Source organism: Bradyrhizobium sp. USDA 223, assembly GCF_044909005.1.
Classification (GTDB): Bacteria; Pseudomonadota; Alphaproteobacteria; order Rhizobiales; family Xanthobacteraceae; genus Bradyrhizobium; species Bradyrhizobium yuanmingense.
On record NZ_JBIYDR010000001.1, the window covers coordinates 6,407,371 to 7,255,000 of the forward strand.

Here is an 847,630-nt window from a genome sequence, read left to right on the forward strand (position 1 = left end):
GATCAGCGCGCGCACCGTGGGCCAGCCGAGGTTCAGCACGCGGCCCAGGATCAGCAGCGGATCGTAGCGGTCGCCCGCGATCAGGCGGTCGAGGACCTGGAGGCGAACGCCCGACATCGCCGATAGCGCGGCGACCGATTCCTCGTATTTGTTCGCCTTGGCGAAACCGAGCAGCGCGCTCTCGCCGAGATGGCCTCCGCGGTGCAAGGTCAGCACGGTGTGCTGTGCCGCGGAGAAATCGCGGCGCGGGCCCGGCGGCAGCGCCGCCTCCTCGATCGCCGCCATCGCGCGCTTGATCTCGGCCTGGCGCGCGGGATTGACCACGGTGGAGAGGCGACGGCGGATGACGTCGAGCGTCCCGTCGAGCAGATGCTTCAGGTGCTCCCCGGAAAGGTCGTTGCGCTGGCCGATCCTCAGCGTCAGCACCCCGTCCTGCGCCGCGCGCTTGATCAGCTCGGAATAGCTCCCGGGCGAGAACACTGCACCGGCATTGGCTGCGGCACGGCGCACCACGTCGCGATCGCCGCGCTCAACCAGCACGTCGGTGACGACGGGCGACAAAGCGGGACGCTCGGTCATCGCCAGCAGATGACCCTGGCCCTTCAAGCGCGCGATCTCGACCAGAGCCGCGTCGTCGAGCACGGGTGAGCGGCGCAGCACGGGGCCGGCGACCGCGATCTCGTTTTCGCGCGCGAGCTGATTGACGAGGTGCGGCGGCGCGTTGTTCAGGCGCGAGAAGCGCTCGGACAGATCGACGCGCGATGCCAGTTCGGCATGGGGCACGAGATCGATCAGGAGATTGTCGAACAGATCGATCAACTCGGGGCGGAGCTTGTCCGCATCCCGGAAGAACAATTGGGAGATGGCACGCGCGATCTCGCCGCGGCGGCGCGGATCGCCGCGCTTGACGATATCGTCCAGTCCAGGAATGAGCGACGTGGCAACGGTCATGAAAACGCTACTCGAACGGGGCACGCCGCGGGTGCGCCCTTGGTCCAAGCCGCCCCACAATCGGGGAATCTAGGCCTGCTTGATGAAGGAAGCGTTGCGCAGGGTCCGACGGGCGCAAAAAGGCCCCGTTCCCGCTGCAATGGGCCTTGTCCGGGGGTTAAGAAAGCGCTATATCAGCGCCAATTCATCTTCTCATACGATCCGCGTAGTGAGAGTGGGCCCGCAAGGACCCGCTCTTTTTTATTACCTGAACGCGGCTCGGCGGGAGATGCGCCCGACGCGTCGTCGGGAAAGTTCCGAAGCGGGCTTTGAAATCGTAACCAAGCCTTAACCATCGAGCGCTCTGACCCTGGACATGACCGAACCGAACCCTGGTTCCACGGATGCCGAATTGCTGGCCGAGCCGCGGCTCGTGGTCGAGCCCGGGGTCGCGGCACGGGTGTCCGCGGTGGCAGCTCCCGTGCTCCAGGGCATGGGCTACCGCCTGGTCCGGATCCGCATTTCCGGCGAGGCCGGCTGCACCGTGCAGATCATGGCCGAGCGGCCGGACGGCTCGATGCAGATCGAGGATTGCGAGGCGATCTCGCGGGCCCTGTCGCCCGTGCTCGACGTCGCCGATCCCATCGACCGCGCCTATCGCCTCGAGATCTCCTCGCCGGGAATCGACCGCCCGCTGGTGCGCCGCTCCGATTTCGAGCGCTATTCCGGGCACCTGGTGAAGATCGAGATGGCGGTCGCGCATGAGGGGCGCAAGCGCTTCCGCGGCACGCTCGGCGCCGTCGAGGGCGACCGCGTGCATCTGCATCGCGACGATGCCAAGGCCGGCGACGATGCCGACGTTCTCCTGACCATGGAGGATATCGGCGATGCCCGGCTGGTGCTGACCGACGAGCTGATCGCCGAATCCATGCGCCGCGGCAAGGCCGAGGCGCGCGAGATGCGGCGCAATCTCGGTCTCGAGCCGCCGCAGGCGCCGCACGCCAGAATCAGCGAGAAGATCACCAAGAACACCAAGCCGAAGAAGAAGCCGGCCCCGACCAACACGAAGAAACATCGCCTTGCCGCCGAACGCGCGCGGCGCGGCGAGATCGAGCCTGACCAAGGAGACTAGCCATGGCAGTCAGCGCCAACCGACTCGAATTGCTTCAGATCGCCGACGCCGTCGCACGCGAGAAGTCGATCGACCGCGGCATCGTCATCGCGGCGATGGAGGACGCCATCGCCAAGGCGGCGCGCGCCCGTTACGGCAGCGAGACTGACGTTCATGCCGAGATCGACCCGAAGAAGGGCGAGCTGCGGCTGTCGCGCCACATGCTGGTGGTCGACAAGGTCGAGAATCATTCCAACCAGATCTCGCTGGTGGACGCGCAGCGCGCCAATCCCGGCGCCCAGGTCGGCGACACCATCGCCGACACCCTGCCGCCGCTGGAATATGGCCGCATCGCCGCGCAATCGGCCAAGCAGGTCATCGTGCAGAAGGTGCGCGAGGCCGAGCGCGACCGGCAGTACCAGGAATTCAAGGACCGCATCGGCGACATCGTCAACGGCGTCGTCAAGCGCGTCGAATATGGCAGCGTGATCGTCGATCTCGGCCGCGGCGAAGCCATCATCCGCCGCGACGAGATGCTGCCGCGCGAAGTATTCCGCAATGGCGACCGCGTTCGTGCCTACATCTTCGACGTCCGCCGCGAGACGAGAGGCCCGCAGATCTTCCTCTCCCGCACCCATCCCCAGTTCATGGCGAAGCTGTTCGCGCAGGAAGTGCCGGAGATCTATGACGGCATCGTCGAGATCAAGGCGGTGGCCCGCGATCCGGGCTCGCGTGCGAAAATCGGCGTGATTTCCCGCGATTCCTCGGTCGATCCGGTCGGCGCCTGCGTCGGCATGCGCGGCTCGCGCGTGCAGGCGGTGGTCAACGAGCTGCAGGGCGAGAAGATCGACATCATTCCATGGTCGCCCGACATCGCGACCTTCGTGGTCAACGCGCTGGCGCCGGCGGAAGTCTCCAAGGTCGTGATCGACGAGGACCGCGAGCGCATCGAGGTCGTGGTGCCCGACACCAACAACCAGCTCTCGCTCGCGATCGGCCGCCGCGGCCAGAACGTGCGCCTGGCCTCGCAGCTCACCGGCTGGGATATCGACATCCTGACCGAGCAGGAGGAATCGGAGCGCCGCCAGGCCGACTTCGAGAACTCGACCCGCGTCTTCATGGAATCGCTCAACGTCGACGAAGTGGTCGGCCAGCTGCTGGCGTCCGAGGGCTTCACCTCGGTCGAGGAGCTCGCGATGGTGGACGTCAAGGAGCTCGCCGGCATCGAGGGCTTCGACGAGGAGACCGCGCAGGAGCTGCAGAATCGCGCCCGCGAATATCTGGAGCAGCAGGAAGCCGAGCTCGAGGCGAGGCGCAAGGAGCTCGGCGTCGAGGACGCGCTCAAGGACGTGCCCGGCGTGACCTCGAAGATGCTGGTGAAGTTCGGCGAGAACGACATCAAGAGCGTCGAGGACCTCGCCGGCTGCGCCACCGACGATCTGGTCGGCTGGACCGAGCGCAAGGAAGGCAGCGAGCCGACCAAGCACGCCGGTGCGCTCGACGGCATCGACATCTCCCGTGACGACGCCGAAGCGATGATCATGCAGGCCCGCGTCAAGGCCGGCTGGATCACCGAAGCCGATCTCGCCAAGCCCACCGAGGAGGCCGAGGCGACCGAAGATCAGCCGGCTTAAGGGCAAAGGAGAATGTCGCCCGGATGCTTGCAGATTCCGACCTCGAACTTGACCATGGGCCGCGGACCGAAAGGTCCGCGACCATGCGCATGTGCGCGGTCAGCCGCGAGGTCCGGCCGATTGACGAGCTGATCCGCTTCGTCGCATCGCCTGACGGACAAATAGTTCCCGATATCAAGCGCAAGCTGCCCGGACGCGGGATGTGGCTCACCGCCTCCCGCAAGACGGTTGCGGAAGCGGTGCGGCGTCACCAATTTAGCAAGGCCTTCAAGCGCGAGCTGCGCATCCCTCAGACGCTTCCCACCGACATCGAGGCGCTCCTGGTCCGGAGCGTGACCGAAGCCCTTGGGATCGCCGCCAAGGCGGGCCAGGTCGTGGCCGGTTTCGGCAAGGTCGAAAGCGCCCTTCGGGAAGGCACGGTCGAGGTCCTGATCCATGCCAGCGACGGGGCCGCGGACGGAATCCGCAAATTGGACATGCTGGCGCGTCAGAATGCCGGGAATCGCGGTGCTAAGGCGCAGATTCCCGTCGTCACCGCTCTGAAATCGGTAGAATTGGATTTGGCACTGACCCGGTCAAATGTGATACATGCTGCCCTGCTCGCGGGCCCGGCGAGCAAGTCATTCCTGTCACGTAGCCAGATCCTGGTCCGATACCGGATGGCGGACGACGACAAGACTGCCGAAAAACCCGGCCAGGATTTCTGAGAGACAACGACGACCCGATTGGATGGTGCGGCAACGCACAACACTGATAAATCAGGATTAGGACTGCTGAATGGTTGATACCAAGACCCCTGGCGACAAGAAGCTGAGCGTTCCGAGCAAGACGCTATCGCTCAAGCCGCGCGTCGAAACGGGCACCGTGCGCCAGAGCTTCAGCCATGGCCGCAGCAAGCAGGTCGTGGTCGAGAAGCGCGGCAAGCGCCGCATTGGCGACGGACCCGAGCCGCACGCGCCCGAGGTGACGGCAAAGCCCGCGCCGGCCGCACCCGCCGCGCCGCCGCGTCCGGCTCCGCCCCCGCCGCGCAACGCCGGTTCCGGCGTGGTGCTTCGCACGCTGACCGAAGATGAGCGTTCGGCCCGTGCCAGCGCGCTGGCCGACGCCAAGCTGCGCGAAGTCGAGGAGCGCCGCCAGGCCGAGGAAGAGGCTCAGCGCCGCGCCGCCCGTGAGGCTGCCGAGCGCGCCGAGCGCGAAGCCGCCGAATCCCGCCGCAAGGCCGAGGAAGAGCGCCACCGTCACGAGGACGAAGCCAAGCGCAAGGCCGAGACCGAGGCCAAGAAGCGTTTCGGCGAGGGTGAGCAGCCGACATCCGCCGCGCGCTCCGCGACCGCAACACCCGCCGCTTCCGCACCGCGCCCCGGTGCGCCTGCGTCCCGGCCTGGAACCACTACCACAGCGCGCCCGGGAACCACGACGGCGCGTCCTGCAACCACGACCGCGCAGCGTCCGGGTGGACCGGCTGGCCGTGGCCCCGCCGTTGCGGCCGAAGCTGACGACGACGAGGCGCCGCGCCAGATCCGTCGCGGTCCCGGCGGCGCCGCGCGTCCCGTGGTAGCCCCCAAGCCCACCCACAAGCCCGGCCCGCAGAAGGAGCGCGGCCGCCTGACCGTCGTCACCGCGCTCAATGCCGATGAGGTGCGCGAGCGCTCGATCGCCTCGTTCCGCCGCCGCACCCAGCGCCTGAAGGGGCACGCCTCGAATGAGCCCAAGGAAAAGCTCATCCGCGAAGTGGTCATTCCGGAAGCGATCACCATCCAGGAACTCGCCAACCGCATGTCCGAGCGCGCGGTCGACGTCATCCGCATGTTGATGAAGCAGGGCGCGATGCACAAGATCACCGACGTGATCGACGCCGACACCGCGCAGCTGATTGCCGAAGAGCTCGGCCACACCGTCAAGCGCGTTGCCGCCTCCGACGTTGAAGAAGGTCTGTTCGACGCTACCGACGATTCGACCGACACCGAGACCCGTTCGCCCGTGGTGACCGTCATGGGCCACGTCGACCACGGCAAGACTTCGCTGCTCGACGCGCTCCGTCACGCCAACGTGGTCTCCGGCGAAGCCGGCGGCATCACCCAGCACATCGGCGCCTATCAGGTGACATCGCCTGAAACCGGCAAGAAGATCACCTTCATCGACACGCCCGGCCACGCCGCGTTCACCGCGATGCGCGCCCGCGGCGCCAAGGTGACTGACATCGTCGTGCTGGTGGTCGCGGCCGATGACGGCGTGATGCCGCAGACGGTCGAAGCCATCAATCACGCCAAGGCGGCCGGCGTGCCGATCATCGTTGCCATCAACAAGATCGACAAGCCCGATGCCAAGCCCGAGCGCGTGCGCACCGAGCTGCTCCAGCACGAGGTGCAGGTGGAATCTTTCGGCGGCGAAGTCGTCGACGTCGAGGTGTCCGCCAAGAACAAGACCAATCTCGACAAGCTGCTCGAGATGATCGCGCTGCAGGCCGAAATCCTCGACCTCAAGACCAATTCGGAGCGTCCGGCCGAAGGCACCGTGATCGAGGCCAAGCTCGATCGCGGCCGTGGTCCGGTCGCGACCGTGCTGGTGCAGCGCGGCACGCTTCGCGTCGGCGACATCATCGTCGCCGGTGCCGAAATGGGCCGCGTCCGCGCGCTGATCTCCGATCAGGGCGAGACCGTGCAGGAGGCCGGCCCCTCGGTGCCGGTCGAGGTGCTCGGCTTCAACGGCCCGCCCGAGGCTGGCGATCGTCTCGCGGTGGTCGAGAACGAAGCCCGCGCCCGCCAGGTCACCAGTTACCGCGCGCACCAGAAGCGCGAGAACGCGGCAGCCTCGATCTCCGGCATGCGCGGCTCGCTCGAGCAGATGATGTCGCAATTGAAGACGGCGGGCCGCAAGGAATTCCCGCTGATCGTCAAGGCCGACGTGCAGGGTTCGCTGGAAGCCATCCTCGGCTCGCTGGAGAAGCTCGGCACCGACGAGGTCGCCGCCCGCATCCTGCATGCCGGCGTTGGCGGCATCTCGGAATCCGACGTGACGCTGGCCGAAGGCTTCAACGCCGCGATCATCGGCTTCTCGGTTCGCGCCAACAAGGAGGCCGCTGCGGCCGCCAAGCGCAATGGCATCGAGATCCGCTACTACAACATCATCTACGACCTCGTGGACGACGTGAAGAAGGCGATGAGCGGTCTGCTCGCGCCGACCTTGCGCGAAACCATGCTGGGCAATGCCGAGATCCTGGAGATCTTCAACATCTCCAAGGTCGGCAAGGTCGCCGGCTGCCGCGTCACCGACGGCACCGTGGAACGCGGCGCCAATGTGCGCCTGATCCGCGACAACGTCGTCGTGCACGAAGGCAAGCTGTCGACGCTGAAGCGCTTCAAGGACGAAGTGAAGGAAGTCCAGTCCGGCCAGGAATGCGGCATGGCCTTCGAGAACTACCACGACATGCGTGCCGGTGACGTGATCGAGTGTTATCGCGTGGAGACGATCCAGCGCTCCCTGTAAGTCCAAATCTTACCGAAGCGTTCGGATCTTTTTGAACTGAGATTGCGGGAGTGCGATGGCCGGATTTTTCCGGCCATCCACCCCTCTTCGTTTCAACAGGACAAATGACAATGCCCGTGTCCCAGATGCGGGCATGACGAGGTGATATTCGAATAATGCCACGGCATCATCAGAAGAAGAGTTCCGCGCCCGGCGGCTCGCAGCGTCAGTTGCGCGTCGGCGAGCAGGTTCGCCACGCGATGGCCGATATTCTGGCGCAAGGCAATGTGCATGATGCCGACCTCGAAGGTCACATCATCACCGTGCCGGAGGTACGGATGTCGCCCGACCTGAAGCTCGCGACGGTCTACGTGATGCCGCTCGGTGGCCGCGACACCGAGATCGTCATCGCTGCGCTCGAGCGCAACAAGAAGTTCTTGCGCGGCGAGGTCGCGCGGCGCGTTAACCTGAAATTTGCACCTGACATTCGCTTCCGCGTCGACGAACGATTCGACGAAGCGGAACGGATCGAGAAGCTTTTGCGAACGCCTGCGGTGCAGAAGGATTTGGAACAGGATCCGGATTCGGATCGGGAAGAAGAGCAATGACCATGGACCCCGCTCACGGCACGATCGGCGGCAACGACACCGATCAGCGCGACGCGCAGACCAACGATTTCGCGGAGATGGGCGGCAATTCGCAGCCGCATCAGGAGCCGCGCCGCGTCAACAACGATCCGCGGGCCAAGCAGCAGAAGGGCAACCAGGTCCGCCGCGACCGCCGCGACGTCCATGGCTGGGTCGTGCTCGACAAGCCGATCGGCATGACCTCGACGCAGGCGGTCGCCGTGCTCAAGCGCCTGTTCAACGCCAAGCGCGCCGGACACGCCGGCACGCTCGATCCGCTCGCCTCGGGCGGCTTGCCGATCGCACTCGGGGAAGCCACCAAGACCGTCCCCTTCGTGATGGACGGCCGCAAGCGCTACCGCTTCACGGTCTGCTGGGGCGAGGAGCGCGACACCGACGACATCGAGGGCCGGGTGACCGCGACCTCGGACCAGCGCCCGAGCCGGGAGGCGATCCTGGCGCTGCTGCCCCGCTTCACCGGGGTGATCGAGCAGATCCCGCCGCGCTATTCGGCGATCAAGGTCCAGGGCGAGCGCGCCTATGATCTCGCCCGCGACGGCGAAGTCGTGGAACTGGCCCCCCGCCCGGTCGAGATTCACCATTTAACCCTTGTCGATCAACCAGATAACGACCGGGCCGTGTTCGAGGCCGAATGCGGCAAGGGCACCTATGTCCGGGCGCTCGCCCGCGATATGGGCCGGATTCTCGGCACTTACGGCCATATTTGCGCGCTGCGGCGGACCCTGGTCGGCCCATTTGGCGAAAACGACATGATTCCGCTGGATCAGTTGGAGGCTTTGTGCGATAGAGCCGCGTCCGGCGAGGGCAGCCTCGCCGACGCGCTTTTGCCCGTTGAGACCGCGCTGGACGACATCCCGGCACTGGCCGTCACTCGGGCTGATGCGGCAAGGCTCCATCGGGGCCAGGCCGTTTTGTTGCGCGGACGGGATGCGCCCACTTGTAGCGGCACAGTCTATGTCACGGTGGCAGGCCGTCTTTTGGCGCTTGCCGAAGTTGGCAATGGCGAAATCATCCCCAAGCGTGTGTTCAACCTGACCGGCCTGACTGCCAGCCCCGGTCGCAACGAGAGAAATTGACGATGTCGATTGCCGCAGAACGCAAAGCGGAAGTCATCAAGACGAATGCCACCAAGGCCGGCGACACCGGCTCGCCCGAGGTTCAGGTCGCGATCCTGTCGGAACGCATCAACAACCTCACCAACCATTTCAAGACCCACGTGAAGGACAACCATTCGCGTCGCGGCCTCTTGAAGCTGGTCTCGACCCGCCGCTCGCTCCTCGACTATCTCAAGAAGAAGGACGAGGCGCGGTACAAGGCGCTGCTCGAGAAGCACAATATTCGTCGTTAAGAGTTCTTTGCGCGCGCCACCGGCGCGCGTTTTCGCGCGTGGTTTCGAACGAAAGCGCTTGTTTTAAGCTTTTTGATCGAGGTTGCGCGCACGTCGGATGCAGGTCGTTGGCGGCCGGCATCCGAGCATGAACGGCGAAGACCGCGGTTCGGTGTTCGCATTCGTGCCGACTGACAGTCCAGCAGCAATCCGGCGGCTGGGCACAACGGGCAAGGCGCCCGTATGACCCGAAAGGATGGACGCCATCCGACATCCAAAAACCATGGCAGGATCGCAGGACGCTGATCATCCGCTCCGATCAGCGTCCCGCAATCTTGCGCATGGTTTTTGTTTTTCGAGAGCCGTCCCTTCTTTCGAGAACCCATGAAAGAAGACCTCTATGTTCAATAAGCATTCAGTCGAAATCGACTGGGGCGGACGCCCACTCAAGCTCGAAACCGGCAAGATCGCCCGCCAGGCCGACGGCGCCGTCGTCGCCACCTATGGCGAGACCGTGGTGCTCGCCACCGTCGTCGCGGCGAAGGCGCCGCGCGAAGGCGTCGACTTCCTGCCGCTGACGGTCGATTACCAGGAAAAGGCCTACGCTGCGGGCCGCATTCCCGGCGGCTATTTCAAGCGCGAGGGCCGTCCGACCGAGAAGGAGACGCTGGTCTCCCGCCTGATCGACCGACCGATACGCCCGCTATTCGTCGACGGTTGGCGCAACGAGACCCAGGTGATCGTCACCGTGCTGTCGCACGACATGGAGAACGATCCCGACGTCGTGGCGATGGTCGCGGCCTCCGCGGCGCTGACGCTGTCCGGCGTGCCGTTCAAGGGCCCGATCGGCGCGGCCCGCGTCGGCTTCGCCAATGACGAGTTCATTCTCAACCCGACGCTCGACGAGATGGTCGACACCCAGCTCGACCTCGTCGTCGCCGGCACTGCCGACGCCGTGCTGATGGTGGAATCGGAAGCCAAGGAACTGAACGAAGACATCATGCTCGGCGCGGTGATGTTCGGTCACCGCCACTTCCAGCCGGTCATCAACGCGATCATCGAGCTCGCCGAGAAGGCCGCCAAGGAGCCGCGCGAAGTCACCGTCATCGACAACGCCGCGCTCGAGAAGGAGATGCTCGGCCTGGTCGAGCAGGAGCTGCGCGCCGCCTACGCGATTCCGATCAAGCAGGAGCGTTATGCCGCCGTCGGTGTCGCCAAGGAAAAGGTGATGGCCCACTACTTCCCGGAGGGCCAGGAGCCGAAATACGACAAGCTCCGTGTCGCCGGCGTGTTCAAGGAGCTCGAGGCCAAGATCGTTCGCTGGAACATCCTCGACACTGGCAAGCGCATCGACGGCCGCGACAGCAAGACGGTGCGCAACATCGTCGCCGAAGTCGGCGTGCTGCCCCGCGCCCACGGCTCGGCGTTGTTCACCCGCGGCGAGACCCAGGCGATGGTCGTGACCACGCTCGGCACCGGCGAGGACGAGCAGTACATCGACGCGCTGTCCGGAACCTACAAGGAAACGTTCCTGCTGCACTACAACTTCCCGCCCTATTCGGTCGGCGAGACCGGCCGCCTCGGCGGCACCAAGCGCCGCGAGATCGGCCACGGCAAGCTGGCCTGGCGCGCGATTCGTCCGGTGCTGCCGCCGCACCATGAATTCCCCTACACCACGCGCGTGGTGTCGGAGATCACCGAGTCCAACGGCTCGTCCTCGATGGCTTCGGTCTGCGGCGCCTCGCTGGCGCTGATGGATGCGGGCGTGCCGCTGAAGCGGCCGACCGCGGGCATCGCGATGGGCCTGATCCTCGAAGACAAGCGCTTTGCGGTTCTCTCGGACATCCTCGGCGACGAGGACCATCTCGGCGACATGGACTTCAAGGTCGCCGGCACGGAAGCGGGCATCACCTCGCTCCAGATGGACATCAAGATCGAGGGCATCACCGAAGAGATCATGAAGGTCGCGCTGGCTCAGGCCAAGGACGGCCGGATCCATATCCTCGGCGAGATGGCAAAGGCCCTCACAGCGGCCCGCGCCGAGCTCGGCGAATACGCGCCGCGCATCGAGACCTTCAAGATCGCCACCGACAAGATCCGCGAAGTGATCGGTACCGGCGGCAAGGTGATCCGCGAGATCGTCGAGAAGACCGGCGCCAAGGTCAACATCGAGGATGACGGCACCGTGAAGGTCGCCTCCAGCGACGGCGAGGCGATGAAGGCGGCGATCAAGTGGATCAAGTCGATCGCGTCCGATCCGGAAGTCGGCCAGATCTATGACGGCACTGTCGTCAAGGTGATGGAGTTCGGCGCCTTCGTGAACTTCTTCGGTTCCAAGGATGGTCTCGTCCACATCAGCCAGCTCGCGGCCAACCGCGTGCAGAAGACCTCCGACGTCGTCAAGGAAGGCGACAAGGTCAAGGTCAAGCTGCTCGGCTTCGACGACCGCGGCAAGACCCGCCTGTCGATGAAGGTGGTCGACCAGACCACGGGCGAAGACCTCGAAGGCAAGGACAAGGGCGGCGAGGGCGAGAAGGCCCCGCGCGAAGCCGCCGGCGAGTAAGGCCTCGCGACAGTCCGGAAACGCGAAGGGCGGCCGAGAGGCCGCCCTTTTTCTTTGCCGTGCCGCCTGCATCATCGCAGGCCATGCGCGCTTCCGCCGCAGCGTCGGAGTGACCGCGTTCGAAACCCGGAATGGCTGGTGTTGCGTAACTATCGTACCGCCGTACGCTTCATCAGCGGATCGTCCCAAGACAGGAGAACCAAATGACGTCCATATCCCGGCGCCGCCTCATGTTCACTGCAACCGGCCTCGTCGCGGCTGCCGCTGCCCCGCGCATGGCGTTTGCGCAAGCCGCCGCGGCGTCCGCAGGGCCGTTCAAGCTCGATCCTTTGGCCTATCCGGCGAATGCGCTGGAACCGCATATCGATGCCAAGACGATGGAGATTCATCACGGCCGCCATCACCAGGCGTTCATTACCAACCTGAACAATTTCGCGAAGGACAATCCCCAGATCGCTGGAAAGCCGGTCGGCGAGGTGCTCGGCAATCTCGGCGCCGTACCCGACGCGATCCGCACCGGCGTCCGCAACAACATGGGAGGCCACGCCAACCACACGATGTTCTGGCAGATCATGGGACCGAACGGCGGCAAGCCGGAAGGCGCCCTGCTCGCCGCGATCGACAGCGATCTCGGTGGCATGGAGAAATTGCAAACCGACTTCAACGCTGCCGGCGGACGGGTCTTCGGCTCGGGCTGGGTGTTCGTGACTGTCAGCAAGGATGGCAAGCTCGCCATCGAAACGCGACCCAACCAGGACAATCCGATGATGGACGGCAAGCGGGCGCTGCTCGGCAATGACGTCTGGGAGCACGCCTACTATCTGAACTACCAGAACCGGCGCGCCGACTATCTCAAGGCATGGTGGAACACGGTGAACTGGAAGGCGGTGGGCGAGCGCTACGCTGCCGCGAAGGCCGGCACACTCGACGTGTGAGCACAATCGGAAACCATAAAAAGGGCGGCCTCTCGGCCGCCCTTTCTCGTGACTACTGCGCTCTCTCTCGCAAGCGGGAGAGGTGTCATCCTCACGCCGCGAGGTCGTAGCGGTCGAGGTTCATCACCTTGGTCCAGGCCTTGGCGAAATCCTTGACGAACTTCTCCTTGGAGTCCGAGGTGGCATAGACCTCGGCGAAGGCGCGAAGCTGGGAGTGTGCGCCGAAGATGAGATCGACGCGGGTGCCGGTCCACTTCACCGCATTGGTCTTGCGATCGCGTGCCTCATAGGTGCCATCGGCAGCGGCCGTCCACTGCGCGCTCATGTCGAGCAGGTTGACGAAGAAGTCGTTGCTCAGCGTTCCCACCTTGGTGGTGAGCACGCCGTGCTTCGAACCGTTCGCGTTGGCGCCGAGCACACGCAGGCCGCCGACCAGAACCGTCATCTCGGGACCTGTGAGTCTGAGCAGCTGCGCGCGATCGACCAGAGCTTCCTCCTGCTGCATGAACTGATGCCGCTTGCCGATGTAGTTGCGGAAGCCATCGGCGCGCGGCTCCAGCGGTGCGAACGAGGCCGCGTCCGTCTGCTCCTGCGAGGCGTCCATGCGGCCCGGCGTGAAGCCGACCTTGACCTCGACGCCGGCGTCCTTGGCGGCCTTCTCGACCGCGGCGGTGCCGCCGAGCACGATCAGGTCGGCGAGCGAGACCTTCTTCGCGCCGGATGACGCGTTGAAGTCCTTCTGGATCGCTTCGAGCTTGCCGAGCACCTTGGCGAGCTGAGCCGGCTCGTTGACCTCCCAATCCTTCTGCGGGGCAAGCCGGATGCGCGCGCCGTTGGCGCCGCCGCGCTTGTCCGAGCCGCGGAACGTCGAGGCCGAGGCCCAGGCCGTTGAGACCAGTTCCGGCACCGTCAGGCCCGAAGCCAGGATCTTGGTCTTCAGCGAGGCGATGTCCTGCTCGCCGACCACCTCGTGGTTCACGGCCGGAATCGGATCCTGCCAGATCAGCGTCTCCTTCGGCACCAGCGGGCCGAGATAGCGCTGGATCGGACCCATGTCGCGATGGGTGAGCTTGAACCAAGCGCGGGCGAAGGCGTCCGCGAACTGATCCGGGTTCTCCAGGAAGCGACGCGAGATCTTCTCGTAGGCGGGATCGAAGCGCAGCGAGAGGTCCGTCGTCAGCATGGTCGGCCGATGCTTCTTCGACTTGTCGAAAGCATCGGGGATGATCGCCTCCGCGTTCTTGGCCACCCACTGGTTGGCGCCGCCCGGGCTCTTGGTCAGCTCCCATTCGAAGTTGAACAGGTTCTCGAAGAAGTTGTTGCTCCACTTCGTCGGCGTCTTCGTCCACGTGACCTCGAGACCGCTGGTGATCGCATCACCCGAGTGGCCCGTGGCGTGCTTGCTCTTCCAGCCGAGGCCCTGATCTTCCAGCGCGCCGGCTTCCGGCTCCGGACCGACCAGCGAGGGATCGCCGGCGCCATGGGTCTTGCCGAAGCTGTGGCCGCCGGCGATCAGCGCGACGGTCTCTTCGTCATTCATCGCCATGCGGGCGAAGGTCTCGCGAATGTCCTTGGCTGCGGCGACCGGGTCCGGCTTGCCGTTCGGACCTTCCGGATTGACGTAGATGAGGCCCATCTGCACGGCGCCGAGCGGCTCGGCGAGCTGGCGTTCGCCGCTGTAGCGCTCATCGCCGAGCCAGGTGCCTTCGGGACCCCAATAGAGTTCTTCCGGCTCCCAGACGTCGACGCGGCCGCCCGCAAAGCCGAACGTCTTGAAGCCCATCGATTCCAGCGCGACGTTGCCGGCGAGCACCATCAGATCGGCCCAGGAAATCTTGCGGCCGTATTTCTGCTTGATCGGCCACAGCAGACGGCGTGCCTTGTCGAGGTTGGCGTTGTCGGGCCAGCTGTTGAGCGGGGCGAAACGCTGCTGACCGGCGCCGGCGCCACCGCGGCCGTCGGTGGTGCGGTAGGTGCCCGCGCTGTGCCAGGCCATGCGGATCATGAGACCGCCATAGTGGCCGAAGTCGGCGGGCCACCATTCCTGCGAGTCCGTCATCAGGGCGGTCAGGTCCTTGATGACCGCATTCAGGTCGAGTGACTTGAACTCCTTGGCATAATCGAAGTCCTTGTCCATCGGATCGGACTTGTCCGAATTCTTGTGCAGCACCTCGATGTTGAGCTGCGTCGGCCACCAATCGCGGTTTGTGCGCGTGGGTTTTCCGCCCGAAAACGGGCACTTCGAAGTGTCGTCCATGAATACCTCCTCTGGCGGCGTCGAACTCGCGCCCTTGACCAGGTAGAACCACTCTAAGCGCAGCGTCCTATCAGGGGAAGTTGACTTTAGTGATCGCTGCGATAGGATTTTCTGATGATAAATCTGACGCTGCGCCAGCTCCGGTATTTCGACGCGCTGGCCCGTCACGGCCATTTCGGCCGCGCGGCCGAGTCCTGCTCGATCTCGCAGCCGGCCCTGTCAATGCAGATCAAGGAGCTGGAGGAGGCGCTGGGCGGCCTGCTGCTGGAGCGCAGCGCCCGCCAGGTCGCGCTGACCCGGTTCGGCGAGGAGCTGGCGCAACGGGTCCGCGACATCCTGCGCTCGGTCGACGAGCTCGGCGATTTTGCGCGCGCTTCGCAAGACCGCTTCGCCGGCCGCCTGCGCATCGGCATGATCCCGACCATCGCACCCTACCTGCTGCCCAAGATCACCAAGAATCTCACGCGCATGCATCCGGAGCTCGACATCCGCGTGCGCGAGACCATGACGCCGCGGCTGATCCAGGAACTGGTGGAAGGACGGCTCGACACCGCCATCGTGGCGCTGCCGGTGTCGGAGCCCTCGCTCACCGAGGTCGCGCTGTTCGAGGAGAAATTTCTGCTGGTGCGGCCGGGCGCCGATGAAGGCACACCGGTGCCGTCACGCGAGATGATGCGCGAGATGCGGCTTCTGCTGCTCGAGGAGGGGCACTGTTTCCGCGACCAGGCGCTGTCGTTCTGCAACATGCAGGCCGCGCCGCCGCGCGAGATGCTGGATGCGAACTCGCTGTCGACGCTGGTGCAGATGGTCAGCGCCGGCATCGGCGTCACCCTGATCCCGGAGATGGCGGTGCCGGTGGAGACGCGGTCCGCCTCGGTCTCGCTGGCGCGCTTCCGCGACCCCGAGCCGTCGCGCACCATCGGCATGGTCTGGCGCAAGACCAGCCCGTTGGCGCGGCAGCTGCTGCAGATTTCCGAGGTGGTGTGCCTGTCGGCCGGCAAGGTGCGCGCGCGGCAATCCCTGCGCAGCCAGAAGGCTTGATCGGCGGATGTCGCATCCGGTCATCCGCCCCGCCCGCGCGGATGAGTACGACGAGATCGGGCGCGTCTGGATGGAGAGCTGGGTCTCGACCGGGCTCGCCGAAGCCAGCGACTTCCTGCTGGCGAACCTGCGGGCGCGCATACGGCGCGAGATCGAGAACGGCTGGAGCCTGTTCGTCGCCGACGATCGCGGCACGATCGCCGCGATGCTGGCGCTGCATCTGCCAAAGCTCTATCTCGACATGCTGTTCGTCGCGCCCGCCTATCAGGGGCAATCCCTCGGGCGGAAGCTGCTCGCCTTCACGCGCACGCAAATGCCCGACGAGATGTATCTGCGCTGCGTCCGCGAGAACGAAAAGGCCTGGCGCTGGTACGAACGCGAAGGCTTTGTGCTCGAGAAGGAAGAGATCGAGCCGTCGAACGGGTTCGTGATGAAGTGTTACCGGTGGAACCGGCCACGGCCAGGCGGCGGGTAGGACGAGCGGGTCTTCACCTTGCGGTTGCAATCGGCCCGCACTAGTAGATGTCTCTCGTCGACGAGAATATACCGGAAGCCGCAACCCGCATCAGCCGTCCCATGTTTCGCATCTGCTTGACTACGATCTTTCTGTTCGGGCTCATCGCAGGCGCGGCGGCCCAATCCGCTCCATCACCGGCTCGGCCAGCCAAGAGCGCCACGCCGAAAGCCCCCTCGAGCTCCAAACAGCCTGCCGCTGCGGATGCAGGACCGTGCGGGATTGGCCTTATTTCCGTCGTCGGCAACCGGTTCGGTGTTCAGCAGGTTGGCTTCACCATGTTTGGCAACGAGTACGCGCCCGTCGCGATCGATGGTTGGAGACTTGATGACATCGTCATGTCGCGGGTTCGCGCGGCCGCGTCCGGCAAATCCGTCAAGCGCCTCGCTTATTCGCCGAGCGCCTGGGCGCAGGCCGGTGGATCCGGATCGCCGATGCTGAGACGAAACCAGGAGCGACAGGAATTCGTTCAGCAGAGCGCGGCAGGCACCAAATGTCAGCTCTATGTCCTGGTCGAGAGATTCCAGAACGGCTTCAGCAACACGAACCAATCTGTCGAGGGATTTGGCATCGTGAAGTGGGGCAATCCCATCAAGCGACGCACGTTCCTGTTCGCGCTGACCTATATCACCGTGTACGACGGACAGTCGTTCGAGGTCGTCAAGAAAGGCGCGGCGTCAACGGATGCCGAACCCATGATGTCACGCTTGATCGGGATCAACCCGATCAGCGGCCCCAACAAGGAATTGGATGAGACGGCCTTTCCGGCGTCTGCCAACGAGGTGGCGGGCAACCACGCGCTGCGCGATGGTGTCCGCACGCTGCTGACGACGAGTCTCGACAAGACGCTACCTCAGCTGCTCCAGCAATGAAGGTTCCCCGCCATGATCAAGCTCTATTGGTCGCCCCGCTCGCGCTCGTTCACGACGCTCTGGCTGATGGAGGAGAGCGGCCTGCCCTATGAGCGCGTGCTGACCGACATCTCGACCGGCGCGCAGAAGGCGCCGGACTATCTGAAGATCAGCCCGATGGGCAAGGTGCCGGCGCTGACCGACGGCGATGCCGCGCTCGCCGAAGCCGCGGCGATCTGCGCCTACATCGCAGACCGCTATCCCGAGACCAAGCTCGCACCCGCCGTGACCGACCCGCGCCGCGCGCGCTACTTGCAATGGCTGTTCTTCTCTCCGGGCTGCATCGAGCCGGCCATCACCCAGATCTTCACCAAGATCGAGATCCCGACCTCGACGGCGGCCTGGGGCAGCGCCACGCAGGTGTTCGACGTGCTGGAAGCCGCGCTCGAAAAGGGTCCGTGGATTCTCGGCGAGGAATTTTCCGCCGCCGACGTCGTGATCGGCGCCGGCCTGAATTTCGCGATACGCCTGTTCAAGATGGTGCCGTCGCGCCCCGCGTTCGATGCTTACCTCGCGCGCTGCACGGCGCGGCCGGCGTTCCAGCGCGCGGAGAAGATCGCGGCGGGATAGACAAGCTCAGGATTTGTAGGGTGGGCAAAGCGAAGCGTGCCCACCACCTTGCGTCGCGATCCTTGAGAGCTCGTGGGCACGGCGCGAAGGGCGCGCCTTTGCCCACCCTACAAGAGCTACGAAAGCATCCTATTCCGACTTCAAATCATCCGGCCGCGGCATCAGGATGACGTTGTAGCCCGAATCCACATAATGGATCTCGCCGGTCACGCCGCCGGACAGATCCGACAGCAGATACAGCGCCGAGCCGCCGAGCTCGTCGAGCGTGACGCCGCGGCGGAGCGGCGCGTGCTTCTGCATGAAGGCGAACATTGCGCGCGCCTCACCGATACCGGAGCCGGCGAGGGTGCGGATGGGGCCGGCGGAGATCGCATTGACGCGGATGCCGCGCGGTCCGAAATCAGCGGCGAGATAGCGCACGGAAGCCTCCAGCGCCGCCTTGGCCACGCCCATCACGTTGTAGTTCGGCATCGCGCGCTCCGAGGCGCCGAAGGTCAGCGTGATCATGCTGCCGCCTTCCGTCATCAGCTCGGCGGCGCGCTTTGCGACCTCCGTGAACGAGAAACAGGAGATCACCATGGTGCGCGAAAAATTCTCGCGGCTGGTGTCGGCGTAGCGGCCCTTCAGCTCGTTCTTGTCGGCAAAGCCGATCGCATGGATCACGAAGTCGAGCCCGCCCCACTTTTCGCGGAGCACCGCGAAGGTGGCATCGACGCTGGCGATGTCCTCGACGTCGCAAGGCAGCACCAGATCGACGCCGAGCTGCTCTGCCAGCGGCTTGACGCGCTTGCCGAGCGCCTCGCCCTGGAAGGTGAAGGCAAGCTCGGCGCCGTGGGCATGCAGCGTCCTCGCCATGCCCCAGGCGATGGAATGATCATTGGCAATGCCCATGATCAAACCGCGCTTGCCTTTCATCAGACCTTCCATTGCCTCGCGGCTCCTTATCATTCCGACGTCATCGCCCGCGCAGGCGGGCGATCCAGTATTCCGAGACAGTCGTGGTAGTCGTGAGGGCACGGCGTACTGGATGCCCCGCCTTCGCGGGGCACGACAGCGTCGCTGAAATCACGCATCCAGCCGGCTGAACACCAGGGTCGCGTTGGTGCCGCCGAAGCCGAACGAGTTCGACAGCACCGTGCCGATCTTGGCGTTGTCGATGCGCTTGCGCACGATCGGCATGTCGGCGAACACGGGATCGAGCTCCTGGATGTGCGCGCTCTCGCAGATGAAACCGTTGTTCATCATCAGCAGCGAATAGATCGCTTCCTGCACGCCGGTGGCGCCGAGGGAGTGGCCGGTCAGTGCCTTGGTCGCCGAGATCGGCGGGCACTTCTCGCCGACGCCGAACACTTTTCGGATCGCCTCGATCTCCGGCGGGTCGCCGGCCGGCGTCGAGGTCGCGTGCGGGTTGATGTAGTCGACCTTGGTTTTCACCGTCGACATCGCCATGCGCATGCAGCGCTCGGCGCCTTCTCCCGACGGCGCCACCATGTCGTGGCCATCAGAGGTCGCGCCATAGCCGACGACCTCGCCATAGATGCGCGCGCCGCGCGCCTTGGCATGCTCGAGCTCTTCCAGCACCAGCACGCCGGCGCCGCCGGCGATGACGAAACCGTCGCGATTGAGATCGTAGGGACGCGAGGCCGTCGCCGGCGTGTCGTTGTACTTCGAGGACATCGCGCCCATGGCGTCGAACAGCACCGACAGCGACCAGTCCAGCTCCTCGCAGCCGCCGGCGAAGATGACGTCCTGCTTGCCGATCTGGATGGTCTCATAGGCATTGCCGACGCAATGGTTCGAGGTCGCGCAGGCCGAGGAGATCGAATAGTTCACGCCCTTGATCTTGAACCAGGTCGCGAGCGTCGCGGACGCCGTGGAGGACATCGCCTTCGGCACCGCAAACGGGCCGACGCGCTTCGGTCCCTTGGAGCGGGTGATGTCGGCGGCTTCGACGATGGTGCGCGCCGACGGACCGCCGGAGCCCATGATGATGCCGGTCCGGATGTTGGAGACTTCGTCGGGCGTCAGGCCGGAATCCTGGATCGCCTGCTCCATGGCGATGTGATTCCACGCCGCGCCCTGGCCGAGGAAGCGCATCGCGCGGCGGTCGACGACCGTCGAGGGATCGAGCGACGGCTCGCCTTGAACCTGCGAACGGAAGCCGAGCTCGGCATATTTCTCAGCCCGCGAAATGCCCGACTTCGCCTCGTGAAGGCTCGCAAGCACTTCCTGGGTGTTGTTTCCGATGGACGAGACGATGCCCATTCCGGTGACCACAACCCGCCTCATGACAGCCTCGCCTCAATCGTTGTCTTCGTGGTGATGCGCTCAGCCCAGGCTCGTGCCCTGCTTGAACAGGCCGACCTTCAGATCCTTGGCGCGATAGATAATCTGGTCATCGACCGAAAGCCACCCGTCGGCGATACCGAGCACGAGCTTTGCCCGCATCACCCGCTTGATGTCGACGTTGTACACAACCTTGCGGGCCTCGGTCAGCACCTGGCCGCTGAATTTCAGCTCGTTCAAACCGAGCGCGCGACCGCGGCCTTCGCCCCCGCTCCAGCCGAGGTAGAAGCCGACCATCTGCCACAGCGCATCGAGTCCGAGGCAGCCGGGCATGACCGGATCGTTCTTGAAATGGCAGCCGAAGAACCAGAGGTCGGGTTTCACGTCGAGCTCGGCGCGCACCAGACCCTTGCCGAACTCACCGCCATTGTCGTTGATGTCAGTGATGCGGTCGAACATCAGCATCGGCGGCAGCGGCAGCTGGGCGTTGCCTGGGCCGAACATCTCGCCGCGGGCACAGGCCAGCAGATCTTCGTAGTCGTAACCGTTGCGCCTGTTCAGCATTCACGAGCCTCTGTTCAAATCCCGATTGAGCGGCGTTCCTGGCGAAAATGGGCCCGTCTGATCGGACCGCCAATCGCCACCGCCGGCCGCGACTTGCGCAAGCTTCGCATGGATTGCCGACCGGGCCTCCATGCCCGGCTGCGCCAAAATCGGCTAAGCGGAACCGCGCGCTCTCTAACACACGCCATTTCGGGTGGCAAAGCGCAGAGATGAAGGTAAAATGACGCGCTCCCCAACCGGTTCCGAGCCTGATTAGAACGTCTCTAGTTGCGAGAAACTTGCATCTGCATCTTTCTCTTCTTATGTTACAGGGAGATATTGTTCACGCGTGCCCGAAATCTTGGAAATGAACGAGAATACCGCGTCCCAACACGACGACGACCATGCCGCGGCCCTCCTGTCCGGCCGCCAGCCGGCCCTGACCGGGTGTCCCTGGCACGACGTCAACGAAATGCTGCAGTCCGCGGGGTTGCGGCCGACGCGCCAGCGCATGGCGCTGGGCTGGCTGCTGTTCGGCAAGGGCGCACGCCACCTCACGGCTGAAATGCTCTACGAGGAAGCCACACTCGCCAAGGTCCCGGTGTCGCTGGCGACCGTCTACAACACGCTGAACCAGCTCACCGATGCCGGCCTGCTGCGCCAGGTCAGCGTCGACGGCACCAAGACCTATTTCGACACCAACGTCACCACCCACCACCACTATTATCTCGAGAACAGCCACGAGCTGGTCGACATCGAGGATCCGCATCTGGCGCTGTCCAAGATGCCGGAGGTGCCCGAGGGCTACGAGATCTCCCGCATCGACATGGTCGTGCGCCTGCGCAAGAAGCGCTGAGATCGATTCAAACTGCCGAGTTTGCCGTCATGGCCGGGCTTGTCCCGGCCATCCACGTTTTTGGACTGGGCGTGAAGGACGTGGATGCCCGGGACAAGCCCGGGCATGACGTTGGAGCGGCGAGCGCGCCCTCCGCCTATTGTCCTCAATTCACCTGCTCGTCGGCGTAGACGCCCCAGAGGCGCTCCTGCTGAATCCAGCCGTCGAAGCCGTTGCCGATGACGCGGCACCAGCCTGCGGCGCATTTCTTGACCTGGGTGACGACGCCGGCCTGGAGCTTGGCCGCAACCGCGCTGTCGGGATCGGGCCGGTCATAGATCGGAGCGAGATCGTCCTTGTGCTTCATGGTGACGACCGCGGTGCGGCGGCCCGACAGCAGCGAGTGATAGACCCAGCCCTCGGCGCCTTCGGAATCGCGCACCCGGCGCCAGTTCTCGAACTCGGCGGTAATTTCGACCGGCAGGCCGGCGCGGGTGTAGACCCAGGCGACGTCGTTGTCCTTGGTCGGGCCGGCGCGGACGTTCACGTGATCCGATTTGAGGCTGACATAGCGCGGCACCGGCAAGCCGCTGCTGGCCTGCGGGGTATTGTCCTTCGAATGCGAGGGGTCGACCGAGGCGCTCAACCACATGCAAACGAGCGCCATCACCGAACAAAAACGCCCCAACGCCATCAACCCGTCTCCTTCAAGGACCCGGCAGACCGGACCTTCACCCCAACTTCAAACCCTGCCGCACCCGCTCCCTCTCCCGCCCCACGCGGGTTCCAAGCCTTGAGCCGTGGTTCTTGTCTTGGCCCGGCCTTCTGCTAGAGAGAACGGGCACTTGAGCAACCAATTGGCCCCGATTTTCCGGCCGGAAATGTCGGGTGAGCTTGGAGGAAACGCCGGGGACGGACACGGCAAGGGCAGTGTCGAACAACCGGGTTAATGAGGCCTCAACGACCGGCCTTTGGCGACAGAGGCGGCCTGCGATGCCTCATGAGAGCAGGACATGTCGGTGAAGAAAAAGCCCCTCGTCGTGGTGACGCGCAAGCTGCCGGATTCGATCGAGACGCGGATGCGCGAGCTGTTCGACGCGCGGATCAATCTCGACGACACGCCGATGTCGCCCGAGCAGATCGCGGAAGCCGCCCGCACCGCCGACGTCCTGGTTCCGACCGTGACCGATCACATCAGCGCCGAGGTCGTGAACCAGCCCGACTGCAAGCTCCGCCTGATCGCCAATTTCGGCAATGGCGTCGACAATATCGACGTCGCAGCCGCCCATGCCCGCGGCATCACCGTCACCAACACGCCGAAGGTCCTGACCGAAGACACTGCCGACATGACCATGGCGCTGATCCTGGCGGTGCCCAGGCGCATGATCGAAGGCGCCTCGATCTTGACCGAAGGCAAGCCCTGGGCCGGCTGGTCGCCGACCTGGATGCTCGGCCACCGCATCGGGGGCAAACGCCTCGGCATCATCGGCATGGGCCGCATCGGCCAGGCGGTGGCGCGCCGCGCCCGCGCCTTCGGCCTGCAGATCCACTATCACAACCGCCGTCCCGTCGCCCCAATGATCGCCGAGGAGTTAGGCGCGACCTATTGGGAAAGCCTCGACCAGATGCTGGCGCGGATGGACATCATCTCGGTGAATTGTCCGCACACACCGGCGACCTATCACCTGCTCTCGGCGCGGCGGCTGAAGCTGATCCGCAAGGACGCCTACATCGTCAACACTGCGCGCGGCGAGGTCACCGACGAGGACACGCTGATCAAGCTGATCGAAGGCGGCGAGATCGGCGGCGCCGGCCTCGACGTCTACGAGCACGAGCCCGCGGTCAACCCGAAGCTGGTGCGGCTCGCCAGGGCCGGCAAGGTGACGCTGCTGCCGCATATGGGCTCGGCCACGATCGAAGGCCGCGTCGAGATGGGCGAGAAGGTGATCATCAACATCCGCACCTTCCTCGACGCCCACAAACCGCCGGACCGCGTGCTGCCGAGCATGCTTTGAGGTTTACTTCCCGCGCCCTTCGCGCTTGCGCCAATCCGCAACGAAATCGATGAACGCGCGCAGCGCCGGCGGCGTCTGGCGCCGGCTCGGATAATACAGGAACGGGCCCGGAAACGGCTCACACCATTCTTCCATCAGGCTGATCAGATCGCCGGACTTCACGGCATCGCCGACATAGCCGTCGAGCGTGGCCCAGATGCCGACGCCGTCGAGCGCAGCGCGCATCGCAAGATTCATATTGGTCGAGATCAGCTTCGCCGGCGGATCGACCTTCACCACCTGCCCGGCTCTCTCGAATTCCAGATCGTGCATGACGCCGCTCGAATAGCGCGCGCGGATGCAATCATGGTCGAGCAGGTCCTTCGGATGAAGCGGCCTGCCGCGCCGCGCGATGTAACCGGGCGAAGCGACCACGACATAGCGCTGCGGGCCGCTCAGCGGGATCGCCACCATGTCCTGCGCGAGATGCTCGCCATAGCGCACGCCGGCGTCATAGCCCCTGCTCACGATATCGACGAAGCCGCTTTCGCTGACGATGTCGAGATCGACCTGCGGATGAGCGCTCAGGAACGGCCCGGCCAGCGGCGCCAGCACCAGATCGACCGCGGGCGGAGGCGCATTGATGCGCAGGCGGCCGGAGGCGACCCCGCGCAGGCCCCGCACCTGCTCCAGGGCATCGCCGACATCGCGGAGCGCCGGCGCGACGCGCGACAGCAGCAGCTCGCCCGCCTCGGTCAGCGCGACGCTGCGGGTGGTGCGGTTCATCAGGCGCACGCCGAGGCGTTCCTCCAGGTCCCGCAGCCGCTGGCTAAGGCTCGATACGGACACGCGAATTTCGACCGCGGCCCGCCGGAAATTGCGGGTGCGGGCAACCGCCACGAAGACATCGAGATCGCGCAGATCGGGCTCGGCCATTGTTCACTAATCTGAACAAGGCGTTCTGGATTGTCCAGCTTATCGGCGCAATCGCTCCGGCTCATATCTGGCCTCGTGACGCGGCCCAGCCGCCTTCTCGAGGAGAAAAATCATGGAACAGCGCACACTCGGTTCAACCGGCCCGACCGTCTCCACATTCGGCCTCGGCTGCATGGGCATGTCGGAGGTCTACGGCGCCGCCGATCGCGGCGAGGCCATCGCCACGGTGCACGCGGCGCTCGATGGCGGCATCACCCTGCTCGACACCGGCGATTTCTACGCCATGGGGCAAAACGAGACGTTGTTGCGGGAAGCCCTGAAGGAGGTGCCGCGCGAAAAGGTGCAGCTCAGCGTCAAGTACGGCGCGCTGCGCGGGCCGGCCGGCGAATTCGCGGGAATGGACACGAGGCCGGCGGCGACAAAGAACTTCCTCGCCTATTCGCTGCAGCGCCTCGGCACCGACTATGTCGACATCTACCGTCCCGCGCGTCTCGATCCCAATGTGCCGATCGAGGAGACCATCGGCGGTCTCGCCGATCTCGTGAAGGCCGGCTATGTCAGGCATATCGGCCTGTCCGAGGTCGGCTCCGACACCATCCGCCGCGCGCATGCGGTGCATCCGATCGCCGATCTCCAGATCGAATATTCGCTGATCGAGCGCGGCATCGAACGCGGTATCCTGAAGACCTGCCGCGAGCTCGGCATTGGCATCACCGCTTACGGCGTGCTCGCGCGCGGCCTGATCAGCGGCCACTGGTCGAAGGACTCAGGCAAGGCCGGCCGTGACTACCGGCTGATGACGCCGCGCTTCCAGGGTGCGAACCTCGACACCAATCTCGCGCTGGTGGAGCAGCTGCGCGCAATCGCAAACGAGATCGGCGCAACGCCGGCACAGGTTGCGATCGCCTGGGTCGCGGCACAGGACAACGCGATCGTGCCGCTGGTTGGCGCCCGCACCCGCAACCGCCTCAGCGAAGCGCTTGGCGCAACGAAGGTGACGCTGACGCCGGCGCATCTCGAGGCGCTGGCCAAGGCGTTTCCGCCCAATATCGCGGCCGGCACGCGCTACCCGGCCGAGCATATGGCGCATCTCGACAGCGAGAAGCCGGCGGCGGCGTGACCGTAGCAATCAGCTGCGATGGACGCTGAGATCCTCGAACACGGGCCCGTCGCCGTTGAGCGGATTGGCGGGATCGCGGCCATAGCGCAGCGTCTCGAAGCGCATCGCGCGCGCATCGATCATCAGGAGGCGGCCGACGAGGCCGTCGCCGAAGCCGACGATCTCGCGGATCGCCTCCAGCGCCATCATCGAGCCGAGCACGCCCGCGAGTGCGCCCATGACGCCGGCCTCCGCACAGGCCGGCACGGTGCCGGGCGGCGGCGCTTCCGGAAACAGGCAGCGGTAGGTCGGATTGAATTCGCCCTGCTCGTTCGTCTCATGCGCGCGGATGGTGGTCAGCGAGCCGTCGAAGGTGCCGAGCGCCGCTGATATCAGCGGCCGCTTGGCGAAGAAGCAGGCGTCGGAAACGAGATAGCGCGTCGAGAAGTTGTCGGAGCCGTCGAGCACAAGGTCGTAATCGCCGATCAGGCTGAGCGCGTTATCCGCGTTGAGCCAGGTGGCGTGACCGATGAAGCGGACATGTGGGTTGAGCGCCGCGATCCGCTCGGCGGCACTCTCGACCTTGTGCCGGCCGATATCGGGCGTCGTATGGATCACCTGGCGCTGCAGATTGGACAGCGACACCACGTCGTCGTCGACCACGCCGAGCGTGCCAACGCCGGCGGCGGCCAGATACATCAGCGCGGGCGCGCCGAGCCCGCCGGCGCCGATCACCAGCACCGAGGCCCGCTTCAGCGCCGCCTGGCCGGGGCCGCCGACGTCGCGCAACACGATGTGGCGGGCATAGCGTTCGAGTTCGTCCGGGCTCAGCATCGTCTTACGCCTCTCCTACCAAGCCATCGCTTTCACACCTCATGGTGAGGAGCGCGGAACGCGCATCTCGAACCATGCAGGCCCGGATCTCACCCGGGGCCATCCTTCGAGACGCGGCCTTCGGCCGCTCCTCAGGATGAGGACCTGTGTACACGGCCCGACCTTAGGCCTGAACCACCGCAACATTGTTCGCGACCAACGAGATGTGCTTCAATCGCATGCTTTTCAATGTTTTGGCGTTCAACGGGCTGGCTGGATTTGTCATGAGATCGATGCTTGCGGCAACACTGATGTTGGCGGCTGCCACGAGCGCGCACGCCCAGATGACGACGCCCCAAGTGCCAGGCGCCACCCCGAAGACGGTCCAGACCGTTCCGGTCAAGCCCCCTGCGATGCAGACGCCGTCCGCGACGGCCGATGCCATGGCCAAAGCCGAGCGGCTGGCCCTGCAGTCCGACCTCGCCTGGGTCGGACAATATAACGGCGCCATCACCGGCGACGTCAGCGAGCGCATTGTCAACGCCATCAAGGAGTACCAGAAGGCCAAGGGCGGCAAGCCGACCGGCGTGCTCAATCCGCAGGAGCGCACCGCGCTCACTGAGGCGGCACGCAAGAAGCAGGAGAGCGTCGGCTGGAAGATCGTGACGGAGCCGACCAGCGGCGCCCGGCTCGGCATTCCCGGCAAGCTGGTGCCGCAGCAGGCAAGCGACGCCAACGGCTCGAAATGGACCTCGCCGACAGGGACGGTGCAGGTGGTTCTCAGCCGCCGCAAGGAGACGAACCCGACCTCGGCCAAGCTCGCCGATCTCGAGAAGGAGCCGTCCGGCCGCAAGGTCGATTACACCGTGGTGAAGCCGGATTTCTTCGTGCTGTCGGGCTTGCAGGGCGAGAAGAAGTTCTACGTCCGCGGCACCTTCAAGGGCGACGAGGTCCGCACCATGACGATCATCTACGACCAGGCGACAGAGAATACTGTCGAGCCGGTCGTGATCGCGATGTCGAGCGCGTTCAACGCGTTTCCGTCGGGACCGCTGGCCGGGCCGCCGCCGCGCAAGACCGTCGAATACGGCACCGGCGTCGTCGTCAGCGAGGACGGCGCGATCGTCACCGACCGCCTCGTCACGGATGGCTGCCTTGCGATCACGATCGCCGGCCATGGCAGCGCCGACCGTCTCGCCGAGGACAAGGAGCACGATCTCGCGCTGCTGCGCATCTACGGCGCGCGCGACCTGAGGCCGCTCAGCCTCGCCGGAGGGGCCGCGAAGACCAATGTCGATGTCGTCGGCATCGCCGATCCGCAAAGCCAGGGCGGCGCGGCCGCCGTGTCGAACCTCAAGGCCGCGCTGACGCCGGCGACGAGCAGCAATTCCGCGCTCTCGCCGCCGCCGCCGGTCGGCTTCTCCGGCAGCCCGGCCGTCGACGGCGACGGCAAGTTCGCCGGCATCGCGCTGCTGAAGCCGGCGGTGGTCGCGGGACCCGCGACGTCGGCATCACAGGCGATGATGGTCTCTGCCGAGGCGGTGCGCGGGTTTCTCAAGGCGAAGGGCGTCAGCCCGAATGGCACGTCGACAGACGCCAAAGCCGCCGTCGTGCGCGTGATCTGCGTGCGGAAATAAGGCGCTGCCGGCATCTCAATCCTCGTGTCCCGGACGCGGTGCGGCATGAAATGCCGCTCCGCTGAGCCGGGACCCATATTTCAACAGTCGCGCTTGTGGCTTCTGGGCCCCGGCTCTGCAGCCCACCGCTATCGCGTTGCGCTTTGTCCGGGGCACGGACCGCCTCACGTACGATTACGGAGCCGGTAATGGTACGGATTCGCTGGCATTCGCGATTCCGCCATCATCGTTACCGTTGATTCGGACCTCCGCGATCCCCTTTGGATCGGGCCGGCACGTCCTGAGCGAGAAGCGCTCAGCATCCAGAAGCGATGCACGTTCGCGTGGCGTATCCCTGACCCAGCACTCCAAAGGATTGACCTTCAATGCACACGATCGTACTGGCCACCCAAAAGGGCGGCAGCGGCAAGAGCACGCTTGCCATCGGCCTCGCTCTGGCCGCCAAGCAGGCCGGCTTCACCGTCCGCCTGATCGAGACCGACCCGCAGGGCACCCTCTCCAACTGGCAGCGCCGCCGCTCTACCGACGATCTCTTCGTCGAGCCGATCTATCACGCCGCCGATATCGAGCCGCGTCTCAAGATGCTCGCCGGGAGCGGCCTCCAGCTCGCGATCGTCGACACTGCCGCCGGCCTCAGCGCCGCCACCACCGCCGCGATCCGCCATTCCGACCTCTGCCTGATCCCGGCCCGTCCCAGCGTCGCCGACATCGAGGCGACCGTCTCGACGCTCAGCGTCGCCCGTGCCTGGAAGCGGCCTTACAGCTTCGTGCTCAACCAGACGCCGATCCGCGGCCAGCGCATCGACAACGCCGCGACCGCGCTCGCCGAGGAAGCCGCGCTCGATCTTGCCGAGGTGCTCGCGCGTCCGCTGATCGTGATGCGCAACGATCACCAGGACGCGCTTGCGAGCGGCCTTGCCGTGAGCGAATTCGCGCCGAACGGCAAATCGGCGGACGAGATCCGCGGCCTCTGGCGCTGGATCGAGACCCGGCTCGAGCTCGAAGCCACCACCAATGTCCTGATCGACCAGGTCATCTCGGCTACGCACGGCATGCTGCAGATCGCTGCAGGCAAGGCGTCGGACGAGACCACGACACTGGCGTCCTGAGCGGGGCGATCGCTCGGACGACAGTCGGGCTCTTCGCCATCCGGTGAAAGAGCCCAAGCGACGAAGCAGTCCGGCCACCAGCCCGGCCGGATTGCTTCGCCTCGCGCGTTGTAGCGAGGGCTCCCGTAGCCTGGATGAAGCGAAGCGCAATCCAGGAAGGTCTCTCCGCGGAGAGGCCGGCCCCGGATTACGCTGCGCTCCATCCGGGCTACGACGCTGCGGCAATCCCGATGGTCACTTCTGACATTTCGGGCACCAGAAGGTCGAACGACCGTTCTGCACGAACCGCTTGATCGTGCCGCCGCAGCGCGGCGTCGTGCATTTTTCGCCTTCGCGGTCATAGACCCTGAACGAATGCTGGAAATAGCCGAGCTCGCCCGAGGTCTGGCGGTGATCGCGCAAGCTGGAGCCGCCGGCCTGGATGGCGTCGTTCAGCACGGTGTGGATCGCGCCGACCAAGCGCTTGGCATGATCCGTCGGCTCGCCCTTCCTGGTGGATAGGGTCGCTGCAATGCGCCGCGGCGACAGATGCGAGCGGTGCAGCGCCTCGCAGACATAGATGTTGCCGAGCCCGGCCACCACGCGCTGGTCGAGCAGCGCGGCCTTCAGGCTCGTGGTCTTGCCTTGGCAGGAGCGCGCCAGCATCGCCGCGTCGAATTCATTGCCGAGCGGCTCGGGGCCGAGCCCGCGCAGCAGCGGATCGTCTTCGAGCGCGCCACGCGCAATCACTTTCATGTATCCGAAGCGGCGCGGATCGTTGAAGACGATGTCGGCGCCCGAGGACATCCGAAACAGCACGTGGTCGTGCGCGGAGTCTTTGGCCTTCGGATAGTGAAACTCGCCGGGCTGAGCCTCGTTGTCCGGCTTGATGACGCGGAACGAGCCCGACATGCCCAGATGCATCAAGAGCACGTCGCCGGAGGCGAGATCGGCCATGAGATATTTTGCACGGCGCCCCAGCCCCGTGACGACCTGCCCCTTGAGCCGGGCCACGAAGTCGCGCTGGAACGGAAAGCGCAAATCTGGCCGGCGGGCCTCCGCGTCGAGGATTTTCGCACCCTCCATCACGGGCTGAAGGCCGCGGCGGACGGTCTCGACTTCGGGCAATTCAGGCATGGTCGGGCATTCACCTTATGAGGGCGGTGTGATAGCGCCATTGCGGCGGGCGGGCTATGGTCCGTCGAGTGGAGTAGAGTAATGGATCGGCCGGGCGAAACCACGCATTTTGGCTTCAGGGACGTTCCCCTCGGGGACAAGCAGACGCTGGTGAACGATGTGTTTCGCAGCGTGGCGTCGCGCTATGACCTGATGAACGATTTGATGTCCGGCGGCCTGCACCGGGTCTGGAAGGACATCATGATCACCGCGCTGGATCCGCCGAGGGGCGACCGGCCGTTCGCGCTGCTTGACGTCGCCGGCGGCACCGGCGACATCTCGTTCCGCGCCGCCAAGGCAGCCGGCCCCGGCTTCCACGCCACGGTGTGCGACATCAATGCGGACATGCTGGCCGTGGGGCGCGAACGCGCCGCCAAGCGTCATCTGGACACCCAGGTCGATTTCGTCGAAGGCAATGCCGAATCGCTCGGCTTCGCCGATCGCAGCTTCGATGCCTATACGATCGCTTTCGGCATCCGCAACGTGCCCCGGATCGACCTTGCGCTGCGCGAGGCCTATCGCGTGCTGAGACCCGGCAGCCGCTTCCTGTGTTTGGAATTCTCCACCGTCGAGATGCCCGGCCTCGACAAGCTCTATGATCTGTTCTCGTTCAAGGTGATCCCGCCGCTTGGGCGCATGGTCACGGGCGACTCCGAATCGTACCAATATCTCGTCGAGTCCATTCGCAAATTTCCAAAGCCGGCCGCCTTCGCCGACATGATCCGCGAGGCCGGCTTTGCCCGCGTCAGCTGGCAGACACTCTCCGGCGGCATCGTCGCACTGCACTCGGGCTGGCGTTTGTGATCTCTGCCGTCACCCACATTGCGCGCCTGATCCGCGCCGCGTTCGTGTTTGCGCACGAAGGCGTGTTCGGCGCGGTCGATCCGAGCCTGGTGCCGCCGCCGGGACAGCTCGCGCTGAAGCTGGCGCGCATCATTGAGCGCCGTGGCGCCAAGCAGGGACCGCGGATCTCGCGCGCGCTGACGCGGATGGGCCCGGCCTATCTCAAGCTCGGCCAGTTCCTGGCCACGCGCCCCGACGTGGTCGGCGTCATCATGGCGCGCGATCTCGAAAGCCTGCAGGACCGCCTGCCGCCGTTTCCGCAGCAGGAAGCCGAGGCCACGATCGCGACCTCGCTGGAGCGGCCGCTGAGGGACATCTTCGTGAGCTTCGGCCCGCCGGTTGCGGCGGCCTCGATCGCGCAGGTGCATCGCGGCGAGGTGGTGCGCGACGGCATCCGCAAGTCCGTCGCGATCAAGGTGCTGAGACCCAACGTCGCCGCGCGCTTCCGCCGCGATCTCTCCGATTTCTTCTACGTCGCGCACAAGGCTGAGGCCTATTCGGCCGAGGCGCGGCGCCTGCGCCTGATCGAGGTCATCAACACCATGTCGCGCTCGGTCGCGATGGAGATGGACCTGCGGTTAGAGGCTGCCGCGCTGTCGGAGATGGCGGAGAACACGCGCGACGATCCCGATTTCCGCGTGCCCGCCGTCGACTGGGACCGCACCACGCACAACGTGCTGACGATGGAGTGGATCGACGGCATCGCGCTGAACGATCACAAGCGCCTCGCCGAGGCGCGGGTCGACCTGCCCGATCTCGGCCGCAAGGTGATCCAGAGCTTCCTGCGCCACGCGCTGCGCGACGGCTTCTTCCATGCCGACATGCATCCGGGCAATCTGTTCCTGGATGACGCCGGCCGCCTCGTGGCGGTCGATTTCGGCATCATGGGCCGGCTCGGCATGAAGGAGCGGCGCTTCCTCGCCGAGATCCTGCTCGGCTTCATCACCCGCGATTATCGCCGCGTGGCCGAGGTGCATTTCGAGGCCGGCTATGTGCCCGCGCATCATTCGGTCGAGAATTTCGCGCAAGCCATCCGCGCCATCGGCGAGCCGATCCACAACCGCACGGCTGAAGAGATCTCGATGGCGCGGCTGCTCACGCTGCTGCTCGAGGTCACCGGCCTGTTCGACATGACGACGCGGCCCGAGCTGATCCTGCTGCAGAAGACCATGGTGGTGGTCGAGGGCGTGGCGCGCGGCTTCGATCCCAAGCTCGACATCTGGCGGATCGCCGACCCCGTGGTGCGCGAATGGATCGAGCGCAACCTCGGACCCATCGGCCGCATCGAGGGCGCGCTCGCGGGGACCGGGGACATCGCGCGGGTCTTGATGCGCCTGCCTGAGATCGCCGAGCGGTCCGTGAAGGTGCTTGAGCAGCTCGAGACCATGACGCGGGAGGGCATCAGGCTGTCGCCGGAGAGCATCGCCGCCATGGGACGCAGCGAGGGCCGCAAGAACCGCTGGCGCACCGTGGCGCTCTGGATCATCGCCGCGACCTTCATCGGGATTCTGATCGCCGTCCGGAATCTGTGATTGCACTGCAATCACGCTGGTGATAGCATTGCTATCATTCCGTTCCAGAGGGCGTCATGGCAAGCCTGACCATCCGCAAGCTCGACGACGCCGTCAAAACCTATCTGCGGCTGCGCTCGGCCAAGAACCACAGGTCGGTCGAAGAGGAAGTCCGGGTCATCCTGCGGGAGCTGATCGAGGGCCGCGAGGAGCCGCTGACGCCGTTTGCGGTGCCCTCCGCCGCCCCGACGCCGCAGCGCAGCGGCGCCGTTCCCGAGGCCAGCGTCACCCTGATCATCGGCGGCGGGATTGCGGCCTATAAGTCGCTCGACCTGATCCGCAGGCTGAAGGAGCGCCGCATCGAGGTCCGCTGCGTGCTGACCAAGGCGGCGCAGCAATTCGTGACGCCGCTGGCCGCGAGCGCCCTGTCGCATGAGCGCGTCTATACCGACCTGTTCGACCCGCAGAGCGAGTTCGATGCCGGCCATATACGCCTCGCGCGCGACTGCGACCTGATCGTGGTGGCGCCGGCCACCGCCGACCTGATGGCGAAGATGGCGAACGGTCATGCCGACGATCTCGCCAGCGCCATCCTGCTCGCGACCAACCGCAAGGTGCTGCTGGCGCCGGCGATGAATCCGCTGATGTGGAGCAACGCGGCGACGCGCCGCAACGTCGCCCAGCTCCAGCGCGACGGCGTGGTGCTGATCGGCCCGAATGCGGGCGAGATGGCCGAGGCCGGCGAAGCCGGAACGGGCCGCATGTCGGAAGCCATCGAGATCGCCAATGCCGCCGAGCGCCTGCTGCGGCCGCCGACGCCGAAGCCGCTCGCGGGCACGCGCATGCTGATCACCGCCGGTCCCACCCATGAGGCGATCGACCCGGTGCGCTATATCGCCAACCGTTCCTCCGGCAAGCAGGGCTTTGCCATTGCCGCCGCTGCGCAGGCCGCGGGCGCCGAGGTTACTCTGGTGAGCGGTCCGGTCGACCTCGACGATCCCCCGGGCGTGACGGTGAAGCATGTCGAATCGGCGCGGCAGATGCTGGAGCAGGTCAAGGCCGCGCTTCCCACCGACGTCGCGATCTTCGCCGCCGCAGTCGCCGACTGGCGCGTCGCCAATGAAGGCGAGCAGAAGCTGAAGAAAACCGCGGCCGGCATGCCGCCGCTGCAATTGGTCGAGAACCCCGACATTCTCGCCACCATCTCCAAGCTCGCCGACAAGCGCCCGAGGCTCGTGATCGGCTTTGCCGCCGAGACCGAGCACCTCATCGACAACGCCAAAGCAAAATTCGCGCGCAAGGGCTGCGACTGGATCGTCGCCAACGACGTCTCGCCCGCCACCGGCGTGATGGGCGGCGACCGCAACACGGTCCACCTGCTCAGCCGCAAGACCGGTGCGCCGGACGGCGAGATTGCAGTTGATTCCTGGCCGGCGATGACCAAGGAACAGGTCGCCATCGAACTGGTCGCGCATATCGCGAAGAGCGTGACCGGCAAATCCCTGGAGTCCACATCTTGAGCACGAAGGTTACCGTCGAGCTGCAACGCCTCGCCCACGCTGAGGGCCTGCCGCTGCCGGCCTATCAGACCAGCGAGGCCGCCGGCCTCGATCTGATGGCGGCGGTGCCGGACAACGAGCCCATGACGCTCGCACCAGGCCAATACGCGCTGGTGCCGACGGGCCTTGTCATCGCCTTGCCGCCCGGACACGAGGCGCAGGTGCGGCCGCGTTCGGGGCTGGCGGCCAAGCACGGCGTCACCGTGCTGAATTCGCCGGGCACGATCGATGCGGACTACCGCGGCGAGATCAAGGTGATCCTGATCAATCACGGCACCGCGCCTTTCGTGATCAAGCGCGGCGAGCGCATCGCCCAGATGGTGATCGCGCCGGTGCTGCAGGCCGCGCTGGTTCCCGTCGTCACCTTGTCGGCGACCGGTCGCGGCGCCGGCGGTTTTGGCTCGACGGGGCGGTAGCTTTCTTGCCTCTCCCGCTTGCGGGAGAGGCCGTCGCGCTCGCAGAGCGCGGCGGGTGAGGGTTCTCTCCTCTGGAGACCGCCATCGTGGCAGGCGATCCGCCCGACGGGCTAACGCACGGCAATCCCAGCCGAATCATCCGCAGAATCACGCGCCTTGGAACCGCGCGGCCCGCATTTTTTTGGGGCCGCCTTTGCGTTCACGATCTGGACTCTTACCGGCGGAGTCGCGGTGAGGGTATTGTCTTTTGATTCGCGCGCGACGGGGGTCGCCGCGCGCAGATTCGTGCGGTCTTGAATTTCCGCGTCTTGGGGCAACTATGTCAGGCGTGATCGTGTCGATGCGTCGGACGCTGTTGTCGTGCACATCGCTGGCGCGCAACGGCTTGGTGGGAGGCGCTCTCGCAGCGCTGCTGCCGGCTGCGCCGGCCAAGGCCGCCGACCTCGTCGACACCCTCGCCCTTGTGATGGATCTCAACCGGCAGGAACTCGCGGTGCTCGCCACCGCGCTGGCCCTGCTCGGCTTCTCGGTGATGGCCGCGATCCTGTTGATGCGCACGCGGGTGCGCACGGCGAAGAACGAGGCGCGGCTGCGCGCGCGGATCGGGGAACTTCAGCTCCAGGCCGACCGCTTCGGCGCGCTGTTGTTCGCCGAGCCGCAGATCCTGATCTCATGGCCGGCGGGCGACAACCGCGCGCAGATCTCCGGCGATATCGCGTTGGTGCTGCCGCGCGATTCCTCGCCGCAGCGTGTGCTGGCGTTCGGAACCTGGCTGCCGCCGGAACCGGCGCTGCTGATGGACCATGCGGTCGATGCGCTGCGCGAGCGCGGCGACGGGTTCCAGCTGACGCTGACCACCGCGCACGGCCATATGCTGGAAGCGATCGGGCGCGCCATCGGCGGCCAAGCCATCGTCCGCATTCGCGAGCTCTCGGGCCTCCGCCGCGATCTGGCCGAGACCAATCTGCGCTACAAGGCGCTCTCCGACGAGACCGAGATGCTTCGCGGCTTTGCCGCGGCCGCACCGTGGCCGATCTGGGCGAAGGGCGAAAACGGCACGCTGACCTACGCCAACCCGGCCTATGTGCGCGCTACCGAGGCGACCAGCGCCATCGATGCCCAGGAGCGCAAGCTCGAGCTGCTCGACAGCGACGACCGCAATGCGATGGAGCGGGGGCTCAAGGACGCCGCCAATTTCACCTCGCGGCTGCCGATCGTGGTCGGCGGCGAACGGCGCATCTACGACGTGCGCGCCGTCAATGTCGGCAGCGGCAGCGTCGGCGTCGCCATCGATGCCAGCGAGGCGGATGCGCTGAGCTCGGCGCTGGTGCGCATGGCGGAGGCGCACCGCCGCACGCTCGACCAGCTCTCCTCCGGCGTTGCCGTGTTCGACGGCCAGCGGCGCCTTGCCTTCTACAACGATTCCTATCGCCGGCTGTGGGATCTCGATCGCAACTTCCTCGACGCCCATCCGGATGATTCCAGCGTGCTCGACCAGCTCCGCGCCGCGCGCAAATTACCGGAGCAGTCGGATTTCCGCGCCTGGAAGGCCAAGCTGCACGAGGCCTATCGCGCGGTCGAGACCGCCAAGGACACCTGGTTCCTGCCTGACGGCCGCGCGCTCTCGGTCGTGACCACGCCGAATCCCGAGGGCGGCGTCACCTATCTGTTCGACGACGTCACCGAAAGCCTCGACCTCGCCCGCCGCTTCGACGGCCTGATCCGCGTGCAGCGCGAGACGCTGGACAGCCTCGCCGAGGGCGTCGCGGTGTTCGGCAGCAACGGCAAGGCGCAGCTGTTCAATCCGGCCTTCGTGCGGATGTGGAAGCTGTCGAGCGATGCCATGCGCGACGAGCCGCATATCCAGACGGTGGAAGGCTGGTGCCATCAGCTGTTCGACGATCCGCAAGTCTGGCGCCAGATCCGCGAGGCCATCACCTCGATCGAGAACCGCGCCGACCTGCCGCTGAAGCTGGAGCGCAAGGACGGCAGCGTGCTCGACGGCATGATCCGGCCGCTGCCGGACGGCGCCACCATGCTGACGTTCCAGGACATCACCGACACCGAGAATGTCGAGCGCGCACTGCGCGAGCGCAACGAGGCGCTGGAGGCGGCCGACCAGATGAAGGTGGATTTCGTCCACCACGTCTCCTACGAGCTGCGCTCGCCGCTCACCACCATCATCGGTTTCGCGCACTTCCTCAGCGATCCCTCGACCGGACCGCTGACGCCGAAGCAGGCCGAATATCTTGACTACGTCACCAAATCGACCAACGCGCTGCTCGCGCTCACCAACAACATCCTGGATCTCGCCACCATCGACGCCGGCGCCATGAAGCTGGAACTCGGGCAGGTCGACGTCAGCAAGGCCATCGAGCTTGCCGCCGAGGGCATCCAGGACCGGCTCGCCACCGACCGCATCCGCCTCAAGGTCGAGATCGCGCCCGACGTCGGCAGCTTCGTCGGCGACGAGAAGCGCGTGGTGCAGGTGCTCTATAACCTCCTCGCCAACGCCGTCGGATTTTCTCCACAGGATTCTACCGTCGGCATCAGCGCGCGGCGCACCGAACGCAGCGTGGTCTTCACCGTGACAGATTCCGGCCCTGGAATACCTGCCGACATGAAGGACAAGGTGTTCAACTGGTTCGAAAGCCGCTCGCAGGGCTCGCGTCACCGCGGCGCCGGGCTCGGCCTGTCGCTGGTGCGCTCCTTCGTCGAGCTGCATGGCGGCAAGGTGCGGGTGGATTCGATCGTCGGCCGCGGCACGGTCGTGATTTGCGATTTCCCGACCGACCAGGCGGCGCATCGCGACGCCGCCGAATGACGGAAACAACCACATTCTCCGTCGCGCTTCACAACGAGACGGCCACGGCGCAATTGATGGCCGACCTCGCGCTGCTGGTCGGCCCCGGGGACGTCATCACCCTCACCGGCGATCTCGGCGCCGGCAAGACCGCGGCGGCGCGCAGCCTGATCCGCTATCTCGCCGGTGACGATGCGCTGGAAGTGCCGAGCCCGACCTTCACGCTGGTGCAGGGCTACGAGCTGCCACCCTTCCCGGTGCTGCATGCCGATCTCTACCGCGTCGAGGACGAGAGCGAGCTCGAGGAGATCGGGCTGTCGCCGCTGCCCGATGCCACGCTGGTGCTGATCGAATGGCCGGAGCGCGCTCCGTCGGCGATGCCCGAGGACCGCATCGACATCGCGCTGACGCACCGGCCGGCGCTGGGCTCGAACGCGCGTGCCGCCGACATCACAGGCCATGGCAAGAGCGCAGCTACAGTTGCGCGGCTGAAGGCGCTGCGCGAATTCCTCGACGCATCCGGTTACATCGATGCGACGCGCAAACGCATGCCGGGCGACGCCTCGACACGCTCCTACGCGCGGCTCGTGCGCGATGAGGAGATCGTCATCCTCATGAACTTCCCGCAGCGGCCCGACGGCGCGGCGCTCTACAACGGAAAATCCTACAGCGCCGCGGTGCATCTGGCCGAGAACATCAGGCCTTTCGTTGCCATGGACGAAGGCTTGCGCGTGGTGGGGATCTCGGCGCCCGCGATCCACCATTACGATCTCGACCACGGCTTCCTGATCTCAGAGGATTTCGGCAGTGAAGGCGTGATCGAAGGTGACCCGCCGCGCCCGATCGGCGAACGTTACGAAGCTGCGACAGACGTGCTGGCCGTGCTGCACAGAAGGACGTTGCCGGAGACGCTGCAGCTGCCGGATCAGACCTACACCATTCCTGCCTTCGACACCGAGGCGCTACTGATCGAGATCGGGTTGATGCCGGAATGGTATCTGCCCGATCGCAACGCGCCGCTGAGCGATGCGAAGCGCGCAGAGTTCTTCGCGATGTGGCGCGAGTTGCTGAAAAAGCCGTTGGCCGGGCCGAGGACGTGGGTCATCCGCGATTATCACTCGCCGAACTTGATCTGGCTCGCTGACCGCGACGCCATCAAACGCGTCGGCGTGATCGACTTCCAGGACACCGTGCTCGGGCCGCACTCTTATGACGTGGTATCGCTGCTGCAGGATGCTCGTCTCGACGTCCCTGAAACTCTCGAGCTGACGCTGCTGTCGCGCTACATCAAGGCGCGGCGGGCGCAGGATTCGAGCTTCGACGCCGCCGGCTTCGCCGAGAGCTACGCGATCATGTCGGCGCAGCGGAACACGCGCCTGCTCGGCACCTTCGCCCGGCTCAACCGCCGCGACGGCAAGCCGCATTATCTGCGCCACCAGCCGCGGATCTGGACCTATCTCCAGCGCTCGCTGGCGCATCCCACGCTCGCCCATCTGCGCGACTGGTATCTCGCCAACGTCCCGCCGCCGGGCTGATACAGGACCGATTTACCGGCCGTTAGCCAAGATGTCGCTATTCTGGCGCCGAGGGAGCCGGAAGATTGCGGGGCTGGAGCGGGGCAGATGGCAGCGAAAGCGGATCAGCGCGGAAATAGCCGGGTTATTTTCGAGCGCGGGTTTTCGGCCCAGATGATGGGAATCGACGGCACCTGGCGGCGCGACTGCACCATGGAGGACGTCTCCGAGACCGGCGCCAAGCTGACCATAGACGGCTCGGTCGAAGGCCTGCATCTGAAGGAATTCTTTCTCCTGCTGTCCTCCACGGGGCTCGCCTACCGGCGTTGCGAGCTGGCCTGGGTCAATGGCGACCAGATCGGCGTCAATTTCCTGAAAGTCGGCGACAAGAAGAAAAAGGTACGTTCCACAGCCGTTGGGGCGTGACGGCAACACCCGTCGTACAACCGTCACGGCGGGTGGTTAAGGCGGTCGAGATGCGGTGCGGCAATTCGAGCCTCGTGTTAGGATTGCGAACGCGAAAGGTCTGAGAAAGCGAAGGATGTCCGTCAAACCGACCAAAGCCATGGTGCTCGCCGCAGGGTTTGGCCTGCGCATGCGCCCCCTGACGGACAAGATGCCGAAGCCGATGGTGCCGGTCGCAGGCCAGCCGTTGCTCGACCACGTGCTCGACAAGCTCGGCCAGGCCGGCGTGACGGAGGCGGTGGTCAACGTGCACTATTTGCCGGACCAGATCATCGACCACGTCGCATCACGCCAGCTTCCGCGCGTGACGATCTCCGACGAGCGCAACCAGGTGCTCGGCACCGGCGGCGGCGTCGTCAAGGCGCTGCCGCTGCTCGGCGATGCGCCGTTCTTCCATGTCAATTCCGACACGCTGTGGATCGACGGCGTGCGCTCGAACCTGACGCGGCTCGCCGAAAACTTCGATCCCGATCGCATGGACATCCTGCTGCTGATGGCGCCGACCGCGACCAGCATCGGCTATGGCGGCCGCGGCGATTACGGCATGCTGCCCGACGGCGCCTTGCGCAAGCGCAAGGAGAAGGAGGTCGTTCCGTTCGTCTATGCCGGCGCCGCGATCATGTCGCCCGCGATCTTCGCGGACGCACCCAAGGGCGAATTCTCGCTGACCAAAATGTTCGACCGCGCCAACGAGCAGGAACGGCTGTTCGGCCTGCGCCTCGACGGCGTCTGGATGCATGTCGGCACGCCCGACGCCGTGCGCGCCGCGGAAGAGGCGTTTCTGGAGAGCGTGGCTTAGGGGCTGCCTCGAAGACGGTGCCGTAGGGTGGGCAAAGGCGCCCTTGCGCCGTGCCCACCATCTCTCTCCAAAAAATACGTGGGCACGCTTCGCTTTGCCCACCCTACGAGACCTGTTTCGGTCCGGCGAACAGCGGGGACTACTCGCCCGCACCCATGACCAATTGACCCCGTCTCCCTATATTGCCTGATCCTTCGAATCAGGCAGCTCATGCGCGTCTTCAGCGTTCCCATCTCAGTTCCGTTCCTGCGCACGGTCGTCACGGCCCTGCTCGATGGGCGGCTGGTGGAGGGATTCGAGGCGCGCAAGGAACCGGCGCGGCTGGCGGACGCCACGCTGTATCTGCCGACGCGGCGCGCCATGCGGATCGTGCGCGAGATCTTCCTCGACGAGATGAAGGCGGATGCCGTCGTGCTGCCGCGCATCGTTGCGCTCGGCGACATCGACGAGGACGAGCTCGCTTTCGCGGGCGAGAGCGAGCAGTTTTCCGGGACCGCGCCGCTCGACATTCCGCCGCGGCTGGGCGAGCTCGAACGGCGGCTGACGCTGGCGCAGCTCGTCGCCGCCTGGGCCAAGGGTCCGGTGCTGGCGCCGCTGGTCGTCGGCGGCCCCGCCTCGACGCTGGCGCTGGCGTCCGATCTCGCGCGCCTGATCGACGACATGGTGACGCGCGGCGTCGACTGGAGCGCCCTTGATGGGCTCGTGCCTGATAACCTCGACCGCTACTGGCAGCACTCGCTCGAATTCCTGCGCATCGCCCGCATCGCCTGGCCCAATCATCTCGCCGAGATCAACCGAATCGAGCCAGCCGCGCGACGCGACCAACTGATCGAAGCGGAAGCCAAACGGCTGATCGCGGATCCGCATGGCCCCGTCATCGCGGCCGGCTCGACCGGCTCGATGCCGGCCACCGCAAAATTCCTGCGCGCGGTCGCTTCGCTCCCGCATGGCGCGGTGGTGTTACCGGGCCTAGACACCGATCTCGACGACGACGCCTGGCGCAGCATCGGCGGCGTGCGCGATGCGCTCGGCAAGTTCGCGGAGCATCCGGCCTCGAACCATCCGCAATACGCCATGAATGCGCTGCTGCAACGCTTCGGCATCAAGCGCAGCGACGTCGAGATTTTGCAGCCGCCAGCGGAAGACGGCCGCGACCTGCTCGCGTCGGAATCGATGCGGCCGTCCGCCAAGACCGAGGTCTGGCACGACCGGCTGAAGCAGCCCGATGTCGCCGCGAAGATCGCGGGCGGCATGAAGAACCTCGCGGTGGTCGAAGCGCCCAATCCTGAAATGGAAGCGCTCGCCATCGCTATCGCCATGCGCGAGGCGCGCCATCTCGACAAGTCGGCTGCCCTGGTCACGCCCGACCGCGCGCTGGCGCGGCGGGTGATGGCGGCGCTGACCCGATGGGATCTCGCCTTCGATGATTCCGGCGGCGACGTCTTGATGGAAACCTCCGCTGGCACGTTTGCGCGCCTTGCGGCAGAGGCGGCAACCAAGGGCCTGGAGCCGCCGACGCTGCTGGCGATGCTGAAGCATCCGCTGTGCCGGCTCGGCCGCGCGCCGGGCGCATGGAAGATGGCGATCGAGAGCCTGGAGCTTGCGGTGCTGCGCGGCACGCGCCCACCGGCAGGCACGGCCGGCCTCCTCCGCGAATTCAACCGCTTCCGCGAGGAGCTGGCAACGCTGTGGCGCAGCGAGGTCTCCGCACTGCATCGCGCCGAGCCGCGGGCTCGTCTCAAGGCCGAGGATCTCGATCGCATCCAGGCTCTGATCGACGCCCTGCAAAAAGCATTGGCGCCGATCGAGAGCCTGCCGTCGTCGAAGCCGTATGATTTCGCCGAGCTCGCGCATCGGCATCGCGAGATCATGATCGAGCTGTCGCGCGACGAGCAGGGTATTCCGCTCGCCTTCGAGGATCGCGATGGTCTCGCGCTCGCCGGCGCGTTCGACGATCTCCTGCGTGGCGGCACGACCAGCGGATTGCCGGTAGCGCTGACCGACTATGCGGACGTCTTCCAGACCGCCTTCGGCGATCGCGCGGTGCGGCGGCGCGACAAGCCGGGCGCGCGCTTGCAGATCTACGGCCCGCTGGAGTCACGCCTGATGCAGGCCGACCGCATCATCATCGGCGGCCTGATCGAAGGCGTCTGGCCGCCGGCGCCGCGCATCGACCCCTGGCTGAGCCGGCCGATGCGGCACGAGCTTGGGCTCGATCTGCCGGAACGCCGCATTGGCCTGTCCGCCCATGACTTCGCGCAATTGCTCGGCGGCGATGAGGTCATTCTCACTCATTCCGCCAAGGCCGGCGGCGCGCCGGCGGTGGCCTCGCGCTTCCTGCATCGGCTGGAGGCAGTGGCCGGCGACGAGCTCTGGACGGCGGCCATTCGCGCCGGCGAGACATACGTGCAGTTCGCTGCGGCACTCGACCAGCCCGACGCGGTCAAGCCGATCAAGCAGCCGGAACCGCGACCGCCCCGCGCGACACGGCCGCTCAGGATGTCCGTCACCGAGATCGAGGACTGGCTACGCGATCCCTACACGATCTACGCCAAACGCATCTTGCGGCTCGATGCGCTCGACCCCGTCGACATGCCGCTCTCGGCCGCCGACCGCGGATCGGCGATTCACGATGCCATCGGCGAATTCACGGAAAGCTATGCGGCGCGTCTGCCCGACGATCCCGCGCGGGTGCTGCGCGCGATCGGCGAGAAGCACTTTGCACCGCTGATGGAGCGGCCCGAAGCACGGGCGCTGTGGTGGCCGCGCTTCCAGCGTATCGCGCGCTGGTTCGGCGAATGGGAGACGGCACGGCGCGAGGCGATCGCGGCGATCGTCGCGGAGACCCGTGGCGAGATCTCGATCATGCTCGATCCTCAGCGCAGCTTCCGCCTTTCCGCGCGCGCCGACCGCATCGAACGCCGCCAGGGCGGCGGCTACGCCATCCTCGACTACAAGACCGGTCAGCCGCCGACCGGCAAGCAGGTCCGCATGGGCCTGTCGCCGCAGCTGACGTTGGAAGCCGCGATCCTGCGCGAGGGCGGCTTTCCCGGTATCGACGCCGGCGCCTCCGTGAGCCAGCTCGTCTATGTCCGCCTCAGCGGCAACAATCCGCCCGGCGAGGAGCGTATCCTCGAGCTCAAGTTCAAGCCGGGCGACGAGCCGCAGCCGCCGGACACCGCGGCGGCCGAGGCAAGAGCCAAGCTGGAAGCGCTGATCCGCGCCTTCGAGGACGAAAATCAGGCCTATACATCGCTGAACCTGCCGATGTGGGCGAATCGCTACGGCACCTATGACGACCTTGCCCGGATCAAGGAATGGTCCGCGGCCGGCGGATTGGGGATCGAGGAATGGTGAAGGCGCCGCGCCCCATCCCCGACGAGGTGCGCGCGCGGCAGGCGCGCGCCTCCGATCCGACTGCATCGGCCTTCGTCTCGGCCAATGCCGGCTCGGGCAAGACGCATGTGCTGGTGCAGCGCGTGATCCGCCTGCTGCTCTCGGGCGTGCCGCCGGAGAAAATCCTGTGCATCACCTTCACAAAAGCTGCCGCCGCCAACATGGCCGAGCGCGTGTTCACCACGCTCGGCCATTGGGTGACGCTGGACGATAATGCGCTCGACGCGGCGATCCGCGCGGTCGGCATCCCGCATCCCGGCGCAAAGCTGCGCCGCGATGCGCGAAAGCTGTTCGCCTGCGCGTTGGAGACGCCAGGCGGGCTGAAGGTGCAGACCATCCACGCGCTGTGCACCCGCCTGCTCCAGCAATTTCCGTTCGAGGCCAATGTTCCCGCGCGCTTCGCCGTGATCGACGAGCGCGACCAGACCGACATGATGGAACGCGCCAATCTGAAGGTGCTGCTGGAAGCCGCGCGCGATCCGGAGAGCGTGACCGGCCGCGCGCTGCTGACGGCGATGGCGAGCGCCGCCGATGTCACCTTCAAGGAGGTCGTGCGCGAGGCGTGCCTCAGCCGCGATCATTTCATGGCCTGGACCGACGAGGCCGGCAACGCGGAAGCCGCAGCGGCGCAGATGGCTGCGGTGCTGGGCGTTGACATCGGCGACCGTATCGAAGCCGTCGAGACGGAAATTCTCGACGGCCCGTTCCTGCCGCGCGCGCGCTGGGACGACATTGCCTTCGCGTTGGAGGACGGCAGCAAATCCGACAATGACCAGGCCGGGCGGCTGCGCGCGGCAAAGGTGTTTTCCGGCAGCGATCAGGTCGACGCCTATCTGTCCGTCTTCCTCACCGACGACAAGCTGCCGCGCAAGGCAGTGCTGACCAAGAAGTTCTGCGATCACAATCCGTCCGTGGCCCGCCTGTTCGAAGCCGAGGCGCAGCGCCTTGCAGGGCTGATCGAAAAGCGCCGCGCCGTGACGGTTCGGGACCGCACCGCGGCCCTGCTGCATATCGCGACAGCGGCCGCCGCGAATTACCGCCGCGAGAAGCAGGAACGCGGGCTGCTCGACTACGACGACCTCATCGACAAGACGCTGGCGATGCTGGACCGCATCGCCTCGGGCTGGGTGCATTACAAGCTCGACCGTGGCGTCGATCACGTGCTGATCGACGAGGCGCAGGATACCAGCCCGCGGCAATGGGACATCATCGCGCACATCATCTCCGAGTTCACGGCCGGCGAAGGTGCGCGCGAGGGGCTGAACCGCACCATCTTCGCCGTCGGCGACGAGAAGCAGTCGATCTTCTCGTTCCAGGGCGCGGCGCCCCACGAGTTCGACGCGCGGAGGCGCGAGCTGCACCGCAAGTTCACCGCCGCCGGGCTGAAATTCGATCCGGTCGCCTTCACCTATTCGTTCCGTTCGGGCGCGACGATCCTGCATTCGGTCGACCACGTCTTCCGCGATCCCGCGATCTACAAGAGCATCCATGCGGTCGAGATCGGCCATCCCCTGCACAACGCGCTCAGCGATGCCGGCCCGAGCGTGATCGAGCTGTGGGATCTCGCCGAGGCCGACGATCGGCAGGACATCGAGGGCTGGCGTGCGCCGTTCGACGGCGTCGCCGTGACCAGCCCCGAGGTCAAGCTTGCGCGACGCATCCAGGCCGAGATCAAGCGGCTGGTCGAGAGCGGCACGCTGACCGGGCACGAGGGCGAGCGTCGTCCCTTGCGCTATGGCGACATGCTGATCCTGGTGCGCCGGCGCGGCAACGCATTCGACGCCGTGATCCAGGCGCTGAAGCACGCCGGCGTTCCGGTCGCCGGCGCCGACCGCCTCAAGCTGACCGAGCACATCGCCATCATCGACCTGATGAACCTGGCCGACGCGCTGCTGCTGCCGCAGGACGATCTTGCGCTCGCAGTGGCGCTGAAGAGCCCGCTGTTCGGGCTCGATGACGACGATTTGTTCACGCTCGCCCATGATCGCAAGGGATCGCTGCGCCGCGCGCTCGGCGAGCACGCGGCCACAAGCGAGAAATTCGCCATGGCATTGCGGCGTCTTGAAGCTTGCGAAAGTCGTGCGCGCGAGGAGACGCCGTTCGCGTTCTATGCCTGGCTGCTGGGCGGCGACGGCGGGCGTGCGCGCATCCTGCGCCGGCTCGGCCATGAGGCCAACGACGCGCTCGACGAATTCCTGGAGCTCGCGCTGAACTACGAGCGCAAGGCGCCGGCCTCGCTGCAGGGCTTCATGGCCTGGCTCCGCTCGGCCGACACCGAGGTGAAGCGCGACATGGAGATCTCGCGCGACGAGGTGCGGGTAATGACCGTGCACGGCGCCAAGGGCCTGGAGGCCTCGGTCGTGTTCATGGTCGACACCACGTCTTCGCCCGCGGACTCGCAGCGGCTGCGGCTGATCCAGGTGCCCCGCGGCAATGGCGGCGAGGTTGTGGTCTGGGCCGGCCGCAAGGCCGACGATCCCAGGCCTGTCGCCGAGGCGCGCAAGGCGATGCTGGAGGAGACCGAGGACGAATATCGCCGCCTGCTCTACGTCGCGATGACGCGCGCGGCCGACCGGCTGATCGTCGGCGGCTGCATGCCCGGCAACATGAAGACGGTGCGCAAGCTGAGCTGGTACGACCTCGTCGACACCGGCCTTGCCGGCTCGGGCCTCGACAAGCAGGTGATCGAAACGCCGCTCGGCAAGGTGACGCGGTTCGCCCGTCCCGAGGACGTCGCGGCGCTGGGCGCGCCGGCGGCCTCCATGCACCAGACCATCGCGCTGCCGGACTGGCTGCGGACACCGGCCCCGCGCGAGACCATCGACGACGATCCCGTGCGCCCCTCAGGCCAGTCTGCCGAGGAGGGCCGCAGCGTCCGATCGGGCGAATCGGTGCAGTCGCGCGCGCTGGCGTTGCAACGCGGCACGCTGGTGCATCGGCTGTTGCAATCGCTGCCCGAGATCGCCGGCGAGCGCCGGCGCGAGGCCGCGCTCGGCTTCATGGCGCGCAACGCCGCGGACTGGCCGGAGGCCGATCGCATCGCACTGGCCGACAAGGTGCTCGCCCTGATCACGGAGCCGCGTTTCGCGCCCGTCTTTGCCGCCGGCAGCCGGGCAGAGGTCGCGATCGCCGGCCGGCTGGAGCGGCCGGGCCGCACGCCGGCCCTGGTGTCGGGGCAGATCGACCGGCTGGTCGTGCGCCCCGAGGAGGTCCTGATCGTCGACTTCAAGACCAACCAGGCAGCGCCCAAAAGCGCGGCCGAGGCGCCGGCGACCTATGTCCGCCAGCTTGCGCTGTACCGGGCGGTGCTGTCGCGGCTTTATCCCCAAAAGCCGGTCAGGGCCGTCCTGCTCTGGACCGAGGCCCTTGAATACATGGAGATTTCGCCCCCCGCGCTGGACGCGGCGCTGGCATCCCTTCATCTCGGTGTGAGCGTCCTTGACCCGGCAAGGGGCCGTTCATAGGTTGACCGCATGATCCCGGGCGCGATTCCAGGTCGCGCCGATTCTCTTTCAACCGAGTGAGGTACTCCCAATGGCCGTTAGCAAGGTTTCCGACGCCGATTTCGAAGCCGAAGTGCTCAAGGCGAACGGCCCCGTGGTCGTCGATTTCTGGGCCGAATGGTGCGGCCCCTGCCGCATGATCGCACCCGCTCTCGACGAGATCGCCGGCGCGATGGGCGACAAGGTCAAGATCGTGAAGCTCAATGTCGACGAGAGCCCGAAGACCGCCTCGAAGTATGGCGTGATGTCGATCCCGACCCTGATGATCTTCAAGGGCGGCGAGATGGCCTCGCGCCAGGTCGGCGCCGCGCCGAAGGCGAAGCTGCAGCAGTGGATCACCTCCGCGGTCTGATCCAGCTCGCGCAAGATTATTTTCGACAACGGCCGGCGAAAGCCGGCCGTTTGGCGTTGATGGGACGTGTTCAGCGTATGACGAGTCCCGCCCTTGCCTGCTCCTCCGCGAAAGCGCGACCGCAAGCCCACCTCTCTCGCCGCAATGGAGGCGCGGTCGGTCGACGCGATCCCGCGCGGCGGTGAATGGCAATATGAACCCAAGTGGGACGGCTTCCGCTGCCTGCTGGCGCGCAACGGCAGCGACGTCGACCTGCGCTCCAAATCCGGCGAAGACCTCGCGCGCTATTTCCCGGAAGTCGTCACTGCGGCCTTGGCGCTGAAGGCCGACCGCTTCACGCTCGACGGCGAAATCGTCGTGCCGCACGGCAAGAGCTTTTCCTTCGACGCGCTGCTGCAACGAATCCATCCGGCGGCCAGCCGCGTGAAGAAGCTCTCGGTGGAGACACCGGCGCTCTACCTCGTCTTCGATCTGCTCGCGACATCCGGACAGAAGGGCCTGGCTGAGAAGTCGCTGCGCGAGCGCCGGCCGGCGCTGGAAGCCTTCGCGAAAGCCAACCTCAAGAACAGCCTCTTCCGCCTCTCACCGGCGACGACGAGCTACGCCACAGCAAAAAAGTGGCTGGCGCAATCCGGCGGCGGCTCGGACGGCGTCATCGCCAAGCGCATCGACCTGCCCTACCAGGCGGGCAATCGCGACGGCATGCAGAAGATCAAGAAATTCCGCAGCGCCGATTGCGTGGTCGGCGGCTTCCGCTATGCCAGCAACAAGATCGCCGGCCGGAACGTCGTCGGCTCGCTGCTGCTCGGGCTCTACGACGATGACGGCCTGCTGCACCATGTCGGCTTCACCTCGGCGATCAAGGCGGATGAGAAGCCAGCGTTGACCGATCGGCTCGAAGCACTGATCGGTGAGCCCGGCTTCACCGGCAACGCGCCGGGCGGGCCGAGCCGCTGGTCGACCGAGCGCTCCGCAAAGTGGTGTCCGCTGAAGCCTAAGCTGGTGATCGAGGTCTGCTACGACCATTTCAGCGGCGAACGCTTCCGCCACGGCACCTCGATCCTGCGCTGGCGCCCGGACAAGGCGCCGCGTCAATGCACGTTCGAGCAGTTGAAGCAGAAGGCGGCCGATCCGATGAAGCTGTTGAAGTGATGCGGTCTCGTGCCCCGGACGCAGCGCGAAGCGCTGCAGAGCCGGGGCCCAGAACCACGAGCTGGGTCCCGGCTCTGCGGCTCATCGCTTGAGCGATGCGCCTTGTCCGGGACACGACATGTTCTAGCTGATCCACCCCGTTGCCAGCGCGTTGGCAAGCTCCGGCTGACCGTTGCGGCGCGCCAGCGCGGCCATGGCCTCGTGATCGTAGGCAACGTGGCGGAACGTCACCTGCCAGGCAGCCTCGACGCGTTCGAGGATCGCATAGCGCGCGTGCGGCGTGCCGGCCTCGACCACATGCGGGTACGGATGCTTGTCGCGATAGCCGGGGCTGCCGACGCTGCCGGGATTGACGATCAGCCGGCCGTCGCGCAGGCGCACCGCGCGTGCGAGATGGGTGTGGGCGCACAGGATCAGCGATTGCGTGATTCCTTGGGCGAGTTGCTCGATGTGGTCGAGCGCGGACAGCGCCACCGTGCCGTCGGGATGCACGCTGTCGAGCCAGTACACCTCGTCATTATCTGGCGTCGCGTGGCACAGGAACACCTGCTCACGGAAGACACGCGTCATCGGCTGCGCGCGCAGCCAGTCGAGGTGGGCGGCGTCGAGCTGTTCGTAGGCAGGACGATCCCACGAACCCATTTTCTCCGGCGGACGGTCGAGCAAATAACGGTCGTGATTGCCAAGCACGTGCACGGCGTCGAGCGGCATCAGGATCTCGATGGTGCGGCGCGCATCGAGCGGGCCACTCAGCATGTCGCCGAGATTGACGATGTCGGCAATACCGAGCGCGCGGATGTCGGCGAGTACGGCCTCCAGCGCGAAATAGTTTCCGTGGATGTCGGCAATCGCGGCGAAGCGCATGGCATTTCCTGTAGCCCGGATGGAGCGCAGCGTAATCCGGGACCTTCCTTGCTTGTGGCACGATCCCGGATTGCCTTCGCTCCATCCGGGCTACGGCAACCTCTATGCAGGCGGCGTGCCGTTGATTGCCAGCACGTGGCCGGCGAGATACAGCGAGCCGGTGATCAGGATCCGCGGCGGCAACTCGTAGGCGAGCTGCGCCAGCGCGCGCAGGGCCGCCTCGACGCCGGGGGCGGGCTCGACGCGCATGCCGAGGCTGCGTGCGGCATCGGCGAGACGGTCGACCGGCATCGCATTCTCCGTGTCGGGAATCGGCACTGCGATGATGTGGCGGGTGAGGCCGGCAAAATTGGCGAGAAAGCCTAGCGCATCCTTGTTGGCCATCATGCCGGCGATGATCACCAGCGGCCGTGACACGCGCTCCTCGAGATCGCCGAGCGCGGCCGCCGCCACGCGGCCGCCCTCGGCATTGTGGCCGCCGTCGAGCCAGATTTCCGAGCCCTGCGGACCCCAGGACAGCAACTCGCCCGAGGTGAGGCGCTGCATCCGCGCCGGCCAGTCGGCACCGACGATGCCGGCCTCGAACGCGGCGTGGTTGACCTTGATGGTCGGCAGCGCGCGCAGCGTCGCGATCGCGAGCCCTGCATTGGCGAATTGGTGGCGCCCGAACAGACGCGGCGCCGGCAGGTCCATCAAGCCGCGATCGTCGGAATAGACCAGGCGCCCGCGCTCGACACTGACGTGCCAGCTCTCGCCTGCGGCGAACAGCGGCGCATGCATGCGTCTCGCCTGCGCGTCGATCACGGCCATCGCTTCCGGCATCTGCTCGGCGCAAATCACGGGCACCCCGCGCTTGATGATCGCGGCCTTTTCGCCGGCAATCGACGCCAGCGTATCGCCGAGGAACTCCATGTGATCCATGCTGACGGGCGTGATCACAGAGGCCGCCGGCGCATCGACCACATTGGTCGAATCCAGCCGGCCGCCGAGGCCGACTTCGAGCAGCACGATGTCGGCCGGGTTCTGCGCGAACAGCAGGAAGGCAGCCGCCGTCTTCAGCTCGAACAATGTCGAGGCCTCGCCGGCATTGACGCGCTCGACCTCTTCCAACGCCGCGCGCAGCTCGTCGTCGCCAACGAGCACGCCGCCACTGAGGCGGCCGAGCCGGAAGCATTCGTTGATGCGGACGAGATAGGGCGAGGTGTAGGCGTGGACGCGAAGACCTGATGCCTCCAGCGTCGCGCGCAGATAAGCGAGCGTCGAGCCCTTGCCATTGGTGCCGGCGATGTGGATCACCGGCGGCAGCTTGCGTTCGGGGTGGCCGAGCCGTTCGAGCAGGCGGTGCATCCGCTCCAGCCCGAGATCGATGCGCTTCTGATGCAGAGCCGACAGCCGCCCGATCACTTCGTCGAGCGGCGTCTTTGCACTGTCAGGGGAGACGTTCACGCGTGCGGCGCTGCCGGCGCCGTCTCGGCGGCGGATACGATCTGCGCCGGGCTCGCCACCGGCTGCGCCGGCTTCGATGCACCTTCCTGCGCCGGCGCCTTGGTCAAGAGGCGGCAGAGCCGCGCCAGCGTCGGCCGCAGCTCGTGGCGATGCACGACCATGTCGACCATGCCGTGCTCCTTGAGGTACTCGGCGCGCTGGAAACCTTCAGGCAGCTTCTCGCGGATGGTCTGCTCGATCACGCGCGCGCCGGCAAAGCCGATCAGCGCGCCGGGCTCGGCGATCTGGACGTCGCCGAGCATCGCGTAGGACGCGGTGACGCCGCCGGTGGTGGGATTCGTCAGCACGACGATGTAGGGCAGCTTTGCCTCGCGCAGCATCTGCACCGCAACGGTGGTGCGCGGCATCTGCATCAGGGACAAAATGCCTTCCTGCATGCGGGCGCCGCCGCTGGCCGCGAACACGATGAACGGCGACTTCTTCTCGACCGCGAGCTCCATCCCGCGCACGATCGCCTCGCCCGCAGCCATGCCGAGCGAACCGCCCATGAAGTCAAAGTCCTGCACGGCGACGACGACGGCGGCGCCTTCGAGCTTGCCGTAGCCGACCTTGACAGCGTCGTTCAGATTGGTCCGCGCCCGCGCGTCCTTGACGCGGTCGACGTATTTCTTCTCATCACGGAACTTGAGCGGGTCAGGCGTGACCTCGGGCAGCGCCACGTCGAACCAGGTCTCGTTGTCGAAGATCGACTTGAGACGCGCCACCGCGCCCATGCGCATGTGGTAGTTCGAGCCGGGGATGACGAACTGGTTGGCCTCGACGTCCTTGTAGAACACGAGCTGTCCGGAATCCGGGCACTTGATCCACAGATTCTCCGGCGTCTCCCGCCGCAGCATGTTGCGGATCTTCGGCCGGACCACATTGGTAAGCCAGTTCATGGTTTGCTCCGATGTGCGATCCCGCTGGGAATCGCCTGAAGGATATATGGCGGCCGGACATCTGCCCGGCAAGCCGCCGTGTCGCCCGCGTTGAGCATGATCCGGAAAGTGTGAAGCGGTTTTCCGACCGGATCATGCTCAAATTAAAGAGCTACAGCGGAATTATGGCCTATTCCGCCGCCTGCTGCGCGCCCTTGACGCCCTGGGCCAGAGCGGCCGTCAATTCGGCGACTGCGTTAACGGTTTTGGCGGTCGCCCGTCCCTCGGCGTCGAGGCTGTTCTTGAGGGAGTCGACCAGCGCGGTGCCAACCACCGAACCATCGGCCCTCTCGGCAATGGCGCGCGCCGCCTCCGGCGTGCGGATGCCGAAACCGACACAGATCGGCAGCCTGGTATGCCGCTTGATGCGCGCGACAGCTTCGCCGACGGCATTGGCGTCCGCCGCCGCTGCACCGGTAATGCCGGCGATCGAGACGTAATAGACGAAGCCTGATGTGTTCGCGAGCACCGCAGGCAGGCGCTTGTCGTCGGTGGTCGGCGTCGCCAGGCGAATGAAGTTGAGCCCCGCCTTCAGCGCGGGAATGCAGAGCTCGTCGTCTTCCTCCGGTGGCAAATCGACGATGATCAGGCCGTCGACGCCTGATGTCTTGGCATCAGCCAAGAACTTGTCGACGCCGTAGATGTAGATCGGATTGTAATAGCCCATCAGCACCAGCGGCGTGACATTGTCGTCCTTGCGGAAGTCGCGCACCAGCTCCAGCGTCTTCTTCAAGGTCATGCCGATCTTGAGCGCACGCAGGCCTGCAGCCTGAATCGAGGGACCATCCGCCATCGGATCGGTGAAAGGAATGCCGAGTTCGATGACGTCGGCGCCGGACTTCGGCAGCGCCTTGACGATCGCGAGCGAGGTCGCGGGATCGGGATCGCCGGCCATCACGTAGGTAACGAAGGCCGCGCGGCCTTGGCTTTTCAGCTCGGCAAAACGGGTGTCGATACGCGTGGTCACTTCTTGCCCCTCAGGATGTCGCCGACCTGCGGGACGTCCTTGTCGCCGCGGCCGGAGAGATTGACGACCATCAGGTGGTCCCTCGGCCGCTTCGGCGCGAGCTCCATCACCTTGGCGATGGCATGCGCGGGCTCGAGCGCAGGAATGATGCCTTCGAGCTTTGACAGCAGCTGGAACGCGGCGAGCGCCTCGTCATCGGTCGCGGAGAGATAATTCACGCGGCCGACCTCGTGCAGCCAGGAATGCTCGGGGCCGATGCCGGGATAATCGAGACCGGCCGAGATCGAATGCGCGTCCTGGATCTGGCCGTCGGCATCCATCAAGAGATAGGTGCGGTTGCCGTGGAGAACGCCGGGACGGCCCCCCGCAATCGAGGCCGCATGCAGCTGCGTCAGGCCATGGCCGGCGGCTTCGACGCCGAAGATCTCGACGGAGGGATCATCGAGGAACGGATGGAACAGGCCCATCGCATTCGAGCCGCCGCCGATGCAGGCCACCAGCGAATCCGGCAGGCGCCCCTCGATCTCCTGCATCTGTGCCTTGGTCTCGTTGCCGATGATCGACTGGAAATCGCGCACCAAGGTCGGATAGGGATGCGGACCCGCCACCGTGCCGATGCAATAGAACGTGTTATGCACGTTGGTGACCCAGTCGCGCAGCGCCTCGTTCATGGCATCCTTCAGCGTGCGCGTGCCCGACTGCACCGGCATCACCTTGGCACCCAGCATCTCCATGCGGATGACGTTGGGCTGCTGCCGCTCGACGTCGACAGCGCCCATATAGACCACGCATTCGAGGCCAAAGCGCGCGCACAGCGTCGCGGTGGCAACGCCGTGCTGGCCCGCGCCGGTCTCGGCGATGATGCGCTTCTTGCCCATGCGCCGTGCCAGCATGATCTGGCCGAGCACGTTGTTCACCTTGTGCGAGCCGGTGTGGTTGAGCTCTTCACGCTTGAGGTAGATCTTGGCGCCGCCGAGATGTTCGGTCAGGCGCTCGGCGAAATAGAGCGGCGAGGGCCGGCCGACATAGTTCTTGAGATAGCCGTTCATCTCGGCCTGAAACGCCGGATCGGCCTTGGCCGCGGTGTAGGCCTTCTCCAGGTCGAGGATCAGCGGCATCAAGGTTTCGGCGACGAAGCGTCCGCCGAAAATGCCGAAATGGCCGCGATCGTCGGGGCCGCTGCGGTAGGAGTTTGGTTTGGCGATGTTCATCGTACGCTCAACTCTTGGGTGCCGCGCGCGGCGCGGATGAAGGCCTTGATCATGTCAGGATCCTTGACGCCGGGCGCGCTCTCGACGCCCGAGGACACGTCGACGCCGCCGGCGCGGGTGACGCGGAGTGCCTCGGCCAGATTGTCGGCGTGCAGCCCCCCCGAAACCATATAGGGCAGTTTCAGATCGAGCTTTTCGAGCAGGTGCCAGTCGAAGGGCTCCCCGAGACCGCCGGGCCGCGTCGCGTCCTTCGGCGCGCGCGCATCGAACAGGATGCGGTCGGCGACCGCGGCATAGCCGGGCAGCACCGCGAGATCGGCCGCTGTCGCGACCGGCACCGCCTTCATCACCGGGCGGCCGAAGCGTTGCTTGATGTCGCGCAGCCGCGCCACGCTCTCCCCGCCGTGGAGCTGGAAGATGTCCGGCGACAGCGCGTCCATGATGTTGTCGAGCGTCGCGTCATCGGCATCGACCGTGAGCGCCACCTTGAGCGCGCGCCGCTTGACCTGACGGCCGAGGTCACGGCCGAGCTCCAGGGACAGGTGCCGGGGCGACGGCGGGAAGAACACGAACCCGACCATGTCGGCGCCTGCCTCGAGCGCCGTTTCGAGCGTCTCGCGCGTGGACAGGCCACAGATCTTGACGAGCAGGGACATGGTCTCAAAGCGGGTAGAGGCCGCGGGGTCCGCGGCCGGAAAACGGGGCTTTTCGGTCGGGGCCGCTTCTACAACGTCGCGCGCTGCTTGTCTCGCCCGACGGGCCCGTACAGGCCCATCCCGGAGGGAACGGGAAGGCGCTGGGACTCCGCCTTCGCTGCCGTCGCCTGGGCCCGCAGATCGGCCAGTTCGGCCCTGACGGCCCGGGCCTCCGCGTCATTCCGGCGCGCCGCGCGCCGCCAGCGCCGCTGGCCGAACCAGACGGCGGAGCCGCCCGCGACAACGCCCAGGGCCGCCGCCAGGATCAGCAACAGGAACAGCGGCAGGGTGATCGACAGCGAGGGGTCGTCGGCAATGAAGGGGTCGAAGGAGACCGTGACGAAATGCCTGTTGGCGACGGCGAACGCCACCAGGATGAGGCCCAGCGGAAGTACGATCAGCGCGGTCAGGAACTTTCGCATCTGGCTTCGCTCGCCTTGAATCAAGCTTGCGGCCGCATCCTGTGCGACCGCGAAAAACCCCAAAGCGCGCTCACATCGCGCTTCAGTCTGCGCCGCCGGGATCCGGATGGTCGCGGTTCAGCCGCTCGCGCATCTCCTTGCCGGTCTTGAAGAACGGAACGCTCTTCTGATCGACGGGCACATGGGCGCCGGTGCGTGGATTGCGCCCTGCGCGCGCAGGGCGGTGCTTGACCGAGAAGGCACCGAAGCCGCGCAGCTCCACGCGATCACCGCGTGCAAGCGCCGCTACGATCTCTTCGAGAATCGCATTCACAATGTTCTCGACATCCCGCTGGTACAGATGCGGGTTGTGCTCGGCGATACGCTGAACAAGTTCGGATTTGATCATCGAGAGATAGGACCCGGGAGCGTGCGGATGACCATTTCCGTGAAAATACCGTGATCTGTCAAGACGCTAAATCAAGGATGGGCGTCGTGAAAATGCGTGACAAATGCCGAAAAAGCAGGCTTCACCAGCACGCGTCAGACGCGAAAAAGCTCTGGAACTCGCCTGCCGACGGTCAGTTGGACGCAGCTGGCTGCCACAAGGCCAGCATTCCATCCATTCCGAGCCGATCCACAGCCTGCGCGACGCCGGTTTGCCCGATCTGGTGCGCGATCGAGCCCAAACCGAGCGCTTCCAGCGTCAATGCGGCCGCGGTCTTCAGGAACGGCAGGTCGCCGAAGCGCGGCTGAAGCTTGTAATCGCGCACCGGTAGCCCCTTCTTGACGCCCTTCTGCTCGACCAGCCAGGTCACGGCCGTCTTCTCGTCGCCGATCTGGTCGATCAGCTTCAGATCAATCGCCTGGCGCCCGGTGAAGACACGGCCGTCGGCGACTTTTTCGAGCTGCGTGTCATCCATGCCACGCCGCTCCTTCACCATTCCCTTGAACCAGGCATAGGAATCCTTCACCAGCGCATCGAGCGCGGCGCGCGCCTCGGGACTGGTCGGCTCAAAACCGTTGGGCGCCGCCTTCAGCGGCGAGGACTTCACCTCCTCGACCTTGACGCCGATGGTCTTCATGAGTTCGGAGAGGTTGGGGTACTGGAACAGCACGCCGATGGAGCCGACCAGGGAGCTTTGCTGGGCGACGATGTGGTCGCTCGCAATCGCGGTGATGTAGCCCCCGGAGGCGGCCAGCCCCTCCACCACCACCACCAGCGGCTTTTTCGCCTTGAGACGGACCAGCGAGTCATAGAGCTGCTCGGAGCCGGCGGTGGTGCCGCCGGGCGAGTTGATGTGAACGATGACGGCGGCGGCCTGCGAATTCTCGAGCCGCTCCAGCGCCTGCGTGCGGTCGGAATCGCTGCGGATCAATCCCTCGATCTGGACGCGCGCGATCGAGCCGGCGGATGCGAGGGTGCCGCGTGCACCGGGCGTCGCAATCAGCGCGAAGCTTGCAATCGCCGCGATCGCGATCAGTGCCGCCGTCACCCGCCAGAACGTCAGCTTGCGGCGGATCCTGCGGCGATCGACGATGATGTCCGAATCCAGCGACATCGGAATATCTCCAAATGAAGGCGCGTTGTGCCGTCACGGCGTGACCATTGGCTTATCTCGATACATCAATTGCGGGCCAATTTGAAGAAAACAAGGCCTGGTGTGGGGCGAGCAAGTCGCCGCAGACTCAGTCGTCATCCCCGCCTAGTGCGCGCAATTGCGCACGGGGGCGGGGATCCATAACCTCAAGGAGGAGTCGTCGAGGCGAGCTGGCAACTCCGAGTCTTCGTCAAACTCCTCCCTGGGGTTATGGGTCCCGGATCGGCGCTCCGCCTCGCGTCGCTTGTCCGGGACGACAGCGGAGTTCGTGGAGACAGCAACAAAAAAGCCCCGGCTCGCGCCGGGGCCTTGATGCAGCAAAACTTGCGTTTCGCTTACTTGCTGTCGCGGTTCTTCAGCGCGGTGCCGAGGATGTCGCCCAGCGTCGCACCCGAATCCGAGGAGCCGTACTGCGCGATGGCTTCCTTCTCTTCGGCGACTTCGAGCGCCTTGATCGACACCTGGACCTTGCGGGCCTTCTTGTCGAACTGGATCACGCGGGCATCGACCTTCTCGCCGACGGCGAAGCGTTCGGCGCGCTGGTCGTTGCGGTCACGGGCGAGCTCGGAGCGTTTGATGAAGGTGGTGAAGTCGGTACCGGCGATCTTCACCTCGATACCGCTTTCCTTCACTTCGAGCACTTCGCAGGTCACGACCGCACCCTTCTTGACATCGCCCGGCTCGGCGAAGGGGTCGCCTTCGAGCTGCTTGATGCCGAGCGAGATGCGCTCCTTCTCGACGTCCACATCGAGCACCACGGCCTTCACCATGTCGCCCTTCTTGTAGTTGTCGATCACCTGCTCGCCCGGAAGCTTCCAGTCGAGATCGGAGAGGTGGACCATGCCGTCGACGTCGCCCTCGAGGCCCAGGAACAGGCCGAACTCGGTCTTGTTCTTGACCTCGCCCTCGACCACCGAACCGGTCGGGTGCTTCTCGACGAAGACCTCCCAGGGGTTGCGCATGGTCTGCTTGAGGCCGAGCGAGATGCGGCGCTTGACGGAATCCACTTCCAGCACCTGCACGTCGACTTCCTGCGAGGTCGACACGATCTTGCCGGGGTGCATGTTCTTCTTGGTCCACGACATCTCGGAGACGTGGATCAGGCCTTCGATGCCCGGCTCGAGCTCGACGAACGCACCGTAGTCGGTGATGTTGGTGACGCGGCCGGTGAAGCGGGCACCCAGCGGGTACTTGGCTTCGATGCCCTGCCACGGATCGTCCAGCAGCTGCTTCATGCCCAGCGAGATGCGGTGCGTCTCGTGGTTGATCTTGATGATCTTGACCTTCACGGTCTGGCCGATCGAGAGCACCTCGGTCGGGTGGTTGACGCGGCGCCACGCGATGTCGGTGACGTGCAGGAGGCCGTCGATGCCGCCGAGGTCAACGAACGCACCGTAATCGGTGATGTTCTTGACCACGCCGTCGATGACCTGACCCTCTTCGAGGTTCTGCACCAGCTCCTGGCGCTGCTCGGCCCGGGTCTCTTCGAGCACCGTGCGGCGGGACACGACGATGTTGCCGCGGCGGCGGTCCATCTTCAGGATCTGGAACGGCTGCGAGTTGTTCATCAGCGGCGCAACGTCGCGGATCGGACGGATGTCGACCTGCGAGCGCGGCAGGAAGGCCACGGCACCGTCGAGGTCGACGGTGAAGCCGCCCTTGACCTGGTTGAAGATGACGCCGTTGACCTTCTCGTTGTTCTGGAACGCCTTCTCCAGCTTGCCCCAGCTCTCTTCGCGTCGCGCCTTGTCGCGCGACAGCACGGCTTCGCCGAGGGCGTTTTCGATGCGATCGAGGAACACTTCCACCTCGTCGCCGACCTTGAGGTCGCTCTCACGGCCGGGGCCGGAAAATTCGCGCAGCGCGACGCGGCCCTCGGTCTTCAGGCCGACGTCGATGACGGCCATGTCCTTTTCAATTGCAACCACCTTGCCCTTGACGACGGAGCTTTCCTGCAGGTTGCCGCCTGCAAAGGACTCGTCGAGCATCGCGGCGAAATCATCGCGCGACGGGCTATAGGTATCAGCAGAAGTCGAAGCCATTTGTTCTCCAGTTGCGGATGTCTTGCCGGCCGTTGGGTTCATGGGCGCATCGCGCGCGCAGTGTCGGAAGGTCCGCAAGACCTTCGAGCGACCGCTCGTTGCCCCGATCTAGCGACCAGAACAGCGGAAGCGGGCCGGCTGAGGCCCGCGCGTTCGATACGTTGAAAGCTTGTCCGGAACCTGGATCGCGCCGGTCCCGAAACCGGGACGAAGCGTATCGACCTCAAAGAGCGGGAGCGGGCACTTCCTCCAATGACGGCGGCGGCTTAACCCCGCGACCGGCCCGCTCGGACAGCCTCGATAATGTCGATGGCGGCCCGGACGCCGCCTTCTATATCCAGTTGGGAGTTATCTAGCAAGTAAGCATCCGGGGCCGGTTTCAAAGGCGCAATCGACCGATTCTTGTCACGTTCGTCACGCTGGAGGATGTCGGCGAGCACGGCCGCCTCGTCCGCCTCCTCGCCCCGCGCTTTGGCCTCCATGGTGCGGCGCCGCGCGCGGACCCTGGGGTCGGCGACCACGAAGATCTTCACGTCGGCATGGGGACAGATCACGGTTCCAATATCCCGGCCGTCGAGCACGGCGCCGGGCGGATCGGCCGCGAACTGGCGCTGGAAATTGACCAGAACCTCGCGAACCCGAGGGATTGCCGAGACGATCGAGGCACCCTCGCCGGCCTTCTGGGTCTTCAGCGCAGGATTGCCGAACTTTTCGGGATCGAGCTCCAGCGCGGCCTGCACCGCAGCCGCCTCGTCGTTGAGATCGTGCCCCGACTGCATCAGGGCATAGGCGACCGCGCGATAGATCACGCCGGTATCGAGATGACGATAGCCGTAATGGTGGGCGAGACGCTTGCCGAGCGTCCCCTTGCCCGAAGCCGCGGGCCCGTCGATGGCGATGATCATGAGAACTCGGCCCCTAGCGAACGCATCATCGGAATGAAATCCGGAAAGCTGGTGGCGATGAAGGCGGTGTCGTCGACGGTCACGGGCTGATCGGAGGCGCAGCCCATCACCAGCGCGGACATCGCGATGCGATGGTCCATATGGGTGGCGACAGTGCCGCCGCCCGGGACGTGGCCGCGACCCTCCACGATCAGATCGTCGCCGGAGACCTCGACCTTGACGCCGTTGACGCGCAGCATGGCGGCCGTGGCTTCAAGCCGGTCGGATTCCTTGACACGCAGCTCCTGCAGGCCGCGCATGATCGTGGTGCCTTCGGCGAACGACGCCGCCACCGCCAGCACCAGATATTCGTCGATCATCGACGGCGCGCGCTCGGGCGGCACCTCGACGCCGCGCAGCTTCGACGCCCGCACGCGCAAGCGCGCCATCGGCTCGCCGGCATCGCCGCGCACTTCGCTCTCCTCGATGGAGGCGCCCATTTCGCGCAGCGTGGTGAACAGCCCGGTGCGCAGCGGATTGGTCATGACGTCGGACAGCACGACATCGGAGCCCTCCGCGATCAGCGCCGCGACGATCGGGAAGGCGGCCGAAGAGGGATCGGCGGGCACCACGACATTGGCGCCATGCAGCTCGGGCTGGCCCACCAGCGTGATGCGGCGGCCGTGCCGGCCTTCCTGGACCGAGGTGATGTCGGCGCCGAAATGCTTCAGCATTAGCTCGGTGTGGTCGCGGCTGGCCTCGGTCTCGATGACCGTGGTGGTGCCGGGAGCGGCGAGGCCCGCCAGCAGCACGGCGGATTTGATCTGGGCCGAGGCGACAGGGGTCTTGTAGACGATCGGCAGGGGGTCGCGCGCGCCCTGGAGGGTCAGCGGCAGGCGCCCGCCCTCGCCGCCGGCGGTGACCCTGGCTCCCATCTTTTCCAGGGGATCGAGGATCCGGCGCATCGGACGACTGCGCAGCGAGGCGTCGCCGTCGAACACCGCCGAAATCGGGCAGCCGGCGACGGCGCCCATGACCAGCCGGCAGCCGGTGCCGGAATTGCCGAAATCCAGTGCTGCCTTGGGCTGGGCGAAGCCTCCGACCCCGACGCCGTTGACAGTCCAGGCGAAATCGCCGGTGCGCTCGACCCTGGTGCCCAGCGCCTGCATCGATTTGGCGGTGTTGAGGACGTCCTCGCCCTCGAGCAGGCCCGAAATCCTGGTCTCGCCGACCGCGAGCGCGCCCAGGATCAGGGCGCGGTGGGAGATCGACTTGTCGCCGGGCACCCGTACTTTCCCGGTCAGGGGACCGCTGGCGCGAGACTGGAGCGGCCTCGGTTGGTCGGAATGGGTCAAGATTGTGTCCTTGAATAGGCCCGGTGGGCTGGCGCGCAGGTACCACATGGTCCGCGCCCCGTCACGGGCATGTCGTTCTCCCGTAATGCGCTATTGACAGCGGGCCGCCAACTAGCCAAGTGAAGCACCGCTTTTCAGACATTCCCAGGATTCCTGCCGTGGCCAAGTCCGAACTCGGAACCAAACGTATTTGCCCGACCACGGGCAAGAAGTTCTATGACCTCAACAAGAATCCGGTGATCTCGCCCTATACCGGCGAAGTGGTGCCGATCGCCCCGGTCGCTCCTGCCCGCGGCCCCCGTGCCGCCGAGGCCCGCAACATGGCCCAGGACAACGCGCCGGAGCCGGCGGAGGCCGAGGAGTTGGTCTCGCTCGAGGAGGCCGATGCCGAGGAGAACACCGGCAAGGTCAAGGCGGTCGTGCCCGAATCGGAGGACGATATCGAGGTCGACGAGACCCTCGACGACGATGATGACGACGATTCGACCTTCATTGCCGACGAGGAAGAGGGCGATGAGGACGTGACCGACATCATTGGTGATGTCGGCGGTGATGAAGAGACTTGAGATCAGCCCTGATCTGTGAAAAAGGGTGCACCGCGCGAGTCGCCTAGAGCGCTCGCCGGCCGGGACGGGTCCCCCAGGATCCTCCCATCTGGACTAAGGGGCCATAGCTCAGCTGGGAGAGCGCTTGCATGGCATGCAAGAGGTCGGCGGTTCGATCCCGCCTGGCTCCACCAGCCTTCGCTGGCTTCGCCAGCTTCGGCTCGGCAAGCCAGCTCCGCTCCCTCGTGGCGAAGCTAGCGAAGGCTGCCGCGGCGTAGCCCGAAGGGCGAAGCCGGGCTTCAGCAAAACAAGGGCGGGTGTAAACTCTCTTCGACAACCGGGGGGAGTGCGATGAAGTACGTCTACATCTTGGAGAGCCTCGATTCCCTCCATTTCTACGTCGGGATCACCGACGACCTCCGCGCCCGACTGACAAAGCACAATGCTGGCGAGGTGCCCCACACTTCGAAATACGGACCTTGGCGGCTCAAGACTTACGTCGCATTCAGCGACGAGAAGCAGGCCGTCGCATTCGAAAAGTACTTGAAGTCGGCATCAGGCCGCGCCTTCGCCAAGAAGCGGCTTTAGCCCCCTACTCCCCGATCACCGCATTCAGCCGATCCCTCAGCGCCACGATCTCGTCCTTCATCGCGACCAGTTCTGACACCGAGCAGTCCGACGCCGCCAGGATCGATTGCGGCACGTTGCGCGCCTTCTCCTTCAGCGCATGGCCCTGCGCCGTCAGGGCGATCAGGACCTGGCGCTCGTCCTCGCGCGAGCGGGTGCGCCTGACGAGATGGGCAGCCTCGAGCCGTTTGAGCAGCGGCGTCAGCGTGCCCGAATCCAGGAACAGCTTCTCGCCGATCTCCTTGACCGGCACGTCGTCCCGCTCCCACAGCACCAGCATGACCAGATATTGCGGATAGGTCAGGCCGAGCCGATCGAGCAGCGGCTTGTAGACGCGGTTGAAGGCGTGCGTGGCGGAATAGACCGCAAAGCAGATCTGGTTGTCGAGGCGAAGCGGGTCTACCACCGTTGATTTCCGGGCCATGACGAATCTCGCGCGTTTCTCTCATTCTGGGCCCGGCCGGCGGCACATTCAATTGCGAACAATTAAATGTGAGGCGCGACGAATTAGATTGCGCGCAATCTAATTGTCTGCGATAAAGCTTGCACCCCAACCCGGAAAGACCCGAGGAGACGAAAATGTCTGTGAACGTCCTCTACAAGACCAGCGCCAAGGCCACCGGCGGCCGCGACGGCCATGCTGCGACCCTCGACGGCGCGCTCGACGTCAAGCTCACCACGCCGAAGGAGCTCGGCGGTGGCGGCGGCGCTGGCAACAATCCCGAGCAGCTGTTCGCGGCCGGCTATGCCGCCTGCTTCATCGGCGCGATGAAGTTCGTGGCCTCGCAGGGCGGCCCGAAGGTGCCTGCGGATGCCTCGGTCACCTCGACCGTCGGCATCGGCCCTCGCTCCGAGGGCGGCTTCGGCCTCGATATCGACCTTGCGGTCTCGCTGCCGGGCCTTGCCCGTGCAGATGCCGAGGCGCTGGTGGCGAAGGCGCACCAGGTGTGCCCGTACTCCAATGCCACGCGCGGCAACGTTGACGTTCGCCTGACGGTGGTCTGATCGGCAGCGCGGATCGGCTGGCCCGGGGCCTCCTCGGGCCGGCCACTTACGAGGAAATTTGCCACCCCGCGGCATGGCTGCACGGCGGCGCATACGGCTCCACGCTCGGCGCCATTGCTGGCGCAAACAAACCTCGCTAGGCCTGTGATCCAATGATCGACACAGGGAAGCGAAGGCATGACTGAAGCAGCAACGGGCGCCATGAGCGGACTGCGCGTCATCGATCTCACGCGCGTGCTCGGCGGTCCCTACTGCACCCAGATCCTCGCCGACCACGGCGCCGACGTGATCAAGGTCGAGCCGCCCGCGGGCGACGAGGTGCGCGAATGGGGCCCTCCGTTCCACGAAGAGGATGCGGCCTATTTCGTCGGCATCAACCGCAACAAGCGCTCGATCGGCCTCGACCTCGCCTCCGAGGGCGGCCGAATCGTGCTGCTCAAGATGCTGGAGACCGCCGACGTCCTGATCGAGAATTTCAAGCCGGGCACGCTGGAGAAATGGGGCATCGGCAACGACGTCCTCAGCAAGAAATATCCCCGCCTCGTGCATTGCCGGATCTGCGGCTTCGGCGCCGACGGCCCGCGCGGCGGCAACCCCGGCTATGATGCCATCATCCAGGCCATGACCGGCATGATCGCGGCGACCGGCTCGCCCGAGAGCGGGCCGATGCGGATCGGCGTGCCCTTGGTCGACATCACCACCGGACTTTATGCGGCGATCGGCATCCTGATGGCGCTGTCGGAGCGGCAGCGGTCGGGCAAGGGCCAGTTCCTGGAGACGACGCTGTACGAGACCGGCCTCGCCATCATGCATCCGCACACCGCGAATTATTTCATGCATGGCAAGCCGCCTGGTCTCACCGGCAACGAGCATCCGAACCTCGTCCCTTACGCGATCTTCCCGACCAAGACCGACAACATCTTCATCGGCGTCGGCAATGACGGCACCTTCCGCAAGCTGGCGAAAGAGATCGGCAAGCCCGAGCTCGGCACCGATCCACGCTTTGCCCGCAACAAGGACCGCATCGCCAATCGCGAGGCGCTGCGCGCCGAGCTTGCCGCCGTGTTCAGCCAGCACGAGGCCGAGCCGCTGTGCAACCGCCTGCTCGCGGCCGGCCTGCCCGCGGGGCCGGTGCAGAAGATCGACCAGGCGTTGACCAACCCGCACACGATCGCGCGTGGCGATATTATCGAGAAGGACTGGTACAAGGGCGTGGCTTCGCCGATCCGGCTCGACCGCAGCAAGCCGAGCCTGCGCCGCGTGCCGCCGAAATTCAGCCAGCACGCGGCCGAGGTGCTGGGCGAGTTCGGCTACTCCAAGGCCGAGATCGACGCGATGGTCGAAAAGGGCACGGTCTGCGGTCCCGAGCGGAAACGCTGAGCTAAGGCGAGCGTCAACGGTGGTGCGCTCCCTCTCCCGCTCGCGGGAGAGGGTTGGGGAGAGGGTGTCTCCGCACCGGGACAATCCCCTAGAGGATAGAACCCTCACCCGGCGCGATAGTGCCTCATCTCAATGCCGCACTGCGGCGCGCGCACGCATGTGCAGCGCGAACGGAGTCGGCTGACGGCTCCGTCTTGGCCTATTTGACGACTTCCCATTTGGCAGCGCTTGCTGCTTTCGTTTGTCCCGCTTACACAGTCATGTGAACGTCATGTGGCGCTGCTAGCGCAAGCGCTTCTTTAGTGACGGGCAAGGGAGGTTTTCTTGATGGCTCTTCGACATTTTGGCGCGGCGGCGGCCGTCGCACTCACAATTGGTCTCGGCGTCTCGCCGGCACTCGCAGTGACCGAAATCCAGTGGTGGCACGCGATGACCGGCGCCAACAACGACGTCATCGTCAGGCTCGCCAACGACTTCAACGCCACGCAGAGCGACTTCAAGGTGATCCCGACCTACAAGGGCAACTACGCCGACACGATGAACGCCGGCATCGCCGCGTTCCGCGCCGGCAACGCGCCGCACATCATGCAGGTGTTCGAGGTCGGCACCGCCACCATGATGGCCGCGACCGGCGCAGTGAAGCCGGTCTACAAGCTGATGGCCGAGACAGGCGAGAAGTTCGATCCGAAGGCTTACTTGCCCGCGATCACCGGCTACTACTCGACCTCGAAGGGCGAGATGCTGTCCTTCCCCTTCAACTCGTCCTCGACGGTGATGTGGGTCAACCTCGACGCGCTGAAGAAAGCGAATGTCGAGATCCCGAAGACCTGGCCCGAAGTGTTCGACGCCGCCAAGAAGCTGAAGGCGGCCGGCCACGCCACTTGCGGCTTCTCCAACTCCTGGGTCACCTGGGTCAATCTCGAGCAGCTCTCCGCCTGGCACAACGTGCCGCTCGCCAGCAAGGCAAACGGTCTCGACGGCTTCGACACCGTGCTGTCCTTCAACGGTCCGCTCCAGGTCAAGCATCTCGAAAATCTGGTCGAGCTCCAGAAGGACAAGACCTACGACTATGCCGGCCGCACCAACACCGGCGAAGGCCGCTTCACGTCGGGCGAATGCCCGCTCTACCTGACCTCGTCGGCGTTCTTCGGCAACGTGAAGGCGCAGGCCAAGTTCGCCTTCACTGCGGTGCCGATGCCCTATTATCCCGACGCCAAGGGCGCGCCGCAGAACTCGATCATCGGCGGTGCCTCGCTCTGGGTGATGGGCGGCAAACCGGCGGACGATTACAAGGGCGTCGCCAAATTCTTCTCCTTCCTCTCGGACACCGATCGCCAGGTCTACATCCACAAGGCCTCGGGCTATCTGCCGATCACCAAGGCGGCCTATGACAAGGCCAAGGCGGATGGCTTCTACAAGGACCAGCCCTATCTGGAAACGCCGCTGCTCGAGCTGACCAACAAGGAGCCGACCGAGAACTCGCGCGGCCTGCGCCTCGGCAACATGGTGCAGCTCCGTGACGTCTGGGCGGAAGAGATCGAGCAGGCGCTGGCCGGCAAGAAGACGGCCAAGCAGGCGCTGGACGCGGCCGTCGAGCGCGGCAACACCATGCTGCGCCAGTTCGAAAAGACCGCCGTGAAGTAAGGCGACAAGCGACAGGCCGGTCAACCGGCCTGCCGCCCCCGCAGGCATCATGCAAAAGCAAGCCATTTTCCAATCGAAGCTATTGCCCTATGCGCTGGTTGCGCCGCAGCTCGCGATCGTCCTGATATTCTTCTACTGGCCGGCCTTGCAGGCGGTGATCCAGTCCTTCCTGCTCCAGGACGCCTTCGGCCTGTCAACCAGCTTCGTCTGGTTCGAGAACTATATCGACCTGTTCAAGGAGCGCGCCTATTTCGAGGCGATCGTCCGCACCTTCTTCTTCTCGTTCGCCATCGCGATCTCGTCGCTGTCATTCGCGCTGCTGCTCGCGGTCATGGCCGACAAGCCGCTGCGTGGCGGCACGCTTTACCGCACGCTGCTGATCTGGCCCTATGCGGTGGCGCCGCCGGTCGTCGGTGTGCTCTGGATCTTCATGCTGCACCCTTCGCTCGGCGTGCTCGCGCGCTACTTGCGCACCCTAGGTATCGACTGGAATCCGCTGCTCGACGGCAATCAGGCAGCTGCCCTGATCATCATGGCGGCCGCCTGGAAGCAGATCTCCTACAACTTCCTGTTCTTCCTCGCCGGCCTCCAGAGCATCCCGCGCAGCGTGATCGAGGCGGCTGCGATCGACGGCGCCCGCCCGATGCGCAGGTTCTGGACCGTGATCTTCCCGCTGCTGTCGCCGACAATCTTCTTCCTGCTGGTCGTCAACATCGTCTACGCCTTCTTCGACACGTTCGGCATCATCGACACCATGACCCGCGGCGGTCCGGGCAAGTCGACGGAGACGCTGGTCTACAAGGTCTATACCGACGGCCTGCTCGGCGGCAACCTCGGCAGCTCCGCGGCGCAATCGGTGATCCTGATGATCATGGTCATCGTGCTGACGGGCATCCAGTTCCGCTTCGTCGAACGCAAGGTGACCTACTGATGGTCGAGGAAGAAGGCTTTCGGCGCTACATTGCCCATATCATCCTCTGGATCGGGATCGCGATCGTCGCGTTCCCGGTCTATCTCGCTTTCGTGGCCTCAACCCAGGACAACGCGGTGATCGCCAACGGGCAGATGTCGCTGCTGCCGGGTGGCCATTTTCTCGAAACCTACAATAAGACGATCTTCATCGGCACGAGCGGCTCCACCCGCGAGCCGGTCGGCAACATGATGCTGAACTCGCTGGTGATGGCGATGCTGATCGCGCTCGGCAAGATCGCGGTCTCGATCATCTCCGCCTATGCGATCGTCTATTTCCGCTTTCCGTTCCGGATGGCGATCTTCTGGATCATCTTCATCACTTTGATGCTGCCCGTCGAGGTGCGCATCTATCCGACCTACAAGATCGTCGCCGACCTGCACATGCTCGACAGCTATGCCGGCCTGTCGCTGCCGCTGATCGCATCGGCCACCGCGACGCTGCTGTTCCGCCAATTCTTCATGACGGTGCCGGACGAATTGCTGGAAGCCTCGCGCATCGACGGCGCCGGCCCCTTCCGCTTCTTCTGGGATACGCTCTTGCCGCTGTCGCGCACCAACATGGCGGCGCTGTTCGTGATCCTGTTCATCCTCGGCTGGAATCAGTATCTCTGGCCGCTGTTGATCACCACGCGCGACGACATGCAGACCATCCAGATCGGCATCCGCAAGATGATCACCACCACCGACGCGCTGACCGAATGGCCGATCGTGATGGCAACCGCCGTGCTGGCCATGCTGCCGCCGGTGGTCGTCGTCGTCGCCATGCAGAAATTGTTCGTGCGCGGCCTGGTCGAGACGGAAAAGTGAAGATGGCGAATAGTGAATGGCGAGTGGCGAATGGGGTCGCTGCGTCCGCCTTGCGTGCTAACAAGTCCCCATTCGCCATTCCCTACTCGCTATTCGCCGGTGCAACCCATGGCTAACGTCACCCTGCGCAGCGTCCGCAAGACCTATCCCGGCGGCTTCGAGGCCATCAAGGGCGTCGACGTCGATGTCGGCGACGGACAGTTCTGCGTGCTGGTCGGACCAAGCGGCTGCGGCAAGTCCACGCTGCTGCGCATGGTCGCGGGACTGGAGACGGTCACCGGCGGCGAGATCGACATCGGCGGCCGCGTCGTCAACCAGGTCGAGCCCGCCGATCGCGACATCGCGATGGTGTTCCAGAACTACGCGCTCTATCCGCATATGAGCGTCTACAACAACATGGCCTATGGCCTGCGTAACCGTGGCATGGCCGAGGCCGAGATCAAGACTCGCGTGGAAGAAGCCGCGCGCGTGCTCGAGCTCTCCGCCATGCTGGAGCGCAAGCCGCGCCAGCTCTCCGGCGGCCAGCGCCAGCGCGTCGCCATGGGCCGCGCCATCGTGCGCCAGCCGAAAGTGTTTTTGTTCGACGAGCCGCTCTCCAATCTCGACGCCAAGCTGCGCATCGCGATGCGGGTCGAGATCCGCAAATTGCAGCGCCGGCTCAACACGACGTCGATCTACGTCACCCATGACCAGCTCGAGGCGATGACGCTCGCCGACATTCTTGTCGTGATGAACGGCGGCCAGGTCGAGCAGGTCGGCAATCCGCTTGATATCTACGAGAAGCCGGCCACGACCTTCGTCGCCTCCTTCATCGGCGCACCGCCGATGAACCTGATGTCGACGCGGCCCGAGGAGATCCGGTCGCAGCTCGCCGGCAGCGCCGCAGCCGACGCCGGCATCGTCGGCATCCGCCCAGAGGATTTTGTCATCACCGACGAAGTCCCGGCCGGCGGCGTCGCCTTGCCGCTCACCGTCGAAGCGATCGAGCGCGTCGGCGCCGAGACCTTCGTCTACGGCTCCCGCGAGCAGGAGGACCAGCGCGTCGCCGCCACGCCCGGCGAGCTGCCACCCGGTGAGGTCATCGTCCGCATTCCCGGAACCCAGGCGCCCGCCATCGGCGCGAGGATCCGGGTCGCGGCGGTGCGGGCCAAGCTGCATCTGTTCAGTGACGACGGGCGGACGCGGCTTAAGAGCTGAGCGGCTCCGGGGCCCGACGACAAAAGTGCGAAAACAACCCCATGCACAGTAGAAAGGGGTTTGTTTTCGTTGGAGAATTCTCGCGGATCCGTCATGCCCGGGCTTGTCCCGGGCATCCACGCTCTCGGTGCTGCCAAGCAAGGTCGTGGATGGCCGGGACAAGCCCGGCCATGACGCAGCTGAGGCCATGTCGAGCCTATCGAAGGCGGAATCGGCCCGTCCACAGCCTCCCGGCTACCTGCTTGAACCCACAGGGGAACATGCCCATATTGCTGATCAAGGGGTGCCACGACGGGCCCCGACACACCAAAGTCGCTTCTGCGAGGACTTTGTAAACTATGTCTCGTGTTCCAACGCTCTCCAGTCCCTTCCTGCTGGGCTTTGACGAGATCGAGCGCGTGCTCGATCGGGTCGTCAAAGGCGCCGACGGTTATCCTCCCTACAATATCGAGAGGTGCGACCGCACGGACGGCCAGCCCGAGCGTTTGCGCATCACGCTGGCGGTCGCCGGATTTACGCGCGACCAACTCGATGTAACCATTGAGGAAAACCAGCTCGTGATCCGCGGACGGCAGCAGGACGACAAATCCCGGCAATACATCCATCGCGGCATCGCCGCGCGCCACTTCCAGCGCACCTTCGTGCTGGCGGAGGGGATGCTGGTGCTGGGTGCGGATCTGAAGAACGGGTTGTTGTCGATCGATCTGGCCCGGCCTGAACCGGAGCGGATCGTTAAGACAATCGCTATCAATGAGCACGAATAATGGAACGAGTAGCGGACTCGACCGCTTAGTGTTCCAGAGGAGTCGAGACCATGAGTGAAGGTCACGTTGCGTTCGAATACGAAGCCAAGAACGTCTCTCCGGAGACGCTGGCAACCCTGGGCGAAGGCCATATCGCCTATGTGAAGCAGATCCGCTCCGAGGACGTGCCGGGCCTGTTCCCCGAGGCGCCCAAGATCGCGCCGGGCCTCAAGCTTTTCGCGCTCCACGCCGCCGACGGCACGCCGATCATGCTGACCGACAGCCGCGAAGCCGCGATCGCCAACGCCTGGAGCAACGAGCTGCAGGCCGTGAGCGTGCACTAAAGCACGCGCGCATCGCAGGAAGAGAGTTTCAAACGGGCATGCCTTCGCAGGAAGGCGTGCCCGTTTTCAATTGGGCGGCGAGGTGTTCGCGTCGCCATCGGCAGCCAACCGGGATTCGGCGACGTCCCCGCCCGCGTGCGCAGGGCAATCGCATGTTAGTCGTGGCTGGGACACCGACTGTGTCCACAGCGTCATGGCCGGGCTTGTCCGGGCCATCCACGCCTTTCCACGTAGCGCAAAGAACGTGGATGCCCGAGACAAGCCCGGGCATGACGGCCTTTCGAAATTCAAATGCGATGTGCGGGGAAGCCTTGCCTTTTGCCGCGCACGAGACCGTCATCAATCCGTGATTTGACATTTCGTTCGTGTTTGTCAAATCTGACAAAATGCAGGCCAAGGCCCCTCCCCAGGACCGGATCCTCGACGCCGCCTTGCGCGTGTTCCGGCGCCACGGATTCCGCCGCTCCTCGATCGAGCAGGCGGCGGAGGAAGCCGGACTGACGCGGCAGGCGCTCTATCATCACTTCGCCTCCAAGGAGGCGCTGTTTCGCGCCGTGCTCGAGCGGATCTACGCGCAGGGGCTCGCTGCCGAAATCGCGGCCGCGAAGGCGGCGGAAGAATCCGGCCTCGAGCTTGCCGACATCCTGGTCGCCGAGATCGGCGCGCGGATGCAGTCGCTGCTCGCTTCGCTCAAGGATTCGCCCCACACCGAAGAGCTGTTTTCCGAGCACCTCGCGCAGGCGCGCGACCTCTACCAGAGCTATTCCAGCCGGTTCACCGAGGAGATCGCAACCACGATCACGCGGGTGTGCCGCAAGCGAAAGCTCAAGCTCGAAAGCGGCGTCAGCGTGCGCGAGCTCGCGCGCTGCGTCGAGATGGCGATCCACGGCACCAAATCCGCTTTCCCCGCCATGCAGCCGGTCGACGCGTTCCTGAAGCAGCTCGAGACCATGCTGCGCATGCTGATCGCCGGCGCGATGGCGCCGTCGGCAAAGAAGTCCCTCCGCAAAACGGGAGTTCGAAAATGACCAGCACGACCATCAATGGACGGCCTCTGGTGCTACCGGACGATCCGGATGCGCTCTTGATCGACGTGATCCGCGACGGCGGCCTCACCGGCACCAAGCTCGTCTGCGGCTCCGGCGTCTGCGGCGCCTGCACCGTGCTGCTCGACGGCACGCCGGTCGTGAGCTGCCTGTTGCCGGCGCAGGCGGCCGCCGGCAAATCGCTGACGACCATCGAGGGCATAGGTAGCGCCGGATTGCATCCGGTGCAGAAGGCGTTCATGGCGCACGACGCCCTGCAATGCGGCTTCTGCACGCCCGGCTTCGTCGTCGAAGCCGCCGCCTTCCATGACGGCTGGCGCGCGACCAAGGGCGCGGCGACACCCTCGCGCGAGGAGATCGCCGCCGCGCTCTCAGGGCATCTCTGCCGCTGCGGCGCCTATGAAGGCATTTTTCGCGCGGTAGCGGAGGCTTGTTCGGGTCGCTTCGACGGCAACGAACCCATTGCGCCGCGGCTGGAAGCCCGCGACAAGGTGACGGGCCTCGCCCGCTACACGGTCGACATCCACCATGACGGCCAGCTCGAAGGCGTCATCCTGCGCGCGCACGTCGCGCATGCGAGGATCACCGGGCTTGATCTGGCGCCGGCGCGCGCCATGGCCGGTGTTGCCGCGGTCGTTCCGCTGCTCGACGATGACAACATGGTCCGCTTCGTCGGTGCGCCGATTGCAGCCGTCGCGGCCAAGGATCGCCGCACCGCACTGAAGGCAATCGCCGCGATCACCTTCAAGCCCGAGCCTTTGCCCGCCGTGATCGGGCTCGATGCAGCGCGACGCGACGATGCGCCGGTCGTGTTCGAAAAGAAGGACCGCAAGCGTGCCGGCAACGTGTCCGAGGGCGCAGGCGGCGCTCCGGTGTCGTGGAAGGGCAATGTGCGCGGGCCTTCGGCGCCGTTCTCGCAAAAGGCCAAGCAGGCCAGGAGCTGGCTCGACGAGGCGCGCCAGCAACGCAATCCGCTGCTGGTCGAGGAAACCTTCCGCGTCTCGACGCAACAGCACGCAAGCCTCGAACCACATGCCGCCGTGGCCAGGTTCGATGGCGATCAGCTCATTGTGCACATCTCGACCCAGGCCATCCACGAGAGTATGGAGAAGATCGCCAAGCGCTATGGCCTTCCGCACGACAAGGTGCGTGTGATCGCCGATCATGTCGGCGGCGGATTCGGCTCCAAGGGCAGCCTGGGGCTGGAGACCATCGCCGCGATCGAGCTTGCGCGCGCCGCGAAGGCGCCGGTGCGTGTTGCCTTCGATCGTGAAGAGGAGCTTTCCGTCACCGGCTATCGTCCGGCCGCCGAGCTGAAGCTGTCCTTGCTGCCTTCGGCGGAAGGCCGCCTCAAGGCGCTGTCGCTCACCGCCCATGCCGACACCGGCGCCGCCGTGAACTCGCTGATCGCGGGTCTGGCGCGGCTGATCTATCCGGCCGAAGCCAAGGAGCTCGTCGACTTCGACGTGCTCAGCAATTTGCCGCCCGGCGCGCCGTTCCGCGGCCCCGGCGGTCCGCCGATGTCGTTTGCGCTAGAGCAGGCGGTCGACGAAGCGGCGCTGCGCATGAAGATGGATCCGATTCACCTCCGCAAGCTCTGGGACCCCGATCCCAACCGCCAGCGATTGTACGATTGGGCTGCCGGCCTCGACGTCTGGAAGAACCGCAAGCCGGCCGCCTCGCAAACCGGCCGCTACCGGCGCGGCGTCGGCGTCGCCACCGGCTACTGGCTGTATCTCTGGCAGACCGGCTCCTCGGTCGAACTCGCGATCAAGGGCGGCCGCATCGTCGCAAGCTGCGCGGTACAGGATATCGGCACGGGCACGCGCAGCGTGATCGCCAACACCGTCGCGAAGGCGTTCGATCTCGAGCCGCAGGATGTGGACGTTCGCATCGGCCGCTCCAGCCTGCCCCGGGGACCGGGCTCCGGCGGCAGCCGCGTCACCGCCTCGGTGGTGCCGCCGACCTTGCTCGCCATCGAGAAGCTGAAAGCGGAAATCAAGCGCACCGCGTCTCGCACACCTGCTCCGGGCTCGAACGCGCCGTGGCGCGAGATGATCGCGGCTTCCCCTGATATCGCCGTGTCGGCGAGACGCCAGGAGGACGGCAAGCCGCCGCCCGGCGTCAGGCCCGCGCTGCACGAGGCGGGCATCATGGGCCGGGTGTTCGGTTGGGTGCTGCGTCTGATGAGCCACATGGTGGTCGGCGCCGGCGTGCCGAGCTCGGTGCAGGTGATGGAAGTCGAGGTTGATACCTGGCTCGGCCATGTGCGCGTGCTCAACGCCTATACGGGCCTCGCGGTCGGCAAGCTCGCCGCGCCGGCGCTGGCCCGAAGCCAGGCCGCGGGCGCGGTGATCCAGGGCATCGGCTACGCACTCTATGAGTCGCGGGAGACCGATCTCTTGAGCGGCCACGTCCTGAGCGGCAGCATGGAGGATTACCGCATCCCAGGGATTGCCGACATGCCGAAACTGGAGGTGCATTTCGACGAAGCCGGTTTCGAGCATGTGCCGGGCGGCAGCGTCGGCATCGGCGAAGTCGCCACCGTGCCGACCTCGCCCGCGATCGCCAACGCCATCCGCGATGCGATCGGCGTGAGACTGACTGAAATTCCGTTCCGGCCCGATCGTCTTGTGGCCGCGCTGAAAGGGAGGGATGCAGCATGAGTGTCGCCGTCATGACCGCCAATCCCACGCCTGAATTCCGCGCCGGAGGCACCGACTTCAGCGAACGCCGCCGCAGCGGCGTGTCGCAGGGAATGCTGATCGATATCTCGGGCGCCGGCGACAAGACGATCAGCTGGGACGCCGACGGAGCAGCCCAGATCGGCGCGCTCACCACCATCGGCACGATCGCGGCCGACGCGCGCATCGCCGCCGCCTATCCCGGTATTGCGGCGAGCGCGCAAGGGCTGGCCACGCCACAGGTGCGCCAGGTTGCAACGCTCGGCGGCAATCTCGCGCAGCGTTCACGCTGCTGGTATTTCCGCCGGGCCGACATCGATTGCCTGAAGAAAGGCGGCAGCACCTGCCCTGCCCGGTCCGGCAATCATCTCTATGGCGTTGCCTTCGATCTCGGCGCCTGCGTCGCGCCGCATCCCTCGACCATGGCGGCGGCTCTGCTCGCCTATGATGCGACCATCACCACCGACCGGCGCAGCGGATTGACGATTGCCGGCCTGCTCGGCGACGGCTCGGTCGCGCACGCCGATCATACGCTCGCAGCAGGCGAGATGATCAAGAGCATTGCGCTTCCTGCTCCGCTTCAAGGCGAGCGCGCGTCCTACAAGCGGGCGATCAGCCGGACCTATGCGGAATGGCCGCTGGTGGAGCTCTGCGCCCGCGTCGTCATCGCCGGCGGCAAGTTCGAGCTCGTGCGTCTCGCTGCAGGCGGCGTCGCGCCCGTGCCGCTCCGCCTCACCGCCGTGGAGGTCCAGCTCAGCGGCAAGGTTGCCAATGCGGCATCGATCGCAGAAGCGGCGAAAGCGGCGAGCTCGGGTGCCAAGCCATTGCCGATGACGGCCTACAAGCTCGATCTCCTGCAAGGGCTGGTGCGCGACGTGCTGGAGCGGCTTTCGGGCTAGAGAGTGATGAGACCAGGTTTGATTGCTACAACATAAGTGCGCCCCCTCTCCCGCTTGCGGGAGAGGGTTGGGGAGAGGGTGTTTCCGCAGTGGGATAGCCCGCAAGAGGAGAAAGCCCTCACCCGCGCCTTCGGCGCGACCTCTCCCGCAAGCGGGAGAGGTTTGCACCGAGCACGTGGCGATCGATTCAACCTACACCCATCACGCTCTAACCGCCTGAGCGGCCGGCCAGCCGCGCGCGGATATCCGGCTTCAGCACCTTGCCGACCTTGGACCGCGGCAGATCGTCCCAGACTTCGATCTGCTTCGGTGTCTTGACGCTGCCGATCCGCTGCTTGACGAACGCCGCCAGCGCCGTCGCGTCGACGCTCTGGCCGGCACGGGGCTGCACCACGGCGACGATACGCTCACCCCATTTCGCGTCGGCGAGGCCGATCACGGCGCAATCCTGGACCGCCTCATGCGCCCGCAGCGCGTTCTCGACCTCGATCGAGTAGACGTTGAACCCGCCGGTGATGATCATGTCCTTGGCGCGATCGACGATGTAGAGGTAGCCATCGTCGTCGATGTAGCCGATGTCGCCGGTGTGGTGCCAGCCATGCGCGGAGGCCTCCGCCGTGGCTTCGGGATTCTTGTAATAGCCTTGCATCACCAGCGAGCCGCGAACCACGATCTCGCCGCGAGAACCGGTCGGCAGCAAATTGCCGTCGCCATCCATGATGCCGGCCTGCACCAACGGGCTGATCCGCCCCGCCGAGGCGAGGCGCTCCATCGCGATAGTTCCATCGGCATTATAATGCTCGTCAGGTGCCATCATCGAAATCATCATCGGCGCTTCAGTCTGACCGAACAACTGCGCCATGGGCCCGATGCGCCGCAGCGCCTCCGCAAGCCGTGCGGCCGAGATCGGTGCCGCGCCGTACCAGAAGCATTGCAGAGACCCGAGCTTCGCGGAGTGGAGCTTGGGATGATCGAGCAGCATGTAGATCAATGTCGGCGGCAGGAAGGTGTGCGTGACATGGTAGCACTCGATCAAATCGAGAAATTCGGCGATGTCAGGGCGATGCATGATCACGATGCGGCCGCCGAGCGCCATGATCGGGAAACACAGCACACCGGCCGCATGAGTCAACGGCGCGAGCGCGAGATAGACCGGACGACCCTTGAAGGGATAGCCCATCAGCGTCAGTGCCGTCATGGCCTCGATGTTGCGACCCGACAGCATGACCCCCTTCGGCTTTCCGGTGGTGCCGCCGGTGCCGGGAATCATCGCGAGATCGTCGACCGTCTCGCGTTGATATTGGTCGATCGGAAGGCTAGCGAGCCAGCTGTCGAACGAGGGCGCGAAGGGCAGTTCGCGATCGAGGCAGACGAGGACACGCAGCTTCGGCAGCTCCGCCCGCACCGCCTCGACCATCGGCGCGAAGCTTGAATGAAACAGCAGCAGGCTGCAGTCGAATTGGTCGAGGACGAGCCGGTTTTCGGCCGCCTCGTTGCGCGGATTGATCGGGCACCAAACCGAGCCCGCCCGGGAAATGCCGAACACGCATGCAAACGCGACCGGATCGTTGCCGGAAAGGATTGCGACCTTCTCGCCGGCAGCAATACCCGATCGCGCGAGCCCGCGCGCGACGCGGTAGCTCAGCTGCTGCACCTCGCGATAGCTGAGATCGCGACCGTCCATGGTCAGGCACGGCGCATCAGCGCCCAGCGAGGCACCTTTGTCGAGGTAATCGATGAAGCGCATGATCAATCCCGGAAGCAGCTGGCGGGTGGCGCGCGGCCGCGCCACCCGTGATCTTGCTCAGTCGTTCACGGTGAGGATCGGTCTGCTGACCAGCCCGAAGCTGCGCAGCTGCCCGAGGAGCTCGTGGTGACCGAACGCCTGGCAACCGGAGGCGAAGCCCACGCGCTTGGGCGGCTGCTGCAGCAGGTGCGCCGCGGCATAGGCCTGCAACAAGCCGGTCTGCTTGTAATTGCTGTTGCCGCTGATGACGCAGTGCGCGCGCCCCAATGGGCCGGAGGCATGCACCGAATCCAGCGACTTGTTGACGCGCGGGTTTTCGCGGGGCGGCATGGTGTTCATCACGCCGGCGGCGGTCTGCGCCAATGCGGCGTAGCGGTCGTCGGGGTTCATGTCCTTGGTCGCCTCCAGCGCGGCGGCGACGATCTGCGGCACGCCCAGCATTAGCGCGCGGTTGAACACGCCGCCCAGCACCTTCACGTTGGCGACACGCGGATCGCGCTTGAACCACACCGGGTGCGAGGTGCCGCCCCAGGGCAGCGCCAGTGCGAGCTCATGCTGGCCGGGGATGGCGAGGTTGTAGAGGCCGGCATCCACCTGATGCTCGACATACTTGTTCTGCTCCAGATAGTAGGCCTTTGCCATCGCGGCGTTGACCAGGATGGTCTGTGTCGAGGCGATGGTCGGGCTGCCGCCCCAGAACACGGCGATATCGAGCGTGTCGAGGCCGGGCGTCTCCAGGCACAGCTGCGCGGCAATCTCGCCGGTGGTGTACATCTGCGCGATGCCCGGCGCGAGCAGCAGGCCGGCATTGGCGAACTTCGTACCCCATTCCTGCTCGAGCGTGATCAGCCAGTCCTGCTCGCCGGTGGTGTCGGTGTAGTGGCATCGGGACGCCCAGCAGGCCTGCACCACCTCGCCGCCGAACCTGGCGAAGGGGCCCACGGTGTTGAGCACCACCGAGGCGCCGTTGAACAACTCCGTCAGTGCGCTCACGGTGTGCGGCACTTCCACCACCTCGTAGTCGGCGGTCTCGATGCCGGCCACATTCGCTTTCATTGCGGCGTTGAGCTTCTCCGCGCTGCGTCCGGCGGCGATGAAGGGGATGTTGTACTCGCGTAAGTATTCGCAGACCAGCCGGCCGGTGTAGCCGGACGCGCCATAGACGATGACGGGCTTCTTCGCGCTCATTGTCGTTCCTCCGAAATGTTCGTTGTCGGGTTTGCAGCTCACATTCCCATGCCGCCATCGACCGGCAGTCCGATGCCGGTGATGAAGCGGGCTTCGTTCGAGCACAGGAACACCGCAGCATTGGCGATGTCGCCGACCTCCGCGAGCTTGCCGAGCGGCGTCTGCTCCACGACCGAGCCGACCGCGGCGTTGACGTCGGGCGCGAGACCGATCTTGACGATGTCGTTGGCCAGCTGCAGGCCCATGTCGGTCGGGATCAAGCCGGGATAGATGCAGTTGACGCGCACGCCATAACCGAGCTTGCCGGCCTCCATCGCAGCGACCCGTGTCATGCGATCGACCGCGGATTTCGTACCGGAATAGACCGAGATGCTCGGGAAGGCGATCGTCGCCGCGACAGACGCGATATTGACGATCGCGCCGCCTTTGCCCGCCGCTCCGCCCGGCCGCATCGCGCGGAAGGCGTGCTTCATGCCGAGCACGGTGCCGACGATGTTGACGTCGCACATCCGCCGCGCATCCTCGGCCCTGATCTCGCTGACCAGCGACGTGATCTCGATGCCGGCATTGTTGACGAGGATGTCGTAGCCGCCGAGGGTGGCGACCGTCGCAGCAGTCGCTTTCTCCCACTGCGCATCGTCGGCGACATCGAGATGCACGAAGCCGGTCTTCACACCGAGCCTGGCGATCTGGCCGGCGCTGTCCTTGCCGACGTCATCGAGAATGTCGCCGATCATGACCGCCGCACCGGAGCGCGCCAGTGCTTCTGCAATCGCCGCTCCTATCCCGCGGGCTCCGCCGGTGACCAGGGCTTTGCGGCCATCAAGGCTCTTCTCACTCATCGCACGTCCTCCCTTTGCTTGGACTGATCTTTTGGACTGATCTGTTCGCTGATGATCGGTGCGTGCTGGCATTGGCAGCACGGTGCCGGCGCGGTTTGCGCAACGGCATGCGAGTCCGTTCCGGCGGCGCGGCGCCGGTGGGTGCATTTCCTCCATTTGCTGGCGTCTTGACGACTGTCCAAATTTCTTGGCGCGCACACTCCTCCCGGAACTTGACAGTTGTCAAGGAAAAAATTTGACAGTTGTCAAAGAGGATGGTCTGTAGACGATGACCGACGACGTGATCGTGGTGACCAAGAGACGGGAGACAGCGCGACGATGGCGCGGCAAGCGACAGGAGCGGCGAAGCGGGAGGCCGTGGCGGAGATCGTGCGGGACGACAAGTTCAACGCGCGACGCATCGAGCTTGCCGAGGCAGCGCTCGAAACGCTTGGAGAGCTCGGCTTCGCCCGGACCAGCCTGCGGGAGATCGCGCAGAACTCGGCGTTCACGCACGGCGTGTTCCACTATTATTTCAGCGACAAGCTCGACCTGATCTGCTGCTGCGTTCGCCACTACAAGGCCAAGTGCGTGACGCGCTATGACGAGGTCGTCGCGACAGCAACGAGCCGCGACGAATTGACGGAGGGCTTCCTCGCCAAGCTCGCAGCAACGCTGCAGAACGAAGCCCGCATGCACCGGCTTTGGTACGATTTGCGCTCGCAGGCGATGTTCGAGGCGGCGTTTCGCAAGGATGTCCTCGAGATCGACAAGAGCCTGGAAGCGATGATCTGGCGCATTGCCTCTCGCTATGCCGAGCTCGGCGGCAAGCGGCCGGCGTCGTCGCCAGGCGCGCTCTACGCGCTGTTCGACGGTCTATTCCAGAGTGCGCTGCTCAAGCACCTCTCGGGTGACAAGAGGGCGGTCCCCGAACTGCTCGACGAAGTCCGGCGCCTGCTGCCGACGGTCTGCTGAAGCGCGGAAGCGGCGCCCACGACGGCGTCGCCGCTCGAGAGCTGCACGTTGCGCCATCCAAATTGATCGTCCGACTCGAAACTGCTTAGATGCGGCATGCCGCCGAAAGTCGAACGTCTGCCCAAGCAGCAATTGTGGTTTCCGGCCGGGCGCTATTTTCTGCGCACCATAAAGCGCGATGACGCCTCGCAGCGCTGGGCGGACTGGTTGTCCGATCCCTGGACGGTGCATGTCCTCAACACGTCACCGCGTGCGATGACCAAGGCGGAGATCGCCGACTACATCAAATCCTTCGATCAGCGCGAACGGCTCCTGCTCGGGATATTCGAGCGTGGCAGCCGCATCCATGTCGGCTTCATCCGCCTCGACATCAACGCGGCGGCGAGCGAGGCGCTCGTCAGCGCCGTGATCGGAGAAAAGGAGCACCGCAATTCCGGAGCGACGGTGAACACCTTCATTCCGCTGCTCAGGTTCGTATTCGACGATCTCAAGCTGAGCCGCATCCGCGCCTTCGTGCTGGAGCGCAATCAGACGACCATTCAATATCTGTCGAAGCTCGGATGGACGCTCGAGCCCGAACCCGAAAAACCGGTGCGATCGCACACAGATGGATCGCTTCTGGCGCTGCGTCGGATGACCTGGGACCGGCCCGGTTTCCAGGCCTGGTTGAAGAGCCCGATCGGACAGCGGATCGTGAATCGCATGGAAGCGGCGCGAGGTTGAGCCCCGGCCGCTCCCTTTGTCTGCTTAAGCGGTCAATCAGTACTTCGCGACGACGGGTGACCCGCCGAACCGATAGTTGATGCCCACCTTCACGATATCGATGTCCTGACGAATATCGATCAACGCGGTGGTGGCGGCGACTGGATTGGCGAACCCCACGCGCTTGCTGTCGAAGCCGTAGTGAGTGTACTCGATCAAGGCCGACCAGTTCGGGGCGAAGGCCCACTCGACACCGGCACCTGCCACCCAACCGACACGATCGGTGCTGGCGCTGGAATTACAGGGCTCAAAAACGAGGAATCCCACACCGGGACAAACGAAGCCGCCAATCGTCGCGAAATTGTTCAGATTGTACCGGTCATGCGCAAACCCGACGCCGCCCTTGCCGTAAACGAGCAAGCGATCCCATGTGTAGCCGATCCGACCCGTGACGCTGGCGACCCAGTCGGTGCGGCTCGACAGAGTGGCGGGCGCACCGGTCTTTCCGGCAAAGAAGGGATCGTTGGCGGTGCCGTGAAGATCGGTGGCCGTGAAATCGCCGGCAATCCCGATCACCCAGTTGCTGGCAAATTGGTAGTCGCAACCAGCCTGAATGCCTCCGACAACTCCGACGTCTCCGTTTACCCCAATGCGATCACCAGGCACATTGCCTATGGTCATTGCAGGCGCGATGACCGCCCCCGTTCCGATGCCGGGATCCGTGAAGCCCGTTCGGCTCGCACCGCCGCCGACGTGACCTCCGATATAGCAGCCGGTCCAACTGAAAGGCACGGCCGCCGCAACCGGCGCTTTCGTGTAGGGACGAGCTCCCAGATCGGCACCTTGAGCAGAGCCTGCGAGAATCAGAGCCGACGTCGCCAGCAGCAGTCGTTTCATTCATCACCCCAAAGCAATCAGCATAGAAATCTTCGGCAAGGTACATCGGCCGACTTCCGCGCGCTGTATTCGGACAGCAACACTCCGACACATTTGGTAACTCAGTACTGTCTGAACACAACGCGACACGGCGCCTTAAGCTTGATGACGGCGCTCCAGGCTGAACTATCCGATCGTCGGATGGCTTCACGCCGGCGCGGCTGAGTTCAGGTCACGCCCGCCGCCTCAGCGCCCCGCCGGAATCAGCGCCCGCATGATCTCCGGCTTCCAGCTTTGACGCGCGCTGTCGAAGGCTGCGAAATCATGATCGAATTGCCAATAGGCCCAGGCCCAGCCGAGCCGCTCCGCGCTTCGCGCCACGAACGACAGATATCTCGTCCGTGCTTCGGCTGGCGCGGCCTCGTACACGCCGAACTCACCGAGATAGATCGGACGCTTTTCCCGTTCGGACCAGGACCGGATCTTGTCGAAATCGGCGCGCGCCTTCCGTTCGTCCTCCGGCGTGCCCCAATCAAGCGGGCCTATTTGCGAGAACGTCGGCGACCACGGTGCGCCCTGATGGGTGAAGCGGATCGGCGCGTAATAGTGAAACGTGACGATGATGTTTCGGTCATCCGGCGGCAGGACCAGGTCCTCGACGGGCATCTCGTCGACGTTGAGGACCGCGGCGATCACCGGCCGCCGGGGGTTGGTGGCGCGGATGATGCCGAGACATTCGTTCAGGAGGGCGTTCCAGGCGGCGGACGTCATCTGCCCGCCCGGCTCATTGAGCACCTCGAAGACGAGCCTCGGATATTTTCCGGCATAGCGCGCGGCGATTTGCGTCCAGAACGCTTTCAGCTTCCCGGCGCACTCGGAGACGTCGCGCTGACAGATATGGGTATCGTGCTCGTCCAGGATGGGGATGAGATTTCGGGCGAGCACCTCCTCGATCACCGCATCGAGCCGCCTCAAGACGATCTCGTCCAGCGCATTCTCCGGGTCCATGAACTTGAAGCCGAAGAAATTGATCCGGACGTGCGAGAAGCCGGCGCGCCTGATCGCGGTGAGGTTGTCCAGACGAAATGGCGCGTTCCGGCCTCCCTCCCAAATGCCGTCATAGCCGAGGATGTTGATGCCGCGACCCAATTTCGGGGGAGCGGGCGCGTGGCCTTGCGCTTTTGCCTCGGCCGGAAAGCGGATCCCAAGCACGGACAGCGCCAAGGCGAGGCCGAAAGCTACCGACCAGCGGACGCAGATGGCATTCATCCTGCCTGCCCCATCATTGCTGCAGGCCTTGCTGTGGCACCGGCCTGCACACCGCGAAGAAGAATGCGACGAGCAGCACCGAGGTGAACATCGTCGAGCGAAGGAACATCGTCTCCGTGAAATTCGATTGAAAGCTGAGGACGACGAATCCGATGATGAGAGCGCAGTGGCGACGGTCGATCGACCGCGTGGCGATCAGGTACAGGACCTTTTCCGAGAACAGATAGACGCTCGCCACGAACAGCACGTATCCCAGGAATCCCGTTTCCATCGCCACCGCGATGTAGCCGCTATGATAATTGTCCAGCACCCAGCCGTGGTTCTGGTTGAAATAGTCGTAAATCGCAGGGCGCGTCCAGAACCCGTTGATGCCGAAGCCCAGCAGCGGCGCATCGTCGAAATGGCTGATGGCGTACTGCCAGATGAAGGTTCGCTCGGTCAGATTGATGGTCGATTCGCCGAGGTGGATGGAATCGTAGCCCGTGACATAGAAATACAGGATCAGGAGCGCAGCCAGGATGCACATGACGACCGGCAGCACCGCGTAAATCCTCATGCAGCGGATCGACCATAGCGAGGTCATGAGCAGTGCACCGGCGGCGATTGCAACGGCACCGGCACCACGGGATTCCGAGGCGATGACGCATGTCGATGCCAGGAGAAACGTCAGCAGAAAAACTGTCCAGCCCTGGCCCGTCATCTTCTGATAGCAGGCAAAGAACATCAGATAGGCGCTGATGAAGCCGAGGGTCTGCTTCGATTCGTAGATTCCCTGCCACTGGCCGTTGTGCATCCAGCTCTGATCGACGCCGATCTCGGGCACGAAAACCGCACACAGGGCCGAGGCGGCGACCAAGATAAAGAGCCCCAGCGACGTCGCTCCGACGATCTCGTCGATGTCGATCCGCGTGATCAGGCAGTACGCACCGAAAGTCGTCATCACGAGGGCCGCGCTCTTCATGATCGCCGCGGTGGCGAGGCCGGTCCAGAGCACGGAGACAGCGGCGAGAGCATAGAATGCGACCAGCGCGATGAAATCGGGATTTGGCTGCACGCGCAGGCAGGGTCGCACGAAGGCACTGGCGTAGATCAGGATGACCCACATCAGAAGCGCAACGGCCTGTTGCACGAAGCTCCATTCTGCGGGAAGCAGCGCGGGCTGGAGGACTCCCATCGACGCGATCACGTTGACGGTGATCGAGCCACGCATCACGATTCTGGCAAGCTTTTCCACGCCGACGCCGGGCGCTTGCCAGATCGCGCTGTCGTCCTCCTCGGAATCGTGCAGGCTGGTCATGAGCTGACCGCCTGATGGACGGCGAATCTTGCCTCACCGCGCACCACGGGCGCCTTCGCACGCGCGCCTGCCGCGGGCATCGGCCGGTCGAGGCCTGATTCCCAGGGCCGTTCTCCCGCCGCGGCCGCGAGGCGCAACGGCGTCATTCCATTCCCAGTCACGTCCGCTCAGTCCACGGCTTCGAACGGCTCTCAGCGGATGTTGGCGCCGCCCAATGTGCCGTGCGTCTCAAGCGGGAAGATTGTCCTACCTTCTACCTTTGAGATCAAGGTGGCATGACGGGACGCTGCCCTCACAATCAGGTGCAAGGGACGATCGGACCCTTGCCGGGCGAGAGGGACGGAAGGTTACGCCGCCGTTGCCGGCGGCAGCGCCAGCACGGAATAGATCGCCTGCGCATCGCGCGAGGCGCGGAGCTTCTTGGCGATGTCCTGGTCGCGCAGCAGGCGGGCGATGCGGGCGAGCGCCTTGAGGTGATCGGCGCCGGCGCCTTCGGGGGCCAGCAGCAGGAAGACGAGATCGACCGGCTGGCCGTCCATCGCCTCGAAGTCGATCGGACGATCGAGCCGCGCGAACAGGCCGAAGATCTTCTCCAGCTTGGGCAGCTTGCCGTGCGGAATGGCGACGCCATAGCCGACCGCGGTGGTGCCGAGCTTCTCCCGCTGCAGCAGCACCTCGAACACCGAGCGCTCGTTCTGCCCGGTCAGCTCAGCGGCCTTGGCCGCCAGCTCCTGCAAGGCCTGCTTCTTGCTGTTGACTTTCAATGCCGGGAGAATCGCCTCGGGTGCGACCAGATCGGTAATCGGCATGGAAGCTTTCCGAGGTGAATTAAACCGTCAGGTTCCGATTTGGCCGGCTTGATAGACCAAGCCCGGCCGGCGTCCATAACATGAAGCAGGAGGGGGACTTAGCCCGAAACCCCGCCAGGCCCAGATGTGGGGGGCTTCTACTCCAACGCAATCCCGGTGCCAACTCCCGCGTGCAGCTTTGCCCCCGTCATTGTTAAGGGCGGGATGGTACGGGCGCCGGCTGACGGGCCTAGCCACCGGCCTGGCCGTCCACCTTGGCTTCCGGCGGGTCGATCCAGCCCACATTGCCGTCCGCCCTGCGGTAAATGATGTTCACCCGACCGGACGAGCCATGCTGGAATACCAGGCAGGGTGCCCCGCTGAGGTCGAGTTCCATGACGGCTTCGCTGACCGAGAGCCGCTTCAGCGACGTGGTTTGCTCCGCGATGATGACGGGGCTGTAGCCGGCGACGTCCTCTTCGCCCTCTCCGGGCGCTTCCAGCACATAGCTGGTGGCGTCGAGCGCAGCCATCGCCTCGGAGGCGGCATGGGCCTTGCGCGCGGAGCGGTCCTTGAGCCGGTTCTTGTAGCGCCGCAGCCGCTTCTCGATCATCACCAGCGCCTGGTCGGCACTGGCATAGGCATCCGGTGCGTTCGAATCGGCTTCCAGCGTGATTCCCGAATCGAGATGCAGGGCGCAATCGGTGCGAAAGCCGAAGCCGTCCTTGCTCAGCGTGATGTGGCCGGAATAATTGCCGTCGAAATATTTGCGCAGCACCTCGTCGGTACGGTCGGCAACGCGGCCGCGCAGCGCCTCGCCGACGCTGATGCTCTTTCCCGAGATTCTGAGAGTCATGTGATGCCTCGCTTGGTTGGTGCCCAGCTTGGATCGGTCTCGATGGGGCATCGAGAGTAGCGCGATTTGGCGCCAGCGCAATCAGGCCGGTTCGGGATTGCGGGAGCGATCGGACAAGGCGGTAGAGAGGACGTTACCAAGAGCGCTCTGCTTGTCGCGGCGGCGTTGCACCGAGGAAGGTATGCGCATGGCTTCGCGGTACTTCGCGACCGTGCGGCGGGCAATATCAATGCCCGAGGCGCGCAAGCGTTCCACGATGGTGTCGTCCGACAGAATCGCGGAGGGCTCCTCCGAATCGATCAGCTGCTTGATGTGGTGACGCACCGCTTCCGCCGAATGCGCTTCGCCCCCGTCGGCCGAGGCGATCGAGGCCGTGAAGAAATATTTCAGCTCGAACGTGCCGCGGTTGGTCGCCATGTATTTGTTGGCGGTGACACGTGACACCGTGGATTCGTGCATCTGGATGGCGTCGGCGACGGCCTTCAGATTGAGCGGGCGCAAATGCGCGACGCCATGGGTAAAGAACCCGTCCTGCTGGCGCACGATCTCGGTCGCCACTTTCAGGATGGTGCGGGCGCGCTGGTCGAGCGCGCGCACTAGCCAGGTCGCGTTCTGCAACGCATCCGTGAAATAGGACTTGTCGCCGTCCTTGCCGACCTTCTTCGACAGCTCGGAATAATAGGTCTGGTTGACCAGCACGCGCGGCAAGGTGTCGCTGTTGAGCTCGACATGCCAGCCGCCGTCGGGGCCCGGGCGGACATAGACGTCGGGCACCATGGTCTGCAGGCGCGCCGAGCCGAACTTCATGCCGGGCTTGGGATTGAGGCGGCGGATCTCGCCGATCATGTCGGCGATGTCCTCGTCGTCGACGCCGCAGATCTTGCGAAGAGCCGCGATGTCGCGCTTGGCGAGCAGATCGAGATGCTCGACCAGCGCCTGCATCGCGGGGTCGTAGCGGTCGAGCTCGCGCAGCTGGATCGCCAGGCATTCGCTTAAGGAACGCGCGCAGACCCCGGGCGGATCGAATTTTTGCAGCACGGCGAGGACGCTTTCGACCTCGGCTTGCGATGCGCCGAGACGCTCGGCGGCTTGGCCGAGATCGGGCGGCAGATAGCCGGCCTCGTCGACGAGGTCGATCAGGTACTGGCCGATCATGCGTTGCGCGGGCGCGGTGAAGGCAACCGAGAGCTGCTCGGCGAGATGGCCCGACAACGTCGTCTCGGCCGCGACAAAAGCTTCGAGATTGTAGTCTTCGTCACCGGAGGCGCCGCCGCCCCATTCGGTATAGGTGGTCGGCGCGGCATCCTGAGCGTTGCGCGCGGCTGCCTCGGCCGGCTCCTCGGAGAAGACGTTGTCCAGGCCGGTGTCCAGGGTCTGCTCGATCTCGGCGCGGGTGCCGAGATCCTTGCTCATCCACTCTTCCTGGCCCGGCTCGAAGCCTTCCGCGCTACCGCCGAAGCCGTCCTCGCCCTGGCCATCGCCATGACCGTCATCTTGGCCGCCCCCGGAATCGCCGTAACTGCCGGCCTCGGCCGAAGCTTCGCCCGCGGGGGCCTCGTCACTGGCCCGTTCCAGCAGCGGGTTTCGCTCGAGCTCCTCTTCCACGAAGGTCGTGAGATCGAGATTGGACAATTGCAGCAGCTTGATCGCCTGCATCAGCTGCGGCGTCATGACCAGCGACTGCGATTGCCGGAACTCTAATCTCTGCGTAAGCGCCATGAAGCAAGAACCGATCCCAAAAGTTGGTCCGATTTTTGCTTATCCTAGTCTCAGCCCGATGTACACGTCTTGACGAATTGGAAAATAGGGCTAGAGGCGGAATTCCTCGCCAAGGTAAAGGCGGCGCACGTCCGGATCGGCAACGATCTCATCCGGAGTTCCCTCCGTCAAGATTTCCCCGGCATAGACGATATAGGCACGGTCGGTGAGGCCGAGCGTCTCGCGGACATTGTGGTCGGTGATCAGCACGCCGATGCCGCGGTTGGTGAGATGGCGGACGAGATCCTGGATGTCGCCGACCGCGATCGGGTCGATGCCGGCGAAGGGCTCGTCGAGCAGCATGTAATTCGGCCGCGTCGCCAGCGCGCGTGCGATCTCGACGCGGCGGCGCTCACCGCCGGACAGCGCGATCGACGGTGATTTCCGTAAGCGCGTGATGTTGAACTCGTCGAGCAGGGAGTCGAGCTGCTGCTCGCGCTTCTTGCGCGAGGGCTCGACCACTTCGAGCACGGCGCGGATGTTCTGCTCGACGGTGAGGCCGCGGAAGATCGAGGCTTCCTGCGGCAGATAACCGATGCCGAGCCGCGCGCGCTGATACATCGGCAGCTTGGTGACGTCGTGGCCGTCGAGCTCGATCGCGCCGCGATCGGCCTTGATCAGGCCGGTGATCATGTAGAACACGGTGGTCTTGCCGGCGCCGTTCGGGCCGAGCAGGCCGACGGCCTCGCCGCGGCGCACATAGATGCTGACGCCGCGCACCACTTGCCGGCTGCCGAAGGCCTTTTCCACACTATGCACAGCCAGGAATCCGGGCCGCTTCAGCAGCTGCGGCGCGCCGGCACCGTTGGACCTGGCGGCCGTTCGGACGGGATGAACCGCCTGCGGACGCGGCTCGGCCGGATAGTCGCCCGTGTAGTCACCTTGGAACTGGTCGGGCCCGCGGGGCTGGTCGCGGGCAATCGGCGTGTCCCTGACAGGACTGGGCACGAGGCCGCCGACGCTGTCCCCGAGCGCAGTGATGTCCTGACGCGCAAATCCTGGCCGGCCGCGCTTGGCGGGGCGCCGACGGAACATGCTGAAGAGATCGACCATCCCCGCCTTTTAGCCTTTGGCGTCGTCTTGCGCGAAATCCGCGCGATCTGTCGCGCCAGCCTGAGCGATTGGCCGACGCAGCATGGGTGAAGGAATGTCTCATGCCCAGTGAAACACGCCCGAAAAGCGGCGGACCCCGCTTCGAAAGCCCTGCGCGCTAGATACAGGCTCGCTCGCCAAGCTTCAACCTCGGATCGGGAGCACCCGATCCAAGTTGTTGAATTCATTTTTGTTTACTTGCGCCGGGCAATTGCAAGGGCGGCGCCGCGCCGGGTTTGGCGCCCTGGCTGCAATCATTGCTGCCGCCCTGCGGCAGCAGCGCCTGCACCCGCCCGTTGTCGGATTCCACGCGGGACACGCCGGTGGTCATGTCGACCATCAAGCGATCACCGCGCAGCACGTTCTTACACTGCGTCAGGACCACCTGGCCCGAGCCGCCGAGCATGGTGATGAGGTTGGTCTTGGTGTCGAACACGGCGGTCTCGCCCGTCACCACCTGGTCCTTCTGGGTGACCACGACGTTGCCGCGCGCCTCCAGCCGCTTGATCGAGGAGCTGCCGCCCGGACCGGGCTGCGCCGACTGCATCGGCGCCGATTTCGCGCCTTTCGCCGCGGGCTGCGGCGCGGCCGGCTTGTCGCCGCCGGACTCGTAGAACACCACCAGCGTCTTCGAGGTCATGGTGGTGTCGCCCTGCACGACCTTCACATTGCCGGCGAAGGTCGCCTCCTTCTTCTTGTCGCGCATCTCGAGCGAGGCGGCTTCGATCTGGATCGGCTGATCGCGGTTCTGCGAAAAGCCCTGCATCGCATTGGGCACACCCTGCATCGTGCTCTGAGCAAGGGCCGCACCCGTGACGAGCAGCGCCAGGCCGATAGCGAGCGCGGCCTTGCTGACAAAAACGTCACGCGGAAAACAGGTCATCATGAAAATCACTTCGAATTGGCAGACTTGTTCTGAGGCGTGCGTGTCTTCGTCGGCGCCGCCTCGGGTGGTGCAGGCTGCGTCGCGGCGGGCTCGTCGAGCTTGTCGAGGTGCATCACCACATTGCCCTCGAAGCGGATGACTTCGCCGCCTTCGGTAATTCGCAGGCGATCCGCACTCAGCGTGCCGTTGGTCAGCTTGACGTCGACGCGCTCGTCCGAGGAGACCGTGCCCTTGCCCATGTCGACGAAGGCCGAGTTCAGCCGGGCCTCGTAGCCGGTCGAGGTGCGCAGCAAGATATCCTTGCGCAGATCGAGCTGCTGCTGCTTGTTGTCGAAACGGCCGGTGCGGGCATCGAGGAATAGGGTCGACTTATCCTCCATCAGCACTTTCGCTCGCAGGTCATTGAGATCGACGTGATCGGGATCGGTGATGTCCTGAGTCGCGGTCTTGGCCCAGAGCTCGTAGGGCCGCTGGTCCGGCGTGTATCCGGCGAGGTGCGGCGATTCCATCGTGATCTTGGTGCCCGACACCACTAGATTTCCGGAGTCGAGCGGCAGCTTCGGCATCAGCATGCGGAACGGATTGAAGATCGAGACGCCGATGATGATAGCCATGGACAGCACTACAGCACCCGGGACCGCGATGCGCAGAATCCGCACCAGGCGGCTGTGGCGCGCCGCGCTGGCAAACTTCGCCGCAAGCGCGGCGTCGTAGGTGGGGTTCTGGGCCGAATTCACCGGGGTTCCTGCTTACCTGTCTCCTGACGTATCGCTCGCCTTGTCCGGTCGAGGGGGCGCACCCCATTCTATCCGGCGCCGCCGAAATATGCAGCCGGCGACAGGCCGTTACGAAAGTGTCCGAAACGGGGCGGTCGTCTCTCCCTCTCCCGCTTGCGGGAGAGGGCCGGGGAGAGGGTGTCACCGCAATGGGACAGTCTCCTGGAGGAGAGAACCCTCACCCGCGCCTTCGGCGCGACCTCTCCCGCAGGCGGGAGAGGTTAAAGCACCTCAGGAGTGCGCGAAAATGTCCTCCTCCGCCCAGCCCTGGAGGTCCAGCAGGGCGCGGGTCGGCAGGAAGTCGAAACAGGCCTGCGCCAGCTGGCTGCGGCCTTCCCGCACCAGCATGGCGTCCAGCCGCTCGCGCAAGGCATGCAGATGCAGCACGTCGGAGGCGGCGTAGGCGAGCTGCGGCTCGCTCAGGCTGTCGGAACCCCAGTCGCTGGACTGCTGCTGCTTGGAGAGGTCGATGTTGAGCACCTCGCGGACGAGGTCCTTGAGGCCGTGGCGGTCGGTGTAGGTGCGGGTCAGGCGGGACGCAATCTTGGTGCAATAAATCGGCCCGGTCATGACGCCGAAGGTCTGGTACAGCACCGCGATATCGAACCGCGCGAAGTGGAAGATCTTCGTGACCGCCGGATTGGCGAGCAGCGCCTTCAGGTTCGGCGCGTCGGTGTGGCCCTTGGGGATCTGCACCACGTCGGCGCTGCCGTCGCCGGGCGAGAGCTGCACCACACAGAGACGGTCGCGGTGCGGGTTCAGCCCCATGGTCTCGGTGTCGATCGCCACCGCTCCGGTGTAGCGGGACAGGTCGGGCAGGTCGCCGCGGTGCAGGCGTACGGTCATGAAACCCTCGGGTCGAATCGGTGCGTCGATATCATAGGCTAGAGCATGATCCGGAAAAGTGTGCAGCGGTTTTCCGAAAAGATCATGCTCAATCAATAACCTAAAGCGCGATGACGATTCATCTTAATCGCATCGCGCTTTAGTCGAATGGATCGCGATGTAGCCAGTCGCAACAGGTCACGCAAGCGGCCGTGACCTTACGGCCGGTCAGATCGCAGCGAGCATGATGCAGATCATCGCCGCGACTGCGGTGCGGCTGGGGCCGTCCCGGAACGCGTACAGGATCGGATCGTCCGGCATCTCGCGGCGATGCGCCATCATCAGCGCACGGCCGAACCAGTACAGCAGCAGCGGCGTGAGCAGCCACAGCATCCAGGGGCGGCTGTAGAGCGGCGTCACCGCCGAGGACGAGACGTAGAGCGAGAACACGGTCACCGCGTTCATGGCGCTTGCCGCCGCCATCGCGGCGATGACGTTAAGGTCGGTGACGCGATAGTCGCGGTTCGAGGGATCGGCGAGGCCCACGCTCTCGCGCATGCTGAGCTCGCTGAAGCGCTTGATCAGGGCGAGCGAGGTGAACACGAACAGCGAGAAGATCAACAGCCATTCCGACAGCACCACGCCGACGCCGACAGCGCCGGCGACGATGCGAAGCGTGTAGAGGCCGGCGAGCGTGACGATGTCGACCAGCATCTTGCGCTTGAGCGCGAGCGAATAGGCGATCGTGGTGACGAGATAGAGGCCGAGCACGCCGAGAAACAGCGGCGAGATGCAGAGGCTGGCGGCAAGCGCGAACAACCACAACGCAGGGATCGCCGACAGCGCTGACGAGATCGGCAAATCGCCGGCCGCGAGCGCGCGGTGGCGCTTGGTCGGATGCTGCCGGTCGGCGGCGAGATCGAGCAGATCGTTCATCAGATAGGCGCCCGAGGCGCAGGCCGAGAACGCCAGGAATGCGAGCAGCGCGTGGCCGAGCGTCGAAAGGTTCAGCTGATGCGCCGTGAGCGCGGGCACGAACACCAGCGTGTTCTTGGCGTATTGATGAACGCGCAGCGCCTTCACCCAGGTGGCGAGGCCGGCTCTGCGGACCTCGCGATTTTCGATGCGCGCGATGGAGGCACGATCGAACGGGACGCTGCCCGCCGCAAGATCGGCCGTCGTAACGACGCCATCGAAGCCGAGATGCGCCGCGATCGCCGCGGCATGAGCCGCGAGCCGATCCGCGACGAGATAGATCTTCTCGCCGCGCGCCCGTGCCGCCAGCGCCCGGTTCATCACATCGGAATCATAGGGCAGATGGGCGTAATCGATCTCGGCTCGCGCCAGGATCGCCGTGAGCGCCGCCATGCCCGCCCGTCCGCCCGCGCCGAAGCGCGCCAGCATGCGGCCGGGGCTGGAGAACAGCGCCTCCATCAGCAGCTCGGAATGCAGCAGCGCGCCTTCGAGGTCGATGACGAGGGTCCGGGGCGCCGACGGCTCGGACACGCCAGGATCATACTGCGGGGCACGCTGCTCCATCGAAAAACGCTCTGACTTGCCGCGACATGACCGGCATTCGGCCGGGGAGCAGGAAATGGGTCGCCAACCCTATGGGAACATTCACTAAAGGCGGCTTAATCAGGGGCGGCGGGGGCAGGACACCGCTTGATACGCGGAGGGTTCAATAATAGTTATTAAAGCATGAGTGGTCGGAGAGGCGCGGTATGGCGGTAAGTGCAGACCTCGGCGAAGCCCTTGAAAGCTTTATAACAAAGCTCGTCGCGTCGGGACGCTATCACTCCAAGAGCGAGGTGCTCAGAGAGGGCGTGCGGCTCATTCAGGAGCGCGAGGCGCGGCTCGCTGCGTTGGATGCCGCGATCGCGCGCGGGCTCGACGATGCGGACGCGGGACGGACCAAGCCGATGTCAGACGTTTTTGACCGGCTCGAAGCGAGATTGGCCGATAAGGCCGATCGCACGTGATCGTCGTCCTCACCGCGGAAGCCGAGGCCGACCTCGAAGACATCGCATCATACGTTGCCGCGCAAAGCCCGCAAAGCGCACTCACGCTCATCCGTGGACTGCGGGAGAAGTGCGAAACACTCGCCGATGCACCGCGCGGCTACCCCTTGGTGCCGCGCTATGAGCAGAAAGGCATTCGCCGGCGCCCATTCGGGAACTATCTGATTTTCTATCGTGTCGGTCGCGACGCCATCGAGGTGATCCATATCCTCCATGGCGCGCGAGACTATGAGCCACTGCTCTTCCCGGCGGACTAGCGCCCACTGCAATTCGTCCCGCCGCACCCCATCTATTGCCGACCCCGCACTGTCTTGCCCCTCACTGCGACTGAGATCTGATGACCGAACCAACGCCCGCTGCGCCGATCGACGACCAGCGTCCGCGCGGATTTTCGCGCTACCAGGCGCTCCTCATCGCGCTGCTGGCGCTGACGCAGTTCACGATCATCCTCGATTTCATCATCATGTCGCCGCTCGGCGCCATCCTGATGCCCGCGCTCGGCATCACGGCGGGGCAGTTCGGCGTTGCCGTATCGGCTTACGCGTTCAGTGCGGGACTATCGGGCATCCTCGCCGCCGGCTTTGCCGATCGTTTCGATCGCAAGCGCCTCCTGCTGTTCTTCTATGTCGGCTTCACGCTCGGCACGCTGCTGTGCGCGGTGGCGCCGAACTACCATGTGCTGCTGATCGGCCGGATCGTGACCGGATTATTCGGCGGCGTGATCGGCGCGGTCGTGCTCGCCATCATCACCGACCTGTTCTCGTTGCAGATGCGCGGCCGCGTGATGGGAATCATCCAGACGGCGTTCGCCGCCAGCCAGGTGCTCGGCATTCCCGCCGGCCTGTTTCTCGCCAATCACTGGAGCTGGCATGTCTGCTTCGTCGCCATCGTCGTGCTGTCGATCGTGACGATCGCCATCATCGCCTTCGCCATGGAGCCGGTCGACGCGCATCTGAAGCTGAAACAGGACAGAAACCCGTTCCGCCATCTGGTCGCGACGGTCAGTGAGCCGCGCTACACCCTCGCCTTCGCCGTCACGACGCTGCTGGCGACCGGCGGCTACATGCTCATGCCGTTCTCCAGCGCCTACACCGTGCACAATCTCGGCATCGACATCACGCATCTGCCGACGATCTATCTCGTTTCCGGCCTGTTCAGCATCGTCACGGGACCGCTGGTCGGCCGCGCCAGCGACGCGTTCGGCAAATATCCGACCTTCGTGTTCGGCTGCGCCATGACCGTCCTCATGGTGCTGATCTACACCCATCTCGGCCACGTCTCGCTCGCGACCGCGATTCTGGTCAACGTGCTGATGTTCGTCGGCATCTTCTCGCGCATGATCCCGTCGCAGGCGCTAATGTCGGCGATTCCCGATGCGAGCCAGCGCGGCTCGTTCAGCGCGGTGAGCGCCTCGCTGCAGCAGCTCTCCGGCGGCCTCGGCTCGGTGCTCGCCAGCGCGATCATCGCGCAAGGCGCGGACGGCGCGCTGCTCCATTTCGACCGGATCGGCTACGTCGTCGTGACCACGACGATCGTCACGCTGGTGATGATGTATTTCGTGCAGAGGGCGGTGGCGGAGCGGACGGGGAAGCAGGTGGTGTGAGGGAGCGGCTCCTGCTCCACATTCGGGTGAACCCACGCCGGATCTTCGGTGACCAAGGTTTGCATCGATGCGCCGAACGGAGATCTCCAGTGAAAGTCAAACTTGCCGCCGCGATCCTCGCCGCAGGCCTCCCGCTGGCATCGATGGCTTTCGCCCAAGACACCATCCAAAGCACCGCGCCAGCCGACCTTGCCGTGATCGATGCCTGCCTGAAGAAGGTGGAGAAAACCGGCGGTTTCGGCGGCGCCTGCGTCGGGCTCGTCGCCGACCCCTGCATCAAGGCGGCAGAGGGCGCGAACGACGATGTCGCCAGATGGAAGGCCTGCGCGGCGCGCGAACTCGCCGTCTGGACGCAGAAAACCAGTGAGGCGCTGAAGAAGGTTCAGGCCGGCGGGTTCGCCGACGCCATCAAGGCGGTCAATGACTCGCAGAAAGTTTTCGCCGCGTCGCGTGATCGCCTCTGCGCGGTCTTCGACAACGTCGACCCCGGCATGTACCGGGGCGGCGCGAGCTACTGCCGCCTGCGCGAGACCGCGAACCGCTCGCTGAGCCTGATCAAGCTCGACGCTGCGGTCAACGAGCACTGAGGCCTCCTAGCGGGGCTCGGGTCACCAGCCTTGCCGGCATCTTCCGACGTGGCGACGACGGCTATTCGGCGCGCCATGAGCGCTGTGCTTCGGTGTCGTGGACCGGTCAGCAGCTCGATGTCCTGCGGATGAGCGATTTCAATCGCTTGAGCAGGGGATGGTGCCCAGGAAAGGACTCGAACCTTCACGGCCGTTAAGCCACTGGCACCTGAAGCCAGCGCGTCTACCAATTCCACCACCTGGGCATGCCGTTTGGGGCACGGAGGCGGTTACTACGGTTCGGTGACGCCGTTGTCAATTCATGCGTGAGGCCGGGGTCGGGATGCCGATTGCGCATCGCAAACCGGCCCGATACAAGCCTGACAAGACGCACTCTTTTCCGCAGGAACGGCTCCCATGGCATCGAATCTGGACACGCTGGTCACGGTTTTCGGCGGATCGGGGTTCTTGGGCCGCAGCGTCGTCCGGGCCCTGTGCAAGCGGGATTACCGGGTCCGGGTCGCGGTGCGGCGGCCGGAACTCGCCGGATACCTCCAGCCGCTCGGCCGGGTCGGGCAGATCCACACCGTGCAGGCGAATCTGCGCTATCCGGCCTCGGTCGAGGCGGCGCTGCGTGATTCGCATGTCGTGATCAATCTGGTCGGCGTGCTCACCGAGAGCGGCAAGCAGACTTTTGACGCCGTCCAGGCCAGGGGCGCCGAGACCGTCGCCAAGGCGGCGGCCGCCGCAGGTGGCGCGCTGGTGCATGTCTCGGCGATCGGGGCCGATGCGCAGTCGCCCTCACGCTATGCCAGGGCCAAGGCGGCCGGCGAAGCCGCGGTCCTGGCCGCGGTTCCCTCCGCCACGATCTTCCGCCCCTCCGTGATGTTCGGCCCCGAGGACCAGTTCACCAACCGCTTTGCCGCGCTGGCCCGGATGTCGCCGGTGCTGCCACTGATCGGTGGCGAGACGAAGATGCAGCCGGTCTATGTCGGCGACGTCGCCAGTGCTATCGCGGATGCGGCCGACGGCAAGGCCAAGGCGGGCGCCACTTACGAGCTCGGTGGGCCGGAAGTGCTGACCATGCGCGAGATCATCGAGGCGATCCTCGAAATCACCGACCGCAAGCGCATGCTGGTGCCGCTGACGTTCGGCCTCGCCCGCTTCCAGGCCAACTTCCTGCAATTCGCGCCGGGCGCGTTCAAGCTGACGCCGGACCAGGTCACGCTGCTCGAGCGCGACAATATCGTGTCGGATGCGGCGAAGGCGGCCGGGCTGACGCTGGAAGGTCTCGGCATCACGCCCGATTCGCTGGAGGCGATCGCCCCGCAATATCTCTGGCGCTTCCGCCCGCAGGGCCAGTTCCAGCGGATGAGTGTGTGAAGCGCCTCTCTATCCGTCGTCATGCCCGGGCTTGACCCGGGCATCCACGTCTCGCTGCAGTCTCGGATACGCGTGGATGGCCGGGTCAAGCCCGGCCATGACGAGCTGGTGGGGCGAACGGGGCGAGGGGGCGCACCGCCGCTGGGGCGAGGATCCGCCCGTCACGACTTTCAAAACCTCAGCTTCTTGAACACCGCTTCCGGCAGCGTCTTGATGATCAGCATCACGAGGCGCCATTTGCCGCTGACATAGACGATGTCGCTCTTGTTCTCGACGGCGCGAAGGATCGCAGCGCCGACGACGGGGGCTTCGATGGTGAGCGGGCCGATCAGCTTCATGCCTTCCGTCATCTTGGTGCGGACGAAGCCGGGCTTGACCGTGACGACGTGGACGCCGCCACGGCTGGCGCGGGCGCGCAGGCCGGACAGGAAGGCGGAGAAGCCGGCCTTGGCCGAGCCATAGACATAGTTGGAGGCGCGGCCGCGATCGCCGGCGACCGAGGACACGCCGACCAGCGTGCCGCTGCCGCGACCTAGAAACTTTTCCGCGAACAGGCCGAGAATCAGCGCCGGACCCTCGTAGTTGGAGCGCATGATCGCGGTGGCATGGGCGAGATCGCTCTGCGCGCTCTCTTGCACACCAAGCAGGCCGACGATCGAGATGGCGACATCGGGCAGCGCGGGCAGGCCGGCGACGAAGCCCTCGAACGAGGCGGTGTCGAGCACGTCGAATGTGTGAACACCGACCTCGACATTGTAGCGCGCGCGAAGATCGGCGGCGTCAGGCTCCAGCGCGGCGACGTCGCGGCCGGCGAGCGCCACATCGTATCCCGCATTGGCAAAGGCGTGCGCCGTGGCGCGGCCGATGTCGGATGAGCCGCCCAGCACCAGTACAGACTTGCGCGACGTCACGGCCTAGACCTCATCGAACAGACGTTGTGAAAGCTTGGAGCGGATGTTGCTGGCAGGGTCGAGCGCTTTGCGGATCGCGTTGAAGCGCGGCAGGGCGGGATAGCCGGCTTTGAGCGTCTCGCGCGACTGGCGCGCATCCTTGGCGAGATAGAGCCGGCCACCGGCCGCGACAACGAGACGGTCGATCTCGTCGAGAAAATTCAGGATGTCGCCGCGCACGGGGAAATCCAGCGCCAGCGTGTAGCCGGGCAGCGGAAACGACAGGATGCCCTCGCCCTGGCCGAGCTTCTTCAGCACCGCGAGGAAGGAGGCATCGCCGCGCCGCGCGACGCGCCCCAGAATCTCGCCGAGCACGTCGCGCGCGCCGTTCTCCGGGATCACGCATTGATGCTGCAGGAAGCCGCGCTTGCCGTAGATGCGATTCCAGTCGGCAATGCTGTCGAGCGGAAAGAAATAGGGATAGAGCGAGACCACATGGCTGCCGCCGGCGCGGCGCGCGCCCATGCGGTAGTACAGCTCGTTGAAGGCGCGGATGCCAAAGCGGTTCAGCGTCATCGAGGGCAAATCGATGGGCACGCCAAGACCGGGATGCTTGCCGGCGGGAAACGCCGCGGCGCCGGCAGGAAGCTCGTCCTTGCCGGCGTGCTCGCCGAGATAGATCAGCGAGCGGCCGAGATCCTTGCCGCGGGCGGCGCAATCGATCCACGCCACCGAATAGGTTGCGGCATCGCCTGCATCGAGCGCGCGCATCGCGGCATCGAGATCGGATGCCGAGATCACGCGCTCGCGGATCCATCCCGTTTCGACTTTGCGCAGCCGCAAGGTCGCTTCGAGGATGACCCCGGTCAGGCCCATGCCGCCGATTGTCGCAAAGAATGCGTCGGAGTTCTGCTCGCGCGAGGCTTCGATCAATTCGCCCTCGCCCGTGCGCAGCAGGATGCTGTCGACATAGCGGCCGAAGCCGCCTTCGCAATGGTGGTTCTTGCCGTGCACGTCGGCGGCGATGGCGCCGCCGATCGACACGAAACGCGTGCCGGGCAGTACGAAGGGCAGGAAGCCGCGCGGGCCGAAGGTCTCGATCAGGTCCGAGAGCAGCACGCCGGCCTCGAGGCAGATTCGGCCGGTCGCCGGATCGAACCACCTGATGCGGTCGAAGCCCGTCATCGCGACGGTCCTGACGGCCCCGATCGCGGCATCGCCATAGGCACGGCCATTGCCGCGCGCCACGGTGCCGGACACGACGGCGTCGGCAACCGCCGCGAACGCGCGCGGACGCAGCATCTCGGTATCGACGACCGGGAAGCGCCCCCAGCCGCTGACGAGGGTCATTGCTCAGCTCCTGCGCCGGGCGCGCCGCCCAGCATGGCAAACTGAGTACCGATCAAAAGCTTATATTGCGTTGAGGGCAGGGCTGTCCGCCCACCTCTCCCCGACGGGGAGAGGTCGGATTGCGCAGCAATCCGGGTGAGGGGCCGCGGCCCTCAGTGAGACTGTAACCCCTCACCCGGACCGCATCTTGCGATGCGATCCGACCTCTCCCTACGGGAGAGGTGAACCGAGAACCTCGGTCAGCATTATCCGATCAGAGATGTCTACCGTCCCAGCGCCAGCGCGATCAGGCCGAGGGTGCCGACGATGACGCGCCACCAGGCGAACAGCAGGAAACCGTGCCGGGTGACATAGGTCAAAAACGTCTTCACCACGATGATCGCGGTGATAAAGGACACCACGAAGCCGATCGCGACGATGTTGATGTGGTCCATCGTCATCTCGGCGCGGCTCTTGTAGAAGTCGTAGGCGAACGCGCCGATCATGGTGGGGATCGCCAGAAAGAACGAGAATTCCGCCGCCGCGCGCTTGTCGGCTCCGAGCAACATCGCGGCGACGATGCTGGCGCCGGAGCGCGACACGCCCGGGATCATGGCCACGCACTGCGCGATGCCGATATAGAGATACATCAAGAGCGGAAATCTGGTGGCATCATGCTCGCGCGGCTTGAGCTCGAGCTTGTCGACCCAGAGCAGGATGGCGCCGCCGACGATCAGTGTGAAGCAGATGACCCACGGATTGAACAGCAGGAGCTTGATGTACTTACCGGCGACGAGGCCGACGATGACAGCGGGCAGGAATGCGACCAGCACGCCGATCATGAAGCGGCGAGCATAGGCATCGCCCGTGAACAGGCCGATCACGACGTCCCACAGCTTGCGAAAGTACAGCCCCACGATCGCGAGAATCGCGCCCAGCTGGATCAGAACCGTAAACGAATCCCAGAACGCGCCTTCGCCGAGATGAAAGAAGCGCTCGGCTATCAGGAGGTGGCCGGTCGAGGATACGGGAAGGAACTCGGTCACGCCCTCGATGATGCCGAGGATCACTGCCCGTACTGCGTCTGACATATTTACGGTCCATTTCGGCTGGAAAAGCGGGGCTCTTCTCGCCTATTCGACCCCATGCCGCAATCGCAAAATGCCAAATCACGCCCTTGCTTCGAGGTTTTGAAGGACTAGTGTGGCGCCGCACAAACATTGATGGATTCTTAAGCACCATCACATAGTCAAAGGCTTCATGTTTACGCTGTTTCATCATCCGTTCTGTCCGCATTCGCGCTTCATTCGCCTGATCGCGGGTGAATACGGGCTTGACCTGAAGCTGATCGAGGAGCGCAGCTGGGAGCGGCGCGAGGCGTTTCTGCTGCTCAATGCAGCGGGCACCACGCCCGTGCTGGTGGACGACGAGCAGCCGCCGATTCCGGGCGCGGCCATCATCGCCGAATATGTCGATGAGGCCTATGGCGCCGGGATGGGCCCCAAGCGCCTGATGCCGGAGACGCTTGCCGAGCGTGTCGAGGTGCGCCGGCTGATGGCCTGGTTCAACGAAAAATTCTTCGAGGAGGTCTCGCATCCACTCGTCACCGAGCGCATCTACAAGCGCTTCATGAGCGAGGAGAACGGCGGCGGGCCGCCTTCGGCCGACGTGATGCGCGCAGCGAAGGCCAATGTGCGCTATCATCTGGCCTATATCGGCTGGCTGGCGCAGACCCGCAACTTCCTCGCCGGCGACCGGCTCACCTACGCGGATCTCGCCGCCGCGGCGCATCTTTCGGCGATCGACTATCTGGGCGACGTGCCATGGAGCGAGGACGACGCAGCAAAGGCGTGGTACGCGCGGGTGAAATCCCGCCCGTCGTTCCGTCCGCTCCTCAGCGAATGGCTGGCCGGCGTGCCGGCCTCGCGGACCTACGTGGACCTGGATTTCTGATGAGGGCCGTCATGCCCGGGCTTGTCCCGGGCATCCACGTGCTTCCTGTCTCGGTGAGGATTACACAAGAACGTGGATGGCCGGGACAAGCCCGGCCATGACGACGTCGAGTGTGGATGCATGAACAACATCGACACAGACACGGATCGGTTGCGCAGCGCGCTCGAAGAGCAGGCGCACGCGCTCGGCTTCGACTGCATCGGCGTCACCGCGCCGGGCTCGATCGATGCAGCCGGACAACACTTCCTCGAATTCATCGCCTCGGGCGGCCATGGCGACATGGATTGGCTCGCGAACCAGCCGGAGCGCCGCGTCGACCCGCGCGGGCTGTGGGCCGACGTGCGCAGCGTGATCATGCTCGGCGTCAATTACGGTCCCGATTCCGATCCGCTTGCCGTCCTGAAGCAGCGCACGCGCGCGGCGATCTCGGTCTATGCGCAAGGCGACGACTATCATGACCTGATCAAGAAGCGGCTGAAGGCGCTGGCGCGCTGGCTGGTCGCGACCGCGCCGAGCGAGGTGAAGGTGTTCGTTGACACAGCGGCGGTGATGGAGAAGCCCTTGGCGCAGGCCGCGCATCTGGGCTGGCAGGGCAAGCACACCAACCTCGTCTCGCGCGAGTTCGGCTCGTGGCTGTTTCTCGGGGCGATCTACACCACGCTGGAGCTGCCGCGCGACGAACCCGAGATCGATCATTGCGGCTCATGCCGGGCCTGTCTCGACATCTGCCCGACCGCGGCGTTCCCCGCGCCCTACAAGCTGGATGCGCGGCGCTGCATCTCGTATCTGACCATCGAGAACAAGGGCCCGATCCCGCACGAGTTTCGCAAGAGCATCGGCAACCGCATCTACGGCTGCGATGATTGCCTTGCCGCCTGCCCCTGGAACAAGTTTGCGCAAGAGGGACGTGAGGCAAAACTCGCCGCGCGCGACGAGTTGCGCGCGCCTTCGCTCGCTGAGCTGGCACGGCTGGACGACGCGGCATTCCGTGCGCTGTTCACGAAGTCGCCGGTGAAGCGCATCGGGCGCGACCGGTTCGTGCGGAATGTGCTGATTGCGATCGGCAATTCGGGCGAGGTGACGCTGGCGGACGAGGCGCGGCGATTGCTAGTTGATGCAAGCCCACTGGTGCGCGGGGCGGCGGTGTGGGCGCTGGGGCAGTTGCTGGCGCGCGAAGAGTTTGAGGCGATGAGATCTGCCGCTGAGAGCAACGAGCAGGACAATAGCGTGCGCGAGGAGTGGCGGGCCGCCTCCTGACTTGATTTCCCCGCCCATTCCCGCAATCTCGCGCGTCATGACAAACATGCCTTTCTTCAATCGCGACGGTGATACATTCCATCCGACGGAAGTCGCCAATGGTCCATGGGATCCGAAATCGCTGCACGGGCGCGTCGTCGTCGGCCTGCTCGGCTTCGTCGTCGAGGAGCGCCATTCCGGGCCGGAATTCGTGCCGGCGCGGCTCACGGTCGACATGTTCCGATTGCCAACCATCGACAGGCCGATCGAGGTGACGACGCGGCTGGTGCGCGACGGCATGCGCATCCGCGTAGTGGAAGCGGAGTTCTTTTCCGGCGGGGTCAGCATGGCGCGGGCTTCGTGCCAGCTGCTGCGCAAAACGCAAAATCCCGATGGCAATGTCTGGTCGCCGCCGAACTGGGACGCGCCGAAGCCGGCCGAGATCCCCAAGCCGACCGATCCCCGGCTCGGCATGAACGGCAAATGGGCGACGCGCCCCATCGTCGGTCATATGGGTTCGCTCGGCCCGCGCAGATTGTGGATGAGCGAGGTGCGCGAGCTCGTCGCGGGCGTTCCGATGACGCCGTTCGTCCGCGTCGCCACCGGCGCCGATTTCGCCAGCCCGTTTGCCAACGCCGGCGACCAGGGGCTCGGCTACATCAACAGCGACGTCACGATCTATCTGCACCGCCTGCCGGTGACGGAGTGGATCGGCTTCGAGGTGGTGAACCACCACGCCACCGACGGCGTCGCGATCGGCGAATGCTGGCTCCATGACGAACAGGGCCCGATCGGCACCGCGACCGTGGCCGCGCTGGCGCAGCGCAAGCCGATGGTGAATCCGTCGAAGCGGTAGGGACTTTTTCCACCTGTCATTCCGGGGCACGCGAAGCGTGAGCCCGGAATCCATACTCCCGATGGTGGTCATGGATTCCGGGCTCGTGCTTCGCACGCCCCGGAATGACGAGGAGGATGCAGCTACCCCAAATGCCGCTGCATCTCCGGCCGCGCCTTCAGTTCGGCGCCCTGCTTGGCGACGATCTTCGCGATCCGCTCCGGTACGAAGTTCAAATCCACGAACGCCGGCGCGGTGTTGGCGACCTCGTGATAGCTCGCGATCTTTCCGCCCTTCAGCGTCATGATCGCCACGCCCTCGAACATCGCCCGCGCGCCGTTCGCTTCCGGCAATGTCGATCTGTAGCTGAACGTGTAGCGCGCATAGAGCGTGGTGCCGTCGGTGACGGGATCGTGCATGTCCCAGCGGAAATCGGTCGCCGTGCGGTAGAACCAGTCGTCGATCATTGCGGCGATCTTCGCACGGCCGGCGAAGGCGCCGTAGAAGACGTCGTGATAGACGCCGTCCTCGGTGAACAGCTCGGCGAAGGCTTTGCCGTTGCGCTGCTCGACGGCGTCGCAGAAGGCGCGCAGCATGGCGGTGGTCGTCATTGGATTGCCTCCTGAAGGAAGAAGGCACTTCACCCGATCTCAGCCACCGCCGCAAGAATGCGCGCGATGTCCTGCGGGCGGGAGAGGCGGTGATCGCCGTCCTGGATCATGGTCAGCACGACGTCATCGGCCGGCAGGCGGTGGGTCAGCGCAAACGCATGCTGCCACGGCACATCAGGGTCCTTCGCGCCTTGCAGGATGCGGACGGGGCAGCCGAGATCGATGGCGCTGCCGAGCACGAGGTGATTGCGCCCCTCGTCGATCAGGTTCCGCGTGATCGGATAGGGCGAGCCGTCGCCATATTCCGACGGGCGCAGCCAGAAGCCCTTGGTCTCGATCTCCTTCTTCACCGCGGGCGAAAAATTCTTCCACATCAGCTCTTCGGTGAAATCGGGCGCCGGCGCGATCAGCACCAGGCCCGCAATCGACGCTTTGCCGGCACGCTTCTTGATCTCGCGCGTGAGCAGCAGCGCCATCCAGCCGCCCATCGAGGAGCCGATCAGGATTTGCGGGCCGTCGCAAAAGCGCTCGAACACCGCAACACTGTCCTCGAGCCAGCTGCCGATGGTCCCATTGGCAAAATCGCCGCCGGATTCGCCGTGGCCGGAATAGTCGAACCGGACGATTGCGCGGCCGCGCTCATAGGCCCAGACATCCAGCGCCACGGCCTTGCCGCCCTGCATGTCCGACTTGAATCCGCCCAGCCAGACCAGCCCGGGGCCCTTTCCGGGGCGGCGGCGCACCGCGATCCTGCGTGCGGACGGCCCCTCGCCCACATCGATGAACTCAAGAACGGCATCGGGAATTGCGTCGGTCATGGAACGTTTACTCTGGCTATGCGGTTTGAGCTGTCGGGACCTGTTCCGAAAGCGCGACCGGCATCGGTATTGGTCTTTGGGACGCTTGCGGAACAGAGGCAAGGTGTCTATGTCGGTCAGCGTGCCGAGGGCCGTGACCAAAATGCCTCGCATTTGAGGGTTTTTCGCGCCTCGCACCAGCGACTTGCTTGCCGGCAAACGCATCTTCCTTCAAGATAGCCGCTTCTTTCACAACTTTGGAGAACCACCCATTCGCCGTCCTAATAAAGCTCCGCCCGCTGCCAGCAAAGACGGGCCGCGCATCAATGATGATATCCGCAATGCGCAGATCCAGCTGATCGACCAGACCGGTGACAACAAAGGTACGGTCGAGACCGTCGTCGCCATCCGCATGGCGCAGGAAGTCGGGATGGATCTGGTCGAGATTTCACCGAATACCAGCCCTCCCGTCTGCAAGATCATGGACTACGGGAAGTACAAGTATTCCGCTCAGAAGAAAGCCGCGGAAGCCCGCAAGCGGCAGAAGACCGTCGAGATCAAGGAGATCAAGCTCCGCCCGATGATCGACGACCACGATTACGACGTGAAAATGCGCGCGATGCAGCGCTTCTTCGAAGAGGGCGACAAGGTCAAGATCACGCTGCGCTATCGCGGCCGCGAAATGGCGCACCAGGAGATCGGCACCAAGCTGCTCGACAAGATCAAGACCGATGTCGCCGAGCTCGCCAAGGTCGAGCAGGACGCGCGGTTCGAAGGTCGCCAGGTGGTGATGGTGCTGGCGCCGCGCTGACGCGCAACGCTTTTAGGACTGAGTTCAACGGCCCGTCCGGATCCCCGGCGGGCCGTTTGTTTTTTTGGTCGAGGTGCAGCCGCGGACGCCGCTGCACCTCTCCCGCTTGCGGGAGAGGTCGACGCGCGTAGCGCGGCGGGTGAGGGCTTTCGCCTCTTGGGGGCTCTCGCTGGTGGAGACAGCCCTCTCCCCGATCCTCCCCCGCAAGCGGGGAGGGAGCGCACCAGCGTCTTTGGTGCTACGTCCTGGTCGCCTGCCAGGTTCCGCTGCACTGGTCGCCGGAAATGATGCCCTTCCACGACCCGGCGCCGTTCACGCCGGCGAGCCGGCCGCCGCCGCTGGCGTGGGAGGCGCCGACCGAGACCTGCACGGCGACAGCGCCGGAACGGTTGACCCGGCCCGAGACCCGGCCGCCGCCGGCGGAGGAGACGCGGGTGCCGGTCACGGTGAAGGGAACGCTGTAGCCCGAGCTGCAATTGCCGCGGGTGGTGGCGAAGGTGACGTTCCAGATGCCGTCATAGCCGCCGGCGCGGGCGTCAGCCGCCTGTGGCAGCGCAGCCGCGGCGAGCACAGCGAACAGCGCCAGAGGGCGCGGGCGGGCGAATGAAATCAGAAGTTGCGGGAAATGAGCCATTTTGGACCTGCTTCAGACGAGAAGGCTTGGACATGAGGGGTGGCAGCGTTCAATAGTCGGCGGGCGGGTTGCGGCGGTTCATCGTTGCCAACTGGCCTCTCCTCTGTCATAAGCCCAGCCTTCACCGCCCGGCTGATTTACGGGCTGCCGTGGCGGTGTCTCGTGCGGGTTTCGCGCCTGTCGCAAAACTTGAGCACAATCAACGCTCTAACGAGCATTTTTGACGGTCCAGCCGCCTTCGCGGGCGGATCTCTGTGGCCATTAGGAGAGCCAAATGCCCAAGCTGAAGACCAAATCGGGCGCTAAAAAGCGCTTCAAGGTGACTGCCACCGGCAAAGTGATGCACGCCCAGCGCGGCAAGCGTCACGGCATGATCAAGCGGACGAAGAAGCAGATCCGTCAGCTCCGCGGCACCCGCGTGCTGTTCAAGACCGACGGCGACAACGTCAAGAAGTACTTCTTGCCGAACGCCTGATCGCGTCCACGATCATTGCCATCCGTGCCGCGCATCCCGCGGCGATCCGATAACCAAAGTCATCTCTGAAGGATTTCGTCATGTCTCGCGTCAAACGCGGTGTGACCGCCCACGCCAAGCACAAGAAAGTCTACAAGGCCGCCAAGGGCTTCTACGGCCGCCGCAAGAACACTATCCGTGCCGCCAAGCCGGCGGTCGAGAAGGCGATGCAATACGCCTTCCGCGACCGCAAGCGCAAGAAGCGGACGTTCCGCGCGCTCTGGATCCAGCGCATCAACGCAGCCGTCCGTCCGTTCGGCCTGACCTACAGCCGATTTATCGACGGCATGGCCAAGTCCGGGATCACCGTGGACCGCAAGGTGCTGTCGGATCTCGCGATCAGCGAGCCCGCCGCGTTCCAGGCGATCGCCGAGAAGGCCAAGGCCGCGCTGGCTGCCTGAGACCAGCGCTAGCGGGCCTTTTGGCCCGTAGCCTTCAACGCGCGCTGCGAGTAATGCTGGGCGACCTGCGCCCGGCAAAAGGCTGTGAACGAGAGATACATGGTGCCGGACTTGTTCCGGTACTTGCGATCGCACGCCTGCAACTCGCGCTGATAGCCGAGCTTCTGCGGCAGCTTCAGTTGGCCGCCGAAATCAGCTTCGCATTTCTTCTCGACAACTTCGCCGAACTGCACGTCGCCGCTGGCGCCATATGCGCAGGCCTCGAACAGCTTCATGGCACGGCTGCAGCCAGGCGCCGCATTGAGGACTGCGATGACGTCGTCCATCGACGTCGATTTGGCCGGGCACTCCTCGGCGTAGGCCGCGCCACCCAAAACACCTTGCAAAAGAAGCAGGACCAGGCCGACCAGGCAGGATCTCGAAAGCATCGCAAAACTCTCCTCGTACCCCCCGTTGGTGCCGGGTCCCCGCGCAGGGTTCAACCCAGCCGGCCATGTGCCCGAAATGACCGGCTTTTCGCTTGACGTTACGGCCTTCGGGCGGCGACAACCCAGCCGAATTTAGAGCCAAGGATTTGACTGTGTCCGACCTCGCAACGCTCGAAACATCCATCCTCGACCAGATCGCTACCGCCGGCGATGAAGCCGCGCTCGAAGCCGTGCGCGTCGCAGCCCTCGGCAAGAAGGGCTCGATCTCCGCGCTGCTCGCCACGCTCGGCAAGATGTCACCCGACGAGCGCAAGACCCAAGGTGCGGCCATCAACCAGGCCAAGGACAAGGTCACCGAGGCGCTCGCGGCAAGGCGCGACGTTCTGAAATCGGCCGCGCTCGATGCGCGGCTCGCCGCCGAGACCGTCGACGTCACCTTGCCGCTGCGCGATGCGGCGGCGGAAGCCGGCCGCATCCATCCGCTCAGCCAGGTCTGGGACGAACTGACCACCATCTTCGCCGACATGGGCTTCTCGGTGGCCGAAGGCCCCGACATCGAGACCGACGACTACAACTTCACCAAGCTGAATTTCCCGGAAGGCCATCCGGCGCGCGAGATGCACGACACGTTCTTCTTCCATCCGAAGCAGGACGGCTCGCGCATGCTGCTGCGGACCCACACCTCGCCGGTGCAGGTGCGCACCATGCTGAGCCAGAAGCCGCCGATCCGCGTGATCTGCCCGGGCCGCACCTACCGCATCGATTCGGACGCGACCCACACGCCGCAATTCCACCAGGTCGAGGGCCTCGTCATCGACAAGAGCTCGCATCTCGGCCACCTCAAATGGATCCTGCACGAGTTCTGCAAGGCGTTCTTCGAGGTCGACCACATCAACATGCGCTTCCGGCCCTCGTTCTTCCCGTTCACCGAGCCGTCGCTCGAAGTCGACATCCAGTGCCGCCGCGACAAGGGCGAGATCCGCTTCGGCGAGGGCGAGGATTGGCTCGAGATTCTCGGCTGCGGCATGGTGCATCCGAACGTGCTGCGCGCCTGCGGCATCGATCCCGACGAGTACCAGGGCTTTGCCTGGGGCATGGGCATCGACCGCATCGCCATGCTGAAATACGGCATCGCCGATTTGCGCCAGCTGTTCGACAGCGACGTCCGCTGGCTGTCCCACTACGGCTTCAAGCCGCTCGAAGTGCCAACGCTTGCCGGAGGGCTGAGCACGTGAAATTCACCCTCTCCTGGCTGAAGGATCATCTCGACACTGACGAGCCGCTGGAAAAGCTCGCCGAGAAGCTCACCATGATCGGGCTCGAGGTCGAGAACATCGAGGACAAGGCGAAGGCGCTGAAGCCTTTCACCATCGCAAAGGTGATCTCGGCCGAGCAGCATCCGAATGCGGATCGCCTGCGCGTCTGCATGGTCGACACCGGCGACGGCGGTACGCCGGTGCAGGTGGTGTGCGGCGCGCCGAATGCGCGCGCCGGGCTCGTCAGCGTGTTCTCGCCGCCCGGCACCTACATTCCCGGCAAGGATATCACGCTCGGTGTCGGCACCATCCGCGGCGTCGAGAGCCGCGGCATGCTGTGCTCGGCGGCCGAGCTGCAGATCTCCAACGATCATGACGGCATCATGGAATTGCCTGAGGACGCGCCGATCGGTGCTGCCTATGCCGAATGGGCCGGCCTCGGAGATCCCGTGATCGAGATCAATCTGACGCCGAACCGGCAGGACTGCACCGGCGTGCACGGCATCGCGCGCGATCTCGCCGCCGCCGACATGGGCAAGTTCAAGAATCCAACGATCAAGCCGGTCAAGGGCGAATTCCCCTGTCCGGTGAAGGTGACGGTTGAAGACGCCACGCTGTGTCCGGGCTTCGCGCTCCGCCTCGTGCGCGGCGTCAAGAACGGGCCGTCGCCGGAATGGCTGCAGAAGCGGCTGACCGCGATCGGGCTACGTCCGATCAACGCGCTGGTCGACATCACCAACTTCATCACCTACGACCGCGCACGCCCGCTGCACGTGTTCGACGCCAAGAAGGTGAAGGGCAATCTCGTCGTGCGGCGCGCGCGCGAGGGCGAGAGCCTGCTGGCGCTCGACGGCCGCACCTACAATCTCGATCCCGCCATTTGCGTGATCGCGGACGAGCACGGCGTCGAATCGCTCGCCGGCATCATGGGCGGCGAAGCATCGGGCTGCGACGAGAACACCACAGACGTGCTGATCGAGTCGGCGCTGTGGAACGAGATCAACATCGCCCAGACCGGCCGCAAGCTCGGCATCAATTCGGACGCGCGCTACCGCTTCGAGCGCGGCGTCGATCCGGCCTTCATGGTGCCCGGAATCGAGCTCGCGACCAAGCTGGTGATGGAGCTTTGCGGCGGCACGCCGTCTGAAACATTCGTGGTCGGCAAGACCTTTGGCGACGATCGCCTGATCGAATTCCCGATCACCGAGGTCAAGCGCCTTTCGGGCATCGAGGTGCCGCAGGTCGAGATGAAGCGCATTCTGACCCATCTCGGCTTCATGATGGCGGGTCCCGGCCCGGTGGTGAAGGTCGCAGTGCCCTCGTGGCGCTCCGACGTGCACGGCAAGGCCGACATCGTCGAGGAGATCGTCCGCATCTTCGGCGTCGACAAGGTGCCGATGACGCCGTTCGAGCGCGGCGACGAGCCGCGCAAGCCGGTGCTGACGCCGCTGCAGCTGCGCACCCGCCGCGCGCGGCGCGCGCTCGCAACCCGCGGCATGGTCGAAGCCGTGACCTGGTCGTTCATCGCAAAATCTGCGGCCGAATTGTTCGGTGGCGGACAGCGCGAGCTCGAAGTGGCGAACCCGATCGCCTCCGATCTCTCCGACATGCGCCCGACCCTGCTCGCCGGCCTGATCGCGGCGGCGCAGGCCAATGCCGATCGCGGATTCGGCGATGTCGCGCTGTTCGAGGTCGGCCAGGTGTTCAAGGGCGATCGCCCGCAGGACCAGTTCATGGCGGCGAGCGGCGTGCGCCGTGGCCTTGCGTCGTCCGAAGGGCTCGGACGGCACTGGACCGGCTCGGCGCAGGCCGATGTGTTCGACGCCAAGGCCGATGCGCTGGCGGTGCTAGCGGCCGCCGGCGCGCCGATGCAGGCGCTCCAGATCGTGGCGGGCGGTCCCGGCTGGCTGCATCCGGGCCGCTCCGGCACGATCCAGATCGGGCCGCAGAACGTGCTCGGATATTTCGGCGAAGTGCACCCCAGAGCGCTCGAGGCGCTCGGCGCCGACGGGCCGCTTGTCGTGTTCGAGGTGATCCTCGACCGCATCCCCGAGGCGAAGAAGAAGCCGACGCGCGCCAAGCCCTTGATCGAGCTCTCGGCCTTCCAGCCGGTGTCGCGCGACTTCGCTTTCATTGTCGACCGCGCCGTCAAGGCCGGCGAGATCGTCCGCGCCGCTCAGAGCGTCGACAAGAAATTGATCACCGGCGTCAATGTCTTCGACGTCTACGAGGGCAAGGGCATCGATGACGGCAAGAAGTCGATCGCGATCGCGGTCACGCTGCAGCCGCGCGAGAAAACCCTGACCGATCAGGAGATCGAAGCCGTCGGCGCCAAGATCGTGGCCGAGGTCAGCAAGAAGACCGGCGGCACGTTGCGAGCATGACGCCGAAAAGTGCGAAGCGGTTTTCGGACAACGTCATGCTCGAGAGCCATAGAGCATGAGTCCTGCGGACTTCCTTCCGAAGGACGTCAGCCTCACGATCGCGGCGGCGCTCTGCGCCGTCGCTTTCGTTTCGGGCACAGCGCGCGGTTTCTCCGGCTTCGGTTCGGCGCTGATCTTCATGCCGCTGGCGAGCAGCATCGCGGCGCCGCGGCTCGTTGCTGCCCTGCTGCTCGTCATCGATTTCGTCGCGGCCGTGCCGCTGCTGCCGGATGCGTGGCGGAAGGCCGATCGCAAGGCCACCGCGGTGATCGTGCTGGGCGCGCTGATCGGCGTCCCTATCGGCACCTATTTCCTCAGCGTGCTCGAACCCGTCACCACGCGCTGGATCATCTCCTGCTTCGTCGCGGCGCTGTTGCTGCTATTGCTGTCGGGCTGGCGCTATCGCGGCAAGGACCACGCCTGGCTGTCGGTCGGCATCGGCAGCCTCTCCGGCTTCTGCAGCGGGCTCGCGCAGACCGGCGGCCCGCCGATCGTCGGCTACTGGCTCGGCCGCCCGATCGCGCCGATGGTCGCGCGCGCCAATATCGTGCTGTTCTTCGGCGCCTCGGATTTCTTCTCGATGGTCAGCTATGCGACGACCGGCCTGATTAGCCGCGAATCGCTGGTGCTGTCGCTGATCGTCGGCCCGGTCTATGCGGTTGGCGTTGCGTTCGGCAGCTCATTGTTCGGCCGCGCCAGCGAGAAGGTGTTTCGCGGCATCTGCTATGCGCTTATTGCGATGGCGGTGATCTTTGGATTGCCGGTGCTGGATGGGGTGTTGCGATAGCTCTCTCCGCGGGTCGTCCCCGCGAAGGCGGGGACCCATAACCCCAGGAAGAAGTTATGGTGCAAGCTGGTCACCGCGAGTCTTCGCCAAACCAGGCCCTGTGGTTATGGGTCCCGGATCGGCGCGCGCCTTGGGGCGCGCTTGTCCGGGACGACGGCGGAATGTGTCGCCGCTTTATTGCTACTGCCGCGGCACGCGCCGCTTCTTGGTCGACTGCGTCGGCACATCCGCCGGCTCGTCCTTCAGCGCGCCGATCTTGCGCAGGGCGGCGTCCGCGGCACGTTCGCCGCTCTCCCACGCGCCGTCGACGGTGCCCCAGAGCGTCTCGTGCGTGGCTTCGCCGGCGAGGAACACATTGCCGATCGGCTCGGCGAGGGTTCTTCGCGACAGCTGGCCGCCGGGCGAGGCGGCCGACATCGCGCCCATGACGTAAGGCGAGGCGTTCCAGCGCGTGGCGCTGGTCTTTTGCACCACGGCAGCGGCCTCGCTACCGAACAGCTTCGTGATCCACTCCCGGGCAAAGGCCGCCATCGCCTTCTCGCCCTGGTCGGCGAGATCGCGGCCGAAGGAGCCGCCGACATCGATCGAGCACAGCGAGGAGCCGCCGATATTGGCGAACATCAGCGCCGTGCGGGTCGAATTGCTCTGCTCGATGAGGATGTCGTCGCGCGACAGGCCGAGCGGATTGCCGGGCAACTGCAGCACGATACGATCGTAGCTGCCGAGGCTGAGCTTCGATGCCGCATCCAGCGTCCGCTTGGGAATGTCGGGTGCGAACTTGATCGCGCCCGATGTCAGCACATTGGTCGAGACCGTGACGATGGCGGCGCGCGCCGCGATCTTGCCGGCTTGCGTCTCGATGCTGACGTCGCGATTGCTCCAGGCGATGCGGTTCGCCGTCGTCGACAACGCCACCGGCGCCTGCTCGGCGAGCTTGGCGATCAGCGTGCCCAGGCCCTGGCGGCAGGCGATCGCTGCGTTGCGGTCCTGCGCGCGTCCCTTGTCGATGGCAGACAGCTCCTTCAGGTCCTTGCCGGCAAAGCTCGCACCCAGCATGAACTCGGCCGCGCCGGCCCAGTCGCCGAGATCCTTCGGCAGCACCGATGCGCAGGAGGTATCCAGCTTGCCCCGCCCGGCCTCGTCGATGGCGCGGTTGGCGCGCACCAGGGCGGCCAGGAATTGCTCGGTCTCGCCGGCGCGGGCATTGCGGCGGCCAATGCGCACCTTCTGGCCCGAGGGCGCCGGCAGCACGTCCAGCCCGGCGCTGCGCGCCAGCCGGATCATCGGGTTGGTGTCGGGATTGTGCAACCAGCGCGCGCCGCGGTCGAACGGCGTGTCGAAGGTCGTGCTGTCGGTGATGCAGCGGCCGCCGACCTGCGCGGCCGCCTCCACCACGATGACCTTGCGGCCCGTCGCGATGATGCGCCGCGCCGCGGCAATTCCCGCCGCCCCCGCGCCGATCACGACGATGTCAGCCTCGCGCGGCAGGGGCGCGGCCGATGCGCGCAGCACCGGCATCGCCGCAAGGGCCGCCGACGCCGAAAGAAAGCCGCGGCGCGTGATTGTCATGTCATGGTTTCCGGGGACTTGCGGCGAACGTGAACAGCCCGCGAACCTTGCCGTATCCGATGTTGCGCAGCAACCAGGATGGTGAATCAACCATGCTTGATCTCACAGAGTGATGAACCGAATTGCAACACGTTTCGACCATGATAGAGAAGGGAAAAAGACGGCCGGAAAAGGCCGTGGGGGGAGTTCGGCATGGGGACGGTCCTGGATTCTGTCGGCAAGGTGATTGCCGCGTACCTCTCGAAGGAGGTGCCGGGCTACGAGCCGTTCACGCCGAGCGACCCCGAGCATCTGCGCGGCGTCATCGAGCCCGGCGACGTGCTGCTGGTCGAGGGCAACAACCGCATCTCCGGCATCATCAAATACCTGACGCAGTCGACCTGGTCGCATGCCGCGCTCTATGTCGGTCCGGTCGAGGGAGCAGAGGAGCCCAACGGCGAGCCGCATGTTCTGATCGAGGCCAATATCGGCGAAGGCGTCACCTCGGCGCCGCTGTCGAAATATTTCCCCTATCACACCCGCGTCTGCCGTCCGGTCGGGCTGTCCTATGAGGATCGCACCACGGTGTGCCGCTATGCGATCAACCGCATCGGCTTCGGCTACGACACCAAGAACATCGTCGACCTCATGCGCTATCTGTTCCCGCTGCCGATACCGCAGCGCTGGCGCCGACGCATGATCGCGATCGGCTCGGGCGACCCGACCAAGATCATCTGCTCGGCCCTGATCGCGCAGGCCTTCGACGCCGTGCGCTACCCGATCCTGCCGAAGATCACCAAGGCCGGCAGCCGCGCCGCACGGCGAGAGATCCTGCACATCCGCGATTCCTCGCTCTACATGCCCCGCGACTTCGATATCTCGCCCTATTTCGAAGTCGTCAAACCCACCATCGTGCACGGGTTCGACTACACCGCCTTGCACTGGGCCGACAAGCAGAAGCCGCTCGAGGAGGTGGCGGGCTCATTCAGTGTGTTTCCAGAAGCGCTCGTGGCGCCGCCGCTCGCTCCTGAAGCGGCTGACGAAGCGACATCGGGTGAAATTCCGGCTCAAGAAGTGAGCGCGCCGGATGCGCGAGCCAGCGTGGCTTTCTCCGAGCATTTTGTGCAGCTGAGCGAGCTCGCGGTGTATCGCGCGCGGGCGCGGGAGATGACGGCTTAGGTTCGCACGGTCTCGTAGGGTGGGCAAAGGCGCGAAGCGCCGTGCCTACGTTCAGGCCCGATCACTGACGGATGGTGGGCACGCTCCGCTTTGCCACCCTACGAGGCGTCTCCTCCGTCATTGCGAGGAACTCTTGCGACGAAGCAATCCAGATTGCCTCCGCGGTAAAAGTCTAGATTGCTTCGCTGCGCTCGCAATGACGACGGAGAGAGAGCGCGCGCTACCGATCCGCCCGTCCGATCACCGCCATCAGCTCCGCGATCTTGGCGCGCTGGTCGGCCTTGTCGCCGCTCGCGATGGCGTGCTCGACGCAATGGGCGACGTGATCCTTCAAAACCTCTTCCTCGACCCGGCGCAGCGCGGCGCGAACCGCCGCGATTTGCGTCACGATGTCGATGCAGTAGCGGTCTTCCTCTACCATTTTCGAGAGACCACGAACCTGGCCCTCGATCCGGCCGAGACGTTTTCCGACGGATGCCTTGATGTCCTTGCGCATGGGCTCTATATACCCCTACCGGGTATGGGTTTCAAGACCAGACGCAAAGGCCGGAACATGGCAATGAACAACAACGAGCACGAGCATCGTCACAACGCGGCGACGCATTCCGGATGCGGCTGTTCCACGAAAGCTGCAGCGCCGGCGGCGAAGCCCGAGCTTTCCTCGTGCTGCGGCGGTCATTCCGGCCACGACCATCATCACGGCCATGATCATGGCGACGCCGTAACCAAGCTCAAAGATCCCGTCTGCGGCATGAGCGTCGATCCCGCGACCTCGAAGCACCACATCACACATCACGGCGAGACCTTCCATTTCTGCTCGGCCGGCTGCCGCACCAAGTTTGCCGCCGATCCCGCCAAATATCTTGCCAAGGACAAGGCGCCCGAACCGGAGGTGCCCGCGGGCACGAACTACACCTGTCCGATGCACCCGCAGATCCGCCAGGTCGGCCCGGGCACGTGCCCGATCTGCGGCATGGCGCTGGAGCCTGAGGTCGCAAGCCTTGAGACCGGCCCCAATCCCGAGCTCGCCGACATGACGCGACGCTTCTGGATCGGCGGCGTGCTGTCGCTGCCGCCGATCGCGCTGGAAATGGGCGGCCATCTCGCAGGCCCGCACAGCTGGATCGATCCGACCCTGTCGAACTGGATCCAGCTCGTCTTTGCAACACCCGTGGTGCTGTGGGCCGGCTGGCCGTTCTTCGTCCGCGGCTGGCAATCGCTGCTGACGCGCAATCTCAACATGTTCACGCTGATCGCGATGGGCACGGGCGTTGCCTACGTCTACAGCGTGCTCGGCACGCTCACGCCGCAGATATTCCCCGCCACCTTCCGAGGCCATGAGGGCGCGGTCGCAGTCTATTTCGAGGCGGCCGCCGTCATCACCGTCTTGGTGCTGCTCGGCCAGGTGCTGGAGCTGCGCGCCCGCGATGCGACCTCGGGCGCGATCAAGGCGCTGCTGCAGCTCGCGCCGAAGACCGCGCGCCGCGTCGACGCAGACGGCAGCGAGCACGAGGTCGAGATCGACACGCTGCATGCCGGCGATCGCCTGCGCGTTCGTCCCGGCGAGAAGGTGCCGGTCGACGGCATCATTCTCGAAGGCCGCTCGTCGCTCGATGAATCGCTGGTGACGGGCGAATCCATGCCGGTCACCAAGGAGGCTGGCGCAAAAGTCATCGCCGGCACGCTGAACCAGTCTGGCAGCTTCATCATGCGCGCCGACAAGGTCGGGCGCGAGACGCTGCTGTCGCAGATCGTGCAGATGGTCGCGGATGCGCAGCGCTCGCGCGCGCCGATCCAGCGCCTGGCCGACCAGGTCTCCGGCTGGTTCGTGCCGCTGGTGATCGTCATCGCCGTCGCGGCCTTTGCCGCCTGGGCCTGGTTCGGACCGGAGCCGCGGCTCGCCTTCGGCCTCGTCGCCGCGGTCAGCGTGCTGATCATCGCCTGCCCCTGTGCGCTGGGCCTGGCCACCCCGATGTCGATCATGGTCGGCGTCGGCCGCGGCGCGCAGGGCGGCGTCCTGATCAAGAATGCCGAGGCGCTCGAGCGGATGGAGAAGATCGACACGCTCGTGGTCGACAAAACCGGCACGCTGACCGAGGGCAAGCCCAAGGTGGTCTCGATCGCGCCGGCGTCCCGCTTTGCGGAAGACGATATCCTCCGGCTGGCGGCCACCGTCGAGCGCGCCAGCGAGCATCCGCTGGCCGACGCCATCGTGCGTGCGGCCAAGGAGAAGCAGCTCCCGCTCGGCCAGGTCGAGCAGTTCGATTCGCCGACGGGCAAGGGCGCGACCGGCAAGGTCGACGGCAGGACCATCGTGCTCGGCAATGCCAGATATCTGTCGTCGATCGGCATCGACACCACGGCGCTCGACGCCGAGGCCGAACGGCTGCGCGGCGATGGCGCCACCGTGATCAACATGGCCGTCGACGGCCGGCTTGCCGGCCTGTTTGCGATCGCTGATCCGGTCAAGGCCTCGACGCCGGAGGCGCTGAAGGCGCTCGCGGCGGAAGGCATCAAGGTGATCATGCTGACCGGAGACAACCGCACCACGGCCGAGGCCGTGGCGCGCCGGCTCGGCATCGCCGAAGTCGAGGCCGAAGTGCTGCCCGACCAGAAGAGCGCGGTGGTGACCAAGCTGCAGCAGGCCGGCCGCAGCGTCGCCATGGCCGGCGACGGCGTCAACGACGCGCCGGCACTGGCGGCGGCCGAGGTCGGCATCGCCATGGGCACCGGCACCGACGTTGCGATGGAGAGCGCCGGCGTGACGCTGCTCAAGGGCGACCTCGTCGGCATCGTCCGCGCGCGAAAACTGTCGCAGGCGACGATGAGCAACATCCGGCAGAACCTGTTCTTCGCCTTCATCTACAACGCCGCCGGAATTCCTATCGCCGCCGGCGTTCTCTATCCGGCGTTCGGTCTGCTGCTCTCCCCGATCATCGCCGCGGCGGCGATGGCGCTATCCTCGGTCAGCGTCGTCGGCAACGCGCTGCGGCTGCGTGCGACGCGGCTGTGAGGTGCCAGCGGCAACGAAGGCGCGCTCCCTCGCCCCGTTCTCCCGGGGAGAGCGTTGGGGTGAGGGGCTGTCCGCAATCCCGGTGACAGTTGGACTCGCGGAGAGTCCCCCTCACCCGGAATTCAAGCTACGCTTGAATTCCGACCTCTCCCCGCAAGCGGGGCGAGGTAAGAGAGAGCGGCGCCCGCGGAGAGGAACTGATGCAGCGGATTACCATCACGATCGAGGACGATCTCCTGGCGGAGATCGATGCGGCGGCGGAAGCGCGCGGCTACCAGAACCGCTCCGAGATCATCCGCGACCTCGCGCGCGCCGGCCTGCAGCAGAGCGCCGAGGACACCGCGCAGACCGGCCAATGCGTCGCCGGCCTCGTCTACGTCTATGACCACGCGGCGCGCGATCTGTCGAAACGGCTGGTGCAGGAATTCCACGGCCATCACGACCTCGCGCTGGCGACGCTGCATGTCCACCTCGACGACAACAATTGCATGGAGATGACGGCGCTGCGCGGCGCGGCCTCCGAGGTCAGGCATTTCGCCGACCACATCATCGCCGAACGCGGCGTGCGCTACGGCCGCGTGGTGATGATCCCGACGGGGGACGGCAAACAGGCGAAGGCGCGCAAGCACGGGCATAGACACGATTAGGCTGAATCTTACCCTCCCCTGGAGGGGGAGGGTCGGCACGTGATCGAGCGAAGCGAGATCGCGTGACGGGGTGGGGTGATCTCTCCACTCGGGCACTGTTCATCGCGGAGGGACCGTCACCCCACCCCGCTCGCGCTGCGCGCGATCGACCCTCCTCCTCCAGGCAGGGCTATCGCATATGAGACGTCGCTGTGGGCACCGGCTGCCGCCACAGCGTCATGGCCGGGCCTGTCCCGGCCATCCACGCCTTTCCACGCAGCACAAAGAACGTGGATGCCCGGGACAAGCCCGGGCATGACGACCTCTGCAATATCGACATGCGATCCATATGCGATAGCCCTGCTCCTCCAGGGGAGGGTGAGCAAGAGCTCGCGCCGCGTCCGCGGCCGAGGGCTGCTCAGCCACTCGCCCTTGCCGAAGCCGCATTGGGTGTCTACCTCTCGCGCAGTGTCTACCTCAGAGGGTCCCCCATGCTGGATGCCGCCATCAAGGCGCTGTCGCAATTGATCTCGCCGCCGATGCGCTCGATCCTGTGGCGGTCGATCGGGCTTGCGCTGGTGCTGATCACCGTGCTGGCGATCGGCTTGCAGCGGCTGCTCAGCTGGTTTGCGACCTCCGGCGAGGTGTGGCTGGAAGGCCTGCTCGGGCCCGGCTGGCATTCTTCGATCGAGGTTCTCTCCTGGATCGTCTCGATCGCGACGGGTCTCGGCGTCGTGTTCGGCGGCATCTTCCTGATGCCGGCCATCACCTCGGTGGTGGCGAGCTTGTTCGTCGACGACGTCGCCGACATCGTCGAGCGCGAGCATTATCCGGCCGAGCGGCCGGGCGCGGCCCTGCCGTTCAGCCGGGCGATCCTCGAGGGCATCAAGACCGCGCTCGTGGCCATCCTGGTCTACCTCGCCGCGCTGCCGCTGGTGCTGTTCGCCGGCGCGGGATTCCTGATCTTTTTCCTCGCCGCCGCCTGGCTGCTCGGCCGCGAATATTTCGAGCTCGCCGCGATGCGCTTCCGCCCGCCGGAGGAGGCCAAGGCGATGCGGCGCGACAATGCCGCGACGGTCTTCACCGCCGGCCTGTTCATCGCCGCCTTCGTCTCGATCCCGATCGTGAACCTGGCGACACCGATCTTCGGCATGGCCTTCATGGTCCACATGCACAAGCGCCTGTCAGGCCCGCGGCCCGAGCTGATCGAGCCGGCGCGGCAGGTGCGATAGCGGCCCGGCGCAGCGCTGTCTCACACCGTCTTCTCCGGCCAGCGACAGAGATCGTTGATCAGGCAGACCTCGCAGCGCGGCTTGCGGGCGAGGCACGTATAGCGGCCGTGCAGGATCAGCCAATGATGCGCGTGCAGCATGAACTCCGCTTGGATCACCTTTTCGAGGCCAAGCTCGACCTCGAGCGGTGTCTTGCCGGGCGCTAGGCCCGTGCGGTTGCCGACGCGGAAGACATGGGTGTCGACCGCCATGGTGTGCTCGCCGAAGGCCATGTTGAGCACGACGTTGGCGGTCTTGCGACCTGCGCCGGGCAACGACTCGATCTCCGTGCGCGTGCGCGGCACCTCGCCGCCGAATTCACCGAGCAGCTTGGCCGACAGCGCGATCACGTTCCTGGCCTTGGTGCGGTAGAGGCCGATCGTCTTGATGTACTCGCGCAAGCGCTCCTCGCCGAGATCGAGCATCTTCTGCGGGGTGTCGGCAACCTCGAACAGCGCGCGCGTCGCCTTGTTGACGCCGGCATCGGTCGCCTGTGCCGACAGCACCACCGCGACCAGCAGCGTGAACGGGTTGACGTGCTCGAGCTCGCCCTTGGGCTCCGGATTGGCCTTGCGGAAACGGCTGAAAACCTCGTGGACCTCGGCCGGCGTCCACGGTCTTGTGGCTTTAAGTGATTTCTTCGCGGGCGCTTTCGGCTTGGTCGCGACCGGTTTTGCCGTTTTCTTCGGCACCGCCGCTTTGCGCGGGACCGGCTTGCGGGTGATTTTCGCCATGATCGGGATATACTGATGGACGATGAGCACAGGCAACGAAATTGCGCGGCCGTCTGAGAGCGAGGATGAGCCTCAGATCTTCTCTGCGCTGCTCACACCGCACCGCTCGCTGAACCGCACCGGCTTTCTCGCCGTGATGCTGTTCCTGAGCGCCGTCAGCTTCGTCACGGGCCTCGCTTTCCTGATGATGGGCGCCTGGCCAGTGCTCGGTTTCTTCAGTCTCGACGTGCTCGTGATCTGGTGGGCCTTCAAGGTCAATTTTCGCGCCGCACGGGCCAGCGAGGAGATCGTGGTGACGTCATCGGAATTGCGGGTGCGGCGCGTCAGCCATCGTGGCCAGGTTGCCGAATGGACCTTCAATCCGCTCTGGGTCCGGCTCGACCAGGAGGTCGACGAGGAATACGGCATCGAGCACCTCTATCTGATCTCCCGCGGCCGCCGCCTGCTCATCGCCCGCTTTCTTGGCCCGGAAGAAAAGGCAAGCTTTTACAATGCCTTGGTTGGCGCTCTCAACGCCGCGCGGCGTGGTCCGACCTATCATCCGGCGACCTGAGCGCAGTCGGAAATCGGGTGGTTTCGCGCGGGCCCCTCCCCTACATTCCCGGTCATGATGACCCTTGCGATACATGACCAGCGCCTGGCGAGGCCAGGCACCCAGAACGCCGCGTTGCGCGATTATGATTCTGTGCGCCGGGCGATCGCCTTCATCTCGGCGAACTGGCGCGCGCAGCCGACCATCGAGGCGATGGCGGATGCCGCCGGCGTCACTCCGGATGAGCTGCACCATCTGTTCCGCCGCTGGGCTTCGATCACGCCAAAGGCCTTCATGCAGGCGCTCACCCTCGACCACGCCAAGAACCTGCTCCGGGATTCCGCCAGCATCCTCGACGCGGCGCTCGACTCCGGCCTGTCGGGGCCGGGCCGGCTGCACGATCTCTTCGTCACCCATGAAGCGATGTCGCCGGGCGAATGGAAGAACGGCGGTGCCGGCCTCACCCTGCGCTACGGCTTCCACCCTTCGCCGTTCGGCACCGCGATCGTGATCGCCACCGACCGTGGCCTGTCGGGCCTCGCCTTTGCCGATCACGGCGAGGAGAAGATCGCGCTCGCCGACATGACGCGGCGCTGGCCGAACGCCACCTATGTGGAAGATCACGAAGGCACCGCGCCGCTCGCAGCGCGCATCTTCGATCCAAAATTGTGGCGGCCGGATCAGCCGCTGCGCGTGGTGCTGATCGGCACCGATTTCGAGGTGCGGGTGTGGGAGACGCTCTTGAAGATTCCGATGGGCCGCGCAGTGTCCTATTCCGACATCGCCTGCAACATCAGGAATCCCAAGGCTTCACGCGCCGTCGGTGCCGCCGTCGGCAAGAACCCGGTCTCGTTCGTCGTGCCCTGCCACCGCGCGCTCGGCAAGAGCGGCACGCTCACCGGCTATCATTGGGGCATCACCCGCAAGCAGGCGATGCTGGGCTGGGAGGCCGGGCAGCTGGGGCTGCAGTAGGCGCAACAAGCACGCTGCTGTAGGGTGGGCAAAGACGCATCGCGCCGTGCCCACCATCTTTCTCAAATTGCTGACGCTGCGTGGGCACGCTGCGCTTTGCCCACCCTACGGCACCGCGTGTACGGCGAAAGCCTACCCCGCCAGATCCAGCTTCGAGGCCACCGTCGAATCCGCGTTGAGGCGGTAGATGATCGGCACGCCGGTGGCGAGCTCGCGCTTCAAAATGCCTTCGGGCGAGAGCTTTTCCAGCACCATGATAAGCGCGCGCAGCGAGTTGCCGTGGGCGGCAACCAGCGTGCGCTTGCCGTTGAGCACACCGGGCAGGATCTCCTGCACGTAGTACGGCAACGCGCGCGCGAGCGTGTCCTTCAGGCTTTCGCCGCCGGGCGGCGGCACGTCGTAGGAGCGACGCCAGATCAGCACCTGCTCCTCGCCCCATTTCTTGCGGGCGTCGTCCTTGTTGAGACCGGAGAGATCGCCGTAGTCGCGCTCGTTGAGCGCGAGGTTCTTCGAAGTCGGCAGACCCTCCTGGCCGAGCTCGCCGAGGATGAGATCGAGCGTGTGCTGCGCGCGCGTCAGCACCGAGGTGTAGGCGACGTCGAACACCAGGCCTTGCGCCTTCAGCTTGCGGCCGGCTTCCTTGGCTTCCTTCACGCCGAGCTCGGTGAGATCAGGGTCCTTCCAGCCCGTGAACAGGTTCTTCAGATTCCATTCGCTCTGGCCGTGGCGCACGAGCACGAGAAGACGTTCGCTCATCAACTGCTTTCCGTGTTGTTCAGTTCAGATGTCGGACAGGCCGAGCACGTCGGCCATGGTGTAGTGCCCCGGCTTCTTGCCGTGCGCCCACAGCGCCGCCTTGAGCGCACCATGGGCGAACAGCATGCGGTCCTCGGCCTGATGCGACAGCGTCAGGCGCTCGAACGGGCCGAGGAAGGTGACGCTGTGGTCGCCGGCCACGGTGCCGCCGCGCAAGGAGGCGAAACCGATATTGCCCGGCCGACGGGCGCCGGTGATGCCGTCACGGCCGCGTTCGGAATGGTCATCGAGGTTGACGCCGCGGCCGCTCGCTGCGGCCTGGCCCAGCATCAGCGCGGTGCCCGAGGGCGCATCGACCTTCATGCGGTGATGGGTCTCGACGATCTCGATATCGAAACTCTGGTCGAGCGCCTTGGCGACGCGCTTGACCACGGCGGCGAGCAGATTGACGCCGAGACTCATATTGCCCGACTGCACCACCACGGCGCGATTGGTGACGCTCTTGATCACGGCATTGTCCGAGCCGGACAGGCCGGTCGTGCCGATGACGTGCACGAGGCCGCGTTCGGCGGCGATCGCGACATTGGCGATGGTCGCCGCCGGCACCGTGAAATCGAGGATGCCGTCGGCCTCCTTGCACATCGCCCAGAGATCGGCGGAGAGCTTGATGCCGTTGGCGGGCAGGCCGGCGAGCACGCCGGCATCCTTGCCGAGCAGCTCGGAGCCCGGCGCCTCCAGCGCGCCCGCCAGCACGGCGCCCTCGCTTTCGGCAATCGCCCGCACCAGCGCCCGGCCCATCCGGCCGCCGGCTCCCGCAACAATCAAGCGCATGTCGGACATGGTGTGATCCTCTTCGAGGCCGTTGTAGCGGGGGGAGGCAGTTCCGGCAACCGAGGGGACAACCTTCCGCCGTCATGCCCGGGCTTGTCCCGGGCATCCACGAAAGGCCACACAAGAGGGCGTAAAGACGTGGATGGCCGGGTCAAGCCCGGCCATGACGGAGTGTTATCCGTCAGACGGCTGCGGGCCGTCGTAGCCTTCGATGACGATGAGGTCGGCGATCGAGTGCGGCTGGCGCACCTTGATGTTGGCCTGGTATTCCGGCGAGTTGTAGCAGGCGAGCGCGGTCTCGTAGTCAGGGAATTCGATCACGACGTTGCGGTTGCGGCTGGCACCTTCGACGGCGGTGAACTTGCCGGCGCGGACGACGAAGCGGCCGCCCCATTTCTTGAAGATCGGGCCGTTGGCGATGGCGTAGGGCTTGTAGCCCTCGTCATTGCTGACGTCGACACGCCCGATCCAGTAACCCTTTGCCATTGGTCTTCTCCCTGTTGTTGATTAGCCAAGCGCCTGCGCGATCTCGGCCTGAATGGCCTCTGCGACGGCCTTCGGATCGGCGGCTTCCACGATCGGACGCCCGACGACCAGATAATCCGCGCCCGCGGCGATCGCACGCCCCGGGGTCATGATGCGCTTCTGGTCGCCGCTGGCGGCGCCCGCCGGACGAATGCCGGGGGTGACGAGGCTCATCTGGTGGCCGACGATCTTGCGCAAGGCCCCGACCTCCTCCGGCGAGGATACGAGGCCGTCGACACCGAGCACCTGCGCCTGCTGCGCACGTGCCTCGACCAGCTCCGACACGCTGAGCCGATAACCGGCCGCATGCAAATCGTCGTCGTCGTAGGACGTCAACACCGTCACGGCGAGGATCTTCAGGCTGGCGCTGCCGCGGCCTTCGACGGCGCCTTTCATGGTCTGCGGATAGGCGTGCACGGTGACGAAGGTCGCGCCCAGTTTGGCGACGCTCTCGGTGCCACGCGCGACCGTATTGCCGATGTCGTGCATCTTGAGATCGGCGAACACCTTCTTGTCCCTGTCGACAAGCTTGCCGATCAGCGGCAGGCCGCCGGCATAAGCGAGCTGATAGCCGATCTTGTAGAACGTGACGCTGTCGCCGAGCTTCGCGATCATCGCCTCCGCGGCATCAACGCTCGCCAGATCGAGCGCAACGATCAGGCGGTCCTTCGGGGCGATCTCGGCTGGCGTCATGTCATCTCACATCATGCGTTGGGAAACGTCGATCAACTGCGTCACCAGCTCCTTCAGCGCGGCGATATCGCCCTCGTTCTTCAGCCTGTCCCTATCGTCATAGGCCTGGTCGGCAAAGGCGAGCGTGAGCTGGCTGGCAATCACGTTGGCGTGGCAGGCGGAGAGGATCAGCCGCAGGGCCTGCAGCGCGCGGGCGGCACCTAACCGGCTCTGGGACGCGCCGGCAAGCGCATAGACGCGGTTGCGGAACACCTCGCCGCGCGCCTCGTGCAGCTCGTGCACGCGGCTGACCCAGTCGATCGCGTTCTTCAGCAGCGGCGGCACCGATGCGTTGTATTCGGGCGAGACGATGAGGACGCCGTGATGCGCGCCGATCATGCGCTTCAGATTGATCGCGTGCTTGGGCACGCCGGATTTGGCCTGGAGATCGCCGTCATAGATCGGCAGCGGAAAATCGGCGAGCGAGATGCGGGTGACGTCGACGCCGGCCTGAGCAAATTCATAGGCCGCCACCGCCGCCAGCTTCGCATTATGCGAGCCGGTGCGCAGCGAGCCGGGAATGATCAGGATCTTGGGAGCTGGCATCCAATCCCATGCGTTCGGCGAAACGAGCCCGCCGCGCAAAGAGGAGCCGGCGGAATTAATGCTTGCGATACACCCAGACGCGGGCCGGCGGAAGGTTCATCCAGATCCGTTCCGAGGCCTCTGTGGACACGCCGGACAGCGATTTCGGGATCGGCGGCACCACCGCATAGGTGAACTGGATGAAGGGCGCACCGGGCGCGAGCGCGGTGAAGGCATCGCGGATGAGCCGCAGCCGCGTCAGCATCGGCTTGGTGACGAGCGGCAGGCCGGACACGACCGCGCTGGCCGGCGTGCTCAAGACGTTCCAGAGCGTGTCGCGCAGGCGGTAGGCATCGCCCTGCACCACCTTGGCTTGCGGGTAGCGATCGCGCAGCAGCGCGCAGAAGCCGGGATTGTATTCGACGAGAACGAGACGCTTCTGGTCGATCCCGCGCTCGATCAGCGCGGACGTGATGGCGCCGGTGCCGGGTCCGAGCTCGACCACCGGTGCGTCGGAATCGGGATCGACATAATGAGCCATGGTCCGCGCCAGCAGCTTGCCGGACGGCATCACCGCGCCCATGTGCAAGGGCTTTTCGATCCACGACCTGAGAAAGCGCACCTCGTCATCGAGACGAGGCTTCTTCAACGCACGCGCGGACGATGGCAATGGCATGTCGGGACCGGACGGAACCGCAGGACCGCGGCGTGTCAGAAAATGGTCATAAAGACGTATAGGCCGGAGGCGATACGGTCAAGACGCGTCAGTTCGCCCGATTGCCGAAGAAATCCTTGACCTTGGCGAAGAAGCCCTCGGCTTCCGGCTGGGTGTTGCCGGAGGAGAGCTTCTCGAACTCGGCCAGCAATTCCTGCTGCTTTTTGGTCAGGTTCTGCGGGGTCTCGACCATGACCTGAACGTACATGTCGCCCATCTGGCGCGACCGCAGCACCGGCATGCCCTTTGATGCAATGCGGAATCGGCGACCCGACTGGGTGCCGGCGGGCACCTTCACCTTGGTCTTGCCCTTGTCGATGGTCGGCACCTCGAATTCGCCGCCGAGCGCGGCGGTCACCATCGAGATCGGCACGCGGCAATGCAGGTCCGCGCCGTCGCGCTGGAAGAACTGGTGCTGGGCCAGCGACAGGAAGATGTAGAGGTCGCCCGGCGGCCCGCCGCGCACGCCAGCCTCGCCCTCGCCGGCGAGCCTGATCCGTGTGCCGTCCTCGACGCCTTGCGGAATGTTGACCGAGAGCGTCCGCTCCCGGGTGACCCGCCCTTGTCCCGCGCAGGACGGGCAGGCGTCCTCGATCATCTGGCCGCGGCCCTGACAACCCGGGCAGGTTCGCTCCAGCGTGAAGAAGCCCTGCGACTGCCGCACGCGGCCGGCGCCGCCGCAGGTCGAGCAGGTCTTGGGCTTGGTGCCAGCCTTGGCACCGATGCCCGAGCAGGCCTCGCAGGTGACCGAGACCGGAATCTCGATCTGCGCGGTCTTGCCGCCAAAGGCTTCCTCGAGGGTGATTTCCATGTTGTAGCGCAGATCGGCGCCGCGCTCGCGGCCGCCGCGGCCGCGCTGCCCGGCCATGCCGAACAGGTCCTCGAAGATGTCGGAGAAAGAGGAGGCGAAGCCGGCACCGAAACCGGCGCCGCCGCCGAAGCCGCCGCCCTGCTCGAACGCGGCGTGGCCGTAACGATCATAGGCGGCGCGCTTGTCCTTGTCTTTCAGGACCTCGTAAGCCTCGTTGATTTCCTTGAACTTGACTTCGCTGGTCTCATCCCCGGGGTTGCGGTCGGGATGGAATTTCATCGCCAGCTTGCGGAACGACGATTTCAGCTTGCCTTCGTCGGCGTCGCGTTCGACTTCGAGGGTCTCGTAATAGCAGCGCTTGGTGGACGTGGACATGATGAGCTCGGTCTATCCAATCGCGATTCAAGTTGGCGCGGAACAACGCTGACATGCGGCGGAATGAGCGCCCTTCGACCTTGCGGCAGAGAGCAGCCTGGCAGCGCTGAGAATAACGGCTGGGAATTGATCGATCGTAACGGGGCCGACTTTGAAGGAGTCTTGAAAGGAGTCTTGGCCCGCCCGTCCCGACACGATGGCCTCCCCCGCGAGGGAGGAGGCCGGTAGCGTGTGTGGGGTCCAAGCCGTCCGCATCGTCACCCTCTCGGGGCTTAAGCGGACTTCTTGTTGTTCTTGTCGTCGTCGACCTCGGTGAATTCCGCGTCGACGACGTCGTCCTTGGCCGCATCCTTCTTGGCGTCGGCCTCGGCCTGCTGCTTGTACATGGCCTCGCCGAGCTTCATCGAAGCCTGCGCCAGCGTCTGGGTCTTGGCCTTGATCGCCTCGGCATCGTCGCCCTTCAGCGCTTCCTTGAGGTCGCTGACGGCATCCTCGATGGCGCGGCGCTCGCTCTCGGCAACCTTCGAGCCGTGCTCGGCCAAAGCCTTCTCGGTCGAATGCACCAGGCCATCCGCCTCGTTCTTGGCGGTGACGGCCTCGCGGCGCTTCTTGTCCGCCTCGGCATTGGCCTCGGCGTCCTTGACCATCTTCTCGATGTCGGCTTCCGACAGGCCGCCGGAGGCCTGGATGCGGATCTGCTGCTCCTTGCCCGTGGCCTTATCCTTGGCCGAGACGTTGACGATGCCGTTGGCGTCGATGTCGAAGGTCACCTCGATCTGCGGCATGCCGCGCGGCGCCGGCGGAATGCCCATCAGGTCGAACTGACCGAGCATCTTGTTGTCGGCCGCCATTTCACGTTCGCCCTGGAAGACGCGGATGGTGACGGCATTCTGGTTGTCTTCAGCCGTCGAGAACACCTGGCTCTTCTTGGTCGGGATCGTGGTGTTGCGGTCGATGATGCGGGTGAACACGCCGCCCAGCGTCTCGATGCCCAGCGACAGCGGGGTGACGTCGAGCAGCAGCACGTCCTTGACGTCGCCCTGGAGCACGCCTGCCTGGATCGCAGCGCCGATCGCCACGACTTCGTCCGGGTTGACGCCCTTGTGCGGCTCCTTGCCGAACAGCTGCTTCACGACTTCCTGGACCTTCGGCATGCGCGACATGCCGCCGACCAGCACGACCTCGCCGATCTCACCGGCGGTGACGCCGGCGTCCTTCAGCGCCTTGCGGCAGGGCTCGACGGTCTTCTGGATGAGGTCGTCGACCAGCGCCTCGAACTTGGCGCGGGTGAGCTTCATCGTCAGATGCTTCGGGCCGGTCTGATCCGCGGTGATGAAGGGCAGATTGATCTCGGTCTGCGTCGTCGACGACAGCTCGATCTTGGCCTTTTCAGCGGCTTCCTTCAGGCGCTGCAGCGCGAGCTTGTCGTTGCGCAGGTTGATGCCCTGCTCCTTCTGGAACTCGTCGGCGAGATAACCCACGAGGCGCATGTCGAAGTCTTCACCGCCGAGGAAGGTATCGCCGTTGGTCGACTTCACCTCGAACACGCCGTCGCCGATTTCGAGAATGGAGATATCGAACGTACCGCCGCCGAGGTCATACACCGCGATGGTACCGGCCTTGGTCTTGTCGAGACCATAGGCGAGCGCGGCCGCGGTCGGCTCGTTGATAATGCGCAGCACTTCGAGGCCCGCGATCTTGCCGGCGTCCTTGGTCGCCTGGCGCTGGGCGTCGTTGAAGTAGGCAGGAACGGTGATGACGGCCTGCTCGACCTTCTGGCCGAGATGGGCTTCCGCGGTCTCCTTCATCTTCTGCAGGATGAATGCCGAGACCTGCGAGGGCGAGTAGGTCTGGCCGTCGGCCTCGACCCAGGCGTCGCCGTTGGAAGCCTTCACGATCTTGTAGGGAACGAGCTTCTTGTCCTTCTCGACCATCGGGTCGTCGTAGCGGCGGCCGATGAGGCGCTTCACTGCGAAGAAGGTGCGCTCGGGATTGGTGACGGCCTGGCGCTTGGCGGGCTGGCCGACGAGGCGCTCACCGTCATCCGTGACGGCGACGATCGAAGGCGTCGTGCGCATGCCTTCGGAATTCTCGATGACTTTGGCGTTCTTGCCATCCATCACGGCGACGCACGAATTCGTGGTGCCGAGGTCGATCCCAATGACCTTTCCCATGGTCCTGATATCCTTCTTTTTGCGGCAGGTTGGCTGGGCCCAAGAGGCACCCGAACCGAAACCCCCTAAGATCAAACATCCGCGATATTGCGATGATTGAGGCTCATATAGGAGGGGGGGAGGGGCCCGCAAGGACCGAAGCTAGGTTTCTGCCGCTAAAACATCGGGTTTTGGAAGGTGATATCCGGGCTCAACCGCCCTTGCGGGTGAGGAATTATTAACAGGTCCGGGCCTCGGCAAGCCCCCGCACCCGCAAGCCCGCCCGCCCTGTTGCGGCGAGGCCAAACCGGCTAAAAGGCGGACCGACCGCACAGCCGGCGCAGCTGCTTCGCGCGACAAAGCGGCCCGGTGGCCGACCATCGAACGGCCTCAATGTGAACCAATCAGAGTGGCCATGAAGCTGATCCGCCCCCTCGCCGCGCTCGCCCTCCTCGCCGTAACAGCGCTTCCGGCCTTCGCCGCCGACGTCGTTTTCCCACCCGGCTTGCGTCTCGGCATGGTGCCGTTGATCGGCCTCAGCACGGCCAAGACCTTTCCGGGCTTCGAGAGCGAGGACGGCAACGTCAAGGTGCTGGTCACCGAGCTGCCGCCGGCCGCCTATGGCGAGGTCGTGAGCGCCTTCAATTCCAATCCCGGCGGGACGGGCGGCGTCAAGCAGGACAAGGTCGAGACCCCCGCTGGCCTTGCCTATTTCACCACCGAAAGCGGCAAGGCCGGCGATACCCCGGTGAAGCGCTATTCGATGATCGTGCCCGGCGCCGGCTTCTCCGGCTATGTCGCGGTACAGATCCCGGAGAATGCGACCAAGATCTACACGGACGAGGCGGTGCGACAGATGTTCGCGAGCGCCACCACCCGCAGGCAGGTCTCGGCCGAGGAGCAGATCGCGCTGCTGCCGTTCAAGATCACCGATCTCGCCGACTTCAAGGACATCAAGACCCTGGCACCGGGCTCGAGCATCATCCTGGCCGACGGCGATGAGAGCGTGGGCTACGAGGCGAGGCCGTTCATGATCCTCGGCCTGATCGGCGCCACCCCGCAAGCCGCCGACGACCGCGCCCGCTTCGCCCAGGAGGCGGCGCTCCAGATTCCCGGCGTGCGCGAGTCGCGCATCACCATGTCCGAGCCGATCCGCATCAACGGCCAGCAAGGCTTCGAGACCCGGATCGACGGCGTCAGCGGCAAGGACAAGGTCCCGGTGACGGTGGTGCAGTGGATCCGCTTCTCGAGCGGCGGCGCATCATTGCGCATCATCGCCAGCGCCCCGCGCGACCAATGGCAAGCCGCCTTCACCCGCTTCCGCGCCGTGCGCGACGGGATTCAGCCGAAGGGGTAGGGCCCGAGGCGCTTCAACACCTCCAATGTCATCCCCGCCTGGTGCGCAATTGCGCACGGGGGGCGACGATGATGTTGGGGCTAAGAGCCCAACTGCTCATCAGCCCGGCTGCATTTTCAGGCTTCTGTTCGTATACGAACGGAACTAGGCTTCCTCCCGTTGGATCATCCTGGAGGGGAGGTAGACATGCTGGTTCGGCGACAGGTCTTGGCAATGCTTGGAACGACGGCGCTGGCGACGCTCGCGCCAACCGCGCTGTTCGCGGCCGCACCGATCAAGCCGGACGAAGCGTCCGCGCTGCTCGTGATCGACGTGCAGAACTGCTTCCTGCCCGGCGGCAGCCTCGCCGTGAAGGAAGGCGAGCAGGTGGTGCCGGTCATCAACAAGATCTCGAAGGCATTTGCGAATGTGGTGCTGACGCAGGACTGGCACACGCCGGGCCACGTTTCGTTTGCGTCGGTTCATTCCGGCAAGAAGCCATTCGAAACGGTCGACCTGCCCTACGGCAAGCAGGTGCTGTGGCCGGACCATTGCGTGCAGGGCACCGAGGGCGCGGCGCTGTCGAAGGACCTGTCGATCCCGCACGCCGAGCTCATCATCCGCAAGGGATTTCACAAGAACGTCGACAGCTATTCGGCCTTCCTCGAGGCCGACGGCAAGACCTCGACCGGGCTCGCCGGCTACCTGAGGGGCCGCAAGATCAAGCGCGTCTTCGTCGCTGGTCTTGCGACAGATTTCTGCGTCGCCTGGACCGCGCTCGACGGGCGCAAGGCGGGCTTCGAGGTCTATGTGGTGGAAGACGCCTGCCGCGGCATCGACACGCAGGGCTCGCTCGCCAAGGCCTGGGCCGACATGGCCAAGGCGGGCGTGAAGCGGATTCAGTCTGCGGATATCGCGGTGAGCGCGTAGGCGGCGCGCCATCTTCCGTCATTCCGGGGCGCGCTTCAGCGCGAGCCCGAAATCCATTGTGCGGTTGTCTCTGCTGTTCGATGGATTCTCAGGTGCGCATTGCGCACCATAGTTCTCGACTTCGTCGAGCCCCGGAATGACGCCAACACTCAATTCGCCGCGCTGCTCGACTCGTTGTTGTTCGCCGCGGGCGCAGTCTTCGCGCCGCCCTTGGCGACGCCGACCAGCGCCGGGCGCAGCACGCGGTCACCAATGGTGTAGCCGGCCTGCATGATCTGCACCACGGTGCCCGACGGCACCGACGCGTCAGGCACTTCGTACATCGCCTGGTGGAAGTTCGGGTCGAACTTCTGGCCCTGAGGATCGAGCTTCTTCACGCCGTGTTTTTCCAGCGCGTTGAGCAGCGCGCGCTCCGTGAGCTCGACGCCCTCGATCAACGAGACCAGGCCGGGATCGGCCGCAGCACGCGCCTCCGCCGGAACGGCATCGAGTGCACGCTGGAGATTGTCGGCGATGTCGAGCACGTCGCGCGCGAAGCCGGTGATGCCGTAGAGGCGGGCGTCGGCGACTTCCTTGGCGGTGCGCTTGCGCAAATTCTCCATCTCGGCCAGCGTCCGCAGCATGCGGTCGCGCGCTTCAGCCGCTTCCTTTTGCAGGGTTTCGACCGAACCCGGCTCGGGATCGTCGGGCATGATGTAGGGTTTCGACACCACGGGCTCGCCGGTCGCTGCAGTCGTGTCTTGGGGTTGCCGGTCTTGCTCGGTCATCGGCTCTGATCTCGAACTCGTTTCAGGGATGTTGGCCCGGATATCGTGCCTAAACTCGCGAAAATCAAGCGCCCGTGATCGGCGGAAAGGCCGGTCAGCCCCCCAAGAGGCGGCTGACGATGCGGGCGGCGTAGTCCACGGTGGGGATCACGCGGGCATAATTCAGCCGCGTCGGGCCGATCACGCCGAGAACGCCGACGATGTGGCCGGCGGCATCCCGATAGGGCGAGATGATGGTGGACGACCCCGACAGCGAGAACAGCTTGTTCTCACTGCCGATGAAGATGCGCACGCCTTCGGCGGTCTCGGCCCGGCCGAGCAGGTCGATCACGCCGCGCTTGGTCTCGAGGTCGTCGAACAACAGCCGAACCCGCTCCAGATCCTCCAGCGCATGCAGATCTTCGAGCAGATTGGCATGGCCGCGGACGATGAGCTGGCGATCCTCGCTCTCGCCGCCGGACCAGCTGGCGATGCCGGCCGAGATCACTTTCTGTGTCAGCTGATCGAGCTCGGCACGGGCCTCGCCGAGTGCGGTCTCGAGCTCGAGCCGCGCCTCGGCCAGGGTACGGCCCCGGATCCGCGCATTGAGGAAATTGCCGGCCTCCGTCAGCGCCGAAGAGGGAACTCCGGGCGGCAGCGTCAACACGCGGTTTTCGACCTGGCCGTCTTCGCCGACCAGGATCACCAGCGCTTTTTCCGGTTCCAGGCGGACGAATTCGATGTGCTTCAGCCGCGCATTGGATTTCGGCGTCAGCACGACGGCGGCCGCCCGGGTCAGGCCGGAGAGCCGCATCAAGGCCTGGTCCAGCGCCGCCTCGACCGATTGCGCCTCGCCGACGGACGAGAGCTGGCTCTGGATCGCCTGCCGCTCGGCCTCGTTGAGGTCGCCGACCTGCATCAGGGCATCGACGAAGAAGCGCAAGCCCAGTTCCGTCGGCAGCCGGCCGGCCGAGGTGTGCGGGGCATAGATCAGGCCGAGCTGTTCCAGATCGGCCATGACGTTGCGGACCGAGGCCGGCGACAGCGGCATGGCGATCAGGCGGGAAATGTTGCGCGAGCCGACCGGCTCACCGGTCGCGAGATAGCTTTCGACAATTTGACGAAAGATGTCGCGGGAACGCTCGTTGAGCTGGGCAAGGCCTGCGCGCGGCGCGATCAGATGGATCGGATCGTGATGGGCCACAGACGGTAACTCCTCTCAGATACTTATAATTTGTCCATCCGGGCCGCTTCTGACAAGCGTCGCGTTTACGGGCCGGCGGTCAGGGGGTGAATAAGCCCTTGCCGCCCACCCCCGCCCCACCTACAAGCACCGCGAACAGCCTATTCCCGCGAGTTTTGGAGATTTCCCATGCGGCCAAGCCGCCGTGCGCCCGACGAATTGCGCCCCGTGACGCTGGAGCGCGGCGTGGTCAAATATGCGGAAGGCTCCTGCCTGGTGAAATTCGGCGACACCCATGTGCTGGTCACCGCCACGCTGGAGGACCGCCTGCCGCCGTGGCTGAAGGGTCAGGGCCGCGGCTGGGTCACCGCCGAATACGGCATGCTGCCGCGCGCCACCTCCGAACGCACCCGCCGCGAGGCCTCCGCCGGCAAGCAGAGCGGCCGCACCGTCGAGATTCAGCGTCTGATCGGTCGCTCGCTTCGCACCATCGTCGATCTCGAAGCGCTCGGTGAGCGTCAGATCACGGTCGATTGCGACGTGCTCCAGGCCGACGGCGGCACGCGCACGGCCTCGATCACCGGCGCCTGGGTGGCGCTTGCCGATTGCATCAACTGGATGAAGGCGCGCAACATGGTGAAGGCCAACGTGATGCGCGACAACGTCGCCGCGATCTCCTGCGGCATCTACAACGGTACGCCGGTGCTCGATCTCGACTATGCCGAGGATTCGGAAGCCGAGACCGACGCCAATTTCGTCATGACCGGCGATGGCCGCATCATCGAGGTGCAGGGCACCGCGGAACGCGAGCCGTTCACGCAGGACGAGTTCCTGAAGCTGATCGCCCTGGCGCAGAAGGGCATTGCGCGTCTGGTGGACTTGCAGAAACTGGCCGTGGCGTAGTCAATAGGCCCATGCACCGCCGAATCACCGACAAGCTCGTCATCGCCACTCACAATCCCGGCAAGCTCGCCGAGATGAAGGAGCTGCTCGCGCCGTACGGGATCGAGGCGGTGTCGGCAGGCGAGCTTGGCCTCCCCGAGCCCGAGGAAACCGGCAACGATTTCCGCAGCAACGCTGCGATCAAGGCGGTCGCCGCAGCGCAGGCGACCAAGCTTCCCGCCTTCGCCGACGATTCCGGCATCGTCGTCGACGCACTCGACGGTGCGCCGGGAATCTACAGCGCGCGCTGGGCCGGTCCATCCAAGGATTTCAACGCGGCGATGGCGCAGATCGAGCGCCTGCTGCAGGAGCGCGGCGCCACCACGCCGGACAAGCGCAAGGCCCACTTCGTCTCCGCGCTTTGCGTGGCCTGGCCCGACGATCATCGCGAGGAGGTCGAGGCGCGCGTCGACGGCACGCTGATCTGGCCACCGCGCGGCACGGCCGGCTTCGGCTACGACCCGATGTTCCTGCCGGACGGGCACAGCCGCACCTTCGGCGAGATGACCAGCATCGAGAAGCACGGCCTGCCGCCGCTCGGCCTCGGCCTGTCGCACCGCGCCCGCGCTTTTCGGAAACTGGCGGAGATCTGCCTTGAGCCGCGCTAACAAGGATGCGTTTGGCGTCTATGTGCACTGGCCGTTCTGCCTGTCGAAGTGCCCCTATTGCGACTTCAACAGCCATGTCCGCCATGCCGCGATCGACGAGGCGAGGTTTGCCGCCGCCTTCGCGCGCGAGATCGCAACGACCGCCGAACGCGCGCCCGGCCGCGAGGTCACCTCGATCTTCCTCGGCGGCGGCACGCCGTCACTGATGCAGCCCGCCACCGTCGGCGCGGTGTTAGACGCGATCGGCAAGCACTGGACCGTCGCAGGCGACGTCGAGGTGACGCTGGAAGCGAACCCGACCAGCGTCGAAGCCACGCGCTTTGCCGGTTATCGCATCGCCGGCGTCAACCGCGTCTCGCTCGGCGTGCAGGCGCTCGATGACGCCTCGCTCAAAGCGCTCGGCCGCATGCACAGCGCGCGCGAAGCGCTCGATGCCGTCGCCATCGCGCGCCGCGCGTTCGACCGCTATTCGTTCGACCTGATCTACGCCCGCCCCGACCAGACGCCGGCGATGTGGGCGGGCGAGCTGCGGCACGCCATCGATGAAGCGGCCGAGCATCTGTCGCTCTATCAATTGACCATCGAGGAAGGCACGCCTTTCTTCGGCCTGCACCAGGCCGGCAAGCTGAAGACGCCGGACGAAGCGGTCGCCCGCGCGCTCTACGACGTCACGCAGGAGACCTGCGACAAGCTCGGGCTGCCCGCTTACGAGATCTCCAATCACGCGCGGCGCGGCGCCGAGTGCCGGCACAATCTGGTGTACTGGCGCGGCGAGGAATATGCCGGCATCGGCCCCGGCGCACATGGCCGCCTCGACATCGACGGGATCAGGCACGCCACCGCCACCGAGAAGCGTCCCGAGGCCTGGCTGATGCGGGTCGAGACCAACGGCGACGGTGTCGTCAGCGACGAGCTCCTCAACAGCGAGGAACGCGCCGACGAATTCCTGCTGATGGGATTGCGGCTCGCCGAAGGCATCGATCCCGAACGCTACAAGGCCCTCGCCGGCCGCCCGCTCGACCCCCGCCGCATCGCGCTCTTGCGCGAGGAAGGCGCGATCACGGTGGATGCAACGGGACGGTTGCGCGTGACCAGCAGCGGTTTTCCGGTGCTGGATGCCGTGGTCGCGGATTTGGCTGCGTAAGGAACTCTCGTAGGTGGGCAAAGCGAAGCGTGCCCACGCAACTTTCATTATCGAAAGAGATAGTGGGCACGGCGCAAGAGCGCCTTTGCCCACCCTACAGCACCGAGCTACGCCCCAAAGCTCTTCGGCGAGCCCGCCACGGCGACGCCGCCGCCTTGCGTCACCTTCATGACGGCGAGCCCGCGTTCATTCGTGCCATCCGCACGGAAGCGGAACAGGCCGTCGATGCCGGCAAAGCCGGAGGGGTTGGTGAGCACGTCGGAGGAGAAACGCTGGCCGCCTTGCGTGCGGGCCAGCGCGGCAACGAGCGCGACCGCGTCATAGGAAAGGGTCGCGGTGCGGATCGGCTCCGCGCCGTATTTCGTGCGGTAGCGGCCGGAGAAGGCGCGCCAGCCGGCCGGATCGGGCGCGGCGTAAAGGCCGCCCTGCAGCGCGGCGCTGGCATAGACGCGCGGATTGTCCCAAAGGCCGGTGCCAAGCAGCTGGATGTTGCGCAAGTTCGCGCCCGCGGCAGTCATGGCGTCCGCGACTGACACGACGGCATCGCCGTCATCGGCAATGAACAGCGCGTCCGCACTGCCGAGCTGCTGCGCCACGGTGCGCGCCGGCGTGGCGCGATCGGCGCCGTATTTCTCGAACGCGACGATGCGCCCGGCCCGCCGCGGCACCGCCGCCTTCACCGCGGCCTCGACGACATTGCCATAGGCGTTGTCGGGCACCAGCACGGCGAAGGAGCGCTTTCCGATGCCGGCGGAATATTCGACGATGCGGTTGACGTCCGACTCCGGCAGGAACGAGAGCAGATAGACGCCGCGTCCGGCGATGCTGGAATCGGTCGAGAACGCGATCACGGAAATGCCGCGCGTGCGCGCGACCTGCGCCACCGCCGGCACCGACTGTGCGAACAATGGTCCCAAAATGATCTCGGCGCCCTCGTCGACCGCCTGCTGCGCGCCGGCCTGCGCGCCTTGCGGGCTGCCATTGTCGTCCTTGATCAGGAGCTGTATGTTCGGGTTCTGGAACTCGGCCAGCGCCATCTCGGCGGCATTGCGCATCGATTGCGCGGCGAGCCCGGCATTGCCGGCAGCTGAGAGTGGCAGGATCAGGCCGACCTTCACGCCGCCGGTGCCGGCGGTCGTCGCCTGCTGCTGCGGGCCAGCCGGCTGGGCCGGCGGTGCGGAGCTCGAGAACGGGTTGGAGAACTGGCTGAGGCTTTGCTGCACGCCGGCGCAGGCCGACAGCACGGGCGCGCCGAGCAACAGGCCGAGCGCAGTCCGCCGGGTCGCCCCTGGCGATCGGGACCCCGGAAGGTGAGACTTTGGATGACGCGGGCCGACCATGGCAGCTTCTCTTCCGACCCGCCGTCGCCGGCCGATCACGACATTGCTTTCCGCGACACAGGCCGCGGATTCAGGCAGTGTGTCGGCAAATAGTTAACCAAAACAAAAGGATAACAATCGCTTAACGCGGCCGCAATCCCGTCCCGGCTACTCTTCGCCGTCACTCATTCACTCATCAAGGCGGCGTTTCCGTCGCGAATATGGCGCGAGGGCCCCTCCTGCCTCCCGGCGCGATCTCGACCGATCACATTCCCGTCCGTTCCTCGCCCCTCACCCGGATACGATCCTTGGGCACGATCTTTTTCGGCGAGCCGGTTCCCAGCCTTAGCGATCGTGCCTAAGTTGGCTCCATTATGCGCGCAAAGCCGGCCCCGATAAATACGCCTGAAGCTCAAGACGCCGCCTCGCGCGGTTTCTCCATCGATGTCCATCGGCTCGCGGCGCCGAAGGCCGCGCCGGGCCTCCACCTGGTCGCGACTCCGATCGGCAATCTCGGCGACATCACCCTGCGGGCGCTGCAGACGCTCGCCGGCGTCGACGTCATCGCCTGTGAGGACACCCGCATCACGCGCCGCCTGACCGAGCGCTATGCGATCACGGCCCAGCTCAAGCCATATCACGAGCACAATGCGGAGGCCGCGCGTCCCAAAATCCTGGAAGCTCTCGGGCAGGGCGGCTCGGTCGCGCTGGTGTCGGACGCCGGCACGCCGCTGATCTCCGATCCCGGCTTCAAGCTGGTGCGCGAGGTCTGCGCCGCCGGCCATGCCGTGTATGCGCTGCCCGGCCCGTCCTCGGTGCTGGCCGCGCTGTCGGTCGCCGCGCTGCCGACCGACCGCTTTTTTTTCGAAGGCTTCTTGCCGGCGAAATCAGCCGCGCGGCGCAGCCGTCTTACCGAGCTCGTCCGCATCGACGCGACGCTGGTGATGTTCGAGTCAGGCAACCGCGTGCAGGATACGCTGGCCGATCTCGCCGAGATCATGGGACCGCGCGAGGCCGCGATCTGCCGCGAGCTGACCAAGCTGCATGAGGAGATTTCGCGCGCAACGCTGAGCGAGCTGGCGCGCGAGGCTGCAACGCTGGAGACACGCGGCGAATTCGTGCTGGTGATCGCTCCGCCCGCGGCCGACGCCGAGGTTCTGACATCGGACGCGCTCGATAGTCTGTTGCGCGAGCAGCTTGCCGCGCACAGCGTCAAGGATGCCGTGGCGCACGCGGTCGCGTTGTCGGGCCGGCCGCGCCGCGAGGTCTATGCCCGCGCGCTCGAGCTCGCAAAGGATTCGCGGGGCAGCGATGGCGAAGACTGAGATTCCTGCGGAACCGAAGGTCGCGTCGCCCGAGCGCGTCGCAGCGTTCCAGACCGGTATTTCCGCGGAGAGTCGTGCCGCCGCCTACCTCATGGCCAAGGGCTACCGCATTCTCGCCAAACGTTACCGCACGCCGCATGGCGAGATCGACATCGTGGCGCGGCGCCGCAACCTGATCGCCTTCGTCGAGGTCAAGGCCCGCGCCACGCTGGACGAGGCCGCATTCGCCGTGACGCCGCGCCAGCAGCAGCGCATCATCGACGCCGCCCAAGGCTGGCTCGCAGCGCATCCCGAGCATGCCGAATTCGAATTGCGATTCGACGCCATGCTGATTGCGCCGCGCTCGCTTCCGCGCCATGTGTTGGCGGCATTCGACGCCTCGACCTGAAAGGCAGCCCATGAAACTGAACGTCGCCGTCCAGATGGACCCCATCGCCCGCATCAACATCAAGGGCGATTCCACCTTCGCGCTGCTCTTGGAGGCGCAGAAGCGCGGCCATGGCCTGTCTTATTACACGCCCGACAAGCTCTCGATGGTCGGCGAGGAGCTGGTCGCACCGGTTCAGCTCCTGACCGTGCGCGATGAGCCAGGCGACCATTTCACCCTCGGCGAGCCCAAGCGCGAGGCGCTGAACGGGTTCGACGTGGTGCTGCTGCGCCAGGATCCGCCGTTCGACCTCGCCTACATCACCTCGACGCATTTCCTGGAGCGCATCCATCCGAAGACGCTGGTCGTCAACGATCCCGCCTCGGTGCGCAACGCGCCGGAAAAGCTGTTCGTCATGAATTTTCCGCAGCTGATGCCGCCGACGCTGATCTCGCGCGACCTCGATGAGATCAATGCGTTCCGCGACAAGTACGGCGCGGTCGTCATGAAGCCGCTGCACGGCCATGGCGGCGCGGCGGTGTTCCGCGTGATGCCGCAGGACATGAATTTCGGCTCGCTGTTCGACATGTTCTCGGTGACGTTCCGGGAGCCCTGGGTGATCCAGCAATTCATCCCCGAGGTAAAGCACGGCGACAAGCGCATCATCCTGGTCGACGGCGAGTTCGCCGGCGCGGTGAACCGCGTGCCGGCCGCCGACGACCTCCGCTCCAACATGGTGCGCGGCGGCGCGGCGCATGAGACCGAGCTCACCCCGCGTGAGCGCGAGATCTGCGCCACGGTCGGCCCGGCGCTGCGCGAGCGCGGCCTGCTGTTCGTCGGCATCGACGTCATCAACGGCAATCTCACCGAGATCAACGTGACCTCACCGACCGGCATCCGCGCCATCGCACGGCTCGGCGGCCCGGATGTCGCGGCGAAGATCTGGGACGTGATCGAAGCGAAGCGGAAGAAGTAGAGCTCTGCGCGCAGCCCGGATGGGGCGTTAGCGAATCTGAGACGCCCCCCACTTGCACTGGCCCCCGGATTACGCTTGCTCTCCATCCCGGCTATGGACGACGCTCGCGGCCACCTCGCACGCTAACGACGTATTCACCATGACGCCGCGCGCGTCGTGCGAACGTACGTGCCCGCGTAGGTGAAACTACGGGGCCGTTGGCCGACCCAATAACGCCGCGTTCACCATCTGCCGAAAACCAGCATCGCGGCCGGCGATCGCGTTCGGCCTCGCAACACCCCTTATACTTTTGCTCCCTACTCATCGACGCGGGGGAACACGCCAGGTGCGGTTCGAGTGCCCCGCGTAAGAGTAGAAGCGTATGAATACCGCACGCATTGTCGTTCTCGTCATCGCTCTCGGCGCCGGCGGCGTCGCTGCATATCTGGCGAGCGGCTATCAGAATCCGCCCGCGGCCGTCCTGCCCGTCGCCGAGAAGCTGCCGACGGTCGAGGTCCTCATCGCCAAGAACGACATCCAGCTCGGCCAGGCCGTGAAGCCCGAGGACCTGCAATGGCAGGCCTGGCCCGCGGCCACCGCCAGCAGCGCCTTCATCCGCCGCGACGGCAGGCCCGAGGCACCGGCGCAGATCGCGGGATCGATCGCGCGCGTGCCGTTGATGCAGGGCGAGCCGATCCGCGAGCAGAAGCTGGTCAAGGCCGAAGGCTCCGGCTTCATGGCCGCGATCCTGCCGTCCGGGATGCGTGCCGTCTCCACCGAGATTTCAGCCGAGACCGGCGCCGGCGGCTTCATCCTGCCGAATGACCGCGTCGACATCGTCCTGACCCGCCGGCTGAAGAATCCGGACGGCGGCAACACCAACGGCCCGACCGGCGGCAACGACCTCATCCTGTCCGAGGTCATTCTCACCAACATCCGAGTGCTCGCGATCGACCAGGCCCCGAAGGAAAAGGAGGGCCAGAACGCGGTGGTCGGCAAGACCGTCACGCTCGAGCTGCGGCCCGACCAGATCGCCACGCTTTCGGCCGCACGCCAGGGCGGCACTCTGACACTCGCGCTGCGCAGCATCGTCGATGCCAACGCAGTCGACGGCACGCCCGAGGACCAGGCGATCAAGCGCCCGGGCGGCGTGAACGTAATCCGTTACGGCGTCCAGGCACGGCAACTGACGTCACAGAAGTGATGGGGACAGCATGAACTACGGGGGTGATCGGACGGGCCTGCGCATTCGGGGGAAGCGCGCGCGCTCGGTCCTGGCGGGGACGATGTTGATGCTGGGGCTGCTCGCGGCTCCCGGCGTCGTCGCTGCCGCGGAAGCGCCGGTCGGCGACCAGGCGCCGATGCAGGCGTCGGATCTCGGCTTATCGTCGGTTGGGACGATCGCACCGGCGCGGTCGCGCTTTCTGTCGCTCGGCATCGGCAAGTCCGTCGTCATCGACCTGCCGCGCGAGGTCAAGGACGTGCTGGTGGCCGATCCCAAGATCGCCAATGCGGTGATCCGCTCGGCCCAGCGCGCCTATATCATCGGCGGCCAGGTCGGCCAGACCAACGTCGTGTTCTTCGCGGCCGATGGCCAGCAAGTCGCCTCCTATGACATCGCGGTGAAGCGCGACCTCAACGGCATGCGTTCGGCGCTGCGCCAGTCGCTGCCGGGCGTCCAGATCGAGGGCGTCGGCGACAGCGTGATGCTGACCGGCTCGGTGTCGAGCCCGGTCGAGGCCCAGCAGGCCGGCGACGTCGCCGCAAAGCTGGTCGGCGGCGCGGACAAGGTCGTCAACAACATCGTCGTGCGCGGCCGCGACCAGGTCATGCTCAAGGTCGTGGTCGGCGAAGTCCGCCGCGACATCGTCAAGCAACTCGGCGTCGATCTCAGCGCCAGCCTGAATGCCGGCACGGCGGTGGTGAACTTCAACAATTCCAACCCGTTCTCAGTCTCTGGCGGACCGATCGTCAGCAGCAATGGGCTCGGCGTCACCGGCCTCGCCAAGGGCGTCGCCACCGTCAACGCCACGATGCGGGCAATGGAAAGCGCCGGCGTCATGCGGACCCTGGCCGAGCCGAGCCTGACCGCGATCTCGGGCGAATCCGCCACTTTCGTCGCTGGCGGCGAATTCCCGATTCCCGGGGGCTATGCCTGCGATCCGGTCACCCACGTCTGTACCACCCAGGTCACCTACAAGAAGTTCGGCATCTCCCTGAACTTCACCCCGGTCGTGCTCAGCGAAGGCCGCATCAGCCTGCGCGTGATGACCGAGGTCTCGGAGCTGTCGAACACCAACTCGATTACGCTGACGCAGTCGGTGTCCGCGGGCTCGACCAACTCGATCACCATTCCTTCGATCCAGACCCGCCGCGCCGAAACCACCCTGGAAATTCCCTCGGGCGGCTCGATGGCGATGGCCGGCCTGATCCAGCAGCAGACCAAGCAGGCGATCAACGGACTGCCTGGTGTCGACCAGGTGCCGATCATCGGCGCGCTGTTCCGCAGCCAGGACTTCGTCAACAACGAGACCGAGCTGATGGTGATCGTGACGCCTTACGTGGTGCGCGCGGTCGCTCAGAAGGAATTGTCGCGGCCCGACGACGGCTTCGCGCCGGCCTCGGACGCACAGAGGGCGCTGCTCGGCAGGGTCAACCGCCTCTATGGCATCGCGAGCCGTGTCGATCCGGTGGCCGGCACGCCGGGCGATTTCGGCTTCATCATCGACTGAGACGAACGGTTTGGGGACCGGGCAAGGCAGGGGCAGGAGGGATCAGGGGATGACGACAACATCAGCCGATCGACGTCGCAATTTGCGGCTCGCACTGGCACTGACGGGCCTCTCCGTCATGCTCGGCGCCTGCAACACCACCGAGATCGTCACCCAGACGGTGCCGACCGATTATCGCCAGCGCCATCCGATTGCGGTGCAGGAAGGCAAGAAGTCGATCGTGATCTTCGTCGGCAAGAGCAGAGGCGGCCTCTCGGCTGCGCAGCATTCGGACGTCGCGGGCATCGCGCGGGACTGGATGCGCGAAGGCACCGGCTCGGTCGTCGTCGATGTGCCGGTCGACACCGCCAATTCGCGCGCGGCCGCCGCAACCTATCAGGAGATCCGCTCGGTGCTCACGTCCGGCGGCGTGCCGTCGCGCGCCATCGTCCAGCGGCCCTATCGCCCTGATGATCCCGGGCTGCTGCCCACCATCCGCCTGAGCTATTCCAAGATCACCGCGGTCGCCGGCCCCTGCGGGCTGTGGCCCGAAGACGTCGGCCCCAACATCCTCAACCCCGGCTACACCGAGAACCGCCCCTATTTCAATCTGGGCTGCGCCAGCCAGCGCAATCTCGCCGCGATGATCGACAACCCGGCTGACCTCGAGCAACCGCGCGCCGAGACGCCCGCCTATACCGCACGGCGCGACATCGCGTTCGATCGCTATCGCAAGGGCACGACGACGACCACCACCTATCCAGAATCCGACAAGGCCAAACTCAGCGATACCGCCAAATGACAGGCATCCACGACGAAGACGCGGACGATCCGCAGCATCCCGAGGAACACATCGCGCCGGTTCCGCGCATTTCGGTGCAAGCCTTCTGCGAGACCGAGCAGACGCTCAAGGCGGTGACGGCGGCTGGCCAGGATCGCCGGCTCGCCAAGGCCCATCTCAGCGCCAAGGACGGCGGCCTCGCCGCGGCGATCGAAGCCTATGAATCGATGCCGACGCCGAACGTGATCGTCATCGAGTCCGACGGCACGCGCGACATCCTCGAAGGACTGGACGATCTCGCCGGCGTCTGCGATCCCGGCACGCGCGTGGTCGTGATCGGCAGCCCCAACGACACCGCGCCCTATCGCGAGCTGGTGCGCCGCGGCGTCAACGATTACGTAGTCGGACCGGTCGAGACGATCGACGTGGTCCGCTCGATCTGCAGCCTGTTTTCGGCCTCCGAGGCCATCATCACCGGCCGCGTCATTGCGGTGGTCGGCGCCAAGGGCGGCGTCGGCGCGTCCACCGTCGCGCATAATCTGGCATGGACCATCGCCCGCGACCTTTCGCTCGATTCCGTCGTGATCGATCTCGACCTCGCCTTCGGCACCGCGGGCCTCGACTACAATCAGGATCCGGTGCAGGGCATAGCCAATGCGGTGCTGTCGCAGGACCGGCCGGACACGGCGCTGATGGAGCGCCTGCTCGCCAAATGCACCGATCGCCTCAGCCTCCTGGCGGCGCCCGCCACGCTCGACCGCGTCTACGATTTCAGTGCCGAAGCCTTCGACGCAGTGTTCGACACGCTGCGCATGACGACGCCCTGCATCGTGCTCGACGTTCCCCATCAATGGTCCGGCTGGACCCGCCGCGCGCTGGTGAACGCCGACGACATCGTGATCGTGGCCGAGCCCGATCTCGCCAACTTGCGCAACACCAAAAACATGCTGAGCGTGCTGAAGGCGGCGCGACCGAACGACCGGCCGCCGCTGTACTGCCTCAACCAGGTCGGCATGCACAAGCGCGCGGAGATCGAGGTCAAGGCCTTCGCCAAGACCATGGAGAGCCAGCCGATCACGGTGATCCCGTTCGATTCGAAACTGTTCTCGACCGCGGCCAATAACGGCCAGATGATCGCGGAGGTCTCCAGGACCCACCGCACCACCGTTCTGTTTCAGAACATGGCGAACCGCCTCGCCGGCCGCGGCGAGGTGAAGAAGCCAAAGCGCTCGCTGCTCGAGCCGCTTTTGAAGAAGCTGAAGGGCAAGTCGGGACGCAGCTCGGCCCCGCATCGCAAGGCGTCTTAGGCGTAGCTTATTTGAGCATGATCTTTTCGGAAAACCGCTTCACACTTTGCGCTGACGCGGCCCTTCGGGTCCGGATCATGCTCTAGGGCGGACTACCTGTCCGCCCGCTGCTGCTTTTTCGCCAGCAGCTGCTTCAGCGCCGCGACTTTGGCCGCGGCCTGGTCCGGCGGCAGATCTGCCTTGACGAGGATTTCGGCCTCGGCCTCGCGACCCTGCAATCCCAGCACGAGCGCCAGATTGGCGCGGACCCGCGCATCGTTCTGATTGCGCTGATGGGCGCGGCCGAGCACCTGTTCGGCCTTCGATAGATTATTCTGCAGCATGTAGGACAGGCCGAGATTGGACAGCACGGTCGGCTCGTTCGGCACGATCTTCAACGCCGCGGCGTAATATTGCTGGGCTTCCTCGTTGCGGCCGAGCTGGTCGAGCACAGCGCCCTGCGCCGACAGGATGCGCCAATCGGGATCCTCGGGCGAATGCGCCCGGCCGAGGACGTCGAAGGCCTGCTGGAAATTGCCGTTGTCGGCGAGCGCGCGGCCGTAGCCGGCGAGCAGCGCCTTGTTGCCGGGACGGGCGAGCACGGCCTGCTCCAGCACTGCGACCGCCTGCGCGCGCTGGCCGCTGCCACGCAGCGCCTTGCCGTATTCGAGAGCAATGGCGGGATCGCTCGGCTTGGCGCGATAACGCTCGCGAAGTGCGTCCATCTCCGGCGTGGGGTCGGCCTTGCTGTCGGACTTGCCGTCAAGCTTGGCGGCGGACTCCCGCTTGCCGCCGAGCGCACCGGTGACGTCGTCGATGCCGGCCGTCTGACAGCCGCCGAGGGCGAGGATCAGGACGGCGGAACACAGATATCCCGCCGGGGGAAAGGCGAGGAACGAACGCTTGGGCATACTCTGATCACTCGGCAACTGATCAGAGATGCTTACCGATTAACGCTAAAGTCCCGTTAAGGAGGGCGCGCGTGTTGAGGTTCAGTCGACGAACTCGGCGCCGAATTCGCAGCCGATGCGCCAGCGCAGGCGGCATTGGCGGGAATAATCAGGCGCGAAGATGATGGTGAACTGCGGCGGCACTTCCAGAAATTCCGCCACCACTTTCACGCCGCCATCCGAAATATCCGTGATCGTGCAATCCCGCGGCAGCGAGCCCGCGCCAAAATGGATCTTGGCGAGGCGGCTGCACACCCGACGTTCGCTTCTCCGGCGATTTGCAAGCATTTGAACTGTTTCACCCGTTAGACCACGGCCCATCCCGCAGCCCTAGGAGTAGCGGACATTCGTTGGAATGTGCTGAGGAGAGAAGGTGGCATTCGAGACGTAGTGACGGGACCGCATTTACGCCTGGTTAGGATTTGACGGGCCGCCAAGCGATTGTTCCCGTATTGTTCTTGCGGAAACGGCCGCGCTCTGCTACCCCTAATTGCAGCAATGGGCAGGCTGGTTCGGCATGGTTCAGCGGGTTTCTACCGTCGCCTTTGAGGGGATCGAGGCCCGTGCGGTCGACGTGCAGGTGCAGGTCGCGCCCGGCCTGCCGGCCTTTGCCATCGTCGGCCTGCCGGACAAGGCGGTGTCGGAGGCGCGCGAGCGGGTGCGCTCGGCGCTGATCGCCTCGGGGCTGGCGCTGCCGGCGCGGCGGATCATCGTCAATCTGGCCCCGGCCGACCTCCCGAAGGAGGGCAGCCATTACGACCTGCCGATCGCGCTCGGGCTGATGGCCGCGATCGGCGCCATCCCGCCGGATGCGCTGACCGGCTTCACCGTGCTCGGCGAGCTCGGTCTCGACGGCTCGATCGCGCCGGTGGCCGGCGTCCTTCCCGCCGCGATCGGCGCCAATATGCGCGAGGAAGGACTGATCTGCCCGGCGTCCTGCGGCTCCGAGGCGGCGTGGGCGAGCCCGGACATCCAGATCATTGCCGCACACTCGCTGATCCAGATCGCCAACCATTTCAAGGGCACCCAGGTGCTGTCGCGGCCGACGCCGAAGGTGCACGAGGCCGCCGCCTCGACGCTCGACCTGCGCGACATCAAGGGCCAGGAAAGCGCCAAGCGCGCGCTGGAGATCGCGGCCGCCGGTGGGCACCACCTGCTCATGATCGGCGCGCCGGGCGCGGGCAAATCGATGTTGGCCGCGCGCCTGCCCTCGATCCTGCCGCCGCTGTCGCCGAGCGAGCTGCTCGAGGTCTCGATGATCGCCTCGGTCGCCGGCGAGATCGAAGGCGGCGCGCTGACGGCGCGGCGCCCGTTCCGCTCGCCACACCATTCCGCCAGCATGGCCGCGCTCACCGGCGGCGGCGCGCGCGCCAAGCCCGGCGAGATCTCGCTGGCGCATCAAGGCGTGCTGTTCCTCGACGAATTGCCGGAGTTCGATCCGCGCGTGCTGGATTCGCTGCGCCAGCCGCTGGAGAACGGCGAGGTCGCGGTGTCGCGCGCCAATCACCGCGTCACCTACCCTGCCCGCTTCATGCTGGTCGCGGCGATGAATCCCTGCCGCTGCGGCAATGCGTTCGAGCCCGGCTATGCCTGTAAGCGCGGCCGCATCGACCGCTGCACCGCCGATTATCAGGCGCGCATCTCCGGTCCTTTGATGGACCGCATCGATCTGCGCATCGAAGTGCCGGCGGTGACCGCCGCCGACCTGATCCTGCCGCCGCCGTCGGAAGGATCGGCCGAGGTCGCCGCCCGCGTCGCGGCGGCGCGCGACATCCAGCTGGCGCGCTATGCAGATGCAGGCCTGCCCCATGTCCGCACCAATGCCGAAGCCCCCGCTTCCGTGCTGGAGGAGATCGCAAAGCCGGACGCGCAGGGTCAGAAGCTGCTGCGCGACGCCGCCGAGACCATGCGCCTGTCGGCGCGCGGCTATCACCGCGTGCTGCGGGTGGCGCGCACGCTGGCCGACCTCGACCATGCCGACAAGATCGGCCGGCTGCACCTCGCCGAAGCGCTGTCCTACCGCGCACTCGCGGAGGATGTGCGCCAGCTGGCTTGATCATTCCGCGCATCAACCCGGCGGTAACGACTTTCCTTTACGCTCTACAAACCATAAGGCCCGACGCGTTTCGGTTGTGAGTTCCCCGGGGCCTAGCGAGTAGAGCGTCATGTTGCGTTTCAAGTTCCTGGCCTCGGCTGTTCCCGTGCTGGCGGCTGCGGTGTTCGCCCGCGCCGAGATCGGATCGGTGTCGCATCCCTGCATCGCGCTGGGCGACACATCGGTCGAGCTCACCTCGCTGTTCTGGACCGCCGGTGTGCATGTTGCCTTCACCGACGATCCCGCGCAGGCCACGGTGCGGGTCCAGATCACCGAGGATGCCGACGCCGCGGATTTTGCCGTGGTCGACGACGGCCTCGGCTCCGAGCCTGACACCTGCCAGGCCAGCCCTTCGACGCGTCTCGTCTCGATCGCCGCGCAGCCGGTCGACGGCGGCCAGGTGGTCTATCTCTCCAGCGAAGGACCGGCGGATTACCGCATCTATGTGCGCTCAAAGACGTTCTCGCCGCGCGAGGCGGCTGCGCTGATCGTCGGCGCCCGCGGCGGCCACGGCCGCTTCCAGGCGGCATCGCTTTAGAGCTTTGTGTTTGAGCATGATCTCCGCGCAAACGCGTCCCGCGTTTGTCGCGAAGGAAAACCGCTGCACACTTTTCCGGATCATGCTCTGACCCGTTAACGTCTCGTCAACCCTGTTCGGAGGCGGCGCCACCGCCGCAATTTGTTCGCAAGGTCGGCGGGCCATCGTCGCACGCGGCGGCGGGGATTTCAGGCAAGGGTCGGTTGCGATGGGTCGGACGTTCCGGATCAAGGTGCGCATGCGTCGTTTCAGGCGACGGCATCCGAGGCTCGCCTTCGCGATCCGCTCCTTCATGATCTTCTCGGCGACGTTCGGCGGCGCCTATGGTTTCGTCTCCGGCAGCCGGTCCGACAATTCCGGCTACGATCCCCATACCTTTGCGATCGGTGCCAGCTTCCTGTTTGCGCTCGCCTGCCTCGGCCTTGCGACGCTGAGCATGCGCCTGCGCTTCGTCAACAAGCAGCTGCGGACGCTCGCCGCCCACAACGAAGCCCTGATCGACCGCAATTGGGAGCTGAAGGAAGCGGAAGAGCGCGCCCGCAGCCTGTTCGAGCAGCAGGGCGACCTGATCGTGCTGCGCGCTACCGACGGCCGCATCAGCTTTGCCAACGACGCCTATTGCGCGCTCGCAGGACAGGCGCGCAGCGCGCTGGTCGGCACGCGCTTCGATTTCGACGTGCTGGAGCAGGGCGACAGTGCCCGCGAGAGCAGCGGCACGCGCATCCACGACCAGAAGATCGCAACCCCGCTCGGCGCGCGATGGATCGCCTGGCGCGAGGGCTATGTCCGCCTCGATGCCGGCCAGCCCGCCGAGTTGCAGAGCGTCGGACGCGACGTCACTGACCGCACCGAGACCGAGCGCGCATTGTCCGACGCGCGCGACCAGGCCGACGCCGCCAACCGCGCCAAGTCGCGCTTCCTGGCGATGGCCTCGCACGAAATCCGCACCCCCCTGAACGGCATCATCGGTATGGGCGGCCTGTTGCTCGACACCGATCTGACGCCGGAGCAGGCGACTTATGCCAGGGCGGTGAAGACCTCGGGCGAAGCCTTGATGGCGCTAATCGAGGAGCTGCTCGACTATTCCAAGATCGAGGCCGGCAAGCTCGACCTCGATCAACGTCCCTTCGCGCTCTCGACCCTGGTCGAGGAGATCACCGAGCTGCTCGCGCCGCGCGCGCAGGCGAAGTCGCTCGAGATCGCCGCCTATGTCGACGAGCGCCTGCCGCTCGAAGTGGTCGGCGACGCCGCGCGGCTGCGCCAGGTGCTGCTCAATCTCGCCGGCAACGCCATCAAGTTCACGAGCAGCGGCGGCGTGGCACTGATCGTCGAGCCCGGCATCTGGCCGAACGAGATCAGCTTCCTGGTTCGCGACACCGGCATCGGCATCGCAGCCGAGGCCCAGCAGCGCATCTTCCGCGAATTCGAGCAAGCCGACGAGCGCGTCGCCCGCACCTATGGCGGCACCGGCCTTGGCCTCGCCATCAGCGAGCGCATCGTCAAGCGCATGGGCGGCCGGATCACGCTCACGAGCGAGCCGGGCAAGGGCTCGACCTTCGAGGTCGCGGTGCCGCTTCCGCCGTCGCAAGGCGGCGCCGGGCAGACCGCATTTCCGAGTCCCGACCTCACCGGCAAGTCGATGCTCCTCGTCGCCGACGGCATCGAAGCCTCGCTCATCGCCCGGCGCCTCGAACGCTGGGGCAGCCAGACCTGCCTGATTGCAGATGCGGCGGTCGCCGAAGCATTGCTGCCGGAACGCTCCTGGCACGCGGTGCTGATCGATCGGGCGATCGGTCCAGCCGCAGCCGATCAGCTCGGTGAGGCCGCCCGCGCGCATGCCTTGCAGCGCCTCGTGCTGCTGACGTCGAGCTCGCGCCACGAGAAGCTGTCGCCGGCTTTCACCGGCTTTCTGGTGAAGCCGCTGCGCGCGGCCTCGCTCGCCGCACGCCTTGCCCTGACGCCGGAGGTCGCCTCGCCCGATCTCGCGCCGGAGCCGCCACCGGCCTCCGCCGGCCCCGCGCCAGCGAAAGGCCTGTCGATCCTCGTCGCCGAGGACAACGAAATCAACGCCTTGCTGATGCGCTCGCTGCTGACCAAGCTCGGCCACCGCGTCGTCATTGCCGTCCATGGCGAGGCCGCGCTGGAATCCTGGCTCGCCGCCTCATCGGCCGGCACGCCCTACGATCTCGTGCTGATGGACATCCAGATGCCGCAGCTCGACGGCATCGAGGCGACAAAGCGCATCCGCGCGCACGAGGCCGCGCTGGGCGATTCCCAGACGCCGATCCTGGCGCTCACCGCCAACACGCTGGTGGAGGATCGTTATGCCTGCTTCGAGGCAGGCATGAACGGATTTCTGATCAAGCCGGTCGACCGTGAGAAGCTCGAGGAGGCGCTGGCGGGCCTTGCCGCGTCCCGGCACCAGACGGCTCCGGATCTCACGGGAACCTGATCTCGTCTGACGATCGCAATTGAAATCGAGCGCGTTGCGCGTCACGATCACTCCGGGGGCATTTTGCAACCAAAGGATTTTGCGCATGAACGTGCTTTGCCGCCTCGCCCTGATTGTTCTCCTGGCTGGAATCTCCCGCCACGCAGCCGCCGACACACCGGACCTCATCTCGTCGCTGAAGCAGGGCGGCTACGTCCTGATCTTCCGACACACCCGCGACTGACGACAGCCAGAAGGATGTCTATCCCTTCAAGTTCGACGACATGAGTGCCCAGCGTCAGCTCAGCGAGAAGGGCAGGGACGCGGCGCGCCAGATCGGGACGGCGGTCAAGGACCTCGCGATCCCCATCGGCGACGTCTACACCAGCCGCCTGAACCGCGCGGTCGAAGCCGGCAAGCTGATCTCCGGCCGTGAGGTCAAGCCGGTCGATGCCCTGACCGACAGCAGCAACGCCAGCGCATCGGGAATGGCAAACCCGACCGGCGCCAATACCAAGGCCGGGCAGGCCGTGCGTCAGCTCGTCGATGCGCCGCCGCAGGCCGGCACCAACACCGTCCTGGTCACCCACAAGACCAACATCGCCGATGCCTTCGGCAAGGACGCCGGCAACGTCGGGGAAGGCGAGGCCTTCGTCTACAAGGCCGGCGGCTCGGGCCCCGCCACCTTCGCAGGTCGCATCACGCTTGCGGATTGGATCGCGAAAGCGGGCAGGTGAGGACCTGCCGCTCCGCCACGATGTTGTGCTACGGACATCATCTGGCGAACGAGCGAAGAGCTGGCGAACACGTGAGAACATCGGAGAATCGTTCATTCCTCATCCTGCTCGGCGCGATCTCCGTCGCGTTCGTCTGGGTGCTTTGGCCGTTCTCCGGTGCCGTGTTGTGGGCCACGCTGCTGGCCATCATCTTCGCCCCGTTCTATCGGCGGGTCCTGAAATCCGTGCCCGAAAAGCACAACCTTGCCGCCCTCGCCACCGTCATCGTGGTGGTCGTCATGGTCCTGATCCCCGTGGCGATCATCATCGCGTCGCTGATCGACCAGGGCGGGGAGCTGTATCAGCGCGTTCAGAGCGGGGAGATCAGCCTGGCTCATCCCCTGCAGCAGCTGAAATCCGCGCTGCCCGCCTGGGCTGCGTCGCTCGGGGACCGCCTGGCCGGCATCGATCTTTCGGCCCTGAGGGAACGCCTGTCGGGTCTGGTCGTCCCGGCCGGCCAACAGCTGGCCGGGCACGCGATCAACATCGGTCAGGTGACGCTGGAGTTCGTCGCAAGCCTGCTCGTGATGCTGTACCTGCTGTTCTTCCTGCTGCGCGACGGTGACGAGCTCAATGCCCGCATTCGCGAGGCGCTCCCGCTGAGCCCGAGCCATACCGCCGAAATTCTCGATGTCTTCACCCTGGCGGTTCGTGGAACGATCAAGGGCATCGTTCTCGTCGCTTTGATACAGGGAGCGCTCGGCGGGCTCATCTTCTGGCTGCTCGGCCTCACAGCGCCGCTGCTGGCGGGCGCACTGATGGCGCTGCTCTCGCTGCTGCCGGTGCTCGGCTCCGCGCTGGTCTGGGTTCCGGTTGCGCTTTACCTGCTTGTTGCAGGTTCGGTCACGAAGGGCCTCATCCTGCTCGCTTTCGGCACCTTCGTGATCGGCCTTGCGGACAATTTTCTCCGCCCGATCCTGGTCGGCCAGTCGATCCAGATGCCGAGCTATGTCGTGCTGCTTGCCACGCTGGGCGGCCTTGCGACGTTCGGAGCGAACGGGTTCGTCATCGGCCCGCTCGTTGCTGCGATGTTTCTGACGACTTGGCACATCTTCGTCGTCGGGAAAGCGCGAGATGACGTCCGAAAGTGACCTTCATTCCTTGGCCGGCCGGTCTAGGATCTCGCGCACACGCAGCGCCAGCTTCGCTTGCGAGACGGGCTTCTCGAGAACATCGACCCCTTCATCCAGGCGGCCCTGGTGGACGACGGCGTTCCTGGAATATCCGGTCATATAAAGAGTCTTGAGTCCCGGCCGAATCTGCTGCGCCCGTCTCCCGAGCTCGCGACCGTTGATTCCGGGCATGACGACATCGGTTAGAAGCAGATCCACTCTCGGCTCCTCCTGGAGCAGAATCGTCAGAGCGCCTTGAGCGCTCGGCGCGGAGAGGACGCGATAATTGAGGTCGCGCAGGACATCGCACACATAGGCCCTGAGGTCGGCATCATCCTCGACAACGAGAAGGGTCTCAATCTTCTCGCCTTCGGGCAACACGTCTTCCGGCTCGTTGGCAGGCGCCCGGCTCGTGCCGAGATAACGAGGGAAGTACATCTTGATGCTCGTGCCGTGGCCGACCTCGCTGTAGATCTTCACGTGCCCGCCGGATTGCTTGACGAAGCCATAGACCTGGCTGAGACCGAGTCCCGTGCCGTGCCCCGGCTCTTTTGTCGTGAAAAAGGGCTCGAAGGCATGATCGAGCACCTCGCTCGACATTCCGCTTCCGGTGTCGGTCACACAAATTACGACGTACTGACCTGGCGACAGCTCGGGATTGATGCGGCTGTAATCATCATCGGCCGAGACATTCACGGCCTCGACGGTGAGCTTGCCGCCGTCCGGCATGGCGTCGCGGGCGTTGATGGCGAGATTGATGATCGCCGACTCCAGATGGTTTGCGTCGGCTTCGATCTGCCACAGGCCCGCGCTCCCGACAGTCTCGACTTCGATCCGTTCGCCGAGCGTACGCTGCAGGAAATCCTGCACGCCGTTCAGGAAGTTGTTGACGTTGATCGGCTTCGGATCAAGTGCCTGGCGGCGCGAGAAGGCAAGCAAGCGGCTGGTCAGCGCCGCAGCTCTCTGGGCACCACGCTTGGCGTGGCCTAGAGCGCGCTGGAGATTGCCGCTGCCGGCCAATTGGCGGGCATTGCGCTCCGCAGTCTCGATGTTGCCCAGCACGATCATGAGCAGGTTGTTGAAATCGTGCGCGATGCCGCCGCTGAGCTGTCCGACGGCCTCGAGCTTCTGCGAGGCGAGCAGTTGCTCCTGAACCTGCTTGAGCTCGTCCTGTGCGCGCTTGCGTTCGGTGAGATCGCGCGTGACCTTGGCGAAACCGATGACCTCGCCTGTCTCGCCGACGATTCGATCGATGATGACGGAGGCCCAGAAGCGCGTTCCATCCCTTCGTAACCGCCAGCCTTCGGCCTCGAAGCGGCCGTGCTCGCGAGCTTCTGCCAACGCGCGCTTGGGGACTCCGCTTGCGATATCTTCCGGCGTGTAGAACCGGCTGAAATGCTGCCCGATGATCTCATCCGGAGCATAGCCTTTGATGCGCTGAGCCCCTGGATTCCAGGTCGCGACGTTGCCCTGCGGGTCGAGCTGGAAAATGGCATAGTCGATCACGGCCTCGATCAAGCGACGGTAGCGTCGCTCACTCTCGAGCAGCTCGGCGTGCGCTTGCTGCCGCTCGGTGATATCCCGCGTCACCTTGGCAAAGCCGATCAGGCGGCCCTGCTCGTCCCTAATCGCGTCGAGGACGACGAGGGCCCAGAACCGGCTGCCGTCCTTGCGCACCCGCCAGCCCTCGGAATGGAAGCGCCCTGTCTCACGCGCTGTCGTCAGCGCCCTGTCGGGCAGGCCCGCGGCGCGATCCTCGGGCGTGTAGAACGCCGAGAACGACTTGCCGACGATTTCGCCTGCGGAATAACCCTTGAGACGCTCGGCCCCCACATTCCAGGTCCGTACGATCCCATCGGTATCGAGCATGAAGATCGCATAGTCGACGATCGCGTTGACCAGCAGCTCGAGGCGGCGCCCGTCCTCGAGCTGGTCGAGCGGCGTTTGACTCATACGGATCCTCGAGACAGAACAGGGCGGGGTTGCTTAACGAATAGGCAGCAGCAAAGTTCCCCACAAGGACTAAGAATACCTCGGCCTGATGCACTCTCGACCGGCTGCGGGCGCAGCCGAAGCCCGACGCAGCGGCTTCTGGGCCATTATGCTGCGTGGGCGTGGAATCGCGGCGCCGAAAGTCGACCGGGCGGTCCCTGAGTGCCCCTTGGAGACCGTATCTGTCCGGGCGGCGCGCTTGCAATGCGGGCACACAAAAAGGTGGGCGATGACCGGGACCGGCTCGTCCGCGAGCAATTCGGAGCGATACCACCTCATCTCGACTTGGCAGTCCGGACATGTCGGCGCTTCGAGATGCTCTGCAGCGCTTCTGAGACGATCAACCATGGCCCCTCTCGTTTTCGAAGGCCATAACGGAATACCCTTTGCCGGTCTGCATCAAAAGATACTCAGCTGGAAAATTGCGATCGGCTCGGCTGTCCGGCTGGCTAGAGCCGCCTGAGCGCCACGCTCTCCACGGTGTGGTCGGCGCCCTTCTTGAGGATCAGCGTCGCACGGGGCCGGGTCGGCAGGATGTTATCCTCGAGATTGGCGAGGTTGGTACGCTCCCAGATTGCGATCGCGGTCGCGGTGGCTTCCTCGTCCGACAACAGCGCGTAGCGGTTGAAGTAGGATTTCGGATCGGTGAATGCGGTGTCGCGCAGCGCCAGGAAGCGCTTGATGTACCATTGCCGCAGCGCCGCCTCGTCGGCGTCGATATAGACCGAGAAATCGAAGAAGTCGGAAACCACCGGCACCGCCTTGCCATCGCGCGGCAGCTTGCCGGTCTGCAGCACGTTGACGCCTTCGACGATCAGGATGTCGGGCTGGTCGATCTCGGCCCATTGGTTCGGCACGATGTCGTAGGTCAGATGCGAATAGACCGGCGCACGGACGTGGCGACGGCCGGCCTTGATGTCGGAGAGGAAGTTGAGCAGCATCGGCAGATCGTAGCTCTCCGGAAAACCCTTCTTCTGCATGATGCCGTGCCGCTCGAGCACCGCGTTGGGATAGAGAAATCCGTCCGTGGTGATCAGCTCGACCTTCGGCCGCGGCGACCAGCGCGCCAGGAGGGCCTGGAGCACGCGTGCCGTGGTGGATTTCCCGACCGCCACCGAGCCGGCGACGCCGATGATGTAGGGCACCTTGCGATCCCGGATGTTGAGGAACTGGCGCTCGGCGTAATACAGCCGCTGCATCGCATCGACGTAGATCGACAACAGGCGCGACAGCGGCAGATAGATGTCTTCGACCTCCTGCAGGTCAAGGCGATCGTGCAGCGAACGCAGCCGGTCGAACTCGCCCGGCTCTAGCGTCATCGGCGTATCGTCGCGCAGTCGCGCCCATTCCTCGCGCGTATAAACGCGGTAGGGATTGTACTGCTGCTCGGGTGCGCGGATATCCATGACGCCGCCTTTCCGTTGCGATCTATTCGCCCTTGCCTAGCCGCCCTTGCGCGACGCCTTCTCTTCCAGCCCCGACATCGAGGTCCGCTTGTCCAGCGCGGCCTCGACCTCTTCCAGCTTTATGCCGCGCGCCTTCAGCAGCACAAGGAAATGATAGAGCAGGTCGGCACTTTCAGCGATCAGATGCGCGCGATCGTTTTCGACTGCAGCGATTACGGTTTCGACTGCTTCCTCGCCGAACTTCTTGGCGCAATGCTCGGGGCCTTTGTCGAGCAGCTTGCGGGTATACGATGCTTCGCCGCTGGACGCTGCGCGGGCGTCGATGGTTTCGGCCAGATCATGGATCGTGAAACGCGGCATCGGACTCACTCGGAAACACATGGGACCACGGCGGCCATCCCCAGCCACCAGCGTAGCATTCTTATGAACGGGAGTCGTCAGGCATCGAGGCGCATCGGCAGCCCGCGTCGCGCCATGTGCTCCTTGGCCTCACGAATCGTAAATTCCCCGAAATGGAAGATCGAAGCCGCCAGCACCGCCGTGGCGTGCCCGTCGCGGATACCGTCGACGAGATGGTCGAGATTACCGACGCCGCCCGAGGCGATCACGGGAACGGGAACGCTGTCGGCGATCGCCCGGGTCAGCGGAATGTCGAATCCCTGCCTTGTGCCGTCGCGGTCCATCGAGGTGAGCAGGATCTCGCCGGCGCCGAGTGAAACCACCTCCTGGGCGTATTCGATCGCGTCGATGCCGGTCGAGTTGCGCCCGCCATGAGTGAAGATCTCCCAGCGGTCGCCGCCCGGACGCTTGACGCGCTTGGCGTCGATCGCGACCACCACGCACTGCTCGCCGAATTTTTCCGCGGCTTCCTTGACGAATTCGCGCCGCGCCACCGCGGCGCTGTTGATCGACACTTTGTCGGCGCCGGCGCGCAGCAGCGTCTTGATGTCGTTGACCTCGCGCACGCCGCCGCCAACGGTGACAGGCATGAAGCAGGCTTCCGCCGTGCGACGGACCACGTCCAGCATGATGCCGCGGTTCTCGTGGGTCGCGGTGATGTCGAGGAAGGTGAGCTCGTCGGCGCCGGCGGCGTCATAGGCGATGGCGGCTTCGACGGGATCGCCAGCATCGCGCAGATCGACGAAATTGACGCCCTTGACGACTCGGCCGTCCTTGACGTCGAGGCAGGGGATCACGCGCACCTTGAACATGGGTCAGCTCCTGCGCGCGTCGCGGATCAAGGTGAGGGCGGCGGCGGAATCGAGCCGGCCGTCATAGAGCGCGCGGCCGGCGATCGCGCCGGCGAGCTTCTTCGCGCACGGCGTCAGCATGGCTTTCACGTCCTCGATCGAGGCGAGGCCGCCGGAGGCGACCACGGGAATCGAGATGGCATCGGCCAGCGCGATGGTCGCCTCTAAGTTCAAGCCCTTGAGCAGGCCGTCTCGCGCGATGTCGGTGAAGATGATGGCGGCAACGCCCGCATCCTCGAAGCGCTTGGCGATCTCGAGCACCGTGACCTGCGACGTCTCGGCCCAGCCTTCGACCGCGACCTTGCCGTCGCGCGCATCGAGCCCGACCGCGACCCGCCCGGGAAATTTCTTCGCCGCAGACTTCACCAGCTCCGGATCGCGCACCGCGGCGGTGCCAATGATGACGCGGGTGATGCCCTTGTCGAGCCAGGCTTCGACGGTCGCGAGATCGCGAATGCCGCCACCGAGCTGCACCGGAATCTTGATCGTCTTCAACATCGCCTCGACCGCCCCGGCATTCACCGGCTTGCCGGCGAAGGCACCGTCGAGGTCGACGACGTGGAGATATTCAAAACCCTGCTCGGCAAAGCTCTGCGCCTGCGCGGCCGGATCGAGGTTGAACACGGTCGCGCGCGCCATGTCGCCTTGCTCGAGGCGCACGCACTGGCCGTTCTTGAGGTCGATCGCGGGAAAGAGAATCACGGTTTCCATCGCAAGAAGTTCGAGATCAGGGCCAACCCAAAGCGCTGGCTCTTCTCGGGGTGGAATTGCGTGCCGATGGCGGTGTCCTTGCCGACGATCGCGGTGACGGGCCCCCCGTAATCGGCGCGCGCGAGCACGTCCGCCTCGCTGGCGGGATTGAGGTGATAGGAGTGCACGAAATAAGCGTGCTGGCCCTTCGGGCCGAGCGGCAGCTTGTCGAGCACCGGATGCTCCCTGAGCACCTCGAGCGTATTCCAACCCATGTGCGGGATCTTCAGGCCTTCATCGCGCGGCGTGATCTTCTCGACGTCGCCGCCGATCCAGTTCAGGCCCTCGGTGACGACGTGTTCCTTGCCGCGGCTCGCCATCAGCTGCATGCCGACGCAGATGCCGAAGAACGGCCGCGCCTTGACGCGCACCGCTTCGGTGATGGCCTCGACCATGCCGTTGACGGCATCGAGCCCGCGCCGGCAATCGGCGAAGGCACCGACGCCGGGCAGCACCAGGCGGTCAGCCTCGTAAGCCTGGTCCGGATCGCTGGTAACAAAGACCTTTTGCGGGCTCTCCAGGCTGCGCGCGGCGCGCTCGAAGGCTTTCGCGGCTGAATGCAGATTGCCGGAACCGTAATCGATGATGGCGACGCTCATCTTGACCCTCCCGGTTCTGGAAACAACCCAATGATGCCGCCGGCTGGAATGGGCGGCGGGTTCGAGAATGGCTGACCCGGCACATTGCGGGTCGGCGGCGGGCCGCCGCGATCGACGGCCCATTGATCGCCAGCGCTGCCGTTCTGCTTCTGGCTCCAGCGCTCGAAGAAGCGGCGCTCCGCAGTATCGCTGTCGTCGGCGACGACGATGTCGAGCTGGCGCCATTTGCCGCGCGACAAGGTCCAACGGCGCAGGCTCGAGGCTTCGAGGCCCATCAGCAGCGCGACGATGCAATCGGCGAAGAAGATCGAGGAGCGCCCGACGCCGAGGCTCGACAGCCCGGCGTTGAACGCGGCCAGGAAGATCAGATAGCCGATCAGCGCCAGCCACAGCCGATTCCACAACAGCCAGAACGGACCGAAGATCATCGCCCAGAAATGGAAGCCGTCGCGCACGAACACGATCCTGTCGGTCGCGCGCGGGTCGGCTCCTGCGGGTGAGGGAGCGTGAACTGTGTAGACAGGCATGGTGATGCCCCGTTCTCGAAATTCAGTGATGCCGCCAGCAGCCTTCGCCGCAAGACGGAAGATGTCAGCCGCCGAGCGAGCCCTTGGTGGACGGGATTTCGCCCGCCGCCTTCGGATCGATCGCCACGGCCGTGCGCAACGCCCGCGCCAGACCCTTGAAGCAGGACTCGGCGATATGATGGCTGTTATCGCCATATAGGGTCTCGACGTGGAGAGTCACGCCGGCGTTGATGGCAAAGGCCTGGAACCATTCGCGCACCAGCTCGGTGTCGAACTCGCCGATCTTGTGCCGGGGGAAGTCGGCCTTGAACACCAGGAACGGGCGGCCCGAGATGTCGATCACCACGCGCGTCAGCGTCTCGTCCATGGGCATGTGCACGCCGGCGTAGCGGGTGATACCCGCCATGTTGCCGAGCGCCTGCTTGACCGCCTGGCCAAGCGCGATGCCGGTGTCCTCGGTGGTATGGTGATAATCAATGTGCAGATCGCCCACCGCCTTGACCGTGAGGTCGATGCGGGAATGGCGGGCGAGAAGATCGAGCATATGGTCGAAAAAGCCGATGCCGGTCGCGATATTGGCCACGCCGGTGCCATCGAGGTTCACGGAGACCTCGATGTCGGTTTCCTTGGTCTTGCGCTTGATCGTCGCGGTGCGCATTGAAAGCTGGCTTTCATCCTAGCTAGGGAGCCGAAAACGCCAGTCTCTTAACAGCCAAATGACACCTTCGCTACTGCGGGAACGGCCGGCCGGACCTCTACTTCTGCCTATGGTGAGCGAAATTCGGCCCGGAACGGCCCGTTGTGCCCTTGGTCCCGACCGCCTAAATCAGGCCGGACAGTGAGGTATTCATGCAGGACTCCCAGAACAGCTCGCCGGGCTGGCACGGCACCACGATTCTAACGGTCCGCAAGGGCGGCAAGGTGGTGGTCGGCGGCGACGGCCAGGTCTCGATCGGCCAGACCGTGATCAAGTCCAATGCCAAGAAGGTCCGCAAGCTCGGCAAGGGCGACGTGATCGGCGGCTTTGCCGGCGCCACGGCTGACGCCTTCACGCTGTTCGAGCGGCTCGAATCCAAGCTCGAGCAATATCCGGGGCAGCTGACCCGGGCGGCGGTGGAGCTCGCCAAGGACTGGCGCACCGACCGCTATCTGCGGCGGCTGGAGGCCATGATGATCGTGGCTGACAGGGACGTCTCCCTGGTGCTGACAGGCACCGGCGACGTGCTCGAACCCGAGGCCGGCGTGATGGCGATCGGCTCCGGCGGCAATTACGCGCTGGCGGCGGCCCGGGCTCTGCTCGACACCGACAAGGACGCCGAGACCATCGTCCGCCGCTCGCTGGACATCGCCGCGGACATCTGCGTCTACACCAACCGGAATCTGACGATCGAGAGCCTGGCTACGGGGTAGGGCGGAGGGGTCATTTGTCCGAGTGCCTCTCCGCACGATCGGTGCAACCTCTCCCGCTTGCGGGGGAGGTCGGCGCGAAGCGCCGGGTGGGGGCTCTTCCCTCTGGGGGATTGTCCCATTGCGGAAACACCCTCTCCCCAACCCTCTCCCGCAAGCGGGAGAGGGAGAGCAGCACCGCTGTGGGCGCTAGATGACGCAAAGCTACACCTTCCGTCCCATGACCGCGGCCGACATGCCGCTGATCCGGCGCTGGCTCGCCGCACCGCATGTCGCCGAGTGGTGGCATGATCCGGAGACGCTTGAATTCGTCGGCGGCGACCTCGATCATCCTGACCTGGCGCAATTCATCGTCAGCCTTGACGGCCGACCTTTCGCCTACCTGCAGTGCTACCGGCTCGGCGATTGGCATGTCAGCTTCGGCCCGCAGCCCGTGGGCACTCGCGGCCTCGATCAGTTCATCGGCGAGGCTGACATGCTCGGACGCGGCCACGGCTCCGCTTTCATCCGCGCCTTCATCGACCAGCTCTTCGCGCGCGGTGTGCCGCGCATCGTGATAGACCCGAGTCCTTCCAATGCGCGTGCGATTCGTGCCTATGAGAAAGCTGGCTTCGTGCCGCAGCACGAGATCGTCACGCCCGACGGTCCCGCACTCCTGATGATCCGAGACCCATGACGCTCGCCGCAAGCCCCGCTGCCAAGACTACATTCCCGCCGCTCGCCTGGGTCGGCATCGCGCTGCTGCTGCTCGCGCTGCAAGCCGCGATCCTGCTTGCGATGGGACGGGTGCCGATCTGCGCCTGCGGCACCATCAAGCTGTGGCACGGCGTGGTGAACAGCTCGGAGAATTCCCAGCAGATTGCAGACTGGTACACGTTCTCACACGTGCTGCACGGCTTCCTGTTCTACGGCCTGACCTGGCTGCTGTTCGCGCGGTTACCCTTCCTGCCTCTCTCCTGGCCCGCACGGCTGATCATCGCGATGCTGATCGAAGGCGCCTGGGAGATCGTCGAGAACTCGCCCTTCATCATCGAGCGCTACCGCGCCGGCACGATCTCGCTGGATTATTACGGCGACAGCATCCTCAATTCGGTCTCGGACAATCTGGCCATGATCCTGGGGTTCCTGGCCGCACGCGCGCTGCCTGTCACCGCGACCGTGCTGCTGGGGCTGGCCTTCGAGATCGTGCTGGCGCTCCACATTCGCGACAATCTGACGCTCAATATCCTGATGCTGATCCATCCGATCGATGCCGTGAAGCAGTGGCAATCCGGCCCGCCGATCATCTGACCCAAAATGCGGCTTGTCCTTGGCCGTCTCCAGCCCTAGCTAATCAGACATGACAGACTTCTCCCCCCGCGAAATCGTTTCCGAACTCGACCGTTTCATCGTCGGCCAGGGCGACGCCAAGCGCGCCGTCTCGATCGCGCTGCGCAACCGCTGGCGCCGGCAGCAGCTCACCGGCTCCTTGCGCGAGGAGGTGCTGCCGAAGAACATCCTGATGATCGGCCCCACCGGCGTCGGCAAGACGGAAATCGCGCGGCGGCTCGCCAAGCTCGCAAATGCGCCGTTCCTGAAGGTGGAAGCGACCAAATTCACCGAGGTCGGTTATGTCGGCCGCGACGTCGAGCAGATCATCCGCGATCTCGTCGAGGTCGCAATCGCGCAGGTGCGCGAGCGCAAGCGCAAGGACGTGCAGGCGCGCGCCCAGCTTGCCGCCGAGGAGCGCGTGCTCGATGCGCTGGTCGGCGCCAATGCGAGCTCGGCGACGCGCGAATCCTTCCGCAAGAAGCTGCGCGCCGGCGAACTGAACGACAAGGAAATCGAGATCGAGACGCAGTCGTCGGGCGGCGGCATGCCAATGTTCGAGATCCCGGGCATGCCGGGCGCCCAGATGGGCGCGATCTCGCTCGGCGACATCTTCGGCAAGCTCGGCGGCCGCAGCAAGACGCGCCGGCTGACGGTGGAGAGCTCGCACGAGATCCTCGTCAACGAGGAATCCGACAAGCTCTTGGACACCGAGCAGCTGACGCTGGAGGCGATCAGCGCGGTCGAGAACAACGGCATCGTGTTCCTGGACGAGATCGACAAGATCTGCGCCCGCGACGGCCGGGTCGGCGGCGACGTCTCGCGCGAGGGCGTGCAGCGCGATCTGCTGCCGCTGATCGAGGGCACCACGGTCTCGACCAAGCACGGCGCGGTCAAGACCGACCACATCCTGTTCATTGCGTCGGGCGCCTTCCACGTCGCCAAGCCGTCCGACCTCTTGCCGGAATTGCAGGGCCGCCTTCCGATCCGCGTCGAGTTGCAGGCGCTGACCCGCGACGACATGCGCCGCATCCTGACCGAGCCCGAGGCCTCGCTGATCAAGCAATATGTCGCCCTGATGCAGACCGAAGGCGTGACACTCGACATCACCGACAGCGCCATCGACGCGCTGGCCGACATTGCGGTTGCCGTCAATTCGACGGTCGAGAACATCGGCGCCCGGCGGCTGCAGACCGTGATGGAGCGGGTGCTGGACGAGATCTCCTTCACCGCCCCCGACCGCAACGGCGAGACCGTTCGGCTCGATGCGGATTACGTGCAAAAGCACATCGGCGACCTCGCCAAGAACGCGGATCTCAGCCGGTTCATTTTGTAATTCAGGGCGGTCACGCTATGGATGCGGCGTGACCGTACGCATCCTGCAAAATCCCTGGCGGCTCCTGCTCGCGATCAACGCGGCGGTCATCGTTGGCGTGCTCATTCACAAGATCCAGCTGCCGCCCTACGTCCCCTACATCCACCTCCTGGTCGACTATCATTTCGGCTTCATCAAGCGCGCGCTGATCGGGGCAATCGTCGCGCTGTTCACCGACAAGGTGCCGGTATGGCCAGTGTTCGCGCTCGGCGGGGCGATGTGGCTTGCAACGCTGGGCCTTTATGCCAGGCTCTTCCAGAACACGTTCGGCTTCTCCGCGAAAACGCTGCCGCTGTTCGTCTTCACCGCCGGCTCGCCGTTCTTCCTGAAGAACTTCATGCACACGCTCGGCCATTTCGACATCTACGGCTGCGCGCTGGCGATCATCCTGCTGCTGATGCCGGCCGGCTCGCTGGTCTTCGTGGCGACGGCTGCGCTGTTCTCGATCGTTCTCGTGCTGATCCATCACATTCATCTCTTGATGTATGTGCCGACGATCATCACCATCGTCGTGATCCGGCATTACCTTGCTTACGGCTGTGACCGCAGCAATGTTGTCTTCGGCGGGGTCGCTCTCGCCATTGTCTCCGCGCTGTTCTTCGCCGCGCAGTTTCTGGGAACGATGCCGGTCCCCGAAGCGGACTTCGTCGCCTATCTCAAAAGCCGGATGGCCGATCCTGCGCGCATCGACCTCTTGCAATTCGCCTATATCTGGTACCAGCCGCTGGCGAAGGAGGTTGCCGACACCTGGGGCCGCCTGCCGCACAACATCCTCGGCGTGCCCGTGTTCGCGCTTCTGATCTGGCTGCACGCGCCGCTGTGGCGCTTCTTTGCCAGCCTGATCGGCGCGCTCGCCAGCGATCTGCACAAGCGGCTCGTCATCGCAGCACTGGTCGGCATCAGTGTCGCCTATCTCGTGATGTTCGCTATGGTGTTCGACTATTCACGCTGGATCTCGAACTGGGCGGTCTGCATGTTCCTGATCCTGCACGCGGTGAAGATGCTGCCGGCCAAGCAGGAAGCAGCGCCGATTCCGGCGGAGGATCGCAAGACCAACATTTTCGGTTTGATCCTCACGCTGATCCCACGCGTCGGAATTATCCGACCGTTTTAGAGGTAGACCCAGTCGCAACCTCAGAGAAGGTGAGCTCCCTCCCCCGCTCTTGTCCGCCGAAGCCTTGGCGAAGGCGGATGCGGGGGAGGGTTGGGGAGAGGGTGTCTCCACAGAGGGATTCCCCAAGAGGAGAAAACCCTCACCCGCCGCGCTTCGCGCGTCGGCCTCTCCCGCAAGCGGGAGAGGCAAGGGAAGCCGCATCGCCGAGACTGCTACCCTCTCGCCCGCCTGATCCGCACATACAGCGCCCCCTCGCCGCCGTGGCCGATCGCGGCTTCCTCGAAGCCGACCACGAAGGCGCGGAATTCCGGCAGGCTGAGCCATTCCGGCACTTGGCGGCGGAGCACGCCGCTTTCGCCGCCGCTGCGTCCCTTGCCGGTGATGACGAGCACGAAGGTGAGGCCGTCCTGATGGGCGCGGTGCAGGAAGCCGGCCAGCGCGCGATGGGCGCGCATCTGGGTCATGCCGTGCAGGTCGAGCCGCGCCTCGATCTCGCTGCGGCCGCGCGACAGCTTGGTCCGCTCGCGCTTGCCAAGCGGCGCTAGCGGCGGAATCGACGGCTTTGCAACGCGCGGCGCCGGTGCAGCGGCAACCGGCCTTGACGGTGGCGAAGTCCTCGTCACCTGGGACCCGGGCGAAGATTCGGCGCGCGGGGTAGCATGCGCCTTGGCCGCGCGATGCTTTCGCAGCGGCTTGACATGCTTTGCGACGAGATCCCACAGCTCGCGCTCCTCCTCGCTCAGCGCGCGACGGCGCGGCGAGGGGCGAGGCTCCAGCACGGGCGGACGGGACGGCCGTTTCATTGCGGGCGATGGGGACGATTCTTCGCCGGACGGCGCGGCTCAGGGGCAGGCTCGATCGCGGGACGTGGCACGGGCAGGGGAATGGGGCCGGCGACCGCAATCGTTTCGGTCTTGCCTTGCGTTGCCGCGGCGACAGGCGTGCCAGTCTTTGCCGGATCGGTCTGCGGAAACAGCTTTGCGATCTTCTCGGCGGGCCTCGGGTCCGGGATCGGCAGCTTTGCGGCGCGTGGGGCGGGATCGAGGCTCTTCGGCACCAGTATCACGAATTGCATGGGGTGGCGCAGCCGGCCGGAGACGCGGCCGGCATCCGCGCCGGCGCCGAAAAACAGATCGGCGCGTGCGGGCCCGATAATGGCAGAGCCGGTATCCTGCGCGATCATCAGCCGGCGGAACGGGGTCTTGGCGCGTTCGGTTTCGATCGGCAGCTCGCCCTCGATGAAGAACGGTGTGCCGTAGACATGCAGCGATTTGTCGACCGCGATCGAGCGCCCCGCGGTCAAGGGAATGCCTTGCGCGCCGACTGCCTCCTCCTTGTCGGAGAGGTTGACCTCGCGGAAGAAGATGTAGGCGCGATTCGCGCGGCGCAGCTCCTTGGCGCCGTCGGGGTTCTGCGCCATCCACTCCCTGATCTTCTGCATCGACATCTCCTCTCTCGGGATGATGCCGCGCTCGATCAGGATGCGACCGACCGCCGTGTAGGGATAGCCGTTATAGGCGTCGTAATTAAGCCGAACCGAGCTGCCGTCGTCGAACTTGATGCGGGCCGAGCCCTGGATCTGCGCGAACAACAGATCGGTCGGATCCTTCAGCCAGGCGATCTCCAGCCCCCGGCCGGCGATCTTGCCGTCCTCGATCTCGCCGCGGTCGTAATAGGGCACCAGCTTGCGGCGGCCGATCTTGCGATAGACCGGGCCCTTGTTGGGCAGGCTGAGCGCATCCTGCTTGTAGCCGCGCACGAACAGGTTCGAGGGACGGCGATAGACCGGCACGTTGTAGACATCGGTCTGCGTTCGCGATCCCTCCAGCACCGGCTCGTAATAGCCGGTGACGAATCCGTCGGGCTCGCCGAGCCGCGAGATCCGCAGCGGCGTGAAGTTCTCCTCGAAGAATGCTTTCGCTTTGCCGTCGTCGACAAGCTCGAGGGTTTTGGCAACCCGGCAGGGCTCGCCCAGCGAGGTGCCCAAAGCTTTGGGCTCGGCCTTGGCTTCGCCGTTCTGCGCATTGATCGGCTTGCAGCTGGCGCGGAAGGTCTTGTACGCGGCGAGATGATTGTCGTCGCCCCATCCCTTCACGTCCGCCCAGGCCAGCGGCAGATATTGCGCGCCGGGAATTTCGAACGGCAGGGTGAGCTGCGGATAGGGCAAGGCCCGCGGCGGAGCGGCAGGCGTTCGCGGCAGATGGTGGTAGTGGCTGCGATGGTGACGCCGCGCCGCCTCGGCACCGAGCGAAAACGACGACAGCGCGACGGCGGCTGCGCAAAGCGCCGTCGCGCCGTTCTTCAGGAAGATCTTAATTCGCGCTTCCGGTGCCAACCAGCTTCCAGTTCGGATCGCGAGAGGAGGTGTCGCGGGCAAAAGTCCAGATATCGGTGATGTCAGCGACCGTGTCGGCGCTGCCGTCGACGATGTTGCCGGCCTTGTCGCGCGTGGCCGAGATCATCTGCGAGACGAAGCGCACGGTGAGCTGCGCACTGCGATCGCGCAACTCGGCGCCGACGAGCTCGGCCTTGTCGATCGACACGAACCGCGTCTCGGTCTTCTGCTCGTTCTTCTCGCGCTCCTTGATCGCGGCGTCGAAGCTGTCATAGACGTCCGACGACAACAGATCGCGCAGCGCGCGGCGGTCGCCATTGGCAAAAGCCAGCACGATCATCTCGTAGGCGCCGCGCGCACCCGAGAGGAAATGGCGCGGGTCGAAGCTGGAATCCTTCTCGACGATGGCATCGAGACCCTGCGCCAGCGGCGTACCCGGCTCGGTCAGCCCCTTCCAGCGATCGGCCGGCGCGGTCGGCTCGGCCGTCGGCGCCAGCGGGGCCTGGTCGATCACCTTGCCCGGCATGGTCACGACGTTGTTGTCCTGGGCGCCTCCGAGCGCGTTGCGGGCGGCGGTGCGATCGAACGGCGGCCGCTCGTTGCCGGTACGCTGCCCCAGCACGCTACGCAGCCGCAAGAAGATGAAGACGGCCAGCGCCAGGAATATGATGGTGTAGATGTCCACGTCGTATTCGCTTTCTGGTCTTTGCAGGGCTCGTTGCCGGGAAAATCAATCCGGCCAGTAGACCGTTCCTTACGGAAACGGCAAGTCTACATCACCATTTTGGGTCCACGTCAGGTCCGTGGGATGTAGGCACGAAATCTGGCCCGGCCAATGGCGCCTTTTGGCACAGCGCCAAGTGTAGCGCGTTTTATGCTTAAGGGGAAACCCGATCCTGCCCGGAAATGGCGCATCTTCAATCGTTTAAGGCGAAATTTCGCGGAAAAGGCAGGAGGAACGTCAAAGGCGCGATTGCGGCCCGAATTCCTGGTCCGGGACCGTTCGTCCTTGTGGAACGAGCCGGCCCTATGTTAGCCAACCGCCGCGAAATTCAGCCCCAATCGGGTAAGGAGACACTTTCATGACCAACGGTAACGGTACCCCTCCCGAGGCGGCCCAGGCTCCCCAGCTCAACGTGCTGGCGCAATACACCAAGGACCTCTCGTTCGAAAATCCCAACGCGCCGAGCTCGCTGCAGCCGCAGAGCCAGCCGCCGCAGATCAACATCCAGATCAACGTCAACGCCAACAATCTCAGTGAACAGGAATTCGAGGTGACGTTGTCGGTCGAGGGCAAGGCCGAGACCGCCGGTAAAGTGATGTTCTCGTTCGAACTCGCCTATGCCGGCGTGTTCCGGATCGTCAACGTGCCCAAGGAGAACCTGCACCCGCTGGTCATGATCGAGTGCCCGCGCCTGTTGTTCCCGTTCGCACGCGAGATCATTGCGACGGCGGTGCGCGATGGCGGGTTCCCGCCGCTGATGCTGGATCCGGTCGACTTCGTCGGTCTCTACCGCCAGAACATGGAGCGGCAAATGGCCGCTCAGGGCGGACAGGCCGGTCAGGCCTGAGCCGCCACCAGCGCGGCTGGAGCGGGCAGGTACTCGTTCCAGATCGCCTTGTCGCCGAGCGTTGCGATGAAGGCCCGATGGGCCTCGCGCTCGGCTTCGGAAATCCGCGGCGCGAGCGGCACCGGGCGTTGCCGCCGCGGCGCATCGCCGGTGCTACTGACCCTGATCTCCTCGGCGTCCGAGGCCAGCAGCAGCTGCGACTGCCGCGCTCCAACCAGATCGACATAGACCTCGGCGAGCAGCTCGGCGTCCAGCAGCGCGCCGTGCTTGGTACGGTGTGAATTGTCGATCGAATAGCGCGAGCAGAGATCGTCGAGCCGGTTGGACACGCCGGGATGCTTGCGACGCGCCAGCAGCAGCGTATCGACCAGGCGCTCGCGCGGGATCGCAGCGCGCTTGATGCGGTCGAGCTCGGCATTGATGAAGCCGATGTCGAACGAGGCGTTGTGGATCACCAGCGGGGCGTCGCCGATGAATGCCAGAAAGTCGTCGGCGACCTCGTGGAACAACGGCTTGGTCGCCAGGAACTCGGACGACAATCCGTGCACCGCAAACGCTTCCGCCGGCATGTCCCGCTCGGGGTTGATGTAGACGTGATACGTCTGTCCGGTCGGCATGCGATTGAAGATCTCGACGCAGCCGATCTCGACCAACCGATCGCCGCGCAGCGGATCGAGGCCGGTGGTTTCGGTGTCGAGGACGATTTCGCGCATGTCTCTTGGAAGCCGTGTGAGGCGGCGAATCAGGTCCGCCGCTGCGGCATCTTAACGACCTCGGCCAGGATGTGCGCGATTTGGGCCCGCACGGGGTCAAGTCCGTGTGAGGTATCCACCACGAAATCGGCCCGCTTGCGCTTCTCGGCATCCGGCATCTGCTTGGCGATGATGGCATCGAGCTTGGCCTCGTCCATCGTGCCGCGCGCCAGCACCCGCTGGCGCTGCAGCTCGGGCGAGGTCGAGACCACGACCACGGCATCGACCCGCTTCTCGCCGCCGGTCTCGAACAACAGCGGGATGTCCAGCACCACGACCGGCGCCTTGGCGGCCTCGGCGTCGGCAAAGAATTTCTGCCGGGAAGCGCCGAGCATGGGATGAACGATCTGCTCGAGCTGCTTGATCGCGGCGGGATCGTGCACGACACGCGCCGACAGCTTTTGCCGGTCGACCTTGCCATTCGCGGTGGTGCCGGGGAAGGCCGCCTCGATCGCGGGGGCGGCCTCACCCTCATAGAGCTGATGCACGGCGGCATCGGCGTCGTAGACGGGGACGCCTGCCTCCGCGAACAATGTCGCGGTGGTGGATTTGCCCATCCCGATCGAGCCGGTCAGTCCCAGAATTCGCATCAGCACCCAGCCTTCTCTCGCATCTACACCGCAATTAGCTGCTCGCTGCGCAGATACGCAAGCAGCGGCAACAGCGGCAGGCCGAGAATGGTGAAATGGTCGCCCTCGATGCGCTCGAACAGATGGATGCCGAGGCTCTCGAGCTGATAGGCGCCGACGCTACTGGTCACAGCGTCGCCGGCGGCGTCGAGATAGGCCGAAAGCTCGGCTTCGCTCATTCCCCGCATGGTCATGCGCGCCACGGAAATGTCCTCGAAGAGAATCCTGCCATCCTGCGCCACGGCGACGGCGGAATTCAGCTCGTGCGTCTGACCGGCGAGATCGCGCAATTGCGCCAGCGCCTGGGTGCGGCCTGCCGGCTTGTTGAAGAGACGGCTCCCGAGCGCCAGCGTCTGGTCGGCGCCGATCACATAATGTCCGGGATAACAGGCAGAAACAGCCTTGGCCTTTTCGCGGGCCAAGAGCAGGGCGATCTCGCGCGGGTTGGAGAGCTTTGACGCGGCCTGGATGCCACGCTCGTCGATATCAGCGGTGACGGCTTCGAAGTCGAGCCCGGCATTGGCCAGCAGCATTTTGCGCGCGCTGCTTTGCGAGGCCAGGATCAACGGACTTTTGCCGCGCCACAGGCTCATCGGCGACACTTACTCGGACGGCCGGTTGCGCTGGCGATCGCTATACAGCTTCATGATCGCCGCCGCGGTTTCCTCGATGGAGCGGCGCGTGACGTCCAGCAGCGGCCAGTCATGCTTGGCGCTCAGCTTGCGCGCGAACGCGACCTCCTCCGTGACCGACTGCTTGTCGGTGTAGGTATCGCTGCCGCTGCTGGACTCGGCGCCCATGGACAGCAGGCGGTTCTGCCGGATCTGAATCAGGCGTTCCGGCGTCGCGTGCAGGCTAACCACCAGCGGCCGCGTCAGCGTCTCCAATTGCGGGGGCACCGGAATGCCCGGCACCAGCGGCACGTTGGCGGTGCGAATGCCGCGATTGGCGAGATAGATCGATGTCGGCGTCTTCGATGTCCGGGACACCCCGACCAGTACCACGTCGGCCTCGTCGAGACCTTCGACATGCTGACCGTCGTCATGGATCATCGTGTAGTTCAAGGCATCGATGCGCTTAAAATATTCCGCGTTGAGCACGTGCTGGGCGCCGACACGGCCGGTGGTCGCTGCTCCCAGATAGGCCTCGAACAGCTGCATCACCGGGCCGATGATCGACAGACTCGGAACATTGATCTGCTTGCACTTGTCCTCGAGTCTGGCGACCAGATCCTTCTCGAGCAGCGTGAACAGCACGATCCCCGGCGCTTCCTCGATCTCGTCGAGCACGCGGTCGAGCTGCTTCTGGCTGCGCACCAAAGGATAGACGTGCTCGACCGGCGTCACGTTGGCGTATTGGGCCGCGACCGCGCGCGCCACGGTGATGAGCGTCTCACCCGTGGAGTCCGAGACCAGGTGGAGATGGAAATAATTGTTCGAGGTCGGCACAAAAACCCTTTGAATTTCGTTGGGGTGGTTTGTGGATTTCTGTGGAGCTTAACCTCTCGGAAAGGGATGCGCGACACCAGGGGCGGGACAAGGCGTGATTTTCTTCACACCGCTGCCGGTCAGGACAAATCCGACGCCCCGCCGAGAGGGAAGCGGGATTGCGCGGACAAGTCCCTTGATAAGCTGCCGATACAATCGCGCAAGCCTTTGAAGCCGGCTGACTTATCGGAAGTCGACAAAGGCGGTCCGGAATATGTGGATGGATGTGAACAAGCGCGCGTGAACGCGCGGACGGAATTGTGTGAGTCCAATCCACGGTCACATAGACTCAAACCTTAAGAATCTAAGATTCTAGATTTGAGGAAGGCGCTACGGAGGGATATGTGTGCGGGGTAAGACTTAACGGGTTCTTACTATCCCCAGCGTTCCCCGCGCTGGGCAGCAAGCCGGGCCCCCCGAAAATGTTCGAAGACGTCTATCTCTGGATCAAGGCGCTGCACGTGATCGCCGTCATCTCCTGGATGGCCGGCATGCTCTACCTGCCGCGGCTGTTCGTCTATCACTGCGAGGCCGAAATCGGCTCGAAGCAGTCGGAGACGTTCAAGGTGATGGAACGCCGGCTGCTCAAGGCAATCATCAACCCCGCGATGATGATCACCTGGCTCGCCGGGCTCTATCTCGCCTGGTCCGGGCATTGGTTCTCGTTCGGCTGGCTGCACGTCAAACTGGCACTGGTCCTGGTGCTCTCGGCGGTCCACGGCTATTTTTCACGCTGGGTCAAGGATTTCGCCGCCGATCGCCGCCCGCGAAGCCAGAAATTCTATCGGATTATCAACGAGGTGCCGACCGTCCTGATGATTTTCATCGTCATCATGGTGATCGTGAAGCCGTTCTAGGCAGACCGCGCGACGATTCGCTCAGCGCTTCGGCTTGCGGAGCGCTAGGCGATTTTCTATATTATCGATATCCCACCCAACGCAGGCGGATGTGGTTGTGTCCGAGCCTTCCAGAGGCCGGACCCCGCATCAGGATTGAAGCCTCACCGGCGTTCACCTTGCCAGACCTGCGGACCTTACCTGCACCTGCTCGCGTCCGCATTTCAGAGCCTCCTCGCACCCCCTCTTTTCAGGTTACCCCACAGGACCACCCCAATGCGGGAAATCAAACTCGAAGACCTCAAGTCCAAAACGCCGGCCGAGCTCGTCTCGTTCGCGGAGGAGAATGGGGTCGAGAATGCCAGCACCATGCGCAAGCAGGAGCTGCTGTTCGCCATCCTCAAGCAGCTGGCGCTCGCCGAGACCGATATTGTCGGCCAGGGCGTCGTCGAAGTTCTCTCCGACGGCTTCGGCTTTCTCCGCTCGCCCGACGCGAATTATCTGCCGGGCCCGGACGACATCTACGTGTCGCCCTCGCAGATCCGCCGTTTCGGCCTGCGCACCGGCGACACCATCGAAGGCCACATCCGCAGCCCGAAAGAGGGCGAGCGCTACTTCGCGCTGCTGAAGGTCAACACGCTCAATTTCGAGGATCCGGAAAAGGCCAAGCACAAGGTCAATTTCGACAACCTCACGCCGCTGTTTCCGAATCAGCGTTTCCGCATGGAAATCGACGATCCCACGCGGAAAGACCTGTCGGCACGCGTGATCGACATCGTCGCGCCCATCGGCAAGGGCCAGCGCGCCTTGATCGTGGCGCCGCCGCGCACCGGTAAAACCGTGCTGATGCAGAACATCGCGCATTCGATCACGCACAATCACCCCGAATGCTATTTGATCGTGCTCTTGATCGACGAGCGTCCGGAAGAAGTCACGGACATGCAGCGCTCGGTGAAGGGCGAGGTCGTGTCCTCGACCTTCGACGAGCCGGCGGTGCGCCACGTTCAGGTCGCCGAGATGGTGATCGAGAAGGCAAAACGCCTGGTCGAGCACGGCCGCGACGTCGTGATCCTGCTCGATTCGATCACGCGCCTCGGCCGCGCCTACAACACCGTGGTGCCGTCATCCGGCAAGGTGCTGACCGGCGGTGTCGACGCCAACGCGCTGCAGCGTCCGAAGCGCTTCTTCGGCGCGGCCCGCAACATTGAGGAGGGCGGCTCGTTGACCATCATCGCGACCGCGCTGGTCGATACCGGCAGCCGCATGGACGAAGTCATCTTCGAAGAGTTCAAGGGCACCGGTAACTCCGAACTGATCCTGGACCGCAAGGTCTCGGACAAGCGCACCTTCCCGGCAATCGATATCTCGCGCTCCGGCACCCGCAAGGAGGAGCTCATCACCGATCCGCAGGTGCTCAAGAAGATGTACGTGCTCCGCCGCATCCTCAATCCAATGGGGACGATGGACGCGATCGACTTCCTGCTCGACAAGCTGCGCTCGACCAAGAGCAATTCGGAGTTCTTCGACTCCATGAACACCTGAGTGCACTGCAACAAAGAATTCTAGGGCGCCTTCGGGCGCCCCTTTTTGCTGCGGTTTTGCTGCAGCGAATGTGCAGCATGAGCGGCAGCCGCTACCCGATCCCGATCTCCGTTTCTCCTTAAGCTGTTGATATCAAAAAGTAATCATTGAAATTCTGGTCGGCCTCTCCTCTTCCGATCAGGCGAACTGCAGCAAAAGGCTGCGGTTATATTGCGATGCGAAATCGATTTGCTGCAGAATCTGGTGCAGCAAATCCGGTTGGTTCGATCGCGAAAAACGGACGTTTGCGTTTTCGGCCGCAGCCGGACAAATAGGCTATGCATCCGCGAGACCAGACCATTTTCGCGCTGTCATCCGGGCGGGCGCCCAGCGCGATCGCCGTGGTCCGCGTCTCCGGCGCGCAAGCCGGCTTAGCGTTGACTACGCTAGCGGGCCGGTTGCCGGCGCCGCGACAGGCGAGCCGTCGGCTGCTCCGGGACGGCGCGGGCCAGCCGATCGACGATGCGGTCGTGCTCTGGTTTCCAGGACCGGCCAGCGCCACCGGCGAGGATGTTGCCGAGTTTCACGTTCATGGCGGCCGGGCGGTGCTGGCGGCGCTCTTCGCTGCAATTTCCGATATTCCGAATACGCGTGCGGCCGACCCCGGCGAGTTCACGCGCCGCGCCTTCGAGAATGGCAAGCTCGACCTGACCGAGGCCGAGGGCCTGGACGATCTCATCCACGCCGACACGGACCGCCAGCGCCGCCAAGCGCTGCGCCAATTGCAGGGCCTGCTTGGCGACCGTGCGCGCGACTGGCGCGAGCGCATCATCGAGGCCTCCGCGCTGATCGAGGCCGGCATCGATTTTTCCGATGAAGGCGACGTGCCGGCGGAGCTGCGGGCGCCGGCGGTGAAAGCGATCAGAGCGCTTCACGACGAAATCACGAAAGTGCTTGCGGCGCAGGGGCATTCTGAACGGCTGCGCGAGGGCCTTGTCGTTGCCATCGCCGGCGAGCCGAATGTCGGCAAGTCGACGCTGATCAACCAGCTCGCGCGCCGCGAGGTCGCGATCGTCTCGCCGCATGCCGGCACCACGCGCGACGTGATCGAGGTGCAGCTCGATCTCGACGGTTATCCCGTCACGGTCATCGACACCGCCGGTATCCGCGAGACCGACGATCCGGTCGAGCAGGAGGGCGTGCGCCGCGCCCGCGCGCGCGCCGAGGACGCCGACCTGGTGCTGTGGCTGGTGGAGGGCGGGCAAGCCGTCGATCCGAATACAATGCGCTCGCGCTGGACATCGGCGGACGGTGCTGCTTCGCCCGGCGGCTCGGTCTGGATCGTGCGCAACAAGATCGATCTCGGCGGGGTCGGAAGAGCCAAGCCGAGCGAGTTTGGGATTTCGGCAAGCCGGGGCGACGGCATGCCTGAGTTGGTCGAGGCGCTGGTGAAATTCGCTTCGGAGTTCTTCGGAACCACCGAGGGCGCCATGGTGACCCGGGCCCGCCAGCGCGAGTTATTGAGCCGGGCCTCAGACAGCTTGCGCCGGAGTCTGGACCTTGTAGAACACGGTGAGGAGCTCGCGGCCGAAGAGCTGCGGACGGCCGCCTATGCCTTGGGCCGGCTCTTGGGCCGGGTAGACGTCGAGGACGTCCTTGGGGCCATCTTCCAGAAGTTCTGCATCGGAAAGTAGCGCTAGTTCTTCATTGTAGAACTAGCGCTTGTTCCATTTCTTCTGTTTCACGTGAAACAGCGCCGGGGCCGCCATGTCGGTCGGCCGTTCCGATCTACAGAGAGAGCGCGAAGGCGATGGCTGTGCTTCGAATCGCGTCATTGCGAGGAGGCCTTGCGAAAAGCAATCCAGACTGTTTCTGCCGCGAAACTCTGGATTGCTTCGCTACGCTCGCAATGAGGGCGTATGATGCGGTTCCCCGCGTTCCACTGGCAGCTCCGGTACCAGGCAAGGGGCACGTGATAGGGCTCGTGTGCTCGGCCCATCTACCGCAGTAAGCCCCCGATCTTGTTTCACGTGAAACACCATATGGCTCAATGCCCCTCCTACCGTGCATGGGGTTGTTTTCGCGAAAGTGCTGCCGCCCTGGGCCGCGCTTGTTTCACGTGAAACACGGCCCACGGAGTTTCCACTTCCGGCTTGCTCGCCGCTAAGCTAGAAGTCCGTCCATGCGAACAGAGCGAGAGAGCTTCGACGTCATCGTCATCGGCGGCGGCCACGCCGGCTGTGAGGCCGCGGCTGCTTCTGCCCGGATGGGTGCAACGACCGCTCTGGTAACGCACCGTTTCTCCACCGTTGGCGCGATGTCCTGCAATCCCGCCATCGGCGGCCTCGGCAAAGGGCATCTGGTCCGCGAGGTCGATGCGCTCGACGGCCTGATGGGCCGTGTGGGCGATGCGGGCGGCATCCAGTTTCGCGTTCTCAATCGTCGGAAAGGTCCTGCCGTCCGCGGTCCGCGGGCCCAGGCCGACCGCAAGCTCTATGCGGCGGCGATGCAGGCCGCGATCCTCCAGACCGAAGGTCTTTCCGTCATCGAGGGCGAAGCCGACGAGCTGGTCGTGGTCGATGGTCGGGTGACCGGGCTTCGCCTGGCCGACGGCCGGGAGCTCCGGGCAGGGGGCATTGTCGTGACCACCGGCACCTTCCTCCGCGGTCTCATCCATCTCGGCGAGAAGAACTGGCCCGCCGGACGTGTCGGCGAGGCGCCTGCGATGGGCCTTTCCAGCTCCTTCGAGCGCGCCGGCTTCACTCTTGGGCGTCTCAAGACCGGGACGCCGCCGCGTCTCGACGGCACCACCATCGACTGGTCCGTAGTCGAGATGCAGCCCGGCGACGAGCCGCCGGAGCCGTTCTCGGTAATGACTGAGCGGATCACGACGCCGCAGATCCAGTGCGGGATTACCCGGACCACGTCCGCGACCCATGAGGTGATCCGGGCCAATGTCCATCGCTCCCCGATGTACTCCGGCCAGATCAAGAGTTCCGGTCCACGCTATTGCCCCTCGATCGAGGACAAGATCGTCCGCTTCGGCGACCGCGACGGTCACCAGATCTTCCTGGAGCCGGAAGGGCTCGACGACACGACCGTCTATCCCAACGGCATCTCGACCTCGCTCCCCGAAGAGGTCCAGCTCGCGATCCTCGCCAGCATTCCCGGCCTGGAGCGGGTGAGGATGGTCCGTCCCGGCTACGCCATCGAATACGACCACATCGATCCCCGCGAGCTCGATCCGACCCTCCAGACCAAGCGTCTGCGCGGTCTCTTCCTGGCCGGGCAGATCAATGGCACCACCGGATATGAGGAGGCCGCCGGGCAGGGCATCGTCGCCGGCCTGAATGCCGCGCTCTCCGCCAGCGGTGCCGCGCTCACCGTGTTCGACCGTGCCGACGGCTATCTCGGTGTGATGATCGACGACCTCGTCACCCGCGGAATCAGCGAGCCCTATCGGATGTTCACCTCGCGGGCCGAGTACCGGCTGACGCTGCGGGCCGACAATGCCGACCAACGTCTGACCGAGAAAGGGATCGCTCTGGGATGTGTCGGCAGCGCCCGGATCAGGCATCATCGCGCCAAGATGGACGCCCTGAACGCTGCCCGGACGTTGTCGAAGTCCCTGACCATCACTCCGAACGAAGCCATCAAGCACGGGCTGTCGCTGAACCGGGACGGCCAACGCCGCTCGGCGTTCGAGCTGATGGCCTATCCGGAGATCGGCTGGAGCCAGGTCCGCGCGATCTGGCCCGAGCTGTCGGCCATCGATCCCGTCATCGCCACCCATCTCGAGATCGACGCCAAGTACGACGTCTACCTGGAGCGACAGAGTGCCGACGTTGAAGCCTTCCGGCGCGACGAGGGCATGGTGCTGGCGGATGTCGATTACCAGCTCGTTCCCGGTCTCTCCAATGAAGTGCGCGCCAAGCTGGAGAAGGCACGACCGTTCACCGTCGGCCAAGCCGGCCGGATCGACGGGATGACGCCGGCGGCGCTCGGCATTCTTGCGGCCTATCTCCGCCGCGAGGCACGGAAGACTTCCAAAGCAATCGCATAAAGCCAATCGCATAGGCGTTTCACGTGAAACAGCGCGGACCGGGCGGAGATCGACCGCCATCGCGACGACCCGGAGCGGGTGAGGGCGCTGGGCGGCGAATTGAATCTGGGTCGGCCAGCCCGAAGATCAGCAAGGCCACAGCCAACGACAAGGCGCTCGATTCCATCATCGCCGCGGACAAGATCGCCGCCCTCAAGCTCGCTCCCGTTTCACGTGAAACCGAGGAGCGGCTTGATCGCTACATCGCGCTACTCCGGGAGTGGCAGGCCAAGACCAATCTCGTCGCGCCATCGACCTTGTCAAACCTCTGGACCCGGCACATCGCTGACTCGCTCCAGCTGCTCGATCTCGCACCGGCTGCAAAACGCTGGGCTGATCTCGGGAGCGGCGGCGGATTTCCCGGCGTCGTGCTCGCCTGCGCCATGGCCGGCAGGCCCGGGGCGAGCGTCCATCTGGTCGAGCGAATCGCCAAGAAGGCCGCCTTTTTGCGCGAAGCGATCCGCGTCACCACATCTCCGGGGGTCGTACATCTCGCTGAGATCGGGGATAATGTGGATAGAATCACCGGCCCCGTCGATTGCGTCACCGCGCGTGCGCTGGCTCCGCTACATCAACTCATCGGCTTTGCGGAGCCGCTGATGCGCCAGGGCGCAAGAGCGTTGTTTCTCAAGGGTCAAGATGTAGAGGCTGAATTGACCGAAGCCGCTAAATATTGGAGTATTCGGCCGCAGCTCCACCAAAGCCGCACGGGCGACGGTTGGATCGTGGAGCTCAATGCCGCCGAACGGCGCAGCTGAGGCGTTGAGGGGTGAGTGGGGGAATTGCGATGAGCGTGATTGACGAACCGCAGCAAGAACAGACGGCCCAAAAGACCGACGAGGTCCCCCACGGCCATCCGCGCATCCTCGCGCTGGCGAATCAAAAGGGCGGAGTGGGGAAAACAACCACAGCGATCAACCTTGGTACGGCGCTCGCGGCGATTGGCGAGCGCGTCCTGATCGTCGATCTCGATCCCCAGGGCAACGCCTCGACCGGCCTCGGCATCGATCGCCGCAACCGCTCCTGCTCGACCTACGACGTGCTGATCGGCGAAGCCGCCTTGCGCGAGGCGGTGGTCTCGACCGCGGTGCCGCGGCTGCACATCGCACCATCGACCATGGATCTCTCTGGCCTCGAGCTCGAGCTCGGCACCACGCCCGGCCGCGCCTTCAAGTTGCGCGACGCGATCGGCGCGCTCAACAACAACGTCTCCCCGGACGCCGACTACACCTACGTGCTGATCGACTGCCCGCCCTCGCTCAACCTGCTCACGGTCAACGCGATGGCGGCCTCGGATGCGATCCTGGTGCCGCTGCAATGCGAGTTCTTCGCGCTCGAAGGTCTGTCGCAATTGTTGCAGACGGTGGAGCAGGTGCGCTCGACACTCAATCCGAACCTGTCGATCCACGGCATCGTGTTGACCATGTTCGACTCGCGCAACAACCTGTCGAACCAGGTCGTCGCCGACGTCCGCCAGTTCATGGGCGAGAAGGTCTACAAGACCATGATCCCGCGCAACGTGCGCATCTCGGAAGCGCCGTCCTACGGCAAGCCGGTGCTGGTCTACGACCTCAAATGCGTCGGCAGCGAAGCTTACTTGCGCCTCGCCACCGAAGTGATCCAGCGCGAGCGCGAGTTGCGCAACACGCATTGACGCTGCCGTAGGGTGGGTTAGCCGAAGGCGTAACCCACCGCGGTCTATCTCCGTGGAAACAGAGGAGGTGGGTTACGCTTCGCTAACCCACCCTACGATTCGAAATTCAGTTCTGGAGTGCTGCACTGTGAATCCAAGGGAGCTGGCGATGGCCGACGAAGCGCGTTCGCGACTGGGCCGGGGTCTTGCAAGTCTGATCGGTGACGTCGGCGGCGAGGCTCAGCATGTCGATCGTCCGCGCGCGCAGCGCAAGGTGCCGATCGAATTCATCAAGGCCAATCCGCGCAACCCGCGCCGCACCTTTTCGGACACCGAGCTGAAGGAGCTCTCGGAGTCCATCAAGCAGCATGGCGTGATCCAGCCGATCGTGGTGCGTCCGGTGAAGGGCGCGCAGGACCGCTTCGAGATCATTGCCGGCGAACGACGCTGGCGCGCCTCGCAGATGGCCGGCCTGCACGAGGTGCCGATCGTCCCGGTCGACATCAGCGACAGCGATGCGCTGGAGTTCGCGATCGTCGAGAACGTGCAGCGCGAGGACCTCAACCCGATGGAAGAGGCGCAGGGCTATCATGCGCTCGCCAACGAGTTCAAACGCAGCCAGGAGGACATCGCCAAGGTAGTCGGCAAGAGCCGCAGTCACGTCGCCAACATGATGCGGCTGACCAAGCTGCCGGCGGAAGTGCAGGCCTTCATCGCGACCGGCGAGCTGACGGCTGGCCACGCCCGCGCGCTGATCGGCGTGCCCGATCCACTCGCCGCCGCCAAGCGCATCGTCGAGGAAGGTCTCAACGTCCGCCAGGCCGAGGCGCTTGCGCATGAAGAGGGCGTGCCGGAGCGCAAGCCGCAGAAGGCGCGCGCCAGCGGGGGCAAGGAGAAGGACCCCGACACGATCGATTTGGAGAAGCGCGTCAGCGACGCGCTCGGCCTCAAGGTCACCGTCAATCACCGCGATCCCGGCGGCTCCGTGCAGATCAACTACCGCAACCTCGATCAGCTCGACGAGGTGATGAAGCGGCTGGCCAAGGGCGCGCTGTAGACCGAATCCTCGGCGTCGTTCCCGCGTTCGAGAACGACAGGGCGTGCGTGGGTGCGCAACTATTTCCACATCGTCATTGCGAGCGCAGCGAAGCAATCCAGAGTCCCTCTGCGGAGAGATTCTGGATTGCTTCGCTCGGCTCGCAATGACGGGTGGAGAGAGCTGCGCTCGCAATGACGTGGAGAGAGCGGGGACCTAGACTAGCCCCGCCGTTTCGCATTCGCGGCGATCGCCATCAGCGCGCGTTGGGCGATGGCGGCGGCGAGGGTGGACTGCTTGCGCGTGTCGAGGGCGGCGGTCGCCAGCTGCTCGATCACAGCGGCGAGCCGCGCCGGGCTGAAGTTGCGCAGCGCGGTTTCGACCGCCGGCTTTCGCGAGAAATGCAGGCGCGGAAAGCCGCCGTCGAGCACGGCGGAGGCAGGCGTGCCGTCGGCAATCGCCAGCGCGGATTTGTGCAGCCACGCGGCCTGGCGTTGCGCGGCCGAGATGATCACGCCGGGATAGGTCCCGGCGATCATCGCCTTTGCAAACTCGGTCTCGACGATGTCGGGCCGACCGGCAAAGGCGCCGTCGACGATCGGATCGAGCTTCAGCTCCGAGGCATCGGCGACCACGGCCATGACGTCGTCCAGCGTGACCTCGCCCTTGCCGTGGGCGTAGAGCGTCAGCTTGCGCAGCTCGTTACGCGAGGCCTGACGGTCGCCGCCGAGGAACGACATCAGCGCCGCGCGGGCGTCCGGCGCGATGCGCAAATTCGCGATCCGCAGCTCGTCGTCCATCAGCTTGGCAAGATCGCGCTCGGTGTCGGGATAACAGCCGATCGCCACGGCGGTCTTGGCTTTCTCGCAGGCCTTGCGCAGCGGCGATTCCGGGCGGAGCTCGCCGGCCTCGATCACGATGCGGCAATCCCTCACGTTCATCTCGGTCAGGGTTTCGATGCCGGAGGCAAAGCTGCGCGAGCCGGCGCGAACGCGGATGGCGCGTCGGCCGCCGAACAGCGGCACCGTCATGGCTTCGTCGACGAGGCGCGAAGGCTCGGCGGAGAGCTCGTCGCCGTCGAGCTTGACCAGCGAGAACGGATCGTTGGGATCGTCGACGCCGGACGCGATCAGCGCGTCGGCGCGCTCGCGCACGAGGCCGGCATCGGGACCGTAGAGCAGGATGATCGGACGGCCCGCATCGGGGCGGGCAAGGAAGGCGTCGATCTCTTTTCCGCGCAGTGCGACCATATTGTCCGATACTCGTCATTCCGCAATGCCTCGTCAGAGGCGAACCCGGAATGACGGAAGGGTACTACGTCCCCGCGGTGAAGTACGAGGCGAGCCGGGTGGTGATGTTCTCGGCGATCTCGTTGGCGGCGCGATCCTCGGCATCGCGCACCGCGCGGGTGCGCGAGAAGCGCTGATAGGACCCCGGCATGTCATAGGACACGCGCGAGAAGGTCGAGCCGGTCATCACCGACCGGCCGGTCGCGACCTCGACCAGATTGTACTGGGCGTCGATGCCAAGATTTTCGCTGGTCGGCAGTCCCGTCGCGGAGCTGACGATCAGGGAGGAGCGGTTGGTGGTGAAGCGGATATCGAGCCGGTGGGTCGGCGGCATGCCCGTCGCGGTGCCGTAAAGCTTGAAGGCCAGCGCATTGCGGATTTCGACGCCGACGCGGGCCTCGCGGGAGGCATTGGGCTTGTTGATCGGGGGCAGCTCGACCCCCATCAGCTTCTCGCGCAGGCCCGGGGTGCCGTCGCTGCGCTCCGCATACATCGGCTGGAAGCAGCCGGCCGTCAGCGCCGCCAGTGCGGCGACTGCCAGCAAGCGGGCTGCGATACGGGTCCTAGCCGACAACATTCACGATCCTCTTGGGGACGATGATCACCTTGCGGACGGGCTTGCCGTCCAGGGCCAGCTTTACCGCATCGAGGGCCAAAACGGCAGCCTCGATTTCCGGATTTTGGGCCGCTGTTGCAACTGTGACCTCACCTCGCTTCTTGCCGTTGACCTGCACCACCAGGGTCACGCTGTCTTCAACCAGCAAATCGCGTTCGATTTGCGGCCAATCGGCCTCCGAAACCAGCCCCTTTCGGCCAAGACCATTCTCAAAAAGCACCTGCCAGCACTCCTCGGCGAGGTGCGGCATCATCGGCGAGAACAGCTGGACCAGGATCTGGCTGGCCTCCTGGATCGCCCAAGCCAAATCTGGAGCGAGATCCGGGGCAGGTTGGCCGGGGCGCTGGAGCACCTCCGAGAAGGCATTGGTGAATTCGCGGATATGGGCCAGGCAAACGTTGAAGTGCAGCCGCTCGATGCCGGCGGTGACCTTGTCCAGCGCGCCGTGGGCGGCCTTGCGCAACGCCGTGGCGTCCGGGCCGAAGCTGGCCGGCCGGGCCGCCGGCGCAGCCTTGCCGAGGGTGGCGGCATCGTTCACCAGCCGCCACAACCGCTGCACGAAGCGCGAGGCACCCTGGACGCGCTCGTCGCTCCAGATCACGTCGCGGTCGGGCGGGGAGTCCGACAGCATGAACCAGCGGGCCACGTCGGCGCCATAGGTCTCGATGATGTCGTCGGGGTCGACTGTGTTCTTCTTCGACTTGGACATCTTCTCGATCGGGCCGATCGCGATGTCTTCGCCCGTCGTCAGCAGCGTGGCGCGGCGTCCGTTGCCGCCGACCTCGACCTTCACCTCGGCCGGCTGCACATAGCTGCCGTCGGCCTTCTGGTAGGTCTCGTGCACCACCATGCCTTGCGTGAACATGCCGGCGAACGGCTCGTCCAGCGCGATATGCCCAGTCGCTTTCATCGCGCGGGTGAAGAAGCGGCTGTAGAGCAGATGCAGGATCGCGTGCTCGACGCCGCCGATATATTGGTCGACCGGCAGCATCCGGTTGGCGACTGCAGGCGTAGTCGGCGAAGCCTCGTTCCAGGGATCGGTGAAGCGCGCAAAGTACCAGGACGAGTCCACGAACGTGTCCATGGTGTCAGTTTCGCGTTGAGCCTTGCCGCCGCATTGCGGGCAGGTGACGTGCTTCCAGGTCGGATGATGATCGAGCGCGTTGCCCGGCTTGTCGAAGGTCGCATCGTCCGGCAGCTTCACGGGCAGATCGGCATCCGGCACCGGCACCACGTCGCATTTCGGACAGTGAATGACGGGGATCGGGCAGCCCCAATAGCGCTGGCGCGAAATGCCCCAGTCGCGCAGACGGAAATTCACCTGGCGCTCGCCGACCGGCGCATTGCCGCGCAGCTCCGTCTCGAGCCGCTTCGCCACCTCTTCCTTCGCCTGCTCGATGGTCATGCCGTCGAGGAAGCGCGAATTGATCATGCGGCCGTCGCCGTCATAGGCGGTATCAGTGATGACGAAGCTCTTCGGGTCCTGGCCTTCCGGGCATACGACGGGCGTGTTGCCGAGAGCGTACTTGTTGACGAAGTCGAGGTCGCGCTGATCGTGCGCCGGGCAGCCGAAGATGGCGCCGGTGCCGTATTCCATCAGCACGAAATTGGCGACATAGACCGGCAGCTTCCAGGTGGGATCGAACGGATGCACCGCGCGGATGCCGGTGTCGAAACCCTGCTTCTCCGCGGTGTCGATGATCTCCTGCGCGGTGCCGATTTTCTTGATCTCTGCGATGAACTCCGCAAGCTCAGGGTTCTTTGCGGCGGCGGCCTGCGCCAGCGGATGATCCGCCGAGATCGCCATGAACTTGGCGCCGAACAGCGTGTCCGGGCGCGTCGTGAAAATCTTCAGCTCGCTCTCGCCGGCCGGCGTTGTCGCCGCATCCAGCGCGAAGCGGATCAACAGGCCTTCCGAACGACCGATCCAGTTGCGCTGCATCAGCCGCACCTTGTCGGGCCAGCGGTCCAGCCCGTCGAGCGCCGACAGTAGCTCCTGCGAGTACTTCGTGATCTTGAAGACCCACTGGTTCATCTCGCGCTGCTCGACGACGGCGCCCGAACGCCAGCCGCGGCCGTCGATCACCTGCTCGTTGGCGAGCACGGTCATGTCGACGGGGTCCCAGTTCACCTTGCGCTTCTCGCGCTCGGCAAGCCCTGCGCGCAGAAAGTCCAGAAACATCTTCTGCTGGTGCTTGTAGTAGGAGGGGTCGCAGGTCGCGATCTCCCTGGACCAGTCCAGCGACAGCCCGATCGAGCGGAGCTGCTTCTTCATCGCGGCGATGTTGTCGTAGGTCCAGGCCTTCGGCGCGACCTTGCGCTCGATCGCGGCGTTCTCCGCCGGCAGGCCGAAGGCGTCCCAGCCCATCGGATGCAGCACGTTGAACCCCTTGGCGCGCATGAAGCGGGCCAGCACGTCGCCGAGCGTGTAATTCCGGACATGGCCGATATGGATGCGCCCGGACGGGTAGGGGAACATCTCGAGCACGTAATATTTTGGCCGCGGATCGTCGTTCTTGGAGACGAAGATCGCCTGCTCGTCCCAGAGGCGTTGCCAACGCGGTTCGGCGTCGCGGGCGTTATAGCGTTCGGAGGTCATGGAATCGTTGGGTTTTCGTGGTTCGGCCGTCTCAAGACGGCGGACTAGGCCATAGAAGCCCTTAAGGGGTCAATGGGTTGCCGCGTTTTGGGAACCGACCCCCTCCGCATAACTACGAGGGTCCGCGTTGGGGTGTGATTAAGGCGTCGATGCCAAGTTGCGATCCGACAAGGTCGCATTACCGCACATGGATTCCAGCTTCGACGATCCCGATTACGACTATGCCGCGTCCGTCGCAGGGCGGGCGATGCGGAGCATGGCCGAACAGCGGATTGCACCGACCCCTGCCAACTTTGCCGTCTGGTCCAGTATTTCGCGGGCAGCCATGACGATCTGCGCAACGCGATCGATCTCCTGATCGACCACAATCGTCCCTTCGACCCCCAAACCAATCAGGATCTGTTCGAGACCTACATCGCGCCCCAGGTGAGTGCCGTCGTGGTCGACACGTCCGAGCGGCTGCAGGCGCTGATGGGGACGGCGAAGGAGTTTCTGGCGACGGCGATCGCCGACAATCATTCGCAGATGCAGGTCATCAGCCAGGTGGCCGACCAGGGCAAGGCCGGCGTCGATCCAAAGCTGCTGGTTGCCCAGCTCATGAACGAGCTGGCGCGGGCGGCCACGCGGGCGACGCGGCTGGAGGCAGGCTTTGCGGAAAAGACCCGCGAGCTCGACGTGATTCGCGATTCGCTGTCGCGGTCCGAGCAGCGCGCCCGGACCGACACGCTGACCGGGCTGGCGAACCGGCGGGCCCTCGACGAATTCCTGCGCAAGGCGCAGACGACCGCGGAATGGGGCGAGCCGCTCAGCGTGCTGATGCTCGACATCGACCACTTCAAGTCCTTCAACGACAATTTCGGCCACGGTGTCGGCGATCAGGTGCTGCGCCTGATGGCCAAGGTCCTGCGCGAGAAGGTTCGCGCGCAAGATCTGCCGGCCCGCTATGGCGGCGAGGAGCTGATCGCGGTGCTGCCGGACGCCGATCTAGCCGCTTGCGCCGAGATCGCCGAACGGATCAGGCGCGCGATCGCAGATTGCACGATCACGCGTCGTTCGACCGGCGAGACCCTGCCCGGCATCAGCGTGTCCATCGGCGTGGCGCAATACCGGACCGGCGAGGCGATCACGGATCTGATCGAACGCTGCGACCGCGCGCTCTATCTCGCCAAGGGCGGCGGCCGCAATCGTGTGGTGACGGAGATCGAGCTCGAGCGGGCCGGGGCTGCGGGGTAGCGGTCGACCGCGATATGCTCCCTCTCTCCGCAAGCGGGGCGAGGTGAAGAACCAGCGCTTTAGGCGCTCGCCACCATCATCATCTCGGCCGTGCCGGTCGCGATCGCCTGCACGCCGTGCTCGACGACATTGTTGCGGCCACGATGCTTGGCAGCGTAGAGCGCGGCGTCGGCGGCTTCGATCAGGTCGCCGGGACGCAAGGATTCGCTCGGCTTGGTCGCGGCGACGCCGATCGAGACCGTGACGATCATGTGGTTCGAGGTGATGTGAGGCAGGCAGAGCCTCAGCACGGCCGAACGCACCTGCTCGCCGATCGCGACGGCGCGCGTCACGTCGGTGTTCGGCAGCAGCAGGCAGAACTCCTCGCCGCCGTAGCGGGCCGCGAAGCCCATCGTGTCGGCGGCGATGCCGGACAGCGATTCGCCGAGCCGCGTCAGGCAGGAATCGCCTTCGAGATGGCCGTAGGTGTCGTTGAAGAGCTTGAAATGGTCGACGTCGATCATCAGAAGCGCCAGCTCGCTGCCATATTGCTGCGCGCGCATCCATTCGAAATCCAGCCGGCTCTGGAAGCCGCGGCGGTTGGCGAGACCGGACAGCATGTCGATCGACGCCATCACCGTCAGGCGGTCGTTGCTTGCGATCAGCTCGCGCTCGCGCTGGCTCAGCTGCGCGGCCATCGCGTTGAACGCGCGGGCCAGCGGCACGAACTCGGCGGGCAGGCGATTGCGCGCGGCGCGCGCCGACAGGTCTCCCTCGCCGAGCCGCTTGGCCATGTCGGCGAGCATCTCGATCGGCTTGATCACGAGCTTTTCGGCGGCGATCAGCGCGCCGAGCAGGACGAACATGAGCACGAAGGCGAGCTGCAGATAGGCGGTGCGGATGTCGCGGCTGACCGCTGCGGACACCTTGTCTTCGTCGATGCTGGCGATCAGGCGGGCATTGGTGCCGGCGATGCGGATATAGCTGACCGCGCGGCGGGAGCCGTCGGCGGCGAGAAAGGACAGCGAACCCTCATCCTGATCAGAGCGCAGCGCCTTGTCGGCGATCGCGGACATCAGCGGCATGTTGTCGAGCGGACGGCCGACCGCGCTGTGCTGATCGGCCGGGGCCGCCAGCACGGTGCCCGCGCTGTCGACCAGCACCGCAGTGATGCCGGCGCGACCGCCCAGATTGTTCATGACCTTCGACATCCAGTCGAGATTGACGGTGGCGAGCACGACGGCATCAGCCACGCCGCTGAAGGCGGAGACCGGATAGACCGCCATCACCGTTGGCGACGGTACCGGTCGCGACATGATGAAGTCGCTCAGCACGAAGCGGCCGGTTTCCTGGGCCTGCTGGAAGTACGGTCGGTCACTGAGATCGAGGCCAACATACATGTTGTTGGTGGCGCATTGGATGCGGCCGTCCTGGCCGGCGATCAGAAGCGTGCGGATCCAGGGCAGGCTCGACGGCAGGCTCGCGCGTAGCACGTCGCAGCTCTTGCTGATGCCGCCGGCGGAGGCGCGGATGAAGGCCTCCGATTTCAGAATGGTCTCGACCGACGAGATCACCTGGCGCTGCGCATCGGCGCTGTGCCTCGCCACCGTGGTGAATTCAGCCGCGGCCTGCGCAACTTGCCGCGCGCGCGTGTCTTCGAGGGAACGGATGCGCTCGATCATCAAGGGCGTCACGAGAATCACCGCGAGCAACGCAAGCCGCGCCCGGATACCGAGAACCTGCTTGAGTTTCGCGCGCTTGCGGTTGAGACTGACGCTTGCCATTTTCGCTACCCACCCCGCGGGCTAAGGTAAAGCGAAGGGTTCAAAAACTGTTTCTTGAACTCGGTAAAATTGGACCTAACTCGGGTTCGGGTCACAACCAAGAGACGTCATGACGGAAGCCAACGTCGCGCCGGTAACCGGCGATTCACCAACCGCGCTCGCCGCGGTCGAAGCCGAAATTGCACGCGCCTGCAGGGACGCGCAGCGTGAGCGCGCCTCGGTCACGCTGATCGCCGTATCCAAGACGTTCGCGGCGGATGCAATTACCCCGGTAATCGCCGCCGGACAGCGCGTATTTGGCGAAAACCGGGTGCAGGAGGCCAAAGCCAAGTGGCCGGCGTTAACGTCTGCTCACCCCGATATTGCGCTGCATCTGATCGGGCCGCTGCAATCCAACAAGGCGAAAGAGGCGGTCGCGCTGTTCGACGCCATCCATTCGGTCGACCGTCCGAGCATTTGCCAAGCGTTAGCCAAGGAAATCGAATCCCAGAACAAGCACCCGCAGCTGTTCGTTCAGATCAATACCGGCGAGGAACCGCAGAAGGCCGGAATTGCTCCCGGCGAGGCCGATGCCTTCATTGCGAGCTGCCGCGACACCTACGGGCTGACGATCTCCGGATTGATGTGCATCCCGCCGGTCGACGAGCCGCCCGCCGCACACTTTGCGCTCACCGCCAAGATCGCCGCGCGCAATGGCTTGACGAATCTTTCGATGGGCATGAGCGCCGATTTCGCGACCGCCATCATGCTGGGCGCCACCCATGTGCGCGTCGGCAGCGCGATCTTCGGGCGTCGCTAGCCGTTGGCGAGGATCTGTCGTGTCCCGGACAAGCCGCAACGCCAAAGCGGGACCCAGAGCAATGCCTTCATGTGCCGCGAATGGGCCCCGGCTCTGCAGCGCACCCTTAAGGAGCGCTGCGCTGCGTCCGGGGCACGAGCAGCAAAATGCTGCCCCTCGACCTGGAGCGGGACAGATCGCAATGACGGCGCCTCTCAACCGATGATGATCTTTGTGCGCGGGCCCAGGCGCCGCAGCAATTGCAGCATCGCGGATTTCGTCATGGAGACGCAGCCGGCGGTCGGGCCGAAATTGTCGCGGGCAAGGTGCAGGAACACCGCACTGCCGCGGCCGGCGATGCGGGGCCGGGTGTTGTGGTCGATCTCGATGATGAAGTCGTAGAGATGGTCGGCGCGCTGGAGCCGGTCGCCGCCCTGCCCCTCGCCGAGCCGGATGCTCTGGTTGTAACGGCGGTCCCGCGGATCCTCGCACCAGGCGTCCACGCCGGTGATCACCCGGGCCGGCAGGAACGTCCGGGGACGGCTGTGCCGGTCGCCCCGCCACCATAATTGCCTGGGCCGGAAGCTGCCTCTGGGGGTGCCGCCATCGCCCTCGCGCTTGTTGGCGAGAATGCCGCCTCGCCCCAGCGCAACCGGAATGGTCAGCGCTCCCGCCGTCAGCCAGCCCCGGCGCGGATTGCCGGCAGCAGGCTTAACGCGGATCGCCGAGAGCGGCCCGGGGCCTCGATTCCTGATGTAACCGATTGAAGCTGCTTTATTTTTCATGCGAACGTGCAATGTCGAATTCATTACAGGACATTCATCCAAACGTCCTGCTATCTTGGGTTAGAGTGCTTCCGGCTTGTGAATCGGTAACAGCCCACTACTTCAACACGAACAACAATAACAATAATGACGAACGACCTTAAACTTCCCCTCGCGGCTGGGTGCGGCATGGATGTGCTGCCGAGCCGGACCCCAAAAGGATGACCCCCCATGGCCAATGCCCGCAAGATCCTGATCGTGGATGACGATACCGATCTGCGCGACACGTTGGTGGAGCAATTATCGCTACACGAAGAATTCGAAGCCTCTGCGGTCGATACCGGCGCCAAGGGCGCCAGCGCCGCGAAGGCCAATTCCCCCGATCTGGTCCTGATGGATGTCGGCCTGCCCGACACCGACGGCCGCGAGGTTGTCCGCTCGCTGCGAAAGGGCGGCTTCAAGGCCCCGATCATCATGCTGACGGGGCACGACACCGATTCCGATACGATCCTGGGCCTGGAATCCGGCGCCAACGACTATGTGGCAAAGCCCTTCCGTTTCGCCGTGCTGCTGGCGCGCATCCGCGCCCAGCTCCGTCAGCATGAAGCCAGCGAGGACGCGGTGTTCTCGGTCGGACCCTACTCCTTCCGCCCCGGCTCGAAGATGCTGACCGCGGCCAATGCCCGCAAGGTCCGCCTCACCGAGAAGGAAACCGCGATTCTCCGCTTCCTCTACCGGGCCGGCCAGATGCCGGTGTCGCGCGAGACCCTGCTCCAGGAGGTCTGGGGCTACAATTCCGGCGTCACCACACACACGCTGGAAACCCACATCTACCGCCTCCGCCAGAAGATCGAGAAGGACGCCGCCAACCCGGAGATCCTGGTAACGGAAGCCGGTGGCTACAAGCTGGTGCCGTGATACGCTTCGATGGCGTGCGAATCGTTTTAGATCGCACGCCTTCGAGCCTCGGACCTGAATGTCAATCGACGATGATGTAGCGCTTCTCGAGCGTGTCCCGACACTGCGCCTGTTGGGAGACGCCTCGTTGCGCATGCTGGCGATCGGCTCCGAGCAGCGTGACTTCGTCCGCGGCGACGTCCTGTTCAATCTCGGGGACGACGCCGACGCCGGCTTCGTGGTCCAGCGCGGCGCCTTCCGGGTCGAGGACGGCGCGGGCGCCGAAATGATCGCCGGCCCTGGCGCGCTGATCGGCGAGCTCGCGCTGGTGGTGCCGATGAAGCGGCCGTCGAGTGCGATGGCGCTGGAGCATTCCTCCGTCATCCGCGTCGCACGCAGCCTGTTCCAGCGCGTGCTCGAAAGCGATCCCGCTGCGGCGGTGCGCCTGCGCGACGAATTCGCGGTCCGCTCCAGCCAGATCGCCAGCGATATTTTGATGGCCGGTGCGAAGCTGACGAGCTGAGCCCTCGTCATTCCGGGGCGCGACGAAGTCGCGAACCCGGAATCCATTGAGCGGCAGAGTCAGTTGATGAATGGATTCCGGGCTCGCGCCAAGTGGCGCGCCCCGGAATGACCCACCGCGGCTCACACCTCCAGCGTCACCGTGACGGGCACGTGGTCCGACGGCCGCTCCCAGCTGCGCGCATCGCGCAGAATCTTGAAATCGCTGACTGCATCCTTCAGCGCGCGCGAGACCCAGATGTGGTCGAGCCGGCGGCCGCGATCGCCGACGGTCCAGTCGGCGGAGCGGTAGCTCCACCACGTATAGACCTTCTCCGACATCGGAATGCGATCGCGCGCGACGTCGACCCATTCGCCGGCTTCGAGCGCCGCCTTCAGCTTCTCGGTTTCGATCGGCGTGTGCGAGACCACTTTCAGCAGCTGCTTGTGCGACCACACGTCGTTCTCGTGCGGGGCGACGTTGAGATCGCCGACCAGGATGTGGCGATCCTCGTCGCGCGGATGCAGCGGCTCGCAGGCCGTCATCTCGTCGAGGAAGCGGAGCTTGTGGTCGAATTTCTCGTTCAGTGCGGGATCGGGAATGTCGCCGCCCGCGGGTACGTAGAAATTATGCAGCACCAGCGGTTTTGCGATGCCCGCTTTTTCACCGAACGACACCGAGATGTGGCGCGAATCCACCTTGTCGCAGAAGGTGCGGATGTCCTTCGATTCGAACGGGATCTTCGAGACGATGGCGACGCCGTGATAGCCCTTCTGCCCGTTCAGTGCGACGTGCTCGTAGCCGAGCCGCTTGAAGCGCTTCAGCGGAAAGGCATCGTCGATGCACTTGGTCTCCTGCAGGCACAGCACCTCCGGCCGCGCGCTCTTGAGAAACTTCGCGACCAGGTCGATGCGCAGCCGCACCGAATTAATGTTCCAGGTTGTCAGGGAAAGACGCATGGGAAATGCGTCTTAGCAAGCTCTCGCAGGGTGGGCAAAGGCGCTAGGCGCCGTGCCCACCGGCTTTTGGGATTGACCAGGATCAGCAGGATCGTGCCCCGGACGCTGCGCGGCACGAAGTGACGCGCTGCAGAGCCGGGGCCCATCTTGCGGCATTCCTGGGTCCCGGCTCTGCGCTCCGCTCTTGGACAACGCTGCGCGTCGTCCAAGAGCTACGCTTGTCTGGGACACGAGGGCGCTCAACCCCGCGATGGCGTGTTGTAATTGGTGAAATCGATCTTGAACATGTTGGGGTCGAGCTTCTTGCTCGAGTCCAGATTGTACACCGCGATCGTCGTGTCGTAGCCCTGCGGATCGGTGACGGTCCACTGCTTGAGCTGGCCGTCCTTGGCGCCGAACATCAGCAGCAGGCGGCTGGTGCCGACCAGGGCCTGCTTCTCCTCGATGGTGACGCTGACGAAGACGTCGTCGGCCGAGACGCCAACGACATTGGTGTCCTTCATCAGGTCGATGCGGTCGGACAGGAGAAAGCGCAGCGGCGTCTGCGACAGCGGGTAGACGTCCTGAGTCGCGAGCTTGCGGTCGCGCACAACGAGCGAGGAGCCGTCGGCGACGATGTCGATCGGGCTCGGCGCGTCATATTCGAAGCGTACCTTGCCGGGTTTCTGGATGTAGAAATCGCCCTGCGTCTTGCTGCCGTCGGGACCGACCTGGACGAAATTCCCGACCAACGTCTGCAGCGACGACAGATAGGCACTGACCTTGGCCGCCTGCGCTTTCTGGTTGGCGTCGAAGGTCTGGAAGATGCTGCTCGGAACGTTGCGCCGCGGATCCGGGATCACCGGATTGGGCGGCGCCTGCGTCGCGCCGGTGACGGCCGGTCCGCCGGCGGATGCGCCGCCGTCACGCCCCTTCGGCGCGGGTTTCGGCACCGGCACGGTCTGAGCGAACGACGCAGCGGTCACTATCGCGGCGGTGACGAGAAGCACGCCGGCCACGCGCGCGCTTCGCGCGGCGATCGTGGCAGCGAATCGAATGTCCGGATGTCTGATCAACGCGTCGTCCTGTGTGGCTGGGCGCCCTTTTACCGTGATTTCGGGCAAAAGCAGATATCGAATTTGCGTGAAATGTTGCTCAGAGGCTCCTCGCCTCACATATGGCTGTCTTCTTCCTCGACCAGAATCTCGCGCTTGCCGGCATGGTTGGCGGGGCCGACGATGCCCTCCAGTTCCATGCGCTCCATCAGCGATGCGGCGCGGTTGTAGCCGATTTGCAGACGGCGCTGGATGTAGCTGGTCGAGGCCTTGCGATCGCGTTTGACGATCGCAACCGCCTGCTGGAAGAGATCGCCGCCGCCATCGCCGCCCATGCCGGTGGCGTCGAACACGGCACCGTCCTCGTCCTCGGTCGGCTCTTCGGCGGTGACGGCTTCGAGATATTCCGGCTGTCCCTGCGTCTTGAGGTGACGCACCACCTTCTCGACTTCCTCGTCGGAGGCGAACGGTCCGTGCACGCGGCTGATACGGCCGCCGCCCGCCATGTAGAGCATGTCGCCCTGGCCGAGCAGCTGCTCGGCGCCCATCTCGCCCAGAATGGTGCGGCTGTCGATCTTGGACGTGACCTGGAAGGCGATGCGGGTCGGGAAGTTCGCCTTGATGGTACCGGTGATGACGTCGACCGACGGACGCTGCGTCGCCAGGATCACGTGCAGGCCGGCGGCGCGCGCCATCTGCGCCAGACGCTGCACCGCGCCTTCGATGTCCTTGCCGGCGACCATCATCAGGTCGGCCATTTCGTCGACGATGATGACGATGTAGGGCAGCGGATCGAGCGAGAGCTTCTCTTCCTCGTAGATCGCCTTGCCGGTTTCCTTGTCGAAGCCGGTATGCACCGTGCGCGTCGGCTCCTCGCCCTTGGCCTTCAATTCGAGCAGGCGCGTGTTGTAACCGTCGATGTTGCGCACACCGAGCTTGGCCATGTTCTTGTAGCGCTCTTCCATCTCGCGCACGGCCCATTTCAGCGCGACCACCGCCTTCTTCGGGTCGGTCACGACAGGCGTGAGCAGATGGGGAATGCCGTCATAGACGGAGAGCTCGAGCATCTTCGGATCGACCATGATCAGGCGGCACTGGTCCGGCCGCAGCCGGTAGACCAGGCTGAGGATCATGGTGTTGATCGCGACCGACTTGCCCGAGCCGGTGGTACCGGCGATCAGCATGTGCGGGGTGCGCGCGAGGTCGATGATGACGGGGTCGCCGCCGATGGTCTTGCCGAGGCAGAGCGGCAGCTTCGCCACCGTGTCGGTCGCCTCCTTCGCCACCAGCAATTCGCGCAAATAGACTTTCTCGCGATGCGCGTTCGGCAGCTCGATGCCGATCGCGTTGCGCCCGGGCACGACGGCGACGCGCGCCGACAGCGCGCTCATCGAGCGGGCGATGTCGTCGGCAAGGCCGATCACGCGCGAGGACTTGATGCCGGGCGCCGGCTCCAGCTCGTACAGTGTGACCACCGGACCCGGATTGGCCTTCACGATCTCGCCGCGCACGCCGAAATCCTGCAGCACGCCTTCGAGCGAACGGGAATTGTTCTCCAGCTCGGCCTTGCTGAGCGGCTGGCGATCGCCGGCCTTCGGTGCGGCCAGCATGGAGACGGACGGGAGGTCGAACTTGTCGGAGGATTTCTTGGAAGCGGGCTTCGGCGCGGCTTTCTTCTTCGGGGCGCGCGCGGCGGGCTCCTCCTCTTCCTCCTCCTCGTCCTCCAATTCGTCTTCGTGCTCGTCCTCGTAGTCCTCGTCTTGAGACTGCGGCGAGATCGACGGCGCCGAGCGGCCGCCGCCGAGATTCGGCTCCTGCCGGCTGAACTGGGCGGCCTTGGTCTTCGGTCCGCTCGAGACCAGCGAGCGGTAGGCGGCACCACACAGCCAGATCAGCCGCGCCTTGGTGCTCATCAATGCATGGAACAGCCAGCCCAGCGAGACCGAGCCCCGATCGCTCTCCTCGTCTTCGTCGAGCGGCTTGTCGTCATCGGCGACCTCAGCGATCTCGTCGTCCTGCTCACGCGCGCCGAGGCCGCAGGCGATCAGGAAGGTCGCGGTCATCGCGGCGAACAGGATCGTGCCCAGCACGATGCGATAGATCGTACCGGCCGGCCCGAAGATCACCGCGGGGGCGCGCACCAGCGCATCGCCGACCACGCCGCCGAGGCCGGTCGGCAGCGGCCAGGCCCCGCCATGCTGAAAGCAACTGACGAAGCCTGCCGCGATCACCGTGCAGAGAATCCAGGAGCCGAGCCGCAGCGCCTCGCGGTCGAACGGCCGATGCGTCATCATGCGCCAGCCCCAGACCGCAACGGTCAGGACCAGCATGATCGCGCCGAGCCCCAGGATCTGCATGGCGAGATCGGCGCCGATCGCGCCGGCATAGCCGAGGATGTTGCGGATCGGCCGCGAGGTCGCGTGGCTGAGGCTGGGATCCTGCACCGACCACGTCATCAGCGCCGCCGCGGCGACGCCCGCCAGCGCGATCAGGCCGAGGCCGGCGAGCTCGCGCATGCGCCGCGCCAGACCCTCGCGGATCGAGGGCGGCAGATGGCCGACCAGAGGAATGACGCGTTCGATTGCCGACATGCTCACGGGCCCCGCCTAACCCAGAGTCTCGACCAGCCGGTGCAGCGCCTGCGCCGTGGTCTCGCCGTCCTGCACCAGCGCGAGGCGGATATAGCCTGCGCCGGGATTGAATCCGTCAGGCTGCTGTCGCGCCAGGAAGCTGCCGGGCACCACGCGCACGCCGGCTTCCCTGAACAGCTTGAGCGTCACCGACACGTCGTCGCCGATCTCGGAGGTGTTGAGCCAGACGCAGAAGCCGGCATCGGGCCGGCGATAACCGTAACGGTTGCCGATGATCTGGTCGGCGAGGTCGAACTTGATCCGGTACAGCCGCCGATTCTCCTCGACATGCGCCTCGTCGCCATAGGCGACCGTCGCGACATGCTGCAGCGGCACCGGCACCTGGGGCGCTGCGATGTTGCGCAGCTCGAGGAACATGCCGATGAACTTCTTGTCGCCGGCGGCAAAGCCGACGCGCAGGCCCGGCAGGTTGGAGCGCTTCGACAGTGACTGGAACGCGACAACACGTGTGAAGTCGGGGCCGGCGCATTCCAGCGCGCTGCCGGGTGCCTCGCGGGTGTAGATCTCGGAATAACATTCGTCGCTTAGGATCACGAAGCCGTAGCGGTCGGCGAGCTGCTTCAAGCGTTTGAAATAGCCAGGCCTCGCGACCGAGCCCTGCGGATTGGCGGGCGAAGCCAGGTAGAACGCCACCGTGCGCGCCAGGGTCGCCTCATTGATGGCGTCGAGGTCGGGCAGGAAGCCGTTCTCGACCGTGGTCGGCAGATGGACCGGCTCGCAAGCGGCCGCAAGCGCGCCCGCGCCGTAGACCGGATAGAACGGGTTCGGCATCAGGATCGCGGGCTTGCCCGGACGCGGGCCGACATAGCGCGCGGCCGCGATCGCGGCGAGGAACAGCCCCTCGCGGCTGCCATTGAGGACGAGAATCTCGCTCTCGGGGTCGAGCGGCCGCGGCAGCTGGAACCGCGTCGACAGCCAGGCCCCGGCGGCGTTGCGGAACGGGTCGGTCCCCTTGTTCGCGGGATAACGGCCGAAATCGGCGATGTGCTTGGCCAGCACCGGGCCGACGAAGTCGGGTACGGGATGCTGGGGCTCGCCGACCGCAAGCGAAATCAAGGGCTTGCCCGGCTGATGCGGGGCCAGCAGCTCGTTCAGCCGGACGAAGGGCGAGCGTTCGGAATCGGAGCCATTACCGCCCTGCGGCGCACGGGATGAAGCGGTCAGAGCCATTCGTTGGGCGCCAGTACTCTTGGAACGGCCGGTCGCTACCATAGGCGCCGGCGGGAAGCGGTTCAGTTCACCATAGATAGGGCGAGGTTAAGACGCGATTAACCATCGGCCGCCGCCCGCGTCCAGCGCGGGAAAAATGGGGCGAGATAGCGGCGTGCATGGACGGTCCACCCTCCCCTGGAGGTGCCTGCAGGCGGAGCCATCAAAAGAAAGGGGCTCCAGCTTGCGCTGGAGCCCCTCAACGGTCAGGGCATTGCCGGGTATGTGCCCGAACCGTAGTTGTGGACGCGGTCCCCGAAGCGACCGCGCCCGGGAGGAGACGGTTACATGTTGTAGGCGCGCTCGGTGTGCTCGGTGATGTCGAGGCCTTCACGCTCGCTCTCGACATTGGCGCGGAGGCCAACGATCACATCGACGACCTTGAAGAGGATCGCCGAGCCGATGCCCGACCACACCAGCGTGGTGCAGACGGCCTTGATCTGGGCGAGCATCTGGGTGGCGAAGTCGTAATCGGCGACCTTCGGCGGGATCGCCGAGTAGTCGATGATGCCGGCGCCGCCGAGCGCGGGGTTGACGAGAATGCCGGTGCCGATGGCGCCGACGATGCCGCCGACGCAGTGCACGCCGAACACGTCGAGGGAGTCGTCGTAGCCCAGCGCGTTCTTCACGACGGTGCAGAAGAACAGGCAGACCACGCCGACCACGAGGCCGAGGACGATCGCGCCCATGACGCCGGCAAAGCCGGCCGCAGGCGTGACGGCCACGAGGCCCGCGACGGCGCCGGAGATCACGCCGAGCACCGACGGATGGCCCTTGATGATCCACTCCGCGAACATCCACGACAGCGCAGCGGCCGCGGTGGCGACGAAGGAGTTGGTCATGGCGAGCGCCGCGCCGCCGCTAGCTTCCAGGTTGGAGCCGGCGTTGAAGCCGAACCAGCCGACCCAGAGCAGCGAGGCGCCGATCATCGACATGGTCAGCGAGTGCGGAGCCATTAGTTCCTTGCCGTAACCGACGCGCTTGCCGATCAGCAGAGCGCCGACGAGCCCGGCGATGCCGGCGTTGATGTGCACCACGGTGCCGCCCGCGAAGTCGATCGCGCCCATCTTGAAGATCCAGCCGGCGTCGGCGTTGAGCTCGTCGAGCTTGGCCTGGGCCGCGGTCTTTGCCGCAGCGTCAGTGGCGGCAGCGAGCGCCTTGGCCGCATCCTGGATCAGGTCCGGGCCCTGCCAGTACCAGACCATGTGCGCGATCGGGAAATAGATCAGGGTAACCCAGAGCGGAATGAAGAGCGCGATGGCCGAGAACTTCATGCGCTCGGCGAAGGCGCCGACGATCAGGGCGGGCGTGATCGCCGCGAAGGTCATCTGGAAGCAGACGTAGATGAGTTCGGAGATGTTGGCGTCGACCGAGAAGGTCGCTGCCTTCGTATCGGTGGTGACGCCCATCATGAAGGCCTTGGAGAAGCCGCCGATGAAGTCCGAGCCTCCGGTGAAGGTGAGGCTGTAACCGTACACGGCCCAGATCACGGTGACGACGCAGACGGTGTAGAACACCTGCATCAGGACCGAGAGCATGTTCTTGGAACGGACCAGACCGCCGTAGAACAGCGCGAGGCCGGGGATCGTCATCAACAGCACCAGCACTGTCGATGTCAGCATCCAGGCGTTGTCTCCCTTGTTGACCGTTGGCTCGGCGTAGGCTGCGGTCGCAGCGAACAGGCCGACTGCGAGAGCTGCCAGTCCCGCGCCATAGGGACGCTTGAACGTCATATTGTTTACTCCTGCTTGAATAAGGTTGAGCGCGAAATCAGAGGGCCGCGGCATCGGCCTCGCCGGTGCGGATGCGCACCGCGTGGTCGAGGTTGATGACGAAGATCTTGCCGTCGCCGATCTGTCCGGTTTTCGCGGCGGACGTGATGGCGTCGATGGTCTTGTCGACCTGGTCGGAGGCGACAGCGACCTCGATCTTGATCTTGGGCAGGAAGCTCACGGCATATTCGGCGCCGCGATAGATTTCCGTATGGCCCTTCTGGCGGCCATACCCCTTGACTTCCGTCACCGTGAGACCGTGAACGCCGATGGCGGTCAGGGCGTCACGGACTTCTTCAAGCTTGAATGGCTTGATGATCGCCATAACAATTTTCATGGGTCCTATCCCCGCTTGGGCCCGGTCCGGACGTGGCCGGGCGTTCTCGACTGGTTCGCCACGAGGGAGAAGTTTCACTACGCGGGCACAGCCGGACCCCTAGAATCAAATGCCGTGCCAGATCAGGCGGATTGCCTAACGGATTATGAAAACGGGGGTTTTCGCCTTCGGCGGGTGTTGCAATGCAGTGCGCTATTACGTCGCGCTCAAAACGTGGTCACGCCTGCGCAAAACATGGGCAAGACAGGCTCTCGACACAATGTTGCTCACGCGTCGGGCAGCAGGACGGTATTTACGTAGTATCGGCGTCTATTGCAGGGCTTCTCCGTGCTGCGAAATATCCAGACCCTCGAGCTCGTGCTCACGGGATACGCGCAAGGGCACGAACAGGCCGACCAGCTTGAGCAGGATGAAGCTGACGCCCGCCGACCAGACGAAGGTCACGGCGACCCCGTAGAACTGGATCAGGAGCTGCTGCGGATGGCCCTCCAGCAGGCCGGCGGTGCCGCCGATTGCGCTGGTGGCGAACACACCGGCGAGCAGGGTGCCGGTCAGGCCGCCGATGCCGTGGACGCCGAAGACGTCGAGCGAATCGTCATAGTCGAAGCGGTGCTTCAGCCAGGTACAGGCCCAATAGCAGAGCGCACCGGCGATGATGCCGATGACGATGCCGTGCCATGGCGCGACGAAGCCCGAGGCCGGCGTGATGGTGCCGAGACCTGCGACCGCGCCGGAGATCATGCCGAGCACCGAAGGCTTGCGCCGCGTCGACCATTCGATCGCGCCCCAGGTGAGCGCGCCCGCACAGGCGGCCAGATGGGTCGCGATGATCGCCATCACCGCGCGTGAGTTCGCTCCGAGCGCCGAGCCGCCGTTGAAGCCGAACCAGCCGACCCACAGCAGGCCGGTGCCCATCACCGCGAGCGACAGATCGAACGGCGCGAGATTCTCGGTGCCGTAGCCGTGACGGCGTCCCATCACCTTGGCTGCAACGAGGCCGCCGGTGCCGGCCGACAGATGCACGACGAGACCGCCGGCGAAATCGAGCACGCCCATGCTGGCGAGGAAGCCGCCGCCCCACACCCAATGCGCCAGCGGAATGTAGACGAAGATGAACCAGGCGACCGAGAACAGCAGATAGGCCGAGAACCGCATCCGGTCGGCGACCGAGCCCGCGACCAGCGCCACCGTGATGATGGCAAACGTCATCTGGTACAGCATGAACAGCGATTCCGGGATCGTCTTCGCCGCGGGGTTGACGCTGTCCATCGTCATGCCGGCGAGAAACCAGCGATCGAGCGTGCCGATCCACGGGCCGTCGCCGACGAAGCACAGCGAATAGCCGAACGCCACCCAGAGAATGGAGATCAGCGTCACCGCGGCCAGGCTCTGCGCCATGGTGGCGAGCACGTTCTTCTTGCGCACCATGCCGGAGTAGAACAGCGCAAGTCCCGGGATCGTCATCATCAGCACCAAGGCGGTGGCGACGATCATCCAGGCGGTGTCGGCGGTGTTGATCTCGGTTGCCGCCGCTTGCGCCGGCGCAGCTAGGACGGACACAAATCCAATTGGCGCAGCCATGGCAGCTGCGCGGCGCGACAATCCCGCCATATCGTTCCCCCCGGCATCAATTGGCGTCGCACATCGTGGCGTATTTGCCCGGTGCGATCGAAGCAGTCGTGTCAAAGCGTTTTCGAGCGAAGTGGATACCGGTTCGCGTGAAGAAAACGCGTCAAAACAAAAAGTCAGAGCGCGTCGCTGTCGGTCTCGCCGGTGCGGATGCGCAGCGCGTGGTCGATCGGTGTGACGAAGATCTTGCCGTCGCCGATCTGGCCGGTGCGCGCCGTCGCGGTGATCACGGCGACCGCCTTGTCGGCGACGTCGGAAGCGACCGCGATCTCGATGCGCAGCTTCGGCAGGAAGTTCACGACATATTCGGCGCCGCGATAGATCTCGGTGTGGCCCTTCTGCCGGCCATAGCCTTTCACCTCGGTCACGGTCATGCCGTGCACGCCGATCGCCGTCAGGGCCTGGCGGACCTCATCGAGCTTGAAGGGTTTGATGATCGCGACGACGAGTTTCATGGTCAGGCCTATTCCCCGGGATGCGCCGCGCCGTATGTCCCCGGCGCTGCGTCAATCTGGCATCTTTCCGGGCAAATGGCACAAAAAAGTTGCAGATTGAAGCGGAAAAACGTTTGGCCAAGGGCGGTCATGTGAACGGCCGCCTCTGTACAGGGCAGCTGTTCATCATTCACAATGCATTTTTGGCATGGATGCGGTGAACCCAGGCGTGAACCGAAGCGTCCCGGCCGGTACATACGTAAGTTCGAGGGGGACGTTCCATGGCGAGTTGGTTTTACGCATCCGAGGGCAAGCAGCAGGGGCCCTTTCCGGAAGGGCAATTCCGCGACCTCGTTGCCCAGGGCGTCGTGCGTCCGGACACCTTGGTCTGGACCGAGGGCATGGCCGGCTGGCAGAAGGCCGCCGAAATTCCCGGCCTGATCGGCGGCGGTGCGCCGCCGATGGTCCCGACGGGCGGAAGTGGCTATGGCGGCACCGCCGGCTATGCAAGCGGTGGATCGCTCTCGGTCGATTTCAGCATCCTCGAATTCACCTGGCGCAGCATCGTCCTGCTGATTGGAATGATCTTCGTCATCCCGGCGCCCTGGGCCTTCGTCTGGTACACCAGATGGATCGTCTCCTGCGTGAACGTCCCCGGGCGGCCGAACCTCGGCTTCACCGGCAATGCGATGACGTTGGTGCCGTGGTATTTCGGCTTCATCGTTCTCGCCATCGCGCTTGGCTTCGTCGGCAGTGAGATCCTGAGCAATCTGCTGTTCATCGTGCAGATCGTGCTCTACTGGCTGCTGATCAAATGGATGGTCGCGAACCTCGCCTCCAACGGGCAGCCGCTGGGCCTCAGCTTCACCGGTTCGGTCTGGGCCTATATCGGCTGGAACCTGCTGTTCGCGATCTCCATCATCACCATCATCGGTTGGGCCTGGGTGGCCGCGGCGCAGATGCGCTGGTTCTGCCGCAACATCGAGGGCACGCGGCGCGAGATCGTCTTCAAGGGCAGCGGTCTCGATATCCTCTGGCGCGGCATCGTGGCCGCCATCCTGATGTGCTTCATCATCCCGATCCCGTGGGTGTACCGCTGGATCATGAACTGGTTCGCCTCGCAGACCGAGCTCGCGCCGCGCGGCTCGCTCGGGGCATGATCTGAACGGCTTCAGGCGCTGCTCGTCGCGCTAGAGCATGATCCGGAAAAGTGTGAAGCGGTTTTCCGAAAGATCATGCTCAAACAATAACCTAAAGCGCGATGACGATTCATCCTAATCGCATCGCGCTTTAGAAGCGATCAGGCCTTCCGCTCGCGCACCGAGCCTTCCTGCGCGACGGAGGCAACCAGGGTGCCGTCCGGCTTGAAGATCGAGCCGCGGGTCAGGCCCCGCCCCGATTGTGCGCTCGGCGAATCCTGCGCGTAGAGCAGCCATTCGTCGGCGCGGAACGGGCGATGGAACCACATCGCGTGGTCGAGGCTCGCCGGCATCATGCGCTTGTCGAACAGCGTGCGACCATAGCGCGCCATGATCGCGTCGAGCAGTGAGAAGTCCGAGGCGTAAGCGAGCGCGCACATGTGCAGCGCCGGATCGTCGGGCAGCTTGGCGGCGGTCTTGATCCAGACGTGGATGCGGCCGTCGTCGATCTTCTGGCCGAAATAACGGCCGAGCTCGACCGGGCGCAGCTCGATCGGCCGATCGGATTCGTAGTAGCGGCGGATGAAGTCCGGCATCTCCTTGAACATCGGCTGTTTCGCCACCTCCTCCGCCGTGAGCTTTTCCGGCGGCGGCACGTCCGGCATCGTGTCCTGGTGGTCGAACGCAGTCTCCTCCTCGGCGTGGAACGACACCATGATCGAGAAGATCGCGTTGCCGTGCTGGATCGCGGTGACGCGGCGGGTCGAGTAGCTCTTGCCGTCGCGCAGGCGCTCGACCTGATAGATGATCGGGATCTGCGGATCGCCCGGCAGGACGAAATAGCAATGCAGCGAATGCGGCAGCCGGCCCTCCACGGTGCGGCAGGCCGCGACCATCGCCTGCCCGATCACCTGGCCGCCGAACACCCGCTGCCAGCTCGTCTTCGGGCTGTTGCCGCGGAACAGGTTCACCTCGAGCTGCTCGAGGTCGAGGATCCCGATGAGGTCGATCAGTCCTTTGGACATGATGGTGCTTTCCAGTAATGTCTCATTCCGGGGCGCACGCGGTGCGAACCCGAAAATCTCGAGCTGATAAACCTCCGGATTCCGGGTACGCGCGTTGCGCGCCCCGGAATGACGGAACGAAGGGCTAGCGGCCCTCGTTTCACCGCACTGTTTCGCCCAGCTCAAGTCTGCTAGCAAGACCGAGAATTGTCCGGGAAGCTTTGGTATGTCGGTACAGGGTAGCATTGTCATCGGTGGCGGCGCGTTTGCCGGCCTTGCGCTGGCCTTGGCGCTACGCCAGGGGCTCGGGCCCGAGATCCCGATCGTCGTCGCCGATCCCGCCCTCGGCACGCGGCCGAGCCGCGACCCCCGCGCCACCGCGATCGTCGCCGCCTGCCGCCGCCTGTTCGAGACGATCGGCGCCTGGGACGACGTCCGGGATGAGGCCCAGCCGATCCTCGACATGGTCGTCACCGATTCCAAGCTCGAGGATGCCACCCGTCCGGTGTTCCTGAACTTCGCCGGCGATGTCGCGCCGGGCGAGCCGTTCGCCCACATGGTCGAGAACCGCCGCCTGATCGACGCGCTGGTGGTGCGCGCCGAGGCCGAGAGCATCGATCTTCGCGCCACCCCGGTCGCGTCCTACGATGCGCGCACTGACGGCATCGACGTGACGCTCGGCGACGGCAGCGTGATCGCGGCGGGCCTCTTGGTCGCCGCCGATGGCGCGCGGTCGAAGCTGCGCGAGCGCGCCGGCATCGTCACTCATGGCTGGGAGTACGACCAGTCCGGCATCGTCGTCACCGTCGGCCACGAGCGCGATCACGAGGGCCGCGCCGAGGAACACTTCCTGCCGGCTGGCCCGTTCGCGATCCTGCCGCTCACCGGCAAACGCTCCTCGCTGGTGTGGACCGAGCGCCGCACCGAGGCCGCGCGCATCATCGCCCTCAGCGACGAGGAATTCCACGCCGAGCTCGAGCAGCGCTTCGGCCTGCATCTCGGCGAGGTCAAGGTGCTCGACAAGCCGCGGGCGTTTCCGCTGTCCTATTTCGTCGCGCGGTCCTTCATCGCCGAGCGCATCGCGCTGGTCGGCGACGCCGCCCATGTCATCCACCCCATCGCGGGCCAGGGCCTCAACATGGGCCTGAAGGACGTCGCTGCGCTGGCGGAAGTGGTGGTAGATGCCGCGCGGCTCGGCCTGGATATCGGCGGGGCGGACGTGCTCGAACGCTACCAGCGCTGGCGCCGGTTCGACACGATGGCGATGGGCGTCGCCACCAACTCGCTGAACTTCCTGTTCTCCAACCAGTCGACGCTGTTGCGCACGGTGCGCGACATCGGCCTCGGCCTCGTCGACCGCGCCCCGCCGCTGAAGAACCTCTTCGTCCGCCAGGCCGCAGGCCTCACCGGCGAGGTGCCGCGGCTGTTGAAGGGCGAGGCGTTGTAAGGGGCGAATGGTGAGTGGCGAATAGCGTAGGTCCATTCGCCATTCGCCACTCCCCACTCGCTGTTATCAATCGATCTTGCGCGCCTCTTCCGGCAGCATGATCGGGATGCCGTCGCGAATGGGATAAGCGAGCTTGGCGCTGCGCGAGATCAGCTCCTGCCGCTCAGAATCGAATTCCAGCGGGCCCTTGGTCAGCGGGCAGACCAGGATCTCCAGCAATTTTGGATCGACGCTGGCTTCGGGACGTTCGGTGGGCGCGTTCATGGAAGTCTCCGGCACTTGCCTGCCTTTAGCATAGAAATTCGCACCCGCCATCGCGCTTTAGGCGGGGACCATCGCCAGGAGCTCGTCGAGTATGATCCGCGGCCGGGATTGACGGGCCTGACAGGGCGCAGCCGAGAAATGTCCAGTACAGGATCTGCGCGCGGCCCAGCTCCGTTGCCAGGGCGAGCCCACGCATCCGCGGCCATCTAGAGCGTGATCCGCAAACGCGCGCAGCGGGCTTCCGGCGCGACCGGCGCGCGGAACGTGTTAGCCCGAAAGATCAAATTTTCCGGACGGTGTTGACGTGGCGCTAAGCATGCGATCAGGCGCGGCACAAAATTAACGCGAAGGGCGATTAGCCGGTCCAGCATCGACAATATCAACAATATCGACGATGGGGCGAGACTGAATGTTCCGCGTTTTCTCCTGTCTTACGGCCGAGCACGATTGGCGGCTCGTCGTGCTCGCTGCTCTGGTCTGCTTCGTTGCCAGCATCGTCGCGGTCAGCATCTTCCACCGCGCGATCGCAACGCGCGGGAGAACCCGGTGGATCTGGATCGCCATTGCCGGCGCGGCCATCGGATACGGGATCTGGGCTACGCATTTCGTCGCGATGCTCGCCTACGAGCCCGGGGTCTCCACGGGCTACGGCATCGTGTTAACGGCGTCCTCTCTCGCGGCGGCAATGCTGCTGACCTCGGTCGGCTTCGGCGTCGCGGTCGTCACGTCCGGCCGCTGGCGCGCGGCGGCTGGCGGCGTCATCATCGGCGGCGGCATTGCCAGCATGCACTATCTCGGAATGTGGGCGCTCGAAGTGCCGGGCCGAGTCTCCTGGTCCGTGGACCTCGTGCTCCTCTCCATCGTTCTGGGCATGTGTTTCGGCTACGCTGCGCTGGCGGCAGCGCTCACCCGTCAGGGTTATAGCGGCACGCTGGCAGCCGCCACCCTGCTGACGCTCGCCATCGTGTCGCATCACTTCACGGCCATGGGCGCCGTGAAGATCACACCGGATCCGGCGCTCGCGACCGATACGCTTTCGCTGTCTCCGGCCTTCCTCGCGCTCGCCATCGCCGGCGTCGCATTGTCGGTGCTGGGCATGAGCCTGATCGGCGTGCTGGCCGATCGTCGTCTGGCGACCAGAACTGCCAGGTTCGAGGAGATCATCAGCCAGCTCTCCATCGCCCGGCAGCAGCTCGAAGGGTCGCAGAACGAGCTCAAGGAGCAGAAGCTGAGGCTGGACACGGCCATCAACCACATGGTCGAAGGCCTTTGCATGTTCGACGCCGAGAAGCGGCTCGTCATCTGCAACGAGCGTTACGCCCGGTTGTACCGGCTGCCCCCGGAATTGCTGCGTGCGGGAACTCCCCACCGCGACATCATCAGACATCGCGTCAAGAGCGGCGTACTCGAAGGCGAGGCCAGCGATTTCGCCGCCGAACGGCAGATCGCCAGGCTCGATGCGCTGCCGATCCATGTCGTTTCGAGCCGCATCGATGCGTTTGCCGATGGGCGGCTGATCTGCGTGACGCGGCAGCCGATGGCCGGCGGCGGCTGGGTGGCTACGCATCTGGATGTCACCGAGCAACGCCGGTCCGAAGCGAAGATCACCTACATGGCGGAACACGATGCGCTCACCGAGTTACCGAACCGCGTGCTGCTCAAGGCGCGTCTGGAGCCCGCTCTTGCCGATACGCGTGGCGGAAACCTACATTTGGCGGTTCTCTTGCTCGATCTCGACCGCTTCAAGGAGGTCAACGACACGCTCGGACATCCGGCGGGCGACCTGCTGCTGCGCTCGGTCGCGGCGCGCTTGCTGGACTGCGTCAGGGAAACGACGTTCGTCGCCCGACTGGGCGGCGACGAATTCGCAATCGTCGACTACGTGACCAATCCGGCTGCGGACGCGGCCTCTCTCGCCGAGACGATCCATGGCGCGCTCAGCGAGCCGTTCGATCTCGGCGATCATCAGGTCGTCGTAGGCACCAGCATCGGGATCGCCCTTGCGCCCCGAGACGGCGCCGATTCCGACACGATCCTCAGGAGCGCAGATCTTGCCCTCTACTCGGCCAAGAGCGGCGGACGTGGCGCATTCCGCTTCTTCGAGCCGGAGCTGGACCGGCTCCTGCAGGCGCGCCGCAACCTGGAGCGGGATTTGCGGAAGGCGCTTGCGAGGAGCGAATTCGAACTCCACTACCAGCCGTTCGTCAATTTGAAGAGCGGCGAGACCTGTGGCTTCGAGGCGTTGCTGCGTTGGCATCATCCCGAGCGCGGTCTGGTCTCGCCCGGCGAATTCATTCCCGTCGCGGAGGAAACCGGCTTGATCCTGCTGCTGGGGGAATGGGTGTTGAGAACCGCTTGTGCCGAAGCGGCGAAATGGCGTTCCGACCTAAAGATCGCGATCAACCTGTCTCCAGCGCAATTCAGGAGCAAGGAGCTCGTGTCGACAATTGTGAGCGCACTGGCGGCTTCGGGGATCGCTTCAGATCGGCTCGAGCTCGAGGTCACCGAAACCGTCATCATGCATGACAGCGGGACCGTATTCGCAGCACTCAGCCAGCTGCGCGAGCTCGGAGTGCGGATTGCCCTCGACGATTTCGGCACCGGCTATTCGTCGCTCAGCTTTCTGCAGAAGTTTCCATTCGACAAGATCAAGATCGATCGCAGCTTCGTCAGCGAGCTGTCCAATCCGATGGAGGAGCCCCATCGCATCGCGCGGGCCGTGGTCCAATTCGCCACGAGTCTCGGCAAGACGTCCACCGCCGAAGGCGTCGAAACCGCCGAGCAGCTGGAGGTCCTGCGCCAAGAGGGCTGCGTCGAGGCGCAGGGCTTCCACCTCAGCCCGCCGGTACGGGCCTCGACGATCGCGCGGCTTGCGGATCGAAGGGCCGAGGCCGGCGAGTTTGCCGCTTAGCTCGCGCTTGCCGATCACTGCAGCGGCGGATCGCCGCTGGTGCGCTTCTTGGCGAGGTCCATTTCGGTGACGGCGATCAGGATCTCGGCGCGGGTCTTCAGGTCGGGCGCCTCCAGCATGGCCTGCTTCTCGGCGGGGCCATAGGGCGACATCATCGCGAGCGCGTTGACGAGGGCTTCATTGGGCGCGCTCTCGACGCCCTCCCAGTCGACCTTGAGGTTGTTGGCCTTCAGGAAGTCCGCCAGCACCGCCAGCAGCGCCTCGCGGTCGACCTCCTCCTCGCCGCGGCGCGCGGTGAAATCGTCGACATAGGCGAAGAAGTCCACCTTGCACTGCCGATAGGGGGTGAGCACCTCGAGCTCCTCGACCACCTTGAAGCGCGAAACGCCGGTGAGCTCGAGGATGTAGCGGCCGTCGCCGGACTCGGCGAGCTGGGTGATGCGGCCGACGCAGCCGACGCTGAACAGGGCCGGCTTGTCGGAATCCTTCCGCGAATGCGCGATGTCGGGCTGGATCATGCCGATCAGGCGATGGCCGTCGCGGAAGGAATCGTCGACCATCGAAAGGTAGCGCGGCTCGAAGATGTTGAGCGGCATCTGGCCGCGGGGCAGCAGCAGCGCGCCCGGTAGCGGGAAGACCGGAATGATCTCCGGGAGGTCGGCGGGCCCGCGATATTCGATGTTGATCGGCATCTGCCCGGTCCCCTGGCGTTGCTAGCGCATGATCCGGATCCGAAGGACCGCGTTAGCGCAAAGTGTGGAGCGGTTTTCCGAACAGATCATGCTCAAAAAAGGCCGTTACGAAAACAGGATCGTCGACAAACGTTTGCGGCCTTCGACGGTTGCATCATCCGTGCCGCCCCAGGCCTCGAAGAACTGCACCAGCTGCTTGCGGGCGCCGTCGTCGTTCCATTTGCGGTCGCGCTTGATGATCTCGAGCAGCTGCTCGGTCGCCGCCGCGCGGTTGCCTTGGGCGTTGAGCGCGGTGGCGAGGTCGAACCGGGCCTGATGATCGAGCGGATTTGCGGCGACTTTCTGTTCCAGCTCGGCAACCGGTCCGAGCGATTTCGCCTGCTCGGCGAGATCGATCGCGGTCTGCACCGCCTTCACGGCCGGGTCGTTGCGCTTGGATTCCGGCACCATGGCCAGCGTCTGCTTGGCCTGCTCCATCGCGCCCGAAACGGCGTAGCACTTGGCAAGGCCCGCGAGCGCCGCGATGTTGGTCGAATCATGCTGCAGCGCCTCGGCATAGATCTGCGCCGCCGCCGCCGCGTCGCCCTCGGCGAGCACCGCGTCGGCCTCCTGCACGATCTCGGCGACGTTGACCTCGCCCGGCGCGGTGACGCCCTTGGTCAGCCGCTCGATGAAGGCGTTGACCTGGCTCTCCGGCACCGCGCCCATGAAGCCGTCGGCCGGCTGGCCGTTGACGAAGGCGATCACGGCCGGGATCGACTGGATGCCCATCTGGCCCGGGATCGCCGGATGATGGTCGATGTTCATCTTGACCAGCTTGACCTTGCCCTTGGCCGCCTTCACCGCCTTCTCCAGGACGGGGGTGAGCTGCTTGCAGGGGCCGCACCATTCCGCCCAGAAATCGATCAGCACGGGCTGGCGCTTCGATTCCTCGATGACGTCCTTCACGAAGGTCTGGGTGGTGGTGTCCTTGATCAGGTCGGCCGCAGCCGGGCCCGCCGCTCCGTTACCCTGGTCGATGATCGTCACGGGATTCCCTCGTCATGTCTGGAATGGCGGCTCTTTAGCACGCCGCCGCGTCATATGCTTGTGGTCGGCTCCTAAATTGGGCCGAATGGGCCGAATTTCAATCCAGGCACCCCGATTCGCCGGTTCCGAGGCCTTTCCGGTCAATTTGGCCAGCTTCGGGCTCCATATGGCGCCGCAAATGCGAATTGAGGCCGCCCGTAGCTGTTGCATTCCCCTCCCGCTTTTGGCATACGACAGCCGTTGCCGGCGCGTCACGCGACCGACACAGGATGCGGGTGTAGCTCAGTGGTAGAGCACGACCTTGCCAAGGTCGGGGTCGAGGGTTCGAGCCCCTTCGCCCGCTCCAGTTTTCTCCAAAGCATCCAGCCAAACCGGATCAGGCCGCGGTTTTCCGCGCCGCTGGCGGCTGTTCGGGTCTCACATGACAATTCTGGTCACAGGCAGCGCAGGTCACCTTGGCGAGGCCATCCTGCGGACGCTGCGTGGGCGCGGGTCGCCTGCCCGCGGGCTTGATCTAAAGAGCTCCCCCTTCACCGACGCTGTCGGCTCCATCGTCGATCCCACCTTCGTGCGGCGGCAGATGGACGGCATCACTGCCGTGATCCACACCGCGACGCTGCACAAGCCGCATGTGGCGACGCACTCCAAGCAGGACTTCGTCGATACCAACGTGTCAGGCACGCTGAATCTGCTCGAAGCGGCTGCAGCGGCCGGCGTGAAGAGTTTTGTCTTCACCAGCACCACCAGCGCGTTCGGCTCGCAGCTGCGGTCTGAGGCGGGACAGGCCGCGGTGTGGGTCACCGAGGAGCTGCCGTCGGTGCCGAAGAACATCTACGGCACGACCAAGCTGATGGCCGAGAACCTCTGCGAGCTGTTCTTTCGCGAGCGCGCGCTACCGATCGTGGTTCTGCGGACCTCGCGCTTCTTTCCGGAGGACGACGACGATCCGGCGATGCGATCGGCCTACGCGCTGGACAACGCGCAGGCCAACGAGATGCTCTACCGCCGGCTGGATATCGCGGACGCAGTGAGCGCGCATCTAGCTGCCGTCGAGCGTGCGCCCGGCATCGGCTTCGCCCGCTACATCGTCTCGGCGACGAGCCCGTTCGAGCAACGTCATCTCGGAGCGCTGGCGCGCGATGCCGCCACTGTCGTGCGCGAGCTCTATCCGGAGTGCGCGCAGCTCTATGCGGCGCGCGGCTGGCGGCTCTTCCCCGCGATTGACCGGGTCTATGTCAACGCGCGGGCGCGGCGGGAGCTCGGCTGGCGACCCGAATTCGACTTCGCGCACGTGCTGCGCAGCCTGCGCGATGGCCGCGATGTCCGCAGCGCGCTGGCGCGTGAGGTCGGATCGAAAGGCTATCACGACACGCTATTCGACGACGGACCCTACCCCGTCGCGTCGTAATCGCAATTTTACTCGACGCGTCAAATGACTGTCCGGCCTCACCGCGCGCGGGCCAATTGCGCCGTTCTACTGTGCATGGGGTTGTTTTCGCACTTTTGTATGTCCAACCCTGATTCCGCGTTGCAGCGAGAACGCGTTGTCGCCGCGTTCATCCGTTCATTCACGTTCCGTCTCAATTTTTCATGCGCGCAGCCGCGCTGCATCCGGCGCGCTTCTCACGATGGGCAGATGTGCTAACCTTTTTGCGCCTGTCGTCCCGACGGGCTCAAGACTTCGCCTCTCGACTAGCAAAACAAAATAACGCGCAGCCCTGACGGCTGCCTTAGGGGAGTGATGCGATGACATCGATGTTCCATCGATCCGTGTTAGCGCTTGCGGCCGTGGCTCTTCTCGCCGGGACCGGCGCCGGCAACGCGCAGCAGCAGGACAAGAGCAAGCCGCTGAAGAAATACGATTCCAGCACCAAGGAATTCTGGACCCATCCGCCTGACGATTGGTTCCTCGGTGACGAGACCGAGGCGCAGAAGGGCCTCGCGCCGCCGTCGGGCCCGCCGACCGGCGCCTCCGACGCCGAGCTCGCCAACATCGTCAAGAAGATCAAGCTGCCGCCGGGCTTCAAGATCGAGGTCTACGCCTCCGGCGTGCTGGCCGCGCGGCAGATGGCCTGGGGTGACAAGGGCACGTTGTTCGTCGGCTCGTTCGGTCTCGGCAACGTCTATGCCATCAAGGACAACAACGGAAAGAAGGAGGTCAAGACCGTCCTCAAGGGCCTGAACATGCCCACCGGTCTCGCCTTCCGGGACGGTGCGCTCTACGTCATCGCCGTCGACAAGCTGATCCGCTACGACAACGCCGAAGCCAATCTCGACAATCTCGGCCAGGGCAAGGTCGTCTATGACGACATGCCGTCCTATGCCGCGCATGGCTGGAAGTACATCGCGGTCGACAAGGAAGGCTGGTTCTTCCTGCCGTTCGGCCCGCCCTTCAACATCGGCATTCCGCCGACCAGCGTGTCGCAGATCCGGCGCGTCGATCCCAAGACCGGCAACGCCGAAATCTGGGCGCTCGGCGTCCGCAACTCGGTCGGCGGCGACGTCGATCCGCGCACCGGCAAATACTGGTTCACTGAGAATGCCCGCGACTGGATCAGCGATGATCTGCCCTCGGACAAGCTGAACATGATCAACCGGATCGGCGAACATTTCGGCTATCCCTATTGCCATCAGGGCAATCTGCCTGACGACAAGTTCGCGATGGGCCACAAATGCTCCGAGTTCACGCCGCCCGTGCTGAATCTCGGTGCCCATGTCGCCCCGCTCGGCATGAAGTTCTACACCGGCGACCAGTTCCCCGCGGACTACAAGAACAACATCCTGATCGCGGAGCACGGCTCCTGGAATCGCCACAAGTACCAGGGCGCGCGCATCGTGCGCGTGATCGTCGGACCCGACGGCAAGAACCCGAAGCGGGAGATCTTCGCGTCCGGCTGGCTCGAGGGTGACCAGGGCTATCTCGGCCGTCCCAACGACATCATCATCGCCAAGGACGGATCGATCCTCGTGGCGGACGATTGGGCCGGCGCGATCTATCGCATCAGCTACAGCAAGAAGTAGCGCGACCTGACGGAGAAGCTGCGGCCGGGTGACGGCCGCAGCTTCTCCCATTTTGAAGCCCCACGCCGTCGTTCCGGATTGCGCGCCACTTGCGCGCAAGTCCGGAACCCGTAACCACCAACGGGATTATGGATTGCGGCCGCGCCAAGTGGCAAACCCGGAATGACGCAGGACAGAACGGATTTCCAATCATGCGCCGTCAGTTCTCTTGGTCCGTAATCGGCGCGCTATCGCTCGCAGTGATCGCCTTCATTCAAGCCGAGGCCGCCGACAATGCCGCGATCAAGGAGAAGGCCGCCGCCTGCTCCGGCTGCCACGGCGAGAACGGCATTTCGCAGACCGAGAACATCCCCTCGCTCGCCGGCCAGCCCGATCAATTCCTGCAATGGCAGCTCGTGTTCTTCCGCGCCGGCGCGCGCAAGAACGATCAGATGCAGCCGATCGTGGAAGGGATCAGCAACGAGGACATCCGCAATTTCGGCGCTTACTTCGCCTCGCTGACGCCGCCGAAGGGACCCGAGGACGGGGATCCCGACCTGTCGAAGAAGGGCGCGCAGGTTGCCGCCGGCCGCCGCTGCGCCTCATGCCATACCGACAGCTATGCCGGTACCAAGGCGGTGGCGCGGCTCGCCGGCCAGCGCGAGGAATATCTCGTCAAGGCGCTGCACGATTACAAGGCCGGCCAGCGTGTCGGCGGCGGCGTCGCCGCGATGGCCGACGTCGCCTATCACATGAGCGATGAGGAGATCACCGCCGTCTCGCACTATCTCGCGCATTTGAAATAGCGCGGGATGCTGCGGCAAGCACAGCCGTCATCCCGGGGCGCGACGAAGTCGCGAGCCCGGGATCCATAGCCACAGGCAAGAGTTTTGCGAAGACTCTGGAGTCACCACTTCGCCCCATGACCACTCCCTGTGGTTATGGGTCCCGGGCTCGCGCGGCGCGCGCCCCGGGACGACACCGAATGTGTGGTTACGCCCTACCCCGCCCGCTGCTTCTCATACGCCTTCAGATGCGTATAGGCGATGCGCAGCTTCGGCACCGGCACCTTGGCGGCGTCGGCGCGCGCGATGAGATCGCCGATGACGTGATCGGCCTCGACAGGCAGGCCGGCCTTGATGTCGCGGAACATCGATGCCGTCAGCGGCGAGCCCTCGGTGGTGAGATTGCCTTTGACGCGATCGAAGAACGGGCCGCCCGGCGGATAGCCGGACGCCGTGGCAACCGCGCTGGTCTCATCCAGCATGCCGAGCAGGAACTCCCGGCCGCCGGGCGCGGCGAGGATATTGCCGACGGATGTCCGCATCAGGCTGGTGCTTGCTGCGAGCGAGGACAGGAACACCCACTTCTCCCACATGTCCTGCATGATGTTCTGGCTGGCGCTGGCGCCATTGATGCCGCTCTTGAAGGCCTCGTCGATCGCCTTCACCCGGTCCGACATCCCGCCGTCGCGCTCGCCGTAGCTGATCGACTGCATCGGCTGGAGCTGCACCACCTCGCGCTTATCGTTCAGCGTCGCGGCGATGGCGCAGAGGCCGCCGAGCACGCGTTCCTTGCCGAACCTCGTATCCAGCGTGTCGAGATGCTTCATGCCGTTGAGCATCGGGATGATCGCGGTGTTCGGCCCCACCGCCGGGGCAAACGACTTGATGGCATCGTCGAGGTCGAACGCCTTGCAGCTGAGCAGCACGACCTCGAATTTGTCCTTGATCGCGTCAGCTTGAACCGACGGCGGGTTCTTCAAGGTCACATCGCCGTTCGGGCTCTTGATGACGAGGCCGGCGCTCGCGAGCTCGCCGGCGCGGCGCGACCTAACCAGGAAGGTGACGTCGCGGCCGGCCTGCAACAGCCTGCCACCAAAATAGCCGCCGATGGCGCCGGCGCCGACCACGAGGATGCGCATGGGAGAACTCCGTTATTGTTGTTCTTCAGAAAGAGGCGAATGGCGAATAGGGAGTAGCGAATAGAATAGCAAGTTACGAAACGCGAGTAACGTTTCCACTACTCGCCATTCGCCATTCACTACTCGCCTTTCTCGAGCACCATCTCCTCGACCTCGCGCAGCTGCTCCTTGCCGAAGAACATCTCGCTGCCGACGAAGAAGGTCGGCGAACCGAACGCGCCGCGGGCGACCGCCTCCTCGGTGTTCTTGATCAGTTTGGCCTTGACCTCGGGTTCCCCGGCGCGGGCGAACAGCTTTTGCGCATCGAGACCAGACGACGCCAGCGCCTTCGCCGCGATCTCGGGATCGTCCATCTTCTTCGGCTCGCGCCACATGTGGTGGAAGGCGGCCTCGACATACTGCTCGAACACGCCCTCGAGCTGCGCCGCGATCGCGGCGCGCATCAGGTTCAGCGTGTTGACGGGAAAGTGCGGATTCCAGACATAGGGCTGGACATGGAAGCGCTTGATGAAGCGCTCGGTCTCGACCTGCTGGAACTCCCGCTTGTTCTTGATGCCGGCGAGCGTCTCGGCCGGCGACTTGTTGTTGGTCGACTTGAAGATGCCGCCGAGCAGGATCGGCACGTATTCGAACTTGACGCCGATCCGCTGTTCGATGGCCGGAATCGCCAGATGGCTGAGATAGGCGTTGGGGCTACCGAAATCGAACAGGAATTGCGGGGCGGTGCGGGTCAAAATTATTCTCCCTGGTCTTAGCATTCTGAGTGGCTTTTTTTCATTGTGGCGCAGGCCGCGCCACAGGTCCATCGTTTAATGATGGTCATAATACTCTGACGATCAGATCAGGCGCTGGATCGCCCGCTTGCGCCACACCAGATGGTAATAGCCCATCTGCAGAATCAACATGGCGCAGAATACGATGGGATAGGCAGCCCACACGCCGGTCAGGCCGACCGTGCGGCTGAGGATGATTGCAGCCGGCAGCTCGATTGCGGCGATCGCGAAGATCGACAGCAGCATCGGCGTCAATGCGACGCCGGCGCCGCGCATCGCGCCCGAGAACACGGTGGCGAGCCCGAACGGCACCGAGCTCCACAAGGCGATGTTGAGCAATCCCTTCGCCAGATCCAGCACGGCGCCGTCGGTGATGAAGATACCGAGCACCGCGCGTGGCGCGAGATAGATCAGCGCCACCAACCCGCCGGTCAGGACGATGTTGAACGCAAGGCCCATCCGCACGATGCCGTCGAGCCGGGCCCGGTCGTCGCCGCCGACGGCCTGGGCGCCGAGGATCGAGACCGCGATCGAAATCGACATCGCCGTGAACTGGGTGTAGCCCATCACCTGGTTGACGGCGCCATAGGCCGCGGTGGCATTCGAGCCGAAGCCGTTGACGAGGCCGAGCAGCACAAGCTCGGCGATCGCCATCACCACCATGCCGATCGCGCTCGGCAGGCCGATGCCGAGGACTTTGCCGAGCACGGCGCCGTTCAGCCGGAGGTGACGCAGCAGCGTCGCATCCGGCGCGAGCGTGTGCTTTCTCCGCAGCAGATAGGCAGCCAGCACGATCAGCGTCAGCGTGTTCGAGATCGCAGCCGCCCAGGCAGGACTGGTGATGCCGGCCACCGGCAATCCGAACGTGCCGCGGATCAGCATCGGCGTCAGGATCAGGCCGATCGCCGTCGACAAGGCCAGCGCCAGCAGCGGCGTCAGTCCATCGCCGACGCCGCGGATCATCGCCGTCATCAGCAGGAAGATGAAGCCGAGCGGCATCGTCAACAGCATGATACGCGCATAGGCGCTGGCTTCATCGAGAATGTCCGCGGGAGTGGCGAGCATGGCCATCAGGGGCCGGCTGAAGATCCCGCCAACGAGTGCAATCGCTATCGAGAGCAGCAGGCCGACGGCGAGTGTCGTGCCGACGATGATCTTGATCCGGCCATGCTCGCCGGCGCCGAAGGCCTGGCCGATCAGCACGGTGGCGCCGGTGCTGAGGCCCATGACGAAGGCGAACAGGAAGAACATCACGGGGAAGAACGCCGACACCGCGGCGAGCGCGCCGACGCCGACCATCTGGCCGAGATAGACGTTGCTGACGGTGCCGAACAGCGATTGCAGCGCGTTGCTCAGCATCAGGGGTGCGAGGAAGCGGAGGAATGTGGTCCAGAGTGGCTTTGCGGCAGACATGGAATTGGCCTTTCATCAGGGCGTGCGAAGCCGTTGCCGCGCAATGCGCGGCTCGGCCGTCGATGAGTTGTGAGAAGCGGCGCGCGGCTTAGGCGCGGTGGCTGTAAGCGAGCTGGACGATGTGGTCGCGGATGTCGGCCGGCCAATCGGCGATCAGCGAGGTGAAGCGTCGCCGGTCACCCGCGAACAGCGCGCGCGAGGCCTCCTCGAACTGCGGCAGGTCGCCGGCCATGGTCGACATGAAGTGGTAGGCCGCATCGCGCGCCTGCCGCTCGCGGTCCTTGTCGCCGCTGGCGCGCCTGGCCTCGTCGACGAGCTTGCGCAGCGCGACCGAAGCGCCGCCGGCCTGTGCGTTGAGCCACTCCCAGTGCCGCGGCAGCAAGGTCACCTCGCGCGCGACCACGCCGAGCTTCGGCCGGCCGCGCCCGCGCGGCTCTGCGGGTGCTTCGGCCGTCTCGGCTTGCGGCATGAGCGTTGCCAGCCGGGCCAGCACCTCGCGGTCGTCGCCGCGCAGGTCGAAATCGATCGACCGCCCGGTGCTATCGTCGAAGATGACAATTGGCTGGTCCAGCGGTTGCGTCGCCCGCTTGACGGCAAGCGCAACCTCGCCTGCCGTGCCGGAGGTCAGCCGGCGCTGGCCGGCGAAGGCTGTGTAGGTCCCTTGCATTGGAATCATTGCCATATTGATCGCGTTGCTGATTTAATACCCGGGTAAATTCCTCGCGTCAATATACCCGGGTGAAAATATCTGCGGCGACGGCTCGACATTGTGTTGCCGGGCTGGCACCAACGGCGCGGCCGATGACCACGACCAAGCCTTGAGGACCCCGCGATGCTGACCGTTCACCACCTCAACAATTCCCGCTCGCAGCGCGTGCTGTGGCTGCTCGAGGAGCTGGGCGTTTCCTACGAGATCGTGCGCTATCAGCGTCAGCCGGACATGCGCGCGCCGAAGGAGCTGCGCGCCATCCATCCGCTGGGCAAGTCGCCGGTCATCACCGACAACGGCAACACCATCGCCGAATCAGGCGCGATCATCGAATATCTCATCGCCACCTATGGCAACGGGCGGCTGATCCCGCCGCCGAACACGCCGGAGCGGCTGCGCTACACCTATTGGCTGCACTATGCGGAAGGATCCGCGATGCAGCCGCTGCTGCTCAAGCTGCTGTTCACGCTGATGCCGAAGCGTGCGCCGGCCTTGCTGCGCCCGCTGGTGCGCAAGGTCTGCAACCAGGCACTGACCGCGCTGGTCAATCCGCAGCTCAAGCAGCACATGGACTATTGGGAAGGCGAGCTCGCTAAGAGCGAGTGGTTCGCCGGCAGCGAGTTCAGTGCGGCCGACATCCAGATGAGCTTTCCGCTCGAAGCGGCGCAAGCCCGCGGCGGGCTCGAGCAGGGCCATCCCAGGGCGATGGCGTTCCTGGAGCGCATCCACGCCCGCCCTGCATATGTGCGCGCGCTGGAAAAGGGCGGGCCGTATCAGGTCGGGCGGTAAAGTTTCCACCCCGACATGCCGGGAGCACGTTACTGCCCCGCCGCCTCCGCCCCGCGCGTGCGCGGATCGGCTGCGCCCAGCGGTCCGTTCGGTGTCACCAGAATCGAGTTGGCAGATGTCTGCCCCATAGGCTCGACAACGAGGTGCCCCATCGCCTTCAGCTCGAGCAGCACGCCCTCGGGAAAGCCGCGCTCGACGCGCACTTCATCCGGCAGCCATTGGTGGTGCAGCCGCGGCGTTGCGACGGCGGCCGCAACATCCATCTTGTAGTCGAGCACGTTCACGATCACCTGCAGCACAGTCGAGATGATGCGGCTGCCGCCGGGCGAGCCCGTCACCAGCACCGGCTTGCCGTCCCTCAGCACGATGGTCGGCGACATCGACGACAGCGGCCGCTTGCCGGGTCCGGGCAGATTCGCCTCGAAGCCGACGAGGCCATAGGCGTTGGACGCACCGACCGCCGCGGTGAAATCGTCGAGCTCGTTGTTGAGCAGCACACCGGTGCCGTCGGCGACGAGGCCGACGCCGTAGCTGAAGTTCAGCGTGTAGGTGTTGCTGACGGCGTTGCCGCGGGCGTCGACGACGGAAAAATGCGTGGTGTTGCTGCCCTCACGCGGCGCGGCAGAAGCAGACACGAGCTCCTTCGAGGGCGTGGCGCGTTCGGAGGAAATGTTCGCGCGCAGCTTCGCGGCATAGTCCTTCGCAATGAGGGTCTCGATCGGCGCGTTGACGAAGGCGGGATCGCCGAGATAGCGGGCGCGGTCGGCATAAGCGCGCTTCATGGCTTCGATCAAGAGATGCAGCGACGCCGCCGATCCCTGCTTCAGATCTGCCAGAGGGAAGCCCTCGAGGATGTTGAGCGTCTCCATCAGCACGACGCCGCCGGATGAGGGTAGCGGCATCGACACGATGTCATAGCCGCGGTAGCTGCCACGCACCGGCGCGCGGATGACCGGCTGATAGGCCTTGAGGTCGGCCGGCGTCATGATGCCGCCGGCATCGGTCACGGCCTTGGTGAGTTTCTCGGCGACCGGCCCCTCATAGAATCCCCGCGGCCCCTGTGCAGCGACGGCCGCCAGCGTTTCGGCGAGATCGCCCTGCACCAGCCGATCGCCTTCGCCCAGCGGCGTGCCATCCGGACGCGAGAAGATCCTGGCCGAAGAAGGCCAGCGTGCCAGCCGCCGGTGCCAGCTCGGCAACGTATCGGCCATGTCGTCGCTGACGATGAAGCCATCGCGTGCGAGCGCAATCGAGGGTGCCAGCAGTTGCGCCAGCGTGAACTGACCCGAGCCGTATTTCTCGAGCGCGAGCGCGAGGCCGGCAACGGTGCCGGGCACGCCGATGCCGAGCGCGGAGTCCCGTGACTTCGTCGCGTCGGGCTTGCCGTCGGCGCCGAGGAAGATCTGCGGCGTGGTGGCGGCCGGCGCGGTTTCGCGATAGTCGATCGTGATGTCTTCATTGCGATCGGCGGAATGGATCACCATGAAGCCGCCGCCGCCGATATTGCCGGCACGCGGATAGGTCACGGCCATCGCAAAGCCGGTCGCGACCGCAGCGTCGATAGCATTGCCGCCGCGCCGCAGGATGTCGGCGCCGATCTGCGCGGAGATCTTCTCCTGCGCCACCACCATGCCGTGCTCGGCGGCGACGGCGCGCACCGCCTCGCGTGCGGGCGGAACATAGCCCTGCCGTGCATCCTGAGCGGTTGCAGGCGCGAGACCGAGCACCAGGGCAGCAATGGCGGCTAAAAATCTCCGCCGTGTCGAATATGACGACATCATCGAATTCCTGCCGTGGCGTTGAACCGGTTCACACCCGTCACCGTAATGCTATACCGTTTGCTCTAAGAGAGGCAAAACTGTTCGTGATGGGTACTGCGTGATGACGACAATCGCCCCGGATGCGCGCATGGCCGGCGTGGCGCGGACCTATCCGCCGCGCGCCGCCGTCGTGAGTTGGATCTTCTTCGATTGGGCCGCGCAGCCATATTTCACGCTGATCACGACCTTCGTGTTCGCGCCCTATTTCGCGACGGCCATTGCGCCAAATCCCGCCGCCGGTCAATCCTTGTGGGGCTTTGCGATGGCGGCCGCGGGCCTCGCGATCGCGCTGTTGTCGCCGGTGCTCGGCGCCATCGCCGACGCTTCGGGCCGCAGGAAACCGTGGATCGCAGGTTTCGGTACGGTGCTGGTGCTGGCGTCCTGCACGCTCTGGATCGGCAAGCCCGGCGATCATGCCGTCATTCCGCTGGTGCTCACCGCAGTTGCGCTCGCCAGCGTTGGTGCGGAATTTGCCACGCTCTTCAACAACGCGATGATGCCGACCCTGGTGCCGCCGGAGCGGATCGGCCGTCTCTCCGGCACCGGCTGGGCCACGGGCTACATTGGCGGCATCGTCAGCCTGATCATCGTGCTCGGCCTGCTCGCCGCCAATCCCGAGACCGGCCGCACGCTGCTCGGCGTCACGCCGCTCTTCGGTCTCGATCCCCTCACACGTCAGGGCGATCGTGCCGCGGGGCCGCTGACCGCGCTGTGGTTCATCATCTTCGTGACGCCGATGTTCCTGTTCACGCCGGATTATCCGGCGAAGCGCCCGCTGGGCGAGGCGTTGCGCGAGGGCCTCTCGGAGCTGAAGCAGTCGATCAAGAGTCTGCCGAGGCAGAAATCGCTCGCGGCATTCCTGCTCGCCAACATGATCTACACCGATGGTCTGGTGTCGCTGTTCGCCTTCGGCGGCATCTATGCCGCGGGCACCTTCGGCTGGCACACGATCCAGATCGGGACGTTCGGCATCATGCTCGCGATCGCCGGCGCGCTCGGCGCCTGGCTCGGCGGCAAGCTGGATGATCGTCTCGGGCCGAAGCGCGTCATCGCCGGCAGCCTGCTGGTCCTGCTGCTGTCGGTGGCCGCGATTCTTCTGGTCGACAAGGACAGCGTCCTGTTCGTCAAGACCGCGCCGCCGCAAGCGGGCGCTGCTCTGTTCTCGAGCGCGGCCGAGCGCGCCTATCTGGTGCTGGGCTGCCTGATCGGTGCCGCCGGCGGCCCGCTCCAGGCCGCTTCCCGCACGCTGCTGATCCATCTCGCACCGAAGGATCGCATCGCGCAATATTTCGGCCTGTTCGCGCTGACGGGAAAGGTGACGTCCTTCATCGGCCCCGCTCCTGATCGGCCTGGTCACCGCGGTGACCGCCAGCCAGAAGGCCGGCATGGCCGTGCTCGTCGTGTTCTTCGTCGCGGGATTGGGCCTGTTGATGCGGGTGCGGGATTAGCTGCACCACGCAACTCTATCCTCGTCATTGCGTGGAGCACTTGCGACGAAGCAATCCAGACCTTCCTTGCGGAGAGAGACTGGATTGCTTCGCTTCGCTCGCAATGACGAATCGATGGTCTCAATGCCTGAAGTGCCGCGTTCCCGTGAACACCATGGCGATGCCGTGCTCGTCCGCGGCCTTGATCACCTCGTCGTCGCGCATGGAGCCGCCGGGCTGCACCACGGCGGTGGCGCCGGCTTCGATGCAGGCGAGCATGCCGTCGGCGAACGGGAAGAATGCATCCGAGGCCACCACCGAACCCTTGGTGAGCGGTTCGGCGAGCTTCAGCTCGGCCGCCGCATCCTGCGCCTTGCGTGCGGCGATCCGCGCTGAATCCACCCGGCTCATCTGACCCGCGCCGATACCGACGGTGGCGAGATCCTTGGCGTAGATGATGGTGTTGGACTTGACGTGTTTTGCCACCCGGAACGCAAACTTCAGATCACGCATCTCCGCATCCGTCGGCGCGCGCTTGGTGACGACCTTGAACGTCATGTCGTCGACCACGGCGTTGTCGCGGCTTTGCACCAGCAGGCCGCCGGCCACCGTCTTGGCGGTCAGGCCCGGCGCACGCGGATCGGGCAGGCTGCCGGCGAGCAGCAGGCGCAGGTTCTTCTTGCCGCCGATGATGGCGATCGCCTCCTCGCTGGCGTCGGGCGCGATGATGACCTCGGTGAAGATCTTGGTGATCTCGCGCGCGGTGTCGGCATCGAGGGCGCGGTTCATCGCGATGATGCCGCCGAACGCGGACGTTGAATCGCAGGCCAGCGCCCTGCGATAGGCCTCGACGAGGTTCGGCCCTTCGGCGACGCCGCAGGGATTGGCATGCTTGACGATGACGCAGGCCGCGGTGCGCTTGGCGTCGAACTCGCCGATGCATTCATAGGCGGCATCGGTGTCGTTGATGTTGTTGTAGGAGAGCTCCTTGCCCTGGAGCTGCCGCGCGGTGGAGACGCCGGGGCGCTTGTCCGGTGTCGCATAGAACGCGGCGGTCTGATGCGGGTTCTCGCCGTAGCGCAGCGACTGGATCAGCCTGCCGCCGAAAGCGCGGAAGTCGGGCGCGTCGACCTCGAGCTGACGGTTGAACCAGTTCGAGATCGCGGCGTCATAGGCCGCAGTGCGGGCATAGGCCTTCGCGGCAAGCCGCCGGCGAAGCTTCAGCGTGGTCGCGCCCTTGTTGGCGGCAAGCTCGTCGAGCACGGCCTGATAGTCCTGCGCCTCGACCACCACGGCGACGTCGTCGTGATTCTTGGCGGCGGCGCGGATCATCGCGGGGCCGCCGATGTCGATGTTCTCGATGCAATCCTCGAAGCCCGCGCCTTTGTCGACGGTCGCCTCGAACGGATAGAGATTGACGACGAGGAGGTCGATCGGCGCGATGCCATGCGCCTTCATCGCCTCCGCATGCTCCTTGTTGTCGCGGATCGCGAGCAGGCCGCCATGCACCTTCGGATGCAGCGTCTTGACGCGGCCGTCCATCATCTCGGGGAAGCCGGTGAGGTCGGAGACGTCCTTCACCTTAAGGCCGGCCGCGGCGATCGCTTTCGCGGTGCCGCCGGTCGAAACCAGCTCGACATCGTGCGCGGCGAGCGCCTTGGCGAACTCGATCAGGCTGGTCTTGTCGGAGACGGAGAGAAGGGCGCGGGTGACGCGGCGGGGATGGTCAGTCATGAGCAAGATCCTCTGTTCAGGGAGTGTCTATGCCCAGGCGCGCGGCTTATATGTCCCGCGCTTCCCGATGGTGCTCCATCCAAGGTCGCCAGTCGCGCGAGCGAGCGCTCGATAGCAGCTTTTGGCGTCGCTCTCAACGGGTAGATAGGGCCGGATCGCGCCTGTTTACAACGGAAGTTCCGGCTCGCGCCGGGCGTTGCGGCGGGCATTGGTCACCGCGGGCGAGGCGGTGGAGCGGACAAAGCTCCAGCGGATCGAGGGGGCCTGGCGGGCGTTCTGACGGATCACGATCTGGGCGGTGCGGCGCGGGCCGTCATTGCCGGCCAGGAATACGCTGTCCTCGAGATCGACCTTGTCGTCCAATGCCTCGAAGGTCCAGACGTCGCGGTTCGGCAGCACCAGCATGACGCCGCGCGCATCCGACAGCCGGCTCGCCTTCACCGCCGGATGCAGATGGAAGCGCAGCGCGAAATCGGCATCGGCGCCCTTGAAGCGTCCGCCCTGCGGCGGCGACAGCGCGTCCTCGCCGTCGATGCGCGCGCCGTCATTGGCGATCATCAGCACGCGGCGGTGGATCGCGCCGAACTTGGCGAGATAGCCGTCATGCGAGGTCGTGAGCAGCGTGCCGTTCTGCACGACCTCGCGATAACTCTCGACCTCGACCGGGCCGCTGGTGACGGGCGCGCCGTGCAGGAGCCGCTTCATCGCCGACATCTCGACGAACTGGCATGACGACGTCTCGTGATAGGTCAGGGTCGAATGCGCCGCCGTGCTGCGTGCGAACGGCCGCCAATTGTCCCGGCCGGTGGTCGGCATGCCGCAATTGGTGACGATGCGGCTGATGCCGGACGACAATTCGAACGAGAGGCAGCCGGCATGGGCGTCGTGGCTGACGCCGGCCGGCGGCGGCGGGCCGGTGTCGATGATCACAGTGGTCTGGCCGGCATCGAGGCGCTGAAAGCCGGTATGCGGCATGTTCGCCATCGGCACGCCGTGGGTGTCGTCATAGGCGAGCAGCGTGGCGAGCAGGTCGGACGAGGTCGCGCTCATGCCGTTGAACAGGGCGAAATTGCCGTCGCCGTGCCGGAAGAAGCGCAGCATCGGCATCATGCGGTCGATCGCATTGAGCAGCGCCGGCGGCGGCGCGATATTGCGCGCGGCAAAAGTCTGCCGCAGCGGCAAGAGGTCGATCAGGAGCTCGATCAGCGCCCCCGGATTGCGCGAGATGTGGCCGCCATCGGGCAGGATCTGCCGCTGCAATTCGTCGGACAGCTTCTTGGAGGCGGTGCGGATGTGACGCGTCTGGTTGGCGAGGCACAGGGACGCATAGCACAGCGCGATCAGCACCTGCAGCTTCGGCACCCCGTCCGGAATGTCGACCATGGTATAGCGCAGGAAGCGGATCTCGCGCGCCAGCGCCCGCAAGTAACGGCGGTAGAACTTGTTGTCGGTCTCGCTCAGCACCAGCGGCGCCTGCGACAGCAGCGAGATCACGCGCCGCGCCAGCACGTCGGCACGGCGCGCGACGGGGCGGCGCTTGTTGGCGGGATTCGAGATCCAGTCCTCGATCAGCGCGCGCGCATTCGCCCGCGTCAGCGCCGTATCGGCGGCGCGCAAGTGCCGCAGCCAGCCGAAGCCGAGCAGCGCAACCTCCCAATCCTCCGACGGCGGCTCGAGGTCGAAGATCGAGCGGCCGTGGCAATTGACGATCTTGCCGGCGAAGACGAAGCGACCGGCATAGATCTCGGCAGCGCGAGTCGCATCCGCGGTCCGCAGGTCATGCGGCGCGATGATCAGCCGGTCGGTACGGCCGGGCCAGACTCGCGACAGCACAACGGAACCGCCGCTCGCGCGCGCGAGCATGTTCCGCGCGAAGCGGTTCATGACCAGCGTCGAGATACGTCTGCGTTGAGCGACCGACACGCCTTGCCTTGATGGGGGAGAGGATCAGTGACGAATCCTTATTAATCCCAAAATCGGACGCCTGACACCACCTTGAACGGCGCGAATCAGGGTCGTGGTCGCAAAATCCAGTGCAAAATCAGGATTTAACGAGTCGGGCCGCGAAAAATCCGTCGAGCCCGCCGAGCCTGGGATCGGCGTTCGGCAGATGGCAGGGCAGGGTGCGCAGGTCGCCGTCCCGGTTGAGGATTTCGTCGAGGCCCGCAACCTCCGATGCCACGATCGGAGCGCGGCGAAGTGCGGGCTCGGCGGCGAGCAGTGCCGCCACCGCCTGCTCGCCCTCCTCGGGTTCCAGCGAACAGGTGCAATAGACCAGCGTCCCGCCCGGCTTGAGCAGCGACACCGACTTGCGCAGCAGCCGCTGCTGGAGCGCGGCCAGGGTAGCGATGTCGGAGTCCTGCCGCAGCCATGCGACGTCGGGATGACGGCGGATCGTGCCGGTGGAGGTGCAGGGCGCATCGATCAGAACACCGTCGAACGCCTCGGCCGGGCCGGTCCATTCGACGGCGTCAGCGACGACGGTCTCGGCCTGCAGCGACAGCCGCGCCAGGTTTTCGCGCAAACGCGCCACACGCGCGGGCGAGCGGTCGATTGCCGTGACCTGCGCGCCTGAGAGCGCCAGCTGCGCGGTCTTGCCGCCGGGGGCGGCGCAGAGATCGGCAATGGACTTGCCTTTGACATCGCCGAACAGCCGGGCGGGCAACGCGGCGGCGGCGTCCTGCACCCACCATTGTCCTTCGGCGAAGCCGGGCAGCATGGTCACCGAACCGTGCAGCAGCATCCGCACCGTTCCGGTCGGCAACGTCTCGCCATGCAGGCGGCTCGCCCATTGGGCGGGATCCGATTTCACCGTGAGATCGAGCGAGGGCTCGTGGCCGAGCGCCGATGCCATGTCGCGTGCGGTCGCCTCGCCATAATGCGCGCTCCAGCGCGCGAGCAGCCATGGCGGCAGATCCAGCGATTGTGTCGCGACCTCCTCCACCAGCGCCTTGCCCTCGCGCGCACAGCGGCGCAGCACGGCGTTGACGAGCCCGGCATAGCGCGCGGCGCGGCGGTCGGATTGCACGAGCCGGACGGAGAGATCGACCGCGGCGTGATCCGGCACGTCCATCCAGAGGATCTGGGCGGCGCCGATCAAAAGTGCACTCTGCGCGCGTGGCGCGTCGGAGGGAACGCCCTTGTCGAGCAGGCGGGACAGCACATGGCCGAGAGTGCCGAGCCGGCGCAGCACGGTGGCGACCAGGCGCCGCATCAGCGCGCGGTCGCGATCCGCCAGCGTCTTCAGTCCGGGGTGGGCACCGGCGCCGTCAAGCTGGTCGTCGAGCGTGCGGTGCTTGTGCAGCACGCCGTCGACGATGTCGGCGGCTATCCGTCGCGCCGCAAGGCCGGGCACTTCGGACGGAGGGACGAAACGTTGAGATGGCATGCGGAAGCAAGGTTCTGAACGAGCGGCAGTTCCGCCGCAATGGGCGCATGCCTTGAGAAGTCGATCTCTGACACGCGAATATGCCAAATGTAAGAATCGCTTGCGGGTTTTTCAGCGCTCCGGGCCGATTTCAGGAATGCGTTATTGGGCATCGCGTTGTGCCCGGTCCTGCGCTAGAAAGCGCGGCGATGAGTAACCCCGTTCCCGATCGCAAGCCGCTGTCGCCGGCCGCCCAGCGTGCGCTGGCCGAGGCCGAGGCGCGCCGGCAGGCTGCGGCCGCCAGGGCCAACGATGAGGCCAAGAACGAGACCAAGGCGAAGGAGCTGCAGGGTCCAAAGGGGCCCGAGCCCACCCGCTACGGCGATTGGGAGCGCAAGGGCATCGCTTCCGACTTCTGAGGCGCTTATTTAACCTCTCCCGCTTGCGGGAGAAGTCGCGCCGCAGGCGCGGGTGAGGGCTTTCTTCTCTAAGGGATTATCCCATTGCGGATACACCCTCTCCCCAGCCCTCTCCCGCAAGCGGGAGAGGGAGCGAAGCTCCTTCGCGGCCGCATCAGACCGAATCTCGTCTTGCCTTGGCTCGCTACAGGTAATTGTGCTCTCGCAAGTAGCGGATGATGCGTTCGCAGGCCGCCTCGCTCGACAGCTCCGAGGTGTCGATGGTGATGTCGGGCGCCAGCGGCGCTTCGTAGGGGGCATCGATGCCGGTGAATGCCGGTAGCTGGCCCGACCTAGCCTTGCGATAGAGACCCTTGGGATCGCGGCGCTCGCATTCGGCAAGCGGCGTCGCGACATGGATCTCGATGAACTCGCCCGCTTCGAGCCGCTGGCGCGCCAGCTCGCGCTCGCTGCGGAACGGCGAGATCAGCGCCACCAGCGCGATCAAGCCGGCCTCGACGAACAGCCCCGCGATCTCCGCGACGCGCCGGACGTTCTCCGTTCTCTCCGCGTTGGAAAAGCCGAGGTCGCGGTTGATGCCGTGACGAAGATTGTCGCCGTCGATCAACGCGGCATGGCGCCCAAGCTCGGCGAGCCGGCTGTCGACGAGATTGGCGATGGTCGATTTGCCGGCGCCGCTCAGCCCCGTGAACCAGAGCACGCAGGGCCGTTGCTGCTTCAGCCGAGCCCGCACGGATTTGTCGACCGCAAGCCGCTGCCAATGAACGTTGGTGGCGCGGCGGAGCGACATGTCGATCATTCCCGCCGCGGCAGTGCGATGGCTGATCGGGTCGATCAGGATGAAACTGCCCATCTCGCGGTTGTCGCGATAGGCCTCGAACACCAGCGGGCGGTCGAGATCGAGATGGACATAGCCGATCTCATTGACGTCGAGCGTGGCGGCGCTTTCCCGCGCCATGGTGTCGATGGCGATCCGGTGCTTGAGCTCCGTGATCACCGCGCCGGTCGAGGCGGTGCCGCACCGGAGCAGATAGCGCCGGCCGGCGACCATGGCCTCGCCATCGAACCAGACGAGATGGGCCGCGAGCTGATCCGACACCGGCGCTGCAGATCCGGCGGTGAGCACGTCGCCGCGGCTGACGTCGATCTCATCGGCGAGCGTGAGGGTGATGGACTCGCCCGACCTTGCGTGATTGCGCTCGCCGGCGGGCGTGAGAATGCGCGCGATGCGGGTCTGGTGTCCCGATGGTTGCGCGCGAACGGCATCGCCCACCGCGATCGTTCCGCTCGTGATCCGTCCGCAGAAGCCGCGAAAATCCGCATGCGGCCGGCTCACCCATTGCACCGGCAGCCGGAACGGCTGCTGCGAGGCGTCGCCGGCGACGTCCACGGATTCCAGATAGGCCGTAATGGTCGGCCCCTCGTACCAGGGCATGCGCGTGCTCGCAGCGACGATGTTGTCGCCGTCGGGCGCAACGACCGGGATGCACTGGACCTGGGAGATCCCGAGCTGGCCGGCCAGAGTCAGGTATTCGGCGGTGATGGAAGCGAAGCGATCGCCGTCAAATCCGATCAGGTCCATCTTGTTCACGGCGAGCACGACGTGGCGGATGCCGAGCAGCGACAGGATGTGGCTGTGACGCCGCGTCTGCGTGATCACGCCCTTGCGCGCGTCGACCAGCACCACGGCGAGATCGGCATTGGAAGCACCGGTCGCCATATTGCGCGTATATTGCGCATGTCCCGGCGTGTCGGCGACGATGAAGCGGCGCAGCTTCGTGGCGAAGAAGCGGTAGGCCACGTCGATGGTGATGCCCTGCTCGCGCTCGGCCTGCAACCCGTCGACCAGCAGCGCGAAGTCGAGGTCGCCGCCGGTGGTGCCGGCGGTCTTGCTCTCCGAGGCGAGCGCGTCGAGCTGGTCGTCGAGCAGCGTCTTCGAATCGTAGAGCAGCCGACCGACCAGCGTGCTCTTGCCGTCGTCGACGCTGCCGCAGGTGACGAAACGCAGCGTCGGGCGATCCTCCTGGTCGAGCCGCGGCGCATCGGTGGCGGCAATGGTCGGTGCCTCGTGATAGGACATCAGAAATAACCTTCCGCCTTCTTGCGCTCCATCGATGCGGGACTGTCCCGGTCGATCATGCGTCCCTGTCGTTCGGAGGTACGCGACGCCATCATCTCCTGCACGATCTCGGGCAGGGTTGCCGCCGTCGAGCTCGTTGCGCCGGTGAGGGGATAGCAGCCGAGGGTGCGAAACCTGACGGAGCGCCATTGCGGTTCTTCGCCAGGCTGCAGCGGCATCCGGTCGTCGTCCACCATGATCAGCGCACCGTCGCGCTCGACCACCGGGCGCGACGCTGCGAGATAGAGCGGAACGATCGGGATGTCCTCGAGCAGGATGTAGTCCCACACGTCGATCTCGGTCCAGTTCGACAGCGGAAACACCCGCATGCTCTCACCGGGCGCGAGCCTCGTGTTGTACAGGCCCCACAGCTCCGGCCGCTGGTTCTTCGGATCCCAGCGATGCGCGGCGCTGCGGTGCGAGAACACGCGCTCCTTGGCGCGCGACTTCTCCTCGTCGCGCCGCGCGCCTCCGATCGCGGCGTCGAAGCCGTGGAAGTCCAGCGCCTGTCGCAGCGCTTGCGTCTTCATGACGTCGGTGTAGCGGGCCGAGCCGTGGGTGAAGGGGTCGACGCCCTGGCTCAATCCGTCAGTGTTGGTATGGACGATCAGGTCGAGCCCGAGCTCGCGCGCGCGTCGGTCCCGAAACGCGATCATCTCGCGAAACTTCCAGGTCGTATCGACATGCAGCAGCGGAAACGGCGGCCTGCCGGGATCAAAGGCCTTCATCGCCAGATGCAGCAGCACCGACGAGTCCTTCCCGATCGAATACAGCATGACCGGCTTGCGGAACTCGGCCGCCGTCTCTCGCAGAATGTGGATGCTTTCCGCCTCCAGCCGGCGGAGGTGGCTGGCGACGTGACGCTGCTTGCCGCCAGCACCTTCATGGAGTGCGGAATCGGCTCCGGTGGGAATGTCCAGCATGACGATCACGCAGCCGCAGCAAACCAGTCGCCGAACAGACGTTGCGACAGTGCCGCATTCAGGCCGAGATCGCGAACGCAGGCGGCGACCGCGGCGCGATACGCATCATTGACCCCGCAGCGCTCCAGAGCCTCGCGTTGCGCTTCGCTCAGAGAGGCCGTCGCACGCCGCTGGTAGCGATAGGCACTGTCGGAGGTGTGCAGATTGGGCACCTTGTAGATCGTCGCTTCGCTCGGGAAGATGACGCGCGCATTGTTCGCGTGCGAGTCTCCCGGCTCACGCCAGGACGTCACGGCATTCTCGTTGAAGCTGCCCGAAAGGCCGATCCGTTCGAACAGGACACGAACCGAGGACACGGCCTCCTTGCTCACCTCATAAACGTAGTGAGTGACGGCAACGCCCTGTCGCTGGGCGTAGCTTGCGACTTGAGCCGCGTTGAGCGCGGCGACGACATAGTGCCGCAACAATACATCTGCAGGCGCGCGCGAGATCAGCTTGTCGAGCCACGATGCCAGTGAACTCGCCGGCTCACGGTCGAGCATGATGAGATGCAGCCGGTGCCGCGGATAGCCCGCCTCGATCAGCAGCTTGAGCGGATTGAACAGGCTCTCGGCGAGCACGTAGGGCCCGATCGTTTCCTTGCTGAAGATGTGCGGCTCGTCGTCTGCCGACGGCACGGCCCACGGCGCCGGCCTCTTGCCGACGAGCGCATCGCGCAGCATGGCCTTCAAAGGCTGATAATAGGAAGGCATCCCGGTCATGCCGAACAGATTGCTCAGGGCCGTCGATCCGACGCGCGCCTTGCCGCATGCAAAATAGAGCATGGGAAAGTCTTGCGGCGAGCGATGCCGGAAGCCGTCCGCCAGGCACTCCGTCACCTCGCGCATCAGCGTTTCGAGCGCGACGGTCCTGGTTTGGAACCCCTCCACCGGCGGAAGCAGCGTGGTGTCGAGAGAACTATCTTGCTGACGAACGAGTTCGGCGATTCGCTCGAGCGAATCGGGGGACGACGCATCGATATTCATGGCGGGGACTCGCTGAACAGGTTCCGCAAGCGAGTTGCTTACGGCTCAATATTCAACCTATTGTTGATTATGACCCCGGTCAAACCCGGGCAATCCCGGGGGCTTCATGAATGTCCGGCGAGCACGGCAATCGTGCTCGCCGCTTCGTTGCGCATTACGCGGCGCGCACGGTGCTGAGGAACTTCTCGACCTCCGTCTTCAGGAGGCTGCTTTCGCTCGACAGTGAACGCGCCGACGCCAACACTTGTCCCGACGCCGCGCCGGTCGCGCTCGCGCCATGGCTGACCTGGGCGATCTTGTCCGCGACTTCGACCGTTCCCTTGGCGGCTTCGCTGACGTTTCGCGCAATCTCGGCCGTCGCTGCGCCCTGCTGTTCGATCGTCGCGGCAATGGTCGTCGAAATATCGGAGATGCGGCCGATGGTCGTTCCGATTTCCTTGATCGCTCCGACGGAGTCCTGCGTTGCCGATTGCATGCCGGCGATCTGCGCGCTGATTTCCTCGGTCGCTCGCGCGGTTTGCGCCGCGAGCGCCTTGACCTCGCTCGCCACGACCGCAAAGCCGCGGCCGGACTCGCCGGCGCGGGCCGCCTCGATCGTTGCGTTTAGCGCCAGGAGGTTGGTCTGTTCGGCGATCGCCGTGATCAATTTGACGACGTCGCCGATGCGGCCCGCCGCCTTGAGCAGCTCGTTGATCCGGGCATCGGTGCGCTCGGCCTGCTTGACCGCATCGCCGGCGATACGGCTGGAATCGTGCACCTGACGGCCGATCTCGACGACCGACGTGCTCATTTCCTCGGCCGCGGACGCCACGGCCCCGACATTGGTCGAGGCTTCCTCCGAGGCGGCGGCGACCATTCCGGAGAGCTGCTGGGTCTGTTCGGCCGTACCCGACAACGTGCCGGCAGCGGATTCGAGCTCCTGGGATGCAGCCGACACCGAGTCGATGATGCCGCCGACCGCAGTTTCGAACGCGTTGGCAAGCCGCGTCATCTCCTGCTTGCGCTGAGCGGCCGCAGCGGCTTGATGGTTCTTCTGCTCGGCTTCCATCTGCTCGATGCGGATCAGATTGTCCTTGAAGGCCTGTGCCGCGCGGGCGTTATCGCCGACCTCGTCGCCACGGCGGGTGTAGGGAATTTCGATCGCCTTGTTGCCTCCGGCGAGCTGCAGGAGCACATCGCCAATGCGACGGATCGGACGGGCGACGTTCAAGACGGAAAAGACTGCGGAGCCGACCAACGTCAGGACGACGAATAGGCCGACGATCAAAGCGAAATTGGCGACGCGGTCCAGCTCGGCCAGCATCTCGCCCTTGCGGCGCGCGGCGAATTCGTTGGCGACGCCGACGAGATCGTCGATGCGCTTGCTGACTTCCTGTGCTGCCGGACGCATATGCTCTGCGAGAATGCTTGCCCTTGCCGACTCTGCTGCAAGCTTGGCGCCACCCGCGGGGGCGGCGATGACCGCCTTTTGCGCCGCGGCGAGCTCGACGCCGCTGGCCAGATACGCATCGACGAATTTCTTGGTCTCGCGGTAAGCGTCCTGTGTGACCTTGCGGGTCGCCCGCTCTCTCGCGGCATCGATTTCGGTGCCGGCCTCGCCGGCCCGGGTACGGAGAAGCTCAAGGAGCCTGTCCACCTCTCCGGCTGACGGTGCCGAGCCGAGTTCGAGAGCGGCGAGCTGCGCGCGTGCCATCGCCGTCTGAGCCGCCTGCGCATTGCCCTTGTTGAGATAGTTGATCGTGACGAGGCGATTGGATTCGGCAATGGAGCGGTTGCCGAGCATCTGATTGGTCAGCATGCCGCCGACCAGCACGACGCTCACGCCTGTCACGATGCCGAGCTTTGTTCCAATGCGAAACCTGAATGACCTCACGGCGATCTCCCCTCGGTTTGTCGTATAACAGCTATTCGCAACCAATGATTGAGAATTGGAAAATATTCGCGAATCCCCAGTAGAACTACGGCTGACTTCTGAGAGACGGAACTTTCGTGCATGGCCTCCGGGCGCATTCGGCTTCGTTCATGGACGCGCTCATGCTTGTGAGTTCCCCCGACTCAGTCATAGCGTGAGCTGATGCGTTTCCAGGATCGCCCCAATTCCTATCGGCCGCAGTTCAGCGGCTCGCCGTTCGGCCGCCGCTTCTCCGGCCTATTGCCCTGGATGTTCGTAGTGGGCATCGGGCTGGCCGTCGTGCTCACATTCCGCCATGGAACGCACTGGCTTGTTCCCGATACCGATCGCACTGGAGATGCCGAGATCGTTCTTCAGCAGACCGGCCACGCGGATGTGCGGCCCGTCGAATTCATCCGCGCCATCGATGGCGACACTTTTCTCGCCCGTGTTCGTCTGCACGAGGGACGCGATCCCGTGGTCCGCATTCGGCTGCGCGGCATCGATGCGCCCGAATTGAAAGCATCCTGCCAGGAGGAGCTGGACAAGGCCGAAGCTGCGGCCCGTGCCTTGCGCGATCTGCTCGGCCAGGGCGGCGTGACCATTACCAATCTCGCTCCCGACAAATACGGCCGAGTCCTCGCCGACGTCGCGACCCGGCGGACTGCGAACGTTTCGGCGGCACTGCTCGCCGGCGGCTTCGTGCGCAGCTACAATGGCGGCCATCGCGACGGCTGGTGCGCGCGCGGCTGGCGGTTCTGGCAATAAAAAGGCCGCGTCGAAGACGCGGCCTTTCATTTCATCTCGGCTGATTCAGGCGATCAGCGCGTCACGACCACCGTCGTGCCGACGGAGACGCGGCCGTAGAGATCGGTGATGTCGTCGTTGAGCATGCGGATGCAGCCATAGGAGACGAAGCCGCCGATCGAGCCCGGCACGTTGGTGCCGTGGATCGCATATTCGCCGCCGGCGAGCGTCATCGCCGCAACGCCCATCGGGTTGCGCGGCGAGCCGCCCGGAATGACGTCGGGGATACCAGGCTTGTCGCGCTTCACCTCGGCGGGCGGCGCCCAGGCCGGATTGAGATATTTGCCGTCGATCTTCGTGGTGCCGGCCCACTGCTTGCCGGCTTTGCCGACGCCGACCGGATAGCGCACGGCCTGGCCGTTCCCGAGGATGAGATAAAGCCGCCGCTCGCTGGTTTTGACCACGATGGTGCCCGGCGAATAGTCGGCCAGGTGCGCCCCCACCATTTCCGGCCGCGCCTGCGCCGCCGTCGACGTCAAGGCCCCAGCCGCGATGGTGGCGGCCAGCGCCACCGCAATCCTCATCGACATCGATGCTTCCCCTTGCCCAAATCGGATCGTCCAAAATGACGCAGAACCGGCAATCGTCGCCGCACCAAGCCCTCGTCGATGCTCATTCTTAACGGCGCCCGTTAACCCAATGGTTTCCGCGCGCGGCTGCCGAGGGCAGGCCAGCAGGGGGAACAAAGGAAATGTTCGAAATAAAGTAAATGACCAGAAAACAACACTCGGCGGGAAAGATGCAGGCGCGCTGCCGCGCCCGCTGACAACAGCGTGAGGGTGTGAATGGCCGTTGGTTGAGAGGGAGACGCGCTCTCGTGTCCCGGACAAGCGCAGCGAGGCGGAGCGCCGATCCGGGACCCAGTTCTTTCTTTCGGTCGATCGCTGGGCCCCGGCTCAGCAGCGCACCGCTGAAGGAGCGCTGCGCTGCGTCCGGGGCACGAACTCGCCTTACGCCGACTTCTTGTTCTGCCGGTTCTTGACGAGATCATCGACAACGGCGGGATCGGCGAGCGTCGAGGTGTCGCCGAGGCTGCCCGGCTCGTCCTCGGCGATCTTGCGCAGGATGCGGCGCATGATCTTGCCGGAGCGGGTCTTGGGCAGGCCCGGGGCGAACTGGATCTGGTCGGGCGAGGCGATCGGGCCGATCTCCTTGCGCACCCAGGTCACGAGCTCCTTGCGCAGCTCGTCGCTCGGCTGCACGCCGGCCATCAGGGTGACATAGGCGTAGATGCCCTGACCCTTGATGTCGTGCGGGAAGCCGACGACGGCGGCTTCCGACACCTTCTCATGCGCGACCAGCGCGCTCTCGACTTCGGCGGTGCCCATGCGGTGGCCGGAGACGTTGATGACGTCGTCGACGCGGCCGGTGATCCAGTAATAGCCGTCGGCGTCGCGGCGGCAGCCGTCGCCGGTGAAGTACTTGCCCTTATAGGTCGAGAAATAGGTCTGCTCGAAGCGGGCATGGTCGCCGTAGACCGTGCGCATCTGGCCCGGCCACGAGCGCGTCAGGCAGAGATTGCCTGATGTCTCGCCTTCCAGCACCTTGCCGTCGGCATCGACGATCTCAGGCACCACGCCGAAGAACGGTTGCGTCGCCGAGCCGGGCTTCAGCTTGGTCGCGCCCGGCAGCGGCGTGATCAGAATGCCGCCGGTCTCGGTCTGCCACCACGTGTCGACGATCGGGCAGCGGTCGTCGCCGACGACGCGGTGATACCACTCCCAGGCTTCGGGATTGATGGGCTCGCCGACCGAGCCGAGCAGACGGAGCGAGGCGCGCGAGGTCTTCTTCACCGGTTCGTCGCCGGACTGCATCAGCGCGCGGATCGCGGTCGGCGCGGTGTAGAAGATGTTGACCTTGTGCTTGTCGATGACGTTCCAGAACCGCGAATTATCCGGATAATTGGGCACGCCCTCGAACATCAGCGTGGTCGCGCCGTTGGCGAGCGGCCCATAGAGGATGTAGCTGTGGCCGGTGACCCAGCCGACGTCGGCGGTGCACCAGTAGATGTCGCCGTCGTGATAGTCGAAGACGTATTGATGCGTCATCGAGGCGAACACGAGATAGCCGCCGGAGGTGTGCAGCACGCCCTTGGGCTGGCCGGTCGAGCCCGACGTGTAGAGGATGAACAGCGGGTCCTCGGCGTGCATGTGCTCGACCGGGCATTCCGTGGTCACCATCGCCGCCGCCTCGTGGTACCAGAGATCGCGCGTCGGGTTCATGTCGACCTTGGCGCCGGTGCGCTTGACCACGACGACCCAGTCGACGCCGTCGGCCTTGCTGAGCGCCGCATCGACATTGGCCTTCAGCGGCACCTTCTTGCCGCCGCGCAGGCCCTCGTCCGCGGTGATGATCACCTTGGATTGGCAGTCGTTGATGCGTTGGGCGAGGCTGTCAGGCGAGAAGCCCGCGAATACCACGGAGTGGATGGCGCCGATCCGCGCGCAGGCCAGCATCGCGTAAGCAGCTTCCGGGATCATCGGCAGGTAGATGGTGACGCGGTCGCCCTTCCCGACGTTGCGGGTGCGCAGGATGTTGGCCATCCGGCAGACCTCGTCATGCAGCTCCTTGTAGGTGATGTGCTTGGACTGCGAGGGATCGTCGCCTTCCCAGATGATCGCGGTCTGGTTGGCGCGCGCAGGCAGATGCCGGTCGATGCAGTTGTAGGCGACGTTGAGCACGCCGTCCTCGAACCATTTGATCGAGATGTTGCCCGGCGCGAACGAGACGTTCTCGATTTTAGTCGGCGCCTTCATCCAGTCGATGCGCTTGGCCTGCTCCGCCCAGAAACCGTTCGGGTCCGAGATCGAACGGGCGTACATCTCCTTGTACTTGGCCTGGTCGACCCAGGCGCGCTTCGCCCACTCCGCGGGGATATCGTAGATCTTCTCGGACATGCTTCCCTCCACATGCGGCAAGCTCAGGCAATGCCGGCAGCATCATTCGATGGATTATGCGTCGGGCTAACCGGGCCCGACAAGGAGCACAAGCTGGACCTTCGACGGGCAGCCGGCCATGCGGAGGATCAAGGTCTGGGCGGGTCGCGTCGCAAATCTGAAACAGGGCGACGGGCGCCTTCCGGCTCTTTACCCAAACCGCCAGCAGGGACGCTGCAGACCCCCCATGCGCCGAGGAGAGGTATTTAGCAACCTCTTCTCACTGATTCGGGACTCGCAATCGTGTTCGGAACACCCTAAATGGCCAACCCGGGTCCAAAGAGACCCCTCGGAACAAAAATCACAACAGCGGCATTGATCGACAACAGGACAGGGCTAAGGCGTAAGACCATGATGGATCAGCAGAATCTCGGGACGATACGGCCCGCTTCAGCCGATCCTGCAGCCATTGCCCTGGCCAAGGCCCTCGGACAATGGCCGAAACCGGGCGGTTTCAGGCGCCCGAGCCCCAAGAAGACCTATGACACGGCGCCTGCGGCGACGGTCGAGGCCCTCGCCAAGGAGCTCGGCTTGCGGCTCGGCGACCAAAACGAGCTGACCATCCGTCGTATCAGGCGCGGCAAGGGCTATTCCTTCGTCCGTCCCAACGGCGCGCATATCCGCGACGCCCGCACCATCCGGCGGCTGCACGCCATGGCGGTGCCGCCGGCCTATCGCGAGGTGCGCTACTCCGCCGATCCGAACTCGCACCTTCAGGCGGTGGGCCGCGATGCCGCGGGCCGGCTGCAATACCGCTATCACGCCGACTGGGAGAAGGTCCGCGAGCAGCGCAAGGCGCATCGCCTGGCAAAGCTCGTCGGCGCGCTGCCGAAAATTCGGCGCAAGGTCTCGGCGTTCCTGTCAGGGGACGAGCCGACGCGCGAGTTCGCGCTCTCGGCCGTGATCGAGCTGATCGCGCGCACCGCAATCCGCCCCGGCAATGAATCTTACGCCCGCCTCAACGGCACCCGCGGCGCGACCACGCTGCTGAAGTCAAACGTCACGCTGGAAGACGATTGCTTCGTGCTGACCTTCAAGGCCAAGGGTGGCAAGGCGGTGCGCAAAGAGTGCGACGCCGCCAAGCTGGTGCGCGCCATTGGCATTTTGCAGAGCGTTCCCGGCAAGCGCATGTTCCAGTATCGCGATGCCTCCGGCATCGTGCGCGCGGTCAACACCACCCAGGTGAACGCGTTTCTGCGCGAGATTGCCGGCATCAAGATCTCGCTGAAAGATTTCCGCACGCTGATGGCGTCCGCCGTCGTGGTGGAATCGCTGTCGCGGATCACGCCGGCGAGCAGCCAGCGCGGCCGCAAGAAGCAGGTGCTGGATGCGATCCGCGCCGCCGCCGACCAGCTCTCCAACACGCCGGCGATCTGCCGCAAGAGCTACGTCCACGACACCATCGTCACCGCCTTCGAGGATGGCATCCTCGAGCGCTTCGCCGCGACCATGACGGGTCAGCGCTCGCAGGCCAGGCGCGAGCAGTTGCTGGCGCAGGTGGTGGCAACCGCGGCGGTGTAACGAAGCGACGCTCTCGTAGGGTGGGCAAAACGAAGCGTGCCCACCATTTGCCCATGGTGACGGGTGGTGGGCACGGCGCGAAGAGCGCGCCGTTGCCCACCCTACGAGAGCTACTTCTTATCTGACACACCCGTGTCCGGACCGGGATCGCCGCCTGCGGCTGCGATCGTGAGCCGCTCAAGGTAGTGCGCCCAACCCGTTGCATGAGCGGCCGCCTGCGCTTCGTTCGGCAGGCCGCTATGGGTCATGCGCAGCAGCGTGCCGCCGTCCTGCTCGATCAGGTCGATCTCGATCAGGCTCGAGCCGGGCGGCACTTCCTGACCGCCCTCCCACCCGAACGTGTAGGCCAGACGATGCACCGGCACGACCTCGCGGAACGCGCCGCGGGCGGCGGCGCCGTCCGGGCTGACGCCCTTGAGCAGGTAGAGCCCGCCGGGATAAGGCTCCGTGGTTGCGTCGGAGCCCATCCAGCTCAGGATCTTTTCGGGGTCGGTGAGGTAGGCGAAGACAGTGGCGCGCGGGGCCGCGATCTGGGTCTCGCGTCGCACTATGAAGGGCTCGGGCATCGGCGATCATCCCTGGTCTGACGATGGGACATGGCGGTGGCCCTGCGCTCCGTCAAGGATTGCCCGTGGCAAAGACGACCCGGTTTCGCCATGATCGCCTGATGCAGCTCTCCCCGACCCTCGCCTGGCTCCTCGATGCGGCCTCGGATTGTCGCGGGGCCGACCACCTGCTCGCGGAGCTCGGCGCGCATCTGGTCGCCGACGGCGTGCCGCTCGCGGCAGGCGCCCTGACGCTGGAGGTGCCGCATCCGCTGATCGCGAAGCGGACCTGGCTGTGGCGTGCCGACAGCGGCCAGGTGATCGAAGCGCTCGGCTTCGCGCCGGGCGGCCTCGCGCCCGATCCACCCGACGACGCCGGCCGCCGCTGGCTGCGCGATATCGCGCGCGGCGAGGTGCATGAAGATGTCGCCGGACGGCCTGCTGGACCGCTGCTCGGCTGGATCGGACCGCGCCCATTCACGGCAGATGAGATCGAGCAATTGCGTCAGGCCGCGCGTTTCGCCGCAACGCCGCTGGCCGTGCTCGCCGCGCGCGCCACCTTGCGGGCAACGCTCGATGCATACCTCGGCACGCGCAGCGCGGAGCGGGTACTGGCGGCGCCTCTGCGCCGCGATCTCGGCGAGACCATCCAGGCCGCACTGCTCTATGCGGACCTGCGCAATTTCACGAGCCTGTCGGAGACCACCCCGCCGGCCGGTGTCATTGCGGCGCTCGATGCCTGGTTTGATCGCATCGCCGGCGCGGTTCACGCCTTCGGCGGCGAGGTGCTGAAATTCATCGGCGACGGCGTGCTCGCGATCTTTCCGGTGCTCGAGGCGTCACCGCGCCGCGCCTGCGATGCCGCGCTGCGCGCGGCAAGCGCAGCCGAAGCGGGCATGGCGTACCTCAACAAGGAGCGCCGCGCGCAAGGGCTGCCGCCTTTGTCGTTTGGCGCCGCGCTCCATCTCGGCGAGATGCTCTGGGGCAATATCGGCGCCGCCAACCGGCTCGACTTCACCGCGATCGGCCCCGCCGTCAATCTCGCCAGCCGTCTGGAGGGATTGTGCAAGCCGCTGGGCCGGACGGTGCTGGTGTCGGGCGCGCTCGCCGCCGAGACGGAGATGCCGCTGGTTGCGCTCGGGTCGCACTCGCTGCGCGGCATTGCCGCACCGTGCGAGGTGTTTGCGCTGGAGGAATCGCAAGCCCGGATATCGTAGCCCGGATGGAGCGAAGCGTAATCCGGGATCGGGCTTCAATCGAGACTTTCCCGGATTGCGCTGCGCTCCATCCGGGCTACGAAACGACGTAACTACAGCCCGCCCATCTTGCAGACGAGCTTCCACTCCTCCGCCGTCACCGGCTGCACCGACAGGCGCGAATATTTCACCAGCGCCATATCCGCGAGCTTCTTCTCCGCCTTGATCGCGACCATCGTCACCGGCGTCTTCAAGGGTTTGTCGGCCTTGATGTCGACGCAGACGAATTTGCCGGTCTTGTCGGTTGGATCGGGATAGGCCTCCTTGATGATCTCGGCGATGCCGACGATCTCCTTGCCCTCGTTGGAATGATAGAAGAACGCCTTGTCGCCCTTCTTCATGTTCACGAGGTTCTGACGCGCGGTGAAATTGCGCACGCCGGTCCAGGCCTCGCCCTTGGCGCCCTTCGCAACCTGCTGGTCCCAGGACCACACCGACGGTTCGGATTTCACGAGCCAGTACGCCAAGCTTATTCCTCTGCCTTGAAGGGGCGCGTCATCAGCGCCGAGATCGCGGCATCGATCGTGCTTCGGCCGCTCAGGATCGATGCGACCGCCTCGGATACCGGCAATTCGATGTCTTGCGAAGCCGCGAGCTCGATCAGCACGGGGGCGGTGAACTCACCCTCGGCGAGCTTGCCGGCGGGCGGCTGCTCGCCGCGTCCGAGCGCGAGGCCGAGCGCGAAATTGCGCGATTGCGGGCTCGAGCAGGTCAGAATGAGATCACCGAGGCCCGACAGGCCGGTGAGCGTCTCGCTGCGTGCGCCGAGCGCACGGCCGAGGCGCGTCAGCTCGGCAAAGCCGCGGGTCGTGAGCGCCGCCTGCGCGGAGGCGCCGAGCTTGCGCCCGACCGCAATGCCGACCGCGATCGCCAGCACGTTCTTGGCGGCGCCACCGATCTCGACGCCGCGAATGTCGGTGGAGTGATAGGGGCGGAATGTCGGCGAGCCCAGCGCCTGCACCAGGCTGCTGGCGAGCGCCTCATCGCTTGCCGCCAGGGTCACTGCCGTCGGCAGGCCGCGTGCGACGTCGTCGGCAAAGCTCGGCCCCGACAGGATCGCCGGCCGCGCGTGCGGCGCGGCCTCGGCGATCACGTCGGTCATGAACTTGTGGGTGCCGTGCTCGATACCCTTGGCGCAGGCGACGATCGGCACCGCTTTCGTGATGTGCGAGGCCAGCATGTTGACGGCACCGCGCAAATGTTGCGCCGGCGTCGCGATCAGCAGCATGTCCGCGCGCGCGGCGAGCGCCAGCTCGCCCGTCACCACGATCTCAGGCGCGATGCGCACGCCCGGCAGCCGCGGGTTGTCGCGCGTCGATGCGATCCGCGCGCCATGCTCGGCATTGCGTGCCCACAGCGTCACGTTTCGCCCTGCTCGCACCGCCACCGTCGCCAGCGCCGTACCCCAGGCGCCTGCGCCGATCACTGCGACGGATTGGAACGCGGCCATCCCTAGAATCCCGCCCGAGTCTTGCCGTAGCCCGCGGGCGCCGTCGCGTTGGCATCGAGCAGCCAGCGTGCGCGCGGCTGCGCGTCCATCGTGTCGGTCAGGCCGAGCGCCAGGCGCTCGGCGCCGGCCCAGGCGATCATGGCGCCGTTGTCGGTGCACAGCGCGGGCGGTGGCATGATCAGCTGCGTCCCGGCCTGCCTCGCGACATCGTCAAGCGCGCCGCGGATCGCCTGATTGGCGGCGACGCCGCCGGCGGCGACCAGCGCGCGCGGCGCGCCGAACTGCTCGCGGAAAAGCTTCAGGCCGACGCTCAGCCGGTCGGCCGTTGAATCGAGCACGGCGGCCTGGAAGCTCGCGCAGAGATCGTTGATGTCCTGCGGCATGAGCTCGGCCAGCCGGCTCGCTTCGGTGCGCACCGCCGTCTTCAGCCCCGACAGCGAGAAATTGGCATCGGGGCGCCCCTGCATCGGCCGGGGAAACGCAAAGCGCGTGGCGTCGCCGCCTGCCGCCGCGCGCTCGACCTGCGGGCCGCCGGGATAGGGCAGGCCCAGCATTTTCGCGACCTTGTCGAAGGCCTCGCCGATGGCGTCGTCGACCGTGGTGCCGAGCCGCACATATTGGCCGACGCCGGTGACCGCGACGATCTGGGTATGGCCGCCGGAGGCGAGGAAGAGGCAATAGGGAAATTCGATGCCGTCGGTGAGACGCGGCGTCAGCGCATGCGCTTCGAGATGGTTCACCGCGACCAGCGGCGTGTCGTGCACCATCGCGATCGCCTTCGCGGTGGTGAGTCCGACGATGACGCCGCCGATCAGCCCGGGCCCCGCGGCCGCCGCGACGCCGTCGAGCTGAGCATACCCGATGCCGGCCTCGTTCATGGCGCGCTCGATAATCCCATCGAGCACGTCGACATGCGCGCGCGCGGCGATCTCCGGCACCACGCCGCCGAAGCGGGCATGCTCGGCGATCTGCGACCGCACGATGTTGGACAGGATCTTGCCCTTGCCGTCGGCCGCGCGTTCGATCACGGCCGCGGCGGTCTCGTCGCAGGTGGTTTCGATGCCCAGCACCAGCATTGGCGAATTGTTATCCAATTTGCGCCCTTGCGCTCATCCATAAAGCAGAGTTCTGGTACGTCCGGTAGCATCCCGGGGTCGGCTTGCGCAATCGTCACGCGCAGCCGTTCTGGTCAATGCGTCACCGCCAAATGGTCCGGGAACAGCAGCGATGTCCATTCTTGTCACACGGCCGCATCCCGACAATGCGGCGACGGCGGACAATCTGCGCACGCGCGGGCATGCGGTACTGCTTGCGCCGGCACTCAAGCTCGAGCCGGTCGCCTTCCAAGGCGAGAGCGAAGTTTCTTATGATGCCGTTCTCGTCACCTCGGCCAACGCGATTCGCGCCATAGCGCCGCAATTGCCGGACCTCGGTCTGCTGGAGCTACCATTGTACGCGGTCGGCGAACATACGGCTTCAGCGGCGCGAAAGGCTGGTTTTGCCGAGGTGATCGTCGCCGGGGGCGACGCAGCGTCCTTGCGCGACAAGGTGATGCAGAGCGCGTGCGACAAGGTGCTGAAGAAAAACAGCACGCTGCTGTATCTCGCCGGCGCGGATCTGTCGCGCGACCTCGGCGGCGAGCTCGGCGCGGGAGGTTTCCGCGTGGTGACGCAGACGACCTACCGCATGGCGCCGGTGAAGCATCTGCCGCGCGAGGTGTGCGAGGGCTTTGCCGCCTACGGGATCGAGGCGGTGCTGCACTACTCCCGGCGTAGCGCACGTGCGTTCCTAGATGCGGCGCGGGACGAAGGTGTCGAAATTTCGGCGCTAGCGATCCCGCATTGCTGCCTGTCCGAGACCGTTGCGGGCGTGCTGCGCGATGCCGGCGCGTCACAGGTTCTGGTGGCCGCAACGCCGGACGAAACTGCCTTATTCGACACCTTGGAGCGTGCGTTGCGGACCCGTTTGGCGTAAAGGTCGGGCCGAATCCGACGCAATCTAATCCATCCCTGGTATGGAAGTGTGAGGAACCGTCACGATGGCCGACGACAAGCCTGAAGACGCTGGATTGGCGCCCGATCCGGGTCGTGCCAAGCGCACCCCGCCCACCATCGACCTCGAGGCGACGGAAGTCTCGACCCAGCCGCAGCAGGTCGCGGGCGAGCCCGAGGCATCCGAGCACGTCGCGCAGGAGCCGGCCAGGGTGGAAGAGCCCGGCTCGGAACAGGTCAAGGCCGAGCCTCAGTCCGAATCGGCAGAGCAGCAGGCCTCCGCGGCGGCGCCTGTATCGGCGCCGATTTCCCCCTGGATCATTGCGCCGTTCTCCGGCGTTGCCGCGGCTGCGGTCGTGATCGCAGTCGGCTGGATGCTGGGCTGGCCCGCGGTGCAGGCCCCGCCGGCCGCGCCGCAGGTCACCAGTGCGACCGTCGATGCGCTGAGCGGACGCGTTGCCGCGGTCGAAGCCAGAGCGGCGAGGCCCGCGGCTGATCCGGCCCAAGTCGCGCGGATCGACGCGTTGGAGAAAGCGGCGAGCGCACTGCGCGGCGACATCGCCAATTTGCGCGCACAGTTCGACAAGACGGCGAGCGCGCTGAACGATGCGAAATCCGCAGCCCCGAGTGCCGCGCCCGATCTTGCCGCGCTCACCGACCGCATCGCTCAGCTCGAGCGCGCGAGCAAGACCGAGCGGGCCGAGCTCGCGCAGCAGGGCGAGAAGATCGCCGAGGCCAAGACGATGGACGACAAGCCGCTCCGCTACGTGGTGGCGGCGTCCCTGCTCGACGTTGCCGTTCGCCACGGCGATCCCTATCAATCGCAATTGGCGGCGGCGCGGTCGCTGGCGACCAAGCCCGATATGCTGAAGCCGCTCGAGGCGTTTGCATCGTCCGGCATCCCGACATCGGCGGCGCTGAGCCGCGAGCTCCTCAATATCGTGCCGAAGCTGTCGCCGCCGGCTGAAGCTCCGTCGAGCGAGGCCGGCATTGTCGAGCGGCTCCAGGCGGGCGCGTCGAAGCTCGTGCGGATCGAGCGCACCGATGGCGTCGGCAACGATCGCGGCGCTATCGTGACGCGCGTCACGGCGGCGGCGCTCCGCAGCGATTTCGCCGAAGCGCGGCGCGAGCTGAAGACGCTGCCCGAGGCTGATCGCGCCCCGGCGCAGGCCTGGCTCGACAAAGCCGACGCCCGCGACGCCGCGCTCGCCGCGTCCCGCAAATTCGCCGACGATGCCATGGCGGATCTCGCCAAATCTACTCAATAAGATTCGCGCAACAATCGGCGCGTATAGGGATCGACCATGCTTCGCATCGTCCTCTTTCTCGTCTTGATCGCACTGGCGGCGGCCGGCGCGGCCTGGGTCGCCGACCAGCCCGGCGATCTCGTCCTGACCGCGGGCAGCTTCCGCATCTCGACGACGCTGCCGAGGTTCGTGTTCTTGCTCGGCCTCTTCGCCGCTTCCGTCGTGCTGGTCTGGAGCATCCTGACGATGATCTGGCGCATGCCAGGGCGCTTGCGCCGACGCCGTCATGACAAGCGCCATGCCCGCGGCCGTCATGCCATCACCCATGGCCTGCTCGCGATCGGCCACGGCGATTCCGCGCTCGCGCGCCGGCACGCCGAGGCGGCGCGGCGGCATGCACCGAACGATCCGCTCGCGCTGCTGCTGCACGCGCAGTCGGCGCAGCTCGAAGGCAATCGCGACGAGGCGCAGCGCGTCTTCCGCGCCATGGCCGAACGCGAGGATATGCGGCTGCTCGGCCTGCGCGGTCTCTTCATCGAGGCGCAGCGCGCCGATGATGCGGTCGGCGCCGTGATGATCGCGGAGGAAGCGATCAAGCTGTCGCCGTCCGCGACCTGGGCCTCGCACGCGGTGCTCGGCTTCCGCTGCGCGCGCGGCGACTGGAGCGGCGCGCTCGCGATCCTCGATTCGAATCTGTCCGCGGGCCTGATCGACAAGCCGACCTATCGCCGGCAGCGCGGCGTGCTGCTCGCCGCGCGTGCGCTGGAGCTGGAAACGATGGACCGCGACGTCGCGCGCGAGAGCGTGATGGAGGCGGTCAAGCTCGCGCCGACCCTGGTGCCGGCGGCCGTGCTCGCGGCAAAATTCGAGAGCGAGGCGCATCAGGTGCGCCGCGCCATGAAGATGGTCGAAGCCGCCTGGCTCGCCAATCCGCATCCCGATCTCGCGGATGCCTATGCGCATGTGAAGCTCGGCGATTCCGCATGGCACCGCTTGCAGCGGGTGGAAACTCTCGCCGCGAAGACCCCCGCCGACAAGCCCGGTTATGTCGAAGGGCAGCTCGCGATCGCGCGTGCTGCGATCGAGGCCTCGGAGTTCGCCCGCGCACGCGAGGTGCTCGCGCCTTATCTCAAGGATCCGACCCAGCGCGTCGCGCTGCTGATGGCTGAGATCGAGCGCACCGAGCATGGTGACGGCGGCCGCGCCCGCGCCTGGACCTTGCGCGCGGTGCGCGCCCGGCTCGATCCCGCCTGGACCGCGGACGGCTATGTCAGCGACCGCTGGCGTCCGGTCTCCCCGGTCACCGGCCGCCTCGATGCGTTCCAGTGGCAGGCGCCGGTCGCGAGCCTGCCCTCGGACAAGGGCCCCACGCTCGAATCCTCGGCCTTCGAGGAAGCCATGCTGGCCGCTCCGCCGCCGAAGCGGGTGACCGCCGCTCCCAGCGAAGCCGCGGTGGAACCGCCGGAGGTGGCCCCGCTGCCGGCACCGGCCGCGCAGGACAATTCACCCCCTCAGGCCAAGGACGCCGCGAAGGAGGCTACCAAGGAAGTGGCCAAGGAGACTGGGGAGCAAACTGCGAAGGTCGACGAGCCGGTCGTCACGCCCGCCGAGCCGGCGAATCCGGCTCCGGCGCCCGCCGAATCATCGCCGCCGGCGCCGACGCCGGTCTTCCGGACCCGCGCCGACCTCAGTAAGCCCACCTCGGCGCCGACCCAGACCGTCATCCCGATCGTCCGCGCACCGGACGATCCCGGGATCGACGACGACGGCCCAAGCGACGAATTTACGGAACAAATCGGCACGCCCAAAGCCCAGGCGGGCGGCTGGCGCGGATTCTGGTCCCGCTGGGGCGCGTGAGCGGTATTTCGCCTCCCGCTTGTCCTTGCCAATTCGGGCCATGCCCGATATCAGGGGCGCGCGTATCGGGGCCGGCATTGCTTTGGTCCCGGCAGGTTCGCCGCAATAGCTCAGTCGGTAGAGCACGTCATTCGTAATGACGGGGTCGGGGGTTCGAATCCCTCTTGCGGCACCAGCGCCCCGGTTCATCCGATCCCCAAGCGCCTCCGATCGACCAGGCATCAGGCTCGCTCAGCTGCGTGATCGCGATCACATAATCGCAGCCATGGCTCCCCTACCGTCCGTCACGCCAACACGGGGAGACCTCACATGCGCAAGATCATTCTGATTGCCGCCATGCTCCTGGCTTCTGCCTCCGCCCAGGCAGGCGGCTCCCGCGGCCTGTCGCTCGCCGCGGCAGACGAACAGACCTCCACTCCGCAAACTGCGACATCGGCGAGCACCGTGACCACGCACGTGAGCGAAGCCGCGCCGGCCACCGAGGCTCCGAAATATTCCGATCGTCCGCCGGCGGTGTCGCTCTCCGCGCCGGCTGCGGTGAGCGCTCCGACGGCGACCGCACCTACGACGGCCGCGCCGGTCATGACGGCCAAGCCCGCATCTAAGAGCGCAGCAAGGTCAGACAAGCCGAAGCCCAAGCGCAGCTGGACCGAGCGCCGCATCATCAGCGAACTGCATCGCCACGGCATCTATTGGTAGGCCGCAGACCAGTACCCCGATCTCGCCGTCATGCCCGGGCTTGACCCGCCTGCGCGGCCGAAGCCGCTTCGGCGCGGCGAAGGCCCGGGCATCCACGTCTTCGCGCCTGACTCAGAAACGTGGATGGCCGGGACAAGCCCGGCCATGACGCAAAAGTTTGGATTTAGCGCGGTTACTGCGAAATTGTTTGCACCACGCTCGCGATCGGGCGCGTGTTGGTGCCTGCGGTCGGCACCTTCATGTCCTTCATCAGCGCCTCGTCATATTCCGGCAGCGTCTGGAGGCTCGTCTTGGCCTTCATCTGCACGACCTTGTAACCGCCGGCCTTCAGCCGCGCGAGCAGCGTCGGCAGGGCGAGGCCCGTGTTCTTCTGGAAGTCGTGCATCAGGATGATGCCTTTGCCGAGCTTGTCCAGCCTCGTCATCACGGTCTCGACGATCTTCTCCGGCGTCGCGCCCTTCCTGAAGTCGAAGGAGTCGATTTCGGTCGAGAACATCGCGACGTTGCGGGTGCCGAAATAGCTCACCATCGCCGGATTATGCTGAAGCTGCGGAAAGCGGAAGAACGGCGCCGGATTGGTGCCGAGCGCGAATTTCACCGCGCTGAAGCCCTTCTCGACCTCGTCCTTGACCTGCTGCTCGGTCAACTTCTTGCTGTTCAGATTGACATGCGACCAGGTGTGCGTGCCCACCGTGTGGCCCTGGGCCAGCACCTGCTTCAGGATCTCCGGATGGTAGGTCGCGTGCTTGCCGACCGAGAAGAATAGGCCCTTGGTGCATTCGTCCGCGAGCGCCTTCAGCACCGTAGGCGTGTTGACCGGCCACGGACCGTCGTCGAAGGTCAGCACGACCTCCTTCTCGGTCAGGAAGTCGAACTGCTTGAAATGCTCGAAGCCGAAGCCGGGGCCGCCCGTCGTGTCGATCTCGACGACGCGGGACACGCCCAGCGCGTTCGGATTGGCGCAGGCCTGCTTCGGCTGCATCGGCATGACCGGCACGGGGGCAGGTGCTGGAGCTGCAGCGGCCGGCTTGGCCGCGACGGCCGCGGTGGTCTCGACGTCGTCCTTGGCGGCGAGCTTCGCCTGTGCCGGCAATGGGTCGGCGGCACGGGCGGCAACTGTCTTGGGAGCGCCCTGGTCGGCGCGCGCGGAATAATAAAACCAACCGCCGGCGGCGATCACGACCGCCGCAACTACACTGGCCAGCATCAGGCCCAACGCATTACGCATCGCTACTCTTTCCAATTACGCAACCAAACCGGCGGAATTTCCCGCGCGACGAGCCATTAATGCGAAGTAAGAGTTAACGTGACACCAACACGACAGCGGTTGCGAAGGAATTTCAGTGGGCTGCGTCTGAGTGACTGAGATCACAGAGGACGGGTCTCCCGTGAGCGTCATCACAGTGGAAACGGTTTTGCCGGAGCATCGTAGCTCCCATCGACAACGGGCCCCGCTGTGGCGGCGCCAATGGGAGCTTCAAATGACCAAGTCGTTTACCGGCAAGATCCGCGACACCAGCCTGGCCCTGGGTTTTGCCGCCATCGTCTCGATCGCTTCGACGGGCGCGAGCTTCGCCTTCTCGGCCGAGGCGCAGCAGATGTGCACGGGCGATGCCTTCCGTCTCTGCTCGGCCGAGATCCCCAATATCCCGAAGATCACCGCGTGCATGATCAAGCATCGCTCGGACCTCAGCGCCGGCTGCCGCGCGGTGATGGACAAGACCCTCGCCAAGGGCGCTTCGCGCAAGGTCGCTGACGCTCAGGACACACAGTAATCAAGACGCCGGCGGTTGCGCCGGCAGCTCCCCTCGCCATGTCCCCCGGCATGAAGCCGGGGTGATGGCGGCGGCGCGCTGCAGCTAGTCAACAAAGCCGTTGCAGGTGCGGGATCGTCGCACTAGCTTCGCCCGCGTCTTTCCGGGTAAGAGGCAATTGCGCAATGACCAGACTGCTTTTCGTTATTTACTTGCTCCTGTGCGCATCGAGCGCCTCCGCGCAACAGCAGCCCGGCCATGATGCCTGCGCGCGCGACGTAACGCGCTTCTGCCGTCCCGTAATGAACAATGGCGACGGTGCCGTGCTCGCCTGCCTGAAGCAGAACCGCACCCGCCTCAGTAAGGGCTGCGACAAGGTGCTGACGGATCATGGGCAGTGATCGTCATTCCGGGGCGCGCCGTTAGGCGAGAGCCCGGAATCCATCGGGCGGCAAACTCCTGAGAGAAATGGATTCCGGGCTCGCGCTTCGCGCGCCCCGGAATGACGAAAGACCTACGTACTGCTTCCCGCCGCGGTCGCGACCACCGGCAGCACCTCGCTGTTGGCGCGGTCCGGCGTATCGTCCTTCCAGCGCACCGAACCGAATGGGCGCTCCAGCATGCGGCGGATCCGCACCGGCTCGGGACCGATGTGGAAATCGATCGCCTGCTGATGCAGCGCGCGTTCGGACTGGGTCGCCCGGTTGCGCTGACGCAAATAGTCGAGCCAGGTCGGGCAGTGATAGCGCTCGGTCCACAGCTCGGGGTCGGCGATGTCGCGCGCGATCGACCAGCCATAGGCGCCATTGCGTTGGCGGGAGAGCTGCACATCCTGCATCACGTTGTGGAACGCGCGCGCGTTCTCTTGCGCGACGCGATATTCGATCTCGACCACGAGGGGCCCGCTGCGTCCGGTCAGCGACAGCTTCACTTCGGGATCGGCCAGCATGTCCGCATCCTCGTTGCGGGCGCCGACGCGCGGCATCGTAAGCCAGATGCCGAGCAGCGGCGAGATCAGCATCAGGCCGGCTGCCGTCAGCAGCGCGATCTCGACGCCGGCATAGTCGGTGAGATGGCCCCAGCCCCAGGCGCCAATCGCGATGCCCCCGGCGATCGCGGCCTGGAAGGCTGCGAGCGAGCGACCAGCGACCCAGCGGGGGGCCGAGAGCTGCACGCCGATATTGAATAGCGCGATCGCCGCCATCCAGACTGCGCCGCCTAGCACCAGCGCGGCCGCCGTCAGCACCGGCTCCGTGCTCAGGGCGAGGGCGGCCATGGCGAAGGCCATCGTGATGGTGCAGGCGCGGATCGCGGCCTCGCCGCTCATGCGCTTGCGCAGTTCGTGAATGTTGAGCGCGCCGATCACGGCGCCCATGCCGAAGGCGCCGAGCATGATGCCATACATCTGCGCGCCGCCATGCAGCAGGTCGCGCGCGACCAGCGGCATCAGCGCCATCACGGCGCCGCCGATCAGGCCCATCACCAGCGTGCGCAACAGCACGATCTTGATCGGCGGCGAATTGGTGATGTAACGCACGCCCGAAACCATGGCACGGTTGAGCTTCTCCCGCGGCAGGCGCGACGCCTCGGTGTTGCGGCGCCAGAGCAGCAGCACTACCAGCAGCGGCAGATAGAGAATCGCGTTGCAGGCGAACGCCGCCACCGCACCGAGCGCAGCGACGATGACGCCGCCGACCGCCGGGCCGAAGCTGCGCGCGATGTTGTAGCTGATGCCGTTCAGCGCCACCGCGGACGCCAATGCCTCGGGCGGCACTTGTTCGCTGACCGAGGACTGCCAGGCCGGACCGAACAGCGCATTGCCGCTGCCGACGATGAAGCAGAAGGCGAGCAGCAATTCCGGGGTGATCAGGTTGAAGCCGGCCAGCACGGTGAGCACACTCGCGCCGATCAGCGCGATCGACAGCGAAATCACGCTGACGATGCGACGGTCATACATGTCGGCAATGGCGCCGGCCGGCATCGAGATCAGCATGATCGGCAGCATGAGCGCGGTCTGCACCAGGGCCACCTTGTCTGCCGAGGCCGCCATCTGCGTCATCGCCCAGGCCGCACCCACGCCCTGGATCAGGAGGCCGAGATTGGAGAGCAGGCTGGCGAGCCAGATCCGCCGGAACACGGTGTACCGCAGGGGCGCAGTGATGCCGTCGGCGGCCATTTTCGGGCGGTTCGGCTGCTCGGTCATATCCCCTTCCATGTCGGATGGCAGAAGTGGTTGTGGTGATTCCGGCCAATTCAGTGATGCCCGCGAAAGTCCTTCGCTGTCCAGTGCTTAGGCCGGTATAAGCAGTGCAAAGAGCTAGGCTTGCCGGGAGGAACTGATGAAGCTGTCGCGACGGACGATCTTGCAAGGGGCTGCGAGCGTGCCTTTCGCACTTGCGAGCTTGCGGACGGGCGCGCTGGCCCAGACTCCGCCTGCCGCCGCGCCCGGCACGGAGCTGCCGCCGATTCTGTTCGTCCACGGCAATGGCGATTACGGCGCGCTCTGGATGACGACCTTGTGGCGGATGGAGTCCAATGGCGTTGCACGGGATCGCATGATGGCGATCAATTTCACCGATCCCCTGGCGCGCAACGACGACAAGGTCGAGCAGGCGGGCCGCTCCTCGACCGAGGACCAGCGCCGCGAGCTCGCTGCTGCGATTGCTGAGCTGAAGCGCCGCACCGGCGCACCTCGCGTGGCTCTGGTCGGCAGCTCGCGCGGCGGCTACGCGATCCGCAATGTCATCAGAAACGGCGGCGCCGGGGATGTCAGTCATGCCGTGCTGTGCGGTACGCCCAATCACGGTGTGTTCGCGACCGACGACCAGCCCAACAACGAGTTCAACGGCCGCGGCAGGTTCCTGCGCAGCTTGAACGAGGGCGAGAGTGAGGTGACGCCGGGAGTCGCTTTCCTCACGCTGCGCAGCGACGGTCTGGACAAATTCGCGCAACCCGATGGCCGCTTCATCGGCAAGCCGGGCACGCCGACCAATGTCACCGCCCAAGGGCCGGAGCTGAAGGGCGCCACCAATATGGTGCTCGGCGCGCTCGACCATCGCGAGGTGGCGTTCCACCCGCGCGCGTTCCGAGAGATTTACAAGTTCATCGCGGGGCGCGAACCTGCGCGCATCGCGATCGTGCCGGAGACCAGCGTGAGATTGAGCGGCCTCGTCACGGGCACGCCCGGCGGCGTGCCGACCAATCGTCCGGTCGCGGGTGCAACCGTCGATGTCTTCCGTGTCGATCCTGATACCGGTGAGCGCAAAGGTGGTGCGCTGTACAGCTCGAAGACCGGCGCCGATGGCCGTTGGGGGCCAGCGCAGGTCGATCCCGCCTGGTCGCTCGAATTCGTGCTGACCTCGCCGGATGCGCCGACGACGCACATTTACCGCTCGCCCTTCCCGCGCTCGTCAGAGGTCGTGCATCTGCGGCCCGCGCGGCCGCTCGGGCCTGCCGACAAGGACGCTGGCGCCGTCGTGATCATGTCGCGCCCGCGCGGCTATTTCGGCCTGCCGCGCGATGTGGTGCTGCTCGATGGCAAGGAGCCGGCCGACGTCAAGCCGGGCGTGCCCACGGATGCGGCAGCAACCCTGCGGCTTCCGGCCAGCGAGGTTGGACGTAACATCGTGGCCCAATTCGGCGAAGAACGGATTGTGACACGCGCCTGGCCTGCGTCCGAGAACCGGATTGCCATCGCCGAGCTGACTTACTAGCTATTTACCTGCGTCCCACTTGCGGGAGAGAGCCATGAATATCGCCAGCGTGCGTCGGCCCATCATCCCTCCGGCTCCCCCGCGGGCGCCCGACAATATGTCGTTCTACGCCCGGCTCGCGGTCATCAGGCAGAACATGATCGCGACCTGGGGGCAACGCGCCTATGAGGAAGAGGTCATCCCGGGCCGCTTCATCTTCCGCAACAGCTTCATCCTGAACCAGCCGGACGCGATCCGGCACGTGCTGCTCAGCAATTACGAGAACTACACGCGCACGCCGGCCGGCATCCGCATGCTGCGCCCCGTGCTCGGCGACGGCCTTCTGATCGCGGAAGGTCATTCCTGGACGTTTCAGCGCCGCACGCTAGCGCCGGCCTTCACGCCGCGCGCGACCGCAAACCTCGTTCCGCACATGACGGCGGTGCTCGACGAGACCATCGCCAAGCTGGACGCGCAAACCGGCGAGCCGGTCGACCTGCGCGCGATCATGCAACGCATGACGCTCGAGATCGCCGGGCGCACGATGTTCTCGTTCGGCATGGACCAGCACGGCGCGACCCTGCGCAACTTCATCATGGAATATGCCGCGCGGTTGGGACGTCCCTATTTCCTCGACATGGTGCTGCCGGTGTCCTGGCCGAGCCCGATGGATTTCGCCCGCGCCCGTTTCCGTAAGCGCTGGACCGAGTTCGTGGCCATGCTGATCGCCGAGCGGCGTAAGGCGGGCAAGAAGGACGGTGCGCCGCCGCGCGATTTGTTCGATCTCATGGACGAGGCACGCGATCCCGAGACGGGCCAGGGCTTCTCCGACGAGCAGCTGGTCGACGAGGTCGCGACCATGATCCTCGCCGGTCATGAGACCACGGCAACGGCGCTGTTCTGGGCACTCTACCTGCTCGCGCTCGATCCTGATACGCAGGAGGAGGTGGCGTCCGAGACCCGCGGCGAGCATCTCGACAGCATGGCCGACATCGATCGCCAGAAATTCACCCGCGCGGTGATCGACGAAACCATGCGGCTCTATCCGCCGGCCTTCCTGGTCGCGCGTGCCGCGCGCGATAAGGACAATGCGGCCGGTGTCGAGATCAGCAAGGGCGACATCATCATGATCGCGCCCTGGCTCTTGCACCGGCACGAGAAGCTGTGGGATCAGCCGAACGCTTTTATTCCAAAGCGCTTCATGTCGAAGGAGGCGCCGGACCGTTTTGCCTATCTGCCGTTCGGCGCAGGTCCGCGCGTCTGCATTGGCGCACCGTTTGCCCAGGCCGAATCCGTGCTGGCGCTTGCGCGGCTGATCGGCGCATTCCGAATCGAGCTTGCCGACCCCGCGACCCCCGTGATCCCGCTCGGCGTCGTCACCACCCAGCCGGACCATTCACCCCTGTTCCGCATCACGCGTCGGTGACAGGCTCGCGTCTGGCCGCTGGCGTGACCCAGCCTACATAGAGTTCCGCCATGAGCGACATTCAGGCCCAGTTCTCCGTTCTGAAGCAGACCGCCGACCCCGTTGTGGTGGAGGCCATCGCGCAGCTGATCGCCAACGGTCATGATCGCGATCTCAACCGGATCAATGCGCTGGATTTTGCCGACCGGACCGGGCTCGACCAGGAGAAGGTCATTTCCGGCTTCCTGCACGCCTCGCGGCTCGGCCTGTTCGACATGAGCTGGAACGTGCTGTGTCCCGGCTGCGGAGGCGTGCTGGGCGCGCACGCCACGCTGAAGTCGTTGAAGCACGACGACTACAATTGCGCGCTCTGCGCCGCCGGATACGAGGCCTCCGTCGACGAGATGGTCGAAGTGGCCTTCACCGTCAGCCCGCGGGTCCGCCGCATCGGCGCTCATGATCCCGACACGTTGCCGATCTGGGAGTATGTGCGGCAGATGTTCTGGAGCTCAGGCGTCGACATCAACGACGAATCCTTTTCCCGCCTGATCAACCAGGTAACGCTCGAAGCCCTCGAATTGCCCGCCGGCGAGAAGGCGATCCTCTCACTCAATCTGCCGAGCCAGTTCATCATCGTGTTCGAGCCGGTCACCCATTCCGCCCATTTCCTGGACGTTCAGGGTGAGCCGACCAGCGAGCGTCAGCAGCTGTCGATCATGTTCAACAAGCTGGAGGCGCCGACGGGGACCACCGTGATGCGCCCCGGACCGTTGCGTCTCATGCTTGAGAACCAATCGGACAGTCGCGTATTGCCCTCGGTCTGGATTGCCGACCACGCGTTGCACGAGATGATCGGCAAGCGCAAGCCGATCCTGACCGCCAAGCGCATGCTGTCCAACCAGACGTTCCGCGACGTCTTCAAGGCCGACAACCTCAATGTCGACCAGCGACTGAAGATCACGTCCCTGACGTTCCTGTTCACCGACCTGAAGGGTTCGACGGCGCTGTATGAGCGGGTCGGCGATCTCAATGCCTTCGATCTCGTGCGGGCGCATTTTCGCGCGCTGCTGGAGATCATCGCCGCCGAGAAGGGTGCGGTCGTGAAAACGATCGGCGATGCCGTGATGGCGACCTTCGTCAGGCCCGAGCACGCCATTACCGCGGGACTGCGGATGCGCGCGGCGATGGACGAATTGAACAAGCAGCGCGGCGCCAACGACCTCATTCTCAAGATCGGGATCCACGAAGGCCCCTGCCTCGCGGTCATGCTCAACGAGCGGCAGGATTATTTCGGCCAGACCGTCAACATCGCCGCGCGCGTGCAGAGCCTCTCGACCGCACAGGAGATTCACATCACCGGTCCGGTGCTGGACGCTCCCGCCGTTGCCGAAGTGCTCGAGCAGCGCGCGATCAAGCCGATCCAGAAGCAGGCCGCGCTCCGTGGCATCGCCGACAAGATGGTGGTGTACGAGATACCGTGAGGCGGGGGATGCGACTGCTTGCTCCGTCATTGCGAGGAGCCCTTGCGACGAAGCAATCCGGGCCGCCTCCGCGGAAAGATTCTGGATTGCTTCGCTGCGCTCGCAATGACGTTGTGGAAGCGGACGTGCGCCCCACTCTCCATCGTCAAGCCCGGCCATGACGGCAGAAAGCGCGCCCAGATTGCCGAAACGTAATACGCGCGCGGAACTGACGCACGTTGCGCCGGTTGGGTTTCCTGCTCATATAATGCTGGTAACGGCCGCGCTCCTTGCGGCGTCATCAATCTCGGTAGGACCCATGCTCGACGGCTTGCGCCAATTCATCGCCGACATTGTCGGTCCCCAAGCCCAGGACCGCGCATTTGGCGACAGCGATTACCGGCTGGCCGCGACCGCGCTGCTGGTCCATGTGGTCTCGCTGGACGGCCAGCCCAGCGCGGCCGAGCAGCGCAAGCTGCACAGCCTGATCGAAAACCATTTCGGGCTCGACCGCGGCACCGCCGACCGTCTCATCGCCGACGCGACCCAGGTCGAAGGCGAGGCCGTCGACCTCTATCACTTCACCAGCGTCATCATGCGCTCGCTCGATGAAGCGGGTCGCAAGCGAATCGTGCAGATGATGTGGGAACTGGTCTATGCCGACGGAGAGGTCAGCGAGTTCGAGGACAATGTGGTCTGGCGCGCGTCCGACCTGCTCGGCATTGCCCAGCGCGACCGGATCGAGCTGAAGCACGCTGTTGCGGAGCGTGCTGGTGGCCAGGTCAAGGATCGCGCCGTCGGACCTGTCCCCGGCGGATTGCCTGGCCTGCGAGCCACATGACGAAACTTTAATATAAGCCCGGCGGTCCCCCGCTTTGCGGATTCGACTGCAAATACCGGGCTTTCCTGCTTCCCCTGTCGCTCTCACAAGCAGCCATGCTGCCGCCGCCGCTTGCCTGCCGCGCACGGCTTATGCTCTCGTTCTGGTATTGCCGGGGCCACAGAGTTCAATTCAAGAGACTTCGATCGTGACTGAGCGGGTAACGTTGATCACCGGTGCCTCGGCGGGCATCGGGATGGAGCTGGCGCGTGTGTTTGCCGCCAATGGACATCGCCTCGCATTGACGGCGAGACGGGTGGATCGGCTCGAAGCGCTCGCGAACGAGATCGCCGCCAAGGGTGGCAAGAAGCCGATCGTGATCGCCTGCGATCTCGAGGACCCGCATGCCGGTGAGAGGATCGCCGCGGCACTTGCCGCCGAAGGCGTCGAGCTCGATCATCTCGTCAACAATGCCGGCTTCGGCGTGTTCGGCGATGCGATCGAGCGCGATCGCGCCGAGCAGCTCGGCATCGTCGATGTCAATGTCCGGGCCCTGACGGATCTGTCGCTGCGCTTCGCCGATCAGCTCATCCGAAACAAGGGCGGTCTTCTCAATGTCGGCTCGGTCGCAGGCTTCCTGCCCGGCCCCGGCATGGCCGTCTACTACGCGTCCAAGGCCTATGTGATCTCCTTTACCGAAGCATTGCGGGCGGAGCTTGCGCCCCGCGGCGTCCGCGTCACCGTGCTTTGTCCGGGCCCGGTCCCCACGGAATTCCAGGCCCGCGCCGGCGTCGGCTCGCAACATGACACGGCCTTTCTCAACGTCTCAGCTGCCGAGGTTGCGCAGGAGGCGTATCGCGCTCTGATGGCCAACAAACGGGCAGTGCTGCCCGGCCTCGGCAACAAGATTGTGCCGTTCGCGCTGCGCTTCTTCCCGCGCGGCTTCATCCTGGCCGCCACTAGCCGGTTCCAGCGGCAGCGGCGCTGAACGCCGCCGCCCACGTCCGTAGTGGCCCGGAGCTTGCTTCCAGACGTGCGCGTGTGTGCGCAAACTCACACGATGTTAACCATCGCTTAGCTATGCTGGCGGTCTGAACCGATAGCACTCGCAGAGGCCATGTCGTTCCGGACGGACAGGTTTGGTGGCGCAGAGGTGGTCGCCTTCCCACAGAGGGCGGCGAGCGTCGCCGCCGCTGAAACCCGGCTGCCGGTGCTGATCGTCCTGCATCAGGAATGTTCGACACCCGGGCGCGTCGGCAATGCGCTGCGCGCACTCGGCCATCGCCTCGACATCCGCCGTCCCCGCTTCGGCGATCCCCTGCCCGAGACGCTCGATCAGCACGCCGGTGCCGTGATCTTCGGCGGGCCGATGAGCGCCAATGATTCCGACGACTACATTCGCCGCGAGATCGACTGGATCGAAATTCCGCTCCGCGAGCAGCGCCCGTTGCTCGGCATCTGCTTGGGGGCGCAGATGCTGGCGATGCAGCTCGGGGCTCGTGTCGCGCCGCATGCGCAGGCGCTGACGCAGATCGGGTACTACCCGATCAGGCCGACCCTCGCGGGCCGCGCGCTCTGCCCGCACTGGCCGGCGCAGGTCTATCACTGGCATCGCGAGGGCTTTGAGCTGCCTGAAGGCGCCGACTTGCTCGCCGAAGGCGATGATTTCCCGGTGCAGGCATTCCGCACGGGCAATGCTTTCGGCGTGCAGTTCCACCCCGATGTGACCTATGCGATGATGTGCCGCTGGACCACGCGCGGTTACGACGGCTTCAGCGCGCCCGGTGCACGGCAGCGGCATCATCATTTCGCGGATCGCGCCGTCTACGATGTCGCCGAACGCGCCTGGCTCGATCATTTCCTCGACGGCTGGCTGGAGCGCCGGCCGATGCTGGCGCAAGCCGCCGAGTGATCGCGGCTTCGCGCAAGTCCTTCTCCCATCCCTGGGTATGCTAGGCTCGCTTCTAACGAGCGCGTGCCAACGCGTGCCGGCAAACAAGGGAGAGCGTCATGGCCTACGAACACATTCTCTATGAGGTGAGCGACAAGATCGCGACCATCACGCTCAACCGCCCCGATCGCATGAATGCATGGACGCCGGTCATGGACGCGACGTGCGCCACGCTATGGAGGCATCGAGCACCGACGACAATGTCCGCGTCATCGTCCTCACCGGCGCGGGCCGCGCCTTCTGCGCCGGCGCCGACATGGATGCGCTGAAGGGCCTCGATCCCGACGACGTCAGGCGTGCCTCGAACCTGCCGCCGTTCGATATGAATCGCCGGCCGGACTGGCAGACGCGGTACGGCTATTATCCTTCGATCAAGAAGCCTGTGATCGCCATGCTCAACGGCGCGACGGCTGGCATTGGACTGGTGCATGCACTCTATTGCGACCTGCGCTTTGCTGCCGACAATACCGTGTTCACCACGGCCTTCGCGCGGCGCGGCCTGATCGCCGAGCACGGCATCAGCTGGATGCTGCCGCGCATCGTCGGCCACGCCAATGCGCTGGATCTGTTGCTCTCGGCGCGGCGCGTGTCGAGCGAGGAGGCACTGCGGATGGGCTTGGTGAACCGGCTCTGGTCGCCGGAGAAGCTGCGCGAGGAGACCTATGCCTATGCGCGCGATCTCGCCGATTTCGTTTCGCCGAGTGCGATGGCCGTGATCAAGCGCCAGCTCTACGAGGTGCCGTTCCAGACGCTGGCCGAGGCGACGATCGAGGCCAACCGCGAGATGATGGTGGCGCTGAACGGGAGTGATTTCCGGGAGGGCGTGGCGAGCTTCATGGAGAAGCGGCCGCCGCGGTTTACGGGGAGGTAGGGGAGGAGAGATTCCGAGAGAGCCCGGCTTCGCCCTTCGGGCTACGCCGCGGCAGCCTTCGCTACGAAAAGGCTTGCCGAGCCGAAGCTGGCGAAGCCAGCGAAGGCTGGTGGAGCCAGGCGGGATCGAACCGCCGACCTCGTCATTGCGAACGACGCGCTCTCCCAGCTGAGCTATGGCCCCTTTGCTGGCCGCTCTGGTGAACGCGGCCGACAACCGGGCGCCATTTAAGTCCCCGCCAAGGTCAAGTCAAGGACGGGCGTAACCCGGTTTTAGCTCTCAGGGTGCCGACTTCCCTTGTTTGGGCCTGACGGAACCGATATCTAGCAAACGGGGCATCAATCCCGACCGAGCCAGAGTTTTCAAAAGCCAGAGGCCTCATAAGCCATGCGTGCCGTTCTCGACATCGTCATCATCGTGCTCGACCTCTACGTCTGGCTGCTGATCGCCTCCGCGATCCTGTCCTGGCTGATCGCCTTCAACGTGGTGAACACGCGTAACCAGTTCGTGTCGGCGGTGGCGGAGTTCCTCTATCGGATCACCGAGCCTCTGCTGGCGCCGATTCGCAATTTCCTGCCCAGCCTCGGCGGTCTCGACATCTCGCCGATCATCCTGATCCTGATCATCATGTTCATCGAGCGGGTGATCCTGTACTACATCTATCCGAACGTGGTCTAAGCGGGCGGGAGCGCCTTGGTTGCCAACAAGGAGCCTTGTTGTCAGGAGCCTTGCCCTAAGGACCCTTGGCGCTACTCGGCCGCAGGAATCAGCATCGCGCTGCGGGTGACTCCGCGCGGCGGCCGCGACGACATCGACGGGATCGAGCAGCTTTCGGATGGCCGCAGCGTGCTCAAGGTGCGGGTGCGCGCCATTGCCGATGGCGGCGAGGCCAACAAGGCCGTTCTGGCGCTGCTGGCGAAATCGCTCGGCGTGCCCAAGAGCAATGTAAAGCTGCTATCCGGAGCCACGTCGCGGCTGAAGCAGATCGCGGTCGACGGCGATCCGGCGCGTCTCGGCGAAACCCTGCGCCAGCTCACATCGGCCAAACCGACAGATTGAGAGAACGGACATGACCGCTGATATCATCGATGGAAAAGTCATTGCGGCGGAACTCCGTGGCCGCGTCGCCAGCGAGGTCGCCCGCGTCAAGCGCGAGCACAATCTGGTGCCGGGCCTTGCGGTGGTCCTGGTCGGCAACGACCCCGCGAGCGAAGTCTATGTCCGCTCAAAACACACCCAGACCCAGGCCGCGGGCATGGCCTCGTTCGAGCACAAGCTGCCGGCCGACGTCTCGCAGGCAGACCTGCTGGCGCTGGTGGCAAAGCTCAACCGCGATCCCGCCGTGCACGGCATTCTCGTGCAATTGCCGTTGCCGAAGGGGTTGAACACCGAAGCGGTCATCAATGCCATCGATCCCGCCAAGGACGTCGACGGACTGCATCCGAACAATGCCGGCCGGCTCGCCGGCGGCTTCGAGGCGCTGTCGCCCTGCACGCCGCTCGGCTGCATCATCCTGACCAAAAGCGTGCACGCCTCGCTCGAAGGCATGAACGCCATCGTCATCGGCCGCTCCAACCTGGTCGGCCGCCCGCTCGTGCAATTGCTGCTGAACGAGAACGCCACGGTGGCGGTCGCGCATTCGCGCTCGCGCGACCTGCCTGGCCTCGTGAAGAAAGCGGATCTTGTCTATGCGGCGGTGGGCCGGCCAGAGATGGTGCGCGGCGACTGGCTGAAGCCGGGTGCGACCGTGATCGATGTCGGCATCAATCGCATCTCGAAGGAGGACGGCAAGACGCGTCTCGTCGGCGACGTCGCCTATCAGGAAGCGCTTGCCGTTGCCGGCGCGATCACGCCGGTGCCGGGCGGTGTCGGCCAGATGACGGTGGCGTGCCTGTTGGTGAACACGCTCCGCGCGGCCTGCGCGATCGCCGGCCTGCCGAAGCCGGCGGTGTAAGAAAGCTCTCCTGTCCCGGACGCGACGCCGAGCCGGACCCATGGCGCCACTGTGCTGGGCCCCAGCTCAGCAGCGCATCGTTTCATGGGGCGCTGCGTCCGGGGCACGGAAGCTCAGCCCTTCTTCTTCTTCTCGCGCTCGATGCCTTCTTGGATCAGCTGGTGCGCTTCCTCCGGGCCGCCCCAGCGCAGGATCTTCACCCACTTGCCCTTTTCGAGATCCTTGTAGTGCTCGAAGAAGTGCTGGATCTGCTGCAGCGTGATGTCAGGCAAATCGGAATACGACTTCACCTTGTCGTAGCGCTGCGTCAGCTTGGACGACGGCACCGCCAGGATCTTCTCGTCGCCGCCGGCTTCGTCCTCCATGAACAGCACCCCGACCGGACGCACGCTCATGACGGCGCCGGGGATGATGGCGCGGGTGTTGATGATCAGCACGTCGCAGGGATCGCCGTCATCCGACAGCGTGTGCGGGATGAAGCCGTAATTACCGGGGTAACGCATCGGCGTGTAGAGGAAGCGGTCGACCACCAGCGTGCCTGCCTCCTTGTCCATCTCGTACTTGATCGGTTCGCCGCCCACGGGGACCTCGATGATGACATTGACGTCGTGGGGGACGTTCTTTCCAATCGAGACCGCATCGATACGCATTCAAGGCTCCGTTGTTGCCGAGGATAAATCGCGCCCGGCAGCGATTTTGGCGCTGTCATACGCGGGCTTGGCCCGCTGATCCATCGCGTTTTTGTGAAATAATGAATCCGGCGATCACCGGCGCAAGCGGCCTGCGGTATCGACGGATGGGAACGCTGCCCGGCTAGAGTTTCAGCAGCTCAATTGGTCCAAGCGAAGGCAACCTTGTCGAGCGCCTTCGGTCCGAAACGCTCCGACGAGCGCGCCACCATGCGGCCCCCCAGGGCGCGATAGAACTCGGTAGCGGGGTCGTTGTCCGAGAGCGCCCACACCACCATGCTCTTCAGGCCGCTCTGCATCAGGTCGCGGCGGGCGGCGGCAAACAGGCGGCGGCCGAAGCCGAGGCCCTGAAATTCGGGCCGCAGATAAAGCTCGTAGATCTCGCCGTCGAAATGCAGGCTGCGGGCTCGGTTGCGGCCGTAATTGGCATAGCCCGCGATCTTGTCACCGAACACCAGCACGCTGACACGGCTGCCCTTGCGGATCGCGCTGTCCCACCATTGCGGACCGCGGCGGTTGATCAGCTTCTCCAGCTCGGCGCCGGGAATGATGCCCTGATAGGCCGAACGCCACGCTTCGTCATGGGTCGACGCCACCGCAGTTGCATCTGCAGCTTTGGCCGGCCGGACCTCGATCAGGGTTGTGCTCATGGACGCGATCAAACCAAGTCGCCGCGCCGGCGGCAAGACCTATCGTTAATTATCGGTTAACCTGTGGACTTTCTGCATCAGTATTTTGGCCATGTTGTGCCGAAAAAGGACAGGGCCCAATGCTGAGGGCACCGGCGGGCCGTGCCTCGGTGCAAAACTCCTGTTGCGGCAACGAAGGAACGGCGATGGGCACCGCAGAAAGTCCGCCCATGCTGATTCGTTCCTACTAGTGTGGCTGTCGCTGTTCTTGTTCGCCCTCGGCAATTCATGCGGCTCCTCAACACCATCGCGCTCCTGCCTCTGCTGGCCTTGCTGACTGCGTCGCCTCTGTGCGCGCAGGTCGGGTTCGGTCCAACCGGAGAAGAGGGCGAGCCGTTTCGTCGGCAGGCATGGCGCGTGCCAACGCCGGATACCGATCTTGCTGCGCATGCCCTGCTGTTTCGCCCCTCGGGCCCAGGTCCGTTCCGGCTCGCGGTGATCGCACACGCCTCAACGCAGAACACGCTGCGTCGGGCGCAAATGCCGCAGCCGGAATACCGCCCGCTCGCCGCCTATCTCGTCGCGCGCGGCTTTGCGGTGCTGGTGCCGGAGCGGCCCGGCCATGGTGCTACCGGCGGCCGCTACCTCGAGGATCAGGGCGGCTGCGACGAGGCCGACTACGCGCGCTCGGGCCGCGCAACGGCCGACGCAATCAAGCTGGCGCTGGTCCATCTGCAAAAGCAGGACTTCATCCGCAAGGATGGCGCGATCGTGATCGGACATTCCGCCGGCGGATGGGGTGCGCTGGCGCTCGCCGGTGCCGATCCGAAGGTGATCTCCGCCATCACCGTGTTTGCACCGGGACGCGGCGGCCATGCCAATGATGAGCCGAACCGAATCTGCGCGCCGCACACCCTGCTCGCCGCCGCAGCGGAATTCGGCAAGACCGCGCGCATTCCCGTCACTTGGCTTGTTGCGCCCAATGACAGCTATTTCGCGCCAGCATTCTCGCAGAAGCTCGTCGATGCGTTTCGCGGCACGAGCGGCAAGGCCGAGTTTCGCCCGCTGCCGGCCGTCGGCAGCGAAGGCCATTGGATGATCGAAACCGAAGCCGGCGTCAAAGCCGCCAGCGGCGAGCTCGCGCGGGCGCTGAACCCGCCCAAGCCTGTGGCGACCAAGAAGCCATGACGCTGTATTTCCTGTTCAAATTTGTTCACGTCCTCGGCGCCATCGTCATTCTCGGCACCGGGACCGGCATCGCCTTCTTCATGCTGATGGCGCATCGCACGCAGCAGCCGGAGTTCATCGCCCGCACCGCTTCGGTCGTGGTCATCGCGGATGCGATCTTCACGCTGTCGGCCGTGATCCTCCAGCCGGTCAGCGGCGGCGTGCTGATGATGCTGTCGGCGACCTCGATCACGGAGGGCTGGCTGCTGGCCTCACTCGCGCTCTACGCGATTGCCGGCTTGTTCTGGGTGCCAGTCGTGTTCATGCAGATCGAAATGCGCGACCTCGCGCGCAAGGCTGCTGCGCAGCGCAGTGCGCTCCCACAGCGCTATTTCGTACTGTTCCGCCGCTGGTTCGCGTTCGGCTTCCCCGGTTTTGGGGCAACCGTGCTGATCCTGTGGCTGATGATCGCAAAACCGTTTTGAGAGACGTGATGAACCAGCGCACCATTCTCGTACTCGGCGCCTCTGGCCTGATCGGCCGCTTCGTCACCGATGATTTGCGCACGCGGGGCTTTCGCGTCGTCGGCGTGGCGCGGAGCCTGTCGCCGGCGCAGAGGATGAGCGCGCTGGACATCGAGCTGCCGATCCTCATCCTCGACACGGCCGCGCTGACGCGTCTCCTCAGCGAGCACGCGGTAGACGTCGTCGTGAACTGTCTCGGCGTGCTCCAGGATGGTCCCGGCAGCAACACGAGCGCGGTGCATCGCGATTTCGTCGCGCGACTGCTTCAGGCGATCGGCGGCAGCGGCCGCGCAATCCGGTTGGTGCATATCTCGATCCCCGGCTCCGCGGAGGCGGACCGCACCGCCTTCGCTACGACCAAACGCGAGGCCGAGCGCCTGATCGGGGCTAGCAGCATTCCCCATGCCATCCTGCGGCCCGGCTTCGTGGTCGCACCGTCAGCCTATGGCGGCAGCGCCCTGCTCCGCGCGCTTGCAGCCTTTCCGATCGATTTGCCGGCCAAGGACATGGCAACGCCATTTCAGCCCGTGGCGATCGAGGATATTACGGCGACCATCGCCTGGCTCGCCGCGCGCGACATTGACGATGCCTCGTTGAGGGCGGTGAGCTGGGACCTGATGCAGGCCGAACCGGTCACCATGGCCGGCGTCATCAAGCCGTTTCGCCATGCGTTCGGCACGGCCGGTTGGCCACGCAACGCGATGCCGCGCTTCCTGCTTGATCTCGGCGCGAAACTCGGCGATGTCGCCAGCTATCTTGGCTGGATGCCACCGATGCGCTCCACCGCCATTGCCGAGCTCCGTCGCGGCGTGACTGGCGATCCGACAGCGTGGATCGCCGCGACGGGCATCGCGCCGAGGAGGCTGGCTGAATTAATCGGACGCCACCCTGCCAGCATCCAGGACAAATGGTTCGCGCGTCTGTTCCTGGTCAAGGCGCTGATTTTCGCAAGCCTGGTCGCGTTCTGGGTCGTCTCGGGCTTTATCGCCTTGTTCGTGTCCTACGGTGCCGCCGCCGGCATCTTGACCGCGCACGACTTTCCGCCCGCGTTGGTCGATCCCATCACCATCGGCACCAGCCTGATGGACATGAGCATCGGTGTATTGATCGCCTTCCGCCGGACGGCTGCGATCGGCTTGGTCGCGGGTATTTTCGCTTCGCTCGGCTATATGGTTGGCGCAGCGATTCTCACGCCCGACCTCTGGATCGAGCCGCTTGGCGCGCTGGTGAAGACCGGGCCGGCGATCGTGCTGATGGTCGTCGCGCTTCTGATGCTGGATAACCGATAGCGTTTTCGAGCTAAGTGGATTTCGGTTCGCGTGAAGAAAACGCGTCAAAAAGAGAGTCTGATGCCCAAATGGCCTGACGACGACGTCATTCTGTTCGACGGCGTCTGCATCTTCTGCTCACGCTGGGTCCGCTTCGTCGCCAAGCGCGACACGGCGAGGCAGTTTCGGTTCACGCCGATCCAGTCGGATTATGGCGCCCGGCTCGCGCACACGTTCGGCATCGACCCCGATGATCCCGACACCAACGCGGTTGTCCACGGCGGCGAGGTGTTCATGAAGTCGGATGCTGCGCTGACGGTGCTGTCGCAGCTCCCAGGCTGGGGCTGGGTGCGTGGGCTGTTCGCCGTGCCGAAGCCGCTGCGGGACGCGGTCTACAGCCTCGTCGCGCGCAACCGCTATCGCATTTTTGGGAGGTATGACGCCTGCTTCGTGCCGGATGCCGATTTGCGGGCGCGGGTGATCGAGTAGCTCGCACTGACGGAGCTTGCGGGTTATGGCTTGCCCAGAGCCGCCAGCGCTTCCCCCGCCGCCCGTTCTCCGCTATCCCGCGCGCCATGGGCGGTCGTGAAGAAATTCGGCGACGTCGCCTCTCCCGCAAAAAACAGTCGCCCATCGACCGGCGCGGCCAGCACTGCGCGATCCCTCGCGTGCCCGGGCAGCGCATGCGAATACGACCCCCGCGCGAACGGATCGCGGGCCCAGCGCGATTCGTACAGCGGCTTCAGCTTGCGCCTGATGTCGTTGCCGAGAAAACCCGCGATCTCGTTGATGGCTTGGGCGGCGATGGCGCCGGCGCCGGCATCCTCGAGCTCGCGGGCAAAGCTGCCGCCGAAAAAGCCCTCGATGCAGGGCTGGCCGAACGGGCGGATGTGATAGGTGCCCATCTCCGTGCGCATGGTGGCGCCGCGCAGGTTCCCCTCTATCGGGAAGGTCTCGGCGTCCTCAAGCGCCAGCGTCACCTTGTCATCGACACCGAGCGGCAGGCCGGCCGCTGCGCTCACCTTTGCGGGGAGCGGGGGCGAGAAGCGGATGGCTTCCTCCGCAATGAGATTGGTCGGCACGGTGACGATCACCTTGTCCGCGGTCAGCGTGCCCCGCGACGTCTCGATGCGGATGCGCTTGTCCGAATGATCGATCAGCGCGACGTTGCAGTTCAGCGCCACCGGGCAGGGTGCACCATAGGCCGCAATCAGCGCGCCATAACCGCGGCGGACGCGCCAGTTGAAGTTGGTGTCCTCATAGGCGTCCCAGTCCAGCGTCGACATATCCTTCAGCTCGCAGCCGTTGATATAGGTCGAGATCGCGTCGATCATCGGATTCCAGCGATTGCCCGGCTCCAAATGCGAGCTCGCGGGCTCGTCCTTACCTGTTTGCGCTGCTTCCCACAGACGCTCATAGAACGCGTCCATCGCGCGCATGAAATCGTCGCGCTCGCTTTCCGGAAAGGCATTGCCGTAGGCCCGCTCGCGCCAGGGCGGCAGGTCCTTGTTGAGCTCGAAGCCGAGCTGTCGCGCGATCGGCACGAAGCAGTTCTTGTCGGCCGAATGCAGCCAGCCGCAGCCGACGTCGAACGTCACCTCGGGTGAGGCCTGCACCGTCCAAGCCCGGCCGCCGAGCCGGTCACGGGCCTCCAGCACGATCACGGAGAGGCCGGTGTCCGTCAGCGCATGGGCTGCGCCGAGGCCGGCAGCACCGGCGCCGATGATCGCAACGTCGACGGAGGAGGGGAGGGACATGGAGAAGCGAATAGTGAGTGGCGAATGGCGAATAGAGTATAAGAAACGCCGCTTCTGGCCAAACGCCCCTATTAGCTACTCGCCATTCCCCATTCGCTCAGTCACGCCACCGCTTCCTTGGCCTTTTCCGCGCGCTTGCGCTCGTTCGGGTCGAGGTGCTTCTTGCGCAGGCGGATCGACTTCGGGGTGACCTCGACGAGCTCGTCGTCCTCGATATAGGCGAGCGCCTTTTCCAGCGTCATGCGGATCGGCGGGGTCAGGCGCACCGCCTCGTCCTTCGAGGTGGTGCGGATGTTGGTGAGCTGCTTGCCCTTGAGCACGTTGATCTCGAGATCGTTGTCGCGGGTGTGCTCGCCGACGATCATGCCGCGATAGACCTTCCAGCCCGGCTCGATCATCATCGGGCCGCGGTCTTCCAGCTTGAACATGGCGTAAGCCACCGCTTCGCCCTGGTCGTTGGAGATCAAGACGCCGTTGCGGCGGCCCTGGATCTCGCCCTTGTAAGGGGCATAGCCGTGGAACAGGCGGTTCATGATCGCGGTGCCGCGGGTGTCGGTGAGCAATTCGCCCTGGTAGCCGATCAGGCCGCGGGTCGGCGCGTAGAACACCAGGCGCTGGCGATTGCCGCCCGAGGGCTTCATCTCGATCAGCTCGGACTTGCGCTCGCTCATCTTCTGCACGACGACGCCGGAATGCTCCTCGTCGACGTCGATCACGACCTCCTCGATCGGCTCCATGGTGGCGCCGGTCGCTTCGTCCTTCTGGTAGACGACGCGCGGACGCGACACCGAGAGCTCGAAGCCTTCGCGGCGCATGGTCTCGATCAGGATCGCGAGCTGGAGTTCTCCGCGGCCGGACACTTCCATTGCGTCCTTGTCGGCGGATTCGACGACGCGCAGCGCGACGTTGCCCTCGGCTTCGCGCAGGAGACGGTCGCGGATCATGCGGCTCGTCACCTTGTCGCCTTCGGTGCCGGCGAGCGGGGAGTTGTTGACGATGAACGACATCGACACGGTCGGCGGATCGATCGGCTGCGCCGGCAGCGGCACCTCGACGGTCGGATCGCAGAAGGTGTCGGCGACGGTGCCCTTGGTGAGGCCCGCGATGGCGACGATGTCGCCGGCTTCAGCTTCATCGAGCGGGGTGCGCTCGAGTCCGCGGAACGCCAGGATCTTGGTGATGCGCCCGGACTCGACCAGCTTGCCGTCGGCGTTCAGCACCTTGACCTGCTGGTTCGGCTTCAGCGTGCCGGAAGAGATGCGGCCGGTGATGATGCGGCCGAGATAGGGGTTGGCTTCGAGGATGGTGCCGATCATGCGGAACGGACCTTCCTCGACCTTCGGCGGGGCGACGTGGCGCAGGATCAGGTCGAACAGCGGCTCCATGCCCTTGTCCTGCGGACCTTCGGGGCTATCCGCCATCCAGCCCTGCTTGGCCGACCCGTAGAGGATCGGGAAATCGAGCTGCTCCTCGCTGGCATCGAGCGCCGCGAACAGGTCGAACACCTCGTTGATGACTTCGGTCGGACGCGCGTCGGGGCGGTCGACCTTGTTGATGACCACGATCGGCTTGAGGCCGACCTTGAGCGCCTTGGAGACGACGAACTTGGTCTGCGGCAGCGGGCCTTCGGCGGCGTCGACCAGCACCAGGGCGCCGTCCACCATGTTCAGGATGCGCTCGACCTCGCCGCCGAAATCGGCGTGGCCGGGGGTGTCGACGATGTTGACGCGAGTGTCCTTCCACTGCACCGAGGCCGCCTTGGCCAGGATGGTGATGCCGCGCTCGCGCTCCAGATCGTTGGAGTCCATGGCGCGATCGGTCACCTTCTGGTTCTCGCGGAACGTGCCGGATTGCTGCAGGAGTTTGTCGACCAGGGTCGTCTTGCCGTGGTCGACGTGGGCGATGATGGCGACGTTACGAAGATTCATGAGTGAGCTTCTTTGCGGTCGAACAATGGGTTAAGCGCGATCTCGCCGGTCGGACCGGGACCTCTTCTCGAAACAACGCTGGAAGACTGGAAACGGGGCGCTTTCCGCCCAAAAAGGAAGCCCGGCCATATCGACCGGGCGCCCTGCGCGTTGCGGCGCAATATATGCAAAAACGGCCAAAAAACAATGTGTTCTTTGGCCGTTGGTTGACTGAATTTTGTCCGGGAATCCCCGGGGCTTAGGGCTGGGTCGGGGGATGAGCGGGGACCCTGCGCCCCTTGATCGCCGCCCAGATCATCGCGACCCCGCCGATGCCCACGACCAGTCCCAGAAGGACGAACGGCGCGATGTCGCCAGCGATCTTGCCGTCCTCGAACATCGACACTCCGCCGAACAGGAGTGCGCAGAGACCCGGCAGCAGCATGAAGATCCCGGCGATCGCCATCAGGGCGGTAAGGCAGCCGCTGCGAGCTGGGCCGGGCGTTGGTGCGGGTGGCGGTAGAACCGGCGGTGGCGTGTCGCTCATCGTGGTGCCTCCTCGGTTTGCCTCGCCTCGTGATAGGTCTGCCCCTCGAGCCCGGCGCGAATCCGGGAGATGGCGCCATTCCGATAGAACAGATTGTAGGTGTCGAACGGGATGATCGCCCCCTGCTCGGTCACGAAATGGATGCAGCTGCGCTTGACGTTGCCGACGCAGAAATTGAAGCGGTCGAGAAACTGCACGACGGTGACGCGGAAGACGTTTTCGTAGGTGAGCCCGTCCGGCACCTGAAAGCTCGGCAGGCAGCACAACAATTCGCAGACGCGCTCGGACGTGTTGAGGGGCCCTGAGGAGAGCGAGAACAGGTCGATGAACTTTTCCCGCAGCACCGGATATTTCTCCGGGCTGATTGTGTTGGGCATCACCGCCACCAGCTGCTCCTGCGGGATCAGCGAGGTCAGCGGCAGCACCTTCTCGCCGTTGCGCAGGCCATAGCCGATCGAGATGCTCTCGGGGTTGCAGGGCAGCGGGATCATGTCCTTGTCCCCGAACACGCCAGTCTCGACGACGCGCTTGCGGATCTCCGACAGCATGATGCGGTCGGTATTCTTGTTGAAACTCTCGTTGCGGCCGGCATCCTGGACCGGCTGCAATGTCACCCCGCGCACGCACGTCCAGGTCAGCGCGTGGCGCACGATGTCGCCGATCTCGGAATCGTTGACGCCGCGCTTGATGGTCGCGACCAGCGTGGTCGAGATGCCGTAATGCTCGAGATTTTCCAGCGCCTGCTGGCGGATTTTTCGCAAGTCCGCGCCGCGCAGATTGATCAGCGCGTCGCGCTGCAGCGAATCGAACTGGAGATAGACCTCCAGCCCGCGCCTGTTCTCGGCGAGCCGCGCCACGAAATCCTTTTCGCGGGCGATGCGCAGGCCGTTGGTGTTGATCATGACATGGCGGATCGGGCGCGCGCGCACCGCGTCCAGGATATCGAAGAAGTCAGGATGCAGCGTCGGCTCGCCACCGGAAATCTGCACGAGATCGGGCTCGCCCTCGCCCGCGACCAGCGCATCGAGCATCTTCTCCACCGTCGCGAGCGGCGTGAATTTGGTTCGTGCCGGCGAGGACTCCGCGAAGCAGACGGGGCAGGTGAGGTTGCAATGCTCGGTGATCTCGATCAGCGCCAAGCAGGAATGCTGCTCGTGGTCGGGACAGAGACCGCAATCATAGGGGCAGCCGAATTGGGTTCGTTCCTGGAATTGCAGCGGCCGGTCGCCCGGCTTGATGAAATCCTTGCACAACCGCCAATAGGCGGCATCGGTCGACACCAGCGTCGATTGCACGCCGTGCTCCCTGCAGCGTTTTTCGTACCAGACCTCGTTGCCGAGGATCTGGATCTTGGTCGGCACCAGCTTCAGGCAGGTCTCGCATAGGGATTGGGTCTGGCCCCAGAAGATGTAGGGGCGCGACTTACGCAACGGCGCGTTCATGCAAGTGACTCTTTTTGCAAGCGTCTCGCTTTGGGTGCTGTTGCCAGCATGAAGGCGGCGTAGAGCAGGATCGACAGCGACAGCAGGTGAAACAGGGTCAGGGGCCCAACCAGCGTGCCATAGGGTTTGAGAAATTCCCACAGAAAGCGCTGCGCTCCGTAATAAGCGAGCACCAGGTAGAAACCATTGGTGATCGTGAACGCGTTCCGGTTCAAGACCGCCAGCACATAGGCGAGCGCGAACAGGGCCATGGCCGCGCTCTCGTAGAGCTGCACGGGATGGCGGCGAACGCCGTCGCCGAAATCATGGCCGAAGGGCAGCGCCGTCGGCGTGCCATAGGTGAAATCGTCGAGGCCCGCGAGGTAACAGCCGATCCGGCCGATCGCGATGCCGAGCGCCAGCGGCAGCGCGAAGCGCGCGCCGGTTCGCACCGTGACGCCTGCGGACCATTTGTAGAGCTCGATCGCCACGATGCCGCCCGCCAGCCCGCCCTCGACCGAGCGCGCAATGCCGCTTTGCCCCGACAGCCACAGATTGGCGGAGCCGAACAGATAGGCGCCAAGGCCTGCGCCAAACACCAGCGTGGCGATATAGGGCAGCGCGAAGGATTGCGAGGGAAACTGCAAGCCCCGTCGCGACAGCCAATAGATGGCGGCCGCCGCCGCCAGCCAGGCCAGGATGTCGAAGAGAGTGTGAAGCAAAGCCCCGCTCATGCGGGCGGCAGTATAGCACGACCGCGGTTACAACGGCGCGCCGCGCATTATTGCAGGGGAGAAGAAGCTACCCGGCCTCCCGCTCCTCGGTCGGATAGACCCCGCGCAGCACTTCCTCGAAATGCATCTTTACGGCATCGTTGCACAGGCAGGCGCGCAGCCTCAGGCCGTCGCGGTTGCGGACCAGGATCGAGCCGCGCCGCGTGTCGAGCACGCCTTCGGCCTTGAACGACTGAAGCACGCGGCTGGCATAGGAGCGGCCAACGCCGAGCAAAGTCGCGAGCTGTTCGTGGGTCAGCGGCACACTGGTCTCGTCGCCGGTCCGCTCCATCGCCGCCAGGATCCATTTGGCGGTGCGCTGCTCGATCGAATGGATCGCGTTGCAGGCGGTCGACTGGAAGATCTGGGCCAGCATGCAATCGGCATAGCGGGCAAAGACGTTGCGCAGCGACGCCGAGCGCAGCTTGGCTGCTTCCAGCTTGGCGACGTGAATGCGCGCAAACGGTCCACCGAATTTGACGCAGATCCGGGTATAGGCCGGCAGAAACCCCTCGCTGACGATGCCGCCCACCGCGCCCTCGCGGCCGACCAGAATGGTTTCGACGTCGCGGCCATCCTCGTTGGGGACGAGGAAAGTCGCGAGCGATGGGCCGCAGGGGAAATGGACGACCTGCACGTCATCGCCGGGATTGTAGAGCAAGTGCCCGGCTGCAGAGTCCTCGACGGTCACGTGCGGCGCCAGGAGGCCGTAGTCGACCTGACTCAAGCGCCGCAGCAGATTGTTGGCCGGCCGGCTCTCGACCTCGGTGACCTTGCCGATACGCGCATCCATCCTGAACTCCCACCTTCCTCCCACCTTAGCGAGTTCCATCCGTTTCCTGTGTGCACAAGTGGACAGACCAGAGAACGAGGATGTGGTGAGTTTCGTTCCGGGAACCCTCCGATGCGCTGGGCGCAGGCATCGTGTCGCGGCAGTCCTGATCCCAAAACCCCCGAACCAAGATGCGATCATGGCACCTGCAAACTGCAATGGCACAGGCCGGCCGGCTGATGTTCTGATCGTCGAAGACGATCCGATCATCGCGATCGATTTCGAGGATCGCCTGCTCGGATTTGGTGTGGCCACCGTGCGGACCGTGGGGTCGGTAACGCAGGCGTTGAATGCCATCGCAAAACGGGCACCCGATTTCGCGCTGCTCGATGTCGAGCTGATCCGCGAGACGAGCTTTGCGATCGCCGAGCGGCTGATCGCGCTGAAGGTTCCGTTCGTGTTCGTCACCGGCTACGGCGCAGAGGTACGCATTCCGTCCGAACTGGCGGGCCGGCCGCGGCTGCAGAAGCCGTGCTCGAGCGAGGCGCTGGAGGCGGCGCTGCAGGCACGGGACACCTGATCGCCTATTTGCCGGAGCGAATGCAGAGCTCGGCGAGGTCGGTCTCGACGCCCTTGAAGAATGTGTGCGGAAACGGCGGCGGCGATGAGGCCTTCTTGATCGCCGCACTCTGCGCAATCGCCTCTTGATCGGACAATTGCAGGAAACGTTTCAGCGCTTTCGAACGACTCTTGCTGGCGAACGTCTCCAACCGCTCTTCCGTTGCATCGGTCGGATTGAGACGGAGCAGAGCTTCGTTGCCTGTCTGCAATGGATAGACCCCTCCAAGTTTCACGCGGGCGATCACGTTGTAGCGGTCGAAATGCTCGAAGATCAAATCCAGGATCTTCGCCTGACGTATCGGCTCTTCCATCGCGAGATAGCGCTTCACATCCGGATTGCTCTTCAGGCTTACCAATTCGGCTGCGCCGGCAAATGGATTGTCGGAGATCTGCCGGTCGATGAACGCCGATGCGCCTTCCAGCATATGCGTGCCCCATCTGATGACAATATCGCGGCCGCGCGGTTCGAGCTGGTCGGCAGCCAACCCCTTGTCCGTCAGACATGCCGGGTCGGCGCTTGCGCGCAGTGACTTGCCGAGCTCGGCGGTCAGCGCCTTGCCGTAAGGCGAAGCGAGGGCCTCGCGCACCAGCGTCGCTCTGTCCTGGGTTTGCGCGCATGTGGGGGATGCTGCGCTCAGCAGCAGCGCGATAACGATCGTTGGGCGGCTGAACGGCACGGCATCAACTCGAACATGGCTCGGACGGCATCACGCCCTCGAAAATGCGCGGGCGCCTGCAATTGTCGTCCGGGCCGGGCGGATGGTTCATCCGGGTTCGACTTGGCCGTCACGCAAGCTTCGGATCGAGCGTGGTCGACCACAGCGCGACGTCGGCGCGATCGCGCAGGGTCACCGTCATCCGGCCGGACGCGCCGTCGATCTTGACGTGACCAAAGAACTGCATACCCGCGGACGGCGGCAGATTCTGGCTGTCCTTGCCCGGCGCCTTGACGAAGCGCACCTCGGGGCCAAAGGTATTGTCGAGCGCGTTCGGGCCGAACGTGCCGGCATGCAGCGGGCCCGAGACGAATTCCCAGAACGGCTCGAACTCCTGAAATTGCGCCTTGTTCGGATCGTAATGGTGCGCGGCGGCGTAGTGCACGTCCGCGGTCAGCCACACCGTGTTGCTGATCGGCGCCATCTTGATGAAGCGCAGGATGTCGGCGATCTCGAACTCGCGGCCACGCACCGGGCCGTCGCCCTGCGCAACGGCTTCCGAGCCGCCCTTCGGCGTGTCGGAGACGATCAGGCTGATCGGCATGTCCGATGCGATCACCTTCCATGTCGCGCGCGAATTCAGCAGGCCGCGCTTGAGCCAGGCGATCTGCTCCGGGCCGAGGAAATAGCTGGCGGGGCCATAGGCGGTTTCGAGATTGGCACCGTTCGGCCCGCGATAGCTGCGCTCGTCGAGCACGAATACGTCGAGATGCGGGCCGTAGGAGATCTGGCGATAGACGCGGCCGGGCTCGATGATGCTCTCCCGCATCGGGTACATCTCGTGGAAGGCCCGGCCCGCGCGAGCTGCGAGCAGTGAGATGTCGCGCACCTTGTAGGCGGCCGGCAAGTCTTTCGACAGCGACCAGTTGTTGGTGACCTCGTGGTCGTCCCACTGCACGAAGACCGGCACCTCGGCATTGAAGGCGCGGAGATTGTCGTCGGTGAGATTGTATTTGTACGCGGCGCGGTACTCGTCCAGCGTCTCGGCGACCTTGGCTTTCTCCGGAATGGTGAGATTCTTCCAGATCTTGCCGTCGGCGAGCTTCACCTCGGGTTGGATCGGACCGTCGGCATAGACCGTGTCGCCCGAGTGCAGGAAGAAATCCGGCCGGTGCTTGCGCATGGTCGAGAAGGTGACCATGCCGCCGTCGTCGGGATTGATGCCCCAGCCCTGCCCTGCGACGTCGCCGCCCCAGACGAAGCTGACGTCGCGGCGGTCGGCCGGCGCGGTGCGGAAGCGGCCGGTCACCGCCTCGCCCTCGATGGCGCTGTGCGAGAGATCGCGGAAGCGGACGCGGTAGAAGATGTCCTGGCCGGCGGGAAGATTTTCGACCAGCATCTTGGCGGTGAAGTCGCTTTCGGGCAGCGCCGCGATCGGCGGCAATGTGCGGGCGTCCCTGAAGGACTCGCTCGTGGCGACCTCGACCAGCATCTGCGCGGGCCTGTCGGTTCGCGCCCACACCACGCCGCCGTCGACGGTAACGTCGCCCGCTTGCACGCCGTGGGTGACCGCCGGCCGATCAGCCGCGCGCGAAAGATACGGCATCGCCATCGTGCCGAGCGCACCGGCGCTGCTGGTGAGGAAGCGGCGGCGGGAGAATGTGATGGTCATGAGGCTCCGACCCCGGGCTTGCGGGCGAGTCCGTCAATCCGGGGCGCGCGTAGCGCGAACCCGGAATCCATGTCTCCCCGCGAATGCTGCGCAATGGATTCCGGGTTCGATGCTTCGCATCGCCCCGGATGACGTTGGGAGCTATATTGAGACAATGTGACGCAGCAATAACGCGCGCGGGCGCTCACGCGTTGCCGGCGGCCCGGAACTGCGCGCTGGCACGTTGCAGGTTCGGCGGCAGGCTGAACAGCACAGCCTTGCGGTCGGCGACGGCGGCGTGGAATTGGTCGAGTGCGATGTTGAAGGCGGTGAGCGCGGCTTCCTCGATGGCGCCGTGATCGAAGCAGCGCAGCGTGTCGCGCAGGATCTCGTCGGCCTCGGTCTGCATCTGGTCGAGCTCTTCGGTCGTCTCGCACTTGCGTGCCGCGGCGATCATGTCAAGCAGGCGTTCGCGCTGGTGATTGTTGTTGTCGCGCTCGTCCTTCTTCAGATAGCCGGCGAACCAGGCGCCGACCGAGCCCATGGCCGAGAGCGCCATCAGGCTCCACCAGATGTAATCGCTGTATTTGTCGAGGAAGGTCTTCTCCTCGCCGTCGACGAAGGCGGCCGCACCCGGATGCACCGGGATCACCGCATCCTTGTCGGTGTCGGGCGTCTCGATCTTCGCCGCCAGCGGGAATTCCGTCACCAGTTGCTGGCGCACGGCGAAGAGCTGGCGCGTGAACGCTGCGATGTCGGCCTCGGACACGCCTTTGCGCGCCACGATGTGGTGCGCGAAGCTGATGGTCTTGACCTCGTCCTCGGGACGGTCGGGCGAGCCGCCGTAGGTGCCGGCGGGGATCTCGCCCGCTTCATAGACTGGATGGTTTTGCGCGATCGCATCGGCGGAATCGATGGCGAGGAAGGTTGGCGTGCCGCCCTCCCTGACCGATGCCGAGATCGCCTCCGCGGTGATCTTGCTGTTGACCGGGCCTGCCGCGAGGTAGACGTCGGCCTTCTGCGCCTTGATCGCCTCGGCAACTTCGTTGGCGGGAAATTGCACGATCTCGACCTTGGCCGGGTCGACGCCGTATTGGTGCAGGATCACCTTGAGCAGATTGACGTTCGCCTGGGTACGGCCGACGACGCCGATGCGGTGACCGGCGAGCTGTGCGACTTTGGTGATCTTCGCGCCCTTCTTCTTGCCCTTGGCGGGCACGGACCACAGCACCACGACGTTCTTGCGCAGGGTCGCGACCGCCTGTGCGTTCTTCGGCACGTCGAGATCGCCACGCACGATGGCGAGATCGACCTTGCCTTCGGCGAGCGCATTGGCGCTGGCGGTTGCGCCGTCGGTTTGGATCGGGCGCAGCCGCACGTAGCTCTTGTGCTGCGCAAAGCCTTGCGTCAGCGCCTGCACGACCTTGACGTCGTCGCTGTTGGCGGGGCCGACCGCGATTCTGAGCGTCACGGGACGCATCGCGAAGTAATAGCCGCCGGCAACCACGCCGACGATCGCAAGCAGGAACGCCAGAGACACGAGCGCCGTCTTCCGCGCCGCGGATCGCGGCGAAGGCGGAGGGGGCGCTTCGGCCAGGTCCAATCCCCCGGTCATCGGTCTCCCAAACAGGCGCTTCAGGCTCAGTTTCATCTTGGCCGGCGATTTACGTCCGCAATTGTAGCAAATTTCTTGTCCGGCGGGGTTACATCTCCGTCATGGTTAGCGGATGGAGGAAATCCCCCGTATGAACCCGGGCGTCGGCACGGTGTTAGGGTAAAGTTCCTCCGAAGGATGGAGATGGTGATGGCAGAACGGCTCTCGGCGGAGGCGCGCAGGCAGGCGTTGGGCGGATTGTCCGGCTGGACTGACGTCCAAGGCCGCGACGCCATCGGGAAAACCTTTGTCTTCAAGGATTTCAACGAGGCGTTCGGCTTCATGACCCGCGCCGCGCTGGTCGCCGAGAAGATGGATCACCACCCCGAATGGCGCAACGTCTACAAGACGGTGGAGGTGGTGCTGTCGACCCACGACGCCGGCGGCGTCACCGCGCGCGACATGGCGCTCGCCAAGGCGATGAACGCCATCGCAGGCTGACACCAAGCAGACGCCTTGCAGGGACCGGCTGCATCCCCATCTTGTGATCAGCCGGGATCGGGCGGTCCTCCGCCTCCCGCAGAACGGGGAGCATTTGAGCATGGCTGCCGAGCACAGCGTTGGCTTCGAGCCGGCCGATCGGCTCGCGGAAGATCGCGAGAGCGTGCGCCGCCGCTTCTGGCGCAAGCTGAAGCGGGTCGCTGCGCATCTGCCGTTCGCGGAGGATCTGCTTGCCGCCTATTACTGCGCGTTCGACCGGCAGACGCCGCGTCACGTCCAGGCTTCGCTGCTCGGTGCAATCGCCTATTTCGTCCTGCCGTTCGATTTCGTCGCGGACGTGATGCCCATGCTCGGCTTCGCCGATGACGCTGCCGTGCTCGCCACCGCCATCCGCATGGTTGCCAGCCACATCACGAACGAGCACCGCGAGGCCGCCCGCGCCGCGCTGAAGCGTGGGGTGGAGGAGGCGGACGGCAAAGCAGAAGTCGCGTAGCCGACGCGACTTCAACCACCTGCATCAGCTCACGGATGCAAGATCACCTTGCCCATCGCCTGCCGTCCCGCCAGCACCTTCAACGCATCCGCCGTCTGAGCCAGCGGGAAGGTGCGGTCGACATGCGATGAGATCTTGCCTTCCGCGGTCCACTTCACCAGCTTCTCGAGATTGGCGCGGTTCTTGGCCGGGTTGAGCCGGGTCCAGGCGCCCCAGAACACGCCGCGGATGTCGCAACCCTTCAGCAGCGCGAGGTTCAGCGGCATCTTCGGAATGTCGCCGGCGGCAAAGCCGATGACGAGGAAGCGGCCTTCCCATGCGATCGAGCGCAGCGCCTGTTCGGCGTAAGCACCACCAACGGGATCGAAGATGATGTCGACGCCCTTGCCGCCGGTGAGCTTGCGCAGGCCTTCCTTCAGATCTTCCTTGGCGTAGTTCAGCGTCAGCTCGGCGCCGTGCGCCTTGGCGAATTCGAGCTTCTCGTCCGACGAGGCGCAGGCGATCACCTTCAATCCCATCAGCTTGCCGAGCTCGCAGGCCGCAAGGCCGGTGCCGCCGGCTGCGCCCAGCACAGCGAGCGTCTCGCCCGGCTTGGGGCTGGCGCGATCTTCCAGCGCATGCAGCGCGGTGCCGTAGATGATGATGATGCCGGCCGCGCGGTCGTAGTCGAGATTGTCGGGGATCTTCACGATCGAGCTCGCCGGCAGCGCGATCTTCTCGCGTGCGCCGTTGTGGCCGCATGAGGCGACGACGCGATCACCGACCTTGAGATCCGTGACGCCAGCGCCGATGCTCTCGATCACGCCCGCAACTTCCGCGGCCGGCGAGAACGGGAAGGGCGGCTTGATCTGGTACTTGCCTTGGATCATCAGGATGTCGAAAAAATTCAGCGCCGCCGCCTTGATCGCGATCACGGCTTCGCCGGGCCCCGCCACCGGATCCGGCACCTCAGTCAGGACGAGGTCGTCGGGCTGGCAATATTGCGAGCAGAGGATGGCTTTCATGGCGGCACCTTGAGGGCGTTTCGGGTGGAATTATAGTTTGGCCGTTTCTGCCGGATTTAGGCAGTGGCGACAATCCGGATTCTTTGTCTGGGGTCAGCGACGGCCTATCCTCCGTCATTGCGAGCCACCGGGTCCGCGCGAAGCGCGGCCCGATGACAGGCTCAGCGAAGCAATCCAGAGTCCGTCCTGCGGAAATAGTCTGGATTGCTTCGCTGAGCCTGTCATCGGGCCGCGCTTCGCGCGGACCCGGTGGCTCGCAATGGCGAAATCCGCGGAGAAAGGATTCAAACGATGTTTGAAACAGGCCTGCTCAAGAACAAGCGCATCCTCATTACCGGTGGTGGTTCGGGTCTCGGCGCTGCAATGGGGCGTCGCTTCCTCGCGCTCGGCGCCGAGCTCGTGATCTGCGGCCGCAAGCTCGAGCGGCTCGAGGCGACGGCGCGCGAGATGCGCGACGAGACCGGCGGCACGGTCACGACCATCGCCTGCGACATCCGCGACGGTGCGGCGGTCGACGGCATGATGGATACGATCTGGCGCGAGGCGCCGCTCGACATCCTCGTCAACAATGCCGCTGCCACCTTCATCGCACAGAGCGAGCATCTCTCCTTCCGCGCCGCGGACGCGATCCTGGCGCCGACACTGCATGGCGCGATGTATTGCACGCTCGCCGCCGGCAGGCGCTGGATCGAGGCCAAGCATGGCGGTGTCGTGCTGTCGATCCTCTCGACCTCCACCATCACCGGCCGCGCCTTCACCGTTCCCTCGGCGATGGCGAAATCCGCACTGCTGGCGATGACCAGGAGTCTTGCGGTGGAATGGGGCCCGAAGGGCATCCGGACCGTCGCGATCGCGCCGGGCCCGTTTCCGACCGCAGGGGCCACCGGGCAGCTCCGTCCCGAAGGCCGTGACGAAGGCTGGACCGCGCGCAATCCGCTTGGACGTACCGGCGAGCACGGCGAGCTCGCCGATCTCGCCAGCTTCCTGGTCTCGGATCGCGCCGCCTACATCAATGGCGAGATGGTGGTGATCGACGGCGGCGCGCATCTGCGCAGTTCCGGCGCCGAGGATTTGCTCGGCTGGACCGAGGCGCAATGGGCCGCGCAACGCACCGCCCGATCCAGGGCCTAGCCGCCGCCGATACCGCTAACTGCCTTCCCAAATTGAACTTTCCCGGCTATCCCTGCCCGGGGACAAAGCGCGCTCGGGCCATCTTCCAGTCACAATATTGAGGGAACCAACGCGGCATGTGGCGGGTGCTGATTTTAGCTTTGATGACTGGCGTGGCGGCCGGGGGAATCACCGTGTCTGCGCGGGCGCAGACGGCGCAACCGGCGCCCAAGTCCAGTCCAGCTCCAAAAGAGGCGGCACCGAAGCCGGCGGCGCCGCCGGCCAACACCAACGCAAAGGCGGCCCCGAAGCCCGAGAGCAAGCCGGCGGCCCCGGCTGCGGCCGTTGCGGGGGGCGCGGAGCCGACCCTGATCGGGCAGTTCGGCACCTGGGGTGCCTATTCGGCGACGCCGAACGGCAAGAAGGTCTGCTTCGCGCTGGCCAAGCCGTCATCGTCGAAGACCAACCCGCCGAACCGGCCGCGCGATCCCGCTTATGCCTTCGTCTCGACCCGGCCGGCGGAGAAGGTCAACAACGAAGTTTCGGTCATGATCGGCTATGCGCTGAAGCCGGGCTCGGAATCGACCGCCGAGGTCGGCGGCGCCTCCTTCGCCATGTACACGCAGGGCCGACGGGCTCTGGATCAAGAACGCGGCCGAGGAGGAGCGGATGGTCGAAGCCATGCGCAAATCCGCCGATCTCGTCGTCAAGGGCGTCTCGGCCAAGGGTACCGAGACGACCGACACCTTCTCGCTGAAGGGCCTCGCCCAGGCGCTCGACAAGATCGCGCAGGATTGCCGGCGTTAAGGTCGCAATCGGTGGTTCCGGTTGCTATATAGGTGTATTCCAAAGGTGCAGCCGTCATGGCCGGGCTTGTCCCGGCCATCCACGCGCTGGCAACGGGCGAGAAAGAACGTGGATGCCCGGGACAAGCCCGGGCATGACGAGAGATATCAGGCAACCGATGCAACCGACGACCGAGCCGCACAACGGCCTCCTGGTGGAGAAGACCCCGCTCGAAACCTATGTGCCGCCGGCCAAGCCGTCGCTGATAGGCCTGTCGCGCACCGAGCTTGCCGATCGCCTCGGCGAGATCGGCGTCGCACCGGCCCAGCGCAAGATGCGCGTGCAGCAGCTGTGGCACTGGCTCTATTTCCGCGGCGCCCGGAGCTTCGACGAGATGACCTCGATCTCGAAGGGCATCCGCGCCGAGCTCGCCCAACATTTCACTGTGGACCGGCCCGAGGTCGTGGCCGAGCAGATCTCCAACGACGGTACCCGCAAATGGCTGTTGCGGCTGCCGAGCGGCGACAATGTTCAGAAGGCGCATGAAGTCGAGTGCGTCTACATCCCCGAGACCGACCGCGGCACGCTCTGCGTCTCCTCGCAGGTCGGCTGCACGCTGAATTGCGCCTTCTGCCACACCGGCACACAGCGCCTGGTGCGCAACCTCACTGCCGGCGAGATCGTCGGCCAGGTCATGGTCGCGCGCGATCGGCTCAACGACTGGGCCGACCGTGAGGACGGCACGCGCCGCGTCACCAACATCGTGATGATGGGCATGGGCGAGCCGCTCTACAATTTCGACGCGGTGCGCGATGCGCTTCTGATCGTCGGCGACAACGAAGGCATCGGCATCTCCCGCCGCCGCATCACGCTGTCGACCTCGGGCGTGGTGCCGAACATCGTGCGCGCCGGCGAGGAGATCGGCGTCATGCTCGCGATCTCGCTGCATGCGGTGCGCGACGAGCTGCGCAACGAGCTGGTGCCGCTCAACCGCAAATATCCGATCAAGGAGCTGCTGCAGGCCTGCCGCGACTATCCCGGCGCCTCCAACGCGCGCCGCATCACCTTCGAATATGTGATGCTCAAGGGCGTCAACGATTCGCTCGACGATGCCAAGCTGCTGGTGAAGATGCTCAAGGGCATTCCGGCCAAGATCAACCTGATCCCATTCAATCCCTGGCCCGGCACCGCCTATGAATGCTCGGACTGGGACCAGATCGAAAAGTTCTCCGAATACATCTTCAACGCCGGCTATTCCTCGCCGGTGCGCACCCCGCGCGGCCGCGACATCCTCGCCGCCTGCGGCCAGCTCAAGTCGGAGACGGAAAAGCTCTCGGCGCGCGAGCGCCAGGCGCTGCGCGCCATGGCGATGACGGATTAGTGTGTCATGCCCGTGCTCTCGCCTCCTCGTCGTTGCGAGGAGCGTAGCGACGAAGCAATCCAGACTGTCTCCGCGGACGTATGTCTGGATTGCTTCGCTGAGCCTGTCATCGGGCCGCGCTTCGCGCGGACCCGGTGGCTCGCAATGACGACAATCGGGACTTCTTCGTCATGTCCCTGATCGGCCGCCTCGTTGTCATCTTCATCGGCTTCCTCGCCGCCTGCTTTGTCGGCGGCATGATCGTCGTCGTCGCGCTGCTGTTTCCGGAGTTCGCCGATCTCGGCGCCGGTCCGGTCGATCAGGGCACGATCGACATCCTGCTCGGCTTCGGCTTCATCTTCGTGTCCGGCTTTGCCCTGGTGCCGGCAGCGGTGATCGTCGCGATCACCGAAGCGCTCTACATCCGTAGCGCGCTCGCCTACGCCGTCGGCGGCGGCCTCGTCGGGCTCGCCTGCTATCTCGGCCTCGTCCCGTTCCATTCCGACACGTTGCAGTTCGAAGGCATCGTACGGCGTCACCTGGAGATCATGACCGGCGCGGGCATCGTTGCCGGCTTCGTCTATTGGCTGATCGCCGGCCGCAACGCCGGCGCCTGGCGGATCCCGCCGCCCCCGCGCAAACCACCGCCGCCATTGCCATCGAATTCAAGGCCGGATGCGCGGTGAGTTTCTTATCCTCCCCCTCCAGGGGAGCATGGATACCTCCCTTGGGGTTTTCATCTCCATCCCACTCCGCTAAACCGCGCGCCATGAACCGTACCGGACTCTTCATTGCCCTGGCGCTGTGGCTCGTGATCGGCGTCGTCTTCGGCCTCTATCCCGAGCTCGACCTCAAGCTCGCATCGCTGTTCTTCGATCCCGCCACCAAGACGTTCCCGCTCAAGCTGAACGGGTGGGCCGGCTTTGCGCGCGATGCGGCGATGTGGATCGCCTGGGCCTTCGTGCTGCCGTCAATCGCGGCGCTTGTTGTGAAGATGATCCGGCCGGACCGGCCGCTAATCGTGCGGGGACGCACGATCATCTTCTTGCTGGTGACCATGATCATGTCGGCCGGCATCCTCACGAACCTGACCTTCAAGACCTATTGGGGCCGGCCGCGGCCGGTGGTGGTGACGGAATTTGCCGGCGACCAGCAATTCGTGCCGTGGTGGGATCCCCGCGGCGGCTGCGCGCGCAACTGCTCGTTCTTCTCGGGCGAGGGCGCGACCGCCTTCTGGACGCTTGCGCCCGCGGCGCTAGCCCCGCCGTCGTGGCGGCCGCTCGCCTATGCCGGCGCCGTCATCTTCGGCACGCTCACCAGCGCCCTGCGCATGGCCTTCGGCGGGCACTTCTTCACGGACGTGTCGATCGCCGGCCTCGTCACCTTCGTCGTGATCTGGTTCGCCTACGCGCTGATCTATCGCTGGCCGCGGACGCGGTTCTCGGACGAAGCGGTGGATGCCGCCCTGACCCGGCTGAACATGCCCGCTTACCGGCTCCGGCAGCGCCTGTTCGGCCGCAAGACCGGCCCCGAGCCCTCGGTTTGAGCCATTAAAGGGGTGCCGAGCCCCGCGAAATTTGATATTCGCGCGGTCGAACGCACCCGTCACATCAGCTTGAGACCCGATTGGAAGCCCCATGACCACGATCCTGAAAAGCCTGCCCAAGGGTGAGAAAGTCGGCATCGCTTTTTCGGGCGGCCTCGACACCTCTGCGGCGCTGCTCTGGATGAAGCAGAAGGGCGCGCGCTGCTACGCCTACACCGCCAATCTCGGCCAGCCGGATGAAGCCGACTACAACGAGATCCCGCGCAAGGCGCTGGAGTTCGGCGCCGAGAACGCGCGGCTCGTCGATTGCCGCACGCAGCTGGTCCACGAGGGCATTGCCGCGATCCAGTCGGGCGCCTTCCATATCTCGACCGGCGGCATCACCTATTTCAACACCACGCCGCTCGGGCGCGCCGTCACCGGCACGATGCTGGTCGCAGCGATGAAGGAAGACGGTGTCAACATCTGGGGCGACGGCTCGACCTTCAAGGGCAACGACATCGAGCGCTTCTACCGCTACGGCCTGCTCACCAATCCCGGCCTGAAGATCTATAAGCCCTGGCTCGACCAGCAGTTCATCGACGAGCTCGGCGGCCGCGCCGAGATGTCTGCGTTCATGACCGCGCAAGGCTTTGCCTACAAGATGAGCGCGGAGAAGGCGTATTCGACCGACAGCAATCTGCTCGGCGCCACGCACGAGGCGAAGGATCTCGAGAGCCTCGACAGCGGTATCAAGATCGTCAACCCGATCATGGGCGTGCCGTTCTGGCGCGAGGACTGCAATGTCAAGGCCGAGAAGGTCGTGGTGCGCTTCGAGGAAGGACAGCCGACCGCGCTCAACGGCCAGACCTTCTCCGATCCCGTCGCGCTGTTCCTCGAAGCCAACGCGATCGGTGGCCGTCACGGCCTCGGCATGAGCGATCAGATCGAGAACCGCATCATCGAGGCCAAGAGCCGCGGCATCTATGAAGCGCCCGGCATGGCGCTGCTGCACATCGCCTATGAGCGCCTCGTCACCGGCATCCACAACGAGGACACGATCGAGCAGTACCGCATCAGCGGCATGCGTCTGGGTCGTCTGCTCTATCAGGGCCGCTGGTTCGATTCGCAGGCGTTGATGCTGCGCGAGACCGCGCAGCGCTGGGTCGCCCGCGCCGTCACCGGCGAAGTGACGCTCGAGCTGCGCCGCGGCAACGATTATTCGATCCTCAACACCGAGAGTCCCAACCTCACCTATGCGCCGGAGCGGCTGAGCATGGAGAAGGTCGAGGACGCGGCCTTCACGCCGGCCGACCGCATCGGCCAGCTCACCATGCGCAACCTCGACATCGCCGACACCCGCACCAAGCTCGGTCTCTATTCGAAGACCGGCCTGCTCTCGGGCAGCGAAGGTTCGCAGATCTTCCGGCTCGAGAGCGACAAGGGCTGAGGCTTTCCGTAGCCGGATGGAGCGAAGCGAAGTCCGGGCTGCGAGCTTAATGACGCTGTCATTCTCGACCGCTACGCTTCCACTTCTGTTGGAAACGGGATTGCGGAGCATCGCACATGGTCAGGGGATCGGCACTCGCCTCTCTCATTGTTCTCTGTTGGGCATCATCATCGTCGGCGCAGACGATCTATCCGATCGATCGCGCCGAGATCCTGGCGGGAGCCAAGTTCGACTTCAAGGTCGAGCTCCCCGGGCTGGTCGATCCCGCCAAGTTGAAGGTGACGGTGAACGGCGCGGATTATGCGGCCGCGTTCGGCCGCTCCGGAACCTTCATCGAGCGCGAGGACGGCAAGGAGCAGTCGTCCCTGGTCCTGCGCGACGTCACGTTGACCAAGCCGGGCAGCGTTGCCGTGGAGGTGAGCGACGGCACGCGCCAGCGCAGCGTCACATGGACGGTTTACGACACCGGCCCGCGCAAGGCGAAGAACGTCATCCTGTTCATCGGCGACGGCATGTCGCCGGCGCATCGGGTCGCCGCGCGGATTCTGTCCAAGGGCATCTCGGAAGGCAAGAGCCGCGGCAAGCTCGCCATCGACGACATGCCCCATATGGCGCTGGTGGCAACCGCCGGCTCGGACTCGATCATCACGGATTCCGCGAACTCGGCGAGCGCCTATGCGACCGGGCACAAGAGCGCCGTCAATGCCCTTGGCGTCTATGCCGACCGCAGCGCGAGCCCGCTCGACGATCCCAAGGTCGAAACCATCACCAGCCTTGCCAAAAGGCGGCTCGGCATGGCGATCGGTGTGGTCACCAATACCGAGATCGAAGACGCGACGCCGGCGGCGATGGTCGCGCACACCCGCCGGCGCGCCGCCTACGACGACATCGTCGAGCAGTTCTTCGCGGCAAAGCCGGATGTGATGATGGGCGGCGGCAGCGCGAATTTTCTGCCGAAGTCGGCTGCCGGCTCCAAGCGCAAGGACGAGACCGACTACATCGCGAAGTTTCGCGATGCCGGCTATCAGGTGGCGACCACCGCGGGCGAGCTCAGCGCCTCTGCCGCCAAGCAAGAGACGAGCAAGCTGCTCGGCCTGTTCGCCACCGGCAACATGGACGGCGCGCTCGACCGCAAATTCCTCAAGGGCGGCGGCGTCAAGAAATTTCCCGAGCAGCCTGATCTGACCGAACAGGTGCAGGCGGCGTTGAAAATCCTCTCGAAGAACGAAGCCGGCTTCTTCCTGATGGTCGAATCCGGAATGATCGACAAATACGCGCATTTGCTCGACATGGAGCGTGCCGTCTACGACACGATCATGCTCGACAACGCGGTGCGTCAGACGCGCGAATGGGCGCGCGCACGCGGCGACGACACCCTCATCCTGGTGCTGGCCGATCACAATCATCCCAACAGCCTGGTCGGCACGGTGAACGACGACATGGGCACGACGCCCAACGTGCCCCTGCGCGAGCGCGTCGGGGTCTATGATCAGGCCGGATTTCCCAACTATCCCGCGCCGGATGCGGAAGGTTATCCGTCACGCGTCGACGTGAGCCGCCGGCTTGCCATCTTCTCGGCGAGCCTGCCCGATCATTATGAGACGTTCCGCCCGAAGCTCGACAATCCCAACGAGCCGACCGTCAAGGCCGGCGACGACGGCACCTTCAAGGCCAACGAGAAATACAAGGAGGTCCCGGGCGCGGTGCTGCGCCCCGGCAATCTGTCGTCGCTGGTCGGCGCCAGCGTGCATTCGGGCGAGGACGTCATTGTCACGGCGACGGGCCCGGGGAGCGAGCGCGTGCACGGCTCGATGGACAATACCGAAGTGTTCCGTGTCATGGCCGAGGCGCTGGGATTGGCTGCGCGAGAATGATGGGGGCGACTGCCAACCTGGGCGCAATTATTCCTGCCGCAGGCGAGCGCGGCAGGACGGGCCGCCCTGGTCCGCTCACGTTCTATCAATTCACGACGCGTGAGGCGGCGTGAAGACCAGCTTCACGCAGCTGCGGAAGAGCATGATCTGCCGCTCCAGCCGCTTCGGGTCGTTTAGCGTCTTCGACATGATGATTGCGCCGTCGACCACGCACGAGATCATCTCCGCGAGATCGTCGAGGTCGATCGGCTCGCGGGGCGGATAGACCGCGGCGATGCCGTCGAGAATCTCGCGGAAGTGCGCATTCCAGCTCCGGACCGATTGCGCGGTCAGATCGCGAACGTCGCGGTCGAACAAGCGCTCCTGGTAGCAGATGCTGGCGATCAGGCAGCCGGGATGGCCGTTCGGCAGATCGGCCATGACTTCGGCGAGTAGTTTCAGCGAGATCAGGAACGACTGCAGCGGGTCGTCGGAGAGCTCACGTCCGCGCCTGAAGATCTCGTCGAACAGGCGGTCATTCGTATCCACGTAGCGACGCAGCATCTCCCGTGCGAGCGCGTTCTTATCCCTGAAGTGATAGAAGAACCCGCTCTTGGTCAGTCCGGCCTCGGCAATGACCTCCTCGATCGAGGTGGCGCCGAAGCCCTTTGCGAGCACCGCCGCTTCCGCGATCTCGAGAATGCGCTCGCGCGTCGCTTCGCCCTTTCCCATCGATGTCTCCAGAACTGTACCGACGGTGCAGAAATTGGCCCTTGGGGCCAAGGCCCACTCCGCGTGACTCCTGCAAATCATTGATTTGTCTCCGCTTGCGGGTGGAAGTTCAGCCGCACCATGGGGCTTCTAGAGCGACGCGACATTATGCGGCACCAAATGCCGCGACCGAACACGGGCGTAGCGCGACCGAGTGAAGAGTGCGGCCCGTCCAAATCATGGAGCGATCAATGGCCAGATACAGACATGGTCTGCCGCAGCGCGGCGGCGGCATTTTCCTGACCGATGGCGGCATGGAAACAACTCTCATCTTTCAGCACGGGCTGGAGCTGCCCCACTTTGCGGCATTCGTGCTGCTCGACAGCGCGGATGGCCGTGCGCATTTGAGGCAGTACTACGAAGCCTACCTGCGTATCGCGCGGCAGCATGGGCTCGGCTTTGTCCTCGACAGTCCGACCTGGCGCGCCAACCCTGATTGGGGCGCCAAGCTCGGCTATGATGCGGCCAGGCTTAAGGCCATTAACATGCGCGCCATCCGCTTCCTCGACGAATTGCGCGGCGCTTGGGAGTCCCCCGCCACGCCTTGCGTCATCAATGGCGCGATCGGTCCGCGAGGCGACGGCTACAAGGCCGGCAACATGGACGCGGCGGAGGCGGAATCCTACCACTCAGGCCAGATCGCGGCCTTCGCCGAGGCGGGCGCCGACATGGTGACTGCATTCACGCTGAACAGCATCAACGAAGCCGTGGGCGTAGTCCGAGCAGCCAAGAGGCAGGACATTCCGGTCGCGATCTCTTTCACGGTCGAAACCGATGGCCGCCTCGTCCGGGGAGAGTCGCTGCGCGAGGCGATCGAGGCTGTCGACGACGCAACTGAACGTGCCTGCGAATACTTCCTGATCAATTGCGCGCACCCAACTCACTTCGAGAGTGCACTCGCCGCAGGCGAGGCGTGGGTTCAGCGCATCCACGGCATCAGAGCCAATGCATCGGTCAAGAGCCACGCCGAGCTCGACGAATCGGAGGCGCTGGACAGTGGCGATCCCCAAGATCTCGGCCGCCGCTACCGTTTGCTCAGGCGCGCATTCCCCGGCATGCGCATTCTCGGCGGCTGTTGCGGCACCGATCACCGGCATGTTGCCGCCGTTTGCGAGGCATGTCTGCCGTCGGAAGCGATGACGGCGTGACAAGAAAAATGGCCGGGATCGCTCCCGGCCATTGTCTTCTTGCGAAGGTCTTACTGGCGCGGCGGAGGCGCCGCATTGGCCTGGCCGCCATTGAGCAACGGCGTGATGCGGCGGACGGTGACGCGCCGGTTGATCAGGCTCGAGCCTTGCGTCTGCTCCTTCAGATACTGCTCGCCATAGCCCTGCGACGTCAGGTTCTCCGCGGGCACACTGAATTGCTGCGTCAGCAATTCGGCTGCGGCCTGCGCGCGGCGATCCGACAGCGACAGATTGTCGACCTCGTTGCCGACCGCATCGGTGTGGCCCTCGATCAGGAACACCTCCTGCGGATTGGCCTGGATCGCCTGGTTGATGCCTTCTGCGATCACCTGGAGCCGCGCCGCCTGATCCGGCGGAATGGTCCACGATCCCGTCTCGAAGGTGATCGTGTTGACGTCGATGCTCGGCATCTGCATGCGAACATTCGGGCTGTAGCGGATCTCGTCGAGCGAGTAGCGCCGATCGATCCGCTGCACCGGAGGAGCCCGCATCGTTTCGTAGATCACCTGCGGCGGCGCTTCCTGGGCGTCGACGATGTAGCGATCATAGGGAATGCTGACCACCGGCGGCGGCACGTCGACGTAGAAGCCGCCGACCGCCCGCGGATCGCGGTAGGTGTTGTCGATGATCACGATCTCGCGTCCGCGCGGGTCCCTGCGGATACGACGCAGCAGCGAGCCGTCTGGGCCGACCACGGTGATCACCTCGCTGCCGTCGGGACGGATCACGACGGTGCGGGTTTCGCCGCCGACGGTGTCGGTGCGGATGTCGCGGGCGCCGTAGCGGAAGCGATAGAGATCGTTGCCGCGGACATAGGCCTGCCCGCCCGGATCGCGGATGATGATGCGGTCCGGCTCGGTATAGACGGTGCGGCCGCCTTCGACGACCTCGCGCCGCTGGCTATGAATATCGGCGATGGTGGCGCCGATCACGGCACCGGCCACCACGCCCGCGCCGATCGCAAGCGGCGTCAGGTCACGCTGCTGCGGACGCGGCGGCGGCGGCAAGGGCGTCGCGACTGTCGGCGCGGCGCGGAAAGCCGGCGCGACCGTCGGCGGTCTGTATTGTGCCCGGTCGGGCGGCGGCGCTGCGGCGGGCGTGCCGGGCACCACGGTCGGAGCCGCGGCGCCGGCGGGAGGTGCCGGCGGCCGGGCGGGCGCACCAGCCTGCGGCGGCGCAGCCGGAGTCCCGGCGGCGGGCGCGCCGGCCGGAGGCGTTCCACCCTGCTGCCCGGGGGCTGGCGTCGCTGTCGGGGCCGGGGTTGCGCCGGGCGCGGGCGTTGCCGACCCCGGACGTCCGGGCGGCGGCGGGGGCGGCGGCGTGCTGCCGGGCGCGGGCGTTGCCGTTGGAGCGGGCGTAGCGCCGGGTGCGGGTGATCCCGCCGGGGGCGGCGGCGCGCCAGGACGTACGCCGGGCGGAGGTGCGCCGGGGCGACCAGCCGGCGGTGCGCCGGGCGTGCTGCCGGGAGCCGGCGTTGCGGTTGGCGCAGGTGGCGTCGTCGGTGTTGGTGTCGCCGTTGGAGCCGGCGTGACTGCCGGCGCAGGCGCGCCGGGGCGCGCCGGGGGCGCGACTGTCGGAGCAGGCGGTGTTGCCGTGGGCGCAGGCGCGGGAGTCGGCCGGGCCGGCGGAGCCGCTGCGGGAGGGGGCGGCGGGGGCGGCGTCGGGCGAGCCCCAGGCGGCGGTGTGGTGGGGGCCTGCTGCTGCGGCGCCGCCGCAGGGGGCGGTGCGGGCGGCGTGGGAGCCGGGCGTGCGGCAGGCGGGGGCGGCGGCGGGGCAGCGGGACGCGCAGCCGGAGGCGGCGGTGTTGGGGCTTGCTGCTGCGGGGCCGCGGCCGGGGGCGGCGAAGGCTGCTTCGGAGCAGCAGGCGGCGGCGAGGGCGGCGGAGGCGCCGGACGGGCTGCAGGGGGAGGCGGCGGCGGAGGTGCCGGGCGGGCCGCAGGGGGAGGCGGAGGTGGTGGCGGCGCTGCCGGGCGCGGCGGTGCTGCGGCCGGCGGAGGAGCTGCAGGCGGCTGGGGCGGTGCAGCCGCCGGCGGCGGAGCCGCGGGGCGTGCGGGTGCTGCAGGCGGCGCCGCGCCTGGCGGTCCCTTCGGCGGCTGCTTCGGTCTTCCGTCAGGGCCCGCGTCCTGCGGCTGGGCCTGAGCGACGACGAACGGCGCAGCGTCTTGCGCATGCGATGCGGTGTTGGCCAATTGCATCGCGGTCAAAGCCGTCGTCGCAAGCAGCACGAAACGAAGGTTGGTCATGTGGTGAACTTCCCCGGAAGGTTCTTTGTCGAAGTGTCGGGATGAACGGCTAAGCGTTAGGCCGCATTGTGGCGGGCGATGCAACTGCGACCCGATTTATTTCTGCACGCAAATCATCTCACTATGGCAACGTTCATTGCGCATTCAGGCGCTGGTGGCAATCGCCTGACATTGCTTCGCCGCTTCACGCGTGATCGCGCGGCGGAATCGCATCCGTCGCAGGATTGGGCGTGAGCGGCCCGTTCGGTCCGCGCGATGGGATCTCCTCAGGCATGCGGCCCGGCAATTCGTCGGGCCGCGGCGGCGAGCCGGGCTCGCGCACCGGCGGCGTGATTTCGGGCTGCGGATTGCCGGGCGGGATTCCGGGCGGCGGCTCAGTTGGCGTACCGGGCGTCGACGGCGGAATCTCGGGCGGTTCAATCGGCATCGGCATCATCGGGATCGTTGTCCAGAGAACAACAACGAAGGTGCAGCACCGATGTTCCGCGTCACATCGCTTCGAAGACCGGATTATTCCGGCGTGTGGCAGACCGCTTCGATATTGTGGCCGTCGGGGTCGAGCACGAAGGCGCCGTAATAGTTCGCGTGATAATGCGGGCGGATGCCGGGCGGGCCGTTGTCGCGGCCGCCGGCCGCCATCGCCGTCTTGTAGAATGCATCGACTGTGGCGCGGTCCTTGGCGTGGATGGCGACGTGCACCGGCTTGTTCATCGCGCCTTCGCCCCCGATCCAGAAATCGGGCTTGCCGTCGGCTCCGAAGCCTGCAGCCGCAGCGTGTCCGGTCTGCTCGGCAGTGACCTCCATGATCAGGCTGTAGCCGAGCGGCGCCAGTGCCTTCGCATAGAACGCCTTGGCGCGCTCATAGTCGGAGACGGAGAAACCCAGATGATCGATCATCGCAACCTCCCTTGTTCGTACCCGTCAGCGGGACAGAAACGTATTGCTTCGTGTCTTGGCGTGCGATCGTAAAGCCGCGCCCGACCATGTCGGCAATACAATCCTGCTGCCATTCGTTTTGTGACAGATGCTCGATCACCACCGCACGTGGCCAGAGCGATTGCGGCGCGTCGCGGAAGAAGCCGATCAGCACGCGGTCCTCAAAGCCCTCGACGTCGATCTTCAGCGAATCGACTTGGCCGACGCCGGCCTCCTCCAGAATGCGCACCAGGCGCAGCGACGGCACCTTGATGGCCTCGGCACTGGCCGTGCCGGTGACGACGTGGGTAGCGCCGAGGTTGCCGCCGCCGCTCTCGATGATCAGCTCGCCGTCGCTGTCGCCCGCGGCGGCCTGCACCAGGCGCACCTGCGGCGTCTTCGATGCGGCGTGGTTGAACGAGAGCCGTCCGAAGGTCAGCGGATGCGGCTCGATCGCCACCACTTGTCCGGATGGCCCGATCTGATGCGCCATCACCAGTGCGAAAGTGCCGACATTGGCGCCGACATCGACGAACGTGCCGCCCGCCGGGGTGTGCTGGCGCAGGAAGTCGAGCTCGTCGAGATTGTAGTCGGGATTGAACAGCGCGCCGCGCTCGGTCGCGCTGCCCTGGTGATGGAAGCGGAACGAGGCGCCCTGATATTGCACGTCGACCGGGCCGCTGCGCAGCAGATTGACCAGCCGCGACATCCACGGCCGGAACGCGCCGCGCTTCAGCCCCGACCGCTGAGCGAGGCGGATGATCGCAGCCTGCGCCGCATTGGGCGCGAACGCACCGAACGGCGCGGGCGAAGGGGCATTGTCGGACGTCAAGCAGCAGATCCTCGTTGCAGGCGGCGCATGCATAGCGGGTTTTAACGAGGACTCCAACGCTCGATCACAGTCCGGTAGCCCGGATGGAGCGCAGCGTAATCCGGGATTCTTGCCGCGCGGATAGACCTTCCCGGATTGCGCTACGCTCCATCCCGGCTACGGATCACGCCGCCTTCTTTGGCGCCTTGCGCTGCCGCAAGAACCGCCCGAGAGCAGCCGGCGCCGGCCCTTGCGCGGAATCAGGTCGATATCGCTGACGAGCTTGGCGCCGCCCTTGCGCCGCTCCAGCACGATCTTGCGGCTGTGGAAAGCCTCCAGCTCGGCGCGATGCGCGACGCTGACGATGGTCGCCTTCGGCAGCGCCTCGGTGATCATCTGCATCATCTTGTCCTGGCTCTTCTCGTCGAGAGCCGAGGTCGCCTCATCGAGCACGACGATGTCGGGGTTGTGCAGGAGCAGCCGCGCAAAGGCGAGGCGCTGCTTCTCGCCGCCCGACAAGGTCTGGTCCCACGGTGCCTCCTCCTCGATCTTCTCCTTGAGATGATCGAGGCCGACCTTGTGCAGGGCTGCGCTGATCTCGTCCAAAGTCCAGTGGTCGGCCGCGCCGGGATAGGCGACCGCTCGCCGCAAGGAGCCGGAGGGCACATAGGGCCGCTGCGGCAGCATGAACAGCCGGCGATCGGCATGGAAATTCACGCTGCCGCCGCCCCACGGCCACAGCCCGGCGATGGCGCGCACCAGCGTGCTCTTGCCGGTGCCGGATTCGCCGGCGACCAGCAGCCGTTCGCCAGGCTCGATCACCACCTCGGTCTCGCCGACCACGGCGGTGCCGTCGTCGAGCGTGACCGAGAGATCCTTCAGCTCCAGCATGGCCTCGTTGCTGGTCTCGCCGCGCTTGATGCGGCCGAGGCCGTCGCCCTGCTCGGCGCGCTCGAGGCCGTCGAGCGACATCATCAGCGAGGCGATGCGCCGCGCACAGGCGTTCCAGTCGGCGAGCCGCGGATAATTGTCGACCAGCCAGCCGAACGCGCTCTGCACGATGGTGAAGGCGGACGCGGCCTGCATCACCTGGCCCAGCGTCATGCTGCCGTCGAGGAATTTTGGCGCGCAGAGCAGAAGCGGCACGACCGGCGCAACGAGGCTCGATCCTTGCGACACCAGCGTGGTGCGCATGTGCTGGCCGGCAAGGCGCGCCCATTGCCGCAGCACGCTCGTGAAGTTGCGATCGATGCCGTCGCGCTCCTCCTCCTCGCCGCCGAGCAGGGCGATGCTCTCGCCGTTCTCGCGCACGCGCGTCAGGGTGTAGCGGAACTCGGCTTCGGCCTGGTTCTTGCCCTCGGAGACCTGCACGAAGCGCCGGCCGATCACCACGATCGATCCGGATGCGATCGCGGCGTACAGCATCGCGGCGATCACCAGGAAGCCCGGAATGGTCACGGACGAACCGCCGATCGTGACTGTAAGTGCCCCGCCGATGGTCCAGAGCACGACGATGAAGGTCGCGGCCGACAGCAGCGCCGACGTCACGCCGGCAAGAAAGTCGACGGGGGAATCGGTCGCAATCCGCAGATCCTCCGCGATCCGATATTCGGGATTCTTGTGATCGCCGCCGACGAGGTTGAGCTGGTAATAGCGCCCGTTCTTGAGCCACCGTGTCAGCACGCTCGCCGTCAGCCAGGCGCGCCAGCGTCGCTGGATGCCCATGCGCGCGAACACCTGCACGACTGCGAGCACGATGCTGCCGATCGCGAGCGGGAAGAACATTGCGGTGAGATGGAAGACGCTCGCTGCATCGCGCTTCTCGATGGCATCGAAGATCGCGCGATTCCAGACGTTGATGCCGTATTGGAAGCCGACGGTCAGCACGATCAGCAGGCCGAGACCAACCGAGAACGGCCAGGCGAGGCGGTCGCCGTTGCGGCCCCAGAAGCCGCGGGCGCTGATCCAGAACCGCGTCAGCAGATAATCCTTGCGGACCTGCTCGGCTTCCTCGGGTGACAATTCGGGGTCGGGTTCGACCAGCTCGGGCGGCGGCGGTGTCACCTCGTCGCCGTTCTCGCCCTGGATATCGATGATGGGCGGCTTCTTGCCCTTTTCACGCGTCGCGGCCGGCTTGTACATGAACGGACAACGCCAAGGGAACTCGGCCGGTTCCCGCGAGGTTCCGGAGCCCCTATTCGGCGGCGCCGTCCCTGACGTGCCGGATCCGCGCCGCCCGATGCAGAACGCGCGACAATTCCTCGATCGAATAAGGCTTTTGCACGAGGTCGCAGCCGCCGGTACCCTCCTGCGACAGGGCCTGGCTGTAGCCGGTGGTCAGCACGACCGGAACGCTGAGGCCGCGCTCGCGGATCGCCTGCGCCAGATCGAGCCCGGTCATCCCGGGCATCACCACGTCCGAGAACACGACATCGAAGCGGTCGGCGTCCACGACGAGCTCGGCGAGCGCGTCGGCCGCGTTGTCGACCAGCGTGATGCTGTAGCCGAGCTCGGTGAGGCCATCGGCGGCGAAATTGGCCAGTTCGATATTGTCCTCGACCACCAGCACCGACATGCCGCTGCCGGCCACCGCCGGCGCCGTGTTGGGGGCCTGGCGCTGCGGCAGCAGGCCCGGCGGCACGCGCGGCAGATAGAGCGAGAAGGTGCTGCCGTGCCCCACCTCGCTCGTCACGGTCACCTCGCCGCCGGACTGCCGGGCGAAGCCGAACACCTGGGACAGGCCGAGACCGGTGCCGCGGCCGACCTGCTTGGTGGTGAAGAACGGCTCGAAGATGCGCCCGAGCCGCGCGGCGGGAATGCCGACGCCGGTATCGCTGACGGTGACGCGGACGAAGCCGTGGTCCGGGCTGGCCGAAAGCTGCACCAGCGCGTCCGGAACGGTCGTCGTGGCCTCGACCTTGAAAACGATTCGTCCTTGGCCCTGCATGGCATCGCGCGCATTGGTCGCCATGTTGATCAGCGCCGTCTCGAACTGGCTGGCATCGGCATTGACGAGGCACGGCTCCGCCGGCAGCTGCATGACGATCTCGATCGCGGGGCCCAGCAGCGTGGCGAGCATGTCGTGCAGCGACTGCACCCGTGTGCCGACGTCGAACACCTCCGGCTTGAGGGTCTGGCGCCGCGCAAAGGCGAGCAGTTGCGAAGTCAGCTTGGCCGCACGCGCCACCGAATCGGCAATGGCCGTGATGTAGCGTTGTCGCCGCTCCTCCGTCAGCTGCTGACGGTTCAAGAGATCGACCGAAGCGCGGATCACCGTCAGGAGGTTGTTGAAGTCGTGCGCGACGCCGCCGGTGAGCTGGCCGAGCGCTTCCAAGCGCTGGCTGTGCTTGAGCGCCTCCTCGGCCTCGCGCCGCTTTGCAGCTTCGGTCTGAAGGTGCTGGGTGCGCCGCAGAGCGAGCGCCAGCAGCAGAAACAGCAGCGCGGTGGCGGGAATGCCGAACACCAGATGCTGGCCGATGGTGGCGAGCCAGCGTGCGCGGATCGCAGAGGTCTCCAACCCGGCGCTGACATAGATCGGATATTCGGCGACGCGCCGATAGGCGATGCGCCGCTCGATACCGTCCGAGGGCCAGGCGACCGTGATGAGGCCGTGCACGGGCTGGGTCGCGATCTTCTGGCCCACCGGTCCGGTCGGATCGAGCCGAAGCTCGTGGTCGAGCCGGGGAAAATGCGCGAGCATTGCGCCGTCGGTGCGCCCCATCGCGAAGAAGCTGCCGGGATCGGTGCCGATCCTGGCATAGAAGCTTTCGAAATATTCCGGCAGCACGGAGGCCTGGATCACGCCGATGAAGCGGCCGTCGTCGGAGTCGCGGCGGCGGCTGACTCCGAAGAATCGGGCGCCCTGATAGGGCGGTCGTGGCGTCAGGGCCGTGCCGATGAACGTGCCGATGCTCTGGTCGACATGGGAATAGAAGTAATCGCGGTCGGCAAAACTCAGGTCCGGCGGCGGCGAGACGAGACTGTTGACCAGCGCCTTTCCTTTCGCGTCGAAGATCCAGGCCGATTTGAGCTGCGGCAGCGAATCGGTCAGCCGCTTCAGCCGGCGATGCAGCGTCGGCTCCCGGTCGCGGATGATGCCGTCGGGCAGGCCACGCACGACCTCGTTGAGCTCGGCGATGCTGCGGTCGATGGTCTCGAAGACCTTGAGCGCGTGCTCATGTGCGACATCGACCGTGCGCTCGATCTCGCGGTCGGCGGTATCCTTGGTCGATGTGTAGGAGATCGCGGCGGCGATTGCGAACAGCCCAATCGGCAGCGCCAGGGATGCCGCCATCATCCACTGTAACAGCCTCAGCGAGTTGCGTTGCGCCCTCTGCACAGTCGCTCCGTCCCTGACGGGAGCTTAACTGAATCCCGCGCAAGGAAGGAAGCAGCTTGTGCTGGAACCGTTGGTTGCGAGCCGGAAATTTGCGCGTCGAGCGGGTCAGAGAAAAATTCTGCTCGAATTGACGGCAAATGCAGAACACCCCGGCCGGTTTGGCCGGGGCGGAAGGGGGACTTCGCCTCAGATCTGGCGTTCGACCATCTTGAGCTTGAGCTCGGCGATGGCTTCGGCCGGGTTGAGGCCCTTCGGGCAGGCCTTGGCGCAGTTCATGATGGTGTGGCAGCGATAGAGCCGGAACGGGTCCTCGAGATTGTCGAGCCGCTCGCCGGTGGCCTCGTCGCGCGAATCCGAGACCCAGCGGTTAGCCTGGAGCAGCGCGGCGGGGCCGAGATAGCGCTCGCTGTTCCACCAATAGCTCGGGCAGGAGGTCGAGCAGCAGGCGCAGAGGATGCACTCGTAGAGGCCGTCGAGCTTCTCGCGGTCCTCATGGCTCTGGCGCCATTCCTTCTGCGGCGTCGGCGAGGTCGTCTTCAGCCAGGGCTCGACCGAGGCGTATTGCGCGTAGAAATTGGTGAGGTCGGGGACGAGGTCCTTGACCACCGGCTGGTGCGGCAGCGGGTTGATCTTCACCGCGCCGTCCTTCACGTCGTGCATCGACTTGGTGCAGGCCAGCGTGTTCTGGCCGTCGATGTTCATCGCGCAGGAGCCGCAGACGCCTTCACGGCAGGAGCGGCGGAAGGTCAGCGACGGGTCGATGTGGTTCTTGATCCAGATCAGGCCGTCCAGCACCATCGGGCCGCAATCATTGGTGTCGATGTAATAGGTATCGACGCTTGGATTCTTGCCGTCGTCCGGATTCCAGCGATAGACCTTGAACTCGCGGAGCTCGGTCGCGCCCGGGGGCTTCGGCCAGGTCTTGCCGCCAGTGATCTTGGAGTTCTTCGGAAGTGCGAATTCAACCATTCGATTAAGGCCTTCGCTGTTCGATCAATACACGCGCGACGCTTAGTAAACGCGAGCTTTGGGCGGGATGTACTGCACGTCGTTGGTCATGGTGTAGTTGTGAACCGGGCGATACTCGATCCTGACCTTGCCGGCATCGTCAAGCCAGGCCAGCGTGTGCTTCATCCAGTTCTTGTCGTCCCGCTCGGAGAAGTCCTCGCGGGCATGGGCGCCGCGGCTCTCGGTGCGGTTGGCGGCCGAGTTCATCGTCACCACCGCCTGCGAGATCAGATTGTCGAATTCCAGCGTCTCGACGAGGTCCGAATTCCACACCAGCGAGCGGTCGGAGACGGCGATGTCGGTGATGCCGCTGTGGACCTTCGCGATCAGGTTCTGGCCTTCGCTCAGCACTTCGCCGGTGCGGAACACCGCGCAATTGTTCTGCATCACGTGCTGCATGCCTTCGCGCAGCTTCGCGGTCGGCGTGCCGCCTGAGGCGTAGCGGTAATGGTCGAGGCGACCGAGCGCCATCTCGGCCGAGTTCGTCGGCAGCTCGGGCTGCTTGGCGTTGGGTGTGAGCTTTTCGGCCAGGCGCAACGCGGCGGCGCGGCCGAATACGACGAGGTCGATCAGCGAGTTGGAGCCGAGGCGGTTGGCACCGTGCACGGAGACGCAGGCCGCTTCGCCGATCGCCATCAGGCCGGGGATCACCGCGTTGTCGTCGCCGTCCTTCTTGGTCAGCACCTCGCCGTGATAGTTCGTGGGGATGCCGCCCATGTTGTAATGCACGGTCGGCACGATCGGGATCGGCTCGCGCGTCACGTCGACATTGGCGAAGATCTTGGCCGATTCCGAGATGCCCGGCAGACGCTCGGCGAGCACGGCGGGATCGAGATGGTCGAGATGCAGGAAGATGTGGTCCTTCTTCTTGCCGACGCCGCGTCCCTCGCGGATCTCGATGGTCATCGCGCGCGAGACCACGTCGCGCGAAGCGAGGTCCTTGGCCGACGGCGCATAGCGCTCCATGAAGCGCTCGCCTTCGGCGTTGACGAGATAGCCGCCTTCGCCGCGGGCGCCCTCGGTGACGAGGCAGCCCGAGCCGTAGATGCCGGTCGGGTGGAACTGCACGAACTCCATGTCCTGCATCGGCAGGCCGGCGCGCAGCACCATGCCGCCGCCATCGCCGGTGCAGGTGTGCGCCGAGGTGCAGGAGGCGTAGGCGCGGCCATAGCCGCCGGTCGCCAGGATCGTGGTCTGGGCGCGGAAGCGATGCAGCGTGCCGTCGTCGAGCTTGAGCGCGATGACGCCGCGGCAGGTGCCCTGGTCGTCCATGATCAGGTCGATGGCGAAGAACTCGATGAAGAACTCGGCCGCGTGGCGCAGCGACTGGCCGTACATCGTGTGCAGCATGGCGTGGCCGGTGCGGTCGGCCGCGGCGCAGGTGCGCTGCGCCTGGGCCTTGCCGAACTCGGTGGTCATGCCGCCGAACGGACGCTGGTAGATCTTTCCGTCCTCGGTGCGCGAGAACGGCACGCCCCAATGCTCGAGCTCGTAGACCGCGTCGGGCGCGTTGCGCACCATGTATTCGATCGCGTCCTGGTCCCCGAGCCAGTCCGACCCCTTCACGGTGTCGTACATGTGCCAGCGCCAGTCGTCCTTGTGCATGTTGCCGAGCGAAGCGGAGATGCCGCCCTGCGCCGCGACCGTGTGCGAACGGGTCGGAAAGACCTTGGTGATGCAGGCCGTGCGGAGGCCCGCTTCGCTGCAGCCGACGACAGCGCGCAGGCCGGCGCCGCCGGCGCCGACCACGACGACGTCATAGGTGTGGTCTTCGATCGGATAGGCTTTTCCGTTGGTGGCGGGAGCGCCGTTGCCCTTGCCATTGGTCTCAGCGGCCATGGGTTACACTCCGGAAGAGAGCTTCAGGATCGCGTAGGTCGAGGCGAGCGCCACGGCGACCGAGAAGAAATTGTTGAGCATGATCGCGGTGAGCTTGAGCTTCTCGTTATGGACGTAGTCCTCGATCACCACCTGCATGCCTATCTTCATGTGCCAGGCGCTGGCGAAGATGAAGAGCAGCAGGATCACCGCAACGGGAATGGAGCTCAGGGTCTGCGCCGCGTAGACCTGGTTGCGGCCGAGCAGCATCATGATGATGACCAGTGCCGGGATCATCAGCAGCGTCATGGCGACGCCGGTGATGCGCTGGCGCCAGAAATCGGACGTGCCGGAATGCGCGGCGCCGAGATTGCGGACGCGCCCGAGCGGGGTGCGCATCGAGGGACGCTTCGGAGAGCCGTGGGATTCGTCGAAGCTCATCGGCCACCTCCGTTCGCATAGGCGATGATCCAGATCAGCACCGTCAGCGCGATGCCGCCGATCAGGGCGCCCCAGGTCAGCGCTTCGCGCTCATTGGCCTTGAAGCCGTAGCCGAGATCCCAGACGAAATGCCGGATGCCGCTGAGCATGTGGTGCATCAGGGCCCAGGTGTAGCCGAACACAATCAGCCGGCCGATGATGCTGCTGGAGAAAGCCTGGACATGGGCATAGGCGGCCGGGCCGGAGGCCGCGGCAACCAGCCACCAGACCAGCAGCAGGGTTCCGACGTAAAGGGCGATACCGGTAGCGCGGTGCACGATGGATAGAGCCATCGTCAGCGTCCAGCGATAGGTTTGGATGTGCGGCGAAAGCGGTCGTTCGATCCGTGCGGTCATGGGCGGCTTTTGATGTTTGTTGCGGCCCAGCATGGGGCGCGCGGGGATCGCGAAAGGTGGGCTCTATTTACGGAGTCGATCTGGCCTGCGCAATCACCAAATCGCCATAAACCGAACTGTGGTTCAGCTCTATGGCCTTGATGAACCAAGGCCAATCAGGGTCTTGGTATACCAGCCTATCGGTCCGCAAGCGAACACAGGAATCTAAATTCATCACTTCGGGGCCGGCGTTTGGCGCATTGAAATCACTATTGGAACGCCTCTAAGCCGTTGCGCGCCGGGGCGTGGCAATGCGCCAGCGAAGGATGCCGGGCCCGGCCGTTGCCCGATTGGGTTTTTGGCACTCTCACCGGTTCACGCGCTTCGGGCCGATATGCGCAATCTGCATTCCACCCCAGCCGGGCCGCGCGACGTTCGACCGCCCAGATCGGATCGCCTACTGCTGCCGATGCGCTCGGCTACATCTATGCCGGATGGCCCGCCGCGGCGAGCTATCCGGCTTGTCGCAGCCCTGCAAGTGCCCTTCGGGCTCAGCTCGTCTCGCTGCTCCGCGCCGCGCGGATGATGCCGATGAGCCTCGTCACCCTGCCGCTCGGCGTGAAGGCCGCGGATGCAATGTCGAAGCGCACGCTGGAGATGGCGTTCGGGTGTTATCTGTTGATCGTAGGCAGCTGTAGCCGCCACATCCACCGTCATTGCGAGCGAAGCGAAGCAATCCAGGCTGTCTCTGCGGAACGATTCCGGATTGCTTCGTCGCAAGTGCTCCTCGCAATGACGGGGAGAGCAGAGCTCAGAAATCGCAAGGCGGACTAATCCTTCAGTCGCACTTCGCTGTGGAACCATGATCGGAGATCGCCGATGCCTTCGATGCGATCGGAGTCGGAAAGCACCTTCAATCGCGCAGCAATCACTTCGCCTTCGATCTGCAATCCAAGCTCTTTGCAGCGATCCAACACATAGGTGACCATCATCGCGGTTTTTCGCCAGGTCGGCTTCATGACCGAAAAAATAATCTCGTCGAGTTGCTTTTCGGTCGTCGACGCCGGGAGCTGCACCTCATCCCACGTGAGTTCGCAAATATACCTCAGCGGTTCTCGATCGGATTTTGGCGGCTCCAGATCCGGGTACTGATCGTAGATCGGCTGGAGCAGTTCGTCCTCTAAGGCGGCAACGACTTCCTCAAGCCAATCTCCGAACCCGATCCGCTCAGCCTTGCCAAGTGCCGCGATGCCCATTCGGGCCTGGTCGAGGGCCCTATAAGCATCGAGGAGATGATCGTTGATCCGGACAGCCTGCTCGCGCTTCATGCATCTCTCCAGCCCCGGAGCATTCGCTCCTACTTCTTCGCGTAAATGTCCTTGTACGTCTCGCGCAGCACGTTCTTCTGCACCTTGCCCATCGTGTTGCGCGGCAGCTCGTCGACCACGAAGACTCGCTTCGGCATCTTGAATTTCGCGAGGCGCCCGTCGAGGCCCTTCAGCACGGCCGCTTCATCGATGCTCGCGCCGGGCTGGCGCACCAGCACGGCCGTGACACCCTCGCCGAAATCGGCATGCGGCACGCCGATCACGGCCGACTCCACTACGCCAGGCATGGCGTCGATCTCGCTCTCGATCTCCTTCGGGTAGACGTTGAAGCCGCCGGAGATCACGAGATCCTTGCCGCGTCCGAGGATGTGCACGTAACCCTTGTCGTCGATCTTGCCGAGGTCGCCGGTGATGAAGAAGCCGTCGGGCCGGAATTCGGCCTTAGTCTTCTCCGGCATGCGCCAATAGCCCTTGAAGACGTTCGGCCCCTTCACCTCGATCATGCCGATCTCGTCGCGCGGCAGCTCTTTTCCTGTCTCGGGATCGGTCACGCGCACGGAGACGCCCGGCAGCGGGAAGCCGACCGCACCGGGCACGCGCTCGCCGTCATACGGGTTCGACGTGTTCATGTTGGTCTCGGTCATGCCGTAGCGCTCGAGCACGGCATGGCCCGTGCGCGCCGACCATTCGCGATGGGTGTCGGCGAGCAGCGGCGCCGAGCCCGAGATGAACAGCCGCATGTGCTTCGTCGTCTCATGCGACAGCGCGGGGTTCTGCAGCAGGCGGGTGTAGAAGGTCGGCACGCCCATCAGCACCGTCGCGCGCGCCATCAGCTTGATGATCAGGTCTGGATCGAGCTTCGGCAGGAAGATCATCGAGGCGCGCGCGAACAGCGTCACGTTGGTCGCCACGAACAGGCCGTGGGTGTGGTAGATCGGCAGCGCGTGGATCAGGACGTCCTTGTCGGTGAAGCGCCAATAGTCGACGAGCGAGAGCGAGTTGGACGCGAGATTGTCATGCGTCAGCATCGCGCCCTTGGAGCGGCCGGTGGTGCCCGAGGTGTAGAGGATCGCGGCGAGATCGTCGTTTTCGCGCGGCACCGTCGTGAATTCGCTGCTCGCCTTGTCTGCGGCCTCCGTCAGCGAGCCCTTGCCGTCGGGGCCGAGCGTCTCGACCCTGGCGCTCACCTTGGCAGCGATTGGCGCGAGGCCTTCTGCCTTGGCGGGATCGCAGACCACCAGCGACGGCTCGGCATCGCCGATGAAGTAATCGAGCTCGTTCAGCGTATAGGCCGTGTTCAGCGGCAGATAGACTGCGCCGGCGCGCACCGTGCCGAGATAGAGCACGATATTGGCGACCGACTTTTCCACCTGTACCGCGACGCGGTCGCCCGGCTTCACGCCGCGCGCGACCAGCACGTTCGCCATCTGGCCCGCGCGCGCGATCAGGTCGCCATAGCTGATATGGGCGCCGTCGTGCGTCTCGATCGCGAGCCGCTTCGGATCGGCGAGGCCCTCGAACAGGCGGGAAAACAAATTGGCGTTGGCAGCTTGGTTCATGCAACATTCCTCGCCGGCATAGGCCGGTCAAAACCGAGGGCTGGATTAGCAAAAACCGCCCCGATGAAGCAACGGAGACAGTTTGCATGTCAAAAAGCGGGAAACGCGTGGCCTGGGTCACGGGTGGTGGCAGCGGGATCGGGGAGGCCGGCGCCGAGGCGTTAGCTGCCGACGGCTGGACGGTGGTGGTCTCGGGCCGGCGGCCGTCAGCCCTCGATGCCGTGGTGGCGAAGATCACGGGGGACGGTGGGGCGGCCGAGGCCATTGCGCTCGACGTCGCCAACGCGGCCGCAGCCCAGAAGGCGGCCGATCAGATCGTCGCGAAGCACGGGCGCATCGACCTGCTCGTCAACAATGCCGGCATCAATGTCCCCAAACGCAGCTGGAAGGACATGGAGCTGGAGGGCTGGGACAGACTGGTCCAGGTCAATCTCAACGGCGTGCTTTATTGCATGCGCGCCGTGCTGCCGACGATGCGCCAGCAGCAGGACGGTTCCATCATCAACGTCTCGTCCTGGGCCGGCCGTCACGTCTCGAAGATGCCGGGCCCGGCCTACACCACCACCAAGCACGCGGTGCTGGCACTGACCCATTCCTTCAACATGGACGAATGCGTCAACGGCCTGCGCGCCTGCTGCCTGATGCCGGGCGAGGTGGCGACGCCGATCCTGAAGCTGCGCCCGGTGGTGCCGAGCGAAGCCGAGCAGGCGAAGATGCTGCAGCCCGAAGACCTCGGTCGTACCATCGCCTTCATCGCGAGCATGCCGGCGAGAGTCTGCATCAACGAAGTGCTGATCAGCCCGACGCATAATCGCGGCTTCATTCAGACGCCGAACAACAGGGATTGAGGCGAGGACACTGCCTCAACGGGCACGCCGTCGTAGGGTGGGCAAAGGCGCGAAGCGCCGTGCCCACCGTCTCTCTCCGCATTTGCGTTTGGTGGGCACGCTTCGCTTTGCCCACCCTACGGCTTCGCTACGCTTGTCCAGGACGGCAGTGGGGTTTTGTCGCGTGCTCTGGTTCGCACACGAACATCCCCGCCGATAGTTTCACCCATCACAAAGAATTTTTCCCCGAAACCGCACCTGAAACCCTCCCGTAGTTCGGTCCAACGACGGCACTGCTGCATCACCCTCAACTGTCGCAGGCGCCGTTGTTGCTCAGCTCAACGCCGGCCATCGCCGGTCTCAATTCAATCGGGAGACTCTCTCATGTCGAAGCGCACTACCTATCTCGCTGCCGCCGCCTTCAGCGCCCTGGCCCTCACCGCGACCGTCGTCGCGCCCACCAGTGCCGAGGAAAAGACCGTGATGGTCGGCGGCGCCGCGATGTACCCGTCCAAGAACATCGTCCAGAACGCGGTCAACTCCAAGGATCACACCACGCTGGTGGCGGCGGTGAAGGCGGCCGGCCTGGTGCCGACGCTCGAAGGCAAGGGCCCGTTCACGGTGTTCGCGCCGACCAACGCCGCCTTCGGCAAGCTGCCGGCCGGCACCGTCGACAACCTGGTCAAGCCCGAGAACAAGGCGACGCTGACCAAGATCCTCACCTACCATGTCGTGCCCGGCAAGCTCGCGGCTTCCGACCTCACCGACGGTAAGAAGCTGAAGACCGCCGAAGGCGAGGAGCTGACGGTGAAGAAAATGGACGGCAAGGTCTGGATCGTCGACGCCAAGGGCGGCACCTCGATGGTGACGATCACCAACGTCAACCAGTCGAACGGCGTGATCCATGTGGTCGATACCGTGCTGATGCCGGCGACGTAACACCGCGCGATCCTGTTTCATCCCCGAACAGGACGTCCTCAGACCGCGAGCCGGGGATACCCGGCTCGCTCTTTTGTGACCACAATAGCCTCACGACATCGATTCGATGGCGAACGGGATGTAACGAAAGCCGAAACACCGGCGTATAATCGCTGTCACACGCCCTCAGGATGGAACCCGCCATGGCGAGCCTCACAGTCACCGACGAGCAGGTCACGGCCACCAAGTCCAAAGTGATCCAGCCGGCCTGGGTGCGGGTCATGCATTGGATCAACGCGCTCGCCATGATCCTGATGATCCTGTCGGGCTGGCAGATCTACAACGCCTCGCCGCTGTTCGACTTCCGCTTTCCGCGCGAGTACACGCTGGGCGGCTGGCTCGGCGGCGGCCTGCTCTGGCATTTTGCGGCGATGTGGCTGCTGATGATCAACGGCCTCGCCTATCTCGTCACCGGCATCGCCACCGGCCGCTTCCGCAAGAAGCTGCTGCCGATCACGGCATCGGGCGTGCTCCACGACGTCAGGGCGGCGCTGACCTTCAAGCTCGGCCATGACGATCTCACCGTCTACAATTACGTGCAGCGGCTGCTCTATGCCGGCATCATCGTGGTCGGCGTGCTGATCGTGCTGTCGGGCCTTGCGATTTGGAAGCCCGTGCAGCTCTATTATCTCGTGATGCTGTTCGGCGATTATCCGGCCGCGCGCTATGTCCACTTCTTCTGCATGGCCGCGATCTGCGCGTTTCTGGTCGTTCACGTCTTGCTTGCGCTGCTCGTGCCGAAGAGTCTGCGCGCGATGATCATCGGTCGCTGAGGAGGAGAATCGTCATGGCGAAGCGTCCGTTCCTCATTCCCGGCGTCGACAAGCGGCTGCTGATCAAGGATTCCATCAAGACGATGCCTGACGTCACGCGCCGCCGCTTCATTGCGGGCGGCGCCAGCCTGGGAGCGCTGACGCTGCTCACGGGTTGCGACGTCATCGACTCGTCCTCGGCCGAGACCATGCTGGCGAAGGTCTCGAAGTTCAACGATGCCGTGCAGGCCTGGATGTTCAATCCCGACGCGCTGGCGCCGACCTTCCCCGAAAGCGCGATCACAAAGCCCTTCCCGTTCAACGCCTATTACGATCTCGACGACGCGCCCGATATCTCGGCCGCCGATTGGAAGCTCGAGGTGCGCGGCCTCGTCGACAACAAGAAGTCCTGGACGCTGGATGAACTCCATCAATTGCCGCAGGTCACGCAGATCACGCGTCACATCTGCGTCGAGGGCTGGAGCGCGATCGGCAGCTGGACCGGCACGCCCTTGCGCGATTTCCTCAAGCTGATCGGCGCCGACACGCGCGCGAATTATGTCTGGTTCCAGTGCGCCGACAAGGACGGCTACAATTCACCGCTCGACATGCGCAGTGCGCTGCATCCGCAGACCCAGATGACGTTCAAATACGCAAACGAGATCCTGCCGCGCGCCTACGGCTTTCCGATGAAGATCCGCGTGCCCACCAAGCTGGGCTTCAAGAACCCGAAATACGTGGTCTCGATGGAAGTCACCAACGATTACAAGGGCGGCTATTGGGAAGACCAGGGATATAATTCGTTCAGGCGGGAGCTGAGAGGGCGAATAGCGAATCGGGAGTGGCGAATAGGGAAGCAATGAAGCCAACCCGCTCTCAATTCGCTACTCGCTATTCGCTATTCGCCTTTCGGGCCCACTTTCCTCTGGCACAGCGCCGCCACCGCGCCCAGCGCCAATAGCGCCGCCGACACATTCAGCGCGTAACTCAGGCTCCCCAGCGCATCCGTAATCGCGCCGACCACGATCGGCCCGAGCGTCTGGCCGACGCCGAACGAGATCGTCATCGCCGCAATCGCGGTCGGCCACACCTCTGGCGGATAGTTGAAGCGGACGAAGGCGGTGGTCGAGCCGACCACGGCGAAGAAGGCGACGCCGAACACGATCGCGGAGACCGCGAGCCAGGCCGGCGAATGCCCGATCATCGGCAGCGCTGCGCCGGCGGCGTTGGTGCCGAGGATGATGGCGGTGGCAAGTCCGCCGCGATCGAGCGCCAGCACGCCGCGCCAGGCCCAGGGCGTCACGAACGCGGATAGGCCGATCAGGCCCCAGAACGCCGCCTGCGCCGCGGCCCCGCCGCCGCCGTCGCGCACATAGGCGATCATGAAGGTCATGTAGGCGATATAGCCGGCGCCGAACAGGAAATAACCGGCCAGATAAATCAGCACCGGCAGGATCGCGAACGAGGCATGACCGCCTTCGGAGAAGCGCGCGCCGCTCTCGATCCGGATCAGGAACAGCGGGATCGTCATCGCGACCGACAGCAGCGTCAGCGCCCACCACACGATCCACCACGAGCCCGGCCCAAAATGTTGCAGCGTGAACGGGGCGATCAGCCCCGAGGACAGGATGCCGATGCCGGGTCCGGCATAGAACAGGCTGAGCAGGAAGTTGGCCCGTTCGGGCCGCGATTGGGCGATGGTGGCAGCGAGTGCGCCGCCGGCGACGAAGCCGGCCGCTGCGCCCAGGCCCAGCACCAGGCGCGCCAGGCTCAGCGCGACGAAATCCCCCGTCAGCGCGCAGGTGGCGAGCGCTGCGACGCAGGCAATGGTTCCGCCGCGGATCGCGGCGGCCCAGCCGACGCGCCGGATCAGGCGGGACGCCACCAGCGCGCCCACGAGATAGCCGACGGCGTTGATCGTGTTCATGAAACCGGCCGCCGAGTAGGACCAGCCGAGGTCCTCCCGCATATCAGGCAGCACCAGCGCATAGGCAAAGCGGCCGATGCCGAGCCCCACGGTGGCGGCCAGCGACAGCGTCAGGATCAGCCGCGCGGGATGCGCGTAGGGCAGGCGGTCAGGGGCGTGCAAGGGGTACTCCGGCCTGTCCAGTGTGGCAGGGCCCGCCCGCCTTGCACAGCCGCACCCCGGCAATGGTGTCTTGCCAAGCGCGCAACGCCGCTCTAGCACTCCGGCCGAAATTCACGAGACGCCGGCATGCCCGGCCTTGTGCCGGGCATCCACGTTCTTCGCGCCGCAAGCCAGGACGTGGATGGCCGGGACAGGCCCGGCCATGACGAAACGGAGGAAGAACGACCATGGCGACCCACAAACTGCTGCTGCTTCCCGGCGACGGTATCGGCCCCGAGGTGATGGGCGAGGTGAAGCGGCTGATCGACTGGCTCAATTCGGCCGGTATCGCCAAGTTCGAGACCGACACCGGGCTCGTCGGCGGCTCCGCCTATGACGCGCACAAAGTGTCGATCTCCGAAGGCGACATGGCCAAGGCCAAGGACGCCGACGCCGTGATCTTCGGCGCGGTCGGCGGCCCGAAATGGGATGCCGTGCCTTACGAGGTGCGCCCGGAGGCCGGCCTCTTGCGCCTGCGCAAGGATCTCGCGCTGTTCGCCAACCTCCGTCCCGCCGTGTGCTATCCGGCGCTGGCGGATGCCTCGAGCCTGAAGCGCGAGGCGATCGAGGGCCTCGACATCGTCATCGTGCGTGAGCTCACCGGCGGCGTCTATTTCGGCGAGCCCAAGACCATCACCGATCTCGGCAACGGCCAGAAGCGCGCCATCGATACCCAGGTCTACGATACCTATGAGATCGAGCGCATCGGCCGCGTCGCCTTCGAGCTTGCCCGGAAGCGCAAGAACAAGGTGACGTCGATGGAGAAGCGCAACGTCATGAAGTCGGGCGTGCTCTGGAACGAGGTCATGACTCAGGTCCACAAGCGCGAATACCCCGATGTCACGCTCGAGCATCAGCTCGCCGATTCCGGCGGCATGATGCTGGTGAAATGGCCGAAGCAGTTCGACGTCATCGTGACGGACAATCTGTTCGGCGACATGCTCTCCGACATCGCGGCGATGCTCACGGGTTCGCTCGGCATGTTGCCCTCGGCCTCGCTCGGCGAGGTCGACGTCAAGACCAAGAAGCGCAAGGCGCTGTACGAGCCCGTGCACGGCTCGGCCCCCGATATTGCCGGCAAGGGCCTCGCCAATCCCATCGCGATGATCTCGTCCTTCGGCATGGCACTGCGCTATTCCTTCGACATGGGCGATCTCGCCGACAAGGTCGACCAGGCAATCGCTGCCGTGCTGGCCAGCGGCCTGCGCACCGCCGATATCAAGTCGGAAGGCACGACGTCGGCTTCGACCACGCAGATGGGCGAAGCGATCCTGAAGGAATTGCAAAAGCTGCACGCGTAGCCACAAGCACCGCCATCGTAGGGTGGGCAAAGCGTAAGCGTGCCCACCGCTTCTATCGCGATTGCCGAGAGATGGTGGGCACGGCGCAAGCGCGCCTTTGCCCACCCTACGGCCTCATCGGAGCCGCCTCATGGATACACCCCGCCCCAAGATCGCGGAAACCGTCATCCATGAGACGGTGCGCCTGCGCGAGGCGCAGGTCGGGCGGCGTTGCGAGGTGCTTGCGGGCACGCGCATCGAATATGCTTCGCTCGGCGACTACTCCTATCTCGGCGAGAATTGCGACGTCGCCGACGCCGTGATCGGCAAGTTCACGGCGATCGCCAACTCGGTGCGGATCGGTGCGCCAAACCACCCGATGGGCCGTCCCTCGCAGCACCGCTTCACCTACGTCCCCGAATATTACGAGGCGGGCGCGACGCGCGACCGCGACTTCTTCGCAGGTAGGCGCGGCGACCGGGTGATCGTCGGCAACGACGTCTGGATCGGCCACGCCGCCATCCTGCTGCCGGGCGTGAGCGTCGGCGATGGCGCAGTGATCGCCGCCGGCGCCGTCGTCAGCCGCGATGTCGAGCCGTACACCATCGTCGGTGGCGTTCCCGCCCGTCCCATCCGCAAGCGCTTTGACGATACCGTTTCCGCAAGCCTGCGCCGCATCGCCTGGTGGGATTGGCCGGATGCGCTGATCTTCGAGCGCCTCAGTGATTTCCGCTCCGAGGCCATCGAAGAATTTTGCCGGCGCTATGACCCGGCAGCCAACGCGTGAGGCGCACGCACCTCACCCAGGCAACGGGAATCGTAGGGTGGGCAAAGCGCAAGCGTGCCCACGCATTTTTCGTGATCGAGAGAGATCGTGGGCACGGCGCAAGGGCGCCTTTGCCCACCCTACTGCATCTCGCGAAAACAAAAATGGCCGGGCGTGAGCACCGGCCATTTTGATTCGGTCGTGACGCCGTCTCAGTACAGCGGGAAGTTCTGCGGATAGCCGCCGACATCCTGCGGCGGGGAGAGCGGCTGGCGGTCGATCGGCCGGTTGAGGTTCTCGCGGGCGAAGGACGGATAGCCCACGGCCGGGGGGAAGGCATAGTCGGTGAACTTGCGGTCGCCCGGATTGACCTCGGTGCCGCCGTCCAGCCAGGAGCGCTTGCTCACATAGAGGCGCGTGCGGCCCTGCTGGTAGACCGTGTTGGGGCCGCTCGGGCCGTAATAGGGCCGGCCGCGGTCGTCATAGCGCTGCTTGGTCCTGGTGTCGGCGGAAGTCGGGGTCGCGAACGCAACGGCAATTGCGGCGCCCGCCGCAAGCAATGTCGCCAGTTTGTTCGCGGCAGAAAATTTCAAGCTCATCACGTCCCCTTCAGGCGGCAGGCCGCCAGTCGATTTCACCCCATACTAGCCCGGCCGGGGCGGACGCAACTAGGTCAATTGGGTCACACCAGCTCGGAATAATCGTGCGCGCCGGCAAAAGTTGCATGCAAACCAGCCACTTGAGCTTGATGCAGAATCCTTGATGCAAGTCAAAGCGCTCCGCGCAATTGCGCGTTCGCTGCGCCCAGCAGCCAGTCCGGCGAGCCCTGGGGGTCACAGCCGCGGCGCCTGAGCTCGGCATGGGCGAACAATTCCGCCAGCCTCGGCTCGTTGCCCGAGGCCAGCAGCGTCAGCCGGTTCAGCGTGCAGGCGATCGCCGCGCGCCGGGCGGGCAAGCTGTCGCCCTGGCAAGAGAAGCCGGAGATCTGCAAGGCAGGCTCCTCGTAGCGCTTGAGATAGCCGAGGCAGGCCCGCGTCCCCTCTGTCGCGCCGACCGGCCGGAACAGGGCGACGGGGCCGAATTTGCTGTCGATCAGGCCGGCCTGCTCGAGCGGGGCATCTGCACTCAAACCCATCCGAGCGGCCAAGCCCGCGGCCGCCGGCCGTGTCACGTCGAATTCGGCGCCTTGGCGGTAGATTTCGAGCTCGGCCACCGACTTGTCCGCCATATCGGTCCAGCGCAGCACGTCCCTGCGGCCGCCTTCGGGATGCCGAAAGATGATGTAAGAGGCTGTTTTCTCTGATGAATCGATCCGGCTGACGGCGAAGGCTGGGTGCGAGCGGTCGGCGATGCTCCAACCCGGTCTGTCCGCGGGACCATCGCCGCGCAGGTCAGGCAGCTGTCCCAATGCCGCAAGGGCGAGGATGGCAAACAGGGCGAGCGCCCCCACATAGGCAACCAGATGCGCCAGCGTGCCGACGACCTCGTCGGCGACGGCCAAGAGCGTCAGGTGGATCTGGGTAGGGCTAACGGCCGTGCTGGCCTCAGGCGACTGCATCCACGTCCCTAAGGCATGGTCTTAACGTTGTCTTGAGGCCGGTTCTCGCATAGAAGCGCTGCTCTTCCTGTTTAAGCGTCAGCTTCGGGAACGTGCTTTTTCATCGGAGAGTGAACGATGGGTTACAAAGTCGCAGTCGTCGGCGCGACCGGCAATGTCGGTCGGGAAATGCTCAACATCCTGGATGAGCGCAAATTCCCCGCGGACGAGGTCGTGGCCCTGGCGTCGCGCCGCAGCGTCGGCGTCGAAGTCTCCTATGGCGACCGCACCCTGAAGGTCAAAGCGCTCGAGCATTACGACTTCTCCGACGTCGACATCTGCCTGATGTCGGCGGGTGGGTCGGTGTCGAAGGAATGGTCGCCGAAGATCGGCGCCGCCGGCGCTGTGGTGATCGACAATTCCTCGGCCTGGCGCATGGATCCGGACGTGCCGCTGATCGTGCCCGAGGTGAACGCGGCCGCGACCGAAGGCTTCAAGAAGAAGAACATCATCGCGAACCCGAACTGCTCGACCGCGCAGCTCGTGGTCGCGCTCAAGCCGCTGCACGAGAAGGCGACGATCAAGCGCGTCGTGGTCTCGACCTATCAGTCGGTGTCGGGCGCCGGCAAGGACGCGATGGACGAATTGTTCTCGCAGACCAAGGCCGTCTACACCAACGACGAGCTGGTCGCGAAGAAATTCCCCAAGCGCATCGCCTTCAACGTCATCCCCCACATCGACGTCTTCATGGAGGACGGCTACACCAAGGAAGAGTGGAAGATGATGGCGGAGACCAAGAAGATCCTGGATCCCAAGATCAAGCTCTCCGCCACCTGCGTGCGCGTGCCTGTGTTCGTCGGCCATTCCGAGGCCGTCAACATCGAGTTCGAGAATCCGATCACCGCCGATGAAGCCCGCGAGATCCTGCGCAAGGCGCCGGGCTGCCTCGTCATCGACAAGCAGGAGCCCGGCGGCTACGCCACGCCCTATGAAGCGGCCGGCGAGGACGCGACCTACATCAGCCGCATCCGCGAGGACGCGACCGTGGAGAACGGCCTCGTGCTCTGGTGCGTGTCGGACAATCTGCGTAAAGGCGCCGCCCTCAACGCGATTCAGATCGCGGAAGTCTTGATCAACCGCAAGCTGATCACGGCCAAGCAGAAGGCGGCGTAAGGGGCTTACATCGGCCGGACTTCGACCACGTCAGGCACGAAGTGCTTGAGCAGGTTCTGAATGCCGTGCTGGAGCGTCGCCGTCGATGACGGGCAGCCGGAGCAGGCGCCCTTCATGTTGAGATAGACGATACCGTCCTTGAAACCGCGGAAGGTGATGTCGCCGCCGTCATTGGCGACGGCCGGCCGCACCCGGGTCTCGATCAGGTCCTTGATCATGTCGACGGTCTCGGCGTCGGCTTCATCGAAGAACTCGTCCTCGTCGTCGAGATCGGCATCGCTGTGCGCTTCGCCGTCGGCGAGCAGCGGCGCGCCGGACATGTAGTGCTCCATGATGGCCCCGAGAATCGCGGGCTTGAGCTGCTGCCACTCACCGCTCGCCTTCGTCACGGTGATGAAATCCGATCCGTAGAACACGCCGGTGACGCCGGGCACCTCGAACAGCTTCTCGGCGAGCGGCGAACGCGCCGCCGATTCGCGGCTCGAAAATTCCATCGGGCTGCCGTCGACCACGACGCGGCCGGGAATGAACTTCAGCGTGGCGGGATTGGGGGTGGCTTCGGTTTGAATGAACATGGTTTTCTCCAGACGTCGCCGGTTCAAGGCCGGCGCGTGCTCCATCCCCTAGCAGATGGCGACGGCGAACGCACGGTCAAGGGGGGAGGGAGGGCGTTTCGGTGCAATTTCAGTGGGTTAAGGTACGCAATCTTCTCTCGTCGTCATGGCCGGGCTTGTCCCGGCCATCCACGCTTTGCTTCGTCGTGCCAAGAACGTGGATGCCCGGGACAAGCCCGGGCATGACGAGTAACCCACCGGCAGAGCCGCCTACGACAGCGAATCCACGCTTTCGTCGCTCAGCGCGCCCGAGATAATCGTCACCGGCACCGGGAAGGTGCCGAGCGCATTTGCGAGCAGCGAGACCAGGGGTCCGGGCCCCTCCGCGCCAGGATTGGCGGCGAGCACCAGCATGGCGATATCGGGGTCCTCGTCGATCACTGCGAGCAGCTGTTCCATCGCGCTGCCCTCGCGGATCACCCGCTCCGGCGTGATCGCAGCGATGCCGTTGGCGCGCCCGGCGGCGCGGTCGAGTGCGGCCTCGGCGGCTTCCTGCGCTTCGGCGCGCATGATGTCGGCCACCCCCAACCATTCCTGGCTCTGCTGCTCAGGCTCTATGATGCGCAGCATCACCACGCCGCCGCCGGCGCGGATCGCCCAGCGGCTGGCGTAATAGACGGCGCGATCCCATTCGGCGCTGTCGTCGACGATGACGAGGCATTTGGGCTTGTGACCCGGCTCGTAGCAAAGTCGCTTGCTGGTCATGCATGTCCCGGATTGTGCACGGGCAGCATGCTGCCACACTCCCGCAATGTTTGGGAGAGGCGAAGCGGCCGGCGCCGTGGCGTCAGCCGGCCTTGCGAAGTGCGCCTTAGCGCCGGCGGATGAAGCCGACGATGTCCTTGGAGAGCTTCATGGTCTCGTCGGCGATCGCGCGCGCCCGGTCGGATCCCTCGTTCAGGATCGAGTCGATATGGCCGGGGTCGGCGACGAGGCGCTTCATCTCGCCGGCGATCGGCGCGAGCTTGGTGACGCACAGCTCCGCCAGTGCGTTCTTGAAGCTGGAGAACTGGCCGCCGCCGAAATCGCGCAGCACGTCCGCCTTGGAGCGGCCGCACAGCGCGGCGAAGATGCCGACGAGATTGTCGGCCTCGGGCCGCGCTTCCAGGCCCTTCTCTTCCGTCGGCAGCGGCTCCGGATCGGTCTTCGCCTTGCGGATCTTCTGCGCGATGGTGTCGGCATCGTCGGTGAGGTTGATGCGCGAATTGTCGGAGGCGTCCGACTTCGACATCTTCTTGGTGCCGTCGCGCAGGCTCATCACGCGCGTCGCCGGACCCGTAATCAAGGGTTCCGGCAGCGGGAAGAACAGCCCGTCATTGACGCCCTGCGCGCGGATCGAGTCGCCGAAGTCGTTGTTGAACTTCTGCGCGATGTCGCGCGAAAGCTCGAGATGCTGCTTCTGGTCCTCGCCCACGGGAACGTGGGTGGCGCGGTAGAGCAGAATGTCGGCGGCCATCAGCACGGGATAGTCGAATAGACCGACCGAGGCGTTCTCGCGGTCCTTGCCGGCCTTCTCCTTGAACTGGGTCATGCGGCCGAGCCAGCCCATGCGCGCAACGCAGTTGAAGATCCAGGCGAGCTCGGCATGGCCGGAGACCTGGCTCTGGTTGAACACGATGTGCTTCTTCGGGTCGATGCCGGCCGCGATGAACGCGGCGGTCACCTCCCGGGTGTTGCGCGCGAGCTCGACCGGCCCGCCCCAGACGTCCACCCCTTGCGTGATCGCGTGCATGTCGACGACGCAATAGATGCAATTGTGGGTTTCCTGCATCTTCACGAAGTTGACGATGGCGCCGAGGTAATTGCCGAGGTGGAGATTGCCCGTCGGCTGGACGCCCGAAAAGACCCGTTCAACGAATGGCATGGTCAGCCTTCCCATAGGTATTCGGGCGTCGTTTCCAACAGCGGCGCTGCCCCGTCAAGGGTCTTTCGCCGGGCTCGCGGTTTAGCCGGGCCGTTTCAACGCGTTAACCGCCTCACGCCAGGAGGCGGCGCCGACGGTTTGCAGCAGCAAGCCGTAGACGGCGATCCCGGCCACGATCTGTACACCCAGCGCAATGAAGTGGATGAGCCCATGGGCGCCGGCAGGCACCAGACCCGTTGTCAGCCAGAGCAGGGCGCCCATGGCGATCGCGGCCAGCACGATCCGCGGCAATCGCGTGCGGGCACTCGCATCGATCGAGAAGCCGAACGCGGCCGTGCCCTTCCGGATCAAGGAGAGCGCGCTGCTCCAGGCGCCGGCCGCGATACCAGCCGCGATACCGCTCGCGCCAAGGAGATGGCCGAGCAGAATCGCGAGCACGACCGTCACCACGAAGCCCTTGGCGGTCGCGAGCAGCGGCGTCACCGTGTCGCTGCGGGCATAGAACGCCGGCGACAGCGCCTTGATCAGCACATGAGCCGGCAGGCCCAGCGCCAGCCACATCAGCGAGCGCGCGGTGGCCGCGCTGTCCTCCGCACCGAACGCGCCATGCTCGAACAACAGCCGCACGATCGGTTCGGCCAGCACGATCAGGCCGAGGGTGGCCGGCAGCGCCAGCCCGGCGGCAAGCTCGAGCGCGCGGGATTCGGCATGCGCCACCGCGTCGCGATCGGAGCTAGCGACGGCGCGCGTCAGCTCCGGCACCAGCACGGTGCCCATGGCGACGCCGACGATGCCGAGCGGCAGCTCGATCAAGCGGTTGGCGAAATAGAGCCAGGACACGGCGGACGGCGTTGCGGACGCGATGATCGCACCCGCCACCATCAGCCATTGCGGCCCCGAGCTTGCGATCATGCCGGGGATCGCCTTGGCGAAGAAGCCGCGCATCTCCTTGTCGAAACTGGCGCGCAGCGGTGTCGCCAGGCGCGCGCTTCGCCGCGACAGCAGCATCAGCAATTGCAGCAGGCCGGCCAGGCCGACCGTCGCCGCCAGGATCCACGCGGCGAAGCCGGCGTCTGCATGCCAGACCAGCAGCATCACGATCGCCGCGATCAGCGCAATGTTGAACAGCAGTGGCGAGAACGCCGTCAGCGCGAAGCGCCCCTGCGCATTGAGAAGCCCCATCAGCACGGTGACGGGACCGGCGAAGGCGAGGTAAGGCAGCATCAGCCGCGCGTTCTGAACCGCGAGATCGAGCGTGCCACTGCCGAGGAATCCCGGCGCGATGACCGTCATGATCAGCGGCATCAACAACGCGATCAGGATCGAGCTCGCGATCAGGGCCGCGCTGACCGTGCCGAGCACGCGCCCGGCGAACGCCGCGGCTTCCGCCACCCCGTCGCGGTCCCGCACCCGCAGCCAGGCAGGGATCAGCGCCGCGTTCAGCGCGCCCTCGCTGAGCAGCCGCCGCACCACGTTGACGAGCTGGAACGCCGCCAGAAACGCATCCGCCACGGCGCCGGTGCCGAGCAGCGCCGCAATGAGGGAATCGCGGGCAAAACCCAGCAGGCGCGAGGCCAGCGTTCCCGTCGAGACGGTCAGGAAGGAGCGGATCATGCTCTCGAAAATACCGTTGCTTGCCCGCCAAGGCCCGGTCGTGATAGGCCGCGAGCTTGGATTTCAGGCCGACAGGAAGCGGATTTCCGGTTAGATCGCAATCCGGCAAACAGGATCAAGGTGAATGGCTGACGTGAAATATGACGTTCTCGGCATCGGCAACGCGCTGTTCGACGTGCTGGTTCGGACCGACGAGGCCTTTCTGGCCAAGCATGGCATGGCGAAGGGCAGCATGTCGCTGATCGACGAGGCGCGCGCGGCGGCCATCTACAAGGACATGGGTCCGGCCACGGAAGTCTCGGGCGGATCTGCGGCCAACACCATCGTCGGCATCGGCAGCCTGGGGGCGCGCGCCGCCTATGTCGGCAAGGTCAAGGACGACCAGATCGGCAAGCTCTACGTGCACGACATTCGCGCCGCCGGCGTCGCCTTCAACACGCCCGCTGCCAAGGACGGCCCCGCCACCGGCTGCTCCTACATCCTGGTCACCGGCGACGGCGAGCGCACCATGAACACCTATCTCGGCGCGGCGCAGGACCTGTCGCCCGCCGACATCGATCCGGCCGAGATTGCGGGCGCGGGCATCGTCTACCTCGAGGGCTATCTCTGGGACCCCAAGAACGCCAAGGAGGCCTTCGTCAAGGCGGCCAAGATCGCCCATGACGCCAAGCGCAAGGTGGCGCTGACGCTCTCGGATTCCTTCTGCGTCGATCGCTATCGCGACGAGTTTCTCTCGCTGATGCGGGGCGGCACCGTCGACATCGTGTTCGCCAACGAGTCCGAGCTGCACTCGCTCTACATGACCTCGGATTTCGACACCGCGCTGAAGCAGCTGCGCAACGACGTCAATCTCGGTGTGGTCACCCGCAGCGAGAAGGGCTGCATGGTGGTGTCGTCGGAAGACGCGGTCGCCGCGCCGGCCTTCCCGGTCGAGAAGGTGGTCGACACCACCGGTGCCGGCGATCTCTTCGCCGCCGGCTTCCTCTACGGCCTCGCGCGCAACTTCGGCTACAAGCAGTGCGGCGAGCTCGGCGCGCTCGCCGCCGCCGAAGTCATCCAGCACATCGGCGCCCGCCCGCTGGTGTCGCTGAAGGAGCTGGCCGAGCAGCGCGGGTTGACAGGTTAAGGTCCCGCTCTCACGCCGTCATTGCGATCCTCATTCTCCGGTGTCATCGCCCGCGAAGGCGGGCGATCCAGTATTCCGGAAGCATCAGCGGGTTACGAAAAAGCCGCGGCGTACTGGATTCCCCGCTTCCGCGGGGAATGACACCGTCAGTGTTGCGCGAGTGTTCGACAACTCACGCCGTCTTCGCCGCCTTCAATCCCAAACGCTGCTCGACTGCCTCGCGCATCAGGAATTTCTGGATCTTTCCGGTCACGGTCATCGGAAACTCGTCGACGAATTCGACGTAGCGCGGGATCTTGTTGTGGGCGATCTGGCCTTCACAGAAGGCGCGCACTTCCTCAGCCGTCAGTTGCTCGCCCGCTCTGACGCGAATCCAGGCGCAGAGTTCTTCGCCGTAGCGGGTGTCTGCGACGCCAAAGATTTGCACGTCCTGGATCTTGGGGTGACGATACAGAAACTCCTCGATTTCGCGCGGATAGAGGTTTTCGCCGCCGCGGATCACCATGTCCTTGATGCGGCCGACGATGTTGCAATAACCATCGTCGTCGATGGTGGCGAGATCGCCGGTGTGCATCCAGCCGTTCGCGTCGAGCACGTCGGCCGTCTTCTCCTTCTCTTCCCAATAACCCAGCATGATGCTGTAGCCGCGGGTGCACAGCTCGCCGCGTTCGCCGCGCTTCACGATCCTGCCCTCGAGATCGACGATCTTGACCTCGACATGCGGATGGATACGTCCGACCGTGGAGACGCGGCGCTCCAGCGGATCGTCCACCGCGCTCTGGAAGCTGACGGGGCTGGTCTCGGTCATGCCATAGGCGATGGTGACCTCCCGCATGTTCATCTCGGTGTTGACGCGCTTCATCACCTCGATCGGGCAGGGCGCGCCGGCCATGATGCCGGTGCGCAGCGATGTCAGGTCGAAGCCGGCAAATTCGGAGTGATCGAGTTCGGCGATGAACATCGTCGGCACGCCGTAGAGCGCCGTACATTTCTCCAGCTCGATCGTGCGCAGCGTCGCGAGCGGGTCAAAACCCTCGCCGGGATAGACCATCGCGGCGCCGAGCGTCACGGAGGCAAGGTTGCCCATCACCATGCCGAAGCAATGATAGAGCGGCACCGGAATGCAGATGCGATCCTTCTCGGTGAGGCGCATCGCGCGGCCGACGAAATAGCCGTTGTTGAGAATGTTGTGGTGGGTTAGCGTCACGCCCTTGGGTGATCCGGTCGTGCCGCTGGTGAACTGGATATTGACGGGATCGTCGAACTGCAACTCCTGGCCGAGCGCGGCCAATTGCTGACGGTGCCGGTCGCCGCCCATGCGCGCGACCTCGTCGAAGGCAATCGTGCCCGGGGCGGCCGGGCCGCCGATCTGGATGACATTGCGGAGGGCCGGCAGCCGTGCCGCTTGCAGCTGTCCGGGCCTGGCGGATGACAGCTCCGGCAATAGCGTGTTGAGCATCTCCATGTAGTTGCTGGTCTTGAACGCCGTCGCGGTGACGATCGCCGCGCAGCCGACCTTGCGAAGGGCAAATTCCAGCTCGCTCAGGCGATAGGCAGGATTGATCGTCACTAGGATCAGGCCGGCCTTGGCGGCGGCGAACTGGGTCAGCGTCCATTCCGGCCGGTTCAGCGACCAGATGCCGATCCGTTGGCCCCGCTCGAGCCCGAGCGCAAGAAAGCCGGCGGCAAGCGCATCAACCCGTTCCGCGAATTCCGACCAGGCCCATCGCACGCCGTGGCTGGGCGAGACCAGCGCTTCGCGATTGCCCCAGCGCTGCGCGGCCTGGTCGAGACTCCGGCCGATCGTGTCGCCGAGCAGCGGCGCGTCCGAGATGCCGCAAACGTAGCTGTCCGCTTTGTCCGCCAAGTCGAAATCCTTTCGTCAGTGATGATCGGCACACTCTACCCGTCGTCATGCCCGGGCTTGTCCCGGGCATCCACGTTCTTTGTGCCGCGTGGCAAGACGTGGATGGCCGGGACAAGCCCGGCCATGAGGTCAGGTGAGAGGTTGACGAGTCACGCCGCCTTCTGCCCGCTTCCGGCAGCATCGAGCCCGGCATAAACGCCGCGCTCAAAGCCTGCGAACGCCTCCAGGCATTTCGCGTCCGCGAACGGCAGCAGCTGCATCAGGATGACGCCGGTGACGTCTCGCGCCGGGTCGATCCAGTAATAGGTGTTGGCGAGGCCCGCCCAGGCGAGGCTGCCGGCGCTGCGGCCCTCGGCGGTCTTGGCGGTGTTGATCATGAAGCTGAGGCCCCACTTCTTCACCTGCTCCGGATAGAGATCGACGTCGTTGGTGTACATCGGCGCCGCCGTCGTCATCTTGGTCATGTTGAGATCGCCCATCTGGTTCTGGCTCATCATGGCGATCGTGTCGGCCTTCAGCACCTGATTGTCGTTGCCGCGGCCCTTGTTGAGGATCATCTGGGTGAACTTGATGTAGTCGGCCGCCGTCGAATAGAGCCCGCCGCCGCCCATGTGAAATTCAGGCTCCTGCTCCAGCTCGAACGGGATCGCTGCCAGCTGGCCGTCCTCGCCGCGCGCATGCATGCCGACCAGGCGCTTGCGCATGTCGTCGCTGATCTTGAAAGCGGTGTCGCGCATGCCGAGCGGCGCGAACAGATTGTCGCGCAGGTACGCGTCGAGCCGCTTGCCGCTGGCGGCCTCCACGGCCTTGCCGACGAAATCGATGTTGGTGCCGTACTCCCAGCGCGTGCCGGGGTCGGACATGATCGGCGTCTTCAATGCCGCGTTCTGGCAGGTGGTGATGGCGGGAATGCCGTTCTTGTCCAGATAGACCGCGAGATCGCCGTTCCACATGTTGTAGCAGAAGCCGGCGGTGTGGGTCATGAGCTGGCGCAGCGTGATCGGTCCTTTGGCCGGCCGCAGCTTCGCCTCGCCCTTGGCGTCAAAGCCTTCGAGCACCTGCGGATTGGCGAGCTCCGGCAAGACATCGCCGATCGGCGCATCCAGCGACAGCCTGCCCTGCTCGACCAGCTGCATGGCGCCCGCTGTGGTCACCGCCTTCGTCATCGATGCGATCCAGAACACGCTGTCGGCGGTCATCGGATCGGGCTTGGACAGATCGCGCTTGCCGAACGCACCCTGATACAGCACGTCTTGACCGCTGGCCGCGATGGCGACGACGCCCGGAATCTCCTTGGTCTCGCTCTTCTGACGCAGAATCTCATCGATCTGGGCTTGGCTTTGCATGGCGTTTCCTCGGGTTTGATTATTGTTGGAAGTGATCGATTGTCTTCCCGGATCTCCGGCGCGGCAAGCGCCATCTATGTACCTGCACCGGTCGCGATGTCGTGACTTGACGGTCTTGATCCAACGCAGGACGACAACGAGGCTGAGCGCGCACGCTCTTTTACAATCTGCGGTGGATCGGCGTGTCTCGCCTCACCTTGGATGGGTTTCTCGCGATATGCTTCGTGGTTTTCGAACCCCTGAAACATTTCGTGAGCTGCCGCGTTCAGCACCCGGCCCGATCGACGAGCCGTTAAGACTTGATGCAAATGTGCCGGCCGTGGATGGGCGGCGAGGGGGACCTCAGATGATTTCGACCTGGAGCGAATGGAAACGCTATCCCCGTGCCGGACGAGGCGAGAATCTGGAGGCGCCGATTTCGCCCGGCATTTACGAGGTCCGCATCGCCGGCACCGGCGCGCTCTATTCCTTCGGCGCCGTCGACAATCTGGCGCAGGCGCTGGCGCTGCTGCCGGTTGGCTCGAAGTCGTGGTTCGGCCGTCGCGACACCTCCCACGTTCCCGATCTGGAATACCGGACCTGCGCGACCTCCACGAAGGCGGACGCCAAGGCCGCGGCCGAACGCATGATCGGACGCCGCGAGACCTATATGAGCGGCGCGGCCTGATCCTTCCGCGGCGGTGGTGCTTCACCTCTCCCCGCCGGGGAGAGGTGAAGGACCAGCGGCCCTCAGCTTAACTCCCAGCAGATGTGCGTTGCCGGGCGGTGCATTGCGTACCGTCTGTCCCTATATTGCGGCCGATCCGATCGCCCAGGGAGAAACGCCATGACACCGACCGCCGCCGCACGCGCCTCGCAAGCCACCGCCACTCTGCGCGACCGGTTGAAGGACCCATCGCTGCTGAAGGAGGCCTGCTACATCGACGGCGCCTGGGTCGGCACGCCGGTCTTCCCTGTCAACAATCCCGCCACCGGCGTCGAGCTCGCCAAGGTGCCGCAGCTTGGTGCCGACGACACCACCCGGGCGGTTGAAGCCGCCGAGCGCGCCTTTCCGGCCTGGGCAAAGCACACCGCCAAGCAGCGCTCCAACATCCTGCGGAAATGGTTCGAGCTGATCACGGCCAATCGCGAGGACCTCGCGCTGATCCTCACCTCCGAGCAGGGCAAGCCGCTCACCGAGGCGCTCGGCGAGGTCGATATCGGCGCGGCCTATATCGAGTTCTTCGCCGAGGAAGCGAGGCGCGTCTATGGCGAGACCATCCCGACCCAGCGCGCCGATGCGCGCCTGCTCGCCATCAAGCAGCCGATCGGCGTCTGCGGTGCGATCACGCCGTGGAATTTCCCGAACTCGATGATCACGCGCAAAGTGTCGCCGGCGCTGGCGGCCGGCTGCACGGTGGTGCTCAAGCCCGCCAACGAGACGCCGCTGTCGGCGCTGGCGCTGGCCGTGCTCGCCGAGCGGGCCGGCGTCCCCAAGGGCGTGCTCAACATCATCACGGGCGATGCGCCGCCGATCGGCAAGGTGCTGTGCGAGCATCCGGCCGTGCGTTTCGTCGGCTTCACCGGCTCGACCGCCGTCGGCAAGATCCTCTACCAGCAGGCCTCGGTCGGCGTGAAGCGGCTCGGCCTCGAGCTCGGCGGTAACGCGCCGTTCGTGGTGTTCGACGACGCCGACATCGACGCCGCGGTCGAAGGCGCCATCGTCTCGAAATACCGCAACATGGGCCAGACCTGCGTCTGCGCCAACCGCATCTACGCCCAGGACAAGATCTACGACGAGTTCGTGCAGAAGCTGTCGAAGAAGGTCGCCGCGATGAAGATCGGCGACGGCACCGAAGGCGGCGTCACGCAAGGCCCGCTGATCAACATGAAGGCGGTCGACAAGGTCGAGCGCCACATTGCCGATGCCGTCAAGCGCGGCGCCAAGGTCGTCACCGGCGGCAAGCGCAGCGAGCTCGGCCGCTCCTTCTTCGAGCCGACGGTGCTGGCCGACGTCAAGCCTGACTCGCTGGTGTCGCAGGAGGAGACCTTCGGCCCCCTCGCACCCGTGATCCGCTTCAAGGACGAGGCGGACGTCATCGCGATGTGCAACGCCTCGCCCTTCGGCCTCGCCTCGTACTTCTACTCCCGCGATATCGGCCGGGTCTGGCGTGTCGCCGAGGCGCTGGAATCGGGCATGGTCGGCGTCAACACCGGCCTCATCACCACCGAGGTCGCGCCCTTCGGCGGCGTCAAGGAAAGCGGCCTGGGCCGCGAAGGCTCGCGTCACGGCATGGAAGAATATGTCGAGATCAAATACGTGATGATGGCGGGGGTGTGAGAGCCGCCGTCCTCTTCGCGAACGCGAGCCAGGCAGAAATGGTGGAGAGGGGCTCCCGGCCTCTCCACGTCATTGCGAGAGGAGCGAAGCAATCCAGAATCCCTCCGCGGCAAGACTCTGGATTGCTTCGCTGCGCTCGCAATGACGAAGCGAGACGCGACAGTCGGGCCTAAATCTTCAGCTCATTCCCCGTCACGCGCCGATACGCTTCCAGGTACCGCTTGCTGGTCGCGTCCACCACGCTGGCCGGCAGCGGCGGCGGCGGGGCGTCGCCGTTCCAGCGGCCGGCGCGGCGTTCGACGTCGAGATAGTCGCGCAAGGGCTGCTTGTCGAAGCTCGCCTGCGGCTGACCCGGCTTGTAGGCATCTAACGCCCAGAAGCGCGACGAGTCCGGCGTCATGACTTCGTCGATCAAGATGATGCGGCCGTCCTTGTCGCGGCCGAACTCGAACTTGGTATCGGCGATGATGATGCCCTGCTCGCGGGCGAGCTCCTCGCCGAGCGTGTAGATCGCGCGCGTCATGCTCTCCAGCGTGTAAGCGACCTCGTCGCCGACCACGGCGCGCATCTTCGCGATGGTGATGTTCTCGTCATGGCCGCTCTCGGCCTTGGTCGCCGGGCTGAAGATCGCCGGCTCCAGCTTCTCGCTCTCGACGAGGCCAGCCTTCAGCGTCTCGCCCGCGAGCGTTCCGCTGGCAGCATATTCCTTCCAGGCGGAGCCTGAGAGATAGCCGCGGATCACGCATTCGATCGGAAACACGGTGGTGCGCTTGCACAGCATGGCGCGGCCAAGGATCTCCGCGCGATGCGGTTTCAACGCCGGTACGGCCGCGACGATCGCGTCGGTGTCGGCGCTGATCATGTGATGCGGCACCACGCCTTCGAGCTCATTGAACCACCACGCGCTGATCTGCGTCAGCACCGCGCCCTTCATCGGGATGGTCTCGCCCATCACCACGTCGAAGGCGCTGATGCGGTCGGTGGTGACGAGCAGCAGGCGGTCGTCGTCGACAGCGTAGATATCGCGCACCTTGCCGCGTCCGATCTTGGCAAGCGGCAGGTCGCTGGAGAGCATGGTGGTCATCGGCAAAGCCTTCGCACAGGGAATCCAGCCGCATTCGTTGTGCGGCCGGACACCGGATTAGCCTATTCCGGCAGCGGAATGAACTCGTGTTCCTGCGGAACTGCGGCGAAGCGGCCGGTTTTCCAGTCCTGCTTGGCCTGCTCGATCCGCTCCTTGCTGGAGGAGACGAAATTCCACCAGATGTGGCGCGGGCCCTCCAGCGCATCGCCGCCGAGAAACATCATTCGCGTGGCCTTCAGGGCTTTCACGGTGATGCGGTCGCCGGGCCGGAAGATCAGCAGGCGCGGCCCTTCGTAGCGCTCGTTCGCGATCTCGACCTCGCCGTCGACGACATAGATCGCGCGCTCCTCATGGTCCGGATCCAGCGGCACGCTCGCGCCTGCCACCGCCGTGACCTCGGTGTAGAACCAGGGCGAGACCATCGACACCGGCGAGGTGATGCCGAGGGCGGAGCCCGCGATCACCCGCGCGGTGAAGTCGCGCTCGGAAATCATCGGCAAATCGCCTGCCGCATAATGCTGGAACGACGGCGCGATCTCTTCGGAGCCCGCCGGCAGCGCGATCCAGCTTTGCAGGCCGAGCATCTTCTGTCCCGAGGCGCGCTGCGCGTCCGGCGTGCGCTCGGAATGCGCGATGCCGCGCCCGGCCGTCATCAGGTTCATCGCGCCCGGCGCGATCTCCTGGACGTTGCCCTCGCTGTCGCGATGCATGATTGCGCCGTCGAACAGATAGGTGACGGTGGCGAGCCCGATATGTGGATGCGGCCGCACGTCCATGCCCTTGCCGGAGACGAACTGCACCGGTCCGAAATGGTCGAAGAAGATGAACGGCCCGACCATCTGCCGCTTGCCGTGCGGCAACGCCCGCCGCACCGCGAACCCGTCACCGAGATCGCGTGTGCGCGGCACGATGACGAGATCGAGCGCATCGCAGGACATGGGATCGCCGAGCACGGGATCGTTCGAGGGCTGCCAGCTCATGAGTGGACTCCTTTTGGCTTTGTTGGACGCGACGGTAGCAGACTTTCACATCAGCGTCGCGACAAAGCGAGCGCCCGACGTCGCAGCTGCGATAGCCTACATACTCCGCTGTCATGCCCCGGCTTGACCGGGGCATCCAGTACGCCGCAGCCCATCGATTCAACCGCTGCCGTCTCGGAGTACTGGATCGCCCGGTCAAGCCGGGCGATGACAGCTGTGGATGCCGCCGCTAGCCCTTGCATGCGGATGGACCTTGAAAAAGCGAGCCTGACGAACGATGTTCGGCTGCCTTCAACTGCGACCGTTCGACCCAGCCGATGACCCTTACCGCAACCGAGCTCGCCTTCCGCGCTGCCAGCGTCGCGCTGCTGCTTGTGCTCGCGGCCTCGCTTGTCTCCGGCCTCCGTCATGTGCTGGCAGCCCGCCTCGGCGCCGTCTTCGCGTTAGGCTCGGCGGCGCATGCCGCGAGCTATTCCATCGGCGTGTCGTCGCCCGTTCCGATCTGGCACGCGCCGCTGATTGCACTGTCGACCGGCAACATCGTCGTGTTCTGGCTGTTCACGCGCGCGCTGTTCGACGACGACTTTGGGCTACGCTGGTGGCATGGTTTGATCTGGGCCGCGGTGACCGCCTTCAGCTTGGTCGGGTGTCTCTGGATCGCGCCGGGCGGCAACGCGCGGTTCTCCGTGACGGCAGTGAACCTGATCGTGCTCGGCTTCATCGCGCTCGCGGTGGCGCAGACGATCGGATCGTGGTCCGCCGATCTGGTCGAGCGCCGCCGCCGCCTGCGCGTCGTCATCGTCTGCGCCGCCGCACTCTATGGCGGGTCGAATGCGCTGCTCCAGATCCTCGTTGCCTTCAGCGTGGGCGATGTCGCCGACACGATCAATACCGGCGTGCTCGCCTGCATCGTTGCCGCGATCGCCTACGCCATGTTGCGCGTCGATGGCGCCGATCTGTTTCCGATTGGGCCAGAGCCCGCACCGGCGATCGCGCCGATCCAGCCTTTGGCCGAGGACTCCGACAAGAAACTCATCGATGCCCTGATGCGCCTGATGGCGGACGAGCGGATCTATCGCCAGGAGAACATCACCATCGGTGTGCTGGCGGGCCGGCTGAAGATTCCCGAATACAGGCTGCGCCGGCTGATCAACCAGCGGCTCGGCTATCGCAATTTCAATGTATTCCTGAACAACCACCGCATCGAGGAAGCCAAGGCCGCGCTCGCCGATCCCTCCCAGGCCGAGGTCCCCGTCATCACCATCGCCATGGACGCCGGCTTCCAGTCGCTGGGACCATTCAACCGCGCCTTCAAGGCGGTGACAGGCGTGACGCCGACCGAGTACCGGCGGTTGAAGACGAGTGCGGCGTGATCCTTCTTTACCTCTCCCCGCTTGCGGGGAGAGGTCGGATCGCTCTTGCGATCCGGGTGAGGGGGAACAGGTCTCACGACGAACTCGTCTGGGGAGAGAGCCCCTCACCCCAACCCTCTCAGCGCGAGCGAAGCTCGTCGCGGCCCCGTAAGAACGGGGAGAGAGAGCAGACCCATCGCTGTCTCACTTTCGTATCACTCTGAAATAGCTCGCTTATTCCAAAATCGGCCAGCCCGCCCCGATTTCAACCAACCCCTTTTCCAAATCCGGCGAGCATCCCCCATCCGCATCCCGCTTCCTCCCCGGCATACGCCCCAGCCGGAGAACGCCCGTGACCCGCCGCCGCAAGATCCTCCTCATTGCCTCCGCGATCGCCGCAGCCGGCCTCGCGCTCGGCGCGGCCCGGGCTCGCGACGTGCCGAAGGTCGCGACCGGCTTCGTCGCCGATATCCTGTGCGCCGAGACGTTCGTCTCCGGCCTCGATCCCAGGCGCAACTTCGCCGAGACCACGGATGCCATGCCAGGAGCGAGTCTGATCGACTGGGCGATGGAGTACAGGGTCGACCGCGTCCGCAAGGATGTCACGGTGACGCTGTTCGGCCTCGGCCGCAGCCATGCCATGTATCGCGAGGGCCTCGGCTGCACGCTCGAGCACGGCGCTGGCATTGCCTCCGTCGAGCCGCTGCCTGACGACAAGCGGCCCGCGTTGCTTCCCGCGATCGCCGGCCCCGCGATCGTGCCGCCGCAGAGCCCCGAGCTCGGCGCCGCGCTCGACCGGGCCTTCGCCGAGCCCGCTCAACCGCCTTACCGCCGCACCCGCGCCATCGTCGTGATGAAGGCCGGCCGCGTCGTCGCCGAACGCTACGCCGACGGCATCGGCCCCGAGACGCCGCTGCTCGGCTTCTCCATGACCAAGTCGGTGGTCTCGGCGCTGATCGGCGTGCTGGTGCGCCAGGGCAAGCTGAAGCTCGACGGCCCCGCACCGGTCGCCGCCTGGAAAGATCCCGACGATCCGCGCCATGCCATCAATGTCGATCAGCTGCTGCGCCACACCGCGGGCCTTGCGCTCGGCAGCTCGCTGCAGGCCTCGCTCGGCTCCGCCTTCGAGCCGGTCAACCGGATGAAATTCGCCGAGAAGGACATGGCCGCCTATGCCGAAAGCATGCCGCTCGCAACCGCGCCCGGCACCGCATGGAATTATCACGACGGCAACACCCTCATTCTCTCGCGTCTGATCCGTGATGCGACCGGCGGCACACCGCAAGACGCGCTGCGCTTTGCGCGCCGCGAATTGTTCGCCCCGCTCGGCATGCGGAATGTGGTGCTCCAGCTCGACGGCGCCGGCACGATCGAAGGGTCGAGCGAGATGCTCGCCTCCGCCCGCGACTGGGCGCGCTTCGGCCAGCTCTATCTCAATGACGGCGTCGCCGGCGGCAAGCGCATCCTGCCGGAAGGGTGGGTGAACTATTCGGCGACGGCCACGCCGAATGCCTGGGTCGGCATCGGCGCCGGTTTCTGGACCAACCGCGGCGACAGCTTTGGCGCAAATTTTCGCGTGGAGCACGGCTGGCCGCGCGATGCCTTCTTCGCCAAGGGCACGATCGGGCAGTACGCGATCGTGGTCCCGTCGGAGCAGCTGGTGATCGTGCGGCTCGGACGTTCCCCAAACGCACCGCCGCAAGCCGACGGCGTGTTCGAGTTGGTGCGGGATGTCGTGGCAGCAACGCGCGAGAAGGGGAAGCTGGCGGGAGAGGATTAAGACGCCTCTTACCCTCCCCTGGGGGGAGGGTCGATCGCGCGCAGCGCGAGCGGGGTGGGGTGACGGTCTCTCAGCGACGAACAGTGCCCGAGTGGAGAGATCACCCCACCCCGTCACGCAATCTCGCTTCGCTCGATCGCGTGCCGACCCTCCCCCTCCAGTGGAGGGTAAGAAGCGGCTGCGGCTCTAGCTCTTACCTCCCCAATTCCGTCGCCTGCGCCACGCGGTCGAACCGCTCCAGGGTCATGATCGCATCCGCGAACTTCTCCGCGCGCGCGTTCAGCACGGGACGGGCCAGCGTCAAAAACTTCTGCTGCATCGCCTGCGTATCCGGAAACGAGGTCGGCTCTCCGGACGGATCGGCGTAGAGCCGCTCGTGCACGCCGTCGTCCGTGGTGATGCTCACGCGCGCGCCGAACGGATGGGTGCGGCCGATCTCGAGCCGGTCGTCCTGCACCACGTCGAACTTGTCGGCGAGTGCGTCGATCGCGGCGTCGCCGAGACGGTTGTAATCGTCCCAGCCGAACGAGCCCTGGTCGAGTGCGAGCGCACCGGTGAAGAACATCGAGAACTGGCCCCCGACGATCGAGCGCGGGTGCCGCTTGGTCGCGGCGTCGCCGGTCAGCGTGATGCCGTTGCGGTGCAGGCCGATCTCGACGCGCTTGACCTGCTCCGGCGTCAGATTGTGCTCGCGCCGCATCGCGATCAGCGCGTCGATCGCGGCATGGGTGTAGCGGCAGCTCGGATAGGGCTTCACGCCGATCTTCATGGTCTCATAGGTCTTGCCGAGCTCGGCGACCGCCTTGTCCGGATGCGCATCGTCGGTGTAGCCGGCGAGCAGGCCGTGCTTGCCCTCGACCGATTCCGTCGCACCGACGAAATCGTTGCGCGCGAGCGTCGCGGCGATCACGCCGTTCATCGCGGCGGCGCCGACCTGGTAGCGCTTGTTCCAGGCGCCGTTGACCAGAAATTGCAGCGAGCCCGCGGCCTGGCTGCCGGAAACGCCGAATGCTGCAATCAGCTGCTTCTCGCTCAGGCCGAACAGTTTTCCGGCCGCCGCAGCCGCTCCATAAGTGCCGGCGGTCGCCGTCGGGTGGAAGCCGCGCGCGTAATGCGAGGTCGGATCGAGCGCATTGCCGAGCCGGCAGCACACCTCGTAACCGGCAACGATCGCCGTCAGCACGTCGCGCCCGGAGGCGCCGACCATCTCGCCGACGGCGAAGGCGGCCGGCACCACCGGTGCGCTCGGATGCAGCGAGGAATCGGCATGGGTGTCGTCGAAATCGAGGGAGTGGCCGAGCGCGCCGTTGAGCAGCGCCGCGACCGCCGGCGTCCAGGTCTTGGTATCGCCGAACACGGTGGACTCACCCTTGGTGTCGAGCGCCAGCGCCTCCAGCATCTTCAGCATCGACGGGGTCGATTCCGCCTCGCGCCGCGCCCTGATGGCGCTGCCGAGGAAGTCCAGCGTCAGTACCTTGGCGCGCTCCAGCACCTCCGCCGGAATATCCTGGTACTTGAGATTGAAGACATAGGCGGCGAGCGTTGCGGTTTCGTGAGCCATCGTGTTTCCTCGATTTGGCGCGCAAGTTAGGCGGGCTGATTTGGCCTTTCAAGCGGCCTTGCGTCGGCGGGGATCAGCCATGCTTTTGCTTAGGCGAAAAGGATCGGGATATTCCGCATGACGCGCGCAAGGCAGCTGTTCGACCGGATTCGAGCGCGGCGGACGCAATTGGGGCTGGCGATCCGGGTCACCGTCGCCGCGACCGCGGCCTATGCGATCGCGACCGCGCTGCATCTGCTGCTGCCGCTCTGGGCGGTGCTGACCTCGCTGATCGTGACCCAGATGAGCGTCGGCCGCTCGCTGAAGGCGACGCGCGACTACATGCTCGGCACCATCGGTGGAGCCCTCTATGGCGGCGCCATCGCCATCCTGATTCCCTATTCCAGCGAGGCGGGCCTGCTCGGCCTGCTGGTCCTCTCCGTCGCCCCGCTCGCCTTCATCGCCGCGATCAATCCGAGCCTCAGCGCCGCCACTGTCACCGCCGTGATCGTGCTCCTGGTTCCGACCCTGCATCATGCCGATCCCCTGACCTCGGCGATCGATCGGGTCAGCGAGGTCGGTGTCGGCGCTGTCACGGGATTGTTGGTCTCCTTCCTGGTGCTGCCCTCGCGCGCGGTGCGGCAGATCCGCGCCAGCGCGGCGGTTCTGCTCGAATTGATCGCCGATGCCCTCGCCGAGCTGCTGGCAGGCCTCACGCGCGGCCGCGACAACGACGCGCTGCACCGGATCCAGGACGGCATCGGCACCGCGATGGTCAATCTGAATGCGATCGGCTCCGAAGCCGAGCGTGAGCGCGCGGCGCGCTTGTCGAGCGGTCCGGACACCGGCCCATTGCTGCGAACGATCCTGCGGCTGCGCCATGACGTCGTGATGATCGGCCGCGCCACGGTGGTGCCGCTGCCGGTGGAAGTGCAATTGCGGCTGGCAGCGCCCCTGTCGGAAGTGTCGACCGTGATCGCCCGCTTCCTCCGCTCGGCCGCTGGCGCTTTGCGCGAGGGCGCCGGCGCGCCGCCGATCCATCCCGTCCATGTCGCGCTCCAGCACTACGCCGAGGCCGTCGCGTCCGTCCGTCAGGATGGCCTGATCCGCGGTCACCCCAGCGACACCGCCGAGCGCTTCTTCGCGCTCGGCTTCTCCCTGGAGCAGATGCACCAGAATCTCGGCGACCTCGACCGCGTCGTCGGCGAATGGTCGGAGGCCTCGACAGATAAAACCGCACGCGTTGCGGAGTGAGTTCGGGCGCGTCGTCGTCAACGTCGGCTTTCGACAGTAATGCGCGTGTGCGAAGCGCGGCGGTGATCGGCGGTCTGCGGCTCTGAGTCGCTCCACGCGCGCGAGGTTCCATCGGGTCATGTTGCTGACGCATTCTCTGTTTTAATCGCAGAGAAGCACGACGTGAGGACCACCCCGGTTCTCACAACGGTTCCGTAGCCAGGGGTTGGCTCGAATCCGCAAAACGATCGGCAAGTTCATGAGCGCTGCTGCGTTCGCTTGACCACGTTTGCGGTTCTGGAACCGGACAATCTAAAAAATCACAGGACTCATGATGCTCTTCCGCTCGAGCGCCGCAGTTTGCGGCGCCCTGGTTACGCTTGCCTTCTCTGTTGCCGTTGCTCGAAGTGAAACGCGTGGGGATCACTCAAGTGCCGTCGTCGATGCCGCCTCCGGCGATGCGATCATTGGCGCGGCGTCCACCTACAATCCGTTCAAGCCTGGCAAGGAGGAGGGCGGTCCGCAGACGGCCTCCGGCGAGCGTTATGATCCCTCTGCCTGGACCGCCGCCATCAAGACGAGCTTGCGCCGGAAATTCGGTGGAGTCGGATTTGGCGCGAGGCCGAAATATGCCCTCGTCGAGGCCGTGGGCAAGAAGGTCATCGTCAAGATCAACGACGTCGGGCCATTAAGACCTGGCCGCATCATCGACTTCAATGAACGGACGATGCGCCATTTCGATCCGAGCATGGACCTCGGCGTCATTCCTGACGTGAAAGTCAGTCCGCTCGCGGGCGACAATTGGACTCCAGGGCCGGTGGGCTGAACACGGGGTGTTCGTTCAAATATCGGCCCGCACAGTTCATCGGACAGACTCCACGATCCGTCCCATCATGTTGCGGACCACGAGCTTGTGGAAGGGCATGATTAGCGCAAGATAGGTCCGGCCGAGCCGGTTGTGCGTGCGCACCAGCGTGGTCGAGGTCACCTGCCGGCTCGCGGCATCGCCTGAAACGTCGATGACGATGCGGAAGTCGAGGTGCGAATCGTCGAAGCCTGCGACCAGCTGCTCCGGCGTCTCGCTCAGCACCGGAAACAGGCCGATCATGCCGCGTGGGGCCGGCGCGCCTTCACCCGATGTCTTCAGCCCGAACGGCCTCACCAGAATGTTGCGCAGCCGCAGCAACGCGTCGATCCAGCGCGGCCCGTTCAGCACCATTCTCGTGCAGGCCTCGCGGGCATTCACCGCTGCGGCGCCGATGTCCACGCAAAACGCGTCGATGAACTGCGCGCCGCCGAGCAGCGCATCGGCATCGACTTCAGGCGCGACTTCGCGGACCGTCCCGATCATCCCGCCATTTTGCGCGTCAGCATCCGGAAGCGCAAGATCAGGAGCCCGGCATAGACGAACGTGCCGATCGAGAATCCGATCCAGACGCCGACCGCGCCCAGCCCTGTGTGGAACGCCAGCAACCAGCCGATGGGAAAAGAGACACCCCAATAGCCGATCGCGGCGAACAGCAGCGTCATCTTGGTGTCGTTGATGCCGCGCAGCGCGCCGCCCATGATGGTCTGCAGGCCGTCGGCGATGAAGAAGCTGGCCCCGACCAGCAGCAGCGTTGCCGTCAGCTCGACGGTGGCCGCACTTTCGCTGCCGCCGCCGAAGAACAGCCGGCCGAGCTGATAGCGACCGATCACGATGGCGATCGTCAGCGCGGAGACCAGCGCGAGGCCGAGCACGGCTGCGACGAGCCCTGCGCGTTTCACCGCCGCCGGATCATTGCGGCCGAAGGCATGACCGACTCGTACCGTCGCCGCCATGCCGATGCCGAGCGGCACCATGAACAGCACGGCGGTGATCTGGAGCGCGATCTGGTGCGCGGCAATCGCGGTGGTCGAGATCAGGCCCATCAGCAGCGCGGCCGAGGAGAACAGGCCATATTCCAGCAGCAGCGAGAACGAGATCGGCGCGCCGATCGCGATCAGCTGGCGCATCAAGGGCCAGTCGATCCGCCAGAGGCGGGCGAGCGGATGATAGTCCACGAACGGCTTGCGCAGCCCGGCGATCGCGAGCGCGGCGAGGAAGGTGCCGAGATTGACCAGCGTGGTCGCAAGCCCCGCGCCGAACAGGCCGAGCTCGGGCAGGCCGAACAGGCCGTGGATCAGGGCATAGACCAGCGCGGCATTGACCGGGATCGCCGCCAGCGTGATCCACAGCGGCGCCTGCGGCCGGTTCACCGCGCTCATCATGCTGCGCAGCGCGATGAATCCGAGCGCCGGTGCGATCCCCCAGGCCAGGCCGTTCAGATAGTGCTGCGCCAGCGCGGCCGAGTGCGGTGTTTGACCGAGTGCGAGCAAGATCTGCTCGCCATAGAGCGGCGAGGCCATCATCGGCAGCGAGATCAGCAGCGCGGCCCATAGGCCGACGCGCAAGGAGCGGCGAATGCGCCTGACGTCGCCTGCGCCGAACGCCTGCGCCGCCAGCGGCGACACTGCGGACGTCAATCCGAGCCCGAACGTGAAGCTGACGAAATAGACCGTATGGGCCAGCGCCGCCGCGGCCACCGCCTCCTCGCCGAGCCGCCCGATCATCGCAAGATCGGTCGTGATCATCGCGATCTGCCCGAGTTGCGTCAGCATCAGCGGCACGGCGAGGCGCAGCGTCTCGATGAATTCTTCGGCAAGGTGGTTCCGCCGTGCGTCCAGGCGTGCCCGGTACCGCCGTTTGGTATCCAAAAGCTCGGTCATGCCGGGGACATAGCAGCCTCGATCGGCGAAGTAACGGCAAAGAAATGTGAGGGCGGGTGCCGCTGAAAAAAGGGCGGGGCTCAGGCGAAGGAAAGGTCGGGTTGCGCCGTATTCGTCATGTGCGGCGAATCTGGGCCGGTCTCACATTGGAAATTGAGCATGATAACGAGATTTAGACTGACGTTCGCCGCGCTGTTCATCGGTTCTGCCATCCTGAGTGCCGGCGCCGCTGCAGCGGCCGACCTGAGGCTGCCCGCAGCGCCGCCCCCGCAGGTGGCGTCGGCAGCCCTGCTGAGCTGGGCGGGGCCCTATTTCGGCGTTCAGGCCGGCTATCTTTCGGGCCGCTCCGATATCTCGCTGCCGGCGACGGGTGAATTCCACTTTGTCGATCCGAAGGGCGCGATCGTGGGTGCAACGGCGGGCTTCTCGGCGCAATGGGGCCGGATCGTCGCCGGGCTCGAGGGCGACGTGAACTTCGTCGATGCGCGCGCGACGATCGATACCGGCTTTGCGCCGACACCCGCCGTCACGCAGCTCCAATCCGCGGTCAATTGGAACAGCCACCTCCGTGGACGGATCGGCTATGCTTTCGACCGCACGCTGCTGTTCGCCGCCGGTGGCCTTGCCGTCGCGGGCGTCGAGAGCAAGGCGTTCGACAATGGGATCGGCGCCGTTGCGAGCTGGAGCGATACACGGATCGGCTGGTCGATCGGAGCGGGCGGGGAATTCCGCTTCGCACCGCAGGCCTCGGTCCGGCTCGAATATCTCTATGACAATTACGGCTCGAAGACGCTGGCCGCCCAGACGATCGGCGCGACGACGTTCGGCGCGCGCGAGTCCCGGCTCGACACGCACACAGTACGAGCCGGAGTCTATTGGCGCTTTTGATGCTCGGTTGGAGGCGGCTATCGCCTGGTAGGATCGGTTCGCAATTCTCGGCTATGATGTCCGCAGGCCAGAGCAACAGATCGATGTGATGGAAGAGCCATCGGACGAGACCTTGATGGCGGAGGTTTCGGCGCAGCGGCAGCACGCGTTTCGCGTCCTCATGCGGCGCCATATGCCTCGGGCGCTGCGGGTCGCGGAGCGGATCGTGCGCGACCCGGTCGAGGCCGACGACATCGGCCAGGAGGCGTTCATGCGTGTCTGGACGCACGCAGCCTCTTTCGACCCAGAGGTTGCGAAATTCACGACCTGGCTCTACCGCATCGTCCTCAACCTGACGTTCGACCGCACGCGGCGCCGAACGTTCCAGCCCCTCGAAGACGCTGGCGATGTGCCCGATTCGGGACCGCACGCCGTCGAACGGCTCATCGCCGATGAGGAGGTTCGCCTTCTCAACCGCGCGATGGCCGGCCTGTCGGACCGGCAGCGCGGCGCGATCGCCCTCTTCCACATGGAGGGATTGAGCGGTGAGGAGGCGGCGAACGCGATGAATCTCAGCGCCAAGGCGTTCGAATCGCTGCTGGGCCGCGCCCGCACGGCGCTCAAGGCAAATGTTCAGAAAATACAGCAGACGGGGAGCCACGTATGACGCCCGAACAGTTCAGACAATTGGCCGAGACATGGGGAGGTGACGTCGAGCGCTGGCCCGCGCCGACGCGCGAGGCCGCGCGGCGGATTGCGGCGACTGCGGAAGGCGCTGCGGTCCTGGACCAGCAGTCGCGCCTCGACCGGCTCCTTGCCGTCGCCCCGGAGATCGAGACGGCGCGGGCGGATCGGTCGAGCTTTCTGGTCCTGCAAAGGCTCGCCGCCGTTCCGCAGCAGCCTCGGCCGGCATGGCATCAGCGCCTGTTGCGCTGGCCGGCGCTCGTTCCCGCCGCAAGTCTCGCCTGCTCTGTGATGGTGGGTGTGTGGCTGGCGGGAGCGCTGCCCTATGCCCACGCGCCGTCGGACCCCCTATCCGTCATGAGCGGCGTCTTCGACATCTACGCAATCGGCTATGGATCGGTGCAATGAAGTTCTGGCGAGAATGGTCCACTCCCTGGCGGGCGCTCATGCTGCTGTCGCTGTGCGTCAACGTCGTGCTGTTCACCTATGTCTCGGCGCAATGGCTGCTGTCCGGCGGCTTTCGACCGGGCGCAGCCGTGCCGCTACGCATGATCGAGCGTGTCGCCGAAAGACTTCCGGCGGAAGACGCGGAGATCCTGTGGAGCATCTATCGCGGCAAGGAGGCGGAGCTGGCTCCGCTCCAGGCCGAGTACCGGCTCGCATTGATGAAGGCGATGAAAACGGCGGCGCAGACGAATCTCGACAAGGCCGAGCTGGAAGCAGCCGTGAAGGATGCCCGCGACAAGCGCGTGAAGATTGGCGACCTCGTCGTCTCGACCTTCGTCGAGATGCTGGAACGAATTTCAGCGAAAGGACGCCGACAACTCGTCGGCGGCTATTTTCGCTGAGCCGCGCAGAGTGAACGAGGGATTCGGCCCGTCCAGACGTATCACCTACATCGATGTCTGCGAATTGGTGGAGATGATATGGTGCAACGATTTGACAGGACGGCAAGCGGACCAGTGGTGAGGTTCTCGCATCGGACGGCCGTCTACGTGCGTGCGGGTCTTGCGGCCGCGAGTCTGGTCGCACTTCTCGTGCTGTTTCTTTCGCAAGCCTCCGCAGGCGATGCGCGGAGTGAGGCGAAGCAGGCCTGCAAGGCAGACTATTCACGGTTCTGCGCCGGCACCATGCCCGGGGGCGGCCGCATCCGCAAATGCCTCGGCGACAATTACGCGAGCTTGTCCGGGGCCTGCAAACAGGCCGTCGACGCGAATCCGTCAAAATAGACCGGGTTAGCTCCGCTCCGGCACGCGCTTGATCTTCGCACCAAGCGCGTTCAGCCGCTCCTCGATGCGCTCATAGCCGCGCTCGATCTGGTCGGCGTTGTTGATGGTCGAGGTGCCCTCGGCGCACACGGCCGCGAGCAGCATCGCCATGCCGGCGCGGATGTCGGGCGAGGTCATCGTGGCGCCGTGCAGGCGGCTGGGGCCGGCGATGATGGCGCGGTGCGGGTCGCACAGCACGATGCGCGCGCCCATCGCGATCAGCTTGTCGACGAAGAACATCCTGGATTCGAACATCTTCTCGAACATCAGGATCACGCCCTCGCATTGCGTGGCGGTAACGATGGCGATCGACATCAGGTCGGCGGGGAAGGCCGGCCAGGGCTGGTCCTCCAGCTTGGGCACATGGCCGCCGAAATCGTCCTGGATCTTCAATGTCTGATTGGAGGGCACGATGAGGTCGTCGCCCTCGATCCGGCAGACGATGCCGAGCCGCTCGAAGCCCATGCGGATCGAGCGCAGATGCTCGACGCCCGCGCGCGCGATGCGCAAGGGCGAGCGCGTCACCGCGGCAAGCCCGATCAGCGAGCCAACCTCGATGTGGTCGGGCTGGATCCGGTACGTCGTCCCGCCGAGCGTCGCTTGACCATGAATGATCATGGTGTTGGTGCCGATGCCTTCGATCCTGGCGCCGAGCGCGACCAAGAAATTGGCGAGGTCCTGCACATGCGGCTCGGAGGCCGCGTTGCGCAAATAGGTGATGCCGTCGGCGGCGACCGCCGCGACCAGCGCGTTCTCGGTGGCGGTGACGCTCGGCTCGTCCAGGAACACGTCCGCGCCCGCGAGCTTTGGCGCGCGGAATTCGAGCCGGTCGGTCGCGGTGACCTTGGCGCCGAGCTGCTCCAGCGCGAGCACATGCGTGTCCAGCCGGCGGCGGCCGATGACGTCGCCGCCCGGCGGCGGCAGCATCACTTCGCCGCAGCGGGCGAGCAGCGGCCCGGCGAGCAGGATCGAGGCGCGAATACGCACGCACAGCTCGGGGTCGAGGTCGGCGGCGCGGATGCTCTTGGCATGGATATGAAGCGTGTTGCGCGCGGACCATTCGGCCGACGCGCCGACCGAGCGGACCAGCTCGACCAGCGTCTCGGTGTCGCGGATCCGCGGCACGTTCTCCAGCACGACCGGATGCTCGGTCAGCAGCGCGGCGGCGATGATCGGTAGCGCCGAATTCTTATTGCCGGACGGCTCGATCGAGCCCGAGAGCCGGTGACCGCCCTCGACGATGTATTGGATGGGCGCCACGGGGTTCTCGCTGTCCTGTTGAGTGGGAGGGCCTGTTTCGGGCGGAAACTACAGAGATTTGAGCGCGGGAGCAATTGTACTGGGCGGTGGTTCGTGGCCGTTCCGTGAGCCCAGGCGAGGCTGCTGATCCCTCATGGTGAGGAGCGCGGAACGCGCGTCTCGAACCATGCAAGCCCCTATGTCGCCCGTGGCCATCCTTCGAGACGCCCGCTTTTGCGGGCTCATCAGGATGAGGACGGGAGCTTGTGGCAAGCGGCCCTCAAAACAGCCCGATGATATTCCCGATCACATAGAGGATCGCGATCAGGATCAGGGCCCCCATCATGAAAAAGGAGATTTCGATGGCGATGGCGCCGGTGCCGAGCGTGGCGGCGACGGCGGCGAGGAGCCGTTCCTCCCGGAAGATCAGGGAGAGCACCGAAAGCAGGATGGCGAGCAGGCCGAGCGAGATTGCCGTGACCGATGCGGTTTCACTCCAGCTTCGTCCAGCCGACTTCTCGACCTTCGGAGCCTGATACTCGACGCCCTTCACCTTCGCGACGATGCGGTCCTTGATGCGATGTCCGGTGTCGACGATCACCTTGTCCGCCGGCGGCGGCGGAAACACGATCGGCACGACCCAATGCGGCAGCACCGCCGCCATCAGCGCCAGCACGCCGACGATGCTGCCGATGATGCCGAGGCGGCGTGAGGGCACAGCGGAACTGGGCGTTGCAGAGGCGGTCATGGCGCGACATTTCCCGGCCGGAATTGGCCTTGCGGGTTCATGCCGTTTCGTCGCGACGGCCCGTGGTGAGGTTCAGAGCCGAATTGGTGCGCCGTCATGCCCGGGCTCGTCCCGGGCATCCACGTTCTTTGTTCCGCGGGGCAAGACGTGGATGGCCGGGACAAGCCCGGCCACGACGCCGCGGAAGCATGTCGTCTAACGGAAAACCCTAACCCGGCCGTCCGAAATTCCGCAAAGGAATCAACGGCCACTCAGTCACGCTAACACATAAAGCTGACTCGAATAACGCAATTCCCTGACTCTGCGGCTCCGCACGTAGACGGACCGCGCGCGCTCGCCGTCCTCCATGATAATGACCTTCATGTCCACAGCCTCCAGGGCGCTGGCGCAATCGGTCGCTCCGCGCGGGCCCGGCATCGCGCCAAACCGCCCAGAAGAGCGCTTTCGATGAGGGCGCTATTTTAAGGCGTCGAATTCGATGGGCGATGGCTCGATATTCACGAACGCGTCGGTATCTCGATCGTATCGGCGGCAGGTGACTGTCGAGGGTCCGTTGATGGGCCGATGATGGACGATGTGAACGTTCATATATCTAGGCTTAACCGGAACTAGCACGCCTTCTGCGTGCTCGCTGCAGCGGGTTATCAGCGCTCCAACTGAGCGATGGATCTGGCCGCTTGCGCCGCAGAGTTCGCAAGTGACGGTTGATCTCGCTTCCGCAAGTGCAACAGCGTTTTGAATGCGAAATTTTGAGAACTCCGACAGTTCACCGTTCCAATAGATCCGGAGAGATCCATTCTTTGACGAGATCTTCAAGAGCACAATCCACTCTGTCGCTCGGAGTGCCTCAGTTATTCGATCGCAAGCGCGCGCAAGAACGTTGCTCCAGCCTGAACCGCACTCGGGGTATCCCTTTGCGAGCACCGGAGCTTTCGAAGGAGGTTGAAACAAGCTGCGATACTTGCAAATTAAAACGATACGCCAGTCGTGCGTGGGAACGTTCACTCGGCATCTCCGTGCCAAAGGTATGTCAGGCAAAAGCCGCCTAGATGGACGCGCGGCTGGTTCTGCTGCTTTGGAGGGCACGTCGGTCAGAACTGGATGTGAAGCCAGTGCAGTCTCAGCATGTTACAAAGCGGATCGATTTTTGCGCGGCGTCGAAGAGCGGAGATCAAGACCATCTTCGCGGTGGGATCTCCCTCCAACGCACAGCACAGGATGGCCGAGACCACGGCATCCGTAACCGGATTCTTCAACCCGTGGCGTTGTAATCCCTTGATGGCAATGCCAACGGCCGTCGCCGGATCGCCGCCAACTGCGCCGAGCCAATCGCAATCAGCAACGCGTTCGTAGCGCAAGAGAAATTCCCGGATCGTCCGTATGTCTTTCCGCGAGAATTCGTGAGGGCTCCGTGCGCGCCACCAACGGGTGGGAGGCAGCGAAGTACGGCGCATCGCGTCCGGATAAGTGACGTTTGACGCATTTTGGACGTTTCGCCAGGCCGAGCGCATGCATTCCCCCAAAGCAAGGTGGTTGATATCGAACGGAAAGCTAGTTAGTTAGACAATTCCGAAAATTGTCGCGAGGCCTCGTGAGGCGTCGCTTGGTCGCGCCAAGGACTCTCCTACGTAATCGTCCGGATGAGCTAGGGACGAACGGTTCCATTTTGCCAGACCAATGACCTGGCAAGGATTAGGCTGTAGGATTCGATCGCTGTTTTAAGTAACGGTCGGCCCCACCCGACCCGAGGATCTACTTAACGACCTCTTAATAATAGCAAATGCGAGGCAAGACTCCAACTACGGTCGGAACTTATGGTTAACCCGAACCAGGCGCCTTACATCACGCCTGCTCAAGTGAGGGCCGCTCGCGCTTGGCTGAGTTGGAATCAGGAGCATCTGGCGAAACTCGCTGGGCTTTCAAAAGAGACGCTCAACCGCTTCGAGCAAGGCCATTCGGTACCTTACTCCTCGACCTTGGAGCGCTTGCGCCAGACGTTGGAAGACGCGGGAATTCGGTTCCTGTTTCGAGAGCAGATAGCCAGTGGCATCGAGACGACTGCTCCTAAGCCCTAGTGGACGAATCCGCGGCATGACAAAGCGGGAGCGGAGACGGTGTGATGAAGACAATATTGATAATTATCCAGAACCAGGCCGATCATGAGGCGGCCAAGGCGCTTGTCGGCAAGCTGATGCAATCGAACGAGGCTGCCGATCGAGCGCGCATGGTAGCGCAGGCTCGCCTTATCGAGGCGTATGAACGCAGGCGTTGGCCGCGCAAAGCGCCGCCGTTGCCCGATTTGCTGACCTATCTGGTGGAGCAACATGGTTTGACGCGCGCTGATCTTGTGCCCCTTCTGGGCACTGCGAGTCGCGTCAGCGAGGTCATGTCCGGCAAGCGCGAATTGAGCATGACGATGGTGGAGCGTCTGCGCGAACGTTTCCATATTCCGGCGGATTTGCTGATTTCCGCGAGTTGAAGTGTGGATCGGCGCGGCTTTTGACCTCCGACCGGCGCCCAACATTGACCCCGCCTTATATGCAGTAAGCGCCTGGATCAATTTCGAATTGGAGCAGTGAGCCGGGTCAATGTTGGAAGCCGAAAGGGGTCAATATTCGGAGCCGCGACACACCCTTGTGCCGGCAAGGACAAACGGGACGCCTTGCGGACCGGGATGCGTCTGCCGCGGCGGGCAGTGCTACTACACCCTTGAGAGATTAAGGGAGATGGGCATTAAGCCGCCGGAGGAGTGATGCGATCTAAGAACTAGATTGTGCAGATCGCACAGGCCTCGCGGCTTTCCTGATCCTCTTCCTCAAATGCCCTGGCAAAGACCTGTTCAAGCGTCAGGTTCGCGCCGCGGATCGTTGCATGGTGTTTGCGACGCTCGTGCTCGTCCCGGATCCTCTGCATCCGCTCGGGCTGTTCAAGCTCCTCGAGACTCTCGCCCGAGGTCCAAGTAAACACGTTGCCGCTTCCTTCGTAGGGGCGCTCGTACTTTTTGGCTTCCTCGAACAGGGTCGGATGAGCCTCCTTCAGACGCACCCACTCGATCTTCTGTTGGTAGAAACAGAAGTAGCAGCCTGAGCGAGTTCGTCCCCAGTCCGTGTAGGGCGGCATGCCAACACCACTGGACAGCAGAATTTCCTGGATGTCGATCAGCTTCAAACCGTCGTCCTTGAACGGATAGACGGGGGTGATGTTGGGCTTATGGCTAATGTAACCGCTCCGGTCCTCGTCTGCCCGAAGACCAACGTAATTGAGAACCGGATCGTCGCCGACGAAGTCTTCGAACGGCTTCAATTTGAGCTGTCGGGTGCACCACCGCCGGTGGTTCGACGGGATCATTCCGCCATATACGTCATACCAATGATCGAAGCCTAGCTCCGCATTGAGCCGATTTACCCGCTTGCCGAGATAGTCTTCGATCCGTTCGAGATACTGGTAGGTCTCGGGGAGTTCCTTGCGGGTATCGCTGAAGATGTACTCCATCTCCGGGACGCGGTCCCGCATGTAGAGCGCGAGAGCAGCGCTGTCCTTTCCTCCGGATAGGCTGAGTATGTGCCTGGTCTTCTTGGTCTCAGCCATCAGTGCGTTCTTTCGGTTCCTTCGTCGGCTTCTTCAACTGATCCGCCATAACGTGGGCGAGTACGGAGGAAGGGTCCTTAGCGCTCGCCAGCATCTTCTTGATCTGGGTCACCTTGTCGGCCGTTTCCTTCGTCAGGGTACCCTTGCGGACGACGACCATGTCCTCGTGCCCAGTTGTGTCTACAACATGAACGCTGACCAGCGAAACTGAATCGGCGTCTTCGAGCTTCATGTGGGCGAGCCATCTTGCTAACCGGGCGCAAATGGCTCTCGCCTCGAAGATGAAGTTGTCGATCGTATCATCCTTCCAAGCATCGATGCGCTTGCCGGTCAGTAGGCTTCCTACGCCGTCAAGCCAAGCCTGGTCGCCAGTGCTGGAATCGGTAGCACGATCAATGAAAGCACGCAGACGATAGTCTGTGAGCTTCAATGTATGTCGGCCGTAGTCGTTTCCAATCTGCGTTCTTAGTTTTTCGATGGTGCGAGCGCCAAATGCCTCGAGAAGGGCCGCCTGAGCTTCGCTGCGCACTCGTTCAGACGCATCCGAGATCTCTTGGAACGATATGTTGAGCAGCTCTACGAATGTATCAGCCTGCTTACGATTGTACGCTTCTGGCTCCATAGCCGGCAGATCGCAGGCTTGGGGCAATTGGATATAAATCAGATCGATCGGCTCATAAGCTTTCTTTAGTGCCGTCCGGATTGCTTGGGCATGTTTGGAGACGGTACCGGTCTCCTTGCCGTACGCTGGTATTGCTTGCCACCAGCGATAGAGCGCTTCCACGACGGGTCGTAGGGAGGCTTCCGGTTGTGCACCGTCAGGCCAGATATCGAGATCTGTAGAGAGGCGTTCCAGAATTGCAGACGCGGATTGCGACGTTCCAAGATACTTGAGAGCAAAATTTGCCGGACTCTTCGCGAGGCGCATAAAGTGCGCGGCTGAAAGTTCGGGTTGGAAGCTATTCCGCTCAAAGACTGCGACCTGCCTGCGATGATAGAGCATGAAGGCAGCGATCATCGGCAGGGCAGGCCCGGCGCGCAGCCCAATGGGTGGCTTGGCCAGTTCGGCTGAGATCTCCTCAAACGTGCAGTATCCACGCTCTTGAAGAACCGCCTCGATCTTCTTCCAAACCGGTCCCCAGTTCTTATCGTCCGGGGAGGGCAGCAAGAAGGACCAGTGGCCTTCTTCCTGCCGATGGATGTTCGTGGACTGAAAGAGTGAAAGATAGACGGTGCGCTCCGGAGGGGCGCCCGTGAAGCCCAAATAGGGCTGATCAGCGGTCTGAACCATAGCTTCGAGCAGTCGCATGCGCGCGCTGGCCGCCGCGCTCGACAACCGCGACCTGTTGATGAGCTCATTTCGGAGAATGGGACCATCCGCGAAGACCTTGTCGCAGATGTCGCTGAGCTTGCGGTTAAGCAGGCTCCGGTCCGCGATATCGAGCGCCTTCCCGCGGTAGATCCAGATTTCTTCGGACCCAGGCAAGGAAAGCCGTCCGAAAGGCTCGAGCGCAGATTGAAGCGCGTCCGACGCGGCCTCAATGCGCCCTCGCACTTCGCGCCTGGCGAGGTCGTCGACCCGCAGATCCCCACAGTTCTGCTCGATCCAACGCCACAAAGCCAGATCCCAAGCTGCGGCGAGCGCGCTCGGGGTGATTTGTCGGACACAGTAAAGCGTAAGCTCATCGGTCGCGTCGGTCCTAGAAATGATGTCCTTCCCGACCGCTTGAAGGCTTTGATCGGGGTAGACCGGCACAACGACGATTGTACCATCGCAATCGGGCGCGATCTTGAGCGTCGCGTCGCCTTCGCCGTTCCAGTAGGACACCGTGAAAGCGCGAAGAGTACCCGTGCGATGATAGTGCTTGTGGGCGACGAGCGGCCGAGCCGGCGGAAGCGCCGCCAGCACGGAATCAAGGCGCTTGACCTGAGGAGTTTGCGTCCTTGCCTTTTCGAGCCAGCCGTCGAGATCGACGCTGGTGCTCGCCCAAAGGCTATAATCGTCGCGATGCGCGCGAACGTACAACAGCTTGCGCTCCACAAGCGATTTGAGTGCTTGTTCGGTCTCCTTGACCGAAGTGTCCAGGCACCAAGCGACGGTCGTTGGATCGGCGCGTAGTCCGGGCGTCGGCTCGAGAACGGCGAGAAGTCCGACGCATTTCAAGGCGCGAAGCGGCAACTCTTGCAAGTCTACGCCTTCGGCGACCGCGTTCCTCAGAAGCTCCCAGCGGCGCTCCCGGTCGGCCGATCTAAAGCGCACGTCGCCCAGCGCCGCCACGTAGTCGTAAAGGTCTGCCAGGCTGTACCAGACGTCCACCGAATGAGGATTGGCATGGATAAACCGCTGGAAACCGTGCGGCTCCAGTGAATGCAAGAAGCTGAATACCGAACGTTCGTTCTGACCGAAACGACCTGCGATATTGGCGAGACACGCGACCGCAGCAGGGTGGAGCGGGAAGAGGCGGGGACCGATCTTCGCGAGCTCACTCTTCCGGGTGGTGAATACGCCTTTTGCCGCTGCCTCGCTGTAGAGCTTCTGCGCGCGAGTGGCGATTTCGCCTTCCTCTGCCGGCCGATGAACGATTGCCTCAGCCAGGAGGAAAGCGGTCTGTTCGGTAGAATCGTGGAGCGAGACGTCCTCGTATCGCTCGGCTGAGCGAACCCACTCCGCTTCGACCCACTCACCAAGGCCGGCCGCGTAGTCTGCGAAGCGATGGTGAAGGAAGGCAACCACCGCTAGTGGGTCTTTTTGGACACCACCGGCGCGCTCAGCGAGCTGCTGGAAGAATGAGGGATCAGACTCCTGCCGATGCAGGGCGGCATACTCCAGGAAGCGGCCCATTTCGTCAACGAGAAGCAGAACGCCGCCGCTTGTGTTCAACTCGGACGCAAAGCGACGAAGAAGATCGAGCACCTCCATATCGTTACGGGTGCCCTTAGCCCTCGATTTGGCCAATGCTTCGCAATCCTTCGCGAATGCCGACGCCTTGGCTCCGCGTAAGGTGCGTGCAGATTTGGTCAGCTCTGCCAGAAGGCAGTCCGCGAAATTCGCCCGACGGCCGATGACCACGATTGGGAAGTACTTTGGTACGCCTGGAAGAGGCACTTCTTCGGTTCGAAGCAGCTTGGCCGCCGAGCCGCTCTTACCATCCAGGCGATCCTGGAAGAACTTCGCCAACAGCAAGCCGAACGCGGATTTGCCGACCCCGTAAGGTCCAGTAACGCGGAATGCCCTTTGAGTAGAGTCGTTGCGCAGGCCGTTCAAAATCCGCTGCAGCGCGTCCCGCACGGCAGGTGTGATGACATAGCCGGAAAGAGCGTGCGGATCCGTGAGGTCCCGTCCTAAGTCGACGGATCGGACGTACCTACGCCCGATCGAAATCCGGTCGGCAAGCTTGTTACGCTTCACTGCCACGCCACGTCCTCCAGCCGGTTCAGCGTCATTTGCTGAGTTCTGATGAGATCGACCCCACCCGCGCCGTCCTCACGCAGCGAGAGACCTCTCACGGCACCCGTCAGATCCTCGAGTGCTCGATGCATGGAGGCCTCATCGAGACGGAAAACAGTGCCCGGCGACCGACGGTCCACCATCAGCGAGCGAAACGAAAGGGAAAGGCTGTTGGGTGCGACCAAGCGCCAAAAATCGGCGACTGCAAAGGCAATCGTTGCAACGTCGATATCGGGCTTAGGGCCTCGCCGGAAACGGATCACCGGGTTGGCTCCAAAATCGGCGACCTCGAGCAACCCTAGTTCCTGAAGCGGACAGCCCAGACCCTCCTCGACCACCGCCGAAGCTGAAGCGCGGCCGGCGTCGTAAGTGCGAAGGAACACGTCTACATGTTGGGCCACCGTGCCGGAGGTGATAGTGCCCCGCGCAGAGACCGCCTTCCCCTGGACCGCTTTGAGGAAGGCCTCCTTCAGGATCTCCGTATCGGGGAGATCCAGAAAAGCAGACGTCCAGGCCCCCAAGTTCGCGGAAGTCGTGATCTTCCAATGCAGGCGCCACAACGATGCATTGCTTTCGAGATAGGGATCGAGACCTTTCTTCTGATCTAACAGAGCGCTGCCGAACTCGGTCGGCACAATGCGCTTTCCGTCAGCCTGCGTAAGACCAAATGCGTCGCCCCAGAAACGGATCGATCGGACCATGTTCTTGCCGATGCCCAGCGTCACAATGGCATCGTCGTCGTCACCAAAGAGTTCCGGATCATCCAGAAGCGCTTCGTGGAGCTTCGGCAGCCAGCCGTAGCGGCACGCAAACGACTCGTGGCCCGAAAATACTTCGTAGTCGCGTTCAGACATCTCGATACCTACGCTAACGGCGGCCCTGCTTGCGGGTTTTGGTCTCTCCGTCGACCTTGAGAGACCCACCAGCAAGACGCAAGGCCTTCACGGCTTCGCTAATCATCACGACGGCGGAGTCGACTTCCGCAGCCTGTGTTTCCCGACCAAATCCGATACGCACAGACGATTGGGCAGCCTCCTGGCTAAGACCCATCGCCAGCAGCACATGCGAGGGGGCAATCGCCGCGGAAGAACAGGCGGAGCCGGTCGACAACGCGAGATCGGGCAGCCTGTAGAGCAGAGACTCTGCATCAATCCCGTCGAAGGCTAGATTGAGATTGCCGGCGATGCGCTCGGTCAAGGAGCCATTGACCTGAATTCCGTCGACCGATCCCAAGAGGCGGGCCAGGAAGCGCTCTCTCAAATCCATGAGTCTCGCCGACTCGCTTGCCATTTCGGCAGCAGCAATGCGGCAAGCAGCGCCGAAGCCCACACAGAGGGCAGTCGGAAGGGTGCCCGAGCGGGTGCCACGTTCTTGGCCGCCGCCGGTTAGGATCGGCGTCAGTCCGGAACGCAGGGACTGGCGGCAGTAGAGAGCTCCGATCCCCTGGGGACCGTAAAGCTTGTGCGCTGAGATGCTTAGGAGATCGATCTTCATTCCTTTGACGTCGAGCGGCGTCTTTCCCGCGGCCTGAGCCGCGTCGGTATGGAACGCGACGTCGTGACTCCGGCAAGAGGCGCCGATATCGGCCAAGGCTTGAACGGTCCCGACCTCGTTGTTGACGGCCATGACCGAGACGATGCGGGTGTTACTCGAGATCGAGGACTCGATTGCGGATGGATCGACCACGCCGTCCCCACTGACCCCGACCTCCGTCACAGACACGCCCTGCTTTGAAAGCATTCGCAGGGTTTCCCGTACGCAGCTGTGTTCAATGGTTGTCGTGATCGCGTGCCGCCCGCGTCCGAGCGAACCCCGGAGCGCCAAATTGGACGCTTCTGTCGCACCTGAAGTGAAGATTATCTCCCCCGGCTCGGCTCCGATCAGGGCCGCGACATCCGCTCGTGCCCCCTCGATGGCATCGCGCGCTGCCTGTCCTTTAATGTGGGTGGAATGCGCATTTGCCGCTCGCTCGCGCCACCATGGCATCATGGCGTCGATGACGCGGGGGTCGGCGGCGGTGGTCGCCTGATGATCAAGATAAATCAAGGGGATAATGCCAGGTTGGTGCTGCGAGTCCTTCTTGCTACATGTACAACGAATAGTCGCAGGCTCACACGTTGCGGATGCATGTTTCAACCGCTTTGTTGGCCGATGCGGCGCTCCGGAGGTCCGGCGGGAAGCCCATGAGCAAGTCGACGACAGGCCGCCGGAAGGCGGCTGTTCGCCCGCGGCCGGCGGTTGAGGACCGGACGCAGAGGTTCTACGAGACGCGTGCTCAGGAGTACGCCGATACGACGCGTCGGCGAACTTTGACCCCTTTGCTGGAAGATTTTTCCAAACGTCTGCCCCGGGGGAGAATCTTGGATCTCGGCTGTGGCGGCGGCTATGATCTTGGAGCCTTTCGCGGTCTCGGTCATGCCGCATGCGGTTTGGACTATTCGGAACCGATAGCGAAGATAGCACACCTCAACGCACAGGCCCCCGTCGTCGTCGCCGACATGAGAGCAATTCCATTCCGCGACGACAGCTTTGACGGCGTCTGGGCGTCCGCCTCGCTCCTCCACCTGCCGCGCGGCGACCTCGTCACCGCGCTCAAAGAGGTCCGGCGCGTTCTGAGGCGTGGAGGCCTAATGTTCGCGTCATTGAAGGTCGGTGTGGGGGACTTGCTGGATGCTGACGGTAGGTTCTTTACGTTCTACGAAAACGCGGACTGGCAAGAACGCGTGACCGCTGCCGGGTTTCAACCTCTTTCGACCACATTCAACCAAGGTAACCGTAAGGGCTCCCACGGACGCCCTGAACGGTGGATGACTTCGCTGGCAGCTGCTGCATGAGACAACTGATCGTACGTTTGGTCGCCGGAGCAATCCTTTGCGGCTTCGCGACTATTGGAATGGCGGCCGCCGAGGAGCCGGCCAAGGGCACCACGGCGCCCCGGGTCGCGCCATCACCGGCAAAGGCCAGTCCCACCCCGGTGATTGCGCCAGCACCCAGCGCGACGCTTCAGCCGCAACCGGCACCGATCCCACCATCGCCGTCGCCAACGGCGAACATCTCGCCTGGTCCTGCACCAATCGCCTCACCCCGCCCGCCGGCAGGCCCAGCTCCGAGTCAGGCGGGCGAAGCCAACAAGACGCCAGTCGTTCAATGCAACTGCTCGTCCGAGAAGGATGACGGCAGCTGGCGGCCAAGGGACTGGGCGCCTCTTCTGACCGGTATCGCGGGCATTTTTGGCGCTCTCGTCGCAGCGATTGCGATTATATTCAATCTTATCGCTAGCCGAGGGACGACAATCCAGAAGGCGAATGAAGCGGAACTGGAGGCACTGCAATCGAAGCTGGACAACTTCTACGGTCCGTATGTGCAGCTCTCTAAAACAAACGAATTGATCGCAAGCGATCTGAAAAATCGCCATGCCGCGGGCAAGGATATGCGTATCCTCGTGTGCTTGCTCGATCCGAAATGGAGAGACCAGTTCAGCAGCGGCGAAGCCGCCTTGGTGGAGGAAATTCTGGCGATCGACAAAAAACTGTTGGATCTGATCCAGGACAAATCGGGGTTGGTAAGTAACGCGGTTCAACCCTACCTCTGGCGAGCGGCAAGTCATTTCAGGATCATGATGCTCGCGTCGGAAAGCAAGCTCGACAACGATCCAGGGCGCTATGAGCACTACGTCTATCCGCGCCAACTGGACGAAATTGTCGACCTGGAAACAAAACGAATCCACGGCCGGATCGAGCTCATTCGCAAAAAGCCGATGGAGTTGCACCCTCCGGCGCCGGAACTGGCCATACCGGAGGGGCTGAAGCTGCCTGTATGGTTGGCGTCAGCTGATCGAGGCGGTGTCTAACGTCTCGGCGAGAAGCTCATCTCCCATCTCGACCAATATCCAGCACCACGTCTGATCGTTCTTACTGCGGAGCTTCTTGCTCGACGTTAGGCAAATTCCAAAGTCGATCGTGTCTTCGAAGAAGACGCCATTCCTATACATCTTCTCGAACTTACTTCTGGCTCCATCCTTATTCAGCGCGGCAATCGCCCCCTCGGCATGCTTCGCCAACTCATTAACGTCTAGCTCCGCGAGTGCGGTAAGCAACTCCGGAACGAAACCACGCCGAAAAAGCACACTCGCCTTCGCTGTGCCACCACGACTGAGCACGATCGTGCAGTCGGCAGCTTTCGTGTTACCGAGCGCGATCTTCTCTTTTTCGCCAGCCTTCTTTTGCACGTGTACGGATACCGCGGCCTTCACGCCGATCGCAGGAGCCGTCGCGACGCCAACCCTGCCCAGGTCGTGGAGGACATTGCGCTGGAGCTCCTGCGCATACAGCGGACGAAGCGTCCCCACGTACTTGAGCCCTTCCCCAGGAAAGCCATCGAAGTCCCGGGTCTCGATCTTCTTGGGATCCCACTTGATATTGCGAGGCTTCCCATCAATCATGATGAAGTCGGAAACCGTTGTTTCCGGAGCGTCGAACTCCTTTATGTCTCCGCTTACCAACAGGACCTTCGAGGCGATTGGCTTTTTTGATTTTCCACGGGGCACCAGATCGCAATCAGGAGTCATGATCGCGACAATCGTTTTCTTCCCGGCCATAAAGAGATCCCCGAGACGAAAAACCTCCTTTGCGAATTTTTCGAGGGCTCTCGATCCGCACTCGGTGGAAGAGATCGGCGACAGTCGCTGTAGCACCCTCATAGGCGCCCTCGATTAGCTCGGCTCCTTTCGAGTTGAGGAAGTCTACGACTTCGTCAGAAGAAGAAGCTTCGTCGATCTTCTTGCCCAAAGTATCAACGAGGCACTCGCCGAAGAACCAATCTAGGTACTCGACGAGGCTCTGACCTTCCTCCTGGAGCCGAAAGCGTACCAAGTACGCAAAATCTTTCAGATGCAGGCTCTGAAGGTCACCTCGCATCGCCGCAGCAGCCTTTTCGGCGCTCGAGAGCCAGGTTTCAAGAGCCGTATGCATTGATCTTCCGAATTGATACGATTGGAAGATGTCCAAAAGGTCGTCGGCGGCGTCATCTTCCACTCCGACCTTGTCGCCGACGATCTTCAGTCGTGTCTTCTCCAGAAAGCCAAACCGACTTGCGAAAACCAATCCCTTTTTCTCTTCGGTCTGAATTTCGGCGCGATATTTTTCTGCTTCCTTTCGGACCTCGCCCGACGAGGACATCAAGATGACCGACGGCGCGTTGTTTCCGAGCGAGCGGATCAACGCGGTTACTGCTTCTAAAGAGTTCTTCTTGGCTGCCGTTTTCGCGCGTGGAGCGCTCTCCGCGGATACAGTCTGATCTAGAAATGCATCGATAAAGATCAGTCCAACATCTTTTGCTTCTTCGAAGTCGTCGAAGCTAGACCCGTACTTCACAACCTCCGGCTTTGGATCGCACGTGTTGAGAAGCCTCATGATGGGAGCGAGATGCTTCAGATTCGGGACTTGATGCCCGAAGATTCCGCCCGGATTGAAACGTTCATCGAACTTTTCGCCGAATTTCTGGTAAAGCGCACTCAGAACAGATAGGAGTTTCTCGCTGGTATATTGAGAGCTTTCCAATGCCACGACGGCGCCGTCGATGGATTCTGGCGTGATATTGGCCTCTGCCGCGGTCGCCTTGAACGTCTCTTCGTCGAAAAGCTCCAATAATGGGCCAGCGTTTTTGTTGTCGATTATGGGCAAATCGAAAGCGTCATCTATCACCGCAATCTTCGAAATCTTGCTGTTCTTGATAGCGAAATGCAGGTTCTCCTGAAGGATCATTTTCTCTCATCGTCCATGTCGAGTACGAACATGTTCATTCTTCCCAGTCGCACTCTGCCCACCCTGTCGTCCAAGTACAGTTGCCAGTCGTGATATCTGGCTAGTTCTTTCGAGATATAGAGACCTAGGCCTCGCCCCTGGCCCGGCGGCTTCGAAGTGACAAAGGGCTCAAAGATCGTTTCGCGCCTGCGCGGATCGATGCCGGGACCGTTGTCCTCCACGGTCATCGCTTTGCTCTCAGGATCTATATCGATCGTAATCTCGGGCTTGAACTTCGGTTCTAGGTTCTTCTGCTGCTTGAGCCAGTAGACCGAGTTTGCGATCAGGTTCTCCAATATCTGAATGACCATGCCTTTCACGGCATTGATCTTGTACTTGCCTTCGAAATCGAAGTTGATCTTGATGGAGTGACGCCGGAACTGATTTTGATGGTTTTCCAGAACGAGGCGAACTGTATCGCCAAGGTCGAAGGTTGATTTCGTCTGACGTTTCTCTCCGGCAAGCTCGTCAAATGCCGCCACGCGCTTCTGAAGCGTATGAAGCTGGATTTCGAGTGCTTCGAGCGCGGCCTTCTGGGACAACCCGTCGACATTCGCCAAAAGCTCCATCGTGTGCCCGACAGCCCTGTCGAGTTCGTGGAAGATGAATTCAGTCATGAGGCCGATGCCCGCGAGATGGACAAACTTCTCACGCTCTTCGACGGAATCGTCGATGGCTTCGTTTGTCTTGCCGACCAGCTTCTCACACTGGTCGCCCATTAGTTTCACAAGCTTACCGAGCCGGTCAACTGCCTCACGTTGCTGGGGCGTGGTTTGACGACGAAGCGTCTCCAAGGCTTCCGTCACGCTTCCCTGAGTTTCACGAAAATCGAACGATAGCTTCTCTGCTTCGCGCCGGTTGATTTGTTCTGCTTTGTCTGCCGTGTTGATGAGCTCGCGAAGCTCTCCGTGCAACAGCCACATAACGATGGTTCGCAGAGCTTGCTGCGCATCGGACGCAACAAGACCCTCGCGATTAGTCTGCTCGCTGAGCGCGGTATGTGCGGATTTAACGCTTACACGGCCGATAACCTGTTGCCGGTTCAGCTTGAAGCCCGATTGTCCGAACGCATTGCGGTCTAGTTCGACCCAATCGTCGTCAGGCTCGCCGTAAGGCAGGATCCGAAAACCGTAGCGGAACAGCATTGGGCCGCCCGACCACCGACGGATTTCGTCGCGGGTTTCTTTCACCGTGTTCGTCAGATCGGGGATTTTCTCGACTACAAGTCGGTTGTACCAATAGACCTTGACATCGACTGGTCCCAGATCTTTGAGAGCCTTGGGACGGATCGGAGCCGCTAGCGTCGCCGCATGGCCGCGCTTTCCACGTCGTCGGAAGACGTTCTGTGTTATTGAGTAAACTTCCGCTCCGCGCTGCGCGATGGGTCGCGATGCGTTTCGATAGGGGTAGCTTACCGTGCCCTCTAGAACAGGCTCGTTGTCCTCGAAGGTCAATGACGCGAAGCAGGTGGCGTGAGCCTGTTTTAACAGCTCGGCAGGGATCGAAGGGATCGCTATGCGCGAACCGTTAAAGCGAACCCTGAGAAGTTTATTGCCGCGGCCAGGAACGAACGGATCGATCATCCGAGCAATTTTGCCCTGGAAGAGCGCTGCGAAGGTGGTCTCGTTCCACTCGACGGTGAGATCCGAGACTCGTATCACGGTACCTTGCTCGGCTTTGTCGTCTTTGACCGGGCCCAACTTTGGTTTTATGTCGATGTCGCCGACTGATTGTTCGGATTCGTGACTGAACAAAGTCCAATCGATCCGCAACTTGTTCCAACGGCGTTCTTCCGCGGTTGAAGTCTTTACCTCAAGATAATTTCCAAGTCGCATGGCTGAAAGGCGGCCGACGCCCTTGTCGCCCAGGTAACTTGCTCCCGCGACGTTCATGCGTCGGCGCGATCGAGTGCCCACCGTCAAATAGACGTCGGACAACGTCTCCATCGACATACCTTCGCCGATATCGCTGATCTCGATCCAATTGTGTCGCCGGTATGCAGCCTTCAGGGCCGCTCGAAAGCGAGTGGCGCGGCCGACGGCGGGCTCAAGGGTCGCGAAAAAGGCAGCAGTTCTCTCGGTCGGCGTTCCGGGGAGTATTTTTGCGCGGAGCTCGGTCAGAACTCTTCGGGTTTGTATCCCCCCGTCCAGGCTCTCCAGCGCGGCGGAGTACGCAGCATATGGCAGGACGACTCTAGCGTTGATCTCAACGCGCGGAGAGCCCGCGTCGATGCCATTCTTTATCAATTCGTAAAGCGCGACCTCGTCGGAGCTAATGAGCTCCTTGCCGAGCTCCAACATGGTTCGCGCGGCAAAGCGGAAACTCACTACCCTATCCTCCGGCCCGATCCGATATTCTAACAGATGGCGAGTTAACCTCTCGCTATCGCCACAAAGGCTGTCGTTCATCGGTCCCTCGGGTGGCTGCCTTCCAACAGTACCAGCACGAAACACGCCGAAATTCAATTCGCAGTTGTGCTTAGGAGTTCTTAACCCGCATGAATGGACACGCAACAGGCCTCAGGTCCAATCAGAACGTCTGGGTTTGCAAAATGCAATTCGCTACTGCAGCAAAACTCTGACGCAGCGGCAAGTCCTTGGGAGGTGACCTAGCTGGCCTCCCTGGCGTCGGACCAGCACGTCGACAGACGGGGAATTCAGCTCGCCGCTAAACGTAATGGATTTGCAGCCAGCAAAGCGACTTTGGTTAGGCGGGCGCGTGGCGTGCTGGCAGCAACCCAGCAGGGCGTAGCCGTAAGTTACCAACGATCCAGGCGTCGTCGAGGGGCGAGCTCATTTCCGCTCCACGGGCGAGGGTTCCTTCGGCACGATCGACGACTTTCAGCGTCGCTACATCCCGCCGGGCAAGCTCAGGTGCGCTCGGGGCAGAGACCAGTCCGTTGTCAGAATGACGCTAGACGGCCGCGGGATACGGCCTGCGTTCGATCCGAAAAAAGTGTCCCACCATGCTACCAGCTCAGCGATCACTCGCCCGCCCACGCCCCTAAAGCCTTCCATTCGAAAGAGACGGGACAGAAACTGCTCGAGCTGTCGCCCTCAAGGGGCGACCGCCTCATTATCTCAAATTTCATAAATTTAATTCGATCTGCGCATTGTCTGGGTTCGAGCAGTTCGACTAATTCGTCAACAAAGGTACGGCTGCTGCCGTTTGCGCCGATGTTGACTTTATTTGAAGCCAAATGCTTGGGGATGCCATTAATTGTAGCCGATTGCTGCGTGTGCAGCGTCATCTCAATCTTTGGTAGTAAGTAACAGAGTCAAGGTTGTGCGCAATTCGAGTCAGAGATCCTGGTCATAGAGTCAGAGATATGCGTTGCTCGACAAAGCAGCGAGCCCTCAAATATCGATCGTCGCGCTCAGCGAATGTTCCTGAATGAAATCGCGGCGGGGCTCGACGACGTCGCCCATCAGCTTGGTGAAGATGTCGTCGGCCTCGTCGACCTCCTTAACCTTCACCTGGAGCAGCGAGCGTGCCTCGGTGTCGAGCGTCGTTTCCCAGAGCTGCTCCGGGTTCATCTCGCCGAGGCCTTTGTAGCGCTGCAGGCTGATGCCCTTGCGGCCCGAATCGGTCACGGCCTCGAACAGATCGACCGGGCCGTGGACCACGTGCTCTGAGTCCTTGCGCCGCAGCTTGCCGGAGCGGGCGTAAACGTCCTGGAGCTTGGTCGTGTATTCGTCGAGCTTGCGCGCCTCGGCCGAGCCAAGCAGCGCATCGTCAATGACGGCGGCTTCCTTGACACCGCGCACGGTGCGCTCGAACAGGAAGCCCTGGCCCTCGATGAATTGTCCGACCCAGCCGCGCTCGACCTCCTCGGCCTGGTTGTCCAGCCGGCTCGCGATGTATTGCGCGGCGGCCGCCGCCTTCTCGGGATCGCCGTAGATCTCCTTGTTCAGCACGCCGGTGATGGCGGCCTGCTCGACCACCTTGCGGTTATAGCGGCTGTGCAGGTTGCGCAGGACGCTGCGGACTACGCGGGCGTCGTCGACCAGTGCGCGCAGATCGCGCCCGGAGCGGTCGCCGCCGGTGCCGGGGATGTACACGCAATCATCGAGGCCAGCGTCGATGAGATAGTCTTCCAGCGCCCGCTCGTCCTTCAGGTACTGCTCGGACTTGCCGCGTGAGACCTTATAGAGCGGCGGCTGGGCGATATAGAGATAGCCGCCGTCGATGATGTCGCGCATCTGCCGGTAGAAGAACGTCAGCAGCAGCGTGCGGATGTGAGCGCCGTCGACGTCGGCGTCCGTCATCACGATGATCTTGTGATAGCGCAGCTTCTCGACCGAGAACTCGTCGCTGATGCCGGTGCCGAGCGCGGTGATTAGCGTGCCGATCTGCTCTGACGACAGCATCTTGTCGGGACGCACGCGCTCGACGTTCAGGATCTTGCCGCGGAGCGGCAAGACGGCCTGGAATTCGCGGTTGCGGCCCTGCTTGGCGCTGCCGCCTGCCGAGTCGCCCTCGACGATGAAGAGCTCGGACTTGGCCGGATCCTTTTCCTGGCAGTCGGCGAGCTTGCCCGGCAGCGAGGAGACCGAGAGCGGGCTCTTGCGCGTCAGCTCGCGCGCCTTTCGCGCCGCTTCACGGGCCGCCGCGGCCTGGATCACCTTGCCGACGATCATCTTGGCTTCGCTCGGGTGCTCCTCGAACCAGGCGGCAAGCGCCTCGTTGAGGACGTTCTCGACCACGGGGCGCACTTCCGAGGACACCAGCTTGTCCTTGGTTTGCGACGAAAACTTCGGATCGGGTACCTTCACCGAGAGAACGGCGGTGAGCCCTTCGCGGCAATCGTCGCCGGTCAGCGCGATCTTTTCCTTCTTGGCATTGGCCTCGGCATAGCCGTTGACCTGGCGCGTCAGCGCGCCGCGGAAGCCGGCGAGATGGGTGCCGCCGTCACGCTGCGGGATGTTGTTGGTGAAGCACAGCACGTTCTCGTGGTAGCTGTCGTTCCACCACAAAGCGGCCTCGACGCCGATGCCGTTGGCTTCCGAGCGCACCATGATCGGCGCCGGCACCAGCGCCTTCTTGTTGCGGTCGAGATATTTGACGAACTCCTCGACGCCGCCGGAATAGAACATCTCCTCGCGCTTCTCGACCGCGTGGCGCATGTCGGAGAGCACGATGTTGACGCCGGAATTGAGGAAGGCGAGCTCGCGCAGCCGATGCTCGAGCGTGGCGAAGTCGTATTCGACGTTCTTGAAGGTCTCGGTCGAGGCCAGGAACGTCACCTCGGTGCCGCGCTTGCCCGGGGCATCGCCGACGACCTTCAGCGGCGCCACGGCATCGCCGTGGGCGAACTCGATATAGTGCTCCTTGTTGTCACGCCAGATGCGCAAGCCGAGCTTGCTCGACAGCGCGTTGACGACGGAGACGCCGACGCCGTGCAGGCCGCCGGAAACCTTGTAGGAGTTCTGGTCGAACTTACCGCCGGCGTGCAGCTGTGTCATGATGACCTCGGCCGCCGAGATGCCTTCGCCCTTGTGGATGTCGACGGGAATGCCGCGGCCGTCGTCGCGCACGGTGACGGAATTATCCGCGTTGAGGATCACCTCGACGCGCGAGGCATGGCCGGCGAGCGCTTCGTCGATGGCGTTGTCGACGACTTCGTAGACCATATGGTGCAGGCCCGAGCCGTCGTCGGTGTCGCCGATATACATGCCCGGGCGCTTGCGGACGGCATCGAGTCCCTTGAGCACGCGGATCGATTCCGCGCCGTAATCGCTCGCGTTGGAGGGCTCGTTTTCGGCAGCGTGCTGCCGAGCAGGTTCTGTCATGAGAGGCCTTCGAGATGTCGCCCGAATCAGCGGCGCAAAAGGCGCTGATTTGCGGGGCTATTTGTGCCATGAAAGACCGCTTGCGCCTAGCGCAAAGTATCCTCCGGCAACCCTTTGAGCAGATAGGGTTTTTCGGCCGGTTTTCAAGGCGCCGGAGGGCCGATTCTGGGCGCCGCAAAAAGCCCGATTCGAGGGCAGTTTTTTGCCTCGAAAAGCCGTGGATTTTGCGGGGTGAAAGGTTCGGTTTTGGTCGGGCCACAGCGTCGGTGCAACCTCTCCCGCTTACGGGATCGGCGCGTCCGAGCGATGCGAAGCATCGTCCCGCGCGCCGGGTGAGGGCTTTCTCATCTTGGGGATTGTCCCAATGCGGAAGCACCCTCTCCCCAACCCTCTCCCGCAAGCGGGAGAGGGAGCGCACCTGCTTCGTGGCGCCTCAATACATCTGCAGCGGCAGCACGTCGCCGCTCGGGCCCACCAGAAGGCCCCAGGCCTCGCCGGCGGCAACGGTCAGGGACTCGTTACGCGCAGGCCGGCCGGGCAGGCGCAACGCGTACGCGTATTTGCCGGGCGGCAGGTCGAGCATCGGGCCTTTCGGTGATTGCGGGCCGCCGGCGCCGGCTGCGATCTTCACAGTCTGCTTGTTGATCGTCAGCGCGGCCTCGTTCGCTGCCATATTTCCGAGCATGAGCCGCGCTTGTCCCGCCTTCGGCATGATCTCGGCCTTGGCCGCGACATCGGCATTCTTCTGCGCCAGGCTGACCGTGGTCTCGCCCTTGGCGCGGCCGAGCTTGAGCATGGCGGGACCTTGCGGCGAGGTGAAGTCGATCTGCGCGCGTTCCGCGGACACGATCGCGCCGTCGGCTCTCTCCTGCCAGCCCAGCTTTGCAAGCTCGGCCCGGTAGAAGGCGAGGACTTCGTCGAGCGAAGCGGGGATGCGGGCCTCGAGCTCGCGGCGGAGCGGCGCTTCGCCTCCGGGTATCTTGGTGGTGGCGAGCGATTTCGACGAACGCTGCGTCGGCACCGGCAGCGGGGACTCAGGATCGGGCTTGAGCGGCTCGGCGGATTTGGCCTGAATCTCCACCGCCGCGCCGGCCGCAGGCTTGGCCGCTTCGGTCACCAGGCCCGATCCGTCGGCGCGGACATTCACCTTCGGGCCCATCTGCATCACCGTCATCGAGATCGACTTGCCGCCCTTCGAGAACGCCATCACCGCCATGTTCGGCTGGTTGATGACGGAGGGCTGCTCCTTCCAGCCCGAGCTCTTCAGCGCGGTGCGATAGAAGCTGCTGAGCGCCTTCACGCTCGACGCCGAGGAGAATTCCAGGTGGCCGTCGCCGCCTTCGAACGTCACGGCTTCGGCGTTTTCGGGCAGCGGCACCGGCGTCTTGCTGTCAGCGAGCGCGGTGAGCGGGGCGTCCGACAGGGAGGCGGCCTGCGTCTTGCGCCTGATATCATCGGCCGCAATGAGCTGCTGAGCCGTACCCAAGGCATCGCTCAGGAATCTCGCGTCGGCCTCCTTCTTCGCCTTGGCGCGGGCGGCGAGCGCGGATTCCTTCACCTGCGCGGTCAGGCTGACCATGGTGAAATCATATTTGCGGCCGAGCCGCAGCACGCCGGTTTCATCAGAGTTGGAGATCTTGATCGCCACCTCGTCGCCGGGCGCGAGCGGTGCGCTGCCATCCTCCTGCCAGCCGCGCGCGGCGAGCTCGCGCTGATAGAAGGCGCGCACGGCGGGCAGCTCGGCCATCGCGGCGGCCGAGATCTCGCGCTTGTTCGAGCTGGCGCTGCCGAGGCCCCGCGCAGATTTGGTCGACTTCGGCCGCGGCAGACCGGCCATGTCGTCGTCGGCCTCGAGCACCTCCGGCAGCGCGAACGGCGCGACCCGGATCTCGACATTGGTGCGGCCATCGTCGCGGCGCGTCAGGGTCAGCATCACCGGCTTCTGGTAGACGTGCGTCGCGTCGCGATCGGGGTGGTCGTAGAAGACGCGAACGCCGTTCGGAACGGTCCCGGCAAGATCGGCGTTCGGCCAGCGCAAGGCCGTCTCTGGGTTCAGCTTGCGCCACCCCATCGCCGCCATGTCCTTGGTAAAGAATGCTGCGGTCGCATCGAGCGCGCCGGGCGCGATGCAGCTGAGATAGGGCCGGGTCTCGTCGAACACGAGATCGATCGCACCTTCCGGAAAGGGCACGTTCGCATAGATCCGGTTCGGCGTGTAGAACACGGCGGACTGGTCGGGTCGCCCGCGCGCCTGTGTGAAGGAAACGCGCAGCCCTTGCCGTCCCTTCTTGAAAGTCAACGCTGCGCTTCTCTCATCCAGCGGATACATATAGGGCACCCAGCCGTCGGCGCTCAGCAGCTTCCTGGTGGCGTCCGACGTGGCGGCAAGCGGGGTCGGCACGGTGTAGATCACGCGATAGGTGTCGGGACGCGAAGTGTCCTCCACCGCACCGTCGAGCCGCGGCAGCGTATGGACGTCGACGATGCCATCATCTGCCGCGCCGGCGGGACGCGAGGGGATCACTATCGCGAGAATGCCGCAGGCAAGCAGCAGCCATCTTGCCGGGACTTGCGCCCCGCGCCGGATCATCGGCATCGTCAAAAAACTCCTGGATGTCGCGCGGGTCGTCATGCCTTTGCGCATTGGCGGGCTGCGGCGCCGTCGGCGCGGCCTCAGACGAGAAGTCGCGCCGGGAACCGGAGAGGTTCAACAGGCTCAGTACAGCTGCAACGGCGGCCAGGCGTCACCGTCGCGCCCGACCGTGAGCTCCCAGGTGTCGCCGGCGGCGGCGGTGAGGATGTTCGTGGTGGCGGGTTGGCCCGGGACGGCCAGCCTGTACGAATATTCGCCCGGCGCGAGGTCCAGCGCGACGGCATTCGCGCCGGCCGGACGCGGGATGGTCCGCTCGTTGATGGTGAGGACCGCTTCCTTGTCGCCGATATTGCTGAACACCAGCTTCGCCTGGCCGGGCTCGGGCAGCACGTTCGCCTTCATCGCCATGTCCGCGTTCTTCTGCACCAGATGAACCGAGGTGCCGGAATCCTTGCGGGCGAGCTTCAGCGCGGCCGGCCCCAGCGGCGAGACGAAGGCGAGCCGGACGTGATCGGCGTTGACCACGGCGCCATCATGCTGCTCTTGCCAGCCGAGCTTGCGAAGCTCGGTCCGGTAGAAGGCGAGCACGTCGCTGAGCCCTGCGGGCACGGTGGCCTCCAGCCTGACGCGGAGCGGCGCGTCGACGCCCTGCATCAGCGTGGTGTGGATCCCTCTGTAAGTGTAGCGGGTCGGTGCGGGCAGCTTGGCATCGGAATCCAGCGTGAGCGTCGTCGGAAACAGATGCGGCAGCGAGGCACCGGCGCTGGCCGCGAGCATGCACATCGCAAGCAGGGCGAAGCCGCACGCAAACAACTGCCATCGTGCCGGGGCTTGCGCCCCATGCCTCACCGCCGTCATGCTCATGCTCCAAAAATATCGCGAAGGATATCGCGCATGTCCGAGTGCTGCGCGATGGCCGCTTCTTGCGGCCTCAAGCAGCTAGTCGCGATCTGGAACAGGCGGGTTCAATGTGGCGGCCTAGCCGCGGGCCGAGACTCGTCCGCTCTCGACGTCAAACACTTCGCCCCCCGCGCCGATCTCGGCGAAGGCGGCAGGATCCGCACCGGTCAGCCACACCTGCGCGCCGAGCTTCTTCAGCTCCTCGAACAGCGCCGCCCGGCGGTTCGGATCGAGATGCGCAACCACCTCGTCGAGCAGCAGCAGCGGCACGATGCCGGTCATCTCGGCGACGAGGCTCGCATGCGCCAGTACGAGGCCGATCAGCAGCGCCTTCTGCTCGCCGGTGGAGGCATCGCGCGCCGGCATGCGCTTCGGCGCGTAGATCACCTGGAGGTCGGTGAGATGCGGGCCGTCGGTGGTGCGGCCGGCGATCGCATCGCGCGGACGGTTGTCGCGCAGGATCTGGCGGTAGCGGTCCTCGACCGAGGTCGCGGTCTCCTCGAGCAGCGCGTTCTCCATCCAGCCGTCGAGCGCGATTTGAGCGGACGGAAATGCGGATGCCTGCGTGCGCGCGTTGAGCATGCCGGTGAGCCTTGCCGCGGTCTGGCCGCGCGTGGCCGCCACCGCGACGGCGAGCTCGGCCGTCTCGCGCTCGATCGCGTCGCACCAATGGTCGTCGTAATTGCGCGTCTCCAGCAGGCGGTTGCGCGAGCGCAAGGAGCGCTCGAGCGCGTTGATGCGGCTGGAATGCTCGCTGTCGATGGCGAGCACGAGACGGTCGAAGAAGCGCCGCCGTTCGGACGCTGCGCCCATGAACAGCCCGTCCATCGCCGGCGTCAGCCACACCATGCGGATATGATCGCCGAAGGCGCTGGCCGAGCCCACCGGCTCGCGGTCGATGCGGCAGCGCCGGCTGACCGTGGTGTCCGCGCGCGGCGCATCGATGCCGGTGCCGAGCGTCGCCAGCCCCAGCGCGCCCTCGACCTGCGCCGACACCGCCCAGGAGCCGTCACCCTGGTTGTCGGCGACATCCTCCAGCGTCGCCCGGCGCAGGCCGCGGCCCGGCGACAGGAACGAGATCGCCTCGATGCAATTGGTCTTGCCCGCCCCGTTCGGCCCGACCAGCGCCACCAGATCAGCCGCCGTCTCGAGCCCCGCCGCTCGGTAATTGCGAAAATGCGTCAGCGTCAGCCGATGAATGCGGGAGGGGGTCATGCTAGCTCGTCATTGCCGGGCTTGACCCGGCAATCCATCGGCCGCGTCAGCGGGCTATTTCATCATATAGGTCTTGCCACGCGGGATTGCTTTTCACGATCAGGTCGATCTTCCACTCGCGTGACCAGTGCTTCATGTTCTTTTCGCGCTGAAGGGCAGCGGCGATCGTGTCGTGTGCCTCGAAATAGACCAGGGTTTTCACCCCGTAGCGTTTGGTGAAACCGTCTGCCAGACCTTCGCGATGTTCATAGACGCGCCTGACCAGATTGTTCGTGACGCCGATGTAGAGCGTTCCACCGGGCTTGCTGGCGAGAATGTACACCCAATAGGTCATCTTGCTTGATGGATGGCCGGGTCAAGCCCGGCCATGACGAAAAGAGAGAAATCGTCTCACACCCGCATCGGCATCAGCACGTACAGCGCGCTCTTGTCGTCGCGGTCCTGCACCAGGGTCGGCGAGCCGGGGTCGGCGAGGCGGAGCGTGGCGACGTCGCCTTCGATCTGGGCGGCGATGTCGAGCAGATAGCGGGAGTTGAAGCCGATATCGAGCGCGTCGGAGGCGTATTCGACCTCGAGCTCTTCGGTCGCGCTGCCGGAATCCGGATTGGTCACCGAGAGCACCAGCTTGCCCGCCGACAGCGACAATTTGACGGCGCGGCCGCGTTCGCTGGAGATGGTGGAGACGCGGTCGACCGCGTTCTCGAAATCCTTCTTGTCGACCACGAGCTCCTTGTCGTTGTTCTGCGGAATGACGCGGCCGTAATCGGGGAAGGTGCCGTCGATCAGCTTCGAGGTCAGCACGACGTTGCCGATGGTGAAGCGGATCTTGGCCTGCGACAGCTCGATCGTCATCTCGGCCTCGGTGTCCTCGATCAGGCGCTGCACCTCGCCGACCGTCTTGCGCGGCACGATCACGCCGGGCATGCCCTCGGCCCCCTTGGGCTGCACCAGGTCGAGCTGGGCGAGGCGGTGGCCGTCGGTGGCGACACCGCGCAGGGTGGCGGCCTTTGGCGTGCCGGCGGCATGCAGATAGATGCCGTTGAGGTAATAGCGCGTCTCTTCGGTGGAGATCGCGAACTGGGTGCGGTCGATCAGCCGCTTGACGTCCTTGGCGGCGAGCGAGAACGAATGCGACATGTCGCCGGCGGCCAGATCCGGGAAATCGTTCTCCGGCAGCGTCTGCAGCGTGAAGCGCGAGCGGCCGGCGCGGATCGCGAGCACCGCGCGGTCGCCGTCGGCCTCCAGCACGATCTGCGAGCCGTCCGGCAGCTTGCGCACGATGTCGTAGAACATGTGCGCCGGCACGGTGGTGGAGCCCGCGGTCGCGGTTTCCGCCGGCAGCGTCTCGGTCACTTCGAGGTCGAGGTCGGTCGCCTTCAGCGACAATTTCGCGTTCTCGGCGCGCACCAGCACATTGCCGAGGATCGGGATCGTGTTGCGGCGCTCGACCACGCGGTGGACGTGGCCCAGCGATTTCAGCAATTGTGCGCGTTCGACCGTAACCTTCATTGCACTACTCGCCCGATCCCTTAGGAAAACACAGCGTTGAGAAGGCCGGGCGGCGGGACGCGCGCCACGGCACCGAAGACCCCGCAAGGCCGGATCATTCCTGCCGATATGACCAAAGCCGTCTGGGTCGCGCAAGGTGCCGCGGATGCCCCGCGGATTCAAGGGATTGGGGCCAGTTCCCCACGATTTACCGCGCCAAAACGAAGACCGCGCCCAGGTGTAGGTGCGCTCCCTCGCCCCGTTCTTACGGGGAGAGGGTTGGGGTGAGGGGCTTCTCTCCGCGGGCGAGCCTGCCGTTGGATCGGTACCCCCTCACCCGGATCGCAAGAGCGATCCGACCTCTCCCCGCAAGCGGGGAGAGGTGAAAGAAGAAATAGGCCTTTATTCCTGAAGCTGGCGCTTCAGCGATTCCACTTCCTCCGACAGCGCGGTGTCCTTGGAGACCAGCGCCTCGATCTTGCGCACCGCGTGCAGCACGGTGGTGTGGTCGCGACCGCCGAAGCGGCGGCCGATCTCGGGCAGCGAGCGCAGCGTCAGCGTCTTGGCGAGATACATCGCCACCTGGCGCGGGCGAACCACATTGGCGGTGCGGCGCGAGGACAAGAGGTCGGAGCGGCTGACATTATACTGCCGCGCCACCACGCGCTGGATGTCCTCGATCTTGATCCGCTTGGGCTCCTGCGGCCGCACCAGGTCGCGCACCTCGTGCTCGGCCATCTCCAGCGTCACCGGCCGGTTGTTGAGCTTGGAATGCGCCAGCAGGCGGTTGATCGCGCCTTCGAGGTCGCGGCCGTTATGGGTGATGGTGCGCGCCAGATAATGCAGCACCTCCTCGGGCACCTCGAACGTGGCGTGATGGGCGCGGGCCGCCGCGACGCGCGACTTCAGGATGCCGTGGCGCAGCTCCTCGCCGAGCGATCCCATCTCGACCACGAGCCCGCCGGCGAGCCGCGAGCGGACGCGATCGTCGAGGCTCTCCAGATCCGACGGCGGACGGTCGGCCGCGATCACGACCTGGCGGCCGGCGTCGATCAGCGCGTTCAGCGTGTGGCAGAACTCGGCCTGCGTCGACTTGCCCTGCAGGAATTGGAGGTCGTCGATGACAAGCACGTCGATGCCGCGCAGCGCTTCCTTGAAGGCCAGCGCCGTCTGCGTCTTCAGCGCGGCGACGAAGCCGTACATGAATTTTTCGGCCGTGAGATACAGCACCTTGCGCTCGTTGCCGGAATTGCCGGCCCAGGTCACGGCCTGCAAGAGATGCGTCTTGCCGAGGCCGACGCCGGCATGGATGTAGAGCGGGTTGAACATCACGGGGTCGCCCCGACGCCCTTCGGCGACCTGGCGCGCGGCCGCATGGGCCAGCGTGTTGGAGCGGCCGACGACGAAGCTGGCGAAGGTCAGGCGCGGATCGAGCGGCGAGCCGCCGAGCGCGTCGTGATTGGCCGAGACCGGCGCGGTCGCGGTCGAACGCAATTCCGGCGTCGGCGCGCGGCGCGCCTCGACCGGCACCGGCGCTTCCTTCGGCTGCGCCGAGGGGCGCACGGCGGAGCGCACCGTGAGATCGATGCGATGCACTTCCGGCATCTCGGCCTGCCAGCACGACAGCACGCGCTCGGCATAATGGGCCTGAATCCAGCTCTTCAGGAACCGCGTCGGCACCGAGAGCCGCACGCTCTCGTCCTGCACGCCTTCCAGATCCATGCGTGCAAACCAGCTGGTGTAGACGTCCTCGCCAACGCTCGAGCGCAGCCGACCCTTCACGCGTGACCAGCGATCCTGTTCCATTGTCATCGTCAGAAAACTTCTCTTGAGAGATATAGTTGCGTTTGTGAGCGCCATGCAGGGTTCTTGCCACGGTCCCTGAAGTGGCGCGACCTCGAGCGAGTCCATCGTCGGGCATAGCTCGACCGTTCGGCGCGAACGCCGCGGGTCAGATCAGCGATGTCAGAGATGGAGGGGTCGCGAGGTCAGCGCGTACTCGGCGCTCCGTCACACGCGGGAGGCTGGAGATCCGACGGAGCTGAAACGGCATCGTTGGAAAAGGAAACGTGCTGAAATACCGCGTTGAGTCCGTAAGACATGATACCTCCCCGTCCTGCCGTGATCGCTCACGACAAGGTCCTGCGTGTCCTGAAGACAACCGCGCCGTACTCCTGTCGCGGATGCCTGCCCAAATGTACTAGCCGTCCGTTCGACTTCGCCACCTTGTGTGCCGGGATAGCTTCGCGATGTCTCTCTTGTACGCCTTGGCGCGACGGGATGGATAAGAACCCGCTTGGAGACATTCAGACAAAGTACTACCCTTCCCACATTGCTGTGGATTCGTCCGACAATCACTTGTTGAAGCGTCGCCTACGTGCACATCGCCGCCGATTTGCACGCTCGCCCCGTTTCCGATACCGCGCTGGTCTCAAGATCGTGGGCGCCGCTGACGACCTAAGGAATACACTAAGCGGAAAGACTCGCAACGAATTGATTCACACTTGAGCCAGCAAAAAAACTTGACGTCAGTTAACGTCGCACGTGGGTTGTGCACAGGCTCGGAGCAAGTTTTTGGATTCGTGCACAGAATCGAAAATGCCGGACCTCATGTGACAATTCTCCGCCACCGCCGATTTTTTTTACAAATTTGTCACGCGTTCGACGCGCGGGCCGAATTTTCCAAATGCTTGCGGTCGCTATGTCGATAAGTGATTAACGAGACATCGTTTTTTGAGTCTCGTTTCACAGGGTAACTCCATCGTCACACGCATTCCTGTGAATCTACGGTGTGCAGAACTCTCGTCCGCCACCGATTCAATTCGCGCCCGCCTCACAGGGGTTTTTTGCAACGCAGTGAAGTTTCCGCTGTTGCAGAACATCAGCAGGTAAAATTACGGAACGAAGACTGACGGACGATGCAAATCGTCCAAGCGACGCGTGAGCCTCGCGCGACTGCTTGCGTAAATTTGACAGCCAACGAAAAAGCCCGGCGCGAGGCCGGGCTGTTTGACGCGCTGACCGGATCGACCGATCAGGCGATGTCGCCAAGATGACTTAGCAAGATTTACTTCGCGAGCTTGGCGATCTGCGCGGTGAGGCGCGAGACTTTGCGGCTGGCGTTGTTCTTGTGAATGATGTTGCGCTGGGCGGCGCGCATCAAGGCGGGCTCGGCCGTCGCGAGCGCCTTCACGGCAGCGGCGCGGTCGCCGCTCTTGATGGCTTCCTCGACGTTGCGCACGGCGCCACGCATCTGGGTGCGGCGCGACTTGTTGACGGCGGTGCGGCGGGCGATCTTGCGCGTCGCTTTCTTGGCGGAAGTGGTATTGGCCATGGTCTCAATGTCCTTTGCGGGTACCGGTCGCGTCTTGGTCGGGTAGCGCCGGCTTGCTTGACCGCGGAATCGACGCTCGGATTTAGGGTGTTCGGTTGCTGGGCCGTTCCCGGAACATGAGCGACCGCCTTGCGGCTGTCTCTGAGGCTCCAAGGTGTCTTCAAGCTCGGATGAGTCCTGAAGCCCAGGGTGCCTGCAACTGCTCAAAGAACAGCGGCGGCGGGATTGCGCCCACCGCCAGTTGGCGCCCTTATAGAGATGGTCTTTCGCACCGTCAACGCTTTCGGGCGCCGGAAACGCGCCTTTGGCGGCCTGGATGAGTGCCGTAACGCCCTGAAGAGGTTGAATTTCTGCCGTCGGCCGGCTATTGGCTGGCATCGTTCCGAAAAGGTCGTCCGCTCGTACGGCCATCGTAGGTGAGGCATGATCCGCGGCTTTTTCCGACTGATTGGGCTGTTGCTGCTCGCCGGCGGGTTCATCTTCATGGTCTATGACGGCGCCCGCTGGGTGGCCGACCAGACCCTCAAATTCACCCGCTTCGGCCAGTTCTGGAACGACATCAATCAGGCCAGCCAATCGGCCTTCCGCACCTGGGTCGAGGCCAAGGCGCCCTGGCTCTGGACATCGGTGATCCGCCTGGTGCTGGAGCAGCCGGTCTTCGCCGTCCTCGGCATTCTGGGAATCCTCCTGATGATCCTGTTCCGCCCGCGGAAACCGCTGATCGGCTATTCCCGGGATTGAGCTCGCGTGAGCGCGTAACCGAGCTGCCTCTTACCCTCCCCTGGAGGGGGAGGGTCGGCTTACATTTGAGCGCAGCGAAAATGTGAGACGGGGTGGGGTGACAGTCTCTCCACGTCCACACTGCCCGAGTGGAGAGATCACCCCACCCCGCTCGCGCTGCGCGCGATCGACCCTCCCCCTCCAGGGGAGGGTTGGAGCCTCCACTCAACGCTTTATTAACCATAACCGGTGCATCACTGGAGCTGTCTCGTTTCGAGGATGGGTCCGGTGCCGGTTGCACGCGCGTTTCGATGGTCGAACTTGGCGTCCTTGGCAGCGTCCGCCGCGCTCGCTTTGGGCGGCTGCATGCAGACCGCAACTCCCGTCGCGATGGTGCAGCCTCGTCCCGATCTCGATGCCATGGCCTATGGCCAGCCCTATAATGCGCCGCGGCCGGTCGTCGTCGCCAACAACGGCGGTGGCGCGATCGCAGCGCTCAGCAATTCTTTTGCCGCTTCGCCCGCACCGATGCCGGTCGGCTACGCCGCGCCGATGGCGGTGCCGGTGCGCAATGGCACCTCCTATCATCTCGACGCCGGCGACAAGCTTCGCGTCGTGGTCTACGGCCAGGAAGGTCTCACCAACAGCTATGCGATCGACGCCGGCGGCTCCATAACCATGCCGCTGATCGGCGCGGTGCCCGCGCGCGGCCGCACCACGGCGGGGTTGGCCGGTGAGATCGCTGCACGCCTGCGCAACGGCTACATCCGCGAGCCTTCGGTGGCGGTCGAGATCGAGACCTATCGTCCGTTCTTCATCCTCGGCGAGGTCCTCGCGCCCGGCCAATATCCCTACGTGCCGAACATGACGGTCGAGAGCGCGGTCGCCATCGCCGGCGGCTTCTCGCCGCGCGCCAAGCGCGACATGGTCACCGTCACGCACACCGAGAACGGCGGCGCCATGCGCGCCGTGGTGCCGCTCGGCACACCGCTCGCGCCCGGCGACACCGTGTTCGTCGGCGAGCGCTGGTTTTAAGACTCTCTCCCCTCGTCATTCCGAGGCGCGCGTTAGCGCGAACCCGGAATCCATTCCTCCACCAACTCTGCCGCCTGATGGATTCCGGGCCCGCGCCTGTCGGCGCGTCCCGGAATGACGGTGGAAAGAGGCGGGGCTCTACCTCAAATGCTTCGCAAAAAACGCCATGCTGCGCGGCCAGGCGATGTCGGCGCTGGCCTTGTCGTAGCTGGCGCGCTCGTCGCAATGGAAACCATGCTGGGCGCCCGGATAGATGTGAACTTCGACCTCGGGCCGCTTGGTCTTGATGGTCTCGACATCGGCGAGCGGAATGCCGGCATCCTTCTCGCCGAAATGCAGTTGGGTCGGCACCTTCGGCACCTCGTCGGCGAAGCGCACGACAGCGCCGCCGTAATAGCCGATTGCCGCCTTCAGGCCGGTCAGTCGGGTCGCCGCGACGAAGGCGATGCTGCCGCCTAAGCAGAAGCCGATGATGCCGATGGGCCCGACGCTCTTCACCGCATCGATCGCAGCTTGCGTGTCGCGCAGCATCGCGGCCCAGTCCGGATTGGCCACGAACTTGCGCGCCTCTGCGATCTCGTCGGGCGAATAGCCCGACTGGAAGTTCGGCGCCGTCCGATCGAAGATCGACGGTGCGATCGCGACATAGCCTTCCCCGGCAAGGCGGTCGCAGACCGAGCGGATGTGGTGATTGACCCCAAAGATCTCCTGGATCACCACCACCGCGCCCTTCGGCGTGCCGGCGGGATCGGCGCGATAGGCGCCGAGCTGGAAATTGTCCGAGGCCGTCAGCTTGATGTCCTGTCCCACGCGGGTTGTCCTTCTTGGTTGGTCCTTGATCGAGAACTACGGCCGCTCTGCAAACTCGTCATGCCCGGGCATAGCCGTCTGAAGGACGGCGTCGCTTCGCTCGCCTATGTCCCGGGCATCCACGTCTTGTCTCAGCTCTCAGCCCGAGAGAACGTGGATGGCCGGGACAAGCCCGGCCATGACGATCCGGAATATCGGCGCTCAACACTACTCCCACATCCAGTTCTCGCCGTAGTCCTCCTTCCATCCGGCCAGCCGGCCGTGACGGAACTGCAGAAACAGGCGATGGCGATAGGGGATCAGGCCGCTGCCGCCGATGTTGCGCAAGGCGAGATAGATCTCGTGGCCGGGACGTCCCCGCACATATTGCAGCTGCTGCCCGAGGGCGCGCGCGGTCTGTTCGGCATCCATGCCGAAGGCGAGCGGAATGTTGTTCGACAAGGTCGTGACGAAAGGCTGGCGCTGCGGCACGGCGCCGATCGGCTCGGCCTGTGCGGATAGCGACAGCAACATCGTCCCCGCAGCCAGCATCATCAGCTTCATCGCCTGTGTCCCTGCTCGATCGGCCTATGCCGGCAAGTTCTTCAGGAAAGGCACGACCGCGTCAACAAAAGCCTGGGGCTGATCGATGTTGACGGCGTGGCCGGCGGCGGGGATCACGACCTTTTGTGCGCCGGGAATCTTCGCCACCATGTAGTCGGACGCGGCGAGGAACGGGGTGTCGTCGGCGCCGACAACGATCAGGCTGGGCACCTTGATCTCAGGCAACAGCTCCATCACGCGCGCATCGCGCTGGGTCAGCATGCCGCGCGCGGCGAGCGCAAGGCCCCTGGCGCCCCGATGGCTCGCGGTGGCGCGCTCGCGCGTCGCCGCTTTCAAGACCTCGAGGCCTTCGCGGTCGAGCCGGTCGGCGGTGGCGAGCGCCCGCGCGTTCCAGGCTTCGCGCGCATCGTCCTTCCTGAAGCCGGGGCCGGTGTCGATGATCAGCAGCGCGCGGGCCCGCTGTGGATGTGCGCGGTAGAACGCCAGCGACATGTAGCCGCCGAGCGAAAGCCCGCCGATGATGGCGCGCTTGGCGCCGACCGCATCGAGGATCGCCGCCATGTCACCGACCGTGAGGACTTCGCTATAAGCACTCGCATCGTCAGGGTAATCGGACTGGCCGTGGCCGCGCATGTCCCACAGGATCAGCGTGTGGTCCTTCGCCAGCGCGTCGATTTGCCCATGCCACATCGCCGAGGTCGAGGAATAGCCGTGGGTGAGCAGCAGCGGCGGCCCGTTGCCATGAACCTCGTAGTAGATGTTGACGCCGTCGCGATTGATCTCCGGCATTGTTTCCGGCCCTTTCTTTTCTCGCCACCAACTCGGTGCTTCACCCTCCCCTGGAGGGGTCCGGGACGAGCGCAGCTCGCCCGTGGGTCGGCTCACATGGAGCGCTGCGAAATGTGAGACGGGGTGGGGTGACGGTCTCTCCACCTCCAACAGTGTTCGTGTGGAGAGATCACTCCACCCCGCTCGCGCTCCGCGCGATCGACCCTTCCCCTCCAGGGAGGGTAAGGTTTGCGTGCGGCTGCACCTTAGCTCGCCAAGTTACCTCGAAGAAACTGCCTGAATGCGATGGCACGCATGCCGGAGCACGCGCTGTTGTGTCCAGTGGCTGCGTCGCGGCCTTTGGCGCGGCGCACAACGAGCGAGTGTGGCGGTCGTTTTTTCGACTCGTTCCAAATTGCGTTTGCCTCCGCGTCGGAACGCGATCATTCTCGCCGGCAAGGCTGACGCCAGCCCGGTGGGCGTCCGCCATTCAAGTTGCCGCCGTAAGCGGCTTCATGCACCGGCAGGGGAAGACGCCTATGCCAACTCTCACCATCAACGGGCGGAGTCTGTCCGTGGATGCGGCGAACGATACGCCGCTCCTCTGGGCGATCCGCGAGCAATTGCAGATGACCGGCACCAAGTTCGGCTGCGGTGCCGGGCTGTGCGGGGCCTGCACCGTGCACGTCAACGGCGAAGCGGTGCGCTCGTGCCAGACCATGCTCAGTGACGTCGCCGGCAAGAAGATCACCACCATCGAAGGTCTCTCCGCCAAGGGCGATCATCCCTTGCAGAAGGCCTGGATCGCCGAGCAGGTGCCGCAATGCGGCTATTGCCAGTCCGGCCAGATCATGCAGGCGGCCTCGCTGCTCGCCAAGAATCCCAATCCAACCAAGGAAGAGGTGGTCGCCCATATGGACGGCAATCTCTGCCGCTGCATGACCTATTCGCGGATCCAGAAGGCGATCATGCGCGCCGCATCCGAGATGCGCACCGCCTCGGCCACCTCGAGCGAGCGGAGGCCCACATGAACGAGCATGTGAAGAAATTGACACCCGAGACGACGGATCTCAGCCGCCGCTCCTTCCTCGTCGGCACCGCCGCGACCGGCCTCGTGCTCGGCTATGCCGGCGTGCCCGGCATCGAATCGGCAGCCGCCGCGCCCGCCAATTTCGAGCCGAGCGTCTGGTACGCGATCGCGCCGGACGGGCTGGTCACCGTGACCTGCGGCAAGGCGGATATGGGCCAGCACATCGCCTCCACCATGGCGCAGATCGTCTGCGAGGAATTGGGCGCGAAATGGAGCGACATGCGCGTGCAGCTCGCCTCCAACGATCCCAAGTTCAACGATCCCGTGCTCGGCGCGCAGATCACCGGCGGCAGCTGGTCGACCATGATGAACTTCGAAGCGATGAGCCGGGCCGGTGCGGCCGGGCGCATCGCATTGACTGAAGGTGCCGCCGCCGCCATGGGCGTGCCGGCATCGGAGCTCGTGGTGCGCGATTCCATGATCGTGCATCCGAAATCGAAGAAGCAGATGTCGTTTGCCGATGTCGTGAAAAGCGGCAAGGCGACGAAAACCTTCACGCCCGACGAGCTGAAGGCGATCAAGCTGAAATCGCCGGACCAGTACACCATGATCGGCGTCTCGGTTCCGCAGCTCGACATCCCCTCCAAGACCAACGGCACGGCCAAGTACGGCATCGACGTGATGCTGCCGGGCATGGCCTATGGCGCCCTGGTCACGCCGCCGGTGCGCTTCGGCGCCACCGTGAAATCGGTCGACGATAGCGCGGCAAAGAAGGTGCCGGGCTTCATCAAGGCCGTCACGCTCGACGACAAGACCGGGACGACGTCGGGCTGGGTCGTCGCCGTCGCCAGCACCTACGCCAACGCCAAGAAGGCCGCGCAGGCGCTGAAGATCGCCTATGACGCGGGTCCGAACGCGAAGCTGTCGAGCGAGTCGCTGCTCGACGAGGCCAAGCGGCTCCAGAAGCTGGACGATTCCGGCCAGTTCTTCGTCAAGGACGGCGATCCCAATGCAGCCTTCGGTTCGGCGGCCAAGGTGGTGGAGGCGGAATACACCACCAGCATCAACATCCACGCGCCGCTGGAGCCGATGAACGCCACTGCGGAGTTCAAGGGCGACATCCTGCACATCTATTCCGGCAACCAGTTCGCGACGCGCTCCGGCGCGATTGCGGCGGGGGCGGCCGGGATCGATCCGAAGTTCGTGGTCATGCACCAGATGTGGCTGGGCGGCGGCTTCGGCCGGCGTCTCGATGCCGACATGATGATTCCGGCGGTGCAGGCGGCCAAGGCCGTCGGCAAGCCGGTGAAGGTGATCTATTCGCGCGAGAACGACATGACGATGGATTTCTCGCGTCCGCTCACCTATCAAAAGGTGAAGGCCGGCGTGGACGGCGATGGCAAGCTCATTGCGATCAGCCACGACGTGGTCTCGGCCTGGCCGACCGCGCGCTGGGGAATCCCCGATTTCCTGACGCCCTCGGTCGACAAGAAGGGCCCGCTCGACTCCTTTACGGTGAACGGGGCGGACTTCTTCTACACCGTGCCCAACCATTATGTGCGCGCGATCAAGAACGAGCTCGCGCACAACGCCACGCCGTCCGGCCAGCTTCGCTCGGTGGCGCCGGGTTGGACCTTCTGGGCGGTCGAAAGCATGATCGACGAGATCGCGGCGGCGACGGGCAAGGATCCCGCCCAGTTCCGCATCTCGTTGCTCGACGGTGCCGGCAAGAACGACGGCGGCGCGCAGCGCTTGCGCAACACGCTGCTCGCCGCGATGGGACTGTCTGGCTACGGCACCAAGCAATTGCCGAAAGGCGAGGGCATGGGCGTCGCCTGCGTCTCGTCGCAGGAGCGGGCGACCGCGAGCTGGACGGCGTGCGTGGCTCACGTCGCCGTCGCGCCGTCGGGGGAGGTGACCGTGAAGAAGCTCACGGTCGCAACCGACGTCGGCACGCAGGTGCATCCCGACAATGTCCGCGCCCAGGTCGAGGGTGCGGCGCTGTGGGGCCTGTCGCTTGCGATGTACGAGAAGGCGACGCTGAAGGACGGTGGCATCGAGCAGACCAATTTCGATGGCTACACGCCCTTGCGCATGAGTCAGACGCCCGAGGTCGCGATCGCCGTGATCGCAAATGGCGAGAAGGCCACCGGCGTCGGCGAGCCCGCGGTCACCGTGGTCGCGCCGGCCATCGGCAACGCCATCTTCAATGCCAGCGGCGCCCGCGTCCGGGCGCTACCGATCACCGCGGAGGCCGTGAAGGCGAGCATGAAGGCGTAAGCCGAGCCGCTATGGCTGAATGAGCTGATCCGCCGGAGGGCATGCCCTCCGGCGGATTGGTTTTGGGTGCGCTCGGTATTTATTTCGTCGTCATGCCCGGGCTTGTCCCGGGCATCCACGTTCTTCGCACGTCTAGCCCAAGGCCGTGGATGGCCGGGACAAGCCCGGCCATGACGGAGAGAAAATTCCCCTTTTCCATCAATGCCCGTTCTACTGTGCATGGGGTTGTTTGGCCGGTTGTGAAATTCCCCCCTGAACCCCAATCCGTAAAATTGCGTGCAATTCCCCAAGGTTCCATTGAGCACGCCTCTTAAGGGCCAGAGAACCTGATCCGGCTTAGGCTCATCGGCCAATACGCCCGAGTTTCCGGTCCTTGTGGGGAAGCCATGAACGCCACAGCCAAATCCGCCGCCAAACGCCGGCTCCTGCTCGCCTCCGATCGGAGCGACGGGAGCAGCGAGCTCGCCAGCATCCTGAAAGCGGTCGGCGACGTCTCCACGGTGAAGACGGACGAGATCCCCGCCCAGCCCTCGCGCGATCTCTCCGGCCTCGTGGTCGACATCAACCTGCGCTCGCCCGACAGCGTGCAGCGGGTCCGCAACAAGCTGCGCGGCGACGCCTATCGTTCGATGCCGCGGCTGTTCGTGCTCGCGGACGCCCTGCATCACGGCACCATGCAGGCCTGGGCGCTAGGAGCCACCGACACCATTTCACGCCCGCTCCAGGCTGAGGCCATCCTGCAGCGCATCCGCGCCGCCTTCCCGGACACCGCGGCCTATGACGCGACCGATCGCGGCAAGACGCTCAACCGCGGGGTCGAGGCGGCGCATGCGGTGCTGACCAAGATGTTCGAGAAGCTGCCGCTCGGAGTGCCTCTGACCTTCGACGACGTCATCGCCGCCGAGAGCAAGATCCTGAAGGCGATCAAGCATTCCTCGCTGCGCGAATGGCTCACCACGGTCGGCTGTCACCATGTCGGCAGCTACCGCCATTGCCTGTTCGTCACCGGCTTCGCCGTCGCCTTCGCCCAGCATCTCGGCATGCGCGAGGACGACCAGCGCCGCCTGACCCGCGCCGCGCTGCTGCACGACGTCGGCAAGGCCTTCGTTCCGGCCTGGCTGCTCGACAAGCCCGGCAAGCTCACCGACGAGGAGATGGCCGAGGTCCGCCAGCATCCGCGCCGCGGCTATGACGCGCTCGCCGCGCAAGGCGGCTTCCCGCCGGAGATGCTGGACGTGGTGCTGCATCACCACGAATTCCTCGACGGCTCCGGCTATCCGAACGGCCTGTCGTCGAACCAGATCAGCGACATCGTGCGCCTGACGACGATCGTCGACATCTACGCCGCGCTGGTCGAGAAGCGCGCCTACCGCATGCCCTTCACCCACTCCCGCGCCTTCACGATGATGGAAGGCATGGGCGGCAAGCTCGACCAGCAGCTGCTGCAGGCGTTCCGCCCGGTCGCGCTGGGGTCGTTCTAGCCGGGATGCCGTAGGGTGGGTTAGCCTCGCGGCTGCGCGAAGCGCAGGCGCCAAGCGTAACCTACCATGCCTCCGCAATTGCCGAACGAAGTTGGTGGGTTACGCCTTCGGCTAACCCACCCTACGAGATCACCCCACCATCTTCCGCAGCTCCGCCTTCGCCACCTTCTCCAGCGTCGAGCGCGGCATGTCGTCGACGAGCCTGATCTCGCGCGGCAGCTTGAAGTCGGCAAGGCCCTTGCGGCAGGCTTCCATCACGCGATCATGCAGATCGGGTGCAGCGCCCGCGACGCCGCCCTGCGGGATGATGAAGACCACCGGCACCTCGTCCAGCATCGGATGCGTCTTCGCCACCACTGCGGCCTCGCGCACGCCCGGCACGAGTGCGATCACCTGCTCGATCTCTGAGGCCGCAACGTTCTCGCCGCCCACCTTCAGCATGTCCTTGGCGCGGTCGCCGAACTTGATGAAGCCGTTCTGCAATCGCTCGACGCGGTCGCCGGTGAGAAAGAAGCCGTGCTCGTCAAAACTCTCGCGCGTCGCCTTCTCGTTGTGCAGGTACTCGGCGAACAGCGACAGGCCGGGGATGCCCTTGATCGCGAGGTTGCCCGTGCCGCCGACCTCCGTCGGTCGTCCGTCGTCGTCGGTGATGCGGATCTGATATTCGGGCGCCGCGCGGCCGATAGACATCGGGATGTTGGGCTGATCGACCTCGCCGACGATGCCGTGGGTGATGGTCTCGGTCATGCCCCACCAGCCGATCATCTTGACGCCGAAGGCGGCAAAGGCCGGCGGCTCGTTGATGGCGGTGCCCCACAGGCGGAACTTGTGGTCCTTCGGGATTTCCTGCTCGAGCAATGCCTTCATGCAGAACGGGATCGTCGAGGTCCAGGTTGTGCCATGCTCGCGCGCGACGCCCCAGAACCGGCTGGCGGAGAAGCGCGGCTGGATCACGCAAGTGGCGCCGACCCACAGCGTCGCCAGCATGGAATAGGCCAGCGCATTGGTATGGAACAGCGGCAGGTAGGCCTGGTGCACGTCGCCGGCGTGAAGGTCCTCGTGCGCGGCGTTGATCTTGGCGCCCCACAGCGCGTTGGCATGGGTCCACAGCACCGCCTTGGGTCGCGACGTCGTGCCCGAGGTGTATTGCACGCTGCATGGCGCCAGCGGATCGGACGCGCGCCGGGGACGATCGGCACTGTCGGCGAACAGCGATTCGAAGCTGTCGCCGGGCGAGACGCCCCGCGCGGGGGCCGCGCCCGCATCGTGCGAGGTCACCGCCAGCCACCTTATGTTGCGGCAGTTCTGCGCGACGGCTTCCGCATAGGCCGGCTGCGTGATCGCGGCGACCGCGCCGCAATGATCGGCGAAATACGCGATCTCGGCCGGCGCCGAGCGCGTGTTGGTGGTGACCGCGACGGCCCCGAGCTCGACGCAAGCGAACCAGGCCAGCATCGCCTCGATGCAATTGTCGAGATGGATGAGCACATACTCGCCCGGCTTGATGCCGCGCCTGGCGAGGCCGGCCGCGAGCGCGCCGACGCGCTCGTGAAATTCGCCGTAGCTCCAGCGCCGCGCCGGCGCGTCGAACGGCGCCCAGATCAGGAATGGATGATCACGCCGGACTTCGGCGCCCAGCTTGAGCAGCCAGGGCACGTCGAGCCCGTCGAACGGGCCCACGATTCCGGCTGTGATCTGTTGAACTGGCATGGCTCCTCCCGGTGCAGCCTGCATCCCGCTGGCGGCTGCCTTTTGATTATTGCGTCTTCCTGCCATTGGACGACGCGGGAAGCAAATCGGGGGTATGCGTGAGCGCGCTCTCTCGGCCGTCATTGCGAGCGCAGCGAAGCAATCCAGACTCTCTCCACGGAGGCAGTCTGGATTGCTTCGTCGCAAGCGCTCCTCGTAATGACGGCGTTCGGGGGCGCGGCGGCTCTATTAGCCGGCGTCCCCGTACGACGAGATTTCGATCAAACTGCCATCGGGATCGCGGCAATAGACCGAGCGCAGCGTGCCGCGGGCGCCTTGCCTCGGGCCCGGACCTTCCTCGATCGCGACGCCATGTGCCTGCAAATGCGCCACCACCTCGTCCGGTGTGGCCGAGGTGAGAAAGCACAAATCTTCGCTGCCGGCGGTCGGATGGCTCGCGGTGAACCACTCCACCTTGTCGGCATCGCGTTGTCGGACGTTGATCCTCTGGTTACCGAATTCAAGGAAAGTCCGCGGCGCTTTGCCGCCGCCGGGATCGAACACCTTGACTTCCATGCCGAGAATCCTGCCGTACCACGCAGCACTTGCCGCGACGTCGCTGACATTGATCACGAGATGATCCAGGGCATGAACCTTGACCGGCATGTCTCATCCTTTCGTCGTGATGTGCCCCGCGCACTTTCCGCACGCGGCAAGCTTTGTTACAACCGCAGCGACGCGGCTTTCAAGCCATCCGACTTCAAGAACAACACTGGGAGAACCCTTGAGATGATCACTCGCCGTACCGCGCTGGGCCTGCTCGCCGCCAGTCCGCTTGCAGCCACCCCGCTGTCGAAGGCCCTTGCCGCCGATTATCCGGTCCGTCCAGTGAAATGGGTGGTGGGCTATCCGCCGGGCGGCGCCACGGACATCCTGGCACGGCTGATCGGCCAGCGCCTGTCGGAAAAGCTCGGCCAGCAATTCGTGGTCGAGAACAAGCCCGGCGCCGGGAACAACATCGCGACCGAATCGGTCATCAATGCCGAGCCCGACGGCTACACGCTGCAGCTGGTCAATCCGGCCAACTACATCAACGCCTCGCTCTACAAGAATCTGAAGTTCAACTTCGTGAACGATATCGCGCCGGTCGCCTCGTTCCAGCGCGTGCCGAACGTGATGACCGTCAACAAGGACGTGCCGGCCAAGAACGTCGCCGAGTTCATCGAGTACGTGAAGGCCAATCCCGGCAAGGTGAACATGGCCTCGTCCGGCAACGGCACCTCGGTGCATCTGTCCGGCGAGATGTTCATGGCCATGACCGGCTGCAAGATGCAGCACGTGCCCTATCGCGGCGCCGCGCCCGCGATCACCGACATGCTCGCCGGCCAGGTGCAGGTGATCTTCGACAACATGCCCTCGATCATTCAGCACATCCGCTCCGGCAGCCTGCGCGCGATCGGTGTCACCACCACGGAACGCTCGCCGCAGCTGCCCGACGTGCAGCCGATCGCCGACACCGTCAAGGGCTATGAGGCGAGCGCGTTGTTCGGCATGGGCGCGCCGAAGAACACGCCGAAGGAAATCATCGCCAAGCTCAACGCCGAGGTCAACGCGGTGCTCAAGGACCCCGACATGGCCAAGCGCCTGGTCGAGCTCGGCGGCGAGCCGCGGGTGCAGACGCCCGAGGCGTTCGGCGAGGAGATCAAGGCCGAGACCGAGAAGTGGAAGAAGGTCGTCGACTTCGCCGGCCTGAAGGTCGAGTAGAAATCTCGTGATGACGAGGAAGAGAGCCCTGCCGTTCGGCAGGGCTTTTTTCTTGGCTGCATTGCCGGCAACCCGATCACGCTCTCGTGCGGATCCGCGCCTGCGCCTTCCGGCTTGACGTTGCCGCGCTCGCGTCTATACTAAACCACATGGTTAAGTATCAGGACGAGACGCTGGACCGGACTTTTGCGGCGCTGTCAGACCCGACGCGGCGTGCCTTGCTGGCGCGCCTCGGCGAGCAGGACGGCCTGTCGGTGAGCGAGCTGGCGGCCCCGTTTGCGGTATCGCTGCCGGCGATCATGAAGCATCTCGACGTGCTCACCGATGCCGGGCTGATCGTGCGCGAGAAGACCGGGCGCACGGTCGCCTGCCGGCTGACCGCGCAGCCGATGGAGCAGGCGATGAACTGGCTCAATCGCTATGCGCAGTTCTGGTCCCACAATCTTGATCGCCTTGCCGCCTTCGTGGAGGAAGAGACATGGCCAACGCAGCCGCCAACACCGCCGAACGCCCGGCAGAACGACCAAGCCTCACGCTCACGCGCCGGCTCCGCGCACCGCCGCAAAAGGTCTACGCCGCCTGGACGCAAGCCGCGCAGCTAGCGCAATGGTTCGGGCCGCCGAACATGAAGCCGGCGACGCTTCAAGCCGAGCTCGACGTTCGCGTCGGCGGCCGGTTTCGCATCAGCTTCACCGGGGACGACGGCGAATATTTCGAGGCCGGCGGCCGCTATCGCGAGGTGGTGCTGAACGAGCTTCTGGTCTTCACCTGGGCCTGGCACTCGACGCCGGAGCGTGAATCGCTGGTGACGATCTCGATGAAGCCGGACGCTGCCGGCACCTTGATGATCTTCCATCACGCCCAGTTCTTCGACGAGACCGCGCGCGACAACCACGAGCGCGGCTGGAGCTCGATTTTCGACAAGCTCGATGCTTTCGTCGCCTGACCCCAAGGAGAACGCCATGCAGCAACATCAGATCGTCTCGCGCGAGCAATGGATCGTCGCGCGCAAGGCCCTTCTGGCCCATGAGAAGGAATTGACCCAGGCCCGCGAACGGCTTGCCGACGAGCGCCGCCGGCTCCCCTGGGTCAAGGTCGACAAGGCATACGAATTCGAAGGGCCGAACGGCATTGTGTCCCTGGGCGATCTGTTCAAGGGCCGGCCGCAGCTCATCGTGCAGCACGTGATGTTCGCACCCGATTGGGACGCGGCCTGCAAGAGCTGCTCGTTCTGGGCAGACGGGTTCGAGCGCATGGTGCCGCATTTGGCCGCGCGCGACACCGCCATGGTTGCGGTCTCGCTGGCGCCAAGCGCAAAGCTCGAAAACTTCAAGAAGCGGATGGGCTGGACCTTCGACTGGGTTTCCTCGGGCGGCAACGACTTCAACCGCGATTACGGCGTGACGTTCTCACAGGAAGAGGTCGCGACCGGCAAGCCGATGTACAATTTCGGGACCACGCCGCTCTACGGCCCCGAGCTGCCCGGCATCAGCGTGTTCTTCCGCGACGAGGCCGGCGCGATCTTCCACACCTATTCCTGCTTCGCCCGCGGCCTCGACATGATGAACGCCGCTTATCAATATCTCGATCTCACCCCGCTCGGCCGTCATGAGGAAGGCCTGCCCTATCCGATGGACTGGGTGCGCCTGAGCGACCAGTACGAGCCGCAGCCGGCGAAGGGTGCGTGCTGCCACGGGTGAGGGGAGCGCTCGACGCACATCAAAGGTGTCATCGCCCGGCTTGACCGGGCGATCCAGTATTCCGAGACGGCGGTGATGAATCGAGAGGCCGCGGCGTACTGGATTCCCCGCCTGCCGCCTACGCTAAAGCTTCGGCGCCCCTGGACCTCAACCCCGGCGAAGCCTTGGCGTAGCCGGGTCGCGGGGAATGACAGCTACGGGTGAGCTGCAGGGTGTGCGTTGCCCGATAGCTACCGCTTCGCTTCCGCCTGCTCCGCCGCGTTGCACGAGATCAGCATCGTGTAAGGCCGGGCGTTGGCGGCGATGTCGGTGGTCTTGCGCTCGCTCTTTGGCTCGGCGGTCTGATAGGGCACGATCGAATTGTCGAGGAAATCGCGCAGCACTCCGGTCTTGATGGCGAAATTGATGTTTTCAGGGATGTTGCCGGTCGCCACCGCGATCCGCAAGGCTGGAATCTTGCCCGTGACCACGCCGACGACCTGACCCGTGTTGTCGAACAGCGGCCCGCCGCTATTGCCGGGCTGCACGGGTGCGCTGATCTGCAGGAAGCGCGAGTCGTTGCGCATGCCGCTGAGCGAGCTCACGATCCCGGTGGTCACGCTGAAGTCCGAGGTCAGGATGCCGTGATAGGGAAAGCCGATCGCGATCACGGAATCGCCGGAGCGGATCGAGCGGTCGCGGATCCGGGCAAAATCCTTGAAGGTCGTTGTCGACGGCGCCTGCAACAAAGCGAGATCGTTGTTGGCGTCGCTCGAGACGACGCGCAGCACCATTGCGGCCTCGCCGGTGAGATTGCCCTTGATGTCGCCGACGCAGCCGTCGATCACATGATGGTTGGTGACGATGTGCCCGCTCGTGCTGACGACGAAGCCGCTGCCGCTCCTGGCTCGGGCAGGTTTGCCGCCGGCCGGCCCTGCCGCCTGCTTCTCCGCCGTACCGCCGGCTTGGCCGCACCCTTGGTGAAATCGCCTGCCTTGCTGAGCCCATCTGCCTTCACCCGCGTGACGCAGTTCGCCAGCGCCGCGATCAGGGGCGCCGTCGACGTCAGCACAAATTGGAGTGGCTTGCTGCCGTTGGTCGTCACCACCATCAGGCTTGCCTTCTGGAAGGTGCGAGCGACGTTGGGGGGCAGGATGGTCGTCACCATGTTGGTGGTGCCGGCGGTCGCAAACAACCTCGCCTGCTCCTGGCCGTCGAAGATGAAGTCGATGGGCGCGGTATCGCCCTTGTTAAAGCGAAAGCTGGGGCTGGCAAAGCTCAGCAGCCAGGAGCCGGCCGCATTCTGCGCGACGAAGAGACTCACGCCGTTGGCGTAAGGTGCGGTCGCCGCGCAATGGGAGAACGCGCCCGTCTCGTCATTGCTGAATGCGCCGCCAGCCCAGTTGCCGACATTGACGGTGCCGAACGGCCCCGCCGCGTTCGCCCCGACCAAACTCACCTGCAACACGAACGCAACGACCAACGACCTCAACCACATACCCCAGCCCCCGGCAAACGCACTTGCATCCATCTTATCCGCGAGGGCAGGTGAGGCGCAACCGTCAGTTGTCCGCTCTCGTCCGGCTGGCCGCGACAATTCAGGCTTGCATATACTTTGCAGTACCGTATACTTTGCAATACAAAGTAACGAGGCTCTTGCCTCGTAATGTCCGGGTGGAACGAGGTTTTGGCGTTGCCGATGCGCGATCTCGACAAGGCGCTGGCCGACATCGTGACGATCCGCAGCCAGATCGCGGCGGGTACCGCCTTCCGCGGTTACGGCCCGGCGACGATGGCGGCGACCGGTGCTGTGGCGCTCATCACCGCCCTCCTGCAATTCTGGTTGTTGGATGATCCCACCGGCGAGCCGCTCGTTTTCTTCATCGGCTGGTTCATCGCCGCCGCGCTGTCTGGGCTGATCATCGGCATCGAGATGCGCGCCCGGTCGCGACGCCATCATTCCGGTCTCGCCGACGCGATGATCCACCAGGCGGTCGAGCAGTTCCTGCCGGCGGGCATTGCCGGCGTTCTGCTCGCGGTGGTGATGTGGAAGTTCGCGAGCGAGACGCTGTGGCTGCTGCCGGGCCTGTGGCAGATCCTGGTGTCGCTCGGCATCTTTGCCTCGGTCCGCTCGCTGCCGCGCACCGTCGCGCTCGCCGGCGCCTGGTATTTCGTGTCCGGCTTCGCGGTCGTGGTGCTCGCGAGCCGAACCCACACGCTGTCGCCATGGACCATGGGCCTACCTTTCCTGATCGGCCAATCGCTGATGGCGGCCATTCTGCATTTTGCGTCGGGAGACAACGATGTCGAAGACTGACAGCGCGCCCTTCTCCTATGAAGGGCTCGACCGCGTGATCCACGAGAAGGCGAGGCTCGGGCTTCTGACCTCGTTGATGGCGCATCCGAAGGGGCTGGCGTTCGGCGATCTCAAGCAGCTCTGCGGCCTCACCGATGGCAATCTCAGCCGGCACCTTGCCGTGCTGCAGGAAGCCGGCCTCGTCGAGGTGACCAAGGGCTACGAGGGCAATCGCCCGCACACCAGCTGCCGCCTCACCAAGGCCGGCCGCCGCCGCTTCCTCGACTATCTCGCCGTGCTCGAGCGGCTGGTGCGCGACGCGGCGAAGGCCGCCGGCCGCGAAGCGCCGCCGCTCGGCCGTCTCGGCATCGCCTCGACCTGATCTCCCCCTTTTTTGACCGGAGACTTTGCAATGCAAAGTGACATCACGTCCCATAACGAGAAGCTTCATGTCGGCATCATCATGGACGGCAACGGCCGCTGGGCGACGCGGCGCGGCCTGTCGCGCGTGCGCGGTCACGAGGCCGGCGTCGAGACCATCCGCCGCATCGTCGAGGCCGCGCCCAAGCAGGGCATCGGCACGCTGACGCTTTACGCCTTCTCCACCGACAATTGGCGGCGGCCGAAGGCCGAGGTCGCGGCGCTGATGACCTTGCTGCGCTTCTACCTCGCGAACGAAGTGCAGAGCCTCGTCAAGAACGGCGTGCGCCTCTCCGTCATCGGCCGCCGCGATCGCCTGCCCGACGGCATCGCCGCCGCGATCGCGCGCGCCGAGGCGGCCACCGCCGATGGCCGCACGCTGCACGTGCGCATCGCCGTCGATTATTCCGCGCGCGATGCCATCCTCCATGCCGCGGCCAAGGCGGCCGCGCTGACCAGCCTGACGCGCGAAGCCTTCTCGCAGCTCGTGACGGGCGAGGCTGGCCTTCGCGACGTCGACCTCATCATCCGCACCTCCGGCGAGAAGCGGCTGTCGGACTTCCTGCTGTGGGAAGGCGCCTATGCCGAGCTGTACTTCACCGAGCGGATGTGGCCCGAATTCGACGCGGGCGATCTTGCCGAGGCGCTCGCCGCCTTCCATTGCCGCGAGCGCCGCTTCGGCGGGCTGCAAGCCATTATGCCCGAAGAGGCACCCTCGCTCTCGCGGGTGTGACGCGCCTCGCGCACCAGCCGGCTCTCTGCCGATTGCCGCCTGGCTTGGATCGTGCTCTAGTCTTCCGGCGTTGTGTACGGGAGCGTTCGCACCATGCGCGCAGTCCTCGATTATTGCACCGGCGGAACGGAGCGGCAGCTTGCCGCCGGCACCATCATCGTCGCCGAGGGTGGCACCTCCGGCCATCTCTACGTGCTGATGCAAGGTAGGCTCGAGGTGCTCAAGGGCGAGATGGTGGTCGCCACCGTCACCGAGCCCGGCGCGGTGTTGGGTGAGATGTCCGTGCTGCTGGGCCAGCCGCACACCGCAACGGTACGGGCCTGCTCCGACGCCATCGTCTACGAATTCGAGGATGCCGCCGCGTTCCTCGAGAGGGAGCCGGGCGTGGCGCTGCTGATCGCAAAAATGCTGGCGCAGCGGCTCAACGTCGCCAACACCTACCTCGCCGATCTGAAGCGGCAATATGCCGGCCACGGCACGCATCTGGCAATGGTCGGCGAAGTGCTCCAGAGCATGATCAACCTACCGCCGGCTGAGGTTTCGCCAGGCTCGGATCGGCAATCCGATCCAAGAATGTGAGCCAGTCGGGCGGCGCCTCGATGGGGGTGGCGGGCCGCCGCAGCGGCGCCTTCAGGTCGATCCATTGCGCCTCGCCGGCCGCCAGCCAGAATGCCTTGTCGGCATCGAGATCGAGCACGATGCAGGTCGGGGGACGGCCAGGTTGCAGGCCCGTGTTGAAGACCCAGGTCTGGCCCAGCCGGTCGAACCACGATCCATTGCTGATGAAGGGCGATTGATGCACATGGCCCGAGATCACCATCGACGGCTGGTATTGCATGATCCACTGCACCAGCTCGACGTCGCCGAAGAAGCGCTTGCCGCCCCAGCTCGTCGGTGAATCCGCCGGCGGCGCATGATGCGCCCAGATCCAGCGCTGCGGCCTGATGGCTCCGGCATCGCGCAACTGCTCGATGAGGCGTTGCTTGACCTGGGGTCCGTCCCACCACGGGCACACCGTGAACAGGGTATCGCCGACCGTCAGGCCGTCGCCGTCGCAGGCGATGCCGAGCTCGCGCACCTCCGAGATCCAGCGCGAAATCTTCTCACCTTCGGCGTTGCGCTCGTCGAGATCGTGATTGCCGGAGCAGAGGATCACGCGGGTCGTCGCGGCCAGCAGCGCGAGATACTTCTTCACCACCACGATCTGGGCGCGGAAATCCACCATCGAGCCGATGTCGAGCGCGTCGCCGGCGAAGATCACGAGGTCGAATTGCGGCGCCGCGCTGACCAGCCAGTCGAGCTGCGGCAGAGAATAGTGCAGGTCGGCCACGACCAGGCAGCGCATGGAAAATCCGACGGCCAGAGAGCAAAATGTCAGGGAATTCCAAAAACGGCATAAAGCAAGAAGCAGACCAGCCCGGCCGCCCCTTTGCATCAATCCAATGAGCGACAGCATGCTGCGTCCCGTCGCAGAGCGCAAGGGGCGGCAATGCGGGGCTGGACCGGATCGCCGAATTCTGGTGTCGTGGCCTGCTCTCAACACCTGTGTTCACATGACCTCCTTCAAGACCATTCGCGCCCGCGCCGAGAAGCGCAAGGGCGGGCCCAAGGCGCTGGACAAGTTGATGCCGGCCAAGCCGGACCTCAAGCAGCTGGCCAAGCTCGGCGACGATCGTATCCTCGCCGAAATGACCAAGCGGGTGTTCTGCGCCGGCTTTGCCTGGAGCGTGATCGATTCCAAATGGGACGGCTTTGAGCAGGCCTTCCTGCATTTCCAGCCCGCCAAGCTCACCTTCCAGCCCGAAGACTATTGGGAGGGCCTATTGCGCGACGCGCGCATCGTGCGCAACGGTGCCAAGATCATGTCGGTGCGCGACAACGCCGCCTTCGTGCAGGAGATCGCGAAGGAGCACGGCAGCTTCGGCAAGTTTCTGGCGAAATGGCCGTCCTCCGACGAGATCGGCCTGCTCGACCTCCTCAACAAACGCGGCAGCCGGCTGGGCGGCAACACCGGCCAGATGCTGCTCCGCTTCGTCGGCTGGGACGGCTTCGTGACGTCGAAGGACGTCGTGGCCTGCCTGCGCGCTGCCGGTCTCGACATCGCCGAGGAGGTCAAGTCGAAGGGCGATCTCGCCAAGGTGCAGGCGCAGTTCAACGCCTGGGCCGAGGAGACCGGCCTGCCGTACACATATCTGTCACGCATCTGCGCGCTGTCGGTCGGCGAGAACAGCAGCGAGTAGCGCGTCGATCGACAGATCGTGTGCATCCTGTGGCGATCTTGTGCTGCGAACGCGGCCGATGAAACCCGCGATCACGAAATACATTTCGCAGGAACATTTATCCGCAGCACCTGTTCGGGACTCTGAGCCAGGCGCATAAGGGCGCAGGGAATGCTCGCTCCCGCCTGGCTCGATGAAACCGGATACAACAACGGAGCAGTCCATGAAGCTCACATCTGAACAGGTGAAGCAGACCGTCAACCAGCTCGGCGCTCAGGTGCTGCCCGACGAACATCCGGCGATGCCGCAGCTCAACAGCATGTTCGGCGAGCACACCTTCTTCGTCGACGAGATGGGCCTCAAGGTGCTCGAGCCGACGGGGTCGCTCGGCAGCGACCGCCAGAGTGGCGAGGTCGTCAGCCTCGCCGATTGGGGCGATTCCGACCTGACGCGCCTGATGGCGCATGAGCCCGAACCGACCGGCGTGATCGTGGTGTTCGAGCATGTGAGGCATTGAGCAGCCCGACGGGACGTTTTGGAGACACGTGCGCCACGGCACTCCCGTGGCGCGCGGCTTTGGCGTGACTGGTGACGTGGTGATCAGCTCCACCGTCTTGCGAACGATCTGGTGCCGATCGCATTATCTGCCGCGAATGCTCTGTGCGTAGCGCCACATTTCTCCGCGACAGGCCGGAAACAGCGCAACGATCGTGAGCGAAACCGCATATGAAAGGCAGAAGCAGGCTGCCAATTCCGGGATCCCTCCGATCGAACGCGCTAGCCAGCGATGCAGCAGAGACACCGTCACCACGGAAGCGAGCGCTCCGGCGAGATGAGGCCCGACCACTTTCATGAGGTCTCGATGATGCACCGGGCCGCGTCGCCCAATCAGCCACCACAGGATGGGCGTGCGCACGCACTCGCTGATGGAATATGCGCTGGCGACGCCGACTGGTCCGAACGGCAGCCCGCATATGAAGGCGAGAATCGATGTTGAGACATTGAACAGGCCCCATCGCATGTATTCCTTGGCGCGGCCCTGGCTGAGGAAAAGCCAGTTGGCGGGGCTGTTGCTGGTCTGCAGCAGACCGGCGATGCTGAGGGCGACGAAGATCGGCGCAGCCTCGCTCCATTGGTCGCCGAGCAGGGTTTCGACCAGCGTATCGGCGGTCGCGATCATGAAGCCGACGCCAGGCAACACGAGCAGGAGCGCCGGCAGCACCGCGCGACGGAACGAATCCCGATAGCGCTCCGGCTCCTTCAGCAGGCCCGACAGCGTCGGCAGCATGATTCGCACCATCGGATTGCTGACTTGCTGAAGCGGAAACAGCAGCAACCGGTAGGCGCGGTTATACGCGCCAAGCGAGGCAGCCCCCCAGACCTTGCCGATCAACACCCCGTCGGTATTGCGGGACAGGAATTCGGCAAGATTGTAGCCGGTCACGCCGAGCCCGAAGTTCAGCATGTCGCGTGCAGCCTTGATCGAGCCGGGCCTCGACGGCAACCATCCCGAACTCAGCCACGCGCCGCTCGCGAGCACCAGACCTGATGTCAGGCTGCCGGCGAGAATGGCCCAATAGCTGTGATAGACGTACGCGACCGCGGCAGAGGTCAGTAATCCAGTCAGTGCGGCCGCGGACTCCAGGCCTGCCAGCGTCCAGAATCTCATCTGTCGCGTCAGCAACGACAAATGCTGGACGTCAGCGCCGCTGAGCAGCAACGTGACGCTCATACCAGATGTCAGTGGGGCGAGATTTGGCGCGCTGTAGAACCTGGCGACGAGCGGCGATAGCGCCACCTGTGTGGCCGCCAGTAGCGCGCCGACCGAGAGGTTCACCCAGAACAGCGCACTCAGCTCGTTGTGCGTCAACTCGTCCTTCTGCACGGTCGCGTGTCCAAGACCGAGATCCTGGAACAGCACCGCGAAGGCGAGCACCGGCGAAGCCATTGCATAAGTACCAAAGTCGACTGGCGTCAGTAGGCGCGAGAGCAGGATCACAGATCCGGTCTGCGTCGCTACACGCACGACCTGAGTGACGATCGCAGCGAGCGCACCTTTCCGTACGTTCCGGGACTGCTCGTCCTCGGACAAGCGCATGTTGAGTTGAGTCACGATCAGCTCCTCGAGCGGCGAACAACGAAAATTTCAAGCGCAGTTCGAAAGCAAGACGGTGAATCAAACGACAGTTTATCTTTTCGATTTCATGCGATTGGCGCTTCATTCATGTGCGATCAACCGGACGCCCTCATGCGCGGATCACCGCACGAGAGGGACATCGAGGCTATCGCGCGTGAGCAGCGTCGCGAAACGCCGACGACTATCCGTCAGTACGTGTCAATTGAATGGCGCGACCAAACTGCGTTCGCAAAAAACTTTACGTCGATCGCGCTCGAACGAACAGCCAATGGAGTGCATCTTGCTCAGAGCAGCGCGTCGAAACCGAAAAAGAGGCTGGTCTGTCAGCTTCACGTCAGGCAGTGCCTCGAAGATCGACACAGAACCGCTCGCAATAGTGTCAAACCTCTAGTCTTCGCGGTTCTCGTGCAACGTGTTCTTCAATGGGAATTTCGATGACGATCTGAGTTCCCGGACTCGCCTTGCTCTCGAGCAGCAAGCGCCCGTTGAGCGATGAGATGACGAGATTGAACGCGATGTGCAGTCCCAGACCGGCATTGCCTTTCTCGCGGCTTGTCGTGACGAATGGATCGAAGATGTGCGCCTGCAGGTGGTCAGGGATTCCGACGCCTTCATCAGCGCAGACAAGGCGGACTAATGTCGGATTCGGTTGGCTGACCGTGATCACGAACCGGCCGCCTCTCTTGTCAGGATACGCATGCGCTGCAGTGTTGAGGGCGAGATTGCTGATCACCTGAGCAAGCGCTCCGGGATAGCTGTTGAGCTTGATTCCCGCCGGGCAGTGTACCTCCACGGTCAGGGCATGATGCGACAGCAATGGCCCGAGCCGGGACATCAACTCCGATAGCCAATCCCTGAGCTCGAAACTGCGCCGGTCCTCATCGGCTTGATGGACCGCGACCTGCCTGAAGCTGTGCACCATTTCGGATGCTCGGTGCAGATTTTCGAAGGTCAGGTTGAGCCCCTGCTTGAGCCGGTCAATGCCCTTGGTTAGATCGGACCGCCGGACCGATGCTCCGCCCAATGCATCACTCATCGTTTGCAGGTCATCCTGCATGGCCGTCGAGGTCGTCAAGGCGAGGCCGAGCGGGGTGCTGACCTCGTGAGCGACACCTGCCACCAATTGCCCGAGCGAGGCGAGCTTTTCCGCCTGCACGAGATGCTCCTGGGTCGCGCGCAGATCGCGCAACGATTTCTCGGAGCGTTCCTTTTCGCGTTGAAGCGCCTCGGATGTCCGGAACTGCTTTCGCGCCCGGTACTCGCGCGCAGCCACCGCGTAGAGCGACAATGCGTAGGCGTTGCCGACGAGAGAGTGGTTGATGAAGCTCAGGCCGGTCGGCATTGTCGACGCGAATGTCTCGGCGACCAGCAACGCCACCCACGACAGCAGGCAGAAGATCGCCAGCGAGCCGATCCGCAAGGGCAGCATGGTCGAGACGAACAGTATGATCATCATCATGCCGGGCGCGGCAAAGGTGAAGCCCGAGGGAAGCACGAGATAGATGCTCGGCAGAATGCAGCCGGGGATGACGCAATAGATGAGAAAGATCGTCTCCGCCCATGGCTTCATCCGGCGCCGCGACAGCAGCGCCGTCAGCGGGAGCAGGATGAACACGGCGGTTCCACCGCGGATTGCGAGCGTGGTCGGCACGACTTCGGGGTAGAGCACCCAATCCCAGAGCGTGTAGCTGGCATAGGTGGCGGCGCCGAGCAGCATCGCGATCTGCGTCCATCCGAGACTGCCCCGGACATATTGGTCGACAAACCGGCGTTCCTCGATGCGGTCTTCGAAGCGCAGTCCGAGGCGTATCAATAAGGCAAGCATCCAAACTCAATCGCGAAAAGTCATGTCTGGTGTATCTACGACAGGTTTGGCGCCGCGTCGCGGATAAAGATGCCGCGTTCACCGAAGGGGCCTCAAGCCGCGTTCAGATGCCCAGCGTCAGCTGCGGCTCCGACTCGCCGGCGGCGTGGAGCGACGACAGCGAGACCCCCAGCAGCCTGACGCGCTTGGGCAGCGGCATCTCGGCTTCGAGCAGGCCGCAGGCCAGCCGCTCCAGATCGTCGCGCCCGGCAACGGCCGCCGCGACGGATCGGCTGCGCGTGATGATCTCGAAATCGGCGAACTTGATCTTCAGGGTGACGGTGCGGCCGCGATTGCCCGTCGCCTCGCAATGCCGCCAGACCTTGTCGACGAGCGGCCTTAGCTCGGCGGCAAGCGCGTCGAACGCATCGAGGTCGGTCGAGAACGTGTTCTCCGCGCCGACCGATTTGCGGATCCGGTTGGCGCGGACCGGCCGCTCGTCGACACCGCGTGATATCCAATAATAATACGCGCCCGACTTGCCGAAATTCGCGTTCATGAACTCCAGCGATTGGTTGCGGATGTCCCGGCCGGTGAACAGGCCGAGCGCGTTCATCTTCGCCGCCGTCGCCGGACCGATGCCGTGGAATTTGCCGACCGGCAGCGGCTCGACGAAGGCCGGCCCCATCTCCGGCGAGATCACGAACTGGCCGTTGGGCTTGCGATGATCGGACGCGAGCTTGGCCAGAAACTTGTTGTAGGAGATACCCGCCGACGCGGTGAGGCCGGTCTTGGCCTTGATCTTCGCGCGGATCTCGAGCGCGATGTCCCGCGCCAGCGGGATGCCTTGCAGGCTCTCCGTCACGTCGAGATAGGCTTCGTCCAGCGACAGCGGCTCGATGACGGGCGTGTGCTCGGCAAAGATGTCGCGGATTTGCCTGGAGATCGCCTTGTAGACCTCGAAGCGCGGCCTGACGAAGATCAGGTCGGGACATTGCCGCTTCGCCGTCACCGACGGCATGGCCGAGCGAACGCCGAACTTGCGGGCCTCGTAGCTCGCGGCAGCAACGACGCCGCGTTCCGCGGAGCCGCCGACCGCGACCGGCTTGCCGCGCAGCTCCGGATTGTCGCGCTGCTCCACCGATGCATAGAACGCATCCATGTCGATATGGATGATCTTGCGCACGGGCGAGGGCTCGCCGGTCGTCGGGTCGGATTCGCTCATCGCAAGATGATACAATCGCGCGGGGAGATGCGCGAGCCGAGGATGCTTCCGTCGATCAGGCGGTTGAATTTGAGCTGCACTATCGCGGCAGGGCAAAGCCATCTCAGGCTTGCGACGACAGCCGCTCGTCAGTTCCGTTCAGTCGAGATAGTTTCGTCTCGGCCGCGATCGCTTGGGAGAGGCGGAGGCTCTTACTTGCCACGGATGAACTCGAGGAGCTGGCTTGAGGCTCCGTCGCCAACGCGCTGCGCACCTGCGACCGTGAGGTGATTGACGTCCCAATAGAGCCAGAGGCCGTCCATGGCGGTCGGACACTCGGCTTCTCCGCACAAATAACGTTCTGGATAGAGCAGAAATATCTGGTTCGGGTAGCGGCTCCGGATCTCCTCGAGCATGGCATGGAATTCGCGATTGTCGGCCTGCACGCGATCGAGGGGCACGGCAGGACAGGGCTTGGTTGGTGCGTGCCAGAGGGGTCCCGGTGCGAAGCGGGACATCGGGCTGCGGCAGCCCGGCTCGACTCCGGGCGCTATGATCAGGATGCGCCGTCCGCTGCCGCCGAGCTCATTTATCGTGTTCTCGATGCCGGCCCGCCAGACTTGCAGGGCCGGTGCATCGACCTCCGGCGTGAGCTCGTTGCGGAGCGCATTGCCGTAAGTCATCCAGGATTGGCTGAGCACGATTGGAGCCTGGTTCTGCCTGATCGCGGCGAGGTAGGTATCGCGCTGGCGTTTGCAGTCCTGCGAGCCGTCGAACGCTGTTCGCACCAGCCCGACGAGCAACGGACAACCTTCGGCCGTATAGGCCTCTCCCCGGACGGCGGCGCGCTTTGCCGCCGGGTCCAGCGCTGCGACATAATGCTCGGCGAAGGAGTCGCCGAACACTTGCACGCCAACGGGGTCGCTCAATGAACCGAAGGCACATTTCGATTGTGCGCTCTTGGCGCACGGCCAGAAGCCGAATCGCTGCAGATCGGCGACCTCGCGGGCCTGTGCCGGGAGCCGCCATGGCCAGCCATCTTGACGGTTGGCCACAAATGCAACAACCGCGAGCGCGACGATCGTCGCAGCGGCGGGGCCGGCGACTCGCAACAGTGACGAGCGACCCGCGCGATACGGCTGTTCGATCAGCCGATACATCAGCGCAGCCAGCGCCATCGCGAGGGCGACGATCAGCACTTTAACCGCAACCGACTTGGCGTCGTCGCCCATGATGTAGTTTGCGTAGACGATCAGGGGCCAGTGCACGAGGTAGAGCGAGTAGGACACCAGCCCGATCCCCGTACTCAGCGGATTGGTCAGGACAGGCGAAAGGACGTGACGCTCGCCCGCCAAGATCACGCAGGCTGCACCCAGGCATGGGATGAGGGCCGTCGCGCCAGGGAAGGAGGTCGCATTGTCAAAGCTGACGACCGCGTAAGCGATCAAGGCGAATCCGGCGGCAGCCAACAGCGAGCGCGCTCCGGCCGAGAAGGTCAGCCTCTGCTCCGCAAAGACGACCAGGGCTCCGATCGCAAATTCGAAGGCGCGACAGGTCGGCAGGTAGAAAGCACCCGAGCTGTCGGTTGCGAGTGTCGCTTGCGCGACGCCAAGCGAAAGGATTGCAATGCCAAGAATGAGCAAAGGTAGTGCGCGACCGAGTTGTCTGCGTCCCAGCAGAATGAAGACGGGCCAAAACAGATAGAATTGCTCCTCGACAGCCAGCGACCAGAAGTGAAGTACGGGGCTGGGATCGGTCGAGCTGGCAAAATATGCGTGGCTGCCGCGCCAGAAGTAGAAATTCGAGACCGATACCAGCGTAGCCACGACGTCTTGAGTCAGGCCCTTGAATAGCTCCGGGGAGAACCAGAGGCCGCCGACGGCCAAAATGCCGATGATGGTGACGATTGCTGCGGGAAAGAGGCGCCGGATGCGGCGCTCGTAAAATCGGGGAATCGAAAATTCGCCGCGGTCAGCCTCGCTGAGAATGATCCGAGAGATCAGATAGCCGGACACGACGAAAAACAGGTCGACCCCCACAAAGCCGCCGCCGAACGGCGGAACGTCCAGGTGATAGAAGAATACGCTCAAGACGGCGATCGCCCGGAGCCCGTCAATGTCGTGTCGATGGGATAGCTTTGTAACCAAGTGCTGGATCCACTGGCGGCGGTTCGTCCGACTACGGATACACGCGCGCCGCTTGCCTTTAGCGCGCCTGCATGCGTTCCTCAACTGCGGAACGGGCTGAGTTCTCCCCCAATCGGGCTCGCCCCGGTCAAGCCGTTCTCCGTCAAAGCCGGCAACCCATCCGGCGCTGCTGCGAAAAGACGCAGGACTTTGCCATGGCGCGCAGCGCATCGCTTCTCGTCGCTCGCAGCCGCAACGACGCTGCGTTCCGCGGAGCCGCCGACCGCAGCCGGCTGGCCGCGCAGCTCCCGATTGTCGCGCTGCTCCACCGATGCATAGAACGCATCCATGTCGATATGGATGATCTTCACGGCCGCGGCTGCGCCAGGCATCGTGTCGGATTTGCTCATGGCTAGATGATACAATCCGGTGATGAGAAGCGAGGTGATGGATGTTTCAGTTGTTGATCTTCGTCGCGGGCGTGGTCGGCACGGGCTGGCTGATCGGCGCGACCAATCCGCCCGGCGCGTGGTATGCGAGCCTTGCCAAGCCCGGCTTTGTCCCACCGAACTGGGCGTTCCCGATTGCGTGGACGATCCTTTACGTCCTGATCGCTGTTGCGGGATGGCGAACCTTTCGCCGTGAGCCCAGGGGCAAGGCGATGCTGGCCTGGGCGGCGCAAATGGCGCTGAATTTCATCTGGTCTCCCGTCATGTTCACGATGCACCAGATCGGCGCCGCGCTGGTCATCCTCATCGGCCTGTTCGTCGCGATCGTAACTTACATTGCCATTGAGATGTCACGCGACAGGCTGGCCGCCGCCTTGTTCATGCCCTACGCCGCCTGGGTCGCGTTCGCCGGCGTGCTCAATGCGGCGATCTGGCGATTGAATTGAGGCGTTCACTTGAGAGTTCTTCAAAGAAGAATCTCAGGCTTGTGAGTGGCAAGCATGGCCGCGAAACCTAATATGTGCCCGCGGAGGACAAGCCAATGCAATACAGCTCCGAGCTCATTCACACGATGCGTCAAGCGCTGGAGACCGTGATGGCGAGCGTACCCGCCCATCAATCGGTGTTCGGCCTGAAAGCTGCCGTCGCCGAATGCATCCTGAACGCCGCCGCACACGGCCAGACCTCATATGACGGGCTGGTGACGTCCGCCTCCGACCAGATCCAGGCGATCGTCGCGATGCTGACGTGAGGGCGAGGCAGGTGGTACTTGGCCAGGTGATACTTGGCCAGGTGATACTTGTCCGTGATGCTTGGCAACCTCTGCCTGTCTGAGCGCGTCACGGCGCTGACGTAAGCTGGTCTGCAACATGCTGGCAACTATGCCCGCCGCCGCGCCGACACCCGCTAGGCACGCGGTGATAACTTGCTGCGTCGTCCGATCGGTCGGCGGCTTCTCCAGCATCTCCATGACCTGAGCGAGCGAAATCGGTCACGCGAAGTGGACGGTGCAGCCTGCAATGGCAACGCAGCAGGAAGCGCAGCGGCGAAGGTGACGAGGCGACCGCGAATTTGGTCGGAAGACGGGACATGAGCTATGAATGCGTGCAATACACGGGTCAGGCTTGGCGCAGGAGTCTCTACAACGGGTCCATCGGCGACGAGCGTGCACGTTGTCGATCCGAAGCTTCGAAAACGTACAGCGAATATCAAAAAGGGCAGATACCAATCGCGAAACGTGAGTCAGCCGATGGAAAACCAGCAGGCCTTGCGGCGTCCTGCGAACAACTCGTTGTCGAAGAAAAGGCGGCCGGCCGAAATCCGGTTCGAATAGCGTTCGCAGCTGTCACTCTCATAGGTAGGCTCAGGGCATTCGCCGATCCCGCGTCCGCTTCGCCGACTGCAAAAGGAGCGTTATCTATGAGCACCGCGAGCGACGCCCGTTTCTGGGACAGGTCGTCACGGAAATATGCCAAGAGTGCGGTCGCGGATCCGGCTGGATATGAGCGCACGCTCGATCGGACCAGTGCCTTGCTAAAGCCGGGCGACCGGGTGCTTGAGCTGGGCTGCGGAACCGGGACGACGGCGCTGAGGCTCGCAGCCGATGTGCAAAGCTATCTTGCGACGGACTTTTCCGCCGAGATGATCGAGATCGCCAGGGAGAAGCACGGCGCCTCCTCCATCCCGGGGCTTGCCTTCCAGACCGGGACGGTGGAGACGCTCGCCCCTGAGGCCGGGCCGTTCGATGCGGTCCTGGGCTTCAACTATCTCCACCTGGTCCGCGACCTGCCCGGCACCTTGCGGCGCATCAATGCGCTGCTCGCACCGGAGGGCCTGTTCATTTCGAAGACGCCGTGCCTCGGGGACATGAACCCGCTCATCCGGCTAGCGTTGCTGCCTGCAATGCGCGCGATCGGCATGGCGCCTTATGCCGGTGCTTTCCGGGCATCGGAGCTGGGCGAACTGATGGAGGCCGCGGGCTTCGAGATTCTAGCCACGGAAAACCACGCGACCAAAGGCAACGAGGCCCGGCCATATATCGCGGCGCGCAAGCGCCAAGGCAGGATGCGATGAAGCTGCCGAGCGGCCAGTCTGTCGACGCTGCGATCCACGCAGTGCCGCTCGACCACTGGCGCACCCGACACGATTCGAACGTGTGACCTTTGCCTTCGGAGGGCAACGCTCTATCCAGCTGAGCTACGGGTGCAGAGAGGCCTGATGTAGCCGATTGGCGCGGGGCGGGCAACCGCTTCTCGCAGGATCAAGCTCAAGCCGTTTTGCGCCTGACCAGGGCCGGAACCGCCTCTCCGTCGCGGGTGGCGATTTCGGCAAGCACCCGGTCGGCGCAGATGACGCGGTTGCGGCCGAGGCGTTTGGCGACATAGAGCGCCTCGTCGGCCGCGCCGAGCAGCCGGTCGGGGCCGCCGTCGGCACCGCCGGGAATATGGCTTGCGACGCCGACGCTGAGGGTAACGTGGTCGCCGGCGCCGATCGCGCCATGGGCGATCGCCAAGGCCATCACGGCGCAGCGGATCGCCTCGGCCACCATGCAGGCGCTGTCGCAATCCATGTCGGGGAGGATCAGCGCAAACTCCTCGCCGCCATAGCGGCTGGCGAGGTCGAGCGGGCGCACCGCGTGCCGGTTGACGACGGAAGCGACCGCGCGCAGGCACTCGTCGCCGCTCTGGTGGCCGTGCTGGTCGTTGAACAGCTTGAAATGGTCGACGTCGACGAACAGCAGGGCCAGCGGCTTCTGCGTGCGCTGGGCGCGGGCCCATTCGCCGAGCAGCATCTGGTCGAAGGCGCGGCGGTTCGCGAGGCCAGTGAGCCCGTCCTTGGTGGCGAGCTCCTTCAGCGCCATCTCGGCGCGCTTCTGGTCGGTGAGGTCGCGCAGAGTCTCCACCACCGCGATCAGGTTGCCGGCCTCGTCGTGGATCGGGCCGGCGTCGATGGCGAGATAGAGCTGGCTGCCGAGTTTGGGCATCACGCACCAGTTCTCCGCGGAGAAGCCGAGCCCGTTGTGGCCGCGCGCGGCATATTCCGAATAATACTCCGGCAACTGCTCGGGCCGGTCGAGCGCGACGAGGTCGGCAAGGCAGGGGCGCTTCGTCTCGTAGAACGCCTGCCAGTGCTTGCTGGTGCCGATCACTTCGGCGGCCCCGACGCCGGTCAGCCGCTCGCAGGCTCTGTTCCAGATCACGACGCGGCGCTTCGGGTCGATCACGAACGTCGGCACCACAAGGTGCTGCATTAGCCGCACGGCGTAGGAATCGGCGACATCGAGAATCTTGCGCGACTTCGGCATCAGGCCACCGCAGCCACGGGTAAGGCCCCGGGCGAGCCATCGCCGGCGCCGAACAGCTTGCGTACCTCGCTGGCCGGCTTCGGTGCACTGAACAGATAGCCCTGCATCTGCGTGCAGCCGAGCGCGCGCAGCATGTCGCGCTGCGCCTCAGTCTCGACGCCCTCGGCGACCGTGGTCATGCTGCTGGCGGCCGCGATGTTCACCACCGCCTGCACGATGACGGGCGAGCCGGTGGCCTCGGCGATGTCGACGACGAAGCAGCGATCGATCTTGATCTTGTCGAACGGGAAGCGCTTCAGGTAGCTCAGCGAGGAATAGCCGGTGCCGAAATCGTCGAGCGCGATGCGCACGCCGATCGACCGCAGCTGGTGCAGGATCGAGAGCGCCGCCTCGTCGTCGCGGATCAGCACGGCCTCGGTGATCTCAAGCTCGAGCCGGCGCGGGTCGAGGCCGGAGGCGGCGAGCGCGCCCGCGATCCGCAGCGCCAGCGTGTCGCATTTGAGCTGCACGGGCGAGACGTTGACCGCGACGCGCACATGCGCCGGCCAGGTCGCGGCCTCGTTGCAGGCCATGCGCAGCACCCAGTCGCCGAGCTCGTTGATCAGGCCGGTGTCCTCGGCGACCGGAATGAACTCGGCCGGCGACACCATGCCGCGCTCGGGATGGCGCCAGCGCAGCAGCGCCTCGCAGCCGGACACTTCGTTGGTGCGCAGGTCGACCAGGGGCTGATAGTGGATCTCGAAGCCGCCGTTCACCAGCGCCTGGCGCAAATCCTGTTCCATGCTGAGGCGCGCCTTGGCGCTCGCGTCCATCGCCGGCTCGAAGAAGCGGTGGGTGCGGCGGCCTTCGGCCTTGGCGCCGTACATCGCGAGGTCGGCGTTCTTGATGAGTTGATCGAGGTCCGAGCCGTCCTGCGGCGCCAGCGCAATGCCGATGCTGGCATCGGTCGAGAGCTGGTGGCCGAGGCAATGATAGGGCTGGCGGATCGCCTGGTAGATCTTCGTCACGAAGGACAGCACGTCCGCGGGGGACTGGATCCCGGTCTGGATCACCGCGAACTCGTCGCCGCCGAGCCGCGCGATCAGGTCGCCCTGCGTCAGGCAACCGCGCAGCCGGGCCGCGATCGCCTTCAACAGCTCGTCGCCGACATGGTGGCCGAGCGAATCGTTGATGCCCTTGAATTCGTCGACGTCGATGTAGAGCAGCGCGAATTGGCAGCCGTCCGCGACATGCGCAAGCTGGCGTTCGATCTGCTCGCGGAACAGCGTGCGGTTCGGCAGGTCGGTCAGCGCATCGTAATGCGCCATATGCGCGATCTTCTCGTCGGCACGCCGACGCTCGGTGACGTCGTCGATGACGTGAATGAGGTAGCGCGGTTCGCCGGCTTCATCGCGGAGGCCGATCCGGGTCGAGGTAATGTAGCGCAGGCCCATGCCGGGCATCTGCCAGGCGTGCTCGTCCTTGAACAATCCGTTGGCCGATGCCAGCGCCCTGCTGTCGTCCTCGGTGATGTGGGCAGCGGCCGCCTCGGGGAAGATGTCGAAGGCGGTCTTGCCGACGACGTCCTGGCGGGAGTGACCGAACAGCTGTTCGGCGACGACGTTGAGCAAGAGATATTGCCGGGTCCGGGCATCCTTCACGGTGATCTGCGAGGGGATATGGTCGATGATCTCGCGCAGGAAGGTGTAGTTGCGGTCGCGCTCCTGTTCGAGCTTGCGGCGCTCGGTGATCTCTTCGATGGTGGCGACCCATCCGCCCTGTGCGAGCGGCGTGTTGATGACCTGAAAGGCGCGGCCATTGGCCAGTTGATGGGTCAGCGTCGCGACTGTGCCCTCGGCGGCGACCCGCATGACCTCGGCGCAGAAGGCCTCGACGTCGCCGTCGAAGGCGCCGCGCTCCTTGCGATGATACATCGCCTCACGGATGTGACAGCCGGGCTTGATGACGTCGTGCGACAGGCCGAACATGTCGGCGTAGCGGCGGTTGCAGGTGACGATGGTGCCGCACGCGTCGTACAGGACCAGCCCCTGCGACATGTTGTTGAGGGCAGTATCGAGCCGCAGCCGCTCCGCCTCGATCCGCTGCTGGGCCTCGCGGTTCTGCTGGTTGATCTGGCGAATGATCAGATAGAGGATCAGCGCGATTACGCCGGCCGAGAAGCCTGCCGTTGTCACCAAGAAGCCGGTTTGCTGCCGCCAGTCCGCAAGTGCCGCTGCCGTGGTACTGGTGGCGATGATGACCAGCGGGAAATGCGTCAGCGACGCAGCCGAGCCGAGCCGCTCCTCACCGGTGACGGGGCTCCTGCCGCGGAGCGTCTGCTGACCGCCTTCGGCCAGCGCTTTCTGCATCAGCGGCCCGTCCTTGAAGTTCCGCCCGATCAGCTCCTCGGCGTGCGGATAGCGCGCCAGCATCTTGCCCTCGCGATCGAGCAGCGAGATGGCCGTGCCGTCGGCGAGCGCGACCGACGCGAAATATTGCTGGTAGCTGTTTGGGTCGATCCGCCGCACCATGGCGCCGAGGAATGTGCCGTCCGCGCCGCGCAGCCGGCGTGCGACGACCGTGGTCCATTTGCCGATGATGAGGCTGCGGACCGATTCCAGGATGACCGGCTCGGCCGCCGGGTTGAACTTGAACGACTGGAAATAGGCGCGCGCGGAGATGTTGATCTTGGGCAGCGGCTGGGCCCGCGACCAGTTGATCAGATCGCCCTCGGCATCGTAGATCGCGATGTCGCCGAGATACGACACGGAGCTGATCTTGCCGCGCAGCATCTGGTTTGCCGCAGGCCCGGACATGCGCTCGCGGAACGTCGCAGGCGAGGTGATCTCAGGCAGGTTCATCTGCCCGATCAGGTCGGCGGCAACGACCTCGGAATCCTCGAATTGCTGATCGAAATGCCGCGCGATCAGCTTCACCGTGTTTTCAAGCTCGCGTTCGCGGTTGGCGAGGGTCCGCTCGCGAAACTCGCCGATGGCAACGGCCGTGGCGATGAAGATGCCGGCCACCAGAAACACGCCGCACAGGGTCAGCCACAGGACAGGACCACGGCGCGCCAAGGCCTCCCAGCCGTTTCTCGCGGCTCGAGACATTCCGGCTGCTACGCTGGCAAAGACCTGGCGCATTCCCCCTCGCTGGAGGATCACGAATACACCGCACAAATGGCGCAAACCTTAGGAAAGCCAGTTACCTAAGCATTAATCCGGCTGGTGTGATCGCATCAATCGTAGCGCTACGCGCATCGCACGCGACGGTTGTGTTCGCGCGCCGCAATCGCGGCGCCGCATGGTAAATCATCGGCTAATGCGAGGGGCCGGCAGACTTCTTGCCGCCGCCATGGCGCAGCCGTCCGACCACGCCGGTCGGGAAGAAATAGACGCTGGCGATGAACAGCAGCCCGAGCCACAGCAGCCAGCGGTCGGGATGCAGCAGCCCCGGCAGCAGCGGCAGCCCGGCTTCGCCCGCCGCCTTGGAGGCGACGCCCATCAGCGATTGCAGATAGTTCTGGGCGAGGATGAAGATGGTGGCGCCGATGATCGCGCCGTAGATCGTGCCCATGCCGCCGATCACCACCATCAGCAGGATGTCGAGCATGATGGAGAAGCTCAGCGAGGTGTCGGGACCGGCATAGCGCAGCCACAGCGCGTTCAGGATGCCGGCGCTGGCCGCGACGAGGGCGGCGAGGCAGTTGGCGTAGGTCAGGTGGAACACAGTGCGGAAGCCGAGCGCCTCGGCGCGGAAACGATTTTCGCGGATCGCCTGCAGCACGCGCCCGAACGGCGAGTTCACCACGCGCAGCAGCGCGAGGATCATCAGGCCCGAGATCGCGAACACCAGGTAGAAGGTCAGGATGCGGCCGTTGATCTCGAAGCCGAACAGGTTCTTGGAGATCAGCACCGTGCCGGGGCGCAGCAGCTCCGGTAGCTGGAAACTGCGCCCGTCCTCACCGCCGGTCAGCCAGGACAGCTGCGAGGCCAGCACCTGGAAGGCCGAGGCGACCGCGAGCGTGATCATGGCGAAGAAGATCGCCGCGACCCGCAGCGAGAACAGCCCGATGGCGAGCGCAAGCAGGGCTGCGAGCGGCAGGCCGGCGACGATGCCGGTGGCGACTGCGGCCCAGTTCGGACCCATGCCGTACAGCGCGATGGCGATCGCGTAGCTGCCGATGCCGTAGAACATGGTGTGGGCGAACGACACCGAGCCGGTATAGCCGAGCAACAGATCGTAGGAGGCGACTAGCGCTGCGAACACGCAGATCTTGGCCGCGACGTTCAGCGCCTTGGCGCCCGGGAACAGGAACGGCGTTGCCGCCAGCGCCAGGATGATGACGACGAGAACGAGCGTCAGGACGCGGCTGCGCGGCGGATCGCCTGAGAGGATCATCATCGGCTGGTCACCGCATAGAGGCCGCGCGGCCGCCACATCAGAATGGCGACCATCAGCAGGATGTTGGAGACGAGGGCGAGCTTCGGCACCAGGAAGCCGCCGTAATTGGCGACCATGGCGACCAGAATGGCGCCGATGAAGCAGCCGCCGATCGATCCTAGCCCGCCGATGATGACGACGATGAAGATCAGGACGGTGAGGTCGTCACTCATGGAGGCGTGCACCTGCTCGCGATAGAGCGCCCACATCACGCCGCCGAGTCCGGCCAGCGCCGATCCGGTCATGAACACGCCGAGGAACAGGCGGCGGATGCGGTAGCCGAGCGCCTCCACCATCTCGCGGTTCTCGACGCCGGCACGGATCAGGAGGCCGAGCTTGGTGCGGTTGAGCACGAGCTGGATCGCGATGAAGACGGAAAGCCCGATCAGCATCGCCAGCACGCGGTACTTGGCGATCGCGACGTCGCCGATGATGAAGGAGCCGCGCAGCGAGGCTGGCAGCGGCATCGGGATGATCTGCGGTCCCCACAGCGCATAGAGCGTCTGTTCCGCAACAATGAGGCCGCCGGTCGTCATCAGGATCTGCTTCAGGTGCTGGCCGTAGACGGGGAGGATCAGCACGCGCTCGACGACGAGGCCGAGCGCGCCGGAGACCGCCATCGAGAGCAGCGCAGCCGGGGCCAGCACCGCGAGGTTCGTTAGAAGCGAGTCGGCCTGGATGGACGCCGCGAACGGCGCCAGCACCAGGGTCGCGACATAGGCGCCGACGGCGATGAAGGCGCCGTGGCCGAAATTGAGCACGTCCATCAGGCCGAACACCAGCGTTAGCCCTGAGGCCATGATGAAGATCATCATGCCCATGGCGAGGCTCGCGACGGTCAGGGTCAGCCAGGACGAGGTCGATCCGATCAGCGGGATCATCAGCAGCGCGAGCGCGAGCGGCAGCAGGATCGGCGCGAGATCGCGCTTCGGCTTCGGCAGCGGATCGGTTGCGGCAAGGTCTGTCACTGATGCGCCTCCAGGCTCAGGCCGAGCAGCCGCTCCTGCAGCGGCACGTCGGCGGCGAGTGCCGCCATCTCGCCGCGATGAACGATGGTGCCGTTGTCCATCACCAGCACGTTGTCCCCGAGCTCGCGGGCGGCAAAGAAATTCTGCTCGACCATCAGGATCGTCGCGCCCTTTCGCTTGATCTCCTTCAGGCACTCGATCAGCGCCATCACGATGGCGGGCGCGAGGCCCTTGGTCGGCTCGTCGATCAGGAGCAGCTTGCGCGGCTCGACGATCGCGCGGGCGATGGACAACATTTGTTTCTGCCCGCCCGACAGGCTTCCCGCGCGCGACAGCCAGAAGCGGCGCAGCGCCGGGAAGAAGCCGAAGATCCAATCCAGCTGCTTGTCGTCGAGCGGCGCGTCGCGCGCCGCCAGCACCAGGTTCTCCTTCACGGTGAGATCGGAGAACACTGCCATGCTCTCCGGCACGTAGCCGACGCCGAGCCGCGCGATGTCGGGCGTAGCAAGGCTCTCGATGCGCTGGCCTGCCAGGGTGATCTCGCCTTTCGAGGCCTGCCACAGGCCCATGATGGTGCGCAGCGTCGTGGTCTTGCCGGCGCCGTTGCGGCCGAGCAGCATCGTGACCTGTCCTTCCGGCACCGTGAGATCGATGCCCTGGAGGATGTGATAGCGCCCGATATGGGTGTGCACGCCGGAAAGCTTGAGGAGATCGCTCATGCTGCGCTCCCTGCAGCGTTCTTGGGCGCGATGCCGAGATAGGCTTCCTGCACGATCGGTGAGGCGATCACCTCGGCGGGTGCGCCGTCCGCCACCAGCTGCCCGTTATGCAGCACGATGATGCGGTCGGCGAGCGAGCGCACCACGTCCATCTTGTGCTCGACCAGGAGGATGATCTTGCTCCTGTCCTGCTTGAGCTGCGCGATCAGGTTCAGGACGATCGGCACCTCGTCGATGCTCATGCCGGCGGTCGGTTCGTCGAACATGAAGACTTTCGGCTCCAGCGCGATCATCAGCGCCACCTCGAGCTTGCGCTGGTCGCCATGCGACAGCGCGGTCGCAGTGACGCCGCGGCGATTGCCGAGCGCGACCTGGTCGAGAATGGCGTCGGCGCGCGCGATCAGGTCGCGGCGCACCGTCCAGGGCCGCAGCATGTCGTAGTGCGTGCCCGCCGCCGCCTGCACCGCGAGGCGGACATTCTCTTCCACTGAGAGGTTCGGGAAGAGATTGGTGAGCTGGAAAGCGCGTCCGAGACCCGCACGGGTGCGCATCGGTGCCGAATGCTCAGTGATGTCGGCGCCGTCGAACAGAATACTGCCGCCGGATGCCCGCAGCTGGCCCGAGATCAGATTGAAATAGGTGGTCTTGCCGGCGCCGTTCGGCCCGACGATGGCGGTGAGCTCGCCCGGGCGAAACGTGCAGGAGACATTGTTGACCGCGACATGGCCGCCGAAGCGGATGGTGAGGTCGCGGGTTTCGAGGGTGAGCGGCATGGGTGTCTGGCAAAGGATGAAACGAGATAGATCCGCAGGTCACGGTGCGCTCCCTCCCCCGCTTGCGGGGGAGGGGTGGGGAGAGGGCTGTCTCCGCGGGCGAGAACCCCCAAGAGGAGAAAGCCCTCACCCGGCGCGCGGGACGATGCTTCGCATCGCCCGGGACGCGCCGACCTCTCCCGCAAGCGGGAGAGGTGGAACTCACCGCTTGTTCTTGATCGGAACGTTCATGTCCTCGATCTTCAGCTCGCGCACCGGCTCGAGCACGGCCCAGGCGACGTTCGGATCGACCTTGACCTTGAAGTGATACATGCTCTGCAGTGCCTGATGGTCCTCTTTCCGGAACACCATCTTGCCCTTCGGCGTGTCGAACTCGAGGCCCTCCATCGCGCTGATCAGCTTCTCGGTGTCGGTCGACTTCGCCTTGGTGACGGCGGCGACGACGGACATCGCGGCCGCAAAGCCGCCCGCGGTGAAGAAGTCCGGCGGCGCGTTGAAGCGCTTCTGGTGCTCGGCGACCAGCCAGTCGTTCACCGGGTTTTTCGGGATCTCGTAGAAATAATAGGTCGCGCCTTCCATGCCGGGCAGACCCTTGTAGGCGGCGAGCGCCGGCAGGATGTTGCCGCCGGTGGAGAGCTCGATGCCGTAGCGCTTCGGGTCCATGTCCTGGAGCTTGGCCAGCGGATTGCCGGCACCGGCCCAGATCACCCAGATCACCTTGCGGCCGGGCTTGTCCTTCAGCGCGTCGAACAGGCGCTGGCCGACCGCGGTGAAGTCGGTCGTCGAGGTCGGGGCGTATTCTTCGGCGGCGAGCGTCGCGCCGGTCTTGGCGAGCGCCTCCTTGAACGCGGCGACGCCGTCGCGGCCGAAGGCGTAGTCCTGCGCCAGCGTCGCCACGGTGACGCCCTGCTTGCCGATCGCGACCGCGTTGGAGATCGCATCCTGCGAGGAGTTGCGCGCCGTGCGGAAGATGTAGCGATTCCACTTCTCGCCGGTAATCTGGTCCGCGACCGCCGGCTCGACGATCAGGATCTTCTTGTTCTCTTCGGCGACGGGAAGAATGGCAAGCGCCGCGGCCGACGAGGTCGTGCCGATCGCGATGTCGGCCTTGTCGTCTTGATAGGCCTCCGAGAGCGCGGCCTTGGCCAGGTCAGGCTTGCCCTGGTCGTCCTTGGTGATGATGACGATCTTGCGGCCGTCGAGCGTCATGCTGCCCTTGGTGGCGTATTCGAGACCCATCTTCAGGCCGGTCTCGGTCTGCTTGGCGTAGGCTTCGAGCGGACCGGTCTTGCCGTAGATCAGCGCGATCTTGAGATCGTCGGCGAGCGCGGAGGTGCCCGCGCCGAGCGCGAGGATGGTTGTTGTTATGATGAGTGATCGACGCACGATGGTCCCTCCTGATTTAAAAGTTTCTGCCAACAGCGATTTGCACAACGTTACGAACATTGCAATTGAACCTTCCGACGGAGCGCGCTTGCGCGTGAACATGCATCATTTTTAGGCCTGGCTCTCTTTGCGCGCCGCGCCGCCCTCGATCTGGCGCCAGTCCGACTGCGCTTCCTCCGCGCTTTCAAAGATGTGCGGCGCGACGCCGCGTTTCTCCAAGGCTTCGCCGAGCTTGATGCGCAGGAAACCCGACGTCGTGTAGCGCGACACGCCGGAATAGAAGCGATCGACGAGGCTGCGCACCATGGCCGAATAATCGTCCATCAGTTCCGGCAGGATGGAAAAATTGTCATAATTGACGATGGCGTAGACGCGGCGTCCGAGCGGCGCCAGGCGGGCCTCGACGATGGCGGCGATGGTGTCGATCTCCGCCTTGCTTCGCAGCGGGTAGCGCTCGAGATTGACGAAGAACAGGTTCTGCTGCTCGTCCAGTGTGAAGCGCTGGTCGAGCGGGATGGTGAGCAGGCGCTCGCGCAGATCCATCAGCCCGTCCCCGAAAATGCGCGCGTCCATCAGTGCGGGGTCGCGCGGGATCAGCGGCTTGAAATCCATCAGGCGCAGGATGTCGCGCTCGATGTCGATGCCGGGCGCGACCTCGACGAGCTCGAGCCCGTCTTCCCGGAGCTCGAATACGCAGCGCTCGGTGACGTAAAGGGTGCGTTGCTTGCGCGCGGCGGCAAACGGGCCGCTAAAGGTGACGTGCTCGACGGTCTCGACGAACTTGCGCGACGTGGCCTCGTCCAGGATGACGAGCTTGCCGTCCCTCACCACGATGCGCTGCTTGCCGGCGCCGAATGTGCCCACGAAGATCACTTCCTTGGCGTTCTGGCTGATGTTGATGAAGCCGCCGGCCCCGGCGAGCTTCGGTCCGAACTTGCTGACATTGAGGTTGCCGGCGCGGTCGACCTGGGCAAGGCCGAGGAATGCGGCATCGAGGCCGCCGCCGTCGTAGAAGTCGAACTGGTACGGCTGGTCGATCACCGCCTGCGTGTTGATCGCCGCGCCGAAATCGATGCCGCTCGCCGGGATGCCGCCGATCACGCCCGGCTCCGCCGTCAGCGTGATGAGGTCGATGATCCGCTCTTCATTGGCGACCGAGGCGATCCCCTCGGGCATGCCGATGCCGAGATTGACGACGCTGTTGGCCTTCAGCTCCAGCGCCGCGCGTCGGGCGATGATCTTGCGCTCGCTGATCGGCATCACCGGTAGCGAGGCGGCGCGGACCCGGATCTCGCTCGAGAAAGCCGGATTGTACTGTGTGCCGAAAGTCTGCCAGTGGTTCTCGGGGCTCGACACCACCACGCAGTCGACGAGGATGCCGGGAATCTTGACTTGACGCGGATTGAGGCTGCCGGCCTCGGCGACGCGCTCGACCTGGGCGATGACGATGCCGCCGGAATTATGCGCCGCCATGGCGATGGCGAGCGCCTCCAGCGTCAGGGCCTCCTTCTCCATGGTGAGATTGCCGTCGGGATCGCCGGTGGTGGCGCGGATGATCCCGACATCGATCGGGAACGTCTTGTAGAGCAGGCATTCCTCGCCGCGCAGCGTGATCAGCTCCACCAGGTCTTCGGTGGTGCGTGCGTTCAGCTTGCCGCCGCCGTGCCGGGGATCGACGAAGGTGCCCATGCCGACGCGGGTGATGTGGCCAGGCCGGTGCGCGGCGATATCGCGGAACAGATGGGTGATGACGCCCTGCGGCAGGTTGTAGGCCTCGATCTGATTCGCAATCGCGAGCTGCTGCAGTTTCGGCGCAAGGCCCCAATGCCCGCCGATCACGCGCCGCACCAGGCCTTCATGTCCGAAATGATTGAGGCCGCGCTGCTTGCCGTCGCCCTGTCCGGCCGCATAGACCAGCGTCAGATTGCGCGGCTTGCCTTGCGTATAGGGCGCATCGCCCTCGTGGGACAGATAGAGCTCCTCCAGTGCGACGGCGATCTCCTCGGCAAAGCCGATGCCGACGAAGCCGCCAGTTGCCACCGTGTCGCCGTCGCGGATCAGCATGACGGCTTCATTCGCCGAGACGACCTTGCCCTTCTCGGAATTGCGTAAGTAAGGCAGAGCTGGATGATGGCTCACGGCGTTTCTCCCGCTCCCTGGACCGTAGGCCTTGTTGTGCTTGATCTTATCGCGAAGCGCTGCCCCGGAACAGGTTGCTCCTCGCGAAGGAAAGACGGCAAAGCGGAGAGCAAGGTCCGCGCCAGATCCCGCAACGTCGCGCAAAACCGCTGAAATCTGCGGCAATTGCCTGCGATCTGTCCCGGAAGAGCAGCCGGGTGCGGTGTCCGGAATCCGAGACTCCGGACAGTCCGGTGTCTCGAAACTCAGACGGGCGCCGATCCCGCGGCGAGGCCGAACTTGGCGAGCTTCTTGTAAAAGGTCGCGCGCGAGATCCGCAGCATCCGGGCGGCCTCGGTGATCTGGCCGTTGCTGGCGGCGAGCGCCTGTTCGAGCGTCTGCTTCTCGAACTCGGCCTCGGCTTCGGCATAGGGTACCACCAATCCGGCCGGGCGCTCGGCCGGTGCAAGCCTGACCTCGGTGCCGATGGGGAGAATGCGGGCGACATCCTCGCCGGTGAGCCGCCCGGAATCGCTGAGGATGAGCGCGCGCTCGAGGATGTTGCGGAGCTCGCGGACATTGCCCGGCCAATCGTAACGGGCGAGCGCGGCGAGCGCGCTCGGCGTGATCTTCGCCTTGACGTAGTCGCCCGACGCGCTGATGTCGTCGAGCAGCCGGGCGCAAATGTCGGGGAGATCGTCGAGGCACTGACGCAGCGGCGGCAGGTCGACCGAAAGCACGTTGAGGCGGTAGTAGAGATCGGCGCGAAATGCGCCGTCGCTGACACGCTTGCGCAGGTCCACATTGGTCGCGGCGATGACGCGGACGTCGACCCTGGTGATCTTGTCCGAGCCGAGCGGCTCGATCTCGCGCTCCTGCAGCACCCGCAGCAGCTTGGCCTGCAATTGCAGCGGCATCTCGCCGATCTCGTCGAGAAACAGCGTGCCGCCGTCGGCGATGCGGAACTTGCCCTCGCGTCCCCGTCGGTCGGCGCCGGTATAGGCGCCCGGCGCAGTGCCGAAGAACTCCGACTCGATCAGCGTCTCGGGGATCGCGGCGACGTTGACGCTGACGAACGGCTTGTCGGCGCGCGAGGAGGCGTTGTGGATCGCCTGCGCCAGCATCTCCTTGCCCGTTCCGGTCTCGCCGGTGAGCAGGACCGTGACGCTCTGCCGCGCGGCGCGGCTGGCGATCTCCTTGGCGCGCGCGATCGCCGGCGTCGTGCCGACGAAATCGGCGAAGGTGAAGCGCGCCGCGCGGGCGTTGGACAATTGCCGCCGAGCCAGCCGCAGATCGCTCTCGAGCTGGGCGACGCGGGCGAGCAGGGGCTTCAGGCTTTCGAGATGATCATAGAGCACGAACCCGATCGCGCCGATCACCGTCCCGTCCTCGTCCTCGATCGGCATTCGGGTGACGACGAGCTGCTCGCCGCCGAGCTCCATAATGTCGAGCAGGATCGGCTCGCCGGTCTCGGCCACCTTCCGCATCAGGCTGTTCGGGATGACCTCCTCGATCGACCGGCCGATCGCCTCGCTGGCATGGTCGAGACCGAGCGCGGCAAGATATTTCTCGTTGACGTAGACGACGCGCCCGCCGCGATCGATCGCAATCGCGCCCTCGCAGAGCTTCTCCAGCCGCTCGAACAGCGTCTCCATCGCGCGCGCACGGAGATAGGCGGGATCGCTGATCGAGGAGGTGGCGGCAGGCATGAGATACCTCGGGGAGGTCCGCCCGTGTATTAGCAAAAGTGCAGCGATTTCAAAGGGGGAATTCGGCATCGGGGTGCGCCCCATACTCAGCCGTCGTCCCGGACAAGCGAAGCGCAGATCCGGGACCCATACCCCCAGGGAGATGTGACTACGGGGACTCGGAGTGACGTCTTGGCGCCAAACCACGTCTTGTGGTTATGGGTCCCGGGCTCGCGCTTTGCGCGCCCCGGGACGACAGCGGTATGTGTTGCGCCGGCGCCGCCCCTACCGCCGGTACCCGCTCGCCCGCGAATAGCCCTGGCGGTTCTGTTGCGCCGGGCGGCTTGCCATGCTGACCCGCGCTTCGCTCGAGGAGGGCGTTGCGAGCTTCAGCTCCTCCAGGAAGATCGGCCGGGAGAAATAATAGCCCTGTGCGTAGCGGATCTTGGTCGCCGCCTGCAGATAGGCCAGCTCCTCGTAGGTTTCGAGGCCTTCGGCGATCACCGTCATGCCGAGCGCCTCGCTCAAGGATTCGATCGCGCGCAGGATGCCCTGGCTGCGCGGGCGCTTATGAATGTCGGTGATGAAGGAGCGGTCGATCTTGATCTCGTCGGCGGTGATGTCGGCCAGCGCCGAGAGCGAGGAATAGCCGGTGCCGAAATCGTCGATGGAGACGCCGACGCCGAGCTTGCGGAACATCGGCAGAATCTCGTCCTGAAAATGATTCTTGGCGACGAAAGCATCTTCCGTCACCTCGATCATGAACCGCTGGGGAAAGCCGGTCTCTTCCAGCGCCTGCGCAAAGCTGCGCATGAACTCGGGATTGCCGGCCTGCTTGGCGGCGACGTTGATGCTGATGGTCGCTTCCGGGCCGAACGTGTCGTTGATCAGGTCGATCGACTTGACGATCTCGGCGAGCACGAGATGGGTCAGCTCGTCGATCAGGCCGAGCTCACTGGCAAGATCGATGAACGAGCCGGGCGCCTGGATCACGCCTTCGTCGTCGCGCAGGCGGACCAAAGCCTCGATGCCCTTCACCGCTTGCGTTCGGATATCGACCTTGGACTGGAAGGCGCAGCAGAAGCGCTTTTCCAGGATGGCGAGCCGCAGCGACTGCTCGACCTTCATCCGCGCCTGAGCCTCGCGCTCCATGCTGGCGTCGAAGAACGCGGCCAGTCCCTTGCCGTTGTTCTTGATGCGGTACATCGCGATGTCCGCGTTCTGCCGCAGCGTCTCGAAGCTGCGTCCATGGTCGGGATAGAGGCTGATGCCGACTGAGGTCGAGGCGAATACTTCCGAATGGTCGATGAAGAACGGCGCGGTCAGCCGCTCCAGCGTCGATTGCATGAATTCGGCGACTTCCTCCTGGCTCTGGATCGGTGACAGCAGCAGCAGGAATTCGTCCCCCGAGATGCGCGAGAGCATGTCGGAATCGCGCAAGTCCCGTCCGAGCCGCTTCGACAGCTCGACCAGCAGCGCGTCGCCCACGGCGTGGCCGTAATAATCGTTGATGTGCTTGAAATTGTCGACGTCGAGGAAGGCCAACGCAAAGCCTCCGCCGCCGTCGTCGCGCGCGAGCAGGGCGTTGGCGCGGTGCTCGATCACGCGGCGCGAGGGCAGCCCGGTCAGCTCGTCGAAATAGGCCGAGCGGAACAGCTGGTCCTCGAAATTCTTCTGCTCGGTGATGTCGGAGGATGCCGAGATCAGCAGCTCGCGTCCGTCGAGACGAACGGGGCGATGGGTCGTGAGCAGCACCTTTCGCGCAGCGCCCACGTGAAGCGCTTCCTCGGTCACGACCGGCTGCCCGTCGCTCAGGGCCTGGCGGCAGGCTTCGCGCCGCGGCGTCAGATCGGGTGAAGGACGGCTGCCATCCAGGCCGAGCTGCGCGGCGGCGGCATCGTTGACCAGCAACAGCTCGCCATGCGCGTCCTGCACGGTGAGGCCGGCCGGCAGCATTCTAACGATTTCCTTGAGAAAACCGAGCTCCGCTTCAGTCGCGCCGGAATATTGGTTGTCGTTCATAGAAGTCATGAATCTTGTTGTTTCAGCGCGCCTTTGCAATGGGCGCGATCTTCCGCAGTTCCCTCTTAAGTTTGGTTAAGGGGTCAGGAGAAATACGGGGGTGTTTTGGAGAAAACTTGCGACGATCCGACGCGCGCTGGCGATCGTCATTAACGGAGCGTCAACGCCGCATGAAAAACTGCGATCGGAGTGCTTTCGAGTCTGACGCAGGATCAGGTGTGGCTATGGGCACCGACTGGCTCCACAGCGTCATGGCCGGGCTTGTCCCGGCCATCCACGCCGTTCACGCGGCACAAAGAACGTGGATGCCCGGGCCAAGCCCGGGCATGACGACCTCTGCAAAATCCAAATGCGATTGCCCTGCGCAAGCGGGTGAGGGAGCGCACCTCCCACGTTGCGACACTTGAGCCTTACCGCTCGTCGCTTCGTGGAATTCGACACTGCATGATGCAATGCAGCCCGGTTTTCAGATATGAGATCTCTGTTTTGCCGTCGAAGGCCGACAGTGCCGACTTCAAGAGCTTGGTGCCGAAGCCGGGCTCCGACACCTTGTCCACGCTCGGTCCTTCGGTTTCGTCCCAGGTGATCGTCAGGCGGTCGTCGGTGATGGTCCATGACACCTGCAACAGACCGCGCGGTGAGGAGAATGCGCCATACTTGCCTGCATTGGTGGCAAGCTCGTGAAACATCAATGACAGCGTGACCGCGAGCTTGGGCGGCAGGAACAGCCGCTCGCCGTTGAGCGTGAAACGGACATGGCCGTAAGGCCCGAGCTCGGAGATCAGGAGGTCGCGGATGTCGCAGCCGGCCTTGTCGATCCGCGAAATCAGATCATCGGTTGCGGCCAGCGAGCGCAGCCGCGGATCGACCCGGGCCCAGACCTGCGGCTGGTCGTGCAACACCTGGTGCACCACGGCATGCACCGTCGACAGCTTGTTCTTCAGCCGATGCTGGAGCTCCTCGACCAGCAGCTTGCGATAATCTTCTTCCTCGATCAGGCGTCTGGAAATTCGGCGCTGCTCGGCCAGCATGGTGCGATAGTGCTCGACACCCCAGATGGTGATCGCGCACACGGCCCAGTAAAGCGCCAGCAGGACAAACCGCGCGCGATCGGCAAACGCATCGCCGAAATTCAGCGCGACGCCGAGCACGCCGCCGACGAGCGCCGTCACGATGCCGATCCGGAATCCGCCCACGGCCGCAGCAAAGAAGACGGCTGGGAAGTACGGCGTGAAATAGATGTCGGGACGAACCTGAGCGAGGCCCCAGCGGACCAGGGTTGCAGCCAACAGGCAGACCACCGCAAAGCCGATGCTTAGACCGACCGAGGGCGGCGCCGCACCCTGCCAGCCCTTGCGGAACTCCTCGATCAGCTTCCTCATGCCCTGCCTGGTTGCGATAGGCGTTCGACGATCGAGCGGCCCGTGAGGATGTTACGCATGCCGCCCCTTGAAGCATAGCTTGCCTTGTCGGAAGCGGGCAGGAATAGTGACCGCTGCGGCGACGGCGGCGGCCGGCATTCGCCATTTGGCATCAAATCACTCGAAAACAGGAAAATTCCATGGGCAGGCTGGACGGCAAGGTTGCGGTGATCACGGGGGCGACGAGCGGCATCGGATTGCGCACTGCGGAAGTCTTCGTTGCTGAAGGTGCCAAAATTGTGATCGCAGGCCGGCGCGTACCGGAAGGCGAGGCGCTGGCGAAGCAGCTCGGGGAAAGCTGCATCTTCCGTCAGACCGACGTCACCGTCGAAGCGCAGATGCAGGCGCTGATCGCGCTCGCGGTCGACAAGTTCGGCAGGATCGATTGCCTGTTCAACAATGCCGGCGGGCCGGCACAGACCGGCGGCATTGAAGGCCTTGAGGTCGAGCGGTTCGATGCGGCCATGGCGACGCTGGTGCGCAGCGTCATGCTCGGCATGAAGCACGCCGCGCCCTACATGAAGAAGCAGGGCGGGGGCAGCATTATCAACAATGGCAGCATTGCCGGCCGCCTCGCCGGCTTCTCGTCGTCGATGGTCTATGGCGCGGCCAAGGCGGCGGTGATCCATCTCACCAAATGCGTGGCGATGGAGCTCGGCGAGTCCAACGTTCGCGTCAATTCGATCTCGCCCGGCGCGATCGCGACCGGCATCTTCGGCAAGGCGCTGGGGCTCTCGACCGATGCCGCCGAGAAGACGCCGGCGGTGATGCGCGAGGTCTACAAGACCGCGCAGCCGATCCCCCGCGCGGGTCTTCCTGAAGATATCGCCCAGGCCGCAGTGTTCCTGGCCAGCGACGAATCCAGCTTCATCAACGGCCACGACCTCGTCGTCGACGGCGCCATGACCGGCGGCCGCAACTGGAGTCAACAGCAGCAGGGCTATGTGGCTTTGCGCAAGGCGTTCGATCAAGGGGCGTAGGCGGCGGCAGATGACGGTGCAGTAGGGTGGGCAAAGCGAAGCGTGCCCACCATTCTTTCCGTCGCGGCAAATCGTGGGCACGGCGCTCCGCGCCTTTGCCCACCCTACGAGTTCTATTGCGCAAGGCGTTCGACGAGGGGGTGTAGCGGATAGTCTCGTGCCCCGGACGCGGTGCGGCGCGAAGCGCCGCTCCGCAGAGCCGGGGGCCCATCCATCCGCAGCTTGCCTGTGGCAATCTAGGTCCCGGCTCGCGCTTCGGGCGTCCGGGACACGAAAAGCTACACCGCCTTCACCTTCACCCGCAGCCCGTCCCGCGGCTTCGGGATCGGCCACATCTGCCAGTCCGGCTTGTAGCCTGGCGCGAGCGACACTTCGATATTCTCCAGGAAATGCCGCGCGAAGCATTTCGCCTGCATGTAGGCGAAGTGCAGGCCGAGGCACATATGCGCGCCGCCGCCAAACGGCACGAAGGCGAAGCGGTGGCGGCCACGCTGGGCTTCCTCGGTGAAGCGCAGGGGATCGAAGCGGTCCGGCTCCGGCCAGATCTCCTTCATGTGGTGGGTATAGAGCGGGTTGATGCCGATCGCCGTGCCGGCGGGGATCGCAAAACCCTTGAAGCTGAAATCGCGCATCGCGCGGCGCGGCATCGACGGCACCGGCGGCTTGAGCCGCAGCGCTTCCTTGAACGCCATCTCGGTCAGCGGCATCTTCTCGAGATCGTCGAAGCTGGTCGGCGCGCCGGAGGCGAGGCCGAGCGCGAGCACCTCCGCGCGCAGCCGGTCCTGCCAGTCCGGATTGGCGGCGAGCTCGCCGATGAAGGAGGTCAGCGACGAGGTCAGCGTGTCGTGCGCGGCCATCATCAGGAAGCTCATATGGTCGATGATGTCCTGGTCCGACAGCAGCGCGCCGTTCTCATGGGTGGCGCGGCAGAGCTGCGAGAACAGATCGTCGCCGCCGTGATTGCCGCGCCGCAGCGGAATCTGCTCGCGGAAATAGGCGATGATGCGCTTGCGTCCCTTCACCCCCCGCGCCATCTGGGTGCCGGGCAGGGGGCGGCGGATCGGGGTGACGGCGGCGGCCACCATGTCGACGAAGGCGCGGTTGATCTCGTCGACCTCGGGCCCGATATCGGCGCCGAGGAACGAGGCCGCGGCGAGATCGAGCGTGAGCTGCTTCATCGCCGGATAAAGCTGCATCTCGCCGGGCTTTGCCTTCCACTGCGCGACGCGCGCGGAGATGCCGCGGTCGAGGTCGCCGAGATAGGACTTCATCGGCCCGGACTTGAACGCGACCGAGAGCGCCTTGCGATGCAGGCGATGCTCCTCGAAATCCAGCAGCATCAATCCGCGCGGAAACAACAGCCCCAGCACCTTGTCCCAGCCATGGGTCGAGGAGAACAGCTTCTGCTGGTCGAACAGCACGAGCTCGTTGGCCTCGGGCCCGAGCAGCACGACATTGGTCTCGCCGAAAAAGTGCGTGCGATAGACCAGACCGTATTTGGCGGCATTGGCCTCGATATGGCCCTTGGGATCGGCGAGCACCTGAAAGGTCTTGCCGATGATCGGCCAGCCTTCGTCACCGGGAATGTGGGTCAGCTCGTTGCGCCGGGGCGGAGTGAACGGAAGCGCAGGGGCGGCCACATTCTGCATCGACATGACGATTGCTCCGATTGCCTAGCCCAGCAAACATAGCACGATCCGGGCGCGATGAGCTGCGGTCGTCTTGCGCACAAAATCGTCACTCCCACCGCCGTCGTCCCCGCGGAGGCGGGGACCCATAACCACAGGGAGGAGTTTTGGTGCGAGGCTGGTAGCTCCGAGTCTTCGTAAATCCGCATCCTGTGGTTATGGGTCCCGGGCGCGCTGCGCGCGCCCCGGGACGACGAGTGGAGTGCCTAACGCTTCGCCGCTTCCTTCTGCAGATCCGGCGCGTTGACGGCGGGAATGGCGACACGGCCGGGGCCGGTGACCTTCAGCGCCTCGGCGGCCTTCTCGTTCTCCATGATCTTGGCCATCACAGCCTGGCCGGCACGCTCGAAGATCGCGCGGTTCTCGATCACGAATTTCTGCGACTTGCGAAGACCGTCGATATAGCCGTTGATCTCCGGCACGACGTAGCGCGCCACCATGTCCCAGCTCCGGCGGGTGTTTTCCGGATTGGCCCAGTCGTGCACGAAGCCGATGATGGCGCCGACGCCGCCGGAGACCTGCATCACGTTCTTGATGGTCTTGACGAGATCGTCGGGCGTGCCGATGGTGGACGCCGCGCCCTCGACGAAGGCGGTCTTGTCGACTGCCTCGTCGGGCGAGGAGAACGCGGTGAGGCCCGGCCGCTGCAGCGTGCCGACATTATATTCGTTGTGCCAGCGCATCAGGCCGGCGCCGGCCTCGCGGCGGGCTTGTTCACGTGTCTCGGCGATGTGCCAGGTCAGGAGCACGCGCCAGTCGGCGCGACGCACTGTGGTTCCGTGCTTCTTGGCGGCATCCTCGGCGAACTGCCATTGCTGCTGCAGCGACATCAGGCCCTGCGTCGTCATCGAGCCCAGCGAGATGATGCCGATGCCGTATTTGCCGGCCAGCGTCATGCCGGAGGGCGAGATCTGCGAGGCCACCACGAACGGCATCTCCTCCTGCAGGGGCAGGATCTGCAGTGCGGCGTCGTTCATCGTGAACCAGTCGCTCCTGGCGGTGACGCGCTCGCCGTTGAAAAGGCGGCGGATGATGCCGATCGCCTCGTCCTGACGGTCGCGCTGCGTCATCGGATCGATGCCAAGCGTGTGCGCATCGGAGGCGAGCGCGCCCGGTCCGGAGCCGAAAATGGCGCGGCCGCCGGTCATGTGGTCGAGCTGCACCATGCGCTGGGCGACGTTGAAGGGATGGTGATAGGGCAGCGACACCACGCCGGTGCCGAGCTTGATCCGCTTGGTGCGCTCGCCGGCGGCGGCCAGGAACATCTCGGGCGAGGCGATCATCTCCCAGCCCGAGGAATGATGCTCGCCGCACCAGAATTCGTCATAGCCGAGCGCATCCAGCTGCTCGACCAGGTCGAGATCGCGCCGGAACTGGAGCATCGGATGCTCCCCGATCGGGTGATGCGGGGCAAGAAAGGCTCCGAACTTCAGGCGCGCCATGGCGGTCTCTCCGGCTGAATTTTCTGTTTGTTGGTCGAGTCAGGCTACGTGCCTGACGGCACGAACGCAATCACGCGATGTCCCGCGCGGTGGAATGCAGGCATGCGCGGCGGCAAGCGAGACGTTGCGTAGTCCTCGCCCGCTTCGCGCTTCATCACGACTACGACACGCAGCGCGATTGGGCGGGTCCCTTCATTCGCGTTCGACACCTCCACGTCGAAGCCTCACAATCAGCGCGCGCAGAATTCCTCGCCTCGCTCGTGTCATTTGTGACATTCGTCATGATCGGCGCCCCATTTCCCGCGCGGATGCGCCGCGCACCGGCACGAGATTGCGACGTTGCGGTTAATGCGTGCGGATTCTTGCGGATTCTCAGCCAATTTCCCGAGATTGACAGCGCACGGTCTTTTTATTTTGCGCCGCAGCAACTATCTGGTTGGGCTGGACGTTGAACGTCGCCCACCAGGAACTTGCCGTGTCGTTAGCCAGAAACATCGACCTCTTGAGACGTCTGCCCCGGCTGGACGGACTGCGCTTCGCCGAGCCCGGCCGCGGTGCAGATGGATCTAGCCCGCTGCAGGAGGTCACCGGCTTCGGCGACAATCCCGGCGCCTTGCGCATGTTCGCGTTCGTGCCGGCGCAATTGCAGCGGCCGCGCGCGCTCGTCGTCGTGCTGCATGGCTGCGGGCAAACGGCGGCCGCTTACGATCTCGGCGCGGGCTGGTCGACGCTCGCGCAACATTACGGCTTTGCGCTATTGATGCCCGAGCAGCAGCGCATCAACAATGCCAACACCTGCTTCAACTGGTTCAATCCGGAGGACACCGCGCGGGACAGCGGCGAGCCGCGTTCGATCCGCGCGATGATCGCGCACATGGTGAAGACGCATCGCATCGATCCCAGGCGCGTCTTCATCACCGGCCTGTCGGCCGGCGGCGGCATGACCTCGGTGATGCTCGCGACCTATCCGGAAGTTTTCGCGGCCGGCGCGATCATTGCCGGGCTGCCTTACGGCATCGCCTCGAACTTGCGCGAGGCGCTCGACGGCATGTTTCATTCCCCGGCGCGCCCTTCGCGCGAGCTCGGCGATCTCGTGCGCAGCGCCTCCGACCATCGCGGCCCTTGGCCGAGGGTCTCGGTGTGGCACGGCAGCGCCGACCGCACCGTCAATCCCGGCAATGCCAACGAGATCGTCAAGCAATGGCTCGACCTGCATGGCCTGCCCGAACTGCCGATGGCGGAGACCAATGTCGACGGCTATCCGCGCCAGGCCTGGTGGGACGAGGACGGCGAGACGCTGGTCGAGTCCTATGCCATCACCGACATGGCGCACGGCACGCCGCTGGGGCTCGCCGACAACGATCAGCGCTACGGCATCGAAGGCGCCTTCCTGATCGAGGCCGGCATCTCCTCGTCCTACCACATCGCAAAGTTCTTCGGCCTCACCGGCTGGATTGCGGACGCCGCGACGACGAAGGCGGAAGCCAAATCCACGACGAAGTCCGCGACGAAGCCTGCCGCGAAGCCGGCGCTCTCGCCCGCGCCGCATCTCGCCCGCTCGATCCGCACCCTCGTCGCCGCGGAGCCGGCCGAGCCGCAGGGCGAGAAGGCGCGCGGCTTCGACCTCGGCCAGATCATCACGCGCGCGCTCACGGCCGCGGGGCTGATGAAGTAGCCCCGCTGTCGTCCCGGAGAAGCGCGCCTGAAGCGCGCGCCGATCCGGGACCCATAGCCACAGGACAAAGTTGGGCACGAAGAGGTGACTCCGAGTCCCCGTAACCACATCTCCCTGTGGTTATGGATCCCGGATCTGCGCTTGCGCTTGTCCGGGATGACAGCGGAGTTTGTAGCGGCGGCTTCAATTCAGCTCCGCGAAAAGCTACCCCGTCTGATCGATCACCTCGACCGGCGTCACCGTCACCTCGCCGCCTGCGACCTTCCGCGTCACCTCCTGGTAGTGCTTGAAGAAGTCGCGCGATTGCAGCGTTTTCTGCGCAGCATCGTCGGCGACGCTGGCGAAGTGGAGATAGCTGCCGTCGTCGCGATGCTTCAGGCAACGATACCCGATCCTTCCCTTCAGCTCCGCATCGGCGTCGATCGCCCTGATGAAGCGGCCGATCTCGCGGTGCCACTCCTCCGTCGTGCCGTTCTTGAACTCGTATCTGATCATGAAGTGCTTCATGTGACGCTCCCTGTTCGTCTTGTGCGCCATCATCTGAGCCTTGCATGCGATCCCGCAAGTATGGACAAAATTGATAGTATGGACTTTTTTGCCGTTGCTCCTATCCTCGTCGCATAGCGTTTTCGAGCGAAGTGGTACCGGTTCGCGTAGAGAAAACGCGTCAAAACAAGAATCTTCCACATGGAGGAAACGACATGGCGAAGACGTCTCCCGCGCGCATCTGTCCGGTTGCGGCGTTTCAGAAGATGATCAGCGGCAAATACAAGCTGCGCATCGTCTGGGATCTCAAGGACGGCCCGCGCCGCTACGGCGAGATCAGAAGCGGCTTGCTGCGCGGCGCGTCAGGCAGCGCCGAGATCACCCCGCGCGTGCTCAGCCGCGAATTGAAGGCGTTGACGATGAGCGGCCTGATCGACCGCAAGGATTTCGGCGAGGTGCCGCCGAAGGTCGAGTACCGCCTGACGCGAAAAGGAAAGAGTTTTGTGCCCGTCGTCGCGGCGATCCGCGAATGGGGTGAACGAAACCTCGGCGAGCCCGTGCTCACCGAGGCTGCCGAATAGCGCATGATCCGGACCCGAAGGGCCGCGCTCGCGTAAAGAGTGAAGCGGTTTTCCGACTAGATCATGCGCGAGCAATAAGCCTACATCTCGCCGGTGATGAACGGATTGGTCATCCGCTCCTGGCCGATGCTCGAGCCGGCGCCGTGGCCGCAGATGAAGCCGACATCGTCGCCGAGCGGCAGCAATTTCGTCTTGATCGAACTGATCAGCGTGGCGTGACTGCCGCCGGGCAGGTCGGTGCGTCCGACCGAGCCGGCGAACAGGACGTCGCCGACATGGGCAAACCGCAGATCATTGTTGAAGAACACCACGCTGCCGGGCGAATGACCCGGACAATGCAGGATGTCGAACTGCAAGCCGCCGATCGACACGCTGTCGCCCTCGTCGAGCCAGCGGTCGGGCGTGAAATCGCGTCCTCCGGTCATGCCGAAGCGCGCGCCGCTCGCCACGACGTTGTCGAGCAGGAACTTGTCCGCGACATGCGGTCCCTCGATCGGCACCTTGAGCGCATCGCGCAGCTCGGCCGCGCCGCCGACGTGGTCGATATGACCGTGGGTCAGCCAGATCTTCTCCACGGTGACGCCGGTCTGCTTGATCGCGTCCAGGATCTTCGGCACGTCGCCGCCGGGATCGATCACCACGGCCTTCTTGGAAGGCTCGTCCCAGATGATGGTGCAGTTCTGTTCGAACAGCGTCACGGGAACGATGATCGCGCCCGCCTTCGCTTGCCGGGATTCTTGAGTGTCGTTTTGCTCGGTCATGGCCTCACAATGCCGATTTTTGCCGAGCCGCCAAGCAAAAGATTCGTCCCCGCACCGGGGAACAACCGTCACACGGCCGTCCCAATTGGCCTGCCAATTTGAACCGGGGCGTTGCTGTCGCGTTCTCCCGCGCAAGGCGTCAGATTTGGGTGGTCTTCGGCATGGCTCACGACAACGAGAATTGGTGGCGCGACGGCATCTTCTATCAGATCTACCCTCGCTCGTTTGAGGACTCGGACGGTGACGGCGTCGGCGATCTCTCCGGCATCCTCAAGAGACTGCCTTACGTCAAATCGCTCGGCGTCGATGCGATCTGGCTGTCGCCGATCTTTCCCTCGCCGATGGCGGATTTCGGCTACGACATCTCGGACTATGTCGGCATCGAGCCGCTGTTCGGCACGATGGCGGATTTCGACGCATTGCTCGCGGCCGCGCACGACAATGGCCTGAAGCTGATCCTCGACCTCGTGCCGAACCACACCTCCGACCAGCACCCCTGGTTCATCGAGAGCCGGTCCTCGGGCGACAATCCCAAGCGCGACTGGTACATCTGGCGCGATCCCGCCCCAGGCGGCGGCGTTCCGAACAATTGGTTGTCGGAGTTCGGCGGCAGCGCGTGGGCTTTCGACGAGACCACGGGGCAATATTACTACCACGCCTTCCTCGCCCAGCAACCGGATCTCAACTGGCGCAATCCGGACGTCCGCGCCGCGATCTACGACGTGATGCGGTTCTGGCTGGACAAGGGCGTCGACGGCTTTCGTGTCGACGTGATCTGGCACCTGATCAAGGACGCCGAATTCCGCGACAACCCGCCGAACCCGCACTACGTCGAGGGCCGTCCGCCGAACGAAAAAATCCTCACGCAATATTCAACCGACCAGCCGGAGGTGCATGACGTCATCGCAGAGATGCGGCGCGTCACTAATTCCTATGGCGCGCGCGTCCTGATCGGCGAGATCTATCTGCCGCTGCACCGGCTCATGGCCTATTACGGCAACGATCTCACCGGCGCGCAGATGCCGTTCAACTTCGCGCTGCTCTCGACCTTCTGGAGCGCCCGCTCGATCGAAAAGATCATCGAGGATTACGAAAAGGCATTGCCGCGCGGCGCCTGGCCCAACTGGGTGCTCGGCAATCACGATCGCCCCCGCGTCGCGAGCCGCGTCGGGCCCGAGCAGGCCCGCGTCGCGGCCATGCTGCTGCTGACGCTGCGCGGCACGCCGACGCTGTACTACGGCGACGAGATCGGCATGCACCAGCTCGCGATCGCGCCGGAGGACGTGCGCGATCCCTTCGAGAAGAACGTGCCCGGCATCGGTGTCGGCCGCGACGGCTGCCGCACGCCGATGCAGTGGGATTCCTCGAACTTCGCCGGTTTTTCGCAAGCAAGGCCCTGGCTGCCGCTGCCGGAGGACCACATCCGCGAGAATGTCGCCAATCTCGAAGCCGATTCCCGCTCGATCCTCAGCCTCTACAAGCGCCTGATCGGCTTGCGGAAGAGCTGCCCTCCGCTGGTCACGGGCGATTATCATCCGATCGCCGCGCAAGGTGATCTCCTGATCTACCGCCGCGAGGCCGGCGGCAAGGCCGTGATCGTCGCGCTCAATCTCGGCCCCGATCCGGTCGCGGTGACCACCAGCGCGATCCGTTTCGGCAGCAGCATCTTGCTGTCGACGTTCCTGGATCGCGAAGGTGAGGAGATCGAAGGCGTGCTGGACCTGCGCGGCAACGAGGGCGTGGTGGTGGCGGCGCCGTAAACTGTCGTCCCGGGGCCCGCGTCGCTTCACAACCACGGCCTGTGGTTATGGATTCCGGGCTCGCGCCAAGTGGCGCGCCCCGGAATGACGGGTGGGGAGACGGTGTCCGCCTCTCACGGAATCGGCTATTCTCCTGCCATGGACAACACCGCCCGCATCACACTCGTGCCGCCGGATCGCCGCCAGTCGGAGACGGCGCTGGCGATCGCGCGCGGCACCGCGCGTCTGCTGCGCTCGCTGGGCTTCTCCTGCATCAGCGAATTGCCGTTGCCGTCGGGCCGGCGTGCCGATCTCGTCGCGCTGAACGAGCGCGGCGAGATCTGGATCGTCGAGATCAAGTCGTCTGTCGAGGATCTGCGCGCCGACCAAAAATGGCACGAATACCGCGCCCATTGCGACCGGCTGTTCTTCGCCTTCACGCAGGATCTGCCCTGCGAGATCTTCCCCGGTGACACCGGCCTGATCGTCGCCGACGCCTACGGCGCGCACCTGCATTGCGAGGCACCCGAGCACAAGCTCGCTGCCGCCACACGCAAGCAGATGACGGTGCGGTTCGCGATGGCGGCGGCCTTGCGGATCAACCGCCTGGTCGATCCGCAGGGCCATGCGGATTTTTGGGAGTAGGACGCTCTCGTGTCCCGGACGCGCTGCAGCGTGAAACGCTGCTGCGCAGAGCCGGGACCCAGAAGGCAGCAATGTACGTGGAGTCATGGGCCCCGGCTCTGCAGCGCACCGCTGAAGAAGCGCTGCGCTGCGTCCGGGGCACGAGTGCTACGGAAACTTACCTCGGCGCGCGCTTGGCCAGGATCCGCTGCAGCGTCCGCCGGTGCATGTTGAGCCGGCGCGCCGTTTCCGAGACGTTGCGGTTGCACATCTCGTAGATGCGCTGGATGTGCTCCCAGCGGACGCGGTCGGCCGACATCGGGTTGGCCGGCAGCTCGGATTTGTCCGTGTTGGTCGACAGCAGTGCGGCGACGACGTCGTCGGCATCCGCGGGCTTGGAGAGATAATCGATCGCGCCCATCTTCACCGCGGTCACCGCGGTGGCGATGTTGCCGTAGCCGGTCAGCACGATCGCGCGCGCATCCGGCCGCTTCTTCTTGAGCGCCGAGACCACGTCGAGGCCGTTGCCGTCGCCGAGCCGCAGATCCACCACCGCGAACGCCGGCGCCGATTTGCCGATCTGCGCAAGCCCGTCCGAGACCGTGTCGCATGATGTCACCGAAAAGCCGCGGCTCTCCATGGCTCGTGACAAACGCTCCAGAAACGGCTTGTCGTCTTCAACGATGAGCAGCGAGCGATCGGTCTGTTCGTTCAGTTCGGCAATGGCGTTCAAGGTTGTGTCCTCTCTCCAGCGCATTGACATATGGCGCCGCAACGGCGCGGTGCCAAGGCGCCAAATGGTCGATCCGCTCCGTTGTGCGACGCAAGGTCGCGGCTATCCTATTGTTTCTTCGAGCGTCTCGATAGCCTCAAAACGCTGTCGCGGCCATGTGATCTGAACCACCGCACCATGGTCCGGAAAGATCCGGTTGGTAAACGAGACCTTGGCGCCGGTGCGCTCCAGCAAGGTGCGCGCGATGAACACGCCGAGGCCGAGGCCACGCCGTTCGCCGCCGCCATCATCCTGGGGCCGTCGCCGCGACAGATAGGGCTCGCCGATCCGGTTGAGGATATCGGGTGGAATGCCCGGTCCGTCGTCGGAGATCACGAGTTCGATATGGTCCTGGTTCCACCAAGCGTTCACCTCGACGGTGGTGCGGGCGAAATCGACCGCGTTCTCGACGATGTTGCCGATGCCGTAGAGGATCGCAGGATTGCGCGAGCCGACCGGCTCGGTCGCCGCGGCCACGGCGATCCGCACCTTGATGTCGACGCCGAAATCGCGGTGCGGGGCCACCACCTCCTCCATCAGCTCCGACAGCTTCATGCGATCGAACGGGGCCCCGGTGGGGGAGAGCTGGGTGATCTTGCTGAGGATGTCGCGGCAGCGCTGGGTCTGCTCGCGCAAGGTCTTCAGGTCGGCGGCAATGGTTGGCTCCTTCACCGTCTTTTCCAGCTCGCGCGAGATCAGGAAGATCGTCGCGAGCGGCGTGCCGAGCTCGTGTGCGGCCGCGGCGGCAAGGCCGTCGAGCTGGGTCAGGTGCTGCTCGCGCGTCAGCACCAGCTCGGTTGCGGCCAGCGCGTCCGCAAGCTTGCGCGCCTCCTCGGTCACCTGGAACGAGTAGAGGCTCGTGACGCCGATCGCGAGCGCAATCGAAAGCCAGACCCCGACGAGATAGACCGGCGGCAGCACCAGGGGATCCTCGGAATCCCACGGCAGCGGAAAATGGAAGAAGAACAGGACGGACGCGCAGGCCACCGCGAGCAGGCCGAGGCCGAAGGTGAAACGGGCCGGCAGCGCCGTGGCCGAGATCAGCACGGGCGCGAGGAACAGGAACGAGAACGGGTTCTGCAGTCCGCCGGTGAAGAACAACAGGCCGGCCAGCTCGACGATGTTCAGCGCGAGCAGGCCGGCCGCCTGCATCGGCTCCAGCCGCTGCATCGGATTGGCCGCGGTCTGGAGTGCGAGGTTGAGCGCCGCCGAGAGCGCGATGATGCTGACGCAGGGAATGATCTCGACGTTGAACTCCAGCCCCTGGGCCACGATGAAGATCGCGGCGAGCTGCCCCAGCACCGCCAGCCAGCGCAGCCGCAGGATCGTGTCCAGCCGGATATGCCGCTGCGCGTGATGGAAGTCGGAATCGGCAATTTTGGTCATATCGGCCAATGTGGCGGCGCTTTCCAAGGTCACGGACGCCAGGCTGAAGGAACCGCCCGGTGAGGAGCCCTTACATCGAGCCTTGCGCTCGCCGATGCAATAGCAGAAGAACGGCCAGCATGACCGAGAATGGCAAGGCTTCAAGTCGGCCGACTGTCGCGGATCGAGATTCGTCCGCGGCAATTGCGGTTGATCACCTCGTCAAGGTCTACAAGCAGACCCGCGCCGTCGACGACATCTCCTTTTCGCTGCCGCGCGGCAGCATCACCGGGCTGCTCGGCGGCAACGGCGCCGGCAAGACCACGACCATCGCGATGATCATGGGCTTGGTGCTGCCGACCTCCGGCCGCGTGCAGGTGCTCGGTCACGAGATGCCGGACGAGAGTGCCTCCGTGCTGGGGCGGATGAATTTCGAAAGCCCCTATGTGGATATGCCGATGCGGCTCACCGTGCGGCAGAACCTCACCGTGTTCGGCAAGCTCTATGCGGTGAAGAACCTCGCTGACCGCATTGCCAGGCTCGCCGCCGACCTCGACCTCGGCGATTTCATCGACCGTGCCAACGGCAAGCTCTCGGCCGGGCAGAAGACCCGCGTTGCGCTGGCGAAGGCGCTGATCAACCAGCCCGAGCTGCTCTTGCTGGACGAGCCGACCGCCTCGCTCGATCCCGATACCGCCGACTGGGTGCGGGGCCACCTGGAGCGGTATCGCCGGGACAACAACGCCACCATTCTCCTCGCCTCGCACAACATGCTCGAGGTCGAGCGGCTCTGCGACCGCGTCATCATCATGAAGCGCGGCCGCATCGAGGACGACGACACGCCCGAGGCGATCATGGCCCGCTACAACCGCACCACGCTGGAGGAGGTGTTTCTGGACGTCGCCCGCGGCCGGGCAAACGGGGCGAAGGAGGCGGTGAGATGAGGGAGAGTTGTAGAGCCCTGGATAAGGTCCCGTCATTCCGGGGCGCGCGGAGCGCGAGCCCGGAATCCATAACCACAGGCGGCAGCTGTAAGGCGAGACTGGTAACTCCGAGTCTTCGCCAAATGCAATCCTGTGGTTATGGATACTCAGATGCGCAATTGCGCATCATAGCCCGCGACTATGTCGCGTCCCGGGATGACACTTTCCATCCCAGCTATGGGCTGACCCGATGACCGAGCTCTCCCTCCACCGCGGCATCTCGCTCCACCGCATCGGCGCGATGATCCTGCGCTATTGGTATCTGCTGCTGTCGTCCTGGCCGCGGCTGCTCGAGCTGCTCTATTGGCCGGCGCTGCAGGTCATCACCTGGGGCTTTCTCCAGTATTACATCGCCGAGAACGCCAATTTCTTCGCGCGCGCCGGCGGCACGCTGATCGGCGCCGTCATCCTCTGGGACATCCTGTTCCGCGGCCAGCTCGGCTTCTCGATCTCGTTCCTGGAGGAGATGTGGGCGCGCAACCTCGGCAATCTCATGATGAGCCCCTTGAGGCCGATCGAGTTTCTGCTGGCGCTGATGGTCATGAGCCTGATCCGGCTTGCGATCGGCATCATTCCGATGACCCTGCTCGCGCTGTTCCTGTTTCACTTCAACATCTATGCCCTCGGCCTGCCGCTGATCGCGTTCTTCTGCAATCTGATCTTCACGAGCTGGTCGGTCGGCATCTTCGTCTCGGGCCTCGTGGTGCGTAACGGCCTCGGCGCCGAGAGCATCGTCTGGACCTTGATGTTCGCTATCCTGCCGCTTGCTTGCGTCTACTATCCCGTCAGCGTGTTGCCGGTCTGGCTGCAATACGTCGCCTGGGCGTTGCCGCCGACCTATGCCTTCGAGGGAATGCGCGCGCTGCTGATCGAGCAGACCTTCAGGAGCGATTTGATGCTGGAGGCGTTGCTCATCAACGCCGTTCTTTTGGTTGCATCTTTTGGGGCATTCCTTGCCCTTTTGCGCAGCGCAAAGCGGCACGGCTCGCTGCTGTCGGGCGGCGAATAAAGTCACTTTCCCGTGGATTCATGCTGATTTGGCGGTTTCCGGCACGTAGATGTACGGAACCATGCATTGACGCAATATTACGCATTCGGCAGAATGCTGCGATGCGAAGAGGAATATGACAATGCCTATTGGTGAGTTCGGCGGCGCACCGCCCCTGGCGGCAGAAGGCAGTCCGGTCCTGACGACGCCGATGTACTGGATGTACGAGATGGCGCACGCCTCTCTCAATCCGGCGCGTGCGGTCACCGACGCGACCAAGCTGCTGTTTCAGAACCCCCTCAATCCCTGGTCGCGCACCGAGGTCGGCAAGTCGGTCGCCGCGGCTTGCGAATTGTTCGAGCGCACCACGCGCCGCTACGGCAAGCCGGAATGGGGTCTCAACGACACCGAGGTCAACGGCATCCGCGTCCCCGTCGAGATCCGCTCGGTCTGGGAAAAGCCGTTCTGCAAGCTGCTCTACTTCGACCGCAAGTTCGCCCGTCCGCTGCGCAGCCCGCAGCCGCGCGTGCTGATCGTGGCGCCGATGTCCGGCCATTATGCGACGCTCCTGCGCGGCACGGTCGAAGCCTTCCTGCCGGCGCATGAGGTCTACATCACCGACTGGGCCGATGCCCGCATGGTGCCCTTGAGCGAGGGCCGCTTCGATCTTGATGATTACATCGACTATGTCATCGAGATGCTGCATGTGCTCGGCGGCAACACTCACGTGATGGCGGTGTGCCAGCCCTCCGTGCCCGTCGTCGCGGCGGTCTCGATCATGGAAGCGCGGCGCGATCCGTTCGTGCCGACCTCGATGACGCTGATGGGCGGCCCGATCGACACCCGTCGCAATCCGACCGCGGTGAACAACCTCGCCCAGGAACGCGGCATCGACTGGTTCCGCAACCACGTCATCACAAAGGTGCCGTTCCCGCATCCGGGCATGATGCGCGACGTCTATCCAGGATTTTTGCAGCTCAACGGCTTCATCAGCATGAATCTCGACCGGCACATGGATGCCCACAAGCAGCTGTTTGCCCATCTGGTGAAGGGCGACGGCGATCTCGCCGACAAGCATCGCGACTTCTACGACGAATATCTCGCGGTGATGGATCTGTCGGCCGAGTATTACCTGCAGACCGTCGACACCGTGTTCGTGAAGCACTCGTTGCCGAAGGGCGAGATGACCCATCGCGGAACCCGCGTCGATCCTTCCAAGGTCAAGCGCGTCGCGCTGATGACGGTCGAAGGCGAGAACGACGACATCTCCGGTCTCGGTCAGACCGAGGCGACGCACACATTGTGCAGCGCGATTCCCGATCATCGCCGCGTTCATTACGTCCAGAAGGGTGTCGGACATTACGGCGTGTTCAACGGATCGCGTTTCAAGTCGGAGATCGTGCCGCGGATTCACGACTTCATGGTTTCGGCTGCGAATCCTGCTTCGTTGCAGGCGCTTGCGGCTGAATAACCCTGAATTTCGGCTTTCCCGTCGAAATTTGAGCCTCTGCCAGGGGCTCCCGCGGAGGCAAGTTCCCGCCAGATTCGCGGTATTTAGGTAGCTTTATAGGAGTGAGTCTACCCTCACCCCTTGGGGGTGTCGCATGCGTGCAGCGGGGGCGAAAAAACCCGGTTCCAACCCCAGTCTATAGGGTCTCCCGGACGCCTGACCGCTGTATATTGGGCAAATGATTTGTTTTTGCGCCGAGCGCTTTCCCTGGCGGCGGTTATGGCAGAATCCGGGCGCTCTCCTGCCCCCCGGACTGACAGACATGGCCACCCGCGCACTCCTTTATCGTCGGCCCCACGAACCGAAGACCCTCGTCATCACCCACGGATCGCAATTTTTTGCGATTCGGCTGCGCCGGCACCGCCGCGCGCGCCGCTACACGCTCAGAATTCATCCGAGCGACCGCGAAGCCATCCTCACCATGCCGCCGCGCGGCACGCTCGCCGAAGCAAAGGACTTCGCACAGCGTCACGGTGCGTGGATTGCCGCGCGCCTCGGCCGCTTGCCGAAGGCCGCACCGTTCCAGCCGGGCACGGTGATACCGCTGCGCGGCACGCCGCATCGCATCGTTCATCGCGCCGGTACCCGCGGCACGGTGTGGACCGAGGTGCGCGACAGCGGTGAGCGCATTCTCTGCGTCGCCGGCGGCCTCGAGCATGTCGACCGCCGCGTCGGCGATTTCCTCAAGCGCGAGGCGCGCCGCGACCTGCAGCGCTCGGCGGAGGTCTACGCGGCCGAGCTCGGCGTCAGGGTCAAGCGCCTCTCGATCCGCGATCAGTCCAGCCGCTGGGGCTCCTGCACCTCGGCCGGCTCGCTGTCGTTCTCCTGGCGCCTGATCCTCGCCCCGCCCTTCGTGCTCGACTACCTCGCCGCGCACGAGGTCGCTCATCTCGTCGAGATGAACCACTCGCCGCGCTTCTGGCGCGTCTGCGGCAAGGTCTGCCCGTCGATGGAGCGCGCCAAGAAGTGGCTCGACACGTACGGGAATGATCTGCACCGGTACGGTGTGGAGGATTAGGACTCGGCCCGAGGATCGGGCCTACGTTGCCAACTCAGCAAACACTGTCATCGCCCGCGAAAGCGGGCGATCCAGTACTCCGTGACGCCAGTGGTTGAATCGAGAGGCTGCGGCGTACCAGATCCCCGCCTTCGCGGGGAACGACAGTTGGGAACGCATCGGTGCGCTCTGCTCCATTCTCGCCACACTTCGCGACGATTGCGCCGCTTGCCTGATTAATCCCGGCGCATCAACCGCTTCGCAGCATCCAGCGTGCGTCTCGCCGGACGTCGCATTCTACTGTGCATGGGGTTGTTTTCGCAGTTTTGTTTGGAGGCCCTTCGCAAGGCCTACCGGTTTCCGCCAAACAGCCGGTCCATCAGCCAGCCATCGAGCCCGGCTGCCGCCTCGGGGCGCACATTGGCGCGCGTCGGAGGCGGCGGGCGATAGCCGCCGGCGTTCGGTTGTGCCGGTGCGGCAGGTGTCGGCGGCGACACCTGCGAGGCTGCCTGCGCGAGGTTCGACAGGCCCCAGCCGCCGGGTGCGCTCGGCAGGTTCGCCACCGGCACGCCCTCGTGCGCGGCCTTCATGAAGCGCGACCAGACTTCGACCGGCAGGCCGCCGCCTGTCGCCTTCTTGGTCGGCGAGTTGTCGTCATTGCCGAGCCAGACGCCGGTGACGAGGCTCGCGGTGTAGCCGATGAACCAGGCATCGCGATAATCCTGGCTGGTGCCGGTCTTGCCAGCCGCCGGCCAGCCCGGGATCTCCGCCTTCTTGGCGGTGCCCGATATCAGCGTCTCCCGCATCATCGCGTTCATCATGCCGACATAGCGGGGGTCGACGACCTGATTGCGCTCTTCGGGTTGACGCATGTAGAGGAGCTTGCCGCCGGCCGTCCTGATCCGCGTGACGACATGCGGCGCCACCGCGAGGCCGCCATTGGCGAACGGTGCATAGGCGCCGACCAGCTCGACAACCGAGACTTCGGACGTGCCGAGCGCGATCGAGGCGTTCGGCTCGAGCTTGGAGGAGATGCCGAGCCGGTGCGCGGTGCGCACCACGTTCTTCGGCCCGACCTCGAGGCCAAGACGGATGGCCACCGTGTTGAGCGACATCGCCAGCGCCTGCGTCAGCGTCACCGCGCCGAAATATTCATGGGTGTAGTTCTCAGGACGCCAGCCCTTGACCTCGATCGGCGCGTCCTGGCGCATGGTGTCGGGCGTCAGCCCCTGCTCGAGCGCGGTCAGGTACACGAATGGCTTGAACGAGGAGCCCGGCTGGCGCTTGGCCGTGACCGCGCGATTGTACTGGCTGTCGGAATAGTTCCGCCCGCCCACCATGGCGCGCACGGCGCCGTCGGGCGTCATGGCGACCAGCGCGCCCTGGCTGACGTTGAACTTCACGCTCTTGGCCGCGAGCTCGTCGATGATGGCCGCTTCCGCGACGCTCTGCAGCTTCGGATCGATCGTGGTCTCGACCTTGATGCTCTCGTCGATCTGGCCGACCAGATCGTCCAGCACCTCGCCGATCCAGTCGGCGACGTAGTTCACCGTGCCGGCGCCCGCCGGCTTCACGTTGTAGGAGGGATGGCCGATCGAGGCCTTCGCCTGCGCGTCGGTGATGAACTTCGCATCCGCCATCGCCGCGAGCACGATCTGGGCTCGCGCTTCGGCGCCTTCCGGATTGCGGTTCGGGGCAAGGCGGGACGGCGACTTGACGAGGCCGGCCAGCATCGCGGCTTCCGCGACCGTGACGTTCTTGGCCGACTTGCCGAAATATTTCTGCGCCGCCGCCTCGACGCCGTAGGCGCCCGAGCCGAAATAGACCCGGTTCAGATAAAGCTCCAGGATCTCATCCTTGGAATGCTTGCGCTCCAGCCAGATTGCGAGCTCCACTTCCTGCAGCTTGCGCTGAATGGTGCGCTCCTGGGTCAGGAACAGGTTTTTCGCGAGCTGCTGCGTCAAGGTCGAGCCGCCCTGCGAGACGCCGCGATGAAGCACGTTGGTGACGAGCGCGCGCAGGATGCCGACCGGGTCGATGCCGAAATGCGAATAGAAGCGGCGATCCTCGATGGCGATGAACGCCTTCGGCAGGTAAGGCGGCAGATCCTTCAGCGCGACATTGGCGCCGGCCATCTCGCCGCGCTGCGCCAGAATGCTGCCATCGATGCCGACGATCTGGATCGTCGGCGGGCGCTTCGGGATCTCCAGCGACTGGATCGGCGGCAGATGCGCGCCGACATAGATCACGACGCCAATCACCGCGATGACGCCCCACAGGCTCAGCACCGCGCCCCAATAGACCAGGCGGCCGAGACCGAACCCGCCACGCGACTTCGCTCGACGCTTGGCGCCGCTGCGGCTGGCTGATGCTTTGCGCTCGCGTGGCGCCTCGGTGCCGGCATCCTCGCTCTTGCGCTTGGCGGATGCTTTCGCAGATTTCTTCGGCTTGTCGTCGCCGCCGGGAACGCGGTCTGCTGGGGTGAGGCGCAGATCGGCGAGCGCCGCGGGCAAGCCGAACAGCGGCTCCTTCCGCGCACCCTTTTTCTTTCCCCACGCCATACGCAATACGCCCGTCAGCCCGCCCCACCGAGACGCTAGCGGTCGCTGTTTAAGGCCGGGTTACCCCGGCGTTAACGCGCGATTAGGAGATGCGGCATTCGCCGGCCGCAGTTCCGCTTCCGGGGCGGCAAGGCTAGGATCGCTCGTATCAATAAGAAGAGGGAGCGCCATGGGCCATATCGATCCGACCAAGGAGATCTTCGCGCAATTCCGGGAGAACGATCGCCCGGGCCCGATCCACATGCTCAACCTAGTCCGCCTGCGCAAGGAGGCGGCCTATCCCGACGGCCGCAAGGCCAGCGGCGCGGAAGCCTATGCGGCCTATGGCCGCGAAAGCGGCCCGGTGTTCGAACGGCTCGGCGGCCGCATCGTCTGGCAGGGCAAATTCGAGCTGATGCTGATCGGCCCGCAGGAGGAACGCTGGGACCATTGCTTCATCGCCGAATATCCAAGCGTCGCCGCCTTCGTCGAGATGATCCGCGACCCCGTCTATCGCGAGGCGGTGAAGCACCGCCAGGCCGCGGTGGAGGATTCGCGGCTGATCCGCCACGCCGTGCTGCCGGTCGGGAAGAACTTTGGGGAGATACCGACCTGAACGCCAAGTAGGAGGCTCTCTCGATCGTCATGGCCGGGCTTGACCCGGCCATCCACGGCTTCCTTGACGCCCCAAGAACGTGGATGCCCGGGCCTTCGCCTCGCCGAAGCGGCTCCGGCCGCGCAGGCGGGACAAGCCCCGGGCACGACGTCGCAGAGCCAGATGCTTCTAGCCCGACGGGCCGGTGTCTTCAATGATCGGTCCGAACAGCTCCCAGCGCTCGCCGTTGAACTTCATCATCTGCATCTGCTTGTTGACGCGGTAGTCGTTCGGCCCGGTGTTGATCTTGATGCCGGGCAGCGCCAGGCTCGGCGTGTAGCCCTTGATATTGGCGGCCTGCTTCATGATGTTCGCACGCGTCAGATCGTCGCCGCATTGCTTCAAGACCTGCACCAAGAGCTCCGCCACCGAATAGGCGTAGGTGTTGATGGTGTTGAGCTTGTCACCTTCCGGGAAATACTTGTCCATGAAAGCGAAGAAAGCCTTCACGCCGGGGTCGTCCTTCCACTGCGGGTCGCTCGGCTCCTTGCCGTAATTGGTCGAGATGATGCCCTTGGAGATGTCGAGGCCTGCCGGCTTCAGCGTCGCCGAAATCGGGCTCGCATTGATGTCGAGGATGTGCACCGGCGTCCAGCCGAGATCGGCAAGCTTCTTGATCGCCTGCGCCGCGAATTTCGGCGTCGAGGCGTTATAGAACAGGTCGACGCCCATCGACTTCAGCTTCACCACCTGCGAGTCAACGGTGGGGTCGGTCACCTCATACGACACCTCGCCGACGATCATGTTGGCCTTGTCGCCGAGGCCGCTCTTGAGGCCGGCAAGATAGTCGCGGCCCATGTCGTCGTTCTGGTAGAGCACGCCGATCTTGGCGTTGGGGTGATTGGCGAGAATGTATTTTGCGTAGATCCGCCCCTCGGACACATAGTTGGGATTGTAAGCGATGGTCCAGGGATAGTTCTGCGGATCGTTGAAGCGCGCGGCGCCGGTCGAGGCCAGCAGCTGAGGTACCTTCTTGCCGTTGAGGTACTTCTGCACGGCGGCGTTCGCGGCTGTGCCGATCAGCTGAAAGGTGAACAGGACCTCATCGCCCTCGACCAGCTTGCGCACCTGCTCGACGGTCTTCGGCGGCGAATAGGCGTCGTCATACTGGATCAGGTTGATCTTGCGGCCGTTGATGCCGCCCTGATCGTTGATCATCCTGAAGTATGCGGCCTGGGTCTTGCCGATATTGGCGTAGACCGAATAGGCGCCGGAGAACGGCACGGTCTGGCCAATCTTGATCTCGGTGTCGCTTGCGCCGGTGTCGTATTTCTTCTGGGCGAGGGCCTGGCTGGTTGAGACTGCGACGGCGAGCGCCGCCGTGGCAGCTAAGAAGGCTCTGCGATTGTTCATATTGGAACGTTCCTCCTGACGGAATTATCGGCCGATGGTCTTTCTCCGTTAATTGCAACGGTCGCCATCGCTGCCGAAGATTGTGGAGGAAGCTTCGCCGCAGCGCAAGGATCGCGGCGCTGTGCCGTAGCGTCTCAGGCGAGAAACATCGCAATCAGCGCGATTGCCGCAGGCAGCGCCTGCACGATCAGAATCCGCGTGCTGACGGTCGCCGCGCCATAGGCGCCGGCCACGATCACGCAGAGCAGGAAGAACACCTTGATCTGGAACGCGAAGGCCGGGTTGCCGTGGAACAGGCCCCAGACCAGGCCGACCGCGAGGAAGCCGTTATAGAGGCCCTGATTGGCGGCCAGCACCCTGGTGATCTCGGCCTTCTCGGGCGAATTCCGAAACACCTTCAGGCCCAGCGGCTTGTCCCAGAGAAACATCTCCAGGACGAGGAAGAAGACGTGCAGCGCCGCGACCAGCGCCACCAGGACATTGGCGATCAGGATCAAGGTGAGCTCCCCCAAAGCATCAGCTTTCGGGTGGACGATAGCACGGCCGCCGTGGCAAGTGCGATCGATGTGTTTCGATTGCTGGTGCCGCAATGTCCGCTCGATCAACCAAGGTGCCTGAACGCTTCGGCCTCGATCGCCTGACGACGCCGATCGGGATTGCGCTGCTCGTCACCGACGCCGAGGGCAAGCTGCGCGCGCTCGACTGGGAAGACTATGAGCACCGCATGCGCGATCTGCTGCGCCTGCACTATGGCGCGGTGGATCTGCGTGATCAGCCTGCGCCGTCGGACATGCGGACCGCACTGTCGCGCTATTTCGACGGTGATCTCGGTCAGCTCCAGAGCAAGCCAGAGCATCGCATGGCGTATCGCCGGCACGCCGTTCCAGCAAAAAGTCTGGACCGCGCTCGCGCAGATCCCCGCCGGCACCACGATGAGTTACGGCGCGCTCGCCGCGAAGATCGACATGCCCAGGGCGATCCGCGCCGTCGGCCATGCCAACGGCTCAAATCCGATCAGTGTGGTGCTCCCCTGCCATCGCCTGATCGGCGCGGACGGTTCGCTGGTGAAGTATGGTGGTGGCCTCGAGCGCAAGCGTTGGCTGCTGCGGCACGAGGGAGTGGAGGTTTAGGTCGCGCTCGTCATTCCGGGGCGCGCGTAGCGCGAACCCGGAATCCATTTATCCGCGTCACTAGTGGCCCGATGGATTCCGGGTTCGCCGCTGCGCGGCGCTCCGGAATGACGAGTGGAGAGAGATGCGCGCCTCCGAATGAAGATAGGCGCGCCCGTCCGTTCACGCCGCCGGCTGCACCGCCTTGTCGCCGGCCATCACATGGGTCAGCGCGCTCTTGATCGCGGCCTGGCGCGTCGGCGCGTTGATCTGCGCGCCCAGCAGGTCGGTGACGTAGAACACGTCGCGCGCGCGCTCGCCGAAAGTCGCGACATGGGCCGAGGCGATGTTGAGGTTGAGCTTGGAGATCGCGGTGGTCAGCTCGTAGAGCAGGCCGGGCCGGTCGAGCCCGGAGACCTCGATCACGGTGTAGCGATCGGACCATTGGTTGTTGATCGTCACCTCTGGTTCGATCACGAACGGCTTTGCCTTGCTGCGCACGGTGCGCCGCGCCACCACTTCCGGCAGGCGCAGCTTGCCCTCCAGCACGTCCTCGATCATCTCGCCGATGCGCGTGGCGCGCCGTCCCTCGTCCTCGTCGCGGTCGTATTCGCGCGAGATCGAGATGGTGTCGAGCGCGCGGCCGTCGGTCGTGGTGTAGATCTGGGCGTCGACGATGTTGGCGCCAGCCGAGGCGCAGGCGCCGGCGATGATCGACAGCAGCCAGGGATGGTCGGCGGCGAAGATCGTCAGCTCGGTGACGCCGCGCACCTCGTCGAAACCGACATTGATCGCGAGCTTGTGGCCGGCCTGCTCGCTGGAGCGGACGAAGCGGGCATGGCGGATCTTGCGCGGCAGCTCGACCTTGAGCCAGTAGGCCGGATAGTGCCGGCCGATATAGGCGTCGAGCTCGTCGTTCGGCCATTCGGCGAAAGCCATGCGGAATTCGGCGTGCGCAGCGGCGAGGCGCTTGCCGCGGTCGACTTCCGAGAAGCCGCCGGTCAGCACCGGCTCGGTCTCGTAGTACAGCGAACGCAAGAGCTGCGCCTTCCAGCCGTTCCACACGCCCGGGCCGACGCCGCGGATGTCGGCGGTGGTCAGGATGGTCAAGAGCTTCATCTGCTCCACCGACTGCACCACGGCAGCGAAATTCTCGATGGTCTTGCGATCAGAGAGGTCGCGCGACTGCGCGACCGTGGACATCGTCAGGTGCTCCTCGATCAGCCAGGCCACGAGCTCGGTATCGGCCGGGCTGAAGCCGAGCCGCGGGCAGAGCCGCCGCGCCACCTTGGCGCCGGCGATGGAGTGGTCCTCGGGACGGCCCTTGGCGACGTCGTGCAGCAGCGTTGCGATGTAGATCACCGCGCGGTGCTCGGGCCGGATCTTGCGGAACAGGTCGCTCGCCAGCGCGAACTCCTCGATGCCGCCGCGCTCGATGTCCTGCAGGAAGCCGATGCAGCGGATCAGGTGCTCGTCGACGGTGTAGTGATGATACATGTTGAACTGCATCATCGAAACGATCTTGCCGAAGGCGCGGATGAAGTGACCGAGCACGCCGGTCTCATTCATCCGCCGCAGCACGATCTCGGCATTGTCCGAGGTCAGGATCTCCATGAACAGCCGGTTGGCCTCGGGATTTTCGCGCAAGCCCGCGTTGATCAGGCCGAGCGAGCGCGTCACGTCGCGCATCGCATCCGGATGGAAGGCGAGGTTGTTCTTCTGCGCGAGGCGGAAGATGCGGATCAGATTGACCGGGTCGTGCTTGAACACGTCGGGCGCGGCGACGTTGATGCGGTTGTTGTCGACGATGAAGTCGTCGCTGTCGGGGACGCGCCGCTTCACGGTGCTCGGTCGCAGCCGCGCCATCACCCGGCTCAGCACCGGCGCGGGCTTGGCCTGCTGGTCCTCGAGCTTGGCGCAGAGGATGGCGGTGAGGTTGCCGACTTCCTTGGCGACCAGGAAGTAGTGCTTCATGAAGCGCTCGACGTCCTGCATGCCCGGATGCGAGGTGTAGCCGAGACGGATCGCGATCTCGCGCTGGAGATCGAAGGAGAGGCGCTCCTCGGCGCGACCAGAGTAGAAATGCAGATTGCAGCGCACCGACCAGAGGAAGTCGGCGCAGCGGCGGAAGGTGCGATATTCCTGCGCATCGAACACGCCGCGCCCGACCAGCTCGTGGGTGTCGCGGACGCGGTAGACGTATTTGGCGATCCAGAACAGTGTGTGCAGGTCGCGCAAGGCCCCCTTGCCGTCCTTGACGTTGGGCTCGACCAGATAACGCGACTGGCCGCCGCGGCGGTGGCGCTCCTCGCGCTCGGCGAGCTTTGCGGTGACGAATTCGGACGCGGTGCCCTGCACCACTTCCTTGTCGAAGCGCTCGACGAGCTCGTCATAGAGCGGCTTGTCGCCGGTGAGGAACCGCGTCTCCAGGATCGCGGTGCGGATCGTCATGTCGCCGCGCGCCTGCCGGATCGATTCGTCGACCGATCGCGTGGCGTGACCGACCTTCAAGCCCATGTCCCAGAGGCAATAGAGGATCGCTTCGGCGACCTGCTCGCCCCAGGCGGTCTGCTTGTAAGGCAGGATGAAGAGCAGATCGATGTCCGATTCCGGCGCCATCAGGCCGCGGCCGTAGCCGCCGGTCGCCACCACCGCCATGCGCTCGGCCCCGCTCGGGATCGGCGAGCGGTAGAGATGGCGCGTCGCGGCCGAATACAGGATGCGGATGATCTCGTCCTGCACGTGGCACAGCCGCTCGGCGCAGCGGCGGCCGTGGCGGTCCTTCAGAAGGATCGCCTGGGCGGCGGCGCGCGCCGCGATCAGCTCCGCCTTGAGCAATAGCGCCATCGCCGTGCGGAACGCGTCCTCGCGCCCCTCGTGCTTCTCGGCAAGGGCATCGACCGCTGCGGTGATCCGCGCGGTATCGAAGCGCTCGTCCACCTGTGGCTTCTGCTCAGTCGCGACGCTGTCCATGTCTCACCGGATATAAGAGGTGACAGGCGCTGTCACGAGACATTCGCAAGGGGACGACCGGCGAGTTTGGCCACGCCGAGGAATCGGCTCCGCCCCCCGGGTATCGGTGCCTGGGTAACGTCATGAATGTGCTCAGATTTTTTCATGAATCCCCGGCGGCTCATGACTGCCTCCACCAATCATGGGCTGACACCAAACCGATCGCGCTCTATACCGCTCGTTGATATTCCGGGAGAGAACAACATGGACGCTGCAGAGCTGCGCCGGATGCAGGCCCCGATCAAGGAGCGCTACAAGATCGACCCCAAGGCTGCGCTGATCACGCTGAAGGCCAAGGGCTCCACCGACAACGACGGCATCGCCTGCAAGCTCGAGACCGGCCGCGCCATCGCAACGGCCGGCCTCCATCCCGCCACCGGCGGTTCCGGCCTCGAGCTCTGCTCCGGCGACATGCTGCTCGAAGCCCTGGTCGCCTGTGCCGGCGTCACGCTGAAATCGGTCGCGACCGCGATCGAGGTGCCCTTGAACACCGGCAACGTCTACGCCGAGGGCGATCTCGATTTCCGCGGCACGCTCGGCATCGACAAGGAGACCCCGGTCGGTTTCGCCGAGATCCGTCTCCGCTTCGAGGTCGACACCGACGCCGCCCAAGACAAGCTCGACCTGCTGCTCAAGCTCACCGAGCGCTATTGCGTGGTCTACCAGACCATCAAGAACGGCCCGAAAGTTTCGGTGTCGATGCAGCGGATGTAAGACGCAGGCCGTCATCCCACCGATTGGTGTCGTCCCGGGGCGCGCCGCTTGGCGCGAGCCCGGGACCCATACTCCCAGGCCGTCGTGATTTTCGGACGGCCGTTGCTCCTAGCTCTTAAGCCACCATGGCCTGTGGTTATGGATTCTCAGGTGCGCAATTGCGCACCGGAGCTCGCGCTTCGCGCGCCCCGGAATGACAGATAGAAATGTCCCTCGACCTCCACTTCCTGCTCTTCCTGCTCCTGCGCATGGCGATCGCGGCGGCGTTCGTGGTGACGGCGTCGATCATCACCGAACGCTCGGGACCGGTGATCGGCGCGCTGATCGCGACCCTGCCGGTCTCGGCCGGGCCGTCCTACGTCTTCCTTGCGATCGATCATGACGCCGCGTTCGTCGCGCAGGGCGCGCTGGCGAGCCTGCCGGTCAATGCGGCGACGATCTTGATGTGCCTCACTTACGTTGTGCTATCGCAGCGGCACACTCTCGTGGTGAGTTGCGGAAGCGCTTTCGCGGTATGGATCGGGATGGCCTCGATCATCCGCCAGTTCGACTGGTCGCTCGCGGCGGGGCTGGCCGCCAATCTGATCGCATTCGGCATCTGCATTCCACTGCTCGCGCGCTATCGCCATGCGAAGATGCCGCTGGTGACGCGCCGCTGGTACGATGTGCCGATGCGCGCTGCGCTGGTTGCGACCCTCGTCGCTATCGTGGTCTCGACATCGAGCTGGGTCGGCCCGCGCGTCAGCGGCATCATCGCACTCTTTCCCGTGGTGTTCTCCAGCATCATGGTCATCCTGCACCCGCGCATCGGCGGACCGCCGACCGCCGCCGTGCTCGCCAACTCCGCCTGGGGCCTGCTCGGCTTTGGCATGGCGATTGCGGTGATGCACGTAGCGGTCGTGAAATTTGGATTGGCGGTAGGTTTTTCGCTCGCGCTTGCAACCTGCGTGGTGTGGAACCTGATGCTGTGGTGGCGTGGACGCAGAAGGCTGCGCATCGAAACGTAAGCATTGTGTCCAGGATTTTTTGCGGGCTCTAGCCGGTAGTTCCGCGGTGTTTGACGGCGGGTTTCCGATAGTGTCGTTAATTTAATCTTCGTGTCTTGACCCTACACTTGCTCGTTGTCCGTAGAGACGGCGCCGTTGAGGGCTACAGTTCCACCAGTACGAAAAGTTGTGAACGTCGAGCCGAAAGGCTCGAGCGCGAGCGCGACGCTGCGCACGCCATGCAAATGATTTCTCGTCGAGGAGATACTTGAATGTTCGGTCGCAAGTCCAACACTGATGCACAAGCGCGGCTCGATGCCATCGGCCGATCGCAGGCGATGATCGAATTCAATCTTGATGGGACGATCGTCACGGCCAACAAGAATTTTCTCGACGCACTCGGCTACCGGCTTGAGGAGATCCAGGGCAAGCATCACTCGATGTTCGTGCCGGCCGACCAGCGCGACAGCGCCGAGTACAAGGCATTCTGGGCTGCATTGAACCGTGGCGAGTATCAGGCGCGCGAGTTCAAGCGGATCGCGAAAGACGGCCGCGAGGTCTGGATCGAGGCATCCTACAATCCGGTGCTCGACGGCAACGGCAAGACGGTGATGGTCGCCAAGATTGCGACCGACATCACCGAGAAGAAGATCCGCAGCATGACGGACGCCTCCAAGATCGCTGCGATCGGCCGCGCCCAGGCCGTCATCGAGTTCAAGCTCGACGGCACCATCGTCTCGGCCAACGAGAATTTCTGCAAGGCGCTCGGCTATTCGTTCGACGAGATCAAGGGCAAGCATCACAGCCTGTTCGTGGCCGAGGCCGATCGAAACAGCCCGCCCTATCGCGAATTCTGGGCCGCGCTCAACCGCGGCGAATACCAGGCGGGCGAGTTCAAGCGCATCGGCAAGGGCGGCCGCGAGGTCTGGATCCTCGCCTCCTACAATCCGTTGCTCGACGAAAACGGCAAGCCGTACGGCGTGGTCAAGTTCGCGACCGACGTCACTGCGGAGAAGCTGAAGAATGCCGATCTCGCCGGCCAGATCGCGGCGATCGACAAGGCCCAGGCCGTGATCGAGTTCAACATGGACGGCACGATCATCACCGCCAATGCCAACTTCCTCGGCGCGCTCGGCTATTCGCTGGCCGAGATCAAGGGCCGCCACCACAGCATGTTCGTCGAGCCCTCCGAGCGCGACGGCGCCGGCTATCGCGAGTTCTGGGCGGCGCTCAATCGCGGCCAGTATCAGGCGGCCGAATACAAGCGCATCGGCAAGGGCGGCAAGGAGGTCTACATCCAGGCCTCCTACAATCCGATCCTCGACCTCAACGGCAAGCCGTTCAAGGTCGTCAAATACGCCACCGACGTCACCAAGCAGGTCCTGGTCCGCATGGGCAATGAGCGCGTGCGCGGCATGATGGAATCGGTCGCCGCCGGCTCGGAGGAGCTCAACGCCTCGGTGCGGGAGATCTCCGAGGCCATGACCAAGTCGCGCGAGACCGCGATGAGCGCGGTCGAGCAGGTCGGCGCCGCCGACGCGCAGGCCCAGCGCCTCACCGAGGCCGCGCAGGCGATGAGCGGCATCGTCGAGATGATCAACAACATCACGGGGCAGATCAACCTGCTCGCGCTGAATGCCACGATCGAGTCCGCTCGCGCCGGTGAGGCCGGGCGCGGCTTTGCCGTGGTGGCGTCCGAAGTCAAGAGCCTCGCCAACCAGGCCAAGCAGGCGACCGACAAGATCGGCCAGGAGATCGGCAGCCTCAACAGCATCTCCGGCGACGTCGTCAGCGCGCTCGGCTCGATCAAGCAGGCGATCAACAATGTCAGCGAGTACGTGACCTCGACCGCCGCCGCGATCGAGGAGCAGAGCACGGTGACCAACGAGATGTCGACCAGCATGCAGCGCGCCGCCGCGGAAGCCGCCGCGATCGCGGCGAGGGGCTAGGCCGGGCTCGGAATTGTAGGGTGGGCCAAAGGTGCGCTCTTTGCGCGCCGTGCCCACCATATCTCCCCGATCGCTTCAGGGAGCGGTGGGCACGCTCCGCTTTGCCCACCCTCCGGCATCATCACTGCTTCGGCAGCTTCGCCTTCAGCGCATACAGCGCATCCAGCGCCTCGCGCGGCGACATCTCGTCGGGGTGCAGCGCCTTCACCGCCTCCATCAGCAGCTCCGCTTCGCTCGGCGGCGCGGCTTCAGTGGCGGCGCGCGAAGGGACAGCGAACAGCGGCAGATCGTCCACCAGGGCTCGCGCGGTCTGGCCGCGGTCCTGCGCTTCCAGCTTCGACAGCACCGATTTGGCGCGCGTGATCACCGCCGGCGGCAGGCCGGCGAGTTTCGCCACCTGGATGCCGTAGGAGCGGTCGGCCGAGCCCGGCAGCACCTCGTGCAGGAACACGACGTTGCCCTGCCATTCCTTCACCCGCACCGTGGCGTTGAACATCCGCGGCAGTTTCGCCGCGAGCGCGGTCAGCTCGTGATAATGCGTCGCGAACAAGGTTCGGCAGCGGTTGCTCTCGTGCAGATGCTCGATCGCGGCCCAGGCGATCGAGAGGCCGTCGAAGGTCGCGGTGCCGCGGCCGATCTCATCGAGGATGACGAGCGAGCGCTCGCCGGCCTGGTTCAGGATCGCCGCGGTCTCGACCATCTCCACCATGAAGGTGGAGCGGCCGCGGGCGAGATCGTCGGCGGCGCCGACGCGCGAGAACAGGCGGTCGACGATGCCGATCCGCGCGCGCGTCGCCGGCACGAAGCTGCCGATCTGGGCCATCAAGGCGATCAGCGCGTTCTGGCGCAGGAAGGTCGATTTACCGGCCATGTTGGGACCGGTGAGCAGCCAGAGCTGGCCTGCCCCCACCCTACCCTCCCCCGCCTGCGGGGGAGGGTAGGGTTGAGGTACGGGAGAGAGGTCGCAGGCATTGGCGATGAACGGCTCGCCGTTGCGCTTCAGGGCCTGCTCGACCACGGGATGGCGGCCGGCCTCGATCGCAAAGCCGAGGGAATCGTCCACCTCCGGTCGCACGTAATTCTCGTCGACGGCGAGCTTGGCCAGCGAGGTCGCGACGTCGAGCAGCGCAAAACCTTGCGCCGCGGCGCGCAGATCGTCGCTGATCGCGAGCGCCTTGGCGCAGAGCCGCTCGAAGATCTCGAGCTCGAGGCCGAGCGCGCGGTCGCCGGCATTGGCGATCTTGGCCTCGATCTCTCCTAACTCGGCGGTGGTGAAGCGCACCTGTCCCGCCAGCGTCTGGCGATGGATGAAGGTCGCGTTCAGCGGCGGCGACATCAGCTTGTCGCCGTGCTGGGCGGTAACCTCGACGAAATAGCCGAGCACGTTGTTGTGCCGGATCTTGAGGCCCTTGACGCCGGTTTGGTCGGCGTAACGGGCCTGCATCGAGGCCACGACCAGACGTGAGGCATCACGCAGGTTGCGCGCTTCGTCCAGCGCCGGCTCGTAGCCCTGGCGCACGAAGCCGCCGTCGCGCTTGATCAGCGGCAGCTGCTCGTCGAGCGCGCTGGCGAACTCGGCAGCAAGCGCGCGCGACGGCCGCTGCAGCGCCGCCATCACCGCCGCGATTTCCTGCGGCGGCCGATCCATTTCGGAGAGCCGCGTCAGCACCTGGTCGGCGGCGATGATGCCGTCGCGGATGCCGGCGAGGTCGCGCGGCCCGCCGCGGCCGACCGAGAGCCGTGCCAGAGCGCGCGACATGTCGGGCGCGCCGCGCAGGATGCTGCGGATGTCCTCGCGCGCGGCGGAATCGGCCACGAAGGCGCTGACCGCATCTAACCGGCGGGCGATCGCCGGCGCATCGGTCAGCGGCGCCGCCAGACGCTGCGCCAGCAGGCGGGAGCCTGCCGAGGTCACGGTGCAGTCGATCGCATCCAGCAACGAGCCGCGGCGTTCGCCGGCGAGCGTGCGCGTCAGCTCGAGATTGGCGCGCGTCGCCGGGTCGATCGCCATGGTCGCGCCCGAGGCCTCACGCGCGGGCGGCGACAGCGGCGGATGCTTACCGACCTGGGTGCGGTCGACATAGGTGACGGCGGCGGCCGCGGCGGTGGCTTCCAGGCGCGTCAGCTGCGCGAGCCCGTCCATGGTCGCGACGGCAAAATAGTCGCACAGCCGCTTCTCGGCGGTGGCGCCGTCGAAGACGTCGCGGGTCAGCGGCGTCACCGCCGGCAGCTCGCGCAAGGTCTGGCCGAGCTCGTTGTCGCTGTAGAGGGCGTCCGTGACGATCGCCTCGTTCGGGTTGATGCGCGCCAGCGTCGCGGCGAGCTCGCTACCCGAGACCTCGGTGACCATGAATTCGGCCGTCGAGATGTCGATCCAGGCAAGGCCGAAGCGGTCGCCGCCGGCGGAGGAGCGTGCCCGCGCGATCGCCAGCAGGTAATTGTTGGCACGCGCATCGAGCAGCGTGTCCTCGGTCAGCGTGCCCGGCGTCACCAGCCGCACCACGCCGCGGCGCACCACGCTCTTGTTGCCGCGCGCTTTCGCAGCCGCGGGATCCTCGGTCTGCTCGCAGACCGCGACCCGATGCCCGGCGCTGATGAGACGATGCAGATAATCCTCTGAGCGCTCGACCGGCACGCCGCACATCGGGATATCCGCGCCCTGGTGCTTGCCGCGCTTGGTCAGGACGATGCCGAGCGTCCTCGAGGCGATCTCGGCGTCCTCGAAGAACAGCTCGTAAAAGTCGCCCATCCGGTAGAACAGCAGCAAGCCCTGATGAGCTGCCTTGATCTCCAGATACTGCTCCATCATCGGCGTGACGCGCGCGGCAGTCTCGGCCTGCGGCGCGGGCGTGTCGTCGGCGGGCGGAACTTGTATCGGCTGTTGCATCGTCATGGGCGGCGCAACCTACAAAATTTCGCCACTTGCTCCTATCGCTTTGGCCGGAGCGGCGAGGTTTTCCACGTTGTCCGCAGTGGGGACGCGAGGTGCTGCCACATTCTCGGTCGTCATTTCGCGTTCGCGCCAAATGGCACGCCCCGGAATGACGGCTGCCCCGCGAAACCGTCAATTGACCTGCCGCGGGCGCCCTCCTAAAACTCCGCCGACGTTGAAGAATTTGGCCGGATCGCGGCATTCAGGGAGAACAACGATGCGTGACGTCTTTATCTGCGATGCCGTGCGGACCCCGATCGGCCGTTTCGGCGGCTCGCTCGCCAAGGTGCGTGCCGACGATCTCGCCGCCGCCCCGATCAAGGCGCTGATGGCCAAGCACCCCAAGCTCGACTGGGCGCAGGTGGACGAAGTGTTCTTCGGCTGCGCCAACCAGGCCGGCGAGGACAATCGCAACGTCGCGCGCATGGCGCTGCTGCTGGCGGGCCTGCCGGATTCGGTTCCCGGCCAGACCCTGAACCGGCTTTGTGCCTCGGGCCTCGATGCGGTCGGCGCCGCGGGCCGCGCCATCCGTTCCGGCGAGATTGAGTTCGCCATTGCCGGCGGCGTCGAGTCGATGACCCGCGCGCCGTTCGTGATGGGCAAGGCGCAGGAAGCCTTCTCGCGCTCGGCCGAGATCTTCGACACCACGATCGGCTGGCGCTTCATCAATCCGCTGCTGAAGGCGCAGTACGGCGTCGACGCCATGCCGGAGACCGGCGAGAACGTCGCCGAGGAGTTCCAGGTCTCGCGCGCCGATCAGGACGCCTTCGCCATCCGCTCGCAGCAGCGCGCAGGCGCTGCGATCGCAGCCGGCTATTTCGCGGAAGAAATCACGCCCATCACCATTCCCGGCGGCAAGGCCGGCCCGATCACCATCGACAAGGACGAGCATCCGCGCCCCGAGACCACGCTGGAAGGTCTCGCCAAGTTGAAGCCGATTGTGCGCAATCCTGGCACTGTGACCGCCGGCAACGCCTCCGGCGTCAATGACGGCGCCGCCGCCATGATCCTGGCCTCGGAAGCCGCAGTTAAGAAGCACGGCCTGACCCCGCGGGCCCGCATCCTCGGTCTTGCGTCGGCCGGCGTGCCGCCGCGGATCATGGGTATCGGCCCGGTGCCCGCGACCCGCAAGCTGATGGAGCGCCTCGGCAAGAAGATCAGCGATTTCGACCTGATCGAGCTGAACGAAGCTTTCGCTTCGCAAGGCATCGCCTGCATGCGCCAGCTCGGCGTCGCCGATGACGCCGATTTCGTCAATCCGCATGGCGGCGCCATCGCGCTTGGCCATCCGCTCGGCATGAGCGGCGCCCGCCTCGCGCTCACAGCCGTGCACGGCATGGAGAAGCGCGGCGGCAAGCTGGCGCTCGCCACCATGTGCGTCGGCGTCGGCCAGGGCGTCGCGGTTGCGATCGAAAAGCTGAATTGAACTCTCTCTTCCCTCTCCCCGCTTGCGGGGAGAGGGTTGGGGTGAGGGGGAGTCTCCGCAAGGACGGTGACAGTTGGACTCGCGGAGAGCCCCCCTCACCCGGAATTTGCTGTCGCAAATTCCGGCCTCTCCCCGCAAGCGGGGAGAGGCGAAGAGCCCGGGCTCGCTCAATTCTCTCGCGTCCCGGAAAGACAGGGAGGAAATAACCTGTGATCATCGAGCGCGAGAAGGACGTCACGGCCGCGGCCCTGGCGGTGATGGAGCGGACATCCGATCCGCGGCTGCGCGATATCATGGTCTCCCTGGTCAAGCATTTGCACGCCTTCGTCCGCGATGTCAGGCTGACCGAGAAGGAGTTCCGCGATGCCACGGCAATCGTGGCCGAGCTCGGCAAGCTGACCACCGATACGCATAACGAAGTCGTGCTGATGGCGGGGTCGCTTGGCGTTTCCTCGCTGGTGTGCCTGCTCAACAACGGCGATCAGGGCAATACGGAGACCGATCACTCATTGCTCGGGCCGTTCTGGCGGTTGAATTCGCCCCGGGTCGAGAATGGCGGATCCATCGTGCGCTCGGAAACACCGGGCGCCACGCTGTTCGTCCGCGGCCGCGTCGTCGATAAGGACGGCCGTCCGGTCGCCGGTGCCGAGGTCGATGTCTGGCACGCCTCGCCGGTCGGCCTTTACGAGAACCAGGACCCCGAGCAGGCCGACATGAACCTGCGCGGCAAGTTCACGACAGATTCCGACGGGCGCTTTTCCTTCCGGTCAGTGATGATGGTCGGCTATCCCATTCCGACCGATGGTGTCGTCGGCCGCCTGCTCGCGGCGCAGGCCCGCCACCCCTATCGTCCCGCGCATCTGCATGCCCTGATCTTCAAGCCCGGATTCAAGGTGCTGATCTCGCAGGTCTATGATCCCAGCGACCCCCATATCGACAGCGACGTGCAGTTCGGTGTGACACAGGCGCTGATCGGCAAGTTCGTGCGCCACGACACGCCGCATCCGACGGCGAAGGACGCCTCCGTGCCCTGGTATTCGCTCGACCATGCCTACCGGCTCGAGGCCGGAGAGGCGGTGCTTCCACGCGCGCCGATCAGGTAGGAGCGGCCGGCGGCCATGCGCAGGAACGCCGCTAAACCGGCTTTCCCAAATTAGTTATATCCTATAATGATTGGCGAAAGCGTTGACCGGCCGGACCATGATGGCCGGGGAGGAGTTCGCCAATGACATTCATCTATCCCACCGGCAGCAACGCGGCGCATCCGCTGCCGCTGTCGCCCGACTACAAGAGCTCGATCAAGCGCGCGCCGCACAAGCCCTTGATCCCGATGCCCCATACGCTGTCGGAGCTGACCGGGCCGGTCTACGGCCACGAGACCGTGCGCGCGGGCGACAACGACCTCACCCGCCAGCACGTGGGCGAGCCGCTCGGCGAGCGCATCATCGTGCATGGCCATGTGCGCGACGAGGACGGCCGCGGCGTGCCGAACTCGCTCGTCGAGATCTGGCAGGCTAATTCCTGCGGCCGTTATGTCCACGTCCGTGATCAGCATCCGGCGCCGCTCGATCCGAATTTCACCGGCGCGGGCCGCACCGTGAGCGATGCGTCCGGCTATTATCGCTTCGTCACCATCAAGCCCGGCGCCTATCCCTGGGGCAATCACCACAACGCCTGGCGGCCTGCGCACATCCATCTGTCGGTGTTCGGCCATTCCTTCGTCACGCGCCTCGTGACGCAGATGTATTTCCCGAACGATCCCTTGTTCCCGTTCGACCCGATCTTCAACTCGGTGCCGGACGAGAAGGCGCGGGCGCGGATGGTCTCGTCGTTCGACTTGGAGAATACCCAGCCCGAATGGGCGCTGTGCTACCGCTTCGACATCGTGCTGCGCGGCAAGGACGCCACCCCCATGGAGAACCATTAAGTGCAAGAGTCCGCGAAGCCCGACGGGATCACCCCATCGCAGACGGTCGGTCCCTTCTTCAAATACGGCCTGACGCCGACCGGCGAGTACGCCTGGAACGACGCGTTCACAAACTCGACGCTGACGCCCGATGTCACCGGCGATCGCATCCGCATCGAGGGCCGGGTGTTCGATGGCGACGGCGTGGCCGTCCCCGATTGCATGCTGGAGATCTGGCAGGCGGATGCGCAGGGCCGATTCGCCGATCCCCAGGACAAGCGCGCGCTGCCGAATGCGAGCTTCCGCGGCTTTGCCCGCTGTGGCACCGACAAGGACGGCAACTATTCTTTCGAGACCATCAGGCCGGGCGTTGTGCCGGATCCCGAGGGCAAGCCGCAGGCGCCGCACATCCTGCTTGCGGTGTTTGGCCGCGGCATGCTCAGGCATCTCTACACCCGCATCTATTTCAACGACGAGGCCGGCAACGCCGCCGATCCCGTGCTGGCGCTGGTGCCTGCCGATCGCCGCGCCACGATCACTGCGGTCCGCGAGGCCGGCAAGCCGGTCTACCGGCTCGACCTGCACCTGCAGGGCGACAACGAGACGGTGTTCTTCGACGTATGAGGGCAGGGCGTGCCGGGGAGGCCTGCTCCTCGGCACACATATCTCATTCGGCGCATCGGAGCCGGTGCTGCGTTGCCGCATCAGACTCGAACGTTGATTTTGCGCGGTTGTGCGTCAGCCTCGCTGACTCAATACCGATGCCTTGATGTCCATTTCCCCGTATTCATGCGGGGTTCGTGAAATACAATTCCGGCGCGAATCAATCCCGTATTTACCGTAGTCGTCTAGGATGGCCGCAGTTTCGACGCCGACCTGGATTGTTTCATGAAATTTCGTCTGTCCTTGTCCTCTGCGATCGTCGCGTTTGGCGTCGTTCTCGCCATTGGTTTCGCCGCCGTTGTTTCGACCAGCCTGTACGCCCTAAAAGAGCTCAAGGTCGGCGGTCCGCTCTATTCCGACATCAAGCTCGGCAACGACCTCATCGCCGACATCCTACCGCCGCCCGAATACATCATCGAAGCCTATCTCGAGGCGACGCTGGCCATGCGCGAGCCGGACCAGCTGGCGGCCCACGGCGAACGTCTGGTGCAGCTCCGCAAGGACTACGACGAGCGCAAGGCGTTCTGGGTCTCCTCCAGCCTTTCGGCCGACCTCAAGACCGCGCTGGTGTCGAAATCCGATGCGGAGGTGCAGAAATTCTGGAAGGCGTCGGATCAGCTTCTGCCCGCCCTCAAGGCCAAGGACGCGGCGGCCTCCGAGCGCGTCTATGCGCAGCTCAAGGAGGCCTATACCGCGCATCGCGCCGTCATCGACAGCATCGTCGAGAGTGCCAACAAGCGGAATGCCGCCATGGAGAAGCTGGCCGCGGACCGCGACAGCGCGATGCTCTATATCCTCCTCGGCGTCTCCATCGCCGTTCTCGCCTTCGTCACCGCCGGCCTGCTGGGTGTGGCCCTCGGCGTGGTGCGCCCGATCGTGCGCATGACGGACACGATGCAGAAGCTCGCGACCGGCGATCTCGCCGCCGACATTCCGTTCGCCCAGCGCCAGGACGAGGTCGGCTCGATGGCGGGCGCGCTTGTGGTGTTCAAGCAGGCGGCGGTCGAGAACTCCCGTCTGCGCGAGGAGCAGTTGCGGCAGGAGCAGGCGGCGGCGCTCGCCAAGCGCTCCGCCCTGCATCAGATGGCCGAAACGGTCGAACGCGAGACCGGCCGCTCGGTCGATACCGCGACTGCGGCGACGCAGGGCGTGGAGCAAGCCGCTTCCGGCCTCTCTGAGATCGCAAAGTCGCTCTCTGCGCAGTCGCAGGCGGTGGCGGCGGCCTCGACGCAGGCGCTCGGCAGTTCGCAGGCCGTCTCGGCTGCGGCCGAAGAACTGAGCGCCTCGATCCGCGAGATCACGAGCCAGGTCGCGCGGACCAGCACCGTCACCAAATCGGCGGTCGCCGGCCGCGAGCAGGCGCGTTCGACCATTCAGGCGCTGGCCGGATCGGTGAAGAAGATCGCGGAGGTCTCCGACCTCATCGGCGGCATCGCAGGCCAGACCAACCTGCTGGCGCTCAACGCGACGATCGAGGCGGCGCGCGCCGGCGAGGCCGGCCGCGGCTTTGCGGTTGTTGCCGCCGAAGTGAAATCCCTGTCCGACCAGACCGCCAAATCCACCGAGGAGATCGGGCGGCTGATTGCCGAGATCCAGGCCTCGACGCAGGCCGCGGTCGACGCCGTCGAGGCCATGGGAGGCCACATCATCGAGATCGACGGCGTGGCGACTTCGGTCGCTGCCGCGATGGAACAGCAGGATGCCGCGACCCGGGAGATCACGCGGTCGATTTCCGAATCGGCCTCCGCCGCACAGGAGGTCTCGGCCAAGATCGGCGACGTCAGCCGCGATGCCGCCTCCGTCAACCAGCGCGCCGCGGATGTGAGGCAGGCGATCGCCGGGATGACGGCCAATCTCGATCAACTGCGTGCGATCGTCGTGCGGACGGTGCGCGACTCGACCGAAGCAGCCTGAGCCGGCGGCAGCCGCTGGTGCCCGGGCATGTGATCGTGCAGTATGACGGGGGACAGGGGCATCGTGGTTCATGACATCTCCACAATTGCTGGCGGTAGTTGAGCCCGCCCGACTGACGGCCGCGCTGCGCCGGGGCGGCGCGCTGGATGCAGGCGCCGTCCGCGAGGTAAAGGTGCTGCATCAACGCGACACCGTGGTGTCGCATATCGTCAGGCTTGGGGTGCGCTATGTCGGCGAATCCGCCGGTGCTCCGCAGTCGCTGATCCTCAAGACGCCCAATGCCGCTTTCGCCAAGCGCCTCGCCAATGGCGGCCGGCGCGAGGTGGGCTATTACACGCAGCTGGTGCCGCAGATGCCGCCGGGACTCGTCCCGCGCTGCTTTGACGGGCATTTCGACGAGGACAGCTTCGCCTGGCATCTGCTGCTGGAAGATCTCACCGACAGCCACGAGATCGCGACCACCTGGCCGGTGCCGCCGTCGCGCGAGCAGACGTTCGCCATCGTCACGACGCTGGCGCGCTGGCATGCAGCCTGGTGGGACCATCCGAGCCTCGGCGACACCGTCGGCACCTGGGCGAGCGTGGAGGACCGCGCGCAACGCATGGAGACGTTCGCGGGGCTTTACGATCGCTTTGCCGATCTTCTCGGCGATCGCCTCAGCGAAGAGCGGCGGATCCTCTACCGTCGGCTGATCGACCAGTCGGAGCGGCTGTCCCAGCGTTACCATGCACGCCGCCACCTCAGCATCACGCATGGCGACGCCCATGTCTGGAATTTCCTGCTGCCGCGCACGGGCGTCGATGACACCGTGCGCATCTTTGATTTCGACCTTTGGAGCATCGACATTCCGACCCACGACCTCGCCTACATGATGGCGATGCATTGGTATCCGGAACGCCGGCAGGCGCTCGAACGGCTGCTGCTCAATCTCTACCACGACACGCTGGTCGAGAGCGGCATCAGCGGCTACACCCGCGGCGCGCTCGATCGCGACTACCGCTGGGCGGTGCTCTGGCAGATCACGCGGCCGGTCTGGCAGTGGAGCATCAACATCCCGCCGCTGATCTGGTGGAACAATCTGGAACGGGCGTTTGCGGCCGTGGACGATTTGGGCTGCGAGGAGCTGTTGTAGCGCTGATCGTGTGGCAAGTCGTCATTGCGAGGAGCGCTTGCGACGAAGCAATCCAGGGTGTTTTCGCGGATACAATCTGGATTGCTTCGCTGCGCTCGCAATGACGGTGTGAAGCGCCAAAGTCCGATAACTACTCCATCACCGCATGCTCCGGCCCCGCCGCCTGCTTGCGCAGCGTGGCCTTGGTCGAGCCGATCAGCAGAGCGAGCGGGATGGTGCAGAGGATGAAGAGCATCACCAGCTGGTAGTCGTGCGCGAAAGCGATGATCTGCGCCTGCACGCTGACCATCCGGTCGGCCATGGCGCGGCCGGCGTCGGTGGACAAATTGATCAGGCCGCTGACACCAGGCATCTGCAGCGCGTGGTTGAACGGATTGACGTGCTCGGAGAGGATCGCATAGGTCCGCCGCGTGCCCTGCGACAGCTCGGCGATGACGACGGAAATGCCGACCGAGCTCGCGACGTTGCGCACCAGGGTCAGCATCGCGGTGCCGTCGGTGCGCAGCTCGTTCGACAGCGTCAGGAACGCCACGGTCGAGAGCGGCACGAAGACGAGGCCGAAGCCAAAGCCCTGGATGACGCTGACGGTGACGATCTCCGGCACCTGGGTCAGATCGGTCCAGCCGGTCATCTGGAACAGCGAGCCCGCCGTCAGCGTCAGGCCGCAGATGATCAGCGTGCGCGCCTCGATATGACGCATCATGCGGCCGACCAGCATCATGGCGAAGAAGGTGCCGATGCCGCGGGTCGCCAGCAGCAGGCCGGCGGTGATGATGGGATAGCCGATCACGTTCTGCATGTAGGGCGAGGCGAGCGCCATGGTCGAGAACAGCACGAGCCCCATCACGATCATGAACAGGCAGCCGGTGACGAAGTTGCGGTCGCGGAACAGGGCGAAGCGGATGAAGGGGGTCGAGGTCGTGAAGGAATGCGCGAGGAAGAAGTACAACGCGACGGCCGAGACGATGAACTCGGCGAGGATCTCGTTCGATTCCAGCCAGCCCAATTGCTCGCCGCGGTCGAGCGCGAGCTGCAGCGCGCCGATCGCAACCGCCAGCGCGGCGAAACCGAACCAGTCGAATCTGAGGCTGAGGTTCTTCTCGGTCTCGTCCATGAAGACGATCAGCCCGAGCACGGTGATGGCGCCGAACGGCAGATTGACGAAGAAGACCCAGTGCCAGGAATAGGTCTCGGTGAGCCAAGCCCCGAGTGAGGGGCCCATGATCGGGCCCATCATCACGCCCATGCCCCAGATCGACATCGCCTTGGCGCGTTCCTGGAGCGTGTAATAGTCGAGCATGACCGATTGTGACAGCGGCACCAGCGCCGCGCCGAACATGCCCTGCAGCAGGCGGAACAGCACCATCTGGTTGATGTCCTGCGCGAGGCCGCACAGCACCGACGCCATGGTGAAGCCGGCCGAGCAGATGATGAAGATGCGCTTGCGGCCGAAGCGGTTGGCGATCCAGCCGACCGGCGCCGTCATGATCGCGGCGGCGACGATGTAGGAGGTCAGCACCCAGTTGATCTGGTCCTGCGAGGCCGACAGCGTGCCCTGCATGTAGGGCAGCGCGACGTTGGCGATGGTGGTGTCCAGCGCCTGCATGATGGTCGCGGTCATGGCGCAGATCGTCACCATGTTCCGGCGCAGGCCGGGGACCATCAGGCTGGCATTGGGGCCGGACATCGCGCCAGTCCTTGCTTATTCTTGATCCTGGCCCGCGGTCGCGGACAGGCCGAGCAGGCCGGCGAGCGTTCGCTTGTGTCCGGTGTCGATGGTGGCGTAGACGCTCATGCCGGCTTTCAGCTTCCGCACATATTTGTCGTTCTCGTCGAAATAGATGCGGATCGGGACGCGCTGCACCACCTTGACGAAATTGCCCATGGCGTTCTGCGGCGGCAGGATCGCGAATTGCGCGCCGGTGCCGGGCGAGAGCGAGCCGATCTTGCCCTTGAAGACATGGTTGGGGAACGCGTCAACCTCGAGCGTGACCGCCTGGCCTTCGGTGACATAGGTGAGGTCGCTCTCCTTCGGATTGGCATCGACCCAGGGATGGGCGACGTCGATGATGGAGAACACCGGCGTGCCGGCGGGGACATAGCGGCCGAGCTGAATCTGCTCGACCTGGGTCGCTACACCATCCATCGGCGCGCGCAAGACGGTATGGTCGAGGTTGCGCTGCGCGTCATCCAGCTTGGCTTTCGCCTGAGCGTAGGGCGGGAATTGCTCGAGCGGCAGATCAGGGTTGCCGAGCAACTGGGTCTTTGCGTTGGAGAGCTGCTGCTTGATGTACTGCGCCTGCGCCCCGGCGGTGACTAGTGCATTGGAGGCGTTGTCGAGATCGAGCTGGGAGCCGAAATTGTTCTTCACCAGCGCCTGCTTGCGCTCGACGTCGCGCTGCTTCAGATCGATGCCCTGCTGGGCGAGGCCCAGCATGTCGCCATAGATCTTGATGTTGGCGACGAGGTTGTCATAGGTCGTGCGCGCCTGCGCGAGCTGCGCCTTGGCCTCCTCGACCGCGAGGCGGAACGGAACAGGGTCGATCTCGAACAGTTCGTCGCCCCGCTTGACTGACTGGCCTTCCTTCACGATCACTTTCAGGATCTTGCCGGAGATGTCGGGCGTCACCAACACCTTCTGTGCGCCGACATAGGCATCGTCGGTGCCGACATAGCGGCCTCCATGCAGGTAGAAGGTGACGCCTCCGATGGCGACAATGACCGGCAGCACGACCAGGAGCAGGAATCGGCGATAGCGGCGCAGGCCCGCCAGCAGGCGGCGGCGCGGTTCGGTGCCGGCCTTCTTGGTCGGCTTGCCGCTGTCGCTCTTCGGCTCGGGCTGGAACTTGATGACCTGATCAGCCATGGCGCTGCTCCTTGCGTGCTTGCTCCGTGCCGGATGTCTGGATCGCGGTTCGCACGTTTTCCTTGATGGTTTCGAGTTGGGTGAGGAGGCGGTGCGCATCCGCCGGATTGATGCCGTCGAGCGCGTTCGCCGTCAGCTCCGACTTCAGGCCACTCATGCGGCCGAGCAATTGCCGTCCGGCCTTCTTGAGATACAGGCGCTTGACCCGGCGGTCCGAAGCGTCGCTGCGGCGCTCGATCCAGTCGTTGTCGCAGAGCTTGTCGATCAGCCGCGTCAGCGTGATCGGCTGCATCTCCAGCAGCTCGGCGAGCTCGGACTGCTTCATCCCCTCGCTGCGCTCCACCTTGGCCAGCACTGCCCATTGTGCCCGGGTGATGCCGAAGCGCGAGGCCTCCTTGTCGGCATAGACGCGCAAGAGGCGATAGAGCTCACCGAGCGTGAACAGGAAATTCTGGTCGACCGACCCGCGCGTCATGAGCGTCGTCTCCAATAAGCTTTGCATATAATAAGCAAGCTTATGATTATTTCACGGACCGGTGGCGCGGTGCTGTCCCGCGGGAGGAGCATGGCTGGCAGCCGGGCGGCTCGTCGTGCTTTGGGTTCCCCGGCCGAAATGCTAGAAGACGGCGACATGAGCCTCGCAAAGCCGGCATTCCCCGCGCCCGACCATGATCACGGCCGCTGCACCGCGGACGCGCTTGCGCATGCCGAGGTGGTCTGCCAGCAGCGCGCGCAGAAATTCACGCCGATCCGCCGCCAGGTGCTGGGTGCTTTGCTCTCCAGCCACCGCCCGCTCGGCGCCTACGAAATCATCGACGAGCTTGCCAAATCGATGGCGCGGCCGGCACCGATCACGATCTATCGTGCGCTCGATTTCCTGATGGCCAACGGCCTCGTGCATCGCATCGAAAGCCGCAACGCCTATCTCGCTTGCGCAGCCCACGACCACGATTCGACCTCGGCGGTGGCGTTCCTGATCTGCGAGCGCTGCGGTCTGGTCGGCGAGATTCCCTCGGCGTCCTTCGCCAAGGACCTCAACGCCGCCGCGCGCAGCTCAGGCTTCGCGCCAAAGCTGTCTGTGGTGGAGATCACGGGCGTCTGCACGCATTGTCAGAAAATGTCTTGAAGCAATAACGGCGCAAAGCCGGATTCTTGGAAAGAAATGTCCGCACCTCAAGCCATACCGTCCGCCGGTCGTCCCCTCAGTGCCGGCGCCATCGCCCTGATGCTCATGCTGTGCCTGACCTGGGGGTTCAACCAGATCGCGGTGAAGCTGGTGCTGCCGGACATCCCGCCGATGCTTCAGGCCACCATCCGCTCGATGGGCGCGCTGCCGGTGCTGTTCATCATCGGCACCTTTCGTGGCGTCAAGTTCTTCGAGCGTGACGGCACCTGGAAGCCGGGCCTGTTCGCCGGGCTGATGTTCGGCATCGAATTCGTGTTGATCTTCCAGGGGCTGCACTTCACGTCTGCTTCCCGTGCGGTGGTGTTCCTCTACACCGCGCCGTTCTTCGTGGCGCTCGGCTCCTATCAGGTGCTCGGCGAACGACTTGGCGCCTCGCAATGGCTGGGCCTCGCCATCAGCTTTGCCGGTGTCGCGCTTGCGATCGGCGTGCCGCAGCCCAATGTCGATTCGCATGTCCTGCTCGGCGATCTCATGATTGTCGGCGGCGCCGCGCTGTGGGCCGCGACGACGCTGGTCGCCAAGAGCACCCGTCTGCGCTTCGCCGCCCCCGAGAAGGCGCTGGGCTACCAGGTCGCGACCTCGATCCCCATCCTCGGGACCGCGGCCTGGCTGTTCGGCGAATCCATCACCCACACGCCGAGCCCGCTATCGCTCGGCCTGATGGCGTTCCAGGCGATCTGGGTGGTGGGAACCACGTTCACGCTTTGGTTCGCGCTGGTGAAGGCCTATTCGGCCAGCAAATTGTCCGCTTTTACCTTCATCACCCCTTTGTTTGGCGTGGTGGGTAGCTATTTCATCATGCACGACACCCTCAGCCTGACATTCGGGGCCGCAGCGGTCCTTGTAATTGCTGGGCTTTTCCTGGTTAACCGTCCCAGCCCATCGGCTGCGGCGCCGCGTGATGCATTGCTGAACGTCACCAAAACCTGATATTTGGACCGCCATGAACAAGCTCGAAAACCCTCTCGATTCAGACATTGCGGGCCCGGCGCCCCGGCACCGGACCACCCAGGTCAAGGTCGGCAACGTCGCTGTGGGCGGCGGTGCGCCGATCGTCGTGCAGTCGATGACCAACACCGACACCGCCGATGTCGAAAGCACCATCGCCCAGGTCGCAGCGCTCGCGCGCGCCGGCTCCGAAATGGTCCGCATCACCGTGGACCGCGAGGAAGCCGCGGCCGCCGTTCCGTACATCCGCGATGGCCTCGCCAAGCGCGGCATCAATACGCCGCTGATCGGCGACTTCCATTATATCGGGCACAAGCTGCTCGCGGCCTATCCGGCCTGCGCGGAAGCATTGGCCAAATACCGCATCAATCCCGGCAATGTCGGCTTCAAGGACAAGCGCGACACCCAGTTCGCCGACATCATCGAGATCGCGAACAAGAACAACAAGCCGGTGCGCATCGGCGCCAATTGGGGCTCGCTCGACCAGGAGCTCTTGACCAAGCTGATGGACGAGAACGCGGCCTCGCCCAACCCGCGCGACGTGCGCGCGGTGACGCGCGAGGCCATGGTGCAGTCGGCGCTGCTCTCGGCCGCGCGCGCCGAAGAGCTCGGCATGCCCAAGGACCGCATCATCCTCTCCGCGAAAGTCTCTGCGGTGCAGGATCTGATCGCGGTCTACCAGGATCTTGCGGCGCGTTCGGACTACGCCATCCATCTCGGTCTCACCGAAGCCGGCATGGGCTCGAAGGGCATCGTGGCGTCCTCGGCCGCGCTCGGCATCCTCCTGCAGCAGGGCATCGGCGACACCATCCGCATCTCGCTGACGCCCGAGCCCGGCGGCGACCGCACCCGCGAGGTGCAGGTCGGCCAGGAGCTCTTGCAGACCATGGGCTTCCGCACCTTCGTGCCGCTGGTTGCGGCCTGCCCCGGCTGCGGCCGCACCACCTCGACCACGTTCCAAGAACTGGCCCGCTCGATCCAGGATTTCATCCGCGACGAGATGCCGACCTGGAAGACCAAATACCCCGGTGTCGAGGAGCTCAACGTCGCGGTGATGGGCTGCATCGTCAACGGCCCCGGCGAGTCCAAGCACGCCAATATCGGCATCTCGCTGCCCGGCACCGGCGAAGCGCCGGCCGCGCCCGTCTTCGTCGACGGCAAGAAGTTCCGCACGCTGCGCGGCCCGACCATCTCCGCCGACTTCAAGGCGCTGGTGATCGACTACATCGACCAGCGCTACGGCCAAGGCGCCAAGGTGCCGGCGCCTGCGGCGGAGTAAGCATCTCTTCAACATCGGAATCGTAGGACGGGTTAGCGCAGCATAACCCGCCTTATTTTTTGCGGACGCGAAGTGGCGGGTTACGCTTCGCTAACCCGCCCTACATTGCTACGATGGCTCCCAATCAAGAACGATCGGGAGACACGCCATGAGCTCACTCGCCGGCAAGCAGGGCCCGCGCTATCGCCACACCGCTGAAGGCGGCGCGCCCTACGAGACCATCGCCGTCGAGAAGCTCACGCCCATCATCGGCGCGGAAATCAGTGGCGTCGGTATCGGCAAGCTCGTCGATGGCGATGCCCGCTCCAACCGGCAGATGGACGAGATCCACCGTGCGCTGGCCGAGAACCTCGTCATCTTCTTCCGCGACCAGCACATCACGCCGCAGCAGCATCTCGCCTTCGGCCGCAAGTTCGGCGAGTTGCATTTTCATCCCGCAGCCCCCCACGAGGACGAAGACCCCGCCTTGATGAAGATCTATGCGGACAAGAACTCGCCGCGCGCCAATGGCGAGGGCTGGCACTCCGACGTGTCCTGCGATCTCGAGCCGCCAATGGGCTCGATCCTCTACATCAAGCAATGCCCGCCGCGCGGCGGGGACACGCTGTTCGCCAACATGTATGCGGCCTATGAGGCGCTCTCGGAGCGCATGAAGGCCTATCTCGACGGCTTGACGGCGCTGCACGACGGCGAGCCGATCTATCGCGGGCTCTATGCCAATTATGGCGTTGCCGATCGTCCCTCCTATCCCCATGCCGAGCATCCCGTCGTGCGCACGCATCCGGTCACGGCTAAGAAGGCGCTCTACGTCAACCGCGGCTTCACCCGCCACATCAACGGCATCCCGCGCGACGAGAGCGATGCGATGCTCGCCTATCTCTACCAGCACGCCGAAAACCCGCTGTTCCAGTGCCGCTTCCGCTGGACCGAGAACGCGATCGCGTTCTGGGACAACCGCTGCACCCAGCACCGCGCGATGTGGGACTACTGGCCGCATACGCGTTCCGGCACGCGCGTGACGGTGAAGGGGGAGCGGCCGGTGTAATGGGCCGGGCTCGGGAGACCAATATCAATCAGTCGGCTTCGCGCAAAAGGAAAGCCCCGGACGCGAGACCGGGGCTTCGTTTGTCGAAGAACGGCCAAAGTCAGTACTTGGCGGCGATCGGACCACCGAAGCGGTAATTGATGCGGGCGGTGACGATGTCGACATCCTGGCGGATCGTATCACCGCGCGTGACCCCCGGAACGATCGACGAGCTAAAGGTGATGTCGCGATGGCCCATGAACAGGTGATCGTATTCGAGCGCCAGCGACCAGTTCGGCGCGAAACCGTATTCGATGCCGGTACCCACGACGCCGCCCCAGCGGGTCTCGGTGGCGCGATCAAACACCTCGCCGGTGCTGGTGGTCACGCCCTCGTACTTGTCGCGGGTGACCGCGGCGCCGCCCTTCACGTACCAGAGAACGTTGTTCCAGCTGTAGCCGACCTGGCCGGTGAATAGGCCGAGCGCATCAACCTTGGAGCGGTTGGTGAAATTGCCGTAGAACAAGCTGGAATTGGAGCCGGTGAAGTCGGCCCAGTTGCCCTGCGCCTCAACACCGAACACCCAATTGGTGGCCTGCCAGCGATAGCCGATCTGACCACCGACGGTGGCGCCACTCGCATCGTGACAGCCTTCCCGGAAGGGCGGCGCAACGGTGAAGCCGGCATCGTTGTAGATGTTCCAGCACTTGTCGGCCCAGCCGCCACCGCCGTTGATGCCGACGTAGAAGCCGCTCCAGTCGTAGATGGGAGCGATTGCGGGTGCCTTGGTGTAGGGGCGGGCTGCAAGGTCAGCGGCCGAAGCAGTGCCTGTGAACAGCACCATCAGAGAGGCGGTTGCGAATGCGAGTTTCTTCATTTGACCCCGTAGACATTCAATGGACGATTCGAATTCAACCCGCCCTAAATACCGCCTAATTGCGCATTCGTCCGTCGCTCCGCCGCAACAGTCGCCGACAATCTCCACGAGCGCGCGAACCGCGCGATTGCCAGTGCCGCATCGCGCGGCGACACAATCGGGATTTTCATTTTTTCTCAAATAGTTGGTTGCTCGCGCGATGGCCGGCCTGATCGCCAAGACAGGGCGTCCTGGGGTCAGACGGCGCGTTGACGCTCGGACCTCCCTGCGTCAAGTTGATCAAGAGCAAAAAGCACCTTCGAAGATCGGGGCGTGCTTCGTGCCGGGGGACTTCAACTTCCTCACCGAAAGCCGTGCCGGCACCGGCATGCGTGAGCAGCAGCGGAGTAGCGCTTGAGGCACCTACGGAGCGTCATCGTCGCGCTGGTCGCCTCGATCGTTATGTCATCGCTTGCATTCGTCGAGGCCGGCGAGGCTGCTATCGCGCGAAAGAGTGCGAAACTTGGGCCGAAACCCTCACCTTCGTTCAGGTGTGAGACGCCCAAATTCCGGATCGTCGTCGATGTCGGCCACACCCCGGACTCCTACGGTGCGCTCAGCGCCCGCAACGATCCGGAGTTCGGCTACAACTTCCGCCTCGCACGGCTCATCACGGCCAAGCTCAAATCCGAAGGCTTTGCCGCAACCCGCCTCCTCGTCACCGATGGCAAGGCACGGCCGAGCCTGTTCAAGCGCGTCGGTGCTGCGAATGAAGGCCGCGCCGATCTGTTTCTGTCGGTCCATCATGATTCGGTGCCGGACAAGCTGCTCGAGACCTGGGAATTCGACGGCGCAAAGAGCTATTTCAGCGATCGCTTTTCGGGCCATTCGCTATTCGTATCGCGGCAGAATCCGCACTTCGCCACCAGCCTGATGCTGGCCCGGATGATCGGCCGGCAATTGAAGCAGCAGGGCCTGCACTATGCGAGCCAGTACACCCTGCCGGTGATGGGCCGCTACCGCCGCCAGCTGCTCGACAAGGACGTCGGCGTCTACCGCTATGACGGGCTGGTCGTGCTGTCGCGCACGCGCAGCGCCGCCGTGCTGCTCGAGGCCGGCTCGATCATCAATCGCGACGAGGAAATGGAGATGAACTCGCCGGAGCGGCAGGAGACTGTCGCGGGCGCCGTTGCGGCTGCGATGAGGGAGTTTTGCGAGAAGCGGTAAGGAGTCGTCATTGCGAGCGCAGCGAAGCAATCCAGAGTCTTTCCGCGGCGGCAGTCTGGATTGGTTCGCTGCGCTCGCAATGACGAGGAAGCTACAGCGGCCCGCCGCGATATTCCCTATTCGCCAGGCTCGCCTCCTCCAGATCCAGATCGCGCTCGATCCGCCGGCGCGTCTCGTCGGTGATTTGGCCGTCGCGCAGCAGGTTGTGGATGAACTTGCGCTCGGCGGCGATCAGGTCGCGGGTCAGAGCGGTGCCGGCGGCGGAGACGTCGTGACGGTTGGGATTGAGCGAGTCTGGGAGCTGGTTGAGGCGGATGTCGTGGCGGGCGCGCATTAGCCGCATCACCTCGTCGGAAACCGCTTTCTCCGCAGTGAGCGCATCGAGCGATTTCAGCGCGGCCTCCAGCGCCTGACGGCGCGCGGCGATCTCCGCTTCGTGCTCGGTAGCATGCTCGTGACGACCGGCCTCGGCGACGCCGAGCCACCGCACGATCGGCGGCAGCGTCAGGCCGACGCCGATCAGCGTCACGAAGATGACACCGAACGCGACGAACAGGATCAGGTCGCGATACGGAAACGCTTCGCCGTTCGGCAGCGTGAACGGCAGCGCCAGCGCGGCGGCGAGCGACACCGCGCCGCGCACGCCGGTAAAGGCGAGCACGAACGGCCATTGCCATGGCGGCGACGGATCGCGCTCGCGCAGCGACCTGGAGAGCATTCGCGGCAGATAAGTTGCGGGATAGAGCCAGGCAAAACGCGCGATCACGACGATCACCAGGACCAATGCAGTTGCGATGAGAATGTCGTCGAGCGGAAAAGTCTTCGATTTCTCGTAGAGCGCGCGCATCTGGAAGCCGGTGAGCAGGAACAGCATGCCCTCGATCAGGTAGATCACGAGATCCCAGAAGAAGATGCCTTGCAGGCGCGTCGCCGAGGAGATCAGCAATGGGCCGTTCCAGCTGACGTAGAGCCCGCAGGCTACGGTTGCGATCACGCCGGAGCCGCCGACATGCTCGGGCAGCCAGTACGAGACATAGGGCGTGATCAGTGACAGTGTCAGCTCGACCTGCGGATCTCCAGACCATTTGCGAAGGCGCAAGGAGAGCCAGCCGACGCCGATGCCGAAGGCGATCTCGCCGGCGACGATGAGGAGGAATTCACCGGCCGCGAGCGGCAGCGAGAAGTGGCCGATGAGGATCGCGGCGAGCGCGAAGCGGTAGAGGATCAGCGCGGTGGCATCGTTGGCGAGACCTTCGCCCTCGAGCACGACCAGGATGCGGCGCGGCATGTTCAGGCGGCGGGCGATCGCGAGCGGCGCCACCACGTCGGGGGGCGCGACGATGGCCCCGAGCAGGAAGCCGACGGTCCAGGGCAGGCCGATCATATAATGCGTGGCGGCCGCCACCATCGCCGTGGTGAAGATCACGGCGCCGACCGCGAGCAGCACGATCGGACGCAGGTTCTTCTTGAATTCGCGCCAGCTCATCGCGACGCTGGCCGAGTAGATCAGTGGTGGCAGCACCACCAGCAGCACCAGCTCCGGCGGCAGCTCCACCGTCGGCATGCCCGGCACGAAAGCAAGGCCGACGCCCGCCAGCATCAGCAGGATGGCAGGGGCGACGTTGAAGCGGCGTGCGGCCAGTGCCACGCCTGCCAGCACGGCAAGCAGGATGAGAAAGGTCTGAAACTTCGCTTCCATGATGGTCTGTCTTGACCCGGAAGCGACGGCTAGGTCAATGCGCGGCTCACGCCAGCCGTTCGGCCACCATCCGCCCAATCCGCGCGAACGCGGATGTGATCTGCGTCGCGTTCGGCGTGCCGCCCTGGGTATAGGCCGCGATCAGGATCGGCGTATCCGGCTTCGGCCAGGCGACCGCGATGTCGCCCGAGGCGTCCTTGCCGTTGTTGCCGGTCTTGTCGCCGATCTTCCAGCCTGCCGGGAGTCCGCCACGCAGTCGGTTTGCGCCGGTCTTGCAGTTCACCATCCAGTCGGTGAGCAGGGTCCGCGAAGCAGGCGACAGCGCCTCGCCCGTGACCAGCCGGCGCAAATTTCCCGCCATCGCCGCCGGCGTCGTGGTGTCCCGGGGGTCGCCGGGCTGCGAGCGGTTGAGCTCGGGCTCGTTGTGGTCGAGCCGCGAGGTGGTATCTCCGAGCGACCGCCAGAATGCGGTCAGCACGGCGGGGCCGCCGATCCGCGCCAGCAGCAGATTGGCGCAGGTGTTGTCGCTGAGCTCGACGATGGCCTTGCACATCTCGCCGACCGACATCTTGCCGGCCGCGAGATTTTCCCTCGCCACCGGCGCGTATTCCAGCAGATCTGCCTGGCCATAGCGGATCATGGCCGCGAGTTGCTCCTCGCCGCGATCGACCCGCGCCAGCACGTTGGCGGCGAGCGAAGCCTTGAACGTCGAGCACATCACGAACCGTTCGTCGGCGCGCCAGGCGAGCTTCTTGCCGGTTGCGAGATTCTCCGCATAGAGCCCGATCCGCCCGCCGCTCTCGCGCTCGTAGGATTCGAATTCTGATGGGGCATCCCCGGCGAGCGCAGGAGAGGCGGCCAACCAGGCGAATGAGGCGAGCAGGGAGCGGCGGTCGACAAGCATGGTGATTTCCAGGCTAGCAGAGGTGGGAGATGGAGCGGACGCTGCATCCGCGTCGTCATTGCGAGCGCAGCGAAGCAATCCAGACTGTCTCCGCGGTGAGATTCTGGATTGCTTCGCTGCGTTCGCAATGACGGAGAATTGGATAGCGAGTGCGTCCGAATTCGGGCAGCAGGACGGCGCCCGTCACTCCCTCAAATCATATCGGTACGACTTCGACACGATCTGCCAGCCGTCGGCGAGCTTCATCGCCACGAGATAATCGGTGAAATAGCGCGGCGGCAGCTGGCAGCGCACCTTGATGAAAGCGGTCTTGTCGTCCGAACGGTCGATGGTGACGATGAAGTCCTCGCGCGGCTTGCCTTCGGCCTTAGCCGAGGCGCGCTTGCGCACGCGGTCGAGCCAGTCCGACACGGTCAGAACCTGGAGCTCGCCCTTTTCGACCCAGCGCAGATCGGCGGAGGGATGGAAGATGGCGCCGAGCTTGTCGGCGTCGCCCTCGTAAAGTCCGTCAAAATAGGATTGCACGACGGCTTCGACGCTCGACCGGTCCTGGCTCATGGATCGTTCCTTTGCATGATGGCTTCGGGCCAACTTAGTCGCACACGTCGAAATGCGCTATGGGTGTGTCAGCGATTTGCGCGAAGGCGTCACGATGACAGAATCAGAAAATTCGAACGCTCGCATTCTTGTCGGCGAATGCTTTTGCCGCGCCGTGCGCTTCGAGGTGGCCGATGCGTTCGCCTATGCGATGAACTGCCACTGCTCGAACTGCCGGCGCACCACCGGTGCCGCCTTCAAGCCCTTCGCCGGCATCCGGCAAGACAGGCTTCGTATTGTCAGGGGGTGGCGACCTCCGGATGATTTTCGGCGACGACACCACCCATGACGCGCATTGTGGCCGCTGCGGCTCGCTGCTCTATTCCCGGGTCCGGGAAGGAGAGTGGGTCCACGTCGCCATGGGAACCCTGGTCGATGCCCCCTCGATCCGGCCGAGCGCCCATATTTTCGTCGGCTCGAAGGCGCCTTGGCATGAAATTGCGGACGATCTGCCGCAATATCGGGAGCACATCGGGGTTGTCTGACGGAACCCGGTCCGCACCGCCGTCCGTTGGCGAACCGCGACAGCGCTGGCGCGACAAACAAGAGAGGTCGTACGGCCTGCCGTCGGGGTCCGCTTCGTGACCTCCATCACAAGCGCCGGCGGAGGATGTTGCTAAAGCGGTCCCAAAGGGCCGGACGGCCCGGAACCATCGGAAGTCGTGTCATGCGCAGCTTGCTCAGACTTTGTCCGCTTTTCGTCGCCCTCGGCCTGATGTTCGGCGCCGGGCCGGCTGTTGCCGGAAAGCGCGTGGCGCTGGTGCTGGCCAATTCGGCCTATCAGCACGCGCCCTCGCTCGCCAATCCTGTCAATGACGGGTCGGTGATGGCCAAAACCCTGAAGGAGGCCGGCTTCGACCTCGTCGACTCCCGGCACGATCTGTCGGCGCTGGAGACACGGCGCGTGCTCCGCGACTTCGCCGACGCGACCCGCGACGCCGAAATCGCCGTGGTCTACTACGCCGGCCACGGCATCGAGGTGGAGGGCTCGAACTATCTGATCCCGGTGGATGCCAAGCTCGAGCGGGACACCGACGTCTTTGACGAGGCGCTCTCCCTCGACCGTGTCCTGGTCGCGGTCGAGCCCGCCAAGCAATTGCGTCTGGTGATCCTCGATGCCTGCCGCGATAATCCGTTCAGCAAACGGATGAAGCGCACGGTCGCTTCGCGCGGCATCGGCCGCGGCCTCGCCCAGGTCGAGCCGTCCAGCCCCAACACGCTGATCGCCTATTCGGCCAAGGCCGGCTTCACCGCGCAGGACGGCGACGGTGCCAACAGCCCGTTCACCATCGCGCTGTCGAAGCATCTGACGACGCCGGGCCTCGACGTCCGCCGCGCCTTCGGCTTCGTGCGCGACGATGTGCTGAAGTCGACCGGCAACAAGCAGGAGCCGTTCGTCTACGGCTCGCTGGGTGGCGAGGACGTGCCGCTGGTGCCGGTCAAGCTGGCGCCGGCGGCGCCCGTAGCCAATCCCCAGGCCGATATCCGCCGCGACTACGAGCTCGCGCTCCAGGTCGGCAACCGGCCGGCTTGGGAAGCCTTCCTCGCCCAGCATCCCGACGGGTTCTATGCGAGCCTTGCCAAGCTCCAGCTCGAGAAGATCGGCGCGGAGCAGGCGCATGCGGCGGCGATCGCGAAAGCGAAGCAGGCCGAGGCCGAGCGCGACCGCCTTGCTGCGCTCGGCGCGCAGAAGGATGCGCAAGCCAGGGCCGCGGCCGATGCGAAGGCCGCCGAGCAGGCGCAGCTTGCCGCGCAGAAGGCCAAGGAGCAGGCACAGCAGCAGGCGGCCGCCGCCGAGCAACAGCGCGTCAACCTCGCCGCCACGGCGCCGGGCGTTGCGCCGGGCAACACCACGAACGCCTCCGGCACCAACGTCGCCGCACTCACCCCGGCGACCGCGCCGGCCGATCTCAACCGCTCGGTGCAGAGCGAGCTCGGCCGCGTCGGCTGCTTCTCCGGGCAGGCCGACGGCAATTGGAATACGTCCTCGCAGCGGTCGCTGTCGCAGTTCAACCGCTATGCCGGCACCAAGCTCGACGTGAAGGTGGCGAGCACCGACGCGCTCGATGCGGTCAAGGCCAAGCCGTCGCGGGTCTGCCCGCTGGTCTGCGAGCACGGTTTCAAGGTCGAAGGCGACAAGTGCACCAGGATCGTTTGCGGCAACGGCTATGTGCTGAACGACGACAATGAATGCGAGAGGAAGCGCGCCGCCAAGCCCGCGTCAAAGCCCGCGACCTCGCGGCGCGACGACGGCGAGGACCGCCCCGCGCGGCAGCGGGCCGGTGCTGGAGCGGGCGGCTACGGTGCAGCTGCGGCGGCTGGCGCGGGTCGTGCCTCGAGCGGCAGTGGTCAGATCTTTTGCAACGCTCTGCTCTGCCGGCCTGTAAGGCCCGGTTGCCGTCTCGTCTATCGCGGCGGCGGCGGCCCCCACGTCGACGCCAATGCAGAGGTCTGCAACTGAAATGGCACGGCTTTCCTGACCACTCGAACAATAACCTAAAGCGCGATGACGATTCATCCTAATCGCATCGCGCTTTAGCTCAGTTCTTCCGCTCGGCCACGAAACGCGCGGCGGCCTGCAAAATTGCGGCGCGGTCGCCGAAGATCGAGACGGCGCTGTCGGCGCGCGCGAGCAGGTCGCGCACGCGCTGCTTGGCGCCTTCGATCCCGAGCTGGGTTACGAAGGTGGTCTTGCCGAGCGCGGCATCGGCGCCGGCCGGCTTGCCGAGCGCGGCCGCATCGCCCTCGACGTCGAGCAGATCGTCGGCGATCTGGAAGGCTTCGCCGAGCGCGCGGCCGTAATCGTCGAGCGCCTGATATTCCGCCTTCGAGGCCTGGCCGAGGATCGCGCCGGCAATGCAGCCGTAGCGCAAGAGCGCGCCGGTCTTCATCTGCTGGATACGGGCGACGTCGATCGGCTCGTTGCCGCCAAAGCGGCCTTCGCCGGCGAGATCGAGGATCTGCCCGCCGACCATGCCGCCGATGCCGGCGCAGCGCGCTAGCGCGCGCGTCAAGAGCAGCCGCACATTGGCGTCGCGATGGACCTCGTCGCGGGTGATGATGTCGAAGGCGAGCGTCAGGAGGCCGTCGCCGGCGAGGATCGCGGTGGCGTCGTCGGTCTGCTTGTGCAGGGTGGGGCGGCCACGGCGCAGGTCCGAATTGTCCATGGCCGGCAGGTCGTCATGGATCAGCGAGTAGCAATGGATGCATTCGAGCGCGGCGCCTACGAGCAATGCCGCCTCGCGCGGCACGCCGAACACGGCGGCGCTCTCGACCACCAGGAACGGCCGCAGGCGCTTGCCGCCGTTCAGGCTCGAATAGCGCATTGCGTCCATCAGTCGCTTGGGCCGGGCGATTTCGTCATGCAGGATGTCGTCCGACAGCAGGCGCCCGAGCAGGGCTTCGGTGTCATCAGCGGTCTTGTCCAGACGTTTGGCGAAATCGGACGGGGACGTGCCGGTCATCAAGAAGGGCTCCAGAACTAAAATTCGGCGGGACAATCCTTTATGCGCCCGCGCCAGTCAATCGTTTGGAAGGCCTAAAAAGTGCTGGAAAAGGCCCGAATTATCACAGACTTAATACTCCAGCCCGTGGCCGCTCTTCAGTTTGCACCGGAAAGGTCGATTTGCGCATCGTCAAAATCCTGCTGGTGGTGCTCGCGCTCGTGGTCCTCGCGCCCTATGTGATCGCGCCGTTCTACCGCACCGGTCACCCAGTTTCGACGTTGATGGCCTGGCGCAGCTTGCGCGGCGCGCCGGTGCATCGGGAGTGGATCGATCTCGCTGATATGTCGCCCTCTCTGCCGCGCGCGGTGGTGGCGGCCGAGGATGCCCATTTCTGCAAGCATCACGGCATCGATTGGGGGGCGCTGCGCGAGGCGATCGACGACGCCAGGGAGGACGGCACCGCCTTCCGGGGCGCCTCCACCATCACCCAGCAGGTCGCGAAGAACCTGTTCCTCTGGCAGGGGCGCGACTTCGTTCGCAAGGCGCTCGAATTCCCGCTGGCGCTATGGATCGACCTGGTCCTGCCCAAGCAGCGGATTCTCGAAATCTACCTCAACATCGCCGAGCTCGGCCCGCAGGGGCAGTTCGGGGTCGAGGCGGCCAGCGCCTATGCCTTCGGCAAATCGGCCGAAAGCCTCTCGCCCCGCGAGGCGGCGCTTCTGGCCTCAATCCTGCCGAATCCGGTCAAGCGCAGCGCCCGGACCCCGGGACCGGGCGTCCGGCGGCTGGCCGCCACCTATATGGCGCGGGGGCAGGCGAGCTCGCTTGCGACCTGCTGGCGCGAAAATCGCTGATTTTTGGCCCGTTCCGGGCGCATTTTCCGGCCCAAGAGCCTAGCTTTACGGCCAGCCTTCCTCTATAAGCGCGGCCTTGATCGGCATTCAGCTCGCCTCGTTATTTGCGGGTGCTGAGCCGTCCCTTCGCGGACGATGCCCTGATGACACCAATCCCTAGAGGATATTGAAATGGCCGTTCCGAGAAGAAAAACCTCGCCGTCGCGCCGTGGCATGCGCCGCTCGGCGGACGCCATCAAGAAGCCGACCTATGTGGAAGACAAGGACTCCGGCGAGCTCCGTCGTCCGCACCATCTCGACCTCAAGACCGGCATGTACAAGGGCCGTCAGGTCCTGAAGAAGAAAGAGTCCTGAAGCCAGGATCTTTCTCGGGCGGGAGATCGGACCCGCCCGATTTCGGCCAACCCATGAGATAGACGGTGACGGCGGCGGAGCGGATGCTTCGCCGCTGCATTGTTCTGTCCGGATATCTTGATCGAGAAGGCATCAAGCCGATGGTCGGTTTCCCGCTGCTCCTGATTCCGCTCGCGGTCTACAACATCATCGCCTTCCTGATGCCGACCGTGTCCTTCACGGACGTGCTGTTCAAGGTGCCTATGGTGTCCGGAGAGGTCTGGCCGGTCACGCTCGCCGATCTCCTGCTCGCGCTCGGCGTCGTCTTGCTGCTGTTAGAGGTGGTCAAGGGTGCGCGGCCGGGCTCGAAATTCCTGATGGATCATTTGCTGTCGCTGATCATCTTCGGCGCGGCCGCTGCCGAATTCGTGATGTGGCCCAAATTCGGCAACTCCACCTTCTTTCTGCTGGTGCTGCTGGCGATGGCGGACTTCTTCGCGGGCATCGCCCAGCGCACGCGCCGCCGCGTCACCTATGTCGCCGAGACCACGGTGCCGGCGCCGCGCAAGGCCAAGCGCAGGGGCGAAGCGCCGGTGGAGGATGTGGAGTCCGAGCGCAAGTTCGAGCCTGTGATTGCGCCGCAGCCGGCGCCGTCCGCGCCTACCGCGCAATCCGTCGCCGAATCCGTGCTGATGGATCACCCGGCGCCCAAGCCAGTGCAGGGCGCCCCCTCGCCGGAAATTCCCTCGCCGCAGCTGCAGCCGGGGAACGGCACGCCGTCTTCCGACACGCCGCCGCGCTGATTTCTCTGAATTGGCTCGCATCTCACCGCCGCGGCAGTGTGCTCCCTCGCACCGTTCTCACGGGGAGAGGGTTGGGGTGAGGGGCCTCTCTCCGCGGATGCGATAGCCGCGGGACCTCTACCCCTCACCCGGGATCGCACCGGACGATGCTCGCATCGCCGAGGCGATCCGACCTCTCCCCGCAAGCGGCGAGAGGTAAGAAGCGCGCTCTCACTTCAATCAATCTTAAGCCACCTGACGCGTGCGCGCGCTGACGGTTCCGAGCGGGCGCTTGCTGCCATAGGCCATCAGCGCATCCTCGGGAGAGGCGCGGCGGAGCCGGCTCGTTTGCGGCAGCTGCTCGGCATTGGCGATCAATTGTGTGACGAAGCTCGGATCGGGGCGCGGCAGCGGCGCCTTGCGGACCCACTGCAACGTCGGCATCAGCGGCACCAGGGCCGTGCCTGTGCCGTTGTCCGCCGCGTCCGGTCGATCAGTACCCAACATCGCAATCACCGTTGATCCGGCGAGACTGTCGCGTTTCGGGACGCAGGCGCCGGTGCGAGTCCTGTACTCGCAAGGCCTATGCCGGCCGGACCGGATTGGTTCCGACGCCTTCGGAAACGTGGTTTCCAAATTGTTTATCAACTTTGCCTAGGTTCGGCAGCGAATCTGGCTCTATCCTGTGCCGGCTCAGGACTTCTCCACTGTCCCGAAACGAGGCGACTTTGACCCCTGGATTGCCGCAAGCCTCCGACATCCTGGCCGCGCTCGGTCAGGCCGTGTTCGCCTGGGATATCGCCAGCGATGCCATCGTCTGGGGTGAGCAGGTCAGCGCCGTTTTCCCCGGCATTCCCGCCGAGCGGCTTTCGACCGGCGCCGAATTCGCCAAGCTGATCGAGCCCGCGCAAACGCTGCGGACGGCGGCACTGGCACTGACGTCCCCGGTGCACGGCGCCGACGGCACCCCTTACCGAATCGAGTACGGCGTGCGCATGAGCGCCTCCGATCCCGTGATCTGGATCGAGGAGACCGGCCGCTGGTTCGCAGGTCCCGACGGCCGTCCCACGCGAGCGATCGGCTCCGTCCGCATCAACAATGAGCGCCACGCCCGGGACGAGGAATTGAGTAGGCTGGCCCGGCTCGATCCGCTGACCGGCGAGCTCAACCGCTCGCATCTGATCGCGGCGCTGGCCGAGGCGATCGAGGAGACGACGCGCTTCCGCTCGACAGCGGCCTTCATGCTGGTTGGCATCGATCATCTCGCCCGCGTCAACGATGCCTTCGGCTTCGACGTCGCCGACGCCGTGATCCTCGACGTCGCCAAGCGCATTCGCGCGCGCCTGCGCGGCGGCGACGTGCTCGGGCGCTTCTCCGGCAACAAGTTCGGCCTGATCCTGAAGAACTGCACTGTCGACGACATGAACGTGGCCGCCGAGCGCTTCCTCGCCGGCATCCGCGACGAGGTGGTGCCGACCAAATCCGGTCCGGTCTCGGTCACCGCCTCGATCGGCGCGGTCAGCCTGCCGCGTTATGCCCGCAACACCGACGAGGCCGTCAACCGCGCCCATGAGACGCTCGACGCCGCCAAGCGCCGCCGCTCCGGCTCGTTCGCGGCCTGGCGTCCGGATGCCGCGCGCGACGCACAGCGCCGCGTCAACATCCGCGTCACCGACGAGATCGTCACCGCGCTCAACGAGCGCCGCATCAGGCTCGCCTATGAACCCGTGGTCTCGGCTGTCTCGCGCGAGCGCGCATTCCATGAATGCCTGGTGCGGATGGACCAGGGCGACGGCCAGGTGCTGCTCGCGCCCGACATCGTGCCGGTCGCCGAACGGCTCGGCCTGATCCGCCTGGTCGATCACCGCGTGCTCGAGCTCGTGGTCGCCGAGCTCGCGGCGGCGCCCGACGTCTGTCTCAGCCTCAACATCTCGCCGGATACGACCATGGATCCGGACTGGTGGGCGGGGATCGAATCGCTGATGCTGGCCCATCCCGGCGTTGCCGAGCGGCTGATCGTCGAGATCACCGAGACGGTCGCGATCCAGGACATCGACGACGTCCGCGCCTTCGTCAGCCGCCTCAAGCATTTCGGCAGCCGCATCGCCATCGACGATTTCGGCGCCGGCTACACCTCGTTCCGCAATCTGCGCAAGCTCGGCGTGGACATCGTCAAGATCGACGGCGCCTTCGTGCAGAACATCACCCATTCCGCCGACGACCGCGCCTTCGTGCAGACTCTGATCGACCTCGCCCGCCGCCTCGACATCAAGACCGTCGCCGAATGGGTGCAGGACGACGAAGCCGCAAACATGCTGCGCGATTGGGGCTGCGACTACATCCAAGGCCGCCTGATCGGGCTGGCATCGGCGGAGCGCCCATGGGGCCTGCCGTCGGACAGCGCGCTGCCTGCGGCGGGCTGAGATGGCGTAGGGTGGGTTAGCCGAAGGCGTAACCCACCACTTTACGATCCGCGTCGAGAGAGAAGTGGTGGATTACGCCTTCGGCTAATCCACCCTACAGACCCTCACGCCCCCTCGTCCAGCGCCACCAGCTCGCGCTTCTTGCGCAGCGACGGCAGCAGCGGCGCGATCAGCAGCACCAGGGCAAGCGCGAGGCACGCGCCCGAGATCGGCCGCTGCACGAAGGTCCAGAGATCGCCCTGCGACAGGATCAGCGACTTGCGCAAATTGTTCTCCATCATCGGACCCAGCACGAAGGCCAGCACCAGCGGTGCCGGCTCGTAGCCGAGCTTTCGCATGAAATAGCCGATGATCCCGAACGCGATCATCACATAGACGTCGAACACGTTGTTGCTCGAGCAGTAGACGCCGAGGATCGTGAACAGGATGATCAGGGGGAACAGGATGTTGTAGGGCAGCTTGAGCAGCTGCACCCACATGCCGATCATCGGCAGGTTCAGGATCAGCAGCATGACGTTGCCGATATACATGCTGGCGACGATGCCCCAGAACAGGCCGGGGTTCTGCGTGATCATCAGCGGGCCCGGCTGCAGGCCGTGAATGACGAAGGCCCCGAGCAGCAGCGCCATCACCACGTTCGGCGGGATGCCGAGCGTCATCAGCGGAATGAAGGCGCCGCCGGCCGCGGCGTTGTTCGCCGATTCCGGGCCGGCGACGCCCTCGATCGCGCCATGGCCGAACCTTTCAGGCGTCTTCGACAGCCGCTTCTCCAGCGCGTAGGACGCGAATGACGAGACCACGGCGCCGCCGCCCGGCAGGATGCCGAGGAAAAAGCCGAGGATGGTGCCGCGGCCGACCGGACCTGCGCTCGCCTTCCAGTCCTCCTTGCTCGGCAGGAGATGGGTGATCCTGGTGTTGATGACGTCGCGCTTGATCGCCTGCTCGGTGTTGAGCAGCACCTCGGCGACGCCGAACAGGCCCATCACCACGGGCACGAGGCCGATGCCGTCGATCAGCTCCATGCGGCCGAAGGTCAGCCGCGGCTGCGCGGTGATGCTGTCGAGCCCGATCAGCCCGAGCACGACGCCGATGCACGCCATCAGCAATGCCTTCGGCATCGAGCCCTGGGTGAGGAAGGTGAGCACGACAAGGCCGAGCACCATCAGGCTGAAATACTCGGCCGGGCCGAAGGCAATGGCGAGGCTGGCAAGCCTCGGCGCCACCAGCATCAAGGCAACCAGCGCAAAGGTGCCGGCGACGAAGGAGCCGAACGCGGCGATGCCGAGCGCGGGGCCCGCGCGGCCCTGCTTCGCCATCTGGTGGCCGTCGATGCAGGTCACGACCGAGGCGGCTTCGCCGGGAATGTTGACCAGGATCGAGGTGGTCGAGCCGCCATACATCGAGCCGTAATAGATGCCGGCCATCATGATGATGCCGGATTCCGGCGTTCCAGACAGCGTCACAGGCAGCAGCAGCGACATCGCCGAGATCGGGCCGATGCCGGGCAGCACGCCGACCAGCGTGCCGATGAAGACGCCGATGAAGCAATAGAGCAGGTTGACCGGCAGCAGCGCGACGCCGAATCCATGTACCACGTTGACGAGCGTATCCATGGGGTCAGCCGATCCCGAACAGGCCTGACGGCAACTGGATCAACAGCAGTCGCTTGAGCACCCACCACATGCCCAATGGCACCAGCAGCGCGATCGGAATCGCCAGCGTCCAGCGCACCGGATCGATCAGCCGCAACAGCAGCAGCATCAGCGGGATCGATGACAGCAGGAATCCCAGCGGCTCCAGCGCGAAGGCGAATGCGGTGAGGCAGGCGATGAGGACAAGCGGCTTGCTCCAGCGCACGTTCTCCCAGCGCGAGGCCAGCGTCGGCCCGCCCTCGGTGATCGCCGAGACGATGATGGCGCCCGCGAACACGCACATCAGGATGCCCGTGTAGAACAGCACATAGCCGGGGCCGGGATCGTTGATGGTGCCGAGCTTGAGCTTCAAGCCCGACCAGATCACGAAGCCGCCGAGTGCGAGCCCGATCAGCCCGCCCCAGAGTTCGGAGTTGCTGAGGCGGAGCTTGACGTTGGTACGGGTGGTCATCGCGATCTCTCGTGCCCCGGACGCAGCGCAGCGCGAAGCGGTGCGCTGCAGAGCCGGGGCCCATGCGTGTGGAGGAAAGGGTGGATCCCCGCTCTGCAGTGCATCGCTGAAGAAGCGCTGCATCGCGTCCGGGACACACTAGTAGCTCGATCCTACTTCTTCGCGAGCCCGAGCGTCTCGATCACCTTGCGCTCGGACGCCGTGACCTCGACGATGAACTTCTTGTAGTCCTCGGTGTTCTTGTAGTTCGGCACCATGTCGTATTTCGCGAGCGTGGCGATCACCGCGGGATCCTCGACTGCCTTCTTGAAGGCATCGTGCAGCTTGGCGACGATCTTGGGATCCATTCCTTTCGGGCCGGCGATACCGAACGGGGAATCATAGACCATGGGATAGCCGAGCTCCTTCAGCGTCGGCACGTCGGGATAGTTCGGCGACCGTGCCCCGGTCCACACCATCAGGAGCCGCAGCTTGCCGGCGTCGACCAGCGGCCGCCATCCCGTGGAATCCGCCTGCAGCATGGTGTGCTGTCCCAGCACCGCGGCATTGGTCTCCGCACCGCCCTTGAAAGGGACCTGGGTCAGCTTGATGCCGGACATCGCGGCGATCTGCTCCATGCCGATATGCAGCGAGGTGCCGGCGCCGGGCGTGGCATAGGTCACCTTGCCCGGATTTGCCTTTGCGAACTCCACCACGTCCTTCCAGCTCTTGAACTGCGATTCCGCGCTGGTGGTCACGCCGAACGTGTAGCCGGTGAGATGGACGATATAGGTGAAATCCTTTGCCGGATCCCACGACACCTCCTGCATCAAGGGCAGACGAAACACGGTGATCGGGATCTGCGAGATGGTATAGCCGTCCGGCTTCGCCGCCGCCGCCATCGTCGCGGGCCCGACCGTGCCGCTGCCGCCGGCCTTGTTGTCGATCACGATCGGCTGGCCCAGCACCTTCGAGGCGCTGTCGGCGATCGCGCGCATCGAGAGATCAGTCGATCCGCCGGCCGGCCAAGGCACGATCAACGTGATCGGTTTCGTCGGGTAGTCCTGCGCATTAACGGCCGTGGAGAGCAATGCGCCCATGACGGCGTGCACCGCGGCAAATGCAATCGTCTTCAGCCCGTATCCCGACATCGAAAGCCTCCCTCGCGGCGGCCTCTCTGGGGGCGCCGTCTCTCGTTGCGAGGCGATTGTTCCTGAATTTGACGGAGAAGAAAAGCGTGTTGCGCGCATCGCTGTGCGGCCGTCGGTCAGCTAACGCCGACAGAGCCGACATCTGCGACAATTCGTCGTTTGGCCGCGTGCCGAGAGGCGGAATTTGAGCGGCCGAAGCGGGTCAGGCCACCCGCCGAACCGTGTTCAGCGTCTCGATGGTGCGGTCGACTTCCGAGGCGAGACACGGCTTGCCGAAGTAATAGCCTTGCACCGCGGTGCAGCCGCATTCGCGGACGAAGTCGAGCTGTTCCTCGGTTTCCACGCCCTCCGCCGTGGTCTCGACGCCGAGCACGGAGCCGAGGCTCGCGATCGTTCTGACGATGGCAACGCTCTCCGGGCTTTCGCCGAGCGTTCCGACGAAGGAGCGATCGATCTTGATGCGGTCGAACGGAAACTTGCGCAGATAGCTCAGGGAGGAATAGCCGACCCCGAAATCGTCGAGGCTGACGCGCACCCCGAGTGCGCGGAGCTGGTGCAGGATGTCGATGGTCGCCTTGCTGTCGTCCAGCAGCGCCGTCTCCGTGACCTCGAGCTCGAGCCGCTGCGGCGGCAGGCCGGCTTCCGCGAGCGCGCTCGTGACCATCGCCACCAGCCCGCGGGAGCGGAACTGCACCGGAGACAGGTTCACCGCGACGGTGACGCCGGGCCAGGACGCGGCGGTGGCGCAGGCCGTGCGCAGCACCCATTCGCCGATCGGAACGATCAGCCCGTTCTCCTCCGCAATCGGGATGAACTCGGCCGGAGAGACGAAGCCGCGCGAGGGATGCTTCCAGCGCAGCAATGCCTCGAAGCCGGTGAGCTCGGAGGAATCGAGCCGCATCTGCGGCTGGAACACCAGGTGGAATTCACGCCCTTCCAGCGCGCCGATCAGGTCCTGCTCCAGCGCGTGCCGGCTGCGCGCCTGTTCCTCCATCTCGGGCTCGAACAGCTGATAGGCTCCGCGCCCCTTGGCCTTGGCCTGGTACAGCGCGAGGTCGGCGCATTTCATCAGCTCATCGGCATCGAGTCCGTGGTCGGGTGCGATCGCGATGCCGACGGAGACGCCGACATGGATCGACTGGCTTTCCAGCGGCGGCGGATGACCGATGATCTCGACCAGGCGGCGGGCGAGCGCCTCGGCCGATTGCGGCTGCGGCCCGCGCTGGAGAACGGCGAACTCGTCGCCGCCAAGCCGCGCGACGGTGTCGTGCTCGCCGACATTCTCCTTGAGGCGCGCCGCGACCCAGCGCAGCAGGCGGTCGCCGGCGGCGTGGCCGAGGCGGTCGTTGACGGTCTTGAAATTGTCGAGGTCGAAGCACAGCACGGCCATGGCGCCGCCGGCGATCGCGACCTGGTTCAGTCCCTCGCCCATCTTCTCGCGGAACAGCGTGCGGTTGGGCAGGTCGGTGAGCGAATCGTGCCGCGCCATGTGGGCCACCCGGGCCTGGGCCTTGTGGCGCTCGGTGACGTCCTCATAGGTCACGACCCAGCCGCCATGCTCCATGCGCTTGTGATTCAGCTTGATGATGCGGCCGTCGTTCAAATGGCGGTGCAGCGTGTGCTCGCCCTCGCGCAGCCTCTCGACGTAGTCGGCATAGAGCTTGGCGCCGGTCATGTTCGGATGGATGCCGAGCTCGCAGGCGTGCTCCATGATCTCGCGCATCGAGACGCCTGGCTTCACGATCTCCGGCGCCATTCCGTACATCTCGATGTAGCGGCGGTTGCAGACGATCACGCGCAGGCTGCCGTCGAGCATGCACAGGCCCTGGCTCATGTTGTTCAGGGCCGCGTCGAACCGGCGGTACTGCTCGCTCAGCTCCTCGATCGCACGCTCGCGCTCGGTAATGTCCTCATAGGTGGCGACGAAGCCGCCTTCGGCCAGCGCGCAATAGCGTACCGAGATCACCGTGTCGTTCGACATGCGCCGGCGCATCGGCGAGGAATCACGGCTCGCGATCCGCGCGCGGGCGGCTTTGAGGATCTGCTGCGGGCTGTATTCCGGGGAGAACGCGCCGTTCGCTATGGATCGCTCGATCAGCTCGGCGAGGTGGGTGCCGGGGCGGGTCTCCTCCGGCGACAACAGGTAGATCTTGAGGTAGGTGGAGTTGCAGACCCGAAGCCGCATGTCGCTGTCGAAGAAGGCGAGCCCGTGCGCCATGTTCTCCAGCGCCGCATCGAGGATGAAATTCTGCTGCCGCAGCGTTTCCTCGTATTGCAGCCGCTCCGTGACGTCCTCGTGCACCGTCACCCAGCCGCCGTCGGGCAGGAAGCGGGAGACCGCCTGCACCATCCGTCCGTCGTAGCGCATCACCAGCAGCGTCTTCGGCTTCCTGCTGCGCACGTCCTCCAGCCGGCTCTGGTAGAATTCGTCGCCCGACATGCCCGGCAGGTTGCCGCGCGACATCCAGTGCTCGATCACCGTGGAATGCGCGACGCCGGGCTTCACGATCTCGGGGTCGAGGTTGTAGAGCTTCAGGAACCGTTCGTTGCAGACGACGACACGGCTGTCGACGTCGTACATGATCAGTCCGTGCGACATGTTGGCGAGCGCGTGCTGGCTGCGCTCGGTCTGCACGAGCAGTTCCGCTTCGAGCCGGGCGAGGCGGGTGACGTCGTCGCAGATCGTCATCCAGCCGCCGCCGGGGAGCGGCTTCAGCTCGAGCGACATGACGAGGCCGCTCGCCAGCATTTGCTCGGTGCGGAACGGCTTGCCCGCGGCGATCTGCGCCATCCGCGTCGAATACAACGCATCGAGCTGGTCTTGCGGAAAGTTGCCGCGGCTTGCGCTGTGCGCGAGCACCTCGCGATAGCTGGTGCCGACCCGCACGATTTCGGCCGACATGTCGAACAGCGTGAGATAGCGCTGGTTCGTCACCACGATCCGGTTGTCGGCATCGTAGACGCAGACGCCCTGTTCCATGTGGTCGAGCGCAAGCTGGCTCAGCGCGACCAGGGCGCCTGGGCCCTGCTCACGACCTGTACCAAGCTCGCTGTCGTGGGTCGACGTCATGGGTCGGCAGGGCCTCGGCGGGCAATAGACTTGATGCAACCTAATTCAGCCGCCGAGGCTAGCGAACAGGCCGGAAAATTCCCTTAAGCGCCGTAGTTTACGGAGGGTGACCGGCGATGGTGAGCGCACGCGTAAACGGCCCGCTGCCAAGGCGATACGCCGTAGCTCCGGACGAGCGCGGCGATATTCCCGCTCTGCTCGTACAGATTTACAGAGCCGGGCGTTGCTCTACGGCCCGTACAGCACGAGCTCCGTGTCGGTGAGGTCGCCGAGCTGTGGCTGGTGCGGGCCCCTGAAGTATTTCCGGCCGCGCCGCTCGGTGTAAATGCCGACGAGGCCGGGAACCGGACCGTTGGCATCGACGGCCACCGCGATCTTGCCGAGCCGCAGCAGCAGCCGTCCGATGCGGCCGGCGCATTCGGCAAATTCTGCGGTGCTCCGGCAATAGATCAGCTTCATGGCGGGCGGTGCGATGAAACCGCGGCGGATGCGCACCGGTTGCAGGATGAAGGGGAAGGTTCCCTTCGGCGTGCGGCAGACGAGGCTAAGGCAATTGTAGCGCGCATGTCGCGTTAAAAGCTCGGTCTCCGTCTCGGAAAGCCCCTTGATCTCCTTGGCGTGCGGCGGAATGACCTCGATCTCGTTCCAGCGCGGGACGCGCGCCAGCGCAGGGACCGAGAAGAATATGCCGCGGCAATAGGCGCGAAAGCCCTGCGTTTCGATGATCGGCCAGGTCCACTGCGCGGGGCTGATGTTGAAGTAAGTGACGTGCTTGTGCCGCTGGGCGATCTTGGTCAGCAGCGGTGCGTAGTTCCGGTAGGCCGGATCGACATACCAGCTCGACAGATTGCACCGGATGGCGGTCTCTTCGCCCTCCTTGCGCGAGGTGTAGATCAAGAGCAGCACGCCGACCGGCGTGCCGTCGTCGTCGAGCATGTAGCCGAAGCGCGGATAACCCTCCGGCACGGCCCGGAAGGCCTGTCGGCGCAGACCCTGGATCCAGTAGTCGCGTGAACGGCCGACGAAGCCGCGCGTCAGCAAGTCCGCGATCTTATCGACGTCGGACTCGGTGATCTCGCGGCATCGGACCTTGGTATGGATCACGCTCGTTTTGCCCGTGGAAATGGCCGGCCTCGTGAGTTGCTTCAGCGCCAGCCTTCGCCATGGGCCTCGGCCGCGACGGGCGGCTGCAGGCTCAGGACGTCCCGCACCTTGGCGGGCCAGGCGGAAAGATCGGTGCCGTGGGTGTGGAACATGGCGACGGCCAAGCGGTCCATGCCGAAGGCAACGCAGCCGGTGTGGGCCGGCTCGCCGTCGGCATCCTGAATTCCCCAGGTCGTGCCGAAATGCTCGCGATGATAGTTGAAGCTCATGCATGCCGTCGGCTGCTCTTCCGAGCGCAGCGGGATGAGCAGTTCGAACTTGAGCTGCTGCTGCTTCTGGCTCACCGCCTTCATTTGGCCGACCCGGCCGAAGAACGGATCGCTGGCATAGTCGACGCGGAAGGTGAGGCCGAGGTCGGTCGCGATCTTCTGCGCGCGCACCATCCAGCGCTCGCGGAAATCGGCGACGTCGTCGGGGCTGCCGATGCAGACATATTCGCGCATGCGGAACGATTGCAGCCGGTCGAGATGCTTCGACGGCTCGCGGCGGAAGCAATCCGCGGCAACGTCGAAGCGCAGGCCACCCTTCGGCAATTGGCCGCGGCTCGCCGCGATCGGATAGACCGGATAGCAGGCGGCCGGCGACAGCACGAGATCGGCCGGCGACAGCGAAGTCGTCCAGTCGCCGCCGGCATCGAAGCGGCTCACGGCGGCGTTGATCTCGCGTTCGGTGCCGTGCAGGCCGCAGACGCAGCCGAGCAGGTTCGGAAAGCTCTTGAGATAGCCGGACTTCTCCAGCTGCGCCCGGCTCATCACCGGCGGGAAGCGCATCACCTCGGTGCCGGCCTCGCGGTGACCGGTGATCAGCGCGGCGAGCTTCTCGACGATGCTCTCATAAAGTGCGGTGCGAGCATAGACGCCGTCGGCGCCCATGCGGTGGAACAGCTTGTCGGCGAGATGATCGAGCGGATCGATCATCTGCGGCGCGGTGGTGGGCGAGTCGGGGAGGACGGCAATATTCATGGGTCGATGTCCTGCTATCTCAAAATTTTCTTGTTGAAGCGGTCGCGGAGGCACGTCAGTCGCGAAGGCTCGCCGGCACCCCGCTCATCAATGTCGATGTCGCGGCATTGGCCAGGATCCGGTCGTTGTTGATCATGATCGGCGACGACAGCACGTCGCGGAGGTGACGGCCCATGGTGAACTCGCCGTCGTTGCGATAGCCGGCAAGTCCCGCGGTGCGCATCGCGTGCATCACGGTCTCGACCGCGAGCTCGGAGGCCTGCACCTTCAAGAGCGTGATCGAGGACTGGAAGTCGAGCGAGCTCAGAGCACGCTCGTCATGCTCGACGCGGGCGAAAGCGTCGATATTGGCTGATATCAGCGCGCGCAGCTTGGCCAGCGACATCTTGGCGGCGGTGAAGTGCGCCGCGGCCGGGGGCATCTGTCCGCCGGACGAGCGGGCCGCCTTGCGGATGAAGGCCTGCGCGCGCGTCACCGCCGCAGCGGCGATGCCGGCCCAGGCCGACGACCAGCACAAATGCGCGAACGGCGTCATGGTCTGGGCGTGGATCTTGTCATAGGATTCCGGGAAGATGCGGTCGGCGGGGCAGTCGACCTTCAGCTCGAACCCGGTCGAGCAGGTGCCGCGCATGCCGAGCGTTTCCCAGCCCAGCGTCCGCTTCAGCGAATAATCGTCCTTGGCGAGCGCCAGCAGCACCTGGTCGGAGGCGGCGGCTTCGGTGGCGCGGCGGGCGATGGTGACGAGGCCATCGGCTTCGGCGCCGTAGGAGATCACGGTGGCGTCGCGCACCAGCGAGACAGTATCGCCGGCATGGTCGACCGCAGCCGCGCTGGCGCGGATGTTGCCGCCGTTCTGGCCTTCGGTGGTGGAGGAGGCGAGCAGCCACTGGTCGCGGGCGACCCGGCGCATCATGGTCTCCATCCAGGGGATGCCATGGCCGTGCCTGATGACGCAGGCGACCTTGGTCTGGTGCATCGCGTAGATCATCGCCGTGGACGCGCAGGCGCGTCCGAGCGTGTAGCAGATGTCGGTGACGTCATGGATCGAAGCGCCGAAACCGCCGAACTCGACCGGGATCATCACGCCGAGCAGTTTCTGCTCACGCGCGACGTCGAAAGCCCGGTGCGGGAAGCGGGCGTCGCGATCGACCTCGTCGGCGTCGGCCGCGGCCGCTGCGGCGGTCCGGGCGGCGCGCTCGATCAGGGAGGGACCCTGCTCGAGAAAGCTCGCCTGCATTTCGTCGACAGTGAGGACTGCTTCACGCACGTTCATGCTCGTCCGCCTCCGGTTTGCCGTTCGAGATCGCCGGCATCATTCGCGATGCCGCTTGAGGCGATCCTCCAGCCATCTTTGCTTGTGAGACGAGGCTACGGATTTAATTCAAATTCGTCGATGAAATAGAGGGTAAACAAAACCCAATTCCGAACGAACAGTTAAGGTCCGGTTGTTCGCATCGCCGGATTTTCCGGTATCGCGTTAGGACTCTGGAAGAAGGCTGGATTTCCGACAATCTGAGTCATCGTTTACTAAGAAACGCGAAGTATTGGTGTCGCCCATTGCAGGACCGGCAGCCCGCACCCATCGTAGCCGGCAGTTCGGTCCGACCTCGATAGACAGATGGGAATTTGCCGATGCAGGCCTTCGATACCGTTTTGCGCAATCGCATCATCAAGCTGGTGAAGGGCATCCTCGAGCAGAATTCGCTCGCCGCAGACGTTACGCCTTCGGCCAAACTCGTCGATATCGGCCTGACCTCGATGGACATGGTCAATCTCATGCTCGGCGTCGAGGCCGAATTCGACTTCACCATTCCGCAGTCCGAGATCACGCCGGAGAATTTCCAGTCCGTGCAGACGCTGGAGCGGATGGTCGCGATGCAGCTCCAGCCGGCGACCGCGGCTTAACAGGGGCGCATCTCCCCCCGTTCCAAATCCGCCGCAAAACTGGCATAGCTTAACCATGTCACATTTGGCGGACAGGGTGGAGCAGGCATGACGCAGGCGGTATTGGGCATCATCGGCGGCTCGGGCATCTATGACCTGCCCGGCTTAGAGGGTGCGCGCGAAGAGGTGATCGAGAGCCCCTGGGGCGAGCCGTCGGCTCCTTTAAGGCGTGGCTCCATCGCCGGCCTGCCGATCGTGTTCCTGCCGCGGCATGACAAGGGGCACCGGCTGTCCCCCTCCGACATCAATTATCGCGCCAATATCGACGTGCTGAAGCGCGCCGGCGTCACCGATTTGATCTCGCTCTCGGCCTGCGGTTCCTTCAGGGAGGAACTGCCGCCGGGCACCTTCGTTCTCGTCGACCAGTTCGTCGACCGCACCCATAAGCGCGAGAGCTCGTTCTTCGGCCGCGGCTGCGTCGCGCATGTGTCGATGGCGCACCCGGTCTCGCCGCGGCTGCGCATCCATCTGGCGGCCGCCGCGGAGGCGGAAGGCATCGCGATCGCGCGCGGCGGCACTTATGTCTGCATGGAAGGGCCGCAATTCTCCACCTACGCCGAAAGCATGACCTACAAGACGCTTGGCTATTCCGTGATCGGCATGACCAATATGCCCGAAGCCAAGCTCGCTCGTGAGGCGGAGATCTGCTACGCCACCGTCGCGATGGTCACGGATTTCGACTGCTGGCATCCCGACCACGATGCGGTCACCGTGCAGGACATCATCCGCGTGTTGAATTCGAACGCCGACAAGGCGAAGGCGCTGGTGGCGCGGTTGGCCAAGGATTTTCCGCGTGAGCACGAGCCGTGCCCGATCGGTTCGGACCGTGCGCTCGACACCGCGCTGATCACGGCGCCGGAGGCGCGCGATCCCGAGCTCCTGAAGAAGCTCGATGCGGTGGCCGGGCGCATCCTGCGAGCGTGAGACGCAAGAAAAACGAAAAGGCAGAATGCCATGAAGGTCGACGGCAAGCATTTCCGCAGCATCTGGCGCGAGCGCGACGGCTGGTCGGTCGGAGCGATCGATCAGCGCCGGCTGCCGCATGAATTCGTCGTTGCGCGGCTGACCTCGTGTGAAGATGCGGCAGTTGCTATCAGGGACATGCTGGTGCGCGGCGCGCCGCTGATCGGCGCCACCGCCGCCTACGGCATGGCGCTCGCGATGCGCGAGGATGCCTCCGACGCCGGGCTGCAACGCGCTTATGACACCCTCGTCGTGGCGCGGCCGACCGCGATCAATCTGAAATGGGCGCTGGACGAGATGCGCGCGGCGCTCGCGCCCATCGATCCGGTGGAACGGGCGGAAGCGGCCTATGCGCGCGCCGACGAGATCGCCGAGCAGGACGTCGAGATCAATCGCGGCATTGCCGACAACGGCCTGAAGCTGATCGAGGCGACCGCGGCGAAGAAGCCGGGCGAGGTGGTCAACGTGCTGACCCATTGCAACGCCGGCTGGCTCGCCACCGTCGATTGGGGGACGGCGACGGCGCCGATCTATCTCGCGCATGAGCGCGGCATCAAGATCCATGTCTGGGTCGACGAGACCCGTCCGCGCAACCAGGGCGCCTCGCTCACGGCCTGGGAGCTTGGCCATCACGGCGTGCCCCACACGGTGATCCCGGACAATACCGGCGGACATCTGATGCAGCACGGCATGGTCGATCTCGCCATCGTCGGCACCGACCGCGTCGCCGCCAATGGCGACGTCTGCAACAAGATCGGCACTTACCTGAAGGCGCTAGCCGCGCATGACAACGGTGTGCCGTTCTACGTCGCGCTGCCGTCGCCGACGATCGATTTCGCCGTCCATGACGGCATCCGCGACATCCCGATCGAGCAGCGCAGCGGCGTGGAGGTCACCGACATGACCGGCCGCACCGCGGACGGCCGGCTGGAGACGGTACGCATCGTGCCCGAAAACTCGCCGGTCGCGAACTACGCCTTCGACGTGACGCCGGCGCGGCTCGTCACCGGTCTCATCACCGAGCGCGGCGTGCTGAAGCCGGATCGCGCCGCGCTGGCGTCGGCATTTCCGGAACGGATCGCTGCTGCGGCGAAGTAGATTTGGTTGGGCGATATCTCGCCACAACCGTCATTGCGAGCGCAGCGAAGCAATCCAGACCTCCTCCGCGGAAAGACTCTGGATTGCTTCGCTGCGCTCGCAATGACGGCGTATGTCGAACTACCCCAGCTTCAATCCCGTCGCCGTCTCCAGCTCCGCGATCGCCTGCGCGCCGCTCGTGACCTTGATCGTGGTCATGCCCATCTGGCGCGCCGGCTTCAGGTTGACGCCGAGATCGTCGAGATAAACGCAATTGTTCGGGTCGACCTTCAGCGTCTCGACCATCATCTGGTAGATGCGTGGATCCGGCTTGCGCAGACCGATCTTGGCGGATTCGATGACGTGATCGAACAGCACCATGACTTCGGCGATGTAGAGGGAGCGCCCCGTCATGCTGCCGATCGCGTTGGCCGGCAGATTGTTGGTGATGCAACCGGTCTTGAATTGCGCCTTGATGCGCTTGAGGGCCTGGACCATCTCCGGGCGCAGATCGCCCTGCTGCAGCGGCAGCACGTCTCGGCCGCGCACCTCCGCGCCGAGCGCGAGCGATTCGGCGGCGAACAATGCGTCGAACGTCTCGATGTCGACCTCGGCCCGCTCGAATTTGGCCCAGGCGTTTTCCAGATGATTGGCGGCGTTGGTGCGCCGGATGATATCGGCGGGCAGGCCGCGCTCGGTCTCGAACCGTGTGAACGCCTCGAAGGGCGAGCTCGTCAGCACGCCGCCGAAATCAAAGATCACCGCCTCGATCGCCAATGTCCTGCCCTCGTCAATTGCTTTCCAAGAGGGCTAGCATGCGCTATCGGCAAGAGCCAGTCCGAAGCAATCGCCCGCCTTCACCGATGCCGATGCGTGTTCCCATGAAGAAGCTTGCCACCTTCATCGCAGTTGCGCTGCTGCTGACTGCGCCCGCTCACGCCATCGTCGGCGGTGGCACGCCGCAGGCCGATGGCGTCGCCCGCGCCGTCGTCACCATCGTCGGATCGCGCGGCAATTTCTGCACCGGCAGCCTGATCGCCCCGAGGCTGGTGTTGACGGTCGCCCATTGCGTGCAGCCCGGCGCGGATTACAAGGTCGTCGATCGCGGCGGCGACGGCCAACCGCAATTGCTGAACGTGCGCACCATCGCGATCCATCCGAACTTCAACATGCAGGCGATGCAGGCGCATCGCGCCACCGCCGACGTGGCGCTGCTGCAGTTGGAAATTCCACTGAAGGGAAAATCCACGGTGACGGTCGGCATGCCCACGATTCCAATTCAGGTCGGCAGCCGCTTCGTCATCGCCGGCATTGGCGTCACGGTTCACGGTGACGGCAAAAGCGGTGGCACCACGCGCGTTGCCGGCCTCGTCGCAACCGGACAGCCCGGCACGCTGCAGATTCGCCTGGTCGATCCCGTAACCAACGGTGTTCGCGGCGGAATTGGCGCCTGCACCGGCGATTCCGGCGGCCCCGTGTTCGAGGACAGGTCGAACGGTCCCGTGCTCGTCGGCCTCATCAGCTGGTCGACAGGACCGAACGGCGCCGCCGGTTGCGGCGGCTTGACCGGCGTGACGCCGCTGACACTCTATCGCGACTGGATCTTGCAGACCGCGCGGAGCTGGGGTGCGGCACTGTGATTTGACCGCGACTTGATCTATGTCATTTTGAAGCGGAGGCGCGGCGGGTGATCATGCCCGTCGCGGAGGAAACGCGCCGTCCAATCAAGGACGGCCACAAAGACAAGCAAGGCATAGAAGCAACAATGAATGTCGCTGTTCGCAGTCACGCCACGGCCAAACAGGCTTCTGAACATTTCGACGTGCTGATCGTCGGCGCCGGCATCTCCGGCATCGGTAGCGCCTATCACATCCAGAAGCAGCTTCCGGGCACGAGCTACGTCATCCTGGAGACGCAGGAAACATTCGGCGGCACCTGGAGCACGCATCGCTATCCCGGCATTCGCTCCGACAGCGATCTCCACACCTTCGGCTACAGCTTCAAGCCTTGGGTCGGCCCGCCGATTGCGACCGCCGAGGAGATCCTCTCCTATATGAAGGAGGTGATCGACGACAACGATATCGCGCGGCACATCCGCTACAAGCACAAGATCAATTCCGCGAGCTGGTCGAGCGAGCAGAATCTCTGGACCATCGACGCCGTGACGACCGACACCGGCGAGCCCAGGACTTTCACGGCGAACTTTCTCTGGATGTGCCAGGGCTATTATCGCCATTCCGAAGGCTACACGCCGGAATGGAAGGGCATGGACCGTTTCAAGGGCCGCATCGTCCATCCCCAGACCTGGCCCGACGATATCGACCTCACGAACAAGAAGGTGGTGGTGATCGGCTCGGGCGCGACCGCGGCAACGCTGGTGCCGAACATTACCGACAAGTGCGCCCACGTCACCATGCTGCAGCGCTCGCCGACCTACTTCCGCCTCGGCCGCAACGCCATAGAGATCGCGGAGGAACTACGACGGCTGCAGGTCGACGAAGCCTGGATCCACGAGATCGTGCGGCGCAAGATCCTGTTCGAGCAGGATGCGTTCACCAAGCTCTGCGTGTCCAAGCCCGAGCAGGTGAAGAAGGAGCTGATCGGCCAGATCAGCGCCGTGCTCGGTCCCGACTACGACGTCGAGACCCACTTCACGCCAAAATACCGGCCCTGGCGGCAGCGCATCGCCTTCGTGCCGGATGCCGATCTGTTCAAGGGCATCGCAAGCGGCAAGGCCTCCGTCGTCACCGACGAGATCGAATGCTTCGTCGAGAACGGCATCCAGCTCAAGTCCGGCAAGCTGCTCGAGGCCGATGTCATCGTCACTGCGACCGGCTTCAATCTTGCCGCGCTCGGCGATATCGCCTTCGAGATCGACGGCAAGCCGCTCGCCTTCGGCGACACCGTCACCTATCGCGGCATGATGTTCACGGGCGTGCCGAACATGGTCTGGGTGTTCGGCTATTTCCGTGCCAGCTGGACGCTGCGCGTCGATCTCGTCGCCGATTTCGTCTGCCGGCTGCTCGGCCACATGAAGGCGAAGGGCGCAAAGAAAGTCGAGGTCAAGCTGCGCCCAGAGGACCACAACATGCCGATCTTGCCCTGGATCGATCCGGAAAACTTCAACCCCGGCTACATGATGCGCAACATGAACCTGCTGCCCAAGCGCGGCGACAAGCCGGAATGGCAGCACAGCCAGGACTACTGGACCGAGAAGGACGAGATCCCGAAGACGAACCTCGACGACAAGGCGTTTGTGTACAGCTGAAGATGCCGATGTAAGGGGCGGCTAGCGACCGCCATACACTCCGCTGTCGTCCCGGGGGCGCGAAAGCGAGCCCGGGACCCATACTCCCAGCCGGTGGTTGTTGAGCGAGCTGGTCACTCCGAGTCTTCGCCAAACTACTCCCTGGGGTTATGGGTCCCGGATCGGAGCTCCGCTTCGCTGCGCTTGTCCGGGACGACACTGTTAGCTGGACTAGCGGCATCTCAACTCATTTGCAGCAGTCTCACGAATTCCGCCGCGTCGCATTCGCGGCGATCGCGGCCGCGGCGGTCCGGTTCTCCACCCCGAGCTTGGCGTAGATCTGCTCCAGGTGCTTGTCCACGGTGCGCGGGCTGAGACCCAGAATTTGCGCGATGTCGCGGTTGGTCTTGCCCTTGCTGAGCCAGGCCAGCACCTCGCCTTCGCGCGTGGTGAGGCCGAGCTCGCTGGTGAATTCGGGCGGCAGCGCGGTGCCGGCTTCCTTGGAAAGCCGCAGCAGGAATTCGTTCGGCGCGGTCTCGCCCATGTAGTAGAAGCGGAGCTGCGGATTGTCGGGCAGCGACGCTGCCTGGGATTTCGAGCCGCTCTTGGCCTTCGCCTGCTCGAGCCATTGCAGCAGCGTCGGCGGCAGCACGAAGTCGTCGGCCTGCGCGCCGTGATGATCGGATAGCAGCTTCTGCGCCTGCGGCGTCGCCCACAACACGTTGCCCTGGCGATTGACCGCGAACAGGAAACGGCCGGAGACGTCGAGCGCGGCGCGCGCGCTCTGGGTCAGCCGGGCATTGCCGAGATGGACCCGGATGCGCGCCAGCATCTCCTCGATCACGATCGGCTTGGTCACGTAGTCGACGCCGCCGGCTTCCAGTCCACGCACGATGTGTTCGGTTTCGGCCAGACCCGTCATGAAGATGACCGGGACATTGGCGAGACCCGCATCGCGCTTGAGCCGGCGGCAGGTCTCGAACCCGTCGATGCCGGGCATTACGGCATCGAGCAGGATGATGTCGGGCGTGATCTGGTCGATGATGCGCATCGCCGCGGCGCCGTCGAGCGCCACCATCACCGTCATGCCGGCGCCGTCGAGCGCGTCGGTGAGCAGCCGGAGCGTCTCCGGGGAATCGTCGACGACGAGCGCGACGTCGCGCTTCTTCGATTCAATGCTCATAAGCATGCAACGTCTTCAATGTGTCCATGTACTGGTCGAGATCGAACCGATCGACCAGCGACCGCATCTGCGCGACGAAGTCGGCATGCTCGGGGTGCTCGCTGCCGATCTCGTCCAGCTTCAGCTGGATGCCCTTGACGTAGCCGATCTGGCCGAGCCCGATCAGCGCCTCGATGTGCCGCAGCGGCGGCTTCGATCCGGTCTCCGGATGCCAGAACGGCACCGCGACCTCGTGCGAGCCGTATTGCCATTCGATCTTGAGAAGCTGGCGAATCGTTGCCAGCAGCCGCGGGATGTCGATCGGCTTCATCAGGTAGCCGTCGTGGAAGGGCTGCGCCAGCGGCGTGCCATGAGCCTCGAGCGCGCTTGCCGACACCATCAGGATGCGGGCCTGATGATGGCCGCTGGCGCGCAAGGCCTCGGCGACCGCCCAGCCGTCCATGGCGGGCATCGAGATGTCGAGCAGGAACAGATCGGGCCGGCAATGCTGTGCCAATGCGAGGCAGCCGGCGCCGTCGGGCGCGCTGAGCAGGATGAAGCCGAGCGGCGTTAGCACCTCGCGCAGGAGGTCGCGATGCACGGGATCGTCGTCGGTGACGAGGATGGTCTTGCGCGGGCCGTGATAGCCTGAGACCGGCGCCTCCACCGGCGCGGTGCGCTGGGGATTGGCGACCTCCGAGAGCAGGATCTTGACCCTGAAGGTCGAGCCGGTGCCGACCGTGCTCGTGACCTTGATGTCCCCGCCCATCACGCCGGCGAGCAGGCGGCTGATGGTGAGCCCGAGGCCGGTGCCGGTCTGCGGCTGCGAGGCGCCGAGCGCACCCCGCTCGAATGGCGCGAAGATGCGTTCGAGGTCCTCGCCCTGAATGCCCGGGCCGGTGTCGATCACCTCGAACTCGGCGACGGGGCTGCGATAGTGCACCACGAACTGCACGCTGCCGGACTGGGTGAACTTGATGGCGTTCGAGAGCAGGTTGATCAGCACCTGACGCAGCCGCTTCTCGTCGGCATAGACCACGCGCGGCAGCGTCGGCGGCCGCCTGAACACGAAGTCGATGCCCTTGGCCGCGGCCTGGAGGCGGAACATGCCGACGAGCTGGTCGAGGAACTCGCTCAAGCGCACCTCGTCGCGCGACAGATACAGCCGCCCCGCCTCGATCTTGGAGATGTCGAGGATGCCGTCGATCAGCCCGGAGAGATGGTCGGCGCTGCGGCGGACGACGCGGACCTGGTCACGCGGCTTGGCACCAAGGCTCGTATCCTGCTCGAGCAGTTGCGCATAGCCGCTGATCGCATTGAGCGGCGAGCGCAGCTCGTGGCTCAGCCCGACCACATAGCGGCTCTTGGCGAGATTGGCGGATTCGGCGACCTCCTTGGCACGCTGGAGCTCGGCATCGGTGCGCTTGTGCGCGTCGATCTCCTGGATCAGCAGCGCGGTCTGCCGCCGCGTCTCGGCCTCGGCGGCGCGGCGGCTCTGCTGCGCCAGCACGAACAGCCACGCCACCACGCCGATGATAATGCTGAGCGAGAAGAACACCTTCCACAGCACGTCGGACACGAGCTCGTTGTCGCCGTGCACGTTCGCCGACGTCTGTAGATAGATGAGTCCCAGCACCAGGGCGATCAGGCCGGCGGAGACCACGAAGACACCGATATAGTGGCCGACTTGCGAGTTGATCCGGGCGTAGATCGGCTGCGGCATCAGCCGGCCCAGCGTTTCCGACACCTGCGCCTGGAATCTCGCGTGCGGCTTGCAGAGATCGTGGCAGCGCGCGTCCAGCGAACAGCACAGCGAGCAGATCGGCCCCGCATAAGCGGGGCAGGAGGCCATGTCCTCCGGCTCGAACGAGTGCTCACAGATGCAGCACTGGATCGCCTCGATGTTCTGCCAGCTCCGCTTCGGCTTGCGCGCGATGTAGTATTTGCCGCCTGTGGCCCAGGCGATCAACGGCGCCGTGAGGAAGGCCGCCGCGAGCGCGATGAAGGCCGACAGCGCCTTCGCGGTCGGCCCGAACAGGCCGTAGAAGGCGCTGATCGAGACGATGGTCGCGATCGTCATCGCTCCCACGCCGACCGGATTAACGTCGTAGAGATGCGCGCGCTTGAACTCGATCTGCTGCGGCCGCAGTCCGAGCGGCTTGTTGATGACGAGGTCGGCGACCAGCGCGCCGACCCAGGCGATCGCGACGTTGGAATAGAGCGCAAGCGTCTGCTCCAGCGCCTTGTAGACGCCGATCTCCATCAGCAGCAGGGCCACGACGACGTTGAAGACCAGCCATACCACGCGTCCGGGATGGCTGTGGGTCAAGCGCGAGAAGAAGTTCGACCAGGCGATCGAGCCGGCATAGGCGTTGGTAACGTTGATCTTGACCTGCGACAGGATCACGAAGGTGCCGGTCAAGGCCAAAGCGAGGTCGGGCTGCGACAGCACATAGCGGAAGGCTTCGAGATACATGTGCGCCGGCTCGGCGGCTTCCTCGGGCGGCACGCCGTGGCTGAGTGCGAAGAAGGCAAGGAACGAGCCCGCCAGCAGCTTCAGCGCGCCCAGCACGATCCAGCCCGGCCCCGCGCTCATCAGCGCCATCCACCAGGAGGCCCTGGAGGCGCGGCGGTCGCGCGGCAGGAACCGCAGGAAGTCGACCTGCTCGCCGATCTGCGCCACCAGCGAGAACACGACCGAGGCCGCAACGCCGAACAGCAGGAGATCGAAGTGCCCGTTGAGATCGCCGTGCTCGCCGGAGAATTTGTGCCACCCCGCAAAGGAGCGCGGATTGTGCCAGGCGATCGCGGCGAACGGAATGATGTGAAGGATCACCCACAGCGGCTGCGTCCACAATTGGAAGCGGCTGATCAGCGTGATGCCGTAGGCCACCAGCGGGATGATGACGACGGCGCTGATGAGATAGCCGACCGGCCGCGGAATCCCGAAGCACATCTCGAGCGCGGATGCGAGGATCACGGCCTCGATCGCGAAGAAGATGAAGGTGAAGGAGGCGTAGATCAGCGAGGTGACGGTCGAGCCGATGTAACCGAAGCCGGCCCCCCGCGTCAGCAGGTCGATGTCGATGCCGCATTTGGCGGCATAATACGCAATAGGCACCCCGCAGCCGAAGATGATGACGGAAACCACGACAATGGCGGCAGTCGCGTTGGTGACGCCATAGTTCAGCGTGATGGTCCCGCCGATCGCCTCCATCGCCAGGAACGAGATCGCGCCCAGTGCCGTGTTGGCGACGCGGGCGGCGGACCAGCGCCGCGCGCTTTTGGCGGTGAAGCGCAGGGCGTAATCTTCCAGCGTCTGGTTGGCGACCCATTGATTGTACTGGCGCCTGACGCGGTCTATTCGCTGCCGCCCTGCCACTTAACCCCACTCCCGATACGGACCCGGACCCCTCGCAAATTCCGTACCAGAAGCCTACGTCGGCATTTTGCGGTGCAGTATACGCGATCTTGCGTATGCGTGCGCTGCATAAATTCGAGCCATCCTCACGGGCACCAATCGCGTGTTCTCGAACAAAAGTGGGGTGCTCATGTCAGACGAAGCAAACAAGGGGCTATTGTCGCCGTTGCGGCGCAAATTATTGATGGGAATGGCCGCGGTCCCGGCCATCACCATGCTGCCGCGCGGGTCATTTGCGCAGGCGCCGGCGACCTCGGCGGTCAACACCACGGGTCTGGCCGTCACCGACACCGAGGTCACGGTCGGCATCCTGCATTCGGCGACCGGCACCATGGCGATCTCCGAGACCGGCTCGATCCAGGCCGAAAAGCTCGCTATCGAGCAGATCAACGCGGCCGGCGGCGTGCTCGGCCGCAAGATCAAGTTCATCCAGGAGGACGGCGCGTCGGACTGGCCGACCTTCGCCGAAAAGGCGAAGAAGCTGCTCGTCAACGACAAGGTGGCGGCGATCATGGGCTGCTGGACCTCGGCCTCGCGCAAGGCGGTGCTTCCTGTCGTCGAGCAGTATAACGGCATGCTCTACTACCCGACCTTCTACGAAGGCCTCGAGCAGTCCAAGAACGTCATCTACACCGGCCAGGAAGCGACCCAGCAGATTCTCGCCGGCCTGAACTGGATCGCCAAGGAGAAGGGCGCGAAGTCCTTCTTCTTCATCGGTTCGGACTACATCTGGCCACGCACCTCCAACAAGATCGCGCGCAAGCATGTCGAGAACGTGCTCAAGGGCAAGGTCGTCGGCGAGGAATATTATGCGCTCGGCTCGACGCAGTTCAACTCGGTCATCAACAAGATCAAGCTGACCAAGCCGGACGTGATCTTCACCGACGTCGTCGGCGGTTCGAACGTCGCCTTCTACAAGCAGCTCAAGGCGGCCGGCATCGATCTCTCCAAGCAGGCACTGCTGACGATCTCGGTGACCGAGGACGAGATCGACGGTATCGGCGGCGAGAACATCGCGGGCGCCTATGCCTGCATGAAGTATTTCCAGTCGCTCGACAATGCGAACAACAAGGCTTTCGTCTCGGCGTTCAAGAAGATGTGGGGCGAGAAGACGGTGATCGGAGACGTCACCCAGGCTGCCTATCTCGGCCCCTGGCTGTGGAAGCTGACGGTCGAGAAGGCCGGCTCTTTCGACGTCGACAAGATCGCCACGGCTTCTACGGGTGTCGAGTTCAAGGGCGCGCCGGAAGGCTATGTGCGCATCCACGAGAACCATCACCTCTGGTCGAAGACGCGGGTGGGGCGCGCCAAGCTCGATGGCCAGTTCGAGCTGATCTACGAGACCGCCGATCTCGTCGAGCCGGATCCGTTCCCCAAGGGATACCAGTAAGAGCGCTAGCAGTAAGTCGCGACGCCCGTCGCACTTTTCCCCCAAGGCAAAACCGCTCCCTGGCGTGGATCGCAAGTCCATGCCTCAAGCCCCCGCGTCGCGAACCTGCTCGCGACGCGGGACCCTTTCCCGACGGAGGACATGGATGTTCGGCGACTATTCGATTGGCGACCTCGGCTCGATCTTCGTCATGCAGGGCTTCGCCGGACTGATCCTGTTCTCCGTCTATGTCCTGATGGCGCTCGGCCTTGCGATCATCTTCGGCCAGATGGGCGTCATCAACATGGCCCACGGCGAGTTCATGATCCTCGGAGCCTACGTCACCTGGATGACTTCCAATCTCTTCCAGGCCTATTTGCCGAGCCTCTTCAGCGGCTACTTCTTCCTTGCCATGATATTGGCTTTCCTCGCCTCCGGCGCGCTGGGCATGCTGGTGGAATGGGGGCTGATACGGCACCTGTACAAGCGCCCGCTCGATACGCTGCTCGCCACCTGGGGCCTCAGCCTGATGCTGCAGCAGGCCTATCGCTCAGTGTTTGGCGCGCGCGAGGTCGGCGTCGAGCTGCCGCAATGGATGCTGGGCTCGCTGCGCGTCACCGACAGCATCGAGGTGCCGATCAACGGCGTCTTCGTGATGTGCCTCACCGTGCTGATCACCATTGCCGTCGCCTACGTTCTCTACATGTCGCGCTGGGGCCGTCAGGTCCGTGCGGTCGTGCAGAACCGCATCATGGCCGGCGCGGTCGGCATCAACACCGAGAAGGTCGACCGCTACACCTTCGGGCTCGGCTGCGGCATCGCCGGTGTCGCCGGCAGCGCCTTCACCATGATCGGCTCGACCGGGCCGACGTCGGGCCAGCTCTACATCGTCGACACCTTCCTCGTCGTCGTGTTCGGCGGCGCCGCCAGCCTGCTCGGCACCATCGCCTCGGCCTTCTCGATCTCGCAGACGCAATCGACGCTCGAGTTCTTCATGTCGGGCTCGATGGCCAAGGTGCTCACGCTGCTCGCCGTCGTCGGCATCCTGATGCTGCGGCCGCAGGGTCTGTTCGCCCTCAAGGTCCGCAAATAACGAGAAGCAGGAAAGTCATGATCATCAACTCACGCTTCTTCAACCGATCCGAACTGATGGGCTTCATTGCGCTCGCCGCCGTGCTGTTCGTGATCCTGCCGCTGACGCTGGACGTGTTCCGCCTCAACCTGGTCGCGAAATACCTGACCTATGCCTTTGTCGCGATCGGCCTCGTGCTGTGCTGGGGTTATGGCGGCATCCTGAGCCTGGGGCAGGGCGTGTTCTTCGGCCTCGGCGGCTATTGCATGGCGATGTTCCTCAAGCTCGAGGCCTCAAGCGTCGAGAACACCAAGATCCAGTCGACGCCCGGCATCCCCGATTTCATGGACTGGAATCAGATCACGGCGCTGCCGTTCTTCTGGCAGCCGTTTCACAGCCTCACCTTCACCATCCTCGCCATCATCCTGGTCCCCGGCCTGTTCGCCCTGATCATCGGCACCGCGATGTTCAAGCGCCGCGTCGGCGGCACCTATTTCGCGATCATCACCCAGGCCGTCGCCGCCATCCTCACCATCCTGATCGTGGGACAGCAGGGCTATACCGGCGGCATCAACGGCATGACCGACCTGCGCACGCTGAAGGGTTGGGACATCCGGCCCGACCACGCCAAGATCATCCTGTACTTCGTCGAGGTGGTGTTGCTGTTCGCCTGCATCGGCATTGCGCAGTTCATCCGCCTGACCAAGCTCGGACGCATCTTGGTGGCGATGCGCGAGCAGGAGGACCGCGTCCGCTTCTCCGGCTACAGCGTCGCCAATTTCAAGATCTTCGCCTTCTGCATGGCTGCGATCTTCGCCGCGATCGGTGGCGCCATGTTCGCGCTCAACGTCGGATTCATGTCGCCGTCCTTCGTCGGCATCGTGCCGTCGATCGAGATGGTGATCTACACCGCGGTCGGCGGGCGGATGTCGATCTTCGGCGCTGTCTGGGGCGCCATCCTGGTGAACTTCGCCAAGACCAGCCTGTCGGAATCCTTCCCTCAACTCTGGCTGTTCGGTCTCGGCGCGCTGTTTATTGCGGTCGTGCTCGCTTTCCCCAACGGCCTGTCCGGGCTTTGGGCCGATTACGTGCAGCCCCGCATCGACCGGCTGTTCGCCTCGCGCAAGCCGAAGGCGGGCTGGACCGACAATTCCGTCGCCGACGGCGCACCGGCAGAGTGAGGAGGCGATCATGCTCATCGGTCATCAGCCCAAGGACTTCCTGCTCGCGGTCTCCGGCCTCACCGTCTCGTTCGACGGGTTCAAGGCGGTCAACGACCTCTCCTTCTATGTCGAGGAGAACGAGATCCGCGTCATCATCGGTCCCAACGGCGCCGGCAAGACCACGGTGCTCGATTTGATCTGCGGCAAGACCAAGGCGACCTCGGGCTCGATTCAGTTTCGTGGCAAGGAGCTCACGAAGATGAGGGAGAACGAGATCGTGCAAACCGGCGTCGGTCGCAAGTTCCAGACGCCGTCGGTGTTCGAGGATCTCACCGTGTTCGAGAATCTCGAGATCTCGTTTCCGCGCGGCCGCACCGTGTTCGGCTCGTTGACCTTCCAGCGCGATCAGCCGGTGAAGGAACGGGTCGAGGAAGTCGCCGAGATGATCTTCCTCAAGGACAAGCTCAACACCTATGCCGACGAGCTTAGCCATGGCCAGAAGCAGTGGCTCGAGATCGGCATGCTGCTGATCCAGGATCCCGATCTGCTGATGCTAGACGAGCCCGTCGCCGGCATGAGCGTGTCCGAACGCGCCAAGACCGCCGAGCTGCTCAACCGCATCATCAAGAACCGTTCGGTGCTGGTGATCGAGCACGACATGAAGTTCGTCGAGGACATCGCGCACAAGGTCACCGTGCTGCACCAGGGCCAGATCCTTTCGGAAGGGACCATGGAGAAGGTGAAGAACGATCCCAAGGTCATCGAAGTGTACCTGGGCCATTAAGGAGCACGCTGATGCTGGCTATTTCCGATCTCCACGTCGCCTACGGCCAGAGCGAGGTGCTGCACGGGCTCAACGTCAAGGTCGCGGCGAACGAGATCGTCGCGATCATGGGCCGCAACGGCATGGGCAAGACCACGCTGATGAAGTCGCTGATGGGCATCCTGCCGGCCAAAAGCGGCTCGGTGAACATGGACGGCGCCGAGCTCGGCAACCTCAAGAGCTTTGAGCGCGTCGCCAAGGGCCTCGCCTATGTGCCGCAGGGCCGCATGATCTTCTCCACCATGACGGTGAAGGAGAACATCGAGACCGGGCTCGTCGTCTCGGGCGGCTCCGAGGTGCCTGACGACATCTACGAATTGTTCCCGGTGCTGCTCGAGATGAAAGGCCGCCGCGGCGGCAATCTCTCCGGCGGACAACAACAACAATTGGCGATCGCGCGCGCGCTCGCCACCAAGCCGAAGGTGCTGCTGCTGGACGAACCGACCGAAGGCATCCAGCCCTCCATCATCAAGGAGATGGCGCGCACCCTCAAGCGCATCCGCGACGAGAAGGGGCTGTCGATCGTCGTGTCCGAGCAGGTCCTCAGTTTCGCGCTCGACATCGCCGACCGCGTGCTGGTGATCGAGAACGGCGAGATCGTGCGCGACGATCCGCGCGATGCCGTCGATGCCGCGCAGGTCTCGAAATATCTGTCCGTCTAACCAACCGTGTAAAAGGGGAGCATCTCGATGCCAGAGACACTGATCAAGGTCGATCTCACCAAGTCGGCCTATGAAAACGACATGGTGCACAACCGCTGGCACCCCGACATCCCGATCGTGGCCTGGGTCAATCCCGGCGACGATTTCATCATCGAGACCTATGACTGGACCGGCGGCTTCATCAAGAACAACGATTCCGCCGACGACGTGCGCGACATCGACCTGTCGATCGTGCACTTCCTCTCCGGCCCGATCGGCGTCAAGGGCGCCGAGCCCGGCGACCTTCTCGTGGTCGACCTGCTCGACGTCGGTCCGCTCAAGGAGAGCCTGTGGGGCTTCAACGGCTTCTTCTCCAAGCAGAACGGCGGCGGCTTCCTCACCGACCATTTCCCGCTGGCGCAGAAGTCGATCTGGGACATCAAGGGTCTCTACACCTCGTCGCGTCACGTGCCCGGCGTCAATTTCGCCGGTCTCATCCATCCCGGCCTGATCGGCTGTCTGCCCGATCCGAAGATGCTGGACACCTGGAACAAGCGCGAGGCCGAGCTGATCTCGACCAACCCAACCCGCGTGCCCGGCCTTGCCAACCCGCCGTTCGCGCCGACCGCCCATGGCGGCCGCGCCAAGGGCGACGTCAAAGCCAAGATCGGTGCCGAGGGTGCGCGCACCGTGCCGCCGCGCGAGCATGGCGGCAATTGCGACATCAAGGATCTCTCGCGCGGCTCGAAGATCTACTTCCCGGTCTACGTCCCCGGCGCGGGCCTATCGATGGGCGACCTGCACTTCAGCCAGGGCGACGGCGAGATCACCTTCTGCGGTGCGATCGAGATGGCCGGCTGGCTCCACCTGAAGGTGGAAGTGATCAAGGACGGCATGTCGAAGTACGGCATCAAGAATCCGATCTTCAAGCCGTCGCCGATCACGCCGAACTACAAGGACTATCTGATCTTCGAAGGTATCTCGGTGGACGAGGCCGGCAAGCAGCACTATCTCGACGTCCACATCGCCTATCGCCAGGCCTGCTTGAATGCGATCGAGTATCTCAAGAAGTTCGGCTATTCCGGCGCCCAGGCCTATTCGATCCTCGGCACCGCGCCGTGCCAGGGCCACATCTCCGGCGTGGTCGACGTGCCCAATGCCTGCGCCACGCTGTGGCTGCCGACCGAGATCTTCGACTTCGACGTGATGCCGTCGGCGGCCGGTCCCATCAAGCACATCACCGGCGACATCCAGATGCCGATCTCGCCGGACAAGTGACGCCGCGCTCCCTCTCCCCGTTCTCTCGGGAGAGGGGCGGGGTGAGGGGCTGTCCCGGACGCCCGGAGGCAGCGCGTTGTGTGAACAGGCAAGAGCGTAGGTGATGCGATGCCGGTCTACGAATATCTCTGTGACGATTGCGGTCCCTTCAAGGACCTGCGCCCGATGGCGGAATGCGACGATCCGCAGAGCTGCCCGCACTGCGAGACGATGGCGCCCCGCGTCATCCTGACGGCGCCGAACTTCTTCTGCATGCCGGCGGAGAAGCGCAAGGCGCACGCCGTCAACGAGCGCAGCACGCACGCGCCGCAGACGCTGGCGCAATATAAGGCTTCCCATGGCCCGGGCTGCGGCTGCTGCTCCTCGGGCAAGACCGTGAAGGACAAGGGTTTGGCGGACAGGAAGAAGCCGGCGCGGCTGATGACCAAGACCAGGAGCGGCGCCAAGGGCTTTCCGACCGCACGCCCCTGGATGATCAGCCACTAACCCACGCCAGCATCAGACAACAGGAGCGCTCGACATGCTTCACGGTGACATCTCCAGCAGCAACGACACGGTCGGCGTCGCGGTGGTCAATTACAAGATGCCCCGCCTGCACACCAAGGCCGAGGTGCTCGACAACGCCCGCAAGATCGCCGACATGATCGTCGGCATGAAGGTCGGGCTGCCCGGCATGGATCTCGTGATCTTCCCGGAATATTCCACACAAGGCATCATGTACGATGCCAAGGAGATGTACGAGACGGCCTCGATGGTGCCGGGCGAGGAGACCGCGATCTTCGCGGAAGCCTGCCGCAAGGCCAAAGTGTGGGGCGTGTTCTCGCTCACCGGCGAACGCCACGAGGAGCATCCGCACAAGGCGCCCTACAACACCCTGATCCTCATGAACGACAAGGGCGAGATCGTGCAGAAGTATCGCAAGATCATGCCCTGGGTGCCGATCGAAGGCTGGTACCCCGGCAATTGCACCTATGTCTCCGAGGGGCCGAAAGGCCTCAAGGTCAGCCTGATCATCTGCGACGACGGCAATTATCCGGAGATCTGGCGCGACTGCGCCATGAAGGGGGCGGAGTTGATCGTGCGCTGCCAGGGCTACATGTATCCGGCCAAGGAGCAGCAGGTCATGATCTCAAAGGCCATGGCCTGGGCCAACAACGTCTATGTCGCGGTCGCCAATGCCGCCGGCTTCGACGGCGTCTATTCTTATTTCGGTCACTCCGCGATCATCGGCTTCGACGGACGCACGCTCGGCGAATGCGGCGAGGAGGATTACGGCATCCAGTACGCCCAGCTGTCGAAGCATCTGATCCGCGACGCGCGCCGCAACGGCCAGTCGCAGAACCATCTCTACAAGCTCGTTCATCGCGGCTACACCGGCATGATCAATTCCGGCGACAGCCCGCGCGGCGTCGCCGCGTGCCCGTATGATTTCTACAAGAACTGGATTAGGGATCCCGAAGGCACGCGCGACATGGTCGAGGCAATGACCCGCTCGACGCCGGGCACTGATGAATGTCCGATCGATGGCATTCCGAATGGGTCGTCTCCGAGCAACTATTGAGCCTTCGCCAGCCCTGCGTGTTGGACGACCAGCCAGATGTGAATAGCCATCCATGACGGCGGTCGTCCTGACGCATTCGTTCATGCGCGGAATGGGAATGGCGCTGCAAAACCGTGGCGCGGCCGCAACATGGGCTGTCGAATCTGGCCGAATCTCGGTCGCATCGGCGGATTCTCGAGCTCCCGTAGTTCTACTGCCCGTCTTCATCGCCTAAGTTCCCGCGGCGCCATTGGGGAGCGCCGCAGGTTGGGGGACGCGTGTTGAGGGCCTGGTTGCGATCGAGCGGGTGGGGTTGCCTGCTTCGGAGTGCCGCGGCCATGCGCACGGCATCCGGGGCGGGCCTCGTCTTCAGCGCGGTGTCTCTGGCCGGTCCCAGCCAGGCACAGCAGGTCTTCAACGGATCGCAGATCACGCCGAACGGCGCCGTCAACGGCGGAGGCGGCGTTTGGGACAACACCGCGACCAACTGGACGGACGCCTTCGGCGCGGTCAGCACCGCCTATGACCCCGCATCAGCCGGCACGCAATTCGGCAGCAGCGGTCCTTCGACACCGGCCACGGGCGGCACGGTGACGGTGACGCCGGTTGGCGTGCAACTCACCAGCCTGGTGGGGTTCGACATCACGGGCGACAGTTCGATCTACACCATCCAGGGCGGCGATCTCAGGCTGGCTCCGGGCGGCACCACCTTCATCACCGCGGACGTAACCGGCACCAGCGATCCGTCGGCCATGATCGCTTCGCGCATCGTCGGCAGCGGCGGCATCAACGTTCAGGGCTCGGGCACCCTGGCGCTGCTCGGGGCCAACACCTATGCCGGAGGCACATTCATCTGCAACTGCGGATCCCTGCAGCTCGGTGACGCGACGCATACCGCGAGCATCGTCGGCGCCGTCACCAATGAAGGCCTCTTCAGCGTCGTCAATGCCGACACGTCCGGGGTCACCTCGCTCCTGAACGCCTTCTCCGGGACGACGCTGTTTCGCAACGCCAGCTCCGCCAGCTCGATCGCCATCACCAACAACGGCCAGCTGTATTTCGGCGACCCGAACGGGGGCGGCTCCGACACCGCGACCGCCGGTCGGGCGACCATCGTCAACGACGGCGGCTTGATCGGCTTCTTCGCACGGACCAATGCCGGCACCGCCAGCATCACCAACCAGAACGGCGGCAGCACCGCATTCGTCGAACAGGCCTCGGCAGGCTCGGCGGCGATCGTGAACAAGGATTTCAGCGGGACCGTGTTCGGCACGCTGGCCGGCTCCGATACGGCGACCGCCGGCCATGCAACCATCATCAATGAAGCCGACGGTCTCACCAATTTCGGCGCGTTCACGACGGCCGGCGATGCGACGATCATCACAAAGGCAGGCGGCAAAACCGAGTTCTTCGACAATTCCACCGGCGGAAACGCCCGCTTCATCACCACCGGAACGGGCATCGTCGATTTCGGCGTCAGCGTCGGTCCGAACGGCGACGGCCGCATCACCGCGGGTTCGATCGAAGGCAGCGGTTTCTATTACATCGGCGGCGCCAATACCCTCGTCGTTGGCAGCAACAACCTCTCGACCGACGTCAGCGGCGTCATCGGCGATTACGATCCCTGCGGTTGCCGCCCGATCGGGCCGGGTTCGCTGGAAAAGGTCGGCAGCGGCACGCTGATCCTCTCGGGCACGAACACCTACACCGGCACCACTACGGTGAATGGCGGCATCCTGCGGGTCGATGGCGATATCTCCCAATCCAGCCTGACCACCGTCAATTCGGGCGGCGCGCTGTTCGGCGCCGGCATCGTCGGCAATACCGCGATCGCCAGCGGCGGCATCTATGCGCCGGGTGACGGGGGACCGGGCTCGAGCATGCAGGTTCAGGGCGATCTCGCCTTCCAGCCCGGCTCGGTTTACGTCGTGCAGGTCGGCAGCGGATCGAGCGCGAGCCATGCGCTCGTCAGCGGCAATGTGGCGCTGAACGGCACGGTCGGTGTCGCGCTGTATGCGGGCGCCGCCGTGATGAAGCACTACTCGATCATGCAGTTCCTCGGCACTTCCAGCGGCAATTTTTCCGGCGTTGCCGCGCCGGGCGGCCTCATCGGGACGACGAGTGTCGGATCGAACGAGGTCTTTCTCGATTTTGCGCTCGACTACGGCGCGAAGTACGCGCTCAACGTCAATCAGAAGAACGTCGCGACGACGCTTCAGGACTTCTTCAATGCCAACGGTTTCCTGCAAGCCGAATTCGCAGGCCTCGGGCCCAGCGGCCTGGCGCAGGCCTCCGGCGAGCCGGCGACCGGGGCGCAGCAGACCACCTTCAACGCGATGAACCTGTTTCTCGGCCTGCTGACCGATGTCTTCGACTCGGGACGCAGCGGCACGTCCGGTGCGACGCCGTTTGCCCCCGATGCTCAAGCGCGCGGCAAGAACGCGCGCGACGCGTTCGCCGCGATCAAGGCTCCGGCGGCGACCTTCGAGCAGCGCTGGGACGTGTGGGCGGCCGGCTATGGCGGCTCGCAGACCACCGACGGCAACGCCGGCCTCGGCTCGAACAACACCACCAGCAGCGTCTATGGCACCGCCGTGGGCCTCGACTACCGCTTATCGCCGTCGACGATTGCGGGCTTCTCCCTCGCAGGCGGCGGGACCGGATTCAACGTCAGCGGGCTCGGTTGGGGGCGCTCCGATCTGTTCCAGGCCGGCGCCTTCGTGCGTCATGCGGCCGGACCTGCCTATGTCACGGCGGCGCTCGCTTATGGCTGGCAGGACGTTACGACCAATCGCGTCGTGACGGCCGCGGGCTATGACCAGTTGCGGGCGCAGTTCAACGCCAACGCGGTCTCGGGCCGCATCGAGGGCGGCTATCGCTACGCCATGCAATGGGCCGGCGTCACGCCCTACGCCGCACTACAGGCCACCTTGTTTGGCCTTCCCTCCTACGCAGAGTCGGCCGTGGTCGGCAGCAACGTCTTCGCGCTCAGCTATGGTGCCAAGGACGTGACCAGCACCCGCTCCGAGCTCGGCCTGCGCGCGGACCGGTCCTTTGCCGCGGCCGGTGGCCTGATGACCCTGCGCGGCCGGCTCGCCTGGGCGCATGATTACAATCCGGACCGCACGGCCGCAGCCGTGTTCCAGACGCTGCCGGGTTCGGCCTTCGTCGTGAGCGGCGCCGCCCTGGCGCGCGATTCGGCGCTGACCACGGCATCGATGCAGATGAACTGGATGAACGGCTGGTCCGCATCGGCGACCTTCGAGGGCGAGTTCTCGAACGTCACGCGCTCCTATGCCGGCAAGGGTCTGGTGCGCTACGCGTGGTAGGCTAGAGAATGATCCGGAAAAGTGTGTAGCGGCTTTCCGAAAAGATCATGCTCAAACATAAGCTAAAGCGCGATGACGATTCATCCTAATCGCATCGCCCTTTAGCGTTGCTTCTGCTCCGTGGGCCGGCGCGGGGGCCGCGGCGGCGCCGGCGTGCCGCTCATTTTGTTGGCGGCCTCGCTGACGTCGAGCAGCGAGCGGCGAATGTCTTCGAGGTAGGATGCCGACTTCTTCTTCATGGTGCCGGCAAGCTCGTGCAGTCCCTGGATCTTCTCGAACAGCTCGTCGGCCTTGCCATCGACGAAGCCCGGCACCGCGCCCTCGATCTTGGCGACCGCCTTGTCGAAGCCCGCAAAGGCGCTATCGACCTTGGCCATGACCGAATCGATCTCGGCGCCCTTGCTCCTGAGGTCGGCGGTATAGGTCTCGAACGTGTGCAGGCCCTCCTTGATCCCTGGGGCGTTGTTCACGATGGTGCGGTCGACGCTGTGCAAGGTTTCGACGATGGTTTCGGCGTCGCTGAGATCGGCGGTCAGCACGGGAATCCCATCCGCGTCCAGCGGCACCGCCGGTGCAGAGGGGGCGCCGCCGATCAGCGAGATCGCGGCAATGCCGGTGAGGCCCTGGAACTCGATTCCGGCCACGGTGTCCTTGCGGATCGGTGCGGTGTTGTCGAGCATGACGAGCGCCACGATCCTGCGCGGACTCTCCAGCTTGATCGACTGGATCTGGCCGGCGGGCACCCCGTCGAAATTGACCGGCCCGCCGCGGCGCAGCCCGCTGGCGGAGCCGCCCTCGAACACCACGCGCAACTGGCTGCGGCTCTGGATGGTGCGCCATTTCTGCACGCCGAGCAGGCCGCCGAACGCCACGGCGATCGCCGCCAGCGTTGCCGTTCCGATCACAAGATTGCTCGCGCGTGCCATGTGGGGGGATTTTACGGCCAAAGCGGGGAAGTTGGAAGGAGCCCGCGATGCTACGTAGGGCGGGTTAGCGACGCGTAACCCGCCGCTTTCGCTCCGCAGCCATGTAATTTGGTGGATTACGCTGCGCTAATCCACCCTACGCTTCTCAATGCCCGGCCGCCCGCCTTGCGGCTGCATTGTTCAGCACAATCAGGGCATCGACGGCCACGCCAGTCCTGGTGTTGATCAGGAACGGGTTGATGTCGATCGAGGCGATACGATCGCCCGCATCCACAATCAGGTTGGATAGCCCGACCAGGGCCTTCACCGCCGAGGCCTCGTGCAAGACCGGCCTGCCGCGATAGCCGCGCATCTTGATGCCGGCCTTGGTGCGGCCGATCAGGAGCCGTGCTGCGGCTTCGTCCAGCGGCGCGCCGGCGAGCGCGACGTCCTTCATCAGCTCGATGTCGATGCCGCCGGTGCCGAACAGCACGACCGGCCCCATCTCGGCGTCGAGCGAGGCGCCGACCACCAGCTCGAGCTCGGCCTTGACCTGCTGCGCGATCAGGATGCCGTCGAGCTTCGGCTTGCCCTTGAGCTTCGCCACGCGCGCGGTGATGTCGGCGAACGCCTTCTTCACCTCGGCTGCGCTGTTGAGGTTCAGCACCACGCCGCCGATGTCGGACTTGTGCAGGATCTCCGCACTGACGAGCTTTGCCACGACCGGAAAGCCGATCTGCTTGGCAATTTTGACGGCGTCTGCCGCGGTCTGTGCGATCGCCTCCTTCGAGATCGGGATGCCGTAGGCCTTGAGCAGCTTCTTCGAGGCGACCTCGTCGAGCGCGGCGCCGGTCGCCGATGTCAACGTCTTCTCCAGCACGGCGCGCGCGGCGGGTTTCGAGCTCGAGACGATATCGGGCACCTCCTTGCGCAGCTTCGCATAGGCGAGCAGCGACTTGATTGCGGTCACCGCGCGGTCCATGCCCTGCATCACCGCGAGATGCGGCAGCGACTTCCGCAAATCCTTGGTGTACTCGGTGAAGCCGATCGACATCGCGCTGATGTAGATCACCGGCTTGCCCGCCTTGCTCGCCATCTCGTTGACGATACGCAAATTTCGCTCGCGCAGCTCGTGCGGCGCCTTCGGCAGTTCGGCATCGACGATGACGATGTCGATATCGGGGTCGTCGATCATCAGCTTGATCGATTTCATGTAGACGGAGGGATCGACCACCGCGGCAAAGCCGGCATCGAGCGGATTGCCGACGATCGAGCCGGGGCCGAGCATCTTCGCCAGCTCCGCGCTGACATGCGGGCTCAGCGGCGCGAAGTTCAGGCCTGCAGCGTAGAAGGCGTCGATCAGCATGCCGCGCTTGCCACCGGAGAGCGTCACCGCGGCGAGCCGGTCGCCTTTCGGAACGGCCGCGTGCACGAAGCACTCGGTGGTCTCGATCAGCTCGTCGAGGCCGCCGACCCGGATCACACCTTCGCGCGTCGCGATAGCGTCGAACGTCTCGATCGAGCCGGCGAGCGCGCCGGTATGCGCCATCGCCGCGGCGCGGCCGCCTTCGGAGGCGCCGAGCTTGAGCGCGATCACCGGCTTGCTCGCCGCGCGCGCCGCCTTGCAGGCATCGCGGAACGCCTTGGTGTTGCGCACCCCTTCGAGATAGACGACGATCACCTTGATGCTCGGATCCTCGGCGAAATAGCGCATCAGATCCGGCGTTTCGAGCCCGGCCTCGTTGCCCGTGGTCACCATGTAGCCGACACCGACGCCCCGGTCTTCCAGCGTCTGGCGGATCGCCATGACGATGGCACCGGATTGGCCGGCGATCGCCACCGCGCCCTGTTCCATAGTGACGATGCGATCGTCGATATTGGTGAAGAGCTTTTCGCCGGCGCTCAAATTGCCGAGGCAGTTCGGGCCGGTGACGGCGAGCCCCGTCTCGCGCACGGCCGCCTGCAGTTCGGCAGCGAGCTTCTGGCTTTCGTCATCCTGCAGCTCGCTGAAGCCGGAGGTGACGATGGTGGCCGAACGCGCGCCGGCTGCGGCGGCATCGCGGATCACCTGCACGGCAAAGCGCGCAGGCACCAGCACCAGGACGTGATCGGGCTTCTCCGGAAGGCTCGCAAAATCCTTGTAGCAGGGAACGCCCCAGATGGTGTCCCGCTTGGCGTTGACCGGATAGAGCCCGCCTTCGAAACCGTACTTGATCAGATTGTTCCAGATGCGCTCGGCATAGTTGCCGGGCTTGTCGGTCGCGCCCACCAGCACGACGTTATGCGGGTGCAGCATGGCATGGATGCCCTTGACGATGTCGCTGGCATCGGGTGGCGGAAACCATGGACGGGACGCGGACGCAGCAGACACATGGGCTTCCATGGCGTGACCTCACCTGTTGTTCTTATTGGTGTCGCGTCACTCTGTTCTATGGCGAGTCCTTTGGCAACTGTGTGGCTGGTATGCCGTGTGGTGGAATGAAGCGCGCACCGGTGCGTGTCAGTCCGATCGGCGATCTATCCGTCGGCGCCAATCAATGTCGCATGCAAGATGTAGCGCTCGGGTCCGGATGTGACTGCATCGAATGGCCAGCAGGTCGCGAGAACAAGCTCGAAACCCTGTGCCATGGGATCGATGCCGGATGCATCGAAGCGAACCACGGCCGAGGAATCCGCGCGATAGCGAAAGTGTCGACCGTCACTGCGCGTGACATCGATGACGTCGCCAATGGCAACATCCTTCAGGAAGCGGAAATGAGTGTCGCGATGGGCGGCATAGACGGCAATCCCGCGTTCGCCCGCATCAGCCGTGTGCTGGATATGGCCGGGCCCGAAAGCGAGCGCCTGCCCGCTCGCGCCTTCCAGCACGATGGCGCTGGCACCGATCCGCTTCACCTCGATCCGCGCGACCGGCCAGGTGTCGGCCCATGACCAGGGCTTTACCGCGACGCCCGTCGCCACACTCGTGTCGAAAGCGCGCTCCAGCAGCACCTGCGCCAGCCACGCCTTGGCGTGGATATAGGCGCCGTCGCCGAACAGGACGAGGCCGATCAGCGCCAGGATCAGCGGAGAGATGACGCGGGGCATTTTATCCACACTCGTCATTGCGAGCGAAGCGAAGCAATCCAGAGAGTCTTTCAGCAGAGGCAGCCTGGATTGCTTCGCTGCGCTCGCAATGATGGTGAGAAAAAAGGCGCGCGCGGCCGTTTGGAAGGGACGGGCAGCCGCGCGCGCTAACAGAGGAGTTCGGGGGGCTCCTCTCTCAAGCGGCGTCGGTGAGCAAGGTCCGACGCCGGTTGAACACGAACAGGATCAGGGCAAGCACGATCAGGATGAAGCCTGCGATCATCTTCAGCTCGGCCGAGGTCGCGGTTTTGGGCAGGCGGATCGCGTCGGGCGCAGCAGGCATCGGCCGTCGCGTCGCCGGCTGATTGCGCGCATCGGCATGGCGCTCGTGCAGCTGCGTTGGCGTCAGATGCGGCCGCTCGCCGAATACCTTCTCGAAGTCCCAGCCCGCGGGCAGGTTAATCGGCAGCTCGCTGAGCTTGAGCGGTTCGCCTTCGGGACGGCTTGGCGTCTTGTCGACCGCGACGAGGCTGGTCAGCCGCGTGACGATCTGATGGTCGAGCGCCAGCGCCAGGATCGCCTTGTCAGCTTCCTCCGGCGTCATCTCGCGCAGGGTGCGCGCGGCCTCCGCATCGGCGATCTTCCGCCTGGCCCAGAGCTTCGACAAGCCCTTGCCTTCGGCTGCGTTCTGCAGCGGCAGCGTCACCGACCACGGACGGTCGCCGACGCGGCCCTTGATATCGAGCGAGCCTGCGAGCTTGTCGAGCCTCGCCGCCAGCACCAGGGGCTCGTCGCGATAGACGTCGGGAATGATCGCCGGGGTGATGTCGGCCTGCGCTTCGGAGAACGTTGCGGTGAGGCCGGTCACGGCCGGATTCTCCAGCCTGGCGAACAGGCCGCGCATGCGCTCCTCCACCTGCTCGGTGGAGCCGATATGGGTGAAGGCGCCGCGGCCGAGCTCGGCGGCGCGGGTCATCAGATAGGTGTTGGGCGCGGACCCGATGCCGACCATGAAGACGCGCGAACGGCCGCGCATCGTCGTGATCGCATCGAACAATTGCTGCTCGTTGCCGATCGCGCCGTCGGTCAGGAACACGACCTGGCGGACCATGCCGGTGTCGCCGAGCCTGTCGGTCAGCGCCGCGCGCATCGCCGGCACCATCTCGGTGCCGCCGCGCGCCTGCAAGGCGCCGACGAAGAAGGTCGCCTCGCCGATATGCGTTGCATCGGCCGGTACGGAGGCCGGAAACAGCATGTCCATGGTGTCGTCGAAACGGATCACGTTGAAGCGGTCATTCGGCTGCAGGCGGCCGAGAGCGTAGAGCAGGCTTGCCTTGGCCTGCACGATGGACGTGCCGCCCATCGAGCCGGAATTGTCGATCACGAACACGACCTCGCGCGGCAGCAGCTTCTGCGCCGCCTGCTCGGCGCTCGGCGGGGTGACGAAGGCGAGCAGGTAATCGGCATCGCCAATGTGCTCGCGGAACAGGCCGACCGACGGTGCGTTCTCGGCAACCGGCTTCCAGGTCAGCTCGAAATCACGGTCGGCGGAAACGGCTCCATCGGCGAGCGTCACCACGCGCGTCATGTTATCAGGACTTTCCGTCTTGACGTTGTGATGGTGGCTCGTGACCTCGCCGAGCGCAAAGCCGGCCTGCAGGCGCACCGTGATGCTGGTCGGATTGACCGGCGCATGTTTGGCGGGATCCAGCACAGGGGGTGAGATGCGCTCGCGATCAGGCACCGGGTCCGACGTCGCCGCGCCCCAGCCCGAGCCATCCTTGCGGAATTCGACGCTCTGGATGATTGGTGCGGGATTGTAGCGCGGCCCGACCACGAGCGGCAGGCGCAACGAATATTCGTTGCCGACTTGACGCACCGGCTCCTGGTACTCGATCTGCACCAGCACGGTTTCGCCGGGACCGATATTGGCAACCGAGTTGGTGAAGATGTTCGGCCGCTCCTGCTCGGTGAGCGCGGCCTTCTGGCCGGCGCGGCGCGCCTCCTCGTAGATCACGCGCGCCTGCTGGCGTTCCTTGATGTCTCCGATGATGACGCGATCGCCGACCACCATCTTCAGCGTGTCGACGGCGCCGCCGGCTGCGAGCGGATAGACGTAGGTGGCCTCGACCCAATCCTTGGTCGGGTTGCGGAATGCTTGCGTGACGCGGGCGCGCAAGGTCGCGCCCGACACGGTGATGTCGATATCGGTCCCGAGGCGGATCGCCTCGAGGGTGGCGCCGTCCTCCTTCAGCAGCAGGCTGCCCGACCGTGCTTCGCCGGGCTGGAGCAGGCTGGCCTGTTCGGTCGTTGCCGACCAGCTCGCCCCGAAACTCACCAGCAGGGCCAGGAAGGCGACCAGCATCACGGCGATGCCTTGCGCCAGAAGGAACAGTCCGACCTTGATGAGGCGGCTCAACAGCGGGTGGTCGTCGCTATCGGCCGTGTCGTAGGCGTTCATTTGGCTTGCTCCGAAGCAGGTTTGCTGGTCCTCAGCATCCGCCCGCGGGGCGGCCTTTCGCGAGCAGAATGATCGGCAATGTTCCGCCGCGGCCGGCCCAGGCTCGCTTGAGCCGGGGCGGTCATGTGCGGTTTTGTGCTGGTTTGTCCGCCCTGCTAGAGTGACGGCCTGGAGCGGGGCTGACGATGCAGACGCAGGACAAACTCACCGACAAGCAGCTTTCCGACGAGCAGAGCCGCGAGATCGCCGAGACCATTCGCGAGGAGCTCGCCCGGCGCCGGATGTCGCGGCAGGCGCTGGCCGAGCAGGCCAAGCTCAGCCTTTCGACGCTGGAGAAGGTGCTCGGTGGTCGGCGGCCGTTCACGCTGGCGACGACGGTCCGGCTGGAGCAGGCGCTCGGCGTCTCCTTGCGCAAAAGTGTCGTCGTGTCGACGCCGCCGGCCGCAAACGACGTCGCGCCCGACAGCCTCGGCTCCTATGCCCACCGCGCGGTGACCTGGCTCGAGGACGTCTACATCACCCTGCGGCCGTCGTTCGGCGACAAGGACGCGATCTTCGCCTATCGCACCGAGATCGCCTGGGAGCCGAAGATCTCGTCGCTGGTCTTTCGCGAGGGCGAGCGGACCGATGCCGCCTACGAGCATACCGGCGAGGTCGCCGTCCCCCATCAGTCCGGCTTCATCTACCTCGTCATCATCAAGCACGGCCAGCACCGCGTGATCACGGTGTCGCGGCCGACGGTATCAGGCGAGATGTACGGCATCATCTCGACGCTGCGCGCAGGACCCGGCTCGCAGCTCACGCCGATCGCGGCGCCGATCGCCTATGTGCCGCTCCGGAATATCCCAAAACCTTCCTTGGGCCGGGTCGCGCCCGAGGATCCCAACCATGTCCTGTACCGACAGCACTTGCGCCGCACGGTGGAAGAGCCGTTTGCGCTGTTTCTGACGTTGTGACAGCAATCCGCTGGGGGGTGCGTTGCTGGCTTGCTCGAAGCGTCCGCGCCGATCAGCCACTCCGCGCAAGTGAGCGGCCGAGGTTCGAGCCATGGTGGCCGAGACGAATCCGGTCGAGGCAAGTCTCGCGATGAAGAGCCCGTTCTATACCGCCGAGCATGACGCGTTCCGCGACGTGATGCGGCGCTTCGTCGAGAAGGAGATCGCGCCGTTCGCCCATGACTGGGACGAAGCCGGCGAATTCCCGCGCGAGCTCTATCGCAAGGCGGCTGGAATCGGCCTGCTGGGACTTGGATTCCCGGAGGAATATGGCGGCATCGCCGCCGACCAGTTCATGAAGATCGTCGCGAGCCAGGAGCTTGCGCGTGCCGGCGCGGGCGGCGTCAGCGCCAGTCTGATGAGCCACACTATCGGCTCTCCCCCGATCGCGCGGGCCGCACGGGCCGAGGTGAAGGCACGCGTGCTGCCACAGGTGCTGGCCGGCGAGAAGATCTCCGCACTGGCGATCACCGAGCCGGGCGGCGGCTCGGATGTCGCGAACCTGCGCACCCGCGCGCGGCGCGACGGCGATCATTACGTCGTGAGCGGGGAGAAGACCTTCATCACGTCAGGGATGCGTGCCGATTACCTGACGGTTGCGGTGCGGACCGGCGGCGAGGGCGCCGGCGGCGTCAGCCTGCTCCTGATCGACGGCGATACGCCCGGACTGTCGCGCACCAAGCTGAAGAAGATGGGCTGGTGGGCCTCCGACACCGCGACGCTGCATTTCGACGCATGCCGCGTGCCAGCCGAGAACCTGATCGGCGAGGAGGGCCAGGGCTTCAAGATCATCATGCAGAACTTCAACAGCGAGCGCATGGGCATGGCCGCGAGCTGCACCGCTTTTGCCCGCGTCTGCCTCGACGAGGCGATCGCCTACGCCAGGGAGCGCCAGACCTTCGGCAAGCCGCTCGCACAGCACCAGGTCATCCGCCACAAGATCGTCGACATGGCGCAGAAGGTCGCGGCATCGCAAGCCATGCTGGAGATGCTGGCCTGGAGGCTCGAGCAGGGCGAGAGCCCGGTCGCCGAAATCTGCATGATGAAGAACCAGGCGACGCAGACCATGGCGTTCTGCGCCTCGGAAGCGGTGCAGATCTTCGGCGGCGCCGGCTTCATGCGCGGCATCAAGGCCGAGCGCATCTACCGCGAGGTCAAGGTCAACGCCATCGGCGGCGGCACCGAGGAGATCATGAAGGATCTGGCGTCGCGGCAGATGGGGTTGTGAGCCCGGTCATTCCGGGGCGTGCGCAACGCGCACGAACCCGGAATCCATCGGGCCGCACGTACCGTAGAAGAATGGATTCCGGGCTCGCGCTACGCGCGCCCCGGAATGACGAGAGGACAGAATGCTATTCACCGCCGACCACGACGACATCCGCCGCTCCCTGCAAAAATTCATCGCGGGCGAGATCAATCCGCACGTCGATGAGTGGGAGAAGGCCGACATCTTCCCCGCGCACGAGCTATTCAAGAAAATGGGCAGCCTCGGCTTCCTCGGCCTGAACAAGCCGGTGGAGTTCGGCGGCTCGGGCCTCGACTATTCCTACGCGTTGATGATGGCGGAGGAGCTGGGCGCCATCACCTGCGGCGGCGTGCCGATGGCGATCGGGGTGCAGACCGACATGGCAACGCCCGCGCTGGCGCGGTTCGGCTCCGACGAGGTGCGGCGCGAATTCCTCACCCCCTCGATCTCCGGTGACTACGTCGCCTGCATCGGCGTCTCCGAGCCCGGCGCAGGCTCGGACGTCGCCTCGATCAAGACCCAGGCGCGTTCCGACGGCGACGATTACGTCATCAATGGCGGCAAGATGTGGATCACAAACGGCACCCAGGCCGATTGGATCTGCCTGCTCGCCAAAACCGGCGACGGCCCCGTTCACCGCAACAAGTCGCTGATCTGCGTTCCCATGAAGAGCAAGGGCGTCACCGTCGCGCGAAAGCTCGACAAGATGGGCATGCGCTCCTCCGACACCGCGCAGATCTTCTTCGACAATGTCCGTGTGCCCAAGCGCAACCGGATCGGTGAGGAGGGCCAGGGTTTTACCTACCAGATGATCCAGTTCCAGGAGGAGCGCTTGTGGGGCGCGGCCGCCTGTCTGAAGGCGCACGAATACATCATCGACCAGACCATCGAATACACCCGCAACCGCAAAGCCTTCGGCAAGTCCATCCTCGACAACCAGGTCGTGCACTTCAAGCTCGCGGAGATGCAGACGGAGGTCGAGCTCCTGCGCGCGCTGATCTATCGCGCCGGCGAGCAGCTGGTCGCCGGCGAGGATGTGACGCGGCTCGCGACCATGGCCAAGCTGAAGGCCGGCCGGCTCGGCCGCGAGCTCACCGACGCCTGCTTGCAATATTGGGGCGGAATGGGCTTTACCAACGAGACACCGGTCAGCCGCGCCTATCGCGACAGCCGCCTGACCTCGATCGGCGGCGGCGCCGACGAGGTCATGCTGATGGTCCTGTGCAAGATGATGGGCACGCTGCCCGGCAGCAAAGGAAACGCCTGATGATCACGCTCTATCATTGCGACGCCGCGCGCTCGTTCCGTCCGCTCTGGATGCTGGAGGAGATGGGGCTGCCCTATGAATTGAAGATGCTGCCGTTCCCGCCGCGCGTCTTCGCCAAGGATTATCTCGCGCTCAATCCGCTCGGCACCATCCCCTTCATGATCGACGGCGAGACCAGGATGACGGAGTCCTCCGGCATCTGCCACTACCTCGGCATCACATACGGCCCGACGCCCTTGATGGTCGGCCCTGAAGATCCCGCCTACGGCATGTTCCTGAACTGGATGTACTTCAGCGACGCCACGTTAACCTTCCCGCAAACGCTGGTGCTGAGATACACCCAGCTTGAGCCGGAGGAGCGCCGCAACCCGCAGGTCGCCACCGATTACGCGAAATGGTTTCTGGGGAGACTGCGCGCGGTCGAGGCAGCGACCGCGAATGCCGAAACATTGTGCGCTGGCCGCTTCACCGCCGCTGACATTGTCATCGGCTACGCGCTTCGGCTCGCAAGCAATATCGGGCTTGCCAAGGATTTCGGGCCAAACGTCGCGGCCTATTGGGCGCGCCTGCAGCAGCGCGAGGGTTTCAAGCGCGCGGTTGCTGCGGAGCAAAAGGCCGGGCAAGAGCAGAATGTCGCGCCGAGGGTGAGGGCGTAAGGAGGGCTGTCATTCCGGGGCGCGGAAGCGCGATCCCGGAACCTCGGGATTCCCGGTTCGCGCTATTGCGCGTCCACGACGCGCCATGTCTTTTGACAGCGCTATCCTACCGTGACAGCGCCCAAATTTCCGCTAAGGTGACCACCGTCCGCAGCGGCCAGAGAGCCGCGCGAGGAGGAACCCAATGGAATATAACGGTCGCGAATCCGACCACCTGATGCTGATCACGCCGGAGCGGGTGTTTTATGCAGGCCTGCTCGGCCGTCCCCGCAAACGGACACCCGGCTGCTGCCATGTCTATGTCGCGGTGAAAGGCAATCTGCACCTGACCATCGACGACGTTCTCGCCACCGGCGAGTTGTTCGTCACCCTGCCGAACCAGCGGCACTCCATCGCCAGCGACTACCGCACCGTGATCAGCGTGACGCTGGAGCCGGAAAGCATGCCGGATGGCGTGATCGAAGCCTTGGCCGCGCGCCTCACCGGACCGGACCAGGCCGCTTATGTCCGCAAGATCCTCGCCGCCTACGCCTTGCTGCGTCAGCGCCGCTATGGCGACATCACCACGGCCGAGTTCGACGAGATGTGCTTCGGCGAGGCGCTCCCGCGCCGTGTGCTGGATCCGCGCGTGATGCGCGCCGTGGCCCGCATCGAGCGCTTCTCCGGCGAGCCGGTGACGGCAGATACCTGCGCCGCTGAAGCCGGCCTCTCGGCCTCGCGCTTCCTGCACCTGTTCAAGGAGGAGACCGGCATCTCGTTCCGCTCCTTCCGCGCCTGGAAGCGCGCCCGGTATCTGCTGCACTTCGCCAACCAAGACCTCAACCTCGCCCATCTGGCGCAGGACATCGGCTATCCCGATTCTACGCATTTCAGCCACTCGATCCGCCGCTTCTACGGATTGAAGCCGCGCGCGATCTTCGTCGGCTCGCGCGATCTTGCGATCTATCGCAGCAACGAGACCGTGCGGATGGCGGAGGCGAGCTAGGCACGCTCTCGTAGGGTGGGCAAAGCGTAGCGTGCCCACCATCTTTGCCAAACACCGACAGTGGTGGGCACGGCGCAAGGGCGCCTTTGTCCACCCTACGAAAGCTCGTCTCTTCCCAGCTTCTCCGCGCAAGAAGCCGCATGTCGCGCGTCACATGATCGCAAGCGTTGAATTCTCAACCTGCGAGACATCGAACGCATGAGCGACAAGGCCGTCATCACCTGCGCGCTGAACGGCGTGCTCACCGACCCCAGGCAGCACAACGTGCCCGTGACGCCCGAGCAGATGGCGCGCGAGGCCAAGGCTGCGTTCCAGGCCGGCGCGTCCATCATGCACATCCATCTGCGGCAGCAGGCGCCGGGCAAGGGACATCTGCCGTCCTGGGAGGTCGCGGTCAGCAAGGAGATCCAGCAGGCGATCCGCGAAGCCTGCCCGGGCGTGATCATAAACCACACCTCCGGCGTGTCGGGGCCGAACTATTCCGGCGCGCTCGACTGCATCCGCGAGACCAGGCCCGAGATCGCCGCCTGCAACGCCGGCTCGCTGAACTACCTGAAGGTGAAGGCTGACAACAGCTGGGCCTGGCCGCCGATGATGTTCGACAATTCGGTCGAGAAGGTGAAGGACTATCTCGACGTCATGAACGCGGTCGGCACCATCCCGGAGTTCGAATGCTTCGACGTCGGCATCGTCCGCTGCGTCGGCATGTACCACCAGGTCGGCATGTACAAGGGCCCGCTCGAATACAATTTCGTCATGGGCGTCGCCTCCGGCATGCCCGCAGATCCCGAACTGCTGCCGATCCTCTTGAAGCTGAAGCGCCCCGAAGCGCATTGGCAGGTCACCGCCATCGGCCGCGAGGAGATCTGGCCGCTGCACCAGCGCTGCGCCGAGCTCGGCGGCCATCTGCGCACCGGGCTCGAGGACACCTTCTATCTCGCCGACGGCAAGAAGGTGACGTCGAACGGCCAGCTGATCGAGGCCGTCGCCGCCTGCGCCAGGCGCGCCGGGCGCGAGATCGCAAGCCCCGCCGAGGCGCGGAAGATCTTTGGGACGAACAGGTAGTCACACACTCCGTCATTCCGGGATGGCCCGAAGGGCCAGGCCCGGAATCCATACTCCCGATCGTGGTTATGGATTCCGGGCTCGCGCTGCGCGCGCCCCGGAATGACGGGCAGGAGCACTAATGTCCACCATCGAAAACACCATCTCCCCCGGCAGCGCCGCCTACCAGGCCAACCGCGACGGCATGCTCGGCCTGATCGACCGCATGCGCGCGCTCGAAGAACGCACGCGCGCCGCATCGGCCGCGGCCAAGGACCGCTTCCACAAGCGCGGCCAATTGCTGCCGCGCGAGCGCGTCGCGCTGGTGCTCGATCCCGGCGCGCCCTTCATCGAGCTGTCGACGCTCGCGGGCTACATGTTCGACGTGCCTGATACGAGCAAGAGCGTCCCGGGCGGCGGCGTCATCGCCGGCATCGGCTTCGTCTCGGGCATCCGCTGCATGGTCAGCGCCAGCGATTCCGGCATCGACGCCGGTGCGTTGCAGCCTTACGGCCTCGACAAGACCTTGCGGGTGCAGGAGCTCGCGCTGGAGAACAAGCTGCCTTATGTGCAGCTGGTCGAAAGCGCCGGCGCCAATCTGCTGCGCTACCGCGTCGAGGATTTTGTTCGCGGCGGCAACATCTTTCGCAACCTGGCGCGGCTCTCGGCGGCGGGACTGCCGGTCGTCACCGTCACGCACGGTTCCTCCACCGCCGGCGGCGCCTATCAGACTGGGCTCTCCGACTACATCGTCATGGTCCGCGGCCGCACCCGCGCGTTCCTCGCGGGCCCCCCGCTGCTGAAAGCCGCGACCGGTGAGATCGCGACCGAGGAAGAACTCGGCGGCGCCGAGATGCACACGCAAGTGTCCGGCCTCGGCGATTACCTCGCCGAAGACGATCGCGACGCGTTGCGCATCGCGCGCGAGATCATGGCGGCGCTGCAATGGGAGCGGCCGGGCAAAGCCTCAGTGCAGTTCAAGCCGCCGCGCTACGACCAGGACGAACTGCTCGGCATCATGCCGATGGATCACAAGCGCCCGGTCGACATGAAGCAGGTGATCGCGCGCATTGTCGACGATTCCGATTTCACCGAGATGGCACCGAGTTACGGCCCGGCCACCGTCTGCGGCCATGCCCGCATCGAGGGACAGGCCATCGGCATCATCACCAATAACGGCCCGCTCGATCCGGCCGGGGCCAACAAGGCGACGCATTTCATCCAGGCCTGCTGCCAGACCCGCACGCCGATCCTCTATCTCAACAACACCACCGGCTACATGGTCGGCAAGGCCTATGAGGAAGCCGGCATGATCAAGCACGGCTCCAAGATGATCCAGGCGGTGACGTCGGCGACGGTGCCGCAGATCACCATCTATTGCGGCGCCTCGTTCGGGGCCGGCAATTACGGCATGTGCGGCCGCGGCTTCCATCCGCGCTTCTGCTTCTCCTGGCCGAACGCCAAGACCGCCGTGATGGGCGGCGAGCAGGCGGCCGAGACCATGGCGATCGTGACCGAGGCCGCCGCAGCTCGCCGCGGCAAGCCGATCGAGAAGGACAGGCTGGACGCCATGAAGGCTGAGATCATCGGTGTGTTCGACGGCCAGATGGACGTGTTCTCGACCAGCGCCCGCGTGCTCGACGACGGCGTGATCGATCCGCGCGACACCCGCGCGGTGCTGTCGGAGGTGCTCGCGATCTGCCGCGAGGGCGATGCACGCACGCCCCAGCGCATGCAGTTTTCGGTGGCCCGCCCATGAGGAACGGATCAGTGCAGCACCGGCCGTTCTTCAAGGTTTTGGTGGCCAACCGCGGCGAGATCGCGCTGCGCGTGATGCGCAGCGCACGAAAACTCGGCCTCGGCGTCGTCGCGGTCTATTCCGATGCGGATCGCGATGCGCTCCATGTGCGCGAGGCCGACCAGGCCGTGCGCATCGGTGAAGCCTTGCCGGCGCAGTCCTATCTCAACATTCCCGCGATCATCGAAGCGGCGAGGGCCAGCGGCGCGGATGCCGTTCACCCCGGCTATGGCTTCCTCGCTGAGAACGAGGCGTTTGCGCGCGCCTGCAAGGATGCCAGCCTCGTCTTCATCGGCCCGTCGCCGCAGGCGATCGAGGCGATGGGCAACAAGGCCGGCGCCAAGGAGATCATGAAGAAGGCCGGCGTGCCCATCGTGCCCGGCTATCAGGGCACTGAGCAGGGCGACGAGGTCATGCTCGCCGAAGCCGGGAAGATCGGCTTCCCCGTGATGATCAAGGCGGTCGCCGGCGGCGGTGGCCGCGGCATGCGGCTCGTCACCGACGCGGCGTCCTTCACCGATGCGCTGCGCAGCGCGCGCTCGGAAGCGAAGGCCGCGTTCGGCGATGCCACCGTCATCCTCGAGCGGGCGATCCAGAATCCGCGGCATATCGAGATCCAGGTGTTTGGCGACAGCCACGGCAATGCCATCCATCTCGGCGAGCGCGACTGCTCGGTGCAGCGGCGGCACCAGAAGCTGATCGAGGAGGCGCCGTCGCCGGCGGTCACGCCGGAGCTGCGCGCGAAGATGGGCGAGGTCGCGGCGTCAGCGGTCAAGGCGCTGCGCTATGAGGGCGCCGGCACGCTGGAATTCCTGCTCGATCCAAGCGGCGCGTTCTACTTCATGGAGATGAACACGCGGCTGCAGGTCGAGCATCCCGTCACAGAGGCGATCACCGGGCTCGATCTCGTCGAGCTCCAATTGCGCATCGCGCGCGGCGAGCCGCTGCAGATCAAGCAGCAGGACATCAAGTACTCCGGCCACGCCATCGAGGTGCGGCTCTGCTCGGAAGATGCCGCGCGGGATTTCATGCCGCAGTCGGGTCGCATGGCACGCTGGCAGGTGCCTGAAAGCATCCGCGTCGAGCACGCGTTGCAAACGGGCTCGGAGATTCCGCCGTTCTACGATTCCATGATCGCCAAGGTGATCAGCCACGGCGCCAATCGCGAGGAGGCGAGGGGACGGCTCATCGTTGGCCTCGAGCAGCTCACCGCGTTCGGCGTGACGACCAATCAGGCGTTCCTGTTGTCGTGCCTGCGTCATCCCGGCTTTGCCAAGGGTGAGGCGACGACGGCTTTCATCGGCGCCCATCGCGACGAGCTGTTGGCGCCGCGGGCGGATGCCGCGTTCGATACCGCGCTGGCGGGCCTGCTGCTCTACGTCACCAATCCGCGCGCGCCATCGTGGCAGGGCGGACGGAGCCTTGCCGTCACCTTTCCGCTGCCGGCGAAAATCGACATCGGCGGCGATGCGCACGAGCTCGACATTACGCGCGAACGCGACGGCAGCTACACGGTCGCCGCCGAAGGACGCCAGGAAAAGTTCGAGATCGACCAACTCGATCCCGAGGCCATTCGCTTCCGGCACGCCGGCGTGATGGACAGCGCAAAATTCCTGCGGGATGGCGAACGGCTGTACGTCCAGCACCGCGGCATCCCGCTCGCGGTCACCGACCTCACCCTCGCCGCACCGCAGGCGGCCGCAAGCAATGGCGGCGACGGCAAGGTTCGCGCCGCCATGAACGGCCGCGTGGTCGCCGTCCTCGTCAAGCCCGGCGACCGCGTCACCGCCGGCCAGCCGGTGCTGACGCTGGAAGCGATGAAGATGGAGCATGTCCACAAGGCCGGCATCGACGGCGTGGTTAGCGCGATCGACGTCGCCGAAGGCGATCAGGTCACGACGGGCCGCATCGTCGCGGAGATCGGGGCGGGTTAGCGCCACAAACGCGGTCTCGTAGGGTGGCAAAGGCGTGCAGGGCCGTGCCTAGGAATGTCGATCGCAAGCGGGATCGTGGGCACGCTTCGCTTTGCCCACCCTACGGCTGTGGCAGCCGCTCACGTTCCGAAAATGAAGTAATTTCAATATCTTGATTGTCGCGTAAACCTCACGGCCTTTCTCATTGAACATAGTTCATTTTCAAGCTAACAATATTGAACGATGTTCACTTCTGGAGATGTTCATGCTGCGCGCGCGCGACCAAGCTCAACCGGCCAATGCACTGGTCCCGCCAGTCATTCGCCGACTCTCGTACGCCCCACTCCAAACCGGCGAGAAATATCTTATCGGTGCCCTCCTCGTCCTGACGCTCACCGCGCTTCTGGCGCCCGCATTGCCCGCCGCTGCCTGGCACATCCCGCATTTCGTCGACGACCGCGCCTGGCTCGGCGTGCCCAACGCCGGCGATGTGCTGAGCAATCTCGCCTTTCTCGCGATGGGCGTGTGGGGGGCGGAGCGGCTGCGCGCCCGCTATGATGCGCCGGTGGGTGCGAGCTGGTTCTTCGTGGGGTTGATCCTCACTTGCCTCGGCTCGGGCTTCTATCATCTCGACCCCGATGCGCCGCAACGGCTCGTCGCCGATCGTCTCGGCATGGCGGTCGCGTTCGCAGGATTTCTGGGCATCGCGGCCAGCGAGCGGATCAGCACGCGCGCAGGCGAGGCGGTGCTGGTGCTGACGATGATCGCGGGCCTGCTGGCGGCCTGGGTGGCACGCGAGAATCTCACGCCATGGGTGGTCGTGCAGTTCGGCGGCATGGCGCTGGCCATGGGCCTGGCGTTCACACGCCCGCGGCCCGGCGCACTTGGCGTGCCGCTCGGCGGCGTGATCGTCTTCTATGTGCTGGCCAAGCTGTTCGAACTCGGCGACGTGACCGTGTTCGAAGCGACGGGGCATATCGTCTCCGGCCATACGCTCAAGCATCTGGCTGCGGCACTGGCGGCGTGGCCGGTGATCCGGGCGCTGGGATCTAGGCCGGGTACTCATTGAGCGGCTGGCCGCCGCTTGATGTCCCCTGCGTAGGGCGGCGCCGCAGGGCGCGCGGCGCGCCGATATGTGCTAAGCTTCTCTGGCCGGTTGAGCATCGGGAGAGGATTGTGACGCGACGCGAGTTCATCGCGCTCGTCAGCAGCGCGGCGGCAGTCCGACCGCTCGGCGCGCGTGCAGAGCGCCCGCCAGAACGTGTCCTCTATTACACATACTCGGCCGGCTATCGGCACGACGTCATACCACTTTCCGAAGCAATCCTGACGCAGCTTGGAAGGAATTCCGGTGCCTTTGAGGTCATCGCAACCGAAGACTTGTCTGAATTTTCGACCGGAAACCTCGAGCGGTACGCCGCTGTGATGTTCTACACAAGCGGTGAAATTCCGATGAGCGGCGCCCAGAAGATGGCACTTCTCAACTTTGTGCGTTCGGGCCGTGGCTTTCTCGGCGTTCACTCGGCCACGGACACATTCTACACTTGGCCAGACTATCTCGATCTGATCGGCGGCTACTTCAACGGTCATCCCTGGCATCAGGGTGTGACAATCGAGGTTGCTGATGTTGCAGATCCACTGGTGGCGTTTCTGGGGAATTCGTTGCAGTTGAACGATGAAATCTACCAGATCAGCGACTTCGACTATCGCCGATCACGCGTGCTCCTGCGCCTCGATCAAAGTTCGGTGGACCTCAATAAGGCCGGTGTGCATCAACGCTTCTATGGTTGGCCGCTCGCCTGGAAACGATTTTACGGCGAGGGGCGAGTATTCTATTCGGCGCTTGGCCACGAGGCGTCGGTCTGGCAGGACCCGCGCTGCCAGAAAATCCTGACTAACGCTATCCTCTGGTCTACGAGACGGTCGGCCTAGTGCAACCGGATTGCTATGCCGCTTGTGCCTTTCCTGCAGGCAAATATTGTGACGGCTATCGAGAATCCGCGCCAACAGCGGCCCAGTTGGCAATCAGTTCTTACAAGGCCGATCAATCGTCTACGCCAAAGTCCGTCAATCTCCAGCCGGATTCATCCTTGGCGAACGAGTAGATGATCGAGTCGCAAAAGGCAGAGTAGGTAACCACCCCCTTGGGAGATGTGTCCTTGACAGGCTTCTGCTTGGCAAGACACGCCCGGTGCGCAGGTCTGAAAGCACCCTTCCAGATCACAGGAAACTCCGCCGCTCGCCGCAGATCCTGGTAGAGGACAGGATATTTAATCATGTCCGATACGGCCTTCTGGTCGCTCTTGCCGACTGCAGCTTTGAACTGCGTCCAGAACGTTGCGAAACCGTCATCGCTCCCTGCCGCAAGCCCCGGTCCCGCTGATGTCAGCAAACCAGCTACAAACAGCGTCCCGCCGATGACCGGTCCCATCCAATTCATTCTAATCTCTCCAGCGTCCACGATCGGCACTTGAGACCAGCCGGGACCTCGCGACATCTGTCGCAGGAGAGAACTTGTAGGTTCACAAGGAGAGGCCGCCTGCCCGGAGTCATTGCGGAAGCGTTCTTAGGAGGCCGCGACGGGTTGCTGCCTGCATTCACCCTCGTTGTTTCTCTTCAGCGCTTTTTCCATCGGAGCTTTTAGAACGCTCTTCGAAACGATCAGCGCCCTTGGCCAGATCATGCCCTATCTTGCTCTCGTTTTTCGCTTCGTCTTCGGAAGCCGCTTCGTGCAAACCTTCAGCGGCCTGTTCCCCCGCTTTTGATGATTTTGGTTCGTGAGCCATTTGTGAAACCCTCCTGATAAAGGGGCTTTCCAGGAAACTTGCTGGTCTAGCCAGCTTGACGAACCACTTTCCAATCGGATCGCCTGGGCATTGTTCCAAGTCCCATTGAGGCTCTTGGTCGCCGCGTAAACGCCAAGCAGTACAGGCTAACACCAGCGGGAAAGAACCTATGGTGTGTCAGCTCCGAAGCGTAAGCGCTTCTAATTCGAGCCGGAATGTCCGCTTGGGGTCATGAGCTCTCTTCGGAGCGACGGTTGCCTGCTTCCGGTCTACTCCAATGAGGCGACCAACCGGGACGCGCCGAGACTTCGCGTTTGGGCCAGAAGCGGAAGTCTGAGTTGCGCCGGATCAGCTCTCGTTGCGACGTCGAAACAGTGTGCCGAAAAGCTCTCGGAGAGAATATCGCCGATAGTGGGCGCCGTATGAAAACCGCAGCCGTCGTTCCCGCCGCTTTGCGATTGCCCTTCCGTGACGGAAGTAAAGAGCGATGGTCGCGAGAATGACGATAACGCCAATGATCCAGTGTCCAGACCCGAATAGCGCAATGATGAATAGCCAAACGACGAAACCCGCAACCAGCCAAAGAAGCAAATAGCCAATATACGAGGGAAAATCCGGCATCTTGTTTATCGGCATGCTTCCCGACCACTCCGTCACTGGACCAGCTGCAATGCGCACCAACCTGGCTCTAGTACGTCAACCGATAGGCCCAGGAGATGGGTAAAGTTCTGATGTTGAATCGCGAATGACATTACCGTTAGCCTCAGCCACGGCCCAAATTACATGCGAAGCCCACGCTAATCTACCTTCGCAAGGGCCAATAGCCTCTACTCGCTTGACGATTGTTTAACCGAAATCCGCGTTAACGTTGCAGTGTTCCATGGCATTGCTACCGATTGAGTTACCATCGGCAAGCGTTTTTCAGCCCGGAGAAGTAAATGAAATTGGGCTTAGAGCTAAGGCGGGTCCTGAGCGGGATTGCTTTTCTGTCCGTGCTCTTGCCCTTCTGTTCTACGGCAATTGCGTCTGACGCCGAGACTTACCAGACGGCTGCTGCCGTTGCCGTAAGCAAGCTGGATTTTGACCGAGCCATTCAAATCTACTCCAAAGGGCTCGAACAGCAATTCAGTCTCAAGGACCGGGCGGAGCTGCTGCGGATGAGGGGTGTAACTGCTCAGCTGGCAAAAAGATGGGATCAAGCCGAAGCTGATTTTACCGCGGCCGTCGAAATGGTCGGTTCTACCGACCCGCGCGCTTATCGGGACCGCGGCTTTTTCTATCACCACAGAGGTCACTTCGAACTTGCGCTAGCCGACTACACCGCAGCGGCGAAGCTGTTCCCGGATAACGGGGCTTTCCCCAACGGTCAGGGGCTGGCGCTTATGGAGCAGGGCAAATTCGACGAAGCGATCAAACGGTTTGACGAAGCGATAAAGCTTGCGCCGACATCAGGTCTATTCACGCTTGGAAGGGCCGAGGCCTACAATCGTTCGGGCCGACCGCAAACCGCTTTGGGGGATTACGACAAGGCGATGGCACTCGGACATCTCGCGCTAAACGATACCTATCGACTTCGCGTGGGCGTCGGAGCCGCTCATCTCAAACTGAAGAATGAGAAGGCCGCGATCGAAAGCTTGGATAAGGCTGTCGAACTCGACCCCAATTCGATTACAGCCCTCAGGTACCGAGGCCTAGCCTACGAACGGGCAAGTGAGCTTGATCGTGCGTATCGCGACTATGAGACCGTCTTAAGACTACATCCAGGCGACGAATTTGCCGTGAAGCAGCTGCAGAGGCTCCGCGCGAAGTAGGGATCAAAGGTCGCCTGATCTACAACCATTACCTCAGATATGGCTGCTCGGGTGGCCTCGGAAACTGAAAGCATCAGGTCCGCTTCGGGTCAAAATGCGAAGAACTCAGGTTGAGAAAATCTAGCCAGGTTCACTACGATGAGCGGACCTCCGCCAGCGGAGCCGCAACTTCGCCTTCGGGCCGATTGTGTTGCAAAAGTCACTGTAACCGACGAATGCCCCTTCGGCCATTGGGCAAAGTGGACCGGCTTTGATCCGCCGACCCTGACGCTCTCTATGCAACTCCTACGCTACGCGATGCAGAGAGCATGAGCGGGCGGAGGTCGTGCAACGAGCGACGCGAGGCGCCTCAGATTTTGCGCGATGGCAGCAAGAACAAACTCATCCTGTGCGCCTCGTGGTCCACGCAGTCGAAGCCGACCGAGCCTGAGAATGCGCTTCAGGTGTGCAAACCGCATCTCAATCTTCTTCCGCTCACGTCGCGACGTCTCGAAGCCCTCGGTGCCAACAAATGAGCGGGCAACGTCCCGGGCGTGCTCATGGATGTCGCGCGGGATCTTGCGCGATGGCTCCTTTGGGCAGCATTGCGGTTTGAGAGGGCATACCTCGCAGTCGAGCTTACTCGCGCGATACAGAAGCGTCTTGCCCTCGTGCACGGTACCGCTCGTTCCGAGCTGCTTTCCACTGGGGCAGTGGTAGACGTCGCTGGTCGGATCATATCGAAAGTCGCTGCGCGAGAAGGTGCCATCATCCCGCTTCGACTTGTCGAATACGGGGATATGTGGCGCGATGCCCTTATCCTCGACCAACCAGTTCAGCATCGGAGCCGCCCCGTAGGCGGTATCGCCGATAAGCCGCTCTGGCTTGAGACCAAAGCGCTCCTCCGTCCGCTCAATCATGGTCTTTGCTGCGCCGACCTCCGCCTGGCGAATGGCACGGGTAGCTTCGACATCGAGAATGACGCCGAACTTCACGTCGATGAGATAGTTGTCGGAGTAAGCGAAGAATGCCGCTCCCTTGTGAGCGCCGGTCCATTGGGCCGCAGGGTCGGAGGGCGAAACGAACTTCGGGATAACGTCGCTGGCGGCACCCCACGCGGTATCGTCGAGGGTCGCCAGATACTCCTTCACCGCGCGGCTTGACCTCGCCGGATCACGGTCCCTGCGCCAATCCTGACCTGCGATCGAGCGCTGCTTGTTGGCGTCAGCCGCAATCAGGCTCGCATCGACTGCAAAGCCTTCGCCACCAACCAGACCGACCGCAATGCACGCCTCGACGACACGTTCAAACACGCGACGTAAAACATCCCCCTCGCGAAAACGCTCATTGCGGGCACGCGAGAACGCCGAATGATCCGGCACGGCATCCTCGATGCCGAGCTTGCAGAACCACCGATAAGCGAGGTTCACCTGCACTTCACGGCAGAGCAGCCGCTCCGAGCGGATCGCGAAGACATACCCTACGATCAACATCCGGATCATCAGTTCCGGATCGATCGACGGGCGACCCATGGACGAATAATGAGGAGCAAGTTCGCTGCGAAGCCAGGATAGATCGAGAGCAGTGTCGATCTTCCGCACCAGATGATCTTCGGGAACTACATCGCTGAGATGAAACTCGTAGAACAGTTGACCTTGGTCACTCTTCAGACGGCCCATCATGGATCGACCTCGTCGCGATTCGCGTCAACACAACGGAATCACGCTTGCTGGCTCGTCTCAACTGACTTTTGCAACAATATCGGCCAGAAGCGGAAATCTGTCGCTGCGGCAGAGATGTCCATCAACCCCGCAGGCTAACTCCGTTAATTGAGGAGGTGAAGGGCCGCTGCATGAAGACCGGCAGTTGCTGAAGCTAAGACCGGACCACCCTCCTCAGCCCTTCCCCCATCGATGCGCGTCACCACTCCGCCCGCCTTTTCGATGATGGGGATCAACGCAACGATATCGTAGGATTGGAGCGAAGGTTCGACTGCGAGGTCAATGCGACCAGCAGCGACCATCGCAGTGGCGTAGCATTCGCCGCCGTAGCGAGTCATCCGGACTGAGGCGGCAAGGCGATCGAAGGCCTGCTTGAGCTCACCATCATAGCGATCAGGCGAGTTCGTATGCAGGATGGCCCGCGACAGCGTGCCGACGTCTCGCGTGGACAGTCGCTCGCGCTTGCCTGCATATTCGTACCAGGCTCCATCGGCGGTGGCCCAGAAACGCTCACGCGTGAAGGGCTGGCTCATCATTCCCTGTTCGGCTCGACCATTGACGGTGAGCCCGATCAGTGTGCCCCAGACGGGAAGGCCGCAGATGAAGGGACGCGTCCCATCCACGGGGTCTAAGACCCAGCGGCAGGAACCGCTTCCGGTTAGACCGAGTTCTTCGCCCAGAATGGCATGGTCGGGATATTCGGCCTCGATCGCAGCTCGAATAGCAATCTCGGCCTGCCGGTCAGCGTCGGTCACCGGGTCGAAGTAGCCCTCTCCAGTTTTGGAATCGATGGCAAGGGCGGTGCGAAAGCGTGGCAAGGTTTCGCGATCGGCGATATCTGCCAGTCGATGGAGGAAATCGGCGCTCGGTAGTCTCGGCATCAAACACTCCAATTTTGCACGCTCACTGCCGTTGTATCCGGATGGCTGGCGAATTACATCCTAAACTTGCATAATGTCCGGTGGTGATCTTGAAGGTCGCCCTCGAGACCTCGCCAGGCGCTATAAGTCGCTCGACCTGATCCGGTCGCCTCCTGGCGACGTATTGAATACCGAGGCGGTGGGCTGCACTCATCAACGGAAAGACTCGCGCAAGCACAACGAGCAGGTCCAGCCCTCCGTTGGAGGGCATGCGAACGGACAGCGGCGTAGCAGGGGTAGTGTTCGCACCATCACTGGAGGCTGAATACCAGGCTGATTTTGTCCCGGGACGTCACTCGCCAAAAGAACAAGCCTGCATTCGGTTCCATTTCGCACCCGCACCCACTTTCCACATCGCAGATCGATCATCCCCACAATAAGTCTTGGCCGTGCGGCGTGAAAGCCAATACGCTGTGTGGTGGCAATGACGCCAGACGCACTCGTGGGTCGCAACAGCGGGTATCAGCATTGCGGACAAGAGTGCGTGCGTGAGATCCGTTGAGAGGCTGCGCGATGACCGATCTTTCCTTGAAAGCCGCGACACCTGCTCCACCCGACACCGATGCCGAGCCGAGCCTGCGCCGGGTCATGGGCCCGTGGCTCCTCCTGCTTTTCATCGTCGGCGACATTCTCGGCACCGGCATCTATGCGCTCACCGGCCAGGTCGCCAACCAGGTGGGCGGCGTCGTCTGGCTGCCGTTCCTCGTCGCCTTCGTCGTGGCGCTGATCACTGCGCTGAGCTATCTCGAACTCGTCACCAAGTATCCGAAGGCCGCAGGCGCCGCGCTCTACACCCACAAGGCGTTCGGCATCCATTTTATCACGTTCATCGTTGCGTTTGCGGTGATGTGCTCGGGGATTACCTCCGCTTCCACTGCCTCTCGCGCTTTCTCTGCAAACATGTCGAACGCGTTTGGCCTGGGCCTGTCGGGGTTCGGCATTACCATGACTGGGCTCGTCTTCATGGCGGTTGTTGCCGCGGTCAACTTTCGCGGCGTTGGCGAAAGCGTCAAGGCGAACGTTGTTCTGACCTGCGTCGAGCTAACGGGCCTCTTGATCATCATCATCATCGGCCTTTGGGCGATCGGCCTCGGCCAGGGTGACGTCTCGCGCGTCACGCAGTTCAAGGCAGGCGATGCCGGCATGTTCTGGCCGGTGATCGCTGCGACCACGCTCGCGTTCTTTGCCATGGTCGGCTTCGAGGATTCCGTCAACATGGCGGAGGAATGCAAGGATCCGACACGGCATTTTCCAATCGTGCTGCTTGCCGGACTGCTCATCACCGGCGCAATCTACGTGCTGGTCTCGATCTCGGCGATTACGCTGGTTCCGCCGGAGAAGCTCGGCGAAGGCGAGACGCCGCTGTTGCAAGTGGTGAGGGCCGGCGCGCCGAACTTTCCGCTCTGGATCTTCGGCTTCATCACCATGTTTGCGGTGGCCAACTCCGCGCTGATCAACATGCTGATGGCGAGCCGGCTCGTCTACGGCATGAGCCGCGAGCATGTGCTGCCGCCGGTGCTTGGCAAGGTGCATGCGAGCCGGCGTACGCCCTACATCGCGATCGGCTTCACCACGCTGCTGGCATTCGCACTGATCACCTTTGTCGGCGAAGTGCCGGCGCTCGGCGGAACGACCGCGCTGCTTCTGCTCTGCGTGTTTACGGTGGTCAATATCGCGGTGCTGGTGCTGCGCAAGGACAACGTCGCACACGACCATTTTCGTACGCCGACGATCCTGCCGGTGCTGGGGGCAATCTCCTGCGCATTCCTGGCCGGGCCATGGACCGGACGGGCGATGGTCCAGTACCAGGTCGCGGGGGTCTTGATCGCCATCGGTGTCGTGCTCTGGGTGATCACGACGCTCGTCAACCGCGCCCAAGGCGTCAGGCCCGAGCAGCCAGACATGGAGACGATCGGCGGACGGGGACCTGTGAACTAGCTGCAGCTCGGGTGGTGCGATGCTGCCCGACGCGGCGAGGTCGGCTATGGGTCACAAGCGGAAACGCTCTGCCCAGCAGAAGATGTCCTGTCTTCCTTCAGGAGCTGACATCGCTTTTACGAGTACACGCCCTACTGGCTCCGCCCCGTCCCGTCATTGAGCAGACACGCCACCTGATGCCCGTCTCCGGCATCCACCAGCGCCGGCCGCTGCGTCTTGCACCGCTCCATCGCAAACCGGCAGCGGGTGTGAAATGCGCAGCCCGACGGCGGATTGACCGGGCTCGGCACGTCGCCGTCGACCAGCGGCGCGAGCTTCTTCGCCAGCGGATTGGCGACCGGCACTGAGGCGAGCAGGGCCTGGGTGTAGGGATGCCTGGGGTTGCGGAACAGCTCGTCCTTGTCGGCGATCTCGACGATGCGGCCGAGATACATCACGGCGACGCGGTGGCTGATATGCGCGACCACGGCGAGGTCGTGCGCGATGAAGAGATAGGAAAAGCCGTGCTGCCGCTGCAGGTCGATCAAAAGGTTGATCACCTGCGCCTGGATAGAAACATCGAGCGCGGAGACCGGCTCGTCGCAGACGATCAGGCGTGGCCCCAACGCCAGCGCGCGGGCGATGCAGATGCGCTGGCGCTGGCCGCCGGAGAATTGATGCGGGAAGTTGCGCATCTGGTCGGGCCGCAACCCCACCTGCTCGAACAGCCTTGCGACCCGTGCTTCCAGCTCCTTGCCGGTCGCGAGCCCGTGCACGGCGATCGGCTCGCCGACGATGTCACCGGCGGTCATGCGCGGATTGAGCGAGGCGAACGGGTCCTGGAACACGATCTGCATCGAGCGGCGGTGCGGGCGCAGCGCCGTCTTCGAAAGATGCGTGATGTCCTCGCCGTCGAGGCGGATCTGACCCGAGGTCGGCTCGACCAGCCGCAGCACGCTGCGCGCCACCGTGGACTTGCCGCAGCCGGATTCGCCGACGAGGCCGAGCGTCTCCCCGGTGCCAAGCGCGAACGAGACGCCGTCGACCGCGTGCACGGTGCCGACCTGCCGGCGTAACACGCCGGCGCGCACGGGGTAATGCTTTTTGAGATCGGTGACTTCGAGCAGCGCCTCGGTCATGCCACCTCCGCGACTTCTTCAGCGCGCCAGCAGGCGGCGAGATGGCCGCCGCCCCAATCCGCCAGCGGCGGATATTCGGCCTCGCAACGCTTGATGGCGAGCTTGCAGCGCGGCGCGAAGGCGCAGCCTTGCGGCAGCCGCACCAGCGACGGCACCGTGCCGGGGATTTCGTTCAGCCGCGCCGGCGCGGCGACGCCGGAGGCCGGCACGGCCGGGATCGAGGCCATCAGCCCGCGCGTATAGGGATGCTTCGGCGCGGCGAACAGCGCCTCGACGCTGGCTTCCTCGACCTTCCGTCCCGCATACATCACGATCACGCGCTGCGCGGTCTGCGCGACCACGCCGAGATCGTGCGTGATCAGCACGAGCCCGGTGCCGAGCTCCTTCTGCAGGTCGAGGATCAGCGCCAGGATCTGCGCCTGGATGGTGACGTCGAGCGCGGTGGTCGGCTCATCCGCAATCAGGAGCGCCGGCCGGCACGCCAGCGCCATCGCGATCATCGCGCGCTGGCGCATCCCGCCGGAGAGCTGGTGCGGATATTCCCGCGCGCGCCGCGCCGGCTCGGGGATGCGCACCAGCCGCAGCATCTCGACGGCGATATCTTGCGCCTGTTTCGCCGAGATGTTCCGGTGCAGCCGCACGGCCTCGACGATCTGATCGCCGATCCGCATCACCGGATTGAGCGAGGTCATCGGCTCCTGGAAAATCATGGAGATGCGATTGCCCCTGACCGCGCGCATCTGCGCCTCATCCAGCGCCAGCAGGTCGGTGCCTTCCAGCGAGACGGAGCCGCCGACGATGCGGCCGGGCGGATCGGGCACGAGGCGCATCAGCGACAGCGCGGTCACGCTCTTGCCGCAGCCGGATTCGCCGACGATCGCCAGCGTCTCGCCCCGCCTGACGCTGAAGGAGAGGTCGTCGACAGCCCTGAACAGGCCGGAAGTGGTGAAGAACACCGTCTTCAGGTTCTTCACATCGAGCACGAGATCGGTCTTGTCCGCCATCAGCCGCGCTGCCTCGGATCCAGGATGTCACGCAGGGCGTCACCGAACAGATTGGCGCCGAACACGGCGAGGCTGATCGCGACGCCCGGGAAGATCACCAGCCACGGCGCGGTGCGGACATATTCGGCGGCGGATTCGGACAGCATGCGGCCCCATGACGGATAGGGTTCGGGAATGCCGAGGCCGAGGAAGGACAGCGAAGCTTCGGTCAGGATGGTCGAGCCGAGCTGGGCGGTGGCGAGCACGATCAGCGGCGCCAGCGTGTTCGGCAGCACGTGGCGCAGCGCGATCCGAATCTCGCTCATGCCGATCGACTTGGCGGCCTCCACGAACGGCTGTTCGCGCAGCGCCAGCGTGTTGGCGCGGATGACGCGCGCGACCGTCGGGATCAGCGGAATGGCGATGGCGATGATCACGTTCGGCAGCGACGGCCCGAGCGCGGCCGTCATCACCAGCGCCAGCACCAGCAGCGGCAGCGCCTGCAGCACGTCGGAGACGCGCTGGAACACCAGATCGACCCAGCCGGAGAGATAGCCGGAGGTGAGGCCGACGATCACACCGATGGTGCCGCCGAGCACGGTCGAGCCGATGCCGACCGCGAGCGAGATCCGCGCGCCGTGGATGATGCGGCTGAACACGTCGCGGCCGAACGAATCGGTGCCCATCCAGTGCGCCAGGCTCGGGCGCGCCAGCGCGCGGGTGGAATCCACCGTCAGCGGATCATAGCGCGCGATGAAATCGGCGAAGATCGCCGTCAGCACGAACAATGTCATGATGACGAGCCCGGCCGCGCCCAGCACGTGCCGCTGCGCCATGAACAGCACGCGCCGCCAGCCCCCGGTCGCATGCGCCCCGGCCCGCCTCAGCTCAACGTCGAAGTCGATCGCGGCCATGTGAGCTCTATCTTCCCCCTCTCCCCGCCTGCGGGGAGAGGGTTGGGGTGAGGGGGGCTCTCCACGGGGGAGGTGAGAGTTGGACTCGCGGAGACTCCCCCTCACCCGGATTGCATCTCCGATGCAATCCGACCTCTCCCCGCAAGCGGGGAGAGGTGAAGGAACGCGCGAGCGCGGTGTGGACGACAATCATTGCGCTAATCCGTGTACCTGATCCGCGGATCGAACACCGCGTAGAGCATGTCGACTGTGAAATTGGCGAACACCACCACGACCGCGATGAACATCACGAGGTTCTGCACGATCGGATAGTCGCGCCAGCGGATCGCCTCGACCAGGAAGCGCGCGACGCCGGGGATGTTGAACACGGTCTCGGTGACGATCAGGCCGCCGATCAGGAACGCCGCCTCGATGCCGATCACGGTGATCACGGGCAGGATCGCGTTCTTCAACGCGTGGTGATAGTTCACCGCCGCCTCGGATGCCCCCTTGGCGCGCGCAGTGCGGATGTAGTCCTGCCGCAGCACCTCCAGCATCGAGGAGCGTGTGATGCGCATGGTCAGCGCCGCGCTGCGGAAGCCGACGGCGGCGGCCGGCACGGCGTAGGTCGCGAACGCCTCCAGCCAGGTCTTCGGATTGGGATTGAAGATCGGCATCTGCCCGAACATCGCCACCGACGCGGTGAGGATCAGAAGGCCGAGCCAGAACGAGGGCAGCGACAGGCCGCTGAGGCTGACGACGCGAAGCGCGTAGTCGAGCTTCGTGCCCTGCTTCACCGCGCTGATGACGCCCAAGGGGATGCCGATCGATGCCGAGAACAGCAGCGCGAGGCCGGCGAGCTTTGCCGTGATCGGAATTCGCGGCAGGATCTCCTGCAGCGCCGGCTTCTCCGAGACGTAGGAGAAGCCGAAATCGCCGCGCAGGAAGCCGCTGATCCAGTGCCAATATTGCACGATCAAGGGACGGTCGATGCCGAGCTCTTTCTCCAGATTGGCCTTGTCGGCGGGATCGACATAGCCGGCGGCGGCGAACAGGATGTCGACGATGTTGCCCGGCACGATGCGCAGCAGGAAGAAGATGACGATCGAGATCCCGAACAGGGTCACGAACATCAGGAACAGGCGCCGCACCAGATAGGCAAACATCACCGCCCTCCGCGCTAGCCGTTAGCGTCGCGTCACTTGTCGAGCCACACGTCCTCGTAGCGGAAGCCGTTGTAGGAGCTGTTCGACATGATCGTGACGCCCTTGACGTGCGGGTGCCAGCAGGTGCCGGCCCGTGCATGGAAAATGATCGGGCGGGCGACGTCCTCCTGCAGCTTCTTGTCGATGTCCCAGACCAGCGGCCTGCGCTTGGCGAGGTCGGTCTCCTGCGACTGCACGTCGAACAGCTTCTCGATCTCCTTGTTGCAGTAATTGGTGTAATTCCGCTCCGAGCCGCAGGCATAGTTCTCGTAGAACGACTGGTCGGGATCGTCGACGGCATTGCCGGTCAGGTTGAGGCCGAGCATGTAATCCTTGCGCGCGACCTTCGGGAACCAGTTCGCGGTTTCCACGACGTCGAGCTCGCCGTCGATATAGATGGTCTTGAGCTGGTCGATCAGGATCACGGCGGGGTCGCGATATTCCGCGATGTTGCGCGTCGAGACTTTCACGGCGAGGCGCTTGTCCGGACCGTAGCCCGCCTTCTGCATCAGCTTCCTGGCTTCCTCGCGGTTGGCGTTGATGTCGCGGCCATAGCCCGGAATGGTCTCCAGCCTGTCCTTCGGCATGCCCCAGAGGCCCTGCGGCGGCGGCAGCATGGTGCCGCCGATGTCGCCCTGGCCTTCGAACAGGATGTCGACGAACGCCTTGCGGTCGAGCGCGAGCGCCATGGCGCGGCGAATGTCGATGTTGTCGAACGGCGCGGAGGTGGAATTGACGATGATGTTGGTCGAGACGTTGGTCGGCTCGACGACGCAGGTCGCGTTCGGCGCCTGCGACTTGATGTCCTTCAAAAGCGGGATCGTGATGTGCGTCGGAAAGGTCATGTCGAACTTGCCGGCGACGAAGGCCAGGATCGCGGTCGAGCGGTTGGTGATGATGGTGTATTCGATGCCGTCGAGATAGGGCAGACCCTTCTTCCAATAGTTGGGATTGCGCGTCAGCTTGATCGATTCATTGGCCTTGAACTCGACGAACTTGAACGGCCCGGTCCCGATCGGATTTGTGCGCATGTCCGCCGGCGAGACGTGGCAGGGATAGACCGGCGTGTAGCCGGAGGCGAGCATCGCCAGCAGCGAGGGCTGCGGCCGCTTCAGGTCGAAGGTGACCTCGAATTCGCCATTGGTCGTGACCTCGTTGACCTCGCTGTACCAGGCCTTGCGCGGATTCTGCCGCAGCTTCTGCTGCGACTTGCCCATCAACAGATCGAAGCTGCATTTGACGTCGGCCGAGGTGAACGGCTTGCCGTCGTGCCATTTCACGCCCTGGCGCAGCTTGAACGTCAGCTTCTTGTTGTCGCTGCTCCAGGACCAGCTTTCGGCGAGGTCCGGCCGCAGCGTATCGGGGCTGTTCTGCGCGATGTGCTGATCGTAGATGAGGAGATTGTTGAACACCCCCATGAAGGGAATGTTGATCGAATAGGTCGCGCCTTCGAGGATCGAGGCGTTGGCCGGACTGTCGCGGTGATACATCCGCAAGATGCCGCCCTGCTTGGGCTCGCCGGCGAGCGTGGCAGTTGAGGCCGTCAGCACAGATAACGCCGCCATTGCGGCGAGCGCCCACACGCTCCGCATGCTCATCCTCCCTGGACCTCGGCCTTTTGCGGCCTGTTGATCCAGACGATAGCGAGGCGCGTGCAGCGAGGCAACCCGCAAGGCCAGCTGCGCTCTCGACAATTCGGATGACGGAATATCTGAGGTGCTTCTCTCGCGATGTGAGAGTGCAGGTGCGAAGAGATAGTGCTTTGAAACCCGGTCGTCATCCCGGACAAGCGCGCCCTCAGCGCGCGCAGATCCGGGATCCATAACCCCAGGAAGATGTTTGGCGAAGACTCGGAGTTGCCAGCTCATGCCGCAACTCCTTCCTGGGGTTATGGGTCCCGGGCTCGCGACTTCGTCGCGCCCCGGGACGACAGCAGATCTTGTGGCGCTTGCGGTGCGCGCTATCCGGTACAACCCTCACACGATCCGCGAGACTTTGTTCCCGCAGCAGCCGTCAGGCGGCGAGCAGCAGGATCTCGCGCACATCGGCGGGACCTTCGATCCTGCGCGGGTTGCGCGGAATCCAGTTCGTGCGCATCGCGGCTTGTGCGATCGCATCGAAATGCTCCGGCGAGATGCGCACGTCGGCGAGGCTGCGCGGCATGCCGAGCGAGCGGATGAAGGCATCGAGCACGTCGGCGGCGTCACGGCCGGGATAGCCCATGGCGGCCGCGACGATCGTCTGCCGCTCGGCATTGTCGCGCGCGTTCCATCGCATCACCGCCGGCAGCATGACGCAGGAGGTGTAGCCGTGCGGCACGTCGAAGGCCCCGCCCAGCACGTAGCCGATGCCGTGGCTCGCGCCCATGGGCACGCCGGCCGCAAGCGCGCCCATCGACAGCCAGGTGCCGATCTGCGCGTCCATCCGCGCATCGAGATCGCTAGGGTCGGCCTTCACCCGCGGCAGCGCGTCGGCGAGCATGGCGAGGCCCTTGACCGCTTGCGCATCGGCGTAAGGATGCGTCTCGCGCGAGCAGATCGCCTCGACGCAATGGTCGACTGCCCGGATGCCGGTCGACAGGAACAGCCATTCCGGCGTGTGCACGGTAATGGCAGGATCCAGTATGGTCGCGCGCGGCACCGCGAGCGGATGCCGCAGCATCTGCTTCACGTGGCTCGCGCGGTCGGTGACTCCAGCGATCGATGAGAACTCGCCGCCGGCAATCGTGGTCGGCACGCTGACCTGCCGCACGTGAGGGGCGTTCATCTCGGGCGCAATGCCCTTGTGCACGCGGATGCGGTCGATGCCGCCGATATCGTCGATGCCGTTGGCGAGGCAGAGCTGCACCGCCTTGGCGCCGTCGGTGATGGAACCGCCGCCCACCGTGACGATCAGATCCGCCTCCGCCGCGCGCGCCGCTTGTGTCGCCGCGATCACCGCCTCGCGCGGCGTATGCGCCGGCATCGCGTCGAACAGGCCGACGCAGCGGGAGCCGAGCGCGTCCCTGATTTTGGTGATTTCGTCGGTCTGCCGGTTCAGCGTCCCCGAGACCATCAGGAAGGCGCGGCTTGTTCCCAGCCGGTTCATCTGCGCGACGATGGCTTCGGCCGCAGGATGGCCGAACACGACCTCCTCGATCGCGCCGAACACGACACGTCCCTGGTGCACGCCTGTCCTCCCCGGACAATTCGTTGTTGTTGTGACCGCAATCTACCCGACCCCGCCACGTCAGTCATCCGCGAAGACGCTGGCCGTTTCGCAGCGCGGGGGCGGGGCTGTTGCAAGATGAGATGTAGCGACGGCCGGCGCGCACGCCTCGTCCTTCGAGACGGCGCTACGCGCCTCCTCAGGATGAGGCTCATCAGCGCCGGTGCCCGGTCGAGATTGCCGCCGCGCGCTCCACCCTCATCCTGAGGAGCCCGCGAAAGCGGGCGTCTCGAAGGATGGCGACGGGGAAAGCTCGCGGCGCCTTGCCACCCGGCAGAGGCCCCCCGGCCGCTATCCCTTAAAACACCACGCCCACGCGCGTGCCGCGCTTCCAGGCGATGCGGCAGCGCTTCTTGGTGTTGACGTGGAGCAGCTCGAAGCGATCAGGGATATTCACCTGGCCGCCGAGATCGACGCAGGCCCCGCCGGGCGAATAGTCGATCAGCGTGCACGGGATCACCGGCGCGCGCGGGTCGGTGATGATCTTGGCCTGGCGTGACACCAGGCCCGCGGGCTTCACACGGACAAACTTGCGCGGATGCATTGGCACGTCTCCTCCAACTCCGCAGGTCGCGGCGGCTGATCTGTCCCAATCATGGAAAAGAGTTGATGCGATCCGCCTAAGGCGCGCCGGAGAATTTTAACGAAAAGTGTCAGCGAATGCGGAAAGCGGCGGTAGCGGGCTGCCACCCTCCCCTGGGAGGGGCAGGGCTATCCCATTTGAGAGCTTTTCCCTGCGGTCATCCTTCGAGACGCCCGCCTTGGGCGGGCTCCTCAGGATGAGGGCGGAGTGCGCGGCAGCAGTTTCAACGAGCACTGATGCTGATTAGCCTCATCCTGAGGAGGCGCGTCAGCGCCGTCTCGAAGGACGAGGCGTGCGCGCAGGCCGCCGCCACGAGTCACATGCGATAGCCCTGCTCTCCAAGGGGATAAGCGCGCCATGCCACCTCACCCCGTCACGCCCTCCACCTCCGCCCCCGCCGCCACATCCACCCCCGGCGGCACCGGCATCGGCACCGTCAAATAATCCTTCGGCAAGTTCACCGGCCGGTAGCCCGGCTCCACCGCCATGCGCTTCAGCACGCTCTCATGCACATGCGCGCCTTCGGGGATCAGGCGCGGCTCGGCATCGGGGATGTAGAAGCCGAAATAGACTTTCCGCTCCGGCCATTCCCGGTATCTCGCGCGCTTCGGCAAGAACTCCAGCACGCGCCAGACCGCAGTCATGGAATCGTGCAGCATGCCGCTCTTCCCGGTAAAAGCGGGCTCGACATAGGTGAACGGCGAGTTCTTGCGCTGGATGCCCCAGGCGAGCTGGTTCACCGTGCGCGGGTTGAACTTCAGCCCGGCCTTCTCGGCCTCGTCGATCATCCACAGCAGCGGGTATTTGGACTCACCGCTCTCGGCCTCCGGATAGCCGCCGCCGACGTCGCAATGCACGCCGGCGAACCACACCTGCATGATGTCCTGCGGCACCTTCTTCTCATCAGGCACGTAGCGGTTGCTCCAGAATTCCTGCGGCTCCGCATATCGCTTCAGGCGGAACATGCGCCGCCGCTCGTCGATCGCGATCGCCTGCCGGAAGATCCTGATGCTGGGATCGCGCAGCGTGAAGGCGAGCTCCTCCAGGCTCGGCCAGTAGAAGCGGTCGGCGCGCGGCACGATCACGCTCGCCACCGTGTCCCAGACGCCGACGAAATGGATGGTCGGCCAGCGCGTCGAGGTGATGCGCGCGAACTGCGCGGCGAGGTCGAATTCGTCCTTCGGCAGCGGCCCGCTCTCGTCGAACACGATGTTCTTGATATCCTCGACGTCGTTGCCGCGCCCGCTGCCGGAATATTGCTTGTAGGCGATGAGGCCTGACCCTGCGAGGTTCGCCTGCTCCGGCGAGATCAGGCCGATCTTGTGGATCAGCCCCGCCAGCACGCGCACCGTGTAGGCCCCGCGCGAAAAGCCGAACAGATAGATCCTGTCGCCGGGCGCGTAGTGCTGCACCAGGAAGCAATAGGACGACAGCACGTTGTCATCGAGCCCGTAGCCGGTGGCGAGCCCCCACACCAGCTTGATGTTGGCCTTCCAGCGCCCCCACGTCGACGGCTCCGTCATGGTGCCGACCCCGGGATCGTAGAACACCATCTGCCTGGGCTGTGTCTTGTCCGTCTTGCGCAGGCAGCGATAGAGCTTCAGGACGTTGGAGATGTTCTCGCTGATCTCGTTGCCGGTGCCGTCACAGCAGATGACGAGGTTCTTGCCGGCGGGCTTGTGTTCGGAACTGGCTGCGGTCTCCATGGATGCGCCTCCGGGGGATGCTACCGGGGCGAGTATAGCGGAAAATGAGCGGCAGCGAGGAGAGGAAGGCGGCGCCGCCGGCAAGCAGCCCCATGGCCGCATCGTCTGTTGACATTAACCTCTTGTTAACCATGCGGTCGCCTAATGTTGACGATGGGGGATCACCATGTCGGCCCATGTGACGCGACGGAAATTGATGCCTGTTTCGGCCGATCCGGCCATCCGGTCGGTGGCGAGGCTGGTGGTTCGCGTCAAGGCCGTCCTACAGGGCAGAACGCCTGTCCTATGGAGCAAAGCCATGTTCGCAAGGGACGACTTAGTGGACAATCTCTGCCGCGATCTCGATCGCGCGCGCGGAAGACGTGATGCGCTCGCATCCGAAGCGACGACCCTGACGGCCCAGATCGCCGAAATTGAAGCTCGCCTTTCGGAGGAGAAGAAAAGGCGGGAGCGTGAGCGCGTCCTGAGCGAGATCGAACTGATCAAGACGCGAATCAAGCAAGCCGCCGGCGCGTTTGCACCTGTCGTCGACGGTCTCTCCAGGGCGGTCGAATCGGCTGCGGCAGTTGTGCCCGAGGCGCGCGAGCTCAATAGTTTCCTGGTGTCGGTGGCGACCGAGATCGACAGCGTGCTCGATCCCCTCTTGCGTGAACTGGATCAGCGCGCGGATGCGGTGCGATCCGGCCAGGCAGCGCTGGACTTGCCGAGTTCGGCCGTTGAAGCGCCGCCCATCGAGCTGCCGAAGGACACCAACGAACGCCTGCTTCGCTTTCCGGCCTGGCTGTCCCGCGACAAGGAAACGGACAAGAAGGAAACCGCCGAGAGCCCGCGCAGCACGGCGGCGTGAAGCATCGGCGGCTGTGCACGCTCTACGCCGTCATTCCGGGGCGCGCCTCTTGGCGCGAACCCGGAATCCATCCCTCAACAGTCACTGCGGCCAAATGGATCCTCAGATGCGCAATTGCGCATCATAGCTCGCGACTTCGTCGCGCCCCGGGATGACGATCTAGTGTTGGGCCACCACTCAGCTCGCCGCGCGGCGCAGGAAGGCCGGGATATCGAGAACGGCCTCGTCGGGCGCATTGCGCGCAGGCGCGCGGCCGTAAGGATCGAGCGGCTGAAGCGCCGCCTGCCGCGCATAGTCCAGGCCCGGCCTTGCCGGTGGCCCCACGGGGTGATGCGGCTGCGGGCGGAGCGGCGGGCTGCCCGCTTGCGGAAGGGCGGCGCTGCGCTCGATGCGATCGGCAATGCGGCGGCCGTCGCTGCGCAGCCTGCCGGCGAGCTGCGTGAGGGCGGTTTCCACCGGGTGCGCCTGCGCCGGATCGAGATTATCGATTCCGGTCGCCACCACCGAGACGCGGACGATGCCTTCGAGGCTTTCGTCAAAGGACGCGCCGACGATGATGTTGGCGTCGGGGTCGGCCTCGTCGCGAATGCGGGTTGCCGCTTCGTCGACCTCGTACAGCATGAGATCCTTGCCGCCGGTGATGGAGATGATGAGACCACTGGCGCGCTTGATCGAGGGATTTTCGATCAATGGATTGGAGATCGCTGCGACAGCGGCGGCGAGCACGCGCTTCTCGCCGGAAGCCTCGCCCCGTCCCATCATGGCCTTGCCCTTCTCCTTCATGACGGAGAGGACGTCGGCAAAATCGAGATTGATCAGGCCTTCCTTGACGATGAGGTCGCTGATGCAGGCCACGCCCGAATAAAGCACCTGGTCGGCAAGGGCAAAGGCATCGGCGAACGTGGTCTTCTCGCTCGCCACCCGGAACAGGTTCTGGTTCGGGATGATCAAGAGGGTGTCGACCGTCTTCAGCAGCTCCTCGATGCCGGCTTCGGCAAAGCGCATGCGGCGCTGGCCCTCGAAGTAGAACGGCTTGGTGACCACGCCGATGGTGAGAATGCCGAGTTCGCGCGCGATCCTGGCCACGACGGGTGCAGCCCCGGTGCCGGTGCCGCCGCCCATGCCGGCCGTCACGAACACCATGTGCGCGCCGGTCAGCTGATCGCGGATCGTGTCGATCGCCTCTTCGGCCGCGGCGCGTCCCAGTTCCGGCTGCGAGCCGGCGCCGAGGCCTGCGGTCACCCGGGTGCCGAGCTGGATAAGGCGCTTCGCCTTCGACATCGCCAGCGCCTGCGCGTCGGTGTTGGCGACCACGAACTCGACCCCTTGCAGCCCGGCCGTGATCATGTTGTTGACGGCATTGCCGCCGGCGCCGCCGACGCCGAACACGACGATGCGGGCTTTCATTTCATGGATATCGATATTGCCTGCCATTTTTCCCTCGCGATTGGTCCGGCAAGCCGGGGATTAAAGAAAATCTCGAGTGCTACCTGCAAGCCGCGCGGTCTGCTTTGACGATGGAAGCGGCCAGATGTCCCAATCGACGCGCGGCGTATCCCGCGAGCGTCCCGCCAGGGCGGCGATCGCTCCGCAGCGCCGTCACTTCGTCTTCCAGTCGTGCCGCCCACGCATTGGCGGCCGTCGTCTCGGCGGCCGCCTGCGTCAGCTCGACGGCGAGGCGATCGGCACGCTCGCGCTCGCGCTCGAACACGGTCCTGTAGGCAGTTGCGACGGATTCGAGCCGCGCGATCTCCGCCTTGAGGGCCTGGGACTTGATTGCCTCGATCTTTGCCATGGAGGCATCGATGGGGTCTGCCCGGCGGCCCTTTCGTGAGCGGGGCGTGTACCGGAGCGCGGCGAGATCGACGCTCACCAGGGCTTTGCCGTCCGCCGAGCGCGAGCGCGGCAGGCCGCGACGTCTCGCCAGCGACCGCGCGGCCTCGCGCGAGATATCGAGGCGGGCACTGAGATCGGCATACGTCAACAACGCAACGCACATCGGCGCTTCTCCTGGAGCGAACCGGGAAGGCATTTCGAGCTAATGATGGCTGGACGATTACCGCAGGCTAGGGTGCGTTGGTTAATGGACGGTTAACGCGCGCGCGGGGTGTTTACGGGTGGCGCTGCGGTTGCCGGCGCGGGATCGCAGGGCAGCATCTGCAGCGGCTGCGTCTTGTCCGTCTTGCGCAGGCAGCGATAGAGCTTCAGGACGTTGGAGATGTTCTCCGAGATCTCGTTGCCGGTGCCGTCACAGCAGATGACGAGGTTCTTGCCGGCGGGGTGGGGGTCGGGATTGTGCGCGGTGTCCATGGGATGCGCCTCCGGGGGATGCTACCGGGGCGAGTATAGCGGAAAATGGGGCCGAATGCCTCTTCCTGAAGTGACCAGTACGACTTTCCTCCGCAAAAAGACTCGTCACCCGAGGTCGCCCGTTTGAGAGCTTAGCGAGGTAAGGCAGAAAGTGGAAAAGTGCCGTAAGCTCGGGGCAAATTAATCGGTCGATAGCTGGAAAGTCGATCCATACGCCTGACGACGGACTCGTGGACTATTGCTCCTTCGGGGATGACCCGCGGCTCGCAATCAGGGATGTAGAAGCCGAGAATCGATCTACGCTCTGGCCATTCTTGGTACTTCGCACTCTTCGGAACAAATTCGAGCAATCGCCAGACCGCCGTCATCGAATCATGCAGAGGTCCCGCGAAGTCAGGAGGGGTATGCTTGAAGGGACTACCCTCTGTTGGAATTCCCCAAGCAAGCTGGTTTACAACTTGCGGATCAAAGCTGAGACCGCATTTTGCAGCTTCCTCAATCATCCAGAGAAGGGAATACTTCGACAGCGCACTTTCAGCCTCTGAATATCCACCGCCGATGTCTGCGTGGGCGCCAGCAAACCACACTTGCAAGCTATCCTGCGGTTCTAGCTTTTCAAATTGAGCGAAGCGATCGCGCACGAAGATTTGTGAGTCATCCCACTCCTTTAGACGAAACATGCATCGTCGCTCGTCAATTGAGATAGCTTGACGAAACGTTTGAACACTGGGGTTACGTTTTGTGTAAGCAAGCTCCTCGAGGCTCGGAAAAAAGAAGCGATCAGGGCGAGGAATCACAACGTTCGCGATCGTATCCCAAGCGCCGATCATGCGTATAGTCGGCCAGCGAGTGGGCCAGAAAGTAGTCAAATAGGTGAGGTTGTCGTAGCCAATGGTTTCTAGGGCTACACCGTTTTGCGCCTTTGCAATGCCGGGGAAATCGCGCGGCTCAAATGCGGAGCATTGTTTGTAGGCAATCAGCCTACTTGACATGAAGTTAGCCTGTTCCGGCGAAAGTAACCCCACTGCATGGATTAAACCGGCAAGTGTTCGCACTGAATACGCTCCCCGAGAGAATCCAAAAAGATAGATATGATCTCCCTCTTGGTAGTTGCGGATCAAGAACTCGTAGGCGGACAGTACGCTGTCGTCGAATCTGTAGCCTGTTGCGAGTCCAAGGGTAGATTGAAAATTCTCCCGCAATCTGACCCACACGCTTCCCGCTGGCCCCGGAGCCCCCACACCAGAATCGTAGTAGACTAGTTGTTGAACCGTGTTGCTCTCATTCTTTCGGAGGCAATGATAGAACTTCAACACATTGGAAATGTTGTCTCCGCGTTCGCTGTTTATCCAATCGCAGCAAATGACCAAGTTCTTCATGTCCAGTTAGTCTCAACGACTTGAAGTGTCTAAGCGGTTTGCTAAACGTTAGGCCGCGCTTTTGAAGCGCTCGAATATTGCAATGATATCTTGGAAGACCTTCTCTGGTTCTACGTGGTGCAGGTACAGTTGCTTGAGTCGGCCAACGGACATGTCCGCCTCTGATGCGAACTTGTTGAGTATAAACCTGCCTGGAAGGTCGGCTCTCCATATTGGATCGTCAGTTGCGACCGCTTTTGAGAGTCGCTCAAACTCCGAGTTTACTAAGTCGCCCACTAGTTTTCTGTCCAGTCCTGCTTGAACTCGGGTTAGTTCGTTGTCCAATTTCGCTTCCATCAATTGACACAGGGCTGCTGGCGATCTTGCTTCAACTGCCCCTCTGGGCATCACGCTCACATTGCCAACTTTCGCTCGGATCTCGGCAGTGACGTTCAGGGCAACTGCATAAGGGACTGCTTCCGCAGCAATTTTTAGTAATCGCTTCCTTATCTCTGCGACGTTCCGCAGCCAGGAGTCGGGAGGCTCGATCTGTTCGAAGCAGGTTGCGTAGGTCTGTTCATCTAGGAAGTAGTTTTCTAGGTGATACCTAGGCAAAGCCGTTATTCGGTTCGATTGATCTTTCGCTAGTGCATTGCGCCCTACAACAATTGCAGCATCGCGATCGCAAAGAAGATAGAAGCGAACACCCCAGATCGTCTTACTCACTATGTTAGAGTATGCATCCGCAAACGATCTAATCGAATCTTTGCCGCCGGCTGGCACAAGAACAAATTCTGGAAAGCGATTTTTGAGGATCGCGCCATACGTCAACTTGTCGAGACTGGCTTCTTCGCCCTCGATTAGAACTAGCTTTTTTCCGAGAGAAATGACGCCTATCGATTGCCCTAGTGCCTGCAGAGCGTGATGCGTTTGATCGTCCCGATTAACAATCAGGGCCTGGTTGTCGAGGTCAGCTTGAGGCTGTCTCACGAATACCACTGTATTTTCGAGCGACGCAGATATTATTTCTGGTGAGTGAGTAGAGAACAAGAATTGATTGCGTTTGCCCGCAGAAACCAACGTTTGCAGGAGTTTGTAGCTGAGCTCGGGGTGCAGATGCAGTTCAGGCTCATCGAAAACGATTATGCAATCTTCGGGGCCTCGCAATATGAAATCGAACACAATGTTGATTACTTCGCGTTCGCCTGAACTCAGGCGTTCGATGGGCAGCTTTATCCCCTCCGTTTCGAAATAGATTTGTTGGTCTCGTGTATTTACTTCAATGAGCCTCTTGGGTGCCAACAGATGCCAAAAAGCATCCTTGAATGGTCTTAGAATGTCTGGGATGTCCAACGGCATAGCTGTCTCGCCAGCGCTTTGACGAGCAAGTGCTTCCTCAGCAATTTGCCTTTTTTGGCCTTCCACCATCCTAAACAGCGAGTGGCGGACGTCGTCATGTCGGCTCGACATTGGGAAGAACGACATATTCCAGTTTAGTTCTTCTGAGAGAGGATCGCCGATATCCCAGCCGAATGCGTATTGTGATACGTTTCGGATTGCGCGATCGCTATCGAAATTGAGAAATGAACTCTTGTACTGATTGCGTCGTTGATTCCTCTGCAATGTTGTTCGGAGCAGCCCAGCGTCATTGCCATTTCGAGGGTCTAGTGTTGACTTGCCCCATCGTTCGCGTTCGTCATCACAGGTAGCCTCTACCGTCATGTGCACATTTGAAGACGCGCCTGGATTTTGGGCGAAGCCAACCAACGCGGAACTAATGTGGGTTTTACCGACACCATTGGGACCTGCGAACACAACGATGTCGGCCATGCCGCATACAGAGATTCGCTTCAACGGGCCCACATTGGTCAATTCAATAGAGGTAATTCGCATGCGAGCAGACTCGTCTAATTGAAAGCCGAAGCTTAACGAGAGCTGTAGGCAACAACTAGAGCTTGTTGGCGGGAGGCGCTTGTTGTGTAATTCTGCGGCCCACCAACAAAAACGGCCGGATCTCCCGATCCGGCCGCTACTCAAACTCTACTCGGCTAAGCCTACGCCACGCGACGCAACTTAGCCCCCGCCCAATTCCGTAAAATCTCAGCTCGCCTGCTTCGCCGGCTGCGTGTCGCCGACCTTCTTCTGGATGGCGCGCTTCAGCTCGAGGGCGCGCGGGGAGAGCGCGTCGGCGTTGGCCTTGAGCAGGAAGGGGTCGAGGCCGCCATTGTGGTCGACGCTCTTGATCGCGTTGGTGGAGACGCGCAGGCGCACGTTGCGCCCCAAAGCTTCCGAGATGAACGTCACGTTGACGAGGTTCGGCAGGAAGCGGCGCTTGGTCTTGATGTTGGAGTGGCTGACCTTGTGGCCGACGAGGGGGCCCTTGGCCGTCAGTTCGCAGCGGCGAGACATGGTAGAAATCCTTATAGTTCGAACCCCCAACGAGTGCGGCCGCCATCTCGGCGCCACGGGGGCAAATTCTGTCGTCCTTGCAGGGAGCGGGCGGACGTATAGGGGGGAAGGGGCGGGTAGTCAAGGATTTGGGGCTGTTGGGATGCGAGTTTTGCGCCCCACCCTCGGTGTCATCGCCCGCGAAGGCGGGCGATCCAGTACTCCGCGGCGGGGCGGCCATAGTCGAGAGGCTGCGGCGTACTGGATGCCCCGCCTTCGCGGGGCATGACAGCGGCGAGGCCGAAGCGCCCCCCGTTACCTTCCAATCACCAAAACGGCAATGATTGTCGCGTCTTACCATCACATAAAGGGCGTATTCGCCGTCGAAGAGTCGGTGGAGTTCCCGGGGCTGCACGCCCCGACACATTGTTTGCCGCCGGTTTTGGCTTAAGTAACAACACATCGCGCTCTGATTGGATTGTTTCGTGCCGACAACGCTTCATTTCGCGCAAGTCCTGCGCTCAGCCTGTCTGCGTCCGGCCGGCCGGCTGATGGCGCTTTGTGGCCTGCTGGGCCTGGCGTCCGGCGTGGCGCCGGCGGCGGCGCAAGGCAAGCTCGAGGCGCAATATGAGGCGACGCTGGCGGGCATTCCCGTCGGCAAGGGCGCCTGGAACATCGATATCCAGGACGACGTGTTCTCGGCGGCGGCCGCCGGCGGCACCACGGGGCTTTTGAAGTCGTTCACGGGCGGGTCCGGCACCGGCGCCAGCCAGGGGCGCGTCGTTGGTGGCGCGCTGGTTGCGACCGGCTACCAGGCCTCCACCACCACCCAGAAGAAGACCGAAGAGATCCGCATCACCCTCGACAAGGGCAATGTGAAGGATTTTGCGATTTTGCCGGAGCCGCCGGTCGATCCGGACCGTATCGTCGTCACCGAGGCGCACCGCCGCGGCGTCTGGGACCCGATGACGGCCTCGCTGCTGCGCGTGCCCGGCACCGGCGATCCCGTCTCGCAGGATGCCTGCCACAGCTCCGCGCCGGTGTTCGACGGCCGCATGCGCTACGAGCTCAAGCTCGATTTCAAGCGCATGGAGACAGTGAAGGCGGAGAAGGGCTATCGTGGCCCGGTCGTGGTCTGCGCGATCTATTTCGTGCCCATCGCCGGCTACATTCCCGACCGCCCGGTGATCAAATACCTCGCCGCCCAGCGCAACATGGAGATCGCGTTCGCCCCGATCGCCGGCACGCGCATCCTGGTCCCGTTCTGGCTGAAAGTGCCGACGCCCCTAGGGCCGGCCATGCTGGAAGCGACGAGCTTCATCACGTCGCCCCAGCCGCCACGCGTCGCGAAGACGCAGTAGGCGAGGAGGCCGCACCGCTCTCTCCGCCGTCATTCCGGGGCGCGCCCCTTGGCGCCAACTATGGTGCGCCCTTGCGCACCTGAGAATCCATCAGGCTACAGCGACGGTTTCACGATGGATTCCGGGCTCGCGACTGCGTCGCGCCCCGGAATGACGAGCGTTCGGTGGCGGCCTAGCAAAATCAAGCACTTACCTACTGTGCATGGGGTTGTTTTCGTAACAATGAGTTCGGAAGGCCGTCATGGCCGGGCTTGACCCGGCCATGCTCGTCTTTCGATGGATGCGCGGGGTCAAGCCCGCGCATGACGAAGACGCGAATCCATTTGACTCCTCCCCGATTCTGATTCGACTCGTCGCCGTCCCCAGCTTTAACCACCCCGGTCGCTTGTGCGTCTCCGCAAAACTCCATCTAGTGCGCAACCAAGACGAGTCCCGCGACATGTTGCGTGAACGGAACGGGACTCGCAGGGGAGTCAGCGATTCGGCCGCGATTCGTTCTAGAGTCGTTCCGAAGCTTAAAGCGAACGGGAAAAGCGTCGCAAAGTGAGACAGTTGCGCGGGATTCGGGGAGGGCGTTTTCCACGCTCACGGTGTGCCCCTCACCCTGAGGAGGCCGCGCAAGCGGCCGTCTCGAAGGGCGAGGGGCTTGGCTTGCCCGGCAGCACCAGCCGGGCCTTCATCCTTCGCGCTGACGCGCTCCTCAGGATGAGGAACGAAGAGCAAGCCCCCACACCGCCCCGGATAGCACTGACATTCGCCCAAATCGCCATTACCTAATCCGATAGACATGGCTTTTTCCTCCTCCCCCTTCGCCTCTGAGCGCGCACCCGGTGCGGGCGTCACTGCGGTGCTTGGTCCGACCAACACCGGCAAGACCCATCTCGCCATCGAGCGGATGCTGGCGCATCCCTCGGGCATGATCGGCCTGCCGCTGCGCCTGCTCGCGCGCGAGGTCTACAACAAGATCGCCGACAGAGCCGGCGAGGCCAGCGTCGCGCTCGTCACCGGCGAGGAGAAGATCAAGCCGAAGAACCCGCGCTATTGGGTCTCGACCGTCGAGGCGATGCCGCGCGATATCGACGTCTCCTTCCTCGCCGTCGACGAGGTCCAGATTGCCGCCGATCTCGAGCGCGGCCACGTCTTCACCGATCGCATCCTCAACCGCCGCGGCCGCGACGAGACGCTGCTGTTGGGTGCCGCCACCATGCGCCCGATCATCGAGCGCCTGTTGCCGGGCGTGTCCATGATCACGCGGCCCAGATTGTCGCAGCTCGAATTCGCCGGCGACCGCAAGATCACGCGCCAGCCGCGCCGCACCGCCATCGTCGCGTTCTCGGCCGATGAAGTCTACGCGATTGCCGAGCTGATCCGCCGCCAGCATGGCGGCGCCGCCGTGGTGCTGGGCTCGCTGTCGCCCCGCACACGCAACGCGCAAGTGGCGATGTTCCAGAACGGCGACGTCGATTATCTCGTCGCCACCGATGCCGTCGGCATGGGCCTCAATCTCGACGTCGACCACGTCGCCTTCGCCTCCGACCGCAAGTTCGACGGCTATCAGTTCCGCCGCCTGACGCCGTCCGAATTCGCGCAAATCGCAGGCCGCGCCGGCCGCGCCACCCGCAACGGCACTTTCGGCACGACGGGCCGCTGCGCGCCGTTCGAGCCCGAGCTCGTCAACGCGCTGCAGAACCACACCTTCGATGCGGTGAAGGTGCTGCAATGGCGCAATTCCAAGCTCGATTTCTCCTCGCTCGGCGCGCTCCAGGTCTCGCTGAACCTCGCCCCCGGCCACGAGACGCTGACGCGCGCGCCGATCGCCGAGGACATGCGCGTGCTCGATCACGCCGCCCGCGACGGCGAGGTGCGCGATATCGCGCATGGCAAGGCCGCCGTGGAGCGGCTCTGGGAAGCCTGCCAGGTCCCGGACTACAGAAAGCTGTCGCCGGCCGCCCATGCCGAGCTGGTGACCACGCTGTACGGCTTCCTGATGCGCAAGGGCTGCATTCCCGATGCCTGGTTCGAGTCCCAGGTCACCCAGGCCGACCGCATCGACGGCGACATCGACACGCTGTCGGCCCGAATCGCCCAGATCCGCACCTGGACCTTCGTCGCCAACCGCCCGGACTGGCTGAAAGACCCGGAACGCTGGCAGGGGATCGCGCGGGAGGTCGAAAATAAATTATCGGATGCGCTCCATGAACGCTTGACTGAGCGTTTCGTTGATCGCCGGACCAGTGTATTGATGCGCCGCCTGCGGGAGAACACGAGCTTGAATACTGAAATCGGCAAGACCGGCGAAGTCATCGTCGAAGGCCATGTCATCGGCCGTCTCGATGGCTTCACCTTTGCACCGGATGCGGCGGAAGCCGGCTCCGATGCGAAAGCCTTGCAGGCTGCAGCGCAAGCGGTGCTCGCCGGCGAGATCAACGCGCGCGCCGAAAAGCTGGGCAATGCGCCGGACGAGCAGTTCGTGCTCACCTCCGAAGGCATCATCCGCTGGACCGGCGATGCCGTGGCGCGCCTTGCCGCCGCAGACGAGGCGCTGCATCCGCGCATTCGCATCATCTCGGACGAGCGCCTGACCGGCGCGCCCCGCGACAAGGTGCAGGCGCGGCTCGAGCTCTGGCTCAAGACGCACATCGAAAAGCTGCTCGGGCCGATGTTCGAGCTGTCGAAGGCCGAAGACGTCACCGGCATTGCCCGCGGCATCGCCTATCAGCTGGTCGAGGCGCTCGGCGTGCTCGAGCGGCCGAAGATCGCCAGCGAGCTGAAGGATCTCGACCAGCCCTCGCGCGCCGTGTTGCGCAAATACGGCGTCCGCTTCGGCGCCTATCACATCTATTTCCCCGGCCTGCTCAAGCCCGCCGCGCGTGCGCTCGCCGCGCTGCTCTGGGCGCTGAAGCAGGACAATGTCGATCTCTCCGCGCTCTCGGGCGCGCAGCATCTGGCATCGTCCGGCCGCACCTCGTTCCCGGTCGACAAGGCGCTGCCGCGCGATGCCTATCGCGTGCTCGGCTACAAGCAGGCCGGCGAGCGCGCCGTGCGCGTCGACATCCTGGAACGCCTCGCCGACCTGATCCGCCCGGCGCTGGCCTGGCGCGAGAATTCGCCGGGCGAAAAGCCCGCCGGCGCGTTCGACGGCCGCAGCTTCGTGGTCACGCAGGCGATGACCTCGCTGACCGGATCTGCCGGCGAGGATTTCGCCTCCGTGCTGCGCGCGCTCGGCTATCGCATGGAGAAGCGCCCGCCGCCGCCGCCGAAGCCTGTGGTCGCAGAGCAGGTCGTGACCGAGACGGTCGCGGCCGAGACGCCGCCCGCTGAAGGCAGCGCGGAGACCTCGACCGAGGCTGCAGCGGAAGCCGTTGCCGGCCTGCCGGCTGAGGCCGCGGCCGCTGAGGCTACGGCCGAATCCGTCACCGTCGAAGACGCGCCCGGCATGGAGCCGCACGACGAGCCCGCTCCTGCGGAGGCTCACGAGGAGCCGGCGCTGGAAGCGTCTCCGGAAACCCCCGTCACCCCCGAGGACGCCCCCGGCATCGCGCCGCCCGCAGAAGAGGCTGCGACGCCCGCCGAGGCTGCCGGCCTCGAAGCGGCTGCCGCCGAGACCGCCGCGACGGAAGCTGCTGCATCCCCCGATGCTGCCGCGCCTGAGGCGGCAGTGGCACTGGCCGAGCCCGAGCTGGTCGAGGTCTGGCGCCCCGCCGGCCGTCACGAGGATCGCAAGCCGCGCCACGAGCGCCATCGCCATCAGCGTCACAACAACCAGCGTGCGCGGCCCGGCGCTGAGGCCGGCGCTGCACCCGATGCAGCGAGCGCCGCGCCCGGCGAAGCCGCCGACGGCGCCAAGCCGGGCCATCGTCACGGCGGCGGCCATCGCCGCGATGGCGGCCGCGACTTCCGCAAGCCGCGTGAAGGCGGCGAGGGCGGTGAGCGCCGCGACGACCGCAATCGCAGCTTCCAGGGCAAGGGAGACCGCGACAAGGATCGCGATCGCAACCGCGACAACAAGAAGTTCGGCGGAGATCGCGACAAGGGCCGCGACAATCGCGGCCGCGACCGCGACAAGGGCCGTGACCGCCGTGATCGCGAGTCCGGTCCGTCACTGCGTCCCTACGCCTCGAGCGCGAATCCGCGCGAGCGCGATCGTCCGATCGATCCGAACTCGCCCTTCGCCAAGCTGGCCGCGCTGAAAGAGCAGCTGGGGCGGAAGGAGTAATCCCACGACGACGACGACCGAGCGGCAGCGTATCGACAAATGGCTGTGGCACGCGCGGGTGGTGAAGGCGCGCACCTCCGCGGCCGAGCTCGTCGTCACCGGCCATGTCCGCGTCAACGGCGTGCGCGAGACATCGCCGGGCCATGCGATCAAGCTTGGCGACGTCCTCACCATCGCGCTCGATCGCACCGTGCGCGTGCTGAAGGTCACCGCCTTCAACGAGCGCCGTGGCGATGCCGCCTCGGCTCGCGTGCTGTATGAGGAGCTCGGGACGCGCAATTAATTGCGCTTATTATTCATTTCTTGATCGATCAAACGCATAAAGCCGTCATGATCGGGCCTTCCCGACCTTGCGGTGCCCGGCCATCCGCGCTAGGCAAGCCGCGACTTCTAAAAGAGCTTTTCGGAGCGTTGGATGACTTACGTCGTCACTGAAAACTGCATCAAGTGCAAGTACACCGACTGCGTCGAGGTCTGCCCGGTCGATTGCTTCTACGAGGGCGACAACATGCTCGTCATCCATCCCGACGAGTGCATCGATTGCGGCGTGTGCGAGCCGGAATGCCCCGCCGACGCCATCAAGCCGGACACGGAACCGGGCCTCGAAAAGTGGCTCCAGGTCAACGCCGACTACGCCAAGAGCTGGCCGAACATCACCCAGAAAAAAGAATCACCTGCCGACGCCAAGGAATTCGACGGCATGGAAGGCAAGTTCGAGAAATATTTTTCTCCGAACCCCGGCTCTGGGGACTAATTCGCGCCCAAACTTAACCCTAATAGCGGCGCTGCCGCCGAAAACCAGCCCTGAAGACCCCTAAATCATTGATTTTTGCGGGAAATGTGCTATATTGGGCACATTAAGCCGAACCCCGTCAGCCCCGTTGGCCCCTCTGGGTTCCCGTGAAACCAAATGTCGAACAGGGGCGTGGCAGTTTCCGCGCGCAGGCTGTGTCACAGAAAACGCGTAAAAAGAGTACTTCAGCGAGGGCTTCCCATAAGGAGGCCAAAAAAGTCGCCGCGGCCAGCCGTAGCGCATCCAAGGGTCGGACCGCGACGAAGGCGCCGGCTGCAAAGTCCTCGAAGAACAAAAGAAGCGCAATGCCTAACAAGACTGCCAAACCGGCCGCGAAAGCGACCGCTGCCAAGCCTGCTGCCGCCAAGCCTTTGAATGTCAAGCCTGTGACTGCCAAGGCCCCCGCTGCCAAGCCCGCCGCGACGAAGGCCCCTGTTGCCGTTGCGCCCGCCAAGGCTCCCGTCGCCGCCAAGCCGGCTGCCAAGCCCGCGGCTGCGCCGAAGGTCGAGGAAAAGAAGGTCGTGACCCAGCGTCAGGGCTTCAAGGCCAACGAATTCGTGGTCTATCCCGCTCACGGCGTCGGCCAGATCCTGGCCATCGAGGAGCAGGAGATCGCCGGTGCGAAGCTCGAGCTGTTCGTCATCAACTTCATCAAGGACAAGATGACGCTGCGCGTGCCGACCGCCAAGGTCGCCAATGTCGGCATGCGCAAGCTGTCCGACCCGGCCCTGGTCAAGAAGGCGCTGGAGACCCTGAAGGGCCGCGCCCGCGTCAAGCGCACCATGTGGTCGCGCCGCGCCCAGGAATACGAAGCGAAGATCAATTCGGGCGACATCGTCGCGATCGCGGAAGTCGTGCGCGACCTCTATCGCTCGGAATCGCAGCCCGAGCAGTCCTACTCGGAACGCCAGCTCTATGAAGCGGCGCTCGACCGTCTGTCCCGCGAAATCGCGGTGGTGCAGCACTCGACCGAGACCGAAGCGGTCAAGGAGATCGAGGCGCAGCTTGCCAAGAGCCCGCGCCGCAATGCCAAGGCGGAAGCTGCCGAGGGCGAAGCTGACACGGATGCCGAGGGCGATACCGACGATACCGATGGCGACGACAGCACCGTCGCCGACGAGGCCGCGTAAGCCGGCACCGAACGCAAGCAATCAAAAGCCCGGCCGTTTGGCCGGGCTTTTTGTTTGGCTTCCTGAGGCCGCGGGAGTTCGGCTCTACGCGCCGCGCGGCTGGGTCCAGATCGAGATCGGCTGCTGAATGCCGCGGACCGCCCGCGCCTCTCGCGCTTCCAATGACTGAAACGTTGCGGCTGCACCGCCAAGCTCGGCCTTCGCCTGGCTGACGAGGTCGTCACTCGCCACCAGCGCGCAGCCCAAGGTGCGGGTCAAAGCCTCGAGGCGGCTTGCCACGTTGACGGTCGCGCCGATCACGGCAAATTCCAGACAGGTCTGCCCGAGGTCGCCGAGCACCACCGGCCCATAATGCAAGCCAAAGCTCACATGCAGCTTTGGCTCGCCTGACGCTGCCCGCTGATCGTTCCAACGCTCCGCCGCCGCGATCATCGCCTGGGCACATCGCAGCGCGTTGCTGGCGTCGTGCTCGCCGGCAAAGGGCGTTCCGAACGTCGCCATCAATCCGTCCCCGAGATATTTGTCGAGCGTGCCGCTATGGCGGAAAACCTCCTGCTCCATCAATCCGTGGAATTCCCGCAACGTCCGCACCACCTCCTGCGGCGAGCGCGCATCGGCAAAGGCCGTGAAGCCGACGATGTCGACGAACAGCACCGCGACGTGTTGCGTGCGGACCTGCTTCAACGGCTCGTCCTGTTTCGACAATTCCGCCACGACATTCGGTGAAAAGTAGCGTGCGAGGTTGCCGCGCTCGCGCTCCACCGCGGCATGCCGAATCAAGAGGTCGTTGCTGCGGCGGACCGCGAGCGCCAAGGTCGCGGCCACGATCAGGAATACGACGATCTCCTGGACCCGAACGTGGAATCCGATCGCGCTGGGCGAGATCATTGCAAACAGGCGCTCATCGCTGCCTGTTGCGGCCGCGATGCGGGCCGTCAGCGCAGGATCGCGATCGGGCTGCCACCAGACCCAGGCAATGCCGATCAGCCAGAGCGCGGTCGTCCACATGCCGACCGCAATGACGGTCCGCCAAGTATAGGCCAATGTGGCGCCTGCGAGCAGGACGAAGAAATAAATGAAGTTGCCGAAATGGTACTGCATTGCGACCGGCCAATGCGAGGCTCCGAACGGATTCGGAACCACAATCAGGTACGTCAGCAGCGCCAAGTCGCAGAACAGCAGTGCCAATTCCGGCCGTGACAGGCCCACCCGCCCAACCCGGACCTGGGCCCAGCCGATCAGTGCGAACAAGCCGAGCAGCGCCACGTAGTAGAGCTGCTCCCAGGCCGGGTTGATCACCATGATCAGGCAGCCAATGACGGCGAGGGCGACATAGCGCGCCCGCACCGCAAGTTGCAGGCCCTCCCGCTTGGCGGAAACCAGCGCGGCCTGTGCGAACTGAACTGTTTCGGCATCGCGCTCGCTCGGCGCGGGCGAAGGCGCAGCCGCAGCCGGCAGGTTGAAGCGCTCGACGAGCATCGTCACGGCAGTCTCCTCACTTGGGCCTTGGCCCGTTCAAGTCCGCTGCGTCCTCGCGGAGACGCTCATTTCAGCTCGGTGACCTTCTGCATCAGCCGCCGCCGCAACCGACGTCCACCAGTCCCCCAAGGCATCGATCAAGGGCACGAGCGCGTGACCGGCGGAGGTCAGATCGTACTCCACGCGCAGCGGATATCCGCCGAATTCGGTGCGGCTGACGATGCCGGCGTCCTCCAGCTTGCGAAGCTCGAGCGCGAGCATCCTGTGTGAGATGGTCGGATTGTCGCGGCGCAGATCGCTGAAGCGCTTGGTGCCCTGCTTCAAATAATAGATCAGCAGCGTCGGCCAGCGACCGCTGAGAATTTGCATCACTTCCTCGATGGGACATCTCGACACGAGATCCTTCATCGGTGCCTCCAGGTTACAAAAAAGTTCGTAATTTACTTGATGCGGCGAGCGGCTAGGGTCGCATCACCGCTGCGCAGCGTGATCATCAGAAATCACGGAGAATGGATCATGGACCCAATTCTACTCTACGGCTTCCCGAAGGGAAGCTCCATGGGGCTCGTTGCGGCTCTCGAATGGCTGGGCAAGCCATATCGGCTGTGTCGGGTCGATATGTTGGGCGAGATGCGAGACCGGTCATACGCCCGTATCAATCCGCGACACGAGACGCCGGTCTTCATCACCGAGCAGGGCGAGGTGCTGACGGAAACGATGGCTATCGCGGCCTGGTTAGAGGCCAGGGATGTCGAACGCCGCATCAGCTTCGATCCCTCATCGCGGCAAGCCGATCGCATGCATCAGCTCATGGCGTTCGTGAATACCGGTTTCACCGCCGCCTTCGCGCCGCTGTGGGCCGCATTGGAAGCCGAAGCCATGGAGCCTGCCGCGAAGTCGGTCCTGCGCGCCTTCGGCACAGCAAGGGTCATCGAGCGTCATGACAAGCTCGAAGAAATGATCGAAACGCGGCAATTCCTGCTCGGGGAGCGGCCGACCCTCGCCGACGCCGTGCTCGTCGGCGTCGCGCGCTGGCTCGACTTCCATGCGGTTGCGGAGAGGAGCCGCTGGCCGAAGCTGGCGGCGCTGCGAGCTCGCCTCGAGTCCGATCCCGCGGTCCTCTACGCCACCGCTCTGGAGGACGGCGACTCGCATCGGGGAACGGGATCGTGCACAGGCCACGTCGCGCTGGCCGAATTGATCGCGCAGTTCGGCAAATAGCGGCCGGTGCGCACGCCTCGTCCTTCGAGAGGGCGCTGCCGCGCCTCCTCAGGATGAGGCACATCAGCATCAGTGCTCGTTGAAAACTGCTGCCGCGCACTCCGCCCTCATCCTGAGGAGCCCGCCTAAAGCGGGCGTCTCGAAGGATAAGCCGCAGGGAATGCTCTCAAATGCGATAGCGCTCCTACTTCACCGGGCGCTTCTCGAGCTTCCTCGCCAGCGTCCGCCGGTGCATGCCCAGCCGGCGGGCCGCTTCGGAGATGTTGAAGTCGGTCTCGATCAAGGTCTGGTGAATGCGTTCCCATTCCAACGTCTTGATCGAGGTCGGCCGCGAATCGAGCGCGACCTCGGCGTTGCCTTCGGCCTTGTGGAAGGCGGCCTCGATGTCGTCGGTGTTCGACGGCTTTGCCAGATAGTGGCAGGCCCCCAACTTGATCGCCTCGACCGCGGTGGAGATGCTGGCAAAGCCGGTCAGCACCACGATCAGCATGTCGGGATCGTGCGTGTGCAGGAGCTCGACGCAGGCAAGGCCCGAGGCGCCGCCGAGCTTGAGGTCGACCACGGCATGACCGAAAGAGCGTTCCTCCAGCACCTGGCGCACCTCCTCGATCGAGGCGGCGAGTACCACCTCGTAGCCGCGGCGCTCGAACGAGCGCTTCAGCGTGCGGGCAAAACCCGCATCGTCCTCGACGACGATCAGCGAACGGTCAGGCGTCAAAATTCCCTCCGATCGCCAATGTTGCGAGCGGCAGCGTGAGGCGCACCGTGGCGCCGCGCTTCCTGTGGTTCTTGGCGCTCACGGTGCCCCCCAATTTGCGCACGACGTTCACCACCAGGAACAGGCCGAGCCCGCCGCCGGCGCGACCCTTGCTCGACTGATAGGGCTTCCCCAGCTGCGCCAGCATCTCCGGCGCAAAGCCCGGGCCGCGGTCGGAGATCGACAGCACGAGATTGTCGCCCTCGCGCTCGGCGACGAGCTCGACCCACTCGCGCGAGACCTCATAGGCGTTGTCGAGCACGTTGAAGATCACCTGCTTCAGGGCGACGTCGGAGACGATTGCGACGTCCTCGCCGAAGGTGTTGACGAAGTAGAGCGTGCGGGCGGAGCGCGCATTGCGCCATTCGTCGACCAGCGCGGTGACGAAGGCCGTCACCGTCGTCGGTGAGGAGCCTTCACCGCGCGCTTCGCCCGCCGACACCAGGATGCCTGTCACGATCGACTTGCAGCGCTGCAACGAGGTTTCCATCTCCGCGAGGTCCTCGGCAAGCTCCTGATCGGCGGCAAGATCCGGCATGCGGCGCCAGTCGCTGAGGATTACCGAGAGCGAGGCGAGCGGCGTGCCGAGCTCATGGGCCGCGCCGGAGGCGAGCAGGCCCATGCGCACGATATGGTCCTGTTCGGCGGCATGCTGGCGCAGCGCCGCCAGATGCGCGTCGCGCTCGCGCAAATTCCTGTTGATGCGGGTGACGAACACGACGAGCAGCACGGCGTTGAGCACGAAGCCCAGGAGCATGCCTGTTACGGTGAGCGTATAGGTCTCGCTCAACGGATTGGGCGGCAGATCGAGCGGCCGGTAGGCCAATGTCAGCCAGACGAAGCTGGCGCAGGTCAGCGCCACCAGCGACCAGGTCGATCGGGCATCGAGCAGCACCGCACCGAGCGTCACCTGGAGCAGGAACAGCGAGGTGAAGGGATTGGTGGCGCCGCCGGAGAGATAGAGCTGCGCGGTCAGCGCGGCGACGTCCAGTATCAAGGCGACCAACAGCTCATTGTTGGTGATCGCAGCGCGATGGCGCACCCAGACCAGGCTGGAGACGTTGAGCAGCACCAGCGCGCCGATCACCGCGCCCATCCGCTCCAGCGGCAGGGGGATGCCGAGGCCGAAATGCACGGTACCGATGGTCACGATCTGGCCGACCACCGCGGTCCAGCGCAGCTGGATCAGCAGCGCCATGTTCTTGCGGTTGGTCTCGTCCTCGGTCGGCATGGTGCCGATCAGCTCGCTGCGCGCGTCGGCCTGCGATTGCAGCGTGACGGCTTGCCCGTCACGCCCAAGCGTCTGGGAAAGCGTTTTCCCGTCGTCAGGTCGGCTCGACGATCGTTCCAGCATCTGATCCCGTCCTGCGGGCGTCGGCATCCGAGCCGCCGGCCTTGTCGTGGACGAAGCGCTTGCGACGGAACAGCCCGCCGCCGAATGTGACGAAAAGTCTGCCGGCCAGCATGAAAGCCAGGGCAAACCACGTCAGCGCGTAGATCAGGTGGTTATTGGGAAAGCGGATCACGGTCAATCCGCCGATTGGGCCGCCGGCGATTTGTGATCCGGCGTCGGCGTCCACGAAGAAGGGCGCGACCTCGCGAAGGCCGCGCGCCGCCGCAATGGCGGCGACGTCCCGCGAGTACCAGCGGTTGTGCTGGGGCACGTTGGTGCGCAAGAAACCGCCCTTCGGCTCGGTGATGCGCAGGAGGCCGGTGATCTCGACCCGACCTTGCGGATTGCCGTTCCGGCGCGTCGATGCGTCGCGGCGCTCGGACGGCACGAAGCCGCGATTGATCAGGACCAGCGTGCCGTCGTCGCGCTGAAGCGGCGTCAGCACCCAATAGCCGGGGCCTTCCTCGGTGACGGCCTGAACCAGCGTCTCGCTCTCATGCAGGAAGCGCCCGCTGAGGCTGACATGCCTGTATTCGTCGCTTGCGGCGCTGACGGCGGGCCACGAAGCAGGCAAGGGGATCGGCTGCGCCGGCGCGTGGACGCGCTGCTCGACCCGGTCGATCAGCGCCAGCTTCCAGGCGCGGCGCTCGATCTGCCAGACGCCGAGCGCGATCAGAAGCACGAAAGCAATGAGCGAGAGGATCGTGAGCCACAAGGACGCCGGCCGCGCAGCCTTGCTGCGCGCATCTCCGTCCTCGCCCGTCACGGTCCCGGTTTCGCTCACTTCATTCCGCTCATCTGGTGCATCGGCATCATGTTGCTGTTGAGGTGGCTCATCACCCACAGCGAACCCGACAGCGCGATCACTACCATCACGATGGTGAAGATCAGCGCCATCATGGTCCAGCCGTTCTCGGAGGTCGTGTTCATGTGCAGGAAGTAGACCATGTGCACGACGATCTGCACGATTGCGAAGGCCATGATCACCAGCGCGGTGATCTGCTTGCTCGGCAGCGCGCCGCTCATCACCAGCCAGAACGGGATCGCGGTGAGCACGACCGAGAGCACGAAGCCGAGCATGTAGCCCGAGAATGTGCTGTGGGCTTGGCCGCCCTCGTGGTGATGGTCGTGCGCGCCGGCTGCGTGGGTATCGGTGCTCATCGCAGAACTCCCAGGAGATAGACGAAGGTGAAGACGCCGATCCAGACCACGTCGAGGAAGTGCCAGAACATCGACAGGCACATCAGGCGGCGGCGGTTGGCCTCGATCAGGCCGAACTTTCCGACCTGCACCATCAGCGTCACCAGCCAGATCAGGCCGCAGGTGACGTGCAGGCCGTGGGTGCCGACCAGGGTGAAGAAGGCGGAGAGGAAGGCGCTGCGCTGCGGCGTTGCGCCCTCGTGGATCATGTGGGCGAACTCGAAGAGCTCGATGCCGATGAACGCGGCCCCGAACAGGCCGGTGATCGCGAGCCAGATTTGCGTCTGCGCGACCTTGTTCTGCTGCATCGTCAGCATCGCAAAGCCGTAGGTGATCGACGACAGCAGCAGCATGGACGTGTTCACCGCGACCAGGGTCAGGTCGAACAGGTCCTTCGGCGCGGGGCCGGCGGCATAGTTGCCGCCGAGCACGCCGTAGGTGGCGAACAGGATCGCAAAGATGAGACAGTCGCTCATCAGATAGATCCAGAAGCCGAGCGAGGTGCTCCAGCCTTCCGGATGCGGATGCTCGTCAGCGAGGTAGAAGACCGGCTCGCCGGTCTGCGAGGGATGAACAGCGACAGTCATTTACTTGGCTCCGGCGAGCAGCTTGGTGCGCGCGTCCTCGGTCCGGATGACGTCGTCAGCCGGAATGTCGAAGTCGCGGTGATAGTTGAAGGTGTGGCCGATCCCGACGGCGAGCATCGCGATGAAGCTCAGGGCGGCGAGCCACCACATGTACCAGACGAGAGCAAAGCCCATCGCGGTGGCGAAGCCGGCGAGGATGATGCCGGTGCCGGTGCTGCTGGGCATGTGGATCGGCTTGAACCCGGTGAGCGGACGCTGATAGCCGCGCCGCTTCATGTCCCACCACGCGTCATTGTCGTGAACGACCGGGGTGAAGGCGAAGTTGTAGTCCGGCGGCGGCGAGGAGGTCGCCCATTCCAGCGTGCGCGCGTCCCAGGGATCGCCGGTGACGTCCTTGAGCTGCTCGCGCTTGAGCAGGCTGACCGCGAACTGCATCAGCATCGCGAGGATGCCGATGAAGACGAACACGGCACCGATCGCAGCGATGACGAACCAGATCTGCAAGGACGGATCGTCGAACACGCGCAGGCGGCGGGTCACGCCCATCAGGCCGAGCACGTAGAGCGGCATGAAGGCCAGGTAGAAGCCCGTGACCCAGAACCAGAACGACATCTTGCCCCAGAATGGATCGAGCTTGAAGCCGAACGCCTTCGGGAACCAGTAGTTGATGCCGGCGAACGCGCCGAACACCACGCCGCCGATGATCACGTTGTGGAAGTGCGCGATCAGGAACAGGCTGTTGTGCAGCACGAAGTCGGCCGGCGGCACCGCGAGCAGCACACCGGTCATGCCGCCGATCACGAAGGTCAGCATGAAAGCGATGGTCCACATCATCGGCAGCTCGTAGCGGATGCGGCCGCGATACATCGTGAACAGCCAGTTGAACATCTTCGCGCCCGTCGGGATCGAGATGATCATCGTGGTAATGCCGAAGAACGAGTTGACGCTGGCGCCCGAGCCCATCGTGAAGAAGTGGTGCAGCCAGACCAGGTAGGACAGGATGGTGATGACGACCGTGGCGTAGACCATCGAGGTGTAGCCGAACAGCCGCTTGCCCGAGAAGGTCGAGGTGACTTCGGAGAAGATGCCGAACGCCGGGAGAACCAGGATGTAGACCTCGGGGTGGCCCCAGATCCAGATCAGGTTCACGTACATCATCGGGCTGCCGCCGAAATCGTTGGTGAAGAAGTTGGTGCCGACGTAGCGGTCGAGCGACAGCAGCGCGAGCACCACGGTCAGGACCGGGAAGGAGGCGACGATCAGCACGTTGGTGCAGAGCGAGGTCCAGGTGAACACCGGCATCTTCATCATGGTCATGCCGGGGCAGCGCAGCTTGACGATGGTGCAGATCAGGTTGATGCCGGATAGCGTCGTTCCGACGCCGGCGATCTGCAGCGCCCAGATGTAATAGTCGACGCCGACGTCGGGACTGTAGCCGATGTTCGACAGCGGCGGATAAGCCAGCCAGCCGGTGCGGGCGAATTCGCCGATGAACAGCGAGGCCATCACCAGCACCGCGCCGCCGACCGTCATCCAGAAGCTGAAATTGTTCAGGAACGGGAACGAGACGTCGCGCGCGCCGATCTGCAGCGGCACGACGTAGTTCATCAGGCCGGTGACCAGCGGCATCGCCACGAAGAAGATCATGATCACGCCGTGGGCGGTGAAGATCTGGTCGTAGTGATGGGCGTTGAGATAGCCTTCGGAGCCGTTGAACGCGAGCATCTGCTGGCCGCGCATCATCAGCGCGTCGGCAAAGCCGCGCAGCAGCATCACGATGCCGAGGATCATGTACATGATGCCGATGCGCTTGTGGTCCACCGTGGTGAACCATTCGCGCCAGAGATAGCCCCAGAGGCGGAAATAGGTGAGGCCGCCGAGCAGCGCGGCGCCGCCGAGCGCGACCACTACGAAGGTGCCGACGACGATCGGCTCGTGCAGCGGCAGCGATTCGAGGCCGAGCCGGCCGAAGATGAGCTTGAGAAGATCAGGAGACATGCGAACTCTCTTTAGGAGTCTGACTTCAGGAATCGGACTTGGGACGCTGTCCGAGGAAGAAGGACGAGGACTTCAGCGGCGTGAACGACGGCCGCTTCAGGCCGGCACCCAGGAGCGGCGCGAAATCGGTCGGAGCCTTGATCGAGGCGGTGGTCTGCCCCTGCGGCGCATCCGGCGTGCAGGTGCCGGCGACGAAGGTCGGCTCGGGTCCGAGCACCGTGCCTCGGCGGGCATACTTGTCGTAGGCGAGCGGCAGGGTGTTGTTCAGGCCCTGATGGCCGTTGCCGCCCTTGGCGTCGATCGCCATCATCTCGCTCTGGCACATCTTGCCGGTCTCGACGCACATGTTGAGGATCAGGCGGTAGAGATCGGCATCGACGGTGCCCCAGCGCCGCACCGGCTCGTTCTGGCTGGGCTTCTCCAGCTGGAGATATTCGGCGCGGCCAAGCGAGCCACCGGCCGACTTGGCGCTGGCGATCCAGGCATCAAAATCCTTGTCGTCGAGGCCCCTGAAGTTGAAGTGCATGCCCGAGAAGCCGGCGCCGCTATAGTTCGCCGAAAAACCCTTGTAGGTGCCGGCACGGTTGACCACGGCGTGGAGCTTGGTCTCCATGCCCGGCATCGCGTAGATCTGGCCGGCGAGCGCGGGGATGTAGAACGAGTTCATCACCGAGGACGCGGTGATGCGGAAGGTGATCGGGCGATCGACCGGAGCTGCGAGCTCGTTGACGGTGGCGATGCCGTAATCCGGGTAGATGAAGAGCCACTTCCAATCGAGCGCGACGACGTCGACCTCGAGCGGGGCCTTGGACCTGTCCACCGCGCGCTCGGCATGAATGCGGCCGAGGGTGCGATAGGGGTCGAGCAGATGCGTGCCCATCCAGGTCAGCGCGCCCAGGCAGACGATGATCAAGAGAGGCGCGGACCAGATCACCAGCTCGAGCTTGGTCGAGTGATCCCAGTCCGGCTCGTAGCGGGCCTCGGTGTTGGACTGGCGGTAGCGCCAGGCGAACAGCACCGTCAGCGCCATCACGGGCACGACGATCAGCAGCATCAGGACGGTGGAGATGATGACGAGGTCACGCTGTTGCGCGGCGATATCGCCGGCTGGCGCCAGCACGACGTAATCGCAGCCGCTGAGCGCGGCAGCCAGAGGTAGTAGCGCCAGGATCTTGAGACGGGACACGGGCCGAGCCTTATGAGAATGAGTTTCCTTTGCGGGGCCAAGGGGTAGCTGCGGCGCAACAATGGGGACATTGGACAATTTGTCCAATGTTGCAGTGCGGGAGGTTGCGCCAGATAGGGCCAGATTGCCTGGCGCCCCGCCGGGCGGTCGGCTTTGGTTTCAGGACGTTAAGGGCGCACGAATGGCGACGGCACAGACCCCCGCAATGGCAGACCTCCACACGGGCGAGCACGGCCACGACCAGGCCAGTCCCGGCGAGATCGCCATCGGCGTCATCATCGGCCGTACCTCGGAATTCTTCGACTTCTTCGTCTTCGCGATCGCCTCGGTGATCGTGTTTCCGCGCCTGGTGTTTCCGTTCGCGAGCGAGCTGACCGGGACCCTCTATTCCTTCATGGTCTTCGCGCTGGCCTTCATGGCCCGTCCGATCGGCACCGTCATTTTCATGACGATCGACCGCGAATACGGCAAGACGGCCAAGCTGATCTCGGCGCTATTCCTGCTCGGCACCGCCACCGTCGCGCTCGCGTTCCTGCCCGGCTATCAGGAGATCGGCGTCGCCGCGATCTGGCTGCTCGCGCTGGCGCGCATCGCGCAGGGTCTGGCCTGGGGCGGCGCCTGGGACGGCATGGCTTCGCTGCTGGCGCTGAATGCGCCGGCCTCCCAGCGCGGCTGGTACGCGATGGTGCCGCAGCTCGGCGCCCCGCTCGGGCTGATCGTGGCGAGCGCGCTGTTCGCCTATTTCGCCGGCCTCCTCTCGGCCGATGACTTCTTCGACTGGGGCTGGCGCTATCCGTTCTTCGTCGCCTTCGCCATCAATGTCGTCGCGCTGTTCGCGCGCCTGCGCATGGTGACGACGGAAGAATACGCCACGCTGTTCGAGACCCGCGAACTCCAGCCGGCACGGATCTCCGAGACGGTCGCGCGCGAAGGCCAGACCATCATGCTAGGGGCCTTTGCGCCGCTGGCGAGCTTCGCGCTGTTTCACATGGTCACGGTGTTCCCGCTGTCCTGGGTGTTCCTGTTCACCCACGAAAGCCCGGTGCGCTTCTTGATCATCGAGATCGTCGCTGCCGTGTTCGGCGTCGCGGCGATCGTGGCCTCCGGCATCATTGCCGACCGCGTCGGGCGCAAGTCGCTCTTGATGGGATCGGCGATCGCGATCGCGATCTATAGCGGCTTCGCGCCACAGCTGCTCGACGCCGGCGCGTTCGGCGAGACCATCTACATGGTGATCGGCTTCATCCTGCTCGGCCTGTCCTTCGGCCAGTCGTCGGGTGCGATCGCCTCGAACTTCCGGCAGGCCTATCGCTACACGGCGTCGGCGCTGACCTCCGACATGGCTTGGCTGTTCGGCGCCGGCTTCGCCCCGCTGGTCGCACTGCTGCTCGCCACCAATCTCGGCGTCATCGCCTCGGGTGCGTATCTGCTCTCCGGCGCGTTCTGGACCCTGCTCGCGCTCTGGCTCAGCGGCCAGCGCGAAGCGGGGGATATGGATGCGGGGCGCTGATCACGCAGCGCATGCAGGGTGGGTAAAGGCGCTCCTCGCGCCGTGCCTACTTCTAGGCATCACCCCTGCCGCTGCTGCAACAGTGCTTCGACGTCCAGCCGCTTGGTGAACATCGCGAGCTTCCCGTCAGGCCCGAACGGCCATTGCTCCCGCGGCTTGTCCCAATACAGCTCCACGCCGTTCTGGTCGGGGTCGCGCAGGTAGAGCGCCTCGCTGACGCCGTGGTCGCTGGCGCCATCCAGCGCAATGCCGGCCGTGAGCACCCGATGCAGCGCATCCGCCAGCGCAGGGCGCGTCGGAAACAGGATCGCGGTGTGATAGAGCCCGGTCGCATCACGCGGCGGCGGTGAGCCGCCCTTGCTCTCCCAGGTGTTGAGCCCGATGTGGTGATGATAGCCGCCGGCCGCGATGAAGGCCGCGCCCGAGCCCATCCGCTGCATCAGCTCGAAGCCGAGCACGCCGCAATAGAAGCCGAGCGCACGATCGAGATCGGCGACCTTGAGGTGGACGTGGCCGATCCTGGTGCCGGCAGGAATGATTGGGCTTTGCGACATGTGAATGCTCCCTCGAAAACATGCACGTAAGCTCGGCTTCGAGCCAGTGCTACGGCCAAACGCGAAACCCATCGTTTCTGGATCGGCAACTAAACCGGAATGGCTTCAGGGTGAAGCGATTGCCGCGGGCTCGGTGCAACCTCTCCCGCTTGCGGGAGAGGTCGCGCCGAAGGCGCGGGTGAGGGCTTTCTCCTCTAGGGGACTATCCCATCGCGGAAGCACCCTCTCCCCAACCCTCTCCCGCAAGCGGGAGAGGGAGTGCACTTTCCTCGTAGCAATCAAACCTGATCTCATCTCGCTCTAGCTAAGCTCCGACACCTCGCCCTCGGGCAGGCCGAACTCGAACGTGTTCAGCGTCATCGACACCAGCGTGTAATAGCCGCACAGCCCGATCACCTCGACGACGCCGCGTTCGCCGAGCAGCTTCACGGCGTCGTCGTAGAGGCCCTTCTCGACGCCGTGGCCCTCGTGCAGCGACTTCGCGAGATCGTAGATCATCTTAGCCTTGGCATCTTCGAAGTCGGGCGTACGGCGGTCGCGGATCGCGTCGATAATCTCGGGCTTCATGCCGCCGGCGAGCGCGAGGCGCTTGTGCGCATACCATTCGTAATGCGCGGTCCAGTGCCGCGCCGTCACCAGGATCGCGATCTCCGAGAGCTTGGCCGGAAAGATGGTGTCGAAGCGCAGCACCTCGCCGAGCCGCGTGGCATGGCGCGCCATCTCGGGGCTGTTCAGCCAGGCCATCATCGGCGGCGGCGGCTTGCCGCGCTTGCCGGCGATCGACTCGTCATAGGTCTGCCGCTGGCTCTCGTTCATTTCGCCAGGCGAAAGAAGTTTTAGGCGCATGGTCGTTTCCTCTGTGTTTTCAAGGCTCGCCGCAGCAGCGACTATAAATGATAAGTGGTTGAATTCCGCGGGGGCTTGGCCCAGACTCGGCGACAACAATTCGAATTTTGGGTGATGGAAACAACGAATGACCGACCTCAAGACCAGCGATTCTGAATCCGCCGATCTCGAAACATTCCGCAACGAGACCCGCGCCTGGCTGGAAGCCAATTGCCCGCCGGAGATGCGCAAGCCCGCAACGTCGGACGCCGACGTGTTCTGGGGCGGACGCAACGCAAAATTCTCGTCCGAGCCGCAGCGCATCTGGTTCGAGCGCATGCGCGACAAGGGCTGGACCGTGCCTGACTGGCCGAAGGAGTATGGCGGCGGTGGCTTAAGCGCTGCCGAGCACAAGGTGCTGCGCGCGGAGATGGCGCGGATCGGCGCGCGGCCGCCGCTGTCGAGCTTCGGCATCTGGATGCTCGGGCCGGCGCTCTTGAAATACGGCAACGAGGCCCAGAAGAAGGAGCATCTGCCGAAGATCGCCGCGGGCGAGATCCGCTGGTGTCAGGGCTATTCCGAGCCGAATGCCGGCTCCGACCTCGCCTCGCTCCAGACCCGCGCCGAGAGCGACGGCGACGACTTCATCATCAACGGCCAGAAGATCTGGACTAGTTACGCCAATTACGCCGACTGGATCTTCTGCCTGGTGCGCACCGATCCGACCGCCAAGAAGCACGACGGCATCAGCTTCATCCTGTTCGACATGACCTCCAAGGGCGTCTCGACCAAGCCGATCCTCTTGATCTCCGGCTACTCGCCGTTCTGCGAGACCTTCTTCGACAATGTCCGCGTGCCGAAGTCGCATGTGGTCGGCACCATCAACCGCGGCTGGGATGTTGCGAAATACCTGCTCCAGCACGAGCGCGCAATGATCTCGGGGATGGGCGAGCGCGGCGTCGGCCGGCCGCTCGGCCAGATCGCGGCCGACTCGGTCGGCACCGATGCGCAGGGGCGGCTCGATGATTCCATGCTGCGCGGGAAGATCGCCAGCTTCGACGTCGATGAAGCCGCGCTGGCTGCCTGCGCCGAGCGCGCGGTCGATCTCGCCAAGGCCGGCCAGGCGCATCCGGCGTTCTCCTCGGCGATGAAATATTACGGCACCGAGCTCAACAAGCGCCGCCACGAGATCCTGATGTCGGCGGGCGGCGTCGATGCGCTGGAATGGGAGAGCGAGCGCTCCAGACAGGGCGCCCGCCCGCGCGCCTGGCTGCGCACCAAGGCCAACTCGATCGAGGGCGGCACGTCCGAGGTCATGCTCGGCATCGTCGCCAAGCGCATCCTGGATCTGCCGGGGGCGTAAGCCTTTCTGTCATTCCGGGGCGCGCGTAGCGCGAGCCCGGAATCCATAACCACCAGTCGGGAGTATGGATTCCGGGCCTGCGCCTGCGGCGCATCCCGGAATGACGAGACAACATAGATTTCGAATCGGAAACACGCACATGGCCCTCGTCCTCACCGAAGAACAATCCATGCTCCGCGACTCCGCGCGCGGGCTGATCAGCGACAAGGCGCCGGTGTCGCACCTGCGCCATCTGCGCGACAGCAAGGACCCCACCGGCTTCTCCAGGGAGCTCTGGCATTCCTTCGCGGAGATGGGTTTTGCCGGCTTGCTCGTGCCGGAAGAGTTCGGCGGCAGCGGTCTCGGCTTTGTCGAGGCCGGAATCATCATGGAGGAGATCGGCCGCACCTTGATGCCGTCGCCCTTCCTCGCGACGTCAGTGGTGGCGGCATCAGTGCTGACCCGCGGCGGCAATGCCGCGCAGAAATCGGAATATCTGTCGAAAATCGCGAACGGCTCGCTGCTCGCGACGCTCGCGATCGACGAGGGCGCCAAGCATCGCCCGCTGCAGACCAGCCTCAAGGCCGTGCGCGCCGGCAACGGCTTCAAGCTCTCCGGCGCCAAGGCGCTGGTGGTCGACGGTCATGTCGCCGATCTCCTCATCGTCGCCGCGCGCACCGCGGGCTCTGCCGGCGAGCGCGAGGGCCTGACGCTGTTCCTGGTTAACCCCAAGGCCAAGGGCGTTGCGATCGAGCGCACCATCATGGTCGATGCGCACAATGCGGCGCGAATCGAGTTCGCCAATGTCGAGGTCACCGCCGACAGCGTGCTCGGCGAGGTCGACCAGGCGGCCGGCCTGCTCGATGGCGTGCTCGATATCGGCCGCGGCGCGGTCGCCGCCGAAATGGTCGGCCTCAGCGATGAAGTGTTTGGCCGCACCGTCGAGTATCTGAAGAGCCGCAAGCAGTTCGGCAAGCTGATCGGCGAATTCCAGGCGCTGCAGCATCGCGCCGCCGAGCTCTACATCGACATCGAGATCACCCGCGCTGCCACCATGAAGGCGCTGCAGGCGCTCGATGCCGACGTTGTCAAGGCCGCACCCGCCGTCGCCGTGGCAAAAGCCCGCGCCGGCACCACCGCCACACGCGCGGTGCAGGAAGGCGTGCAGATGCACGGCGGCATGGGCATGACCGACCAGTTCGACATCGGCTTCTTCATGAAGCGCGCCCGTGTCTGCGAGGAGCTGTTCGGCGATGCGAACTACCACACCGAGCAGCTGGCCAGGGCGCGGGGCTATTGAGGCTGGGGCAATAGCGCGAACCGTCATGGCCGGGGTTGTCCCGGCCATCCACGTTCTTTGGTGCCTCGGAAACGTGGATGCCCGGGCCTTCGCCTCGCCGAAGCGGCTTCGGCCGCGCAGGCGGGACGCCCGGGCACGACGAATGAAGTGTGGCGCGAGCCTGTATCAACCTCGTCATTGCGAGGAGCGCTTGCGACGAAGCAATCCAGACTGTCGCCGTGGAAAGACTCTGGATTGCTTCGCTTCGCTCGCAATGAGGGCGGAGAGACCGCCTTACCGCATCGGCGGTGCGTACTGCACGCCACCTGCGTTCCACAGCTGGTTCATGCCGCGCGGGATCTTCAGCTGCGACTTTTCGCCGATGTTGCGATCATACATCTCGCCGTAATTGCCGACGTGGCGGATGATGCGGGCGGCCCAGTCCTTGGTGAGGCCAAGCTGCTCGCCGTAACGGCCTTCGGTGCCGACGAGGCGCATCACTTCCGGCTTCTTCGACTTCAGGGCTTCGTCGATGTTCTCCGAGGTCACGCCCAGCTCCTCGGCGTTGATCATCGCATACAGCGTCCATTTCACGATCATCATCCAGTCGTCGTCGCGCTGACGCACCACGGGGGCGAGCGGCTCCTTGGAGATCATGTCGGGCAGGATCATGTGGTCGCCGGGCTTCGTCAGGTTCAACCTGAGAGCATAGAGCTGAGAAACGTCGGCGGAGAACGTGTCGCACTTGCCGGTGTCGTAGGCCTTCACCACGTCGTTGAGGTTATCGAACTTCACCTCTTCATACTTCATGTTGTTGATGCGGAAGTAATCGGCGACGTTGAGTGTCGTCGTGGTTCCGTTCTGCACGCAGACCTTGCTGTCTGCCAGGTCCAGCGAGGTCTCCTTGTTGCGCGTGCGCGGCACCATGAAGCCGACGCCGTCGTAATAGGCCACGGCCGGGAAATACAAATCGTAGTCAAGCTCGCGCGCCATGCTCCAGGTCGTGTTGCGCGAGAGGATGTCCACCTTGCGGCTCTGCAGCTCCTTGAAACGCTCGTTGGCGTCGAGCGGAACGAACTTCGCCTTGCCGGGGTCGTTGAAGATCGCAGCAGCCACCGCACGGCAGAAATCGACGTCGAAGCCGGTCCAGTTGCCCTTGTCGTCGGGGATCGAGAAGCCCGGCAGGCCCTTGTTGACGCCGCACAGCACCTCGCCGCGGCGAACCGTGCGCCTCAGGGTGCGGGTGTCGTAAAACTCGTAAATGATCGCGCCGATGGCGACCAGCACGGCGATGGCGACCCCGATCAGCAGGCCGCCACGAAAAGTGCGCATCATGTTGCTCTCTCGAAAAATCGGGAAAAGGAATCAGGCGGGGATGGAGAGCATGATCGGGATCCGGACGGCCGCGTTGGCGCAAGGCACGCTGCGGCCGTCCGAAGCAATCATGCCGGGATCATGAACCTTAGAGCTCGGGCTTCTGCCGGATGACGACCTTGGTGCCGACAGGGACGCGATCGTAGAGATCGGCGACGTCCCTGTTGACGAGGCGGAAGCAGCCCGACGACACCTTGGTGCCGATCGTGTCGGGTCGGTTGGTGCCATGGATGCGGTAGACCGTGGTGCCGAGATACATGGCGCGGGCCCCCAGCGGGTTGCCCGGGCCGCCGGCCATGAAGCGCGGCAGATAGGGCTGGCGCTGGATCATCTCCGGCGGCGGTGTCCAGTCCGGCCACTCCTTCTTGTTGGTGATGGTCACCAGCCCCTGCCACTGGAATCCGTCGCGGCCGACGCCGATGCCGTAGCGGATGGCGCGCCCGCCGGGCTGCACCAAGTAAAGGTGACGTTCGGCCGTCGAGACGATGATCGTGCCCGGCGGCTCGGTGGTGCGGAAGTAGACCACCTGCTTCTGCCATTCCGGCTCGAGCTGGTATCCGTCATCGGCGATCAGGCCCGGCTCGTCGCCGCGGTCCGGTTGCTGGGCGAGGGCATGTGGCGTGGACAGGGCCAGTCCCATCGCAGCCATGAAAATCCCGGTCAGGCGACGAAAATCCGTCATTCAAGCTCTCCCCGCTGCCACACAGCGCAAATCATTCGGAACCATCAAACCTGAGGGGCAAGTTCATGGCAAGTTGATGGCGTGCTGGCCCGGCATGTCACGAGAATGCTTTGGTTTTTTGACGTAGATCAACACCATGAACAGGGTGGGTTGGCGCGAAAAGCAGTGATCGGCGCCGCGGTGGAGGTGCGCTCCCTCCCCCGCTTGCGGGGGAAGGCTGGGGAGAGGGTGTCTCTGCAATGGGATTCCCCGAGAGGATAGAACCCTCACCCGCCGCTTCGCGGCGACCTCTCCCGCAAGCGGGAGAGGCTCAGACCGAACGCGCGGTGAGATCGAGGCCGACAATTTGCGCCAGCTAGATCTTGTTGCTCTCCGGCGCGATCCCGAGTCGCCGCACGATCTCCCTCGCCACGGCGCGGGCTTCGACGCGCGAGCCGATGCGGGGGCTGCGAAACCGCCGCCCCGAATGCAGCCGGATCACCACGATGCAATGCTCGTCCTCGGAGCGGCCGCGGCGCTCGACCGTGATCGTTTTCACGTCGGGTCCGGCGATGCGGTCGGCGCGCAGGCTGCCGTCGCCCCACAGGCGCTCGACGCGAATATCGTTCGGCCCGATGATCCAGAACGCGCCGGTCGCAAGGTTGGCATAGCGATAGACGGCGAATGCGGCGATCGCGCCCAGCGGCAGCAGCAGGATATCGACATGGCTCGGCGAGAGGCCGCGCCACAGCTTGTAGGCATAGGGGGCCGCGGACAAAGCCACCGCGATCAGTGCGACGATGCGGATCTCCCGTGCAGGAAACGCCTCGAGCGGCTCGCCGAGATGCATCTCGGGATTGCTGGCATCGAGCGGATTGACGGGATCCTCGACATTGGGCACCTCGAATTGCGTCGCGATCCGGGCCACGGTGTCGCGAACATGGGTGACGTCGGAGATCGGCGGCGATGTCAGGCGTTCGCCGGAGGCCAGCGTGAACACGAGCTGAAAGCGGGCCTTCACCCGCTTGCTGCCGGGGACCTGCAACGCCATGATGTCGTCTTTCGCAACGATCCGCGTGCGGAGCTTGCCGAACGGACTTTGCCGCCCGATCAGGATCTCGTCCGCCGTGATGATCCACACCACTGCCGGCGCCATCATGATGCCGACGACGAACCCCGCGCCCACGAGCAGTGCGACGACGGAGATGACGATCTCCAGCGTGTCGTGCGTGAACAGGCCCGGCGTGAAGCACAGCGCGACGGCCGCTGCAAAAGCGGACATCACCAGCCGCTGCGCGATCGAGGAACCTTCACGAAGGCGGATGTCGGTGCTGGTTGCGTCGTCCATTGCGGGCGGCTGATTTCGATGCTCGCGAAACTCCACGGACGGGTCCGTGGAGTCAAGCAACAACGACGGCATCTGAGACCCACCGCCCTATGTGCTCGCCATCAGCTGCTCGCGTTCAGCAGCTTCGCCACGGTGCGGTCGATCTGGTCGTAAGCCCCTTCGCCGGCGTGCTGGAACACGATCTTGCCACTCTGGTCGACGATGTATTGCGCCGGCCAATATTGATTGCGATAGGCGTTCCAGGTCTTGGACTCATTGTCCTGCGCCACCGGATAGGTGATGCCATGGCGCTTCAGCGCGGCCTGCACGTTGGCGGCGGAGCGCTCGAACGGGAATTCCGGCGTGTGCACGCCGACCACGACGAGGCCCCGATCCCGGTACTTGGCGTAGAGCTCGGTGACGTGCGGCAGCGTGTTGACGCAGTTGACGCAGCCATAGGTCCAGAAATCCACCAGCACGACCTTGCCGCGGAGATCGGCGATGCTCAGCGGCTTCGAGTTGAACCAGTTGGTGATGCCGGTGAAGTCGGGCGCGGCCTGCTGGTTTGCGGCGGCGGTGACGACAGGCGCAGCGCGTGCGGCCTCGTCGCAGATGCCGGGGATGACGGCGCCGGTCACTGTGATGCCGATCAGTGCAGCAGACATTGCGAGCAGCTTGAGAGTCATGGAAAGCGTCCTCCGGTGAAGATGAGGTGGGATCACAGGCCGATCTGGCCGGTGGGGTAGAAGCCGGTGAGCCACGCCAAGATCAGCGTGTCGTATTGGAAATAGGCGGCGACCGCGAAGCCGATCACGACGACGCCAAAGCCTTGCTGCAGCCGCGCTGAGATCCGGGCCAGGCTGCGCACGCGCGTGGTCGCGGCCTGTCCGCCGTAGGCTATTCCAAGCATCGGGATCGCAGCGCCAATGGCATAGGCGACCAGCAGCGCGCCGGCCCAGGCAACGTTCTTCGACGTCGCCACCAGCGTCAGGATCGAGCCGAGCACGGGCCCTGCGCAGGGCGTCCAGACCAGGCCCAGCGTCGTGCCGAGGATCAGCCCGCCGAGCGCGCCGTCGCGCTGCGTGGCACCGGTGTTGCCGAGATCGAGCCAGCCGTTGAGCCGGATCGACAGCCATTCGAACGGCGCCGGCCACAGCATCAACAGGCCGAAGCCGAGCAGCAGGACCGCTGCCGCCTCGCGCAGCACGTTCGGATCGAAATCGAACGCCCGCGTGATCGCGCCGAGCGCCAGCGCGACCACCGAAAAGGAAACGACGAAGCCGAGCGCGATCATCGCGGGTCGCAGATGCCCCGCGCGCCCGATCGAGGCGCCGAGCAGGATCGGCAACATCGGCAACGTACAGGGCGCGGCGATGGTGAGGATGCCGGCGAGGAGAGCAAAGAGCAGGTCGAGCATGAGGCACTCGTGAGGGAGGTCACGAGGGCTGTTCGCGTGCGGTGGGGCGGTCGTTACACAGCGTCACGGCTTCGTGACGGGGCTTTGAGGCATTCTGTTCGACACGACGGCGCTGCGCGCCACCCCCCAAATAAAAACGACCCGGACGGGGCATCGTCCGGGTCGCTGGAGGTCTTGGGAGGTTTAACGAAACCGTATGGGAGCTTTATAGAGGGGAAGTTTTTCCGCCTGATGTTGTCGTTTGTTTCAATTGTTTCGCCGGCGGTAACGCTTCCGTGTCCGGGGAGAGGGCCAAAACCGAGGTCCTATCCCCTTGAAATCGTTATTGTTAAGCGGCGAAACGGTCGACGCCGGCGCCCTTAAGCAAATCGGCGAGTTGCTTGCGGGCGTAGAACATCCGCGTCTTCACCGTGCTCTGGGGAATGCCGATGATCTGGCCGACCTCCTCCACCGACTTCTCATGGTAATAGACGAGGTTGATGATCTCCCGATGCGCCGGCGACAGCTTCTGCACGCAGGCGCGCAGGATGGCGCTGGTGTCGCTGCGGTCGAGCGAGGTCTCCGGCGTGTCGCAATCATCAGGGATCTGACGCACGTCCTCCTGATCGATGTCCTCGAAGCGGCGCTGGCGCATCGCGGTCAGTGCCTTGAAGCGGGCAATCGAGAGCAGCCAGGTGGACACTTGCGAGCGGCCCTGGAATTGGCCGGCGGTCCGCCACACATCCAGAAACACCTGGCTGACCAGATCTTCCGCCGTGGTGGCGTCGCGCACGATGCGCAGGATGAAGCGGTACACCCGTACATTGTGCCGGCAGTAAAGGATGTGCATGGCCGTCCGGTTGCCGTCGGCAATGCTTGCGAGGAGCATGTCGTCCGAGGTCGCCTGAGCGGCAATGATGCTCTGGCTGGCTTGGGCGTTGATGGCAATGACGTTCGGCATGGACTTGGCTCCCCGTAGCGCCGCAACCGAGCGGCGTTTCCTTGGGTCAAAGTGTTAATGAGCCAACGTTTCGGGACGTCTGCACGAAAAGCGGAAAATGGTTTCGTGCGCCGTCAAATTGTTTCGCCGGACAGGGCGCGACGAAACATTCGGGGCAAAAAACCTTGTGATTTCAACGTACGGAAAATACGGGGTGGGGATTCGGGGCCGGACGGGCGCGCCGCGGAACGAATTTAGGGGGATTGCGTTTGGTCGCGCCACACCTACCGCTGTCGTCCCGTGGCGATAATCCGTAGCCCGGATGAAGCGCAGCGAAATCCGGGGCAACTCCATCCGCGGCTACAGCACCCCGGATTGCGCTGCGCTCCATCCGGGCTACGGCAGAGCGGGCTGTGCCGCTCGCCCTACGCCTTCTCGCCCTGCGGCGAGAACAGATAGCCGCCGCCGCGGATGGTGCGGATCACCGCGGGCTTGGCAGGATCGGGCTCGATCTTGCGGCGGATGCGCATGATGCGCAGATCGACCGCGCGGTCGAAGGCTTCGGCGTCGCGGGCGTTGGCAAGCTCGAGCAGGCGCTCGCGCGACAGCACGCGCTTCGGATTGGCCGCGAACACCTTGAGCAGCCCGAACTCGGATGCGGTCAGCGGATGCTCGTTGCCCTCGTCATCGCGCAAGGCCTGCGCTTCGAGGTCGAGCCATTTGGTGCCGAAGCGCACCAGCTGCTCCTTGTCCGACTTCGCCGCCGGCGCGTCGGCCGCCTTGGCCGGTCCGCTCCGCCGCAGCACCGAGCGGATGCGCGCCATCAGCTCGCGCAGCTCGCAGGGCTTTGCCACGTAATCGTCGGCGCCGAGCTCGAGGCCGACGACGCGGTCGATCGGGCTCGCGGTCGCCGTCAGCATGATGACCGGCACGTTGATGCGGCTCTTGAGGTCGCGGATGATCGAGAGCCCGTCTTCCTCGGGCATGTTGAGGTCGAGCACGACGAGATCGGGCATGCTGCCCTGGATCGCGGCGCGCAAGGACTTGCCGCCGTCGCACAGCGTCACGGTGAAGCCGTGCATCTTGAGGTAATCGCCGACCATCTCCCGGGCCGGAGCCTCATCGTCGACGATCATGATGTGCTGGCTTTGGGTCATGGGCTTTGCATCACGGGCTTTGACATCACGGGCTTTGACATCACGGCGCTTCAGTCGCAGGGAGGGTGATGGTGAAGGTCGAGCCCTTGCCGGGGCCCTCGCTCTCGGCGGTCACCTCGCCGCCGTGCATGTCGATGATACGCTTGACGATGGAGAGACCAAGTCCCGTCGAGCTCTCGCCGGCGGTCGGCTTGGCCGACAGCCGCTGGAACCGGCCGAACAGCCGGCCGAGATCCTCCGGCGACAGGCCGGCGCCCTCGTCGCTGACGCTGACGATGGTGTCGCTGCCCTCGTGGACCACGGTGACGTCGATCTTGCCGCCGATCGGTGAGTATTTGATGGCGTTGCTGATGAGATTGTCGATCGCTTCGCGGATGCGGTCGGTGTCGCACATGGTGACGATGTTGGGCGGCGCGGTGACGCTGATCGCCTGCTGCTTGTTGACCGCGAGCGGCTGGTTGGCCTCGGCGACCTCCTTGACCAGGGCGGCGACGTCGACCGGCTCGCGGCGGATGGTGATGTCGAAGGCATCGGCCATCGCGTCCGAGATCAAATGATCGACCATCGTGGTCAGGCGCTTGGTGGCGTCGCGGATGTGGTCGACCTGGGCGACGACCCCGCTTTCCGAGGCGCCGGTCGAGATCAGCTCCTTGAGCATCTCGGTGCGGCCGAGAATGACGCCGAGCGGGTTCTTCAGGTCGTGCGCGACGGTGCCGAGAATCTCGTTCTTGAAGCCGTTGGCGCGCTGCAGCCGCAGCCATTGCGCCGAGAGGCGGCGATTGGCCTGCATCAGGGCGCGGGTGCGCTGGGCGACGCGGTCCTCCAGCTGGGTGTTGGCGTCCTGCAGCTGCTGATAAAGGATGACGTTGTCGAAGGCGATCGAGAGCCTGGAGGAGAAGATCTCGACCAGCGAACGGTCGGTCTCCGACAGCTCGCGCTCGGCCTGGAGCAGCACCACGACCTCGCGGCCCGATCCGGTGCGCAAATAGATCACGCTGCGGTGGTCGGCGAATTCGTTCTTGCGGCGCTGGAACGCGGCCTCCACCATCTCGCGCAGCTCGGGGTCGAGCGCCTTCGACGAGGTGGTGCCGATGAAGCGGCTGTAGCAGCCGCTGCCGGCGAGCACCGAGAGCTCGGGATCGATGCCGCCATTGTCGCGCAGCACCAGGATGCCGGCGCAGTCGACGTTGAGGAGCGAAGCGAGCTGGGTCAGGACGCCCTCGGCGAGCCGCTGCATCGACTTGAAGTCGTACAGCGTCGAGGCCGCGTCGATGATGATCTCGAGCCCGCGCCGGGTCTGCACCATGCGCTCGAGCTGCTGGTAGGAGCGCAGCGCCGCGGTCAGCGAGGTGAACAGCTTGTCGGCGGTGAGCTCGGTCTTGGCCTTGTAGTCGTTGATGTCGTACTGAACAATGACGCGCCGCTCCGGCGCCTGGCCGGGCTGGCCGGTGCGCAGGATGATGCGCACGGTCTCGTTCCGGATCTCGTTGCGAATGAACTCGACCAGCTCGAGGCCGGCGACGTCGGTCTCCATGATGACGTCGAGCAGCACGGCGGCGATGTCGCGGTGCTCGGCCATCAGCTTGCGCCCTTCGGCCGCGGAATAGGCCGACAGGATCTCCAGGCTCTGGCCGTTCAGGCTGTAGTCCGACAGCGCGAAACGCGTGCCGTCATGCACGGCCGGATCGTCATCGATGACGGCGATCTTCCATTTCCGGGCGTTGCTGTCCTCCGACGCGGTACCGGTGTCGTCGATCAGGTGGAGGACATCGTCCTGTTCGGCCATTGCGAAGATCCGTCACTTTCTGTGCTTTGCGCGCCGCCCTTGGCGACGCGGGGCATGATAATGCGAAAAGTAGTGCCTTGTCCCAGCTTGGATTCCAGCATCATCCGGCCGCCGAGCTGCTGGGTGACGAGGTTATAGACGATATGAAGGCCAAGTCCCGTGCCGCCTTCATTGCGCCGGGTGGTAAAGAAAGGGTCAAAGGCCTGGCGCTGCACGTCCGGGGTCATGCCGGCCCCGTCGTCGGAGAAGCTGATCTCGATGTCCTCGGTGCCGCGCGGCCGCGCCGAAATCGCGATCCGGCCGGCGCGGCCGTCGGCGAAGGCGTGGTTGGCGGCGTTGAGGAAGAGGTTGGTCAGGATCTGGCCGTAGGAGCCGGGATAGCCGTCGAGCAGCAGCCCCTCGGGGACGTCGACCTCCAGCGTGATCGGCGAGCGCTTCAGCACGGGCTTGAGGCTGGCGATGATCTGGTCGGTGGCTTCGCTTAAGGAGAACTGCCGCCGCTCGGCATGGGAGCGGTCGACGGCGACCTGCTTGAACGACTGGATCAGCTCGCCGGCGCGCTGGAGATTGGCGACGAGCTGCTGCGAGGCGTCGCGCGAGGATTGCACGAACTCCTCCAGCTGCGAGCGGCGCAGGCCGCCCTCGCCCTTGAGCTGGGCTTCGAAAATCTCGGTGCGCCGGGCAAAGCTCGATGCCACGGTCAGGCTGATGCCGATCGGGTTGTTGACCTCGTGCGCGACGCCGGCAACCAGGCCGCCGAGCGCGGCCAGCCGCTCGGCGTCGATCAGGTTCTGCTGCGCGGTGTTGAGCTCGAGCAGGGCGCTCTCGGCCTTTTCCTTCGAGGCGCGCAGCTCGTCCTCGGTCCGGCGCTTGGCGATCGCGTTCTCGCGGAACACCTCCACCGCGCGCGCCATGGCCCCGACCTCGTCGCGCGCTTTCGTGCCCTGCACCTCGCGGTCGAGATCGCCGAGCGTGATCGCGCGCATCGCGGACATGATCTGCTGCAGCGGCAGGCGGATCGACAGCGCAATCAGGACGCCCGCGGTGAGGATGATGCCGAGGAAGATCACCGCGATCGACAGCACCCGGCGTGAGATATCCGCCAGCGTGCGGTCGAACACCTCCTGCGCTTTCTGCTCGCGCTGGCGCATCTTGGTCGAGAGGTCGTCGATGGCGCCGATCGCCTCGGCCTGGCTGGCGTCGATGGTGTTGCGCAACAGCTCCGTGCGGCTCGCAAGCTGCTCGGAGAGTTTTGCAAAACCCTCGCGAAGTGCGGCGGTGCGGGCCGCGAGCCGCTGCAAGGCCATCTTCTGCAGGTCGTTGTCGGCGAGATCGATCATGACCGGGATGGTCCTCTCGATCGTCTCGGTGTGGCGGCGCGCGTCGTCGGCGGCGCCCGACGACTGCGACAGATAGTAGGAATTGGCCGCGACCAGCATCGCGGTGAAGGCTTCGCGGGATTTGCCGAGCGAGGGCCAGATCAGCGCGTCGCGATGGCCGGTGGCGCCCTCGATGATGGAGTAGAGGCCCGCCATGTCCCTGGCCGGGCCCTGCACCTGCTCCTCATAGGTCTTGGCGATGGTGGACTGCACGCTGCGCAGCTCGCCGAAGCCGTTGAGGAAGCGGTCGGTGGTGCGCTCCAGCTCCTCGACCGAGCCCGACAGCATTGGGTCCTTGGCGGCGCGATTGGTCAGCGTGCCCAGCACCGCCTCGCGCAGCAACAGGATCTCAGCGAACAGGTCGGGGCTCGGCTGGTTGATGTAGCGGTGGATCAGGTTTTGCAGCCGCCCGGTCTCGCTCTCGAGCAGCGCCAGGATCCGGTCGGACTCGCGCACCTGGCGCACGTCGTCCCAGGCCGAGCCGAGCACCTTGGCGCCGTTCCAGATCATCGCCACCAGCACCACGACCACGGCGGAGTTCAGCGCGGCGATCGACAGGATGCGCCAGCGGATCGGCACCGCCCGCAAGAGGCCGACGATGCGCGCGCGCAGCTGCCCGATCGGGCCGGGCGGCTTGTCCGCGTGATCGCTATGTCCAAGCGCAGCCAACAGGCCTCACTCCACCTTGCGAATCCGTTCAATCAGCGCGGCCGCCGCGGGGTCGCGCGCGGCCTTGGCGTAGATTGCGGCCATGGCGTCCTCGAACGGCTTGCGGTCGATGTCCTTGATGATGGTCACGCCGGCTTCCTGCGCCTTGCGCTGCGACTGTTCCTCGAGGTCGTGCCACTTCTCACGCATGAACCGGCTGGAGCGCTGCGCGGCCTCCTTAAAGATCGTCTGCTCCTCCGCCGACAGGCTGTTCCAGGCCTTCAGAGAGATCACCAGCACCTCCGGGCTCATCGTGTGCTCGGTCAGCGTGTAATGGCCGGCATGCTTGTAATGATTCGTGGTCACGAAGGATGGCCAGTTGTTTTCGGCGCCGTCGATCAGATGGTTGGCAAGCCCGGTGAGCACCTGCCCGTAGGGCAGCTCGACCGGTTCGGCGCCGAGCGCGCGCATCATCTGGCTCATTAACTCCGACTGCTGCACGCGGATCCGCAATCCCTTGAGGTCCGCGATGGTCTTCACCGGGCGGACCCCGTTATAGATCGACCGCGCACCCGAATCGTAGAAGGCGAGCCCGACGAAGCCGTAGGGCTCGAAGCTACCGAGGATCTCGCTGCCGACAGGTCCGTCCAGCACCTTCTGCATGTGCTCGATGGACCGGAACAGGAACGGCATCGCCAGCACGTTCATCGCCGGGACGAAATTGCCGATCAGGGCGACATTGGTCCGGTTGAGGTCGATCGCACCGGCCCGGGTCTGCTCGATGGTCTCCTTTTCCTCCCCGAGCTGGCGGGAGTGGAACACCTTGATCTCGTGGCGGCCCTTGGTGCGCTCGGCGATCAGGGCGCCCATGTAGCGCAGCGCCTGGACGGTCGGGTAATCCTCGGCCTGGGTGTCGGCGGCGCGAAATTCGCGCGCAACCGCGCTCGTCGTGCCCATGCTCGACGAGACTGCGGCAAGCAGAAGCGCAACGAAGACCACCCCGGTCCGCGAGAGTTCGGCACGGCTCAACACTGGCACACTCAACCCCTCAGTGGTGGAGTCTATGGCGGAAGGAAAAGGTTCAATGCAATCTAAAGCGTTTTCAAGCGAAGTGGATACCGGTTCGCGTAAAGAAAACGCGTCAAATTGAGAATCTAGAGCCTGTTCCGATCGGAACGGGGCTCTAGCAGATGGTGAAGGGAAGGCCATCCCGCGCCCGGCCAGCGGGCTGATTGTGCGGCGCGGCCGGCGTTCATTCCCGGTTGAAACGGCCACTGCCGGGCCTTAAGCAGGACAGCCGCCACGTCGACCGCGGCCTGGGAAGAGCCATCCTGATGTCAGCCTTGCGCCTTTTGCAGCTCGTTGCCGTCTTTGCGGCCCTCGCATTGGCCGCCCCTGCGCGGGCTGCCACCGAGATCGCCTGGTGGCACGCCATGTCCGGCGAGCTCGGCCGGCAGCTGGAAAAGCTCGCCGCCGACTTCAACGCCTCGCAATCCGATTACCGCATCGTGCCCGTCTACAAGGGCAATTACACCGAGACGGTGACGGCCGCGATCTTCGCCTTCCGCTCGCGCAGCCAGCCCGCCATCGTGCAGGTCAACGAGGTCGCCACCGCCACCATGACTGCGGCCAAGGGCGCGATCTATCCGGTGTTCAGCCTGATGCGCGACCAGGGCGAGCCGTTCTCGCTGGGCGATTATCTGCCGGCGGTCTCCGGCTATTACACCGATGCCGCCGGCAATCTGTTGTCGTTCCCGTTCAATTCCTCGACCCCGATCCTGTACTACAACAAGACCATGTTCCGCGACGCCGGCCTCGATCCGGAGGCGCCGCCGAAGACCTGGCCGGAATTGGGAGCGGCCGCCAAGCGCCTGCGCGACCGCGGCGCTGCTTGCGGCTTCACCACGTCCTGGCCGTCCTGGATCCATGTCGAGAATTTTTCGGCCTTCCATAATCTGGCGCTAGCGAGCCGGGCCAACGGCTTCGCCGGGCTGGATGCGGAATTGACCATCAACAATCCGAGGCTGGTGCATCACGTCGCGGCGCTCAGCGAGTGGCAGAAGACCAAGCTGTTCGACTATAGCGGCCGTGGCCAGTCGGCCGAGCCGCGCTTCCAGAAGGGCGAGTGCGGCATCTTCATCGGCTCCTCGGCGACGCGCGCCGACATCAAGGCCAATTCGAAGTTCGAGATCGGCTACGGCATGATGCCCTATTGGCCCGACGTGAAGGGCGCGCCGCAGAACTCGATCATCGGCGGCGCCACGCTGTGGGTGCTGCGCGACCGTCCGCGCGAGGAATACAAGGGCGTGGCGCGCTTCTTCGCCTATCTGTCCCAGCCCGGCGTGCAGGCCGCCTGGCACCAGAACACCGGCTATCTCCCCGTGACCCGCGCCGCCTTCGAGCTGACGCGCTCGCAGGGCTTCTATGAGCGCAATCCGGGCTCGGCGATCTCGTTCGAGCAGATCACGCTCAATCCGCCGACCGAGAACTCCAAGGGCATCCGGCTCGGCTCCTTCGTCCTGATTCGCGGCGTGATCGAGGACGAGCTCGAGCAGGCCTTCGCCGGCCACAAGAGCGCGCAATCAGCGCTCGATTCCGCCGTCGAGCGCGGCAACAAGCTGTTGCGCCAGTTCGAGCGCGCGAGTCCCGAGCGGTAGGGTGTGTTGCGATTAGGTTTCGCCGCCGCTGCGAACGAGGTGCGCTCCCTCCCCCGCTTGCGGGGGAGGGTTGGGGAGAGGGCTCTCTCCACGTTGGGATTGCCTGAAGTCTGCGGAGAGTGTCCCCACGTGGAGAGAGGCCCCACCCGGCGCTTCGCGCCGACCTCCCCCGCAAGCGGGAGAGGTGCACCGTCTCTTGGCTCGCATCGAGCCAACCAAAGTTAACCCTGCTCTCAATACGCAAGCGCCAATGACAATCACGCCGCAACAGCTGCCTCACCTCGCCGACGCCGCAAGCCTCCGCGCCTTTCGCTCCGATCCCTTACAATGGCTGCCAATCGCTCTCGACATCGCGCGCAGCCACGGCCTCGATGCCGGCTCGCCGCATGTGTTCGCGGCCGGCACCAATCTCGTGGTCGGCCTCGGCGACAAGCTGATCCTGAAGATCTTTCCGCCGCCGCTCGCAGCGCAATTCGTCTCGGAGCGCGCCGCGCTGGCGCAGCTCAAAGGCCGTCTGCAGCTGCCGATCCCCGAGATTGTCGCGGAGGGGATGCGCAACGGCTGGCCCTATCTCGTCATCACGCGTCTTGCCGGCACGCTGGGCTCGGAGGTCTGGCCATCACTGCCGGAGCCGCAGAAGGAGCGCCTGCTGCGCCAGATCGGCGAGACCATTGCGAGCGTGCAGCGCGCGCCGCTTGGACCGCTCGCGCATATCGAGCCGCGCTGGGACGCGTTCATGCGCGCCCAGATGCAGGGCTGCCGCGCGCGGCACACGCGTCTCGGCCTCGCACCAAAATTCCTCGCCGGCCTCGATGATCTCCTGCGCGACGCCGCCAAGCTGATCCCGATGGATGCAGCGCCCGTGATCCTGACCGGCGAATACATCCCCGAGAACTTTCTGCTCGCCTGTGACGACGGCCAATGGTCGCTCGGCGGCCTGTTCGATTTCGGCGACGTGCTCACGGGGTGGCGTGACTACGATCTGCTCGGCCCCAGCGCCTTCATGGCGGCGGGCCGTCCGGGCAGAGTGAAGAGCCTGCTCGAAGGCTTTGGCTATGCGACGCTGGATTTCACCCTCAAGCGCCGCCTGATGGCCCTGATGCTGCTGCACCGCGCCAGCGACCTCAACAGCCACATCTGCATCGAGGGTTGGCAGGAGCGGGCGGATGATCTGGTTGAACTGCAGGAGTTGATCTGGCCGGGCTGAGCGCCCCCTCCGTCATTCCGGGGCGCCGCGCAGCAGCATCGAGCCCGGAATCCATTGTGCCGCGCGTTCTGCCGCCCGATGGATTCCGGGTTCGATGCTGCGCATCGCCCCGGAATGACTCCTGGGGGCCGGGAGAGCGCCGGCGACTGCCTCCATAATGATCTCTCAAGCCAATCAGCCTAAGTTTTACGCAATCGCGCATCTTTGTATGCAATTGTGCGCTGCGGTGCAGAGTGGTGAGAACAGGAATACTTTGTTATATCAGTGACTTAGATGGACTTTAGTCTTCCGTTAAGCCTTGGCACAAACCTTGCGAATCCAGCTCCAGCCAAAAAACCTTTGTGTTGGAGCGAATTTCATGAAGCGCCGCGATTTCCTCAAATCCGTTTCCGGGTTGGCCGCTGGCGCGGCGCTTCCGGCCATGCCGTCCGTGATCTCCTCGGCCAAGGCCGATGCCCGCTCGGAGACCTTGCTGATCGTTTCCGAAGGCGGCCCGAACAATCTCGACATCCATGGCATCGGCACAAACGTGCCCGGCTATGAAGTCTCCTGGAATTGCTACGACCGCCTGATCAGCCACGAGATGAAGAGCGGTCCCGGCGGCGTGCCCTATTACGACCGGGACAAGTTCAAGGGCGAGCTCGCCGACGACATGAAGATCGACGACATGTCGGTCACCTTCAAGCTGAAGAAGAACGCCAAATTCCACGACGGCGCGCCTGTTACCGCGAAAGACGTGAAATGGTCGCTCGACCGCGCCGTCAGCGTCGGCGGTTTCCCGACCTTCCAGATGAGCGCGGGTTCGCTCACCAAGGCCGAGCAGTTCGTCGTGGTCGACGATCACACCGTGCGCGTCGACTTCCTGAAGAAGGACAAGCTGACGATCCCCGATCTCGCCGTGATCGTGCCCTGCATCGTCAATTCCGAGCTGGTGAAGAAGAATGCCAGCGAGAAGGATCCCTGGGGCCTCGAGTTTACAAAACAGCAGACCGCCGGCTCCGGCGCCTACAAGGTGACGAAGTGGACCGCCGGCACCGAAGTGATCATGGAGCGCAATGAGGATTGGGTCGGCGGTCCGCTTCCCAAGATCAAGCGCGTGATCTGGCGCATGGTGCCACAGGCCGGTAACCGCCGGGCGCTGCTCGAGCGCGGCGATGCCGACATCTCCTATGAGCTGCCGTTCAAGGATTTCCAGGAGATGAAGGCGAACGGCAAGCTCAACGTGGTGTCGCTGCCGTTCTCCAACGGCATCCAATATATCGGCATGAACGTCACCAAGCCGCCCTTCGACAATCCGAAAGTACGGCAGGCCATGGCCTATGCGATGCCGTATCAGAAGATCATGGACGCCGTGCTGTTCGGCCTCGGCAATCCCATGTTCGGCGCAAAGGACAAGGCCACCGACGTCGCCTGGCCGCAGCCGCACAAGTACAACACCGACATGGAGAAGGCGAAGGCGCTGCTGGCTGAGGCCGGTTACGCAGGCGGCTTCGAGACCACGATCTCGTTCGATCTCAACTTCGCCGGCGTCAACGAGCCGCTCTGCATCCTCGTGCAGGAGAGCCTCGCCCAGCTCGGCATCAAGACCACCATCAACAAGGTGCCCGGCGCCAACTGGCGCACCGAGCTCAACAAGAAGGAGATGCCGCTCTTCACCAACGTGTTCTCGGGCTGGCTCGATTACCCCGAGTACTTCTTCTACTGGTGCTATCACGGCAACAATTCCGTCTTCAACACCATGAGCTACAAGTCGGCGGCGATGGACAAGTTCATCGACGGTGCGCGCACGGCGGCCGCCACCGGCGACAAGGCCGCTTACGATGCCGACGTGAAAGGCTTTGTCGATCTCGCCTTTGCCGACGTCCCGCGCATCCCGCTGTACCAGCCCTTCGTCAACGTCGCGATGCAGAAGAACATCAGCGGCTACCAATACTGGTTTCACCGGCGGCTCGATTATCGCGCGATGGCGAAGGGGTGAGGAAAGCGAATAGGGAGTGGCGAATAGCGAATAGGGGGACGTGATGGTCGACAGGAGCGAATGTCCATTCGCCACTCGCTATTCGCCAATCGCGCGAGCGGAGCGAGCCCCATGCTGACCATGATCGGCAAGCGCCTGATGTTCGCGATCCCGTCGTTGATCGGCGTCGTCATCGTCACCTTCCTGCTGACGCGTGCGCTGCCGGGCGATCCCGCGGCCTACTTCGCCGGCCCCGCCGCGACCAAGGAAGCCGTCGAGCAGATCCGGAAAAAACTCGGCTTCGACAAGCCGCTGATCGAACAGTTCTTCCGCTATGCCAACGATCTCGCGCATGGCGATTTCGGCAACTCGCTGACGACCGGCCAGCCGGTCGCCACCGAGATCCGCAACCGCCTGCCGGCCTCAGCCGAGCTGACGCTGCTCGGCCTGTTCGTGTCCGTTGCGATCGCCATTCCGCTCGGCGTGCTCGCGGCAACGCGTCCGGGATCGTGGATCGACCATCTGTGTCGGGTCACGACCACGGCCGGCGTGTCGCTGCCGGTGTTCTTCACCGGCCTCGTGCTGGTCTATGTCTTCTATTTCCGGCTCGGCTGGTCGCCGGCGCCGCTCGGCCGTCTCGACGTGTTCTACAGCGCGCCGCCGACGGTGACCGGATTCTATCTGATCGACACTTTGATCGCGCGCGATCTCGAGGCGTTCCGCTCGGCGCTGAGCCAGCTCATCCTTCCCGCGACGACGCTCGCAATCTTCTCGCTGGCGCCGATCGCGCGCATGACCCGCGCCTCCATGCTCGCGGTGCTCGCATCCGATTTCGTTCGCACCGCGCGCGCCAGCGGCCTGTCGCCCTCGACCGTGATCGTCACCTACGCGTTCCGCAACGCCATGCTGCCTGTCATCACCACGCTCAGCATGGTGTTCTCGTTCCTGCTGGGCGCCAACGTGCTGGTCGAGAAAGTGTTCGCTTGGCCGGGCATCGGCTCCTACGCGGTGGAAGCGCTGATTTCCTCAGACTTCGCGCCGGTGCAGGGTTTCGTGCTGACCATGGCCGTGATGTACGTGCTGCTCAATCTGATCATCGACATCTTGTACGGCGTGATCGATCCGCGCGTGCGGTTGGAGGGCTAACCCGATCATGGTCGCGTTCGATGCAAGCCACGCGAACGGTGCGCTCCCTCCCCCGCCTGCGGGGGAGGGCTGGGGAGAGGGTGTATCCGCGGTCGAGAACCCCCAAGAGGCGAGAGCCCTCTCCCGGCGCGTTGCGCCGACCTCTCCCGCAAGCGGGAGAGGTGAAGTCAACTCCCAGCTCGTCATGAAGCACTAGGAGTGAACAATGAGCTCCGTTGCGCCTGCTGTTGAACCTGTCGGCCCCGCCCGCACGTCAGGCCTCGTCGCGATCCTTGAACAGACACGCTATGTCCTCGGCGAGAACAAGGTCACGGGCTTCGCCTTTGCGCTGCTCCTGATCATCGTGTTCGCCGCGCTGTTCGGCCCTTACGTGGTGCCGTACGACCCGCTCGCTTCGGACACCGCCGCCGCGCTGAAGCCGCCGTCGGCGGCGCACTGGTTCGGCACCGACCAGCTGGGGCGCGACATCTTCAGCCGCGTCATCGTCGCCACGCGCCTCGACTTCTTCATCGCGATCGCCTCGGTCGCGCTGGTGTTCCTGATGGGCGGCCTTGCCGGCATCGCGGCCGGCTATTTCGGCGGCTGGACCGACCGCATCGTCGGCCGCATCGCCGACACCATCATGGCCTTCCCGCTGTTCGTGCTGGCGATGGGCATCGTCGCCGCGCTCGGCAACACCGTGCAGAACATCATCCTGGCCACCGCGATCGTCAACTTCCCGCTCTATGCCCGCGTCGCGCGCGCCGAGGCCAATGTCCGCCGCAATGCCGGCTTCGTGCAGGCCGCGCGTCTCTCAGGTAACGGCGAGTTCCGCATCCTCCTGGTGCACATCCTGCCGAACATCATGCCGATCATGATCGTGCAGATGTCGCTGACCATGGGCTACGCCATCCTCAATGCCGCAGGCCTGTCCTTCATCGGCCTCGGCGTCCGTCCGCCGACCGCCGAATGGGGCATCATGGTCGCCGAAGGCGCAGGCTTCATGGTGTCGGGCGAATGGTGGATCGCGCTGTTCCCCGGGCTTGCCCTGATGATTGCCGTGTTCTGCTTCAACCTCCTCGGCGACGGCCTGCGCGACATCGTCGACCCCCAGCGGAGGACGTGATGGCAGGCGTCCGTCGGAAATTCTCCAATGATTTCAGTCGCAGTTCTACTGTGCATGGGGTTGTTTTCGAATGTTTGAGTGACGGGAGCCGTCCATGACCGCCCAGCCCCTGCTCGACGTCCAGGATCTCACGGTCGAATTCACCACCCGCCGGGGCATCGTCAGGGCGGTGCAGCACGTCAACATCTCCGTGGCCAAGGGCGAGACGCTGGCCATCGTCGGCGAGTCCGGCTCCGGCAAGTCGGTGACATCCTACGCGGTGATGCGCATCCTCGATCGCGCCGGCAAGATCGCCGAGGGCTCGGTGATGTTCTCCGGCATCGACGTCAAGGCGGCGACCGAAGACGAGATGCGCGATCTGCGCGGCCGCGAAGTCTCGATGATCTTCCAGAACCCGCGCGCCGCGCTGAACCCGATCCGCAAAGTCGGCGACCAGATCGAGGACGTCCTGCGCACCCATGTGCAGCAGGCCCAGGTCGCAGATCACGGCGAGAAGGCGATCGAGGCGCTGGAGCAGGTCAAGATCGCCCGCCCGCGCGAGCGCTATCACGCCTATCCGTTCGAGCTGTCGGGCGGCATGTGCCAGCGCGTCGTCATCGCGCTCGCGCTGGCCTGCAATCCGCAGCTGCTCATCGCGGACGAGCCGACGACCGGATTGGATGTCACCACGCAGAAGGCGGTGATGGACCTGATCGTCGAGCTGACGAAACGCCGCGCGATGTCGACCATCCTGATCACGCACGATCTCGGGTTGGCTGCCGCCTATTGCGACCGCGTCGTCGTCATGGAGAAGGGCCGCGTCGTCGAGACCGCCACGGCTGCCGACATTTTTGCCAACCCTCAGCACCCCTACACCAAGAAGCTGATGCGCGCGACGCCGCGGCTCGGGGTGTCGCTGAGAGACTTGCTGCCGGAGGAGGAGACTCTGGCGGGTGAGGGGGACTCTCCACGAGTCGAGCTCGCCGAGGCTGCCCCTCACCCCAGCCCTCTCCCCGTGAAGGACGGGGAGAGGGAGCAGAGCGGTGCAAGCGGGGAGAGGGAGAAGACGCTCCTCCTCCGCGTTGAAAAGCTCGTCAAGGAATATCCCCGTCAGGGCGCGACCGCCGTGCTCGGCAAGCTGTTCGGCCGCAAGCCGGCTGTGGAGCCGGACGTGTTCCGCGCCGTCGACGGCATCAGCTTTGTGATCGGCCATGGCGAGAGCGTCGGTCTCGTCGGCGAGTCCGGCTGCGGCAAATCGACCACGTCGATGATGGTGATGCGTCTGCTCGACCAGACCTCCGGCCTGATCCAGTTCGACGGCGAGGACATCGGCGGCATTCAGCCTGCCGCCTTCGCCCGGCTGCCGCAGCGCAGCCGCATCCAGATGGTGTTCCAGGACCCGACCGACAGCCTCAACCCGCGCTTCACCGCCGCGCGCGCGATCGCCGACCCGATCATGCAGCTTGGCGATATCAGGGGTGGCGACGCGCTCCGCGCCCGCTGCGAGGAACTTGCCACCATGGTCGGCCTGCCGCACAATCTGCTCGACCGCTTCCCGCACCAATTGTCCGGCGGCCAGAAGGCCCGCGTCGGCATCGCCCGGGCGATCGCGCTGCATCCCAAGCTCGTCATCCTGGACGAGCCGACCGCGGCGCTGGACGTCTCCGTGCAGGCCGTCGTCCTCAACCTGCTGCAGGACCTCAAGGCGCGGCTAGGTATGAGCTATCTGTTCGTCTCGCATGATTTGAACGTGGTGCGCTTGTTGTGCGATCGTGTCATTGTGATGCGGACGGGACGGATCGTCGAGGAGGGCTCTTCCGAGCAGGTTCTCGGCGATCCCAGGGACGACTACACCAAGGAGCTGTTGACGGCGATCCCGCATCCGCCGTTGCCGATACACTAAGACCGCACGGATTGCTTGAGAGCGTGATGGCCGAACCCCTGGACGACTATATCGACGCCGTATCGAAGGCGCTGGCGCTGCCGATCGAGGAGGCCTGGCGGCCTGCCGTTCGCGCCAACCTCGAGGTCTCGCTGCGGCTTGGCCGCATGGTCGACGAATTCGCGCTGCCGGACGAGACCGAGCCGGCGCCGATCTTCACGGCCTGATGCTGCCATGACCACCAAGCCAGAGATGACGGCCTCCGAGATCGCGAGTGCGGTTGCGGGGCGCAAGATGACCGCGCTCGCTGCCACCGAAGCTGCGCTCGCCCGCATCGCGCAGCATGACCGCATCCTCAATTCCTTCACCGACGTCACCGCCGAACGCGCCCGCGCGAAAGCGCGCGCGATCGATGCCGACATCGCCGCGGGCAGGAAAGTCGGTCCGCTCGCCGGCGTACCCTTCGCCGTCAAGAACCTGTTCGATGTCGCGGGCCTTCCAACGCGCGCCGGCTCGAAGATCAACCGGGACCTCGCGCCCGCCAAGCGCGATGCGACCTTGATCGAGCGGATGGAGGCGGCCGGCGCCGTTCTCGTCGGTGCGCTCAACATGGGCGAATACGCCTACGATTTCACGGGCGAGAACATCCATGACGGACCCTCGCGCAATCCGCATGACACCACGCGGATGAGCGGCGGCTCCTCCGGCGGCTCGGGCAGCGCCGTCGGCGGCGCGCTGGTGCCGATCGCGCTCGGCTCCGACACCAACGGCTCGATCCGCGTGCCGTCCTCCTTCTGCGGCATCTTCGGCCTGAAGCCGACCTATGGCCGGCTGTCACGTGCGCGCTCGTTCCCGTTCGTGGCGAGCCTCGATCATCTCGGCCCGTTTGCGCGCTCCGTCGCCGATCTCGCGCTCGCCTATGACGCGATGCAGGGTCCGGACGCAGCCGACGGCGCCTGCACCACGCGCGGGCCAGAGCCCGTCACGCCGCTGCTCGATGAGTCCATCTCGGGCTTGCGCGTTGCGATCGCCGGCGGCCACTTCCAGAAGAACGTGTTTCCGGAAGCGGTCGAAGCCGTCAGCCGCGTCGCCAAAGCGCTGGGCGCAACGAAAGTGGTGGATGTTCCCGAAGCCTCGCGCGCCCGCGCCGCCGCCTATGTCATCACCACCACCGAAGGCGCTTCGCTCCATCTCGATCGCCTGCGCAAGCGCCCTGGCGATTTCGACCCGGCGGTGCGCGACCGGCTGATCGCGGGCGCCATGGTTCCGGCGCCGCTGGTCGATCGCGCCCAGAAATTCCGTCGCTGGTATCGTGCGCAACTCACCGAGATCTTCAAATCGGTCGATGTTCTGCTGGCACCCGCAACGCCCTGCACCGCGCCAAAACTCGGACAGGTCAATTTCAATCTCGACGGCGTCGAGCTGCCGGTGCGCGCCAATATCGGCATCCACACCCAGCCGATATCCTTCATCGGGCTGCCGGTGGTCGCGGTTCCCGTGCCGCTCGAGCCGCTGCCGATCGGCGTGCAGATCATTTGTGCGCCCTGGCGCGAGGACATCGCGCTGCGCGTCGCGCACGCATTGGAGAAGATGGGCGTCGTCGCTGCGCCCGCGCCGAGAGGGTTCTAAGATGCAGATCGATCTCCCCGACGTGATCGCGGAAGTCAAAGCCGCGTTCGAGCGCTATGAGCAAGCCCTCGTCAGCAACGACGTCGCCGTGCTCGGCGAGCTCTTCCGCAACGACCCGCGCACCTTGCGCTACGGCATCGGCGAGAACCTCTATGGCTACGAGGCAATCTCCGGTTTCCGCGCCGGCCGTTCGCCGGTCGGGCTGAACCGCCGCACCGCCAAAACCGTGATCACCAGCTATGGCCGCGACACGGCCGTGGCGTCCACCTTGTTCTATCGCGACACGGCTCCCGGCAAGGTCGGCCGACAGATGCAGACGTGGATACGTTTCCCGGAGGGCTGGCGCGTCGTCGCCGCTCATGTCAGCATCATCGAGGAGCCGAAAGAGACCGTATGACGCTTGATGATCTTCCGCAGGGCGTATTGCCGGCCGAGCCGGTGGTGCCGCGCGTCGACCGTGCATCGCCGTCGCTGCTGAAGGTCACGCGCGCCGAGGAGCTGCGGCTGCAGCTTGCCGACGAGATCGTGCGCGGAACGCTGGCGCCGGGCTCGCCGCTGGACGAGACCGATATCGCGCGGCGCTTCAACGTCTCGCGCACGCCGGTGCGCGAAGCGCTGCGGCAATTGGTGGCGAGCGGCCTCGTCGAGGCGCGACCGCATCGCGGCGCCGTGGTGGCGCAGCCATCCATCGAGCGGCTGAAAGGCATGTTCGAAGCGATGGCGGAACTCGAGGCGTTGTGCGCGGGCCTTGCCGCCGAACGCATGTCGGCGGCCGAGCGTCATGGCCTGGAAGCCGTCCACGAGGAGCTGCGGGTGCTGAGCTACACCGGCAATCCCGAGCGTTTCCACGAGGTCAACGAGCGCTTCCACAACGCGATCTATGCCGGCTCGCAGAATGGCTACATCGCCGAGATCACGCTCGCGACCCGCGTCCGCGTGCAGCCGTTCCGCCGCGCCCAGTTCCGCAACCTCGGCCGCCTCGCCAAGTCGCAAGCCGAGCACGACCGCGTCGTCGTCGCCATCATGCGCGGCGACAAGCAGGGCGCCGCCGCCGCCATGCGCGCGCATATCGAGCTGGTGCGCGGAGAGTACGAGATCTACGCGGTGTCGGTGTAGGACGACACGCTCGGTGTCGTAGGGTGGGCAAAGGCGCGAAGCGCCGTGCCCACCGTCTCTCCAAATTGACGATGATGGTGGGCACGCTTCGCTTTGCCCACCCTACGAGAGCTACGCCTTCGCAGCTTCCATCATAAATTTTCGCCATCCACCATACGCCGTGATGTCCCGCGCATCGCCCAGCACTTCCGGCTCGACGAGGAATCCCTTCACGCTGCGTCCGTCGGCGAGCCTGATTGTGCCGATCGCCATCGGCGCGGGGATCGCGTTGACGAACTTGCCGAAGGCGGACGACGACAGCGACCAGATCTCCAGCTCGATCGCCGCGCCCGTGCCGGTCTCGACGCGCAGCATGCCGGGCTTCGGCGGCGTCGTCTTGAGCGCATAGAGCTTGTAGTCGGGCGCGGTTTTCGTCGCCTCGACCAGCTTGCCATTCAGCGCGGTCAATTCCCCGTTCAGCGCCATGCCGGTGAGATGCGCGCCGACCACCGCAATCGGGATTTCATCGCCATTGCTTGCGGGCAGTGGCGCGAGCGGGGCCTGTGCCACACCCTTCGCGCCGACCGTCAGTTTGGTATCGGCATGGAACACCCGTCCGATGCTGGCCAGCAGCGCATCGCGCCCTGCGGGCGCCAGCAGCGTGATGCCGAACGGAATGCCGTCGCTGCGCATCGCAGCCGGCACGGCGAGGCCGCAGAGGTCGAGCAGGTTGACGAAATTGGTGTAGGTGCCGAGCCGGCTGTTGAGCTCGATCGGATTGGCCAGCACCTGCGCGGTCGTATAGGCCGTCGGCGCCGTCGGCAGCACCAGCGCATCGATGTTGGCGAACGTGCGCTCTGCGATCTTGCGCAGACCCTGCAGGCGGTAGAGCGCGGAGAAGGTTTCCGCGGCCGTGAGCCGCGCGCCGGCCGCGGTGATCTCGCGGGTAACGGGGTGGATCGCGTCAGGCGCGGACGCCAGCAGGTTCTTGATCACGAGGTAACGCTCGGCGACCCAGGGACCCTCATAGAGCAGCCGCGCCGTCTCATAGAACGGCTCGAGGTCGAACTCGACCAGCGTTGCCCCAAGCGCGGTCCATCGCTTCAGCGCATCGCTGTAGGCGGCTTCCGCTTTCTTGTCGCCGAAGAAGATCAGCTGGCCGTTGCGCGGCACACCCAGGCGCAGGTTTGCCGGCATCGGCGTGATGGCGCCGAGCGGCCGGTCGCGCGAGAATGGATCGGCTTGGTCTCCCCCGGCCATCACCGACAGCGCAAGCGCGGCATCGTCCACCGTCAGTGCGAACACCGAGATGCAGTCGAGCGTGCGGCAGGCCGGCACCAGGCCTGCGGTCGAGATCATGCCGAGGCTCGGCTTCAGCCCGACGATGTTGTTGAGCATCGCCGGCACGCGGCCCGAGCCGGCGGTATCCGTGCCGAGCGACAGCGGCACCAGCCCGGCGCCGACCGCGGTGGCCGAGCCCGAGCTCGAGCCGCCGGGAATGAGATCCTCGCGGATCGAATTCCTGGGGACGCCGTAGGGCGAGCGGACGCCGACGAGGCCGGTCGCGAACTGGTCGAGATTGGTCTTGCCGATGATGATCGCCCCGGCCACGCGCAGGCGCTCGACGGCGGTCGAGTCGTGCGTGGGCGTGTAGGAGAAAGCCGGGCAGGCGGCGGTGGTAGGGAAGCCCAGCGCGTCGATATTGTCCTTCACCGCGACCGGCACGCCGTAAAGCGGCAGGCTGGCAGCATCCGCCCGGGCCGCGAGCTTCTCCGCTTCCGCGATCGCGTCCTTCTCTTCGCGCAGGCTGATGAACACGGCGGGATCGTCGTAATCGCGGATGCGCCGATAGGTCCGCGCGACGGTCTCTGCCGGCGAAAGCCGGCCCGCGCGGTTCGCGGCCACAATCGCGGCGATCGTTTCAGGCTGCTCGGCCCCCATGGCGGCAAAACTCCGGCAATTCGTCTTCGCCCGGAGTGAAGCAAGCGATGTGCCATTGTGTACAGAATCCGGGCAGGATGATCGTGCCGGATCCTATCGTGCGATCAGTGGCTTGGGGGACATTTCGGCCGGCGCCCGGCCGGTCGCCCCAGTGACCTATCTGCCCAAATCATGGGCAGTCGGGATCAGGTGAAGCCGGAAAGGATCCGGAGCAGCTGTGCCCGGTTCTCCTTGCCGATCTTCGCCTCGACGTGCCGCTCGTGCTCGGCCGCGAGCCGCTTGAACTTCTCAAGCGCCGTCTCGCCCTGCGCAGTGAGGTGCAGCGCATGCGAACGCCGGTCCTGCTTCGACTTGATCCGCTTCACCAGCTTGCGCTGTTCGAGGCTGTCGAGCAGGTGCACCAGCCGGGCACGCTCGATGCCGAGGCGTTTTGCCACCGCCATCTGCGACAGGCCCGGATTGGCGCCGATCACGGTCAGCACCGAATATTGCGTCGGCCTGATGTCGACCTCGCCGAGCGTCTTGATGAAGTCCTGAAAGATCCAGATCTGGAAGCGCCGTACCGCATAGCCGGCATGGCCGACCAGCGCGTCGAGGCCAACGTCGTCGGCACCATCGCGTGGTGCTGCGCCGTTGCCGGCGCGCTTGCGCGGGGCGTGGCGGCCGTCGGCCCGGGATGCTGTGGCTGTCACATCGTGTCTCCTGTCGCGCAACCCTAGCGCCCTTGGGCCAAGGGCGCTAGATTGTTGTTGACGACAACAATTGGCGTGCCCAACATTATAGGCCAAAGCAGCCCGGAACGAGGCTGCGGCCGATCCTGTAAACCGGGATGGAGGAGGAAGCACATGACAGTCGCCTCACATGGTGAAGTTGCAGGCCTGTTCGCAACGCCAAGGACCGTCGCAGAGCATCGGCCCGACGGCAGCATCGTTCTGCGCTCGCCCGAGCCTCTCGGCGAGACTGCGCGCTGCACCGGCGATTGGCTGGAGCAATGGGCGCAGCAAAGGCCGGATGCGATCTTCCTGGCCGAGCGCGGCAATGTCGAAATGCCCTGGACCACCGTCACCTATGCGCAGGCGCTGCGGAAGGTGCGCGCCGCCGCGTCCTGGATCCTGGCGCAAGGGCTCAGCGCGGATCGCCCCGTCGCGATCCTCTCGGACAACAGCATCGATCATGCGCTGCTCGCGCTCGCCGCCCAGCATGTCGGCGTGCCCTCGGCGGCGATCTCGCCGGCCTATTCGCTGATGTCAAAAGATTTCGACAAGCTCAAGAGCATGATTGCGCTGCTCAATCCCGGCGCGATCTACGTCTCTGCGCTCCAGCCGTTCGCGCCAGCGCTGGCCGCCATCAAGCCGCTGCACAACGCACACATCATCAGCGGCAATACCGATGACACTGAGGTGCTCGCGTTCCACGCCATTGCGGCAACGCCCGAGTCGCCTGATGTCGCAAGAGCCTTCGCCGCGGTGACGCCTGATACGATCGCAAAATTCCTGTTCACCTCGGGCTCGACGGGCACGCCGAAAGCCGTCATCAACACCCAGCGCATGCTGACGTCGAGCCAGCAGGCCAAGGCGCAGACCTGGACCTTCCTCGAACGGAGCCGCGATCTCGTCATTCTCGATTGGCTGCCCTGGAGCCACACCTTCGGCGCCAACCACAATTTCAACCTCGTGCTGCGCAACGGCGGCGCGCTCTACATCGATGGCGGCAAGCCCGCGCCCGGTCTGTTCGCGACCTCGCTCGCCAACCTCAGAAGCGTGATGCCGACGGTCTATTTCAACGTGCCGCGCGGCTTCGACATGCTGATCGCGGCACTGCGCAGCGACGAGGAATTGCGCCGCCGCTTTTTCGGCGAGGTGAAATTCGCCTTCTATGCCGGGGCCGCGCTGCCGCAGAATCTGTGGGATGCTCTCGAAGAGCTCTCACTCGAGACGGTCGGCCGCAAGCTGCCGATGGTCTCGGCCTGGGGCTCGACGGAAACCTCACCGCTCGCCACCGACTGTCATTTCCTCGCCGAGCGCTCCGGCAACATCGGCGTGCCCATTCCCGGCACCGAGCTGAAGCTCGTCCCCTCCGGCGACAAGTTGGAGGTGCGGGTGCGCGGCCCCAACGTCACGCCCGGCTATTGGAAGGCACCGGAGCTGACCAGGCAAGCGTTCGACGAGGAGGGCTTTTACTTGATCGGAGATGCGGTGAAACTTGCCGATAGCGCGCGCCCCGAGCGCGGCCTGTTCTTCGACGGCCGCGTTGCCGAAGACTTCAAGCTCAATTCCGGCACATGGGTCAGCGTCGGCGGCTTGCGCGTTGCCGGCATCGCCGCGCTGGCGCCGCTGGCGCAGGACATCGTCGTCGCCGGTCACGGCGGCGACGAGGTGCGTTTCCTGGTGTTCCCGAACGTCGTGGCGTGCCGCGCCCATGCCGGTCTGCCCGAAACGGCGGCGGCCAGCGACGTGCTGGCGCACGACAAGGTCCGCAGCGCCATCGCGCAGGGTCTGGCGAAGCTGAAACAGCAGAGCGCCAACTCGTCCGGTCACGCCACCCGCGCGCTGCTGCTCGCCGAGCCACCGTCGGTCGACGGCGGCGAGATCACCGACAAAGGCTACATCAACCAGCGCGCCGTGCTGACGCGCCGCGCCGATGCGGTGGCGCGGCTGAACGATGATGCGTCGGGGGAGTGGATCGGATTGTAAGGCCGAGTTAGCGACGCCACATTCCGCTGTCATTCCGGGGCGCGCCTCTTGGCGCGAGCCCGGAATCTATTTCACCGCAAGGGTAGTGCACGATGGATTCCGGGTTCGCGCTAGGCGCGCCCGGGAATGACGAGTGGGATACCTCAGCAACCCTGCCGCATTATCTTGCCGATCTTTTGTTGCCTAAGCAACTAATTTGTGCGAACCCTTCTAGACAGAGATGACGGCGGGCGGAACCGCTGCGTCCGATCGTGGAGGAAACAATGCGCGGCAGGAATGGTGCCGTCGGCAAATGCCGACGCATGCCGGAAGACAAGGTGCTTCCGCGACGCGACGCGACGCGTCAGCTGTAGCTGCTGTCCGTCACGGCACCGAGGTTCTCGTGCAGCCGGCGCAAGAGATCGATCAGCACCTCGCGCTCGTCCTTGCTGAGGCAGGACAACAGCCGCCGCTCGCGTTCGAACGCAGCGACGATCACCTTGTCATGGGTGGCGCGGCCCCTTGCCGTCAACGAGATCGAGTGGGTGCGGCCGTCGTTCGGGTCGGTGCGGATCGACACCAGCCCGCGCTTTTCGAGGCCGGCAAGCGTCCGGCTCACCGGCCCCTTGTCGAAGCCGATGACGTGGCAGATGCGCAAGGCCGGGATGCCGGGTTCGATCGCCAGCAGCGACATGATCCGCCATTCGGTGACGTTGACGCCGAATTGCTTCTGATAGAACGCGGTCGCGCTGTTCGACAGCTTGTTGGCGATGAAGGTGATGAACGCCGGGACGTAACGGTCGAGATCGAGCGTCGGCCCCGCATCACTGGGTGCGGGCTTCTGGCGGGCTCTGGTCGAAGACGGCGGCATATCGGGTTTCTGACTCGCGGCGGGCCCAAAGACCTAAGGGCATGCGCCGCCCTTTCACAAGATCAAAATGAGGGAGGTCTTCCATGACCGCATTCGGTGCTGCGGGATCGGGCGTCCCGCATCTCGACGTCGACCCCTTCGACATGAGCTTTTTTGCCGACCCCTATCCGGCGCATGAGCTGCTGCGGGAAGCCGGCCCCGTGGTCTATCTCGACAAGTGGAACGTCTATGGCGTGGCGCGCTATGCCGAGGTCCACGCCGTCTTGAACGATCCCGCGACCTTCTGCTCCAGCCGCGGCGTCGGCCTTTCCGACTTCAAGAAGGAGGCGCCGTGGCGACCGCCGAGCCTGATCCTCGAGGCCGATCCGCCGGCGCACACCCGCACCCGCGCCGTCCTGTCAAAAGTGTTGTCGCCGACCGTGATGAAGCAGGTGCGCGACCGTTTTGCCGCGGCGGCGGAGGAACGGGTCGACGCGCTGCTCGACCGGCGCAGCTTCGACGCGATCACCGACCTTGCCGAGGCCTATCCGCTGTCGATCTTTCCCGATGCGCTGGGCCTGAAACCGGAAGGGCGCGAGCATCTGATTCCCTACGCAAGCGTGGTATTCAACGCGTTCGGCCCGCCCAACCAGCTGCGCCAGGAGGCGATTGAACGCTCGGCGCCCCATCAGGCCTATGTCGCCGAGCAGTGCCAGCGCGAGAACCTGGCACCCGGCGGCTTCGGCGCCTGCATTCATGCGCAGGTGGAAGAGGGCGCCATCACGGCCACTGAGGCGCCGCTCTTGGTGCGTTCGCTGCTGTCGGCCGGACTCGACACGACAGTCAACGGCATCGGCGCTGCGGTGTATTGCCTCGCGCGCTTTCCCGACCAATGGCAGCGACTGCGCGACGACCTCACGCTCGCGCGCGGTGCCTTCGAGGAGGCAGTGCGCTTCGAGAGCCCGGTGCAGACCTTCTTCCGCACCACCACCCGTGAGGTCGAGCTCTCCGGTGCGCGAATCGGTGAGGGCGAGAAGGTGCTGATGTTCCTTGCCGCCGCCAACCGCGATCCGCGGCGCTGGGATGCCCCCGACAGGTACGACATCACCCGCCGCACCTCCGGCCATGTCGGTTTCGGCTCCGGCATCCACATGTGCGTCGGCCAGCTCGTCGCCCGCCTCGAAGGCGAGGTGATGCTGACGGCGCTGGCGCGCCGCATCGCGAGAATCGAGATCACGGGCGAGCCGAAGCGCCGTTTCAACAACACGCTGCGCGGGCTCGACAGCCTGCCTGTGACGATCACCCCGGCCTGACGAGGAGCTTGATGCCTGCCATTACCTTCATCCATCCCGACGGCAAGTCCGATCGCGTCGAGACCGCGGGCGGTGAGAGCGCCATGCAGGCCGCGACCCGTCACGGCCTCGACGGCATTCTGGCCGAATGCGGCGGCAACGCGATGTGCGCGACCTGCCATGTCTATGTCGACGAGAGCTGGCTCGCGCGCCTGCCTGCGATGGCCGACGACGAGGATGCGCTGCTCGACGGCACCGCCGCTGAGCGGCGACCGACGAGCCGGCTGTCCTGTCAGATCACGATCACGCCCGATCTCGATGGGCTCGTCCTGAAGTTGCCAGAGCGGCAGGTCTGATCTGCCAAGCCGTCGGATCTTCGCAAAATATCAAACAGGGAGGGAATGATGAAACATCTGAAGTGGACGCTCGCGCTGGCTGCGAGCTTGGTGACCGGTGCGGCCAACGCCGAAATATCGGACAACGTCGTGCGCATCGGCGTGCTCAACGACATCTCCGGCATCTTCCAGGACACCAATGGCATGGGCTCGGTCGAGGCCGCGCGGATGGCGGCGGAGGATTTCAACGGCGGCGGCAAGGGCATCAAGGTCGAGATCGTCTATGCGGATCACCAGAACAAGGCCGATGTCGGCAACGCCATCGCGCGCAAATGGCTGGACGTCGAGGGCGTCGACGCGATCGTCGACGTGCCGAACTCGGCCGTCGGTCTTTCCATCAACGCGCTTCTGCGCGACAGCCGCATGACCTTCCTGGCGTCATCGACGGCGAGCTCGGATCTGACCGGCAAAGCGTGCTCGCCCAACACCATCCAATGGGTCAACGATGCCTGGGCGACCGGCAACACCACCGCAGCTGCCATGGTGTCGCGCGGCGGCAAGGACTGGTATTTCCTCACGGTCGATTACGCGCTCGGCAAGGGCATCGAGGCGGAGGCGCAGAAATACATCGAGGGTCACGGCGGCAAGGTGATCGGCTCGTCAAAGCATCCGCTCGGCACCTCCGATTTCGCGTCCTTCCTGCTGCAGGCGCAAAGCTCGAAGGCGCAGGTCATCGGGCTCGCCAATGCAGGCGGCGACACCATCAACGCGGTGAAGCAGGCCGCCGAATTCGGCATCCAGCAAAGCGGCCAGAAGCTCGTCGCCTTCCTGCTCTTCATCAACGACGTTCACGGCATGGGCATCAAGGTCGCGCAGGGCCTCCAGCTCATGGAAGCCTTCTACTGGGATATGAACGATGATACCCGCGCGTTCGCCAAGCGTTTTGCTGCACGGCCCGGCATGAACGGCAAGATGCCGAGCGGCAATCAGGCCGGAGTCTATGCTTCCACGCTCGCTTATCTCAACGCCGTCGCCGCCACCGGCAGCGACAATGCCAAGCAGGTCGTGCCCGAGATGAAGAAGTTCAAGGGCAAGGACAAGCTGTTCGGCGACACCGCGATCCGTCAGGACGGTCGTGTCGTGCATCCGATGTACCTGTTCGAGGTGAAGAAGCCGGAGGAGTCGAAATATCCGTACGACTATTACAGGCTGGTCTCGACCATTCCCGCCGATCAGGCGTTCCGCCCGCTGGCGGAAGGCGGATGTGAGCTGGTGAAGTAGCTATACAAGTGCGCAACTGCACCCTCTCCCCTTGTGGGGAGGGTGGCTTCGCGCCACCTTCTCCCACAAGGGGAGAAGGGAAGAGGGCCTACACCACCTTGCTCGACCCCTGCGTGATCAACCGCGCCGCGCGCTGGTCTCGCGCGTAGATCCAGAGCCAGCTCAGCGCGACGCTGAGACGATGGCGCAGGCCGATCAGGAAGTAGATGTGGGCGATGCCCCAGATCCACCACGCGATCGTGCCGCGCAGCTTGATCCTGCCGAAATCGATGATCGCGAGCCGCTTGCCGATCTGCGCGAGGTTGCCGGAATGCTTGTAGCGGAACGGGCCGGTCGCAGCACCGCGCAGGCGCGCTTTGATGGTCTCGGCGACATGGCGGCCCTGCTGCTTGGCGGCCGGCGCGATGCCGGGCACCGGCTTGCCGTCCCAGGCGTTGATGCTGACGGTATCCCCGATCGCGAAGATCTCGGGATGGCCTGGAATGGTGAGGTCGGCCTCGACCAGCACGCGCCCGGCACGATCGCTCGGCGCGCCGAGCCATTCGGCGGCGGGCGAGGCGCGCACGCCGGCGGCCCAGATCCGCGCCTTGGCCTCGAGCAGCTTGCCGCCGAACACGACGCCCTCGCGGTTGATCTCGGTGACGGCCTGCCCGAGCACGACCTCGACGCCGATCTTTTCCAGCGAGGCCTGCGCATAGGCCGAGAGCTCGTCGGGAAAGCCGGCGAGCACGCGCGGACCCGCCTCGATCAGCACGACGCGGGCCTTGTGCGTGTCGATGTTGCGGAAATCGGCGGGCAGGGTGTGATGCGCCATCTCGGCGATGGTGCCGGCGAGCTCGACGCCGGTCGGGCCGGCGCCGACGATCACGAAGGTCAGCCGCGCCGCGCGCCGCTTCGGATCGGTCTCGCGCTCAGCGCGCTCGAACGCCACCAGGATGTGCCGGCGCAAGGTGGTCGCATCCTCCAGCGTCTTCAGGCCGGGCGCGAACTGTTCCCATTCATCGTGGCCGAAATAGGCGTGCCGCGCGCCGGTGGCCAGCACCAGCGTGTCGTAGGGCACCTCGCTGCCGTCGTCGATCAGCACGCAGCGTCGCTCGGCATCGACGCCGCTCACGGCGGCGAACAGCGTCGTCACCTCGCGCCGGTCGCGCATGAGATGACGGATCGGCCAGGCGATCTCGCTGGTTGCGAGCGAGGCGGTCGCGACCTGGTAGAGCAGGGGCTGGAATAGATGATGATTGCGGCGGTCGATCAGCGTGATCTCGACGGGAGCGCCCGCAAGCCGGTAAGTCGCCTCCAGCCCGCCGAAGCCGGCGCCAACGATGACGACGCGATGGGGATTTGCGGCCATGATTTAACCCTCGAATCTCGCTGCTGCTCGCCTTCATTTAAGTGCGGATTGGGCGCCGCGGTCCAATAGAGGTCATCAATCGTCGCATAGGCCTGCTGTATCGATCCGGCGCGAAAAAGCGCCGCGGCCTCCCGGACCGGCCCTGGGCCGGCCTCGGCCGAAGTGAGTAGAATTATAATTCTTGCCATCTCCAATCGGGGCGAAATATGGTGCAGGGCGGGCGCTGAGCCATTGGCGGCGCGACAGATTTTGCGTTCAATAGAGACAGGCCTGGAGCGGCGATCACCCTGCTTCCAGGACCGATAATTAAGGAGGGAGTGTTATGAGGACGGCATTCTGGCTGGCGGGCGCAGCGGCGCTGGTGCTGGCAAATCAGGCATTCGCCGGAGACACCATCAAGATCGGCTTCGTCTCGACCTTCAGCGGCCCGACCGCCGTGATCGGCAACGACATGCGCAATTCGTTCGAGCTCGCGCTCGATCATCTCGGCCGCAAGATGGGCGGCAAGCCGGTGGAGGTGCTCTACGAGGACGACGGGCAGAAGCCCGACGTCGGCAAGCAGAAGACCGAGAAGCTGGTGCAGTCGGACAAGGTCGACTTCATCGTCGGCTATATCTGGTCGAACGTGCTGCTCGCCTCGCTCAAGACCGCGGTCGATTCGAAGACCTTCCTGATCTCGGCCAATGCCGGTCCGTCGCAGCTCGCGGGCGAGCTGTGCTCGCCTTACGTGTTCTCGACCTCCTGGCAGAACGACCAGACCCCGCAGGCGGTCGGCACCTATATGAACCAGAAGGGCGTCAAGTCGGTGTTCCTGATCGGCCCGAACTACGCCGCCGGCAAGGACATGCTGGCCGGCGTCAAGAGCACCTTCAAGGGACAGGTCGTGGGTGAGGAATACACGGTGTGGCCGAGCCAGCTCGACTTCTCCGCCGAGCTCTCCAAGGCGCGCGCCTCCGGCGCCGAGTCGATCTTCGTGTTCTACCCCGGTGCCGCCGGCGTGCAATTCCTCAATCAATATGCGCAGGCCGGACTGAAGAGCACGATGCCGCTCTACACCGCCTTCACCATCGACGAGCTCTCGCTGCCGCTCCAGAAGGAGAATGCGCTCGGGGTGCCCGGTGCGCAGCAATGGGTCAATGACCTCCCCAACGAGCAGAACAAGCGCTTCGTCGCCGACTACCGCAAGAAGTATCCCGGCCTGCGCCCGACCTTCTACGGTGCGCAATCCTATGACGCCGCGAACCTGATCAACAGCGCCGTCGTCGCCGTGAAGGGTGACACCTCCAAGAAGGACGAGATGAAGACCGAGATGGAGAAGGCCAACTTCAAGTCGGTGCGCGGCGCGTTCAAGTTCGGCAACAACCACATCCCGATCCAGAACTTCTACCTGCAGGACGTGGTCAAGGATTCCGAAGGCCAGCTCGCCCTGAAGACCGTCGCCACCATCGTCGAGAACGACCAGGATCGCTTCCACGAGAAGTGCAAGATGAAGTGAGATCTCTCCTCTCCCTCTCCCCGTTCTTACCGGGAGAGGGGTGGGGTGAGGGGCTCTCTCCCCGAGGACGGAGTTGCTCGAATTCCTCGCCAGTCCCACACCGTCATTGCGAGCGCGCAGCGAAGCAATCCAGAGTCTTTCCGCGGAGGGATTCTGGATTGCTTCGCTGCGCTCGCAATGACGTGTTGAGAGACCGTCGTCCCAGCGGATATGTGTCTCGCGGAGGCCGCTCACCCGCGCTACGCGCGTCGGCCTCTTCCCGCAGATTGGGAGAGGCGAAGACCTACACCCTCGGCATGTTTGCGGGGCGCACCTCGCGCGCTTGCGCTGCGAGCCTGATGCCGGCGTTGGCCGCGCCAAAACCCTGATAGTTCCTGCGCTCGACGATCTCGAAGAAGAAGCGCTCGTCGAAGATGTGGGTGTAGACCTGGAAGAACTCGCCGTCGCCCTCGCGGTCGTAGAGGATGTGGTTGGCGCGCAGCTGCGCCATCAGTTCGGGCGCAAGATCGTATTTGGCTTCGATGTCGTCGTAGTAATTGTCGGGGATGTCCAGGAAACCCGCGCCGCGCTGGCGCATCGCCGCGACGGTCGCAAAAATGTCCTGACACGCGAAGGCGACATGCTGTACGCCGGAGCCGAAGAACTCCGAGATGAAGCGCGCCGGCAGGGTGCGGTTGGCCGAGGAGCCGTTGAGCACGAAGCGCAGGCTTTGGTCGGCGTTGATGACGGCCTGGCTCTGCACGAGGCCCCTGGGGTCGGCGATCTCCATCTGCGGCAGGCGCTTCAGATCGAGAATGCCGGTGTAGAACAACAGCCAGGTCAGCATCTCGTCATAGGGCATCGACTGCGCGATGTGGTCGACCGCGAGCAGGGCATCGGCGCTTGAATCGCTTGCGACAGGCTCGAAATCGGTGTCCCAGTTCTTGCCGGCCTGGTCGAGAAAATAGAGCAGGCTGCCGCCGACGCCATGGATCGCGGGAATCTCGAGTTCACCCGGCCCGACCGGCTGGTAGAAGGTGCGCGCCTTCAGCGTCTCGGCGCGCTGCATGGCGCGGCCGGCAGCGTCGACGTCGAGCGCGATGGCGCAGACGCCGGGCCCGTGGGTGACATAGTGCGAATGCGCAAAGCCGTCGGTCTCGCAATTGACGACGAGCTCGACCTTGCCCTGCGACCAGCGCTCCACCGCCTTGCTGCGGTGCTGGCCGCTCTTGCGGAAGCCGAGCTGCGAGAACAGGCGGCCAAGCTCGGCGGCCTTGCTCTCGTTGACGGCAAATTCGATGAAGCCGGTGCCGCGGCTCTTCGCCTTCGGGGCCAGCGCCTTGCCGGCGAAATTCGGCCAGTCCGGTGCGAGCTGGTCCTCCAGCAGGATCAGCGAGCGCAGGCCGTCGACGGCGGTCTGTGCGGCCGAGCCGGCGCGGAACTGGTCGTTGAAGATTTCCAGCGACAGCGGTCCGGCATAGCCGGTCGCTGCGATCGCCGCCATGAACGCGCCGACCGGAAGGTCGCCCTGGCCGGGGAAGGAGCGGAAGTGCCGGCTCAATGACAGGATGTCGAGCTCGAGCCTTGGCGCGTCGGAGAGCTGCACCAGAAAGATCTTGTCGCCGGGGATCGAGGCCATGGCGCGGGTCGGAAAGCCAGGTGCCAGCGCATGAAAGCTGTCGAGGATGACGCCAATCGCGGGATGATCGGCGCGACGCACGATCTCCCAGGCGTCGCGATAATCGTTGACGTGGCGGCCCCAGGCCAGCGCCTCATAGCCGACGCGCAAACGACGTTTCGCGGCGCGCTCGCCGAGCTCGCGAAAATCGTCAGCCGCGCGGTCGATGCCGCCGAGCGCGGCGGGTGAGACGTTGGAGCAGATCAGCAAGAGATCGGTGCCGAGCTCCTGCATCAGATCGAACTTCCGCTCCGCGCGGGCGAAGTTGCGCGCGCGCTGCGGCTCCGGCATGCCCTCGAAATCGCGGAACGGCTGGAACGCACAGATATCGAGATTGAGGTCCGTGCACATCATCGCGATATCGCGTGGGCCGGCGCCGAACGACAGCAGGTCGTTCTCGAAGATTTCGACCGCATCGAAGCCCGCGGCGGCGATGGCGCGGAGCTTTTCGTCGAGGCTGCCTGAGAGGGAGACGGTGGCGATCGAGCGCTTGTTCATGCGGCCTGCTCCATAATCTGCCCCGGCGAGATCGTTTGCCCGGTACGCGCGGCCGCGCTGACGGCTTCGACGACGGCAAGCGTTCCCATTGCGTCCTTGACCGAGATCAGCGGCTGTTCGTGGCCGGCAATCATTGCGCAGAAATGCCGGAGCTGCTCGATCAGCGGATCGAACGCGGGCGGCGCGATGGTCGCGCGCGACAGCGGCGCGTACCAGCCGGGCTGCTCCATGTATGACCACAGCTCCATGTTCGGCACGGAGAGCGAACCCGCAGTCCCTGCGAAGATGTAGCAGGGCTGATCCTGCCTGGGATAGGCCGGGTTCTCGCCCGAGGAGAGCTCCCAGCTCCACGGCGCCGGCGTCGCATCCGACACGGTCACCGTGCCCAGCGCGCCGTTGGCAAAGCGCAGCAGCAGCGCGGCAGTATCCTCGACCGCGAAGCCGCGCACCTTGTTCGAGGTCAGCGCCTGCACCTCGACGATCTCACCGCAGATGAAGCGGAGATTGTCGATGTCGTGGATGAGATTGATCAGCAGTGGCCCGCCGCCTGCCTCGCGCCGCCAGGCGACTTCGAAATAATCGTCGGGCTTCTTGAGGAGCCACAGCCCGACCACGGCCGTGAGCTGGCCGAGCTTTCCGTTCGTCACGGCCTCGCGGGCCGACTTGATGATCGGATTGTGCCGCCGATGATGGCCGACCAGCATCGGCACGCCGGTGCGTCTCACCGCCGCGCACAGGCGTTGCGCGGTGGCAACCGTCTCGGTCACAGGCTTCTCGATCAGAGCCGGTATGCCGGATTCGGCGCAGTCGAGCGCCATCGGCAAGTGCAGCGTGTTGGGCGAGGCAATGATGAGGCCGTCGGGCCTCTCTTCTGCGAGCAGGGCACGATGGTCCGCATAGCAGGGCACGCCATGCGCCAGCGCATACTCCTTGGCGGCGGGCGAGGGGTCCGCGATGCCGGCAAGCACGCAATCCCCGGAGGACTCGATCAACTCGATATGCCGACGGCCGATCAGGCCGGCGCCGGCCACGGCGATCCGCATCTTCGCGCTCATGCCGCGCTCTCCTCCATGGCGCCGCCGAGGAAGAGCTGCCCGATGCGCGGATCGTTCAGAATGCGCCTGGCGTCATCGATCATGCGGGTCTGGCCAAGCTCGAGCACGATGCCGATGTCGGAGATCTCCAGCGCCGAGCGCGCGTTCTGCTCGATCATCAGGATGGTGACGCCGCGATCGCGCAAGCTCTTGAGAATATCGAAGGTCTGCTGCACCATCAGCGGCGACAGGCCGATCGAAGGCTCGTCGACCAGCACCAGCTTCGGCTCGAGCAGCAGCGAGCGGGCGATCTCGAGCTGCTTCTGCTCGCCGCCTGACAGCGTGGAGGCCTGCTGCGCGGACTTGCGCCGCAATGCCGGAAACAGGTCGAGCGCCGCCTCGATCCGTTTGGGCAGGTCGAGCCCCTTGTCGGCGGCGACGCCGCCGAGCTCGATATTGTGGCGCACCGACAGCTCGGGAAAGATGTTGCGGCCTTGCGGCACGTAGCAGATGCCGGCGTTGAGCAGCGCGCGCTGGCTCAGATTGGTGACGTCGCGGCCGGCGAAGCTGATCTTGCCTTCACGCAGCTTGAGCAGGCCGAAGATGGCCTTGAACACCGTCGATTTGCCGGCGCCGTTCGGACCGATGATCGTCGTGATCGTGGCTGAAGGAACGGCAAACGTCGTGCCGTTCAAGATCGTCATCTTGCCGTAGCCGCCGACGAGATTGTGGACTGAGAGAATGGGATCGCTCATTACGCGCTCCTAATGTCCGAGATAGGCTTCGATCACGGCGGGGTTCTTCCGCACCTCGTCGGGCCGGCCCATCGCCAGCACCTTGCCTTCCGCCATCACCATCACGCGCGAGCACAGCGACATCACGAACTCCATATTGTGCTCGATCACGACGAAGGTGGCGTTCTTCTCGCGGTTGATCGCGACCAGGCGCTCCTTGAGGTCCGCCAGCATCGACGGGTTGACGCCGCCGGCTGGCTCGTCGAGCAGCACCAGGCGCGAGCCCCCCATGAAGGCCATGGCGGCATCGAGCAGTTTTTGCTGACCATAGGACAGGCCCCCGGCCGGCTCGTCGGCGAGATGGTCGAGCTTGAAGAAGCCGATCATCTGGTTGGCGGCCTCGGTCAGCCCGGCATCGGAGCGGCCGACCAGGCGCGAGGCCATGTTGCCCTGGTGCTCCTGTCCGGCGAGGATCAGGTTCTCGCGCACCGAGAGCTTTGGGAACACCTGCAACAGCTGGAAGGTGCGGCTGACCCCGAGCTTGTTGAGCTCGGAGGGGCGCAGGCCCGTGACGACCTGTCCGTCGAGCTTGACTTCGCCGCCGGTCGGCGTGAGCTGGCCGAGGATGCAGTTGAACAATGTGGACTTGCCGCAGCCGTTCGGCCCGATCAGGCCGAGGATCTCGCCCTCGCGCACGTCGAACGAGACCCCGTTGACGGCGTGGATGCCGCCAAAGCTCTTCTTGATGTCGGTGACTTCGAGGACCGCACTCATTGTGCCGTCTCCAGGCGCGACTTTGCGACGGCGCGCAGCGCGGACGCCGCCTTGGTGCGGCGTTCGGCAAGATATCGGTCGAGGATTCCGAGAATGCCGGTCGGCGACCAGATCAGCAGCAGCATCACGGCCACCGCGTAGAGCATCAGGTAGTAGCCTTCCGTGAAGCGCAGCCATTCCGGCAGCAGCACCGCGATCATCGCGCCGAGGAAGGGGCCGAAATAGAAGCCGGCGCCGCCGACGATCACCATCAAGAGGAGGTCGAGCGAGAGCGACAGGTTGAACGGCACCGGATCGATATATTGCGTCAGCGGCGCATAGAGCGCTCCGGCGACGCCGCCGAGCGCCGAGCCGATCGCGAAGGCCATCAGCGTGTAGCGGCGGGTGTCGACGCCGAGGGATTGCGCGCGCAACGGATTCTCGCGCAACGCCATGAAGGCACGGCCCCAGGGCGAACGGATCAGCCACCACACCGCAAGCGAGACGATCGCGAGCGAGCCGAGGCAGACATAGTAGAACGGCAGCGGCTTGGCGGTCGCGATGCCGAAGATGTGCGGACGTGGGATGTTGGAGATGCCGTAGATGCCGCCGGTCAGCCAGCTCTCGTTGCGGAACACCAGGAAGGCGAGGGTGGAAAAGGCGAGGGTGACGAAGGCGAGGTAATGGTGCTGCACGCGCAGTGCGGGATAGCCGAGCACCCAGCCGATCGCAAAGCTCAAGACGATCGCCACCAGGATCGCCGCCGGCAGCGGCCAGCCATGTGTGGTCATGATCGCGGCGGCATAGGCGCCGATGCCGACGAAGGCGCCTTGCGCCAGCGAGACCTGGCCGGCATAGCCGAGCGTGAGGTTGAGCCCCATCGCGGCGATGCTCATCACCGCCCATTGGCTCAGGATGAACAGGCCGTAGCGGTTGAAGTTCATGGGGACGATGATCAGCGCGGCGATGACGGCAAGGCCGAGCGCGATCTTCAGGGGTTTGGCGATGCCGCTCATACGGTGCGCTCCTCGGCACGGCCGAGCAAGCCCTGCGGCCGGAACAGGATGACGGCGATCAGGAACATCATCGGCACGGCGGCGCGATACTGCGTCGAGACATAGGCCGCCGCGAGATTGTCGAGTACGCCGATCAGCAGGCCGCCGGCGATGGCGCCGCGCACCTGGTTGAAGCCGCCGACGATCGCGGCGATGAAGGCGGCTTGGCCCAGCACCTCGCCGGACGAGAATTTTGCGAGATAGATCGGCGTGATCAGCAGCGAGGCCAGCGCCACCAGGAAGGCGTTGATCAGAAAGGTCAGCAGGATCATGCGCTCGACCGGGACGCCGATGATGCGGGCCACCGTCGGGTTCTGCGCCGCCGCCTGCATCTGGTGGCCGAGCGAGGTACGGCTCAGCAGCGTGGTCAGGCCGAGAACGGCGAGGATGGCAACAGTGAGCACGCCGATGCTCTGCAGCGACACGGCATAGCCGAGGATGGAGATGTCGCCGGTCGGCACGATCGAGGGGAAGGGTGAAGCCTCCGCGCTGTAGAACTGCTTGACCGATTCCTTGATGCCGATCGCGAGCGCCATGGTCGCGATCGCCAGCGGTAGCACACCGTGACGCATCATCGGGTCCACCAGCAGCATCTTGAAGGCGAGCCCGAGCAGGATCAGCGAGAGCAGGATGCCGAGGATGATCGCGAGCCAGAACGGCGCGCCCACATGCATCGCGGCCAGCATCAGGAACGCCGGCAGCATCACGAACTCGCCTTGCGCGAAATTGATGGTCTGCGAGGTCTGCCACAGCAGCGTGAAGCCGACCGCGACCAGCGCGTAGATGGCGCCGGTGGCGAGTCCCGCGACCAGTAGATCGAATAGGTTGGACATGTTCCCCTCTTTCCTTCCCTCTCCCCGCTCTCTTTCCTCTCCCTCTCCCCGTACTTACGGGGAGAGGGTTGGGGTGAGGGGCTGTCTCCGCGTACTCGCTTGTCACCGTCGTCGCGGAAGCAGCCCCTCACCCCGCCCTCTCCCCGCGAAGTGGCGGGGAGAGGGAGATGAAGGATCTCTCCCCGCGAAGAGCGGGGCGAGGGAGAAGGGCCACGCTTCACTTCACCTTCGGCAGCACCTGCTTCACCACCTGCTTGCCTTCGACCACCTCGACCAGGAAGCTCTGGCGGTCGATGTCGCCGGTGTCGCTGAAGGTGACGTCCATCAGGATGCCCGGCTCGTCCGCGGCCTTGATGGTGAGGCCGTGCAGCGTGTCGGCGAACTTCTTCGGGTCGACCTTGCCCATCTTTTCCGTGGTGGCCTTCACCATGTAGACGGCGAGGTAGCCTTTCAGGCCGTTATGGTCGGGGACGTAATTGTACTTCTTGGAGAACTTCTCGCGGAACGCCTTGACCAGGTCGACCGGCGCGTCGGTGGTGAGGCCGACATGGCCGCGCGCGCCGTTGGCGGCATCGCCGGCAAGCTCGATCACCTTCTGGCCGATCAGCGTGGTCTCGCCCATTAGCGGCGCGGTGACGCCCTGGCGCTTCAGCTCTTTCAGGATGCGCGCGCTCTCTTCCTCGTTCAGGTAGACGAACACGGCGTCGGGATTGGCGGCCTTGATCTTGCCGACGTCGGCGGCGAAGTCGGCCTGGCCCGCTTCGGTGGAGAGATCGGCGACGACCTTGGAGCCGAGCCGGTCGAGCTCCTTGACCACGACGTCGCGGCCACCGCGGCCGAAATCGTTGTTGACCCAGACCACCGCAACGGTCTTCGCCTTCATCTCGTCGTGGATGTACTTTGCGACCTTCGGCATTGAGGATTGCTGGCCGAAGGAGGTGCGGAACAGGAACTTGTTACCGGTCTGCGTCAGCTCGGCGGCCTCGCCGCCCATGATCTGCGCGATGCCGGCTTCGGCCGCGAGCGGCGCGGTCACCTTCACCGAGCCGGAATAGCCGGGCCCGAGCAGCACATAGGGCTCGGCGTCGAGCGCCTTCTGCACCTGGGCGCGCGCCACCCCGGGGTTGGACTGCGAGTCGGCGTGGCTGACCTCGAGCTTGCGGCCGAGCACGCCGCCCTTGGCGTTGATCTCCTCGATCGCGAGGTCGATGCCGTTCTTCCAGTTCGTGCCGACGGTGGCACCGCCGCCCGAGAGCTCCGCGACGTTGGCGAGCTTGATGGCCTGGCCAAGGGCGCCCGTTGCGGTCATGACGGTGAGCAATGCGCCCACCACTAGCGTTGATTTCATCGTCCTCTCCTCCCGTTTCAAACCTTGCAAGCGGCCTTGTATCCGGCCGCTTCGCCTCAAGCTGCCTGATAGGCGGCACTGCGCGCTGCCATCACGGCGTCGAAAGCCTCTCCCATGATCTCGGTGCATGGGGCAAGGCCTGTGAACAATTCGAAGGCGTCGGCGGCCTGGTAGATCGCGAGGTCGCGGCCGGTCATGATCTTCGCGCCTTTGTCTCGCGCTGCGGCCAGCAGCGGCGTGATCAGCGGCGAATAGACGGCGTCGGCGACCCATAGGTCCGCCCTGAGCAGTCCCGCCGGCACCGGCGTGTCACGGTTCGGCAGCATGCCGACCGGCGTGCCGTTGACGAGACCGGTCGCACCCTCGAGCGCATCCTCGACGCTGGCGGCGATGCGTGCGCCGCGCGGGGCGAGCATGGCGGCCAGCTTCTCGGCGCGCGCCGGCTCGCTGTCGAAAATGCGGATGTCAGCCACCTCTCGGCTCGCCAGCGCAAACGCAATGGCCTTGCCGACGCCGCCGGCGCCGATCAGGGCGATGGCGTTGCCGGAGGGCGCCAGCAATGGCGTCACCGCCCGCGCGAAACCCGTGGTGTCGGTGTTGTGGCCGGTCAGCCGGCCGTCCCTGACGACGACGGTGTTGACCGCGCCCATGCTGGCTGCGCCCGGCGCCAGCGCGTCGAGCAGCGGCGCCACCGCTTCCTTGTAAGGATAGGTGACATTGACGCCGGCAAAGCCGAGCCGCCGGACACCCTCGAGCATCATGCGCAGCCCGGCCGCATCGGCCCCGGCGACCTCGATAAGCTGGTAATGGCCGCGCAGGCCGAGCGCCTCGGCGGCGCGCTCATGCATGGCGGGCGAGGCGGAATGCGCGATCGGGGCGCCGATCAGGCCGATGAGGAGCTTCTTGCTGGCGGCGTATCCGCGTTTCGACATGGTTCGCTATCGTCTCAAAGGGAGCGTCCGGCCCCGGCCATTAGCGGGGAAATCCGTGCAATTCCAGCTGCGACGATAGCCTTTCTCCCGCCTAACACAATTACCCTTTTATCTGGCAAACCTAACATCATGTTATTTCTTCCGCCCGCGGGCAGGGGCGGTCTTGCCACTGCCGCGGGACGGCTCGACCGCGCGCATCTCGGTGCGCAGAGATTCGATGAAGTACTCCGCATGCAGCGACAACGGCGTGCCGCGCTTGACTGCGATGTAGGTGTCGAACCGCGTCGGCTCGGCGATCTTCAGAAGCTCGATGCCGGGATAGCCGCCATGGGCGACGGTGAACTGGTCGATGATGGCGATGCCGAGCCCCGCCTTCACCAGCGCGCAGACGGTGGTGCCGAAGCGCGCGCGGATCGTGATGTTGTAGTCGAGCCGGTGGCGCGCGAAGATCCCGGCCATGATCCGCCCGTAGGGATCGTTGGGATCGATGCCGATCAGCGGATAGCGCGTGATCTCGGCGGCGGAGACCTGCTTGCGGCCGGAGAGCTCGTGGCCCGGCGGCACGATGCAATAGAGCTCGCCCGAAGCGAGCGGCATGAAGTCGAGCCCGGAATGCTCGAGCCGATAGCTCATCGCCACGCACTCGCCGCGGCCGAGCATCAGGTAGTCGATGGCCTCCTCGAGCTTGAGGATGTTGATGTCGATGCCGAGATCGGGATAGCGGCGGCGGACGCGCTCGATCGCACGCGGCACCATCACCTGCGAGATGCTCGGCACCGAGCCGATGCGCAGCTCCGACAGGCCGCCGCGGCCGATCTTGGAGATGATCTCGGAGAGGTCGTCGACCTTCTTGTAGACGCCGTTGATCTGCTCAAAAATGTTCTCGGCTTCCGGCGTCGGGAAGTAGCGCCCGTTCTGGCGCTGGAAGAAGCGGATGCCGAGCGACCGCTCGGTGTATTTGACGAGACGGCTGATCCCCGGCGCCGAGACGTTGAGCAGCTTCGCCGCACCGCCGATGGTGCCCGTCACCATCACGGCACGGATCACTTCGACCTGGCGCAGCGTCATCATGGCCTTGAACTGTCCCTGGCATCGACAAGAGATCGCGGCGGCGATCATCTCACGAGAGATGCGCTGTCATCCAGCGGCAAGTGTGCGCCGATGTGGCCGGAGGCGCGCTGCCTTACCCTCCCCTGGAGGGGCAGGGCAATCGCATATGAGAGTGATATCGCTTGTGGCCATCCTTCGAGACGCCCGCCGTTGGCGGGCCCTCAGGATGAGGACCGAGTGTGGCGCTAGTTTCAGCGGGCTCCGATGCCGCTTAGCCTCATCCTGAGGAGGCGCCTAAGCGCCGTCTCGAAGGACGAGGCGCGCGCTCAGCTCGCGCAAAGAGCCATATGTAATAGGCTGGCTGCGAGGAGGGCTATCGCATTTGCACCCTCACCAGAGGTCGTCATGCCCGGGCTTGTCCCGGGCATCCACGTTCTTTGTGCTGCGTGGCAAGGCGTGGATGGCCGGGACAAGCCCGGCCATGACGATGTGGAGACTTTCGTGCCCGAAGGTGTACTGCTCATATGCGATAGCCCTGCCTGGAGGGGGAGGGTCGATCGCGCGCAGCGCGAGCGGGGTGGGGTGACAGTCTATCCATTGAAGCGGTGCCCGAGTGGAGAGATCACCCCACCCCGTCACGCAACGCTTCGCTCGACCGCGTGCCGACCTTCCCCCTCCAGGGGAGGGTAAGGGCGCAGCAGGCGTTACGGATAATGGCGGAGTAATTTCGCAGTCAGAGTGTTTCGACTAAAATCCGCGCGGTCAGATGGAGAGGCGCTCTCGTGGCGCGATCTGTTGCTTCGGCTGTTGCAACGGCGTTCTAGCTCGCCGGCCCTTCCGGCGACACGCTCTCGGCCAGCTCCGCGCGCTCGCTCTGCAGCACCTCGCGCGCAAACTCGATGATCTTCTGCTTGTTCGACGTTTCGCGGACGGCAAAAAACACGCGGTTCAATTCCAGGCCGAGCACGCTGTTGAGGGCGATGTCCTCGTCTTCCATCGTTGGTTTCCCGCTTCGACGGTCTCAGGTGTATCGTGGCGTCAATTCTGCCACAAGTAGTTAAATGTTCAGAGCGGATGAGCACCGGGAAACTACGGCCACAGCGAATTGAGGCAGTCTGCGAATACGTGCTATACGAAAGCGGCGAGGGTCAGGAAACGTACGATGTCCGCCGTAGACTATGGCCGGGAGGCGCTCGACTTCATTGAAGGCCTGCAGACCTACCGCAAGGTACCAGAGGCCATGAATGCGCTCGAAGCGGCGTTCGGTCGCTTCGGCTTCGAAACCATCATCGTGACGGGGTTGCCCAATCCCGATCAGCAGTTTGCACAGATGGTGCTCGCCAAGCGCTGGCCCGCGGGGTGGTTCAGCCTCTACACCGAGAACAATTACGATCGGTTCGATCCCGTGGTGCGGTTGTGCCGTCAGTCGGTCAATCCGTTCGAGTGGTCGGAAGCGCCCTATGATGCGGAACTCGAGCCGAATGCGGCCGAGGTGATGAACCGCGCCAGCGAGTTCCGCATGTCGCGCGGCTTCATCGTGCCGATCCACGGGCTCACCGGCTACGAGGCTGCGGTCTCGCTCGGCGGTGTCCATCTCGACCTCAACGCCCGCAGCAAGCCGGCGCTGCATCTGATGGCGATGTATGGCTTCGACCACATTCGCCGTCTGCTCGAGCCGATGCCGCATCCGTCGACGCGCCTCACGCCGCGCGAGCGCGAGGTGATCGCCTGGGCTTCGCAGGGGAAGTCGGCCTGGGAAATCGGCGAGATCCTGCACATCACCCAGCGCACCGCCGAAGAGCATCTTGCAACTGCCGCGCGCAAGCTCGGCGCCGTCAACCGTACGCATGCGGTCGCGCTGGCGATTCGGAACAAGATCATCGCTCCGTAAGCCGCCTTACTGGGAAATTTCCCAATACCGAAGCTGCGTCTTTTCGCGGACTCTGCCTCCATTGAGAATGAATGGGGGTTTTCATGATTCACGCAATTTCCGCGGCAAATCGCCACCTTTATGAAGACGTCATCGAGCAGCATTTCCGGCTGCGTCACGACATCTTCGTCGAGGAGCGGCGTTGGGAGACGCTGCGCCGGCCGGACGGCCGCGAGATCGATTCCTACGACGACGAGGACACCATCTATCTGCTGGCGCTGGAGGGCCGCCGCGTCGTGGGCGGTCATCGGCTCTATCCGACCACCAAGCCGTCGATGATGAGTGAGGTGTTTCCGCATCTGGCGGCGGTTCGCGGCTGGCCGGCCGATCCGCTGGTGTGGGAATGGTCGCGCTACTTCGTCGTGCGCGATCGTCGCGACGGCGCGCTCAACCTGCAACTGATGGCTGCGGTGCAGGAGTTCTGCCTCGATCAGGGTATCGCGCGGGTCAGCGCGATCATGGAGACCTGGTGGTTGCCGCGCTTCCATGAAGCAGGCTTCGTCGTGACGCCGCTCGGTCTGCCGGCTCTGGTCGAGAACGCATGGACCATGGCGGCGACCATCGACATTCGTCGGGAGACGCTCGATGTCCTGCATCGTCGGATCGGCACGGCTTCGGTCGTGCAGCAGGACGGCCCTCGTCTCAATGCCGTCGCCCGTGCCAACCTCTGCGGTCATGTTGCCGCGCAACGAAAGAGCGCCTGAGATGTCGAACGTGATGCGGGACAGCCAGATCATGGCGCAAATGAAAGACGAGAATCTCGGCTACATGTCCGACATGGCGCTCGAGCTGGCGCAAATGGCGGAGGACACCGGATTGACGACGCTCGCCTATCTGTTTCGGATGGCGGCCCTGGAGGCGTCGACGGCCAACAGTGTTCTCGCCGAGCCGGACGAGCTCCCCCGGCAGATGACGTCGCACTAGACGCAGCCCTGCTCGATTTTACGACGATCGTACCCTCTCACCGCCAGCCGGTGAGAGGGTGATGTCGTCTGGCTGCGGCAGGTTGCCTCATGCAGCGCGGCAGCTTTTTTGCATTGCGGGGCGCGTCCGGGCCGCACGTGCCGAGATGCAACAAAGTGCATGTTTGATGTCGAATCGCTCTTGCCTCGGAACGATACTGCCATTACCCATTTTTCGGCCTTGAAGAGGCAGGGGGAGCTCTTTCACTGATGGCGGCAGTGTTCGAACATCGGCGCGCGTCTGTATGCGCCTGAAAGAGTCCTGATGCTGCTCGTCGTCGAACAATTCTTGAATGGGCTGCAGTTCGGTCTGCTGCTGTTCCTGCTCGCCGCCGGCCTGACGCTGGTGTTCGGGATCATGGATCTCGTCAACCTCGCGCACGGCTCGCTCTATATGATGGGCGCCTATTTCGCCGCGACCTTCGCGGCCTGGACCGGCAGCTTCCTGCTCGGCGCGCTGATGGCGCTCGGGGCCACTCTCGTGCTCGGCATCGTGCTGGAGGTGAGCGCGCTGCGGCATCTCTACGGCCGCGACCATCTCGACCACGTGCTCGCGACCTTCGGCCTGATCCTGTTCTTCAACGAAGCCGTGCGGCTGATCTGGGGCCCGGCGGGCCTGGCGCTGCCGCTGCCGGCCTGGCTCACCGTGCCGGTGCCGATCCTTCCCGGTATTCATTATCCCGCCTATCGCCTCGCCATCATCGCGGTGGCGCTGCTGGTCGCGCTGTTGCTCTATCTCGGCGTGATGCGCACCCGCATCGGCATGCTGATCCGGGCCGGCGCATCCAACCGCGAGATGATCGGCGCGCTCGGCATCAACATCAAGCTGCTCTACACGCTGGTGTTCGGCCTGGGCGCCGCGCTCGCGGGCCTTGCCGGGCTGATGCAGGCGCCGATCCTGACTGTGCAGATCGGCATGGGCGAGAACATCCTGATCCTCGCTTTCGTCATCATCGTGATCGGCGGCATCGGCTCGATCCGCGGCGCTTTCCTCGCTGCGATCTTCGTCGGCATGATCGACACGCTCGGCCGCGCCTTCCTTCCGAACCTGCTCCGCCAGGTGCTGAGCGGCGCCGCCGCATCCACCGCCGCGCCCGCGCTGTCCTCCATGCTGATCTATCTGCTGATGGCTATCGTGCTGGTGGTGCGGCCGGAGGGGCTGTTTCCGGCCAACCGTCGATGAAGAGTTTGAGCGTGAGCAAGGCCGTCACGGCCCTGATGCTGGCGGGCCTCGTGCTGCTGCCGCTCTACTCGCATCTGACCGGCAACATCTTCATCCTGACGCTGTTCACCCGCATCATCATCCTGGCGCTGGCGGCCGCGAGCCTCAACCTCATCATGGGATTTGCGGGCCTGATGAGCTTTGGCCATGCCGCCTATCTCGGCATCGGCGGCTATGCCGTCGGCATGCTCGCGCAGGAAGGCGTTGGGTCCGGCTTCATCCAGTTTCCGGTCGCGATCGCGGCGTCGGCGATCTATGCGCTGGTGATCGGCGCGCTGTCGCTGCGCACCCGTGGCGTCTACTTCATCATGATCACGCTGGCCTTCGCCCAGATGGCCTACTATGTCGCCTCGGGTCTGGCCCGTTACGGCGGCGACGACGGCCTGACCATCTACACGCGCAGCGACTTCTCGGGCCTGATCGATCTCGGCAACCGCACGCAGTTCTACTATCTCTGCCTCGCCTGCCTTTTCGGCGTCATGCTCCTGATATGGCGCATCGTCAACTCGCGCTTCGGTCTTGTCGTGCAGGGCCTGCGTTCCAACGAGCAGCGCATGCAGGCCATCGGCTTCCCGGCCAAGCGCTACCAACTGGTCTGCTTCGTCATATCAGGCACGATGTGCGGCCTTGCCGGCGCGCTGCTCGCCAACAACACCGATTTCGTCAGCCCGGCCGTGATGTACTGGACCCGTTCCGGCGACCTCATGGTGATGGTGATCCTGGGCGGCATGGGCACGCTGTTCGGCCCGGTCATGGGTGCGGTGGTGTTCCTGCTGTTGGAAGAGCTGCTGTCGCAGATCACCGAATATTGGGCGTTGATCCTGGGCCCGCTGCTGCTGCTCATCGTCCTGTTCGGCCGCGGCGGCATCATGGGCGCACTCGGGAGGGCTGGCCGTGGCTGAACCCTTGCTCCGCGTCGAAAAGCTGGTGCGCCGCTTCGGCGGCATCATCGCGACCGACAACGTCTCGCTCGACGTCGCATCCGGCGAGCTGCACGCCATCATCGGCCCGAACGGCGCCGGCAAGACCACGCTGATCAGCCAGCTCACCGGGCATCTCGAACCGCATTCCGGCAGCGTATCGCTGGCGGGGCGCGACATCACCTATCTGCCGGCCTATCGCCGCTGCGCGTTGGGCCTGGCGCGTTCGTTCCAGATCACCTCGCTGCTGCTCGACTTCACCGCCGCCGACAATGTCGCGCTGGCGGCGCAGGCGCATGCCGGCACCTCGTTCCGATTCTTCGCCAATGCGCGGAAAGAGAAGGGCCTGCGCGATGCCGCCCACGCCGCGCTCGACCGCGTCGGCCTCGGTCACCGTGCCGATATCGTGGTGTCCAGGCTCAGCCATGGCGAGCGGCGCGAGCTCGAGCTCGCGGTCGCGCTCGCGAGCAAGCCGAAATTGCTGCTGCTGGACGAGCCGATGGCCGGCCTCGGCGTGACCGAATCCCAGCGCATGGTGAAGCTGCTCCAGGAGCTGCGGAAAGAGGTCTCGATCGTGCTGGTCGAGCACGACATGCCGGCGGTGTTTGCGCTCGCCGACCGCATCACGGTGCTGGTCTATGGCCGCGTCATCGCCTCCGGCGATCCGGCCGCGATCCGCGCCAACGAGGACGTCAAGCGCGCCTATCTCGGCGATCAGCATGTGGTGACGCATCATGGCTGACACGCTGCTCGAGGTCGACGGCATCGAGACCTGTTACGGCCTGTCCCAGGTGCTGTTCGGTCTGTCGCTGTCGATCAAGCCGGGCGAGATGGTCTCGCTGATGGGCCGCAACGGCATGGGCAAGACCACCACCATCCGCTCCATCATGGGCCTGACGCCAGCGCGCGCAGGCACCATTCGCTTCGCGGGCGCGGAGGTGCGGCAGCTTCCGTCCTACAGAATTGCCAAGCTCGGCGTCGGTCTCGTTCCCGAGGGCCGGCAGATCTTCCCGAACCTCACCGTGCGCGAAAACCTGGTCGCGGCCGCGGCCGATCGCTTCAACAGCGATAATCCCTGGACGCTCGCCGCGATCTACGTGATGTTTCCGCGCCTCGCCGAACGCGCGTCCAATATGGGCAACCAGCTTTCCGGCGGCGAGCAGCAGATGCTCGCGATCGGCCGCGCGCTGATGACCAATCCAAAGCTCCTGATCCTGGACGAGGCGACCGAAGGCCTCGCGCCGCTGATCCGGCAGGAGATCTGGAATTGCCTGTCGCTGCTCAAGAGCCGCGGACAGTCGATCCTGGTCGTCGACAAGAACGTCGACCATCTCGCCCGCATCTGCGATCGCCACTACATCATCGAGCGCGGCAAGACGGTGTGGAGCGGCACCTCCGACGAGCTGATGGCCGCGCCGGATCTGCAGCACAAATATCTGGGAATTTGAGCCCCGCTCCAGCCGCATCGTCGTTGCGAGCACAGCAAAGCAATCCAGACTGCCGCTGCGGAAAGATCCTGGATTGCTTCGCTGCGCTCGCGATGACGGAAGAGATAACGTGAGCTCTCACCAATAAATTCCGTGCCGATGCAGCTCGCGGATCACGCGCGCCTCGGTGGACGGCTGCCGGCGCTTCGGTTTGGCGGTTTCGGCCCTCGACGCCGTTGCGGACCGGGCCGACGTTGTGGCGGCCGGAATTGCCGAGGCAGGCGCCGTCGATGCAGCTGGTGCGGTCGCCGTCGGCACATTCGTTGTTGGCGGGGCTTGAGGCGTCTGCGCCGGAACTGGCGTCGCGGTGGCCGGCTGTTCCGCCTGCTGGCTTGCATTGCTGGCCGCCAGGCTGAGGCTCCGCGAGCCTCCGGCATGGGCCTGGCTTGCCACCAGCGACATCGCGGCGATCAGGATCAGCTTGCGCATGGCAATCCCCGTCATCTGGTCAATCGATCTTACCCAATTCTCACGGGCTTCATGGACCTAACGCGCGAGGCGGTGCGCGCCGATCTCCATCAGTGTGGTCCGGCAGGACAGGCGATAGATCAGGCTGAAAAGTTGACCCCACATGACCGAACTCCGTTGTTGATCAATGCGGAGAATTCTAGACCGCCTGCCTTTCCGGCGTTTTTCGCCGGGTGAGGAAAATGGCTTCGTCCGGGGGCGGCGCGATGTCGTCGCAACAGTCCGGAAGAAGTCGCCTCACGCGGGCGTGAAGCAGCGCGCCGAGCGGGACCGATCGGATTCCGATCAAGGCCGGTAGTTCTCCCGGGATGAAGCGCGCGCAGCGCGGCAGTAACGTGCGGGCGGCCTTCAGCCCCGGTTATTGTATGAGTTCCGATCGCCAAGACGATCCGCCGATCCTCATCTGCTCAAAATGCAGGCGGCCAATGAAGTTCCTGGCGACACTACCTGGAATAGTCACGCTGCCTGCGGAGCACGTTTATCATTGCGTCCAGTGCCGTCGCGTCGACACGATTCGGCTGAAGTGACGCTCTGGTGGTCGGGGCGGGCCGCTTACAGCAGTTGTAGCTGCTCCCGCCGCCGCGAAACCGGTGCTATAATATCGTGAACAGACGAGAACAGGGAGGACACCATGAACCACACCATGGTTCCCAGTGATCGCGTGGAGCACGTCGCCGTCTACGGACGCGACGGCACGAAGCTCGGCACGATCGAGCGGTTGATGCTCGACAAGATGAGCGGAACGGTTGCCTATGCCGTGATCAAGACCGGCGGGCTGCTCGGTACGCGTCACCATTATCCGCTGCAGTGGGGCGCGCTGAAATACGATCCAGCACGGCAGGCGTTCCAGACCGAGCAGACGCTGGACGAACTCAGCAGCGGCCCGTGCGAGTTCGATGGCGACGCGTTCGACTGGGGCGACCGCTCGCGGCCCTACCCGCATCCGCACTACTGGTCGGTCTAGCGAGCAAGACGGTTCGGCCGCGGAGCAGTATTTGACGCGAGCGCCCGCTATCCCGCGAGCGGCTGCTCGCCGACCTTGGGCCAGTAGGTGCCAAAGCTCCAGAGCCCGCCCTCCGGATCGCGTGCGGCGAAATCGCGGCTGCCATAATCGGTCGTGTAGGGCTCCATCTCGATCTCTGCACCAGCGGATTTCACCTTCGCATAGAGCGCGTCGGGATCATCGACAGCGAGATAGACGGCATCCGTCCGCCGGCCGCCGATGTCGCCAACCAATTTGCCGTAAGCATCGTCGCGATGCGCGCCCAGCATGAGGATCGACGATCCGAACGCCAGCTCGGCGTGAACGACCGTGCCCTCCTTGCGGTACACCACCCGTTCGGTGAAGCCGAGAACGGTCTTCAGCCAGGCGATCATCGCCTCGGCATCCTTGCAGCGCATGGTGTGGTAGAGGCGCGGCGCTTCATAAAGGTTCGGCGGGTTCATGACACTCTCCAAGCTCGTTGCGAGACGTCCGGTGCAAGTCCTTGTCTGTTGCGAAGCCGACCATAATTCGGATCACGGCGGCCGGCTTGAACAAATGGGACTTGGCCCAAGTCTCGCGCTGTCTTCGCGCTGCCTTGGCGCTAGCCTCCGCCGTCGCGCATCAGTCGTGGATCGACGACATCGAGCCGCGCGGCCCATCCGGTCGGCGTCTCTCCGCTGAACATCCGGAAATCGCGAGCAAGATGTGCCTGGTCGGCATAGCCGGCGTCTGCGGCAATGGCCGCCCAGCCGCCTGCGCCGTCCGTCCGGGCGAGGACGCAAGCACGATGAAAGCGCAGCATCTGCGCCAGCACCTTTGGAGGAACGCCGATCTCGTGGTGGAAGCGGCGCGTGAGATGCTTGCGGCTCCAGCCGATGTCGGTGGCAATGTCGGCGATCCTGACCGCGCCCGCGCCTCGCCACAGCGTCTCCAGCGCGAAAGCGACCTCAGGCGAGGGCTCGTGAACGGCGCGGCGAAGCACGAAGTCTTCCACGATCTCGAATCGTCGCTGCCAGCTGGCTGCCTCGGCCACCCTTGCGCGGAGCTCCCTGCCGTGCCGCCCCAAAATGTCGTCGAGGCCGACGATCCGCGCGGTCAGATCGGGCACGGCGCCCCCGAAGAAGCGATACGCCCCGAGCGGCGTGAAATCGACCTGAACGCATTCGGCGCGCCCGTCGGATTCGATCACGACCGGCCCGGGAAAGAGACCCGCCGCGAAACTCGGCCGCGCATCGGCGGTGTCCGGTCGGTGTCCGAGCCCAATGCGGAAGGGCGTCCCCAAATTCACCAGCAGAGGCAGCGAAAGCGGCGCGGCATGCCGGAAGGCGGCCAAGCCGATCCCGCGCTCGCGGTAGAAGGAAATGCTGGAGACCAGCCGCGCAAGGCGCGGCGAGGGCGGTCGACGGATGACATCGGGAGGTGCGTCCATCACGCGCTAACGCTCCGTCGCTTCGCGCTCCGTGCGAATGGTGTCGGGGAGCATGTCGGTCATGCCTGGAGCTTAGCAGGCGATCACCGCGGAACTCAAATGACCCGGTGCGTGGCACGCCGCCGATGCCAAAGGCACTGCCGTCCTGTCACGGCTGGTTGCGCATCCAATCGGCGAGCCCGGACAGCGCCTTGTCGAGATCCTGCCGCGCGGCGGCATCGGTGATCGTCTCCTCCAGCGCGCCGCGCATGCAGAGCATCCAGGCGTCGCGCTCGGCGTCCCCAATGGTAAAGCCGAAATGGCGTTGGCGCAGCCGCGGATGGCCTTTCTCGGGGGTATAGAGCCGCGGGCCGCCGGTCCATTCGGTGAGATAGCGCTTCAGCACGTCCCTGATCAGGCCGAGGTCGTCCGCATGCATGGCGCGGATGATCTTCGCTTCCGGCAGGGTGTCCATGCGGTCGTAGAAGCGGTCGACGAGGGCGTCGATCGTGGCACGACCGCCGATCCGCTCGAACATGGAGGTGGTGATGTCGGTGGACGTCATCATTGATTCCAAGGCTTGCTGTTCGGCGTCGATATAGTGTTGCCGGAGGTCGTCCCAAACCCTCGCTGTCGTCCCGGACAAGCGCGCCCTAAGCGCGCGCAGATCCGGGACCCATAACCACAGGGAGTTGTTTTGCGAAGACTCGTGGTTGCCAGCTTGCGCAACAACTTCTCCCTGGGGGTATGGGTCCCGGATCTGCGCTTACGCTTGTCCGGGACGACAGCCGAGTGTGTCGCTTAGCGAGGTCCAACCACCTACAGCGCCACGCTGCGCAGGCCGAAGCTGCGGGCTTCGTTCTGCAGCACCGGCCGTACCGCATCGATCAGGCGCACGGCGGCGGCGTCGACCGACAGCCCGGCGGTATCCACCACCGCGGTCGCGCGCGAATACAGCGGCTCGCGGCTGAGCAGGATGTTGCGCGCAGCTCCGTCATCGCCGAGCGATCATCCGCCATCGGCCGCAGATCGCCCTGGCGACGCACGCGCGCCATGTGCTCCTCGGGCTCGGCCTTCAGCCAGATCGTGTAGAACGAGCTCAGGACCTGGTCGAAGGTCAAAGGCTCCGAGACGATGCCGCCGCCGGTTGCCAGCACCATCAGCTCGTTGCGCGCGAGCAGCTGTTGCAGCGCCGCCTGCTCCATGCGACGAAAGCCTTCCTGGCCGTACAGCGCAATGATCTCGGCGACCGAGAGCCCGTTCTGCTGCTCGACCTCCTTGTTGAGCTCGACGAAACTCCAGCCGATCCTCTTCGCCAGCATCCGCCCAAGTGTGGACTTGCCGGCGCCGCGCAGGCCGATCAGCGCGATGCCGCAGAACGGCGCGCGCCGCGGCGCGGTTGCGCTGCCGCCGGAGAGCAGATCCTTGGCTTGAGCAATCTGCGCGGGCGTTGCCTTGCGCAGGAGATCGCGAAACATCTGCCAGTCCGGCGTCGGATCGGGCGAGGGGAGCAAGTCTTCGAGATGCGCGCCCATCGCGTCGGAGACGCGGCGCAGCAGCACGATCGAGACATTGCCCTTGCCGCTCTCGAGCTGCGCGATGTAGCGCTCCGAAATTCCCGACACCTTGGCGAGCACTTTGCGCGACATGCCGCGCAGCGCGCGCATGGTGCGCACACGCTGGCCGAGTTGTTCGAGGAAGCGGGATTCGGCGTCGGGACTTTCGGTCATGAGTCTTCTTTACAAGGGTCCTGCGGCGCGTTTTAATGAAACATAGTGCCTGCTGGCATTGACAGCAAGCCGCCGTGGTGTCTTTCTATGAATTATAATTCTAAATTCCGGGGAGATGTCCGTGAGCGAGGGATCCTATAACGCGGTGACCTGGCTGCTCGACCGTAATGTCAGGGAGGGCAGGGGCAGCAAGCTCGCCTTCGACGACACCGTCTCGCGGCTCACCTATGGCGAGCTCCAGCAACAGACCCGGCGCGCCGCCAACATGCTGCGCCGGCTCGGCGTCCGCCGCGAGGAGCGCGTGGCGATGATCATGCTGGATACGGTCGATTTCCCGATCGTGTTCCTGGGCGCGATCCGCGCCGGCATCGTGCCGGTGCCGCTCAACACGCTGCTGACCGCGGACCAATACGCCTACATCCTCGCCGACTGCCGCGCGCGCGTGCTGTTCGTGTCCGAAGCGCTCTATCCCGTCATCAAGGACGTCGTCGGCCGCATGCCGGATCTCGAGCATGTCGTGGTCTCCGGCGCCAAGCAGAACGGTCACAAGCAGCTTGCCGAAGAGCTCGCCGGCGAGAGCGACCAGTTCACCACCGCCGCGACGCATCCGGACGAGCCGGCGTTCTGGCTGTACTCGTCGGGGTCGACGGGCATGCCGAAGGGCGTGCGCCATTTGCATTCGAATTTGCAGGCGACCGCCGACACCTATGCCAAGCACGTTCTCGGCATTCGCGAGAGCGATGTGTGCCTGTCGGCGGCGAAATTGTTCTTCGCCTATGGCCTCGGCAATGCGCTGACCTTCCCGATGTCGGTCGGCGCCAGCGTGATCCTCAACAGCGAGCGGCCGACGCCGGCGCGCATGTTCGAGCTGATGAACCGCTACAATCCCTCGATCTTCTATGGCGTGCCGACCTTGTTCGCGGCGATGCTCAACGACGAGACCATGAAGAACGAGCGCGGCGGCAAGGCCTTGCGCATCTGCACCTCCGCCGGCGAAGCGCTTCCGGAATCCGTCGGCCACAGCTGGAAGGCGCGGTTCGGTGTCGACATCCTCGATGGCGTCGGCTCGACCGAGCTGTTGCACATTTTTCTGTCGAACGCGCCCGGCGACATCAAATACGGCTCGTCCGGCAAGCCGGTGCCGGGCTATGCGGTGCGGCTCGTCAACGAGGCCGGGCAGGACGTCGCCGACGGCGAGGTCGGCGAGCTCTTGGTCGATGCGCCCTCGGCCGGCGAGGGCTACTGGAACCAGCGCCACAAGAGTCGCCGCACCTTCGAGGGGCCGTGGACCCGCACCGGCGACAAATACATTCGTGACGCCGAGGGCCGCTATACCTTCTGCGGCCGCGCCGACGACATGTTCAAGGTCTCCGGCATCTGGGTCTCGCCGTTCGAAGTGGAGAGCGCGCTGATCACGCATCCGGCCGTGCTGGAAGCTGCCGTCGTGCCCGAGGCCGATCCGGAAGGACTCCTAAAGCCGAAAGCCTTCGTCGTGCTGCGCCCGGGCGCCAAGGCGACGGATTTGCAGGAGATGCTCAAGGAGCACGTCAAGCAGAAGATCGGCCCCTGGAAATATCCGCGCTGGATCGATGTGGTGGACTCGCTGCCGAAGACCGCGACCGGAAAGATCCAGCGGTTCAAGCTGCGCGAGGGCGCGCATTGAGCTTGCGGACTGCACTTGCTTACCCTCCCCTGGAGGGGTCCGGGACGAGCGTAGCTCGCCCGTGGGTCGCTTCGCATGGAGCGAATCGCAATGTGAAGCGGGGTGGGGTGATCTATCCACGGGCACCGCATCCGCGGAGAGACCGTCACCCCGCCCCGATTCACATCTCGCTGCGCTCGCTGTGAATCGACCCTCCCCCTCCAGGGGAGGGTGGGCATCTCGGCATTGGCTAGGAATGGGAATTCGACCATGACCAATCTCACCCCCAGCGGCTTCCTCGACATCGATGGCGCCAGCCTCGAATACAAATGGCTCGCGCCTGTCGTCCCCGATGCCCCCACCATCGTGATGCTGCATGAAGGCCTCGGCTGTGTCGGCCTCTGGGGTGATTTCCCGGAGAAGCTCCAGCAGGCCACGGGCGCCGGCATCTTCGTCTATTCGCGCGCAGGCTACGGCCAGTCCAGCCCGGTCGCGCTGCCGCGGCCGCTTGACTACATGCATCGCGAGGCGCTGGACGTGCTGCCGAAGCTGCTCGACATGATTGGCTTCAAGCGCGGCCTCCTGCTCGGCCACTCCGATGGGGCTTCGATCGCGACCATCTATACCGGGGCGCATCAGGATCATCGCCTCAATGGGCTCGTGCTGATCGCGCCGCATTTCGTCGTCGAGGACATCTCGGTCAAATCGATCGCCGCGATCAAGACGACGTTCGAAACTTTGGACCTCAGGTCGAAGCTCACGCGCTGGCACAAGGACGTCGACAACGCCTTCTACGGCTGGAACAGCGCCTGGCTCGATCCGAAATTCCGCAATTGGGATATCTCCGAATACCTTGCCTACATCCGCGTGCCCGTGATGATCGTGCAGGGCGCGGACGATCAATATGGGACCCTGCGCCAGGCGGAGATCGCGCAGGAAGAATGTTACTGCCCGGTCGACCTGAAAATCATTGCCGGCGCGGCGCATTCCCCACATCGCGAGGCCCCGGGGCCGACCCTTGATGCCATCGTGCAGTTTGCGCAGGCCGCCTTGCGGGACGATCCGGGGCTTCAGGCCGCATGAAACCCATGCGCGCCCTAGATGAAGCAAAGTGCATATGGCGCCGCGATTCGGGCTAGACTAATCTAATAAGATGCACTATTGTGCATCTAACGTTCCAGAATGCATAACCAAGCTCAAGGGTGGCTCATGGCCGGGGAAGATCGGCGCCTCGCAGGCGGCGCGACATTCATCGATTTCCAGACCGAACCGTCCCGCTACAAGCATTGGAAGCTCGCGGTCGACGGCGACGTCGCGACGTTGACCATGGATGTCGACGAGAATGGCGGCCTGTTCGAGGGCTACCAGCTCAAGCTCAATTCCTACGACCTGGGCGTTGACATCGAGCTCGCCGACGCGATCCAGCGCCTGCGCTTCGAGCATCCCGAGGTGAAGGTCGTGGTGCTGCGCTCGGCCAAGAACCGCGTGTTCTGCGCGGGCGCCAACATCCGCATGCTCGCGGGCTCGACCCATGCCCACAAGGTGAACTTCTGCAAGTTCACCAACGAGACCCGCAACGGCATGGAAGATTCGTCGGAGAATTCCGGCCAGCGCTTCATCACCGTCGTGAACGGCTCAGCCGCCGGCGGCGGCTACGAGCTGGCGCTCGCGACCGATCACATCATCCTCGCCGACGACGGCTCGTCCGCCGTCGCGCTGCCCGAAGTGCCGCTGCTCGCGGTGCTGCCGGGCACCGGCGGTCTCACGCGGGTGGTCGACAAGCGCAAGGTGCGGCGCGACCACGCCGATGTCTTCTGCACCATCGAGGAAGGCGTGAAGGGCAAGCGCGCCGTGCAATGGCGCCTCGTCGACGAGATCGCGCCGAACTCCAAGCTCGAGGCCAAGATCGCCGAGCGCGCCAAGGAATTCGCAGGCCAATCGACGCGCAAGGGCAGCGGCAAGGGCATCGCGCTGACGCCGCTCAGGCGCCTGATCGACGAGAACAGCATCCGCTACGGCTTCGTCACCGTCGACATCGATCGCACCGCGCGCATCGCCACCATCTCGATCAAGGCGCCGGAGACCGCGCCGCCCGCCGACATCGACGGCATGATGGCGCAAGGCGCCTCGTTCTGGCCGCTGCAAGTGGCGCGCGAGCTCGACGACGCCATCCTTCACTTACGCATCAACGAGCTCGAGATTGCGATGCTGGTGTTCAAGAGCCATGGCGACCGCGCTCATGTGCTCGCCAGCGATGCGTTCCTCGAAGCCAACAAGGCGCATTGGCTGGTCAACGAAATCAGGCATTACTGGAAGCGCGTGCTCAAGCGCGTCGACGTCACTTCGCGCACACTGGTGACGCTGGTTGAGCCCGGCTCCTGCTTTGCCGGCACGCTCGCCGAGCTCGTCTTCGCCGCCGACCGCTCCTACATGCTGATCGGCACCCGCCAGGGTGACAATCGTCCGCCGCCGTCGATCGAGCTGTCCGCCATGAATTTCGGTCCCTATCCGATGAGTCATGGCCTGACACGGCTGGAGTCGCGCTTCCAGGCCGATCCGTCCGATCTGGAGCGCGTGGAAGCAACGCTCGGCACCAGCCTCGACGCCGAGCAGGCCGAAGAGCTTGGCCTCGTTACCTTCGCCCTCGACGACATCGACTGGGACGACGAGGTCCGCGTGTTCCTCGAGGAGCGCGCCAGCTTCTCGCCCGACAGCCTCACCGGCATGGAAGCCAGCCTGCGCTTCGTCGGCCCCGAGACGATGGAATCGAAGATATTCGCGCGCCTTACCGCGTGGCAGAACTGGATCTTCCAGCGCCCGAACGCCGTCGGCGAAGAAGGCGCGCTGCGCCGCTACGGCAGCGGCCAGAAACCGAAGTTCGATATGACGAGAGTCTAGCGAGTAGGGAGTGGCGAATGGCGAATAGGGAATGCCCATTCGCTACTCGCCATTCGCCATTCGCCCCTTCAAACGAGCTAGTCCCACACGGGAGGTCCACATGAACATGAACATCATGAACGTCGACTACTCGACCAAGATTCCGAACAACGTCAACCTCGCCGAAGACCGCCAGGTGCTCAAAGCGCTGGAGGGCTGGCATCCCGGTTACATGGACTGGTGGAGCGACATGGGCCCCGAGGGCTTCCAGGAATCGCTGGTCTATTTGCGCACCGCTTACTCCGTCGATCCGCGCGGCTGGGCCAAGTTCGACTATGTCCGCATGCCCGAATATCGCTGGGGCATCCTGCTTGCGCCGCAGGAAGAGAACCGCGTCGTGCCGTTCGGCGAGCATTATGGCGAGCCGGCCTGGCAGGAAGTGCCGGGCGAGCATCGCGCCATGCTGCGCCGCTTGATCGTGATCCAGGGCGACACCGAGCCGGCCTCGGTCGAGCAGCAGCGCCATCTCGGCAAGACCGCGCCCTCGCTGTACGACATGCGCAATCTGTTCCAGGTCAACGTCGAGGAAGGCCGTCATCTCTGGGCGATGGTCTATCTGCTCCAGAAATATTTCGGCCGCGACGGCCGTGAGGAGGCCGACGATCTCCTGCGCCGCCGCTCCGGCGATGCCGACGCGCCGCGCATGCTGGGCGCGTTCAACGAAGCGACGCCGGACTGGCTGTCCTTCTTTATGTTCACCTACTTCACCGACCGCGACGGCAAGATGCAGCTGCACTCGCTCGCGCAGTCCGGCTTCGATCCCCTGTCGCGCACCTGCCGCTTCATGCTGACGGAGGAAGCGCACCACATGTTCGTCGGCGAGACCGGCATCACCCGCGTCGTGCAGCGCACCTGCGATGCGATGAAGGCGGCTGGCATCACCGATCCCACCGACATCGCTAGGGTCCGCGCGCTCGGCGTGATCGATCTTCCGACCATCCAGAAGAAGCTGAACCTGCACTACACGCTGTCGCTCGACCTGTTCGGCTCGGAAGTCTCGACCAACGCGGCCAACGCGTTCAACGCAGGCATCAAGGGCCGCTACCACGAGACCCAGATCGACGACGATCACCAGCTCAAGAATTCGACCTATCCGGTGCTCAAGTTGATCAACGGCGAAGTCAAGCTGGTCGATGAGCCGGCGCTGACCGCGCTCAACATGCGCCTGCGCGACGATTACAGCCAGGATTGCGTCAAGGGCATGCTGCGCTGGAACAAGGTAATCTCGACCGCCGGCTACGACTTCAAGCTGACGCTGCCCAACGTCGCCTTCCACCGCCACATCGGCGAGTTCAAGGACGTGCACGCGACGCCCGACGGCATCCTGATCGACGATGCGACCTGGGCCAAGCGCAAGGACGAATGGCTGCCGTCGGCGAGCGACGGCGACTTCATCACATCCCTGATGCAGCCCGTCACCGAGATCGGCCAGTTCGCCTCCTGGATCTCGCCGCCCAAGGTCGGCATCGACAACAAGCCCGGCGATTTCGAGTACGTGAAGATCGAGTCGTAAGGGCTGCTGGCGGGACGAAGCGCTCTTCGCAAGAGGCGGCGATCTCGCCACACATCCCGCTGTCATCGCCCGGCTTGGCCGGGCGATCCCGCATTCCAGCGACGGTGGAGGCGCCGCGGCGTACTCGTAACGAATGGAGGGGACATCTCCGCCACTGCGATTGTCTACTAGTCTTTTTTAGGCCGCATCCCAATGGCCTGCATGAGGCTTTCCACTAAACAGCCATCAAGCCATTGAAAACACTGAATTTTGTAGCCCTTCTACCAAAGGATTGACTCACCCCCTAAAATGAATACATTCGACAATATTCATTTTAGGTGCACTTCTTCATGCCCGACCTCCTCGCCGATTTGGCTGCTCGTCATATTGCCGGCCGTGACGGCCTGCCTGACGCGATCGCAAGGGCGTTGCGGGAAGCCATCTTCGAAGGCGCCTTCGCTCCGAACGAGCGGTTGAACCAAGACGAAATCGCTCAGCGATTTGGCGTCTCCCGCGTCCCGGTTCGTGAAGCGCTGGCAAAGCTAGTCACGGAAGGCTTGGCGGTGCAGCGCTTCAATAGGGGCATTAGGGTCGCGCCCCTGAGCCGAGCCGATTTCCAAGACATCATGGAAATGCGGAAGCTGCTCGAGCCGCACGCGCTTCGGCTATCGGCGCCGCACCTGCGGGCCGCTGACTACGATCAAGCCGAAGAGATTCTCGCACAGGTGCGGCCATCAAGACTGGGAGCAGAGGCCGCCGTCCTCCATTGGGCGTTCCATAATCGATTGTACGGTCGCTCGGGTCGCCCCCGGCTGCTCTCGCAAATTTCGGCACTGCAGATCGCAATCAATCGATATGTGCTCCCCGTCTGGCGCACGGTCGGTCTGTCGGCCGATTGGGATGACAGTCATCGCGATATCGTGAACGCGCTACGGGCGGGCGATGTCGAGCAGGCGGCCCGGCTGACCGGCGATCAGATCCAGCAGGCGATGCTTCGCATGCTGGATCAGCTACCGGCCACCGTCTCCACGGCGGACGAACTCGAATGATTTCCCAGCCGCGCGCCACGAGCGGCGTCGCGCCAACTCCGGTCAGGGCGTCAACTTGAGCGCCAACAACCAGCAACCGTTTGCCATGAAGAGGATTAGGAAAATGAGACACTCAGTGGCCTACCGCTCCCTGTGCCGAGGCTTCATGGTTGCGATCGCGACGGGGACTATCGGCGCCGCCACTTGGAACGCAAGCGCATCAGCAGCTTCGGAAGCGCCAGCCCTGAGCACGACCGACGCCAACGACTTCGCCGACGTTCAGCCCGTGAAGGAAGTCGCCGCGCTGTTGCCGGCAAGCACGAAGAGCCTGAAGGTGGCCATGAATCTGTCGACGCCGCCGAACAAGTTTCTGGCTACGGATGGTCGAACGCCACTCGGCACGAATCCGGATCTCGCCAGATTGATGGGCCGCGTCTTCGGGGTGCAGGTGCAGTTCGCGAACGTAGGATTCGACAACATCATCCCCGGATTGCTCAGCGGGCAATTCGATCTGTCCATCGCAAGCATGGGGGTAACGCCGGAACGCACCAAAGTTCTCGACATGATCGACTATGCGAAGTGGGGCTCCGAGGCCGTCACCCTTAGGAGCAGCAATGCCGACGTCTCGAACCTCTGCGGCCTGAACGTCGGCGCTCAACTCGGTTCTCTTCAACTCGCGAAGCTGTTGCCGGAACTCTCGGACGAGTGTGCCGCAAGCGGCAAAAAACCTGTCAACATCGTGGGCCTTCCGAGCCAGCAGGATGCGTTGACCCAGCTTTTGTCCGGTCGTCTTGACGCCGCGTTCGGCGATACGCCGGTCATGAGTTACGCGGTTCTCAAGCAGCCGATTTTTCGCGTCGCCGGCGCGGAGATCCGCCCGCTCCCCATAACGCTCTCCACGAAGAAAGGCAGCGCGCTGACTCCCGCTTTGGTCGCGGCCATGAAGCACATCGTGACCATGCCGCAGTACAAGGAGATATTCCGGGCGTGGGGCCTGCCTAATGCCACGCTCGAAACGATCGAACTCCACTGAGAGCCGCCGAGATGTTGGATCCGAATATGGCGGGGGTCGCCCCTAAAATTCTCGTGGACGTCAGAAAGCCACATCGTTCCCGCTGGGAGTATGCCGGCTGGATCGTCGCCATCCTAGTGACGTTGTCGTTGACGCGTTCGGTCGTGACCAATCCCAATTTCCACTGGGATATCGCCGCCGAATATCTTATGGCGCCGATCATCCTCAGGGGCGTCGGAATGACGCTGGTGCTCACCGCGATCAGCATCGTTCTCGGAGTACTGATCGGAGCGGTGCTGGCCGTGATGATGCGGTCTCAATCGCCCGTGGTCGCAAAGCTGGGGTCTGGCTATGTCTGGTTCTTCCGAGGAACGCCGCTGCTCGTGCAACTGATCTTCTGGTTCAACCTTGCCGCCCTTTATCCGACGCTCGGCTTCTTCGGATACGAGGTGAATGCCACGCAGATAGTCACGCCCTTCCTCGCAGCGATCATCGGGTTGACCACGAACGAAGCCGCCTACATGGCGGAGATCGTCCGCGGGGGCTTCGAGAGCGTCAATCGCGGTCAGACGGAGGCGGCCACCAGCCTGGGGCTCCGGCCGCGGCAGGTAACTTTCCGCATCCTCCTGCCGCAGGCGATGAAGGTCATCGTTCCTGTCATCGGGAATCAGACGATTGCGATGCTGAAGAACAGCTCGCTGGTATCGGTACTAGGCGTGTCCGAGCTCCTGCACAGTGCCGAAATCATTTACGGGACCAATTATCAGACCATTCCCCTCCTCATCGTCGCTTCGCTTTGGTACCTCGCCTTGTCGACCGTCTTTTCGGTCGTCCAGCATGGAGTCGAACGGGCATATGGCCGATCGACAAGTCGCAAGTCGGACGCGACGTGGAAGGAGCTGCTTCGAAGAGGACGCGATCGATGAGCGATCTGGCTGTTTCCGTCCGCGGTCTTGTCAAGCGATTCGGCGGTCGCACCGTGTTGAGGAACGTCGATTTCTCCGTCGAGCCCGGTCGAGTATCCTGCATCATCGGCCCGAGCGGGTCCGGCAAGTCCACCCTGTTGCGCTGCCTGAACAGCCTGGAGGAGATTCAGGGAGGTGAGGTGCGGATCTTCGGAGAACTTCAGGGCTACGTCCTATCCGGTCGAGCCTATAGGAGACTTTCGCCTGGTCGTTTGGCGCAGCAGCGCGAACACGTCGGCATGGTGTTCCAGAATTTCAATCTCTTTCCGCACATGACCGTTGCGCAGAATCTGACCTGCGCTCCTACCTTGTTGCGCAAGGAAGCCGCGGCGGACGCGCGCGAGCGGGCCGCCGAGCTTCTGTCGACGGTCGGACTGGCCGGCTACGAATCGTCATATCCGGCGCACCTGTCCGGCGGGCAACAGCAGCGCGTTGCTATTGCCCGCGCGCTCATGATGAACCCCCGCGTCCTGTTGTTCGACGAGCCCACGTCGGCCCTGGACGCGGAACGGGTCAGCGAAGTACTCGACGTCATGAAGGCGCTGGCTAAAGCCGGAAAGACCATGGTCGTGGTCACGCACGAACTGGGATTTGCACGCGAAGTGGCCGACATCGTGGCCTTCATGGACGAAGGCGAAGTCGTCGAAACGGGAACGCCGGAGCAAGTGCTCGGAAGACCGGGCCGCGACCGGACCAGAGCTTTCCTTTCGAAGGTTCTGTGACCCGGCCCAGCGATTCTGGCGGCATCGCATTTTAAAACCGAGATCGGCGGCTCTAGCTCGTCAGGCGCCGCCAACAGACCAGGAGGCCTCGAGTGATCGATTTCGACAAGTTCAAGGTTGTTACGTTCGACTGTTATGGCACGCTCATCGATTGGGAGACCGGCATTGCCCGGGTCGTCCGTCCATGGATCGACGCCATCAACCCGGCGATTCCGACCGATCTCGTCGTCACGTCCTTCGCGCTTCACCAGGCCAAGCATCAACAGACGAGACCTGCATTGCTCTACCCCGAAGTGCTCGCCAGGACATGGAAGGATATCGAGCGCACCTTTGGCTGGACCGCGGACGGAGGTCATGCCGCAAATTTCTCGGCTTCGGTTCCGGAATGGCCAGCTTTCCCCGACACGGTGGATAGCCTGCGGTATCTGTCGCGCTTCTACAAGCTAGTCATCCTGTCAAATGTTGACAACACGTCGCTTACGGGAACGCTGCGCCACCTCGAAGTGCCCTTCGAATTAACGGTGACGGCGGAGGATGTCGGCTCGTACAAGCCTGCACTGCCGCACTTCACACGCGCCATCGAGGCGCTGGCCGCGAAAGGCATGGCAAAAAACGAAATCCTGCATGTCGCGCAGAGCAAGCATCACGACGTCGCTCCTGGGCGCGAACTTGGGCTGACCACCGTGTGGGTCAATCGTCGCCACGACCGGGCCGGAAGCGGGGCCACCTTGGCGACGGAGGCCGAGCCGCATCTGACCGTCAATTCGCTTGCCGAACTCGTGGCGTTGCACAAAGGACGGTCCAGATCAGCTTCGGCAAGCTGAGCGTCACAAACCGCATCGCTGATCAGGCAATTGGCTCGGTGCATCAAAGGAGCACCGAGGAAGGAAACATGATGACTTCGTTGCTAGAGAAATTCGGAAGACTTGCTACCGACGATGCGCCAGGCCAGGAGGTACGTCAGGCTTCGACTCATCATGCAAATTTGCTGAAGGGGAGAACTCTCGACGGTATGCCAGTTGACTTTTCCCATGGTGACGTGGATGCCTTCGAGCCTGCACCGGGTACCCTGGAAGCATTCGTCCAAGGCGTCCGTGTCGGCGGCAAGAGAGCCTACACAGAATACAGGGGCGATGCCGAGATTCGTCATGGGCTCGCGGCGAAGCTCGAGCGTTTCACCGGTGCACCGGTTTCAGCCTCCGAGGGTCTGATGGTCACGCCAGGAACCCAGGGCGCACTCTTTCTGGCCATCGCGTCAACGGTGTCAGCAGGCGATAAGGTCGCGATCGTCCGACCGGACTACTTCGCAAACCGAAAACTTGTCGAGTTCTTCGGCGGCGAAATCGTTCCCGTCAGCCTGGACTATCTCGGAACGACCACTTCAAGTGGAATCGACCTCTCCGGTCTCGAAGATGCCCTCAGAGCCGGAGCGAAGGTCTTCGTCTTCTCCAACCCGAACAATCCGACTGGCGTCATCTACTGTCGGGAGGACGTCGAGAGCATATCGCGGCTCGCCGTACGTTACGGTGTGACCGTGATCGTCGATCAATTATACGCACGACAGATATTCGATGGAGCGGACTATTGGCACCTGCGCGCCGGCGACGTCGACCCTGACCGGATCATCACGATCATGGGACCTTCCAAGACGGAATCACTGAGTGGGTATCGTCTTGGGGTGGCGTTCGGATCTCCAGCGATCATCTCGCGCATGGAAAAGCTGCAGGCGATCGTCTCGCTGCGGGCCGCGGGCTATAGCCAATCGGTGCTGCAAAGCTGGTTTGACGAGCCGACAGGATGGATGGAGGAGCGTATACGCCTGCATCAGATCATTCGGGATGATCTGATCGAATCGTTCGATTCGGTGGAGGGTGTCAGAGTCCGTCGACCACAAGGCGGCAGCTACCTGTTCCCACGCCTGCCGAAGCTGTCGGTATCCATGAGGGATTTCGTTCGCATACTCCGACATCAGGCCGCCGTGACGGTGACCCCTGGCACGGAATTTAGCCCTCACTCCGACGACAGTGTCCGTCTCAATTTTTCGCAGGCCCGACAGCCCGCCGCGCGTGCCGTCGAACGGGTCGTCCAACTCGTCGAGCGATACCGCGCATGATGATCCCGCAACAACGTGGAAGGCCAATACCGCAGGGAAACTACGTCCCTGCCAAACGACACGGCGATCTGGTGTTCACTTCGGGGGATGACGCCCCGAGAGAAGGGAAAACTCTTATTCTCAGGCCCGATAAGCGCTGACGTCCCACTTGTCGACTACCGGAATGCGGTGGTCCTGGCGTGTTGCAACGCTCTCGATTGTGGCCTTGGCGGACATGCACATCTGGGACCGCCAATGCACCTTTTCGAGCGGAAAGCAGACGTCGCTGTGCCTGCATCGCCCCTGATGGATTTTGACTACATGCCCCAGCTCGGCAGTGTTTTGCCCGACGTGTCAACATCATCGCGGCGGCAAGGGTCGTTTCCGCGCGGCAAGAAAAGCCCCTTGTCGATCAAGGGGCTTCCTACTGTGCATGGGGTTGTTTTCAACGTTTTGGTTTTGAGCCCCGCTGTGCGTGACGGGAGATCGCCAGATCAATCGCTGTCCCACCCGCTGCCCTTGATCCCGGGGTTCGCATAGACGATGCCGCCATCCACCGCGATGGTCGCTCCCACCACGTAATCGCCGGCGCGCGAGGCGAGGTAGATCGCAGCGCCCGCCATGTCCTCGTCGGTGCCGATGCGGCCCACGGGGACGCGCGTTGCGACCTCGTCGGCGTGGTCGCGCGCGGCGCGGTTCATGTCCGACTTGAACGGGCCCGGCGCGATCGCGGTGACCACGATGTGGTCCGGGATGAGCTTCACCGCCATGCGCCGCGTCAGGTGGATCAACCCGGCCTTGCTCGCGGCATAGGAATAGGTCTCGCCGGGATTGACGAAGATGCCGTCGATCGAGGCGATGTTGATCACCTTCGCCGGCCGTTCCGCGCTTGCCGAGGCGCGCAACGTCGGCGCCAGCGCCTTGGTCAGGAAGAACGGCGCCTTGACGTTGAGGTTCATCACCTTGTCCCAGCCGTTCTCGGGGAATTCGTCGAACTCCGCGCCCCAGGCCGCGCCCGCATTGTTGACGAGGATGTCGAGCCGGGACTCGCGCTTCTTGAATTCGCTCGCGAGCAGCTCGCAGCCGGCGACCGTGGACATGTCGATCGGCAGCGCGATGCATTCGCCGTCATATTGCGCGCTGAGCGCCTTGGCGGTCTCCTCGCACGGTCCGGCCTTGCGCGCGGTGATGTAGACCTTCGCCGCGCCGGCACTGAGAAATCCCGCCGCGATCATCTTGCCGATGCCGCGCGAGCCGCCGGTTACCAGCGCGATGCGGCCTTTGAGCGAGAACAGATCGTTGAACATGCGTTCCTCCCTTTGTTGCCGCCGGTTGTGGGCGGAGCAGGGAGAGGAGTCAAGGAAGGCGCGCTTGTCCTCGACCAGTGCAGATTGAGGCCTACGCCGCCGCGATGCGGCGGAAGCCGTTCCACATCGCGGTCGCGGCGCCAGAGGTCAGCACCGGCAGGATCCGCGCGTCCTGATAATTGCCGTTGAGCGAGACGCGGGGCAGCGCGGTCATGTGGTCGGCATTCTCCGCGAACAGCATGCCGGGCCGCGTCGTCACCGCGGTCTTGAAACCGGCGGATGCGGCAAGGGCGAATTCGCGCGCGCCCGCGGCGTCACGGTCGCCATAGGGATAGGCGAGGTGCAGCACGGGGCGCTCCAACACCTGCTCGATCCGCGCGCGGCTTGCGGCCATCTCCTGCGCGGCGATGTCTTCCGTCTGCTTGGCGAGGTTGCAATGGCTGACGCTGTGCGCGCCGATCGTGACCAGCGGATCGGCGGCAAAGGTCTTGAGCTCGGCCCAGGACAGGCACAGGCCGCGGCACAGCGCTTCCATGTCGACGCCGTAAGTCCTGCACAGCGCGCCGATCTCGCGCGCAAGATCCTGCTCGCTCGGCAGCGCGCGAAGCCAGTCGTGCAGGCGGTCGAACGCCGCCTGCTTCGCCGCGACATTGGTCGCATCGAGCCGCAGCGCGGAATTGCCGATCTGAATGTCGATCTGCTCGGCCTTGGCGATCACGGCCTCCAGCGCCGTCCACCACAATCGTCCGGTGCCGTCGGCAAAATCGCTCGCGACATAGACTGCCAGCGGCGCGTCAAATTCGCGCAGCACCGGCAGCGCGTAATCCAGATTGTCGCGGTAACCGTCGTCGAGGGTGAAGGCGGCGAAGCGGCGGTCGAACCGGCCCTGCACCAGCCGCTCATGCAGCTCGTCCATGCTGACGATGTCGATGTCGCGCGTGCGCAAATGGCACAGCGTGGCGCGCAGGAAGTCGGGGGTGACCTCGAGATGCCGGTTCGGCTGGAACGCGGCCTCGCGCGCCGGCCGCACATGGTGCAGCATGAAAATGGCGCCGACGCCCGACAAGAGCGGGCGCAACAGGTGGTGCGCCCCGCTGAGATAGAGTGCTCCCAGCCCGGCGCGGATGACGTTGTTACGCAGTTGTTTCATGACCGGGTGGGGACTTTGGCATTCCGGCCTCAACTTACGGAAGAACTCTTGAAGAAAAAGTTATTCCGATTGTCCCACCCGGGCCTTGGGACCAGGGCCATTTCCGGTTTGACAGCCTGCCAAGGGTTTGTTTTGTCTCCGTTTCCAGAGGTCGGGTCGTCGAATGCAGAAGCTTTTCTCGTGGGCCAGCAAATGGTGGCCGGGGTTGATCCCCCTTGCCGTCATGTGGGGATTTGCGGCCTGGAATAATACCTTACCGGTGGAGGCCGATCTGTCGGCCCGCAGCTCGGCTGCGCTCAAGGACACCGTTCTGGACAAGACCCGGATCGCGGTCGACGGCCGCGACGTCAGCCTGGCCGCGGACGCCTTCTCCGAGGAGGGGCGCCGCGACGCCGTGATGGCGGTCGAAACCGTGCCCGGCGTGCGGCTGGTCGACGACCGGACCCGCCTCGTTCCCGAGGCCAAGCCCTTCGTCTGGAATGCCGAGCGCGACGTGGTGCGGGTGACGCTGTCGGGCTCCGCGCCGCTGCCATCGATGAGGGCCCGGCTGACCGAGGCGGCCCGCAAGGAAGTCGGCGGCGTCGAGGTCGCCGACCAGATGGGGCTGGCGCGCGGGGCGCCGCCTCGGTTCGAAGCCGCCGCGGTGCTGCTGCTGGATCAGATCGGCAAGCTGAAGGACGGCAAGATCACGATCACCGACACCAAGGTCAATCTGTCGGGCATGGCGCGCGAGCTCGGCGGCCGTGAGGCGATCGCAGCTGCGCTGAAGAACCTGCCCGAGGGTTTTTCGATTGCGGCCAACGAGATCAAGGCGCCGCCCTACATCTTCCAGGCCTACAAGGATCCGGTGGCTGCGACGGTAACGCTGACCGGCTATGTTCCGGACAACAACGTCCACGCCGCGATCGGCACCAGCGCCTCGCGAAAGTTCTTCACCGAAAAGGTCGTCGACAATCTCAAGGCCAGCATCGGCGCCCCCGGCTCCTTCAGCACGGCTGTTATCGCCGCGCTGGGCGCGCTGTCGCGGCTGTCGACCGGCACGCTGGTCGTCTCCGACCGCGAGGTGAAGCTCTCGGGCGATGCACTCTACGAGGGCGCCGCCAACGAGATCCGCGCGGGCCTCGGCAAGGACTTCCCGAAGAACTGGCAGTACAAGCCGGAGATCACGGTGAAGCCCGCCGCAGGCCCGGTCGACGGCACCGTGTGCCAGCAATTGTTCTCGGAGCTTCTGACCAAGGGCAAGATCCGCTTCGCGAACAGGCGCGCGGACATCGATCCCGACTCGGCCGGCATTCTCGATCGCCTCATCGAGACCGCGCTGCGCTGCCCCACCACCAATATCGAGGTCGTCGGACACACCGACGCCGATGGCGAGGATGCCTTCAACCAGGCCCTTTCGGAAAAGCGCGCGCAGGCGGTGATCGACTATCTCGTCAAGGCGGGCCTTCCTGCCAGCCGCTTCACCGCGGTCGGCCATGGCAGCACGCAGCCCGTCGCCGGCAACGACACCGATGAAGGCAAGGCGCAGAACCGCCGCATCGAATTTCTGGTGAGGTGACGATGCCCTATCTCGTCTCGTTCCATCTCGGCTGGCTGATCGGCTCGCTGCTGTTGGGCTTCTGCATGGGCTGGATCTCGGTGGTCCAGCGCGGCAACGGCACTTCGAAGGTGACGGCGCGGTGGCTCGCAGTGTTTGCCGCCGCCCTGGTCGCGGCCTCTCTCACCCATGTGGTCCCCGGTCGCTTCGGCTACTGGCTCGACCTCGGCCTGATCATGTTCGCCTGCTATCTCGTCGGCGGCACGATCGGAGCGTGGCTGCGCGACCGCGTGGTCTCGCGTACCGCGCCGCCAGCCGCTGTGTGATGTTGCTATGCACCCTCAGCGAGGGACGGGGTGTGCTCCGCCGCGGCCTTTCGGCGCATTGGAAAACCGGGACCTGGCCGCTCCAGTCACCCCTCTTTCAACAGGCAGGCCGGCTCCATAGATTGACGTCGGCTTAAGGCGTAACGGAACATTGTGCGGCCGAAATCATCAAAACTTCATGGCCCCTGCGCAGGATCGCCTGGAGATTCGCGCCAAGCCTTGCCGACGAAAGCGCCAAACCCTGGCACTGGGAGCTGCAACCCTGCCTAAAATATTGAAGGCACGTGTTTTTGTTCGAATTGGCGAATTCCACTTCGGCCGAAAACGCGCTAGTGGAGGGGCAGGGGGCATGCGCGATTCCGGCGCCGGCGGCGAGGGTTCGTTGAATGCCTGCGCGTCCGCCTGTCCGCCGGCCACCCTGGCCGCTGAAGCGTTGTTCGAGGTCTAGATGCTGGAAGCCATACGCAGGGCGATGACGTTTCTGCGCCAGAAGCAAGTCCTGCATAAGCTTGGAGTCGTGATCAGCATCGCGGTCATCGGCATCGCTTGCTACGTGCTCTACCACATGCTGCGCGGCATCGATTTCAACGAGGTCCTCGAAGCGATCAAGAGCACCGAGCCGAGCCAGATTGCGATGGCGGCGCTATTCGTCACTGCGGGCTATTTCACGCTGACCTTCTACGACCTCTTCGCCACGCGCGCGATCGGCCATGCCCATGTGCCCTATCGCATCAACGCGCTCGCGGCCTTCACCAGCTATTCGATCGGCCACAATGTCGGCGCCTCCGTCTTCACCGGCGGGGCGGTGCGCTACCGCATCTATTCGGCCTATGGGCTCAACGCGATCGACGTCGCAAAAATCTGCTTTCTCGCCGGCCTGACCTTCTGGCTGGGCAATGCCGCCGTGCTCGGCCTCGGCATCGCCTACCATCCGGAGGCGGCAGCCTCGATCGACCAGCTGCCGGTCTGGCTGAACCGGACACTGGCGCTGACGATCATCGTGGCGCTGATCGGTTACGTGATCTGGGTCTGGAGCCAGCCGCGGGTGGTCGGCCGCGGCCCCTGGACCGTGGTGCTGCCGGGCGGCCCGCTGACGCTGCTCCAGATCGCGATCGGCATCGTCGATCTCGGTTTCTGCGCGCTGGCGATGTATGTGCTGGTCCCCGACGAGCCCAATCTCGGCTTCGTGATGGTCGCGGTGATCTTCGTCTCGGCGACCCTGCTCGGCTTCGCCAGCCATTCACCCGGAGGCTTGGGGGTGTTCGATGCCGCCATGCTGGTCGGCCTCTGGCAGATGGACCGCGAGGAGCTGCTGGGCGGCATGCTCCTGTTCCGCGTCCTCTATTATCTGTCTCCGTTCGTCTTATCTGTAATCTTGCTGACGTTTCGAGAGGTTATAATCGGCGCCCGATCGAAGCGCTTGCAACAGGCGGCGCTCAAGCTGGACCCCGGCCCGGCGCCTGAAGCCGCCTATGTGAGAGAGCGCAGCGACAGCGGCGCCTGACCGGTGTCAGGTCCTTAAGGACAGCCCAGGAGAAGTCCGCCCCGATGGCGATCGACGCCCCCTCTTCTCCCTCCGCCCAGCCCTGGTCCGATCGGCTGCGGCACTCGACCATCATCCTGATCGCCGCGGCGCTGGCGCTGTCCGTCGTGGTCTCGCTCGGCGAATTGTCGGCGCTGCACGCTGCAATCGTGTTCCTCTGCATCGCGGCGGCTGCCTTGATCCCGTGGCGGCTGCACGATCCCGCCACCTCCCGCGACGACGTCAGACGCATCAACCCGGTCGAGAGCGCGGCGGTGGCCGCGGTGGTCGCCGGCATGCCGGATCCGGCGGTGCTGCTCGACCGGGCCGGCCGCGTCATCCACCTCAACGCCGCCGCCGCCCAGCTCGCGCCGGCGCTGCGCAAGAACGAGCTCGCCCAGTTCGCGCTGCGCTCGCCGGAGATCATCACCGCGCTGCGCGAGGCCATCGCGACCACCGAGCCGCGGCGCGCGACCTATCTCGATCATGTTCCGGTTGATCGCTGGATGGAGCTGATCATCACGCCGGTACCGGTGCCGACCAGCTTCGGCGGCGCCGACAAATGCATGCTGATGACCTTCCACGACCAGACGCCGCTGCGCCGGGTCGAGGAGATGCGCGCCGACTTCGTCGCCAATGCCAGCCACGAGCTGCGCACGCCGCTGGCGGCGCTGTCGGGCTTCATCGATACGCTCCAGGGCCAGGCCAAGGACGATCCCAAGGCGCGCGAGCGCTTCCTCGGCATCATGCACAACCAGGCCACGCGCATGGCGCGCCTGATCGACGATCTCTTGTCGCTGTCGCGGGTCGAGCTGTCGGCCCATGTCCGGCCCGACACCCTGGTCGATCTCGTCCCGATCATCCGTCAGGTCGCCGACGGGCTCGAGCCGCTGGCGCGCGAGCGTCAGGTCGAGGTGGACATCCACCTGCCGGAGCCGCCGGTGATGATCGCGGGGGACCGCGAGGAGCTGCTCCGCCTGTTCGAGAACCTGATCGAGAACGCGCTCAAATACGGCGCCTCCGGCGGGCGCGTCATCGTGTCGCTGACCTCGAGCGCCGCCGCTGACGGAACTCAGGAAATCCGGGTCATGGTCCGCGATTTCGGCCCGGGCATCGCGCCGGAGCACCTGCCGCGGCTGACCGAGCGCTTCTACCGGGTCGATGTCGGCGACAGCCGCTCGCAAGGCGGCACCGGGCTCGGGTTATCGCTGGTGAAACATATTCTTAACCGTCATCGCGGCCGCCTTTTGATCGAAAGCGTGCCCAGGCAGGGCGCCACCTTCACCGCCTGTTTTCCCCAGACCAAGACTCCGGCTTGATCGGAAACGCAAGCAATTTCAATTGCTTGGTGTCGTCATCCAACTGTCACGAAACCTTCGTAAAAGCACAGCCGACCGCCCCTAAAGCGGCGGCGCGGGGAGCGCGATCGGGCGCGGATGGCGCTTCGCTCCCCTGTATGGAGACCAGCATGAATTTCCTCAAAACCATGGTCGCTGCCGGCTTGGTCGCCGCATCGACGACGGTAGCCTTTGCGGCCGACATCACCGGTGCCGGCGCGACGTTCCCGTTCCCGATCTATTCGAAGTGGGCCGACGCCTACAAAAAGGAGACCGGCAACGGTCTAAACTACCAGTCGATCGGCTCGGGTGGCGGCATCAAGCAGATCCAGGCCAAGACCGTGACCTTCGGCGCCACCGACGCGCCGCTCAAGGCCGAGCAGCTCGAGAAGGACGGCCTCGTCCAGTGGCCGATGGTGATGGGTGCCATCGTCCCCGTCGTCAACCTCGAGGGCGTGAAGCCGGGCGAGCTGGTGTTCGACGGCGAGACCCTGGCCAACATCTATCTCGGCAAGATCACCAAGTGGGACGATGCCGCGATCAAGAAGCTCAATCCCAACGCGAAGCTGCCGTCAGAGGCCATCACCGTGGTCCGTCGTTCGGACGGCTCGGGCACCACCTTCAACTTCACCAACTATCTCTCCAAGGCCAGCGCGGACTGGAAGAGCAAGGTCGGCGAGGGCACCGCGGTCGAGTGGCCGGTCGGCGTCGGCGCCAAGGGTAACGAGGGTGTGTCCGGCAACATCAGCCAGACCAAGAACTCGATCGGCTATGTCGAATACGCCTATGCCAAGCAGAACAAGCTCACCCACACCGGTCTCGTCAACAAGGCCGGCAAGCCGGTGCAGCCGACCGTCGAGGCCTTCCAGGCGGCCGCTTCCAACGCCGATTGGTCCAAGGCTCCCGGCTATTACGTCATCCTGACCGAGCAGCCCGGCGAGAAGTCCTGGCCGATCACGGCGGCGACGTTCATCCTGATGCACAAGTCCGCCACCGACAAGGCGGCCGCGCAGGAAGCAATCAAGTTCTTCCGCTGGGCCTTCAAGAACGGCGGCAAGATGGCCGAGGAGCTCGACTACATCCCGATGCCGGACAGCGTCGTCCAGCAGATCGAAAAGACCTGGGCTGCCGAGATCAAGAGCTAAGGCGCTATATGTGTCCCGGACACGGTTCCGGGATGCTGCAAGATCTCCGCTCCGGATCGGCCTCCTGCCGTATCCGGAGCGCGCCACCAACAACAAGCGTACATAAAACGGGTATAGGGGATCGGCGTGGCTGAGATGGCTGTTGAGAGCAATGTGATTGATGCTGCCGGTCCATATGATCGCGCCAAGGCCTTGAGCGCGTTCAAGCTCGGCGACGTCACCTTCTACTGGATCACGCGGTTGTCCGCGATCTCGGTGCTGCTGATCCTCGGCGGCATCATCATCTCGCTGATCGTCGGCGCCTTCCCGGCGATCCAGGAGTTCGGCATCTCCTTCCTGTGGACGCAGCGCTGGGCGCCCTCGGCCGATCCGCCGGTGCTCGGCGCGCTCGGGCCAATCTACGGCACGCTCGTCACCTCCTTCATCGCGATGCTGATCGCCATTCCCGTCGGTCTCGGCATTGCGATCTTCCTCACCGAGCTCTGCCCGCAATGGCTGCGCCGCCCGATCGGCATGGCGGTCGAGCTGCTCGCCGGCATTCCCTCGATCATCTACGGCATGTGGGGCTTCTTCGTGCTCGGCCCCTTCCTGGCCAACACCTTCCAGCCCTTCATGATCAGGGTGTTCGACGGCGTCCCCGTGCTGGGCGCGATCTTCGCAGGGCCCCCGTCCTATCTCAGCCTGTTCAACGCCGCGCTGATCCTCGCCATCATGGTGCTGCCCTTCATCACCTCGATTTCGGTCGACGTGTTCAAGACGGTGCCGCCGGTGCTGAAGGAAGCCGCCTACGGCGTCGGCTGCACCACCTGGGAGGTCGTCCGCAGCGTGGTGATCCCCTACACCCGCGTCGGCATCATCGGCGGCGTCATGCTGGCGCTGGGCCGGGCGCTCGGCGAGACCATGGCGGTGACCTTCATCATCGGCAACTCGTTCCGGATCTCCTCGTCGATCTTCGCGCCGGGCACGACCATCTCGGCGGCGATCGCATCCGAGTTCGCCGAGAGCGACGGCCTGCACCAGTCCGGCCTGATCCTGCTCGGCCTCCTGCTGTTCGTGCTGACGTTCTTCGTGCTCGCGGCCGCCCGTTTGATGCTGCTGCGCCTCGAAACCAAGGCCGGGAAGTGAAGCCATGAACCCGATCTATTCACGCCGCCGCCGCTGGGACATCGTCATCCGCGGCCTCTGCATCGCCGCCGCCGCCTTCGGCGTCACCTGGCTCGCGCTGATCCTGGTCACGCTGCTCTACAACGGCCTGGCCGGGCTCAACCTCCAGGTCTTCACAGCTGACACGCCGCCGCCCGGATCGAACGAGGGCGGCCTGCGCAACGCCATCGTCGGCTCGCTGATCATGACCGTGATCGGCGTCGGCATCGGCGCGCCGCTCGGCCTGTTCGCCGGCACCTATCTCGCCGAGTACGGCCGCAACGACAAGCTGACCTCGGTGATCCGCTTCATCAACGACATTCTCTTGTCGGCACCCTCGATCATCATCGGCCTCTTCATCTATGGCGCGGTGGTGGTGCCGATGCGCGGCTTCTCGGCGATTGCGGGCGCGCTGGCACTTGCCGTCATCGTGATCCCGGTCGTCGTGCGCACCACGGAGGACATGCTGCTGCTGGTGCCGAATCCGTTGCGCGAAGCTGCCAGCGCGCTCGGCCTGCCGCGCTCGCTGGTGATCAGGCGAATCGCGTACCGTGCGGCGCGCGCCGGCCTCATCACCGGCGTGCTGCTCGCCACCGCCCGGGTCGCCGGCGAGACCGCGCCGCTGTTGTTCACGGCGCTGTCGAACCAGTTCTTCAGCCTCGGCCTGGACAAGACGATGGCGAACCTGCCTGTCACCATCAACAACTTCGTGCAGAGCCCCTACGAATATTGGAAGCAACTCGCCTGGAGCGGCGCGCTGCTGATCACCCTGACCGTGCTTGCCCTTAACATTGGCGCGCGCATCCTTGGCGCCGAGAGGACTGCAAAATGAGTGAAATGTCTGTTTCCGTCAGCGCACCGACCGTTCATCCCGGTTCGCAGCCGTTGCCCGAGGCGCCCGCCAAGGTCACCGCGCGCAACCTCAACTTCTACTACGGTGACCACCACGCGCTGAAGAACATCAACCTGGCGCTCGGCACCAACCGCGTCACGGCGTTCATCGGCCCGTCCGGCTGCGGCAAGTCCACCCTGCTGCGCATCTTCAACCGGATGTACGACCTCTATCCGGGCCAGCGCGCAGAGGGTCAGCTGTTGCTCGACCACACCAACATCCTCGACCCCAAGCTCGACCTCAACCTGCTCCGCGCCCGGGTCGGCATGGTGTTCCAGAAGCCGACGCCGTTCCCGATGACGATCTACGAGAACATCGCCTTCGGCATCCGCCTCTACGAGAAGATCTCCAAGTCCGAGATGGACGGCCGCGTCGAGAAGGCGCTGCGCGGCGGCGCGCTGTGGAACGAGGTCAAGGACAAGCTTAATGCCTCCGGCCTGTCGCTCTCCGGCGGCCAGCAGCAGCGCCTCTGCATCGCCCGCACCGTCGCGGTGCGGCCCGAGGTGATCCTGTTCGACGAGCCCTGCTCGGCACTCGACCCGATCTCGACCGCCAAGGTCGAGGAGCTGATCCAGGAATTGTCCGAGAATTACACGATCGCGATCGTCACCCACAACATGCAGCAGGCGGCGCGCGTCTCCGACAAGACCGCCTTCATGTATCTCGGCGAGTTGATCGAGTTCGACGACACCAGCAAGATCTTCACGTCGCCGAGCGATCGGCGCACGCAGGATTACATTACCGGCCGGTTCGGCTGAGGAGACGGAACATGGGTTCTGAACATACCTTAAAGGCTTTCGACAGCGACCTTCAGGAGCTCACCCGCCTGGTCGCCGAGATGGGCGGCATCGCCGAGCGCATGATCGTCGATTCCGTCGACGCGCTGATCCGCCGCGACGTGGCGCTCGGCCAGCGCGTCGTCGCCACCGACGGCGAGCTCGACGCGCTGCAGAAGCGCATCGAGGAGCGCGCCGTGCTCACCATCGCCCGCCGCCAGCCGATGGCCGTGGACCTGCGCGAGATCGTCGGCGCCATGCGCGTTGCGACCGATCTCGAGCGCATCGGCGATCTCGCCAAGAACATGGGCAAGCGCGTCGCGGCGCTGGAGACGGATTTTCATCCGCTCAAGCTGTTCCGCGGCCTGGAGCACATGACCGACCTCGTGCAGCAGCAGGTCAAATCGGTGCTGGACGCCTATGCCGCGCACGACCTCCCGGCGGCGATGGCGGTGTGGAAGGGCGACGAGGAAGTCGACGCCATCTGCACCTCGCTGTTCCGCGAGCTCCTCACCTACATGATGGAGGATCCGCGCAACATCTCGTTCTGCATCCACCTGATGTTCTGTGCCAAGAACATCGAGCGGATCGGCGACCACGCCACCAACATCGCCGAGACCGTGTTCTACATGATCGAGGGCCAGGCGATCACCGACAAGCGGCCGAAGGGCGACATGACGACCTTCGCCACGACGGTGCCGAACACCTGACGACTTAAGGAGCGACGACAACATGGGCGCACGCATTATGGTGGTTGAGGACGAGGAAGCTCTCACCGAGCTTCTTCGCTACAACCTCGAAGGCGACGGCTATGACGTCGAGACGGTGATGCGCGGCGATGACGCCGACACCCGCCTCAAGGAGCACATTCCCGATCTGATCGTGCTCGACTGGATGCTGCCGGGCCTGTCGGGCATCGAGCTGTGCCGGCGGCTTCGGACCCGCTCCGAGACCAAGCAGCTGCCGATCATCATGCTCACCGCGCGCGGCGAGGAGAGCGAGCGGGTGCGCGGGCTTGCGACCGGCGCGGATGATTACATCGTCAAGCCGTTCTCGGTGCCGGAGCTGCTTGCGCGCGTGAAGGGTCTGCTCAGGCGTGCGAGTCCCGAGCGCCTCGCCACCGTGCTCGCCTATGGCGATATCGAGCTCGACCGCGACAAGCGCCGCGTGGCGCGCTCAGGCCGGCCGATCGATCTCGGCCCGACCGAATATCGCCTGCTGGAGTTCTTCCTGGAGCATCCCGGCCGCGTGTTCTCGCGCGAGCAGCTGCTCGACAGCGTCTGGGGCCGCGACATTTACATCGACGAGCGCACCGTCGACGTCCATATCGGCCGCCTGCGCAAGCTGCTCAATCTCGGCCGCGAGCAGGACCCGATCCGCACCGTCCGCGGCGCCGGCTACGCGCTGGACGATCGCTTTGCGAAGGCTGAGCAGACATAAAGCGCCAGCGACAGCTGGTTTGGCGAACTGCGGCGCCGATCTCGACCGTCATCCCGGGGCGCGCGCAGCGCGAGCCCGGGATCTCAGCGCGAGCGCTCGCGCTCGCCGCGATCAACGATAGTACGTGGTCTGGCGAAGACTCGCAGTAACCATCTCGCGCAATCACCGCGCCCTGTGGTTATGGATCCCCGCTCCCCGTGCGCAATCGCGCACTAGGCGGGGATGACACCGAATAATTGGAGCCGTCATCGTGTGACGGCTGCTGTCCTGGCAATCAATGAAATCGCGAGCTCACCGCGTGCCCGGCTTCGGTGCTGCGCGACGGCGGTCCGCTGCGGGCTGATAGGCCACGCGCGAATGCTGGGCGCAGTAGGGCAGGCCTGAGAGCGCCTTGCCGCCGCAGAAGAAGAAATCCGGGCTCGATGGATCGCCGACCGGCCAGTGGCAGGTCGCCTCGTTCAATTCCAGCAGCGACAGCCGCTGGCTCATCGGCACCACGTTGTCGTAGGTAACCGGCTCGGCTTCCAACTCGACCTCGAAGGCCTGCGCCAGCGCGGTGTTGCCGCGCGCGACGGGGCGGGTCACCCGCATCATGTGCTGCGCGGGCCGTGCCTTGCGCGGCCTGGGCGCTGCCGATGAAGGGCTCTTGGCGCGGCCGGACAGGCCGAGCCGGTGCACCTTGCCGATCACGGCATTGCGGGTCACATTGCCGAGCTCCGCCGCGATCTGGCTGGCCGAAAGTCCGGCCTCCCAGAGCTTCTTCAGCTGCTCGACGCGATCATCGGACCAGGTCAAAACCGTCATTGCACCCTTTCCCTCGCTGCGCGCCTGCCATCCTGGGCCTTCGCAGCGAATGCTTTAGCCTTGAAAAACCCGTGCCGTCAGAATCCCTTAAGGCTCGCCGGGCGCGCTCAAGACGCCCGAACGTTTACGCCGGTACATGAGGACTTCTGGGATCAGAACTGCTGCACGAGATGTCGTATCTGACAGTCCAAACGCTACAATATGGCGTGACTCCCGCGCAAGAGTCCGCCGACTCGCTTCCACATGTTCCGTGGTGAAAAACCGCAAAATCGGCACCGCAAGACTACGGAATCAGCGTTTCGCGAGGCTTTCCGGGCGGCATTGACACCCGTCTTGCCAAGCATAAGATAGTGGCACGTGCCGCCCTTAAAAGGCGGCACGTTTCGTTTTCCGGGGCCGGTTGATGGTGCGTCGCGCAATGCATGCCTCACACCGTCCGCAACATTCAAGTGATGTCATGACTAACAGCGCAGCGCCGCATTTGCTCCCCGTTTTCGCCAGGGCCGACCTCGGTTTCGAGCGCGGCGAAGGCTGCTGGCTGATCGCGACCAACGGCGATCGCTATCTCGATTTCACCTCGGGCGTGGCGGTGAATGCGCTCGGCCATGTCCATCCCGCGCTGGTCAAGGCATTGCAGGAGCAGGCGACCAAGCTCTGGCACATGTCGAACCTGTTCCAGAGCCCTGACGGCGAGAAGCTCGCAAGCCGCCTCTGCAATGAGAGCTTTGCGGACTTCGTGTTCTTCTGCAATTCCGGCGCCGAGGCGCTGGAAGGCGTGATCAAGCTGGTGCGTCACCATCACTTCTCCAAGGGGCATCCGGAGCGTTACCGCATGATCACCTTCGAGGGTGCCTTCCATGGCCGCACGCTGGCGACGCTCGCCGCCACCGGCTCTGCGAAATATCTCGAGGGCTTCGGCCCGCCGATGGATGGCTTCGACCAGGTGCCGCATGGTGATCTGGAGGCTGTGAAGAAAGCGATCGGTCCGCACACCGCCGGCATTCTCATCGAGCCGATCCAGGGCGAGGGTGGCGTTCGTTCTGCACCTCACGCCTTCCTGAGGGCGCTGCGCGAGCTCTGCAACGAGCGCGGGCTGCTGCTCGCCTTCGACGAGGTGCAGACCGGCATGGGCCGCACCGGCGAGCTCTTTGCCTACAAGCGCACCGGCGTCACACCGGACGTGATGTCGCTCGCCAAGGCGCTCGGCGGCGGCTTTCCGATCGGCGCGGTGCTGGCGACCGCGGATGCGGCCGCCGGCATGGGGCCCGGCTCGCACGGCTCGACCTTCGGCGGCAATCCGCTCGCGATCTCGGCTGCCAACGCCGTGCTCGACGTCATGCTCAAGCCCGGCTTCTTCGACCACGTGCAGAAGATGTCGCTGCTGCTCAAGCAGAAGCTCGCCTCCGTGATCGATCGTCACCCTGATGTCGTCAGCGAGGTTCGCGGCGAGGGCCTGCTGATCGGCATCAAGGCCGTGGTGCCGTCGGGCGATCTCGTCGCGGCGCTGCGCGCCGAAAAGCTGCTCACCGTCGGGGCCGGCGACAATGTCGTGCGCTTCCTGCCGCCCCTGATCGTCACCGAAGCGGAGATCGAGGACAGCGTCGGGCGGTTAGAGCGGGCCTGCGCTGCGATCTCCTCCAGCCAGACCAAGCGGGCGGCAAGCTGATGAGCACGACGCCCAACAAAGCTCCCAAGCACTTCCTGGACATCAACGAGCTGCCGCTGTCGGAGCTCAAGAGCATGCTCGCCGCCTCTTCCGCCATGAAGGCGAAGCAGAAGGCGCAACAGCCGGTCAGGCCGCTCGAGGGCAAGACGCTGGCGATGATCTTCGAGCGTCCCTCGACCCGCACCCGCGTCTCGTTCGACGTCGGCATGCGCCAGCTCGGCGGCGAGGCGATCATGCTCACCGGCGCCGAGATGCAGCTCGGCCGCGGCGAGACCATCGCCGACACCGCGCGGGTGCTGTCGCGCTATGTCGACGCCATCATGATCCGCATCCTCAACCACGATGCGCTGCTGGAGCTCGCGGCCAACGCCACCGTGCCCGTCATCAACGGCCTGACGCGGCGTTCGCATCCCTGCCAGGTGATGGCCGACCTCATGACCTATGAGGAACATCGCGGCCCGATCGAGGGCAAGACGGTGGCCTGGACCGGCGACGACAACAACGTGCTGGCGTCCTGGGCCCATGCCGCCGAGCGCTTCAAATTCCAGCTCAATGTCGCAACGCCGCCGGAGCTCGCACCGAAAAAGGCGATGCGCGACTGGATCAAGGCGACGGGCGCGCCGATCGTGCTCGGCACCGATCCCGAGGCCGCCGTGCGCGGCGCCGATTGCGTCGTCACCGACACCTGGGTGTCGATGGGCGACAAGGAGGGCGAGCACCGCCACAACGTCCTCAAGCCCTACCAGGTCAATGCCAAGCTGATGTCGCTGGCAAAGGCGGACGCATTGTTCATGCATTGCCTCCCGGCCCATCGCGGCGAGGAGGTCACCGATGAGGTGATCGACGGGCCGCAATCGGTCGTGTTCGACGAGGCCGAAAACCGCCTGCACGCGCAGAAGGGCATCTTGGCCTGGTGCTTCGACGCGGTGAAGTAACCTTCTTGTAGCCCGGATGAAGCGCAGCGAAATCCGGGGTTCTCAACGCGTGGAAAGACCCCCCGGATTGCGCTGCGCTCCATCCGGGCTACGCAGCTCGTCGTTCCGCGGACGACGGAATGCGGGCGTGCCTCTTTCAATTTGCATCGAACGACCCCAGATAAAGCGCCATGGTTTCCCAATCTCCTGACATGAAAACCGGGCCTGAAGGCCCGGTTCGCGCGCCATCATCGGTTCCGATCGATGACGCCGTGCTGCCTTACGAGGTCGACGCGCTCGACGTGCGCGGGCGCCTGGTGCGGCTTGGCCCCGCGCTCGACGACATCCTCACCAAGCACGACTATCCCGCAGCCGTGGGCAAGCTGCTCGGCGAGGCCATCGTGCTGACGACGCTGCTTGGATCGGCGCTGAAATTCGAGGGCCGCTTCATTCTTCAGGCCCAGACCGACGGTCCGGTGTCGTTCCTGGTCGTCGACTACAAGGCCCCGGACCGCCTGCGCGCCTATGCGCGCTTCGACGCCTCGCGCCTGGGCACGACCAAGGATTCCGGCACGCTGCTCGGCCGCGGCCATCTCGCCATGACCATCGACCAGGGCCCCGACATGAGCCGTTACCAGGGCCTGGTTGCGCTCGACGGCGGCAGCCTGGAAGACGCCGCCCACGAATATTTCATGCGCTCCGAGCAGATCCCGACGCGCGTGCGCCTCGCGGTCGGCGAGGAGTGGCGCTCGAGCGACGGCGGCAAGCATCGCTGGCGCGCCGGCGGCATGCTGATGCAATTTCTGCCCAAGGCGCCGGAGCGCGCGCGGCAGGCGGACTTGCATCCCGGCGATGCGCCCGACGGCACCGAGGTGCACAGCGTCACTGAGGACGATGCCTGGGTCGAGGCCCGCTCGCTGATCGAGACCGTCGAGGACGTCGAGCTGATCGATCCCGAACTCTCCGGCGAGCGGCTGCTCTACCGCCTCTTCCACGAGCGCGGCGTGCGCGTGTTCAATCCGCAGGTGCTCGAGGCGCGGTGCTCCTGCTCGCGCGATGCGGTCGCCGCGATGCTCAAGAGCTTCTCGCACGACGATCGCGCCGCCATGGTCAAGGACGACAAGGTCGTGGTCACCTGCGAGTTCTGCTCGTCGGTGTACCAGTTCACGCCGCACGAAGCGGGCGTCGAGGACGCGTAAGCCTACCCGCGTCGCTGCACTCAATGACGAGTGGAGCAGTGCCACACGCGCGGTGTCATCGCCCGACTTGATCGGGCGATCCAGTACTCCGAGACGATGCTGATCGAAACGAGAGGCCGTGGCGTACTGGATGCCCCGGTCAAGCCGGGGCATGACAGTTGTGAGTGTTACGGCGAACTCGCCTCCCTAATTCAACACCCGCTTGTTGTCGGGGCTGTCCAGCGAAAATGTCGGCACGTCGATCTCGAAACGCTCGCCGGTTTCGCTGACCATCTGGTAGCGGCCGGTCATGAAGCCCGAGGCGGTCGAGAGCGGCACGCCGGAGGTGTATTCGAAGCGCTCGCCGGGGGCCAGGATCGGCTGTTCGCCGACCACGCCTTCGCCCTTCACCTCCTGCTGGCGGCCGGAGGCATCGGTGATGATCCAGTGCCGCGTCTTGAGCTGCACGGTCTCCTCGCCCGAATTGGTGATGACGATGGTGTAGGACCAGAAGTAGCGCGAGCGGTCGGCCGACGATTGCTCCGGAACAAAGTTCGGCTCGACGGTCACTTCGATCTGGCGGGTCACGGCGCGGTACATGGCTGTCATCATACCGAAATCCGCCCCGGGAACCAAACCCCCGCGGGCGCCTTGGCGACATCGTCCCGCCAGAATTGGCGGGAAAGCACACCACCGAGGGAGACACCCTGATGTGATCCGGACGCTTTGCGAGACGACAGCCGGACCATTACACTGCTTCAATGTCGCGATTTGCGGAAGGGTTTCCAGGCCCCGATGACCATTGCCGACCAAGTGACGGGATCGACCATCGCAGGAACCGCGGGCGCCAAGCCCGCAGGGACCAAGGCGCGCGCCGCAGCGCCGGCCATCACGCTGCCCGCCATCGGCGAGCGCGAGCTCCGACTCGATCTGTTCCGCGGGCTCGCGCTATGGCTGATCTTCATCGACCATCTGCCGCCCAGTCTGCTGACCTGGTTCACGATCCGCAATTACGGCCTCAGCGACGCCACCGAAATTTTCATCTTCATCTCCGGCTACACCGCCGCCTTCGTCTATGGCCGGGCCATGCTGGAGAGCGGCGTTCTCATCGCCACCGCGCGCATCCTGCGCCGGGTCTGGCAGATCTACGTCGCCCACGTCTTCCTGTTCACGATCTTCCTCGCCGAGATCTCCTATGTCGCGACCAGGTTCGAGAACCCGCTCTACACCGAAGAGATGGGCATCATGGACTTCCTCAAGCAGCCCGACGTCGTCATCGTGCAGGCGCTGCTGCTGCGCTTCCGTCCCGTCAACATGGACGTGCTGCCGCTCTACATCGTGCTGATGCTGGCGCTGCCTCTGATCCTGTGGTCGATGAAATGGCGGCCGGACGTCACGCTCGGGCTGTCGGTCCTGCTCTACGCGGTGACCTGGGAGTACGACCTTTACCTGTCGGCCTATCCGAACGGCTTCTGGGCCTTCAATCCTTTCGCCTGGCAATTGTTGTTCGTGTTCGGTGCCTGGTGCGCGCTCGGAGGTGCGCGTCGCATGTCGGGCATCCTGGCCTCGCCCGTGACGATGTGGATCTCGATCGCCTATCTCATCGCGGCGTTCTACGTGACCTTGACCTGGTACGTGCCCCAGCTCTCCCAGTTCATGCCGAAGCAGATCGAACAATGGATGTATCCGATCGACAAGACCGACCTCGACGTGCTGCGCTTCGCGCACTTCCTGGCGCTGGCGGCGCTGACCGTACGCTTCCTGCCCCGCGATTGGCCGGGCTTGAAATCGCGCTGGCTACGACCATTGATTCTATGTGGTCAGCATTCGCTCGAGATCTTCTGCCTCGGCGTCTTCCTGGCCTTTGCCGGCCATTTCGTCCTCGCCGAAATCTCCGGCGGGCCGGTGATGCATGCGTTGATTAGCCTCTCCGGAATCCTGATCATGTGGGGAGTTGCGTGGATCATTTCGTGGTACAAGCGTGTGGCTGACAAGAGCGGTGCGAAAACCAAGAACGCCGTCGGCAACGCCGATCTGGCGGGAGGGGGCTGATGAAGGCGAAGGTTCTCCTGAGCCTGGTCCTGCTGTGCGGTAACCTCGCCGCGCCCACGGCGCGCGCGGGCGATGCCGCGTCTGCCGCATCCCCTGTGCCTGCGGCCTGCGAATTGCCGTCCTATCTGCTGACCAGTGAAAGCCAGCTGCCCAAGGTCGCCGAGGCGATCAAGGCCGGCAAACCGCTCGACATCCTGGTGATCGGCAGCCGCTCGACCACGATTCCGTCGTCGGAGAGCAGCTCCTATCCGGCGCGCATGGAGGCGATCCTCAAGGAGAAGCTGCCGCCCTCCGAGCCGGTGCACGTCTCCGTAGAAATACAGAGCAAGAAAACGGCAGAGGAGACCGCGTCCACCTTCGTTAAGCTGATGGAAGCAAAAACGCCTACTTTGGTCATCTGGCAGACCGGGACCGTGGATGCTATCCGATCCATCGATCCCGACGAATTTCGTAGCGCGGTGACCGACGGGGTTGTTGCGCTGCAAAAGGCAGGGGCGGACGTCGTCTTGATGAATTTGCAATATAGCCCGCGCACCGAGACCATGATCTCGGCGCAGCCTTTTCTCGATAATATGCGCGTCGTGGCACAGGAGCACGACATCCCGCTGTTCGATCGTTTCGCGATCATGCGGCAGTGGAATGAACAGGGCCAGTTCGACCTGTTCAACCCGTCCCGCGGGCCTGAGCTGGCGAAACAGGTCCATGATTGCCTCGGCCGGGCGTTGGCACAGTTCGTGATTGACGCTGCTCATCTGGAGCCGGCCCAGCAGCAAAATTGAGGTCTAGCGTTAATGAGTTCTCTCCGCCCTTTTTGCCTGACGTCATGGTTGGCCGTGCCTGCAACAGCAGTGCTGTTGTTGCTGACGCCCGCCTCGCATGCGCAGACGCCGGCTGCACAGCCGGCGACCCCCGCACCCGCCCAGTCGCCTGATCCCGCGCCCGCAGCGCCGTCCCAGACCACCGTCGCCGCGAGGTCGCCCGAGCAGCGCGGCGTCACCTCGCGCGCCATCGACAAGGTGAAGGAGGTCGCGAAGTCCGCCGCCGACATCTTCAGCCGGGTGCCCTGCCTGCCGCCGAAGGGCGGCTCCAAGGCGATGGGCTCGCTGCCGCATGTCGCGAGCAAGCTGGCCGCCGGCCAGCCCGTCGTCATCGTCGCGTTCGGCTCGTCGTCGACTCAAGGGTTCGGCGCGAGCTCGCCGGAGTTCAATTACCCCAATCGTCTCGCCGCGCAGCTGCGCCGGCACTATCCGACCGCCGACATCAGCGTCATCAATGCGGGCGTCGGCGGCGAGGACGCCCCCGAGATGATGAAGCGTCTGCAGACGCAGGTGATCGACAGGCATCCGGATCTCGTGATCTGGCAGGTCGGCACCAACGCCGTGCTGCGCAATCTCGATCCCGGCGAGACCGTCAAGCTGGTGGAGGACGGCATCAACCGCATTCAGGCCGCCGGCGGCACCGACATCGTGCTGGTCGATCCGCAATATTCGCCGGCCGTCAACCAGCGCAAGGAGAGCGCCGGCAAGATGATCAAGCTGCTCGGCAACGTCGCCGAGCTCCGCAAGGTCGGTATCTTCCCCCGCTTCGAGGTGATGCGCGACTGGCACGAGAACCAGTCGATCCCGGTCGAGAGCTTCGTCATCGCCGACGGCCTGCACATGAACGATTGGGGCTATGCCTGCTTCGCCCAGCTGCTCGGGGACGACATCATCCGCTCCGTCGGCCAGATCAAGCTCGGTGTGAGCGTGCCCGCCGATGTGAGAACGTACCGGCCGATGTAGAGGCGAGTAGGGAATGGCGAGTAGCGAATAGGGCTGGGTCCATTTGCCACTCACTATTCGCCATTCGCCCTCACGCCTTCTCCAGCGCCGCGGTGAGATCCTCGATCAGGTCATCCGCGTGCTCCAGCCCCGCCGAGAAGCGGATGAAGCCCTCGCTGATGCCGAGCGCGGCGCGGTCTTCCGGCTTGAGGCGCTGATGCGTCGTGGTCGCCGGATGCGTGACGAGGCTCTTGGCGTCGCCGAGATTGTTGGAGATCTTGGCGAGCTTCAATTCGTTGAGCACACGGAACGCCGCCGCCTTGCCGCCCTTCACCTCGAAGCCGACCAGCGTCGAGCCGCCGCGCATCTGCTTCTTCACCAGCGCCGCCTGCGGATGATCGGCGCGGCCGGGATAGACCAGTCGCGAGATCTTGGGATGGCTCGCCAGCACCTCGGCGACGCGCGCGGCCGTGTCGGTCTGCGCGCGCACGCGCACGCCCAGCGTCTCCAGTCCCTTGAGCAGGACCCAGGCATTGAACGGCGAGATCGACGGGCCGGTCTGGCGCATGAAATTGTGGATGTGCTCGGCGATGAAGGCTTCGGAGGACAGGATGATGCCGCCGAGACAGCGGCCCTGGCCGTCGATGTGCTTGGTTGCGGAGTAGACGACGACGTCGGCGCCGAGCGCGAGCGGGCTCTGCCAGATCGGGGTTGCAAACACGTTGTCGACGACGAGCCGCGCGCCGCCCTTGTGCGCGATCTCGGCAATCGAGGGAATGTCGAGCACGTCCAGCGTCGGGTTGGTGGGGCTCTCCAGGAAGAACGTCTTGGTGTTGGGCCTCAGCGCCCGTTGCCACTGGTCGAGATCGAGCCCGTCGACCAGCGTGGCCTCAATGCCGTAGCGCGGCAACAGGTCCTGGATGACGTAGAGGCAGGAGCCGAACAGCGCACGGGAGGCGACCACGTGATCGCCGGCCTTGAGCGGCGCCAGGATCGCGGTCGTCACCGCCGCCATGCCGGTTGCCGCCGAGCGCGCGGCCTCGGCGCCCTCGAGCTCGATCATGCGGCGCTCGAACATTGCAATCGTCGGGTTGGAATAGCGCGAATAGATGAAGCCGGGATCCTCGCCCTTGAAGCGCGCCTCGCACTCCTCCGCGCTGGCGTAGACATAGCCTTGCGTCAGGAACAGCGCCTCCGAGGTCTCCCCATATTGCGAGCGCAGGGTGCCGGAATGGACCAGGCGGGTTTCGGGGCGGTAGGCAGCAGACGACTTCGACATAGGACCCTCTCCGACATGACCGTCGAGGCAAAACGGTCACAAAAAAACCGGCCTGGATATCTCCACGGGCCGGGATCACAGAGGTCCCCGGCCTGTTTAGCGACTTATTTAACGTGGCTGCAAGCCGGCCGGCTCAAATCACCACGGGATAAGTGATGCTCATATTCCGCAATGCCCTTTCCGTCAAGGCGTCCATCGGATAGCCGTAAAAGACTTGTATTTCCGGCATGGCCGGATGCATTCGACCCCTGATGAGGACCCCCGGTTGACGTTCACGGTCGCCGCCGACGCCAATGGTATCCTGCCCGACCGCACGATCGCGGCGATGGCGGAAGAAGGTCTCATCCTGCCCGCCTACGACTTCGTCGAGAGCCAGATCCAGCCGGCGAGCCTCGATCTGCGCCTTGGCGACATCGCCTATCGGGTCCGCGCCAGCTTCCTCCCCGGGCCCGGTGCCACCGTGGCCGAGCGCATCGACGAGCTGAAGCTGCACGAGTTTAGCCTCGCCGACGGCGCGGTGCTCGAGACCAACTGCGTCTACATCGTGCCGCTGCTCGAGAGCCTCGCGCTGCCGCCCGAGATCGTCGCTGCCGCCAATCCGAAGAGCTCGACCGGCCGGCTCGACGTCTTCACCCGCGTGATCGCCGACGGCACCCGTCGCTTCGACATGATCGGCGCCGGCTATCACGGCCCGCTCTATGCCGAGATCAGCCCGAAGACGTTTCCGGTGCTGGTGCGCGAGGGCTCGCGTCTCAGCCAGGTGCGCTTCCGCACCGGCGATGCCATCCTCAATGCCGACGAGCTCGATGCGCTGCACGCCAGCGAACGTCTCGTCGACATCGACGATGCGGATCTTTCCGGCGGCGTTGCCGTCTCGGTCGATCTCTCCGGCGAGAAGGCGAGCGGCTTCGTCGGCTATCGCGCCAAGCGCCACACCGGCGTCGTCGATGTCGACCGCCGCGCGGGCTACGCGGTGGAGGATTTCTGGGAGCCGATTTCGGCGCGCCCCGATGGCAGCCTGATCCTCGACCCCGGCGAGTTCTACATCCTCGCCTCCAAGGAAGCGGTGCAGGTGCCGCCCGACTACGCCGCGGAAATGGTGCCGTTCGACCCCCTGGTCGGCGAGTTCCGCGTGCACTATGCCGGCTTCTTCGATCCCGGCTTCGGCTATGCCGGCGCAGGCGGGCTGGGATCGCGCGCCGTGCTGGAGGTACGCTCGCGCGAGGTGCCGTTCATCCTCGAGCACGGCCAGATCGTCGGCCGCCTCGTCTACGAAAAGATGCTGGCCCGCCCCGACGCCATGTACGGCCAGCGCATCGGTTCCAACTACCAGGCGCAAGGCCTGAAGCTCAGCAAGCATTTCAGGGTGTAGTGCTAACCTCACCCACCGCTGTCATTCCCCGCGGAGGCGGGGAATCCAGTACGCCGCGGCCTCTCGATTCAAGCATGACCATCTCGGAGTACTCGATCGCCCGTCCCAGTGCGCAATGGCGCACAAGGCGGGCGATGACACCGAGATCGCGTCTGGTTGCGTCACCCGATCCGCGATGACACACTCCCGCAAAACAACAAGCCGGGAGCGAACATGACCACCGCACCAGACCTCGCGCAGGAAGCGCAATGGAAGCGCTGGCGTGCGATCGCCGATCTCTATCACGCCTGTTTCACCGGGCTGATCCTCACAATCGTCACGCGCCGCGGCACGGCGGATGCGGCAGAATTCGTCTTCCGCGTGTTCCGTCGCCAGCAGCAGGAACGCTTCCTGCCGGGGCTCAAAAAGCTCGGGATCGACCATCTGCCGCCGGCGGTCGCGGCTGCGCAATACCACTATCTCTCCAACTGGATCGGCGGCGTGCACGTCGAATACATGTATGAGAGCGACACCAAAGCCTGGATCCGCTATCCGCCGCCGCGCTGGATCTGGAAGGGCACCGCGATCTGCGGCATCCCCGGCGAGGTCTCCCGCGCCATGCTGCGCGGCTGGCACGCCAACAATGGCGCGGCTCTCGGCGATCTCAGGCTCGGCTTCGTCTGCACCAAGCAGAGCGTCGACGGTCAGGACGGGCTCGAAGGCTATTATCATCTCTACGACCATCCGCTCGAGCTTGACCAGCGCCTCGTGTTCGCGCGCCACCTCGAAGCACCTTTGTTCGATGCGAAGACGGCGCCCGCATTGCCGGTCGCGAGCTGGCCAAAACCGCGGCTGGAAAAGGCCTATCGCAATTACGCGATGGAATATGTCCGCACCGCCGCGCCCGTGATGGTGCAGCTGTTCGGCCCGGAGGATGCCGGCTATCTGCTGCACCTCACCGGCAAGCTGATCGGCATGCAATATTTCGACGAGGTCGCCGCGGCGCTGGCGACGACCCGCGGCGGCGCGCGAGAATTCGCATTGTTCCTGAACGCGATGCTCGCTGCGCAGGATGATGCGGCCGAGATGACGCAATCGGAAGGCACGTTCGAGATCCGGCAGCAGAGCTGGAAGCTGATGGACGACATCGCCGACTACCACCGCGCCTGCGCGAAGGTGCTGGAGGGATTGTTCGAGGGTCTCGCCGCAGGCTGCGGCCGGCATATCGGCGTGCAGATGCGCACCGCGGTAGGCGGCCGTCCGCCGCTGGTGTGGACGATCGAGTAATTCCACCGCTTGAAATGCGCTGCCGCAGGGCACGCCTGCATCAGGCGCAGGCGGAAGCACCGCGCGCCGTGCTAACACGCTTCAGCTGCGCCATTCGCGCGAACGAATCCATTGGCACACCAAGTGATTGCTGCGCTGCAAATGGCGCTTGCGCCCGGGAGAGGACATGTCCGACATCGCCGAAATCCCGGTCGATGAGCAAGAGCGCCCGCTGCCGCCGCCTCCGCCGCCGATCAGAAGCGCGCTGACCGACGGGCCGATCCTGCGCACGCTGCTCTCGCTCGCTTGGCCGAACGTGATCGGCCTGTCGGCCGGCATCTGCGTCGTCATCGCCGAGACCTCCTATGTCGGCCGGCTCGGCGTCGAGGCGCTGGCGGCGATGGCGCTGGTGTTTCCGACGATCATTCTGACGATGACGATGTCCGGCGGCGCCATGGGCGGCGCGGTGGCCTCGGCCATCGCGCGTGCGCTCGGCGCCGGGGACCGCGAGCGCGCCGGCATCCTGGCCGTGCACGCGATGCTGATCGGCATCAGCTTCGGCCTCGTCTTCATGCTGGGCATGCTGATCTTCGGGCCGAGGCTGCTCGAAATGCTCGGTGGCCGCGGCGATGTGCTTGCGCATGCGATCGCCTACACGCAGGTGTTCTTCGGCGGCGCCGTGCTGCCCTGGCTGCTTAACACCATGGCGGGCATCTTGCGCGGCACCGGCAACATGAAGCTGCCGTCGTTCCTGATCCTCAACTCCGCGGCCTGGCAGATCGTGCTCGGCGGCACGCTCGGCCTCGGGCTCGCGCCAGTGCCGCAGTTCGGCATGCGCGGCGTCGCCGCCGGCGCGCTGATCGCCTACACCATGAACATCGGCATCATGAGCTGGTACCTGTTCTCCGGCCGCGCGCGGATCACACTGAAGCTGCGCGGCCTGCGCATCCAATGGGCGATGTTCTTCGACATCCTCAAGGTCGGCGCCATCGCCTGCTTCTCGCCGCTGCAATCGGTGCTGACGATCTCGATCTTCACCCACATGCTGGCGCAGTTCGGCACTGCGATCCTCGCCGGCTACGGCGTCGGCGCGCGGCTCGAATTCCTGCTGACCTCGATCGCATTCTCGTTCGGCATCGCCTGCGTGCCGATGGTCGGCATGGCGATCGGCGCCGGCCGCATCGCGCGGGCCCGGCGCATCGCCTGGACCGCCAGCGTTGCCGCTTTCGTGGCGGTCGGTGCGCCGGCGTGCCTCGTTGCGATCTTCCCCGATCTCTGGGTCAACATGTTCACCGACAGCGTGGCGGTGCGCGCGGCGAGCCATCAATATCTCTCGACGGTCGGGCCGTTCTACGCCTTCTTCGGTCTTGCGACGACGATGTATTTTTCCTCGCAAGGCGCGGCCAAGGTGATCGGCCCGGTGCTGGCGCAGACCGCGCGGCTGATCTACATCGCCGGAATCGGCTGGTGGCTGTCGAGGCACGGCGCCAGCGCGAAGAGCTTCTTCTGGCTCGCCGCGAGCTCGATGGTCGTGCTCGGCCTCTTGTCGTGCTCCAGCGTCGTGCTGACACGCTGGGGACCGCGCGAGACGAAGCCTGCGATCAAGCCGGCGCTTTCGGCTGCCGACTAGCGACGCTTGTGTCGGCGATGGCCGCCGCCGGTATTGGCGAGCCGCATCAATTGCGGGATCATCGCCATCATGTCGCTGCCGCCGCTGCCGCCGAGCATGCCCATGATGTCGCCGCCGCCCATGCTGCCGATCCCGACCGGCATGATGCCGCCGCCCATCGGCGCGTAGCCGCCGTAGATCGGTGCACTGAATCCGCCGCCGAAATTGCCGCCGCCGCCCATCAAGCCGCCGAGCCCGCCGCCGCCGTTCTCCATCATGCGGCTCATCATCGGGCCCATGGTCCGCATCAGCATGGCGAAGCGGCGCTTGCCCATCTTCGCCTTCATCATCTCCAGCATCGGCGCCATCTGGGTCATCATGTCCTCGCCGCCGGCACCGCCGCCGCCGAGGAATTGCGCTTTTGCCGGCACGCTCGAGATTGAAAACAGCAGCAGCATTGCAGCTGCCTGGCAGATCACCTTGTCCGCACCTCTCATGGCATGCTCCTCGCGTGCGTGGCGCCGCCGGGAGAGCAGAGCCAACCGGACGCACGCGGGCATGGTTAGGGCCGGCGAGGACGGAGCTCTGTGAGAAAACTCACAGTGAACGATCAGGCTGCCGCGGGCGGAAACGCCTTGTGCATGGCGGCCACCGCCTCCTTGGTTTGCCCCTGGACGTAAGGCGCGAGCTCGTTCGGCAGCATGTCGATGATCCAGACGAGGCGGCAGCTCGTCTCGCCCTCGACAATGACCTGCACCGAGGCGCTGTAATGCCTCAGCCGCTCGTTGCTGATGGCATAGACGAGGCGCCGCCGCGCATCGTCGCAGTCGACCAGCACTTCGCGCGCGACCGAGCCGTTGGCGAAGGTGACAATGCGCGCATCGCCATCGAGCGTGCACGCCGTGACGAAGCCCGGCACCAGCCGCTGATGTAGCGCGCCGAAATCACGCACTGCGCCCCAGACGTCGCGCGCGGGGGCGGGGAGGGAGATGTCGTTGTGGATGGAGGCCATGAAGGTATCCTTGATTGCGATAAGTGGTGCCACAGATGCCGTCATTGCGAGCGCAGCGAAGCAATCCAGAACTGTATCCGCGGAAGCAGTCTGGATTGCTTCGTCGCAAGAGCTCCTCGCAATGACGGAGCGAGTGGCTAGCGCTCACACACAAACCGCCTCGACATTGTTGCCATCAGGGTCGATCAGGAACGCCGCGTAATAGGTCGGGCTGTAATCCTTCCGCGGGCCGGCGCCGCCATTGTCGCGACCGCCGCACTTGAGGCCTTCGCTGTGAAACGCCTTGACCGCGTCATGATCCCCGGCGCGGAAGGCGATGTGGACGCCGTCGGCCTTGCGGCCCTTGTTCAGGTGCAGCCACAGCGCCGGCTCGCCCTTCGGCCCGAAGCCGGCATAGCCGTCGCCGCTCGAGCACAGGACAAAGCCGAGCGGCGCCAGCACCGCGCTGTAGAAGCGCGTGGCGGCGTCGAGGTCGGCAACGCGCAATCCGATGTGGTCGTACATGTTCGTCTCCATTGCGAAGAAGCGTGCCGCGAAGGACACGCGCCGGAGACGACCCTAGTCAGTTGAGGGCAAGCTGCTCTTGGAGAATCTTGCGCTCCCCCTTCGACGCCTGCCGGAACTTGGTCGGCGACACGCCGGCGGCGCGATGGAAGGTGCGGACGAAATTGGAGAGATCGCCGAAGCCGACGTCATAGGCGATGTCGGTGACGGGGATGTCGTCGTCAGCGAGCAGCCGTGCCGCGTGGCGCAGCCGCGAGCGCACGAGATATTGATGCGGGGTGACGCCGAGCACGGCCGAGAACAGCCGCAGGAAATGAAACGGGCTCAATCCCGCCTGCTTGGCAGCCTGCTCGAGGTCGAGCTCGGCATGCGAATTGTCGTCGATCCACAGCGCCGCCTCCACCGCGCGGCGGCGGTCGCGTGCGGTGGGGGTGGCCGGCTTGCGCGCTTTGCCCGAGACGGCGTCGACAAAACGGCCGGCCAGGATTTGGCCGATCTCGTCGAGACCGAGATCGCTGTTGCCATCTGCTGCCGTCTGGGCCAGCTCGCCCAGCACCATCAGCTCGGGCAGCGGCGGCGTCGCGCCGATCTGCCAGACCTCGCGCCGCCCGCCGAGGGCGTCGACCAAATCCTCGCTGAAGAAGAAGCCGAGGCAGACGTCGCCGGACACGTGCTCATGCGTGCAGGTGTATTCCTCGCCGGGGGCGCCGATCAGCATCGAGCCCGCCACCAGCTCGAAGAAGCCGGCGCGGCAATGGCAGCCGAAGCTGCCGGAGCGGACATAGGCGATGGAATGGCCGGTGCGGCATTCCGCAAACGGCGTGTCGTCCGGGCCCGCATCGCAGCGAAACTCGGATGCCGTGATCGAGGGCGTCGTCAGCAACGTGGTGGCGTGCATCCCGCGTATTTAGGTAGGCGCCCGCGGCGGAGCAACCGGCAGCAGCACCTCGAACAGCGTCTTGCTGGCGATGGGGTGGGCGCCTTCGAGCGCCAGCAGCCGCCGCTTGGAGATCACGCCGCCATAGGGCGAGAGCCGGTCGGTGTAATTGCCAGCCTCCAGCACCCGGTGGCAGGGCACGATCAGCATGAAGGGATTTTTCGCAATCGCCTGCGCCACGGAATAGGACGCGCCGGAGGCGCCCAGCGCCCGGGCGACCTCGTGATAGGTGCGCGTTTCCCCGCGCGGAATGCTGCAGGTGTACTCGTAGACGCGCCGGTCGAAGCCGGGCACCCCGCCGGCGTCCAGGCTGACCTCGGAGAAGTCGGGATCGTGACCTTGCAGCAGGCCCGTGATGCCCTCGATCGCCAGCTCGGCGTTCTCGGACGGGCGCTGCTCCCGCGCCTCGGGATGGACCTGGAAAATCCGGCGGCGGGTGTCGATCTCCCGCGCCTCCGGCAATTGCACGGCGACCACGCCGGTGCCGCTCCAGATGATGCCGCAACGGCCTATGGCCGTGTCGAATATCGCGTAAGCCCGCCCCACCATGCACACGCCCCACTCAGTGCACGTTTCTCCCCGGAAAAGCGATCATAACACCGCCACAATCCGGCGCACCTGGAATCTTATCAGGCCGTTAACAACCGCCCGGCCGGTCGCGCCAAACCGCTTGGCGGCAGGCGCCGTCTCGGCTAATCAGGAGGGGCGCAAAGCGCGCGCATCGCGGGCGTAGTTCAATGGTAGAACGGCAGCTTCCCAAGCTGCATACGAGGGTTCGATTCCCTTCGCCCGCTCCAAGTTTTCCCCGATCGACGTTTCATTGGTGCCGGCGTGACAAACTCGCTCTCGCGAGCGGCGCAAAGATTCCAATATATTAGCTCTTCGCTCCCGGCATGCACCGCTTCCCCGGCTTAAGCTCCAGGGCGTCCGGCGGGTGAGGTCCTCGTGCCGGGCAATGTTGGGATGAAGGCCAGGACCTGCAAAGAGATGGACCAGCAAAAACTCGATCGCGCCATTGGCCGGCGCCTGAAGACGCTGCGGACGCAGGCCGGGATAACGTTGAACGAACTCGCGGCGCGCTCCGGCGTCAGCCGGGCCATGATCGGGCGGGTGGAGCGGGCGCAGAGCAGTGCGACGGCGGCGCTGCTGAACAAGCTCTGCGCGGCGCTCGACGTCACGCTCAGCGATGTCGTCGCGCTCACCGAGAAGCCGCCGGAGCGCCTGGTGCGGCTTTCCGACCAGCCGCTCTGGCGCGACCCCGACAGCGGCTATCGCCGGCGGCACGCCTCGCCGCCGGATGCGGCAAGCGGCATCGAGATCATCGTGGTCGACCTCCCCGCCGGCGCGCGCGTCTCCTACAGCCCCTGGGGCCGCAACGCCTTCACCCAGCAGCTCCTGATGCTGGAGGGCGCCATCGCCGTGCATATCGACGCCAAGGCGGTGCGGCTGCGCGAGGGCGATTGTTTGGATTTCGACGTGATGCGCGCCGTGATCTTCGAAAACGAAACCAGGCAGGACGCGCGCTACGTCATCATCGTCAGGCGCGGCGCGTCCTACGGCAAGATGTGAAGGCAAAGCGTGGAGACGAGCACGATGCAGATCCGTACCGGCGACACCTATGATCCGCGCGTCGTCGCGCTGCTCGATCACCACGTTGCGGCCGCACGGGCGCAGACGGCGCCGGGCAGCGACCATGCGCTCGATCTCGCGGGCCTGCGTGCACCTGACGTCGCGTTCTGGACCGGCTGGGACGGCGAGACGCTGGTCGCCACCGGCGCGTTGAAGACGCTTTCGACTGGCCACGGCGAGGTCAAGTCGATGCACACGCTGCAGACCGCGCGGCGGCGCGGCTATGGCGGCCAGATGCTGCGTCACATCATCACGGAGGCCCGTGGGCGCGGCCTGACGCGGCTCAGCCTCGAGACCGGCTCGTGGGACTATTTCAAGCCGGCGCACGCACTCTATATGGCGCACGGTTTCGTCGCCTGCCGCCCGTTCGAGGGTTATGTCGAGGATCCCAACAGCCTGTTCCTGACGCTGGAGCTGTCGGCGCCAGGCCGCCGATAGCTACAGCATGATTCGGAAAAGTGTGAAGCGGTTTTTCCGAAAAGATCATGCTCAAACAACAACCTAAAGCGCGATGACGCTTCACCCTGATCGCATCGCGCTTTAGGAGCGCGTCTCCTCGATCTTGTCGAGCACGCGCTCGGGGGCGATGTCCCGGGCCGCTTCCTGCAGGTCGCGCTCCGCGTCCGGCTTGACGTCGAGCCGCTCGGCGACCTGAGTGAGCAGGCGGGCCACCTTGGTCAGCTCGTGCTCGGCGAGCAGGCTGATCTGGAGATCGAGATCGGCGCGCTTGTCGGCCGCCGCGGTCATGCGGTTCTGCGAGATCAGCACGAAGGTGGAGAGGAAGATCGCCTCCACCGAGGCGATCATCGCCAGCATGACGAAGCTCTCGTCCCAGGCCGGAATTCCCGGAATCCAATGCAGGTTGGCGATGATCCAGAACCCGAACAAGGCGAGGTGCAGGTAGACGAAGATCATGCTGCCGGTGAAGGCCGTGATCGCGTCCGCGACCTTGTCCTGGCCGCGTGCCGCCTGCTGCTCGCGGCGCCGCCGCGCCACCAGTGCCTGGATGTTGCGCTCGAGCGTCGGGCTCAGCCCCTCGCCGGAATCATGTGTGAGGTCGTTATGCACGCCCCGGCAACGGTCCGCTCGCGGAGCCGTTCCTGGAAGAGGAAGCAAAAAGACGCTTCCCCTCACCAAAATGAGTTGCGTACCTCAAAACACCTCTGCTAGCCTTCAGCCATGGCCGAGACCCTCGCCCCGACTGTGCTGACGCTGAAGGACATCGCCCGCGAGGCGGGTGTCAGCCTCGCCACGGTCGATCGCGTGCTGCACAACCGGCCGGGGGTCCGCCCGGATACGGTCCGGCGCGTCAAGGACGCCATCGCGCGCAATTCGTTCCAGCCGCATGTGGCGGCCGCCGAGCTCGCGCGCGGCCGGGCCCGCCGCTTCGCCTTCGTGATGCCGTCGGGGCCGAACCCGTTCATGCAGCAGATCGAGGCCTATCTTGGCGAGATGGCGGCTTGGCTGTCGGCCCGCCGCCTCAATGTTGAGATGATCGCAACCGACGTGTTCGAGCCCGCCGCGCTCGCGGCCTCGCTCGAGGCGCTGTCCGGCGACTATGACGGCGTCGCCGTGGTGGCGCTGGACCATCCGAGCGTCCGCGCCGCCATCAATGACCTCGTCGATGCCGGCGCCAAGGTCGTGACGCTGGTCTCGGATGTGCCGTCGTCGCGCCGCCACCATTATGTCGGCATCGACAACATCGCCGCGGGCCGCACCGCCGGCGCGCTGGTCGGACGCCTGGTCGGCCAGAGGTCCGGCAAGGTCGCGATCATCGCGGGCTCGCAGGGCCTGCGCGACCATGCCGAGCGCATCTTCGGCTTCAACCAGGTGATGGCGAGCGAATTCCCCGATCTCAGCGTGCTGCCGGTGCTGGAAGGGCGCGACGAGGACGATCGTTCGGAGCAGCTGCTGGCGCGGCTGCTCGGCAAGCATCCCGACATCGTCGGTCTCTACAACGTCGGCGCCGGCACGCAGGGCGTCGCCAAAGCGCTGAACGGCAAGGCGTTGAACGACAAGGCCTCGGGCGCGGCCGGGCGTGACAAGCAGGTGGTGTTCGTCGGGCACGACGTTACCGCGTTGACGCGCCGCTTGCTACTGCAGGGCGTGATGGATGCCGCGATCTCGCAGAACCCCGGACATGAAGCGCGCGCGGCCGTCCGCGTGCTGCTCGCGCTCGCCCGGGGCGAACCGATCTTGAGCGAACAGGAGAAGATCCGGATCGACATCGTGATGCGGGACAATCTGCCCTAGCGGCAGGTGGATTTGGCAACAGAAGGCCAACGGGGAAAAGCGACGCAAGATCGCTCTCCGTCTCAGGCGAAAGGGAGGACGAATTGTATCTCGGGATCGACATCGGCACGTCCGGTGTGAAAGCGGTGCTCGTGAGCGAAGCCGGCGCGGTGACCGCGACGGCAGCGCGCGAGCTTGCGCTGTCGCATCCGGCGCCGCTGTGGTCCGAGCAGGATCCCGACGCCTGGGTCGATGCGGCCGTCGGCGCCGTCGACGATCTCGCCGCGCGCCATCCGCGCGAGGTCGCGCAGGTGCGCGGCATCGGCCTGTCGGGGCAGATGCATGGCGCGACGCTGCTTGGCGAGGACGGCCGGCCGCTGCGTCCGGCCATCCTCTGGAACGACGGCCGCTCGCAGGCCGAATGCGCCGCGCTGGAGCGGCGCTGTCCCTCGCTGCACGCGATCGCCGGCAATCTCGCTATGCCGGGCTTCACCGCGCCGAAGCTGCTCTGGGTGGCACGGCACGAGCCGAAGATCTTCGACCGCGTGGCGAAGGTGCTGCTGCCGAAGGCCTATGTCCGCTATCGCCTGACCGGCGAGATGGTCGAGGACATGTCGGATGCAGCAGGCACGCTGTGGCTCGACGTCGGCCTGCGGCGCTGGTCCGCACTGCTGCTGCATGCCACCGGGCTCGATCTGCACCACATGCCGCGCCTCGTCGAGGGCAGCGCGGCGAGCGCGGTGCTCGCGCCTGAATACGCGCAGCGCTGGGGCATGGCGAAAAATGTCGTGGTCGCGGGCGGCGCCGGCGACAATGCGGCCAGCGCGATCGGGCTCGGCGCCATCGCGCCCGGCGATGCCTTCCTGTCGCTGGGAACGTCGGGCGTCCTGTTCCGCGTCACTGATCGCTTCGCCCCCGCCCCGGCCTCGGCGGTGCATGCCTTCTGCCACGCGCTGCCCGGCCTCTGGCACCAGATGGGCGTGATGCTGTCGGCCGCAGCCTCGCTCGCCTGGCTTGCCGGCGTGATGGAGACGCCGGCCGCGGCGCTCCTGGCACCGCTCGGCGAGCGCGTCGATGCACCAAGCCCGGTCCAGTTCCTGCCTTATCTCGACGGCGAGCGCACCCCGCACAACGATGCCGCCGCCAGCGGCGCCTTGGTCGGTCTGCGCGGCGCGACCGGGCGTTCAGAGATCGTGCAGGCGGTGCTCGAAGGCGTCGCCTTTGCCGCGCGCGACAATCTGGCGGCGCTGAGCACAGCCAGCGGGCCAATCGGCGAGGTCGATCTCGTCGGCGGCGGCTCGCGCTCGCCGCTATGGGCGCAGATCTGCGCCGACGTGCTCGGCATGCCCGTCCACCGCGTCGAGGAAGGCGAGGTCGGCGCCGCGCTCGGCGCTGCGCGGCTCGGCCGGCTCGCCGCGACCGGCGAGAACCCCGCGAACGTCTGCACGCGCCCGCGGCGGCTCGCAAGCTTCACACCCCGCCCGTCCGTCGCCGCGGCATATGACGAGGCCTATCGGCGATGGCGCGCGCTTTATCCCGCATTGAAGGAGTCTTAAGTGAACGCGCCAGCCAAATTCTTCGATGCAAGTGCACCCGTCGCCTTCGGCGGCAAGGAGGCCGAAGGCGCGCCCGCCTTCCGCTGGTACGACAAGGACCGCCTGGTGCATGGCCGCCGGCTCGAGGATCACTTGCGCTTTGCGGTCTGCTATTGGCATTCGTTCTGCTGGCCGGGCGGCGATCCCTTCGGTGGCGAGACCTTCCTGCGGCCTTGGCACCACGGCACCGACGCGATGGCGATGGCCCGCGCCAAGGCCGATGCCGCCTTCGAGCTGTTCCGCCTGCTGGACGTCCCCTACTTCACCTTCCACGACGTCGATGCGGCGCCGGAAGGCGCTTCGCTCGCCGAGTCCGTCGCCAACCTCAACGCCATCGCCGATCTGTTCGAGCAGAAGATGGCATCGAGCAAGGTTCGCCTGCTCTGGGGCACTGCGAACCTGTTCACGCACCGCCGCTACATGGCGGGCGCCGCGACCAATCCGGATCCCGACATCTTCACCTATGCCGCCGGCCAGGTCCGTGCTGCACTGGAGGTGACGCACCGGCTCGGTGGGCAGAACTACGTGCTGTGGGGCGGACGCGAGGGCTACGAGACGCTGCTCAACACCGATCTCAAGCGCGAGCTCGACCAGCTCGGCCGCTTCGTCTCGCTCGTCGTCGAGCACAAGCACAAAATAGGCTTCAAGGGCCCGCTGCTGATCGAGCCGAAGCCGAAGGAGCCGACCAAGCATCAATATGATTTCGACGTCGCCACCTGCTACGGTTTCCTCGAACGCTACGACCTGCTCAAGGACGTCAAGCTCAACATCGAACAGAACCACGCCATCCTCGCCGGCCACTCATTCCATCACGAGGTCGCGCTGGCCGAGGCGCTCGGCGTGTTCGGCTCGCTCGACATCAACCGGGGCGACGATCTGCTCGGCTGGGACACCGATCAGTTCGCGATGAACGTGCCGGAGCTGGCGCTGGTGTTCCACGAAATCCTGAACCGGGGCGGCTTCACCACCGGCGGGCTCAATTTCGATGCCAAGATCCGCCGCCAGTCGATCGACCCCGATGATCTCATCCATGCCCATGTCGGCTCGATGGATGCCTGTGCGCGCGCCTTCCTCGCCGCCGCCGACATGCTCGACGCCGGCACGCTGAGTGCGCCGCTCGCAAAACGCTACGAGGGCTGGGCAAGCCCGGAGGGCCGCGCCATTCTCGGCGGCCAGCGTTCGCTCGCCGATCTCGCCGACCGCGCGATGTCTCCCGGCTTCGATCCGCAGCCGCGCTCGGGCCGGCAGGAATATCTGGAATCCCTGGTCAACCGCTATGTCTGAGGAAACGCCGCTGATGACGAAGAACGCGACACCGGTGCTCGAGCTCACCGGCATCGGCAAGGAGTTCGGCGCGATTCGCGCGCTGCACGACGTCGACATGCAGGTCTGGCCCGGGGAGGTGGTCGGCCTGATGGGCGACAACGGCGCCGGCAAGTCGACGCTGGTGAAGATCATCGCCGGCAATTTCCGCCCCACCCATGGCGAGATGCGCTTTGCCGGCAGCGCGGTGCATTTCAACCGGCCGGTCGATGCCCGCGCCGTCGGCATCGAGGTCGTCTACCAGGACCTCGCGCTGGCGGATAATCTCACGGCGGCCGCCAACGTCTTTCTCGGCCGCGAGCTGAAGCGCAGGTTCGGACCGATTGCCTTGCTCGATCACAAGGCGATGGCGTCGCGCGCGCTCGAGCTGTTCGGCGAGCTGCGTTCGGAGACGCGCCCGGACGATCTCGTCAGGCAGATGTCGGGCGGCCAGCGCCAGGCCGTCGCGATCGCGCGCACCCGGCTGTCCAATGCGCGGCTGGTGATGATGGACGAGCCGACCGCCGCGATCTCGGTGCGCCAGGTCGAGCAGGTGCTCGGCCTGATCCACCGGCTGAAGGAGCAGGGCGTCGCCGTGATGCTGATCTCGCACCGCATGCCCGACGTGTTCGCCGTATGCGACCGCGTCGTCGTCATGCGGCGCGGCGAGAAGCGCGCCGACAAGTCGATTCACCAGACCTCCCCCGAGGAGGTCACCGCCCTCATCACCGGTGCGAAGGAGGCGGCGTGATGGCCATGCCCTTGGAATCCCCGATCAGCTTCACCAATGTCGGCAAGATCAGGTGGTGGCAGCGCGGCATCTTCGCCTCGCAGACCGGCTACGTCCTGCTCGCGCTGGCGGTGCTGCTGGTGATCATGCATTTCGCCAGCCCCTACTTCTTCACCCAGGGCAACATGCAGAACGTGGCGAAGAACTTTTCCTTCATCGCCATCGCGACGCTCGGCGTCACCTTCGTGATCATCACCGGCGGCATCGACCTGTCGGTAGGATCGATGATGTGCTTTTCCGCCATGATCACATCGATGGTGATGACCGAGCTGTCGGCGCCCGGCTCGCCGCTGGTGCACATGGCGGCGGACGGCAAGACCGTGCTGGCCAATGTGCCGGGGCTGATCCTGCTCATCTCGATCCTCGCCGGCCTCGGCGCCGCGCTGATTGCAGGCCTCGTCAACGGCTTCTGCATCGCCGTGCTCGGCCTGTCGCCCTTCGTCACCACGCTCGGCATGCTCTCGATCGTGCGCGGGCTCGGCTATGTCGTCTCCAACGGGCGCGGCAGCTTCCCGGGCGGGCCGGACGCCGATTATTTCTACGCGCTCACGTCCGGTGACGTGCTCGGCGTGCCGGCGCCGTTCATCTATCTCGTGATCCTGGCGCTGACCATGGCCGTGGTGCTGCACCACACCTCGTTCGGCCGCCACGTCTTCGCGCTCGGCGGCAACGAGAAGGCGGCCGAGCTCACCGGCATTCCGGTGGTGCGGGTGAAGATCGAGGTCTACGTGATCTGCGCGCTCGCCGCGGGCCTGCAGGGCATCATCATCTCCGGCTGGCTCGGATCGGCGCCGGCCAACATGGCGATGTCCTACGAGCTCAACGTGATCGCGGCGGCCGTGATCGGCGGTGCTAATCTCGCCGGCGGCATCGGCGGTCCGCTCGGAGCCATCGTCGGCTGCGTGCTGCTGGAGGTGATCCGCAACGGCCTCGTGCTGGCCCAGGTCAGCTCGTACTGGCAGCAGACGCTGGTCGGCGTGATCATCATTCTGGCTGTGCTGGTCGACCGCGTCCGCTCGCGGATGACCTAACATGACGACATCTCGGGAAGGCAAGGAAAACGCCGCCTATCCGCTTCCCGGGGGCTTTCGAGGGGATAGGCACCAACAAGAGTGGAGGAGACAATGAGGAAACTGCTTCTTGCCGGCATCGCGGTTGCGATGATGGCCACGCCGGCATTTGCTGCGAACTACCGCTTCGTCATCGTGCCGAAGGCGATGAACAATCCGTTCTTCGATTTTTCGCGCGACGGCTGTCTGAAGCGCGCCAAGGAGCTCGGCAACATCGAGTGCATCTACAAGGGACCGGTCGAGCATGAGCCGGCGAACCAGGCCCAGATCATCCAGGACTTCATCACGCAGAAGGTCGACGGTCTCGCCATCTCGGTCGCGGACGTCGCGGCCATGACCAAGTCGATCGAGGCGGCGACCGCCGCCGGCATTCCCGTCATCACCTTCGATGCCGACGCGCCGGGCTCCAAGCGCATCGCCTATATCGGCACCAACAACAAGGAGTTCGGCCTGGCCCTCGGCAAGGAATTGCTGAAATTGCGGCCTGACGGCGGCAAATACGCCATGGTCTCCGGCGGTCCCGGCGCCAAGAACCTGGCCGAGCGTGTCGACGGCGTGCGCGAGGCGCTGAAGGGCTCGAAATGGACCGAGGTCGCGGGTTCGCCGAGCTTCTGCAACGACGATCCCGCGCTCGCGGTCCAGCAGATGACGGACATGCGTACCGCAACGCCGGATCTCGCCGCCATCGTTCCGATCGGCGGCTGGCCGATGTTCGCGCCCGAAGGCTTCAAAGCCTTCGCCAGCAGGAACAAGAAGGACATCGATTCCGGCAAGTTCACGCTGGTCGTCGCCGATACGCTGAAGATGCAGCTCGAGCTGCTGCGTGACGGCTATGCCAATGCGCTGGTCGGCCAGCGTCCGTTCGAGATGGGCGAGAAGGCGATGGACACGCTGCTCGCCATCAAGAAGGGCGAGAAGGTGCCGGAGATCGTCTACACCGGCCTCGATCTCGTCACCAAGGACAACGTCGCGAAGATGTTGAAGTAGGAGCGCTGCCCAGCCCCGCGCTTCTGCATGCCTCTCCCGCTTGCGGTTTCCGCAAGCGGGAGAGATGATTTGGAATGGACGACGATCGCTGGAAGGCATGGGAATGAAAAGATCGCGGCTCGGCGCGCTCGATGTCACCTCGATCGGCCTCGGTTCAGCCCCGCTCGGCGGATTGTTCTCGCCCGTCAGCGATGCCGATGCGCACGGGACGATCGAACGGGCCTGGTCGCTCGGTGTCCGATTCTTCGACACCGCCCCGCTCTACGGCTTCGGCCTCGCGGAGCGGCGGCTGGGCGCCTTCCTGCGGCAACAGAGGCGAGACTCCTATGCTATCTCGACCAAGGTCGGCCGCCTGCTGCGCGCACCTGATGGCGCTGCCCCGGAGGACGAGCACTACAAGGGCACGCCGCGCGAACGGCCGGTGTTCGATTTCAGCTATGACGGCGTGATGCGGTCGGTGGAGGAGAGCCTGCAGCGCCTCGGCCTCGACCGCGTCGACGTCCTTCTCGTGCATGATCCGGACGATCATTATGACGATGCCGTCAGCGGCGCCTTCCGCGCGCTCCAGCGCCTGCGCGAGGACGGCACGGTGAAGGCGATCGGCGCCGGCATGAACCAGTCCGAGATGCTGGCCCGCTTCGCCGAGGCCGTGCCGGTCGACTGCTTCCTGCTCGCTGGCCGTTACACGCTGCTCGACCAGGGCGCGCTGGATGCGCTGTTTCCGCTGTGCCAGGCCAGCAATATCGGCATCCTGCTCGGCGGCATCTACAACAGCGGCATCCTGGCCAATCCGCGGGCGAGCGCGAAATTCAACTATCAGGATGCTGACGCTGCGCTCGTGGCACGCGCGCTGGAGCTCGACGAACTCTGCCGCAGGCACGGCACCGAGCTGAAAGCCGCCGCGCTGCAATTCTGCATGGCCCATCCGGCGGTGACGGTCGCCGTGATGGGCGCGCGCAATGCCGCCGAAGTCGCCGACAACGTCGCGATGTCCGAGAAGGCGGTGCCGCCGGCATTCTGGCAGGAGCTGCGGGCACGAAAGCTGGTCGATGCGCGCGCGCCATTTCCCGGCGGAGCGTAGGACATGATCGTCGATGCCCACCAGCATTTCTGGGATCCGGCGCGCGCCGATTATCCCTGGATGGAAGCGGACGAGCTGGCGCCGATCCGCCGTGCCTTCGGCCCGGCCGATCTCGCGCCGCTGCTACAGGCGAACGGCATCGACGCCAGCATCCTGGTGCAATGCCGCTCAGCGCTGGAGGAGACCGAGGAGTTTCTGCGTATCGCGGATGCGACGCCCTCGGTGATCGGCGTGGTCGGCTGGGCCGATCTCACCGATGCGGCGCTCGGCGAGACGCTCGACCGGCTGCGCGCTCTGCCTGGTGGCAACAAGCTGGTCGGCATCCGCCACCAGGTCCACGACGAGCTTGATGCGGATTGGCTGCTGCGCGAGGACGTCCAGCGCGGACTCACGGCCGTGTTCGCCCACGATCTCGCTTACGATTTCCTTGTCCGCAGCCGCGAGCTGCCCGCGGCGGTCGCAACCGCGCAGGCCTTTCCGCACGCGCGTTTCGTGCTCGATCACGCCGCCAAGCCGCCGATCGCCGAAGGCGGCAGCGCCGAATGGTCCGAGCGCATCGCGGCGCTGGCTGCCTGCGGCAATGTCTGGTGCAAGATCTCGGGATTGGCGACCGAGGCGGTCTGGAACGATTGGAATGCGGAACGGCTGTTTCCGTTCGTGGAGCACGCCGCGAAATGTTTCGGCGAGGACAGGCTGATCTTCGGATCGGACTGGCCCGTATGCCTGCTCGCGGGAAGCTACGGCGAGATCACGACCGCGCTGGAGGCCTGCCTGGCGCGGCTCGGCCCGCGTGTGCGCGACAAGGCTTTCGGTGTGAATGCAGCGCAGGCGTATCGGCTGGTATCGCGCGTCGGCGCCTGAGCGCGCGCCTCGTCCTTCGAGACGGCGCTGACGCGCCTCCTCAGGATGAGGCTAAGCGGCATCCGTCTCCCTTGAAGCGACCGCCGCGCACTCCGCTCCTCATCCTGAGGAGCCCGCCTGAGGCGGGCGTCTCGAAGGATGGCCGCATTCGCCGCGCCTACTCCGACATCGGCTTGTCGGAGATGTCCCAGTCTTTCCCGGTGAAGGTGGAGATGAACAGCGTCTTCATCGGCGTGTAGTCCTCGGGCGTGTAGCTGTAGGTGACGCCGTCGAGGAAATAGGGCGAGTGGAAACCTTGGAGGTTCGATGCCTGCTTCAGCACGTTGGCGCGGGTCAGCTCATTGCCGCAGCGGCGCAGGATCTCGGCCATGGTGGCGGCCTGCCCGTAGCCGGCGAAAGCGATGGTGTTGTCGGGGTCGATCGCCGGCGTGTACTTCTTGCGCAGCTCCTCGAACGCCATCACGTCCGGGTCCTTCTCCCATTTCGGCAGGCCGACCTCCTTGTTGTAGCGGATCGCGACGATGCCGGTAGCGTTATCGAGGCCCGCGGCATTGAGGATCGAACGACCGGTGGAGCCGGCGGACAGGAGGTGCAGAGGCTTCCAGCCGAGCTCGGCCACTTTCCGGATCGACTGCGACGAGGCCTTGCCGGTCGAGATGTTGTAGAAGACGTCGGCTCCGGACTTGGAGAGATTGATGAGCTGGGAATCGACGGTCGGCTCGGTGAGATCATAGGTCTGCTCCATGATCACTTGCGCGGTGCCGCCGGCGTCAGTCAGCACCTTCTTGAAGGGACCGAGGAAGTCGCGGCCGAAGTCGTCGTTCTGGTAGAGGATGCCGATCTTCGCGTTCGGCTTCACGCTGACGACGTGGCGCGCGAGGATGCGCGCCTCGGTCGGATAGAGCGGCAGGCCCGCCATCGTCCACTTGAACTCTTTCGGATTATTCCACTTCGACGCGCCGGTGTTGAGCAACAGCTGCGGCACGCCCTTGGAGTTCAGGTATTTGTGCACGGCGGTCTGCGGCGCGGTGCCGAGCGAGCCGTACAATGCGAGCACTTCTTCCTGCTCGACCAGGCGGCGCGTGGCCTCGACGCATTTCGGCGCGCTGTAGGCGTCGTCCATGGTGAGGAACTTGACCTTGCGCCCGTTGATGCCGCCCTTCTCGTTCAGCATCTGGAAATAGGCTTCGCCGACGCGGCCGAGCACGCCGTACAGCGAGCCGGGGCCGGAATGCGGCACGGTCTGACCGATCTTGATCTCGGTGTCGCTGGCGCCCGCATCGTATTTCTTCTCCGCGGCCCAGACGTAGGGCGCGGGCAATGTCGATGCGGCGATGGTGGCGAGCGCGCCGGCGCTGAAATCGCGCCGCGATGGATTCTTGGTCATTGTTGTTTTCTCCCTGATGCGCGCATTGTGCTGACATCGCAGCTCGGCTCGCAAGTGGGAAGTCGCAGCTTTGCGACGCAATGACGCTCAAATCGGCAGGCGTTAGCGCCTAGACTCAAGTTTTCTCGGCAACGACGACGAGGCCACGCACCGGCTCATTGTTCTCGTTGCGCGGCGAGGCCGGGTCCAGCGTCAGCAGCTTCAACCCCGCCTTCGCGATGGCGCCGCGCACATATTCCGCGGAATGGGCATAACGCAGGCCGTCGCCGAGCACGATGCCGTCGCCCGCATGCGTCTCCAGCGTGAAGGCGAGCACGCCGCCTGAGACGAGCACGCGCCTTACTTCGCTCAGCACCGGTGCGAGATCGGAGAGATAGACGAACGCATCCGCGGCCACGACGAGGTTCGCGCTGGCATCTGGCTTGCCGCGCAGGCCCTCGATCATGTCGGCGACTTCGAGCTCGGCATAGAGGTTCGTCGCCCGCGCCTCCTTGATCATACCGGGCGACAAATCGATGCCGGTGAAATGGTCGACCTGCTTGGCGAAGGCAGCTGCCGCGAGCCCGGTGCCGCAACCGAGGTCGATGGTGCGCTTGAAGTAGGCGGGCTTCTTGGCGGCGACGCGCGCCGCCAGCACCGCCTTGAAGATCAGCGCAGGCGCGCGATAGCCGAGATCGTTGATCAGGGCGTGCTCGAAGCGCGGCGCGTATTGATCGAACAGCGCCTGCACGTAGGCCTTGGGCATCTCCGTCATTTCGGTATCGCCGAGCCGCATCAGGTGCAGGCCGGCGCCGTGCTGATCCCCGGGGTCGCATCGCCGCGCTTCACGAAAGGCCGCGATGGCCTTGTCGCGCTCGCCGAGCTGCTGACGGATCTCGCCGAGCGTGAACCAGGCCGAGGTGAAGTCGGGCGCGAGCTCGATCGCCTGCTCCAGGAGGTCCGCAGCCGCCGGCAGGTCGCCCTTGAGCTGGAGATCGCGCGCGAACTCGAAACGGCGGTCGGCCATGAGATCGCCGGAGGTCAGGAACAGGCGGAGCGGCATTGAGGAACCAGGAAACGAAATGGGTAAGTGACTCGAAGATGTAATGGTTCGACTTATATAACAGGCATGCGTCCGCAAGACATCCTGCTGCCAAATGCTGCCGGCCTGTGCTGCAAGCCCGGCGGCTTCCATATCGACCCCGTCCGCCCCGTGGAGCGGGCCGTGATCACCCACGGCCATTCCGACCATGCCCGTGCCGGCCATGGCGCGGTGCTGGCGACGCAGGAAACGCTGGACATGATGCGGCTGCGTTACGGCGAGAATTTCGCCGGCTCGACTCAGGCGATCCGCTATGGCGAGGAAATCCGGCTCGGCGACGTCAAGGTCAAGTTTCACCCGGCCGGCCACGTGCTGGGATCGGCGCAGGTCGCCGTCTCGTGCAAGGACACCTGCATCGTCGCCTCCGGCGACTACAAGGACGCGCCGGACCCGACCTGCACGCCGTTCGAGCTGGTGCCATGCGATGTCTTCATCACCGAGGCGACGTTCGGCCTGCCGGTCTTCAGGCATGGCGATGCGAGCGACGAGGTCAAGAAGCTGCTGGCTTCCGTCGCGCTGTTTCCGGAGCGCGCGCATCTCGTCGGCGCCTATTCGCTCGGAAAGGCGCAGCGCGTGATCAAGCTGCTGCGTCAGGCCGGCTATGATGCGCCGATCTACCTGCATGGCGCGATGGAGACGATCACGCATTATTATCAGAGCCGCGGGATCGACCTCGGCGAGCTCAAACCGGTAAAGGGCATGAAGAAGGCGGCACTCGCCGGCACCATCACGCTGGCGCCGCCCTCGGCCACCTCCGATCTCTGGACACGACGCTTTCCCGATCCGGTCACCGCCTTCGCCTCGGGCTGGATGCGCGTGCGCGCCCGCGCGCGGCAGCGCGGCGTCGAGCTGCCGCTGGTGATCTCCGACCACGCCGATTGGGACGGCCTCACCGCGACTATCGCGGCGACCGGCGCCGGCGAGATCTGGGTCACCCACGGCCAGGAAGATGCGCTGGTGCATTGGTGCCGGAGCAAAGGCCTGAAGGCGCAGCCGCTCGATCTCGTCGGCTATGGCGACGAGGAGGAGAGCGAGACGCCGATTCCAGGCGAGACCGAAGCATGAACCGCTTCGCCGAACTGCTCGACCGCATCGCCTATGAGCCCGGCCGCAATAACAAGCTGCGGCTGATCACCGGTTATTTTCGCGAGGTCGGCGACCCCGACCGCGGCTTTGCGCTCGCGGCGCTGACCGACGCACTCAGCTTCAAGCACGCCAAGCCGGCGCTGATCCGCGATCTCATCGCGGCACGCACCGATGAGGTGCTGTTCGGGCTGAGCTACGATTATGTCGGCGATCTCTCCGAGACGGTGGCGCTGATGTGGCCGAAGGCCGCGCTCGCCGCCCACAACAACCCGCCGCCACCGAGCCTCACCGAAGTCGTCACCACGCTGCGCACGCTCGGCAAGACCGAGTTGCCCAAGCAGCTCGAGCGCTGGCTCGACGAGCTCGACGAGACCGGCCGCTGGGCGCTGCTGAAGCTCGTCACCGGGAGCTTGCGCATCGGCATCTCCGCGCGCCTTGCCAAGACTGCGGCCGCCGCGCTCGGCGACAAGGACCCGCACGAGATCGAGCTGATCTGGCCGGGGCTCGTCCCGCCCTATCTCGACCTGTTCGCCTGGCTGGAGGGCCGCGGCGACAAGCCCGTCAACCGCGATCCCGCGCCGTTCCGCCCGGTGATGCTGGCGCATGCGATCGAGGGAAACGATTTCGCCGCGCTCGATGCAGCCGATTACATCGCCGAATGGAAATGGGACGGCATCCGGGTGCAGGCGGTGGCCGGGCGCGACGAGCGCGGCCATATCACCGCGCGGCTCTATTCGCGCACGGGCGAGGACATCACCGGAAGCTTTCCGGATCTCGTGCCGTCGCTGCGCCTGCCGGGCGCGATCGACGGCGAGCTCTTGATCCTGCGCGAGGGCCGGGTGCAGAGCTTCAACGTGTTGCAGCAGCGCCTCAACCGCAAGGTCGTCTCGCCGAAGCTGATCAAGGAGTTTCCGATTCACCTGCGCGCCTACGATCTGCTCGGCGACGACGAGAACGATCTGCGCGAGCTGCCTTTTGCCGAGCGGCGCGAGCGGCTGGAGCGATTCATCGCAAAGCTCGACGATCCCCGCATCGATCTCTCGCCCACCGTGCCCTTCGATAGCTGGGAAGCACTCACCGCCGCACGCGCGGATCCCGCGAGCGCCGGCGCCGGCGAGGACGCGGACGCCGTCGAAGGCGTCATGCTGAAGCGGCGCGATGCGCCTTATTTGCCGGGGCGGCCGAAGGGGCAATGGTGGAAGTGGAAGCGCGACCCGCACATCATCGACGCCGTGCTGATGTATGCGCAGCGCGGCCACGGCAAGCGTTCGTCCTACTACTCCGACTACACCTTCGGCGTCTGGACCGAGACCGAGAACGGCGAGGAGCTGGTGCCGGTCGGAAAAGCCTATTTCGGCTTCACCGACGAGGAGCTCTTGCAGATCGACCGCTTCGTCCGCCGCAACACCACGGAAAAATTCGGCCCCGTGCGTCATGTCGTGCATGAAGCGGACAAGGGGCTGGTGCTGGAGGTCGCCTTCGAGGGATTGCAGCGCTCGCCCCGGCACAAATCCGGCGTGGCCATGCGTTTCCCCCGCATCAGCCGCCTGCGCTGGGACAAGCCGCCGCGCGAGGCCGACCGGCTGGGGACGCTGGAGAAGATGCTGAAGGAAGAGGCGGCGGAGATCGAGGTGTGAGGCGCGCGCTGAGCCGAATTTTGGCGGCGCCTGAGCGCGCGCCTCGTCCTTCGAGACGACCGCTTCGCGGTCTCCTCAGGATGAGGCTAATCGGCGTCGGTGCACGTTATAGCTGCTGCCGCGCACTCCGTCCTCATCCTGAGGAGCCCGCGAAGCGGGCGTCTCGAAGGATGGCCGCAGGCAAACACTCTCAATAGCGTCGCGCGGGAGAGGTGACCGACCGTCCGAATTAAACTCCCGTAATCCGATTGACGGCCCCTTGCGGGTTCCCCATGTCCCCCGCCGTGCCCTATAATGGGTTCGAATCCGCTTCAGGAGTTTGCGATGGTCCAAGACGTCAGAGATTTGCCGGCCGGCCGCAGCGACGGCCTGCACCGCTTTCTCGGCGGCTCGCCGCTGGCGGTCGCGTTCCGCCTGGCGCTGCTCTCGATCCTGGTCGGCGTCGTGCTGGCGACGATCGGCTTCGACCCCTGGAACATCATCCACAGCATCCGCCTCCTGTTCCAGCGGCTGTGGGACCTCGGCTTCGACGCGGTGAACTGGCTGTGGCGCTACTTCCTGCTCGGTGCGGTTATCGTGATTCCGATCTGGCTGCTGTCGCGCGTGTTCGGCGCGCCACGCGGCAGGTAAGGATCGGATTGAGGGAGTGCGCAGCCGATGCAATTGCGGTTCGTCGGCTGCGGTGATGCCTTCGGTTCCGGCGGCAGGCTCAACACCTGCTTCCACGTCTCGGGGCGCAAAGCGAACTTCCTGATCGATTGCGGTGCGTCGGCTTTGCCGGCGCTGAAGCGGCTCGAGATCGATCGGGGCGACATCGAGCTGATCCTGATCACGCATTTCCATGGCGACCATTTTGCCGGCCTGCCGTTCTTTCTGCTCGACGCGCAATTCTCGCGGCGAATGCGGCCGCTGACGATCGCGGGCCCGCAAGGCATCGAGAGGCGGCTGCGCGAGGTGATGGAGGCGCTGTTCGAGCATTCCTCGAACACCAAGCCGCACTTCGAGCTGAACGTGGTCGAGCTCGCGCCCGGACAAAGCCGAGACTTCGCCGCGGTGAATGTGACGCCCTATCCGGTCGTGCACGGCGAATCGGGCGGACCGTTCCTAGCCTATCGCGTCGCGGCCGAGGGCCGCACGCTCGCCTACACCGCCGATACCGAATGGACGGAGACGCTCATTCCGCTGGCGCATGGCGCGGACCTTTTCATCGCCGAAGCCTATATGTACGAGAAGGTGGTCAAGAATCACCTCAGCCTGAAGACCTTGGAACAGCATCTGCCCGACATCGGCGCCAAGCGGCTCGTCCTCACCCATATGAGCGACGACATGCTCTCGCGCCTGGGCGAGGTCGAGCACCTCGCCGCCGAAGACGGCATGGTGCTCGTGTTCTGAAACATGCACGCGCCCGTCCATCACCGCGTCGGTAGCCGGCAGGTCTTCGCCATCGCAGGTCCTGCGATGATCGCGAACCTCACGACGCCGCTGATCGGCGTGGTCTCGACCACCGCGATCGGACGGCTCGACGATGCCGCGCTGCTCGGCGGCGTCGCGATGGCCTCCGTCATCTTCGACTGCCTGTTCTGGCTGTTCGGCTTCCTGCGCATGAGCACCCTCGCCTTCACCGCGCAGGCGCTCGGCGCGGGCGAGACGCGGGAGCAGACCGTGATCCTGGTGCGCGGCTTCATCGTCGCCGGCCTGATCGGCGCGGCGCTGATCGTGCTGCAGCTGCCGCTGGCAGGCGCACTGTTTGACCTGATGGGCGGCAGCGAGGGCGTGACGCAGGCCGCAAAGACCTATTTCATGATCCGGATCTGGTCCTCGCCTTTCGCCTTCGCCAATTACGTCATCCTCGGCTGGCTGGTGGGGCAGGCCCGCGCCAATCCGGCCCTTGTGCTTCAGGTTGTCATCAACCTCGTCAACATGGTCGCGACGATCCTGCTGGTGCTGGTCTACGACACCGGCATTGCCGGCGCGGCGATCGCCGCGCTTCTGTCCGAGACGATCGGCTTCATGCTCGGCGTGATCGTGTGCAGGCGCCATGCGGTCGGCGGTTTTGCCGTGCCTCGCGCGATGCTGTTCGATCGCGACAAGCTGATGCGGCTCTTGGCTGTCAACACCGACATCCTGATCCGCACTGCGGCGCTGATCGCCGTGTTCCTGTTCTTCACCGCCAAGGGCGCGCGGGCCGGCGACGTCACGCTGGCGGCGAACTCCGTGCTCAACAATTTCCTCCTGGTCAGCGCCTTCTTCCTCGACGGCCTTGCCAACGCGGCCCAGCAGCTCTGCGGCCGCGCCTTTGGCGGACGCGAGCCAAGGGATTTGCGGATTCGACCAGGCTGGTGCTGCTCTGGGGGCTCGGCTTCGCAATCGTCGTCGCCGTGCTGTTCGCAGCGTTCGGCCCTGACATCATCAACGTCATGACGGCGAGCGAGGACGTCCGCCGCGCCGCGCGCGAGTTCCTGCCCTTCATCGTGCTGGCGCCGGTCCCCGGCGTGTTCGCCTTCGGTTTCGACGGCATCTATGTCGGGGCGACCTGGGCGCGGGAGATGCGCAATCTGATGCTGCTCTCGCTCGCGATCTTCTTCGCCGCCTGGCTGGCGCTGCAATCGTTCGGCAATGCCGGCCTGTGGAGTGCGCTGATCGCGTTCTACGTCGCGCGCGGCGGCTTACAGGGCGCGAGGTATCCGGCGCTGTACCGGGCGACGTTTTCTTCTCCTTCTCCCCGCTTGCGGGGAGAAGGTTGGGATGAGGGGGAGTCTCCTCAAGGACGGTGAGAGCTGGATTCGCGGAGAGTCCCCCTCACCCGGAATTTGCTTTCGCAAATTCCGGCCTCTCCCCGCAGGCGGGGAGAGGCGAAGAGCTACATCCCCGGCCAGTCTTCCGCCGTCAGCGTCGCCGCGTCGGCGCCGACGATCTCCGACAGCGAATCCCGCCCCGTCCGCAGCAATGTCGACGTCAGGTCGCGCTTGATCTCGTCGACAAGGCCGAGGCCCTTGTAGACCAGCGACGAATAGAGCTGGATCAAACTGGCGCCGGCGCGGATCTTGGTCAGCGCGGCGCCGCCCGAATCCACGCCGCCGACGCCGATCAGCGGGAATGCGCCCTCGACGCGCACATAGGTTTCCGCGACCATGCGCGTCGACAGACGGAACAGCGGCCGGCCGGACAGGCCGCCTTGCTCCTTCGCCCGCGTCTCTTCACGCAACGTGCTCGGCCGCGCGACCGTGGTGTTCGACACGATCATGCCGTCGACCCGGCGCGAGCGCGCGACCTGCACGACGTCGTCGAGCTGGGCGAGGCTCAAATCCGGCGCGATCTTGAGCAGCACCGGCGTGTCGCCGGCCTTCTGCCTGACACGCTCGCGGGCCTCGATCACGCGCGCGAGCAGATCGTCGAGCAGCGCGCCTTCCTGAAGGTTGCGCAGGCCCGGCGTGTTCGGCGAGGAGACGTTGACGGTGAAATAGCTCGCCACCGGCGCGAAGGTCTCGATCAGCTTGACGTAGTCGCCGACGCGGTCCGGCGAATCCTTGTTGGCGCCGACATTGACGCCGACGATGCCGCCGTGCTGCGCCCGCGCGGCAAGCCGGCGCAGAGCCGCCTCCGCGCCGTCGTTGTTGAAGCCCATGCGGTTGATGATCGCCTCGTCGCGCTCGAGACGGAAGAGCCGCGGCCGCGGATTGCCGGCTTGCGGCTTCGGCGTCACGGAGCCGATCTCGACGAAACCGAAGCCGAGCCGCAGCAGCGCGTCCGGCACCTCGGCGCTCTTGTCGAAGCCCGCGGCCATGCCGATCGGATTGGGAAAGTTCAGCCCGAAGGCGCGCACCGCGAGCTTGGGATCATCGGCACGCGGCTTGACCGGCGGCAGGAAGCGCAGGCCCTGGATCGCGAGGCGATGCGCGTCCTCGGGATCGAGCCAGCGCAGCACCGGCAGCGAAAAGGCGTCGAACGCGCGGATCACGGCAACAGCTCCGGAACATCGTGACCGCCGTCGGAGCGCGTGTTGAGGTTTATCACCGCGATCACCGCGCCGAGATCGAGCTCGCCATAGAGATGCGGGAAGAGCTCGTCATTGCGCGAGCGTTCCCAGCGCAGCTCGCTGCCGAGCGCGTCGCCGTCGACCTCGACCAGGAACAGCGCGCGCTGCCCGAAATAGTGCTTGCGCAGGGTCTCGGGAACCTGGGCCGCGGTCGAGAAATGGATGAACCCGTCGCGCGCGTCATCTGCGCTGCCCCGGTAGACACCCTGCCGTTCCGCCTCGCGCCAGGCCGAGGCCGGACAGATTTTGTAGATCTTGACCACCGCTACCGCAGCCTTGTTTGTTCTTTGAGTCTCTTGGGTTTTTTCGCTTTTCGCGGGTCCTCGAAACTCGGGCGCGACCGTAAAGGCCGCCCCTTCCGAACTCAAGGCTTAGTGCCTTTTCCGCGCCGATGAAATCGGCACGGGGCTCCAGATTCCCGTTTTGCGCGCTTTCCTGACGCGAACGGCTACCCGTTTCGTTTGCGAACGCCGCCTCGGTCGCCTCTTGCGCGAAAAACGGAAAACCGGTTGATTTGAGGACAGTTTTCCTGAGTTGCGACGGGCTGGACCTTCCATGGTCAGACAGGCCAAAGCGCAGAGGATGCTGACTCACGACCAGATCTGGGCCGCGCTGGACCGGCTGGCGGCGCGCGCCGGATTGTCGCCGTCCGGCCTTGCCAAGCGTGCCGGGCTCGACCCCACGACGTTCAACAGGTCCAAGCGGGTCACCGCGGACGGCCGCGAGCGCTGGCCCTCGACCGAATCGATCGCAAAAGCGCTGGCGGCGGCCGACGCCTCGATCGACAGCTTTGCGAAGCTGATTGATGACGACGGTGGAAGCGGCCGCGGCTCGGTGCCGCTGCTCGGCTTTGCACAGGCCGGAATGAGCGGCGCCTTTGATGAGGCGGGTCTTCCAACCGGCAGGGGCTGGACCGAGATCGCGCTTCCGATCGGAGAGGACGGTCAAGTCTTTGCGCTGGAGATTTCCGGCGCTGCGCTACTGCCTGCCTATCGCGACGGTGACATCATCCTGGTCTCGCCTGCGGCGCCGATCCGCAAGGGTGATCGCGTGGTGGTCAAGATCAAGACGGACGAGATCACGATTGCGACCCTGAAGCGCCGCACGGCAAAGACCCTGGACTTGGCGCCCCTCGATGCGTCACAGGCGGCGCGAACGGTGGCGGCGAGCGATGTCGCCTGGGTTGCGCGGATCCTCTGGGCGAGCCAGTGATGGCGCCGCTCACGCACTCCTTGCCAGTGCGCCGTCGATCATGTTGACCGCGTTCTGCACGCCGTAGACCGCGACGAAGGAGCCGAAGCGCGGGCCCTTCTCCTGGCCGAGCAGCACCTGGTAGAGCATGTTGAACCAGTCCAGCGTCACGCCGGGGCGGCCGTCCTTGCCCTTCTTGACCTGATCGAGGAACGGCTCGCGGCGGCCGATCTCGTAGACGACGTTCTGGATGTCCTCGGCCGAGGCATCCTGCGCCAGCTGCGACAGCGCATCGCGCAAATCCTGCAGCGCGGCGCGCTCGCTGTCCGTGGGTACGCGGAACTGCTTCGTCGGCGCGACGAAGTCGCGATAATAGTTGATGGCGTAACCGACCATCGCATCCAGCTTCGGATGCGTCTGCGGGCTCACGCCAGGGCGGTAGCGGCCGATGAAGCCCCAGAGCGTCTCGGCGTTCTCCGCGTTCGACGACGACACCAGCGTCAGGAGCAGCTGGAAGGTGACGGGCATGTCGCCCGTCGGCGGCTTGCCGTTGTGGATGTGCCAGACCGGATTGCCGAGCTGCTGCTTGCCGTCCTGCTTCGGAAAGCCGTCGAGGAATTGCTGGTAGTCGTCGACGTTACGCGGGATGACGTCGAAATACAGCCGCTTGGCCGCCTTCGGCTCGCGATACATGAACAGCGACAGCGATTCCGGCGAGGCGTAGCGCAGCCATTCGTCGATGGTCAGGCCGTTGCCCTTTGACTTCGAGATCTTCTGGCCCTTCTCGTCGAGGAAGAGCTCGTAGTTGAAACCTTCGGGCGGCGTGCTGCCGAGCGCTCTGGCGATCGCGCCGGACAGCTTCACGGAATCGATCAGGTCCTTGCCGGCCATCTCGTAGTCGACGCCGAGCGCGACCCAGCGCATCGCCCAGTCGGCCTTCCACTGGCACTTGACGTTGCCGCCGGTGACGGGCGTTTCAACTTCCTGGTTGGTGTCGGGATCGACATAGGTCACCGTGCCGGCCGCGACGTCGCGGCGGATCATCGGCACCTGCAGCACGACGCCCGTGGTCTTGCTAATGGGCAGGAACGGCGAATAGGTCGCGCGGCGATCCGGGCCCAGCGTCGGCAGGATGATCGCCATGATCTCATCGTAGGCGGCGAGCATCTTCAGCAGCGTCGCATCGAACCGGCCCGACGTGTAATAGTCGGTCGAGCTCGCGAACTCGTAGTCGAAGCCGAAATGATCCAGAAACGCGCGCAAGCGCGCGTTATTGTGCGCGCCGAACGACGGATATTCGTTCGAAAACGGATCCGGCACCCGCGTCAGCGGCTTGCCGATATGAGCGGCCAGCATCTCCTTGTTCGGAACGTTGTCGGGCACCTTCCGGAAGCCGTCCATGTCGTCGGAGAATGCCAACAGGCGCGTCTTGACCTTGTCCTCGGTGAGCACGCGGAAGGCGTGGCGCACCATCGAGGTGCGCGCCACCTCGCCGAACGTGCCGATATGCGGCAGGCCGGACGGACCATAGCCGGTCTCGAAAAGCACCTCGTCCTTCGGGCTTTTTTTCAGCCGCGCGACAATGGCCTTCGCCTGCTCGAACGGCCAGGCGTTGGATTGTTCGGCGAGCGCACGCAACTCGCTCGGGTTTGCGGCTAGATCAATAACGGACATCAGGGGCCTCCGGGCCGCGGAAAATAGCGATTTCCCGGCAGAATGCAAAAGCTGCGAGCTAATACCCCCAGCCGTCTCCCGGTTGCGGTTGAGGGCTATCGGATAGCGTGCGCAGAATGCAGCGGCATCGGCAGTGGGCTCCCTCCCCCGCTTGCGGGGGAGGGTTGGGGAGAGGGTGTCTCCGCGCTGGGACTATTGGGATCAACTGAAGATGTCCCTGCGTGGCGAGAGCCCTCACCCGCCGCGCTCTGCGAGCGCGTCGGCCTCTCCCGCAAGCGGGAGAGGCGAAGCAAGCCCGCAGACAGTCCTCGTGGAATCCATATGCGAGAGCCCAGCCGCGCGGGACGATGCATCGCATCGGCCGGCAGGTGGATTGAATGCGATGCGGCTCAATGCGCTGCTGAGGCCGAGCGCTTGGTCGCCACTTGCTTCGGGGCCGGCTTCGCGCTGGCCTGCGGTGCGCTGTCCCAGCCGCCGTTCGGGGCCGCCACGTTGACGGCATCGTCGGGCTGCGGCTCGGCGTTGAAGGTCTGGATCGCAAGCTTGGCGGCCGCGAGCGATTGCGGGTCGAGGCGCTTGGCGACGTCGTCGCGCTTGCCGGCGGCATCCGCATCGCCCTGGGCAGCTGCCAGGTTGAACCATTTGTAGGATTCGGCGAGGTTCTGCTCGACGCCGATGCCGCGGGCATAGAGGATGCCGAGGTTGAACTGGCTGTCGGCGACGCCGCGATCGGCCGCTTTCCGGAACCACTGCGCCGCGCTCTTGTAATTGGCGCCGCGACCGCCGCCGTCGGCATCGAGCACGGCGAGATTGTGCATCGCCTTGGCGTTGCCGCGCTCGGCGGCCTGGGTGTAGTAGCGGCGCGCGATGTCGGCGTCCTTCTTCACCCCTAGGCCCTTTTCGTAGAGCGTGCCGAGGCGGAAGATTGCGGGGACGACCCCGGCCTGCGCGGCGCGGTCGTACCACTTCGCCGCTTCGTCGTAATTCGTGGCGACGCCCTTGCCTTCGGCAAAGCGCACGCCGATCTCGTAGGCCGCCGTCGCATCGCCCTTCATCGCGGCGCTGCGCAAGACCGGGCCGCCGATGCCGTCAGGCAGCTTCTCGCTCGGCGGCACCTGTACGACGCCGAGCCTGGCGCGGCTGGTGCCCGACAGCGCGCCGGTGACGTCGCTGGAGGCCGGCGGCACCGCCGCGGCAGGCGCTTGCGGGATTTCGACCGAAGCCGAGCCGCCGGACCCGGGAATGGGCGCCGGTGCGGCATTGTTCTGCGACTGTCGTCCGATCGGTGTCGGCGACGTCATCGACGGGGTGATCTGCTCGGGCGCGGCTGGCTTGGTCTCGACCGGCGGCGGCGCCGGCTGCGGTGCCGGCTCGCTCGGGATGTTTTGCATCGCCTGCGGCGTCGGTGACGTGCTGCCGCCTTCGAGCAGGTTCATCGCCATCTTGAAGGTGCCAAGCACGATCACGACCACGCTCGCGCCCACCAGCAGCGAGCGGATCTTGGAGGTGATGGTCGAGCCGCCTTCCTGGCCCTTCTCCTTGGCGCGGGCGATCGCGCCCTTGGCGCCGCGGGCCGGCTTCTCGGGCGGCTGTGCGGCGGCAGCTTGCGCCGCGCGGCGCGCGGCCGCGATGAAGCTCGACGACGACACCGACTCCTTCGGCGCGGCGGCAATTCCGCTGATCGCGCTTTCGGAGGCGGCGATGCGTTCCGACGGCGTGGCGACGCGCCCGCCCGGCCGTGTGCCCGGCTCGAGCGGGTGATCCGGCGGCAGTTCCGGCGCGAGTGCAGCGCGCGCCGTGTGCGGCTCCAGGATCTCACTGATCGCGCGCGGCGGAACCGGCGGAGCCGCCGGCACGGGCGGCGGCGCGGTGGGGGTGGCGGCGTGGAACTCGCGCGGTGCGGCGACGAAGGCAGCCGGGGGCGCCTGCGCGGCAGCTGGATTGGGCAGCTCGGGCTTCGGATCGTATTTCGGCGGCTGTGCTGGCGGTTGCGGCCGCGGCTCGCGTGCCATCGGCGCCGGCTCCATCGCCGCCGCCATCGGCATCGACATCGGCTGTGGGGCGGGGGAAGGCGGCGCGGTGCGCACCGCGCGCAGATCGCCCTCGATCATCGAGAGGCGATCGACGACGTGACCGAGCGCGCTGTGGACGGCCTCGAGCGAGTCCTGGGTGTGCCGGTTGGTCTCGGCCTGACTGAAGCGGATGTCGGAGAGCTCGCGCTTGACGAGATCGACCATGCCGGAATCGGGCGGCGGCGCGGCGTTGCGGCTCTCGGCGAGGGCCGCATAGGTCGCCTGCTGCCGTTCCAGGTGCCTGAGGATGTCGTGCAGCCCGTCCTCGACGCGGCTCAAATTGCCGTTACGCGGATCGGCGGCGGCCTCGATCCGCTCCAGGAGATAGGAAACACGCTGCTCGAGATGGGCGAAGGTCGAGGCCGAATCGTTGCCGACCTGCATGCGGTCGAAGCGGTCCGACAGCGCGCGGATCGCAGCTTCCAGATGCTCGGTGCTCTCCGACGGCTGCGGCCGCTCGCGCGTTTCCAGCGCCGCCGTGAGCGCCGCGATGCGCTGCTCCAGCGCCGCAAAGCTGTCGCCGTGGCCGGAGGCGCGGGTGATCTGGTCGACCTTGGACGACAGCAGCTGCACGTCTTCGGACAGCCGCGCCAGCGCCTCGTTGGAGGCGACGTTGGAGACGATGGCGCGCAGCGCGGAGATCGCGCCTTCGAGCTGCTGCACGGTCGAGGGATCGTCATTGGCGCGCAGGATCAGGTCGAGCTTGGCGCCGAGATTGCGGATCGCCTCGTCGTAGCCGGTGAGCTGCTCGGCCGGCGTCAGCGTGCGCAACACCTGCTTGATGTCGGACAGTGCGCGCTCGATGCCGGCAAGAACCTGCCCGTCAGTGCCGTTGGAGCGGGTCTCGTCGATACGACGGTGCAGCGAGCGGATCTCGTTCTCGATCGATTCGATCGCGCGCCGCGGCATCGCCTCGGTGATGGCGGCGCGGATTTCGGCCAGCTCGCTGCGGAAGGCGTTGATGGCCTGCTCGGTATTGTCAGGCCGCTGCAGCGATTCGATCTGGCTCGTGATCTTGAGCAGATGGCGCTCGAGCGAGGAAAAATCCGGCCCCGGCTGCGGTGGCGCGTAGGCAGGCGCGGGCGGCGCCATCGGCGGCGCGTATGGAGCCGTTGGCGCAAGCGGCGGCGCGGCACGCGGCGGCATCTGCCGCGGCGCAAAGCCGTCGAGCTCACTCTGGCGCGCGGTGATCTCGGCGACCGCGACGTCGAACGAAGCCGGGCTCAGGGGTGGTGAGCCGCGATAGACTTGCGCGGCGGCGCGCTCGACGGCGTCGGCCTGGCGCTGGCGCGTCTCGGCCGGGGTGGGGCGAGGGGCCTGCGGTTGCGGCGCTTGCCGCTGTGGACGGGAGATCTGCGACAGGCGCGCGTCGAGCCGCGAGATCGCATCGTTGAGCTGGCGCGCGACGCCCTGCTCGCGCGAGACGTCTGGTCTTGAGGAGTCTTGTCTTGAGGCGTCTTGTCTTGAGGAGTCTTGGCGCGGCGCGGGTTTTGAGATCCGCTCGATCTGCTGGGCGATCGCGTCGAGCCGCCGGTGGATGTCGGCGACTTCGCGGCTCTCCTGGCTCGGTCCTTGGCTCGGCACGTGCTGCGGACGCTGATCGTAAGGTCCGCGGAAGTTGGGCGGGGCAGTTTCGCCGAGCGTGGAGTTCAGCCAGTCGTTGAGCGACATGCCGGCACGGCGCGCAGCAGCCTCGGCCCGCTCCCGGACGGATGGATCGATGCCGTCGACACTCCACGATACGCGCGAATTCATGACTCTGTCCGGTTCCGACTTCGGCACCCCACCCCGGCGCCTCCAGCTTCCCCACGCGTGCCGGTTGCAAAGACAATCGAATTTGGCGCGGGTCGTCTGCCTCGAAAACCGACTTTTTCCTGTTACGGTAAATAACGAGTTAAGGAATGCGGCGTGGCTGTCTTAAAGTTGGGCGGCGGGAACCGGGGGGCGGTGTTGTGTCGCTCATCCGGTCCCGAAACAAACCGGTGTCATGCCCCGCGAAGGCGGGGCATCCAGTACGCTGCGGCTCCTCGGCTCTAGCCGCGCCGTCTCTGGAATACTGGATCGCCCGCCTTCGCGGGCGATGACAGCGAGGAGGCGGAAAGGGCTCGCGTAACGTCGGCGCCCTCAGCCCTTCTCGCGCTTGCCATCCTCCAGCGGCACCACTGTCGCCTTGCCGCTCATCGCCGATAGCGCCTCCAGCGCCTCCTCGCAGAAGTCGGCCACCATCTGCTCGTGGCGGGCGCCGAGCTGGAGCAGCAGCAGATTGCCGAGGTCGAGCCGTCCCTCCGCCGTGCCGTCGGGAAAGCGCTTCTTCAGGATCCGCTCGTAATTGGCGTGGCGGTCGCGGTGGTGCTCCAGGCGGGCCATCAGGTCGGTGCGCATGGGCTCGATGTCGATGCTGTCGAGCGCGTGCAGCCGCACCAGGAGGTCGTCCTTGATCGAGGGCGGCGTGCTTGGCCGCGCGGCCCAGTGCCGCAGTGCTGTTCGGCCCTCGGGAGTCAGCGTATAGATCAGTTTATTGGGCTTGCCCGACTGCACGACCTCGCGGCCCTGGATGTAGCCGCGGTCCCGCAGCTTGGAGAGCTCGCGGTAGATCTGCTGATGGTCGGCTTTCCAGAAGAAGCCGATCGAGGAATCGAACGTCTTGGCGAGCTCGTAGCCCGTCATCGGGCGTTCCGTCAGGCATGCGAGGATTGCGTCGCCCAGTGCCATGACCGGCCCCCTTCTTTAGGTTTGACCAAGTTGCTTGACTTTATGCGCATCGGCGCATATGCGTCAATGTGCATATGAGGCAGCGTGCAGGCGGGCCACAGGCCCGACTGGAATAATCAAGTGAAATCAATCTCCTCGCTACTGTGCATGGGGCTGTTTTCGCAACTTTTGCCCTAGCCTTGAGGGAGGCATCCGAGAATGACCGGCCTCGATTCCTGGTACGCCTACATGAAGTCCCACGACCGCGCCGCGCTCTGGGACCTCCTGCATCCCGACGCCGTGTTCGAAAGCCCGGTCGTGCACACGCCGCAAGCCGGCCGCGACATCACCTTCAAATACCTCTCCAGCGCCGAGAAGGTGCTCGGCGGCCCCGGCTTCACCTATGTCGGCGAGTGGCGCAGCGATAAAGGCGCGGTGCTCGAATTCAAGAATGTCATCGACGGCATCGAGATCAACGGCGTCGACATCATCAGCTTCGATAGCGAAGGACGCATCACCCACTTCAAGGTGATGGTGCGTCCGCTCAAGGCGATCAACATGCTGCACCGCCTCATGGCGGAGCAGCTTGCCGCCGCCCAATCATAAGCCCAACATCCCCTTCAAGCCCCAATACTTCAAGGACACGCCGGGAGACCACCATGCCGATCTATAAAGCCCCCGTCGAAGACGTGAACTTCCTGCTCAACGACGTCTTCCAGATCGATCGCTACGACAATCTCGCCGGCTTCTCCGATGCGTCCAGCGACGTGCGCGAGGCCATCCTCGGCGAAGCCGCCAAGCTCGCCGAAGAGGTGCTGCAGCCGCTCAACCGCGTCGGCGATCTCGAAGGCTGCAAGCGCGCGGACGACGGCAGCGTCACCACGCCGACGGGCTTCAAGGAGGCCTTCAAGCAGGTCGCCGAGGGCGGCTGGCTCGGCCTGTCGGCGCCGACTGAATATGGCGGGCAGGGCCTGCCGGTGACGCTCTCGCAAGCCGTCAACGAATTCCAGATCTCCGCCAACATGGCGTTCTCGATGTATGGCGGCCTCACCATGGGCGCGACCGCGGCGCTCTTGGTGCACGGCTCGCCGGAGCAGAAGAAGACCTACGTGCCGAAGATGGTGGCCGGCGAATGGACCGGCACCATGAACCTCACCGAGCCGCATTGCGGCACCGATCTCGGCATGCTCCGCACCAAGGCAGTGCGGCAGGCGGACGGCAGCTTCAAGATCACGGGCACCAAGATCTTCATCTCGGCCGGTGAGCACGATCTCGCCGACAACATCATCCATCTCGTGCTCGCCCGCATCGAGGGCGCGCCGGCCGGCATCAAGGGCGTGTCGCTGTTCGTGGTGCCGAAGTTCCTCGTCAACGCCGACGGTTCGGTGGGCGCGCGCAACGGCGTCGTCTGCGGCTCGATCGAGCACAAGATGGGCATCCACGGCAATTCGACCTGCGTGATGAACTACGACAACGCCACCGGCTGGCTGATCGGCGAAGAGAACAAGGGCATGCAGGGCATGTTCGTGATGATGAACGAGGCCCGGCTCGGCGTCGCCGTGCAGGGCCTCGCGCAGTCCGAGGTCGCCTATCAGAACGCGGTCGCCTATGCCCGCGAGCGCATCCAGGGCCGCGCGCTCACCGGCGCCAAGGCGCCGGACAAGCAGGCCGACCCGATCATCGTGCATCCCGACGTGCGCCGCACGCTGCTCTCGATCCGCGCATTCAACGAGGCCGCGCGCGCCTTCGTGATGTGGACCGCGCTGAAGAGCGACGTCGCCCATCGCTCCGAAGACCCCAAGGACCGCCAGGCCGCCGACGACCACATGGGCCTGATGACCCCGGTGCTGAAGGGCTTCCTCACTGACTATGGCTTCGCCAACGCGGTGCAGGCGCAGCAGATGTATGGCGGCCATGGCTACATCGCCGAGCAGGGCATGGAGCAGTTCGTGCGCGATGCGCGCATCGCCATGATCTATGAAGGCGCCAACGGCATCCAGGCGCTCGACCTCGTCGGCCGCAAGCTGCCGCGCGACGGCGGCCGCGCCATCATGGCCTTCTTCGGCGAGGTCATGGCGTTCGCCAAGGAGAACGGCGGCGACGAGACGCTGAAGCCCTTCATCACGCCGCTCTCGACCTCGCTCGGCCATCTGCAGCAGGCGACGACCTGGCTGATGCAGAACGCGATGGCGAAGCCTGACAATGCGGGGGCCGCCGCAACCGATTACCTGCATCTCTTCGGCTTCGTCGCGCTCGGCTACATGTGGGCGCGGATGGCCAAGGTGACGCTAGCCAAGATTGCCGAGAGCGGGCAGACGCCCTATCTCTCCACAAAACTCGTCACCGGCCGCTTCTTCATGGAGCGGATGCTGCCGGAGACCGCCGCCAATCTCGCGCGCATCCAGGCCGGTTGCGCCACCATCATGGAACTGCCGGCGGACGCGTTCTGAGCCTGCTTCCGCTGCCTGCTCCCAATCGTAACGAACATCACATCAGGAGGGCGTCATGCCTGAGGCATTCATCTACGACCACGTTCGCACCCCGCGCGGCCGCGGCAAGCCGGACGGCGCGCTGCACGAAGTCACCGCGCTCGCGCTTGCGACCGTGCCGCTGAAGGCGCTGAAGGACCGCAACAATTTGCCTGAGGATTCGGTCGATGACGTCGTGCTCGGCGTGGTCGACCCAGTCGGCGAAGCCGGCTCCGACATCGCGCGCTTCGCGGCGCTGAAGGCCGGTCTCGGCGAAGCCGTGCCCGGTGTGCAGATCAGCCGCTTCTGCGCCTCCGGCCTCGATGCCGTGAACTTCGCCGCGGCGCAGATCATGAGTGGCCAGCATGAGCTCGTGATCGGCGGCGGCGCCGAGTCGATGAGCCGCGTCGGCATCGGCGCCTCCGGCGGCGCCTGGCCGATGGATCCTTCGATGGCGGTGCCGGCCTATTTCATGCCGCAGGGCGTGTCGGCCGACCTGATCGCCACCAAGTACGGCTTCTCGCGCGACGACGTCGACGCCTACGCCGTGCAGAGCCAGCAGCGCGCCGGCAAGGCCTGGGACGAAGGCCGCTTCAACAAATCCGTGGTGCCGGTGAAGGATATCAACGGCCTCACCATCCTCGCCAAGGACGAGCACATGCGTCCCTCGACCACGATGCAGTCGCTGGCGCAGCTGCAGCCGTCGTTCACGATGATGGCGCAGATGGGCGGCTTCGACGGCGTCGCGATCCAGTCGCACCCGGAGATCGAGCGCGTCAATTACGTGCACCATGCCGGCAATTCCTCGGGCATCGTCGATGGCGCCGGCGCCGTGCTGCTCGGCAGCAAGGAGGCGGGCAGCAAGTACGGCCTGAAGCCGCGTGCCAAGATCCGCGCATTCGCCAACATCGGCTCGGAGCCGGCGATGATGCTGACCGGTCCGGTCGACGTCACCGAGAAGCTGTTCGCACGCTCCGGCATGAAGAAGTCGGACATCGACCTGTTCGAGCTCAACGAGGCTTTCGCCTCGGTCGTGCTGCGCTACATCCAGGCCTTCGACATCGACAATGCCAAGATCAACGTCAATGGCGGCGCGATCGCGCTCGGCCACCCGCTCGGGGCGACCGGCGCGATGATCCTCGGCACCGTGCTCGACGAGCTCGAGCGCACCAACAAGTCGACCGCCCTCGTCACGCTGTGCATCGGCGGCGGCATGGGCACCGCGACCATCATCGAGCGCGTCTAAGGGTTGAGGAGCAACCAACATGTCGTACAAGAACTTCAAGGTTGAGACCGATTCCGACGGCATCGCGCTCGTCACCTGGGACATCCCGGGCCGTTCCATGAACGTCCTCGACGAGACCTCGACCAACGAACTCGAGGCGATCGTCAAGGCGACCACGGCCGACGCCGCGGTGAAGGGCGTCGTCATTACCTCGGCCAAGGAAGCGTTCTGCGCCGGCGCGGACCTGTCCATGCTCGAAGGCATGAACCAGGCCTATGCGAAGGTTTTCAAGGAGCAGGGCGAGACCGCGGCGAACCAGATGCTGTTCGATCAGAGCCGCCGCTTCTCGCAGGTGCTGCGCGGAATCGAAACCTCTGGCAAGCCGTGGGCGGCGGCGATCAACGGGCTCGCGCTCGGCGGCGGCTTCGAGATCACGCTGTGCTGCCATTATCGTGTCGCGGCGGAGAACCCCAAGACGCGCCTCGGCCTGCCCGAGGTCAAGGTCGGCCTGTTCCCCGGCGCCGGCGGCACGCAACGCGTGCCGCGCCTGGTGCCGCCGCAGGACGCCATGACGATCCTGCTCAAGGGCGACCCTGTCACGGTCGACAAGGCCAAGGCGCTGAACCTCATTCACGCCATCGTGCCCGCCGCCGATCTCATCAAGGCGGCCAAGGACTGGATCAAGGGCGGCGGCAAGGCCGTCGCGCCGTGGGACGAGAAGGGCTTCAAGCTGCCTGGCGGCCCGGTCTTCTCTAAGGCCGGCATGATGATGTTCCCGGCCGGCAACGCGATCTATCGCCGCGAGACCTACGACAATTATCCGGCCGCGCGCGCGATCATGAGCTGCGTCTATGAGGGCCTGCAGCTGCCGATCGATGCCGCGCTGCGCGTGGAGTCGCGCTACTTCACCTCGGTGCTGCGCTCGAAGGAAGCGGCCGCGATGATCCGCAGCTTGTTCCTGTCGATGCAGGAGCTCAACAAGGGCGCGCGCCGTCCGAAGGACGTGCCCGCAACCAAGGTGAAGAAGATCGCCGTGATCGGCGCCGGCTTCATGGGCGCCAGCGTCGGCTATGTCTCGGCCCGCGCCGGCCTCGACGTCGTCCTGATCGATCGCGACCAAGAAAGCGCCGACAAGGGCAAGGCGCATGCGCAGAAGGTGATCGAGGAGCAGATCAAGAAGGGCCGCGCCAAGCCTGCGGACGCCGAAGCGCTGCTCGCGCGCATCACGCCGACCGCAGACTACGCCGCGCTGAAGGACGTCGACCTCGTCATCGAGGCCGTGTTCGAGGACCGCAAGGTCAAGGCGGAGACTTTTGCCAAGGCGCAGCAATATCTGAAGCCGGATGTGATCTTCGCCTCCAACACGTCGACGCTGCCGATCACCTCGCTGGCGGAGAGTTTTAAGGATCAGGGCAAGTTCATCGGCATTCACTTCTTCTCGCCGGTCGAGAAGATGATGCTGGTCGAGATCATCCTCGGCAAGAACACCGGCGACGTCGCGCTCGCGACCGCGCTCGACTACGTCCGCCAGATCGGCAAGACGCCGATCGTGGTCAACGACTCCAGAGGCTTCTTCGCCAATCGCTGCGTCGGCCGCTACGTCGCCGAAGGCAACGAGATGTTCCTGGAGGGTGTGCCGCCCGCGATGATCGAGAACTGCGCCAAGATGGCCGGCATGCCGGTCGGCCCGCTCTCGCTCTCGGACGAGGTCGCGCTCGATCTCGGTCTGAAGATCATGAAGGCGACCGAAGCCGATCTCGGCCCCAACGCGATCAATCCCGAGCAGAAGAAGCTGATGGTGGAGATGGTCGAGAAGCAGGGCCGCCTCGGCCGCAAGAACAGCAAGGGCTTCTACGACTATCCCGAGAAGGGCAAGGGCCAGAAGAGCCTGTGGCCGGGTCTCTCCGCGCTGCAGCCGAAGCAACTCGACCCCGACACGCTCGATATCGAGGAGCTGAAGCAGCGGTTCCTGGTGGTGCAGGCGGTGGAAGCTGCGCGCACCGTTGAGGACCACGTCATCACTGATCCGCGCGAGGCCGATGTCGGCTCGATACTCGGCTTCGGCTTCGCGCCGTTCACCGGCGGCACGCTGTCCTATATCGACTTCATGGGCACGAAGAAGTTCGTCGAACTCTGCCACAAGCTGGAGGCGAAATACGGCTCGCGCTTCACCCCGCCGAAGCTCTTGGAAGAGATGGCCGCGAAGGGCGAGACCTTCTACGGCCGTTTCGCGCCGAAGAAGGCGGCGGCCTGACGGAAGCGTCGGTCTACGCAGAAACAAAAGGCCGGATCATCGATCCGGCCTTTTCATTTCCCGTCGCCGAACGGCGAGAAGGCGCGCCCTCCGACTACATCGTCGTCGAGACGGGCCTTCCAGCTGCCTTCGTCGCCGCGGCCGATGCGCACCTTGAAGCGCCAACCATTCTGGTTGGTGAAAGCGATCTCCGTGCCGCCCTTCGTCCTGGCGTAGTGACAGGGATATTCGGTCGGCCGGTCCGGAAAGACGATCTTGCCTTCCTTGCTCTCGAACACGGCCGAGGTGATCTGCGGATGGATCATGAAGATGCAATTGCGTTCCGGCGCGACCGGCGTCGAGAGCCCGAGCATCGCGAGCGGCGCGCCCGCGGCGGTCATGAGGACGATCATGTTCATGGAGGCAATTGTCTCCTGGAGATGCTCCTTCGACGTCGCCGCTGATCAGATGGTTCACAAATGGAAGGGCTGGATCATCGACTTGGCCGATCTGCGTCGCGTCTTGCCATATCGGTTGATGTGCTTTCGTCTCACACGGGCACCCATCCCCGGCCACGCTCGCTCCACCCTGGCACCGCTCTTGCTGATGATCCACCGGATGGCCCATCGACATTGAAGGTGTCCCGCAATGATCCCCACGGTGTCTCAAGACCGCGCAGCCGGCGTTGCGGTACGATACGTCCCGTTGTTGCTGCTGGGGCGGCCGTGGCCGCGCCGCAGGCTCCTGCGGCGGCGCAGAAAAATTCCTTCATGGGTCGGTCTGGTCCTACTCGTCCTCGTCTTTGATGTTGCGCTGGCCGTGCTTGCCTGGTTCGCCGTCGATCTCGTCCTGCACTGAAAGCTCACCTCTGTGCACGTAGAACGTCGCGGCCAAATAGGCCACCTGGCCGGCAAACAGGCAGACGACGACGATTGGAACGCCCGTCCAGAATCCAAAGCCTGAAGTCTGAAGCACCGTCGCGGCAAGGATCGCAGTCGCCGGCGAGACCAGCAATAGAGTCCAGACTCGGAAGAATAGCCCCGTCGCCAAGCCGGTTATTGCACTCGCGAGCAGGAGGAGGAGTACGGTCGTCACGATAGTTCTTCCGGTCCGACGGCTAGCGTCCTGTCCTCGCGCTGAAGCTGAGCCAAGAGCATTGCTCTCACAAGGATGGTGACGTCCCCGGAGCGCACAACACGGAGTTATTGTTAACCCGGACAATGCTCGTAAAATCGGTGTCAGCGCATCGCAAATCTTCGGACTAGCGAATGTGGCAAGGAAAGAGCCGAATCATCGGTCCGGCTCTTCGCCGTCCTTCCGGTCGTGCTTCGCGAACGGTGGACCAGGCCTGATCGGCGATCATCTGGACAATCACTTGGCCTTCCGTCACGATCTCATTTGCTGTCGAGGCCCAGCGCAGGGACCTGGCCCCAAGGGGGGGTCAGCTTCAGATAATCCTCACTATTTCGGGCTTCTTGGCGCCGCTACCGACCTCGACCGGGCCATAGAGCGGGCTGGCCTCCAGGAGCACGATGTGGGGACGGCGGGCACACACCGGGCAAACCGTCCGGTTTCGAGGAATTTCCTTCCCCTGACGCTTGGTTCGGCCGAAAGAACGACTACATGCACCTGCTTGAAATAGTCAAGATTGATGCAGGTGCATCGAATGGAGTAAGAGACGGACGACGAGCTTGAGCGGGACCATGAAACGCAAACCATCGACCGAGGCAACCGCGGCCTGGATCCGCCTGATGCGGGTGCAGAGCCGCGTGCTCGATTGCGTCGAGCAGGACTTGAAGAAGGCCGGCTTCCCACCGCTGGCCTGGTATGACGCGCTGCTCGAACTGTCGCGGGCGCCCTCGGGCGAGCTGCGGCCGGTCGAGCTCGAGCGGCAGATGCTGATCCCGCAATATTCGACCTCGCGCCTGATCGACCGCCTGGTCGACGAGGGCCTCGCCTCGCGGCGCGAATGCAAGATCGACAAGCGTGGCCAGTTCGTCGAGATCACCGAAGCCGGCCGCGAGCTGCAGAAGCGGATGTGGGGCGCCTATTCGGCCGCGATCGAGAAATATGTCGGTTCGAAACTGTCGGACGCCGACGCCGTCAAGCTCAGCAATCTGCTCGATCGCCTGGGCTGCTCGTGCGGCGAGATGAAACTGCCGCCCGCGGCCGCCAACGAAACCATGCCGTCGCGATGATCGCGCGGCAAATCCGCTCGCCCGTGCAACCGGTGGGTTCGCGGGCCATCCCTGTCACCCGCGCGCGTTCGGTCGAAGCGCTTTTGATTAGAGTTTGATATGGCGCGAGACCAGATCGACATGACGCCGCTGCAATCACGCGACGAGCTCGTCGCGTGGTTCGAGGCCGGCTGCAAGGACCCGTCCGAGTTCCGCATGGGCACCGAGCACGAGAAAACGCCGTTCACGCTCGACGGCCATCGTCCGGTGCCTTACGAGGGCGCGCGCGGCATCGGCGCGCTGCTCGAAGGCATGAAGCTCCTGCTCGGCTGGGAGCCGATCATGGAGCAGGGCAACATCATCGGCCTCTACGACGTCACCGGCGGCGGCGCGATCTCGCTCGAGCCCGGCGGACAGTTCGAGCTGTCCGGCGCGCCGGTCGAGAACGTGCACCAGACCCAGAGCGAGCTGATGGCGCACTTGGCGCAGGTGCGCGAGATCGCAACCCCGCTCGGCATCGGCTTCCTCGGCCTCGGCATGACGCCGTCCTGGTCGCGCGCCGATATCCCGGTGATGCCCAAGGGCCGCTACAAGATCATGACCAATTACATGCCGAAGGTCGGTCAATACGGCCTCGACATGATGTACCGGACCTGCACGGTGCAGACCAATCTCGACTTCTCCTCCGAAGCCGACATGGTCAAGAAGCTGCGCGTCTCGCTCGCGCTTCAACCGGTCGCGACCGCGCTGTTCGCCAATTCACCGTTTACCGAGGGCAGGCCGAACGGCTTCCTGTCGTTCCGGTCCGAAATCTGGCGCGACACCGACAATGCCCGTTCGGGCATGATGCCGTGGGCGTTCGAGGACGGCATGGGGTTCGAGCGCTATGTCGATTATGCGCTGGACGTGCCCATGTATTTCGTCAAGCGCGGCGAGGAGTACATCGACGTCTCGGGCTCCTCGTTCCGCGCCTTCTTCGACGGCCGCAACAACAACCTTCCCGGCGAGCGTCCGACCTTGTCGGACTGGGCCAACCACCTCTCGACGATCTTCCCGGAAGTGCGGCTCAAGCGCTATCTCGAGATGCGCGGCTCCGACGGCGGCCCGTGGGGCCGCTTGCCGGCGCTGCCGGCGTTCTGGGTCGGGCTGCTCTACGACGATGCCTCGCTCGATGCCGCCTGGGAGATCGTCAAGCACTGGAGCGCGCATGAACGTCAGGCCCTGCGCGACGACGTGCCGCGCATGGGCTTCAAGGCGCGGATCAAGGACCGCTATCTGTTCGAGATCGCCAAGGAATGCCTCGTTCTGGCCCATGCCGGCCTTCGCCGGCGCGGCCGGATCGACCAGCTCGGCCGTGACGAAACCCGGCATCTCGAGCCGCTCGATCGCATCATCGATTCCGGCCGGACGCCGGCCGAGGAGATGCTGGATAAATTCAACGGTCCCTGGCAGGGTTCGGTGGAACCGGCCTACGCGGAATACGCGTTCTAGACCTCTGAAACCGGGCACCCGGGATTCAGCCGTTCATCGCCCATACAGGTTTGCGGCGATCAAATGACCGGCTGAAAAAACCTGAGCGTCGTCAATAACTCGAAAGCTGTTCCGATGGGGAATTGCCGCCTGTCCGGGGCCATCATGGCCAGCGCCGCGGCATGTGTCGTGCTGCTTTCGCTTGCGTTTGCAAGCGCGCCGGCGCTTGCCCAGACGGCGTTCGACCGGCCCGGCGGCGACTATTTCAGTACGCCCGTCACCTCCGGCGATCCCGAGGATTGCGCGCTGCTATGCGAGCGCGATCGCCGTTGCCGCTCCTGGAGCTTCAACTATCCCGATGTCGAAGGCGGCTCGGCCGTGTGCTGGCTGAAGAACACCGTGCCGGCGCGCGTGCCGGGTAGTTGCTGTATCTCGGGCGTGCGCGGCGCCGGCGTGATCGAGCCGCGCGTGGAAGGCGTCGAGACGTCGATCGACCGGCCCGGCGGCGACTTGCGCAATTTCGAGCTCAAGGACGGCGAAAGCGTCGAGGCCTGCAAGGCCGCCTGCATCGCCGACAACAAATGCCGCGCCTTCACCTATGCCCGCCCCGGCTACACCGGGCGCGAGGCGCGCTGCTTCCTGAAGAAGGAAATCAAGCCGCCGCGAAGGAAGGCGGGGTTCACGTCGGGCGTCGTGCGGTAGGCAAGGTGCCGTAGAGTGGGCAAAGGCGCCTTTGCGCCGTGCCCACGATCTTCCGATACGGCCGCAGGCGCGTGGGCACGCTTCGCTTTGCCCACCCTACGGCACCTCACTCCGCCGCGATCACCGTGATCTCCGGCCACAGCGCCTTCCAGCGCTTAGCCTTCGCTTCGTAGTTCGCCGCGGAAAAATTCGGTCCTGGATTTGGCCGCGCGATCACTGCTGCAATGTCGTCAAACCCGCGCGGTGCATAGACCTCGTGGCCATCGCTTGCGCGCCTGACGCCGACCTGCGTGTTCTGCGTGAGGAAGCGGTCGATGCCTTCCCTCGAGCTTCTCAGCGGCGGATAGGGCAGGCCGTGCTTGGCCGGGTACCACATGTGCACGCGGGCCTGGTTGCGGACCTCGATCTTGGCGCCGAGATGCGCGAGGCGCGTATGGAGGGTGCGGATCACCGCGTCCTCGGCCTCCCACGATGTGTCGGCGTCGAAATAGAACACGTCGTAATCGGCGATGCCGTGGTCGATCGGGCGCCCCGTGAGCACATTCCATACCGTCTGCACCAGGCATCCCGACACCAGCCACGCATCCGGCAGCGCGAGCCGGTGCAGTTCGTCGAGGATCGCGGCGTTGACCGGATTGCGTAAGGCGAGCGCGAGGAATTCGTCCTTGCTCACCTGCGACCGGTCAGTGCACGGCGGTGAAGAACCGCGACAGCCTGAATCCGGACAGCCAGGTCCACACCGGCTGGCTCCGCATGCCGAGGTCCCAGGAGCCGACCACGGCGTCCGCACGGCCGATTAGATTATCGATCGGCAACAGGCCGACGCCGCCGGAGCGCAGCGGCACGCGGCTGTCGGCGGAATTGTCGCGGTTGTCGCCGAGCACGAACAGATGTCCCGCCGGCACCGTCACCTCGGGCGTGTTGTCGAGCGGACCGCTGTCGCGCATCTTGAAGATCAGATGCGAGACGCCGTTCGGCAACGTCTCGACATAGCGATAGGCGGGCTCGCTGCCGCCACGGTCGTTCTCGGCCGCACCGACGCCGTCCGGCTTCAGCTCGGCCGGACGGTCGTTGATGAAGAGCTGGCCCTGCCGCATCTGGATGCGGTCGCCGGGCAGGCCCACGACGCGCTTGACCCAGGCCTGCGAACGATCGCCGGGCCAGCGGAACACGACGACGTCGCCGAGCTTCGGCGTCTCCGCGAACACGCGGCCGCTTTCCGGCAGGCTGATCTGGATCGGCAGCGACGAGGTGCCGTAGCCATAGGGGAATTTCGAGGCGAGCAGCGCATCACCGATCAGGAGCGTCGGCTCCATCGAGCCCGACGGCACGTAGAACGGCTCGGCGAGCGCGCCCTTGGCGATGAAGACCGCGGCGACGATGCCGGCGAGCTGAGCGATCTGTCCGCCCCAGCCGCTGCTTTTGCGCTTGGGGCTGACCGTGACCTTGTCTTCAACGCTCATGCGCCGGTTCCACCCACGGTGATGCGTTCCATCAGCAGCGACGGCTGGCCGACGCCGACGGGCACGCCCTGGCCGTTCTTGCCGCAGGTGCCGATGCCGGTGTCGAGCGCAAGGTCGTTGCCGATCATGCGGATGCGATGCAGGTCGGTCGGTCCGTTGCCGATCAGCATGGCGCCCTTGAGCGGCGCTCCGATCTTGCCGTTCTCGATCTTGTAGGCCTCGGTGCACTGGAACACGTACTTGCCCGAGGTGATGTCGACCTGTCCGCCGCCGAAATTCGCGGCGAACACGCCGTTCTTCACCGAGGCGATGATCTCGGCCGGATCGCGGTCGCCCGCGAGCATGTAGGTGTTGGTCATGCGCGGCATCGGCACATGGGCATAACCTTGCCGACGGCCGTTGCCGGTCGGCTTCATGTTCATCAGCCGTGCGTTCTGGCGGTCCTGCATGTAGCCGACCAGGATGCCGTCCTCGATCAGCACGGTGCGATTGGTCGGCATGCCCTCGTCGTCGATCGAGAGCGAGCCGCGGCGCGAGGCGATGGTGCCGTCGTCGACCACGGTGACGCCCTTGGCCGCGACCTGCTGGCCCATCAGGCCGGCGAACGCGGACGTCTTCTTGCGGTTGAAGTCGCCCTCGAGGCCGTGGCCGACCGCTTCATGCAGCATTACGCCGGGCCAGCCGGCCCCGAGCACGACGTCCATCTCGCCGGCGGGCGCCGGAATCGATTCCAGATTGACCAGCGCCTCGCGCAGCGCGCCGTCGGCAGCGTCGCGCCAGTTCTTGCTCTCGATGAACTCGGCATAGCCGGCGCGGCCGCCATAGCCCTTGCTGCCGCTCTCCTGCCGGTCGCCCTGGCCGGCGACCACGGAAATGTTGACGCGCACCAGCGGGCGGATGTCGCGATAGCTCTCGCCGTCGGGCCGCAGGATCTCGACGACCTGCCAGGTCGCACCGAGACTGACGCTGACCTGCCGCACCCGCGGGTCCTTGTCGCGCAGGTAAGCGTCGATCTCGGCGAGCAGTTTTACTTTTGTCTCGAAGCCTGGGGCATCCAGCGGATTGTCGTCGCCATAAAGGCGGACATTGGTATGCGGGGGCGGCGCCGAGAAGCTGCCGGAGTAGCCGCCGCGCACGGCGGCAACCGCGTCCGCCGCGCGAATCAGCGCCGGCAGCGACACGTCGGAGGAATGTGCATAGCCGACCGCATCGTCCTTGACGGCGCGCAGGCCAAAACCTTGCGAGGTGTCGTAGGTCGCCTGCTTCAGCCGCCCATTGTCGAACATCAGCGCTTCGGTCTGGCTGTATTCCAGGAACAGCTCGCCGTCGTCAGCGCCGGAAAGCCCGCGCGCGACCTCGTGGCGAACCTGGTCGCGGTCGAGATTGGCGCGGTCGAGCAGGGAGGTCGTGGCAGGATTGGTCATGCGTCCGTCCATTAGCCGGGGATGTGGGGCAAGATAATGGTTTCGGACCAGTTCCGCGAGAGCGCGAAGCCTCACATTACGGAAACAAAAGGATTGCCAAGGTTAGCCGCTGCTACGGCAGCTTGTCATAGCCCTCACCCAGTCCGTTCAGGCTGAGCGGGAAGCCGATGCCTTCTTCCGGGGTCTCGAAGATGATGAAGGTCGCGGTCTTGGCGCTGCGGAGCTGACCGAGCAGCTTGTCCTCCAGGACGACCTCGGCGACGCAGCCGTTGGGCAGGCAGCGGACGAAGCCGGCGCGGCCGACGTCCTGGTTGTCGAGCTTGAGCCCGAGGCCGGAGGGCAAGAGGACCCCGAGCGGAGCGACCACGCGCATCAGCCGGCTCTTCTGGTCGGCGGTCTTGAGCACGATCACGGTCAGGCCGGCATTGGAGCGGTCTTCCGCCACCACGCTCTGGATCAGGGCGCATTGCTCGGTCTGGGCGCCGGGCGGGGTGTCGCAGCGGATCTGCCAGTCGCCATGGACGGAGCGCACCGCGCCCTGCGCATGGGCAAGCCCCGGCAGCGCCAGCAGGACCATCGCAGCCACGAGGGCGGCGAGCGCCGGGAGGCCGTTCGCCGGCTTTGCCATCGATCTCGAAAGCCCCATCGGGTCGGTCCCTCTGCTCGCCTGGGTTGCTCGCGCTTGGCGGACTGATCTGGCGGACTGATACGGAATGACGGCGTCTTGAAGGCGATTCCCAAGCAAATTCCGCGCCGCGCACACCGCCATTGCCCGCACGAATCAGGCTGCCGCGTGGCAGTCTTCCAGTGCCTACCGCGGGCAATTCCGCTGTCAAGCCGCAGCGTCCCGGGAAACGGTATTTTTGTCTGATCTTGCTGGGAAATATCTTGCCGGTGATGGCTGGCAGGCGGGGCTCAAGACTGCATTGCGATAGATCAAGAATTATGGTTTGAGAGGCTTGATTTCGCGTTCTAGCGATCTGGCCCCAATTCCTCTTAGAGGTATTCTTGCGTGGCGGTTTGTCGGACTGGCGGAGCGAATAAGCGTTTCCCGCAAGCAGGGAAATGCACGTGGGGTGATTTCGGAAGGGGAGCGCGAACGACATGAGGATGTCGATGGGTCGGGTGGGCCGGCAACTGCTGGGATTGGCCACCATCGCCTTGGTGGCGGCTGGAGTCACGCTGGCGACGGGTGGTGCGGCATTGGCCGAACTCGGGCAGCCGGCGCCGTGGGAGTGGACGCTCCAGCAGTCCGGTTCCCCGGTGATGGACAACATCGTCTGGTTCCATAACTTCCTCTTCGTGCTGATCACCCTGATCACGCTGTTCGTCCTGGCGCTGCTCGTGATCGTGGTCGTCAAGTTCAACGCGAAGGCCAATCCGGTGCCGTCGCGGACGACCCACAACACGCTGATCGAGGTGGCTTGGACGCTCGTCCCGGTGCTGATCCTGGTCGGCATTTCGGTGCCGTCGTTCCGGCTGCTGTTCCTGCAGCTCGACATTCCGAAGGCGGACCTGACCGTCAAGGCGACCGGCAAGCAGTGGTATTGGTCCTATGCCTATCCCGACAACGGCAAGTTCGAGTTCGACTCGCTGATGGCCCAGGACAAGCAGCCCCGCCTGCTTGCCGTCGACAACGAGATGGTGGTGCCGGTCAACAAGGTGGTTCGGGTCCAGACCACGGGTGCGGACGTCATCCACGCCTTTGCGCTGCCGGCTTTCGGTGTCAAGATCGACGCCATTCCCGGCCGCCTGAACGAGACCTGGTTCAAGGCCACCAAGACCGGCATGTATTACGGCCAGTGCTCGGAACTGTGCGGCAAGGATCACGCCTTCATGCCGATTGCGATCCGCGTGGTGAGCGACCAGGAGTTCGCCTCCTGGGTCGAGACGGCGAAGAAGAAGTTTGCGAGCGGCGGCACCAGCACCTACGCCTCCGCGGCCGGCCCGACGCAGTAAGCGCCGGGGGGCGGCCTGAGGGACTGAAAGCGATAAGGGTGGGACCTCCAAAGGTCCGAATGGGACGCAAGGCAGGATTTGAAAATGGCAACGAGCGCAGCGGCACACGGCGATCACGCGCATCATGACGAGCATGCCCATCCGACCGGATGGCGGCGCTACGTCTATTCGACCAATCACAAGGACATCGGCACGATGTACCTGATCTTCGCGGTCGTCGCCGGCATCATCGGTGCGGCGATGTCGATCGCGATCCGGGCCGAGCTGATGTATCCGGGCGTGCAGGTCTTCCACGAGGCCCACACCTACAACGTGTTCGTGACCTCGCACGGCCTGATCATGATCTTCTTCATGGTCATGCCCGCGATGATCGGCGGCTTCGGCAACTGGTTCGTGCCGCTGATGATCGGCGCGCCCGACATGGCGTTCCCGCGCATGAACAACATCTCGTTCTGGCTGCTGCCGGCATCGTTCGCGCTGCTCTTGATGTCGACCTTCGTCGAGGGCGAGCCGGGCTCCAACGGCGTCGGGGCGGGTTGGACCATCTACGCGCCGCTGTCGACCTCGGGCCATCCCGGCCCGGCGGTCGACTTCGCGATCCTGTCGCTGCACCTCGCCGGTGCCTCCTCGATCCTGGGCGCGATCAACTTCATCACCACCATCTTCAACATGCGCGCGCCGGGCATGACCCTGCACAAGATGCCGCTGTTCGTGTGGTCGATCCTGGTGACGGTGTTCCTGCTGCTGTTGTCGCTGCCGGTGCTCGCCGGTGCGATCACCATGCTGCTCACCGACCGCAATTTCGGCACGACGTTCTTCGCCCCCGACGGCGGCGGCGACCCCGTGCTGTTCCAGCATCTGTTCTGGTTCTTCGGTCACCCCGAGGTCTACATCCTGATCCTGCCCGGCTTCGGCATGATCAGCCAGATCGTCTCGACCTTCTCGCGCAAGCCCGTGTTCGGCTATCTCGGCATGGCCTACGCCATGGTCGCGATCGGCGGCATCGGCTTCGTGGTGTGGGCGCACCACATGTACACGGTCGGCATGTCCTCGGCGACGCAGGCCTATTTCGTCGCCGCCACGATGGTCATCGCCGTTCCGACCGGCGTGAAGATCTTCTCCTGGATCGCCACGATGTGGGGCGGCTCGATCGAATTCCGCGCGCCGATGATCTGGGCGGTGGGCTTCATCTTCCTGTTCACGGTCGGCGGCGTGACCGGCGTCGTGCTGGCGAACGCGGGTGTCGATCGCGTGCTCCAGGAGACCTACTACGTCGTTGCCCACTTCCACTACGTGCTGTCACTCGGCGCGGTATTCGCGATCTTCGCCGGCTGGTACTACTGGTTCCCGAAGATGTCGGGCTACATGTACAATGAGGGCCTTGCCAAGCTGCACTTCTGGGTCACCTTCGTCGGCGTCAACCTGGTGTTCTTCCCGCAGCACTTCCTCGGCCTGTCCGGCATGCCGCGCCGCTACATCGACTATCCCGATGCGTTCGCGGGCTGGAATCTGGTCTCGTCGGTCGGCTCATACATCTCCGGCTTCGGCGTGCTGATCTTCCTCTATTGCGTGCTGGACGCCTTCATGAAGAGGGTGCCGGCAGGCGACAATCCCTGGGGTGCTGGCGCGACCACGCTGGAGTGGACGCTGTCCTCGCCGCCGCCCTTCCATCAGTTCGAAGTGCTGCCCCGCGTGCAGTAAGCAATCCCCCCGCGGCGCCCGTGACGGGCGCCGCGGCGCTGTAACGAAGCGAGTCAATCTAAGTGTCCGTCCTCGACCACAACGCCATCGACATCAATCCCCACATCTCCGAAGCGGAGGTTGGCGATTATCTCGCGCTGCTCAAGCCGCGGGTGATGTCGCTGGTGATCTTCACTGCGCTGGTCGGGATGGCGATGGCGCCGGGGCATTTCCACCCGGTGCTGGCGATCACCTCGCTGCTCTGCATCGCGGTCGGTGCAGGCGCCTCCGGGGCGCTCAACATGGCGCTCGAGGGCGACATCGATTCCAAGATGTCGCGCACGGCGAACCGGCCGATCCCGCGCGGCCGCATCACCCGTCCTGAAGCGATGGCGTTCGGCACGACGCTCGCCTTCTTCTCGGTGATGACGCTCGGCATCCTCGTCAACTGGGTCGCGGGCGCGCTGCTCGCCTTCACCATCTTCTTCTACGTCGTGATCTACACGATGTGGCTGAAGCGCTGGACCGCGCAGAACATCGTGATCGGCGGTGCCGCCGGTGCGCTGCCGCCGGTGGTGGCCTGGGCCTCGGTGACGGGCACGGTCGATGTCGAGCCGCTGCTGCTGTTCGCCATCATCTTCTTCTGGACCCCGCCGCATTTCTGGGCGCTGGCTCTGTTCCGCTCCGACGACTACGCGCGCGCCGGCATTCCGATGCTGCCGAACGTCGCCGGTCCCGACGCCACGCGTCTGCAGATCCTGCTCTACACCATCGTGCTGATCGCGGTCGCCGCCGCGCCCTGGGCGCTCGGCTATTTCGATGCCGTCTACGGCGTGGTCTCGCTGCTCCTCGGTGCCGGCATGCTGGTGCTCGCCATCAACGTCTATCTGCGCCGCGAGCGCAGCCAGTCGCTGCGCGCGACCCGCAAGCTGTTTGCGTTCTCGATCCTGTACCTGTTCGCGCTGTTTGCGACCCTGCTGGCCGAGGTCGTGTACCGGGCGCTTGCTCCGATGGTTGGGGGCGCATGATCACCGCGATGGCCGACAAACCCGAGCCGGAAGGAATCGTCCTCACCGAGGCGCAGCGGAAGAGCCGTCGTCAGCGCTCCATCGCGATCGCTTTGGCGCTCGGCGTGCTCGTGGTGCTGTTCTTCGCCGTCACCATGGTCAAGGGGCCGGCCGTGCTCGTGCGGCCGATGTAGGAAACATGGATCACGAGCCCACCATATCGCAGGACGTCAGCGCCAAGCCTGGCCATCGCAACCCGGGCAAGGGCCGCGGGCTGGGGCGCGATGTGGTGGTCGCGTCCATCTGCGGCGGCGTGGTCGCGCTGATGGTCGGCGCCTCCTACGCGGCGGTGCCGTTCTACAATTGGTTCTGCCGCGCCACCGGCTTCAACGGCACGACGCAAGTGGCGACCTCTGCGCCGGCCACGGGCCCGATCGCGCGGAAGATCTCGGTGCGCTTCGATTCCAACGTCGCGCCCGGCCTGCCCTGGAAGTTCGAGCCGGAGCAGAGCGAGATCGAGGTCAATATCGGCCAGGTCGTGACGGTCTTCTACACCGTGACCAACCAGGCGGCGCGCGCCACTGCGGGCCAGGCCGCCTATAACGTCGCACCCCTGACGGTCGGCGCCTATTTCCAGAAGATCAACTGCTTCTGCTTCACCGAGCAGACCATGGCGCCCGGCGAGAAGCGCGAGATGCCGGTCGTATTCTACGTCGATCCGTCGATCGCCGCCGACCATGAGAACGACGGGCTGAGCACGATCACGCTGTCCTACACGTTCTATCCGGTGCGCGATCCCGTAGTGAAACCGCTGGCATCGGGCGAGGCCGACAAGCGCAAGGGAAATCTTTGACCGCAGGGCTCACGCGCGGGCGGTTGGACACAAGGGGATAGGTGCCGGACAGGCACGGGATTGAGGAGAGAGACGGAAATGGCCACGGCGCACACCAAGCATCACGACTATCACCTGGTCGATCCCTCTCCCTGGCCGGCCGTCGGCTCGCTCTCGGCCTTCATCATGGCGGTCGGCGCGGTCGCCTGGATGCACCACATGTTCTCGGCGGCGCCGATCGTGTTCGGCGTCGGCACCGTGGGCGTGCTCTACACCATGGCGAGCTGGTGGGCCGACGTGATCAAGGAAGCCCAGTACAAGGGCGACCACACCCGTGTCGTGCAGCTGCATCACCGCTACGGCATGATCCTGTTCATCGCCTCCGAGGTGATGTTCTTCGTCGCCTGGTTCTGGGCCTATTTCAACGCGGCGCTGTTTCCGGCCGATGCCGTCCACGCCACCCGCGATGCGGTGTTCGGTTGCGGCCTCGGCACGCAGCCCGGCGCCTGCGCGGTCCCGGGCACCTGGCCGCCGAAGGGCATCGAGACCTTCGATCCCTGGCATCTGCCGCTGCTGAACACGCTGATCCTGCTCACGTCAGGCACCACCGTGACCTGGGCGCACCACGCGCTGCTCGAGAACGACCGCCAGGGCCTGAAGTATGGCCTGATCCTCACCGTCGTGCTCGGCGCGCTCTTCACCTGCGTGCAGGCCTATGAGTATGCCCACGCGGCGTTCTCCTTCGGCGGCAACGTCTACGGCGCGACGTTCTTCATGGCGACCGGATTCCACGGCTTCCATGTGCTGGTCGGCACCATCTTCCTGCTGGTGTGCCTGTTCCGCGCCTATGCCGGCCACTTCACGCCGAAGCAGCATCTCGGCTTCGAGTTCGCGGCCTGGTACTGGCACTTCGTCGACGTGGTCTGGCTGTTCCTGTTCCTCTGCATCTACGTCTGGGGACGCGGCGCCGAGACCATGGCCAGCGCCGCGCACTGAGCCCGATCGAACAAGATCAGAAAGGGCGGCCGCAGGGCCGCCCTTTCGCTTTCCGGCTGCCCGAAGTTTCGTCGGAAACTGTGATAGAGTCGCCATCATGAACGACAGTGCCGGCACACCCCCGTCCGAAACCACCGTCCTGCAAAGCGCGCTGCGTGGGCTTGCCTGCAAATGCCCGCGCTGCGGCCAGGGCAAGCTTTATGCGGGCTTTCTGACGCTCGCGCCCGCATGCGACCGTTGCGGGCTCGACTATGCCTTCATCGATACCGGCGACGGCCCGGCGATCTTCATCATCATGCTGGCCGGCGGCATCGTCGTCGCGTGCGCCCTCATCGTCGAAGTCAAATACCAGCCGCCATATTGGCTGCATGCGGTGCTCTGGCTGCCGCTCATCCTCGCCACCACGCTGTTGCCGCTGCGCTCGATGAAGTCGTTGCTGATCGCGCTGCAATTCCACCACAAGGCGGCGCCGGGCCGGTTGGTCGATCGCGCGAAATGAACGAGCCTGCGTCGCGCAAGGCCCCCGTGGCCGGCTTCGCGCTGTTCACGCTGTTCCTCACGGCTGTGTTCGTGGCGCTCGGTGTCTGGCAGCTGCAGCGCCGCACCGCCAAGCACGAGTTGATTGCGGCGCTCACCGAGCGGCTTGCGGCCGCGCCGGTTGCGCTGCCGCCGCCCGCGCAATGGGCCGCGCTCAATCCCGCCCGCGACGAATTCCGCCGCGTCAGCTTCACCGCAACCTACGCAGCCCTCCCCGATGCAATGGTCTATTCCTCCGGCTCGGCGGTGCGCAAGGACGCCTCCGGCCCCGGCACCTGGGCGTTCCTGCCGGCGCGGCTTCCCGGCGGCGAGATGGTCGTGATCGACGCGGGTTTCGTCGAGAACACGATGCAGGACCGCGGCGTCGAGGATCGCGCGGTGAACAAGCTCGTCACGGGCCAACCGGTTGAGCTCACCGGCTATCTGCGCTTTCCCGAGGCGCCAAGCTGGCTGACTCCGGCGGAGAATCGCGGCAAGCGGCTCTGGTTCGTGCGCGATCATCTGGCAATCGCAAGCGTGCTGGGCTGGGGCACGGTTGCGCCGTTCTATATCGATCTCGAACGGCCCGCGCCGGCGAACGGCATCCCGCGTCCGGGACCGCTCCAGGTGAATCTCAAGGACGACCATCTGCAATATGCAATCACCTGGTTCACGCTTGCAGGCGCCGTGCTCATCGCCTTCGGCGTGTGGGCAAGAGGCCGGCGGCAGAGCTGAGCTCATTGGGGCATGATCCGGAAAGTGTGTAGCGGTTTTCCGAAAAGATCATGCTCAAACAATAAGGTCCATCAAGGGAACCCGGTATCGCCCGGGGTTTATTATTCAGCGCATATTCACGAGGGTAGTTCTAAGCCCGCCGGTATTGTCCGCGGCAGATTGGGTGCGGCGTGAGTGATTTCGACCAGATGGGAATTATCGTCGACTGGGTGGATGCCTGCCGTAAGGGCGACCTCACAGCCCTGCTCGACCTCTATGCCGACGACGCGCAGCTCGAATGCACGTGCGACGGCGCGCGGCGCTATCGTGGCCGGAGCGAGATCGAGGCCTATTGGCAACCGCGGCTCAGCGCCTTCTCCTTGGCGGGGTTCGGGCTGGAAGAGATCAATCCCGCGCCCCACGGCATCCACCTCGAATATTCCGTCGCCGGCGCGCTGCGCATTCAGGCCTCGTTCCGCTTCAGCCCGGATGGCAAGATCCACAGCACGCTGTGCGAACCGGCGCGACAGAATGCGCATGATGGTTGCGCCTGCTGAACTAGCCTGGTGACGGAACGTCCCGCATCGTCTCCGCCGGAAGGCGGCAGCGCACGTAGGTTCGGTCATCCACGCGCAACAGCGATAGCGATCCGCTGAGCGCGCGCACGCGCTCATGCATGCCGGTCAGGCCCCGGCCGAAGACGTTGTCCGCAGGGAAGCCGCCGCCATCGTCGGAGATCTCGACGACGAGCGTCTTGTCGGCAACCGTCGCCTGCACATGTGCGTTGCCCGCGTTGGCATGTCGCAGCACGTTGGTCAGTGCCTCCTGGATCACGCGATAGACGGTCTGCGCCAGCGGTCCGCCGATTGCGCTGAGATCGCGATCGATCGCGTCCGTCAGCACGATATGAGGTGCCTGCTTGCGAAAATTCCGGAGCAGCGTTTGCACGCTGCTCGAAAGGCCGAGCTCTTCGATATAGAGCGGCCGCAGCCGGTCGAGGATGCGGCGGTTGGTCTGCTGCAGGGCCTCGACCGATTGCAGCAGGTCCTGTGCCGAATTGCCGAGATGTCCCGTTGGCTCGGAGGCATCGGTCAGCGCGATCGTGCCGGCGCGGATGCTGAAGAGGAGGGGCCCGAGCTCGTCGTGCAGTTCGCGGGCGAGATCGCGCCGCTCGTCATCTTGCAGCGACACCAGGCGGTGCATCAGATCGCGATTGTCCTGGCTGAGTTGCGCCAGCGTTGCAGCCAGCGCGTTCGCCTCCTCGCAGCCTTGCCGGATTTCCGCTGGGCCTCGGACCGGAATTGGGCTCGTGTAGTCGCCCCGCCGTATTCGCGTGAGACCTTCGCCGAGATGTTGCAGGGGGCGCAGGGCCGAACCGGCGAAGACATAGGCAACGGTGCCGGTGAGCACCATCAGGACAGCGACCAGGCTGGTCAGCGCAAGGAAGCCGATCCACTTCTCGAACAAGTCGGCCGATATGTCCGGGAAGAACACGATATCGCCGACATGTCTGCCGTCTATGACGATCGGAAACGCCGCTTCCATCTCTGGTATGGTGATGAGGTTGACGAACCATTGCGGAACCTTCTTCAGGTTGCGCAAGTCTTTCGGAGAAGGCGGGGGACCTCCGTCCATGCGGCGGAATTGAATATCCGTGGAGGCGTCCAAGGACCGAACAAATGCATCGAGGGTCTTTTGCGGATTGTCCGATGCGCGCAGGGTGCTGTTGAGCGCGGCGGCGATGGTCTGGATCGAGCGTCGAGCCGGCTCGTGTTCATCAGCTACCTGACCTGGTGCAAATATCTGCAGTAATATGCCGCCCAGGATCAGGGCTGCGAGAAGGCTCGCGCCGAGCGGGAGAAACAATTGCGTTCGGAACGAAAGTCGTCGCCACATTAGGTCAATTCTAGCGCGTATCGGCCGGATTTGCTCTTTCCATTTATTCCCGGCGGGCTATGACTCGAAAAACAAGAGAGTGCGCGATGCAAGATACCGCCAAGCTGGCGACGAGGGTCCTGATCGTCGACGACCATCCCGTGGTGCTGTCGGGCTGCCGCACCCTGTTCGCATCCGACCATTCAATCCGCATTGACGAGGCGAGCGATGCCAAATCCGGGCATCGCGCCTATGTCAGCAAGCGGCCCGACGTCACCGTGATCGACATCAGCCTGCCCGACGTCTCCGGGTTCGAGCTGATGCGGCGTATCCGCAAGGACGACCCCGACGCCAAGATCATCATGTTCAGCATGAACGACGATCCGGCGTTCGTCGTGCGGGCCGTCGAGCTCGGGGCGCAGGGCTATGTCTCCAAAGGCGACGACCCCAGGATCCTGCTCAAAGCGGTGCGCAAGGTGGTCGCGGGTGACAACTTCATCTCGCCGCAGCTTGCGGAAGCCGTGACGTTTTCCGGCGCGGCGATCAAGGCCAACCCCGCGTCACAGATGACGCCGCGGGAGCTCGAAATTCTTCGCTTGCTCGGACGCGGCGACAAGATCGTCGAGGTCGCCGAGGCGCTCGGCATCTCCTACAAGACCGTCGCCAACACCACGTCCCTGCTCAAGCAGAAGCTTGGCGCCAAGAACCATTCCGACCTGATCCGGATCGCAGTGGAAATCGGGATGAACTGACTTTCGCCAGCGACCGAACCGGCTGCTCCGGGATGCAGCGGTTCGGCCGACGGATCGACGCCGCCGTTGGCCGGGCAATGCGTTGGACAACGGGCTGACACCCATCCGCCGACACAATGGGCCGAGGCTGTATTCGTTCCCGCGGCTGATTCGGGAAAAAGCGGAGTTCAGGGGCAAGGATCACTGACAGGACTTGGCTGCAACTGCCAAAACGAACCAGAGCCCGGATCGGGAAAAATAGGAACATTCGACGCGCGCGGGGTTTGGACTTGACGATTTCGTGACAGGCGACGAAAGCTTGCCGGAACAGTTTTGAGGGGTCGGCGACCCCGATGAGGCAACCGGTCTGCACACAACGACAGACCTTCCAAGAGAAGGGCTGCGGCAATGCCGCAGCCCTTTTTCATTGGGCGAGGGGTAGGTCGGAAGCGGTTTCCCGATGCCGCAAAACACTCTATGGTGGTTCAAAGCCACCGGCTGTTGACAAGTAATTACGTAAAATCAAAGGCTTAAGGGTCGAGCTTAGGGGCCCGGCCGCCTTTGGAGGGCAGTTTGACTCGCTATATCTCGACCCGGGGCGAAGCCCCCGAACTCGGCTTTTGTGACGTGATGCTGACCGGGCTTGCCCGCGACGGCGGCCTGTATGTGCCTGCGGTGTGGCCGCAGCTTCCGAGCGAGACGATCGCCGGCTTCTTCGGCCGCCCCTATTGGGAGGTCGCGGTCGACGTGATTCGTCCCTTCGCCGGCGGTGAGATTTCCGACGCCGAGCTCGGGCGCATGGCGAACGAGGCCTATGCCACCTTCCGCCATCCTGCGGTGGTGCCGCTGCGCCAGATGTCCCCGCACCAGTTCGTGCTGGAGCTGTTCCACGGTCCGACGCTCGCCTTCAAGGACGTGGCGATGCAGCTGATCTCGCGGCTGATGGACCATGTGCTCGAAAAGCGCGGCCAGCGCACCACCATCGTGGTCGCGACGTCAGGCGATACCGGCGGCGCCGCGGTCGAAGCCTTTGCGGGCCTCGAGAACGTCGATCTCATCGTGCTGTTTCCGCACGGCCGCATCTCCGAGGTGCAGCGGCGGATGATGACCACGACGGGCGCGGCCAACGTCCATGCGCTCGCCATCGAAGGCACCTTCGACGACTGCCAGGCTCTCGTTAAGGGGATGTTCAACAACCATCGCTTCCGCGATGCGACCTCGCTCTCCGGCGTCAATTCCATCAACTGGGCGCGCATCGTCGCACAGGTGGTCTACTATTTCACTTCCGCCGTCGCGGTCGGTGCTCCGGCGCGCGCGGTCGATTTCGTCGTTCCGACGGGCAATTTCGGCGACATCTTCGCCGGCTACGTCGCCAAGCGCATGGGGCTGCCGGTGCGCACCCTGCGCATCGCCGCCAACGTCAACGACATCCTGGCGCGCACGCTGAAGACCGGCATCTACGAGGTGCGTGAGGTGCACGCGACGGCATCGCCGTCGATGGACATCCAGATCTCCTCGAACTTCGAACGGCTGCTGTTCGAGGCCGGCCGGCGCGATGGCGCCGGCGTGCGTCGCCTGATGGAACAGCTGAAGCAGTCCGGCCGCTTCGTGCTACCCGATGCGACACTCGCCGCGATCCGCGAGGAGTTCGATGCCGGGCGCGCCGACGAGACCGAGACTGCGGCTGCGATCCGCGCCGCCTGGCGCGAAGCAGGCGAGCTGGTCGATCCTCATACCGCCGTGGCGCTCGCCGTCGCGGACCGCGACACCACCGATACGAAGGTGCCGAGCATCGTGCTCTCCACCGCCCATCCGGCCAAGTTCCCCGACGCCGTCGAGGCGGCTTGCGGCCAGCGGCCGCAATTGCCGGCCTGGCTCGACGGGCTGATGACCAAATCCGAACACATGAGGGTGATGAAGAACGATCAGGTCGAGCTCGAGCGGTTCGTGCTGTCCGCCAGCCGCGCCGCAAAGCAGGGAGTTGCCGGATGAGCGTCGAGATGTCCAAGCTTGCCTCCGGCCTCACCGTCGTCACCGACGAGATGCCCCACCTTGAGACGGCGGCGCTCGGCGTCTGGGCCGGCGTCGGCGGACGCGACGAGAAGCCGAACGAGCACGGCATCTCGCATCTGTTGGAACACATGGCGTTCAAGGGCACGACCAGGCGCTCCTCGCGCGAGATCGTCGAGGAGATCGAGGCGGTCGGCGGCGACCTCAATGCCGGCACCTCGACCGAGACCACGTCCTATTACGCGCGGGTGCTGAAGGCCGACGTGCCGCTCGCGCTCGACGTGCTCGCCGACATCCTTGCCAACCCCGCCTTCGAGCCCGACGAGCTGGAGCGCGAGAAGAACGTCATCGTGCAGGAGATCGGTGCCGCGCAGGACACGCCCGATGACGTCGTGTTCGAGCATCTGAACGAACTCTGCTATCCCGACCAGCCGATGGGCCGTTCGCTGCTTGGTACCGCCAAGACGCTGCGCGCCTTCAACCGCGACATGCTGCGCGGCTATCTGTCGACGCATTATCGCGGGCCCGACATGGTGGTGGCCGCGGCCGGGGCGGTCGATCACGGCCAAGTCGTCGCGGAGGTCGAAAAGCGTTTTGCGAGCTTCGAGGGGACGCCCGGGCCGAAGCCGCAGGCCGCTCGGTTCGGCCAGGGCGGCGCCAAGGTGGTGCATCGCGAGCTCGAGCAGGCGCATCTGACGCTGGCGCTCGAAGGGGTGCCGCAGACCGATCCTTCGCTGTTCTCGCTGCAGGTCTTCACCAATGTCCTCGGCGGCGGAATGTCGTCGCGCCTGTTCCAGGAGGTGCGCGAGAAGCGCGGCCTCTGCTACTCCATCTATACCTTCCACGCGCCCTACACCGATACCGGCTTCTTCGGCCTCTATACCGGCACCGATCCCGCCGATGCGCCGGAGATGATGGAGGTCGTGGTCGACATCATGAACGAATCGGTGGAGACGCTGACCGACGCCGAGATCGCCCGGGCCAAGGCACAGATGAAGGCGGGTCTGCTGATGGCGCTGGAGAGCTGCTCCTCCCGCGCCGAGCAGCTCGCCCGGCATGTGCTGGCCTACGGGCGCCCGCAGACAGTGCAGGAACTGGTCGCCCGGATCGACGCCGTCAGCATCGAATCGACCCGGGACGCGGCCCGTGCGCTGCTGTCGCGCAGCCGGCCTGCGGTCGTCGCATTGGGCAGCGGCAGGGGTCTGGACACGGCGGTGTCTTTTGCGGAAGGATTGACACGGGCGCGCGCCAAGGCGCGGCTGCATTAGGAGCCGCGCGCGGGCCTCGCCCCGGGAAGCATCACCATGGCCCTCTTTCGCCTGCCATCCAGTGGACCCGCCGCCCTGGCGCCGCGCGGCAACGGGCTGCTCCTGCGCGCGCCGCAAATGTCCGACTTCCTGCAATGGGCTCATTTGCGCGAGACCAGCCGCGACTATCTGACGCCTTGGGAGCCGATCTGGCCGTCCGACGATCTCACCCGCTCCGGCTTCCGCCGCCGCCTGCGCCGCTATGCCGAAGATATCGCCGCGGACCGCTCCTATCCCTTTCTGATCTTCCGTGAGCTCGACAGCGCCCTGGTCGGCGGCATCACGCTCGCCAATGTCCGGCGTGGCATCGTGCAGGCCGGGACCATCGGCTATTGGGTCGGCCAGCCCTATGCCCACCGCGGCTACATGACGGCCGCACTGCGGGTGCTGCTGCCGACGCTGTTCGGCGAGCTCAATCTGCACCGGGTCGAGGCCGCCTGCATCCCGACCAATGCGCCGTCGATCCGGGTGCTGGAGAAGTGCGGCTTCTCGCGCGAGGGCCTGGCGCGCCGCTATCTCTGCATCAACGGGGTCTGGCAGGATCACCTGCTGTTCGGCCTGCTGCACGAGGACTTCCGCGGCTGAGCAGCCTGATGGATGCGGCCTAATCCCTTTTTGCCGCCTTGGGTTCGCCGATATTGGCGATATAACCCGGCCGGAACATTGTCATGGAGTACGGGTGTTGATGGTGCAGGAGCTTCGGTCATCGCGGACGAGGTTGCGGCGGGGCGCAGCGGTCGTGCTGGCATTATCGGTCGGGCTCGCCTCCGTCTCGCCGGTGGCGGCGCAGTCGTTGACCGACCGCTTCAAGAGCCTGTTCGGCGGCAAGTCCGACGAGCCGGCGGAGCCGAAGCCGGCGCCTGCGCCCGGGCAGCCGGCGGAAGACGACCTCGATTGCCCGCAGGTCACGGTGCGCGCGGGCGCCTCGACCTACGCGGTCGGCGCCAGCGGCAAGCCGGCGGTCGGCAATGACATCCGCTTCCAGGCCTCGATCACCAAGATGGCGCGCGAATGCTTGCGCAGCAGTGCCGGCATCACGGCCCGGATCGGCATCCAGGGCCGTGTCATCGCCGGCCCCGCCGGGGCGCCTGCCTCCGTCGAGGTGCCGCTGCGCATCGCCGTCGTGCAGGGCGGCGTCGGCGAGAAGGTGATCGCCTCGAAGGCCTACCGGACCACGGTGGCGATGTCGGAAGGCGGCAGCGTGCCCTTCACCTTCGTCGCCGAGGATCTGGCCTATCCGGTGCCGGCGCCCGCGGTTGCCGATACCTACATCTTCTATGTCGGCTTCGACCCGCAGGCGCTCTCGCCGGAGAAGGCTAAGCCGAGGAAGAAGTAGCTTCAGTTCAAGGTCTCGTGCCCCGGACGCGGCTCAGCGCTCCCGGGGATGTGAAGCGTATCGTCCGGTGCGGTGCGACGCAGAGCCGGGGCCCACGCCGCGGCATGCTGGGTCCCGGCTCTGCGGAGCAGCGTTGCACGCTGCACCGCGTCCGGGACACGAGAGACCAGCACAAACAAAAAAGCCGGCGCTCGTCGCGCCGGCTTTTTGATTGGGTAAGGCAAATCCCTCAGTTCAGCTTCTGCCTGACTTCGTTGATGCCCTTGGCGAGCAGGTCGTCGGCGATCTGGCCCTTGACTGACTGCGACAGGATCGTGGAGGCAGCCTGCACGGCGGCTTCCGCGGCGGCTGCCCGGACGTCCGCTAGAGCCTGAGCCTCGGCGAGTGCGATCTTGCCCTCGGCGGTCTTGGTGCGGCGGGTGACGAAATCTTCCAATTTCGCCTTGGCCTCTGCTGCGATGCGCTCCGCTTCGGCGTTCGCGTTGGCGATGATGTCGGCGGCCTCGCGCTCGGCACCGGCAGTGCGCGCCTTGTAGTCGGCGAGCACCTTGGTGGCCTCCTGCTTGAGGCGCGCCGCCTCGTCCAGCTCGGCCTTGATACGAGCGGCGCGATGATCGAGCGCCGACATCGCCGTCTTGAACACCCCCACATAGGCGAAGATCACCATCAGGATCACGAAGGCGACGGCGACCCAAAACTCAGGTGTGAAGAACATCGAGACTAACCCTTCAAGGTCGCGTCAACGGCGGCATTGACCGACGCTGCATCCGGAACGACGCCCGTGAGCTGTTGAACGATGGTGCCGGCTGCATCGGCCGCGATGCCGCGGACGTTGCTCATGGCGGTCGCGCGGGTCGAGGCAATGGTCTTCTCCGCCTCGGTGAGCTTGGCGGACAGTTGCTCTTCCAGCGCCTTGCGTTCGGCTTCCGCCTGCGCATTCGCCTTCTCGCGGGATTCGTTGCCGATCGCCTGTGCACGTGCGCGCGCCGACGCGAGCTCGCCTTCATAGGCCTTGAGCGCCGCCTCGGACTGGTCCTTCAGCTTCTGCGCTTCGGCGAGATCGCCCTCGATCTTGTTCTGACGCGCCTCGATCGCACCCCCGACACGCGGCAGCGCGAACCGGGAGACGATCAGATACAGCGCGACGAAGGCGATCGCGAGCGACACCAGTTGCGAAGCAAAGGTGCTGCTCTCGAAAGGCGGAAAGCCACCGCCGTGGTGACCGCCATCGGCCTCCGTGTGAGCGCCGGTACCTTTGGCGCCGCCATGACTTTCAGCCATGGAGTTCTCCTGTTGCTGTCAGACGCGCCGCCTCCCACCAGGAAGCGGCGCGAAACGCGTTCAGAGCGGGACGAACAGCAGCAGCAGAGCGATCAGCAGCGAGAAGATGCCGAGCGCTTCGGTCACGGCGAAGCCGAAGATCAGGTTGCCGAACTGGCCCTGAGCAGCTGCCGGGTTGCGCATGGCTGCGGACAGATAGTTGCCGAAGATGAAGGCCACGCCGATGCCGGCGCCGCCCATGCCGATGCACGCGATGCCCGCGCCGAGAAACTTAGCTGCTTGCGGATCCATTTTTGACTCCTTGGAAGAAAGACAGGTGTGGGTGGAAAAGCACCCGGATCACTCAGTGTCCAGGGTGAATGGCGTCGTTGAGGTAGATACAGGTCAAGATCGCAAACACATAGGCTTGCAGGAACGCGACCAGCAGTTCGAGCGCGGTGAGCGCGACGGCGAGCGCCAGCGGCATGACCCCGCCGATCCAGCCGACCACGCCAAGAGACGCGCCGAGCATGGCAACGAAGCCGGCGAACACCTTCAGCGCGATGTGGCCGGCGAGCATGTTCGCGAACAGTCGAACGCTGTGCGAGACCGGCCGCAGGAAGAACGACAGCACCTCAATCGCCATGACCAGCGGCAGGATGTAGCCCGGAACGCCCGAGGGGACGAACACTTTCAGGAACTTCAGGCCGTTCTTGTAGAGGCCGTAGATCAGGACCGTGAAGAACACCAGCAGCGCCAGCGCCGCAGTGACGATGAGATGGCTCGTCACGGTGAACGTGTACGGAACGATGCCTACGAGGTTCGAGACGCAGATGAACATGAACAGCGAGAAGATCAGCGGGAAGAACCGCATGCCATCCGCTCCGGCAGTGCTGCGGATCATGCTGGCCACGAACTCATAGGAGAGCTCGGCCACCGACTGCAGACGCCCCGGAACCAGCTGCTTGCCGCTGGTGAGCAGAAGCAGCGCAATGATCCCCACCGCGACAAACATGTAGAGAGAGGCATTGGTGAAGGCGATCGTGTGATCGCCGATACGGCCGATCGTGAAGAGCGGTTCGACGTTGAACTGATGGATCGGGTCGATTTTCATCCGCGCGGCATCTCTCGTCTGCTGGACAAGCCGACCAGTGAAGATTGGTCGGCCGGCTGTGCCGGCGAGCGGCACGACAGTTAACCCGGCTAGGCCAATTACGAACCACCGCGCCTGTTCGGACCCGCGCCTGCCGTTCTCACCACATTCACCACGCCGGCGATGAAGCCCAGCAGCAGGAACGCGATGAATCCGAAAGGCGACGTCGACAGCAAGTGGTCGAACCCCCAGCCAATCCCCGCTCCGACAGCGACGCCGGCGATCAACTCCGAGGATAGTCGGAAACCAAGCGCCATCGCCGAGGCTCTGGCCGCTTTGTCTCCATCGTCACCTGCGGGTTGCTCGGTCTTGGCCCGGCGGTCGCGAAATTCGGACAACCGCTGATCAAGATTTCCGAGCCGATCGGAAAGCGCGGCTTCCTCGGACGATCTATCGCGATCTCCATCCTCGCCGTGTCCCGTGCCCTGTGTCATGCAACGAAGACCCGAAACGCTGCGGCTGAATGGAAATTGCGCCCGTCACCCTCAAAAGCCGCGCGGACCATACTGATGGCCCATAATCAAGTCAAGCCAAGTCACGATTGCGTCGCTTCCGATTATGTATTTGATTTACTTGATGATATTGACGCGCACGGCAGCGCTGCACACAGCGTGACGCCGCACCGCAGCAGGTCTGCTTGCGAACGGCGGACGCAGCCGTGCTTTCGCCGCGCTCGCGGGATCAAAGAAGCCGCCGCGTTCGTTGATTTCGGGGCGGCTTTTTGGCGGCGGATTGCCGGCTGGGGGTGTAGAATTGCAGCCGCAGCCGCAGCAGTGCCGGGGCGGAGACAATGATGAGACCTGCGCCGTCATCCACGACATCATGGCTCGCGGCGGCGGCCGCGGTGATGGTGGTCAGCGGCGGCCTCGTGGCCGCGCAATCTGCGCCCGACGGCGAAAATGGCCGCTACAGCATGACGCCCATCCCCGAGGGCGTGCTGCGGCTCGACACGCGCACCGGCACGGTGTCGACCTGCACCAGGAACGGCGCCGGTTGGGCCTGCTACGCGGTGCCCGACGAGCGGACTGCGCTCGACACCGAGATCGGCAGGCTCCAGGCCGAGGTCGAGCGGCTGAAGGCACAGCTCGCGGCGGGGCCGACGGTATCGGGCAAGATCGACGAGGCGCTGCCGAAATCCGATCCACTCAGGAAACCCGAGCCCAAGGTCGCCGAGGGCGAGCGTAAGATCGAGATCCCGCTGCCGAGCGAGCAGGACGTCGACCGCATGATGACGTTCCTGGAAAAGGCCTGGCGGCGGCTGATCGACATGGCCAACCGCGTGCAGAAAGACGTGTCGGGGAAGATCTGATGCGGGCCCCTCCATGACATCAGCCAGATCCGTCACCCGCTCCGCACCATCGTCCGTGCAGGCAACCACCGTCACATCGACACTGCTCACCGTGCAGACGCCTGGCCGCGGCTTCACTGATCTGACCAGCGAGGTTGCGAGATTCATCGCCGAGGCGCACGCGGGTGAGGGCGCGTTGACGCTGTTCATCCGCCACACCTCGGCCTCGCTGACGATCCAGGAGAACGCCGATCCCTCCGTGCTGGTCGATCTCACCACGGCACTGTCGCGGCTCGCGCCGGAGAACGCCGGGTGGAGCCATGATACCGAGGGACCCGACGACATGCCGGCCCACATCAAGACCATGCTGACGCAGACTTCGCTCCAGGTCCCGGTCCTGAACGGCAGGCTCGCGCTCGGCACCTGGCAGGCGATCTATCTGATCGAGCATCGCAGCCGCCCGCACCGCCGTGAGATCGTGCTGCAATTCATCGGCAGCAACCGGTAGAGCGTTTTCGAGCGAAGTGGGTACCGGTTCGCGTGAAGAAAACGCGTCCAAGCAAGAACCACACAAAGCAAAACCGGCCGCGGAGACCGCGGCCGGTTGGTGTCGTCGATTGCTGCTGCGATCAGGTCGCCTTGATGTCGACGTCCTTGGTTTCCGGCAGGAACAGGAAGCCGATCACCACGGTAATCGAGGCGAAGATGATCGGGTACCACAGACCGGCATAGATGTCGCCGGTCGAGGCCACGATGGCGAAGGCGGTGGCGGGCAGGAGGCCGCCGAACCAGCCGTTGCCGATGTGGTAGGGCAGCGACATCGAGGTGTAGCGGATGCGGGTCGGGAACAATTCGACCAGCATCGCCGCGATCGGGCCGTACACCATGGTCACGAACAGGACCAGGACGAACAGCAGACCGATGATCGCCGCCGGCTGCGGACGGAAGACGTCGAACGGATGCGACATCTTCACGATGCCGGTGTCACCCGCCTTGGGATAGCCAGCCGCCTGCACCGCGGCGAGAACCGCCGGGTTGCTGTCCTTGGCGTTGGCGTAGGGCACGTCCTTGCCGTTGACCACGACCTTCACGCCCGAGCCGGCCGGACCCGAACTCGTCGTGTACCTGACCGACGATTGCGACAGGTAGGCGCGTGCGGTGTCGCAAGGCGCGGTGAACACGCGGGTGCCGACCGGGTTGAACAGATCGCCGCAGCCGGCGGGATCGGCCACCACCTCGACCTTGACCGACTCGATGGCCTTTTCCAGCGCCGGGTTGGCGTTGGACGTGATCATCTTGAAGATCGGGAAGAATGTGAGGGCCGCGATCAGACAGCCGCCGAGGATGATCGGCTTGCGGCCGATCTTGTCGGAGAGCGCACCGAACACGATGAAGAAGCCGGTGCCGAGCAGCAGCGACCACGCAATCAGGAGGTTGGCGGTGTAGCCGTCGACCTTCAGGATCGATTGCAGGAAGAACAGCGCGTAGAACTGGCCGGTGTACCAGACCACGCCCTGGCCCATGACGCCGCCGAGCAGGGCGAGCAGCACGAGCTTGCCGTTCTGCCAATTGCCGAAGGCTTCTGTCAGCGGCGCCTTCGAACTCTTCCCCTCTTCCTTCATCTTCTGGAAGATCGGCGATTCGTTGAGGCGGAGCCGGATCCAGACCGAGATGCCGAGCAGCAGCACGGAGACGAGGAACGGAATGCGCCAGCCCCACGCCGCGAAATCGGCCTCACCGAGCGCGGTGCGGGTGAACAGGATCACCAGCAGCGACAGGAATAGGCCGAGGGTCGCCGTGGTCTGGATGAAGGAGGTGTAGAAGCCGCGCTTGCCGTTCGGCGCGTGCTCCGCGACGTAGGTCGCCGCACCGCCATATTCGCCGCCGAGCGCCAGGCCCTGGGCCAGACGCAGGATGATCAGGATGATCGGGGCCGCGATGCCGATGGTGGCTGCGTTGGGCAACAGGCCGACGATGAAGGTCGACAGGCCCATGATGAGGATGGTGACGAGGAAGGTGTACTTGCGGCCGACGATGTCGCCGACACGGCCGAACACGATCGCGCCGAACGGGCGTACCAGGAAGCCGGCGGCAAACGCCAGCAGCGCGAAGATGTCGCGGGTTGCCGGCGGATAGGCCGAGAAGAACTGCGCACCGATGATGCCGGCCAGCGAGCCGTAGAGATAGAAGTCGTACCACTCGAAGACGGTACCGAGCGAGGAGGCGAGAATGACGAACCGTTCGTCCTTCGTCATCCCCTGCGCGCTCGATTGAGACACAGCCATTGTCGTCATTCCGATTCGCTCCCGCTTGCTTTTTTGGATTCAAAAACTGATCCGCGCCATAAAGGCGCGCAATTAATCAAGGTGAGCACTTACATGCTTGCCGCGTCCGGCCCAATAGTACTTTCGGCTCGAACCGACTTTTGGATGAGACGCAAGGAGCGAGTGCGCCTAAAAAATTGTCAGGGATCGGAAGGATCGCGAAGCTATCCTGGCAAAGAGCGACAGGGTGCAGGAGCGAAATACCGTCGCCGATCTGCAGAAAAACTGGGAAGCCGGTGCGACGGTCCACATCACCACGGACACCAGCGTGGTCGGCGCGCAAATGCCAGGATAGATCTCTCGCATCAGTGTCGAGATTGTTTCTTGCGGATGCGACTGGAGCCGGCGTTCTTCCTTTGGAAGACACAGCCGCATCTCGGCTTCGGTGATGGTCTTCTGGTCCGCGCCTCCCGCTTTCAGGATAGGCACAAATGCCAATCTTTGGCGCAAATGGTTGCCTCGCGCCTTCCGAAGTCTAGACTAAAGTCCAATGAAGGATAAGGCCAACGCGATCGTCCACATCACGATGGAAATGATCGCGGTCCAGCACGCGAACAGAAGATAGGTTTCCCGCATGACTGCTGAGATCGTTTGCTGCGCATGAGCTTGAGGCGGACGGCGCTCCTTGGGAAGATAAAGCCACATCTCGGTCCGGCGGTGATCCTTGGTTCGGGCTTCGCGGGCCTTGAACGCGAGCACAAGCGTCATTGTCATGCTGAGAAAACCTCCCGCCTGAAACGCGGCGCGCGGGAGGAAGGACAGGCCGATCATGACGCAGAAGATGGCTAACGAGGCGAACCCGCAAGCGCGCAGCACAATCGCATAGGCGATACGGCGCACCTCTTCCATGAGCCGCTACTCCGTCGATCGAAATTGATCAGCCACATCGATTGAGGGAACTGAGCCCAGCCTAGCGCCGGCAGAAGCGGTCCTCAACCATGCGATGAACGGCTACAGTCCGATCTGGAGAAAGTTCCCGACGGCCGGTAGCGCGAGGATCGCGGTGCCGGCAAGCCACAGCCACAGCGAGACATTGTTCGATTCGGCGGTGCCGGTGATCCGCTCATAGATCGCCGCCGGGATTCCGCCAAGAATGACTGTGGCGGTCGAGACCATCAGCGAGGCGAACATCAGCGTCAGGGACAGATTTCCAAACAGCAGCGGACCGGCGAGCATCTGCACGTAAAGGAGTGTGAAGATCAGCGCCAGCTGGTTGAATATGCCGTTGATCATTCCGAAAAACGCAATTGCTACGAAATAGTAGTTGCGGCTCATCCGGCCGCTCCGCCGAGCCGAGGGGCGAGATTGAACAACAGCAATGTGTAGTGAAACGCGACGCGCAGCCAGAACAGCCAGACGAAGCCGAACAGCCACAGTACGACCGGAGGAGTTACCCTCGGTGTCACGACCGCGACGGCCGCTACGACGGGATCGGTGATTCGGCAAAAGAATCGCCAGATGTAGTTCGGCGAGTCCGCATCGACCATCAGACCCAGCAGGACGCGGCCAAGCAAGGTGTACATCAATGCCGCCAGCAGGAAATTGGGCAGGTGGAAGTACCAGTATGCGGCTAGTGACGTTGTGTCCAAGGACGCTTCTCCTCGCGACCGGCAGCTCAATCCTCAACCGGCATCTTGTGCGACAATGGCAAGGGCATTGTGTCCCGACAAGACTGGCATTTCAGACAAGACAAAGACGGGGCCCAAGGGGGGGCCCCGTCTGGCGACTTTGGCGCTGCGATGCCTCAGGTAGTCTTTTCCTCGAGCACCGTCCTGCCTCGCGGCCTCCTGATGTCATCGACATAGGCCTGCATTTCCCTCGACGGCTCCCTGCCGAGCAGGCTGACGACATAGATGACGAGGAAGCCGAGCGGGGCTCCGAGCAGTCCGCAGGCGATGTTGGTAAGGTTGAACCAGCCGACCTTGTTGGCCAGCGGGTGCGCGAGCGTCGGGAAGCTCTCCATGGCGTTGGGCAGCGCCATCGCCTTGGCGATATCGACCAGCGGCGCACCGGTGGCCGGATTGAGCAGCGACGTCATGCCGAAGTACTTCACGCCCGCACCCGGGAAGTAGCGCGTGGTCACGAGGTAGAACAAGCAGAGCCCGAAGCCGGCGATGATGCCGCAGACCGCACCGGCCGCCGTCGTGCGTTTCCACCAGACACCCATCACGAGGGCCGGGAAGTTGCCCGCCATTGCAAGCGAGAATGCCCAGCCGACCATGGCCAGGATGTCCGCCGGCTTGGTAGCTGCCGTCGCAGCCGCGACCACGGCGACGCCCACGAGAAGAACACGCGCCACCGTGAGGCGGCGGATGGTCGGCGCGTTCGGGTCGATCATCTTGTAGTAGATGTCGTGCGACAACGCGTTCGCGATGGCGAGCAGCAGCCCGTCAGCGGTGGACAAGGCGGCGGCGAGACCGCCGGCCGCCACGAGACCCGAAATCACATACGGAAGGCCCGCGATTTCCGGCGTCGATAGCACGATCACGTCCGTGTTGATGACGAAGTCCTGCAGCCGCACCACGCCGGGATGTCCGGCAATCGCCTTGCAGGCCGCAACGACAGCATCAATGCTGGCCGCGTTCTTGCCGCAGATCTGGATCAGCCCAAGCTCACCCCAGGTGAATAACCATGGGCGGATTGCCGTCAGGTCCCTGCCGATGATGTTGGTATAGACCTCCAGCTTGGAGAAAGCCGCGTAAGCCGGCGCCGAGAAGTACAGCAGGAAGATGAACAGCAGCGACCATGCCACGGACTGGCGCGCCTCACGCACTGACGGCGTGGTGAAATAGCGCATCAGGATATGCGGCAGCGAAGCCGTGCCGACCATCATGCACATGATGATTGCGAAAAAGTTGAGCGGGCTATAGTTGATGAACGGCTGGATATGCGGCTTGAGCGCCGCGGCTGTCGCCAGACCCGACGCCAGCATCCCCTGCTCTCGCGCGGTGATGTCGGCGATCGCCTGTCCGTAGGTGAGCTGCGGAAGCGGAATTCCATACTTCATGGTGGACAGGATCACGATCGGCGTCAGATAGGCGATAATGAGAACGATGTACTGCGCGATCTGCGTCCACGTCACCGCGCGCATGCCGCCGAGCATGGCGCAAAGCAGGATGCCGACCAGGCCCGCGAACACCGCAAGCTCGAACTGCATGCCGAGGAATCGCGATGCGATAAGGCCGGTGCCGTAGATCTGCGCCGTCACATAGGTGAAGGAGCAGGCAACCAGCACGATCACACCGAGAATTCGGGCAAAGTTGCCGCCGTAACGGAACGACAGGAAGTCGGGCACCGTATAGGCACCGAACTTGCGCAGATACGGTCCGATCAGGATCGACACCAGCACAAATCCGCCAGTCCATCCAAGCACCCAGGCGAGGCCGTCATAGCCAAGCAGGAACAGGGTGCCGGCCATGCCGACGAAGGATGCCGCCGACATCCAGTCGGCGCCCGTTGCCATGCCGTTGTAGAAAGCGGGGACGCGCCGGCCGGCGACGTAGTATTCCGAGACCTGCGCGGTTCGCGTCATGACGCCAATGATGGCGTAGACCGCAAGCGTGAAGAACACGAACAGGTAGCCCAGGATCTTGTTGGGAACGCCGGCCTGCTCGAGAAATGCAAGCAACAGGATGAATGCGAGGAACCCACCCGTGTAGGTGCCGTACATCTTGCCCAGATTCTTGATGAAGTCCGAAGTGCTTGTCGTGGCTTCCGTGGCCATGGTCCGTCTCCTCCCCTCAATCGTCCTCAGCAAAATCAAATTCGCGATCGATCCTGTCCTGCTGTTTCGCAAACACGAACAGCATCACCACGAACACGATAAGCGACCCCTGCGCCGCCATATAGAAGCCGAGCGGAAAACCGAGGATCGGGATGACGATCTTGTTGAGGGGATCCACGAACATATGGATGATGAAGCCGAAGAAGAACCAGATGCCGAGATGCGTGAACATCAGGCGCGAGGTCTTCGCCCAGTGCGCTACTTCTCTCTCTTTCAGATTTGTTGAATCGATCATGGGTTGCAATCCTCCCTCAAGAGCCGGTTCGCCAATGCGCCGGAATTGAACGGTCGAGGGATTGCAATCCCACAACTGCGGCGTCCCCCGCGCCGCTGCTTCCGTCGATCTTTTGCCGATTGGGAAGCGAGCTGAGGCTAACACTGCAGGTTACCAAGGCTTATTATACTTTCGGCGGGAAAATTTGTTGCAGCTGCTAATAGCGATGCTGCATTGAAACATGGAGTTTCCAGATGCTGCCCTTGCCGAACGCACCGGACGATCTGGCAGGTTAGGCAAATGAAGCTGTTCGAAGGGTTCTTTCGTCCCCGGCCGCCGATTGGCGATCGCAAGGCGCTTGCCGACTTCATCGACGCGCAGTCGGCATTCATCGTGCAAAAGGGCATTTACGAGTATTCGCGTGCCCGCGCTGGCCATTACGCCAAGGTGCTGTTTGCCGAGGAAGGCTTTGCACAAGCCGTCGAACGGTCGCGCTGGCAGGCTTATCCGCTCGGGCTTGCGATGGTCGGCGAGATGGTCGAGGGGGTATTGCGCCCACATGCCGGCATGCAGCGCCGGGCGGTTCTCGACCAGATGATCCTCGTCGTCCTCTCGGTTTTCGACCGTTACCCCGTGCCGCCGTCGCTCGGCGAGGACGCCTGGCTTGAGGCCCGGCGCGAGCTGGAGCAGAGGCTCGACCTCGTTGGCGGGCATGCGCCCAAGCGCGTGATGGACATTCCCGAGCCGCTGGTGGAAACCTATTTTGCGATGATGCCGATCCACGAAAAACTGCGCGGACGGGATTTCGAGACGATCCGCAATTACCTGCGTGTCAGCCTGTGCAACATCCATGACGAATTGGTCGATCGCATCGATGCGGCTGCCGTGACCAACAGGCTGCTGGCGTAGGATCGCCCGGCCTCTGCCAATGCCCGGCTTGCCGGCCGGCATCGCACGGTCCGGGCCTTCCGAGGGAGGACGATGGATACGACGAGTGGTGCTGCCCCGCTTTTGTCGCTCGACGCCGTTGTCATCGATGCCGAAACGACCGGGCTCGATCCGCGCAAGGCGCGGGTGATCGAGCTTGCCGGCGTGCGTCTGTCGGCCGGAAAGCTGGTCGATGGCGGTTCATTCGTTCAATTGCTGCGTCCGGCCGACCAACCGATCCCCGCCGAAACGACGCGCATTCACGGCATCGATGATGCCATGGTCGCTGAATCGCCGCTATTCGTGGATGTGTGGCCGCGTTTCGAGGCATTCCTCGGCCGGGCGGTCGTCATCGGGCACATGATCGGTTTCGATCTGGCCGTCCTGAAGCGCGAATGCGATCTGGCGGGATTGCCATGGTCCCGGCCTCGAACGCTCGATACCAGACTGCTTGCGGAGATCGTTGCGCCGGACCTCGGCGGATACCAGCTGGAGAATCTTGCGGCCTGGCTTGGCATTGACGTGGCCGGCCGGCACTCCGCTCTCGGCGATGCGATCACGACGGCACGGATCTTCCTGGCGCTGCTGCCGAGGCTGCGCGAGCACGGCATCCGGACCGTTGCGGAGGCCGAGCGGGTCTGTCGCGCGCTCACCACGGTGCTCGACGATCAGGTGCGGATGGGTTGGGTCGAGCCGGTCGAAGCGACGGCCCGTATCGATGCAGAGCAAACGCTGAAGCGGTTTGACGCCTACGCCTATTGCCACCGCAACCGCGACATCATGCGGTATCCCGTCATTTTCGTCGGTCCGGACGTTTCGGTGAGCGACGCCCTGGCGCGAATGACCAGCGAGAGAATATCGGCTGTGTACGTCGGTGCGGCGGATGCGGCCGCCGACGATATCAAGGCCGTCGAGGCCGGGATCGTTACCGAGCGTGACGTGCTGCGGGCGATCGCCCGGCTCGGTGCCCCCGCGCTGGAGCTGCCGGTGCACCGCATCATGAGCAGGCCGCTGGCGGCGATTCCCGAGGACGCGCTCGTCTATCGCGCGATTGGCCGGATGAATCGCCTCAAGACCCGCCATCTCGGCGTCGTCGATGAGGCCGGCCGGGTGGTCGGTGCGTTGTCCGCGCGGGACCTGCTGCGTCTGCGGGCAGGGGAGGCCATATCGCTCGGCGACGAGATCGAGGATGCCGCGGATACGCAGGCATTGGCGCTGGCCTGGGCGAAGCTGCCGCGGGTTGCGGAGGTGCTCCTGGCGGAAGGATTGACCGGGCGTCAGATTGCGGAGGTGATCTCCAGCGAGCTCTGCGCCCTCACCCGTCAGGCCGCTGTGATCGCCGAGCGGATCATGCGGGATCGCGGTCGGGGCGCGGCCCCAACGCCATACACGCTGATCGTGCTCGGGTCTGCCGGGCGCGGCGAAAGCCTGCTGGCGATGGATCAGGACAATGCCGTGATCTTCGCGCAAGGCGAGCCGGGAGGCGACGAGGATCGCTGGTTTGAGACGTTCGCAGTGCACGTTGCAGATACTCTGCACGAGGCCGGTGTGCCCTATTGCAAGGGGGGCGTCATGGCGAAAAACCCACCCTGGCGCGGCTCGGTTGCAACGTGGCGGGACCGCATCGAGCACTGGGTCTGCCGCTCCAGTCCAAAGGATCTGCTGTCGGTCGATATCTTCTTCGATCTCCGGGCCGTTCATGGCGACGGCAGCCTTGCCGTCGCGGTCAGGCAGGCGGCTTTCGCGGCAGCCGAGGGGCAGGTCGCGTTCGCCAAGCTTCTGGTCGAAGGGATCACCGTCCCTGCGAGCCTGAAATTCTTCGGCGGCATTCGCACTGACGGCGGTCGCATCGACCTCAAGGCGGCAGGGCTGTTCGGCCTGGTCGCTGCGGCGCGTGCGATGGCGATCCTTTACCATGTGATGGGTCGATCGACATCGCAACGCCTCGCGGGCGTGAAGGCCCTGGTTGGCCGTGGCGAGACTGATCTCGATGCGCTCGACGAGGCCCATGGTATCTTTCTGGAGCTGATCGTGTCGCAACAGATTGCGGATGTGGCGCAGGGGACGCCGCCCTCCAATGCGGTGTTGGTCAAGCCGTTGTCGGCCCGTGATCGCGAGCGATTGAGGGCAGCGCTTCAAGCGGTCGCTGTGATCGAGGAGTTGACCGGGGACCTGCTGTTCAGGGACTGATGAGACCCGTCAGTGGCTTTTTGCGCTGCAACATCAATTGGTTCGCCCCTGTGATTAACTGCCTTGCGACTACGGGCGGAAGGTTGCCTTGCAAGACGGCTCCAGTCAGTAAACAATCGCCAATTGCTGCTTGATCAGCAACGAGTTGAACTTCTTTCCCGATCTTTTCGTCGGCCTGCGGAACAGATGACTGCAACAGCCAATGCAAACACCCAATCTCGTCATCGCCGATGATCATCCCCTGTTCCGCGATGCGCTGCGGCAGGCGGTGGCGGGCGTTCTCCCGTCGGCCCGGATCGACGAGGCCGGAACCTTCGAGGATCTGACCAAGCTTCTGGAGCAGACCTCCGAGGTCGATCTGGTCCTGCTCGACCTCTCCATGCCCGGGATCTCCGGCTTCTCCGGCCTGATCTATCTGCGCGCGCAATATCCGGCGATTCCGGTCGTGATCGTCTCGGCCTCCGACGACAGCGCCACGATCCGCCGCTCGCTCGATTTCGGCGCGTCCGGCTTCATCCCGAAGCGATTCGGGGTCGAGACCTTGCGTGACGCCATCCTCAAGGTGATGGAGGGCGACGTCTGGGTTCCCGCCGATACCGACCTGTCCGCCGCCGCCGACCCCGACATGACCCGCCTCCGCGACCGCCTGGTGACGCTGACGCCGCAGCAGGTTCGCGTCCTGATGATGCTGTCGGAGGGCCTTCTCAACAAGCAGATCGCCTACGAGCTCGGCGTCTCCGAAGCCACGATCAAGGCCCACGTTTCGGCGATCCTGCAGAAGCTCGGCGTCGAGAGCCGGACGCAAGCGGTGATTGCCGCGGCGAAGATCGCCGGCAGCCAGTGGAAGCAGGGCACGCCGACGGGGTAGCGTTTGCGCGTTAACTGGTGGATGTCCGGGCTCGCGGCAGAGCGCAATCATTCAGTGCGATGAGAGCTTCGGCGGTTTTGACCCGTTGTGGGCATTTCGATCGATGGATTAGCTGGACCAATAAGCCGTCGTTTGGAATAGACCGCCAGTGGTAGATGTGGCTAAGTTGGGGGCAAACTCCGAAGGATGAAGATGCCGTACTTCGCAGCCAACCAGACCCAATCCGATCGCACGTCTAAGGTGCTTGCAGATGTCTTCTGTGCGCTTTTACTAGGGACCTTTTCCATCGTCTTTTTCGGTCTGGTTGGCGGCCTTGTTGCTTTCGTTCTGCTGGAAGCTTGCTTGCTCGCCCTCGATTGGGTGATGCCGAGCGACGATGATGCCGCTGGGGTTGTTCGTTAGGAGATCAAGGGCCAACGAATGAGCAAGCCCGTAAAATCTGAAAGCGAACTGATCGCCATGGCGAGAGCCGAGTTGAAGGTCCACGCCGACTGTCCCGATGGAATCACGATTTCCGTCCTCCGCGACGGGAAATCCTGGGAGTTTCGGGCCAGCGCTGATCAGGCGACCTCTGATCGGCCGGGCTATCCTGAATGCGTTGCCATGCTTGTCCAGATTGGGGATCACCTCTGCAAGCAGTACGATGTCGAGGGCTAGTCGCGCCTCTACGACCCACACAAGATCAAAAGGTCAGCAGATGCGGTCGATCACCATCGTCAGACCAGACATGACGATCGCCTTAGGAATTCCTGTGTCAAAGAACGGCAACGCCATCCATTGATGTGACTGTCCGTTGCGAGGCAGGAAGAACCAGAGAAGGACTACTGAAAAAACGACCAGGAATGCGCCGACCACGAAATTTGCCCTCGCTGTAGCTCGTTGGAGGCGGTCCTCCGACGATCGAGTTGTTCGCAGCCCTGCAGGTCAACCGAATTAAGCACTGCGACGCCATTTTAGATGCCGGCGCGGTAAACTGTCCATTTTGCTGTTGACCCGGAACAGGCTGGCGGTAAAGGTGCCTTGCTTCACGCGGCGGGCGAGACCTAACCATGGCTCGTCAAAAACCGACAATAAGAACGGGCGGAAGCGTCGGGAGGGTGACCTAACTTCCGCATGGGCATGGACGACAGCTATTGCGTCGGCATGATCCTGCCTGCTTGGAGGTAGCACTCAGCGAGCGGGGAAAAGTCTGCAATGCGCCCATTGTTGGCGATAAGTACGGCGATCGACTGGCTGAACGAAAAGGTCGGCAGCGTCTGCAACATTCTGGTGCTCGCGGCCTGTCTGGTCAGCGCTGTGAATGCGATGATCCGCTACGCCTTCAGCTACAGCTCGAACAGCTGGCTCGAAACGCAGTGGTACATGTTCGCCGTCGTCGTGATGTTCGGCGCGTCCTACACCTTCAAGCGCAACGAGCACGTCCGCGTCGAGATCCTTTATCTCATGCTCTCCGAACGCGGCCAGCTGTGGCTGGACCTGATCGGGACATTGGTCTTCCTCGTCCCGGCCTGCCTGCTCCTCAGCTACCTGTCTTGGGCGATGTTCTACAACTCGTTCGTCATCGGCGAAATGTCCAACAATGCCGGCGGCCTCATGCGCTGGCCGATCAAATTTGTGCTGCCGGCCGGATTCTTCATGCTGGCTTTGCAAGGTATCTCGGAGGTCATCAAGCGCGCCGCCGCCTTGCGCGGTGAAGTCACCATCGATGCGAAATACGAGCGGCCGACCCAATGATCACGATCGAGATGATGCCGCCGCTGATGTTCGGCGGACTTGTTCTGGCGATGCTCATCGGCTTTCCGGTCGCCTTCACGCTGGCCGCCCTCGGGCTCTCGTTCGGATTTCTCGCGATCCATTTGGGATTTTTCGAGTTCAGCTTCCTCCAGGCGATCCCGGAGCGCATCTACGGCAGCGTTCTGGCCAACGAGCTGCTGCTGGCCATCCCATTCTTCACGTTCATGGGCGCGATCCTCGAACGATGCGGCCTCGCAGAGGACATGCTGGATTCGATGGGGCAGCTGTTTGGCCCCGTTCGCGGCGGTCTCGGCTATTCCGTGATCATCGTCGGCTTCATCCTCGGTGCCATCACAGGCACCGTGGCCGCGCAGGTGATCGCGATGGCGCTGATCTCGATGCCGGTCATGATCCGCTACGGCTATAACGTGCGCTACATCACCGGCGTGCTCGCAGCCTCCGGCACCATAACGCAGCTGGTGCCTCCTTCGCTGGTTCTGATCGTGCTCGCGGACCAGCTCGGCAAGTCAGTGGGCGACATGTATCTGGGCGCCTGGGGGCCATCGATCCTCCAGATTGCGCTGTTCGCGGGCTACACCTTCGTTCTGAGCATCGTCAAGCCGGGCCATGTCCCGGCGGTGCCCAAGGAAGCGAGGACGCTCAAGGGCTGGGCGCTCTGGCGCAAATGCCTTCTAGGCATCATTCCATCCGCCGTTCTGATCTTCGTGGTGCTCGGCACGATGATGCTGGGCCTCGCCACGCCGACCGAAGCGGGCGCGATGGGCGCCGTCGGCGCGATCGTCCTCGCCGTCATCCATCACAAGGATTTCAGCTCGGCCGGTCACAAGGTCTTGCTCGTCGGCGTCGCCGCTGCCGGAATCGGCACCATCATCGGCATCTACTTCACGCCGAATCTGCCGTTCAAGATTGCGTTCGCGACTGCCTATCTGGCAGTGGCCTGGCTGTGTCTCGAGGTAATCAGGATTCCCGACCTGCGCTTGCTGGTAAAGCAGGGTTATGAGACCACCATGCGCATCACTTGCATGGTGACTTTTATCCTCATTGGATCGACCTGTTTCTCGATTGTCTTTCTCGGCTGCAACGGGGGCGTCTGGCTCGAACATATGCTGACATCGTTGCCGGGCGGTGTGTGGGGCTTCTTAATCTTCATCAATCTGTTCATCTTCTTTGTCGCCTTCTTCCTCGACTTCTTCGAGATTGCCTTCATTATTGTCCCCATGGTCGCGCCGACCGCCCTCAAGCTCCTCACCCCTGTCGTCGGCGCGGATGCTGCCTTGATCTGGTTTGGGATCATGCTGTGCGTGAACATGCAGACTTCCTTCCTGCATCCCCCCTTTGGCTTCGCGCTGTTCTATTTGCGCGGCGTGGCGCCGAAGGAAGTCAAGAGTTCAGACATCTATTGGGGCGCGGTGCCGTGGATCGGTCTGCAGGCGATCATGGTTGCGGTCGTGATCGCATTCCCGATCACTGTCACCGGGTTGCTGGACGCCCCGATCAAGGTGGATCTGGAGAAGATCAAGATCGAGATTCCGGACGTCGAGCTGCCGCCACCATTGATCGATTTCGGGCAGCCCAAGAACTGAGGGACGTCAACCGAGGCATTTCGGCGCGTCCGGCTTCATTCCGAAGCGGTTCGGGGTCGAGACCTTGCGTGACGCCAAGGCCCCTGTCACGGCGATCCTGCAGAAGCTCGGCGTCGAGAGCCGGACGCAGGCGGTAATCGCGGCGGCGAAGATCACCGGCGGCCAGTGGAAGCAGGGCACGCCGACGGGGTGATCCGCTACAGCGTGGTCAGAAGCACGCTGGCCGCTCTGATATCCGCCGTTTCGGAGCCCTCGGCAAAGCCTTCGAGCGCCGATTGGAGCCATCGCTTCGCCTCGTCGCGCTGCCCGCGTCCGGCAAACAGCCCGGCGAGATCGATCGCGGCGCGCAGCTCCCAGGCCGTGGCGCCTTGTTGGCGACTGAGATCCAGGGATTGCATGAAGTGGGCTTGTGCCTGCTCGGCGTCGGGCTCGGGCAGCGACAACAGAACTCTGCCTTTCATCCGCAGCAATTCGGGCATGTAGAGATGATCGCCGCCCTGATCGACGAGGCGGATCGCATCCTCGATCAGGCGCGCACTCTGCTCGATCTGTCCAAGCGCCAACAAGCCTTGAACCAGCGCGATGTTGAAGGTCGTGGTGAGCAGTTCGTAGCCGGCCTCGTGGAGCTCGCGTAGGCAAGCGAAGATCGTATCGACGCCTTGCGCGGCGTCTCCCCGCCGGATCGCCAGTTCGCCTTTCACGCCGCGGCCCACCACGAGATAGGGACCCATCGAGCGAGATTCGGCATGCGCGATGAATTGGTCGATGCTCTGCTCGGCGCCGTCGAGATCGCCGTCCCAGAGCGAGATCGAGACCGCCCAGATCAACGCGATGCAGAGCGTGATCGGATGCTCCATTTGCGCGGCTTCAGTCACCGTCTGTTGCGCCAGCTGCCGCGCGTCCGCGGGACGGCCCTGCAACCAGAGTTCGCGCGCCAGCGTGATGCCGGCCCGGTTGCGATGATCGAAGCCATGAATGGTGCTGGTTCGTTCCGCGCCCGGCCCTTGCCATGCGACCTCCAGCATCTTCAGCGCGTCGCGGTGCTCGCCGGCCAGATGCAGCGAAACCCCGAGCAGCGAATGGGCGAGGACGATCGAGCCGGGATCGCCGAGCGGCTGCGCGACCGCAAGGCTCTGCTGCGCATAACCAAGCGCTGCGTCGAACTGCCCCATCCGTTCGTGAAAGATATGCATGCGGCCGAGCAGCTGCAGCTGGTTCGGCGCGTCGCCGCGCGCCTCCGCGATCGCAAGGCTCCTGCTCAAGGCCACGCGCGCCGCCTCGCTGCCGCCGCGCGTGAACATCAGGGTCAGCCCGAGGGCGGCCTGGATGTGCATTTCATCGGCGCTGCCGCGCGCGGACGGGGTCATGGCAAGCAGTGCCCGTTCCGACCAGCGCCGGCATTCGATCAGAAGAGACATCGCGAGGAAGATCGGCGCTGCCGCGGCGGCGAGCGTGATGCCGGCGCTGGCGTCGCCGCCCGCGCCAAAGCACCAGTCCAGCGCGGCACGCACGTTGTGGAGCGCGGAGAAGTGGATCGCCCGTTCGTCGGCATTCGGCGTTGCCGCCCAAGTGCTGCCGGCCTGCTCCAGCCATCGCCGGTAGTAGGCCGCGTGGCGGGCGGCGAGCGCGGCGTCGTTCGGCTCGATCTCGAGCAGATAGGCGCGCGTGGTATCGAGCAGACGGTAGCGCATCATGGCGCCGACCGGCCGCGGCGCGACCATCGATTTGGCGACGAGACTGTCGATGGCATCGAACAAATGGGAGCGGTCGGCACGTTCATCCGGGACGACCTCGAGGGCGGCGTCGATGGTGAAGTGACCTGCGAAGACCGCCAGCCTGCGGAGGACGAGGCGCTCGATGTCGGACAGCAGCCCGTAGCTCCAGTCCAGCGTCGCCCGCAACGTCTTCTGCCGCGGCGGCGCGGTGCGCTGGCCCTGCCAGAGCAGATTGAGACGCTCGTCGAGCAGCGCGGCCGTCTGCTCCAGGCCGTAAGCTTCGACCCGGCCTGCGGCGAGCTCGATCGCCAGGGCCATGCCGTCAAGGTTGCGGCAGATCCTCGCGATAGTCGCGGCGTTGGTATCGTCGAGTGCGATCTGCGCGCCGCCAGCGGTCGCCCGTTCGATGAAGAGCTGAAGCGCGGGATAGGTCTGCGCAGCCGCCGCACTCAGCCCGGCACTATCAGGCGGTACGGCGAGCGGTGCCAATCGATAGACCTGCTCGCCCTCGACGCGCAGGGCTTCGCGGCTGGTGGCGAGGATGTGCACATCAGGCGCAGCGTGGAAGATCGCCGAAGCCAGCGGTGCCGCCGCGGCGATGACATGCTCGCAATTGTCGAGGATGAGCAGCATCCGCTTGTCCCTGACATGCGCGAGCAGCGCGGGCAGGGGATCGTCGGTCTCGGCCGGCAAGCCGAGCATCAACAGGATCGAGGTGATCACGAGATCGGGATCGCTGAGCGCGGCAAGGTCGACGAAATGTGCGGCGTCGGAGAACGTCGCGAGCAGGTCGTGGGCGATCGCCACCGCGACGGCAGTCTTGCCAACGCCGCCCGGACCGACGATCGTGACGAAGCGCGAGGTGAGAAGCTTGTCGGAGATGGTGGCGACCGCCTGGTCGCGCCCGATCATCCGTTGCAGCCGATTCGGCAGCTTGACCGGCGGCAGTTCCATCGGCGGGGACGAGCGCCGCGCCGCCTGAAGCTGCGTGTGCGAGATCGGTGCCACGAAGCAATAGCCGCGCCCGGAGAGCGTCGTGATGTATCGCGCCCCGTCTTTGCCGTCGCCGAGCGCCTTGCGGAGGGCGGCGATGTGAAAGCGCAGATTGGCCTCTTCGACGGTGATGCCGGGCCACACCAGCGCCATCAGATCCCATTTGCTGACGACCTCGTTCGGCCGCGACATCAGTGCGATCAGCGCGTCGAACGCCTTCGCACCCAGCGGCACTGTGACGCCGTCGCGCGTCACGAGCCTTTCATGTGGCGCCACGGTGAATGGTCCGAACGAGAGTCTTGGCCCGGTCGGCGTGGTCATCGCGAAATCTTGCTCATTTGCGAACCGGATAGCCAGAGGGCAGCCATCCCGCAAGGCCTGCATTGCATCGGCCTCAGACCTTGTTTGCAGGCCTCGTAACAGCTTCTGCGCCGGCCTCACAACTTCTCACAAGTCCAAACGGGTCTCCGGAGCGCGTCGCTGCTAGTCAGTTTGCGCGACGGCAAGGAGCTCTTCATGACGCACACGGCAAAACTGCTCTACACGGCCCGGACCCACACCAGCGGCGGCCGGCAAGACGGCATATCGCGCAGTTCCGACGGTCGCCTCGACGTCAAGCTGTCGCCGCCGGGCGGGGCCGGCATCGGCACAAATCCCGAGCAATTGTTTGCGGCCGGCTGGTCGGCCTGCTTCGAAGGCGCCATGGAACTCGCCGCGCGCAAGCAGAAGGTGACCCTTCCCAGGAAAAGCGCGATCGATACGGAGATCGATCTCGTGCTCGACGAGGGCGCCTACGCGCTGAGGGCGCGCCTCAATGTCAGCCTGCCGGGTCTCGACCCCGAGATCGCACGCGGCATCATCGATGAAGCGCATCAAACCTGCCCCTACTCCAAGGCCGTCCGCGGCAACATCGACGTCACGGTCGCGCTGATCTGACGCACCATCATCAACCACGACAAGGTAACACCATCATGAAACGGATCATTGATCAGCACCGCCGCCAGTTTCTCGGCATCGCCACCGGAGCTGCCGCCGCCGGTATCGGCATGATCGCGTTCGCTCGTGCCGAGACCGAACCGCAGCGATCTCAAGGGTCGAATGCGTCCTTCGGCGCGATCAAGCAGATCGAAGCCGGCGTCCTCAATGTCGGCTATGCCGAGGCGGGTCCCTCGAACGGTCCGGTGGCGATCCTGCTGCACGGCTGGCCCTACGACATTCACGCCTTCATCGAGGTCGCACCGATCCTGGCGCAGGCCGGCTATCGCATCATCATCCCTCATCTGCGCGGTTACGGCTCGACGCACTTCCTCTCCAGCGAGACGCCGCGCAATGGCGAGCCTGCCGCGATGGCGTCCGACATCATCGCGCTGATGGACAAGCTCGAGATCAAGAAGGCCGTCGTCGCCGGCTTCGACTGGGGTGCACGCACCGCCGACATCATCGCCGCGCTGTGGCCGGAGCGGTGCCGCGCGCTGGTGTCGGTCAGCGGATATCTGATCTCCAGCCAGGCTGCGGGCAATACGCCGCTGCCGCCGTCGGCCGAGCTGCAATGGTGGTACCAGTTCTACTTCGCGACCGAGCGCGGCCGGGCCGGCTACGAGAAGTACACGCATGATTTCGCCAAGCTGATCTGGAAGCTGGCCTCGCCGCAGTGGAAGTTCGACGACGCCACCTTCAACAGAAGCGCAGCGTCGCTCGACAACAAGGATCATGTCGCGATCACGATCCACAATTACCGCTGGCGGCTCGGGCTCGCCCAGGGCGAGGCAAAATACGAGCATCTCGAAAAGAAGCTGGCCGCAGCTCCGCAGATCGAGGTGCCGACGATCACGATGGAGGGCGATGCCAACGGCGCGCCCCATCCCGATCCCAGCGCCTATGCCAAGAAGTTCTCAGGCCGATACGAGTTTCGCCTGATCACCGGCGGCGTCGGCCACAATCTGCCGCAGGAAGCGCCGCAAGCCTTCGCCAAGGCCATCATCGACGCCGACGGCGGCGCCTGAGGATATTGTCCGCCTCCGGTTCAGCCCGGCTGGACCGGAGGATATCCGTCGCTCCGAGCCTGTTGAGAGATCATGACCGCGCCCGAACCCGAAAAGAAAACCTTCGCATTCTCCACGGTGATCGTTCTTGCCGTGGTTCTCGTCGTCATTCTGCTGACCTGCGTGCCGTATCTCGCCACGATCGTCTCGGCGCAGACGCCGGCTGAAAGCACGGCCGCCAACGCCTCGCCGATCTTCGGCGTCACGATCCCCGCCGGCTACAAGCAGTGGGAGCTGATCGCGCCGGCCGAGGAGGCTGCGCCGCTCGACGAACTGCGCGCTGTCGTCGGCAACCAGGCTGCCATCGATGCCTACCAGGCCGGCAAGCTTCCGTTCCCGGACGGGACCGTGTTGGTCAAGCGCGCTTGGAAGCGGAAGCAATCACCTGAATTTGCATCCGCGACGATCCCCGGTGCTGCTACGACGGTCCAGGTGATGGTCAAGGATTCCAAGAAATATGCCTCCACTGGAGGCTGGGGCTTTGGCCGCTTCATCAACGGCAAGCCGGTTGACGAGGCCCAGCACCGCACCTGCTGGGGCTGTCACGAAGCCCGTGCCAAGAACCACGATTACGTGTTCACGCGGCTCGCGCCTTAAGTCCTTGCGGAGACTGGAATGAAGACCTGGTTCATGAGCGGCAGTTCGCGCGGGTTGGGGCGCGCCATCACGGAAGCCGCACTCGTTGCGGGCGACCGGGTGGTGGCCACGGCTCGCAAGCTCGACCCGCTCGAACCGCTGCGCGAACGTTTCGGGGAAGGACTGCGGCTGGCAACGCTTGATGTGACCGACGAAGCGGCAGCGCAAGCGGCGATCGACCTCGCGGTGGAAGCCTTCGGCGGTCTCGACGTCGTCGTGAACAATGCCGGCTATGGCGATCTCGGCTCGGTCGAGGACACCAGCCTCGCCTCGTTCCGGCAGCAGATCGAGGCCAATCTGATCGGCACCATCATCGTCACCAAGGCGGCGATCCCGGTGCTGCGCAAGCAGCGCCGCGGGCACATCATGCAGGTCTCGTCGGTCGGCGGCCGCATCGGCGCGCCGGCCCGCGCGCCCTATTCGGCGGCGAAATGGGGTATCGAAGGCTTTTCGGAATCGCTGGCGCGCGAGATGGCGCTGATCGGCGTGCATGTGACCATCGTTGAGCCCGGCGGCTTCCGGACCGGCTTTGCCCAGACCTCGCATGAGACCGACGAAGGACGTCCGGAGTACGACGCGGTGGTCGGTGCCGCCGTCAGGATGCAGCGCGACTACGATGGCCGTCAGCCCGGTGATCCCGCCAAGGCGGCCGACGTGGTATTGCAGCTCGCGAACATGGATCACCCGCCTCTGCGCATCGCGCTCGGCAGCGATGCCGTCAACGCCATCGCGGCGACGGACCGGCAGCGTCTCGACGAGCTGGAGAAATGGCGCGCGCTTAGCGTATCGACCGACTACTGACGGCGTCCTATTCCGCTGCCACCATCTGCTGCGTGCGCCACTGCCCGAGCAGAGCACGCAGCGAAGCCGGCTTCACCGGCTTGTTGAGCACCGCGATCTTCTCGTCGCGCGCGGCGACCTGCACGGCGGGGCTGCGATCGGCCGTGATCAGGATCGCAGGGATGGTATCGCCGAAACGGCGGCGGATCTCGCGGATGGCGGCGATGCCGTTGCCGCGATCGAGGTGATAATCGACCAGAAGGCCGGTGACGCGGCGGCCGGCGGTTTCGATCGCGGCGATCGCGCCTTCGGGATCGGCGACCGCGATCACCTCGGCGTCCCAGGCCTTGAGCAGCGTGCGCATGCCGTCGAGGATCGCCGCATCGTTCTCGATGCAGACGATCAGCGCGCCCGAGATCGGTGTGCGCGCCAGCGGCGTCGCGCTGGTCACGGCCGCGGTGTGGGTGACCGCCTTCGCCGTCGGCACGGTCACCGAGAACACCGAGCCGCCGCTTCGATTGCCGTCGATGGCGATGCCGTGCTTGAGCACGCGGGCCAGGCGTTCCACGATCGAGAGGCCGAGGCCCAGACCGCGCGCGATCCGCGCGCCCTGCTCCAGGCGATGGAACTCCTTGAAGATCTCGCCGCGCTTAACCGCGGGGATACCGACGCCGGTGTCGTAGACGCAGATTTTGAGCGAGGCGCCGCGGCGGCGGCAGCCGACCAGCACGCGGCCGCGGGGGGTATACTTGATCGCGTTCGAGATCAGGTTCTGGAGCAGGCGCCGCAGCAGGAGCCGGTCCGACTCGACCGGCAGCGAGCAGGGCACGAAGGCGAGCTCCAGTCCCTTGGCGCGCGCGATCGGCGCGAACTCGATTTCCAGCGAGCGCATCAGATCGGCCATCTTGAAGCTCGAGATCGAGGTCGCCATCGCGCCGGCGTCGAGTCTGGAGATGTCCAGCAGCGCGCCGAGGATTTCCTCGATCGCCTGCAGCGATTCGTCGATGTTCTCGACCAGCCGCGTCTCCTCGCCATTGTGCTGGCGCTCGACGAGGCTCGTGACGTAGAGCCGCGCCGCATTCAGCGGCTGCAGGATGTCGTGGCTGGCGGCGGCGAGGAAACGCGTCTTGGAGATGCTGGCATCCTCCGCCGCGCTCTTGGCGATGGCCAGCTCGGAGTTCAGCCGCGTCAGCTCCTCGGTGCGGTCGCGCACGCGCTTTTCCAGCGTCGCATTGGCGCGCTCCAGCGCTTCGGCGGCTTCGAAGGTCGGCGTGACGTCGGTGAAGGTGATGACGAAGCCACCGCCGGGCATGCGGTTGGTGAGCACTTCGATCACCATGTGGCGTTCCGGCAGGCGCTCGAGATAAGGCTCACTGTCGGTGGTGTAGGCCGCAAGGCGCCGTTCCAGCAGGGCCTCGCGCTCGAGCGGATCGTTCGGATCGCCGAGGCCGATGAATTCCAGGATCTCGCGCAAGGGCGTGCCGAACTGGATCAGATGCAGTGGCACATTGAGGAGGTCGCCGAACTGCCGATTGGAGCAGATCAGTTGCAGATCGGCGTCGAACACGGCGATGCCCTGGCGCACATGGTTGAGCGCGGTCTGCAGGATCTCGCGGTTGAAATGCAGCGCGGCGTGCGAATCGTCGAGCAGCTTCAGCGCGGCCTTGGCGGAGACCGTCCGCTTGCGCAGCAGCAGCGACATCACGAGGCGGGAGGAGGCCGCGCCGATCGAGGAGGCAATCAGATGCTCGGCGTGTTGCAGCAGCTCGAAATCGGCGGGCGCACCGGGCTCCAGCCGCACGTTGCGCCGCGCCGAGAAGGCCTCGAAGGAGTGCCGTGCGCGGTCGGGCCCGAGATACTGCGCCACCGTGGTCTGGATGTCCTGCACGGTGACGGTGCTGCGCCAGCGGCGGAAGCTCGGGGAGATCGGTGCGAGCGTATTGGGCACGAACAGATCGGCCTGCAGCAGTTCGATGGAAGACGGCCGGCGCGCCAGCGACAGCAGCACATAGGTCAGGATGTTGAGGGACAGCGACCAGATCACGCCGTGCATCAGGGGCGGCAGGTCGGCGCCGAACAGTGCCTGCGGCCGCAGCGCCTCGATGCCGAACGGGCCGTGCTGCAGCAGCAGGATGCCTGACGTCGAGGAATCCATGAAGCTCGGCATGAACAGCGTGTAGAGCCACACCGCAAACCCGACCAGCATGCCGCCGATCGCCCCGCGCGCGGTCGCGCGCCGCCAGAGCAGGCCGCCGAAGAAGCTCGGGGCGAGCTGGGCGATGGCGGCAAAGGAGAGCAGGCCGATCGCCGCGAGCTGGGTGCTGCCGAGCGCGCGATAGTAGAAATAGGCCATCACCATGATGGCGAAGATCGCGAGTCGGCGCGAGCGCAGCAGGAAGTTGCTGAAATCGGCCCCGCCGGCGCGCCCCTCCGGCCGACGTTTCAGCACCAGCGGCACCACGAGGTCATTCGAGACCATGATGGAGAGCGCGACGCATTCGACGATCACCATGGCGGTCGCCGCCGACAGCCCGCCGACGAAAACGACGACGCTGAGCAGGTTCGCGCCGTTCTCGATCGGCAGGGCCAGCACATACATATCAGGGTCGGCCGTGCCGAACGGGAAGGTCACGAGGCCGGCGAGCGCGATCGGGATCACGAACAGGTTGATGGCGACGAGGTAGAGCGGAAACAGCCAGCGCGCGCGGCCGACCTCGGCATCCGAGGAATTCTCCACCACGCTGACGTGAAACTGGCGCGGCAGCAGCATGATCGCGCACAGCGACAGCAACGTCATGGTCAGGAAGTTGCCGATCGACGGCGAATAATTGATGGCGCGCACCGCTTCCGGCGTCCTCATCGCGCGCTCGATCAATTCATGCGGCGAGAACATCCAGAAGGTGACGAAGATGCCGGCGGCGAGGAAGGCGACCAGCTTGATGATGGATTCGGTCGCGATCGCCAGCATCAGGCCGTGCTGGTGCTCGGTCGCGTCGGTCTGTCGCGTGCCGAACAGCACAGCGAAGGCCGCCATCGTCAGCGTCACCATCAGCGCCATGTCGCCGAGGATCGGGATGTGCGAGAAGGCCTGGTCTTCGCTCAGGATTGTGCCCAGCGAGGAAGCCACCGCCTTGAGCTGGAGCGCGATATAGGGCACCGAGCCGATGATCGCGATTGCGGCGACGGTCGCCGCCACCGCCTGGCTCTTGCCGTAGCGGGCCCCGATGAAGTCGGCGATCGAGGTGATGTTGTGGGCTTTCGCCAGCTGGATCACGCGTCGGAGCACCCCGGCCCCTAACCCGATCATCAGGATCGGGCCGACATAGATCGCGAGGAAATCGGTCGAGGTGCGGGTGGCGAAGCCGACCGACCCGAAGAAGGTCCAGGACGTGCAGTAGATCGCCAGCGACAGCGGATAGATCAGCCCGGAGGCGCGGCCGCGCCCGGCCGGCGAGCGGCGGTCGCCATGGCTCGCCACCAGGAACAGGAAGCCGATATAGCCGAAGGCGGCGGCGATCACGCCCCAATCGTGCAGCATGGGTCGGGGGCTCTCTCCCTGGGCGCCGGCGGCGCCCGAGCTCATTTTCCCTGCAAACCTAGCGCGTTGAGCGGACGCAAGCGACAGCGAAATGCCGTGCGGCGGTAGGAACAGGGGTTGTCGTTAAGGTGCGAGCGTGCACCCACGGGCGCCTACCCTCCTCTGGAGGGTAGGGTCGATCGCGCGCAGCGCGAGCGGGGTAGGGTGATCTCTCCCCACGGGCACTGTTCGCTGCGGGAAGACCGTCACCCCACCCCGTCTCCCATATCGCTGCGCTCTATGTGAGCCGACCCTCCCCCTTCAGGGGAGGGTAAGAGAGGACCCTATTCCGCCGCGAGCGACTTGGCGCGCAGCGGCAGGCCGAGGCGGTCCCACACTTGCAGCAACGCTTCGGCGAGCTGATCGATCAGGCCGTCGTCGTGATAGGGCGAGGGCGTGATGCGCAGGCGCTCGGTGCCCTTGGCGACGGTCGGATAGTTGATCGGCTGGATGTAGATCCCGTGCTGTTCGAGCAGCAGGTCGGAGGCCTGCTTGCACTTCTCGGGATCGCCGACGAACAGCGGTACGATGTGGGTGTCGCTCGACATCACCGGCAGGCCGGCGGCATTGAGGATCGCCTTGACGCGGGCGGCACGGTCCTGGTGGCGTTCGCGCTCCCAGCTCGACGTCTTCAGGTGCCTGATCGCGGCGGTCGCGGCCGAGCAGACCGCCGGCGGCAGCGCCGTGGTGAAGATGAAGCCCGGCGCATAGGAGCGCACGGCGTCGATGATCTGGCCGTTGGCGGCGATGTAGCCGCCGAGACAGCCGAACGCCTTGGCCAGCGTGCCCTCGAGAATGTCGATGCGATGCATCACGCCGTCGCGCTCGGCGATGCCGCCGCCGCGCGGGCCGTACATGCCGACGGCGTGGACTTCGTCGACATAGGTCATCGCGCCATATTTCTCGGCGAGATCGCAGATCCTGGCGAGCGGCGCGACATCGCCGTCCATGGAATAGAGACTTTCGCAGACGATCAGCTTCGGCCGATCGGGACCGGCCGCCTTCAACAGCTCTTCGAGATGCGCAACGTCGTTGTGGCGGAACACGATCCGCTCGCAGCCGGACTGGCGGATGCCCTCGATCATCGAATTGTGGTTGAGCTCGTCCGATAGGATCAGGCAGTTCGGAATGAGCTTTGCGATGGTCGGGATGCCAGTCTGGTTCGAGACATAGCCCGAGGTGAACAGCAGCGCGGCTTCCTTGCCGTGGAGATCGGCGAGCTCGGCTTCGAGCTGCACCAGCGGATGGTGCGTGCCGGCGATGTTGCGGGTGCCGCCGGCGCCGGTGCCGACGCGGGTGGCGGTCTCGACCATGGCGCCGACCACCTTCGGATGCTGGCCCATGCCGAGATAGTCGTTGGAGCACCAGATCACGACGTCGCGCTTGCCCTTGGGCGAGTGCCAGACCGCATGCGGGAACCGGCCGGCCGTGCGTTCGAGGTCGGCGAACACGCGATAACGCCGCTCGGTGTGGAGACGATCGAGGGCGGAATCGAAGAATTGGGCGTAATCCATCGGCAAACCTGCAACGGAACCTGACCAAGGGGACGCGTCTACTTAGAGCTTTTCCAGCTCCAATGTCTATGCGCTATCCCACATTTGGATCTGTGGGGCATTTGGGCAAAATGCCCTATCCGGCGCGTCTCAGTTTGATCCCGATCAATCCTGCGCGACATGTAATGCTGCTCTGCACCATCTGCCGGGGCGAGGGTTCAACCCCAACCTATGGTCTTCCGTCGCGGCCCGGCGCGCGCTTTCCTTGCTCAACCAGGCTCTCGAAAGGATCCTTCCATGAAGCGCGTGATGATCCTCAACGGTCCCAACCTCAACATGCTCGGCATCCGCGAGCCGCACATCTACGGCACGACGACGCTCGCGGAGGTCAACGCGAGCTGCGAGGAGGCAGCCGCCAGGCTCGGCCTCAAGCTCGCCTTCCACCAGTCCAATCACGAGGGCGTGCTGGTCGATCTGATCCAGTCGGCGCGGCAGGACGCCGACGCCATCGTCATCAATCCGGCCGGCCTCTCCTTCACCTCGGTCTCGATCATGGACGCGATCAAGACGTTCGAGGGCCCGGTGCTGGAGGTGCACATCTCCAACATCCACGCCCGTGACGAATATCACCGGCACTCCAAGATCTCGTTCGTGGCGACCGGCGTGATCTGCGGGCTCGGGCCGTTCGGCTACATCGCGGCGCTGCACGCGATCGCGAACATGAAGTGAGGTCTTCTCCCTCTCCCCGCTTGCGGGGAGAGGGTCGGGGGTGAGGGGGACTCTCCGCGGGGACGGTGAGAGTTGGACTCGCGGAGATTCCCCCTCACCCGCCACGCTTCGCGTGTCGGCCTCTCCCCGCAGGCGGGGAGAGGCGAAGAGCTCACGTCGTCCGAAACTGCAGCACGCCGTCCTGCATCTCGGGCGTGAGGCGGCCCTCGACGATCATGTAGTTGACGTGGGCGACGAGCTCGCCGGCGGCAAAGCCCATCTGGTGCTCGTCCAGCACGTGCTTGTTGAACACCACGGGCACCAGGGCGCGCGAGGTTTGCGGCACCTCACGGCAGGCTTCCGCGATCAATCGGCAGCGCTCTTCGTGGTGGTCGGCGAGCTGCTTGATGCGGGTCTTCAATCCGTAGAACGGCACGCCATGGCCGGGCAGCACCAGCACGTCATAGGGCAGCGTCGTGGTCAGGCTGGCGAGCGAGGCCAGATATTCGCCGAGCGAATTCTGGTCGGGCTCGACCGCCCAGACGCTGACATTCGGCGAGATCTTGCTCAGCACCTGGTCGGCGGAGAGGAACAGCTTGTCGTCGGCACAATACAGCATCACCTGGTCGAGGGCGTGGCCGCCGCCGGTGATGACCTTGAAGCGGCGCGTGCCGATCACGACGTCGTCGCCATGCGAGATGCGGCGGTAGGACGGCGGCAGCACCGAGACGCGCTTCAGATAGTCCTGGCCGCGGCCGAGCAGCTTTTCGGTGAGCGACTCGTCCATGCCATGGCGGCGGAAGAACAGCCGCTGCGCCTCGCGCCGCTCCTCGGTGCCGCGGTTCTGGTGATAGACCGATTGCAGATATTCGACCTGCGACATCACCAGCGGGCAGCCGAACCGCTCGACGATCCAACCGGCGAGACCGACATGATCCGGGTGGGAGTGGGTGACGATCAGGCGCGTGATGTTGACGCCTTTCAGCGGTCCGTCGAACAGCTTCGTCCAGGCCTCGATCGTCTCCTCGTTGCCGAAGCCGGCATCGATCATCGCATAGCCGTCGCCATCGGCGAGCAGGTAGATGTTCACGTGGTTGAGGCGGAACGGCAGCTTCAGCCGCGCCCACAACACGCCGGGCCGCACCTCGACCACCTGTTCGGGGCCGGGATGCTGTTCCCAGGGGTAGCGCAGGGCCTCGGCCGAGGACTGCGGGGTGTCGGTTTTCGAGCTCATGCTATCGGCTTAAACCCAGTGCGCGCAGGGCGCCAGCCGAAAAAGGATGCTGGGCGGCGACAGCATGGCGGTCATACCGAGGCAGTTTTCCGTAACCCGGATTGCGCTACGCTCCATCCAGGCTACAGGATAGGGCTCTTACGCCGCCCGCATGTCGTTGAGGAAGGCGTCGATCTCCCCGCGCAGCATATCGGCCTCGCGCCGCAGCGCGTCCGAGGCGCTCAGCACCTCGGTGGCCGCAGCGCCGGCTTCGGCGGACGCGGTGGAGACGCCGACGATGTTGCTGGAGACCTCGCTGGTGCCGCCGGCGGCATGCTGGATGTTGCGGGCGATTTCGCGCGTCGCGGCGCCCTGCTCTTCGACCGCGGCAGCGATCGTGGTGGTGACGTCGTTGATCTCGCCGATGATCCGACCGATGCCCTGGATTGCGCCGACCGCGGAGGTCGTGACTGACTGCATGCTGGCGATCTGGGTGCGGATCTCGTCGGTCGCCTTGGCGGTCTGGCTGGCCAGGCTCTTCACCTCGGAGGCAACCACCGCGAAGCCGCGGCCGGCCTCGCCGGCGCGCGCCGCCTCGATGGTGGCGTTGAGCGCGAGCAGATTGGTCTGCGAGGCGATGGTCTGGATCAGGTCGACGACGACGCTGATGCGGCTCGCGCTGTCGGCAAGGCTCTGCACCGTGGCGTCGGTCGCTCCCGCTTCGTCGACCGCCTTTTTGGCGATCTCGGCGGAGGTCACGACCTGGCGGCTGATCTCCTGGATCGAGGAGGACAGCTGCTCGGTGCCGGCCGAGACGGTCTGCACGTTGACCGACGTCTCCTCCGCGGCGGAGGCGACCGCGTTGACCAGCGCGTTGGACTGGTCGGCGGTGTTCGACATGCTCTGCGCGGTCGATTGCATCGAATTGGCCGATTGGGCCAGATTATCGAGTGCGGAGCGCACCGTGCTTTCGAACTGGGCGATCTTCGCCTCCATGCGCGCGGCCCGCTCGGCCTTGGCGATACGGTCCTTGTCCTGCTCGCTGGTCAGCGCGCGGGTCTCGATCATGCTCTCCCGGAACACCTGCAGCGTGTTCGCCATGACGGAGATTTCGTCGTTGTGGTTCTTCGAGCGGTAGATCTCGGTTTCGAGATCCCCGTTCGCGAGCAGCTGCATCGACTGCTGCAAGGCGCCGATCCGGCGCAGGATGTTGCGGCCGACATAGAGCCATACGAACAGCGCCGAGCCGACCAGCATCAGCGCGCCCAAGCCCAGCATGACCGACGTCGCGAGCGAAATCTCCTGCCGCGCCTGGAGGGTCGAGGCGTTGGTCTCTTTCTGCACGCCGTCGACGAGCTGCTGCACGCTGATGCCGAGGCCGACATTGAGCTTGCGCGTCTCGTCCAGGATGGTCTGACCATAGTCGATGGAGTCGAGCTCCTTTTCGCGCAAATTGAACACGCCGGTCTTGCCGGTGCCGAGCGCGAGCAGCTTTTCCGCGGTGTCGCGCAGCATCTTGTTGCCTTGGTTGTCCGGCAACAGATCGAGGTTCGACCGCAGGCGCCCCTGCGCCGTCTTGAATTCCTTCTGGATGTCGTCGAGCTTGTCGCTGGTGTTCGCCGACAGCGCCGCGCTCATGTTGGCGGCGGCGAGATTGCCGCTGGCGACGACGTTGCCGAGCTGACCGACGGTCTGCGCGGCGTCGGTCGCGTCTGCGGCTGACAGGTCGGCTGACCCGAGAATGGCATTGACGCGGGTCTGCGCGTCCAGCATCGCCGGGCTCGCTGCGCCGACGAACGCGCCCTGCGCGGTGCGAAGCGCGTCATATTGCTTCTCGTGCAGCGCCGCGAGGTCGAGCCGTTCGCGGGCGGCTTTCGTCAGGCTCTGAGCCGCCTCGTTGATGCTCTTTATCGTATCGCTGAGCCCCGAGACGACGCTCTTGTCGCCGCCGAGCTCGATGATCTCGTTGAGCTTCTGCTGCGTCTGCTCCTGCAATTCCCTGAGCTTCTTGGTACGTTCGTTCAGGGCGTCGTCGCTCTGCGCCGCAAGCAGGGCCGGTCCCTGCGCCGCGAGGCTCGCACTCAGCGCCGACAATTGCAGGCTGGCGGAAAGGCGCGGAATGTCCCGTCCGCTCAGTTCAGTCATGCGTCCGCCGAGATTCTGCAGCGCAAGGCCGGCGCCGGCCGCGATCACGAGGCCCATGCCCGCGATCAAGATGAAGGCTGCGAACAGGCTGCCGCGCACGCCCCATCTCGGCATTTTGAAACGCGGCTTGAAACGGCCGAGACTGAAACGGATCGCCATCGAAATTCCCCCACGCCCTTGCTTTATATTTTGTGGCGGGGAGTATCGGCCAGGGCGGTTAAAAAATCGCAATTGCTGCAATCGGTTGCGTGCGTTCCGCAGAGCGAAAAAAGAAGGGGCCGGCAGTGTCGCCGGCCCCTCATCACGATAATGTCTTGCTAACCGATCAGTAGCGCGCCATGGCCGGGCTTGCCCAGTTGAAGCGGTAGTTGACGCCCGCCTTGAAGGTATGGTCGTCGGTGGTGAAGGCGCCGGTGCCGGCGAGCGGACCGGCGGTGAAGCTCGCGTCGCCGAAATTGTAATACTGGTACTCGGCCTTGGCCGACCAATTCGGGGCGAACATGTATTCGAGGCCGGCGCCGACGGTGTAGCCGTTGCGATGATCGCCGGTGATGACGAAGGCGGTCGGCACGCCGCCGACGGTGACCTTCTCGTTGTTGTCCGAATAGGCGTAGCCGCCCTTCACATAGACCAGGCCGGGACCCCAGGTGTAGCCGACGCGGCCGGTGATCGAGCCGAGGCCGCGCTGGTCGTTGGTGTAGGCGATGCCGCCAGGGAACACCGCGCCGACGCTGCCGGAGAGCCAGGAATACTGGCCCTCGACGCCGACCACGAAGTTCGGGTGGAACTGCCAGTCCCCGCCGACCTGCACGCCGCCGAGGAAGCGGCCGTTGCCGTTGTTGCCGGTGGAGAGGCCATTGAAATTGTTGTCGCTGGAGAACGCGCCGCCGACATGGGCGCCGAGATAGAAGCCTGTCCAATTGTAGATCGGCGCGGCGTAGGCCGGCGCGGGCGTCTTGTAATAATTGCGGTTGCCGAGATCGGCGCCGACGGCCGGCGCAGCCGCGCCCACCACGAGCAGCGCCACGGTCGCAAACAGAATCTTCTTCATCGTCTTGAACTCCAACACGTAGATGTCCCGGCAGGCGCGTTTTCTGCGCCGCGTTGGTTTTGCAGATAGCTCGCTTTTGACGAAAATGCTGTCACATCCGTGGCACAGCGACGGCCAACGTAACTTGTTGGGCCGTAAATGATTTTCGTGCTTAATGGCAACTTAAGAAGTGGTGAAGGAAGGCTTAACGGCGCACTCTGTCGGTAACTTGCGCGCGCCTTGCGTTAACCAAGACGCCGCCGTGCCTCGTCGCGCATCTGCGCGCGAAAGGCGGCGCGCTTTGCCGGCCTGTCTTCCTCACGCACGTCGTGTCGATCGAAGATGTCGAATTTCTCCAGGATCGGATAGCGCTCGCTCGCCATCGCGAGCACGCGCAGTATCCTGGTCCCCTCCGGCGTCGGGCCGCTGACCTCCCAGCGCCGGATGGTGTCGGCGCCGCCTCTCTCCGGCAATCCGCAAAGCTTGGCCATGTCGGCCGCGCTGAGCTTGCGCTCGAGGGCATCGGAGAGGTCGTTGCGAAGCTGCTTCAGTTCGGCGCCGGTCATGCTTTGCGTCCAGGGAAGTCACTGAAAGCAATGCACTAGCGCTGATTCGGGTCCATCCGAAGACGATGTGAGTCCGCCGCGCTCCGGCACCTTCGTCCGCACACGGAGTTATGAAGGGAGAACCCATGGAAATTTGCCGATGCATGAACACTTGGCACATCGGGGCGCGCAACGGGTGAAGGGATCAGCCATGAAAACCATCAGACTCGCCATTTCCGCGCTGATCACGACGGGACTGCTTGCCGCACCATTCGCAGCTGAGGCGAAAAAGGTCCGGTCAAGCCGGCAATACAGCACTGGTGTGGTGGCGCCGACCTATGGCGGAGCCGGAGCGCCGGCCGCGCAACCGAGGGCGGCCTACGGATCGTCGGGACAGACGGTCGGCACTGTCACCGCGCCGTCGATCGGATCATACAATTGGCCCTCGGTCGGCGTGACCAACTCGGCTCCCACCTGGAGCAACACCACGAGATAGAGGGCTCCGGCAAAGTGGAGGCGACTGGCGGATCAACGCATACCGCTCGCCGATCCCGAGAGCAGATAAAGCGCGATGAGCAATGTCGCGACCGACAGCATCGTGGTGATCGAGACCGTGGCCGCAACCAGCTTCTCCTCGACCTTGTGTTCATGTGCGAGGACGTAGACGGTTTTCGCCGTCGGCACGGCCGCGCAGATGACCGCCGCAACCGTGTAGAGAGGGGTGAGGCCGATCACGACGCAAAGCCCGTAGACGATGAGCGGCATGACCACCAGTTTCACCGCCGCGAGCGCAAACGACGCTTTCAGGTTGGACCGCAAGCCCTCGATGGACAGGCCGAGCCCGATGGCGAACAGCGCGCACGGCGTGAGCGCGGCCGCGATCATGTTGAGATAGGCCGCGACCGGTGCCGGAATCGGCAGTCCCGTCACCGCCCAGGTGAGGCCGATGAACGTCGACAGCACCATGGGATTGAGCAGGATCTGCTTTGCCAATCCCATAGAGCGCACGGAGGCCCCGCGTGCATCGCGCTTTTCCAGCAGGATCACCGTGATCGGAAACATCACCGCGGCCACGAACACCGTCGCGACGGCCGCGGGCAGGACGGCGGGTTGGCCGTAGATCGCATGCAGGATCGGCAGCGCGACGAACCCGGTGTTGGTCATCGCCGCCGCCATCCCCTGAATGGTGCTGCTGGCGAGGTCGTGTTTGCCGCCTGCGCGGACCGGCACGAACACGAGCGCGAAGCAGATCAGCGAGCCGCCGCCGAAGGCGAGCAGAAAGCGCCATTCCAGGAGATTGCGCGCCGGCTCCTGGGCGATCGTGACAATCAACAGCGCCGGCATCGCCACGTTGTAGGCGAAATGCACCAGGGCATCGGCCAGCGCGCGCGAGAGATAGCCGAGCTCGCCGGCGAGCCAGCCGGTGACGATGATCGCGAATACGGGAAGAACGAGGCTGGCGACCTCCATCCGGCTTCCCCCTCATTTTCGAACAGGGAGGGTAGACCGGCAATGGACTGGCGTCACTCCGTGATTTGTGGGCCGCCTTGATTCGTCGGAGGAGAATCCGCCTCGCTAGATTCCCCGGCGCCCCTGGTCTCCGATCACGCAGCGCCAGGCCGCCAGGCGCTCGGCCGGATGCTGGTTCATCCATTCGGCAAGCTGCGGCGCGCCCATCAGGCAGGCCTGCACCGAGATTTGCGCAAAGTCCGACGTGGTGACGATCTGCTCGTGACAATTGGAGGGAGAGGCGAGGCTGCAAAGCACGGCGATGATCTTGATCACGATACGTTACCTCCGTCGCGGCCGATGAACGGGCGACCGATCGCCGGCTTTCCCTGGCCCTCGTCCGTCGGATCGACCGGCGGGAAGATGCTATCGTAGATCGCCCGCGCTTCCTGGATGAGGCGCGTTCGCTCGCGCTCGGACTTCGAGACAAATCGAATAACTTCGCCCATGTTGGCTCCGAATATCAGTGTGAGTCCGTCATGAGATGACGTCGATCATTCAAACGTCATCTATGGTCATGCCCTTAAGCTTTGAAGCGGCCGGTCCGGTCACGACCGGATAAAAAGCGCGTGACCGCGCCGCGCAGTTCCCAGCATCCCGGTGCGTCTTGCTTGCTGGGTTGTTGAGCTGCCCATCACATCACGTTCGTTGTACGGCGCCAGCCGCGACGAGCGACTATGGCGTCAAATCACCCCTTGCCGACATGAGCAAGGATGGTCTCACGAAAGCAAATGCCGCTGAATCGAATATGTTTCGCCTCGCTCGGCGTGCAAGTTTTGGAACCATCACGGAGATCAATGAACGAGGACGAACCGTCTCAGGCCGCCGGCGCGTGCTCCTTCCGTCCAGGCACGGCTGCGAGCAATTCGCGCGTATAGGCGTGCTCGGGCGCGGCGAAGAGTTGCGCAGTCGGCTTCAGCTCGACGATAGCGCCGCGCTGCATCACCGCGATGCGGTCGCAGATCTGGGCAGCGACGCGCAGATCGTGGGTGATGAACAGCATCGACAAGCCAAGGCGCGCCTTGAGATCTTCCAGCAACTTCAACACCTGCGCCTGCACCGAGACATCGAGCGCGGAGACGGCCTCGTCCGCGACGATGATCTCCGGCTCGAGCGCGAGCGCGCGGGCAATGCCGATACGCTGGCGCTGACCGCCGGAGAATTCGTGCGGATAGCGTTCGAGCGCGCCCGCGTCCAGGCCCACCATCTTGAGGAGATCGCGCGCGCGGTCGAACGCCACCTTCGGATCGGTCCCGGCTGCGATCGGCCCGTCGGCGATGATGTGGCCGATCTTGCGGCGCGGATTGAGCGAGGCGAACGGATCCTGGAAGATCATCTGGATGCGATGGCGCTCGCCGCGCAGCGCCTTGCCGGAAAGCGAGGTCAGGTCGGTCTCGCCGATCCGCACCGTGCCGCGGTCGGCTTCGATCAGCCGCATCACCAGGCGCGCTACCGACGACTTGCCCGAGCCGGATTCACCGACGAGGCCGAGCGTCTCGCCCTTGAGGATGTTGAAGTTGACCGCGCGCGCCGCATCGACGCGGCGGGCCTGGCGGAACCAGCCGCCCGACGTGACGTAGGTCTTGTCCAGCCCGATCACCTCGACGGCCTTGGCCCGATCGTCCAATGGCTCTCGCGACGGCGGATCCATCGAGGGCACGGCGGCAAGCAATGCCTTGGTGTAGTCGTGCTGCGGCTCGTTGAAGATGGCCGTGGCGGGACCTTCCTCGACGACCTTGCCGTGGCGGAGCACCACGACCTGGTCGGCGATGTCGGCGACCACGCCGAAATCATGCGTGATGAACATCACCGCCATGTTGCGGCTCTGCTGGAGGTTGCGAATCAGCTTCAGGATCTGGGCCTGCGTGGTGACGTCGAGCGCGGTGGTCGGCTCGTCCGCGACCAGCACCGCGGGCTCGAGCGCGAGCGCCATCGCGATCATGGCGCGCTGGCGTTGGCCGCCGGAGAGCTGGTGCGGATAGGCGCGCACGATACGCTCAGGGTCGGGCAGGCCGACTTCGCTTGCCAGCGCCAGCGCCTTGGCCCGCCGCTCCTTCGGCGTGAGCAGGCCGTGCGCCTCGAACATCTCCGCCATCTGGTCGCCGATCCGCATCAACGGATTGAGCGCGGTCATCGGCTCCTGGAAGATCATCGCCAGCCGACGACCGCGCAGATCGCGCCAGCCGTCGTCAGCGAGCTTGAGCAGGTCCCGGCCCTCGAACTGGATCTCACCGGAGGTGACCGAGACCGTATCCGGCAAAAGGCCCATCAGCGCATGCGCGCACATCGACTTGCCGGAGCCGGACTCGCCGACGACGCAGACGATCTTGCCGGGCTGCAGATCGAGCGAGACGCCGTCGACCGCGAAGGGGCGCTCGGCGCCCTTGGGCAGCGCGATCCGCAAGTTCCTGATGGAGACGGCGGGCGGGGCGGTCATCGTCAGCGGCCCTCCCGCGACAGGCGCGGATTGAGCGCATCGTTGAGGCCTTCGCCGATCAGGTTCAGCCCGAGCACCGAGATCAGGATCGCGATGCCGGGAAACACGGTGATCCACCAGGCCTGCCGGATCACGGTGCGGCCGGCGCCGACCATGTAGCCCCAGGAGATCAGATTGGGATCGCCGAGGCCGAGGAAGGACAGCGAGGATTCAAGCAGGATCGCGGTCGCCACCATCAACGAGGCCAGCACGATCACGGGCGACAACGCGTTGGGCAGGATCTCGCGCAGGATGATCCAGCTGTTGCTTTGGCCGGTGACCACGGCGGCCTGGACATATTCGCGGGTACGCAGCGAGAGCACCTCGCCGCGCACGAGGCGAGCGACCGGCGGCCAGCTCACCACCGCGATCGAGGCGACGATCGAATAGATCGAGGGCTGCAGGATGGCGACCAGCACGATCGCGAGCGCGAAGCTCGGAATGGTCTGGAAGAACTCGGTGAAGCGCATCAGGGCGTCGTCGACCTTGCCGCCGAAATAGCCGGCCATGGCACCGATCGGCACGCCCACGATCAGCGCCGCCAGCGTGGAGACGAGACCGACCAGAAGCGAGACGCGGGCGCCGAAGATCATGCCGGCGAAGATGTCGCGGCCGAGCGCGTCGGTGCCGAGCGGCACGGCCCCGAGCGTGAACGGCGGCAGGAACGGCCGCTGCACCATGCGCCAGGGCGAGTTCGGGAACAGCATCGGTCCGAACACCGCGACAGAGATTGCAACCAGGAGGATGACGAGCCCGATGACGCCGCTCGGGCTCTTCAACATCGATTTCCAGAACTGTTTCATGCGGCGTATTCGATCCGCGGATCGACCAGGCGATAGACGAGGTCGGTGATGAGGTTGAAGGTGAGGACCATGGCGGAGCAGATCACGAACACGCCGAGCAGCAGATTGTAGTCCCGCTGCAGCAGCGCGTCGTACATCAGCCGCCCGATGCCGGGCCAGGCGAACACGGTCTCGGTGATGACGGCGCCGCCGATCAGCGTGCCGGAATGCACGCCGGCGAGCGTCACCACCGGCAGCAGCGCGTTGCGCAGCACGTGGCGGCGCTGGATCACGGCGTCGGAGAGCCCCTTGGCGCGCGCCGTCTTGACGAAGTCGAGGCGTTTCACCTCCAGCATCGAGGCGCGCGTCATGCGGGTGTAGGTCGCCATGAAGAACAGGCCGAGCGTCATCGCCGGCATGATCAGGTGCTTTGCGACGTCGACCGCATGGGCAAGGCCGGTGAGGTTGGCCCCGACCGTCTCGTAACCGAAGCTCGGCAGCCAATCCATCGTGACCGAGAACAGGAGGATGCCCATCAGCGCCACCCAGAAGATCGGCATGGCATAGAAGATCAGCGCGAACACGGTGATGGCGGTGTCGAAAAACGTTCCGGCAAAGCGCGCGGCGAAGGTGCCGAACAGGATGCCGAGCGTGAGCGAGATCGCGAAGGCGGTCAGCGTCAACAACAGCGTCGCCGGCAGCCGCTCGCCGATTAGTTTTGCGACCGGAGCCTGCTGCCGGAAGGAAAAGCCGAGGTCGAGGCTGACGACGCCCTTGACGTAGATGAAGAGCTGCTCGGGCAGCGGCTTGTCGAGCCCGAACTTCTCCCGGAGCTGCTTGACGAAGACCTGATCGCTGGCCCCGGCCTCGCCCGCCATCACGATCGCGGGATCGCCGGGCGCCAGGCGGATCAGGAAGAAGTTGAGGACCACGATCGCGAGCAAGACGATCACGCCCTTCAGGACACGCTGAGCAACGAAGGAGAGCATCTTACTGGAGGTTCATAGAGGGTGACGTAGGCTTTAGCCACTGGGGCGGTACGCTCCCTCGCCCCGCTCTTGCAGGGAGAGGGTTGGGGTGAGGGGCCTCTCTCGGAGTGTGAGAAACGCCGACGGACCTGTACCCCCTCACCCGAATATGCGCTTCGCGCACATTCGACCTCTCCCCGCGAGCGGGGAGAGGTGAAGAAAGGCATGCGCTCACTTGTCGAGCCATGCGTCCTTGAAGCCGTCATTGACCCCGATCCCCGTGGTGATCAGGTTCTTGACCTTGCAGCGCATGATGGTCGGAAATTGCAGCTCGAGCATCCAGGCCACCGGCACGTCCTCGACCAGGATCTTCTGCGCCTTCTCGTAGATCTCCTTGCGCTTGGAATCCGGCGTTGCAACCGCGCCCTCGGCGAACAGCTTGTCGATCTCCGGGTTGGAATAGCCCTCGACGTTGTTGAACACCTGGCCCTTGGCGATGTTGCTGGAGACGTAGTTGCGCCCCACTCCGAGCGCGGGGTCGCCGTACTGGTAGAGATAGGTGAAGGCGATATCGTAATCCCACTCGGCGATCTTCTGGTTGCCGCCGGCGACGTCGGTGGCGATCGTCTCGATGGTCATGCCGACATCCTGGAGGTTCTGCTTGACGGCTTCGCCCCAGCGCTGCCAGGTCTCGCCATAGGCCAGCGGCAGCAGGCGGATCTTCTCGCCCTTGTAGCCGGCTTCCTTCAGCAGTGCCTTGGCCTTGGCCGGATCGTAGGGGTATTTCTTCACGTCATCGGTATAGAACTTGATGGTCGAGGCCGACGGGCCGGTGGCGACCTTGCCGAGCCCGTTCCAGATCACGTCCTTGGCGAAGTCGCGGTCGACCGCATACATGATCGCCTGCCGCACCCGCTTGTCGGCGAGCGGACCCTGGGCGGTTGTTCAGCCACAGCCAGGCCAGCGGCGAGAAGAATTCCCAGCCCGCGCCGGTGACGCAGGTGTCCTTCAGCTTGGACAGCCGCGGCACGTCGAAATTCTCGACCGAGCCGCCGGGCAGCACGTCGACCTTGCCGGTCTCGTAAGCCACCGAGCGCGCGGCGGCGTCCGGGATGATCTGCCAGTAGATCTCGTCGAGATAGGGCTTGCCCTTCTCGTGGTAGTTCGGATTCTTGACCAGGCGGATGAACGAGCCCTTCTGCCATTCCTTGAACATGAATGGGCCGGTGCCGATGGGTGCGTTGTTGTAGGGGTTGGTCTTCCAGTCGGTGCCTGCATAGAGATGCTTCGGCACCATCGGCATCGAGCCGACCTCGAAGATGCCGAGGAACGGGCCGAACGGCTGCTTCAGCGTGAAGACCACCGTATGATCGTCCGGCGTCTCGATCTTGTCGACCTGCGCCAAATTGGTGCGGGCGCGCGCATGGGTCTGCTTCAGCATCTCGATCGAGAACAGCACGTCGGCGGCGGTGAAGGGCTTGCCGTCGTGCCAGGTCACGCCCTTCTTCAGCTTGAAGGTGTAGGTCTTGGCGTCCTCGCTGACGCTCCAGCTCTCGGCGAGCTCCGGCAGGGGATCGAGCTTGGGGCTGTAGCGCAAGAGGCCTTCGAAGATGTTGCCCGAGACCATCTGGGTCGGGCCGTTCTGGACCTGCGCAAGCATCAGGCCGGGCGGCTCAGGCTGGATCACGGCATTGATCACACCCCCCGTCTTCGGCTCTTGCGCCAGCGCAGGGGCCACAAGGCCGCAAGCCAGGAGGAGACCAAGCAACACTCGTTTTGGCATGTCGTAATCTTTCTCAAGCGAGACCAGCCGGAAACGCTTCGCACGCGCCCTCGCGCGCAAAGCGACGGTCGGTCCATCCCAGTCCCCATCCGCCATCGAGGCTCACACAGTCCCGTTCGGCGCGGCAAGATGAAAGTCGCGACAGTGCTCGCACAAAAAATGTACAGCTCGTCCTGTTTCTCCGCCTGTGCGACGGCACGGCAGATCGGCCAGCTCCGAGGGATCAGGCGGCCTTCAGAAGTGATGAGAGCATGCCGGGGCAGTGCACAAGTCCGCGCCTGCGACCAAAAGCATCAGCCCGTCATTTTGCGCCGAGCGCCCGCCGCAATTCGTCGAGCGCCTCTGCAAGCTGCTCGCGGTGCGCGATGTCGTCCTTGGGCAGCGCGGCGACGCTGCGGGCGAGCTCCCGCAGGATTCCGGCCAGCAGGCCGAAGTTGATGTGCAGATGCACCGATTTGCGTTCGTCGGGCGCGCCAGGATGTTGCAGCACCAGCCAATGCCGCTGCCGTCGAGCTTCGCCTCGAAGCGGGACGAACCTCATCGATGCCCGCGCATTCTGGCCGAGAACGAGCCGGACCGCCTTGCGCCAGGTCAGAGGCGGTCGGTGCCAAATTTGATCCGGATCAAAGCCGGTCCAGCGCTTCTGCGATCGAATGGCAAGTAGCGGGATGCGGCTGCGCGTCCTGTTCCCTTGAGCCGTGAGACGATCGATGGACATTCAGGCTACGACTATCCCTGCGGATGACGACAGCGGGCTTGATGTCGCCGGTCTCGAGCCGGCGCCGGACGTGGGCGCGCAGCACTGCCTGCTTTTGCTCGGCAATGCTGGCCTGCGCCCGACACGCCAGCGCCTGGCGCTCGGCCGATTGCTGTTCCTGGGCGGCCATCGTCACGTCACCGCAGAAAGTCTCTATGAAGAAGCAATGGCCGCGAACGCATACCTGTCGCTCGCCACCGTCTACAACACGCTGAACCAGTTCACCGAAGCGGGCCTCTTGCGCCGGATCGCGGCCGACGGCATCAAGTCGTTCTTCGACACCGACACGTCCGTGCATCCGCACTTCTATCTCGAAGGCGAGGACGTGTTGGTCGACGTTGCCGATGGCCTCGCCTTCACCAAGATACCCGAGGCCCTTCCCGGCCACGAGATCGCGCGTCTCGACGTCGTCGTCCGTTTACGCCGGAAGCGAACTTAGCGCAGCCGTGGCTCTTACCCTCCCCTGGAGGGCGAGGGTCGGCTCACATTGAGCGCAGCGAAAATGTGAGACGGGGTGGGGTGACGGTGTCTCCACATCCGACACTGCCCGAGTGGAGAGATCACCCCACCCGCTCGCGCTGCGCGCGATCGACCACGGGCGAGCTTCGCTCGGCCCGGCCCCTCCAGGGAAGGGTAAGAGCAGCGTTGCGCCTTACCGCAACCCGGCGCGGCGGAATCCCTCCAGATAGTGTTCGCGATCTCGCTCATTCGCCCACGGCAGCTGCGTCGCGATCCAGTGCAGCGAGATGCCCGGCTGGGTGCGGCGGAGCTCTCCAAGTGCCATTTCCGCAAGCGCGCCATCGCCGGTCATGCCGGCGGAGACGGCGAGCACGCGGTAGGCCCCGGTAAGATCGCCGCGGTGGCGGATCGCCTCGCGCGCCAGCGCGATGGCCTCGCCATAGTGCCGTTCGGTGAAGCGCGCATAGGCGGCGATACCGTGATAGATCGCCAATGACGGATCGCGCGGCGACAGCCGGATCGCCTTTTGCGCAGCCTCGAACGAGTCCTTCGACCGTCCGGCATAGGACAGTGCCAGCGCGTAATAGCCCTGCGCCAGGGAGAAGTTCGGATTGAGCGCGAGCGCCTGCTCGAACTCGGACAGTGCGTCGGTGAGCCTGCGGGTCGAGAAGCAGACGCTGCCGAGCGCGGCATGTGCCCAGGCATCCTCATGGTCGCAGCGCACCGCTTTGAGCGCGGCGGCTTCCGCGGACGGCGCAACCGCGGCCAGCTCGGTCCAGCCGAGATGCACGCCGAACATGTCGTTCACGGCCAGCACCGACAACGCCTGGCCGTAATCCGGGTCGATCGCGATCGCGCGCGCGAGCAGCGCCTTCGCGGCCGCGTGGTCCTGCCGGGTCACGCGCCAATAATGCGACAGCGCGCGCATCAACAGGTCCCAGGCGTCGAGGCTCGCCGGCGGCTTGCGACGGCTGCGGAAATTCTCGGCGGCGTGGATCTGCGGCTCGATCGCGGCGGCGATCGCATTGGTGATCTCGTCCTGCACGTCGAAGACGTCGACGAGCTCGCGGTCATAGCGCTCGGCCCAGAGATGACCGCCCGACACGGCGTCGTTGAGCTGCGCGGTGATGCGCACCCTTTTGTCCGCCTTGCGCACGCTGCCTTCGACGATGTAGCGGACGCCGAGTTCCTCGGCGATCTGCCTGATGTGGACCGCGCGTCCCTTGTAGGTGAAAGAGGAGTTGCGGGCGATCACCATGAACCAGCGCTGCTTCGATAGCGCGGTGAGGATGTCCTCGCTGATCCCGTCGCCGAAATAGTCCTGCTCGGGATCCCCGCTCTTGTTCTCGAAGGCGAGCACCGCGATCGCCGGGCGGTCCGCAACGCGCGGGGGAGCGGGCCTGGCTTCCGTCCGCGCGAGCGATACTGCCACCTCTTCCCGGACCTCGCCGATGAAGCGAAACCCCTTGCGCGGAATGGTCTTGATCAGGCGCTGGGTCGCGCCATCGTCGCCGAGCGCCTTGCGCGCGGCGTTGATCCGGCTGTTCAGGGCGGAATCCGAAACGATGCGGTCGTTCCAGATCTGGCTGATCAGGTCATCCTTACTGACCACACGCGCCCGTTGCGTGACCAGATAAAGCAGCAGATCGAACACTTGCGGCTGCAACGGAACGGTTTCCCCGTCGCAAGTGAGCTCCCGAAGGTCACCGTCCAGCACGTTGTTTTCAAAGCGAAATCGCACGTTCTCGTCGTCTCAAGCAAAAATCAAAGTCGTCTCAGGCGAAAATCAATCGTCCGCGAAAGCCGCGGGACGTCCGATCCGGCATGGTGCGAAGACCAAACCGTATCGATGCCTCGGCACAACGGAGTGTTTTATGACCCAAATTGATCACCAGGTTCATTCTCTCGGCCCGGAGGCTACGGGCTCTCGTATTTTCAGGTTCATCGCCTTTCTGTACGGAATTGCGGCGTATCTCGTGTTTTTCGTCACCATTCTCTATGCGATCGGCTTCGTCATGGGGGTGATGGTGCCCAAGACCATCGATACCGGTGCCGAAGCGCCCGTCGTTCGCGCGGTCGTCATCAATCTGCTGCTGATGTCGCTGTTCGCGGTTCAACACAGCGTGATGGCACGCCAACAATTCAAGGCATGGTGGACGCAGTTCGTCCCCAAGCCGGTCGAGCGAAGCACGTATGTGCTGTTCGCGAGCCTGTCATTGCTCCTCCTGTTCTGGCAGTGGCGTCCGCTACCCGCGGTCGTATGGGAGGTCGAGAACCCCGATCTTGCCGTCACACTGGTCACGTTGTCCTTCGCTGGCTGGATGCTGGTGTTCACCTCGACCTTCATCATCAACCATTTCGAACTGTTCGGCCTGCATCAGGTGACGAATCATCTCGTCGGCAAGGAGATGGAGCCGCCGCGCTTCAAGACGCCGCTGCTCTACAAGTTCGTCCGCCATCCGATCTATCTCGGTTTCATCATCGCGTTCTGGGCGGCGCCGGTCATGACCGCGGGTCATCTGCTGTTCGCGGCCGTGACCACGCTCTACATCTTTGTCGGCATCGCGCTTGAGGAGAGCGATCTCGTCGATCTCTTCGGCGACGAGTACCGGCAGTACAAGCAACGCGTCTCCATGCTTATTCCCTGGCGCCGGTCGGTATAGTCTAGGCCAAGCCCCGCGCATCCAATCGAAACAAGGGCGCGCGGGGCGCCGACGCGCGATAGCGATCCATCGGAAAAAGGGAGACGTCCAAATGAAACATGTCGGAAACTGCTTCTGTGGCGCGGTCACGATCGAGGTCACGGGTGCACCGGAGGCGATGGGCTATTGCCATTGCCGCTCCTGCCGCTCCTGGTCGGGCGGTCCGGTCAACGCCTTCAGCCTGTGGAAGCCGGAAGCCGTGCGCATCACCGAAGGCGCTCAGAATGTCGAGACCTTCGTCAAGACGCCGCTCAGCCAGCGCAAATATTGCAAGAAGTGCGGTGGCCATCTCATGACCAACCATCCGCCGCTCGGTCTGGTCGACGTCTTCGCCGCCACCATCCCCACCCTCGCGTTTACGCCCGGCGTCCACGTCAACTATGCCGAGACCGTGCTGCCGATGCGCGATGGCCTGCCCAAGCTGAAGGATTTTCCCGCCGAGTTCGGCGGAAGCGGCGAAATGATGCAGGAATAGCGGCGCGTCTTCAGTTGAAGGCTGTTCCCTGCTGCCATCCTTGGTCGATTCGACTACCCCGGTCCGTTCACCTCTCCCGCTTGCGGGAGAGGTCGCGCCGAAGGCGCGGGTGGGGGCTTTCTCCTCTTGGGGATTGTCCCATTGCGGAAGCACCCTCTCCCCAACCCTCTCCCGCAAGCGGGAGAGGGAGGGCACCTCCGTCGTTGCAGCGATCAAGCGTCATTTCATCGCACTTTAGCCTCCGCGCGATTCGACCACCTTGCGGCAGGAATCGGACAGCTTCGACTTGTTCTCGCGCAGGCAGGCGTTCATTTGCGGCGGCTTGCCGATATGCTCGGCGCAGAATTTGCTGGCGTCGCCGCGGCAGGCCATTTGCTCCTGGACGGATGGACCGGACTGCGCGGCAGCAGGCAGGGCGGCAGCTGCGAGCAGCAGCGCGGCAAGAACCGAAATCTTCATAGAGCACCTCTTTGGAATTCTCGTTGGTCCCGACCGGGATCAATCGGGCCGGACCATTCCGCAAAGGCCGGGCGCCGGTCCATGCCATGTTCATGGCAGCGGCCAGTCCTCCCGCCCGCGGTACCCCCATCTTCATGGCATGTATCCGCGGGCCGACTTTTGTCATTCAGGCTGCACCTCGGCTGCGAGACCCGGTGATTGCGTCGGGACGCCGAACGGAACCAGGAGAGCAAGATGTCGAAGAGAGCTGGAGCGCTGGGCGCAGGGCTGACGGTCATGGCGCTGGCGGGTGCGGCGATGGTGTCGCTGGGCACGAGCCCGGCGCAGGCCGTGGTCTATTGCAAGACCGTCGGCGTGCCGAAGGGCTGCGTGGTGCGGCCGGCTGGCGCCGTGGTGGTGGGAGCGCCGGTCGCGCGGGCTGCCGTCGCGACCCCCGGTGTCGGCGCACCCGGTGTCGGTGTGCGTGCCGGCACGCCGATGAATCGGGGCGGCCCGGTCAATCGCGTCGGCGTGCGCTGATATTTCCGCTCCATTGAACTGATGCATCGCTTCGGGCCAAGGGGCCCGCGGACGAAGACCCCCCGTCCTCCGCGGGCAATTTCAACCCGGCCCGTCCCCTCTCTCCGTGCGCCCCACACGTTCGGGGAGGGGGCCCTTTCAACCCGCGGCCATGTCGCTGTCGGGAAAACGTTGCGGCAATTTCAGCCGCAAGCGCGTGCCGGAGGAATCAGACGTCAGGTCGAGCACCGCGCCGCAGCGCGCGGCGCGGCTTTTCATATTGCGCAGGCCGCGCGCGGTCTGGCCGGCCCCCGCGGCCTCGCCATTGCCGGCCAGCGCAAAACCGTTTCCGTCGTCCGTCACGGTTATCACGCCGTAGGGTCCCTGGCCTGCGTCGAACGTGTCGATGGTCACCGCGATGCGGCGGGCCTGCGCGTGCTTGACCGCATTGGTCACGGCCTCGTCGAGGATGCGCACGATCTGGACGACGTGCCATGGCCTGAGCTCGGGATGCAGCGGCAGGCCCTGCGGCGTCGCCACGCGCCAGTCGAGCGTGATGTCGTGCGGCCGCAATTGGGCCGTGGCGCGCTCGCGCCAGGAGCCGAGCGCCAGCATCAGGTCGCCGCCGATGTCGTCCATGGAATCGATGACGAGACGGAGATCCTTCAGCGCCGCGCGTGCGGCGTCCGTGATGCTCGCGCCCGCGCTGCCGCGTTCGGACAGCGCGACGATGCTCACGAGCTGGCCGCCGAGTCCGTCGTGCAGGTCTCGCATCAGGCGCGTGCGCTCGTTGGCGAGCGCCGCCGCGCGGGCGCGCTCCTCCTCGCGGGCAAAGCTCGCCTTCAGCCGCTCCTCGGCCTCCCGCACCCGCGTCACCAACTGGCCGGCAAAGCTGTCGACCTGGTTCAAGGCGCGGGCGAAGCGCCAGGTCAGCCCGGCGCCGATCGCGACCAGCATCGCCGAATAGGACAGGCGCGAGACGAAGATGCGATCGTTGCTCACGATATCGAGCACCGTGAGCATGTCCTGAACCCAGCAGACCAGCACGATGGTCACCGCGCAGCCGATCGTGAAGCTCGCCGCGTCCTGCCGTCGCACCACCGCGGTTGCGGTGACGCAGGCCATCAGGAACAGGCAGAGCCCGACGGTGGGAATGCCGAGCACCAGGAACAGGATGCGCGGCAGCGGCGGGCCCCCGATCAGCCCGACCACGAATATGAGGACGCCTGGCACGAACAGCAACGTGCCGTAGCGCGGCCAGCGCCAGCCGAAGAACAGCACGCCGAACACGACGATCAGCGCGCTCTCGATCGGTGCGGAGGCCAGCAGCACCGCGGCCAGGTGCGATACCGTGGCCGGCGGCACCGGCGGCGGCGCGAATGCCTGCACCACGCCGAGCACCATCGCCGTCGCCAGTACGCCATAGACCGGCTCGTGACGCCGCATCAGCCACATGATCGCGAGGATGACGGCCAGGATCGCCTGCCAGGCGGAAAACACCACCGGCAGGGTGACGAACAGCAGCGTGCGTGTCTCATAGGCCGGGCGCAAGGCGGCATCCGGCCCGACATAGACGGTGTCGAGGAAGCCCTTGAGCGGGCCCCATACGAACAGCCGCACCGTGATCTCGTTTCCGCCCTCGCGCAGCAGCGACGCGGGGATGGCTGCGATCTGCGGCGTGTTGCGGTCGGGCCGGTTGGCGTTGGTGTCGCGTCGGGAGTCGAGCACGACGACGCCGTTGACGGCGACCTCCACCGCGTTGCTGAAGCGCGGCAGGTACACCGACCAGCCCGCGGCCGCATCGCCGCCCCGGAATGTGAAGGTGCCGGCGTAGATCGGCGGGTCGGCCAGCGAATAGCGTGACGAGGTGAAATGCGGCAGCGTCACCGGGCGCGTCAGACCGTCCTCCCGCGCCGAGAAATCGTCCACCGCGTAGTCGTCGGGATCGTTCGGCTGCAGCAGCCGAATCCCCAGGATCGTAACGATCACGATCAGGGCCTGGAGCAGCAGATAGGGCACCAGGCGCGAGGCGATCAGCCTGCGCCGCGGGCGTGTTGGTGCCCTCGCAGGTGCTTTGGCCGCGATCTCACTCACAGCTTGATCAGGCCCTGCTGCACCGCCTCGAACACCGCCTCGCTGCGCGTGTGCACCTCGAGCTTGCGATAGATGTTCTTGATATGGCCGGGCACGGTCTGCTTGGAGAGGCCGAGATGGCTTGCGATCTCGGCATAGCTGAAGCCTTTGGCGATGCCCCACAGGATGTCGATCTCGCGCGGGGTGAGCCTTGCCGTGTTGAGCGCGGGGCCGGGCGGCGGCTCCGCCGAATTCTGCGCGGCACCTTGCGTCCTGCGCACGATGAAGCGGGCGATCGAGGCCGAGATCGGTGAATGTCCCGCGACCAGATCGCGCACCGTGGTGGCGATGTCGGTGGGGAAGGCGTCCTTGAGCAGGTAGCCGGTGGCGCCGACCGTGATCGCGGAGATCACGCTCTCCTCGTCGCCGAGCGCGGAAATCACCATGATTTCGGTGTCGGGGAAGCGCTGCCGCATCTCGCGGATCAGCTCGACGCCGTGGCCGTCGGGCAGCCGCAGATCGGTCAGCAGCACGCGCGGCGCGCCGGCGGCGAGGGCCTGCCGCGCCTCTGCGAGCGTACCGGCGCTGCGCACCTCGTAACTGGCCTTGACCAGCGCATCCTGGAGGCGCCAGCAGGTCGGCGCATCGTCCTCGACGAGGAGGATGGTGATGGCTTCACCCGTCTCGCCTTGTTCGGTCATGATCAATGGTCCCGCGACCCGCGTGTCCCCCGCGGCGCAAGGCAAGTTTAGCCGCAGCGCGCACGCCGTGACACCCATAATCATGGGGGCAGTCACGGGACTGCCATGTGCCGACCCAACGTTGCCGCGCGACGGAGTGCCGCCGCCAATCCAGCTTACGAAAGATCAACCCGCGGCGGCGGATATCGCCGCGCCAGGACCGATAGCGACAGCGGCCGTTCGTCTTCCGGCAGCTCCAGATAGGCCAGCACGAGCGGCCGCTTCCAATCGCCGACGCCGAAATCCATCGCCGTCCATTTCTGCGGCTCGGGCCCTTCGAGCCCCCGGACCCAGACGAAATAGCGGGGAAGGTCGTCCGTGTCCGTCGTGCGTCTCCTGGCCATCGAAGCGGTCCGCTGCGTCAAGATCGTTGCCGCACGATATAGGGAATATCTGGGGGAAGTCGAACGCCCGAGGCGATCGGGGAAGCTTGCCGCCCGCGCCGGTGCCGGTTGGCGACAAAAGCGCTGTCGTTGCCCGTTAAGGTTCGATCCGTTCGAGAAATGATCGCGTAAGCGAAACAACCTCATCGAGGTTGGTTTCGAGCAGCCAATGGCCGCCATCCAGGAGATGCAGTTCGGCATCCGGCAGGTCGCGGAGATAGGCCCGCCCTGACTCCTCAGGCATGTAATGGTCCTGCGGCCCCCACAGGATCAATGTTGGCGGCTTGTGCTCCTGAAGATATCGGCGGTGCTCGGGAAACCATTGGCGGTTCGCCTTGAGGCCAAACAGAACGTCTGCGGCGGCGTCTTTCCGCCGCTCGGTCATCAGCGACCAGTGCAATCGCCAAAGGTCCGGTGCGATCAGTCCAACCATATCCGCACGCAAATCATTCAGGAACTCGTCGCGGAAATTCTCTTCAGTGACAGCTTCCCGCATCGCCGCACGCATCTCCTGATCGGGCAGTGACCAGGACTTCTCGATGTCGGCGTATGCCGGGCCAAGCGCATCTTCGTAAGGTATGTCGCCGTTTTGAATGATCTGGGCCACCACCCTCTCAGGCCGCATGATCGCCAGCCTGGCCCCGATCGGTGAGCCGAAATCATGAAGGTAGATCACGAAGCGTTCGATCTTCAGCTGCTTCACGAACTGGTCGAGCCACGCGGCATAGCCGCCGAAGCTGTAATCGAAGTCATCAGGTGTCCCGCTATAGCCGAACCCGGGATAATCGGGAGCAATCAGCCGCCATTTATCGGCCAGTCGCGGCATCAGATTGCGGAATTCGTAGGATGAGCAGGGATAGCCGTGCGGCAGGAGAACGACGGGCGCGCGTTCAGGACCGGCTTCTCGGTAGAAGGTATCCACGGATCCGATCCGGACCCTGCAATGTCTGACGCGTGTGTCCATGTCTTGCTTCCTTTGTAGATAAAGCAACTTCCGGGGCGGGGTTCCCGGCATCTGCGTCGTGGTGGGTAGAACCGAAGGCGGCTCTGACGGAACAACCACCGGAAGCTTACCGTTACGAAGCAACATCGGAGCGGGAGGTCGTTGTGATCCACCATGTCTCGGTAGGAACGAATGATGTTCAGCGTGCGAAGCGCTTCTACGATGCGGTCTTGCCGGTCGTCGGGATCACGCCGATGGCCGAGGACGAGGGTGGATTGGGCTACGGAAGCGGGACGTTTCACTTCAGCGTTCAAGTTCCGATCGACGGAAAGCCCGCGACCGTGGGTAACGGCAGCCACATCGCCTTTGCCGTCGAGAACCGCGCGATGGTCGATCGCTTCTACGCTGCCGCATTGAAGCATGGTGGCAGCGACGCTGGCGCTCCCGGGCTGCGGCCGAGTTACGACCTCAACTATTATGGGGCGTTTGTCCGCGATCCAGACGGTCACAAGATCGAGGCCGTGACCTACTCGGCACAATAGTCGCGAGCGAGCGGGAAGGCGCCATGCCGACCATGCCCTATGCAATTATCGAAGCTCCTTCGACGCTCGGCCTTGCGACTGACGGCGTGGAGCGCTTGCCCGAACAGCTGCTGAAGCTTGGTCTTGCGGAGCGCATCGGCGCGCGCCGCGCCGGGCGGCTGATGGTGCCTTCGAAAGATCCGACGCCGGATCCCGAGACCGGCGTCTTGAATGCCGGCGCAATTGCGGCGTGGTCGCCCAAACTCGCCGACGCGGTGGAAGCGGTGCTCGTCGCGGGCGAGTTTCCGCTGGTGCTGGGCGGCGATTGCACGATCTTACTGGGCTCGATGCTCGCGTTTCGACGGCGCGGCCGCTACGGCCTGTTGTTCATCGACGGCAACGCCGATTTCTTCCAGCCCGAGGCGGAGCCCAAGGGTGAGGGCGCCTCGATGGACCTTGCCTTCGTTTCCGGCCACGCCCGTCCCTCCTGGCCGACATCGAAGGTCGCGGTCCTCTGGTCCGCCCTGAAGACATTGTGGCGTTTGGATATCGCGATCACCAGGATCAGGCGGAATATGGAAGCCAGCCGCTTCCCGAAGAGCTCAAGGTGCTTGATCTTCCTGCTGTGCGGGCGCGAGGCATCGAGGCCGCTGCACGCGAAGCCGTCGATCACTTGACGCGAGCCGAGCTGGACGGCTTCTTCATCCATCTCGACGCCGATTGTCTCGACGATGCCATCATGCCGGCTGTCGATTTTCGCGTGCCGGGTGGGTTGTCGTGGGACGAGCTATCGACCGTGCTCCGGGTTGGCTTGGCGAGTGGCAAGGCGGTCGGCCTGGAGATCACCATCTACAATCCGGGCCTGGATGAAGACGGCAGCGCCGGGCGTGGCCTGGCCGATGTGCTCGCAGCAACGCTCGGGTCGTAGTTCGAGTTTGCTGAACCAGTCGGTCTTCGCCAAGAGAAGAGGCTTCGCCGGACACGCTTCGCCCTTTGGGCCGCCTGGCCGCGCCACGCGAAGCCCGAAGCGTGGTGCCCCTGGCCGGAATCGAACCAGCACTCCTTGCGGAACTCGATTTTGAGTCGAGCGCGTCTACCAGTTCCGCCACAGGGGCCCTCGGTCGGCCTCATAGGCGGCGTCGCGAAGCCGGCGGACTATAGCCATGGACGGGACGGGGTCAACCCGCGCCAAAGTGATCCCCGCCGTTCTCGACAGCCGCATGGGCTGGGGCTAGAGGCTTGGGAGCGCGAGAGATGCGAAAGAGGCTGCCGTGACCACCCAGAGTGCCGCCATACCTGCGTTCAAGCCGGGCGCCACGAGCCCCGCGCTGACCGCCGCGGCCTTGGTCACGCTGATCGGCTCAGCCACGATTGCGGGCGCCTGGTTCTTCCAGCTCGTCCTGGAGATCCTGCCCTGCCCATTGTGCCTGGAGCAGCGCTACGCCTATTACCTTGCGATACCTCTCGGTGTGCTGACGGCGCTGGCGGCGCGAAGCGGCGCGCCGCGGCCGCTGCTGCTGGCGGGGCTGGCGATCCTCACCCTGGCGACGCTCGCCAATGCCGGCCTCGGCGCCTACCATTCCGGGGTCGAATGGGGGTTCTGGAAGGGGCCGACCGATTGCTCCGGTCCGGTCGTCAACCTCGGCAGCGCCGCCGATCTCTTGTCGAAGCTCGACACCGTGAAGGTGGTGCGCTGCGACGAGGTGCAATGGCGCTTCCTCGGCCTCTCGCTCGCCGGCTACAACGTGCTGATCTCGCTCGTGATGGCCGCGATCGCTGCGTGGGGCTTCGTGCGGACGGCGAAGCGCTAAAGCTCAATCATCCACGTCGTCCTGCGTGCGCCCGAACAGGTGCACGATGCCCGGCGTTGCGATCGTCACGAAGACGAAACGCGACAGGTGGTGGGCGCCGACGAAGATCGGGTCGATGTGCAGCGTCAAAGCCAGCGCCAGCATCGCGTCCATCGCGCCCGGCGCGAAGGCGACGACGACGTCGGAGAATTTCACCGGGGTGGTCAGCGCCACGATGCCGACGAAGATGGCGGAGACGGCGATGGCCACGGCAAACGAGCCCAGCGCAGCGCTGAGGTGGCCGGCGAGCGTCTTGATTCGCATCCGGGCGAAACGGCTGCCGATCAGTGCGCCGATCCCGATCAGCGCAACGCCACGCACCCAGTCCGGCAGGCCGCCCTCGACCCATCCGGCACCATGCAGCACGCTGGAGGCGATCATCGCGCCGAACATCCAGCTCGCGGGAAACCTGATCAGCCGCAGCACGAGCGCCGCGGCCAGCGACGCGGCGGCCAGCTCGAGCAGGTCGAGCGGCGAGGCGATGGTCGTTGTCAGCGACTGTGCAGCCGAGGGCGTGACGCCTGCAATCGCCAGCACCATCGGCAGCGCGGCGGTCAGGATCATGACGCGCATGGTCTGCACCACCGCAATGCCCGGCAGGTCGGCGCCGCGCTCGACCGCCAGGATCGTGATCTGCGACAGCGCACCGGGACTGCCGGCCAGGAAAGCGGAGGTGCGGTCCCAGCCATGGATGCGCTGGAGGTAATAGCTCGACCCGAACGTGGAGCAGAACGTGGCGAGCGCAAGCAGGCCGATGGTGACCGGGTAGGCGCTGACCTGCTGAAGCAAATGGCGCGAGACGACCGAGCCCAGCGAGATGCCGAGCAGCACCAGCACGGTCTGGGTCAAAATCGGCGGCAAGGTCAGCTGACGGCCGGCGATCGCGGCGATCCCGACCGCGATCATCGAGCCGGAGATCAGCCCGCCGGGAAGGCCGGCGAGCAGAAACACAAGGCCGCCGGCGGTGCCGATGACGAGCGTCTCCACCGTGCTCAGGATCGTGGCACGGCTCGGCCATTCGAACGACAGGGAGGCGGTGATGTGCTTCACGCCACCTTATCGCAAATCAGCGCGAGGCGCACAATTGCAGGCTCGTCATGCCGCAATGCGCGAGGCCTTCCGCGGAGGCTCGGACGGAATCGTGACGGGCTTATTTCTTGTCGGCTGCGGGAGCGGCGGGAGCTGCTGGAGCGGCGACTGCGCTGCCGGCCCTCGCCTCCTTTTTGCATTCGCGACGGAATTTCTTGCGCTCCTTCCCCTTCAATCCCTTGGCGTCCGCCTGCCTGGAGCATTCCAGCGATTCCGCCGATCGCTCCTTCGTTGCCTTCTTTTCGTCGACGGTGGCGGCAGTGTCGGTCTTGGCGGCCGGCGCGGCGGTCTGTGCGAAAGCGGTGCCGGTGACGAGCAGGGAGGCGAGAGCAACGGCGGCGAGGCGGGACGTGAAGGTCATGTGGTGCACTCTGCTTGCGAGAATTGCGAAGGGCTGGAACGTTGGCTCGCGTTGCTGAACGCGACATGAATGAGTTGAGCGGCAGGATCACTATATTTTGCCGGCGCAACTCATCGCATCCTTGTCGCAAGCGGCCGGCACGCTAGGATAGCAATCCTCAATTCACTTCCGTCGGGGAAGATCAAGCAGGAGACCCAGGGATGACCATTCAGACGAAATTGTTGTATGCGATCGCAGCGTCTGGTGTCGCGGCATTGCTGACGAGCGCGCCGGCACAGGCACTGACCGCGCAGGAGTGCAGCGCGAAGTACCAGGCCGCCAAGAAGGACGGCTCGCTCGGCACCATGAAGTGGAATGACTTCCGCAAGGCCCAATGCGGTGCCGATGCGACGCCCGCCGCTGCGCCGACAGCGGCAGCGCCCACAGCTCCCGCGGAGCCGAAGCAGGCGAAGAAGGAGGAGGCACCAGCCGCGGCGCCAGCCCTGCCGGCCGGACCCGCAGTCTACCCGAACGCGATCGATCCGAAATATGCCAAGGAGACTCCCGGCAAGGCGCGGTTGCACACCTGCGTCGACCAGTACAATGCCAACAAGTCCACCAACGGCAACGGCGGCTTGAAATGGATTCAGAAAGGCGGCGGCTATTACAGCGAATGCACCAAGAAGCTGAAGGGCGCCGCCTGAGCTTCGCATTGCTGCGAAGGCCGGAGCGACGCTCCGGCCGATTCGCCTGAAGTGTCGCGCATGATCTTTTCGGAAAGCCGCTGCACACCTTGCGCTTACGCGGCCCTTGGGGGTCGGATCATGCTCAGTCGAGCAGCTTCTCGGCAGATTTCGCCACGAGTTGCGACCGCTTGCGCGGACCGCTCTCGACGAACAACAGGCTCTGGCCGAAGATGAAGCAGTAGAACAGGAAGGCCTGCGCGTCGGCCTCTTCGGTCGCAAGGCCGGTCGCCCGGTAGAGGTCGCCGACGTGCCTGAGCCGCGCCGCGTCGACACTTGCCACTGCGGCCGCGGCGTTCTCATCCGAGCGGGCCCATTGCCGGATCGCGAGCTCGATCGCCATCCCTTCCGGATTGAGCCGCTCGGAATAGAGCTGGATCACTGCCCTCAGCCGCTCGCGGGGCGTTTGCCCGTCGAGGCTTGTCTGCTGCGCGATCGCGGCGATGCGGCCCTTGCGCCAGGCTTCGAGCATGGCCTCGAGCAGCGCGGCGCGGTCGGCGAAGCGCCGGTAGAAGCCGCCCTTGGTGACGCCGAGATTCTTGGCGAGCACCTCGACCCGCACGCCCTCCACCCCCGCGCGGGCGAGCTCGGCAAATCCAGCCTCGACCCAGACGTCGCCCTTGCCGTCGCTCATGGAGGAAGCCTCACCCGATCTTGATACGGTGCCGTATTGTTAATGCGCAACGGGTTTGATACGCTACCGTATCAACGACCAAGAATGAAAGCGCGGAGGAAATGCTATGGAGCAGGAGGCGACCTATCGCGGCACGGTCTATCCGTGGCAATGCGACCATGTCGGGCACATGAACATCATGTGGTATGTCGGCAAGTTCGACGAGGCCAATTGGAATCTGTTCGCTCGCCTCGGCCTGACGCCGAGTTACTTGCGGTCCTCCGGCCGCGGCATGGCCGCGGTGCAGCAAAACATCGCCTACAAGCGCGAGCTGCTCGCCGGCGACATCGTCGAGATCCGCAGCCATCTGCTTGAGATCAGGGACAAGTCGATCCGCTTCCGGCACGACATGACGAATGCCGAGACCGGCGAGCTCGCCGCGACGTGCGAGATCACCGGCGTGCACATGGACCGCCAGCTCCGCAAGTCCGCCCCGTTCGCCGATTGCATTCGCGAAGCTGCCATGAAGCATCTTGCCGAACCAGCCGAGGTGTGAGCCATGACCGCATTCGAGCCGAAAAACCCGGGCTATCGCGCGGCGGCCATCGCCATGTTCGATGCCCAACCGGCCATGCGCACGCTCGGCATCGTGATCGTTCGCCTCGCGCCGGGCGAGGTCGAGCTCGCGATGCTGCATGCGCCGGCCTTCACGCAGCAGAACGGTTTCATCCATGCCGGCATCATCACCGCCGGGCTCGACAACGCCTGCGGCGTTGCGGCCTTCAGCTTGATGCCGCCGGAGGCCGGTATCCTCACCGTCGAATTCAAGACCACGCTGCTCGCGCCCGCCCGCGGCGAGCGTTTCGTCTTCAAGGCCGAAGTGGTCAAGCCCGGCCGCACGCTGACCTTCTGCGAGGCAAAGGCCTACGCCGAGCATGACGGCAAGACCACGCTGATCGCTACGATGACCGGGACATTGATGGCGATGCTGCCGGCGGCTTAGTTGAGCCGGGCGCGATTCGCGTGGCAATCGCTCCCGCAGCATTCTATATGAGTCGTAACAATGGCCGGTCCGCGGGCGTATATCCGCAAGATGGGACCGGAACGGGACGATATGACTGGATTTGGGAACAATGCGCCGAGCCGGCGCGCAGCCTTGACGCTGATCGGAGCGGGTGTGCTCGCGGCTGGCGGGATCGTTTCGGCGCGCGCCGCCACCGGCGATGACGAAGTGCTGACCGAAGCCAAGGTGCTGCGCGATCCCGACACGCCGGTCGCAGGCAATCCCGACGGCAACATCACCATCGTCGAATGGTCCGACTACAATTGTCCCTATTGCCGCAAGCTCGAGCCCGAGCTGCGCCAGGTGGTCCAGGACGACGGCAAGGTGCGGCTGGTCATGAAGGACTGGCCGATCCTCGGGCCGGTTTCAGTCACCGCGGCGCGGAGCGCGCTGGGGGCCAAGTTCCAGGGCAAGTATCACCAGGCCCATGACGCCCTGATCGGCGTCAGCTCGCGCCTGACCGAGCCGCGCATCAACGAGCTGCTCGCGGCTGCCGGGGTCGACATGGACCACTTGAAGCGCGATCTCACCGGCCACGCCAAGGACATCGACGCCATCCTCAAGCGCAACAACGAGCAGGCTGAAGCTTTCGGCTTCCAGGGCACCCCGTCCTTCATCGTCGGCAAGTATCGCGTGCCCGGCGCGCTCAGCATGACCGAGTTCGAGCAGGTCATCGCCGACGCCCGCAAGGCCAAGATGAACTGAGCCGGCGATATTCAGGACGCAATACAAAGGCGCCGTCGCGGGTCTGCGACGGCGCCTCGTTCATGTCGATCGGACGAAATTACTTCGACGAGATCCGGACCCAGTCCTTGTGCGCGCGATCGCGCAGCGCATCCCAATCGGCCTTGGCGACGTCCCAGTTCACGATGGTGCGGTTGGTGGTCGCGACCTCGCCCTTGGCGACTGACGACGTCTGCATGGAATCATAGACGTAGACGCCGCCCGCAAGCAGCAACGCGCCCAGGATCATTCCGAAAAAAGTCTGCATGGCGAACCTCCGGTGACGGGCGATAACGTCGGCCCGGAGTGATGGTTCCGCGACCATGCGGCGCATTCAAGGAGAGGTTGTTCATTTTCCATTCAGCCACTCCATCAGCTCCGCATTGATCTCGCGCGGATAGGTGTGGCTGAGGTCGTCGATCTCGCGATAGGTGATTTGGGCACCGGCGGCGGACAGCGCCGCCTGCGTCTGCCGTGCGGTCTGCACCGGAAACATCCAGTCGAGCTTGCCGTGAGTGATGAAGATAGGCAGGCCTTGCAGGCGCATCGCGTCGGCCATTTCCGCCATCAGCGGATGGAAGGTCGCTGCAACAGGGGCGAGATGCGTGAAGGGCGAGGCGCTGTCGAGGCCGGTGACGTAGCAGAAGGTGCCGCCGTCGCTCATGCCTGTCAGCAGCATGCGCGCGGGGTCGATGCGCCAGCGGCCGCGCACAGTATCGATGATGCGCATGAGGTTCGGTGTGTCGGTGTCGTCGCCCATCAGCGCCCAGGTCGGGCCGGTCGCGGTCGGCGCCACCAGGATCGCCCCAAGAGTGCGGGCGTCGCGGAGCCAGCTCCACAGAAAGCCGCGTCCGTTGCCGCTGCCGCCATGCAGCGCCATCACCAGCGGCATGGCACGCTCGGGCGCGTAATATTCGGGGACGTAGACCGAGAAGCCGCCGCGGCTGCCGGGCTCGTTGTGGTCGTGGAAGATGCCGGTATCTTCGCTCGCGCTGGCTTGGAGCCGCGATAACAAATCCGCATTGTCGCGATTGGCGGCGTTGAGGAAGAAGCCGCTCACCGGCGGAAATTGCGCTGCCAGCGGATAGAGCGCCTCCTGCGCGCGCGGGACATGGCGCAAGGCGCGGAATACCGCGACGAGATCGCCATGGCCACGCTCGACCTCACGAATGCCCGCAAAGGCAGCGAGCGTCTCGCCGCAGGCGCGATCGAGCCGGTCGCGCAGCCCGGCGAACCGCTCCGGCCAATCCCCGATTGCTGCGTGCGCCGTCTGCAGCGCCTCGTCCGGCGTGCCGATCGCATCCATCACCGAGGCGAAGGCCGGTGGATGCAGATGTCGCTGGAAGAAGCCGAGTGCTTCCAGCGCGTTGAGCAGAGGTGGCAGCACGGCCACGACGTCGTCGATCACGGCCTCGCTCATTATAGCCTCTCCACGGCTTGCGCCGCGGCGACCGCAGCGCGGTGCGCTATTTCTTCGCGGCCTTCTCCTGCGTCTTAAATCCCAGGTATGTCGAATTGACAATGCCCATCAGGAGCAGCAGATTCGTATCGAATTCCACGAAGATGAAGTTGGCGACGACGTTCCAGATAAAGATCACGGCGAGGATAGCGGTCCAGCCAATCATCTGAATCCTGTGCAATTTGGGTCCGTCTTCATCCGATAGCAGGTCGCTCCAGAATCTTTTCGATTTCACCCTTATCGGATTCTTGAGGTCGTCCCTATCCAGGATGACGGCAGCGATGCCAGTCACGCTGTTGATGCCGAGAAGCACGAGAATTGCTTCGGTGATGACGTTCCGGTAGATTCCCAGCGTGAGCCAGAGGAAGATGAAGCCCGCAGTCGAGAGCCACAGCCACAACGCCATCTGAGTGCGGCCGAGGCTGAACGTGCCTGCGGGGTCGTCCCTCGTTGGACTGGCCATGCATTCCTTTAGCTCGTCTTCAGCTTTCGTCTTGGCTTTCTGCAGATCAGCGTTCGTGGGGTCCGCGGCGGCCGCATCGCGTGCGGTCCTGGCATTTTGCTCCGCCAAATCGATATTTGTAAGCGAGTGATCGCGCAGGACGCTCGACTTGGCTGCAAAGATGGCGAAACCGGTCAACAGCAAGGCCATTGATAGCGCGCCCAGACCAACAATGTACGGCCAATACACCCGGAGTTCGATCGAGGATCTGGCTTCCGCCTCTGGCGTGCTGCTTTGCGATCTCGATACTCCGATCTTGAGCGGCATCGAACCCGAATTAGTCTTGTTCGCCAGCAAGCCGCGCCAGAATTTGGCGTCGTCCGACGCTGCATCAGGGGTCTGCCCGAACTCGAAAACGAGTGTTTGCGGTGCAGGTATAGCCGGCACCTTGAGCGACATCGGCGTGCGGCGTCCGTTCAGAAACAGCGTCACATCGACGACAGGAGGTGGCTGGTTCTGAGCGGCTTTGGCAACAGACAGGGCGACGTTGGCGACATCGAGCTTCTTCTCGGTTTCGGTCTTCGTCTTGGCATCGAGGGGGGTGTCAAGTTGTGTTTGTAGGTCCTTTACTTTCGTCTCGTTGTCTTCGACATCCTTCTTCAGCTTCTTTTCGCCAGCCTCGGACGCGACGCCGGCAACGACGACACAAAGGCGACCACCGAGCCTGATGGTACGGGGCAAGACGTCTACAATACGGAATTTCCCATTCGCGTCGTCAGCGGCGGATTTTGCGTTCGCAATAGAGCCAGGGTCGAGAGCGGCCTTCAATCCATCTCCGCAACCGGCATCGGCGACATTATTCGGCGCCTTTTGATTCGCTGGAGCGCCCGTGAGGAAAGGCCACTCGAACGCCGTACCAAGCATGCACATCACCAGCGCAACAATTCCCGCTAGCGTCAAAACGGCAGCGAGCGTCCTCGGAGGCACGCGGGGCATGGCAATTACCTTGAACAAAAAATGAGAGTAAAAATCACCAAGTTGTAGCTTGCAATGAGACAACCCAAAATTGCAAGCGATTATTCGCCGCAGCCTCCGGCGGAATATCCGGAGCTTGGTGTTGCGCTTGAGGGGTCTTGGCGACTCCCGCTCAGTGCAGCTTCGGCGCCTTCAGGAGCTTGAAGCGATCGGTCGACGTCACGGTGACGTCGAAGGTGACGCCTTCATGATGAACGGTGAGCGGCACGTCGACGCCGGCGGCGCCGAGCGCCCACATTTTCTTGTAGAAGGCGGTCTGGCTCGTCACCCTGTCACCGTTCACGGCGAGAATGACGTCGCCGGTCTTGAGCTCGGCGCGGGCGGCCGGGCCATTGGCGGAGATCCCGATCACCACCACGCGGTTGTCGATCTCGGTCGAGTAGAGTCCGAGCCAGGGTCGTGCCGGCTTGTTGACACGGCCGAACTTGCGCAAGTCCTCCAGGACCGGCTTCAAGAGGTCGATCGGCACGATCATGTTGACGTGCTCGGCCTCGCCGTCACGTTCGCGATCGAGTTGGAGCGAGCCGATGCCGATCAGCTCGCCGCGTTCGTTGAGCAGCGCCGTACCGCCCCAGTTCGGATGTGCGGGAGCGGTGAAGATGGCCTCGTCCAGCAGATATTCCCAGTAACCGGCGAATTCCTGCTTGGCCACGACCTGGCTCGCGACCGAGCGCGTGCGTCCGCCGGCGCCGCCGACCACGACGCGGTCGCCGATCCGTGTCGCCGCCGACGAGCCGAGCGGCAGCGGCGCAATGTCGAGCTGGCCGAGCGCCTGCACCAGCCCGAACCCGGTCTCGGAATCGAAGCCGAGCGCATGGCCCTCCACCACGCGTCCGTCGGCGCGGTGCAGCCAGACCGACTCTGCCTCGGTGATGAGATAACCTATCGTGAGCACCAGGCCGTCATCGATCACGACGCCGTTGCCGGCGCGTTCGGTGCCCAGTGTCTCGGCACTGAAGGCGTCCGGAGGGATGATGGCGTGCAGGCCGACGACGGAGCCGAGTGCGCGGTCGAGATCGAAACCATAGTCGCTCGCCCGCGGCTGGTTCGCCGGCGGCACTCTCCATTCGGTCACAGTGCTCATGGAGTTCTCCTGGCTGAGAGCATCGCTCCGGCAAGACTGGCGGAACAACGCGCGAAGCACGCCTAATTTAGGCCGGAGCAGGCCGTCTTGAAAGCCTCGTTCCCAACTATTCGGGAGAACGCCGCGTGAAATCTTGGAAAGGCCTGGAAACGCATCGTCATCTGATCCGGCGCATGGCTGCTGTCCGGCGCGGTGCTAGGCGCCGTGCAGTGAAGCTGCTAACCATTGCCGCCTCGTTTGACCAAGGGATCACGGACGACAAGCATGGACAACCGCAGCGACATTTGGCGTGGCATCGACACGATCAAGGCACGCTTCATCGACCTCAGCGACAGGGTCTGGGGCATGCCTGAGGTCTGCTACACCGAGGCGCGGTCCGCCGCCGAGCATCTCGCCGAGCTGCGTCATCAGGGATTCCGCATCACCGAGAGCGTCGCCGGCATCCCGACTGCGCTGATCGGCGAGTGGGGCGAGGGCGGTCCGGTCATTGCCTTCATGGGCGAGTACGATGCGCTGCCGGGCCTCAGCCAGGAGGCGGGTGTCGCCGAGCATCGCCCGATCGAAAACGGCGGCCATGGCCATGGCTGCGGTCACAACCTGCTCGGTTCCGCAGCGCTGCTCGCCGCGACCGCGGTGAAGGACTGGCTGGCCGAGAGCAAGGTGCCCGGCCGGGTGCGCTATTACGGCTGTCCGGCGGAGGAAGGCGGCGCGGCCAAGGCCTTCATGGTGCGCTCCGGCGCGTTCGAGGACGCCGACATCGCCATCACCTGGCACCCGCACAGCTTCTGGGAAGTGGCGGTGACGCCCTCGCTTGCGAATACGCGCGCGGATTTCATCTTCACCGGCCGCACTTCGCATGCGGCGGCCTCGCCGCATCTCGGCCGTTCGGCGCTCGATGCGGTGGAATTGATGAATGTCGGCGTGAACTACATGCGCGAGCACATGCCGAGCGACGCGCGCGTGCACTATGCCCTGCTCGACACCGGCGGCATCGCGCCGAACGTAGTGCAAGCCCATGCCCGCGTGCGCTATTCGATCCGCGCGCGCGATCTTCCCGGCATGAACGAGTTGGTCGAGCGTGTGTCCAAGATCGCGCAAGGCGCGGCGTTGATGACCGAGACCAAGGTCGAGATGAAGATCATCTCCGCGGTCTCCAACATCCTGCCGAACACGCCGCTGGAGCAGGCGCTGCATCAGGTCATGGAAGAGCTCGGACCGCCGCATTTCGACGATGCGGACAAGAGCTTTGCCAGCCAGATCCGTGCGACCTTGAGCGATAAGGATATCGCCTCGGTCTATTACGCGATCGGCATGGAGCCGACCGATCGGCCGCTGGCCGACTTCCTGGTGCCGCTCGATGCCAAGCGCAATCCGCTGGTCGGCTCGACCGATGTCGGCGACGTGAGCTGGGTGGTGCCGACCGTGCAGGTGCATGCACCGACGGTTGCAATCGGCACGCCCTTCCACACTTGGCAGGTGGTGGCGCAGGGCAAGAGCCCGCACGCGCACAAGGCCATGGTGCAAGCAGCCAAGGCGATGGCAGGTCTCGGCATCAAGGCGTTGACGGAACCGGAGCTGATCAAGGTTGCCAAGGCGGATCTCCAGAAGCGGACGGCCCGGACTCCTTACGTCTGTCCGTTGCCGGATCACGTCGCGCCGCCGCTCGACATGTCCGTGGCGTAGGAATTCGCCTCGATACTTCGTCTGATCCAGCGAACAAATTTTCCGCAGTGCAGCGCGCAATCCAGCAGATTTTGATGCTGGATTGCCGAACGGATGGGCTGCGGAGCGCAATTTTGCCCAACGGACAGCCAATAGACCGTTTGCATACACACGGTCCCAGTTGACGTGCACCCCATTCGGTGTGCCATCTACCGCCAGCCAAACCGGCGGTCGCGAGCGGCCGCCTGCATCCATGTCGGAACCAGACGGGGGACAACCATGCTGGACAAAGAGCTGCGTTCGATGATCGGTCAGGTGAAGGACGGGCGGATGGACCGCCGCGCCTTCGTCAAGCGCCTCGCCGCGGTCGGTCTCACCGCTCCCCTCGCCAACCAGCTCCTCGCGCTCGGCGGCGTTGCCATGGCGCAGAGCCCCGCGGTCTACAAGCCGACCAAGCGCGGGGGCGGCGGCCCTCTCAAGGTGCTGTGGTGGCAGGGGCCGACGCTTCTCAATCCGCATTTCGCCACCGGCACCAAGGACCAGGACGGATCGCGGCTTTTCTACGAACCGCTCGCCAGCTGGGACGCCGACGGCAATCTCAACCCCATCCTCGCTGCAGAGATTCCTTCGCTTGCAAACGGCGGTCTCGCGGCCGATGCCAAATCAGTGGTCTGGAAAATCAAGCCGGGAGTCAAATGGCACGATGGCAAGCCGCTGACTGCCGACGACTTCGTGTTCACCTGGCAGTACGCCAGCGATCCCGCCACGGCTGCCGTCAGCATCAGCACCTATGGTGAAATCACGGTCGAGAAGGTCAGCGATCTTTCGATTCGCATCCTGTTCAAGACCCCGACGCCGTTCTGGGCCAACGCGTTCGTCGGCGCTTATGGATGCGTTCTCCCCAAGCATCTGTTTGCCGACTACAAAGGCTCGAAGTCCCGCGAGGCGCCGAACAATCTGGCCCCGGTGGGCACCGGTCCCTACAAGTTCGTCGAGTTCAAGCCGGGCGATGTGGTCCGCGGCGAGCTCAATCCAGACTATCACATGCCCAACCGTCCGCATTTCGACACGATCGAGATGAAGGGCGGCGGCGATGCCGTCTCGGCGGCGCGCGCGGTGATCCAGACCGGCGAATTCGATTTCGCCTGGAACATGCAGGTCGAAGACGACGTGCTGCTGCGTCTGGAGAAGGGCGGCAAGGGCAAGACCGTCTATGCCACCGGCGGCGACATCGAGTTCATCGCGATCAATTTCACCGATCCGAATGTCGAGATCGACGGCGAACGCTCCTCGATGAAGACCAAGCACCCGATCTTCTCCGATCCGAACGTGCGCAAGGCGCTCGCCCTACTCGTCGACCGCGACTCCGTCAAGAAGGCGATCTATGGTCGGGCCGGCCGCACCACGGCCAACTACCTCAACGGCCCCGAGAAGTTCGTCTCCAAGAACACCTCGTGGGAGTTCAACATCGAGAAGGCGTCGAAGATGCTCGATGACGCCGGCTGGAAGGTCGGCGCCGACGGCATCCGCGAGAAGGACGGCAAGAAATTCAAGCTTCTGTATCAGACCTCGACCAACGGTCCGCGCCAGAAGACCCAGGCCATCGTCAAGCAGGCCTGCCAGAAGGCCGGCATCGACGTGGAGCTGAAATCGGTCGTCGCCTCGGTCTTCTTCTCGTCTGACGTCGCCAACCCGGACACCTATCCGAAGTTCTATGCCGACATCGAGGAGTTCCAGATCCCGATGACGCAGCCCGATCCGGCCCTGCACATGCGGCGCTACATCTCCGCCAATGTGGCCACCAAGGAGAACAAATGGCAGGGGCAGAACTTCCCGCGCTACGTCAACAAGGAGTATGATGACGCCATTGCTGCGGCTGAGACCGAGACCGATCCAGTCAAGCGCGCCGCGCTCTACATCAAGTGCAACGACCTGTTGTGGCAGGACACCGTGTTCATTCCGGTGATGCATCGCCTGCTGGTGGATGCCTGCTCCAACACGTTGCGGCCGGCGCTCTCGGGCTGGGCCAATCGGACCGATAACCTCCAGGACTGGTACCGGGAGGCATGAGCGCAGGCTAGACGGGATTCTTCCCTATGAGTCAGTATGTCCTGCGTCGCCTCCTGATTGCCGTTCCGAGCCTGCTGGCGATTTCGCTGGTGCTGTTCGTCGTGCTTGCACTCGCGCCCGGCGATCCGTTCTCCGAACTGGCCACCAATCCGAACGTGCCGCCCGAAGTTCAGGCGGCACTCCGGGCCAAGTTCGGTCTCGACGATCCGATCTACCTCCGCTACCTGCACTGGCTCAACGCCATGCTGCACGGCGACTGGGGCTTCTCCTTCGTCAGCCGGATGAACGTCGACACGCTGATCCTCCAGCGCCTGCCCGCCACGCTCTACGTGATCGGCTCGGCGCAGATCCTGGCGCTGCTGATCGCGATCCCGGTCGGCGTCTATGCCGCGACCAGGCCGTATTCGCTGTTCGACCAGATCGCGAATACGCTCGCCTTCGTCGGCTTCTCGCTGCCGACCTTCTTCACCGGCATCCTGTTCATTCTGATCTTCTCGGTCACGCTGGACTGGCTGCCTTTCGTCTACACCACCGACATCAAGGCCACCGGCATCCGCTGGGTGCTGGAGATGATCCGTCAGGCGATCATGCCGGTGGCGGTGCTCGGCCTGTTCCAGGCGGCATCGATGACGCGCTTCGTGCGCTCGGCGATGCTCGACGTCATCCGGCTCGATTACGTCACCACGGCGCGGGCCAAGGGCCTCGGCCAGACCACGGTGATCATCAAGCACGTGATGCGCAACGCCATGATCCCCGTGGTCACGCTGATCGCGTTGCAGATGCCCGCGGTGTTCGGCGGCGCCATCGTCACCGAGCAGATCTTCCGCATTCCCGGCATCGGCTCGCTGCTGATCTCCTCCATCCTTTCCAACGACACGCCGGTGGTGATGGCCGTCACCTTCGTCTTCGCGTGCCTCGTGGTGCTGTTCAATCTCATCGCGGACGTGCTTTATGGCTGGCTTGACCCTCGCATCTCCCTCCGCTGAGCGGCGCGCCTATTCGCCCTGGCGCGAAGCATGGCGGCGTTACAGCCGCCACCGGCTCGCGGTGGTCAGCGCTGTCCTGCTCCTCATCCTGGTGCTCGCCGTCGTGCTTGGGCCGTTCGTGTGGCGTGTGAAGATCAACGAGATCGACATCGTCGCGGGCCTGCAGGGTCCGTCGCTCGCCCATCCCTTCGGCACCGACGATCTCGGCCAGGACATTCTGGCGCGCATGATCTATGGCGGCCGCATCTCGCTCGCGGTCGGGCTCGCCGCGATGCTGGTCGCTGTCATCATCGGCACAGTGATCGGCGCGCTCGCCGGTATGTCGCGCGGCGCGCTCGGACACGGATTGATGTGGCTCACCGACCTGTTCCTGTCACTGCCGCAGCTGCCGCTGCTGCTGCTGCTGATCTATCTGTTCCGCGACGGGCTGAAGCAGGTGTTCGGGCCCGAAGGCGGCATCTTCATCTTGATCGTGCTCGTGATCGGAGGTCTGCGCTGGATGCCGGTGGCGCGGCTGGTGCGTGCCCAGTTCTTGTCGCTCCGCGAAAAGGAGTTCGTCGAAGCCGCCCGTGCGCTCGGTGCCAGTCCGGTGCGGCAGGTGGTGCGGCACATCCTGCCCAATGCGGTCGGCCCGGTGATCATCGCCGGCACCATCGACGTCGCCGCCGCGATCATCGCGGAATCGACGCTGTCCTTCCTCGGCCTCGGCTTCCCGCCGGATACCCCGACCTGGGGCCGGCTGCTGTTTGACGCCAAGGATTTTCTCGACATCGGCCCGCACTGGGCGTTGTTTCCGGGCGGCGCGATCTTCGTTGCGGTGGTGGCCATCAACTTCATCGGCGACGGTCTGCGCGACGCGCTCGATGCGCGACGGGTGATCTGATGGCGCCGCTGCTCGAGATCAAGGGCCTGAAAACCCACTTCTCCACGGACGACGGCATCCTCCAGGCCGTCGACGGTGTCGACATCTCCATCAACAAGGGCGAGACGCTCTGCGTCGTCGGCGAATCCGGCTGCGGCAAGACCGTGACCGCGATGTCGATCCTGAAGCTGATCGCGATGCCGCCGGGCCGGATCGCGGCGGGCCAGATCATCTTCGAGGGGCGCGATCTGGTGCCGCTGACCAGCAACCAGCTCGACGAGATCAGGGCGAAGGAGATCGGCTTCATCTTCCAGGAGCCGATGACCTCGCTCAATCCGGTGCTCACCATCGGCGAGCAGATCGCAGAGAGCCTGCGGCGGCACGAAGCGGTGACCAGGAAGCAGGCGCTCGAGCGCACCATCGAGATGCTGAAACTGGTGCAGATCCCGAACGCCGAAGGCCGCGTGCACAATTATCCGCATCAGTTTTCCGGCGGCATGCGCCAGCGCGTGATGATCGCGATGGCGCTCGCCTGCAAGCCGAAGCTGATCATCGCCGACGAGCCCACCACCGCGCTCGACGTCACCATCCAGGCGCAGATCCTCGACCTATTGCAGGACATGAAGGACCGCTTCGGCATGGCGGTGATGCTGATCACCCATGCCATGGGCGTCGTCGCCGAGACAGCGCAGCGCGTCGTCGTGATGTATGCCGGCAAGGTGGTGGAGGAGGCGCCCGTCGACGATCTCTTCGGCGATCCCCGTCATCCCTATACGCAAGGCCTGATCCGCTCGATCCCGCGCATCGATCTCGACAGCGAGCACAAGACGCGGCTCGAGGCGATCGGCGGCTCTGTGCCGATCCTGATCAACCCGCCGGTCGGCTGCCGCTTCGCGCCGCGCTGCAAGTTCGCCATGAATGTCTGCACCGAGAAGGAGCCGCTGCTGCGCGAGATCGCGCCCGGTCACCGCATGGCCTGTCATCTCGGAGATACCAGCGTGGGAGCCGCGTCATGAGCGAGCCCTTGCTCCGCGTCAGCGGCTTGAAGAAACATTTCCCGGTGCTCGGCGGCCTCTTGTCGCGCCAGGTCGGCACGGTCTACGCGGTCGACGGCGTGTCGTTCTCGGTCAACCGCGGCGAGACGCTCGGCCTGGTCGGCGAATCCGGTTGCGGCAAGTCGACGACCGGGCGCTGCGTGCTGCGCCTGATCGAGCCGACTGACGGCGAGGTCACCTTCGACGGCCAGGACGTGCGCAAGCTCGGCGGCAACGATCTGCGCGCGATGCGGCGGAACATGCAGCTGGTGTTCCAGGATCCGTTCGCCTCGCTCAATCCGCGCATGACGGTCGGGGCCATTCTCGGCGAAGCCTTTACCATCCACAATCTCGCCTCCTCCTCGAAAGAGCGCGAGGAGCGCGTTGCGGGGCTTCTGGTCAAGGTCGGGCTCAAGGCCGAGCACATGCGACGCTATCCGCATGAATTCTCCGGCGGCCAGCGCCAGCGCATCGTGATCGCGCGCGCGCTCGCGGTCGAGCCGAAGCTGATCGTCTGCGACGAGCCGGTCTCCGCGCTCGACGTGTCGATCCAGGCCCAGGTCATCAACCTGCTGGAGGACCTTCAGGCCGAGCTGAACCTGACCTATCTGTTCGTCGCGCACGACCTCTCGGTGGTCGAACACATCTCCGACCGCGTCGCGGTGATGTATCTCGGCCGCATCGTCGAGCTCGCGAAAGCCAGCGACCTCTACCGCAACCCGCAGCATCCCTACACCAGGGCGCTGCTGTCGGCGGTGCCGGTGCCAGATCCAAAACTCAAGCGCGAGCGCATCCGCCTCAAGGGCGACGTGCCGAGCCCGATGAAGCCGCCCTCCGGCTGTCACTTCCACACCCGCTGCCCGATCGCCCAGCCACGCTGCGCGGAAAGCGCGCCGCCGCTGAAGGAGGGCGCGGGCGGCCATTTCGTGGCGTGCCATCTGGCGTAGTGCTATGAATCCGTAGACGGCCGATCAGCTCACGCGCTTTTCGCGGGCCATGCTATCACCTGGCCCGACATCACCAGCCGGTCTCGGCCGCTCTCCTTGGCGACGTAGAGCGCCCGGTCGGCGGCGGCAACCAGCGTGCTAGACTCCATCGCGGTCTGGGACGGAAGAGCCGCGGCGCCGCCGATGCTCGCAGTCACCAGCCGCGAAGGCGGATTTTGCGCGTGCAGCATGGCGAGATCGAGCAGCGCCTGGCGAATCGCTTCGCCGACCTCGGCGCAGCCTTCAGGACCGGTGTTCGGCAGCAGCACGGCGAATTCCTCGCCGCCATAGCGCGCCGCGAGGTCGGCCGGACGCCTGGCCTGGGCGGATAAAATCCGGGCCAGCGCGCGCAGGCAGGCGTCGCCCGCCAGATGCCCATAGAGGTCGTTGAATTTCTTGAAATGATCGACATCGATCAGTAGTAGCGAGAGCTGAGTTCCGTCGCGCCGAGCCCGCGCCCATTCGTCGGCAAGGTGGTCGTCGAAGGCGCGACGGTTGGCGAGGCCGGTGAGACCGTCAGTGGTTGCCAGCGAGGCGAGCCTGTCCTGAAGATCCTTCTGCTCGGTCATGTCGCGCACGACCGCGACGACGCCGTCGATCACGCCGCTGTCGGACGCCACGGTCACGTGCAGCGCGGCCTCGGCCCAGATCTCGCCTTTGTCGCGATGACGCTGCCGATAGACGAACCGCGCTTCCTCCGCCTCGCCATTCTTCAGCGCGGCGATGGCCTGCTCAACTCGTTCCATGTCGTCGGCGTGAATGCCGGCCAGGGCCGAGGTGCCCATCAGTTCTTCGGCCGACCAGCCGGTGATGCGCGCGCAGGAGGGAGAGACGTAGAGCAACCGGTTATCCAGCCCGATGCGGGTCACCATGTCGCTGGATTGCTCGGCCAGCAGGCGGAAATTGGCTTCCTTGGCGACCAGGGCCTGTGCCGTGCGCTGCCGCTGCATCAGCTGACGGACGAGATAGTAGCCGATCACCGCGATCAAGAGGACGAGTCCGAGGACGAAGCTCATGCGTGCTGCCGCCGCGCGCCGCCAGGGGGCGAGCACGTCATCCTGCGACTTGCTCGCCAGCACCATCAGCGGATAGCGGCTGCTGCGCTGGTAATAGCTCAGCCGCTCCACGCCATCGAGCGGCGATTTGAAATAATAGACCGCCGCGGCGGGGCGGCTCTTCCAACTCCTGAACAAGGGCGCATCGGACAGGTCGCGTCCGACGAAGGCACCGGTCTCGTCGCCGCTGCGCGCCAGCATGATGCCGTTGTCGTTTAGCAGAGATGCCGAACCGTTCGGTCCGATATCGAACCGCTCGTAGAACTTGACGAAATAGCTGACGTCGATCGTGAGCAGGGCAACGCCGGCGAAGCCGCCGTCGGAATCGTTGATCCGGCGGGAAGCCGTGATGATCCACTGGCCGCCGGAGCGGCTCTTGACGGGCCGCCCGATCAGCGTGCCCCTCTCCGGAGAATCGCGATGGCGTTGGAAATATTCGCGGTCGCTGTTGTTGAGCTTGGAGAAGTCGAGCCGCTCCGTCGTGGCCAGCCAGCGGCCGGTCGCATCATAGATGAAGATGCCGCGGATGCGCTCCGATGATTTGCGGGTCGGCAGATAGGCCTGGAGTTTCGTAATCGTGTCCGCACCCGTCCCGTCGATTTCGAGCCGGTGGACCAGCCCGACAAGTATCGTATCGGCAAGCTCGAACGTGTCGTCCGCATGCTGAATCAGCGAATGAGCAACGTTGGCGACGTCGATCTCGGCGTTCCTCAGATCGGCGTTGCGCGCCTCCCATTCGCGCCAGGCGCTCAGGCCAAGGATGGCAACGCAAATCAGCACGACGAATCCGGCCGCCCAGAGCGGAAGACGCGTCTTGCCGAGTTCGCGGCTCGTGACCATCAGGCGTGCTCCAAATCGGAGCAAACCTCTCACTTTCGCCTTAACGGCCTGTTGCAATATCCGCGATGATTGTGCGGGGTCCGTACTCGACCGGGGAACCGTCGATATCTTGGTTCATTCGCGTCAGCGGACGTTAACCACGCTCCAGGGCCTCATCCTTCCAACGTGAAGCCGACGCGCAGCGTCACCTGAAAATGACGCACGGCGCCGTTCTCGACATGGCCGCGCGTTTGCACGACCTCGAACCATCTTATTTCGCGAACGGTCTTGGAGGCGCGGCTGATAGCGTTCTTGATCGCATCCTCGATCGAGGTCTCGGATGATCCGACGAGGTCCAGGATCTTGTAGACGTGATCGTGCTCGGCTGTGGGCATGGCCTTCCCTCATTTGGTATATTGCCATCCGAAACATGCGTATGGCGGAACGTGCGCAGGCGAGCGTGCCTGGCCCACGGTCTGAACGGTCGTGGAAGCTTCGGGTTCCGTGCTCCGCGATGGCCCGCATGCACCAGGCGAGGTGGAGCGGCCGGCGCCGGCCTGCTAAGCGCTGGGTATGGACACGGCGCGACGCGACAGGACGATCGGCTCTCTCTGCCTGTGCGTAACGGCGTTCGGCTGGGCGTTGAACTGGCCGCTGATGAAGCTGCTGCTGCAGCAATGGCCGCCTTTGTTCGCGCGCGGCCTTGCGGGTGTTTGGGCCTCGCTCATTCTCGGCACCCTGGTGCTGATCCGGAAGGAATCCTTCGCCGTCCCGCGCGAGGCGGTGCCGCGCCTCTTGTTTGCGACCTTCACCAACGTCTTGGCCTGGATGGGTCTCGGCACGGTCGCGATGAAATATGTGAGCGTGAGCGAGGGCGCGCTGCTCGCCTACACAATGCCGATCTGGGCGATGCTGTTCGCCTGGCCGGTGCTGCACACGCGGCCGGCGCGACGGGATGTTCTCGGGCTTGTCCTCGGCATCGCCGGCGTCACGCTGCTCCTGAGCGGCAACGGTCTTGCGTTCAGCACCGACAAGCTGGTCGGCATTGCGCTCGCACTGCTCTGCGCCATCCTGTTCGCGCTCGGTAACGTGCTGAACCGCAAGCCGCTTCCGATGCCGCCGCTGGTCGTCGTCGCCTGGCAGGTCGGGCTCGGCTGCGCCACGATGCTGGTCCTCGGCGTGCTGTTCGAGCGCCCCGACGTCACCGCCATCACTCCGCTGGGGCTCGGCTGCTTCGTCTACATGACGCTGGTGCCGATGGGCCTCTGCTACGTCACCTGGTTCGAGACGCTGCGCCGTCTGCCGCCGACCACGGCTTCGACCGGCATGCTGATCGTGCCCGTGATCGGCGTCGTCTCCGCGGCGATCATTCTCGGCGAGCCGCTCGGCTATCGCGAATGGACGGCGATGGCGCTCACGCTCGGCGGCGTGACGCTGGCGTTGCAGCGGGGGTAGCAGAGCGCGCTGGTTCGCCCCTACGGATCCAGCTCCGTATCCCAGTACAGATAGTCCAGCCAGCTGTCGTGCAGATAGTTCGGCGGAAACAGCCGGCCGTTGCGGTGGAGTTGGTGCACGGTCGGTGCGAACGCCGTCTGGCGCGGAAACATTTTGGACTGCGCCGGGGTGAGGTTGCCCTTCCGCAAATTACACGGCGAGCACGCCGCGACCACGTTCTCCCAGGTGGTCTGGCCGCCTTTGCTGCGCGGGATGATGTGATCGAAGGTGAGGTCTTCGGGCGAGCCGCAATATTGGCAGGCGAAACGATCGCGCAGGAAGACGTTGAAGCGGGTGAATGCTGGGTGGGTGGTCGGCTTGACGAAGGATTTGAGTGAAACGACGCTGGGCAGCTGCATTTCCAGCGTGGGACTTCGAACCGCCTGATCGTAATGTGCGACGATGTTGACGCGGTCGAGGAACACCGCCTTGATCGCGTCTTGCCACGACCACAACGACAGTGGGTAGTAACTCAGCGGCCGGAAGTCCGCATTCAGCACCAACACCGGCCAACTGCCTTGCGAGACATGTGCGTTCAAGTAACGCTCCCGGCCTCCAATATACGCTGCGAAGCAGCATGTAGTGACATACTACATGCAGCGTGACGGGATTGTGAAGCCCGTTGAGCGACTTATTCAAGCGCAAGCAATGCGGCGGCGGGGTGGCAAACGTGCTCAAAAAGCCGCGATCCAGGGGGCGCGCGGAACCGCCCCAGCATGGGCTGCCGTTGCCATGGCAGCTACTCCCGTACCCGCTCCAGCTTCTGCAGGCAGCGCGTCGCGCGCACCGCGGCCGGCATCTCCTCGTCCGGAAAGCTGGTCGTCCAATTGGTGACGCCGACCTCGCCGACATAGATGTCACCCCTCGAGTCCAGTGCGAGCCCATGCGGCGCGAGGAATTTGCCGCTGGCAACGCCCGGGCCCTCCTCGCCGCCAAGCCGTGCGATGCGTTTGCCTTGTGCATCGACGATCGACAGCCGCGGGCCGAGATTGGGCACATTGCGGTTGATGGCAAGGCCGGGGCCGAGCTCGCCGATGACGAAGGTCGGGCTCTTGGCCCCGCCGCAGCAGCACAGCGCGCAGGGCCGGTGCAGATTGTTCCACTGCGTCTCGTATTTGCCCTCGCCGTCGAACACCTGGACGCGGTGGTTCTCGCGATCGGCGACATAGACCCAGCCGTCGGCATCGGTGGCGATATTGTGCACGATATTGAACTGGCCGGGATCGGTGCCCGGCTCGCCCCAGCTCTTGATCAGCTTGCCGTCGGGCGTGAATTTGTGCACGCGCGCATTGCCATAGCCGTCGGAGACGTAGATCTCGCCCTTCGGCGACAGCGCGGTATGGGTGCAGCGGTGGAACGGCTCGCCGCTCATGAACGGCGCCGGCTTTGCGGGAATGCCGATCGTCAGCAGCACCTTGCCGTCGGTGGTGCATTTGCGCACGGTATGGTCGCCGTCGTCGGTGCAATAGAGATTGTCGTCGGCGTCGATATGCAGGCCGTGCGCGCGCGAGAATAGGCCCTCGCCAAAACTGCGCAGGAAATTGCCCTCGCGGTCCAGCACCACCATCGGGTGGGCGCCGCGGTTGAAGACGTAGACGCGGTCCTTGCTGTCGACCGCGACCGAGGCGACGTCGGTGAGTTGCCAGCCGTCCGGCAATCTCGCGAAGTTGTCGACGACGCGGTAGCGGTGCTCGCCGGTGCCGAGAATGGCTGGCATTGATATCTCCTCTTGTCATTCCGGGGCACGGGGAGCGTGAGCCCGGAATCCATCGGGCCGCGGGTTCCGGAGTTTCCATGGATTCCGGGTTCGCGCTGACGCGCGCCCCGGAATGACGGCTGTAGCTATATTCGTGCCAAAATCCCTTCCTCGATCGCCTTGATCTGCAGCGCCAGATATTTCGAGTTGATCCGGCATTGCGCCAGGCTCCCCGCAATGAACCAGAGGCCGGGCTGCTTGGTGCGCGCATACATGTTGCGCAGCTCGAAGCCGTCGCCAAAACCCCAGATCGGGCCGACGCGGTCGGCGATGCCGTCGCCGAACAGCTTGCGCACCAGATACTCCTGCGGCTTGTAGCCGGTCGAGAGCACGATCAGGTCGGCGGCGATGATTGAGCCGTCCTTCATCCGCGCGCCCTCGGCGTTGAAGCTTTCGATGTCGGAAATCTGCCTGAGCTTGATCTTGCCCTCGACGATCAGGTTGGAGCAGCCGACGTTGAAATAATAGCCGCCGCCACGGGTGAGGTATTTGAACTGCCAGCCGGTGCCGGCCTCGCCGAAATCGAGCCTGAAGCCGACGCGCGAGAGGCCGTCGAGCAGCTCCTTGTCGAGCTCCTTGGATTGCTCGGTCAGCATCGCATGCGTCTTCTTCGCGAGCGGCGTCGGCATCGAGGCCGCAATCAGGTCGTTGTCCTCGAGCGTGCCCTCGTTGTAGGTCGCATAGGCCAGCTGCGCCGACGGCTCGATATTGGTGACCAGCGTCGGCGAACGCTGCACCAGCGTCACCTCGGCGCCGCTGGAATGAAGATCCTGCGCGATGTCGTGACCGCTGTTGCCGGTGCCGATGACGATCGCGCGCTTGCCGGTCCAGTTCTCCCCGTCCTCGTAACGGCTGGAATGCACCAGCGTGCCCTTGAAATTGTCGAGGGTCGGAATGTCGGGAATGTTGGCGATGCCGCTGACGCCGGTCGCTATGATCACATGGCGCGGATGCATGGTGCGCTTGCTGCCGTCGGCGCGCCGCAGCGTGACGGTCCAGTGGCCTTTAGCCTCGTCATAGGCGCCGCCCTCGAAGTCGGTGCCGGTCCAGAAGTTCAGCTCCATCGCATCGACATAGGCCTCGAACCAGTTGGCGAGCTTGTCCTTGGGGATATAGACCGGCCAGTTCGGCGGAAACGGCATATAGGGCAGGTGATTCACCTGCACCTGGTTGTGCAGGGTCAGCGCGTGATAACGCTTGCGCCAATTGTCGCCGATCCGCATCTCGCGATCGACGATCAGGGTGTCGACCTTCAGCTGCTTTAGCCGCGCAGCAATGGCGAGCCCGGCCTGGCCGCCGCCGACCACCAGCACGGCCGGGTCACGATCGACATAGTCGCGCGAGGCGTTGCGCTGGTCGAGCCAGTTCGGCCCGCGGAAGTCGCGCGAATAGGCCTGGCCGCGCGGCCGCGAGGTGCCGAGTTGTTCCTCGAAGCCTTTCAATTCGTCGAGCGCGGTGAGCAGCGTCCAGGCTTTCAGGCTGTCGTCAGGGCCGTCGGGAATGAGCCGGACGATGCCGCTGCCGCGGCCGAGCGCGGTCTCAAAATTGAAGATCGCTTCGATGTTGTTGGTGCCGGCCCGCGTCACCCAGCGCGGCGGCGCCCGGTTCGGTGCGATCTTGAAATTGGTCGGCGTTGCCTTGGGCGCCAGCGCGGCCAGCGCTTGCGCAATCGTCTCGCGCCCGGCGATTGTCTGCAGGTTCCAGCTCAGCGCCAGCACGTCGCGCCAGAAGCCGTCGGCGAGGAAGAGCGGGCCCAGCGTCGCGGGATCAGGTCTGCTTAAGGTGCGCTCGAAGTCGTCGAGCCAGGCCTGTGCGGCAATGGAAATATCCTGCGTCCGGTCCAGCATGCGCGACCTCATGGCCGTCTTCGCGGCGTTTCCTCAGAGATCGAACGCTATACGGTTTCGCCGCCCGCCAAAAGCCGCGGACCCGAGCGAGGCCGGCATGCGGCCCTGCCCGGACGGAATATGGCCCGGAATTCCACGCGTGCGGACGCCGCCGGAGAACGGCTTAAGCGCCGCCCGGCCCCCGGTCTGCCCAATAGGGATCGCGCAGCTTGCGCTTGAAGATCTTTCCGGTTGCCTCGCGGGGCAGCGCATCCAGGAACTTGACCTCCTTCGGCACCTTGAAGTTGGCCAGGCGTTCGCGCAGATAAGCCTGCACCGCGGCGGCCGAGAGTTGCTCGGCCCTGTCGGGCTCGATGCAGGCGCACAGCCGCTCGCCATATTCCGCGTCCGGGATGCCGAACACGGCGCAATCGCGCACGCCGGGCATCGCGATCAACACGTTCTCGATCTCGGCGGGATAGATGTTGACGCCGCCCGAGATCACCATGTCGCGCTTGCGGTCGCACAGGAACAGATAGCCGTCCTCATCGAGATAGCCGACGTCGCCGACGCTGACGAGACCGTCGCGCCCGGCCTCGGCGCGCGCCTGCGCCTTGCCGTGATAGTCGAAATCGGGCACCGCGGTCTGGCGCATGTAGATCTCGCCGACCTCACCAGCATCGCAGAGGCTGCCGTCGTCGCGAAAGATCTTGACGATGCCGCCTTCGATGGCGCGGCCGACCGTGCCGGGCTTCTTCAGCGCCTCTTCGGCCGAGTGCCAGACCGGGATGCCGGTCTCGGTCGAGCCGAAATATTCGTTGATGACCGGTCCCCACCACTCGATCATGGCCCGCTTCACCTCGGGCGGGCAGGGCGCCGCGCCGTGCACGACGAAGCGCAGCGACGACAGGTCGTAACGCTGCCTGACCGCTTCGGGCAGGCGCAGCAGACGGACGAACATAGTCGGCACCATGTGGATATGCGTCACACGGTGGCGCTCGATCAGCGCCAGCAGCTCCTCGGCGTCGAAGCGCGGCTGAAGCACGATGGTGCAGCCGTTGCGGAACGCCATCATGCCGTAGGAATGCGGCGCCGAGTGGTACATGGGACCGTTGATCAGCACGACCTGGTCCTCGCGCGGTTTGATGCCGTAGGCGATCGCGCCGACCCGCTCGGAGGCGGCGGCCTGTTCCGGCTGCATCGGCATACGCCGCACGCCCTTCGGCATGCCTGTCGTGCCAGAGGTGTAGATCATCGCCGCGGCCCGGCGCGGCGGCTCCTGCATTTCGGTGTGGCCGTCGCGCCAGCGGTCCCAGTCGGTGAGGCCAGCCGGGATCTCGGTCAGCTCCTGGGGAATGGCGAAGGTCGCCGCCAGCTCGGGCGGCGTCGCGACCACGAGCAGGCGGACATCCTCCGGAGTGCCGCCGCGGATTTGCGGCAGCAGGTCGGCGTGGCAGATCAGGATCTTCGCGCCGCTGTCGGTCAGGATGTAGCGGACCTCCTCGGCCTTCAGGTGCCAGTTGATCGGCACCACGGGGCTGCCCAGTGCGGCCGAGGCCGCGACCACCTCGAACAAGGCGAAGTCGTTGCGCAGCATCATGGCGACCGGTGCGCCTTCGGCAAGGCCGAGGGCGCGCAGCCCGCTCGCCGCGCGCCTGATGCGCGCCTGGATCTCGTCATGGCCGATCCGGCGTTCGCCGCCGATGATCATGGTCATTCCCATTCCGTTGGAGTCAGCGATCGTCCAGCACGTCGCCGAAGCCGACCCAGCTCTTGCCGTTGAAGCGCCGCAGCTGCAGCTGCTGGAACGGCAGATAGTCGTCGGCTGCGGTGCTGACGGATATGCCGGGCAGCAGCAGCGGCAGCTTCACCTCTTTCAGCGAGGCGGACTGGCGCATGATGTTGTCGCGGCTGAAATCGTCCTTGCATGCCTTCAGCACCGTCATCAGCAGCGTCGCGTAATGGTAGCCGGCCGCATAGTTGGAGTTGGAGAGGTCCGCATTCGGCATGTACTGCTTCATGAAGGCGAAATACTCCTTCACGCCGGGATCGCTGGCCCATTGCGGGTCCATCGTGTCCTTCTGGTTGCTCGACGAGATCAGGCCGACGGCGTTCTCGAGCCCGGCAGGCTCCAGGAACGAGATCGACGAGGCCGAGGTCGGCACGAAGAACAGCTCGGGCTTCCAGCCGAGCTCGGCGACGCCCTTGATCATCTGCGAGGTGAACTTGCCGAGCACGACGCCGAACAGCACGTCGGCGCCAGATGCCTTCAGGGTCGAGAGCTGCGAGCTGATCGTCGGCGCGCTGGTCTCGTAGGTCGCCTCCGCAACGATCATGCCGGCGGCCTTGTCCCCGAGCGCGCGCTTGAAGCCGGCGACATAGTCGCGGCCGAAATCGTCGTTCTGGGACAGGATGGCGATCTTGGCGCCCGGCTTGGTGCGCAGCACGTGCTTGGCATAGACCACGCCTTCGGATTCATAGGCGGCCATGCCGGGCATGGTCCATGGATATTTCTGCGGATCGGCCCATTTGGTCGCGCCGGAAAGCACGAACAGCTGCGGCACCTTCTTGCCGTTGAGGTAGCGATGCACGGCGCTATTGGTGGCGGTGCCGAGCGAGCCGAACAGCATCAGCACTTCGTCCTGCTCCACCAGCTTGCGGGTCTGCTCAACCGTCTTCGGCGGCGAGTAGGCATCGTCCAGCGTGATGAACTTGACCTTGCGGCCGTTGATGCCGCCTTCGGCATTGATCTTCTCGAAGAACGCCTCCTGCGTCCGGCCGATCGCACCGAAGCCGGAGGCCGGGCCGCTATAGGGCAGGGTCTGTCCGATCCGTATCTCCGTGCCTTCGGCGTGAGCGCTGTCCGTGGCGAGTGCCAGCAGGGACAGACCGATCAGTGCGGCTGCCAGCTTCATGATATCCTCCCGTTTGTCTTGTCAGTTGGAGACGTCAGGCGCAGACGCGCATTAGGAAATCCTGCCTCGCCTGATCGAATTCACGCTTCATGCGGTCGACGAACTCCGCAACGGGCGGGGCATCAGTAATCTGGCCGATGCCCTGGCCCGATCCCCAGATGTCGCGCCACGCCTTGGACTTCATGTTGCCGCCGGAGCCGAAATTCATCTTCGATTTGTCGGCGGCGGGGAGGTTGTCCGGGTCGAGGCCGGCGGCAGCGATCGACGGCCCCAGGTAATTCCCGTGCACGCCGGTGAACAGGTTGGTGTAGACGATGTCGTGCGCGGCGTGCTGCGTCAGCGCAGATTTATAGGCCTCATCGGCGTTGGCTTCCTGCGTCGCGATGAAGCGCGTGCCCATATAGGCGAGGTCGGCGCCCAGCGTCAGCGCCGAGGCGATGCCATAGCCGTCGCTGATCGCGCCCGACAGCAGGACGGCGCCGTCAAACCATTGCTTGACCTCGCGCACCAGCGCAAAGGGCGACAGCGTGCCGGCGTGCCCGCCCGCACCGGCGCAGACCAGGATCAGGCCGTCGACGCCCTGCTCGGCGGCCTTGCGCGCGTGCTTGACGTTGATGACGTCGTGGAACACCAGCCCGCCATAGGAATGCGCGGCCTCGACGATCTCCGCCGGCGGCCGCAGCGAGGTGATGATGATCGGCGCCTTGTGCTTGACGCAGGTCTCCATGTCCTTCATCAGCCGGTCGTTCGAGGCATGGCAGATCTGGTTGACGGCGTAGGGCGCGACCTTCTTGCCGGGATTGCGCGATTTGTACTCGCCGAGCTCGTCCTCGATCCGGCTCAGCCATTCGCCGAGCTTCTCGACCGGGCGGGCATTGAGCGCGGGAAAGGAGCCGACGACGCCCGCCTTGCACTGAGCGATCACCAGTTCCGGGCCGGAGACGATGAACAGCGGCGAGCCGACCACGGGCAGCTCGAGCGAATCCTTCAAGAGATTGGGTAGTGCCATCATGTCCTCCCGAAACGCAGCCCCGCCCGCGGGCGGATGACGAGGCGTTTCCGTATTGATTGTCGCGCGGGCGGATGGGCCGCCCGGGCCGCGGATTTGATCCCATTATAAGGTTGGACGACGCGGCCCGGCCGTTCAATAATGAACGGACGATCATTCAGGTATGAACAGGGCTGCCGATGGATTGGGACCTTTGCAAGACCTTCGTCGCGGTCGCCGATACCGGCAGCTTCACCGCCGCCGCCCGCCGCCTGCACACCAGCCATCCCACTGTCAGCCGCAAGATCGCGGCGCTGGAAGCCCAGCTCGGCACCAGATTGGTGGCGCGCGCCGCCGACGGCCTGGCGCTGACCGCGGATGGACGGACCTTGCGCGAGCACGCCGAGGCCATGGCGGCCGCAGCGCTGCGGGCCGAGACCGCAGTGGCGGCGGGTGGACACAAGGCGCGCGGCATCGTCAAGCTGTCGATCGGCGCGACGCTGGCCTCGCACTGGCTGATGCCGCGCTTGCCAGCCTTCCTGCGCGCGCACGATCATATCCAGCTCGAGATCATCACCCATCCCTTTCCGGCGAGCGTGCGCCGGCGTGAGGCGGACGTGGTGCTGCGGCCCTTCGATACCGGGGAGGAGAACCTGGTCGGCCGCAAGATCGGCCGTCTCGGCACCGGCTTCTATGCCTCGCGCGATTATGCCGCCGGGCGGTCCTTGCCGGAACGGCGCGGCGATTGGAAGGAGCACAGCGTCATCGGCTTCGCCGACCAGACGTCCAATGCGCAGCTTGCGCGCTGGAGCGACGTCGTCACGCGGCAGGCAAGGGTGGCGATGCGCTGCTCGTCCCAGGGGGACATGCTGGCGGCGGTCCGCGCCGGCATCGGAATCTCCGCGCTGTCGTGCTTCGTCGCCGAAGCCTACTCCGATCTCGTGCGCGTCGCTCCGCAGAAGCTCGCCAGCGTGGCGGATCTCTGGCTGCTGGCCCACCCCGACCTCGTCGAGCTGCCGGCGGTGCGCGCCGTGATCGAATTCGTCGCCGAATGCGCCCGGACCGACCGCGCGCGGCTACGGGGTTAGCCCGCTCCCGCGAGCACGCCCTCGCGCTTCTTCACCGCGCGGTAATAGCTCCACCACAGATGCGCCGCCGCACCGCGCAGCGGACGCCAGGGCTCGGCGATCGGCGCCATCTGCTTCTCCGTCGGCCGCGCCTTGAGGCCGAGGCCGATACGGATGCCTTCCTGCACGGCGAGGTCGCCGGCCGGCCAGGCATCGCCGTGGCCGAGGCAGAACAACAGGTAGAGGTCGGCCGTCCAGGGGCCGATGCCGGGCAGCGCGATCAGGGTGTGATGCGCGGCGTCGGCATCCTCCTCGGCGAGCACGTCGAGATTCAGCCGCTGCGCGGCGATCTCGCGGGCGAGATGCTTGAGCGTCTTGATCTTGGCGGCGGAGAGGCCGAGCCGCCCCAGCCGGTCGGCGCGGGCGCGGCGCACGGCGTCATGGTCGAGCGGATCGAATGCGGCCGACAGCCGTCCCCAGATCGCCGCGGCGCTCGCGGTGGAGAGCTGCTGTCCGCAAACGATGTGCGCGAGCCCCGTAAACCCGGGCTCGCGCCGCCGCAACGCCGGCATGCCCGCGATCTCGAGCACGGGCTTGAGCCGCGGATCGCGCTTGATCAGCGCGTGGACGGCCTCTTCGAGATCGGACTGGGTTTCGAGGTGGATGGTCATGGTGGGCGGGTTCTCTCCAGCGTCATGGCCGGGCTTGTCCCGGCCATCCACGTCTTTCTCACCGCGAGGCACTGTGTAGCATGAGCGGTGGTCGTGGTGTTTGTTCGTGACGTTGACACCATCGGTCTGTGGTACCGAAGAACGTGGATGGCCGGGACAAGCCCGGCCATGACGAGATTCATGTGATGGCACCACCCGTTTTCCGATTCGCCCCGAGCCCGAACGGCTTCCTGCATCTCGGCCACGCCTATTCCGCGCTGCTCAACTTCGATCGCGCGCGGGAGACCGGCGGCCGATTGCTGCTGCGAATCGAGGACATCGACGCGACGCGGTGCCGGCCGGAGTTCGAGACGGCGATCTACGAGGATCTCGCCTGGCTCGGGATTGCCTGGGAGACGCCGGTTCGGCGTCAATCCGAACATCTCGCCGATTATCGCGCTGCGCTGGAAAAGCTCTCTGTGCTCGGTCTTGTCTATCCCGCCTTCGAAAGCCGCGCCGAGATCGCAAGGCTGGTGGCGGCGCGCGAGGCCGCTGGCCCGTGGCCGCGCGATCCCGACGGCGCGCCGCTTTATCCGGGCGAGGCCAAATCACTTTCGGCTGACAAGCGCGCGCAGCTGATCGCCTCGGGCGTGCCCTATGCGCTGCGGCTCGACATGGCGGCCGCCTGCCGCCGCGTCGCCGGCCTGAGCTGGAACGAGCTCGGCGAGGGGCCGGATGGCGAACGCGGCGTCGTCCCGACGCGACCGGAGGCCTGGGGCGATGTCATCCTGGCCCGCAAGGAAACGCCGACCAGCTACCATCTCTCGGTGGTCGTCGACGACGCGCTCCAGGGCGCCAGCGAGATCGTGCGGGGGCAGGACCTGTTTCACGCCACCGCGGTGCACCGCCTGCTCCAGGTCCTGCTCGGCCTGCCCGAGCCGGCCTATCGCCATCACCGGTTGATTCGCGATGAGGCGGGTCGGAAGCTGTCGAAATCGGGCCGCTCGACCGGTCTGCGCGAATTGCGCGCGGCCGGCCTCACGCCTGCCGCGATCCGCGGGCTGGTGGGATTAGGTTAAGTTTCTCTGGGGGTTAGCGAAACGTCGCCGTGACTCCGGGCGTTCCTCCGTGCCATGCTTGGCCAGCGCGGGGTTCGAAGAGGGTACTTCGAAGGGGATTCATGGCGGCGAAGACGCGTCCAGTGCGCACCACCCGGACGTCCAGGCGGCGGCCGCTTCGGAAGCGGCCCAGGGCGGCAGGCCAGCTGCGCAAGCGCAGCACCAAGGCGGTTGCGCCTGATGTCGTCCAGGCGGCGCTGGCCGCGTTTGCCCATGAGGTCCGCACCCCCCTGACCGGCATTCTCGCGATCAGCGACCTGCTCGCGACCTCCGATCTCGGCGAGCGGGAGCGGCGCTGGGCCGACACTATCAAGGCCGGCGCCGAGCATCTGGCGAGCCTCGCCACGCTGTTCGTGGATGCTGCCAGAACGGGAAAGGGCGGCAGCACGCCGCGGCAGGACCTGTTCGATCTCAAGGCGCTCGCCCGTACCGCCGGCGATTCCCTGGCCGGCCGTGCCGCGGCCAAAGGTCTCCAGGCCAAGGTCGAGATCGCCGACAAGATCCCAGGGCTCGTGGTCGGTGATTCCGTCCGCCTGCGCGCCGCGCTCGAGAACCTGATTGACAACGCCGTGAAATTCACCGACCAGGGCGGTGTGGCCCTCGCGGTCGAGCCGTGGCGTCCGGCCAAAGGTAAAGCAAAGGGCAGGGTCGGCGTCGCTTTCGCCGTGTCCGACAGCGGCATCGGCCTGACCATGACCGAGATCAAGCGGCTATTCCGCCCGTTCACCCAGGCCAATGTCACCATTGCCGCACGCTTCGGCGGCGCCGGCTTGGGGCTCTCCTCGGTCAAGCAATTGGCGCGGGCGATGGGCGGCGATATCACCGTCGCTCCGCGCCGCGGTGGCGGCGCCACCTTCACATTGACGGTGTCGCTGGACGCGGCGGGACCGGGCAAGGTCCGCAAGGCGAAGGACGGCAGCGAGCCCGAGGCGGTGGCTGCGCTCCGCGTGCTCAGTGTCGAGGACAACCCGTTCGGCCGCGTCGTGCTCAACACCATCCTGACCGAGCTCGGCCATCATGCCGAATTCATCGGGCGCGGCGAGGACGCCGTGAACCGGCTGGAGCAGGGCGCATTCGACGCGGTGCTGATGGACATGGTGCTGCCGGGCATTGACGGCATCGAGGCCATCAGGCGGATTCGCATGCTGCCAACGCCGCTGGCTCGGATCCCGATCATCGGCGTGTCCGGCCGCGGCGAGGACGAGGCCGCCTCGCGCGAAGCCGGGGCCGACGCCTTCCTGGTTAAGCCTGTGTCTCCGAGGGCTTTAGCGACTGCGCTGCTTGAAGCGACACGCCGTGAGGAAGCCTCGACTTGATGATCGCGGCGTTCAGCTCGCCGCCGTAAACGAAGATCGCGGCGATGAAGTACAGAAACACCAGCGCGATGATCACCGAGGCGAGCCCCGCATACATGGTCACGTAGTTGTTGGCAAAGCGGGCCAGGTATTGGCCGAACACGATGCTGGAGATCAGTGACGCCACGATGGTGAAGACGATGCCGGGCAGTATCTGCAGGAAGCTGCGCCGTCCCGCCGGCAGCCAGGCGTGCAGGATGAGCAGTGCGATCACCAGCGCGCCGATGGAGATGCCGTAGCGCACCCAGGTGAGGATGCTCTCGTTCGATTCGACGAACAGGGGAATGTGGCGCCGCGCGGCCTCGATGATGAGCGGGCCGAGCACGATCAGGAACGCCATGGCGAGCGCCGTGAAGGCCGCAATGATCGTATAGGCGATTGATTCCAGCCGGAGCCAGTACCAGCTTCGCATCTCCACCACCGCATAGGCGCGGTTGAGCGCGACCCTGAGCGCCTCGACGCCGTTCGAGGCGAAATAGACCGACAGCGCCGCGCCGATGGTCAGAAGCCCGGTACGGGTGGTGGTCAGCACGTCATGCACCTCGCCCGAGATCGAATCGGCGACTTGCTTGGGCCAGACCTGGAGCATCAGGCTGGCCGCCTGGTCGGCGAGTTCCTTGGAGCCGAAGAAGCCGGCGAGCGCGGTCAGCACGATCAGGAATGGGAACAGCGCCATCAGCGTCGACAGCGCGATGTGGCTTGCGATCGCCCAGCCGTCATCGGCGAGGAACGTGTAGAACGCGTCCTCAGCGACGCAGTAGATGTAGCGGATGGCTTTCACTTGGCACCTACGCCGCTGCCCTCTCCCTCTGCACGTAGGGAGAGGCCAGGAGAACAAGCAATGGGCGCAAATCGAAAAATCATCGCGCTACCATCTGATATTCTTGGCCCAAAAGCCAGTTCGCGAAGCGCCCCGCCGTCATTCCGGGGGCGCGCCAAGCGCGAGCCCGGAATCCATCTAGCCGCGGCGCAAGTGGCCCGATGGATTCCGAGCCCGATGTGCCGGGCCTCGCTGCGCTCGGTCCCGCCGCATCGCCCTGGAATGACGAGCTGGGGAGATGGCGGACCGGCACACACGGTGTTATCTACCTTCAAATGGCATCTCTCCTGAGTACTTTCATCCTGCCGGCCGCAGCCGGCGCCGTGGCGCTGGTGCTGCTGCTCGGGCTCATCAACATGATGCGCGGCGGCTCGCCCAACACCTCGCAGAAGCTGATGCGCTGGCGCGTGCTGCTTCAGTTCGTGGCGATCATCATCGCGATGCTCGCGGTCTGGGCGATGGGACGCTGATCATGGTGGTGCTGAACCGCATCTACACGAAGACCGGTGACGATGGCACGACGGCGCTCGGAACCGGAGAGCGACGTCCGAAATACGATCTGCGCATCGAGGCCTATGGCACCGTCGACGAGACCAACGCGGCGATCGGCGTGGTCAGGCTCTACACCGCCGAGATGCACGAGCTCGACGCGATGCTCGGCCGCATCCAGAACGATCTGTTCGATCTTGGTGCCGATCTCGCGGTGCCGGAGCGGGAAGGCAAGGCCGAGCGGCTGCGGGTGGTGGCGAGCCAGGTCGAACGGCTCGAGCGCGACATCGACATGCTCAACGACAAGCTCGCGCCGCTGACCTCCTTCGTGCTTCCCGGCGGCACGCCCGCCGCGGCCCATCTGCATGTGGCGCGCACGATATGCCGCAGGGCGGAACGCGTGATCGTGGAACTGGCGGCCCAGCCAGGCGAGCCGGTCAGCGCGGCTGGCATCCAATATATGAATCGCCTGTCCGACTTTCTCTTCGTGGCCAGCCGGGTCGTGAACGGCAATGGCGCGGGCGACGTGCTCTGGGTTCCCGGCCAGAACCGCTGACCCATCGCGCTCCCGCATTTCAGAGGGCCAAAATTAGACCCGTTCGCGCGTTGACCGGGGCAGATCAGGCCTTTAGGTTCCGCGCCAGTTGATAACCCCCCTCCCAAATTGAGTGAAAGAGGATCGATGAAGGTCTTAGTGCCGGTAAAGCGGGTGGTCGATTACAACGTCAAGGTCCGCGTCAAGGGCGATGGATCGGGCGTTGAACTCGCCAACGTCAAGATGTCCATGAACCCCTTCGACGAAATCGCTGTCGAGGAAGCGCTGCGCCTGAAGGAAGCCGGCAAGGCCACCGAGGTCGTGGTGGTCTCGATTGGACCTGCGCAGGCGTCCGAGACGATCCGTACCGGTCTTGCCATGGGCGCCGATCGCGGCATCCTGGTCAAGGCGGAGGGCACGGTCGAGCCGCTGGCTGTCGCCAAGATCCTGAAGAAGGTTGCGGAAGAAGAGCAGCCCGGCCTGATCATTCTCGGCAAGCAGGCGATCGACGACGACTCCAACCAGACCGGCCAGATGCTGGCCGCGCTGCTCGGCTGGTCGCAGGCAACCTTTGCCTCCAAGCTCGAGGTCGAAGGCTCGGACTTCAAGGTCACCCGCGAAGTCGATGGCGGCCTGCAGACCGTGAAGCTGAAGGGGCCGGCGATCGTCACCACCGATCTCCGCCTCAACGAGCCGCGCTACGCCTCGCTGCCCAACATCATGAAGGCGAAGAAGAAGCCGATCGCGGAGAAGACCGTCGCCGATACCGGCGTCGACATCGCCGCGCGCCTCGAGGTTCTAAAGACGGCTGAGCCCGCGGGCCGCAAGGCCGGCGTCAAGGTCAAGGACGTCGCCGAGCTGGTGTCCAAACTCAAGAACGAAGCCGGGGTGCTCTGATGACGACGCTTCTGATTGCCGAACACGACAATGCCTCGCTCAAGGACGCCACCAACAAGGCCCTGACCGCGGCAGCCGCGCTCGGCGCGGATGTCGAAGTGCTGGTTGCCGGCCAGAATGCCAAGGCCGCGGCGGATGCCGCCGCCAAGCTCGCTGGCGTGAAGAAGGTGCTGCTCGCCGATGGCGACCTCTACGCGCACGATCTCGCCGAGCCGCTGGCTGCGCTGGTGGTGTCGCTGGCGTCCGGCTATGACGCCATCGTCGCGCCGGCGACCTCGCGCTTCAAGAACGTGATGCCCCGCATCGCCGCTCTGCTCGACGTCATGCAGGTCTCGGAGATCACCAAGGTGGTCGCGCCCGATACCTATGAGCGCCCGATCTACGCCGGCAACGCCATCCAGACGGTGAAGTCGAAGGACGCCAAGAAGGTCATCACGGTCCGCACCTCCACCTTCGCCGCAGCAGGCGAGGGCGGCAGCGCCCCGGTCGAGACCGTGGCGGCGGCGGCCGATCCGGGCCTGTCGACTTTCGTCGGTGAGGAAGTCGCCAAGAGCGATCGCCCCGAGCTGACCTCGGCCAAGATCATTGTCTCCGGTGGCCGCGCCATGCAGAGCCGCGAGAACTTCGCCAAGTACATCGAGCCGCTCGCGGACAAGCTTGGGGCCGGTGTCGGTGCCTCGCGCGCCGCGGTCGATGCTGGCTATGCGCCGAACGACTGGCAGGTCGGCCAGACCGGCAAGGTCGTGGCGCCCGAGCTCTATGTCGCGGTCGGCATTTCCGGCGCGATCCAGCATCTGGCCGGCATGAAGGACTCCAAGGTGATCGTCGCGATCAACAAGGACGAGGACGCGCCGATCTTCCAGGTCGCCGACTACGGCCTGGTCGCCGATCTCTACCAGGCGGTTCCTGAGCTGACCGCCGAACTCGGCAAGCTCGGCAAGTAAAAGGCATCGAAAACACCGGCCGGAGGTATAAACTCCGGCCGGTGTTGCGTTTCTGAGGCGTTTTCTTTGGCGTGGGGCGCGCCTTGGAGGCGATCCAATCTAGGTTTCGAGCCAAGGTTCTGATTAAATCGGACCTCCCGGCTCGAGGGGAAAAGGCAGGGCGCGCCCCCCGCGCGCCGTTCCGGTGGATGACAATATGGCGGCAGTGATCAAGAAGGTCGGCGTGATCGGCGCGGGTCAGATGGGCAATGGCATCGCGCATGTCGCGGCGCTCGCTGGCTTCGACGTGGTGCTCAACGACGTTTCAGCCGACCGCCTCAAGTCGGGCATGGCCACCATTAACGGCAATCTGGCGCGTCAGGTCTCCAAGAAGGCCGTCACCGAGGACGACAGGGCCAAGGCGATTGCGCGTATCAAGCTAGCCGAGAAGCTGGACGATCTCGCCGATTGCGACCTCGTCATCGAGACCGCGGTCGAGAAGGAAGAGGTCAAGCGCAAGATCTTCCACGAGCTCTGCGCCGTGTTGAAGCCGGAGGCGATCGTCGCCTCCGATACGTCCTCGATCTCGATCACGCGCCTCGCCGCCGCCACCGACCGCCCGGAGCGCTTCATCGGCATTCACTTCATGAATCCGGTGCCGTTGATGGAACTGGTCGAACTGATCCGCGGCATCGCCACCGACGACGCCACCTTCGAGACCGCCAAGGAATTCGTCGGCAGGCTCGGCAAGCAAGTCGCGGTCTCCGAGGATTTCCCGGCCTTCATCGTCAACCGCATCCTACTGCCGATGATCAACGAGGCGATCTACACGCTGTATGAAGGCGTCGGCAACGTCGAGGCGATCGACGCGGCGATGAAACTGGGCGCCCACCATCCCATGGGTCCGCTCGAGCTCGCCGATTTCATCGGTCTCGACACCTGCCTCTCCATCATGCAGGTGCTGCACGAGGGGCTGGCCGACTCCAAGTACCGCCCGTGCCCGCTGCTGGTGAAATACGTCGAGGCCGGCTGGCTCGGCCGCAAGACCCAGCGCGGCTTCTACGATTACCGCGGCGCCAAGCCGGTGCCGACGCGGTAAGGTGGTCTCGTGCCTCGGGCGCAGCGCGGAGCGCTGCAGAGCCGGGGCCCAGGAGCCGCGCGCTGAATGCTGGGTCCCGGCTCTGCGGTGCGTCACTTGCGTGCCGGCCCTTGTCCGGGACACGATTGCCCGTACTGCTCCATCACAGTTCATGTCGGGTTAACCTCTCGCGCCTAGGTTACGGCCGGTACGAGGGTTCGCGTAATGGACATGATGGCAATGGTCAGCACCATGCTGGCCGCACAGCAAGGCGCGCTGCAGTCGAATATTGCGGCGACGCTGACCAAGCAGAACGCGGATATGGAGAAATCCACCGTCCTGACGCTGCTCGGCGCCGGCCAGCCCTCGCTCGCCAATGTCGGCCCTGGCGTCGGCGGCAATCTCAACGTCACGGCCTAGCGCATGATCCGGAAGAGTGGGAACCGATTTTCCGATCGGATCATGCGTAAAATGACTATCTAAAGCGACGCGACGGCCTTCCCTGTTGCCGCCCGGATCAGCTTGAGTGCGTCCTCGCTCGCCCATTCCGCCGGCCCGGCGATCGTCGCGATCTCGCAGCCCTGCGGGTCCACCAGCACCGAGGTGGGCATGCCCAGCGCCCGTCCCACGGCTTTAAGATCCTGAAAAACCTTGGCTTTGTGGTCGCTGAAATAGCCGAGCCTGACAAGGTTGGCGTCTTTCAGGAAGGTTTTCGGCTTCTCCAGGTCGCGGGTGTCGATGTTGATCGCCACCACCTCGAAATTCGGGCCCGACAGCTTGCCCTGGAGCTCGTCCAGCGCCGGCATCTCCTTTCGACAGGGCACGCACCAGGTCGCCCAGAGGTTCACCAGCAGGGTCTTGCCGCGGAAGTCGGACAGCTTCTTCGGCTTGCCCTCGGAATCCTCGAAGGCGAGGTCGGGCAATCTCAAGGGGGTGCTTGCCATGGTCAGCGCCGCCACTTCGCCATGGGCGAGCGGGGCAATCTTCTGCGCCGTCGCGACCGCCGCCTTGCAGGTCGGATCGCCAGATGGCGCCCGGCTCAGGCCCAGCCCGTACAGCGCGGCGAAGCCGGCCAGCCCGCCAATCGCCACGGTGGCGATGACGAGGGGGATGCGGCGCGTGGAGGGCTTCGGTTCGAGCATATCGTTTGTCATCCGGTCGCAGATATGGCTATCAGGGGCCTCTTAATACGGCTGGCCGCGGCCAGCAAACGTTCGGCAAATCAGGCGTGAGCACAGGGGATCATGAGCAACAAGATGTGGGGCGGCCGGTTCTCGGAACGCCCCGACGAGATCATGGAAGAGATCAACGTCTCCATCGACGTCGATCGTCACCTCTTCGCCCAGGACATTGCCGCGTCCAAGGCCCACGCCGCGATGTTGGCCAATCAGGGCATCATCACGGCTTCTGATGCGAAAAATATCGGCAAGGGTCTAGACACAATCCTGTCAGAGATCGGCAAGGGCGGCTTCGAATTCAAGCGCGCGCTCGAGGACATCCATATGAATGTCGAGAGCCGCCTGTCGGAGCTGATCGGCCCGGCCGCCGGCAGGCTGCACACCGCGCGTTCGCGCAACGACCAGGTCGCCACCGACTTCCGTCTATTCGTCCGCGACGTCATCGACGAGACCGATGCCGCGCTCGCCGCGTTCCAGCAGGCCCTGGTGGACCGCGCGCTGGAGCACGCCGCAACCGTGATGCCCGGCTTCACGCATCTGCAAACGGCGCAGCCCGTCACGTTCGGCCATCACCTGCTGGCCTATGTCGAGATGGCGGCGCGCGACCGCGGCCGCTTCCAGGACGCCCGCAAGCGGCTGAACGAATCGCCGCTGGGCGCGGCCGCGCTCGCCGGCACCTCGTTCCCGATCGACCGCCATGCCACCGCGAAGGCGCTCGGCTTCGACCGCCCGATGGCGAACTCGCTCGACGCCGTCTCCGACCGCGACTTCGTACTGGAGACGCTGTCGGCCGCCTCGATCTGCGCCGTGCACATGTCGCGCTTTGCCGAGGAGATCGTGATCTGGACCTCGCCGCTGGTCGGCATGATCCGGCTCAGCGACAAGTTCACCACGGGATCCTCGATCATGCCGCAGAAGCGCAACCCGGATGCCGCCGAGCTGGTGCGCGCCAAGACCGGCCGCGTCATCGGCGCGCTCAACGGGCTCCTGATCGTCATGAAGGGCCTGCCGCTCGCCTATCAAAAGGACATGCAAGAGGACAAGCAGGGCGCCATGGAGGGTTTTGCCGCGCTGTCGCTGGCAATCCGCGCCATGACCGGCATGGTCCGTGATCTCGTTCCGGACGAAGCCAAGATGAAGGCGGCCGCGGGCGAGGGTTACGCCACGGCGACCGACCTCGCCGACTGGCTGGTGCGGACGCTGAAGATGCCGTTCCGCGAGGCGCACCACGTCACGGGCCGCATCGTCGCCAAGGCCGCCGAGGGGGGCGTCGCGCTGCACGAGCTGCCGCTGAAGGAAATGCAGGCGATCGAGCCCAAAATTACCAAGGACGTGCTCGGCGTGCTCTCGGTCGAATCATCGGTGAAGAGCCGCACTAGCTTTGGCGGCACCGCGCCGAAGAATGTGACGTCCCAGGCCAAGGCCTGGGCGAAGCGGCTGGAAAAAGAGCGAAAATTGGGCTGAGGGCAAAATTTCGCTTATGTTTCATGGTCATCCGGCCCTCGCCAGAACGCGCCAATCTCTGTATGGTGCACCGCGCGTAGTGGGGATTTCGTCGTGACGTCAAAGTTTCGCCCGGCCGGCTCGGGGTGGGCCATCATTGTCTTGAGCCTGACGGCGCTCGCGCTTGCCGGTTGCGGCCGCAAGGGCCCGCTGGATCTGCCGCCGACCGCCTCCAACACGTCCGCGGCCACCGGCGCTGCACCCGTCGAGCCCGAGACCGCGGCCCAGAAGGCGCCGAGCCTGTTCGAACCCACGGCCAGCGCGGATGCCGCGCCCGCGGCGGCCAAGGGCCGAAAGAAATCGTTTATTCTCGACCCGCTCCTGGACGAACCTCCCGGCAAGAAATAAGCCGGGACAACCGAGCCTGCGCCATGAACCATTTCGACTATCGCAACGGCGTGCTGCACGCCGAGGCGGTGAACCTGTCCGAGCTGGCTGCCACCGTCGGCACGCCGTTCTACTGCTATTCGACCGCAACGCTGGAGCGGCACTACCGCGTCTTCACCGAGGCCTTTGCCGGCGAGAAGGTGCTGGTCTGCTACGCCATGAAGGCGAACTCCAACCAGTCGGTGCTGCGGACGCTGGCCAAGCTCGGCGCCGGCGCCGACGTGGTCTCAGGCGGCGAGCTGAAGCGCGCTTTGGCCGCCGGCATTCCCGCCAGCAAGATCGTCTTTTCCGGCGTCGGCAAGACCGAGGCAGAGCTGCGCGCGGCGCTCGCCGCCGACATCCTCTGCCTCAACGTCGAATCCGAGCCGGAGCTCGAGCTGCTGTCGCGACTCGCGACCGAGATGGGCAAGACCGCGCGCATCTCGCTCCGCGTCAATCCCGACGTCGATGCCGGCACGCACGCAAAGATCTCCACCGGCAAGTCCGAGAACAAGTTCGGCATCCCGATCGTGCATGCCCGCGAGGTCTATGCGCGCGCGGCGAAGCTGCCCGGAATCAAGGTGACCGGCACTGACGTGCATATCGGCAGCCAGATCACCGACCTGTCCGGCATGGAGACCGCGTTCCGCATCCTCTCCGAATTCGTGCAGGAGCTGCGCGCCGACGGCCACGACATCAGCCACGTCGATTTCGGCGGCGGTCTCGGCATTCCCTATTACATGGATCGCGAGGCACCGCCGGCGCCCGCGGCCTATGCCGCCATGGTCAAGCGCGTCAGCCACAATCTCGGCTGCACGCTGATGTTCGAGCCGGGCCGCATGATCGTCGGCAATGCCGGCATTCTCGTCGCCAAGGTGATCTATGTGAAGCACGGCGACGGCAAGAATTTCGTCATCATCGATGCCGCCATGAACGACCTGATCCGCCCGACGCTGTACGAGGCGCATCACGACATCCTGGCGGTGAAGCAGCCGGCCAAGGGCGCCGCCACCATCAAGGCCGATGTCGTTGGCCCGGTCTGCGAGACCGGCGATTATCTCGCCCTCGACCGCACGCTGCCGACGCCCGCGCCCGGCGATCTCCTCGTCATCATGACCGCGGGCGCCTATGGCGCCGTGCAGGCCGGCACCTACAACACCCGGCCGCTGGTGCCCGAGGTGCTGGTGAAGGGCGACCAGTACGCCGTGGTGCGCCCGCGCGTGGAGGTGGAGCAGCTCATTGCGATGGACACGCCGGCGCCGTGGCTGTGAGTTGACGACATCGGCTCAACAGCCGCGGTGTCGTCCCCGCGTAGGCGGGGACCCATACTCCCAGGCAGTCATTGTGACGCCAAGCTAGTGACTCCGAGTCTTCGCCACACGTTGTCCTGTGGTTATGGGTCCCGGGCTCGCGCTTCGCGCGCCCGGGACGACGAGCGGAGCGCTGGCGCTACTTCCCCGTCACCCCGCCCTTCGCTCCGCCCACCACGACACCCGCCTTCCTCTCGATCGGCTTGATCGCCGCGGTGAAATCGGACTCGGCGCCTTCGGCGCTGATCACCGTTTCCCACAACCGTCCGACCGCGTCGGCGACCTCCATCGACAGGCCGAGCTGCTTCATCTCCTCAAGCGCCAGCCGGACGTCCTTCACCATCAATCCCGTGGCGAAGCCGAAATCGAACGTGCGCGGCAGCACCGCGCGCGGAAACTTGTCGCGGCTCGCCGTGTTCATGCCGGAGCCGGCATTGATGACGTCGATCATCACGGCGGGATCGAGCCCGGCCTTGACGCCCATCACCACGGCTTCCGACGTCGCCACGATCGCGGTGGCCGACAGGAAATTGTTGGCGAGCTTCATGGTCTGCGCCGCACCGGGCTTCTCGCCGATGAAGAACACCTTTCCGATCACCTCCAGCGCGGGCCTGAGCAGCTCGAACTCGGCTTTCGGGCCTGACACCATCACGGCAAGCGTGCCCTTCTCGGCGCCGCCGACGCCGCCGGAGACGGGACAGTCGATCTGCACGATGCCGCGCTGAGCGAGCAGCCGGTGAATTTTCGCGGCCATTGCCGAGCCGACGGTTGAGAGATCGACGAAACGTTTGGCGCGCTTGCCCTCGATCACGCCGTTCGCGCCGGTGGCAACGTCCAGCGAAGCTTGCAGCGAGGGCAGGCTCGCCATCACGGTCTCGACCTGGTCAGCGACGTCTTTCGGCGACGACGCGGCAGTGGCACCGCGCGCGACCAGCTTGCCCGTGACCTCCTTGCGCGTGTCGAATACGACGAGCCTGTGCCCCGCCTCGATCAGCCGCCGCGCCATCGGGAAACCCATGTTTCCGAGCCCGATGAATCCGATGTCCATGGTTTTTCCTTTGTTTCTTGTTGTGCGTGAGAGCGGAGTCACATTCTCCGCTCGTCGTCCCGGGGCATCGCGAAGCGATGAGCCCGGGACCCATAACCCCCGGGAGAAGTTGTTCGCGCCAGAACGGTAATTCAGAGTTCCCATAACCACATCGTCCTGTGGCTATGGGTCCCGGGCTCGCGCTTCGCGCGCCCCGGGACGACGGCGGAGATTGGTGCCGCTCCTCACGCCTTCCCGTCGATCTCTGCGAACACCTCGCGCGCGATGCGGAAGCTGTCGACCGCGGCGGGCATGCCGCCATAGATCGCGACCTGCATCAGGATCTCGCGGATCTCCTCCCGGGTGACGCCATTGGTCAGCGCGCCCTTCAGATGCGCGCGAAACTCGTGCTGACGGTTGAGGATCGCGATCATGGCGATGTTGAGCATGCTGCGGGTCTTGCGCGGCAGCTCCTCGCGGCCCCACACCGTGCCCCAGCAATATTCGTTGAGCATCTCCTGGAACGGGCGGTTGAAATCGTCGACGTTCTTCAGGGCGTTGTTGACATAGGCCTCGCCCAGCACCGCTTTGCGGACTTCCAGGCCCTTGTCGTGCATCTTCTTGTCCATGGCGTTTCCTTCGTTTCCCTCGAGATTGGCGCGCGGAAATTACGGGGTTGCACCCGGCCAGTCACGTCCTCGTGTTATGCGGGAAAAGGAGGCGCTCCCGTACGGGAACGGATGCCTCAGTGCTGCCGTTGTGATAGGCTCTGCTCTACCGGGCAACCTGGAGAGTTGATTGAACGGCATCACCCCCGAGCCGTCAGACCCGATCCGCAACGGCGATGCGCTGTCGCGGCTGAAGCTGGCGCAGGCCCTTGATTGGGCGACTTATGCCATCGCGTGGGAGCGTGCCTGGCCCAATGCGGCGCGCCTTCTGACCGTCGTCGGCCTGTTCCTGGTGGTGTCCTGGGCTGGCCTTTGGCTGGCGCTGCCGTTCACGGCCAGGGCCGTCGGCCTCGCCCTCTTCGCCGTGATCGCGGCGGCCGCCCTGTTCCCGCTGATTCGCTTCCGCTGGCCGAGCCGCGAGGAAGCGCTCGCCCGGCTCGACCGTGGCTCCGGCATCCGGCACCGCCCGGCCACGACGCTCACGGACACGCTGACCTCACAGGACCCAGTCGCGCAGGCGCTGTGGCAGGCGCAGCGCGAGCGGACGCTCGCCTCCATCAAGCGCATCCGCGCCGGTGTGCCGCAGCCCCGGCTCGCGCTTCACGACCCCTGGGCGCTGCGTGCCCTCGTGATGGTGATGCTGGTTGCGACCTTCTTTGCCGCGGGTGACGAGCGTGCGATGCGCCTTGGCGCCGCCTTCGACTGGAACGGGGTGCTGGCGCCGGCCAATGTTCGCGTCGATGCTTGGGTCACGCCGCCGCTCTACACGGGCAGGCCGCCGGTGATCCTGTCGGCCGCCAACAAGGAAGCGGCGGCGCTGCCCGCCAGCGGCCCGCTCGCCGTTCCCGCCGGCTCGACCCTGATCGTGCGCTCCTCCGGCGGCAACCTGGATGTCGCCGTCTCCGGCGGCCTCAAGGAGGTCGCTCCGGCTGAAGCCAGTCCCAAGGGGACCAACGAAAAGCATTTCGCGATTTCCGGTGACGGCACCGCGCATGTCCGGGCGCCTTCCGGCCAGCCACAATGGGCCTTCGCCGCCACGCCGGATCGTCCGCCGACGATCGCGCTCGCCAAGGATCCGGAGCGCCAGGCGCGCGGCGCGCTCCAGCTCTCCTACAAGATCGAGGACGATTACGGCGTCACCGGCGCCGAGGCGAAATTCGCCCCGCGGCCGACCGACGCAAAATATGGTGCCAAGGATGGCCTCAAGGATGGTCCGAAGGCCGCCGCCGGCGATGGCGACAGCAGGACGGCGCCGCGGCCGCTGTTCCAGCCGCCGAAATTCCCGCTCGCGCTGCCGAATGCGCGCACCCGCAACGGCGTCGGGCAATCCGTGAAGGATCTCAGCGAGGATCCCTATGCCGGCGCCGAGGTCACGCTGACGCTCACGGCCAAGGACGAGGCCGGCAACGAGGCCGCCAGCGAGCCGTTCAACATGCGCCTGCCCGAGCGGCTCTTCACCAAGCCGCTGGCCCGTGCATTGATCGAGCAGCGCCGCATCCTCGCGCTTGACGCCAACAAGAATTCGGACGTCTATGCCGCGCTCGATGGGCTGATGATCGCGCCCGAGATGTTCACGCCGGAGCCGGGACAATATCTCGGCCTGCACAGCGTGGCCCGGCAGCTCGAAGCGGCGCGCACCGACGATGCCCTGCGCGAGGTCGTGGCGAGCCTGTGGGCGCTTGCGGTGACGATCGAGGACGGCAAGATCTCCGACGTCGAGAAGGCGTTGCGCGCGGCCCAGGAAGCGCTGAAGCAGGCGCTGGAGCGCGGCGCGAGCGACGAAGAGATCAAGAAGCTCACGCAGGATCTGCGTCAGGCGCTGAACGATTTCATGCGCCAGCTCGCCGAGCAGTTCCGCAACAACAATGACCCGCAGCAGCTGGCGCGGCCGCTCGATCCGAACACCAAGGTCCTGCGTCAGCAGGATCTGCAGAACATGATCGACCGGATGGAGCGCCTGTCGCGCTCCGGCGACAAGGATGCGGCCAAGCAGTTGCTCGACCAGCTCCAGCAGATGCTGGAAGGCCTGCAGATGGCGCAGCCGGGGCAGTCCGGCGAGAGCGACATGGAGCAGGCGCTCAATGAGCTCGGCGACATGATCCGCAAGCAGCAGCAATTGCGCGACAAGACGTTCAAGCAGGGCCAGGATTCCCGGCGCGATCGCTCGCGCGGCAAGCAGCAGCAGGGCGATCAGTCCATGTCGGAGCTGCAGCAGGATCAGCAGGGATTGCGCGACCGCCTGAAGAAGCTGCAGGACGAGCTTGCCAAGCGCGGCCTCACCCAGAAGGGGCAGAAGGGTCAGCAGGGCCAGCAGGCACAGAAGGGCCAGAAGGGTCAGCAAGGCGAGCAGGGCCAGCCCGGCCAGAACGGCGATCAGGACGGCGACCAGGGCGATGACGGCAGTCTGGACGCAGCCGACGGTGCCATGGGCGATGCCGGATCAAAGCTCGGCGAGGGCAATGCCGACGGCGCCGTGGACTCGCAGGGCAAGGCACTCGACGCCATGCGCAAGGGTGCGCAGAAGATGGCCGAGGCGATGCAGCAGGGCGATGGCGACGGCCAGGGCGACGGCCCCGGCCAGCGTGCCGGCCGGCAGCAGAGCGGCGGCAACCAGACCGATCCGCTCGGCCGTCCGCTTCATGGGCGCGAATATGGCGACGATTATACGGTCAAGATCCCCGGCGAGATCGACACGCAGCGTGTCCGCCGCATTCTCGAAGAGCTCCGCCGCCGTCTCGGCGATCCTTCGCGGCCGCAGATCGAGCTCGATTATCTCGAGCGGCTGCTGAAGGAGTTTTAGCGGCACACTCGGTGTCATCGCCCGGCTTGGCCGGGCGATCCAGTACTCCGAGCCAGTTGTGATTCAATCGAGAAGCCGCGGCGTCCTGGATGCCCCGATCAAACCGGGGCATGACAGCGGAATGTGGGGCAGTCGCCGACGCTAGGTCTTCTTCGCCGCCAGCGCATCGGCGACCGCCGTGCGGATATCCGCGACCGAGAACGGCTTGGTCACGACGTCATGCACCAGCGCGTTCAGGTTCGAGGCGCGCTCGCGCTGGTCGGCAAAGCCGGTCATCAGCAAGATCGTCAGGTCGGGGAAATCGCGCGCGGCGGAGAGCGCCAGGGCGATGCCGTCCATCACCGGCATCTGGATGTCGGTGAGCAACAGATCGAAGGCGCCATCCTCGCGGGTCAGGATCTCCAGCGCCTCGGCACCGTCCTGGGCGGTGACGGTCTCGTGGCCGTCCATGGCGATGGCGCGCGCCACCAGCGTGCGCATCGAATCCTCGTCGTCGGCGATCAAGATCTTCGGCATGAGACGAACCTTGGTATCAACCTCCCCTGGGGGGCGATTATACGCTGCCGCCGGCAATGTCGCGCCGGTTGAAGAAACGAACGTCGATGTTGCGGCCCTCCGGCGGCGGCGAGGCCAGGCGCGAGCGGAAGAAGGCGCGCTCACCTGGCCGCAGCACGGTCTGCTCCAGCACCGTGTTCCAGGCATAGATCTCCGCGCCTTGGGCGTCGCGCACGGCAAAGCGCAGCCGCGGAATGTCGAGCGGCTTCTTGCCCTCGCCGACGATCACACCCTCGATCACCAACACCTGCTTACCGTCCACAGTCTCGCTGGAGAGCTTGACGTCCTTGAAGGCGAGACCCCGCAAGTTCACCTCGAGTCCGAGCATCTTGTAGAACGCTGCCGTCTGTGGCAGCAGCCGCACCACGTCGCCGCGCCAGAGCACCAGTGCCAGCACCAGCGCGCCCATCGCGGCGCAGGCGGTGGGCAGGCCAAGATAGGGTTTGCGCGGAGCTGTGGTGGCGACCGGGCGGCTCACCCGCGCGCCGCGGCGAGGGAATAGGCTGCGGAACCAGGACTGGTGCTGCGCGCCGACGGCCTCCTCTTCGGCCTGCCGGGCCGCTGCCGACCATTCGTCCTCGGTCTCGCGGGCCTGCTCGTCCGGCCAGTCGCTGGCGATCGATGGGCTATCGACGACGGGCGCATCAGTGGCGCCGTCGTCCTTGGCATAGGAGTTCCATTGTTCGGCGAGGTCGGACTGGTCGTCGGCTCGGCTGGCCGCGGCCATGGCCGGAACGGACGCCTCCTCGATGGCATCCTCGGCGTGGGCGATCCAGGTCTCCTTGCAGCGGGAGCAGCGGACCGCCCGCCCGTTCGCCCCAAGGCTCGCGAGCTTGATGGCGTAGGATGTCATACAATGGGGGCAGACGATATGCATGGACGAGCCTTGATGCATGAACGAAGGTCTTGAACGGAGGTCTTGGACGGGTCTTGACGATGCCACGGTCGCGGAGACCGGGCGCCCCTTATGCTACTGGGCGACCGTTAACGAACCGGAAACCATAACGGCGGCAAAACCCGTTGATCGCGTATGGCGGAGCGCCGCAAGGCGGCCCGCGCCTCCTCTCGAACGGAGCTGAGCTTGGTTCGGTTCGAAAATGTCGGATTGCGTTACGGTCTGGGGCCGGAGATTTTGCGCGACCTCACTTTCCAGATTCCCGCGCATTCCTTCCAGTTTCTCACCGGACCGTCAGGCGCCGGCAAGACGTCCCTGCTGCGCCTGTTGTTCCTGTCGCATCGACCGACGCGGGGCCTCGTCAACCTGTTCGGCCACGACATCTCGCAGCTCGGCAAGGACGAGATCGCAGACCTGCGCAAGCGCATCGGCATCGTGCTCCAGGATTTCCGCCTGCTCGATCACATGACGACCTATGAGAACGTCGCGCTGCCGTTCCGCGTTATGGGCCGCAGCGAATCGAGCTACCGCAAGGAGGTGATCGACCTGCTGCGCTGGGTCGGCCTCGGCGATCGCATGGACGCGCTGCCGCCGATTCTGTCGGGCGGCGAGAAGCAGCGTGCCGCGATCGCGCGCGCCGTGATCTCGCGGCCGCAGCTGCTGCTCGCGGACGAGCCGACCGGCAGCGTCGATCCGACGCTCGGCCGCCGCCTGCTGCGACTCTTCATCGAGCTCAACAAATCAGGCACCGCCGTCATCATCGCCACCCACGACATCGGGCTGATGGACCAGTACGAAGCACGGCGGCTGGTGCTGCACCAGGGACGGCTGCACGTCTATGAGTAGGCTGGACGAGCGCGGCGTGCTGGTCGACCTCGGGCAGGAGCGTCCGCAGCTTCCGGCCAAGGCGCGCAACATGTCGCCGATCGTGCCGCGCGCCTCGATCCACGGCAGAGCGCTCCTTGCGGTGGTCGCCATCATGACCTTCCTCGCCTCGATGGCCACGGGCACGGTGCTGCTGGTGAGTGCCTCCGCGGCCGAATGGCAGTCGGACGTCGCGAGCGAAATCACCATCCAGGTTCGCCCGCAGGCCGGCCGCGATCTCGAGCGCGACACCGCAGCCGTGGCGGAAGCGATGCGCACGCAAGCCGGCATCGTCGAGGTCAAGCCGTTCACCAGGGACGAGAGCGGCAAGCTGCTCGAGCCCTGGCTCGGCACCGGCCTGTCGATGGACGATCTGCCGGTGCCGCGCATGATCATCGCGCGCGTGCAGCCGGGCACGCCGCTCGATCTCGGCGCCTTGCGCGCGCGCGTGGCGCAGGTCGCCCCTAGCGCCAGCGTCGACGATCACCGCGCCTGGATCGAACGCATGCGCCTGATGACGAACGCCACCGTGCTGGCCGGCCTCGGGATCCTCGCGCTCGTCATCGTCGCAACCATCATCTCGGTGTCGTTCGCGACGCGCGGCGCAATGGCGGCGAACCGTCCGATCGTCGAGGTCCTGCATTTCGTCGGCGCTGGCGACCGCTACATCGCCAACCACTTCCTGCGTCATTTCCTCAGGCTGGGCCTGGAGGGCGGCGTGATCGGCGGCGGTGCCGCCATGCTGATGTTCGGCTTCTCCGAGTCCATCGCAGGCTGGTTTTCCGGGACTCCCGTCGGCGACCAGTTCGCCGCGCTGCTCGGCACCTTCTCGCTGCGCCCCTCCGGCTACATCGTGCTCGCGGTTCAGGCCGTCCTGATCGGCGCCATTACCGCAGTCGCCTCGCGCCAAACGCTGTTCGCGACGCTGAACGACGTCGACTAGGGTTGAGAAACCGGACTCCACTTCGCCTCAAAACATCCTAAAATCGCTCAGGGAAGGGATCACCGACATCGCATGAGCTCGCCGACCGACGATCGATCGCCGAAACTGCCGCGCGGCTGGCTGCGCGCGGCAATCGTGTCGACGATCGCGCTCGCCTTCGTCGGCGCGGCAGCGGGCTTCATTGCGTTCCTGGCGCAATTGCGCGGGGCTGAGAAGGTACCCGATCGCAAGGCGGACGGCATCGTGGTGCTGACCGGCGGCTCCTCGCGGGTATCGGACGCGATGGAGCTGCTGGCTGCCGGCTACGGCAGGCGGCTCCTGATTTCCGGCGTGCATCCGACCTCGACGGCGAACGACATCTCCCGCACCTTGCCGGAGAATCAGTCCTTCATGACCTGCTGCGTCGACCTCGACCGCACCGCGCTTACGACCCGCGGCAACGCAGCGGAGGCGCGGCGCTGGGCCGAGGGACGCCGATTTACGTCTCTGATCGTGGTCACCTCGAACTATCACATGCCGCGCGCGCTGGTGGAATTCTCGCATGCGATGCCGCGGACGACGCTTATCCCGTTCGCGGTGGTCGGCGAAAAATGGCGCGAGGAGCCGTGGTGGATCTCGGGCTCGACGCTGCGGCTGCTCCTGTCCGAATACGTCAAGTACGTTGCGGCCGAGCTCAGGGTGCGACTGGAGGATTTCGGGATTGACCTTTGGCCCGAGATGTCGGAGCAGCCTGCAGGTCAGCAACCGAAGCGGCCCGCCACCGCGCAGGCCAATTGATCGGACCATCGATGTTCCTGATTTTCCTGCGATCGCTCGTGTTCAACGTGCTGTTCTACGCCGTGCTGGTCTGTCTGGCGATCGTTGCGCTGCCGACCTTTGCATTGCCGCCGCGCGCCATGCTGACGGTGGCGCAATGGTGGGCCAAGGCCACGCTGGTCCTGATGCGAGTGGTCTGCAATATCAAGGTGGAATTCCGCGGGGTGGAGAAGATCCCGACAGGACCGCTGCTGATCGTGGCCAAGCATCAGTCGTTCTGGGAGACCTTCGTGCTGCCGGGCTTCTTCAACCGGCCAATCTTCATCCTCAAGCGCCAGCTGATGCAGATCCCGGTGTTCGGCCAGTTCCTGGTCAAGACCGGGATGATCGCGATCGACCGCAATGCCGGCGTGAAGGCGCTGCTCGACATGACGCGGCGCGCGCGCGAGGCGGTGCGCAGTGGAAAGCAGCTCGTGATCTTTCCAGAAGGCACGCGCCGCGCGCCCGGCGCGCCGCCCGACTACAAGACCGGCTTTGCGCAGATCTATTCCTCTTGCGGTGTGCCGTGCCTGCCGATCGCGCTCAATTCCGGCCTGTTCTGGCCGCGCCGCACGTTCATGCGCTATCCGGGCACGCTGGTGGTGGAGTTTCTCGAACCGCTGCCACCGGGACTGCCGAAGGACGAATTTCTCGCGCGCGTGCAAACGGCGATCGAGGACGCGACCGCCCGCCTCGTCGAAGCGGGACGAAAAGAGCAGGAGCAGTTGATCGGCTCGGCGCCGAGCTACGCGCCGACCGGCTAAAGCGCGATGAGATTGGGATGAATCATCATCGCGCTTTGGGTTGTTGTTTACGCATGATCTTTCCGGAAAACCGCTTCGCACTTTTCCGGATCATGTTTTAGCGGCTTTCGCGATCCTCGCCCCGAGCCGCCGCGTGCAACGAATGTGCATCACCATGCAGCATCAACGCGAGCTGATGCAGCTGCGTGTCGCGAAAGCCTTCGGCCTCGATCGCCTTCACCGTAGCGGTGACGTAGTCGCGGTTGGCGCCGGACTGGCCGTGGCCCTGGACGACATGGCGGTGCTGCTCGGCGAGCGAGAGGCGGCCGGCATATTGCACATGGCCGCGGTCGACGACGTAGGCGAGCGCTGAGACGCGCTGACGTGCATCGTTCTCCAGCCACACCGAGCGCATCACCTCGCGATAGACCGAGGTGACCTGCTCGCGTGCGCGCAAATATGCGACCACCTCGGCACGGTTCTTCTCGGCGACGCGGAAGGCGATGCCGCGGCAGGCGCCGCCGCGGTCGAGTCCGAGCACCAGGCCCGGCTTCTCCGGCGTGCCGCGATGCACGAAGGAATAGACGCAGAGCGCGCGGTGCTCGCCGACCAGCCGCGCCGGGACGCGCTCCTCGAAGTCGAAGCCCGGCCGCCACATCAGCGAGCCGTAGCCGAACACCCAGAGGTCGCCCTTGGCTGTGGTGACGGAGGGGAGTGTGATTTCCGACATTTCGGGGACGGCTACCAGAACCCTGCGCCCAAGCGAAGCGATTTCTGCGCCTTTCGTCGCAGGCCGGCTCCGCTTACATTTGCCTGAATCTGGCGTCAAAGGGTCGCCGCATGTCCAATATGAATGTTGCAACAGGCCGCCGCTCCCGCTTGGGCCTCTTCATCGCCCCCGTTCTCGTCCTGGTCCTCGCCGTCGGCTGGACCTGCTTCTGGTTCTATGCGGCGTGGCAGGCCGAAATCGTCGCCGACGCCTGGCGGACGCAGGAAGCCAAGGCCGGCCGCATCTATGATTGTGCCAAGCGCTCGATCGCCGGCTTCCCGTTCCGCTTCGAGGTCCAGTGCTCCGGCGCCAGCGTCGCTCTGGTCTCGCAGAACGCGAGCAAGACGCCGTTCACGGCCAAGCTCGACAACATCCTGGTCGTGGCCCAGGTCTACGACCCCAAGCGCATCATCGCCGAATTCTCCGCGCCCGCCACGCTGATCGACGGCATTACGCAAAACACCTTCAGCGTGAATTGGAGCAAGGGCCGCGCCAGTGTGGCGGGCCTGCCGGCGGTGCCGGATCGCGCTTCCATCGTGTTCGACGACCCCAGCCTCAACCGTCTCGATGGCAGCGTCCAGGTGCCGCTTGCGCGCGCCAAGCAGGTCGAGCTGCACGGCCGCCTTGCCGATGGATCAGCGCCGGATCGTCCCGTGATCGAGACCGTGCTCCATGTCGCGCAGGGCAGCATCCAGGGCGTGCATCCGTTGCTCGCCGAGCCATTCGAGGCGGACACCCGCGCCAAGATCACCGGCCTCTCCGACCTCACGCCAAAGCCGTGGCCGCAGCGCTTCCGCGAGATCCAGGCCGCCGGCGGCCATATCGAGATCGTGCAGTCGCGCATCCAGCAGGGCGAGATGATCGCCGTTGCGGCCGGCATGCTCGGCCTGTCGGCCAACGGCCGGCTCGACGGCGAATTGCAGATGACGGTGACCGGCCTCGAGCGCGTGATCCCGGCGCTCGGCATCGAGAAGATGCTGGAGGAGGGCGTGCCGCAGGCAACGCTCGATCGCGTTGCGCCCGGCGTGAAGTCGCAGGACCTCAACAATCTGTTCGGCGCGCTCGACCGCGCCGTGCCCGGCCTCGGCAAGGTCATCAAGCAGAACGCCAATGCCGGCGTTGCCGCGGGTATCAATTCGATCGGCACCGAGAGCACGCTGGAAGGCAAGAAGGCGCGGAGCTTCCCGCTGAAATTCGCCGACGGCGCGGTGCTGCTCGGCCCGGTCAAGGTCGGCCAGATCCCGCCGCTGTATTGACGGCTCTGTCGTCATTCCGGGGCGATGCGAGCATCGAACCCGGAATCCATTTCACCGCTTGTGCTGTGGCCTGATGGATTCCGGGCTCGCCCTTCGGGCGCCCCGGAATGACAGGCTCACGGCTTCTTCAGCGCCGCATGCGGCCGGCCGAAATCGGGCGCGGCGGAATCCTGGCCGATCTCGACGATGCCGCGGCGGATGGCGCGGGTGCGGGTGAAGTGGTCGAACAGTGCCTCCCCGTCGCCGCGGCGGATCGCGCGGGTGAGTTTTGCCAGATCCTCGGTGAAGGTGCCGAGCATCTCCAGCACGGCCTCCTTGTTGGCGAGGAAGACGTCGCGCCACATCGTCGGGTCGGAGGCCGCGATGCGGGTGAAATCGCGAAAACCGCCGGCGGAGAATTTGATCACCTCGGATTCCGTCACCTGTGCCAATTCGTCGGCGGTGCCGACGATGGTGTAGGCGATCAGATGCGGCAGGTGGCTGGTGATGGCGAGCACGAGGTCGTGATGATCCGGCGTCATCACCTCCACCTTGGCGCCCATCGCCGCCCAGAACGCGCGCAGGTGCTCCGTGGCCGCTGCGTCGGTGCCGTCGGGCGGGGTCAGGATGCACCAGCGGTTGATGAAGAGCTCGGCAAAGCCGGAATCCGGCCCCGAGTGCTCGGTGCCCGCCACCGGATGCGCCGGCACGAAATGAATGCCGCTCGGCAGATGCGGCGCCATGTCCCTGACCACCGCGCCCTTGACCGAGCCGACATCGGAGACGATCGCGCCCGGCTTGAGATGCGGCGCGATCTCCTCTGCCACGGGTCCGCAGGCGCCGACGGGAATGCAGAGGATGACGAGATCGGCATCCTTCACCGCTTCGGCATTAGTCGCCACGACCTGGTCGACGATCCCGAGCTCGGCAACGCGGGCACGCGTCTTTTCCGAGCGCGCAGTGGTGACGATTTCACCGGCAAGCCCCTGGAGCTTCGCAGCGCGGGCGATCGAGCCGCCGATCAGGCCGAAGCCGATCAGCGCGACGCGCTGGAAGTGCGCCTGCGCGCTCATTTGCCCGCCATGAAGTCGCGCAAGCCCTCGACCACGAGGCGGTTGGCCTCCTCGGTGCCGATGGTCATGCGCAGCGCATGCGGCAGGCCGTAATTCTTCAAGCCGCGCAGTACGAGCCCCCGCTTGGTCAGGAAGGCGTCGGCGTCGTCGGCGGTCTTGCCCTTGTCGGTCGGGAAGTGGATGAGCACGAAATTGGCGACGCTCGGCGTCACCTTCAGTCCGAGCTTGCCGATCTCCTCGGTGAGCCAGTTGCGCCAGGTCTCGGTGAACTGCTTCGACATCGCCTGATGCGCGGTATCCTCGATCGCGGCGACCGCGGCATACATCGCCGGCGTCGACACGTTGAAGGGGCCGCGGATGCGGTTGACCGCGTCGATGACGTGCTCGGGCCCGAACATCCAGCCAATGCGCAGCGCGGCAAGACCGTGGATCTTGGAGAAGGTGTGCGTCACCACCGTGTTCTCGGTGGTGGCGACGAGCTCGATCCCCATCTCATAGTCGTTGCGCGAGACGTAGTCGCAATAGGCGGCGTCCAGCACCAGCAGCACGTGCGAGGGCAGGCCGGCGCGCAGCCGCTTGACCTCGTCGAACGGCAGATAGGTGCCGGTCGGGTTGTTGGGGTTGGCGAGCCAGACCAGCTTCGTCTTCGGCGTCACGGCCTTCAGGATGGCATCGACGTCAGCGGTCAGGTTGGTCTCCTGCGCGACGACGTTCCTGGCGCCGACCGCCATGGTCGCGATCGGGTAGACCAGGAAGCCATGCGTGGTGGAGATCGCCTCGTCGCCATGGCTGAGATAGGTGTGCGCGAGCAGATTGAGGATCTCGTCCGAGCCGGCGCCGCAGATGATGCGGTTCGGATCGAGTCCGAACGAACGGCCGATCGCTTCGCGCAGCACGCGCGAGGTGCCTTCCGGATAGTCCTCCAGATGATCAGCCACGCGCTTGAATGCCTCGATCGCCTTGGGCGAGGGCCCGAACGGCGTCTCGTTGGCCGAGAGCTTGAACACCTTGCGGCCCGGCTCCGGCACCGGGCTCTTGCCGGGCGTGTAGGGCGCAATATCGAGAATGCCGGGATTCGGCACGGGGCGGGACATCTTGGACTCCGGATAGGCTGGGCGGCTCGCGATTTACGATTTCGGCCCGGTCGGGGGCACCGTATAGCGCGTTGCGTGGCTGCCGACGAGGGCCACGGAGCGCACCGAGGCCCCCGCCTCGATCAGGGCAGCCCTGATCTTGTCGATGCTGGTCGCGCCGGTGACCGAGACCAAGAGCGCCGCGCCGTCGAAGGCGGTATCGGGCACCGCCACGATCTCGGCGAGCGGCGACAGCGCGCGGGCGACCTCGGCGTTCCAACCCGAGACGCGCACGCTGAAGGTTTCGACCTCCGTCACCAGGGCGCTGTCGGCGACGCGCGAGATCGCGAACACCGGCAAGGCGGCCGGATGGTCGGCGCGCTCGATGAAGGGCATCCGCGCGATGATCTTCGGCGCGCCGTTCGCTTCAAGCTCCAGCCACCATGGCGTGCGGCTCGAGGTCGCCGAGACCAGCGCCAGGTCGCCCTTGGATTTTGCCACCGCCTCGACCGCGGCCTGCGCGCTGAAATGCGCGACATAAGGCACCGTGAAGCCGAAATGGAAGCGCGCGGAATCCCGCATCGCCGGCTCGCTCACCGAGACGTCGGCATGCACGGAGAACGGCGCCTGCACATAGGTGAAGGTCGAGATGATGACGCGCCAGATGCTCTCGACCGTGTCGAGCGGCAGGATGCCGCGATGACGCTGCACGATCTCGCGCATCATGGCAGCCTCGCGCGCGGGCCGGAACGCCGAGCCGACCTCCTGGGTCTGCTTCACCTGGATCAGGCGATCGATGATCTCGCCGCGCTGCATGAGGAGGCGATGCATGCCCTCGTCGATCGCGTCGATCTCCTTGCGCAGTTCCTGCAGCGATGGTGGCGCGGGCGGACGTTGGGACATGTCTGGTCGTCGATCGTTCCGATGGGGGATGTCCTGATTAGGCAGTCGGGACGGTGAAAGCAAAGAGAAATGACGTCCTTTTCGGTCGACGCGACAGAGACGAATTGGGCCGATCCGGGCTGCGACTTGACGAAAACCGCCCAAGACGGTAGCTTTTGCCCGTTCCGTGGTCATTTGAGCCGGCCGGCTTGCAGCCACGTTAAAAAACTCGCTAAACAGGCCGGGGACGCTTCCGATCCCGGCCGAACCTATCGTTCAGGCCGGGTTTTTCATGGCCTGATGTCAGCGGCGCGGTCGAGCAGCCAGTCGCAAACGAGGTCGATGTCCGAGATGGGTAGCGTCAAGTCGATACCGAGTCCTGCGATCAGCGCCGATGAGCGATCGCACGAGGTGGATCATCCAAGCTCGCTGGTTGCGCATTTCGGCACTGAGCAGCCGCTGCGGCTCGATTGCGGCGTCGATCTCTCCCCGTTCCAGATCGCCTACCAGACCTATGGCGAGCTCAACGCCGATCGCTCCAACGCCGTGCTGATCTGTCATGCGCTGACCGGCGACCAGCATGTCGCCAACGTCCATCCGGTCACCGGCAAGCCCGGCTGGTGGGAGACGCTGGTCGGCCCCGGCCGACCCATCGATCCCAAGCACTACTTCATCATCTGCTCCAACGTGATCGGCGGCTGCATGGGCTCGACCGGGCCGGCCTCGATCAATCCCGCCACCGGCAAGGTCTGGGGCCTGGACTTCCCCGTCATCACCATTCCAGACATGGTGCGCGCGCAGGCGATGCTGATCGACCGGCTCGGCATCGACACGCTGTTTGCCGTCGTCGGCGGCTCGATGGGCGGCATGCAGGTGCTGCAATGGACCGCCGCCTATCCGGAGCGCGTGTACTCCGCGCTGGCGATTGCCTGCGCGACGCGGCACTCGGCGCAGAACATCGCCTTCCACGAGCTCGGCCGACAAGCCGTGATGGCCGACCCCGACTGGCACGGTGGCGGCTATGCCGATCGCGGCATCCATCCGCATCGCGGGCTCGCGGTGGCGCGGATGGCGGCGCATATCACCTATCTCTCGGATGCGGCGCTGCACCGCAAATTCGGCCGGCGCATGCAGGACCGCGAGCTGCCGACCTTCTCGTTCGACGCCGATTTCCAGGTCGAAAGCTACCTGCGTTACCAGGGCTCGTCCTTTGTCGAGCGCTTCGACGCCAATTCCTATCTGTATCTGACGCGGGCGATGGACTATTTCGACATCGCCGCCGATCACGGCGGCGTGCTGGCCAAGGCCTTCGCCGACATCAAAACGCGCTTCTGCGTGGTCTCCTTCACCAGCGACTGGCTGTTTCCGACCTCGGAATCGCGCGCACTGGTGCACGCGCTGAACGCCTCGAGCGCCCGGGTGTCGTTTGCCGAGATCGAGACCGATCGCGGCCACGACGCATTCCTGCTCGACGTGCCCGAATTCTTCGACATCTCCCGGGCCTTCCTGCAATCGGCAGGCAAGGCCCGCGGGCTTAACCTCGAGGACCGTTAGCGATGTCCGTGCAGGAAGTGTTGCCGCTGGACGGCGTTGCGGCCAGGCCGTCCGGTGATTATCGCGCCGATCATCTGCTGGTCGCCGAGATGGTCAAGCCGGGCTCGAAGGTGCTCGACGTCGGCTGCGGCGACGGCGATCTGCTGCAGCTGCTGGAGACCCGCGGCATCGACGGCCGCGGCATCGAATTGTCGCGCGAGGGCGTCAACCGCTGCGTCGCCAAGGGGCTTGCGGTGGTGCAGGGGGATGCCGACACCGATCTCGTCAACTATCCCGACGATGCCTTCGACTACGTGATCCTGTCGCAGACGCTGCAGGCGACGCGGCAGCCGAAGGTCGTGCTGGAGAACCTGCTGCGCATCGGCCGCCGCGCCATCGTCTCGTTCCCGAATTTCGGGTTCTGGAAGATGCGGCTCCAGCTCCTGATCGGCGGCCACATGCCGCGCACGGAGAATCTGCCGGCAACCTGGTACGACACCGCCAACATCCACTTCTGCACCATCAAGGATTTCGTGCAGCTCTGCGACGAGATCAACGTCAAGATGGAGCGCTCGGTCGCGCTCGATCTCTACGGCCGCCCGGTGCCGCTGAACCTGCCGTGGTGGGTGTGGAACATGTTCGGCGAGCAGGCGGTGTTCTTGCTCAGCCGCGGCGGGGGGAAATAGCCCTCTCTCCGTCATTCCGGGGCGATGCGAAGCATCGAGCCCGGAATCCATCGTCCAACAGCGCCTGCAGCCGATGGATTCCGGGCCTGCGCCTTCGGCGCATCGCGGAATGACAGCTAGTGGGGAGCCAGCGACTGCGGGTCCCGCACCGGCCAACGTCCTGCTTCCACCAGCGTCACGAACCGCTCGACATTCTCATTGAACAGCGCGGGCTCCTCCAGGTTCAGCACGTGGCCGGACTTCGGAAACATCGCGAGCCCCGCCGCGGGCAGGTGCTTCTTCAGGAACAGGCTGGCGCCCACGCACGGCTCGTCCTCGTCGCCGCAGATGATCAGCGCGGGTGTTGCCACGCCTCTGATCGCGTCCGTCATCGTGTAGATCGAGGGACGGCCGCCCTGGAATCCGCGCATGGTGCGCGCCGATCCCTTGGCATCGTGCCGCGCCAGTGCGGCGTAGAAATCGGCATGCCCGCGTGGATCCTTCACCAGGAACGGAATCCGGCTCGGCGCCTCGCGCGTGACTTTTGCGACCTCGGCGGAGCCCAGCGTCTCGAACTGCTCGGCATTGGCGCGGCACTGCGTGCGCCAGGCCTCCAGGTTCTCGAGCTCCGAGCCGGAGCCGACGCCGGCGAGCGTCATCGACAGTGCGCGCTGCGGCGCGTTCAACCCGATCTGCAACGAGGAATAGGCGCCCATCGAAAGACCGACGAGATGCGCGCGCTCGATGCCGAGATGATCGAGCACGGAAAGCGCATCGGTGTAGAAGTGCGTGTAGGTGTAGACCTCGCCGTCAGGCACGTCCGACGGCGTGTAGCCGCGCGCCGAATAGGTGATGCAGCGATGGCCGCGAGAGAAGTAGCGCATCTGCGGCTCCCAATTGGTGTAGTCGGCCGCGAATTCGTGCAGAAAAAGTATCGGCGTTCCCTGGCCCGCCTCCTCGAAATAGATGCGGACGCCGTCCCTGGTCGTGGCATGGGGCATTAACCGTTTCCCTCTGTTTCAACCCGTGTTCGAGGATCGCAGTTAATTCTGTTGTCGGCAATGCGGCAGCAGCGCCGAGCACGAACACAAAATCATTGCAGCCATTCGCGGGCGCTGCGTCTTTTTCTCGCCACATCGGGCGGCTTAACGGCCAAACGGATGTCGGCCATTGCACGGGCCGGCGGGAAGTGGGGGTGTCAAGAAGGATGAAGAATGTTCGAGTTGTTTGCGTCTCGCCTGTCGCGTTGTGTTGTCGCGCTGGCGCTGTTCTTCGCGGCGTTCGCCGTGTTCGTTTCTCCGGCCTCGGCACGGCCGTATCATCGTCATAGCGCAGAGCGGCACGGTTACGTGCATCACGCCAGACATCATCACCACCGTCACTATGGCCATCATTCCCGCAGTTCGCGCTTCGAGCGCAGCGCGGCGCAATTGCAGGCAAGCGGCTTCGCCGACACCCAGGCGAGCTATGATCCGAATGCCAATGCCAGCGGTGTCGGCATGAACGGAGGCTTCAGCGGAGGATCGGGTCTCGTCTCCGAGGCGCGCCGCTATATCGGCGGCAATCCGACCGGCCGCGGTCGCCTGTGGTGCGCGCGGTTCATGAACATGGTGCTGGAGCATACCGGCCATCGAGGCACCGGCTCCGACATGGCGAGCTCGTTCGCGCGCTACGGCACGCGTGTGTCCGGTCCGCAGGTCGGTGCCATCGCCGTGATGTCGCGCGGCCGCCGCGGCGGTCATGTCGGCATCATCACCGGCATCGACGCGCAGGGTAATCCGATCATGATCTCCGGCAACAACGGCAACCGCGTCCGCGAAGCCCCGGTCTCGCGCGGCAAGATCTATGCGTATGTGATGCCGAACTGACGGTGAGCTGTAGCGACGATCTCGTAGGGTGGGCAAAGCGAAGCGTGCCCACCACTTCCCTCCGCCCGGCGAGATGGTGGGCACGGCGCAAGAGCGCCTTTGCCCACCCTACGGCAGCTTAGATGAGCTTCGGCTCTTCCACCGCCACCACATCGCCGACGCCGACGTCACCGTCGGCGATCACCTCGGCATAGATGCCGCAGTCCATATGGCCGAGACGGCGCGAGAGCGTGGGCGGAATTTCGAGATCGCGCTTGGCGGTCTCGGGGTCGACATTGGTGGCTGGGCAGCGGACGATGCGCTTGATCACCTTCAGCCGGGCCTGTCCGATCGCGAGCGTCTGGCCGACGAGGTCGAGCTCCGACCAGGCCGGCCAGCCTTTCACGTAGAGATTGGCGCGGAAGCGCAGCGGGTGCACGGCGACGCCGCCGAGCATGGTCTCGATGGCGCGGACGCTGTCGAGATTGATGATGGAGACGACCTTGCGGGCGACGTCGGAGAAGCTGTGGTCGCGGCCGGAGAGAATTTTGGGCGGGCCCTTCAACTCGGGCTGAAAGTTCTCCGTGAAATAGGCCTCGATGGCGGCGCGCCCGGCGGCGGTCTCGAGATCGCCGCTGGCGACGATCTGGCCGTTCTTGCGGATGGTCAGCACGTTGGTTTCGTCGTCGAACCGGCTGTCGAGCTCGGCCAGCCGCTCATTGCGCGCCAGCATCAGAAACTGGATTTTCGGCTTCCATTCGGGCGCCTCGGGGTTGAACCCGCTCGGGCCGTTCTCGATGGCGTAGCGGCGGTCGGCCGGCAGGGTCTGACCGACCCGCAAAGGAACGTGCGAGAGGCGTTCCGGCGTCAGGCCCTTGATGGGATAGCGGTAGAGGCCGGTGATCTCGGCGGTATGGTTGGCTGTCATGCCGCTACTTAAGGGATTCGGCCTGCCAGCGCCAAGCCCGCTCCCGCGCGCACGAAATTGTGAAGTTGCCTCTTTCGCACCCGCAACCTGCTTCCCACATCTGGCTCAGGCTGGCGGCAACGCCGGCAAAAGACGACCGTTACCGGTTGAGAAACGTCAATGCGGTAATTGGAAACCCAATGAAGATGCCGTTTGGGGTGCCTTAGAGGGCCCCGAGGGCAGGCCGAGGGACAGAAAAGATGAATATCGAGAAGTATACCGAACGCTCCAGGGGCTTCATCCAGTCCGCGCAGTCGCTCGCGATGCGCGAGGGGCACCAGCAGTTCTCAACCCTGCATGTGCTGAAGGTCCTCTTGGACGACAATGAGGGGCTCGCCGCCGGTCTGATCGACCGCGCTGGCGGCAATTCCCGTGCAATCCTGAAGGCGACCGAGGACGCCCTCAACAAGGTGCCGAAGGTCTCCGGCGGCGGTGCCGGGCAGATCTATCTCGCGCCCGAGCTGGCCCGCACTTTCGATGCGGCCGAAAAGGCCGGCGAGAAGGCCGGCGACAGCTTCGTCACCGTCGAGCGGCTGCTGCTCGGCCTGACGCTGGAGAAGACCAGCGAGGCCGGCACAATCCTCAATAAGGGCGGCGTCACGCCGCAAAACCTCAACGCCGCGATCGAGGCGCTGCGCAAGGGCCGCACGGCGGATTCTGCGACCGCCGAGAACGCCTATGACGCCCTGAAGAAATATGCCCGCGACCTGACCCAGGCTGCGCGCGACGGCAAGCTCGATCCGGTCATCGGCCGCGACGAGGAGATCCGCCGTACGATTCAAGTGCTCTCGCGAAGGACCAAGAACAATCCCGTCCTGATCGGCGAGCCCGGCGTCGGCAAGACCGCCATCGCCGAAGGCCTCGCGCTGCGCATCGTCAACGGCGACGTGCCCGAGAGCCTGAAGGACAAGAAGCTGCTGTCGCTCGACTTGGGCGCACTGATCGCCGGCGCAAAATACCGCGGCGAGTTCGAGGAGCGGCTGAAGGCCGTGCTGCAGGAAGTGACCGGCAGCGAGGGCACCTTCATCCTGTTCATCGACGAGATGCACACGCTGATCGGCGCCGGCAAGGGCGATGGCGCGATGGACGCCTCCAACCTGCTCAAGCCGGCGCTCGCGCGCGGCGAGCTGCACTGCATCGGCGCGACCACGCTTGACGAGTACCAGAAGCACGTCGAGAAGGACGCCGCGCTGGCCCGGCGGTTCCAGCCGATCTTCGTCAGCGAGCCCTCGGTCGAGGACACCATCTCGATCCTGCGCGGGCTGAAGGACAAGTATGAGCAGCATCACGGCGTGCGGATCACCGATTCCGCGCTTGTTGCGGCGACGACGCTGTCCAACCGCTACATCACCGACCGCTTCCTGCCTGACAAGGCGATCGACCTCATGGACGAGGCCGCGGCGCGGCTGAAGATGCAGGTCGATTCCAAGCCGGAAGAGCTGGATTCGCTCGACCGCGAGATCATCCGCCTCAAGATCGAGCAGGAGGCGCTGAAGAAGGAGAGCGATCCCGGCTCCAAGTCCCGGCTCCAGACCCTGGAGAAGGACCTCGCCGAGCTCGAGGAGAAGTCGGCGGCGCTGACGGCGCGCTGGAGCGCGGAGAAGAACAAGCTCTCCGACGCCCAGAAGCTGAAGGCCGAGCTCGACGGCTTGCGTGTCGAGCTCGCCAACGCGCAGCGGCGCGGCGAATTCCAGAAGGCCGGCGAGCTGGCCTATGGGCGGATCCCGCAGCTCGAGAAGCAGCTTGCCGAGATCGAAGCCAAGGAGAATGCCGGCGAGATGATGGAGGAGGCTGTTACCGCCAACCACATCGCGCAGGTGGTCTCGCGCTGGACCGGCGTGCCCGTCGACAAGATGCTGGAAGGCGAGAAGGAGAAGCTCCTGAAGATGGAGGAGCAGCTCGGCAAGCGCGTCGTCGGCCAGGCCGAAGCCGTGCGTGCTGTCGCGACCGCCGTGCGCCGCTCGCGCGCGGGCCTGCAGGACCCGAACCGCCCCACCGGCTCGTTCATGTTCTTAGGGCCGACCGGCGTCGGCAAGACCGAGCTGACCAAGGCTCTCGCGGAGTACCTGTTCAACGACGAGACCGCGATGGTCCGCCTCGACATGTCCGAATACATGGAGAAGCACTCGGTCTCGCGGCTGATCGGCGCGCCTCCCGGCTATGTCGGCTATGACGAGGGCGGCGCGCTCACCGAAGCGGTGCGGCGCCGGCCCTATCAGGTCGTGCTGTTCGACGAGATCGAGAAGGCGCATCCTGACGTCTTCAACGTGCTGTTGCAGGTGCTCGACGACGGCCGCCTGACCGACGGCCAGGGCCGCACCGTCGACTTCCGCAACACGCTGATCATCATGACCTCGAACCTCGGTTCGGAATATCTGGTGAACCAGCCGGAGGGCGAGGACACCGCGGCAGTGCGTGAGCAGGTGATGGGAATGGTGCGGGCGCACTTCCGGCCCGAATTCCTCAACCGCGTCGACGAGATCATCCTGTTCCACCGGCTGCAGCGCAGCGAGATGGGCCGCATCGTCGAGATCCAGTTCGCACGCCTGCAGAAGCTCCTGACCGATCGCAAGATCGTGCTGAGCCTCGATGCCGCCGGCCGCGACTGGCTCGCCGCCAAGGGCTGGGATCCCGCCTACGGCGCAAGGCCTTTGAAGCGGGTGATCCAGCGCTACCTCCAGGATCCGCTCGCCGAGATGATCCTGGCCGGCGATGTCAGGGACGGCGACAATGTCGCGATCTCGTCCGAAGGCAATGTGCTGACCTTCAACGGCAAGGCGCCGCAGACCGCGGAGATCACCCAGTTCGAGGCACCGGTGCCTAAACGGAAGCTGAACTGATGAAATACACGCCCTCCGCGCCAAACTCGCGGAGGGCGTTTTCAATCCGCTAAGAACGCGTCCACCACTGCCTGATCGCGGTCGTAGACCCAGCATTCGCTCAGCAGGCCTTCACGCACGGCATAGACCAGCAATCGTTCCAATTCAGCCGTGCGACCGTCCCGGCTGAATGATTCCCGTGCGAGAATGGCGCCGCGCCGCGGCCCGGCCATCACGTCATCGATGCCGAGAAGTTTTCGGTTGGAGCGGCGTGCGACCTCGGCCAGAGTGGCAAGCGCGGCCGCCTTGCCGTGGTGAGTGCCGGCGAGCGGGTTATGGCCTGCATAGTGCAGCATGAATTCATCGTGGTAGCAGGCGGCGATGGCGGCGCGGTCACCGGCCTGCCAGGCGGTCGCGTAGCGCGTGACGGCGGCGCGGATTGCGGCGATTTGTGCAGCGTCATCTACCAGAACTCTGTCCATCGATATGATCTCCCGGGTCATCGGCAGCGCTGTGCCGGTGCGCTATGATGAGCCATGACCTCGCCTCCCGGCTTTCAGGAACTGGCTATCAGCACGCCGCCCAGCGACGGACCGAAGAGGGCGCGGATGCTCGATTGGGACGCGCGGGTGCTCTATCTCGGTCCAGCCTTCGGGCTGACGCCCCACCGCAATGCCACCGGCGTGCTGGCCGTCGCGCTCGACGGGGCGATAGGCGTAGCTAACGATCCGAGGGCGCGCTCACCGTCTTATCGCCAGACCCGCAGCGTGCTGATCATGCCCAACAGTCTGCACCATCTCCGCATCGATGCCGGACGGACGGCCTTTCTGATTGTCGATCCCCTCGGGCGCGATATCGAGGCGCTTCGCTCACGAATGAAGGAGGTGGGATCGAACGCCGCGTTCGACCTGATCGACGAGAGGTCGGTCGTCGCGCTGTTCTGCGACATCGCGGAGCGACGCCTCGCATCAGAGCACGCGCAGCGAGCAGCCCGCGATATGCTTGGGATTGGATCAAATCCGCAGCCGGATGCAAGAATTGCCGCCGCCATCAAGCGGATGCGCGAGGAGCCCGGCGGTTCGCACACGCTTGCTGAACTTAGCCGCAAGGCCGGGCTTTCGTCCTCGCGCTTCCTGCATCTGTTCAAGGACGTCACGGGTGTGCCGCTCCGCCGCTACCGGATCTGGTCCCGGATCGGCGCTGCCGCACGGGCGGTCGCACAAGGCCAATCGCTGACCGAGGCCGCGCATGACGCGGGCTTTTCCAGCTCCGCGCATTTCAGCACGGCCTTCCGCGACATGTTCGGTATGATGCCGTCGGAATTGTTCGCACGGGTGCGCGCGGATTAATGTCTGCAACGTGCTGTTTGCAGGTGCTCGACGACGGCTGCTGCCGATGGCCAGGGCCGCACCGTCGATTTCAGCAACACGCTGATCATGAATCTCGGTTCGGAGCGTCTGGTGAACCAGCCGGAGGGTGAGGGGCGTCGGCTGCGCATCAAAGCCCTCCCAGCTGGCGCGGATAGGGCTTTCGCTTTTGCAGGGGAGGCCGGGTATCGGCGTAGTGTTGTGTCGTTGAAAAGCCACACGCACTGCGGTTGTCCGCTCTGGGTGTAAATTGATGTTGAACAACCACAGGCTCTGTTGCCATAATTGCATCTCGGTCGGCGGCATTTCCCCCGCGGCCGCGAGCTCGGGGATTTGATGCGAGTCTTTGAGCAACCGACAATTTTAGACTGAGCTCGCAATTTCGAGCTGCGATGACTGAACGCCACAGGCAATTTTTGTTGTGTTTTGCGTGGAGGGGCGGCGGTGTTGACCGTTAGTTTGCTGGGGGCCAGCCGGGTTGCGCGCGGTAACGAGCAGGTTTGGTCGGATCTCGGTCCAGCCGGACGGAGATTGGCCGGTTTCCTTTTCACCTTTCCGGACCGCCCGCATCGTCGCGAGCGACTTATCGACCTGTTTTGGCCGGAGCTCGATACGGACAGGGGACGCCGAGCCGTGAACTCTGCGATCTGGCGCTTGCGAAAGCTGCTCGCGTCAGCTCCGGAGTACAGAGAGGGCTATAGCCTCAGGACCATCGGCTCGGAGACTATTCTCGAGAGGGCGTCTTGGCTGGACGTCGACACCTGGGCCCTGCTTGAAGCGGCACAGGCCGCTCCCACCGGTGTTGAGGCGCACGTGGATCCTTCCACGATGAAGGAGGTTCTCGCCGTCCTGTACCGCTACGAGGGGCCATTCCTGGATGGCGAAGAGGCCGACTGGATATTGGAGGAGCGCGAGCGACTGCATTCCCTTTTTGTGCGGTCGGCAATGACCATCGTTCGTCGCCTTGGGCTTTGTGGCCACTATCATGATGCGATCCTGCTCGCCCGTCACGCGCTGCGCTTCGATCCCTATCGCGAGGAACTGGTTCGTCATCTCCTGACTTTGCTTGCACTCGATGAGAGACGTATCGACGCCATCAGGTACTACGATCATTGGATCGCCATGATCCAGCAGGAGCTGGGAATTTCTCCGCTTCCAGCGACGCGTGCAATCATTGACGAGATCAGGAATCTGCACAACGCCGATGACGCTCAGCATTTACGCATGCAGCTGATGAGCCGCGACGAGAGGCGGCGGGCAGTAAACTAGAGCATGATCCGGAAAAGTGTGAGCAGTTTTCCGAAAAGATCATGCTCAAACAACAACCTAAAGCGCGATGACGATTCATCCTAATCGCATCGCGCTTTAGAGCGTTTTCGAGCGAAGTGGATACTGGTTCGCGCCAAGAAAACGCGTGAAACAAGAATCGAGAGCCCCGGTCCGATTCAATCGGAACGGGAAAAGCTCCAGGCGCCGCAGTCCCCGAATCCGACTGATATCGCAAGCTTGATCAGGGCTTGGCTTGGCCATGGCCGGGCAGGGCTTTGCCTCGCCCGGTCGCATCGTGATTCTACCGTGATCGCGGCGCGATCGCTGCGGAATTCTCGCCGCAAGCCACTGTGACCAGACGGCGACCATCCCGGAACCATCGCGCAATTCTCCCGAGTTCACACCATGCGACGCTCGGCCCATGAGCTCACAACAGCCGCTCTCGGATCAGGTTTTCATTCTGCGCTTCTGGCGGGAAACCGCCGGTGGCAGCGGCGAAGGCGGTTGGAGGGTTCTCGTCCGCAACATCAATACGCGGCGGCGCGATGTGGTCGACGACGTGCAACGCGCTTTCGCAATCGTCACCGCCAATCTGAACGTGGCGGCGGAAGCACATGAAGAGCAGGCGACTTCGACCGTTGAGCCGCCAACGCCCGAACAGTGAGAGACAAGCCGTGCGCAAGATCGATCACGCAACGAGCCGCCAGCAACCATCCAAGCGATGCTTCGATGGTTGCGGGCGTGTGAATCGTCTTGAGCAATTTGATCGAGGCTCGCCACGAGTTTCATTTATTTTGCGAGATTGCGTCGATGCGTAGCGTTTGGGGAATCGTTGCGTTCGCGTGTCTGGGGCTGCTGCTGAGCGGCTGCGATACGACCGAGACGCGGTACTTCCGATACGGGATCGGCACGGAGCTTTACTCCGAAGACATCGTTGCAACGACACATTATCAGGACATCTATCTGACGGAGCTTTGCCGGCAGACCTTGTCGCTCACTTCGACCAGAGAGGGACAATGCGTAAACGTGCAACTGAGTCCCAACGACTGGAACCTGCTCGTGCAGGCAGGACTCAACGATGTCGACCGGCGGTGCGACTCTTATCTCGCCTGGCTTGACGATAGGCGTCGAACCAACACCGCGGTGCTGAAAGAGCTCGGTGATCTCACCGTCGCGAGCCAGGCCATCATGCGCGTGTCTGGCGTGAGCGCTAACCCGATCACGCTCGCAGGCCTTGCCTTCGGGCTCGCCGCCGACACCTTCATCAACGTCAATTCACGCTTGCTGCTCGAAGTCGACAAGACGACCGTGCAGACGTTGGTGTTGAGGCGACGAAGCGAGTACAGGGTCGAGCTCCAGTCGGTCAGGATCGAGAACAGGCCCGCGGCCATTCATGCGATGCGCTCGTATTTGAATATCTGCACGCCGTTCACGATCGAGACGGACATCAACGCGACGATCATGGTATTTCAGCAGGCCGGTGCCGGCGCGCTCGGCGTCAAGCCTCCCTTGGTAGGTGTTCCGGCGCAGCGCGCGGATCGTCCCATCTTCGTGACGCCCGGGCCGAAGAAGCCGACGCCTACGGTGCTCTCCGATATCGAGAAAACTATGGGTATGGATCAAGCGAGGAACATCCAGCGCGTTCTCTGCGTCGATGATACCGGCGATTTTGGTCCCGAAGGCTCTCCGACGCGACGGGCTCTGATCGATTTCATGGGGGCGTCAGGCCTGCAGAGCAGGAAACCCGGCGTAATCGAGAATGGAGATCAATTGGCGACCCTGACAAAGGCCGTAAAAGACGTCCAGTCGTGCAGGGTTGAGGCGCTGGCAAATTCATTCGAAACCGGCATCGTTAGCCGATTTGGCGAAGACAGCGTTCGTGCGCGCATCAAGCGGGCGATTGAAAGCGTAAACAAGCGCGTCACCGAAAAAATTGCGCTGCCACCAGAGCTGGGTACCACTTCGAGCAATGTCGCGGTGGGGGAAACCATTCGTTCGTCGATAACTGCGCTTCGGAAAGCCTATTCCGCACTTGGATTGCCGATTGCGGCCGGAAGCGCAATTGACCAGCAGCTGTGGCAACAGATCACGAAAGACGGCCTGGTCCAGTAACCGAGCGTGGGGACGTTTCCATGGCTAATGAATTTGCTGACCTCAAAGACGAATATTCACGTTTGTTTCAGTCGATGGTGGTGAAAGAGGTTCAAGGCGTCGACACGGCCGTTGCAAGGGTTCTGGGCAATCGGGCCGACTATGAAAAGGTGACGGCGCAAACCGGCGTGCCATGGCCGATCGTCGGGATCATCCATAGCCTGGAAGCCGATTGCAAAATGAATCGCCATTTGCACAACGGCAATCCCTTGAGCGGGCGCACGACTGACGTACCGGCTGGCCGTCCCCCGACAGGATCGCCTCCCTTCACGTGGATCGACAGTGCCGTGGATGCACTGACGATGCCGAGGCACAACCTCGACGCGGTGAAGGACTGGCCGATCGAGCGGATTGCGTTCGAGTTGGAAAAGTACAATGGGTTTGGGTATCGAACGCAGAATACCGGCATCAATTCGCCGTATCTGTGGTCGTTCACAAATCACTATACCAAGGGCAAGTTCATCGCCGATCACGTTTTCGATCCCAACAAGAAGAGCAGCCAGGTAGGCGCAATGGCGCTGCTGAAAAGGCTCCTCGACGGAGGCGCCAGCATCGCTGGGGGCGCCGGTCCAAGCGTTGTCGTCGGGGGCGTGTCATCGACTGTCATGGCGCAGACAAAACCACTGGAAACCGGCCTGTTCCTCGCTTCCGGGCCGTTTGAGTTGCGGCCCACAGCCACGGCCGCTCCTGCCGACGATCCCGACATCGTCGAGGAGGATCTGCCCTGCCTCAAGATCAGTGAAGTTGGGGTGATGTGGGAGATTGAGGTTCAATCCGAGCCGAAACGCCGTGGCTTTGCCCGTGGCGGCATATTCAAGCCTATGATTCCCGAACCGGAGGTCGACATCGACGGCTTTGCTCAGATGTGCCTGAACGCTGCGCGATTCAGCGGAACCAGCGCGCACCATCTGGTGGCTTTTGCGGATACCGAGACCGGCATCAAGAATGTTGCTGCGGTCCAGGGCGACGAAGTTGGTCCTTTCCTCATCAAGGCAGCTGACTGGAATGAACTGATTGCGGATGGGACGACGGGAATGAATGCTAGAAGCCGTTTCAAACCGCTGGCCCAGCCCTTTATCGCAGCAAAGGCGACCGTGGCCGACACCAAGGTTCTGCAGCCGTCGTTGCCCGACAGGCTTCCGACGTCGGCGGAACTCTATCTTGCGCAGCTGGTTGGTGCGGCCCACGCAGTCAGGATACTGGCAAATCCTGACGCCTCATTCCAGACTGCCGTGTCCGAAGAGGTCGGAGCAACGGAGCTTGCGATTCTGAGCGCTATTCGGCCTTGGCTCTTCGGCGCTCCGCTCGACGTAAAATCGGCGCTGATAAAAATCGCTCGCAGGATGGATTTTGGCTACGAGCGCGCGGACAAGCTCTTCCTGCGTGTCGAGCCCGACTTCGATGCGGGCGCTCAGCCGGGGTTCGCCGGCAAGCTCTGTGAGATGGCCGCCAGTGAGTGGGACTTTTTCGGCAATAACACGTTCGATCTTGCCGGTGCGACCATCAAGGCGGGCCACAGGGAAGCGGAGCCAGGTTTTTTTGAACGCATTGGAACATACTGGCGCGTCGTAGGCGACCTCAGCTCCGACGGGCGGACCAACAAACCGTGGTCCGCGGCCTTCATCTCATTTCTCGTGAAGGGTGCTGGTGCAGCGAACAAGTTCCGCGGATCCTCCCAGCATTCTGTCTACATCAGCCAGGGTATTCGTGATTTCGACGGCCGCGCCGAGGCGGCCTATTGGTGTCAGCGCCTCAACGCTCACAAGCCGGTCGCAGGCGATATCATCTGCTGGGCACGAGAAGATGGCGTTGACTATGACCATCAAAAAGGCGGCGACTATGATGGCCATTGCGATATTGTGGTCGAAGTCCGGGATAACGAATTTGACGTGATCGGTGGCAACGTCGGCAACTCCGTCACGAAGCGGACGTTCGCCCTCGAAAATGGCTTCGTCAAGGGTGGCCGGTTTCAGGAAGCGCTTCTGTTCGCGATCATGGAGAATCGCCTGCCTTAGAGGCGGAGAAATTTCATAGTCTCGAACGGGTACAGGGAGCGACGCCTGACAACGCTGATTGCAATGGCGCCACACTATTCGCTGGGAGAACGTCGAAGGCGTTGGCATATACGCCAAGGATCGCAGGGGTCTGTAGTAGGCCGTCGCGTAGTGTGTAGCAGTCGGGCGTCGACTTACTGCGTCGTATCCCTCGTCCTCTCCGGGGGAGTTGTTTTGGGTCCAGCCTGCTAACTGACTGCGGATGCGGCGCCAGGATCGGCCGGGTCCTCCTCCTCCTCCAGCTCCGACAAAATATCCACCAGCTCGCGCACCCGGCCCTGCGCCAGCGGGCGCAGGTCGTTGATCATCGGCTCGTCGTTGGCGAGCCAGGCCTGGGCCTCAGCAAGCTCCTCAGCGGTCGCGCCGGTTCCGATGATCTGGGCAATGGTGACGTCGTCGGCGCGGTCCACGGCTTTGACGACATCGTCGCGTGAGAGGCGCGTCATGGGCGATCCTCCTGCTGGCTTCCGTCCGCGTCTAACTGGGGAACCGGCGCGCCGGTTCCCCCGGCAAGGCGCGTACGCAACTCTTCTCGGCGCCTTGCCGGCTTAGCGGTTGGTGACCTGCAGCGGCCCGCCGGTGGCGTCCGACATGCGGGCGATGGCGCCGCCGCGGCCGCTCATCATGCCGTCGAGCCGGTCGCGCTCCTTCTCGAAGCTTGCCAGCATCGGGCCCTCCAGCGAACGGCCGCGCGGCAGCTTCACGCGCATCGGATCGACGAAGCGGCCGTTGACCAGGATCTCGTAATGGACGTGCGGGCCGGTCGACAGGCCGGAGGAGCCGACGAAGCCGATCACCTGGCCCTGCCGCACCTTCTTGCCGGGCTCCATGCCCTTGGCGAAGGCCGACATGTGGCCGTAGGCAGTCTCGTAGCCGTTGGCGTGCTTGATGCGGATGTACTTGCCGTAACCGCCCTCGGGGCCGGCCTTCTCGATCATGCCGTTGCCGGAGGCGAAGATCGGCGTGCCGTAGGAGGTGGACCAGTCGACGCCGGTATGCATCTTCACGTAGCCGAGGATCGGGTGGCGGCGGCCGCCGAAGCCGGAGCGCATGATGGCGTTATTGACGGGCTTTCTGACCAGGAACTTCTTCGCGCTCTTGCCGGTCTCGTCGTAATAGTCGACGAGGCCGTCGTCGGGGCTCTGGTAGCGGTAGTATTTCTTGGTCTCGCCGCCGACGGTGAGCGAGGCGAACAGCACCTCGTTCTTTTCGCTCGACGTCACGCCCTCGTCCTCGCCGGCGTAAAACACGTCGAAGGAATCTCCGGGCTGCACCTTGCGCTGGAAATCGACGTCGTAGGAGTAGATCTTGATCATGTCCTCGATGACGGGCATCGGGACCTTGTTGCGCATCGCGGTCTCGTAGATGCTCTGGTAGAGCCGCACTCCGGAGCCGTCATCGTCATCCTCGTCGTCGCTGCTGGCGTTGGCCGCAGTATCGGCGACGGTGTTCATGCTGGAGACGTCGACGGCGACGTATTTGCCGAGATCGGACAGCGCCGCGATCGCTTCCACCATCGTGTCGTTTGCAACCACGACGCGATAGGGCTGCAAGCGGGCGCCGGGGCTTGCCGGCGCCATCAGGATGCGGAGCTTCTCGCCTTCCTTCAGGCCGCCGTCGCGGCCGCGCGGTCCGAGCGTCGCGGTGATCGCCTTGATCTCGTCGGCATTGGCGCCGAGATCGCGCAGCACGCCGGCGACGCTGTCGCCCTTCTTGACCATGTGGACGCGTTCGCCGTTGGGATTGCCGCCGGTGATCTGCTCCTTGGTCTTGGGCAGCAACGTGACATTTTCCGGCACCACGCGCGTCTCGAAGCCGGCATAGGGGTCGGACGGCGAGGCCTCGGCGGCGTAAGCGGTTCTGATGTCGGAAGGACCGGTCGCGCCGGAGATGTCGGCAGCCGTGTTGGCGAGCGAGGCGTAGCGCACCCCGCCATTGCCGCGCCAATTGGCGGCATCGCGCACCCGCATCAGGATGTCGTCGAGTGCCACCACCGCGGAAATCTTGGCCTTCGGCAGCACCGGCGACAGGTCCTTGGTGACGAAGGACACTTCCGCGTCGGGCTCGACGGCTTCGGGATTGTTGGGATCGTCGGACGCCGTCTTCGGGTCGGAGCCGACATCGGTCAGCAGGCGCTGGGCGTTGAACGGCGGGATCTTTGCCGACAGATCGCTCGTCGTCATCGACAGATTGCCGGCGATCCGCACGAACGGACGCACCCGCATCACGTCACGGTTGCCGACGCGGGCAACCGTCGAGACGCGCATCACGTTGCGCGAAGCGGTGGATTCGCTCGGCGGCGGCAGGCGATCGCTCTTGTGCAGCGTGGCGGCACGATCGGCGGCGCCGAATGCGCCGCGCAGCGCGCCTTCGACCCGCTCCGGCACCTTGGCGAAGGTCATCTCGCCGTCGAGCGAAGCGAAAACGGCGCCGCCGATCAGGGCTGCGCCGCAGAGTCCGGTCAAAATTGTCCCGCTGAACCATTGCACCGAGACGCGGCGGCGGTCGATCACCGCGGCTTCAGAACCATCGACGGACAGCGGCGGCTCGTGGCCGAGATCGATGATCCCGGTCTCACGCCCGTAAGTGCCGCGTGACGTCCTGTGGTTCAACCCAAGTCCCCCAACTCAACGACCCAAGATGCCCGGTTTCGAACCTGTCCCAGGCTGCCCTCTTGAACGGGGATCGCCGGAGCAGGCAAGCCGCACAACTGTCCGCGCCCAGAAAGCCCCTTGATGGGGCCGGCCGAAATTACGAACAGCTGGACGGGTAAAGCTCTCTCGATGTCTTTCGAATGCCGAAGGAAGGTCGCGTCATCTGCAACATCGCCTTCCTCTGACCCCATGAAAATCGCCGGCAGCCCCCACAGGCGTCCCCGCGATTCAAGCTTGTCTCTTATCAGAACGCCGCGGGATTGTGGCTCAAGTACGGCGCCAAATATGGAAAAAGTTTCCTAAATGCCGGGCCGTAAAGGCCCCCGTCAGATCACGGGCTGAGCTCGGGCGGGGTGGGGGGCAGGGCCGCCTATAGCGGGGGAGGCGGGCGTCTGGCCGGGGGGCCGTCAGCCCTTGGGACGACACGCCCCCGGGGTGGCGGGGGTGCGGAGGAGGGGCCCCGGGGGAGGCCGCCAGGGAGGGCTCCAAGGCGCTCTCC

General features: G+C 64.8%; 756 protein-coding genes, 8 tRNA genes, 18 pseudogenes and 3 riboswitches (1 of these 785 cut by a window edge). Of the genes and pseudogenes, 404 read left to right on the forward strand and 378 right to left on the reverse strand.

Annotated features, from left to right (window positions below):
- On the reverse strand, positions 1 to 951 hold the 5' portion of the coding sequence (locus tag ABIA40_RS29875; RefSeq protein WP_404544802.1) for a DUF2336 domain-containing protein. The gene continues 132 nt to the left of window position 1, outside the view; the window shows 951 of its 1,083 coding nt (coding positions 1-951); its start codon is at positions 949 to 951; its stop codon lies off the left edge, out of view.
- Positions 952 to 1,306: 355 nt separating this feature from the next.
- Between ABIA40_RS29875 and rimP the strand changes: the two genes are divergently transcribed.
- The 9 genes from rimP (at position 1,307) to ABIA40_RS29920 (ending at position 12,612) form a co-directional block, all read left to right on the forward strand.
- The gene (gene rimP, locus ABIA40_RS29880; protein ID WP_157285960.1) at positions 1,307 to 2,062 is read left to right on the forward strand and encodes a ribosome maturation factor RimP; all 756 of its coding nucleotides are present in this window, start codon (positions 1,307 to 1,309) and stop codon (positions 2,060 to 2,062) included.
- Between the two features lie 2 nt (positions 2,063 to 2,064).
- Entirely contained in the window at positions 2,065 to 3,675 is a 1,611-nt protein-coding gene (gene nusA, locus ABIA40_RS29885; protein WP_036024506.1) for a transcription termination factor NusA, read from the forward strand.
- A gap of 23 nt (positions 3,676 to 3,698) precedes the next feature.
- Positions 3,699 to 4,382: an RNA-binding protein gene (locus ABIA40_RS29890; RefSeq protein ID WP_404544806.1), complete on the forward strand. Its 684-nt coding sequence runs from the start codon at positions 3,699 to 3,701 to the stop codon at positions 4,380 to 4,382.
- Positions 4,383 to 4,452: 70 nt separating this feature from the next.
- On the forward strand, positions 4,453 to 7,161 hold the full coding sequence (gene infB / locus ABIA40_RS29895) for a translation initiation factor IF-2 (RefSeq protein WP_157285962.1): 2,709 nt from the start codon (positions 4,453 to 4,455) through the stop codon (positions 7,159 to 7,161).
- A gap of 155 nt (positions 7,162 to 7,316) precedes the next feature.
- A complete protein-coding gene (gene rbfA / locus ABIA40_RS29900; RefSeq protein WP_271510559.1) occupies positions 7,317 to 7,748 on the forward strand; it encodes a 30S ribosome-binding factor RbfA in 432 nt (143 codons plus the stop codon).
- A complete protein-coding gene (gene truB / locus ABIA40_RS29905; RefSeq protein WP_036009001.1) occupies positions 7,745 to 8,863 on the forward strand; it encodes a tRNA pseudouridine(55) synthase TruB in 1,119 nt (372 codons plus the stop codon). Before rbfA ends, truB begins: the two co-directional genes overlap by 4 nt.
- Positions 8,864 to 8,865: 2 nt before the next feature.
- Entirely contained in the window at positions 8,866 to 9,135 is a 270-nt protein-coding gene (rpsO, locus tag ABIA40_RS29910; protein ID WP_008540131.1) for a 30S ribosomal protein S15, read from the forward strand.
- A gap of 379 nt (positions 9,136 to 9,514) precedes the next feature.
- Positions 9,515 to 11,677 (forward strand): polyribonucleotide nucleotidyltransferase, encoded by a 2,163-nt coding sequence (pnp, locus tag ABIA40_RS29915; protein ID WP_036024490.1) that lies wholly within the window; start codon positions 9,515 to 9,517, stop codon positions 11,675 to 11,677.
- Between the two features lie 203 nt (positions 11,678 to 11,880).
- Positions 11,881 to 12,612 (forward strand): superoxide dismutase, encoded by a 732-nt coding sequence (locus ABIA40_RS29920; protein ID WP_271543491.1) that lies wholly within the window; start codon positions 11,881 to 11,883, stop codon positions 12,610 to 12,612.
- Between the two features lie 91 nt (positions 12,613 to 12,703).
- Here ABIA40_RS29920 and katG read toward each other — a convergent pair whose 3' ends face one another.
- On the reverse strand, positions 12,704 to 14,869 hold the full coding sequence (gene katG, locus ABIA40_RS29925; protein ID WP_404544812.1) for a catalase/peroxidase HPI: 2,166 nt from the start codon (positions 14,867 to 14,869) through the stop codon (positions 12,704 to 12,706).
- A gap of 114 nt (positions 14,870 to 14,983) precedes the next feature.
- Between katG and ABIA40_RS29930 the strand changes: the two genes are divergently transcribed.
- From ABIA40_RS29930 to ABIA40_RS29945, 4 genes are read left to right on the forward strand one after another with little or no spacing between them, the layout of a single operon-like run.
- The gene (locus ABIA40_RS29930; RefSeq protein ID WP_271543488.1) at positions 14,984 to 15,910 is read left to right on the forward strand and encodes a hydrogen peroxide-inducible genes activator; all 927 of its coding nucleotides are present in this window, start codon (positions 14,984 to 14,986) and stop codon (positions 15,908 to 15,910) included.
- Between the two features lie 7 nt (positions 15,911 to 15,917).
- Entirely contained in the window at positions 15,918 to 16,385 is a 468-nt protein-coding gene (locus ABIA40_RS29935) for a GNAT family N-acetyltransferase (RefSeq protein ID WP_271543486.1), read from the forward strand.
- Positions 16,386 to 16,432: 47 nt separating this feature from the next.
- The gene (locus ABIA40_RS29940) at positions 16,433 to 17,296 is read left to right on the forward strand and encodes a hypothetical protein (RefSeq protein WP_404544814.1); all 864 of its coding nucleotides are present in this window, start codon (positions 16,433 to 16,435) and stop codon (positions 17,294 to 17,296) included.
- Positions 17,297 to 17,308: 12 nt separating this feature from the next.
- A complete protein-coding gene (locus ABIA40_RS29945; RefSeq protein ID WP_404544816.1) occupies positions 17,309 to 17,905 on the forward strand; it encodes a glutathione S-transferase family protein in 597 nt (198 codons plus the stop codon).
- A 129-nt stretch (positions 17,906 to 18,034) separates the two neighbouring features.
- Here ABIA40_RS29945 and fabI read toward each other — a convergent pair whose 3' ends face one another.
- From fabI to fabA, 3 genes are all read right to left on the reverse strand, one after another.
- Complete coding sequence (gene fabI / locus ABIA40_RS29950) at positions 18,035 to 18,832, reverse strand: enoyl-ACP reductase FabI (RefSeq protein WP_271543481.1); 798 nt, start codon at positions 18,830 to 18,832, stop codon at positions 18,035 to 18,037.
- A 138-nt stretch (positions 18,833 to 18,970) separates the two neighbouring features.
- Positions 18,971 to 20,194, reverse strand: a complete 1,224-nt coding sequence (gene fabB / locus ABIA40_RS29955) for a beta-ketoacyl-ACP synthase I (protein WP_128265148.1) — start codon at positions 20,192 to 20,194, stop codon at positions 18,971 to 18,973.
- A 39-nt stretch (positions 20,195 to 20,233) separates the two neighbouring features.
- Complete coding sequence (gene fabA, locus ABIA40_RS29960; RefSeq protein WP_157285969.1) at positions 20,234 to 20,755, reverse strand: bifunctional 3-hydroxydecanoyl-ACP dehydratase/trans-2-decenoyl-ACP isomerase; 522 nt, start codon at positions 20,753 to 20,755, stop codon at positions 20,234 to 20,236.
- Positions 20,756 to 21,101: 346 nt separating this feature from the next.
- Between fabA and irrA the strand changes: the two genes are divergently transcribed.
- Positions 21,102 to 21,590 (forward strand): iron response transcriptional regulator IrrA, encoded by a 489-nt coding sequence (gene irrA / locus ABIA40_RS29965; RefSeq protein ID WP_036009037.1) that lies wholly within the window; start codon positions 21,102 to 21,104, stop codon positions 21,588 to 21,590.
- Between the two features lie 145 nt (positions 21,591 to 21,735).
- Here the strand turns inward: irrA and ABIA40_RS29970 are convergent, their stop codons facing one another.
- Positions 21,736 to 22,263, reverse strand: a complete 528-nt coding sequence (locus tag ABIA40_RS29970; protein ID WP_157285970.1) for an SH3 domain-containing protein — start codon at positions 22,261 to 22,263, stop codon at positions 21,736 to 21,738.
- A gap of 319 nt (positions 22,264 to 22,582) precedes the next feature.
- Here ABIA40_RS29970 and ABIA40_RS29975 point away from each other — a divergent pair, with 319 nt between their 5' ends.
- Positions 22,583 to 23,584 (forward strand): 2-hydroxyacid dehydrogenase, encoded by a 1,002-nt coding sequence (locus ABIA40_RS29975; protein WP_404544819.1) that lies wholly within the window; start codon positions 22,583 to 22,585, stop codon positions 23,582 to 23,584.
- Positions 23,585 to 23,587: 3 nt separating this feature from the next.
- Here ABIA40_RS29975 and ABIA40_RS29980 read toward each other — a convergent pair whose 3' ends face one another.
- A complete protein-coding gene (locus ABIA40_RS29980) occupies positions 23,588 to 24,499 on the reverse strand; it encodes a LysR family transcriptional regulator (RefSeq protein WP_404544821.1) in 912 nt (303 codons plus the stop codon).
- 112 nt (positions 24,500 to 24,611) lie between these two features.
- On the opposite strand from ABIA40_RS29980, the gene ABIA40_RS29985 reads away from it, so the two are divergent.
- Positions 24,612 to 25,619, forward strand: a complete 1,008-nt coding sequence (locus tag ABIA40_RS29985) for an aldo/keto reductase (RefSeq protein ID WP_404544823.1) — start codon at positions 24,612 to 24,614, stop codon at positions 25,617 to 25,619.
- Positions 25,620 to 25,628: 9 nt separating this feature from the next.
- Here ABIA40_RS29985 and ABIA40_RS29990 read toward each other — a convergent pair whose 3' ends face one another.
- Positions 25,629 to 26,432: a molybdopterin-synthase adenylyltransferase MoeB gene (locus ABIA40_RS29990; RefSeq protein ID WP_275500511.1), complete on the reverse strand. Its 804-nt coding sequence runs from the start codon at positions 26,430 to 26,432 to the stop codon at positions 25,629 to 25,631.
- A gap of 263 nt (positions 26,433 to 26,695) precedes the next feature.
- Here ABIA40_RS29990 and ABIA40_RS29995 point away from each other — a divergent pair, with 263 nt between their 5' ends.
- Positions 26,696 to 28,048 carry a serine protease gene (locus ABIA40_RS29995; RefSeq protein ID WP_404544826.1) on the forward strand — a complete coding sequence of 451 codons (1,353 nt, stop codon included), beginning with the start codon at positions 26,696 to 26,698 and terminating at the stop codon, positions 28,046 to 28,048.
- A 365-nt stretch (positions 28,049 to 28,413) separates the two neighbouring features.
- The gene (locus ABIA40_RS30000) at positions 28,414 to 29,157 is read left to right on the forward strand and encodes an AAA family ATPase (protein WP_404544828.1); all 744 of its coding nucleotides are present in this window, start codon (positions 28,414 to 28,416) and stop codon (positions 29,155 to 29,157) included.
- A 234-nt stretch (positions 29,158 to 29,391) separates the two neighbouring features.
- Here ABIA40_RS30000 and mutM read toward each other — a convergent pair whose 3' ends face one another.
- A complete protein-coding gene (mutM, locus tag ABIA40_RS30005) occupies positions 29,392 to 30,273 on the reverse strand; it encodes a bifunctional DNA-formamidopyrimidine glycosylase/DNA-(apurinic or apyrimidinic site) lyase (protein WP_404544830.1) in 882 nt (293 codons plus the stop codon).
- 81 nt (positions 30,274 to 30,354) lie between these two features.
- Here mutM and ubiE point away from each other — a divergent pair, with 81 nt between their 5' ends.
- From ubiE to ABIA40_RS30065, 12 genes are all read left to right on the forward strand, one after another.
- Positions 30,355 to 31,116, forward strand: coding sequence for a bifunctional demethylmenaquinone methyltransferase/2-methoxy-6-polyprenyl-1,4-benzoquinol methylase UbiE (gene ubiE, locus ABIA40_RS30010; protein WP_404544832.1), 762 nt, complete (start codon positions 30,355 to 30,357; stop codon positions 31,114 to 31,116).
- Entirely contained in the window at positions 31,113 to 32,687 is a 1,575-nt protein-coding gene (ubiB, locus tag ABIA40_RS30015; protein WP_275500504.1) for a 2-polyprenylphenol 6-hydroxylase, read from the forward strand. The genes ubiE and ubiB overlap by 4 nt, the downstream gene beginning before the upstream one ends.
- A gap of 56 nt (positions 32,688 to 32,743) precedes the next feature.
- The gene (gene coaBC, locus ABIA40_RS30020; protein WP_404544834.1) at positions 32,744 to 34,186 is read left to right on the forward strand and encodes a bifunctional phosphopantothenoylcysteine decarboxylase/phosphopantothenate--cysteine ligase CoaBC; all 1,443 of its coding nucleotides are present in this window, start codon (positions 32,744 to 32,746) and stop codon (positions 34,184 to 34,186) included.
- Positions 34,183 to 34,641, forward strand: a complete 459-nt coding sequence (dut, locus tag ABIA40_RS30025; protein ID WP_404544837.1) for a dUTP diphosphatase — start codon at positions 34,183 to 34,185, stop codon at positions 34,639 to 34,641. Before coaBC ends, dut begins: the two co-directional genes overlap by 4 nt.
- A 319-nt stretch (positions 34,642 to 34,960) precedes the next feature.
- Positions 34,961 to 37,465 (forward strand): PAS domain-containing sensor histidine kinase, encoded by a 2,505-nt coding sequence (locus ABIA40_RS30030; protein WP_275500498.1) that lies wholly within the window; start codon positions 34,961 to 34,963, stop codon positions 37,463 to 37,465.
- Positions 37,462 to 38,979, forward strand: coding sequence for a tRNA (adenosine(37)-N6)-threonylcarbamoyltransferase complex ATPase subunit type 1 TsaE (gene tsaE / locus ABIA40_RS30035; protein ID WP_404544839.1), 1,518 nt, complete (start codon positions 37,462 to 37,464; stop codon positions 38,977 to 38,979). Before ABIA40_RS30030 ends, tsaE begins: the two co-directional genes overlap by 4 nt.
- A gap of 87 nt (positions 38,980 to 39,066) precedes the next feature.
- On the forward strand, positions 39,067 to 39,384 hold the full coding sequence (locus ABIA40_RS30040) for a PilZ domain-containing protein (protein ID WP_036009083.1): 318 nt from the start codon (positions 39,067 to 39,069) through the stop codon (positions 39,382 to 39,384).
- A gap of 115 nt (positions 39,385 to 39,499) precedes the next feature.
- Entirely contained in the window at positions 39,500 to 40,222 is a 723-nt protein-coding gene (locus ABIA40_RS30045) for a nucleotidyltransferase family protein (RefSeq protein ID WP_271543448.1), read from the forward strand.
- Between the two features lie 210 nt (positions 40,223 to 40,432).
- Positions 40,433 to 43,579 (forward strand): double-strand break repair protein AddB, encoded by a 3,147-nt coding sequence (gene addB / locus ABIA40_RS30050; RefSeq protein ID WP_404544842.1) that lies wholly within the window; start codon positions 40,433 to 40,435, stop codon positions 43,577 to 43,579.
- A complete protein-coding gene (addA, locus tag ABIA40_RS30055) occupies positions 43,573 to 47,082 on the forward strand; it encodes a double-strand break repair helicase AddA (RefSeq protein WP_404544844.1) in 3,510 nt (1,169 codons plus the stop codon). The genes addB and addA overlap by 7 nt, the downstream gene beginning before the upstream one ends.
- 70 nt (positions 47,083 to 47,152) lie before the next feature.
- On the forward strand, positions 47,153 to 47,473 hold the full coding sequence (trxA, locus tag ABIA40_RS30060; RefSeq protein ID WP_008540017.1) for a thioredoxin: 321 nt from the start codon (positions 47,153 to 47,155) through the stop codon (positions 47,471 to 47,473).
- A gap of 144 nt (positions 47,474 to 47,617) precedes the next feature.
- Positions 47,618 to 48,625 carry an ATP-dependent DNA ligase gene (locus tag ABIA40_RS30065; protein WP_404546401.1) on the forward strand — a complete coding sequence of 336 codons (1,008 nt, stop codon included), beginning with the start codon at positions 47,618 to 47,620 and terminating at the stop codon, positions 48,623 to 48,625.
- A 123-nt stretch (positions 48,626 to 48,748) separates the two neighbouring features.
- Here ABIA40_RS30065 and ABIA40_RS30070 read toward each other — a convergent pair whose 3' ends face one another.
- The 12 genes from ABIA40_RS30070 to aroA form a co-directional block, all read right to left on the reverse strand.
- Positions 48,749 to 49,489, reverse strand: coding sequence for a metallophosphoesterase family protein (locus ABIA40_RS30070; protein ID WP_404544846.1), 741 nt, complete (start codon positions 49,487 to 49,489; stop codon positions 48,749 to 48,751).
- Positions 49,490 to 49,591: 102 nt separating this feature from the next.
- Positions 49,592 to 50,935, reverse strand: a complete 1,344-nt coding sequence (locus ABIA40_RS30075) for a bifunctional folylpolyglutamate synthase/dihydrofolate synthase (RefSeq protein WP_404544848.1) — start codon at positions 50,933 to 50,935, stop codon at positions 49,592 to 49,594.
- A complete protein-coding gene (gene accD, locus ABIA40_RS30080; RefSeq protein WP_157285988.1) occupies positions 50,932 to 51,873 on the reverse strand; it encodes an acetyl-CoA carboxylase, carboxyltransferase subunit beta in 942 nt (313 codons plus the stop codon). The genes ABIA40_RS30075 and accD overlap by 4 nt, the downstream gene beginning before the upstream one ends.
- Positions 51,874 to 52,042: 169 nt before the next feature.
- Complete coding sequence (gene trpA, locus ABIA40_RS30085) at positions 52,043 to 52,879, reverse strand: tryptophan synthase subunit alpha (RefSeq protein ID WP_404544851.1); 837 nt, start codon at positions 52,877 to 52,879, stop codon at positions 52,043 to 52,045.
- Complete coding sequence (gene trpB / locus ABIA40_RS30090) at positions 52,876 to 54,090, reverse strand: tryptophan synthase subunit beta (RefSeq protein WP_157285989.1); 1,215 nt, start codon at positions 54,088 to 54,090, stop codon at positions 52,876 to 52,878. Before trpB ends, trpA begins: the two co-directional genes overlap by 4 nt.
- A complete protein-coding gene (locus ABIA40_RS30095) occupies positions 54,087 to 54,746 on the reverse strand; it encodes a phosphoribosylanthranilate isomerase (RefSeq protein ID WP_275500484.1) in 660 nt (219 codons plus the stop codon). Before ABIA40_RS30095 ends, trpB begins: the two co-directional genes overlap by 4 nt.
- A 68-nt stretch (positions 54,747 to 54,814) precedes the next feature.
- On the reverse strand, positions 54,815 to 55,207 hold the full coding sequence (locus tag ABIA40_RS30100) for a lipopolysaccharide assembly protein LapA domain-containing protein (protein WP_157285991.1): 393 nt from the start codon (positions 55,205 to 55,207) through the stop codon (positions 54,815 to 54,817).
- Between the two features lie 82 nt (positions 55,208 to 55,289).
- Positions 55,290 to 55,595, reverse strand: coding sequence for an integration host factor subunit beta (locus tag ABIA40_RS30105; protein ID WP_124162406.1), 306 nt, complete (start codon positions 55,593 to 55,595; stop codon positions 55,290 to 55,292).
- Between the two features lie 172 nt (positions 55,596 to 55,767).
- On the reverse strand, positions 55,768 to 56,748 hold the full coding sequence (gene sppA, locus ABIA40_RS30110) for a signal peptide peptidase SppA (protein ID WP_157285992.1): 981 nt from the start codon (positions 56,746 to 56,748) through the stop codon (positions 55,768 to 55,770).
- 374 nt (positions 56,749 to 57,122) lie between these two features.
- The gene (gene rpsA / locus ABIA40_RS30115) at positions 57,123 to 58,829 is read right to left on the reverse strand and encodes a 30S ribosomal protein S1 (protein ID WP_036009120.1); all 1,707 of its coding nucleotides are present in this window, start codon (positions 58,827 to 58,829) and stop codon (positions 57,123 to 57,125) included.
- Between the two features lie 266 nt (positions 58,830 to 59,095).
- Complete coding sequence (cmk, locus tag ABIA40_RS30120) at positions 59,096 to 59,734, reverse strand: (d)CMP kinase (RefSeq protein WP_271543432.1); 639 nt, start codon at positions 59,732 to 59,734, stop codon at positions 59,096 to 59,098.
- A complete protein-coding gene (gene aroA, locus ABIA40_RS30125) occupies positions 59,731 to 61,068 on the reverse strand; it encodes a 3-phosphoshikimate 1-carboxyvinyltransferase (protein ID WP_404544856.1) in 1,338 nt (445 codons plus the stop codon). The genes cmk and aroA overlap by 4 nt, the downstream gene beginning before the upstream one ends.
- 158 nt (positions 61,069 to 61,226) lie before the next feature.
- Between aroA and ABIA40_RS30130 the strand changes: the two genes are divergently transcribed.
- The 3 genes from ABIA40_RS30130 to ABIA40_RS30140 all read left to right on the forward strand — a co-directional run bounded on the left by ABIA40_RS30130 (position 61,227) and on the right by ABIA40_RS30140 (position 62,201).
- Positions 61,227 to 61,634: a TIGR02300 family protein gene (locus ABIA40_RS30130; protein ID WP_036024433.1), complete on the forward strand. Its 408-nt coding sequence runs from the start codon at positions 61,227 to 61,229 to the stop codon at positions 61,632 to 61,634.
- 97 nt (positions 61,635 to 61,731) lie between these two features.
- Positions 61,732 to 61,807: transfer RNA gene (locus ABIA40_RS30135), tRNA-Ala, on the forward strand.
- A 157-nt stretch (positions 61,808 to 61,964) separates the two neighbouring features.
- The gene (locus ABIA40_RS30140; protein WP_271543430.1) at positions 61,965 to 62,201 is read left to right on the forward strand and encodes a GIY-YIG nuclease family protein; all 237 of its coding nucleotides are present in this window, start codon (positions 61,965 to 61,967) and stop codon (positions 62,199 to 62,201) included.
- Positions 62,202 to 62,205: 4 nt separating this feature from the next.
- Here the strand turns inward: ABIA40_RS30140 and ABIA40_RS30145 are convergent, their stop codons facing one another.
- Positions 62,206 to 62,664, reverse strand: coding sequence for a MarR family winged helix-turn-helix transcriptional regulator (locus ABIA40_RS30145; protein ID WP_157285996.1), 459 nt, complete (start codon positions 62,662 to 62,664; stop codon positions 62,206 to 62,208).
- A gap of 155 nt (positions 62,665 to 62,819) precedes the next feature.
- Between ABIA40_RS30145 and ABIA40_RS30150 the strand changes: the two genes are divergently transcribed.
- The 11 genes from ABIA40_RS30150 to ABIA40_RS30200 all read left to right on the forward strand — a co-directional run bounded on the left by ABIA40_RS30150 (position 62,820) and on the right by ABIA40_RS30200 (position 74,961).
- Positions 62,820 to 63,245, forward strand: a complete 426-nt coding sequence (locus ABIA40_RS30150) for an organic hydroperoxide resistance protein (RefSeq protein ID WP_036009140.1) — start codon at positions 62,820 to 62,822, stop codon at positions 63,243 to 63,245.
- 177 nt (positions 63,246 to 63,422) lie between these two features.
- Positions 63,423 to 64,625 (forward strand): CaiB/BaiF CoA-transferase family protein, encoded by a 1,203-nt coding sequence (locus ABIA40_RS30155; RefSeq protein WP_036009143.1) that lies wholly within the window; start codon positions 63,423 to 63,425, stop codon positions 64,623 to 64,625.
- 327 nt (positions 64,626 to 64,952) lie between these two features.
- Entirely contained in the window at positions 64,953 to 66,269 is a 1,317-nt protein-coding gene (gene ugpB, locus ABIA40_RS30160; protein WP_404544859.1) for a sn-glycerol-3-phosphate ABC transporter substrate-binding protein UgpB, read from the forward strand.
- Between the two features lie 49 nt (positions 66,270 to 66,318).
- Positions 66,319 to 67,200, forward strand: a complete 882-nt coding sequence (gene ugpA, locus ABIA40_RS30165) for a sn-glycerol-3-phosphate ABC transporter permease UgpA (RefSeq protein ID WP_157285998.1) — start codon at positions 66,319 to 66,321, stop codon at positions 67,198 to 67,200.
- Complete coding sequence (ugpE, locus tag ABIA40_RS30170) at positions 67,200 to 68,048, forward strand: sn-glycerol-3-phosphate ABC transporter permease UgpE (RefSeq protein ID WP_404544861.1); 849 nt, start codon at positions 67,200 to 67,202, stop codon at positions 68,046 to 68,048. The genes ugpA and ugpE overlap by 1 nt, the downstream gene beginning before the upstream one ends.
- Positions 68,049 to 68,156: 108 nt before the next feature.
- Positions 68,157 to 69,245 (forward strand): sn-glycerol-3-phosphate import ATP-binding protein UgpC, encoded by a 1,089-nt coding sequence (locus ABIA40_RS30175; RefSeq protein ID WP_404544864.1) that lies wholly within the window; start codon positions 68,157 to 68,159, stop codon positions 69,243 to 69,245.
- A gap of 338 nt (positions 69,246 to 69,583) precedes the next feature.
- A complete protein-coding gene (locus tag ABIA40_RS30180) occupies positions 69,584 to 70,009 on the forward strand; it encodes an Hsp20 family protein (protein ID WP_025032962.1) in 426 nt (141 codons plus the stop codon).
- A gap of 50 nt (positions 70,010 to 70,059) precedes the next feature.
- Entirely contained in the window at positions 70,060 to 70,332 is a 273-nt protein-coding gene (locus ABIA40_RS30185; RefSeq protein ID WP_007598581.1) for a DUF1150 domain-containing protein, read from the forward strand.
- A gap of 365 nt (positions 70,333 to 70,697) precedes the next feature.
- Positions 70,698 to 71,360 carry a TetR/AcrR family transcriptional regulator gene (locus ABIA40_RS30190; protein WP_404544866.1) on the forward strand — a complete coding sequence of 221 codons (663 nt, stop codon included), beginning with the start codon at positions 70,698 to 70,700 and terminating at the stop codon, positions 71,358 to 71,360.
- Positions 71,357 to 74,044, forward strand: coding sequence for a molybdopterin-dependent oxidoreductase (locus ABIA40_RS30195; RefSeq protein WP_404544868.1), 2,688 nt, complete (start codon positions 71,357 to 71,359; stop codon positions 74,042 to 74,044). The genes ABIA40_RS30190 and ABIA40_RS30195 overlap by 4 nt, the downstream gene beginning before the upstream one ends.
- Positions 74,041 to 74,961 carry an FAD binding domain-containing protein gene (locus tag ABIA40_RS30200; protein ID WP_404544870.1) on the forward strand — a complete coding sequence of 307 codons (921 nt, stop codon included), beginning with the start codon at positions 74,041 to 74,043 and terminating at the stop codon, positions 74,959 to 74,961. The genes ABIA40_RS30195 and ABIA40_RS30200 overlap by 4 nt, the downstream gene beginning before the upstream one ends.
- A gap of 208 nt (positions 74,962 to 75,169) precedes the next feature.
- On the opposite strand, the gene ABIA40_RS30205 is transcribed toward ABIA40_RS30200, so the two are convergent.
- From ABIA40_RS30205 to ABIA40_RS30215, 3 genes are read right to left on the reverse strand one after another with little or no spacing between them, the layout of a single operon-like run.
- Positions 75,170 to 76,708 carry an AMP-binding protein gene (locus ABIA40_RS30205; protein WP_404544873.1) on the reverse strand — a complete coding sequence of 513 codons (1,539 nt, stop codon included), beginning with the start codon at positions 76,706 to 76,708 and terminating at the stop codon, positions 75,170 to 75,172.
- 57 nt (positions 76,709 to 76,765) lie between these two features.
- Complete coding sequence (locus tag ABIA40_RS30210) at positions 76,766 to 77,896, reverse strand: DUF5938 domain-containing protein (protein ID WP_404544875.1); 1,131 nt, start codon at positions 77,894 to 77,896, stop codon at positions 76,766 to 76,768.
- A 38-nt stretch (positions 77,897 to 77,934) separates the two neighbouring features.
- Positions 77,935 to 78,738: an SDR family NAD(P)-dependent oxidoreductase gene (locus ABIA40_RS30215; protein ID WP_271543413.1), complete on the reverse strand. Its 804-nt coding sequence runs from the start codon at positions 78,736 to 78,738 to the stop codon at positions 77,935 to 77,937.
- A gap of 318 nt (positions 78,739 to 79,056) precedes the next feature.
- Between ABIA40_RS30215 and ABIA40_RS30220 the strand changes: the two genes are divergently transcribed.
- Both ABIA40_RS30220 and ABIA40_RS30225 read left to right on the forward strand, forming a co-directional pair.
- Positions 79,057 to 79,692, forward strand: coding sequence for a TetR/AcrR family transcriptional regulator (locus ABIA40_RS30220; protein ID WP_271543411.1), 636 nt, complete (start codon positions 79,057 to 79,059; stop codon positions 79,690 to 79,692).
- A gap of 96 nt (positions 79,693 to 79,788) precedes the next feature.
- On the forward strand, positions 79,789 to 80,415 hold the full coding sequence (locus ABIA40_RS30225) for a GNAT family N-acetyltransferase (protein WP_157286008.1): 627 nt from the start codon (positions 79,789 to 79,791) through the stop codon (positions 80,413 to 80,415).
- 36 nt (positions 80,416 to 80,451) lie between these two features.
- On the opposite strand, the gene ABIA40_RS30230 is transcribed toward ABIA40_RS30225, so the two are convergent.
- The 11 genes from ABIA40_RS30230 to ABIA40_RS30280 form a co-directional block, all read right to left on the reverse strand.
- Positions 80,452 to 81,291 (reverse strand): outer membrane protein, encoded by an 840-nt coding sequence (locus ABIA40_RS30230; RefSeq protein ID WP_275500466.1) that lies wholly within the window; start codon positions 81,289 to 81,291, stop codon positions 80,452 to 80,454.
- Positions 81,292 to 81,516: 225 nt separating this feature from the next.
- On the reverse strand, positions 81,517 to 82,539 hold the full coding sequence (locus tag ABIA40_RS30235) for a glycoside hydrolase family 5 protein (RefSeq protein ID WP_271543407.1): 1,023 nt from the start codon (positions 82,537 to 82,539) through the stop codon (positions 81,517 to 81,519).
- A gap of 13 nt (positions 82,540 to 82,552) precedes the next feature.
- Positions 82,553 to 83,836: an O-antigen ligase family protein gene (locus ABIA40_RS30240; RefSeq protein WP_404544878.1), complete on the reverse strand. Its 1,284-nt coding sequence runs from the start codon at positions 83,834 to 83,836 to the stop codon at positions 82,553 to 82,555.
- A gap of 347 nt (positions 83,837 to 84,183) precedes the next feature.
- Positions 84,184 to 84,645 carry a PTS IIA-like nitrogen regulatory protein PtsN gene (ptsN, locus tag ABIA40_RS30245; protein ID WP_008141251.1) on the reverse strand — a complete coding sequence of 154 codons (462 nt, stop codon included), beginning with the start codon at positions 84,643 to 84,645 and terminating at the stop codon, positions 84,184 to 84,186.
- Between the two features lie 229 nt (positions 84,646 to 84,874).
- Positions 84,875 to 85,480, reverse strand: coding sequence for a ribosome hibernation-promoting factor, HPF/YfiA family (gene hpf / locus ABIA40_RS30250; protein ID WP_404544881.1), 606 nt, complete (start codon positions 85,478 to 85,480; stop codon positions 84,875 to 84,877).
- A gap of 81 nt (positions 85,481 to 85,561) precedes the next feature.
- Positions 85,562 to 87,199 carry an RNA polymerase factor sigma-54 gene (rpoN, locus tag ABIA40_RS30255; RefSeq protein ID WP_271543401.1) on the reverse strand — a complete coding sequence of 546 codons (1,638 nt, stop codon included), beginning with the start codon at positions 87,197 to 87,199 and terminating at the stop codon, positions 85,562 to 85,564.
- 90 nt (positions 87,200 to 87,289) lie between these two features.
- Positions 87,290 to 88,291 (reverse strand): LPS export ABC transporter ATP-binding protein, encoded by a 1,002-nt coding sequence (lptB, locus tag ABIA40_RS30260; RefSeq protein ID WP_157287273.1) that lies wholly within the window; start codon positions 88,289 to 88,291, stop codon positions 87,290 to 87,292.
- 223 nt (positions 88,292 to 88,514) lie between these two features.
- Positions 88,515 to 89,216, reverse strand: a complete 702-nt coding sequence (locus ABIA40_RS30265; RefSeq protein ID WP_271543398.1) for an LptA/OstA family protein — start codon at positions 89,214 to 89,216, stop codon at positions 88,515 to 88,517.
- Positions 89,217 to 89,221: 5 nt separating this feature from the next.
- Complete coding sequence (gene lptC / locus ABIA40_RS30270; protein WP_271543396.1) at positions 89,222 to 89,953, reverse strand: LPS export ABC transporter periplasmic protein LptC; 732 nt, start codon at positions 89,951 to 89,953, stop codon at positions 89,222 to 89,224.
- A 270-nt stretch (positions 89,954 to 90,223) separates the two neighbouring features.
- Positions 90,224 to 90,838 (reverse strand): ribonuclease D, encoded by a 615-nt coding sequence (locus tag ABIA40_RS30275; RefSeq protein ID WP_271543393.1) that lies wholly within the window; start codon positions 90,836 to 90,838, stop codon positions 90,224 to 90,226.
- A 207-nt stretch (positions 90,839 to 91,045) separates the two neighbouring features.
- Positions 91,046 to 92,356 carry a UbiA family prenyltransferase gene (locus tag ABIA40_RS30280; protein WP_404544884.1) on the reverse strand — a complete coding sequence of 437 codons (1,311 nt, stop codon included), beginning with the start codon at positions 92,354 to 92,356 and terminating at the stop codon, positions 91,046 to 91,048.
- Between the two features lie 185 nt (positions 92,357 to 92,541).
- Here ABIA40_RS30280 and ABIA40_RS30285 point away from each other — a divergent pair, with 185 nt between their 5' ends.
- The 4 genes from ABIA40_RS30285 to ABIA40_RS30300 all read left to right on the forward strand — a co-directional run bounded on the left by ABIA40_RS30285 (position 92,542) and on the right by ABIA40_RS30300 (position 95,028).
- Positions 92,542 to 92,799 carry a type II toxin-antitoxin system ParD family antitoxin gene (locus tag ABIA40_RS30285; protein ID WP_271543389.1) on the forward strand — a complete coding sequence of 86 codons (258 nt, stop codon included), beginning with the start codon at positions 92,542 to 92,544 and terminating at the stop codon, positions 92,797 to 92,799.
- Positions 92,796 to 93,095, forward strand: coding sequence for a type II toxin-antitoxin system RelE/ParE family toxin (locus ABIA40_RS30290; protein WP_271543387.1), 300 nt, complete (start codon positions 92,796 to 92,798; stop codon positions 93,093 to 93,095). The genes ABIA40_RS30285 and ABIA40_RS30290 overlap by 4 nt, the downstream gene beginning before the upstream one ends.
- Positions 93,096 to 93,175: 80 nt before the next feature.
- Complete coding sequence (locus ABIA40_RS30295) at positions 93,176 to 94,441, forward strand: MFS transporter (protein WP_404544888.1); 1,266 nt, start codon at positions 93,176 to 93,178, stop codon at positions 94,439 to 94,441.
- Positions 94,438 to 95,028 carry a DUF1311 domain-containing protein gene (locus tag ABIA40_RS30300; protein ID WP_404544890.1) on the forward strand — a complete coding sequence of 197 codons (591 nt, stop codon included), beginning with the start codon at positions 94,438 to 94,440 and terminating at the stop codon, positions 95,026 to 95,028. The genes ABIA40_RS30295 and ABIA40_RS30300 overlap by 4 nt, the downstream gene beginning before the upstream one ends.
- A 158-nt stretch (positions 95,029 to 95,186) precedes the next feature.
- Here ABIA40_RS30300 and ABIA40_RS30305 read toward each other — a convergent pair.
- A tRNA-Leu gene (locus tag ABIA40_RS30305) sits at positions 95,187 to 95,273 on the reverse strand.
- 151 nt (positions 95,274 to 95,424) lie between these two features.
- Between ABIA40_RS30305 and ABIA40_RS30310 the strand changes: the two genes are divergently transcribed.
- The gene (locus ABIA40_RS30310) at positions 95,425 to 96,390 is read left to right on the forward strand and encodes a complex I NDUFA9 subunit family protein (protein ID WP_404544893.1); all 966 of its coding nucleotides are present in this window, start codon (positions 95,425 to 95,427) and stop codon (positions 96,388 to 96,390) included.
- 170 nt (positions 96,391 to 96,560) lie between these two features.
- Here ABIA40_RS30310 and ABIA40_RS30315 read toward each other — a convergent pair whose 3' ends face one another.
- The 3 genes from ABIA40_RS30315 to ABIA40_RS30325 form a co-directional block, all read right to left on the reverse strand.
- Positions 96,561 to 97,301 carry an SDR family oxidoreductase gene (locus ABIA40_RS30315; RefSeq protein ID WP_404544895.1) on the reverse strand — a complete coding sequence of 247 codons (741 nt, stop codon included), beginning with the start codon at positions 97,299 to 97,301 and terminating at the stop codon, positions 96,561 to 96,563.
- A 3-nt stretch (positions 97,302 to 97,304) separates the two neighbouring features.
- Positions 97,305 to 98,630, reverse strand: coding sequence for an FAD-binding protein (locus ABIA40_RS30320; RefSeq protein ID WP_404544897.1), 1,326 nt, complete (start codon positions 98,628 to 98,630; stop codon positions 97,305 to 97,307).
- A gap of 263 nt (positions 98,631 to 98,893) precedes the next feature.
- Positions 98,894 to 99,700, reverse strand: coding sequence for an undecaprenyl-diphosphate phosphatase (locus tag ABIA40_RS30325; protein ID WP_404544900.1), 807 nt, complete (start codon positions 99,698 to 99,700; stop codon positions 98,894 to 98,896).
- Between the two features lie 169 nt (positions 99,701 to 99,869).
- Between ABIA40_RS30325 and ABIA40_RS30330 the strand changes: the two genes are divergently transcribed.
- The 3 genes from ABIA40_RS30330 to ABIA40_RS30340 all read left to right on the forward strand — a co-directional run bounded on the left by ABIA40_RS30330 (position 99,870) and on the right by ABIA40_RS30340 (position 102,654).
- Complete coding sequence (locus ABIA40_RS30330; protein WP_036024387.1) at positions 99,870 to 100,562, forward strand: glutathione S-transferase family protein; 693 nt, start codon at positions 99,870 to 99,872, stop codon at positions 100,560 to 100,562.
- 120 nt (positions 100,563 to 100,682) lie between these two features.
- Entirely contained in the window at positions 100,683 to 101,819 is a 1,137-nt protein-coding gene (gene queG, locus ABIA40_RS30335) for a tRNA epoxyqueuosine(34) reductase QueG (protein ID WP_404544902.1), read from the forward strand.
- A 37-nt stretch (positions 101,820 to 101,856) separates the two neighbouring features.
- Entirely contained in the window at positions 101,857 to 102,654 is a 798-nt protein-coding gene (locus ABIA40_RS30340) for an acyl-CoA thioesterase domain-containing protein (RefSeq protein WP_404544905.1), read from the forward strand.
- Between the two features lie 122 nt (positions 102,655 to 102,776).
- Here ABIA40_RS30340 and ABIA40_RS30345 read toward each other — a convergent pair whose 3' ends face one another.
- Positions 102,777 to 103,244, reverse strand: coding sequence for a nuclear transport factor 2 family protein (locus ABIA40_RS30345; RefSeq protein ID WP_404544907.1), 468 nt, complete (start codon positions 103,242 to 103,244; stop codon positions 102,777 to 102,779).
- 29 nt (positions 103,245 to 103,273) lie between these two features.
- On the reverse strand, positions 103,274 to 104,062 hold the full coding sequence (locus tag ABIA40_RS30350; protein WP_404544910.1) for an alpha/beta hydrolase: 789 nt from the start codon (positions 104,060 to 104,062) through the stop codon (positions 103,274 to 103,276).
- A 250-nt stretch (positions 104,063 to 104,312) separates the two neighbouring features.
- Between ABIA40_RS30350 and infC the strand changes: the two genes are divergently transcribed.
- Positions 104,313 to 104,852 (forward strand): translation initiation factor IF-3, encoded by a 540-nt coding sequence (gene infC, locus ABIA40_RS30355; RefSeq protein ID WP_074447655.1) that lies wholly within the window; start codon positions 104,313 to 104,315, stop codon positions 104,850 to 104,852.
- Between the two features lie 238 nt (positions 104,853 to 105,090).
- On the opposite strand, the gene ABIA40_RS30360 is transcribed toward infC, so the two are convergent.
- Positions 105,091 to 105,486, reverse strand: a complete 396-nt coding sequence (locus tag ABIA40_RS30360; RefSeq protein WP_036024380.1) for a hypothetical protein — start codon at positions 105,484 to 105,486, stop codon at positions 105,091 to 105,093.
- Between the two features lie 274 nt (positions 105,487 to 105,760).
- On the opposite strand from ABIA40_RS30360, the gene rpmI reads away from it, so the two are divergent.
- Complete coding sequence (gene rpmI, locus ABIA40_RS30365) at positions 105,761 to 105,961, forward strand: 50S ribosomal protein L35 (RefSeq protein WP_008539890.1); 201 nt, start codon at positions 105,761 to 105,763, stop codon at positions 105,959 to 105,961.
- A gap of 80 nt (positions 105,962 to 106,041) precedes the next feature.
- The gene (rplT, locus tag ABIA40_RS30370; protein WP_028179126.1) at positions 106,042 to 106,401 is read left to right on the forward strand and encodes a 50S ribosomal protein L20; all 360 of its coding nucleotides are present in this window, start codon (positions 106,042 to 106,044) and stop codon (positions 106,399 to 106,401) included.
- An 8-nt stretch (positions 106,402 to 106,409) separates the two neighbouring features.
- Here the strand turns inward: rplT and ABIA40_RS30375 are convergent, their stop codons facing one another.
- Positions 106,410 to 106,829 carry a hypothetical protein gene (locus ABIA40_RS30375; RefSeq protein WP_404544913.1) on the reverse strand — a complete coding sequence of 140 codons (420 nt, stop codon included), beginning with the start codon at positions 106,827 to 106,829 and terminating at the stop codon, positions 106,410 to 106,412.
- A 152-nt stretch (positions 106,830 to 106,981) separates the two neighbouring features.
- Here ABIA40_RS30375 and pheS point away from each other — a divergent pair, with 152 nt between their 5' ends.
- From pheS to ABIA40_RS30390, 3 genes are read left to right on the forward strand one after another with little or no spacing between them, the layout of a single operon-like run.
- Complete coding sequence (pheS, locus tag ABIA40_RS30380) at positions 106,982 to 108,064, forward strand: phenylalanine--tRNA ligase subunit alpha (protein ID WP_271543350.1); 1,083 nt, start codon at positions 106,982 to 106,984, stop codon at positions 108,062 to 108,064.
- Positions 108,061 to 110,469: a phenylalanine--tRNA ligase subunit beta gene (pheT, locus tag ABIA40_RS30385; RefSeq protein ID WP_404544915.1), complete on the forward strand. Its 2,409-nt coding sequence runs from the start codon at positions 108,061 to 108,063 to the stop codon at positions 110,467 to 110,469. Before pheS ends, pheT begins: the two co-directional genes overlap by 4 nt.
- 55 nt (positions 110,470 to 110,524) lie before the next feature.
- A complete protein-coding gene (locus ABIA40_RS30390) occupies positions 110,525 to 111,295 on the forward strand; it encodes a sulfite exporter TauE/SafE family protein (RefSeq protein WP_404544917.1) in 771 nt (256 codons plus the stop codon).
- A gap of 180 nt (positions 111,296 to 111,475) precedes the next feature.
- Here the strand turns inward: ABIA40_RS30390 and ABIA40_RS30395 are convergent, their stop codons facing one another.
- Complete coding sequence (locus tag ABIA40_RS30395) at positions 111,476 to 112,864, reverse strand: flavin monoamine oxidase family protein (protein WP_404544919.1); 1,389 nt, start codon at positions 112,862 to 112,864, stop codon at positions 111,476 to 111,478.
- A gap of 192 nt (positions 112,865 to 113,056) precedes the next feature.
- Here ABIA40_RS30395 and ABIA40_RS30400 point away from each other — a divergent pair, with 192 nt between their 5' ends.
- On the forward strand, positions 113,057 to 114,022 hold the full coding sequence (locus ABIA40_RS30400) for a YiiX/YebB-like N1pC/P60 family cysteine hydrolase (protein WP_404544921.1): 966 nt from the start codon (positions 113,057 to 113,059) through the stop codon (positions 114,020 to 114,022).
- Positions 114,023 to 114,242: 220 nt separating this feature from the next.
- On the opposite strand, the gene ABIA40_RS30405 is transcribed toward ABIA40_RS30400, so the two are convergent.
- Positions 114,243 to 114,518, reverse strand: a complete 276-nt coding sequence (locus tag ABIA40_RS30405) for a metal-sensitive transcriptional regulator (protein WP_157287293.1) — start codon at positions 114,516 to 114,518, stop codon at positions 114,243 to 114,245.
- A 63-nt stretch (positions 114,519 to 114,581) separates the two neighbouring features.
- On the opposite strand from ABIA40_RS30405, the gene ABIA40_RS30410 reads away from it, so the two are divergent.
- The 3 genes from ABIA40_RS30410 to ABIA40_RS30420 all read left to right on the forward strand — a co-directional run bounded on the left by ABIA40_RS30410 (position 114,582) and on the right by ABIA40_RS30420 (position 118,893).
- Positions 114,582 to 117,035, forward strand: a complete 2,454-nt coding sequence (locus ABIA40_RS30410; RefSeq protein ID WP_404544924.1) for a heavy metal translocating P-type ATPase — start codon at positions 114,582 to 114,584, stop codon at positions 117,033 to 117,035.
- A gap of 200 nt (positions 117,036 to 117,235) precedes the next feature.
- Positions 117,236 to 117,682 (forward strand): nickel-responsive transcriptional regulator NikR, encoded by a 447-nt coding sequence (nikR, locus tag ABIA40_RS30415; protein WP_271543339.1) that lies wholly within the window; start codon positions 117,236 to 117,238, stop codon positions 117,680 to 117,682.
- A gap of 470 nt (positions 117,683 to 118,152) precedes the next feature.
- Positions 118,153 to 118,893 carry a sulfate transporter family protein gene (locus tag ABIA40_RS30420; protein WP_271543337.1) on the forward strand — a complete coding sequence of 247 codons (741 nt, stop codon included), beginning with the start codon at positions 118,153 to 118,155 and terminating at the stop codon, positions 118,891 to 118,893.
- A gap of 20 nt (positions 118,894 to 118,913) precedes the next feature.
- Here ABIA40_RS30420 and nth read toward each other — a convergent pair whose 3' ends face one another.
- On the reverse strand, positions 118,914 to 119,666 hold the full coding sequence (gene nth / locus ABIA40_RS30425; protein WP_404544928.1) for an endonuclease III: 753 nt from the start codon (positions 119,664 to 119,666) through the stop codon (positions 118,914 to 118,916).
- Between the two features lie 22 nt (positions 119,667 to 119,688).
- Between nth and ABIA40_RS30430 the strand changes: the two genes are divergently transcribed.
- Both ABIA40_RS30430 and ABIA40_RS30435 read left to right on the forward strand, forming a co-directional pair.
- A complete protein-coding gene (locus ABIA40_RS30430; protein ID WP_271543335.1) occupies positions 119,689 to 120,219 on the forward strand; it encodes a DUF2244 domain-containing protein in 531 nt (176 codons plus the stop codon).
- A 54-nt stretch (positions 120,220 to 120,273) separates the two neighbouring features.
- A complete protein-coding gene (locus ABIA40_RS30435; protein ID WP_157287299.1) occupies positions 120,274 to 121,170 on the forward strand; it encodes a bifunctional helix-turn-helix domain-containing protein/methylated-DNA--[protein]-cysteine S-methyltransferase in 897 nt (298 codons plus the stop codon).
- Positions 121,171 to 121,302: 132 nt separating this feature from the next.
- Here the strand turns inward: ABIA40_RS30435 and ABIA40_RS30440 are convergent, their stop codons facing one another.
- The 8 genes from ABIA40_RS30440 to dnaK form a co-directional block, all read right to left on the reverse strand.
- On the reverse strand, positions 121,303 to 121,926 hold the full coding sequence (locus tag ABIA40_RS30440; protein WP_157287300.1) for a 2,3-bisphosphoglycerate-dependent phosphoglycerate mutase: 624 nt from the start codon (positions 121,924 to 121,926) through the stop codon (positions 121,303 to 121,305).
- Positions 121,927 to 121,950: 24 nt separating this feature from the next.
- Positions 121,951 to 122,766, reverse strand: a complete 816-nt coding sequence (gene dapB, locus ABIA40_RS30445; protein WP_271543333.1) for a 4-hydroxy-tetrahydrodipicolinate reductase — start codon at positions 122,764 to 122,766, stop codon at positions 121,951 to 121,953.
- 165 nt (positions 122,767 to 122,931) lie between these two features.
- Entirely contained in the window at positions 122,932 to 123,243 is a 312-nt protein-coding gene (locus ABIA40_RS30450) for a DUF1330 domain-containing protein (RefSeq protein WP_157287302.1), read from the reverse strand.
- A gap of 21 nt (positions 123,244 to 123,264) precedes the next feature.
- The gene (gene pyrF, locus ABIA40_RS30455) at positions 123,265 to 123,975 is read right to left on the reverse strand and encodes an orotidine-5'-phosphate decarboxylase (protein WP_271543306.1); all 711 of its coding nucleotides are present in this window, start codon (positions 123,973 to 123,975) and stop codon (positions 123,265 to 123,267) included.
- A gap of 6 nt (positions 123,976 to 123,981) precedes the next feature.
- Positions 123,982 to 124,560, reverse strand: coding sequence for an NADPH-dependent FMN reductase (locus ABIA40_RS30460; protein WP_271543304.1), 579 nt, complete (start codon positions 124,558 to 124,560; stop codon positions 123,982 to 123,984).
- A gap of 55 nt (positions 124,561 to 124,615) precedes the next feature.
- On the reverse strand, positions 124,616 to 125,215 hold the full coding sequence (locus tag ABIA40_RS30465) for a class I SAM-dependent methyltransferase (protein WP_128265084.1): 600 nt from the start codon (positions 125,213 to 125,215) through the stop codon (positions 124,616 to 124,618).
- Between the two features lie 88 nt (positions 125,216 to 125,303).
- Positions 125,304 to 126,440, reverse strand: coding sequence for a molecular chaperone DnaJ (dnaJ, locus tag ABIA40_RS30470; RefSeq protein WP_036024343.1), 1,137 nt, complete (start codon positions 126,438 to 126,440; stop codon positions 125,304 to 125,306).
- 272 nt (positions 126,441 to 126,712) lie between these two features.
- The gene (dnaK, locus tag ABIA40_RS30475; protein WP_036003245.1) at positions 126,713 to 128,614 is read right to left on the reverse strand and encodes a molecular chaperone DnaK; all 1,902 of its coding nucleotides are present in this window, start codon (positions 128,612 to 128,614) and stop codon (positions 126,713 to 126,715) included.
- A 394-nt stretch (positions 128,615 to 129,008) separates the two neighbouring features.
- Here dnaK and ABIA40_RS30480 point away from each other — a divergent pair, with 394 nt between their 5' ends.
- Both ABIA40_RS30480 and pncA read left to right on the forward strand, forming a co-directional pair.
- Positions 129,009 to 129,950: a hypothetical protein gene (locus ABIA40_RS30480; protein WP_036046067.1), complete on the forward strand. Its 942-nt coding sequence runs from the start codon at positions 129,009 to 129,011 to the stop codon at positions 129,948 to 129,950.
- 186 nt (positions 129,951 to 130,136) lie between these two features.
- Complete coding sequence (pncA, locus tag ABIA40_RS30485; RefSeq protein ID WP_157287306.1) at positions 130,137 to 130,859, forward strand: bifunctional nicotinamidase/pyrazinamidase; 723 nt, start codon at positions 130,137 to 130,139, stop codon at positions 130,857 to 130,859.
- A gap of 149 nt (positions 130,860 to 131,008) precedes the next feature.
- Here the strand turns inward: pncA and grpE are convergent, their stop codons facing one another.
- Positions 131,009 to 131,626: a nucleotide exchange factor GrpE gene (grpE, locus tag ABIA40_RS30490; protein WP_036003237.1), complete on the reverse strand. Its 618-nt coding sequence runs from the start codon at positions 131,624 to 131,626 to the stop codon at positions 131,009 to 131,011.
- Between the two features lie 94 nt (positions 131,627 to 131,720).
- Entirely contained in the window at positions 131,721 to 132,809 is a 1,089-nt protein-coding gene (gene hrcA / locus ABIA40_RS30495; RefSeq protein ID WP_036003234.1) for a heat-inducible transcriptional repressor HrcA, read from the reverse strand.
- Positions 132,810 to 132,977: 168 nt separating this feature from the next.
- Between hrcA and rph the strand changes: the two genes are divergently transcribed.
- Genes rph through hemW form a run of 3 tightly spaced genes read left to right on the forward strand, consistent with a single transcriptional unit; the run spans position 132,978 to position 135,482 of the window.
- On the forward strand, positions 132,978 to 133,691 hold the full coding sequence (rph, locus tag ABIA40_RS30500; RefSeq protein ID WP_220003677.1) for a ribonuclease PH: 714 nt from the start codon (positions 132,978 to 132,980) through the stop codon (positions 133,689 to 133,691).
- 11 nt (positions 133,692 to 133,702) lie between these two features.
- Positions 133,703 to 134,338 (forward strand): RdgB/HAM1 family non-canonical purine NTP pyrophosphatase, encoded by a 636-nt coding sequence (rdgB, locus tag ABIA40_RS30505; protein WP_275500417.1) that lies wholly within the window; start codon positions 133,703 to 133,705, stop codon positions 134,336 to 134,338.
- Positions 134,325 to 135,482: a radical SAM family heme chaperone HemW gene (hemW, locus tag ABIA40_RS30510; protein ID WP_404544936.1), complete on the forward strand. Its 1,158-nt coding sequence runs from the start codon at positions 134,325 to 134,327 to the stop codon at positions 135,480 to 135,482. The genes rdgB and hemW overlap by 14 nt, the downstream gene beginning before the upstream one ends.
- A gap of 107 nt (positions 135,483 to 135,589) precedes the next feature.
- Here hemW and ABIA40_RS30515 read toward each other — a convergent pair whose 3' ends face one another.
- Positions 135,590 to 136,822 (reverse strand): penicillin-binding protein activator, encoded by a 1,233-nt coding sequence (locus ABIA40_RS30515; protein WP_404544938.1) that lies wholly within the window; start codon positions 136,820 to 136,822, stop codon positions 135,590 to 135,592.
- Positions 136,823 to 137,175: 353 nt separating this feature from the next.
- Here ABIA40_RS30515 and rsmI point away from each other — a divergent pair, with 353 nt between their 5' ends.
- The 7 genes from rsmI to ABIA40_RS30550 all read left to right on the forward strand — a co-directional run bounded on the left by rsmI (position 137,176) and on the right by ABIA40_RS30550 (position 144,247).
- Positions 137,176 to 138,126 carry a 16S rRNA (cytidine(1402)-2'-O)-methyltransferase gene (rsmI, locus tag ABIA40_RS30520; protein ID WP_271543288.1) on the forward strand — a complete coding sequence of 317 codons (951 nt, stop codon included), beginning with the start codon at positions 137,176 to 137,178 and terminating at the stop codon, positions 138,124 to 138,126.
- The gene (locus ABIA40_RS30525; protein WP_036003220.1) at positions 138,113 to 138,514 is read left to right on the forward strand and encodes a YraN family protein; all 402 of its coding nucleotides are present in this window, start codon (positions 138,113 to 138,115) and stop codon (positions 138,512 to 138,514) included. The genes rsmI and ABIA40_RS30525 overlap by 14 nt, the downstream gene beginning before the upstream one ends.
- 10 nt (positions 138,515 to 138,524) lie before the next feature.
- Positions 138,525 to 139,469 (forward strand): glutathione synthase, encoded by a 945-nt coding sequence (gshB, locus tag ABIA40_RS30530; protein ID WP_404544940.1) that lies wholly within the window; start codon positions 138,525 to 138,527, stop codon positions 139,467 to 139,469.
- Positions 139,470 to 139,830: 361 nt separating this feature from the next.
- Positions 139,831 to 140,652: a Flp pilus assembly protein CpaB gene (gene cpaB, locus ABIA40_RS30535; protein ID WP_275511735.1), complete on the forward strand. Its 822-nt coding sequence runs from the start codon at positions 139,831 to 139,833 to the stop codon at positions 140,650 to 140,652.
- A gap of 10 nt (positions 140,653 to 140,662) precedes the next feature.
- Positions 140,663 to 142,180 (forward strand): type II and III secretion system protein family protein, encoded by a 1,518-nt coding sequence (locus ABIA40_RS30540; RefSeq protein WP_157285177.1) that lies wholly within the window; start codon positions 140,663 to 140,665, stop codon positions 142,178 to 142,180.
- Positions 142,181 to 142,229: 49 nt separating this feature from the next.
- Positions 142,230 to 142,961 carry a CpaD family pilus assembly protein gene (locus tag ABIA40_RS30545; protein WP_157285176.1) on the forward strand — a complete coding sequence of 244 codons (732 nt, stop codon included), beginning with the start codon at positions 142,230 to 142,232 and terminating at the stop codon, positions 142,959 to 142,961.
- Positions 142,958 to 144,247: a CpaE family protein gene (locus ABIA40_RS30550; RefSeq protein ID WP_404544942.1), complete on the forward strand. Its 1,290-nt coding sequence runs from the start codon at positions 142,958 to 142,960 to the stop codon at positions 144,245 to 144,247. The genes ABIA40_RS30545 and ABIA40_RS30550 overlap by 4 nt, the downstream gene beginning before the upstream one ends.
- Positions 144,248 to 144,339: 92 nt before the next feature.
- Here ABIA40_RS30550 and ABIA40_RS30555 read toward each other — a convergent pair whose 3' ends face one another.
- Complete coding sequence (locus ABIA40_RS30555) at positions 144,340 to 145,137, reverse strand: tetratricopeptide repeat protein (RefSeq protein ID WP_157285175.1); 798 nt, start codon at positions 145,135 to 145,137, stop codon at positions 144,340 to 144,342.
- A gap of 81 nt (positions 145,138 to 145,218) precedes the next feature.
- Positions 145,219 to 145,464, reverse strand: a complete 246-nt coding sequence (locus ABIA40_RS30560) for a PilZ domain-containing protein (protein ID WP_018644993.1) — start codon at positions 145,462 to 145,464, stop codon at positions 145,219 to 145,221.
- A gap of 229 nt (positions 145,465 to 145,693) precedes the next feature.
- Between ABIA40_RS30560 and ABIA40_RS30565 the strand changes: the two genes are divergently transcribed.
- From ABIA40_RS30565 to ABIA40_RS30585, 5 genes and pseudogenes are all read left to right on the forward strand, one after another.
- Positions 145,694 to 147,232 (forward strand): YifB family Mg chelatase-like AAA ATPase, encoded by a 1,539-nt coding sequence (locus tag ABIA40_RS30565; RefSeq protein ID WP_404544944.1) that lies wholly within the window; start codon positions 145,694 to 145,696, stop codon positions 147,230 to 147,232.
- 109 nt (positions 147,233 to 147,341) lie between these two features.
- A complete protein-coding gene (locus tag ABIA40_RS30570) occupies positions 147,342 to 147,809 on the forward strand; it encodes a hypothetical protein (protein WP_271543273.1) in 468 nt (155 codons plus the stop codon).
- Positions 147,810 to 148,017: 208 nt separating this feature from the next.
- On the forward strand, positions 148,018 to 150,261 hold the full coding sequence (locus tag ABIA40_RS30575) for an ATP-binding protein (protein WP_404544947.1): 2,244 nt from the start codon (positions 148,018 to 148,020) through the stop codon (positions 150,259 to 150,261).
- A gap of 85 nt (positions 150,262 to 150,346) precedes the next feature.
- Positions 150,347 to 150,977 (forward strand): annotated as a pseudogene (locus ABIA40_RS30580) (histidine phosphatase family protein).
- Between the two features lie 71 nt (positions 150,978 to 151,048).
- On the forward strand, positions 151,049 to 152,107 hold the full coding sequence (locus tag ABIA40_RS30585; RefSeq protein WP_271543267.1) for an AI-2E family transporter: 1,059 nt from the start codon (positions 151,049 to 151,051) through the stop codon (positions 152,105 to 152,107).
- Positions 152,108 to 152,110: 3 nt separating this feature from the next.
- Here the strand turns inward: ABIA40_RS30585 and ABIA40_RS30590 are convergent, their stop codons facing one another.
- From ABIA40_RS30590 to hisB, 8 genes are all read right to left on the reverse strand, one after another.
- On the reverse strand, positions 152,111 to 154,081 hold the full coding sequence (locus ABIA40_RS30590) for a PAS domain S-box protein (protein WP_404544950.1): 1,971 nt from the start codon (positions 154,079 to 154,081) through the stop codon (positions 152,111 to 152,113).
- A gap of 488 nt (positions 154,082 to 154,569) precedes the next feature.
- Entirely contained in the window at positions 154,570 to 155,526 is a 957-nt protein-coding gene (coaA, locus tag ABIA40_RS30595) for a type I pantothenate kinase (RefSeq protein ID WP_404544952.1), read from the reverse strand.
- A gap of 36 nt (positions 155,527 to 155,562) precedes the next feature.
- Entirely contained in the window at positions 155,563 to 155,886 is a 324-nt protein-coding gene (locus tag ABIA40_RS30600; protein WP_404544955.1) for a phosphoribosyl-ATP diphosphatase, read from the reverse strand.
- A 77-nt stretch (positions 155,887 to 155,963) separates the two neighbouring features.
- Positions 155,964 to 156,737, reverse strand: a complete 774-nt coding sequence (gene hisF, locus ABIA40_RS30605; protein ID WP_057025778.1) for an imidazole glycerol phosphate synthase subunit HisF — start codon at positions 156,735 to 156,737, stop codon at positions 155,964 to 155,966.
- 3 nt (positions 156,738 to 156,740) lie between these two features.
- Entirely contained in the window at positions 156,741 to 157,478 is a 738-nt protein-coding gene (gene hisA, locus ABIA40_RS30610) for a 1-(5-phosphoribosyl)-5-[(5-phosphoribosylamino)methylideneamino]imidazole-4-carboxamide isomerase (RefSeq protein ID WP_404544957.1), read from the reverse strand.
- Complete coding sequence (hisH, locus tag ABIA40_RS30615) at positions 157,475 to 158,125, reverse strand: imidazole glycerol phosphate synthase subunit HisH (protein WP_404544960.1); 651 nt, start codon at positions 158,123 to 158,125, stop codon at positions 157,475 to 157,477. The genes hisA and hisH overlap by 4 nt, the downstream gene beginning before the upstream one ends.
- Entirely contained in the window at positions 158,122 to 158,652 is a 531-nt protein-coding gene (locus tag ABIA40_RS30620) for a DUF2628 domain-containing protein (protein WP_157285168.1), read from the reverse strand. Before ABIA40_RS30620 ends, hisH begins: the two co-directional genes overlap by 4 nt.
- A 64-nt stretch (positions 158,653 to 158,716) precedes the next feature.
- Entirely contained in the window at positions 158,717 to 159,310 is a 594-nt protein-coding gene (gene hisB, locus ABIA40_RS30625) for an imidazoleglycerol-phosphate dehydratase HisB (protein ID WP_036044988.1), read from the reverse strand.
- A gap of 191 nt (positions 159,311 to 159,501) precedes the next feature.
- Between hisB and hslV the strand changes: the two genes are divergently transcribed.
- From hslV to ABIA40_RS30650, 5 genes are all read left to right on the forward strand, one after another.
- Positions 159,502 to 160,062 carry an ATP-dependent protease subunit HslV gene (hslV, locus tag ABIA40_RS30630; RefSeq protein ID WP_036003154.1) on the forward strand — a complete coding sequence of 187 codons (561 nt, stop codon included), beginning with the start codon at positions 159,502 to 159,504 and terminating at the stop codon, positions 160,060 to 160,062.
- Between the two features lie 190 nt (positions 160,063 to 160,252).
- Positions 160,253 to 160,735, forward strand: a complete 483-nt coding sequence (locus ABIA40_RS30635) for a GNAT family N-acetyltransferase (protein WP_404544964.1) — start codon at positions 160,253 to 160,255, stop codon at positions 160,733 to 160,735.
- Entirely contained in the window at positions 160,732 to 161,349 is a 618-nt protein-coding gene (locus ABIA40_RS30640) for a DUF2585 domain-containing protein (RefSeq protein ID WP_271543252.1), read from the forward strand. Before ABIA40_RS30635 ends, ABIA40_RS30640 begins: the two co-directional genes overlap by 4 nt.
- A 49-nt stretch (positions 161,350 to 161,398) precedes the next feature.
- On the forward strand, positions 161,399 to 162,703 hold the full coding sequence (gene hslU, locus ABIA40_RS30645; protein ID WP_036003145.1) for an ATP-dependent protease ATPase subunit HslU: 1,305 nt from the start codon (positions 161,399 to 161,401) through the stop codon (positions 162,701 to 162,703).
- A gap of 28 nt (positions 162,704 to 162,731) precedes the next feature.
- Positions 162,732 to 163,856: a hypothetical protein gene (locus tag ABIA40_RS30650; protein ID WP_404544966.1), complete on the forward strand. Its 1,125-nt coding sequence runs from the start codon at positions 162,732 to 162,734 to the stop codon at positions 163,854 to 163,856.
- Positions 163,857 to 164,068: 212 nt separating this feature from the next.
- Here ABIA40_RS30650 and ABIA40_RS30655 read toward each other — a convergent pair whose 3' ends face one another.
- Genes ABIA40_RS30655 through ABIA40_RS30665 form a run of 3 tightly spaced genes read right to left on the reverse strand, consistent with a single transcriptional unit; the run spans position 164,069 to position 166,876 of the window.
- Entirely contained in the window at positions 164,069 to 164,659 is a 591-nt protein-coding gene (locus tag ABIA40_RS30655) for a Smr/MutS family protein (RefSeq protein WP_225127350.1), read from the reverse strand.
- On the reverse strand, positions 164,656 to 166,191 hold the full coding sequence (locus ABIA40_RS30660; protein ID WP_404544969.1) for an MltA domain-containing protein: 1,536 nt from the start codon (positions 166,189 to 166,191) through the stop codon (positions 164,656 to 164,658). Before ABIA40_RS30660 ends, ABIA40_RS30655 begins: the two co-directional genes overlap by 4 nt.
- Complete coding sequence (locus ABIA40_RS30665) at positions 166,169 to 166,876, reverse strand: Tim44/TimA family putative adaptor protein (RefSeq protein WP_036044972.1); 708 nt, start codon at positions 166,874 to 166,876, stop codon at positions 166,169 to 166,171. Before ABIA40_RS30665 ends, ABIA40_RS30660 begins: the two co-directional genes overlap by 23 nt.
- A gap of 397 nt (positions 166,877 to 167,273) precedes the next feature.
- On the opposite strand from ABIA40_RS30665, the gene secB reads away from it, so the two are divergent.
- On the forward strand, positions 167,274 to 167,762 hold the full coding sequence (gene secB, locus ABIA40_RS30670; RefSeq protein ID WP_036003132.1) for a protein-export chaperone SecB: 489 nt from the start codon (positions 167,274 to 167,276) through the stop codon (positions 167,760 to 167,762).
- Here secB and dnaQ read toward each other — a convergent pair.
- From dnaQ to ABIA40_RS30690, 4 genes are read right to left on the reverse strand one after another with little or no spacing between them, the layout of a single operon-like run.
- On the reverse strand, positions 167,753 to 168,475 hold the full coding sequence (gene dnaQ, locus ABIA40_RS30675; protein ID WP_404544972.1) for a DNA polymerase III subunit epsilon: 723 nt from the start codon (positions 168,473 to 168,475) through the stop codon (positions 167,753 to 167,755). The two genes, secB and dnaQ, sit on opposite strands and share 10 nt — an antisense overlap.
- Before the next feature lie 29 nt (positions 168,476 to 168,504).
- Positions 168,505 to 169,104 (reverse strand): dephospho-CoA kinase, encoded by a 600-nt coding sequence (gene coaE, locus ABIA40_RS30680; protein ID WP_036024292.1) that lies wholly within the window; start codon positions 169,102 to 169,104, stop codon positions 168,505 to 168,507.
- 23 nt (positions 169,105 to 169,127) lie between these two features.
- Positions 169,128 to 169,736, reverse strand: coding sequence for a Maf family nucleotide pyrophosphatase (locus ABIA40_RS30685; protein ID WP_404544975.1), 609 nt, complete (start codon positions 169,734 to 169,736; stop codon positions 169,128 to 169,130).
- Between the two features lie 9 nt (positions 169,737 to 169,745).
- Entirely contained in the window at positions 169,746 to 170,591 is an 846-nt protein-coding gene (locus tag ABIA40_RS30690; protein ID WP_036003121.1) for a pyruvate, water dikinase regulatory protein, read from the reverse strand.
- Positions 170,592 to 171,052: 461 nt separating this feature from the next.
- On the opposite strand from ABIA40_RS30690, the gene hemJ reads away from it, so the two are divergent.
- The 7 genes from hemJ to ABIA40_RS30725 all read left to right on the forward strand — a co-directional run bounded on the left by hemJ (position 171,053) and on the right by ABIA40_RS30725 (position 179,779).
- A complete protein-coding gene (gene hemJ / locus ABIA40_RS30695; protein ID WP_157285159.1) occupies positions 171,053 to 171,487 on the forward strand; it encodes a protoporphyrinogen oxidase HemJ in 435 nt (144 codons plus the stop codon).
- Between the two features lie 255 nt (positions 171,488 to 171,742).
- Positions 171,743 to 173,008 carry a transcription termination factor Rho gene (gene rho, locus ABIA40_RS30700; protein ID WP_008133567.1) on the forward strand — a complete coding sequence of 422 codons (1,266 nt, stop codon included), beginning with the start codon at positions 171,743 to 171,745 and terminating at the stop codon, positions 173,006 to 173,008.
- 317 nt (positions 173,009 to 173,325) lie between these two features.
- Complete coding sequence (mnmE, locus tag ABIA40_RS30705) at positions 173,326 to 174,681, forward strand: tRNA uridine-5-carboxymethylaminomethyl(34) synthesis GTPase MnmE (RefSeq protein ID WP_404544978.1); 1,356 nt, start codon at positions 173,326 to 173,328, stop codon at positions 174,679 to 174,681.
- Positions 174,682 to 175,169: 488 nt separating this feature from the next.
- The gene (mnmG, locus tag ABIA40_RS30710) at positions 175,170 to 177,050 is read left to right on the forward strand and encodes a tRNA uridine-5-carboxymethylaminomethyl(34) synthesis enzyme MnmG (protein ID WP_271543230.1); all 1,881 of its coding nucleotides are present in this window, start codon (positions 175,170 to 175,172) and stop codon (positions 177,048 to 177,050) included.
- Between the two features lie 23 nt (positions 177,051 to 177,073).
- Positions 177,074 to 177,847 (forward strand): 16S rRNA (guanine(527)-N(7))-methyltransferase RsmG, encoded by a 774-nt coding sequence (rsmG, locus tag ABIA40_RS30715; protein ID WP_404544981.1) that lies wholly within the window; start codon positions 177,074 to 177,076, stop codon positions 177,845 to 177,847.
- A gap of 29 nt (positions 177,848 to 177,876) precedes the next feature.
- Positions 177,877 to 178,743 carry a ParA family protein gene (locus tag ABIA40_RS30720; RefSeq protein ID WP_404544982.1) on the forward strand — a complete coding sequence of 289 codons (867 nt, stop codon included), beginning with the start codon at positions 177,877 to 177,879 and terminating at the stop codon, positions 178,741 to 178,743.
- A gap of 148 nt (positions 178,744 to 178,891) precedes the next feature.
- On the forward strand, positions 178,892 to 179,779 hold the full coding sequence (locus ABIA40_RS30725) for a ParB/RepB/Spo0J family partition protein (RefSeq protein WP_036024286.1): 888 nt from the start codon (positions 178,892 to 178,894) through the stop codon (positions 179,777 to 179,779).
- A gap of 200 nt (positions 179,780 to 179,979) precedes the next feature.
- Here the strand turns inward: ABIA40_RS30725 and holA are convergent, their stop codons facing one another.
- The 3 genes from holA to leuS all read right to left on the reverse strand — a co-directional run bounded on the left by holA (position 179,980) and on the right by leuS (position 184,262).
- Entirely contained in the window at positions 179,980 to 181,008 is a 1,029-nt protein-coding gene (gene holA, locus ABIA40_RS30730; protein WP_271543225.1) for a DNA polymerase III subunit delta, read from the reverse strand.
- Between the two features lie 64 nt (positions 181,009 to 181,072).
- Positions 181,073 to 181,624, reverse strand: a complete 552-nt coding sequence (gene lptE / locus ABIA40_RS30735; protein WP_157285155.1) for an LPS assembly lipoprotein LptE — start codon at positions 181,622 to 181,624, stop codon at positions 181,073 to 181,075.
- Entirely contained in the window at positions 181,611 to 184,262 is a 2,652-nt protein-coding gene (gene leuS / locus ABIA40_RS30740) for a leucine--tRNA ligase (RefSeq protein ID WP_404544985.1), read from the reverse strand. The genes lptE and leuS overlap by 14 nt, the downstream gene beginning before the upstream one ends.
- A 187-nt stretch (positions 184,263 to 184,449) precedes the next feature.
- Here leuS and ABIA40_RS30745 point away from each other — a divergent pair.
- Positions 184,450 to 185,495: pseudogene (locus ABIA40_RS30745) on the forward strand (GGDEF domain-containing protein).
- Positions 185,496 to 185,554: 59 nt separating this feature from the next.
- Here ABIA40_RS30745 and ABIA40_RS30750 read toward each other — a convergent pair.
- Entirely contained in the window at positions 185,555 to 187,258 is a 1,704-nt protein-coding gene (locus ABIA40_RS30750; protein ID WP_036003074.1) for a diguanylate cyclase domain-containing protein, read from the reverse strand.
- Positions 187,259 to 187,367: 109 nt separating this feature from the next.
- Between ABIA40_RS30750 and ABIA40_RS30755 the strand changes: the two genes are divergently transcribed.
- Positions 187,368 to 188,057, forward strand: a complete 690-nt coding sequence (locus ABIA40_RS30755) for a YggS family pyridoxal phosphate-dependent enzyme (RefSeq protein WP_271543216.1) — start codon at positions 187,368 to 187,370, stop codon at positions 188,055 to 188,057.
- Between the two features lie 194 nt (positions 188,058 to 188,251).
- Here ABIA40_RS30755 and ABIA40_RS30760 read toward each other — a convergent pair whose 3' ends face one another.
- The gene (locus tag ABIA40_RS30760) at positions 188,252 to 188,821 is read right to left on the reverse strand and encodes a L,D-transpeptidase (RefSeq protein ID WP_271543214.1); all 570 of its coding nucleotides are present in this window, start codon (positions 188,819 to 188,821) and stop codon (positions 188,252 to 188,254) included.
- Between the two features lie 210 nt (positions 188,822 to 189,031).
- Here ABIA40_RS30760 and ABIA40_RS30765 point away from each other — a divergent pair, with 210 nt between their 5' ends.
- Together ABIA40_RS30765 and ABIA40_RS30770 are read left to right on the forward strand one after the other, a co-directional pair.
- Positions 189,032 to 189,718, forward strand: a complete 687-nt coding sequence (locus tag ABIA40_RS30765) for a response regulator transcription factor (RefSeq protein ID WP_008142830.1) — start codon at positions 189,032 to 189,034, stop codon at positions 189,716 to 189,718.
- A 58-nt stretch (positions 189,719 to 189,776) separates the two neighbouring features.
- Positions 189,777 to 190,220, forward strand: coding sequence for a cyclic nucleotide-binding domain-containing protein (locus ABIA40_RS30770; protein WP_271543212.1), 444 nt, complete (start codon positions 189,777 to 189,779; stop codon positions 190,218 to 190,220).
- Positions 190,221 to 190,342: 122 nt separating this feature from the next.
- Here the strand turns inward: ABIA40_RS30770 and xth are convergent, their stop codons facing one another.
- The 8 genes from xth to ABIA40_RS30810 form a co-directional block, all read right to left on the reverse strand.
- Entirely contained in the window at positions 190,343 to 191,158 is an 816-nt protein-coding gene (xth, locus tag ABIA40_RS30775; RefSeq protein ID WP_157285151.1) for an exodeoxyribonuclease III, read from the reverse strand.
- A gap of 239 nt (positions 191,159 to 191,397) precedes the next feature.
- Positions 191,398 to 192,156 (reverse strand): outer membrane lipoprotein carrier protein LolA, encoded by a 759-nt coding sequence (locus ABIA40_RS30780; RefSeq protein ID WP_271543686.1) that lies wholly within the window; start codon positions 192,154 to 192,156, stop codon positions 191,398 to 191,400.
- Positions 192,157 to 192,308: 152 nt separating this feature from the next.
- Positions 192,309 to 194,789 (reverse strand): DNA translocase FtsK, encoded by a 2,481-nt coding sequence (locus ABIA40_RS30785; RefSeq protein WP_275500376.1) that lies wholly within the window; start codon positions 194,787 to 194,789, stop codon positions 192,309 to 192,311.
- 9 nt (positions 194,790 to 194,798) lie between these two features.
- The gene (locus tag ABIA40_RS30790; protein ID WP_404544989.1) at positions 194,799 to 196,013 is read right to left on the reverse strand and encodes an aminotransferase class I/II-fold pyridoxal phosphate-dependent enzyme; all 1,215 of its coding nucleotides are present in this window, start codon (positions 196,011 to 196,013) and stop codon (positions 194,799 to 194,801) included.
- A gap of 323 nt (positions 196,014 to 196,336) precedes the next feature.
- The gene (locus tag ABIA40_RS30795; protein ID WP_157285148.1) at positions 196,337 to 197,785 is read right to left on the reverse strand and encodes an ammonium transporter; all 1,449 of its coding nucleotides are present in this window, start codon (positions 197,783 to 197,785) and stop codon (positions 196,337 to 196,339) included.
- A gap of 37 nt (positions 197,786 to 197,822) precedes the next feature.
- The gene (locus ABIA40_RS30800) at positions 197,823 to 198,161 is read right to left on the reverse strand and encodes a P-II family nitrogen regulator (RefSeq protein ID WP_008142813.1); all 339 of its coding nucleotides are present in this window, start codon (positions 198,159 to 198,161) and stop codon (positions 197,823 to 197,825) included.
- A 309-nt stretch (positions 198,162 to 198,470) separates the two neighbouring features.
- Complete coding sequence (locus tag ABIA40_RS30805) at positions 198,471 to 199,772, reverse strand: ammonium transporter (RefSeq protein ID WP_404544991.1); 1,302 nt, start codon at positions 199,770 to 199,772, stop codon at positions 198,471 to 198,473.
- 134 nt (positions 199,773 to 199,906) lie between these two features.
- Positions 199,907 to 200,245, reverse strand: coding sequence for a P-II family nitrogen regulator (locus ABIA40_RS30810; RefSeq protein ID WP_008142802.1), 339 nt, complete (start codon positions 200,243 to 200,245; stop codon positions 199,907 to 199,909).
- Between the two features lie 260 nt (positions 200,246 to 200,505).
- Between ABIA40_RS30810 and ABIA40_RS30815 the strand changes: the two genes are divergently transcribed.
- Positions 200,506 to 201,384, forward strand: coding sequence for a DUF4339 domain-containing protein (locus ABIA40_RS30815; RefSeq protein WP_271543204.1), 879 nt, complete (start codon positions 200,506 to 200,508; stop codon positions 201,382 to 201,384).
- Positions 201,385 to 201,524: 140 nt separating this feature from the next.
- Here ABIA40_RS30815 and tesB read toward each other — a convergent pair whose 3' ends face one another.
- Positions 201,525 to 202,388: an acyl-CoA thioesterase II gene (tesB, locus tag ABIA40_RS30820; protein WP_404544994.1), complete on the reverse strand. Its 864-nt coding sequence runs from the start codon at positions 202,386 to 202,388 to the stop codon at positions 201,525 to 201,527.
- A gap of 205 nt (positions 202,389 to 202,593) precedes the next feature.
- On the opposite strand from tesB, the gene ABIA40_RS30825 reads away from it, so the two are divergent.
- A complete protein-coding gene (locus ABIA40_RS30825) occupies positions 202,594 to 203,814 on the forward strand; it encodes a ubiquinone biosynthesis hydroxylase (protein WP_404544997.1) in 1,221 nt (406 codons plus the stop codon).
- A gap of 66 nt (positions 203,815 to 203,880) precedes the next feature.
- Here the strand turns inward: ABIA40_RS30825 and ABIA40_RS30830 are convergent, their stop codons facing one another.
- Positions 203,881 to 204,078, reverse strand: a complete 198-nt coding sequence (locus ABIA40_RS30830) for a Trm112 family protein (RefSeq protein WP_225135539.1) — start codon at positions 204,076 to 204,078, stop codon at positions 203,881 to 203,883.
- Positions 204,079 to 204,487: 409 nt separating this feature from the next.
- On the opposite strand from ABIA40_RS30830, the gene ABIA40_RS30835 reads away from it, so the two are divergent.
- Positions 204,488 to 206,989 carry an EAL domain-containing protein gene (locus ABIA40_RS30835; RefSeq protein WP_404545000.1) on the forward strand — a complete coding sequence of 834 codons (2,502 nt, stop codon included), beginning with the start codon at positions 204,488 to 204,490 and terminating at the stop codon, positions 206,987 to 206,989.
- A gap of 14 nt (positions 206,990 to 207,003) precedes the next feature.
- Here ABIA40_RS30835 and ABIA40_RS30840 read toward each other — a convergent pair whose 3' ends face one another.
- On the reverse strand, positions 207,004 to 207,681 hold the full coding sequence (locus tag ABIA40_RS30840) for an LON peptidase substrate-binding domain-containing protein (RefSeq protein WP_128265775.1): 678 nt from the start codon (positions 207,679 to 207,681) through the stop codon (positions 207,004 to 207,006).
- 105 nt (positions 207,682 to 207,786) lie between these two features.
- Complete coding sequence (gene trxA / locus ABIA40_RS30845) at positions 207,787 to 208,710, reverse strand: thioredoxin (RefSeq protein ID WP_025033093.1); 924 nt, start codon at positions 208,708 to 208,710, stop codon at positions 207,787 to 207,789.
- A gap of 271 nt (positions 208,711 to 208,981) precedes the next feature.
- Here trxA (ABIA40_RS30845) and ABIA40_RS30850 point away from each other — a divergent pair.
- From ABIA40_RS30850 to ABIA40_RS30865, 4 genes are all read left to right on the forward strand, one after another.
- A tRNA-Gly gene (locus ABIA40_RS30850) sits at positions 208,982 to 209,056 on the forward strand.
- A gap of 75 nt (positions 209,057 to 209,131) precedes the next feature.
- Complete coding sequence (locus ABIA40_RS30855) at positions 209,132 to 210,118, forward strand: NAD-dependent epimerase/dehydratase family protein (RefSeq protein WP_404545004.1); 987 nt, start codon at positions 209,132 to 209,134, stop codon at positions 210,116 to 210,118.
- 338 nt (positions 210,119 to 210,456) lie between these two features.
- A complete protein-coding gene (locus ABIA40_RS30860) occupies positions 210,457 to 211,731 on the forward strand; it encodes a PQQ-dependent sugar dehydrogenase (RefSeq protein ID WP_404545006.1) in 1,275 nt (424 codons plus the stop codon).
- Between the two features lie 191 nt (positions 211,732 to 211,922).
- On the forward strand, positions 211,923 to 212,516 hold the full coding sequence (locus tag ABIA40_RS30865) for a cytochrome c (RefSeq protein ID WP_271543187.1): 594 nt from the start codon (positions 211,923 to 211,925) through the stop codon (positions 212,514 to 212,516).
- Positions 212,517 to 212,710: 194 nt separating this feature from the next.
- Here the strand turns inward: ABIA40_RS30865 and panE are convergent, their stop codons facing one another.
- The 4 genes from panE to ABIA40_RS30885 form a co-directional block, all read right to left on the reverse strand.
- Positions 212,711 to 213,634, reverse strand: coding sequence for a 2-dehydropantoate 2-reductase (panE, locus tag ABIA40_RS30870; RefSeq protein WP_271543186.1), 924 nt, complete (start codon positions 213,632 to 213,634; stop codon positions 212,711 to 212,713).
- Between the two features lie 119 nt (positions 213,635 to 213,753).
- Positions 213,754 to 214,368, reverse strand: a complete 615-nt coding sequence (locus tag ABIA40_RS30875) for a 2-hydroxychromene-2-carboxylate isomerase (protein ID WP_404545011.1) — start codon at positions 214,366 to 214,368, stop codon at positions 213,754 to 213,756.
- Between the two features lie 102 nt (positions 214,369 to 214,470).
- Positions 214,471 to 215,820 (reverse strand): MATE family efflux transporter, encoded by a 1,350-nt coding sequence (locus ABIA40_RS30880; protein ID WP_271543184.1) that lies wholly within the window; start codon positions 215,818 to 215,820, stop codon positions 214,471 to 214,473.
- Between the two features lie 88 nt (positions 215,821 to 215,908).
- Positions 215,909 to 216,502, reverse strand: a complete 594-nt coding sequence (locus ABIA40_RS30885) for a DUF2239 family protein (RefSeq protein WP_271543183.1) — start codon at positions 216,500 to 216,502, stop codon at positions 215,909 to 215,911.
- Between the two features lie 150 nt (positions 216,503 to 216,652).
- Here ABIA40_RS30885 and ABIA40_RS30890 point away from each other — a divergent pair, with 150 nt between their 5' ends.
- Complete coding sequence (locus ABIA40_RS30890; RefSeq protein WP_271543182.1) at positions 216,653 to 217,318, forward strand: glutathione S-transferase family protein; 666 nt, start codon at positions 216,653 to 216,655, stop codon at positions 217,316 to 217,318.
- Between the two features lie 29 nt (positions 217,319 to 217,347).
- Here the strand turns inward: ABIA40_RS30890 and ggt are convergent, their stop codons facing one another.
- Positions 217,348 to 219,099, reverse strand: a complete 1,752-nt coding sequence (ggt, locus tag ABIA40_RS30895; RefSeq protein ID WP_271543181.1) for a gamma-glutamyltransferase — start codon at positions 219,097 to 219,099, stop codon at positions 217,348 to 217,350.
- 100 nt (positions 219,100 to 219,199) lie between these two features.
- Here ggt and ABIA40_RS30900 point away from each other — a divergent pair.
- Positions 219,200 to 220,586, forward strand: a pseudogene (locus ABIA40_RS30900) (MFS transporter).
- 120 nt (positions 220,587 to 220,706) lie between these two features.
- Here ABIA40_RS30900 and purH read toward each other — a convergent pair.
- From purH to ABIA40_RS30915, 3 genes are all read right to left on the reverse strand, one after another.
- A complete protein-coding gene (gene purH, locus ABIA40_RS30905; protein WP_404545015.1) occupies positions 220,707 to 222,299 on the reverse strand; it encodes a bifunctional phosphoribosylaminoimidazolecarboxamide formyltransferase/IMP cyclohydrolase in 1,593 nt (530 codons plus the stop codon).
- A gap of 24 nt (positions 222,300 to 222,323) precedes the next feature.
- A riboswitch (ZMP/ZTP riboswitch) is annotated at positions 222,324 to 222,405 on the reverse strand.
- Positions 222,406 to 222,464: 59 nt separating this feature from the next.
- The gene (locus ABIA40_RS30910) at positions 222,465 to 224,183 is read right to left on the reverse strand and encodes a heparinase II/III family protein (RefSeq protein WP_271543179.1); all 1,719 of its coding nucleotides are present in this window, start codon (positions 224,181 to 224,183) and stop codon (positions 222,465 to 222,467) included.
- A 157-nt stretch (positions 224,184 to 224,340) separates the two neighbouring features.
- Positions 224,341 to 225,687: an RsmB/NOP family class I SAM-dependent RNA methyltransferase gene (locus ABIA40_RS30915; RefSeq protein ID WP_271543178.1), complete on the reverse strand. Its 1,347-nt coding sequence runs from the start codon at positions 225,685 to 225,687 to the stop codon at positions 224,341 to 224,343.
- Positions 225,688 to 225,875: 188 nt separating this feature from the next.
- On the opposite strand from ABIA40_RS30915, the gene ABIA40_RS30920 reads away from it, so the two are divergent.
- The gene (locus ABIA40_RS30920; protein WP_271543177.1) at positions 225,876 to 226,085 is read left to right on the forward strand and encodes a DUF1674 domain-containing protein; all 210 of its coding nucleotides are present in this window, start codon (positions 225,876 to 225,878) and stop codon (positions 226,083 to 226,085) included.
- A 184-nt stretch (positions 226,086 to 226,269) separates the two neighbouring features.
- On the opposite strand, the gene cysN is transcribed toward ABIA40_RS30920, so the two are convergent.
- From cysN to ABIA40_RS30940, 4 genes are all read right to left on the reverse strand, one after another.
- Positions 226,270 to 228,165 (reverse strand): sulfate adenylyltransferase subunit CysN, encoded by a 1,896-nt coding sequence (gene cysN, locus ABIA40_RS30925; RefSeq protein WP_404545018.1) that lies wholly within the window; start codon positions 228,163 to 228,165, stop codon positions 226,270 to 226,272.
- Positions 228,165 to 229,127 carry a sulfate adenylyltransferase subunit CysD gene (gene cysD / locus ABIA40_RS30930; protein WP_404545020.1) on the reverse strand — a complete coding sequence of 321 codons (963 nt, stop codon included), beginning with the start codon at positions 229,125 to 229,127 and terminating at the stop codon, positions 228,165 to 228,167. The genes cysN and cysD overlap by 1 nt, the downstream gene beginning before the upstream one ends.
- 5 nt (positions 229,128 to 229,132) lie before the next feature.
- Complete coding sequence (locus tag ABIA40_RS30935) at positions 229,133 to 230,152, reverse strand: sulfotransferase family protein (RefSeq protein WP_271543174.1); 1,020 nt, start codon at positions 230,150 to 230,152, stop codon at positions 229,133 to 229,135.
- Positions 230,153 to 230,306: 154 nt separating this feature from the next.
- Complete coding sequence (locus ABIA40_RS30940) at positions 230,307 to 232,025, reverse strand: methyl-accepting chemotaxis protein (protein WP_404545022.1); 1,719 nt, start codon at positions 232,023 to 232,025, stop codon at positions 230,307 to 230,309.
- A 201-nt stretch (positions 232,026 to 232,226) separates the two neighbouring features.
- On the opposite strand from ABIA40_RS30940, the gene ABIA40_RS30945 reads away from it, so the two are divergent.
- The gene (locus tag ABIA40_RS30945; protein WP_275513670.1) at positions 232,227 to 232,811 is read left to right on the forward strand and encodes a thermonuclease family protein; all 585 of its coding nucleotides are present in this window, start codon (positions 232,227 to 232,229) and stop codon (positions 232,809 to 232,811) included.
- A 53-nt stretch (positions 232,812 to 232,864) separates the two neighbouring features.
- On the opposite strand, the gene ABIA40_RS30950 is transcribed toward ABIA40_RS30945, so the two are convergent.
- Complete coding sequence (locus ABIA40_RS30950; protein ID WP_036024233.1) at positions 232,865 to 233,380, reverse strand: L,D-transpeptidase; 516 nt, start codon at positions 233,378 to 233,380, stop codon at positions 232,865 to 232,867.
- A 420-nt stretch (positions 233,381 to 233,800) separates the two neighbouring features.
- Positions 233,801 to 235,747: an acetate--CoA ligase gene (acs, locus tag ABIA40_RS30955; RefSeq protein WP_157285120.1), complete on the reverse strand. Its 1,947-nt coding sequence runs from the start codon at positions 235,745 to 235,747 to the stop codon at positions 233,801 to 233,803.
- Between the two features lie 390 nt (positions 235,748 to 236,137).
- On the opposite strand from acs, the gene ABIA40_RS30960 reads away from it, so the two are divergent.
- A complete protein-coding gene (locus ABIA40_RS30960) occupies positions 236,138 to 237,307 on the forward strand; it encodes a DNA topoisomerase IB (RefSeq protein WP_271543173.1) in 1,170 nt (389 codons plus the stop codon).
- Positions 237,308 to 237,417: 110 nt separating this feature from the next.
- Here ABIA40_RS30960 and ABIA40_RS30965 read toward each other — a convergent pair whose 3' ends face one another.
- Positions 237,418 to 237,873 (reverse strand): SRPBCC domain-containing protein, encoded by a 456-nt coding sequence (locus ABIA40_RS30965; RefSeq protein WP_404545026.1) that lies wholly within the window; start codon positions 237,871 to 237,873, stop codon positions 237,418 to 237,420.
- Between the two features lie 101 nt (positions 237,874 to 237,974).
- On the opposite strand from ABIA40_RS30965, the gene ABIA40_RS30970 reads away from it, so the two are divergent.
- Positions 237,975 to 239,069 (forward strand): adenylate/guanylate cyclase domain-containing protein, encoded by a 1,095-nt coding sequence (locus ABIA40_RS30970; RefSeq protein ID WP_271543684.1) that lies wholly within the window; start codon positions 237,975 to 237,977, stop codon positions 239,067 to 239,069.
- Positions 239,070 to 239,161: 92 nt separating this feature from the next.
- Here ABIA40_RS30970 and ABIA40_RS30975 read toward each other — a convergent pair whose 3' ends face one another.
- From ABIA40_RS30975 to tsaD, 3 genes are read right to left on the reverse strand one after another with little or no spacing between them, the layout of a single operon-like run.
- Positions 239,162 to 239,575: an EVE domain-containing protein gene (locus tag ABIA40_RS30975; RefSeq protein ID WP_271543172.1), complete on the reverse strand. Its 414-nt coding sequence runs from the start codon at positions 239,573 to 239,575 to the stop codon at positions 239,162 to 239,164.
- Between the two features lie 2 nt (positions 239,576 to 239,577).
- Positions 239,578 to 240,558, reverse strand: coding sequence for an NAD(P)H-dependent glycerol-3-phosphate dehydrogenase (locus ABIA40_RS30980; protein ID WP_404545028.1), 981 nt, complete (start codon positions 240,556 to 240,558; stop codon positions 239,578 to 239,580).
- A gap of 2 nt (positions 240,559 to 240,560) precedes the next feature.
- A complete protein-coding gene (gene tsaD, locus ABIA40_RS30985) occupies positions 240,561 to 241,634 on the reverse strand; it encodes a tRNA (adenosine(37)-N6)-threonylcarbamoyltransferase complex transferase subunit TsaD (RefSeq protein ID WP_404545030.1) in 1,074 nt (357 codons plus the stop codon).
- A gap of 151 nt (positions 241,635 to 241,785) precedes the next feature.
- Between tsaD and ABIA40_RS30990 the strand changes: the two genes are divergently transcribed.
- The 5 genes from ABIA40_RS30990 (at position 241,786) to ABIA40_RS31010 (ending at position 246,352) form a co-directional block, all read left to right on the forward strand.
- Positions 241,786 to 242,532: a uroporphyrinogen-III synthase gene (locus ABIA40_RS30990; protein ID WP_404545032.1), complete on the forward strand. Its 747-nt coding sequence runs from the start codon at positions 241,786 to 241,788 to the stop codon at positions 242,530 to 242,532.
- Between the two features lie 64 nt (positions 242,533 to 242,596).
- The gene (locus ABIA40_RS30995) at positions 242,597 to 243,817 is read left to right on the forward strand and encodes a COG4223 family protein (protein ID WP_404545034.1); all 1,221 of its coding nucleotides are present in this window, start codon (positions 242,597 to 242,599) and stop codon (positions 243,815 to 243,817) included.
- A gap of 36 nt (positions 243,818 to 243,853) precedes the next feature.
- Positions 243,854 to 245,653 carry a heme biosynthesis HemY N-terminal domain-containing protein gene (locus ABIA40_RS31000; RefSeq protein ID WP_404545037.1) on the forward strand — a complete coding sequence of 600 codons (1,800 nt, stop codon included), beginning with the start codon at positions 243,854 to 243,856 and terminating at the stop codon, positions 245,651 to 245,653.
- Between the two features lie 99 nt (positions 245,654 to 245,752).
- Positions 245,753 to 245,828, forward strand: a tRNA-Thr gene (locus tag ABIA40_RS31005).
- A 134-nt stretch (positions 245,829 to 245,962) separates the two neighbouring features.
- Positions 245,963 to 246,352 carry a hypothetical protein gene (locus ABIA40_RS31010; RefSeq protein ID WP_157285113.1) on the forward strand — a complete coding sequence of 130 codons (390 nt, stop codon included), beginning with the start codon at positions 245,963 to 245,965 and terminating at the stop codon, positions 246,350 to 246,352.
- A 172-nt stretch (positions 246,353 to 246,524) separates the two neighbouring features.
- Here the strand turns inward: ABIA40_RS31010 and ABIA40_RS31015 are convergent, their stop codons facing one another.
- Positions 246,525 to 247,580, reverse strand: a complete 1,056-nt coding sequence (locus ABIA40_RS31015) for a polysaccharide deacetylase family protein (protein ID WP_404545040.1) — start codon at positions 247,578 to 247,580, stop codon at positions 246,525 to 246,527.
- Between the two features lie 253 nt (positions 247,581 to 247,833).
- Between ABIA40_RS31015 and ABIA40_RS31020 the strand changes: the two genes are divergently transcribed.
- Positions 247,834 to 248,127 carry a hypothetical protein gene (locus tag ABIA40_RS31020; RefSeq protein ID WP_036038816.1) on the forward strand — a complete coding sequence of 98 codons (294 nt, stop codon included), beginning with the start codon at positions 247,834 to 247,836 and terminating at the stop codon, positions 248,125 to 248,127.
- 164 nt (positions 248,128 to 248,291) lie between these two features.
- The gene (locus tag ABIA40_RS31025; protein WP_404545042.1) at positions 248,292 to 248,507 is read left to right on the forward strand and encodes a hypothetical protein; all 216 of its coding nucleotides are present in this window, start codon (positions 248,292 to 248,294) and stop codon (positions 248,505 to 248,507) included.
- 113 nt (positions 248,508 to 248,620) lie between these two features.
- On the opposite strand, the gene ABIA40_RS31030 is transcribed toward ABIA40_RS31025, so the two are convergent.
- Positions 248,621 to 250,309 (reverse strand): MFS transporter, encoded by a 1,689-nt coding sequence (locus tag ABIA40_RS31030; protein ID WP_271543161.1) that lies wholly within the window; start codon positions 250,307 to 250,309, stop codon positions 248,621 to 248,623.
- 136 nt (positions 250,310 to 250,445) lie between these two features.
- On the opposite strand from ABIA40_RS31030, the gene ABIA40_RS31035 reads away from it, so the two are divergent.
- The 7 genes and pseudogenes from ABIA40_RS31035 to ABIA40_RS31065 all read left to right on the forward strand — a co-directional run bounded on the left by ABIA40_RS31035 (position 250,446) and on the right by ABIA40_RS31065 (position 258,305).
- The gene (locus tag ABIA40_RS31035; RefSeq protein WP_404545044.1) at positions 250,446 to 251,819 is read left to right on the forward strand and encodes a hydrolase; all 1,374 of its coding nucleotides are present in this window, start codon (positions 250,446 to 250,448) and stop codon (positions 251,817 to 251,819) included.
- A gap of 34 nt (positions 251,820 to 251,853) precedes the next feature.
- Entirely contained in the window at positions 251,854 to 253,224 is a 1,371-nt protein-coding gene (locus ABIA40_RS31040; protein WP_404545046.1) for a cytochrome P450, read from the forward strand.
- A gap of 50 nt (positions 253,225 to 253,274) precedes the next feature.
- On the forward strand, positions 253,275 to 254,684 hold the full coding sequence (locus ABIA40_RS31045; RefSeq protein ID WP_036038810.1) for an adenylate/guanylate cyclase domain-containing protein: 1,410 nt from the start codon (positions 253,275 to 253,277) through the stop codon (positions 254,682 to 254,684).
- 298 nt (positions 254,685 to 254,982) lie between these two features.
- A complete protein-coding gene (locus ABIA40_RS31050) occupies positions 254,983 to 255,504 on the forward strand; it encodes a TerB family tellurite resistance protein (protein WP_271543153.1) in 522 nt (173 codons plus the stop codon).
- Between the two features lie 187 nt (positions 255,505 to 255,691).
- The gene (locus ABIA40_RS31055; protein WP_271543151.1) at positions 255,692 to 256,471 is read left to right on the forward strand and encodes an SDR family oxidoreductase; all 780 of its coding nucleotides are present in this window, start codon (positions 255,692 to 255,694) and stop codon (positions 256,469 to 256,471) included.
- A gap of 129 nt (positions 256,472 to 256,600) precedes the next feature.
- Positions 256,601 to 257,395, forward strand: coding sequence for a glutamine amidotransferase (locus tag ABIA40_RS31060; protein WP_271543149.1), 795 nt, complete (start codon positions 256,601 to 256,603; stop codon positions 257,393 to 257,395).
- Between the two features lie 98 nt (positions 257,396 to 257,493).
- Positions 257,494 to 258,305, forward strand: a pseudogene (locus tag ABIA40_RS31065) (enoyl-CoA hydratase).
- A gap of 107 nt (positions 258,306 to 258,412) precedes the next feature.
- On the opposite strand, the gene ABIA40_RS31070 reads toward ABIA40_RS31065, so the two are convergent.
- Positions 258,413 to 258,488: transfer RNA gene (locus ABIA40_RS31070), tRNA-Ala, on the reverse strand.
- 204 nt (positions 258,489 to 258,692) lie between these two features.
- Between ABIA40_RS31070 and ABIA40_RS31075 the strand changes: the two genes are divergently transcribed.
- From ABIA40_RS31075 to folD, 3 genes are read left to right on the forward strand one after another with little or no spacing between them, the layout of a single operon-like run.
- A complete protein-coding gene (locus ABIA40_RS31075) occupies positions 258,693 to 258,983 on the forward strand; it encodes a YggT family protein (protein ID WP_036002872.1) in 291 nt (96 codons plus the stop codon).
- Positions 258,984 to 258,998: 15 nt separating this feature from the next.
- Positions 258,999 to 259,364 carry a DUF167 domain-containing protein gene (locus ABIA40_RS31080; protein ID WP_051056859.1) on the forward strand — a complete coding sequence of 122 codons (366 nt, stop codon included), beginning with the start codon at positions 258,999 to 259,001 and terminating at the stop codon, positions 259,362 to 259,364.
- Positions 259,365 to 259,374: 10 nt separating this feature from the next.
- Entirely contained in the window at positions 259,375 to 260,259 is an 885-nt protein-coding gene (gene folD / locus ABIA40_RS31085; protein WP_404545049.1) for a bifunctional methylenetetrahydrofolate dehydrogenase/methenyltetrahydrofolate cyclohydrolase FolD, read from the forward strand.
- A 113-nt stretch (positions 260,260 to 260,372) separates the two neighbouring features.
- Here the strand turns inward: folD and ppa are convergent, their stop codons facing one another.
- Positions 260,373 to 260,909, reverse strand: a complete 537-nt coding sequence (gene ppa / locus ABIA40_RS31090) for an inorganic diphosphatase (protein ID WP_036002867.1) — start codon at positions 260,907 to 260,909, stop codon at positions 260,373 to 260,375.
- 179 nt (positions 260,910 to 261,088) lie between these two features.
- Positions 261,089 to 261,598, reverse strand: coding sequence for a GNAT family N-acetyltransferase (locus ABIA40_RS31095; RefSeq protein ID WP_024338772.1), 510 nt, complete (start codon positions 261,596 to 261,598; stop codon positions 261,089 to 261,091).
- A gap of 267 nt (positions 261,599 to 261,865) precedes the next feature.
- Between ABIA40_RS31095 and ABIA40_RS31100 the strand changes: the two genes are divergently transcribed.
- Genes ABIA40_RS31100 through ABIA40_RS31115 form a run of 4 tightly spaced genes read left to right on the forward strand, consistent with a single transcriptional unit; the run spans position 261,866 to position 265,025 of the window.
- Complete coding sequence (locus tag ABIA40_RS31100) at positions 261,866 to 262,765, forward strand: S9 family peptidase (RefSeq protein ID WP_271543138.1); 900 nt, start codon at positions 261,866 to 261,868, stop codon at positions 262,763 to 262,765.
- Complete coding sequence (locus ABIA40_RS31105; protein ID WP_271543136.1) at positions 262,762 to 263,229, forward strand: DUF2269 domain-containing protein; 468 nt, start codon at positions 262,762 to 262,764, stop codon at positions 263,227 to 263,229. Before ABIA40_RS31100 ends, ABIA40_RS31105 begins: the two co-directional genes overlap by 4 nt.
- Before the next feature lie 8 nt (positions 263,230 to 263,237).
- Entirely contained in the window at positions 263,238 to 264,557 is a 1,320-nt protein-coding gene (locus ABIA40_RS31110; protein ID WP_271543134.1) for an SDR family oxidoreductase, read from the forward strand.
- A gap of 60 nt (positions 264,558 to 264,617) precedes the next feature.
- Positions 264,618 to 265,025 carry a thiol-disulfide oxidoreductase DCC family protein gene (locus tag ABIA40_RS31115; protein ID WP_275500322.1) on the forward strand — a complete coding sequence of 136 codons (408 nt, stop codon included), beginning with the start codon at positions 264,618 to 264,620 and terminating at the stop codon, positions 265,023 to 265,025.
- 23 nt (positions 265,026 to 265,048) lie between these two features.
- Here ABIA40_RS31115 and ABIA40_RS31120 read toward each other — a convergent pair whose 3' ends face one another.
- From ABIA40_RS31120 to ABIA40_RS31145, 6 genes are all read right to left on the reverse strand, one after another.
- Positions 265,049 to 266,293: an NAD(P)/FAD-dependent oxidoreductase gene (locus ABIA40_RS31120; RefSeq protein WP_271543130.1), complete on the reverse strand. Its 1,245-nt coding sequence runs from the start codon at positions 266,291 to 266,293 to the stop codon at positions 265,049 to 265,051.
- A gap of 101 nt (positions 266,294 to 266,394) precedes the next feature.
- Entirely contained in the window at positions 266,395 to 268,221 is a 1,827-nt protein-coding gene (gene typA / locus ABIA40_RS31125; protein ID WP_036002847.1) for a translational GTPase TypA, read from the reverse strand.
- Positions 268,222 to 268,459: 238 nt separating this feature from the next.
- Positions 268,460 to 268,747: a hypothetical protein gene (locus tag ABIA40_RS31130; protein WP_271543127.1), complete on the reverse strand. Its 288-nt coding sequence runs from the start codon at positions 268,745 to 268,747 to the stop codon at positions 268,460 to 268,462.
- Positions 268,744 to 270,189, reverse strand: a complete 1,446-nt coding sequence (locus tag ABIA40_RS31135) for a radical SAM protein (RefSeq protein ID WP_404545056.1) — start codon at positions 270,187 to 270,189, stop codon at positions 268,744 to 268,746. Before ABIA40_RS31135 ends, ABIA40_RS31130 begins: the two co-directional genes overlap by 4 nt.
- Positions 270,186 to 270,902 (reverse strand): prolipoprotein diacylglyceryl transferase, encoded by a 717-nt coding sequence (locus ABIA40_RS31140; protein WP_271543123.1) that lies wholly within the window; start codon positions 270,900 to 270,902, stop codon positions 270,186 to 270,188. The genes ABIA40_RS31135 and ABIA40_RS31140 overlap by 4 nt, the downstream gene beginning before the upstream one ends.
- A 67-nt stretch (positions 270,903 to 270,969) precedes the next feature.
- The gene (locus tag ABIA40_RS31145) at positions 270,970 to 271,734 is read right to left on the reverse strand and encodes a Crp/Fnr family transcriptional regulator (RefSeq protein ID WP_128265822.1); all 765 of its coding nucleotides are present in this window, start codon (positions 271,732 to 271,734) and stop codon (positions 270,970 to 270,972) included.
- Between the two features lie 178 nt (positions 271,735 to 271,912).
- Here ABIA40_RS31145 and ABIA40_RS31150 point away from each other — a divergent pair, with 178 nt between their 5' ends.
- Positions 271,913 to 272,293: a response regulator gene (locus ABIA40_RS31150; RefSeq protein WP_128265823.1), complete on the forward strand. Its 381-nt coding sequence runs from the start codon at positions 271,913 to 271,915 to the stop codon at positions 272,291 to 272,293.
- A gap of 4 nt (positions 272,294 to 272,297) precedes the next feature.
- Here ABIA40_RS31150 and ABIA40_RS31155 read toward each other — a convergent pair whose 3' ends face one another.
- The 3 genes from ABIA40_RS31155 to ABIA40_RS31165 all read right to left on the reverse strand — a co-directional run bounded on the left by ABIA40_RS31155 (position 272,298) and on the right by ABIA40_RS31165 (position 276,292).
- Positions 272,298 to 272,921 (reverse strand): hypothetical protein, encoded by a 624-nt coding sequence (locus ABIA40_RS31155; protein ID WP_271543119.1) that lies wholly within the window; start codon positions 272,919 to 272,921, stop codon positions 272,298 to 272,300.
- Positions 272,922 to 273,120: 199 nt separating this feature from the next.
- Positions 273,121 to 274,662, reverse strand: coding sequence for an alkaline phosphatase (locus ABIA40_RS31160; RefSeq protein ID WP_271543117.1), 1,542 nt, complete (start codon positions 274,660 to 274,662; stop codon positions 273,121 to 273,123).
- A gap of 184 nt (positions 274,663 to 274,846) precedes the next feature.
- Complete coding sequence (locus tag ABIA40_RS31165; protein ID WP_271543115.1) at positions 274,847 to 276,292, reverse strand: TAXI family TRAP transporter solute-binding subunit; 1,446 nt, start codon at positions 276,290 to 276,292, stop codon at positions 274,847 to 274,849.
- A gap of 153 nt (positions 276,293 to 276,445) precedes the next feature.
- Here ABIA40_RS31165 and ABIA40_RS31170 point away from each other — a divergent pair, with 153 nt between their 5' ends.
- A complete protein-coding gene (locus tag ABIA40_RS31170; RefSeq protein WP_036002826.1) occupies positions 276,446 to 276,736 on the forward strand; it encodes a 4a-hydroxytetrahydrobiopterin dehydratase in 291 nt (96 codons plus the stop codon).
- A 100-nt stretch (positions 276,737 to 276,836) separates the two neighbouring features.
- Positions 276,837 to 277,229 (forward strand): YkvA family protein, encoded by a 393-nt coding sequence (locus tag ABIA40_RS31175; RefSeq protein ID WP_157285090.1) that lies wholly within the window; start codon positions 276,837 to 276,839, stop codon positions 277,227 to 277,229.
- Between the two features lie 29 nt (positions 277,230 to 277,258).
- Here the strand turns inward: ABIA40_RS31175 and ABIA40_RS31180 are convergent, their stop codons facing one another.
- Positions 277,259 to 278,233 (reverse strand): NADPH:quinone oxidoreductase family protein, encoded by a 975-nt coding sequence (locus tag ABIA40_RS31180; protein WP_404545062.1) that lies wholly within the window; start codon positions 278,231 to 278,233, stop codon positions 277,259 to 277,261.
- 291 nt (positions 278,234 to 278,524) lie between these two features.
- Here ABIA40_RS31180 and ABIA40_RS31185 point away from each other — a divergent pair, with 291 nt between their 5' ends.
- From ABIA40_RS31185 to ABIA40_RS31215, 7 genes and pseudogenes are all read left to right on the forward strand, one after another.
- Positions 278,525 to 279,364: an SDR family oxidoreductase gene (locus ABIA40_RS31185; protein WP_404545064.1), complete on the forward strand. Its 840-nt coding sequence runs from the start codon at positions 278,525 to 278,527 to the stop codon at positions 279,362 to 279,364.
- A 116-nt stretch (positions 279,365 to 279,480) separates the two neighbouring features.
- Positions 279,481 to 280,150, forward strand: a pseudogene (locus ABIA40_RS31190) (invasion associated locus B family protein).
- A 157-nt stretch (positions 280,151 to 280,307) separates the two neighbouring features.
- A complete protein-coding gene (rlmN, locus tag ABIA40_RS31195) occupies positions 280,308 to 281,510 on the forward strand; it encodes a 23S rRNA (adenine(2503)-C(2))-methyltransferase RlmN (protein ID WP_404545066.1) in 1,203 nt (400 codons plus the stop codon).
- A 170-nt stretch (positions 281,511 to 281,680) separates the two neighbouring features.
- Complete coding sequence (locus ABIA40_RS31200; protein WP_271543106.1) at positions 281,681 to 282,175, forward strand: hypothetical protein; 495 nt, start codon at positions 281,681 to 281,683, stop codon at positions 282,173 to 282,175.
- Positions 282,176 to 282,258: 83 nt separating this feature from the next.
- Entirely contained in the window at positions 282,259 to 283,035 is a 777-nt protein-coding gene (locus ABIA40_RS31205; RefSeq protein WP_404545068.1) for a phosphatase PAP2 family protein, read from the forward strand.
- 91 nt (positions 283,036 to 283,126) lie between these two features.
- Positions 283,127 to 284,464 (forward strand): argininosuccinate synthase, encoded by a 1,338-nt coding sequence (gene argG / locus ABIA40_RS31210; protein WP_404545070.1) that lies wholly within the window; start codon positions 283,127 to 283,129, stop codon positions 284,462 to 284,464.
- Between the two features lie 116 nt (positions 284,465 to 284,580).
- On the forward strand, positions 284,581 to 286,338 hold the full coding sequence (locus ABIA40_RS31215) for an alkaline phosphatase (RefSeq protein ID WP_404545072.1): 1,758 nt from the start codon (positions 284,581 to 284,583) through the stop codon (positions 286,336 to 286,338).
- A 90-nt stretch (positions 286,339 to 286,428) separates the two neighbouring features.
- Here ABIA40_RS31215 and ABIA40_RS31220 read toward each other — a convergent pair whose 3' ends face one another.
- Positions 286,429 to 287,049 carry a TetR/AcrR family transcriptional regulator gene (locus tag ABIA40_RS31220; RefSeq protein WP_157285081.1) on the reverse strand — a complete coding sequence of 207 codons (621 nt, stop codon included), beginning with the start codon at positions 287,047 to 287,049 and terminating at the stop codon, positions 286,429 to 286,431.
- Between the two features lie 230 nt (positions 287,050 to 287,279).
- Here ABIA40_RS31220 and ABIA40_RS31225 point away from each other — a divergent pair, with 230 nt between their 5' ends.
- A complete protein-coding gene (locus tag ABIA40_RS31225; RefSeq protein WP_404545075.1) occupies positions 287,280 to 288,236 on the forward strand; it encodes a homocysteine S-methyltransferase family protein in 957 nt (318 codons plus the stop codon).
- A 50-nt stretch (positions 288,237 to 288,286) separates the two neighbouring features.
- Here the strand turns inward: ABIA40_RS31225 and ABIA40_RS31230 are convergent, their stop codons facing one another.
- The 10 genes and pseudogenes from ABIA40_RS31230 to sdhC form a co-directional block, all read right to left on the reverse strand.
- The gene (locus ABIA40_RS31230) at positions 288,287 to 290,518 is read right to left on the reverse strand and encodes an OmpA family protein (RefSeq protein WP_404545077.1); all 2,232 of its coding nucleotides are present in this window, start codon (positions 290,516 to 290,518) and stop codon (positions 288,287 to 288,289) included.
- 184 nt (positions 290,519 to 290,702) lie between these two features.
- On the reverse strand, positions 290,703 to 290,945 hold the full coding sequence (locus tag ABIA40_RS31235; protein WP_036002774.1) for a hypothetical protein: 243 nt from the start codon (positions 290,943 to 290,945) through the stop codon (positions 290,703 to 290,705).
- Between the two features lie 83 nt (positions 290,946 to 291,028).
- Entirely contained in the window at positions 291,029 to 291,415 is a 387-nt protein-coding gene (locus ABIA40_RS31240; protein ID WP_157284938.1) for a VOC family protein, read from the reverse strand.
- 24 nt (positions 291,416 to 291,439) lie between these two features.
- Positions 291,440 to 292,265: pseudogene (locus tag ABIA40_RS31245) on the reverse strand (FkbM family methyltransferase).
- Positions 292,266 to 292,428: 163 nt separating this feature from the next.
- Positions 292,429 to 294,386 (reverse strand): annotated as a pseudogene (locus ABIA40_RS31250) (ABC transporter ATP-binding protein/permease).
- A 52-nt stretch (positions 294,387 to 294,438) separates the two neighbouring features.
- Positions 294,439 to 296,583 carry an ATP-binding protein gene (locus ABIA40_RS31255; RefSeq protein WP_404545078.1) on the reverse strand — a complete coding sequence of 715 codons (2,145 nt, stop codon included), beginning with the start codon at positions 296,581 to 296,583 and terminating at the stop codon, positions 294,439 to 294,441.
- A 186-nt stretch (positions 296,584 to 296,769) separates the two neighbouring features.
- The gene (locus ABIA40_RS31260; RefSeq protein WP_036002750.1) at positions 296,770 to 297,552 is read right to left on the reverse strand and encodes a succinate dehydrogenase iron-sulfur subunit; all 783 of its coding nucleotides are present in this window, start codon (positions 297,550 to 297,552) and stop codon (positions 296,770 to 296,772) included.
- Between the two features lie 42 nt (positions 297,553 to 297,594).
- The gene (gene sdhA / locus ABIA40_RS31265; RefSeq protein ID WP_036002747.1) at positions 297,595 to 299,430 is read right to left on the reverse strand and encodes a succinate dehydrogenase flavoprotein subunit; all 1,836 of its coding nucleotides are present in this window, start codon (positions 299,428 to 299,430) and stop codon (positions 297,595 to 297,597) included.
- 3 nt (positions 299,431 to 299,433) lie between these two features.
- Positions 299,434 to 299,850, reverse strand: a complete 417-nt coding sequence (sdhD, locus tag ABIA40_RS31270) for a succinate dehydrogenase, hydrophobic membrane anchor protein (RefSeq protein WP_036002745.1) — start codon at positions 299,848 to 299,850, stop codon at positions 299,434 to 299,436.
- The gene (gene sdhC, locus ABIA40_RS31275; protein WP_025033170.1) at positions 299,847 to 300,245 is read right to left on the reverse strand and encodes a succinate dehydrogenase, cytochrome b556 subunit; all 399 of its coding nucleotides are present in this window, start codon (positions 300,243 to 300,245) and stop codon (positions 299,847 to 299,849) included. Before sdhC ends, sdhD begins: the two co-directional genes overlap by 4 nt.
- A gap of 450 nt (positions 300,246 to 300,695) precedes the next feature.
- On the opposite strand from sdhC, the pseudogene ABIA40_RS31280 reads away from it, so the two are divergent.
- Positions 300,696 to 300,917: pseudogene (locus tag ABIA40_RS31280) on the forward strand (sulfite exporter TauE/SafE family protein); the annotation flags it as partial.
- A 137-nt stretch (positions 300,918 to 301,054) separates the two neighbouring features.
- On the opposite strand, the gene ABIA40_RS31285 reads toward ABIA40_RS31280, so the two are convergent.
- Positions 301,055 to 301,552, reverse strand: coding sequence for a hypothetical protein (locus ABIA40_RS31285; RefSeq protein ID WP_404545081.1), 498 nt, complete (start codon positions 301,550 to 301,552; stop codon positions 301,055 to 301,057).
- A gap of 29 nt (positions 301,553 to 301,581) precedes the next feature.
- Entirely contained in the window at positions 301,582 to 303,111 is a 1,530-nt protein-coding gene (locus ABIA40_RS31290; protein ID WP_404545083.1) for a malonyl-CoA synthase, read from the reverse strand.
- A gap of 86 nt (positions 303,112 to 303,197) precedes the next feature.
- Here ABIA40_RS31290 and ABIA40_RS31295 point away from each other — a divergent pair, with 86 nt between their 5' ends.
- The 4 genes from ABIA40_RS31295 to ABIA40_RS31310 all read left to right on the forward strand — a co-directional run bounded on the left by ABIA40_RS31295 (position 303,198) and on the right by ABIA40_RS31310 (position 306,531).
- Positions 303,198 to 303,959 (forward strand): SDR family oxidoreductase, encoded by a 762-nt coding sequence (locus ABIA40_RS31295; RefSeq protein WP_404545085.1) that lies wholly within the window; start codon positions 303,198 to 303,200, stop codon positions 303,957 to 303,959.
- Positions 303,960 to 304,322: 363 nt separating this feature from the next.
- Positions 304,323 to 304,877, forward strand: coding sequence for a fasciclin domain-containing protein (locus tag ABIA40_RS31300; protein WP_404545088.1), 555 nt, complete (start codon positions 304,323 to 304,325; stop codon positions 304,875 to 304,877).
- Positions 304,878 to 305,059: 182 nt separating this feature from the next.
- Entirely contained in the window at positions 305,060 to 305,689 is a 630-nt protein-coding gene (locus ABIA40_RS31305) for a cytochrome b/b6 domain-containing protein (RefSeq protein ID WP_036002769.1), read from the forward strand.
- A gap of 14 nt (positions 305,690 to 305,703) precedes the next feature.
- Positions 305,704 to 306,531, forward strand: a complete 828-nt coding sequence (locus tag ABIA40_RS31310) for a molybdopterin-binding protein (protein ID WP_404545090.1) — start codon at positions 305,704 to 305,706, stop codon at positions 306,529 to 306,531.
- 35 nt (positions 306,532 to 306,566) lie between these two features.
- Here ABIA40_RS31310 and ABIA40_RS31315 read toward each other — a convergent pair whose 3' ends face one another.
- Positions 306,567 to 307,757, reverse strand: a complete 1,191-nt coding sequence (locus ABIA40_RS31315; protein WP_404545092.1) for a YbfB/YjiJ family MFS transporter — start codon at positions 307,755 to 307,757, stop codon at positions 306,567 to 306,569.
- 227 nt (positions 307,758 to 307,984) lie between these two features.
- Here ABIA40_RS31315 and leuB point away from each other — a divergent pair, with 227 nt between their 5' ends.
- Together leuB and ABIA40_RS31325 are read left to right on the forward strand one after the other, a co-directional pair.
- The gene (gene leuB, locus ABIA40_RS31320) at positions 307,985 to 309,097 is read left to right on the forward strand and encodes a 3-isopropylmalate dehydrogenase (protein WP_404545094.1); all 1,113 of its coding nucleotides are present in this window, start codon (positions 307,985 to 307,987) and stop codon (positions 309,095 to 309,097) included.
- Between the two features lie 130 nt (positions 309,098 to 309,227).
- A complete protein-coding gene (locus tag ABIA40_RS31325) occupies positions 309,228 to 309,863 on the forward strand; it encodes a DapH/DapD/GlmU-related protein (RefSeq protein WP_036002723.1) in 636 nt (211 codons plus the stop codon).
- A gap of 191 nt (positions 309,864 to 310,054) precedes the next feature.
- On the opposite strand, the gene ABIA40_RS31330 is transcribed toward ABIA40_RS31325, so the two are convergent.
- Together ABIA40_RS31330 and ABIA40_RS31335 are read right to left on the reverse strand one after the other, a co-directional pair.
- Positions 310,055 to 310,441, reverse strand: a complete 387-nt coding sequence (locus tag ABIA40_RS31330) for a hypothetical protein (protein ID WP_404545097.1) — start codon at positions 310,439 to 310,441, stop codon at positions 310,055 to 310,057.
- 170 nt (positions 310,442 to 310,611) lie between these two features.
- Positions 310,612 to 311,400 (reverse strand): hypothetical protein, encoded by a 789-nt coding sequence (locus tag ABIA40_RS31335; RefSeq protein WP_404545100.1) that lies wholly within the window; start codon positions 311,398 to 311,400, stop codon positions 310,612 to 310,614.
- A gap of 117 nt (positions 311,401 to 311,517) precedes the next feature.
- Here ABIA40_RS31335 and ABIA40_RS31340 point away from each other — a divergent pair, with 117 nt between their 5' ends.
- A complete protein-coding gene (locus ABIA40_RS31340; protein WP_271541554.1) occupies positions 311,518 to 312,552 on the forward strand; it encodes an aspartate-semialdehyde dehydrogenase in 1,035 nt (344 codons plus the stop codon).
- Positions 312,553 to 312,557: 5 nt separating this feature from the next.
- Here the strand turns inward: ABIA40_RS31340 and ABIA40_RS31345 are convergent, their stop codons facing one another.
- The 4 genes from ABIA40_RS31345 to murJ form a co-directional block, all read right to left on the reverse strand.
- Positions 312,558 to 313,127 (reverse strand): NifU family protein, encoded by a 570-nt coding sequence (locus tag ABIA40_RS31345; RefSeq protein ID WP_271541556.1) that lies wholly within the window; start codon positions 313,125 to 313,127, stop codon positions 312,558 to 312,560.
- A 249-nt stretch (positions 313,128 to 313,376) separates the two neighbouring features.
- Positions 313,377 to 313,871 (reverse strand): universal stress protein, encoded by a 495-nt coding sequence (locus ABIA40_RS31350; protein WP_271541558.1) that lies wholly within the window; start codon positions 313,869 to 313,871, stop codon positions 313,377 to 313,379.
- A 106-nt stretch (positions 313,872 to 313,977) separates the two neighbouring features.
- Positions 313,978 to 315,030: a tryptophan--tRNA ligase gene (gene trpS / locus ABIA40_RS31355; RefSeq protein WP_404545105.1), complete on the reverse strand. Its 1,053-nt coding sequence runs from the start codon at positions 315,028 to 315,030 to the stop codon at positions 313,978 to 313,980.
- 81 nt (positions 315,031 to 315,111) lie between these two features.
- Positions 315,112 to 316,644 (reverse strand): murein biosynthesis integral membrane protein MurJ, encoded by a 1,533-nt coding sequence (gene murJ, locus ABIA40_RS31360; RefSeq protein ID WP_271541562.1) that lies wholly within the window; start codon positions 316,642 to 316,644, stop codon positions 315,112 to 315,114.
- Positions 316,645 to 316,768: 124 nt separating this feature from the next.
- Between murJ and ABIA40_RS31365 the strand changes: the two genes are divergently transcribed.
- Entirely contained in the window at positions 316,769 to 317,770 is a 1,002-nt protein-coding gene (locus ABIA40_RS31365; RefSeq protein ID WP_036002704.1) for an adenosine kinase, read from the forward strand.
- A 172-nt stretch (positions 317,771 to 317,942) separates the two neighbouring features.
- Here ABIA40_RS31365 and ABIA40_RS31370 read toward each other — a convergent pair whose 3' ends face one another.
- Together ABIA40_RS31370 and ABIA40_RS31375 are read right to left on the reverse strand one after the other, a co-directional pair.
- The gene (locus tag ABIA40_RS31370; RefSeq protein WP_404545107.1) at positions 317,943 to 319,637 is read right to left on the reverse strand and encodes an AMP-binding protein; all 1,695 of its coding nucleotides are present in this window, start codon (positions 319,635 to 319,637) and stop codon (positions 317,943 to 317,945) included.
- A gap of 149 nt (positions 319,638 to 319,786) precedes the next feature.
- Complete coding sequence (locus tag ABIA40_RS31375) at positions 319,787 to 320,983, reverse strand: serine hydrolase domain-containing protein (RefSeq protein ID WP_404545110.1); 1,197 nt, start codon at positions 320,981 to 320,983, stop codon at positions 319,787 to 319,789.
- 346 nt (positions 320,984 to 321,329) lie between these two features.
- On the opposite strand from ABIA40_RS31375, the gene ABIA40_RS31380 reads away from it, so the two are divergent.
- Entirely contained in the window at positions 321,330 to 321,650 is a 321-nt protein-coding gene (locus tag ABIA40_RS31380) for a hypothetical protein (protein WP_100236193.1), read from the forward strand.
- Positions 321,651 to 321,809: 159 nt separating this feature from the next.
- Complete coding sequence (locus ABIA40_RS31385) at positions 321,810 to 323,303, forward strand: NAD-dependent succinate-semialdehyde dehydrogenase (protein ID WP_404545112.1); 1,494 nt, start codon at positions 321,810 to 321,812, stop codon at positions 323,301 to 323,303.
- Positions 323,304 to 323,472: 169 nt separating this feature from the next.
- Here ABIA40_RS31385 and ABIA40_RS31390 read toward each other — a convergent pair whose 3' ends face one another.
- Both ABIA40_RS31390 and ABIA40_RS31395 read right to left on the reverse strand, forming a co-directional pair.
- Positions 323,473 to 324,387, reverse strand: a complete 915-nt coding sequence (locus ABIA40_RS31390) for a phosphoribosylaminoimidazolesuccinocarboxamide synthase (RefSeq protein ID WP_404545114.1) — start codon at positions 324,385 to 324,387, stop codon at positions 323,473 to 323,475.
- Between the two features lie 62 nt (positions 324,388 to 324,449).
- Positions 324,450 to 325,367, reverse strand: coding sequence for a pirin family protein (locus tag ABIA40_RS31395; protein WP_271541573.1), 918 nt, complete (start codon positions 325,365 to 325,367; stop codon positions 324,450 to 324,452).
- A gap of 317 nt (positions 325,368 to 325,684) precedes the next feature.
- Here ABIA40_RS31395 and ABIA40_RS31400 point away from each other — a divergent pair, with 317 nt between their 5' ends.
- Both ABIA40_RS31400 and ABIA40_RS31405 read left to right on the forward strand, forming a co-directional pair.
- Positions 325,685 to 326,740, forward strand: coding sequence for a helix-turn-helix domain-containing protein (locus ABIA40_RS31400; protein WP_271541574.1), 1,056 nt, complete (start codon positions 325,685 to 325,687; stop codon positions 326,738 to 326,740).
- Positions 326,741 to 327,071: 331 nt separating this feature from the next.
- The gene (locus ABIA40_RS31405; RefSeq protein ID WP_404545117.1) at positions 327,072 to 328,499 is read left to right on the forward strand and encodes a serine hydrolase domain-containing protein; all 1,428 of its coding nucleotides are present in this window, start codon (positions 327,072 to 327,074) and stop codon (positions 328,497 to 328,499) included.
- A 193-nt stretch (positions 328,500 to 328,692) separates the two neighbouring features.
- On the opposite strand, the gene ABIA40_RS31410 is transcribed toward ABIA40_RS31405, so the two are convergent.
- The gene (locus ABIA40_RS31410) at positions 328,693 to 330,060 is read right to left on the reverse strand and encodes an MmgE/PrpD family protein (protein WP_275501718.1); all 1,368 of its coding nucleotides are present in this window, start codon (positions 330,058 to 330,060) and stop codon (positions 328,693 to 328,695) included.
- 117 nt (positions 330,061 to 330,177) lie between these two features.
- On the opposite strand from ABIA40_RS31410, the gene ABIA40_RS31415 reads away from it, so the two are divergent.
- Positions 330,178 to 331,293: an aromatic acid exporter family protein gene (locus ABIA40_RS31415; protein WP_225186497.1), complete on the forward strand. Its 1,116-nt coding sequence runs from the start codon at positions 330,178 to 330,180 to the stop codon at positions 331,291 to 331,293.
- Between the two features lie 310 nt (positions 331,294 to 331,603).
- Complete coding sequence (locus ABIA40_RS31420; protein ID WP_404545120.1) at positions 331,604 to 332,098, forward strand: septal ring lytic transglycosylase RlpA family protein; 495 nt, start codon at positions 331,604 to 331,606, stop codon at positions 332,096 to 332,098.
- Positions 332,099 to 332,134: 36 nt separating this feature from the next.
- On the opposite strand, the gene ABIA40_RS31425 is transcribed toward ABIA40_RS31420, so the two are convergent.
- Positions 332,135 to 332,623: a DUF2867 domain-containing protein gene (locus tag ABIA40_RS31425; RefSeq protein WP_271541584.1), complete on the reverse strand. Its 489-nt coding sequence runs from the start codon at positions 332,621 to 332,623 to the stop codon at positions 332,135 to 332,137.
- Positions 332,620 to 334,020, reverse strand: a complete 1,401-nt coding sequence (locus ABIA40_RS31430; protein ID WP_271541586.1) for an MATE family efflux transporter — start codon at positions 334,018 to 334,020, stop codon at positions 332,620 to 332,622. The genes ABIA40_RS31425 and ABIA40_RS31430 overlap by 4 nt, the downstream gene beginning before the upstream one ends.
- Positions 334,021 to 334,179: 159 nt before the next feature.
- Between ABIA40_RS31430 and ABIA40_RS31435 the strand changes: the two genes are divergently transcribed.
- From ABIA40_RS31435 to ABIA40_RS31450, 4 genes are all read left to right on the forward strand, one after another.
- A complete protein-coding gene (locus tag ABIA40_RS31435; protein ID WP_275501722.1) occupies positions 334,180 to 334,908 on the forward strand; it encodes an outer membrane protein in 729 nt (242 codons plus the stop codon).
- A 79-nt stretch (positions 334,909 to 334,987) separates the two neighbouring features.
- Entirely contained in the window at positions 334,988 to 335,554 is a 567-nt protein-coding gene (locus tag ABIA40_RS31440; protein ID WP_275501917.1) for an RNA polymerase sigma factor, read from the forward strand.
- Positions 335,551 to 335,979 (forward strand): hypothetical protein, encoded by a 429-nt coding sequence (locus tag ABIA40_RS31445; RefSeq protein ID WP_404545124.1) that lies wholly within the window; start codon positions 335,551 to 335,553, stop codon positions 335,977 to 335,979. The genes ABIA40_RS31440 and ABIA40_RS31445 overlap by 4 nt, the downstream gene beginning before the upstream one ends.
- Positions 335,976 to 336,419 carry a periplasmic heavy metal sensor gene (locus ABIA40_RS31450; protein ID WP_157284907.1) on the forward strand — a complete coding sequence of 148 codons (444 nt, stop codon included), beginning with the start codon at positions 335,976 to 335,978 and terminating at the stop codon, positions 336,417 to 336,419. The genes ABIA40_RS31445 and ABIA40_RS31450 overlap by 4 nt, the downstream gene beginning before the upstream one ends.
- A 387-nt stretch (positions 336,420 to 336,806) precedes the next feature.
- Here the strand turns inward: ABIA40_RS31450 and murA are convergent, their stop codons facing one another.
- The 3 genes from murA to ABIA40_RS31465 all read right to left on the reverse strand — a co-directional run bounded on the left by murA (position 336,807) and on the right by ABIA40_RS31465 (position 340,184).
- Entirely contained in the window at positions 336,807 to 338,099 is a 1,293-nt protein-coding gene (gene murA / locus ABIA40_RS31455) for a UDP-N-acetylglucosamine 1-carboxyvinyltransferase (RefSeq protein WP_036024088.1), read from the reverse strand.
- A 259-nt stretch (positions 338,100 to 338,358) separates the two neighbouring features.
- The gene (locus ABIA40_RS31460) at positions 338,359 to 338,826 is read right to left on the reverse strand and encodes a hypothetical protein (RefSeq protein WP_157284906.1); all 468 of its coding nucleotides are present in this window, start codon (positions 338,824 to 338,826) and stop codon (positions 338,359 to 338,361) included.
- A gap of 1,091 nt (positions 338,827 to 339,917) precedes the next feature.
- A complete protein-coding gene (locus ABIA40_RS31465) occupies positions 339,918 to 340,184 on the reverse strand; it encodes a hypothetical protein (protein WP_404545127.1) in 267 nt (88 codons plus the stop codon).
- 456 nt (positions 340,185 to 340,640) lie between these two features.
- Between ABIA40_RS31465 and ABIA40_RS31470 the strand changes: the two genes are divergently transcribed.
- Complete coding sequence (locus tag ABIA40_RS31470; protein WP_404545130.1) at positions 340,641 to 340,901, forward strand: helix-turn-helix domain-containing protein; 261 nt, start codon at positions 340,641 to 340,643, stop codon at positions 340,899 to 340,901.
- Positions 340,902 to 340,945: 44 nt separating this feature from the next.
- Complete coding sequence (locus ABIA40_RS31475) at positions 340,946 to 341,305, forward strand: type II toxin-antitoxin system HigA family antitoxin (RefSeq protein ID WP_404545131.1); 360 nt, start codon at positions 340,946 to 340,948, stop codon at positions 341,303 to 341,305.
- 287 nt (positions 341,306 to 341,592) lie between these two features.
- Here ABIA40_RS31475 and ABIA40_RS31480 read toward each other — a convergent pair whose 3' ends face one another.
- Genes ABIA40_RS31480 through ABIA40_RS31495 form a run of 4 tightly spaced genes read right to left on the reverse strand, consistent with a single transcriptional unit; the run spans position 341,593 to position 347,908 of the window.
- Entirely contained in the window at positions 341,593 to 342,414 is an 822-nt protein-coding gene (locus ABIA40_RS31480; protein ID WP_404545133.1) for a phosphoadenosine phosphosulfate reductase family protein, read from the reverse strand.
- The gene (locus ABIA40_RS31485; protein ID WP_404545136.1) at positions 342,407 to 345,829 is read right to left on the reverse strand and encodes a hypothetical protein; all 3,423 of its coding nucleotides are present in this window, start codon (positions 345,827 to 345,829) and stop codon (positions 342,407 to 342,409) included. The genes ABIA40_RS31480 and ABIA40_RS31485 overlap by 8 nt, the downstream gene beginning before the upstream one ends.
- Entirely contained in the window at positions 345,820 to 346,716 is an 897-nt protein-coding gene (locus ABIA40_RS31490; protein ID WP_404545138.1) for a DUF4007 family protein, read from the reverse strand. Before ABIA40_RS31490 ends, ABIA40_RS31485 begins: the two co-directional genes overlap by 10 nt.
- Positions 346,717 to 346,729: 13 nt before the next feature.
- Positions 346,730 to 347,908 (reverse strand): cysteine desulfurase family protein, encoded by a 1,179-nt coding sequence (locus ABIA40_RS31495; protein WP_404545140.1) that lies wholly within the window; start codon positions 347,906 to 347,908, stop codon positions 346,730 to 346,732.
- Between the two features lie 137 nt (positions 347,909 to 348,045).
- On the opposite strand from ABIA40_RS31495, the gene ABIA40_RS31500 reads away from it, so the two are divergent.
- Both ABIA40_RS31500 and ABIA40_RS31505 read left to right on the forward strand, forming a co-directional pair.
- Positions 348,046 to 348,696, forward strand: a complete 651-nt coding sequence (locus tag ABIA40_RS31500; RefSeq protein WP_404545142.1) for a class I SAM-dependent methyltransferase — start codon at positions 348,046 to 348,048, stop codon at positions 348,694 to 348,696.
- Entirely contained in the window at positions 348,693 to 349,712 is a 1,020-nt protein-coding gene (locus ABIA40_RS31505) for a hypothetical protein (RefSeq protein WP_404545144.1), read from the forward strand. The genes ABIA40_RS31500 and ABIA40_RS31505 overlap by 4 nt, the downstream gene beginning before the upstream one ends.
- On the opposite strand, the gene ABIA40_RS31510 is transcribed toward ABIA40_RS31505, so the two are convergent.
- From ABIA40_RS31510 to rpsT, 12 genes are all read right to left on the reverse strand, one after another.
- A complete protein-coding gene (locus ABIA40_RS31510) occupies positions 349,689 to 350,459 on the reverse strand; it encodes a hypothetical protein (RefSeq protein ID WP_404545146.1) in 771 nt (256 codons plus the stop codon). The two genes, ABIA40_RS31505 and ABIA40_RS31510, sit on opposite strands and share 24 nt — an antisense overlap.
- Entirely contained in the window at positions 350,419 to 351,624 is a 1,206-nt protein-coding gene (locus ABIA40_RS31515; RefSeq protein ID WP_404545149.1) for a hypothetical protein, read from the reverse strand. Before ABIA40_RS31515 ends, ABIA40_RS31510 begins: the two co-directional genes overlap by 41 nt.
- Positions 351,621 to 354,071, reverse strand: coding sequence for a sensor histidine kinase (locus tag ABIA40_RS31520; RefSeq protein WP_404545151.1), 2,451 nt, complete (start codon positions 354,069 to 354,071; stop codon positions 351,621 to 351,623). Before ABIA40_RS31520 ends, ABIA40_RS31515 begins: the two co-directional genes overlap by 4 nt.
- Positions 354,072 to 354,646: 575 nt before the next feature.
- A complete protein-coding gene (locus tag ABIA40_RS31525; protein WP_404545153.1) occupies positions 354,647 to 354,913 on the reverse strand; it encodes a hypothetical protein in 267 nt (88 codons plus the stop codon).
- Positions 354,914 to 355,019: 106 nt separating this feature from the next.
- Positions 355,020 to 357,455, reverse strand: coding sequence for a DNA topoisomerase (ATP-hydrolyzing) subunit B (gene gyrB, locus ABIA40_RS31530; RefSeq protein WP_036038672.1), 2,436 nt, complete (start codon positions 357,453 to 357,455; stop codon positions 355,020 to 355,022).
- Between the two features lie 433 nt (positions 357,456 to 357,888).
- Positions 357,889 to 360,051, reverse strand: coding sequence for a hypothetical protein (locus tag ABIA40_RS31535; RefSeq protein ID WP_404545155.1), 2,163 nt, complete (start codon positions 360,049 to 360,051; stop codon positions 357,889 to 357,891).
- Positions 360,052 to 360,171: 120 nt separating this feature from the next.
- The gene (locus tag ABIA40_RS31540; RefSeq protein ID WP_404545157.1) at positions 360,172 to 360,906 is read right to left on the reverse strand and encodes a hypothetical protein; all 735 of its coding nucleotides are present in this window, start codon (positions 360,904 to 360,906) and stop codon (positions 360,172 to 360,174) included.
- A gap of 120 nt (positions 360,907 to 361,026) precedes the next feature.
- Positions 361,027 to 362,163: a DNA replication/repair protein RecF gene (gene recF, locus ABIA40_RS31545; RefSeq protein ID WP_404545159.1), complete on the reverse strand. Its 1,137-nt coding sequence runs from the start codon at positions 362,161 to 362,163 to the stop codon at positions 361,027 to 361,029.
- A gap of 46 nt (positions 362,164 to 362,209) precedes the next feature.
- Positions 362,210 to 362,497: a GIY-YIG nuclease family protein gene (locus tag ABIA40_RS31550; RefSeq protein WP_157284865.1), complete on the reverse strand. Its 288-nt coding sequence runs from the start codon at positions 362,495 to 362,497 to the stop codon at positions 362,210 to 362,212.
- Between the two features lie 56 nt (positions 362,498 to 362,553).
- On the reverse strand, positions 362,554 to 363,672 hold the full coding sequence (dnaN, locus tag ABIA40_RS31555; RefSeq protein WP_036002613.1) for a DNA polymerase III subunit beta: 1,119 nt from the start codon (positions 363,670 to 363,672) through the stop codon (positions 362,554 to 362,556).
- Between the two features lie 381 nt (positions 363,673 to 364,053).
- A complete protein-coding gene (gene dnaA, locus ABIA40_RS31560; protein WP_157284864.1) occupies positions 364,054 to 365,463 on the reverse strand; it encodes a chromosomal replication initiator protein DnaA in 1,410 nt (469 codons plus the stop codon).
- A 1,255-nt stretch (positions 365,464 to 366,718) separates the two neighbouring features.
- The gene (gene rpsT / locus ABIA40_RS31565; protein ID WP_157284863.1) at positions 366,719 to 366,985 is read right to left on the reverse strand and encodes a 30S ribosomal protein S20; all 267 of its coding nucleotides are present in this window, start codon (positions 366,983 to 366,985) and stop codon (positions 366,719 to 366,721) included.
- Positions 366,986 to 367,408: 423 nt separating this feature from the next.
- Here rpsT and ABIA40_RS31570 point away from each other — a divergent pair, with 423 nt between their 5' ends.
- Both ABIA40_RS31570 and ABIA40_RS31575 read left to right on the forward strand, forming a co-directional pair.
- On the forward strand, positions 367,409 to 367,726 hold the full coding sequence (locus ABIA40_RS31570) for a hypothetical protein (RefSeq protein ID WP_025033220.1): 318 nt from the start codon (positions 367,409 to 367,411) through the stop codon (positions 367,724 to 367,726).
- A gap of 267 nt (positions 367,727 to 367,993) precedes the next feature.
- On the forward strand, positions 367,994 to 368,740 hold the full coding sequence (locus ABIA40_RS31575) for a polysaccharide biosynthesis/export family protein (RefSeq protein ID WP_275511839.1): 747 nt from the start codon (positions 367,994 to 367,996) through the stop codon (positions 368,738 to 368,740).
- Between the two features lie 138 nt (positions 368,741 to 368,878).
- Here the strand turns inward: ABIA40_RS31575 and ABIA40_RS31580 are convergent, their stop codons facing one another.
- From ABIA40_RS31580 to ABIA40_RS31590, 3 genes are all read right to left on the reverse strand, one after another.
- Entirely contained in the window at positions 368,879 to 369,550 is a 672-nt protein-coding gene (locus ABIA40_RS31580) for a dienelactone hydrolase family protein (RefSeq protein ID WP_271541607.1), read from the reverse strand.
- A 207-nt stretch (positions 369,551 to 369,757) separates the two neighbouring features.
- Complete coding sequence (locus ABIA40_RS31585) at positions 369,758 to 370,093, reverse strand: hypothetical protein (protein WP_157284861.1); 336 nt, start codon at positions 370,091 to 370,093, stop codon at positions 369,758 to 369,760.
- Positions 370,094 to 370,117: 24 nt separating this feature from the next.
- Positions 370,118 to 370,882: an alpha/beta fold hydrolase gene (locus ABIA40_RS31590; protein ID WP_404545165.1), complete on the reverse strand. Its 765-nt coding sequence runs from the start codon at positions 370,880 to 370,882 to the stop codon at positions 370,118 to 370,120.
- A gap of 518 nt (positions 370,883 to 371,400) precedes the next feature.
- On the opposite strand from ABIA40_RS31590, the gene ABIA40_RS31595 reads away from it, so the two are divergent.
- From ABIA40_RS31595 to ABIA40_RS31605, 3 genes are all read left to right on the forward strand, one after another.
- The gene (locus tag ABIA40_RS31595) at positions 371,401 to 371,892 is read left to right on the forward strand and encodes a (2Fe-2S)-binding protein (protein WP_025033225.1); all 492 of its coding nucleotides are present in this window, start codon (positions 371,401 to 371,403) and stop codon (positions 371,890 to 371,892) included.
- The gene (locus ABIA40_RS31600) at positions 371,889 to 374,171 is read left to right on the forward strand and encodes a molybdopterin cofactor-binding domain-containing protein (RefSeq protein WP_404545167.1); all 2,283 of its coding nucleotides are present in this window, start codon (positions 371,889 to 371,891) and stop codon (positions 374,169 to 374,171) included. Before ABIA40_RS31595 ends, ABIA40_RS31600 begins: the two co-directional genes overlap by 4 nt.
- Positions 374,172 to 374,557: 386 nt before the next feature.
- Positions 374,558 to 375,652 (forward strand): HD-GYP domain-containing protein, encoded by a 1,095-nt coding sequence (locus ABIA40_RS31605; protein WP_036024045.1) that lies wholly within the window; start codon positions 374,558 to 374,560, stop codon positions 375,650 to 375,652.
- A 129-nt stretch (positions 375,653 to 375,781) separates the two neighbouring features.
- Here ABIA40_RS31605 and ABIA40_RS31610 read toward each other — a convergent pair whose 3' ends face one another.
- Together ABIA40_RS31610 and ABIA40_RS31615 are read right to left on the reverse strand one after the other, a co-directional pair.
- Positions 375,782 to 377,362, reverse strand: coding sequence for an AMP-binding protein (locus ABIA40_RS31610; RefSeq protein WP_404545169.1), 1,581 nt, complete (start codon positions 377,360 to 377,362; stop codon positions 375,782 to 375,784).
- 228 nt (positions 377,363 to 377,590) lie between these two features.
- A complete protein-coding gene (locus tag ABIA40_RS31615) occupies positions 377,591 to 378,007 on the reverse strand; it encodes a VOC family protein (RefSeq protein ID WP_271541617.1) in 417 nt (138 codons plus the stop codon).
- A gap of 123 nt (positions 378,008 to 378,130) precedes the next feature.
- On the opposite strand from ABIA40_RS31615, the gene ABIA40_RS31620 reads away from it, so the two are divergent.
- The 4 genes and pseudogenes from ABIA40_RS31620 to ABIA40_RS31635 all read left to right on the forward strand — a co-directional run bounded on the left by ABIA40_RS31620 (position 378,131) and on the right by ABIA40_RS31635 (position 380,805).
- Complete coding sequence (locus ABIA40_RS31620) at positions 378,131 to 379,105, forward strand: tripartite tricarboxylate transporter substrate binding protein (RefSeq protein WP_157284857.1); 975 nt, start codon at positions 378,131 to 378,133, stop codon at positions 379,103 to 379,105.
- Between the two features lie 149 nt (positions 379,106 to 379,254).
- Positions 379,255 to 379,707, forward strand: a complete 453-nt coding sequence (locus ABIA40_RS31625) for a helix-turn-helix transcriptional regulator (protein WP_036038647.1) — start codon at positions 379,255 to 379,257, stop codon at positions 379,705 to 379,707.
- Between the two features lie 8 nt (positions 379,708 to 379,715).
- A pseudogene (locus ABIA40_RS31630) lies at positions 379,716 to 380,051 on the forward strand (SRPBCC domain-containing protein); the annotation flags it as partial.
- Positions 380,052 to 380,067: 16 nt separating this feature from the next.
- Complete coding sequence (locus ABIA40_RS31635) at positions 380,068 to 380,805, forward strand: thioredoxin family protein (RefSeq protein ID WP_271541619.1); 738 nt, start codon at positions 380,068 to 380,070, stop codon at positions 380,803 to 380,805.
- A gap of 230 nt (positions 380,806 to 381,035) precedes the next feature.
- Here ABIA40_RS31635 and ABIA40_RS31640 read toward each other — a convergent pair.
- Positions 381,036 to 382,282, reverse strand: a pseudogene (locus tag ABIA40_RS31640) (S1C family serine protease).
- Positions 382,283 to 382,483: 201 nt separating this feature from the next.
- On the opposite strand from ABIA40_RS31640, the gene ABIA40_RS31645 reads away from it, so the two are divergent.
- The 4 genes from ABIA40_RS31645 (at position 382,484) to ABIA40_RS31660 (ending at position 384,812) form a co-directional block, all read left to right on the forward strand.
- Entirely contained in the window at positions 382,484 to 383,101 is a 618-nt protein-coding gene (locus tag ABIA40_RS31645; RefSeq protein WP_271541623.1) for a hypothetical protein, read from the forward strand.
- Positions 383,088 to 383,462 carry a transcriptional regulator gene (locus tag ABIA40_RS31650; RefSeq protein WP_036024038.1) on the forward strand — a complete coding sequence of 125 codons (375 nt, stop codon included), beginning with the start codon at positions 383,088 to 383,090 and terminating at the stop codon, positions 383,460 to 383,462. Before ABIA40_RS31645 ends, ABIA40_RS31650 begins: the two co-directional genes overlap by 14 nt.
- Before the next feature lie 30 nt (positions 383,463 to 383,492).
- Positions 383,493 to 384,233 carry a di-trans,poly-cis-decaprenylcistransferase gene (locus ABIA40_RS31655; RefSeq protein WP_271541626.1) on the forward strand — a complete coding sequence of 247 codons (741 nt, stop codon included), beginning with the start codon at positions 383,493 to 383,495 and terminating at the stop codon, positions 384,231 to 384,233.
- Between the two features lie 93 nt (positions 384,234 to 384,326).
- Positions 384,327 to 384,812, forward strand: coding sequence for a Crp/Fnr family transcriptional regulator (locus tag ABIA40_RS31660; RefSeq protein ID WP_036002505.1), 486 nt, complete (start codon positions 384,327 to 384,329; stop codon positions 384,810 to 384,812).
- Here ABIA40_RS31660 and ABIA40_RS31665 read toward each other — a convergent pair.
- A complete protein-coding gene (locus ABIA40_RS31665) occupies positions 384,751 to 385,578 on the reverse strand; it encodes a metallophosphoesterase (protein ID WP_404545173.1) in 828 nt (275 codons plus the stop codon). The two genes, ABIA40_RS31660 and ABIA40_RS31665, sit on opposite strands and share 62 nt — an antisense overlap.
- Before the next feature lie 208 nt (positions 385,579 to 385,786).
- Here ABIA40_RS31665 and ABIA40_RS31670 point away from each other — a divergent pair, with 208 nt between their 5' ends.
- Entirely contained in the window at positions 385,787 to 386,473 is a 687-nt protein-coding gene (locus tag ABIA40_RS31670) for a DNA-3-methyladenine glycosylase I (RefSeq protein ID WP_157284851.1), read from the forward strand.
- Between the two features lie 202 nt (positions 386,474 to 386,675).
- Entirely contained in the window at positions 386,676 to 386,969 is a 294-nt protein-coding gene (locus ABIA40_RS31675) for a hypothetical protein (RefSeq protein WP_036024052.1), read from the forward strand.
- A gap of 123 nt (positions 386,970 to 387,092) precedes the next feature.
- Here the strand turns inward: ABIA40_RS31675 and ABIA40_RS31680 are convergent, their stop codons facing one another.
- From ABIA40_RS31680 to ABIA40_RS31700, 5 genes and pseudogenes are all read right to left on the reverse strand, one after another.
- A complete protein-coding gene (locus ABIA40_RS31680) occupies positions 387,093 to 388,550 on the reverse strand; it encodes a lipopolysaccharide biosynthesis protein (protein ID WP_404546405.1) in 1,458 nt (485 codons plus the stop codon).
- Positions 388,551 to 388,968: 418 nt separating this feature from the next.
- A complete protein-coding gene (locus ABIA40_RS31685; RefSeq protein WP_271541634.1) occupies positions 388,969 to 390,414 on the reverse strand; it encodes a sensor histidine kinase in 1,446 nt (481 codons plus the stop codon).
- A 103-nt stretch (positions 390,415 to 390,517) separates the two neighbouring features.
- The gene (gene dinB / locus ABIA40_RS31690; protein WP_271541636.1) at positions 390,518 to 391,618 is read right to left on the reverse strand and encodes a DNA polymerase IV; all 1,101 of its coding nucleotides are present in this window, start codon (positions 391,616 to 391,618) and stop codon (positions 390,518 to 390,520) included.
- A gap of 191 nt (positions 391,619 to 391,809) precedes the next feature.
- Positions 391,810 to 393,954: an acyltransferase family protein gene (locus ABIA40_RS31695; RefSeq protein ID WP_404545176.1), complete on the reverse strand. Its 2,145-nt coding sequence runs from the start codon at positions 393,952 to 393,954 to the stop codon at positions 391,810 to 391,812.
- Positions 393,954 to 394,133 (reverse strand): annotated as a pseudogene (locus ABIA40_RS31700) (DNA polymerase IV); the annotation flags it as partial. The pseudogene ABIA40_RS31700 and the gene ABIA40_RS31695, both read right to left, overlap by 1 nt.
- 41 nt (positions 394,134 to 394,174) lie before the next feature.
- Here ABIA40_RS31700 and ABIA40_RS31705 point away from each other — a divergent pair.
- The 3 genes from ABIA40_RS31705 to ABIA40_RS31715 all read left to right on the forward strand — a co-directional run bounded on the left by ABIA40_RS31705 (position 394,175) and on the right by ABIA40_RS31715 (position 396,245).
- The gene (locus ABIA40_RS31705; RefSeq protein ID WP_271541640.1) at positions 394,175 to 394,618 is read left to right on the forward strand and encodes a TspO/MBR family protein; all 444 of its coding nucleotides are present in this window, start codon (positions 394,175 to 394,177) and stop codon (positions 394,616 to 394,618) included.
- A 95-nt stretch (positions 394,619 to 394,713) separates the two neighbouring features.
- Positions 394,714 to 394,923 carry a hypothetical protein gene (locus ABIA40_RS31710; RefSeq protein ID WP_157284847.1) on the forward strand — a complete coding sequence of 70 codons (210 nt, stop codon included), beginning with the start codon at positions 394,714 to 394,716 and terminating at the stop codon, positions 394,921 to 394,923.
- A 668-nt stretch (positions 394,924 to 395,591) separates the two neighbouring features.
- Positions 395,592 to 396,245, forward strand: coding sequence for a bifunctional 2-polyprenyl-6-hydroxyphenol methylase/3-demethylubiquinol 3-O-methyltransferase UbiG (locus tag ABIA40_RS31715; protein WP_271541645.1), 654 nt, complete (start codon positions 395,592 to 395,594; stop codon positions 396,243 to 396,245).
- Positions 396,246 to 396,301: 56 nt separating this feature from the next.
- Here the strand turns inward: ABIA40_RS31715 and ABIA40_RS31720 are convergent.
- From ABIA40_RS31720 to ABIA40_RS31775, 12 genes are all read right to left on the reverse strand, one after another.
- Positions 396,302 to 396,378: transfer RNA gene (locus tag ABIA40_RS31720), tRNA-Arg, on the reverse strand.
- A gap of 60 nt (positions 396,379 to 396,438) precedes the next feature.
- Positions 396,439 to 397,476 (reverse strand): diguanylate cyclase, encoded by a 1,038-nt coding sequence (locus ABIA40_RS31725; RefSeq protein WP_271541647.1) that lies wholly within the window; start codon positions 397,474 to 397,476, stop codon positions 396,439 to 396,441.
- Entirely contained in the window at positions 397,476 to 400,598 is a 3,123-nt protein-coding gene (locus tag ABIA40_RS31730; RefSeq protein WP_271541649.1) for an EAL domain-containing protein, read from the reverse strand. Before ABIA40_RS31730 ends, ABIA40_RS31725 begins: the two co-directional genes overlap by 1 nt.
- 175 nt (positions 400,599 to 400,773) lie before the next feature.
- Entirely contained in the window at positions 400,774 to 401,859 is a 1,086-nt protein-coding gene (locus ABIA40_RS31735) for a branched-chain amino acid ABC transporter permease (RefSeq protein WP_157285318.1), read from the reverse strand.
- Positions 401,856 to 402,866 carry a branched-chain amino acid ABC transporter permease gene (locus tag ABIA40_RS31740; protein ID WP_271541651.1) on the reverse strand — a complete coding sequence of 337 codons (1,011 nt, stop codon included), beginning with the start codon at positions 402,864 to 402,866 and terminating at the stop codon, positions 401,856 to 401,858. The genes ABIA40_RS31735 and ABIA40_RS31740 overlap by 4 nt, the downstream gene beginning before the upstream one ends.
- A complete protein-coding gene (locus ABIA40_RS31745) occupies positions 402,863 to 403,585 on the reverse strand; it encodes an ABC transporter ATP-binding protein (protein ID WP_109142068.1) in 723 nt (240 codons plus the stop codon). Before ABIA40_RS31745 ends, ABIA40_RS31740 begins: the two co-directional genes overlap by 4 nt.
- Complete coding sequence (locus ABIA40_RS31750) at positions 403,582 to 404,358, reverse strand: ABC transporter ATP-binding protein (protein WP_271541653.1); 777 nt, start codon at positions 404,356 to 404,358, stop codon at positions 403,582 to 403,584. The genes ABIA40_RS31745 and ABIA40_RS31750 overlap by 4 nt, the downstream gene beginning before the upstream one ends.
- A 201-nt stretch (positions 404,359 to 404,559) precedes the next feature.
- Positions 404,560 to 405,744, reverse strand: coding sequence for a substrate-binding domain-containing protein (locus ABIA40_RS31755; RefSeq protein WP_271541655.1), 1,185 nt, complete (start codon positions 405,742 to 405,744; stop codon positions 404,560 to 404,562).
- 111 nt (positions 405,745 to 405,855) lie between these two features.
- The gene (locus ABIA40_RS31760) at positions 405,856 to 407,883 is read right to left on the reverse strand and encodes an acyl CoA:acetate/3-ketoacid CoA transferase (RefSeq protein ID WP_404545183.1); all 2,028 of its coding nucleotides are present in this window, start codon (positions 407,881 to 407,883) and stop codon (positions 405,856 to 405,858) included.
- A gap of 245 nt (positions 407,884 to 408,128) precedes the next feature.
- The gene (locus tag ABIA40_RS31765; protein ID WP_404545186.1) at positions 408,129 to 409,571 is read right to left on the reverse strand and encodes a sigma-54 interaction domain-containing protein; all 1,443 of its coding nucleotides are present in this window, start codon (positions 409,569 to 409,571) and stop codon (positions 408,129 to 408,131) included.
- Between the two features lie 264 nt (positions 409,572 to 409,835).
- The gene (locus tag ABIA40_RS31770; protein ID WP_271541840.1) at positions 409,836 to 411,572 is read right to left on the reverse strand and encodes a bifunctional diguanylate cyclase/phosphodiesterase; all 1,737 of its coding nucleotides are present in this window, start codon (positions 411,570 to 411,572) and stop codon (positions 409,836 to 409,838) included.
- A 410-nt stretch (positions 411,573 to 411,982) separates the two neighbouring features.
- On the reverse strand, positions 411,983 to 412,954 hold the full coding sequence (locus ABIA40_RS31775; protein WP_157285324.1) for a sensor histidine kinase: 972 nt from the start codon (positions 412,952 to 412,954) through the stop codon (positions 411,983 to 411,985).
- Positions 412,955 to 413,133: 179 nt separating this feature from the next.
- Here ABIA40_RS31775 and ABIA40_RS31780 point away from each other — a divergent pair, with 179 nt between their 5' ends.
- Positions 413,134 to 413,973, forward strand: a complete 840-nt coding sequence (locus tag ABIA40_RS31780; protein ID WP_225126174.1) for an SDR family NAD(P)-dependent oxidoreductase — start codon at positions 413,134 to 413,136, stop codon at positions 413,971 to 413,973.
- A 278-nt stretch (positions 413,974 to 414,251) separates the two neighbouring features.
- Here ABIA40_RS31780 and ABIA40_RS31785 read toward each other — a convergent pair whose 3' ends face one another.
- Together ABIA40_RS31785 and ABIA40_RS31790 are read right to left on the reverse strand one after the other, a co-directional pair.
- Complete coding sequence (locus tag ABIA40_RS31785) at positions 414,252 to 415,628, reverse strand: cytochrome P450 (RefSeq protein WP_404545190.1); 1,377 nt, start codon at positions 415,626 to 415,628, stop codon at positions 414,252 to 414,254.
- Between the two features lie 239 nt (positions 415,629 to 415,867).
- A complete protein-coding gene (locus ABIA40_RS31790; protein ID WP_157285327.1) occupies positions 415,868 to 417,103 on the reverse strand; it encodes an LLM class flavin-dependent oxidoreductase in 1,236 nt (411 codons plus the stop codon).
- A gap of 475 nt (positions 417,104 to 417,578) precedes the next feature.
- Here ABIA40_RS31790 and ABIA40_RS31795 point away from each other — a divergent pair, with 475 nt between their 5' ends.
- Positions 417,579 to 418,778, forward strand: coding sequence for a PHB depolymerase family esterase (locus ABIA40_RS31795; RefSeq protein WP_404545193.1), 1,200 nt, complete (start codon positions 417,579 to 417,581; stop codon positions 418,776 to 418,778).
- Between the two features lie 204 nt (positions 418,779 to 418,982).
- Here the strand turns inward: ABIA40_RS31795 and ABIA40_RS31800 are convergent, their stop codons facing one another.
- Complete coding sequence (locus tag ABIA40_RS31800) at positions 418,983 to 419,285, reverse strand: hypothetical protein (protein WP_246732347.1); 303 nt, start codon at positions 419,283 to 419,285, stop codon at positions 418,983 to 418,985.
- Positions 419,286 to 419,479: 194 nt separating this feature from the next.
- Here ABIA40_RS31800 and ABIA40_RS31805 point away from each other — a divergent pair, with 194 nt between their 5' ends.
- Positions 419,480 to 419,845: a helix-turn-helix domain-containing protein gene (locus tag ABIA40_RS31805; RefSeq protein WP_271541672.1), complete on the forward strand. Its 366-nt coding sequence runs from the start codon at positions 419,480 to 419,482 to the stop codon at positions 419,843 to 419,845.
- An 80-nt stretch (positions 419,846 to 419,925) separates the two neighbouring features.
- Here the strand turns inward: ABIA40_RS31805 and ABIA40_RS31810 are convergent, their stop codons facing one another.
- A complete protein-coding gene (locus ABIA40_RS31810) occupies positions 419,926 to 420,606 on the reverse strand; it encodes an MBL fold metallo-hydrolase (RefSeq protein ID WP_271541674.1) in 681 nt (226 codons plus the stop codon).
- A gap of 161 nt (positions 420,607 to 420,767) precedes the next feature.
- On the opposite strand from ABIA40_RS31810, the gene ABIA40_RS31815 reads away from it, so the two are divergent.
- Positions 420,768 to 422,366, forward strand: coding sequence for an alpha-amylase family glycosyl hydrolase (locus ABIA40_RS31815; RefSeq protein ID WP_404545196.1), 1,599 nt, complete (start codon positions 420,768 to 420,770; stop codon positions 422,364 to 422,366).
- Between the two features lie 138 nt (positions 422,367 to 422,504).
- Entirely contained in the window at positions 422,505 to 422,990 is a 486-nt protein-coding gene (locus ABIA40_RS31820) for an MmcB family DNA repair protein (RefSeq protein ID WP_404545198.1), read from the forward strand.
- A gap of 157 nt (positions 422,991 to 423,147) precedes the next feature.
- On the opposite strand, the gene ABIA40_RS31825 is transcribed toward ABIA40_RS31820, so the two are convergent.
- Together ABIA40_RS31825 and ABIA40_RS31830 are read right to left on the reverse strand one after the other, a co-directional pair.
- The gene (locus tag ABIA40_RS31825; RefSeq protein WP_271541680.1) at positions 423,148 to 423,702 is read right to left on the reverse strand and encodes an ActR/PrrA/RegA family redox response regulator transcription factor; all 555 of its coding nucleotides are present in this window, start codon (positions 423,700 to 423,702) and stop codon (positions 423,148 to 423,150) included.
- Positions 423,703 to 423,804: 102 nt separating this feature from the next.
- Positions 423,805 to 425,127, reverse strand: coding sequence for an ActS/PrrB/RegB family redox-sensitive histidine kinase (locus ABIA40_RS31830; RefSeq protein WP_275511872.1), 1,323 nt, complete (start codon positions 425,125 to 425,127; stop codon positions 423,805 to 423,807).
- A 119-nt stretch (positions 425,128 to 425,246) separates the two neighbouring features.
- Between ABIA40_RS31830 and ABIA40_RS31835 the strand changes: the two genes are divergently transcribed.
- From ABIA40_RS31835 to ABIA40_RS31850, 4 genes are all read left to right on the forward strand, one after another.
- On the forward strand, positions 425,247 to 426,050 hold the full coding sequence (locus ABIA40_RS31835; protein WP_404545201.1) for an ABC transporter ATP-binding protein: 804 nt from the start codon (positions 425,247 to 425,249) through the stop codon (positions 426,048 to 426,050).
- Between the two features lie 229 nt (positions 426,051 to 426,279).
- Entirely contained in the window at positions 426,280 to 427,098 is an 819-nt protein-coding gene (locus ABIA40_RS31840; RefSeq protein ID WP_404545203.1) for an ABC transporter permease, read from the forward strand.
- Positions 427,099 to 427,219: 121 nt separating this feature from the next.
- Entirely contained in the window at positions 427,220 to 428,548 is a 1,329-nt protein-coding gene (locus ABIA40_RS31845) for a polyhydroxyalkanoate depolymerase (RefSeq protein ID WP_025033269.1), read from the forward strand.
- A 217-nt stretch (positions 428,549 to 428,765) separates the two neighbouring features.
- A complete protein-coding gene (locus tag ABIA40_RS31850) occupies positions 428,766 to 429,605 on the forward strand; it encodes a M48 family metallopeptidase (protein WP_271541686.1) in 840 nt (279 codons plus the stop codon).
- Between the two features lie 329 nt (positions 429,606 to 429,934).
- Here ABIA40_RS31850 and ABIA40_RS31855 read toward each other — a convergent pair whose 3' ends face one another.
- Entirely contained in the window at positions 429,935 to 432,145 is a 2,211-nt protein-coding gene (locus ABIA40_RS31855) for a transglycosylase domain-containing protein (protein WP_404545205.1), read from the reverse strand.
- A 169-nt stretch (positions 432,146 to 432,314) separates the two neighbouring features.
- Here ABIA40_RS31855 and ABIA40_RS31860 point away from each other — a divergent pair, with 169 nt between their 5' ends.
- The gene (locus ABIA40_RS31860) at positions 432,315 to 432,740 is read left to right on the forward strand and encodes a DUF1330 domain-containing protein (protein ID WP_025033272.1); all 426 of its coding nucleotides are present in this window, start codon (positions 432,315 to 432,317) and stop codon (positions 432,738 to 432,740) included.
- 168 nt (positions 432,741 to 432,908) lie between these two features.
- On the opposite strand, the gene ABIA40_RS31865 is transcribed toward ABIA40_RS31860, so the two are convergent.
- Together ABIA40_RS31865 and ABIA40_RS31870 are read right to left on the reverse strand one after the other, a co-directional pair.
- Complete coding sequence (locus ABIA40_RS31865; protein WP_157285338.1) at positions 432,909 to 434,132, reverse strand: ABC transporter substrate-binding protein; 1,224 nt, start codon at positions 434,130 to 434,132, stop codon at positions 432,909 to 432,911.
- 134 nt (positions 434,133 to 434,266) lie between these two features.
- Positions 434,267 to 434,623: a DUF1304 domain-containing protein gene (locus tag ABIA40_RS31870; RefSeq protein WP_404546407.1), complete on the reverse strand. Its 357-nt coding sequence runs from the start codon at positions 434,621 to 434,623 to the stop codon at positions 434,267 to 434,269.
- Between the two features lie 98 nt (positions 434,624 to 434,721).
- Here ABIA40_RS31870 and ABIA40_RS31875 point away from each other — a divergent pair.
- A pseudogene (locus ABIA40_RS31875) lies at positions 434,722 to 435,262 on the forward strand (methylated-DNA--[protein]-cysteine S-methyltransferase).
- A 162-nt stretch (positions 435,263 to 435,424) separates the two neighbouring features.
- Here the strand turns inward: ABIA40_RS31875 and ABIA40_RS31880 are convergent.
- Positions 435,425 to 438,214 carry a [protein-PII] uridylyltransferase gene (locus tag ABIA40_RS31880; RefSeq protein WP_157285340.1) on the reverse strand — a complete coding sequence of 930 codons (2,790 nt, stop codon included), beginning with the start codon at positions 438,212 to 438,214 and terminating at the stop codon, positions 435,425 to 435,427.
- A gap of 243 nt (positions 438,215 to 438,457) precedes the next feature.
- Here ABIA40_RS31880 and ABIA40_RS31885 point away from each other — a divergent pair, with 243 nt between their 5' ends.
- The 3 genes from ABIA40_RS31885 to ABIA40_RS31895 all read left to right on the forward strand — a co-directional run bounded on the left by ABIA40_RS31885 (position 438,458) and on the right by ABIA40_RS31895 (position 441,902).
- Positions 438,458 to 438,967: an OsmC family protein gene (locus ABIA40_RS31885; RefSeq protein WP_404545208.1), complete on the forward strand. Its 510-nt coding sequence runs from the start codon at positions 438,458 to 438,460 to the stop codon at positions 438,965 to 438,967.
- Between the two features lie 206 nt (positions 438,968 to 439,173).
- Positions 439,174 to 439,974 (forward strand): hypothetical protein, encoded by an 801-nt coding sequence (locus tag ABIA40_RS31890; RefSeq protein WP_404545210.1) that lies wholly within the window; start codon positions 439,174 to 439,176, stop codon positions 439,972 to 439,974.
- Positions 439,975 to 440,225: 251 nt separating this feature from the next.
- On the forward strand, positions 440,226 to 441,902 hold the full coding sequence (locus tag ABIA40_RS31895) for a PAS domain S-box protein (protein ID WP_404545211.1): 1,677 nt from the start codon (positions 440,226 to 440,228) through the stop codon (positions 441,900 to 441,902).
- A 121-nt stretch (positions 441,903 to 442,023) separates the two neighbouring features.
- On the opposite strand, the gene mutS is transcribed toward ABIA40_RS31895, so the two are convergent.
- Positions 442,024 to 444,795: a DNA mismatch repair protein MutS gene (mutS, locus tag ABIA40_RS31900; protein ID WP_404545214.1), complete on the reverse strand. Its 2,772-nt coding sequence runs from the start codon at positions 444,793 to 444,795 to the stop codon at positions 442,024 to 442,026.
- Between the two features lie 256 nt (positions 444,796 to 445,051).
- Between mutS and pcaF the strand changes: the two genes are divergently transcribed.
- The 6 genes from pcaF (at position 445,052) to ABIA40_RS31930 (ending at position 451,875) form a co-directional block, all read left to right on the forward strand.
- Complete coding sequence (pcaF, locus tag ABIA40_RS31905) at positions 445,052 to 446,260, forward strand: 3-oxoadipyl-CoA thiolase (RefSeq protein WP_404545215.1); 1,209 nt, start codon at positions 445,052 to 445,054, stop codon at positions 446,258 to 446,260.
- Between the two features lie 209 nt (positions 446,261 to 446,469).
- Positions 446,470 to 447,363, forward strand: coding sequence for a dioxygenase (locus tag ABIA40_RS31910; RefSeq protein ID WP_404545217.1), 894 nt, complete (start codon positions 446,470 to 446,472; stop codon positions 447,361 to 447,363).
- 122 nt (positions 447,364 to 447,485) lie between these two features.
- A complete protein-coding gene (gene pcaH, locus ABIA40_RS31915) occupies positions 447,486 to 448,187 on the forward strand; it encodes a protocatechuate 3,4-dioxygenase subunit beta (RefSeq protein WP_404545218.1) in 702 nt (233 codons plus the stop codon).
- Positions 448,188 to 448,790 (forward strand): protocatechuate 3,4-dioxygenase subunit alpha, encoded by a 603-nt coding sequence (pcaG, locus tag ABIA40_RS31920; protein ID WP_271541708.1) that lies wholly within the window; start codon positions 448,188 to 448,190, stop codon positions 448,788 to 448,790. It begins immediately after the preceding gene.
- A gap of 264 nt (positions 448,791 to 449,054) precedes the next feature.
- Entirely contained in the window at positions 449,055 to 450,743 is a 1,689-nt protein-coding gene (locus ABIA40_RS31925) for a methyl-accepting chemotaxis protein (protein ID WP_404545220.1), read from the forward strand.
- Positions 450,744 to 450,813: 70 nt separating this feature from the next.
- Positions 450,814 to 451,875, forward strand: coding sequence for a phosphotransferase (locus ABIA40_RS31930; RefSeq protein ID WP_404545221.1), 1,062 nt, complete (start codon positions 450,814 to 450,816; stop codon positions 451,873 to 451,875).
- A 130-nt stretch (positions 451,876 to 452,005) separates the two neighbouring features.
- On the opposite strand, the gene ABIA40_RS31935 is transcribed toward ABIA40_RS31930, so the two are convergent.
- The 3 genes from ABIA40_RS31935 to ABIA40_RS31945 are packed head-to-tail and all read right to left on the reverse strand — an operon-like array spanning position 452,006 to position 455,216.
- Positions 452,006 to 453,562 carry an MDR family MFS transporter gene (locus ABIA40_RS31935; protein WP_404545223.1) on the reverse strand — a complete coding sequence of 519 codons (1,557 nt, stop codon included), beginning with the start codon at positions 453,560 to 453,562 and terminating at the stop codon, positions 452,006 to 452,008.
- Between the two features lie 15 nt (positions 453,563 to 453,577).
- Entirely contained in the window at positions 453,578 to 454,741 is a 1,164-nt protein-coding gene (locus ABIA40_RS31940) for an HlyD family secretion protein (protein WP_404545225.1), read from the reverse strand.
- Entirely contained in the window at positions 454,734 to 455,216 is a 483-nt protein-coding gene (locus ABIA40_RS31945; RefSeq protein ID WP_157285353.1) for a MarR family winged helix-turn-helix transcriptional regulator, read from the reverse strand. Before ABIA40_RS31945 ends, ABIA40_RS31940 begins: the two co-directional genes overlap by 8 nt.
- 156 nt (positions 455,217 to 455,372) lie before the next feature.
- On the opposite strand from ABIA40_RS31945, the gene ABIA40_RS31950 reads away from it, so the two are divergent.
- From ABIA40_RS31950 to ABIA40_RS31965, 4 genes are all read left to right on the forward strand, one after another.
- Positions 455,373 to 455,867, forward strand: coding sequence for a Fur family transcriptional regulator (locus tag ABIA40_RS31950; protein WP_404545227.1), 495 nt, complete (start codon positions 455,373 to 455,375; stop codon positions 455,865 to 455,867).
- 36 nt (positions 455,868 to 455,903) lie between these two features.
- On the forward strand, positions 455,904 to 456,857 hold the full coding sequence (locus ABIA40_RS31955) for a DMT family transporter (RefSeq protein WP_271541718.1): 954 nt from the start codon (positions 455,904 to 455,906) through the stop codon (positions 456,855 to 456,857).
- Between the two features lie 13 nt (positions 456,858 to 456,870).
- Positions 456,871 to 458,154, forward strand: coding sequence for a flavodoxin-dependent (E)-4-hydroxy-3-methylbut-2-enyl-diphosphate synthase (gene ispG, locus ABIA40_RS31960; RefSeq protein WP_271541720.1), 1,284 nt, complete (start codon positions 456,871 to 456,873; stop codon positions 458,152 to 458,154).
- A gap of 148 nt (positions 458,155 to 458,302) precedes the next feature.
- A complete protein-coding gene (locus tag ABIA40_RS31965) occupies positions 458,303 to 459,199 on the forward strand; it encodes a TauD/TfdA dioxygenase family protein (protein WP_404545229.1) in 897 nt (298 codons plus the stop codon).
- A 100-nt stretch (positions 459,200 to 459,299) separates the two neighbouring features.
- On the opposite strand, the gene ABIA40_RS31970 is transcribed toward ABIA40_RS31965, so the two are convergent.
- Positions 459,300 to 460,055 (reverse strand): outer membrane protein, encoded by a 756-nt coding sequence (locus ABIA40_RS31970; protein ID WP_271541724.1) that lies wholly within the window; start codon positions 460,053 to 460,055, stop codon positions 459,300 to 459,302.
- A gap of 441 nt (positions 460,056 to 460,496) precedes the next feature.
- Here ABIA40_RS31970 and ABIA40_RS31975 point away from each other — a divergent pair, with 441 nt between their 5' ends.
- Positions 460,497 to 461,261 (forward strand): N-acetylmuramoyl-L-alanine amidase, encoded by a 765-nt coding sequence (locus tag ABIA40_RS31975; protein WP_404546409.1) that lies wholly within the window; start codon positions 460,497 to 460,499, stop codon positions 461,259 to 461,261.
- Positions 461,262 to 461,352: 91 nt separating this feature from the next.
- Here the strand turns inward: ABIA40_RS31975 and ABIA40_RS31980 are convergent, their stop codons facing one another.
- The 3 genes from ABIA40_RS31980 to ABIA40_RS31990 form a co-directional block, all read right to left on the reverse strand.
- A complete protein-coding gene (locus tag ABIA40_RS31980; protein ID WP_271541729.1) occupies positions 461,353 to 462,960 on the reverse strand; it encodes a Na+/H+ antiporter in 1,608 nt (535 codons plus the stop codon).
- A 46-nt stretch (positions 462,961 to 463,006) separates the two neighbouring features.
- Positions 463,007 to 463,864, reverse strand: coding sequence for a class A beta-lactamase (bla, locus tag ABIA40_RS31985; RefSeq protein ID WP_404545233.1), 858 nt, complete (start codon positions 463,862 to 463,864; stop codon positions 463,007 to 463,009).
- 183 nt (positions 463,865 to 464,047) lie between these two features.
- Positions 464,048 to 464,422: a nuclear transport factor 2 family protein gene (locus tag ABIA40_RS31990; protein WP_404545235.1), complete on the reverse strand. Its 375-nt coding sequence runs from the start codon at positions 464,420 to 464,422 to the stop codon at positions 464,048 to 464,050.
- 94 nt (positions 464,423 to 464,516) lie between these two features.
- Between ABIA40_RS31990 and ABIA40_RS31995 the strand changes: the two are divergent.
- Positions 464,517 to 464,946: pseudogene (locus ABIA40_RS31995) on the forward strand (GFA family protein).
- 182 nt (positions 464,947 to 465,128) lie between these two features.
- Complete coding sequence (locus tag ABIA40_RS32000; RefSeq protein ID WP_404545237.1) at positions 465,129 to 466,922, forward strand: caspase domain-containing protein; 1,794 nt, start codon at positions 465,129 to 465,131, stop codon at positions 466,920 to 466,922.
- A 79-nt stretch (positions 466,923 to 467,001) separates the two neighbouring features.
- Here ABIA40_RS32000 and ABIA40_RS32005 read toward each other — a convergent pair whose 3' ends face one another.
- Entirely contained in the window at positions 467,002 to 467,925 is a 924-nt protein-coding gene (locus ABIA40_RS32005; protein ID WP_109142099.1) for a polyprenyl synthetase family protein, read from the reverse strand.
- A 161-nt stretch (positions 467,926 to 468,086) separates the two neighbouring features.
- On the opposite strand from ABIA40_RS32005, the gene mtgA reads away from it, so the two are divergent.
- The 3 genes from mtgA (at position 468,087) to ABIA40_RS32020 (ending at position 469,897) form a co-directional block, all read left to right on the forward strand.
- Positions 468,087 to 468,761, forward strand: a complete 675-nt coding sequence (gene mtgA / locus ABIA40_RS32010) for a monofunctional biosynthetic peptidoglycan transglycosylase (protein WP_271541738.1) — start codon at positions 468,087 to 468,089, stop codon at positions 468,759 to 468,761.
- Between the two features lie 171 nt (positions 468,762 to 468,932).
- Positions 468,933 to 469,115 carry a 50S ribosomal protein L32 gene (rpmF, locus tag ABIA40_RS32015; protein ID WP_007598106.1) on the forward strand — a complete coding sequence of 61 codons (183 nt, stop codon included), beginning with the start codon at positions 468,933 to 468,935 and terminating at the stop codon, positions 469,113 to 469,115.
- 140 nt (positions 469,116 to 469,255) lie between these two features.
- A complete protein-coding gene (locus ABIA40_RS32020) occupies positions 469,256 to 469,897 on the forward strand; it encodes a hypothetical protein (RefSeq protein WP_271541740.1) in 642 nt (213 codons plus the stop codon).
- A gap of 225 nt (positions 469,898 to 470,122) precedes the next feature.
- Here the strand turns inward: ABIA40_RS32020 and ABIA40_RS32025 are convergent, their stop codons facing one another.
- On the reverse strand, positions 470,123 to 470,383 hold the full coding sequence (locus tag ABIA40_RS32025) for a hypothetical protein (protein WP_271541742.1): 261 nt from the start codon (positions 470,381 to 470,383) through the stop codon (positions 470,123 to 470,125).
- A 221-nt stretch (positions 470,384 to 470,604) separates the two neighbouring features.
- Between ABIA40_RS32025 and ABIA40_RS32030 the strand changes: the two genes are divergently transcribed.
- Complete coding sequence (locus ABIA40_RS32030; RefSeq protein ID WP_271541744.1) at positions 470,605 to 472,299, forward strand: bifunctional diguanylate cyclase/phosphodiesterase; 1,695 nt, start codon at positions 470,605 to 470,607, stop codon at positions 472,297 to 472,299.
- 104 nt (positions 472,300 to 472,403) lie between these two features.
- On the opposite strand, the gene ABIA40_RS32035 is transcribed toward ABIA40_RS32030, so the two are convergent.
- The 7 genes from ABIA40_RS32035 to ABIA40_RS32065 form a co-directional block, all read right to left on the reverse strand.
- Positions 472,404 to 473,912 carry a tripartite tricarboxylate transporter permease gene (locus tag ABIA40_RS32035; RefSeq protein ID WP_271541746.1) on the reverse strand — a complete coding sequence of 503 codons (1,509 nt, stop codon included), beginning with the start codon at positions 473,910 to 473,912 and terminating at the stop codon, positions 472,404 to 472,406.
- A 4-nt stretch (positions 473,913 to 473,916) separates the two neighbouring features.
- Positions 473,917 to 474,402 (reverse strand): tripartite tricarboxylate transporter TctB family protein, encoded by a 486-nt coding sequence (locus ABIA40_RS32040; RefSeq protein WP_271541748.1) that lies wholly within the window; start codon positions 474,400 to 474,402, stop codon positions 473,917 to 473,919.
- A 152-nt stretch (positions 474,403 to 474,554) separates the two neighbouring features.
- Complete coding sequence (locus tag ABIA40_RS32045) at positions 474,555 to 475,532, reverse strand: tripartite tricarboxylate transporter substrate binding protein (RefSeq protein WP_271541750.1); 978 nt, start codon at positions 475,530 to 475,532, stop codon at positions 474,555 to 474,557.
- Between the two features lie 202 nt (positions 475,533 to 475,734).
- Complete coding sequence (locus tag ABIA40_RS32050; RefSeq protein ID WP_404545242.1) at positions 475,735 to 478,602, reverse strand: PAS-domain containing protein; 2,868 nt, start codon at positions 478,600 to 478,602, stop codon at positions 475,735 to 475,737.
- 228 nt (positions 478,603 to 478,830) lie between these two features.
- The gene (locus tag ABIA40_RS32055; protein WP_275501853.1) at positions 478,831 to 479,706 is read right to left on the reverse strand and encodes an acyl-CoA acyltransferase; all 876 of its coding nucleotides are present in this window, start codon (positions 479,704 to 479,706) and stop codon (positions 478,831 to 478,833) included.
- A 41-nt stretch (positions 479,707 to 479,747) separates the two neighbouring features.
- Complete coding sequence (locus ABIA40_RS32060) at positions 479,748 to 480,728, reverse strand: amino acid--[acyl-carrier-protein] ligase (protein ID WP_404545244.1); 981 nt, start codon at positions 480,726 to 480,728, stop codon at positions 479,748 to 479,750.
- A gap of 55 nt (positions 480,729 to 480,783) precedes the next feature.
- Positions 480,784 to 482,001 (reverse strand): acyl-CoA dehydrogenase family protein, encoded by a 1,218-nt coding sequence (locus ABIA40_RS32065; RefSeq protein ID WP_057025945.1) that lies wholly within the window; start codon positions 481,999 to 482,001, stop codon positions 480,784 to 480,786.
- 359 nt (positions 482,002 to 482,360) lie between these two features.
- Between ABIA40_RS32065 and ABIA40_RS32070 the strand changes: the two genes are divergently transcribed.
- From ABIA40_RS32070 to mtnA, 3 genes are all read left to right on the forward strand, one after another.
- Positions 482,361 to 482,633 carry a phosphopantetheine-binding protein gene (locus ABIA40_RS32070; RefSeq protein ID WP_404545247.1) on the forward strand — a complete coding sequence of 91 codons (273 nt, stop codon included), beginning with the start codon at positions 482,361 to 482,363 and terminating at the stop codon, positions 482,631 to 482,633.
- Between the two features lie 87 nt (positions 482,634 to 482,720).
- Complete coding sequence (locus tag ABIA40_RS32075) at positions 482,721 to 483,596, forward strand: S-methyl-5'-thioadenosine phosphorylase (protein WP_057025947.1); 876 nt, start codon at positions 482,721 to 482,723, stop codon at positions 483,594 to 483,596.
- A 30-nt stretch (positions 483,597 to 483,626) separates the two neighbouring features.
- Positions 483,627 to 484,733, forward strand: a complete 1,107-nt coding sequence (gene mtnA / locus ABIA40_RS32080; RefSeq protein WP_404545249.1) for an S-methyl-5-thioribose-1-phosphate isomerase — start codon at positions 483,627 to 483,629, stop codon at positions 484,731 to 484,733.
- A 120-nt stretch (positions 484,734 to 484,853) separates the two neighbouring features.
- On the opposite strand, the gene ABIA40_RS32085 is transcribed toward mtnA, so the two are convergent.
- Positions 484,854 to 485,489 carry an HAD-IA family hydrolase gene (locus tag ABIA40_RS32085; RefSeq protein ID WP_404545251.1) on the reverse strand — a complete coding sequence of 212 codons (636 nt, stop codon included), beginning with the start codon at positions 485,487 to 485,489 and terminating at the stop codon, positions 484,854 to 484,856.
- 104 nt (positions 485,490 to 485,593) lie between these two features.
- On the opposite strand from ABIA40_RS32085, the gene ABIA40_RS32090 reads away from it, so the two are divergent.
- Positions 485,594 to 486,352 (forward strand): S1 family peptidase, encoded by a 759-nt coding sequence (locus tag ABIA40_RS32090; RefSeq protein ID WP_404545254.1) that lies wholly within the window; start codon positions 485,594 to 485,596, stop codon positions 486,350 to 486,352.
- 125 nt (positions 486,353 to 486,477) lie between these two features.
- A complete protein-coding gene (locus tag ABIA40_RS32095; RefSeq protein ID WP_404545257.1) occupies positions 486,478 to 487,980 on the forward strand; it encodes a flavin-containing monooxygenase in 1,503 nt (500 codons plus the stop codon).
- A gap of 241 nt (positions 487,981 to 488,221) precedes the next feature.
- On the opposite strand, the gene ABIA40_RS32100 is transcribed toward ABIA40_RS32095, so the two are convergent.
- The gene (locus ABIA40_RS32100; protein ID WP_404545259.1) at positions 488,222 to 489,148 is read right to left on the reverse strand and encodes a response regulator; all 927 of its coding nucleotides are present in this window, start codon (positions 489,146 to 489,148) and stop codon (positions 488,222 to 488,224) included.
- Complete coding sequence (locus ABIA40_RS32105; protein WP_404545262.1) at positions 489,132 to 492,503, reverse strand: ATP-binding protein; 3,372 nt, start codon at positions 492,501 to 492,503, stop codon at positions 489,132 to 489,134. Before ABIA40_RS32105 ends, ABIA40_RS32100 begins: the two co-directional genes overlap by 17 nt.
- 169 nt (positions 492,504 to 492,672) lie before the next feature.
- Here ABIA40_RS32105 and urtA point away from each other — a divergent pair, with 169 nt between their 5' ends.
- From urtA to ABIA40_RS32150, 9 genes are all read left to right on the forward strand, one after another.
- Positions 492,673 to 493,932, forward strand: coding sequence for an urea ABC transporter substrate-binding protein (urtA, locus tag ABIA40_RS32110; RefSeq protein WP_036002134.1), 1,260 nt, complete (start codon positions 492,673 to 492,675; stop codon positions 493,930 to 493,932).
- Between the two features lie 145 nt (positions 493,933 to 494,077).
- Entirely contained in the window at positions 494,078 to 495,004 is a 927-nt protein-coding gene (gene urtB, locus ABIA40_RS32115) for an urea ABC transporter permease subunit UrtB (RefSeq protein WP_036002129.1), read from the forward strand.
- Positions 495,005 to 495,021: 17 nt separating this feature from the next.
- Positions 495,022 to 496,164: an urea ABC transporter permease subunit UrtC gene (gene urtC / locus ABIA40_RS32120; protein WP_271541776.1), complete on the forward strand. Its 1,143-nt coding sequence runs from the start codon at positions 495,022 to 495,024 to the stop codon at positions 496,162 to 496,164.
- Between the two features lie 10 nt (positions 496,165 to 496,174).
- Positions 496,175 to 496,930, forward strand: coding sequence for an urea ABC transporter ATP-binding protein UrtD (gene urtD, locus ABIA40_RS32125; protein ID WP_271541778.1), 756 nt, complete (start codon positions 496,175 to 496,177; stop codon positions 496,928 to 496,930).
- A gap of 11 nt (positions 496,931 to 496,941) precedes the next feature.
- A complete protein-coding gene (gene urtE, locus ABIA40_RS32130; protein ID WP_036002119.1) occupies positions 496,942 to 497,631 on the forward strand; it encodes an urea ABC transporter ATP-binding subunit UrtE in 690 nt (229 codons plus the stop codon).
- Positions 497,632 to 497,658: 27 nt separating this feature from the next.
- Positions 497,659 to 498,888, forward strand: coding sequence for a formamidase (gene fmdA / locus ABIA40_RS32135; protein ID WP_028133835.1), 1,230 nt, complete (start codon positions 497,659 to 497,661; stop codon positions 498,886 to 498,888).
- A 108-nt stretch (positions 498,889 to 498,996) separates the two neighbouring features.
- Positions 498,997 to 499,374 carry a zinc ribbon domain-containing protein gene (locus ABIA40_RS32140; protein ID WP_157285380.1) on the forward strand — a complete coding sequence of 126 codons (378 nt, stop codon included), beginning with the start codon at positions 498,997 to 498,999 and terminating at the stop codon, positions 499,372 to 499,374.
- Positions 499,375 to 499,408: 34 nt separating this feature from the next.
- Positions 499,409 to 500,449 carry an aliphatic amidase gene (locus ABIA40_RS32145; RefSeq protein ID WP_404545264.1) on the forward strand — a complete coding sequence of 347 codons (1,041 nt, stop codon included), beginning with the start codon at positions 499,409 to 499,411 and terminating at the stop codon, positions 500,447 to 500,449.
- A 317-nt stretch (positions 500,450 to 500,766) separates the two neighbouring features.
- Complete coding sequence (locus tag ABIA40_RS32150; RefSeq protein WP_404545265.1) at positions 500,767 to 503,757, forward strand: autotransporter domain-containing protein; 2,991 nt, start codon at positions 500,767 to 500,769, stop codon at positions 503,755 to 503,757.
- A gap of 101 nt (positions 503,758 to 503,858) precedes the next feature.
- Here the strand turns inward: ABIA40_RS32150 and ABIA40_RS32155 are convergent, their stop codons facing one another.
- The 4 genes from ABIA40_RS32155 to ABIA40_RS32170 form a co-directional block, all read right to left on the reverse strand.
- Complete coding sequence (locus tag ABIA40_RS32155) at positions 503,859 to 504,683, reverse strand: MlaD family protein (protein WP_404545268.1); 825 nt, start codon at positions 504,681 to 504,683, stop codon at positions 503,859 to 503,861.
- A 145-nt stretch (positions 504,684 to 504,828) separates the two neighbouring features.
- Positions 504,829 to 507,045: an acetate--CoA ligase family protein gene (locus tag ABIA40_RS32160; protein WP_404545269.1), complete on the reverse strand. Its 2,217-nt coding sequence runs from the start codon at positions 507,043 to 507,045 to the stop codon at positions 504,829 to 504,831.
- 134 nt (positions 507,046 to 507,179) lie between these two features.
- Positions 507,180 to 507,749 carry a class GN sortase gene (locus ABIA40_RS32165; protein ID WP_271541788.1) on the reverse strand — a complete coding sequence of 190 codons (570 nt, stop codon included), beginning with the start codon at positions 507,747 to 507,749 and terminating at the stop codon, positions 507,180 to 507,182.
- Between the two features lie 175 nt (positions 507,750 to 507,924).
- Positions 507,925 to 510,189 (reverse strand): marine proteobacterial sortase target protein, encoded by a 2,265-nt coding sequence (locus ABIA40_RS32170; protein WP_404545271.1) that lies wholly within the window; start codon positions 510,187 to 510,189, stop codon positions 507,925 to 507,927.
- Between the two features lie 185 nt (positions 510,190 to 510,374).
- On the opposite strand from ABIA40_RS32170, the gene ABIA40_RS32175 reads away from it, so the two are divergent.
- The 10 genes from ABIA40_RS32175 (at position 510,375) to ABIA40_RS32220 (ending at position 522,025) form a co-directional block, all read left to right on the forward strand.
- Positions 510,375 to 511,145 (forward strand): helix-turn-helix transcriptional regulator, encoded by a 771-nt coding sequence (locus tag ABIA40_RS32175; protein ID WP_271541792.1) that lies wholly within the window; start codon positions 510,375 to 510,377, stop codon positions 511,143 to 511,145.
- A 130-nt stretch (positions 511,146 to 511,275) separates the two neighbouring features.
- On the forward strand, positions 511,276 to 512,412 hold the full coding sequence (locus tag ABIA40_RS32180) for an acyl-CoA dehydrogenase family protein (RefSeq protein WP_404546411.1): 1,137 nt from the start codon (positions 511,276 to 511,278) through the stop codon (positions 512,410 to 512,412).
- 121 nt (positions 512,413 to 512,533) lie between these two features.
- Positions 512,534 to 513,697 (forward strand): acyl-CoA dehydrogenase family protein, encoded by a 1,164-nt coding sequence (locus tag ABIA40_RS32185; RefSeq protein WP_404545273.1) that lies wholly within the window; start codon positions 512,534 to 512,536, stop codon positions 513,695 to 513,697.
- The gene (locus tag ABIA40_RS32190) at positions 513,697 to 514,353 is read left to right on the forward strand and encodes a glutathione S-transferase family protein (RefSeq protein WP_404545276.1); all 657 of its coding nucleotides are present in this window, start codon (positions 513,697 to 513,699) and stop codon (positions 514,351 to 514,353) included. The genes ABIA40_RS32185 and ABIA40_RS32190 overlap by 1 nt, the downstream gene beginning before the upstream one ends.
- 184 nt (positions 514,354 to 514,537) lie before the next feature.
- A complete protein-coding gene (locus ABIA40_RS32195; protein WP_404545277.1) occupies positions 514,538 to 515,338 on the forward strand; it encodes a helix-turn-helix domain-containing protein in 801 nt (266 codons plus the stop codon).
- A 198-nt stretch (positions 515,339 to 515,536) separates the two neighbouring features.
- A complete protein-coding gene (locus ABIA40_RS32200) occupies positions 515,537 to 516,403 on the forward strand; it encodes a 3-keto-5-aminohexanoate cleavage protein (protein WP_404545280.1) in 867 nt (288 codons plus the stop codon).
- 121 nt (positions 516,404 to 516,524) lie between these two features.
- Positions 516,525 to 518,141, forward strand: a complete 1,617-nt coding sequence (locus ABIA40_RS32205) for an acyl-CoA carboxylase subunit beta (protein ID WP_404545283.1) — start codon at positions 516,525 to 516,527, stop codon at positions 518,139 to 518,141.
- Positions 518,138 to 520,114: an acetyl-CoA carboxylase biotin carboxylase subunit gene (locus ABIA40_RS32210; RefSeq protein ID WP_404545285.1), complete on the forward strand. Its 1,977-nt coding sequence runs from the start codon at positions 518,138 to 518,140 to the stop codon at positions 520,112 to 520,114. The genes ABIA40_RS32205 and ABIA40_RS32210 overlap by 4 nt, the downstream gene beginning before the upstream one ends.
- A 244-nt stretch (positions 520,115 to 520,358) precedes the next feature.
- Complete coding sequence (locus ABIA40_RS32215) at positions 520,359 to 521,162, forward strand: hypothetical protein (protein WP_404545288.1); 804 nt, start codon at positions 520,359 to 520,361, stop codon at positions 521,160 to 521,162.
- 107 nt (positions 521,163 to 521,269) lie between these two features.
- The gene (locus ABIA40_RS32220) at positions 521,270 to 522,025 is read left to right on the forward strand and encodes a ThuA domain-containing protein (RefSeq protein WP_271541808.1); all 756 of its coding nucleotides are present in this window, start codon (positions 521,270 to 521,272) and stop codon (positions 522,023 to 522,025) included.
- 112 nt (positions 522,026 to 522,137) lie between these two features.
- Here ABIA40_RS32220 and ABIA40_RS32225 read toward each other — a convergent pair whose 3' ends face one another.
- Positions 522,138 to 522,533, reverse strand: a complete 396-nt coding sequence (locus ABIA40_RS32225; protein ID WP_404545291.1) for a hypothetical protein — start codon at positions 522,531 to 522,533, stop codon at positions 522,138 to 522,140.
- A 157-nt stretch (positions 522,534 to 522,690) separates the two neighbouring features.
- Positions 522,691 to 522,879 carry a hypothetical protein gene (locus ABIA40_RS32230; protein WP_260375729.1) on the reverse strand — a complete coding sequence of 63 codons (189 nt, stop codon included), beginning with the start codon at positions 522,877 to 522,879 and terminating at the stop codon, positions 522,691 to 522,693.
- Positions 522,880 to 523,817: 938 nt separating this feature from the next.
- Between ABIA40_RS32230 and ABIA40_RS32235 the strand changes: the two genes are divergently transcribed.
- Positions 523,818 to 524,690 carry a tetratricopeptide repeat protein gene (locus ABIA40_RS32235; protein ID WP_404545293.1) on the forward strand — a complete coding sequence of 291 codons (873 nt, stop codon included), beginning with the start codon at positions 523,818 to 523,820 and terminating at the stop codon, positions 524,688 to 524,690.
- A gap of 290 nt (positions 524,691 to 524,980) precedes the next feature.
- On the opposite strand, the gene ABIA40_RS32240 is transcribed toward ABIA40_RS32235, so the two are convergent.
- Both ABIA40_RS32240 and hisN read right to left on the reverse strand, forming a co-directional pair.
- Positions 524,981 to 526,351 (reverse strand): transposase, encoded by a 1,371-nt coding sequence (locus ABIA40_RS32240; RefSeq protein ID WP_404545294.1) that lies wholly within the window; start codon positions 526,349 to 526,351, stop codon positions 524,981 to 524,983.
- 143 nt (positions 526,352 to 526,494) lie between these two features.
- Positions 526,495 to 527,271, reverse strand: a complete 777-nt coding sequence (gene hisN, locus ABIA40_RS32245; protein WP_271541815.1) for a histidinol-phosphatase — start codon at positions 527,269 to 527,271, stop codon at positions 526,495 to 526,497.
- A gap of 627 nt (positions 527,272 to 527,898) precedes the next feature.
- Here hisN and ABIA40_RS32250 point away from each other — a divergent pair.
- Entirely contained in the window at positions 527,899 to 529,248 is a 1,350-nt protein-coding gene (locus tag ABIA40_RS32250; protein ID WP_198399861.1) for an APC family permease, read from the forward strand.
- Between the two features lie 131 nt (positions 529,249 to 529,379).
- On the opposite strand, the gene ABIA40_RS32255 is transcribed toward ABIA40_RS32250, so the two are convergent.
- From ABIA40_RS32255 to ABIA40_RS32290, 8 genes are all read right to left on the reverse strand, one after another.
- Entirely contained in the window at positions 529,380 to 530,366 is a 987-nt protein-coding gene (locus tag ABIA40_RS32255; RefSeq protein WP_404545296.1) for an ABC transporter ATP-binding protein, read from the reverse strand.
- Entirely contained in the window at positions 530,363 to 531,370 is a 1,008-nt protein-coding gene (locus ABIA40_RS32260; RefSeq protein ID WP_404545297.1) for an ABC transporter ATP-binding protein, read from the reverse strand. Before ABIA40_RS32260 ends, ABIA40_RS32255 begins: the two co-directional genes overlap by 4 nt.
- The gene (locus tag ABIA40_RS32265) at positions 531,370 to 532,263 is read right to left on the reverse strand and encodes an ABC transporter permease (RefSeq protein WP_404545300.1); all 894 of its coding nucleotides are present in this window, start codon (positions 532,261 to 532,263) and stop codon (positions 531,370 to 531,372) included. The genes ABIA40_RS32260 and ABIA40_RS32265 overlap by 1 nt, the downstream gene beginning before the upstream one ends.
- A 197-nt stretch (positions 532,264 to 532,460) precedes the next feature.
- Complete coding sequence (locus tag ABIA40_RS32270) at positions 532,461 to 533,408, reverse strand: ABC transporter permease (protein WP_036045378.1); 948 nt, start codon at positions 533,406 to 533,408, stop codon at positions 532,461 to 532,463.
- A gap of 32 nt (positions 533,409 to 533,440) precedes the next feature.
- Complete coding sequence (locus ABIA40_RS32275) at positions 533,441 to 535,039, reverse strand: ABC transporter substrate-binding protein (protein ID WP_404545302.1); 1,599 nt, start codon at positions 535,037 to 535,039, stop codon at positions 533,441 to 533,443.
- 421 nt (positions 535,040 to 535,460) lie between these two features.
- On the reverse strand, positions 535,461 to 536,615 hold the full coding sequence (locus ABIA40_RS32280; protein ID WP_404545305.1) for an iron-containing alcohol dehydrogenase: 1,155 nt from the start codon (positions 536,613 to 536,615) through the stop codon (positions 535,461 to 535,463).
- Positions 536,616 to 536,952: 337 nt separating this feature from the next.
- Entirely contained in the window at positions 536,953 to 537,198 is a 246-nt protein-coding gene (locus ABIA40_RS32285) for a PilZ domain-containing protein (RefSeq protein WP_193760713.1), read from the reverse strand.
- 404 nt (positions 537,199 to 537,602) lie between these two features.
- Positions 537,603 to 538,943, reverse strand: coding sequence for a DUF2235 domain-containing protein (locus tag ABIA40_RS32290; RefSeq protein WP_404545308.1), 1,341 nt, complete (start codon positions 538,941 to 538,943; stop codon positions 537,603 to 537,605).
- A 166-nt stretch (positions 538,944 to 539,109) separates the two neighbouring features.
- Here ABIA40_RS32290 and ABIA40_RS32295 point away from each other — a divergent pair, with 166 nt between their 5' ends.
- On the forward strand, positions 539,110 to 539,790 hold the full coding sequence (locus tag ABIA40_RS32295; RefSeq protein ID WP_157288088.1) for a hypothetical protein: 681 nt from the start codon (positions 539,110 to 539,112) through the stop codon (positions 539,788 to 539,790).
- Between the two features lie 177 nt (positions 539,791 to 539,967).
- Here the strand turns inward: ABIA40_RS32295 and ftsZ are convergent, their stop codons facing one another.
- From ftsZ to rpmB, 6 genes are all read right to left on the reverse strand, one after another.
- On the reverse strand, positions 539,968 to 541,224 hold the full coding sequence (gene ftsZ / locus ABIA40_RS32300; RefSeq protein WP_404545310.1) for a cell division protein FtsZ: 1,257 nt from the start codon (positions 541,222 to 541,224) through the stop codon (positions 539,968 to 539,970).
- A gap of 52 nt (positions 541,225 to 541,276) precedes the next feature.
- Positions 541,277 to 541,789 carry a hypothetical protein gene (locus tag ABIA40_RS32305; protein WP_404545312.1) on the reverse strand — a complete coding sequence of 171 codons (513 nt, stop codon included), beginning with the start codon at positions 541,787 to 541,789 and terminating at the stop codon, positions 541,277 to 541,279.
- Positions 541,790 to 541,881: 92 nt separating this feature from the next.
- On the reverse strand, positions 541,882 to 542,100 hold the full coding sequence (locus tag ABIA40_RS32310) for a phospholipase effector Tle1 domain-containing protein (RefSeq protein WP_404545314.1): 219 nt from the start codon (positions 542,098 to 542,100) through the stop codon (positions 541,882 to 541,884).
- A 131-nt stretch (positions 542,101 to 542,231) separates the two neighbouring features.
- Positions 542,232 to 543,479, reverse strand: coding sequence for a DUF2235 domain-containing protein (locus ABIA40_RS32315; protein ID WP_404545316.1), 1,248 nt, complete (start codon positions 543,477 to 543,479; stop codon positions 542,232 to 542,234).
- A 48-nt stretch (positions 543,480 to 543,527) separates the two neighbouring features.
- Positions 543,528 to 545,351: an AAA family ATPase gene (locus ABIA40_RS32320; RefSeq protein WP_404545318.1), complete on the reverse strand. Its 1,824-nt coding sequence runs from the start codon at positions 545,349 to 545,351 to the stop codon at positions 543,528 to 543,530.
- A gap of 207 nt (positions 545,352 to 545,558) precedes the next feature.
- On the reverse strand, positions 545,559 to 545,867 hold the full coding sequence (gene rpmB / locus ABIA40_RS32325; RefSeq protein WP_128266066.1) for a 50S ribosomal protein L28: 309 nt from the start codon (positions 545,865 to 545,867) through the stop codon (positions 545,559 to 545,561).
- A 530-nt stretch (positions 545,868 to 546,397) separates the two neighbouring features.
- Between rpmB and ABIA40_RS32330 the strand changes: the two genes are divergently transcribed.
- The 5 genes from ABIA40_RS32330 to ABIA40_RS32350 all read left to right on the forward strand — a co-directional run bounded on the left by ABIA40_RS32330 (position 546,398) and on the right by ABIA40_RS32350 (position 553,346).
- Positions 546,398 to 547,207: a DUF3108 domain-containing protein gene (locus tag ABIA40_RS32330; protein ID WP_404546413.1), complete on the forward strand. Its 810-nt coding sequence runs from the start codon at positions 546,398 to 546,400 to the stop codon at positions 547,205 to 547,207.
- 787 nt (positions 547,208 to 547,994) lie between these two features.
- A complete protein-coding gene (locus ABIA40_RS32335) occupies positions 547,995 to 551,423 on the forward strand; it encodes a helicase-related protein (protein ID WP_404545321.1) in 3,429 nt (1,142 codons plus the stop codon).
- 31 nt (positions 551,424 to 551,454) lie between these two features.
- Entirely contained in the window at positions 551,455 to 551,706 is a 252-nt protein-coding gene (locus ABIA40_RS32340) for an RNA-binding S4 domain-containing protein (RefSeq protein WP_074447665.1), read from the forward strand.
- A gap of 132 nt (positions 551,707 to 551,838) precedes the next feature.
- Positions 551,839 to 552,177, forward strand: a complete 339-nt coding sequence (gene fdxA, locus ABIA40_RS32345) for a ferredoxin FdxA (protein ID WP_018643465.1) — start codon at positions 551,839 to 551,841, stop codon at positions 552,175 to 552,177.
- Positions 552,178 to 552,521: 344 nt separating this feature from the next.
- Positions 552,522 to 553,346, forward strand: a complete 825-nt coding sequence (locus ABIA40_RS32350; RefSeq protein WP_074447640.1) for a CarD family transcriptional regulator — start codon at positions 552,522 to 552,524, stop codon at positions 553,344 to 553,346.
- Between the two features lie 84 nt (positions 553,347 to 553,430).
- On the opposite strand, the gene ABIA40_RS32355 is transcribed toward ABIA40_RS32350, so the two are convergent.
- Positions 553,431 to 554,825 (reverse strand): adenylate/guanylate cyclase domain-containing protein, encoded by a 1,395-nt coding sequence (locus ABIA40_RS32355; RefSeq protein WP_404546416.1) that lies wholly within the window; start codon positions 554,823 to 554,825, stop codon positions 553,431 to 553,433.
- Positions 554,826 to 554,861: 36 nt separating this feature from the next.
- Positions 554,862 to 555,233, reverse strand: a complete 372-nt coding sequence (locus ABIA40_RS32360; RefSeq protein ID WP_275501450.1) for a helix-turn-helix domain-containing protein — start codon at positions 555,231 to 555,233, stop codon at positions 554,862 to 554,864.
- Between the two features lie 108 nt (positions 555,234 to 555,341).
- Between ABIA40_RS32360 and ABIA40_RS32365 the strand changes: the two genes are divergently transcribed.
- Positions 555,342 to 556,046 (forward strand): glutathione S-transferase family protein, encoded by a 705-nt coding sequence (locus ABIA40_RS32365; RefSeq protein ID WP_404545324.1) that lies wholly within the window; start codon positions 555,342 to 555,344, stop codon positions 556,044 to 556,046.
- 184 nt (positions 556,047 to 556,230) lie between these two features.
- Here ABIA40_RS32365 and ABIA40_RS32370 read toward each other — a convergent pair whose 3' ends face one another.
- From ABIA40_RS32370 to cyoA, 7 genes are read right to left on the reverse strand one after another with little or no spacing between them, the layout of a single operon-like run.
- Positions 556,231 to 556,764 (reverse strand): response regulator transcription factor, encoded by a 534-nt coding sequence (locus ABIA40_RS32370; RefSeq protein WP_057028497.1) that lies wholly within the window; start codon positions 556,762 to 556,764, stop codon positions 556,231 to 556,233.
- The gene (locus ABIA40_RS32375) at positions 556,754 to 558,157 is read right to left on the reverse strand and encodes an ATP-binding protein (protein ID WP_198399954.1); all 1,404 of its coding nucleotides are present in this window, start codon (positions 558,155 to 558,157) and stop codon (positions 556,754 to 556,756) included. The genes ABIA40_RS32370 and ABIA40_RS32375 overlap by 11 nt, the downstream gene beginning before the upstream one ends.
- Complete coding sequence (locus ABIA40_RS32380) at positions 558,129 to 558,980, reverse strand: SURF1 family protein (RefSeq protein ID WP_404545327.1); 852 nt, start codon at positions 558,978 to 558,980, stop codon at positions 558,129 to 558,131. Before ABIA40_RS32380 ends, ABIA40_RS32375 begins: the two co-directional genes overlap by 29 nt.
- A complete protein-coding gene (gene cyoD / locus ABIA40_RS32385) occupies positions 558,977 to 559,357 on the reverse strand; it encodes a cytochrome o ubiquinol oxidase subunit IV (protein ID WP_404545329.1) in 381 nt (126 codons plus the stop codon). Before cyoD ends, ABIA40_RS32380 begins: the two co-directional genes overlap by 4 nt.
- Positions 559,354 to 559,983, reverse strand: a complete 630-nt coding sequence (gene cyoC, locus ABIA40_RS32390) for a cytochrome o ubiquinol oxidase subunit III (protein WP_157286618.1) — start codon at positions 559,981 to 559,983, stop codon at positions 559,354 to 559,356. Before cyoC ends, cyoD begins: the two co-directional genes overlap by 4 nt.
- Complete coding sequence (cyoB, locus tag ABIA40_RS32395; protein ID WP_404545332.1) at positions 559,984 to 561,981, reverse strand: cytochrome o ubiquinol oxidase subunit I; 1,998 nt, start codon at positions 561,979 to 561,981, stop codon at positions 559,984 to 559,986.
- 25 nt (positions 561,982 to 562,006) lie between these two features.
- The gene (cyoA, locus tag ABIA40_RS32400) at positions 562,007 to 563,167 is read right to left on the reverse strand and encodes a ubiquinol oxidase subunit II (protein WP_404545335.1); all 1,161 of its coding nucleotides are present in this window, start codon (positions 563,165 to 563,167) and stop codon (positions 562,007 to 562,009) included.
- 181 nt (positions 563,168 to 563,348) lie between these two features.
- On the opposite strand from cyoA, the gene ABIA40_RS32405 reads away from it, so the two are divergent.
- Entirely contained in the window at positions 563,349 to 564,677 is a 1,329-nt protein-coding gene (locus tag ABIA40_RS32405; RefSeq protein WP_157286616.1) for an MFS transporter, read from the forward strand.
- Between the two features lie 59 nt (positions 564,678 to 564,736).
- On the opposite strand, the gene ABIA40_RS32410 is transcribed toward ABIA40_RS32405, so the two are convergent.
- Together ABIA40_RS32410 and ABIA40_RS32415 are read right to left on the reverse strand one after the other, a co-directional pair.
- Positions 564,737 to 565,231 (reverse strand): VOC family protein, encoded by a 495-nt coding sequence (locus ABIA40_RS32410; RefSeq protein WP_404545339.1) that lies wholly within the window; start codon positions 565,229 to 565,231, stop codon positions 564,737 to 564,739.
- 300 nt (positions 565,232 to 565,531) lie between these two features.
- Complete coding sequence (locus ABIA40_RS32415) at positions 565,532 to 566,077, reverse strand: carboxymuconolactone decarboxylase family protein (RefSeq protein ID WP_271546456.1); 546 nt, start codon at positions 566,075 to 566,077, stop codon at positions 565,532 to 565,534.
- A gap of 127 nt (positions 566,078 to 566,204) precedes the next feature.
- On the opposite strand from ABIA40_RS32415, the gene ABIA40_RS32420 reads away from it, so the two are divergent.
- Positions 566,205 to 567,419 carry an acyl-CoA dehydrogenase family protein gene (locus ABIA40_RS32420; protein ID WP_271546454.1) on the forward strand — a complete coding sequence of 405 codons (1,215 nt, stop codon included), beginning with the start codon at positions 566,205 to 566,207 and terminating at the stop codon, positions 567,417 to 567,419.
- 139 nt (positions 567,420 to 567,558) lie between these two features.
- Positions 567,559 to 568,698 carry an acyl-CoA dehydrogenase family protein gene (locus ABIA40_RS32425; protein WP_271546453.1) on the forward strand — a complete coding sequence of 380 codons (1,140 nt, stop codon included), beginning with the start codon at positions 567,559 to 567,561 and terminating at the stop codon, positions 568,696 to 568,698.
- Positions 568,699 to 568,971: 273 nt separating this feature from the next.
- Here the strand turns inward: ABIA40_RS32425 and ABIA40_RS32430 are convergent, their stop codons facing one another.
- The 10 genes from ABIA40_RS32430 to ABIA40_RS32475 form a co-directional block, all read right to left on the reverse strand.
- Positions 568,972 to 570,009 (reverse strand): amino acid ABC transporter substrate-binding protein, encoded by a 1,038-nt coding sequence (locus ABIA40_RS32430; protein WP_271546534.1) that lies wholly within the window; start codon positions 570,007 to 570,009, stop codon positions 568,972 to 568,974.
- A gap of 130 nt (positions 570,010 to 570,139) precedes the next feature.
- Positions 570,140 to 570,733: a L,D-transpeptidase gene (locus ABIA40_RS32435; protein ID WP_404545342.1), complete on the reverse strand. Its 594-nt coding sequence runs from the start codon at positions 570,731 to 570,733 to the stop codon at positions 570,140 to 570,142.
- Positions 570,734 to 571,088: 355 nt separating this feature from the next.
- Entirely contained in the window at positions 571,089 to 572,060 is a 972-nt protein-coding gene (locus tag ABIA40_RS32440) for a hypothetical protein (RefSeq protein ID WP_404545344.1), read from the reverse strand.
- A gap of 101 nt (positions 572,061 to 572,161) precedes the next feature.
- On the reverse strand, positions 572,162 to 572,725 hold the full coding sequence (locus ABIA40_RS32445; RefSeq protein WP_404545346.1) for a redoxin domain-containing protein: 564 nt from the start codon (positions 572,723 to 572,725) through the stop codon (positions 572,162 to 572,164).
- A gap of 32 nt (positions 572,726 to 572,757) precedes the next feature.
- Positions 572,758 to 573,456 carry a cytochrome c biogenesis CcdA family protein gene (locus ABIA40_RS32450; protein ID WP_404545349.1) on the reverse strand — a complete coding sequence of 233 codons (699 nt, stop codon included), beginning with the start codon at positions 573,454 to 573,456 and terminating at the stop codon, positions 572,758 to 572,760.
- Between the two features lie 328 nt (positions 573,457 to 573,784).
- Positions 573,785 to 574,396 carry a sigma-70 family RNA polymerase sigma factor gene (locus ABIA40_RS32455; RefSeq protein WP_128266044.1) on the reverse strand — a complete coding sequence of 204 codons (612 nt, stop codon included), beginning with the start codon at positions 574,394 to 574,396 and terminating at the stop codon, positions 573,785 to 573,787.
- Between the two features lie 404 nt (positions 574,397 to 574,800).
- Complete coding sequence (locus tag ABIA40_RS32460; RefSeq protein ID WP_036020286.1) at positions 574,801 to 575,532, reverse strand: response regulator; 732 nt, start codon at positions 575,530 to 575,532, stop codon at positions 574,801 to 574,803.
- Between the two features lie 40 nt (positions 575,533 to 575,572).
- Positions 575,573 to 577,318 carry a DUF3369 domain-containing protein gene (locus ABIA40_RS32465; RefSeq protein ID WP_157286606.1) on the reverse strand — a complete coding sequence of 582 codons (1,746 nt, stop codon included), beginning with the start codon at positions 577,316 to 577,318 and terminating at the stop codon, positions 575,573 to 575,575.
- Positions 577,288 to 579,318 (reverse strand): ATP-binding protein, encoded by a 2,031-nt coding sequence (locus ABIA40_RS32470; RefSeq protein ID WP_271546531.1) that lies wholly within the window; start codon positions 579,316 to 579,318, stop codon positions 577,288 to 577,290. Before ABIA40_RS32470 ends, ABIA40_RS32465 begins: the two co-directional genes overlap by 31 nt.
- 54 nt (positions 579,319 to 579,372) lie before the next feature.
- Positions 579,373 to 580,383, reverse strand: coding sequence for a TRAP transporter substrate-binding protein (locus tag ABIA40_RS32475; RefSeq protein ID WP_338122809.1), 1,011 nt, complete (start codon positions 580,381 to 580,383; stop codon positions 579,373 to 579,375).
- 296 nt (positions 580,384 to 580,679) lie between these two features.
- Between ABIA40_RS32475 and ugpB (ABIA40_RS32480) the strand changes: the two genes are divergently transcribed.
- From ugpB (ABIA40_RS32480) to ABIA40_RS32525, 10 genes are all read left to right on the forward strand, one after another.
- Entirely contained in the window at positions 580,680 to 582,002 is a 1,323-nt protein-coding gene (gene ugpB / locus ABIA40_RS32480; RefSeq protein WP_404545353.1) for a sn-glycerol-3-phosphate ABC transporter substrate-binding protein UgpB, read from the forward strand.
- 250 nt (positions 582,003 to 582,252) lie between these two features.
- Positions 582,253 to 583,209, forward strand: a complete 957-nt coding sequence (locus ABIA40_RS32485) for a phosphotransferase (RefSeq protein WP_271546440.1) — start codon at positions 582,253 to 582,255, stop codon at positions 583,207 to 583,209.
- A gap of 358 nt (positions 583,210 to 583,567) precedes the next feature.
- Positions 583,568 to 585,187: an ABC transporter substrate-binding protein gene (locus ABIA40_RS32490; protein WP_271546438.1), complete on the forward strand. Its 1,620-nt coding sequence runs from the start codon at positions 583,568 to 583,570 to the stop codon at positions 585,185 to 585,187.
- A gap of 111 nt (positions 585,188 to 585,298) precedes the next feature.
- Positions 585,299 to 586,312 (forward strand): ABC transporter permease, encoded by a 1,014-nt coding sequence (locus tag ABIA40_RS32495; protein WP_275511035.1) that lies wholly within the window; start codon positions 585,299 to 585,301, stop codon positions 586,310 to 586,312.
- A gap of 205 nt (positions 586,313 to 586,517) precedes the next feature.
- Positions 586,518 to 587,417 carry an ABC transporter permease gene (locus tag ABIA40_RS32500; RefSeq protein WP_036020304.1) on the forward strand — a complete coding sequence of 300 codons (900 nt, stop codon included), beginning with the start codon at positions 586,518 to 586,520 and terminating at the stop codon, positions 587,415 to 587,417.
- A 94-nt stretch (positions 587,418 to 587,511) separates the two neighbouring features.
- The gene (locus ABIA40_RS32505; RefSeq protein ID WP_404545356.1) at positions 587,512 to 589,299 is read left to right on the forward strand and encodes a dipeptide ABC transporter ATP-binding protein; all 1,788 of its coding nucleotides are present in this window, start codon (positions 587,512 to 587,514) and stop codon (positions 589,297 to 589,299) included.
- Positions 589,300 to 589,325: 26 nt separating this feature from the next.
- Positions 589,326 to 589,505 carry a DUF4089 domain-containing protein gene (locus ABIA40_RS32510; RefSeq protein WP_035703495.1) on the forward strand — a complete coding sequence of 60 codons (180 nt, stop codon included), beginning with the start codon at positions 589,326 to 589,328 and terminating at the stop codon, positions 589,503 to 589,505.
- A gap of 7 nt (positions 589,506 to 589,512) precedes the next feature.
- Positions 589,513 to 590,907: an AtzE family amidohydrolase gene (locus ABIA40_RS32515; RefSeq protein ID WP_404545358.1), complete on the forward strand. Its 1,395-nt coding sequence runs from the start codon at positions 589,513 to 589,515 to the stop codon at positions 590,905 to 590,907.
- A 1-nt stretch (position 590,908) separates the two neighbouring features.
- Positions 590,909 to 591,304 carry an oxalurate catabolism protein HpxZ gene (gene hpxZ / locus ABIA40_RS32520; protein ID WP_157286601.1) on the forward strand — a complete coding sequence of 132 codons (396 nt, stop codon included), beginning with the start codon at positions 590,909 to 590,911 and terminating at the stop codon, positions 591,302 to 591,304.
- Complete coding sequence (locus tag ABIA40_RS32525) at positions 591,301 to 592,023, forward strand: GntR family transcriptional regulator (RefSeq protein WP_404545360.1); 723 nt, start codon at positions 591,301 to 591,303, stop codon at positions 592,021 to 592,023. The genes hpxZ and ABIA40_RS32525 overlap by 4 nt, the downstream gene beginning before the upstream one ends.
- A gap of 111 nt (positions 592,024 to 592,134) precedes the next feature.
- On the opposite strand, the gene atzF is transcribed toward ABIA40_RS32525, so the two are convergent.
- Positions 592,135 to 593,943 (reverse strand): allophanate hydrolase, encoded by a 1,809-nt coding sequence (gene atzF, locus ABIA40_RS32530; RefSeq protein ID WP_404545361.1) that lies wholly within the window; start codon positions 593,941 to 593,943, stop codon positions 592,135 to 592,137.
- A 185-nt stretch (positions 593,944 to 594,128) separates the two neighbouring features.
- Complete coding sequence (locus ABIA40_RS32535; RefSeq protein WP_338122808.1) at positions 594,129 to 594,635, reverse strand: MarR family winged helix-turn-helix transcriptional regulator; 507 nt, start codon at positions 594,633 to 594,635, stop codon at positions 594,129 to 594,131.
- Positions 594,636 to 594,788: 153 nt separating this feature from the next.
- Here ABIA40_RS32535 and ABIA40_RS32540 point away from each other — a divergent pair, with 153 nt between their 5' ends.
- Positions 594,789 to 596,636, forward strand: a complete 1,848-nt coding sequence (locus ABIA40_RS32540) for a feruloyl-CoA synthase (RefSeq protein WP_404545362.1) — start codon at positions 594,789 to 594,791, stop codon at positions 596,634 to 596,636.
- A 343-nt stretch (positions 596,637 to 596,979) separates the two neighbouring features.
- On the opposite strand, the gene ABIA40_RS32545 is transcribed toward ABIA40_RS32540, so the two are convergent.
- Positions 596,980 to 597,486: a MarR family winged helix-turn-helix transcriptional regulator gene (locus ABIA40_RS32545; RefSeq protein ID WP_404545363.1), complete on the reverse strand. Its 507-nt coding sequence runs from the start codon at positions 597,484 to 597,486 to the stop codon at positions 596,980 to 596,982.
- 83 nt (positions 597,487 to 597,569) lie between these two features.
- Between ABIA40_RS32545 and ABIA40_RS32550 the strand changes: the two genes are divergently transcribed.
- The 3 genes from ABIA40_RS32550 to ABIA40_RS32560 are packed head-to-tail and all read left to right on the forward strand — an operon-like array spanning position 597,570 to position 600,373.
- The gene (locus tag ABIA40_RS32550; RefSeq protein ID WP_404545364.1) at positions 597,570 to 598,778 is read left to right on the forward strand and encodes a cytochrome P450; all 1,209 of its coding nucleotides are present in this window, start codon (positions 597,570 to 597,572) and stop codon (positions 598,776 to 598,778) included.
- Between the two features lie 11 nt (positions 598,779 to 598,789).
- Complete coding sequence (locus tag ABIA40_RS32555; protein WP_057028474.1) at positions 598,790 to 599,113, forward strand: 2Fe-2S iron-sulfur cluster-binding protein; 324 nt, start codon at positions 598,790 to 598,792, stop codon at positions 599,111 to 599,113.
- Between the two features lie 48 nt (positions 599,114 to 599,161).
- Positions 599,162 to 600,373 carry an ABC transporter substrate-binding protein gene (locus ABIA40_RS32560; RefSeq protein WP_404545365.1) on the forward strand — a complete coding sequence of 404 codons (1,212 nt, stop codon included), beginning with the start codon at positions 599,162 to 599,164 and terminating at the stop codon, positions 600,371 to 600,373.
- A gap of 88 nt (positions 600,374 to 600,461) precedes the next feature.
- On the opposite strand, the gene ABIA40_RS32565 is transcribed toward ABIA40_RS32560, so the two are convergent.
- Positions 600,462 to 601,724 (reverse strand): NAD(P)/FAD-dependent oxidoreductase, encoded by a 1,263-nt coding sequence (locus ABIA40_RS32565; protein ID WP_404545367.1) that lies wholly within the window; start codon positions 601,722 to 601,724, stop codon positions 600,462 to 600,464.
- 322 nt (positions 601,725 to 602,046) lie between these two features.
- Between ABIA40_RS32565 and ABIA40_RS32570 the strand changes: the two genes are divergently transcribed.
- On the forward strand, positions 602,047 to 603,219 hold the full coding sequence (locus tag ABIA40_RS32570) for an ABC transporter substrate-binding protein (RefSeq protein WP_404545369.1): 1,173 nt from the start codon (positions 602,047 to 602,049) through the stop codon (positions 603,217 to 603,219).
- A 283-nt stretch (positions 603,220 to 603,502) separates the two neighbouring features.
- Here ABIA40_RS32570 and ABIA40_RS32575 read toward each other — a convergent pair whose 3' ends face one another.
- From ABIA40_RS32575 to ABIA40_RS32620, 10 genes are all read right to left on the reverse strand, one after another.
- Positions 603,503 to 605,374, reverse strand: coding sequence for a bifunctional sugar phosphate isomerase/epimerase/4-hydroxyphenylpyruvate dioxygenase family protein (locus tag ABIA40_RS32575; protein WP_404545371.1), 1,872 nt, complete (start codon positions 605,372 to 605,374; stop codon positions 603,503 to 603,505).
- Positions 605,371 to 606,429, reverse strand: a complete 1,059-nt coding sequence (locus ABIA40_RS32580; RefSeq protein ID WP_404545373.1) for a Gfo/Idh/MocA family protein — start codon at positions 606,427 to 606,429, stop codon at positions 605,371 to 605,373. The genes ABIA40_RS32575 and ABIA40_RS32580 overlap by 4 nt, the downstream gene beginning before the upstream one ends.
- The gene (locus tag ABIA40_RS32585) at positions 606,426 to 607,163 is read right to left on the reverse strand and encodes an ABC transporter ATP-binding protein (protein WP_404545375.1); all 738 of its coding nucleotides are present in this window, start codon (positions 607,161 to 607,163) and stop codon (positions 606,426 to 606,428) included. Before ABIA40_RS32585 ends, ABIA40_RS32580 begins: the two co-directional genes overlap by 4 nt.
- A 9-nt stretch (positions 607,164 to 607,172) precedes the next feature.
- Positions 607,173 to 607,916 (reverse strand): ABC transporter ATP-binding protein, encoded by a 744-nt coding sequence (locus tag ABIA40_RS32590; RefSeq protein WP_036001814.1) that lies wholly within the window; start codon positions 607,914 to 607,916, stop codon positions 607,173 to 607,175.
- Positions 607,913 to 608,911 (reverse strand): branched-chain amino acid ABC transporter permease, encoded by a 999-nt coding sequence (locus ABIA40_RS32595; RefSeq protein WP_404545377.1) that lies wholly within the window; start codon positions 608,909 to 608,911, stop codon positions 607,913 to 607,915. Before ABIA40_RS32595 ends, ABIA40_RS32590 begins: the two co-directional genes overlap by 4 nt.
- Positions 608,908 to 609,783, reverse strand: coding sequence for a branched-chain amino acid ABC transporter permease (locus tag ABIA40_RS32600; protein WP_271546399.1), 876 nt, complete (start codon positions 609,781 to 609,783; stop codon positions 608,908 to 608,910). Before ABIA40_RS32600 ends, ABIA40_RS32595 begins: the two co-directional genes overlap by 4 nt.
- Before the next feature lie 217 nt (positions 609,784 to 610,000).
- Complete coding sequence (locus tag ABIA40_RS32605; protein WP_275501396.1) at positions 610,001 to 611,131, reverse strand: ABC transporter substrate-binding protein; 1,131 nt, start codon at positions 611,129 to 611,131, stop codon at positions 610,001 to 610,003.
- A gap of 56 nt (positions 611,132 to 611,187) precedes the next feature.
- Positions 611,188 to 612,063 carry a shikimate dehydrogenase gene (locus ABIA40_RS32610; protein ID WP_404545380.1) on the reverse strand — a complete coding sequence of 292 codons (876 nt, stop codon included), beginning with the start codon at positions 612,061 to 612,063 and terminating at the stop codon, positions 611,188 to 611,190.
- Between the two features lie 132 nt (positions 612,064 to 612,195).
- Complete coding sequence (locus ABIA40_RS32615; protein ID WP_036042797.1) at positions 612,196 to 613,134, reverse strand: LysR family transcriptional regulator; 939 nt, start codon at positions 613,132 to 613,134, stop codon at positions 612,196 to 612,198.
- A gap of 799 nt (positions 613,135 to 613,933) precedes the next feature.
- Complete coding sequence (locus ABIA40_RS32620) at positions 613,934 to 614,110, reverse strand: hypothetical protein (RefSeq protein ID WP_157286587.1); 177 nt, start codon at positions 614,108 to 614,110, stop codon at positions 613,934 to 613,936.
- Positions 614,111 to 614,275: 165 nt separating this feature from the next.
- Between ABIA40_RS32620 and ABIA40_RS32625 the strand changes: the two genes are divergently transcribed.
- From ABIA40_RS32625 to ABIA40_RS32655, 7 genes are all read left to right on the forward strand, one after another.
- Complete coding sequence (locus tag ABIA40_RS32625) at positions 614,276 to 615,004, forward strand: LuxR family transcriptional regulator (protein WP_157286586.1); 729 nt, start codon at positions 614,276 to 614,278, stop codon at positions 615,002 to 615,004.
- A gap of 83 nt (positions 615,005 to 615,087) precedes the next feature.
- Positions 615,088 to 615,747, forward strand: a complete 660-nt coding sequence (locus ABIA40_RS32630; protein WP_198399951.1) for an acyl-homoserine-lactone synthase — start codon at positions 615,088 to 615,090, stop codon at positions 615,745 to 615,747.
- Position 615,748: 1 nt separating this feature from the next.
- Complete coding sequence (locus tag ABIA40_RS32635; RefSeq protein WP_157286584.1) at positions 615,749 to 615,967, forward strand: hypothetical protein; 219 nt, start codon at positions 615,749 to 615,751, stop codon at positions 615,965 to 615,967.
- Between the two features lie 303 nt (positions 615,968 to 616,270).
- The gene (locus ABIA40_RS32640; protein WP_060737326.1) at positions 616,271 to 617,188 is read left to right on the forward strand and encodes a branched-chain amino acid ABC transporter permease; all 918 of its coding nucleotides are present in this window, start codon (positions 616,271 to 616,273) and stop codon (positions 617,186 to 617,188) included.
- On the forward strand, positions 617,185 to 618,129 hold the full coding sequence (locus ABIA40_RS32645) for a branched-chain amino acid ABC transporter permease (RefSeq protein WP_109142170.1): 945 nt from the start codon (positions 617,185 to 617,187) through the stop codon (positions 618,127 to 618,129). Before ABIA40_RS32640 ends, ABIA40_RS32645 begins: the two co-directional genes overlap by 4 nt.
- Positions 618,122 to 618,889, forward strand: coding sequence for an ABC transporter ATP-binding protein (locus ABIA40_RS32650; RefSeq protein WP_404545383.1), 768 nt, complete (start codon positions 618,122 to 618,124; stop codon positions 618,887 to 618,889). The genes ABIA40_RS32645 and ABIA40_RS32650 overlap by 8 nt, the downstream gene beginning before the upstream one ends.
- A complete protein-coding gene (locus ABIA40_RS32655) occupies positions 618,882 to 619,595 on the forward strand; it encodes an ABC transporter ATP-binding protein (RefSeq protein ID WP_036001768.1) in 714 nt (237 codons plus the stop codon). Before ABIA40_RS32650 ends, ABIA40_RS32655 begins: the two co-directional genes overlap by 8 nt.
- Positions 619,596 to 619,712: 117 nt before the next feature.
- Here the strand turns inward: ABIA40_RS32655 and ABIA40_RS32660 are convergent, their stop codons facing one another.
- Complete coding sequence (locus ABIA40_RS32660) at positions 619,713 to 620,063, reverse strand: hypothetical protein (protein ID WP_404545385.1); 351 nt, start codon at positions 620,061 to 620,063, stop codon at positions 619,713 to 619,715.
- A 670-nt stretch (positions 620,064 to 620,733) separates the two neighbouring features.
- Between ABIA40_RS32660 and ABIA40_RS32665 the strand changes: the two genes are divergently transcribed.
- The gene (locus ABIA40_RS32665) at positions 620,734 to 621,066 is read left to right on the forward strand and encodes a PRC-barrel domain-containing protein (RefSeq protein WP_271546387.1); all 333 of its coding nucleotides are present in this window, start codon (positions 620,734 to 620,736) and stop codon (positions 621,064 to 621,066) included.
- Positions 621,067 to 621,113: 47 nt separating this feature from the next.
- Here ABIA40_RS32665 and ABIA40_RS32670 read toward each other — a convergent pair whose 3' ends face one another.
- The 4 genes and pseudogenes from ABIA40_RS32670 to ABIA40_RS32685 form a co-directional block, all read right to left on the reverse strand.
- Complete coding sequence (locus ABIA40_RS32670) at positions 621,114 to 621,548, reverse strand: VOC family protein (protein WP_404545387.1); 435 nt, start codon at positions 621,546 to 621,548, stop codon at positions 621,114 to 621,116.
- Between the two features lie 140 nt (positions 621,549 to 621,688).
- The gene (locus tag ABIA40_RS32675; RefSeq protein ID WP_404546417.1) at positions 621,689 to 622,516 is read right to left on the reverse strand and encodes a helix-turn-helix domain-containing protein; all 828 of its coding nucleotides are present in this window, start codon (positions 622,514 to 622,516) and stop codon (positions 621,689 to 621,691) included.
- 148 nt (positions 622,517 to 622,664) lie between these two features.
- Positions 622,665 to 623,060 carry a group II truncated hemoglobin gene (locus ABIA40_RS32680; protein ID WP_404545389.1) on the reverse strand — a complete coding sequence of 132 codons (396 nt, stop codon included), beginning with the start codon at positions 623,058 to 623,060 and terminating at the stop codon, positions 622,665 to 622,667.
- A 254-nt stretch (positions 623,061 to 623,314) separates the two neighbouring features.
- Positions 623,315 to 624,225 (reverse strand): annotated as a pseudogene (locus ABIA40_RS32685) (helix-turn-helix transcriptional regulator).
- A gap of 121 nt (positions 624,226 to 624,346) precedes the next feature.
- On the opposite strand from ABIA40_RS32685, the gene ABIA40_RS32690 reads away from it, so the two are divergent.
- The 10 genes from ABIA40_RS32690 (at position 624,347) to ABIA40_RS32735 (ending at position 636,136) form a co-directional block, all read left to right on the forward strand.
- The gene (locus ABIA40_RS32690; RefSeq protein WP_404545391.1) at positions 624,347 to 625,888 is read left to right on the forward strand and encodes a benzoate-CoA ligase family protein; all 1,542 of its coding nucleotides are present in this window, start codon (positions 624,347 to 624,349) and stop codon (positions 625,886 to 625,888) included.
- A 249-nt stretch (positions 625,889 to 626,137) separates the two neighbouring features.
- Positions 626,138 to 626,950 carry an alpha/beta fold hydrolase gene (locus ABIA40_RS32695; protein WP_404545393.1) on the forward strand — a complete coding sequence of 271 codons (813 nt, stop codon included), beginning with the start codon at positions 626,138 to 626,140 and terminating at the stop codon, positions 626,948 to 626,950.
- 126 nt (positions 626,951 to 627,076) lie between these two features.
- Positions 627,077 to 628,765 carry a 2,3-epoxybenzoyl-CoA dihydrolase gene (gene boxC, locus ABIA40_RS32700; protein WP_404545394.1) on the forward strand — a complete coding sequence of 563 codons (1,689 nt, stop codon included), beginning with the start codon at positions 627,077 to 627,079 and terminating at the stop codon, positions 628,763 to 628,765.
- Between the two features lie 100 nt (positions 628,766 to 628,865).
- On the forward strand, positions 628,866 to 630,317 hold the full coding sequence (gene boxB, locus ABIA40_RS32705) for a benzoyl-CoA 2,3-epoxidase subunit BoxB (protein WP_157286575.1): 1,452 nt from the start codon (positions 628,866 to 628,868) through the stop codon (positions 630,315 to 630,317).
- 329 nt (positions 630,318 to 630,646) lie between these two features.
- Entirely contained in the window at positions 630,647 to 631,345 is a 699-nt protein-coding gene (locus tag ABIA40_RS32710) for a GntR family transcriptional regulator (protein WP_271546369.1), read from the forward strand.
- A 145-nt stretch (positions 631,346 to 631,490) separates the two neighbouring features.
- Positions 631,491 to 632,357, forward strand: a complete 867-nt coding sequence (locus tag ABIA40_RS32715) for an ABC transporter substrate-binding protein (RefSeq protein WP_271546367.1) — start codon at positions 631,491 to 631,493, stop codon at positions 632,355 to 632,357.
- An 11-nt stretch (positions 632,358 to 632,368) separates the two neighbouring features.
- Positions 632,369 to 633,262, forward strand: coding sequence for an amino acid ABC transporter permease (locus ABIA40_RS32720; protein ID WP_404545396.1), 894 nt, complete (start codon positions 632,369 to 632,371; stop codon positions 633,260 to 633,262).
- Positions 633,259 to 634,023, forward strand: a complete 765-nt coding sequence (locus ABIA40_RS32725) for an amino acid ABC transporter ATP-binding protein (RefSeq protein WP_271546363.1) — start codon at positions 633,259 to 633,261, stop codon at positions 634,021 to 634,023. Before ABIA40_RS32720 ends, ABIA40_RS32725 begins: the two co-directional genes overlap by 4 nt.
- 92 nt (positions 634,024 to 634,115) lie before the next feature.
- Complete coding sequence (locus ABIA40_RS32730; RefSeq protein WP_271546361.1) at positions 634,116 to 634,847, forward strand: HAD-IA family hydrolase; 732 nt, start codon at positions 634,116 to 634,118, stop codon at positions 634,845 to 634,847.
- A 68-nt stretch (positions 634,848 to 634,915) separates the two neighbouring features.
- Positions 634,916 to 636,136, forward strand: a complete 1,221-nt coding sequence (locus ABIA40_RS32735) for a pyridoxal phosphate-dependent aminotransferase (protein WP_271546359.1) — start codon at positions 634,916 to 634,918, stop codon at positions 636,134 to 636,136.
- Positions 636,137 to 636,609: 473 nt separating this feature from the next.
- On the opposite strand, the gene ABIA40_RS32740 is transcribed toward ABIA40_RS32735, so the two are convergent.
- Both ABIA40_RS32740 and ABIA40_RS32745 read right to left on the reverse strand, forming a co-directional pair.
- Entirely contained in the window at positions 636,610 to 637,422 is an 813-nt protein-coding gene (locus tag ABIA40_RS32740) for an SDR family oxidoreductase (RefSeq protein ID WP_404545398.1), read from the reverse strand.
- Positions 637,423 to 637,513: 91 nt separating this feature from the next.
- Positions 637,514 to 638,572 carry a polysaccharide deacetylase family protein gene (locus tag ABIA40_RS32745; protein WP_271546355.1) on the reverse strand — a complete coding sequence of 353 codons (1,059 nt, stop codon included), beginning with the start codon at positions 638,570 to 638,572 and terminating at the stop codon, positions 637,514 to 637,516.
- A gap of 163 nt (positions 638,573 to 638,735) precedes the next feature.
- On the opposite strand from ABIA40_RS32745, the gene ABIA40_RS32750 reads away from it, so the two are divergent.
- The 10 genes from ABIA40_RS32750 to phoB all read left to right on the forward strand — a co-directional run bounded on the left by ABIA40_RS32750 (position 638,736) and on the right by phoB (position 648,690).
- A complete protein-coding gene (locus ABIA40_RS32750) occupies positions 638,736 to 640,130 on the forward strand; it encodes an OmpA family protein (protein WP_157285725.1) in 1,395 nt (464 codons plus the stop codon).
- Positions 640,131 to 640,132: 2 nt separating this feature from the next.
- Positions 640,133 to 640,435 (forward strand): hypothetical protein, encoded by a 303-nt coding sequence (locus ABIA40_RS32755; protein ID WP_157285723.1) that lies wholly within the window; start codon positions 640,133 to 640,135, stop codon positions 640,433 to 640,435.
- A gap of 448 nt (positions 640,436 to 640,883) precedes the next feature.
- On the forward strand, positions 640,884 to 641,939 hold the full coding sequence (locus ABIA40_RS32760) for a lysylphosphatidylglycerol synthase domain-containing protein (RefSeq protein ID WP_157285722.1): 1,056 nt from the start codon (positions 640,884 to 640,886) through the stop codon (positions 641,937 to 641,939).
- A gap of 44 nt (positions 641,940 to 641,983) precedes the next feature.
- On the forward strand, positions 641,984 to 643,276 hold the full coding sequence (locus ABIA40_RS32765) for an ATP-binding protein (protein ID WP_036042748.1): 1,293 nt from the start codon (positions 641,984 to 641,986) through the stop codon (positions 643,274 to 643,276).
- A 149-nt stretch (positions 643,277 to 643,425) separates the two neighbouring features.
- Positions 643,426 to 644,439 carry a phosphate ABC transporter substrate-binding protein PstS gene (gene pstS / locus ABIA40_RS32770; RefSeq protein WP_157285719.1) on the forward strand — a complete coding sequence of 338 codons (1,014 nt, stop codon included), beginning with the start codon at positions 643,426 to 643,428 and terminating at the stop codon, positions 644,437 to 644,439.
- 135 nt (positions 644,440 to 644,574) lie between these two features.
- Positions 644,575 to 645,564, forward strand: coding sequence for a phosphate ABC transporter permease subunit PstC (pstC, locus tag ABIA40_RS32775; RefSeq protein ID WP_036001678.1), 990 nt, complete (start codon positions 644,575 to 644,577; stop codon positions 645,562 to 645,564).
- 4 nt (positions 645,565 to 645,568) lie between these two features.
- Entirely contained in the window at positions 645,569 to 646,414 is an 846-nt protein-coding gene (gene pstA, locus ABIA40_RS32780) for a phosphate ABC transporter permease PstA (protein ID WP_157285717.1), read from the forward strand.
- Entirely contained in the window at positions 646,411 to 647,232 is an 822-nt protein-coding gene (gene pstB, locus ABIA40_RS32785; protein ID WP_157285715.1) for a phosphate ABC transporter ATP-binding protein PstB, read from the forward strand. Before pstA ends, pstB begins: the two co-directional genes overlap by 4 nt.
- A gap of 11 nt (positions 647,233 to 647,243) precedes the next feature.
- Positions 647,244 to 647,960 carry a phosphate signaling complex protein PhoU gene (phoU, locus tag ABIA40_RS32790; RefSeq protein WP_157285713.1) on the forward strand — a complete coding sequence of 239 codons (717 nt, stop codon included), beginning with the start codon at positions 647,244 to 647,246 and terminating at the stop codon, positions 647,958 to 647,960.
- 22 nt (positions 647,961 to 647,982) lie between these two features.
- Positions 647,983 to 648,690 carry a phosphate regulon transcriptional regulator PhoB gene (gene phoB, locus ABIA40_RS32795; protein ID WP_035703370.1) on the forward strand — a complete coding sequence of 236 codons (708 nt, stop codon included), beginning with the start codon at positions 647,983 to 647,985 and terminating at the stop codon, positions 648,688 to 648,690.
- 291 nt (positions 648,691 to 648,981) lie between these two features.
- Here phoB and ABIA40_RS32800 read toward each other — a convergent pair whose 3' ends face one another.
- Complete coding sequence (locus tag ABIA40_RS32800) at positions 648,982 to 649,494, reverse strand: GcrA family cell cycle regulator (protein ID WP_036001664.1); 513 nt, start codon at positions 649,492 to 649,494, stop codon at positions 648,982 to 648,984.
- Positions 649,495 to 649,951: 457 nt separating this feature from the next.
- On the opposite strand from ABIA40_RS32800, the gene ABIA40_RS32805 reads away from it, so the two are divergent.
- From ABIA40_RS32805 to ABIA40_RS32815, 3 genes are all read left to right on the forward strand, one after another.
- Positions 649,952 to 651,160, forward strand: a complete 1,209-nt coding sequence (locus tag ABIA40_RS32805; RefSeq protein ID WP_404545403.1) for an aspartate aminotransferase family protein — start codon at positions 649,952 to 649,954, stop codon at positions 651,158 to 651,160.
- Positions 651,160 to 652,095, forward strand: a complete 936-nt coding sequence (argF, locus tag ABIA40_RS32810; protein ID WP_036042744.1) for an ornithine carbamoyltransferase — start codon at positions 651,160 to 651,162, stop codon at positions 652,093 to 652,095. Before ABIA40_RS32805 ends, argF begins: the two co-directional genes overlap by 1 nt.
- A gap of 170 nt (positions 652,096 to 652,265) precedes the next feature.
- Positions 652,266 to 653,273, forward strand: a complete 1,008-nt coding sequence (locus ABIA40_RS32815; RefSeq protein WP_404545405.1) for an Hsp33 family molecular chaperone — start codon at positions 652,266 to 652,268, stop codon at positions 653,271 to 653,273.
- A 186-nt stretch (positions 653,274 to 653,459) separates the two neighbouring features.
- On the opposite strand, the gene apaG is transcribed toward ABIA40_RS32815, so the two are convergent.
- Positions 653,460 to 653,852 (reverse strand): Co2+/Mg2+ efflux protein ApaG, encoded by a 393-nt coding sequence (apaG, locus tag ABIA40_RS32820; protein ID WP_024337101.1) that lies wholly within the window; start codon positions 653,850 to 653,852, stop codon positions 653,460 to 653,462.
- 195 nt (positions 653,853 to 654,047) lie between these two features.
- Between apaG and ABIA40_RS32825 the strand changes: the two genes are divergently transcribed.
- Genes ABIA40_RS32825 through ABIA40_RS32835 form a run of 3 tightly spaced genes read left to right on the forward strand, consistent with a single transcriptional unit; the run spans position 654,048 to position 657,085 of the window.
- A complete protein-coding gene (locus ABIA40_RS32825; RefSeq protein WP_404545407.1) occupies positions 654,048 to 655,304 on the forward strand; it encodes an OpgC domain-containing protein in 1,257 nt (418 codons plus the stop codon).
- The gene (locus ABIA40_RS32830) at positions 655,304 to 656,083 is read left to right on the forward strand and encodes an SGNH/GDSL hydrolase family protein (protein WP_271546336.1); all 780 of its coding nucleotides are present in this window, start codon (positions 655,304 to 655,306) and stop codon (positions 656,081 to 656,083) included. The genes ABIA40_RS32825 and ABIA40_RS32830 overlap by 1 nt, the downstream gene beginning before the upstream one ends.
- Positions 656,084 to 656,095: 12 nt before the next feature.
- Positions 656,096 to 657,085: an SGNH/GDSL hydrolase family protein gene (locus tag ABIA40_RS32835; RefSeq protein WP_271546334.1), complete on the forward strand. Its 990-nt coding sequence runs from the start codon at positions 656,096 to 656,098 to the stop codon at positions 657,083 to 657,085.
- Between the two features lie 70 nt (positions 657,086 to 657,155).
- Here ABIA40_RS32835 and ABIA40_RS32840 read toward each other — a convergent pair whose 3' ends face one another.
- A complete protein-coding gene (locus ABIA40_RS32840) occupies positions 657,156 to 658,343 on the reverse strand; it encodes an O-succinylhomoserine sulfhydrylase (RefSeq protein ID WP_225128479.1) in 1,188 nt (395 codons plus the stop codon).
- 75 nt (positions 658,344 to 658,418) lie between these two features.
- Positions 658,419 to 658,498: riboswitch (SAM riboswitch) on the reverse strand.
- An 80-nt stretch (positions 658,499 to 658,578) separates the two neighbouring features.
- Between ABIA40_RS32840 and ABIA40_RS32845 the strand changes: the two genes are divergently transcribed.
- The 3 genes from ABIA40_RS32845 (at position 658,579) to ABIA40_RS32855 (ending at position 662,590) form a co-directional block, all read left to right on the forward strand.
- Positions 658,579 to 659,715, forward strand: a complete 1,137-nt coding sequence (locus tag ABIA40_RS32845) for a 2'-deoxycytidine 5'-triphosphate deaminase (RefSeq protein ID WP_404545410.1) — start codon at positions 658,579 to 658,581, stop codon at positions 659,713 to 659,715.
- Between the two features lie 213 nt (positions 659,716 to 659,928).
- Positions 659,929 to 660,981, forward strand: a complete 1,053-nt coding sequence (locus ABIA40_RS32850) for a hypothetical protein (RefSeq protein WP_404545412.1) — start codon at positions 659,929 to 659,931, stop codon at positions 660,979 to 660,981.
- Positions 660,982 to 661,147: 166 nt separating this feature from the next.
- Positions 661,148 to 662,590, forward strand: a complete 1,443-nt coding sequence (locus ABIA40_RS32855; protein WP_404545414.1) for an MATE family efflux transporter — start codon at positions 661,148 to 661,150, stop codon at positions 662,588 to 662,590.
- Here ABIA40_RS32855 and ABIA40_RS32860 read toward each other — a convergent pair.
- The 5 genes from ABIA40_RS32860 to ABIA40_RS32880 form a co-directional block, all read right to left on the reverse strand.
- Positions 662,587 to 663,066, reverse strand: a complete 480-nt coding sequence (locus ABIA40_RS32860) for a hypothetical protein (protein WP_404545416.1) — start codon at positions 663,064 to 663,066, stop codon at positions 662,587 to 662,589. The genes ABIA40_RS32855 and ABIA40_RS32860 overlap by 4 nt on opposite strands.
- A 113-nt stretch (positions 663,067 to 663,179) precedes the next feature.
- The gene (locus ABIA40_RS32865) at positions 663,180 to 663,581 is read right to left on the reverse strand and encodes an SRPBCC family protein (RefSeq protein ID WP_275501357.1); all 402 of its coding nucleotides are present in this window, start codon (positions 663,579 to 663,581) and stop codon (positions 663,180 to 663,182) included.
- 144 nt (positions 663,582 to 663,725) lie between these two features.
- Positions 663,726 to 664,085 carry a VOC family protein gene (locus tag ABIA40_RS32870; RefSeq protein ID WP_198399887.1) on the reverse strand — a complete coding sequence of 120 codons (360 nt, stop codon included), beginning with the start codon at positions 664,083 to 664,085 and terminating at the stop codon, positions 663,726 to 663,728.
- A 58-nt stretch (positions 664,086 to 664,143) separates the two neighbouring features.
- Positions 664,144 to 664,983 (reverse strand): helix-turn-helix domain-containing protein, encoded by an 840-nt coding sequence (locus ABIA40_RS32875; RefSeq protein ID WP_404545418.1) that lies wholly within the window; start codon positions 664,981 to 664,983, stop codon positions 664,144 to 664,146.
- 9 nt (positions 664,984 to 664,992) lie between these two features.
- Positions 664,993 to 665,571, reverse strand: coding sequence for a methylated-DNA--[protein]-cysteine S-methyltransferase (locus tag ABIA40_RS32880; RefSeq protein ID WP_225134336.1), 579 nt, complete (start codon positions 665,569 to 665,571; stop codon positions 664,993 to 664,995).
- 174 nt (positions 665,572 to 665,745) lie between these two features.
- Between ABIA40_RS32880 and ABIA40_RS32885 the strand changes: the two genes are divergently transcribed.
- From ABIA40_RS32885 to ABIA40_RS32895, 3 genes are all read left to right on the forward strand, one after another.
- Positions 665,746 to 665,819, forward strand: a tRNA-Gly gene (locus ABIA40_RS32885).
- 190 nt (positions 665,820 to 666,009) lie between these two features.
- Positions 666,010 to 666,591 (forward strand): helix-turn-helix domain-containing protein, encoded by a 582-nt coding sequence (locus ABIA40_RS32890; protein WP_275510897.1) that lies wholly within the window; start codon positions 666,010 to 666,012, stop codon positions 666,589 to 666,591.
- 24 nt (positions 666,592 to 666,615) lie between these two features.
- Positions 666,616 to 667,089 (forward strand): GNAT family N-acetyltransferase, encoded by a 474-nt coding sequence (locus ABIA40_RS32895; RefSeq protein WP_404545421.1) that lies wholly within the window; start codon positions 666,616 to 666,618, stop codon positions 667,087 to 667,089.
- Positions 667,090 to 667,191: 102 nt separating this feature from the next.
- Here the strand turns inward: ABIA40_RS32895 and ABIA40_RS32900 are convergent, their stop codons facing one another.
- Positions 667,192 to 667,719, reverse strand: a complete 528-nt coding sequence (locus ABIA40_RS32900) for a DUF1003 domain-containing protein (protein WP_404545423.1) — start codon at positions 667,717 to 667,719, stop codon at positions 667,192 to 667,194.
- A gap of 111 nt (positions 667,720 to 667,830) precedes the next feature.
- Between ABIA40_RS32900 and ABIA40_RS32905 the strand changes: the two genes are divergently transcribed.
- The 8 genes from ABIA40_RS32905 to ABIA40_RS32940 all read left to right on the forward strand — a co-directional run bounded on the left by ABIA40_RS32905 (position 667,831) and on the right by ABIA40_RS32940 (position 676,569).
- On the forward strand, positions 667,831 to 668,904 hold the full coding sequence (locus ABIA40_RS32905) for a LacI family DNA-binding transcriptional regulator (protein WP_271546311.1): 1,074 nt from the start codon (positions 667,831 to 667,833) through the stop codon (positions 668,902 to 668,904).
- A gap of 83 nt (positions 668,905 to 668,987) precedes the next feature.
- Complete coding sequence (gene xylB / locus ABIA40_RS32910) at positions 668,988 to 670,439, forward strand: xylulokinase (protein WP_404545425.1); 1,452 nt, start codon at positions 668,988 to 668,990, stop codon at positions 670,437 to 670,439.
- Positions 670,440 to 671,762 carry a xylose isomerase gene (gene xylA / locus ABIA40_RS32915; protein ID WP_404545427.1) on the forward strand — a complete coding sequence of 441 codons (1,323 nt, stop codon included), beginning with the start codon at positions 670,440 to 670,442 and terminating at the stop codon, positions 671,760 to 671,762.
- Between the two features lie 13 nt (positions 671,763 to 671,775).
- Positions 671,776 to 672,531: an ATP-binding cassette domain-containing protein gene (locus tag ABIA40_RS32920; protein WP_404545429.1), complete on the forward strand. Its 756-nt coding sequence runs from the start codon at positions 671,776 to 671,778 to the stop codon at positions 672,529 to 672,531.
- Complete coding sequence (locus ABIA40_RS32925) at positions 672,531 to 673,601, forward strand: ABC transporter permease (protein WP_157285690.1); 1,071 nt, start codon at positions 672,531 to 672,533, stop codon at positions 673,599 to 673,601. The genes ABIA40_RS32920 and ABIA40_RS32925 overlap by 1 nt, the downstream gene beginning before the upstream one ends.
- Before the next feature lie 93 nt (positions 673,602 to 673,694).
- Entirely contained in the window at positions 673,695 to 674,627 is a 933-nt protein-coding gene (locus ABIA40_RS32930; RefSeq protein WP_057028437.1) for a sugar-binding protein, read from the forward strand.
- Between the two features lie 103 nt (positions 674,628 to 674,730).
- Entirely contained in the window at positions 674,731 to 675,708 is a 978-nt protein-coding gene (locus ABIA40_RS32935; protein ID WP_404545431.1) for an aldo/keto reductase, read from the forward strand.
- Positions 675,709 to 675,711: 3 nt separating this feature from the next.
- On the forward strand, positions 675,712 to 676,569 hold the full coding sequence (locus ABIA40_RS32940) for an amidohydrolase family protein (RefSeq protein WP_404545433.1): 858 nt from the start codon (positions 675,712 to 675,714) through the stop codon (positions 676,567 to 676,569).
- Positions 676,570 to 676,726: 157 nt separating this feature from the next.
- Here ABIA40_RS32940 and ABIA40_RS32945 read toward each other — a convergent pair whose 3' ends face one another.
- Both ABIA40_RS32945 and ABIA40_RS32950 read right to left on the reverse strand, forming a co-directional pair.
- Positions 676,727 to 677,956: an ABC transporter substrate-binding protein gene (locus ABIA40_RS32945; RefSeq protein ID WP_404545435.1), complete on the reverse strand. Its 1,230-nt coding sequence runs from the start codon at positions 677,954 to 677,956 to the stop codon at positions 676,727 to 676,729.
- Positions 677,957 to 678,071: 115 nt separating this feature from the next.
- Complete coding sequence (locus ABIA40_RS32950) at positions 678,072 to 678,998, reverse strand: methyltransferase domain-containing protein (RefSeq protein ID WP_404545436.1); 927 nt, start codon at positions 678,996 to 678,998, stop codon at positions 678,072 to 678,074.
- A 66-nt stretch (positions 678,999 to 679,064) separates the two neighbouring features.
- On the opposite strand from ABIA40_RS32950, the gene ABIA40_RS32955 reads away from it, so the two are divergent.
- From ABIA40_RS32955 to ABIA40_RS32975, 5 genes and pseudogenes are all read left to right on the forward strand, one after another.
- A complete protein-coding gene (locus ABIA40_RS32955; protein WP_404545437.1) occupies positions 679,065 to 680,102 on the forward strand; it encodes a ligase-associated DNA damage response exonuclease in 1,038 nt (345 codons plus the stop codon).
- A complete protein-coding gene (locus ABIA40_RS32960) occupies positions 680,099 to 681,760 on the forward strand; it encodes an ATP-dependent DNA ligase (RefSeq protein ID WP_404545439.1) in 1,662 nt (553 codons plus the stop codon). The genes ABIA40_RS32955 and ABIA40_RS32960 overlap by 4 nt, the downstream gene beginning before the upstream one ends.
- Positions 681,761 to 682,084: 324 nt before the next feature.
- The gene (locus ABIA40_RS32965) at positions 682,085 to 682,390 is read left to right on the forward strand and encodes a DUF6460 domain-containing protein (protein WP_271546290.1); all 306 of its coding nucleotides are present in this window, start codon (positions 682,085 to 682,087) and stop codon (positions 682,388 to 682,390) included.
- 27 nt (positions 682,391 to 682,417) lie between these two features.
- Positions 682,418 to 683,152: an MBL fold metallo-hydrolase gene (locus tag ABIA40_RS32970; protein WP_404545441.1), complete on the forward strand. Its 735-nt coding sequence runs from the start codon at positions 682,418 to 682,420 to the stop codon at positions 683,150 to 683,152.
- A 3-nt stretch (positions 683,153 to 683,155) separates the two neighbouring features.
- Positions 683,156 to 684,534 (forward strand): annotated as a pseudogene (locus ABIA40_RS32975) (MATE family efflux transporter).
- An 86-nt stretch (positions 684,535 to 684,620) separates the two neighbouring features.
- Here ABIA40_RS32975 and ABIA40_RS32980 read toward each other — a convergent pair.
- A complete protein-coding gene (locus tag ABIA40_RS32980; RefSeq protein ID WP_035996478.1) occupies positions 684,621 to 685,718 on the reverse strand; it encodes a quinone-dependent dihydroorotate dehydrogenase in 1,098 nt (365 codons plus the stop codon).
- Complete coding sequence (locus tag ABIA40_RS32985) at positions 685,715 to 686,059, reverse strand: DUF952 domain-containing protein (protein ID WP_271546282.1); 345 nt, start codon at positions 686,057 to 686,059, stop codon at positions 685,715 to 685,717. Before ABIA40_RS32985 ends, ABIA40_RS32980 begins: the two co-directional genes overlap by 4 nt.
- Positions 686,060 to 686,351: 292 nt before the next feature.
- On the opposite strand from ABIA40_RS32985, the gene ABIA40_RS32990 reads away from it, so the two are divergent.
- Positions 686,352 to 687,008: a helix-turn-helix transcriptional regulator gene (locus ABIA40_RS32990; RefSeq protein WP_157285681.1), complete on the forward strand. Its 657-nt coding sequence runs from the start codon at positions 686,352 to 686,354 to the stop codon at positions 687,006 to 687,008.
- 9 nt (positions 687,009 to 687,017) lie between these two features.
- Here the strand turns inward: ABIA40_RS32990 and ABIA40_RS32995 are convergent, their stop codons facing one another.
- The 3 genes from ABIA40_RS32995 to ABIA40_RS33005 form a co-directional block, all read right to left on the reverse strand.
- Positions 687,018 to 688,661, reverse strand: coding sequence for a lysine--tRNA ligase (locus tag ABIA40_RS32995; RefSeq protein WP_271546278.1), 1,644 nt, complete (start codon positions 688,659 to 688,661; stop codon positions 687,018 to 687,020).
- A 389-nt stretch (positions 688,662 to 689,050) separates the two neighbouring features.
- Complete coding sequence (locus ABIA40_RS33000) at positions 689,051 to 692,488, reverse strand: hypothetical protein (protein ID WP_404545444.1); 3,438 nt, start codon at positions 692,486 to 692,488, stop codon at positions 689,051 to 689,053.
- A gap of 369 nt (positions 692,489 to 692,857) precedes the next feature.
- Positions 692,858 to 693,445: a PadR family transcriptional regulator gene (locus ABIA40_RS33005; protein WP_035996500.1), complete on the reverse strand. Its 588-nt coding sequence runs from the start codon at positions 693,443 to 693,445 to the stop codon at positions 692,858 to 692,860.
- A 198-nt stretch (positions 693,446 to 693,643) separates the two neighbouring features.
- On the opposite strand from ABIA40_RS33005, the gene ABIA40_RS33010 reads away from it, so the two are divergent.
- From ABIA40_RS33010 to ABIA40_RS33025, 4 genes are read left to right on the forward strand one after another with little or no spacing between them, the layout of a single operon-like run.
- On the forward strand, positions 693,644 to 694,030 hold the full coding sequence (locus ABIA40_RS33010) for a nuclear transport factor 2 family protein (RefSeq protein ID WP_025033468.1): 387 nt from the start codon (positions 693,644 to 693,646) through the stop codon (positions 694,028 to 694,030).
- A 53-nt stretch (positions 694,031 to 694,083) separates the two neighbouring features.
- On the forward strand, positions 694,084 to 695,874 hold the full coding sequence (locus ABIA40_RS33015) for an acyl-CoA dehydrogenase C-terminal domain-containing protein (RefSeq protein WP_404545447.1): 1,791 nt from the start codon (positions 694,084 to 694,086) through the stop codon (positions 695,872 to 695,874).
- 55 nt (positions 695,875 to 695,929) lie between these two features.
- Positions 695,930 to 697,138, forward strand: coding sequence for an acetyl-CoA C-acetyltransferase (locus ABIA40_RS33020; RefSeq protein ID WP_157285676.1), 1,209 nt, complete (start codon positions 695,930 to 695,932; stop codon positions 697,136 to 697,138).
- Positions 697,139 to 697,157: 19 nt separating this feature from the next.
- Entirely contained in the window at positions 697,158 to 699,371 is a 2,214-nt protein-coding gene (locus ABIA40_RS33025; RefSeq protein ID WP_225140707.1) for an FAD-dependent oxidoreductase, read from the forward strand.
- A 53-nt stretch (positions 699,372 to 699,424) separates the two neighbouring features.
- On the opposite strand, the gene ABIA40_RS33030 is transcribed toward ABIA40_RS33025, so the two are convergent.
- The gene (locus ABIA40_RS33030) at positions 699,425 to 699,769 is read right to left on the reverse strand and encodes a hypothetical protein (protein WP_404545450.1); all 345 of its coding nucleotides are present in this window, start codon (positions 699,767 to 699,769) and stop codon (positions 699,425 to 699,427) included.
- A 367-nt stretch (positions 699,770 to 700,136) separates the two neighbouring features.
- Positions 700,137 to 700,445 (reverse strand): hypothetical protein, encoded by a 309-nt coding sequence (locus ABIA40_RS33035; RefSeq protein ID WP_404545452.1) that lies wholly within the window; start codon positions 700,443 to 700,445, stop codon positions 700,137 to 700,139.
- Between the two features lie 608 nt (positions 700,446 to 701,053).
- Between ABIA40_RS33035 and ABIA40_RS33040 the strand changes: the two genes are divergently transcribed.
- The 3 genes from ABIA40_RS33040 (at position 701,054) to ABIA40_RS33050 (ending at position 703,699) form a co-directional block, all read left to right on the forward strand.
- Entirely contained in the window at positions 701,054 to 701,548 is a 495-nt protein-coding gene (locus ABIA40_RS33040; protein WP_035996519.1) for a MarR family winged helix-turn-helix transcriptional regulator, read from the forward strand.
- Between the two features lie 99 nt (positions 701,549 to 701,647).
- Positions 701,648 to 703,018: a glutamate--cysteine ligase gene (locus ABIA40_RS33045; RefSeq protein WP_271546262.1), complete on the forward strand. Its 1,371-nt coding sequence runs from the start codon at positions 701,648 to 701,650 to the stop codon at positions 703,016 to 703,018.
- Positions 703,019 to 703,132: 114 nt separating this feature from the next.
- Positions 703,133 to 703,699: a PAN domain-containing protein gene (locus ABIA40_RS33050; RefSeq protein ID WP_404545454.1), complete on the forward strand. Its 567-nt coding sequence runs from the start codon at positions 703,133 to 703,135 to the stop codon at positions 703,697 to 703,699.
- A 106-nt stretch (positions 703,700 to 703,805) separates the two neighbouring features.
- On the opposite strand, the gene ABIA40_RS33055 is transcribed toward ABIA40_RS33050, so the two are convergent.
- From ABIA40_RS33055 to ABIA40_RS33070, 4 genes are all read right to left on the reverse strand, one after another.
- A complete protein-coding gene (locus ABIA40_RS33055; protein WP_404545456.1) occupies positions 703,806 to 704,372 on the reverse strand; it encodes a nucleotidyltransferase family protein in 567 nt (188 codons plus the stop codon).
- A gap of 10 nt (positions 704,373 to 704,382) precedes the next feature.
- Positions 704,383 to 705,162 carry a signal peptidase I gene (gene lepB, locus ABIA40_RS33060; RefSeq protein WP_036020560.1) on the reverse strand — a complete coding sequence of 260 codons (780 nt, stop codon included), beginning with the start codon at positions 705,160 to 705,162 and terminating at the stop codon, positions 704,383 to 704,385.
- The gene (gene tldD / locus ABIA40_RS33065) at positions 705,159 to 706,586 is read right to left on the reverse strand and encodes a metalloprotease TldD (protein ID WP_404545458.1); all 1,428 of its coding nucleotides are present in this window, start codon (positions 706,584 to 706,586) and stop codon (positions 705,159 to 705,161) included. The genes lepB and tldD overlap by 4 nt, the downstream gene beginning before the upstream one ends.
- Before the next feature lie 112 nt (positions 706,587 to 706,698).
- Positions 706,699 to 707,232 (reverse strand): invasion associated locus B family protein, encoded by a 534-nt coding sequence (locus ABIA40_RS33070; protein WP_198399886.1) that lies wholly within the window; start codon positions 707,230 to 707,232, stop codon positions 706,699 to 706,701.
- A 458-nt stretch (positions 707,233 to 707,690) separates the two neighbouring features.
- Here ABIA40_RS33070 and coxB point away from each other — a divergent pair, with 458 nt between their 5' ends.
- From coxB to ABIA40_RS33115, 9 genes are all read left to right on the forward strand, one after another.
- Positions 707,691 to 708,545 carry a cytochrome c oxidase subunit II gene (gene coxB / locus ABIA40_RS33075; protein WP_271546252.1) on the forward strand — a complete coding sequence of 285 codons (855 nt, stop codon included), beginning with the start codon at positions 707,691 to 707,693 and terminating at the stop codon, positions 708,543 to 708,545.
- An 84-nt stretch (positions 708,546 to 708,629) separates the two neighbouring features.
- A complete protein-coding gene (ctaD, locus tag ABIA40_RS33080) occupies positions 708,630 to 710,246 on the forward strand; it encodes a cytochrome c oxidase subunit I (RefSeq protein WP_035996582.1) in 1,617 nt (538 codons plus the stop codon).
- A gap of 62 nt (positions 710,247 to 710,308) precedes the next feature.
- Entirely contained in the window at positions 710,309 to 711,253 is a 945-nt protein-coding gene (locus ABIA40_RS33085) for a heme o synthase (RefSeq protein WP_271546250.1), read from the forward strand.
- A complete protein-coding gene (locus ABIA40_RS33090; protein ID WP_035996586.1) occupies positions 711,250 to 711,426 on the forward strand; it encodes a hypothetical protein in 177 nt (58 codons plus the stop codon). The genes ABIA40_RS33085 and ABIA40_RS33090 overlap by 4 nt, the downstream gene beginning before the upstream one ends.
- A gap of 5 nt (positions 711,427 to 711,431) precedes the next feature.
- Entirely contained in the window at positions 711,432 to 712,085 is a 654-nt protein-coding gene (locus tag ABIA40_RS33095; protein ID WP_035996588.1) for a cytochrome c oxidase assembly protein, read from the forward strand.
- 78 nt (positions 712,086 to 712,163) lie between these two features.
- Entirely contained in the window at positions 712,164 to 713,060 is an 897-nt protein-coding gene (locus tag ABIA40_RS33100; protein ID WP_035996590.1) for a cytochrome c oxidase subunit 3, read from the forward strand.
- A gap of 97 nt (positions 713,061 to 713,157) precedes the next feature.
- Positions 713,158 to 713,559, forward strand: coding sequence for a DUF983 domain-containing protein (locus tag ABIA40_RS33105; RefSeq protein ID WP_035996593.1), 402 nt, complete (start codon positions 713,158 to 713,160; stop codon positions 713,557 to 713,559).
- Entirely contained in the window at positions 713,556 to 714,311 is a 756-nt protein-coding gene (locus ABIA40_RS33110) for an SURF1 family protein (RefSeq protein WP_271546247.1), read from the forward strand. Before ABIA40_RS33105 ends, ABIA40_RS33110 begins: the two co-directional genes overlap by 4 nt.
- Before the next feature lie 170 nt (positions 714,312 to 714,481).
- Positions 714,482 to 714,847, forward strand: coding sequence for a nuclear transport factor 2 family protein (locus ABIA40_RS33115; protein WP_404545462.1), 366 nt, complete (start codon positions 714,482 to 714,484; stop codon positions 714,845 to 714,847).
- Position 714,848: 1 nt separating this feature from the next.
- Here ABIA40_RS33115 and ABIA40_RS33120 read toward each other — a convergent pair whose 3' ends face one another.
- On the reverse strand, positions 714,849 to 716,186 hold the full coding sequence (locus ABIA40_RS33120; RefSeq protein WP_404545463.1) for a histidine kinase: 1,338 nt from the start codon (positions 716,184 to 716,186) through the stop codon (positions 714,849 to 714,851).
- Between the two features lie 86 nt (positions 716,187 to 716,272).
- Between ABIA40_RS33120 and ABIA40_RS33125 the strand changes: the two genes are divergently transcribed.
- The 5 genes from ABIA40_RS33125 to ABIA40_RS33145 all read left to right on the forward strand — a co-directional run bounded on the left by ABIA40_RS33125 (position 716,273) and on the right by ABIA40_RS33145 (position 721,549).
- The gene (locus tag ABIA40_RS33125) at positions 716,273 to 716,917 is read left to right on the forward strand and encodes a response regulator transcription factor (protein ID WP_028178165.1); all 645 of its coding nucleotides are present in this window, start codon (positions 716,273 to 716,275) and stop codon (positions 716,915 to 716,917) included.
- A 552-nt stretch (positions 716,918 to 717,469) separates the two neighbouring features.
- Entirely contained in the window at positions 717,470 to 718,888 is a 1,419-nt protein-coding gene (gene thrC / locus ABIA40_RS33130; RefSeq protein ID WP_036040215.1) for a threonine synthase, read from the forward strand.
- Positions 718,885 to 720,174, forward strand: a complete 1,290-nt coding sequence (locus ABIA40_RS33135; RefSeq protein ID WP_036040217.1) for a pitrilysin family protein — start codon at positions 718,885 to 718,887, stop codon at positions 720,172 to 720,174. The genes thrC and ABIA40_RS33135 overlap by 4 nt, the downstream gene beginning before the upstream one ends.
- A gap of 36 nt (positions 720,175 to 720,210) precedes the next feature.
- Positions 720,211 to 720,798, forward strand: coding sequence for a GNAT family N-acetyltransferase (locus tag ABIA40_RS33140; protein ID WP_157285664.1), 588 nt, complete (start codon positions 720,211 to 720,213; stop codon positions 720,796 to 720,798).
- A 100-nt stretch (positions 720,799 to 720,898) separates the two neighbouring features.
- Positions 720,899 to 721,549 carry a hypothetical protein gene (locus ABIA40_RS33145; RefSeq protein WP_260347528.1) on the forward strand — a complete coding sequence of 217 codons (651 nt, stop codon included), beginning with the start codon at positions 720,899 to 720,901 and terminating at the stop codon, positions 721,547 to 721,549.
- 229 nt (positions 721,550 to 721,778) lie between these two features.
- Here the strand turns inward: ABIA40_RS33145 and ABIA40_RS33150 are convergent, their stop codons facing one another.
- From ABIA40_RS33150 to ABIA40_RS33170, 5 genes are all read right to left on the reverse strand, one after another.
- Entirely contained in the window at positions 721,779 to 722,264 is a 486-nt protein-coding gene (locus ABIA40_RS33150) for an ATP F0F1 synthase subunit B (RefSeq protein ID WP_035996616.1), read from the reverse strand.
- 5 nt (positions 722,265 to 722,269) lie between these two features.
- A complete protein-coding gene (locus ABIA40_RS33155; protein ID WP_404545466.1) occupies positions 722,270 to 722,830 on the reverse strand; it encodes a F0F1 ATP synthase subunit B in 561 nt (186 codons plus the stop codon).
- A gap of 60 nt (positions 722,831 to 722,890) precedes the next feature.
- Positions 722,891 to 723,121: a F0F1 ATP synthase subunit C gene (locus ABIA40_RS33160; RefSeq protein WP_008541273.1), complete on the reverse strand. Its 231-nt coding sequence runs from the start codon at positions 723,119 to 723,121 to the stop codon at positions 722,891 to 722,893.
- Between the two features lie 52 nt (positions 723,122 to 723,173).
- Positions 723,174 to 723,923, reverse strand: coding sequence for a F0F1 ATP synthase subunit A (locus ABIA40_RS33165; protein ID WP_035996621.1), 750 nt, complete (start codon positions 723,921 to 723,923; stop codon positions 723,174 to 723,176).
- Positions 723,924 to 724,021: 98 nt separating this feature from the next.
- The gene (locus tag ABIA40_RS33170; RefSeq protein ID WP_271546232.1) at positions 724,022 to 724,396 is read right to left on the reverse strand and encodes an AtpZ/AtpI family protein; all 375 of its coding nucleotides are present in this window, start codon (positions 724,394 to 724,396) and stop codon (positions 724,022 to 724,024) included.
- Positions 724,397 to 724,755: 359 nt separating this feature from the next.
- Here ABIA40_RS33170 and ABIA40_RS33175 point away from each other — a divergent pair, with 359 nt between their 5' ends.
- The gene (locus ABIA40_RS33175) at positions 724,756 to 725,271 is read left to right on the forward strand and encodes a hypothetical protein (RefSeq protein ID WP_404545468.1); all 516 of its coding nucleotides are present in this window, start codon (positions 724,756 to 724,758) and stop codon (positions 725,269 to 725,271) included.
- A gap of 13 nt (positions 725,272 to 725,284) precedes the next feature.
- On the forward strand, positions 725,285 to 725,758 hold the full coding sequence (locus ABIA40_RS33180) for a secondary thiamine-phosphate synthase enzyme YjbQ (protein ID WP_275510869.1): 474 nt from the start codon (positions 725,285 to 725,287) through the stop codon (positions 725,756 to 725,758).
- A 121-nt stretch (positions 725,759 to 725,879) separates the two neighbouring features.
- Here the strand turns inward: ABIA40_RS33180 and ABIA40_RS33185 are convergent, their stop codons facing one another.
- The 6 genes from ABIA40_RS33185 to ABIA40_RS33210 all read right to left on the reverse strand — a co-directional run bounded on the left by ABIA40_RS33185 (position 725,880) and on the right by ABIA40_RS33210 (position 731,593).
- Entirely contained in the window at positions 725,880 to 727,505 is a 1,626-nt protein-coding gene (locus ABIA40_RS33185; RefSeq protein WP_198399889.1) for an MFS transporter, read from the reverse strand.
- A 549-nt stretch (positions 727,506 to 728,054) separates the two neighbouring features.
- On the reverse strand, positions 728,055 to 728,423 hold the full coding sequence (locus ABIA40_RS33190) for a hypothetical protein (protein WP_157285660.1): 369 nt from the start codon (positions 728,421 to 728,423) through the stop codon (positions 728,055 to 728,057).
- A gap of 102 nt (positions 728,424 to 728,525) precedes the next feature.
- Complete coding sequence (locus ABIA40_RS33195; RefSeq protein WP_157285659.1) at positions 728,526 to 728,849, reverse strand: hypothetical protein; 324 nt, start codon at positions 728,847 to 728,849, stop codon at positions 728,526 to 728,528.
- A complete protein-coding gene (locus ABIA40_RS33200; RefSeq protein WP_157285658.1) occupies positions 728,846 to 729,163 on the reverse strand; it encodes a YggT family protein in 318 nt (105 codons plus the stop codon). The genes ABIA40_RS33195 and ABIA40_RS33200 overlap by 4 nt, the downstream gene beginning before the upstream one ends.
- A 155-nt stretch (positions 729,164 to 729,318) precedes the next feature.
- The gene (locus ABIA40_RS33205; RefSeq protein ID WP_157285657.1) at positions 729,319 to 731,298 is read right to left on the reverse strand and encodes a sodium:solute symporter family protein; all 1,980 of its coding nucleotides are present in this window, start codon (positions 731,296 to 731,298) and stop codon (positions 729,319 to 729,321) included.
- A gap of 16 nt (positions 731,299 to 731,314) precedes the next feature.
- Positions 731,315 to 731,593, reverse strand: coding sequence for a DUF4212 domain-containing protein (locus ABIA40_RS33210; protein ID WP_404545470.1), 279 nt, complete (start codon positions 731,591 to 731,593; stop codon positions 731,315 to 731,317).
- 279 nt (positions 731,594 to 731,872) lie between these two features.
- On the opposite strand from ABIA40_RS33210, the gene ABIA40_RS33215 reads away from it, so the two are divergent.
- Entirely contained in the window at positions 731,873 to 732,481 is a 609-nt protein-coding gene (locus tag ABIA40_RS33215) for a hypothetical protein (RefSeq protein WP_404545472.1), read from the forward strand.
- A 102-nt stretch (positions 732,482 to 732,583) separates the two neighbouring features.
- On the forward strand, positions 732,584 to 734,689 hold the full coding sequence (locus ABIA40_RS33220; RefSeq protein ID WP_404545474.1) for a DUF294 nucleotidyltransferase-like domain-containing protein: 2,106 nt from the start codon (positions 732,584 to 732,586) through the stop codon (positions 734,687 to 734,689).
- On the opposite strand, the gene ABIA40_RS33225 is transcribed toward ABIA40_RS33220, so the two are convergent.
- On the reverse strand, positions 734,679 to 734,927 hold the full coding sequence (locus ABIA40_RS33225; RefSeq protein WP_404545476.1) for a hypothetical protein: 249 nt from the start codon (positions 734,925 to 734,927) through the stop codon (positions 734,679 to 734,681). The genes ABIA40_RS33220 and ABIA40_RS33225 overlap by 11 nt on opposite strands.
- Between ABIA40_RS33225 and ABIA40_RS33230 the strand changes: the two genes are divergently transcribed.
- From ABIA40_RS33230 to ABIA40_RS33240, 3 genes are all read left to right on the forward strand, one after another.
- Complete coding sequence (locus tag ABIA40_RS33230; RefSeq protein ID WP_157285653.1) at positions 734,892 to 735,557, forward strand: response regulator transcription factor; 666 nt, start codon at positions 734,892 to 734,894, stop codon at positions 735,555 to 735,557. The genes ABIA40_RS33225 and ABIA40_RS33230 overlap by 36 nt on opposite strands.
- 186 nt (positions 735,558 to 735,743) lie before the next feature.
- Positions 735,744 to 735,959, forward strand: coding sequence for a hypothetical protein (locus ABIA40_RS33235; protein WP_404545478.1), 216 nt, complete (start codon positions 735,744 to 735,746; stop codon positions 735,957 to 735,959).
- 18 nt (positions 735,960 to 735,977) lie between these two features.
- Positions 735,978 to 736,214 carry a hypothetical protein gene (locus tag ABIA40_RS33240; RefSeq protein ID WP_271546222.1) on the forward strand — a complete coding sequence of 79 codons (237 nt, stop codon included), beginning with the start codon at positions 735,978 to 735,980 and terminating at the stop codon, positions 736,212 to 736,214.
- Positions 736,215 to 736,247: 33 nt separating this feature from the next.
- On the opposite strand, the gene ABIA40_RS33245 is transcribed toward ABIA40_RS33240, so the two are convergent.
- The gene (locus ABIA40_RS33245; protein WP_404545480.1) at positions 736,248 to 736,412 is read right to left on the reverse strand and encodes a hypothetical protein; all 165 of its coding nucleotides are present in this window, start codon (positions 736,410 to 736,412) and stop codon (positions 736,248 to 736,250) included.
- Positions 736,413 to 736,751: 339 nt separating this feature from the next.
- Here ABIA40_RS33245 and ABIA40_RS33250 point away from each other — a divergent pair, with 339 nt between their 5' ends.
- The 3 genes and pseudogenes from ABIA40_RS33250 to ABIA40_RS33260 form a co-directional block, all read left to right on the forward strand.
- On the forward strand, positions 736,752 to 737,291 hold the full coding sequence (locus tag ABIA40_RS33250; protein ID WP_157285650.1) for a TRAP transporter small permease subunit: 540 nt from the start codon (positions 736,752 to 736,754) through the stop codon (positions 737,289 to 737,291).
- Positions 737,288 to 738,895, forward strand: a complete 1,608-nt coding sequence (locus tag ABIA40_RS33255; protein ID WP_271546218.1) for a TRAP transporter large permease subunit — start codon at positions 737,288 to 737,290, stop codon at positions 738,893 to 738,895. Before ABIA40_RS33250 ends, ABIA40_RS33255 begins: the two co-directional genes overlap by 4 nt.
- Before the next feature lie 4 nt (positions 738,896 to 738,899).
- Positions 738,900 to 739,088, forward strand: a pseudogene (locus tag ABIA40_RS33260) (hypothetical protein); the annotation flags it as partial.
- A 4-nt stretch (positions 739,089 to 739,092) separates the two neighbouring features.
- Here the strand turns inward: ABIA40_RS33260 and ABIA40_RS33265 are convergent.
- A complete protein-coding gene (locus tag ABIA40_RS33265; RefSeq protein ID WP_404545483.1) occupies positions 739,093 to 741,924 on the reverse strand; it encodes an ATP-binding protein in 2,832 nt (943 codons plus the stop codon).
- Between the two features lie 195 nt (positions 741,925 to 742,119).
- Between ABIA40_RS33265 and ABIA40_RS33270 the strand changes: the two genes are divergently transcribed.
- The 4 genes from ABIA40_RS33270 to ABIA40_RS33285 all read left to right on the forward strand — a co-directional run bounded on the left by ABIA40_RS33270 (position 742,120) and on the right by ABIA40_RS33285 (position 745,082).
- Positions 742,120 to 742,539, forward strand: a complete 420-nt coding sequence (locus ABIA40_RS33270; protein WP_275510866.1) for an organic hydroperoxide resistance protein — start codon at positions 742,120 to 742,122, stop codon at positions 742,537 to 742,539.
- Between the two features lie 35 nt (positions 742,540 to 742,574).
- Complete coding sequence (locus ABIA40_RS33275; protein ID WP_404545485.1) at positions 742,575 to 743,606, forward strand: alpha/beta fold hydrolase; 1,032 nt, start codon at positions 742,575 to 742,577, stop codon at positions 743,604 to 743,606.
- Between the two features lie 72 nt (positions 743,607 to 743,678).
- On the forward strand, positions 743,679 to 744,242 hold the full coding sequence (locus ABIA40_RS33280) for a cytochrome P460 family protein (RefSeq protein ID WP_404545487.1): 564 nt from the start codon (positions 743,679 to 743,681) through the stop codon (positions 744,240 to 744,242).
- An 18-nt stretch (positions 744,243 to 744,260) separates the two neighbouring features.
- A complete protein-coding gene (locus tag ABIA40_RS33285) occupies positions 744,261 to 745,082 on the forward strand; it encodes an SDR family NAD(P)-dependent oxidoreductase (protein ID WP_404545489.1) in 822 nt (273 codons plus the stop codon).
- Between the two features lie 7 nt (positions 745,083 to 745,089).
- On the opposite strand, the gene ABIA40_RS33290 is transcribed toward ABIA40_RS33285, so the two are convergent.
- Positions 745,090 to 748,599, reverse strand: coding sequence for a NahK/ErcS family hybrid sensor histidine kinase/response regulator (locus ABIA40_RS33290; protein WP_404545491.1), 3,510 nt, complete (start codon positions 748,597 to 748,599; stop codon positions 745,090 to 745,092).
- Between the two features lie 323 nt (positions 748,600 to 748,922).
- Positions 748,923 to 750,152, reverse strand: coding sequence for a 5-aminolevulinate synthase (hemA, locus tag ABIA40_RS33295; RefSeq protein WP_035996665.1), 1,230 nt, complete (start codon positions 750,150 to 750,152; stop codon positions 748,923 to 748,925).
- A 276-nt stretch (positions 750,153 to 750,428) separates the two neighbouring features.
- On the opposite strand from hemA, the gene aroQ reads away from it, so the two are divergent.
- A complete protein-coding gene (aroQ, locus tag ABIA40_RS33300) occupies positions 750,429 to 750,860 on the forward strand; it encodes a type II 3-dehydroquinate dehydratase (RefSeq protein ID WP_157285641.1) in 432 nt (143 codons plus the stop codon).
- Positions 750,861 to 751,011: 151 nt separating this feature from the next.
- Here aroQ and ABIA40_RS33305 read toward each other — a convergent pair whose 3' ends face one another.
- The 4 genes from ABIA40_RS33305 to ABIA40_RS33320 all read right to left on the reverse strand — a co-directional run bounded on the left by ABIA40_RS33305 (position 751,012) and on the right by ABIA40_RS33320 (position 755,793).
- Entirely contained in the window at positions 751,012 to 752,073 is a 1,062-nt protein-coding gene (locus tag ABIA40_RS33305) for an MBL fold metallo-hydrolase (RefSeq protein WP_035996672.1), read from the reverse strand.
- Positions 752,074 to 752,211: 138 nt separating this feature from the next.
- Positions 752,212 to 754,356 carry a methyl-accepting chemotaxis protein gene (locus ABIA40_RS33310; RefSeq protein ID WP_271546203.1) on the reverse strand — a complete coding sequence of 715 codons (2,145 nt, stop codon included), beginning with the start codon at positions 754,354 to 754,356 and terminating at the stop codon, positions 752,212 to 752,214.
- Positions 754,357 to 754,522: 166 nt separating this feature from the next.
- Positions 754,523 to 755,248: an outer membrane protein gene (locus ABIA40_RS33315; protein WP_157285638.1), complete on the reverse strand. Its 726-nt coding sequence runs from the start codon at positions 755,246 to 755,248 to the stop codon at positions 754,523 to 754,525.
- Positions 755,249 to 755,472: 224 nt separating this feature from the next.
- Positions 755,473 to 755,793, reverse strand: a complete 321-nt coding sequence (locus ABIA40_RS33320; protein WP_035996689.1) for a hypothetical protein — start codon at positions 755,791 to 755,793, stop codon at positions 755,473 to 755,475.
- A 190-nt stretch (positions 755,794 to 755,983) separates the two neighbouring features.
- On the opposite strand from ABIA40_RS33320, the gene ABIA40_RS33325 reads away from it, so the two are divergent.
- Complete coding sequence (locus ABIA40_RS33325; RefSeq protein WP_035996692.1) at positions 755,984 to 756,268, forward strand: hypothetical protein; 285 nt, start codon at positions 755,984 to 755,986, stop codon at positions 756,266 to 756,268.
- 32 nt (positions 756,269 to 756,300) lie between these two features.
- On the opposite strand, the gene ABIA40_RS33330 is transcribed toward ABIA40_RS33325, so the two are convergent.
- The 8 genes and pseudogenes from ABIA40_RS33330 to ABIA40_RS33365 form a co-directional block, all read right to left on the reverse strand.
- Entirely contained in the window at positions 756,301 to 757,242 is a 942-nt protein-coding gene (locus tag ABIA40_RS33330) for an AEC family transporter (protein ID WP_271546200.1), read from the reverse strand.
- Between the two features lie 105 nt (positions 757,243 to 757,347).
- A complete protein-coding gene (locus ABIA40_RS33335) occupies positions 757,348 to 757,557 on the reverse strand; it encodes a hypothetical protein (RefSeq protein WP_035996696.1) in 210 nt (69 codons plus the stop codon).
- Complete coding sequence (locus ABIA40_RS33340) at positions 757,554 to 757,730, reverse strand: hypothetical protein (RefSeq protein ID WP_197424428.1); 177 nt, start codon at positions 757,728 to 757,730, stop codon at positions 757,554 to 757,556. The genes ABIA40_RS33335 and ABIA40_RS33340 overlap by 4 nt, the downstream gene beginning before the upstream one ends.
- Positions 757,731 to 758,098: 368 nt before the next feature.
- The gene (locus ABIA40_RS33345) at positions 758,099 to 759,718 is read right to left on the reverse strand and encodes an ABC transporter ATP-binding protein (protein WP_271546197.1); all 1,620 of its coding nucleotides are present in this window, start codon (positions 759,716 to 759,718) and stop codon (positions 758,099 to 758,101) included.
- Between the two features lie 2 nt (positions 759,719 to 759,720).
- Positions 759,721 to 760,560: an ABC transporter permease gene (locus ABIA40_RS33350; protein ID WP_035996700.1), complete on the reverse strand. Its 840-nt coding sequence runs from the start codon at positions 760,558 to 760,560 to the stop codon at positions 759,721 to 759,723.
- Positions 760,557 to 761,528, reverse strand: coding sequence for an ABC transporter permease (locus tag ABIA40_RS33355; RefSeq protein WP_225188520.1), 972 nt, complete (start codon positions 761,526 to 761,528; stop codon positions 760,557 to 760,559). Before ABIA40_RS33355 ends, ABIA40_RS33350 begins: the two co-directional genes overlap by 4 nt.
- 210 nt (positions 761,529 to 761,738) lie before the next feature.
- Positions 761,739 to 763,290: pseudogene (locus tag ABIA40_RS33360) on the reverse strand (ABC transporter substrate-binding protein).
- Positions 763,291 to 763,591: 301 nt separating this feature from the next.
- Positions 763,592 to 763,780 (reverse strand): hypothetical protein, encoded by a 189-nt coding sequence (locus ABIA40_RS33365; protein ID WP_404545497.1) that lies wholly within the window; start codon positions 763,778 to 763,780, stop codon positions 763,592 to 763,594.
- 220 nt (positions 763,781 to 764,000) lie between these two features.
- Here ABIA40_RS33365 and irr point away from each other — a divergent pair, with 220 nt between their 5' ends.
- Positions 764,001 to 764,486 carry a Fur family transcriptional regulator Irr gene (gene irr, locus ABIA40_RS33370; protein ID WP_271546190.1) on the forward strand — a complete coding sequence of 162 codons (486 nt, stop codon included), beginning with the start codon at positions 764,001 to 764,003 and terminating at the stop codon, positions 764,484 to 764,486.
- A gap of 213 nt (positions 764,487 to 764,699) precedes the next feature.
- Here irr and ABIA40_RS33375 read toward each other — a convergent pair whose 3' ends face one another.
- Positions 764,700 to 766,247 carry a winged helix-turn-helix domain-containing tetratricopeptide repeat protein gene (locus tag ABIA40_RS33375; RefSeq protein ID WP_404545499.1) on the reverse strand — a complete coding sequence of 516 codons (1,548 nt, stop codon included), beginning with the start codon at positions 766,245 to 766,247 and terminating at the stop codon, positions 764,700 to 764,702.
- A 133-nt stretch (positions 766,248 to 766,380) separates the two neighbouring features.
- On the opposite strand from ABIA40_RS33375, the gene mddA reads away from it, so the two are divergent.
- Positions 766,381 to 767,169, forward strand: coding sequence for a methanethiol S-methyltransferase (gene mddA, locus ABIA40_RS33380; protein WP_271546186.1), 789 nt, complete (start codon positions 766,381 to 766,383; stop codon positions 767,167 to 767,169).
- A gap of 91 nt (positions 767,170 to 767,260) precedes the next feature.
- Entirely contained in the window at positions 767,261 to 767,683 is a 423-nt protein-coding gene (locus ABIA40_RS33385; RefSeq protein ID WP_271546184.1) for a GFA family protein, read from the forward strand.
- A 234-nt stretch (positions 767,684 to 767,917) separates the two neighbouring features.
- Here ABIA40_RS33385 and ABIA40_RS33390 read toward each other — a convergent pair whose 3' ends face one another.
- Positions 767,918 to 768,142, reverse strand: coding sequence for a hypothetical protein (locus ABIA40_RS33390; RefSeq protein ID WP_036020653.1), 225 nt, complete (start codon positions 768,140 to 768,142; stop codon positions 767,918 to 767,920).
- A 234-nt stretch (positions 768,143 to 768,376) separates the two neighbouring features.
- Between ABIA40_RS33390 and ABIA40_RS33395 the strand changes: the two genes are divergently transcribed.
- Positions 768,377 to 768,661, forward strand: coding sequence for a hypothetical protein (locus ABIA40_RS33395; protein ID WP_271546180.1), 285 nt, complete (start codon positions 768,377 to 768,379; stop codon positions 768,659 to 768,661).
- Between the two features lie 138 nt (positions 768,662 to 768,799).
- On the opposite strand, the gene ABIA40_RS33400 is transcribed toward ABIA40_RS33395, so the two are convergent.
- The 4 genes from ABIA40_RS33400 to ABIA40_RS33415 form a co-directional block, all read right to left on the reverse strand.
- Positions 768,800 to 770,734 carry an ATP-binding protein gene (locus ABIA40_RS33400; RefSeq protein ID WP_271546178.1) on the reverse strand — a complete coding sequence of 645 codons (1,935 nt, stop codon included), beginning with the start codon at positions 770,732 to 770,734 and terminating at the stop codon, positions 768,800 to 768,802.
- On the reverse strand, positions 770,731 to 771,414 hold the full coding sequence (locus ABIA40_RS33405; RefSeq protein WP_271546176.1) for a response regulator transcription factor: 684 nt from the start codon (positions 771,412 to 771,414) through the stop codon (positions 770,731 to 770,733). The genes ABIA40_RS33400 and ABIA40_RS33405 overlap by 4 nt, the downstream gene beginning before the upstream one ends.
- Positions 771,415 to 771,569: 155 nt before the next feature.
- A complete protein-coding gene (locus ABIA40_RS33410) occupies positions 771,570 to 771,797 on the reverse strand; it encodes a hypothetical protein (protein WP_036020661.1) in 228 nt (75 codons plus the stop codon).
- Between the two features lie 136 nt (positions 771,798 to 771,933).
- Positions 771,934 to 772,800: an alpha/beta fold hydrolase gene (locus tag ABIA40_RS33415; protein WP_271546174.1), complete on the reverse strand. Its 867-nt coding sequence runs from the start codon at positions 772,798 to 772,800 to the stop codon at positions 771,934 to 771,936.
- A gap of 143 nt (positions 772,801 to 772,943) precedes the next feature.
- On the opposite strand from ABIA40_RS33415, the gene ABIA40_RS33420 reads away from it, so the two are divergent.
- Both ABIA40_RS33420 and ABIA40_RS33425 read left to right on the forward strand, forming a co-directional pair.
- On the forward strand, positions 772,944 to 773,321 hold the full coding sequence (locus ABIA40_RS33420) for a VOC family protein (protein ID WP_271546172.1): 378 nt from the start codon (positions 772,944 to 772,946) through the stop codon (positions 773,319 to 773,321).
- 23 nt (positions 773,322 to 773,344) lie between these two features.
- Positions 773,345 to 774,228 (forward strand): annotated as a pseudogene (locus ABIA40_RS33425) (arginase family protein).
- Between the two features lie 102 nt (positions 774,229 to 774,330).
- On the opposite strand, the gene ABIA40_RS33430 reads toward ABIA40_RS33425, so the two are convergent.
- Positions 774,331 to 774,415: transfer RNA gene (locus tag ABIA40_RS33430), tRNA-Leu, on the reverse strand.
- A gap of 156 nt (positions 774,416 to 774,571) precedes the next feature.
- Between ABIA40_RS33430 and ABIA40_RS33435 the strand changes: the two genes are divergently transcribed.
- Positions 774,572 to 775,111, forward strand: a complete 540-nt coding sequence (locus ABIA40_RS33435) for a disulfide bond formation protein B (RefSeq protein ID WP_271546168.1) — start codon at positions 774,572 to 774,574, stop codon at positions 775,109 to 775,111.
- A 3-nt stretch (positions 775,112 to 775,114) separates the two neighbouring features.
- On the opposite strand, the gene ABIA40_RS33440 is transcribed toward ABIA40_RS33435, so the two are convergent.
- Both ABIA40_RS33440 and ABIA40_RS33445 read right to left on the reverse strand, forming a co-directional pair.
- A complete protein-coding gene (locus ABIA40_RS33440; RefSeq protein ID WP_404545504.1) occupies positions 775,115 to 776,200 on the reverse strand; it encodes an AbrB family transcriptional regulator in 1,086 nt (361 codons plus the stop codon).
- 100 nt (positions 776,201 to 776,300) lie between these two features.
- Positions 776,301 to 776,600, reverse strand: a complete 300-nt coding sequence (locus tag ABIA40_RS33445) for a PsiF family protein (RefSeq protein WP_271546164.1) — start codon at positions 776,598 to 776,600, stop codon at positions 776,301 to 776,303.
- Positions 776,601 to 776,800: 200 nt separating this feature from the next.
- On the opposite strand from ABIA40_RS33445, the gene ABIA40_RS33450 reads away from it, so the two are divergent.
- Positions 776,801 to 777,283, forward strand: a complete 483-nt coding sequence (locus ABIA40_RS33450; RefSeq protein ID WP_271546162.1) for a hypothetical protein — start codon at positions 776,801 to 776,803, stop codon at positions 777,281 to 777,283.
- Positions 777,284 to 777,407: 124 nt separating this feature from the next.
- Here the strand turns inward: ABIA40_RS33450 and ABIA40_RS33455 are convergent, their stop codons facing one another.
- On the reverse strand, positions 777,408 to 777,956 hold the full coding sequence (locus ABIA40_RS33455) for a TetR/AcrR family transcriptional regulator (protein ID WP_157286803.1): 549 nt from the start codon (positions 777,954 to 777,956) through the stop codon (positions 777,408 to 777,410).
- Between the two features lie 106 nt (positions 777,957 to 778,062).
- Here ABIA40_RS33455 and ABIA40_RS33460 point away from each other — a divergent pair, with 106 nt between their 5' ends.
- The 3 genes from ABIA40_RS33460 (at position 778,063) to ABIA40_RS33470 (ending at position 779,703) form a co-directional block, all read left to right on the forward strand.
- Entirely contained in the window at positions 778,063 to 778,491 is a 429-nt protein-coding gene (locus ABIA40_RS33460; protein WP_271546160.1) for a thioesterase family protein, read from the forward strand.
- 3 nt (positions 778,492 to 778,494) lie between these two features.
- Entirely contained in the window at positions 778,495 to 778,938 is a 444-nt protein-coding gene (locus ABIA40_RS33465) for a PaaI family thioesterase (RefSeq protein ID WP_271546158.1), read from the forward strand.
- Positions 778,939 to 779,049: 111 nt separating this feature from the next.
- Complete coding sequence (locus ABIA40_RS33470) at positions 779,050 to 779,703, forward strand: DsbA family protein (RefSeq protein WP_271546156.1); 654 nt, start codon at positions 779,050 to 779,052, stop codon at positions 779,701 to 779,703.
- 79 nt (positions 779,704 to 779,782) lie between these two features.
- On the opposite strand, the gene ABIA40_RS33475 is transcribed toward ABIA40_RS33470, so the two are convergent.
- The 4 genes from ABIA40_RS33475 to ABIA40_RS33490 form a co-directional block, all read right to left on the reverse strand.
- Positions 779,783 to 779,989: a hypothetical protein gene (locus ABIA40_RS33475; RefSeq protein ID WP_128265907.1), complete on the reverse strand. Its 207-nt coding sequence runs from the start codon at positions 779,987 to 779,989 to the stop codon at positions 779,783 to 779,785.
- Between the two features lie 81 nt (positions 779,990 to 780,070).
- Positions 780,071 to 781,141 (reverse strand): phospholipase, encoded by a 1,071-nt coding sequence (locus tag ABIA40_RS33480; protein WP_271546154.1) that lies wholly within the window; start codon positions 781,139 to 781,141, stop codon positions 780,071 to 780,073.
- Between the two features lie 46 nt (positions 781,142 to 781,187).
- A complete protein-coding gene (locus ABIA40_RS33485) occupies positions 781,188 to 782,618 on the reverse strand; it encodes a hypothetical protein (protein WP_271546152.1) in 1,431 nt (476 codons plus the stop codon).
- 151 nt (positions 782,619 to 782,769) lie between these two features.
- Positions 782,770 to 783,741, reverse strand: coding sequence for a S1C family serine protease (locus ABIA40_RS33490; protein ID WP_157286809.1), 972 nt, complete (start codon positions 783,739 to 783,741; stop codon positions 782,770 to 782,772).
- A gap of 264 nt (positions 783,742 to 784,005) precedes the next feature.
- On the opposite strand from ABIA40_RS33490, the gene ABIA40_RS33495 reads away from it, so the two are divergent.
- The 6 genes from ABIA40_RS33495 (at position 784,006) to ABIA40_RS33520 (ending at position 791,302) form a co-directional block, all read left to right on the forward strand.
- Complete coding sequence (locus ABIA40_RS33495) at positions 784,006 to 785,424, forward strand: M20 family metallopeptidase (protein WP_271546150.1); 1,419 nt, start codon at positions 784,006 to 784,008, stop codon at positions 785,422 to 785,424.
- Positions 785,425 to 785,682: 258 nt separating this feature from the next.
- Positions 785,683 to 787,473 (forward strand): peptide ABC transporter substrate-binding protein, encoded by a 1,791-nt coding sequence (locus ABIA40_RS33500; RefSeq protein ID WP_271546149.1) that lies wholly within the window; start codon positions 785,683 to 785,685, stop codon positions 787,471 to 787,473.
- Between the two features lie 26 nt (positions 787,474 to 787,499).
- Positions 787,500 to 788,459, forward strand: a complete 960-nt coding sequence (locus ABIA40_RS33505) for an ABC transporter permease (protein WP_025033623.1) — start codon at positions 787,500 to 787,502, stop codon at positions 788,457 to 788,459.
- Positions 788,425 to 789,342, forward strand: a complete 918-nt coding sequence (locus ABIA40_RS33510) for an ABC transporter permease (protein ID WP_035996800.1) — start codon at positions 788,425 to 788,427, stop codon at positions 789,340 to 789,342. Before ABIA40_RS33505 ends, ABIA40_RS33510 begins: the two co-directional genes overlap by 35 nt.
- Positions 789,342 to 790,337, forward strand: a complete 996-nt coding sequence (locus tag ABIA40_RS33515) for an ABC transporter ATP-binding protein (protein WP_036040321.1) — start codon at positions 789,342 to 789,344, stop codon at positions 790,335 to 790,337. Before ABIA40_RS33510 ends, ABIA40_RS33515 begins: the two co-directional genes overlap by 1 nt.
- Positions 790,334 to 791,302, forward strand: a complete 969-nt coding sequence (locus ABIA40_RS33520) for an ABC transporter ATP-binding protein (protein WP_035996776.1) — start codon at positions 790,334 to 790,336, stop codon at positions 791,300 to 791,302. The genes ABIA40_RS33515 and ABIA40_RS33520 overlap by 4 nt, the downstream gene beginning before the upstream one ends.
- A gap of 29 nt (positions 791,303 to 791,331) precedes the next feature.
- On the opposite strand, the gene ABIA40_RS33525 is transcribed toward ABIA40_RS33520, so the two are convergent.
- Complete coding sequence (locus ABIA40_RS33525) at positions 791,332 to 793,236, reverse strand: diguanylate cyclase domain-containing protein (RefSeq protein ID WP_404545509.1); 1,905 nt, start codon at positions 793,234 to 793,236, stop codon at positions 791,332 to 791,334.
- Positions 793,237 to 793,388: 152 nt separating this feature from the next.
- The gene (locus ABIA40_RS33530; protein ID WP_036020706.1) at positions 793,389 to 793,610 is read right to left on the reverse strand and encodes a dodecin; all 222 of its coding nucleotides are present in this window, start codon (positions 793,608 to 793,610) and stop codon (positions 793,389 to 793,391) included.
- A 178-nt stretch (positions 793,611 to 793,788) separates the two neighbouring features.
- Here ABIA40_RS33530 and ABIA40_RS33535 point away from each other — a divergent pair, with 178 nt between their 5' ends.
- Positions 793,789 to 794,670, forward strand: a complete 882-nt coding sequence (locus ABIA40_RS33535) for a DMT family transporter (RefSeq protein WP_404545511.1) — start codon at positions 793,789 to 793,791, stop codon at positions 794,668 to 794,670.
- A 20-nt stretch (positions 794,671 to 794,690) separates the two neighbouring features.
- On the opposite strand, the gene ABIA40_RS33540 is transcribed toward ABIA40_RS33535, so the two are convergent.
- From ABIA40_RS33540 to ABIA40_RS33565, 6 genes are all read right to left on the reverse strand, one after another.
- Positions 794,691 to 795,248: an HNH endonuclease gene (locus ABIA40_RS33540; RefSeq protein ID WP_057028390.1), complete on the reverse strand. Its 558-nt coding sequence runs from the start codon at positions 795,246 to 795,248 to the stop codon at positions 794,691 to 794,693.
- A gap of 200 nt (positions 795,249 to 795,448) precedes the next feature.
- Entirely contained in the window at positions 795,449 to 796,426 is a 978-nt protein-coding gene (locus ABIA40_RS33545) for a peptidyl-alpha-hydroxyglycine alpha-amidating lyase family protein (protein ID WP_271546140.1), read from the reverse strand.
- 125 nt (positions 796,427 to 796,551) lie between these two features.
- Entirely contained in the window at positions 796,552 to 798,312 is a 1,761-nt protein-coding gene (locus tag ABIA40_RS33550) for an NAD(P)/FAD-dependent oxidoreductase (RefSeq protein WP_404545513.1), read from the reverse strand.
- A gap of 163 nt (positions 798,313 to 798,475) precedes the next feature.
- Positions 798,476 to 800,002, reverse strand: coding sequence for an acyl-CoA synthetase (locus tag ABIA40_RS33555; RefSeq protein ID WP_404546420.1), 1,527 nt, complete (start codon positions 800,000 to 800,002; stop codon positions 798,476 to 798,478).
- Between the two features lie 22 nt (positions 800,003 to 800,024).
- Entirely contained in the window at positions 800,025 to 801,206 is a 1,182-nt protein-coding gene (locus ABIA40_RS33560; RefSeq protein WP_157286816.1) for an ABC transporter substrate-binding protein, read from the reverse strand.
- A 34-nt stretch (positions 801,207 to 801,240) separates the two neighbouring features.
- On the reverse strand, positions 801,241 to 802,215 hold the full coding sequence (locus ABIA40_RS33565; protein WP_404545515.1) for an NAD(P)H-dependent flavin oxidoreductase: 975 nt from the start codon (positions 802,213 to 802,215) through the stop codon (positions 801,241 to 801,243).
- 179 nt (positions 802,216 to 802,394) lie between these two features.
- Here ABIA40_RS33565 and ABIA40_RS33570 point away from each other — a divergent pair, with 179 nt between their 5' ends.
- A complete protein-coding gene (locus ABIA40_RS33570) occupies positions 802,395 to 803,282 on the forward strand; it encodes a LysR family transcriptional regulator (RefSeq protein WP_035996816.1) in 888 nt (295 codons plus the stop codon).
- Here ABIA40_RS33570 and ABIA40_RS33575 read toward each other — a convergent pair.
- Positions 803,279 to 803,932 (reverse strand): DNA-3-methyladenine glycosylase, encoded by a 654-nt coding sequence (locus ABIA40_RS33575; RefSeq protein ID WP_157286851.1) that lies wholly within the window; start codon positions 803,930 to 803,932, stop codon positions 803,279 to 803,281. The genes ABIA40_RS33570 and ABIA40_RS33575 overlap by 4 nt on opposite strands.
- Positions 803,933 to 804,117: 185 nt before the next feature.
- Between ABIA40_RS33575 and gluQRS the strand changes: the two genes are divergently transcribed.
- Both gluQRS and ABIA40_RS33585 read left to right on the forward strand, forming a co-directional pair.
- Complete coding sequence (gene gluQRS / locus ABIA40_RS33580; RefSeq protein WP_404545517.1) at positions 804,118 to 804,990, forward strand: tRNA glutamyl-Q(34) synthetase GluQRS; 873 nt, start codon at positions 804,118 to 804,120, stop codon at positions 804,988 to 804,990.
- 101 nt (positions 804,991 to 805,091) lie between these two features.
- Positions 805,092 to 806,345, forward strand: coding sequence for an ATP-binding protein (locus ABIA40_RS33585; RefSeq protein ID WP_157286819.1), 1,254 nt, complete (start codon positions 805,092 to 805,094; stop codon positions 806,343 to 806,345).
- Here ABIA40_RS33585 and ABIA40_RS33590 read toward each other — a convergent pair.
- On the reverse strand, positions 806,272 to 807,165 hold the full coding sequence (locus tag ABIA40_RS33590) for a YihY/virulence factor BrkB family protein (RefSeq protein ID WP_271546128.1): 894 nt from the start codon (positions 807,163 to 807,165) through the stop codon (positions 806,272 to 806,274). The genes ABIA40_RS33585 and ABIA40_RS33590 overlap by 74 nt on opposite strands.
- 314 nt (positions 807,166 to 807,479) lie before the next feature.
- Between ABIA40_RS33590 and ABIA40_RS33595 the strand changes: the two genes are divergently transcribed.
- The 6 genes from ABIA40_RS33595 (at position 807,480) to ABIA40_RS33620 (ending at position 811,546) form a co-directional block, all read left to right on the forward strand.
- Complete coding sequence (locus tag ABIA40_RS33595; protein WP_028178512.1) at positions 807,480 to 807,674, forward strand: twin transmembrane helix small protein; 195 nt, start codon at positions 807,480 to 807,482, stop codon at positions 807,672 to 807,674.
- A gap of 2 nt (positions 807,675 to 807,676) precedes the next feature.
- Positions 807,677 to 808,249, forward strand: a complete 573-nt coding sequence (locus ABIA40_RS33600) for a cob(I)yrinic acid a,c-diamide adenosyltransferase (protein ID WP_275501249.1) — start codon at positions 807,677 to 807,679, stop codon at positions 808,247 to 808,249.
- 126 nt (positions 808,250 to 808,375) lie between these two features.
- A complete protein-coding gene (locus ABIA40_RS33605; protein ID WP_271546125.1) occupies positions 808,376 to 809,125 on the forward strand; it encodes an electron transfer flavoprotein subunit beta/FixA family protein in 750 nt (249 codons plus the stop codon).
- Positions 809,125 to 810,069, forward strand: coding sequence for an electron transfer flavoprotein subunit alpha/FixB family protein (locus tag ABIA40_RS33610; RefSeq protein ID WP_036020748.1), 945 nt, complete (start codon positions 809,125 to 809,127; stop codon positions 810,067 to 810,069). The genes ABIA40_RS33605 and ABIA40_RS33610 overlap by 1 nt, the downstream gene beginning before the upstream one ends.
- Positions 810,070 to 810,265: 196 nt before the next feature.
- Complete coding sequence (locus tag ABIA40_RS33615) at positions 810,266 to 811,147, forward strand: 3-hydroxybutyryl-CoA dehydrogenase (RefSeq protein WP_128265896.1); 882 nt, start codon at positions 810,266 to 810,268, stop codon at positions 811,145 to 811,147.
- Between the two features lie 204 nt (positions 811,148 to 811,351).
- Positions 811,352 to 811,546: a hypothetical protein gene (locus tag ABIA40_RS33620; RefSeq protein WP_008543352.1), complete on the forward strand. Its 195-nt coding sequence runs from the start codon at positions 811,352 to 811,354 to the stop codon at positions 811,544 to 811,546.
- A 59-nt stretch (positions 811,547 to 811,605) separates the two neighbouring features.
- Here the strand turns inward: ABIA40_RS33620 and ABIA40_RS33625 are convergent, their stop codons facing one another.
- Complete coding sequence (locus tag ABIA40_RS33625) at positions 811,606 to 812,268, reverse strand: thiol:disulfide interchange protein TlpA (protein WP_271546117.1); 663 nt, start codon at positions 812,266 to 812,268, stop codon at positions 811,606 to 811,608.
- 102 nt (positions 812,269 to 812,370) lie between these two features.
- Between ABIA40_RS33625 and argH the strand changes: the two genes are divergently transcribed.
- From argH to lysA, 3 genes are all read left to right on the forward strand, one after another.
- Complete coding sequence (gene argH, locus ABIA40_RS33630; RefSeq protein ID WP_404545522.1) at positions 812,371 to 813,768, forward strand: argininosuccinate lyase; 1,398 nt, start codon at positions 812,371 to 812,373, stop codon at positions 813,766 to 813,768.
- A gap of 93 nt (positions 813,769 to 813,861) precedes the next feature.
- On the forward strand, positions 813,862 to 814,155 hold the full coding sequence (locus ABIA40_RS33635) for a lipoprotein (protein ID WP_404545524.1): 294 nt from the start codon (positions 813,862 to 813,864) through the stop codon (positions 814,153 to 814,155).
- Between the two features lie 23 nt (positions 814,156 to 814,178).
- The gene (gene lysA, locus ABIA40_RS33640; protein WP_404545526.1) at positions 814,179 to 815,444 is read left to right on the forward strand and encodes a diaminopimelate decarboxylase; all 1,266 of its coding nucleotides are present in this window, start codon (positions 814,179 to 814,181) and stop codon (positions 815,442 to 815,444) included.
- 178 nt (positions 815,445 to 815,622) lie between these two features.
- Here lysA and ABIA40_RS33645 read toward each other — a convergent pair whose 3' ends face one another.
- Positions 815,623 to 816,531: an NAD(P)-dependent oxidoreductase gene (locus ABIA40_RS33645; protein WP_404545528.1), complete on the reverse strand. Its 909-nt coding sequence runs from the start codon at positions 816,529 to 816,531 to the stop codon at positions 815,623 to 815,625.
- A 224-nt stretch (positions 816,532 to 816,755) separates the two neighbouring features.
- Entirely contained in the window at positions 816,756 to 817,139 is a 384-nt protein-coding gene (locus ABIA40_RS33650) for a carboxymuconolactone decarboxylase family protein (RefSeq protein ID WP_028134137.1), read from the reverse strand.
- Between the two features lie 169 nt (positions 817,140 to 817,308).
- Here ABIA40_RS33650 and ABIA40_RS33655 point away from each other — a divergent pair, with 169 nt between their 5' ends.
- A complete protein-coding gene (locus ABIA40_RS33655; protein ID WP_404545530.1) occupies positions 817,309 to 819,978 on the forward strand; it encodes a TIGR02302 family protein in 2,670 nt (889 codons plus the stop codon).
- Positions 819,979 to 820,119: 141 nt separating this feature from the next.
- Here the strand turns inward: ABIA40_RS33655 and ABIA40_RS33660 are convergent, their stop codons facing one another.
- The gene (locus ABIA40_RS33660; protein ID WP_018316255.1) at positions 820,120 to 820,494 is read right to left on the reverse strand and encodes a response regulator; all 375 of its coding nucleotides are present in this window, start codon (positions 820,492 to 820,494) and stop codon (positions 820,120 to 820,122) included.
- 37 nt (positions 820,495 to 820,531) lie between these two features.
- Complete coding sequence (locus tag ABIA40_RS33665; protein WP_404545532.1) at positions 820,532 to 821,410, reverse strand: MJ0042-type zinc finger domain-containing protein; 879 nt, start codon at positions 821,408 to 821,410, stop codon at positions 820,532 to 820,534.
- Positions 821,411 to 821,614: 204 nt separating this feature from the next.
- Here ABIA40_RS33665 and ftsE point away from each other — a divergent pair, with 204 nt between their 5' ends.
- From ftsE to ABIA40_RS33685, 4 genes are all read left to right on the forward strand, one after another.
- Complete coding sequence (ftsE, locus tag ABIA40_RS33670; RefSeq protein WP_057028593.1) at positions 821,615 to 822,274, forward strand: cell division ATP-binding protein FtsE; 660 nt, start codon at positions 821,615 to 821,617, stop codon at positions 822,272 to 822,274.
- Positions 822,267 to 823,235, forward strand: a complete 969-nt coding sequence (locus ABIA40_RS33675; RefSeq protein WP_128265888.1) for an ABC transporter permease — start codon at positions 822,267 to 822,269, stop codon at positions 823,233 to 823,235. Before ftsE ends, ABIA40_RS33675 begins: the two co-directional genes overlap by 8 nt.
- 72 nt (positions 823,236 to 823,307) lie before the next feature.
- Complete coding sequence (locus ABIA40_RS33680) at positions 823,308 to 824,012, forward strand: YdcF family protein (RefSeq protein WP_035996919.1); 705 nt, start codon at positions 823,308 to 823,310, stop codon at positions 824,010 to 824,012.
- An 11-nt stretch (positions 824,013 to 824,023) separates the two neighbouring features.
- Positions 824,024 to 824,794: a lysophospholipid acyltransferase family protein gene (locus ABIA40_RS33685; protein WP_404545534.1), complete on the forward strand. Its 771-nt coding sequence runs from the start codon at positions 824,024 to 824,026 to the stop codon at positions 824,792 to 824,794.
- Between the two features lie 97 nt (positions 824,795 to 824,891).
- On the opposite strand, the gene ABIA40_RS33690 is transcribed toward ABIA40_RS33685, so the two are convergent.
- Positions 824,892 to 825,503 (reverse strand): gamma-glutamylcyclotransferase, encoded by a 612-nt coding sequence (locus tag ABIA40_RS33690; RefSeq protein WP_404545536.1) that lies wholly within the window; start codon positions 825,501 to 825,503, stop codon positions 824,892 to 824,894.
- A 110-nt stretch (positions 825,504 to 825,613) separates the two neighbouring features.
- On the opposite strand from ABIA40_RS33690, the gene ABIA40_RS33695 reads away from it, so the two are divergent.
- Complete coding sequence (locus tag ABIA40_RS33695; protein WP_404545538.1) at positions 825,614 to 826,798, forward strand: DUF2125 domain-containing protein; 1,185 nt, start codon at positions 825,614 to 825,616, stop codon at positions 826,796 to 826,798.
- A 116-nt stretch (positions 826,799 to 826,914) separates the two neighbouring features.
- Here ABIA40_RS33695 and ABIA40_RS33700 read toward each other — a convergent pair whose 3' ends face one another.
- The 3 genes from ABIA40_RS33700 to ABIA40_RS33710 are packed head-to-tail and all read right to left on the reverse strand — an operon-like array spanning position 826,915 to position 829,826.
- The gene (locus ABIA40_RS33700) at positions 826,915 to 827,850 is read right to left on the reverse strand and encodes a prephenate/arogenate dehydrogenase family protein (RefSeq protein WP_404545540.1); all 936 of its coding nucleotides are present in this window, start codon (positions 827,848 to 827,850) and stop codon (positions 826,915 to 826,917) included.
- Positions 827,847 to 828,944 carry a histidinol-phosphate transaminase gene (gene hisC / locus ABIA40_RS33705; protein ID WP_404545542.1) on the reverse strand — a complete coding sequence of 366 codons (1,098 nt, stop codon included), beginning with the start codon at positions 828,942 to 828,944 and terminating at the stop codon, positions 827,847 to 827,849. The genes ABIA40_RS33700 and hisC overlap by 4 nt, the downstream gene beginning before the upstream one ends.
- A 33-nt stretch (positions 828,945 to 828,977) precedes the next feature.
- On the reverse strand, positions 828,978 to 829,826 hold the full coding sequence (locus ABIA40_RS33710) for a chorismate mutase (protein ID WP_404545544.1): 849 nt from the start codon (positions 829,824 to 829,826) through the stop codon (positions 828,978 to 828,980).
- A gap of 156 nt (positions 829,827 to 829,982) precedes the next feature.
- A riboswitch (SAM riboswitch) is annotated at positions 829,983 to 830,062 on the forward strand.
- A 94-nt stretch (positions 830,063 to 830,156) separates the two neighbouring features.
- Here ABIA40_RS33710 and ABIA40_RS33715 point away from each other — a divergent pair.
- Positions 830,157 to 831,359 (forward strand): homoserine O-acetyltransferase, encoded by a 1,203-nt coding sequence (locus tag ABIA40_RS33715; RefSeq protein ID WP_404546423.1) that lies wholly within the window; start codon positions 830,157 to 830,159, stop codon positions 831,357 to 831,359.
- A gap of 2 nt (positions 831,360 to 831,361) precedes the next feature.
- The gene (gene metW, locus ABIA40_RS33720) at positions 831,362 to 832,024 is read left to right on the forward strand and encodes a methionine biosynthesis protein MetW (RefSeq protein WP_157286836.1); all 663 of its coding nucleotides are present in this window, start codon (positions 831,362 to 831,364) and stop codon (positions 832,022 to 832,024) included.
- Between the two features lie 116 nt (positions 832,025 to 832,140).
- Here the strand turns inward: metW and ABIA40_RS33725 are convergent, their stop codons facing one another.
- Positions 832,141 to 833,004 carry an alpha/beta fold hydrolase gene (locus ABIA40_RS33725; RefSeq protein ID WP_404545546.1) on the reverse strand — a complete coding sequence of 288 codons (864 nt, stop codon included), beginning with the start codon at positions 833,002 to 833,004 and terminating at the stop codon, positions 832,141 to 832,143.
- 213 nt (positions 833,005 to 833,217) lie between these two features.
- On the opposite strand from ABIA40_RS33725, the gene ABIA40_RS33730 reads away from it, so the two are divergent.
- The gene (locus ABIA40_RS33730; protein ID WP_404545548.1) at positions 833,218 to 833,871 is read left to right on the forward strand and encodes a TIGR02594 family protein; all 654 of its coding nucleotides are present in this window, start codon (positions 833,218 to 833,220) and stop codon (positions 833,869 to 833,871) included.
- Between the two features lie 118 nt (positions 833,872 to 833,989).
- On the opposite strand, the gene ABIA40_RS33735 is transcribed toward ABIA40_RS33730, so the two are convergent.
- Positions 833,990 to 834,778, reverse strand: coding sequence for an MOSC domain-containing protein (locus ABIA40_RS33735; protein ID WP_404545550.1), 789 nt, complete (start codon positions 834,776 to 834,778; stop codon positions 833,990 to 833,992).
- A 239-nt stretch (positions 834,779 to 835,017) separates the two neighbouring features.
- Here ABIA40_RS33735 and clpB point away from each other — a divergent pair, with 239 nt between their 5' ends.
- Positions 835,018 to 837,657, forward strand: coding sequence for an ATP-dependent chaperone ClpB (gene clpB, locus ABIA40_RS33740; RefSeq protein ID WP_271546083.1), 2,640 nt, complete (start codon positions 835,018 to 835,020; stop codon positions 837,655 to 837,657).
- A 41-nt stretch (positions 837,658 to 837,698) separates the two neighbouring features.
- Here the strand turns inward: clpB and ABIA40_RS33745 are convergent, their stop codons facing one another.
- Positions 837,699 to 838,118, reverse strand: a complete 420-nt coding sequence (locus ABIA40_RS33745; RefSeq protein ID WP_271546081.1) for a nuclear transport factor 2 family protein — start codon at positions 838,116 to 838,118, stop codon at positions 837,699 to 837,701.
- Between the two features lie 201 nt (positions 838,119 to 838,319).
- Between ABIA40_RS33745 and ABIA40_RS33750 the strand changes: the two genes are divergently transcribed.
- The 5 genes from ABIA40_RS33750 (at position 838,320) to ABIA40_RS33770 (ending at position 844,438) form a co-directional block, all read left to right on the forward strand.
- Positions 838,320 to 838,985, forward strand: a complete 666-nt coding sequence (locus ABIA40_RS33750; RefSeq protein ID WP_404545553.1) for a helix-turn-helix domain-containing protein — start codon at positions 838,320 to 838,322, stop codon at positions 838,983 to 838,985.
- A gap of 549 nt (positions 838,986 to 839,534) precedes the next feature.
- Positions 839,535 to 840,272, forward strand: coding sequence for a BTAD domain-containing putative transcriptional regulator (locus tag ABIA40_RS33755; protein WP_404545555.1), 738 nt, complete (start codon positions 839,535 to 839,537; stop codon positions 840,270 to 840,272).
- A 421-nt stretch (positions 840,273 to 840,693) separates the two neighbouring features.
- Positions 840,694 to 840,936: a hypothetical protein gene (locus ABIA40_RS33760; RefSeq protein WP_404545557.1), complete on the forward strand. Its 243-nt coding sequence runs from the start codon at positions 840,694 to 840,696 to the stop codon at positions 840,934 to 840,936.
- An 89-nt stretch (positions 840,937 to 841,025) separates the two neighbouring features.
- On the forward strand, positions 841,026 to 842,384 hold the full coding sequence (locus tag ABIA40_RS33765; protein WP_271546073.1) for a hypothetical protein: 1,359 nt from the start codon (positions 841,026 to 841,028) through the stop codon (positions 842,382 to 842,384).
- 20 nt (positions 842,385 to 842,404) lie between these two features.
- The gene (locus ABIA40_RS33770; RefSeq protein ID WP_404545559.1) at positions 842,405 to 844,438 is read left to right on the forward strand and encodes a DUF2272 domain-containing protein; all 2,034 of its coding nucleotides are present in this window, start codon (positions 842,405 to 842,407) and stop codon (positions 844,436 to 844,438) included.
- 227 nt (positions 844,439 to 844,665) lie between these two features.
- Here ABIA40_RS33770 and ABIA40_RS33775 read toward each other — a convergent pair whose 3' ends face one another.
- Both ABIA40_RS33775 and ABIA40_RS33780 read right to left on the reverse strand, forming a co-directional pair.
- The gene (locus tag ABIA40_RS33775) at positions 844,666 to 844,923 is read right to left on the reverse strand and encodes a hypothetical protein (protein WP_271546069.1); all 258 of its coding nucleotides are present in this window, start codon (positions 844,921 to 844,923) and stop codon (positions 844,666 to 844,668) included.
- 102 nt (positions 844,924 to 845,025) lie between these two features.
- Positions 845,026 to 847,089, reverse strand: a complete 2,064-nt coding sequence (locus ABIA40_RS33780) for a M23 family metallopeptidase (protein ID WP_271546067.1) — start codon at positions 847,087 to 847,089, stop codon at positions 845,026 to 845,028.
- Positions 847,090 to 847,630 lie beyond the last annotated feature (541 nt).

Excerpts from the sequence above, each read along its gene's own strand:
- rimP (WP_157285960.1), top strand. The coding sequence starts at position 1,307 with ATGACCGAACCGAACCCTGGTTCCACGGATGCCGAATTGCTGGCCGAG.
- nusA (WP_036024506.1), top strand. The coding sequence starts at position 2,065 with ATGGCAGTCAGCGCCAACCGACTCGAATTGCTTCAGATCGCCGACGCC.
- ABIA40_RS29890 (WP_404544806.1), top strand. The coding sequence starts at position 3,699 with ATGCTTGCAGATTCCGACCTCGAACTTGACCATGGGCCGCGGACCGAA.
- infB (WP_157285962.1), top strand. The coding sequence starts at position 4,453 with ATGGTTGATACCAAGACCCCTGGCGACAAGAAGCTGAGCGTTCCGAGC.
- rbfA (WP_271510559.1), top strand. The coding sequence starts at position 7,317 with ATGCCACGGCATCATCAGAAGAAGAGTTCCGCGCCCGGCGGCTCGCAG.
- truB (WP_036009001.1), top strand. The coding sequence starts at position 7,745 with ATGACCATGGACCCCGCTCACGGCACGATCGGCGGCAACGACACCGAT.
- rpsO (WP_008540131.1), top strand. The coding sequence starts at position 8,866 with ATGTCGATTGCCGCAGAACGCAAAGCGGAAGTCATCAAGACGAATGCC.
- pnp (WP_036024490.1), top strand. The coding sequence starts at position 9,515 with ATGTTCAATAAGCATTCAGTCGAAATCGACTGGGGCGGACGCCCACTC.
- ABIA40_RS29920 (WP_271543491.1), top strand. The coding sequence starts at position 11,881 with ATGACGTCCATATCCCGGCGCCGCCTCATGTTCACTGCAACCGGCCTC.
- katG (WP_404544812.1), bottom strand. The coding sequence starts at position 14,869 with ATGGACGACACTTCGAAGTGCCCGTTTTCGGGCGGAAAACCCACGCGC.
- ABIA40_RS29930 (WP_271543488.1), top strand. The coding sequence starts at position 14,984 with ATGATAAATCTGACGCTGCGCCAGCTCCGGTATTTCGACGCGCTGGCC.
- ABIA40_RS29935 (WP_271543486.1), top strand. The coding sequence starts at position 15,918 with ATGTCGCATCCGGTCATCCGCCCCGCCCGCGCGGATGAGTACGACGAG.
- ABIA40_RS29940 (WP_404544814.1), top strand. The coding sequence starts at position 16,433 with ATGTCTCTCGTCGACGAGAATATACCGGAAGCCGCAACCCGCATCAGC.
- ABIA40_RS29945 (WP_404544816.1), top strand. The coding sequence starts at position 17,309 with ATGATCAAGCTCTATTGGTCGCCCCGCTCGCGCTCGTTCACGACGCTC.
- fabI (WP_271543481.1), bottom strand. The coding sequence starts at position 18,832 with ATGGAAGGTCTGATGAAAGGCAAGCGCGGTTTGATCATGGGCATTGCC.
- fabB (WP_128265148.1), bottom strand. The coding sequence starts at position 20,194 with ATGAGGCGGGTTGTGGTCACCGGAATGGGCATCGTCTCGTCCATCGGA.
- fabA (WP_157285969.1), bottom strand. The coding sequence starts at position 20,755 with ATGCTGAACAGGCGCAACGGTTACGACTACGAAGATCTGCTGGCCTGT.
- irrA (WP_036009037.1), top strand. The coding sequence starts at position 21,102 with ATGAACGAGAATACCGCGTCCCAACACGACGACGACCATGCCGCGGCC.
- ABIA40_RS29970 (WP_157285970.1), bottom strand. The coding sequence starts at position 22,263 with ATGGCGTTGGGGCGTTTTTGTTCGGTGATGGCGCTCGTTTGCATGTGG.
- ABIA40_RS29975 (WP_404544819.1), top strand. The coding sequence starts at position 22,583 with ATGTCGGTGAAGAAAAAGCCCCTCGTCGTGGTGACGCGCAAGCTGCCG.
- ABIA40_RS29980 (WP_404544821.1), bottom strand. The coding sequence starts at position 24,499 with ATGGCCGAGCCCGATCTGCGCGATCTCGATGTCTTCGTGGCGGTTGCC.
- ABIA40_RS29985 (WP_404544823.1), top strand. The coding sequence starts at position 24,612 with ATGGAACAGCGCACACTCGGTTCAACCGGCCCGACCGTCTCCACATTC.
- ABIA40_RS29990 (WP_275500511.1), bottom strand. The coding sequence starts at position 26,432 with ATGCTGAGCCCGGACGAACTCGAACGCTATGCCCGCCACATCGTGTTG.
- ABIA40_RS29995 (WP_404544826.1), top strand. The coding sequence starts at position 26,696 with ATGAGATCGATGCTTGCGGCAACACTGATGTTGGCGGCTGCCACGAGC.
- ABIA40_RS30000 (WP_404544828.1), top strand. The coding sequence starts at position 28,414 with ATGCACACGATCGTACTGGCCACCCAAAAGGGCGGCAGCGGCAAGAGC.
- mutM (WP_404544830.1), bottom strand. The coding sequence starts at position 30,273 with ATGCCTGAATTGCCCGAAGTCGAGACCGTCCGCCGCGGCCTTCAGCCC.
- ubiE (WP_404544832.1), top strand. The coding sequence starts at position 30,355 with ATGGATCGGCCGGGCGAAACCACGCATTTTGGCTTCAGGGACGTTCCC.
- coaBC (WP_404544834.1), top strand. The coding sequence starts at position 32,744 with ATGGCAAGCCTGACCATCCGCAAGCTCGACGACGCCGTCAAAACCTAT.
- ABIA40_RS30030 (WP_275500498.1), top strand. The coding sequence starts at position 34,961 with ATGTCAGGCGTGATCGTGTCGATGCGTCGGACGCTGTTGTCGTGCACA.
- tsaE (WP_404544839.1), top strand. The coding sequence starts at position 37,462 with ATGACGGAAACAACCACATTCTCCGTCGCGCTTCACAACGAGACGGCC.
- ABIA40_RS30040 (WP_036009083.1), top strand. The coding sequence starts at position 39,067 with ATGGCAGCGAAAGCGGATCAGCGCGGAAATAGCCGGGTTATTTTCGAG.
- ABIA40_RS30045 (WP_271543448.1), top strand. The coding sequence starts at position 39,500 with ATGTCCGTCAAACCGACCAAAGCCATGGTGCTCGCCGCAGGGTTTGGC.
- addB (WP_404544842.1), top strand. The coding sequence starts at position 40,433 with ATGCGCGTCTTCAGCGTTCCCATCTCAGTTCCGTTCCTGCGCACGGTC.
- addA (WP_404544844.1), top strand. The coding sequence starts at position 43,573 with ATGGTGAAGGCGCCGCGCCCCATCCCCGACGAGGTGCGCGCGCGGCAG.
- trxA (WP_008540017.1), top strand. The coding sequence starts at position 47,153 with ATGGCCGTTAGCAAGGTTTCCGACGCCGATTTCGAAGCCGAAGTGCTC.
- ABIA40_RS30065 (WP_404546401.1), top strand. The coding sequence starts at position 47,618 with ATGGAGGCGCGGTCGGTCGACGCGATCCCGCGCGGCGGTGAATGGCAA.
- ABIA40_RS30070 (WP_404544846.1), bottom strand. The coding sequence starts at position 49,489 with ATGCGCTTCGCCGCGATTGCCGACATCCACGGAAACTATTTCGCGCTG.
- accD (WP_157285988.1), bottom strand. The coding sequence starts at position 51,873 with ATGAACTGGCTTACCAATGTGGTCCGGCCGAAGATCCGCAACATGCTG.
- trpB (WP_157285989.1), bottom strand. The coding sequence starts at position 54,090 with ATGAACATCGCCAAACCAAACTCCTACCGCAGCGGCCCCGACGATCGC.
- ABIA40_RS30095 (WP_275500484.1), bottom strand. The coding sequence starts at position 54,746 with ATGTCCCTGCTCGTCAAGATCTGTGGCCTGTCCACGCGCGAGACGCTC.
- ABIA40_RS30100 (WP_157285991.1), bottom strand. The coding sequence starts at position 55,207 with ATGCGAAAGTTCCTGACCGCGCTGATCGTACTTCCGCTGGGCCTCATC.
- ABIA40_RS30105 (WP_124162406.1), bottom strand. The coding sequence starts at position 55,595 with ATGATCAAATCCGAACTTGTTCAGCGTATCGCCGAGCACAACCCGCAT.
- sppA (WP_157285992.1), bottom strand. The coding sequence starts at position 56,748 with ATGTCGCTGGATTCGGACATCATCGTCGATCGCCGCAGGATCCGCCGC.
- rpsA (WP_036009120.1), bottom strand. The coding sequence starts at position 58,829 with ATGGCTTCGACTTCTGCTGATACCTATAGCCCGTCGCGCGATGATTTC.
- cmk (WP_271543432.1), bottom strand. The coding sequence starts at position 59,734 with ATGATCATCGCCATCGACGGGCCCGCGGCTTCGGGCAAGGGGACGCTC.
- ABIA40_RS30140 (WP_271543430.1), top strand. The coding sequence starts at position 61,965 with ATGAAGTACGTCTACATCTTGGAGAGCCTCGATTCCCTCCATTTCTAC.
- ABIA40_RS30145 (WP_157285996.1), bottom strand. The coding sequence starts at position 62,664 with ATGGCCCGGAAATCAACGGTGGTAGACCCGCTTCGCCTCGACAACCAG.
- ABIA40_RS30150 (WP_036009140.1), top strand. The coding sequence starts at position 62,820 with ATGTCTGTGAACGTCCTCTACAAGACCAGCGCCAAGGCCACCGGCGGC.
- ABIA40_RS30155 (WP_036009143.1), top strand. The coding sequence starts at position 63,423 with ATGACTGAAGCAGCAACGGGCGCCATGAGCGGACTGCGCGTCATCGAT.
- ugpB (WP_404544859.1), top strand. The coding sequence starts at position 64,953 with ATGGCTCTTCGACATTTTGGCGCGGCGGCGGCCGTCGCACTCACAATT.
- ugpA (WP_157285998.1), top strand. The coding sequence starts at position 66,319 with ATGCAAAAGCAAGCCATTTTCCAATCGAAGCTATTGCCCTATGCGCTG.
- ugpE (WP_404544861.1), top strand. The coding sequence starts at position 67,200 with ATGGTCGAGGAAGAAGGCTTTCGGCGCTACATTGCCCATATCATCCTC.
- ABIA40_RS30175 (WP_404544864.1), top strand. The coding sequence starts at position 68,157 with ATGGCTAACGTCACCCTGCGCAGCGTCCGCAAGACCTATCCCGGCGGC.
- ABIA40_RS30180 (WP_025032962.1), top strand. The coding sequence starts at position 69,584 with ATGTCTCGTGTTCCAACGCTCTCCAGTCCCTTCCTGCTGGGCTTTGAC.
- ABIA40_RS30185 (WP_007598581.1), top strand. The coding sequence starts at position 70,060 with ATGAGTGAAGGTCACGTTGCGTTCGAATACGAAGCCAAGAACGTCTCT.
- ABIA40_RS30195 (WP_404544868.1), top strand. The coding sequence starts at position 71,357 with ATGACCAGCACGACCATCAATGGACGGCCTCTGGTGCTACCGGACGAT.
- ABIA40_RS30200 (WP_404544870.1), top strand. The coding sequence starts at position 74,041 with ATGAGTGTCGCCGTCATGACCGCCAATCCCACGCCTGAATTCCGCGCC.
- ABIA40_RS30205 (WP_404544873.1), bottom strand. The coding sequence starts at position 76,708 with ATGCGCTTCATCGATTACCTCGACAAAGGTGCCTCGCTGGGCGCTGAT.
- ABIA40_RS30210 (WP_404544875.1), bottom strand. The coding sequence starts at position 77,896 with ATGAGCGCGAAGAAGCCCGTCATCGTCTATGGCGCGTCCGGCTACACC.
- ABIA40_RS30215 (WP_271543413.1), bottom strand. The coding sequence starts at position 78,738 with ATGAGTGAGAAGAGCCTTGATGGCCGCAAAGCCCTGGTCACCGGCGGA.
- ABIA40_RS30220 (WP_271543411.1), top strand. The coding sequence starts at position 79,057 with ATGGCGCGGCAAGCGACAGGAGCGGCGAAGCGGGAGGCCGTGGCGGAG.
- ABIA40_RS30225 (WP_157286008.1), top strand. The coding sequence starts at position 79,789 with ATGCCGCCGAAAGTCGAACGTCTGCCCAAGCAGCAATTGTGGTTTCCG.
- ABIA40_RS30230 (WP_275500466.1), bottom strand. The coding sequence starts at position 81,291 with ATGAAACGACTGCTGCTGGCGACGTCGGCTCTGATTCTCGCAGGCTCT.
- ABIA40_RS30235 (WP_271543407.1), bottom strand. The coding sequence starts at position 82,539 with ATGAATGCCATCTGCGTCCGCTGGTCGGTAGCTTTCGGCCTCGCCTTG.
- ABIA40_RS30240 (WP_404544878.1), bottom strand. The coding sequence starts at position 83,836 with ATGACCAGCCTGCACGATTCCGAGGAGGACGACAGCGCGATCTGGCAA.
- ptsN (WP_008141251.1), bottom strand. The coding sequence starts at position 84,645 with ATGCCGATTACCGATCTGGTCGCACCCGAGGCGATTCTCCCGGCATTG.
- hpf (WP_404544881.1), bottom strand. The coding sequence starts at position 85,480 with ATGACTCTCAGAATCTCGGGAAAGAGCATCAGCGTCGGCGAGGCGCTG.
- rpoN (WP_271543401.1), bottom strand. The coding sequence starts at position 87,199 with ATGGCGCTTACGCAGAGATTAGAGTTCCGGCAATCGCAGTCGCTGGTC.
- lptB (WP_157287273.1), bottom strand. The coding sequence starts at position 88,291 with ATGGTCGATCTCTTCAGCATGTTCCGTCGGCGCCCCGCCAAGCGCGGC.
- ABIA40_RS30265 (WP_271543398.1), bottom strand. The coding sequence starts at position 89,216 with ATGATGACCTGTTTTCCGCGTGACGTTTTTGTCAGCAAGGCCGCGCTC.
- ABIA40_RS30275 (WP_271543393.1), bottom strand. The coding sequence starts at position 90,838 with ATGACCGTACGCCTGCACCGCGGCGACCTGCCCGACCTGTCCCGCTAC.
- ABIA40_RS30280 (WP_404544884.1), bottom strand. The coding sequence starts at position 92,356 with ATGGAGCAGCGTGCCCCGCAGTATGATCCTGGCGTGTCCGAGCCGTCG.
- ABIA40_RS30285 (WP_271543389.1), top strand. The coding sequence starts at position 92,542 with ATGGCGGTAAGTGCAGACCTCGGCGAAGCCCTTGAAAGCTTTATAACA.
- ABIA40_RS30295 (WP_404544888.1), top strand. The coding sequence starts at position 93,176 with ATGACCGAACCAACGCCCGCTGCGCCGATCGACGACCAGCGTCCGCGC.
- ABIA40_RS30310 (WP_404544893.1), top strand. The coding sequence starts at position 95,425 with ATGGCATCGAATCTGGACACGCTGGTCACGGTTTTCGGCGGATCGGGG.
- ABIA40_RS30320 (WP_404544897.1), bottom strand. The coding sequence starts at position 98,630 with ATGACCCTCGTCAGCGGCTGGGGGCGCTTCCCGGTCGTCGATACCGAG.
- ABIA40_RS30325 (WP_404544900.1), bottom strand. The coding sequence starts at position 99,700 with ATGTCAGACGCAGTACGGGCAGTGATCCTCGGCATCATCGAGGGCGTG.
- ABIA40_RS30330 (WP_036024387.1), top strand. The coding sequence starts at position 99,870 with ATGTTTACGCTGTTTCATCATCCGTTCTGTCCGCATTCGCGCTTCATT.
- queG (WP_404544902.1), top strand. The coding sequence starts at position 100,683 with ATGAACAACATCGACACAGACACGGATCGGTTGCGCAGCGCGCTCGAA.
- ABIA40_RS30340 (WP_404544905.1), top strand. The coding sequence starts at position 101,857 with ATGACAAACATGCCTTTCTTCAATCGCGACGGTGATACATTCCATCCG.
- ABIA40_RS30345 (WP_404544907.1), bottom strand. The coding sequence starts at position 103,244 with ATGACGACCACCGCCATGCTGCGCGCCTTCTGCGACGCCGTCGAGCAG.
- ABIA40_RS30350 (WP_404544910.1), bottom strand. The coding sequence starts at position 104,062 with ATGACCGACGCAATTCCCGATGCCGTTCTTGAGTTCATCGATGTGGGC.
- ABIA40_RS30360 (WP_036024380.1), bottom strand. The coding sequence starts at position 105,486 with ATGGCTCATTTCCCGCAACTTCTGATTTCATTCGCCCGCCCGCGCCCT.
- rpmI (WP_008539890.1), top strand. The coding sequence starts at position 105,761 with ATGCCCAAGCTGAAGACCAAATCGGGCGCTAAAAAGCGCTTCAAGGTG.
- rplT (WP_028179126.1), top strand. The coding sequence starts at position 106,042 with ATGTCTCGCGTCAAACGCGGTGTGACCGCCCACGCCAAGCACAAGAAA.
- ABIA40_RS30375 (WP_404544913.1), bottom strand. The coding sequence starts at position 106,829 with ATGCTTTCGAGATCCTGCCTGGTCGGCCTGGTCCTGCTTCTTTTGCAA.
- ABIA40_RS30390 (WP_404544917.1), top strand. The coding sequence starts at position 110,525 with ATGAGTCCTGCGGACTTCCTTCCGAAGGACGTCAGCCTCACGATCGCG.
- ABIA40_RS30395 (WP_404544919.1), bottom strand. The coding sequence starts at position 112,864 with ATGACAATCACGCGCCGCGGCTTTCTTTCGGCGTCGGCGGCCCTTGCG.
- ABIA40_RS30400 (WP_404544921.1), top strand. The coding sequence starts at position 113,057 with ATGGGGACGGTCCTGGATTCTGTCGGCAAGGTGATTGCCGCGTACCTC.
- ABIA40_RS30405 (WP_157287293.1), bottom strand. The coding sequence starts at position 114,518 with ATGCGCAAGGACATCAAGGCATCCGTCGGAAAACGTCTCGGCCGGATC.
- ABIA40_RS30410 (WP_404544924.1), top strand. The coding sequence starts at position 114,582 with ATGAACAACAACGAGCACGAGCATCGTCACAACGCGGCGACGCATTCC.
- nikR (WP_271543339.1), top strand. The coding sequence starts at position 117,236 with ATGCAGCGGATTACCATCACGATCGAGGACGATCTCCTGGCGGAGATC.
- ABIA40_RS30420 (WP_271543337.1), top strand. The coding sequence starts at position 118,153 with ATGCTGGATGCCGCCATCAAGGCGCTGTCGCAATTGATCTCGCCGCCG.
- nth (WP_404544928.1), bottom strand. The coding sequence starts at position 119,666 with ATGGCGAAAATCACCCGCAAGCCGGTCCCGCGCAAAGCGGCGGTGCCG.
- ABIA40_RS30430 (WP_271543335.1), top strand. The coding sequence starts at position 119,689 with ATGAGCACAGGCAACGAAATTGCGCGGCCGTCTGAGAGCGAGGATGAG.
- ABIA40_RS30435 (WP_157287299.1), top strand. The coding sequence starts at position 120,274 with ATGATGACCCTTGCGATACATGACCAGCGCCTGGCGAGGCCAGGCACC.
- ABIA40_RS30440 (WP_157287300.1), bottom strand. The coding sequence starts at position 121,926 with ATGAGCGAACGTCTTCTCGTGCTCGTGCGCCACGGCCAGAGCGAATGG.
- dapB (WP_271543333.1), bottom strand. The coding sequence starts at position 122,766 with ATGTCCGACATGCGCTTGATTGTTGCGGGAGCCGGCGGCCGGATGGGC.
- ABIA40_RS30450 (WP_157287302.1), bottom strand. The coding sequence starts at position 123,243 with ATGGCAAAGGGTTACTGGATCGGGCGTGTCGACGTCAGCAATGACGAG.
- pyrF (WP_271543306.1), bottom strand. The coding sequence starts at position 123,975 with ATGACGCCAGCCGAGATCGCCCCGAAGGACCGCCTGATCGTTGCGCTC.
- ABIA40_RS30460 (WP_271543304.1), bottom strand. The coding sequence starts at position 124,560 with ATGCCAGCTCCCAAGATCCTGATCATTCCCGGCTCGCTGCGCACCGGC.
- ABIA40_RS30465 (WP_128265084.1), bottom strand. The coding sequence starts at position 125,215 with ATGCCATTGCCATCGTCCGCGCGTGCGTTGAAGAAGCCTCGTCTCGAT.
- dnaJ (WP_036024343.1), bottom strand. The coding sequence starts at position 126,440 with ATGTCCACGTCCACCAAGCGCTGCTATTACGAGACCCTCGAAGTCGAA.
- dnaK (WP_036003245.1), bottom strand. The coding sequence starts at position 128,614 with ATGGGAAAGGTCATTGGGATCGACCTCGGCACCACGAATTCGTGCGTC.
- ABIA40_RS30480 (WP_036046067.1), top strand. The coding sequence starts at position 129,009 with ATGAAGCTGATCCGCCCCCTCGCCGCGCTCGCCCTCCTCGCCGTAACA.
- pncA (WP_157287306.1), top strand. The coding sequence starts at position 130,137 with ATGCTGGTTCGGCGACAGGTCTTGGCAATGCTTGGAACGACGGCGCTG.
- grpE (WP_036003237.1), bottom strand. The coding sequence starts at position 131,626 with ATGACCGAGCAAGACCGGCAACCCCAAGACACGACTGCAGCGACCGGC.
- rph (WP_220003677.1), top strand. The coding sequence starts at position 132,978 with ATGCGGCCAAGCCGCCGTGCGCCCGACGAATTGCGCCCCGTGACGCTG.
- rdgB (WP_275500417.1), top strand. The coding sequence starts at position 133,703 with ATGCACCGCCGAATCACCGACAAGCTCGTCATCGCCACTCACAATCCC.
- ABIA40_RS30515 (WP_404544938.1), bottom strand. The coding sequence starts at position 136,822 with ATGGTCGGCCCGCGTCATCCAAAGTCTCACCTTCCGGGGTCCCGATCG.
- rsmI (WP_271543288.1), top strand. The coding sequence starts at position 137,176 with ATGCGCGCAAAGCCGGCCCCGATAAATACGCCTGAAGCTCAAGACGCC.
- ABIA40_RS30525 (WP_036003220.1), top strand. The coding sequence starts at position 138,113 with ATGGCGAAGACTGAGATTCCTGCGGAACCGAAGGTCGCGTCGCCCGAG.
- gshB (WP_404544940.1), top strand. The coding sequence starts at position 138,525 with ATGAAACTGAACGTCGCCGTCCAGATGGACCCCATCGCCCGCATCAAC.
- cpaB (WP_275511735.1), top strand. The coding sequence starts at position 139,831 with ATGAATACCGCACGCATTGTCGTTCTCGTCATCGCTCTCGGCGCCGGC.
- ABIA40_RS30540 (WP_157285177.1), top strand. The coding sequence starts at position 140,663 with ATGAACTACGGGGGTGATCGGACGGGCCTGCGCATTCGGGGGAAGCGC.
- ABIA40_RS30545 (WP_157285176.1), top strand. The coding sequence starts at position 142,230 with ATGACGACAACATCAGCCGATCGACGTCGCAATTTGCGGCTCGCACTG.
- ABIA40_RS30550 (WP_404544942.1), top strand. The coding sequence starts at position 142,958 with ATGACAGGCATCCACGACGAAGACGCGGACGATCCGCAGCATCCCGAG.
- ABIA40_RS30555 (WP_157285175.1), bottom strand. The coding sequence starts at position 145,137 with ATGCCCAAGCGTTCGTTCCTCGCCTTTCCCCCGGCGGGATATCTGTGT.
- ABIA40_RS30560 (WP_018644993.1), bottom strand. The coding sequence starts at position 145,464 with ATGCTTGCAAATCGCCGGAGAAGCGAACGTCGGGTGTGCAGCCGCCTC.
- ABIA40_RS30565 (WP_404544944.1), top strand. The coding sequence starts at position 145,694 with ATGGTTCAGCGGGTTTCTACCGTCGCCTTTGAGGGGATCGAGGCCCGT.
- ABIA40_RS30570 (WP_271543273.1), top strand. The coding sequence starts at position 147,342 with ATGTTGCGTTTCAAGTTCCTGGCCTCGGCTGTTCCCGTGCTGGCGGCT.
- ABIA40_RS30575 (WP_404544947.1), top strand. The coding sequence starts at position 148,018 with ATGGGTCGGACGTTCCGGATCAAGGTGCGCATGCGTCGTTTCAGGCGA.
- ABIA40_RS30590 (WP_404544950.1), bottom strand. The coding sequence starts at position 154,081 with ATGAGTCAAACGCCGCTCGACCAGCTCGAGGACGGGCGCCGCCTCGAG.
- coaA (WP_404544952.1), bottom strand. The coding sequence starts at position 155,526 with ATGGATATCCGCGCACCCGAGCAGCAGTACAATCCCTACCGCGTTTAT.
- ABIA40_RS30600 (WP_404544955.1), bottom strand. The coding sequence starts at position 155,886 with ATGCCGCGTTTCACGATCCATGATCTGGCCGAAACCATCGACGCCCGC.
- hisF (WP_057025778.1), bottom strand. The coding sequence starts at position 156,737 with ATGTTCAAGGTGCGCGTGATCCCCTGCCTCGACGTCAAGGACGGCCGA.
- hisH (WP_404544960.1), bottom strand. The coding sequence starts at position 158,125 with ATGAGCGTCGCCATCATCGATTACGGTTCCGGCAATCTGCATTCAGCC.
- ABIA40_RS30620 (WP_157285168.1), bottom strand. The coding sequence starts at position 158,652 with ATGCCTGTCTACACAGTTCACGCTCCCTCACCCGCAGGAGCCGACCCG.
- hisB (WP_036044988.1), bottom strand. The coding sequence starts at position 159,310 with ATGCGCACCGCGACGATCAAGCGCAAGACCAAGGAAACCGACATCGAG.
- hslV (WP_036003154.1), top strand. The coding sequence starts at position 159,502 with ATGCAGGACTCCCAGAACAGCTCGCCGGGCTGGCACGGCACCACGATT.
- ABIA40_RS30635 (WP_404544964.1), top strand. The coding sequence starts at position 160,253 with ATGACGCAAAGCTACACCTTCCGTCCCATGACCGCGGCCGACATGCCG.
- ABIA40_RS30640 (WP_271543252.1), top strand. The coding sequence starts at position 160,732 with ATGACGCTCGCCGCAAGCCCCGCTGCCAAGACTACATTCCCGCCGCTC.
- hslU (WP_036003145.1), top strand. The coding sequence starts at position 161,399 with ATGACAGACTTCTCCCCCCGCGAAATCGTTTCCGAACTCGACCGTTTC.
- ABIA40_RS30655 (WP_225127350.1), bottom strand. The coding sequence starts at position 164,659 with ATGAAACGGCCGTCCCGTCCGCCCGTGCTGGAGCCTCGCCCCTCGCCG.
- secB (WP_036003132.1), top strand. The coding sequence starts at position 167,274 with ATGACCAACGGTAACGGTACCCCTCCCGAGGCGGCCCAGGCTCCCCAG.
- dnaQ (WP_404544972.1), bottom strand. The coding sequence starts at position 168,475 with ATGCGCGAAATCGTCCTCGACACCGAAACCACCGGCCTCGATCCGCTG.
- coaE (WP_036024292.1), bottom strand. The coding sequence starts at position 169,104 with ATGCGAATTCTGGGACTGACCGGCTCGATCGGGATGGGCAAATCCACC.
- ABIA40_RS30685 (WP_404544975.1), bottom strand. The coding sequence starts at position 169,736 with ATGAGCCTGTGGCGCGGCAAAAGTCCGTTGATCCTGGCCTCGCAAAGC.
- hemJ (WP_157285159.1), top strand. The coding sequence starts at position 171,053 with ATGTTCGAAGACGTCTATCTCTGGATCAAGGCGCTGCACGTGATCGCC.
- rho (WP_008133567.1), top strand. The coding sequence starts at position 171,743 with ATGCGGGAAATCAAACTCGAAGACCTCAAGTCCAAAACGCCGGCCGAG.
- mnmE (WP_404544978.1), top strand. The coding sequence starts at position 173,326 with ATGCATCCGCGAGACCAGACCATTTTCGCGCTGTCATCCGGGCGGGCG.
- mnmG (WP_271543230.1), top strand. The coding sequence starts at position 175,170 with ATGCGAACAGAGCGAGAGAGCTTCGACGTCATCGTCATCGGCGGCGGC.
- ABIA40_RS30720 (WP_404544982.1), top strand. The coding sequence starts at position 177,877 with ATGAGCGTGATTGACGAACCGCAGCAAGAACAGACGGCCCAAAAGACC.
- ABIA40_RS30725 (WP_036024286.1), top strand. The coding sequence starts at position 178,892 with ATGGCCGACGAAGCGCGTTCGCGACTGGGCCGGGGTCTTGCAAGTCTG.
- holA (WP_271543225.1), bottom strand. The coding sequence starts at position 181,008 with ATGGTCGCACTGCGCGGAAAAGAGATCGACGCCTTCCTTGCCCGCCCC.
- lptE (WP_157285155.1), bottom strand. The coding sequence starts at position 181,624 with ATGTTGTCGGCTAGGACCCGTATCGCAGCCCGCTTGCTGGCAGTCGCC.
- leuS (WP_404544985.1), bottom strand. The coding sequence starts at position 184,262 with ATGACCTCCGAACGCTATAACGCCCGCGACGCCGAACCGCGTTGGCAA.
- ABIA40_RS30750 (WP_036003074.1), bottom strand. The coding sequence starts at position 187,258 with ATGGCAAGCGTCAGTCTCAACCGCAAGCGCGCGAAACTCAAGCAGGTT.
- ABIA40_RS30755 (WP_271543216.1), top strand. The coding sequence starts at position 187,368 with ATGACGGAAGCCAACGTCGCGCCGGTAACCGGCGATTCACCAACCGCG.
- ABIA40_RS30760 (WP_271543214.1), bottom strand. The coding sequence starts at position 188,821 with ATGAAAAATAAAGCAGCTTCAATCGGTTACATCAGGAATCGAGGCCCC.
- ABIA40_RS30765 (WP_008142830.1), top strand. The coding sequence starts at position 189,032 with ATGGCCAATGCCCGCAAGATCCTGATCGTGGATGACGATACCGATCTG.
- ABIA40_RS30770 (WP_271543212.1), top strand. The coding sequence starts at position 189,777 with ATGTCAATCGACGATGATGTAGCGCTTCTCGAGCGTGTCCCGACACTG.
- xth (WP_157285151.1), bottom strand. The coding sequence starts at position 191,158 with ATGCGTCTTTCCCTGACAACCTGGAACATTAATTCGGTGCGGCTGCGC.
- ABIA40_RS30790 (WP_404544989.1), bottom strand. The coding sequence starts at position 196,013 with ATGGCTCTGACCGCTTCATCCCGTGCGCCGCAGGGCGGTAATGGCTCC.
- ABIA40_RS30795 (WP_157285148.1), bottom strand. The coding sequence starts at position 197,785 with ATGACGTTCAAGCGTCCCTATGGCGCGGGACTGGCAGCTCTCGCAGTC.
- ABIA40_RS30800 (WP_008142813.1), bottom strand. The coding sequence starts at position 198,161 with ATGAAAATTGTTATGGCGATCATCAAGCCATTCAAGCTTGAAGAAGTC.
- ABIA40_RS30805 (WP_404544991.1), bottom strand. The coding sequence starts at position 199,772 with ATGGCGGGATTGTCGCGCCGCGCAGCTGCCATGGCTGCGCCAATTGGA.
- ABIA40_RS30810 (WP_008142802.1), bottom strand. The coding sequence starts at position 200,245 with ATGAAACTCGTCGTCGCGATCATCAAACCCTTCAAGCTCGATGAGGTC.
- ABIA40_RS30815 (WP_271543204.1), top strand. The coding sequence starts at position 200,506 with ATGGCGAGTTGGTTTTACGCATCCGAGGGCAAGCAGCAGGGGCCCTTT.
- tesB (WP_404544994.1), bottom strand. The coding sequence starts at position 202,388 with ATGTCCAAAGGACTGATCGACCTCATCGGGATCCTCGACCTCGAGCAG.
- ABIA40_RS30825 (WP_404544997.1), top strand. The coding sequence starts at position 202,594 with ATGTCGGTACAGGGTAGCATTGTCATCGGTGGCGGCGCGTTTGCCGGC.
- ABIA40_RS30830 (WP_225135539.1), bottom strand. The coding sequence starts at position 204,078 with ATGAACGCGCCCACCGAACGTCCCGAAGCCAGCGTCGATCCAAAATTG.
- ABIA40_RS30835 (WP_404545000.1), top strand. The coding sequence starts at position 204,488 with ATGTTCCGCGTTTTCTCCTGTCTTACGGCCGAGCACGATTGGCGGCTC.
- ABIA40_RS30840 (WP_128265775.1), bottom strand. The coding sequence starts at position 207,681 with ATGCCGATCAACATCGAATATCGCGGGCCCGCCGACCTCCCGGAGATC.
- ABIA40_RS30855 (WP_404545004.1), top strand. The coding sequence starts at position 209,132 with ATGACAATTCTGGTCACAGGCAGCGCAGGTCACCTTGGCGAGGCCATC.
- ABIA40_RS30860 (WP_404545006.1), top strand. The coding sequence starts at position 210,457 with ATGACATCGATGTTCCATCGATCCGTGTTAGCGCTTGCGGCCGTGGCT.
- ABIA40_RS30865 (WP_271543187.1), top strand. The coding sequence starts at position 211,923 with ATGCGCCGTCAGTTCTCTTGGTCCGTAATCGGCGCGCTATCGCTCGCA.
- panE (WP_271543186.1), bottom strand. The coding sequence starts at position 213,634 with ATGCGCATCCTCGTGGTCGGCGCCGGCGCCATCGGCGGCTATTTTGGT.
- ABIA40_RS30880 (WP_271543184.1), bottom strand. The coding sequence starts at position 215,820 with ATGTCTGCCGCAAAGCCACTCTGGACCACATTCCTCCGCTTCCTCGCA.
- ABIA40_RS30885 (WP_271543183.1), bottom strand. The coding sequence starts at position 216,502 with ATGGCAATGATTCCAATGCAAGGGACCTACACAGCCTTCGCCGGCCAG.
- ABIA40_RS30890 (WP_271543182.1), top strand. The coding sequence starts at position 216,653 with ATGCTGACCGTTCACCACCTCAACAATTCCCGCTCGCAGCGCGTGCTG.
- ggt (WP_271543181.1), bottom strand. The coding sequence starts at position 219,099 with ATGATGTCGTCATATTCGACACGGCGGAGATTTTTAGCCGCCATTGCT.
- purH (WP_404545015.1), bottom strand. The coding sequence starts at position 222,299 with ATGACTGACCATCCCCGCCGCGTCACCCGCGCCCTTCTCTCCGTCTCC.
- ABIA40_RS30910 (WP_271543179.1), bottom strand. The coding sequence starts at position 224,183 with ATGAACCGCTTCGCGCGGAACATGCTCGCGCGCGCGAGCGGCGGTTCC.
- ABIA40_RS30915 (WP_271543178.1), bottom strand. The coding sequence starts at position 225,687 with ATGCCATCTCAACGTTTCGTCCCTCCGTCCGAAGTGCCCGGCCTTGCG.
- ABIA40_RS30920 (WP_271543177.1), top strand. The coding sequence starts at position 225,876 with ATGAGTAACCCCGTTCCCGATCGCAAGCCGCTGTCGCCGGCCGCCCAG.
- cysN (WP_404545018.1), bottom strand. The coding sequence starts at position 228,165 with ATGTCCTATCACGAGGCACCGACCATTGCCGCCACCGATGCGCCGCGG.
- cysD (WP_404545020.1), bottom strand. The coding sequence starts at position 229,127 with ATGCTGGACATTCCCACCGGAGCCGATTCCGCACTCCATGAAGGTGCT.
- ABIA40_RS30935 (WP_271543174.1), bottom strand. The coding sequence starts at position 230,152 with ATGAATATCGATGCGTCGTCCCCCGATTCGCTCGAGCGAATCGCCGAA.
- ABIA40_RS30945 (WP_275513670.1), top strand. The coding sequence starts at position 232,227 with ATGCGTTTCCAGGATCGCCCCAATTCCTATCGGCCGCAGTTCAGCGGC.
- ABIA40_RS30950 (WP_036024233.1), bottom strand. The coding sequence starts at position 233,380 with ATGTCGATGAGGATTGCGGTGGCGCTGGCCGCCACCATCGCGGCTGGG.
- acs (WP_157285120.1), bottom strand. The coding sequence starts at position 235,747 with ATGTCCGAGAAGATCTACGATATCCCCGCGGAGTGGGCGAAGCGCGCC.
- ABIA40_RS30960 (WP_271543173.1), top strand. The coding sequence starts at position 236,138 with ATGATGGATCAGCAGAATCTCGGGACGATACGGCCCGCTTCAGCCGAT.
- ABIA40_RS30965 (WP_404545026.1), bottom strand. The coding sequence starts at position 237,873 with ATGCCCGAGCCCTTCATAGTGCGACGCGAGACCCAGATCGCGGCCCCG.
- ABIA40_RS30970 (WP_271543684.1), top strand. The coding sequence starts at position 237,975 with ATGCAGCTCTCCCCGACCCTCGCCTGGCTCCTCGATGCGGCCTCGGAT.
- ABIA40_RS30980 (WP_404545028.1), bottom strand. The coding sequence starts at position 240,558 with ATGGCCGCGTTCCAATCCGTCGCAGTGATCGGCGCAGGCGCCTGGGGT.
- tsaD (WP_404545030.1), bottom strand. The coding sequence starts at position 241,634 with ATGCTGGTGCTGGGCATCGAAACCACCTGCGACGAGACCGCCGCGGCC.
- ABIA40_RS30990 (WP_404545032.1), top strand. The coding sequence starts at position 241,786 with ATGTCCATTCTTGTCACACGGCCGCATCCCGACAATGCGGCGACGGCG.
- ABIA40_RS30995 (WP_404545034.1), top strand. The coding sequence starts at position 242,597 with ATGGCCGACGACAAGCCTGAAGACGCTGGATTGGCGCCCGATCCGGGT.
- ABIA40_RS31000 (WP_404545037.1), top strand. The coding sequence starts at position 243,854 with ATGCTTCGCATCGTCCTCTTTCTCGTCTTGATCGCACTGGCGGCGGCC.
- ABIA40_RS31010 (WP_157285113.1), top strand. The coding sequence starts at position 245,963 with ATGCGCAAGATCATTCTGATTGCCGCCATGCTCCTGGCTTCTGCCTCC.
- ABIA40_RS31015 (WP_404545040.1), bottom strand. The coding sequence starts at position 247,580 with ATGCGTAATGCGTTGGGCCTGATGCTGGCCAGTGTAGTTGCGGCGGTC.
- ABIA40_RS31020 (WP_036038816.1), top strand. The coding sequence starts at position 247,834 with ATGACCAAGTCGTTTACCGGCAAGATCCGCGACACCAGCCTGGCCCTG.
- ABIA40_RS31025 (WP_404545042.1), top strand. The coding sequence starts at position 248,292 with ATGACCAGACTGCTTTTCGTTATTTACTTGCTCCTGTGCGCATCGAGC.
- ABIA40_RS31030 (WP_271543161.1), bottom strand. The coding sequence starts at position 250,309 with ATGACCGAGCAGCCGAACCGCCCGAAAATGGCCGCCGACGGCATCACT.
- ABIA40_RS31035 (WP_404545044.1), top strand. The coding sequence starts at position 250,446 with ATGAAGCTGTCGCGACGGACGATCTTGCAAGGGGCTGCGAGCGTGCCT.
- ABIA40_RS31040 (WP_404545046.1), top strand. The coding sequence starts at position 251,854 with ATGAATATCGCCAGCGTGCGTCGGCCCATCATCCCTCCGGCTCCCCCG.
- ABIA40_RS31045 (WP_036038810.1), top strand. The coding sequence starts at position 253,275 with ATGAGCGACATTCAGGCCCAGTTCTCCGTTCTGAAGCAGACCGCCGAC.
- ABIA40_RS31050 (WP_271543153.1), top strand. The coding sequence starts at position 254,983 with ATGCTCGACGGCTTGCGCCAATTCATCGCCGACATTGTCGGTCCCCAA.
- ABIA40_RS31060 (WP_271543149.1), top strand. The coding sequence starts at position 256,601 with ATGTCGTTCCGGACGGACAGGTTTGGTGGCGCAGAGGTGGTCGCCTTC.
- ABIA40_RS31075 (WP_036002872.1), top strand. The coding sequence starts at position 258,693 with ATGCGTGCCGTTCTCGACATCGTCATCATCGTGCTCGACCTCTACGTC.
- folD (WP_404545049.1), top strand. The coding sequence starts at position 259,375 with ATGACCGCTGATATCATCGATGGAAAAGTCATTGCGGCGGAACTCCGT.
- ppa (WP_036002867.1), bottom strand. The coding sequence starts at position 260,909 with ATGCGTATCGATGCGGTCTCGATTGGAAAGAACGTCCCCCACGACGTC.
- ABIA40_RS31095 (WP_024338772.1), bottom strand. The coding sequence starts at position 261,598 with ATGAGCACAACCCTGATCGAGGTCCGGCCGGCCAAAGCTGCAGATGCA.
- ABIA40_RS31100 (WP_271543138.1), top strand. The coding sequence starts at position 261,866 with ATGCGGCTCCTCAACACCATCGCGCTCCTGCCTCTGCTGGCCTTGCTG.
- ABIA40_RS31105 (WP_271543136.1), top strand. The coding sequence starts at position 262,762 with ATGACGCTGTATTTCCTGTTCAAATTTGTTCACGTCCTCGGCGCCATC.
- ABIA40_RS31110 (WP_271543134.1), top strand. The coding sequence starts at position 263,238 with ATGAACCAGCGCACCATTCTCGTACTCGGCGCCTCTGGCCTGATCGGC.
- ABIA40_RS31115 (WP_275500322.1), top strand. The coding sequence starts at position 264,618 with ATGCCCAAATGGCCTGACGACGACGTCATTCTGTTCGACGGCGTCTGC.
- ABIA40_RS31120 (WP_271543130.1), bottom strand. The coding sequence starts at position 266,293 with ATGTCCCTCCCCTCCTCCGTCGACGTTGCGATCATCGGCGCCGGTGCT.
- typA (WP_036002847.1), bottom strand. The coding sequence starts at position 268,221 with ATGAATCTTCGTAACGTCGCCATCATCGCCCACGTCGACCACGGCAAG.
- ABIA40_RS31130 (WP_271543127.1), bottom strand. The coding sequence starts at position 268,747 with ATGAGCGACACGCCACCGCCGGTTCTACCGCCACCCGCACCAACGCCC.
- ABIA40_RS31135 (WP_404545056.1), bottom strand. The coding sequence starts at position 270,189 with ATGAACGCGCCGTTGCGTAAGTCGCGCCCCTACATCTTCTGGGGCCAG.
- ABIA40_RS31140 (WP_271543123.1), bottom strand. The coding sequence starts at position 270,902 with ATGAGCGGGGCTTTGCTTCACACTCTCTTCGACATCCTGGCCTGGCTG.
- ABIA40_RS31145 (WP_128265822.1), bottom strand. The coding sequence starts at position 271,734 with ATGGATGCGCGTATCGGCAAGGTCACCGAGGTCGAGAGCCGGCCGGCC.
- ABIA40_RS31150 (WP_128265823.1), top strand. The coding sequence starts at position 271,913 with ATGGCACCTGCAAACTGCAATGGCACAGGCCGGCCGGCTGATGTTCTG.
- ABIA40_RS31160 (WP_271543117.1), bottom strand. The coding sequence starts at position 274,662 with ATGACCATCACATTCTCCCGCCGCCGCTTCCTCACCAGCAGCGCCGGT.
- ABIA40_RS31165 (WP_271543115.1), bottom strand. The coding sequence starts at position 276,292 with ATGAAACTGAGCCTGAAGCGCCTGTTTGGGAGACCGATGACCGGGGGA.
- ABIA40_RS31170 (WP_036002826.1), top strand. The coding sequence starts at position 276,446 with ATGGCAGAACGGCTCTCGGCGGAGGCGCGCAGGCAGGCGTTGGGCGGA.
- ABIA40_RS31175 (WP_157285090.1), top strand. The coding sequence starts at position 276,837 with ATGGCTGCCGAGCACAGCGTTGGCTTCGAGCCGGCCGATCGGCTCGCG.
- ABIA40_RS31180 (WP_404545062.1), bottom strand. The coding sequence starts at position 278,233 with ATGAAAGCCATCCTCTGCTCGCAATATTGCCAGCCCGACGACCTCGTC.
- ABIA40_RS31185 (WP_404545064.1), top strand. The coding sequence starts at position 278,525 with ATGTTTGAAACAGGCCTGCTCAAGAACAAGCGCATCCTCATTACCGGT.
- rlmN (WP_404545066.1), top strand. The coding sequence starts at position 280,308 with ATGCAACCGACGACCGAGCCGCACAACGGCCTCCTGGTGGAGAAGACC.
- ABIA40_RS31200 (WP_271543106.1), top strand. The coding sequence starts at position 281,681 with ATGTCCCTGATCGGCCGCCTCGTTGTCATCTTCATCGGCTTCCTCGCC.
- ABIA40_RS31205 (WP_404545068.1), top strand. The coding sequence starts at position 282,259 with ATGAACCGTACCGGACTCTTCATTGCCCTGGCGCTGTGGCTCGTGATC.
- argG (WP_404545070.1), top strand. The coding sequence starts at position 283,127 with ATGACCACGATCCTGAAAAGCCTGCCCAAGGGTGAGAAAGTCGGCATC.
- ABIA40_RS31215 (WP_404545072.1), top strand. The coding sequence starts at position 284,581 with ATGGTCAGGGGATCGGCACTCGCCTCTCTCATTGTTCTCTGTTGGGCA.
- ABIA40_RS31220 (WP_157285081.1), bottom strand. The coding sequence starts at position 287,049 with ATGGGAAAGGGCGAAGCGACGCGCGAGCGCATTCTCGAGATCGCGGAA.
- ABIA40_RS31225 (WP_404545075.1), top strand. The coding sequence starts at position 287,280 with ATGGCCAGATACAGACATGGTCTGCCGCAGCGCGGCGGCGGCATTTTC.
- ABIA40_RS31230 (WP_404545077.1), bottom strand. The coding sequence starts at position 290,518 with ATGACCAACCTTCGTTTCGTGCTGCTTGCGACGACGGCTTTGACCGCG.
- ABIA40_RS31235 (WP_036002774.1), bottom strand. The coding sequence starts at position 290,945 with ATGCCGATTGAACCGCCCGAGATTCCGCCGTCGACGCCCGGTACGCCA.
- ABIA40_RS31240 (WP_157284938.1), bottom strand. The coding sequence starts at position 291,415 with ATGATCGATCATCTGGGTTTCTCCGTCTCCGACTATGAGCGCGCCAAG.
- ABIA40_RS31260 (WP_036002750.1), bottom strand. The coding sequence starts at position 297,552 with ATGGTTGAATTCGCACTTCCGAAGAACTCCAAGATCACTGGCGGCAAG.
- sdhA (WP_036002747.1), bottom strand. The coding sequence starts at position 299,430 with ATGGCCGCTGAGACCAATGGCAAGGGCAACGGCGCTCCCGCCACCAAC.
- sdhD (WP_036002745.1), bottom strand. The coding sequence starts at position 299,850 with ATGAGCTTCGACGAATCCCACGGCTCTCCGAAGCGTCCCTCGATGCGC.
- sdhC (WP_025033170.1), bottom strand. The coding sequence starts at position 300,245 with ATGACCGCACGGATCGAACGACCGCTTTCGCCGCACATCCAAACCTAT.
- ABIA40_RS31285 (WP_404545081.1), bottom strand. The coding sequence starts at position 301,552 with ATGAAGCGCGAGCAGGCTGTCCGGATCAACGATCATCTCCTCGATGCT.
- ABIA40_RS31290 (WP_404545083.1), bottom strand. The coding sequence starts at position 303,111 with ATGAACCAAGCTGCCAACGCCAATTTGTTTTCCCGCCTGTTCGAGGGC.
- ABIA40_RS31295 (WP_404545085.1), top strand. The coding sequence starts at position 303,198 with ATGTCAAAAAGCGGGAAACGCGTGGCCTGGGTCACGGGTGGTGGCAGC.
- ABIA40_RS31300 (WP_404545088.1), top strand. The coding sequence starts at position 304,323 with ATGTCGAAGCGCACTACCTATCTCGCTGCCGCCGCCTTCAGCGCCCTG.
- ABIA40_RS31305 (WP_036002769.1), top strand. The coding sequence starts at position 305,060 with ATGGCGAGCCTCACAGTCACCGACGAGCAGGTCACGGCCACCAAGTCC.
- ABIA40_RS31310 (WP_404545090.1), top strand. The coding sequence starts at position 305,704 with ATGGCGAAGCGTCCGTTCCTCATTCCCGGCGTCGACAAGCGGCTGCTG.
- leuB (WP_404545094.1), top strand. The coding sequence starts at position 307,985 with ATGGCGACCCACAAACTGCTGCTGCTTCCCGGCGACGGTATCGGCCCC.
- ABIA40_RS31325 (WP_036002723.1), top strand. The coding sequence starts at position 309,228 with ATGGATACACCCCGCCCCAAGATCGCGGAAACCGTCATCCATGAGACG.
- ABIA40_RS31330 (WP_404545097.1), bottom strand. The coding sequence starts at position 310,441 with ATGAGCTTGAAATTTTCTGCCGCGAACAAACTGGCGACATTGCTTGCG.
- ABIA40_RS31335 (WP_404545100.1), bottom strand. The coding sequence starts at position 311,400 with ATGCAGTCGCCTGAGGCCAGCACGGCCGTTAGCCCTACCCAGATCCAC.
- ABIA40_RS31340 (WP_271541554.1), top strand. The coding sequence starts at position 311,518 with ATGGGTTACAAAGTCGCAGTCGTCGGCGCGACCGGCAATGTCGGTCGG.
- ABIA40_RS31345 (WP_271541556.1), bottom strand. The coding sequence starts at position 313,127 with ATGTTCATTCAAACCGAAGCCACCCCCAATCCCGCCACGCTGAAGTTC.
- ABIA40_RS31350 (WP_271541558.1), bottom strand. The coding sequence starts at position 313,871 with ATGACCAGCAAGCGACTTTGCTACGAGCCGGGTCACAAGCCCAAATGC.
- trpS (WP_404545105.1), bottom strand. The coding sequence starts at position 315,030 with ATGCCATTCGTTGAACGGGTCTTTTCGGGCGTCCAGCCGACGGGCAAT.
- murJ (WP_271541562.1), bottom strand. The coding sequence starts at position 316,644 with ATGATCCGCTCCTTCCTGACCGTCTCGACGGGAACGCTGGCCTCGCGC.
- ABIA40_RS31365 (WP_036002704.1), top strand. The coding sequence starts at position 316,769 with ATGGCTGACGTGAAATATGACGTTCTCGGCATCGGCAACGCGCTGTTC.
- ABIA40_RS31375 (WP_404545110.1), bottom strand. The coding sequence starts at position 320,983 with ATGCAAAGCCAAGCCCAGATCGATGAGATTCTGCGTCAGAAGAGCGAG.
- ABIA40_RS31380 (WP_100236193.1), top strand. The coding sequence starts at position 321,330 with ATGATTTCGACCTGGAGCGAATGGAAACGCTATCCCCGTGCCGGACGA.
- ABIA40_RS31385 (WP_404545112.1), top strand. The coding sequence starts at position 321,810 with ATGACACCGACCGCCGCCGCACGCGCCTCGCAAGCCACCGCCACTCTG.
- ABIA40_RS31390 (WP_404545114.1), bottom strand. The coding sequence starts at position 324,387 with ATGACCACCATGCTCTCCAGCGACCTGCCGCTTGCCAAGATCGGACGC.
- ABIA40_RS31395 (WP_271541573.1), bottom strand. The coding sequence starts at position 325,367 with ATGAGCTGGCAGCCCTCGAACGATCCCGTGCTCGGCGATCCCATGTCC.
- ABIA40_RS31400 (WP_271541574.1), top strand. The coding sequence starts at position 325,685 with ATGACCCTTACCGCAACCGAGCTCGCCTTCCGCGCTGCCAGCGTCGCG.
- ABIA40_RS31410 (WP_275501718.1), bottom strand. The coding sequence starts at position 330,060 with ATGGCTCACGAAACCGCAACGCTCGCCGCCTATGTCTTCAATCTCAAG.
- ABIA40_RS31415 (WP_225186497.1), top strand. The coding sequence starts at position 330,178 with ATGACGCGCGCAAGGCAGCTGTTCGACCGGATTCGAGCGCGGCGGACG.
- ABIA40_RS31420 (WP_404545120.1), top strand. The coding sequence starts at position 331,604 with ATGATGCTCTTCCGCTCGAGCGCCGCAGTTTGCGGCGCCCTGGTTACG.
- ABIA40_RS31425 (WP_271541584.1), bottom strand. The coding sequence starts at position 332,623 with ATGATCGGGACGGTCCGCGAAGTCGCGCCTGAAGTCGATGCCGATGCG.
- ABIA40_RS31430 (WP_271541586.1), bottom strand. The coding sequence starts at position 334,020 with ATGACCGAGCTTTTGGATACCAAACGGCGGTACCGGGCACGCCTGGAC.
- ABIA40_RS31435 (WP_275501722.1), top strand. The coding sequence starts at position 334,180 with ATGATAACGAGATTTAGACTGACGTTCGCCGCGCTGTTCATCGGTTCT.
- ABIA40_RS31445 (WP_404545124.1), top strand. The coding sequence starts at position 335,551 with ATGACGCCCGAACAGTTCAGACAATTGGCCGAGACATGGGGAGGTGAC.
- ABIA40_RS31450 (WP_157284907.1), top strand. The coding sequence starts at position 335,976 with ATGAAGTTCTGGCGAGAATGGTCCACTCCCTGGCGGGCGCTCATGCTG.
- ABIA40_RS31460 (WP_157284906.1), bottom strand. The coding sequence starts at position 338,826 with ATGACCGCCTCTGCAACGCCCAGTTCCGCTGTGCCCTCACGCCGCCTC.
- ABIA40_RS31470 (WP_404545130.1), top strand. The coding sequence starts at position 340,641 with ATGGTTAACCCGAACCAGGCGCCTTACATCACGCCTGCTCAAGTGAGG.
- ABIA40_RS31475 (WP_404545131.1), top strand. The coding sequence starts at position 340,946 with ATGAAGACAATATTGATAATTATCCAGAACCAGGCCGATCATGAGGCG.
- ABIA40_RS31480 (WP_404545133.1), bottom strand. The coding sequence starts at position 342,414 with ATGGCTGAGACCAAGAAGACCAGGCACATACTCAGCCTATCCGGAGGA.
- ABIA40_RS31490 (WP_404545138.1), bottom strand. The coding sequence starts at position 346,716 with ATGTCTGAACGCGACTACGAAGTATTTTCGGGCCACGAGTCGTTTGCG.
- ABIA40_RS31500 (WP_404545142.1), top strand. The coding sequence starts at position 348,046 with ATGAGCAAGTCGACGACAGGCCGCCGGAAGGCGGCTGTTCGCCCGCGG.
- ABIA40_RS31505 (WP_404545144.1), top strand. The coding sequence starts at position 348,693 with ATGAGACAACTGATCGTACGTTTGGTCGCCGGAGCAATCCTTTGCGGC.
- ABIA40_RS31510 (WP_404545146.1), bottom strand. The coding sequence starts at position 350,459 with ATGGCCGGGAAGAAAACGATTGTCGCGATCATGACTCCTGATTGCGAT.
- ABIA40_RS31515 (WP_404545149.1), bottom strand. The coding sequence starts at position 351,624 with ATGATCCTTCAGGAGAACCTGCATTTCGCTATCAAGAACAGCAAGATT.
- ABIA40_RS31520 (WP_404545151.1), bottom strand. The coding sequence starts at position 354,071 with ATGAACGACAGCCTTTGTGGCGATAGCGAGAGGTTAACTCGCCATCTG.
- ABIA40_RS31525 (WP_404545153.1), bottom strand. The coding sequence starts at position 354,913 with ATGACGCTGCACACGCAGCAATCGGCTACAATTAATGGCATCCCCAAG.
- gyrB (WP_036038672.1), bottom strand. The coding sequence starts at position 357,455 with ATGACAGAACCTGCTCGGCAGCACGCTGCCGAAAACGAGCCCTCCAAC.
- ABIA40_RS31535 (WP_404545155.1), bottom strand. The coding sequence starts at position 360,051 with ATGCCGATGATCCGGCGCGGGGCGCAAGTCCCGGCAAGATGGCTGCTG.
- ABIA40_RS31540 (WP_404545157.1), bottom strand. The coding sequence starts at position 360,906 with ATGACGGCGGTGAGGCATGGGGCGCAAGCCCCGGCACGATGGCAGTTG.
- recF (WP_404545159.1), bottom strand. The coding sequence starts at position 362,163 with ATGACCCCCTCCCGCATTCATCGGCTGACGCTGACGCATTTTCGCAAT.
- ABIA40_RS31550 (WP_157284865.1), bottom strand. The coding sequence starts at position 362,497 with ATGACCTATTGGGTGTACATTCTCGCCAGCAAGCCCGGTGGAACGCTC.
- dnaN (WP_036002613.1), bottom strand. The coding sequence starts at position 363,672 with ATGAAGGTTACGGTCGAACGCGCACAATTGCTGAAATCGCTGGGCCAC.
- dnaA (WP_157284864.1), bottom strand. The coding sequence starts at position 365,463 with ATGACAATGGAACAGGATCGCTGGTCACGCGTGAAGGGTCGGCTGCGC.
- rpsT (WP_157284863.1), bottom strand. The coding sequence starts at position 366,985 with ATGGCCAATACCACTTCCGCCAAGAAAGCGACGCGCAAGATCGCCCGC.
- ABIA40_RS31570 (WP_025033220.1), top strand. The coding sequence starts at position 367,409 with ATGATCCGCGGCTTTTTCCGACTGATTGGGCTGTTGCTGCTCGCCGGC.
- ABIA40_RS31585 (WP_157284861.1), bottom strand. The coding sequence starts at position 370,093 with ATGAAGCTGATGATGCTGGCTGCGGGGACGATGTTGCTGTCGCTATCC.
- ABIA40_RS31590 (WP_404545165.1), bottom strand. The coding sequence starts at position 370,882 with ATGCCGGAGATCAATCGCGACGGCGTCAACATCTACTACGAGGTTCAT.
- ABIA40_RS31595 (WP_025033225.1), top strand. The coding sequence starts at position 371,401 with ATGCCAACTCTCACCATCAACGGGCGGAGTCTGTCCGTGGATGCGGCG.
- ABIA40_RS31600 (WP_404545167.1), top strand. The coding sequence starts at position 371,889 with ATGAACGAGCATGTGAAGAAATTGACACCCGAGACGACGGATCTCAGC.
- ABIA40_RS31605 (WP_036024045.1), top strand. The coding sequence starts at position 374,558 with ATGAACGCCACAGCCAAATCCGCCGCCAAACGCCGGCTCCTGCTCGCC.
- ABIA40_RS31610 (WP_404545169.1), bottom strand. The coding sequence starts at position 377,362 with ATGCCAGTTCAACAGATCACAGCCGGAATCGTGGGCCCGTTCGACGGG.
- ABIA40_RS31615 (WP_271541617.1), bottom strand. The coding sequence starts at position 378,007 with ATGCCGGTCAAGGTTCATGCCCTGGATCATCTCGTGATCAATGTCAGC.
- ABIA40_RS31620 (WP_157284857.1), top strand. The coding sequence starts at position 378,131 with ATGATCACTCGCCGTACCGCGCTGGGCCTGCTCGCCGCCAGTCCGCTT.
- ABIA40_RS31625 (WP_036038647.1), top strand. The coding sequence starts at position 379,255 with ATGGTTAAGTATCAGGACGAGACGCTGGACCGGACTTTTGCGGCGCTG.
- ABIA40_RS31635 (WP_271541619.1), top strand. The coding sequence starts at position 380,068 with ATGCAGCAACATCAGATCGTCTCGCGCGAGCAATGGATCGTCGCGCGC.
- ABIA40_RS31645 (WP_271541623.1), top strand. The coding sequence starts at position 382,484 with ATGCGCGATCTCGACAAGGCGCTGGCCGACATCGTGACGATCCGCAGC.
- ABIA40_RS31650 (WP_036024038.1), top strand. The coding sequence starts at position 383,088 with ATGTCGAAGACTGACAGCGCGCCCTTCTCCTATGAAGGGCTCGACCGC.
- ABIA40_RS31655 (WP_271541626.1), top strand. The coding sequence starts at position 383,493 with ATGCAAAGTGACATCACGTCCCATAACGAGAAGCTTCATGTCGGCATC.
- ABIA40_RS31660 (WP_036002505.1), top strand. The coding sequence starts at position 384,327 with ATGCGCGCAGTCCTCGATTATTGCACCGGCGGAACGGAGCGGCAGCTT.
- ABIA40_RS31665 (WP_404545173.1), bottom strand. The coding sequence starts at position 385,578 with ATGCGCTGCCTGGTCGTGGCCGACCTGCACTATTCTCTGCCGCAGCTC.
- ABIA40_RS31670 (WP_157284851.1), top strand. The coding sequence starts at position 385,787 with ATGACCTCCTTCAAGACCATTCGCGCCCGCGCCGAGAAGCGCAAGGGC.
- ABIA40_RS31675 (WP_036024052.1), top strand. The coding sequence starts at position 386,676 with ATGAAGCTCACATCTGAACAGGTGAAGCAGACCGTCAACCAGCTCGGC.
- ABIA40_RS31680 (WP_404546405.1), bottom strand. The coding sequence starts at position 388,550 with ATGCGCTTGTCCGAGGACGAGCAGTCCCGGAACGTACGGAAAGGTGCG.
- ABIA40_RS31685 (WP_271541634.1), bottom strand. The coding sequence starts at position 390,414 with ATGCTTGCCTTATTGATACGCCTCGGACTGCGCTTCGAAGACCGCATC.
- dinB (WP_271541636.1), bottom strand. The coding sequence starts at position 391,618 with ATGAGCGAATCCGACCCGACGACCGGCGAGCCCTCGCCCGTGCGCAAG.
- ABIA40_RS31695 (WP_404545176.1), bottom strand. The coding sequence starts at position 393,954 with ATGCGCTGCGCGCCATGGCAAAGTCCTGCGTCTTTTCGCAGCAGCGCC.
- ABIA40_RS31705 (WP_271541640.1), top strand. The coding sequence starts at position 394,175 with ATGTTTCAGTTGTTGATCTTCGTCGCGGGCGTGGTCGGCACGGGCTGG.
- ABIA40_RS31710 (WP_157284847.1), top strand. The coding sequence starts at position 394,714 with ATGCAATACAGCTCCGAGCTCATTCACACGATGCGTCAAGCGCTGGAG.
- ABIA40_RS31715 (WP_271541645.1), top strand. The coding sequence starts at position 395,592 with ATGAGCACCGCGAGCGACGCCCGTTTCTGGGACAGGTCGTCACGGAAA.
- ABIA40_RS31725 (WP_271541647.1), bottom strand. The coding sequence starts at position 397,476 with ATGCCGAAGTCGCGCAAGATTCTCGATGTCGCCGATTCCTACGCCGTG.
- ABIA40_RS31730 (WP_271541649.1), bottom strand. The coding sequence starts at position 400,598 with ATGCGCCAGGTCTTTGCCAGCGTAGCAGCCGGAATGTCTCGAGCCGCG.
- ABIA40_RS31735 (WP_157285318.1), bottom strand. The coding sequence starts at position 401,859 with ATGATGATCCTCTCAGGCGATCCGCCGCGCAGCCGCGTCCTGACGCTC.
- ABIA40_RS31745 (WP_109142068.1), bottom strand. The coding sequence starts at position 403,585 with ATGAGCGATCTCCTCAAGCTTTCCGGCGTGCACACCCATATCGGGCGC.
- ABIA40_RS31750 (WP_271541653.1), bottom strand. The coding sequence starts at position 404,358 with ATGCCGCTCACCCTCGAAACCCGCGACCTCACCATCCGCTTCGGCGGC.
- ABIA40_RS31765 (WP_404545186.1), bottom strand. The coding sequence starts at position 409,571 with ATGCCTGCCGCCACCTCCTCGATCAGCGATCCCGCCTATCTCCGTGCG.
- ABIA40_RS31770 (WP_271541840.1), bottom strand. The coding sequence starts at position 411,572 with ATGAACGACAACCAATATTCCGGCGCGACTGAAGCGGAGCTCGGTTTT.
- ABIA40_RS31775 (WP_157285324.1), bottom strand. The coding sequence starts at position 412,954 with ATGAGGAAGCTGATCGAGGAGTTCCGCAAGGGCTGGCAGGGTGCGGCG.
- ABIA40_RS31780 (WP_225126174.1), top strand. The coding sequence starts at position 413,134 with ATGGGCAGGCTGGACGGCAAGGTTGCGGTGATCACGGGGGCGACGAGC.
- ABIA40_RS31785 (WP_404545190.1), bottom strand. The coding sequence starts at position 415,628 with ATGTCGATGCAGAATGTGGCCGCCCCTGCGCTTCCGTTCACTCCGCCC.
- ABIA40_RS31790 (WP_157285327.1), bottom strand. The coding sequence starts at position 417,103 with ATGGCGCGCCTGAAGTTCGGAGCCTTTCTTGCCCCGCATCACCCGATC.
- ABIA40_RS31800 (WP_246732347.1), bottom strand. The coding sequence starts at position 419,285 with ATGAAGCACTTCATGATCAGATACGAGTTCAAGAACGGCACGACGGAG.
- ABIA40_RS31805 (WP_271541672.1), top strand. The coding sequence starts at position 419,480 with ATGGCGAAGACGTCTCCCGCGCGCATCTGTCCGGTTGCGGCGTTTCAG.
- ABIA40_RS31810 (WP_271541674.1), bottom strand. The coding sequence starts at position 420,606 with ATGACCGAGCAAAACGACACTCAAGAATCCCGGCAAGCGAAGGCGGGC.
- ABIA40_RS31815 (WP_404545196.1), top strand. The coding sequence starts at position 420,768 with ATGGCTCACGACAACGAGAATTGGTGGCGCGACGGCATCTTCTATCAG.
- ABIA40_RS31820 (WP_404545198.1), top strand. The coding sequence starts at position 422,505 with ATGGACAACACCGCCCGCATCACACTCGTGCCGCCGGATCGCCGCCAG.
- ABIA40_RS31830 (WP_275511872.1), bottom strand. The coding sequence starts at position 425,127 with ATGACCAAAATTGCCGATTCCGACTTCCATCACGCGCAGCGGCATATC.
- ABIA40_RS31835 (WP_404545201.1), top strand. The coding sequence starts at position 425,247 with ATGACCGAGAATGGCAAGGCTTCAAGTCGGCCGACTGTCGCGGATCGA.
- ABIA40_RS31840 (WP_404545203.1), top strand. The coding sequence starts at position 426,280 with ATGACCGAGCTCTCCCTCCACCGCGGCATCTCGCTCCACCGCATCGGC.
- ABIA40_RS31845 (WP_025033269.1), top strand. The coding sequence starts at position 427,220 with ATGCCTATTGGTGAGTTCGGCGGCGCACCGCCCCTGGCGGCAGAAGGC.
- ABIA40_RS31850 (WP_271541686.1), top strand. The coding sequence starts at position 428,766 with ATGATTTGTTTTTGCGCCGAGCGCTTTCCCTGGCGGCGGTTATGGCAG.
- ABIA40_RS31855 (WP_404545205.1), bottom strand. The coding sequence starts at position 432,145 with ATGGCGTGGGGAAAGAAAAAGGGTGCGCGGAAGGAGCCGCTGTTCGGC.
- ABIA40_RS31860 (WP_025033272.1), top strand. The coding sequence starts at position 432,315 with ATGGGCCATATCGATCCGACCAAGGAGATCTTCGCGCAATTCCGGGAG.
- ABIA40_RS31865 (WP_157285338.1), bottom strand. The coding sequence starts at position 434,132 with ATGAACAATCGCAGAGCCTTCTTAGCTGCCACGGCGGCGCTCGCCGTC.
- ABIA40_RS31880 (WP_157285340.1), bottom strand. The coding sequence starts at position 438,214 with ATGGACAGCGTCGCGACTGAGCAGAAGCCACAGGTGGACGAGCGCTTC.
- ABIA40_RS31885 (WP_404545208.1), top strand. The coding sequence starts at position 438,458 with ATGGACGCTGCAGAGCTGCGCCGGATGCAGGCCCCGATCAAGGAGCGC.
- ABIA40_RS31890 (WP_404545210.1), top strand. The coding sequence starts at position 439,174 with ATGTCCCTCGACCTCCACTTCCTGCTCTTCCTGCTCCTGCGCATGGCG.
- ABIA40_RS31895 (WP_404545211.1), top strand. The coding sequence starts at position 440,226 with ATGTTCGGTCGCAAGTCCAACACTGATGCACAAGCGCGGCTCGATGCC.
- mutS (WP_404545214.1), bottom strand. The coding sequence starts at position 444,795 with ATGACGATGCAACAGCCGATACAAGTTCCGCCCGCCGACGACACGCCC.
- pcaF (WP_404545215.1), top strand. The coding sequence starts at position 445,052 with ATGCGTGACGTCTTTATCTGCGATGCCGTGCGGACCCCGATCGGCCGT.
- pcaH (WP_404545218.1), top strand. The coding sequence starts at position 447,486 with ATGACATTCATCTATCCCACCGGCAGCAACGCGGCGCATCCGCTGCCG.
- ABIA40_RS31925 (WP_404545220.1), top strand. The coding sequence starts at position 449,055 with ATGAAATTTCGTCTGTCCTTGTCCTCTGCGATCGTCGCGTTTGGCGTC.
- ABIA40_RS31930 (WP_404545221.1), top strand. The coding sequence starts at position 450,814 with ATGACATCTCCACAATTGCTGGCGGTAGTTGAGCCCGCCCGACTGACG.
- ABIA40_RS31935 (WP_404545223.1), bottom strand. The coding sequence starts at position 453,562 with ATGTCCGGCCCCAATGCCAGCCTGATGGTCCCCGGCCTGCGCCGGAAC.
- ABIA40_RS31940 (WP_404545225.1), bottom strand. The coding sequence starts at position 454,741 with ATGGCTGATCAGGTCATCAAGTTCCAGCCCGAGCCGAAGAGCGACAGC.
- ABIA40_RS31945 (WP_157285353.1), bottom strand. The coding sequence starts at position 455,216 with ATGACGCGCGGGTCGGTCGACCAGAATTTCCTGTTCACGCTCGGTGAG.
- ABIA40_RS31950 (WP_404545227.1), top strand. The coding sequence starts at position 455,373 with ATGAGCCTCGCAAAGCCGGCATTCCCCGCGCCCGACCATGATCACGGC.
- ABIA40_RS31955 (WP_271541718.1), top strand. The coding sequence starts at position 455,904 with ATGTCCGCACCTCAAGCCATACCGTCCGCCGGTCGTCCCCTCAGTGCC.
- ispG (WP_271541720.1), top strand. The coding sequence starts at position 456,871 with ATGAACAAGCTCGAAAACCCTCTCGATTCAGACATTGCGGGCCCGGCG.
- ABIA40_RS31965 (WP_404545229.1), top strand. The coding sequence starts at position 458,303 with ATGAGCTCACTCGCCGGCAAGCAGGGCCCGCGCTATCGCCACACCGCT.
- ABIA40_RS31970 (WP_271541724.1), bottom strand. The coding sequence starts at position 460,055 with ATGAAGAAACTCGCATTCGCAACCGCCTCTCTGATGGTGCTGTTCACA.
- ABIA40_RS31975 (WP_404546409.1), top strand. The coding sequence starts at position 460,497 with ATGTCATCGCTTGCATTCGTCGAGGCCGGCGAGGCTGCTATCGCGCGA.
- ABIA40_RS31980 (WP_271541729.1), bottom strand. The coding sequence starts at position 462,960 with ATGGAAGCGAAGTTTCAGACCTTTCTCATCCTGCTTGCCGTGCTGGCA.
- bla (WP_404545233.1), bottom strand. The coding sequence starts at position 463,864 with ATGCTTGTCGACCGCCGCTCCCTGCTCGCCTCATTCGCCTGGTTGGCC.
- ABIA40_RS31990 (WP_404545235.1), bottom strand. The coding sequence starts at position 464,422 with ATGAGCCAGGACCGGTCGAGCGTCGAAGCCGTCGTGCAATCCTATTTT.
- ABIA40_RS32000 (WP_404545237.1), top strand. The coding sequence starts at position 465,129 with ATGCGCAGCTTGCTCAGACTTTGTCCGCTTTTCGTCGCCCTCGGCCTG.
- ABIA40_RS32005 (WP_109142099.1), bottom strand. The coding sequence starts at position 467,925 with ATGACCGGCACGTCCCCGTCCGATTTCGCCAAACGTCTGGACAAGACC.
- rpmF (WP_007598106.1), top strand. The coding sequence starts at position 468,933 with ATGGCCGTTCCGAGAAGAAAAACCTCGCCGTCGCGCCGTGGCATGCGC.
- ABIA40_RS32020 (WP_271541740.1), top strand. The coding sequence starts at position 469,256 with ATGGTCGGTTTCCCGCTGCTCCTGATTCCGCTCGCGGTCTACAACATC.
- ABIA40_RS32025 (WP_271541742.1), bottom strand. The coding sequence starts at position 470,383 with ATGTTGGGTACTGATCGACCGGACGCGGCGGACAACGGCACAGGCACG.
- ABIA40_RS32035 (WP_271541746.1), bottom strand. The coding sequence starts at position 473,912 with ATGGATACGCTCGTCAACGTGGTACATGGATTCGGCGTCGCGCTGCTG.
- ABIA40_RS32040 (WP_271541748.1), bottom strand. The coding sequence starts at position 474,402 with ATGACCACCCGTACCAACGTCAAGCTCCGCCTCAGCAACTCCGAACTC.
- ABIA40_RS32045 (WP_271541750.1), bottom strand. The coding sequence starts at position 475,532 with ATGTCGGGATACGGGCTGAAGACGATTGCATTTGCCGCGGTGCACGCC.
- ABIA40_RS32050 (WP_404545242.1), bottom strand. The coding sequence starts at position 478,602 with ATGACGTCGACCCACGACAGCGAGCTTGGTACAGGTCGTGAGCAGGGC.
- ABIA40_RS32060 (WP_404545244.1), bottom strand. The coding sequence starts at position 480,728 with ATGAATATTGCCGTCCTCCCCGACTCGCCCACCACCGCGCCGCAGATG.
- ABIA40_RS32065 (WP_057025945.1), bottom strand. The coding sequence starts at position 482,001 with ATGAACGTGCGTGAAGCAGTCCTCACTGTCGACGAAATGCAGGCGAGC.
- ABIA40_RS32070 (WP_404545247.1), top strand. The coding sequence starts at position 482,361 with ATGCAGGCCTTCGATACCGTTTTGCGCAATCGCATCATCAAGCTGGTG.
- ABIA40_RS32075 (WP_057025947.1), top strand. The coding sequence starts at position 482,721 with ATGACGCAGGCGGTATTGGGCATCATCGGCGGCTCGGGCATCTATGAC.
- mtnA (WP_404545249.1), top strand. The coding sequence starts at position 483,627 with ATGAAGGTCGACGGCAAGCATTTCCGCAGCATCTGGCGCGAGCGCGAC.
- ABIA40_RS32090 (WP_404545254.1), top strand. The coding sequence starts at position 485,594 with ATGAAGAAGCTTGCCACCTTCATCGCAGTTGCGCTGCTGCTGACTGCG.
- ABIA40_RS32095 (WP_404545257.1), top strand. The coding sequence starts at position 486,478 with ATGAATGTCGCTGTTCGCAGTCACGCCACGGCCAAACAGGCTTCTGAA.
- ABIA40_RS32100 (WP_404545259.1), bottom strand. The coding sequence starts at position 489,148 with ATGCTTATGAGCATTGAATCGAAGAAGCGCGACGTCGCGCTCGTCGTC.
- urtA (WP_036002134.1), top strand. The coding sequence starts at position 492,673 with ATGTCAGACGAAGCAAACAAGGGGCTATTGTCGCCGTTGCGGCGCAAA.
- urtB (WP_036002129.1), top strand. The coding sequence starts at position 494,078 with ATGTTCGGCGACTATTCGATTGGCGACCTCGGCTCGATCTTCGTCATG.
- urtC (WP_271541776.1), top strand. The coding sequence starts at position 495,022 with ATGATCATCAACTCACGCTTCTTCAACCGATCCGAACTGATGGGCTTC.
- urtD (WP_271541778.1), top strand. The coding sequence starts at position 496,175 with ATGCTCATCGGTCATCAGCCCAAGGACTTCCTGCTCGCGGTCTCCGGC.
- urtE (WP_036002119.1), top strand. The coding sequence starts at position 496,942 with ATGCTGGCTATTTCCGATCTCCACGTCGCCTACGGCCAGAGCGAGGTG.
- fmdA (WP_028133835.1), top strand. The coding sequence starts at position 497,659 with ATGCCAGAGACACTGATCAAGGTCGATCTCACCAAGTCGGCCTATGAA.
- ABIA40_RS32140 (WP_157285380.1), top strand. The coding sequence starts at position 498,997 with ATGCCGGTCTACGAATATCTCTGTGACGATTGCGGTCCCTTCAAGGAC.
- ABIA40_RS32145 (WP_404545264.1), top strand. The coding sequence starts at position 499,409 with ATGCTTCACGGTGACATCTCCAGCAGCAACGACACGGTCGGCGTCGCG.
- ABIA40_RS32150 (WP_404545265.1), top strand. The coding sequence starts at position 500,767 with ATGCGCACGGCATCCGGGGCGGGCCTCGTCTTCAGCGCGGTGTCTCTG.
- ABIA40_RS32155 (WP_404545268.1), bottom strand. The coding sequence starts at position 504,683 with ATGGCACGCGCGAGCAATCTTGTGATCGGAACGGCAACGCTGGCGGCG.
- ABIA40_RS32160 (WP_404545269.1), bottom strand. The coding sequence starts at position 507,045 with ATGGAAGCCCATGTGTCTGCTGCGTCCGCGTCCCGTCCATGGTTTCCG.
- ABIA40_RS32165 (WP_271541788.1), bottom strand. The coding sequence starts at position 507,749 with ATGCCCCGCGTCATCTCTCCGCTGATCCTGGCGCTGATCGGCCTCGTC.
- ABIA40_RS32170 (WP_404545271.1), bottom strand. The coding sequence starts at position 510,189 with ATGAACGCCTACGACACGGCCGATAGCGACGACCACCCGCTGTTGAGC.
- ABIA40_RS32175 (WP_271541792.1), top strand. The coding sequence starts at position 510,375 with ATGCAGACGCAGGACAAACTCACCGACAAGCAGCTTTCCGACGAGCAG.
- ABIA40_RS32180 (WP_404546411.1), top strand. The coding sequence starts at position 511,276 with ATGAAGAGCCCGTTCTATACCGCCGAGCATGACGCGTTCCGCGACGTG.
- ABIA40_RS32185 (WP_404545273.1), top strand. The coding sequence starts at position 512,534 with ATGCTATTCACCGCCGACCACGACGACATCCGCCGCTCCCTGCAAAAA.
- ABIA40_RS32190 (WP_404545276.1), top strand. The coding sequence starts at position 513,697 with ATGATCACGCTCTATCATTGCGACGCCGCGCGCTCGTTCCGTCCGCTC.
- ABIA40_RS32195 (WP_404545277.1), top strand. The coding sequence starts at position 514,538 with ATGGAATATAACGGTCGCGAATCCGACCACCTGATGCTGATCACGCCG.
- ABIA40_RS32200 (WP_404545280.1), top strand. The coding sequence starts at position 515,537 with ATGAGCGACAAGGCCGTCATCACCTGCGCGCTGAACGGCGTGCTCACC.
- ABIA40_RS32205 (WP_404545283.1), top strand. The coding sequence starts at position 516,525 with ATGTCCACCATCGAAAACACCATCTCCCCCGGCAGCGCCGCCTACCAG.
- ABIA40_RS32210 (WP_404545285.1), top strand. The coding sequence starts at position 518,138 with ATGAGGAACGGATCAGTGCAGCACCGGCCGTTCTTCAAGGTTTTGGTG.
- ABIA40_RS32215 (WP_404545288.1), top strand. The coding sequence starts at position 520,359 with ATGCTGCGCGCGCGCGACCAAGCTCAACCGGCCAATGCACTGGTCCCG.
- ABIA40_RS32225 (WP_404545291.1), bottom strand. The coding sequence starts at position 522,533 with ATGAATTGGATGGGACCGGTCATCGGCGGGACGCTGTTTGTAGCTGGT.
- ABIA40_RS32230 (WP_260375729.1), bottom strand. The coding sequence starts at position 522,879 with ATGGCTCACGAACCAAAATCATCAAAAGCGGGGGAACAGGCCGCTGAA.
- ABIA40_RS32235 (WP_404545293.1), top strand. The coding sequence starts at position 523,818 with ATGAAATTGGGCTTAGAGCTAAGGCGGGTCCTGAGCGGGATTGCTTTT.
- ABIA40_RS32240 (WP_404545294.1), bottom strand. The coding sequence starts at position 526,351 with ATGATGGGCCGTCTGAAGAGTGACCAAGGTCAACTGTTCTACGAGTTT.
- hisN (WP_271541815.1), bottom strand. The coding sequence starts at position 527,271 with ATGCCGAGACTACCGAGCGCCGATTTCCTCCATCGACTGGCAGATATC.
- ABIA40_RS32250 (WP_198399861.1), top strand. The coding sequence starts at position 527,899 with ATGGGCCCGTGGCTCCTCCTGCTTTTCATCGTCGGCGACATTCTCGGC.
- ABIA40_RS32255 (WP_404545296.1), bottom strand. The coding sequence starts at position 530,366 with ATGACCGAGGCGCTGCTCGAAGTCACCGATCTCAAAAAGCATTACCCC.
- ABIA40_RS32260 (WP_404545297.1), bottom strand. The coding sequence starts at position 531,370 with ATGGCGGACAAGACCGATCTCGTGCTCGATGTGAAGAACCTGAAGACG.
- ABIA40_RS32265 (WP_404545300.1), bottom strand. The coding sequence starts at position 532,263 with ATGGCCGCGATCGACTTCGACGTTGAGCTGAGGCGGGCCGGGGCGCAT.
- ABIA40_RS32270 (WP_036045378.1), bottom strand. The coding sequence starts at position 533,408 with ATGTTTGCCTATCTGGTGCGGCGCCTGTTCCTGATGTTCGTGACCCTG.
- ABIA40_RS32275 (WP_404545302.1), bottom strand. The coding sequence starts at position 535,039 with ATGCGGAGCGTGTGGGCGCTCGCCGCAATGGCGGCGTTATCTGTGCTG.
- ABIA40_RS32285 (WP_193760713.1), bottom strand. The coding sequence starts at position 537,198 with ATGCATCCGCGCAAGTTTGTCCGTGTGAAGCCCGCGGGCCTGGTGTCA.
- ABIA40_RS32290 (WP_404545308.1), bottom strand. The coding sequence starts at position 538,943 with ATGGAGACCGCAGCCAGTTCCGAACACAAGCCCGCCGGCAAGAACCTC.
- ABIA40_RS32295 (WP_157288088.1), top strand. The coding sequence starts at position 539,110 with ATGTCGGCCCATGTGACGCGACGGAAATTGATGCCTGTTTCGGCCGAT.
- ftsZ (WP_404545310.1), bottom strand. The coding sequence starts at position 541,224 with ATGGCAGGCAATATCGATATCCATGAAATGAAAGCCCGCATCGTCGTG.
- ABIA40_RS32305 (WP_404545312.1), bottom strand. The coding sequence starts at position 541,789 with ATGTGCGTTGCGTTGTTGACGTATGCCGATCTCAGTGCCCGCCTCGAT.
- ABIA40_RS32310 (WP_404545314.1), bottom strand. The coding sequence starts at position 542,100 with ATGGACACCGCGCACAATCCCGACCCCCACCCCGCCGGCAAGAACCTC.
- ABIA40_RS32315 (WP_404545316.1), bottom strand. The coding sequence starts at position 543,479 with ATGAAGAACTTGGTCATTTGCTGCGATTGGATAAACAGCGAACGCGGA.
- ABIA40_RS32320 (WP_404545318.1), bottom strand. The coding sequence starts at position 545,351 with ATGCGAATTACCTCTATTGAATTGACCAATGTGGGCCCGTTGAAGCGA.
- rpmB (WP_128266066.1), bottom strand. The coding sequence starts at position 545,867 with ATGTCTCGCCGCTGCGAACTGACGGCCAAGGGCCCCCTCGTCGGCCAC.
- ABIA40_RS32330 (WP_404546413.1), top strand. The coding sequence starts at position 546,398 with ATGGCGCTTTGTGGCCTGCTGGGCCTGGCGTCCGGCGTGGCGCCGGCG.
- ABIA40_RS32335 (WP_404545321.1), top strand. The coding sequence starts at position 547,995 with ATGGCTTTTTCCTCCTCCCCCTTCGCCTCTGAGCGCGCACCCGGTGCG.
- fdxA (WP_018643465.1), top strand. The coding sequence starts at position 551,839 with ATGACTTACGTCGTCACTGAAAACTGCATCAAGTGCAAGTACACCGAC.
- ABIA40_RS32350 (WP_074447640.1), top strand. The coding sequence starts at position 552,522 with ATGCCTAACAAGACTGCCAAACCGGCCGCGAAAGCGACCGCTGCCAAG.
- ABIA40_RS32355 (WP_404546416.1), bottom strand. The coding sequence starts at position 554,825 with ATGCTCGTCGAGCGCTTCAACCTGCCGGCTGCGGCTGCGCCTTCGCCC.
- ABIA40_RS32360 (WP_275501450.1), bottom strand. The coding sequence starts at position 555,233 with ATGAAGGATCTCGTGTCGAGATGTCCCATCGAGGAAGTGATGCAAATT.
- ABIA40_RS32365 (WP_404545324.1), top strand. The coding sequence starts at position 555,342 with ATGGACCCAATTCTACTCTACGGCTTCCCGAAGGGAAGCTCCATGGGG.
- ABIA40_RS32375 (WP_198399954.1), bottom strand. The coding sequence starts at position 558,157 with ATGCTGGAACGATCGTCGAGCCGACCTGACGACGGGAAAACGCTTTCC.
- cyoD (WP_404545329.1), bottom strand. The coding sequence starts at position 559,357 with ATGAGCACCGATACCCACGCAGCCGGCGCGCACGACCATCACCACGAG.
- cyoC (WP_157286618.1), bottom strand. The coding sequence starts at position 559,983 with ATGACTGTCGCTGTTCATCCCTCGCAGACCGGCGAGCCGGTCTTCTAC.
- cyoB (WP_404545332.1), bottom strand. The coding sequence starts at position 561,981 with ATGTCTCCTGATCTTCTCAAGCTCATCTTCGGCCGGCTCGGCCTCGAA.
- ABIA40_RS32405 (WP_157286616.1), top strand. The coding sequence starts at position 563,349 with ATGGCGACGGCACAGACCCCCGCAATGGCAGACCTCCACACGGGCGAG.
- ABIA40_RS32410 (WP_404545339.1), bottom strand. The coding sequence starts at position 565,231 with ATGTCGCAAAGCCCAATCATTCCTGCCGGCACCAGGATCGGCCACGTC.
- ABIA40_RS32415 (WP_271546456.1), bottom strand. The coding sequence starts at position 566,077 with ATGCGCCTAAAACTTCTTTCGCCTGGCGAAATGAACGAGAGCCAGCGG.
- ABIA40_RS32420 (WP_271546454.1), top strand. The coding sequence starts at position 566,205 with ATGACCGACCTCAAGACCAGCGATTCTGAATCCGCCGATCTCGAAACA.
- ABIA40_RS32425 (WP_271546453.1), top strand. The coding sequence starts at position 567,559 with ATGGCCCTCGTCCTCACCGAAGAACAATCCATGCTCCGCGACTCCGCG.
- ABIA40_RS32430 (WP_271546534.1), bottom strand. The coding sequence starts at position 570,009 with ATGCGCACTTTTCGTGGCGGCCTGCTGATCGGGGTCGCCATCGCCGTG.
- ABIA40_RS32435 (WP_404545342.1), bottom strand. The coding sequence starts at position 570,733 with ATGACGGATTTTCGTCGCCTGACCGGGATTTTCATGGCTGCGATGGGA.
- ABIA40_RS32440 (WP_404545344.1), bottom strand. The coding sequence starts at position 572,060 with ATGGACGACGCAACCAGCACCGACATCCGCCTTCGTGAAGGTTCCTCG.
- ABIA40_RS32445 (WP_404545346.1), bottom strand. The coding sequence starts at position 572,725 with ATGACTCTCAAGCTGCTCGCAATGTCTGCTGCACTGATCGGCATCACA.
- ABIA40_RS32450 (WP_404545349.1), bottom strand. The coding sequence starts at position 573,456 with ATGCTCGACCTGCTCTTTGCTCTCCTCGCCGGCATCCTCACCATCGCC.
- ABIA40_RS32455 (WP_128266044.1), bottom strand. The coding sequence starts at position 574,396 with ATGCCGAACGTCATTGCCATCAACGCCCAAGCCAGCCAGAGCATCATT.
- ABIA40_RS32460 (WP_036020286.1), bottom strand. The coding sequence starts at position 575,532 with ATGACCCAAAGCCAGCACATCATGATCGTCGACGATGAGGCTCCGGCC.
- ABIA40_RS32465 (WP_157286606.1), bottom strand. The coding sequence starts at position 577,318 with ATGGCCGAACAGGACGATGTCCTCCACCTGATCGACGACACCGGTACC.
- ugpB (WP_404545353.1), top strand. The coding sequence starts at position 580,680 with ATGTCAGCCTTGCGCCTTTTGCAGCTCGTTGCCGTCTTTGCGGCCCTC.
- ABIA40_RS32485 (WP_271546440.1), top strand. The coding sequence starts at position 582,253 with ATGACAATCACGCCGCAACAGCTGCCTCACCTCGCCGACGCCGCAAGC.
- ABIA40_RS32490 (WP_271546438.1), top strand. The coding sequence starts at position 583,568 with ATGAAGCGCCGCGATTTCCTCAAATCCGTTTCCGGGTTGGCCGCTGGC.
- ABIA40_RS32495 (WP_275511035.1), top strand. The coding sequence starts at position 585,299 with ATGCTGACCATGATCGGCAAGCGCCTGATGTTCGCGATCCCGTCGTTG.
- ABIA40_RS32500 (WP_036020304.1), top strand. The coding sequence starts at position 586,518 with ATGAGCTCCGTTGCGCCTGCTGTTGAACCTGTCGGCCCCGCCCGCACG.
- ABIA40_RS32505 (WP_404545356.1), top strand. The coding sequence starts at position 587,512 with ATGACCGCCCAGCCCCTGCTCGACGTCCAGGATCTCACGGTCGAATTC.
- ABIA40_RS32510 (WP_035703495.1), top strand. The coding sequence starts at position 589,326 with ATGGCCGAACCCCTGGACGACTATATCGACGCCGTATCGAAGGCGCTG.
- ABIA40_RS32515 (WP_404545358.1), top strand. The coding sequence starts at position 589,513 with ATGACCACCAAGCCAGAGATGACGGCCTCCGAGATCGCGAGTGCGGTT.
- hpxZ (WP_157286601.1), top strand. The coding sequence starts at position 590,909 with ATGCAGATCGATCTCCCCGACGTGATCGCGGAAGTCAAAGCCGCGTTC.
- ABIA40_RS32525 (WP_404545360.1), top strand. The coding sequence starts at position 591,301 with ATGACGCTTGATGATCTTCCGCAGGGCGTATTGCCGGCCGAGCCGGTG.
- atzF (WP_404545361.1), bottom strand. The coding sequence starts at position 593,943 with ATGGGGGCCGAGCAGCCTGAAACGATCGCCGCGATTGTGGCCGCGAAC.
- ABIA40_RS32540 (WP_404545362.1), top strand. The coding sequence starts at position 594,789 with ATGACAGTCGCCTCACATGGTGAAGTTGCAGGCCTGTTCGCAACGCCA.
- ABIA40_RS32545 (WP_404545363.1), bottom strand. The coding sequence starts at position 597,486 with ATGCCGCCGTCTTCGACCAGAGCCCGCCAGAAGCCCGCACCCAGTGAT.
- ABIA40_RS32550 (WP_404545364.1), top strand. The coding sequence starts at position 597,570 with ATGACCGCATTCGGTGCTGCGGGATCGGGCGTCCCGCATCTCGACGTC.
- ABIA40_RS32555 (WP_057028474.1), top strand. The coding sequence starts at position 598,790 with ATGCCTGCCATTACCTTCATCCATCCCGACGGCAAGTCCGATCGCGTC.
- ABIA40_RS32560 (WP_404545365.1), top strand. The coding sequence starts at position 599,162 with ATGAAACATCTGAAGTGGACGCTCGCGCTGGCTGCGAGCTTGGTGACC.
- ABIA40_RS32565 (WP_404545367.1), bottom strand. The coding sequence starts at position 601,724 with ATGGCCGCAAATCCCCATCGCGTCGTCATCGTTGGCGCCGGCTTCGGC.
- ABIA40_RS32570 (WP_404545369.1), top strand. The coding sequence starts at position 602,047 with ATGAGGACGGCATTCTGGCTGGCGGGCGCAGCGGCGCTGGTGCTGGCA.
- ABIA40_RS32575 (WP_404545371.1), bottom strand. The coding sequence starts at position 605,374 with ATGAACAAGCGCTCGATCGCCACCGTCTCCCTCTCAGGCAGCCTCGAC.
- ABIA40_RS32580 (WP_404545373.1), bottom strand. The coding sequence starts at position 606,429 with ATGAGCGCGAAGATGCGGATCGCCGTGGCCGGCGCCGGCCTGATCGGC.
- ABIA40_RS32585 (WP_404545375.1), bottom strand. The coding sequence starts at position 607,163 with ATGAGCGATCCCATTCTCTCAGTCCACAATCTCGTCGGCGGCTACGGC.
- ABIA40_RS32590 (WP_036001814.1), bottom strand. The coding sequence starts at position 607,916 with ATGAGTGCGGTCCTCGAAGTCACCGACATCAAGAAGAGCTTTGGCGGC.
- ABIA40_RS32595 (WP_404545377.1), bottom strand. The coding sequence starts at position 608,911 with ATGAGCGGCATCGCCAAACCCCTGAAGATCGCGCTCGGCCTTGCCGTC.
- ABIA40_RS32600 (WP_271546399.1), bottom strand. The coding sequence starts at position 609,783 with ATGTCCAACCTATTCGATCTACTGGTCGCGGGACTCGCCACCGGCGCC.
- ABIA40_RS32605 (WP_275501396.1), bottom strand. The coding sequence starts at position 611,131 with ATGAAATCAACGCTAGTGGTGGGCGCATTGCTCACCGTCATGACCGCA.
- ABIA40_RS32610 (WP_404545380.1), bottom strand. The coding sequence starts at position 612,063 with ATGTCGAAACGCGGATACGCCGCCAGCAAGAAGCTCCTCATCGGCCTG.
- ABIA40_RS32615 (WP_036042797.1), bottom strand. The coding sequence starts at position 613,134 with ATGATGACGCTGCGCCAGGTCGAAGTGATCCGTGCCGTGATGGTGACG.
- ABIA40_RS32620 (WP_157286587.1), bottom strand. The coding sequence starts at position 614,110 with ATGGAAGACGAGGACATCGCCCTCAACAGCGTGCTCGGCCTGGAATTG.
- ABIA40_RS32625 (WP_157286586.1), top strand. The coding sequence starts at position 614,276 with ATGTCCGCCGTAGACTATGGCCGGGAGGCGCTCGACTTCATTGAAGGC.
- ABIA40_RS32630 (WP_198399951.1), top strand. The coding sequence starts at position 615,088 with ATGATTCACGCAATTTCCGCGGCAAATCGCCACCTTTATGAAGACGTC.
- ABIA40_RS32635 (WP_157286584.1), top strand. The coding sequence starts at position 615,749 with ATGTCGAACGTGATGCGGGACAGCCAGATCATGGCGCAAATGAAAGAC.
- ABIA40_RS32640 (WP_060737326.1), top strand. The coding sequence starts at position 616,271 with ATGCTGCTCGTCGTCGAACAATTCTTGAATGGGCTGCAGTTCGGTCTG.
- ABIA40_RS32645 (WP_109142170.1), top strand. The coding sequence starts at position 617,185 with ATGAAGAGTTTGAGCGTGAGCAAGGCCGTCACGGCCCTGATGCTGGCG.
- ABIA40_RS32655 (WP_036001768.1), top strand. The coding sequence starts at position 618,882 with ATGGCTGACACGCTGCTCGAGGTCGACGGCATCGAGACCTGTTACGGC.
- ABIA40_RS32660 (WP_404545385.1), bottom strand. The coding sequence starts at position 620,063 with ATGCGCAAGCTGATCCTGATCGCCGCGATGTCGCTGGTGGCAAGCCAG.
- ABIA40_RS32665 (WP_271546387.1), top strand. The coding sequence starts at position 620,734 with ATGAACCACACCATGGTTCCCAGTGATCGCGTGGAGCACGTCGCCGTC.
- ABIA40_RS32670 (WP_404545387.1), bottom strand. The coding sequence starts at position 621,548 with ATGAACCCGCCGAACCTTTATGAAGCGCCGCGCCTCTACCACACCATG.
- ABIA40_RS32675 (WP_404546417.1), bottom strand. The coding sequence starts at position 622,516 with ATGGACGCACCTCCCGATGTCATCCGTCGACCGCCCTCGCCGCGCCTT.
- ABIA40_RS32680 (WP_404545389.1), bottom strand. The coding sequence starts at position 623,060 with ATGACGTCCACCGACATCACCACCTCCATGTTCGAGCGGATCGGCGGT.
- ABIA40_RS32695 (WP_404545393.1), top strand. The coding sequence starts at position 626,138 with ATGACCAATCTCACCCCCAGCGGCTTCCTCGACATCGATGGCGCCAGC.
- boxC (WP_404545394.1), top strand. The coding sequence starts at position 627,077 with ATGGCCGGGGAAGATCGGCGCCTCGCAGGCGGCGCGACATTCATCGAT.
- boxB (WP_157286575.1), top strand. The coding sequence starts at position 628,866 with ATGAACATGAACATCATGAACGTCGACTACTCGACCAAGATTCCGAAC.
- ABIA40_RS32710 (WP_271546369.1), top strand. The coding sequence starts at position 630,647 with ATGCCCGACCTCCTCGCCGATTTGGCTGCTCGTCATATTGCCGGCCGT.
- ABIA40_RS32715 (WP_271546367.1), top strand. The coding sequence starts at position 631,491 with ATGGTTGCGATCGCGACGGGGACTATCGGCGCCGCCACTTGGAACGCA.
- ABIA40_RS32720 (WP_404545396.1), top strand. The coding sequence starts at position 632,369 with ATGTTGGATCCGAATATGGCGGGGGTCGCCCCTAAAATTCTCGTGGAC.
- ABIA40_RS32725 (WP_271546363.1), top strand. The coding sequence starts at position 633,259 with ATGAGCGATCTGGCTGTTTCCGTCCGCGGTCTTGTCAAGCGATTCGGC.
- ABIA40_RS32735 (WP_271546359.1), top strand. The coding sequence starts at position 634,916 with ATGATGACTTCGTTGCTAGAGAAATTCGGAAGACTTGCTACCGACGAT.
- ABIA40_RS32740 (WP_404545398.1), bottom strand. The coding sequence starts at position 637,422 with ATGTTCAACGATCTGTTCTCGCTCAAAGGCCGCATCGCGCTGGTAACC.
- ABIA40_RS32745 (WP_271546355.1), bottom strand. The coding sequence starts at position 638,572 with ATGAAACAACTGCGTAACAACGTCATCCGCGCCGGGCTGGGAGCACTC.
- ABIA40_RS32750 (WP_157285725.1), top strand. The coding sequence starts at position 638,736 with ATGCAGAAGCTTTTCTCGTGGGCCAGCAAATGGTGGCCGGGGTTGATC.
- ABIA40_RS32755 (WP_157285723.1), top strand. The coding sequence starts at position 640,133 with ATGCCCTATCTCGTCTCGTTCCATCTCGGCTGGCTGATCGGCTCGCTG.
- ABIA40_RS32760 (WP_157285722.1), top strand. The coding sequence starts at position 640,884 with ATGCTGGAAGCCATACGCAGGGCGATGACGTTTCTGCGCCAGAAGCAA.
- ABIA40_RS32765 (WP_036042748.1), top strand. The coding sequence starts at position 641,984 with ATGGCGATCGACGCCCCCTCTTCTCCCTCCGCCCAGCCCTGGTCCGAT.
- pstS (WP_157285719.1), top strand. The coding sequence starts at position 643,426 with ATGAATTTCCTCAAAACCATGGTCGCTGCCGGCTTGGTCGCCGCATCG.
- pstC (WP_036001678.1), top strand. The coding sequence starts at position 644,575 with ATGGCTGTTGAGAGCAATGTGATTGATGCTGCCGGTCCATATGATCGC.
- pstA (WP_157285717.1), top strand. The coding sequence starts at position 645,569 with ATGAACCCGATCTATTCACGCCGCCGCCGCTGGGACATCGTCATCCGC.
- pstB (WP_157285715.1), top strand. The coding sequence starts at position 646,411 with ATGAGTGAAATGTCTGTTTCCGTCAGCGCACCGACCGTTCATCCCGGT.
- phoU (WP_157285713.1), top strand. The coding sequence starts at position 647,244 with ATGGGTTCTGAACATACCTTAAAGGCTTTCGACAGCGACCTTCAGGAG.
- phoB (WP_035703370.1), top strand. The coding sequence starts at position 647,983 with ATGGGCGCACGCATTATGGTGGTTGAGGACGAGGAAGCTCTCACCGAG.
- ABIA40_RS32800 (WP_036001664.1), bottom strand. The coding sequence starts at position 649,494 with ATGACGGTTTTGACCTGGTCCGATGATCGCGTCGAGCAGCTGAAGAAG.
- ABIA40_RS32805 (WP_404545403.1), top strand. The coding sequence starts at position 649,952 with ATGACTAACAGCGCAGCGCCGCATTTGCTCCCCGTTTTCGCCAGGGCC.
- argF (WP_036042744.1), top strand. The coding sequence starts at position 651,160 with ATGAGCACGACGCCCAACAAAGCTCCCAAGCACTTCCTGGACATCAAC.
- ABIA40_RS32815 (WP_404545405.1), top strand. The coding sequence starts at position 652,266 with ATGGTTTCCCAATCTCCTGACATGAAAACCGGGCCTGAAGGCCCGGTT.
- apaG (WP_024337101.1), bottom strand. The coding sequence starts at position 653,852 with ATGTACCGCGCCGTGACCCGCCAGATCGAAGTGACCGTCGAGCCGAAC.
- ABIA40_RS32825 (WP_404545407.1), top strand. The coding sequence starts at position 654,048 with ATGACCATTGCCGACCAAGTGACGGGATCGACCATCGCAGGAACCGCG.
- ABIA40_RS32830 (WP_271546336.1), top strand. The coding sequence starts at position 655,304 with ATGAAGGCGAAGGTTCTCCTGAGCCTGGTCCTGCTGTGCGGTAACCTC.
- ABIA40_RS32835 (WP_271546334.1), top strand. The coding sequence starts at position 656,096 with ATGAGTTCTCTCCGCCCTTTTTGCCTGACGTCATGGTTGGCCGTGCCT.
- ABIA40_RS32840 (WP_225128479.1), bottom strand. The coding sequence starts at position 658,343 with ATGTCGAAGTCGTCTGCTGCCTACCGCCCCGAAACCCGCCTGGTCCAT.
- ABIA40_RS32845 (WP_404545410.1), top strand. The coding sequence starts at position 658,579 with ATGCATTCGACCCCTGATGAGGACCCCCGGTTGACGTTCACGGTCGCC.
- ABIA40_RS32850 (WP_404545412.1), top strand. The coding sequence starts at position 659,929 with ATGACCACCGCACCAGACCTCGCGCAGGAAGCGCAATGGAAGCGCTGG.
- ABIA40_RS32855 (WP_404545414.1), top strand. The coding sequence starts at position 661,148 with ATGTCCGACATCGCCGAAATCCCGGTCGATGAGCAAGAGCGCCCGCTG.
- ABIA40_RS32860 (WP_404545416.1), bottom strand. The coding sequence starts at position 663,066 with ATGAGAGGTGCGGACAAGGTGATCTGCCAGGCAGCTGCAATGCTGCTG.
- ABIA40_RS32865 (WP_275501357.1), bottom strand. The coding sequence starts at position 663,581 with ATGGCCTCCATCCACAACGACATCTCCCTCCCCGCCCCCGCGCGCGAC.
- ABIA40_RS32870 (WP_198399887.1), bottom strand. The coding sequence starts at position 664,085 with ATGTACGACCACATCGGATTGCGCGTTGCCGACCTCGACGCCGCCACG.
- ABIA40_RS32875 (WP_404545418.1), bottom strand. The coding sequence starts at position 664,983 with ATGCACGCCACCACGTTGCTGACGACGCCCTCGATCACGGCATCCGAG.
- ABIA40_RS32880 (WP_225134336.1), bottom strand. The coding sequence starts at position 665,571 with ATGGTGGGGCGGGCTTACGCGATATTCGACACGGCCATAGGCCGTTGC.
- ABIA40_RS32890 (WP_275510897.1), top strand. The coding sequence starts at position 666,010 with ATGGACCAGCAAAAACTCGATCGCGCCATTGGCCGGCGCCTGAAGACG.
- ABIA40_RS32895 (WP_404545421.1), top strand. The coding sequence starts at position 666,616 with ATGCAGATCCGTACCGGCGACACCTATGATCCGCGCGTCGTCGCGCTG.
- ABIA40_RS32905 (WP_271546311.1), top strand. The coding sequence starts at position 667,831 with ATGGCCGAGACCCTCGCCCCGACTGTGCTGACGCTGAAGGACATCGCC.
- ABIA40_RS32920 (WP_404545429.1), top strand. The coding sequence starts at position 671,776 with ATGACGAAGAACGCGACACCGGTGCTCGAGCTCACCGGCATCGGCAAG.
- ABIA40_RS32925 (WP_157285690.1), top strand. The coding sequence starts at position 672,531 with ATGGCCATGCCCTTGGAATCCCCGATCAGCTTCACCAATGTCGGCAAG.
- ABIA40_RS32930 (WP_057028437.1), top strand. The coding sequence starts at position 673,695 with ATGAGGAAACTGCTTCTTGCCGGCATCGCGGTTGCGATGATGGCCACG.
- ABIA40_RS32935 (WP_404545431.1), top strand. The coding sequence starts at position 674,731 with ATGAAAAGATCGCGGCTCGGCGCGCTCGATGTCACCTCGATCGGCCTC.
- ABIA40_RS32940 (WP_404545433.1), top strand. The coding sequence starts at position 675,712 with ATGATCGTCGATGCCCACCAGCATTTCTGGGATCCGGCGCGCGCCGAT.
- ABIA40_RS32945 (WP_404545435.1), bottom strand. The coding sequence starts at position 677,956 with ATGACCAAGAATCCATCGCGGCGCGATTTCAGCGCCGGCGCGCTCGCC.
- ABIA40_RS32950 (WP_404545436.1), bottom strand. The coding sequence starts at position 678,998 with ATGCCGCTCCGCCTGTTCCTGACCTCCGGCGATCTCATGGCCGACCGC.
- ABIA40_RS32955 (WP_404545437.1), top strand. The coding sequence starts at position 679,065 with ATGCGTCCGCAAGACATCCTGCTGCCAAATGCTGCCGGCCTGTGCTGC.
- ABIA40_RS32960 (WP_404545439.1), top strand. The coding sequence starts at position 680,099 with ATGAACCGCTTCGCCGAACTGCTCGACCGCATCGCCTATGAGCCCGGC.
- ABIA40_RS32965 (WP_271546290.1), top strand. The coding sequence starts at position 682,085 with ATGGTCCAAGACGTCAGAGATTTGCCGGCCGGCCGCAGCGACGGCCTG.
- ABIA40_RS32970 (WP_404545441.1), top strand. The coding sequence starts at position 682,418 with ATGCAATTGCGGTTCGTCGGCTGCGGTGATGCCTTCGGTTCCGGCGGC.
- ABIA40_RS32990 (WP_157285681.1), top strand. The coding sequence starts at position 686,352 with ATGGTCAGACAGGCCAAAGCGCAGAGGATGCTGACTCACGACCAGATC.
- ABIA40_RS32995 (WP_271546278.1), bottom strand. The coding sequence starts at position 688,661 with ATGTCCGTTATTGATCTAGCCGCAAACCCGAGCGAGTTGCGTGCGCTC.
- ABIA40_RS33000 (WP_404545444.1), bottom strand. The coding sequence starts at position 692,488 with ATGAATTCGCGCGTATCGTGGAGTGTCGACGGCATCGATCCATCCGTC.
- ABIA40_RS33005 (WP_035996500.1), bottom strand. The coding sequence starts at position 693,445 with ATGGCACTGGGCGACGCAATCCTCGCATGCCTGACGGAACGCCCGATG.
- ABIA40_RS33010 (WP_025033468.1), top strand. The coding sequence starts at position 693,644 with ATGACCGGCCTCGATTCCTGGTACGCCTACATGAAGTCCCACGACCGC.
- ABIA40_RS33015 (WP_404545447.1), top strand. The coding sequence starts at position 694,084 with ATGCCGATCTATAAAGCCCCCGTCGAAGACGTGAACTTCCTGCTCAAC.
- ABIA40_RS33020 (WP_157285676.1), top strand. The coding sequence starts at position 695,930 with ATGCCTGAGGCATTCATCTACGACCACGTTCGCACCCCGCGCGGCCGC.
- ABIA40_RS33025 (WP_225140707.1), top strand. The coding sequence starts at position 697,158 with ATGTCGTACAAGAACTTCAAGGTTGAGACCGATTCCGACGGCATCGCG.
- ABIA40_RS33030 (WP_404545450.1), bottom strand. The coding sequence starts at position 699,769 with ATGAACATGATCGTCCTCATGACCGCCGCGGGCGCGCCGCTCGCGATG.
- ABIA40_RS33040 (WP_035996519.1), top strand. The coding sequence starts at position 701,054 with ATGAAACGCAAACCATCGACCGAGGCAACCGCGGCCTGGATCCGCCTG.
- ABIA40_RS33045 (WP_271546262.1), top strand. The coding sequence starts at position 701,648 with ATGGCGCGAGACCAGATCGACATGACGCCGCTGCAATCACGCGACGAG.
- ABIA40_RS33050 (WP_404545454.1), top strand. The coding sequence starts at position 703,133 with ATGGGGAATTGCCGCCTGTCCGGGGCCATCATGGCCAGCGCCGCGGCA.
- lepB (WP_036020560.1), bottom strand. The coding sequence starts at position 705,162 with ATGAGCGTTGAAGACAAGGTCACGGTCAGCCCCAAGCGCAAAAGCAGC.
- tldD (WP_404545458.1), bottom strand. The coding sequence starts at position 706,586 with ATGACCAATCCTGCCACGACCTCCCTGCTCGACCGCGCCAATCTCGAC.
- ABIA40_RS33070 (WP_198399886.1), bottom strand. The coding sequence starts at position 707,232 with ATGGGGCTTTCGAGATCGATGGCAAAGCCGGCGAACGGCCTCCCGGCG.
- coxB (WP_271546252.1), top strand. The coding sequence starts at position 707,691 with ATGAGGATGTCGATGGGTCGGGTGGGCCGGCAACTGCTGGGATTGGCC.
- ctaD (WP_035996582.1), top strand. The coding sequence starts at position 708,630 with ATGGCAACGAGCGCAGCGGCACACGGCGATCACGCGCATCATGACGAG.
- ABIA40_RS33090 (WP_035996586.1), top strand. The coding sequence starts at position 711,250 with ATGATCACCGCGATGGCCGACAAACCCGAGCCGGAAGGAATCGTCCTC.
- ABIA40_RS33095 (WP_035996588.1), top strand. The coding sequence starts at position 711,432 with ATGGATCACGAGCCCACCATATCGCAGGACGTCAGCGCCAAGCCTGGC.
- ABIA40_RS33100 (WP_035996590.1), top strand. The coding sequence starts at position 712,164 with ATGGCCACGGCGCACACCAAGCATCACGACTATCACCTGGTCGATCCC.
- ABIA40_RS33105 (WP_035996593.1), top strand. The coding sequence starts at position 713,158 with ATGAACGACAGTGCCGGCACACCCCCGTCCGAAACCACCGTCCTGCAA.
- ABIA40_RS33110 (WP_271546247.1), top strand. The coding sequence starts at position 713,556 with ATGAACGAGCCTGCGTCGCGCAAGGCCCCCGTGGCCGGCTTCGCGCTG.
- ABIA40_RS33120 (WP_404545463.1), bottom strand. The coding sequence starts at position 716,186 with ATGTGGCGACGACTTTCGTTCCGAACGCAATTGTTTCTCCCGCTCGGC.
- ABIA40_RS33125 (WP_028178165.1), top strand. The coding sequence starts at position 716,273 with ATGCAAGATACCGCCAAGCTGGCGACGAGGGTCCTGATCGTCGACGAC.
- ABIA40_RS33135 (WP_036040217.1), top strand. The coding sequence starts at position 718,885 with ATGAGCGTCGAGATGTCCAAGCTTGCCTCCGGCCTCACCGTCGTCACC.
- ABIA40_RS33140 (WP_157285664.1), top strand. The coding sequence starts at position 720,211 with ATGGCCCTCTTTCGCCTGCCATCCAGTGGACCCGCCGCCCTGGCGCCG.
- ABIA40_RS33145 (WP_260347528.1), top strand. The coding sequence starts at position 720,899 with ATGGTGCAGGAGCTTCGGTCATCGCGGACGAGGTTGCGGCGGGGCGCA.
- ABIA40_RS33150 (WP_035996616.1), bottom strand. The coding sequence starts at position 722,264 with ATGTTCTTCACACCTGAGTTTTGGGTCGCCGTCGCCTTCGTGATCCTG.
- ABIA40_RS33155 (WP_404545466.1), bottom strand. The coding sequence starts at position 722,830 with ATGGCTGAAAGTCATGGCGGCGCCAAAGGTACCGGCGCTCACACGGAG.
- ABIA40_RS33160 (WP_008541273.1), bottom strand. The coding sequence starts at position 723,121 with ATGGATCCGCAAGCAGCTAAGTTTCTCGGCGCGGGCATCGCGTGCATC.
- ABIA40_RS33165 (WP_035996621.1), bottom strand. The coding sequence starts at position 723,923 with ATGAAAATCGACCCGATCCATCAGTTCAACGTCGAACCGCTCTTCACG.
- ABIA40_RS33170 (WP_271546232.1), bottom strand. The coding sequence starts at position 724,396 with ATGACACAGGGCACGGGACACGGCGAGGATGGAGATCGCGATAGATCG.
- ABIA40_RS33175 (WP_404545468.1), top strand. The coding sequence starts at position 724,756 with ATGAGACCTGCGCCGTCATCCACGACATCATGGCTCGCGGCGGCGGCC.
- ABIA40_RS33180 (WP_275510869.1), top strand. The coding sequence starts at position 725,285 with ATGACATCAGCCAGATCCGTCACCCGCTCCGCACCATCGTCCGTGCAG.
- ABIA40_RS33185 (WP_198399889.1), bottom strand. The coding sequence starts at position 727,505 with ATGACGAAGGACGAACGGTTCGTCATTCTCGCCTCCTCGCTCGGTACC.
- ABIA40_RS33190 (WP_157285660.1), bottom strand. The coding sequence starts at position 728,423 with ATGGAAGAGGTGCGCCGTATCGCCTATGCGATTGTGCTGCGCGCTTGC.
- ABIA40_RS33195 (WP_157285659.1), bottom strand. The coding sequence starts at position 728,849 with ATGAGCCGCAACTACTATTTCGTAGCAATTGCGTTTTTCGGAATGATC.
- ABIA40_RS33205 (WP_157285657.1), bottom strand. The coding sequence starts at position 731,298 with ATGGCCACGGAAGCCACGACAAGCACTTCGGACTTCATCAAGAATCTG.
- ABIA40_RS33210 (WP_404545470.1), bottom strand. The coding sequence starts at position 731,593 with ATGATCGATTCAACAAATCTGAAAGAGAGAGAAGTAGCGCACTGGGCG.
- ABIA40_RS33215 (WP_404545472.1), top strand. The coding sequence starts at position 731,873 with ATGAAGCTGTTCGAAGGGTTCTTTCGTCCCCGGCCGCCGATTGGCGAT.
- ABIA40_RS33230 (WP_157285653.1), top strand. The coding sequence starts at position 734,892 with ATGCAAACACCCAATCTCGTCATCGCCGATGATCATCCCCTGTTCCGC.
- ABIA40_RS33225 (WP_404545476.1), bottom strand. The coding sequence starts at position 734,927 with ATGATCATCGGCGATGACGAGATTGGGTGTTTGCATTGGCTGTTGCAG.
- ABIA40_RS33235 (WP_404545478.1), top strand. The coding sequence starts at position 735,744 with ATGAAGATGCCGTACTTCGCAGCCAACCAGACCCAATCCGATCGCACG.
- ABIA40_RS33240 (WP_271546222.1), top strand. The coding sequence starts at position 735,978 with ATGAGCAAGCCCGTAAAATCTGAAAGCGAACTGATCGCCATGGCGAGA.
- ABIA40_RS33250 (WP_157285650.1), top strand. The coding sequence starts at position 736,752 with ATGCGCCCATTGTTGGCGATAAGTACGGCGATCGACTGGCTGAACGAA.
- ABIA40_RS33255 (WP_271546218.1), top strand. The coding sequence starts at position 737,288 with ATGATCACGATCGAGATGATGCCGCCGCTGATGTTCGGCGGACTTGTT.
- ABIA40_RS33265 (WP_404545483.1), bottom strand. The coding sequence starts at position 741,924 with ATGACCACGCCGACCGGGCCAAGACTCTCGTTCGGACCATTCACCGTG.
- ABIA40_RS33270 (WP_275510866.1), top strand. The coding sequence starts at position 742,120 with ATGACGCACACGGCAAAACTGCTCTACACGGCCCGGACCCACACCAGC.
- ABIA40_RS33275 (WP_404545485.1), top strand. The coding sequence starts at position 742,575 with ATGAAACGGATCATTGATCAGCACCGCCGCCAGTTTCTCGGCATCGCC.
- ABIA40_RS33280 (WP_404545487.1), top strand. The coding sequence starts at position 743,679 with ATGACCGCGCCCGAACCCGAAAAGAAAACCTTCGCATTCTCCACGGTG.
- ABIA40_RS33285 (WP_404545489.1), top strand. The coding sequence starts at position 744,261 with ATGAAGACCTGGTTCATGAGCGGCAGTTCGCGCGGGTTGGGGCGCGCC.
- ABIA40_RS33290 (WP_404545491.1), bottom strand. The coding sequence starts at position 748,599 with ATGCTGCACGATTGGGGCGTGATCGCCGCCGCCTTCGGCTATATCGGC.
- hemA (WP_035996665.1), bottom strand. The coding sequence starts at position 750,152 with ATGGATTACGCCCAATTCTTCGATTCCGCCCTCGATCGTCTCCACACC.
- aroQ (WP_157285641.1), top strand. The coding sequence starts at position 750,429 with ATGAAGCGCGTGATGATCCTCAACGGTCCCAACCTCAACATGCTCGGC.
- ABIA40_RS33305 (WP_035996672.1), bottom strand. The coding sequence starts at position 752,073 with ATGAGCTCGAAAACCGACACCCCGCAGTCCTCGGCCGAGGCCCTGCGC.
- ABIA40_RS33310 (WP_271546203.1), bottom strand. The coding sequence starts at position 754,356 with ATGGCGATCCGTTTCAGTCTCGGCCGTTTCAAGCCGCGTTTCAAAATG.
- ABIA40_RS33315 (WP_157285638.1), bottom strand. The coding sequence starts at position 755,248 with ATGAAGAAGATTCTGTTTGCGACCGTGGCGCTGCTCGTGGTGGGCGCG.
- ABIA40_RS33320 (WP_035996689.1), bottom strand. The coding sequence starts at position 755,793 with ATGACCGGCGCCGAACTGAAGCAGCTTCGCAACGACCTCTCCGATGCC.
- ABIA40_RS33325 (WP_035996692.1), top strand. The coding sequence starts at position 755,984 with ATGAAAACCATCAGACTCGCCATTTCCGCGCTGATCACGACGGGACTG.
- ABIA40_RS33330 (WP_271546200.1), bottom strand. The coding sequence starts at position 757,242 with ATGGAGGTCGCCAGCCTCGTTCTTCCCGTATTCGCGATCATCGTCACC.
- ABIA40_RS33340 (WP_197424428.1), bottom strand. The coding sequence starts at position 757,730 with ATGGGCGAAGTTATTCGATTTGTCTCGAAGTCCGAGCGCGAGCGAACG.
- ABIA40_RS33345 (WP_271546197.1), bottom strand. The coding sequence starts at position 759,718 with ATGACCGCCCCGCCCGCCGTCTCCATCAGGAACTTGCGGATCGCGCTG.
- ABIA40_RS33350 (WP_035996700.1), bottom strand. The coding sequence starts at position 760,560 with ATGAAACAGTTCTGGAAATCGATGTTGAAGAGCCCGAGCGGCGTCATC.
- ABIA40_RS33355 (WP_225188520.1), bottom strand. The coding sequence starts at position 761,528 with ATGCTCTCCTTCGTTGCTCAGCGTGTCCTGAAGGGCGTGATCGTCTTG.
- irr (WP_271546190.1), top strand. The coding sequence starts at position 764,001 with ATGGACATTCAGGCTACGACTATCCCTGCGGATGACGACAGCGGGCTT.
- mddA (WP_271546186.1), top strand. The coding sequence starts at position 766,381 with ATGACCCAAATTGATCACCAGGTTCATTCTCTCGGCCCGGAGGCTACG.
- ABIA40_RS33385 (WP_271546184.1), top strand. The coding sequence starts at position 767,261 with ATGAAACATGTCGGAAACTGCTTCTGTGGCGCGGTCACGATCGAGGTC.
- ABIA40_RS33390 (WP_036020653.1), bottom strand. The coding sequence starts at position 768,142 with ATGAAGATTTCGGTTCTTGCCGCGCTGCTGCTCGCAGCTGCCGCCCTG.
- ABIA40_RS33395 (WP_271546180.1), top strand. The coding sequence starts at position 768,377 with ATGTCGAAGAGAGCTGGAGCGCTGGGCGCAGGGCTGACGGTCATGGCG.
- ABIA40_RS33405 (WP_271546176.1), bottom strand. The coding sequence starts at position 771,414 with ATGACCGAACAAGGCGAGACGGGTGAAGCCATCACCATCCTCCTCGTC.
- ABIA40_RS33410 (WP_036020661.1), bottom strand. The coding sequence starts at position 771,797 with ATGGCCAGGAGACGCACGACGGACACGGACGACCTTCCCCGCTATTTC.
- ABIA40_RS33415 (WP_271546174.1), bottom strand. The coding sequence starts at position 772,800 with ATGGACACACGCGTCAGACATTGCAGGGTCCGGATCGGATCCGTGGAT.
- ABIA40_RS33445 (WP_271546164.1), bottom strand. The coding sequence starts at position 776,600 with ATGACCTTCACGTCCCGCCTCGCCGCCGTTGCTCTCGCCTCCCTGCTC.
- ABIA40_RS33450 (WP_271546162.1), top strand. The coding sequence starts at position 776,801 with ATGACCATTCAGACGAAATTGTTGTATGCGATCGCAGCGTCTGGTGTC.
- ABIA40_RS33455 (WP_157286803.1), bottom strand. The coding sequence starts at position 777,956 with ATGAGCGACGGCAAGGGCGACGTCTGGGTCGAGGCTGGATTTGCCGAG.
- ABIA40_RS33460 (WP_271546160.1), top strand. The coding sequence starts at position 778,063 with ATGGAGCAGGAGGCGACCTATCGCGGCACGGTCTATCCGTGGCAATGC.
- ABIA40_RS33465 (WP_271546158.1), top strand. The coding sequence starts at position 778,495 with ATGACCGCATTCGAGCCGAAAAACCCGGGCTATCGCGCGGCGGCCATC.
- ABIA40_RS33470 (WP_271546156.1), top strand. The coding sequence starts at position 779,050 with ATGACTGGATTTGGGAACAATGCGCCGAGCCGGCGCGCAGCCTTGACG.
- ABIA40_RS33475 (WP_128265907.1), bottom strand. The coding sequence starts at position 779,989 with ATGCAGACTTTTTTCGGAATGATCCTGGGCGCGTTGCTGCTTGCGGGC.
- ABIA40_RS33480 (WP_271546154.1), bottom strand. The coding sequence starts at position 781,141 with ATGAGCGAGGCCGTGATCGACGACGTCGTGGCCGTGCTGCCACCTCTG.
- ABIA40_RS33485 (WP_271546152.1), bottom strand. The coding sequence starts at position 782,618 with ATGCCCCGCGTGCCTCCGAGGACGCTCGCTGCCGTTTTGACGCTAGCG.
- ABIA40_RS33490 (WP_157286809.1), bottom strand. The coding sequence starts at position 783,741 with ATGAGCACTGTGACCGAATGGAGAGTGCCGCCGGCGAACCAGCCGCGG.
- ABIA40_RS33495 (WP_271546150.1), top strand. The coding sequence starts at position 784,006 with ATGGACAACCGCAGCGACATTTGGCGTGGCATCGACACGATCAAGGCA.
- ABIA40_RS33500 (WP_271546149.1), top strand. The coding sequence starts at position 785,683 with ATGCTGGACAAAGAGCTGCGTTCGATGATCGGTCAGGTGAAGGACGGG.
- ABIA40_RS33505 (WP_025033623.1), top strand. The coding sequence starts at position 787,500 with ATGAGTCAGTATGTCCTGCGTCGCCTCCTGATTGCCGTTCCGAGCCTG.
- ABIA40_RS33510 (WP_035996800.1), top strand. The coding sequence starts at position 788,425 with ATGGCTGGCTTGACCCTCGCATCTCCCTCCGCTGAGCGGCGCGCCTAT.
- ABIA40_RS33515 (WP_036040321.1), top strand. The coding sequence starts at position 789,342 with ATGGCGCCGCTGCTCGAGATCAAGGGCCTGAAAACCCACTTCTCCACG.
- ABIA40_RS33520 (WP_035996776.1), top strand. The coding sequence starts at position 790,334 with ATGAGCGAGCCCTTGCTCCGCGTCAGCGGCTTGAAGAAACATTTCCCG.
- ABIA40_RS33525 (WP_404545509.1), bottom strand. The coding sequence starts at position 793,236 with ATGGTCACGAGCCGCGAACTCGGCAAGACGCGTCTTCCGCTCTGGGCG.
- ABIA40_RS33530 (WP_036020706.1), bottom strand. The coding sequence starts at position 793,610 with ATGCCCACAGCCGAGCACGATCACGTCTACAAGATCCTGGACCTCGTC.
- ABIA40_RS33535 (WP_404545511.1), top strand. The coding sequence starts at position 793,789 with ATGGACACGGCGCGACGCGACAGGACGATCGGCTCTCTCTGCCTGTGC.
- ABIA40_RS33545 (WP_271546140.1), bottom strand. The coding sequence starts at position 796,426 with ATGCCAGCCATTCTCGGCACCGGCGAGCACCGCTACCGCGTCGTCGAC.
- ABIA40_RS33550 (WP_404545513.1), bottom strand. The coding sequence starts at position 798,312 with ATGCTGGACCGGACGCAGGATATTTCCATTGCCGCACAGGCCTGGCTC.
- ABIA40_RS33555 (WP_404546420.1), bottom strand. The coding sequence starts at position 800,002 with ATGATCATCGGCGGCGAACGCCGGATCGGCCATGACGAGATCCAGGCG.
- ABIA40_RS33560 (WP_157286816.1), bottom strand. The coding sequence starts at position 801,206 with ATGAAGCTGGCAGCCGCACTGATCGGTCTGTCCCTGCTGGCACTCGCC.
- ABIA40_RS33565 (WP_404545515.1), bottom strand. The coding sequence starts at position 802,215 with ATGGCACTACCCAATCTCTTGAAGGATTCGCTCGAGCTGCCCGTGGTC.
- ABIA40_RS33570 (WP_035996816.1), top strand. The coding sequence starts at position 802,395 with ATGGATTGGGACCTTTGCAAGACCTTCGTCGCGGTCGCCGATACCGGC.
- ABIA40_RS33575 (WP_157286851.1), bottom strand. The coding sequence starts at position 803,932 with ATGACCATCCACCTCGAAACCCAGTCCGATCTCGAAGAGGCCGTCCAC.
- gluQRS (WP_404545517.1), top strand. The coding sequence starts at position 804,118 with ATGGCACCACCCGTTTTCCGATTCGCCCCGAGCCCGAACGGCTTCCTG.
- ABIA40_RS33585 (WP_157286819.1), top strand. The coding sequence starts at position 805,092 with ATGGCGGCGAAGACGCGTCCAGTGCGCACCACCCGGACGTCCAGGCGG.
- ABIA40_RS33595 (WP_028178512.1), top strand. The coding sequence starts at position 807,480 with ATGGCATCTCTCCTGAGTACTTTCATCCTGCCGGCCGCAGCCGGCGCC.
- ABIA40_RS33600 (WP_275501249.1), top strand. The coding sequence starts at position 807,677 with ATGGTGGTGCTGAACCGCATCTACACGAAGACCGGTGACGATGGCACG.
- ABIA40_RS33605 (WP_271546125.1), top strand. The coding sequence starts at position 808,376 with ATGAAGGTCTTAGTGCCGGTAAAGCGGGTGGTCGATTACAACGTCAAG.
- ABIA40_RS33610 (WP_036020748.1), top strand. The coding sequence starts at position 809,125 with ATGACGACGCTTCTGATTGCCGAACACGACAATGCCTCGCTCAAGGAC.
- ABIA40_RS33615 (WP_128265896.1), top strand. The coding sequence starts at position 810,266 with ATGGCGGCAGTGATCAAGAAGGTCGGCGTGATCGGCGCGGGTCAGATG.
- ABIA40_RS33620 (WP_008543352.1), top strand. The coding sequence starts at position 811,352 with ATGGACATGATGGCAATGGTCAGCACCATGCTGGCCGCACAGCAAGGC.
- ABIA40_RS33625 (WP_271546117.1), bottom strand. The coding sequence starts at position 812,268 with ATGCTCGAACCGAAGCCCTCCACGCGCCGCATCCCCCTCGTCATCGCC.
- argH (WP_404545522.1), top strand. The coding sequence starts at position 812,371 with ATGAGCAACAAGATGTGGGGCGGCCGGTTCTCGGAACGCCCCGACGAG.
- lysA (WP_404545526.1), top strand. The coding sequence starts at position 814,179 with ATGAACCATTTCGACTATCGCAACGGCGTGCTGCACGCCGAGGCGGTG.
- ABIA40_RS33645 (WP_404545528.1), bottom strand. The coding sequence starts at position 816,531 with ATGGACATCGGATTCATCGGGCTCGGAAACATGGGTTTCCCGATGGCG.
- ABIA40_RS33650 (WP_028134137.1), bottom strand. The coding sequence starts at position 817,139 with ATGGACAAGAAGATGCACGACAAGGGCCTGGAAGTCCGCAAAGCGGTG.
- ABIA40_RS33660 (WP_018316255.1), bottom strand. The coding sequence starts at position 820,494 with ATGCCGAAGATCTTGATCGCCGACGACGAGGATTCGATGCGCACGCTG.
- ABIA40_RS33665 (WP_404545532.1), bottom strand. The coding sequence starts at position 821,410 with ATGCATATCGTCTGCCCCCATTGTATGACATCCTACGCCATCAAGCTC.
- ABIA40_RS33675 (WP_128265888.1), top strand. The coding sequence starts at position 822,267 with ATGAGTAGGCTGGACGAGCGCGGCGTGCTGGTCGACCTCGGGCAGGAG.
- ABIA40_RS33680 (WP_035996919.1), top strand. The coding sequence starts at position 823,308 with ATGAGCTCGCCGACCGACGATCGATCGCCGAAACTGCCGCGCGGCTGG.
- ABIA40_RS33685 (WP_404545534.1), top strand. The coding sequence starts at position 824,024 with ATGTTCCTGATTTTCCTGCGATCGCTCGTGTTCAACGTGCTGTTCTAC.
- ABIA40_RS33690 (WP_404545536.1), bottom strand. The coding sequence starts at position 825,503 with ATGTCGGAAATCACACTCCCCTCCGTCACCACAGCCAAGGGCGACCTC.
- ABIA40_RS33695 (WP_404545538.1), top strand. The coding sequence starts at position 825,614 with ATGTCCAATATGAATGTTGCAACAGGCCGCCGCTCCCGCTTGGGCCTC.
- ABIA40_RS33700 (WP_404545540.1), bottom strand. The coding sequence starts at position 827,850 with ATGAGCGCGCAGGCGCACTTCCAGCGCGTCGCGCTGATCGGCTTCGGC.
- hisC (WP_404545542.1), bottom strand. The coding sequence starts at position 828,944 with ATGTCCCGCCCCGTGCCGAATCCCGGCATTCTCGATATTGCGCCCTAC.
- ABIA40_RS33710 (WP_404545544.1), bottom strand. The coding sequence starts at position 829,826 with ATGTCCCAACGTCCGCCCGCGCCACCATCGCTGCAGGAACTGCGCAAG.
- ABIA40_RS33715 (WP_404546423.1), top strand. The coding sequence starts at position 830,157 with ATGGGTAGCGTCAAGTCGATACCGAGTCCTGCGATCAGCGCCGATGAG.
- metW (WP_157286836.1), top strand. The coding sequence starts at position 831,362 with ATGTCCGTGCAGGAAGTGTTGCCGCTGGACGGCGTTGCGGCCAGGCCG.
- ABIA40_RS33725 (WP_404545546.1), bottom strand. The coding sequence starts at position 833,004 with ATGCCCCATGCCACGACCAGGGACGGCGTCCGCATCTATTTCGAGGAG.
- ABIA40_RS33730 (WP_404545548.1), top strand. The coding sequence starts at position 833,218 with ATGTTCGAGTTGTTTGCGTCTCGCCTGTCGCGTTGTGTTGTCGCGCTG.
- ABIA40_RS33735 (WP_404545550.1), bottom strand. The coding sequence starts at position 834,778 with ATGACAGCCAACCATACCGCCGAGATCACCGGCCTCTACCGCTATCCC.
- clpB (WP_271546083.1), top strand. The coding sequence starts at position 835,018 with ATGAATATCGAGAAGTATACCGAACGCTCCAGGGGCTTCATCCAGTCC.
- ABIA40_RS33745 (WP_271546081.1), bottom strand. The coding sequence starts at position 838,118 with ATGGACAGAGTTCTGGTAGATGACGCTGCACAAATCGCCGCAATCCGC.
- ABIA40_RS33760 (WP_404545557.1), top strand. The coding sequence starts at position 840,694 with ATGAGCTCACAACAGCCGCTCTCGGATCAGGTTTTCATTCTGCGCTTC.
- ABIA40_RS33770 (WP_404545559.1), top strand. The coding sequence starts at position 842,405 with ATGGCTAATGAATTTGCTGACCTCAAAGACGAATATTCACGTTTGTTT.
- ABIA40_RS33775 (WP_271546069.1), bottom strand. The coding sequence starts at position 844,923 with ATGACGCGCCTCTCACGCGACGATGTCGTCAAAGCCGTGGACCGCGCC.